Source organism: Gammaproteobacteria bacterium (ex Lamellibrachia satsuma), from assembly GCA_019623805.1.
Taxonomy (GTDB): domain Bacteria; phylum Pseudomonadota; class Gammaproteobacteria; order Chromatiales; family Chromatiaceae; genus QGON01.
This window is the reverse complement of record CP053680.1, coordinates 865,073-1,585,000: the sequence shown is the minus strand read 5'-3', so window position 1 is coordinate 1,585,000 and position 719,928 is coordinate 865,073. Positions and strand designations below refer to the sequence as shown.

The following is a 719,928-nucleotide window of genomic DNA, read 5'->3' as shown; positions in this document are numbered from 1 at the left end:
GCTTCAGGTAATAAGTAACCGTACCCCAAACCGACACAGGTGGGTGGGATGAAAATTCTAAGGCGCTTGAGAGAACTCTGGTGAAGGAACTAGGCAAAATTGTACCGTAACTTCGGGAGAAGGTACGCCCCTGGTATGTGAAGAGACTTGCTCTCGGAGCAGAAGGGGGTTGCAATAAAATGGTGGCTGCAACTGTTTATTAAAAACATAGCACTCTGCAAACTCGAAAGAGGAAGTATAGGGTGTGACGCCTGCCCGGTGCCGGAAGGTTAATTGATGGGGTTAGTCTTCGGACGAAGCTCTTGATCGAAGCCCCGGTAAACGGCGGCCGTAACTATAACGGTCCTAAGGTAGCGAAATTCCTTGTCGGGTAAGTTCCGACCTGCACGAATGGCGTAATGATGGCCACACTGTCTCCACCAGAGACTCAGTGAAATTGAAATCGCTGTTAAGATGCAGCGTACCCGCGGCTAGACGGAAAGACCCCGTGAACCTTTACTACAGCTTTGCACTGGACTTTGAACCTATTTGTGTAGGATAGGTGGGAGGCTTCGAAACCGAGACGCTAGTTTCGGTGGAGCCAACCTTGAAATACCACCCTGGTATGTTTGAAGTTCTAACCTAGACCCGTTATCCGGGTTGGGGACAGTGTATGGTGGGTAGTTTGACTGGGGCGGTCTCCTCCCAAAGAGTAACGGAGGAGCACGAAGGTACCCTCAGCGCGGTCGGACATCGCGCAATGAGTGCAAAGGCATAAGGGTGCTTGACTGTGAGACAGACAAGTCGAGCAGGTACGAAAGTAGGTCTTAGTGATCCGGTGGTTCTGTATGGAAGGGCCATCGCTCAACGGATAAAAGGTACTCCGGGGATAACAGGCTGATACCGCCCAAGAGTTCATATCGACGGCGGTGTTTGGCACCTCGATGTCGGCTCATCACATCCTGGGGCTGAAGTCGGTCCCAAGGGTATGGCTGTTCGCCATTTAAAGTGGTACGCGAGCTGGGTTTAGAACGTCGTGAGACAGTTCGGTCCCTATCTGCCGTGGGCGTTCGAGATTTGAGGGAAGCTGCTCCTAGTACGAGAGGACCGGAGTGGACGTACCCCTGGTGTTCCGGTTGTCACGCCAGTGGCATTGCCGGGTAGCTACGTACGGACAGGATAACCGCTGAAAGCATCTAAGCGGGAAGCCCCTCCCAAGATAAGATCTCGCTGGAACTTTAAGTTCCCTGTAGGTCCGTTAAAGACTATGACGTTGATAGGCTGGGTGTAGAAGCACAGTAATGTGTGAAGCTAACCAGTACTAATTGACCGTGAGGCTTGACCATATAACACCCAAGTGTTTTGGGTGCTGGTTGAGTGCATACCCAACGCTACAAGCGATCTAACCAAATTTGAAAGGATGAGAACTCATCCTTTCGAGCCAGTTTGCCTGGCGGCCATAGCGAGTTGGTACCACCCGATCCCATCCCGAACTCGGAAGTGAAACGACTTAGCGCCGATGATAGTGTGGGGTCTCCCCATGTGAAAGTAGGTCACTGCCAGGCTTTTATTCTAAACCCCGGATCATTTTATGGTTCGGGGTTTTTTTATTGTCTGAAACAAAATATTTGAAACCGAATCAGACAAACAATGTAAATTTTGGATATTGTTTACCAGATCTATTAGTTTGATGATCATTTCACTCATATTATTGATATCGGGTCTAAGTGTGCTTTTGTTTGGATTTCGTGCGCTTTTTAAAAGGAGGGTCTTGACCGGAGTAGTGACAGGCCTGATTGGTTTACCACTTGTGCTTTTTGGATTCTTACTGCTACTCCTTGCTACAAACCTCTATACCTATCAGAAACTCACACATGAGATGGAGGTTGCGAGGATTACCAGTCAGAAAACAGAAACGGGTTTTCAGGTGGGGATAGAACATAGTCATGCGAACAATGAAAAATTTATTCTCTCTGCCAATCAATGGCAACTCGATGCACGCTTTGTGAAATTTAAGCCTTGGACGATAATGTTTGGTAACGAACCTTTGGTTCGCTTGGAAAGATTTTCTGGAAGACATAATGACACCGATAAAGTTGTCAAAAATAGTTATGAGTTCAACGCTGCTGGCAGTCTGCTGCAAAATTTATCTAATCAACTGATTGATGTGTCAGGTTTGATAGATACATATTTTGGCAGCTCGGTCTACATGCCGCTGGCGGATGGTGCTGAATATCTTGTTACTGCCTCTGTCTCTGGCCTGGTTGCCAGACCTGTAAATGCTCAGGCTGAGAATGCTGTTTCAGCGTGGATGTCGCAATGATCGAATATCAGGTAGTGATGAAGTCGCCCGAAGCCCACCTTTTTGAGGTGACTTTGAGAGTCCGCAAGCCTGACAAGCTCGGGCAGACGTTCTATCTGCCGGCATGGATCCGTGGCAGTTACATGATCAGGGATTTTTCCCGCCATCTCATCACGCTTGAAGCCTCAGATGAGATGGGATCTATTCAGGTTGAGAAAATGGATAAGCAGAGTTGGCGCTGTGCACCTGCATCTGGTCCCATTACGCTAATCTATACAGTTTATGCTTGGGACTTATCCGTAAGAGCAGCCCATCTAGATACCACTCACGCCTATTTCAACGGTTCCAGCCTGCTACTTGGAGTCAGTAATCAGGATGAGGTAACTTGCCTGTTGACGATTCTTACCCCAGTGGGTCAACAGTTCGATGACTGGAAAGTGGTGACCTCAATGGAAAAGATTGAGGTCGATAAACGGGGATTTGGCCAATATCACTCTTTAAATTATGAGGAGTTGCTGGATCATCCAGTCGAAATTGGAGACGTTATAGAGGCGGATTTTGCCGTTTCCAATGTGCCCCACTGCATCGCGATCAGCGGTCGACAAAGATGCGATCTTAAGCGATTGTGTTTCGATCTTGAGAGAATATGTAGCCAACATGTTGGTTTGTTTGGAGAGTTACCGGTCCGAGATTATCTGTTTCTTCTCACAGTTGTTGGTGATGGTTATGGTGGTCTTGAACACCGAAATTCAACCAGCCTGCTGACAAGCAGGGATGATCTTCCGCTGAAGGGTATGCAGGAGATGACCAAAGGCTATCGACGCCTTCTCGGTCTTTGCAGCCATGAATATTTTCATCTGTGGAACATCAAAAGGATTATGCCTGCCGTGTTTCAGGAGGAAGGAGCCACGCAGGAGGTTTACACTCGCCAATTGTGGGTATTTGAAGGTATAACCTCTTATTATGATGAACTGGCATTGGTTCGGAGTGGATGCATCGACAGGAAATCCTACTTTGAATTACTCGCAGAAACGGTTACCCGTGTCATGCGGGCCAGTGGCAGGTTTAAACAAACCCTTGAGGAATCCAGTTTCGATGCTTGGACCAAATTCTACAAGCAGGACGAAAACGCCCCTAATGCGATTGTCAGCTACTACACAAAAGGGGCGATCTTTGCGCTCGTGATTGATCTGCACCTCCGTTTGCAGACGGATGGAGAAAAATCATTGGATCACGTTATGCGTGAGATGTGGCGCAGGCATGGAGCAACAGGGCAAGGGGTGCCGGAGGGTGGTTTTGAATCGGTTGCCGCCGAAGTGTCTGGTCTGGATCTATCGGGCTTATTTGATCAGGGGGCCCGTTCAACGGCCGATCTGCCGGTAGCTGATCTGCTGGAAAAGTTTGGCGTTGAGATGCGCTTGCTGCCTGCTCAATCCTCTTCAGACAATGGGCGTGTCGTCGATGAGATGCCTGATAGCGAGGCGGCAAAACCGGTGATCGGTGCGCGTCTTTCGACCCAGGGTGTGGAAGCAAAGTTGCTTCAGGTTTTTGATGGCGGCGCAGCACAGGCTGCTGGTCTGTCTGCAGGTGATATTATTATCGCGGTTGATCATTTAAAGGTTGATGGAAAAAAGCTCGAAAAAGCAATCGCGGACTGTGCGCTTGGAAAATCCGTAACCGTGCATGTTTTTCGACGCGATGAAATGATGGAGTTTGAACTCCAACCAATGCCTGCCCCTGCAGATACCTGCGTCTTTAGCCTCCCTGTTGACCTGCCGAAAGAGCATCAGCTGCGCCAATCCGACTGGCTGATATCGAATGGATACGAAAACTAGATTGATACGTGCCATGTCTGATGGTCGGTTTCACTCCGGTGAAACCCTGGCAGGCGCACTGGGTGTCAGTCGTGCGGCAGTTTGGAAACATCTCCACTCTCTAGGTGACCTGCTTGGGCAGAATATCCATTCAGTGCGAGGAAAAGGTTACCGCCTCTCTCATCCCATTGAGCTTCTTGATGAGGGGCAAATTACCCAGTCAATGGCAGAGCTTTCATCTCGCCATATCAATACGATTCACATACACAATGCGATAGATTCAACCAATACATGGCTCATGCAGAAAGGTGCCGATGGTGCGGTTTCCGGCACAGTCTGCCTCTCTGAACAGCAATCGGCTGGTAAGGGACGTCATGGCAGGCAGTGGATCTCCCCATTTGGCAGCAACATCTATCTTTCATTGCTCTGGCGTTTTGAGACTGGGCCGATGGGACTCGGTGGACTCAGTCTGGCTGCTGGCATTGCAATTATTCGCACCTTACAGGGGTTGGGCTATCAGGGTGTCGGGTTAAAATGGCCCAATGATGTTTTGTGGCAAGGGCGTAAACTGGCTGGACTGTTGCTCGAAGTGGTTGGCGAAGCTGAAGGCCCCTCTCAGGTGGTCATAGGGATAGGGCTGAACACGCGCATTGGCGAGCACGGCGACGCTATCGATCAGCCGTGGGTGGACCTGGTTTCCATTTCGGATGAAATGGAAATTCCCCGTAACAGGATTGTCGCCAGGCTTATCGACAATCTTGTTGATGTGATACTGACCTACCGGCGCTCAGGTCTTGCTGCCTTTACCGATGAATGGCAACGTCATGATCTGCTGACAGGAGAAACCATCAGCTTGAGCAGTGCCTCCCAGGAGTATGAAGGCCGACACCGGGGCATTGATGAAACAGGTGCATTGCTGCTCGAAATTGACGGAAAGTTGCGGCGTTTTTACGCCGGAGAGGTTTCCCTCAGGCGTGGGGAGCTGGAAGAATAGTGAATCTTCTTCTGGATGTTGGAAACAGCTACCTTAAATGGTGTAGTTATGAAGGGCTGCGAAAAGGTGAAATATTTCGTGAAGCTTATGGCGCTGATATAGGTGGAAGGTTGGATCGATGCTGGCAAAATATAGAGCAGCCTGCATCAGTATGGATTTCGAGTGTTGCAGGTGAGAAGGTCGATGCGGAGGTTTCCCGCTGGGTACGCCGTAATTGGTTGATCGAATCGGAATTTGTTGTATCAAGACGCGCCCAGGCAGGTGTGGTGAATGGATATCGTCAGCCGGAACAACTCGGGGTGGATCGCTGGATGGCGCTATTGGCTGGCAGAGCGATTTCTCATCAGCCCTGCCTTATCGTAGACTGTGGAACGGCAACCACAATAGATGCAATGGATGCTGAGGGCAGGCATCTTGGTGGCCTGATCATTCCCGGTCTCGCGATGATGAGAGAAAGCCTTCTGGGCGGTACGGCGATTTTGGAATTTGAAGACGCTGAGTCGATAGACTTTGTTGCGACCGATACCGCATCGGCTATTCTTTCCGGTGGGATCAATGCAACAAGGTCACTGATAAATGAAATGAGAGACAGATTGAGTAAAAAACTGGATCAGCCGGTTCTCTCTCTTTTGACCGGGGGCGCAGCAGGCCAACTGCTGGATGGGGTAATGTTGCCAAAACAGCATGAACCAAATCTTGTTCTCAATGGCGTGGCGATAGTTGCCGGGATGAGGGACAACGCATGAAATGGCTGTTTTTCCTGCTTCTACTTGTCAATATCGGTGTTTTCATCTGGACCTATCCACAGCAGCCGGTTTCCCGGAACGGCCACCTGAGCTCTGATGGGGTTGCAACCTTGATCCTGCTGAGTGAAGTGCCGGAAGAGACTGAACCACAATCTGAGCAGAAGTCCGACATCCTGAACGATCTGCCGGTTGAGGTAACAGAAGAACCTGCAACGCCCTCCGCTTCTGAGGAGAGCTTAACTCCAAGGCCTGAGCCTGCTCAGACAATAGTGGCTGATAGCGGGGAGATCTCTGGGGAAGTGACGCCTGAACCTGCCCTGGAGAAAGATTTAGAAGAGGAGAAACAGGAGGCTGAACCTCCTGCTGTTGCGGCTTTGGAACCCCAGGTTTCGAAGCCCATTATTCCTCCAGTAGAGGAGATAGTCACTACGGATGAGCCTGGGAAAGTCCTCGTCGATACCACTACCTGTGTCAGTATTGGCCCACTGCCCAAGCGTGCCATGGTGGATACACTATCCATCAGGCTATTGGCTATGGACGTAAAAACACGGCTGAAGACTGAGTCCGTGAAAGAGCAGGCCGGCTACTGGGTGGTGGTTCCCCCACAGAAAGATCGTGCTGCCGCTGTAGCCACAGTAAAAAGATTGAAAGGTGCCGGTGTTACGGATCTCTGGCGATTTACCAGCGGTGAACTTGCCCATGCCATCTCTCTGGGACTCTTTCGAAATGAAGACCGGGCAGAGGCCAGAAAAAAGCTGATCGCAGATAAGGGTTTTGATGTCGAGATTCGACCAAGAGTGAGAAAACAGTCCTCTTATAGACTTGAATATGGCTATAAGAATACTCCCCCTATTTCGAATGATAAGTGGGGGAGCCTCACACAAGCTTTTCCTGGAATCGAGCGCAATGTGATTGATTGTGGAAACGTTGCCACATCCGGCATAAAAGAATAGAATCCCCGATCCAACGCCGGCGTAGCTCAGTTGGTAGAGCAGCTGACTTGTAATCAGCTTGTCGGGGGTTCGACTCCTCTCGCCGGCTCCAATAAAATCAAAGGCTTACAGAAATTCCGCTTCGGTGGATTTTTGTGTGTAGACGCAATGTAGACGATTCGTGGCCCAAGTGTTACAAATCTAAGGCGTCTGATTTCGTGCGGAAATATGTGAAGTAAATGCCGTTATTGATCCATAAATAATATTTATAATGTGGATGCAAAAATTCTATTTGACTTGATTTGACATATCCTTGCAATATGCGCTTCTAATAGCAGATGCATACTCCATCCATTCAATTAAGAAGCCTGTAAATGCTACGCTACTAAGTATCATTGTTTCAGTGGGTTCCATTGAGCGGGATTTGCTTCTATTGCCCCGTCAGTTGGTAGAGCGATAGGAAAAAGGAAAATATATGCCTAACATAGTGCTTGGATTGCTCTATCTTGTGTCTGCGCTTCTAATTTTTTCTATCATGGTCGGCATTGTACAGCACATGCTCAGAAAGCGCGCAGTTTCGCGCTTAACTGCTGGCATGAGCTCAGGCGTATTCATTGCGCATGGGATGGTTATCGACCCAGAAACCGGCCTTGTTTCTGGCCAAAAGAAAGCGTCCTTACAAGCGTATTCTCGTTTCTAAAACTAGAAATCAAGCTTTTCTGAAGGTCCCTATTTGGATGTGGGGGTCGTTTCGCGTGCGCGTATGAACAAAAAGACTTTTTCTGAAGAATATATTGGCTGGGTGCCGTGTCTGTCGGGTGATATGTTTTTCCGATATACGGAGCCAGGTCTTGCTGATTTTGATGTTGTTGCAATCAATTACCATGCACGGGATATGTGTTCTGGTGAAGGTGGATCAAGGTACATAATTGCCACGTCCGTTTATGACTGGAAGGATTCCGGTGATCCTGGCCAGCATGGCTGGTTTCGTGTAGTTGTTACGGGAAAAAGAAGTTACCGGGAGAATCTTAAAGGGAGGGTTTATTTTATTTCGGATATACGGAAAAGAGGAGGGTCAAGCAAAGATTTTCCAGAAAAAGAAAGGGATTTAATGTGTGGCATTTATAATTTAAAGCGGAGCGTTGATGTTGCATTGCCAGTGATTGAACGAGGCTCTTACAGTGAAGAAAAAAAGCTTTCAGAGTTACTGGATAATGCTGTATCTATAGGCCCAAATGGAATTATGGATGATGTGGGTTTTAATATTGATTATGCAGTTAACTTGATAGATGAAAAATTTTTGTATGCGGTAGATTTTGAAATTGACCGTAATGGGATAACAAATTTAAAGTACGATCCATCTTATGCCGATGGTGTTGAACTGAAAGGAGACAAAGACAAGCTGGCGAAGCTGCATTATCATTGCTACTCGCTTACTAGGCAGGCCTTTTATTATCTTAAATATTTATTGCACAAACATACGCATCATGACCACTCAAATGATAGTCTGACAACTATTCATCTAAAAAATGACGATCCTCATTGTGATGCGAGTGTTGATTAGGGATTTGAAGCGTGGCTTAGTAGATCTAAAGCGTGCAGGTAAGTTTGATAAGCGTGATGTGGCAGGTATTGCAACATATGGAAAATCGTTAGTTACATCATGTCATACTAGTGGCTATTTTGATAAGGCAGATAATGGTGAGAGTTTGTGCCTTAAGGCACAAACAAGTTACTTTTCAAATCTTTCCGAATCGATTTTGCTTAGAAATGATGAGCATTCACCACTAAGAAATAAGCTTAAGTCTTTTTTTACGACTGTTCATCAATCGCTTTCTTTGGTTTTCTTGTTTGTCACTCCATTGCTGTTGATTGCCCTGAAAGGAAAGGGAGCTAATGGGGAGCTTGGGGAATGTAAGAAATTTTCACTTTCGGATGATGGCCTGGATGGGTATTTTGTAAATTATTTGACGTGCGTCACGAATGGAGATTATGGATACATTTTTGATACGTATCTTTTCTTTATTCTTTCGGCATTATTGGCTGGCTTGTTGCTACAAGAAAAAATAACATTTCAAAGTTTTGTTTACCGTTTTTCCGGGTATCTATCACGTAACGCACGCTATGCTTGCCGCCCTGCATGGAGGGTAGACTTAGTATTGGTTCAAGGGATGAATTCTGTAAGGCTGGGGTTGAGGTGGCTGTATCGCACGCTTGAATTTTTTGTTTCGGCCCCTGTTTATTATTTATTGTGGACAATAGTGCTGGGTGGTTTAGGGTTTGTTTTTACTGAATTATTTGCAAGCGGAATCAGTCTGATTATGGATGCGCTGAATGTGGGTTAGAAATAATGTAGATGACCTCACTAGATGCTTTCATAAATAGGTGGGGTTCTGCAAGTGGAACGGAGCGTTCCAACTGCCATTTATTTATCACTGAACTCTGCGATCTGCTTGAATTGCCCCGTCCTGATCCCGCTGGCAATGCCAATGAAGAGAACGGATACGTCTTCGAGCGCCGTGTAGACTTTCTCCACGGCGACGGCAGTCAAAGTCGGGGGTTTATCGACCTCTACCGCCGTGGCTGCTTCGTGCTGGAGGCAAAACAGACCGGCAAGGCTATCGGTAGTGGTGTCTGGGATGATGCCATGCTGCGCGCCCATGGGCAGGCGGTACAGTATGCGCGAGCTCTGCCAGAGCAGGAGGGACGACCTCCATTCGTGATTGTTACCGACGTAGGCCGCACTATTGAACTCTATAGCGAGTTCAGTCGCAGCGGCGGGGCCTACATCCCCTATCCTGATCCACAGTCCCACCGCATCCATCTCGATGATCTGCAAAACGAGACGATCCGTGAGCGCCTACGCAGCGCTTGGCTCGATCCCCTTTCCCTCGACCCCACCCGCCAGTCTGCCCGCGTTACCCGCGAAATCGCCACCCGCTTGGCAAAATTGGCGGAGGCCTTGGAAGGGGCCGGAGATAGCCCGGCCCAAGTAGCAGCGTTTCTCATGCGCTGTCTGTTCACCATGTTCGCCGAAGACGTGGGGTTGATGCCTGAGCGCAGCTTTACCGACCTACTCGAAAGCCTGGTCGACAACCCTCAGCACTTTCCGCCGCTGGTGCAGGAACTCTGGCAGACGATGAACCACGGCGGTTTCTCCGCCTCGGTGCGTGCAGACCTGTTACGCTTCAACGGCGGCCTGTTTGCCGATCCCACTGCACTGCCGCTCAACTCGAAACAGATCCGTCTGCTTATCGAAGCGGCGCGGGCCAACTGGAAGCATGTTGAGCCTGCTATCTTCGGCACCCTGCTTGAGCGCGCCCTTGACCCCGAAGAGCGCCACCGCCTGGGTGCCCACTACACCCCTCGCGCTTACGTCGAACGGCTGGTGATGCCCACTATTATCGAACCCTTGCGCGCTGACTGGCAGGACGTGCAGGCCGCCGCACTCACCCTCGATCGCAAAGGCAAACACAACAAAGCAGTAGATCAAATCAAGACCTTTCATCATCGACTATGTGAAACTCGCGTGCTAGATCCTGCCTGTGGCTCTGGTAACTTTCTCTACGTCACACTGGAACACCTTAAACGACTCGAAGGGGAAGTGCTAAATGCTCTGGTAGATATCGGCGAGACCCAAGGTCTGCTCGATCTGCAGGGGGTCACCGTTGATCCTCACCAGATGCTAGGTCTGGAGACTAACCCCCGTGCCGCCCGCATAGCAGAAAGCGTGCTTTGGATCGGCTATCTACAATGGCACTTCCGCACTCGGGGTGATGTGCGTCCGCCTGAACCAGTACTGCGTGATTTCCACAATATCGAATGCCGGGACGCTGTACTCGCTTGGGATAAAATCGAATATGTAACCGACGAAGTGGGCCACCCGGTCACCCGTTGGGATGGGCTGACCTACAGGACCCACCCGGTCACCGGTGAGCTTGTGCCAAACGAGAATGCCCAAGTGCCACTGGAAAACTATATCAATCCCCGCAAAGCGGGCTGGCCTGCGGCTGATTTCGTGGTCGGTAATCCCCCTTTCATTGGCACCGCTCGGATGCGACAGGCACTAGGTGACGGTTACGTTGAAGCTTTGCGCATGACCTATCCTCGTATTCCTGACTCTGCCGACTTCGTCATGCACTGGTGGCATCATGCCGCCGACTTGACGCGGGAGGGGAAAATCAGGCGTTTTGGATTGATTACCACTAACAGCCTGCGCCAGACCTTCAACAGAGTACCACCTGGAACAGAAAAAGCCGCTGTCGTTGCGCTTCGCCATCCCTGATCATCCCTGGGTCGATAGCGCTGATGGTGCAGCGGTTCGGATTGCCATGACTGTAGCGGAAGGAGGTGAAGGGAAAGGGGTGCTAAATACGTTGATTACAGAACAGGAGAGCCAAGTAGAAGGGATCGATGTAAAACTGGAATCATGTGTTGGAAAGCTTTTTTCAGATCTGAAAATAGGAGTAAATGTTGTAGGTGCAGCGGTGCTCAACTCAAACAGTCAACTGAGTAGTCGAGGGGTTATGCTCTTCGGTTCCGGCTTTATCGTCACTCCGAATCAAGCAGAGCAATTGGGATTAGGGCGCATCCCCGACCTGGAACGACACATTCGTGAATACCGTAATGGCCGAGACCTAACGCAGACTCCACGAAAGGTGATGGTTATTGACCTCTTTGGACTAACTGCCGAAGAAGTACGTAAGTGTTTCCCAGAGGTTTATCAGTGGATATATCAGCGGGTAAAACCGGAGCGCGAACATAATCGGGATAAATGGATCAGTGCTAATTGGTGGTTACATGGGAGGCCAAGATCTAAATTTCGGCCTGCACTGCGGGATGTAACCCGCTATATCGCTACCGTAGAAACCAGCAAGCATCGCTTCTTTCTCTTTCTCGACAAGATCATTCTCCCGGATAATATGCTAGTGAATATTGCATTGGAGAGCGCTTTTCACTTGGGCGTGTTGTCGAGTCGCCTGCATGTTTCTTGGGCATTGGCGGTGGGTGGTAGATTAGGCGTAGGTAATGACCCTCGTTACAATAAAACTCGCTGTTTTGAAACCTTTTCTTTTCCCGATTCCAATCCCAAACTCCAAATGCGAATCGGTGAATTGGCAGAGCAGCTTGATGCCCATCGCAAACGTCAACAGTTACTGCACGCTGGTCTGACCCTCACTGGCATCTACAACGTACTGGAAAAACTTCGCCGTGGCGATGAACTGACGAAAAAGGATAAACAGATCCACACACAGGGTCTGATCTCGGTGTTGGCCCAACTGCACGACGAACTCGATGCTGCCGTGCTTGAAGCCTACGGCTGGTCTGATCTCACCCCAGCCCTAGTGGGAAAACCCGGCGGCACCACTCCTTATCCAGAAAAGACAGCCGAACAGGCCGAAGCAGAGGAGCTGTTGCTACAGCGGCTGGTCGACCTCAACACAGAACGGACCTCCGAAGAGCAGCGTGGCATTGTCCGCTGGCTGCGCCCAGCGTTCCAGAATCCTGGCGGCGAGCAGACCGAACAGGCGGGATTGGAGGCAGTGACGACCACATCTTCCAAAGCAGCAACCAAAGGTAAACCATCCTGGCCCAAGGCGATTCCAGAACAAGTGCAGGCGGTGCGCAGTGCCCTTGCCGCTCAGTCCGCCCCAATTAGTGCCGAACAACTTGCCCGCAGTTTTAAACGTGCCCGCACTGATCGCGTCGGAGAACTGCTTGATACCTTGGTCTCTCTGGGGCAGGCTCGCCACACCGAAAAGGGCGGCTATCTCGCCGGATAATCATGGTACGCCGAAAATATATTTGTCCGAAATGCGGCCGACGCACCGGCGCAAATATCTTCTATGGAATGCCTGTTTGGGATCGTGTGGCAGATGATGTAAACGATGGCTATCTGGTGATCGGTGGTTGTGACTGGCCGATCGACGGTCCAGAACGTCAGTGCACAGTGTGCGGTCACCAGTGGCGAATCAACAGGCGCAGACCAGCAGATCCGCTGGCGCTTGAACCAGTACCAGAGTATTTCCGTTTTGAAATCGGTGGTTTTAGCGAGGGTTATCAACGTCTGAATTGGGAGAACGATGAATTGTATTTCCAGTCCTTCGGATCTCTTTCGTACTGTCCAGAATTATTACTCAATGACTGGCAGCGTTTATGGATTTACCTATACGATAAAGGAGTCGACCTCTGGGGCTGGAAGGGAAGCTATAACAATCTCCTGATTCTCGATGGCACACAATGGCAACTGCAGATTAAGCAGGGCGGATATCAAAAATTATGCTCGGGAAGCAATGCCTATCCGAGAGGTATTGACCACCAGCCTAAAAACAGCCAACCGTTCATGACGCTGCTCAATGGCTTGGCTGAGTTGACCAATAATCAAATCCTGTTCCAACTATAGTGCTCACGAGGTGCTATAGGGTTCAGGTTACCCTATAGGGGGGCACCTATAGATTTGGCAATATTCATGTTTTTTATCGATGCCAACCAATCAACTACCCACTTTTTCGCTGGACGTTTTCGCTGCTTCCATCCTTTTGATTCAGCCCAGATCATAAAACGATCAAGGCTATCAATGTCCGTGGCAACAACATGACATCTCCCATACCAGAATTTTTGTTTTTTTAGTTCGTGACGAATTGTACTCAACCGTTTTAGCGCTTGTTTCTTTGCAACTGCACCGCTATAAGACAGTGACTTTAATTTTTCTATGGCTGCATTTTTAGCCCTGCGGATCGGATTCAGTTTATTCCGCTGCTTATGGCGTGCCTTGGCAATACATTCTCCCAACACGCCCCATTCCATATGTGTCAGGGTTTTCCACGCTGGCGCGCGGGAACATTGGGCAATCCCGTATCTGTTGCCTCGAACAAGCCCTTGATCATTCGTATTGTCACCTTTTGTGAGATATTTTGCCGCTTTCGCAAGATAATATCCGGCAGCAGACCGATCACGAAGCCGTTCGAGATGGGCAAATCCTTGACCCCACAATCGCTCAAGCCTTCGAGCCCATGGCTGGAAAAACTTTTTTGGGACAGCCCATCGAATCAGTAGATGCACATGGGGATTACGCTCTCCGTTCTCGTTAAGCGGATTTTCAGCCACCCAAAGATAATCAAACCTATAGGTATATCCTGGACCTATAGGTATATAATCGGCTTCTTTATTGGTTTCAACCCTATAGGGTCCGAAGGCTATAGGGTTATATTTAATGCCTTCTTTGGTTTCTTTGGTCGCACTAACCCTATAGGGTGCAACCCAGCCTCTGGTATACATTTTTTTCGCTGCATCAAGAAACCGGCTGACCTCATGAGCAATTGTGGTTCCCCAGAGCACAGTGACGCCTGCTATTGGTATCGTGGGATCGGCTTGATATCTGAACTTTCCAGTTTTAGACCAGGAAACTGGGCAGAATGGACCTTCAGGATACTGATTTGTCATTCTGGTTCGTGCCGCAGTATCAAAAGTCAGCGTAACAAAGGTAGAGTAGCCACCGCGCTTGAGATAAACATACCGGCAGCTGTCTTCTATTTTTCTTCGGCCGCCATCTGATAGCTTGTCGGTAATACGCTGGCCTGATTGCTGAGGGGGAGGCTGTCGAACTGGCGGCTCAGTTATACAGCTCAGTCGCCATTCGCCTGACCACTCCCGGTGAGAAAGCCGGGCATAGGTGCCAGGTGATTTTACAGACAGGACCGGGTATTCGGTTTCCAGACGACCGAGCCATTCTCCCTGATCTGAGATGAGATCACAGGGGCGTGTCGGATATTTGGTGCCTCTGTCTAGACTAGAGTCGGCATTCGCTTCGCTCACGACCGCCCCCGGTGGTCGGAAGTGGAGTGGCGAATCTGAGCCTCTATATAGGCATCGAGGTCTGCCTGACGATAGCGGACTGCCCGTGCGCCTACCCGGACAAACGGAATCCGCGCTCCTGCCCATCGATCTCGTTCTAAAAATGCTTTGCTGACGCCAAGAAAGCTGGCCGCGCTTGCGGTGTTGAGTAATTGCTGTGACATAGTTACCTCCAATAAACTGGGGGTAACTCTGGTAGCTATTGAGTGGAATAAATAGAGCGTGAGCACGCAGCTGCCGTACCGCTACGTGCTGGTGTAGTACCTCTGCGCGCAGAGGTACTATTCAGACTATAGATTTTCTGGTATTGCGGGTAGCTCTCCAGTTTTTTTGAACTGTCTCCAGCCTTTTAGCAGCATTCTGATTTTGTTTTCCTTGTGTTTCCATGCACCTTCGAAATCTTTTGCAGGATCTGGAGCATCTTCTTCAAGAAATTCAGCATAATATTCATTAGCGGCATGTGTCTGGTTAAATCGTTCTCCGTGGTTGAGTGCAGGAATATAGCTTTCCTGACACCATCGAATAAAATCCCGCTTAATCTTATTGGTATCTTTGTTTTTATGAATAGCTGCTTTTTTATTGTTTAAGTGGATTTTTTCTTTTGTAACCTCATCAGGTATTTGAGCGCTGAGTTCCCGCTCCTGAAGTAATTGCGCAATGCCTAATGCCTCAGTTGCATCTATGATGTAATCCCCAATATGGCAGCAGGTCGACAATTCCCGAATGCCTGCATCTTGTTCCTCAATCTGATAGCTCCACTTTGTCGCTAATTGTGCTTCACCAATGAGTGCGAGGGCCAGTGCGGAAAAATATTCTGACCATTTAGCATTGGGTATCTCACTTTGGCCACTGATTTCAAAATCATTCATCAACCGTAACAGGGTATAACCTGGTGTAGACCAAGCGTGTTCAGTATTAGATTGGTGCTGAAAGGAAGGCAGACCTGCTTTCTCTCCAAGTTCTGCTTCTTTAGCGTCCCATTCAAAATCATGCTCCAGCATGACGCCTTCCAGTCCCGGTGCATCACCACGTTTCTCTCTGTGTTCCTGCTTCATTTCCTCAATATAGGATTGGAGTAAGGTGGGTTTTGCGAACATGAAATTGATGGAATCGACCATGAATATGATCTCTTCGCGTGTACGGCCTTTCAGGATGCGCCGTGCTCGATTGGCCAGGGTATCTGATCGAATATTGTAATGTTGTTGTGGCTGTCCGTTTAGTGGATCAAAAATCTCAAACGGGCTGAGTAGTTGGTTACTTTCCATGAACAATACCTTACGTATACATACGTTGAATCAGAGAGCTAACGTTTCCAAACTGGGGATTGAACACCTATCGCTTAGCATTTGTAATTGGCACAACATTTCGCACCCCTGCAATGCCCCTTATTGTTGGTATTTGATCACTAAAAGTAACGTATCCGTAACGTAGGCACTCTATAAATGCTTACGTTGTTGCATCGGTATGATAGTTGCCGGATTGGTCTGTCCAATGGCTTCCTTCAGAAAATCCGACACCTGTTGAACAGGTCCCCGAAAACGTTCTACATCGGTGATGATATAGCCGTCGGTCACATCGTACCCCGACCGGTGGTTAAGCAGGCGCTTAATTGTGGTGCGGGAAAAATCCATCATATCGAGGACGGTAGCATAGGTACGCCGCAGATCGTGGATATTGAACTGGATGCCAGATTCTTTGATGACATGATTCATCTGCCGCCGGGGTTCCACCATATGGCTTTTTCCGTCCCTGCCCGGAAAAACATAGTCATTTACGGCCATAAGTTGCCGCGCCTGCAAGATCATTAAGACATGATCGGATAGAGGCAGGGTGAAAGAGTGATGATTTTTGGGGTCGGGTATCACCAAGGTTCGCTCAAGCAGATCTACATCAGACCAGCGCAATTTGATGGTCTCACTAAAGCGCAGGCCGGTGAAGAGCGCCATTTCCAGAAAATCGGCGACTACAAAGGCGCTGGTGGGCTTTTCCGGTGTGCGAAGAGATTTTACCGCTTGATACCAGGCGGGTAATTCGTGGACCTTGATGACTGTTTTGCGCCGTTCCACCCGATACCAGGCACGTGTGTGGTTGAGGATTTCCACGGGGTTATAAGGGAGGATAGAGAGACCCTGCCCATCATCGTAGTGGTGCTTGGCGAAATTGAGCACTGATTTCAGGGTGCGGAAGACGGCATTGGCTTGGGCTTTAGCCCCGCGCTCACCAATTTCCCGATGGCGTCGGGTCACCATATGCTTTGTGATGACGGTAATCGGTTTGTTGAGCCAGTCACCCAAATGGTGCTCCAAGTGGTAAGTGTAGTCCTTGAGGGTGTTTGGACTGAGCTGCTTACGGGCCTTTTTAAAGTCCGCAAAGGTCTGGGCCAGGGTAATGGCCCGTGCCTGACGGGATTTACGCTCCGCCGCTGGATTGATGCCCATGGCGATCTTGCCTAGGGTCTTTTGTGCCTCCTGACGGGCCTGCTCGACCGTGAGTTCACCAAAGCGCCCCAAGGTCTGTCGGCGGACCTTGCCCTCCACCCGCTTTTCCACGATGAAGGATTTGGTGCCCCGATCGGTGATGCGCAGGCCAAAACCTGACAATACACTGTCCCGCAGAAAAATCTGTTTTTTACCCTTAGGTGGGATGGCGCTGTCGACCACCCGTTTGGTCAGTTTGATCGGCTGATTGGTTAAAAATGTAGACACAATGTAGACGCTCCGTATCAAGTTACTGAGGAGAGTCTAAAGTGTAATCAAAGAAAATAGCAAGTAAAAACAACGGGTTTAAAAGAATTTAAAAGAAGGTCAAAATTCTTCAAACAGGTGGGTAAAATAACTTGTAATCAGCTTGTCGGGGGTTCGACTCCTCTCGCCGGCTCCAAATTTTGCTCTTATTCTCCGATGCAGGGCTGTTTATGCATCTCTGCGCGTTCATGGATTATATAAGAAGAAAGCCCGCACCAATCCCTGGAGCGGGCTTTCGAGGTCGACACCTTCCTTTGTGCCTGATCACAGATCACATCCCTGTCTGTAACCTTAAAACAAGGCGGGACTTCCATGCCCCCTCCGAAGTTCATCGGTCGTCCTTGTTGGGAATTAATATACTACCGGGGACTGGGAACACCTATCAGGAAAATCTGCGCCCCTTGTAGGAATAATCTGAAACTATAGGCAAAAATTTAGTCGTGGGTCAGTCGACCTGAGTCGTCTTTTTCTCGATAGTGTACGGTACTGCTCAGAAAGTACCGCCGGCAATGGAGAACTGTGTGTCGTAGAGCTTTTTATAGGTTCCTCCCATCGCCATCAGTTCCTGGTGGGTTCCTGACTCTACGATGCGTCCCTCGCTAAGCACCAGGATTCGGTCGGCGTGTTCGATGGTAGAGAGACGATGGGCGATGATCAGCGTGGTGCGGTTGCGGGTAAGGGTGGCAAGTGCCTCCTGAATGAACCGCTCCGATTCATTGTCCAGGGCTGAGGTTGCTTCATCGAGGATCAGGATAGGGGCGTCCTTGAGCAAAGCCCGGGCGATGGCCAGTCGCTGGCGCTGTCCCCCTGAAAGACGTACACCGTTTTCGCCGATCAGGGTGTCGAGTCCCTGGGGCATCTCCTCAATGAACTCGATGGCGTGGGCGTTGGTCGCTGCGCTAACCACCGATTCCCGATCGGTACCGCGCATCTCGCCATAGGCGATGTTCGCCTCAACGGTGTCGTTGAACAGGGTGACATCCTGACTGACCAGGGCGATGTTGCTGCGCAGGGAAGCAAGGGTGACCTCCTGTATATCCTCTCCGTCCAAAAGGATGCGGCCTCTGTCGAGATGATAGAAACGGGGAATCAGGTTTGCCAGGGTGCTCTTGCCTCCCCCTGATGGGCCGACCAGGGCGATGTTCTCTCCAGGTTCGATGGTCAGGCCGATGTCGTCCAGGGCCTTTCGGTCACTGCCCCCGTAAGTGAAGGTGACGTGGTCGAAGTCAACTCTGCCGCTAAGTTGTTTGACCTTGGTCGTGCCTTTGTCCTCTTCGGGTATTTCATCCACCAACTCGAACATGCTTTCCGCAGCAGCCAGTCCCCGTTGAAGAACGCTGTTGATGCCGATGAGTTTTTTCAGTGGAGAGAGCAACATTGCCATTGCTGCGATAAAGGAGACGAAAGATCCAACGGTGACCTTATCATCCAGGGATTGCAGGGCTGCAAAATATACTACCGCAGCCAGACCCAGTACCAGAATGAACTGCCCCACTGGCGAGCTGAGGGCGGCAGTGGCCTGGTGTTTCACGTTATAGCGCCGTAGCCAGTTGCTGATCTGTTGGAAACGGTCGTACTCATAGATTTGGCCGCCAAAAAGTCTTACCACCTTGTTGCCCTGTATCGCCTCTTCCAAGACATGGGTCATCTCCCCCATCGTCTGCTGAATCGAGCGGTTGATATCGCGTATGCGTTTGCCGATAAATTTCACAATCAGTGCGATGATCGGCACCAGCACGGAGACGAATAGTGTCAGTTGCCAATTCAGGTAGAGCATCAGCCCCAGCAGTCCAAGGATAGACACCGAATCCCGCACCAGTACCACCAGCACTTCGGTGGAGGCGGCGGCGACCTGCTCCACGTTATAGGTAACCTTCGACAACACAACGCCGGTGGGGTTGTTGTCGTAGTAACGGTTGGGCAGTACCAACAGTTTGCGGAACATTTCGTTGCGCAGATCCATGACGACCCGGGTGGAGACCGCAGTCATGGCCATGGTGCTGGCATAAGAGGTGAAGCCGCGCACCACAAACAGGCCGATTAAGGCGAAAGGCATCAGCTTGATGGTATCCAGATCCTTCTCCACGAAACTGCCGTCGAGCAAGGGTTTCAGCAGTGCCGGCAGCAGCGGCTCAGTGAGTGCCAGCAGAATAGTGAAGAAGATGGCCAGGACGAAGATCCGGCGGTAGGGCTTCACATAGCTCAACAGCCTGAAATAGAGCTTGTTGCCGGTCATCGGGTCTCCTGAAAACAGCCGCAGGAGAACCTTCTGCGGACGATATGAAAAAAGGTATGGTTGGTAAGTGGCTGATTTTACCCGCCGGACCGGTTAATCGCCAGAACGGCGATACTGCTATGTTATGATGCGCCTGTTTACTCAACTCGGTTTCAGCCCCATGTCCATAGATATTCCAGCGTTTGATCAGGCCCGTATTCTGGTGGTGGGGGACGTGATGCTCGACCGCTACTGGCACGGCGATACTGCCCGTATCTCACCCGAAGCGCCTGTCCCTGTGGTGCGTGTCGGTGAAGAGGAACAGCGCCCAGGTGGTGCCGGCAATGTGGCGCTCAATATCGCAGCTTTGGGCGGGAGTGCAGTGCTGGCCGGGTTGATCGGAGACGACGAACCGGGGCGAGCGTTGACGGATATCCTCGATGCTGCCGGTGTTACCTGCTGTTTTGAACCTTTAGATGGGTTTCCGACGATCACCAAACTGCGGGTGATCAGTCGGCATCAGCAACTCATCCGGCTCGATTTTGAAGATGGCTTTCCAGCAACCGGCAGCGAGGTGCTGCTGGAGAGCTGTCGCCGACTGATTGCTGGCGTTGATCTGCTCGTGCTCTCCGACTACAACAAAGGGACACTACACAATATTCGTGAATTGATAGCGCTGGCAAGGGAAGCCGGAAAGCCGGTGTTGGTCGATCCAAAAAAAGAGGATTATGAGCTCTATCGCGGCGCGGCTCTGGTCACGCCGAATCTCTCCGAATTTGAAGCCGTGGTGGGCAAGTGCGAGGATCAGGATGAACTGGTAGCGCGTGGTCATGATCTGCTGCAACGCTATGAACTCGATGCACTGTTGATTACCCGTGGCGAGCAGGGCATGACCCTGTTGCAGCAGGGGTTGGAGCCGCGCCACATGCCGACCCACGCCCGTGAGGTTTTCGATGTGACCGGCGCCGGTGACACAGTCATCTCAGTGCTGGCGGCAGGCATGGCGGCCGGACTTGCCCTCGACACTGCAACGCATCTATCCAATGTGGCTGCCGGTGTGGTGGTTGGAAAGCTGGGTACCGCTTCGGTTACCGAAGATGAGCTGAAGATGGCCCTGATGGAGCACCACGTCACCCATCGCGGTGTGGTGGGTGAAGATCAATTGGTGCGGTTGATGCGTATCGCCCGCATGCAGGGAGAGCAGATCGTCGTCACCAACGGCTGTTTCGATATTCTGCATCCGGGCCATGTCACCTATCTGGAAGAGGCGAGCCGTCTTGGAGACCGCCTTGTGGTTGCGGTAAATGTGGATGAAACTGTGCGTCAGTTGAAAGGTGACGGCAGGCCGGTCAACGGGTTGGATCATCGTATGCATGTGTTGGCGGCGCTCGCTTGTGTCGACTGGGTGGTGCCCTTTAGTGAAGAGACACCGGAGCGGCTCATCTGTCGTCTGAAGCCCGATTTTCTGGCGAAAGGCGGGGACAATGATCCGGATAAGATTCCTGGTGCGGCCTGTACCCGCGAGGCGGGTGGCGAGGTAAGAGTCTTGACCTATGTGGATGGGATTTCGACGACGAAGATTGTGGAGTCGATTCGGCAGCAGTAGGGTTTTGCGTTGCCATGCAGCGGCATAAACAAACGACCAATGAAAACCCTCGAAACCGACATAATAATCTTCGGCGGCGGTATCGCCGGACTCTGGATCCTGGGCCGTCTGCACCAGGCGGGCTACCGCTGCCTGCTGCTTGAATCCGGCTGCATCGGCGGGGTTCAGACGCCAGCCTCCCAAGGCATCATTCACGGCGGCACCAAGTATGCCCTGACCGGCAAGCTGACCGGATCATCCCAGGCGATCCGGGCGATGCCCGGTATCTGGCGTGACGCACTGGCGGGTCATGGGGAACTCGACCTTTCGGCAGTGCGTATCCTCTCTGATCACCAGTATCTCTGGTCCACCACAGGGCTGGTCTCCCGCATGGCCGGCTTCTTTGCCGGCAAGGTGATGCAGAGTCGTATTGGTGAGGTCGAAGGGGAAAACCGTCCAAGACTGTTTCAGGATACGGCCTTCAAAGGCCATGTCTATCGGCTGGAGGAGCCGGTGTTGGATGTAGCCTCGCTGGTGAAGGAACTGTTTCGTCAGTATGGCAGATATACGCTACAGATCGACTGGCCTGATGGCATCAAATTCGATGTGGCCAATCAACGGGTGCTGTTGGGAGACAAGGGTGAAAAGCTGCAGATCAGGAGCCGCAGAACGCTGCTGGCAGCAGGTGCCGGGAATGAAGCGCTCCTGCGGGAGTTGGGATTGGAGCAGCCTGCCATGCAGCGCCGGCCACTACGGATGGTGATGTTGCGGGGGAACCTGCCGCCGCTTTTCGCTCACTGCCTCGGGGCCGGTGCCAACCCGCGCCTTACCATCACCAGCTATCCGCTGGCGGGCGGTGATCACGTCTGGTACCTGGGGGGAGATATTGCAGAAGAGGGGGTGGAACGTTCCGCGCAGGCACAGGTTAGTGCCGCAAAACGTGAGTTACAGGCACTGATGCCCTGGGTGGATCTCTCTGCCGTCGAATGGTCGACACTAGAGGTTGATCGGGCGGAGCCTCGCCAGCCAGGCGGCAAACGGCCGGACAGCAGTTTTCTCGAACAGCTGCAGGATGTGATGGTGGCCTGGCCGACCAAGCTGGCGTTTGCCCCGCGTCTGGCGCAGCAGGTTATCGACCGAATGCAACAGGATGGGATATCCCCTTCAAAGGGCGAACTGAAGATTCCCGAAGGCTGGCCCCGGCCGCCGGTGACAAGGTTGCCTTGGGAGCAGGAACGACAATGGTTTTGAGGCCCCTCGGCAGTACCGGTATCCAGGTCAGTCCACTCGGCTTGGGAACGGTGAAATTTGGCCGCAACGAGCAGGTCAAGTACCCCAGTTCATTCGAGATTCCGGACGACAATGCGGTGCGGGACCTTCTCGCTCTAAGCCATGAACTTGGTATCAACCTGATAGATACCGCCCCCGCCTATGGCAATAGTGAACAACGATTGGGGCGGCTGCTGCCGGGATTGAGGGATGAATGGGTCATTGTGACCAAGGTCGGCGAGACTTTTGAAAAAGGTCATTCCAGTTTTGATTTTTCCGCCCGCGCCACCCGCGAGAGTATCGAACAGAGCCTGCGGTCTCTGCGGACGGATTATCTGGATGTGGTGCTGATCCACTCCCACGGCGGTGATCTGGAGATACTGCGGCAGGAGGATGTGCTGGAGACCCTGCGTGATCTTCAGCGCCGGGGGCTGGTGCGTGCCATCGGTATGTCGAGCAAGACGGTGGAGGGGGGACTGCTGGTGGTGCAGGAGTGCGATCTGGTGATGGCCACCTGCAACCCGGATTACAATGACGAGTTGCCGGTGCTGGAAGCAGCGGCCAAGGCCAACAAAGGCGTGTTGGTGAAGAAGGGGCTGATGAGTGGTCACGTTAAAGGGGCGGAAGGTGTGTCTCGTTCCATGGCGTTCATCTTCTCTCAGCCCGGGGTGAGCAGTATGATTGCCGGCACTATCAATCCGGCACATCTTCGCTCCAATGTAGCCGCACTTGAAGCAGTACTGGGTGAGACCTGATGCGAAACATCTACTCCCTGCTGCTCTACCTGATTATGCCGCTGGTAGTGGTGCGCCTCTACTGGCGCAGCCTCAGGAGCCCCGCTTATCGGGAGCGCTGGCTGGAGCGGTTTGGGTGGTTTGACTCGCCGGTCAGTGACGGCTGTATCTGGTTGCACGCGGTCTCAGTGGGTGAGGTACAAGCGTCAGCCCAGCTGGTGAGGCGGCTTCTTGCCGACTATCCAGGATTGCCGCTGGTGATCACCACCACGACCCCGACCGGGGCGAAACAGGTTGAATCGTTGTTCGGCCAGGATGTATTTCACCACTATGCCCCTTACGATGCGCCGCTGGTGGTAAAAACTTTCTTCGACAGACTACAGCCCCGGTTGCTGATCCTGATAGAGACAGAGATATGGCCCAATCTGCTGCATGAGTGTCGGCAGAGGAGCATTCCATCGTTACTGGCCAACGCCCGCATGTCCACCCGTTCTGCGCTTCGTTATCGCCGTCTGGCCGGGCTGACAAGGGAGACCCTGCAGAATATTTCGCTGATCGCCGCTCAAGGCAAAATGGATGCAGACCGTTTTCAGGTGTTGGGTACCCGGCCTGGACAGGTGGAGGTGACCGGTAGCGTCAAATTCGACATTAAGCTGCCGGCCAGCCTGCGGGAGCAGGCGGATGTGATGCGCCGGGACTGGGGGCAGGCGCGCCCGGTTTGGGTGGCTGCCAGTACCCATGAGGGGGAGGATGAGCTGGTGCTGGCGGCGCATGCGAAGGTGCGCGAGACCTTGCCGGAGAGTCTGCTGGTTTTGGTGCCGCGTCACCCCGAACGTTTCGACCGGGTGGCTGAACTGGCTATTAGTGCAGGGTTTGATCTGGTGCGCCGGTCCGAGCAGCGTCCCTGTCGCACTGAGACAGCCGTGTTTCTCGGCGACAGTATGGGTGAACTGGCCATGTTCCTTGGGGCTGCAGACATGGCGTTTATCGGGGGTAGCCTGGTGCCCCACGGTGGGCACAACATTCTCGAAGCGGCGGCGCAGGGCGTGCCGGTTGTGTTTGGCCCGCATATGTTCAATTTTGCTGAGATCAGCCACCTGTTTCTCGACCGGGGTGCGGCGCGGGAGGTGGTGACTGCTGAGACGTTGGCAGAGGTGTCTGCCCGTTGGCTAAGTGATGCCAGCGAACGGAGCCTGGTTGGGGAAAGAGGCCGCGACCTGGTGGAACAGAATCGCGGCGCCATGCAGCGGCTGATGGGTATAGTTGCCCGACTGTTTAGTGAAACAGCCTAGAACTCAAAAGCTTCCGGTTGTGTTGTACTCTCCAGAGGCACCTGTTCTGTTTCCAGGATTATCTCTTCCCGGAACGTCGTCTCAGACTCACGGGTGATCAGCCAGGCTTCCATGACCGGCGCTGTGCCGATGATGATAAAAAGCCTGCCGCCGGGTTTGAGCTGCTGACGGAATATCTCAGCCTGGGCGCTTGTCGGCACAGAGCCGGTTACCGCAATGGCATCGAATGGCCCATCCGGACTGGGTGCGGCCATGGCGTCGCTGGTGCGTAGCAGTACGTTGCGAATCTCCAGGGCATCCAGGTTGCGCCCCGCCATTTCGGTAAAATATTTATGGATATCGATGCTGACAACGCGGTTGGCGAGTTTGGCCAGGCATGCACTGAGAAAACCGCTGCCGGTGCCGACCTCAAGTACCTGATCCCCTGGCTGGATCGCCAGTGCCTGGGTCAGTTTTGCTTCCATGCGGGGAAACATCATCGACTGGCCGTGTGCCAGAGGAATCTCAATGTCGGCATAAGCCAAGCCCTTGTAGGCATTGGGCACGAAGGTATCCCGAGGCAGGGTCAGGAACTGCCCCAGAACCTGTGGATCGAAAACATCCCAAGGCCTGATCTGCTGTTCGACCATGTTGAAGCGGGCCTGCTCAAAACCGTTCTCCACCATTGGTAGATCCCCTTTAAGAGTGCATGAAAATATGTATAACGAGCTAGCCTACGTATTTTACTCTTCGCAGGCAAGGGATCAGATGGGGCAGAAGCGTGCTTCTCTTGTCCATTGCCCGATGGCTGGGCGGTCTGGTCTACCTTGTCCGCAGGGTTGGTATTTTGCTGATGGGATCAATTGCATTCGTTTGTCCCTCCTTTATACTGTTCTCAACGTAAAGCCCGCCAGGACGGCGGGGCCGGGAGTGAATGGAACCACCGAAGAGGCGCCATGGAAGGCGACGAAAGATTATCTACATATTGTGAAGCAGTACCCAGCTAGGGGCGCCTGACGAACTCAGGCTGAGAGAGACCCTTCGAACCTGATCCGATTAATACCGGCGTAGGAAAGCTGAACGCCCACGCGCTCGCTTTCCTCCGAAATAGTTAGAGAGCAGCCACCATGAGCGCCATCCCAGAAGATTTCATCAAAAAGACCGCCAGCCTCTCAGAAGAGGTGACTCGTCCCTTTCTTAAATCGAAGAAGATCTACGTCGAGGGCTCACGCCCGGATATTCGGGTGCCGATGCGCGAGATCGAACAGGATCCCACAGCAGCCAGCTTTGGCGCAGAAGAGAACCCGCCGATCACGGTTTACGATACCTCAGGCCCCTTCACCGACCCTGAGCAGAAGATCGACCTGATGAAAGGTATGCCCGACCTGCGTTCCGGCTGGATCGACGAGCGTGATGACACCGAGCAGCTCGAAGGTCCCAGCTCCGACTATGGTCGGATCCGGCAAGGCGATGCGGAACTGGCCAATCTGCGCTTTGAACATATCCGTGCGCCGCGCCGGGCCAGGCCGGGGCAGAATGTCACCCAGATGCATTACGCCCGCCAAGGCATCATCACCCCTGAGATGGAGTTCGTCGCAATCCGCGAAAATTGCCGTCTGCAGGAGATGAGGGCCGACCCACGTTACGCCAAGCTGCTGCGTCAGCATGCCGGCGAGCCGATGGGAGCCAATATTCCTGATGAGATTTCCCCGGAGTTCGTGCGTGCCGAGATCGCTGCAGGACGCGCCATCATCCCCGCCAACATCAACCACCCGGAGATGGAACCGGTGGTCATCGGCCGTAACTTCCGGGTGAAGATCAATACGAATATAGGCAACAGCGCCATCAGCTCCTCCATCGATGAGGAGGTCGAAAAGATGGCCTGGTCGGCCCGCTGGGGTGGCGATACATTGATGGATCTCTCCACCGGCAAGAACATCCATGAGACTCGCGAGTGGATCCTGCGCAACTCTCCCGTGCCGATCGGCACGGTGCCCATCTATCAGGCGCTGGAGAAGGTCAACGGCAAGTCCGAGGATCTCACCTGGGAGATCATGCGCGACACGCTTATCGAGCAGGCGGAGCAGGGCGTCGACTACTTCACCATCCACGCCGGTGTGCTGTTGCGTCATGTGCCGCTGACGGCTGATCGTGTTACCGGCATTGTTTCCCGGGGTGGTTCCATCCTCGCCAAATGGTGTTTGGCCCACCATGAAGAGAACTTTCTCTACACCCACTTCGAGGATATCTGCGAGATCATGAAGGCCTACGATGTCGCCTTCTCTCTGGGTGACGGTTTGCGCCCTGGCTGTTTGGCCGATGCAAATGACGCAGCCCAATTCGGTGAACTTGAAGCTTTGGGTGAACTTACCAGGATCGCCTGGAAGCACGACGTGCAGGTGATGATCGAAGGCCCCGGCCACGTGCCGATGCAGATGATCAAGGAGAACATGGACAAGGAGCTGACCGATTGCTTCGAGGCGCCTTTCTATACCCTCGGTCCACTGGTCACCGACATCTCCCCCGGCTATGACCACTTCAGCTCCGGCATCGGTGCCGCGCAGATCGGCTGGTACGGCACCGCCATGCTCTGTTACGTCACCCCCAAGGAGCATCTTGGTCTGCCTAACAAGGAAGATGTGCGGGAAGGCATCATCACTTACAAGGTAGCGGCCCACGCTGCCGATCTGGCCAAGGGGTTTCCGGGCGCTCAGCTGCAGGACAACGCCATGTCCAAGGCCCGCTTCGAGTTTCGTTGGGAAGATCAGTTCGCCCTCGGCCTCGATCCGGAGAAGGCCCGCGACTTCCACGATGAGACCATGCCACACGACTCCCACAAGGTGGCTCATTTCTGCTCCATGTGCGGTCCTCACTTCTGCTCCATGAAGATCAGTCAGGAGGTGCGGGAATTCGCCGCCGAAAAGGGGATCTCTGAGATCGAGGCCCTGAAGCAGGGCATGAATGAGAAGTCGCAGGAGTTTCTGAAGAAGGGTGCGGAGATCTACAAGGAGATTTGATCCACCAATGAGTTCCTGCTGCTGATTTCTGGACAGGTGGCGCGGGTTATCCGGTTTGACTCCAGCCCCTTTTTTTCATTCTTTTGGGAAATGAAAAAACACAATGACCAGTGAAATAGACGAGGAAAATCAGGTGCTATCACCGCAAGGAGAGTCCTCTGAGAATCAATCTGAGCAGGATTGTTCTGAGTGTGAAGCGAAGGGCCATTGTCTGGGGGAGGGACTTAGTGAAGAGCAGATACAGGGGTTACGGAAGATTACCCGTACTCTCGGGCCTTTTAAGCCAGGAGAGAACATCTTCAGGGTAGAGAATAAATTCAAGTCCCTGTTTGTCATTCAGTCGGGTGCCGTCAAGATAGAAACCGCCTCTTTTGAAGGCACCAAGCTGGTAGACGGTTTCTTTTTTCGGGGTGACCTTGTGGGGCTGGAATCGATCGGTGCCCATCAATACGGCCATGATGCCATCGCATTGGAGCTGACCCTGGTTTGTGAACTCCCTTTTGACCACCTCGAGTCGCTTTGTTCGTTCGTGCCGAGGTTGCAACGGAAGTTGATGATTATCCTGGGGCAGAAGATCCGCTACACGAACGACACCATTGTGCATGGGCGCTATATGAGCGCTGAAAAGCGGTTGTTGTCTTTTCTGCAGATGCTGTGCGAAAAGAAGATCATTGAGAAGAGCGATAACACAGGCAGTGTGCAGCTGCCCATGTCAAAGGGGGATATTGCCAGTTATCTGGGTTTACGGCCTGAATCCCTCAGCCGGACACTGACCAAACTTCAGAGTGACGGTATTATCCGAAACCATACGAAGAAAATAGAATTTTTGGATATCAAGGCAATCCTGCAGCAAGTGTGCGGGTAACATGACAGTTACCGGTATCTGTTCCTGATACATCCAGGCATTGTCGGCTCTGACCACATCCTGGTTGACAGTTCAGACTGTCAACCAGGATGTGGGTTACTGTTCGGGATCACCTGTTAGATGGTCCCGGCTTTGCGTTAGCCCAACAGCGAAGGCGTCTCCCCCCCCTGTCTGCGCTTGCCGCTTCGTCTGGCGGGCTTGTTTGTGGGGCGCTGCCTGGCGTTGGCTGGCCGGGAACTGGTCGGTTTACTGCTACTGTCAGACCGGTTTCCGCCTTTCCGCTCCTGCTGGGTATTGCTCTCCTGCCTGTTGCCGGAAGCCCTTTTACGCCGACCGGGACGCCCCTCTTTGCGGCGTGGCTTGTCGGCCCTGCCATGGGTGTGACGGGTGCTGTTGCGGCCATTGCGGATCGGCTCGGCCTTGATGCTTGGGTCCGGTTCGTAACCCGGCAATACTTCCTGCGGGATCGAACGCTTCAGCAGTCGCTCGATATCCTTCAGCAACTTATGCTCATCGATGCAGACCAGAGATGCCGCCTCGCCCTCGTTGCCTGCCCGTCCGGTGCGACCGATACGGTGCACGTAGTCTTCCGACACGTTGGGCAGTTCGAAATTGACCACGTGGGGCAACTGGTCGATGTCGAGACCACGGGCAGCAATGTCAGTCGCCACAAGCACCCGGACATCGCCGGCTTTGAAACCGGCCAGCGCCCGGGTACGCGCCCCCTGACTCTTGTTGCCATGGATCGCGGCGGCGCTGAGGCCATCCTTCTCCAACTGCTGGGCCAGCCGGTTGGCACCATGTTTGGTGCGGGTGAAGACCAATACCTGCCGCCAGTTGCGGGAGCCGATCAGGTAGGAGAGCAGTTCGCGCTTGCGCTTTTTGTCTACCGGATAGACGATCTGGGCCACTGTCTCGGCGGCGGTGTTACGTCGTGCTACCTCGATCAGCGTGGGTGAATTCAACAGGCTGTCGGCAAGGGTCTTGATCTCTCCCGAGAAGGTGGCGGAGAAGAGCAGGTTCTGCCGGCGGTTGGGCAACAGTGCCAGCACCTTGCGGATGTCGTGGATAAAGCCCATGTCGAGCATCCGGTCCGCCTCATCCAGTACCAGGATTTCAACCTTTGAAAGATCCAGGGTCTTCTGCTGCACATGGTCGAGCAGGCGGCCCGGGGTTGCGACAAGAATGTCGACACCATGGCGCAGCGTATTGATCTGAGGACCTATTTTTACGCCACCGAAGATGACGGTGGATTTCAATGGCAGGTGTCTGCCGTAGGTCGCCACGCTCTCACCTACCTGAGCGGCAAGCTCACGGGTTGGTGTCAACACCAGGGCGCGTACCGGGCGCTGTCCCTTGCCCTGAGCGTGCTGGTTCAAGAGTTGCAACATCGGCAGGGTGAAACCGGCGGTCTTGCCGGTACCCGTCTGGGCACCGCCCATAATGTCGCGCCCTTCAAGAATAACGGGAATTGCCTGGCGTTGGATGGGTGTGGGTTCGCTGTAACCGGATTCAGACACGGCACGCAGCAGTTCGGCCGACAGGCCGAGAGTATCGAAAGACATGATTGGGAAAAGCTCCGGATCATCACAAACAGGGCGTTGAGCCTTGCTACGGTCCAGGGATGATCTTTGGAAAAATCGGATTACGGAGTGTAATCACACAGAAAGGATGCAGACCGAAGTGCATCAGAAGCGCGGATACTACATCAACCGGACGACAGAGTCGATTGTTAACTTCAGGGGGAGACGAGCAGGATAGGCTACGGAATAATACAATAGTTTCAGGTTATCGTTTTATTTGTGCCTCTGAGATTTACATGGCTATCGACCCAACTGTCACCTCACATGAGACTCGATAAATATTTAAGCAGCGTAACCCGGCTTTCCCGTTCGCAGGCGCAAAAAGCGATACGTGCGGGAAGGGTAATGGTCGACGGAGAGACAGAAAAAAACATGTCTCGGAGCGTTGTGCCGGAAACACAGGTAATCCTTGATGGTAACGAGACGGGCCAACCTGGTCCTCGTTACTTCATGCTGCACAAACCGCAAGGCTATGTCTGCTCCACCGGGGATCCCCAACACCCCACTGTGCTTGAGCTGCTGGATGAGGTAATAACCGGCGACCTTCATTTTGCGGGGCGGCTTGATATCGATGCCACTGGTCTGGTGTTGATCACCAGTGACGGCCAATGGTCCCACCGTATCGTTGCGCCGGGCCGTAAGTGCCGGAAGCGCTATCGCGTCACCCTTGCTGAACCATTGACGGCTTCAGATGCGGAGAAACTGCGGCAGGGCGTGTTGCTACGCAACGAGCCGCAACCCACCCAACCGGCGATGCTCGAAATTCTCGCAGAGAGAATCTGTCTCCTGACTATCACCGAAGGACGTTACCATCAGGTCAAGCGAATGTTTGCCGCAGTAGGTAACCGGGTGATTGGTCTGCACCGGGTTTCTATCGGCAACCTTGAATTGGATGAAAATTTGGCGCCGGGCGCCTATCGGTGCCTCTCACTGCAAGAGATTGAGGTGGTGACTCGATAGGCCGGTTTCCATGGGCATTGAAGGGATTCTTTCTGGTAAAAGCGCCTTTTTTTCCTAAAGTATTCCTGTTTTCCAGCCGCTTATATTGAGAGAGGCAAGGACACATGCTATTGCATGGCTTCACCCCAATACAAAAATGAGGAAGACCTCCAATGCCAGAAGCAACAATGCTGATCGTTGATGACAGTAAACTCTCCCGCATGATGGTCCGTGCCATCGTAAAGCAGGTCCAAGGTGACTGGAACATCATCGAAGCAGAAAATGGTGAGGATGCCCTGGTAAAAAGCGAGGCTGAAACGGTGGATATTATGACCCTGGATTACAACATGCCCGGGATGGATGGACTGACTCTGGCGGAGCATATGCGCCAGCGTTTTCCTGATGCGTCCATCGCTTTGCTGACGGCTAATATTCAGGACACCATACGCCTGCGGGCGGAGTCTGCAGGTGTCGGTTTTATTCAGAAACCGATCACCGAAGATAAGATCGCTGAGTTTGTGGATGTCCATAATGGAACTCACTGAACTGCAGGAAGACGCAATATCTGAATTGCTCAATATCGGCATGGGGACTGCTGCGTCGGCTTTGAGTCAGATGGTTGGGGAAGAGGTGATGCTTTCAGTCCCCAGTGTGACTATCGTGCCCCGACCAGAGGCAGCGCAGGCGATAGGGCTGGGCAAAGATGACCGGGTATCGGCGGTACGTGAACATTTTACCGGTTCCTTCTGGGGCGATGCCATGCTCCTTTTTCCTGAGGGCAACAGCGTGGAATTGGTACGGGCGTTGTTGAAAGAGGAGATGACGCTGGAGATGCTCTCCGAAATGGAACAGGAGGCGCTGACCGAGGTGGGTAACATCATCCTCAATGCCTGCCTGGGCAGTCTGGCAAATATCTTTGGTGATGAGTTGCACTACGAGATGCCAGAGTTTGACCATGGTGCCTGTGGCATGATCCTGGCTGACGATAAAGGTGGCGGCTCCGTATTGATTTTGCGCATGGATTTCACGCTTCAGAAGACGAATGTGGGAGGGTTTCTAACGCTCATGATGGATGTTGACTCCGTACAGGCGTTCATTGCCCAACTTGAACAGTTTATGCAGGAAATGGCGTGAACTCGCTGGGGTTCTGAATGGACGGGCAAGGTCAGGATCTGGGATACAGCGCGAACCGCCAGAACCATAGCTTGTTGGCAGATGATCAAATCCTGCCCGCCCTCTTGCTGCATGAGGTGCTCGAAGCGAGTGATATCGGCATGTTCGTCCTGGATGCCGACAGAAAAATCGTTGCCTGGAATCGCTGGCTGGAAGTGGTCTCTGGAGTCTCCTTCGCGGCTGCTGCCGGCAAAAAGATGGATCGGTTGTTCCCTGAACTTTCAGGTTCCCGGCTGCAGGCAGTGGTGAAGACTGCATTGGAACAGGGTATGTCGGGTGTGCTGTCTCAGAAGTTTCATCCACATATCCTCCCCCTCTATAAGACGCCGGATGACCGGGCTGCGGATAATCGCATCAGCCAGATGATCAAAGTGAAACCATTGACACTGGAGAGCCGTTTCTGTCTGGTGCAGATCTTCGACGTCACTTCCGCTGTTTCACGGGATCAGATGTTGCGGGAGCAGACAATCCAGCATCGTGAACGCGAACTGAGAACCCGCGCTATGCTCTCTTCCATAGCGGATGCCGTAATCGCGACGGATAAGGCGGGGCGGGTGGAATTTATCAACCTGGTTGCCGAAGGCATGATCGGTTACTCCGGTGATCTGGCACAGGGTAAGCCACTGGATGAGGTTTTTCGGGTCTACGAGGAGTGTGAGGGGAGTGGTTCGGTCGATCCGCAGCAGGTCTATCTTCCACTCCAAAAGCTGATAACCACCTCAAGCAAGGGGCTGATGCTGAAACATCGGGACGGCTTATGTTTCCCGATAGAAAAGTCGTTGGCAAACGTGCGGGATGAGCATGGCGAGATGCAGGGCATGGTTATTGTATTCAGAGATGTCAGCAGGTCGCGCAAACTCGCCGCCCAACTGAGTTGGCAGGCCAGCCATGATGCCCTGACCGGCCTCTATAATCGTATCGCTTTCGACAGCCAGTTGGGCCGCCTGTTGGAGTTGGCCAGTCATGAGCAGACGGAGCATGGCCTGCTCTATCTAGACCTTGACCGTTTCAAGATGGTCAATGATACCTGTGGGCATATTGCAGGAGATGAGTTATTGCGCCAGATCACCACGGTGATCAAACAATCGATCCGTGGCAACGACATACTTGCCCGGTTGGGTGGCGATGAGTTCGGGATTCTTTTGGGAAACTGCCCTGTTAATGCGGCAGAGAAGATTGCCAATCAGGTTCGCCTTTCGATACAGGATTTTAGATTCGCCTGGGGAGACAAGTACTTCAATTTGGGGGTCAGTATCGGGTTGGTGAGCATCAATCATGAGAGTGAGGGTGTGGAACAAATCCTGAGTCTGGCCGACACTGCCTGTTATGCCGCCAAGGATGCCGGGCGCAATCAGGTGCATGTCTATCGCCCTGAGGAAAGCCTCGCCGCCCAGCGGCATGGCGAAGCGCGGTGGGTGACAAGGATTCGCAGCGCCCTCGAGGATGATCGTTTTGTGCTCTACGTGCAGCCGATCCGTCCTACTGATGTTAAAGCAGATGGGGGAGAACACCTTGAGGTGTTGATCCGTATGCTGGATGAGTCCGGTGGTTTGGTCATGCCGGGCGCTTTTATCCCCGCCGCGGAACGCTACGATCTGATGCCCGCGATTGACCGCTGGGTTGTACGCAGGATTACTGCTCTGATCGATCTCCATCGTGAGACTTTCTTTACCCGGAAAACCCGTTTTTTTATCAATCTCTCCGGCAGTTCCCTCAATGGGGATGAGACACTGGATTGCATACTCGAGCAGCTTGGGATATTAGATCTGGATCAAAGCATGCTCTGTTTTGAGGTTACCGAAACGGCGGCGATCGCCAACCTCTCATCGGCCGAACATTTTATTCGCACCTTGCAGAATTATGGTTGCGAGTTTGCACTCGATGACTTCGGCAGTGGCCTCTCTTCATTCAGTTATCTGAAACATCTGCCGGTAGATTATCTGAAGATCGACGGCACCTTCGTCAAGGATATGGCTGATGATCCGATCGACTATTCCATGGTAGAGGCGATCAACAATATCGGTCACATCATGGGGCTGCGGACAATCGCGGAGTTTGTCGAAACCGATGAGATTCTGGAAAAGTTACAGGCAATCGGAGTCGATTATGCCCAGGGGTATGGGATCAGGAGCCCCTTTCCTTTGGATGAGTTGTTATCAGGTGACAGGTGATAGGTGACAGGTGACAGGGCGAGTTTACAAAATTATTGCTAAATAGAGCTTGACGCGTTTCTGGGTAGATACAAACTTTGGAAAACCTGAAACCTGAAACCTGAAACCTGAAACCTGAAACCTGAAACCTGAAACCTGAAACCTGAAACCTGAAACCTGAAACCTGAAACCTGAAACCTGAAACCTGAAACCTGAAACCTGAAACCTGAAACCTTTTTTAAAGCGTAACCACCAACCTAACCGCGTCCAACTTCAGTCGAGAATCCTGCAGATGTTGATGCAGCGCCAATCCTTGAGCCTGCAGCGCTTCGATCTCCTCGTCGCGTACGTTGGGATTGTACTGTTTGAGCGCCACCATGCGCTGGATCTCGCTGGTATAACTCTCCATCATCTCGCTTGCAGCCTGCTCGACCAGTTCGGGTACCTGCTGCTGTGCCTTCTGCTCAGATAATTTCACCAGCTTTTGGATGGCGTTGCGAAACTGCCGGATTACCGGTGCGGCTGTGCGGGCACCCAAAGGTTTGCCCTGGTCGGTCAGTTCATTGCAGCTGATCTGATGGTCGAGTCTCTCCCCTTTGTCATTGACCAGTACGCGGATCAGGGTGGGTGGCAGAAATCGCCCGGGTTGCAGGCTGCGGGGGGCGATACATTCGACCACGTAGAGGGCCTCGAGCAGCAGTTGACCGGCGGCGATTCTACTATCTTTGTAACCGACCGCAGAGCTGTTGCCTGTCTCCTGGTCGATCACCATCTCCATGGCGCTGTTCACCAGCGGATGTTCCCAAGTGAAGAATTGCCGGTCTTCGTGGGCCAGCGCAGTGGTGCGGCTGTAGGTGAGGGTCAAGCCCTCTTCCGGTAGACCTGGGAAACCTCCGGCCAAAACCTGCTCTCCGGGACGGATGATCATGCTGTCGAGCCCCAGTTCCTCACTCTCCAGACCATAGCTGTTGAACAGCCGGTTCATATGGTTCTGCAGATCCGGTGCCTGATCCTGGCTGTGCAGGGTTGTCACCAGCTCACTTGCCATCGGCTCACGGCAACCGCCGAGTTCGAGTAGATGGTCACGTCCCTGTTGCAATCTTTCGAATGTCTCTTCCCGCAGATTTCGGGTTGTTTCCAACAGCAGCTCCTGCGCCTCGGTTTCATCATCCTCTTCCAGTGCCTGGGTCACTACCGGGCGCAGTTGGGAGAGAATGCCGTGGGCTCCCGGCACATTGTGGCGGAAGGCGTCGAGACCTTCGTGATACCAGCGCAGCAGCACGGTTTGAGGGCCGGGGTCGAGGTAGGGGACATGGATCTTGACCGTTTCTGTCTGTCCGATCCGGTCGAGCCGGCCGATGCGTTGCTCCAGCAGATCCGGGTCGAGGGGCAAATCGAACAGGATCAGGTGGTGGGCAAACTGGAAGTTTCGCCCTTCGCTGCCGATCTCGGAGCAGAGCAGAATGCGGGCGCCGTTTTCTGAATCGGCAAACCAGGCCGCACCCCGGTCGCGTTCCAGAATGGACATCCCCTCGTGAAAAAGCGCTGCCCCGATGCCCGCCTTTTGCCGCAGTGCCTCCTGCAGGTCGATGGTTGTTTCGGCATGGGCACAGATGAGCAGCACCTTCTCGGTGGGGTTCTCCTGTAGGAAGCGGGTGATCCAGTCGACCCGTGGGTCGATTCGCCACCAGACTTTGGTGCCCGTGCCGCGATAGAGGCGTTCCGGCGTGAGTCGTTGGGCCGCAGACAGTGGTTCAGCCAGGGGGAGTTCATAGGGCTCCGGCAGCGGCAGGGGATAGGCGTGCAGCTCCCTTTCGGGAAAACCTTCGATGCGGGTACGGGTGTTACGGAACAGAACCCGGCCGGTGCCGTGGCGGTCCAGCAGCAGTTCTACCAGGGCCTCTCGCGCCTGCGTCTTGTGGTCGCTGCCGGTGGCAGGGTCTTGGAGCTGCTGCAATAGTGCTGCTCCCTCCTCATCGTCCAACACATTGAGCAACAGATCGCCGGATTCTGCCGAGAGGTCTCCATCCGTCAGCAGGGTTTCAACCGCGTTGGCGACTGGCTGGTAGCTCTGCTCCTCTTCGAGAAACGCAGCCAGATCGAAGTAGCGGTCGGGATCGAGCAGGCGCAGGCGGGCGAAATGGCCCTCCCGCCCAAGCTGTTCAGGGGTGGCGGTGAGCAAGAGTATGCCCGGCGTTTTGAGTGCGAGGGATTCCACCAGAAGGTATTCGGCACTGGGGTTATCCTCCGACCAGGCGAGGTGGTGAGCCTCGTCTACGATCAGCAGATCCCAGCTCCCCTCCAGTGCCTGGGAGAGTCGGCCGGGATTTTGTCTGAAGAGGTCGAGACTGCAAAGTACCAGCTGTTCGGCGTGGAACGGATTGTCTCCCTGTCCCGACTCACTGATAGCCTGGCAACGCTCCTCGTCGAGGATACTGAACCTCAGGTTGAAGCGGCGCATCAACTCAACCAGCCACTGGTGGACCAGGGGGTCGGGCACCAGGATCAGTGCCCGGCTGGCGCGACCGGTGAGCAGTTGATGGTGCAGGATCAGGCAGGCCTCGATGGTCTTGCCCAGGCCCACCTCATCGGCAAGCAGTATCCGGGGTGCAGGCCGGTTGGCCACTTCATGGGCGATGTAGAGCTGGTGGGGGATCAGGTCGATGCGCGCACCGCCCAGTCCGTGGGTGGGGGATTTCTCCTGCTGACCGAGTTTTTTCAGAGTGTGGTAGCGCAGGTCGAACCAGTTCATTGGATCGATCTGTCCCGCCAGCAGACGGTCCTGCGGTTTGTTAAAACGGGTGAAATTGCTCAGTTCACCCTCTGTCAGTTCTGCTTCGCTGCCATCCTCACGTACTCCACAATAGGTGAGCAGGCCGTTGGATTCAGCCACCCTGGAGATGCGCAGTATCCAGCCCTCATGGCTCTCCACGCTGTCGCCGGTATGGAACTGCACGCGTGTCAGTGGGGCGTTCTGCATCGCGTAGACGCGCGTCTCTCCAGCTGCCATGAAGAGCAGTGTGACGGTGCGGCCCTCTATTTTCAGCACGGTGCCAAGACCGAGTTCAGACTCGGTATCACTGATCCAGCGTTGGCCTGGGATGAATTCGATCATTTAAGCTAGGGTCTTGAGAGTGGAAAAGCCGGGTATTCTACAAGGCGGAGGGGGAAAGGCGAAAGGGTGAGCTACGCTGCAAAGGTCCAGTGGACCTTTGCAGCGTAGCGAACGACCGGACAGGAAGTCCGGGCCGGGGGTAATAAAGCGTTAGGAGGTGGCGCCAGGGATGGCGGGGGTAGGCTTGCTTGCAAGGTAGCGGGAAGCAGGTGACAGGAACGGTTCCGAAATATGATTTCCCTGCATTGAGCGAAAGTAGACCTGATCAAGCGTGGCGGATCAGGTATAGATGCTTGACCCGAGATCCAGCGCCTGAATAATAGGGGGCTGATTTATTGGAGTAAAAGTCTTGGAAAAAATGTTCGAGAATTTCCTCTGGAACAGTCGCCTGGTGGTGCTGTCCGCAGTGGTGGCAAGTCTGGCTGCTGCCTTGGCCATGTTCTATATGGCGTCGGTGGATGCAGTCTATATGATCGGGCACCTGGCGCACTATGCCTCACCCGATCTGACAACTGAAGCCCGGATCGAACTGCGCTCCTCTACTGTGACCCATGTAGTGGAGATCGTGGATGGCTATCTGTTGGCGACGGTATTGCTGATCTTCTCTCTGGGTCTCTATGAACTCTTCATCAGCAAGATCGATCAGGCGGAAAACAGTGAAGGCGCCTCCAAGGTGCTGATGATCACCAGTCTGGACGACCTCAAGAGCCGCCTGGCCAAGGTGGTGATGATGATTCTGGTGGTGCGCTATTTCGAGTTCGCCCTGGGAATGGATTTCACTACCCCCATGGATCTGTTGCAGTTTGCCGGTGGCATCGCGTTGCTCGGGCTGGCGCTCTACCTCTCCCACATGTCGGACAAGGGTGGCAGCCATTGACAGTGGCGTAGCCTATTCCGCCAAGAGGCTATGAGATTGACAAATGTCCTTTGTATGGACGATTTACTCGATGGTAATATACCCTCCAGCCGCTTTAAGGTGCGGTGTAAGATTTACACCGACCAAGGTTACAACCTGTTTCCAAGGATTCAGGTATAAAAGTTTTTCCAACTCAAAACTAGAGGTTGACTCATTCGCTGCGCGCCATGGAGAGCGAAGCGAGGGCGCGTAGTCCCCGGAAGGCGTAGGCGCGGGCGTATGGCCGGAGTGGCGGAAGAACGAAGTTCTGCAGCCAGCGGAGGCCATATGCAAGCGCATCCGACACGCCGTCTAGCCATTTGAGGTAGTGCTGCGTAGCCAGCGCCGAGCGAAGCAATGGTGTGGCGAAGCGGCACGGACGCAGGGCGGCCGGGGCACAATAGGCTGTCGTGACAAGCGAGGGCGAAAGGGGGACTGGGATGTCCCGTTTCGCATCCTGAGCGTCGCGACACACTTGATGCAGATGAAAACTTTGGTGCTGTCCGCCAGCGCTGCCGTCCTGTCCCTGGGAATGATTGGTTCCGTTGCCGCTGCCGATGGCGCCGCACTCTTCAAGGCAAAGACCTGCTTCTCCTGCCATGGTCAGGATGCCAAGACTCCGATCATGCCGATGTACCCCAAACTGGCCGGTCAGAGTGCTGACTATGCCTTCAATCAGATGAAAGACATCAAGAGCGGCGCCCGTAACAATGGCCAGACCGCTGCGATGAAGGGCATCATGGCTATGGTCTCTGAAGACGAGATGAAGGCGATTGCCAAGTGGCTGAGTACCCTGTAATCGCGGGATGCTCCTTATGACGGTGGCGTAGTGTTTGATGCCATCGCATAGCGTTGGAAACAGGGGGTGGCGGTGGAAACCGCCACCCCCTGTTTTTTTGTCTGTGGAGATGTGACAAAGTAGAAAGATGATCCAAGAAGTTATTGGGGAACGATGGGACGGCATCATGTTCAAACAAGCCGACGAATATTTTTGGAGAGAGTGATGAGATTGAATCTGTTTGGTGCACTTCTGCTTGCCGTTGGGGCGCAGGTTTCTGCGGGAGATGTCGGTGGTATGGTCGATGTTGATGACCCATATGTGCGCGGGGTGCCGCCGGGGCAGCCCAATACTGCCGCTTTCATGGGGCTGACTAACCGTGATCAGCGGGGGCATGCCCTGGTAGGGGCGCAGAGCCCTGTCGCCAAGGTGGTGGAGTTGCACACTCACACCATGGAGGGCGGCATGATGCGCATGCGTCCCGTGAAGCAGGTCGATCTGCCGGCCGGCCAGGAGGTCAGGCTACAGCCTGGCGGGCTGCATCTCATGCTTATCGGCCTGAAACAAAAACTGAAGTCGGGAGAGAATGTACCGGTCACACTGTTGTTTGAGGATGGCTCCACCAAGGCCATGCAAGTGCCTGTGCGCAAGATTCGTGTGCACATGAAGAAAATGCAGCACATGTAGAGTTTACCACCTCCTAGTTCTACTTTGTCAGATTAGATCTATAAGTAACTCACTGAATAATATAAAATATATGCTGTGAATTTCTTGGCAATCATCGTAAGGAAGAGCATCAAATGACAAGCACCAAGGTCATTTGAATTACCTGATACGCGCATAAGTAGAATCGATCGCATAGCGGAGCGATTCCAACGTTTCCAGTACCGCTTTGAATCCCATTTTCGAAGCAAGACGAGGTCGGTGTTTCAACCGGTCACACACTATCTCAAAGGCCTGATGCAAGCGCAGAGAAAGAACATGGAACGCATGGAAGAGGTGGTTGCAGGCGCAGATGATCAGCGTCTCCAGCATATGCTCACCGAGTCCCCGTGGGATCATCGTGCGGTGTTAGACCAAGTGGCGCTGGAAGCCGATCAATGGCTGGGTGGAACCGCGGATACCTGTCTGTTGCTCGATGAGAGTGGCCTTGCCAAGAAGGGTAAACATTCAGTGGGGGTTAAACGCCAATGGAATGGCCGCCAGGGCAAGGTGGATAACTGCCAGGTTGGTGTATTCGCAGCACTGGGTAAAGGGCACTTGTCCACGCTGATAGATGAACGTCTCTATCTACCCAAAGAGTGGGTATCGAACCCGGCTCGCTGTCGCAAGGCGGGTATCCCGGAAGTTGAACGGAAACATCAAAGCAAGTCAGAGTTGGCGCTGGAGATGGTGCGTCATCAGAGGACGCTTGGCCTGCGTTTTGCCTGGGTGGGTGCAGATGGGGGATACGGGAAGGATCCGGCTTTTCTGAGGGGTTTGGAGGCGATGGGTGAAACCTTTGTGGTGGACATCCACAAAGACCAACAGGTCTACCTGGAAGATCCACAGCCGTTCATACCGGAGAGCACGACAACGCGCGGTCGTCGTCGAAGTCGTCTGCAAGCCCAGGCAGCCCGTCTGCGCGTTGACCAGTGGCTCAATGAGCAACGGGACAGCGAGTGGCAGCAAGTGGTATTACGGGATAGCAGCAAGGGCAAACTGCGCGTCGAGATCCTGCATCATCGGGTTTGGCTTTGGGATGGAAAAGAAGCCCAGGCACATCAATGGCACCTGATTGTACGACGAGAGGTCAATTCACCGGAGACGATTAAATACACCTTGTCGAATGCACCGGAAGAAACGCCATCCCATTGTCTTGCAAAGATGCAGGCGCAGCGGTTCTGGGTTGAGCGTTCGTTCCAGGATGGTAAGAGTGAATCAGGTCTTGCTGATTATCAGGCCCGTAAATGGAAATCCTGGCATCACCATATGGCCTTGGTCATGATGGCGATGTTATTCATGCTCGAAGAGCGAATTGTGCAAAAAGATGATCACCCCTTACTCAGTTGTTCAGACATCGAATCGCTATTGCGTGCCTTCCTGCCACGGCGAGATATTGAACGCGATGAAATACTACGGCAAATGACGAAACGGCATCGTAAACGACAAGCGGCTATCGACTCCCAATATCGAAAACAGACGCTGGAACAGTCGGTTGCCGGGTGATGGAATCTGACAAAGTAGAACTAGGTTCCTCCGACTCAGTTGGCCAGTGCCGGATCCGATATGTCGAGTAGTCCTTTATTATCTATCGAGACTTTTCGTCAGGCTTTTCTTTCCGGCCTTGGGGATCTCCTTGAGCAGCCGGGATTCGGTGTTTTTATCCTGGGTCTCGCTAATGCGACTTTCGACCCCGAGATCCATGCAGCACTAAAAGCGCCCCTCCAATATCGTTTCGAACAGCTGGCGGCGATTTGCCGGGAAAGCCTCTCCGGGGGACGGGAGGTTCCCGCGGCCCCGGACGATCTGGTGGTGTTCCTTAAATTGATGGCGATTGGTTTTGACGGGGTGGCGTTGACAGAGTTTCGTCGGGCAGACGAGTGGGAACTACAGTTCAATCACATCCGGGCCTTCCGTCCGGCGCGGATGACAGGAGAAAAGGTTACCGGAATACATCGTCCTTTCGATCCCCGGGGCTTCCATTTCAACAAACCCTTTTTGCGTAAAGAGGTGTTTTGGGAGGGGGAGTTGCACGGATTGGAGGTCGAACTGCTCTACAACAAGTTTCCATTCGCCCAATTTCATGGCCTGCTGGTGCCTGAGCGGAGGGAGCGGGAGCCGCAGTATCTTTCACATCTCTATCATCTCTATATCTGGAATCTGACCGAAGAGTTGGGCGGATGCCTGCCGGGGGTGGGTTTCGGCTATAACAGTTACGGTGCATTCGCTTCTGTCAATCATCTGCACTTCCAGATGTTTGTGCGGGAACAGCCACTTCCTTTGGAAGCGGAACAGTGGAGACACAACGGAGGGGAGATACCTTATCCGGTGGACTGCCTGCGCTTTGGCTCCGCGCCTGAGGCTTGGGCCTACTTGAACGAATTACACCGGGAAGGTATTAGTTACAATCTGATCTACCGCCCCGATAGCCTCTATTGCCTGCCCCGCAGAAAACAGGGGAGTTATGAACACGCCCCCTGGACCACCGGCTATGCCTGGTATGAAATGGCTGGCGGAGTAACGACAACCAACCGGGCGGATTACGATAACCTTGATGCTGCCGTCATCGACGCTGAGTTGTCGAAGTTGCAGCTTTAACCTGAAATGAGGTTTCGGGTTACTCTCAGTCGAGCCACTGTTCCAGGTAGTAGAGTCGAAGCCCTTCAGAAGACCGGGATGGCCCAACTACCCGGGCCGCATAGGTATTGCCGGCGGCATCTGACCTATCCATCGCCTCCTCGGCGGATGCCACGACATCGACACAGTTTTCGGGAAAACGATTTCGGCGCCGGCTCGGTGTGAAAACAATGGCAAAACAGTTGTTTACGATGTGGGCATCAGGATCTTGCTGCATGTGGGTTCCTCGAAATAGCTGTCCAAACATACGCTGTGGCTCCAGGCCAAGACAAGCATCATTTTAGGAGTCCCGATATTTTGACCTTTATTAGAAGGTTCTGGTATAGTTTTGCAGCTTTTTTATGGTTATCGGGTTCGATTGGAATCAAACCACTAACTGTGGTGTTTCTGGTTGGGGCCTGTTGAAAACTGAATCCAGGCACGAAAACAGCGGGACTGAACATGAATAAATGGCTAGTAACTGTTTCCATCGCACTTGTGTTTGCTGCAAGCGGCGCCCAATCTGCGGGTGATGCCGAGGCCGGCAAGGGGAAATCAACCGCCTGCATGGCATGTCACGGTCCTGATGGTAACAGTTTAAATGCGCAGTGGCCGAAACTGGCCGGCCAACACCCCAAGTACATTGAAAAACAGATCAGGGATTTCAAGTCAGGCGCCCGAAAAGATCCCCTGATGACGGCTCAGGCCGCGCCCCTGGCAGATCAGGATATCGCTGATCTTGCTGCTTACTTCAGCAGCCAGAAAAAGACCATGGGTACCGCAGCTGCAGATAAAGCGGAGTTAGGTGAGTCCCTCTATCGGGCCGGCAACGCTGGAACCGGCGTTGCTGCCTGCATGGCATGCCACGGTCCTTCAGGCGCCGGCAACCCGGATGCAAACTTCCCTGCACTCGCCGGACAGCATGCCATTTACACAGAAAAGGCGTTGAAAGATTTCCGCTCTGCCGCCCGTACTAACGATGCCAGCCAAATGATGCAAGGTGTCGTTGCCCGCATGACTGATGCAGAGATTGCAGCAGTGGCTCAGTATATTCAGGGCCTGAAAAAGTAAATTCATGACACGAATGGTGGAAAAGGCGGCTTCGGCCGCCTTTTTTCGTGGTTTTCGACCCAGATTCAAGTTTTTTCCACTAGATGCCGTAATATTAAAGATAGGGCGGAACATATCCCGGTTGACGGGGCATGGCATGGGGTAATACCAGATGCAGAGACAGATAGAGAGACACGGTGTGGGCAGGACGGACGCCCATCGTTTGCGTCTGCTCAGTTATAATATTCAGACCGGTGTTGATACCCGCCGCTATCGGGAATATGTCACCCATAGCTGGAAGCATCTTCTGCCCCATCGCGACCGATTGGCAAATCTGAATCGTATTGCCCGTCTGCTCAAGGATTTCGATCTGGTGGGGCTGCAGGAGGTGGACTCAGGCAGTCTGCGCAGTGGCTTTCTGGATCAGACGGAATATCTTGCTCAGCAGGCGGGTTTTCCCTATTGGTACAAACAGATAAACCGCAGCCTGGGGAAACTGGCCCAACACAGCAACGGCGTCCTTAGCCGGGTGCATCCCAGCACCATTGTGGAACATCGTCTGCCGGGGCTTCCAGGTCGAGGAGCGATGTTGATGGAGTTTGCCACCAGCGAAAAACCGCTGGGTGTCTGCATTATGCATCTGGCCTTGGGTCGGCGTGCGCGGTTGCGGCAATTCTCCTATATCAGTGAGCTGGTGTCCCACTACTCCCACCTGATCCTGATGGGTGACTTTAACTGTGGCTGTGGATCCCAGGAGTTCCGTTTCCTGATGGACAATACCGATCTGCAGGGAACCTCCTGCGATCTCAAAACCTTTCCGAGCTGGCGACCCAATCGCAAGCTGGATCATATTTTGGCCTCTCCAAGTCTGCGTGTCGCCAAGGCCGAGGTGTTGGACTATGCCCACTCTGATCATCTACCCGTCAGTCTGGAAATCGAATTGCCGGCGAACGTAAGGCTTGCCAAAGCAGCCTGATTGATACGTTGCTTTTCTTTGCAGCGCTGATAATCTAGGAAAAAATCGTGTCGGCAGGTATATCGCTGCCAGGCGGGAACAACTGGGCGTAGGGTGTTGGCGAACTTGTGAACAGCATCCTGCATGCAATGGGTTATTGATAAGTTGCTTGACGAGAGTCTTGTTGCGGGATCTGGATTACAACCGAATTATTTCACATGGCCGACGAAAAGGACTGGAAACAGGCATATCAGGAGTTGCTGCTGCAACATGAGCAGTCGCTGGGTTCCCGTGCGGAAACCGAAGGTCTTCTGGTACGTGCCATTACCCGTTTGACAGTCGCCACCAGCGGGATGGATCCCAGTCTTGATCCTCATCTGAAAAGTATTCGTGACGCTGTTCGCAACGGTGTCAAACCCACCCTGAATGAGCGGCTGAATGCCCTTTCGGACAGTCTGGTTCATCAATCGGACAACGATGATTTTACAGAGCCAGGGTCGCTGGGGATCTGTGATCAGTTGATCTCGCGTCTTCAGCTGCCGAAGCGCGAAGTGTCCGAGGCTTCAAGGCTTTTTAGCCATCTGTTGAGCGACCCAGCTCATGTGGCGGAAACCGAATTGGATCGTTTGGCGGCGCTATTGAATCACGCGGTTTCTGAAGGAGCCCCGCCCAAAGACGGTCTGTTTGGACGTCTTCTCGGCAGCGGAAAGGGGCGCGGCGGTAAGGGTGATACGCCTAACCATATGCTGATGGAGTTGTTGGATCGCGCCAGTTGGCCTGGCCACTGGGGCACCGACATCTCCGGCTTTCAAAACAGGTTGGCGGATAAACCGGCAGCGGATGAGTGGGTCAGGGTGTTACGGGATCTGTTGGAGTTGACCTCCCGCTTCTATGGTGATGCCCAGACAGAGATTCAGGAGACGGAAAGTTTTCTCGAAGAGTTGACCCAACGGTTGCAGGAACTCGATACCCATCTTCGAAATGGCCATGATAGTCGGGAAGCAGCGATAAAGAGTGGGCGCCGGCTGAATGTGGCAGTAGCCTCCGATGTGGATGGTCTCCAGTCCTCAGTGCGGGAAGCGACGGATCTGGGGCAGTTGAAGCGGACTGTTGCGCAGCGTCTGGACCACATCCAGCTGAGTATGGATCAGTTTCTCGTGGATGAAGAGCAGCGTTACCAAAATGCTGAAACCGAGGAGCGTGCCCTGCGGGAACGTTTGCGGGAAATGGAGCAGGAATCGGATGATATCCGTTTTCGCATGGTGGAGGCGCATCATCTTGCGCTGCAGGATGCGGTCACAGAGTTGCCGAACCGGTTGGCCTATGACGAGCGGGTCAGCCAGGAGTTTGCGCGCTGGAAAAGGTTTGGAGAGCCACTATCCATGCTTGTCTGGGATGTAGATGACTTCAAGAAAATCAATGATCGTTATGGCCATCAGGCGGGAGACAGCGCCCTGAGAATTATTGCGAAAACACTCCAGAATAGGCTTCGCGAAACGGATTTTATCGCCCGCTATGGTGGAGAGGAGTTCGTCACCCTGCTTTGTGGCACAGATCAGGAAAAGGCTCTGAGCGTGGCGGAAGAGATGCGTGAGGCGGTCGGCGCGAGCGGATTTCATTCAGGCACCAAGGCAGTCCAGGTATCCATCTCCTGCGGCATCAGCTGTTTTGGGGAGGGTGACACGGTCGAGGCTGTATTCGATCGCGCTGACAAGGCGCTCTACACGGCCAAGGGTAAAGGGAAAAATTGCTGCGAAGTGGCCTGAGCCTCATCACTGTCGACTACCCAATGAGCGGATCAGTCATCCTGAATATAAAAATAGCACCAAGCCTTGTCATCATCCCCCTGTAGTGCCTTGAGCAGTGCTTTTGAAGGCTGCGCCTCCTGGGGAAAGATATTTTCCACGAACAGAAAGAAACGGCCTGTGCCTGCCGCCTGTCGCCAGTTGTAGGTTGCCGGGTTCTGCAGATTGCCGCAATGCGGGCATGTCGCGCGATAACTTTTTGGTTGTTTTGACCAGGCCCTTATCAAAGCCTCCCATTGCGGGATGCGTTTACGGCACGCTTTACAGCTGGGCGCATTGCTGTTTTTGCCCGCTAGAAATGCCGGATCAGTGTAGGGGCCGTCTATCTTCAGATGACAGAAAGGCTGGTTATCCTCTGTGGGTTTCAGCTGTATGTAAGGTGAGCACCCCATGAACGTGACCAACTGCATGAAGCGCTCGCCCAGCAGATATTCGGCCTCGTTCTCCGGGAGGATGCGTGCGCCGATAAAATCGATGTCATGCAATCTCGCAAGCAGAGCCGCTATATCAGCCGGAACATAAAAAGCATCTTCCGGGGTCAGTACGAGTCGGCCTGTATGCATCTTTTGGATTCAGGGGATCAGTTGAGTGGGGATTGATCTTACCGCTATTTGCTGTACTTTGTTCAGGTGAAATGCGCTTGCTCCAAAGCGGGTGAATATGATGCCGAAACAGACTGTAAAAGAACAAAAACATCTTTTTTCCACCTATTGGCCTGCACTGATACTGGCGCTGCTCGCTTTCGGTGTTGCCTATCAGTTCGTTGTTCCTCCACCGCCTGACCACCTGACGATTGCTGCGGGCAGCCCTGAAGGGGCTTACTATCAGTTTGCCCTGCGCTATAAGAAGATTCTGGCAAGGGAGAAGGTGCGGCTGGACATCCTTGAGACTGCAGGATCCATTGAAAATCTGGGACTGTTGGGACGGCATGATTCTCAAATAGGGTTTGTACAGGGTGGTACGGGTTCTGTTCGTACAGCGGACGAGTTGCGCTCCCTGGGTGGTATCGAGTATGAACCCATGTGGGTCTTCTATCGTGGGAATCAACCGCTTCGGCAGCTCACTGATGTGGCTGGAAAAAGGGTTGCAGTGGGTGCTGATGGCAGTGGAACAAAGGCGTTGACGCTTTTTCTGTTGCGTGACAATGGTGTGGATGAGCGGGCGATTGAAGCGGTCTCATTGGGTGGACGGCAGGCGCTGGAGGCCTTGGTGAAGGGTGATGTGGAGATTGCAGTATTCGTAGTCTCACCCACCGCTCCGCTGGTTCGAACGCTACTCGAGCAACCTGAGATTCACCTGATGAACTTCCATCGGGTGGATGCCTATGCGCGTCGGCACCATTTTCTCTCCAGTGTTAATCTGCCGGAAGGCGCTATGGATCTGCAGACGAATATCCCTCCGGAATCCGTCAGCCTGCTGGCCCCGGTCGCCAATCTTGTGATGAACGATTCACTGCATCCGGCGTTGGCGGACCTGCTGCTGCAGGCGATGGATGAGGTGCATGGTGATGGTGGCTGATTTGGATCGCGGGGAGATTTCCCCACCTCCGAGTTTCTTGAGTTTCCTCTCAGCGATGAGGCCGGCCGTTTCTACAAGCATGGAGCGCCTTTTCTACAGCGCTATCTGCCATTTTGGGCGGCAACCCTGGTGGATCGTCTGAAAATCATGCTGTTGCCCCTGGTGATGGTTCTGTTGCCGCTCTTCAAACTCATGCCGCCGATCTATAACTGGCGCATGCGGGCCCGTATCTATCGCTGGTACAGTCAGTTGGAGGTGCTTGACGGCATGAGTCGTAAGTCGCTGACTCCAGAGCAAAAAGAGATCCTGTTGAAGGCGTTGCTTGATCTCAGGGAGGAGGTGATGAAGATTGATGTGCCCCTCTCTTTTGCCGGTCAGCTCTATGACTTGCGCATCCATATCAATATGGTGCGAGGGGCTGTAATGGGGACTGATGATTCATGAGTGCGTTTTACTTCAGCATGCGCTGCCTTTGGCCGTCTCTGCTGCAATGATAAATTTGATCCAAATATCGACATATCAAAGAGTTGTCGTTAAAAAAGGTTGTTTTTTTGATGATGATCAAGCTGTTTCAGGTTACAGTATGTGGGCTGGTTCCGGTAATGAGGGGAATGAGCGTGACAAGTGCGCCACAGAGCGTGTAGCCACCAACACCTACATCATGGAAGTGACTCGTCGGGGCAGCCGCATTTTGGAAGTGATATGTTTTGGGGGCCGTCTTCAGTATGTTGATTTTTTGCGGACAAAGGCGATTCGCCGGCGCACGCCTGTTCTATGTGGCGGCACGGCCTAAGATTGTTGTTCCCAGCCTTCTTTTCAGAGAAGGTGCTGTGTAATGAAAGGGTTGAGAGGAGGCTCAGTACGTTTCCAACTGGTAGTCAACCTGCTTCTGATTTCAGTACTCACCCTTGCGATTGCGTTCACGCTGCTCTATTTCCTCTCCCCGCTCTTTGCTGAGCCTCACTTTTCCTCTGTTGAAACCCTGGCTGCTGTCTTCGGCCTTACCCTGATTATCATTCTGTTTGTTGCGCTTTGGATGGAAAAGCGGTTCTCCGTTCCTTTGGACCAACTGCTTGAGGCACTGAAGTCACTTGCCAGTGACGGTGACTATACACTACGTCTGCAACCCAAGCAGCGCACTGGGTTTGGCAAAATCTACGAAGGCATCAATGATCTGCTGGAAGCGATTCAGCGTCGCGATGCCTCGATATCCGCATACAGTTCGGATATGTCGCGTCTGGTTGAGGCGCGGACGAGTCAACTCAGCCGCGAGCATGTCGAGCTGGAAAAAAAGACACAGGACTTTGCCAGGGCAAAGAGCAGTGCAGAGGCTTCGAATCGAGCCAAATCCCGCTTTCTGGCGGATGCGACCCATGAAATCCGTGCTCCCATGAATGGTATGTTGGGCATGACAGAACTGTTGCTGGGAACCCAGCTTGATGAGAAACAGTTTCACTATGCGAACACGATCCGTAATTCCGGCGGCACATTGCTCAATATCGTCAATGATCTGCTCGATTTCTCCAAGATCGAGGCAGGAAGACTGGATCTGGAAACTGTCGATTTTGATCTCCGGACGCTGGTGGCAGAGACCTGCGATCTATTCAAAAAATCCGCACACCGCAAAGGACTGAGTCTCGAATATGAGTTGGATGAGGATGTTCCCAGCGGGATGCAGGGTGACCCTACGCGTCTGCGTCAGGTGCTGACAAATCTCCTGGGGAATGCCATCAAATTCACTGAAAGTGGTGCGGTCCGGCTTACTGTCAGTCGATTAAGGCATGGGCCGCAGGCGATACCGCTCTGTTTTCAGGTAACCGATACAGGTATCGGAATTCCTGAAGAGAGGCAGTCTGAGATATTTTCCGCCTTTACCCAGGCGGATGGTTCAACCTCGCGCTATTTTGGTGGAACGGGCCTGGGGCTCTCAATCTCACAGCAGTTATCTCAGCTGATGGGAGGGTGCATCACCGTGGAGAGTGAGCCGGGGTGTGGCAGCACTTTTCGCTTCGCCGCCGGTTTTGCCGCGCCTTCGGAGAATAGGGAGAGTGAACAGAAATCTGCCGCTCAGACCGATGTGATCGCCGAGAGTGTGACTCTGCCGGTTTTTGCAGCCAGAGTACTGCTGGCTGAGGATAATCCGGTCAATCAGGAAGTGACGGAAGCCATGCTGCAGCAGCTGGGATGCCAAGTCGATATCGTTACAGACGGGGAACAGGCCGTCGAGGCAGTACGCCGCCTCTCCTACGATCTGCTACTCATGGATATCCATATGCCGGAGTTGAACGGTATAGAAGCGACTCAGGCAATCAGACGGGCTGAAAGTGACTCGGATAAGCGGCTTGTCATCGTGGCGACCACCGCCAAGACTTCGGCGCAGGATCTGGATCAGTACCTACAGCAGGGGCTGGATGATTTTCTCGCCAAGCCTTTTGAACTGACAGATCTGGCCGGTATGCTGGGACGGTGGCTTATTCCTGTGTCAGGTGAGCTGCCGGATGCGGGTGATGGTGATGGGCTGCAGGGGGTGATGGATGAGACTTCTTCTTCGAAGGATGCGCTGGTTCCACAAAAGATGGAAAAACTGCGCACCCACTACAATGGGAAGCGGCAGGGTCGTTTCTCCCAACTCATAAAGATCTATCTTGAAAGCTCCCACAGACTGTTGGACAACCTCCTCGATGGCGTTGAGACACTGGATGCAGGTGCCATCTCCCAGGCAGCGCACAGTCTGAGTTCCGCCAGCGGCAACCTGGCTGCAACCGAACTGGCCAGTCTCTGTAAGACCCTCGAACTTGAAGGCCGGGCAGGGCAGCTGGCAAATGCCCCGGAACGTCTGGCGGCCATTGAGGCGGAGTACGGCCGTGTCGGTGATGCCCTGCAAGGTTTGGTGCAGAAAGAGCTGGGAGCGGATGAGGGTGGCGAGGCTGGTAGTGAGAATATGGGTGGCCCCAGGATTCTTATCGTGGATGACGAGATCACGGCAAGACAGATCGCCAAGGATGTGTTGGAGGATAGTGGTTTTGAGGTGATGGAAGCAACCGAGGGGTATGAAGCCCTGGAGTTGTTCGAGCAGGAGCAGCCCGACCTGGTGCTGCTGGATGTGGAGATGCCGCTGCTGGACGGGTTTGAGACCTGCCGCCGTATGAGTCGACGGATGGAAGCGAAGGATATACCTATCGTCATGGTGACAGGTCGCGGTGACATTGAAGCGGTGGAGCGGGCCTACACCATGGGGGCCACGGATTTTGTCACCAAGCCGGTGAAGTGGCCCGTACTGCTGCAGCGTATCAACTACATTCTGGGTTCTGCCGAGATCCTGGAGAAGCTCAGGCAGAACGAACGCAGTCTCGCTCATGCCCTGGAAGAGTTGCGCCGTAAACGGGATGAGGCGCTCTCCGCAGTGAAGGCGCGTGGTGAATTCCTCGCCAACATGAGTCATGAGATCCGCACCCCGATGAATGGGGTAATGGGGATGTTGGCTTTGCTGGAAGATGCCGATCTGGAGGGAAAAGAGCGGGACTACCTGGATACCGCACGACGTTCCGCCGATTCCCTGCTGCACATCATCAACGACATACTCGATTTTTCCAAGATAGAAGCGGAAAAACTGACGTTGGAGTGTGTGGATTTCGATCTTGGACGATTGGTGGAGGAGACCGCGTCGCTCTTCGTGGAATCCGCCAACAGTAAGGATCTGGAGTTGAACTGCTACATCGCAAACTCCATCTCCGGGATCTTCAGCGGTGATCCAACCCGCATCAGACAGGTGCTCTCCAATCTGGTGAGTAATGCCGTAAAATTTACCAATCGTGGAGGCGTTTTTCTGAAGGTTGAACTCCAGGAGGAACACGGCGGAAAGCAGTGGATACGCTTTACCGTTGAAGATACCGGCATCGGTGTTCAGGAAGGCGAGCAGGCGCATCTTTTTGAGCCATTTACCCAGGGCGACGGCTCCGTCACACGAAAATATGGTGGCACAGGGCTGGGGCTGAGTATCAGTAAGGAACTGGTCAGAATGATGGGCGGGGAGCTCGGCATGACCAGCCGCGTGGGACGGGGTTCCAGCTTCTTCTTTCACCTTCCGCTGATGCATGTTTCAAAGGCAGAACCTTTCCGGGTAGTATCGGAGAGTGACGTGCTCGAACACTGGGCCATGATTGTGGGTGGCAGTGCAACCAGTCGTTTTGTGCTGGAAACCTACCTTAAGACAGACCCTTTCCTGAAATTCTCTACCTGTGCGAGTTACTCTCAGGCGATACAGATTCTGCATGAGAATGCAGTTCAGGGAACGCAGAAGTACCATTTGCTGTTGCTGGATTGTGATGCCATCGAGACCGGGGGGAGGGAGTATGTCGAACATCTGAAGGACGATCCTGCAACCAAAGACCTAAAGATCGTACCCCTGCTTCAGGGGGGGCGCTCAGTGTGTGACTATGATGTGGCCGAGGTTGATGGTGTATTGGCTAAACCGGTTCGTAAGGATCAGCTATTCGAGATGCTTAGTAACCTCTTCAGCAATAGGGATAATAATACGATGCTACAACAGAAGAGAGAAGGAAAGAGAGAGCAGCAGATCCTGCCTCGATTTCAGGGAAGTGTACTGGTGGTTGACGATGAGCCGATGAACCTCATGGTGGCAGTGGGGATTCTGGAGAAGTTAGGCATCTCTCCCGACAATGCGAAGAACGGGCAACAGGCGATCGAAAAGAGTCGGATGGTGGAGTATGACCTGATTCTCATGGACTGCCAGATGCCGGGGATGAGCGGCTATGAAGTGACTGGGATGATTCGTAATCGTGAAGCGTTGAGTGGTGGTAATCGGACACCCATAATCGCGATGACAGCAAATGCGATGGAAGGGGCGAAAGAAGAGGCAATCCAGCACGGCATGGATGATTACATCAGCAAGCCCTTCCAGCCAGGTGAACTTGCCAGCCTGCTTTCCAGCTGGTTGCTGCCGGCCCAGGATGTGGCAGATTCTCCAGGTCAGGCCGAAATTGATGGGGAACTTATAGCAGACGCCGAGCAACGGCCGGTAGTTTGGGATCGGGTGGCTGCTCTGAAAACCATCGATGGTGATGAAAAGCTGTTGGGACAGATGATAGAGATGTTTGTTGAAAGGGTCCCGGTCACACTTGGTCATATCATATCTGCAATGGATAAGGACGATGCTGCAGTCATGGCCGGGTCGGCCCATGCATTGAAGGGACTGGTCAGCCACTTCTCCGCCTATCGGGCAAGGGATCTGGCTGCAGAGCTGGAGAAAAGAGCGAAGCTTGGTGAACTGGCGGGTGTGGATGAGCTTGTGGGAAGTCTGCGGCTTGAGGTTGAAACCCTAGTGGCGAACCTGGACGACGCCAGGTAGACCAGGTTCCGTATAAGTGCCGTGGGCCCGATCAAGCTTGCGGATCGGGCGCTGAAGTCCGGTAGGGTGCGCAATGTACACCATGATTGCTACAGGCAGCTCCTCCCCACCGGGACTGATAACCCGGCATAGCGGCAGGCCATCTTGGCGCCCCCCGGAAACAGTTTGTTGATGTAGGTTCTCGTCCAGCGGCAGTTGTGCTGGTCTTTACAGAGATTGCGTGAAAGTATCGGCATCTCCGGTGCGATGTCAAACTCCTGGTAAAATCGGTGCAGAAAGTCGATCAGCGTCCAGTGATCCTTGCCCAGCACAACTGCGTCTCTCTGTGCCAGGGTTTCTGCTACTAACGGACTCCAGTCTTCTGCATTCAGCAGATAGCCGTCGCTATCGGTGGCGATCAGTCTGCCATCGATTTCGAGAACTTCTGCGGTATTGATCTGTGTGGTGGCTTGAATCCTCGCCTGTTCCTCCAGTCGCATCTTACACCTCCGGGTGGATCGGATACTGCTGTTTGGGGGTTATGATTGTTATAACCTAAAAATAGCAGGGAAATAGATTAGCTGCAGAAAAAGGTTTGTCAGTCTGTTTCACGCTTGGCAGAAAAAAAGAGGGCGTCGAAGATCATGAGCGTTACGCCGACGAAAATGGCGGAGTCGGCGATGTTGAATGCGGGCCAGTAGTACTCCTGGTAGTGGAAGTGCAGAAAATCGATGACGTGGCCAAAAAGCAAGCGGTCAATGACATTGCCGATAGCGCCACCAACAATCAGTGAGAGGGCGACAGCGATGGTTTTTTCCGCAGGCTTCAGGCGCCAGATCCAACCGACCAACACTGCGGATACGCCCAGCGCCAGGATGATGAAGAACCAGCGCTGCCATCCTCCCTGCTCACTGAGGAAGCTGAACGCAGCCCCCTCGTTATACATCAGAGTGAGATCGAAGAACGGCAGCAGGGTGGACGGTTGATAGGCGGACAGCGCCGCCTCCGCCCACTGCTTGGTTGCCTGGTCGAGCAGGAGAACGAGCAGTGAAAGCCAGAGCCAGCGTTGCATGGTGACCTCAGGCAAAGCGCCGGATCTCGCCCTTTCCGGCGACATTGGTGGCACAGCGGCTGCAGAGATCAGGATATTTCTTGTCCACCCCCACCTCTTCCCGATGGTGCCAGCAACGCACGCACTTGGGCAGGTTAGAGGGCGTGGGTCTGACCCAGAGTCCATCGACTTCGGTCTCTATTGCATCGGCGGATTTAGTCGCTAGAGGCAGAACCCGGGCCTCCGATGTGATCAAAACAAAACGCAGTTCTTCACCCAGATCATCGAGGGTTGCCCTCAATTCACCGTCGCAGTAGACCTCCACCTCTGCATCCAGGGCGGAACCGATCTTGCCGTCGGCGCGCAGGGACTCCAGCTGCTTTGATACCGCAGTGCGTACCGGGATCACTTGCTCCCAGAAGGCGCGGTCAAAACGGTCGTCGCCATCCAGAGAGAAGAGACCGGAATACCAGCTTTCGAGAAAGACGCTCTCGCCACGTTCCCCCGGTATATGCAACCAGACCTCATCGGCGGTGTAGCTTAGAATCGGGGCCAGCCAGCGGGTCATCGCCTCGACGATGTGGTACATCGCAGTCTGGCAGGAGCGGCGCGGCAGGCTGTCCACCTGGGTGGTGTACTGCCGGTCCTTGATCACGTCGAGATAGAAACCGCCCATCTCGGTAACGCAGAAGTTGAGCACCTTCTGATAAATCAGGTGGAATTGATAGTGCTTGTAGGCTTCGATGATCTCCTGCTGCAGTTGCAGGGCGCGATCCACCGCCCAACGATCGAGTTCGATCATCTCCCCCGGTGTTACCATGTTCTGCGCCGGATCGAACCCGTTGAGGTTGCTGAGCAGGAAACGCGTGGTGTTGCGTATGCGGCGGTAGGCATCGGCGGTGCGCTTCAGTATCTCGTCCGAGACGGTCATCTCGTTGCGGTAGTCGGTGGCCGACACCCAGAGGCGAATGATGTCGGCGCCCAGGTTCTTGATCACCTTTTGTGGCGCCATCACATTGCCCTTCGACTTGGCCATCTTCTCGCCCTTGTCGTCGACGGTGAAGCCGTGGGTCAGCACCTGTTTGAAGGGGGCGCAGTCGTTCATCGCCACCGAGGTGAGCAGGGAAGACTGGAACCAGCCACGGTGCTGGTCGGAGCCTTCGAGATAGAGATCCGCAGGGAAGCGCAGCTGCTCACGGGCCTGCAGTACGCACTGATGGGTCACTCCGGAATCAAACCAGACATCCAGCGAGTCGGTGACCTTGGTGTAGTCAGCGGCTTCGTCCCCCAGCAGTTCTTGGGCGTCGAGGTCGAACCAGGCTTCAAAGCCCTTCTCCTCGACCCGATTTGCCACGGCTTTCACCAGTTCGGCGGAGTTGGGGTGCAGTTCGTTGGTCTCTTTATGGACAAAGAGGGTGATCGGTACGCCCCAGGTGCGCTGGCGTGAGATGCACCAGTCCGGGCGGTTCTCCACCATGCCCTGGATGCGCGCCTTGCCCCAGTCGGGCAACCATTCGACGTTGTCGATCTCGTGCATTGCGGTCTGACGCAGTCCGCCCTGGTCCATGCTGATGAACCACTGCGGGGTGGCGCGGAAGATGATCGGGGTTTTGTGGCGCCAGCAGTGCGGATAACTGTGGTTGAGGCGTTCCTCGCGCACCAGTGCGCCGTGTGCCTTGAGCACTTCGATCACTTTCTCGTTGGCGGAGAAGACGTGCTGGCCCGCGAACAGTTCGGTGCCCTCCACAAAACAGCCGTTGTTGCCCACTGGATTGTCCACTGGCAGACCATAGCGGGCGCCGACCACATAATCGTCAAGACCGTGACCGGGGGCAGTGTGCACAGCACCGGTACCCGCCTCGAGGGTGACATGCTCCCCCAGAATCACCTGCACATGGCGTTCATAGAAGGGGTGTTGCAGCTTGAGTCCCTCGAAGGCATCGCCTTTGGCATAGGCGATGACGTGATACTTCTCGATGCCGTAGCGATCCATCACATCTTTCAGCATGGCGTCGGCAATCACCATGCGCTCTTTGCCCAGTGGACCGTCGCACTGCACCACTGCGTATTCCAGGCTCGGGTTGAGCGCCACTGCCTGGTTGGCGGGCAGGGTCCAGGGTGTAGTGGTCCAGATAACAAAATGCATCGGACCTTCACCCAGCCCATCGGGCACATGGTGGCAGCGGTCGAACAGCGCCGGTTCTTCGAGCACACGAAAGCGCACATCGATGGCAAAAGAGTCCTTGTCCTGGTACTCCACTTCTGCTTCGGCCAGAGCCGAACCGCAGTCAGTGCACCAGTGGACCGGCTTGGAGCCTTTGTGCACATGGCCATTCTCGACGATGCGGCCAAGAGAACGAACGATATCCGCCTCGAATCCATGGTCCATTGTGAGATAGGGGTTCTCCCACTCACCGAGTACACCCAGGCGTTTGAAATCGTCACGCTGACTATCCACCTGCTTGGCGGCATATTGACGGCATGCCTTGCGGAACTGTCCGCTGGTCACTTTGGCTCCGGGCTTGCCGATCTTCTTTTCCACCTGGAGTTCAATAGGCAGGCCGTGGCAGTCCCATCCCGGCACATAAGGTGCGTCGAAACCGTCCAGCGTACGGCTCTTGATGATGATGTCCTTGAGGATCTTGTTGACCGCATGACCGATATGGATGTTGCCGTTGGCGTATGGAGGGCCGTCGTGCAGAATAAACTTGGGCCGTCCGGCGCATGCCTCGCGGATCCTGGCGTAGAGATTGTTTTCCTCCCATTTCTTCAGTATCTCCGGCTCGCGCTGGGCCAGATTGCCTCGCATTGGGAAGGCTGTTTTGGGAAGGTTGAGGGTCTGCTTGTAGTCGCTCACGGACGGCTGCCTGTGGTGGATTCCAACAAAAGTGGGCTATTGAACCGCAATCCGGCGCAATGCGCAAAGTATCTTGCTGGTTTCGAGGATCTCGAGTCAGGATGTAGGCCTGATCAAGCGTAGCGGATCAGGCAAATGTGCGCTGAGCAAACAACTGATGCCGGATCCGCTACGCTTGATCCAGCCTACAAGTTATTGGCGCAATGAGTGCGCTAAATCCCAAGCTCAATTCGCGCCGCCGCTGCATCGTCCAGAATCTGTCTGCGCAGATCCTCGAATGAGTCGAATCTTTTTTCGTCGCGGAGTTTGTGCACAAACTCCACCTGAACATGCTCACCGTAGACTGAACGGTCGAAGTCGAACAGGTGGGTCTCCAGCAGATAACGGGTGTCTCCCTCCACCGTGGGACGCGTACCTATGTTGGCCACACCGGGCAGTGGTTGTTTATCCAGGCCCCGGACCTTGACGGCGTAGACGCCGCGTAGTGGGCTGACACGGCGATGCAGGTTCACATTCATGGTGGGAAAGCCGATGGTGCGTCCGCGTTCGTCTCCGTGAGCCACGCGGCCGCAGATGCGATAGGGACGCCCCAGGCATAACTCTGCCGCCTGCAGGTTGCCATCGGTGAGCAGTTGCCGGATGCGGGTGCTGCTGACGCGATCGGCATCAAGCTTGAAGGTGTTCATGTTCTCCACCTCGAATCCGTGCTGATTTCCCATGGACTGCAGCAGATGGAAGTCGCCCTTCCGTCCCATGCCGAAACGGAAGTCGTCGCCAACTGACAGGAAACGGGCATCGAGACCGCTGACCAGCAACTCTTCAACAAAGGCAACGGCTGGCATCGACGCCATCTTCCTGCCGAATTCCAGGATCACGGCCCGCTCGATGCCGATATCCTTCATCGCCTGCAGTTTTTCCCGCATGCGGGTGAGCCGGGCAGGTGCGCCGTCAGGCTGGAAAAACTCGCGGGGCTGGGGCTCAAAAGTCACTACTGTGGCGGGCAGGCCGAATTCGCGCCCCTTTTCGAGCAGGTGCTGAAAAACCGACTGATGGCCCAGGTGCACGCCATCGAAATTGCCGATGGTGGCCACGCAGCCCCTGTGTTCTGGTCTCAAATTGTGTAAGCCGCGAATGACTTGCATAAAAAACCGCCTCGTTTGAAGCGGCTTATTATAAGGGATGAAGAAAAAGGTTAAAGGTGGCCGTGTCGTCGGAGTGACCGAGTTTTGTCGTAACTGGCGTTGGAAGGATGTAGGCCGGTTCTAGCGCAGTAGAACCGGCAACCCCAATGGCTTTGCCAAACTCTGGCCCGCCCGATCCGCTGCGCTTGATCGGGCCTGCTTGTATTCATTGCTGAAAGGTACTTGCATCGGGAAACGACGGACACATGCTTGTGTCACCTGTCACCTTACTTACGCGGAACGAAAATGGCGCAGCCTGACACCGGAAGAGATGAGGACGAAAAAGTAGACGCAGGCGCCAAGTATGATCCAAAACGCAAGGTGGAGGATGCGTTCCCAGGTGCCAAGCAGCAGCCAGGCATCAGTGTCACCGCTGCCCCAGATGAGCAGAGCCCCCATTATTGCTGCTGCTGCTCCAGTGCGCAGCCAGATAAGGTTCCACCCAGGGCTTGGTTGATAGATCTGCTCTTTTCTCAGCCAGTGGTAGAGCAGGTAGGCGTTGAGGATGGATGACAGAGTCGTAGCCAGGGCAAGGCCTGCATGGGCCAGAGGAAACACTAAAATAATATTGAAAGCCATGTTGGCGAACATGGCGATGATGCCGACGCGTACCGGCGTACGGGTATCCTGTCTGGCGTAAAAACCCGGTGCGAGGATCTTGATCAGAATGATGGCCATCAGGCCGGGGGCATAGGCCATCAGACTCCGGGACGACATGACGACATCGTTGGTGGTGAAGGCTTCGGAGTGGAACAGGGTGATCAACATCGGGCTTGCCAGCAGCAGCAGCCCTACAGCTGCGGGAATACCCAGCAACACAGTGACGCGCAGGGCCCAGTCCAGGGTGCTGGAAAATTCCTCGGGTGATTTTTCGGAGTGTTTGCGCGACAGGTTGGGCAGGATCACGGTACCGAGAGCAACCCCGAGAATACCCACCGGAAACTCCATCAGGCGGTCAGAGTAGTAGAGCCAGGAGATGCTGCCGCTAACCAGGAAAGAGGCGATGAGCGTATCCAGCAGCAGGTTCAACTGGCTTACAGAGACGCCAAACAGGGCGGGAATCATCAGTCGCAGGACGCGGATTACGCCCTTGTCCCGGAAGGCTACCTTGGGTTTCGGAATCAGGTTCAACTGGTAGAGAAAAGGAAACTGAAACATGAACTGCACGCCACCGGCGATGAGGACGCCCCAAGCCAGCGCCATCACAGGCTCTTCCATGCGTGGCGAAAGCAGGAGTGCGCAGCCGATCAGCGATATATTGAGCAGCACGGGGGTGAAGGCCGGCACGCCAAAGCGGTTGTGCGCGTTCAGGATGCCCCCGGCGAAAGCAGTGAGAGAGATGAAGAAGAGATAGGGGAAGGTGAGGTGCAGCATCTCCACCGCCAACTCATACTTGCCCTCATCCTCACCGATGAAGCCTGGCGCGAAGATCATCACCAATAGTGGAGCTGCGATCACGCCGATTGTGGTCGTCAACAGCAGCACCAAACCCAGTGTGCCCGCCATCTTGTCTATAAACTCTTTTAGTTCTGCAAAGGAGCGTTGGCTGCGGTACTCTGTCAATACCGGGACAAAGGCCAGTGAAAAAGCCCCCTCGGCGAACAGGCGACGCATGAAATTCGGAATCTTGAAAGCGACGAAGAAGGCATCCGTGGCGGCATCGGCCCCGAACAGGCGCGCCAATACCAGATCTCGCACAAACCCGAGGATGCGGGAGAGCATGGTATTTGAGCCGACAGTGGCAAAGGGTTTGAGAAAAGAAGCCAGTGAACTGTCCTTGATTCGTTGTTGTACTTATTATAACTGCAGAGTATAAGCCCATTTCAGGACAAGATAGTGAAAAAATCGGCAGTTTTTCTGAAGTCGTAGAGAAGAGTTGACATTGACTGGATTATTGCGCAATATGTGCGCCCTTCCGATTTTGTGAATGTTCAGGAGTCAAAAGTTGGCCAATTCAGCCCAAGCCCGTAAGCGCGCACGTCAAGCCGACAAGCGCCATCTGCACAACCAGTCCCGTCGCAGCACCATGCGCACCCACGTCAAAAGGGTTGTGAGTCTGATCGAAGAGGGCAATAAGGAGGGCGCTGCAGAAGCCTTCAAGAGTGCTGTGCCTGTGATTGATCGCAGTGCCAATGAGGGGCTGATCCACAAGAACAAGGCTGCGCGTCATAAGAACCGTCTGAATGCTCAGATCAAGGCGCTGTAAGTTGTAATCGACTGCTCCTGTAGGAAAACCGGCGGAAGCCGGTTTTTTTATGTCTGGAGATTTAGCTTTAGTTTTTGGGCGTTGCTGTAGTGGTGTGTGTTTCCTGTCGGTTTTAGATGGTTTTGTGTCGCTACGCGACGGTTTTTCTAACGGGGCTTCCGCGCCCCTACGGCAGGTTACTTTTCTTTTCACGAAAAAGAAAAGTGACTCGTCCTGCAGGACGAAAAGTGTGCTGTCAGAAAAAGAAGAAAATTACGACAAGGTTGGGGAAGCTACATTAGAAAACCATCGCGTAGCGACACATAAACATCAAAAAACAACAGGCATTACAACTGATTTCAAAGTAGAAAATCACAGCAACACAAGATTATCCCGATGAATCAACTCCGCTTCATCCACATAACCCAAAACCCCCTCGATCCGGCTGCTCGGCAGCCCCATGATGCGCCTAGCCTCCTGGGCATCATAGTTGGCAAGTCCACGGGCCACTTCACAGCCTGAACTATCGAGACAGACCACCGCTTCACCGCGGGCAAATTCACCTCTGACATTAGTTACGCCGACTGCCAGCAGGCTGCTGCCCTGTTCCTGTAGCACGCGCACTGCACCGCCATCCAGTGTAAGGTAGCCTCGTACCTGTAGTTGGCCTGCAAGCCAGCGTTTACGGGCGGCTTGAGGCTCCTGAACGGGTTTCAGCAGGGTGCCTATCTCTTTGCCTTGGGCTATTTCCGCCAAAACCCCTGGCCTGGCGCCGGGAGCGATGATGGTGCCGGTGCCTGAGCGGGCAGCCAGTCGGGCGGCCCGCACCTTTGTGACCATGCCGCCCAAGCCGAGACCGTTCGCGCTGCCACCGGCCACCTCGTCAAGCTGAGGATTGTCCACCCGGGTTTCATTGATCAGGGTGGCTTTGGGATTGAAACGGGGATCGGCATCGAACAATCCCTCCTGATCGGTGAGCAGGAGAAGCAGGTCCGCCTCTATCAGGTTTGCCACCAAGGCTGCCAGGGTGTCATTGTCGCCAAAGCGGAGTTCTTCTGTGGCCACTGTGTCATTTTCATTGACGACCGGTACCACGCCCAGTTCCACAAGGGTGCGCAGTGTGCTGCGGGCGTTGAGATAACGGGGGCGGTCAGCGAGATCGTCGCGGGTAAGCAAGACCTGGGCAGTGTGCAGGTCATGTTTTTGAAAACAGGTTTCGTAGGCGCGAATCAGCCCCATCTGGCCGATGGCCGCCGCCGCCTGTAGCTCGTTGAGGTTGTGCGGGCGGCGTCTCCACCCCATACGGCTCATGCCCTCTGCGACGGCGCCTGAGGAGACGAGTACGATCTCGTGGCCGGCCTGCCGGAGCTGTGCCATCTGCTCCACCCAGGGTGACAGGGTCTCCTGGGATAGGCCCTTGCCGTCTGAGGTTAGCAGGGCGCTGCCGATCTTGATGACCCAGCGTTTGGTGGTGGGGATCGAGTCGCGTGAAATCATGGTTTCCCCGTCACTTCTCCTCCAGTGGGTCCCAGGGCGCCTCTTCGATCTCTTCCGTCTGAGTCTCACGCCAGAGTACTTCGAGCCGCTCCATCAGGGCACTGATCAGTTCCTGAGTACCTTCGCCGGTTGCTGCGGAGATAACGAAAACCGGTCCGGTCCATCTTAGTTCGGTCAGAATCTGTTGTTGCCGCTCTTCGAGTTCGTCGATGGACAGCAGGTCCTTCTTGTTGAGCACCAGCCAGCGCTCCTGCATAGCCAGTTCACTGGAGTAGTGTTCCAGTTCCGTTTCGATGCGGCGCACCTCGCCAGCGGGATCAGCCGATTCATCCATTGGCGCGATATCCACCAGATGCAGCAGCAGGCGGGTGCGGGAGAGGTGTTTGAGAAATCGCAGGCCAAGGCCTGCACCGTCCGCCGCGCCTTCGATAACGCCAGGGATATCCGCTACCACGAAGCTGTGGTCGCGTCCCAGCCTCACGACGCCGAGGTTGGGATAGAGGGTAGTGAAAGGGTAGTCTGCCACTTTGGGGCGTGCGCTGGATATCTTGCTGATGAGGCTCGACTTGCCGGCGTTGGGCATGCCCAGCAGGCCGACGTCCGCAAGTAGAATCAGCTCCAACAGCAGTTCGCGGCACTCGCCGGGGGTACCTTGGGTGAACTGGCGTGGGGCGCGGTTGGTGCTGCTCTTGAAGTGCACATTGCCGATTCCCCGTGTGCCGCCCTGGGCTACCAGCAGTGCCTGCTTGTGCTCCAGCAGTTCGCCGATAAGCTCACCGGTCTCATCGTCTTTGACTCTGGTGCCAACAGGTACGCGTACATAGATATCCTTGCCACTGCGGCCGGTTCTCTCCTTTCCCATGCCGTTTTGACCCCGTTCACCCCTGTGAATGCGCTGGGTGCGGAAATCGACAAGGGTATTGAGGCCGCTGTCGGCAATCAGATAGATGCTGCCGCCATGGCCGCCGTCACCGCCATCGGGGCCGCCCCGGGGGATGTATTTCTCCCGGCGAAAGCTGGCGCAACCGTTTCCGCCGTCACCGGCGTCAACCTTGATAGTGGCTTCGTCGACAAATTTCATAAGCTATTGTGGGTCTCTAGAGAGATGTTCTGTCAGGGGTCGGAGTCAAACCGCTCAACTCTATATCAACTGCTGACAGCTCAGCCCGGTTTGACTCCGATCCCTGCAAGTGTTCGTGCAGATATGTTTAAGAGCCACAAAGCAAAAAGCCCCGTCAAAGACGAGGCCCTTGCTGATCCGGTCAGAGGCTGAATCAGTCAGTGACCACGCTCACGTACTTACGGTTGCGCGGGCCTTTCACCTCAAAAAGAACCTTGCCGTCAGCTTTGGCGAACAGGGTGTGATCCTTACCGATGCCAACGTTGACGCCGGTGTGGAAACGGGTGCCGCGTTGGCGCACGATGATGCTGCCTGCGCTGATGGTTTCACCGCCGTAGATCTTGACGCCAAGACGTTTGGATTCTGAATCGCGGCCGTTACGTGTGCTGCCGCCTGCTTTCTTATGTGCCATTTCGCTCTCTCCTCAGCTCGCGCTGATACCGGTCACCTGCAGTTCGGTGTACCACTGACGATGCCCCTGACGCTTCATGTGATGCTTGCGACGACGGAACTTGATGATCTTCACTTTTTTACCGCGACCGTGGGATTTCACGGTGGCCGTTACCTTGCCGCCATCGACATAAGGTGTGCCGACCTTGATATCTTCACCATCAGCAACCATCAAAACCTTATCCAGTTCGACAGAAGCACCTTGATCCGCGCTCAGCTTCTCCACCTTGACGGTGTCGCCTTCTGAGACGCGATACTGCTTGCCGCCGGTTTGAATTACCGCATACATAGCCTATCCCCAAGAAAACCTGTTGATCCTAATGCGGGAGGGACCCCACACGGAAAGAGGCGGGATTCTACCCATAACGGCTGACAAGGTCAACCGGAGATTGACCGCTGCTCAGCCAGGTCGAGATAGCGCTGGTGCAGCTGTTCGACGGCTTTTTCGAGCGTCTGGAGTCCCCCGTCGTTGCTGATGACATCATCTGCTGCAGCAAGGCGGGATTGGCGGTCGACCTGCGCGGCGATGATCTGTCCAATCTGAGTTTTTTTGAGTCCGTCGCGCTGCTGGACCCGCGCTATCTGATGAACCTCCGGAATATCCACCACCAGTATGCGGTCGGCAAGGCTGTCCTGGCCCGACTCCAGCAGTAGTGGAATGACCAGTACGGCATAGGGTGTGTCGAGTTGCACCAGACGAAGCTGCATCTCGCTGCGGATGCGGGGGTGCAGGATCTGTTGCAGTTGGAGACGTTTGGTGCTGTTTTCGAAGACGATGCTGCGCATTCTGTCACGATCGAGTCCACCCTTCGGGGTGATGACGTCGGCGCCGAATCTCTTCCGAATCTCATCCAGTGCCGGGGCGCCGGGCTCCACCTGTTCGCGGGCGATCAGATCAGCGTCAATGACCGGGACTCCCAGCTTTTCAAAGTGCCGTGAGACGGTGGACTTGCCACTGCCGATGCCGCCGGTGAGGGCGACGACTAAAGCAGGCCTGCCCATTGCAGATAGGCATGGTTGATGGCGTCACCCCACAGCAGGCTGATCCAGCCGGCGCAGGCCAGGTAGGGGCCGAAGGGGATCGGGATATTTCGGTCCCGGCCGCGGAACAGAATCATGGAGACGCCAAACAGTGCCCCGACAAAGGCGGAGAGCAGAATGATCTGCGGCAGGTAGTGCCAGCCCAACCAGGCGCCGAGCAGGGCCAGCAATTTGAAATCGCCGTAACCCATGCCCTCCTTGCCGGTCAGTCGCTTGAATAGCTGGTAGACGCTCCAGAGGGAGAGATAACCGGCGGCGGCGCCGATGATGGCTGATTGGCTATCGGTGAAGAGTCCGTTGAGACTCAGCAGCAGTCCCAGCCAGAGAAAGGGCAAAGTGATGTTGTCGGGCAGCAGTTGTGTATCGAAGTCGATCAGGCTCAGAGAGATCAATGCCCAGGTAAGGGTCATTGCCGCCAGCGCCTCCCAGCTGAGACCGAAATGCCAGGCTACCGCCAGGGTCATGATGCCGCTCAGGGTCTCCACTGCCGGGTAGCGCAGACTGATTTTCGCCTTGCATCCCGAGCAACGGCCCTTGAGCAGAATCCAGCTGAGTACCGGTATGTTCTCCCAGGGCCGGATTTTGTGGCCGCAATTGGGGCAGTGGGAGACGGGGCGGTTCAGATTGAAGGGGACGGGGGGCTGATCATTCGCTTCTTCTCCATTCAGTTCGCTGCACTCTCGACGCCATTGGGTCTCCATCATGATCGGGATTCGGTGGATCACCACGTTTAGAAAACTGCCGACCACCAAGCCGAGCAGGCCGCTGAAGAGCAGAAAAGCCCAGGGTGTTTGTTGCAGGAAGATGATGACAGACAAAGGAGCAGGCCTGATTGATTAGAGTGAAATAAAGCGCGCCAAACGTTCTATGTCATCCCGAGCATAGCGAGGGATCTTTGAGGTTTGGCAGCAAGCTTGCAGGGATTTCTCACATGCGTTCGAAATGACAGATGATGATTTTTCATTGTGAATGGGTATAAACCAAGCGTTAACCCAGTACCGCGGAGCCCATCTTGAATATCGGCAGGTACATGGCAACCACCAGGCCGCCGACCAGGGTGCCGAGGATGACCATGATCAGTGGCTCTAGCAGGCTGCTCAAGGCGTCGACCGCATTGTCCACTTGCTCCTCGAAAAAATCCGCCACCTTGGAGAGCATGTCGTCCAAAGAGCCCGACTCCTCGCCGATGGCGACCATCTGGATCACCATATTGGGGAATAGATTGCGCTGTCTCATCGCCAGTTGCAGGGATTGGCCGGTTGCCACGTCTTCCCGCATGCGCAGCACGGCGTCGCTGTAGACCACGTTACCTGTGGCGCCGGAGACCGACTCCAGGGCCTCCACCAATGGCACACCGGCGGTGGACATGGTGGAGAGGGTGCGGGCAAAACGGGAGATAGCCGCCTTGTTCAGGATCGGGCCGAGAATGGGCAGTTTCAGCAGTATACGGTCCACGCGCTGACGGAAGGCGCGGGAGCGTTTCCAGGTGCCGCCAATCAGATAACCGGCCAGGACGACCCCGCCCAGCATGGCCCACCACCAGCCCTGTACCACATGGGCGATGTTGATGACGACGCGGGTGAAGACCGGCAGGTCGGCGCCAAACCCTCTGAACAACTGCTCAAACTGGGGAATCACGAAGATCATGATGATCGCGGTGACCACGATGGCGACGAGAATAACGGATATTGGGTAGAAGAGGGCTTTTTTGATCTTGCCCTTGATCGACTCGGTCTTCTCCTTGTAGAGCGCGATCTTGTGCAGCAGCGTCTCCAGCACACCGGCATGTTCACCGGCGCTGACCAAACTACAGAAGAGATCGTCGAAATATAAGGGGTGCTTTTTCAGTGCATTTGCCAGTGCGGTGCCGCCTTCGACGTCGGCCTTAACCGCCAGGATCAGATCCTGCATGGAGGGGTTTTCGTGCCCCCGCCCGATGATTTCGAAGGCCTGCACCATGGGAACCCCGGCGCTCATCATGGTGGCCAGCTGACGGCTGAATATGGCGATGTCTCCGCTGCCGATCTTCTTTTTGCGTGAGCCGAACAGGGGAGCGGATTTCTTGCGGATCTTGAGCGGGACAACCCCCTGCCGTCGCAGTTCCGCTCTCACCAGCGCCACGTTGGAGGCGCGGGTTTCGCCGGTGATGCGGGAGCCACGCTTATCGCTGCCCTCCCAGGCGTAGAGGTAGCTCTTGTGTTGAGTTTTTTTCGCTGCACGCGCCATGGATTAGTCCTTGGTTACCCGATTGATCTCGTGGAGACTGGTAATGCCGGATCTGACCTTGCGCAATCCGGACTGGCGCAGGTTGGCAACCCCTTCCTTACCGGCCAGGCCGGCCAGTTGCAGGGAGGTGCCCCCTTCCATGATCAGTTTGCCCATGTCTTCTGAAACCGGCATAACCTGAAATATACCAACGCGTCCTTTATAGCCGCTGGTACACAGATCACATCCTACGGGTTTGTAGATTGTAAATCCCTCGTCGATCTCTTTCTGGGTGAAACCCTCTTCCAGCATGGCCTCTGTGGGAAGGCTGTCCGGTGTCTTGCAGTGGTCGCAGAGCCGGCGAGCCAGCCGCTGGGCCAGGATGAGTAGAACCGAGGAGGCGATATTGAAGGGGGGGATGCCCATGTTGGCCAGCCGGGTAAGGGTCTGGGGGGCGTCGTTTGTGTGCAGGGTGGAGAGCACCAGATGGCCGGTCTGGGCAGCCTTGACTGCGATCTCGGCAGTCTCCAGGTCGCGTATCTCGCCCACCATTATGATATCCGGATCTTGGCGCAGAAAGGCGCGCAGGGCCGTCGCAAAGGTGAGGCCGGTCTTGGAGTTCTGGTTGACCTGATTGATGCCTGCCACCTGGATCTCCACCGGATCCTCTACGGTGGAGATGTTGACCTCCGGTTTGTTGAGCAGGTTCAGGGCCGTATAGAGGGAGACGGTCTTGCCGCTGCCGGTGGGCCCGGTTACCAGGATCATGCCGTAGGGTTTGCCGATGGCGTTGAGAAAGTCTTCGCGTTGTTCCGGTTCAAAACCCAATGCTTCGATGCCGAGCTGGGCGCTGGTGGGGTCGAGGATACGCAGTACCACCTTCTCTCCGTAGAGTGTGGGGCAGGTATTGACGCGAAAGTCGATGGAGCGGTTCTTCGACAGCTTCATCTTGATACGCCCATCCTGGGGGATGCGGCGCTCCGAGATGTCCATGCGTGACATGACCTTGACCCGGCTGGTCAGGCGGTTGGCCAGGTTGGATGGTGGCGAAGCGACCTCCCGCAGCAGGCCGTCCTGGCGGTAGCGTATCCGGTATTTGTATTCGTAAGGCTCGAAATGAATATCAGAGGCGCCTGCATTGATGGCGTCCAGAAGGATCTTGTTGACATAGCGCACCACCGGGGCTTCGTCGACATCCAGGTCTCCATCACCTGCGGGTTCATCTTCGCCGCTGCTGATGTCCAGGTTGTCGAGGTCTGTGTCCAGCAGGTCGTCCATGCTGGTGTCCTGGGCCTCCAGCGCCTGCTCTATCAGGCGGGTGAGTTTGTCCTCCTCAACCAGGATCGCCTCGGATGATAGCCGGGTGTTGAAGCGAATCTCATCGAGACCCTGATGGTTGGTCGGGTCGGAGACTGCCAGGAAGAGCCGGTTGCCCCGTTTGAACAGCGGCAGCGTATGGTGGGCGCGTATCAGCTTTTCATCCACCAGATCCCGTGGCAGGACATCCATATCCACCGCGTCGAGGTCGAAGATAGGCACACCGAAACTGCGGGAGGCGGAGATGGCGATGTCGAGGCTGTTGAGCAGTTGGTTCTCGACCAAATGGGTGACAAAAGGGGTGCGCTGTTTCAGTGCCTCGGCAAAAGCCGCTTCCGCCCGCTCTTCAGAGATCAGATCGTCCTGAATGAGACCGCGGGCCATGCCGCTGAGATTCATTTTGGGTTTGGTGGTAGCCATCCTGTCCTGAGATCGATTCGACGGGGAATCTTTCTGCCTCTGCCTTGCTCTCTCTGGTTATCATGTGCCGGTATGTTGCTGCCGGGTCTAGTGGATCGGGCCGGGTGCTGCAGGGAAACGAATCACATTTGGATGTGTTGCTTCAAAAACAGTCTGCAAGCAGCTGATCTACTTAAGGCAATATAGCCTGCAACACCCAAGGGATCAATTGCAGACATAGGTGCCGTTGGTCTGATCACGGTTGCAGGTGATGGTGGCGGCAGCTTCATTTGTATCGGTTACGGTCATGCTATAGCCGGTGGCGATTGTACCGGGCGCTGCTGGCGCTGCCACCACATAGTTAAAGCTGCCGCCGTCGCCATCGGGTCGCCAGCCGAGGTTTCCTGCATCGTCAAGTGTCCTCGTCCCGGCTGCGTCGGCATCCCACTGGCCGGCAACGTAGCTGTTGTTATCAAGAAAGAAGTCCTCTAGCGCCAGTCGCAGGGGTTCAGTGTTCATACGTACGGTGCCGATGCGGGCCTCTGCTACGTAACCCTGATAGGCGGGGAAGGCAAACGCGGAGATGATGGCGATGATGGCCACGGTGATCATCAGTTCCACCAGGGTAAAACCACGGCTGTTGTAGATTCGGAGTTTCATGATATCTGCCCCATGTTTGCATCGAATGAGCCACACCCAGTTTATGGTTTAAGGCTTCTGGAAGAAAAACCAAAAAAGGAGGAAGCGGTCATGATGCCGCTTCCTCCCTCGCTGTGATTGCTTGCCTAGATGTCAGGTCAAGCGATTAGGTGCCGGCGCCGCCGCCTTTGGTAACTTTACCGTTAGCATCCACAGTATATGTGACGGCGTTTCCAGTAGGTATGCCGGAGCTGTCGCCGGCAGGGTCGTACTCGGGCAGGTCGAGGGTTACAGTAAATGCGGCCCCGGCACCTGCAACAACGACGCCGATGATGCCATCAGCGTCTACTGCAGCACCGGCAAAAATGTTGGTGGCTGCGCCGGGTGCTTGGTTGCCATCAGGATTCAGCACATTGCCTACCCAGGCTGCCATATCGCCAGTTGCAGCGCCATCCAGGTCGTAAAGATAGTCGCCGCCACGGGCCAGAACGGCCTGACGTTTTGCCATCTCTGACTTGATGACGTTGACGCCTTCTTCAAACGCGGTGTTGACGCGGGTAACGTTCGCTTCAGTGATGTAACCGTTATAAGCCGGAATCGCAATGGCGGCCAGGATGGCGATGATCGCGACAACGATCATTAGCTCGATTAAGGTAAAACCTGATTGATGTTTCTTCATTAGTCTCGTGCCTCATGTGCTTGGTTGGTGCCCGTTGTATCGGTCACTGCGTTTGAAACTTGAATTCGACAATATCGAATTGGTTGCCCTGAATATCGCAGGCTTCGTGCCATACGCTCCGGAACTACAGCATGTTTTCGTAGAGGGCTGTTTAACTTATTGAAAAAAAGCTGTTTTTCAGGCGATTTATTATCTGATTTTGACGACGGGAAGAATTAAATTGCTAGCAATATTTGTGCCGCTCCGTACCCTGAGCGTCAAAATGTGACAATTTTTGTCACATTGGGAATAGGCGAGGAATTGTGTTGTAGTTAATCTTAGGCGTTAAACGATTAAAGACAGGTGACAGGGCGAGTTTACAAAATTATTGTTAAATAGGGTTTGACGCGTTTCCGGGCCGAAGTAAACTTTGGAATCCTGAAAACTTCAGCTTTCAATCCCGAGCTTCTCCAGCCGATACCGCAGGGAACGCAGGCTCATGCCGAGTCTCTTTGCTGCGGCGGTGCGATTCCAGCGTGTCTCTTCCAGCGCCTTTACAATCGCCTGGCGTTCGATATCACCGAGCATATCGCCCAGGGGTTGGTCTGATTTAGCGTTGCTGTGGTCCAGCGGTGTTTCCGGCAGCAGCAGGTCATTCGCCGTCAATGTGTTGTTTTCGCACAGGGTGGTGGCCCGTTCCAGAATGTTCTCCAGTTCCCGCACATTGCCGGGGAATGGGTAGGCCTTGAGCCTGTCGAGGGCGTTGTCGAGTAGTTTGGGCTTTATGTCTTTGCCGCCGAGTCGTTCGAGGATCTTATCCGCCAGTAGCGGGATATCTCCTGAGCGTTCGCGTAGTGGTGGGATGGTCAGTTCGATGACATTGATGCGGTAGAAGAGATCCTGGCGGAATTCACCTTGCTTCACCCGTTCGGCCAGATCCTTGTGGGTGGCGCTGATGATACGGATATCCACCGGGATCTCCCGGTGTCCACCAACGGGGCGTACCCGTTTCTCCTGTATGGCGCGCAATAGTTTGACCTGCATTGAAAGCGGCAGGTCGGCCACTTCATCGAGAAAGAGGGTGCCACCGTCCGCTATGTGAAACAGCCCTTCATGATCAGTTGTGGCGCCGGTGAAACTCCCTTTGACATGGCCGAACAGTTCGCTCTCCATCAGTTCACGGGGAATGGCGCCGCAGTTGACGGCCACGAAATTCTGTTCTGACCTCGGTCCCTGGGCGTGGATCTGGCGGGCTGCCAGCTCCTTGCCGGTTCCCGACTCTCCGCTGATGTATACAGGTGCCTGGCTGCGGGCCAGTTTGGCGATCAATTGGCGGATGCGGTCCATTGCCTTGGATGTGCCCAGCAGAGGGCTGGCTGAGGTGACCTTGCCGGCACTCTCTTTCGCTGGTACAGGATCGGGCCGCTTTAGGTTGAGTGCCTTTTCCACCAGTTTGCGCAGTACTTCCAGATCCACCGGCTTGGAGACGAAATCGAAGGCTCCCGTTTTGAGGGCCTCCACCGCTGATTCCATGTTGCCGTGGGCGGTAATCATGGCAACGGGCGTCTGCGGATAGGTTTCACTGATGTGTCGGACCAGCTCGATGCCGTTCCCGTCCGGCAGCCGCATGTCGCTAAGGCAAAGGTCGAAGGTGTTTTTCGTCAGCAGTTCGCGAGCGTCTCCCAGGGTGAGGGCGGAGCGAGTATCTATGCCCATGCGCATCAGGGTTATCTCCAGCAGTTCGCAGATGTCGGGTTCGTCATCCACTATCAGCGCCAATGGTTGAGTCATGCCTGGGTGACCTCTTCGGCCGAGTTGTCGAATATAAGACGGAAGCAGCTGCCCCCGGTGGGGCCTGGAATATACTCCAGACGAATCTGGTTGTTCTCGCTCAACTCCCTTGCGATGTAAAGTCCCAGTCCGGTGCCGCTGTTGTGGGTGGTGTAGAAGGGTTCGAATATCTGCTTCGCCACATCCGGAGGAATGCCCGGACCGTTGTCGATAATATCCACAAAGGGAGTATCCAGTTCCGGTACCCGCCCCCCGACGATGGTGACCTTCAGTGCAACGCGTTCTTGCGAGTGCTGCAGGGCATTATTGCAGAGGTTGGTAACAATCTGTCGCAGCTGCTCCGGGTCGGCCTGGATCTGGGTCTCTTGCGGCTCTATCTGCAGACTGAATATATCACTGCCGAACCCCTGATTTCTGACCAGCTCCGCTATGATCTCCTCGAACCAGCTATGCAGATTGAATTTGGCCCACTCTCCAGGTTTGTGCCGGGAGAGTTGCAGAACGTTTTCGATCACCTGATTGACCCGCCCGGAGTTGACCTTGATGATCTCGATCAGGCGCTGGTCGGCTTTATCCAGATTGGGTGACTCGCTGAATAGCTGATTGGCGTGGCTGATGGCCCCGAGAGGGTTGCGGATTTCATGCGCAATGCTGGCGGTGAGCCGGCCCAGGGAAGCGAGTTTGAGATGCTGCGCCTCGAGTAGAACCCGGGATGTGTCCTCCAGAAACACCAGAACACCACCCAGATTGCCTCTGCCGAGTGCATTGAAACGGGGTCTCAGCTCCTTCCCCCTTGGAATGGCGCGAAACGGGGGGCAGTCGCAACGGCGGGTGCGTTTCCACTCCACCAGCATCTCAGCCAGTTCAGGGGAAGCGGCTCCCAGGCTGTTGCCGGGTTGGGCATCGGGCATGCCGAGCAGCCGCCAGGCGGGTTCGTTCATCAGCAGAATCTTTCCCTGGTCGTCGATCACCAATACGCCGGTTTGCATATGCTGGATGACGTAGTCGTTGAGACGGGCCATATTTTCCAGGTCGTGGGCGCGATGGTGGGCCAGTTCTTCACTTTCTCTGGCGCGTTTGGAGAGAACATGGGTGAGCAGCGCCAAGGCGAAGAAGACCGCGCCAAGGAATCCGGCTTGGGTAAAAAGGGCGGGAAAACTGCCGGTGAATTCGGCATAGATCTGTTCCGCTATCACCAGCAGCGATGCAAGAGAGGCAAACAGCAGTGCGGCCCGGCCCCCTGTCATCACGGCGCCGCCGGTTATGGAGATGGCGATCAGCATGCCCAGTCCACTCTCCAGTCCGCCGCTGGCGTGCATTAGCAGGGCGATCGCCAGGATATCGATGAAGATCATCATGTGGGCCTGCTGCTCCACCTCAGGAGAGCGCCAGTACCAGAAGATGCCGCTGGCCAGCACCAGGCCCAGATAGATGGTGGCAACAAAGGCGAACAACTCCGGCGCAAACTGTCCCAGAAAGCCGGGGCCTGTGCCGGTAAAAAAGAAGAATGGCAGGGAGAGCGAGAGGGTAAGCCGGTAGAGCAGGAACAGGCGCAGGGCATTCCAGGTCTGGAGGTTTTTTGCGTCTGCGTCGACGGGATCGGGTTGCAGTGTATCGAGCAGAGACTCAAACCATCCTTGCATGGAATTCGTTCTCCTAACTATTTCTGTTTCCGGGCCGCATCCCGGTGTTCGGCGTTGCAGAAGTGGTCTTCCCCGTCCCTGATGGCCTCCTCTTTCGGCAGATGTAACCCGCAGTATTTGCACTGCACGCTGTTGACCGACTTTTGTGAGGATGTGGTCTTGGGTTTTGTCAGGCGTTGGCGCAGCAGATGGCGGACAATCAGGTAGCCTACCCAGATCGCAGCAGCCAGAAGTAAGTAACGAAATCCCATATGAGTTATTTAGTCCGCGGGTGGTTTTTGGAATAATACCATCAATCTTAAAGTTTAAGCTGATCGAGGATCTTGTGAATCTGCGTATTCTGATTGCCCAGCACAATCTGCTGGTGGGGGATATCGAGGGCAATGCCCAGCGCGCCATCGATGTGGCGCAAAAGGCCCGTGATCAGGCGGATGTGATTGTCTTTCCAGAGTTGAGTTTGACCGGTTACCCGCCGGAAGACCTGCTGCTGCGGCCGGATTTTATCGACCGGGTGGAGGTTGCGGTTGAACGGATTCGCAGAGAGGTCAGTGGTATCTGCCTGGTGCTGGGTTATCCAAAACGCGCTGACGGCGCCCTCTATAACGTGGCGGGGGTACTGCGCGATGGGAAAGTGGTCGTCGAATATCGCAAGCAACAGCTGCCAAACTACAGTGTGTTTGATGAGAGGCGCTATTTTTCCTCGGGTTGTGAGAGCGGACTCTTCAGCGTCAATGGTATCAAGATTGGTCTTACGGTCTGTGAGGACGTCTGGGAATCAGCCCCTATTGCCCAAGCCTGCGAAGCCGGTGCGCAACTGATGCTGAACCTGAATGCCTCGCCCTACCATACCGGAAAGGCGCCGGAGCGGGAGGCGTTGATACAGCAGCAGGCACGGGAAAACGTGGTCCCGATCATCTATGCGAATCTGGTAGGAGGGCAGGATGAACTGGTGTTCGACGGTGGCTCCTTTGTGGTGGACGCCCAGGGGAACCTGACTCAGCGGCTGCCCTTTTTTGAGGAGGCTGAGGTTCTCAGTGAGTGGCGTATCGGTGCCCGCCCCGAACCGGTGGCGGCTGATGTGTCCAGGATTCCGGATGAGGCGGAAGCGGTCTATCGGGCGTTGGTGCTGGGCACTCGTGACTATGCTTTGAAGAACGGCTTTAATGGTGCCATTCTCGGACTCTCCGGCGGAATCGATTCCGCGCTCACCCTGGCGGTGGCGGTCGACGCATTGGGGGGCGATCAGGTCGAGGTAGTGATGATGCCCTCCCGCTATACTGCGCAGATGAGCAATGAGGACGCGGTGGAGGAAGCGGAGATTCTGGGAGTCGAACACCGTTCCATTCCGATCGCACCGGCCTTCAATGCCTTTGTCGACATGCTATCTGAAACCTTCTCGGATTGTTCGACGGATGTGACCGAAGAGAATATCCAGGCGCGTTGCCGCGGCATTATTCTGATGGCGATCAGCAACAAGAAAGGACGCATTCTGCTTACCACCGGCAATAAAAGCGAAATGGCGGTGGGTTACGCCACGCTTTATGGTGATATGGCAGGTGGATTCGCCCCGATCAAGGATGTGCCCAAGACGCTGGTCTACCGGCTTTGCGAATATCGCAACACCCTCTCCCAGGTGATACCTCAAAGGGTGATAGATCGACCGCCATCCGCTGAGTTGGCGCCGGATCAGAAAGACAGTGACTCCCTGCCGTCCTACGATGTGCTGGATTCGATCCTGGAGCGCTATGTGGAGCGGGATCAGAGTCCCGGGGAGATTATTGCCGCCGGCTTTGACGCAGAGACCGTAGATCGTGTGGTGAGACTGGTAAACCGTAATGAATATAAGCGGCGCCAGGCTCCGCCGGGGGTTAAGATTACCCGCCGGGCCTTTGGTCGGGACCGGCGCTATCCCCTGACCGGGAGTTGAGTGGTTTAAGCCTATGTCCAGCATCCATCCCGAAGCGATAAAAGTGGAATGCAGGTTTCGGAACGGGTTCTATCTACATTCCAGTGGGAAAAGTCGCTAAGATAGTGGTGTCTTGATGCTGCACACAGGCGGCGGACTACAGCTCAGAGGGAGCAGAAAAGAGATGAAAAAAGTAGAAGCAATTATCAAACCCTTCAAGATGGAGGATGTCCGCGAGGCGCTTTCCAATGTTGGCATAACCGGTATGACAACCACAGAGGTCAAGGGCTTCGGGCGTCAGAAGGGACATACAGAGCTCTACCGTGGGGCGGAGTATGTGGTGGATTTTCTGCCCAAAGTGAAGATCGAGGTGGTAATTGCAGCGGATCAGCTGGCGGAGTGCGTCGAGGCGATCACCAACGCAGCCCGTACCGGCAAGATCGGTGACGGCAAGATATTTGTCTCGCCGGTCGAGCGTGTAATCCGGATTCGTACCGGTGAAGAGGACGAAGCGGCGATCTGAATTTTATCGTTTTCAACCGGAAGAGGCACGGGGGCCTCTTCCTGAAAACGGTTAGTTTTTATCCAGTTCGAAGAAGTTCCAGATCGTTTCGGTCAGGCTTTCGTGGTCGTCTTGGCCGGGTGCGTCAAAAGTACCCTTCTGTTGGTTGATCGTCAGGACTCGCTTGGCGTCGTTTGCCAGATCTTCCATCTCCAGCCGGGTATAAGCCTCAACCATGATCTCCAGTGCCTCCTGAACCGCAGTGCTGCGTTGGAAGTTGGCTACTACGCGGTTGGCCCGGTTGGCTGCGGCCAGATAGGCATCCCGTTTCATATAGTATCTGGCGACGTGTATCTGGTATTTGGCAAGGTTGTTGCGAAGATAGCGCATACGCTGGCGGGCATCATCGGCGTACTTGCTGCCCGGGTAGAGTAGCAGGAGTTGCTCGAAATCCTTGAATGACTCCAGCGCTGCCCCCGGATCCCGCTGTGATGGATCGGACGGTATAAATCGGCTGGTGAAACTGTGGTCGCGGTTATAGTTTGTCAGGCCTTTCAGGTAGTAGGCGTAATCCACGTAAGGGTTCTGGGGGTGCAGTTTGATAAACCGGTCGGCTGCTGCGGTAACGGAATCCGGCTCATTGTTTTTGTAATAGGCGTAGATGATGTCGAGCTGTGATTGAGTGGCGAAACGACCAAACGGGAAGCGGGCTTCCAGCCCTTCGTAATATTTGATTGCCTGATCATAGTCCGAGTCCCTCATCGCCTCCTTGGCTTCAGAGTAGAACTGGCTTGCGCTCCAGTCCTTGGTCTGGTCGATCTGCTCGGGCAGCAGAGAGCATCCGGAAGTGAACAGGAAAGTAAGAATCCAGAGAAAACGAAAAGTATGCATCTATCGGGAATCGGTAAATTGGGACATTTGAAATCCCGGCAGTATAGCGGAAAGCGTGGGGCAACGCATGGCCAAGTCTGACAACGCGAGGACGGGAGAGGCGGCGGAGCGGCTGATTGCGCAAGTCGGTGCAGATCAGGCGGGCAAGCGGCTGGACCAGGTGGTGGCATCGCTGTTTTCCGACTATTCGCGCAGCCGTCTGCAGCGTTGGATCAAGGATGGACGGGTGCTGCTGGATGGGAAACCCTGTCGCAGTAAAGACAAGGTCTGGAGCGGTGAGCAGGTGTCGTTGGAACCGGTGTTGGAGACGGAGGTGGTCTCCCGGCCCCAGGCGATCCCGCTGGAGATCCTCTTCGAGGACGAGAGTCTGCTGGTTGTCAACAAACCAGTGGACATGGTTGTGCATCCGGCAGCGGGCAATCCCGACGGGACGTTGCTGAACGCCCTGCTGTACCACCATCCAGACCTGAACCAGATACCCCGGGCCGGCATAGTGCATCGTCTTGACAAAGCGACCAGTGGCCTCTTGGCAGTGGCGAAGACGCTGCAGGCGCAGACCTCCTTGGTGGGACAGCTGCAGGCGAGAAGCGTCAAGCGGGAGTATGTGGCGATAGCCCAGGGTGTGATGACCGCAGGGGGCAAGGTGGATGCACCCATCGGCCGTCATCCTGTCCACCGCACCCGCATGGCGGTACATCCCTCGGGTAAGACGGCGGTGACCCACTATCGGGTGGAGGCACATTATCGGGCTCACACGCTGCTTCGAATCAATCTGGAGACTGGGCGTACCCACCAGATTCGTGTGCACATGGCCCATATTCACCACCCGCTATTGGGTGATCCTGACTATGGCGGCAGGCTGCGTCTGCCAGCCGGTGCTTCTCCTGGCTTGGTGGCGGTATTGCAATCCTTCAGGCATCAGGCGTTGCACGCGCGGCGGCTGGGGCTGATACATCCGGTCAGCGGCGAGGAGATGGCCTGGGAGGCAACCTTGCCGGAAGATATGCAGCAGTTGCTGGATGAATTGGAGAGAGACAGCGCGGCTTTATGAATATCATCCACCCCGATTGGCCCGCACCGAGCCGGGTGAAGGCGGCGATGACCACCCGTATCGCCGGAGTTAGCCGAGGTCAATATTCAAGCCTGAATCTTGGTGCACATGTCGGGGATGACCCGGTGGCTGTCACGCAAAATCGGGCGCTCTTGCAGTCCGCATTGAAACTTCCTGGGGAACCGCTTTGGCTGCAGCAGGTACATGGCTGTGAGGTGGTTGACCGTGAGCAGGCATCTGCCGGGTGTGAGGCGGACGCAATATACGCCAGGATGCCCGGACAGATCTGTGCCGTACTCACAGCCGACTGCCTGCCTCTACTACTCTGTGACCGCTTGGGAACGCGGGTATGCGCTGTTCATGCCGGCTGGCGTGGTTTGGCGGGAGGTGTGATCGAGGCGGCGTTGCGGCGGTTGGATTGTCCAGGGGACGAAGTGCTTGCCTGGCTGGGTCCGGCAATCGGGCCGGAAAGATTCGAGGTGGGTGAGGAGGTGCGCAAGAGATTCGTCGATCAGAATCCTGAGGCTGAAGTCGCGTTTCGTCCGGTCTCCGGTGATCACTGGCTGGCGGATATCTATCTCCTGGCCCGGCAGCGTCTGGCGCAGTGTTCTGTCGGTTTCGTGGGAGGTGGGCAATACTGTACAGTTAGCGACCCGAAACGCTTTTTCTCCTATCGACGGGATGGGACGACAGGCCGTTTGGCTTCATTGATCTGGATTGATCCAGACTGACAAGAGAGGAAAGATCCTGATGGATTGGCAGATGATGACGCTGGTCGGCGAAGACCGGCTGGGGATAGTCTCCCGTGTGACGGATGCGCTCTACCAGGGCGGATGCTCACTGGGCGAGACTTCGATGATGCGACTGGGGGGGAATTTTACCATCATGATGATGGTGTCGGCAGGGGATCAGCCCCTGGAAACCCTGATTGCCCGGGTGGCGGATGAGTTGCAGTTGCAGGTTCATATCGATCCCATCCGTGGAGAGCTGCACCAACACCGGGTGCCCAATTTCCAGGTGCGGGTGGTGGGCGCCGATCGCGCCGGGATCGTAGCCGGGGTGACCGGAGCCTTGGCGGAGAGCGGTTTTAATGTCCTGGAGCTGGAGTCCGATGTGGCGGGAAGCGCTGAGCAGCCGGTCTACATCATGACGATTCAGGGTTACTCTGAAGAGACGCTCGAAAGGCTGCAGTCGGCGCTGGACGGACTGGGTGGTGAAGAGATCGAACTCAATATTTCGCCCATCGAAACCCTGATCGGCTGACCCTATGGCGATACTGGAGATTCTGAAGCTGCCGGATGCCCGTTTGAAACAGGTGTCAGAGCCGGTTGAGCGGTTCGACGAAAAGTTGCATGCCTTCATCGATGACTTGGAAGAGACCCGCCGGCACGGCCCTGCCGCGGTGGGCATTGCGGCGCCCCAGCTAGGCTACCATCAGCGCATCATCATCGTCGACTGTTCCCACACACGGAAGCCGGTTGCCAATCACGGACATCTGATCCTGGTCAATCCGGAGATCACCGAGTGGGATGGTTTTGAGTTGGGACGTGAAGGGTGCCTGTCGGTGCCGGATTATACCGGTAACGTGATTCGGGCCGAGCGGATCAAGCTCACTGCACAGGATAAGTTTGGCGAGTCCCGCGAGTACGAGATGGAGGGGTATGAGGCCCGTGCCCTGCAGCATGAGGTGGATCATCTCGATGGTGTGCTCTTCGTCGACCGTCTGGTAAGCCGCCGAACCGATCTGTTTCAGCGCAAGGTTTATCAGAAAGGCGGCAAGAAAAAGAAGTAGATGATGGAGACCTGGCCGCTGCTCTTATTCTGTCTTGTTGCGGTCGTCGTCTATGGATTAAACCGGCTGAACCGGGTCTCTCTGCGGGCGAATGAAGTCGACTGGGGACATGGTTGGGCTAACCGTATCGATGGTTTGAGCAGGCTCTTTTGCCGTGGATACCATCGCCTGCAGCCGGTGAGGCTGGATCTTCCTGAGCAGGGTCCTGCAATCATCGTCTCCAACCATATCTCCGGGCTCGATCCGTTGTTGCTGGTCAGTTGCTGCCGCCGCCCGGTACGTTTCATGATCGCTCGGGAGCAGTACGAACGTTTTGGCTTGAAGTGGTTGTTCAGGGCTGCCGGATGTATCCCGGTTGATCGGGAAAGATCTCCGGAGAAGGCTCTACGAGCCGCGTTTCGGGCGCTGCGCGATGGCGAGGTGGTGGCGATTTTCCCCCACGGAAAGATCCACCTGGACACAGATCCACCCCGTCGGCTCAAGGCGGGAGCTTCACGGCTTGCTGCATTTACCGGCGCTCCCCTGGTTCCGTTGCGCATCACCGGAGTCAGGGGGCAGGGGCATGTGTTTTCCGGGGTGGTGTTGCGGAGCCGTGCAGTGATTACGCCCTATCCGGTGATAGCTCCGGCAAGGCAGACATCACAGCAGTTGAATGAACGTCTGCAACAAATTATCGACGGGTAGTGGTGCTTTAGCGTTGTAGCAGGAGCGGAGCCAGCGCCTGTCAATAAACACTACTTTAACCACGAAGTGCACGAAGAACACGAAGGTAAAAGATTGATTGGCACTAAATCTTCTTCATGCACTTCGTGTTCTTTGTGGTTAGACAGGGGCTTCCGGACAGCCGCCATTTTAGAGTGAGCCCCACTCATTGCGGCGCCGCTGAAAGCGCAGATGCGGCAGAATCAGGCCGATGAGGATGCCAGCGATGATGACGCCTGCCCCGATAAGAAACCAGTCGCGGGTGGCCTTGTTGCTCAGATCCTGGTTCTCCTGTTTCAGCTCTCCGACCTGGCGGGTCAACTCCTTGACCTGTGTGCGCAGTTCGTTGCGTTCATTGGAGATGCGGATAGCACTGGATGCGGTGCGCTGAATGTTCTGCAGATTGGAATCCAATTTTTTCTTGATCTGCATGAGTTCTTTGTGGGCTGCTTGCAGCGCCTTGTGTTGCTGCTGCAGGTCCGCCAGTTTGCTGCTGAGTTTCCCCGGCGCTTCCTGAAGCTCCTGCAACCGCTGCTCCATTGAGGTTAACTGGCTGCGGGCGCTGGGTTTGACCATCAGCTGCCGATTCAGGATATAACCGATTTGGCCGCCGCTGGTGCGTATCTTGGAGTAGCCGGACTCGCTGTTGCTCTCCAGTACCTCGACGGCGGTTCCGCTGTTGAGCATGCGCAGGATGCGGTGGGAGGAACTCTCTCCGGAACGCATTGTGACCTTAAGGATGTCGGTAACGTAGCGGGTCTCGGCCTGAAGGGCGCCGGATAGCAGTAGAAGCAGGCAGAGCGGTATGACTTTCATCTTATTCATCACGGGGGTCCAGCTTGGTCGGAGAGGTGATTGTTTCAGTTTCCCGTCGGCAATTCTTCAAAGTCTGCCGCAGTTTTGCAGCCGAAGAGTGGTTTAATTGAGAAGAAGAAACTCCAGTAGTGCCTTCTGCGAGTGTAGACGGTTTTCTGCTTCGTCCCAGACCACGCTGTCCTTTCTGTCGATTACCGAGGCGCTGACCTCCTCCCCGCGATGGGCGGGCAGACAGTGCATGAAGAGTGCATCCTTGTCTGCATTGGCCATCAAGGCATCGTTGACCTGATAGCCGGCGAAGGCCTTTTCACGAAGTGCCTGCTCCTCTTCCTGACCCATGCTGGCCCAGACGTCGGTGACCACGAGATCGGCACCATCGGCGGCTGCCATGGGGTCGCGGATGATCTTGGCTGAATCACCGGCAGTGTCCAGGATGGTCGTATCGGGATCGTAACCTTCCGGACAGGCAATGTTGAGTTTAAAGCCAAAACGGATGGCGGCTTTCATGTAAGAGTGGCACATGTTGTTGCCGTCGCCGACCCAGGTCACGGTCTTGCCGCGAATATCGCCGCGGTGCTCGAAATAGGTCTGCATGTCAGCCAGCAGCTGACAGGGATGGAGCAGGTCGGTGAGGGCATTGATCACCGGCGCCGTGGAGCATTGGGCAAAGTGCTCCACTTTTTCATGGTCGAAGGTGCGGATCATGATGATATCCACCATGCTCGACATCACCCGGGCGCTGTCCTCGATAGGCTCACCGCGTCCCAGTTGAGTATCTCGTGGTGAGAGAAACAGCGCATGGCCACCAAGCTGGGTCATGCCCGTCTCAAAGGAGATGCGGGTGCGGGTGGAGGATTTATCGAAGATCATACCCAGGGTGCGATTCTTCAGGGTTTCGTGGATTTCTCCCCGGCGCTGCGACGCTTTCAGTTCGATGGCGCGTTTGATCAAACCATTCAACTCGCTGGATGAGAGGTCGGTAAGGGCAAGGAAGTGCCTGGGCTGTGTCTGGTTCATGATGTTGTTACTTGGGTTATGAAGCGCTGAGAAAATTATCGACCAGTGTGCCGACTGTTTTGATGATCTGATCTGTTTCCTGATCTGTCAGTATCAGAGGTGGCAGCAGCCGGATGACCTTGTCGGCGGTAACGTTGATCAGCAGACCCTCATTGAGAGCCTGACTGACGAGTTCGGTGCAGGGCCGATCCAGTTCGATGCCGATCAGGAGGCCGCTGGCGCGAATGTCGGTGACACTCTTATTAGACTGAAATGCCGTCTGGAATCCCGTCAGGAACCGTTCACTCAGGGCGGCTGCACGCGCCACGAGGTTTTCGGACTCCAGGGTTTCGATTACCGCGTTACCCACCCTGCAGGCGAGGGGGTTTCCGCCAAAGGTGGAGCCGTGGCTGCCCGGGCCAAGAACCTCGGCCGCCGCGCCTTTTGCGAGGCAGGCGCCGATCGGTACGCCATTGCCCAGCCCTTTGGCCAGAGTCATGACGTCGGGCAGGATGCCATTGTGCTGATGGGCGAACATCCTGCCGCTGCGGCCCATGCCGGTCTGGATCTCATCCAGCATCATCAGCCAGCCCTGCTCATCGCAGAGCGTGCGGATGTTGTTCAGATAGTCGGCGGGAGGTATGTTGACGCCGCCTTCGCCCTGTACCGGTTCCACCAGTATCGCAACCACACTGGCGCCGTTCTGCGCTACCTCTTTGATTGCGTCGAAGTCGCCGAAGGGGACGCGCACGAATCCCTGCACCAGGGGTTCGAAGCCTGCCTGCACCTTACGGTTTCCGGTGGCGGAGAGAGTGGCCAGGGTGCGGCCGTGGAAGCTGTTCTCCATCACCAGAATGGCGGGGTTGTTGATGCCTTTCCGGTGGCTGTAGAGCCGGGCGATCTTGATTGCTGCCTCATTGGCTTCTGCGCCGGAGTTGGCGAAGAAGACCCGGTCCATACCGGAGAGGCGAGTCAGGTTGTCTCCCAGGATCTGCTGCTGCTGGATGCCGTAGATGTTGGAGGTGTGGACCAGCGTACCCGCCTGCTCGCAGATAGCGGCTTTGACTGCCGGATGGGCGTGACCCAGGCCGCAGACCGCAATGCCGGTGATGGCATCCAGATAGCGCTTTCCCTCTGTGTCCCACAGCCAAGCCCCTTCGCCACGCTCGAAGGTCACCGGTAGCCGCCTGTATGTTGCCATCAGTGTGTCTGACATTGCCAATCCCGTTTCCCAGAAAAGCAAAAGGCATCCTGGAGCGGACGCCTTCGCATCGATTTTCGCCGTAAAAGATGGCGGAAAACCGCGTAGTTTACTGTCAAGGGCGTTGCTTTTCAAATATCTGGGGTGGATGCCAACCAGGGGTGAGAGTGCGGACTGAAAACACTCTCTCGATCTCTCCTGGGTTATTAGGGATTTTGATGCGGTACAATCTCCGGCCTGAATGAACTAAGTGTTGGAGTAAACAATGTCCCTGGCCATGACTCTGCATCTTCTCGCCGCCATCGTATGGGTGGGCGGTATGTTTTTTGCTCATATGGCATTGCGCCCCGCAGTCGCGCAACTGCTTGAGCCGCCGCAGCGGTTGCCGCTAATGCTGAAGGTTTTCGACGGTTTTTTTCCCTGGGTCTGGCTCTCGGTTGTTCTGATCCTCGTCACCGGCAGTTGGGTACTGTTCTCTGTATTTGATGGCGAGATAAAAACCTCGGTCTGGTTCATGACCGTGGTTGGTGCCCTGATGGCAGCGATATTCGTCTTTGTCTATGCCGTGCCCTATCGTCGGATGAGTGAGGCGCTACAGGCTGGCGAGCTGCCCAAGGCAGGTGCGGCGATGGCGCTGATTCGCAGGCTGATCGGTACCAACCTCATTCTTGGTCTGACGGTGAGTGTTATCGCCGTAGCTGGGAAATACACGGGCTTCTAAATAAAATTTTTGGGTTCAAGCAATCATGGTGCGCACGGCGCACCAGAACAAGCTACAGGGTTGCGAGTTGTAGCAATAGTCGCAGCCATATTGCTATCAGAATCAGCGAGCTTACGAAGGGTGATGTCCGTTCCGCTTATACTCAGGTTTTTCGTCGCTTGGTGGCGCTGATCAGCAGGCAGTTGCCGAGTGAAAACGGGTCGAGGCGGGAGACTGCACTGGCGCTGTCGGCCTTGATAATTGGCGGGGTTGCGGTGGCGCGAGCTTTGAATGATGATCGGTCGGTGGAGCAGTTGTTGGATGCCTGCCGGAAGACGGGATTGCAGATGATCGAAAAAACGGCGGGCAAAAAAATGCCCCGGCCGTAATCTCACGGCCAGGGCTTACAGGGAACTCTTAGCTCATGTTGGAAGCAACAGAATCCCAGTTGACGATCTTCCAGAACGCGCCCAGATAGGCCGGGCGGGCGTTGCGGTAGTCGATGTAGTAGGCGTGCTCCCAGACGTCGGCGGTGAGCAGGGCCTTCTTGCCAGCGGTCATCGGGGTGCCGGCGTTGGAGGTGTTATAGATCTCCAGGCTGCCATCCTCGTTCTGCACCAGCCAAGTCCAGCCGGAACCGAAGTTTGTTGCGCCGGCAGTGGCAAATTTCTCTTTGAATGCATCGAAGGAGCCAAAGGTGCTGTTGATGGCATCGGCCAGGGCGCCGCTGGGTGCGTTGTCATCAGCGGGGCTGCGCAGGCAGTTCCAATAGAAAGTGTGGTTCCAGATCTGAGCGGCGTTGTTGAAGATGCCGCCTTCTGATTTCATGATGATCTCTTCGAGAGAGGCGTTTTCAAACTCCGTGCCAGGCACCAGATTGTTCAGATTGGTGACGTAGGTCTGGTGGTGTTTGCCGTGGTGGAACTCCAGGGTCTCCTTGGAGATTACGGGCTCAAGGGCAGTGTCGGAGAAAGGGAGAGCGGGAAGTTCATGTGCCATGCTGCAAGGCTCCTTTATTCATCAGTATTTTGTTGCCGGGCCGGCCTGACAATTTCTGAGTGCCGTCCCGAAATATAAAACCTAGTAAAACAGTAGGCTATTCTATCGGTGCTTTGACGCGGATGCAAGCACCCCTTTTCCAGGTAGAATGGACCCATGGATCCGGTTGAACTCAATATCTTTGCCTCTCGCTTGGAGGCCGTCTGCGATGAGATGGGTGCGATGCTGCGCAATGCCGCATTCTCCCCCAATATTCGTGACCGGCTCGACTTCTCCTGTGCAGTGTTCGATGCGCAGGGTGAACTCTCTGCCCAGGCTGCCCATATCCCTGTGCATCTTGGGAGCATGGCCTTCGCCATGGCGGGGATAGTTTCCGGTATTACTTGGCGGCCGGGGGATATGGTGGTGTTGAACGACCCTTTCCTCGGTGGCACCCATCTGCCGGATGTCACCCTTATCGCCCCCCTGTTTATTGAGAACGAATTGACGGCATTTGTGGTGAATCGCGCGCATCATGCCGATATTGGCGCAAATGCTCCCGGCTCCATGCCGGTCTCCAGCAGTTTGGAGGAGGAGGGAAGGGTCATACCACCCTGCCACTTGATGCGGGAGGGTATGCTGGATCGGGAACAGCTGCAGTGGCTGTCGGGTCACAATCGTAATCCAGGAGAGTCGGCTGGGGACTTTTCCGCCCAGATCAGCGCCAACCGCTGCGGCCTGCTGCGTCTTGAGCAGATGATCGATGAGTGGGGGCGGGGCTCCTATCTATCCGGTCTCACTGCCCTCAATGCCTATGGCGAGATGTTGTCGTTGGAGGCGATTTCGATAGTGCCGGATGGTGAATATCGCTTTGAGGATGTGATGGATGACGATGGTCAGGGAACCCTCGATATCCCGATATGTGTGGGATTGACGGTGCGAAAGGGGCGGGTGGTAGTGGATTTCAGCGCAACGGCCAAACAAGTACCGGGCAACATCAATTGCCCATTCTCTGTGGCCGCAGCGGCGGTCTATTACGTCTTTCGCTGCCTGATGCCGCCGCAAACTCCAGCTTGTGCCGGCACCTTCCGGCCAATCCAACTGCAGGCTCCTGAGGGTTCGCTGCTCAATGCCCGACGTCCCGCTGCCGTGGCTGCGGGCAATGTGGAAACCAGCAGCCGGGTGGTGGATGCAGTGCTTGGGGCATTGGCGCAGGTATTGCCTGCGTCTATCCCCGCTGCCAGCCACGGCAGCATGAACAACCTGGCCATGGGCAGCGACCAGGCGGGAAACCGCTGGGACTATTACGAAACCATCGGAGGCGGAATGGGAGCGGGTGGTGCCGGGGGTGGCCTGAGCGGTCGGCAGACCCACATGACGAATATCCTTAACACGCCTATCGAGGTGGTGGAGAATCGGTTCCCGTTGCGGGTGATACGCTATGCACTACGCCGGGGTTCCGGTGGTGCAGGACGAAGAGCCGGTGGTGATGGTCTGATCAGAGAGTTTGAGTTCCTTACCCCGACAGATGTATCCCTGTTGACAGAACGCCGCCGTCACCGGCCCTGGGGCATCGATGGCGGCAGTCCCGGTCTGTCCGGGCGCAACCTGCTTGATGGTGAGCCCCTGCCTGGCAAGGCCAGCCTGCAGGTGAAAGAGGGACAGCGTCTGACCATAGAAACCCCGGGTGGTGGCGGTTGGGGTGCCTGGGAGCCTCTGAGCAAATAGGAAAACCTGTCATTTCGGCTATCGGGAGAAATCTCATACCCCCGATAGTGAGCAAGCACTCTGCAGCTTGAGATCTCTCCCTATGGTCGAGATGACAATTACAGAGTCTTTCAGAGGTACCAAAGCGAACATTGCGTTCTCTGGGTATTGCATCTGACAGTCATTGAAAGTGTTTGAATTAGGAACAACAGGTAGTCAGTTATGTGTGGTATCTGTGGTGAGTTGCGGTTTGATGGTGAATTTGTGGATCTGGGTGCGATCCAGCGGATGACTGCCCGCTTGGAGCGAAGGGGACCGGATCATGGCGGCAGCTACAGTGATGGTCCGCTCGGCTTTGGTCATCGGCGTCTCTCCATCATCGACCTGTCGGAACATGCCAATCAGCCGATGGTGGATTCGACACTGAGTCTGGCGCTGGTCTTCAACGGGACTATTTATAACTACCGGGAACTGCGCGAAGAGTTACGCGGGAAAGGTTATGCATTTTTCTCCCATGGCGACAGCGAGGTAATCCTCAAGGCCTGGCATGCCTGGGGCGAAGATTGTGTCGACCATCTGCAGGGTATGTTCGCCTTTGCGGTCTGGGACTATGGAAAAAAGCAGCTCTTCATGGCGCGGGACCGGTTGGGTATCAAACCCTTCTACTATTCACTGACCAAAAACAGGCTTCGCTTTGCCTCCAATACCCAGGCCCTGCTTGCCGGTGGCGGAGTGGATACCTCCATCGACCCTGTTGCACTGCATCACCAGTTTACCCTGCATGGCGTCGTTCCGGCACCGCATACGATCTACAACGGTATTCGCAAACTGGCGCCTGGCCACTGCATGGTGCTGTCCGAAAGGGGTGAGCCCAGGATGCGCCGTTACTGGTCTTTTCCCGCCACCCGCCCGGAGAAACCCTTATCGGAAGGTGAATGGCTGGAGGCGATTCACGATTCGCTGCGTTATGCTGTGCGCAAACGGAATGAGGTGGCAGACGTGCCTGTGGGCGTCCTGCTCTCGGGCGGGCTGGATTCAAGTCTGCTGGTGGCGCTGCTGGCGGAGACCGGTGTTTCGGACCTGCGTACCTTTTCGGTGGGTTTCGAGGATCAGCCGGAAGAGAAAGGAAGCGAGTTCGAATACTCCGATCCGGTGGCGGAGATGTACGATACCCGTCACCACAAATACCTGATTCCCAACGATGATGTACTTAAGCGTCTGCCGGAAGCAGTGGACAATATGGCGGAACCGATGTTCGGACAGGACGCGGTGGCCTTCTTTCTGCTGGGAGAACAGGTATCACAACAGATCAAAGTGGTGCAGTCGGGACAGGGTGCTGACGAGGTGTTTGGTGGTTACTTCTGGTATCACCGTATGTTGGCGGAGACCCAGGGCGAGCCGGTGGAACGGTTTGCAAAACACTATTTCGATCGCGACCATGATGAGTTCCTGCACATGGTCAATCCTGAGTTTGGCGGCGAAGATCACACCCTCAAGCTGATTGCACAACTGCTGGCGGAACCGGATGCCGATACCTTCTTGGATGCTGTGCTGCGTTTGGATACCACCACCTTGATCGTCGACGATCCGGTGAAGCGGGTGGATAACATGACCATGGCCTGGGGGCTTGAGGCGCGCGTACCCTTCCTGGATCAGGGGTTAGTGGAATTGGCCGCGCGCTGTCCGCCGGAGCTGAAATTGAAGGAAGGGGGTAAATATCCGCTGAAGGCGATGGCGCGGGGGATTCTGCCGGACTCAGTGATCGACCGCCCGAAGGGTTACTTTCCCATGCCTGCTCTGAAATATGTGCGGGGGGATTTTCTCGAATTTATGCGTGATATCCTCGATTCCCAAGTTGCCCGTGAGCGAGGCATCTTCAGACGTGAATACATCGATATGCTGATGGCCGCACCCGAAATGCACCATACGCGTATTCAGGGCAGTAAGCTTTGGCATATTGCGGTGTTTGAGTATTGGCTGCAGCGGCAAGAGATATCAAGGTGACAGGTGTAGTTCCGGGATATCCTGAGGGGATGCTTTGCTTCTCGAATCATCGTTAATAACAATAAACCGGGTTAGGAGGTAGTTCGTGCTGACATATGACATTCTGATAGTGGGTTCCGGGGGGGCTGGTCTGTACGCTGCGCTCGAATCCCGGATGGAGGAGGATCTGCAGGTAGGCGTGCTGACCAAGGTCTATCCAACCCGTTCGCATACAGGTGCGGCCCAGGGAGGGGTAAACGCAGCCTTGGCCAATCTGGATCCGACCGATACCTGGCAGGACCACTGGTTCGATACCGTCAAGGGTTCCGACTATCTGGCAGACCAGGATGCGGCGGAGATCATGACGCGGGAAGCCCCCATGGTGGTGCGCGAGATGGAGCACTGGGGATGTCCTTTCTCCCGCACCGATGAAGGCAAGATCGCCCAGCGTCCCTTCGGCGGCGCTTCCAAGCCGCGGGCCTGCTTCTCCGCCGACAAGGTCGGCCATGTCATGTTGCATACCTTGTATGAGCAGGGCATCCGCCACGGCGTGAATTTTCTCAATGAGTGGCAGGTGCTCTCCCTGATGCATGACGGCCAGCGTTGCCAGGGTGTCACCGCCATCAACACCCAGACTGGTCGGGTGCATACCATCCAGGCCAAGGCGGTGATTCTTGCCACCGGTGGTCACGGCCGCATCTATTGGACGCGCACCTCCAATGCATTGGGCAACACCGGGGACGGTACCGCCATTGCTTACCGTGCTGGCCTGCCCATCAAGGACATGGAGTTCATCCAGTTCCACCCCACCGGACTGCGCCGTACCGGCATCCTGGTATCCGAGGGCGCGAGAGGCGAGGGGGGCTTCCTGCTGAATGGTCTGGGTGAGCGGTTCATGAGCCGCTACGCCCCGGAGAAGATGGAGCTGGGTCCCCGCGATCTGGTCTCCCGCTCCTGTGAAACCGAAGTGCGTGCAGGGCGCGCTGGTCCCGAAGGTGAGGTCTTCCTCGACCTTGCCCATTTGGGCCGTGAGCGTATCCTGGAACGACTGCCGCAAATCCGCGAACTCTGCATCGAGTTCGAGGGCGTGGACCCGATCGAGGAACCCATCCCGATCAAGCCCACGGCCCACTACTCCATGGGCGGCATCCATACTGATCTCAATGGTCAGACCTCCATTGAGGGCATCTACGCCGCCGGCGAAGCGGGCTGTGTCTCGGTGCACGGCGCCAACCGGTTGGGCGGCAACTCCCTGCTGGATATCCTGATATTTGGCAGACGTGCCGGAAAACACGCCCTGGAATACGCCCGCAACAACAGCTTTGTACCAGTGGACACAGGGCAGGAAGAGGCGGACACGCAGATGATCGCCTCCATGATGGAAGGTGACAGCGGCGCCTCCATTGCGGATATTCGCCGCGGCATGGGTAACCTGATGGCGGAAAAGGTCGGCGTTTACCGTAATGGCAAGGACCTGGAGTCGGCTGTCAGTGAGCTGGCGGATCTGCAGGAGCAGTTCAAAACGGTGCGTATTCAGGACAAGACCAAGGCCTTCAACACCGAACTGGTTGCAGCCCTGGAGCTGAAAAACATGCTCGATCTGGCGGAAGTGGTGGCCGTCGGCGCCCTGGAACGCAAGGAGTCACGGGGCGCGCATACCCGCGAGGATCATCCCGAGCGGGATGACGAGAACTGGCTTGCTCATACCATGGCCGCCATGGGTGATGACGGTCGTCCCAAGCTGGATTTCACTCCCGTGACCATCACCGAATTCGAGCCCAAGGCTCGTACCTACTAAGGAAATGCTGGCATGATTGAAAAAATCACACCCGATCGCAAGAGCATTTTGGCCAATATCCGCATCCAGAGATTTACGCCAAGCGAACACAAATCGGCCTATTTCGATAACTTCAAGGTCAACGTGGAGACCGGCATGACGGTGCTGGAGGCGCTGCGCCTGATCAAGAACACCCAGGACAGCTCACTGACCTTTCGCGCTTTCTGCCGTTCCAAGATCTGCGGCTCCTGCGCCGTGCGTGTCAACGGCAAGCCGGTGCTGGCCTGCAGCACCCAGCTGATGCCGATCCTGGAGGATTTCAAAAAAGATTCCGTCAGCATCCAGCCGTTGAAAAACATGCCGGTGCTGCGTGACCTGGTGGTGGATATTGAACCCGTCATCGAAAAACTGTCGAAGATGCACCCCTACCTGATGGAGAATCGTGAGCGGATTCCAGTGACCCTGGAACAGGAATCCATCATGTCCAAACAGGAGCATTCACGCTTCGATTACATTACCGACTGTATCCTCTGCGGCTCCTGTTACTCCGCCTGCTCTGCCGCCAGCGCCGATCCCAACTACGCGGGTCCGTTGACCCTGGGCAAGGCCTACCGCTTTTCTGCCGATGTACGGGACAGCTTTCAGGGCGAGCGCATGCAGGCGGCGGTGGATCAGGGGCTCTGGTCCTGCGCCCAATGCCGCAAATGCATCAACGTCTGTCCCAAGGACACGCGTCCGGCAGTATCCATCCAGCGTATGCGCAAGATGTCTATCGATGACGGCATCCATGACACTGCAGGGTCACGCCGCGCCAAGGCATACACAGGCGATGTTGCCAAATATGGTCAGGTCAACAAACCGATGTTGCCGGTGATCGTCAACGGTCCCAAGGGTTGGGCCGCTATCGAAGCGGCTGATAACTATCTCAAGAAACACGGCATCGAGCCCACACGCCAGGTGTGTATGCTGGGGGGCCAAAGCAGCACTCAGAAGATCTACGACAAGGTTAAAGAGCTCGAAGCCAAAGGAGAGAACAAGACATGAGTGAGACAATACGTTACGGGTTCTATTCCGGCTGCTGCTTTCAGGGCGCGGACGCCCGGTTTTTCGACATCCTGAGGGATGTATTCGCCAAGGTTGATGTTGAGCTGGATCTGATCGAAGACGCGGTTTGCTGTGGCTCCGGCGTTATTGAAGAACGCTCCGAGTTGACCTCCCTGGCGGTGAATGCCAAGAATATGGCCCATGCAGAACAGATGGGGCTGCCCCTCTACACCCCCTGTTCAACCTGCTACAACGTGATCTCCAACGCCCAGAAACGGATGAAGGAAGATCCTGCCGTACACGCCCAGGTCAACGAGATCCTGGCCGAGCAGGGGCTGGAGTACAAAGGCACCTGCAAGCTCACTCACACCCTCTGGGTCTTTGCCCAGGATGTGGGTCTGGAGAAGTTGAAGGAGCGCGTCACCAACCCGCTCACCGGGCTGCGGGTCGCCTCCTACTACGGCTGCCATACTCGCAACCCGGCGGATATCCAGGGCTACGAGTCGGCTGACAATCCCACCTCCCTGGAAGATATCCTGGAAGTCCTGGGCGTACAGATCGTGGAGTACGACACAAAGGACGACTGCTGCGGCTACCATCTGGCCTGGCCCAATAACGATCTCAACATGAAGATGACCTCCAATGTGCTGGAGGGGGCCCATACCAAGGATGTGGACTTGATGGTCACCTCCTGTCCGCTCTGCTTCAAGAGCATGGACGGCACCCAGGCCAAGGCTCTTGCGCAGACTGGTAAGAACTTCCAGCTACCTGTGCTGTTTCTGCCTGAGTTGGTGGGTCTGGCCTGTGGCATGACCTCTGAAGACATGATGCTGAAGTATCATGGGGTGCCGGTGAACTTGCGGCTCTAGAGCTCTATTGCTTTCAACGTGATAATGACGGATTCAGCCAGGATGTAGGGTGTGCCGTGCGCACCATGATTAGCGTACATACCGTGAATACGGCTTGTTTTGGTGCGCATAGCGCACCCTACACATCTATATTGCTTTCAACCTAGAGGTTAAAGGCGAAAGGCGAAAAAAAAGAAGTTCCGGATCTGTAGGTATTTGAGGGAGTTCAAGCCGGACTTTAGCCGCCTGCCTGCTGGAAAAGCCGCATTGAGTAATCTATGCTCGAAATAGGGATGAATGGATTCCCTGCCATGCTCTGCTGTTCCGGCGACACGGCTCTGCTGAGCAGAGGAGGTTGTCGTGAAGCGGAAGTGGTTTGCAGAGTGCCTATCCTTGCTCCTCTCCACACTGACGTTGTTTGCGCTGACCCCGTCCCTGTGGGCAGGTGACTTTAGCGCTGACGTGGTGGAGACCCACGGTGGCAAGGTCGAAACCTCCAAGCTCCAGGTTTCACAAGGCCGTTACCTGCTGCAGAAGAAAGAAGACGGCAAGCAGTTGCATATCATCGTCGATTCGGCCGCCAACTTCACACGAATCGTCATTCCCGCAGAGAAAATCTACTATGAACTCCCCGCCGATGACCTGTTCAGCCTGATCAATGATCCCTTTCAGGCGGCCCGGGTATCGGCATCCCGCTATGAGACCCGCTCTCTGGGTCGGGAAACACTGCAAGGTTTTGACTGCAACAAGACCCTGATCCATTCCGCTGGCCAGGATCTGATGACCCTGTGGATGTCGGATGAGTCGCTGGTGCCGTTGAAGCTGAGCCTGAACAGTGATCCTCCGCGCAAGGTGGAGTTGGTGAATCTGAAGCAAGGCGCGGTGGACGCCGCCCTGTTCCAGATTCCCGGGGATTTCAAGAAGAAACCACACCCAATGCAGAAGAAACGGGCTCCCGACCCGGCTACCCTCTCTGCTGTTACCGGCTCAGTCAGCGGCGAGGCGCCTTGGGGTCGGCGGGTGAAGGCGGGTGGCGAACTGCGCATCAAGGTGGACAAGACGCGCAGGGTCAGGGTGCGGGTGACCAATCTGCTCAAGAGCGAGGCCGAGATCGTCGTCCTCCCCTTCCACCAGGGGAAACAGCGGGAGAACATCGGCGTCACCCCGCGAAAACTCGAGTACAAGGGTTCGAGCTTCAACCGGGAGTTCAACAAGGACAGGGAAATGTTCGGCGACACCTTCCAGGTGGACGAGGTGGTGATCGAGGTCAGTAGCGGCCTGGTTCACGTGGTGGTGGATCAGCCGGACAAGCGGATGCGTGACCTCTACAACCGGGGTGGCGTCACCACTTGGGAGCGGATCTCTCCGGAGCGGGATACCCAGCTCAGCATGACCGGCGACAATCCGGACGGCGACACCACCAACGGGGAGATCCTGCTGCGTAACGACCAGACCAAGGCCTTTGAAAAACTCCCCTTCAAGCTGAAGAACGGCGAGACCAAGGCTTGGATTTTCGGCGGTGAAAAGGGCTACAACACTCTGCAGATCACCGTGCCCGTCGGCCAGGGGAGCATGCGCATCCGCATCGATGAGTCAGGTACCAAGGCAGTGGTCGCCCCAGTCGTAAAGGCCGTCTCATCACCCGCGACCAAACAGGTGGTCAAACCGGCACCAGCACCCACCGCCAAGGTGGAACCTGCGCGTATGGTGCTGGTATTGGACGCCTCCGGTTCCATGTGGGGGCAGATCAAGGGCAAGGCCAAGATCACTATCGCCAAAGCGGTGATGGCCGATCTGATCAGCGAGTTGCCGACCGATTTCCAGACCGGCCTGATGGTGTATGGCCACCGGCGCAAGGGTGACTGTGACGACATCGAGATGTTGATGCCGGTGGGACAGCACAATGCTGTTGCGATGAATGCGAAGGTCCAGGGCATCAGCCCCAAGGGCAAGACCCCCCTGAGTGAGTCGGTGCGGCAGGCCGCCAAGGCCCTGCGCTACACCGAGGAGCGAGCCAGTGTGGTGCTGTTGAGTGACGGCCTGGAGACCTGCCATGCCGATCCCTGCGCCCTGGCGGCGGAGCTGGCCATGAGCGGGGTCGATTTCACGGCGCATGTCATCGGCTTCGACATTACCCAAGAGGAGCAGACACGGCTGCGTTGCATGGCCGATAGAACCGGTGGCCTGTTTCTCGCCGCATCTGATGCCCAGACCCTGCGCGATGCTCTGTTAAAGACATTGGATGAGGTTAGAGAACCGCCGCCGCCAGTGGTGGAGGATCCGGGTGAGGCGCGGTTGACGGGGCCTGCTTCGGTGCCCGTGGGAGCCGCCTTCCAGGTCGGCTGGGAGGGGCCGGACAGTCACAATGACTATGTGGCAATTGCGGAAAAAGAACCCAGGGATTCCGCCTTTATCGACTACGCCTACACCAGCAGAGGCAATCCTCTGGAGCTGGTCGCTCCCGGTGAGGCAGGGGAATATGAACTGCGCTATCTGCATGCCCACAGCAGCCGGATTATCGGCCGCAGGGCGATCCAGGTGACGCCGGTCCAGGCAGAGGTCAAGGTGCCGCAGAGCGCCAACGTGGCCACAGAGATAGAAGTGGCCTGGTCAGGTCCAGCCTATAGAAGCGACTACATCACCATCGCCAAGGTCGGCGATGTGGCTGGGCGTTACGATAACTATGCCTATACCAGCAAAGGGACGCCGGCAAAACTTTGGGCACCAGCCGGGCCGGGGCAATATGAAGCGCGATATATCCTGAGTCGCGGCACCCAGGTACTGGCCCGGGCGCCTTTCACAGTAAAAAGCGTCACAGCCCAGGTTCAGCCACCCACAAATGCGAATGTGGCCTCGATGTTCGAGGTTGCCTGGCAGGGACCAGACAATGGAGCTGACTACATCACCATTGCGAATCCCGAAGATGTTGCGGGTCGCTACGATAACTATGCCTACGCCCGCAATGGCAGCCCTGCCACACTGACTGCACCGTCTGAGCCGGGTGATTACGAGGTACGCTACATTCAGGCCAGAGGCACCAAGATGCTTGCCAGGGCGCCCATCACCATCCATGCGGTGTCAGCCCAGGTGCAATCGTCGGCATCAGCCGATATGGGTGCTGAATTTGAGGTCGTGTGGCAGGGTCCGAACAACCTGGGTGACTACATCACCGTGGCTCCGCCAGGCGATCCCCCCGGGCGTTATGACAACTACGCCTATACCAGCAAAGGGACGCCGGCAAGACTGTGGGCGCCGTCTGAACCGGGTCAGTACGAGGTGCGCTATATCCAGGCCAAGGGGACGAAGTTGCTGGCCAAGATGGCAATTACGGTGAATGCTGTCAATGCTGAGGTGGTTCCGCCGGCTTCGGCAAGCGCGGGTGAAGTTTTCCAGGTTACCTGGCAGGGTCCGGACTATCAGGGAGACTATCTCACAGTGGCCCTGCCCGGAGATTCCCCCGGTCGTTATGACAACTACGTTTATACCAGCAAGAACAGCCCGGCCCGACTCAAGGCACCAGCCAAGCCGGGTGAGTACGAGGTGCGCTACATCATGGCGCGTGGTACGAAGATTTTGGCCAAGCGGGTATTGAAGGTGATCGAGTAGTCTGAAAAGCGTCAGGCGATGTTCCCGGCAGCGTGGCAGATCGATATGAAGGAGTATGAAATGATGATCAGAAAATTAGCGCTTACGATATCAACAATTTTCACCCTGCTGCTGTCTCTAAACACAGCCCAGGCAGCGGAATGGACGGCCGACTTCGTGAAAACAGATGGCCAGATGCGGGATGTCAGCAAGGTCTACATCAAGGGTGACAAGCGCCGGGAGGAGATGACGCACCGGGGACAGACCGAGAGCATCGTCCTGTTCAATCCCGGCAGCCACCAGATCATCACGCTGATGCCGAGCGAAAGGATGTTCATGGAGATACCCATGTCGCCGGATCAGGAGATGTTTGCCAAGGGACCCGGTTCCGACCTGGCCAGCGGCAAGCCGTTGGGTACCGAGAAGATAGGTGGTTATCTGTGCGATAAACATCGCCATGAGTCGGCCGAGGGGGCAGTCACCGTCTGGGTCTCGCGTAAACTGCAATACCCGATCAGGATCGAGGTGGTGGACCTGGATGGCGGCAAGTCCATGATGACCTATGAGAACATTGAAGAAAAGAGTCTGCCGGACAGCCTGTTCAGCATTCCCACAGGTTACAACAAGTTCTCGATCCCCGGTATGCCGGGCGGTATGCCCATGATGCCGCCGATGAGATGACAGGTCATGCCGTTCCGGCAGCAGAGGGATCAGAGGTTGAGGCTATCGGCATTTTTGCCGAACGCCCTCTTCCTGTTGGCCTGTATCGTAATGGGGGCGGAAGCCCAAGGTGGCCTGCGGGATTGGATCCCGCATAACCCCAATATCTGGCATCTGGAAGTCGTTATCGAGCGCAGTGGTTCTGGCCGTTATGACAAGGATCGCAGCAAAGACGGCTATATCAACAAAAAATCCTACGAGCGCACGGTAAAACAGAAAGTATTGATAAAGGCCTGTGGCGCTGCCGGCGGGCTCCTTCAGGTCAAACAGGTGAAGTGGAAGTTGAAGGACGACACCACCGAGAAGCATCACGTCCAGGGCAGGGAGGTGACCTGTCCACTCTCTCCCGAGGAGATGAAACACAGCAACCTCAATCGTATGGAACGTGCTCAGCAGGAGATCCGCCGTCCTGGTAACTCAACCATCCACACCAAGCGGGAGACGCTGACGCTCTATCCGGGGCAGGATGCGGAAACCCTGGCCCGCAACGCTTCCGCTAGCTTGCTTCACCGTCAGGGAGATCACTACCTGTTGCAGGTCGGCAGCCAGGCATTGATCGACAACCGGATGGATGATGTTCGTGTGGAGAAGAAGGTCTGCAGTGGCCATGTCGTCCGCAACGAGCAACACAACCGCAGTGGTGATCAACCGAGTATGAATATCACCCCGCCGACCGGGGAGGACGATTTCAATTCGGAGATGTGGTTCACACTCTCTCCTATACCCATGACCGTCGGCTTTTATCAGAAGATGGAGCTGAGCGACCAGTCGTTATCGGGTCAACGGGAACTCGAGAGGAAGAAAGAGACTCATTATCAGGAAACCACCACCGCTTCATGGAGTCTTAAGCCGAAGAATCCGTGCCTGGAGGTTGTCGACCGGATACTCAAGGACCTGGCTTTCGCGCAGGCTTATAGCGATCGAAAGATACAGGACTTCGCCGCGGACAAACAGGAGTATGAAGACTTGGTGAGCCAGCGGGCCTACAAGAACTATACAGGACGTGATTTTTCCCGCCCGGACCCGGACGGGAATAGTGGGGGGGCGGGTGAGAGTGAAGTCGAGCTTGAGGTTGACACCGACTGCAAACTGCAGGGTGACAAGGCATTCAAGGAGAGGCTGCTGAAGGAGTGCCGGCCGATGATCATCTTCAACGCCGCCTATGACCATGAAATGACCCACGTGCGCCAATGCAAAAAAGAACACGGGGCATACAGTGGCTTTAAGCCGGTGGATGTCGGCCGTATGGAGGTTGAGGCCTATATCGTGGGCATCGAAAGCATGCTGAGCTGGATGCAGGATTTCTGCCCGGAGCGGGATATGAGTAGCGTCAGAAGTCAGGTAAAAGCGCTGGGTGCGGCATATGGTTACTAAAGGTACGGGGGAATAAACAATAGTTTTTCCATCCTTAGGTTCGTAAACGCTACATCCGTGTAGCACTACTCGAACGTAGTGAGAAATCGTATACCTCGAAACCTGCCAAGCACTCTGTAGTTTGAGATCTCTCCCTACGGTCGAGATGACAATGACCCAATTAATCAGAACTTCCTTAGCAAAGTGATAAAAGCCTGCCTAAATCCAGGTTTTCTCCCAGCTTCTGGAAGGTTAGTATTCTCTTATACAATCAACGCTTGAATTATTCGGGGGAAACCCTCATCTAGCATTGATCAACTGAACATTCGAAGAGGTAGTCAAATGGACGTTTTGGATCGTATCCGTGAGCAGGTGGAAGGCAATCCGGTGGTGCTCTACATGAAAGGCACACCCCAGTTTCCCATGTGTGGATTCTCCTCTCGTGCAGCTGCCGCCCTGCAGGATTGCGCAGTTCCCTTCTCCTTCGTGAATGTGTTGTCGGATCCCGAGATTTTTGAAAATCTGCCCCGCTATGCGGATTGGCCCACCTTTCCCCAGCTCTATATCGACGGAGAATTGGTTGGCGGTTGCGATATCACCCTGGAACTGCACGCCAACGGCGAATTGCAGACTATGGTCAAGGAGGCGGCCGAGAAGGCTGGTGGCGCTGAATAATCAGCCCGCTGTGGGTTGTCAGGGCTGACACGGGTTTACTGCTCTGGCTCGCTGGCCAATACCGCACCGTCCCAGGGATTGGGTGAGTTGGTCGTCTGCCAACGGTTGACGATCCTGCAGAACAGCTCAGCAGTCTGCTCTGTGTCATAGATTGCCGAGTGGGCTGCCTCGCTGTCCCACTCCATGCCCGCGCACTTGGCGGCCCGGGCCAACACGGTCTGACCATAAGCCAGTCCTGCCAGGGATACGGTGTCGAAGGTGCTGAAGGGATGGAACGGATTGCGTTTGATCCCGTTGCGTTCCACTGCGGCGTTGAGAAACCCCAGATCGAAAAAGGCGTTGTGTCCCACCAGAATGGCGCGCTTGCAGCCGCTCTCCTTGAGCCCTTTGCGGATCGGGGAGAAAACCTTCCTCAGCGCTTCAGCTTCCGGCAGGGCCAGCCGGAAAGGGTGATGCGGGTCGATGCCGTTAAAGTCGAGTGCTTTTTGGTCGATATTCAACCCGGGAAAAGGTTCAACATGGCAGGCATGGGTCTCTCCAAGGTGTAACAGTCCCTGGGCATCCATCCAGACGGTAGTGGCGGCAATCTCCAGCAATGCGTCGCGTTTGGCGTCGAAACCACCGGTTTCCACGTCTACCACCACTGGCAGATAGCCCCGAAAACGATGGGCGATGAGTGGATTGTAGCTTGTCTCGTTCATGCGCAAAGGATAAAGAAAAGCGGCAGGGTTTACGAATCTGAATGTTGGGTTTCATCGTATTCCAGATCATTGGTATGTTATTGTTTCGGGATCAGGGATCCCAAGGCTTAGATGGCTGTGCAAATGATAAACAGGGTTGTGACCGGGCTTCTGCTCCCGCTTATCTTGTCGGGACTGTCGGCTTGCGCCAGCGTGCCGGAGGGAACGGAGCATACTTCTGATCCGCTGGAAGGGATGAACCGTTCCATCAATAGATTCAACACCGACTTCGACAACACCATTGCAAAACCGGTGGCCAAAGGATATCAGGCGATCACACCCGACCCGCTGGACCGGGGTTTTACCAACTTTTTTCATAATCTAGCGGATATCAATTCTGCCGCCAACAATCTGTTTCAACTCAAGCCCGGGCGGGCGATTACCGATGTAGGGCGGCTCTGCGTCAACACTACGGTCGGCCTGCTGGGTTTTATCGATGTGGCCTCTGATATGGGTATTCCCGAATACAAAGAGGATATGGGGCAGACATTGGGCTACTGGGGTTATGAGGAGAGTACCTATATTATGTTGCCGATGCTTGGCCCCAGCACGGTGAGGGATTTTATCGGTAAGAGCGGGGACGTTTTCATGAACCCGATCTACTACACCTCAGAAGGAATCTACTGGACGCTGCTTGTCTTCAGATATGTTGATCTGCGGGCAGATCTATTGCGTGCGACCAAGGTGGTGGAGGAGGCTGCAATCGATCCCTACGCCTTCGTGCGCGAGTCCTATCTGCAGAAACGCCGCTTCGATATCTATGATGGTGATCCACCACTGGAAGATGATCCGTTGTTGGATGACTTTTGAGGTTGCCTCCCGGCTTATCTTACTATCTGCCAGTCAATCTGCTCCCCGGCGCATAAGGGAACCAGAGTCTCATTACCGAAATTGTAGCTATCAGGTACCTTCCAGGGCCGCTTCTTCAGGGTGATCTGTTTCTGGTTCCGGGGCAGCCCATAGAAATCCGGGCCGAAAAAGCTCGCGAATCCCTCCAGCTTGTCCAGAGCACCAGCCTGGTCGAAGGCTTGTGTGTAGAGTTCAATGGCGGCATGGGCGGTGTAACAACCAGCGCAGCCACAAGCACACTCCTTGGCTCCAAGTGAGTGAGGAGCACTGTCTGTTCCGAGAAAAAACTGTGGATTGCCACTGGTTGCGGCGCTGATCAAAGCTGTCTGATGGGATTCCCGCTTGAGTATCGGCAGACAATAGAAATGGGGGCGAATGCCGCCAGCCAGCATGGCATTGCGATTGAAGAGCAGATGGTGCGCGGTAATGGTGGCTGCCACATTGTCCGCTGCAGCAGAGACGAAATCCGCTGCTTCTTTGGTAGTGATATGTTCAAAGACCAGGCGAAGTTCCGGAAAATCTTTGACCAGTGGCTCCAGATGCCGGCCGATAAAAGTTTTCTCCCGATCGAAAATGTCGATATGACTATCGGTGACCTCTGCATGCACCAACAATGGTAATCCATGCTTCTGCATTGCTTCCAGTACCGGGTACATCTTTCTGATATCGGTGACGCCAGAGTCTGAGTTGGTGGTGGCGCCGGCTGGATAGAGTTTTACTGCTTGCACGATGCCGCTCTCTTTGGCAGACACGATCTCTGCGGATGAGAGATTGTCTGTCATATAGAGTGTCATGAGCGGCTGAAAGTTTGAGTCGGTTTCCAGTGCATGGAGAATTCTCTCCCGGTAAGCCCTTGCCATCTCTGTGTCGGCCACTGGTGGATTAAGGTTCGGCATGACAATGGCCCGGCCAAAACGCTCAGCGCTATGGGCGACGACTGAGGCCATTGCATCATCGTCTCGCAGGTGGAGATGCCAGTCGTCAGGTTGGATTAGTGTGATATGCATGGCGTGACCGGATGTAAAAAACATTCTGATAGATAAACGCTATAAAAATCTAAAAATAATAATTAAATTGTATTTGCCTATTTAAGAAATTACTAATATTATTTCTCTCGAAAGCTATGAAGTATCTGCTTTCCACTTGCTGCTAAGTATATATTCTATCCAAGGAGAGTACGTCATGAACAATATCATTAAAGCCGCAGCTGCTGCTGCTCTGATTGTCGCTTCCGCTTCTGCTTCCGCATGGTGGGGTGGCCCTGGTTATGGCAACCGTGGTTGGGGCAATGACTGGCTGGGTGATGGCTGGGGTGACGGTGACTTCAGTTTTGGCATGAGCGGTAGCGCCCGTGGTTCCGGTTACGGTCGCGGTTACAACCGTTACAACAACTACTACGGTTATGGTCCATATGGCTATGGTGCGCCTTACGGCTATGGCTATCCTTACGCGGCTCCGGTTGCTCCTCAGGCTCCGGCTGCTCCAGCTAAATAGTTCGAGCAGACAGCAAACGGGATCGCACGCACAGGGACGTGCAAGAACAAACCAACAAACAAATTAACTAGCTTTCAAAAACAAATTTTCGGGTGTGTGACATGAAAAAGATTTCTATTATTGCTGCTGCCATCGTTCTGGCTGCAACTTCAGCTTCAGCCAGTGCCTGGTGGGGCAATAACTGGGGTGACGATTTCTTCGGTGACGGTTTTGGCGCCGGTGACTTCGATTTTAACTTCAACATGAGCGCTCGTGGTCGTGGCAATGGTAGCGGTTGGGGCCGTGGTTACGATCACTATGGTTATGGTCCTTACGGTTATGCACCTTACTACGGCGCCCCTGCCGCTGTTGCTGCCCCGACCGCTGAGCAGCAGGCTGCCGTTGCTGAACAGCAGCAGAAAGCCTATGAGCAGGCAGTTGCCGCGCAGCGTCAGTACGCCGAGCAGTACAATAATGTTGATCCAATGGCTTCCATGGATGCACAGATGAAGTCCATGCAGGAGAGAATGGAAGCTGATCGCAAGATGATGGAAGAGCGTATGCAGAGCCGTATGCCTGCAATGCCGGCCATGCCTGAGTCCATCGCCAAGCGCGTTGAAGAGTCCAATGCCCGCCGCGACGAGATGGTCAAAGAGATGGAAGCTGATCGCAAAACGATGGAAGAGCGGATGCAGAACCGCATGCCTTCTATGCCAGCCACGCCTGAGTCCATTGCCAAGCGCGTTGAAGAGTCCAATGCCCGCCGCGAAGAGATGGCTAAAGAGATGGAAGCCCGTCGTGCAGAGATGCAGCAGCAGATGGAAGAGCGCCGCAAGGTTGCTATGGAACGTGTGCCCTTCGAGCGTCCTGCTTTCGCAACTCGCAAGGACATCTAAGCATTATTGCGTTTAGTCTCTGAAAAAGGCGCGCCCAACTCTGTTGGGCGCGCTTTTTTTATGTGTTTGGAAAACCTGGCATGAGGCGGTGATTGTCATCCAATCACCTGAAAACAATAATATTTCCGGGGATTATTTCAGTATTAAACCTGTAAAAAACCTTGCCTTGTTGTATATTGCGCGTATTAATTTTAAGTATTTGTTTGTTCAATAATAGAGTGGAAAAGATTCTGTTTGCCGGATGCAGTTGGTCGGCAGGGTGCCCGCTCTCTACAAAAATTGAGAAATTCGATGACGACAAGACCCGATATCGACCCCCTGGAGACTGAAGAGTGGCTCGATGCTCTTGAAGCAGTATTGGAAAATGAAGGGGTTGAGCGGGCCCACTTTTTGATAGAAAAGCTGGTGGATAAGGCTCGCCGTTCCGGTGCGCATCTGCCATTCAGCGCCAATACGGCCTATGTGAATACTATCCCGGTCAGCCAACAGCGGCGGTTCCCCGGTGATCGGGCCCTGGAGCGCCGCATCCGTTCATTCATTCGCTGGAATGCCATGGCGATGGTGGTGCAGGCGAACCGGATCTCCACTGAACTGGGTGGACATATCTCCAGTTTTGCCTCTGTTGCCACCCTGTTCGACGTGGGTTTCAACCACTTCTTCCACGCATCGAACAAGAATAGTGAAGGTGACCTGATCTTTTTTCAGGGACACTCGGCTCCAGGCGTCTATGCGCGGGCCTATCTTGAAGGGCGCATCAGCGAGGATCAGCTCTACAGTTTTCGCCAGGAGGTCGATGGTCAAGGTCTCTCCTCTTATCCGCACCCCTGGCTGATGCCGGGTTTCTGGCAGTTTCCCACTGTCTCGATGGGACTCGGCCCGCTGATGGCGATCTATCAGGCGCGTTTCATGCGTTATCTCCACGACCGGGGTTTATCCAACACCGAGAACCGTAAGGTCTGGGCCTTCTGCGGTGACGGTGAGATGGACGAACCGGAGGCGCTGGGCGCCATCTCTCTCGCCGGGCGGGAACGTCTCGATAACCTGGTCTTTGTGGTGAACTGCAATCTGCAACGACTCGATGGGCCTGTACGGGGCAACGGCAAGATCATCCAGGAGCTGGAAGCGGTCTATCGCGGCGCAGGCTGGAACGTGATCAAGGTGGTGTGGGGTGGTTACTGGGATCCCCTGATCGCCAAAGACAAGAGTGGCCACCTGCTGAAACGCATGGAAGAGTGCGTGGATGGTGACTATCAAGCCTATAAGGCAAAAGGCGGCTCTTATACCCGCGAGCACTTCTTCGGAAAATACCCGGAGTTGCAGGATATGGTCGCCAACATGACCGATGAAGAGATCTGGCGCCTCAATCGCGGCGGTCACGATCCTCATAAAGTCTATGCCGCTTACGCTGAAGCGACTGCTCACAAGGGGCAGCCGACGGTAATCCTGGCCAAGACGGTGAAGGGTTACGGCATGGGGGTTGCCGGTGAAGGGCAGAACATCACCCACTCGCAGAAGAAGATGGGCGAGGCGGCGCTGAAGGCGTTCCGTGATCGTTTCAATATCCCGATCTCCGACGATCAGATTGGCGCGGCACCCTTCTACAAGCCGCCATCAGAGAGTCCTGAGATGCAGTATATGCATGGGCGCCGCCAGACGTTGGGCGGCTATCTGCCGCAGCGCCGCACTGAGGTTGCACCGGTGGAGGTGCCCGATCTTTCCCATTTCAAGGCGCTGCTGGAAGGGAGTGGAGATCGTGAGCAGTCCACCACCATGGCCTTTGTGCGCCTGCTCAATATGCTGATTCGTGACAAGAAACTGGGCAAGCAGGTGGTGCCGATCATCCCTGATGAGGCGCGTACCTTCGGTATGGAAGGCATGTTCCGCCAGTTGGGCATCTACTCCTCCGTGGGGCAGCTCTACGAACCTGTGGACGCGGACCAGGTGATGTATTACCGGGAGGACAAGAAGGGACAGATCCTGCAGGAAGGCATCAACGAGGCGGGCGCTATGTCCTCCTGGATTGCAGCCGCCACCGCTTACAGTAATCACGGGACCACCATGATCCCGTTCTACATCTACTACTCGATGTTTGGTTTTCAGCGTATCGGAGATCTGGCCTGGGCTGCCGGCGATATGCAGGCGAAGGGTTTTCTCATTGGTGGCACCGCCGGGCGTACCACCCTGGCGGGAGAAGGGTTGCAGCACCAGGACGGCCACAGCCACCTGATGGCGGCCACCATCCCCAACTGTGTCGCCTATGATCCAGCGTTTGCCTTCGAGATGACGGTGATCGTGCAGGATGGCATGCGGCGCATGTATCAGGAACAGGAGAGTATTTTTTACTACATCACCGTGATGAACGAGAACTATCTGCAACCCGCCATGCCGGAGGGTGCTGAGAGCGGTATCGTGAACGGGATGTACTTGTTCCAGAAGGGCGGCAAGCGCAAAAAACGGGTCCAGTTGCTGGGCAGTGGTGCGATCCTGCGAGAGGTAATCGCGGCGGCCGAGCTGCTGGAAAAGGACTTCAGTATCTCTGCGGATGTTTGGAGTGTCACCAGTTTCAACGAACTGCGCCGAGACGGTCTCGATGTGGAGCGCTGGAACATGTTGCATCCGGACGAAACCCCTCGCAACGGCTATGTTGAGGGTCTCTTGGCAGATGCCAAGGGCCCTGTGGTGGCGGCCACTGACTATCTGCGCAGCTATGCGGATCAGATCCGCCCCTTCGTGAAGGCGAGCTACAGCGTGTTGGGCACCGATGGTTTCGGCCGCAGTGATATGCGCAGCCAGCTGCGGAAGTTTTTCGAGGTGAATCGCTACTACATCGTTGTTGCCGCTCTCAAGATGTTGGCGGATGACGGGGAGATCGATCTCTCCAATGTCAGCAAGGCGATCAAAAAGTACAAGATCGATCCGGAAAAGCCGAATCCAACGACGGTATAAAAACCGGACACGGGGTATCTATCGATATCCCTGAAGAGAATTTTCCGCTATGCGGCAGAGGAAACAACGTGGGTAAAACGACCGAAATATTGTTGCCCGATATTGGCGATTTCGATGAAGTCGAGGTAATCGAGCTGCTGGTCTCCGTGGGGGACCGGGTGTCTGTTGAGGATTCGCTGCTCACTCTGGAGAGTGACAAGGCCACCATGGAGATCCCCTCACCCCATCCCGGGGTGGTGCAGGCGCTCTTCATCAAGGTTGGGGATCGTATCGGCCAGGATCAAAAAATAGCGGTCCTGGAACTTGATGATGTGGCTGCGGAGACGGCACCGGATCAGAGTGTCTCATCACCCGCGCCCGCAGCTGAAGAGATTGAAGCCGTGCAGGCTCCCGCACCGGCCAGTCAACGCGATGTCACCGGTAAGCGTATTCCCGGTGAGAAGGCCGCGAGTGCGCCGCCGGTGCCGAACAGTCCCGCCGTCAAAACTGATCGCAAGGCACACGCCAGCCCGGCTGTGCGCAGATTCGCCCGAGAGCTGGGTGTGGAGCTGTCACTGGTGCAGGGTAGCGGTCCCAAGGGGCGGGTGACCAAGGATGATGTGCAGGGTTTTGTCAAGAAATCCCTCAAGGGTGGCCAGCCGGCACGTGTGACAGGTTCCCCGTTTGAGATGCCTGCGGGACCGGAGGTGGACTACGCCCGGTTTGGCGAAATCGATACCCAGCCTCTGGGACGCATCAAGAAACTCAGCGGCGCTCATTTGCATCGTTGCTGGTTGACGGTACCCCATGTCACTCAGTTCGATGAGTCGGATATCACAGAGCTGGAGGCATTCCGCAAGGCGCAGAAGGAGGTGGCGTTAAAACAGGATATCCGGCTTACCTTCATGCCGTTCCTGATGAAGGCGGTGGCGGCGGCCCTGAAAGAGATGCCGACCCTGAATGCTGCGATATCAGCGGATGGTGAAAGCCTGATCTATCGGAACTATATCCACATCGGCGTGGCGGTGGACACCCCCAACGGACTGGTGGTGCCGGTGATCCGGGATGTGGATAAAAAGGGCGTATTCGAGCTGGCGAAAGAGTTGATGGCAGTGAGTGGCCGAGCGCGTGACGGCAAGCTGCTACCTGCTGATATGCAGGGTGGGTGTTTCTCCATCTCCAGTCTGGGCGGTATCGGCGGCACGGCTTTTACACCGATCGTCAACGCGCCGGAAGTGGCGATCCTGGGTGTCTCCCGCGCTTCCATGAAGCCGGTCTGGGATGGCAATGAGTTCCAGCCGCGCCTGATGCTGCCGCTCTCACTCTCTTATGACCACCGGGTGATCGATGGTGCAGACGGTGTGCGTTTCACGACACTGTTGGGTGGTTTGCTTTCCGAGATCCGGCGACTTTTGCTCTGATCGTTCGTTTCTCCGGGAATGACGTACAATGTGCAGAGTCCGTTTTTCAAAAGGAACCGAGCATGTTGAACGCCGAACAAAAAGCGCTCTACGATGCCTTTTATGAGTCAACCCACAATAACCGCTATCTCGACCGGAAGAGTGAGGTGCTGGTAGGGTTGGCGGCAGCGATGGCAATGAACTGCGCTCCCTGCACGGACTACTATCTGCAGCAGGCAAAAGACGCGCAGGTCAGCAAAGGTGAATTGTCCGAGGTCTTGGCAAAGGTGATGGCCGTTGCTGCCGGACAGAAGCGGCTGCAGGTTCAGGAAGTGTTGGAGCGTTCGAAGATCGATCTTGATTTGTTCGGGTAAACGCGAAAAATACCCCCGCCGACGCTGGTCTGAAAACAGATGAACATGGCAGAGAAACTATATGGATCCTGAATTGCAGGAACCTCTGATCAACTGTCATTTCGAACGTAGTGAGAAATCTCATACCTCAAAACCTGTTATGAGCCCTGTAGTCTGAGATCTCTCCCTATGGTCAAGATGACAATAATACAAATTAACGGCATCGCCCTGCGCTGCCTTCAACCTGTTCCGAGGATAGAACATGAGTAACTTCGTTGAAGTCACACTGCCCGATATTGGTGATTTTGACCAGGTCGATATCATCGAGGTACTGGTATCGCCAGGTGACAACGTCGAGGCGGAAGACTCTCTGATTACCCTTGAGAGCGACAAGGCAACGATGGATATTCCCTCACCCCACGTCGGTCGGGTGAAGGAGATCAGGGTTAAGGCTGGCGACAGGATATCCCAAGGCGCGCCGATCCTGACCCTCGAACTGGCAGCCGGTGAAACGGAAACGACGAAACATGAGTCGACTGCCGCACCGGTCTCAGAAGCGGTTAAAGGGACGGCGGATCTCCAGACCGATGTGGTGGTGCTGGGTGCGGGGCCCGGTGGTTATACCGCCGCCTTTCGTGCCGCCGACCTGGGCAAACGGGTGGTGATGATCGAACGCTACGCTGCTCTGGGTGGTGTCTGTCTCAATGTTGGCTGTATCCCCTCGAAAGCGCTGCTGCATGCCGCGGATGTCATCAATGAAGCGGCAGAGATGGAGAGCATGGGGATCAGCTTCGGGAAACCCAAGGTGGACATCGACAAGCTGCGGGCCGGCAAGGATAAGGTGGTAACCCGTCTCACCGGTGGATTGGTGCAGCTTGCCAAGCAGCGCAAGGTTGAGTTGGTGCAGGGGATTGCACGATTTGAATCCCCCAACCGGATCTCCGTGAATACGGCAGAAGGTGTGACCTCCATCGCCTTTACCGATGCGATCATCGCCTGTGGCTCCAGCGCGGTGCAGATCCCCGGTTTTCCCAACGACGATCCGCGCCTGATCGACTCCACTGGCGCCCTGGAACTGGCGGACGTGCCGAAACGTTTACTGGTGCTCGGGGGCGGGATCATCGGTCTGGAGATGGCGACGGTCTACGGCACCTTCGGCAGCGAGATCGATGTAGTGGAACTGCAGGATAGCCTGATCCCCGGTTGTGATAAGGATCTGGTGCGCCCGCTGCAGAAACGTATTAAGAAGCGCTACAACCGCATCATGCTCGGCACCAGGGTGACCGAGATCATGGCTCAGAAACAGGGGCTGAAGGTCAGTTTCGAAGGCAAGCAGGCGCCGGACAAACCGCAGGTCTACGACAAGGTGCTGGTGGCTGTCGGTCGCAGTCCGAACGGCAAGCAGATCAACGCCGAAGCCGCAGGTATCTCGGTGGACGAACACGGATTCATCCCGGTGGACGAGCACATGCGCACCAACGTTCCCAATATCTACGCCATCGGCGATGTGGTTGGTCAACCGATGCTGGCGCATAAGGCGACCCATGAAGCGAAGGTGGCTGCAGAGGTGATCGCCGGTCTGCCCGCCTCTTTCGACCCCATGACCATCCCCTCTGTGGCCTACACTGACCCGGAAGTCGCTTGGATGGGGCTGACAGAGACAGCGGCCAAGGCTGAGGGTATCGAGTACGAAAAGGGGGTTTTTCCCTGGGCCGCAAGTGGCCGTGCCTTGGGCATCGGACGGGATGACGGGCTGACAAAGTTGCTCTTCGATCCAAAGACCAAACGCATTCTTGGCGCAGGTATCACGGGTCCTAACGCCGGGGAGCTGATCGGTGAAACCGTGTTGGCGCTGGAGATGGGAGCAGATGCAGAGGATATCGGATTGACGATCCATCCCCATCCGACCCTTAACGAGACCATCTGCTTTGCCGCCGAGATGGCTGAAGGGACGATCACCGATCTGTTGCCCCCCACGCGGCGGAAAAAGTAAGCGCTGCTTTGCCTGCCCTCTGTACAAATAACTAACATGCCCTATAATTTGACTATATTGATGGGCAATATAGGCGGCAAAAAATGAGTGTGCTGGCGCAAAAATTGATTGATCCCCAGGGGTTTGTAAACCCCAGGATGGTGGCTGACGAATTCCACACCACCATTAAAGAGGTGGCACAACTCACGGGTCTGTCCGTCGATGCGGTCAGCAAGAAAGGCCGGGTGCATTCGAAATCATCACAGAAACGCCTGCGGGATCTGGTCATGATCATTAACCGGGTAACCCCATGGTGTGGCACCCCTTTCCAGGCTTTTGCCTGGTATCGCTCTGAAGGTATACCGGGTTTCGGGGATCTCACTGCTGAAGCACTGGTCAAGCAAGGGCATGCTGATCTGGTTATGCAATATATCGATCGCATTGCGGAAGGGGGATTTGCTTAATGATCCATTTCCAGGGATGGGTCTATCGCGCACATAATCCTTATTGGTCATTCGATTCCCTCTCAGGAGATGGCGCCAAACGTCACGGCGGCCGGTTCAATCCAAAAGGCGTGTCTGCACTCTATACTTCCCTGACTGAGACTGCGGCACTGGCTGAATACCACCAGGGATTTCCTCATCGCCCTCAACCTGCCACGTTGTGCACTTATGAGGTGGATTGCCAGGACATCATGGATCTTACTATTCCAGAAGAGAGAGGCGCACTGGGGATTGATTTAGGCGATTTAGCATGTCCTTGGGAAATGCCGGCTGGAGTGGGCCGGGTGCCACCCAGTTGGGCAATGTCCAAACGACTCATCGAAGACGAGGTTGCCGGCATTATTGTCCCGTCCTATGCAAAAAATGCCCCTGAGAATGGGAAGAATCTTGTCTTTTGGGTGTGGGACAGTGTGGTGCCTCACAAGGTAATCGTAATTGATGATTTTCACCGGCTACCCAAAAACAAGGATTCATGGCGAGAATAGAAACGGTGCTGATTTTGGGCCAAGTCCTGACTACTGATTCTGAAACGTTGATCTTCGATGCCTGTTGAACTCTACTATCGCGAAGCGGGTGACCCGGCCTTACCGACGCTGATCCTGTTGCACGGCCTGTTTGGTTCTTCGGCCAACTGGATGGGTATAGTCAAACGGCTGGAGAAGCAGTTTCATCTGATCGTTCCAGACAGTAGAAATCACGGCCGCTCCCAGCACACAGCTGAGATGGACTATCCGTCTATGGCTGACGATCTGCTGGCGCTGATGGATTGTCTGCATCTTGATACTGCACATCTGCTGGGTCACAGCATGGGCGGCAAGGTTGCCATGTGGCTGGCATTGAATATGTCGGAACGGGTGGAGAAACTGGTGGTGGCTGATATTGCACCGGTGACCTACCCAGACAACTTTCAGCCGATTCTGCAGGCAATGAGCGGGTTGGATCTGGAGAGACTCGCAGGCAGGAGAGCAGCGGATGCCCTTTTATCGGGATCGGTGCCGTCCCTGGAAGTACGCCAGTATCTGCTGCAGAATCTTGTGAATGTCGGGAATCACTGGCAGTGGCGCTTGAACCTCTCCGGGTTGCAAAGCGCGATGCCGGAGTTGCTGGGATTTCCCGGTGTGACCGCCGCCCGGTTTCCAGGGACGGCGCTGTTTATCCATGGCGGTAATTCAGATTATGTGTCGTCGGACTCTCGTCCTGTCATCAAAGCGCTGTTTCCGTATGCTCGGATGCGACAACTGACCGGTGCCGGCCACTGGCTCTATGCGGAACAGCCAGATGCCTTTTCCCGCCAGGTAACGCTGTTTCTTTCAAACCGCTGATTGATGCGGTATTGCCTTGAACTCATCCTGTTCTGACTGCTGACTTCCGTAGGCGATCTGGGAGAAGATCTGAAAAAAGGCAGTGGCATGACGCCTGCGGTATTCAGCCATTCTGGATGTCCTGGTTCTGTCCTGCTGCTTCCTCTGTTCTCGATCCTGATACATCACTCTTCACTCCGTTGCTTTGTCGTGTGGCCAGATTACGGGTTTTACCTGAATGGTTCTGGTTACAACCCGCCATTCACCTGTCCTGATGCGACATCTGGAAATCATAGGAGTTCAAGGGAAGCGAAGCTATGAGGCTCGCCCTGTTTTGTGATCCTGGTCAAAGCCCCCAGACCAGAGATGCGTTGTATTTGAAGTCGTTCTCTTTTGTGTCTCCAATCGCTTCGGAGTCGTATTCGTTGGAGAGACCGATCTTGATGCCCAGTGCAGCATCCATGGAGATCTTCCAGTCGAGGGTTGAGATGTTGCGGAACTCGCCGCTGTCTCTCAGGTTGGGATAGAAGGTGGTGCCCATCGACAAGGACTCTTTGTCGGAGATCTTCCAATCCGCATCCAGGCCCAGAATCGCTTCCGGGCTGAACTTTTCGTCGTTGCCGCCGAAGGTCTGGTTGCCGCCGAGACCGGCCTTGCCCTTTACCAGCCATGTCTCGTTTTTGAGGAACTGGTAACCCACACCGCCGGAGCCGGATATCCGGTGATCCCAATCCTTGAACTCATCCCAGTCATAGCGGCCTTGCGCATAGATAAACCAGGGGGAGTCGGGGCGCAGCCAATCTTTTTGCAGATCTGCGAAAAACTGATTTTGAGAGGTTTCGTTGTCACTTTGCGCAGAGTCGTAAGCGGTGCGGAACTTCCAGACATCCTCATCATCTGAATAGTCGGCGCCGAAACCGGCGTGCAGGTTGAATTTCTGACTGTTGCCCTCGGCACCGCTGAGGCCGATGTCGAGTTCGCGACTCCAGTCTTTCATGAAACCGCTGGCGAGCAACCCCTGATCTTCGGGTTTCGCCGGTTCTTCGCTTTTGAGCGTGTCAGCTTGGGGAGCGCCTACTTTCTTCTCTGCGAGAATCTCGGAGATCTGTGAACGGTTGATGGTGACTGAGCCGAGGGAGTCGTGCAGCAGAGTCACGCTCTCATTTGTCTCGGCAATGATCGGCGCATTCAGGGTATCGCCGTTTTTAAGATGGATAATGGCAGCGGACGCAAAGGAGGCGCAGAGTGAAAGAGAGATCAGGATAAAGAGTGAGGTTGTCAGGCGCATGACGGTTAGGTTCCTTTGCTCGGGGGTAAGAAATTGGACGGAAGATTAGCATGTATTACACCAATATCCTGCAAGTGAATTGTAAAATGAACAGGACATCTGATGGAATTCACCTGGAATTGTTGGGCTGTTAACCCAAGGTGGAAATGTCTCTTTAGGTCTATCAGGTATGAGTGATGGAAGCTCCGATGAACGCCGCCAGCATCTTGGGGAAGACGGTCAGGAACTCGGCGACATAGGCGATATTAACCTATCCGGACGGTAGGATATCGCAGGTATGAAGTATCACAGGACGGGGATTTAATGAGCAAATCAATAAAAAAATAATATATTGGTTGACGCAGATCAGCCTTACACTTATTCAGGTCTTGTGTTCACGGAAAAGCCATCTAGATTATTTATTAAAGGAAAAAATACCGATAAAAGCCAACCCCTGTTGCTACAGGGGACGGAAAGCAAACGGGACTCGATGTCCCTGCCCGCATACTGAGGTTCAGGCGTTGAGCGCCGACAGTTTCGGACAGCGGTGGGGGGAGTCTGAGACAAGCCGGGCTGCCGGGAGTGACCTTCGTCAGGGTCACGTTCAGGCAGTCCGGCTTTTATTTTTTTACAGGTTGCCGGTGGGGAACTGGAAGGACGCATCCTACGGATGTGGCGGGATCCGTAAGTCCCCTATTTGCCGGGCGATCGATTGGGGGAGGGCACCGTGTCACACTGGACTCAGACTCTATGGTTTCGGTTTCTGGCGCGTCTCCTTTCTGTCTTCCTGGTGTTCCAGGGGACACCACCACTCCGATTATCCCTTCCCGATATAGATCCTTTCTTCCTGCTGGGCATCAGCACGGTCCAGGCCCAGGAGGTGCCGGAATGGCTTGTCTCCACGGTGGATGCCAATCATGAGGATCGCTTCATCCAGGAGAAGATCGCTCAACTCGGCCCCGGCATAGAGGCCGCCTTCGCCTTCGTGCGGGGCGAGATCGGCTTCGAGGCCTATACCGGCTCCCTGCGCGGGGCGCGCGGTACCCTCTGGTCCGATGCCGGCAACAGCCTGGACCAGGCCAGCCTGCTGATCGCCCTGCTGCGGGGGCAGGGGATTGGGGCGCGCTATGTGCGGGGGACGCTTGACGAGGCGGATGCCAAGGTATTGATCACCTCGATGTTTGATCCGGAACTGATGGCTCAGGCCGTGGGGTATATTCCCGAGGAATATGAAAAAGCCGATCCTGTAAATGACGCTGATCTAATCGCCGAGGTTACCGATCACTGGTGGGTTGAATTGGAAGACGGCACTCAGCTCGATCCCAGTTTTAGCGATAGCACCGTGTGGGGTGCACCCTCATCAACCCATTTTGATGTGCCTGAAGTCCATAGACACAAGGTCACCGTCCGACTGAAAGTGGAATCGCATAATATGCTTTCCCAGTTTACGGATAATGTGCCATTGGAACAAAAGTTTTCAGCAGCAGAACTGTACGGGAAACCGCTTACCCTGGGTCATTATGTAAACACTCATAAACCTCTTGCCCTGATTGGGGGGCTTATAACTCATAATTACGCCCCTTACATCCTGCTGGATGACAACTCGGAATCCATTGAAGGCCAAACCATGATCCGGGGTAACGATTACCAAGAGTTTTTTTCCTCCCTCATACCCATGGCGAACACAATGTTGACTCGTCTTACCTTGGAACTGGGGCTCGAATCCCCAAACAAAGAGGCGCGGGTACTCAAGCGTGATCTCCTGGATCGGGTGGGATTCGCGGCCAGGCACGGCCTGTCTGCTCCAGGTGTAGCAGATACTGAACGGCCAGCCATCAACCAGTACGATGTAACGACCATCAATATCGTTTCCGGTTCAGTAAATGATGAATTAATGGGAATTCAATTGGCCAGTTCTCTTGATGAGGAAGGTTATGATCTGATGTTGCTGTCAGAAACTTTGTTAAATAAAGATCCCGCATCGTTTACCAGTGACGAGGATGATCTGCTGGGACAACTTGTCAAATATCAAACGCGCCAAAACATAGCAAAAACGCGTCTTTTGGCCACCAACTATTTAGTGACTTCCGACGAGTTGGCTAGAAGCACCGCTAAGCAGCATATCGTGAAGTTCTATCATGATGCTCCCCGGGTCATTTTGTCATTCGACGAGTATCAGGTAAATGTAAATGACACGATGACTAACCGCTTCGGCATCGACCTTCTCCTGGATAGTACCAAAGCAGTTGCCTATCCAGGACAAAATAGAGATGCTTCCATTGTTGCCAAGATATGGCGTGGACTGGAAAACAACCTTGCTGAAACAGAAGCGGTCAGGACTTTTACAGAAGGGCTCGAAAGCGAAATATCGCTTTATTCAACATACGAAGTGTTCGAAGAAGCACACAAGGCCGGGCTAGGCACGGTTGTCCTTTACGGACACCAGGATATATCCAGACGACTGGATAACCTGGACATGTCAGCGGAAGCCAGGGCCCGCATTGGGGATGCCCTGCGATCAGGGAAATCCGTGACCGTGCCTTCGGGAATGGTCACTATCAACGGTAACCAGACGATAGGCTGGTATGAAAACAATCCGGAAACCGGCGAATTTATAGGGGTTCTGGAAAATGGAAGGCATGGATCATTGGCAGAATATGCCTCGATACTACGAATTCGGACTCAAGTGGTGGGCCTTCAGATCCGCCAGTTTGTCATGAGTTTTGCACGGGTTGTTGTGCGTAATTTAACCAGAATAAAAAATAAGATATGGGACTTATATAAGAAATTTCCAGATGAATGGAAGCCGGATCCCGTCGGACTTGCAACAGAGATTACAAAAGAGGTAGTCAAGCAGGGGGCGGTGGGTGCTGCACAAGGCGTTGCCGAAGGGTTGGCAGATGCCTTTGTTGAGTCTATAGAAGAATCGATTATCGAAGCATATAAAGACGATATCAAAGCAAGGCTGAACGAGGAGTTGGGTGGTGATGCTGGGACTCAGTTGCTGAAAGATCTGGAAGGACCTTTGGGAAACTTGAACCAATACATGAGTGCGGAAAGTTATGTAAAGGATGTTAAGTCGATAACTAATACAAGTTTGGATATTAATCTGGATTTAAAGAAGATCGCAAAACAAGCTAATAAAGCAATGATTATGGATTGGATCAAACTCAATGTTCCCAATCTCACAAAAGGCCAACTGTCGCAACTGGAGCTGGATATCGAAAGCCACACAAACGCCGGAATGAAAAAAGGTATAACCACCGTGGCTGGAAAAGGCATTGGCGGAATAATAGGCGCACCCATCAGGGGCGGTGCAAATTTGATCTTTAAGAACATAACCAAGAATTTGGTAAAGGATAAAATCAAACCCATCGTCAGAGAAAATCTGAAAATCGACACCATAGTCGGCGGCGCAAATCAGACGATCTTCGATATCAGTGCCTACGCTAGCGAAGAACTGGAATCATTCTTTAACAAAGGCAGCGTAATCGACATTGCCGGCACGGATTATGAAGTCGTAAATCTGTTATTCGTACCCGCACTGACCAAAGAATCTGAAGTCAGTAATTCTACACTTGGTTTGTCCGTTGTTTCAGATGATCTGTTTTCGGTGAAACTTGCCCAGGGCCAGGTTCCTTCCGCCTTTCGAGTACAGATCGAGAACCTGGGTTCGAGTGGTAACTTCGTCGTGGGGACTGTTGCGCCTGCTGGCTGGGAGATATTGACGGCACGCGATTCGATTACGGTACCTTTTTCATCAACGGGAGTGGTGAGCGTCTTTCTCCGGCCATTGGTAAGTACGACAGTGCCGATTCCCGGTACGAGTGTCGATTTTTCGGTGACTGCTGAGCTAGCTGGAAATCCCTCTACACGCCTTACAAAGGACGTTGATTTCATCATGCCGGAGGTCCATGCTCTGACCGCATCGGCCGACCCGGTCAGCCTTTACGCCACACCCAACGGCGATGTGCAGACCAACCTCACCTTCACCAATACCGGCAATGTGGCTCAAACCGTCACGCTCGGTCTCGACCTGCCGGCGGGCTGGACCGCCGACGACCTGGGCAGTGCACCCACTTTGGACCCCGGCGAGTCGGTGACCCGGACTCTGACCTTCACGGCCCAGGGACTGGACCTGGACAGCGACCACTATGTGGCCGTGACCGCCATCTTTGGTGCCAGCGGCGAATTTGAGACGCGGGTTCCACTGCACCTGCATGTGGCCGCCCCCGGCTCCCTTCAGGCTCTGCACGCGGCAACCGACGCCGATGCCCTCGGTCGCCCCGAACTGGCAGGCACCCTGGAAACCCTGGGCCAGGATCTGAGTACCCTCTATCAGGATCTCGGCAGCGCGCCCCACAAGAGTCGCTTACTGGCCAGCCTGGATACCCTGGCGGCTCAGCTTGACGACCCTCTGTTGGCGCCATTCACCCCGGACATCGACACCGCCCGCCAAGCCATAGCTGACAGTACGCCCGCCACTTTGGAGACGGCCCTGGACGATCTGGGCACCACCCTCACGGCTTTTGGTGACCAGTTGGCGGCCATGGCCGACCACGATTTCGAGCTGGCCCTGCAGCCCAATAACGCCGAGGCGCAGCCCCAGAGTCCGACCGACTTTGGGCTCTATCTGAAGAACCGGGGGACCGAGTCCACCGTCTACAACCTGAGCTTGGCGGGCGTGCCTGTCGGCATCACCGCCACGCTGAGTCAGGACTCAGTGACCTTGCCCGCCGGCTTTGCGGTTGAGCCTGGTGTTACCGGCACCCACCACCTGCCGATCGCCATCGATGTCACACTCACCCAACCGGCGGATGAGTTGACCGCCTTCGAATTCGAACTGGTGGTGACCGCCGACGGCGCTCCCGAAGTGCAACGTTCGACCTATGGCAGCTTCACCTCCAGGGATGAGTTGGTGAGCGTACTTTCAGTGACCAGCGCCCCGGCCTTTACCGACCCCGGCGGCAGTGTGGATGTGACCACGCGGCTGCTCAATGCGCTGAACCGGGAGCGGGATCTGCTGGTGAGCTATCGGGTGAAAAACACAGGCGGCGCGGAGCTCTTCAGTTCTGCACCACAAGCCGTGCAGATGAGTGTGCTCTCATCGGTGGCCACGGTCGCCCTGGGAGCGTTTGATACCAGCGGTCTGCCACTTGGGAGTTATACCCTTGAGGTGAGTGTTACCGAGTCCGATGGCACGCCGCTTCCGGGCGGCTCCGGCAGTGGAACCCTGATGGTCGGCTCGCCTTTGAACGCAACCTTGTCGGCCGATCCGGACAGCCTCCCGGCGGGGGATGGTCAGGCAGCGGTTACTCTGCAGATCGACAGTCTGGTGAATTATGACGCCAATGGCATCGGTCTGATCGGTCTGACCGATACCCTTGGCGGTGGGCGTTCCGTAGCGGTTCGGGGGGATTATGCCTATCTGGGCGGCACCGAGGGTGTCACTGTGTTGAATATCAGCACGCCCCAGGACCCGCTGATTGTCCATACCTTCGGCTTGGCCGGGAATAACCGCACCTGGATCAAGGATGATACTCTGCTGGTGGCCAATGAACGCGATCTGTATGTCTATGGTCTGACTGATCCTGAACAGCCAGAGTTGCTGGCCTCGGCTGCCAGTGGCGTCACCGGAACCCACGCATCCGGTTTCTATGTGCAGGGTGATCTGGCCTTCATCAATACAATAATCTTTATCTGGGGCAGCAGCTTTGTAGGGATTCGCGGCGACACCATTATTTATGATCTGGGCGATCCGCTGAATCCGCAGAGTCTGGGGTTATTTTACAACACACCCCAGGGTTCGTATCCACAGTGGCCGGGCAGTAACTATTTCATCGGCGAGAGTGCAGTCGGGAAGGACGACGTTGTCTATCTGATGAGCAGTTCGGCAGAGACCGCCGCCGTTGGGGGTACAGGACGGCTGCGGATGCTCGATGTCAGCGACCCGCAGAATGTCACTGAAGCCGGTGTTTTCGATCTTCCCGGATCGGTGCTGCTGGGTGGCATGGCCATTCAGGGGAACAGGGCCCTGGTGGTGGGTACGGATGGTCCGTTTGTCATCAGTGACGGTTCCCCTCTGCAGAGCGGCCAAATGACGCTGCATCTGCTGGATGTGTCCGATCCCCTGAATCCGACGATACTGGGGTCAGAACTGTTGGCTGGCGAGGGGCTGTACAAATTCTTACTGTTTTCCGTACGCAGTGTTACTGATGAACTCTTCGTCATAGAAGATATCCTTTTGAATGGCCAGGCAAAACTGCGCCTGGTGGATACCAGCGATCCCGCGAATCTCAGGGTTATCGATATTGATACAGCGAGTGTGGTCGGAGGAGCACTGTTCAACAGCGGGCTGCTCTACACCGCCAGCGACTCCGGTCTGGGTATCTATGATCTGGGTGGTCTGACCGGTATTCCAGTGACTGCACAGGTGCAGGTGCCGAATGATGGCAGCGCCGTGATCCTGCCCGGTTCGTTCAACCGGGCGCCGGACAGCACCACGCCAGGGGCCGGTTTCGATACCCTGCAGTGGGATCTGTTGCTGCAGACTGGCCAGCTCAGCCATGTCCTCAACTGGCAGGTCCAGCTGGATGGCCTGCAGCCGGGCGAGGCCAGGGATGCGGCCCTCGGTGCAGCAGTGGACTTTACCGCCTGGGGCAGTGCGGGTTCTATTGATCTGCCCGCCGCATCCGTGGCGGTGGAACAGATTGTGGCCCTGACGCCGGATAGCCGCACGATGCGGCCGGGTGAGGAGAGTCTCTATACCGTTACACTGATGAATCCGACAGCCACAGCCGTGACTTACGATCTGGGATTGCAGGGGCTTCCACCGGAGTGGGTGACCCTGCAGGCCTCCGTGGAAGTACCGGCGGCTGGGTCGATCGATCTTCCCCTGGCGGTGCGTGCAGATGCCCTTGCCAGTTTGGGTGAGCATGGGTTTGCGCTAACAGCGACTACGGCCGATGGCGCCAGAGGGTTGGCTTATAGCAGCCTGATACTGGAGGGCACTGCTGTGATCCAGGCCGAAATCCACGGTGTGGTGATCACCCTGACCCCACTTCAGGATACAGCAGGGCAGGGAACCGGTGCGACCTATCGAGTGCGCATCACCAACACCGGCAATGTCACCGAGACCTACGAGCTGACCGGCCAGTTGCCGGTGGGCATCCAAGGTGTCTTCGGCGAAGCGAGCGTGACGGTGGCGCCCGGCCTCGACAACTATCGTGAAGTGTTGCTGACCCTGACCGCGCCCTCTGGGACCGCCGCCGGTGGCCAGGACTTCAACGTAACCGCCACCTCCACCGGCACGTCCGGGGTGACAGACCAGGCCGTGGGCACGTTGAGCGTCTCCGGCTTCGGGGTCGATGTGGCTTTGACCGCCCTGGCCGCAAGGCCGGACAGTACTTTTCTCATGCGGGTGACCAACACCGGTCAGAGCCTGGATACCTTCGACCTGAGCCTGGGCGGGGTTCTGGCCCCGGCCGCCACCCTGGAAATTACCGAAGTCACCCTGGCGGCAGGTGCTTCCCAGGATGTGACGGTTACCGTCATCGATATCGATTTCGCCTATCCAGGTTCGCTGGATTTGGTGGTCATTGCCACCTCCCGCGGCGATAGCAACGTACAGGACCGGGCCGCAGCCGCGATCGACATACCCCAAAGTCAGGGACTGACCGTGACCCTGGACCCGGTGGAGGTTGAACTGCCGGGTGTGGGCGATGGTGCCTTCCTGGTACTGGTGCAAAACAGCGGTAACAGCGAGGACGCCTACTCGGCTGCCATCACCGGCACCGACGGTGCCATCAGTGCCGCCAGTCTGGACGGTCTGGATGGCCAGCCCACCCAGTCCATCCCCAGCTTCCGGTTGCCCGGACTCGCCACCGGCGCTATCCTGCTCAACGTCAGCCTGAGCAGTTTTGGGGAGGGGACCGTGGACGTGACTATCCATTCGCAGAGCAACGCGCTAATTAGTGGGACGGTAACCGCCCGGCTGAAGACCGCAAATCAGAACCCGGTGGCCGATCCCGGAGCTGATCGCACTGTCCACTTGGGCGACTTGGTCCAGCTGGACGGCAGCAACAGCACCGACCCGGACCAGGGACCCTCTCCCCTGGCCTATGCCTGGAGCTTCATCGCCGTGCCGCCCGGCAGCACCCTGGACGATCAGGCCATCGCCGACGCGAACACCGTCTCAGCCTCTTTTACACCGGATCTGACCGGCCAGTACCGGGTGCAGCTTATTGTATCCGACGGGCTGCTGTCGGATTCCCGTGAGGTGGCCTTCCAAGTGGAGAATCAGGTGCCGGTGGCTGATGCCGGACCCGACCTCTCCGTACTGATCGGTGAAGCCCTGATCCTCAACGGCAGCAGCTCCCACGACCCGGATCGGGATCTGATCCGCTACCGATGGACACTGGCTCAGACACCTGCGGGCAGCGCCCTGGTTCAGGACGATATCGGCAACGCGACTACCCCGGAACCTTCTTTCATGCCCGACCTGGCGGGTCTCTACGAACTGGCGCTGGTGGTGACGGATGGTGATCTGGAGAGCAATCCGGACCCGATCCGGATCAGTGCCTACGATGTGGACCTGCCACCGCAGGCGGATGCGGGACCGGACCGGAATGCCCTCGTGGGGGATCAGGCTGTCGTGGACGGCAGCGGGAGCTATGATCCGGATGCCGCGCCTCAGCCGCTGACGTACCGCTGGACTTTCGCCAGCCTGCCGCCCGGCAGTGCCCTGGACGATGCGGCGATCTCCAACGCGGCCTCCGCAGTGGCCTCCTTCCTGCCGGATGTGGCCGGAACCTATAGCCTGGACCTGGAGGTCTCGGACGGCTTGGTCCAGCATAGCGACCAGATAAGCGTCCATTGCTACCTGGTTGAAACACCCCCCAATGCCGATGCCGGAGACGACACCCTGGCCGGAAAGGGGATCCTGGTCAGCCTGGACGCCGGTGCAAGCTTCGACCCCGACACACCGGCACAAGGCCTGAGCTACACCTGGAGCTTCGTTTCCATACCGGAAGGTAGCGGTCTGGACAACGCTGATCTCAGCAATGCCAATACCGCCACCCCTGGTTTCACGCCGGACGTAGAAGGCCGTTACGTACTGCGCCTGACCCTGTCCGACGGGACGGGCGAGGACTCGGACAACGTCATGGTCAGCGCCAAGGCTGGAAGCGGAGGAGATGTGGTGGGCGCCGGTGGCGGTGGATTCGGTTGGCTGGAACTGTGGCTGTTGTTGACTTGGCTTGGGATTGCCGGAGCGTTGCGCGGGCGTCGAAGATTCGGCCAACTGGCCGTAGCATTGATGCTTGCCTTTCTGGTAACGGGTGGAGGGCTGTTTTCTCGTCCCACCCAGGCTGATGATGGACCCTGGTACATGGGAGTATCTGTCGGGGCATCAAAATCCGCTGCCGACGCTGCCGAACTGGATGCGAACCTGGCTGCGTTGGGTTATTCCACCACTACCACGCTGGACAATACCGACATCGGTTGGAAACTCTTCGGTGGATATCAGTGGAATCCCAACCTGGCGGTGGAGGCGGCCCTGGTTGATCTCGGCCAGGTGACATCCCGCATCAGCGGTAACTTTGGCGACCTGGATGCATTCGTAGCCGATGTGGCCAGGGTACATCCGTATTCCGCCAGGGGTATCAGTGCCTCGATAATAGGTGAGCTGCCGGTGGCGCAGCGGTTCCGTCTATTCGGAAAGGCGGGGCTGTTTTTTTGGGACGCAGATATCGATGCGCGGTTCGAGGTGGGCGGTCAGCCCATCAGCTTCGATAGCAAACAGGGAGTGGATCCGGTATTTGGAGCAGGGGTGAAGTTTCATATCAACAAAAAAACGGCGGTTAGGGTGGAGTGGGAGCGTTATGAAATTGACAGAGACTCTGTGCAACTCTTCTCCGCAGGCGTCGAATATCGTTTTCCCTGACCCATTTTTGGCATACGATCCTCGTAAGCCGGGTACATCGAACTCAACAGTCGGTCAAGCTATAGGGAAGCGCAACAGGCCTGGGTAAAAGCCAATCGGTTGTCTTCTCCTGTATCGACCCCAGTCGCAGTGCCGCTGCCCCCGTTGCAGCGGTTTTATCACCTCGCGAACCGACCCCGATCGCGCCGCAAATCTGCCCGCGTACTGATGCCGTCGATGGGGATCGGATTTTCGCTGCATCCCAGAATCTGGAATCTTTGGGCTTTATTAGTGAAACAGATGGCGTTAGTCTCCTGACTACCCTTGACTGTGAAAAGCCGCCGAAGAATGGCTGGTAAAAACTGGAGAATGCGTATGAGGTTTCTGTTGTTTGCTTTGATGTTGTCGGTTGCCGGTATGGCGTTCGCGGGGGGTGCCGCCCCTGATCCGGTGGTGATCTACAAAGCGGATGAGGCTTATGAGGATGTGATCGACAATATCAAGATGGCGGTCGAAGAGCGGGGAATGCTGGTTAGCGGTATTCTGCACGTCAGCGATATGCTCAATCGCACTGGCCCCGATCTTGGTTACAAGCAGGTTTTCAAAAAGGCCGAGTCGGTGGAGTTCTGCAGTGCCGTGATCTCCCATAAGATGACCCAGGTCAGTCCGGAGAACCTGGTGGTCTGCCCCTTTACCATCGCGGTCTATATCAAGGCGGATGAGCCGGAACAGGTCTATGTGGCCTACCGCAGCCAGTCGTTGGCAGGTCAGGCGGACAAGGTGACCGCAGAGATCCTTGAACTGCTGGATGGTATCGTCAAGGATTCGATAGAGTGAATCAGTAGTCCGTGGCGCTTGCGGAATCGGCAAGCCCAGCGGTAAATCGTAAGGGATCAGAGTCAAATCTGCTGGATGTCACGGGAAATCTGTCTTGGGGCTTCGAGCGGATTTGACTCTGATCCCACTCCCACATTATTTTGCCGCATTCGAGGAATTGCAATCATACAATGTGGATCTGTTGATCTAGACTCTACGGAATTATCCCAAATCATGGAGTGGATAAAGTGAACGAAGTGTTCAAAGTCGTATTTTTCGGACAGCTACAGTCTGGTGCTGAGGCAGAACAGGTTGTTGTGGCTTTCAGTGAGCGCTTCAAGGTCGATAAGGAGACGGCGCAGAATCTGTTGAACTCCGGCCGTGAAGTGGATCTTAAGAAAAACCTGACACGGGAACAGGCTGAGCAGTATCAGGCCGTGTTGGAGCGGACGGGTCTGGTTGTCCGTATAGATCCGATGGCGGATCAGCTGTCGCTTGAACCCATGGATACGGGGGAGGCAGAAGAGAAGGAAAAACAGCCTGAGCCTCCCTGCCCCAAATGCGGTGCTGACCGGGTGGAGGATGGCAGCTGTCTCGAGTGCGGTGTGGTAGTGTCCAAATATCTGGCGATTCAGGCCAAGGCGGAGAATGCCGAAACCGATGATGCCGATCCCTATGCCGCGCCCCAGGCGGATCTTGTGGATCACGAACAGGGTGAGATAACGGGGCCCAACAGTGTGCCGGCAGGTCACGGCTGGGCCTGGATTGTCAAGGGTTGGTGGCACTTCAAGCAGAGTCCGCTCGCCTGGGTGCTTGCGCTGATAGTCTGGTTTGTGATGGTGGTACTGGCCAATCTGGTTCCAATACTCGGAGGCATCCTGACCAATCTTTTCGCGCCGGTGATTGTGGGAGGATTCATGTTGGGTGCGCGAGCTCAGGATGAGGGCGGCAACTTCGAGATCGGCCACCTGTTCGCCGGATTTTCCAACAACATGGGACAGCTGGTACTTGTGGGTGTGATCTACCTGGCAGGCTTTCTGCTGCTTGGGGTGATCGTTGCGCTATTTGCCGGTGGCATGCTCGCGACTATGGGTGATTCGGAGATGATGCAGAATCCCGAGGCGATGGCGGCGATGATGCTGTCTCCAACCATGCTGCTGCTGTTCCTTCTGGTCATGGCCCTTGCCATACCTCTGATGATGGCATATTGGTTTGCACCTGCATTGGTAGTGCTGGATGGTCTGAAGGCGATGGATGCGATGAAGCTGAGCATCAGGGGCTGTCTGAAAAATGTCCTGCCGTTTCTGGTCTACGGCATCGTGGGAATGGTGCTTTTTATTCTGGGCGCCATTCCTTTTGGATTGGGTCTGTTGGTGGTGTTACCGATGATGGTGGCCTCAATCTATGTGGGTTATCGGGATATCTATTTCAGCAAGTCGCGATAGGATATTGCGGTGGCATTAACGGAGGAAGTGGACACCATCCGGCAGTATGAGATCCCGGAAGGTGTATTGTTGGAATTCCGCCTGGCGGGACCGCTTGTCCGGGCCAGCGCCTGGGCCATTGATGCAGCGATCCGTGCTGTGCTCTATATCGTTATCGGTTTGTCCTTTTCCTATTTTGGCGGGGTCGGCGTTGCGATCATCCTGATTGCCCTCTTTCTCATCGAGTGGTTCTATCCTGTGCTGTTCGAGGTTAAGAACGGTGCTACCCCCGGCAAAAAGGCGATGGGCATCTGGGTGATCCACGACAACGGCACACCGGTCACCCTATCCGCTTCGGTCATCCGTAACCTGCTGCGTGCGGTTGATTTCATGCCGGTGATGTATGGTTTTGGCCTGTTGAGCATGCTGTCCAATCGGGAGTTCAAGCGGTTGGGCGATCTGGCGGCGGGAACGCTGGTAGTCTATCGGGACAATTATGAAGAACGATCAGAACTGCCCTCCAGGACAGCAGAGAGACCCGAGGTGGAACTGACTGAATCGGAGCAACAGGCCGTATTGGCGTTTGCCGAGCGCGCACCTGGTCTATCCTCCGAACGCCGCGTCGAATTGGCAGAGATCCTGAACGAGATCTCCGGACGCAAGGGCGAACGGGCTGTTGACGGGATATATGGATATGCCAACTGGTTGATTAAGGGACGCTAATGCGCCAGGAACAGTTTGAACAGGCCTACAGGCCGCTGTGGGATGAGCTTGGGGCGCTACTCGATGAGATGGAGCTGTCCCGCAGAAAACGCAATATCGATAAAGCGCGTGCTGCCGCTTTTCCCTCCCTCTATCGCCAGATCTGCAGTCACTATGCCCTGGCACGCAGTCGGCAGTTCAGCCCCGCACTGCTGGAACAGCTTCATCATCTCGTGCTGCGGGGGCACCGCCGTCTCTATCGTCAGCGCGGTGCCTGGTTGTGGCGCACGCTCGATTTTGTCGGCGGCGGATTTCCCCGCGCGCTCCGGCTCCACCGCGGCTATTTTCTGCTGGCATTGGCATCGTTTCTCCTGCCTGCCTTGCTGTTGGGCCTCGCCTGTTATGTCGACCCCGACATGATCTACTCGCTGATGGATGAGCAGCAGGTGGCTGAGATGGAGTCTATGTACGACCCTTCCGGCAGCCATCCGGGACGCTCCGAGGCGCGCAGTTCAGAGACCGACTTCATGATGTTCGGTTTCTATATCTTCAACAATATCGGCATTGGTTTCCGCACCTTTGCCGGCGGTATGTTACTGGGTGTTGGATCTCTCTTTATGCTGTTCTTCAACGGCTTGGTATTGGGTGGGGTTGCCGGTCATCTCACCCGGTTGGGTTATCACGATACCTTCTGGTCTTTCGTCTCTGGTCACGGTGCCTTTGAACTGACCGCCATCGTGATCTGCGGTGCTGCGGGTCTGATGCTGGGCCACGCCTTGCTGGCTCCCGGTCAGCGAAGACGAATACCTGCACTGAAGGCGGCGGCAGCCAAAGCGCTGAAACTGGTGTTGGGGGCGGCGCTGATGCTGCTGGCGGCTGCCTTTGTCGAGGCATTCTGGTCCTCCAGTACACTGGATGCCGCTATCAAATATGGCGTAGCGGTGCTGCTCTGGGCGCTGGTGGTTTTCTATCTGGTTTTTGCGGGCAGGTCACGGCATGGATCTCTCTAGGATCACCATCAACCTGCGCCCGCGAACGCCCTGGGAAGGGGCCGACCTGGGATTCGCCCTCGCCCGCAGCGAGTTTCCGCGCCTCTGGTTATTGTGGCTGGCCTCGGCGCTCCCCTTCTATCTTGTGGTGGCGCTGTTGCTCACCAGTGAACCGATTTTGATCGCTTTGCTGGCCTGGTGGTTCAAACCGCTCTATGAGCCCCCACTGCTGTTTTGGCTGAGCCGTCGCGTCTTCGGTGAGCGGCTCGGGTTCAGCGAGATGAGGCAGCACTGGTGGCGCATAGTACGTCCCCAGTTGTTCGCCAACCTAACCTGGCGGCGATTCAGCACTGCACGCTCCTTCAATATGCCGGTAGCCTTGCTGGAGGGGTTGAAAGGCAGTGAGCGGCGCACACGTATCACGGTCCTGGGACGGGGACAGCACGTGACCGGTTGGCTGACCTTTTTCGGCATCAATTTTGAAATTCTGTTGGAACTCTCTTTTCTGGTACTGCTGGTGCTGTTGATCCCAACTGAGCTGGACTGGCTGCAGATGGATAGTCTGATCATGTCTGAGAGTGGTGTTGAAGTCTGGCTGCAGCATATCGGCAGTCTGTTGGCGATGTCGCTGATAGCTCCATTTTATGTCGCGGGTGGTTTTTGTATCTATCTGACCCGTCGCAGTGAACTGGAGGGGTGGGATATAGAACTTGGCTTTAAACGTCTGGCCGAGCGGGTGAAAGGCAAGCGTCCCTTCTCCTCTGCGGCGGCCGGTCTGCTGCTGATGGCAGTGGGTTTTGTGTTGCCCGGTGAGCCGCCGATTGCTGCAGGATTGCCGGATCGGGATGCGGTTCAGCACTCTATCCAGGAGGTGTTGAAGGATGATGCCTTCGGCAAACGCGAGATGCGCGATTATTGGGAATATGTCGGGGACACGGACGAGTCCGGTGAAGATGTGCCCTGGCTGCTGCAGTGGTTGATCGATTTTTTCGAAGGTTATACCCGGGGCATGGCGACGGTGGGTGAGTTTCTGCTGTGGCTGACTGCTGGATTGATTATCGCCTTTTTGCTCTACCGTGTGTCACAGATGCGTGACTGGCTCAACCTGGACGCTCCACCCGGTTTGCGGCGTCGGCAACCCCTGCCTGTTACTCTGTCGGGACTTGATATTCGTCCGGAATCCCTGCCCGAGGATCTGGTGCGCCAAGCAGAGGCTCTGCTGCTTGCCGGTGAGGGAAGGGCGGCATTGAGTCTGCTTTATCGCGGTGCACTCTCGGTGATGGTGTTTCGTTTTCGTCTGCAAATTAATATTGGTGCCACCGAGGGTGAGTGTCTGTTGCAGGTGGAGTCGAGCCAGGATTTTTCCGGTGCGGTCTTTTTTCAGCAACTCACGGCAGCCTGGCAGGGCATGGCATACGGGCACCGTCTGCCGTCCAGTGGTGAACTGGAGGCACTTTGCCGGGGTTGGGATCGTGTTTTCGGAGCGTTGCATGAAGGGTAGGCTGCTGATCCTTTTTGCCCTGTTGCTGCTCCTGGCTGTTGTTGCTGGAATGGCTGCCTGGTTCCTTGATAACTTTGAGCGCAGGAGTACGGAGGTGCGCCTGGGGATGTCAGCGGAGGCCAGGCGGAACCCGTTGCTGGCAGGGGAGATCTTTCTCCAGCGCCAGGGTCTGGATGTCAAAAGTCTCTCGGGCCGGGAATACCTCACCAAACCGGATGCGGATGTCGGGGTGTTGCTGGTCAAGGATCTGGGCCCATCCCTGGCTCCGGAACGGGAGACGGCGCTGTTGGAGTGGATAGAAGCGGGTGGGCATCTGATCGTTTCTCCTGGCAGGGCTCCGGATGAGGATGAATCTGGCAACCACCTGCTGGCGTCTTTCGGGGTCAGTCTGGTGGAGTATGCGGAGAGCGATGAGGAAGAATCGCAAGCTGGCAATCCGGTGAGTATGGAGTACACCGGGTATGACGAGCCCTTGCAGGTAGAATTCGATATCCGTCGGGAGCTGATGGTGGAGAGGGATGACACCGACTGGCTGGTACCGGGCTTGAACGGTTACCACCTGGTAGGTTTTCAGTTGGGTCGCGGTTTTCTGACCATCCTCAGCGATAACCGGTTCTTCACCAACACCCGGATCGTGGAGCATGACCACGCTCTTCTGTTGGCACTGCTGACGGAGGATCAGGGTGCGGTACGTCTGCTCTATAGTGCCAACATGCCCTCCCTTCTGACCCTGATCTGGAAAAACGCGGCCTATGCCGTTTTGAGCGCCATACTGCTGTTGCTCTTGTCTATATGGCGTTTGACCTATCGCAGTGGGCCGATATTGAACACGGGAGAGCACGCCAGACGTAATCTGCTGGAGCACCTTCAGGCTGGGGGTGAGTATCTCTGGAAACTTGATCGTGCGGTCGCACTGCGGGAACGCTCTGCCGACATCGTGGAGAAGCGCTGGCTGCAGCGCCATCCCCAATTGGCGCGGCTTGATCAACAACAGCGCTGTTCGTGGATCGGGCAGCGGTCGGGACTCTCTGCGCAGACGGTCTATGAGACACTCTATGTCGTGCCGGTGGAGGAGCAGAAGATGATCCAGGCCAGCGCGAACCTGCAGAGATTGCTCGCCGCACTACATCCGGATAGCCGCAAACAAATGTAGGTTGGGTTAGTGCAGCGTAACCCAACAAAATTAATAGCTCGTCGGGTTACGCTATCGCTAACCCGACCTCCCCACTTATGGAAACTGAGTTTATGATGGATTCACAACAAACAGACGGAAACGGCATTGCAGCAGAGCTGATGAGCCGCGCCAGAGGACTGGAAGCAGAGATCAGGCGGGCGGTGATCGGGCAGGATCGGGTGATTCACGAGGTGGTGATTGCCCTGTTTGCCGCGGGTCATGTACTGGTGGAGGGGGTGCCGGGTCTCGGCAAGACGCTGCTGGTGCGCAGTTTGGCTGCTGCGGTCGGCGGCCTGTTCAACCGGGTGCAGTTCACCCCAGACCTGATGCCCAGCGATATCTCCGGCCACATCATGTTCGATATGAAATCGGAGGAGTTTCGGGTTCGCCGTGGACCGGTATTCTGCAACTTCCTGCTGGCGGACGAGATCAACCGGGCGCCGGCCAAGACCCAGTCGGCGCTGCTGGAGGCAATGCAGGAACAACAGGTGACTATCGAGGGAAGGACCTTTAATCTAACTCGCCCCTTTCTGGTGCTCGCTACCCAGAACCCCATCGAACAGGAGGGGACCTATCCGCTGCCCCAGGCCCAACTTGACCGTTTCCTGCTCAAGGTCTTCATCGACTATCCAGGAGAAGAGGAGGAGCAACAGATGGTGCAGCAGGTAACCGTCGGCTCCGTGGGTGATCAACTCGACACCTCGGCGGTGCGCCAACAGTTAAAGGCGGAAGAGATTCTGCCGTTGCAAGAGCATGTGGCAGCACTGGAGATGGATGAGCAGATTCTCAACTATGCGGTGCGTATCGTGCGCACCGCCCGTGAATGGAGCGGCATTGAAGCGGGGCCAGGGCCACGAGGCAGCATCTCCTTGCTGCGCGCGGCGAGAGCCGAGGCCTTTCTGCAATCCCGTGCCTTTGTCACCCCGGATGATGTCAAGGCTGCAGCGACCGCGGTGTTGCGGCACAGGATCAGGCTGACCACCGACCTGGAGATCGAAGGCTATTCGCCCGATGATGTGCTCGCTGATCTACTTGATAGTGTGGCTGCACCCCGTACATGATACCGGACCGGAAACCACTCTATCTATCCAACCGATATATTCCAATTTCTTCAAACTCATTTTTGCCCATGGGATTCAGTACGAGAAAGTATCCTTCCTCTAAAGTTTGAAAAGATATGGCATTGATATTTAATTCGTGTGTTACCAAAACAAGGTTCCCCTTGCCTGAATATGACCCTATTCGACGCTCTAATTGTGTGGTGTATGAATCTGCCTGTTGTTCGGAAAGCGTATCCATTAAAGATAGAAATTCCACAGATTCTACTTGACCAAATGCAGTTTTTGCAGTTTCTTTGGCGAGGCAATCAGGGCTTGCCAATACACTCTCTATTGGTACGCCTCTGGATTTAAATTGATCTCTGATTCTGACTGCATTCTTCTTGCCTGTTTCCGATAGATTCCCCTTGCTTTTGCACGATGGGTCACGAAGCAGGGAGCCGCTGCCTTCTTCTCCCGTTTTCACAGCGGGAGGTCTCATCAAAATAACCAATCCTCCATCCTCTAATTTCCCCCATATTTGGTAAAGCAGCCGTATATAGCTGACCAGTCCATCGACCTCGTTTTGGGTGAGAATGCCACGAAAAGCGGGCATAAACTTTCCTCTTCCATCCAAAATGCTTGATGCGAGTTCTTTATTGTCGAGCTTGTCAGTCTTGTGTGGATTGGTGTGATCAATCGGTTTGATTCGCAAGAGCTCCGTCATGACGCCCTTTCCGTCGCCTTCGACACCGTGGCAGATGGCGCAATATTTCTGGTAGAGCTGCAGGCCAATCTCTGGATCTCCGACAAGATCGTGTTTGGAACTACTGAGAAAGCGTAGATATGCAACCAGGGCTTTGATCTGATGTTTGCTGAATACTTCTTCCCACTTTGGCATGCTGGCGCTGATGCGATGGGTGGATGCATGTCGGCCCTTGCCCGTTATGATCTTTATGAGGTTGTTATCACTTCCGGAGCGTACTACGGTAGTTAGATCCTCCGCATCGATCTGCATCGATTTTGCGAGAGGGCCATATCCCTTACCATCGACAGCGTGACATAGCTGACAGTGAGAAACATATAACTTTCTCCCCTCAAAGGCGGGTGGAAGATCGGCTAATACTTCAGGAGTTATTATTAGAAGTAGAGACAGTACTCCCAATATTTGGATGAGATTTTTCATAGATTGTCTCCCGTAATGGAGTTGTTGATGGTAGCCTTTTAAATCACTTATATAAAGTAAGTAGTTGGCCGCTAATATAAAGTAAGTAGTTGGCCGCTAATATAAAGTAAGTAGTTGGCTTGAAATTGAGTTTATTTCATCGTGTGTTTCCGCAGGTCATCGATGATGCGTCTAACATTGGGTAGGTCTTAAGAATCAACGAGACATATGAATTACCCTGTTTTATAGGGTTTCTGCTAATAGAATAGCTATTATCCCTGCGGTTAAATGTGGGATACAGTTTGACGATCTACACTCGTTGAGCCAAAAAGATTTATGAGTGTAGATGGTCTTTCTACCTCTACATATTCAACAGTTTGGCTGCGAATCAATAGGTAGGGTTCTGTGCTCCACTTGCCACAGCCCTATGGGTAACGATCAGAGTTTGTAAGAGTTGATAATAACCGTTCTGTGCTGTGCCTTCCCTGTTATAACTTTTAAGCTTTCACAAAACAGATTGTAGATAAGGCGATAGCGTCTATTTGTTTTTTAGGAATACTTGACTGCCAGTATATGTGCAGCTATTTTTTATAAAGCATCGTGTCCGATAATGCATGCTTGGCGACTAAGCGGACAATCAGAATAAAGCCGGGCTCACACGATAGCTTAACTATAATCCTAGAGGAGGATGTGTAATATGTTGATCAAGAAATTGATTGTTACCACTATGTTTGTCTCTATTTTTTCGGTTGCCAGCGTCCAGGCTGGTGGTGATGTCGCAAAAGGCAAGAAGCTGGCGGAAGAGGATTGTGAGGACTGCCACGGTGACGATGGCCTGGGTGACGAGGATAATCCGCCGATTGCCGGGATGGACCCACAAGAACATATCCAGGAGCTCATGGACTACAAATCGGGTAAACGGGTCGACGAAAATGAAGACATGGAAGCCGAGGATATGAGTGAACAGGATATGGCTGACGTTGCCGCCTATTATGCTACGCTGCCAGGTCCGCCCCCGAAGAAGTGATAAGATTAAACCGGGTTTAGTCTAGTCGACTGTTGACCCATAAATTCACAATCAGCCTCCAATCTTCAGATCCTCGTTAGACTGCTCTATGCCAAAGAAACCATATTCGCATATTGTGAATTTTCGAAAGCAACTAGAGGCTAACAGTCAAGAATCTGGTAAAAGTTTGGGGGCTGATATGTGTGGACTACCGTATCGGTAGTTGGCAAGAAAGATGCTGTATTTACCAGGCTGCTTTTTCCTGTTCTATCAATTCCCGTTAAGAATCATTGTGACTCATACAATCCAGGCATGATGTAGCTGCTTGTTGTCATCCCTCTTAACCTCATTAAATCAACAGTATTTAACTGAGTGACACAAATCTATTGAACCGTTTTGGTGTAACAAGCCCCTTAACCACGTCAGGGGTATGACCATGCATCATGTGTTTTTCCATGGCAGACCAAATGGCAAGTGCCACTATACTGTCCGTTGTCTATCCAGGTTGGTTCAGTAAAGGCACCGGTTCCGGTGATCTCCATGGGTCCTGTAACATTGGCAAAGGTCAGGAAATTGAGCAGGTGGGGAAATTTCGCAGAGCCATGGGGATCGTGACAGTTGATGCAGGTAGTATTCGAACCCACGTGTTTGCTGTGTATGAAAGAGACCTCCAGGCTGGCGGCATTATGACATTTGTAGCAGAGGCTGTTTGCGGAAGTGGCGGTTTGTGGATCAAAATCATAGGGCATTGCCAGAATGCCTTCGTACGTGGATCCATGGGAACCTGCTGTTCCCACTCCGCCAGCGGCGGGCGAAACGTTACTGTTATGGCAATCGCTGCAGTAGATCAGGCTGCTGGTCGTATCCAGGGGGATGTCAGCGCGCAGACTGGGGACTTCGCCGTTATTGAAAGGGTCGTTGGCTGTGATAGGGTGGTAAGAAACCAGTGCCGGATTGCCTGGATCAACCTTGTCGCGTAAGTTGTAAACACCGTCCTGACGGGTCATGCTGTAACCAGTGGCAGTCGAACAGCGCTGGTTATCGCATGCACTATTTCCGGGTACACCGTGGCACTTGAAGCAAACTTCGTATTCGTAATCCACCTCTGGCTTCACAGCTCCACCGTTGTCAATTCCTGTCACACCCACCATGCTGCCGTTGACGAATGGCGCCGTCGTGTGGTTTGTGTCCGCTGGGTTGGCTGGATTGAAAGAGATCATTGGTGGAGAACTATAACTGCCATGTGGGTTGTGACAGTCTTCGCACTCGACGTGGAATTGCATGGTAAGAGGGTTCTCCGCTCGAACGGAATCGTGGTCCAGGCTGGGCGTCACCTCAACCGGATGGTGAGAAAATTTCAGTTCTTCTGCGAGAATATCCTGTGCCACGGTGCCGTTGTGGCACAGGTAACAGGTTTGTTCCTCCTGATCCTTGATGAGTCTCACCGGCGTAGCCGCGTTGTGCGGCGTATGGCAATTCATACAAGCGTTCTCACTTACATTCTGGCCCACCCAGGCCGCTTTGCGTTCGGGCCAGGGATCGGTTCCCAGGGGCGGTGTGGCGACGGATGTGGCATGGGAGCTGGTTGTCCAATCCCAAGTCGCCCCCGTTGGTATGTGACAGGTGATGCATAGTTCACCGTTAAGCGTCGGCTTGCGAAGAAAGGGCGGATATGTGTCCTTGTGGGGATCGTGGCAGGAAGAGCAGTGAAGCTCTCCATTTGTTAGTGGAAGATCCACGACGTCAGGGGAGAGCAGATCCGGGTCGGTGACCAGTAAATTTGGGTCGTAGACGATTGCGACAGGGTGGTCGTTGGATAGGTCGGAGCCGATGAGAGCCCGACCGGTCAGGAATGTGGTGCTCAGGTCGTTGGTAACTCCAGTCCCAGGGTTGACCAGGTCACCCAAGGCTATGGTGCCATCATGGCAGGATAGGCATAAATCTGAAGAAGAACTCATATTTCCTGCAGCTGCATCCGTGGTGCTGCTTTGATAAGGGGTATAAGCTCCGGTGGAGAGCCTGTTCCATAAAGGCGTATCGGGAGTGGCCGCGTGGGGCGTATGGCAAAAAATACAGATCCGATCTTCAGTCAGGCTCTTAAACGCCCCTGTCGCCGGTCCCGAGGACGACAGGTTATGCACGGTAGTTGCCACGTCCCCCACTGTGGCAGCCGAGACAATCAGAAGACACATACACAATACAGATATTTTTCGCATATCAGTCACTCGCCTTCAGGTATCGGAAAATCTGGATACGCTGGTTATAGGAGTCGGCCACATATATTTTATCATTCCATGTTGCTAGCCCGGACGGCATGTGAAAAGCGCCGGGGGCGTCACCGCCATTGCCAAATTCCAGCAGGAATGAACCGTTCTGATCGAAGATCTGCACCCGGTTTGCCAGGGCGTCGGCAATATAGACATGACCATCGGAATCAGCCACCACGCCCTTCGATTGTGAGAAATAGCCGGATGCGTCTCCATGTTTTCCAAAGGTTATCAGATGGTGACCATCGGGATCGAAAATCTGGATACGGAAATTCATCGTGTCGTTGACGAACAAGCGGTCATTGGCGAATGCCAGATGGCTGGGATAATTGAATTGCATATCTTGTTCGCCGCGCTTGCCTATCTTGAACAGGAGTCCGCCATCTTGATCAAAGACATGCACCTCGTGTGCCAGGGTGTCGGTCACGTAGAGGCGCTGACGTACCGGGTCGAACGCAAGGCTGGTCGGGCGTTGGAAATCTTCCAGAACCTGTAGCGTCTCAAGGCGGGAGTCCAGCACAAACACCTTGTTCAGGTCGGAATCGGCTACGAACAGTTTGTCACCGCCGAGAGCCACCCCGATAGGCGATGCGAAAAGCTGCTTTCCTGCACGATCAATTTGTTGATAGGATTTTTTCTGTAGCTCGAACAGGTGCACTGTCGCCGTATCAGGATCGGCAACGGCGACCTTTTCGCTATTGACGGCGACCGCGTAGGGACGTGACAGACGGCGATCATCGCTGCCGGCAAGGAAATCCAGTATCCTGCGGAAGAAGGATTTGCGCAGGCCGAGGTCTTCCGCGCTGCTGAACGATGCAATCAATTCGATTCGCGGCTGCTCCGGTGCTGCTGGCCAGACCATGTGTGGTGTCTCGCCGGATTTGGGAAGCGTATCCGGGCCGGTTGTTGCGCAGGCACCAAGTAACAGCGCCAGTAGGAAACTCCATCGTCTGGTCATCTGAATCTTCGCCTCAGGGTGAACATCAGCCTGTCCTCGATGGACTCGGTGGTACTGCCGGCTGGCTGTGCATAGCTCGAGGTTGTTCGTTGGTCGTGGTGATAGTTGAAGCTTAGATCGAGTTCCCGGTACCGCCAGTTGCCTCTGACGCCGGCTGTGATGAATTCGTCATCCCGACGGCCGCCGCTTATGGCATCCCCCGTGTCATACCGCTTCCAGGCACCCAGTATGGGGTGGATCGACAGTCTCGCATAGGGTCGCCAATTGGCCGATAGCTCTATGCGGTACAGGTCGGTATCCAGAGATTCCTGCTCGGTGAAAGACTGAGTGGCGTTCAGGTTCCACTGAATCCCCCTGGAACTTGAGTTACTGCCTGTAGTCCAGGATAGCACTTGGCGAGAGGTGTAAGTCGTGGATTCGAATCCACCGGCCAGAGTAAAGCGTCTCGCGGCCCCCACGAGAGTGTCGATGGATGCCAGTTCCGCACGAAATTCGATATCGGTAATGGTGTTGCGGGTGTCGTTGAGGAAGCTCTCACCGGCACCGGACATGAGTTTGTCATCCGATATGTTGTCGGAGTGGGAAAATCGCATCCAGCCCAGGTCGATGCCCAGGTTGTAGTTGGTGCGGATAGTGGAAAACATCTGCGATGGTAGCGGCTGCGCCTGGTAACTCACCAGGAGGGTGTCGCCGGTGTCGATTCGTCCGCCGGGAATGGCCTGCAGCTGGGTCAGGTCCCCTGCAAGAGGAAATACCGTGTAATCGGAACCCTCCGTGTATACCAGTGTGCCGGTTTCGTCGGTAACAATGATGGTGCTTGTCAGAATGAAGCGCTGGTTAAGGATTACCGAACCAGTCAGGGGCACAACGTGGCTCTCATCGACGACCTCCACCACTCCCTGATTGGAAACCCGGTCGGTCTCCTGGTAGGAGCCTCCCAGGCCTGCCGTGACAATGGCACCGAACAGATCCTGCTTATTGTATTTGCCATCCAGTCCGATTAGCCATTTGTCTTCGTCTATGATGTCTGAGTTGCGGGAAGTTATGTTTGTATAGGCCTTCGTGTTCAGGTTTGTGTATAGCTGATGGTTCAACTCAAAGATGCCGCGGTGTTCTATATTTTTTATGTTCTGCTTGATTGAATGATAATGATAGGAAGTGCGGCTATACAGATTCGGCGTATGCTGTATACGAGCGAACTCATCAAATGTCAGGCGTTTGTTGGCGTTAAAGCCGGTGCGGTCGTAATAGTCGAAACGTGATCGAAGGTGACTGTTGTTTCCCCAGGGCAGATGGTGGGAGAAGTTAGCCTCATCGATTTCGTAATCTTGATCACGGTTGGTCAGGTCGTCCAGGGACTTGTGCTCCAGACGTAAATCCAGCTTGCTGCTTCGCCCTTTGATGATCCACCTCTTCAGTGTTTCATCGCGCTCAGATACGGCACTGTTCAGGCTGGATCGAAATTCCTCTTCGAGTGATCTCTCCTCGTAAGTGAGACTTGTGGGAAAGGCAAGGTTTTTCCAGTTGGCAGTCGCGCGCTTTGTGTCGATGACATTATCGATTCGGCTACCGAGGGAACCTGTGTTGAAATTCGTGTTCCGTTGTGCGGACAAGTCGAAGCCAACCGGCCCCGGCGTCTCTCGGAAAAGATTCAGCTGGAGTAGGTAATTGAGGAGTTCGCCAGTGTTGTCTCGACTTGTGTCGCTGGATTCGAAATCGCCCCATGTGTACATGGGTTCAATGTCCAGATGAAACAATGCGATACCGGGATCCAGAACATAGCCATTCTGTTCGATACGCACACCGGCTCTCCATTCGGTCTCCCGTGAACTGCCGCTTTTGCGTCTGTTGGTGCCGTCAAAATCGACAAGTGCCTCGAATTCAGTGGGATAGAGGGTCACTTCGTCCCAGGACAGGGCATTGCTATTCGTGGTCCACAGCGTGATCGTTGCAAAGAATAACCAGGAAAAACCCGGACACTTCATGACTCTTGGCATGGTCTCGCCCAGAACCATGTTGATCATTTCCCATCATTGATATGACAGCGGTTACAGTTCTCGAAACCATCGTCAAAGGCCTGTTTGCCGTTATGGCAGACGGCACAAACTTTTCCTTCCTTCATCAGGTCCTTGTTGATGGGGGTGGTGCCGGTTTTCATCTCGAACAGCTTGTTATGGCATGCGTCACAACGGTAGTTTACCCGGTGTATCCAGTGCGGAAAGATGGATGGTGGAAATGTCTTCAGCTCTTCAGCATCCCCCCCCTTGCGTTCATATTGAATATCTCCGGGAGCTGCTCCCAGCGTTGAGCTGATTGCCAGCAGGAACAGACAGACTGAAATAAGATTGTATGTACGCATACACCTACCTGTACAATATATATCGGCATGCCGTCATATCAAACGGCAAAAGTATTACTTCTTTTTCTTCTTCTTCCTGTTCAGATGGCAGCGCTTGCATGCCTTCAGGGAGAAAGCAACTTTCTTCTTGCCATGACAGGCACCGCAGGATGCACCTTTCTTCATCTCCTTCATCGTGGCTGGATTTCTTTTATAGGGATAGAGAGAGGTGTTGTGACAGTTCCTGCAACCCAGCCACTCGGTATGGGCAGAGTGCGGGAAATATGCATGGTTCTTAGGCTTTTTAGCCTTGATGATAAAGTCCCACTGGAAAGCGGAGGCCCACTCTGCCCGGGGGTCGTCGCCGACACGCGGCCGTATCAGACCCTGTTCCAGCGCGGCGGACCAGTCGATGCCCTTCTTGTAATCCTTCGGCAGTATCTCCTGTGCCTTTTTCCAGTCCATGACTGACTCGATTTCCGGTCGCGGCCGATTATCATCAGATCTACCGAAAGACATGCCCTCAGGGCCAGTCAGCTGGTTTTTCTGTTTATTTCTGGCCTGCAATGCAGCAAGTGCAGCTTCCTCTTTTTGCTTTTTCTCAGCCAGCTCCTCGGGCGTGGGTGGCTGGATATCAAAAAATAACTGCCGGGTCTGAGTGCTGCAAGAGGATATGATCAGTACACTAGTAAGAACCAGGGCAATTTGCATTGCCCTGGTTCCATATTTCAACTTATCCGCTCTAGTATGCATGCGGTGAGGTTAACTTGAGCAGTTACTTGATGTGGCAGGCCACGCACATAGCGCTGGCTGTATTGCTTATGCGCAGGAATTTATTGATTTCCGGATCATGTACGTTGTGGCAGGTTCCGCATTCGACCTGATCCCCAGCGGCGCCAAACAATGGCAGTCCGGCAGCAACTACGGTACCAGCAGGCTCGAAAGCCGGATCCAAACCAACGTTGTAACCAAAGGAGATCGGATGATCATTTCGCAGGTCGGTTCCGAGTCCGCCCACAGTGTTTGCGTTGGCGACAAAATCGGCAGGTGGATTGAGTAATTGATCTACGGAAAGGCTTCCATCATGACAGCTTAGACATGCCAGTGAGACGCCTGCCGGCTGGGAGCCTGCGGCAGGACTCATATCGAACGTGGGGCTGTCGTACATTTGGAAAGTTGAGGTCGTGTCAACACGGTTCCACAACGGAGTTGTTAAATTCGTAGTGCTTGCGTTGTGAGGCGTGTGGCAGAACACACAAACCGATGCTGAAACACCTGTACCAGTCAAGTCATGACTTGAGCCAACAATGCTGGCTCCAACTGCCATGCCTGACAGGACTAAGGAGACAAGTAGAAAACTTAAGGCCGCCAACTTCTTTTTCATGGTAAAAACTCCCTATACGATTGAATATGGAGCACCTATGCTTTTTTATTAACTTCAAGCTTACTTCTAGCTGCTTTGTGATTGTTGCTGTTTTTAATGCGTTTTCTGACGGCGTCCGGTTGCGTCTTTTGTTATGTATTGATTGGGAATATAGTCCCACCGGCGCAATGGGAATATTATGATAGTCAATGACAATCATCAATGGGGGTATTACCCTATCTTTTATGGATCATTTGAAATTTTCGATAGTGGTGGTGGGGGCGTGTCTGATTCTCCGATGTATTCGAACATCTGTATCCGCATGTTGAACTGATCGGCGATAAAAATCCGGTTGTTCTGATCCACGTGGGCGCCCGCCGGCAGATAAAACCCTCCCGGACCGGTACCTGTCTGGCCAACGACCAGCAGCAGTTGCCCCTCTTGGTTAAAGACCTGAAAATTATTAAATGCGGCATCGACCGCGTAAATGTGCCCTTCGCTGTCCACTCCGATCCCTTTCAGGCGGCTAAAATCGCCTCTACCGTCGCCAATTTTGCCAAAAGTGCTGATATGGGTACCGTCCGCTGCAAATATTTGAACGCGAAAGTTCAAGGTGTCGGCTACATAAAGGCGTCCCTCCCTATCTATCGCTATGTTGGTCGGGGAGTTTAAGTTGCCGGTTTCGCTACCCTGCTGGCCGATGGTGAAATCCACATTTCCTTCGCGGTCGAATACGATGATCTGATGTTTCTTGGAGTCCGCCACGTAAAGGCGCTGGGTTCTTTCATTGAAAACCATGCCTACCGGCGTAATCAGGGTGTCTTGCCCACCCATTGCATTGAGGTAGTTGCCTTCGTGGTCGAAAACCACCACTCGATGGTCAATGACATCACTGACGTACACATTGCCCTGAGCGTCGGATGTTACACCTAACGGTTTGCGCAGCGCCCCCGGTCCACTGGCACCCCAGAAGGACAGGTCCTTCTTCTCGATATCGAACACCACCAGGCCAGCGATGCCGGAATCGGCGACGAAGACCCGTCCCTTCGAATCACTGTGTACGCCGTAAGGTTTAATCAGGGTGCGGTGCTCCCCGTCCTTTTTGCCGAGCAGCCTGTCACGCAGGTTTTGCTGTGGCTTGCCGGCCACGTCTTCGAGGGATTTCAGGCTGCCGAGATAGCGGACACGAGGTTGCTGCGGGGGCGCGGGCCACACAAATTGTCCGGGTGATGCTACCTTGGCTTCCGGGGTTGGTGCGTGGGTGGCACACCCGGAAACCAGCACCATACCGCTAACAACAACTGCCAATAGAAAACCAGACTGCAACATGGGTTTCAAAGAATATTTTGTCAACTCAAGATTCACTTTTCTACTCCAAAGGTAGGGCATCACCCGGTACTTATGTATTGGAATACTTATCAAGTACGTTTAAATGTATGTTAGCCTAGCACGTATAAATCCGGTGCCTAGGGTAGGATTTATCCTGCTTACCGGATAGATGGTATATTTCAGTGAGAAGAATAAGTATTTCTGGATGCGGGTGAATCTCCATAGGCTGGTGCGACGAGGTTGCTTGCCTGTCAGTCAGAATAGATCACGTCCAAATTTGTCAAGCGGCCATGCCGCGACTTTCCCTTTAACGCAGGAACCAAGAGGCTTTCTCATGAAATTCATACTATCGATTTTAATGATTTGTGTCCTGATGCATTCAACAATAAATGCAGCGGAAACAGCAGGCTCGGGAACAGGTACCGTGGCCGAAATCATTGACGTGGGGAACTACACTTACTTGCGGCTCGAAGAACCGGGTATATGGATCGCAGCCAGCCGCTTGCCGGTGGCTGTGGGAGACAAGGTCAAGTTCAGTGGCGGTGCAGAGATGAGAAATTTTCATAGCAGAACCCTGGACAGGACGTTTGAGTCGATCTTCTTTGTGCAGATGGCCCACCGAGTGGGCCAGGATGTCGACAACATTCACCGTGCAGCAAAAGAAGCGGAGGGCCATGGAAGCGAAAAGATGGTGCTGAAAAAATCCGTTTCAGTTCAGGCGCCCGCGCCGGGGGAGATCCCCCCGCTGGCTGACGGCAAGACGATTGCCGATATCCTTGAAAGGTCTGTCCAGCTGAAAGATCAGTCTGTAAGCCTGCGCGCAAGAGTCATTAAGGTTAATCAGAACATCATGGGCAAGAATTGGATTACCCTGCAGGATGGTACCGGTACAAAACCGAACAACAAGTTGATTACAACCTCTTCGGAGTTGGTTTCACCAGGCGATCTGGTAGTTGCCAGCGGTGTGCTAAGGAATGACATCGATATCGGTTCGGGCTACACGTACAAGGTCATGCTCGAGAACACAACGTTTTCGCAAAGTAAAGTGGCCCCCTGATTTTGAATGTGGTGACAATTGGGCTTTAGCCCGCCAGGGCGTGTGACCGAACAAGATCTAAGGAATCTCTGATTAATTGTCATTTCCATCCTTAGGTTCGTAAATGCTACATCCGTGTAGCACTACTCGAACGTAGTGAGAAATCACATACCTCGAAACCTGCTAAGCACTTTGTAGTTTGAGATCTCTCCCTACGGTCGAGATGACAATGACGCAATTAATCAGAGCCTCCCAAGCGTCCATGAAGATAGACTGAACTTACTTCCTCCCCGGCATCCCTTCCCCAGTCTATATCTTCCCAAAGATCAGAAGTACCTTCCCTTCGTGCTTTGAAATCGATCAATAGAAACTCAATCAAGGCATGGAAAAATGAATCTTTTTCCCTGGATGCAAGGTTTTATTTCCTGGAAAGCGATGGCATAAGTCTATTTTTTTACCCATTTTTGGGAAAAATCATGAACTTACTCTCATTTCTTCGGGAGGCAAAAAAAATGTGTGCGCCAATGCCGGGAGAAGTGTGAACTGGCGACTGAAGATGTCCTGTTACGGCACCGATATTCTGGGTAACGGAAATATAATCAGCAGGTGCAGCAATGAAAGTCTTACACAACATCTTCGCAATGCCAGTCAGGAAGAGTGCCAGAAACGCTGCACTACTGAAATATGTGGACCTCATACTCAACAGGTGCAAAATTGTACCTTTTGCAGTTAGCCTGTTTGTGGTGACTCCTGTTGCTGCGGCAGAATCTTATGTTCTTGCAACAGCAAATAATTATACCCATTCAGTGACCACTCAGTGGGGGCAAACAATTCAAGCGTATGATACAAAGCGTTTGCTGGATGAGGCCGAATTACTGGCCGGTCAAGCCGTGATACTCGAATCGAATCCTGACTACTACGAATCACTTTCACCCGATCTCCTGCTCAGCCTGGCAAAACGCATAGATGTTCTGGATCCATCAATCAAACCCTTGGTTCAGAAAGAGGCAATCAGCATATTGGAAAATGATGTGGACAGAATGCAGGACAGTGAAAGTCCACTTCTCGATGCAAGCCTTGCAGAACTTCAATCCACACTGCAATATGCACATCAACTATATGATTTTAGAACCGATCCTCCTCTCAAAAGTCAGCCACAGACATTTGTCGACCCAGTGGAAGAAAGCGAAACTGTCAGCGAGAGTGGAGAGATTTCATTGGATGATGTGGCCGCACAGCTCGAAAGACAGGGAATAGACCCCTATAGCAAGGAGGCAAGACCTCATTATTGTGCGATGGGAATTGAGGGACTCAGCACTATGGGTGTCTATTATGTTTCCTTCTGCTCGAAACTGGCATCTCGATAGGGAAATGAAATACGCGGAAACGCTGAAATAGGGGACTCACCACGTTTTTAGTCAACTATCTCGGTTTTTCCGCAGTCTCCCCGGCTTACCCGGAACCACACATCTTGCCGGCATATTTTCTGCGCCATTCTTAAAACACTCGTTCCCTAACGCATAATTCCCATTTGTCGCTTTTCGGATTTCATCAACCATGCAGTCCGTTTTCCCGGCATATTTCCGTAATCATTAGCAAGGTAAAGTCGGTAATCATCTTCTGCGAAGAAACATGGCTGGCGATTATTGCCACTTTGTGAAAGACATGATGGGGTACGCCGGGTAGTGTTATGCGAGGTCGTCTTGGCATGATGATGGTCCTCCGTGACCAATTTTTTCATATATAGTATTTTACTTTACCAAACACAACCGATATGAGGAAAACGTGGTGCGTCCCCTATTTTCCACGACCCCGGATCGTAACTCACTCTATCTTGTTCTGGCCTTGCTGATTCTTGCGCTGCTCACCGCTTTTCTGCCGACTCTCGGGTTGGTTTGGAAGGGCGCAGCAGCACTATTGGTTGCTACGATGATGCTCGATTTTTTTCAGGTGCGGCGTATCGTTCCACCAATGTTGACCCGCCTGGTGCGTGGCAGTATCCCGGTGGGGGTATGGTCACCGGTGGAACTGCAGCTGGAGAATCGCAGTGGTCATGGTCTCAGCCTGGTGGTACATGATTTTCATCCCCCTGATTATGGGGTGGAAGGGCAGCCCCGTGAATTTAAGCTTCCGGCAGGCCGCTCGGCGACACTGGCTTATCGGATCCTCCCTGAGCGACGGGGAGATGGTCACTTCAACGGCAGTGATATTGTTCTTCATTCACCACTGCGCCTCTGGCGCCGCAAGATACATCTGCCGCTGCAGGAGACTGTGCGGGTCTTTCCCAACTTCCGCGAGATTGCCCATTTCGCCCTGCTTGCCACCGATAACAAGTTGAGCCAGCTGGGAGTGCGTCATCGACGGCGACGGGGAGAGGGGAGCGATTTTCATCAACTGCGGGAGTATCGCGCCGGCGACACTATGCGGCAGATCGACTGGAAGGCGAGTTCCCGCTACCGCCGCCTGATCTCTAAGGAGTATCAGGACGAAAGGGACCAACAGCTTGTCTTTTTGCTGGATTGCGGACGCCATATGCGTCATATGGATGGAGGCGGTGCCCATCTCGATCATGCGCTGAATGCCATGTTGCTGCTCGCTTATGTCGCGGCAAGACAGGGGGATGCGGTGGGCTTTCTCGCCTTCGGCGGGGAGAAGCGGTGGCAGCCACCGGCCAAGGGGGGGGATCTGATCCGTCGTTTATTGGATCGCACCTATGATCTCGACTCGACCCTGGATGCGGCGGATTACATGGCGGCTGCCCGTGAACTGACTTCCCTGCAGCGCCGGCGGGCGTTGGTAATTCTGATTACCAACAGCCGCGATGATGATCGTGCCGAACTCTCCCGTGCCTTGGCCTTGCTCACAAGGCGACATCTGGTTGTGGTGGCTGATCTGCGGGAGACTTCGCTGGATGAGACTTTGTCACAGCCGGTACAGGGTTTTGAGAGTGCGCTGGTTTTCCAATCGGTGGTTGACTATCTCGCAAACCGCTCCCTGACCCATGATAGTCTACGTCATCAAGGGGCGCTGTTGCTCGACACCGTGCCCGGCAAACTCCCGGTGGAACTGGTCAATACCTACCTGGATGTAAAGGCGACAGGGGTGTTGTGATCCTCCTGTTCAACTTATACTGAGTCCTGACTCCCCAAGAGATTGTGAGAACCATGGAATCATCTCCGGAAAAAGGCAAAAAACGCAGGCGTGGTATCTATCTGCTGCCGAACCTGTTTACCACGGCGACACTGTTTTCCGGTTTTTACGCCATTCTCGCTGCTATGAACAATCGTTTTGAGCAAGCTGCAGTGGCGATCTTTGTGGCAATGCTGATGGATGGTCTCGATGGTCGTGTGGCACGCCTGACCAATACCCAGACAGAGTTTGGCGCTGAATATGACAGCTTGGCGGATATGGTGGCCTTTGGGCTTGCGCCGGCACTGGTGATGTATCTTTGGGCGCTCACGGGCCTGGGTAAATTTGGCTGGATTGCCGCTTTTGTCTATACCGCCAGTACTGCGTTGCGCCTGGCGCGCTTCAATACCCAGATAGGTGTTGCCGACAAGCGCTATTTTCAAGGGCTGCCCAGTCCTTCTGCTGCCGCGATTATCGCAGGCGCGGTCTGGCTCGGCGTGGATTATGGGATGAGCGGGGAAAGTCTGAGCTGGACTGCGGCGGTATTGACCCTGTTGACCGGTCTGCTGATGGTCAGTAACTTCCGCTACAACAGCTTCAAAGAGATCGATTTTCACGGCAAGGTTCCTTTCATTGTGATCGTCGCGGTGACCCTGAGTTTTGCCATAGTGCTTACCCATCCGCCTTCCGTGCTTTTTGCGCTGTTCCTGATCTATGCTGTCTCCGGCCCCGTGTTGACACTGACCCAACTGCGAAGCAGGCGGGCGGAACGATCCAACCTGTCGGATGAGAAGTAGAAAAACCTGCAGGGTCGAATTTCATGGCTTGGCATACCCCAAAGCATGCGCTATATTCGACTTACCCTCATCGGAAACTGATAGATGATCTCTTTCGCGCGCAAACAGCAGATTACCGCATCCCTTCATGGGGCGGGTGACGCGCGCCTGCCTGGTTTCCTTTTTAGCCTGCTGCTGCGACTGCTGCCCTGAGGGGCATACATGAGAGCGCCCCGGCGGGGGCCGAAATAACACGCAACAGCAGAGCATTCCAAACAGATTAGATTCAAATCCCGATTCAGCCTCTATCCGGCGATCGTGGTTGGAGCAGAACTATGAATAACCCAGACAGATTGATCGTTTTCGATACCACCCTGCGTGATGGTGAGCAGAGTCCCGGTGCTTCGATGACCAAGGACGAGAAGGTCCGCATTGCCAAAGCACTGGAGAAGATGCGGGTAGATGTCATTGAAGCGGGTTTCCCCATTGCCAGTGCCGGAGATTTTGACGCAGTAAAATCTGTGGCTGAGATGGTGCAGGATTCCACCATCTGTGGTCTGGCCCGCGCCCTGGACAAGGATATCGACCGTGCCGGTGAGGCGTTGAAACCCGCCAATTCGGCGCGTATCCATACCTTCATCGCCACCTCGCCGATCCACATGGAGCAGAAGCTGCGCATGCAGCCCGATCAGGTGGTGGAGCAGGCGATACGCGCGGTAAAGAGAGCCCGTCAGTACACCGACAACGTGGAGTTCTCCGCAGAGGATGCGGGTCGTTCCGAGATCGACTTTCTCTGTCGTATCTTTGAAGCGGTGATCGATGCCGGTGCCACTACCCTCAATGTGCCTGATACCGTGGGTTATGCCATGCCGCACCAGTTCGGCGCAATGATCCGGACCCTGCGTGAGCGTATCCCCAACTCCGATAAGGCGATTTTCTCTGTGCACTGCCACAATGATCTCGGGCTTGCTGTCGCCAACTCGCTGGCGGCAGTGGACAACGGGGCGCGGCAGGTGGAGTGCACCATAAACGGCCTTGGTGAAAGGGCAGGCAATGCCTCCCTGGAAGAGATTGTGATGGCGGTGCGCACCCGCGCCGACGTCTTCCCCTGCAGCACAAATATCGATACCACCCAGATTGTCAGCAGTTCCAAGCTGGTCTCCAATATCACCGGCTTTCCGGTGCAGCCCAACAAGGCGATCGTCGGCGCCAATGCCTTCGCTCATGAGGCGGGCATCCATCAGGACGGTGTGCTCAAATCACGCGAGACTTACGAAATCATGCGCGCTGAGGATGTCGGCTGGAGCCATAACCGCATGGTCCTCGGCAAACACTCCGGCCGCAATGCGTTCCGTGCCCGTCTGGAGGAGCTTGGTATCAGCTTCGAGACGGAGGAGGATCTTAACTCGGCCTTCACCCGTTTCAAGGATATCGCCGACAAAAAGCATGAGATCTTCGATGAAGACCTGCAGGCGCTGGTGACCGATGCAAGATCCAAGGCGGAGAACGAGCGGGTGAAGCTGGTCTCCCTCAAGGTCTGCTCGGAAACCGGTGAGACCCCCCACGCCAACATCGTGATCTGTGTCGATGGCGAAGAGCTGGCCGACAGTGCTGCCGGAGGTGGTCCGGTAGATGCGGCATTCAAGGCGATCGAGGCCCTGGTGGAGAGTGGCACCGAACTGCAGCTCTATTCGGTCAACAACATCACCAGCGGTACAGACGCTCAGGGTGAAGTGACCGTGCGACTGGAAAGGGACGGTCATATCGTCAACGGCCAGGGGGCGGATACCGATATCGTCATTGCCTCCGCCAAGGCCTATATCAACGCGGTCAACAAGATCCTGGAACCGATGGAGAAGGCGCATCCCCAATCCGGGGATGTGTAACAGTCGGGATCCATGGAAGAGGCCCGGCGCAAAGCCTATCTGACAGCGATGGGGATCACGGCATGGCAGCGCCGTGATCCTCCGGCTGCGGTTGCCCCGGAGACGATAGTGCCTGAGGCAGAGTCTCTGCCGGTCCCTGAACGGACTGCCGATGAGAGTACCGCTGTGGAAACAGCTGCAACAGTGCCGATGGCTGAGTCCGCAGTGGATCAGTGGCGCGATCTACGGGCGCGTGTAAGCGCTTGTTCCGCCTGTAGTCTGCGGGCCGGGTGCACCCAGACCGTATTTGGTGTCGGCAATACCCAGGCTGATCTGCTGATCATCGGGGAGGCACCCGGTGCGGATGAGGATCGGCAGGGTGAACCCTTCGTCGGTCCGGCCGGGCAGTTGTTGAATGCGATGCTGCTGGCGATGGGGTTTCGGCGGGAAGAGGTGTTCATCGCCAATATCCTCAAGTGCCGCCCGCCCAACAACCGTGATCCCAAACAGGATGAGGCGTTGCAGTGCGAGCCTTTTCTGCGGCAGCAGATCGCCCTCATCCAACCCAAGGTGATCCTCTCCGTGGGACGTATCTCCGCCCATAATCTGCTTAAGACCGATATTCCTGTCGGTCGTTTGCGGGGCCGGATCCACAATTTTGGTGAGTCTGCCACTCCGCTGGTCGTGACCTATCACCCCGCCTACCTGCTGCGTTCGCCTGAGCAGAAGGCAAAATCCTGGCAGGATCTGCAATTGGCTCTATCCCTGCTGCGCGAACAGTGAGCGCGCAACTTGATGAACCGTTGCTCAACATCCGTCCCATGGCCCAGTCGGATCTCGATGAGGTATTGGCACTCGAGGAGCTGGTCTACGAGTATCCCTGGAGCATGGGTATCTTCAGGGACTGCCTGAGATCAGGTTACTCCTGTTGGGCGCTCAGTCTCGATCAGAAGATTATCGGCTACGGTGTCATGTCGGTTGTACTGGATGAGTGTCATCTGCTCAATATCTGTGTCCATCCCGAACATCATGGTTTGGGGTTTGGACGAAAGATTGCCGACCGGCTGTTGAAGCTGGCCAAGCAGCGTGGGGCCGACACTGCCTTTCTCGAAGTGCGAATCAGTAATCGAAACGCACTGAAACTCTATGAACGTATCGGTTTTTGCGAGGTGGGTTTGCGTCGCGGCTACTATCCTGCCGCAAAGGGGCGGGAAGATGCGATGGTGATGGCGTTGCCGCTTTGAGGTGGGGTATCAAGACCCTATGGTGTGTGGTCTACGGTGCTATCACCACATGAGTGCTTTTCCACTTCAGTTTCGAGGTGTGGATCTTGTAATAGACGAGGCCTCGTTGAGTGCCGAGGTGGTACTCCCAGACAGTTCGGGTCTTTATGAAGAGGGGAGCGATGTCTTTGTCGTAGGTGGAGACCGAGTCGAGTAGGTAGTGATTGTAGATGTCCGATCCATCTCCCGTGTCCAGAGCATAGAAACGATTACTGCCCGAGAGCCAGAGTACGTTGCGTCCGTTGAAACAGGCATCAGTGGTGGCGAATGGACTCTTGGTATTGTCCACGCCATCGGTCTGGAAGTTGCTGGGCTGCTCCTTTGCGTGGAAGATGATGACCATTCCGTGGGTATCCGTGTTTACGAAATGTCCGTGCCAGAGGTCATACATGGTGAGCTTGTGGTTGAGCTTGCTGCTGATTCGGCGAAACAGGCGACAGAAGAAGGCGCCCACCTTGTAGGTATAGAGGGTCTTTGACTGACCCGCCGAGTATGACGGCTGGGCATCCATGAAGCTGTACATCGGTGAGAGCGCGTGTTTGCTGCCTCCGTTCACGGTACCGATGAGCCCGCTGGCGGCGGCGCGGAGAAACGGCGCCAGGTCTCTGGGGGCGGTGGGACCGGCATAGTTGCTCAAAGAGTAGCTCTCAACATTGTTGAGCATGGTCTGACGAAGCCACTGTTTTGCGCTCTCTTCGGTCATTGGCTGCCTGCCAATCTTGGTGTTTCGGTAGTCAAAGGCTGGGTGCAGTGATCTGGAGGCAGATCATTGCTCACTGTCGATGCCGTCTCACTTCCACATTGTGAGTATAGTCCCGCCGCACTGAAAGGGAAGGCAGCCCCGATGGTGCATGACCCTTTATGAATCTCAGACACTCATGTCGATCAACACAGGGTCTGGTTGGTCGGCGGACTGTACCGTTATCAGCCGGTCGATGCCTCTGGCAGTTGAAGACGGCTGTTGATTGCCTGCTTCTCCCTCTCCCTGTGACTGCTCCCTTGCAATCTCCACCCGTGCCTGGGCCGCCATTGCGGTTGCCTGCATGGCCACGCGGCGATCCTGGCTGGAAGGATCGGCGGGGGCCAGTGCCGCCTGGCGTATAGTCTCCGCTTTCTCAAGTGTCCGTTTCGGGTCGCTCTCCCTGGAGGAGTCGATACTCACCTCGCCGCCGACGGCGTAACGGTTGCCGTCCGGGCCGACCTTGTAGTCGAACTGGGCGCCACCACGAGCGTATTGCCCTGCGGCAGATAGGTGCGCGAGTTCATGGGCTCTGACGGCCTGATCCCGGCTTTTCAGCTCCTGCACCAAGCGTAGTTCAGTTGTGCCTAGTTCATCGGTGGTCTGTGTCGGCTTTGGCTCATTGGTGGAAGCGGTTTTTTCGTCACTCCGGGAGGATCGGGTGGGGAAGTCCGAAGCCTGTTGTCTCCCTTCGGCAGATGTTTCATTTTCCCCCAGTTGGCGCCGTATCGTCGGCGTCAATGTAGGGTTCAAGGAAGTGGCGGTGGCCGTTGGTCCGATCATGGCAAAAATGGAGTCCGGAGAAGATCTACCCCGAGTATAGAGAAATCTGCGGGATCCATCTCTTGATGCCGTTCATTTACGAATGATATTCGCCCCACCGCTTCATTTTCTTTTCCTAGCGCAGCCTGACCTCGTCTTTTCTTCCATATGACAAAGATTAACCTAGAATAAAAACTCAGTATTGGAAATAGCGTGGAGGAACAGGATATGGGCGCCGGCGTAATCCCCTTTGCTGTAAGCGACTGCAAAGTCTACTTTTTGTTCCAAACTACCTTTACCGGCAGAAAGACAGGCTATCTTATTGATTTCGGGGGTGGCCTGGGTGTGGATGAAGACTACCGGGAGACCGCTATTCGGGAGTTTATCGAAGAAACCGAAACGATGTATTTCTCCGATGATATACAGAAGGCAAGTCGCTCTGTTGAAAGGGTCATGAATCAGACTCCAATAGTTGAGGCCCTGTTTGATGAGACGCTATCGGTTCATCCAGACTGGTGGTGTAGGCGGGCGCCTGGAAATCCCCTCAAATCCAAACGGTGGAAAACGTTCTTTATCGAATTTCCGTACCGGGATATCGAAGCACTTAACCGGGAATGGGAAGCTGACATGGTAGGTCGGTTTAAGAAGCGGCGTGAGTTGGTTTGGGTGGTCGCAGGCAAACTAATCACTATTTATGAAAATGCCCCAAACATGTTGTGGAAACGCGTGCGACAATTGGAAAATGCAACAGAAACTGTTCGCTCTATCCTGCAGAGCAAAGCGTCTTGATTCAGCCCACCTGACCCCCTTGCTTCCGATCAATATCGTTGTCTGAGGTGACGAAAAGCATTTTTCCGCCAGGCGATTTTCTACTGACAGGTTCGGACAGGAAGTTTCTACGCAATTCACCCTAAAGTCCCAGAGAAATAAGCCGATAGCAGTTCTGTTAGACCTGATTGCCGCAGGGGGCGTAATCAACAATGAGCAACGTCCTCTGCGATCCACCACTCTGGAGAATTTGCAGATGTTAGCTCTCAAGCACCTCACACGATCAAACCGAATCGGTTTTCTTTTAGTTCTACTCACCACTATCACCAGTTTTCCCCTCAACCTGCAGGCGGCAGGCCCCACCTCTGCCGAGTATGGCGTGGTGCTCAACCTGTCGGGCAAACAGCGCATGCTGACCCAGAAAATGAGCAAGGAGATCATGCTCGTCGCCCTCAATGAGGCTAAAGAACAAAATATCACTAACCTGAAAAAGACCTCGGGACTCTTCGATAAAACCCTCAAGGGGCTGCGCAACGGCAGTGACGAATTACGCCTGCCCCCAACTAACAGCGGTCGTATCCTGCGTCAGCTCGACAAAATCGATGCCATCTGGGCTGAGTTCTACCCGACAGTCAAGGAGATCATCGCCAGTAAAGCGGTCACCAAGGCGCAGGTTGATTTCGTTGCGAGCAAAAACATACCCCTGCTCAAACAGATGAATAAAGCGGTAGGGCTCTATGAAAAGGATGCAAAAAAAGGCGGCCTGAAAAGTGCTCCCGGCCTGGCTGCCACCCTCAACCTGTCGGGCAAGCAGCGCATGCTGACCCAGAAGATGAGCAAGGAGTTCCTTTTTGTTGCCTACGGTTATCAACAGGATGACAGCAAACTGGCTCTGCTTGAGACCAGCACACTGTTCGAGCGTACCCTCAAGGGCCTGCTCGATGGCGATGAGACCCTGGGCCTGCCCGGCACCAAGCCACAGCATATTCGCGACCAGCTGGGTGTGGTGAATGGCTTGTGGGCCAAGTTCAAACCCATCATTGATTATGGTGCTGACCACAAAACCACCGAAATCCCTAAAGATAAAATCAAAGTATTGGCTGAAACCAACCTGCCATTGCTCAAGCAGATGAACAAGGCCGTCGGCATGTACGAGAAAGAAGCCGCGAAGTGATATGGGCGCCAGGCGATGGAGCAGATACGGCTCCATTGCCTGCCTGTTTCATTATCTTCAATCATTCTGGACGAGGTAAAAGGTGACCATTAAATTAAAATTGCTGGGAGGAGGCATCACGATCAGCCTTCTGCTCCTTGCGGTACTGATACTGACCTTCTTCTCTTTTGGCAGCCTGAGTGGCGGCTTCAGCGACGTGGTGACGAAATCAGCCACCGGTGTTGATAATTCACGTACCACTGAAGAGAACATCACCTTAGCAGACAACAATCTCGCCCAGATATCAGAGGGTATGCTCGCGGTCGTCGACGATATCAGCCGTACCAACATGCATGTCAAAGTGCTTGAGCGCAAACTCAAAGGCATCTCGTCCACCATGAAAGGACTGGTAGAAGAAGTAAGCGAAACAGCGGAGGAACTACCTGAAGGTGATGCCCGATATGCCCTGGAGGACGTCACCGATGCAGTAGGCGATATTGAGGAGACCATGCGCCGTGAAGCCCTGATCAGCGTCTCACGCACCGTCGGCAAGATGGCCGAGTTCACGCAAAGCATCGACACCCAGGTAGCCAGCATCAAGGCCCTGGCCAGTGAACTGAAAAAAGTCAAAGAGCTGAGTAGCGGTGTGGTTTCAGCCAACCAGGATATCCGTAGTCTCTCCGAAGCCTTCAGTGGTGAGATCAGTGTTTCACGCAATGCCATCGCCGGTGTTCTACTCATTGCTGCGATCATCTCTCTTGCGGGGGCCGTGCTACTCACCCGTGCTATCACTCAACCGTTGAATCGTGCCAACGAGATCGCCAAGGGCATCGCTAGTGGTGACCTAAACCAGGCAGTCGATATTACAAGTAAGGATGAGATCGGTCAGTTGGGTAGTTCCATGAAGGTGATGATCAAAAATCTCAAACGAAACATCGACGAGACCCAGCAACGTGCCGATGAGGCATCCCGTATCCGCATGGCGCTGGACAATGTATCAAGCAGCGTCATGATGGCCGACAATGAACGCAACATCATCTATCTGAACTTTGCTGCTGACAAACTTTTTGGCGAAGCCGAAGCCGACTTCCGCAAGGAGCTGCCCGATTTCCACTCCGACCAACTGTTGGGCAGCAGCATCGATACATTGCACCGCCATGCTGATCATCAGGCTAGTCAGCTTGAGAACCTCGAAAAGCCTTATGAATCGGAGTTCGTGATTGGCGGCAGAACCATGCGCACCGTCGCCAATCCCGTCATCAATCCACAGGGGGAACGACTGGGTACCGCTGTGGAGTGGACAGAACGAACCGCTGAAGTTGCGGTCGAGGCTGAAGTCGAATCAATCGTAGCCGCAGCCCGTGAAGGTGATCTTTCACGCCGCATCGAAACCCACAACAAACAAGGCTTCTTCAAAGAACTGGGGGGAGGCATCAACTCCCTCATCGAACAGGTCGAACTGATCTTTCAGGATCTGTCAGAGGTCATGTCCATGATGGCCCAAGGCAACCTGACCCATCCCGTTCGTGGTCAATATCACGGCTCCTTTGAAGTTATGAAAGGCAACGTTAATGGCACCCTCGACAATCTGAGAGGGACCCTCGGCGAACTGCGGGAGTCGATGGATGAGATGCGTACCACTGCTGACGAGATCTCTGCCGGCAACAACAGCCTCAGCGCCCGGACCGAACAACAGGCCTCCAGCCTTGAAGAGACCGCCTCTTCGATGGAAGAGCTGACCAGCACGGTAAGTAACAATGCCGACAATGCCCAGCAGGCCAATCAGCTCGCTGCCAATGCCCGCAACAAGGCGGAGGAAGGGGGCGCAGTTGTCGGCCAGGCTGTGCAGGCGATGGATGCCATCAATACTTCCAGCGCCAAGATTGCCGAGATCATCGGTGTGATTGACGAAATTGCCTTCCAGACCAACCTGTTGGCACTGAATGCCTCTGTCGAGGCGGCGCGTGCCGGCGAACAGGGCAGGGGTTTTGCCGTGGTTGCCACAGAAGTCAGAAACCTGGCCGGGCGAAGTGCCACTGCTGCCAAAGAGATCAAAGAGCTGATCAAGGATTCCGGTGAAAAGGTTCAGCTGGGCGCAGAACTGGTCGACAAATCGGGAGGCACGCTTGAAGAGATTGTTGATGCGGTGAAAAAGGTCAGTGACATCATCGCTGAGATTGCTGCTGCCAGCTCACAACAGTCTGCCGGCATCGACCAGGTCAACAGAGCCGTTACGTCGATGGATGAGATGACCCAACAGAATGCAGCTCTGGCCGAGCAGACATCAGCCGCCTCTGCATCCATGTCGGATAAGACGGCAGAGGTGAATGGCATGGTTGCGCGGTTTGAGGTGTAGGGCTGAAACCTGCTTTCGGGTCCCCCTGTCTACCCTGGTGAGGTAATTTGTCGCAGGGAATGCGGCATTCATAAACGACGTTTATACTCAGTCGGTTAATCGCCATCATCGGCGTGTGGACTTGTATTTCAAGGACGCTATAAAGCGACTCTAAGGCCTGTTTTTCTGGCGACTACATCATGTGAAAGAGCTAGTGGGCCATGCGGAAAATAAGTTCACAGCTTTCATCCCTTCGCGGCGTCTGCCGTCGTTGCAAGACGCTTGCTGTAGAATGGCTACAGCGGCGGTCTTGCGCCTTGCCAGGCACCACAAATGAATAAAATCTATTTCCTTACTTTCCGCATGGCCCACTAGTCGGCCATTTTGGCTGGCATTATCCCTCTGTAAGTCGCGAAGTGGGCAGTATAGTGAAAAGCGGATAGCGCTGGATTGAAGACCTGACCTTTATTTTTTCTTGTTATTCTAATAAACAGAAGCCGACCTGAAACCATTATTACGGAATAAAAATATAGATCTCTTTAATGAAGCAGAGATCATTCATGCACACCCGTTGTTTTGTGCGGGATGGTAAATGAAAAAACCGCCCCGCCTTCCGGGTTGTTTGCTGCCTGAATCTGCCCATCATGACCATTGATGATCTCTTTACAGATCGCCAGACCCAATCCCGTGCCACCAGAACCTGCCCGGGTCTTGCTGGATTGAATGAACTTATCAAATATCGCATCCAGTTCATCCTCTGGAATCCCCATCCCTTGATCGCTGACACTGAGGGAGATAGAGGGTAGTAGTGTGTCGGTATCGGTGCGATGTTGCCCTGCCGGTGGACTGGACTCACCGAAAGAGACCCTGATGCTCTTGCCCTCCGGTGTGAACTTGATGGCGTTGGAGAGCAGGTTGCGCACCACCTGCCCGATCTTTTCCCCATCACACCAGGCCATGGTCTCGCGTTCGTACCCCACTATCTCCAGGGTCAGTCTCTTGTTCCTGAAAAGGGATTCGTATTCTGCGGCCGCACTCTCAACAAGGACCTTCAGATCCTGTTCCTTCATCTCAAAGTGCATGCGCCCCGACTCCAGCTTAGAGAGATCAAGCAGGTCATTGAGCAGACTCAGCAGCCGCTCACCGCTCAGGTGAATGTTGGAGTAGTAATGAAAGAGCTTCTCTTTGGGCGCCGTGTCGATCTTATTCATTCCGAACCTGGAAAAACTCAGAATGGCATGCATGGGGGTACGCAGCTCATGTGACATGTGGGACAGGAATTCGCTCTTGGCTTGGTTAGCCTTCTCTGCAGTTTCCTTGGCTGACATCAGTTCAGCGGTTTGCTCTGCTACGAGTTCCTGTAGGTGATCCCGGTGCTGGAGCAGTTCTTCTTCAGTGCGCCTGCGCTCATTGATTTCTTCGGAAAGAGCATGTACTTCAGGTATCCACTTAACCAGACCAAATGCCAATAACAAAAAGCCACCGAGGAATCCGACAAATTTTTCCAGAAACGCTTCCATCTCAGTATCACCGACGATCAACAGCCAGTTGAGGCTTTCAAAATTGTCGGAAATGTCGAGGAGGCTGCCAAGCAGCAGCAGGCAGAATCCTGTAAGGATGAAGTTCCAGCCTTTGCGGGTATAGAGATTTTTCTTTGTCCCCTGTAACCACAGCCACCACACAAGGCTTAGCAGAATCAGGGCGCGTACAACTTCCAGTGGAATATCAAGCATCGGCAGGATTCATGGAAATCGTCGCAACCACCTGATTGCCCTTGCCCAGGTACTCCAGATTGTCGAAGCTCACCATCTTGGCCATGGCGATGCCACGGCCATGGGTATCGAAGACCCGATCCGGACTCATCTCCAGGTACTCCTGCCAGTCGAAGCCATCTCCCTGATCCTGGATCAGGAAACGTATCTCACTTCCGGCGCGTTCGAATGACAGGCTGGCTGTCTTGGTGGCGTTTTCCGGCAGGGCCAGACGCCTTTCCACTTCTTTCTCCCAGGTACCTTCTTCATTCAACCTGGACTTTTCGTTGTAGGTAATGCCCAGGTTGCCGTGCTCTACTGCATTGATCACCAGTTCCGATAGCCCCATCACCACCTTGGCGGCTTCCGGATGGGCATTGGACAGTAGGGTGACCAGGTCACGCCCCTCCTTCAGTGTGCGAAAAGTGAATTGCCCCTTGTCCATCAAAGTGAGAGCGTGCGATGTATGACGTGTTTCCTGTTGCAAAACACGGTAATGCTGGTAGTCGCCAACAGCCGTTTTCAGGATGGCGAGCAGCTGATCATTATTGAACGGTTTGGTGAGGTAATAGTAGGCTCCGGCCTGAAGACCTTCCAGCACGTCTTCCTTGGCAGCCTTGGCGGTCTGCAGGATTACGGGGAGTGCACTCAGGGTGGGATGTGCCTTGATCCGGGCAAGCACCTCCATGCCATCCATCTCCGGCATCATGCGGTCCAGGAGTACGGCATCAAAGCGTTCAGGCGTTTCCTTCAGCAGATTCCAGGCCTGCCGGCCGTTCTCCACACCTATCGGCGTATAGCCCGCATCTTCCAGGTGTTCGTTGAGGATCTCCAGATTAAAGACCTCATCGTCCACCACCAATATTGTTGGTGTCGGTTCTCCCATGGCCACTTCCTCCATTTTTTCCCCAGTGCCTGTAGCCTTATCGGCAGTTGACATAGTGGACTTTAGAAAAGATTTTAACGGTCCCCAAATGCTTGACGGCTGGTATAGAATGAGTTGGGGTCGACTTCGACCCCTTCCTGTGTCGATGGGGTATAATCCTTCCCATTTTTCCGATTGTCGATCCCCTCATGTCAGACGAACTGCTCGAACAACTCAACCGGCGGCGCACCTTCGCCATTATCTCGCACCCGGATGCGGGCAAGACCACATTGACCGAAAAACTGCTGCTCTATGGCGGTGCTATACAGATGGCGGGCACGGTCAAGGGGCGCAAGGCGGCGCGTCATGCCACGTCCGACTGGATGGATATGGAGAAGCAGCGTGGCATATCTGTGACTTCGTCGGTGATGCAGTTCCCCTATCGGGATGAGATCGTCAACCTGCTCGATACCCCCGGCCATGAGGATTTTTCAGAGGATACCTACCGCACCCTCACTGCGGTGGACTCCGCCCTGATGGTGATCGACGTGGCCAAGGGTGTCGAGGCGAGGACCATCAAGTTGATGGAGGTCTGCCGTCTGCGCGATACGCCGATCCTCACCTTCGTCAACAAACTCGATCGTGAAGGGCGTGATCCCATTGAGATCATGGATGAGGTCGAGAGCGTGCTCAAGATCGAGTGTGCGCCAGTCACCTGGCCCATCGGCATGGGCAAGCGTCTGAAGGGGGTCTTTGATCTGCGCACCGATACCACCCATCTCTTCAGCGCCACCCACGGTGGCAAGATCCAGATGGGTGAGATGATCGAGGGACTGGACAACCCCCACCTGGACGATGTGCTGGGAGACATGGCCCAGGAGTTGCGTGACGAGATCGAGCTGGTGCGTGGCGCCAGCAACGAACTCGATCTGGAGGCCTATGCGCGCGGCGAGCAGACGCCGGTCTTCTTCGGCTCGGCGATCAACAACTTCGGCGTCAGGGAGTTGCTGGACGCCTTCGTCGAGTACAGTCCTGCGCCGCTTTCCCGGCTGACCCAGCAGCGTCTGGTGGAGCCATCTGAAAAGAAGTTTTCCGGCTTCGTCTTCAAGATCCAGGCGAATATGGACCGGCAGCATCGGGATCGCATCGCCTTCCTGCGGGTCTGCTCCGGCAGCTATCGCAAAGGGATGAAGATGAAACATGTCCGCATCGGAAAGACGGTGCAGATAAGCAATGCCATCACCTTCCAGGCGGATGAGCGCAGGCATGTGGAGGAGGCCTGGCCCGGTGATATCATCGGCCTGCACAATCACGGCACCATCCAGATTGGCGATACCTTCACCGAGGGGGAGGCGCTGAAATATGAGGGCATTCCCTACTTTGCCCCGGAACTCTTTCGCCGGGTGGTGCTGAAGGATCCGCTCAAGCAGAAGGCGCTGTTGAAGGGGATTCTGCAACTCAGTGAAGAGGGGGCGACCCAGGTCTTTCGGCCGGAGAAAAACAACGATCTGATCCTCGGGGCGGTGGGTGTGCTTCAGTTCGATGTCGCGGTCGAGCGTCTGAAGAGCGAATACAAGGTGGAAGCCATCATTGAGGCGGCCAGTGTCGCAACCGCCCGCTGGGTTGAATGCGACGATGAAAAGATGCTGCAGCGCTTCAAGGATAAAAACCACGCTAATCTGGCGTTGGATGGGGATGACCAGTTGGTTTATCTTGCTCCGACCCGGGTCAATCTGAGTCTGGCTGAGGAGCGCTGGCCTGATGTGCGCTTCCTGGCGACGCGCGAACTGTAGCAGGCCGGTTCAAGCGCAGCGGAACCGGCGATTTCATGTTTCAAGAATGCCCGATCCGCTGCGCTTGATCGGGCCTACGGCTGGTATAAAGAGCAGAGGTTTCGATGGAAAATGAAGAAGTAGAAGCACTGATTTGTGCTGGTATGCCCGGTGCGAAAGTGACAGTGACTGGCGACGGCCGCCATTTTGAGGCGCTGGTCATCAGCGAGGACTTTGTCGGCAAGTCGCTGATCCAGAAGCACCGGATGGTGATGGCGACCGTAACAGAGCAGATAACCAGCGACGAGCTGCATGCACTCTCCATCAAGGCCTTTTCTCCTGAAGATTGGGCGGCAAAGCAGGGCTGATCGCAACTAAAAAACTGTAGTTTCTCCATTTGTAATTCTCCTCCGGCGTCCCATAATTAAGATAGAAAGTGGTGGATATTAAATGGAGGTACCCCATGTTCGTGATGCAGAAAAACACGAAAAAGATGGTTGAAGTCCTGAGCCTGTCCGATCTCTTTGATCCTATGCATGGCGAAGTGGTCGGGCGGTTTCACGCTGGTGAAGAGATGCAGGATCCGGAAAAGTTCACCAAAGCTGATCTGCTGTTCCCTTCGGGTGAAGGCCTGCCCAGATGCTGGGTCGATTCGCACTATCGCGAAGGCTGAGTCACTTCTTTTTCTTAGTTACATGAGAACATCGGCGGGGTTCACCGCCGGTGCCGCCTTCTGTAGTGAAGTAGGCCGGTTAAAGCGTAGTGGAACCGGCAGCATTCCTGTTGTTCCATCAAGCCTGGATTGCCCGATCCGCTACGCTTGATCGTGCCTACGCCTCGAGAAGGGGCAGATTTTATTTCGGCCCGGATCTCGATGACCGTGAGGATCAGGTTGCCTTTGTGCGACCCGACAAGTGCAGTGAACACGGCTTTTTTTGGATGATCCTGCCGTGGTGTTTTCCTGCTTCAGACAGGGTCAAAGATTGGAACAGAGACAGACCTTATAGTTTTTTCTGTTCTTCTTGCAGTAGGGTTTTTTGTCTGTCATCGGGTAGAAGGTGCGCAGGGCGCGCTGTTTGATCACCATGGTGCTGAAATGGCGTTTTTTACCGGCTGGACGGGTATCAAACAGACAGGCATCTTTGGTGTTTTTGCCCACCCGTTTATTGGCTTGCTTAAAGGCCCTTGTACCGGCGATCAGAATGTCTTCGGCGTTCATCTCATGGTTGTAACCGCTGAGACACTTAATATTGTTCCTCGGTTCATAGGGGTTTTTGAACTGAAGGCTGATGGTGTAGACCGGGGGTTTGATCGACTCCTTCAGATAGAACGCCCGACACTTTTCGACCGGGCGTTTTCTATAGTTTGATTTCAGTTTTCTGTATCCGGCCCAGTTGTTGTCCTGTGCCTGCCAGTAGCGGGCAGCGTAGTGCAGGCCGCCCAGGTCGCGGCCGGATCCAGGTTCACCGCAGAAGACGTGTTTAAAACCCTTCTGCTCAAACCAGACACGGCGCAGCTCATGGGCAAACTGTTTGTTGTCACTGGCCTTGCTGAAGATACGCCCCCCGACGGCCTTGCGAATGCGCTGCAAAACCGCTGTATTGGATTTATCCAGCATCATCTGTTCGAAATCGACCGCCTCGACCTCATCGCCCCAGTGGCCGCACAACGCCAGCACCTCAAGATCAAAGTCAGTCAGGTCGGGGTCTTCGGGGGCGTGGCGGGTTCTGGGGTCATTGTCAAAAAATGGCTGAAAGGCGAGCACCGGCAGCGACAGGATCAATAGAAAAAATAACAGGGCTGTTTTTTTCATGGCTGTCTGACTCATTGATTTTCCGTTTTGATCTCTTTGGGTTCCAGGTTCCAGGTTCCAGGTTCCAGGTTCCAGGTTCCAGATTACAGGAGCGTTCCGGATAGACACCATATAGAGTGTACTCAACCCAATATGTCTTTGACCAGCTGTCGGGTCACCTGACGTCCCAGTTCGCCGATGGCGGTGGTGAGAGGGATCTCCTTGGGACAGACCTGCACACAGTTTTGCGCATTGCTGCAGTCACTCAGGCCGCCGTCACCCATGATGGCGTGCAGCCTTGCCTCCCGGTCGTAGGTACCTGTCGGGTGGCCGTTCATGAGCCGCACCTGACCCAAGACTGCAGGTCCCAGGAAGTCGATGTCCGGTCCGAACTGGGGGCAGGCCTCCATACAGCAGCCACAGCTCATACAGCGGCTGAAGAGATGATTTTCGCTCCACACCTGGGGCGATATGCGGGGGGCGCCCTGATGTACGTCCCAAGCGCCGTCGATTTCGACCCAAGCCTTGACCTGTTTGAGTCCCTCGAATATCCGTGAGCGGTTTACAAGCAGATCCCGCACCACCGGGAATTTGCCGAGGGGTTCCAGCACGATGGGCTGTGCCAGCTCATCCACCAGTGCAGAGCAGGCCTGCCGTGGCCTGCCGTTGATGATCATGGAGCAGGCGCCGCAGACCTCCTCCATGCAGTTGAACTCCCAGACGACCGGTTCGACTGGTTCTCCGTCCGAGGTCACCGGATCGTTGCGAATCATCATCAGTGCGGAGACAATGTTGTGCCCCGGTTTATGTGGGATGCGGAACGTCTGCCAATAGGGCTGGGTCTCCGGCCGGTCCTGTCGGCGTATGCGTAGCTCTATCGAACCGTTCATCAGCGATAGTCCCTCGGCTGCTCCGGCGGGATGATCGAGGTGTCCACCGCTTCGTAGGATATCCGTGGTCCATCCCCGTCATGTTCTGCCAGTGTGGTCTTCAGCCACTTGTCGTTTTTACGTTTCCACGCTTCACGATAGGTCTCAAACTCCGGGTCGCCGGGAAACTTGCCCTCTGGAATCGTCAGCCTGAATTCGGGTTTGTAGTGGGCCCCCCGGCACTCATCCCTGGCACGGGCGCAGCGGGTGATGACTGAGCTGAGGCGAATCATCTCCTGCACCTGGCGGGTTTCGGCGAGGCTCTGGTTACTCCAGCCACTGCGGTCTCCGAGACCGACGTTGCGGGAACGCTGCTCCAATGCGAGTAACTCGTCATAGGCGAGATCGAGGGTTGGGTTGTCTCTCACCACGCCCACCTTCCCCGTCATCAGTGCCCCCAGCTCATCGTGCAGCCGGTAGGGGTTTTCATGCCCGTTGCATTTGAGCAGGCCCTCGTTGATTGCCTGCTCCCGGGCGACTCCCTCTTCAAAAAAATGGGGCGGGGTCTCATCGCTGCTCTGCTCCAGCCCCTGCAGGTAGGTGGCAACCGACTCACCTGTCACCCGGCCGCTGAAGGAGGCGGAGAGCAGCGAGTTGGCCCCCAGTCGGTTGGCCCCGTGGTAGCCGCTGTCGCACTCGCCACAGGCGTAGAGACCGGGAATATTGGTAGCGTGGTTGCGTGGGCTGCCGTACTTGAGGCCGCCGCTTTGTTCATCCTTTTCGTAGTCGATCCAGAGTCCCCCCATGGCGTAGTGGGCGGAGGGGAAGATCTCCATGGGAGACTCCAGTGGATCGCTGCCGTGAAACTTGCGGTAGATATCGAGGATTGCGCCCAGCCGGGTGGTGACGAACTTTTTGTCCAGATGGGTGAGGTCGAGATAGACTTTGTCCGCGCCGCCGACTCCCTGTCCCTGTTCCCGCACGATCTTCGAGATGGCCCGTGAAGCCACATCCCGTGGCACAGTATTGCCGTAGCTCGGGTACCACTCTTCGAGAAAATAGAAACGTTCGTTCTCCGGGATGGAACGGGGATCACGGCTGTCTTCCGGTCGTTTTGGCACCCAGAGGCGGCCTCCCTCGCCCCGTGCGGCCTCGCTCATGAGACGGGTCTTGTCGTCCCCCAGCATGGCGGTGGGGTGGAACTGGAAGAACTCCGCATTGGCGAACCGGGCGCCCTGCAGGTAACAACGAAAGGCCGCCGCTCCGGTGGAGTTGGTCGAGTTGGTGGTGCGGTGCCCATAGACCTTTCCCATTCCGCCGGTGGCCATCACCACCGCGTCGGCACGAAAGGCGTGCACCTCCAGCGTGTGCAGGTTGAAGGCGATGATACCCTTGCAGTGGCCGTTGTTGTCGAGCACCAGGGAGAGAAATTCCCACCACTCCCGCTTGTGGACGCTGCCCTGGGCTTCGTGGCGCCGTACCTGCTCATCCACCCCATACATCAACTGCTGGCCGGTGCTGGCGCCGGCAAAACAGGTGCGCTTGTTCTTCACGCCGCCGAACAGGCGCAGATCCATCAATCCCTCCGGGGTGCGGGAGAAGGTGACGCCCATGCGCTCGAAGGTGCGGATCAGTCCCGGCGCCTCTTCGCACATCGACTGGATCGGCGGCTGGTTGGCGAGATAGGAGCCGCCCTTGACAGTGTCGATGAGATGCTGCCTGACTGAATCCCGTTGACCTTTGGTGTCGAGCACGGCATTGATTCCCCCCTGGGCACAGACAGAGTGGGAACGTTTCACCTCGAACAGTGAGAACAGCTCGACACTGAAACCGGCCTCGACGATGCGCAGGGTGGTCCAGAGTCCCGCCAGTCCGCCACCGATGACAATAACCCGCGGTCTCTTTTTCATGAGATAAACCCTAATAGACCCTGCAGACCCACTGCGAAGAGCAGGAGGGTAAATCCCATGCAGATCAGGAAACTGAGCTGTTGCGCACGTGGTGTAACCGTGACGCCCCAGCTGATCCCCATGCTCCAGAGGCCGTTGCCCAGGTGGAGCAGGGAAAGCAGCAGTCCAAGCAGGTAGAGCAGAAAGATCATTGGATGTGAGAGCAGTTGCTGCATATGACCAAACAGATCGGCCTTCACCGCGGGTTCCCAGATTCCCCAGAAGCGGGTCATGCCGACATGGGCGAGCAGAAAAAGCAGAATGGCGACCCCGGAGAGCCGTTGTAGCCAGTAGAAGCGATTGTGCAGCCAGGGGTAGCGGTGCAGTTCTGCCCTGCCTGAACCTAGGATCACCAAGCCGTATCCAGCATGAAACAGGATCGGCAGGGCGATGGCGAAGATCTCCAGCAGCGGCAGGTAGTTCATGCGCTGCAAGGCGGCCACCACCTGTTCGTTATAGTGTGCCATGCCGAAACGTGACTGTGAGTTCTCCCATAGATGGAAGATCAGAAAAGCACCCACCGGCAGCAGCCCGAACAGGGAGTGCAGGCGGCGCAGCAGAAAGTGGGAATTTTGTATGGATGCCTTCATGCAAGTAAACGTCACCGGATCGTCTCACATTAACTTACCGTGTGATCGTGTTACCTGAACTGATCTGTCTCAGGAAAAAGTCATCTTCCCGCAATCATGGTGCGCATGGCGCACCCTACGTTTTATATTTGTGAGAAGTTCAAACCATAGCATCTGTAGGGTGTGCCGTGCGCACCGGAACACTTATAGATCGGGGTTGTCCTTTTCAAAACCATGGTAGATGAAATGATTGGAAGCGCTGCCACGCAGGCCCGTTCCAAGGCCGATGCCTGGCACATTCGCTGTCCTCAGTGAGGGTGCCATGTCGCTGGACAGATCAGGATTGCCACTGACGAACCCGCGGTAGATATCGTAATCGGTCACTGGGGAGTGGCTTCTTGTTCCCGCTGAACTGCCTATTCCAGGCTGAACGGCGCTTGCCCCTGACCTGTAGGTGCTGCCGGTGGATAGATCAGGATTGCCGGGGGCAAACCCGCGATAGATCTCCCAATCGGAAGCTGCGCCCGCAGTCCCGGCAAAAAGGAGTGCACTGAATGCGATGATTGATCTCTTCATGATTGAATCCTCAACGTTGTATGGTGTGTCGGCATCTGGGTTTGTTGCCGCTTTCTAATATCCATACGTTTAACCCTGTCGCTATGGATTCAATAAAAGATCCAGCACCTGCTCAACCTGCCTCCTTCCACTCGATACCGTGGTGTATCGCAGCATTCGGTTGCGGTTCATTCATGGTCACCAGCTCCTCGGCGCTGACGGGGTGGATGGCGATGGTGCTGTCGAAGTCCGCCTTGGTTGCCCCCATCTTCACCGCTACGGCAAATCCCTGCAGAATCTCTTCCACGTTGTCGCCGATGAGGTGAATGCCCACCACCCGTTGTTCCGGGCCTGCACAGACCAGTTTCATCGCAGTGGTGACGCCGTGGCTGGAGAGGGCATGGCGCATGGGAGTGAAATCGGTCTTGTAGATCGTGATCTTTTCACGCTGCTCACGGGCCTCGGGTTCGGTCAGGCCGACAGTCGCCACCGGCGGATGGGAAAAGACGACGCTTGGAATGTTATCGTAGTCCACTCTCCGTTCGGGTTTGTCGTTGAAAAGCCTCTCTGCCAGACGTCGACCTGCAGCTATGGCTACCGGGGTCAATGGCGTGCGGCCGGTGATATCACCGATGGCGTAGATGCCGGGGATGTTGGTGTTCTGGTATTCGTCGGTGGTGACGATGCCGTTGTAACGTATTTCGACGTCTGCAGCCTCCAGATTGAGTTCCCGGGTGTTGGGTGCGCGGCCTACCGCCCAGATCACGCAGTCGAAGCCGTGGAGACGCTCGCCGCCTATGGAGTCAAGGGCGATGCCGGATTCACTCCTGGCCAGCCCTGCGACCTGAAAGCCCAGTCTCAGATCGATCGACTGCTTCTTCATCTCCGCCATCAGAACATCGCTGATCATCGGGTCGAAGGCCTCAAGCAGGCGCTCCTCCAAAGCGGCTATGGTGACTTCTGAACCCAGTGCCCGCAGTACGCCCGCGAGTTCCACGCCGATGTATCCGCCACCGATTACAGCCACTCGCTTTGGCTGCTCTGTGAGTTGGAAGAAACCGTCGGAGGTGATGCCCAATTCGGCGCCAGGCACCGGTGGCACGATGGGGCGGCCGCCGGTGGCAATAACGATGTGGTCGGCGCTGTAGGTCTCGCCATCCACTTCGATGTGGTTGCTGTCGATGAAGCGTGCGTAACCTTGGATGTGGGTAATGCCGCTGTCTGCCACATGGCTGTCCCAGTAGCGGTTGATGTTGTGGATATACTCCTCCCGCCCTGCAACCAGCTTGCCCCAGTCAGTTGCCCCGCGATGGGCGGGGATGCCGAAGCTGTCGGCATCGTCCACCGCTTGGGCCAGGTTGGCGGCGTACCACATGACTTTTTTTGGTACGCAGCCGTTGTTTACACAGGTGCCACCCATTTTGTGGGCTTCCACGACCGCCACCCGTTTGCCGTACTGTGCGGCCTTTTCAGCCACTGCGAGACCGCCGCTGCCGCCGCCAATTGCAATTAAATCGTATGCTCTGCTCATCTCTCTATTCCTGCATGTGGTGCTGTTGGTTTCCCTGGGGATCGGAGTCAGATTTGACTCCGATCCCTCTGCCGCGATCAGGCTGCTGCTTTGCTCTGCCTGGCGAGGTATTGCTCCAGTTCGTCGGAACCGCCGATGCGCTCGCCGTTGATGAATATCTGGGGCACCATGGAGATTCCAGCCACCGCACGCAGACTTGCCTCGCTGTAGTCCCGGTTCAATACCAGTTCTTCGAATTGGATACCTGCGTCATGCAGCATCCCCTTGGCGCGGGCACAGAAAGGGCAGCCTTTACGGGTAAAGAGGGAGATATCCAACGGTTTTGCCGCATCCGGTGCGATGTGGGCCAGCATGGTATCGGCGTCGGAGACCTCGAAGGGATCACCGGGAACGTCCGGCTCGATGAACATCTTCTCGATCACGCCATCCTTCACCAACATGGAGTAGCGCCAGGAGCGATCACCGAAACCGAGATCCTGCTTCGATACCAGCAGGCCCATGCCACGGCTGAAGTCGCCGTTGCCGTCGGGCAGGAAGGTGATGTTGTCGGCCTGCTGCTCGGCACGCCACTCGTTCATGACAAAGGCATCGTTGACCGAGATGCAGACGATCTCATCAACGCCCTGGCGTTTGAACGCCGGCGCCAGTTGATTGTAGCGGGGCACATGGGTGGAAGAGCAGGTCGGGGTGAATGCGCCGGGAAGGGCGAACACCACTACGGTTTTGTCTTTGAACACTTCGTCGGTGGTGACATCCACCCACTCGTGGTTGCGACGGGTGTGGAAGGTAACCTGTGGCACTTGCTGGTTTTCACGATTTTCTAACATGATTCTCTCCAGTGATCTGTAGCTTGATCTTGTTGACGTGGAGAGATTATCGGAGAGCTAGATAGATTCGCAAAATCGTTTGAACTTCTTAAATAAATAGGTATTTCCGATAAGTGTAGGTTGGGTTAGCGGTAGCGTAACCCAACAAAATCAGAAGCTTGTCGGGTTACGCTGCGCTAACCCGACCTACCAGGAGATTTTACTCAGGAGAGGCGAAAAACCGTGTCAGGCAGATTATCGAGCACGACTTCATTGAATGCATCGAGTGCCTGACGGCGCGGGAAACTGCGTCTGAAGGCGAGGGATACCCTGCGGTAGGCGTCTTTCTGTTGTAACCGGCGGGTGACGATATCCTTGTCATTCATCCTGATACCCCGCACCGCCAGGTCGGGGACCAGGGTACAGCCGAATCCCACTCCCACCAGTTGCAGCAGTGTCTCCAGGCTGGCGGCATGCAGGTCGGCCATGTCGCCCTGTTCAGCCCGTGCTTTCATGTGGCACACCTCCATCGCCTGATCCGCGAGACAGTGGCCTTCCGAGAGCAGCAGGAGTTCGGTGTTGTCGAGATCCTTTTGGGTGATGTTCTTTTTTTCCTGAAAAGGGTGGTTGCGGGGATGTGCCAGCCAGAAGGCTTCATCAAACAGGGGGATAGTGGAAAATTCACCCGCGTCCACCGGTGTTGCGATAAGAGCGGCGTCGATCTCGTGTCTGCGCAGACGTTCGAGCAGGGTCTCGGTCATCTCCTCTGAGATCACGAGCTGCATCTGCGGCAGCCTGTCCCGCAGTGGTTTCAGGATCAGCGGCATGAGGTAGGGGCTCAGGGTCATGATGGCACCGATGCGCAGTGGGCCTACCAATGGATCCTGATGGGATTGGGCGAGTTGCCGGATCGTCTCGGCCTGTTCCAATATCTCTCTGGCGTGAGCCACGATCGTTTCGCCGATAGGGGTTATCGCTACCGAGCGTTTGGTGCGTTCGAAAAGGGTGATGCCCAGCTCATCCTCCAGCTTTTTTATCTGGCCGCTCAGGGTGGGCTGACTGACATAGCAGCGTTCGGCTGCATGGCCGAAGTGGCTGCTGTCCGCCAGGGCAACGATATATTTGAGATCACGCAGGTTCATGGATGGTCCGATATAGGGAAAACCGATAATTCTATTTTAGATGAAAGGTAAATGTTATCGAACAGGAAAAGGGCCGTGATGGTTTGACTCAGTCCCCCAAGCGTTCATAATCTGGCTATTCTCAATATTGCCCGGAATGACTTCATGATTGCCATTGAAGTCACGTCCTCTCCATGTTGGATGGCGACTACTTGAACCCGTCCAAACCACATTGAAAAAGTAATCCTTATGGAATCCCCTTTTGAGTGTCATATCGATGTAACGGCGTATCAGAGAGCGCCGGTGGATCTGCTCTGTACCGAGACGGGTTTCACCCGCACCCAGATCAAACAGGTCATGCAGAAGGGAGCTGTCTGGTTGACCCACTGCAAACATACCCAGCGCCTGCGTCGAGCTTCCAAGGTGCTGAGCCCTGGGGATCAGCTGCACCTCTATTACGATGAAAAGGTAATGAATCAGGAACCGCTGGCGGCAGAGTTGGTTGCGGATGAACAGGGTTACTCCGTTTGGAACAAGCCTGCCGGGATGCTGTCGCATGGATCCAAGTGGGGTGACCACTGCTCGATCACTCGCTGGGCCGAACAGCATCTGCAGCCTGAGCGCACCGCCTTTCTGGTTCACCGCCTCGATCGTGCCGCTGCCGGGCTGATGCTGGTTGCCCATACGAAAAAAATGGCGGCCGCACTGGCCGAACTGTTCCACGAAAGAGCGGTGGAGAAGCGTTACCAGGTGTTGGTGGAAGGAAAGTTTCCCACCAAACCCAAGCCTTTTCTAATCGACCAGGAGTTGGACGGACGCGCAGCCATCAGCCGGATCAGCCGACTGGAATTCGATCCCGAGGCAGGCCGGTCGCTATTGGATGTTGCTATCGAAACCGGCCGTAAGCACCAGATTCGCCGCCATCTTGCCGCGATTGGATTTCCGGTGGTGGGTGACCGGTTGTATGGTAAGGCGCAGTCGGGAGAGGATCTATGGTTGAAGGCGAGTCACCTGAGTTTCATCTCTCCGATAACCGGAGAAAGAAAAGCTTACTATCTTCCGTCTCAGTAGAGATGTTTTCCACGGGCAGGGTTCTTCCCACACCACAAGAATGTTGCGGGATATCACCATCATTGCCCGGACAGAAATAGCAGTTGAGTGGAAGCTCAATGAGAAGCCTTATGTGGACGCTTCAGTTTGAGATGTTGAGGTTGGGCATTCCGGTAGCTTTATCCTGCTTATCTTGCACTCGCTGGAAAAATTCACAAAAAGTTGTTGGTTTTGGAAACGCGCGCCCAGAATGTTCGCCAGGTTTTTAAAGAACAGGACAGCGGAAACGGGTGAGTATTTAATAAGACGATGAATTCTCGACCAGTGTAGACACAATACCTGTGTCTCACCCTCTGCAGTCGTCGTGATAAGGCGTTTTTGATCGCACATGAGTGATGCCGCACCAAAAACATCTCCAGCCCCTAAGGTCCGAGCGGTTATTTTATGATTGTTCATTCTCTCCGAAGAGGAATTAATCCGGCCGTTGAGAACAACGAAAAGTTCATTGCTCTCCTCCCCCTCCTCAAAGATGACCTCCCCCTGGCGATAAGTGCGTAGATCTCCAAGAAGAATGATGCGTTTGATCTGTCCTGTGCGCATTCCTTTAAAAAGCGGGCAATTCCCTGATAGCTTTGTACGAGTGCGAAGGGATAGGAAATCCCAGAGGGTGATCAATCGGGTGTAGGAGAGCAGAATTGGAGTGATAAAGAAATTACAGTGACGTTATCTGAGCCAAAAGTCTCCACTGTGGTTTCGTATAATGTCTTCGCGGAGTCGCCCTCGACGGTCAGGGCCTGAGGCGAGATATGGATTTCCAGTTTGTGCAGTTGAGATGCTGCCCCCACTGAGGTCAACGTGAGCAATGCGAATATGGGCCAAGGATAAGCTGCAGTCAGATTAAGCAGTCTTTGCATCCTTGTCGTCCTGGTTTCTCGTCGCACTATCCAACTGTCAGCGGTGGATTTTCTCCTGGATTGTTATTGTAATGATTAAGCTGATATTTCGATCATAGTCCAATATGAATTACCGGAGGTTTAGTGCGTGAAAGTGGAGTGCATTTAACTGCTCATATCTCGCGATGTCATGGGAGGCATTTATCGGCGATAGTTGGAGATGTTCTGCTTGCAGGGGATGGGTGGTGCTTGGCAGACTACTGATCCATCATTGTCTGTACCAGGATGCGGCCACGCACATGCCCCGCCAGCATCTCGTCAAACACTTCAGGCAGCTGCGCCAGATGGATGACTCGGTCGACGATGTCGTCAAGATGTTGTGGATGCAGATCGGTGGCCAGCCGCTGCCAGATCTTGCTGCGCAGGGTATGGGGGCAATCGGCGGAGTTGATGCCGAGCAGGCTGACGCCTCGCAGGATGAAAGGCATAACGGTGGTGTTCAATTCGATACCGGCTGTCAACCCGATGGCAGCGATACTGCCCCAGGGTTTGACTGTTCGGATCAGTCCCGCCAGGATTTCGCCACCGACATTGTCCACAGCACCTCCCCAGAGTCCCTTTTCCAGTGGATGTCTGCCGAGCAGTAACGCTTCCCGGGAGAGCACCTGGCTTGCGCCGATAAGTTTGAGGTAGTCGTGTTGATCTCCCTTGCCGGTGACTGCGGTCACTTCGTAACCTGCTCCGTGGAACAGATTGACCGCAAGGCTGCCCACTCCGCCGGTTGCCCCCGTGACCAGGATGGATCCCATCTCCGGCTGCTGTCCGTTGCTCTCCATGCGGTGGAGGGCCAGTGCTGCGGTAAATCCGGCGGTGCCGAGTGCCATGGCCTGATAGGGGCCAAGATTATCCGGCAAAGGCACAGCCCAGTCGGCGGGAACCCTGAGATATTCCGCATATCCACCGTCATGAGTAAAAGAGAGGCCGTAGCCGGTGACAATGACCTGATCCCCCTCTTTGAATCGATCGTCACAGGACTGAACCACGTCGCCGCAACTGTCGATGCCGCCGGTGAGTGGAAAATCACGCAGGATCTTTCCAAGTCCCGTTCCCGCCAGCGCGTCCTTGTAGTTGACGCTGGAGAACCGGGTGCGGATGAGGATCTCACCTTCCGCTGGATCGGTCAGCTCCCGTTGCTCCATCGCAGCGGAGTGCTCCCCTGTCTCGCTGCGATGGATACGGAAGGCTGTATAGTTCATACACAGATGTCGGGCACGAAAGTCTGGTCTGTCAATGGTGGCCGTATATATCCTTGGCTGTCCCGGCGCTCAGGCAGTTCGATCGGCTCAGGGGTCAGGTCCTCATAGGGGATCATGCTCAACATGTGGGAGATGCAGTTGAGCCGGGCGTGCTTCTTGATGTCTGAGTTGACCACGTACCAGGGCACCTGTTTGATGTCGGTATGGGCAAACATCGCATCCTTTGCTTTGGAGTATTCGACCCAGCGTTTGAGTGACTCCAGATCCATCGGACTCAGTTTCCAGCGTTTGTGAGGCTCTTCCAGGCGGCTCTGGAAACGGCGCTCCTGCTCGTCATCGGATACCGAGAACCAGTATTTGAGTACGATGATGCCGGAGCGCACCAGCATGCGTTCGAACTCCGGACAGGAGCGTAGGAATTCGTGGTACTCCTCATCGCTGCAGAATCCCATGACCCGCTCAACGCCGGCCCGGTTGTACCAGCTGCGGTCGAACAGCACCATCTCTCCCGCCGCCGGCAAGTGTGGCACATAGCGTTGGAAATACCACTGTGTGGTTTCGCGCTCGGTGGGTGCCGGCAAGGCAACCACACGGCTGATGCGGGGGTTCAGGTGCTGGTTGATGCGCTTGATGACACCCCCTTTACCTGCTGCGTCGCGGCCTTCAAAGATCACCACGACCTTGAGTCCGGAGAATTTGATCCACTCCTGCAGTTTGACCAGTTCAAGTTGAAGTCTGAAAAGCTCTTTTTCGTAGACGTCGTTTCTTATCTTTTTCCGTTTGGTAGGTTTAGCTTTTTTCTTTGTTGCCACGGCGAAATCCTCCATCAAGGTGTAAAGTTATTGTTGCACTGAGCCCGTCATTCTAACGCTTGGGCAGTTGTCGTTTGATGATACGGCTCAAACGAATGATTAAATAGTTTATAGGATAGGCGACATACACAAATGAGGGTGTCGGCGGCATGCGACCCACGTGGATGTGGGAAGATAGAGCAACGCAGGAGCAGTTGCCGAGATGCCGTCGTCAAGCCTACAGGGATGTATATTCGGCGTCCCTTATTTGGGGATGTCGCCTATCCAACGTTCTCCTTAGTACCTAAGTATATGGCACCTGTCATTCGATAATAACAGGAATATCTGCGATTCGGCTGCGCCACTCGGCTGGGCCGGTCTCGTGTACTGAGTTGCCGAGGCTGTCTACGGCGACGGTAACCGGAAAGTCGACGACCTCGAACTCACGGATCGCCTCCATGCCCAGTTCTTCAAAAGCGATGATGCGGGAGGCGCGTATTGCCTTGGAGACGAGATAGGCCGCTCCACCAACGGCCATCAGGTAGACTGCCTTATGGTGTTTGATCGCCTCGATGCCGCTGGGGCCACGTTCAGACTTGCCAACCATGCCGATGAGGCCCGTTTGGCCCAGCATCATCTCGCTGAACTTGTCCATGCGGCTGGCCGTGGTAGGACCCGCCGGTCCGACCACTTCTTCACGCACAGGGTCGACAGGACCGACGTAATAGATGAAACGGTTGTGAAAGTCGACGCCTTTGGGCAGGGGTTCGCCTTTTTGCAGCAGATCGGCAATGCGCTTATGCGCGGCATCCCGGCCGGTCAACAACTTACCCGACAGAAGAATGCGATCTCCGGGTTGCCAGGCTGCAATATCCTGTTTGGTGAGACTGTTCAGGTCGACGCGCCGGGCGTCGTCCGAGGCCTCCCAGGTAACGGCGGGCCAATCGTCCGGCTGAGGCGGAGTCAGAACGGCAGGGCCGGAGCCATCCAGGGTAAACTCTGCATGACGTGTGGCGGCACAGTTGGGGATGATCGCCACGGGCAGGGAAGTGGCGTGGGTGGGGAAGTCGCTGATCTTGACGTCGAGCACAGTGGTCAGCCCACCCAGTCCCTGCGCGCCTATACCCAATGCATTGATCTTTTCGTAAAGCTCCAGCCGCAGGGATTCGACGGTGTTCGTTGCGCCGCGGGCCTTGAGTTCGTGGATGTCGATCGGTCCCATCAGCGACTCTTTCGCCAGCAGCATGGCCTTTTCGGCGGAGCCCCCGATACCTATACCCAGCATGCCGGGAGGGCACCAGCCAGCGCCCATTTGCGGGATCTGTTCCAATACCCACTCCACCAGTGAAGCCGATGGGTTGAGTATGGCGAAACGGGTCTTGTTTTCAGAGCCGCCACCCTTGGAGGCGATCTTGACCTCGATGCGGTCACCGGGAACCAGTTCGGTATGGACGATGGCAGGTGTGTTGTTTTTGGTGTTGAGGCGTCCCCCGGCTGGGTCGGTTACCATTGAGGCCCGCAAAATATTGTCGGGATGAGAGTAGGCGCGACGAACACCCTCATCAACCATTTCAGTGATGGAGATGCTGCTATCCCAGCGAACATCCATTCCCACTTTAAGGAACACCACCACCATGCCGGTATCCTGGCAGATGGGACGCTTTCCTTCGGCACACATGCGGGAGTTGACCAGGATCTGCGCCATCGCGTCCTTGGCAGCGGGAGATTGTTCCCGTTCCCAGGCTTTACCCATTGCCTTAAGGAAGTCTGTCGGATGGTAGTAGGAGATGAACTGCAGGGCATCAGCGATGCTGTCGATAAAGTCATCCTGGCGGATCAGCGTCATTGATAGAACCCTATTTTGATTGATTGGGATAGTTGTTCGTGAGAGTAAGGTACATCAGAGTGCGTGTGCTTGCATCCCCGTTCGGCATTGTGTGGGAAGGGAGGATGGTTTTTGTTCATATATTCAATATGTTGCGTTGTTTTGCATGGATTTTGTTAAACCCTAATTGGATCTTGAAGGATAAAGTTTTTCAGCAAAATGCCGATAAAAAGCAGTGGAGTTATGGATGTTTTTCCAGAGAAGCTGTGGTAGCTGTGAATTTTAGAGTGTTGATCAGGGTGATCCAAATGGTATCTGCGTGCTGTATGTCCGTCAGAGATTCCCTGCTGCAGATAATAAAGTGGGCTTGTGCATCCTTTGCTGTTTCAATTTTTACCATTTCAATAGCAGAGGCCTCTAGCCTCGCGAATGAGCCTATCATCCCGGTTCCCTACCCACCTGAATCAGACCCGCGCAAAATTGAACTGGGAAGAAGACTGTTTCATGACCCTCGTCTGTCAGCAGACAACACCATCTCCTGCTCCTTTTGCCATCCACTGGATCGGTCGGGTGTGGATGGGCGGCAGACCTCAATAGGTATCAATGGTGTGGTTGGTGAGTTGAATGCCCCAACCGTAATTAACAGCGGGTTGCAGGCGAGTCAGTTTTGGGACGGTCGGGTTGAGACACTCGAGGAGCAGGTTGAAGGTCCTGTAACGAATCCCAAGGAAATGGGAAGCACATGGTCTGAGGTGATCAGAAAAATAAGCGCTGACCATTGGTACCGGATGACATTTGATGCGGTGTATGAAGAGGGTGTAACAGCTGACGCGATAAAAGACGCAATTGCACGTTATGAGGAATCCCTGGTAACGCCGGATGGTCCATTCGATCGTTATCTAAAGGGCGAGAGGGATGCAATCAACCAGGTTGAAAAGGAAGGGTATCAACTGTTCAAGAATTATGGATGTGCCTCTTGCCATCAGGGGCGGGCGGTTGGCGGAAATATGTATGAGAAGCTCGGCATTGTCAAACCCTACTACACGGAGGGGACTAGTTTCAGCAGGTCTGATCTGGGTCGTTTCAACGTAACCGGCAGTGACGAGGACCGTTTCGAGTTCAAGGTACCCAGCCTGCGGAATGTTGCATTGACAGCCCCCTACTTCCATGACGGTTCGGTGGCATCATTGGATTTGGCAGTGAGGCTGATGGGTGAGTATCAGCTGGGCAGGCGAATTCCAGAAGTGGAGATTGAAAAGATTGTTGCTTTTCTGCACACCCTATCCGGACAGTTGTCGGAAATTAGTCGGTAATGGCGACGATTTCCAAAAAAATCTTGCCAGGCGGCTACTGGTTGGGCGCGTTGCTGCTGGTTCTGCTGCTGACCGCTATTTACCAAAAGTCTGAATTCCAGGATACGGAATCTCATGCACGGATGATTGAGGGTATTGGCCGCCTGAAAACCCTTAATGCGGAGTTGGATGAAAGATTGCTGGAGAGTCGCTTTGGACTTTCGTCGAATTATGATGCCCTGGTATCGGGGGAAAAGGTATTTTCATCATATAGCAGAGATATGTACAGGGATCTCGGTGATGAAGAGAAGATGGTTTTGGCGGATGCCTGGCAGGGGTTGCGTGAGAATCTGGCGAGAAAAAGAGGTGCGATAGAGAATTTCAAATCAGAAAATGCCGTCCTGAAAAATTCTACGAAGTACTTTCCAATTGCGGTTAAACAGGCATTGCTGGGGCTGGAAGCAGTGCCTGATACGGAAGGAGTAAGAAAACAGATCGTCGACTTGGTGCAAACCACGCTCTATCTCAATCAAGGGTGGAAAGGCGAGCCGCAGGCACGAGCCAAACTTCTGCTGGATGAACTGGAGAAAAAAGCGTCGAATCTTCCGTTTGAAATCGGGGAGTCGACCATGTCTCTGATAATGCATGGACGCTTTATCATTTTGTATAGGTCGACAGTGGATGATTTGATAGAAACAGTCAGAAAGATGGAGATGCTCTCGCATATCGAATCTATCGAGCAGACCTATCTGGCATTTCATAAAAGACAGCAGACCCTGTCAGATATCTTTCATGTTGGAATATTTACGCTATCCACGCTCTTGATAATGTTGGTTATCTATGCGCTTAGTTCTACTTTGTCAGATTAGATCTATAAGTAACTCACTGAATAATATAAAATATATGCTGTGAATTTCTTGGCAATCATCGTAAGGAAGAGCATCAAATGACAAGCACCAAGGTCATTTGAATTACCTGATACGCGCATAAGTAGAATCGATCGCATAGCGGAGCGATTCCAACGTTTCCAGTACCGCTTTGAATCCCATTTTCGAAGCAAGACGAGGTCGGTGTTTCAACCGGTCACACACTATCTCAAAGGCCTGATGCAAGCGCAGAGAAAGAACATGGAACGCATGGAAGAGGTGGTTGCAGGCGCAGATGATCAGCGTCTCCAGCATATGCTCACCGAGTCCCCGTGGGATCATCGTGCGGTGTTAGACCAAGTGGCGCTGGAAGCCGATCAATGGCTGGGTGGAACCGCGGATACCTGTCTGTTGCTCGATGAGAGTGGCCTTGCCAAGAAGGGTAAACATTCAGTGGGGGTTAAACGCCAATGGAATGGCCGCCAGGGCAAGGTGGATAACTGCCAGGTTGGTGTATTCGCAGCACTGGGTAAAGGGCACTTGTCCACGCTGATAGATGAACGTCTCTATCTACCCAAAGAGTGGGTATCGAACCCGGCTCGCTGTCGCAAGGTGGGTATCCCGGAAGTTGAACGGAAACATCAAAGCAAGTCAGAGTTGGCGCTGGAGATGGTGCGTCATCAGAGGACGCTTGGCCTGCGTTTTGCCTGGGTGGGTGCAGATGGGGGATACGGGAAGGATCCGGCTTTTCTGAGGGGTTTGGAGGCGATGGGTGAAACCTTTGTGGTGGACATCCACAAAGACCAACAGGTCTACCTGGAAGATCCACAGCCGTTCATACCGGAGAGCACGACAACGCGCGGTCGTCGTCGAAGTCGTCTGCAAGCCCAGGCAGCCCGTCTGCGCGTTGACCAGTGGCTCAATGAGCAACGGGACAGCGAGTGGCAGCAAGTGGTATTACGGGATAGCAGCAAGGGCAAACTGCGCGTCGAGATCCTGCATCATCGGGTTTGGCTTTGGGATGGAAAAGAAGCCCAGGCACATCAATGGCACCTGATTGTACGACGAGAGGTCAATTCACCGGAGACGATTAAATACACCTTGTCGAATGCACCGGAAGAAACGCCATCCCATTGTCTTGCAAAGATGCAGGCGCAGCGGTTCTGGGTTGAGCGTTCGTTCCAGGATGGTAAGAGTGAATCAGGTCTTGCTGATTATCAGGCCCGTAAATGGAAATCCTGGCATCACCATATGGCCTTGGTCATGATGGCGATGTTATTCATGCTCGAAGAGCGAATTGTGCAAAAAGATGATCACCCCTTACTCAGTTGTTCAGACATCGAATCGCTATTGCGTGCCTTCCTGCCACGGCGAGATATTGAACGCGATGAAATACTACGGCAAATGACGAAACGGCATCGTAAACGACAAGCGGCTATCGACTCCCAATATCGAAAACAGACGCTGGAACAGTCGGTTGCCGGGTGATGGAATCTGACAAAGTAGAATTAGTCGGCTTAATAATACTCGCGACAAGTTACAGGAGACGGTGAGGAATCTCGATTTTCAGAAATATGCGCTTGATCAGCACGCTATTGTCAGTGTCTCTGATGTAAAAGGCCGAATAACTTATGTTAATGACAAGTTTTGTCAGATATCCGGGTACAGCCGTGAAGAGTTGCTGGGGCAGAATCACCGGATTGTGAAATCGGATGCTCATCCGGCCGAATATTTTCAGGATATGTGGAGAACTATTGCCAAAGGAGATGTGTGGCGGGGAGAAACAAAAAATATCAGTAAGAACGGGCATTACTATTGGGTGAAAAATACTATTGTTCCATTTCTTAATGAACAAGGTAAGCCTTTTCAATATATATCCATACGAACGGATATTACTCAGCGCAAGGCGATTGAGGCGGCAGTGGATGAGAGCCGCCGATTCATGACGAGTATTACCAACGCAATGGGGGAGGGCGTTTATGCGCAGGATAAGGAGGGTCGTTGCACCTTCTTGAATCCAGAGGCTGAGCGTCTGCTTGGGTGGAAATTCCAAGCGCTGAAAGATAGAAACTTTCATGATGCCGTTCATTTTCATGATCAACAGGGAGGACGCGTAAGCAAGGGGGAATGTCCAGTATCGAAACAGGTTCATCAAGAAGAGGTCTTTCGGTCTGAAGATGGTCTCTTTACTCGTAAGGATGGAACAGTATTTCCTATTGCCATCACGGCAGTTCCTATCGTCGAACATGGAAAGGTCGCTGGCTCGGTTGGAGTTTTCAGGGATGTTTCAGAGCGCAAGGTTGTTGAAGACGCACTGCGTTCGAGCGAAGAGCGGTTTCGTCAGGTTGCGCATACTGCAAATGACGCCATCATAAACATTGACGAAATGGGAAATATCGTTTTCTGGAATAAGGCGGCTGAACTGATCTTTGGCTTTTCAGAAGACGAAATGCTTGGCCATCAAGTGGACAGGATTATTCCAAAGCACCTGCAAGAATCACATAACACTGGTTTTCAGCGCGCCGTTCAGAGTGGCGAGCTTATAAGTGGAGGCAAGGTCTTGGAGCTTCCTGCAGTGCGGAAGGATGGAGAGCATATTCTGACAGAGGTCACGCTGTCTACATGGAGTTCTACTGATGGACGTTTTTTTACCTCGATGGTGCGTGACATCACTGAACGCACAAAAATGCTGCAGGAGCTTGGTACTGCGATTGACAGAGCAGAAGAGGCTAATCGCGCAAAGAGTGAATTTCTCGCCAATATGAGTCATGAGATCCGTACGCCGATGAACGCGGTGATTGGCCTGAGTCATCTTGCATTGCAGACGGAGCTCAGCAATGATCAACAAAATTATTTGTCGAAGATCCAGGCCTCCGGAAAGGCGCTGCTTGGCATCATTAACGATATTCTCGATTTTTCCAAGATTGAAGCCGGTGAGTTGAAGCTGGAACACACCAGTTTTCTGCTTGATGATGTGTTTGAACACGTCTATTCCGTCTCCAGTCTTATTGCTGAAGAGAAGGGTTTGGACCTGATCTTTCACCCGAATTCCCAACTGCCACATCGTTTTGTGGGAGACCCGCTGAGGCTTGGGCAGGTGCTTACCAACCTTGTCGGCAATGCACTTAAGTTTACCGATATTGGAGAGGTTGAAATCTCTACCCGGGAGATTTCACATGAAGGGGACAGTCTATTGCTCCGCTTGGAGGTTAAGGATACGGGGATTGGCTTGACAGCCGAACAGACTAATAAGCTATTTCGTTCATTCTCACAGGCTGATGCATCCACAACCCGACGCTTTGGTGGGACAGGACTAGGTCTTGCCGTAAGTAAAAGTCTGGTCGAAATGATGGGGGGGAAATAGGTGTAGAGAGTGAACAGGGTACAGGCAGCACTTTTTCTTTCACTGTGCGTCTCAAAGTTGCTGAGGATTCACCCGTTGGCCATAAAGGATTGAGATTTGGTCAATCCGGTGGAGAACGGGAAGCACACAGCCCTGTCCGCGATGTTGAAGCGATTCAGGGCATTCTGGGTGCTCGTGTGCTGCTGGTTGAAGATAATGCAATCAATCAGATGGTTGCCCGGGAGTTACTAGAGGGTTTTGGTCTGAAGGTAGTGGTTGCAGGAAACGGGCTGGAAGGGTTGGCTGCTCTGGAACGAGATGTTTTTGATCTTGTGTTGATGGATGTTCAAATGCCGGGGATAGATGGTTATGAGACCAGCCGTCGCATCCGTAAAGTGGAAGCAAATAATGATCTGCCCGTCGTGGCGCTGACGGCCCATGCGATGGCAGGAGATAGGGAGAAGAGTCTTGATGCGGAGATGGACGACCATTTGACCAAGCCTATCGACCCCGATGAGCTGTTTGATGTCCTGGTGAAATGGATCAATCCGGTACATCGGGGTGGTGTTTTGTCGCAAACAAAAACGACATCGGCAGCGCGACTCCCAGCGCAATTGTCAGGTATCGACCAGCAAGCGGGTTTGCGTGTCGTTGGTGGCAATCACGAGATCTACCTCGATCTCTTGCGGCGATTCCATAGAGACAATCTTGAAGCCTCGGTAAGGCTGACAGGGTTGCTGGAACATAATCGTGATGAGGCAAAACATGTCGTACATAACATCAAAGGCACAGCGGCCACTATTGGGGCCTTTAAACTGTCGGAAGCGGCTTCAGGTCTTGAACTGGCGTTAAGAAAAGGTGAGGCGGATGTCGAATCTTTTCGGCTTCAGATTAAAGATTCGTTATCGGACGTGCTTTCCGGATTGTCGGGACTGGAGTCCGTGGAGCAGGAGCAGCAGAATACGGGAGGCCGCCTGCCGGATATGCAACACACTCAGTCACTGGTGGATGAGTTGACCGCGATGCTGAAGGAGGGGGATCTTCAAGCCCTGATCATCGCTGAACAGTTGGCAGACTCTCTTGTAGAGACATCGGTGTCAGAGGATATCAGAGCACTCCAGGAGAAAATATCTGAATTTGATTTCGAGCAATCATTACATATCCTGCAGCGTCTGGTTGATGGGATTGAGAAGGCTGCAAAAGCGGATTAGTTTCTCAGTTTCGTACCCGCCTATACCTGCAACATCAGCCGTGCCGGCTCCTCCAGATTCTCTTTGATATTGACCAAAAACTGCACCGCATCCTTGCCGTCGATGATTCTGTGGTCGTAGGAGAGTGCGAGATACATCATAGGGCGTATGACGATTTCGCCATTTTCCACAACCGGCCTCTCCTGAATGGCATGCATCCCCAGGATTGCGCTTTGGGGGGGGTTGATGATTGGTGTGGAGAGCATGGAGCCGAAAACCCCGCCGTTGGTGATTGAGAATGTTCCTCCGGTGAGTTCTTCGTAACTCAGGGTCCCTTCCATCGCTTTTTCACCAAAGTTGCGGATCTGCTGCTCTATTTCGGCAAAACTGAGTTGATCGGCGTCCCGAAGGATCGGCACCACCAGGCCGCGGGGTGAAGAGACCGCAATGCCGATGTCGAAGTAGCCATGGTAGATGATGTCGTTTTCATCTACTGAAGCGTTGACTACCGGAAAACGTTTGAGTGCCTCGACAGATGCCTTGACGAAGAAGGACATATAACCAAGCCGCACATCATGTTGTGATTCAAAGGTTTCGCGGTATTGACTGCGCAGCAGTTTTATCTCGTGCAGATCGACTTCGTTGAAGGTGGTGAGGATGGCTGAATTCTGCTGGGCTTGTAGCAGGCGTTCTGCCACCCTTTTCCGCAGGCGGGTCATGGGTGCCCGCTGTTCCGGTCGCTCTCCGCTGGGAATGGAGAGAAGGGGGCTAGATGGCAGCATCGGTGTTTTTTTGTTTTCTGTTGCCGGCGGGGGCGTCTGCTCCCGAATATATGCTTCCACATCGGCCTTGAGGATACGGCCGTTCTTGCCGCTGCCTTTGATAAGGCCCGGGTCGATCTCGTTCTCCTTGACCAGACGGCGTACAGCGGGTGTCAGCACCGGCATTGATTCTGCTTTCGATTCGATCTCTCCCTTCATGGCTGAAGGTGCTGCACCGGCTTCCACGATGCCCAGCACATCATCCGTCTGGACGGTGTCGCCGGCATTGAAGCGGATCTCTTTCAATATGCCATCTATTGGTGCCGGCACTTCGAGCACCACCTTGTCGGTCTCCAGGTCGAGCAGGGTTTCGTCTCTGCTGACGCGGTCACCGCCTTTTTTGTGCCAGGTCAGGATGGTGGCATCCGCCACTGACTCCGGGAGTTCGGGTACGCGAAGTTCTATGCTCATCGGTTATCTGCTTCTGTCGTTGTCATGGGTCGGAGAAACTTGTGACGATGGTAGGTCAGCGTCTCAACCCAGGTTAGACAGGCTCCTCTGGTTCATGTCTGGATTGATCTTGCCGCTGAGTGCCTCATCAATCAGGGTCTCCTGCTGTTTTATATGCAGGGGACGATAGCCGACGGCTGGCGCTGCTGCTGTTTCACGGCCTACGTAATAGAGTCTCTTTCCCGCCTGGAGATGGGTGCGGAAACGGTGTTTTATCTGGTCCCATGCGCCTTGGTTCTGTGGCTCTTCCTGGCACCAGATGAGATCCCTGGCCTGCGGGAAGGGGGCGATTGCCTGGTTGAAATACTCAAGTGGAAACGGGTAGAGCTGTTCGATACGAACGATGGCCACGTCCCCCAATGAACGGGTGCGGCGCGCCTCCAGCAGCTCATAGTAGACCTTGCCGCTGCACATCACGATGCGTTTCACCTCATTGGGGTTCAACTTGTCGCCCTCACCGATAACCGGTTCGAAACAGCCCTCGGTGAATGCCTGAATGGGAGAGGTGGCCAGACGGTGACGCAGCAGACTTTTGGGTGTCAAAACGATCAGTGGTCGGCGCAGAGGGCGCAGGATCTGCCGCCGCAGCATATGGAAGACCTGGGCGGGAGTGGTAGGTACACAGACTTGGATGTTGTGGTTGGCGCAGAGTTGCAGATAGCGTTCGAGACGGGCGGAAGAGTGTTCCGCCCCCTGACCTTCATAGCCGTGTGGCAGCAGCATCACCAGCCCGCACATCAGTCCCCATTTTTCACCGGCGGATGAGATGAACTGGTCTATGACAACTTGGGCGCCGTTTGCAAAGTCGCCGAACTGCGCTTCCCAGAGGGTGAGTGCATTGGGCTCTGCGCTGGCGTAACCGTATTCGTAACCCAGTACGGCCTCTTCGGAGAGCAGGGAGTCGGTGACAAGAAAGTTCGCCTGATTCGCCTGCAGGTTTTGCAACGGGATATAGGGTTCGCCGTTGACCTGATTGTGCAGCGCGGCATGACGGTGGAAGAAAGTGCCGCGCCCTACATCCTGCCCCGAGAGACGGACGGGACAGCCTTCGGTGAGCAGTGAGGCGTAGGCGAGGGTTTCACCAAAGCCCCAATCGACGAGCTGATCGCCACTGGCCATGCGGCGCCTTTCCGCCCAGATATTCTCCAGTCTGGGGTGCAATTCAAAATCTCCAGGGGTCCGCAGTAGTTGCCCGGAGAGGTTTCCAAAACATTCAGGCGAAATGCGTGTCTTTGTGGGGTGGTCCCAATCGGTTTTGCCAAATGGATGCCAGTCCACATGAAAGATATTTTTCAGCGCGCAGATCACTGGCCGTGAGACCACGCGGCCCTGCTCCAGGGAGCTGCGATAGTTCTCCACCATGGCCTGTGCCTGCTCTGGCGATATGACGGAGTGGGCGATCAGATGTTCCGCATAGCGGGCCCGCACGGTGGGATGACGGCGGATTTTTTTGTACATCTCCGGTTGGGTCACCGAGGGTTCGTCTGCCTCGTTATGGCCGTGGCGGCGGTAGCAGACCATGTCGATCAGGACGTCCTTGTTGAAACGGAAACGGAAATCGAGTGCGAGGCGTGTGACAAACAGTACTGCCTCCGGATCGTCGCCATTGACGTGAAAGATAGGTGCCTGAACCATCTTCGCCACATCGGTACAGTAGGTGGTGGAGCGGGTATCCAGCGGGTTGCTGGTGGTAAAACCGATCTGATTGTTGATGATGATATGGATTGTGCCGCCGGTGGTGAAACCACGGGTCTGGGAGAGGTTGAGGGTCTCCATCACCACCCCCTGACCGGCAAAAGCGGAATCACCGTGGATCAGCACCGGCAGCACCTGTTCGCCGGTGCGGTCGCCACGCCTCTGCTGTCGGGCGCGAACCGAGCCCTCGATGACCGGGTTGATGATCTCCAGATGGGAGGGGTTGAAACCGAGAGCGACGTGTACAATACCGCCAGGCGTGTCGATATCGGTGGAGAATCCCATGTGGTATTTGACGTCACCGGAACGGCGCTGCAGGTTGGCCTCGACCCGACCCTCGAATTCGGCAAAGATCTCCTGGGGCGGTTTGCCGAGGATGTTGGTCAGAACGTTGAGGCGGCCTCGGTGGGCCATGCCGATAACCATCTCTCCAATACCATTTTTTCCGGCGTGCTGGATCAGTTCGTCCAGCAGCGGGATCAGGCTCTCGCCACCCTCCAGCGAGAATCTTTTCTGTCCGACATAGCGGGAGTGCAGATACTTTTCGATCCCTTCAGCCGCAGTCAGCAGCGTCAACAGCCAAAGTTTGTCATCAATCTGCATGGATGACTGATTGCTGAGGTTTTCGATGCGCTCCTGAATCCACCGCTTCTGTACCGTATCGGTCATGTGCATATATTCAGCACCGATGCTGCCGCAGTAAACCCGCTGCAAAAGGTCGATGATTTTACGAAAAGGCAAACGTTCAGGGGCGGCGAGGGAACCGGTGTTGAAGACGGCTTCGTCCCCGATGTTGTCGAGTTGGAGGAAAGCGGGATCCAGGTCGGGCACATACTCAGGAACCCGCAGTTGCAGAGGATCCAGATTGGCATTTTGATGGCCGCGGACGCGGTAGCCGTTGATCAGACGCAGTACAGCGGCCTGTTGTTCGGCGGCTGTGGGGGAGAGGCATGTCTGAGGGGATCTTCCTGTCGGGAGCCGCTCCCTGGCCAGTCTCAGAAAATGCGCCTGGATGGGCCGGTGCGCCACCTCACGTGAGGATGACGGTTTCAACAGATCAAAATGGTGACGCCAATCCTCAGGTACACTGTTTGGATCCTGCAGAAAACGTTCGTAGAGTTCTTCAATAAATGCGGCATTGCCACCGTAATAGGCGGAGGAGGATTTTAAAAGATCCAGCAGCGCAGGCATGCTCATACCGAAAGCGTGTTAGAAATGATCACAAGGTCGTGAATGTTCACAAAGTCTTGTTGGTTTTATTCTATATTGTTTAATACGATGTTAGCACAGGGATCAGATTCGACAGGGTTGGTCGACGGCGACGGCTGAATGATAGAGATATGGCGAAAAAGAAGTCTAAAAAGAGATCATCCTGGATCGACCTGAATCCGGTCTCCCTGGAGGCCGATGTTGCCTATTTTGAGGCGAGGCTGGAGTTGGTCGGAACCCCGGCGACACACTATCAGGCCGCCCAGCTTAAAGCTTACAAAGCCCTTGAAGTTGCCCTGTCCGAGACCCTCGGGAGGCTTAGAGGAAGTGAGAAATAAGTTTAGTTCCCCGCAGCTTGCTGCGAAATGTTCGTAGGAGCGGCGCCTCGCCGCGATTTGCCATCTACGGAGAAATCGCGGCGAGGCGCCGCTACTACACTAAAATTCAGCGCTGCCAGAGCCCCAGATGGCGTTGTCTGGCCTGCTGCTCTGCAGTTAGGTAGCGGTCGAGCATTTCGCGATCCAATCCCTTCTCACTCTTCGTCCGCGCCAAACCCGACTGAATCAAACGCAGGTTTATGTCCGCCCCACCGCGATAAACAGTTCCAATGATGACCCCGAGAGGGTTAAGCGTTCGATATTTGATAGTGACGACCTGGCCCGCAAGCAGGGAGTGCAACTGCCGTTTGGCGTTTCTGCCTGCACTGGAACCTCTGTCGGGCACAGCGACACCCATGAGAATGACATTCCGGAATTCGCCGCCGTCGGTGGAGACGGTGATCTGGCTGCCGCTTTGTACGGCAAAGACCCGTCCAACAAGCGAGGCTGATTGGGCAGGGAGGGAAAGCATCAGCAGCACGACTGACAGGATGAGGGCTTTGATGCGGTTTATGGTTACCAAAAAGCGCCTTCCAGGTTATTTGAAATGGCGTCCCAGAGAGGATTCGAACCCCTGACTTCCTCCTTAGGAGGGAGGCGCTCTATCCTACTGAGCTACTGGGACTGGGCGGTGAATTATACAGTCGCCTGAAGGTTATGACCATTCAGCTTCGTCCCGGCTTGGGTGCTGGATCCGCTACGCTTGATCCCCTCTACATCTTTGGGTGTACTCGTGAGCTTGGTTTTATTAAATGCAGTGGATCAGGTGACGGCGGCGGAGTCTGAGCGACTCCGCCTCGTGAAGGTTGGTCATTTTTGTGTCACCCAGCGCAAGGGGTTTTCTGGCAGAGTGTCTCAAGCCATTGGGCCTTGAATTGTTCCTTGAGTCTGCAGGGCAAACACCGGTTGAACTCACCGAGAGCGGTGACACTTGCCCCTGCTCCGATCAAAGACCAGAAGACGATTTCCACCCAAGGGTAGTAGAGAATGTTCTCTACGCCATAGGTCATTACGGCGAAAAGTCCGAAGATGGTTGCGGCAATCAAGCCAAATAAAATAGGTAACATGACATAATCCTCTTAAATTGTTGCTCATGGGTTAGTATATTAGCATTTACTAAACTACTTTCAAGTATTCTGATTCGTTAGTGTGATATAGGTTCCTGCTTTATTGTGACGGAGTGCGGGTTTTGTCGGCATTTTCTACAGGATTTTGTCATTTTACTGACTTATATGCAGATTGAATCCGTGAGTCGTTGAAATGCGTACATATGAAAGGGTTGCTGTATCATTGCTGCCCTGATGAAATTCCATCTCCACCAGGCGATTAAACGACGAACCGATGCTCGATACCTCCCATCTTCTCAAACCAACCAGTTTTCCCTCGTTGCAGCGGGGCCGTCTGGAGACCCTGCAGGTCAATCTTGGGCTGCGCTGCAATCTCTCATGCGTCCACTGTCATGTGAATGCGGGCCCGAATCGTACCGAAGAGATGACTCGCGAGACGGTTGAAGATGTTCTGGTCTTCCTGCGTAAGCACCGAATGAAGGCGCTGGACCTGACCGGTGGCGCCCCAGAGCTGAACCCCAACTTCCGCTATCTGGTGGAAACGGCCACGGAGATGGGCGTGCATGTGATCGACCGCTGCAATCTGACTGTGCTGGAGGAGGAGGGGCAAGAGCAGCTGGCAGACTTTCTTGCCTATCACCGGGTCGAGGTGGTGGCCTCACTGCCCTGCTACCTGGAGGAGAATGTCGATGCCCAGCGCGGCAAGGGCGCCTATGAGGCCAGTATTCGTGCATTGCAGCGGCTGAATGGGCTTGGTTACGGCATGACAGGCAACAGCCTGCTGCTCAATCTGGTCTACAATCCGCAGGGAGCCTCGCTGCCACCCCCTCAAGGTCCGCTGGAGACAGACTACAAGCGACAGCTGGTTGAGCGTTTCAACATCATTTTCAATCAGTTGCTCACCATCACCAACATGCCGATCAACCGTTTTGGCAGCCTGCTGCAATCGAAGGGAGAGTTTCAGAGTTACCTGCAACTGCTTCGGGATGCCCACCAGCCTGCCAATATTGAGTCGGTTATGTGCCGCCATCTGATCAGTGTCGACTGGCAGGGCCGTGTCTACGATTGCGACTTTAACCAGATGCTCGACATTCAGCTGGAGAGTGGCGAGGTGAAACGCCCCAGGTTGCGTGACCTGATCAACCACGATATCGATGGTTGGCCGATTCAGGTGGCCGAGCACTGTTATGGCTGTACTGCCGGGCAGGGCAGTAGTTGTGGTGGCGCCCTGGATTAAATGGTGACGGAGTTCCTGCACCCCGATGGGGGGATTCTGTTGTTTGCCAAGGCACCCCGGCCTGGAGAGGTTAAGACCCGTCTGATTCCAGCTTTGGGGGAGGGGAGTTCTACGGCTCTCTATCAGCGTCTGTTGGAACGTTTGGTCAATAATTTGTCTGAGGACCAGGTCGCTCCAATCGAACTCTGGTGCGCGCCTGATACCAGGCATCCTCGACTGCAACGCTTTCACAGCGAATTCGATATTCCCCTGTACCAACAGCAGGGCGATGATCTTGGCGAACGGATGGCCTTTGCAGCCGATGAGGCGTTACAGCATCGTGCGTATATCGTGTTGATCGGCGTCGATTGCCCGGCCCTGACCTCCGTGATAGTTGACCAGGCATTGCAGTCGCTCAGGCGTGGTTCAGATGCGGTGCTGATTCCGGCAGAGGATGGGGGCTATGTTCTGTTGGGGCTGCGACGCACCGCTGAATGCCTGTTTCAGGACATATCCTGGGGTAGTGAGACAGTAGCAGAAGCGACCCGGCAGTGTCTGGATGAGCTTGGCTGGCAGTGGGAGGAACTACCCGTGCTTTGGGATCTTGACCGTCCCGAAGACCTGCCCCGACTGCGGGAGTTGGGGCTAGATCTGGATAAAGGATGATTGTAGAACGCAGGGTGCGTCATGCGCACCAGACCCGATGAATTAAACGCAGCCCTATATCTTTTCAGGATGGCCTAAGCTTTGCCGAACGAGTTTGAGTGGTTGTCGGGGCGCGACTCCCCTGACGGACCATAGGTCTTCTGGCCCGTGGTGACACCTCGCAGGATATCGATGGCCTGGCTGACCTGCCGTTGGTTGAGGCTGAGGATATCGCCGTTGACCTCATTCTGTTTCTGGCAGGTTTCAATCAATTGTTCAAACTCTTCCCACAACTGACGAGCTGAATCAGCTTCGGGAAGTTGTTGCAATAGCTGTTCACTCCCCTCCCGGTTGGGCTGCAGATCAAGATGTAGCAACAATCGATTATGTTTTACTACGGCAGTTTCCAATACTGCCATCTGCTGTTGTTTCTCAGCAGTGAGTTGTTCTAGGGGGGCGGAGGATGCCCCCTGCAACAGCTTGTGCTCCCGCAGCAATATATCCAACAGACGCCGACTCTCATCGATCTCCGATTGCAGGAGCGCGGAAAAATCCTCTTGGAGGCTGGTAGGATTGTTCACCTTGCTTTCACTTCCGGGTTACGGAAGTGCGCGCTCCATGAATAATAGATTTTCGGCTGATTTTTCAGGATCGATATTAAAACTGCCGGTTGCCATAGCGCGCTGCACACTCTCCACTTGTTGAGCATCGACTACCGGCATCTGAGAAATTTTCTGCTCCAGTGACTGTAGCTGGGTTGCCGAGCGGGTCAGACTGACGCTGTCGTCCTGGGAGGTGGCTGCACTTCGGATGCCGCCAGTGGAGGATGCCGATGTCTGGTTGGCAGAAGTACTCTCGACTGCGTTTTGCAGTGCGCCTCTGGATAGACTGTTGATCTCGATTGCCATGATTCACCTTTGGTTAGACCATTACTGGAGAAATGCCGAGCGGTTCTTGGTGTGACACGACTGTGTTATCACCATACTCCGTTCAGTGTTTCCCTAGAACCCTCAGCGGCAGGTCTCCTGAATACTTTAGCAATTATTTTCCTGATTACCCCTGAGACTCAGCCACTGAGGAGAGCTATGAGTGTAACTCTATGAAAAAAAGCCATTACTTTGTGTTGCTGATTGTTGGGCAGCAGAACATACTGATTTCTTCGCCTTTTTGAATTTGAAAACCAATGTCGAATCAAACAGTTGCTGTCATTGCGCCACAATAGCTGAGTCTCAGGGGTAATCAGGATTATTTTTGTTTCATTGATTGGTTAGGAATTAAAATAGTTTTGGCGTCAGTCGGCCTTAACAAGACCGGCAGAGAGGATGCGAACCTCCAGCTTCTTTTTCGATGCGAGATTCTGTACCTTGATCAGGTCACCGGGATTACCATTGGACAGCGCCCTTCCTTTTACCCGCACCTGGATGGAACCGCTTCCGGCCAGGATAGTGACCTCCTCACCCCGTTTTATCGTTTTATTTACAACCAGAAGATTGGGTGTGACAACCCGGTCGCGGCGAATTGAGCGTTTGAGTGTTCTGCCTACCACCTGATCCAGAGAATCGAAATGTCCGCGCAGCTGGTGGTTGAGGTCTCTCTCCACCAGCACCACGTCGTCGAGGGTGATGGCCTGACCCCGGGCCATATCCCGTTTTGCCGCCACAATTCTGCCAGTGACACCAATGTTGGCTGAGACGTAAAGTGTCCAGGGTTTTGGTTTGGCGCAGCGTACACCAACCGTGGTTTTACCCTGTTTTTTTGCGCTTGGCGGATTGAAGGTTTTGAGGTCGTCGCCGCAGAGGGAAAGCCTTAAACGGTGGTCCAGCCTTGCCACTTCGATGGTGATCTTTTGCGGCAGGTCTGCCGTCTGATGCAGCAAAAAAATGCGCACGGCATCCTGGATGGATGCGTGTGATTGCTGCTTAGGATCTATAGACGCAAGGTTTGCCTGGCTGAAGCTCCAGAGCAGGATAGTCAGTAGCGTCAATGTACTCCATCTAAAGGTATTGTCGCTGGGGATTGTTTTCATCTTAAGTCCGGGTTGTTTGCTGTCCCAATAAAAATTTAGCAACAACCGTGCCGTATTTATCTAAAGGGGTCGTTTGCCTGATCCGCTACGTTTGATCAAGCCTACGAAACCAGCACTGTCACTGGTTTGACCTGCCAAACTAAAGATATTGCTGCCGCAGCCGCCACTTCCTAGATAGAAGGATAATCACAAAATTCCCGAGAGTTTGATTCAGGAGGAAATATGGCGGGTGTACTGGATGGTGTCGACCTCAGAACCCAGATGGCGGGGCAGAACCGGCTGGAGATGTTGATGTTTCGCCTGGCCGGGCATCAACGTTTTGGCATCAACGTATTTAAAGTTAAAGAGGTTGTGCATTGCCCGCCGCTGACTGAAGTGCCTGGCGCGAATCCTGTCATTCGGGGGGTGGCAAATCTGCGGGGTGCGAATATCCCAGTGATGGATCTCGCGCATGCTATCGGCGGCCCGATGATGGGGGATCCGAAAGAGTATTTTGTGATAATGACGGAATACAATCGCCGTCAGCTCGGTTTTCTGGTCGGCTCAGTTGATCGAATTGTGAATATGAACTGGGAGGATATCCTGCCTCCGCCGGTGGGTCTTGGCAGGGGAAGCTATATGACTGCCGTCACCCGGGTGGATGGTGAATTGGTTGAAATCCTCGATGTGGAAAAAGTACTGAGTGAGGTGCTCCAAATCGAGGAGGAGGCCAGCGGCGAGGTGGAAAACTCCGGATTTGATCTGCAGAAGCAGATTCTGGTAGTGGATGATTCGGTGGTGGCGCGTAAGCAGATCAAGCGGGTATTGGATCAGATCGGCATCGAATGTGTGCTCAAGAAAGATGGCAGAGAGGCACTGCAACAGTTGCAGATCTGGTCAGAGGAACCGGGAGAGGTTACCGACCGTCTGGCGATGGTTATCTCAGATATCGAGATGCCGAAGATGGACGGATATGCGCTGGTGACGGCAATCAGGCAGGATCCGAAGCTGGCCTCACTTCATGTTGTGCTGCACTCCTCGCTGAGTGGGGTTTTCAACGAGTCGATGGTGCAACGTGTCGGTGCAGACCACTTTCTAGCCAAGTTTGTACCTGATGAGTTGATGGCGATGGTTGGTGAACGTCTCCAGGCTTTAAAGGAAGCATCAACGGATTGAAGGATTCGGGATACCGCATTGAAAGCGTCTATCGACTCTCGTGACTATCTGGCCTTTCAGACCTTTCTGCAAGAGGCCTGCGGTATCTTGCTGGGTGACGGCAAAGAGTATCTGGTTGCCAGCCGCTTGAACGGCTTGATGGCGGAGCTTGAGGTGAGCTCCCTGGGTGGACTGCTCAAGCGGCTCAAGGCGCCAGGCCAGAGAGTATTGAAGGTTCGGGTGATCGATGCGATGACCACCAACGAGACTTTCTGGTTTCGTGATCCGGGGCATTTCAGCATGCTGCGCGAAAAGATATTACCTGAACTCGATCAAAAGGGCGGCACTCCGGTCAGGGTCTGGTCTGCTGCCTGCTCCAGTGGACAGGAGCCTTATTCTCTCAGTATGGCTGTGCAGGACCACTGGAAAAAGTCTCCAGGCCGCCGTAATCGGGGGGTCGAGATCCTGGCGACAGACATCTCCAGCAGAGTGCTTGAAGAGGCGCGGCAGGGCATCTACTGCGGTTTGTCCATCAGCCGGGGACTGGATGCACGGCAGCAACAACGCTATTTCATAGCCAGAGAAAACAACAGTTGTCTGGAGGTCAAGCCGGAGATTCGTCAATGTGTCAGGTTCAGGGAGTTCAATCTCAACGGCAATTATGCGTCACTGGGACGATTCGACATTATTTTTTGCCGCAATGTGCTGATCTATTTCTCCTCAGACCTCAAGAAAAAGATTGTGGAGCGCATGGCACAGTCCCTCAATCCCGGTGGCTATCTCTTTCTGGGCTCTACTGAATCCCTTACACAGATTACCGATTGTTTTGAGATGCAGATGGTTGGTGGCGCCATTGCCTACCGCTTGAAATCGAACTGAACCATTCCGGCAACCCTTGCCGCCCGGCGGCGGATGTTTGCCGCTTTTCCTGATTTCAATGTATTCCGGTTTATGGTTTCGTAGGAGCGGCGCCTCGCCGCGAAGCCTGCAGCCTGATCGCGGCGAGGCGCCGCTCCTACGTTGACAATTGTGCGATCAGGAAGAAACTTGGCACGATCCCTGCAGTTTCCGTAGTGAACAGTTTTCTACGGAGCCGCTCATGAATTTCGACGACGCATTGGGGATCCACCCACAGGCCCTGCAGTTGCGTGCCCGCCGTGCCGAGGTGATCGCCAGCAATCTGGCGAATGCCGACACCCCCGGTTATAAAGCGCGGGATTTCGATTTCCACAAGGTACTTGCAGGTGAGATGCAGGGGCCGGTGCGTATGCAGACCACCAGCAACAAGCATATTCAGACCGATAATGGCCTGATCCCGCCGGCCCAGATGCTCTATCGCTCTCCCACCCAGCCATCTATGGACGGCAATACAGTGGATACGGAGCAGGAGCACACCGCGTTTGCTTCAAATTCAGTGGAGTACCAGGCGAGTTTGCGTTTTCTCAACGGTAAGGTGAGTGGCCTGCGGTCGGCCATCAAAGGTGAATAGTCATGTCCATGTTCAAGGTTTTTGATACCGCCGCCTCCGGTATGAGCGCGCAGAGTCTGCGGTTAAATTTAGTGGCCAGCAACATGGCCAATTCGGATAGCGTCAGCAGCAGTATCGGTGAAACCTACAAGGCCCGTCAGCCGGTTTTCAAAGCGGTATTTGATGATATGGGTGGTGAAAATCCAGCGGTTGGCGTGAAGATGGCCGGGGTGGTCGAGAGTAAAGCGCCCTTAATAAAAGAGTATGCGCCGAACCACTCTCTGGCCGACGAAGAAGGTTATATCTTCCGTCCAAATGTCAATATGGCGGAGGAGATGGCGAATATGATCTCCGCTTCCCGCTCCTATCAGAGCAATGTCGAGGTGGCCAGCGCCGCCAAACAGATGCTCATCGCCACAATCCGTATGGGCCAGTAAGGAGTTTATGATGAATTCGATCTCAACCGACAACGATATCTACTCTGGTCTGGGTTTGACGACCCAGGAACCGGCCAGCAACAGCAATGAGCTGGGGATGGATGATTTTCTCAACCTGATGATTACCGAACTCAATCATCAGGATCCCACCAAACCGATGGATAACACTCAACTGGCAACGCAGATCTCGCAATTCTCCGTTGTTTCGGGCGTTGAGGATCTGAACAGCTCCTTCGCTGGCCTGAGTGCAGATCTGACTTCAGGTCAGGCGCTGCAGGCAGCCAACCTGGTGGGTCATGAGGTTCTCGTCGCCACCAACAGCGGCTGGCTCTCCAATGGCGGCAGCGTCAAGGGTGTTACTGAACTGCCCTCTTCAGTATCTGATCTCACGGTGCGGGTGAGCGACGCTTCCGGCGCACTTGTGCGGGAGATTGAGCTTGGGTCCCAGTCTGCTGGACAGATCAACTTCAGCTGGGATGGCTACGATGATAAAGGAAACTACATGCCGGAAGGCGTCTACGATATTACCGCCCATGCCACGGCGGATGATGCGGAGCTCTCTCCCTATGTCTACCTCAATGCCAAGGTCGACAGCGTCAATCTGGGGGGCGCCAATGGTATAGGCCTGAACATCCAGGGGCTTGGGCAGATCTCCCTTAGCAATGTGGCCCAGATTTTCTGAACAGTTACAACAGATATTCCTTTAAAGGAGAAACAGCATGGCATTTCGAATTGCATTGAGCGGACTGGATGCCGCCTCCACTGATCTGGAGGTGACCGGCAACAATATCGCTAACGCCAGTACGGTAGGTTTCAAGGAGTCACGTGCCGAGTTTGCCGACATCTACGCCAATTCCCTCAGCGACGTGAGCAGCACGGTGTCCGGCAGTGGTGTGCGTGTGACAGGTGTGTCCCAGCAGTTTGGACAGGGCAGTATCGATTTCACTGCGAATAATCTAGATCTTGCACTTAACGGTGAAGGTTTCTTTGTCACGCAGAGTGAAAACGGTGACCGGAGTTTCACCCGGGCAGGCTCATTCAGCGTGGATCGTGACGGATATGTGGTGAACCATACTCAATCAAGGCTGCAGGTCTTTCCCCCGGTGGATCCTGCCGGGACGCTGTTCAATACCGGCACCACCACTGATCTGAATCTGCCGGTGGTTTCTGGTGATCCGGGGGCCACCAGCGCCGTGATTTCCACAGTCAACCTGGATGCTGCGGAGCCGGTGCCAGGCACGCCCTTCAATGCGGCAGTCTTTCCGCCACTTGCGGGTAGTTACAACCACTCCACTGCAACCACCATCTACGACTCCCTGGGTGCATCCCATACGATGTCCATGTATTACGTAAAGGAGGCGGCAAACCCCAACCAGTGGAGTGCATATACCTTTGTAGACAATGCAAATGTTCCGGCATTGGATGGCAGTCCTGAAGCGGATCTCCGTTTCGATACCAGCGGCCTGCTGATATCCGGTGCCGGGGATGTGGATGCCACCGGGCAGGTGACCATGAGTGCATTCACCCCTGCGGTGGGTGCGGCGCCGATTACCGGTATGACCTTCGACTACAGTAATGCCACCCAGTTTGGTGCGGGCTTTGCAGTGAATGAACTGACCCAGAACGGCTTCACCTCGGGCACCCTGAGTGGGGTGGATGTAGACGCCAATGGCGTGGTTTTTGCCCGCTTTACCAACGGCCGCTCAGAGGCCTTGGGCAAGGTGGCGCTGGCCCACTTCAATAACGAGCAGGGACTGCGGCAGGCTGGTGATACCAGTTGGGTGGAATCCTTTGCCTCAGGCGATGCGCAGTTGGGTGAGGCTGGTTCTGCCGGAATCGGTGTTATCCAGTCCGGTGCATTGGAGAACTCGAATGTGGATATTGCCCAGCAGTTGGTCAACCTGATTACCGCGCAACGTAATTTTCAGGCCAACGCGCAGGTGATCACCACGGCGGATGCGATCACCCAGACAGTGATCAATATCCGATAACAGGAGTAGATCATGGACCGTATGTTGTTTGTCGCCATGAGTGGGGCCAAGGAGACTCTGCTGGCCCAGGCCAGCAACTCCCACAATCTGGCTAACGTCAATACACCGGGATTCATGGCGGATCTGAATCAGTTCCGCAGCATGCCGGTGTTTGGTCCCGGTCATCCAACCCGTGTCTACGCCATGGATGAGCGATCTGCCATCGACTTCACCAGAGGCAGCATTCAGTCTACCGGCAACGACATGGATGTGGCGATAAAGGGTGAAGGCTATATCGCAGTGCAGGCACCGGATGGCACTGAAGCCTATACCCGGCGCGGTGATCTGAAGGTTGATGCCAACGGCATTCTCACAAACGGCGAAGATTTGCCGGTGATCGGCAATGGCGGGCCGATTGCCTTGCCGCCCCACGAAAAGATCGAGATCGGCAACGACGGTACAATCACCATCCTGCCGGAAGGGGCGACGCCTGAGGCCCTGGCGATCGTGGACCGAATCAAGCTGGTGAGTTCGCCCTCAGAAGATCTGATAAAGGGTGAAGATGGTTTGTTGCATCTGAGAGAACCGGCGGAATTGCCGCCTGATGCAAACATCGAGCTGGTGTCTGGTGGTATCGAAAGCGGCAACGTCAACGTGGCCGATGCGTTGGTAAACATGATTGAGCTGGGACGTAAGTTCGAGATGCAGGTCAAGATGATGAAGACTGCCGAGGAGATGGACAGCGCCAGTTCTGCGTTACTGCGCATGAGTTGATCCCACAACAATGCCTTTTTTGTTATTCCGGCTCCTGAACGCTGTAGGAGCCGCGCCCTCGCGGCGAGGCGCCGCTCCTACGATTTAAACAGCCTTACACTTCCATGCATTTCTACTGACATAAGGAATATGGCAAGGAAATTGCATCTTCCAGATTGAAACTGAAATTACGGGAAGCGAGGAACCAACCATGTATCCCTCACTCTGGATAGCAAAAACCGGCCTGGATGCGCAGCAGACGAATATGTCTGTGATCTCCAACAATCTGGCCAATGTCAATACTACCGGCTTCAAACGGGATCGCGCGGTCTTCAATGACCTGATCTATCAGAATTTTCGCCAGGTGGGCGCCCAGTCATCCGAGACCACCGAACTGCCTTCAGGCCTGATGGTCGGCACCGGTGTCAGGGTCGTGGCGACACAGAAGCAGCACAGCCAGGGCAATATCGTGCAGACCGGCAATTCGCTGGATATGGCCGTTCAGGGCAAAGGCTATTTCCAGCTCCTGCATCCGGACGGCAGCATTGTCTACAGTCGGGACGGTACCTTCAGCCTTACGGCAGATGGAGTGGTGGTGACGCCGAATGGTTACGAGCTGCAACCTGCGATGACGGTGCCAACTGATGCCACCAGCATTACGGTGGGCTCCGATGGCGTGGTCTCTGCGCTGCAGTCAGGCAATACCACGCCAACCCAGATCGGGCAGATCGAACTGGCATACTTTGCCAATCCCCAGGGCCTGGCCCCTATCGGCGACAACCTGTTCCGTGAAACGAATGCCAGCGGCGGCGTCAATACTGCGGTACCCGGCACCGACAGTACCGGCACTCTCATTCAGGGTGCGCTGGAGAGTTCCAATGTAAACGTAGTGGAGGAGCTGGTGAACATGATCGAGACCCAGCGGGCCTACGAGATGAACTCCAAGGCGATCTCCACGACCGATGAAATGCTGGCCTATGTGAGCAACCAGCTTTAAGGATGAGTGAGACGATGCAAGTGCTTCTCTTTCGACTGATGCCACTGTTGCTGGGACTGACGCTGCTTTCCGGTTGCCAGACCCAGGGGCCGGTGCGGGATATCAACTATGCACCGGTGCGCCCGGTGGCGCCGCCGCCAATGCCCCAGGGTAACGGCTCCATCTTTCAAAATGGCCATGAGGTTTCATGGTTCGAGGATTTGCGCGCGCGCCGGGTCGGCGATCTCTTGACGGTGACGCTGTCAGAAAACACTTCCGCCAATAAATCGGCCAAGACCAACGCCAAGAAGAGTACGAAGAATGATATAGGCAATCCCACGATCCTCGGCTCCACAGTGCAGTTCAGCGCGCCGGGCGTCATCCCGTTGGCCAGCAATGATAACAATTCATTGGCTTTCGGTACCTCTTCCGCCAACGACTTCAAGGGAGAGGGCAGTTCATCCCAGAGTAATGCGCTGACCGGCAATATCACGGTGACCGTGATCGAGGTATTGCCCAATCGTAATCTGATGATCCGGGGCGAAAAGCGCATCGGTATCAATCAGGGAAACGAATATATCCGCCTCTCCGGCATCGTGCGTCCGATGGATATCACGCCGGAGAATACTGTCGAGTCGACCCGTATAGCCGACCCGACCATTATCTACGTGGGTGACGGCGCCCTCGCGGATACCAGTTCCATGGGCTGGCTGGCGCGTTTCTTCAACAGTGCTTTGATGCCTTTCTAATCGATGTGGTGAGTAAAATGACCCTGCAAAGAACTTTATTCCGCAATGGAACCCTGCTGCTGATAGCTGCCGCATGGTTGATTGCCACTCCGGTGGCTGCCGAACGAATCAAGGATCTCACCTCCATCTCGGGAGTACGCCTCAATCAGCTGATCGGCTACGGCCTGGTGGTGGGATTGAATGGCACCGGTGACAAGGACACCGACTCGCCGTATACCCTCAACAGTCTGCGCAATATGTTGACCCAGTTCGGGGTGCAGATCCCGCCTGGGGTCAAGATCAAACCCAAGAATGCGGCGGCAGTTATCGTGCACGGCAATCTGCCCCCTTTCAGCAAGATCGGTCAGGAGATCGACGTCACGGTCTCATCCCTGGGTAATGCCCAGAGTTTGCGTGGCGGTACCCTGTTGATGACGCCGCTGAAAGGTGCGGATGGCCGCAACTATGCCTTGGCGCAGGGCAACCTGGTGGTGGGCGGACTGACCGCTTCCGGACAGGATGGCTCGAAAGTCACGGTGAATATTCCCAGTGCCGGGCGCATCCCCAATGGTGCCACGGTGGAGCGCGAGGTGGTAAACCACTTTGGCAAGGGACGCAGCATCACCCTCAATCTCAATGACGGCGATTTCACCACAGCGATGCGGGTGGCGGAATCGATCAATCTGGCCATAGGTCCCGGCACCGCAAAACCTTTGGATGCTACCTCTGTAAAGGTCAACGCCCCCATGGATCCCGGACAGAAGGTGAGTTTCATTGCCATGCTGGAGGAGTTGAAAGTGAAGCCGGGCAGTGCGCCGGCAAAGGTGATTATCAACTCCCGCACCGGCACCGTGGTGATAAACAGTCAGGTACGGGTCTATCCTGCAGCCGTCTCCCACGGCAACCTGGTGGTCAGCATCAGTGAGAATGCCGAGGTCTCCCAACCCGGCGCCTTCTCCGGGGGAGAGACTGCGGTAGTCCCCCAAACCGATGTGGAGGTGGCCGAAGAGGCCAACCATATGTTTCTCTTCGATCCCGGAGTTTCTCTGGATGAAGTGGTGCGTGCAGTCAATGAAGTGGGGGCGGCCCCCAGCGATCTGGTGGCTATCCTTGAAGCGCTGAAAGAGGCTGGCGCCTTGCGTGCTGAACTGCTGGTGATCTGATCATGCAGGTAAACCCGAGCATCTACACCGACTTTCAGGGATTGGCTGATCTGAAACATCAGGCCCGAAAGGACGAGGCGGGCTCTCTGGACAGAGTGGCGAGTCAGTTTGAATCCCTGTTTGTGCAGATGATGGTGAAGCAGATGCGGCAGGCCAGCTTTGGTGACGGGCTGTTCGACAGTGAGCGCACCAAGTTTTATCAGGAGATGTATGACCAGCAACTCTCGGTGCATATGGCGGAGAGTGGTGGACTGGGGATCGGTAAGATGCTCAAGCAGCAGTTAGGTGCCCCGGCGCAGGCGCAGGGAGAGGCCGGTTTCGGCCTTGATCTCTATCGCAACAGGACGACCGTGGCTGCAGTACCTTTGCCGCAGCTGAAGTCCCTTGCTCCCTCTCCGGTTGAATTGCCGCAGACCCCGGCAACCCCGGAAACTGCCCTCAATATAGATTCTCCAGAAACCTTCGTGCAGGGTTTGTGGCAACCGGCGGCGGATGCGGCGGCCTCACTGGGGCTGGAGCCGCAGGCCTTGCTGGCCCAGGCGGCATTGGAGTCGGGCTGGGGTGGTCATGTGATGCAGGCTGGCGATGGTCGCAGCAGCCACAATCTTTTTGGCATCAAGGCGGATCAGCGTTGGGACGGTGACCGGGTCAGGGTCGAGACCCTGGAGTATGTCGATGGCGTGGCGGTAAAACGCCGCGAGTCATTCCGGGCCTATGACTCCTTTGATGAGAGTTTTCAGGATTATGTGGCCTTTCTGCGGAAAAGCCCCCGTTATGCAGAGGCGTTGGGGAATACCAACGATAGCCAAGCCTATTTCGGTGCGCTGCAGCAGGCGGGTTATGCCACAGATCCGGCTTATGCCGAGAAGATCATGCGGGTGATGCAGGGTAGCGAGATGAAGCAGGCGGTGGCGGGACTCAAGGAGTCAGTCCACAGGCCGATATAAAGTTTCGAGTGTTTCCGTACGGAATTCCGGCGGATGTGAGGTAAATGAGATGAGCGGTATTCTGTCGATTGGTGTTTCTTCCCTGCTGAGTAATCAGCAGGCGTTGAATACCGTTGGCCACAACATCGCCAACGTCAACACTGAGGGCTACAGCCGTCAGCAGGTGGACTTTTCGACCCGCAATACCGGCTATAACACAACCGGCTGGAACGGTTCAGGTGTCCAGTTGGCCGGTATCGACCGTCAGTACGATAACTTTCTCTCCACTTCGGTCAGGCGCAGTCAGTCCGCCACGGAAGAGCTTGATGTCTACTACAACTCCGCCTTGCGGCTGGACAATCTGGTGGCCGATTCGGCGCTCGGTATGGGACCGGCCATGCAGGACTTTTTTGATGCCGTCCAGGGGCTGGCTGATGATCCTTCAGCAGTCCCGGCACGCCAACTGGTATTGGCGGAAGCTGAATCACTGGTGGATCGGTTTCACTATATCGACGGTGAGATAGAGGCGGTGCGCAGCCGCCTGAACGATCAACTCGACTTTGCGGTCGATGAGGTCAATCGCCTGGCTACATCCATCGCAGAACTCAATGTGAAGGTGGCAAACGCCTCTAACAGTGGACTCTCAGCGCTGCCGAATGATCTGCTGGATCAGCGTGATCAGATGCTCGATGAGTTATCAAAACTGGTCGACATACAGGTGCTCGAACAGAATAACGGTTCCATGAATGTCTTTATCGGCAAGGGACAGGCGCTGGTGATGGATACCCAGGCGGCGACGCTGTCAACTCAGAACAGCAATGGTGATCCGGACCAGCGGGATCTGGTGTTTACCACTGCTTACGGTACCCAAGTGGTTACCGACCATATTACCGGCGGTCAACTGGGTGGTCTGCTCGGTTTTCGCGACGACATTCTTGATCCTGCGCAGAATCGTCTGGGGCTTGTTGCTCTGGGCATCGCAGACGAATTGAACAGCCAGCACGCGTTGGGGCTAGATCTGGATGGATTGGCCGGTGCCGATCTGTTTTCCCTGGGCAGCGTCGAAATTCTTCCCAATGCCGGCAATGCGGGTGGTGCGGTGAGCGCCACCTATACCAATGTGGGAGATCTGACCGCCAGCGATTACACGCTGCAATATACGGCACTGAATACCTACACACTAACGCGCCAATCCGATAATCAGACGTTCAACATCAACACTGGAGGCGCCTCGCCCTTTACCTACGATCAGGACGGATTCTCGTTGAGTATTGATTCGGCAGGTGTTGCGGTAGGTGACAGTTTTCAGATACGTCCCACCCGCGACGGCGCGGATGGTTTTGATCTGTTGATTCACGATACGGACAAACTGGCAGCTGCCAGCCGCCTGTCGAGCCAGCCCCTTACCGATGCCAACGGCAATCCTGCCAACGGCGGTGATGCGGTAATGAGCCAGCCGGTGGTTTCGAATACGAATGGACTGCCTTACGGTGCCGCGATGCAGTTCACCTTTGTCGCTGATGTGGATGGTGCGGGCAATCCGGGTTTTACCGTTGCCAACGGGCCAGTAGGCGCGCCCAATGATTACATCCTCTATGACCCGGTCACAGAAAGTACCGGCAAGTCTTTTCCGGTGACGGCCAAGGTTAGCCAATTCGATGCCTTTGGCGGCATCTCCTTCTCCATCTCCGGTACGCCGGTAGTGGGGGATCAGTTCACCGTGGGCAACAACACTGACGGTAAGAGTGACAATCGCAATGCATTGACGATGGCGGGTCTTCAGGGGATGGATACCCTGTTTGGCGGTACCGCAACCTTCGGGGAGGCCTATTCCCAGATGGTCTCCGACCTGGGGGCAAAAACACACCACGCTGAGATGAACCTGGCTGCCCAGGAGGGATTGTTGGAACGAAGCAAGGCGGCTCTGGATGAAGTGTCCGGGGTCAATCTCGATGAAGAGGCGGCCAAGCTGGTGCAGTTCCAGCAGGCCTATCAGGCATCGGCTCAGGTAATTTCGGTGGCCTCAAGTCTTTTCGATACCCTGCTCAGCGCAGTCAGGAGGTAATTGATATGTTACGCATCTCCACCAACATGCTGTTTGATAAAGGTATCAGCAGTATGCTGGAGCAGCAGACTAAACTGAGTAATACCCAGGATCAGATCTCATCCGGAAAACGTATCCTCAGTCCCAAAGACGATCCAGCAGGTTCTGCTTATCTGCTCGATCTGAAGAGTTCCATCAGCAAGGTTGATCAATACCAGGACAACGCTGACCGTGCCCGTGCGCGTCTTGAGCTGGAAGAAACAGTGTTGGCAAGCACCGGCAATATTTTGCAGCGGGTTCACGAACTGGCGATCCAGGGCCAGAATGACATACTTACCGAGGACCAACGCAGGGATATAGCCACCGAGGTGCGCCTGCTTAATGATGAGCTGCTCTCCCTGGCTAACACCAAGGATAGTAACGGCGAGTATATCTTTGCCGGTTACAATGCAGATCAGCCGCCTTTCAGCAATCCGGTGGATGGCACCTATGCCTATAGTGGTGACATGGGGTCAAGACAGCTGCAGATTGCTGCTGATCGCAGGATTCAGGACAGGGACAACGGCTTCGATGTTTTCATGAATCTCGACACAAGCACCACGCCACCTCTTCCCGTCAAACGAAATCTGTTCGAGACGGTGCATCAGATCGCCACCGGGTTGGAAGCCGATTCCCCCAACGCAGCGCTGCTGGATGATATCCAGATCGGGCAGGTACACACCACAAATGTTCGGGCGACAGTCGGTACGCGGCTGAACGCGATAGAGGAACAGTCCACGGTCAATGAGGATTTTCTGTTAACCATGAAGACTGCGCAGTCTGAAGTGGAGGATCTGGATATGGCCGAAGCCCTGAGCCGCTATCAGCAAGAGCTACTGGTATTGCAGGCGGCCCAGCAGTCTTTTGTGAAGCTCCAGGGGTTGTCTCTGTTCAACTACCTATAGCGTTTGGTGCGCCATGCGCACCATGCATAAACCACTCCGTCTGCTTGTGGCGGACTCGCTTATTTGTAAAGAAATTCTGCACTCAGCCGATAGAACAAGGTGATTGGCAACCAGTCGATCGGTTATGCCCCGTTCAGGCCTGCTGGAAAAGAGCCCCGCAATGAGTGTTTTGAAAATGTCGATGTTTCATGACGAGCGCCAACTGCTCCTGTCCTCTCTTTTGTCATCCGTTCTGCTATCCGCTCCGGTCTCAGCTGAAGAGTCGCTGGAGTCCTATTTGGAACTGGATCTGGAAGACCTGCTATCCATGGAGGTCACCTCAGTCTCAAAGAAAAAACAGCGACTTAACGAGGTGGCCGCAGCGGTTTTTGTCATCTCCCAGGAGGATATCCGGCGCTCCGGCGTCACCAGTATTCCCGAGGCACTAAGATTGGCGCCTGGTATCCAGGTGGGCCGAATCGATGCCAATAAATGGGCTATCAGCAGTCGTGGGTTCACCGGTCAATTCGCCAACAAACTGTTGGTGATGATCGATGGGCGATCGGTTTACACTCCAACTTTTTCCGGGGTCTACTGGGATGCCCAGGACACCCTGCTGGAAGATATCGATCGCATTGAAGTCATCCGTGGTCCCGGTGCGACGGTGTGGGGCGCCAATGCGGTAAACGGTGTGATCAATATCATCACCAGGCATGCGGGAGAGACCCAGGGCGGCTTGCTGGTGGCCGGTGCAGGAAATGAGGAGAAGTCTTTCGCCAGCCTGCGTTATGGGGCTGAAGTGGCGTCGGATACCTATGCCCGTTTCTACCTGAAATACAACGACCGGGACAAATCCTATGCTTCCGACATCTACGGTGATGCGGGGGATGACTGGAAAAGTCTGCGTGGCGGTTTTCGTGTTGATGGCCAAGCCACAGAGGTCGACAGTTGGAGTCTTCAGGGGGATCTCTACGATGCCGATGAGAATCAGAAGGTCAATTTCTGGATGGATCCCAGCGACCCGGCCAATGCCGTATTCGCCCCCACCTTTCTGGCGGCGAACACGCCGGACAAGGTCGACTCTTCCGGCTGGAACCTGTTGGGTAAATGGAACCACCAACTCTCTGCACAGGCCAGTACCGCACTACAGCTCTATTATGACCATACCGAACGCTCAGAGGGGTATATCAAACAGAGCCACGACACCCTGGATCTGGACTTTCAGCATCAGTTCAGGGCATTTGAGAGTCACGATATCATCTGGGGTTTGGGTTATCGTCATATAGAAGAGGCGTTTGATAATACCTACATGATCGCTATCTATCCCAACAGTTTGAATCTCTACAGTGCCTTTGTGCAGGATGAGATCGAACTGCTGCCGCAAACCCTGCGCCTGACCCTGGGCTCGAAATTCGAGCATACGGATTTCACCGGCCTTGAGGTGCAACCCAGCGCCCGCCTGGTCTGGCTGCCGGATGACCGCAGCACCTTGTGGGGGGCGGTCTCCCGGGCGGTAAGAACACCATCCAGCCTTGAATCTGGCTCATCTAACATTGCCACAGTCGTACCGCTTCCGCACCCGTTTCCTCCCGCAGAGATCCACGCCATAGGCAATGAAGACTTCGGATCCGAAGCGCTGTTGGCCTACGAGATCGGCTATCGACTGCAGCCCAGAGAGAATATCTCCTTCGATCTGGCACTGTTTTACAACGACTATGACAACCTCCAGAGTTTCCAGGATATCGATCCCGCAAATCCTCTCACGGACCTCAGGTATAGTAACAACCTCTCTGCTCACAATTATGGCCTGGAACTGGCTGTGGACTGGAGACCGCTGGAGTGGTGGCGGCTGCTGTCCAACTACAGCTTTATCCAGGTCTCCAGCTTTGAGGAAGACCAGGCTCTCGTCGGTAACGGCGGCAGCCCAAAACATCAAATGTCTCTGCGTTCATTGATGGATCTTGGTCACAACGTATCGTTGGATCTCTGGGCCTACTATGTGGGTGATTTGAAAAGACCCAGTATGACAGTGGATATTCCTGTCAGCGCTTACATCAGTATGAATGCCCGGCTCGCATGGCGCCCGCAGAATAATCTGGAACTCTCATTGGTTGGGCAAAACCTGCAGGACAACCATCACCCGGAGTATGTTGGAGATCTCTACTTCATTCAGACTGAGATGGAACGCGCGGTCTATGGCCAGGTACGTGTGGATTTCTGATTAACGCCGGATTGGATGCCGAATGGTTCTAAAGCATGATGCTTGAATTACCCTCACAAGTTGCACCCCAATGGCTGCCAAGGCTCAGACTGTGCTGTCTGTGGCTGTTGATGGTGCTGTTGCCGCTGCAGCTTATTGCGGCTCCCCCCAACACGGAATACAAGCTCAAGGCCGCGCTGGTCTACAAACTGAGTAAATTCGTTGAATGGCCTACCCCCTCGGGCACTGACAAGTCCGGGAGTTTTGGCATCTGTGTGCTGGGTGAGGACGTTTTCGGCTCGGCTCTTGATGCCCTGGAGCAGCGTAAGGCTGCCGGTCGGACAGTGCGGGTTCGCCGTTTTACCCAGTCCGAGTCCATTGGTGATAGCTGTAAGGTGGTTTTTATCAGCAAATCCAAACGGGCCTTTATGGGGGCCATCCTTCAGAAATTGAAAGGCCGGCCGATACTGACCTTGGGTGATACAGAAGGTTTTGCAGAACAGGGCGGCATCATTGAGTTCACCCGTGGCAATAAACGCATTGGTTTCCTGATCAACCTTGAGAGCGCCAGAAGGTCAGGCCTGAAGATTGCAGCTCCTCTTTTGGATTTGGCTACGGTTTTGGATTCACCGGACAACTAAGCAGAACAATGGATTTTCTCAGTAACATCAACATCGCACAAAAGATCAGACGGATGATCCTGTTGATCAGCGGCATCGCTCTGTTGATTGTCTCTGTCAGCCATATGGCCATGGAAGTCGTCTCCTACCGTAAGGCATTGGTTGAGCGCATTTCCGTGCTGGCGGACTTCATCAGTAGCAACTCTACTGCGGCGCTCTTTTTCGATGACCCGAAGACGGCGCATAAACTGCTGCAGTTCCTGGATGCAGAGAAGACAATACAAGGTGCTGTTCTCTATCAGAGTGATTGGCAAGTGTTTGCCTCTTATGCGCTAAATCCTGAAGTGGCAGCCCATATGGGAAAAGATACGGCCGTATTTAGAGAACTGAGCCAGTTGAGCGAGTCAGAACACCGTTTTACCTGGGATGATCTGGATCTGTTGAAATCCATTACCCTGGATGATGAAGTCATCGGCTACCTGTTCATTGAAGCGAGTCTGACTCCTCTCTACGACAGTATCGGCGATAATCTGCAGATTGCGGGATTGTTGCTGATCTGCATCATGCTGGGGGTATACCTTCTCTCATACTCCATGCAACGCCGTATCTCGGGTCCTATCAATAACCTGGTCAACGGCATGCAGGATGTCGCAGATCAGAAGAATTTCAGTCTGCGGCTGCAGCCTGGCGACAACGATGAGATAGGCACACTCATCGAACGCTTCAATAGCATGTTGGAGCAGATTGAAGAGCGTGAAAAAAAGCTGTCTTCCTACCGGGAGGGGCTGGAGCAGAAGGTCTCTGAGCGCACGGCAAGTCTGCAGGAGGCCAAGGAGGCAGCAGAAGCTGCCAGTCGGGCCAAGAGCGAATTTCTTGCCACCATGAGCCATGAGATTCGCACGCCCATGAACGGTGTGCTGGGTATGACGGAGCTGTTGCTGGATACCGGTTTGGACGTGCGTGCTCACCGTCTGGCGGATTCCGCTCATCGTTCTGCAGAGTCTCTGCTGGGGGTTATCAATGACATCCTCGATTTCTCCAAGATCGAGGCCGATAAACTGCAACTCAATACAGAGGATTTCGATCTTCGAACTCTGTTGGAAGACACCCTGGAGCTGGTGGCCAACCAGGCCCATCGCAAGGGGCTTGAACTGATTCCCAATCTGCCACCTGACTTGCCCCGATGGGTTCGGGGCGATGCCGTGCGATTACGGCAGATTCTGGTTAACCTGTTGGGAAATGCCGTGAAATTCACCAAACGGGGTGAGGTGCGTCTTTGGGTAAGAACCAGCGAACGGCATGTCAACAGCCTGCAGATAGCCTTCGAAGTCTCTGATACCGGCCCCGGTATTCCCATTTCGCAGCAGGGTGAAATCTTCAATGCCTTCAGCCAGGCTGACAGCTCCACCACACGGCGGTTTGGTGGCACGGGTCTTGGTCTGGCTATCGCCAGTCGCCTTGTCAAGCTCATGGGCGGCACCATTGAGGTTGAAAGTGCGCCAGGGGAGGGTGCGCATTTCAGTTTCAAAATAGAACTTGAGGCCGCAATAGAGGAACGGTCTCAAACGCCGAACCACGATATCCTGGAAGGTGTCCGTGTTCTTATCGTTGACGACCACGTTACGAACCGGGAGATTCTCCACAACCAGATCATCGCCTGGGGCATGAGGAACGGCAGTGTTGACTCAGGGCGACAGGCGCTCGAACGGCTGCGTCAGGCCGCCGACGGAGATGACCCCTACCAGATTGTGCTGCTTGATTGGCACATGCCGGAGATGGATGGCTTTGAACTGGCACGTGCAATCCGCAATGACTCGTCCATACCCGCGCCACATCTGGTGATGCTCAGTTCGACAGAATTCGATGCGGAATCGTCGATGGCCCAGGCGTGTGGTATTGCCCGCCATCTACAGAAACCTGTACGCCAACAGCAATTGCTGCTGTGCCTGCGGGAGGTTATGGGTGAACAAGTCGCCACCGTTGCCAACGCAAGTCAGACTACTGAAAAACTGAATGGGAAGATTCTCCTGGCTGAGGATAATCTGGTGAACCAGGAGGTGGCCATCACCATGTTGTTGGCGCTGGGCTGCGAGATGGACTTGGCCGGGAATGGTCTTGAAGCTGTCGAAGCTGCTACCCGAAACACCTATGATCTGATCCTGATGGACTGCCACATGCCGGAGATGGATGGCTTCAGCGCCACCAGTCAGATTCGTCTCATTGAGCAGGAGAAGAGGCAAAAGCCGGTTACGATTGTGGCACTTACTGCGGATGTACAGAAAGGCATTCAGGAACAGTGTGAAGTTGCCGGCATGAATGACTATCTGAGTAAACCTTTCAGTCAGAAGCGCTTGTCGGAGCTGTTGAAAAAATGGCTTAAGGTTGAAGTCACGGAGCAAGCGGAAACCGGCGAGACATCTCTTTCCGGGAAAGTCTCAGACTCTCCTGTTCTCGATCCCGCCCCCTTGGCGCAGCTGCGTCAGTTGGGCGAAATGAGCGGAAGGGATGTGTTGGGGAAATCTGTCAATCACTTTCTAAAACAGGCCCCTGATGATGTTGCCAGGCTTCGCCAGGCGCTTGAACATAATGATGCAGAGAGCCTCAGGGGGATTGTCCACAGCCTGAAATCGAGTAGTGCAAATTTGGGGGCAATGTTTTTTTCCCGACACTGCCAACAGCTCGAGACCGCAGCCGCCGAAAAGAATTTGTCAACTGCGCCCAATTTGGTGGATAGCATTGAAGCCATGTTGCCTAGTATTCTCGATGCACTGTGCACTGAAACTGAGCAATCCCAAAAAACCCTCGCTACTGCTACCACGGTTCACCAGAGTGGAGAACGAATTTTGCTGGTGGATGATGATTCAAATTTCCGTATTACTACCCATGAGGCATTGAGCGCAGTCGGTTTCGAGGTTGATGAGGCGCCGAGCGGAGAAGAGTGTCTTGAGCAGGCAGCAAAAAATATACCGGATATCATCCTGCTCGATGCCCTTATGGATAGCATGGATGGCTTTGAGGTCTGTCGGCGCCTGAGGAAAAGGCGAGAATTTAGAACTATCCCCATCCTCATGGTCACTGGTCTGGAGGATATGGAAACCGTCAATCAGGCCTTCCAGTCCGGCGCGGACGGTTTTATCACCAAGCCGGTTAACTACAATGTTTTGAGTCACCGGATACGTTTTCAACTCAGGGCTGCCCGGGACTCCAAGGAACTGCACGAAAGCCAGGAGCAATTGGCCAGCGCACAACGTATGGCCGCCCTGGGATATTGGCGCTGGGATGCAAAGCGCGATGAGCTGGTGATTTCAAAGCAGCTGGCCAAAATGCTGGGGGCCTCCCAGGTTGCCTGCTGTAATAATCTGGGTGGATATCTGGATCGAATACATCCGGATGACCGGACTTTTATCCGCGATAACATCTCATCCGTGGTGGATGGTGCGCCACTGCATCCTACCGATTACCGATTACTCACCGAAAACAATAAGTCAGTGATCGTACATCAGGAACTGGATCTTGCACCGGATGCGGACGGTGTGGTGCTGGGAACGGTTCAGGACATCACCCAGCAGAGAGTATCCGAAAGGCGTATCCGTCAGCTGGCTTATTCCGATGAACTGACAGGCTTGGCAAGCCGGGCCTATTTCTACAAACATCTGGAAGATGTTATCAAGGCAGCGCATCGGCGCAAGGAACGTTTTGCTCTGTTGTACCTGGATCTTGATGGCTTCAAGGATGTGAATGACAGTCTGGGTCATGATATTGGCGATCAGCTGCTCAAGGTCATTGCCCAGCGACTGCAAAAAGTTTTGCGGGGTGCTGATTTCGTGGCCCGTCTGAGTGGTGATGACTTCTGCATCCTGGTGGACCATGTCACTGATGAGTATGACGCTGCTGACGTTGCCAGCCGCTGTCTGCAGGAGACCAACCAGCCGGTGGATCTGGGTTTGCAGCAGATTCGGCCAAGATGCAGTATCGGTATTGCCCACTTCCCGCAGGATGGTGAAAATCTGCAGGCCCTGTTGAAGGCTGCCGACAGCGCCATGTATGCTGCCAAGGAGGAGGGCAAGCATCGCTATACATTCTACCAGCCCGAGTTGACCACTCAGGCCGAGCACCGTTTGCAGATTGAACAGGACCTGCGTCTGGCGCTTGAACGGCGTGAACTGGAGCTCTATTACCAACCTCAGATCGATGTGCAAAGTGGCCGTCTGATTGGGGTCGAAGCGCTGGCACGGTGGCAACACCCCACCAAGGGTATGATCTCAACAGGGGAATTTATCAGCGTTGCGGAACGCATCGGTTTGATCAAGACGTTGGGAGAGTGGGCGCTGAGCACTGCCTGCAAGCAGGCTGCAGCCTGGCAGGATATGGGGCTGCCTCTATTTCAGATGTCGGTGAATATCTCTCCGACCCATATCCAGGATCCGGGTATTGTGACTACCGTTGAACAGATTCTGCGGGAGACGGGTTGGCAGGCCGAGAATCTTGAACTGGAGGTCACCGAAAGCGTGGTGCAGACCACGGGTGAAAATCTTTCTGTGTTTAAAAACATGCGGGAGATGGGTCTGAAAATCGCCATCGATGACTTTGGCACGGGTTACTCCTCCCTGGCCTCGCTTAAATATCTACCGATCACCTGTCTTAAGATAGATCGTCTGTTCATTACCGACATGCTGAAGGATCCTGAGTCCTCTATCCTGCTGGGTACCATCGTTGGGGTGGCCCGTGCGCTTGGTCACAGTGTCATCGCGGAAGGCGTCGAGACGGAAGAGCAGGTGAAGGTGCTGAGTGGAATCGGCTGCGATACCATTCAGGGATATTTTTTCAGCCGCCCCGTCCCTCCGGAAGAGATTCCGGCACTGGCACAAAAACATTTCCTGCCGGAAGAGCGGGATGAAGAGGCGGCTGTTCTTCCATTTCCTATAGTGAATCAATAACAATGGTGGTAGAGAGTGCTGAAATATCCATCTTCGATAGATTGAGCCGCAGGCAAGTCCCTGTTTTGCCACCTGGCGCATCATATTTGTTAAAAGCATTGACCGACGAAAATATCGAGTTCTCTGAACTTGCGCAGATCATCGAGCGCTTTCCCACCATTGCAGGACGTCTTATCGCGCTGGCCAACTCGGCTTGGTCTTCCCCAGTGAGCACCATTACTGCGCTGGAAATGGCCTGTTCCAGGCTGGGTTTTGGTGTGGTCAGAAGTACCAGTATCGCCTTGGCCGTCGCCTCTCCTTTCGATCCGAGCCGCTGCCCCGGATTCAACACGGAATCTTTTTGGACGCGCGCGCTCATGACCGCTGACGCGGCGTCCTGGTTAGCGCCGGTGGCTTCATCGGTGGATAATCTTGAATCTTCTGCAGCTCGTACCGCTGGTCTGTTGCACAGTCTGGGACTGCTTTGGTTGACGGATCAGCTGCCGGATGAGGTGGATCAGGCCTACACGATCATTGAAGAGAACGATTCCGTCTCACTGAGTCAGGCCCTTACCGGATTGATTGGTTTCGACGATGTTTATGCCGGCGGATATTTGGGGGGTACCTGGCATCTTCCTGAACAGCTTGTAACTGCGATGGCCCACTATCCTGAGTCCGCCTTCCAAGGTGGTTACTGGGAAACCGCCACTCTGATAGGCGTGGCGGTTTCTCTGGTAACCGCTGTGCAGCAGGAGACGCCCTGGTCTGCCACGGATAGCCGTCTGGAGAGGTTGGGAATAACAGTCCCGGCAGCTGAAAAGGTTGTCCAACAGATCGATCGACAGTTTGAGAGAACCCAGGAGCTGGCAAAAACGCTTTTCAACGGCTGACCGGGTGAAACGGACTCACTCATGTGAGAACAAAATTCTCGTGTTGACGGGCGATTGCTGGTTTGTTATTCGCGCAATTAAAAAATATTCATTTAACAACAATAGGTTATATCTGTTTTTCTGGCGTCTATAGTGGCCGGACAATTTTTGAAAAATCCCTCAAGTTCCCTTAGCCGCTGCCGTTACAGAAACCGGAAGCGGTAAATACAGTCGAATTCGACAGTATATCCGCTAAATATCAACCTAACGCCCAGGCTCGATGCAAGACATCGCCGGGTGGAAAGGAGAAGCAATCATGGCAATGGTCGTCAATACAAACATTATGTCGTTGAATGCACAGCGCAATCTGAACGGCACCCAAAACTCTCTCTCAACCTCCATGGAAAGACTTTCGTCCGGTCTGCGCATCAACAGCGCGAAAGACGACGCGGCGGGTCTCGCGATCAGCGACCGTATGTCTTCCCAGGTACGTGGTCTGAACCAGTCGGTACGTAACGCAAACGATGCGATCTCCCTGTCGCAGACCGCTGAAGGGGCAATGCAGGAGTCCACCAATATCCTGCAGCGTATGCGTGAGCTTTCGGTGCAATCAGCGAATGACTCCAACGGTGCGGCAGACCGTGCCAACCTGCAGAAAGAAATTGTGCAGATGCAGGCGGAGCTGGACCGTATCGCGTCCACCACCACCTTCAACGGCAAGAATCTGTTTGATGGTACCTTCTCCTCACAGAAGTTCCATGTTGGCGCCAACGCCAACGAGACCATCAGTGTCTCCATCGGTGCTGCATCTGCTGCCGATATGGGCACCAATCAGGTGGCTTCAACCGAAGGCTACAATGCTGCCGCAACCAACGCCCTGGCTGCAGATGCCGATGGTTTGACTATAGTCGGTACCACCGGTTCCGCCACTACCGCTGCCACCGCACTGGGCGCAAGTGCCAAGGCTATCTCTGATGCCATCAACGCCGTCCAATCCTCGACAGGTGTGAGCTCGGATGCCCGCACCGAAGCGACTTTGACCGCCGCCGCAGGTTCTGTCTCCTTTACCCTTGAAGGCAAGAATGAAGGTGCTGCTGTCACCATCGCAGCCAATGTGGTCAGTGCTGCAGATCTATCCGGTCTCGCCGATGCGATCAACGCCAAGGCTTCCACTACTGGTATCACCGCTGTCTCAAGTGGCGCTAGCATTACCATGGTGAATGAGCAGGGTTACGATGTTTCTATCACCAATGGTGCTGGTGCTCCGGCCCTGACGATGGACGGTAACGCTGTAGCTGCAGCAGCCTCCGGTACGGTTTATGGTGCGGTTACCATGTCGGCTCCCGGCGCCTTCTCCTTTGAAGATGCAGAAGGTGGTCTCGCCACGATATTAGGTGCTGCTACCGGCAGCAGTGCGCTGACAGCCGTGAGTACGGTTGATGTAGGCAGCCAGTCAGGCGCTGAGACGGCCATCGATATCATCGATGGCGCGCTGCAGTTCATCGCCGACACCCGCGCTGATCTGGGTGCGGTGCAGAATCGTCTGTCCTCTACCATCTCCAATCTGCAGAATGTTTCGGAAAATGTCTCCGCTGCACGTTCGCGGGTGATGGATGCGGACTTTGCCGCTGAAACAGCCAACATGACGCGTTCGTCGATCCTGCAGCAGGCGGGTGTGGCGATGCTGTCCCAGGCTAATTCTCAGCCGCAGATGGTCCTGTCGCTCCTGCAGTAACGGTAACAAGCCCCAGCTACCGTCCGGTTTCGATTTCGGACGGTAGTTGAACCAAAGTATTAACATGAGGTGAAGGCCATGGCTACGGACATGACAATCACAGTAGGGGCTCTACCGACTAAGGATTCTGGGAAAGATATACGTCGTGCTACGGAAAGTGGCACCCCCCAGCCTCTGAAGGTGGTCGGCTCCATCCCCGGCAATGAACCGGCAGCTGCTACTCTTCAACCGAAAGCGGTTGAGGAGAGGTCTGCTGCTGTTTCGTCGGAAGTGCTTAAAGGCGCTGTCAGCCAGATGCAGGATTTTGCCCAGGTGTTGCAGCGTGAGTTGCAGTTCGACCTGGACGAAGACAGTGGCAAAACAGTGGTTCGGGTAATGGATAGACAATCCGGTGATCTGATTCGCCAGATACCCTCGGAAGAGGTATTGGCGTTGGCCAAACACATGCAGGAAGCCATCGATGTCGCCAGTGCCAAAGTTGATGGTAAGGCGGGTCGTGAGCAATCGGTAGGACTACTGATGGAAACCAGTGCATGATGTCCCTATCCTGAAAATTCAGGCATGGAGATTGCATGTTTCTCATAGAGTGTCGAAAACCAGACAGTTAGGAGAGACCCTCCTATGGGTCTGGTTCTCGATGGAGTGTTTATTGAAGTTTGTGCTGACTTCTGGTCGATATGTCGGTTGAGCCAGCCAAGCTGACGGGGAGGCAAACGTGCCAACCATTTCCTCACCAGGTCTGGGTTCCGGACTCGACGTTAGCGCTATCGTTGACCAGTTAATGCTCCTGGAGCAGGCCCCTATCCAGAATCTTCAGGCCAAAGAGGCGGGATATCTAACCCAGATCAGCGCCTTTGGCCAGTTACGCAGCTCACTGGCATCGTTTCAGGACACAGTGGGTAAACTCAACGGATTTACAGATATCGACCTCTTCAGTGCGAAGAGTGGGAATGAGGCGGTCTTTACTGCCAAGGCCGATAATGATGCTGCAGCTGGCAGCTACGATATTCTTGTACAGAATCTGGCTGAGGCTCACAAGATGGGATCCGCGTCCTTTGCGGATAGTGACACCACGGTTGTCGGTAATGCCGGCGATACTATGACGCTGACAATCGGTACCGATTCGTTCACCGTAGACATCGGTGGTAAAACCCTCAGTGAGATAGAACAGGCGATCAATGAAGCTACCGACAATAGCGGTATTAGCGCCGGGATCATCCAGGAAAACAGCGGCAGTTTCTATCTTACCCTGACCAGTGAAAAAACCGGTCTGGAGAATGCCATGTCGCTCTCCTTTGCCGACAGCGGCAGCAATTCCATTGCCGATCCACTGACGATGGCCCAGACACAGGCAGCCGCTGACGCACAACTGCTTGTGGATAATTCTTACACCATCACCCGTAGCAGTAACAGTATCTCGGACGCTATACAGGGCGTTACACTGGAGTTGCTGTCTACCAGTGTTGATGAAGTGTCGTTGAATGTTGATCGGGACTTCGGCGTGGTGCAGAACACAGTGCAGAGCTTTGTTGATGCCTACAATAGTCTGCGCGATACCCTAACGGCCCTTGGTGGTGGTGAACTCTCAGGTGACGGCACTCTGCGTATGCTGGAGCAGCAGATATCCTCAATGATTGGCTCTAAAGTGGATGTTGATGGGGCCTATAGCTACGCCTCCAATATCGGCATCTCATTTCAGAAAGATGGCAGTATCCAGCTGGACGCCTCTGCCTTGACGGATGCATTGGAGAGTGATTTTGATTCAGTTACCAAACTCTTCTCCGACGATGATCAGGGAGTGGCATATCGGCTCGATGCTCTCGTAGAGGAAATGCTTGATCCTGAAGGTTTGATCAACGCGCGTGAAGATGGTCTTAATGCCAGGGTTGAAAATCTGCAGGATCAGCGGGAGTCCATGGAGTATCGTCTGGTCCAGACTGAGGCGCGATATTTGGCACAATTCTCCGGATTGGATACTTTGATGTCACGACTTTCGGCGACTAGCGATTTTCTGGCTCAGCAACTGGCAGGACTACAGGACTTGAGTTCGTCTCGAAACAATTAGTGATTTTATTTTTGGATTGATGGTGGAAACAGGTCAAGAATCCACGCATCCTACCGATAAATATACTGTTCAAAAGCAAAAAAACAGTTCGAGGATTTTATAATGAGCTTGAATCACAAGCGCGGGGCACAGCAGTACGGTAGCGTGGCGACAGGGTCCGAGGTGGACTATGCAACGCCTCACCGTTTGGTGCAGATGTTGATGGAAGGCGCGCTGGATAAGATAGCCATCGCCAAGGGTCATATGGATCGTAGTGAACCCGAACCCAAAGGCAGGCACATCACCTGGGCGATTTCCATCATCAACGGACTGCGAGGCAGTCTGGATCTCAAGGCGGGTGGTGAGATAGCCGCCAACCTCGATAACCTGTATGAATATATGGTGCGCCGTCTGACAGAATCCAATCTAACCAATGATCAGGCGATCCTTGATGAGGTCAGTGGGTTGCTGCTGGAGATCAAGTCCGCATGGGATGCGATCCCGGAAGATGTGAAAAGGGCGCCCAAGCTCTCCGATAAAGCCCATTCCGCAGCCTAGTGTTCTACTGATGGCAGGAAACCCTGAACAGAAACTCAAGGCAGCGCTGGTGCTGAGCCGAGGCCTGCTTGAGTCAGCCCGTGCCGGGGAGTGGGAAGAGGCACGGAATCTGGAAGCCGGACGAGTTGAGCTGCTCAGAGAGAGTCTTGGTATTCTCTCACCTCAGGGCGCGGAAAATCAGATATCGTTGATCAAAGAGATTCAGGAGATCGACCGGCAGATAACGCAGCTGGCCGATCAGGAACGTCCCCGTTTGGTGGAACAGTTGGCAAAGTTCAAAAAAGGCCGGATTGCCAGCAAGGCCTATCGGCAAGGTTGATAGCAATTCTATTGCGGATGATTTGACCGCCATCAGGATGTTCAAGCCGTAAGAATCAGCTCGATCACCACCTTGCTGCCGAAGTAGGCCAGCATCAATACCACGAACCCGCTCAGCGTCCAGATGATTGCCTTCTGACCGCGCCAGCCAAACCGAAAACGTCCCCAGATCAACGTGCCGAAGACGATCCAGGCCACAATGGATAGGATCGATTTATGCGCCAGATGTTGGGCGAACATATCCTCCAGGAAGACAAAACCCGAGATCAGGGCCAGAGTCAGCAGGACAAAGCCTACGCTGATCATCTCGAACAGCAGGCTCTCCATCGTCTGCAGAGGAGGCAGGGCTCGAACAAAACCGCCGGGGTGGCGATGGTGCAGGTGGTGATCCTGAATAGCCAGCAGAAGCGCCTGCACGCTGGCCAGGGTGAACAGACTGTAAGCAAGGATAGAGACCAAAACATGAAGCGTAAGACCCTGGGAAGCGGTTTCGCTCAATATCCGCACAGAGGTAAAGCGGGATTCCAGCAGGATCGACAACGCTGCCAGCGGCAGCAGCAAGATGCCGAGGTTTTCCACCGGTTTACTCAAGCTGGAGATTAGCAGCAGCAGGACAATAGTCCAGGCGATCAGTGAGGTGGCGCTGAAGACTCCGAGGTTGATGCCGGTGTCGGTTGCAATTCCCTGGTAGAGGAGTGCGCCGTGCAGTGCAGTGCCGATGAATCCCAGCAGCAGGCCGAGCGGCCGCGGCAAATGTCTGCCGGTTTCGCCGCGAAACAGCCGCAGCGCAAAACAGAGGCCGGCTCCCAGATAGGCGGCAATGGCTAACAGCTCAAACAAGATTCCAACCCTGCACTTTAATCTCTCTGGGTTTAATACCCCATCGGCATGCGGAGGGGTTGTTTATTGAAACAGCAGCGATAATCGCATACTTGCCACGGCTTTTAAATTGATTTTGGCTCATGGCGCAGGGCGAATCCAATGCATCGGCGCAACAAAGTGTTGGCTGATATATAATGATCAATTCGATCCAATCAATCTGGAGCCGGCAATCCGCCGAAAAGCATGTTTGATAACCTGACAGAACGCCTTGGTCGTGTACTTACCAACCTGCGGGGGCAGGGACGGCTCACTGAAGAGAACATCAAGGACACCATGCGAGAAGTGCGCATGGCGCTGCTTGAGGCCGATGTCGCTTTGCCGGTGGTACGGACCTTTGTTGATCAAGTGAAGGCGAAGGCGGGTGGCGAGGAGGTGATGAAGAGCCTCACCCCCGGCCAGACGCTGATCAAAATCGTCAACGACGAACTGGTCCAGGTGATGGGTCAGGCCAACGAAAGTCTCGATCTGTCAGCGCAACCGCCCGCAGTCATTCTTATGGCGGGCCTGCAGGGCTCGGGTAAGACCACCAGTGTCGCCAAGCTTTCGCGCTGGTTGCAGTTGAACGACAAGAAGAAGGTCATGGTGGTGAGTTGCGACGTCTACCGTCCGGCCGCTATCGAACAGTTGCAGACCCTCTCCCGGGAGGTTGAGGCGGAGTTTATTCCCAGTTCTCCGGAGCAGAAGCCGGTCGACATAGCAAAGGATGCAGTAACGCGGGCCAGGCAGGTTTTTGCCGATGTGCTGATCGTCGATACTGCAGGCCGATTGCATGTCGATGAAGAGATGATGGGTGAGATCAAGGCGCTCCACGCGACCCTGGACCCTGTCGAGACCCTGTTTGTGGTCGACAGCATGACCGGCCAGGATGCCGCCAATACAGCGAAGGCATTCAACGAGGCCCTGCCTCTGACTGGCGTGATTCTGACCAAGGCGGATGGTGACGCCAGAGGCGGCGCTGCACTCTCCATTCGCCAGATCACCGGCAAGCCGATCAAGTTTATCGGTGTGGGCGAGAAGACCGACGCCCTGGAGCCATTTCATCCTGACCGCATCGCCTCCCGCATCCTTGGTATGGGGGATGTGCTCAGTCTGGTGGAGGAGGTTACCCGCAAGGTCGACCAGGACAAGGCCGCGAAGTTGGCCACCAAGCTGAAGAAGGGCAAAGGTTTCGATCTTGAGGACTTCAAGGAGCAGATGCAGCAGATGAACCAGATGGGCGGCATGAGCGGCCTGCTGGACAAACTGCCGGGAGTGGGCCAGCTACCGGATCATGTGAAAAATCAGGTGAACGACAAAGATATCGGCCGCCTCATCGCCATCATCAACTCAATGACACCCCATGAGCGGCGTTTCCCGGCGATTCTCAAGGGATCCCGTAAACGGCGAATTGCTGCCGGTTCCGGCACCCAGGTGCAGGAAGTGAACAAATTGCTGAAGCAGTTCACCCAGATGCAGAAGATGATGAAAAAAATGAAGGGTGGCGGCATGAAGAAAATGCTGAGGGGTCTCGGCGGCAAGTTTCCCGGAATGCCAGGGGGTGGAATGCCGGGCGGCGGCGGAGGTGGAGGCGGGTTTCCTTTTTAGGTGACAGGCTCCAGGTGACAGGTATCAGGTTCGTTTTGACTTCCCACCCTTTCCCTCCCCGCAGGGGAGGAGAGCATTTAGCAGGGGTGGAGTGAAAAATCTGATAATTTCTACTTGACCCCAAAAATGCACCACAATAATCTGCTGTCACCTGTCACCTGTCACCTGTCACCTGTCACCTGTCACCTGTCACCTGTCACCTGTCACCTCATTCCTTTCCATGCAGGGAATGGGAGTGCGATAAACCACAAAGATGGAATTGGATATTATTGGTCGGACGTCGTTGATCCCGGGCTATAGTTATTCATACAACGGCAGTAGGTTATTCGCCGACTATTTGCGGGGGCGCCTCGGACGCTGGCAATCGCGGTGTCTCCGGAGGAGGAGAGATGGCTGATTCAACACCGAATCGGTGCCGGGAACTCGCACCATCTGTTGTCAATATTTCTGAATTTCACCCCGCTCCGCAGTTAATCCACCTTACCAGGAAGCAGTGGCGATCGGTTCGAAAGGAAATCCCAAAGGGCCGGAAACTGCCGAAGAAAGGAGTGTTTCTGGCAGTGCACCGGCTGGAAAAGGGTGGAGTGATGCTCGAACCCACGGTGGCAGGCAAACGGCGTCGCAAAGCAAATGCCGAGTTTAGCTATATGTGGACCGAGAACGGCATTGAGATCTGGGTTCGGTTTGACCGTCGTGGTTCCCCCTGCCGTTTGTTTATGACGGGTGGAGGGCGCTGGACACCAAAGTTTTTCTGTATCCGGGGCCGCTGTCCGGGCCGCTGCTCGGTTCGCATGGTACGCCGGCGTGGGCGAAGATATATCTATTGCCAGTGCAGGTGATTGGAAAAATAGGTTAAAGGTTAAAGGTGGCCGTGCCATCGGAGAGGCCGAATCTCGTCGTTACTGCGATGGGAAGCTGGTAGGTCAGATCAAGCATAGCGGATCTGGCCTACATCTATTTAAGCTGACAAAGAAGCCCTATAATTTGTCGGCAGCGGGCGGATTTCGGATGAAATTCCGGACTTTTCTCTCCTTTATCCTTTATCCTTTATCCTTTATCCCCAATCCAGACTTCACTTTCTGAATTATTCAGTTATAATTCCGCGTTTCCCGCCGGTGAGTTTGCCGGTGCTTAAAGAATTTTCAAGGGTACAAGCATGGTAACCATTCGTCTTTCCAGAACCGGCGCCAAGAAACGGCCTTTTTACCACATTGTGGTGACCGACAGCCGTAACGCCCGTGATGGTCATTACATCGAGCGTCTCGGCTTTTTCAATCCCGTTGCCACCGGCGGTGAAGAGCGTCTGCGTGTTGAGCGTGATCGCATCGATCACTGGGTCTCCAAAGGTGCCCAGACCAGCGACCGTGTCGCCACTCTGCTGAAGGAAGCCGCCAAGCAGGCAGCCTGATTCCGGCTGACTGTCCGCAAATCACCACGGACTGAGATTCCAAATGTCCGAAGAGATGGTGACTATGGGCAGGATCTCCGGGCTTTTCGGGGTTCGGGGCTGGTTCAAAGTCTACTCTCACACCATGCCACGGGAAGGGATACTCAAGTACTCCCCCTGGTATCTTAAAAGTAAGACAGGCTGGGAAGAGAGAAAAGTCCTGCAAGGACATCGGCAGGGCAAGGGTGTCGTAGCATCTATAGAGGGTTGCGACGACCGTGATCAGGCAGCGGAGTTGATGGAGTGCGATATCGCTGTCCGCCGCGATCAGTTGCCGAAGCTGGAAGAAAATGAGTTTTACTGGTCCGATCTGCAGGGTTTGCGGGTTGAGACCCTCGAAGGCGTCGGGCTGGGCAAGGTGTCTCACCTGTTCGAGACCGGTGCCAATGATGTAGTGGTGGTCAAGGGTGACCGTGAACGCCTGATTCCCTATACATGGGGTGAGGCGATCCGTAGTGTGGACCTGGAAGACGGCCTGATGGTCGTGGACTGGGATCCGGATTTCTAGGCTGGACTGAATGCGTTTCGACGTTATCAGTCTGATGCCGCCGATGTTCGATGCCCTGAAAGCGCAGGGGGTTGTAGGACGGGCCCTGGAACGGGGGCTGGCTGAGCTGAAGCTCTGGAACCCACGGGACTACACCACGGATGTACATCGTACGGTGGACGACCGGCCCTACGGCGGTGGCCCCGGCATGGTGATGAAATATGCACCGCTGCAGGCGGCTGTCGAAGATGCCCGGAAGGCGTCGCCTGGGGCAAAGGTGATCTACCTGAGTCCCCAGGGCAAAAAATTTGACCAGGATGCGGCACGCAGCCTGGCGGCCAGCGGCCAACGGCTGATCCTCATCGCCGGCCGTTACGAGGGTATCGACGAGCGTGTGATCGATCGCTACGTGGATGAGGAGTGGTCCATCGGAGACTATGTGCTGAGCGGCGGCGAGCTGGCGGCGATGGTTTTGTTGGACGCGGTGATTCGCCTGCTGCCCGGAGTACTGGGCGCTGCGGACTCTGCAGAACAGGATTCTTTTATGGATGGGTTGCTGGATTGTCCACACTATACCCGTCCTGAGCAGATAGAAGGCGTGGGTGTCCCCCCGGTTTTACAGGGTGGCAACCATGAGGCGATTCGCCACTGGCGACTCGAACAGGCGCTGAAGCGCACCCTGGAACGCCGCCCCGATCTGCTGAAAGGCCGTCGGATGACGGCGGAAGAACAGACAATTTTAGATGAAATAGGTCTCGCGTCGGGAGATGCCGAGCAAGAACAGGAGCAATAGACCATGAGTAATATCATCGCGGAACTCAACGCTGAGCAGATGGGTCGTGAGATACCGGATTTTGGCCCCGGAGATACCGTGGTCGTGCAGGTGAAGATCAAAGAGGGCGAGCGTGAGCGTCTGCAGGCCTTCGAAGGGGTAGTGATCGCCAAGCGTAATCGCGGTCTCGACTCCGCCTTTACCGTACGCAAGATCTCCCATGGCGAAGGTGTGGAACGAGTATTCCAGACCTACAGCCCGCTGGTTTCCGAGATCCAGGTCACCCGTCGTGGTGACGTGCGTCGCGCCAAGCTCTACTATCTGCGTGGCCTTACCGGCAGGGCTGCCCGCATCAAGGAAAAGATCTAGATCCAACCGCTGTCTTTTTCCGTGCGTTGAAAAAACCACCCTGCTTTCTGGCGGGGTGGTTTTTTTATGGCTGATTCAATTGCAATGGGTGTAATTCCCCGCTCGCTTTCTGTCGTATAAACTACCCCCCATGACATTCTCCTTCTACTGGCACGACTATGAAACCTGGGGTGCAAACCCCCGTTGGGACCGTGCTGCCCAGTTTGCTGGTTTGCGCACGGATGAGGATTTGAATCCGGTGGGGGAGCCGCTGGTCATCTACTGCAAACCCGCCGATGACATGCTGCCTCAGCCGGAGGCCTGCATGGTGACCGGCATTACCCCGCAGAAGGCATTGCTAGAGGGGTTGGTTGAGGCCGAATTCATGGGACGCATTCACCGGGAGATGGCCCGTCCCGGCACCTGTGGGGTGGGGTACAATACTATCCGTTTCGATGATGAAGTTACCCGTTACGGGTTCTATCGTAACTTTTTCGATCCCTATGCCCGTGAGTGGCAGAATGGTAATTCCCGCTGGGACATCATCGACATGGTCAGACTGACCCATGCACTGCGTCCTGAAGGGATCGAATGGCCTCTGCACCCGGACGGCAAGCCCAGTTTCCGACTGGAGCACTTGACCACCGCTAATGGTATCTCCCATCAATCGGCGCATGATGCGCTCTCGGATGTGCATGCCACCATTGCCATGGCCCGGCTGGTGAAAGAGAAACAGCCGCGGCTTTACGACTATATCTTCCGGCTACGCAAGAAACAGGCAGTGGGAGAGTTGCTGAACCTGCAGGCGCGCAAGCCTGTGCTGCATGTCTCATCGATGTATCCTGCCGAGCATGGTTGCATCGCGATGGTAATGCCCCTGGCAGCTCATCCCACCAACTCCAATGGTGTGGTTGTTTTCGATCTTCGTTATGACCCGACTCCACTGCTCAGCCTGAGTGAGGATGAGATCCACCAGCGCCTCTTTACCCCGACGGCAGATCTGCCTGAAGGGGTGGAGCGGATGCCCCTGAAGACGGTGCATCTCAACAAGTGCCCGGTGGTGGTGCCGATGAATACCCTCTCTGAAGAGGCTGCCGAACGCTGGCAGATAGATGTCAGGCAGGGTGAGCGGCATAGGCAAACCTTGCTGGCGGCGGATGGTTTGAAGGAAAAGCTCGGCCGCATCCATCAAAAAACCGCCTTTGAAAAGGTCTCTGATCCCGATCAGAATCTCTATGGCGGTGGTTTTTTCAGTGCGGATGATCGTCGTCGTGTGGAACAGATCAGAGCAGCTGCTCCTGGAGATCTCGGCAGTTTTCCCCAGGTCTTCGATGATCAGCGGCTACCGGAGATGCTGTTTCGTTACCGTGCCCGCAACTGGCCGGAGACACTCTCAGATGAGGAGCGGGAGTCTTGGGAAGAGTACCGCCAGACCCGATTGTTTGAGCCGGGCGAGGGTCCCGGGCTACCGATGGACGATTTCCTGGCGCGCCTGGATGAGATGGAGATGGACGAATCCCTCTCGCCGGAGAAGCGCGGAATCATCCCTGAACTGCTGGCCTGGGCAGAGAAACTGGCGGGTTGAGCCCCTGATTGTAGTCCGATATATAGCGTAGGCTTGATCAAGCGCAGCGGATCAGACGATTTCTGGCCGTTCAAACGGCATGTGGCGGCTGCCGGTTCCGCTACGCATGAACCGGTCTACACTTCGGAACGGTGGTTCCTCAGTCGTCTCCAACCCACCCCTGCAGAGCCGAGATCACCGCCTTCGCCTGATCCTTGCTGGAGATGTTGAACTTGGATTTCGCCTGATACTCGCCATTGCGCTTCTGAAAACGGCGGATGGTGTATTTTTCCTGGCCATACTCCTCTTTGCCCCGGTTCCACTCCTGGAAACGGAAGATGATGGTGGTCCAGGCACCTTTGGTGAGTATCACCTTATCCAGTTCCTTGACAATGTCGATGCCGTCTTCAGTGTAGTTGACGGTAAGTTCTTCGGGAGTCGATGCCATAGCTGTTTCACTTCGAATCGGTTATGTGTGGTTGGCGGAATATACATGGCTTGCCGGGATATTTCATGTGGTGTGAGCTATCACCCTAATGCCTTTATCTATGGAGGGGTGACAACACCAAATTTTTTCAGCATATCGGCGATGTCCTTTGCTCCACTCTGTTGGGCAATTCCGAGCGGCGTCTGGCCGGTAGCATTGACCGCGTTCAGATCTATGCCCCCTGTGATGAGATGTTTGGCGGCAATGCGCTGATCTTTCGAAGCTGCAATATGCAACGCGTTGTTGCCTTTGTCATCCGCCGTATTGATGTCTGCGCCCTGTTTGATAAGAAAATCGAGCACATCGCGATCCAGGCTGCCGACAGCGGCTGTCTTCAACAATAAATTGTTGGCATCAAGACTGCCTCCCTGTTTTGCCAGGTAGGCGGCCGCCAGGGTGCGTCTTGCCAGTATTGCTGTCCCCAGGGGCGTCTGTCCCGCGGCATCCAGCTGATCAATGGCAGCGCCGTTCTTCAGTAGTATCTTGATTACCACCAATCGGCCTTTCTCTGCCGCAACGTGAAGTGCGGAGCGGCCATCCGGGCCTGGAGCATTCACATCAGCATCCCAGTAGAGATTTCGCTCTATCTGGTCGATATCACCAACGTGCACCGCACGGTAGAGATTGACGGTCGGAGGTTCCGGTGTGCTGCAGGCGCTGAGTAAAAGCGCGAAAGCTGAGATGGCGACAAGGAGGAATCGTTGCATATGACGATGTTAAATCGATAGCTGATGACCCTGCAACCTGTTAATGGCGTAAATAGCCAGATGAATGGTGGGCGTGATACTGTTTCGTCCCATGATTACAAAAATTCTCTTTACCCTTGGTGTGATCGGTATCGCCTGGCTGGTGATACGGCAGCGCTCACGACGCGCTGAGGTAACGGCAACCGAACAGCCCAAACGGGTCGCTGCACAGCAGCACAAGCTAGCGAATCGCACTCCCCGGCTGGCAGCTTATGGCCTGATTGTATTCATGATATTGGCGAGTGGTGTCTTTCTCTACCTGCAGTGGCGGGATGAGTTTCGGATAGTCACGGTACGTGTCATCAATTCACAGACCGGGGATACGGTCAGTTACGAGGCGCGGAAGGGCGATGTGGAAGCCCGGGAATTTGTAACGCGGGATGGCCGCACTGTCAACGTTGCTGCGGTTGAGCGGATCGAGACGGGCGCTGAATCCAGGGCCGAATAGTGTAGAACCGCCAGGTTCTGCCGATAAGCGTTAATATGTCGTTGTTATCCGATACCCATTTCACCCTACCGGCATAAGATGGACAACACACACCGGCTGATCCAAACCAGTTACAAGTTGAAAGACTCGGTTCGCTACCGGCGCGCCAAGAATTTTTTCTATGATCTGCTGGAGAATCCCAAGGCGAGGATCCGTCCCTATTTCGACGTCTTCATGATCCTGCTGGTGGTGAGCAGCGTCTGGGTACTGATCTACGATGTGCGTCATGATATGGGAACATTCGATGATCTCTTCGAGTGGGTTGCGGTCACTATTTTCATCATTGAATATCTGCTTCGCTTCTGGATTTATAATGACAGCCATAAGGTGATTCTCAGCCACTATGAGCGGGCTGAGTTTATCAATCAGCCCTTCCGGGCGTGGCCGGCAATGCGTGAAGTGGTGGCCAAAAAGTGGGAATACATGACGCAACCCCTTGCGATCATCGACCTGCTGGCCATCATCCCGACCTATCGTCCCCTGCGTTTTTTGCGCATCTTTTTACTCTTCCGACTATTTAAGCTGTTCCGCTATACCCGCAGTATCAGCGAATTCGTCAAGGTACTGAATGAGAAGCGGATCGAGCTTTTCACGCTGTTCATCTTCATGGCCTTCATCACCTTTACGGCCGCTACCGCACTCTTCTTTTTCGAGACGGATGTGGTAGACGGAAAAGGTGTCGGCAGCTTTTTTGAGAGTATCTACTGGGCATTGGTGACCATGTCCACTGTGGGTTACGGCGATATCACGCCTCATACTACCGAAGGCCGGGTGGTGACGATTATCCTCATCATTGCCGGACTGGGGGTGATTTCGTTTTTTACCTCCATCATTGTCTCCGCCTTTGGCGAGAAGATGCACGAGATCCGTGCGCAACGGGTTTTTTCCGAGGTGGAGCGCAAGCATATCGATCTCATCGTCTGTGGTTACGGCCGTGTGGGGCAGGTGGTGGCTGATCAGCTTGCGCTCGACCAGCGGCAGTTTGTGCTGGTTGACCCACTGGAGAGCAATGTCCGCCTGGCCAAGCAGAAGGGGTATCTGGCGGTTCAGGGCGATGCAGCGGACAACGCCCTGCTGGAGAGTCTGGGTATTGCAACCCAGGCGAAGAGACTGCTCTGTCTCACAGGTGATGATGTGGTGAATGTCTATATCACCCTTTCAGCCCGTCAGATGAATCCGGAGATTGAAATTATCTCCCGCGCTAACCACCGGGAGAATGTGACCAAACTGCGTTTGGCTGGGGCCGATCATACGGTTGCCCCCTATGAGATCGTAGGATTGATTGCGGCGGAGTATGTCGGTCAGCCGGTCGCTTTTGAGGCGATTTACGGCATGCTGACCGGACAGAACGATGTCGGGATAGAAGCGGTGCGGGTGCGTAGCGGTTCCGTATTGGATGGGCGGTGCATGGCTGATGTCGGCTTTCGTCAACGTAAGTTGATCCCCTTTGGCGTTGTAAGGGAGGGGGGTTGTCCGGTCGATAGTTCATCCGGCACCTATGAGATCGAGGGCCGCTGTTTCCATTTCAACCCAACCCCTGATTTTGAGTTGCAGGCTGGGGATCTGGTGGTGATATTTGGCCACGAATACAGCGTGGTTCATTTTCGTGACTGTCTGGAACGGGGGACACTTTGATGGGACGCAGTGACACCCTGATCTTTGGTTGTGGTCCCATGGGACAGGAGGTTGCCGAGCAGTTGATCGGCAGGAAACTGCCGGTCTATATGTACAGCAGCGACCTGGACCGGGTGGCAGAGGTGCTGGCCAAGGGCTTCGATGCGGCGGTGCTCGATTACACCGACGATGACAAGCTCTGCCAAGCCGGTATCGGAGAGTGGGTCAAGGTCATCTTCTGTCTGTTTCCCGAAGAGGCGAAAAACGTCTTTCTCACCCTGTCGGCTCGCGCCCTCGATCCCGATCTGAAGATCATCTGTGTCTCAGAGTCTTCCCAGTCCGGGCAGAAGTTGTTTGCGGCAGGCGCCAGCAAGGTCATAGATCCCTACGAGATCAGCGGGCGCAAGGTGCATGAACTGATCGCCCGGCCGATGATCGTCGATATGCTCGAACACACAGTCTTCGGTAAACACCTCGACATTGCCGAGATCGAGATACCGTTGGACTCCTGTCTCTCAGGCAATCCTCTCAGCGCCCTGGATTTGGGCAGGCGCTACAATGTGGTTCTGATGGGCGTGGTGGATGTCGAGATGAGTGACAGTCTTATCTTCAGCACCAGTGGCGTCGACCATAAACTCGATGCCGGGGATATGCTTGTGGTAATTGGTCCAGCAGTCGAGATCACCCGTTTGAAGGGTGATCTCGAAGAGGATAGAACAGATCAGTTATTGGGGGGCTAACAGGAGGTTTGACAGGGTTGCTGATGCATTTCCTGTCTGTGCCTGCATCATCGTTTGCGGTGTCGTGCCCAAACGTTCCAATACCTGATCCAACAGTGAACGTGCCTGTTCAGGTGTTTCAAGCGCGCCTTCCGGCCGGCTCTGTTCCAGTTCAAAAAGCTGACGTGCCCCATCAACCTGCACATCGGTCGTCATTGGCTCCGCACCCTGGGCTTTTGCAGGTGTCTCTCCAGCTTCCTCCTGGCCTTTGGCTGCAGTACGGTTTGAGTGTGGTGAAGACCCGGTTGAGAGGGTGATCGGTTTGTCGCCATTGACGGGGTTGACCATGTTTCATCTCCTGTTGCGTCGAAAGTTTGACGTATTCAGTCTATATTCAGGTTTTATCACCTAAGCTGCGAAAAACGTGCCAATTTATGCATGATGGAAAGTATGGTCGGCTCAAAATGTCTGGTGAAAGGTGTGCTATGTACAGGGTTGTCTTGAGAACTAAACTTTTTTTTGCTCTCTATTTATTATTTTTTGGGTTGGCCGGTGGGGGGGAGATACAAGCTGCCGGGGGGTCGTTACCTGAACAGCTGACCTACAAGATCTCCTATCAGGGGATATTTTCCGGTTTTATCCATCTGGATATTGCCAGAGCTGATTTGCGTGTAGCCGGAGATACTGTGAAGGTTGCAGGACGCGTTGCGAAGGTGGCTACCCTCAAGGTGACCACGGAACCCTACCGTAAGGCGGAGGTGCTGTTTCCCGTGCGCTACCAATACCGCAGTTGGTATGAACTGGATGGGGAGAATGCACTCCTGGTGACTGAGTCCCTTCAGGCGGATGAGAACAGCGATGAGATGATCTGGTTCGATCGCGACGAGGGTGTTGGGCATAGATATGAAGTGAAGGCGGCTGCCACGGGTGGCGGGAAGGGACCGCCGTTGGAATTACTGAAAAAAATTGCAGACTTACAGTTCTGGCCGGCAGTGCTGGAGGAGTCTCATCAACAGGGTATCGGCAGCGGCGAGATGTTCGATCATTTCTCGATGATGCAGCGGCTGCGGGATTTGGACCTTCAGCCGGGGCAGGTGCTGGATCTGCCGGTGTTCACCGGCAAGCAGCTGAAAAACTACCGGGTGGTGGTGACATCGGAATCGATTGAGGGAAAAGCGGAGGAGAGTGCGCTGCTCAAGCTACAGATATTTTCTTATGATGCTGCTGAAAATGATGCCGGTCAGATAACCTATATCTGGTTGAGTGCGGACGAACAACGGGTGCCATTGCGATTTTATGCGGAACGGGCCTTCGGTTACCTTGAGGCCGTGTTGGAGTCGGGTGAGTCCGGTGGAGAGTCGCTCGGTGGATTCACTCCTGCCACCAATGCTTTCGAACAACTGGACGCGTTTTACTTTTGATCTGGATTGGTGCTTTGATATCTATCAGATCTGATTCCACCCTCTACAGGATCTACGGATTGTCGTTTTTTGCAGATTCGTCGATCTTGAGATGGCTGATATCCGGTAACGGTGCAGCAGGGGTCGGGATTTGGCAATCCTCCAGACTACCTTGCCGTGGCTGACTGACGGAGAGTTCCCCAGTATCGATGTTAGCGGGTGGCGGAGGTTCAGTTTCATCAATATGCGTTCCCGGTGCATCCAGGTGGATGGCACTGATATCAGGAATGGCTTGGGGTTTTACTTTCACAGCACAGTCGATCAGGCTGCCGGTCTCGGCAGGCGAGAGGCCGTAATCCGGTGCGGTGGGAGGTGCTGTCGTTTGGGGTTCTGCCGCTGGTGCTGCCTGCTTGGGCTGTTCGATCGGCCGGATCTCTACCAGCGCACCTGCATCCCTGAAGGCGACGCGGTATTTCACCGCTTGATCCATGTCGATGCCTTTTTTGATGGCCACAGGCTGGCCGGAGAAGAGCCGCTCCAGTTTTTCACCTTCCAGTTTGAATATGGCACCGACCTTGTTGCGAACTTCAGCGGGGTCTTTGCCCTCGATGATCCTGCCGGCGAAATAGACGTCGTAGGTATCGAAGCTCATGGCTGATCCTCCCAGGCCCTAATAATCCTGCCAGTGTACTCCACCCGTTTTCATCTTCAAGCCCGGGCTTGAGAATTGTCATCTGTGTGGAAAAGGGATTGGCGTAGGATTTGCCACTCAAGAAAAACGTAAATTTGTGGACTAGGAGGACTCATGATCCGCAACAAAAACAGGTATATTTCATTCTTCTCGCTTGCCGGACTTCTGTGCAGTACATTTTTTCAGACATCATTCGACGCCGCCACATTGGACGGCAACGAGGTGCCGATGCACCTGGTCAAATCCGAAACCTGCAAAGATTGTCATAAAAAGATCTACAAACAGTGGAAAGGTTCCATGCATGCGCAGAGTACGGCGCTGAAGGACCCGATCCATGGCGCGTTCTACCAGCAGGTGGTGGGTGATCCGACGAAGGAGGGTGTCAAGCACAAGGCCTCGGGTAAATATCCGGTCTGCCTGCAGTGCCACTCTCCCAATGCGGCAATGGACAAGACCACCAAACTCGATGCGGCGCCAGCCTACAGCGAAGGAGTCAACTGCGTTGCCTGCCACACCCTGAAAAACTACAAGGGCATCAACGGTGATGGAGGCAAGATGAAACTGGGCGCCAAGGCCTGGGATCATTCCGACGCGCTTCAGGGACCCAACGGTTTCCTGCATGAGCAGGGAGCGAAGGCAGACAAGGTGCGTGCTGTCGCAGATGATGAGGGTGAGCTGAATCCCCATCTGGGTCGCGATAACAACGGCAAACCCTATATGTCAGAAGAGGATATGAAGGAGATCAACCTGCCGCTGGAAGGCAACGCCGCGATGAAGACCTCTCAGGCCTGCCTCGGTTGCCACGACAAGCGCAACAACCCCAAGGGCGTTTCACTCTGTCAGACCGGTGATGAGTATCTGGAGGGCAAGAGTCGTGAGACCTGCCAGTCCTGCCATATGCCGATGAGTGATGGTATTGCCGATCACTCAATGGGCGGTGGACATAGCACTGCGATGCTGCGTCGGGCGGTTCGCTTCGAAGTCCAGACAGAGAAGCAGGGCGACCAGTTGGCGGTAAATGTGGAGTTGGAGAACCTGCAGCCACACAACGTGCCAACTGGCGCGCCGTTCCGCAATATTTATGTGAAGGTGACCGCGCTCTCCAAAGATGGTGAAGTACTCTGGAAGAACTTCCAGAAACACCCTGCCAAAGAGGATCCCAAGGCCTTTTTTGTCTACACCATGACCGATGAGGCCGGGCATCCTGCCCCGCCACCCAAGGCATCGGCTGTAGGCAAGAACACGCGTTTGAAACCCTATGAAACACGGGTACTGGGCTATCAGGTATCGGCAAAAGGTGTCGATTCCGTGCGCGCTGAGCTTTACTATAATCTGCTTTGGCCAGGGCTGGTGAAGAAGTTCAAGATGCTGCCGGAGGATCTTAAGGCACCCAAGCTGATTGCCTGGTCGGAGAACAGACTCTGACACTGAGTCGATAATACGCCACCGGAACCAGCGATGGTTCCGGTGGACTTTGTCTAAAATACTAATCTGTAGGTCGGATTAGCGCAGCGTAATCCGACATGTCTTTTCGAGAGCCCGCTCCCGTCGGGTTACAGCCTATCGGCCTAATCCGACCTACAGGGCTACAGCATCTGAGTCCTCAGGCGTTGCCCTTTTCCTTCATGCCGATGTCATGTGTCCTGGCGAAGTCCAACATGCGCTGGATCGGTTTCACCGCCCGCTCCTGTATTGCGGGGTCGATGTGAATCTCATTGGCGCCGCTCTCCAGCACCTCGGCAAGATTTTGTAGCGCGTTCATGCCCATCCAGGGGCAGTGGGCACAACTGATGCAGGTTGCGCCTTCGCCGGCGGTGGGCGCTTCTATAAGTACCTTGTCCGGGGCCATCTGCTGCATTTTATAGAAGATGCCGCCATCGGTGGCGACGATGAACTCCTTGTTCTTCATCTCCGAGACTGCCTTGATCAGGGCGGTGGTGGAGCCAATAACATCAGCCTGGTCGACGATATTTTGCGGTGATTCAGGATGCACCAGCACTGCAGCATCCGGGTGCAGTCGCTTGATCCGCTCCAAGGCCACAGATTTGAACTCTTCATGCACCACGCAGGAGCCGGGCCAGAACAGCATCTCCGCACCGCTGACGCCTTGTACATAGTTGCCCAGATGTCTGTCCGGTGCCCAGAGTATCTTCTCGCCCTTCTCTGCCAGATACCTGACGATCGGCAGAGCGATGCCGGAGGTGACTACCCAGTCGGAGCGGGCCTTTACCTCCGCGCTGGTATTGGCGTAGACCACCACCGTATGGTCGGGGTGTTGGTCGCAGAAATCGCTGAACCTGTCTGCCGGGCAGCCTTCATCCAATGAGCAGGTTGCGCCGAGGTCGGGCATGATAACCCGTTTTTCCGGGCTGAGTATCTTCGCGGTCTCACCCATGAAACGCACGCCGCAGACGACCAGGGTTTGTGCGTCATGAGCGGCGCCGAAGCGGGCCATCTCCAGTGAATCAGCTACGCAACCGCCACTCTCCTCCGCCAGCGCCTGCAGGTCCGCATTCGTGTAATAGTGGGCGACCAGCACGGCATCCTGTTGTTCCAGCAGCTTTTTAATGCGTGTCTTGAGTGCCGTTGTTTCACTGTCCGAAAGGGATGGCCACTCTGGGTGGGGTGGAACGTTTATGGTGGGTAAGTTGAGAGGGGATCGTTGTGAACTCATGACCTGATTTTGATGCGATGTTATTTGAATGCTTTTTTCGGTTCTGGTGGCTGGACGCAGGATGATGCGTGCGAGGGGCAGTTGCCGGTTCCTGAAAATCACGGTGCCATCAGGATATTTCACTAATGGCCCAATGATACAACGAAAAGGTAGCTCTTTCGATACAGCAGGCACGTTTATGCTTGTGGGGCAGTTTCCCGTGATTTACTGCCGGGATTTTAAAGTAGTATTGTGGACTTATGCTGGCCTGTGGCCTAATTCTACTTTGTCAGATTAGATCTATAAGTAACTCACTGAATAATATAAAATATATGCTGTGAATTTCTTGGCAATCATCGTAAGGAAGAGCATCAAATGACAAGCACCAAGGTCATTTGAATTACCTGATACGCGCATAAGTAGAATCGATCGCATAGCGGAGCGATTCCAACGTTTCCAGTACCGCTTTGAATCCCATTTTCGAAGCAAGACGAGGTCGGTGTTTCAACCGGTCACACACTATCTCAAAGGCCTGATGCAAGCGCAGAGAAAGAACATGGAACGCATGGAAGAGGTGGTTGCAGGCGCAGATGATCAGCGTCTCCAGCATATGCTCACCGAGTCCCCGTGGGATCATCGTGCGGTGTTAGACCAAGTGGCGCTGGAAGCCGATCAATGGCTGGGTGGAACCGCGGATACCTGTCTGTTGCTCGATGAGAGTGGCCTTGCCAAGAAGGGTAAACATTCAGTGGGGGTTAAACGCCAATGGAATGGCCGCCAGGGCAAGGTGGATAACTGCCAGGTTGGTGTATTCGCAGCACTGGGTAAAGGGCACTTGTCCACGCTGATAGATGAACGTCTCTATCTACCCAAAGAGTGGGTATCGAACCCGGCTCGCTGTCGCAAGGCGGGTATCCCGGAAGTTGAACGGAAACATCAAAGCAAGTCAGAGTTGGCGCTGGAGATGGTGCGTCATCAGAGGACGCTTGGCCTGCGTTTTGCCTGGGTGGGTGCAGATGGGGGATACGGGAAGGATCCGGCTTTTCTGAGGGGTTTGGAGGCGATGGGTGAAACCTTTGTGGTGGACATCCACAAAGACCAACAGGTCTACCTGGAAGATCCACAGCCGTTCATACCGGAGAGCACGACAACGCGCGGTCGTCGTCGAAGTCGTCTGCAAGCCCAGGCAGCCCGTCTGCGCGTTGACCAGTGGCTCAATGAGCAACGGGACAGCGAGTGGCAGCAAGTGGTATTACGGGATAGCAGCAAGGGCAAACTGCGCGTCGAGATCCTGCATCATCGGGTTTGGCTTTGGGATGGAAAAGAAGCCCAGGCACATCAATGGCACCTGATTGTACGACGAGAGGTCAATTCACCGGAGACGATTAAATACACCTTGTCGAATGCACCGGAAGAAACGCCATCCCATTGTCTTGCAAAGATGCAGGCGCAGCGGTTCTGGGTTGAGCGTTCGTTCCAGGATGGTAAGAGTGAATCAGGTCTTGCTGATTATCAGGCCCGTAAATGGAAATCCTGGCATCACCATATGGCCTTGGTCATGATGGCGATGTTATTCATGCTCGAAGAGCGAATTGTGCAAAAAGATGATCACCCCTTACTCAGTTGTTCAGACATCGAATCGCTATTGCGTGCCTTCCTGCCACGGCGAGATATTGAACGCGATGAAATACTACGGCAAATGACGAAACGGCATCGTAAACGACAAGCGGCTATCGACTCCCAATATCGAAAACAGACGCTGGAACAGTCGGTTGCCGGGTGATGGAATCTGACAAAGTAGAACTAAAGAAAATGACTTTTGTGCCGATTAGATGGGTATCGGAAACCATCGTGGATTTGAAAAAATGGCTATAGCACAAGCCGCAAAACAAAAAATCATACAGATCAAACACCTGCCGCCTCTGTCGGGTACGGCAAGCAGCTTGCTCGGCATTGTGTCCGATCCTGATGTTGATATCGACGAACTTTCCCGGATTATTGGTCAGGATCCGGGGCTGGCAGCGCGGATCCTTGGGTTGGCGAATGCTGCCTATTTCGCCCAGCCGCAGCCGGTCAATACCGTCAAGGAGGCGATCATCCGTGTGCTGGGACTGAATATGGTGAAAAGTCTCGCGCTGAGCATTGCCATGTGCGGTGCTTTTGATACCTCCATGTGTCCAGGTTTCGAGCTGGAGAAGTACTGGTATTCCGCCCTGGGAGGCGCAGCGCTTGCCCGGCGACTGGCGATGAAGATGGCTCCGGAAGAACGCCCTGACGCGGATGGCGTCTACTTGGGTGGTCTGTTAGTCGATTTAGGGGTTCTGGTACTGGTAAACAGCTTTCCGAAGGAGTATTCCCTGGTACTGCAGCGACAGCATCTCGAACCGGAAGGGGAGATGGTACAGCTCGAGCAGCAGCTGATCGGACTCACCAGTAGTGAGGCGGGCAGCTGGCTGGCAGATCGCTGGCATCTCCCTGAATCGGTTGTGCGTATAATTAATTATCAAATCTATCCCGATGATGTCCGGTCGGTGGGAAAACGGAGTGAGATACTACTCGTTGGTGCTTCTATGCGCTGGATCAAAGGTTCGTTGAGTGGTGACAATATTTCGTTGAAAGATGATTTGGTGTTACATCAGGTTTTGGGAATCCCGGCGGAGGTGCTAGAGTCATTGGAAGTCGAATTTTCAGAAAAAGAGGATGAAATTCGGACACTCGCGAGAATGTTGGCGGGATAGAGGTATCGTATGGATTTGTCCTTCAATCATACATCAATGGATTTACGCGAAAGATTTTTCAGCCTGCTGGATTCTCTCTCCGCGCTCAGGGCTCTCACTCAGCTTGAACTTGATGGCCTGACGGAAGAACAGGTTATCGAGAAAGCGCTGGGAGAGTTGGTCAGATATCAGAATCTCGAGAACTGTTCCATATTCCGGCTTGAAGGCAGTGAGCTGCGCTGTGTGGTGGGTACCAGCATCAATGAATCCCACGGCATGGTCGCGGGTCTTGAAACCGACTCAAAGACCCGGCGGAATTTCATGCGGTTTGCTCCTGGCGAAGGGATTATGGGCATTGCTTTGCAGACAGGGCAGTTACAATATTGTCGTGACTGCGCACAAAATGCCAGCTTCAAACCCAACCCCTCGCCTGGTGGAGACCTGCCCGGTTCATTGATCTGTGTGCCGATAAAGATGGCCAACGATGTGCTGGGTGTTCTGAATGCCTCACATCCCCTGCCCGAATATTTTGAACCTTGGCAGCAGCACACCCTTAGCCTGTTTTGTAGTTCCTTGGGGCAGATGCTGCACAATCACCGAATGCTGCACGACCTTGAATACCTGGTGGATCAGCGTACCCATGAACTGCGCACTGCGTTGCAGGAGGCAGAGGGACTCAAGCAGAAATATGAGCAGCTCTCGTCGGTAGATGAGTTGACCGGGCTGCCGAATCGGCGCTACTTCTTCGACCAGGCGGAGGCGCTGGTCTCGCGGGCGAAACGTTATGAGCTGCCTTGCAGTCTGATGCTGATGGATGTGGATTTCTTCAAGCGGGTCAATGATAACTGGGGGCACACCACTGGCGATCGGGTGCTCTGCATGATTGCGGATGTTCTCAAGGATGAGATCAGAAGCGGAGATATCGTGGCCAGATTGGGCGGCGAAGAGTTTGTGGTTCTTCTGCCCAATACGGGTGTGGAGGGTACTGAACTGATCGCGCAAAGGATTCAGGAGCGGCTGCTCAGGATCGAACTGAAAGAAGAGGCGGCAACGAATCTAGAGATTACCGCCTGCATCGGTATCACTCGTCTGACCCCCGAAGGCCATGAAGAGAGGTCAGAGAGTGAGCTGGTGGATCAGCTCTACACAGAAGCCGATCGCGCCATGTACCAGTGCAAACGGGAAGGCCGCAACCGGCGCAAGGTGTTTGACGGGAGCGAACACGGTTAAGCGCAACCCTTTCACCGCAGGAGCGGCGCCCCGCCGTGATCATGCCATCAATTTCGCGGCGGGGCGCCGCTCCTGCGCTCTTCTCAAGTGTTCTCGATCGTGGCTGCAGCCTGTTTGACGGCAGGTTCATCGGCGAAGGAGGGAGATGCCTCGTCCATGGTGATTTGTGCTGAGCCGGAAGGGTTGGTGAACTGATCGTTGAGGGTCTGTACGTAGAGATCTGTCTCCTGCAACACATTTTTTAACTGCCGGCGGGTCTTGCGGCCCCAGCCGGCAGGGTTGCGCCTGAAAATGCTGCGCCAGGGCTTGATGCTGCGCAGAAAGCTGCCAATTGGGTTACCCTTCAAGTCGGCCTTTTCAGCCCGTTTTCTCAGTGAGCCCAGCAGCGTCTTGGCTGCCAGTGATCTGATGCCGAAATGGACCAGGGTCAGCACTATCAACAGTCCGATTATCATCAACCAGGGCTGGATGCTGCCGGGAGTGGTATCGAGCCAGGGTGGAGCGAAGCTGAGACCCTTCCAGTACCCGGCATTGATGGTAAATCCCAGGAGGAACAGTAGTAGGCCGCCCATGACAATCCCGTCGCCCCAGAGAACCCGTCTACGCCAGGTTTCGAGGGTGCGGATAACCATTGGGATGGTTCGCTCCTCGATATCCCGCGCGGTTTTTTCCAGGGCGCCAACGATGCGATAGGCGCGTTCGATCTCGACCTCTTCCATGCGACCATGAATCTCCTTGAGGTCTTCATCCCGTTTTGATTCATAACGTTGACGCAGGGCTTCGTCTTCGATGGGCACTGCGGCATCGGGATTGTAAATGGCGTAGAAACGTCCAGCGGTGAGTCCGCGTTCACCCAACGCACGCTGCCATGCGGCAATGACATCTTCCGGGTTGTTCTCCCTGGCTGTGGTATCGATCTGGTTAAGAATATAGAGAAATTTTCCCGAGTCGGGGCGTTTGATGGTGTGTTCTATCAGATGGCTGAGCGTGTCCTGCATTGCACCGGGTTCCGGGTGCCTGGCGTCAAAGAAGACCAGTACCAGGTCGGAGAGATCGATAATGTGGTCGGTGATGCGCAGTGTGGAGGTGCGTTGTGCGTCGGCATCGAATCCAGGGGAGTCGATGAGTATCTTGCCTTTCAGTTTTTGGCTGGGACAGGTCTTCAGCTGCAGATAGGCGTCGATGCGGGCGCCTTCGCCTTCCGCCACCTTTTCGATCTCGTTGGACATCTGATAGAAAGGAAAGCGGGGATCGGAATCCAGTGCCACGCCGGGCAGGGCGTGCGCCGTCTCTTCCCGGCTGTAACAGAGCACGGTGAACTTGTCGTCCACGGCCTGGTTGCCGGAGCGTTGCATCTTGTGCTCGATATAGTGGTTGATGAAGGTCGATTTGCCCGCCGAGAAGGTGCCGAGGATCGAGATAAGGGGCCACCAGGGGATCTGAGTTGCAAAGGAGTTGTCCCCCTCCAGCAACCCAAGCCTGAAGGCGATGCCGTCGAGCATGCGGAAGCTCTGCACGGTTTTCAGCAGAACCGGGTTTTCCTGCTCGAGGTGGGATTCAAGATGTGCTAAACGCGACTCTATAATCTGTCCGGCGGGGTGCATCTTCAGTTTGACTCCTAATTGCAAGCGGGCGCTTTTTAATTCTTTATGCGGTAAATACTAGCGCGTGAAACAGGGTGGCAACAGGCCTATTTTGAGTTTAATTTTCCCGAAAATCGAACATCCTCTGGTTGTTGTTTCTAGGTCGTTGATAACTAAATATTTAGGAAGTTGGGCAATTACTAAAACTCCTATATGACAGGCGTTTTTGAGGGCTGTTTATTTGCATTGGTAATCTGCTTCGTGGATACTGATAGGTTCCGAGACACTCCCTCCAGACAGGGCTTGTCCCGAAAAAAAATCAACTGAATGCAAGCCTGAGGAGGCAACATGGCCGATCTGTTTTCCGATGAGTGGATGAAGAGTTTCATGGAACACTGGAACGCCGAACCTGAGTTGTCAGATGCTCTGGCCCAGATAGGCTTCAACAGTGTGATCGGATATGGATTCGATGGCGAAACAGCACCCAAGGGTATGCTCGTGGTGGAAAACGGCAAGGCGACAGCTGCCGGCGCCTTCGATGGCCAGGAGATGAATTGGGATATCCGTGCCTCTGATGAGCAGTGGCGCAAATGGATGTCCAAACCCCCCGGTATGATGGGCCTCGGCATGGCATTTACCTCGCGCAAGATGAAGTTCGTGGTTGGAGACTACACCGCCATGATCAAGGATCCGCGCATGGCGAAGCCGTTCATCAAGAGTTTCTCAGTGATGGGGCGTGCCTGATTATTGGATGGTTTTTCATCCCTCTGCTAACTCATGGCATCGAGGATGGCAGTTGCATCAGGCTATTTTCCACAATTTCACTTCAAGCATTGGATAGTACGGAACTATGGGTGACAGACTAAAGGCGTTGATTTTGGGCGTCGGGATCGCATCTGCGATGGCGGTATCTGCCAGTGCAGTGGCGCAGGTGCCAGTGAGTGGCGGTGATTACTTTGTTGTGCAGCAGTCGCAGGGCGTGCCGCATGTCTCTCTTGGCGGCACCGTGGTGCCGTACAAAGAGGTGACCCTATCGGCGCAGTTGCCGGGCCGGGTCAAGTTTCTCGCGGGCATCGAAGGTGATGCCTTCAAGGATAGCGATCTGCTGGTGGAGCTGGATGAAAGCGAGTTACGCGCCAAGCGTCAGGCTGCAATGGCGCAGCTGGCCAATGCCGATGTCCAGCTGCGAAATGCCGGTGTGCAGTACAATCGCGAACTCTGGTCGCCCAAAACCAAATCCTCGATGGGCGGCATGGGTGTACCCAACCTGTTTGATCAAATGTTCACCAGTCCCATGGAAGACATGATGGGTGAACGCGACCGCGATGTTGAGCGCGGCGCCGATATCTACTCGTCCCAGACCCGTGTCCAGTCGGCGCGCAATACGATCGTTCGCGTGCAGTCCGAGATCAGGGCGATTGATGCCAAGCTTCGGGATGCCAAGAGTTTGGCGCCTTTTAGCGGCGTGATCATGAAGAAGTTTGTCGAGGTGGGTGACACTGTTCAACCGGGCCAGCCCCTGCTGAAATATGCCGATGTGGAGTATCTGCAGATTGTTGTGGATGTCCCGGGCCGTCTGCGTCCCGGCCTGAGCGAAGGCATGATGCTGCGGGCGGAGTTGGATATTGGTGATCAGGAGATCCCGGTGCGTGTCGCGCAGATCTTTCCCATGGCCGATGCGCAACGTCACACCGTGACCATCAAGTTCGATCTGCCCCAAGGCGTCTCTGCGCCCGGAATGTATGCCAAGGTGATGGTGCCGGATTTCAATGCGCCGGCACGCAGCAACCCGGTTATCCCCAGTAGCGCCATTCGTTACAACGGCAGTCTCCCCGGTGTCTATGTGCTCGGTGACGAAGGCAAGCATCAATTGCGGCTGATCCGGGTTGGCGAGCAGCTTCCCGGCGGTTATACCACTGTCCTCTCCGGCCTCAAGGCCGGAGAACGGGTAGCACGTAATCCCGGTGTCGGTATCAGTGCCGGTTGGACCTCGCCGGCCAGATAGGCGGTGTCCCATCAGTCGTCTATCATAACTTTCTAAAGACATTTGAATCGAGGGGAGGCGTGCCTCCCCGGGTTTTTGCCTTGAACCCTTGCAAGATCATCGGATCCTGCAGTTGCAGATACTTTGAGACCGCACATGAGTCAGAACGACAATAATCTCGATCAGCCCCATCCAATGGATCCCAACTACGACGCGCATCTGGGTCTGGCAGGCAGAACCGCCAGATTCTTCATTGAGTCGCCTCTCTCACCCCTTTTCTTTCTGGCCATGATGTTAATGGGACTGCTCGGTCTCGTCGTCACGCCCCGCCAGGAGGATCCGCAAATCTCCGTACCGATGGTGGATATCTTCGTTCAGTATCCCGGTGCGGCTGCGGAACAGGTATCCGGTTTGGCCATAGCGCCGCTGGAACGGATCATGTCGGAGATTCCGGGTGTAAAGCACGTCTATTCCGCAGCTCAGCGGGGAGGCGGTGTCGTCACCATAGAGTTCGACGTGGGCGAGAATATGGGACCATCGTTGGTTAAGGTCAACGATAAGATCGATTCCAATATGGACCTGATTCCTCCCGGCGTGATGCCGCCGTTGGTGAAGGCCAAGGGGATCGATGATGTGCCCGCGGTCAACCTGACGCTCTGGTCAAAGGACGTGGATGGCGACGGCGCGCCGGATGTGGATGACGGGCAGCTGCGCATGTTGGCTCACGATGTGCTGCAGGCGATCAAAGAGCTGCCGAATACCGGTAACGGCTTTGTGGTGGGTGGTCGCCGCGAGCAGGTGTCAATAGAGGTCTTTCCGGAGCGGCTGGCAGGTTTTGGCATCAGTCTCGATCAGGTGGCTAACACCATCAAGACCGCCAACAGTGAACAACAGGCCGGTGGCGTAGAGGCGGGCGATACCCACTTTACCGTGGTGACCGGCTCTTTTCTCAGGTCCGTGGATGATATCAATCGCCTGGTCGTCGGCACCCACAACGACGTGCCGGTTTATGTGCACGATATCGCGCGGGTAAAGCAGGGACCGGAGGATGCGAAGCATCTGGTCGCCTACTATACGGGCGCAGCAAGCGAGATCGATATCAAGGCTGATGGCGTCCCTGCAGTCACCGTTGCGGTGGCGAAAAAAGAGGGCTCCAATGGGGTCACCGTTGCAAATTCGATCATCGAGCGGGTGAACAACATCAAGGGCTCACTGATTCCCGATAACGTGGAGGTGAGCGTTACCCGCGACTACGGCAAAAGTGCGGATGATAAGGTAAGTGACCTGATCTTTAAATTGTTCGTGGCGACGGGTTTTGTCTTCCTGCTGGTATTGGGGGCGTTCCGTGCCTTCAGGCCGGCTATTGTGGTGGTGCTGGTTATTCCCGTGGTGTTGTTGATGACCATCTTCAGTGCCTGGCTGATGGGTTACACGATCGACCGGGTGAGTCTCTTCGCACTCATCTTCTCCATCGGCATCCTGGTGGACGACGCTATTGTGGTGGTCGAGAATATCTACCGCCGCTGGCTGGAAGAGGGCAAGACAGATGTCGATACCGCAGTCGATGCGGTGCGCGAGGTGGGTAATCCAACGATCCTTGCCACTTTCACGGTTATCGCGGCGCTGCTGCCGATGGGGTTCGTCTCCGGCATGATGGGGCCCTACATGGAGCCGATTCCGGCCCTTGGCTCGTCGGCAATGCTGATCTCAGTATTCGCAGCATTTGTCTTTACCCCCTACCTGACTATGTCCCATTGGCTGCGGCCATCCATGAACTATCTGGAGAAAGCAGGTAAAAGGGAGCACAAGGAAGCGGAGAAGCTGGAAGGCATGTTCCGGCGGGTTCTTATTCCGATGATCGAGAAACCCGCCAAGGCGCGTCTCTTCAAGCTGGTGATGTGGGGAACTTTTGCTCTCGCCTGCTCCCTCTTCTATTTCGACCTGGTGGCGGTAAAGATGCTGCCGCTGGACAACAAGCCTGAATTTGCTGTTGTCCTCGACATGCCCGAAGGGACTGCTCTGCCGGTGACCGCCAATCTGGCGCATCGGATGGCGGATAAGATCCGCCAATACTCCGAAGTGACTGCGGTGCAGGTCTATGCTGGAACCTCGAAGCCCTTCGATTTCAATGGCATGGTGCGTCACTACTATCTGCGTAAAAGCCCCTGGCAGGCTGAAGTGCAGATACAGCTGCTGCATAAATCGAAGCGTGACCGCAGTAGTCATGAAATAGCCACCCAGGCCCGCGAGGACCTTAAGAAGATGGTGAAGGGTAGCGGTGCCAAGTATGCGGTGGTGGAGATGCCGCCGGGACCGCCGGTACTTCAGTCCGTGGTGGCCGAGGTTCATGGTCCGAGTTCCGAAGTCCGCCGCCAGGTGGCCAGCGATCTGACTGAGCTCTTCAAGAAAGCTGAGAGCCTGCGTGATGTGGATAACTACATGCGCGATCCCTATCAGTATTGGCGCTTTACCGTGGATACGGAAAAATCGGTCAGGCGCGGTATCTCTGTGGATACCATCAACCGCAATCTGAGTATGTCTCTGGGTGGTGCGCCGCTGGGTGATGTCAAGCAGCGGGCGGGGCATGAGCCGATCAATATCGTTATCCAGGTGCCGTTGGCGGAACGTTCTGAGATCACCCGACTGGGAGATATTCCCATTATGTCGACCACCGGAATCGCTGTGCCGCTCAGGGAGTTGGGCCGCTTCGAGCAGGTGCGCGAAGAGGACATAATCTTCCACAAGGATCTGCGTGACGTGGAGTATGTCGTCGCAGATGTTGGCGGCAAGATGGCGGCACCGGTGTATGGCATGCTTCAGGTTCAGGACTTGCTGGAACAGGAGCGCTATGTTGCGCCTGACGGCGTTGCACTGGATACGTTCTGGTTGGGCCCGCCTGGAGATGATGCCACCTCTGCGATTGAGTGGGCCGGGGAATGGACCGTCACTTTTGAGACATTCAGAGATATGGGTGCAGCCTTTATGGTGGCGCTCATCATGATCTATATTCTGGTGGTATGGGAGTTTGGCAACTTCCGTATCCCTGCGCTGATCATGGCGCCAATCCCTTTGACCCTGTTGGGCATTATTCCTGCGCACATGCTTTTCTTTCAGGCAGGCTGGGGTGGTGAGTTCACGGCAACCTCTATGATCGGCTGGATTGCGCTGGCCGGTATCATCGTGCGTAACTCTATTTTGCTGGTCGACTTTGCTATCCATGAGATCCAACACGGCAGCACGGTTGTTGAAGCGGTAATTCAGTCGTGTAAGACGAGAACCCGTCCGATCATGATAACCGCGTTTGCCCTGGTATGCGGCTCCTCGGTGATCTTCTTCGACCCGATCTTTCAGGGCATGGCGATTTCCCTGGCATCCGGTGTACTGGTCTCCACGGTATTGACCCTGATCGTCATTCCATTGGGTTGTATAAATGCCAGTAAAGATTTGATTGAAGTTGCTGCTGCCACCGCCCCGGCGGGAGTGGAGATGCCCGCGCTGGAGACTGCAGGTGCTACAGCCACGGCCCCAGCGGAGCCGGTGACGCCTGAAGCTGCTCCGGCGAAGACGCCGCTGTGGGTGGCGGTTTGGGGTAAGTTGGCTGCTGCACTGATGATGGTTTTCTATTTGATCAGGGGCATCTTTCTACTGTTGGCAGACCTGTTTAAAAAATCTTCCAAAGGGGGGGGAAGCCCACCCTCATCCCCCACTTCCGGTGGGACAGGAGGTCCAGCATCCGGTGGAGGTGGTGCGTTCTCACCCGCTCCGGCAGGGACTGTTCCGGCCCCGGTAGCAGCGGCTCCTGTGGCTGAAAGTTTCCAGGCAGCTGAACCGAAAGTGTCCGACAAGCCGATTCCTGACAGCGACTCCCCGGCTGAAGTCGCGGCAGAAAAGCCTGCCGAGAAGGTGACTGAACCGGTCGCTACCAAGCCCGCTTCACCCGTCAAAGAGAGTGTGGAAGCAGCTGAAGTCAGTATGGTTGCGGCTAATGAGCCTGATGCCGCTATCGACGTGACGAAAAGTGACCAAACGGAGGCTGTAGAGAAATTGGCTGCAGACTCATCTGAAACCACCACTAAACCGGTGGCAGCGAAAGTTGTTCCAAAAGCAACCCCGAAGCGGGCGAAAAAGCGCCCATCGACGCTGAAAAAAGTTGCGACCAAGAAAAAAGTCGCAGCCAGCGCAAAGAAAACCAGCACTACCCCGGCTAAAACGAAAGGTAACGGCAACGGTGCAGCAAAGACTGCTAAAAAGGTCGCAACATCCGTCTCACCCAAGGTCAGAACGCTTCCTCTGCGTAAGAAAACAGCACGCCGGGGGATTCGTCTGAAATAATGGGCTGGTTTTTCTGATTCGTGATTGAGTCACAAATAAGGGGACAGAATACCCGGTTTTCTGTCCCCTTGATGTTTTTGAGGGCCGGTTTAAGCCGGTGTTGCTCCTGCTAATAGCTAAGTTTCTGGACATTCTGCTGCTTGTCGGCTTTTATTGTTAGCATCTGCATGAATAATAGGTGATCACTTTGCTTCGGATAGGCTGGTTGTCTTTAAGTTGTTCGTTGGCGTGTTTTTTAAGCATGACAGAAGCCGTAAGCGATACTCGAAGTTATGGTTTTCGGCCGCTCGACGGAGCTTCTACTTCCAATTCGACAGCAACTGATGGTGCCAGCTCTTTTCATTGGCGGCCATTAACTCAGGAAGGGTATGGATTGCCTGCATATCAGACGCCGAAGGCATTGGAGCATAATGCCGAGCCAGCCCGCCTACCTCCAAACCTAGTGAATCCCTCAAGTCTTCCGCGAGGGACCTATCGCCCTGTCGAGGATATGCGCCCTATCTCACCACAGATGGGTGCATTTCGATTTCGAACCATCGAACCTGACGAGCAATTACGGCTACATGGTCTGAATCCTGTTTCACCGACAGGACAGCAAGCACAGAAGAGGGAAAACAGATACCGTTTTAGAGGGGATCCAGTAGAAACAAAGCCGAATAGGCCAGCTCCCATTGTGCGGGAGGGCGCCAATCGTATGATGAAGTATCGCCCGGATAGACGATTTTCGGATAGTGACAACCGCTGGTCACCCTCTCAGACAAGAGACTATACAAACAGCTTTAGGCCTCTGGATTCAAACAGGTCGGCTAGATAGCGTGGATTGGTCCTTTTCTTTATCTGAATATCGTTAAAATTCCACCAAAATGAGGGGCAAACGGTTTTTCAGAAGACAGTTTGCAGTTAAACTGTGCGTTGTGATTGAGACGCGGAACGTGTCTCGCTTTATTGATGAATTCCTGCATATTGAAACAGGTGGAAAATAGATGAATTCCAAAGGTTTGCGTTTTTTTTCCTTAGGCGCGCTTATTTTACTGGCGCTTCCTGGGGCATCGGCTTGGGCCTTTTATCCGTCCTCAGCAGGATATCAGACAGCGCCGACTGCATGGCAAGCTGGCCGTTATGCACCGCAGTGGGGCCAGGTCTCCAGGCAGCAGCAATATCAGCAGGGTCGCTATCGTCCCGATTGGAATCGTCAGGCAGGAATTTTCGGTGGTTCCGAGCGCGTGCGTGCTTACCCTCAGATGCCGGCAAACTATTACCAGGGGTATCGCTTTAGACCCTTGCGACAGGCAAATACCCCGCGTATGGCGTTTGGCGGTCCCGTACCTGGATATCCCTTTCCGGCAAACCAGTGGCGTCCTCAGCATCAGCCTTATCAGGGTCGGGGATTTGCTCCCCCTGTCTATGTGAATCCTCAGCCCCGTTACGCTGGACAATATGCAGTAAACCCTGTGCCTGTCCGCTATGCGCCCCAGTATCGTCCGCAGGTGGCTTACAATCAGCGCCCCGTTCCCGCCCCGGTCTATGTTGCAGGATATCGCTTTCGGCCGTTGCAGAAAGCCTATCGACCAAACAACCAACAGCTTCCACGCATGGCCTTTCAGCCATCCCGCGCTCCAATGGGATATCGGCCACAGGTCCGGCAGCATATGCCTCAGCCCAGGTTCCGGCCGATGAATGTTTCGCCGCTACAGAGGGACTATCGTGCGTTGGCGCAAAGCCCCCTGCCTGCCGCTAATTTGCAACGCAGGCCTGCTGTAAATAAACGTGCAACTGTTGTCGGGAAGAGTACTGCCTCCCGCAAAATGGATAGGTATCAGCCATACCAACGCTACGCTTTTCGACCAGTGAACCGTGCTGCCGGTCAGCCGGCCGCAAGGATGCCAGTGCTGTCCAACCGCAGGATTGAACCCCCTGTCCTGAGGAATCGCTATCCGCAGAGAGACTATACTCCTTCAATATCGGCCAGGAGGCAGGTTTTCAACAGCAACCCCTACACGTCGTCATTCCGGAAGTGGAGAGAACCGCATGCTGATAACACGGGGATCAGTAGACGAGCCAATGAGCCGCGTTATCCGGGCACCTACCAGACCGTGGATCAGGACTGGTATCAGATTGAGAGAAGCCCATATGCCGTGGACGGATTTGATTCATCACCAACAATGAGTCAGGTAGATTATATTGACCAATTTCCATTGATGGAGTGAAATCGAGCCTGTTGTGAAGGCAAATGCCTACACCACAGACTTGAAAAGGGGAGTGCATGATAACAGTAATCGGTAGTCTCAAGGGGGGATCCGGAAAGAGTACGGTGGCCTTCAATCTGGCTGTGTGGTTGGCATTGGCAGATGCAAAGGTGTTGGTTGTTGACGCAGATCCGCAAGCGACCTTAACGGATGTTGTGGATGTCCGGGTGGAAGAGGGTTATGAACCTAAAATCCAGGTCGTGGACGCATCTGGATTGAACCATAAAAAACGCTTCAAGGAATTTGATGAGGTGCTTATCGATGTTGGCACCGCAGATATCGAATCGATGAAGCGAGCTTTGAGGCTGGCGGACAGGGTTGTGATTCCGGTGCCCCCCTCTCAGGCGGATATCTGGTCGACCCAGAGGTTTATCCGTTTTGTCGATGATAACGTCGACGGCAAGAATCCTGAACTTTTTGCCTTTATCAATCGTGCCGACACCCACAGAGCGATTCGAGAGTCAGATGAGGCAGCTGCCGCACTGATCTCGCTTTCAGATATCAGCTTTGTTAAGCAGAGATTGTGTCAGCGTACGGTTTTTCGGCGCTCATTCAGTGAAGGGCTTGCTGTATTTGAGCTTGATCCACGGGGTAAAGGGACTCGAGAATTCAATGCATTGACCGTAGCGGTCTACCCGCACTACCTTGGTTAGCCATAGACAATAATTAGTGTCCGTCCGGAAAACCATATCCAACCACAAAGAATGCAAAGATCACTAAGGCCAGAGATTGATTAACAATGTTTTCTTTCGCCAACAGTTTTGTGTCTTTTGTAGAGAATTATCTTTTCTGATGGACACTTGCATAAAAGTGACGCGATTTTAGCGCGTTTATATAATCATAATGATGCGGACTCTACGGGCATCAGACGAGATTGGTGGAGAGAGAGATGGGATTTATCAGAAATATATTGGCGATGATTGGTCTGGTCGCAGTGCTTGGGATTGGCGCGCTGTATGGCAAGTATAGCGATGTCTTATCAGGTTTCGACCCAGGGGCAGGAAAGGCTTATATGGAGATGATTGAAAAGCTTTTGGAGACAAAAAATGCAGCAGAGGCCTCGATCTGGAAAATTCCGGTTGAAGAGGGGCTGACGGCAGAAGAAGTCGAAGAGACCATGAAGTTCGTTGCTAACGAACACAACATGTCGCATGTGGGTGAACTGCCGCTTTCCAAGGATATCGAAGCGAAAAAAGGGGAGAGTTACCGATTCGTCAAGATCTTTCTCTTCTGCAACTCCCTGACTGCAGCGATTATGCTTGACTATTCCGACGCCTATTCGGCCTACTTGCCTTGCCGGGTCACATTGATCGAAGATCAGGCGGGAAAGCTCTGGCTGGTTGCACTCAATATGGACCTGATGATCTATGGTGGCAAACCTTTGCCTCCTGAATTGAAGCAGGAAGCTATACAGGTGAAGGAGTATATTCTTGATATTATGAATCGGGGCGCTACCGGCGAGTTTTAACGTCAAGGTCATCAATGTTTAACTGAAGCCCGGCACTGCCGGGCTTTTTTGTTTCAGTGGGTTGATGGGGGGATTGAGTCAAGAAAAAATGAACAATAAAAGCCAGTTACCTGGAATATATTAGAGTATTAATATATACTTTACGCGTTATTGTGATAAGTCTAGTCTATGCTAGACTCAGTAGTTACTCATATGTGAGTAGGGTATTGTATTGATGACTGAAAAAGAGAAGGCTGTAGCTGAAAAAACTGCTGAAGCCGACGAGAATAAGCGTGAACAATACGGCATGGATAGACTTTCCATGGCCTTTGAAACCAGCGCAAGGCGCTGGGAATTGATTGTTTACCCGTCACTTTTTGCTTTTATTTTACTTGCCGCCTATGGATTCTATCTGATCTTTAGTTTGGCGAAAGATGTCCATTTTCTTGCTCTCAGTGTCGATTCCAACATGAGTATCATGGCAAGTAACGTGCAGAGTATGACCGACAGTGTGGGGCAGTTGACTGCAAATGTGCGCACCATGGCTGTCAGTGTTGATTCGATGGCTCAGGATGTAAGGACTTTGGAGCCTATCCTGTCAAGTATGGATACCATGAGTGATTCGATGAAGTCCATGACCGAGTCAACCTACTACATGTCGCACGATATGCGTTCGATGAATCGCAATATACGGGATGTATCCAGACCCATGACAAAGTGGAACTCGTTTATGCCGTGGTGACATTCTTGCTGGTCTTAGCTGAAAAGCCCTGCCGGGACTCCCTGCGGGGCTTTTTGTTGCCCGCCAGGAAGCCTGAAATGTTTTGATTTTTCAGCTGTCAGGATTGCTTGAAGTCATAGCTGATGGTAGGGGAGGGTTCCTGCAGGAAATAGCCCCTTATATAGTTCACCCCAATAGACCAGAGTATCGCCAGACTGTTGGCATCTTCAATGCCTGTGGCGACAGTTTTTACGTTGTAGGATTGGCCAATCCTGTTTGCTTCATTGAGCGCATCCTGCTTTTCCTGGTTGCCAGCCAGGTCATCAAGAAATTTTGGATCGAACTGAATGTAGTTGATCGGCAGGTTACGCAGCAATGTCTCCGGTTTGGGGGTGAGTCCAAAGTGGTCGATGGAGAGTTGGCATTTGATCTTCTGTAGGCCTTCAGTCAGTTTCTGCACCTGTTGCAGATGAGCGCGTGCGTCACTGTCGCTTATCTGGAAAATGACCCAGGGTCCCTTGGCCTCGAATTCTCGCAGGCAGTCACAGATCCATAACAGCAGGGTATCGTCTTCCAGTGTTGTGCCGGAGATGTTGATAAAGAAGTTGATCTTGCGCCCATTCTTCCGCTGTGCAGAGAGTTCAGCAATGGCATGCCGGATAACCCATCTATCCACTGCAGCCATCTTTCCCATCTCATCGGTTTGCTTGAGAAAATAGTTGGGCTGAATTTCCTCATTGTTGTGATCGATGAGTCGCACCAGTACCGCGTAGTTTTCCCTGGTATCTCCCTGTAAGCTGATAATGGGTTGGTAGACCAGTTTGAACTGATCGTTTTCAAGCGCGTGCTGGATCAGGTGGCTGAGATCTGTCTCGTTGCCGGCTTCATCCTCTTCTTCCTGCTGGGTCGCTGCGATGGAGACAAAGAACTGATTTCCACCCTGCTGACGCGCATTTTCGCATGCATGGTAGGCGAGGTTGAGGAATTCCTGGCCCCCGGCTATTTCCGGCAAAGAGAAGGCGATGCCAACGCTGCTGGTGGGGCTGATGTAATTTGCAGTCTCGGCGTATTTGCGAGCATCGATCTCGTTGCAAATGCGAACAGCGAGTGATTCCACTTCCTGTCTGTCTGTCAGCGGTGTAAGTAGAGTAAATGTGTGATCCCCGAAGCGGGCAAGCAGATCGTCAGTATGGGTCAGGCCGGTCAGGATATCTGCGACCTCATTGAGCACGCTGTCACTTGCTGCAATTCCGGCGCTGTTGCGAATCTCCTGAAAATTGTCCAGTGTGATGTAGAGCAGGCTGTGAGTCGCTGAATCCTGATCTTGCTGCTGACGAGTGGTTTCCTCCAAAATACTGAGAAAGTGTTGCCGATTGTAGAGGCCGGTATGTGAGTCCTGGGTGCTTAGCAACCGCAGCTTATCCTCTAGCTGTCTGTCGTTCGTTTGGTCACGAATAACCAATTGGGTACAGGGTTCTCCATCGATACTGGCAGGGGAAAAACTGAGCTGGGCGGAGAACTCCTTTTCATCGTCACGAAGGCAACTGACCTCTATCTCTGCATTCTGTTCATGATCTGCGGAAAGGGAGCGTAGAATTTTTTTGAATTTCTTATGTTCTGATGGGGCAATCATATCGAGGATCGGCAGACCTTCAATCTCCTCTTGCTCAACCTGACCGAACATCTGGAGATAAGCCGGGTTTGCCTCGACATGCATGCCCTCATGGATATAGGCAATGGCTTCACGTGAGCTCTGGATCAGTGTGTGGCAACGTGATTCTGCCTCATTCAACAGATTTTTGGTTTTGTCGAGTTTTCGCTTCGTGAGCAGGCTGCTGAATTCCCGTTTGACTGCCAGGGTGAGATGTTCGCCGTTTTTGCGTGCAACGACATCCTTCACGCCTTGGTTCATGGCGTAAACGATGAACTCCTCATTGCCTGGGTCGCTTAGGACGATTACCGGAACAGCAACGCCATACTTCTGGAGTAGCGACATCAGATGCTCGATGCCGATATCACCTGATTCGGCAGTATAGATCACCATGTCGAGCGATGAAGCGGAACGGACCTCCTTGGCAATTCGTTTATCGTCCTGATCCAGGCGATTGGCGTGAACCGTTACACCTGAGTTGCGCAGGGATGAGATGTAACTCTCTACCTCAGTCATGGCGTTACCGATGATGAGTATTTCGATCGCTGGATCAGGCATGCACGATTATCCTGCAGTTAAGCGGAATGATTTTTCCCACTTGAGACTACTGCCAAGTAAATGAGGGGTCAACTGAATTGGTCTGGGAATTTGTGCTGGCGCACGTTTTATCGGCCGATCCCAGCTTCTATTGTCGAAAACTTAGTGTTCTTTCCTTCTTGCACGAACAGCGCTGGCCAACGCCTCAAGTAATGGTGTGCTGTCATCCCAGCTGATGCAGGCATCGGTGATGCTTTGGCCATAGGTCAGAGGTTTGGCCTCTTCACGGTCTTGTCTGCCGGCGACAAGGAAACTTTCAATCATTGCCCCCATGATACGCGTATCACCGCGGCTGATCTGGCTGGCGACATCCAGGCCAACTAGCAGCTGGCGCTTATGCTGCTTGCGGCTGTTGGCGTGGCTGAAATCGACCATCATACGTGGTTGCTGACCGGTAGCTTCCATCTCATCTGCTGCAATATTGATGCTTTCGGAGTCGTAGTTTGGCCGGCTTCCTCCGCGCAGAATGACGTGGCAATCATCGTTGCCGCTAGTCGAGAAAATAGCGGAACGTCCCTCTTTCGTGACTGAAAGAAAATGGTGCGGTCTGGAGGATGAGCGGATGGCATCGAGAGCGACCCTCATGCTGCCGTTGGTAGCGTTTTTGAAGCCCACCGGGCAGGAGAGTCCTGAGGCCAGTTCACGATGTGCCTGGCTTTCTGTGGTGCGGGCGCCGATAGCGCCCCAGCTGATCAGGTCTGCAATATATTGCGGGCTGATCAGGTCAAGATATTCGGTGCCGGCAGGAACGCCGAGATTATTGATGTCGAGCAGCAGTTTCCTGGCCAATCGCAGGCCTTTATTGATTTCAAAACTGTCATCGATATCCGGGTCGTTTATCAACCCCTTCCAACCGACGGTGGTGCGTGGTTTTTCAAAGTATACGCGCATGATGATCTCAAGCTCATCTTTCAGTGCTTCACGCACCGGCTGCAGACGTTTGGCGTACTCCAGTGCGGCTTCCGGGTCGTGGGCCGAGCAGGGACCGATGATTACCAGCAGTCGATCATCCTCGTCGTGCAGAATGCGGTGTACCGCCTGTCTCGCAGCATAAACAGTATCAGCGGCCGAATCGCTGATGGGAAGCTCTTCATGCACCTGGGCAGGGGAACTCAGTTCTATGATCGCTTTGATGCGAAGGTCGTCAGTCTGTTTCATGCGGATCGGATGATCACTCGGTTTGAAAATGTTCAGGTGAACGAGAAATTATACACGCTATTGTAGGTTGGGATAAGCGAAAGGCGAAAGGTTAAAGGATTGGGTGCTTGAGAGTTCCAAGCGAGCACCACCCATTGTCATCAAATATCGGAAATCCTTTTCGCCTTTATTTTACTTCGTCAGCGCCATGAAGAGTTTGGGTAGCTGCTCGGGTAGTCGCTCGACACGGTCGATGACGGTGTACTGGTTGCCGAAGATGTCCTTCACGTACTCGTCGGCCTTGGGGTCGAGGTTGATGCAGTAGGTGTAGATGCCTTCCTGGTCGGCTTCGACTACCGCCTTGCGGCTGTCTTCGATGAGTTGCCTGTCATCATTGGTATCTATATCTGCAGGTTCGCCATCGGTAAGAATCAACATCAGTTTTTTGTCGGCCTGGCGTGCGCTAAGGTAGTGGCTGGCATGGCGTATGGCGGCGCCCATGCGGGTGGACCAGCCGGCATGCATGCTGGCCAGACGTCCTTTGACCGTGTCGTCCCAGTGTTCGCCGTACCCCTTGATGTGTTGGTAGCGCACCTCGTGGCGGGTATTGGATGAGAAGCCAGCTATGGCAAAAGCGTCCCCCAATTGTTCGATGGCCCAGCCAAGCAGGGTGACGGCCTCTTTGCTCAATTGCAGAATCGACTGGTCGCAACCGGCGGGAATCTGGTCGACCGATTCTGACAGGTCGATGAGCAGCATGACGGCCAGGTCGCGACCGTCGGTGCGGTGGCTCATGTTGATGCGGGGGTCGGGTTGGGCACCGCTCTTGAAATCGATGAGGGAGCGGATGGCGACATCCAGGTCGAGCTCGCTTCCCTCTTCCTGATAGCGGATGCGCACCAGTTGCTGAGGCTTGAGCAGATCGAGCATTTTTTTCAGTTGCTTGGCCAGGCTGCTGTGTTTGGCCAGCAGTACGTCTATCTCGGCAGGGTTACCACCGGGATGCAGGCTTTCGTAGAGGCTGACGTAATCTGGGTTGTAGGTCTTGGCCTTGTAGTCCCACTCTGGATAGTGGCGGGGCGGCAGACCTTCAAGTTTCTCTTCTGACGTCTTGCGTTTCGATTCGGCGTCAAACATCTCCTCTTCATCGCCCTCTTCGATGAAGATCCACATGTGGCGGTTGTCGTCCCGGTAACTGACTTCTGTATCTTTGAAGTAGATCTTTGCGGCGAGATCGGCTTGACGGCGAGTACGGGCAATGTAGGAGATGGCCAGGCCGGAGATCTCCTTGGTGTTTGATTCGCTCTCAGCCATGATTTCGTGAAAACGCTGTACGAACTCAAGCAGATCGGGGTTCTGATAGCCGTGGTCAGGGTTGAGCAGGGCGTAGGAGAACATCGCCAGACGGTGGCGGATGCAGGACTCCTCTTCAGAGTGGCAGTCGTCTTCGATGGGCTTGGGGTGTAGCGCCGTCCAGAGTCTCCGCAGGCCGGGGTAGTGTCGCATCGCCAGCATCTCTACCCGTGAGTCCTCGAACATCTCGATGGCGACCCGTTGGAAGGGGCTGAAGTTATCTGCCACGATCTGCCGTGTCCAGGTCTTGTGAGCGGCGACGTGGGCCAGCAGGGCACGATAGCGGTTGATGCCGCTGACTCCGTTGAAGTCGTCGTAGACATCGGGTACCCGGACCCCAAGTGGATCGTAATAGGGCATGGGTTTGCGCAGTTCGTCGAAACCTTCGGAGTAGGGTACCAGCTGCTCTTTGATCTCCCACAAAGCCTGCATGTAGTAGTCGAGTTTGCGTTCGTTATCGTAGAAGAGCGTGCCGTGACGCTCGCGTTGCAGAATGGCGCGGCTGTCGGCGGACTGCAGGCTGAAGTAGTCGATCTGACGCTGTGGATTCTTGGTGTAGTTGCGAACACCGTAGTCGATCCAGTTTTTCAACCCGTTGCAGGATAGCTGGCTGAGCAGATAGGGCATCTTCTTCAGCAGATCGGGGAGCGAAGGGCTGGGGATGGTGGTGTGAAAGCCGTGGACGGAGCCAGTGGTTCTGTCCATGGTATCCATGATCAGCTTGACGTAGTTCTCAAACAGCTCAAGGCTGCCGAGCCGGCGGCTGGCCTCGGGCAGTACCTGGAGAAAAGGCAGGATTGCTTTGCCGTTGGGGCTGCGGGAGATACGCCAGACGCTCTTGGAGACCAGGGATAAGGCGGCCTCACCCACATGGACAGCCAACTGTGGCATCTCTTCGAGGTAGATGATGACAGGCTCAACCCCGCGGCCGATCTTGCAGGCCATGGAGGCGCCTTCCAGATAGTCATCGACACCCTGCTCGGAGAGAAGGGCGAGCGCCTCTTCCATGCAGTCGCCGAATATCGGGTCCAACTGCTCGAAACCACATGAGAGTTGATCGCGATACTGTTCTAGCTGATCTGAGTTGATTGGCATGCCACACCTGTTGCCGGGGTTGTTTGAATATTGGGTCCGCAGTAACTATTCAGCGCATTTCAGCCTAACCCGACAAACTGCTGTTGGGTTACGATACGCGCGAAGCTTGTAGGTAAAATGATCATTTGGAGTAATGCGCATCTAACCAAACCTACAAAAAAAGCACATAATTAAAATCAAGCTGAATCGTTGCAGTCTGTGGATAAATAACCAAAATCAGCCAAAGACCGCATCGATGGCATGGTCCAGGGTGGCGACGATGTCGGCATCGTCTGTAATCGGACGCACCAGGGCCATGCGGCAGGCAGCTACCGGATCTATGCCTCCGTTGATCAGTTGCGCGGCGTAGACCAGCAGACGGGTGGAGATGCCCTCATCCAGGCCATGGCCTTTCAGATTACGGGCAGTCCCGCCGATGGTGACCAGTTTTCCGGCAATCGTCTCGTCAATGCCGGTCTCTTTGGCCACGATACCTGACTCCAGGGAAGCGGAAGCATAGTCAAAATCAAGGGCGGAGAAACGCTGCTTGGTTGACTGTTTGAGATCCTTCATCAGTGATTGGTAGCCGGGATTGTAGGAGATTACCAGCTGGAAATCGGGGTGTGCGGTGACCACCTCGCCCTTCTTGTCCAGGGGCAGGGTGCGGCGATGGTCGGTCAGCGGGTGGATCACCACCGTGGTGTCCTGACGTGCCTCGACCACCTCGTCGAGATAGCAGATGGCGCCGATGCGGGCAGCAACGGTGAGTGGGCCGTCCAGCCAGCGGGTGCCGTCGGCATCGAGCAGGTAGCGTCCCACCAGGTCAGAGGCGGTCATATCCTCGTTGCAGGCCACTGTGATCAGGGGTTTGCCCATCTTCCAGGCCATATGTTCGATAAAGCGGGATTTTCCGCAACCGGTGGGGCCTTTGACCATTATCGGCAGGCGCGCTGCATAGGCAGCTTCGTAGAGCGCTACCTCATCGGCCTGTGACTGATAATAGGGTTCTTCTTTGATGAGATACTGGTCAATTTCGCTCATATCCTACGTCCATCTCGATTAGTTGTCTGGTGCAGATTACACACCGCCAAATAACTATGTACCCTACCGATTTTCGGAGCTGCAACCAAGTGGAAAATCCGCTCAATGATTGAGGGAAGGCAACAGTTTTCCATTTAAATCTGCGTATTGCACAGAGCCGACTACACTTGGACTCTTAGGGACTCTGTTTTTCATCGACTTGACACATATTGTGGTGGGCCCCATTCTGGATCGGGGAGCCTGTGGTCTGTTCCCTGGCGGATGCCGGCCGTTTTGGCCGATCAGAAATATTACTTCAGTGAAGAGGCCTGAAAATGCCAACAGAGACCCTGACTGCGCGTTACAGCCTGGGTGAAGAGATTGCCCATGCAGTTACTCATGGTGTGGGCATTCCTCTCAGTATTGCGGGGCTTGTCATCCTGGTGACTTTCTCTTCGCTCTATGGCGACGCCTGGCACATCATCAGCAGTACTGTCTATGGCGTCACTCTGATCCTCTGCTACACCGCCTCGACGCTATATCATGGTATCCCCTTGCCGAGGGCGAAGCAGTTGCTGAGGCAGCTGGATCATGCCTCCATCTTTCTGCTTATCGCGGGTACCTACACACCATTTACCCTGGTCAATCTGCGGGGTCCATGGGGCTGGACGCTTTTTGGTCTGGTCTGGGGTATTGCGCTGGCCGGCATGGCACTCGAATTGATTGCCCGCAAACGCTATAAGCGTCTCTCCATCAGCCTCTATCTCGGGTTGGGCTGGCTGGTCGTCATCGCTATCCAGCCGATGCTGGAGTCTGTCGGTACCGGTGGACTGCTTCTGTTGTTGGCCGGTGGGCTCTGTTATTCGCTGGGTGTCATTTTCTATGTATGGAAGCGTTTGGCCTACCATCATGCCGTCTGGCACCTGTTCGTTCTGGGTGGCAGCATATTCCACTTTTTTTCCATACTTTTCTACGTCGTGCCGAATGCTCCCGGATGAGATCATCTGACTGGACGATTTTTTACGTTGCCAGTTTGCTCTGTTCAATTAGTTGGGCTAATAGTTCGCTGCCGCGACGTGTCAGTTTTTTGCACTGACGCTTGTTCAAATTACCTATTCCCATCTGTTTGAGTATCTCTTCACAGATCTGTCCTCCGGCCTCCTGTTCCAATATCTCATGGTAACGTGAGGCCAGTTCCTTGATCTGTCTGTTACCGCCTTTCTGCGGTGCTTTCCCCGCGACCAAACCGAATGCTGCCGCACCACCGGTGAAGACGCCGCAGGTGGCCTTTTTGTTGCCCATGCCGCCGCATAGGCCACTGGCAAGGCCGGCAACCTCAGTTTTGGCGCTGTTGGGATAGATATCGGCCATGGCGAGCAAGATCGCCTCTGAGCAGCAGTAACCCTCAGCGAAATAGTGCTCGGCACGTTCTCCCGAGCGGAGGATACGCTGATTGCTTTTGTGATCTTCGTTCAAGGTGTTGACCTGGGTCTGTCCTGGGGGGGGAAAGAGTAGCATACAAGTTCAGGAGGCGGGGTCGGGTGACAGGGTGAGCTATGACCGAAGGTCCAGTGGACCTTCGCAGCATGGCGAACGACCGGACAGGAAGTCCGGGCTGGGGGTGAGTAAGAACGCCTAAGTTGCGCCAGGGATGGCGAGACTTTCCCCACTTACGAGGTGACAGGGCGAGTCTACCAAATTATTGTTAAATAGGAATTGACGCGTTTCCGGGTCGACGCAAACTTTGGAAACCTGAAACCAAAAAAAGCCCCGCTGAAGCGGGGCTTTTTCGTACTGTTTGTACAGTAATCGATCGATTACTTGTGTACGCCCAGTTTGTCACGCCATCCTGGGAAGAGAGCGTCAGAATCGTGCTCGAAGGACTCGAAGGCACGCGCGAACTCTTTGTGCTCTTTCGCGTACTCGATTGGGTCTGCACCCTCTTTCCAGCAGTCGTAAGCCTGACGCAGAGAGGTCGCGCCCGCAGCAGGAGAGTCGATGTGGCCGTAAGAACCACCACCAGAGGTGTTGATCACGTTGCCGTGGCCCAGGTTCTCGAAGAAGCCTGGCAGACGCAGTGCGTTCATGCCGCCGGAGATGATTGGGGTGGTGGGCTTCATGCCGTACCATTTCTGGTTGTAGAAAGGTCCCTGGCACTCATCACGCTCAATCATGTAGGCGATAACCTTGTCGGATGCATCACCTTCCATCTTGCCGTAACCCATGGTGCCTACGTGGATACCGGAAGCACCCTGCAGACGGGACATCTTGGCAAGAACGAAGGCGGTGTAGCCGCGCTTGGAAGATGGAGAGGTGACAGCACCGTGACCGGCACGATGGTAGTGCAGGTACTGACTGGCGTACTGACGACGGGCGGTGGTGACCATACCGGGACCACCAACATAACCATCAACCAGGAAGGCAACCTTGTCTGCATCCGGACCAAAGGTTTCGAGGATGAAGTCTGCACGGGCACACATTTCGTAGTGGTCATCAGCAGTGATGTTTGCAGAGAAGAGCTTGGCTTCGCCAGTCTCGTCCTGAGCGCGCTTCATCGCATCATATACCAGTGGGTAAACCTTCTTGGCGGGGCAGAAAACCTGGTTGCCCTGGGGCTCATCATTCTTGATGAAGTCGCCACCAAGCCAGAACTGGTAAGCCGCTTCAGCGAAAGGCTCGGGACGCAGACCAAGCTTGGGCTTGATGATGGTGCCAGCGATGTAACCGCCGTTCTCAACCGGGCGACCCAGGATGCGCCACATGTCAGTGATGTCTTTTGCGGGGCCGTCAAACAGCTGCAGCATGCGGGGGGGCATGTAGAAATCCTGCATCTGGGCGTTCTTGATGTCACCCATGCCCTGGTTGTTACCGATAGCCAGGGTCAGGAAAGAGACCAGCATGGTGCGGCCGTCTGTAATGTTGCGATCAAAAAGATCGTTCGGGTAGGCGATCTTCATGATGCCTTCGGCTTCATCAATGAAGTAGACCAGCGCGTCAACACCCTTGGTGAAGTCGTCGGTGGTGGATACTTCTACGTTGGTGCCGGTAGAGGATTCAGCTGCAAAGTGAGCAGCAGCTTCCAGGTAACCATAGCCCTCAGCAGGTACCATGGTGTAAGCAACTAGGACGTGGTTGCCATCGGCAATCAGGTTATCTTCGTTCAGAGTCAGGTCTGAATAACGACCAGTTTGATCTAATAACGCCATTGTTCGCTCCTAAATGTTTCGAACGTGAAGAAACAGGGATTCCGGTGTGGATGCCCCATCACTAAATGAGGACAACCCCGAAATGTGGGAGGCAATTTATAGTGGAATCATTCATAAGTGAAATCAAAAATATTAATCCGAATCATAAGTAATAATTTATGATCTGCTCGGAAAACCAGTTTCAGACTGATTATGACGACAGGAAACGAACAGGATTCAGTCGGCAATTACGACCCGGTTGCGCCCGGCTCTCTTTGCCTGGTGCAAGCTTCGGTCAGCCGAGGAGAAAAGGGTGTTGGGTGAGGATTTCTCCGCTGGCGATGTGTAACCGCCGCCGATGCTGATGGTTATGTTGACCAGTCCCCGGGTTGTGAAGTGATCGGTTTCAGTGAAACTCTCCCGTAATCGTTCGGCGGCCGTTGTCAGCTCTTTCCTGCTGTCGACGGCAACCAGAGCCGCAAACTCCTCCCCACCCCAGCGGTAGATGTTGTCTGCTGTGCGCAGGACTTCAACGATTCTGCGGGCTGTACCCTGGATAACCTCGTCGCCGACAGCATGGCTGTAACGGTCGTTGATGTTCTTGAATTTGTCGATATCGATAAAGAGCAGTCCAAGTCCCTCCTTGGACCGTTTGGCATGGGCCACCCGCTTTTCCAGATCCCGTTCGAAGAGGCGGCGGTTGCCTAGATGGGTGAGGCTGTCTTCGGCGGCCAGCTGCCGCAACTGGCAGTCGATGCGGTGACTGAGAACACTGATAATATCCTCCGAGGCGGCCTCCATGTCTATCAGATAGTCAGCGATGTTGAAGGGGCGCCTGGCTTTCGCTTCGCTCAGGATGCGAACCCCCAGTCGATGCAGGCGCTCGTGAGCAGCCAGAAATGCGTCCTGCTCACCTTTCGGGATCTGATTGATGCCACCTTTTTTTAACCACTTGCCCAGGGCACAGGTGTCAGAGGTCATGGGCAGTTTCTCATCGTCCAGTGGTTCGCCCAGTGCCAGTGCGTAGGCACGCAGTTTCCATTGGTAGTGATCGATGTAGGCCTTTTTCAGGCCGCTTGGCGAGATGTCGCCATGGTCTGTAGAGCAAGGCTGCTGTAGTCTGGCCAGGTCAAACTCAGCGACCCGGCGTAACCTATCGAGAGTATGAGCCAGATGAAAGACCATCGATTGCACGGATTGGGTGAGGTCGATGACGCGGCAGAGGGCTTTTGCCAGGTCTGTCTGGCCCTGTTTTTGGGCGATATCGATAAACAGATGTCTCAAGGTGCTCTGTGCGGCCAGCGCGTGCTCAGAGCTCATGCCTTTTTTATGCCAGTGGATCGCCTGGTTGTATTGTATCGAGCAGAAAGTTTCATCGTAGCTGCCGCCGATATAGGATTCGCAGACGCCGTCCAGCAAAGGATCACCATTTTTCTCTGTCCAGCCGAGCTGCTCCCTGAACCATTTGTAAAAGTCAGTGCGACAGTGGTCGAGAGATGCACGAAGATTGTGTTGGTGTAATTTTATCAGCCGGCAGTCGCTGCCCGACAGACCAATGGTGATACGCAGTTTTCCGGCATGGCTCATGGTGATCGTCGGTTCATGGTGTTAGATGCGGCCTCGGTTACTAAATTGAAGTATAGGTGATAAATTGCTGTGACTTGTGCCATATCGTGACTTAACACCCCGTAAACTATGAAGAATGGGATGGGTTTACTTTGTGGTTGCGGCAGGCGACTTATAAATAGATGAGACACAATTATGCATGTGACGCTTAGACAGCTGTCTGTCTTCGAAGTGGTTGCCAGACGATTGAGTTACACGCGTGCGGCGGGTGAATTGCATCTCAGCCAGCCTGCGGTCTCGATGCAGGTGAAACAGTTGGAGGAGACGGTCGGACTGCCGTTGTTTGAGCAGACAGGGAAAAAAAATCAGCTTACCGAGGCTGGGCGGGAAGTCTATCAATACACCCGCGCCATCTTTGGAATGTTCGAAGAGATGGAGGAGGTGCTGGCGGCGCTGAAAGGCGCTGATACCGGGCAACTCGACATTGCAGTCGCCAGCACCGTCAACTACTTTGCACCGAGGCTTCTGGCGGCCTTTCATCAGCGCTATCCGGGCATAGATCTGCGTCTGGACGTGACCAATCGAAAGCAGTTGATGGCGTTGCTGGAGGCCAATGAGACCGACATTGTGTTGATGGGACATCCTCCTGAGAGGTTGGAGCTCGAATCGGAAGCGTTCATGGAAAACCCTCTGGTGGTGATAGCGCCACCAGGCCATCCTCTGGATGGGACGCCGGGGATTCCCCTCTCCCGTCTTCAGGATGAGACCTTCGTTATGCGAGAGAGCGGTTCCGGCACCCGTCTCGCGATGGAGCGATTCTTCAAGGAGCATGGTCTCGAACTCAAGAGTGGCATGCAGATGACCCGCAACGAGGCGATCAAACAGGCGGTGCGGGCAGGCATGGGACTCAGTGTGGCTTCAGAGCACACTATCGAACTGGAAGTTGAAACGGGGCGTTTGGTGATCCTTGATGTCGAGCAATTTCCGATTCGGCGCAAGTGGTATATGGTCTATCGGAAAGGCAAACGGTTGTCGCCGTCTGCCGTTGCCTTCCGGGATTTTGTCCTGGCTGAGGCAAAAAACATACGTCGTGAGGCGGTGTGAAATGCGTCTTCGGTTCTGATGCGTTAAACTAACCCGTTACACTATCACCCCAAATTATAGAGTTGGCAGTTGATCGATTCGGTTAGATTTGATCTGAACAGCTACCTTTTGGAATTGGCGCTAAATGTCTGAAACTGAAAACCCGCAAACTGGCGACGCTGTGCCTTCCGGCGGCTACGGTTTGCTGGAACAGGTCGATCTGCCTGCGGACCTGAGACGTTTAGAGCCCTCCCAATTGCCGCAACTGGCAACCGAATTACGCCGGTTTCTTATTGAAACAGTCTCTCAGACGGGTGGTCATCTGGCTGCTGGGCTGGGCGTGGTGGAACTGACCATCGCACTGCACTATGTGTTTGATACCCCGGCAGACCGGTTGATCTGGGATGTCGGGCATCAGGCCTATCCCCACAAGATTCTTACCGGACGCCGTGAGCGCATGCATACTCTGCGCCAGAAAAGCGGTCTATCCGGTTTTCCCAAACGCACCGAGAGCGAATATGACGTCTTCGGTACGGGGCATTCAAGTACCTCTATCGGCGCCGCCCTTGGGATGGCGGTTGCGGCGAAGCAGAGGTGTGAGTCCCGCAAAATCGTCGCAGTGATCGGGGACAGCGCGATGCAGGCCGGGATGGCCTTTGAGGCACTGAACCATGCAGGTGCCCTGGATCAGGATCTGCTGGTGGTGCTCAACGACAATGATATGTCTATCTCCAAACCGGTTGGTGCCTTCAGTAACCATCTGGCACGCTTGCTCTCCGGGAATTTTTATACTCGGGTGCGCGAGGGCGGAAAGTCCGCGCTCAGCCATTTGCCACCGCAGTTGGGTGAATTGATGGGGAAATGGGAAGAGCATATGAAGGGCATGGTGATGCCCGGCACGCTCTTTGAAGAGATGGGCTTCAACTACATTGGTCCAATCGATGGCCATGATTTGGAAACCCTGGCCAAGACCCTGCGCAATATGCGCAAGATGTCCGGGCCGCGATTGCTGCATGTGGTAACTCAGAAGGGACGCGGCTTTAAACCCGCTGAGCAGGACCCCTGCTTCTATCATGGAGTAACGCCGTTCAACCCCGCCACCGGTGTGATGCAAAAAAAGAGTGGTGGGCCAACCTATACCCAGGTCTTTGGCGACTGGCTTTGTCATGCGGCGGCAGAAGATGAAAAACTGGTGGCCATCACGCCTGCCATGTGTGAAGGCTCCGGTTTGGTTGATTTCTCCCGACAGTTTCCCAGGCGCTATTTCGATGTCGGCATCGCGGAACAGCATGCCCTGACCTTTGCTGCCGGTCTCGCCTGTGAGGGAGTGAAGCCGGTGGTTGCCATCTACTCCTCCTTTTTACAGCGGGCCTACGATCAGTTGCTACACGACATTGCCCTGCAGAATCTCGATGTCACGTTTGCGGTGGATCGTGCCGGCCAGGTGGGTGCGGATGGCGCGACCCATGCCGGCAGCCTTGATCTGAGCTTCGTCCGGGTAGTGCCGAATATGGTGGTTATGACCCCGGCAGATGAAGATGAGTGCAGCAGGATGCTGCAGGCCGCCTACGAATACGTGGGGCCGGCGATGGTTCGTTATCCCCGGGGAAGCGGCCCGGGCGTGGCAGTCACTCGCCCCATTCAACCTATGCCGCTGGGCAAAGGTGAGATTCGGCGGGTTGGGCAGCGGGTCGCCCTGCTGGCCTTTGGTTCCCTGCTGGCGCCGGCGCTGAAGGTGGCGGAGTCCCTGGATGCCACGGTTGCTAATATGCGCTTCGTAAAGCCGCTGGATGAGGCGCTGATTCTCGATTTGGCATCACGGCATGAGATTCTGGTGACCCTGGAAGAGAACCTGGTTCAGGGTGGCGCAGGTTCGGCGATCAACGAGTATCTGGCCAAGGTTGGACATCAGGTGCGGGTGATGAATCTTGGTCTGCCGGATCGATTTATCCATCATGCGAGCCACCAGGAACAACTCAGCGAATGTGGTCTGGATGTGGCGGGTATTCTGGCGTCTGTGAATCAGGCGTTGCAGGCGAATCCGCTGAAAGCAGTGAAATCGTCTGCCTGATACGACCTGTTCTTATGTTCGATGTTACCCCGATCCCCAGTTTCGATGACAACTATATCTGGCTGATATCCGAGCCGGATGTCTCTTTTGCAGTTGTGGTGGACCCCGGAGAAACGGGGCCGGTAGTGGCATACCTGGAGCAGGCATCCCTGGAGCTGGGTGCAATTCTGGTGACTCACCACCACTACGACCATGTCGGTGGGATTCCCGGCCTGCTGCAGCGGTTTCCGGGCATCGTGATATTCGGTCCTGCAAAGGAGCCGATACCCGGCGTGAACCGGCGGGTAACCGAGGGTGATCTGATCGAACTACCCGGAATGACGACGAGGTTCAGGGTGCTTGATACCCCTGGTCATACCGCCGGTCACGTCTCCTATCTCGGTGAAAACGCCCTGTTTTGCGGCGATACGCTCTTCGCGGCCGGATGCGGGAGAGTCTTTGATGGTACGCATGAGGCACTGGCCGCATCACTGGTGCGTTTTGCCGGTTTGCCTGCGGAGACCCGGGTCTACTGCGCCCATGAGTACACGCTGGATAACCTGGGTTTTGCCGCCTGGGTGGAACCGGAGAGCGAGGCAATCAAATTGCGCTTGCTGGCAGACCGGGCCAGCCGGGAGTCCGGCAGGCCGACTCTCCCCGCACCGCTGGCCACCGAACTGGCCACCAACCCCTTCTTGCGAACAGGTGTGAGGGATGTGATAACCGCCGCTGAAGGTTACACCGGAAAAAAACTTTTCGGTGATGAAGCGGTCTTTACCGCGCTGCGAAACTGGAAAGACCGGGAATACGATTAGGGCCATTGACGGCCAAAAAAAACCGCGGCGACCTTAGACCGCAGCGGTTTTTTTTCGGAGGCAGGCGCTGGACCTAACGCGCATCCATCAGCTGTTCGATGATTGGTTGCAGGATGATCTCCATGGCAAATCCCATCTTGCCGCCGGGCACAACGATCGAGTTACGGCGTGACATGAAAGAGCTGTCGATCATGTTGAGCAGGTAAGGGAAGTCGGTGCCAAACTTGCCAACATCCTTAAAACGGATAACCACGAAACTCTCGTCGGGTGTTGGGATATCACGTGCGATGAAAGGGTTGGAGGTGTCAACCGTGGGTACGCGCTGGAAGTTGATGTCCGTACGTGAGAACTGTGGGGTGATGTGGTTGATGTAGTCGGGCATGCGTCGCATGATGGTGTCGACGATGGCCTCCTCGCTGTAACCACGCTCGGCGTTATCCCGGAAGATCTTCTGAATCCACTCCAGATTGACGATAGGGACTACGCCCACGCCCAGGTCAACGTGCTGGGCGACGTCGTCATTGCTGTCCACTGCCAGACCATGCAGGCCTTCGTAAAACAGCAGGTCAGTACCTTCCTGGATCGTCTCCCAAGGGGTGAATTCACCTGGTTTTTTGTCAACGCCGAGACGAGCGTTGTGTTCGGAAGCCTCGTCTTCTGAGTGCAGGTAGTAGCGTTTCTGCCCGGCACCAGTCTCGCCGTATGTCTTGAACAGCTCTGCGATCTTATCGAAACGGTTTGCTTCGGGGCCGAAATGGGACATGCCGCCAGCCATCTTCTTGCGCATCTCGACGCGGTCATAGCGGTGGAAGCTGTCGCCCTCGACTATGGCGGGGGTGAAGCCGTCGCGGAAGAAGATGTGCTCCAAGGCACGTTTGACGGTAGTGGTGCCGGCGCCGGAAGAACCGGTAACGGCTACGATTGGGTGTTTCTTAGACATGAATTACTCCCCTATGCAATCGTTTTGACCTGGCCGGAAACCGACCCACTAAGGGTGCGGTGCTGTTCGGATTCCGGCAAGCCATGAATTCTGAGTGGGGCCAACTATACCACGGAGAAAGGGTAATTCCACCGGGGCGGAAGGGATAGGTAAAAGGCCCACCCGTTGGTGGGCCTTTAGAGTTGAATCAGAAGAGGTGCGAGTTGATCCAGATGTGGGTGAATATGCTGGCCACGTAGCCCAAGGCTATCACCGGCATCCACTTCATGTGGCCAAAGAAGGTGTATTTGCCCCGGGCCTGACCCATCAGCGCTACGCCGGCGGCGGAGCCGATGGAGAGCATGCTGCCGCCGACACCGGCGGCCAGGGTTGCCAGCAGCCATTGACCCTCGGACATGTCTGGCATCATGGTGAGTACCGCGAACATCACAGGAATATTATCAACGATGGCGGAGAGCACACCCACCGCCACATTGGCAGGGGTGGCATTCATCGCAGGGCTGAGGCCCATGGTGACGCCCCACTGGGTGTACATGACATCTGAGGCCAGTGCCAGGTAGCCGATGAACCCCAGGCCGCCGACACAGAGCACCACGCCATAGAAAAAGAGCAGGGTATCCCACTCCGCCCGGGCAATTTTGTTGAAGACGTCGAAGGCGATGGGGTCACCCAGCTGCCCGTCGTGCTCCAGTTCGGTGGAGGCGTCACCATTGGTGGTGATCAGCTCTTTGTGGTAAGTCTTTTTCAGGTAAAAGCCAAAAAACTGAAGGTAGGCCAGGCCGGTCAGCATGCCGACCACGGGGGGCAAGTGGATGAAGTTGTGGAAACTTACCGCGGTGACGATGGTGGCCAGGAACAGAACGATGATGCGTTTGGCGCCGCGCTTCATTTCGACATCTTCGCCGCCGCCTTCAGGTTTTTCATTGGGTACGGCGAAGGTCATGATAACTGCTGGTACCAGCCAGTTGACCACTGAGGGGACAAAGAGATTGAAGAACTCGAAAAAGTCGACGGTGCCCTGAGCAGTGGTGATGTTTTTCTGCCATACCATCAGGGTGGTGATGTCGCCGAAGGGACTGAAGGCGCCGCCTGCGTTGGCTGCAACCACAATGTTGATGCAGGCGAGCAGTACGAACTTGTTGTTGCTACCCCCAACTGCCAGTACCACAGCGCACATCAGCAAGGCAGTGGTCAGGTTGTCGGCGATTGGGGAGATGAAGAAGGCGAGTCCGCCGGTAATCCAGAAGAGCTGCCGGAAGCCGAAACCCTTGGCCACCAGCCAGGAGCGCAGCTTTTCGAAAACGTTGCGTTCATCCATGGCGTTGATATAGGTCATCGCCACCAGCAGGAACAACATCAATTCGGCGTATTCGAGCAGGTGGTGGCGTACCGCCTCTTCTGCGGCGTTGGGCAGGCCGTGTTGTTGGTAGTACCAGGCAATGATGGCCCAGATCAGGCCTGCAGCCAGAATCACCGGTTTGGATTTGCGCAGGTGGGTGAACTCTTCCGCCATTACCAGCAGATAGGCCACCACGAAGATGGCGATTGCCGTGAAACCCACCCAGTGGTCGGTAAGAATCAGGTGGTTTTCACCACGTCCTGACGCAAGGCCGATTCCAGGTAGAATCAGGAGTAGAAGTGGTAACAGGAATCGCACGGCGCTTGCTCCTTTGGAAGTTATTAGTGTCGTGATTGGCATCATTTTGCGGGCGACATTATAGTCGAGATGCTGCCTTCATGTCCTTTAGTAACGGCAGGATTTTATATCACTTTAGCGTATGTTACTGCAGATTTATTGAATCGCTGCATTACTAGTCGGTGTGCCCTCGTAAAAAGTAGTTAATTAGGATAAACTTATCTGCTACCCGAATTATCGATGGGCAGCGCTGGGTCGGTTTGCTGGAATACAGGGTGTCAGGCATTCCTCATCGTAGGATTCCGCTGCTCATTCTGTAGCTAGATAGTGGTAATTAACTTTATTTTTTTCAGGGGGTTACAGTGATTGGGCTAAACGACGTAGTCGCTTACTTGCGGCAATGTTTCCTGCCGTTCTTCGGATGGATCGGCGAACTGCGCGACGGCAAGATCCTGAAGGCCGATATTCTTGCGGGCATCACTGTTGCGCTGGTGCTGGTCCCCCAGTCCATGGCCTATGCTCAGTTGGCAGGTTTGCCCGCCTATTACGGTCTTTACGCTTCCTTTCTGCCGCCTATGATCGCGGCCTTCTTCGGCTCATCCCGACAGTTGGCAACGGGGCCCGTCGCAGTGGTCTCCCTGATGACAGCGGCGGCACTGGAACCGATCGCCGCAGCCAATCCAGAGGGATTCCTCATCTATGCGGTGCTGTTGGCGCTATTCGTCGGTGTATTTCAAATCTCGCTCGGTCTGCTGCGTCTTGGCGTGCTGGTCGATCTGCTCTCCCACCCCGTGGTGGTCGGCTTCACGAATGCCGGAGCCATCATCATTGCCACCTCCCAGTTGAGCAAGCTGTTCGGCGTGACCGCAGAGAGTGCACCCCACCACTATGAGAAAGTCTACAACGTGCTTGTTGCGGCCGTGGATGGGACGCACATGGCGACGCTGGCATTTGCCGTGGTGGCCATCGGTATTATGGTTGGGCTAAAGAAATATATGCCGAAGATCCCCAACGTGCTGGCGGCTGTGGTGGTGACTACCGTCGGGGCCTGGTTGCTCGGTTTTGAAGGTGGAATGGGTGGCAAGGTTGTGGGCAGTATCCCTGCTGGACTACCTCCCATCTCCTTACCCAGCGGCATCGACTGGGACATAGCCACCCAGTTGATGGCCACTGCGGTGATCATTTCACTGATCGGCTTCATGGAGGCCATATCCATTGCCAAGGCGATGGCTGCACGTACTCGCCAGAAGCTGGATGCCAACCAGGAGCTGATTGGACAGGGCCTGAGTAACATCACCTCCGGTCTCTTCTCCGGCTATCCGGTTTCCGGTTCCTTCTCCCGCTCCGCCGTCAATATCGACAACGGGGCAGTCACCGGTTTCTCCTCGGTCGTCACGGGCCTGGTGGTTGGTTTGACACTGCTGTTCCTGACTCCGCTGCTCTACCATCTGCCACAGGCGACGCTGGCTTCCGTTATCATTCTAGCGGTTATCAATTTGATCAAGATTGAACCGATCATCCATGCCTGGAAAGCTGAAAAGCAGGATGCGATCGTGGCGGTAGTCACCATGTTGCTCACGCTTTATATGGCACCGCATCTGGAGATCGGTATTTTGGTGGGTCTGGTACTCTCCATTGCACTTTTCATCGTGCGTTCCATGCGCCCGCGCGTGGCAGTGCTCTCCCGCTATCATGATGGGACCATGCGGGATATCAGCGTGCATCCGCTGCCCACCAGTGACTATATCCAGTTATTGCGTTTCGATGGTTCGCTCTATTTTGCCAATGCCGGATACTTTGAGGACAAGGTGTTGGAGTTAGTGGCGAGTAAACCCAACCTGCGTTACATCGTAATCGATGGTGAGGGCATCAACCAGATCGACTCCACCGGGGAAGAGGTGATGCGCCATCTGGCCGAGCGTCTGAAATCGAACAATATCGAATTTCTGGTGGCGCGGATGAAGAAGCAGTTTATGGATACTATCCGTAGTACTCACCTGCTTGAAGAGATTGGGCCGGACCATTTCTTCTCGCGTATCCAGTTCGCTTTGAACTATGCCTGGGATGGTTTGGGTGATGATTATGATCGCACCCAGTGCCCGCTGCGGCGTCAGGTTGATTGATCTTTAAATCACTGACAGGCAATAAAAAACCGGCTTGATACCGGTTTTTTATTGCCTGATCCGCCATGCTTGGCCGGGCCAGTAGGCTGAATGCGGTCTTATTGCAGAGCGGCTACCTGATAGCTGCCGTCGACCTCGTTGAAGTTCAGCAGATCGACAGAGAGTTGATTCATATCGGTCGAGACTTGTGCGAGCTGATTTTTCGCCTGAAAGTGGGTCTGCTGCTTGACTGCGGCGTAGACCAGGCCGCCAGGGGCAAGAATTGTGATGGCGACATCGAGGACTCCAAAGGCGCCTTTCTCTACGCGTTGCTGAAGCGTGATTTGCTGGTTTTTCAGATTCTGTTGCAGGTTACGAAGCTGTTTCGACAGAATTGAGGTGTCTACCGTTCTGAGACTGGTGCAGAAACCCTCTTCATCGACGGTCAGGGTCCGCTCTTCTGCGACAATGCAGGTCGAGGCGGTACTAATCGCAAGCAGCAGGGCCAAGCTCAAGGATTTTTGTCTCAGGTTGTTCATGTTGATTGCCTCTGCGAAGTCGTTACCGGATCTGATTGGCCTCTCCCTGGTTCTATCTCTCTCCTGTGATTTCAGATTACGACCGAAAACAGGAATATTTAGGAACTACTTCACACTGAGTCGGCAGAACGGCCGGAATCTGAAACCCGGGTCACAAAACTAAGAGATGCTGGGGAACACTTTTCCCGGATTGAGAATATTCCGCGGATCGAACTGACGTTTGATGCAACGCATCAGTTCCAGGGTAACCGGATCGATCTCACGATCGATATAGGGCTGTTTGACCAGACCGATACCATGTTCACCGGAGAGGGTGCCGCCGAGGCTCAGGGTCAGATCGAAAAGGCGGCTCAGGCACATCTCGCCAAGGCTCATCTGCTCAGGGTCATCCGGGTCCAACAGCAGGTTGACATGGATATTGCCATTTCCGGCATGGCCGAAGTTGATGATGGTGATGCCGGTGTCAGCGGAGAGTCTCTCCAGGCCGCCTATCAGATCGGGGATGCGAGAGACGGGCACCACCACATCCTCATTGATCTTTTTGGGTGCCACATTGCGCAGTGCCGGTGAGAGCGCCTTGCGGGTCTTCCAGAGTGAAACGACTGCCTCAGTTGTCTCTGCGGTGTGTATCTCCAGCAGTCCCGGATTGGATGCCGCTTCTGAGATGGCAGCGGTCTCATTCTCAATGCTGTGTGCGGGGCCATCCACCTCGATCATCAACAGGGCACCCACCGCGGGATCGAGTTCGAGATCCGAAAAGTCCCGTACCATTGCCAGTGCCGCACCGTCCATGAACTCCAGCGCACAGGGGGTAACAGGCTGTGCCATGATGGCGGAAACCGCATGCGCGGCGGCGTGGATATCCTTGTAATTGGCCTGCAGGGTTCGTTTGGTCTCCGGCAGCGGAGTCAGCTTGAGGGTGGCTTCTGTTATCAGACCCAGCGTACCCTCGGAACCGATCAGCAGGCGGGTGAGGTCGTAACCCACCACGCCCTTGGTGGTATTGACTCCGGTGTGGATGGTTTGGCCGTTGCCGAGGACGGCTCTGAGGCCGAGGGTGTTCTCGCGGGGAGTTCCATATTTTACCGCCCGGGGACCCGCGGAATTGTAGGCAAGGTTTCCGCCGATGGTGCAGATCGATGCGCTGGTTGGGTCTGGTGGCCAGAAAAAACCCTTTTCCGCCAGTGCCGTCTGCAGCATCTGATTGGTAACCCCTGGCTCCACCTTGGCCAGGCGGTTGTCGGGATCGATCTCCAGGATACGATTCATGCGTTCCAGGGAGAGCAGGACGCCGCCCTCGATGGGTACAGTGGCGCCGGTGGTGCCGGTTCCCGTGCCTCTGGCAACCAGGCTGATCCGTTGCTCGTGGCAGAAACGGGCGAGTGCCGCCACCTGCGAGTGTTCGGTGGCGAAGACCACCGCTTGCGGCATTGCCTGCAAGCGGCTGTTATCGTAGCCATAGGGCAGGCAGTCGGCGGGGTCGGTAAATACCGAGTCGTTGCCGACGATCCCCGCCAGGGCCTTGCGCAGTGATGAGGTGTTCAACCTGGGTTCAATCTAGATGTACTCGAAAACCCGCACCACCCGGCGAACCCCGCTGATGTGCCGGACCAGATCGGTCACTGCATCGCCTTCGGCCTGGGTGAGGAGTCCCATCAGAAAGACAACGCCGCGCTCCGTGACGACCTTGACCCGCAGGGTATCAAAATCGGGCAGGTCGACACTGGTCAGCTTGAATTTCACCTCGGTGGTGAGGGCCGAGTCGCGGGTCCGCTCCCCAATGGAGGCTGCGGTACCGATCTCCAGCTCATTGACCACCCGGCGGACGCGTTCAACGCTTTTTACCGTCTGCTCCGCCTTGGCACGGAGCGCATCTGTCTCGGCCTGGCCGGTGAGCAGCAGCACCATGTTATAACTGGTGACGCTGATTTTGCTGTGTTCGTTGAGATAGTCATCGCTGCCGAGTCGCTCCATCGCTTTTAGTTCGATGGATTGATCTTCCACGATGACACCGGCAGTGCGGCGATCATGGGCCACACTGGCTGTGGTGGCCGCGCCGCCGACGATGACAGCGGCGCAGCCTTGCAGTAGCGAACCGGTGAGCAGAACGATGGCGAGGATGATCGATTTTGATTGCTGCATTTTATTCACTTCCCAATAGCTGTTGGTCCACCAGATCACACAGGCAATGTATAACCAGAAGGTGAACTTCCTGAATGCGGGCGGTTGAGCCCGACGGTACGCGAATTTCGACATCGCCAGGCACCAGGAGTTTCGCCGCCTCCCCACCTTCTTTGCCGGTCAGGGCGATGACAGCCATCTCCCGTTCATGGGCTGCTTCGATGGCCGCACTGACGTTGTTCGAATTGCCACTGGTGGATATCGCCAGCAGTAGATCGCCAGGCTGACCCAGTGCCTCGATCTGTCGTGCGAAGACCCGTTCGTAACTGTAGTCGTTGGCGATCGATGTGAGGGTCGAGGTGTCAGTGGTAAGGGCGATGGCTGGCAGGCCGGGGCGCTCCCGTTCAAAACGGTTGAGCATTTCGGATGAGAAGTGCTGGGCATCTCCGGCGGAGCCGCCGTTGCCGCAGCTCAATATTTTGCCGCCCTCCAATAACTGAGCCACGATAAGCTCTGCGGCGCCGGCAATCGGATCGACCAGCAGCGGCATCGCCTCAATTTTGGCCTGGATGCTCTGGTCAAAAATCTGTTTGATTCGGTCGTTCAGTTCCATGGTTCTATAGACTACCTGTAGATCAGGCGCTCTGGAAGGCGTCCTTGATCCATTCAATATTGGGGTCGCGTTCGCCGGTGATGCCCACCACGTCGAAGCGGCAGGGCCATGAGTTGCGTTGCCGTTGCAGATAGTGGCTGGCTGCAGTGATCAGCTTGCGCTGCTTGCTCGCCGTGACCGACTCGGCCGCCGAGCCAAAACTGCTGCTCTTGCGGAATCGCACCTCGACAAATACCAGACTCTCCCCATCCCGCATGATGAGGTCGATCTCTCCTCCCTTGCAACGGTAGTTCTTCTCGACAAGTTGCAGCCCTGTCTGCTGCAAATGACTGCAGGCAAGGGTTTCCGCCAGTTCGCCCTTGCACAGATGGCTGGCCTTTCTCATGGCCTCTGTGGGGCCATGCTTGGGGTAACGGAGGTTTCAACCGTCTCTTGAGGCAGGTTGTCCGTCGTGATTGTAGTGGATTCGTCAGGTAAACCCTGGATTGGCTGATTAGAGGATGGTGTGTTTTCCGGCACCTCCATGCGGGGAGCGAAGCCGCTTATCCTGACTTTGCCATCCGCCATTTCAGCCCAGGCGAGCTGGCGATGCAGGCGGTTGGAGGTATCGATGTAGAGGTTGCCGGTTTTGCCGTCCTGTGTGAGTCCAGGTTGATCACTCAACTGATGCAGGTGGGGCAGCAGATTGAAGGCATCAATGCCCATGGCGTAGAGCCGGGTATAACGCTCTTCCACCCCCGGCAGAAGCTTCGCCAGATTGCTGCGCGACAGGGGTTGCTGATGGTCATCTTCCAACAGCCAGGGAATGTCGACAAATTTGATCTTGCCGATATCCTTGTCTTTCTCCTGCGCCTGTTTGCCGCTGAAGATGTGGGAGGTGGCATAGACCGGCAGATCCCCTGCATGGTGGAACTGCAGTTGAGGACGCAGTTGTCGTGCATTTTGTGGGCGGGCGGCGAGGAAGATGAAGTCGGCATCTGCCCGGCGCCTCGGCTCGTATTCCAAAGACTCCCCCAGCACCTGTTGTACTGCCTGCTTGCGGGCGTTGCTCTCATCGATATTGAGCAGTTTTCGGATGGGAGTGGAGAAATCGTTCTCCTTGGCGATGTAGGACTGCTGTTCGACTGTCCGGCCGCCAAGTGATTCCCAACGTTCCCGAAAGCTTTCATAGATCCGGTCGCCCCAGCTTCCCGTTGGTGTCAGTACCAAGGCGTTGCCGAAACCATCGAGCCAGGCGCGTTCGGCTATCTGCTCAGCTTCATCCTCTGGCGAGAGGCCAAACTGGTAGAAGTTTGTGGATGGATGGGGCTCGCCGTTTGTCCGGTTGAGGGCAAGCAGCGGGATCTCGAAGTTTTCCATTTGCAGCAGGGCCTTGAGCGCCGCCTTGCTGATCGGTCCGACCGCCGTTTTTGCGCCTTGGTCGATTGCCAGCTGATAGGTATCGATGATCTTGGTGGGGTCGCTGCTGTCATAAAAACGCAGTTCAGGACGGTTATTTGCCGGCCGCTGATACCAGGCCGACATGAACCCGTCGCGCGCGGCGGCAGCCACTTTGGCGTAAGGGCCGGTACGGGGCAGAAGTATTGCGATGTGACTGACCTGTTCAAGCAGAGACTTGTCCTGATCGAAATAGCCGACAAGCAGTGACGGGAGGGCGGGATGGTTTTGGTACTCCTCCCGCCAGGCATCCAATCGTGTCTCGACAACGGCCGGGTCGTCGCCACGGTTCTTGACGATCCGGGCAAGGTCCATCCAGCCGCCCAAGGTGCCTGGTGGATCCGGCTGCAGCAGTGCCAGTGCAGTATCAGTCATGGCGGAGAGGGTCTGAATCAGCATGGCCTGATTCTTCAGGCGGCGCTCGGGGTCGAGCAATAACATATCGAGTTCGCCCAGCTCCCGGGCACTCTCAAGAAGATTGCCCACGAGGCGAAAACTCTCCGCAACGTTTTGGTGAAACCGCTGGCGCAGACCGAGAGAGCTTTCTGGACCTGGGGGAGGTTGCATCAGGTCCAGTGCCTGATCGACCTGGCCCAGTTGCAACAGTCTTTCTGCCTGCAGCATACGCAGCCGCAGGATGAACTCTGCATCGCTGCCGGGGCTGCGGATCTCATTGGTCAGGGATTCACTCTTTTCCCAATTACCTGCCTTGGCCCAGGCCTCCGCCGCCTCCAGCAGCAGATCCTCCCGCCGGGGGGGAAGGCTGTCGCGGGCCAGTGACTCGATCAGCACAGCCGCTGCGGCAAACGATTTAGCTTCGATGAGGCTATCGGCCTGCTGCCGCAGGATGACCGCTTCCTTTTCAGGTTCGACATCGGGTTTTGTGACTGGTGCAGTGCAGCCCTGGAACAGAAGCAGCAGGGAGAGGGTCAGCAGTAGCGGCGAAATACGTTGAATCACTTGCATGGTCTCGGCCGGGTGTGCAGGATGGGAATCCGGCCAGCTCCTGTTAAATAGGTATCTATGTTGTCAAAGGGCGTACTTTACGTTGTTGCCACCCCAATCGGCAATCTCGATGATTTTTCTGTGCGTGCCGTCAGGGTATTGGAGACGGTGGATCTCATTGCGGCGGAGGACACAAGGCACACCCGTCCCCTGCTCAGACACTACGGTATCTCTACGCAAATGGTGGCCCTGCACGAACATAACGAGCGGGAGGTGATGGGGCGATTGCTGCGGCAGTTGGAGGAGGGACAATCCCTCGCGCTGGTCTCGGATGCGGGTACGCCGCTGATCAGTGACCCCGGTTTTCCGCTGGTGCGGGAGGCGGGTCGCCTGGGCATCCTGGTAGTGCCTGTGCCTGGGGTCAGCGCGGCGACATGCGCGCTTTCCGTGGCGGGTTTGCCCACAGACCGCTTTCTCTTTGCCGGGTTTCCGCCCCGGCAATCATCTGCCCGTCAACGTTGGCTTCAGGATCTGGTGGCCGAGAGCGCCACCCTGGTATTCTATGAATCGAGCCACCGGATACTCTCTGCTCTCAAGGATATGGCCGAGGTGTTTGGTGCAGCGCGGGAGTCAGTGGTGGCCCGCGAGTTGACCAAGGTGCATGAGACCCTGTTACGCGGGCGACTCGATGAGCTGATCGAAATCGTCGCGGAAGATCCCAATCAGCAGAAGGGCGAGTTTGTCGTCCTGGTGCAGGGGGCGGGGAGAGGGCAGTCTGATCAAAAGACTGTGGAAACCGAACAGGTGCTCAAGGTGCTGCTGGATGAACTGCCCTTAAAGCAGGCTGCTGCACTGGCAGCGAAGATCACCGGTGAGAAAAAGAACGCCCTCTACCAACAGGCGCTCGCCTGGAAACAGGATTCTTAATGCAGAAGGGCCGTTGCCGGCCCTTCCATTCGCCTAGTGGTTCACCTCGATCCGCTTCGGCGATGTGATGGGCGTTTTGGGAATGATGACCTCGAGCACACCATTGTCTCCGGTGGCCTTAATGCCTTCCAGGTCGGTGTGATCCGGGAGTGTAAAACGGCGATAGAAAACACCGCGAGCGCGTTCGACACGCTTGTAGTTCTCCTTCTCCTCCGTCTTCTCGAATTTTCGTTCGCCCCGGATACTCAGAACGCCATTCTCCATGGTGACTTCGATATCCTCCGGTGCCACACCCGGGATATCCGCATGCAGTACATACCGATCATCCTTTTCCTTGATGTCGACCGCCGGCACCCAGTCGCCGCCAACCACATGGGATATATCATCCCGATCGCGTGAGGTGAGGGGGCGGTCCATATCCCGACGCCATTCGTCCATCATCTGCCAGGGATCATATCGTGCGATGTTCATAATGACCTCCTCTTCAGGTTTACCCTGTCCTACTTTAATAATGGGTCCGAAACAGGTTTTTTTCAAGAATGCTCTGGGTGGTATTATTATTTATCTTATTGATAATAATAATGTTTTAAGAAATATATTAATTCGCGGAATCTCATTGCCATGATTCGGTAGGAGTGGCGTTCACGCCGCGAAATACCTCATCTGACGGAGTATTGTTGCGATGTATTTCTTACGACCCAGGTGCTTGCTGATGATGTGCATTCAGGAGACCTACCCAGAAGGAAAAACAACATGGATGGTGCAAGCAATATCATAGAAAGCCTGTAGCTGGTCGGTGAGCATTGCCTTTCGTCCGTGGATCTCGTGGTCACTTTTCAGTCTGTGAGACCCTAAAGGCCGTTTGGGCTGATCCCAAACGACTGAGTGGTCTATAGTCGCCCGGGCCTGAGTGAACCGAAACAGGAGCTTGATTATCTGGCCCGCTATGCCCACCGAACCGCCATCAGCAACCCACGTCTGCTGTTGATGACGGACGGGGTCATCCAGTTCCGTAGTATCTTCCTGGTGATGAAACTGCTGATCCTGTAGAGGATCATTTTTTGGCTTTGTAAAAGTGTGGTTGCCGTAGCTATTTTCGCCCTATATCGGATGACAAATAGATGGCTACAGTTTAGGTGGATGTGGATGCTTCCGGTTGGTGGCGTAATTCGTTACAACCAGCAGAGGCCGGATAAATGAGCAGGCTCTATGTAGAACTGAACCCTGTCAAAGCAGGTATGGTGAAAAATGCTTGGGACTATCGCTGGAGCAGCGTCCATGCCCATCTGTCGGGAAAAGGTAGCCAGGGAATCATTCAGCCAGAAAATCTCCTGAAATTAACAGGCGACTGGAAAGCCTATTTAAAAGAAGCGCAGGCGTTTAGAAGCGGAAAACTTGAGTGGCACGAACGAACAGGAAGGCCATTTGGCACTGACCGTTTTATCGAAAAAGCCGAACGCTTACTTAAATAGAGAATTGAAAAAGAAGAGGCCTGGGCCAAATGGCACTTACTTAAGCTTCTTGGGATGTCCATTTATCCTGACTTCCTCCCTCGCTGCATGCCTGGGTTTGACAAGTAGAGGAAAGGATTTCGCTCGTCGCTTGAGTGCCCTCGGTTCAATGCGTCCTGGTCGCTTCCCGACTTGCTGTTGTGCAATTAGGATGAACAAGCGGCCAAGTTTTTCATCATCGTAATTTCCAGGATCGCCCCGCCTCCAGGAAAGCCACAACTGCAAGGTGTGCTTGAAGCTGAGTTGGCGGGGTATCAGGTCGGCCAACAGAGCTGCCTGAGCCATCAAAAGTCTGATTAGGTTATAGGCCAACAGATAGATCCAGATCTCTTTTTCCGCCATAGCCGGAGTGCGACAACTCAATATCTCCATACCCAGGGTGGTCTTGATGTTACGCAGATCCAACTCGATCTGCCAGCGATCATGATAGAGTGTTTTCAGGGCTGTTTTGCTTGTTTGCTTCGAACAAAGCAGCGTTGTCACTAAAGTTTTTCCGCCGATATGCAGCTCCCGCACGTTCAGTGTGTCTGGTGCCTGGTCGTACGCTTCCCGGCTCATCCAGTCGGGCTTTTTCTTTGGCTTATGCAGTTCTATCAAGTGGTCACGCTGCCCCAGTCGCTGACCACGGCGAAAATCCGTACTACGTCTCCGTGCACCATGTTGTTCGAAAACACCATCCATGCCTTTTTCCTGCAATGCACACAACAGGAAATAGGTTGCGAAAAAGGCATCCCCTAATAGGATGTCACCCGCTTCCAGGGTATCCAGCATTGATCTAAGCAATGACTGCTCATCGCTTCCCTTTCCCCGGCAAGGTCCCATGGCTGTATCAAGTACTGCACCACTGGCAAGGCAAATGATGCTGACAAAGCGGCAAAGAGGAAAACCCAAACCAGGTTTTTGACTACGTGGCTGAGGATAGGCTTCCTGATTGTCCGTTGTATCAGGCAATGCAACGGTTGCCCCATCCACTAACCTGACAGGCCGTCCTCGCCAGTGCCAAGTCTCCGGGGTGGACTCGGTCATCATGCGTCCAGTGTAACGAGCCAATGTAGAAACCATTTCCATTGGTAGCCGTTTCCGTGCCCTGCAGTATGCACCCGTATGGGTGCTACAGGCTGAGAGTCCCCCCATCAATCGTTTGATTGCTGCATCATCTACCACGCTCTGACAAGAGCGATCGGCACTCATTGCCTGTGCCAGAAACATCGATAGCGTCTCAGTTGGGGGAAACAGGCGTTCCCGGTGGTCAGGTAGTAATGATTCCACTTTATCCAGGAATTCCGGGGCGGTCAGCAGGTTGAAGAACTCATAGGAGTCGCTGTTTGCAGCGTGGGCACTGATACGTTTTTGTTGATGTATACGGACGCGTTGGCTAGGATGCATTAAGGCTGGTTCCTGAATTGATTGGTGTGGGTTTGGCGATTTGCATCTTATCACCTGAACCAGCCTTTTTTTATTGTTATATCAATATGTTAGTTCTTAAGTAAGTGCCATTCAGGCCTGGGCCTAAATGCAGCGATGAGGATAATTAAGTATTGTGTCCCCATAACTACCCTGAAACCGTGGTCTGTCCCCTGTTGTTCACAGCGGTCAGGTTATGTAAACGTTGAGGCTGTAGAAAAACCCCAAAAACCGGTAAAATATGGGACACGCTATAAGGCTAAAGGAATCGGATCATGGCCAGGTACAAGGACTACAACTACGATCAGATGAAAATGATCCCTGTGGCTTTTGATCGTCAGATCCTTTATCCGGGCACAACAAAAAAGTCAAAGCTGCTGCGGAACTAGGCGGTCTTCACTCAGACTGACACCACGGTGCTGGGCTTTCAGGCATACGGCCCAATGCCATTCTGTTATTACGCCCTACGTGCTCAAAATCCCTCTACTTCATTAGGCATGCTGTGACTTCGGCTACCTGTATTGCGTTTGCGGCGTCATGATTGCCGTTTTCACGTAAGAAGCGTTTCAGTTGCTCGGCGACATAACCAGCAGCTACATGCTCCGCACTAATCTTATCGTTACTCGATACAGCACGAACCGCTTCTTGTGCTGCAGAGGAAAAAGCCGGGCTATCTATGTATGAACCTATAAGAAATTGGCCTCCGCAACCTAAAAGTTTTTTGAATAACCCCTTATCCATGTCATCAGATATCATATCGGTCGCAAGATAGGCACCAAGCAAAGCAACCCCTAACATAGCTGGAGTGTACACGTCATTATGGGGAACAATCAGATCCAGCCCTCCTTGAGCATTCGCAAGGTATTCATATATCTGAACACGAACATCATCATCGCTGAGATTCCATACCTGCTCGGGTTCCGTGATATCCAATTTACTCTCAATCAAATACCACTTTCCAACCTTACGGTCGTCTTTCATCCTACCAAGTAACGCATGCCTTGTTTCAGAATCCACATAATACGATCCATCTTCAAAAAAATGTATATTGCCAGGCTCTTCCAGTGTTATTAACAGTGGTCCGTTTATCTTTTGATCCACCATCTGTCCTCTTGCTAGAATCACTTCTGCCACTACAGAATAATCATCAACTTTCATATATTTTTTTATGATTTCAAACGCGTGAATTTCTGGGCTTCCATAGACGCATCCTCTCCACTTTATTTCCTCCCTGTATGTCGGCGACCCAATTGTGCCCCCATAATTCTTCTCGTCCCACTCGGGGCCACGGACAGGCGTCTCACTCAGAAAATAATCAGAAAAATGTACCTCGCCTTCAAGCGTATCCCCTTTTACTACGTTCGGTTGGAAATGATTTGGTTCACCGTGATTGAAATATTCCTTTGGATCTATTGCCTCCCCCTCGTACCCACAAAAACGGAAGATCCGATTCATCCAATCACTTCTCCCTTCAGCTAGATTATAAGAATCAAAAATTAGCTTCTTTCCGTTAATCGTGACCGACTGTCTAAAGAATAATGGATTACCTGATTTGCTCAGCTTGAAAGCCAACAGCACTCCTGCCTCATGCAATTCATCGTCCGTCCGATCATAGGCAAACGCTTGATTCAACGTGAGAGTAGACAGAAAAATCAGTACAAACTGGGCAACACAAATCTTCATCACGGCACTCTCTGTAATAGTTAGGATATTTTGAGGTTATCTACTTCTTCTATAGCTCGTGAATACTTCACCGGCTAAAGCCGGTGGCGTCGGGTTGCGGCTAAAAGCCGGATTGATCGGCCGTTCTGCCGATTACCGTCATACGACGGTAAAGTTATTAAATAAGGGACGCACCACGTTTTTCGTGATCAGGTTATACTATACCTCATCATCAAGCACCGGAAGTGGTACGGATGCGTATTCTGGTGAAGATGAATACCGATTCTGGATGAACGTGAACACCTGATTTCTCAACGCATCACGAGTGTTGATTATTAGCCCAAGTGTTCACCATCAGTCAACGGAAATTCTAGGGACACAATACTTAATTGTGCTATGCTTGCATTATGGCCAGACTAGCAAGAGTCGTCCTACCCGGCTATCCTCACCACATCACTCAGCGTGGTAACCGGCGTCAGGATGTGTTTTTTAGAGACAGTGATTACGAGCAATACCTTGAGCTGCTTACAGCGTGGTGTAAACAAGAGCGAATAGAAATCTGGGCCTATTGCCTGATGACCAACCATGTCCATCTCATTGTTAAACCAAGCAGGCAATCAAACCTAGGCAAAGCCGTCGGAGAAATACATCGTCGCTATACCCGTATGATCAACTTCCGGGAGAACTGGAAAGGCTACCTCTGGCAAGGTCGCTTTGCCTCCTACCCCATGGACAAAAGCTGGTTGCTTAAAGCAGTAGCTTATGTAGAACTGAACCCTGTCAAAGCAGGTATGGTGAAAAAAGCTTGGGATTATCGCTGGAGCAGCGTCCATGCCCATCTGTCGGGAAAAGATAGCAAGGGAATCATCCAGCCAGAAAATCTCCTGAAATTAACAGGCGACTGGAAAGCCTATTTAAAAGATGCTCAGGCGTTTAAAAGCGGAGAATTTGAGCGACACGAACGAACAGGAAGGCCATTGGGTACTGACCGATTTATCGAAAAAGCCGAACGCTTATTAAACAGAGAATTGAAAAAGAAGAGGCCTGGGCCTAAATGCGGTGATGAGGATAATTAAATATTGTGTCCCCAGAACTTCCGGTGACGGCATTAAGAAAGTGAGGGCGCAGAGGACAGTTTGTTGATAGCTAAATTGAAATCATTCAATATTATTCGTGCCATACCAAAAAATGTGGTGCTACATTTTATCTATGCTGTTACGGGTATAATATCGCTATTCACTCCATTTGAGCTGACATCAGCATGAGCAATGAGATCAATTATAAGAACAACCCCTTACACGGTGTTGGTTTGAAAAGCTTGTTGATCGAAATAGTGGATCAGTATGGTTTTGAGATACTCTTTGCCTATTTAAATATCAATTGTTTTAAGACCAATCCAAGCATTGATTCCAGTGTTAAGTTTTTAAAAAAAACGGACTGGGCGCGTGAAAAAGTTGAAGTCTTCTATTTGTATGAGTTTAAAAACTTACCTCGAGCGTCTTCTGAACAGTTTTCATTGCCTCCAAGGGAGCGGATTATTCCGGAAAATCAGGCGCCGGGTGATCCTAAAGAACTGAGCTTAGAAGATGCTGATCGATTGCGCGAAAAGCGTGCAAATAAGTCAGCTGAGCGAGAGCAGTGGACTAAACAGCGCTCGGGAAAGAATATCGATCCATGGGCGAACTGGAAAAATAAATCCAAGCGATGACGGAACGAATAGATGCCTAACAACAACCAAAAAAGGATGTCTAGTACAATGCACTTAAATCTACTTATCATAACTATTTTTATTCTATTTAATTCATCAACTTGTTTTTCATTAACAAAGAATGATTTATGGGAATCCATTGAAGGTGAAAATCTAAAATTTTCACAAATGGAAAAGGGATTAATACTAATAAATGACACACAATGCGAGGTTAAAGATATCGAAATTCAGACCTACCCTAAGTCTAGCAATAGTGTTACCCGAATTATGGGAATAGGGTCATATTACTATAAAATCGATAGCTTAAATTCAGGAAAAACTGAACTTGTTTATTGGAATAAGTTTTCTAATACTGAAGGAAAATATCTTAATATAAAAGAATATGCATTCAATAGAGTTAGTTTTAGTGCCGACAAATGCCCTGGAAAAAATAAAGATCATTTAAATGAACACTACAAATTATGGGATAGTGAGAAGTTTTTGAATTTTGGGTTCGGTATAAATGTCGAAAACAAATGCAAACATCCAATTAAATTTGCAATTCGAATTAAAGATCTTAAAGGTGAATGGAATACTGAGGCATGGTACAGCTTTAAAGCATTTGAGTCTTCCTACCTAAAGGATATTAAAACTAGAGATTCTAGATATTATTACTATGCTGAAAGCTCTGATGCCAGCAATATTTATTGGGGGGTGGATGACAATTATTTTTATATCGGTTTGAAAAAATATGGAATGCGAACTGGAGAAGATATGGATGGGGATACAAATATTGTTCTAACCTGTAACTAGCGATAATTGCTAAGGCAAAAAAGTAGAAATTAAATTCAAACCAACATGGATTGGAGCTAACTCGCTGACGTGGTCCAATGGACAGGTACACCCCAGTTAAGCATCATTGACTTAACTGAGGTAGAAAAATGAAAGAACGAAAGAAATATTCGAAGGAATTCAAGCTAGACGCGGTCAGTCTGGTTCTTGAGCAGGAATATACTCGAAGGGAAGCAGCAAACAGTCTGGGCATCAATGCCCAAATGCTGGGGCGCTTGGTGAAAGAACATCAGGCAGAAGATGGGCAGGCATTTCGAGGCAATGGCAAGTTGAGTTCTGAACAGGAAGAAATCAGGAAGCTCAAGGCTCAGGTTAAACGCCTTGAGATGGAGAAAGAAATCTTAAAAAAAGCAACGGTATTCTTTGCAGCAGAAACGAAGTGAAATATTCGTTCATCACCCAGCATAAGAATGCCTATCCAATCAGCTTGCAATGTCAGGTTTTGGGTGTGAGTCGTAATGGTTACTACCAGTATCAAAGGGGCTTGGGTAACAGGCCAGACCGAATACATCAGGAGATGCTGGAGTGGGTTGAGGATATCGCCAAGAGTTCAGACTACACTTATGGCAGTCGCAGAATGAAAAAAGCCTTGAATGTCCTGGGCTATCCGGTGAGTCGGAATAAGGCAAGGAAGTTAATGCGTGAAGCCAATGTACAGGCGCGTCAGCGCAGGAAATATAAGGTTACGACAAACAGTAACCACCAGCAGTCGGTTTTTAACAACCTGCTCAAGCGAGAGTTTGCTGTGGCCCAGCCCGATCATGTCTATGCGGCGGACGTGACTTATGTATGGACCCAGGAAGGCTGGTTATACCTGGCGGTAGTGATAGACCTGTATTCACGTAAAGTGGTCGGCTGGAGCATGAGTTCCCGGATGAAGGCAAAGCTGGTCTGTGATGCATTGCAAATGGCGATCTGGCGACGTCGACCGAAGGGCGGATTGATTCACCACTCAGATCGTGGTTCTCAATATGCCAGCAAGGCTTTTCGGCGGTTACTCAAAGCCCATGATATCAATGGCAGTATGAGCAGGAAGGGTGACTGCTGGGATAATGCTGTAGTGGAAAGCTTCTTTGGCAGCCTCAAGCAGGAACGGGTGCATTGGAGAAGCTACCAGACACGTTACGAAGCCCAGCAGGACATATTGGAATATATTTCCATGTTTTATAATAGTACGCGGCTGCATTCATACCTGGATTATATGAGTCCGAATGATTTTGAGCAGCAAATGATGGCGCAGAAAAAAGCGGCTTAACTGGGTGTAACAAAATCCTTGACCACGTCACGCTTCGCTCTGCTTTTTGCGTCCAGCTATGGCTGGCGTTGAGGCTGTAGAATAACCCTAAAACCTGCACCAAGAGCTTGGCGTGTTGGATACGTCAGGAGAGCATAGCCAACAGGCTTGGCATAATAACCGCATACTAACTAAAATACTCCAAGGCAAATTAACGAGGATTATTTAGCGGTTCTCACCCTATGTTTCTTTGGCTTCATTATTATAGATCTTGTAATAATCGCATTTGGTACAAGCATCTATCTTGCCTTCAACTAATGCTCGATATTGTATAAAAATATCACTATGGTCATAACATGAAGTACCCTCAATTTCCCAGCATTGTAGGTCATCAATTGTGCGTCTAACACAATCCATCTCTTCGCAACATAAAAACTCGTAACATTTTTCCATGTCAAATAACCAAAAGTTAAATGAGAAGGTACTCATTCTATACTTAAAATGAAAAATTATTAATAAGAAAATTGGCTGCCAAAATGTTTTCTCAGTCTGATCCAGCTAGCGTTTTCGGCGAATATTTTTCGTTTTGTTTCCGCGCTGAGAGCGGCCTGTTTTTTGTGGCTGGCCCGATCCGACGTTAGGACGTTTACCACTCCTGCCTTTGCTGTTTTCGTCTCTCTCCCCACCTTTCGGCTGCCAGCTGGGCACCAGGTGCCGTTTGCCGTTGCCGATCAGGTCTGCCCGTCCCATGCTTTTCAGCGTTTCCCGCAGTAGTGGCCAGTTTTTTGGATCGTGGTAGCGTAGAAAGGCTTTGTGCAGACGGCGCTGTTTCAGGCCTGTGGCGACAGGGACGTGGGGAGAATTCCGGCGAACCTTCTTCAGTGGATTTCGGCCGGTATGGTACATGGCAGAGGCAATGGCCAGAGGGGTCGGCAGGAAGGCCTGCACCTGATCCGGCCGAAATCCGTTCTGTTTCAGCCAGAGTGCGAGGTTGAGCATATCCTTGTCGGATGTGCCTGGGTGCGCGGCGATGAAATAGGGGATCAGGTATTGCTCCTTTCCCGCCTCGGCAGAGTATTTGTCGAACAGCTTTTTGAATTTGTCGTAGCTGCCGATCCCTGGTTTCATCATGTGTTCCAGCGGGCCGGATTCAGTGTGTTCCGGGGCGATCTTCAGATACCCGCCGACATGGTGAGTTACGAGTTCCTTGACGTACTCCGGTGAGCGCACAGCCAGGTCGTAACGTAGGCCGGATGCGACGAATACCCGTTTGATGCCGGGCAGTTTGCGGGCGCGCCGGTAGAGTTTGAGCAGTGGCCGGTGGTCGGTGCCCATGTTTGGACAAATGTCCGGGTAGACGCAGGAGAGGCGTCGGCAGGCAGCTTCGATCTTTTCGTCTCTGCAACTGAGCCGGTACATGTTGGTGGTGGGTCCGCCCAGGTCGGAGATGTTGCCGGTAAAACCGGGAACCTGGTCGCGAATCGTCTCCACCTCTCGGATGATGGAGTCCTCCGAGCGGCTCTGGATTATGCGTCCCTCGTGCTCGGTGATTGAACAGAAGGTGCAGCCGCCGAAACAGCCGCGCATGATGTTGATGGAGAAACGGATCATCTCCCAGGCGGGGTTCTTTGCCACCCCGTAGGCAGGGTGGGGTTTGCGGGTGTAGGGGAGTTCGTAGATCCGGTCGAGTTCTGCGGTGGTTAGCGGGATCGGCGGCGGATTGAGCCAGACATCCCGTTTGCCGTGTCGTTGCACCAGGGCTCTGGCGTTGCCGGGGTTGGTCTCCAGGTGGAATACACGGGAGGCGTGGGCATAGATTACTTCATCCTCGATAACCTGATCGTAGGAGGGGAGCCGCACCAGGGTCTTCTCCCGATCGAGCTTGCGGGGACGATTGTGGGCTATGACTACCTGAGGTTGTGGGCAGTCAGGTGTAGCCTGATAAGGATCGGGATGGAAGGCTTTGGGACCGGGTGTGTCGAGTTCAGTTGAGTCGATGACCGTCCGGTCAGCCGGAATCTGTTGCGACATGAATCCGGTGCCGCGGATATCCGTGATCTCGCTGATTTTTTCCCCTGCTGCCAGTCTGTGAGCCACCTCCACCAGCGCCCGTTCCGCATTGCCGTAGATGAGCAGGTCTGCCTTGGAGTCGGGCAGAATGGATCGGCGTACCTTATCCGACCAATAGTCGTAGTGTGCGATGCGGCGCAGACTGGCTTCGATGCCACCGATGATGATCGGCACGCCCTTGAGCGCCTCACGGGCACGCTGGGCGTAGACGATCACGGAACGATCCGGGCGTTTGCCGCCCTCGCCATCCGGTGTGTAGGCGTCGTCGCTGCGGATGCGCCGGTCTGAAGTGTAGCGGTTGACCATCGAATCCATGTTTCCGGCGGTAATGCCGAAAAAGAGGTTGGGCCGCCCCAATCTCAGGAAGTCTTCGCTGCTGCGCCAATCCGGTTGGGAGATGATGCCGACACGAAAACCCTGGGCCTCCAGCAGTCTGCCCACCAGCGCCATGCCGAAACTGGGATGGTCCACGTAGGCATCGCCGGTGACGATGATAATGTCGCAACTGTCCCAGCCCAGGTCGTCCATCTCCTCCCGGGACATGGGTAGTACCGGCGCGATGCCAAAGCGTTTGGCCCAATAGGGGCGATGGGAGAAGACGTCTGGCGCGGTTTGCATGAGTCGATAATGGTTGTTGCTGTAGAATTAAGTGTTAGCGTAACCAACCCTGGAGCCAGAAACGAGGATTGTAGGCCGCATGTCCCTCGAAACGCTCATGGCTGTTTAGCCACTCTTCCCCAAGCTCTGTCAGAGAAAAAACCTCAGGGAATATCCCCAGCACCACACCTCCGATGCAGAGCAGAACAATTGGTATTAAAACACGTCCCGTCGAGGTGTCGGGCGAACTGTTTGATCTGATCTGCAAGGTTTGCTGGATACCATACATCCAGCCAATAACCACACACATCATTATCTGGCTCAGTGGCATAGTAAGTATACCGCTGAATAGTGAGTGAAATGCTGCGGCAAGCAGTGATGCTGTCAGCGAAATATGGATCGGATTTTCTGAAATTCTTTTTATCCATGTGGTGAAGTTGGTGACGGCAAGAAGTGAGATCATCAGCAGTACCGGAATTCCCCATTCAGAGGCGATTTGCAGAATGCTGTTATGCGGGTGTGCTGCATAAGGATTACGGAAATATGCGTAGTGCAAGGGGCCAGCGCCCATAAGCGGATTGTCCTTGATAAGCTGTAGTGCTTGCTCCCACAATTCCATCCGGCTGAGGAGACTCTGGGCAAAAGCGGAAAAGTTGTCGTAGCGGAGCTCCGGTATAAAGAAAGTGAAGTAGATAAAGAGTCCGGCCAGTAGTGCGTAAAGCTGTATGAGAAGCCACTTTTTGCTTCTGCCGCGAAAGATGATTGCAATCCCTGCCCACCCAACAAGTTGGCCCAGCAGGCTCCCTTTGGACCCATTGGCAATGGTGATGCCCCACCAGATACCTGCGATTAGCAGGATGGACAAAAAGATCAGTTTGCGCCTGCCCGGAGTGCTCTCCTGCGTAAGCAGTATCGGCAGGGTTATCAGTGGCAGAGTCCAAGTTTGGAATTGGCAGAGAAAGCGGGTGTTTTCAAAAATCGGGTGAAAATAGAATACCCTCTCCTGAACAATGTAACTGATAAATATTCTGATAAATTCACCCTCATAGATGATGACGGAGAGCACAATGATGAGGAGCAATATCTTGTCGTATGAGTCGCCAAAACGGCGACGTTGAGCAGCAATAAACAGGGCAAAGATGAAAAGCAGGCCGACATGGCTAAGGGAGAGAAAGGCGTCTCGTGGGATGGGTGATGCAACGGAAGAGATTGTACCTAAAATGAAAACACCGGCAATCAGCAGCTTGGTTTGAAGAGTCAGCCTGGAGAAGGTGCCAAGCCACGAGTGACGCTCCTTGTTGGACAAGAGCAGCATCAGGCCTATTCCCACAAGCAATAGAATTTCCAGAATGCGTTTGGTGTCGTAGAGGTTGTATCCCGAGAGGAATAGTTTGGTGAGCCGGCCATTTAGCGCAAACGCAAAAAAAATAGCCAATGGTGCTGAGATAATCTCAGCACCGGAAGTGCGTATTATTGTCATTGCGGAGACTTTTTCCTGCATGGGTTTGTATATCATAGTTATTCTTTCGGCAGGATTTCGGCAGGATTAAGGTTTCTCTTGTTGGAATACATTTGCAATTCGTTGGGAAGCGTATTAGCTTGCATGTGGGAGTCGGCCGGACAGTCGCTGTTTTACCTCGGTGAAGCGGAGGAAAGTCCGGGCTCCATAGGGCAGGGTGCCAGGTAACGCCTGGGAGGCGAAAGCCTACGGAAAGTGCCGCAGAAAATATACCGCCTAAGCCTCTTCGGAGGCCGGTAAGGGTGAAATGGTGACGGTAAGAGCGCACCGCGCTGTCGGTAACGATAGTGGCAAGGTAAACCCCACCCGGAGCAAGACCAAATAGGGGAACATTGGTGCGGCCCGCACTGTTCCCGGGTAGGTTGCTTGAGGTGTGCGGCGACGCGCATCCCAGATGAATGACTGTTCTCGACAGAACCCGGCTTACAGGCCGGCTCCCACTTTTTTCCCCTCTCTTCTCGTTGGTCCGGATTTCCTCCGGTTTTCTTGATATTCCACTTTAGGTTTGAGCTTTAATCTACTGTATTTTCAGTGGAAATCTACCGCTTATTGCGGTGTAACTTCCTCTTGTAACCCCCTGAACACAAAAGACTTTTTCCTTAATTGACCTTGACAGGTCCGGGTGCCGACTCCTAAGATGGATGAAAAGTGGGATAAAGTGGGTAAAAAGGGAAATTGCACCCAAGGGGGGAGAGTTTTTTGTTCCGTGGTGTCTCCAAGCTCAATCTGGATGCTAAAGGCCGTATGGCGATACCGACCAGGTATCGCGACAGCCTCGTGGAGATCTGTGCCTCGCAATTAGTGATTACGGTTGATAAAGATCGCTGCCTGCTGATCTATCCTAAACCGGTTTGGCTGGTGTTTGAAGAGAAGCTTAATGATCTCTCTGCCTTCGGTGGATCCGCTCGGAACCTGCAGCGACTCTATATCGGACACGCTCACGAAATCGATATGGATGGCCAGGGACGTATTCTTCTGCCGCCGGAACTCAGGGAGTTTGCCGGTCTGGAAAAAAAGGTTGCGTTGGTGGGGCAGGGGAAAAAATTCGAACTTTGGGATGAGTCGGCTTGGAGTCGGCAACGTGATGACTGGCTCGACAAGATCGATGAGGAAGGGCTGGAACTGACAGCTCAGCTGGAATCGATCTCACTCTGATGAATGAAGCATCGAGAGCGCACCGACCGGTACTTCTGGACGAATCGGTGGCGGCACTGGCCATTCGCCCTGATGGCGTCTACATCGATGGAACGTTCGGGCGTGGTGGCCATAGCGGCCAGATTCTGAATGGCTTGGGTGAGGCAGGCCGTTTGATCGGTATCGACAAGGATCCGGAGGCCATAACCCATGCCCAGGCTGTATTTGGTGGAGATGGCCGGTTTGTTATTGAGAGAGGTAGCTTCGCTATGTTGGCGGAGATTGCAGAACAGCAGGGAGTGACCGGTAAGGTCGATGGAATTTTACTCGACCTGGGTGTCTCCTCTCCGCAGTTGGATCAGGCGGAGCGGGGTTTCAGTTTTCTGCAGGAGGGTCCACTCGATATGCGCATGGATCCGGAGACGGGGTTTAGCGCCGCCGAGTGGCTGATGGGTGCGGAGGCGAAGGAGATTGCGGATGTGCTTAAAACCTTTGGCGAAGAGCGTCATGCGCGGCGCATTGCCCGTGCGATTGTGGCAGCCCGTCAGGAGCAGCCGATCAGGACCACACGCCAGTTGTCCGAGATCGTCAGTGCGGCCAATCCCGCCTGGGAGAAGGGTAAACATCCGGCCACCCGTTGTTTTCAGGGCATCCGGATCTTTATCAACCGGGAGCTTGAGGATCTGGAGCGTTTTCTGGACCAGGTACTGGACGTGCTGGCACCGGGCGGGCGGTTGGCAGTGATCAGTTTTCACTCCCTTGAGGACAGAATGATAAAGCGTTTCATGCGCGATCAGGCGAAGGGTGATCGTTTTCCGCCAGGCGTGCCTGTGACCCAGGCCCAGCTGAATCCAAAGTTACGACTGCTGGGCAAGGCCATCCGGGCCGGCAAGGGAGAGTTAGAGGAAAACCCCCGGTCCCGCAGTGCGGTGATGCGGGTGGCGGAGCGGCTCTCATGAGCTACTTCAAATTCCTCCCACTGGCTGGATTGATGTTGGCGGTAGTGCTTTCCGGCGTCAGTGTCGTTTATGCCAAGTATTTGAGCCGCAAGGCGTTTGTGGAGCTGCAGGTACTGCATGCCGAGAGGCGGCAGATCGACGTCGAGTGGGGGCGTCTGCAGTTGGAGGAGAGCACGCTGGCGACCCATGCAAAAGTTGAAAAGGCCGCGGACCGGGAGTTGAAAATGCACCGGCCGCGATGGGGTGATGTTGTGGTGATCAGGCGCTGAAGATGGCGGGATCGAAGAAAAAACGGGGACATGCTGAGAAGATCAAGGTGCCGAGCTACAAAGCTCGTCGCCTTTTTCTGCTTGCTGTGCTGGCTTTTGCCTTCGGTTCTCTGATCTGGCGTTCGGTTGATCGGCAGGTATTCGAGACGGCCTTCCTGCAGCAGCAGGGGGAGAAGCGTTATCTGAAACCGATGAAAGTGCGGGCGAGCCGCGGCATGATAACCGACCGGAATGGCGAACCGCTGGCGATCAGTACCCCAGTGAAAAGCATTTTCGCTAACCCACGCAAACTCAAGGCCGACAGTAAAACGATTGGTGCGATTGCTTCTATCCTGGATTTGAATCCTGACAGGGTACGGCGTCTGCTGGCCAGTGACCGGAGGTTTGTCTATCTCAAGCGGCGTGTCAATCCGGATGTGGCACAGCAGGTGAAGGCGTTGGATCTGGAAGGGATTGGCCTGGAGTCGGAGCACCGGCGCTTCTATCCCAGTGGCGAGGTGATGGCCCATATGGTCGGGCTGACGGGCATTGACGATCAGGGACTGGAGGGGATGGAGCTGGCCTACAACGAGTGGCTTTCCGGAGTGAATGGTGCCAAGCGGGTCATCATGGATGGTCGCCGCCGGGTGATCAAAGAGGTGGAGAATATCCAGTCTCCCCGCTCGGGTAACGATCTGGTATTGAGTCTCGACCGGCGCCTGCAGTTTCTCGCTTATCGGGAACTCAAGAAGGCGGTGAAGGCGCACAAAGCGGTTTCCGGCTCAGCGGTAATTCTGGATGCCAAGAGTGGTGAAGTGCTGGCAATGGTCAATCGTCCCGCCTATAACCCGAACGGCCGCCGCAGTAATCGCCGGGGCAGCTTCCGCAATCGCGCAGTGACCGATGTGTTTGAGCCGGGGTCCACGGTGAAGCCTTTTGTGGTGGCCGCTGCATTGGAGCAGGGACGTTTCAAGCCGGACACGCCGATCGATGTGAGGTCCGGACTGCTGCGCGTTGGACGTCATCTGGTCAAGGACTCGCACGACTACGGCCGCATCGACGTGGCAACAGTGTTGAGCAAATCGAGCAATGTGGGCGCCAGCAAGATCGCCCTTGCGCTGAAGCCGGAGGTCATGTGGAAGCTCTATTCCCAGGTCGGATTCGGCAGTTCGGCCGAAAGCATGTTTCCCGGTGAATCATCAGGTCGCCTGCCCCATTTTTCGGATTGGAGCGAGTTTGAGCAGGCCACCCTCTCCTTTGGTTACGGACTTTCAGTCACACCACTGCAACTTGCCGGTGCCTACGCCGTGCTGGCCAATGACGGGGTGAAATTACCTGTTTCCCTGTTGAAGGTGAGTGAGCTGTCCAAAGGTGAACGGGTTGTACGTCGCTCCACCGCGCGATCAGTGGTTCACATGATGGAAGCTGTGGTGGCCAAAGGCGGTACTGCACCCTTGGCGGCTATCCCCGGCTACCGCGTGGCTGGCAAGACCGGCACCGCCAAGAAGTCGGTTGCCGGAGGGTATGCGGAAGACAAATATCTCTCCCTGTTTGTCGGCATGGCACCGGCGAGTGATCCACGTCTGGTGATGGCGGTGATGATTAATGAACCGAGGGGTAAGGATTACTATGGCGGCAAGGTGGCCGCACCGGTATTCGCTAAGGTGATGAGCGGTGCATTGCGGCTGCTCAATATCCCACCCGATGCACCGCTGGTGGTGACGCCTTTGCTGGCGGATTCAGAGGGACGGCACTGATGACCGCACATGTGAACGCACAGGGCATACTGCTATCCGAGCTGCTTGGCGGGTTTGTGAACGTGACCCCGAAAGAGGACGGGGTGGTCACAAATATCAGCCTGGACAGTCGTTTTATAGAGGAAGGCGGGCTCTTTCTTGCCTGTTTGGGGGGTAGTGTCCATGGTCTCGATTTTGCCGATCAGGCGATAGGGCAGGGTGCAGCCGCCATCGTTTGGGAACCGGACGGTGTGGTGAACGAGCGAAAAGCGGAGAGGCTGGCGGCAGAGGTGGATATTCCACTTTTGCGGGTTGAGAATCTAGCGCGTCAGGCAAGCCTGTTGGCGGCACGCTTTTATGGTTATCCCAGTCGTTCCATGACGGTGATCGGGATTACCGGCACCAATGGCAAGACCAGTGTCAGCCATCTGCTGGCGCAGGCGCTGGAACCGGAAACACCCACCGGCATAATAGGCACCCTGGGGGCGGGTTTTGCCGGCGCGTTGATTGATACCGGCTTTACCACTCCTGATGCAGTAACGCTGCAGTCACTGCTGGCGCAGCTGAAAACCGAAGGGGCAAAAGCGTTGGTGATGGAGGTCTCCTCCCACGCGCTGGCCCAGGACCGGGCAGCTGCGATCCATTTTGATATCGCCGTATTTACCAACATCAGCCGGGACCACTTCGATTTCCACGGCACCATGTCGAACTACTTTGCCGCCAAGCAGCGGCTGTTCCATATGTCTGACCTGTGTTGCGCGGTGATCAATCTCGATGACCCCTTCGGTCCTGAACTGCTCGATTCTCTGGCGGCTGATGTGGATGCGGTGGTCTATTCGGTGAGTCCGGAGGCCTGTCCACCGGATGGTATCAGTGGCTGGATCAGGGCGGAGGTCATCCTGCCCACAGCCGACGGCATGGAGATTCACTTCTCCAGTCAGTGGGGCAGGGGCGTGTTGCATACTTCCCTGATGGGCCGGTTCAATGCCAGTAATCTGCTCGCCGCTCTCTCGGTACTGCTCTACAAAGGCTGGACGCTGGAGCAGGCTTTGGCAAAACTCTCAAAGGCTACAACAGTAGAGGGCCGCCTGGAGCGCTTCGGCAATGATGATCGCCCCTGTGTGGTGGTGGATTTCGCTCATACTCCGGATGCCCTGGAAAATGTTCTGCTTGCGGTACGCAGTCACTGCGCCAGCCGCATGACTATCGTTTTTGGCTGTGGTGGGGATCGTGATAGAGGCAAACGACCGCAGATGGGACGCATTGCTGAGCAGTATGCGGATAGCATTATTGTTACTGACGATAATCCTCGTGGTGAGGAGAGTCGCGCCATCATCGATCAGATACTGGCCGGGATGGAGCATCCCGAGCAGGCCAGGGTCGAGGCTAATCGGGCAGAGGCGATCCGTCTGGCAGTGCTCGGTGCCGGGGCGGAGGATCTGGTGCTGGTGGCCGGCAAGGGCCATGAGACCTATCAGCAGATAGGGGATCGGAAGCTGCCGTTCAGTGACCGGGAACAGGTTATCCAGGCGCTGGACGATTGGCAGGATGGGGGTAACTGACGATGCTGCTCTATCTGACCGATTGGCTTTCGCAATATGACACGGCATTCAATGTCTTTCAGTATCTGACCCTGCGCACCATTCTCGGGGTGCTCACCGCGCTGCTGATCTCGCTGTTGGTCGGTCCGGTGATGATCCGCCGGCTCAGTTTCCATCAGATCGGACAGACCGTACGGGACGATGGTCCGGAGACTCACTTTTCCAAGGCCGGTACGCCCACCATGGGTGGAGCACTGATTCTGGTAGGGATAGCCGTGGCCACCCTGCTTTGGTCTGACCTGGGCAATCGCTATGTCTGGATCGTGCTGTCGGTGACGTTGCTGTTTGGTGTCATCGGCCTGGTGGATGACTACAAGAAACTGGTACTTCAGGATCCACGCGGACTCGCCTCCCGCTGGAAATATTTCTGGCAGTCGGTGGTGGGCCTCGGGGCCGCCAGCGTTCTCTACTTTAGCGCGCAGAGTCCGGTGGAGACACAACTGCTGATCCCCTATCTAAAGAATGTGGCGCTGGATATCGGCCCCTGGTACATCCTGCTGACCTATCTGGTCATTGTTGGTTCATCAAATGCTGTGAATCTCACCGATGGACTGGATGGTCTGGCAATACTGCCGACGGTGATGGTGGGTGGGGCGCTGGGTCTGTTTGCCTACCTTACCGGGCACGTTGACTTTGCCGCCTATCTGAAAATCCCCTATATCCCGGGGTTGGGCGAACTGATCATTTTCTGCGGCGCCCTGGTTGGCGCCGGACTGGGATTTCTCTGGTTCAACACCTATCCGGCGCAGGTCTTTATGGGAGATGTGGGCGCATTGGCCCTCGGCGCTGCGCTGGGAGTGGTTGCGGTTGCGGTACGCCAGGAGCTGGTGCTGTTCATCATGGGTGGTGTCTTCGTCATGGAGACGATTTCAGTGGTGCTGCAGGTCGCCTCGTTCAAACTTACCGGGCGGCGTATCTTCATGATGGCGCCATTGCACCACCATTTTGAATTGAAGGGCTGGCCCGAACCCCGGGTCATTGTGCGTTTCTGGATCATCACCGTCATCCTGGTGTTGGTCGGATTGGCGAGTCTGAAGATCAGATGAGGGACGGGATGCAGGTCATGGCGCAGCAGGCAGGTAAAATCCTGATTGTCGGTCTGGGCAAGACCGGACTCTCCTGCGCCCGTTATCTTATGCGGCAGGGCGTGCCTGTTGCAGTGACCGATAGCCGTGAACATCCGCCCGGGTTGCAGGATCTGACCGATGAGATGCCGGATGTGGCGCTGTTTCTCGGCAGTTTTCAGCCTGAGGTATTTCTGGCCGCGGAGCAGCTGGTGGTCAGTCCCGGCCTGTCGTTGCAGGAACCTCTGATCCAGGAAGCTCAGCGGCGGGGCGTTGAAATCGTCGGTGACATCGAACTTTTCTGCAGAGCGGCACAAGCCCCTATCGTTGCCATTACCGGCTCGAATGGTAAGAGCACGGTCACCACGCTGCTGGGTGAGATGGCCCGTGCCGCAGGGTTGAAAGTTGCCGTTGGCGGCAATATTGGAGAGCCGGCGTTGGATCTGCTGGATGAAACAGTGGATCTCTATATTCTTGAACTGTCGAGTTTTCAGTTGGAGACAACCCAGTCCCTGAAGGCCGATGTGGCAGTGGTGCTGAATATCTCCGCAGACCATATGGATCGTTACGCCTCACTCGATGAGTACGCGAAGACTAAGGCGGTGGTTTACCGGGGCGCCAGGGTTAGCTTGGTCAATCGGGATGACTCGCAGGTCGTTTCCATGAGCGGTGCTGCCGGCGCTGAGTCGGGATTTACCCTTGAGGTGCCACAGGAAGACGATTTCGGCATTTGCGAGAACGCAGAGGCCCGCTGGTTGTGCCGTGGAACCACCCCCCTGTTACCTGTGAGCGAACTGAAGATCCCGGGTTTGCACAACCAGGCAAATGCGCTGGCTGCCTTGGCGCTGGGTGTGGCGGCGGATCTGCCTTTGCAGCCGATGTTGGCTGCCCTGCGGGGATTTTCCGGCCTGCCTCACCGTACTCAGTTTGTCGCGGAAAAAGGGGGGGTACGCTGGTACAACGACTCCAAAGGTACCAATGTCGGTGCGACCATCGCCGCACTGGAGGGTCTACACCCCCTGAGCGGAGAGAGCCGTAGCGTGCTGATCGCCGGTGGCGACTGCAAAGGGGCGGATTTCACCGAGTTGGCGCCGGTAGTTGAACGCACCGCCCGGGCAGTGATCCTGATCGGACGGGATGCCCAGGTTATCGAACAGGTTCTTTCCGGCAGGATTGTTGTGGAGTGTGCGGAGAGCCTTGAAGCGGCAGTGAGCCAGGCAAGAGAATTGGCAAAACCTGGAGACCGGGTGCTGCTCTCACCGGCGTGCGCCAGTTTCGATATGTTCCGCAATTTTGAAGCCCGTGGTGAAGCCTTCATTCAGGCGGTTGAGGGGCTGATGTCATGAATACGATGGCAAGGTCTCAGGCGAGCATGGGTGGTAAAGAAGGCGGTATCTCGCCACCAGCCATCGACTACTGGCTGATGGGGGCCGCACTGATTCTGCTCATGTTTGGTCTGGTGATGGTTGCCTCCTCTTCCATGTACGCCGGTGAGCGTATCGCCGGATCGCCCTTCTTCTTTGTGATCCGCCACATCATTGCGCTCTGTATCGGTCTTGCCGGTGCCATGGCGCTGTTCCGCGTACCTGTCTCATCCTGGGAGAAGGCCGGGCCGGTACTGGTGTTTGTCGGTTTGGTGATGTTGGTTTTGGTACTGATACCGAATATCGGTAAAGAGGCGAACCATGCGCGGCGCTGGATCCCCTTGGGTGTCTTCAACCTGCAGAGCTCTGAGTTCGTGAAGCTGTTCATGGTGATCTATATCGCCGGTTATCTGGTGCGTCGTCAGAGTGAGGTTACCAGTTCGCTGTGGGGTTTTGCCAAGCCGATGATGCTGGTGCTCCTGACCAGTCTGCTGATCATGCTGGAACCCGATTTCGGCACCACGGTGGTGCTCTTCGCCACGGTCTTGGGCATGCTCTTTCTGGGAGGGGTCGTGCTATGGCAGTTCACTATTCTGCTGACATCCTCTGCCCTGGCTGGTGGCGCACTGATCTACTTTTCAGACTACCGTTGGCGGCGGATCACCGCTTTCATCAATCCCTGGGATGACCAACGGGATAGCGATTACCAACTGGTACAGGCGTTGATCGCCTTCGGGCGTGGTGAAGTCACCGGTGTAGGTCTCGGCAACGGCATACAGAAACAGTTCTATCTGCCAGAGGCGCATACCGACTTTATTATGGCGGTGATCGGGGAGGAGTTCGGTCTGATCGGGACCCTGGCGGTGATTTTCCTGTTTGCCTTCATTACCTGGCGCGCCTTTCAGATTGGTACCCGGGCGATGGCCCGGGAGAGACGTTTTTCCGCTTATGTCGCCTACGGCTTCGGTATTTGGATCGGGCTTCAGTCGTTCATCAATATCGGTGTGAACGTGGGTTTGCTGCCCACCAAGGGTTTGACCCTGCCTTTTATAAGCTACGGCGGCAACAGCATTATTGTCACCTGTCTGGTGATCGCCGTGCTGCTGCGCATCGACCATGAACTGCGGCTTCAGAGTGACGGTGTAAAGTCGGGAGGTCGATCATGGAGCCGCGTGTGATGGTGATGGCAGGTGGCACAGGTGGACATGTCTTTCCGGCACTGGCGGTGGCTGACTGGTTGATGGCTGAGGGTATTGATGTCTTCTGGTTGGGTACGCGGCGGGGAATGGAGGCGAAACTGATCCCGCAGCGGGGCATTCCGATGGAGTGGATCGAGGTCCGTGGCGTTCGCGGTACCGGTCTGCTGCGCCGGTTGGCAGCGCCTTTTGTGATTTTGAAGGCACTCTGGCAGGCGTTGCGGGTACTGCGCAGAAACCGCCCGAGCCTGGTGCTGGGCATGGGGGGGTTTGTCTCCGGCCCGGGTGGCCTGATGGCACGCTTGTTGGGTATTCCACTGGTGATTCAGGAGCAGAATGCAATCCCGGGTTTTACCAACCGTCTTCTCTCCCGCTTTGCGACTCGAGTATTTGAAGCGTTCCCCGGTAGTTTTGACGCGACCAGGGGAGCGGTTGAGTCGGGCAACCCGGTGCGTCCGGAGATCGCTGCACTGCCGGAACCTGCAACGCGGTTCGAGGGCCGGGGCGGGCCGCTACATCTTCTGGTACTGGGTGGTTCCCTGGGTGCCCAGGCATTGAATGAGACGGTGCCGGACGCACTGGCTCGTCTGCCGGTTGGACAACGGCCTGAGGTGCGCCATCAGGCGGGCGAACGGAGCTATGACACTGCGGTCTCTGCTTATGAAAAGCATGGAGTAGAGGCTGATATCAGCGCCTTTGAGCACGACATGGCGGGTGCCTATGGTTGGGCCGACCTGGTGATCTGCCGGGCCGGCGCGCTTACCGTTTCGGAGCTGGCGGTAACCGGGTTGGGTGCGATTCTGGTCCCCTTTCCCCATGCGGTCGACGATCATCAGACCCGCAATGCGGCTTATCTGGTGGATGCAGGTGCTGCCCTGCTGGTCCCCCAGGCATCCCTGGATGCGGCGTCCCTTGCGGCCAGGCTGAAAGCCCTGCTGGTTGATCGGAAAACGTTATTGAAGATGGCTATCGCCGCGCGCCGCCTGGCACGCCCCGATTCTGCTGAAGTGGTTGGCCGTGCCTGCCTGGAGATGATTGAACGATGAGTGACAAGAATCGCCGCCGCCACGCCCCCGACAGCATGGGCCGCATGCGCCGCATCCATTTTGTGGGTATCGGCGGTGCCGGTATGAGTGGTATCGCCGAGGTGATGGTGAATCTGGATTATGCGGTTTCCGGATCCGATCAGCGTGAAAGCGCGGTGACCCGGCGCTTGGCCGGATTGGGCGCGCAGATATTCATCGGTCATGCTGCAGAGCAGGTCAGGGATTGTGATGCCGTAGTGATCTCCAGCGCCGTGAAAGCAGACAACCCGGAAGTGCAGGCCGCCAGAGAGTGGCGTATCCCGGTGGTACCGCGAGCGGAGATGCTGGCGGAGATCATGCGTTTCCACTATGGCATCGCGGTGGCAGGCACCCACGGCAAGACCACCACCACCAGCCTGGTGGCCAGTGTGCTGGGCGAGGCGGGGTTGGACCCCACTTTCGTGATTGGTGGACGCCTCAACAGCGCCGGCGCCAATGCACAGCTGGGAGAGGGAGACTACCTGGTGGCGGAGGCGGATGAGAGTGATGCATCATTCCTCTATCTGCAGCCCATGCTTGCGGTGGTGACCAATATCGATGCCGATCATATGAGCACCTACGGTGGTGAATTCGATCGTCTGCGCGGGGCCTTTCTGGAGTTTCTTCACCACCTGCCTTTCTATGGTCTGGCGGTGCTCTGTATCGATGACGCCGAAGTCCGGGGTCTGTTGCCTGAGATCACCCGGCGGGTGCGTACCTACGGATTCTCCGAAGATGCTGATGTACGGGCGGTGAAGGTCACCCAAGAGGGGGCGATCACCAGTTTCGGATTGGAGTGCGAGGGCTGGAATCAGGACCTGCGGGTCACCCTCAATATGCCGGGACGCCACAATGTGTTGAACGCACTTGCCGCGATTACCGTGGCGCTGGAGCTGGGTGTTGAAGAGGCCAGTATCCAGCGGGCGTTACAGAATTTTCAGGGGATCGGCAGACGCTTTCAGACCAGCGGCGACTGTCTGGTGGGCAATCGACGGGTAATGTTCGTCGATGACTATGCACACCACCCCAGCGAGATAGCCGCCACTCTGGCGGCAGTGAGGGCCGGTTGGCCGGAACGGCGTCTGGTGTTGTCCTTTCAGCCCCATCGCTACACCCGCACCCAGGAGCAGTTCGAGGATTTCGTGCAGGTGCTCTCGCAGACCGACGTGCTGCTGCTTACCGAGGTCTATGCCGCAGGGGAAGTGCCTATTCAAGGTGCGGACGGGCGTGCGTTGAGCCGCGCCGTGCGTGCACGTGGGCAGGTTGATCCGGTATTTGTCGAGCCGCTGGCGGAGTTGCCGGAGGTCCTGGCAGGTCTGCTGCAGGAGGGAGACATAGTCCTTACCCTCGGCGCGGGCAGCATTGGAGCCATCGCTGCGGATTTGCCGAAAAGACTGTGTGAGGGGGTTGTCGGATGAATAAATTGTTCGATATGAGTCGGTTCCATCAGGGTTGTGGGGAGGCCTTGAATTCCGCCCACCTCCAGCTGTGTTTCGGCTCGTCGCAAGACAATGAGAAAGATGGGCTGCAGCAGACCGGGCGGAATCGAAATCTGCTTTCGGCACATCGACCCGATGACCAAAGATGTGGAGGGGAGACCCGGAAATGATGCCTGCGCTGGATGAAAAATCGCTGCGGGGTGAGCTGCTGTTCAACGAGCCCCTGTCCGGCCATACGACTTGGCGGGTAGGCGGTCCGGCGCGTCGTTTCTACCGTCCTGCGGATAGCGCGGATCTGGTGCAGTTTCTACTGCAGTTGGAGGCGGATGAACCGCTGCTCTGGCTGGGGCTGGGCAGCAACCTGCTGGTGCGTGACGGTGGTTTTCCCGGCACGGTGATTGCCACTCAGGGTCGACTCAACAGGCTGGAATGGCAGGACGGGACACGGCTCAATGCGGAGGCGGGTGTCTCCTGCGCCAAGGTGGCGCGCACTGCTGCGCGGGCGGGTCTTTGCGGGGTCGAGTTTCTGGCGGGTATCCCCGGCACACTCGGCGGTGCCCTGGCGATGAATGCCGGTGCCTTTGGTGGTGAGGTCTGGGATCAGGTGAAACAGGTGGAGACCCTGGACCGTTACGGGGAGGTACGGAAACGCACTCCAGATGACTTCGATATCGGTTATCGCAGCGTAAAGGGTACTGCAGGGGAGTGGTTCCTCTCCGCCGAACTGCAGCTGCAGTCAGGGGATGTGAACGCGTCTCAACAGGTGATTCGGACGCTGTTGGAGCGGCGTGCGGCGACTCAGCCCACGAGCCTGCCGAGTTGTGGCTCCGTATTCAGAAATCCGACGGGCAACCATGCGGCAAAACTGATTGAGTCAGCGGGTCTCAAGGGGACGCGGATTGGCGGTGCACAGGTCTCTGAAAAGCACGCTAATTTCATCATCAACACCGGCGATGCCACAGCGGCGGATATCGAGGCCTTGATAAATAAGGTGCAATCCGAGGTTGAACTGCACAGCGGTGTGTTGTTGCTGCCGGAAGTCCACCGGGTTGGAGAGGCGCGGTGAAGCGGCAGCAGAAAAAAGCGCCGCTCAGCCGGTGGAATAATGGGCTGGCTTTTCTGCAGGTGTGGGGGTTTGCACTCCTGTTGTCCGTACTGGGTGGAGTTGGCGCAGCCTGGGGGGTTGCCCAGCTGCAGGATCCAAAAGTGATGCCGCTGCGCGTGATTGGGATCGATGGAGAGATATCACATCTCGATCCGAAACTGCTGAAACAGACAGTGGTAAAAGCCATTCGCGGCAGCTTCTTCAGTGTCGACCTCGAGTTGATCCGTACCGAAGTGGAAGGATTGCCCTGGGTGGCAAGTGCAAGTGTGCGGCGGGTCTGGCCCGATACCCTGCGGGTTGATGTGGTGGAGCAGGTGGCACTGGCACGCTGGGGTAAGGGGGCATTGGTCAACCGGCGGGGAGAGATCTTTCGTCCCCAGCAGCGGCTAAAACTGCCTGAACTGGTGACTTTGGAAGGGCCGGAGAGCAGCGCTGTTGCCATCAGTCGCGATTTTCTGCGTTTTGAGGCGCTGCTGAAGACCGTAGAGCTGGATCTGAAACATGTTTTGGTCGATGCCCGACAGGCGTGGCGGCTGAAGACCCGCCGGGGCCTGACATTGAATTTGGGACGATCTGACATCGCCTCACGACTGGCACGTTTTGTACGCCTCTATCCCGGCTTGGGAGATGGTAATGAGGGGCAGTTGGAAGCGGTGGATCTGCGTTATACCAATGGATTTACGGCACGCTGGAAGGCGTTGCCGAAGCAGGAATTATCAACAGACAATCCGGCTCGGCAGAGCGGGAAAAACCGGATTGCAGGACTCTGAATGACCAAGAAAAGTGAAAAGAATCTGATTATTGGCCTGGATATCGGCACCTCCAAGGTGGTGGCTATCGTGGGAGAGGTCAAGACCGGTGATGAGATAGAGATCATCGGCATCGGCTCCCACCCCTCACGCGGGTTGAAGAAGGGGGTCGTGGTGAATATCGAGTCCACGGTCCAGTCGATTCAGCGGGCGGTGGAAGAGGCTGAGTTGATGGCGGGCTGCGAGATCCACTCGGTCTTTGCCGGCATTGCCGGCAGCCACATCAGCAGCCTCAACTCTCACGGCATCGTGGCGATCCGTGACAAAGAGGTGACCCAGAGTGATGTGGAACGGGTGATCGATGCGGCCAGGGCGGTGGCGATCCCGGCGGATCAGAAGATCCTGCATATCCTGCCCCAGGAGTTCATCATCGATGAGCAGGAGGGGATCCGCGATCCCATCGGTATGTCGGGTGTGCGCCTCGAATCACGGGTTCACATGGTCACCGGTGCCGTCAGCGCGGCGCAGAACATCATCAAATGTGTGCGCCGCTGCGGTCTGGAGGTCGATGACTTGATCCTGGAGCAATTGGCATCGAGTTACTCGGTTCTGAGCGAGGACGAAAAGGAACTTGGGGTCTGCCTGGTGGATATCGGCGGCGGCACCACCGATATCGCTGTCTTCACCGGTGGGGCGATTCGCCACACCGCAGTGATCCCCATTGCCGGGGATCAGGTGACCAATGATATTGCGGTGGCGTTACGCACACCGACCCAGCACGCGGAAGAGATCAAGATCAAATATGCCTGCGCCCTGACCCAGTTGGCCACCAACGATGAGACCATCGAGGTGCCCAGCATCGGTGACCGGCCACCGCGCAGGCTTTCGCGTCAGACCCTGGCGGAGGTGGTTGAACCCCGTTACGAGGAGTTGATGACGCTGATTCAGGCGGAACTGCGACGTAGCGGTTTTGAGGATGTGATTGCGGGCGGCGTGGTGCTGACCGGCGGAAGTTCCAAGATGGAAGGGGTGATCGAGTTGGCGGAAGAGGTGTTTCACATGCCGGTCAGACTCGGGGTGCCGCAATACGTCACCGGGCTGGCCGACGTGGTGCGCAACCCGATCTACTCCACCGGCGTCGGGTTGCTGCTGTTCGGTAACACGAACCGGAGTCGCGGTGTGGCGGATCTCTCTCATGATGGGGGAATGAAAGCGATCTGGGAACGGATGAAGAATTGGTTTCAAGGTAATTTTTAACTTTATGTAGTGCAGGCTGTTGGCAGACAGACGGGCGGACAAAAGAGGAGATAGGCAATGTTTGAATTAATGGATACACACAGTCAAAACGCTGTGATCAAAGTGGTAGGCGTAGGCGGAGGCGGCGGCAACGCAGTGAACCACATGCTTACAGGCGAGATCGAGGGCGTTGACTTCATCTGTGCCAATACCGATTCACAGGCACTGCGCAACAGTGAAGTGCGTACACTGCTGCAACTGGGTTCCGACATCACCAAAGGTCTTGGTGCAGGCGCAGATCCTGAGGTAGGCAGACAGGCTGCCCATGAGGATCACGACCGGATCCACGAGGTGCTGGACGGGGCCGATATGGTCTTTATCACCGCCGGCATGGGTGGCGGCACAGGTACCGGTGCAGCGCCGGTGGTTGCCCAGGTGGCCAAGGAGCTGGGCATTCTGACGGTGGCAGTAGTCACCAAACCCTTTGGCTTCGAAGGCGGCAAGCGCATGAAGATTGCCGAAGCGGGCATGGCCGAACTGTCGAAGAGCGTCGACTCCCTGATCACCATTCCCAATGAGAAACTGTTGGCGGTGCTGGGCAAGGAGATGAGTCTGCTGAATGCCTTCAAGGCGGCAAACGATGTGTTGCTGAACGCTGTGCAGGGCATTGCGGAGCTGATTACCCGTCCCGGCCTGATCAATGTGGACTTCGCCGACGTGAAGACCGTGATGTCGGAGATGGGCGCGGCAATGATGGGTTCAGGCGAGGCATCGGGCGAGAACCGGGCGCGTGAGGCGGCGGAGAAGGCGATTCGCAGCCCGCTGCTGGAAGACATCAACCTGTCAGGCGCAAAAGGTATTCTGGTCAATATCACTGCGGGTCTCAACCTTTCCATCGGTGAGTTCGATGAGGTGGGCAATACCGTGCGGGAGTTCGCTGACGAAGACGCCACCGTGGTAGTGGGAACGGTTATCGACGGCGATATGCAGGAAGAGATGCGGGTGACCGTGGTCGCTACCGGATTGGGTGATCTGTCAGTAGCCGAATTACCGAAACCGGCTCGACAGGCCGATGCGGGGCTGGAACTGGTGGCTTCGGATATCGTCACTCCAGGCCCGAATGACTATAGAGATCTGGATCGTCCGACGGTGGTTCGCAAGGGCTTGGCGGCCAAACCTGCCGCCGAAGCGCCGGCAAAGACCAGTCTCGACTACCTCGATATCCCGGCATTCCTGCGTCGTCAGGCCGATTGAACTTTGTGGAATAACCGTGTTCAGAGTGTTGGAGTTTCAGGGTGGTGCAGCGTGCCGGGATCGGAATCACATTTGGCTCCGATCCCTCATATTCAAAGAATGCGACGGCCTTTTTGTCGGATAATTTGACATGTGATAACATTCCCGCGCTCATAAATATCAATTTCTCAAGGGAGCGAAAACGGCAATGATTCGGCAACGCACACTGAAAAATGTGATTCGCGCCACTGGCGTCGGATTGCATACAGGTCAAAAGGTCTATCTGACCCTAAGGCCTGCTGTGCCGGATACAGGTATCGTGTTTCGCCGGGTTGACCTGGATCCGGCAGTCGAGATCCGTGCCTGTCCGGAAAATGTCGGTGACACTCGTCTCTCTACGACCCTGATGCAGCATGGGGTCAGGATCTCGACGGTGGAACATCTGCTTTCGGCCTTGGCCGGACTCGGTATCGATAATGCCTATGTCGATGTCAGTGCCCCCGAAGTGCCGATCATGGACGGCAGTGCCGGACCTTTCGTGTTCCTCCTCCAGTCTGCCGGAGTGGAGGAACAGAACGCGGCCAAACGCTTTATCAAAATCAAGCGCAAAGTCGTGGTGGAAGATGGAGACAAGCGCGCCAGTTTTGAGCCTTTTGACGGATTCAAGGTAAGCTTTGCCATCGATTTCGACCATCCGGCGTTTGTGCAGCGGGCTCAGTATGCCAGCGTCGACTTCTCCTCCACTTCATTCGTCAGAGAGGTGAGCCGCGCCCGGACCTTCGGTTTCCTGCGTGATATCGAGATGTTGCGCCAGCGGGAACTTGCCCTCGGTGGCAGCATGGACAACGCGGTGGTCGTGGATGACTACCGGGTGCTGAACGAAGATGGCCTGCGTTACGAAGACGAGTTCGTCAAACACAAAATCCTCGACGCCATCGGCGATCTCTACCTGCTCGGCCACAGCCTGATCGGCGCCTTCAGCGGTCACAAATCGGGACATGCCCTCAACAACCGCCTGTTGCGGGAGCTGATGCAGGACACGGAGGCCTGGGAAGAAGTCACCTTCGACGAGACCGAAAAGGCGCCTATCTCCTATATGAAGCCTGTTCAGGTGACCTGAGCTGATTTAGCTTCCCTGAAATGAAAAAGCCGCACCCACACAGGATGCGTCTTTTTTTATTTTTACTAAGCAATAAATTCCCGCAAAGAAAGCGAGGTCTATTTCTCTGCGTGTCTGCTCAGACGCAGTAGTGCCTCCCGCAATTCGGTCGATTCGGTGCACTCTGCGGTACTTCGAATCATCGCGGCGCTCTCTTTAGAAAGAGTCAGCGGTTCCGCTGGGTGGTGCCGTTCGGCGGGTGCGGATTGGGGTAGAAAAACCTTGATTCTGATACTCTCCAGCGCCACCCCCTCGGCTTTGAGTTTCTCCCGCAGGTCACGCCCCAGGTAACGGAAGCGGCTGGCCCAGGCGGGTGAGTCAACAAACAGCACCAGCCGGGTTTCATGCGGTACGGCTCCGATGCAATGGTCACCCAGGGGTTCTGGCAGCAGCAGGCGAATTCTGGCCAGTAGCGCCGCATGTTGCGCCAGTTTTTTGTTCAGGGTTTTGATCGATTCCCGGGAGCCAAACAGCTCTCCCAGTGACTTCATCTTGATTTGCATGGGCAAATCATAGGAGAATGCGTGGCTGTATGCCATGGCTATTGGCAGAGAAAGGCCTAAAGGTTTCGGCTTAAGCGGTCGATAAATGCCGTAGTTCCCCCTGAAAATCCCGGATAGAACTGGATAAATGAAGATCATCTACTTGCGTGGCATCGGAAAAAGCTGTAGTACCACAGGACGTTGTCTATCGGCAATCACCCTGCTTGGACTGCTTTGCGTCTTTGGCGCAGGCATGCTTTGGACCGGTTACAGAATGGGTGTGCAGGACGTGACTTTTCCTGAGCACCAGCTGGTGCGTTCGCTGAGAGATACCTTCACCCAGGAGCGTCGTGTACTGGAAGATACCAGGACCGATGCCCAAGAGCGCATCGACGGCCTGGCCATGCGGCTGGGGCAGTTGCAGGCTAATTTGCTGAGGCTGGATGCCCTTGGTCAACGCCTGGTGGATATCGGCAGCCTGGATAAGGGTGAGTTCAGTTTCGAGGCGCCGTCAGCTGTGGGTGGTCCGCTAGTGGATGAAGTGGTGAAATCCCAGTCGGTGCTGCCGGAGATCCTGAAGGACATGGACAGCCTGGAAGTGCTTATCGCGAACAGGGAACAGCAATTGATGTTGCTGGAAGATCTGATTATGAACTCGGAGTTGGAGAAATCCGTACACCCGGCCGGTCGTCCCGTGGCCAAGGGGTGGATCTCTTCATATTATGGCATGCGCAACGACCCGTTTACCGGCAAGCGCACCATGCACAAGGGGATGGACTTCGCCGGAAAGAAAGACTCGGATGTCGTTGCGGTAGCGGCAGGCGTGGTGACCAAGGCGGGCGAGCAGAGCGGTTATGGTTACCTGATTGAGATCAATCACGGCAAGGGTTATGTCACCCGCTATGGCCACAACTCGAAGATCAACGTCAAAATCGGTGACCGGGTGCAGCAGGGCCAGACCATCGGCAGCATGGGTTCAACCGGCCGTTCCACAGGCCCTCACGTTCATTTTGAGGTGCTGCGTAATGGTAAAACCGTCAATCCCACCAAATATATCCGCACCAAACGCACAGAAGCCCGGGCCTGATTCCTGCGCCCCCCAACCGCCGATGATCTTAACGTAGGCAGCACCGTGCGCTTAATGTAGGGTGCGCCATGCGCACCAGGCAGCTTGAATTCCGCAGATTTACCCACATATCCGGTGTTGTGGGGTCTGATTCGGCACTAAAGCCGTGCCCCACCCCCATCACTTCCCCTCTTGCTTCATGAAACCGATGGCATGGGGTATGATTGCCCGATTTCGCATTTTTCACGGACACCAATAACTACATGGTCACCAACATATTCAAGAAGGTCTTCGGCAGCCGTAATGATCGTCTGGTCAAGCGGATGAGCAAGGATGTCACCAAGATTAGTGCGCTGGAAGCGGATATGGAGGCGCTTTCGGACGAAGCGCTGAGTGCCAAAACCCCGGAGTTTCGCGAACGCCTGGAGAAGGGGGAGTCTCTCGACTCACTCCTGAGTGAGGCCTTTGCCGTTGTGCGTGAGGCTGGGCGCCGGGTGATGCAGATGCGCCACTTCGATGTGCAGCTGATTGGCGGCATGGTGCTTAACCAGGGCAAGATCGCCGAGATGCGGACCGGTGAAGGCAAGACCTTGGTCGCCACCCTGGCAGTCTATCTCAATGCCTTGCCTGCCAAGGGCGTGCACGTGGTGACGGTGAACGACTATCTGGCCCGCCGCGACGCGGCCTGGATGGCCAGGATCTACCACTTTCTGGGGCTGAGTACGGGTGTCATCAACTCCTCCGGCGGAGGGGGGCCCGATAGCGCGTCCTACCTCTATGATCCCGAACACTCTGGTTCCACGGATGGTTTCCTGCACTTGCGCCCCGTTGAGCGTAAAGCGGCTTATGCCGCCGATGTGACCTACGGCACCAACAATGAATTCGGTTTCGACTATCTGCGCGACAATATGGCGTTCAGCGGAGAGCAAAGGGTACAGCGTCCGCCTTTCTATGCCATCGTGGACGAGGTGGATTCCATCCTTATTGATGAGGCGCGAACACCGCTGATTATCTCCGGTCCCACCGACGACAGTTCCGACCTTTACCAGGCGATCGATAAGATCATTCCTCGGCTGACACGGCAGGACCCCATCACCAACGACGAGGGGCAGCCGGATTTTGGTCCCGGCGACTTTTCGGTGGATGAGAAGGCGCGCCAGACTTATCTCAGCGAAGAGGGGCATCAGCATGTGGAGGATATGCTGACTGAGGCCGGGCTGCTGGAAGAGGGCGCAAGCCTCTACGATTCAGCCAATATCATGTTGATGCACCATGTGAATGCGGCGCTGCGCGCCCATGCCCTGTTCCAGAAAGATGTGGAGTACATAGTCAAGGATGGGCAGATCGTTATTGTTGACGAATTTACCGGTCGTACCATGCATGGCCGCCGCTGGTCAGATGGGCTGCACCAGGCAGTCGAGGCCAAAGAGGGGGTGGAGATTCAGCACGAGAATCAGACGCTTGCCTCAATCACCTTCCAGAACTATTTCCGGCTTTACGAGAAACTGTCGGGTATGACGGGTACGGCCGATACCGAGGCCTTCGAGTTTCAGCAGATCTATGGATTGGAGGTCGTGGTTATCCCCACCAACATGCCCATGGTTCGCGATGACAAGGGTGACCTGATCTTTCTTACGCCGGATGAGAAGTATCAGGCAATCCTCGACGACGTGCAGGATTGCGTGAAACGGGGTCAGCCGGTGCTGGTGGGTACCGCTTCCATCGAGACCTCGGAACTGGTTTCCAATTTGCTGAACCAGGCCAAGGTCGAGCATAAGGTTCTGAATGCCAAGCACCACGAGCAGGAGGCCGAGATTGTGGCTCAGGCCGGTGTGCCGGGTGCGGTTACCATCGCCACCAACATGGCGGGCCGAGGTACAGATATCGTGTTGGGCGGCAATCTTGAGACTCAGTTGGCCGTGTTGGGAGAGGACCCGAACCAGGCAAAAGTCGATGAGATGTCCGAGGCGTGGGGGTTGGTACACAAACAGGTCCTGGAAGCCGGTGGTCTGCACGTGGTGGGTACCGAACGCCATGAGTCCCGCCGTATCGACAACCAGCTGCGGGGCCGCTCCGGCCGTCAGGGTGATCCTGGCTCCAGTCGCTTCTATCTTTCGCTGGATGACAGCCTGATGCGCATATTTGCCTCAGACAAGGTAGGCGGCATCATGAAAAAGCTGGGCATGGAGAAGGGCGAGGCGATCGAGCATCCCTGGGTAACCAAGGCGATCGAGAATGCGCAGCGCAAGGTTGAGGGACGCAACTTCGATATCCGCAAACAGCTGCTCGAATATGATGATGTGGCCAATGACCAGCGTAAGGTGGTCTATCAGCAGCGTAACGAACTGATGGAGACGGAGGATATCTCCGAGACCATTACCAGTCTGCGTGCCGACGTGGTGGATGATGTCATGCACCAGTATATCCCCCGTGAGAGTCTTGAAGAGCAGTGGGATGTGTCGGGGCTGAGTCAGGCATTGGCTGATGCGTTTAGTGGAGAGTGGCCGGTCCAGCAGTGGCTGGATGATGACCATGATCTGCACGAAGAGACGCTCCTCGCACGTATTGAGGAGACGCTCGAAGTTGAGTATCAGAAGAAGGAGGGTTTCGTCGGTGCCGAGGGGATGCGTCAGTTTGAGAAGGGCGTGATGCTACAGACCCTCGACGGTATCTGGAAAGAGCATCTGGCCGCGATGGACTATCTGCGTCAGGGTATTCACCTGCGGGGTTATGCGCAGAAAAACCCCAAGCAGGAGTACAAACGCGAAGCCTTCGAGATGTTTTCCAACATGCTGGACGGCATCAAAACCGAAGTCGTGGGCGTTCTCTCAAAGGTACAGGTACAGATGCCGGAAGAGATGGCGCTGCAGGACCACTCTCAGCAGGGCAGCGACTTTGAGTTCAAGCATGAAGAGTTTCATGGCCTGACCGAAGAGGAACAGGCTGCACCGCAACAGGCAGCTGCTGCAGAGGAAGAGCATCAGCCGTTTGTGCGTGAAGGACGCAAGATCGGGCGCAATGAACCCTGTCCATGTGGTTCCGGTAAGAAATACAAGCAGTGTCATGGGCGCATCGCCTGATCATGAGGGATGATGTCTATTCTGTCCCCGGCATTCGCCTGGGGGTGGCGGCAGCGGGCATCAAGTATCCCGACAGGAATGATCTGCTCGTTATAGAGTTGCCGGAAGGCGGGGGCTGTGCAGGCGTCTTCACTCGTAACGCGTTTTGTGCAGCCCCGGTGCATGTGGCCAAACAGCATATGGGGGTAGAAACCCCCCGTTATCTGCTGATCAATTCCGGAAATGCCAATGCCGGCACCGGCGACCAGGGTTTGTTGGATGCGCAACGCTCCTGTGCGGCGCTGGCTGAGGTTACCGGCTGTGAGGCTGCCCAGGTTCTGCCCTTCTCCACCGGTGTGATTGGTGAGAATCTGCCGGTCGATTGCATTGAACAGGTGCTGCCGAAAGCGATTGAGTCTTTGGATGAGGCGTCGTGGGAAGTGGCCGCGGCGGCGATTATGACCACCGACACCCGCCCAAAAGTAGTATCCCGACAGTTCGACCTGGCGGGGGAGAGCATCACCGTGACCGGTATTGCCAAGGGCTCCGGCATGATTCGGCCCGATATGGCCACCATGTTGGCCTATCTGGCAACGGATCTCGCAGTGGATGTTTCGCTACTGCAGCAGTGCCTGCGTGATGCGGTCCAGCCCTCCTTCAATAGCATTTCCGTGGATGGGGATACCTCCACCAATGACGCTTGTATGCTGTTGGCCAGTGGCAAGGCCGGGGTTGAATTAGTGTCTGATGCCGACTCTGAGGCATACCGGAAACTGAGTCAGACGGTCACCGAGGTCTGCATGTCTCTCGCGCGGGAGATAGTGCGGGACGGCGAGGGCGCAACCAAACTGGTCGAAGTGCTGGTGGAATCCGCGACCAGTGAGCGGGAGGCGAGATCGGTTGCCTATACCATTGCTCACTCCCCCTTGGTCAAGACGGCGCTTTTTGCCTCCGACCCCAACTGGGGGCGTATTCTCGCCGCAGTAGGGCGGGCTGGCCTGGAAGATTTGGTCATTGATCAGGTGGAGATCTGGCTCGACGACCTATGTATCGTTCGGGACGGAGGACGTGCCACAGACTATACCGAAGCGGCGGGACAGCAGGTGATGGATCGCGCCGAATTCACCATCGGCGTGAAACTGGGCCGTGGTCAAGCCGCAGCACGGATTCTGACCTGCGATCTCTCCTACGACTACGTCAAGATCAACGCTGAATACAGAACCTGATGGATTGATGCTGATCCACGTCGCCGCCGCAGCTATCGAGGATGACCAGGGCCGCATTTTGATCGCCCGGCGTCCGGAACAGGTGCATCAGGGCGGGCTCTGGGAGTTCCCCGGCGGCAAACTGGAAGCGGGTGAGTCTCCGCTGCAGGCGCTGGAACGGGAGCTGCTGGAGGAGCTCGACGTCCGGCCGCTGCGCTCTGAACCACTGATCCGCATCACCCATCACTATGAAAATCGTTCCGTGCTCCTTGATGTCCACCGTGTGAGTGCCTTTGAGGGAACGCCCCGGGGTGTCGAGGGTCAGCCGCTTCGTTGGTGCAGACCCCAGGAGATGCGCCCTGAGGTATTTCCTGCGGCGGATCGCCCTGTAATTACGGCGCTTCAGCTGCCTTCCCGTTACCTCATCACCGGCGCAGATTCATCACGGCCGGAACAGTTTCTGCGGCGTCTTGAGCATGTTTTGCAACAGGGCGTGCGTATCGTCCAGTTGCGCGCCCATGAACTATCCGATCAGGATTACCGGGAGCTGGTCGATGCAGCCAGGAAAACTACTGGAAATGTGGGTGCCCGCCTCATTCTGAATCGCCCGGACAGCGTCCTGGACTGGGCCGGGCTGGCAGATGGTCTGCATCTCAATCGACATGCATTGATGTCACAACAACGACGTCCAGTGAACGCAGGCCTGGTGGGGGCTTCCTGTCATGATCCGGAGGAACTTGCCCGCGCTGTCGACCTGGGACTGGACTACGCGCTACTGTCACCCGTGCTGCCGACGGCCAGCCATCCTGATGCGGAGCCTTTGGGGTGGGATCAGTTTGAGGCGTGGGTTGATCAAGCGAATCTTCCAGTCTATGCGCTGGGGGGGATGCGGTTGGAAGCGATGGTTGAGGCAAGGCGGCGTGGTGCCCAAGGTATTGCGGCTATCGGTGGATTGTGGCCGGAAAACTGAAAAGTCCTGGGTCTCAGTCCTTGAAACCATACTCCTTGATCAACTGCCGTACGGTATCGATCGCCTCAGGGGCGCTGTTCAGGAAGCTAAAACCAGAATCATAGAATGACCGGTTGATGTCGTTGCTACTCCAGCGGCAGGCTGCCCGGAAATCAATCTTTTGCGGGTTACCTTCGATATCCGGCAGCCGGATCTCCATCGAAAACTCTTTGTCTTTGGGGATTTTCTGGTCACTGAGCAGCATCAATCCCTCGCTCGATATGTCGACAACATGCCCAAGCAGCTGCTCGTAATCGGTATCCCAGACACGCAGATAGTAGATGAGGTGGCGCCGTTTGATCTGGCGGCGGTCATCCTCTGTCTTTTGTCCGTCGTTATCGTGTTGAAAGGGTTTCTTGATATACATACTGATTTACTGCTCCTTGCCTGATCCTGGACTGGCTGCTGTCTGTTTCCCGCATTGGACGGACAGCAGCAGCAATCTATGTTAGCTTTCGGCAGATGGAGGTTTTTCTTGATCAATCTGAAAGAAAAACATCTCTTTATTGAGAATGAATAGGGAATAAAATAGATGTTGTCTCGCCTTTTTTCCAGGGAGTTGCTGCGCAATTCGGAGTACCAGTCGGCCTGGGTGAGGCTGGCGATCTGGGGCTTCAGTGTCGGTTATATCGGGCTTGGCGCCTGGACCGACTACTATGTGGTCGATGTCGGGCAGTACTATCTCTTTTTCGGTTTCTTCATGCTGGTCTTTCTGGGCCTGCTGGTCAGTATCTACTATGTGCCGGAGATGCCGGCGCGTCGCTACGTCACAGTTGTTTCCGATATCGTAGCCGTCAGTCTGGCAATATTTCTCACCAACGAGGCAATCAGCCCCTTCTATCTGCTCTACATCTGGATCTTCGTCTCCTACGGAACCCGCTATGGCAAGCGGCTGTTGAAGGTCGCTTCCATCCTTAGCGTCTTCGCCTACAATGTTGTGTTGGTCGCCCTGGATGAGTGGCAGCAGCACACCTTCGAGGCCTTTTTTTTCCTGCTGCTGCTGGTGGTGCTGCCGATGTACCAATACTCCCTGCTGCGCAAGCTGCATGAGGCGCGGCAGGAGGCGGAACAGGCAAACAAGGCACGGGGGGATTTTCTTGCCACCATGACCCATGAACTGCGTACCCCTTTGATTGGGGTGATTGGTATGTCGCGGTTGATGCAATCCACCCGCCTGGATTCAGAACAGCAGGAGTATCTGCACTCAATCAAGGCCTCTGCTCATCTGTTGCGGGCATTGATTGGGGATATCCTCGATTTTTCCAAGATCGATGCCAACAAGCTGGAGCTGGAAAGCAGTGCCTTTGAAGTCCGGGATCTGCTGCGTGGTGTCACTTCAACCCTGGCAACAGAGGCGCAGGAGAAGCAGGTTGAGTTGATCTGTCAGGTGGATGCGCGGCTACCCAGAGAGTTATTGGGAGATGAACTGCGGCTCTCTCAGATTCTCTTCAATCTAGTGGGTAATGCGATCAAGTTCACGGATGAGGGAGAGGTGATCCTGCGTGTCTTGCTGGCGACGGGTGACGAGAAGGTAACGGTGCCGCATGTTCGGCTTGAGGTGGAGGACACCGGGATCGGCATCCCGGCTGAGAAGCTGGAGAATATATTCGAGATATTCTGGCAGGCGGATGTGTCGACCAGCCGTCGCTTCGGTGGTACAGGCCTTGGAACCACGGTGGCTCGCGACCTGACGCGCTTGATGGGGGGGGATATCGGGGTCAGAAGTCGACTGGGTGTGGGAACCTGTTTTTGGGTAAAACTCCCCCTGCTGCCGAAGGATGGCAGCAAAGTTGGGGTTAATCCCCCTGTATTGTCCGGCCGCCGCTGTCTACTGCTTGAAGCCAGCGATAAGGGGAGGGCCGTATACAGCGAGGTGGTGACGGAGTTGGGCATGGAGGTAACAGCGGTCTCCAGCGTAGATTCACTGAAGCAGATGCCAAAGCAGGCCTGGGAGCTGATCCTGCTCTGTGATTCGGTCAATGGTATAGATCCGGAGAGCGTGCTGAACCAGCTCGATGATTACGTGACCGGACAACCTCCGGTGCTGTTTGCCGGCTATCGAGGGCGCAAGGTGAATCTGCCGACACGGGCGATCCCGGTATTACTGAAGCCTTTTCTTGTCGATCAGCTTGCGCAAGCCGCAGTGCGGGCGCTGCGAGGGGAGAGTGCGAGCGGTGAGGATGAGGCGGCATTTCCCAAACGTGGAGGCCAGCGTGCTGAAGACAGCGGCGTAAATATTCTGTTGGCGGAAGATAATTCGATTGCTGCGAAGGTGCTGACGACGCTATTGGTTCAGAAGGGGCACCGGGTGATTCATGCCATTGATGGAAGACAGGCGCTGGAGGCGGCGACGGGTAACGAATTTCATCTGGCCTTTATCGATCTTCGTATGCCGCATCTGGATGGCTTTGATTTCACCCGTCTCTACCGTGAGCAGGAGCCCGAGGGACTGCACATGCCGATTTTGGCGCTCACTGCCAATGCCGCAGAGGATGTTATAGAACAGTGTCACGAGGTCGGGATGGATGGCTTTATCAACAAACCGGTAGAGCCGGAACAGTTGGATTTGGTGATCTCCAGATATGTGCAGACGCAGGAATATGGGTAGATGTTATGAGTGACCTGGTTGAACGGGCGGCACTCTATGCCACCCAGGCCCATGCGCGTATCGATCAGCGGCGTAAATATTCCAACCAACCCTACGATGTCCATCTGCGGGCGGTGGCTGAGATCGTGTCTGAGGTCACCGATGATGAGCACATGATTGCAGCGGCCTGGCTGCATGACACGGTAGAGGACACCACTGCCACGGTGCGCGATATTGAAACGGCCTTTGGTCCGGATGTGGCGGCCCTGGTATCCGATCTGACGGACATCAGTCGTGCCAGTGACGGCAACCGGGCGGTGCGTAAGGCGATCGATCGGGACCATACGGCAAAGGCATCGGTTCGGGCGAAGACCATCAAATTGGCAGATCTTACCGACAACTGCCGGGATATCTGCAAGCATGATCTCCGCTTTGGACGTGTCTACCTGGCGGAGATGGCGGCGCTGCTCGATGTTCTTGAAGAAGGCGATGAGCGGTTGAAAAAGCAGGCCCGTAAAGTCTGGGTGCGCTGTCAAGAGAAGATCGGCCACGACCCCGCCGCAGTGTCAAACTCAATAGCGGCGCCTATACGTACCGGTTTTGGTCAGAATTTTGAACAGGGACGTGCCTTGCGGCTGTTTACCAAGTCGTTCTCTGCGCGGGATATTGCCGAGCCCCTGGCTTCATTCGATGCGGAAACGTCGGCAAAATCTGTGCGCAAGATATTGCAGAAAAATGGCTGGTCAGTAGCCGGGCTGCGGGATGACGGATTAGTCAGCGGATATATTCATGAAGTGGATCTGCTCTCCGGCTTTTGCAGGGATCACCACCGCTCATTTGCCCGGGGACAGGTGCTGCGTGAGAATGCATCACTTTCCGATGTGATACATGTCCTGACCCGGCATGAGAGCTGCTTCGTCTCCATGGTGGGCGGCGTTTCCGGCATTATTTTGCGGGAGCATATACAGAAACCGATCGTGCGCATGTGGTTGTTTGGCATGGTCACCATCATAGAGATGAATCTGGTGGAAAGGATCGAGAGAATCTTTCCGGATGATCTTTGGCGTGAGCAGTTGAGCGAGTCACGCCTAGCGAAGGCGCTTAAGATGCAGCAGGAGCGCACCCGCAGAGGCCAGTCCGGCCGTCTTCTGGACTGTCTGCAATTTTCCGACAAGGCCAAGATCCTGATCACCGATGACAGTCAACTGCAATCCCTTGGATTCGACAGTCGCCGCACGGCCAAGAATGTGGTCAAGGAGTTGGAGTCACTGCGTAACAACCTGGCCCACTCCCAGGATATCGTCGCGCACAACTGGCCTCAGATCGCGCGAATGACGCAGCGGATCGAGGAGCTGATTCTTTGGGATGGTGAAGAAACGACGCCATAGGTCGCAAGTTTGACTATCTGCGTATGAAAGATAGCTCATTTACTGGTAACTTCAGGGCCTAGGCTGGTTAGGACAGATTCGTCTTGCTTGTATTGGTTTTTAGCTTTGGTTAACCTCAATAGCCATTAATTATAAGAAAAAAAGGGGATAGACATGTCTGCGAAAGTAGCAGGACGTTCAAGTTGCTATGTGATTGGTGGTGAATCCTTCCTAATTCGCTGTGTCGAACATCTTTTACAGCAGGGGTTTGATGTATACGGTATTTTTAGCAGCGACCCGGATGTCAGAGCCTGGGGCGAGGAACAGGAGATTCCCTGCTTCAACAACGATAGCAGCATGGTGGAACGCCTGCGCCACAAGCCCTTCGACTTCCTTTTCAGTATCGTCAACCTGTCCGTACTGCCCGAAGCTGCAGTGGAGTCCGCGCAGCGCATGGCGATCAACTTCCACGACGGGCCGCTGCCCCGCTATGCGGGGCTCAATACCCCGGCTTGGGCACTCCTTAATCGTGAGTCGCAGCACGGCGTTACCTGGCATCAGATTGCAGGGGGCGTAGACGAGGGAGATATTCTCACTCAGCGCATATTTCCGATCAGTGTGACTGAAACCTCTCTCTCCCTGAATGCCAAGTGTTACGAGTCGGGGCTGGATAGCTTTCAGGAGCTGGTGCAGGCGGTGTTGGAAGAAAATCTGCAGCCAATACCCCAGGACCTGAGCCATCGATCCTATTTTGGTTACTGCAAGCGGCCTGAGGCGGCGGCGGTACTGGATTTCGAGCTTGAAGCCGAGGCTTTGGAGGCTATTTTCCGTGCCCTCGACTTTGGCGCCTATGACAACCCCCTGGCGTTACCCAAGCTCTGGCTGGGGGAATGGGCGTTAGCGGCCGAGAATATTGAACTGCTGCAGAGTACCTCGGAGCAGCCGGGGGGAACTCTGCTGGAGATCGGAGAACAAGGCCTCAGCATCAGCACCGCATCCTGGGATGTACGAATCTCCGGACTGCGTGATTATGCGGATCAGAACCGCAATCCTTTGGAAGTGGTACAAGCGGCTGGTTTGAGCGTTGGGAACCGATTGCCCTTTCTCTCCCACTCCTTGCGCGAGGATGTGACGCAGGTTGATGAGGCAGTCTGTCGTGACGAGCGTTTCTGGCGGCGTAAACTGCAGCAGTTGGAGCTGGCAGCCATCCCCTATGCCCGGCATAAACCGGCAGAACGAGGTGGGAGTACGCATGAAAGCAGTTCCCAGACCCTCTCAGGAGCACCCGGCGGCGACCGCCTGGCAGCACTGTTCGCCCACTATATCGCACGTCTCACCGGCCATGAACGGTTCGATCTGGGGTATAGCGATCAACGCCTGCAGGTTCAAGCGCGGAAAGCTGCGGGGCTTATCTCGCCCTTGGTGCCTTGGCGGATAGATCTGCGCGAGGTGGAGTCCGTGCGTATGCTCTGCGAGCAGCTGGAGTCCTCCCTGGTGGTGTTGCGTGAGCACAACGGCTTTTCTCGGGATCTGGCTCTTCGCGTCAAGGGGTTGGAAGGCAGGTTGAACGCAGCTGGTTTACCACCGCTACCGGTCACCGTGATCCGGGGGGGCGAAGCGGAAGCGTTGCTGACCGATGGGTTGCCGCTGGCGCTGGTGGTGCCTGGTCAGGATGGTGCCCTGGAATGGCATTACGACACCACCGTCTACAGTAGTGAAATCATCACCCGGATGCAGGCCCAGTTTGAAGAGTTGGTACGCCAGATTGGTGGCAACGAAGAGCGAGCAGTGGGAACCTATTCCATCCTTTCACAGGAGGAACGGAAGCAACTGCTGCAAGATTGGAACGACACCTCAAAGACGTATGCCGCCGATGACTGCATCCATCAGCTCTTTGCCCAACAGGCCGCGCAGGCTCGGGAATCCACCGCCCTGGTGTTCCAGGATCAGCTTCTCAGCTATCAGGAGCTTGATCTTCGGGCCAATCGTCTTGCTCAATATTTGATCAGGCAAGGGGTGGGTCCGGATGTGCCGGTGGGCATCTCCCTGGAACGTTCTCCGGAGATGGTAGTGGCCTTGCTGGGGGTGCTCAAGGCGGGAGGAGCCTATGTGCCGATGGATCCTCACTACCCTAAGGAGCGGCTGCGCTACATGGTTCAGGATGCCGGCCTCTCTCTGATCCTCTGCGGGAAGGAGCACCTGGGGGTCTTCGGTGGCTTGGAAGTGGAACTGCTTGATCCGGTCGCAGAGTGGCCGAATATAGCGAGGTTCCCTGGCGATGCGCCGCAGACCGGAGTCCGCTCATCAAATCTGGCGTATATCATATATACATCCGGATCCACAGGGAAACCCAAAGGGGTTATGGTGGAGCATCGCAATGTGGTCAACTTTTTCACTGGTATGGATGACCGCATAGGTGCTGATGTGGGTACCTGGCTGGCAGTAACCAGTATTTCCTTCGATATTTCGGTATTGGAGCTCTTCTGGACGCTCTGCCGTGGTTTCAAGGTGGTGCTCTACGGGGGAGATGAGGACCATCTGCCCACAGAGGCATTGAGCAGCCGATATCCTGACAAGTCGATCGATTTCAGCCTCTTCTTCTGGAACTACTCCAGCAACGAGGATATCCAAACTCACAGCAAATACCATCTATTGATGGAGGCGGTTAAATTTGGTGATGGCAATGGTTTTACTGCTGCCTGGACGCCTGAGCGCCATTTTCACTCATTCGGCGGGCTATTTCCTAACCCAGCCGTAATCAGTGCTGCCTTGGCTGCGGTCACCAACAATATCCAGCTGCGTTCCGGCAGTGTGGTACTGCCCCTGCACAGTCCCATCCGCGTGGCGGAGGACTGGTCGGTGGTGGACAATCTCTCCGACGGCCGTGTTGGCATTGCTATCGCAGCAGGTTGGCAACCTAACGATTTCGCCATCAAGCCGGAAAATCACGCTAATGCCAAACAGGTGATGATGGACTCCCTGGAGCAGGTACGGCAGCTTTGGCGTGGGGAGACGGTGGTCTTTCCTGGCCCCAAAGGTGACGTGGAAGTGACGACCCAGCCACGGCCGGTGCAGGATGAGCTGCCTGTCTGGCTTACGGCGGCGGGCAATCCAGAAACCTTCCGCATGGCGGGTGAAGCGGGTTGTGGCATCCTGACTCATCTGTTGGGGCAGTCCGTAGAAGACGTGAGCAAGAGTATCCAGCTCTATCGGGATGCGTGGAAGTCAGCTGGGCACCCAGGCGAGGGGCATGTGGTGATTATGCTGCATACCTTGATTGGCGAGGACGAGGAGGCGGTCAAACAGGCCGCTCGTGGCCCCATGAAGAGCTACCTGACCAGTGCTGCAACGCTGGTTAAGGCGGCGGCCTGGCATTTTCCCACTTTCAAGGATCTCTCGACCCGCGGCGTGCAGACCATCGACGAGTTTGTCGACAACATCTCCGCCGAGGATTTCGATGATCTGCTTGACTTCGCTTTTGAACGCTACTACCGCACAAGCGGCCTCTTCGGTACGCCCGAACGTGCGCTGGAGATGGTCGACCAGTTAAAAGAGATTGGCGTTGATGAGATCGGCTGCCTGGTTGATTACGGCGTCGAATCTGAAGTTGTGCTTGATCACCTGCCCTTCCTCAACAAAGTAAAGGAAGCAGCTGGCCGGAGCAATGATGAGACTGTGGACTATTCTATTGCTGGTCTCATTCGTCGCAATCAGGTGAGCCATTTTCAGTGTACCCCCTCCATGGCCACTATGCTGTTGAATGATATTGATGCCCGGGCAGCGTTGGCGGGCCTCGACCGTATGATGGTTGGGGGCGAGGCATTTCCGCCATCGGTGGCGGCGGAACTGCACCAGCTGGTTTCCGGCAAGGTCATAAATATGTACGGTCCTACCGAGACCACTATCTGGTCGACTACCCACCAGCTTGACGGTGAGTTGGAGCAGGTGCCCATCGGCCGTCCTATCTCCAACACGCGTATCTATCTGTTGGATGAGCAACTGCAGCCAACCCCGGCGAGTGTTCCTGGCGAACTCTATATCGGTGGAGATGGTGTGGTGCGAGGTTATCTGGGACAGCCGGAGCTGACCGCTGAGCGGTTTCTGCCCGATCCTTTTTCCGGGCAGGAGGGTGCGCGCATCTATCGTACCGGTGATCTCGCCTGCTATCGGAAGGATGGCATTCTGGACTTCCTCGGCCGTGTCGATCATCAGGTCAAGATTCGTGGCCATCGCATCGAACTGGGTGAGATCGATGCCCACCTCGGACTTCATCCAGAGGTTGTGGAGTGTGCGGTAGTGGACCGGGAAGACGCCAGTGGCTCTCGGATGCTGGTAGCTTACTTGCAGTCTGCCCATGCCAATCCGCCGGAACCTGAAGTACTGAAGCGTTTTCTTGCCGAGAAGCTGCCGAGTTTCATGCTGCCCTCCCTTTTTGTTTTTCTCGTTGTGCTGCCGAAGACGCCGAATGGAAAGATTGATCGCAAGGCATTGCCCGATCCCGATAGTGCGCAGGTTGCCTCAGGAGCAGAGTATGTGGCGCCGCGTGATGCGCTGGAGGAGGCGGTGGCAGATATCTGGCAGGAAGTATTGCTTCTGGACCGTATTGGAATCAACGACAACTTCTTCGAGCATGGCGGTCACTCACTTACCGCAGCCCAACTGATTGCCCGGCTGCGTGCCATATTTGGCGTGCAGTTACCGCTGCGCACCATGTTCGAGGCACCTACCATAGAGCAGGTGGCGGAGCGACTGGTCGCAGATGAGACGCATCCAGGTCAGGTGCAGGAAATTGCCGGTTGGGTGCAACGTATCTATTCAATGTCAAACGAGGAGTTGGCAACGGCGCTACAGCAACAACTCCGCCAATCCGGCGATCAGGAGGCAGTGGTTGTTGCCGCCGCTGACGCGGATGAACGTGCCGCCCAGTGTGAAGCACTGCTGGGGCTGGTTCAGGGGAGCGAAGGCCATCAGTTGTTGGATTTCTCCGACATACCACGGACAGATGCCGAACAACCCAGGCTCTCCTTCTCACAGCAACGCATGTGGTTTATCGATCAGCTGGAGCCAGGAGCTCACTACAATGACTATTTCGCCCTGGAGCTGACCGGAGAACTTGATGCTGAGGCGCTGGAACGGAGTCTAAACGATCTGGTGCGGCGGCATGATGTGCTGCGCACAGTCTTTGCATCTGAAGAAGGGCGTCCTTATCAGGTAATAGCTGAAGAGTTGCAGCTGCCGCTGGAACAGCATGATCTGTCCGACCAGGTTGGGACTGATCAGGAGAGTTCTCTACAGAAGCAGACAGCGCAGCAGATCTGCATGCCGTTGGATTTGGCGTTGGGGCCGGTATTGCGCACCCTGCTGTTCAAGCTCGATGCGCAGCACCATCTGTTTTTGCTCATCATTCATCAAGGTGCCAACGATTCCTGGTCGCTGGGTGTTTTCATGAGCGAGTTGAACGCACTCTACAATGGTTACCGTCAGGGACGGGAAGACGTTTTGTCGCCGCCTTCACTACAATATGCAGATTTTGCCGAGTGGCAGCGGGAGCGCCTCAGTGATGAGACGCTGGTTGATTCACTCACCTATTGGCAGGAGCGACTTGCCGGCGAGCTGCCGGTTCTAGATCTCCCACAGGATCGTCCCCGCCTGGCTAATCAGACTTTCCGGGGCGCACGTATACCGGTAACACTGTCACAGGAGTTGACGGAAAGCCTGGCGGTACTGGGTCAGACTCAGGGATGCACCCTCTATATGACGTTGCTGGCTGGATTCAAGGTCCTGCTTTCCCGCTATTCCAGAATGGATGACATTATCGTCGGTTCGCCTATCGCCAACCGCGATCATCCACAGTTGGAGTCGTTGTTGGGTATGTTTGTCAACAATATTGTGTTGCGCACCGACCTCAGTGGCACCCCCGATTTTAACGTCCTGTTGTCGCGGGTAAAGGAGACCGCGACCGGAGCCTATGCCCATGCAGAGCTCCCATTTGAAAAACTGGTGCAGGCGCTCCATCTGCCGGTGGATATGAGTCACACGCCGCTGTTTCAGGTGATGTTTGATTTCCATAATACGCCAATGCCGGAGATCGACATGGAAGGGTTGGCAGTCAACCGGCGCACCCTGGATGCCGGCATGTCCCGTTTCGACCTGACCTTGGAGCTGGCGGAGGGTGCGGATGGAGTCGCTGGTTATTTCGAATACAACCCAGACCTGTTCGACGAGGTCACTATCCAGGCCATGTCCACTCACTTACATTGCTTGCTGGAGGCTGTGGTTACCGATCCAACCGTTGCGATTCCTGCGTTGCCGATGCTTTCGCCGGAAGAGAAGACGCGGCTGGTGGATGACTGGAACGAGACAGATGTGGAGCTGGCCGGTTCCGCAGGCTTCCATCATCTATTTGAGCAACAAGTGGCACAGGCGCCTGACGAGGTGGCAGTGATCTTTGGTGAGAGCCAACTGACTTACCGGGAACTCAATGTTCGTTCAAATCAGCTGGCCCACTATCTACGAACCCTGAAAGTAGGTCCCGATGTGTTGGTGGGGCTCTGCCTGGAACGTTCCGTCGATATGCTGGTTGCGCTGCTCGGGGTGCTCAAGGCCGGTGGCGCTTATCTGCCCCTCGATCCCGACTATCCCGCTGATCGCATCGGATACATACTGGACGATGCGGACGTGGCTCTGCTGCTCACCCATCGTTCTCTGTTGGAGAAGCTGCCTGCCTGCAAGGCAAACGTACTGGCTATCGATGCGGAGAAAGACCTGATCCGGAAGCTGGGTGCAGATACGCCAGAGCCACTGGAAACAGCGGATAACCTGGCCTACGTCATCTATACATCGGGTTCGACAGGTCGTCCCAAAGGGGTTCAGGTTCAGCATCAAGCGGTGAGCAACTTTCTCACCAGCATGGCGAAGTGTCCCGGGATTGACGTGAACGATGTTGTGCTGGCATTGACCACTCTCTCTTTTGATATCGCCGTGCTGGAACTCTACCTGCCATTGATCGTTGGCGCCAAGGTGGTGATTGCCAGCCGGGAACAGGCATTGGATGGCCGCGATCTGAAGGATCTTATGCAGGACCATGGGGTTAGCCTGATGCAGGCGACACCGGCAACCTGGCGATTGCTTGTGGATTCAGGTTGGCAGGGAGATGCCGGCTTAAAGGTTCTCTGTGGTGGTGAGGCCTTGTCTCAGGGTTTGGCGCGGGATCTGGTTCGCCTCACTGGAGGGGTGTGGAACATGTATGGACCTACAGAGACCACGGTCTGGTCCACCTGTTTCCACATCACCAGCGAGGAAGAGCCCATCAGGATTGGCCGTCCCATCGATAATACGAGGCTCTATGTGCTTGATCAATACCAGCAGCTGGTGCCGGTCGGTGTTCACGGGGAGCTGTACATCGGTGGACTGGGTGTCACTCGGGGGTATCTGGGACGGCCGGAACTTACCGAAGAGCGTTTTGTGGAAGATCCATTTTCCGGAGACGGGACGATGATGTACCGCACTGGTGACTTGGTGCGTTATAGAGTGGATGGCGAGCTGGAGTACCTAAACCGTCTCGATAACCAGGTGAAGGTGAGGGGATTCCGCATCGAATTAGGGGAGATAGAATCAGTTCTTGCGGAATATGGCAAGGTTAAACGCAGCGTTGTGGATGTCCGGGAAGTTCGCCTCGGAGACCGGCGCCTGGCAGCTTACTATGAGCTTGAAGCGGGGACCCACACCACGCCCACCGAACTGCGTAAACATCTTCGGGCCGAACTGCCCGACTACATGATTCCACAGCACTTTGTGGAGCTTGACGAACTGCCACTGACACCCAATGGTAAGGTGGATCGCAAGGCCCTGCCAGCGCCCTTTGCCAGCGCTGCAATAGAAGAGACGTTCGAGGCACCGAAAACCGCTCTTGAACAAGGGCTGGCGGCTATCTGGCAGGAAGTTATCGGCATCGACCAAGTTGGTTTGCATGATAATTTCTTTGACCTTGGTGGGCACTCTCTGCTGGCCATGCAGGTTGTGGCAAAGGCGCAGGAGCAGCTTGGTACCAAGTTGTCGTTGCGATCACTGGTCTCCGACTCCCTGTCGCAGATTTCGGCGGGTCTGGAACCAGTGCTTACTGGCGGGCCGGAGGAAGTGCAGAAGAGTGAAGAGCCTTCAGAGGAGAGCGTATCCTTCGCAGGGAGGGACAATAGAGCTGAGAGAGGGGTGCTGGGTCGCATTAAGTCAAAGCTATTCAAGGATTGAGTCAAGGTTTCCACGGCAAGTGTCTTTACTGACTGGACATGATTTATCATGGAGGGGTCGTCTTCTCCCCCCTGTCCCATTGGGGGGCTTTGACACTGCCAGTTATCAATATATTACAGAATTCCCTATTGATTAAAAGGGAGTGCAGTACAGGATTGCCATATGAGCGCGTTTATTTTTGGGGATGGGCAGCGTCCTCTTTACGGTGTGCACCACACACCAACCTCAGGGAAGCATCGCGATGCAGCGGTGCTGATCTGTCACAGTCTGGGACGCGAGTACATGCGCACTCACCGGGGCTTGGTGCGGCTCGCCGAACAGCTGGCGCGGGAGGGTTTTCATGTGCTGCGTTTCGACTACTTCGCCACCGGGGGCTCTTCCGGCGATGATGGGGAGGGCAGTCTGGAACAGTGGGTCGAGGATGTAAAGGTGGCGGCCCAGGAGTTGAAGGATCTGGCTGGCCTGGACAAGGTTTCGCTGGTTGGTGTGAGGGTAGGTGCCGCCTTAGCCACGTTAGCTGCAGTCGAGATGGCGGTTGAAGACCTTATTTTGTGGGATCCGGTGGTCAGTGGCGCCGCTTATGTTGATTTTCAGATCGGTTTCAGCCGTTCCTATTATGCTGACCTTGATCGATTTCCAGTCTCACGTTTGCAGGCGATCGATGCAGGGGCTGATGATCTGATTGGCTATCGATGGCCCCAGTCGCTGCGGGACTCACTGGGTAACTGTGATCTGATGCGGCTGAAAAGAGTCCGGGCTCGTCAAGCGGAACTGATCTCCAGTGATGAGCGGTTGGAGTATCGAGAGCTGCAGGCCCATTTAACCCGTATCGAAGTTCCAACAACCTATCATGCAGTTGAGGAGCAGACGGGTTGGGAAAGTCTGGACAAGCTTGGTGAAGCGATGATGATGCATGGTGTCTCGAAACGGATTCTAGCAAAGTTGGCGGCGCGATGAACATGAGAGAGCGTGTCTACCTTTTTGGCAGTGATGGCGGTCTTGTTGGGGTGAGTACGGAACCTTCCACCCTAGACGCCGACAGACCGGCGGTACTATTGCTAAACGCCGGACTCTTGCACCATGTGGGGCAGAATCGTTTGAGTGTTACTTTGGCCCGGGCTCTGGGTGAGTTGGGGTGGTTTACTTTCCGCTTCGATATTTCCGGTGTAGGTGACAGTGTTACCCGTAAGACCGCCAAGCCTATTCAGGAACGCAGTATCGATGAGATACGGGAAGCGATGGATTTTCTGCAGCAGCGAAGAGGTATCAACCGTTTCGTGCTTTACGGTCTTTGTACCGGGGCCGACAATGCATTCCGCGCGGCGGTGGCTGATGAACGGGTCTGTGGCGCGGTGCTGCTTGAAGGGTATGCCTACCCGACCCGACGCTACTATTTAAACCGCTATCTGCCCAAACTGATCTCCTCATCTTTCTGGCAAGGAAAGATTGCTCGAAGTCTTAAAACTGCTGGGCGGGCTGAGGATGAAGGTACTTATGGTGACGTCAGTTACCACTGGATTTTGCCGTCTAAGGAGCAGGTAGAGAAGGATTTAAAGACGCTGATCAGCAGGGATGTCTCTTTGATGATGGTCTTCGCGGGGAGTAACAGCCAATACAACTACCCCACGCAGTTTTGTGAATCCTTTCCAGGTCTGGAGTTCAGCGATCGCCTGCAGGTTGAATACTTTGCAAAAGGGGACCACAATTTTTCTCTAGGCAGTGACCGGGAGAATCTGGTCAACCTGATTGGTGCCTGGATTGAACAAAGTATTCGCTACTGAGCAGCATCGCTGCTCATCGGGTCAGATAACAACCCGTTATCAAGTGGCTGCCGGTGTTCAAGAAACTGCCGTGGAACTTGGCGTAGGCAGGAAAAGATATCCCGGCCTCCGGTTGGGAAGAAAAGGAGAAACAGCGTGTTGTAAGATCAATCGCCAACTCCACCTCTTGAAAGTCAAAGAATTGCTTCACTAGTGGGTAGTAGCATTTGTAGAGACTCTCTTTTGCGCTGAAGATCAGACGCTCTGGAATTTCCGGATTGGCCTGCATGAACCGGCGCTCTCTTTCAGTATGAATCAACTGCTCCACGTCGCGTTTGAGTGGGCTTAACGGTTCTACGTCGATACCGATTCCGACGATATCCCCCTGTAAAGCGCAGGCAGCCAGTGCGTAGCCGTCGCAGTGGCTGATGCTGCCCAGATAGCCCTGTGGCCATATTGGCTCCCGTCGCTCTCCCCGCAGCAAGGGTGTAACCTCCAGTCCCAGACACTTCAGTGCCTGGTGGGCACAGTGGCGACCGGCACGGAACTCTCTTCGCCGTTTATGCACCGACCCGGCGATCAGCGCCTCCTCCTTCTCTAAGACGGGTGTCTCCCACATCTCCGGTGTAGCGGTGATGGTCACAATGGCTCTGGGGAAGAGGCTGGCGGGGTTGGAGTGATGGGACATAGTATAACTTGATTAGAACTAATGTTCAGCCAGGCTCACGGATTGAGCCACCAGTGACCACATAATATCACCAAGATCAGCAAGAGGAGTCCGATCATGGCGATGAACCCGATTCAGTTTCAGGCCGGTATGAGTTTGAACGAGTTGTTTGAACATTATGGCGCCGAAGAACAATGCGAGGCGGCACTGGAAACTGCACGCTGGCCCCAAGGTTTTGTTTGCGCACATTGTGGTGGCACGACCCATAGCCGATTTCATGAAGGACAACACACATACTGGCAATGTAGCGCCTGCCGCCACCAGACGAGTTTGCGTTCGGGCACGATTTTCCATGGTTCGAAGTTGCCACTGCGCAAATGGTTTCAGGCGATGTTCCTGATCAGCCAGTCGAAGAACAACATATCTGCATTGGAGTTGAAGCGTCATATCGGTGTGTCCTATCCGAGCGCGTGGCGGGTCAAACACAAGATCATGCAGGTTATGGACGAACGCGAGGAAAGACGCACCTTGCAGGGTGATATCGTGGTGGTGGATGATGCCTATCTTGGCGGTGGACACCAAGGCAAGGCAGGACGGGGATCAGAGAACAAAGTTCCTTTCGTGGCGGCGGTTCAGTTGGATGAGGACGGTCACCCGCAGGTTGTTCGCTTTGATCCAGTGCCTGGATTCAAGCAGATCGATATCCAGAACTGGGCCGAACGGTATTTGGTCGCCTCAAGCCACGTACTCAGTGATGGGCTGAATTGTTTTACCGCTGTTGAGCAGGCTGGTATGACCCATCAGCGAGAGGTGGTTGGAACGCATAGGCGCAGTACCGATATGCCTTGCTTCGCATGGATCAATATCCTGCTGGGCAATCTGAAAACGGCGATTACGGGCACCTATCATGCGTTTGGATTTCGCAAATATGCTCATCGTTACTTGGCCGAATACCAATATCGATTCAATCGCAGATTCGATCTGAAAGCCATGCTACCCCGCCTGATTCGGGCCGCTGCTACGACAGTGCCGCGATCTGAGGCGTGGCTTCGGCTGGCTGAACATTAGTTCTAATCAAGTAGTATAATGCGACTCAGCACTCACTGGCTGTTCAAGACAATTGGTTCCAAGGGTAGAGTACACAGCCAATTTATTTGTATTCTGCTTTCTTGCTGTAAAGATCCGAATATACGTTCGGAAAGAGGTTATTGATGCCTTTACGCTGTTCGGAAAAAACGCCCGGAATCCTGAATAGGCGAAGCATCCTCATGATAAATTAATATTTTCTATCAACTTTTCTTTGACTTAATGTTCGGGTGGGCATCAAATTCTTCCATAATAAGCGCCTCTGTATGGTGTTCTCAGACGCCACCCAGCAGGCCGATCTCTTCGAAAAAACGGCCAGAGGGCCAGATTTCATATAAGAAGAGTAGTTTGGTCTTCAGCTTGGACGGGTGCCCGATAGACAGATCATAACCATCCCGTTCTTGCGCCCCCCATCGCCGTTTATGCTCGCTTCCGCCCCCGAGAAAGTCGTAACCGGAGAGACCTGCGTCGATGCACCGCTCAATCACTTCAGTACGCAACACATTGCCTGAGCCTTGTGCATAGTCGGGGTCAAAGCCCTCCTGCAGCTGCAGAAAGACACCGTCGTAGACGTAGCCGATCTGGATCGATTTGATCTCCCCGTGGTCAGTGAGTGCCATCAGCCACAGCCAGTCGTTCTTCAGGGCGATGCGGGAAAACTGACGATAGAATTCAGCCTCGTAGGGTTTGCGGCGGAAGGTGCCTTCCTGGCCCTCGAGCTGCCAGCGTCGGTAGTGTAATTCAAACAGGGTCTCGATGAATCGGGGAAGATCCTCTGGTTTTTCACAGAGCACCACCTCGACACCTTCTGTATTGAGTAATTTGCGGCGCTTGCGGCGCATCTGCTGTCGGTGCTTGGGGGAGAAACTCTCTTCATAAAGCTTCATCGAGACAGGGAGATCGAAGTAGCTGAAGATGGTGGTACGCGAGTGGTGCAACAGCCCTTTTTCTTTGCAGGCTGCCTTGATTCTCTCCATGGCCCCGGTCCAGCCCGCAATGCGGGGCATCCAGATGGTATCCCAATCCGACTTTGCAGCCAGGAGGGCATCTGCAATGGCAGACAGGACCGCCTTATCCATATTCGGATCAACGATCCAGTCAGCGTACTCAGAGCCGGTAGCGTAGTCCGCCATCATGCGCAGTGTGCGGAATCGGAGCACTTTTAGCAGACGCAGTTCCGAGACATAAAATGGCGCCGCTCCAACCAGTCGTCCATTTTCATCGCGCACGGTGACGACAAACGGCTTAGCGGCCTCTTGTGTGACCTCGCGCCAAGTCTGCAGCCACTCCCAGGTGAGGAATATCGTGTTGGAACATGACCGCTGTAAAAGAACGTTCCACTCCTTAGCAAGCGGGTCGAAGTCGGACCAGAGGGTGATTATTTTTGTTTCCAGAGATAAATCTTTGGCAGTCACGAAATTCACTTTAATATCTAGAGAGATAGGAAGTTGCCCATTGCGATGGGAGATAGAATCAGCCGCAAGGTCCATTGCTTGGCTTTGGTTCCATTTCATTGTTCTTTATCATCGCGCTTTTTAAGCAGGGGGCCATTCTCGCCACCCCCCAACCCTACTGTCAACTAGGAGGTATCATTTCTGAAAAAATCCTCTCTGCTTACAATCCAGCATGCTGGTATTAAGCCGCCATCGACAGAGTAATGGCCGGATCTCATTGCAAGTTTGAAACCCCCTCCTTGGCTAATTGACCCAGCTCAATAATATGTCGGTTATATTACGGTTTTATTACATTGCCTGATGCGGAAATGCACTAACAGGGGTAATATGTGCATGAAAAATAACTATTTCAAAAAGCGTGAGATAAATGCTCATGAGGCGGGTTGTTTTGGCTTCATGAGGAGCAAATATGGCGGAACAACTAAACACTGCAACATAGAGAGACGACCTGTCCGCACCATCCCTGCTCCTTGGACGATCTCCGCTTGGATACCAATCATCAGGCGTGTCTTAACACAATGAAGCTGAACAAGTATTAAAACTGCTTGTCGCATTACGCGGCAGCAGTGACGTCCAATGAAAAAAGGGGGGAGCCTTTTGAGATACGAAATTTTTGTCTGATTTTGAAGGATGAAGAAGATCCACTGATTGGGCTTCTGTGCGTCGCCTTTTGCTTGCGGCAAAGGGAAGGGTCGCCTGCATGGCGGTGACTGCCTTCACCTTGCACGCAGATGTTTGGGTTCACGCTACTGATTTATCGATGTTAAATACAAAGTAATACGGAGACATACATGCGGACTACCAACCCTATTGCTTCCCTGTTGGGAAGCAGCCCGTTCAAGCCTCTGCAGGCCCATATGCGCATCGTTAATGAGTGCGTTACTGAGGTTCCTGCCCTGTTTGATGCCCTGGTGGCGGGAGACAACACGGCACTTGTCGAGCAGAAAGACAAGATTTTTGCGAAAGAAGGCGAAGCAGACACCCTCAAGCACGATTTGAGGGCTCACTTGCCAAAAAGCCTGTTCATGCCGGTCGATCGCCGTGACCTGCTGGAGTTACTGGACCTGCAGGACACCATTGCCAATGTAGCACAGGATATCGCCGGCTTGATGACGGAGCGTGATATGTCGGTGCCGGAGGGCATGGCCGAGCCATTGGCCGCCTTTGTGCTGCGCTGTATCGATACCTGCAATCACGCCGCAACCATCATCGAAGAGCTGGATGAGCTGATCGAAAGCGGCTTCCGGGGGCGCGATGCCTCCAGGGTACAGGAGATGGTCGAAGCGCTCAGCAAGCTGGAAGATGAGACCGACGACATGGGAATTGCGCTCGCTCAAAGCCTGTTCGCGATGGAAGATGATCTTAAACCCGTCTCTGTCATGTTCTGGTACCAGATGCTGCAGTGGATTGGAGACCTGGCGGATTACGGTGAGAAGGTTGGTGACCGTATGCTTCTTTTGATTGCTCGCTGATTGCAACATCGCCTTCAGCTTAAGGTTGTAAGGCTGCTATCGATTTTTTGTTCTATACGCCCGGCGTGTGGGGGACTTGTTGCCTCCTGCCACGGGTATACTAAGGGGTCCAGCAATGGAAATTATCTCCGAATGGGGTTTTTTGTTTATCGGTATGGCCGTCGTCTTCGGTCTTTATATGAGTTGGGGCATTGGCGCCAATGATGTCGCCAATGCCATGGGTATGCCGGTAGGCTCCGGGGCCATCACGGTCAAACAGGCTATTATCATCGCCGCTATCTTCGAGTTTGCGGGGGCCTTCATCGCGGGTGGTACTGTGACCAAAACCATCCGCAAAGGCATCATCGATCCCAGCAGTATCAGTGGCTCGCCTGAACTGTTGGTGTACGGAATGTTGGCAGCGCTGCTTGCTGCAGGCATCTGGCTGATGATCGCCTCAACCAGGGGCTGGCCCGTCTCCACCACGCACTCCATTGTTGGCGCTATTGTCGGTTTTGCCGTGGCAGGCATCGGTGTGGATGCGGTTAACTGGGGTAAGATCGGCAGCATCGTCGCCAGCTGGCTCGTATCGCCTCTGATCGGCGGGGTTATCGCGTTATTGCTGATGCTCAGTATCCGAAAACTGATCCTCAACACCGAAAACCCCTTTGATAAGGCGAAGACCTGGGGGCCTGTCTATATCTTCCTGGTGGGCTGGATAGTCTCCCTGGTCACCATGTTCAAAGGGCTTAAGCACCTCAAACTTGAGTTTACTGCAGTAGAGAGCTTTGTGGCGGCTACGATTTTCGGCATTTTTGTTGCCATTATCGGCAAGGTACTGATCAACCGCATCCAGGTTGATGAAAGCGCAGACAAAGATTACCACTATGCCAGCGTGGAGAAGGCCTTCACCCCCATGATGATTTTTACCGCATGCGCCATGGCCTTCGCTCATGGCTCCAATGATGTGGCCAACGGCATCGGCCCCATGGCGGCAGTAGTCTCCGTTGTCCAGAACACTGGTGACATTGGTCAGAAGGCGGGTCTTCCTCTCTGGATTCTGGTGCTTGGCGGTGTTGGTATAGTGCTCGGCCTGGCTACCATGGGCTACAAGGTAATGCAGACTATCGGCACCAAGATAACCGAGTTGACGCCGACCCGTGGCTACTGCGCCACCTTGGCGGCGGCGACCACTGTGGTACTTGCCTCCAAAACCGGTCTGCCGGTTTCCACCACCCAGATTGCCGTTGGTGCGGTAATGGGTGTGGGCCTGGCGCGGGGTGTTGGAGCGATTGACCTTCGCGTGGTCGGTAATATTGTGCTGTCCTGGTTTATAACCCTGCCCGCAGGTGGCATCTTGGCAGCGGCCTTCTTCTTCCTGTTCAAGGGCATCTTCAGCTAAATAATACGCGGACGGCAGGGCTCCCTCTACGGAGCCCTGCTTTTTGCTATTATTCGGCAGGTAAATTCAGCCGGTATCCGGCCACTGCCACAGTATGACGATAACGATGCCGTTTGAAACTGCTCCGCTTGACGATGTACAGATCATAAAGGGCGTTACCTTCCCCGGGCATATCACTTTTCGACAGTTGTTGATCACCGGACCGCCCGGTGCAGGAAAGAGCAGCCTGATTCGTAAGCTCGGCGGCTGGTCGGAAGAGGGTTATATCGATCTGACGCTGAACAAGTGGTGGGCGGCGCAAAGTCTCTCCCTGCGCCCGCGCGAGATTCATCTTGGTTTTCCCTTCGTTGGCTTTGAGCCGTCACTGGCCCTCTTCGACAAAGAGTGGTTGGAAGCTGATGCCAGGCCGGTGATCGATCTTGAGCGGATAAGACTACCGCCGGAAAAACGCTTTTTTTTCTCCGTCAACTGGCGTTGGCGTTATGTGTTTGAGTTCCTGTTGCCTCCTGCACCCCTCTTGTTGGAGCGTCGGCTGGAGAGGAGCAAGCGGGGTACGCATCATGTGGATGTGGGCCTCGAACTGAAGACCATAGAATCGCAGATTCAGGTATACCGGCACGCAGCCCTCTATTTGCACCAGAGTGGTCTCAATGTCTATCTGAGAGAAGATACCGACGACGTTCCCCTGCAAATCATTTACCCTGAGCAATAATCGATGGCTACACAAAGTTCCAAGCAGCAAAAGGGATTGATGAAACGGCTTAAGGAGAGTTTTTCCGGGCTGGCGCAATGCAAAGAACTGGATCTCAAGAAGGCTTACCTCCTGGAAGACAAAAAGGTTCGCCTGCAGATGGAGAATTATCCGGTACAGCTCAATGTCGGCCCCGACGGAAAGACCCTGCATATCTATCCGGAACGGCCGATGAATCACTCGCAGAAGGGGTTTCAGACGGGACGCTATATCATGTTTGACCCCAAGAGCTATTACAAGGGAGTGTCCGGTTTTCTCCCAATCAATGAGGGTAAGAAAATTATCCTGGGAAAAGGCAATGCAGCGCAAAAGGACCTGCTCAACCTTCCGCAGAATATTGCGGAGCGCCATCTCAGCATCGTCAATGATAATGGCAGTTTGGTATTCAAGAATTTAGATGCGAAGCATCACGCATGTATTTCACCCCTGTTGAAGGATAAACAGCTCCACCGCATCAAGAAATGGAGGCTGGCCAAGCTAAAACGGCTCCGTTCCATTTTCGGTGGCCCTGTCAAAATGCTGCCTGCTGATGATGCACTGTCGATGATACGGCGTGTCAACAAGGTGATGGAGAAGGAGGCATACCGGGAAGAGGATGACAGTGGGCAACCTGGGGGTGTGGTGGAGCTCCCCTCTGGAACGACACCGATTCTTCTCGGGGATCTGCATACCAAGGCGGATAATCTGCTGGTAATTTTGAGTCAGAGTGGTTTTCTCAAGGAGCTGAAGAAAGGCAATGCCGCTTTGGTGATTCTGGGTGATGCTGTGCATTGTGAAGACGCCGGGAAACTTGAGCGGATGGAGAGCTCAATACTGATTATGGATCTGATCTTCAAATTGAAGCTGCGTTTTCCACGGCAGGTGTTCTATTTGCGGGGCAATCACGACAGTTTTTCTGAGGAGATCGGAAAGCAGGGTGTGCCGCAGGGGATGCTGTGGGAAAAGGCGTTGGTAAAGATCAGGGGCAAGGCGTACAGGAACGAGATGGCACGGTTCTATGAGCAGCTTCCCTATATCGCCTATTCAAAGAATTTCATCGCCTGCCATGCCGGGCCGCCTACCCGTTCCACCTCGCGTCAAGAATTGGTCAACATTCGCCAACATCCGAAATTGATCCGGGAAGTGACCCAAAATCGCATTCGGCGCCCCAACTCCCCCTCCGGGTATTTTAGAAGGGAAGTGAAAAAATTCCGCAAATATTTCGATCTGGCTCCAGATACCCCGGTCATTGTCGGTCATACGCCGATGACCAGTGATGACACCCTTTGGGAAAATGTGGGTGACATCGATAATCACTATGTGATCTATGCCAGTAATGACCAATGGGTCGGTGTTATGGCACAGGTGGGTAGCCGGGTTTATCCGTTTCACTACCCCGTCGAGCATTTGATTCCGCTGATCAACGCGATCGAAAACTGAGACCTTCGAGGGTGTTTTTCGGCTGAGAGGATTAAAATCAGGCTATTGTTACAGTTTTATTACAGTTTGATGACATAGCCCAAAACAATTATACTTGGTTTCTATGGGGCCAATAAGTTCTTTTTGGATATAGCCCCTGCAAGCGCCAGCTAACGTTCTCAAATGGAGCGGGGATAGTGCAACTATCTTCTGACTTGCGCTGCTTGCCCACTTAGCAAAGAAGTCTGTTACGCAATGCATTCGAAGCGCCTCCAATGAGGAGGTGCACGGTGCCCTTTTTTTATTTTTTTGGGGAAATTGCCAGAATGATCCGGAAAATCGTCCTACCTACCATTCTGTTCATGCTTGCGTATGGATTCTGGATCAGCCCCAATTTCAAAGAGATTGCCGCCGGTGTCTCTATTTTCCTGTTCGGCATGCTTTTCCTTGAAGAGGGTTTCAAGGCGTTCACAGGCGGGCTGCTGGAACGCCTGCTTCGCAAAACCACTGACGGCACCTGGAAGGCAATCAGTTTTGGTGTCGTCAGCACCACGATCATGCAATCCAGTTCGCTGGTATCGGTCATCACCATCTCCTTCCTGGGTGCTGGACTGATCGGTCTGGCGGCTGGTATCGGTATCATCTTCGGCGCCAACCTGGGCACCACAACAGGTGCCTGGCTGATTGCCGGGTTTGGCCTAAAGGTAAAGATCTCCGCCTATGCAATGCCGATGCTGGTGTTCGGCATTATTTTGGTATTCCAGAAATCTAAGAATCTGAAAGGGTTCGGTTATATCCTGGCCGGACTCGGGTTCCTCTTCCTCGGTATCCATCATATGAAGGAGGGTTTCGAGGCCTTCCGTGACACCATTGATCTGACGGCATTTGCGGTGGCGGGTTACCCCGGTATCCTCCTGTTCACCCTTATCGGCGTCTTTGCCACGGTGGTGATGCAATCAAGCCACGCCACCCTGGTTATCATTATCACCGCGTTGGCAGCGCAACAGATCACCTACGAGAACGCCCTCGCGCTGGCGATCGGCGCCAATATCGGTACGACAATAACAGCGATCCTCGGTTCCATGAGTTCGAACGTGCAGGGCAAGCGTCTGGCTGGCGCCCATCTCATTTTCAATATGGTGACTGCGATCATTGCGATCATCTTCCTCTACCAGATTGCGGACGGGGTGGATTGGGTCAGTAGTGCCGTTGGTATTGCGGCGGATGACTACACCCTGAAACTTGCGGTGTTTCACTCAATTTTCAATATTATCGGGATTTTGGCAATGCTTCCGTTCATCAATACTCTGGTGAATTTCCTGATGCAGCGGATGCCTGAGAAGGTGCTCTCTGTGGCGGAGCCCAAGTATTTGAACGATTCGGTTATCGAGTTGCCTGACACTGCCATCGAAGCGGTGCGGAAAGAGACACTGCATCTCTATGATAATGCCTTTGCGATTCTTGCCCATGGACTCAGTCTGCATCGGCACGACATACTTTCGGACAAAGACCTGGATGACGTGGCTGCCGAATCCACCAAAGTCATGCCGATCGATATAGATGCCGAATACGAGCAGAACGTCAAAGGTCTCTACAGCGAAATAGTCAATTTCATCAGCCGCGCACAGTCAACCATGGAACCGGAGCAGGCGGACGAACTTTTTGCCCTGCGTGCCGCCGGACGTGATATTGTCGAGGCGATTAAAGATACCAAGCACATGCATAAGAACCTGTCCCAGTACATCGTCTCGGACAACGATCATATCCGTGCTGAATACAACAGGATCCGTAGCTACCTGGGTTCAGTGTTGCGCCGCTTGGGTGTGGTGCAACAGGAGGGGGACGACCCGACCAGTGTCCTCTCACTCGACATCATGAAGGTGGAGATGGAAGAGAACGATACGACGGTGAACGGTACGCTTGAATCCCTTATTCGCGAGGAGAGCATTACGCCGCATATGGCCACCTCCTTGATGAATGATGCTACCTACGCTTATGATGTGACCAAGAACCTGGTGCAGATGGGGGAGGTCCTTTTTGCCACGGGTATGCAGTCGATGAAAGACGCAGAACGTTTAATTGCCCTGGATGACGACGACATCGCTGAAGTACTGGAACGGGAAAATAACCCGCTGTAGTTGGAGGAATGCCATGAAGATACCAAAATTACTTAAAAGGGTTCAAGAGTACGTTGACGCTGATAAGTTAAAGCAGTGTAAGCGTAAGGACTGTATGAAAGAAGTTCTGCAGAAGCTCAAGAAGCAACAGCGCGCACTCAAGGATAAACTGGGTAAAGAGAAGAACGAGAAAGAGCGTAAACGCATTGAGAAAGCGTTGGATATCATCTACCTGCAACGAAAAAAGGGTTTGAAGGCGCTTAAAAAATTACAAAAATCATAGCTGTGGGTTGATTGCTACAGTGGTTGTGGAGGAGGACGCGGCGAGAGATTTACGATGAACCTGCGCTGTTTCGACTGCATCTGCGATTAGCGTATCTTTCATATTCAATCGGGTTACCAGCTACACATCAACGCAGTTGTAGCCAACAGTATTAAACCCGGCAATCTCCAAGAGAAGGCAAAGAATTATTTGCCGGGCATAAGCCCCTTTGGAACCTATCGGTATTTCCCAAAAAAATCTGGCCAAAAGGACGATTCAGTGACGAGGTCTTACTCTGATCTGAGCGCATGCCGACAAGTTGGATGCTTGCTTTCAGGTGTCGCCCGGCTACCCAAGCTTATCCATGAAACGGTGGCTACGGATTCCGAGCACCCGTGTCATTAGATCCTGTCACAGCCCAAGATTATTCCAGATTTTCAGCGTAGGTGTCGCCTGGTTCATGGTGTAGAAATGAAGACCCGGTGCACCGCCATCCAGCAGTCGCCTGCAGAGTTCAGTTACCACCTCAGCGCCGAATGCCCGGATGCCCTCCAGGTCGTCTCCCAAACTTTCCAGGCGTCTGCGTACCCAGCGGGGGATCTCCGCGCCGCAGGCATCTGAAAATCTCGCCAATTGGACGTAGTTGGTGATCGGCATGATGCCAGGCACGATTGGGATGTCTATACCCATGTCGCTGCACTCTTCCACGAAGCAGAAATAGGCGTCCGGGTTATAGAAATATTGGGTTATTGCGCCGTCCGCACCGGCTTCTACTTTGCGCTTGAAGTTTTTCAAATCGGCCTTTGCGCTGTTCGCCTGTGGGTGAAACTCAGGATAGGCAGCCACTTCGATGTAGAAATGATCGCCATACCTCTCTTTGATCATTTCAACCAGTTCATTGGCATAGTTGAGTTCGCCCAGGCTGCCGAGTCCGGCTCCTGAGGGCAGGTCTCCCCGGAGCGCCACAAGCCGCTGAATCTTCTGCTCATGGTAGCGATCGAGTATCTGCAAAATCTCTTCACGGCTGGAGCCGATGCAGGAGAGATGGGGCGCGGTTTCGATCTGCTGTTCTCGCAGCCAGTCGACACTGGCAAAGGTGCGATCCTGGGTCGAGCCGCCGGCGCCGTAGGTGACCGAAAAGAACTCGGGATTCAGTGCATTGAGCTGGTTGACGGCAGTCTTCAGATTTTCGAATCCCTTCTCCGTTTTGGGGGGGAAGAGCTCGAAACTGAAGGATCGATTCGTTGTCATTGGAATGTCCTTGGCTTTATACGAATTACCGAAATACTTTGTAGGGTGCGCAGTGCGCAGCAAACGGCATTGTTTTTCCGTTCACATCCGCAATGGTGCGCGAGGCGCACCCTACATGGCAAAACCCACTGTAGGGTGCGCTGTGCGCACCAGACGGTGTTGTTTTTCCGTTTGCGTCCACAATTGTACGCGAGGCGCACTCTACATAGGATAACCTGACAAAGCAGAATTAATAGCGATAGTGATCAGCTTTGTAGGGTCCATCCACCGGTACGCCGATGTAATCGGCCTGTTCCTGTGACAGGGTGGTCAACCTGACCCCGATCTTTTCAAGATGCAGTCGGGCAACCTCTTCATCCAGTCTCTTCGGCAGAATGTAGACACCCACCGGGTAGTCCTCAGTCTTGGTGAAAAACTCGATCTGTGCCAGCACCTGGTTGGTAAAGGAGTTGGACATAACGAAACTCGGGTGGCCAGTGGCGCAGCCCAGGTTAACCAGGCGGCCCTCGGCCAGCAGTGTGATGCGGTGGCCATCGGGGAAGATGATCTGGTCGACCTGGGGTTTCACATTCACCCACTCATGCTGCTTGAGCTTCTCCACCTGGATCTCGTTGTCGAAGTGCCCAATGTTGCAGACGATGGCCTGATCTTTCATGCCGGCCATGTGCTCGTAGGTGATGATGTCCTTGTTGCCGGTGGTGGTGACATAGATGTCAGCAACCGGCAGTGCATCTTCGATGGTAACGACGCGATAGCCTTCCATCGCTGCCTGTAGGGCACAGATCGGGTCTATTTCGGTGATCCAGACATTGGCACCCAAACCACGCAGGGACTGGGCAGAACCCTTGCCGACATCTCCGTATCCGCAGACCAGGGCGACCTTGCCTGCCACCATCACGTCGGTGGCGCGCTTGATACCGTCCACCAGGGATTCGCGGCAGCCGTAAAGGTTGTCAAACTTGGACTTGGTAACCGAATCGTTGACGTTCATAGCGGGGAAGAGCAGCTTGCCCTCATTGAACATCTCGTAGAGGCGATGAACACCAGTGGTGGTCTCTTCGGTAACGCCTTTGATGGAATCGGCCATCCTGTGATAGCGCTTGTTGTCTTCCGCCAAACTGCGTTTGAGTACACCGAGGATGATCTGCCACTCCTCCGGGTCGTCATCTTTTGGCTCCGGTACGGCACCCGCGTCGCTGTATTCAACGCCTTTGTGAACCAGCAGGGTGGCGTCGCCGCCATCGTCCAGGATCATGTTGGGCTGCTGGTCGCCGGGCCAGTTGATTACCTGCTCGGTGCACCACCAGTACTCCTCCAGGGTTTCGCCTTTCCAGGCGTAGACCGGGATGCCGCCTGCGGCGATGGCGGCGGCGGCATGGTCCTGGGTGGAGAAGATGTTGCAGGAGCACCAGCGAACCTGAGCGCCCAGGGCGACCAGGGTTTCGATCAGCACGGCGGTCTGGATGGTCATGTGCAGGGAGCCGGTGATGCGTGCGCCGGCAAGGGGTTTCTCCTCGCCATACTTTTCGCGCAGGGCCATCAGGCCAGGCATCTCAGTTTCAGCGATAGCCATCTCCTTGCGACCAAAGTCGGCAAGAGAGATGTCGGCTACCTTGTAGTCAGTAAATTCGGCGTTCATTTATCAATCTCCGAGAGACAAATGAGCGCCGTTTTTTGAGTTGCCCTCTTCCCGAGCCTGACGGAAGTGTTTCCGCTGCAGCGCCCCTCGGGGAGTGGGGGAATAAAAATGCTTGGTTTTACAGTCCTGCGTCGGCCTTGAGTGCATCTGCCTTATCGGTCTTTTCCCAAGTGAAGCCTTCGTCTTCACGGCCGAAATGACCGTAGGCTGCAGTCTTGCGGTATTTGATCTGCTCGCTATTCAGCAGGTCGAGCATATTGAGGATGCCGTAGGGTCGCAGGTCGAAATGTGTGCGCACCAGTTCGGTGATGCGTTCGTCAGTGATCTTTCCTGTGCCGAAGGTGTCGATCATGATCGAGGTGGGTTCAGCTACGCCGATGGCATAGGAAACCTGGATTTCGCAACGATCCGCCAGTCCGGCGGCAACAATGTTTTTGGCGACATAACGACCGGCATAGGCGGCAGAGCGATCCACCTTTGAGGGATCCTTGCCGGAAAAGGCGCCGCCACCGTGACGGGCGGAACCGCCGTAAGTGTCGACGATGATCTTGCGACCGGTCAGTCCGGCGTCGCCCATGGGGCCGCCGATGACAAACTTGCCGGTGGGGTTGATGTGAATTTTGGTGTCCGGGGTGATCAGTCCGGTTGGGTCAAGTATTGGTTTGATGATGGTGTCCATCACCGCGTCGCGCAACGCCTGTTCACTCAGGGTATCCGCGTGCTGGGTGGAGAGCACCACCGCATCGATGCTGATCGGTTTGCCGTCTTTATAATGGAAGCTGACCTGGCTCTTGGCATCGGGGCGCAGCCAGGCGAGTTCACCCTGCTTTCTGACTTCCGCCTGCCGTTGTACCAGACGGTGGGCGTAGGTGATGGGGGCGGGCATCAATACGTCGGTTTCGTTGGTGGCGTAGCCGAACATCAGGCCCTGGTCGCCGGCGCCCTGCTCTTCGGGGTTGCTGCGGTCGACACCCTGGTTGATGTCGGGAGACTGAATGCCGATGGCGGTCATCACGGCACAAGTATCGGCGTCGAATCCCATCTCGGAGCTGGTGTAGCCGATCTCGCGGATGGTTTGGCGCATTACGGCTTCGTAATCAGGCTTGGCATGAGTGGTGATTTCACCGGCGATCATTACCATGCCGGTCTTGAACAGGGTCTCGCAGGCCACACGGGCATGTTTGTCCTCGGCCAGAATGGCATCAAGGATTGCATCCGAAACCTGATCCGACATCTTGTCCGGATGTCCCTCGGATACCGATTCCGATGTGAATATGTATTCGCTCGCCATTGTAATGAGTTCCTTCCGTAATCCCTTATAGATTAAGGGTGTTGAAGATGCGTTTATACCGGCATGATTTTCTCTATGAAATCGATGCCGTCAAAAAGTGATCGGCGATTTTACACCCAGCTGGGGTTTTTGCATAATGCCGACCCTGATTTCAGTTCAAAGTTTTGAGGGTTTCAATAGTGGTTTCACTACAAACGCCGGTATGTGATTTCGGCAGGTCTGCACCAAACTTTAATCTGCAGGGGGTCGACGGTAAAACCTGGACACTCGACGCCTGCAAAGGGGAGAAGGGTCTGCTGGTGATGTTCATCTGCAATCACTGTCCCTATGTAAAATCGATCAGGGATCGCATTGTGCGGGATGAGCGAGAGCTGAAGGCCCTGGGCATCAATTGCGTGGCTATCATGTCCAATGACCCGGCGGAGTACGAGGAAGACTCCTTCGAAAACATGCAGCAGGTTGCCGAGGCGTTCGATTTTCCCTTCCCCTACCTCTGGGATGAGAGTCAGGAGATTGCCAAGTCCTATGGTGCGGTATGTACGCCGGATTTCTTCGGCTACAACGCAGATCTGCAGCTGCAGTATCGGGGGCGTCTTGATGAAAGCCGGAAAGATGCTGCGTCGGAGGATGTGCGGCGTGACCTTTTCGAGGCGATGAAGCTGGTGTCCGAAACCGGCGCCGGCCCCGCAGATCAGATCCCGAGCATGGGTTGTTCAATAAAATGGCTCGAATCCTGATCTGGTTGGGATGGTAATAATATCAGGATATTCAAATTTTCCCATCAAGCCAGCTTATTACCCCTATAAAGGCAGCTAAATTGCCGACGGCTTTAGCTTAGGGGAGAATAGCTCACCTTTTGCCCTGCGGTGGGGTGCCCGGAACCTCTTTTTTTGAAGTTTCCGGCATACACCGACGTGAACAACAGTGGCTGGTGACAGTGTTCCTGGCCGGGTGGCTGACTATCAGGCTTGTAGCCTTTGCTGGTCGCCAAGTGGAAACAGACGAGATTTCGTACATTCAAAATAGGAGAGGGGTCAATGTCCTCACGCAGAGAACTTGCCAACGCTATCCGTGCCCTGAGCATGGATGCAGTGCAGAAAGCCAATTCAGGTCACCCAGGCGCGCCCATGGGTATGGCCGACATCGCTGAAGCCCTGTGGAACAGCCACATGAAGCACAATCCGGCTAATCCAGACTGGGCGGATCGTGACCGTTTCATCCTCTCCAACGGCCACGGCTCCATGCTGATCTACTCCCTGCTGCATCTGACCGGTTACGACCTCAGCATGGATGATCTGAAGAGCTTCCGTCAGCTGCATGCCAGAACTCCGGGTCATCCCGAGTATGGTTATGCTCCCGGCGTCGAGACCACCACTGGTCCCCTGGGTCAGGGCATCACCAACGGCGTGGGCATGGCCCTGGCCGAGAAGACCCTGGCAGCCCAGTTCAATCGAGACGGCCACGATATCGTCGACCACAACACCTACGTCTTCATGGGTGACGGCTGCATGATGGAAGGTATCTCCCACGAAGCCTGCTCCCTGGCCGGTACTCTGGGCCTGGGCAAGTTGGTCGCCTTCTGGGACGACAACGGCATCACTATTGACGGTCACGTCGAGGGTTGGTTCACCGATGATACCCCCAAGCGTTTCGAATCTTACGGCTGGCACGTCATTCCCGGCGTCGACGGTCACGATGCAGACGCGCTGAATGCGGCAATCGAAGCGGCCAAGGCGGTATCTGACAAGCCGACCCTGATCTGCTGCAAGACAACCATTGGTTTCGGTAGCCCGAATCTGGCTGGTACCCACGACTGCCACGGTGCACCACTGGGTGATGATGAGATCAAGCTGACCCGCGAGCAGTTGGGCTGGAGTCACGGTCCGTTCGAGATTCCTGAAGACATTTATGCCGGTTGGGATGCGAAGAATGCCGGTGCTGCCGCCGAGTCTGCATGGAATGACAAGTTTACCGCTTATGAATCCGCGCATCCTGAATTGGCTGCCGAGTTCAAGCGCCGCATGGCTGGCGATCTGCCCGCAAATTGGGAAAAGGAAGCCAATAAGTTCATCTCCGAGGTCAACGCCAAGGCCGAGTCTCCTGCTACCCGCAAGGCTTCCCAGAACGCTCTCAACGGTTACGGTCCGCTGCTGCCCGAATTTCTGGGCGGTTCCGCTGATCTGACCCCTTCCAACCTGACCTCCTGGTCCGGCTGCAAGGCAATCACTGAAGGTCACGCCGACGGCAACTACATCTCTTACGGTGTACGTGAGTTCGGCATGTCCGCCATCATGAACGGTGTCACACTGCATGGCGGTTTCGTACCCTACGGTGCGACCTTCCTGATGTTCTCTGAGTACGCACGTAACGCACTGCGTATGGCTGCACTGATGAAGATTCAGTCGATCTTCGTCTATACCCATGACTCTATCGGTCTGGGTGAGGACGGTCCTACCCATCAGCCGGTCGAGCAGATCCCGACACTGCGTATGATCCCTAACATGTCTACTTGGCGTCCTGCTGATGCGGTTGAGACCGCAGTGGCTTGGAAGTGTGCAGTAGAGAAGCAGGATGGACCTTCCTGTCTGATCTTCTCCCGCCAGGGTCTGCAGCATCAGGATCGTACCGGTGCACAGATTGCCGACATAGCCAAGGGTGGTTATGTGTTGGTCGACTGCGACGGTACCCCTGAGGCAATTATCATAGCCACCGGTTCCGAAGTGGATCTGGCCGTCAAAGCCGCTGCCGAGTCCGGCAAGAAGGTACGCGTGGTCTCCATGCCCTGCACCAACGCCTTCGACGCCCAGGATGCTGCTTACAAAGAGTCCGTGCTTCCTGCAGCCTGCACCGCACGCGTGGCTGTTGAGGCCGCTGTTACCGATAGTTGGTACAAATACGTCGGTTTGAACGGCAAGGTGATCGGTGTCGATCGTTTTGGCGAGTCCGCGCCTGCGGGCCAGCTGTTCGAAGAGTTTGGCTTCACCGTGGCAAACGTTGTCGCCGCTATCGACGAAGTATCTGCCTGATTCTGTAATCACAGGGCGTCCGATGGCGCCCTGTTGACCAATTTATAAAGTTTACGTTCTTACGGAGTATTCTCATGACAATCAAAGTAGGTATTAATGGTTTTGGTCGCATCGGTCGCATGGCCTTCCGTGCTATTGCCAAGGATTTCGCTGGTGACATCGAAGTTGTCGGTATCAACGATCTGCTGGACGCTGACTATCTCGCATACATGCTGAAGTACGACTCGGTCCACGGTAACTTCGACGGCGACGTCGCTGTAGACGGCAACAACCTGGTCGTTAACGGCAAGACCATCCGCCTGACGGCTGAGCGTGATCCTGCCAACCTGGCATGGAGCGACATTGGTGCCGATCTGGTTATCGAGTGCACCGGTTTCTTCCTGACCGAAGAGACCTGCCAAAAGCACATCGATGCCGGCGCCAAAAAAGTCGTTATGTCTGCACCTTCCAAAGACGGCACCGCGATGTTCGTACATGGCGTAAATCACGACGAATACGCTGGTCAGGCCATCAGCTCTGCTGCTTCCTGCACCACCAACTGTCTGGCACCTGTCGCGAAGGTTCTGAACGACAAGTGGGGCATCAAGCGTGGCCTGATGACCACCGTTCACGCAGCAACCGCAACTCAGAAAACTGTTGACGGTCCTTCCCTGAAAGACTGGCGCGGTGGCCGCGGTATCCTGGAGAACATCATCCCGTCCTCCACTGGCGCCGCCAAGGCTGTAGGTGTTGTACTGCCTGAGCTGAATGGCAAGCTGACCGGTATGGCTTTCCGCGTACCCACCTCCGATGTATCCGTTGTCGACCTGACTGTCGAGCTGAACAGTGAAGCTTCTTACGACGATATCTGTGCTGCCATGAAGGCCGCCTCTGAGTCTGGCCCGATGAGCGAGACATTGGGTTACACCGATGAGAAGGTTGTCTCCACCGATTTCCGTGGTTGTGGCCAATCTTCCATCTTCGATTCAGGTGCCGGCATCGCACTGGACGGCACCTTCGTCAAGGTTGTCTCCTGGTACGACAACGAGTACGGCTACACCTGCAACATGCTGCGTTTCGTTAAGCACGTTTCTAAATAAGGGCCGAGAAATCAGGGCCAAGGGCCGAGGGGGCGAGGTGTTTTTATCCTTGGCCCTCGGCCCCGAGTCCTTCAATTCCAGAGGTATTCGGCAAGGCCCCGGCTTTGCCAAATCTCTCTGAATCAAACTTACGGAGTGCCACCATGTCTTTCATCAAGCTCACCGATCTCGATCTCGCCGGTAAGCGCGTCCTTATCCGCGCCGACCTGAACGTACCTGTCAAAGACGGCAAGGTTACCTCCGACGCTCGTATTACCGCTTCCATGCCGACCATCGAACACTGCGTCAAGGCAGGCGCCAAGGTACAGGTCATGTCCCATCGTGGCCGTCCTACAGAGGGTGAGGTGGATGCTGAGAATTCCATGCAGCCCATTGCCGAGGACATGTCCAGCAAGCTCGGAACCACCGTCCGTCTGATCCAGGACTACCTGAACAGCGCTCCAGAGGTTGCCGATGGTGAAGTCGTATTGTTCGAGAACGTACGTTTCAATGCGGGTGAGAAAAAGGACAACGAAGACCTGGCAAAGAAATACGCTGCCCTGTGCGACGTGTTCGTAATGGATGCCTTCGGTACCGCGCATCGTGCACAGGCTTCAACTCACGGTGCCGGCAAATTTGCGCCCACTGCTTGTGCGGGTCTGCTGCTGGCCAGTGAACTGGACAACCTGGCCAAGGCGCTGGCCAATCCGGCTCGCCCCATGGTAGCCATCGTCGGTGGCTCAAAAGTCTCTACCAAGTTGACTGTACTGGAGGCGCTCTCCGAGAAGGTGGACCAGTTGGTGGTCGGTGGTGGTATCGCCAATACTTTCCTCAAGGCTATGGATAACAACGTCGGTAAATCTCTCTGTGAGGACGATCTGGTAGACACCGCCAAGGCGCTGGTGGAAAAGATGAAGGAGCGCGGCGCCAATATTCCGATCGCCACAGATGTGGTTTGCGGTAAAGAGTTCAGCGAAACTGCTGAGGCCACTCTGAAGGCCGCAGGTGATGTGGAAGATGACGACATGATCTTCGATATTGGTCCTGACTCCGCCAAGGAGTTGGCTGATATAATCGCCAAAGCCGGTACTGTTGTCTGGAACGGCCCAGTAGGCGTATTTGAGTTCGACCAGTTCGGCGCGGGCACCAAGACGGTTTCCATGGCCATTGCCGATTCCGATTGTTTCAGCCTGGCCGGTGGTGGCGACACGATTGCCGCTATCCAGAAATATGATATTTACGACAAGGTCACCTACATCTCCACTGCCGGCGGTGCTTTTTTGGAGTACCTTGAAGGCAAGACCCTGCCTGCGGTTGCCATGCTTGAAGCAAGGGCAACTGAATAACAAAGTTGAAGCGGTAATCAAGCACCATCGGGCAGTCGCCCGATCATGATCCTGTCGCTGAAACTTAGCTAAAGAGCGTTATGCCAAGACGAACTAAGATTGTTGCAACCCTGGGGCCGGCAACCGACGACCCTAAGATGATGGATAAGATCATTAGTGCGGGGGTGGATGTCGTTCGGCTCAACCTTTCGCATGATTCGCATGATTCTCAGTTGGATCGGGCTGAGCGGATTCGGGATCGTTCCCGTGCGAGCGGCAGGCAGGTCGGCGTACTTTGCGATCTGCAGGGTCCCAAGATTCGTATTGGCCGGTTTAAAAACGATTACATCGTGCTGGACGAGGAAGACGAATTTATACTCGATGCGAGCTGCCCGCTTACGGATGGTGATGGAACCCGTGTCGGCCTGACCTATCCTGATCTTGTCAATGATGTCTCCCGTGGCGATACCCTGCTGCTGGATGATGGCGCGCTTGTTTTCTGGATCTCCGAGGTTGATGGCCAGGAGATTCACTGCAAGGTTGTTGTCGGCGGCAAACTCTCCAATAACAAAGGCATCAATAAACAGGGCGGTGGTCTGTCGGCTCCCGCGTTGACGGAAAAAGACCGCGCCGATATCAAGTTCGCCGCGGAGGTCGATGCTGACTATCTAGCCGTTTCGTTCGTGCGCAGCGCAGATGATGTCAGCGAGGCGCGCAAACTTCTGGAAGAAGCAGGCGGCAAGGGCGGCATCATCGCCAAGATTGAACGGGCCGAAGCACTGGACTGCATCGAAGAGATCATTGAGGTGTCTGATGCCATCATGGTTGCACGCGGTGACCTGGGGGTGGAGATTGGTGATGCGGAGCTCCCTGCAGTACAGAAGAACCTGATTAAAATAGCACGCAAGATGAACTGCGTGGTGATCACAGCGACCCAAATGATGCAGTCGATGATCGATAGCCCGATACCGACTCGTGCCGAGGTCTTTGATGTGGCCAATTCCGTGCTGGATGGTACGGATGCGGTGATGCTTTCAGCCGAGACATCTGTGGGTAAATATCCCCACAAGGTCATAGCTGCAATGGATCGTGTCTGTGTCGAAGCTGAAAAACAGGCAATCGTGCGGCGTTCCCAGCACCGTATCGACTCTGTTTTCGGACGCGTGGATGAAGCCATTGCAATGGCGACCATGTACACTGCAAACCACCTCGGCGTGACGGCAATTGCTGCGTTGACTGAGTCGGGTTCCACATCCAAGTGGATGTCCAGAATTAGTTCAGGCATTCCGATTTATGCATTGACCCGGAATGTGGAGACCCGCAGAAAAGTCACGCTCTACCGTGGCGTTTACCCTGTCAGTTTCGATGACGCCAGCACCAACATGGGCGAGGTCAATGAAGAAGTTATCGACGAACTGCTGCGCCGAGGTGAAGTTCGCGAGAACGACCTGGTAATCATCACCAAGGGGGATCGCTCCGGTGTTGAAGGCCAAACGAATATCATGAAAGTGATGCGAGTGGGTGAGCATGTGCTGCCCAAAGAGAATTAGGCAAGAACCTGCGGGTTCTTGCCGAGCGTTTAACCCAGTTATAGAAACCAACTCAAGGAGGCTATCATGGCCCTGATTTCCCTGCGCCAACTTCTGGATCATGCCGCTGAGCACAGCTACGGCTTGCCAGCGTTCAACGTCAACAACATGGAACAGGTGCACGCCATCATGCAGGCGGCAGATGCGGTTGACAGCCCTGTTATCCTGCAAGGTTCTGCCGGTGCCCGCTCCTATGCCGGAGAACCCTTCCTGCGCCACTTGATCGAGGCTGCAATCGAGATGTACCCCCACATCCCGGTTTGCATGCATCAGGATCACGGTGCATCTCCGGACATCTGTCTGCGTTCCATCCAGTCCGGCTTCAGCTCGGTCATGATGGATGGTTCTCTGATGTCCGACGGCAAGACCCCGTCCACCTATGAGTACAACGTAGAGGTCACCAAGAATGTGGTCGATATGGCTCACGCTGGCGGCGTCTCTGTTGAGGGCGAGCTGGGCTGCCTGGGTTCACTGGAAACCGGCATGATGGGCGAAGAAGATGGCCACGGTGCCGAAGGCAAGCTGGACATGGATCAGCTGCTGACCGATCCCGATGAGGCTGCTGATTTTGTCACTAAGACAGGAGTTGATGCACTGGCCATCGCAATCGGTACTTCCCACGGTGCCTACAAGTTCACCCAGGAGCCTACGGGCAAGATCCTGCGTATCGACCGCGTGAAAGAGATTCACGAGCGCATCCCCGGCGTCCATCTGGTCATGCATGGATCTTCTTCCGTACCCCAGGACTGGCTGAAGATCATCAACAGCTACGGCGGCGACATGGGTCAGACCTATGGTGTGCCGGTTGACGAAATCGTTGAAGGTATCAAATCCGGTGTGCGCAAGGTCAACATCGATACCGACCTGCGTATGGCTTCCACGGGCTCTATCCGTCGACATCTGGAAGAGAACAAGAGCAACTTCGACCCACGTAAGTTTCTCAAGGAAGCGACTAAAGGTATGTCCGATATCTGCAAGAATCGCTACGAGGCATTCGGTTCTGCCGGTATGGCTTCCAAGATGACCGCGACCTCTCTGGAGACTATGTTTGGTCGCTATGCGAGTGGAGAATTGGATCCGAAAGTCAGCTGATCGGCTGGATTCAAGGTAGGAAAAGGGGCGTTTGACGCCCCTTTTTTGTGTCTGAAATATTGGGTTTTGGTACGAGTAGCGTAGCGCTCAGGCAAGTATCCCTGCATGCTCAAGCGCCTGCTTGAGTTGCTTTGGGGCAAAACCAGGCAACTGCAGGTCACCGACCACGATCATCGGCACACTTCGCCCTCCCATGTTGAAAAAGCGTTTCTGCATTTTTCCGGCCTTGCCCACATCAAACTCCAAAAACAGCACCTTGTTAGCCTTCAGCCACTCTTTGGCGCGCTTGCAGTGGGGGCAGCGCTGGGTCGTGTAGATTACCACCTTGGCGGTGTTTGAATTGTTATTCACCATAGGATTCAACAGCTATTCCCAGTCGGTCAGGCGCCGGTCAAACGCTTCTCCGCCTCCCGGTATTTCTCTGCGGTTTTTCGAATGATCTCTTCAGGTAATTCAGGACCCGGTGGGGTTTTGTCCCAATCAAGGGTTTCCAGGTAGTCGCGCACGAACTGTTTGTCGAAGCTGGGTGGGCTGATGCCGGGGCGGTATTCACTTGCGGGCCAAAAACGGGATGAATCAGGGGTCAGTACTTCATCGATCAGATGTACGGTGCCGTGATCATCAAGGCCAAACTCAAATTTGGTGTCGGCGATGATAATGCCTTTCTCGCGGGCAAAGTCGGCTGCTTCTGTGTAGATACCAAGACTCAGGTCACGTACCTGCCCGGCAAGGTCCTTACCGATCAGGTTTACGGTCTTCTCAAAACTGATATTTTGATCGTGCTCACCCACTTCGGCCTTGGTCGATGGAGTGTAGATTGCCTCAGGCAGTTTGTCGGCCTGCTGCAGTCCTTGCGGCAGTCGAATACCGCAAACCCCTCCGCTGCGTTGATAATCTTTCCAGCCGGAGCCGATCAGATAACCCCTGACGATAGCTTCGACCGGCAGAGGCTTGAGCCTGCGTACGACGATTGCCCGGTCACCCAGTACAGAGCGCTGGTTGGCGTTCGGGATGACCGATTCAAGGGGGATGTCAGACAGATGGTTCGGTACCTGATCTCTGGTCCGTTCAAACCAGAAATTTGCCACTCGCGTCAGCACCTCACCCTTGCCGGGTATGGCTTGTGGCAGAATGACGTCAAATGCCGATAGACGGTCACTTGTCACGATCAACAGATGATTATCGTCGACAGCATAGATATCGCGGACTTTCCCCCGGCTAACTTGTTCCAGGCCGGTGAGATTGGATTCAAACAGGGTGTTATTAGCTTTGTTCATGGCGCTTGTCAGTTTAACAAAACTGTATTATAACCCGCTCAACATCAGCTTTCTTCCCATACTCACAGTTTCTCCTATGCAAATCGTATTTTCGGCTGAGAAGTGTGTCCGGATTCAGCGCGTGGTATGTAGTAACTGTGCAGAAATTACGGATACAGACAGATTGTTGAAACCGAGATGAGTATTAATCCCAGGAAATCCACATGCGGATTGTTAGAGTCGAAAAATCATGAATGAAGAGAACGACTATCTTCGTGTCTTTCGTGGCAGTTTTACCTCAGCATTACGCTGGCACCATCTGGATAGTTTATGGGAGGTGTTGCGTATGGATGCCGGCGGGGGGTGGTATATCTATGCGGTCGGCGAGCAACCTCCCTCCGGGGTGGTTGATGCGGATGGCTTCAATCGATTTATCTCTGAAATCGATGAACTGCTGCGAAAAGAGCATGATGAGGATTACTGCGGCATTGTTTATGCGGACGATCTGACCACACCCTCGTTCGTTAAGATATATGATCCCAATAACCTGGGCGTCTCCTGTGGTTATAGTGATAATCCCCCTCTGCCGGGTTGGGTGATGAGCAAGATCCAGCCTGTTGATCTGCCATCAACCCAGGTGCTTCCTGGAAATAGGAAGCGCTGGTGGCGGAATCTGTTTGGCGCCTAACGCCTTCCGATCCTGTAAATCCATGTCTGGTTAGTGGGAAATAAGCCCGTTTTCCCGTGTTAGACTGCCGTTAACAATCCTGTTGGCAGGTAATAAATTCACGAGTGACATTTGGTTGGGCTATGAACGAAACAGCGCAAGAAAACGGGAAGTTGTCTTTGGATGAGCGTCTGGAGATGACGCGTGGCGTGCTGAACATGCTGAAAAACTGGGGACTCAGAGCGGAAGAGATGATGGCGCTGTTGGATCTGGAAGGAAAGCCTCGTCATATGGCACGATATCTTAACGACCAGCCCTTGCCTGACAACCCAGGCATCACCAAACGAGTTGAGTATCTGATCCGTATAAATGATGCGCTTCGTACCACCTACCCAATGAATCCGGATATGGGGCGGCGCTGGATGCGACAGCGCAATACCAAGTTACAAAGGCGTTCACCCTTGGCGGTTATGATCGAAGGCGGTGAACGTGGGTTGGTGAATGTACTTTGCCACCTTGACTGCACTTACGCCTGGGATATGAGTGGGTCGAAGAACACCTCCTGCAGGAATATCTCAGGGTAAGGCTTCATCTTGGCTGCCCGGCCTGTTCCCTCTCCCTGCGTTGCAGCCAGACATCCAGCCCCTGGGCATTCAATTCGATATCCATGGCCAGTAGTGCCTTGAGTCGGGGTTCCCCTAGCGAACAGCCGTGCTTCATAAGCGCGTTATAGGTCCATGCCCATAATTTTTCCTGGATTCCAGCTATGCGGTTCTCTGCTTCCACAGTCAGGGCAATCTCTGCAAAACTGTCGATAGCCTGGTGCAGGTCATCTGCCAGACGGTTCATGTCGTTCACTTTTCCATAGTGGGTGAGGTAAGCGCTGGATGGGTTTATCTCCATCAGTCTGCTTAATGTGGCCTGCCAGGCTGGTGGGTCGAACTGGACCGGTGTGGTAGTGGGCAGAATAAATGCACCCTTGGAGGTATCCAGGTCCCGATAAGAGAGACCAAAGGTATCGCCGGTAAAGAGTCCTTTACTCCTGTCGTCATAGATGCAGATGTGGTGCCTGGCATGGCCAGGGGTATCGAGGCAGAGCAGAGACCTGCCGCCGAGTTCGATCATAATCTCGTCGGATGCCTCAATCACTCTCTCCCGTGGGATGGGAATCAGTCGGCCAAAGGCTTTGCGGAACTGTTCCTCTCCGTAGACGGCAGTGGCGCCAGCAGTCAGTTTTGTCGGGTCGACCATATGGCGGGTGCCAAAAGGGTGGACGACAAGCTGCGCCTCGGGGCACTTTTCCATCAGTGCGCCAGCACCCCCTGCGTGATCCAGGTGAACGTGGGTCACGATGATGTACTTCACCTGGTCGGTGGTTAGTCCACGGGCTTCCAGCAGCTTGAGAATAACAGGCAGGGTATAGGTTGTGCCTGTATCGACAAAAGCCAACTCCCCCTGCGCCTCGATCATGTAACAGGCCGCGAGATCTGGCCGTTGATAACCTGTGTCGATACAGGTTATGGCGTACTCTAGCGTTTGATAGGGAGAATGGCCCATGTTCAGTGAAGATAGCCTTCCTGTGGTTGGATGTTACCGCCGCTATTTTGCTAACGCGAGGATACGCTTGGTGATCTTTGTTTTAAAGGGTTTGGGAAAGAGCACGATCCAGTAGATGATGAACAGGATAATGCCACCTCCCAAACTGCCGTAAATCAGGATTTCAACAAAACGGTCATCCAGCAGATGGCGTACCAACAGCAGCCAAAGTGTAAAGGGTATGACTGACAGCAGGGGGATAAAGAATACCTTCACGATGAAAGTGCTGAGAGGGATATTTAAAACCTTGCAGGCGTGGTAGGGAACCAGAAGCCCAAAGCTAATGAAGGTCGGTACGGCAATTAAGAGCGATGCTCCTTCCAAGGTCCATCCAATGGTATTGAGTGTGGAAATGCCGATAATAAGTGAAGCAAAAGTAATGATGATGCTCCACTTTCCGACAAAGCCATGCTTGTTTATTCCCATCAGCACCCGGTAGAACGGATCCATCGAAATTGGCAGGAAGTAGGCGATGACTAATACGAGAATGAGCGTCGTGTTGATATATTCACTGCCCATCCAGACTGTCATGATGACATCGCCGTAGATGAAAAAAGCGATTAGGAATGGTGCAGTGAGCGCAACCCCATAGCGTGCAGTAATAACCATAAGCTCTTTCAGCTCTTCGGTTTTACCCGCACCGTGAAGCGCACCTACCGTGGGTATCAGGACATAGGTGAATTTACGCACGAACGTCTCTATGTGTCTGACGATTGCTACTGGCCGGGTAAACACAGCCAGGGCTGCCGGTCCAAGATTGCTGACGATAAAGACACTGGTCGTTTGCAGCATGATGATCGGTACTATCGAGGCTGCAAAAGTTTTTCCGCCAAAGTGGATCAGTTTTTTGGCTCGCTCCCAGGTTGCATACTGGGGAGTAAATCTCAATTCAGGGCAGAGGTGACGGGCGTAGATCATGCGGATGATTTCGCCAAACAGGGTGACGGCGAAATAGATGATGCTGATGCTGATGAGATCTCCGCCCATCACCAGGGCGGTAATCATGCCTACTACCGTAATGAAGTAAAACCCTGAACTGATAGCGTTATGCATCCCCCAGCGGTGATAGCCGGTGATGATCCCTTTGGCCGGTTCCAACGCCATCTCCAAGGCAAAAGCCGCACCCAGAAATAACATGACTCCTTGAGCCATCTCCAGGTTGCTACCGAGTTTTTCGGCGAAAAAGATAGGTATGATGTAATAGATAATTGCGAGTATGGCCAGCACAATGGCTGCGACGCCTGCTTGGATCACCAGTATGGTGGAAATCGTACCGCGCATCTCGTCGAACTGTTCGCTGGCTCGGTATTTGGCGATATAGCGGTTCAATTGAGCGCCCAAGCCCATAGTGGTAAGACGCATGTAGGCTACGAGGGACCAGCAGAAATCCCAGATACCCAGCGCCTCTTGGCCGATGTTGTTGTCTATCATTCTGGGCATGACGAATCCCGCAACGATGAAGACAAGATACCCCGCCCAGCTGGTGATGACATTCCAGATCATTCTGTCGCGACCTGAAACATCCTCTTTTTTTTCATTTGTTGAGTCAGACACTGCGCTATACCATTTTCAAAGAATCGTTTCGCTTGCCAAGCATGGATCGGGACGGGAGCATGGTCAATTCTACCGCCGATTGGAAGCGTGTTTGTTTGAACAAATGTTCCAGCGCTGAAAAATAGACTTTAGGCTCTACGCTGGTAGTGGTGATCGAGCATAACACCGACCAGATTGAAAATCCGGGAGCACGCCTCAATAATGGATCAATGGGGAAGTCCGGATGCAATGTGACGTGGTCCAATGGACAGGTACACCCCAGTTAAGCATCATTGACTTAATTCTACTTTGTCAGATTCCATCACCCGGCAACCGACTGTTCCAGCGTCTGTTTTCGATATTGGGAGTCGATAGCCGCTTGTCGTTTACGATGCCGTTTCGTCATTTGCCGTAGTATTTCATCGCGTTCAATATCTCGCCGTGGCAGGAAGGCACGCAATAGCGATTCGATGTCTGAACAACTGAGTAAGGGGTGATCATCTTTTTGCACAATTCGCTCTTCGAGCATGAATAACATCGCCATCATGACCAAGGCCATATGGTGATGCCAGGATTTCCATTTACGGGCCTGATAATCAGCAAGACCTGATTCACTCTTACCATCCTGGAACGAACGCTCAACCCAGAACCGCTGCGCCTGCATCTTTGCAAGACAATGGGATGGCGTTTCTTCCGGTGCATTCGACAAGGTGTATTTAATCGTCTCCGGTGAATTGACCTCTCGTCGTACAATCAGGTGCCATTGATGTGCCTGGGCTTCTTTTCCATCCCAAAGCCAAACCCGATGATGCAGGATCTCGACGCGCAGTTTGCCCTTGCTGCTATCCCGTAATACCACTTGCTGCCACTCGCTGTCCCGTTGCTCATTGAGCCACTGGTCAACGCGCAGACGGGCTGCCTGGGCTTGCAGACGACTTCGACGACGACCGCGCGTTGTCGTGCTCTCCGGTATGAACGGCTGTGGATCTTCCAGGTAGACCTGTTGGTCTTTGTGGATGTCCACCACAAAGGTTTCACCCATCGCCTCCAAACCCCTCAGAAAAGCCGGATCCTTCCCGTATCCCCCATCTGCACCCACCCAGGCAAAACGCAGGCCAAGCGTCCTCTGATGACGCACCATCTCCAGCGCCAACTCTGACTTGCTTTGATGTTTCCGTTCAACTTCCGGGATACCCACCTTGCGACAGCGAGCCGGGTTCGATACCCACTCTTTGGGTAGATAGAGACGTTCATCTATCAGCGTGGACAAGTGCCCTTTACCCAGTGCTGCGAATACACCAACCTGGCAGTTATCCACCTTGCCCTGGCGGCCATTCCATTGGCGTTTAACCCCCACTGAATGTTTACCCTTCTTGGCAAGGCCACTCTCATCGAGCAACAGACAGGTATCCGCGGTTCCACCCAGCCATTGATCGGCTTCCAGCGCCACTTGGTCTAACACCGCACGATGATCCCACGGGGACTCGGTGAGCATATGCTGGAGACGCTGATCATCTGCGCCTGCAACCACCTCTTCCATGCGTTCCATGTTCTTTCTCTGCGCTTGCATCAGGCCTTTGAGATAGTGTGTGACCGGTTGAAACACCGACCTCGTCTTGCTTCGAAAATGGGATTCAAAGCGGTACTGGAAACGTTGGAATCGCTCCGCTATGCGATCGATTCTACTTATGCGCGTATCAGGTAATTCAAATGACCTTGGTGCTTGTCATTTGATGCTCTTCCTTACGATGATTGCCAAGAAATTCACAGCATATATTTTATATTATTCAGTGAGTTACTTATAGATCTAATCTGACAAAGTAGAATTAACTGAGGTAGAAAAATGAAAGAACGAAAGAAATATTCGAAGGAATTCAAGCTAGACGCGGTCAGTCTGGTTCTTGAGCAGGAATATACTCGAAGGGAAGCAGCAAACAGTCTGGGCATCAATGCCCAAATGCTGGGGCGCTTGGTGAAAGAACATCAGGCAGAAGATGGGCAGGCATTTCGAGGCAATGGCAAGTTGAGTTCTGAACAGGAAGAAATCAGGAAGCTCAAGGCTCAGGTTAAACGCCTTGAGATGGAGAAAGAAATCTTAAAAAAAGCAACGGTATTCTTTGCAGCAGAAACGAAGTGAAATATTCGTTCATCACCCAGCATAAGAATGCCTATCCAATCAGCTTGCAATGTCAGGTTTTGGGTGTGAGTCGTAATGGTTACTACCAGTATCAAAGGGGCTTGGGTAACAGGCCAGACCGAATACATCAGGAGATGCTGGAGTGGGTTGAGGATATCGCCAAGAGTTCAGACTACACTTATGGCAGTCGCAGAATGAAAAAAGCCTTGAATGTCCTGGGCTATCCGGTGAGTCGGAATAAGGCAAGGAAGTTAATGCGTGAAGCCAATGTACAGGCGCGTCAGCGCAGGAAATATAAGGTTACGACAAACAGTAACCACCAGCAGTCGGTTTTTAACAACCTGCTCAAGCGAGAGTTTGCTGTGGCCCAGCCCGATCATGTCTATGCGGCGGACGTGACTTATGTATGGACCCAGGAAGGCTGGTTATACCTGGCGGTAGTGATAGACCTGTATTCACGTAAAGTGGTCGGCTGGAGCATGAGTTCCCGGATGAAGGCAAAGCTGGTCTGTGATGCATTGCAAATGGCGATCTGGCGACGTCGACCGAAGGGCGGATTGATTCACCACTCAGATCGTGGTTCTCAATATGCCAGCAAGGCTTTTCGGCGGTTACTCAAAGCCCATGATATCAATGGCAGTATGAGCAGGAAGGGTGACTGCTGGGATAATGCTGTAGTGGAAAGCTTCTTTGGCAGCCTCAAGCAGGAACGGGTGCATTGGAGAAGCTACCAGACACGTTACGAAGCCCAGCAGGACATATTGGAATATATTTCCATGTTTTATAATAGTACGCGGCTGCATTCATACCTGGATTATATGAGTCCGAATGATTTTGAGCAGCAAATGATGGCGCAGAAAAAAGCGGCTTAACTGGGTGTAACAAAATCCTTGACCACGTCAATGGCCAACAAAAAGAGGGGATCCTTATTTCCTGAAATGGAGAACCGTTTGAGTTTGAAGAGGTTATCACCTGGATCGTTGACGCCCACATCGGTCGTTACTGCTGAAGTGTATCCGGTCTCTTTGAGTATATCGACTGCTTGTTGGTCCCAACTACCGTTTGGGTAGCAGAAATGACGACAGCTTTCCCCTATGGCCTTCTCTATTGCCTTTTTTGATCTGACGACCTGGTCCCGCGATGCTTCAGCCTCCGTCTGGCCTAACCGAACATGATCTACGGTATGGCTGCCGATGGTGACTTCATTGGTACGTGAGACATCGACTACTTCATCCCAAGTCAAAATGGAAGACCAAGGGTCATTCATCATGATCTGGTTGATGCTTCTTCCACTCTGCTTTTCAAGTGATCCCGCCAGTTGGTCGAAGTAGTTACGCATCTCGATATCCGGCATATCGGCATGTTTCAGAATTCTACGCAGCCGAGCAAATGATTTTGACAATGCGTGTCTGCTGGAATTGTCGATGGTGATTTCGGTCTCTTTGTGCCGGATAGTTTTACCGTTGATATCAGCAAATTGCAGTGCATAATCAAGGCGATCGACCCAAAAGGGGCGTTGCTCCTCGGTATGGCCGGTAGTGATGTAGAAGACGGCAGGAACACCATATTTCTGCAGCACGGGCAGTGCATGGGTTGCGTTATTTCTGTAACCATCGTCGAAGGTAAATACGCAGCAGTTGGGCTTTGCGGGCAGCCGTCCTTTCAGTATTGCAATCGCTTCATCCAAGGTGACAAAGTTGTAATAGCGACTAAAGAGCTTGAGGGTTCGTTCAAGATATTCAGGCGAAAGTTGTGGTCTAAGCGGTTCCCATGAGGCATCTTCCGCATGGGTATCCATGACGCCGTGAATCGTAAAAATCGTGATTTTTTTTCTTCTGAAAAAACGCAAGATCCTGAGGGCTCCCGTCCATTGAAATATTTTCAGAATAGCTAGTTTTAGATACATCTTTTTCCTTAAACTTAAGGCAATCAGTGGTATTTAACGATATTGGATATTCCAAGGCGAGGATTAATAGTATCTGTCCCAGAAATATTTGTTTATGTCTCCTGCCACCCTCTCCGGGCGAACTCCAAAATGATACTGACATCCTCTGTTAGGTATTATGGTGGTAACTTGTCGTAATAATCAGAATGATTCTCGTGGCGAACTGAAAATAATTATAAATTCAGATAACAGCCTGAGGTGTGTCTCTATTGTAGCGGCAGGATTTTATATTACTTTAGGTTACTGCATGTGTACTAAAATGGAGAATTGGAATTCAGAATGTGTGTAAAAACTTTTTAGTGGCCGTTGAGTTTAACCTTGTTTTGAGGTGATTGATCTGTCTGGAGCAGTCCCGTCATAAGTCTAAAGAAGTCAGGTAAATTCAATCCATCGAATTGGCTGTAGTCCTGGTTTTGTAGCCCTACACTGCCGCCTTGGGGTTTAGTTCCGGCAGGCGGTTATCAACCCCCTGTTTTTTTCCACTGCGTCGAGCGCGGAGCAGCGGTATACCAGGCCGTATCTCTCGCTTGAATTCCCGTTTCCAGGCTTCAAAATCGAGGGTGGTGTGGCCGTAGATCGCCTGATCCAGATCGTGTATCAGGCTGCGCACCCGCTGAGGATTGGATCTTGGCTGAAAATTGATGATGCGGTCTGCAATGCTCGCAAAGGGTGCTCTGGGAGGCATATCCAAATGTTTGTTGGCCAGGAATCGCAGAGTGTAGCCCCAGACGTCAGGATCGTTTTCCTGATCAACGCAACGTACGCAGAACCAGAAACGGATTGACAGTGGCAGCATGCCGACCAGTTGACGGCGCAGCCGTTGCCACTTGGTAATTGGATTGAGGCAGGCAGTGGTGGTGCGAAACTTCTCACTGAGCGGGGCGAAAGCCGGTGCCATGTTCAGGAAAGGCTTCTTCAGTGCAATGGTGAGCGGCGCAAATGCAGCGGGAGGTTTCTCCTCACGTTTTCGATTGGCGATCCAGATCGCCAGCCAGTAACCGAAGATAACACCCGGTGCCACGGCCAGTGGGATCCAGAAAGCGGCGGGGGAGCCGGCTGGAAAAAATGTGCTCGTCTTGGTCAGGCCGAAAAGCCCTTCCCCCCTTAAACCACTACCACTGACAGCCAGGGGTTTGACGGGTTCGGAGGCATGCTGCGGCATGCCTGTCCTGATATTCCACCAGGGTATACGCAACTCGGGTAGTTGCAGGTCACCACCATGCTGGGGGACCAGCGTGAAGGTTTCGGTGCGGCTTCCCCGAATTTTTTTGCCACTCTTGCTGAGTTTGGTTTGGGTGCGAGTCTTCTCCCGGTAAATCCGAAAGGCTGGGCTTTGCAGCTGGCGTTCGAGACTGGGCAGGAGATTACCGGACGCGCCAATGGCCTTGATTTCAATCGTCAGGCTGGTGGGTTGCCCGGCAGCGAAGCGGGTGTTCTCCGGTAGCCTCGTATTGAGGGTCAACTGTTCAAGCGGCAGCCAGGGATTGATGGAAGGGTCGGCATCTTTGACATTGAGTTTCAGTGGTTTATCATTTATCGCATCGAAAGCCTTGGGAGTGCTGCCGTATCCACTCATAGGTTCCAGTGTCCCGGTAACGTGAAGTGGCGGAATCTCGATCTTTCCGGGGCGCAGAGGCGTCACCTGGTAGATAAATCCGGTCACGATCTCCTGATTTCCTTTACGGGTGCGGGAGCTGGCTGTGGGGCCCTCGATCTTCTGGAATATGAGCGCGTCGGTTTGCGGCAATTGTGGTGAGGCGGTTTTGAGGTTGCCGTCACTGATGATGTTGAGATGGAGTAACAGGTTCTCCTGCAGATAGGGGGTTCTGCCTGAGAGTTTGATCTCCAGGCGAGGCGGGCGGGATTGTTGACTGTAGTACGGTGTTTGACTGTATCCCGGGCGCTGCATGCCCGGCCAGCCACCAGGTCCGTAAGAGGGGGGCTGCACGGTTGGCGGGGGAAGTTTCGGCGAGGGGGTACCCTTACTGCGCTGATCCGGTGGAGCATAGTTCCACTGGCCGACCGGGGGTTGCCAGGGCATATAACCGGGGTAGCCGCCGGGTGCCGCTACGGCATTGGCTGCCAACAGCAGCAATAGCAGAATGCTTGGAAAAGCGTGCAATCGTTTATCCATCCTCTGAGAACCTCGGTGGTTTCCAGTATTTATTTGATCTTTTATTTATTAGTGTCGGAGTCAAATTTGTTCGGCTCCGACCCCAGCTTATTTTGCGGGCTACCAGGGGCGCGTCTCAAAATCGCGGCCGCCTTTGCTTCGTAGATAGTCATACTCCTGAAGTTTGAACTGCTTTTGCATCAGCTGAGCCGGGTCGCCTTCGACCTGTTCCAGCCACTGCTCCATCAGTGCCATGCCTCCACTCATACGGGATTGGCTGTCGTCACCGGGACCGCCGCCTTGCTGTTGGTCGGCATCAGGGGTCGACATATCACCCATTTGGTCGACCTGATCGACGGCTTCAGGGGTTGGTTGGCCCTGTGGCAGTGTTTCCGGGTCCTGCTTCTCCTCTCCCAGTCTGCCGGCAGAAGGTTGATCCTGCTCTGCTGAATCTTCATCCGGTGATTCTCCAAGGCTAGCAGATTTTTCCTCGGGTGATGGCTCTTTTCCGGCAGTATCTTCCTGCGGTTCATCCTGCTGGTTGGCCTCTGCATCCTTTGCTTCGGTCTGCTCCTGTTCGGACTTTCCTGCCTGGTCAGTACGATCCTCCTGTTCGCCGCCTTCACCTTCGTCCTGCTGTTGTTCGCCGGCCTTGGGTTCTTCCGACTCCTCTTCGCCAGCCTCACCCTGCTGCTCAGGGTCATCCTTCTCCCGACCCGCTTTATCCTGCTGTTCGCTCTCGTCCTCTTGCTCTCCGGACTGCTGGCCCTGCTGCTCGTCCTCGGATGAACCCTCCTGATCCTGTTCTCCCTGCTGCTCGCCTTCCTGCTCGCTTTCGGACTCTCCCTCGCCCTGCTGTTCCTCTTCGCTCTGCTCGCCGGATTGGGACTCCTGCTGCTGTTCGCCTGAAGAACCCTCCTGTTGTTCCTCTGACTCCGATTCTCCCTCTTGTTGCTCCTCGGACTCCTGTTCGCCGGATTCCTTCTGCTCCTCTGACTCCTGTTCGCCGGACTCCTTCTGCTCTTCGGACTCCTGTTCGCCGGACTCCTTCTGTTCTTCAGACTCCTGTTCGCCGGACTCCTTCTGTTCCTCTGACTCCTGTTCGCCGGATTCCTTCTGCTCTTCGGACTCCTGTTCGCCGGATTCCTTCTGCTCTTCGGACTCCTGTTCGCCGGATTCCTCCTGCTCCTCGGACTCCTGTTCACCAGACTCCTTCTGTTCTTCAGACTCCTGCTCCGCCTTCTCTTCTTCGGTCAACTCATCCTCTTCGAGCTGCTCCTTGGCCATCAGGGTCCGTGTAAGCGCCAGGTTGTAACCGGCATCCTCATGTTTGGGGTCATCTGCCAATACCGACTCGTAGGCATCGACAGCGCCTGGATAGTCCTCCAACCTGAAACGCGCATTGCCCAGGTTGTAGCGTGCATCCTGCTCTACCTCGTCCCGCTCAACAGCGGCAAAACTTTCGGCCGCCGCTGCATAGTCGCCCGACCGGTATTGGGCCACACCACGGCGATAGGGGTCGCTGAAATCCTTTGCCGCCTCTTCATAGTGCCCTTGCTGATAGGCGTCCTCGGCGATTTGTTCGCTGTTGCGGAACCATTCGGCTTGCGTGGGGGCACAAATCAGAAGCAGGAGCAGTGGGATGAATCGCCTGTTCATAGACCCCCCTCCGTATTCTGGCGCCGAAAAGTCGGCAGCAACAGCAGTACGAGCGGAATCAGCATCCAGTAAAATCGCTCGTTCCAGATCCTGGTCTTCTCATCAGTGGCTACCGCTTCTGCAGCGTCGGAGGCTGCAAGGGTGAGAAGGGTGCGGCTGTCATCATCGCGAAAATTTGCCTGTAGATAGTGGCCGTTGCCGGTTGACGCCAGCTGTTTGAGTAACGGCTCGTTGAGCCGGGATTCGATAATCTTGCCTGCGCGGTCGCGCATCAGGTCGCTCTGGCCGGTAGGTGCGGGTACAGGACCGCCGCCGCTGGTGCCGATACCGAGCACATGCAGGCGTATGCCGTCTGCCGCCAGGGCTTTGACTCGATTGGCCAGATCGGGCTCATCGAAATCGCCGTCGCTGATCAGCAGAATCGAGCGTCCGCCCTCGCTGGGCTGGCCTTTGAGCAGCTGTTCCGCCTTGTCCAGTGCAGTATGCAGACGGCTGCCCTGCAACCGGGTCAGGTCGGTGGAGAGAGCGGGCAGGGCGTTGAGGATGCTCTGGCCGTCTTCCGTAATGGGTGAGACGATGTGGGAGACTGAAGCGAAGGCGATCAGGCCGATACGGACCTCCCGGTTGAGCTGTACCAGATCCTGGATCTCCTGACGGGCACGGCCAAGACGGGAGGGTTGCACGTCGGCCACCTCCATGGAGCGGGAGATGTCCATTAGAATGATCAGGTCGCTGCCGGGGGTAAATGCCTCCACGTCGGTGTAGTCCCAGCGGGGGCCGGCCATGGCGATCACCGCAAGAATCCACAACAGTGCCCAGCGGATGAAACGTCCCCAGCGTTCATTGATCTCAAGCTCCCGTACGCCGGTGAGGTGGGGCAGCAAGTGCTCATCGGCGTAGAGATGGATTGGCCCCTTGCTGGGACGGGTGACGCTGAAGATCAGCCAGCCGAGCACGGGTAGTAGTCCAAGCAGGGCGAATAGCCACTCCGGGCGGGCAAAGTGGAAGGCTGCATCAGGCATAGCCACCTCCCTTCAAGGTGCGTTTGCGACCCTCAGGAAAGAGTCCCATGACCAGCAGGCAGATAAGCCCGATGCCGAGGGGCCAATGGTAGAGCGGCTGTGGAATGAAGATGGTGCGGGACTCTGCTTCGGTCTTCTCCAGCTCGTCGATACGCTGGTAGATCTTCTCCAGGGCCGCAGTGTCAGTACCCCGGAAGTAGGCGCCGCCGGAGGTTTCCGCAATCTGCCGCATCACCTCTTCATTGAAGCCGAGGTCGCTGCGATAGATCAGCCGTCCGTTCTCCATGATCGGTACCTCTTCACGATCACTGCCGACGCCGATGCTGTAGATACGGATGCCTTCCCGAGCTGCTAACTGTGCCGCTTTCAGCGGGGGGATGGTGCCTGCAGTGTTCTCGCCGTCGGCGATCAGTAATAGCACCCGCGAGCCTTCCGGGCGATCACGCAGTTTTTTTACGCCCAGTCCAAGGGCATCACCCATGGCCGTACCATTGCCGGCGATGGTGGGAATCACCTCGTTGAGCAGGCTGCTTACCGCCCGGCGGTCGAAGCTCAGAGGCGACAATACATAGGCCTGGCTGCCGAAGATAACCAGGCCGATGCGGTCTCCCTGGCGTCCATCGATGAATTTGCCTACGACGCCTTTCACCACCTGCATGCGGCTCACCTGTTTGCCTTTGACAGTGAAGTCGAGGGCGTCCATGGAGTGGGAGGCGTCCACTGCCAGCATCAGGTCGTAACCGGCAGTGCGATTCTCCGTGTAGGGTTCGAGCCACTGGGGGCGCATCAGTGCGAGCACCAGGGAGATCCAGAGCAGGCTGAGCAGGATCCGGTAGAGCAGGGCGCTGACAGGAGTGCCGGGGCTGCGTGTCTGAAAAGCCTCCTGCAGGTGCGCGAGTGAAGGGTGAAGCAGGGTGGTCTGATTGCCCTCCGTCAACGCCTGTTCCTCACTCTTCGGGCGATGCCAGAAGAGTCGTATCAGGAACGGCAGGACCAGCAGCAGCGCCATCCAGGGCCAGTGAAATTCAAACATGACAGGCTCCCTCACTGCTGACCCAGCGGATGGCGGCATCGATCAGGCGGCCAAGGGCAGCGCGATCGGTATCGAGTCCCGGAGGGGCGTAGGGGAGTTGCAGCAGCAGTTTGCCATTCTGCTGCCAGTCAAAGCCTGATTTGTCATTCTTCTTCAGCCACAGCAACCAGGCATCCCCGGTCAGAGCCGCTGCATGGGGCCGCCCGCAGCGGGCGATGGCGATGCGGCGTAGCAGTTCAGAGAGTTCCCCGGCGACCTCTTTGGTGGCCTGGATTTTGAGTTTGCGTTTCAGTTGCAGCAATCGACGGCGGGCATCTTTCTGCCAGCGCCCGAGGGGATAGAGCTTGCGTTGACGCAGCAGCCACATGACGAGCAGAACGAAGAGAACGATGCCCAAGGCGGAGAGCCACCAGCCGATGGCCAGGGGCCACCAGGAGGCGGGGTCAATTGTGTGAATGTCGCGCAGTGAGTCCATATCAACAACTAGCGCGCGCCGAAGTGACGGGCAAGTGCGCGGGTCAGGGTGATGTGGATCTCTTCGTCGGTGCTGACGGGCATCAAGGGTACACCAAGGCGGTTGCAGAGTGCCTCGAGTGTGCTGCGGCGCTGCTGCCAGATCTCACGGTAGCGGTCACGGGCCTGTTGATCACGGGTATCTATCTCTATCAGTTCCCCGTCCGGTCCAGTAAACGTGACCCTGCCCATCTCAGGGATTTCGCTTTCCGCGGGATCGTCTACCGGGATCAAAACCAGTGTGTGGTGTTGGCAAAGACGTCCCAGCGTCTGCTCCAGGCCGGCTATCTCCCGATTCATATCGGCAATAACGAAAATCAGCGAGCCGGTGGGGGTACCCCGGTCCGCCTTCTGCAATGCTTCGGAGAGACAGTCGATCTGTCGTTTCTCCTGGCTGCCCTCAGTGGTAAGGGTGTGTAGCAGGCGCCAGAGGGCGCGGCGGCCCTTGGTGGGACGGATATACTGCATGCCGATCCCGGCGTCGCCGAACAGCATGCCACCCACCCGATCATTGAGTCGCGAGGCTGCCCAGCCGAGCAGGGCGGCAGCCTTGGCGGCCTGAATCGATTTGAAGGTACCACGGGTGCCAAAGCTCATGTGAGGCCCCTTGTCCACGCAGAGCACTACGCTCCGTTCCCGCTCCTCACGGAAGATCTTGAGGTGGGGAACATTGGTGCGGGCGGTGACGTTCCACTCCATATTGCGGATATCGTCGCCCTCCCGGTATTCGCGCACCTCCTCGAAATCGAGACCGGTGCCACGGAACACTGATGAGTAGAGACCGCTGAAACTGGAGTTGACCAGGTGGTGCGAAGCCAGACCAAGGGTATGGGCCTGATGCCGCAGTTCCAGCAGGTCGTCGATATGGGGGTAGAGACTCATGGTGAGACGCTTCCTCTGACAACCGGCGGGATTAAGGGATTGCGACCATGTCCAGCAGACGCGCCAGGAAGTCGTCTGTGGTGATGCCCTCCGCCTCGGCTTCAAAGGTCAGCAGGATGCGGTGACGCAGAATCGGTGGTGCCACAGCCTGAATATGGTGTGGGGCGACGAAATCCTCGCCGTCGAGCCAGGCCCGTGCCCGGGCGCAACGGGCCAGTGCGATACTCGCACGGGGAGAAGCGCCGAACCGGCACCAGCGGGCCAGATCGGCATCATAGGCCTTGGGATTGCGGGTGGCCTGTACCAGATCCACGATGTAGTTGTTCAGTTTTGGATCGAGGTAAAGTTCTGCCGCTTCCTGGCGGATTGCGAACAGGTCGTGCTGGGAGAGCTGCTTTGACGGGGGCTTGGGGGCTTCCGTCATCTGGCTGCTGTCCAATGCCAGAATCTGCAGCTCCTCTTCGCGGCTTGGATATTCCACGTTTGCCTGCATCAGGAAGCGGTCGAGCTGAGCCTCAGGCAGTTGGTAGGTACCTTCCTGCTCTATCGGATTCTGAGTGGCCAGTACCATGAAGAGCTGCGGCAGCGCATAGGTCGTCTGGCCGACGGTTATCTGATGTTCCGCCATTGCCTCAAGAAGCGCGGACTGGACCTTGGCTGGGGCACGATTGATCTCGTCACCAAGTAGAATATTGTGGAAGATCGGTCCCTGACGAAACTCGAACTCTCCCTTTTCGTGGCGATAGATGTCAGTGCCGATGAGGTCAGAGGGCAACAGATCGGGGGTGAACTGGATGCGATGGAAGTCACCCTCGATCGCCTCGGCCAACGCTTTGACCGCCGTTGTCTTGGCCAGGCCCGGCAGGCCCTCCACCAATAGATGTCCGTCACTGAGCAGGCAGATCAACATCGCGTCGATGAAGTTCTGCTGCCCGATGATGCGGGAGGCCAGATGTTCGCGGAGGGGGTCGAGGTCGGAAGGATTCATACTACAGCTACTTTTATAATGGGTCGTTATCTGTCCACCACGCCTCACAGTGCGCTTGGTGGGCGCCTGATGCGTTGATGACAATCTTGTAATCAGCGCCATCCTGTCGCCAATTCGGATAAAGTGCAAGCAGTAGAAGTGTTGTGAGTTATTTGATTATTAGAATCTTATTAATTTCCGGTAGATGATTATGTCCAGCTATCGCTGCGCGCCATGGAGAGCGAAGCGAGGGCGCGTAGTCCCCGGAAGGCGTAGGCGCGGGCGTATGGCCGGAGTGGCGGAAGAACGAAGTTCTGCAGCCAGCGGAGGCCATATGCAAGCGCATCCGACACGCCGTCTAGCCATTTGAGGTAGTGCTGCGTAGCCAGCGCCGAGCGAAGCAATGGTGTGGCGAAGCGGCACGGACGCAGGGCGGCCGGGGCACAATAGGCTGTCGTGACAAGCGAGGGCGAAAGGGGGACTGGGATGTCCCGTTTCGCATCCTGAGCGTCGCGACACACTTGCCGGGGTTTTGCAGGTTTCGGAATGCACTTTCGCCAACACCCCGAAAATTATGCTTGAAATTTGTGGAAAAGTCGCTTTTTCAGCATGTTGCATGGTGATTTATTCACACGGTGCCTATTGCGCTGCCAGTGGCGGGGTATTTGTCAACAGGCAGAGTGTAATTTTTTAGTGTATTGGTTTTATTCTTTAATATTCAGTTGGTTAGTGAATTGTTTATTTTTTTTACAATCTAATGAGAAGTCAATGTTTATGCGGGTTTCAGGGTGATGTCCCGATTTTTTCAACAAAGTTATCCACAGATGATGTGAATAAGTGGGAAGTCGTTTTTCAAAGCCGGGTTACAACCGTTTTCAAGCAATATTCTGATGAAAATTCGCTAACATGTTGATTTAACTTTTTGGGAGGGATGCCTCTCAGAGCGGAGAGCCTGCTTAACGAAATATATCAAATCTGAAATATTGAGGCGTAGAGCGGCAGGGTTTTGGGTATAATCCCCGCTCTTTTTTATGGACCGGACTGTATCAGTGATCGAAAAGCTCAGAAATATCGCCATCATCGCGCATGTTGACCACGGCAAGACCACGCTGGTGGACGAACTGCTGAAACAGTCAGGAACCCTGGGGGAGCGCTTCGGCGAAGTCGAGCGGGTGATGGATTCGAATGACCAGGAGAAGGAGCGTGGCATTACCATCCTCTCCAAGAATACTGCGATCCGCTGGAACGACTTCCGCATCAATATCGTCGATACCCCAGGCCATGCCGACTTTGGTGGCGAGGTGGAGCGGGTGCTCTCGATGGTCGATTCGGTACTGCTGCTGGTGGATGCTCAGGAAGGACCGATGCCGCAGACCCGCTTCGTTACACAGAAGGCCTTCGATCACGGTCTGCGCCCTATCGTGGTGGTCAACAAGATAGACAGGCCTGGCGCCCGTCCCGAGTGGGTTATCGATCAGGTGTTCGAACTCTTCGACCGCCTGGGTGCTACTGATGAGCAACTCGACTTCCCGATCATCTATGCCTCAGCCATCAATGGCTATGCGGGTCCTGAAGAGGATGTGTGCGAAGGCGATATGACGTCACTGTTCGAGGCGATAGTTACGCACTGTCCGGTGCCCGATGTGGACCCGGACGGTCCTTTGCAGATGCAGATCTCCAATCTTGACTACAACAGCTACGTGGGCGCTATTGCAGTGGGCCGTGTCGCACGGGGGACTATCCGTCCCAACCAGCAGGTTGTTGTGGTCAAGTACGACGGGGAGGAGCACAAGGCCAGGGTCGGGATCGTGTATGGATACCTGGGGCTTGATCGGCACGAGGTCAAGGAGGCGACGGCCGGCGATATCATTGCCATTACGGGCATGGATGCGCCAAATGTCTCCGATACCCTCTGCGACCCGGAGAGTGTGGACCACCTGCCTCCTCTGAGCGTGGATGAACCTACCGTCTCCATGACCTTCCAGGTCAACGCATCTCCCTTTGCCGGCAAGGAGGGTAAATATCTGACCTCCCGCCAGCTCAAGGACAGGCTGGAGCGGGAGCTGATCCACAACGTGGCCCTGCGAGTGGAGGAAGGTACCGATCCTGAGAAGTTTAAGGTCTCCGGTCGTGGCGAACTGCACCTCTCGGTGCTGCTTGAGAGCATGCGCAGGGAGGGTTTTGAGCTGGCGGTCTCCCGTCCCGAGGTCATCTTTCGTGAGGTCGATGGTGAGGTTTGCGAACCTTATGAGCAGTTGACCGTTGATGTGGAGGAGCTGCATCAGGGAACCATCATGGAGGCCTTGGGTACCCGCAAAGGTGAGCTTAAGGATATGGTGCCTGACGGTCAGGGGCGTGTGCGTCTTGACTATGTCATCCCTTCCCGTGGCCTGATCGGTTTTCAGACCGAGTTTATGACCAGTACCTCAGGCACCGGTCTGATGTATCACGTATTCGACCATTATGGGCCTGCTCAGCACGGTGGTATCGCCCCGCGTAAGAACGGCGTGCTGATCTCCAACGGCCAGGGCAAGGTGCTGGGGTTCGCCCTGTTCAACCTGCAGGAGCGAGGCAAGATGTTCGCTTCACCGGGGGATGAGGTCTATGAGGGGCAGCTGGTGGGTATCCATGCGCGGGCCAACGATCTTGTGGTCAATCCGCTGAAAGGCAAGCAGCTCACCAATGTTCGTGCCTCAGGCAAGGATGATGCGATCATGCTTACACCGCCGTTGAAGTTTACCCTGGAACAGGCGCTGGAGTTCATCGAGGAAGATGAGCTGGTGGAGATTACCCCCAACGCGATTCGCCTGCGCAAAAAGCATCTCAAAGAACACGAGCGGAAGAAAGTGGCCCGGGGCGGCTGAAGTCAGTCAGCGGCCCGGATTCAGAAGAGATCTACATCGCCGCTCGACATTTCGTTGGCTTGTACTGATTTCTCCTTGAGTCTGCCGAAATCCTGCTGAATCTGTTGCAGTATTGATGAGAGTTCTGTCAGGGGAGGTTCGCCTCCCTGATGGTGCAGCAGGATGCCGCTGATCTGGTTGGTTACCTCTGTGAGTCGTTCGAGCCGAAGGTGCGAGTGCTGCAGAATTTGCCGGCTCATGTCGTCGACCTGGAGTGAGGTGAATCCCGCAGCTACCTGTTGCTGGGTTTTCTGCGTGATGGCTGCAATTTGTGACGTATTGTTGCGCACGACTCGATTGATCGACTCCATGTCATCCCACATTTGGTTCAATGCTGCCTGAGATGCGTCGATGGTGGAAATGTCGGTGGAGGCGGATTTTTCCACGATGGAACGGATGCTGTGGATATCCTCCTGCATCGCTGTTAATTTTTCCTTGATCTGGTTGTTGAAGTTAGTGGTGCGCTGTGAAAGGTTTCGCACTTCATCTGCTACCACGGCAAAACCACGCCCGGCGTCACCGGCGCGGGCGGCCTCGATTGCTGCGTTTAGCGCCAGGAGGTTGGTTTGTGCGCTGATGTCGTCCACGTCCTTGAGCAGACTGACCGCCCCATCTGCATCCGTATTGATATTGGTGAAGCGGTCGACCGCTGCGCGCCATGGAGAGCGAAGCGAGGGCGCGTAGTCCCCGGAAGGCGTAGGCGCGGGCGTATGGCCGGAGTGGCGGAAGAACGAAGTTCTGCAGCCAGCGGAGGCCATATGCAAGCGCATCCGACACGCCGTCTAGCCATTTGAGGTAGTGCTGCGTAGCCAGCGCCGAGCGAAGCAATGGTGTGGCGAAGCGGCACGGACGCAGGGCGGCCGGGGCACAATAGGCTGTCGTGACAAGCGAGGGCGAAAGGGGGACTGGGATGTCCCGTTTCGCATCCTGAGCGTCGCGACACACTTGGATGGTTTTGTTGGCTTCTGTGACACCGCGAATGGTGCTGGCAAAATTGGCCACAATCTTTTCAGTTTCGTGTGCAAAGCCTTCGATGCCGGCGATCTGCTGGTTCGTCTCTTCTGATTTAACAGATTGAACCAACTGGTCGACCAGGCTGCTCAAGGTCTGCTCCTGCCGGTTGCTTTCGTTGTTGATCGTGGCGAAGTTGCTGGATAGGCGGTTGATGGCATCGTTCACCAGATTGGCGACATGGTTAAGGTCGGAATGCACCGCCTGAAACTGGGTGTTGACCTCCCGCATGGCCTGATCAAACAGGCTTTCATACTCCACACTCTGCTGGATTTGGGTTGCGGCAGCCTTGTTTATGGCTTCGGATTGACGCTGTTGCTGGAAATGGTGGCGGATAAGGCCTGCGACTATTGCACTGAGTGCAATTCCCTGGAAACCCAGCCAGGCCCAACTGTTTTCAATTATGGTTTGGCTCACAGTGCCTGCAAGCAAGGCGCCCAGTGCAATCCATGGAAATGGGTATTTGGGATTCATGGTCAAGGTCTCCGTGTTCCCGGATGACTAACCCAAACTGTTTTGTTGCTTTGACTGGTACAGGGTTTGAGGGTACCAATTACCCCTGTTATCGGCGGGGATATTGTTTTCTTTAGCGCAGATTGTGCGAAGGTGAATGTTTAAGAGTTTGCAAGCTTCGCAGAAAAGAAAAACCCCGGCGGCATTCCATGCTGTCGGGGCTTTAGTCGCCTGATTGTGGTTGGCAAAGGTGTTCTCTCCGTAGCTGCGCCGTTCCTGCGCATTTCGTCGTTCCATCTGCATCCTTGCCAGCGACGGGTACAGATTTACACAAAGCGGTGAGATTTTGTGTGGGCAATGACCTCATCTCTTGTAGGAATTTTCTGAACATTGTGACTGTTGCAGGTGAAATGCGCGGTGTTTCCCTGGGAGTTGTCAGGGTAAACTCTCGATTTCATGGCATGTATCTATTCTAAAAACGAAAGCTGCGAAACCCACAGCTTTACCCGGAGACAGAAATGATTGGACTGCTGCAGCGAGTGTCAAATGGCAGCGTGAGGGTAGAGCAGGAGGTGATCGGAGAGATCGGCCATGGACTGCTGGTGTTGGTCGGAGTGCAGAGGGACGATAACGAGGCCAAGGCCGACAGGCTGTTGGAGCGTCTGCTCGGTTACCGGGTATTCCCTGATGAAAACGGACGCATGAATCTGGGGTTGCGTGATTTAGGCGGCGGTCTCTTGCTGGTGCCTCAGTTCACCCTTGCGGCGGATACGCACAAAGGAAAGCGACCCGGATTTTCCAGTGCGGCACCCCCTGCAATGGGGGAAGCCCTTTTTCTCTACCTGCTCGATCGTGCACGGGAGACTCACGGGGATGTGGCGAATGGTCGCTTTGGTGCTGACATGCAGGTGGAGTTGACCAACGAGGGTCCAGTGACCTTCTGGTTGGAAACCTGATGCTCTGACAGAGCGCTCCTCTACTACTTCTTTGCCTTTTTGGTTGCCTCGTGCAGGTCGAATGCCAATCGATATGCCGTATAGTATTTGACGATGTTACGTGTATAGCGCACGGTTTCCTGTCCGACAATCCTGAGCGCCGCGTGCTCAACATTGAGGAACCAACGGTTCCTGTCCAGCCCCATTTTTTCGGCTTTTGCGCGCATTTTGCGTACTTTTGCCGGGCCGGCATTGTAGGCGGCGAGGCTGAAAAAAACGCTGTCCTGCGGTGAGATGGAGGGATCGCTGAAGTAGTGTTTGCGTAGCCAGGCCAAGTATTTAATACCGGCGTGAATATTGTTCTCCAGCTTCTCGATGTCTGAAATGGCGACATGTTTGTCGGTGGCTGTTGCCTTGCGTATCTGCATGATGCCGATAGCCCCGGAGGGATTACGCTGGCGCTGATCGAGTCCGGATTCCTGGTAAGCCTGAGCGGCAACGACCAGCCAGTCGAAATCATACTGTTCGGCATATTTTTTAAAGAGGCTACTGACTTGATTCAGACGGTCATGTTCATTGGGTTCCAGGGGGTTTTTGATCCATCGGGTCTTTTCATAGTAACGCTTGAACATCATGTTACCGAGCAGACTGCCCTTTTTGATCTTCCCGATATAGCCATCCAGGCTCTGCAGTAGTTTGGGGTTGTTCTTTCTCACCGCCCAGGCAAGCTGGCTCCCGGAATGGATAGGGTGTCCTGGATATAGCTGAATATTTTTCAGCACCTGTGACCAGATCCTGGCGATGTGGTCGTCGGCGACCGTGTAGTCGACGACCCCGGCGTTGACCATTTCAAGCAGATCTTCGGTCTGCAGATATTCACTTACTTCGATGATTTTGATCGGCAGCCGATTCTCTTTGCTGAATCGGTGATTGATCTGTTTCAGATGTGATGCATAGCTGCTGCCTTTCAGTACATGCAGGGTCTTTCCCGCCAGGTCATTGTGGGACGTTATGGGCGCAGCGGATTTTGCGGCCACGATGATCTCCTGCACGTCGGGCAGATAGGGTTTGCTAAATGCGACCATTTTTTCCCGACCCGGCGTAATAGTCAGCCCGGCTGCGGCGATGTCCCCTTTGCCTGAGAGTAGAGCAGGCAGCAACTGATCGAAAGGAACGGGGATAAATACCAGGGCGGTATTGATCTGGTTTCGCTTACTGTCTTTGTTGAGGTGTTCTTTATATTTCTCCAGCAATTCGGCTTCAAACCCTTTGCTGTTACCGTTGTGGAGAAAAAAACCGGTGCGGTTGTGACTGACCAGTACACGGATAGCGGTACGCGTGCGCATCTCATCAAGGTCACCGGAGAATTGCCGGGTGACGGTTTCGAGTATGGAAGTGCCATCCGCCGCAAAGAGACCAAGAGGGAGGCAGAAGAGCAGCAACAGACTGACCAGCTGTTTTATGTCGACAGGTTTATGGTTGCGTTGGTCTGGTTCTGTTTGAGTGGGAGATTCCATGTTTGAAAAAGCTCAGGTGGTTATAATTCTCAAAATCCCTGTCCAGACTATCCTTCTCTTGCGCCACAATTGATACTGTATATAATAACAGTATGAAAATAACCACAGGTCAAGCCCGATGAAGTTGACGCCTAGACAGACAGAGGTTCTTGAGTTGGTTCGCTCTCACCTGGAGGTGACAGGTTTTCCACCAACCCGTGCGGAGATTGCGGAGGCTCTGGGTTTCCGCTCTGTGAATGCGGCTGAAGAGCATCTGCGGGCACTTGCGAAAAAGGGGGCCATTGAACTGCTGAAGGGCCGCTCACGCGGGATTCGGTTATTGCTGCCGGAGGAGCAGGACGAAGGCATGCCCGTGGTTGGCCGGGTCGCGGCAGGCAGTCCGATTCTTGCAGAAGAGCATATTGAAGAGCGCTACCCTTTCTCTCCGGCGCTTTTTCATCCACCGGCAGACTATTTGCTGAGGGTGTCGGGTACGAGTATGCGGGATGTGGGCATTATGGATGGTGATCTGCTCGCAGTACATCGAACTTCCGAGGCGCGCAACGGCCAGATCGTGGTGGCGCGTCTGGATGATGAGGTGACAGTAAAGCGGTTTCATCGTGATGCCCAGCGTCGGCATCTGGTGGTTCTGCTGCCCGAGAATCCCGATTTTGAACCAATCAGGGTTGATTTACGGGAACAGCATTTAGCGATAGAAGGATTGGGTGTCGGTGTTCTACGCCAGGGACTGGAGATTTCGAACCGTTTCAGCCGCAACTAAAAGCATCGTATCGTATATACTATCTTTGGCTGGTTGTAGGGTGCGCCGTGCGCACCTTGATTGCTCATTCTGGTGCGCACAGCGCACCCTACGTTCGCCACATGCAAAGAAGCCACGCAACATCAGCACGAACCTTGAACCTTGAGATACCAAAGAGGAGCGAAGGATAGCCAACGCCGCAACAGTTGAGATCTGCACGGGGTTGCTGTCGTTGCATTGTCGATTTTGTGCAGGCAGGGGAGACGGTTAGGTGCTGGGAGTTCTATTACTGGGGTTTCTGATAGGCCTGCAGCATGCGATGGAAGCGGATCATGTTGCTGCAGTCGCTTCACTGGCAACTCAAAACCGCACACTCGCACAGACAGCCAAGCAGGGTGTTGTCTGGGGACTGGGGCACGCCTTGACGCTGTTTCTCTTTGCTGGAGTAGTGCTGGTTTTCGATCTGATCATGCCGGAGTCTCTGGCTCGCACCCTGGAATTGGCGGTGGGTGTGATGCTGATTCTACTGGGCGTTGATGTTTTGCGTCGCCTGATCAATGAGCGCATGCACTTTCACGCCCATAATCATGGAGAACTGACCCATTTTCATGCTCACTCCCATCAGGGAGACGGCGCGCATGATGCTGATCCTCATTTGCACAAACACTCCGAGCGGTTTCCCCTGCGTGCACTCTTTGTCGGCATGATGCATGGCATGGCGGGTTCCGCCGCGCTGATCCTGCTGGCGCTGGAGACAGTGGTCTCTCCTCTTGAAGGTCTGCTCTATATCCTGGTTTTTGGTTTCGGTTCAATAGCCGGCATGGGGCTTTTGGCGCTGGTGATCGGTCTGCCCTTGCGTCTCTCATCCCGTTCCCTCACATGGGCGCATAACGGCCTGAAAGGGGTTGTGGGTTTTCTCACGGTGGGGTTGGGTGCTGCTGTGATCGTGTCGGTCATTTAACGTTTTTTTCGTATTTGCCGTCGGTACATCACACTTTGTCTGCACGGGTGGATGGAACAAATTGCCTGATTCACCGGCTCCGGTTAAACTCGACCGTTGATAACTCCCGAATTTTTCACAAATATTCAGCTACGGAAAGACATTTGGAAGCGGCGCAAAAAACCAATCTGTTGGAGCTCGACCTTAAGTCGATGGAGGCTTTTTTTGTCGACCTGGGCTCAAAGGCCTTTCATGGCCGCAATGTGTTCAAGTGGATTCACAAACACGGTGTGGTTGATTTTACGGCTATGACCGATATCTCCAAGCGGCTGAGAGAAAAACTGGAAGCCGTGGCCGAGGTGCGTCTGCCCGAACTGGTTTTCGAACAGCCGTCCTTGGACGGCACCCGCAAGTGGGTACTGGAGCTTGAGGATGGCCAGCGTATCGAGACCGTTTATATCCCGGATGATGGGCGCAGTACCATCTGTGTCTCCTCGCAGGTAGGTTGTGCTCTGGACTGCTCCTTCTGCTCCACCGCCCAGCAGGGGTTCAACCGCAACCTGAGTGTGGCGGAGATCATCGGTCAGGTCTGGGTGGCGGCCAGGGAGCTGGGTCACTCCCCCACCAACGTGGTGATGATGGGCATGGGCGAGCCACTGGCCAACTTCGATCCTGTGGTGACCGCGATGGACATCATGCAGGACGATCTGGCTTACATGCTCTCCAAATACCGCGTGACCATCAGTACCTCCGGGATCGTGCCTGCTCTTCGGGAGCTGAAGGAGGTGAGCGATGTCAGCCTCGCCGTCTCCCTGCACGCGCCGGATAATGCGCTACGTGATGAATTGGTGCCGATCAACCGGAAATATCCCCTTGAAGAACTGATTCCCGCCTGCCGTGACTTCATAGAAGGTGATAAGCGGCGCAAGGTAACCTGGGAATATGTGATGCTTGATGGGATCAATGACAGCATCAAACACGCCAAGGCGTTGATTCGCCTGCTTGAGGGGACACCCTCCAAGGTCAACCTGATCCCGTTCAACCCGTTCCCCGGCAGCGACTATAAAACCTCACCGCCGGAACGTGTTGAAGCCTTTCGCCAACGGCTGAAACGCTCGGGTATTATCGCAATGACCCGCAAGACCCGTGGTGACGACATCGATGCCGCCTGCGGCCAATTGGTGGGTAAGGTGCGGGATCGTAGTCGCCGAGATCTCAAATCCAGGCAATCACAGCCTTTGCAGGTGAATCCCTCATGAAAGGCCTAAGTGTGCTGCCTCTTTTTAGCGTGTTGTCAGTCGTGTTGTTGATGAGTGCCTGCGCCGGTCAGGAGACCCGGCAGGAACAGGATAATATTGGAGATCTGGGAAGGAGCACGCAAGAGAGCCCGGCCGATATATATTTACAAATGGGCATTGCTTATATGCAGGATGGCCAACCGGCGATTGCTCTGAAGAAGCTGAAGAAGGGGCTTGCTGTTGATCCGGATAATGCCGAGATCCACAATGTAATCGCCATTTTTTACGAACGTTTGGGCGAGACGCAATTGGCTGAAACGCACTACGCTGAGGCTGTAAAACTGCAGCCGAAAAACCCTTATATCCATAATGCCCGCGGCAGCTTCTTTTGCAAACAGAAACGCTATCAAGAAGCGAAGGATGAGTTTGAACGTGCGGTGAGTAATCCGCTCTATCCCACTCCATGGGTTGCACTGACAAATGCAGGACTCTGTGCCGAACGGGCTGACGATAAGACCCTGGCAGAATCCTATTACCGGCGGGCGCTCTCCAGCAAAAAAGACTATCCGCTGGCACTCTACCAAATGGCGGAAACCAGCCTGGAGCTGGGGAGCTATCTGCCGGCGCGTGGTTATCTAGAACGTTACAATTCAGCGGCTCAGCCAACTGCAGGATCATTGTGGCTAGGGGTGCGGATCGAGCATGCATTGGGTGGCCGGGAGCAGGCCGCTGCATATAAAAAGCTGCTCAGGGACAGGTTTCCGGACGCCCCTGAGGTTCAGCTCCTCAATAAAATAGAACGATAAAACGATAATGAGTGTGCTTACCAATAATAGTGAAAGTGAGTCGGAAGCGGCGGTAGAACCCATTGAGAGCCCCGGGGCGCGTCTGCGTAAAGCGCGTCAGTCCCTCGGCCTGGATCAGGCGAAAGTTGCCGCCCAGCTCCACCTCAGTGAGACAATGATCGAGTCGTTGGAATGGGATGATTTCGATGTCCTGCCCGGTGCGGTTTTTGTACAGGGATACTTGCGCAACTATGCACGTTTACTGCAACTGCCCGAGGGGGAGATACTGGCAGCTTTTCAGGCACTATCACCCGCTCAGCAGAGTCATGGTTTTCCCAACGTGAAGGTGACGACAGTGGGGAAAGAGGTGCGCAGCAGTCATGGTGCCGTGCGCATGATGACTTGGCTTATTGTGATCTCTCTGTTGGTGCTGCTGGGTATTTGGTGGCAGGGCCAGCTTGATCTGAGGTTGGGTGGGGATCCTGTTGATACACCTGTAGAGGTGGCCCCTGTCATCGAGCCATTGCCGGAAACGCAAAACGATGCTGGCGTGTTAACGCTTAGCCCACCCCCTGCGCAGGAAGACGAGGCGCCAGTTGAATCTCAAGCGGTTGTTGCAGATCCTTTGGAAGGGGAGACGCCGAGTGAGACTGAAGTGGTCGAGGCAGAGGACGTGGTGGTCGCGGACCAGGAGACGGCGCAGGAATCCATGGCTACTCAGTTGGAGGAGAGTGAAGCGGATGCTGTTGCGAGCGTTGACGAACCGCCTCCAGCGCCAGTGGAAACCCCGGCACCAGCACCTGCCGCCCCAAGGGTTGTGTTCGAGTTTTCTGAGCGGTGTTGGGCAGAAGTGCGTGATGCCAACGGCAAGGCGCGAATTTTTGGTGAGATTGCTGCGGGTACCACGCGTTTGCTTGATAAAGGCCCCGCCCCCTATACGGTAGTGCTGGGCAATGCATCGGGTGTAAGCATAACCGTTGATGGGGTCGCATATGACCTTAAACGCCATGCCCGGGCGAATGTGGCCCGCTTCAGTTTCGATCCGTCAAATTTGTAGTTTGGGTTATGTGATTTCCCCCTGCAGTGTGCCAGTCTGCTTCATCCGTGTTAGTCTACGCGGTTTTAACCGTTCCACTTAAACGATTACCAGTAGTTCCAGCCGATGGCAAAAAACATCCAGGCAATCCGTGGGATGAAAGATATCCTGCCTGAGCAGACACCTCTGTGGCAGTTTCTCGAAGATACCGTGCGTTCGGTCCTAAGCCGCTATGGGTACGGCGAGATACGCATGCCCATCGTGGAGTTGACCGAGCTCTTCAAGCGCTCTATCGGCGAGGTGACTGACATCGTCGAGAAGGAGATGTATACCTTCGATGACCGCAACGGAGATAGCCTGACCCTGCGTCCGGAGGGCACTGCTGGCTGTGTACGTGCCGGTCTGGAACATGGCCTGCTGTTCAACCAGGTGCAACGCCTCTGGTATCGTGGTCCCATGTTTCGTCATGAACGGCCCCAGAAGGGACGCTATCGGCAGTTTCATCAGATCGGGGTGGAGAGCTTTGGTCTCGAAGGACCCGATGTCGATCTGGAACAGATACTCATTACCCATCGCATCTGGCGTGAGTTGGGCCTGGATGGACTGGAACTGCAGCTCAATACTCTGGGCACTGCGGAAGAGCGAACTGCCTACAAGGTTCTGCTGGTAGACTATTTTCGTAGTCGTATCGACGAACTCGACGCGGACAGCCGACGTCGTCTTGAGAGCAATCCGCTGCGGATTCTGGATACCAAGAACCCGGATATGGCTGCAGTGGTGAGCGATGCGCCTACCCTGATGGACCATCTTGGTGACGCTTCGCGCGCTCACTTTGAAACCCTTTGCGCCGGTCTGGATGCTGCGGGGGTGGCCTATGTCATCAATCCGCGTCTGGTGCGAGGGCTTGATTACTACGCCCGCACAGTGTTTGAGTGGGTCACCACACGGCTCGGTGCCCAAGGTACTGTTTGTGCCGGCGGACGCTATGATGGGCTGGTTAAACAGCTGGGGGGGCGCCCCACACCGGCGGTAGGTTTCGCCATGGGCCTGGAACGCCTGATTGCCCTGCTGGAAGAGAGCGAGACGGCCAAACGTCTGTCCTCGGTGGACCTCTATCTGGTGATGATGGGTGAAACCGCGCAACGTGAAGGTGTGCAGTTGGCTGAGCGCCTGCGGGATGAACTGCCGGATCTGAAGTTGATTGTGAACTGTGGTGGCGGTGGTTTTAAGAGTCAGTTCAAGAAGGCGGACAAGAGCAATGCCCGTTACGCCCTGATCTTTGGGGACGATGAACTGGCCAATGGAGAGGTGGGTATTAAGCCGCTGCGTGGCGAAGGCGAACAGCAGCAGGTGAAATTGAGTGAACTGGCGGGCATTATTGCCGGTCTGACAGCGTAAAATCACTCTAGTGGGCTATCGGGTTTATCCGTTTATAGCCTCCTGTTGGTGATTATTTTTGACTGAACAAAGGAAACCGGATGAGCGTTTACCAGACTGAAGAAGAACAGGTCGAAGCGTTAAAAAAATGGTGGCAGGAGAACGGTAAATCCGTAGTCGCCGGCGTGGTGATCGGATTGGGTGCCGTATTTGGCTGGCAGTCCTGGGGGGAATACAAAGAGCGGGTTGGTGGAGACGCCTCAGTCGCTTTCAACCAGATGATCACAGCTGTAGAAAGTGGCGACAGCGATTCTGCCAGCAAGCAGGCGGAGCTATTACGCCTGGAGTACGAATCCTCGAACTATGCGGTTTTCGCAGCGTTGGCACAGGCGCGCATCAAACTCGATGCAGGGGACTCCCCAGCAGCCCGCTCACAGTTGGAATGGGCTATAGATAACGCTTCAGAATCTGGCCTGAAACAGATCGCGCAGTTACGGCTGGCGCGCGTTCTGTTGAGTGAGGGCGATCTGGATGGCGCTGCCGCCCAGGCGAAGGTCGATAGCGGATCCTATGCAGGTGAATTTGCCGCACTACGGGGTGACATTGCCCTGGCCCGTCAAGATAATAAAAGCGCCCGCGACGCCTATAGTCTTGCCCTTGCCAATGGGGTGGGTAACAGCGCACTGGTGCAGATGAAACTTGACGATCTGGCAGTGGAAACACCCTGAGGTCGTTATGAAGCGCGTCTGGTTCGGGTTCTTTCTGCTCTCGCTGCTGTCTGGCTGTAGCAGTCTCTTTTCCGCCAAGGATAATGCCGATCCACCGGCGGAACTTGTGGATTTCACTGAGGCGCTGGAACTTGAAACGCTATGGCAGCTCAATGTGGACGGAACCGACGGTAAGTTTCTCGCGATTGCCCCTGCAATTGCTGATGAACATCTCTTTATCGCAGATCCGAAAGGCCGGGTGGTGGCGGTTGACCGTCTCAGTGGCAAACGACTGTGGGATGTGGAGACCAAGCTGCCGGTGAGTGGTGGTCCGGGTGCGGGCAATGGTCTGGTGTTACTGGGCACTGCTGAGGCTGAACTGGTGGCGCTGAACGCAGCGGATGGCAGTGAGAAGTGGCGTCGCCGGGTCACTAGCGAGGTACTCTCGGTTCCTGCTGCATCCCGGGGCGTTGTGGTGGTACGCACCGTCGATGGCCGTGCGGCCGGGCTGTCGGCTGATACAGGTGCCAACCGTTGGACCTTTGACCATTCGGAACCTGTTCTCACCCTACGTGGCAACAGCTCACCAATCATCAATGAAGACCAGGTGTTCATCGGCTTTTCCAACGGCAAGCTTGCCGGACTCTCTCTGGATAGCGGTACTGCCAATTGGGAAGCAACGGTTGCCACCGCGCACGGGCGGACCGAACTGGAACGGATAGTGGATATCGACTCAGATCCGGTGGTGGTGGAGGGCGTCGTCTACGCTGCCAGTTTTCAGGGACAGGTTGCAGCGGTTTCCGAAAGCAGCGGCGTGGTGCTATGGAGGCGGGATATCTCGGTGCACACTGGTCTGGATGCGGATTGGAGACAGCTCTATGTCACTGACGACGAAGACGCTATCTGGGCTCTCGAAGCGGGCAACGGTGCGACCCTGTGGCAACAGAAGGCACTTCACGCAAGAAAGTTGTCGGCTCCGGCTATTATTGGCAATTATCTGGTAGTGGGAGATTACGACGGTTACCTGCACTGGTTCTCTCAGGAGGATGGCCGCATGGTTGCGCGCATTCGTGTGGGCAGTGAGGGTATTCGCGCCAAACCCCAGGTGGTGGACGGCATCGTCTATGTCTTTGACGACAGTGGAAAGCTGACTGCATTGCGCATGCGTCTGCCCGAAACGGAAACCCCCTGAGTCGAAGCCATGCTTCCTGTCATTGCTCTTGTCGGTCGCCCCAATGTGGGCAAGTCCACGCTTTTCAATCGCCTCACCCGCAGTCGGGACGCCTTGGTGGCAGATCAGCCCGGCCTCACCCGTGATCGTAAATATGGCACCGGAAAGATGGGTGACAGCCCCTATGTGATCGTCGATACCGGCGGCATCAGTGGTGATGAAGGGGGTGTTGAGTTCCTGATGGAGCAGCAGGTGCGCCAGGCCATTGGCGAGGCGGATCATATCCTCTTTCTGCTGGATGCCAGAGAGGGCTGTACCGGCGGTGACGAGATGATTGCCGCTGAGCTGCGCCGCACCGGCAAGCCGATTACCCCGGTGGTGAATAAGAGTGAGGGTTTGGAAGTGGAGATGGCCGCTGCCGACTTCTTCTCCCTGGGACTGGGTGAACCCTCAGCGATTGCTGCAGTTCACGGCCAGGGTGTGAATACCCTGATCAACCAGGTACTCGATACCCTGCCACCGGTGGAGACGCCGGACGAGGAGAACAAGGGGACGCAGATCGCGGTGGTTGGGCGCCCCAATGTGGGTAAATCGACGCTGGTCAATCGCTTGCTGGGAGAGGAGCGGGTGGTAGCATTCGACCAGCCGGGCACCACCCGGGACAGTATCTTTATCCCTTTTATTCACGACGAACGTCCCTATACGCTTATCGATACGGCGGGTGTGCGACGGCGCGCGCGCATCCACGAAGCGATCGAAAAATTCAGTATCGTCAAAACACTGCAGGCCATCGAGCAGGCCAATGTGGTGCTGATGGTACTCGATGCCCATCAGGGTGTGGGAGAGCAGGATGCCACCCTGGCGGGTCACGTGCTGGAGAGCGGCCGCGCACTGGTACTGGTGGTGAACAAATGGGATGGCCTCACACCCGACCAGCGTGTGCAGATGAAAGAGGAGATTGGCCGAAAACTGCCGTTTCTCAGTTTTGCGCGGCTGCATTTCGTCTCCGCCCTGCACGGTTCAGGTGTGGGTGACCTCTACCAACTGGTGGATCAGGCCTATGAAAATGCCATGCGGGACATGGCGACGCCTGAACTGACCCGGTTGCTGGAGCTGCTGGTGCAGGAGCATCAACCGCCATCTGTGCATGGTCGGCGTATCAAGATGCGTTACGCGCATCAGGGTGGAAAGAATCCGCCGATTATTGTGATTCACGGCAATCAGACCCAGCATGTGCCGAATCCCTACAAACGCTACCTGGTGGACCGTTTTCGCGAAGCGATGAAGTTGATCGGGACGCCGATTCGCATCGAGTTTCGCTCAGGCGACAACCCCTATGAGGGCAAGAAGAACAAGCTGACCAATCGACAGATACAGAAGCGCCAGCGACTGAAGAGACACGTCAAACGCCAGGATCGGAAAAAATAGTGGTTAGGGGTCGCTCCACAAGCTTTATCGGGTCTACGGCAAATTAATCCCATTAGGATTTGTAGGGTGCGCCATGCGCACCAAAACAAGCCGGAATCACGGTTGTACGCTAATACTGGTGCGCACAGCGCACCCTAGATCGTGGCTGAATTCGCAATTATTAAATTGATAGCGCGCTAGAACACCCCCAGATCTTGATAAGAGCGCGCCAGCTTGCTTACCGCGATGTAATAGGCCGCAGTGCGGTAGTCCTCGATCTCCTCTTTACGGCAGCGGATGTCGATGATCTCCTGTAGTGCCTGACGCATACTGTCATCCAGACCCGAACGCACCAGGTCCTCCTCATTGGCCCCCTTCTCCAGCTCACTTCGGATCCACTCCGGAATAGTCCGGCCGTTGGTATCTTCCAGTGCTTGCAGGATATGGCGTCCGCGGTTCTCATCGTAACGGCGTTCAAGACGGCCGAAACGGATATGGGTGAGGTTCCGAATCCACTCGAAATAGGAGACCACGACACCGCCGGCGTTGACATAAGCATCCGGCAGGATTGTGATGCCACGGGTGCGCAGGATGCGGTCAGCCTCGAAGGTGATGGGACCATTGGCGGCCTCGGCGATCAGTTTCGCCTGGATATTGGGGGCGTTGTCTTCGGTGATGACGGCCTCGACAGCGGCCGGAATCAGTATGTCGCACTCCATCTCCATTACCTTGGCGCCATCCTCCAGAAACTCTGCCCCGGCAAAGCCCTGGAAGCCGCCGTGGGAACATTTATGGTAGAAGGCTTCCTCGATGTGGATGCCGTCAGGGTTGAAGAGTGCCCCGTCGTGTTTGATGATGGCGATGATCTTGGCGCCATCCTCCTCGGAGAGAAGCCTGGCGGCGTGGTAACCGACATTACCGAAGCCTTGGACGATGATGCGTTTCCCTTCCAGATCACCATCCAGACCGGCCTCATTGCGCTCCTCCTTATGTCTGAAAAATTCTCGCAGGGCGAACTGCACACCACGCCCGGTGGCCTCGGTACGTCCCTGCAGACCGCCGTGGGCGACCGGCTTGCCGGTGACACAAGCCACATAGTTGATGTCTTCCGGGTAGAGGTGTTTATAGGTGTCTGCAATCCAGGCCATCTCCCGCTGGCCGGTGCCGACATCGGGAGCGGGTACGTTGGTGGCAGGATTGAGAAAACCTTTGTTGGCGAGTTCCCGGGCAAAGCGGCGGGTGATGATCTGTAACTCATCCCGGGTATAGTTTTCGGGATTGATGTGCAGTCCCCCTTTGGAGCCGCCGAAGGGGACATCCACGATGGCGCACTTATAGGTCATCAGTGCTGCCAGAGCCTCCACTTCCATCTGATCCACATTCTCGGCAAAACGGATGCCGCCTTTCGATGGCAGACGATGGATGCTGTGCACTGCGCGCCAGCCGGTGAACACCTCAATACGGTCACGGATCTTTACCGGAAAGCTGACCTGGAGTACCGATGTGCAACTCTTGATGGCGTTGTCGACCCCCGGTGGCAGATCCAGGATCTGCAGTGCCCGATCGACCATGTGATCGACACTCTGACGAAAAGATAGGCCACCTGGGACTTCTGTCATTTTGGAAACTCCTGGATCGGGGAAACAGTTTTGATGTTTGAAGTCTAGTTGATGGTGCGGTTACTGCTGCAGCGTTCGGCCTCCATCGACGGGGATAATCTGGCCGGTGATGTAGTGGGCATCCCGCACCAGAAACAGCAGGGTTTGTGCAATATCCTCAGGGCTGCCGGGGCGCTTAAGGGCCGTGCGGTTGAGGATCTCTTCCTTTTCTGCGGCATCCAGTCCCCGTTCCGGCCAGAGGATGGCTCCGGGTGCAATTCCGTTGACGCGGATCTCCGGTCCCAATTCACGTGCCAGGGATTTTACCAGCATGGCGTTGCCTGCCTTGGCGACGGAGTAGATCGGGTGGGCCTTGAGTGGCCGTTCTGCGTGGATATCCACCAGATTGACGATGCAGCCGTCAGACACTTTCAGCAAAGGGGCGGCAGCCCGGGAGAGAAAGAAGGGGGCCTTGAGGTTGCTGCCGATAAGGTCGTCCCAGTCGGTCTCGGTGGCTGTTTCCAACGGAGTCGGGTAGAAACTGGAGGCGTTGTTGACCAGCAGGTCGAGGCGGCCGAATACACGCTTGGCCGCTTCAATCAATAGTGGCAGATCTGCGGTTTCGTGCAGATCTGCCTGCGCGAGGACGACTGATCCGGGGCGCCCGGTTTCAAGCTCCGCCTTTAGTCTTTCTGCGGCTTGGGAGGAGTTGCGGTAGTGCAGAACAAGGTTCATCCCTTCCCGGTGGAGGCTGCGGGCGATTTGGGCGCCGATGCGGTGGGCACCACCTGTGATCAGTGCGCACCTGCCGCTGAGTGGCGGGGTGATCGGTTTTTGCGTCACGCTTGTACTCCGTGGTTGAATGCGCCACTACTTTATCGTACTAGCCCGGTTTCTACATTATGTCCGATTGTCTGCAGTCGCCGCACCACTCATCCCCCAATAGCCTGCCGTCCCCGGATGCCGCAGCACTGGCTGTCAGTGAACAGCTGGAGCGCAGGATTCGTGACGAAATGGAGCAGACAGGCGGTGCGATTCCCTTCGATCGATTCATGGAACTGGCGCTCTATGCGCCGGGGCTGGGCTATTACGTGGCAGGAAGCCGCAAGTTTGGCGAGGCGGGGGATTTTATCACTGCACCGGAGATCTCTCCCCTGTTCGCACGCTGTCTTGCCCGTTCCGCACAGCAGTTGCTGGCGGAGATCGGCGGGGGGGCGATTCTGGAGTTCGGTGCCGGTTCAGGTCTAATGGCTGCCGATATGCTGGCCGAACTCGAACGGATGGATGCGCTGCCGCAGCGCTATCTGATCATGGAGGTCAGTCCTGAGTTGCAGGCGCGCCAACGAGAGACTATAACCCGGCAGGTGCCGGAACTGTCGGCGCGGGTCGAGTGGCTGGATCATCTGCCGGATGCTTTCTCCGGGCTGGTGGTGGCCAACGAACTGCTCGATGCCATGCCGGTACACCGTTTTCGCATGCGCTCGGGGGGGGGAGAGGAGAGTTTCGTCGCCTGGGATGAAGCGGGATTTGTGGAGCGTTTCGAAACGGTCGTCAGCCCGGAATTAGACTCAGGTATTGAGCGGATCCAGTCGGCTAACGGGGCGCTGGCGGAGGGTTATGTCTCCGAGGTCAATTTGCGTCTGCATGGTTGGATGAAGGCTTTGGGAACTATGATGGAGCGCGGTGCAGTTCTGCTGGTGGACTACGGCTATCCGCGCAGCGAATTCTTCCATCCGCAACGCACCAGCGGTACCCTGATGTGCCACTATCGCCACCGCGCTCACCCCGATCCGTTTCGCTGGGTCGGTCTGCAGGATATTACCACCCATGTCGATTTTACCGCTGTCGCAGAGTCGGGTGTCGCAGCAGGTTTTGAACTGTTGGGGTATACCACCCAGGCGCACTTTCTGATGGCCAGCGGACTGGACAGCCTTTTGGCGGGTTCGGACCCCAATGACCTGGTCAGTCACATGGAGCTGGTGCAGGGGGTGAAACGCCTGACTCTGCCATCAGAGATGGGTGAAAGGTTCAAGGTGCTGGGGCTGGGTATGGATGCCGGGCAGCGTCTCAGTGGCTTTAGCCTGAGGGACTTACGTGACCGGCTCTAGGTCCTAGGGTTGGACCGCTGATTTTGCGGTTTCCCGGGGCTTTAGCTCGGCCAAAGCCTCGTCAATTGCGGCATCGAGGTAGAAGGAGAACAGCTCCACTGTGTTGATGCCGATCATGCGTTTGCGTACCTCTGAGCCCTCCCCATTGAGAAACAGCAGCGTCGGGCTTAAATGGACATCGTATCCATGGGCAAAATGGGCGGCATCCTCGCGCTTTCCCTCGAAGTTTGTGACGTCCTGGCCCAAATCGATAAGGATTTCGCGCATGATGACCTTCTCTTCATATTCCCCGCTCAACAACATCGGATGCAGTATTTCCTGTTTCATCAGGTCGCAGAATGGGCAGTGATCCTGAGAAACCATCAGGAGAATAGGGAGTTTACGCTGGATGGAGAGCCTGCCATCCTTTTGTAGATCTGTGGTGATGGGGATACGGATTCCCTCGGTGGAGAATGCCGGGTAAGAGAGCAGCAGAAAGAAGCCGACAAGGCAGCCGATTGTCAGGTTTCGCACGATATCTCCAAGCTGTCAGTGGGTCGAACACAGTATAAAGAAATCTGCTCAAATCGTCCCGTAGGATGCGCTTGTGGAGATTATCTGTCAGTGACGAAATGACTAAACCATACTCTTAGTATGGAAAAGGCGCCAACTCGACCGGTTTAGCGGTTTCGGGCGATGGCATCTGCCGGCAGCTCGATCTTCTGCATGGCTGTCCGGGAGTCTCTGAGTGCGCTGTCGAGTAGGTCTTCGTAGTCTTCCTTGCCGTTGAAGCCCACGATAGGGGCTGTCAGAGGGTTACCATTGGGATCGAGAATTACCACCGTGGGGGTGGCAAAGATCTTGTAGCGGCCGGTGAACTGGCGGCTGCGGATTCGGCTGCCGTCAAAATCGGTGATTTTGCCGCCACTGCCGGTGTTGTATTCCAGAATTGTGGCCTTATTAACGGCTTCTGGATTTGCAAGCATCGGTTTCAAAACCTGCTCTTTGAGTAACTCGCAGTAGCCACAACCATCGGCAGTGAATACCACCAAAATCGGACTATCGGCCAAAGCGGCCTGCTCGGATACGGCCTCCCAGTCAGTGGTGCTCTTGAGTTCTGTTGCGTTGGAGGCGGAAAAGACAAAAAGAAACAGAAAGGCTAAAAGTAATCGCAACTGCATGATCATCCTAGTTATCAAATCCATGACTTACATAATAAGAATATCATGAGTTTTTAATATATCAACTATTTCTCAGGTTTTTCCCCTCTAATTGTGAACAGGGTTCATATCACCGGCATCTTTCTCTTCAACCTGAATCGGTTGGAGATGAGTGAAACGGGGGGAGTTGTACGACAGGCCACTTCAGGTGTGGTGTATTGGGAAGTATGCTGTTTTTGGCGGCAGCCAGTATGTTACCGGCTTTCCTCAACGGGCTGATGTTGAGCGATAGCGCTGAAAACGGCCACGATAATTTTTTCCACCCAGATAGAGCGGCACGATTTCATCGATATCCTTGGGTTTGATGTCCAGGTCGGGAAAACCATTCTCACCGCAGGTACTATCCGTTTGCAGGGAGAGATAGTTGTCCTGAGAGAAAGGTTTACCTGGGAGGTGTTCCAAAAGGCGGGCTTGCAGTTGGGAGGTGCGATCTCCCAGACCGACGACTTGCCGCTTCAGATTAAGCATCTGTGCTGTATAGAGGACCAACTCCCGCAGAGTGAAACTGCGTGGTCCGCAGAGATTGATATGCTTGCCAAAGGTGTGACGATTTTTCAAAGCCCGATGGAATGCTTCAGCCACGTCGCCAACATAAACGGGTGCGAAGCGGGTTTCAGGGCAGGCGAGGGGGAACAAGCCGGGTGTGAAGCGCAGTAGCTGAGCAAAGCGATTGAAGAAGCTGTCTCCAGGGCCAAAGATGACCGAGGGGCGAAAACTGGTGACTTGCATAGAGGCGCTGCCGTGCGTGTGGGCGCGGTTTTCCCCCTCGCCTTTGGTGCGGAGGTATTGGCTGGTACCGTTTGCCTCGCTGGCGTTTAATGCGCTCATGTGCAACAGTCTGGGAACCCCTGCGTCACGGCAGGCATCGACAAGAGTATCCACCAGTTCAACATGAATTTTTCGGAAGCTGCCCGTGTGACGGCCTTCATTGAGTATGCCGATGAGATTGATCACCGCATCGCAACCCATAAACTGCCCTGCCAGTGCTGCCCGGTCAAAGATGTCGGCACTGGCGAGTTCGCAACCAGGGTGGATCTTGAGATGAGAGAAGCGTTCGGGATGGCGGGTAACTATCCTGCAGGCGGTACCCTCTTTGCTTAGCCGTCCCACCAGATGTTGTCCAACAAATCCGCTTCCACCGAGGATACAGACACGAACAACCATCATCACTTTCTCTCCAGCATTTTTATACTTGTAGTTGGTGAATAATGGACCCGAATCGATAGTGGTTCAACTATCCTGTTTAGCAGAGTGAAGCCAAGGCGCTGATGGAGAATCTAACCCTGACATTTGGACTCTTCCCGATACTGCTCTTCCTTCTTCTAGGTGGCGTTGTGGGTATCGTTGCCGGTCTTTTTGGTGTGGGAGGTGGCTTGGTGGTGGTGCCTGCACTGATTTGGGGATTGCCCCTGGTGGGGGTCGAGGCGAGTCTGGTGGTGCATATCGCCGTGGGAACTTCACTCACAACGATTGTTTTTACCTCACTTGCGGCCATTCGCGCCCACCAGAAACGTGGTGCTGTGCTCTGGGATTATGTCTTGCGATTGACCCCGGGCATCCTGGTGGGCAGTTGGCTTGGAGGGATTGCCGCCGGCGCTATGGATGCGATTATGTTGCAGCGGGTCTTTGGTACCTTTGCCGTCCTGGTGGCGCTGCGGATGTTTTTTCTCGGCAACAGCAGTTCGGCATACCGCCTGACACAGGCGTGGCTGATGACTCTGGCAGGCAGTGCTATCGGCTTGGTGTCGGCGATCGTCGGCATTGGTGGCGGCACAATGACCGTGCCGTTGCTGCATGCCGGTGGGGTGGAGATGCGCAAGGCTGTGGCAACATCAAGCGCCTGCGGTCTGCCGATTGCTCTCGCCGGCGCCGCCAGTTTTGCGATAACGGGCTGGGCTGTGGAAGGGCTGCCGGCAGGGAGTACCGGTTATCTCTATTGGCCGGTTGGCCTGATCATCGTAATGACCAGTGTGTTGACAGCACCATTTGGTGCGGCATTGGCGCATCGATTGCCGGCAGTGATTTTGAAACGGGTGTTTGCGATTTTTTTACTGTTGATGGGTATACGGTTACTGCTGGGGTAGCGACTGCCTCGATTGTATAGCGGAGGGACTGGGCAGCTGAATCGGCATTTTGCGAAAGAGCAGGAGCTGATCCTGATTGCCTTTCAGCGCCAGTCGCCCCTGGTTGTGGGCGAACTCATAGGCCAGGGTCTTGTTCGACTTGGGGTCGTGAATCAGGAGCTGATTCTGTCCGAGTCTGTACAGTCCGTCCTGGTAGTGATTGCGGTTGGCATAGATTCGGAAATGGCCGTAGGCAAGAATCAGAACCTTTCCACCCTGTCCTTTCCAGACGCCATCCAATGGAGACTGGGGCATATTGAGCAGCTGAGTGGGGGCAGTGGGTGTGGTTTGCTGGTAAGGCTGAACGTTGGACGCGGCAGGTGCAGCACCTCCAGTGATCTGGCTCCCCAGGTTCTGTATCTGTTCCTGCCCGGATTTGGCCAGAGCGGGGGCCTGCGACATCATGCCCTGCATCGGCTGTTGCGTAACAGATGGCATAGCTGGGGTAGCCATGCCCGGCATCATCTGCTGACCTGGGATCGCACTCCCCGGCATAGTGTAGAGAGACCAAGGTGCGGGAGTCATATTCTGCCAGCTGTTGAATGGCTGAAAGTTGTTGCCGGAGGACCAGTTTACCCCGTCATTCGGGTTGCTGCCCTGAGACTGATTGGCAATCTTTCCCATCGCATCCATCATCGACAGCATTGCTCGCGCCATGGTGTTTGATGTGCCGCTCCCACCCGCCATCACGAACGGGGAGCAGAGGATGAGTAATAATAACTGTTTGTTGAATCGAAACATCTTTAGTCTGTGGTTTAACATCAGGTTATCTCATTCTTGGACCGGGGGGGAGTGGCCGCTCCGCTCTTGTCAGGAAAGGCTAATGGTGGTTAGCTATGCGTAGAGCAGTCAATTGACTGCGGAACTGCTTTCTGTGATCCCAATACCGCAAATGGTAGCAGGGTTATCGGCAGATGATATGCCTGAATGGTTGAAAATAAGACGACAATAAATACCGAGACTCTAATTTGCTCGGGCGAGGGGAGAGAGTAGATTCAATGAACACGCAACAACGATCTGATGGAGAGCGTAGAACCGGCACCCAGGGAATGATCGATAAACTGCTCGATGAGCGTCAGGAGATGCTGGTGCTTTTTTGTCAGGTGGCCGGGCTCGAACCCTATTCACGGACGGAGTCATTGGAAAAGCTGCTGCAGACTTTTTGCCAGGTCCTGGTGGATTATACCGCCTTTGGTCATTTCGAAGTCTTCGGTCATATCAGTGACGGTTCTGAGAGACGTGGTCGTGTAATCAAGGTAGCTGAAGAGATCTATCCCGGTTTTGTCGAGGCCACAGAGGCGGCAGTGAACTTCAACGATAAATATGACCTTTCAGACCATGAATTGAAACTCGACAAGCTGTCAAAAGATCTCTCTTCTCTGGGAGAAGAGCTGGCGATTCGTGTCGAGCTTGAAGACCGACTGGTTGCAACCATGTTGGCGCGCTGAGCTTCCACCCCCCCCAAAAAAATGAGAACTTCCACCTAGTAATCAGGAATTCAGGTCGTATTTCTGCGGGGATTCCCTACTTGTTGCCAACTAGGATGGGGCGAAAATAGCAGATCAGTACCTGGAGTTGTCTGCCTGTCAGGGCACAATATTCAGAGCTATTCAACATTTGCGTAACATTTATATGGAATTGGTGTAACATCCGCGTAGTATCAAAAACAGCTTGGTGGGCATGGGTAAACGACTGAAAAAGCTGTTTCATTGGCAGCCTGGGCGTGCGGAGTTCCTGTCGCCTTTAAGGAAGCTTACGCGCCCGGTTTTGCCGCTGGAAAGATTTCAGATCGGCATAGATAATACCCACATCGACATCTTCCTGAGCCCGAAGATCAGCACCACGGCCAGTGAACTGGTCAGGCGTATAGTCAATGAGGATCTTGCCCGGAACAATTGGGGCGAGGTGGGACCGGAAGCCTCCAGCAAAGATTTTGATGCTTTCAGAGATACCTACAGCGGTTTGATGGAAGTGGTCGTAGAGCGTGTGCATGACCGTGCAGCGGCGACTGAAGTCATTCAACTGTTGCATATGTCGTTATTGAAACTCCTGCTGGAGTTGCCTGGCCAGGAGATTAAACGTCTGCGGCATCAACTGCAACAGGATTCCAGCAATTTCTCACCTCAGCTGGCAGGGCGATCACTGGAGTTGCATGAGCGGGCCGTGGCGCTCGCAAAGCTTGAGCCGGGGGTCACCTATCGGACCCTGCGGCGTCTATTCAAGGTGGTTCAGCGACAGGAATCGACCAGTTTGCGCAAGATGCGCAAGTCGGTACTCGGTGCTTCCTGGATGGTTCCCAAGCTGGCACTTTTCAACCCTTTATTGCACCTGCCAAGCCTGACCTCCGAAGAGTATTTCATGAACCACTATCCATTGCTCTGCATGGATAATGGTGAACAGAACTTTTTTGCTCTTACCAATCAGATTGTCTGTGATCTGTTTGAGGATTATCTTCCTGAGTGGGCTGTTGCGGCTGATGAGCTATCCGAGCGGAATATTCCCCAGGGGCTTCGGATTAAGGAGCGGGATACCGGAGAGGGGATCTCCGGCTTTCTTGAAGGCCAACGCCTGCTTGAACAGTCGCTGCAGGATGAAGAATTCATGGTGCCGCGGACTTCCTGGTTGGATGTCCCAGACAATATCGAACGCCTCATTCAACCTGTAGGCGGACACTGGCTTTTCGGGCCTATGAATAAATCGCCTCAGCCCAATGCGCCATGGCATGACAAAAACTGGCCGGAATTCCAGCAACGTCTTGCGAGCGAATTGTTTCGGCGGTGTCTCAGGGCTGATATTACGCGCCGGGCCGTTGCCTCCTACCGGGCGCCACGTCTCTATAGGCAGTTGGAAGGGCGCATACCTGTCAAGGAGGTCTACCAGTATCTGGCTGGTGTCATACCAAAACGAAAACTGGTGCGCCGGCTCAGTGCACTGCCACAGAGTGAGAGCAGCAATGATATGGTCAGGGCACTGGACATGGTATCCAACCATATTCGGCGCATGTCCACGGCCAAACAGCAGGAGTATGTGGTTCGCTATATTCGGGATTTCCTTGGTTTTCGACGCGACCTCAAGCTGGCCTATTTCGTGAACCGGGCAATGGCACGGCTGAAACTGCTCTCCTCTCCAGAAGATATTAAGCTTTCGAAAGATAACGGAAGTCTCTACGACTACCCGTTGCGTACCGAGATTGAGCCGGATGAACAGAAGATCCAGGCGCATGTGGTTATGAAGGCGGACCTACGCGGCTCCACTGAGATTACCAAACAGTTGTTGACCAAGCGACTCAACCCCGCCACTCATTTCAGCATGAATTTTTTCGGGCCGATTACCAAGCTGTTGAGTGATTTCGGCGCACAAAAGGTATTTGTTGAGGGGGATGCACTGATCCTGACCATTCTCGAATATGAAGGTGCATCTCCCCAGTGGATGAGTGTGGCAAATTCCTGCGGTATGGCCCGTAAGATCCTCTCCGTGATGGATACGCAGAACACACAGAATCGCATGCATAATTTGCCGGAACTCGAACTGGGATTGGGCATCGCCTTCAGTGATGATGCGCCTGCCTACCTTTACGATGAGCGTCGCAAGATTATGATTTCCCCGGCGATTAACCAGGCTGACCGGCTCTCTTCCTGCTCGGCTGAGTTGAAGCGCAATCTGCAGTGGGCGAGACATAAAGGACACCGGGTGGAAGTGATGACAGAACCTGGGCAGGATAGCGAAGCGGGCAGACTGTTACGCTATAATGTCAATGGTATCGAGCTTGATTCTCCAGCATTTTTCAAGCTTAAATCGGAGCTGGCGCTGCACAAAGTGCGGTTACGGGACCGTGAAGGAGATTCACACTACTATCATGTTGGTCGCTATCTGGATCGCCACGGCACGACACACTGGCTGGTGGTGCGTGAAGCGCCGGTGTTGCTCTGGCAAGGTGATGTTACGGTAGGTCCCGAGCCGCTTGGGCGCCACTTCTTTGAAGTCGTCACTGAACCCAAACTGGTTGCCCGGGTTAAATCCAAACTCAGTTCAAAGCATAAGGATTCACGTAACGGTCCGCAGACGGGTTCAGCCGGTTAGTTCAATTTGGATAAATCATCGTCTAGTTGAACGTTAGTGTCGAATTAATCCCTATTTTGGTAGCACTATGCAGATATCAGTCAATGGAAAAATACACAATGTGGATGCCGGAGAAGAGACTCCGCTTCTATGGGTGTTGAGGGACCATTTGGGTCTCACAGGGACAAAATATGGCTGTGGTATTGGGGCTTGTGGCTCCTGTACTGTCCTGTTGGAAGATGAACCGGTTCGCGCCTGTCTTACCCTGCTGGGTGAGGTGGAGAATAAAAAGATCACCACCATCGAAGGTATCTCTCCAGAGAGTAATCACCCTGTTCAACAGGCTTGGGAGGAGTTGCAGGTGCCTCAGTGCGGCTACTGTCAATCCGGCCAGATCATCAGCGCTGTGGCGTTGCTGAGTGAAACGGATGAGCCAACCGATGAAGATATTGATGAGATGATGTCGGGAATTCTGTGCCGCTGCGGCACTTATCCCAGGATTCGCGAGGCCATCAAACTTGCTGCAAGGAAAATATCCGAACAGAGGACCAATCAATGAGATCCTTTAGCCCGGACAGAAGAAAATTTTTGAAATTGAGTATGGCGGCTGCGGGTTCCAGCCTTATTCTGGGCGTCAGTTGGAGTTGCACACAAGACAAGCCGTCAAACACGGATAATCAATCTGATAACTTCAGCCCAAATGCCTGGTTGCGGCTTGATCCCGACGGCTCGATCACCGTTATCGTCGCAGAATCTGAAATGGGTCAGGGGCCTTATACCTTGATGCCCATGATGGTCGCTGAAGAGCTGGAAGTGGAGTGGGACCGGATCAAGGTCGAACACGCTTCACTGGATCCCGTATACGGCTATCAGATGACGGGAGGCAGCGGCAGTATACGTAAGGGCTGGTCCACACTTCGTGAAGCGGGTGCAGTGGCCAAGGCGTTGCTGCTGGGCGCGGGTGCGCTTGCGCTTTCTGTTCCGGTGACAGAGTGCACCGCAAGGCTTGGTAAGGTGGTTCACATCCCGTCAGGCAGGGAAGTCGCATACAATGAACTCACTGATATCGCTGCCAAGCTGCCAATCCCAGGAACTGCCCAGCTAAAAGAGCCGAACGAATTCACCATCATTGGGCAGCCTGTACCGCGTCTTGATGTTCCGGAAAAGATCAACGGCAAGGCCCGCTTTGGTATTGACACAAAATTACCTGGGATGCTTTATGCCACCATCACTCACTGCCCTGTATTTGGTGGAAAGCCAAAAAGCATCGATGCCTCGGAAGCCAAATCCATCAAGGGTGTCAAAGACGTCTTCCCGATAGATGAGGGGGTCGTGGTTGTGGCTTCAGACACCTGGACCGCGTTCAAGGCGAAGGAAGTCCTAAGCATCGACTGGGAGTGTGGGAACAAAACCAGGATTTCTTCAGAGTCGATCATCAATCAGCTGAAAGCACGGCCTATTGAGGAAGCTCAAACTGCTTTGGAGGAAGGTGACGTCGAAACCGTCTTGTCAGGCAGCAACGCAGCAGTCACTGCTGAATATATCCAACCCTTCCAGGCCCACGTACCCCTGGAACCGATGAACTGCACAGCACATTTCAAGAGTGATGGCAGACTGGAGGTCTGGGCGCCGACACAGTCCCCCAGTTCTGCTTATGATACCGCAAAAGCCATCGTTCAGAGCAAAATAGAGCGTGGTCTGAAGAAGGTGCAAAAGAAGCTGCTCGGCATCCATGATGATAGCATCAATGTGCATACTACTCTGCTCGGTGGAGGTTTCGGAAGGAGGCTCAAGCAGGACTATGTGTCGGAGGTCGTACAGGTCGCTCAAAGATACGAACAACCCGTTCAGTTGGTCTGGACCCGAGAGGAGGATGTGCAACATGACCACTATCACCCTTTGACCTTGCACAAAATGAGGGGGGCGATAGATGAGAATGGTATGCCCATCGCCTGGGAGCACATCATTCACGGACTGAAAGTCAATGCCAGTGGTGCAGCTACCCTCCTCTATGACATACCGAACACACGGGTTCTGGTTCAGGATATTGGAGCGATTGTTCCTTGGGGGCCATGGCGATCTGTCGCACCCCACTACAATATCTTTGCGGTAGAACATTTCTTTGATGAACTAGCCCGAGCCGGCAATAACGACCCGTTGGAACTGCGCCTCAAATTGCTGAGAGATCATCCCCGGTTGAGTAAGGTCCTGGAAATTGCAGCAGACAAAGCCAAATGGGAAGCGCGTCCCAACGGGGCAATCTCTTATGGTGCTGCAGTGCTCTCCGAATGGGGTAGCAATGTTGCGCAGATCGTAGAGCTCGCAGAAACCGACAATAAGTATTTCCAGGTTAAGAAGGTGACTTGTGTGATTGACTGCGGCATTGTGATCAACCCTGACATTGTCAAACAGCAGATGGAGGGTTCGATCATTTTTGGCCTGAGTGCAGCCACCAAGTCGAAAATCACCATCAACAATGGCCGGGTGGATCAAAGCAACTACCACAACTATCCTATACTGGGCATCCACGAAACCCCCGAGATTGAAGTGATTATCGTCAATAATGAGGAAGAACCAGGCGGTATCGGCGAGCCTGGGGTGCCACCTTTAGCTCCAGCTCTTGCTAATGCAGTTCTTTCCGCTACTGGGAAACCGATTAGGGAGCTTCCAATATAATTGGACTCGTCAGAAAATTCGTGGGCGGTCCTCGGGACGGGTAACACTATGGGGGCAGGAGATTTACATAGAATCCGGGATACGATCAGGCACCAGATACACTGAACGTGCGGGAGCTGCATATCGGGGAAAAACTTTAGTGATGGCGCTACTTTGCTCGAAGCAAACAAGCAAAACAGCCCTGAAAACACTCTATCAGGATCGCAGGCAGATCGAATTGGATCTGCGTAACATCAAGACCACCATGGGCATGGAGATATTGAGTTGTCGCACTCCGACTATGGCGAAAAAGGAGATCTGGATCTATCTGTTGGCCGACCTGTTACCCAGCCAGCTTAGTTTCAAGCATACCTTGCAGTCGTGGCTTTCCTGGAGGTGGGGTGATCCTGGAAATTACGGTGACGAAAAACTTGGCCGTTTGTTCATCATGATTGCACAACAGCAAGTTGGGAAGCGACCCGGATGCATTGAACCTAGGGGCACTCAAGAGACGAGCGAAATTCTTTCCTCTGCTCATTAAATCCAGTCATGCAGCAAGGGATTAAATCAGGATAAATGGACATCCCAAGAAGCTTAAGTAAGTGCCATTTCGCGCCGAGCAAAGCTCGTCGCATCTTGCGGGGTGAAAGTCCCCGCCGGGTAAGGGCTAGCCACCCACCCGTATTGAGTCTTGTGTCCGTGGCAGAGCCGAAGGAACGGTGAACAAGGCGGGCGAAGCGTAGACAGAGAATCCTGTAGGCCGCAAGGGTGGTCGTGCACCCTGAAGAGCTGGTACAGCTTCGAGATTTAGCTTCCGCGGATGCCGAGGCTTTAATGGCCCACCGAAGGCAACACAGAAGCACCCGGAAAGGCGAGGCTGTGGAGATCAGTCGGAGTCGACAGGCCGTGGCATGCAGGAAGAGATGAGATGTAGAACTCGGGAAGCCATGGCTGGCTCCCAGCAGGAAGAAGCATGAACGCAAGACATACTGATCTGAGGTACAGAAGAGGAAACTCGGACACAGGACTATGCAGTCGTCTAAACGCACATTGTGGAAGCCTGGATTTGGGCAGGCAGGTGACTGCCGTATGCCACCAGGGACTCTTATCAGGCATAGTACTCAGCGCATGGGAAAGTCATGAACATGGGGAAGGACCTGACGGAGTTGTTCCGAGAGGAACTGTTCAGACTTTACAGGGAACTTAGGCATCTAGACGAACGTATCGCCCACTACGACAAGAAGATCAAGCAGATTGCACAAGCAGATGAGCGTACGCAGACGATTCCCGGGGTTGGGTCCATGATTGCGACAGCCCTGCTGACAGCAACCGGTGACTACGCGCCTTCGCTTCGCTCTCCATCGCGCGCAGCGAATGGTGGGGTCACCCTGGAGGGTGTTCACATGATGGTCTTGTCTTGCGCGAAAGCGAGTACGACCGAGGAACCGGATGCGGGAAAACCGCACGTCCGGGACTGTGCAGGGGGTGCCGGGTAACCGGCGCTCCTACTGCGAGACTGGTCTTGACCAAAAATGGTGAGTTACCTGACCAGTATGCCCTCCATCAACAGACTTTCCACCTTTGCACTCAGGTTGCGCACCTGATCTCGCTCATCCGCAATTCCGCATAGCTGGCCCCCCGTGATCAGCATGGCCAATCCATGCACCATGGACCAGGTTGCCAGCGCAAGCAATTCAGTCTCTTCATTGCGAAAAATTCCGGACTGCTTGCCGCTTTCTATCAAGCTTACCAAACCCTGAAAGGCGTTATCCGCTTCAGAATCCAAGTTCTCTTTTGGACATTTTTCCGTATCGATGAAGCCGCCGAACATCAACTGCGTGATCTCGGGGTTGTCCAATGCAAGCTCTACATAAGCGACACCGGTTTCGATCAGTTGCCGCTTCGGGTCACCATCAAACTGCATGGCGGCGTTTCGTGTTCGCTCTGTCAGTGTTTTGAAACCTGTTTCGGCAATCGCCGAAAGCAGCGCATTTTTATCTTTGAAGTGACGATAGGGCGCAGTGTGGCTGACACCTGCCTTTTTAGCCAGTTCACGAAGACTGAATGCATTTGGGCCTTTGTCGCGGATCAGTTCGATTGCCGCGGCGATCAGCGTGTCATGCAGATTACCGTGGTGATATGTTTCGCCAGATTTCTTGTTCATTAACAATCTCCTCAGAGGGAGTATATCAGTCGATGTTGACATTGCATACATCCATGTATACACTGCCAACATTGGTGTACGCATGTCGATATCATGCTTTGTCCTCCATGAGTTCGTAAGCCTGATCAAGCGTAGCGGATCAGGCAATGGATTAGGTACAACGCATAGTGCTTGCCAGTTCCGCTATGCTTGAACCGGCCTACACTGAAATAGCGCAAATAGTGACATAGGGAGTGGAAGTGATGCAGAAGGTTTTGGGAGTGCTGCTACTGATCAGTGGCCTGATCGCTGCTGATATCCATGCAAAGGAGCTGGTGACGGCACAAGCCGCAACGCAACGGGAGGTGCTCTCGGGGTTTACCAGGGCACGCACATTGCTGACACTCTCCGCAGAAGCCTCAGGCAGGGTGGAGGAGGTAAATGCTGATGTGGGTGACCGAATCGACGCCGACCGTCAGCTGGTTTGTCTTGATGACACCTTTATCAAACTGGACCTGCGTGCCAATAGCGCTGAGACACAACGTCTTGAAGTCGATGTCCGCCACTATCGAAAGCAGGTGAAACGTTTCAGTCAGTTGCTGAAACAGAAGAGCTCCTCCGAGAGCCAGCTTGACGATGCGCAACGCAATCTTGACAGCGCCCGCAGTCAGATTGCTTCCCTCAAGGTGCAGAAAGAGAAACTGCGTGAGAAAAAGAAGCGCCACTGCATAAACGCGCCTGATGGTTGGCATCTGGTCGAGCGCCATGTGGAGCAGGGGCAGTGGATCAATAGCGGCGAGCCGGTGGTCAGGGTTGGAGATTACAGCCGACTGCTGGTCCCATTCGCACTATCGTTGCCGGAATTTCAGACCCTGCAGGGGCTGGGTGAGAAGTTGGTGCTCTTTCTGCCCGGACTGGGCCAGAAGATGGTGGCGAAGATCGAGCGGGTCTCACCCTCCTTTGATGAAGCCTCCCACAAGATCTATGTTGAATTGGAGATAGTGGTAGATGCCAGGAGTGCAAGGGGTGGACTGCGTGCTGAGTTGACACTCGATCTTCCCGCCCGTTCCGGGGCAGTGGTATTGCCTGCAGGGGCAGTGTCGGAACGCTATGAAGAGCACTGGCTGAAGCGTGCAGACGGCAGTGATATCAGGGTTGTATTCCTGGGTCGTGCGAAGGGCAGGGCAGGGGAGTGGGTCAGGGTGACGGCTCCCGAGGTCAAGCCAGGCGATGAATTCGTCATGGGTGGGGAGTAATCCGGTATGGAATCGGTGGTCAAATTCTCGCTAAAACAGAAGGTTTTCTACAACCTGATGTTCGTCGTTCTGATCGTAGTGGGATTTATCTCTCTTTTTTCCTTGCCGGCGGAACGCTACCCCAATTTTGGTTTCGGAGAGGTAATCATCTCCACGGTCTATCCGGGGGCCTCTCCGGTCGATGTGGAGAGTCTGGTAACCCGCAAGATTGAGGAGGCACTCGAATCGGTAGATGATGTGGAGTGGATCAGTGCCACATCATTCAGTGGACGATCCCACATTCGCTTAAAGTTTGTCGATGACGCCGATTATGACACGCTCTATAACGAAGTTCGGTTTGAGGTGCTCAATGTTATCAGCGAACTGCCGGAAAGCGTTGATCCGCCCAACCTGATCAATGCCAAAGTGCAGGACTGGCTGCCGGTGATCGTGGTGAATTTCACTGGAGATCATGAAAACCGGGCGCTGGCCCTGATGGCTGGGGAGATGAAAACCCGGCTGCAGAAGATCGGTGGAGTACAGGAGGTTGAACTCTCGGGAGAGTATGTCCAGGAGTTTCACGTCAAGCTCGACCCGGAGAGGCTTAAATCTCTTGGGGTCAGTTTCAATGCTGTCGCCAATGCATTAAACAGGGCCAATGTGTCACTGCCCGCCGGTAATTTCAGTAACGGTGCAGGTCAATTCCTGGTCAAGGTTGACGAACGCTTCGACTCTCTGAAACAGGTTCTGGGGACAGTGATCCGGGTTGATGCTGATGGCAGCCTGGTACGGGTTGAAGATGTAATAAGCCGGGCCGGGATGGGCTATCGGGATCCAACCGTGATCTCGTCGGTAAACGGCAAACCTTCACTGGCGCTGAAGGTGACCAAGTCGGATGCCGGCAATGCCATGGATATCCGTGATGCTGTCGCGGCAGTGGTCGATGAGTATCGCCCCCTGCTGCAGGCACAGGATGTAGGGCTGGTCCTGACCCAGGACTCCACCGTCTATATCAAGGACGGCCTGAACACCCTCGGTATGAATATGCTGGTGGGTATCACTCTGGTCTCCCTGATTATCTGGTATTTCATGGGTATACGTAATGCCGGTCTGGTTACCATCGGCATACCCTTCTCTTTCATGATCACCATGCTGATCATGTACCTCACCGGAAACAGCCTTAACGAAATCACGCTCTTCTCCTTTGTTCTGGTGACTGGGATTGTGGTGGATGATGCCATTGTGGTGACGGAAAATATCTATCGTCATGTGCAGGAAGGGCGCCCACTGCGGGAGGCGATCGTCAAGGGAACTTCCGAAGTGGCCCTGCCGGTGATCGCAGCAACAATGACAACGGTGGCAGCTTTTCTGCCGATGCTGATCATGAGCGGAACGACCGGACAGTTTTTTGCCTTGGTGCCGAAGGCGGTCACCTTTGCCATAGTGGCCTCGCTGGTCGAATGTCTGCTGATCCTGCCCATTCACTACCTCGACTTTGGGCCCAGAGCCGATAAGAAAAATACCGCAGTGAAGCGGGACAATGCCCTGATGCGGGTGTTGCGGCGTTTTACCAGCAGCCTGCTGAAATTGACAATGCGTTTTCGCCTGACCAGCGTGGTTTTGGTGATGCTGCTGTTCGGTGCTGCTGTGGTCGTGTTGGGTCTGTCGGCCAGCGGCAAGGTGCCGTTGATCCGTATTCAATTCTTTCCCGATGACTACAAACTCTACTATGTCGATGTGGTGGGGCCAGGCAGCATACCGATCGAGGTGGTGGACAAACGCGTGCGGAAGATCTCTGAGGCAGTGATGGCAGATGGGCCGGGGATGGCCAAGGCAGCGGCCGGTTATGCCGGTTTCTATTTCAATGAGGATTATGAGCCGGTCTATGGTAACAATCACGGTTCGGTGATGGTGACCATGCCATCAGCGAATGAACAGACGTTTGATGATCCCCTGCTGCATTTGGATCGGATGCGGGAAAAACTCAAACCGATCTTTGAGACAGATGGGTTTGAACTGCACATTCACCCGCAGAACGATGGCCCTCCAAGTGGCAAGGACATCAACGTGCGTGTGGTGGGTTCAAATATCGAATCGGTGTCGGCCTTGGCGACGGATCTGCTTGATCATATGCGCGGAGATCCGGATATTGGAACTCACTTGCTTGATCTGGCGGATGACCGGGGGCTGCCGAAACGGGCGATTCAATTTGAAGTGCTGCAGGATCGAGTAGCTGAGTATGGACTCGACAGCGCGCATGTGACGCAGTTGGCCGCCAGTGTATTGGATGGCCGCTATCTGGGTAAATACCGGCACATTGATGAAGAGGTTGATCTCAAACTCTATATCGATCCGGAGAGGCTGAAAGAGCCGGAGAATGCGCTCTATATTCCGGTTGTGGAGGATGCTGAACGTCCTCTCCACCTGGCCGATCTTGTCAGAATCCATACTTACAGTGAAGCCGGTGAGATAAAACGATATCGGGGACAAAGAGCCATCAGCCTGAAGGCAAACATCAAGCCGGGTGCACCGACCTCGACGCCTGCCATCGTGAACGGGGTAAAGCGCTATTATGAATCTGTCCGTGATTTGTATCCCGGCGCAACGGTCACTTTTGGTGGCGAGCATGAAGATACGCAGCGGTCATTCGAGTCGTTGGCCTACGCTTTCATCATTGCAGTGTTGGTCATGTATGTGATCCTGGCAACGCAGTTTCAGTCCTATCTACAACCGTTGATCATTCTGTCTGCAATCGTCTTTGCGTTGATTGGCGTGGTGTTCGGTAAGCTGGTGAGTCAGACACTCTTCACAGTCAACAGTTTTATTGCTGTCATCGGCGTTGCGGGTGTAGTGGTAAACGATGCGCTGGTACTGGTGGATTTTATCAATAAACGCTATCGACGCGGTATGTCACGCCGGGAAGCAATCGTTGACGGAGTCCAGGTTCGATTGCGCCCTATTGTCTTGACGACGCTCACCACTACTCTGGGCCTGCTGCCGATGGCAGTAGGTTTTCCAAGCTATTCGCTCATCTGGGGCACCATGGCTTCGACCTTTGTTGCCGGACTGGCGACGGCAACCGCCCTGACCCTGTTTATCGTGCCCGTTTTGTGGGATCTGTTGCAGGGCTTGCAGGAACGTCGTGAACGCAGAAAAGCGCTGCGGGCAACGAACTGATAAAATCGGTGTCCTGTTTTGTGAGTTGAGACCCCCTCAATGAAATTGCTTGCCCTCGAAACTGCTGCCGAAGCCTGCTCCGTTGCCCTCTCAATCGATGGTGAGATTCACTTGCGCTACGAAGTACGCCCAAGAGGTCATAGTGAACTGGTACTTGCCATGATGGATGAACTGTTGAATGAGGCGGGTTTGGTGCCGCCGCAACTGGATGCCATTGCATTCGGCCGGGGTCCGGGATCATTCACTGGAGTGCGGATTGCCACCGGTGTGGTTCAGGGGGTGGCATTTGCAGCTGACCTACCGGTAGTGCCGGTCTCCACGCTTGCTGCTTTGGCCCAGCGTGCCTGCCGGGAGAGCGGCTTTAAGCGGCTGTTGCCGGCGTTTGATGCGCGCATGGGTGAGGTCTACTGGGCGGCTTATCATCTTGGTGCAGCTGGACTGGTTGAATTAGAGGGTAGGGAAACAGTCGCGAAAGCCGAAGATGTTAACCTTCCGGATGGTGATGGCTGGTACGGTGTCGGGACAGGCTGGGCTGTGTATGGTGGGCTGTTGGCAGAACGTATGGGTGCAGGTTTGGAAGAACAGATGCCTGATCTCTATTGCAGTGCGGAGGATGTGGCCCTGCTGGGTGTGGCGGGTTTTGAGGCGGGGAATAGTGTGGCACCTGAACTGGCCTTGCCGATCTATCTCAGGGATCGTGTTGCCAATAAAAAAGCCGGGTAACTATTCAGCACAATTCAACATAACCCGGCCAACAGCTGTTGGGTTACGTGGCGCGTTTAGTGTTAACAGACCCTAACAGATAGGCCGGTTCAAGCGCAGCGGAACCGGCAATCCCGATCCGCTACGCTTGATCAGGTCTACGATCTCTCAGCTAAGGCACTTTTCCAGGATTTCCTCTCTTTTCTATATCGCATGATTGCATTGAGAATCTCATCTTTGCGCTTTTTTCTGTGAGCCGTTGAATTTATAAGTGCAAAACACCGGGAATTTTTTCCAAAATTATTATCTATATTATTTATAAACAGGTTGAAGTTTTCGGCTGCAGGCTCTATTGTCTTCGATTGATTCCACCAGCTGTCTTTGTTGGAAAAGATTATCTTTAACTGTTCCAACTTGCCCACTATCTCTGTGCGCTTTTCACTGTATTGCCGAAGGATGTTTTCTTCTGTTGTGCCCAATGTCTGAACGATGAATGCCTTGGCTGGCATCTGCATTGGATAACCTGCCTCAGCCAGTTTTTCGATGGTAAACAGCATTACATCACCAAAAAACTGCCGTTCGAACTCTCCTGACAGGTCGATGTTGTCGGCCCGTTTCTCTATGCCGGGTCTGAATTCTGATTGGCCGGTCTTTTCTACCGTTCGATTGTGGAGCATCGGCAGGTTTGCCGAGATAAATTGATCTTCTAACTCGGATCTGATCAGTCTTCCAAGGACAGGTCCTGCCATCCTTAGTTTGAGGCTTGCGAACGGGATGAAATGGTTCAATCCATTTTTGTTGAAAATATAATTTCCGGTATAGACGGTTCTTGCGGGAGTGGTGTTGTGAATATCGACTTCATGGCTGAAGTAACTTTTTCTGGTGGGATGCTCTCCATAAAAGAACTGGTTTAACTTGCTGGAGAAATCTACAAGGCAGTGACAGTTATCATGCTTGCCATCCAGTGTGCAGTTGTATCTATAGGTGTTTGATGTTGGTGTGAAGCCAAACAGATTGGCCATGTCGTGATAAGCGGCCTCGTTGGCATTGCGGCGGGCTGCCTGGTGGAACTGACAGGAGTGTCCGGCATCTGATTCTACCATTTGAAGCAAAAAGGCAATGACGTCATCAAGAAATGTTCCGGTCATAACGGAAGGAGAAACGGGGGGGTCGCCGACCACCTTTCCCGTCAGTACGCTGATTTCATTAGATGAAAATGCCCTGTCCAATTCGTAAAAGTAGTTGATGGCGTAGATATCCTTATCGCCATTATCTGATTGAACCCTGGCTCTAAATTCCTGATCGCTGTCAACAAAATAGAATAGAAGATTCTCCTCCTGCTTGTTCATCTCATTCAGCTTGAGATAGACAATATTACGCATCAAGGACGGGCCTTTGTGGTAGAAGGCAGATCTGTCAAAGCTTCCCAATACACCTGCCAATGATTTTCTCTTTTCATTTGTCAGTTGGTCGATCTGTTCCAGTTGCTCTTCTTGACCAAAGTAGAGGGTTTCAAGCCCGTGATCATTGAAATAATGAGAGATTTCCCTGTTATCCAGAATACTATTTGAGTGTTTTGAGTCATCGGCAATAATCACGGATACTTTGTTGAATTTGTGATCCTGGAATCCACCATATTGAAACAATTGACAGAGATTGAGCAGGCTGGTCAGACAGTTTCGCAGATGTTGAGGCCTGTCGGCGACAGGAATAATGATGACGAATTTATGCCTGGAATCGCGCCCCGTTAAGGCAATATGGCTCTCCATCTCCTGAAAAAGCAGGTGATACCATTCGATGAGTACGTCATCGTAATTTGATGTCAGGAAATCTTTTTCAATATTTTGAATGGATGTTTGATAGACGGGAAGAATCTCATCGATCTGTTTCTGAGCAGAAGATAGAGATAGTTTCTTCTTGAGTGATTTGTTAAGAAGGTTTAATGCTGGATTATTGGTGTGTGTCTCAAGAAAGCGGGTGAGAATTTTGTAAGAGGCCGAAACCATAATGCATGAAGCCGTGGTTTATCTTTTTGACATGTAGGTTGGAAAGGCATTTTTATCAATGATTATCTCTATAAGATTTATTGAATCTTCAAGGTCACTGTTTATAAATAAATCGGTAATGTCTGACTCAGTTTTGATTGTTTTGTGGTTTATCCCAAAAGACCTGGCGAGGTGTTTATAGTCAGGATTGATGAAGTCGCAATTGATGAATCGTTTGTTGTACTGCTGGAATTGGTTCTTGCGGATGAGGCCCATTGTGGAGTTGTTAAAAACAACAATATTTAGCGGTATGCTGTAGTTGACCGCCGTCATTATCTCCATGCAGCACATCTGAAACCCACCATCACCAAGAATGGCAAATGTCGGCATATGCATGGAGAACCTTGCGCCAATTGCTGCTGGAACAGCATGTCCCAATGAGGAGATTCCAGAGTTTGGGAAGTAGTGGTTGCCTCGGGATACGCTAAAGAAGTTTTGTGCAAAAATGATATTATCGTCAAAGAGAAGAATCTCCTCTGGGAAATATTTTTCCAAGTTTGTGAAAAAACCTTCTGCCAGCGAAAATTCCGGCTGGGAAACCGAGGATTCTCCAGTATTTGAATACTTTGCCAGTTTTTCTATATTCTTTCCGATCTCCTTGATGCTTTTTTTGGCGCACCCGCTCTTGTCGATATTTTTCAGTACACCAGACAGGATTTCTCTGATGTCTCCATGAACTGCAACCTCTGCTTCGAAGACCTTTTCCAGCTGGTCATTATCGTTGTCGATCTGCACGACTTTTTTATTTCTCAGCAGTTTTTCATCCCATAAGTAACTTGTTCTTTCGTTAAAGCCTGCGCCAAGAAAAATTAACAGATCCGCTTTTTCTACAATGTATCTGTAGGCGTTGCCATTTGAGGTGACCCCCAGGCTTCCAAGGGATAGTGTCGCATGCTCCCCAATAATGCCCTTTCCCTTGAGGCTGGTTGCAACAGGAATATTCATCGATTCGCTCAACCGGGAGACGATCTCCTGGGCGCCTGATTTTATACAACCATACCCGGCTACTATGACAGGGTTGTTGGCATCGATTATCTGCCTGGATAGTGATTCTACGGCGGGAAAATCCTCTTGGACTCTATGAACACGCAGTTTTGTCTTTATGTTATCCAGGATCGCGTCGTCAACCATCTCTTTCTGAACATTAAATGGAAAGCTGAGGAGTACCGGTCCAGGGTTTGGGGAGAGCAGTATTGTGGAAACCTGATTCAAAACCTGGGCAAGATAGTCGGTTCTTTCTACGGTTTTACTATATTTTGTGATGCTTTTGAACAGGACTGCCTGATCGATGCTGCCGCCTTCTCCAGAGCTTTCCTGGAGACCACCTTTACCAAAAATATGGGTTGATGTTTCACCTGTAATGACAAGGATTGGTAACCTGTCCGCATAAGCATTGGCAACCCCCGTTATCAGATTCGTGGCACCAGGTCCGGCAGTTGCTATACAGGCAGATATTGTATTGGAGGCTCTGGCGTATCCGCCAGCCATGAAAGCTGCGCCCTGTTCATGTTTGGCTAATATGCTTTGAATATCTGAATCATACAATGCGTCATAAACAGGTAATATGTGAGCGCCGGGCATGCCAAAAATAGCCTCGATACCCAAACGCTCCATGTATTTTATAATTAGTTCACTGACTTGGATTTTCATCTAACTTTATTATTTTTCAGGCTTCGAATCAGATGTTTTCGTTTCAATAATTTCTGAAAGTTGAAGGATTCGCTGTTCGTTGGATTCGACTTCTGCTTTGATCGCCGCCGTATCGTATTCGCTGTTGGTTTTTAACAATTCGCTGAGTTCCTGATTACGCGATTTATGGCGCTCAAGCTCATCACGGAGTTGATCGAGCTCTTCTGCCTCATCTGCCTTGTCGAACATGATGGTTTCCGGTGAATCGTCACTGGCAACCAAATCATCCTGCTTGGCGCTTGTGTCCGTCGGAATAAATCGACTTTCCAATCCATATTGGCGCTGGTTCATAAAGGACGGAGAAACGATTTCGATGCCGTTTTGGTGAAGTACATCCAGTACCATCTTTCGCAGATTCGAGCGGGCAGTCAATAGATGTTTCACTTCCGGCAGAAATCCTGCGATTCGATAGGTTACCGCGTAATCGCCAATCTCGGTGACTTGAACGAAACACTCGGATAATTTTACCTCCTCTGCCGCTTCGATTAATAACGCCTCGATACGGGCGCGGGGCATTTCATAACCAAGAGAGAGAGTTGTTGAGATAATCGTGCCTGATCTGCGGACGACGGTGACAGGCGTCGTGATCAGAAACAGATTTGGAAAGATTGTCAGATCCCGGTCTTCGGTTTGGATCTCGGTGTGAAACAGCCCCCGGTCAGTGACTTTCCCAAATTGATCGCCGATACGGATGAAATCCCCGGATCGAAAGCTGCGCACCACCCGCAGCATCATCCCCGCCATGATATTGGTGACAAAGGTAGTGGATGAGAGGCCGATGACACCGGTAAGTACGATGCCAAGCAGACCGAGTATCTGTCCTCGCGCGACCTCCGACATCGGGATTTGAAAGAGCAGGATCAGTATTCCGACCAATGTCAGGCCTAGAATGAGTAACTGGCGGGGCAGCTTTGCCTCTGCGCCCAGGTTGGTGCGCCGGGTGATGAGGGATCTGTTGGATGTCCAGACGATCACGACAATGACTGCGGCAGTGATAAGTGCCGGCATATAGTGGCTGAACATAGGGAATGTATTTGACAGCCATTCCATGATTATGCCTTTCTACAGATTGCAGCACGCAGGTGGCTGTTAAGTTGTGTGACGCTCAAAAACCGACTCCGATCCCGACGCCGCCGCGGGAGTAACCGCCGCTACCGACGCCTATGCCGAAGTGTATTCTGGGTTTTGTATCGCGTTGCGCTACTGCTTTCGGCCAAAGATAGGCGTCGGCTGTTTTGATGACCGGGAATTGATAATCCGCTTCGCCAACCTTGCCCGCTCTGATTTCACTGACAGGGCCGCTAATGGTGACCTGGCGCCCCTTGTTATAGTCGACACTCTCAAGGTATCCAGGTGTGACCGCGATAAAGCGTCCGGTTGGAGAGGCATCGAGATCCGGTTTGCCGTTCTCTTGTAAAGGGTAAGCGATTACTTCGAGTTCACTGCTGCTCTTCAGATTGCGCAATTCCATGATTACACCACCCCATTCCACTGGGGATGCCCCGATACCCCGTTTTTTTTCAGCTATCTGTTTTGGCGTGACTGAACGATCTCCTGCAGGCACCCGGGCTTGCGGGGAGGCACAAGCAGCCAAAAACAGGCACAGGGTGACGAAGAAAATGCGCTTGAAAAACTTTGTCATGGATATACCCTACCAATAGTAAGGATACCTGTACCCAAAAGGATACCAGGGGTCATAAAATGGATCACGATAGTAGCGATAAGGATAATCCTTCTCTTCCGGCCAGAGAAAGTAGACTTCCGCCTCGACCACTGGATAGGTGTAGTTATAGTCGCCGACACTGCGCTCGATCGCCTGGGTGACAGATCCGGTTACGGTGAGTAATCGGTCTTTCGGGTACTCCTCCGGATCGAGAAACCCCTTCACTTTGACCATGAAGCGCCCCTGCCCATCACTGCCAGAATCCGGTTTTCCCTCCGAGGCCAGCGAGCGTGCCAATACTTCGATGAGGGTGCTCTCTTTGAGATTATCCACCCTGATAATGGTGCCGCCCCAGCGAATCCGGGAGTGATTGAAACGCCCTGCTGCCTGGTGGACCTCGGAAATTTGAATATTTCCTGGTGGAGCTGTTTTGATTAGTTCGGGCACATTGGAGGAACAGCCGTTCAGCAAGCCAGCCAAAATACCAACGATCAGGCATCGTTGAATATAGGGAGTGCCGGTGCTGATCTGGTATCTGGTAAACATAGAAAACCACTTTCTGGAGCTATTAGGCCTTTTCCAATATGGCAGAACAATCGCTAATTCAATTGTAGAACGATTTTGCTTGCAGAGGGAGTCCCAACAGCGCTCAATAAAAAACTATCCGGCGGTACAGCACTGTCCCATACGCTGCCTGTGGTCTTTTATTGGTACAAATTGGCCCTGATGTCTATTTTGAAAAAATAAACTCAGTCATTTGGTCTTTCAAAGCCTCAATTTCATCACTGCTCAGCGCCAGCTCTTTTATCGCCGTTGCAAAGAAATCGAGAGTGTCACTTGCGGTTGTGGATTCCCTTAACAGGATTGTGTCAAGAATGTAGTTGGCCACCTTAATGGTCGCAATCAGTGACCTGAGTTTTTCATCTTCAATTTCACTGCACGATTCTCGAGGGTGGTGAAGAATAGTCAGGCAGATGATCTCGGGTAGTTTCCAACTCTCGGCCAGGATAAATCCGATTATGGCGTGGTTGGTCCCGTACCTTCGCTCTTCCTCTTCTATCCACTTCCCGGGGTCTGACTTCGCTACCCTGAGAACTTCATCGTAGTCGCTGAAGCGTTTAGCCATAAGGAGAGCGCCGGATTTATGAAAGAGACCGGCGAGATAGGCTTCATCATTGGCAATTGAAGTGATTGAACTGGAGATCCAGACAGCGCACTGGGCAACTGCATTGACATCTTCCCAGATCATTTGCACTGCGGGCTGGTTAGTTTCGAATACATGCTTCAGCGCAGAAGCGATCACCAGGTTCTTGATGTTTTCCAGGCCCAGCAGAACCGAAGCATGTTGAATTGATTCAAATTTTCGGCGCATGCCAAACGCGGGGGAGTTGATGGTCTTCAATACCAGCCCGGAAATTGCTGCATCCTGACTGATTAGGTCGGCAATTTCAGCTATGTTGACATCCTTGTCCTGCATCTCCTGCTCAATGGTGAGTACCACTTTGGGCAGAGAGGGAACGGCTATGCCTTTCATTATTTCATAGGCATTTCGCAGTTCTGATTCGGATGGATAGAGCGCTGAATTCACAGAAGATTCTCTTGTGTATGGAATTCAATGTATTTTAGCTGTTTGGCGCAGAAATTCCATGCAAACAGGCGGCTTGAGGAATCTAAGGGGCAGGACGACGGCTGTTCCGGAATCAGGCTGCCCCGCAGGTTGTGAGTCCCTGCGGTTTATTCATTGATCATCCGCTCTTTTTTGGCATCTTCCTGGAAGTAGTAGTCATACTTCTTGTGCATCTGGTTAGTGAAGGTCCAGGCCTCGTTATAAGACAGGCCGCTGTTCTTCGGGATGATGACCTTGACGTAAAGCTGGTTGGATTCCTGTGCTTTCAGACGAGTCAGTGACTGATCGAGCTGCTTGCGAGAGACAGTCTTGAAGGTTTTGCCTCCAGGGGTCTTGTAATCGATGACAAGTTTTTCTTTGACCTTGGCAAAACGGACCTCCACGACGATCTTGCCTCTTGAAGTCCGGGCAGGCCTGACAAGTTTGTCATATTTGATCTTGAGTGCTTGAAAGTCGATCTTCAGATCGGCAAGCGTCTGATCTGCGTCCACATTTTGGGCCTGCGCCTGAGCCAGTTCCTCACTTTGGGCGTGAAAGGAAGTGCGCAGGCTATCCAGTTCGTCCTGGGTCAATGCGTGACGGCTGGTGACTCGATCCATGTCTTCAGTCAGGTTTTCAATGCTGCGGGTGGCGTCGTCGATCTGCAGCTGCAGGCGGTTGGTATCTGTTGTCAGCCGGGTGACCTGGACATTGAGGTTGTCTTTGTCGTGGGTGAGCCGGGTGACCAGAATGTTGAGATCGTCTTTGTCATGGGTAAGGCGGGTTACGTTGCTCTCCAGGTCGTCCCGTTCCCGTGACAGGCTGCTGATCTGGTGCAACTGGCTGGCGATGGCCGCCTCCTGCTGCTCCTGCTGTTCCTCCGAGCGCATCAGCTGCATGCGCATCATTGAGAGCTCATATTCACGGGAGAGCAGGCGCTCCTCCAGCGTCTGATTCTCCTCGCCCGTCGTCTTAACCAGTTCCATCGCCTCCTGCTCTGCAGCCATGGTTGAGCGCAGCTGGTCCAGCAGCTCCATGTTGCGGATCAACAGGACTACCATAGCGAGCATGAATATCATGAGGATTACCGTCATGATATCGGTAAAAGAGGGCCAGAAACCCTCCTCTGCCTGGGCTGCGTGGTGGTTCAGTCGCAGATCGACGAAGCTGTTATCCATGCCGATTATTCAGGCTGGCGCAGTCGGAAGCCGCGAATCAGGATGTGTTTGATATCGGCCATGTCGCGGGAGTGAGACTTCGACTGTTCAGCAAAGCCATCCAGCGTGGTGAGCATGCGCTCTTCCATCTCCTGAACGGCCTGCTGTGATTGGCCCATCTGGTTGACCAGCCCCTGCATGGAGCGGATCAGGCCGGTGAACTCGTAGAGAACGCTGTCGGTATGGACATGGAAACGCGGGATCAGTTCGTTGACCGTGACCTGTTCCACGGCACTGACAAGATTGGTCTGGACGTCGGTGAGTTTGAGGTGGAAATAGCCGAAGATGACGTAGCAGACAATCGCGGTAATGGTGGTGGAGAGCGCGGTGGACATGCCGTGTACTACCATGCCCATACCACCCACATTGATCGCATTCTCCAGCAGGTCTGAGGCGCCGATCAGGGCGATGGAGAGGGAGACGATTGTGCCGAAAACACCGGTCAGGATCAGGATATTGTTGATGAACTTCGGCAGGCTGTTGCGCGTGCTCTCGTTGGCCAACAAGGTGGACGCCAGTGAGCCGTGGTTGACCGGGCAATTCGCTTTAAAGAGTCCTTCCATGGTGCGGTAGCGCATCACGATAATGGATTTTTTCGGCAGCTGGGCGTAAGGCTCTTCCATCCCCTCCCGCAGATTGCGCACAAAACGGATCAGCGCATTCTCCTCGCGGACATAGTGGATGAAGATAAGGATCATCCTCAGGATGCCGATAAAGAACAGTCCGACAATGGTGCCGTTAATGATCAGGCCGGTGCTGGTGAGCTGGTCCCGGAAGTAGACCTGGTTGATGAAATCGAACTTCCAGACAATCAGTCCCGCGACCAGGGTGGACATGATGACCATCCTGATCAGGATGTTTCGACTGAAGTTACGGCGTAACTGTATGCTTCCCAACGCGGCTTCTCCGATGGTGCTTCAAATCGTGCCAGTTTACCTCAGGAGAGTCTGGGAATTAAGAAGAAGATGGTAATTCTTTTCGGGAGACTGCCTTGAGCGGCTTATGAGGAAGATGTCTACGGTTATTTGACGTCAATCGTGTGAAAATCAGACCATGAGCACGCCCCGCATGTCACTGCTGGAGATCTTCGATGCCGCGCTGCAGTCGGTGGACGGCCGCCGCTGCGTAAGGGAGAGGCTGCGGCAGAGGCCGTTAAAGGGCCAAATATCCCTCGTGGCCGTGGGCAAGGCGGCGGGAGCCATGGCCGTGGGGGCCAGAGAGATTCTTGGCGAACGTATTGTCTCGGCGCTGGTGATCTCCAAGCATGGCCATCTGGACAGTGTTTCGGCCAGCTTGCCGGGCTGGGAGCTGTTTGAGGCTGGCCATCCACTGCCTGATAGCAGGAGTCTGGCGGCGGGTGATCGCCTGATCGCTTTTCTTCAACAAGAACCAGAGAGAGCGCTGCTTTTTCTGCTTTCAGGGGGAGCATCCAGCCTGGTTGAGTCTCCTGTCGATGGTGTGGGGGGGGATTTTCTGGTCCGCGCCAATCGCTGGCTGCTGGGCAGCGGTCTGGCGATTGGTGAGATGAACCGGGTGCGCAAGGCGCTCTCCCGAATCAAGGGCGGTGGATTGCTGCACTGGGTGGGTGATCGACCGGTGACTGCGCTGGCAATCTCCGATGTGCCGGGGGATGAACCTGGCGTGATCGGTTCCGGGCTGTTGACGCCGGAGATGATAGCGCCTGATGGAACGGAAAACCTGAGCCTGCCCGACTGGCTGGATTCGGTTGTCAGACAGGCCATTCGACAGCGGCGAATTTATGGGGACCACGGTCCGGTCATCGAGATCATCGCCAACCTGGGGCGGGCAAAGGCTGCTGCGGCTCGGGAAGCCAGGAAACTGGGCTATCGGGTAACAACGGTGGATGAGTTCGTTGCCGGAGATGCCTCGGCGGCAGGGGTGCGGCTGGCTGATGAACTTAAAACGGCAGAGCCGGGTGTGACAGTCTGGGGAGGGGAGACAACGATTGTTTTGCCGCCTGAGCCGGGGCAGGGCGGCCGGAATCAGCATCTGGCACTGGCCGCTGCGGGAGTGTTGCAGGGCCATGACAATCTTTGGTTTCTCGCTGCCGGCACCGACGGCACCGATGGCCCCACCGAAGATGCGGGTGCATTGGTGGATGGTGCCACGCTGACCCGCGCACGAAATGAGGGTTTCGACCCGGATCAGGCACTGCGCCGGGCCGACTCCGGTTCACTGCTGGAGGCGAGCGGAGATCTTGTGACCACAGGGCCTACCGGGACAAATGTGATGGATCTGATGTTGGGACTGAAGTTGTAATGAAAAACGAAACAAGCCTCTATCGGGCTGCCCGCCGCTGTCTGCTCGAAAATGATGTGGAAGCAAAGCTGAATCTTACAGACCAGGTAGCGCAGGCTTGGCGGTTGGGGGAGTTGGGACTCAGCGGCTGGAGTCCTGCGGATGCTATTTTCGAAGCAGGTCACCCCCCCCGGCCGGAGCTGGTGCATCCAGGCAAGTTGCCCCGTCGTGGTCTAGGCACGGAACAGGGACGTGTCGCACTGATCCACGCCATAGCCCATATCGAATTCAATGCCATCAATCTGGCCTGGGACGCAGTGCAGCGTTTCCCTGACATGCCGGAGAAATTTTACAGCGACTGGATACAGGTGGCGGTGGAGGAGGTGCGGCATTTCCGCCTGCTGCGGGGACGTCTGCGGGATGCAGGTGCCGATTACGGTGATTTTCCTGCCCACAATGGTCTTTGGGAGATGGCTGTCCGTACCGCCGATGACCCGCTGGTTCGCATGGCGTTGGTACCCCGTATGTTGGAGGCCCGTGGGTTGGATGTCACGCCGGGCATCATGGCGCGCTTCCGCAAGGCGGGGGATCGCGAGACGGTGGCGGTGCTACAGGTGATCCTGGACGAGGAAGTGGGGCATGTGCAGTTCGGCAGTGACTGGTTTGCCTGGCTCTGTGAGCAGCGGGGAGTGGACCCTGAAACCACCTATTTCGATCTGTTGAACAACGTTCTCAACGGCGAAATTCGTTGCCCCCTGCATCGGCAGGCGCGGCTGGATGCAGGTTTTTCGGAAAGTGAGCTGGAACGTCTGGAGGCGTTATGCGCGAGGCGTTGAGGCAATATGTAGGATGTGGTGAGTAAAACGAACCGCATCAATCGCGACAGATGCGCATCGCTACGCTCAGCACATCCTACGATCCCGTGTTTTCCGCACTTGCGGGGATCATTACGCCGGTCTGATAGTTTCCACCCTGAGTCCTTCCGGCGACGCCACTAAAAATTCGGCATGATCCGGATGCCACTCCCCCAAAACAAAACGGCTGGCTGCAACGCCGGATAACATGAAGTCGTGTCGGCCGGGACGGTGGGTATGTCCGTGGATCAGACATCTTACGCCGTGATCCTCCATATACTGCGCCACAGTCGTTTGATTGATGTCCATGATTTCTGATGCCTTCAGTGAGGTTGCCTCGCCACTCTTCGCCCGGTACTCCTGGGCAATGGCAATGCGCTCCGGAATGGTCCTGGAGAGAAACTGTGTGATGAATGCCGGATCGCGAACCTGTTTGCGAAATGCCTGGTAGGGCAAGTCATCGGTGCATAGCAGGTCTCCATGCATCAATAGCGTGGGTGTGCCAAAAAGATTGATCTGTATTGGATCATTGATGAGTTCCGCGCCGGTCTGAGCGCAGAATTGCCCGCCAAGCAGAAAATCCCGGTTGCCGTGCATCAGCAGGATTCGGGTGCCATTATCGGAGAGTCTCTTTAGTGCGGCCTTAATCTGTGGCGCGGGTTCGATTTCGAGATCGTCACCGATCCAGGCGTCGAAGAGGTCACCCAGGATATAGAGCTTTTCTGCGCCAGGGGCGTGGTGTTCGAGGAAATCGAGGAACAGCCGTACCGTCTCCGGCTGTTCGCCGGAGAGGTGTAGGTCTGATATGAAGAGGACTTCGCCCAATTTAATCTCTTTGGGTTTAATTTTACGCAGCTTGCTGAGCAGAGTTGGCAGGAGCGGCGCCCCGCCGCTCCTGCCAACGACTCAGTAGCCGACGTTTAGTCGGTGATTTCCGCCTTCTCGATGACGATATCTTCCGCCGGAACGTCCTGATGACCCGAGTTCATGGTGGTGTCAACGCCCTTGATCTTATCGATCACGTCCATACCAGAAGTCACCTTAGCGAAGACGCAGTAGCCCCAGCCGTCCTGTCCTGGATGGTCGAGGAAGCTATTGTTCGCGACATTGATAAAGAACTGGGCGGTGGCGGAGTGGGGGTCTCCTGTGCGGGCCATGGCGATGGTGCCGATCTCGTTGGAAAGTCCGTTTTTCGCCTCGTTCTCGATGGGATCGCGGGTCTGCTTTTGGACCATGCCCGGCAGGAACCCACCACCCTGGATCATAAAGTTGCCGATGACCCGGTGGAAGATGGTGCCGTCGAAAAAGCCATCCTCGACATACTGCTTGAAGTTGGCGCAGGTGTTGGGTGCGTTCTCTTCGTCCAGCTCGATGACGATAGGGCCGAGGTTGGTGGTCAATGTAATCATGTAAATAGCCTGTCTGTTTAAGTTGAAATTGTGCCGGGTCAGATATTATTTAACCACGCTGACCTTTTCGATGCCGATCGGAGTGATGGGCACATCACGCATGCCGCCTTTGAAACCGGTCGGCTGCGATGCAATGCTGTCCACCACGTCCATGCCTTCAACCACTTCTCCAAAAACCGCGTAACCCCAACCGTCAAAGCTGGGGTAGTCGAGGGAGGTGTTGTCCTTGTGGTTGATGAAGAACTGGGCGGTGGCCGAGTGGGGATCGCTGGTGCGGGCCATGGCGATGCTGCCGCGTTTGTTCTTCAGACCATTCTTGGCTTCGTTGGAGACCGGATCACGGGGCTTTTTTCTATCCATATCGCTGGTAAAACCACCACCCTGGATCATGAAGCCTTTGATAACACGGTGGAAGATGGTGCCATTGAAGAAGCCGTCTTCCACATACTGGACAAAGTTGTCGACAGTTTTTGGCGCTTTTTCACGATCCAGCGCCAACAGGATATTTCCCTGACTGGTCTCCATCATGACCCGAACTGTCTCTGCCGCTGCAATATTTGCAAAGGTGCCGGTCAGCAGCAGAGTGAGTAGTGTTTTGAAAAATAATTGCTTCATGAAGCGATGCCTCGTTAAAACTGAAAATTTGAAGGGACCAATGATATAGCTTCTCTCAGGCGGGAAAAAGACCTTTCCGGCTGGGGGATCATCCTGCCGATTACCTTCTCGACAAACTGTTGCTAGAAAACAGGCACATTTTCCCGGTACGCCACCCGAATGGCTGGTATTAACAAAAAACTTCAAGTTTTCTTGGGGGATGCCGAATTAAATCGTATTGATTAATTTATTAATGCGCCCTACGCCTGCGTATATCGGATGATTTGAGTATGTCGCGCTATATTTCTGTCCAATGGAAAATCGTGCCTGCCATGGCCCTGATATTCCTGCTTATCATGGCAATTGCCACGGTCTATTCGGCCTATCAGCAGAAAGCCCAGCTTCTGCGTTCCGCCGAAACCCAGATGATCGATGTGCTTAACGGTTATCTGGATAGCATGAATGCCATGATGTTTACCGGCACCATGGCCAATCGGGAGATGTTGCGGGAGAAGATCCTGTCCCGCGAAGAGGTTTTCGATGTCCGTATGCTCAGAGGAGAGGCGGTCAGTAAGGTCTATGGTCCCGGCTTTGACATCGAAAAGCCAACCGATGATCTCGCAAGGCGGGCATTGGTGGGAGAGCGCATCGTAGAGCTGAAAAAGGTTGATGGGGCCAGAGTGCTCACCGTCATCCAGCCTTTTTTTGCGGAATCCAGTCACAACGGTACCAACTGCCTGACCTGCCATGCGCTGCCGGAGGGTACGGTACTTGGTGCCGGCCGCATGAGTCTTTCCCTGGCCAAACGGGATGCCGCCATCGAGCGGGAACTCTGGATTGGCGCCGGGATGAACCTGGTGATCCTGTTGATTGGTCTGGGTATTGTCAGTCTGATCATCCACAAAGTCGTTATCTCGCCCCTGAGCCATTTGCGCATGACCATGGAGGAGATCGGTCAACATGCCGACCTGCGCCCCCGGATAGCAAGTGGTGCGCATGATGAATTTCACTATGTCGGCAAAGCCGTGAACGATATGCTCAACCGCTTTCAGCCCACCATCCATGAACTCAGTGCCACGATGGATACTCTGGCGCTTTCTTCCGATGAGTTGGCTCAGGTGTCCGCTTCGAGCAGTGAGGATTTCTCCGAGCAGGGAACCCAGACGCATCAGTTGAAAATCGTTATTGGCGAGATGGCGACCGCAGCCGAAGACGTGGCCAGGAACGCCGCAGGTGCTGCGAAAACGGCAAAAAGTGTTCGTGAACATGCAGCCGGTGGCAAAAACGTGGTGTCAGAAGTCTCCGCGTCGATCAACAATCTCTCAAATCGCGTCGCCAAGGCGTCAGAGGTAGTGCAGAAGCTCGCAGGAGATACCCAGAGTATCGGGCAGGTTTTAGCGACGATCACGGGTATTGCGGAGCAGACCAACCTGCTGGCGCTCAATGCCGCCATTGAGGCTGCCAGGGCAGGTGAGCAGGGACGGGGTTTCGCGGTGGTGGCCGATGAGGTGCGTAATCTCGCACAAAGAACCCAGGAGGCAACCCGGGAGATCCGGGTCAGCATCGAACATCTCGATAGCGCCACCAACCAGGCTGTGACTGTGATGCAGGAGGGCGGAAAGGAGGCGTTGCAGAGTGTCGAGGACGCTGTGCGTGCAGGCGCAGCATTGGATGAGATTACCCTGGCCGTTGATGAAATTACCGACATCAATGCCCGCATCGCTACAGCCTCGGAAGAGCAGTCTGCGATGGTTGTGGGAATCAACAACAGCATCCTCGCCATCAGTGATGTCACGGACCGTACCGCAAAAGGGGCGCAGAGTACCTCCGAGACCAGTGAAAAAGTTGCCGCTATCGCCGGACAACTGGATCAGATGGTCAATCAGTTCAAGGTCTGATTTCGCCGCGACAATCCACATCGGCACGAGTTGCCGGTTGCCTCTCTGCCTCTCTGTTTTGTGAAGCGGGCAGGTTTTCGCTACCATGCGCGCATTTCGCAGACACTCTATAAAGGTAGCGGGCCAGTCATGCTCAAGATCTACAACGACCTCAACAACCGCAAAGAAACGTTTGAACCCCTGGAAGCAGGCAAGGTGCGGATGTATGTCTGTGGTATGACCGTCTACGACCTCTGCCATCTGGGGCATGCGCGGGTGATGGTGGTATTCGATGTTGTGGCCCGCTACTTCCGTCATCTTGGCTACGACGTCACCTACATTCGGAATATCACCGATATCGACGACAAGATCATCGCCCGTGCCAATGAAAATGGCGAGCCTTTCATGGATCTGACCGACCGCTTTATCCTGGCGATGCATGAGGATTCGGAAGCATTGGGCATTCAGCCCCCGGATGATGAACCCAGAGCCACCAGCCATATGAGCGAGATTCTCGCCATGATCGAAAAATTGATCGCCAAGGATCACGCCTATGTGGCGGATAATGGCGATGTTTATTATAGCGTGCGCAGTTTTTCCGGTTACGGAAAACTGTCGGGCAAGTCGATCGATGATCTGGAGTCGGGGGCTCGTGTCGAACCGGGGGATGCCAAGCGCGATCCGCTGGATTTCGCCCTCTGGAAGGCAGCCAAGGCAGGTGAGCCGGCATGGGATTCTCCCTGGGGACAGGGGCGTCCGGGCTGGCATATCGAGTGCTCAGCCATGTCCTGCACCGCCTTGGGCGATACCTTCGATATCCACGGCGGCGGGGCCGATCTGACCTTCCCCCATCATGAAAACGAGATCGCCCAATCAGAGGGCGCGACCGGCCACCCGTTCGTGAAATATTGGATGCACAACGGTTTTGTACGCATCAACGACGAGAAGATGTCCAAATCACTGGGCAACTTCTTCACCGTGCGGGAGATTCTGGCGCGTTATCAGGCAGAAGAGGTGCGCTACTTCATCCTCACCAGCCAATATCGCAGTCCTCTTAACTACGATAGTGAACACCTTGACAATGCCAGGGGTGCATTGACCCGTTTCTACACTGCCCTGCGTGACTTGCCCCAGAGAGAGCCGCTTGGCGCGGAAGCCTTCACCCAGCGTTTTCATGATGCAATGGACGATGACTTCAACACCCCAGAAGCGCTGGCTGTGTTGTTTGATATGGTGCGGGAAATCAACAGGCTGCGTGACAGCGATCAGGCTGCGGCAGCGGGTCTGGCAGCAGAGTTGCGTCGTCTGGGCGGTGTGCTGGGTATTCTGCAGGATGATCCGGAGCGCTATCTCAAAGGGGGAGAGCCGGGTGCAGATGGTGGGCTCAGGGACGAAGAGATTGACGCCATGATCCAACAGCGTATCGACGCCAGAGTCAGCAAGGATTGGGCCGAGGCAGACCGCATCAGAGACGCGCTGCAGGAGGCGGGAGTCCTCCTCGAAGATGGTGCGCAAGGCACCACCTGGCGCAGGGGCTGATACCTCTCCAGTTCTCCCCCTGTAATTGGAGAACGTGTCAAAATGTAGGAGCGGCGCCCCGCCGCGATTCACCTATCCGCGGAGTCATCGCGGCGGGGCGCGGCTCCTACTGTCTCTTTGCGACAAGCTGCGGAGAGTTAAACCCAAAAAGATTAAAGAAATTCCCTTCCCGGACGAATATCAAGGATAGATCCTTTGTTTTCTTAACGACCCCCAACCTGCAGAACAGGGGCGCCGGAGAGACAAAACCTGCTTTTACCGATCTTTAATGAGGGAATTTAAATGTCTATCAAAGGACAATCGCTTAGCTCCAGGTTGCTTCTATTGGCACTCGTCGGCACTCTGCTGATGGGCTCGGCTACCGCATATGGGGTGATTACACTGCTTAATGTGCTGGACTCGTATCAATATGCACTGGACCGCCAGACCGGTAATGAGCGCCAGATGCTGATCATGCAGAGTGATTTCAAGAAGCAGGTGCAGGAGTGGAAGAATGTCTTGCTGCGCGGATTCGAAAAGAAGAACTTCGATAAGTACTGGGGTAAATTCGAAGCCAGGGAGGCTTCGATAAGAGCGGCAGGGGAAAAGTTGATGCCCCGGCTGGAAAATGAAACCGCGAAAAAGCTTTTGCGATCATTTCTAACCTCCCATGAGCAGATGGGAGCCGCCTATCGGAGAGGGCTGGAGATGTTCAAACAGTCCGGCTTCGACCCCAGGGTGGGCGACAAAGCGGTGAAAGGGATCGATCGGGAACCCACTAATAAACTCTCTGATGCAGCGGAACATATCTCGCGACAGCTCTACCAATCCACGAGTCATTTACCCGAAAAAAGTTACTATGCAATGGTCGTCAGTATGCTGATCGTGCTGGCGGCGCTGATCGCCTTGACGGGCATCTCTATCTGGATGGTGAGACGCATTATCATTATACCCACCAAAGATATCTCGGTTTCCCTCAAACGTTTTGCCAATGGAGATTTCAGTGAGATCGATATCAGGCATAACGGTGGTGAACTGGGTGAGGTGGCAGAGAGTGCGATACAGGTAAAAGAACATCTCGGCGGCATTATCAGTGAGGTCAGGGGTGCTGCCATTGATTTGACCCGTGCAGCAGGGGATCTCTCTGTGGCAACGCACAGCACTCAGGGCGATCTGGGGCGGCAACAGGGCGATATCCAGCAGGTGGCAACGGCAATGGATCAGATGTCTGACGTGGTCAGCCAGGTTTCCAGTAACGCCCAAGCGGCCGTTGAGGTCGCGCGCAGTGCAGATGCCGCCTCCACTGAGGGCCGTAAGGTTGTGGAGACGGGTATCATTGAGGTCAGAGAGCTGGCGCAGGATGTGGAGGGCGCAGCTGATGTGGTGCAGAGTCTGGAAGGGGATGTGGCTAACATCAGCTCGGTGCTCGATGTCATCAAGAGCATTGCGGAGCAGACCAATCTTCTGGCGCTGAACGCAGCCATCGAAGCGGCACGCGCCGGTGAGCAGGGCCGGGGTTTTGCTGTGGTTGCCGATGAAGTTAGGACGCTGGCGGGGCGTACCCAGGAGTCAACCAGTGAGATTCAGCAGATGATCGAACGGCTTGAGACGGGGTCCGGCCGCGCGGTCAAGGTAATGGCCGAGAGTCGGCAGCGGGTGGAGGCGAGTGTTGAACATGCCAGCAAGGCCGGGGAGTCACTCAGGCAGATTACAGATGCCGTTGCAGCGATAGCGCAGATGAATGAGCAGATTGTGGCGAGTTCAACAGAGCAGACCTCTGTGACCGAGGAGATCCACCGCAGCATCACAAATATCAATGACCTGGCCAGACATACCGGAGAGAGTGCACAGACTGTGTCAGATGCCGGAGAGGGTGTAGCCGCACTGGCCGGTAATATGGAGACCCTGGTAGGACGTTTTAAGGTCTGATCGCGCGCCGTTTCGCAGGAGCGGCTTTGCGCCGCTCCTGCGTGGCTTTTACAACGCGTTGTGCAGTTCTGCGGCCTGCAGCGTGTTCTCCAGTAATGTGGCTATGGTCATAGGTCCCACGCCGCCAGGGACCGGCGTAATCCAGCTGGCGCGTTCGCTGCAGCTGTCGAAATCCACATCCCCCACCAGTTTGCCCTCATCCGTGCGGTTGATACCCACATCGATCACAATCGCGCCGGGTTTGATCCAGTCGCCGGGCACAAAGCGGGAACGACCCACTGCAGCTACCAGAATATCGGCGTTACGGCACTTCTCTTCCAGATCCTTGGTGCGGCTGTGACAGACGGTGATGGTGCAGCGTGCAGCCAGCAATTCCAGCGCCATGGGCCTGCCAACGATGTTGGACTGGCCGATGATGACGGCATCCAGCCCCTCCAGTTTTTGTCCGGTGCGCTCCAGCATGGTCATGATCCCCTTCGGGGTGCAGGGACGTAGAATGGGCATACGCAATACCAGTCGACCGACGTTGTAGGGGTGGAATCCATCCACATCCTTGGTGGGCAGGATGCGCTCAATGACAGACTCCTCGTCGATCTGCTCTGGCAGCGGCAGCTGTACCAGAATGCCGTCGATGGCGTCGTCAGCGTTGAGTTTGTCGATCAAAGCCAACAAGTTATCCTCGCTGGTATCAACGGGCAGATCGTGGCGTTCCGAGTAGAATCCCACCTCTTCACAGGAGCGGCGTTTGTTCCGGACATAGACTTGGGAGGCGGGATTTTCTCCTACCAGAACCACGGCAAGCCCCGGGCGGCGCAGACCCTGCTCAATACGGGCCTCCACCTTGGTTTTGATCTCCTTTTTAAGGTCGGCTGCAATCGCCTTGCCGTCAAGAATCTGTGCGCTCATTTTATCTACTTCCAAAACTGGATTTGACTGGGAAGCGAATCATAGCCTGAAAGGGTGGGGCCTGTAATCAATTCATTGGCACCGACCATTGACCTGACCCGCCTTGATCAGTATTATTCCGCTTCTTCGCGCATCCTTGAGGTGTTGCGAGACCCGAAATCGGGGTATAGCGCAGTCTGGTAGCGCGCCTGCTTTGGGAGCAGGATGTCGGGAGTTCGAATCTCTCTACCCCGACCAAATTTATCTGCGCCCGTAGCTCATTTGGATAGAGCATCGGCCTTCTAAGCCGAGGGTAGCAGGTTCGAATCCTGCCGGGCGTGCCAAATGCGGCGGATAAAAGAGTTTATGGTGGGCGTAGCTCAGTTGGTAGAGCTCCGGATTGTGATTCCGGCGGTCGTGGGTTCGAGACCCATCGTCCACCCCATACACTGACCTTTCCCAAAAGTCGCGGGAAAGGAAAAAAAGCGCAGTCTTTTGGGCCATTAGCTCAGCTGGTAGAGCAGTGGACTCTTAATCCATTGGTCGAAGGTTCGAATCCTTCATGGCCCACCAATAAAATCAAGGGGTTACGAGAAATTGTAACCCCTTTTTTATTGCTCGTAGCGCACTAATCCGCAACAATTCACAAAAATGGCGCACTATATTACAGGTGCCATTTCCGATTCTGTCTGCCCGTTCAAATCATGGCTGCTCCAGATGAGTCAGGGGCTTTCATTTCACTATTGTTGGTGAAATAGAGGGAATATTTCTTCTGAGTGCGCTCATACTGCGCCTCTGTGAGGTTGTGCATTTGTTAATTCAATAAAAAACAAATCGATAGCTAATTAGAACATTGGATATGAAATCCCCTGATAAGAGTCTGTGACATTAAGTATTAAAAAGAAAAAATAGTGCGCGCCATTTATTAAGGCGCACTAGCGGCGCATTATGTTAGCAGAAATGCCTATTCCAGCCCTTAGATTACTATATCCGCAGCCGTAGACTTGTGACGCGCTTGGCTGTCGATTTGTTGTGTGTATTTGTGGGGTAGTGCGCCAATAAAGCGATCAGGCAAAGAAAAAGGGTTAGCTGAAAATCAGCTAACCCTTTGATCTATATATGGTACGAGGGACGGACTCGAATGTATGAATTATCCTATTGTAAAATAAAGAAAAATAATATAACCACTTGTCAATATGCCAACAAATATACCAACATTTTCTGTCTGCTCTTTCCACACAGTTGTGTCTAAAGTTGGTTTGCGTGGAGTCATATTTCTAGCTTTTCCAGTCGGTAACTTCTTCGACGCGAACGAAGTGAGCAACGCTCCGGTCAGGGGCTAGGTTCAGCAGAAATCCGACGTTGAGGTAGATCAGGCAGCGGAAATGGCTGATGCTGAAATCCCCAAGAAGAACGGTATCACCATCGACCAGATGCACAGTACCTGGATTGTTGCCGGCAAAACCTGGCAGCACAAGAACGCCCTCCGGCAGCTTGGCGGATCCTGGAACAGCGCAGGCAAAGATTGGGAATACGATAGCGACCCTACCGCAAAAATCACAGCGTACCTGAGAGATCCTGAATCCCTGGCAGATATGGTGAAGCGGTCGAAGGTTGACTGGCGTTCGATCTGGGAGACTCCAGAGGACCAGGAATACAAGTCGACCCAAGCATCTATTAACAAGACAAAGAACCCTGTCACCATCGGCTTGGTCGAAAAACACTTCGGCGGCTGGGAGTCTGGCAGTATAAATGCCGATTTGGGCGGGGGGATGCACGACAACACCATCCAGTACATGCAGAGCCAGGGCGTCGAGAACGTCGTCTATGACCCATTCAACCGCACTGACGACTACAACAAGGCATCGGTAGAGCGCCTCAAGGGCGGCAAGGCAACCACGGCTACCATCAACAATACGCTAAATGTAATCAAAGAGGCTGATGTCAGAAACCAGCTGCTGCGCGAGGCTCAGGATTCGCTGAAACCTGGTGGCACGTTGTATATCCAGATATACGAGGGTGACCAAACAGGCGCTGGGCGCAATACCAAGGGTGACATCTGGCAGGAGAATAGGAAAACCGCCGATTATCTCGCAGAGATACAAAAGGTATTCCCGGATGCGGAAATCAAGCGAGGCCTGATCACTGCAAAGAACACGATAGTTGCGACCAAATCTGGCGAATCTGCAGTAGAAGGTGATTCTGTAGTTGTCGGTTTATCTGCTGCAATCAAAGAGAAGGCATACCACCAGAAGAAGGGGATGGACATTTGGCGCGTTCGCCTCCAGGGACCGCGCACAGACAGAGAGACATTCGTCGAGCTCAAGACTGCAGCCAAGAAGCACGGCGGCTATTACTCATCATACAAGGGCAACGGTGCCAAGCCTGGGTTTGTATTCGATGAGGAGGCGCAGGCGCAGGCGTTTCTTGGTGATTTTCAGCAAATCATGTCGCCAGGTGGGCGATCATCCTTCTCCACCCCCAAGAATCCCGGCCAAGTTGCCGGGATTTCTACTTCTGCGGTCGAGAAAGCCATCGCACCTGTGCGCCTGGCGTGGCAATCCGGGCCGACAGTTGAGGTTATAGCCAACAAGACAGATCTGCCAAAGCATCTCCGAGAAGAGGCTGGAGACCGCCTAATCGATGGCGTTTACGATCCGACCACGAAGACAGCCTACCTGGTGGCTGATGCGATACCCAGCGCCAGGCAGGCGCGAGTCATTCTGGCGCATGAGGCAGTCGGCCATCATTCCATGGAAGAGATGCTGGGTGACGAGTTCGCAGAGATCCAGCAGAAGGTACAGCTGCTGAAGCAGGCCAAGGATAAGCGTGTCAGCGAAATTGCCGCCGAGGTCCGCGAGCGATATGGCGAACTGGATCCGGCAGACGAATCAGCCGAGATCATCGCAGTGATGGCCGAGAAGGGCATCCGCAATGGTCTGATGAAGCGCGTCTATGCGGCTATCCGTCGGTTCCTGCGCCGGTTTTCTACCCAGATATTCACTACAACGGAACTGGAGGGAATGATTGCCAAGGCTGGTAGTCGGCTTGGGATGCCTGGGTCTAGTGATATTGGCAAGGGCAAGAAGCCTGTGTTTTCACATCCAGGCGATTCTGATGTTTCGGTTCCCGCCAGAACTACTCGATGGATGGGTTTCGATTCACTGCGATTGATTGCGAATTATCCGTCATTGCAATCCCGGCATCCTGAGCATTACAGCAATCCTGCTCAGGTGAAGAAAGATGTGGAATTCGTGCTGCGTAAACCAAATGACTGGTATCCACATGCCGATGGGCGAATCACCATATTCAGGCAGAGCAGAGAGGGGATCCCCTCTCTGCGGATCGACTTTCGCCATGAAAGTGATGGAGCCTACCGTATCGTGTCAGTGTATCCGATGGGTAAACGCAGCATTGCAAAAAAAATGGGGGAAAAGAAAAAAGCCTTGAGCCAGGCCGGTAGTCCCGATTCCCGTATTTCAGGGGGGCGCTTGTTACCTGGACAGCTCACCATCGCCGATTACGTTACCGAATTGGGCGATGAATCATCGCAACCTTCATCCCCCTCCAGGGATGATCTCAAGGCTTCTGACTCGAATATAGATCAAAATAGCGAATCGAGCAAACCCCGCCTCTCCCGCCCACGCCCACGCGCCAGTGAGGAACTGCAGCGCAAACTCCCAGTCAAAACCCATCATTTTCCACCCACTTCATGGGCTTCGCTTTCTTTTTGGCCGTAGACCATTGAGCGAAGCTCGTTTTTTCCCTTCTGCGGTCTTGGGTCCAGTGCTCAATCCACCATGAAACCTGCACCTACCATTCCCGTAAATATAGTTTATCTTACAGGGCATACCTTTCCGGTTTGTTGCACCGCAAATCATAGTTCGACATTCTTCCGGATATGGTGGGAACTGTGGATAATTGATCTCAGTTTCATCCTTCTCCCATGCTTCAAAGATGCGATCCCTTATCCGCCAATAGCATTTGAGTCTTCGGCGTAGTGCAGGTGAAGTTCTGCCTGCATCTGTTTCGATCAAGCCATCATTCATTGCATTCCACCGGTTTACTTAGGTCATTATTATTCCTGCCACTTTCGCCTTCTATCGGTCTCCATGTTGGTTGTTCTGGTCTTGAGAGATATCTTTCGCAATACCGCTGGCTGGTGTCCCATAACCCGGCTATTGCCTCCAGTTTACCTTTGGCACAATGACCAAGGTTTGGGTGGTTAATGCGTTCGAAGTGCGCACAATCACCACAACAAACAGGGTGGGGGCGTGGTATCGGTCTGTCGGCAGCCCGATTCCAACACCAAGGGCAACCCAGGACCTCACCGGTAAACCACAGCCAGACTGGCCCGCATTGTTTGCAGATGGCTCTCTCGGTGAAGTGGGCAGGCACCTCGCCCATATCCATCTCCAGACGTTGTGCCAGCGATCGGGCAAAGGCCGTTATGGTTTCAGTGCTGATGTTGCCTTTGCGCCAGTCGTCGATGTCTTCCGGCGCCAGCGCGTCGCGTACCTCTAACGGGGTGATAGACAAGCCGTAGGTGGCAGTTGAAAGTGCTTCCAATAATTTGGAATTCCCCTGCGCAGAATCCGCAATATTCGCAGAATTACCCGGCATGGGGCTTTTGTGCGTATTGTGCGGATTATGCGTATATGGCTTATCAACTGGATTCACCGCACCCAGCACTTCGCGCCAGCTCATCGCCATCTCTCCCGGATTTCCTGTCTCACTCGCACTATGGGGGACGGTGGACGGCCTGGACCATCTTTTTGTGGTTCCATGACTTCCACGTAACCACGTTCTTCCAGCGCCTCCAGCGCGTCGCGGATATGCTGCACGCGGGGGAAGGTGCTTCGCAGGGCATTGAAGGCATCGCGCACTATGAAGCTTGGCAACCTGCCGCGTTCGATCCAGTCCCACACATGCCGGGCGGCGGCAATGGTGGGATCAGCACCCATCATGTCAAGGGTAGCCAGGCTATGGCGCGTTATCACCGCTATGATCTCCAGGGCATTAATCATTGTTTCAGCTGTGATAACGGCTTCCCAAGGTTTGCCGTGTGCGTGTTTAATCCCGTGCAGTACTCCGGCTAATCGTGCAGCGGCTCCTGGTGCCTTTCCTGCCCAGTCGGTGAAGTGCTCCATGTCGCCACCAGGGCGCATCTGTACTTCGAGGGTTTTGGCGAAGTCGTGCCATTCAGAATAAGCCTCTTCGCTCAGGCGCAACAGATGGGGTTGTTCGTTGCCATCTTCATCGGTGGCAGGCACCCAATCCAACATGGCGCGTATCCCCGCTGTATAGGCATTGAGGGCGCTCTCAGGCACCGGTACGGACTCCAGGGTGCGATAGCCCAGGGGTGAAGGCGGCAATAGGTACAGGAACCGACCCAGTAGACCACGTCCGCGAAACCCTGGCTTGGCGGCCAGTCCTCGCAACACATCAGGCTGAGGACTCAATCCGATGCTCAGACGTGGGCTATGCAGGAACACGGGCGGGCGGCTTCCCCTGTCTACTCGCTCCGCGTCTCCGCTATGGGCCTTTAACACCAGATCCAGGTTGGGGATGCCGTTGGAATATCGACCTTGCAGCAGGTCGAATACGCCGCCCTCCGATGACAACCAGGCCATGCACTCATTTTGCTCGGCCAGCATACTGCCCAGTCGTTCTGGTGTTGCGTCGGATGTCCATATCTGAGGTTGCATCGGGATTTCTGGTAACTCGGCTTCCAGGTCAGCAGCCTCCAGTGCCAAGGCCTTGGCCTTGTTGGTATCCTTTTCCTTTGCTGCCTTATTTCTTTTCTCCTTGGCACGGGCTTCCAACGTCTTGCGCTCGCTGGTGATGTGCTTGATTTCCGGCTCCATGATTTCGGATTGATCGCGCTCCCAACCTATCAACGGTGATGTGGCAGCCGATTGCACGGCGCTCTTGCGATTGCCAGGTGGCAGCGCCACCACAACCCACAGGTTGCAGGGCTCGAAATAACCCGGCTTTACCATTACCCGAAGATGACGGGCGGCAGCGGTAGCGCTGGCCACCAGAATCATTCCGGCAGCAAGCTCCGGCGGTGTCTCTGTGTCAGCAGCGATGGCGCGGGCATAGTCACCGGCCCAGCCTGGCAAGTACGCCAGATCCAGGCGTGGAAGATTGGGGGCATCTAATGGCACCAGTTTTGGCCACTCTTCCTGTGGTGGCGAGGCGGAGTTCAATAGAATGGTGTTCATACCGTCTCTCTTTCCAGCCAAGCGGCCAGATCGTTGAAGTCGGTAAGGTTCTCAGGCGCGCCCACTGGCCATTGAGGAAGGGCCAGCAGGGCTCCCGATGCAATAGCGGCGGCTCGCGCCTTGGTGGCTCCTGGGTTGCCAGTCGTCAGCCGGTCATCGTCACCTGCAATCACCAATTCGGCAGATGGCCAGCGATGGCGCGCAGCGACGGCAACAGGTTTCAGGTTGCCAGCGTCGATGGCGGCCAGTACTAGTGCGGAGGGATCATCTTCCGCCAGGGTGCAACCCGTGGCCCAACCCTCGCAGAGAATCACTCGGGACGCACCTTGCATATTCCCTGCAACGTGAATAAAGCAGCCGTGCTTACGGCCACCAGATAACAACAATTTGCGTCCGTCTGGCTTGATGAATTGCAGGCTTGTCATTTTGCCGGTGAAGTCCATCACAGGGAGTATCAGTGTATCCCTGTACAGCATTGCTCCATTCGCCTTGATGTTTTTGTGGACCAAGTAGGAGGAATGGTCAGGTGCAAGGGTTGCCTCGCCCCAGATCGTGGATGCTCTTTTTGCTGCCTTGGTCTGTTGGATTTCCAGGTCTGCTTTGGCTTGCGCCCGTGCCTCTGCAACGCGGCGTTTAAAGGTCTCGGGTTCATGTGTAGTAAAGGACTTACTCCGCTTTGCATGCCAGGTTTCAGAAAAGCCCGAAGACCAGTCGCCGAAGCAGCCGCCCAGCGCATCATCAAACAATATGCACCAGCCAGCAGTATTACCATGGCGTTTGCCAATGCCGGGAAAGCGGTAGAATTTACCTGGCTTGATGGCATCGGGTGGTATCAAGCCAGAGGCCTGCATGGCATCGCGGAACTGGGTGATTGCATCAAACATTTTGCAATCCCCCATGTTGGATAATCCAATCTGCCACACTTATTGGGAGTAAGCCCCACAGGGCCAAGGTAACGATTGTTGCTTTAACGCGAGATGCAAAGCCGGTAGAATTAAGCGTGTTATCTGAAGTCTTTGGAGTCGCCTGGTGCCAGCCAGCGCGGCCCATTATTTTTCTGATCATGACATCTCACTCCCCGGTTTGTTGAATCAGAGCGCGGATGTCTTCGACTCGCCAAGCAGTAATGCGAGCCCCCAAGGTTCTTACCGGCTTCGGGTAGCGACCAGATTTCACTCCAGCCCACCAAGTTGATTTGCCAACCGGGATGATCGCAGGGATAGGTGGATCTGCTTTGGGATTTCCGATGATTTGTGGAAGCCGAAGGTAGCCGGTTTCAGGAAGGCTATAAGTCATACTCATTTGTACACATCCTTATTGGTGATTGATGGATGTGTTCAGACTGCAGCAATCAATCAAGTCTGGCGATAATGGAGGGCTATAGGAGGGCTACGGTCGGGCTATGGTCGGATTGGCTGCTTTTTTCCAAACAAGACTGGAGGGCTATGGTCGGATTAGGTCTTTTAGGTGTGCGCTTCGTGTTGGGAGGTTATTTGCGAGTTTTCGTTCAGTCTTGTCTCTGGTGTAGTGTCCTTTATCTATTAGCCACTCTGAAACTTCCCAAGGGTCGAATGTGCTCTCAGCATTGCCTGTGCCAGTTGATATTCTGGCTTTGATTAACCCATTGCGAGATGCTTTGTCAGCACGTGTTTTCCATATGTCTAGGTTGTTCTGCTCATCCCGATCCAAAGGAAACATCCTTGCAATCCCAGATAAAGGTAATGGATCAAACGCTGATACCCATTCATTATTAGGGACGTCAGCATTATCGTTATCTACAGAGACTTCATTAGTCGCTGAGGTCGGTTTCTGTGATTTGCCCTCGGTTTTTTCAGAGAGGCTATTATGCTTGTCCGTAAAATAGTGCTCGGAAATAGAATCTATCTGCAGCGTAATTCTATCCAGCTCCATCTGCTTCTCCCTTCGCTCCTCCATTGAGGCAGGTTGAATTCTCTCAAGCTCTTCGAGATTTTTTTGTAATTTTGGAAGCACTTCGATGGCTTCATGGAAGGCACGGTCATATTCTTCTTTATCAAGTGTTACCTTTCTATACGTGCAATCTACTTCATTAGGAAATAGTCCTGATGGTAGAGGCCAGGAATGCTGTCTCAGAAAATCTCTGAGTTCATCCAGTTTTATTTCTAAGCCCTGAACGTGCTGCTCGATGGGGTGATTGAGTTGCCAGCTATACTGCAATCCATTCCGATAAACGGGCAATCCAATTAATACGCACCACAGATATAGCAGCTCACGCTGCTTGTCGTTCCTGAACCATGGGCGTGAATGGAATTGGTGGCGAAATTGATCGTATAGAGCGTTATTTGATTTGTTGTCGTAGATACGCTTGATGAGATTTTTAGATGCAGTGGAATTCTTGCCGTAGAAAGTATCTGTTATCAGGCATGTGTGAAATTTCTCAAATTCGACTGTCATCCAGGGTGAATATTTTTCAGTTGGCAATATTGTAGCTAGTCCAAAGTCTTCTTCTTCGATTGCTTCCACATATGACAGCGCAAACAATCCACTTTTTAGTGGTGGAAATGAGTCATCATCTGTTCCACTAAAGCGTGTGCAGCCAAATATTGGATGCATGTCAAACAGGCGTCCTTCAGCAATCTTTGCACCAATGATGGCTTGAGGTTCAATTCCCGGTTGTTCGCCCCAGCGCTCAATGAGTTCTTCACCGGTAATGTAACGTTCTTCAGGTTGGTAATTGGCAATGTCGTCCTCTAGGAACCAGCAAGCCATCAAAGGTGATAAATAGTCAAAATCACATTCGTTCCCAAGGCTGTAGTGAAATCTTGATGGTGGATTCAGTTCATTGGCATTCAAATATGCTGCGAGACCACCGTTCTCAGGCCCGAGAAATATCCACGCGGCCATTTCGTCTTGCGTCGCACCAATCCGGTCAGCCAAGCGGGAGAATGCCTTTGGATACGCGATGAACTGAGCCATATTTTGCTCCAAGTCTGTATTTTTTCTATTCCTTGGATTATATGGGTCTTTACAGTACATTTGGGTATTATTGAAGGTACTTAGGATATTGGCCCTGATTTCTTGGGGTGTGAACATGGAACTGATTGATAATATTAATAATCTTCTCGGTGATAGCTTCAAGCAGACGATTACCTCTGGGTCAAAATTGAAGATCGCTGCCTCCTGCTTTTCCATCTACGCCTATGAGGCCCTCAAGGATGAGCTGGAGCACATTGACTCACTGGAGTTCATCTTCACCGCACCAACCTTTGTTCCCAATGAGGTCAGCGATAGAATCACCAAAGAGCGCCGTGAGTTCCATATTCCAAAGTCAGAGCGTGAGCGTAGCTTCTACGGCAGTGAATTTGAAGTGCAACTCAAGAACAAGCTGACTCAGCGGGCAATTGCCCGAGAGTGTGCAGCCTGGATACGGCGCAAGGCGCGTTTCCGCTCCAACAGCGGTAAGGCACCGATGCAGCAGTTTGCCGGTGTGAGGGAGGCGGACTCAGAAGCCGTTTATCTGCCCCTGCATGGTTTTACCGCCGTGGATCTCGGCTACCAGCAAGGCGATGCTGTCTCCAATTTCGTCAACAAAATAGACGAGCCACCTCTCACCAGCACCTATCTTTCGTTGTTCGACCAGATCTGGGATGACAGTGAACAACTGGAAGATGTTACCGAACGACTCTGTGAGCACATCGACTCGGTCTATCGTGAGAATTCCCCGGAACGCATCTATTTCATGATGCTCTACAACATCTTCAATGAGTTCCTGGAGGACATCAGCGAAGATGTATTGCCCAATGACCTGACAGGCTACCAGGACAGCCTGATCTGGCAGAAGGCCTTCAATTTTCAGCGTGATGCTGCCACCGGCATCATCAACAAGCTGGAGACCTATAACGGCTGTATCCTCGCCGATAGTGTTGGCCTGGGTAAGACCTTTACCGCACTGGCAGTAATCAAATACTACGAGTTGCGTAACCGCTCCGTTCTGGTGCTCTGCCCCAAGAAGCTGGCAGACAACTGGCTCAACTTCAACCGCAATCTCAAGACCAATATCCTCGCCAAGGATCGTCTCAACTACGATGTGCTCTGCCACACGGATCTGCTGCGTACCAGTGGTGACTCATTCGGCACACCGCTCAACCGCATCAACTGGGGTAACTACGATCTGGTGGTGATCGATGAATCCCACAATTTCCGTAACAACGATGTCTACAAAGACAAAGAGACCCGCTACCAGCGTCTGATGAATGCGGTTATCAGGGAGGGCGTCAAAACCAAGGTGCTGATGCTCTCTGCTACACCAGTCAACAACCGCTTCAGCGATCTGCGCAACCAGTTGGCGTTGGCCTATGAGGGGGAATCTGACGCCCTTGGCCGGAAGTTGCGTACCGAGAAAGATATTGATGAGATCTTCCGCCGCGCACAGAAGGTATTCAATGCCTGGTCGGATCTGCCACCGGAAGAGCGGACTGCCGGCGCGATCCTCAATGCGCTGGACTTCGACTTCTTCGAGCTGCTCGACAGTGTCACCATTGCCCGCTCACGAAAACATATCGAAACCTTCTACGACACGGCGGATATTGGCAGCTTCCCCGAGCGCCGCAAGCCGCTGGCGTTTCATTGTGCATTGACCCAACGGCATGATGTCATCGGCTTCAACGAAATATTTGGCCATCTATCGGCGCTAAAGCTCGCGGTCTATGCCCCGGTGAGCTATATCCATCCCAGTCGTCTCGCTAAATATGAAGCCCTCTATGATACGGTAGTGGAGGGAGGAAGAGGCAAACTCAGGCAGGTGGATCGGGAAAAAAGCCTCCAGGCCTTAATGACCACCAATCTGCTCAAGCGACTGGAAAGCTCGGTTCAGGCGTTCCGTATCACCTTGCAAAAACTCAGGAATAATCACCGAAACACCCTCGACAAGATAGACCTGTTTCTGACCACAGGCTCCAGTGCCAGCTTTACTGATATGGCCACTGCTTTTTCTGATCTGGAGCCGGACGATGATGAACTGCCGGATCTGGAAGAGGCCAGCATCGGTGGCAAAATCAAAATCAGTCTGGCCGATATGGATCTGCCCTCCTGGCAGCAGGATTTGGAAGCCGACCTCGCTATTATTGATCAACTGCTGACCGAGATGGGTAAGATCAGCCCGGAGGATGATACCAAACTGCAACATCTGAAGACTCAGATCGAAAGCAAGTTAGCCTCACCCATAAATCCGGGCAATCACAAGGTGCTGATCTTCACCGCCTTCGCCGATACCGCCGACTACCTCTACGAGCATCTGGCACACAATTTTCTTCATAAGCGTCATATCCATACCGCCAAGGTCACAGGTTCCAGCAGCCCGAAATCAACGCTGGGCCGGGGTTATGACTTCCAGGAACTACTCACGCTCTTCTCGCCACGCTCCAAAGAGAAGGCGCTGGTACTGCCTGATGAATCCAGTGAGATCGAGATACTCATCGGCACAGACTGTATCTCCGAGGGGCAGAATCTTCAGGATTGCGACTATCTGATCAACTACGACATCCACTGGAACCCGGTCAGAATCATCCAGCGCTTTGGGCGTATCGACCGTATCGGCTCGCCTAACGCCAGCATCCAGCTGGTCAACTACTGGCCCGACATCACACTGGATGAGTACATCAACCTCAAAGAACGGGTCGAGAATCGCATGGTCATCGCCGATGTGATCGCCACCGGCGATGACAACGTGCTCAGTGCCGAGGCCAATAATGTCTCCTACCGCAAAGAGCAACTGCGGCGACTCCAGGAAGAGGTGATCGACATGGAGGAGTTGAAGACCGGCGTTGCCATTACCGATCTTGGTCTCAACGATTTCCGCATGGATCTGCTCAACTACATCAAGGGCAATGGTGATCTCTCCAGCATACCCAACGGTATGCATGCTGTGGTGTCAGAAGATGCCCAGCGCGGCCTGCTGCCCGGTGTGATTTTTACCCTGCGAAATCGCAATCAGGGTATCAACATAAACCTGCAGAATCGCCTGCACCCCTTCTACCTGATCTACATCGGCAACGATGGAGAGGTGATCAGCGACCATACCGAAGTAAAGCGATTGCTCGATCTGACTCGTACTGCCTGCAAGGGCAAGGCGCAGCCCATCCAGGAGAGCTACCAGCGATTCAACCGGGCGACCCATGATGGCCGGGAGATGCAGGTCTACTCCGATCTGCTGGATCAGGCGATTCACTCGATGATCGAACGCAAGGAGGAGGGCGATCTCGACAGCCTCTTCAGTGCTGGCAGCACCACGGCCCTGACCCACACCATCCAGGGATTGGATGACTTTGAACTGATCGCTTTCATCGTCATCCAGGCCAATCCATGACTGGATTGCTGCTTCACTACCCCAAACAGGCGGCATTTGGCCGGGTGGTGCCGAAAAACAAAATCTACCAACATGCCAAACCCAGCCGTGCCCTGAAGCAGCGTTTTGTTGAGCAGATTGATAAAATCATCTGGCGCTACAAACTGGCGCCGGAGACCATCAACCTGCCGCGCAACCGCAGCGTGCCGGAGATTGAGATTTTCGAGATTCAGCTGAAAACCCCAGAGCTGAAAGAAGAGCTGCTGCGCGCTATCGACCTGGCAATACCTTTCCCCATATTGTTTGAGTTGCGCCACCAGGGACAGATAAGATTCACTGCTGCCTATAAACGGCCTAGCGAGGCCGATGGTGCAAAGTGGGTGGTCGATGGCTACCTCAGCTCGCCCTGGATCGCTGCCGATACCGAACGCAAACCACTGCCGGTGGCACTGGATCTGGCGCGGCTCTACGAACAACTGCTGCGTGCGCTGCTGCCGCTACAGGAACGAACGGGCGAGACCCTGCCGGACCAGCTTAACCGCTACGCTGAGATTCAGCGCAAAGAGCGTGAACGCGACAAGCTGGAGAGCCGTCTGCACCGAGAGAAACAGTTCAATCGCAAGGTGGAGATCAATGCCGAGCTGCGCGCCGTTCAAGAGGCGCTGGCCGCACTCTCCGCCTGAACAAGATAACGATTTGAGAAATCCATGGATAAACTGAAACTGCACAGCCCCGACCTCACCGCACAGAATATCGACAAACTCGCGGCGCTGTTTCCCAACTGTATCACCGAGACCCGCACAGAAGCGGGAGAGCTAAAGCAGGCCATCGACTTCGACCAACTGCGTCAGGAGCTCTCCGGCTCAATCGTTGAAGGCCCACAAGAGCGCTACCAGCTCAACTGGCCGGGCAAACGCGAGGCGCTGCTTACCGCCAATGCGCCCATCGTCAAAACCCTGCGCCCCTGCCGGGAAGAGAGCGTGGATTTCGATACCACCCGAAACTTGTTTATCGAGGGGGATAACCTGGATGCGTTGAAGTTGTTGCAGGAGACTTATCTGAATAAGGTGAAGATGATCTATATTGATCCACCCTACAATACGGGAAATGATTTTATCTATGATGACGATTTCAAAGAAAATCCTGAAGAATATTTAACACGATCAAAACAGCAGGATGAGTCTGGCAATCGCTTAATTAGTAACACTGAAGCGAACGGGCGCTTCCACTCCGACTGGTTGTCGATGATGTATCCAAGACTAAAATTGGCTAGAAATCTATTGCGGGAAGATGGCATTATTTTCATCTCAATGGATGACAGTGAAATAGAAAATACAAGAAAACTATGCTGTGAAATATTTGGTGAAAAGGATGTGAAAGGTTGCATTATTTCTAAGCGTCGACAGGTTCCAGATAATCGCAACCATAATCGCATTTCAGCAGATCACGAATACGTTCTTGTATGTGGTAAAAGTCAATCTCGCTTAAATGGTAAGGACAAAGATCTGAGTAAGTATTCGAATCCAGATGATGACCCTAGGGGTGACTGGATGAGCGATAATATGACTGGTCTTGCATCAAAAGAACAGCGCCCTAATCTTCATTACGATATCGTGAACCCAGTTACAGGACAACATTATCCACCCCATCCTGGTAGGGGCTGGGCGTATGAAAAAAAAAGGATGGCAATACTTATAATGGATGAAAAGATCCTTTGGCCTTCTAAACCAAGTGGCAGGCCAAGAATTAAGCGTTTTCTCGATAGCTTAAAAGATACAACGACAGGGTTTTCTACTTATCAAGAATTGGGATATACAACAGAAGGAACAAGAGAAATTACCCAATTGATGGGATTCAAGGCATTTGATTTTCCTAAGCCTGTCAAGCTCATTAATACTCTATGCAAGCAAGCAACGCTTAAAGACAGTGGCGATATTGTCGTTGACTTTTTCTCTGGATCTTCAACAACAGCTCATGCAGTCATGGAACTTAATTTATCGGATGGTGGAAACCGACGGCATATTATGGTCCAGATTCCAGAGGCATGTAATGAAAAAAGTGAAGCTATGCGAAATGGCTTTCAATACATTACGGAAATAGGCAAAGAACGTATTCGTCGTGCTGGCACAGAGATCAAAAACGAAAACCCTGGAGCAGAAAATATTGATACCGGTTTTCGTGTCCTGAAAATCGACACCTCCAACATGAACGACGTCTACTACACCCCCGATGCCATCAACCAGGACGACCTGTTCCAGCAGGCCGACAATATCCGCCAGGACCGTACCCCGGAAGATCTTCTGTTCCAGGTCATGCTCGACTGGGGTGTTGACCTCACTCTGCCCATCACCCGGGAGAGCATCGCTGGAAAAGCCGTCTTCCACGTCGATGAAAACGCCCTGGCAGCCTGCTTCGATGAAGGCATCGACGAAGTCTTCGTCAAGGAGCTGGCCACCCGCCAACCCCTGCGCGCCGTATTCCGTGATTCGGGCTTCGCCAGCGACAGCGTGAAGATCAACGTCGAACAGATCTTCAAACACCTCTCCCCCCATACCGACATCAAAGTGATCTAAATGGATCAGAGTGAATTACAGGTGTTGCTGGATAGCTTGATTGCCACTTGGGAGAACGAGGTGGTTGAGTTCAAGCAGGCTGGAAAAGACTACTCGACCTCAGACATCGGAAAATACTTTTCAGCACTTGCCAATGAGGCCAATCTTAGGGGCTTGGAACGCGCTTGGCTGGTATTCGGGGTAAACAATAAAACGCGCACAGTTGCAGGCACTGACTATCGGCCGGAACCGGATCGTCTGCAAAGCCTGAAGATGCAGATTGCTGAGAATGCCGAACCCAGCATGACCTTCCGTACGATTCACGAACTGCAACATCCAGATGGCCGGGTAATCCTGCTTGAGATTCCGGCCGCGCCACGGGGCATGCCGGTCGCCTGGAAAGGGCACTATTACGCCCGGGCCGGTGAAAGTTTGACTAATCTGACGCTCGATAAGCTGGATGAGATGCGCCAGCAGACCATGGCTATGGATTGGTCTGCACAGGTTGTGGATACGAGCTTTGACCATCTTGATGAACAGGCTGTTCAAATCGCCCGTGATTCCTTTGCCCGTAAGTACGCCAACCGCTTCCCTGAAGAAGAGGTTATGGACTGGCCACTATCGACCTTTCTTGATCGGGCTCATCTTGCACAGGACGGCAAGCTCACCCGTACGGCGCTTCTGTTGCTGGGTAAACCGGAAGCGGCTTATCTGCTGTCACCCCATCCGGCACAGATGACCTGGAAGCTGGAAGGGGTGGACCGTGCCTATGAGCATTTTGGCCCTCCGTTTTTGCTCAATACCTCGACCCTCTACCAGAAGATCAGGAATATACAGGTTCGCCTGTTGCCTGATGATGCGCTGTTGGCTATTGAAGTAGCTAAATATGATCAGAAGGTGGTGATGGAGGCCTTACACAACTGTATTGCTCATCAGGATTATGCGCGCAGCGGTCGCATTGTTATCACTGAAGAGCCTGACCGGCTCACCTTTGAAAATGAGGGCAGTTTCTTTGAGGGGCAGCCCGGCGACTACATTGCTGGTAACAAAACACCTCGCCGTTATCGCAATCCCTTCCTCGCCCAGGCTATGACTGAGTTGAATATGATCGACACCATGGGTTACGGCATCCATGAGATGCATGTCGGTCAGGCGCGGCGCTATTTCCCCATGCCGGATTACGACCTGAGTGAGTCTGGAATGGTGCGAATGACCGTGCATGGCAAGGTGGTTGATCCAGCCTATAGCCGTCTGCTCATGCAAAACACCGATTTGCCGTTAATGGACATTCTGGCGCTGGACCGGGTGCAAAAACAGCTACCTGTGACGGATGAGATGATCAAACACCTTCGTCAGGCGAAGCTCATAGAGGGACGAAAGCCCAATCTGCATGTCTCAGCGACAGTAGCCAAGGCCGCTGGTAGCAAAGCCGAATATATTCGCACCCGTACTCAGGATGACGCCTTTTACGCCCAACTGATCACCGATTATCTGGCTAAATTTGCTCAGGCCACCCGGCAGGAGATAGATACACTGTTAATTGGCAAGCTCAGCGATGCACTGAACGATGAGCAAAAACGCCATAAAATCGGAAATTTACTGACTAAATTGCGCAGATCGGGGCGTATCCGTAATACGGGTTCCCGCAAAGCTCCACAATGGGAACTTGCAGAATAAGTGCAGAATAAAATGGCCGTTTTGCAGAATAAATGCAGAATAAAAACAAGGTAACTGTTTGATGAAACTCAAATTTAAGGTTCAAACTTATCAAACAAATGCCGTAGAATCCGTGGTGAACTGCTTCGCCGGGCAACCCAAGAGCACGGGGATGACCTATCGAATCGATCCCGGTGCCGAGGCTAAAGTCGGTGAGCACATCGGCAGCGTGAGCGGAGATACAGGCTTCAGAAACAGCGACATTGCCCTGACTCAGCCACAGTTGCTGGAGAATATTCGCAGTGTGCAGCAGCACCAGAATGTTCCCCTCTCCAATATCCTGGTCAGCAGCAAGGTCTGTCCGGTCAATCTCGACATCGAGATGGAGACCGGCACCGGCAAGACCTACTGCTACATCAAGACCATGTTCGAGCTTCATGAACGCTACGGTTGGAGCAAGTTTATTGTCGTGGTACCCAGTATCGCTATCCGTGAGGGAGTCTACAAATCCCTGGAGATTACCGGCGAGCATTTTCTGGAAGAGTACGGCAAGCGGGCGCGGTTTTTTATCTACAACTCCAAACAGTTGCATGATGTGGAGAGCTTCTCGTCAGACTCCGGTATCAATGTAATGGTCATCAACGTGCAGGCCTTCGCTGCACGGGGTAAGGATCAGCGGCGGATCTATGAGGAGCTGGATGACTTTCAGTCCCGTCGTCCCATCGACGTTATCCAGAAAAACCGTCCCATCCTGATCCTGGATGAGCCCCAGAAGATGGAGGGCAAGAAGACCGTGGCGTCATTGGCGGAGTTCAATCCGCTGATGATACTGCGCTACTCCGCCACCCATAAGACCGAGCACAACCGGATACACAGACTTGATGCCCTGGATGCCTATAACCAGAAGCTGGTGAAGAAGATTGAGGTGCGCGGGATTAATGTCAAAGGGCTGACAGCGACCAACAGTTACCTCTACCTGGAATCGATCGAGATCTCTGCCAGCAAGCCACCGGTTGCGCGGGTTGAATATGAGGTTCGGCAGAAAAACGGTATCAAGCGAATAACCCGCAAGCTGGGCCGCAACGACAATCTCTATGAGTTGTCAGACGGGCTCGAACAGTACAAAGGCTTTGTGGTGGCGGACATCGACGCCGTGAAAGATACCTTGAGCTTCAGTAATGGCGTGCAGCTGCAATCCGGTGATGCTACCGGTGATGTGAATGAGACGACCCAACGACGGATTCAGATCCGCGAAACCATCAAGGCCCATTTCGACAAAGAGCGGCAACTGTTCGACCAGGGGATCAAGGTGCTGTCTCTCTTCTTTATCGACGAGGTAGCCAAGTATCGCCAATATGATGAAACGGGCGAGGTCGGTGGTGAATATGCCAGTATGTTTGAAGAGGAGTACAAGCATCTGCTCAATGAGACCTTGACCCTGGAGGATACGCCCTACAATCGGTATCTCAAGAAGATCGACATCAACAGCACCCACGATGGTTACTTCTCCATCGACAAGAAAACCAAACATCTGGTCGATCCAAAGACGAAAGCCAGATCAACCGAAACCGATGATGTGGATGCCTATGACCTGATCCTGAAGGATAAGGAGCGGCTGCTGTCGTTTGATGAGCCGGTGCGCTTTATCTTTTCTCACTCTGCGCTGCGAGAAGGCTGGGACAACCCCAATGTGTTTGTGATCTGCACCCTGAAACACAGTGACAATACAGTCTCACGCCGCCAGGAGGTGGGACGCGGACTACGCCTCTCGGTGAATCAGCACGGCGATAGATCAGACCAGCCATCCACAGTCCACCAGATCAATGTACTTACCGTGGTGGCCAGCGAAAGTTACAAGGATTTTGTCTCAGCTCTGCAAAAAGACATCAGTGCAACCCTGTCTGAGAGGCCAAGAGTGGCCGACGAGTCATTCTTTACCGGTAAAGTGCTACAGACAACAGGTGGCGATGTGGAAGTCACGGCCCAGATGGCCAAACAGATCTACCGCTATCTGCTGAAGAATGACTACACGGACGATGAGGATCGAATCACCCAGACCTATCACGATGCAAAGCGGGATGAACAACGAGCGGAACTACCGGGCGAGTTGCTGCTGCACGCCGAGCAGGTTTTTCAGCTGATCGACAGCATCTTCAGTGATGCCCAGCTACCCACCATTGGTGATGCACGCAAGGCCAAGCCGAATCCGCTCAATAGCAACTTCCACAAAAAAGAGTTCCAGGCGCTTTGGAGTCGGGTCAATAGAAAGGCCGTCTACGCTGTTGATTTCGATACCGGAGAATTGATCGATAAATGCGTGGTTACACTGGATCGTGAACTGAAAGTGAGTCCGTTGCAGTACACCATCATCAGCGGCACGCAGACAAATACGGCAACCTACGACTCCGTAAAGCAGGGACAAGCATTCCAGGTTAAAGAGAGTCAGACTGAGAGCTACAAGGCATCTATCCATGCGGCAGTCAGATACGATCTGGTTGGTAAGTTGGTACAAGATACCCTGCTGACCCGAAAAACTGTTGCAACTATTCTCCAGAAAATTCACCCAAAAACCTTCAGTCAATATCGGATCAATCCAGAAGACTTTATGCTCAAGGCTGCTAGGTTGATCAATGAGCAGAAAGCTACTGTCATCGTGCAGCACCTCAGCTATAACCCGATGAATGATCAGCATGATGTGGACATCTTTACCCAGGAGAAGCCTAAAGATGATCTCAGCAAGGCGTTTCAGGCCAAACGCCATATCTACGATTATGTGTTTACTGACTCTAAAATAGAACGTCAATTTGTTGAAGAACTGGACATCAGTTCAGAGGTGGTGGTCTATGCAAAACTGCCGCGTAGTTTCTTTATCCCTACACCCGTAGGTGATTACAACCCGGATTGGGCGGTAGCTTTCGAAGCAGGAAAGGTCAAACACATCTATTTCATCGCCGAGACCAAGGGCTCAATGTCCTCGCTGGAGCTGCGCGATATTGAAAAGTGCAAGATCGAGTGCGCCAGGAAATTCTTTTTAATAATTACATCTGATCAGGTGAAATATGATGTGGTTGATAGTTATGGGAAGTTGATGGAGTTGGTGCAGTAAAAGGCAAATGAATTTATCAATTCCGTGTTTGAGAAATCACCAACCAGGGTTTACTCATCATGAGGCTACGCTTCGTATGGGTACTACTGTTGTTCCATTTTCTGCCGCCTCGACAAACGTTCCCCACCAATCCATCATTTCACGCCGATCCTGCAGATATTCAGCCCTGTTATAGGCAGCCCGGACTTTATTCCGTTCGATATGCGCCAATTGGCGTTCAATGACATCAGGTTTGAATCCGGTCTCGTTGAGAATGGTTGAGGCCGTGGCGCGGAACCCGTGGGGTGTTGCCCTGCCCTGATAACCCATGCGTTTCATCGCATAGCTGAGGGCATTCTCTGACATGGGGGCCTTACGGCTGCGATCACTGGGGAAGAGGTAATCAGAATTACCCACCAGTGGTTTGAGTTGTTCAAGAATGGCTTCAGCCTGTGATGACAGTGGGACGATGTGCTCTGCCCTCATCTTCATGCGTTCGGCGGGGATTCGCCACTCTTTACGTTCAAAGTCGATTTCCGACCATTTTCCACCACGTAATTCACCCGGGCGGACAAAGGTGAATATCAGCAGTTTGAGGGCCAGCCGGGTCAATTCTTTGATCTGCTCAAATTTGTCTAATTCCTGCAGAAATGGACCAAGGTCTTCGCGACTTAGGGCAGGGCGGTGCCTTACCCGCTCGGATTTCACAACCCCGATCAGGTCAGCTGCTGGATTGATGGCCGCGCGACCTGTCTGTATGGCATAGCGATAGATCTCGGAGACCCTGGCTCTTTGGCGTTTGGCAACATCCAGAGCGCCACGACTCTCGATCTTGCGAATCGTCATCAGCACATCAGCGGGGGTGATCTCGGTCACTGGGCACCGACCGAGATCAGGGAAGAGGTCTCGTTTCATCCAGTTGAGAATGCGCTCGGCGTGTGCCGGTTCCCAGTCCCCCTTGCGCTGTTGGTGCCATTCCAGTGCCAGTTCCTCAAAGGAGTTGGACGCGGCCTGTAGTTTCTGAGCCTTCTTACGCTTTCGCTCTAGGGAGGGGTCTTTGCCATCGCGAAGCTGTTGCCTGGCTGCTTCTTGTAGTCTTCTTGCCTCAGCAATGGTGATTTCTGGGTAGACACCCAGGGCAAGTTGTTTCTGCTTGTCAAGATAGCGGTAGGCCATGCGCCAGTATTTACTGCCGCTGGGTTCAACCTGGAGGAACAGTCCCTTGCCGTCGGATACGCGAAAGGTCTTTTGGCCGGGTTTGAGTCGTCTGACCATGAGATCGGTCAGCTTGTTGGTTTCCATATGTCATCCTGATTTCTTGGTGTGGTTTGTAAATATGCCAACAAAAGTACCAACAAAAAGTGCTGGATTCAATAGGATTTGATGGGATCAGGATGGATTGAGGTTGCAAAGAAAAAGCCGCAAGTCATTGATTATAATGAGTCTTGCGGCTTTTGCTGGACTTTCTTGGACAAGAATCTGGTACCGAGGGACGGACTCGAACCGTCAAGGCCGTGAAGCCGGGGGATTTTGAATCCCCTGTGTCTACCAATTCCACCACCCCGGCGCTGGAAGCCGGCAAGTATACATGATTTTCTCGAATTGTAAGATCCTGATTTGGAAGATACAGATCAAGCTTCTGGTGGGGATGGTTTGCCAAAAAGATAGCCCTGACCAAAGATGAATCCCAGGCCAGTAAGTTTTTGCGACATCTCATCGGTTTCGATACCTTCCGCCACGAGTTGGTGGCCGGATTCAGTAATCATCTGTACGAGATGACGGATGATGCGGTTTTGCGCTTCATTATCTACATTCCGGGTTAGCGAGATGTCGAATTTCACGATATCCACCGGCATTGTGGCAAGGTAGCGTAATGAGGAGTAGCCACTGCCAAAGTCATCGAGCGCGATCTGGAATCCCATCTTTCTGAGTGCGTTCAGGTTTTTCGTCGCTGTCTTTAGCTGCGTGATCAAGGCCGTCTCGGTTATCTCAATCACAAGCTTGTGTGTCTTTAAATAGGGTAGGAAGTCTTTGAGCCACTCGGTCAGGTATTGGTTGATGGCAGTTGGTGCCGAAATGTTTATGGAAATGCCGGTTCCAGCGGGGATCCGATTGTTCTCCAAATCCTCCAGAACGCGATTGATTACCACCCGGTCGAGGTCGATTTCCAATCGACGCGCCTCAATCAGAGGAAAGATGTGCGAAGGAAGTATCCATCTGTTTCCATGAGAAATTCTGAGTAGCGCCTCATAATACTGAATGGTGCCGTCCTGGAGTTTGACGATGGGTTGATAGAACATATTCAAACCAGTGCCATGGGTTACTGCATCGTAAACAGCATTGTGAGTCAGGTTTGAGAAAAGCCCGCTGGATTCTTCTGCCATTTCGGGCGAAAAAACCGCGATATGGGATGTGGCGGGACGCTTGGCAGTGTACATGGCGATATCGGCCTGCCACTGTATCGATGTCAAAGGTGAATCCTCTTCTGTTTCGCTATCGGTGAGGGCCAAACCGATGCTGATTCTCACAGGCTCTTTGATGCCGAAGTCATGGAATGGGTAGTCGGCGATCGCCTCCTCACAGCGCTCAGCAATGCGCATTGCGATGGCAGGTGTGCAGTCGAAAAGGATGGTAGCGAACTCATCCCCCCCAAGACGGAACAGATACTCTCTTTTTCGCAACACTTTCTGTATGGAGCGGCTGATCGCTATAAGCACCTCATCCCCGATCTGATGTCCATATGTGTCGTTGATGGCCTTGAAGTGATTGACATCAAACAGGGCCAGACAGATAGGGTTGCGGCGGATATCGAAGAGTTTGTTCACCTCTTTCCAGTATTCGTCAAAAGCCCGTCTGTTTTTTACGCCGGTAAGCGGGTCGTGAAGAGCGAGGCTCCAGAGTTTTCTGTTTTTTTCATCCAGACTGGTATTCAGACTGTTGAGTTGATTGTGATAGTCATTCAGGGAAAGCCTGACTTTATCCAGTTCCTTAATGGGCAGATGTTTACCCAGGTTTTCAGCAATTTTTTCGGCGGAGTGCCGTTTGAGAAAATCGAGATGGCGAGAGAGTTGACGAATTGATTTTCCGGTAAACCAGACACTTTGCGGGAAGACCAGGAGCGTTAGAATTATGCTGACAACAATGAGGTAACCCACCGCTTGTAGCATGACCTTTTTCAACTCTTCAGCGTATGGATCACTGCGTAATGTATACTTGATATGCTTTTTTATTTCTGCAATCGGGAGAAAATCGTGGCCTGACGATATGAATGTTAATGTTTGCGGGTCTATTTGACTAAAGTGTCTTTGGCTATAAAAGCCGGTTAGAAAATCGCTTAAAGTGGCGACATAACCGATCGTCTTCAGGTTTTCGAGGTCACGGACAGGTGCAACGATAAATATTCCAGGCTTCCCTTCCTCGATCCGGAAAAAGGGTTCAATGCGCTCAATATTTATGGTTTGCGGTAATATCGAGGTATCCAGTTTTCCCAATACTTTCCCCTCGCTGTTGTAGATCGAGGCGTCAAGCACATACTCCGGTAAAATACCTGTATTCCGTAGACTGCGCTCATGCCAATCACTATAAAAACCGGGGTTCAGTAACTGCTGCCTAACCTCATGCCATTCGGCCAAATCTACTGCGTGCTTCTGTATATCAGCTGTAACGGAAGCGATAACCTGCTCGATCTCTTTTTCTGCAATGGTGATACTGCTGTTATGAAATTCAGATTCCATTTTCTGAATATTCAGGTAGGTCAGCCCCCCAACAAAGCTGAGTGACATAAATGCGATAACGATATAGATCGTTGCATATGTGTTGATGGAAATGACTCTGTTTGACATTTGGGCCCGAATTATTCCAGTGGATTCAGTCAGATCAAATTCGCGTTGGTGGTCGAAAAAGGGCTTTGCCTGCTTCGTTTCATACTATCTGGTTTAGTTTGCCTAAGTTTAGCCAGTCATGCGACTCGTTTCGCTTAGAGACTCCATTGACCTAAGGATAGTCGATACCTGAGTCTGTACCTTGACGTGCACCTCGTTTGAGAGACGCCTGAGTTGCTGAGAGATGTTCGCGATTCCCGACGGCAGGCACTTTGCTGGATGTTGTGGCAGCCAGGGCCATGATATTATCCGCCCGCATGAAACTATCCGATTTTTCCTATGATCTTCCTCCAGAGCTGATTGCCCAATTCCCTGAAAAAGAGCGGCGGGGCAGTCGCCTGCTCACCCTGGACGGTACCAGCGGTGAGTTGAATGACCAGCAGTTTACAGATCTGCCGCAGATGTTGCGAAAGGGTGATCTTCTAGTATTCAATGATACCCGTGTGATGCAGGCCCGGCTCCACGGTTTTAAGCAGAGTGGCGGGAAAGTCGAATTGCTTATCGAACGGGTACTTGCGCCGGGCCGGGCGCTGGCCCATGTGCGTGCCAGTAAACCTCCGAAGGCGGGCAGCAGCCTCTATCTTGGGGAGCGGAAAAGAGAGGTGGAGGTAGTTGGGCGTCAGGAGAGTCTGTTTGAGATAGATTTGCAGGATGGCGATTTCTTTCAGCTGATGGAGGAGCAGGGGCATATGCCGTTGCCGCCCTATATCGATCGTTCGGATGGTTCGTTGGACAGGGAGCGGTATCAAACCGTTTATGCTCGTCGTCCTGGTGCCGTTGCCGCCCCCACGGCAGGACTCCATTTTGATCTTGAGATGCTGGATGAGCTGGGAGAAAGAGGGGTGAAAAGTGCACAGGTCACCTTGCATGTCGGTGCCGGAACATTCCAGCCGGTGCGAGTGGACAATCTGGACGAGCACGCAATGCACAGCGAGTATGTGGAAGTGGATGAAACAGTGTGCCAAAAGGTGCGGGAGACGCGCGCCAATGGTGGACGGGTGGTGGCTGTGGGCACCACCAGCGTACGTAGTCTCGAAGCTGCCTCTGCAGCGGGGGAGATAGCGCCCTTTAGCGGCGATACAAGGCTCTTTATCCGTCCCGGTTACCATTTTCGCAGCGTTGATGGGATGCTCACCAATTTCCACCTTCCGGAATCGACTCTGCTGATGCTGGTCTCCGCTTTCTCAGGTTATGATCACGTGATGGCAGCCTATCGCCATGCAGTTTCCAGAGGCTACCGTTTCTTCAGCTATGGGGATGCGATGTTTCTCACGCCGTCGCTCATGCAGCAGGAATAACCCAGTGATTACAGTGGCTTTCAGGCAAAAAAAAGCGCGACAGGGTGTCGCGCTTAAAAGTTCCACCAAAGGAGGATGGAGGAATGTGCTAATTCGTAAGATTTAGCACATGGCCATTTTCTAATATACGAGGCGACTTGTCAAGTCATATTAGGGTTAACCCTTGCTTTTCTGGCGCCGAATATCGCTTAGGGCTACGATCAGCGTGGAAATCCACAAAGATCACCCCCCGTTACCTTTTGAAATAAAAAGATTTTCACTATTTTTTCGTTTGAAACCCAACTGAATTAACAAATTATGCAGTTTGAAACCTTTCACTCCGATGGAGCAGCCAGACGCGGACGTCTCACCTTTTCCCGAGGTACGGTAGAGACCCCTGCATTCATGCCTGTCGGCACCTATGGCACCGTCAAGGCGATGACCCCCGAAGAGTTGACCGGAATGGGGGCTGAGATCATCCTCGGCAATACGTTTCATCTTTTGTTGCGGCCGGGCACCGATGTCATCAGAGCCCATGGTGATCTGCACGACTTCACTCATTGGGAGGGTCCCATTCTCACCGACTCCGGTGGGTTTCAGGTTTTCAGCCTGGGCAAGATGAGGAAGATTACCGAAAAGGGGGTGGCTTTCCGTTCGCCGGTCAACGGCAGCAAGGTCTTTATGGGTCCGGAGGAGTCGATGCAGATTCAGCGTGAGCTGGGTTCTGACATCGTCATGATCTTCGATGAATGTACACCCTATCCGGCCACCGAAGAGGAGGCCAGGGTCTCCATGGAACTCTCTCTGCGTTGGGCCGGGCGCAGCCGTATTGCCCATGGCGACAACCCCTCGGCGTTGTTCGGCATCGTGCAGGGTGGGGTATTCGAACATCTGCGGGAGGCATCGCTCAACGGTTTGACCGATATCGGGTTTGACGGATATGCAGTCGGAGGGCTATCGGTGGGAGAGCCGCCGGAAGATCGGTGGCGGGTGCTCGATTTTCTCTCCGACAAATTGCCACAGGATAAGCCCCATTACCTAATGGGTGTGGGGACGCCAGAGGATATCGTGGAGGCGGTACGGTGGGGGATAGACATGTTCGACTGCGTGATGCCGACCCGGAATGCGCGCAACGGCCACCTCTTCACGCATCAGGGTGTGGTGCGGATTCGTAATGCGGTACACGAATATGACAATGGTCCCGTGGATCCTTTATGTGACTGTTATACCTGTAAAAATTATAGTCGTGCCTACCTGCGCCACCTGGAGAAATGTAATGAGATTTTGGGTGCCCGCCTGAATACAATACATAATCTCTTCTACTATCAGACGCTGATGCGGGATCTGCGGGATGCTATTGAAGCGGGGCAGTTGGAGCGTTTTGTCAGCGACTTTTATGCTCTGCGCAGCGGTGGATGAAGAGCATCAGCGTAGCGTTACCAAGCGCCAGGAAGCCTCTGAAAGAACCCTGTCATCTCGACCGCAGGGAGAGATCTCCAGCAACGAAGCACTTATCTGTCTATCGAGGTATGAGATTTCTCCCTGCGGTCGAAATGACAATAACCGATTCATTCAGAGGCTTACAAAAAACACCGCCTGTATCTTGTGGCCTTCTGTGGCATAATCGGCGGCTGATTTTGGCTGTCGGATGCTTTCCGGCGCCGTTTGGATTTTGATCTCTCAAAAATCGGGTACAGATTATGAGCTTTTTTATTTCCGACGCCTTTGCTGAAGGGGCCGCCGCCTCGCCGGATGCCTTGACCGGGCTGTTGCCGCTGGTACTGTTTGGTGTTGTCCTCTACTTTTTGATGATTCGCCCGCAGGTGAAGCGTCAGAAAGAGCACAAGAAGATGGTCGAGACGCTGGGCAAAGGTGATGAAGTGGCCACCGCCGGTGGCATCGTCGGCAAGATCACCAAGATGGGTGACAACTTCATCACGGTGGAGATTGCCGAGGGCGTAGAGGTCAAATTCCGCCGAGCAGCAGTGGAATCCGTGATGCCCAAGGGGTCACTGAAGGACATGTAAACGTCCGGATTGTCAGTTGAAAAAATATAATGGAAACCGCGCCAGTCTGGCTGGCGCAACAGCAAGAAAAACACCATGAACCAATACCCTCTCTGGAAAAATCTTCTGGTAGTGATCGTAGTCCTCGTCGGAGCGCTCTTTGCGTTACCGAATATCTACGATCAGGACCCCTCCTTGGAAATTTCCGGCACCCGGCGCGCCTCGGTGGATGAAACCACTATGGCCAGGATTACCCAGGCAATGGAGAAGGCAGGCGTCGAGGCGAAGGGTATCTCATCCGAAAACGCCAAACTGCTGGTGCGTTTCCTTAACTCCGAAGATCTGTTGAAGGCGAAGGAGGCTATTGCGGACGAGCTGGGCACTGACTACAACCAGGCTTTGACGCTATCACCGGATCTGCCTGACTGGCTGCGTTCATTTGGCGCAGAGCCAATGTATCTTGGTCTCGATCTGCGTGGTGGTATCCATGTGTTGATCGACGTGGATATGGAAGCGGCGGTGCAGCAGGCAGTGGAGCGTAACAGCGGTGACATCAGAACTCTGCTGCGTAAGAACAAGGTCCGCTACCTGCGGGTCTCCCGAGAGGGGGAGAAGGTCGTTATCAAATTCAACGACCTGGCCAAGCGGGACAAAGCTGAGCAGCTGATCCACAGTGAATTTCGCTCACTGGCAACCGATATGTCGGATGAAGGGGGTGACTTCTATGTGCGCGCTACCCTTAAGCCCGCTGAGCGCCGCGCGGTGCAGAAGTTTGCCCTGGAACAGAACATCACCACCCTGCGTAACCGCGTCAATGCATTGGGCGTGGCGGAACCGCTGATCCAACAGCAGGGCGAGCGGCGTATCGTGGTGCAACTGCCCGGCGCCCAGGATCCTGCCAAGCTGAAAGAGATTCTCGGTGCCACCGCGACCCTGGAGTATCGCCTCGCCGATACCGAACACAGCGTGCAGGATGCCGTTAACGGCAGGGTGCCGCCAGGCTCCAAACTCTATCATGAGCGCAACGGGCAGCCGGTATTGCTGAAGAAGTCGGTGATCGTCACCGGTAACCAGATCATCGATGCATCCTCTGGTTTCGATCAGCGTTCCGGTCAGCCGATGGTTTCAGTGCGCCTCGACGGCCCCGGCGGCAACCGCATGCGCCGTGTCACCAATGACAATGTCAGCAAGCCGATGGCGGTGGTTTTTATCGAGAACCGCGTAGTCACCCGTGTGGTGGACGGCGAACCGGTGAAACATAGAACCAAGGTGGAGGAGGTGATCAGCATCGCCAATATCCTCGAACCTTTCGGCAGCCGTTTTCAGACCACCGGCCTCGATACCCCGGAAGAGGCTCACGACTTGGCGCTGTTGCTACGTGCAGGCGCACTGGCTGCCCCCATTGAGATTGTTGAAGAGCGTACTATCGGCCCCAGCCTGGGTCAGGACAACATCGATCAGGGTTTCATGTCAGTGATGATCGGCATGGCCCTGGTAATGATTTTCATGGCCGTCTACTACCGGGTCTTTGGTCTGGTGGCTGATCTGGCCCTGAGCATGAACCTGGTACTGATCGTCGCTATTCTCTCCATGCTGCAGGCGACACTGACCCTGCCGGGCATCGCCGGTATCGTGTTGACCGTGGGCATGGCAGTGGATGCCAACGTGCTGATCTTCGAGCGTATCCGTGAAGAGATCCGTAACGGCAATACACCACAGGCCAGCATTCAGGCGGGTTATGCGAAGGCGTTCTCCACCATCATCGATGCGAATATCACCACGCTGATAGCTGCGGTGGTGCTGTTCAGCTTCGGTACCGGTCCCATCAAGGGCTTCGCGGTAACCCTGGCTATCGGCATCCTGACCTCCATGTTTACCGCCATCATCGGCACCCGCGCAGTGATCAATCTGATCTACGGTCGCAGACGGGTGAAAGAGCTGGCAGTTTGATAAGGGCGGATTGACTATGCAGATCTTCAAAAAGACGATAAATTTCGACTTCATGGACCGACGTAAGACGGCCCTGATCTTCTCCGGCGTGGTGATCCTGATTGCCCTGATCGCTATTGTAGCGCGTGGCCTGAACCTGGGTATCGACTTTACCGGTGGTACCCTTGTCGAGGTGGGTTATCACGAAACGGTTGAATTGCCAAAGATTCGTGAAGCGTTGGCTGCGGAAGGTTTTTCCGATGCAACAGTGCAGCACTTTGGCACATCCCGGGACGTGCTGGTTCGGTTAGCGCCCAAGGATGGCGCAGACAGTGCGGCGATCAGCACCAGCGCTTTTGCGGCGATGAGCAAATTGGCGGATGGTCAGGCTGATATGAGACGGGTTGAGTTTGTCGGGCCACAGGTCGGTGATGAGCTGACCGAAGATGGTGGTCTCGCTATGCTCTATGCACTGATCGGTATTCTGATCTATGTGGGCATACGGTTTGAGTATCGTTTTGCTGTAGGCGCGGTTATTGCGCTGGTACATGATGTGATCTTTACTGTCGGCATCTTCTCCCTGTTCCAGGTTGAGTTCGACCTGCCGGTGCTGGCCGCTGTGTTGGCGGTGATCGGCTATTCACTGAACGATACCATCGTCGTATTTGATCGCATTCGTGAGAACTTCCGTAAGATTCGCAAAGGCTCTGCGACCGAGATCATCAATGCCTCGCTAAACCAGACCCTCACCCGTACCTTGGTCACTTCCATGACCACCCTGCTGGTATTGATCGCGCTCTTCATCTTTGGCGGCGAGATCATCCACGGTTTTGCTCTGGCCCTGATCGTGGGTGTGGTGATCGGTACCTACTCTTCCATCTATGTGGCGAGTACGGCGATCATCATGATGGGCATCAGCAAGGATGATCTGATGCCGGTTGAAAAAGAGGGCGCCGAGGTTGAGGAAACCCTCTGATCCGGTTGTCGGATCAAGGTTGAACTGAATAGTCATGTAGGTTGCGCTATGCGCACCAGAATAAGCAGCAATCGCGGTGCGCACGGCGCACCCTACGTTCGCCACGGGTGGTTTATTGATGAGCCTGTCGGCTAGGCGGTTTTGCAGAATGCCGGTGGATAGATGACCTCTGCATTGTTGCGGCTCATCCCGGTTTTGTCTTGATCGTCACCCTGCTTGTCGGGTCGTTCGATAGAGATAATATCCACATTGTAGGGATTGTCTGTAAACGCTGACTGCAGTGAGATGTCCTGCACCCCATCCAGTACATCCCTCATCACCATTTCCAGTGCCCGGTCGCTGAGTGCCTGGTCGATATTGTTCTTATTCGCCATTAGGTAGGTCCCGCTTTTACAGTTGTTACCGATGTTATCTCCGGTAACGGTAGGCGGGCAGTAATCTTGAGGATGGGGAGGACAAAACGGGGAAAACTGTGAAGCGGATTCGTCGTGTCAGGAATTAAGCGGTAAGTCTATCGTCCAGGTGGGGAAGGATACGGCGCAATATGGCGTTGTGCACCTTGATGTTGCCGGCGATGACATTCCCGGTCTCAAAGTGACGCTCGCCGCCGGAGATATCGGTAACCAGCCCCCCGGCTTCGCGTACCATGAGGGCGCCTGCGGCAAAATCCCATTCGGCGAGTCCGAGTTCCCAGAATCCGTCCAGCCTCCCGGCGGCCACATAGGCGAAATCAAGCGCGGCTGAGCCGGGGCGGCGTATCCCCGCAGTGTCAGCCATCAGATCCTTGAGCATGCCCAAATAGTTTTCCGTAAAACGAAAATCACGGTAGGGCAGGCCGGTTCCCAATAACGCTCCATCCAGACTCTTGCGGCTGGAGACCCTCAAACGCCGATCGTTCAGCTGGACGCCGGAACCGCGGCTGGTGGTGAACATCTCCTCATTCAGTGGGTCATAGATCACGCCAACTTCCAGTCTGCCCTTGTGTCGCAGGGCGATGGAGATGGAGAACTGGGGGAATCCGTGCAGATAGTTGGTGGTACCGTCCAGCGGATCTATGACCCACTGATAGTCGTCACCAGGGTGATTGCCACTCTCTTCCCCCAGTATGGCGTGATTGGGGTATTTGTCCCGCAGAACATCGATAATCGCCTGTTCGGCTACCCGGTCCACCTCGCTGACATAATCGTGCATCCCCTTGTCGGTGACGTTGAGGGTATCGAGCCGATTGTAATTGCGCATCAGCACACGGGCGGCGTCACGTGCAGCACGGACAGCGATGGTTACCATTGGGTTCATGGGCGGCAAAGATACAGCAAGCGGCATGGCGGATAAAGCAGAAAACCGGTTTTGGTCTTGGGGTTGTTCATGCGGTACCCTTGCGCCCATGTTGAATCGTGTACGAATCGTGCTGGTGGAGACCAGTCACCCAGGTAATATCGGCGCTGCGGCCCGGGCGATGAATAATATGTGCCTGGAGCAGCTTGTTCTGGTGTCACCGAAGCATTTCCCGAGCGAAGAGGCGACCGCCCGGGCCTCGGGGGCGGATGACCTGCTTGCCCGGGCGCCGGTCTGCGATAGCCTGGACGAGGCACTGAAGGGATGCCGTCTGATAATAGGCACCAGTGCCCGTGAGCGGACTGTCTCTTCGCCTCTGTTGAATCCGCGGACCTGTGCGGCAAAGATTATCGAGGAGAGTGCGGTGGGCGAGGTTGCCCTTGTCTTCGGCCGGGAGAGCTCAGGACTCACTAACGAGGAGTTGGACCGCTGCAATTTTCTGGTCCATATTCCCACCAACTCCGCCTATAGTTCATTGAATCTCGGTGCTGCGGTTCAGGTGCTCAGCTATGAAATCTATCTTGCCTGGCTGGAAGGACGGGAGACGGCTCAGGAACCTCTCCGAGAGGTGGCTACTGCGGAGATGATGGAGGGGTTTCATGGTCATCTGGCACAGGCTCTGGAGGATATTGGTTTTGCCAATCCCCGTCAGTCAGACAAGCTGTTGCGCAGGTTGCGCGGCCTGTTTCATCGTGCCCGGCCGGATGTTGATGAGCTTAATATCCTGCGGGGAATCCTGAGTGCTGCCCAGGGACGCAAGTCGATGCGGCGTTGACCCAAGTCGAGGCTTGCGCTCAATAACACCACATTCTGCATAGATTCCAATTCCTGCGGACACAATACCCTAGTATTTCGCATGGTATTATGGATAATCTCTCACCCCCGTGTCACTATTCCATTGATATTTGATTGATTCAGTCGGGTATAGATTGTGCAGCAGGAAACCAAAGAGAGCCCCAGCCAATCCAGGTGGAGAGAGGATATTCAGAGCGTCTTCGAGCGTGATCCTGCCGCCCGGACGACGTTCGAAATCATCACTACCTATCCTGGCGTGCATGCGATTCTGTTCCATCGGGCCTCCCATGGGCTCTGGAATATTGGTCTGAAATGGCTGGCCAGGATGCTTTCCAACATCGCCCGATTGCTGACAGGTATAGAGATCCACCCTGGTGCCCGGATTGGCCGTCGTTTCTTCATTGATCACGGTATGGGTGTGGTGATCGGTGAAACTGCGGTCATTGGCGATGACTGCACCCTCTATCATGGGGTAACACTCGGTGGGACAAGCTGGCAGAAGGGCAAACGCCATCCGACCCTCGCCAACAACGTGGTGGTGGGTGCCGGCGCCAAGGTGCTGGGCCCCATCGAAATCGGCGAAGGTTCCCGCATCGGCTCAAATGCCGTGGTGGTAAAAGATGTACCGCCCGGAGCTACGGCAGTTGGTGTGCCCGGCAGACTGATCCGTCCGGAAAAAACCGAAGACAATGGTCATCGCGAGGCGATTGCCAAGAAGATTGGATTTGATGCCTATGGCGCCACAAAGGATGCGCCGGATCCGGTTGCCCACGCTATCAATTGCATGCTCGATCATATGCATGTGATGGACAAAAAGATGGAGTCCATGTGCGAGGCGCTGAAGAGCATGGGGCTGGAAGATGCGGATGAATTACTGCCTGAACTCGATTCCTGCGAAATCTTTTCCACTGCAGAAGAGTTGCTGAAGCTGGATGGTGACGAGGCTTCCAAGGATTAACCCGAGTCTTTCACGAATTATGCTTGATCTCGCTTGTTTACTGATTCCACAAGAAATATATCCTCAGTCGGTCGAAATCACTGATACGCCACTCCTTCGGATATTTCCTTGTGAAACCAATATCCTGCGCGTTATCGGCGCAAATGCATGAAATCTTCGGGTTTAAAACCTTGGAAAAATCGGGGAGGGAATACTTGACTAATTTACTAGGGATTGTATATTAGCGCTCAAGGATATACTTGGAGCCGATAAAGTGAAGCTTACCACAAAAGGCCGCTACGCGGTAACAGCCATGTTGGACTTGGCACTGCACTATGGCAAGGGGCCGATTACCCTGGCAGACATTGCTCAACGCCAGGGGATCTCACTCTCTTATCTTGAGCAACTCTTCTCGCGTCTGCGTAAAAAAGCACTGGTCTCCAGTGTTCGTGGTCCCGGTGGTGGTTACAGTCTGGGTCGGGAAGCGGGCGAGATCCATATTGGCGAAGTGATCACTGCGGTGGATGAGAACATGGATACCACCCGTTGCCACGGTGCCCACAACTGCCAGAATAATGAACGCTGTCTCACCCATGATCTTTGGCAGGATCTCAGTAACCAGATCTACAGCTACCTCAATAAGATCAGCCTGCAGGATCTGATGGATCGTCAGGCGGTGCGAGAGGTTTCGACCCGGCAGGATCATCCGGACACGCCGGATATCGATATCACAGAGCTGACTTCGGTTTCCCCACGGGCCAACGCCTGAAGCTAATTAGCGGATTTTTTGGAGTCAAAAGATGAAGCTACCGATCTATATGGATTACTCGGCGACCACGCCGGTGGATCCCCGCGTTGCGGAGTTGATGTGCAGTTACCTCACCCCCGACGGAAAATTCGGCAATCCTGCATCCCGTTCCCACCCTTTCGGTTGGAGCGCGGATGAGGCAGTGACCCTGGCGCGCAAGCAGGTGGCGGATCTGATCAATGCCGATCCGAAAGAGATTGTCTGGACCTCCGGTGCCACCGAATCAGATAATCTTGCGATCAAGGGTGTAGCGCATTTCTACAAGAAACGCGGCAAGCACATTATTACCTGCAAGACGGAACACAAGGCGGTGCTGGATACCTGTCGCCAACTGGAACGTGAGGGATTTGAGATCACCTATCTCGATCCGGAACCCAGTGGTCTGATTGACTTGGGGAAACTTGAAGCGGCGCTGCGTGACGACACTATTCTCGTCTCCATTATGCACGTCAATAACGAAGTGGGTGTGATCCAGGATATTGCCTCAATCGGCGAGATGACCCGTGCACGCAAGATCCTCTTCCATGTGGATGCTGCACAGAGCGCCGGCAAGGTGCCGATCGATCTGGCGGCGCTGAAAGTGGATCTGATGTCCTTCTCCGCACATAAGATCTACGGCCCGAAAGGCATCGGCGCCCTCTACGTGCGGCGCAAACCCCGCGTACGCCTGGAAGCCCAGATGCATGGTGGCGGTCATGAACGCGGCATGCGCTCCGGCACCCTGGCGACCCATCAGATCGTCGGCATGGGCGAAGCCTTTCGTATTGCCGGTGAAGAGATGGCGATGGAAAACGAGCGTCTGCTCGGGCTGCGTCAACGCCTCTGGGACGGTTTCAAGGACATGGAAGAGGTCTACCTCAACGGCGATGAGGAGCAGCGCGTCGCCGGCAACCTGAATGTGAGTTTTGCCTTCGTCGAAGGTGAATCCCTGATTATGGCGTTGAAGGATCTGGCGGTCTCATCCGGTTCCGCCTGTACCTCCGCCAGTCTCGAACCCAGCTACGTCCTGCGTGCGTTGGGGCGGGAAGACGAATTGGCCCACAGCTCGATTCGATTTTCCATCGGCCGTTTCAGTACGGCGGAAGATGTGGATTATGCGGTAGAGAAGATCCGTACCGAGGTCGATCGATTGCGTGAACTCTCGCCTTTGTGGGAGATGTTCAAAGATGGTATCGATCTGAAATCGATTCAGTGGGCGGCGCACTGAGCGAGCAGTTTTAAGAGGTTAAGGTTATGGCATACAGTGATAAAGTACTCGACCACTACGAGAACCCCCGTAACGTAGGTGCGTTCGACAAAGAAGAGAAGAGTGTCGGCACCGGCATGGTGGGTGCGCCCGCCTGTGGTGACGTGATGCGCCTGCAGATCAAGGTGGGTGATGACGGTGTGATTGAAGACGCACGTTTCAAAACCTACGGCTGCGGTTCCGCAATCGCCTCCAGCAGTCTGCTCACCGAGTGGGTGAAGGGCAAGACCCTGGAAGAGGCACAGCAGATCAAGAACTCCGAGATCGCTGAAGAGTTGGCTCTGCCCCCGGTCAAGGTTCACTGCTCCGTACTGGCGGAAGATGCCATCAAGGCGGCGATCCAGGACTATGCTGAAAAGAATACAGATTGATATCCATTGTAGAATCGAAGTTACAGATTCGGTTCTGGAGAAGTTAAATGGCGATTACGATCACTGAAGCTGCTGCAAAACATGTGCAACAGTTCCTTTCGAACCGGGGCAAGGGGATCGGCATCCGCTTGGCGGTGCGTACCTCAGGATGCTCCGGTATGGCATACGAGATGGAGTTCGCCGATGAACTGGACGAGGATGACCAGGTATTCGAAGACTTGGGTGTAAAAGTTATTATTGACCCCAAAAGCCTTGTCTATCTTGACGGCACTGAGATCGATTACACCAAGGAAGGACTCAACGAAGGTTTCAAGTTCAACAACCCGAATGCCAAGGGCGAGTGTGGTTGTGGTGAGAGTTTTCAGGTCTGACCCAAATGGCACTGGCTTATAGCACAAAGCACCAACAACCTCTTGGGTAGGCTGGGTTAGGCCCTCTTTCTGGCCGTAACCCAACAATTTACGCCGTTATTGTCGTGTTACGCAACGCTAACACGACCTACTGTTTTTTCAAGGTCGTAACAACAGGTGATAAATCGGCTGTCCCCGGACAGCCGTTTTTTTCGATATGCTGGATTTTTCGAAGAACTATTTTGAGCTTTTTGGCCTGCCGGTCGGCTTCATCGTGGATGCTGATTCACTCTCCGATCGATATCGGGACTTGCAGCGGGTCATCCATCCCGACCGCTACGCCAACGCCTCCGAGCAGGAGCGTCTCCTCTCGTTGCAGGGCGCAAGCCGCATCAACGAAGCCTTTGAAACCCTCAAGGATCCCATTGCCAGGGCCACCTATCTGTTGACCATGCACGGCATCGAAATGGATGCCCAGAAAGAGACCACCAGCGACATGGCCTTCCTGATGCAGCAGATGGAACTGAGGGAAGAGCTGGAAGGGGTACGAAATCAGGATGATCCCTACGAGGCCGTGCTCGACTTGCGTGGCCGAATCAACAAACAGATCAAGACTTTGGTTGGGCAGATGGCGGTGCAGTTTGAGAGTGCCACCCCAGACCAGTTGGAAGACGCGCGGGAGATCCTGCGCAAGATGCGTTTTCTGCAGAAACTGCGCACCGAAGTCGAATCGGTGGCGGCGGATCTGGAAGACGAGCTCTGATCCGTCATTACATAGAGCGTACGAATTATGGCATTGATGCAGATTGCAGAACCCGGTCAGGCTCAGGCCCCGCACCAACATAAGTTGGCGGCAGGTATCGACTTGGGTACCACCAACTCGCTGGTGGCCAGTGTGCGCAGCGGCAAGGCGGAGACGCTGCCGGACGAGTTGGGCCGTCATCTGCTGCCGTCAGTGGTGCAGTTTGGTGAAAACGGTGTTGTTGTCGGTGAGGCGGCCCGCGTTGCTGCAGTGACCGATCCGTTGAACACTATCGCCTCTGCCAAACGGCTTATCGGCCGGGGAGTCGAGGATATCAAGAGTCTCGGCAACCGTCTGCCTTACGAATTTGTTCAGACTGAGACAGCGGTGCCGCGCATCCGCACGGTTGTTGGTGATGTCACCCCGGTGGAGGTCTCCGCCGAGATCCTGAAAACCCTGGCGCAACGTGCCGAGCAGACGCTCGGTGGTGATCTGGCCGGCGTGGTGATTACCGTGCCTGCCTATTTCGACGATGCACAGCGACAGGCGACCAAGGACGCAGCGAAACTGGCCGGGCTGAAGGTCTTGCGCCTGCTCAATGAGCCGACCGCAGCAGCGGTGGCCTATGGTCTCGACAAGGGTGCCGAGGGTGTGCACGCTATCTATGATCTGGGTGGCGGCACCTTCGATGTTTCGATTCTGCGGCTCAACAAAGGCGTCTTCGAGGTGATGTCCACCGGGGGCGATTCCGCCCTGGGTGGAGACGATTTCGATCAGGTCGTGGCGGAGTGGATTATGATCCAGGCCGGCATCCAGGATGATGCAGACCACATGACATTGCGCCGCCTGATGCAGGACGCCTGTAGCGCCAAAGAGGGACTCAGCGAAGTGGATACCGTGCCGCTTGATATCGAACTGCCGGACGGTTCCCGCTGGCAGGGTTCACTCGATCTGGAACGATTCAACGCATTGATCGACCCGCTGATAAAAAAGACCCTGATCGCCTGCCGTCGCGCCATGCGGGATGCGGGGGTTGAGAACGACGAGATCAAAGAGGTCGTGATGGTGGGGGGTTCCACCCGGGTGCGCAGGGTGCGGGAGCGGGTTGGCGATCTGTTCGGTACTCAACCCCTGGTGGATATAGATCCCGACCGGGTGGTTGCAGCGGGTGCAGCGATTCAGGCCGACATCCTGGCGGGCAACAAACCCGATGATGAGATGCTGCTGCTCGATGTCATCCCGCTCTCCCTGGGTCTGGAGACCATGGGTGGGCTGTCGGAAAAGATCATCGCCCGCAACACCACCATTCCGGTGGGGCGCGCCCAGGAGTTCACCACCTTTAAAGATGGACAGACCGCGATGGCCATCCACGTGGTGCAGGGTGAACGGGAGCTGATCAGCGATTGCCGCTCTCTGGCCCGCTTCGAACTGCGCGGCATACCGCCGATGGTGGCGGGTGCCGCGCGTTTCCGGGTTACCTTCGCGGTGGATGCGGACGGGCTGCTGAGCGTCTCCGCCGAAGAACAGAGCAGCGGGGTGCAAGCGAGTATCGAGGTTAAACCCTCCTACGGACTTACCGATGGCGAGATCGAGACCATGCTGCGTGACTCCATCGATCATGCCCAGGATGATATGGACTCAAGAAATCTGCGGGAACAGCAGGTGGACGCGGATCGGGTCATCGAGGCGTTGGAGGCGGCACTGGCAACCGACGGTGATCGCCTGCTCAATGACGAAGAGCGCCGGACTGTTGATACTGCCCTGGCGGCACTGCGTGAAACCGCCCGGTCGGAGGACATCAATGCCATCAAGGACGGCATTGCTGATATCGAAAAGGCCTGCGGATTTTATGTCGAGCGCCGTATGAATCAGAGTATCCATGAAGCCATGGCCGGTCACAAAGTCAACGAATTTGAATAAAGGAGTGAATCGATGCCGCAACTGATTTTCCTGCCCCATGAAGATATCTGCCCGGAAGGGGCTGCGTTCGATGTCGAGCCGGGCACCACCATCTGTGACGCAGCCCAACAGAATGGCATCGAGATCGAGCACGCCTGTGAAAAGTCCTGCGCCTGCACCACCTGCCACGTCATCCTGCGTGAAGGCTTCGACTCTCTTACAGAAGCGGAAGAGGATGAAGAGGACCTGCTGGACAAGGCCTGGGGTCTGGAACCGGAATCCCGCCTGAGTTGTCAGGCTGTGGTCGGGGATGAGGATCTGGTCATCGAGATACCGAAATACACCATCAACATGGTGTCTGAGAACCACTGAGGGGAAATGCCATGAGTCTGAAATGGATTGATGTGTTGGATATCGCCATCGAATTGGATGAAACCCATCCCGAGGTTGATCCCAAGACGGTCAATTTTGTCGACCTGCACAATTGGGTTTTGGCCTTGGACGAGTTCGATGATGACCCGGATCACTCCGGAGAAAAGATCCTCGAAGCTATTCAGATGGCATGGATCGAAGAGCGGGAGTAATTTCGCCTTCTTGGTCCGACTAATGTTCAGCCAGAGCGCAGGAGCGGCGCTTCGCCACGCCGATGATACAGCACCTAAAAAACGAGTGTAGGCCCGATCAAGCGTAGCGGATAGGGCCTACACTCATCAGCAATATCCGCATAACCCCAATAAAACAAATCCTGTCGAAAAGCGGACTAGAATTATATTAAACATCTCTTCCTGACAGGATTTTGTTGACGGGGCCTGGATCAGGCTACCGACGTATCCACTATTGTTTCCCATGGCGATCCCATCGCCCCGGTTATCTTTGGTGTCACCCTGATTCTTGTCTCCGCGCTGTTCGGGCGTTTTGGTGCCCGGCGTCTGAAGCAACCCTCTGTGCTCGGTGAGCTGGTGATGGGCGTGCTGCTGGGTAATCTGTTCTACTTTCTCGGTTTCGACCTGATGGCGATCCTGCGAGAGGGAGTCGGCTGTACCGAGTTGTCCAAACTGATTTTGTCCGGCACACCGGTCGATGAGGCGCTCAACAAATTGATGGGGCCTGAGGCCGGAGAATCTTTTCTGCAGATCCTTCGTGGCCCCCACGGTAGTGAGTATCTTGCCGTCGCTCAGGCGGTGGATGTCTTCTCACGTTACGGCGTCATATTCCTGCTGTTCCATGTCGGCCTGGACACCTGTGTGGCGGAGTTGCGCTCGGTGGGCGGCGACTCCCTGCGGGTCGCCTTCATCGGCGTTCTGGTTCCTTTTGGGTTGGGTTTTTTGGTGACCTGGATGTTGATCCCGGAAGCGCCCCATGCACAACATCTGTTTCTTGGTGCGACCCTGGGCGCCACCAGTATCGGCATTACTGCACGGGTGCTGCAGGATCTGCGCCAGAGCCGTTCCGGTGAGGGCATATCATCGTCGGTGCTGCGGTGATGGACGATATACTCGGTCTGGTGATGTTGGCCATCGTTTCCGGAATGGTGGTTACCGGCAGCGTCGAGCTGGAAGAGATCGTCCGCATCATGTTGTTGGCCACCCTGTTCATCATCAGCGTACTCTATCTTGGACCCTACATCATCCGGCTGCTCATCAAGTTCCTGTACCAGTTGAATGTGTTGGAAGCGAAACTCTTTATTCCCTTCGTCTTCGTCATGGCTCTGGTCTGGCTGGCAAATCTGGTGGGTCTTGCCACCATTGTCGGGGCATTTGCTGCGGGTCTGCTGCTGCTCGACAGCCACTTCAAGGCCTGGGGTGATTACCGGAGCCACAAATACTCCATCAAAGAGCTCTTTGCACCGCTTGAGGCGATTCTGGTGCCGATATTTTTTGTCTTGATGGGGATACAGGTGAAACTGGAAACCTTCCTCGATTGGCATGTGTTACTGCTCTCCACTGGCCTGATTCTAGTGGCCATAATCGGCAAGATCGTCTCCGGGCTGGGGGTTTTGGAGAAGGGACGCAAGCGATTGGCGGTAGGTGTCGGCATGCTGTCGAGAGGCGAGGTGGGACTGGTTTTCGCCTCCATCGGTATTAGTCTGAAAGTGATCGATTCCGCCACGTTTTCAGCAGTGGTGTTGATGGTGATCACCAACGACGTTGGTGACGCCCCCGTTGCTGAAGATCACCCTGGGGCAGGGCAGACAAGCGCCTAGCTTGGGTAAAATATCCAAAATGTGTGAGTAAATAAATGGTGACAGGCGACAGGAACGTAGGCCGGATCAAGCGCAGCGTATCCGGCAGCTCTCTTGATTCCCAACAGCGTGTGACGTCCAATGGTGGCATGGAAATAGTGGAGACAACTGAAAACAATTTCGATAAGGCAGGGCAGAAAGCCACTATCCTTCTGCCTGACATCGACTGGGTGGAGATACCGGCGGGAGAGTTTCTCTATGGAGAAGAGAGAGAAACGCGTTACCTGGACAGTTTTCAGATCAGTCGCTATCCGGTCACCAATGCTCAGTATCAGACTTTCATTGACACGGATGGCTATAAATCGGACGAATGGTGGGAGGGTCTGGAAAAGCCCGTGCCGAAAGAATCCCGATGGAAGCACGCCAATCGCCCCCGTATCAATGTTAACTGGTATGAAGCGGTTGCTTTCACTCGCTGGTTGTCTGAGATGCTAAATCAGTCGATTCGATTACCCAACGAAGAAGAGTGGGAGAAAGCGGCGCGGGGAAGCGATGGTCGGGCGTTCCCCTGGGGTGAGGAGTACATCAACGGCTATGCTAACGTGGATGAAAGTCTAGAAGATGGTGTGTATTTGAAGCAGACATCTGCTGTAGGGCTCTATCCTCAAGGCGCATCACCCTATGGTGTAGAGGATATGGCGGGCAATGTTTGGGAATGGTGCCTGAATAAATATCAACATTCGGTCCGGATCGATGCTGACAGCAGTGGAAATGATTATGTGCTGCGTGGCGGTGCCTGGAACTATGGTCCAGACATTGCTCGTGCCGCCCTCCGTGGTAGGCGCTACCCAACCAATATTGCTAATCGTAGGGGGATTCGATTGTTGCTGTCGGCCTCTATTTTGAATCGCTGATACTTGTAAATGGTCACAATTTTATTGTTACTGTAAGTAGCTGACAGAAAATAAGACATGGACGAGTCTAAAACAAAGCGCCCCCTCTCCCTCAGGGAGAGGGGGTTAGTGCGGTGGTTATTGGCGACAGGTATCAGCGGCCCGATATGGGGGCAGGTAGCAACAAACGAAAACCCCGGATGTAGAGACGATAAACAGGGTGGCCCCTGCCCCGGTAGTCGGCACGTGCGTCGTTCGGTCCGTAGAGCCATGAGCCGCCGCGCAGCACGCGGTCATCTCCGCTATTATCTGCCTCAATCAGGTTCGGCTGGATGTATTTGTTTAGGCACCACTCCCAGACATTGCCTGTCATGTCCATCACCCCATAGGGAGATGCTCCCTGTGGGTAGAGTCCCACGATTGTAGTTTGTTCTAAGTATCTACCTTTTATTGACGATTCATCCACATTGGCATAGCCGTTGATGTACTCCTCACCCCAGGGGAACGCCCGACCATCGCTTCCCCTTGCCGCCTTCTCCCACTCTGCTTCAGTGGCTAGACGAATAGGCATATTCCGCATCTCTGCCAGCCAGCGGCTGAAGGCGATCGCTTCGTACCAGTCCACATTGGTTCGGGGACGATTGTGGTGCTCCCATTTGGATTTTTCTGGCTTCGGCGGCTTATCCAGATCGTACCACCACCTGTCGGATTCATACCCGCCTGCCACGATGAATGCCCGGTATTGGACATTGGTGACTGGATAGCGACTGATGTAAAAAAGATCGCTGGTGCGCCGCTCTTTCTCTTCGCCATAGAGAAACTCTCCCGCCGGTATCTCCACCCAGTCGATGTCGGGCAGATTGTCGTCATCCAGTCCGACACCCGGGCGGGGATCACTCAGCTCTGCTAGTTCATCGCCGATTTTGAGGCGGCGCTCTGACGGTGTTTCGATGTTATTCAGTTCATCCAGCAGTTTCTGTACTTCAGGGTTGAAGTCTGCTTTTTGCCTGGGCTTGGTATTCTCTGTTTCAGGCGGAATGTTGATAGTGGCCTCATAGACGCCAACACCAGGTCTGGGATCGCCAAGTTTGGCCAGCAGGTCGCCGATTTCAAGTCGCCGCTTCGGCGGGGTTAGAGTATCGTCGATCTCGTCGAGCAGTGCCTGGATCTCTTCGTTGTATTGAGTGCCGGTCTCTGTGGATCCGATTTCATTCTGTGGTTCATCAGCCCCACTGAGCCACTGATCGAGTCTGTCCTTTAGCTTTGCGGCGATTTTATTGTTGCCCAAGTCTTGCAGCAGGTCGGGCATGTCGATGAGGTTTTGGGGTTTGTTCATGCCGCTGAGAAATGCTGCATTGCCGGTGCGCAGCAGCAGGGCCTGGGCAAGAGAGAGAGAGAAATCCTGCTTGATGGAACCCCAGGCTTGGCTTGCCGATTCGCTCCAGAGACGGATTACTTTGTGAGCGCTCTCACCACTTTCGATGGGGGTCTCCCCAGGTCTTTCCAGTAGGGGCTCGACCTGAATATTTTGCATAGCGAGCCATTCGGATAATTTTTCTGCCACTGTAGTGTCGGCATCAACGTGTGCCAGATAGATAATTTTGGATGATTGTCCCTTCCTTGAGATGGCGCTCTTGAGTTGTTTCTCCACGTCCAGTTCAAACTGCCGCCCGTCGATGGTGGTGATTAAGATGTGGGAGGTGAGTTCCGGCAGGCGTATGCGGGTGCCAATATTGAAAACTTCCCACTTGCCCGCTTGTCCTTCTGGTTGGATGTGAAGCCGTGCGGGAAGTGGTCCCTGCAGTTCTAGTGTGGCATCCGCGAGTGTCGGTTCGAGGCAGTTGAGTACCAGTGTTTGTATCTTGTCGTCAAAGTGGAGTTGCAGGCTGATCTTTGTGTTTGCAAAGGGTTCGGGCAGCTGGTTTTTCAACCATGTCGGAAGGCTCTGCGGTTGGCTCAGGGTCGACCAGTCTGCGGTGTCACTCAGCGCGGTGGCGGCGTATTGTGCTAGCAGGTGGCTCTCCTCGAGCGCGTTTTCATGAGTTGCGACCAGTGGCAGGTTCTTCTTGGCCCAACGGGCCATGTCGAGGCGTTTTTCCTCATCCCGCTCCTTGCTGATGTCACGCAGGATGTCCTGTAATCTCTTGCGTACTTCACCCAACTCGTCCTTCACCGTGTAGCAGCGAAGGTCGCGCTCAAGGCGTTCCAACGGTTTCCAGTGAGCGGTGTGATCCTGTGTGAAGCGCCAGAGTTTTTGAAACCGTTTTTTTTCTTTTTCCAACAACTCATCGGCAAGCAGACGTGCTACGCCCTGGTGGAGGATGAAACCCCGGGTGCTGCGAACGGAAACCAGGTTGCTGAACCAGAGTCGCGATTCTGTCTCGGTTTCAGAAGAGGGGAGGAAGTGGCGGCGCACGTTTCTCAGCAGCAACGGTTCCACCAGCGTGACCAGCGAGAGGAGTTTTGCCAGTTCCACTACGTCAGGCTCGGTTTCCTCGGCCCGCTGCAGCAGATACTCTTCATGGCCGGTGGGTTGCAGCCAGGTCATGATATTACCCCGTGGCCGGGGCCGATGAGACGGCGGATCATCGCTGCTGAGGTATGGGGGTTCCAGTGGATCAGGTAGGGGTAGTCGCCGAGATTCTCCGGCCAGTATTGCCGTTGCCAGGGTATCAGCAGCAGTAGCGGTGCTTCGGCAGCTTCGCATTTGCGCATGAAGGAGAGCCACTCTTCCGCGATGTTATTCTCTCTTTTACTGCCGTCTATGCCCAACCCGGTCGCGACCAGGATGGGGATGCCGCTGACCGGCTGCCACTGTTTGAAGGTTTTGGGCGGCATCCAGGTTTTGGCATTGTCCGGCTGACCCTTGAATTCGTAGAGATCGACCCGGTCCTGACCCATGACATGATTTATTTGCGTGGCGAGTGCTGCCAGATCTTCCCAGTAGGGCACCATGTCGTCGCTGTAGTGGAGCAGCAGTTGGCAGCCCCGTTCCAGGGTATTGCTCATCAGACGCGGCAGGGTGCGGGGGATTTTTCCGGTAACAAAGTGGTAAATCAGTCTGAAAACGTCGATCTGATAACCGGGGCGGCGGGTGGCAAGCGCAGCGGAGAGAATGCCCCGGTTGGTATTGTCGGAGAAGAGTGACTTGCGGTGGAGCGGAACGGGGGGCGTTTCGTCTCTGTTCAGCGTTGTGTTGTTTTCATTCAGCCACGCGGGTGTTTCAACTATTTGCGGTGCAGCCCGCGCTTCTAGTGGTTTGAGCGGACTGTCGAAGGGCATGGAGGGCAGTTTAACGGGGGGCTTGGATTGTGGTGGTACACCGATGCCGGGCGGCTGATTCTGCGATGGTGAAACTGTTTTTTGATGCTCGGAAAAGCGGCTGTTGTCGAAGATTGCGTTGGGGGTGATCTCTTTGGAGATCAGTTCCTCCAATGAGAAACCGAGTGAACGGGCAATTGCCGCTGCCTGGGTGTCATCTTTCCAGGGCAGATTTTTTAGGGCGAGCAGCAGGTCACCCAGGTGAATCTCACCGCGTGCTGCCGGTTGTTGAGATTCAGTGGGGTCGTTCGGGTCAGTCATGCCTGATCGTTATCATTGGATTTCTTGAGCAGTACGCTGTTTTCAACCTTTTTCCAGACGGAGTCTTTGCTATCATCGATGGCAATCTCCAGATCTTCGCAGACCCGCACAGCATCAAGAAACTCACTGGTGCTGGGTGGTCGCCGGAACGATTTTTTGGCCTCTCCACGGAATTTTTCCATCTTTTCGGCAATCGTCGTGATGCGTGCTTCATCGGCGTTCGGGTAGTGCTTTCGGGCGATCCTGATCAGGTCCCTCTTTTTCGGCTCCTCGAGTTTCAGGCTGACGCAGCGGCGGAGAAAGGCTTGCGGCAGTTCACGCTCGCCGTTTGTGGTGATGATTGTGAGGATGCTTACCCCATCTTTAGCCATGATTTTGCTGCCGTCCGGCAGGCCGAAGGCTTTGCGGTCCAAAGGTTCCAGCAGGTCATTCGGCAGGTCGGGTTCCGCCTTGTCGATTTCATCGATCAACAGCACGGTATGATGCGTGTTGTTTTCCTGTTCCCGGAAAGTACCGGGAAAGTCGGTGGTCAGCCCCATTGTTCCTGTCTCTGCCTTACGGCCCTCCCCACGGTATTTTGCCGATTCATGGTTGAGCGCCCACCAGAAGATGCCGGGGTTGTGGTAGGCCCAGTCCGGTTTCATTGCTGAATTTTTGCCATTCTGAGCGCCGTTGCCGGAGTGGGCATCATGCAGTCGCCGAAGGTGGTCCAGTTCGACGGTGAGCTCCTCCAGACGAGTGCGGGAAGTCATGGTTTTACTGAGAAAGTGCCACTTCTTCAGCGCTGCAACAGCTTCTGCCAGACGGCTCTTTCCACTGCCGGGTTTGCCTGAGACTAAAAGCGGGCGCTCGGTGGCGAATGCAACGTCCACCGCGATGGCGATATCTTCTGAAAACAGATAAGGCTCGATTTCACCCTCTCCTTCGAAGATATAATTTTCGGGTAGATCGAATTTGCGGGGATCGTATTTCATGGTGGGGTTCCATATTTTTTATTCAGCAGTTTTTTGGCCTGTGTTTCGTAAAAAAACTGCGTGGCCTCCAGGGTAAGGTCCAGAGGCGGGGCGATAGTAAGTATCTTTGTATTTGTCTCTTCAGGCAGTTTTTCTCCCGTACCGAAGATAAAAACCAGCTTTTCGTAGGTATCTCTAAGCTTGGAGAATTTGTTTAATACTCGTGGATCGGGTATGCCCCCACTTTCTATCGAGCAATGCAGATAGACGAACAGAGGGTCAGAATAGTCATTGATTAACTGATCCACAATCTCCGGAGGAATCGGAGTGTTTTGCATGCCGAACTCCTTTCTGATCTCTTTTTGTATCTCGTCAATATCGGTGCTTGTGACTGGAATGGTTCTTATCCCATCGGTTTCCGGCCAGGCGCGCTCCAGATAGCGGTCGAGGGTGTAGTGGTTAGTATTGAGCTCTTTCGAGACTTCCAGCAAAAGATTGCCATTGATTGCGATCATTCCCTGTTGTTTGCGGGATATGGGAATAAGTCCTGCTGCCTTGGCATCCACCCAGAGTGCACGAATTGCCTTGAGTAGTTCCTTTGCGCGCGCTTTATCCGGGTTGGGTTTCAATTTGTTGATGATGTGCCAGAAGTTCTGCAGACAAGTTTGCGAATCCCGCAACATGTATCGTGCCAATGCATTGGAAAACCGGGATATCTCATCCGGATTCCATTCAGGTTTAATGTCACATTTCTCCAGGCTGTTCCAGACATCTGTCAGGTTTTGCTTGTCGGTTCCTTCTTTCAGGAGTTTGGTGACGAGGGTCTCAACTCGTTCAAATGGGGTTTGCGGGAAATCCGTCTTAACTGCGCCGAGTGCGCCAAGTGCCAATTTTACGCCATCGACAATGTCGTCAGAGTTTTCGGCATCCTGTATGCATTGATTTTTTTCAACCTGCAGGATCTTCCAGATATCCTGTTCAAGATCTGCCTGTTTTACCTGCCCTTTCAACATGACCGGGATCAGCGTGAAATTACTTTCAATCTCTCTTCGCCATGTCAGAATGGTGGCCTCTTTCTTTACCCATTGTGAGGTCTCAGCGGCGCGTTTTGAGAAAAGGATGATTGCCGCATGGCACTCGGCCAGCCACTCATTGAGGTGTCTTTCCCAGTCACATCCTGGATAGAGGCCCTTTTCATCCTGGTCGACAAGAATATCGATGCTTTTACCGTAGGCATCTTTCAGTGCCTTGCAGGTTGTTTTCAGTAACTGCCAGTTGTGGTCTGCATCCAGCTGGTCCTGCTCCACGTCATCGAGACGTGAGCTATGGCTGATGAAGAGTTTGAGTCTGCTCATCCGATAGTTACCCTCATGCATCCCTCAAGAGAATAGAGTGCAGAACAACCTGACTAAACATAGTCAGTTGCTATGATTTATATACTCTAAATCATATCCTAATTCTATTTACGGTTTGTGAGTGGCCGGATCAAGCGCAGCGGATCCGGCACCATCTGAAAAACTACTCCTTCTCTAAGATAGTCTCCGTCTCCGGCAGATCACAGCAGGTTGCTTCTTGGTCATCCACAGCACAGAAGGCCTTGCCTGCAGATATGCACCCAAGCGGAATGACTGCCAGTGTCATCGGAATACCGATGATCGGGCCGAACAGCAGCGAGATGGCCATACCCTGGAAGATAGGGTCGAACAGGATGGCGAAGGCACCGGCCATCATGGTGAGATCGGTTACCCAGATCGGACGCATACGGATCTGTCCTGCCATCATCACCGCCTCTTTGATGCTTACGCCACGATGGACCTCGTTCTTGGCGAAGTCCACCAGCAGGATCGATTTGCGCACACCGATACCGGCCAGTGCGATAAAGCCGATCATGGAGGTGGCGGTGAATTCTGCGCCCAGCAGCCAGTGTCCGGGGATGATGCCGATCAGGGTCAGCGGGATAGGTGCCATGATGATCACCGGCTGGATGAAGTTACCGAACTCCCATACCAGCAGGATATAGATCAACACCAGTGCTGCAGCGAAGGCAAGCCCGAGGTCGCGGAAGGTTTCATAGGTGATGATCCACTCGCCGCTCCATTCAAAGCCGGAGACAGCATCGTCCTGCGGTGGCCCCGTCATGGTACCGCTGATCTGAACCCCATCCGGCGTCTCATACTGTTTGAGTTGATCCTCCACCGCGAGCATACCGTAGAGTGGTGCGCCGAGTTTGCCCTCCATTTCGCCCACCACATACTCCATGGGGCGCAGATCCTTGTGGTAGATGATCGGGTCTTCCGCTATTAGTTCAAATCTGCCCAGCTCGAAGAGTGGAATGGTCGTGCCCTCTCCTCCGGCGATCGGCAGGTTGGCCAGCCGGTTCAGTTCGGCGCGGGAGGCCAGCGGCAACTGTATGACCAGATAGGTCGGCTCCAGTTCGTGTCCCCGTTTCACGTCACCCAGTTTGTAGCCGCCGAGGGCCATGTCCAGGTTGCGGGTGATGGTTTCCACCTGCACGCCACGGCGGGTGGCTTTTTCGGTATCCACAGCAAAGTGCCAACGTTTATAGTCATCGGCGATGTAGGAGTCGACGTCCACCAGATTGGGGGCCGCCTCGAACATCGCTACCAGGTCTTTTGAGACGGTCTTGCGGGTGAGATCATCCGGACCGTAAACTTCTGCCACGACGGTCTGCAGTACTGGTGGGCCGGGGGGCATCTCGACCACCGAAATGCGGGCGTTTAACTCCTGGGCAAAGGGTGTCAGCAGGCGCCGGGCCGCTTCGGCGATCTGGTGGCTGCTGCGCTTTCGATCATCCTTGTCGATCAGCATCACCTGAATGTCTGCCTGCCAGGGTTCCTGACGCAGATAGTAGTGGCGTACCATGCCGTTGAAGTTGAACGGGGAGGCGGTGCCGATATAAGTCTGCAGAGCGGTAACCTCGGGGATGCCCTTCAGGTGCCGGGCCAGCCGCTGGGTCACATTGGCAGTGACCGGCAGGGCGGTGCCTTCCGGCATGTTGATGACGACGTTGAATTCCGGTTTGTTGTCGAACGGCAACATCTTTACCGTCACCGCTTTGAAATAGAAGAGGGAGCAGGCTGCGAAGAAGGCGATGACTATGCTGATCAGGAAGATCTTTGCCAGATGCCGGTTGTGAACCAGGGGTTCAATGATATGCCGGTAGAGCTTGCCGATGGCGGCCTGGATCTTGCGTTCTTTCTCTTCCGCCCGCTTCAGAGCATCGAGTTTGGGTCGCATCAGACGCGCGGTCCAGGGGGTGAACACAAAGGCGGCGAAGAGGGAGAAGATCATGGCCACCGATCCGAACAGGGGAATGGGAAACATATAGGGCCCCATCATGCCGCTGACGAACCCCATCGGCAGCAGGGCGGAGAGGATTGTCAGGGTGGCGATGATCGTGGGATTGCCCACCTCACGGACTGCATCAATCGCGATCTCTTTACTGGTTGAATCGTCGTGCAGCCAGCGTCGGAAGATGTTCTCCACCACCACAGTGGCATCGTCTACCAGGATGCCAATGGAGAAGATCAAGGCAAAGAGGCTTACCCGGTTGATGGTGTAGCCCATTACCCAGGATGACCAGATGGTGATCAGGATGACCACAGGTATGATGGTGATGACTACCATCGCCGGGCGACGGCCGATCAGCAGCCAGCTGAGGATGCTCACTGCGATGGTGGCTTCAAGCAGGGCGATGAGCAGTTCGTTGACCTTGTCATTGGCGGTCTTGCCGTAGTTGCGTGTGATCTCGGCGTTGACGTTGGTGGGGATCAGCCGACCTTTGAGACGCTCTAATTTATCCAGCAGTGCATCAGCTACGGCGACACCGTTGGTTCCCTCTTTTTTTGCAACGGCGATGGTGACCGCGGCTGCGCCTTCAGTGTGGATTGCCTCATCGGGCAAGGCGGTGCCACTGATGAAGCTGACCATGCGTTGGGTCTCTTCTGCGTCATCGAACACATTCGCCACATCATGGACATAGACGGGTTTGCCGAAATGGCTGCCTACCACCAGTTTTGCCACATCAGCGGCATTTTTGAGAAATTGACCGGCTGTGACTCTATAGTGGGTATCGCTGATCTCCAACGAGCCGGAGCTCTGCTCGATGTTGGCGGTGCGGATCGTATTGGCTACCGAGTCCATACTGATGCCGTGACCCGCAAGCCGTTCGGGCAGGACCTCGATGCGTACCTGACGCGCCTGTCCGCCGACCACGAAACCCTGTCCCGTATCGGGCACCTCTTTCAGACGCTGCAGCACATCGAAGGCGAGGGCACGCAGATCGACGCCTCTCATCTCCTCAGACCAGAGGGTAACGGTAACCACCGGAACGTCATCGATGCCTTTGGGTTTTACTAGAGGCATCGCCACGCCGGGGGGCATCTTGTCGAGGTTTGACTGGATCTTGTCATGCACCTTGACGATAGAGGGGCCGAGCTTCTCCCCGACCTTGAATCGGACGGTGACGATGGCCCGTTCACGTTCGCTGGCTGAGTAGATGTGCTTGGTACCGGGTATCTCGCTCATCATGCGTTCAAGTGGATCGGTAGCCAGGCTGGCGACCTGATCTGAGGAGGCGCCGGGATAACTGACGAAGATATCGATCATCGGCACTAGGATCTCGGGATCCTCCTGCCGCGGCGTGAAGATCAGGCCCAGGATACCGATGAAGAGGCAGGCAAGCAGAAACAGGGGGGAGAGGGGAGAGTCGATGAATGTGCGAGCGATATTACCCGCCATACCCAGTGGCAGCTCAACCTTATGGGGCAGCGCAGCATGGTTAAGAGCCGGTCGACGCGATCGAAATCTGGGTGATGTTTTTTTTGTCATTGAGGACTTTCCACAGACTGCGAAAAACGCACTATCTACGGGAAAGTATAGTTGTTGATAGCCTTCTTCTGTTGATCATGATCATCTTGAATGGATAAAGTCTTCCAGAGGGTAGAGGCTGGGACTATGCTTCCAAATAGGAAAAACAGTGATACGGTAAAAAATGGAGAAAAAAATGCTGGAAATCAAAAATAAAGCGTCGGGTGAAGTGATTGCCAGTCTCGAACTCGAAACGCTGGCCGGTGCAGACCTGCGGGAGATGGATCTGGAGGCGGCAGATTTAAGAAACAGGGATCTGCGGGGTGTGCGATTCAACTCTGCCGAGTTGATCGATGCTGATCTGAGTGGTGCCGATCTGCAGGGTGCAACATTTAATAATGCACATCTGAGTGGCGCGAGTCTGAAGGACGCAAATCTGATTCAGGCGCGTTTCGGTAGTCATGTTCGCGCCAATGCGGCGGTGCTGGAAGGGGCCGATCTCACCGGCGCCGATCTGAGAGGTGCTGACCTGCGCAACGGGATGTTTCGCGGGGCCAACCTGTCAGGTGCCGACCTGAGCCGTGCGGATATGTGTGATGCTGATTTTCAGGAGGCCAATCTATCAGGCAGCGTGGCCCACGATGCGCTCTTCATCAAGGCCAATCTGCGCCGGGCTGATCTCTCCAATGCCGATTTCAGGGATGCCCATCTGAACGACACCAACCTGATCAAAGCCGATCTCAGTGGGATCAACCTCGAAAGTCAGCAGCGGGACGGTTTCAGCGCCATCAATCTGGCTAATCTGGAAGGAGCCAACCTGAGTGGCGCTCATCTGCGCAATATCTCCGCCGAGGATTGTGTGATGAGAAATGTCAATCTTTCCGGCGCCGATCTCTCTCATGCAGTGATGGGGGGCACCGTGATGCGCAGTGCCGATGTCACCAATACCAACTTCGAAGGGGTCGAACTGGCCTCAGTGACCATGGACTTCTCCAACTTTTCCAAGGCATTGAATGCCGATATACCGTCTTATAAGCAGAATCTTCGCTGAAAAGATAGGCTAAAGGTCAAAGGTGAAAGCGCGTAGGCCCGATCAAGCGCAGCGGATCGGGCATTCAGCCTTGATGAACGGTTGTAACTGCCGGTTCCGTTGCGCTTGAACCGGCCTACATGCAACCAAGGACAGTCACGACAGAGTCCGGCCCATCCGTTGGCACGACCTCCTTCCACCTTTGACCTTTAGCCTTTTACCTATTTTTTTACTGTCGAAATATTTTACAGATTTCATTTTTGGCAGGAAATCAAATAGGATAAAAAATCTTAATTAATGTTAAATTATTAAAAAATACAAAAAGTTAAGCGCGCATCGAAAATGCCTGGTTCAAATCTTGCTACGAACTTAAATTATCTACTGCAAAACATTTATATCCAGCGTCGGGAGGCGATAATAAGATGATGAAACATAGATATTCCGCATGGATTATGGCTTCGGTCCTGGGGCTGGCTGCCTTTTCCTCCCATGCAGAGGTTGATCTGAAAGACTTCGCTTTCAATGTCGATGGGACTTTCAGCGCTGCAGCCGTGCCTGCTGGTGTTGACGTCAGTGGATTCGATATGGTTACCGGACTGGGTATAGTTACTGCAACCATTACCGGAACCGGGGATCACTTTTTCGGCGCTTGGTTTGACCATGAGATTGATCAGGCGATTAATACGCCTTTCAACGAAACCGGGTGGGCTAACGGGGCACCAGTGGCTGGTCAGTCCTGGGAGATCGACGAGCCTGGTTGGGGGTCACCCACCAATGGGTCTGCAGGTGTGTCATATACCGGCGATATCTACTGGAATATTGAGAATAGTTACAGTCCGTCGTACCCGGGGGATGTGTTTCTGGATAATCAGGTGTTCTATGACTGGAACGATGATCAAACCCTCACACCACCGGATGATGTCTCCATGGCCATGGGTTGGGATTTCACTCTTGCTGTGGGTGAGCAGGCGTTCATCGAACTGGTGCTGATGACCGATATCCCACCTGTGGGTGGTTTTTATCTTACGCAGGCCGATGATGCTTCCCCGGATCAAATCTTTTTCTCCGGATCTCTGACTAGATCAACGATACCGACTCCAGAGCCTTCGGTTCTCCTGTTGTTTGGCGCCGGCCTCCTTGGGTTGGGTAGCATTCGCCGCCGTAAACAGACTGTCTGAACCCTTCTTCCAATCCCCTCGTACGGAGCGGCAAATGCCGCTCCGTAGTTAGTCTCCACCCGGAAACACCGCTTTCACTACGAAGTGCATAAGGCTACAGTCTAACTGCAAAGCGTTTGTAGGAGCGGCGCCTCGCCGCGAAAACTCCGTAGACAGTCAAATCACAGCGAGGCGCCGTTCCTACCAAGTTAATATCCCCCCGTCCGCTTGCGGCGGAGTGGTTTATCTGAAAAAGAGGACTCTTCGGTGAAACACGTCAGACTCCCCATCATCTGTTTTTTTGCCTTATTCCTCTCTGCCTGTGGAGAGGGTCCACCGGAGGATGGGTCTCAGCTACCGGCAGAGTCCGCTGCGCCAAGGGTACGAAATGTGCCGGATCCCGCCATGGAAGCGCCGCAAGAGGATTCAGCCGGCCAGGCTGTCGAGGTTGAGGCAAAACCTGCTGTCCCGGCAGAACCGACAAGGTTCACTGTCGATGCGGAAGGACGCAGGGTCTTCCTGCCGGGAAAGGGCTGGATGTCATCGTCGGCGTTCTGGGATATCTACTACAATCGTCCCGAGGAGCTGCCGGGTGACATCGATCACCAGGCACTGCACTCACTTCGCGCTGCGGAACAAACGGAATAGCTTTTGGTGCAGCGCCCCGCCGCGATTTACCTATCTATAGAGTCATCGCGGCGAGGCGCTGCTCCTTCCCTGATTCTAGGTTCAGTCCTCAAGGGAATCCCATTCTTTTGTAAGTAATTCCGACACCATTGGCTGGAATCCCCTGCCTAATCGGAAAAAACTTCAAATCTTCATAGTCAATTGAAAAACAAATAAAAAATATTTCTTTATGCTGGGGTTAGTGCTTCTTTAATTGATGCACGTCAACAGATTTTGTTGTTTTGCCGCCTAATTAGTCATCAAACGATTGATTAGAGTGTAGAAAACTGTAAATTTTTCCGACACTCTTTTTTGTCCGCAAATTCCCCCAGGTAATTTACATATAAAACAAATGGTTATTCAGGGCTGTCTTTCTCAGGTTGAGACTGGAATGGGATTAGTTGCCCTCGCCCGAAAAATCGATGAGTCTCTTTTTGGTCTGCGAATGATTAAGAGACTACTTCCTAACCATCAGAAAAGCCTATAAAAAGTAATGTTATTGGCTGTGTCTATATCAGTCAGCGCAAGATTCTATGGTTGGCGGCACAATGTTTGCCTATAAACTTATAGAGGACGGTGGATAATTGACTGAGTGAGCCGGAACGTTTTCCTTGCTGAATTACAGACAGGAAAAAAGAGTTTTCAGTGGACGGCTCCTCCGATTTTGCTCGATAGGATCGAGTAAGTGCCGGATTGGCACATGGGGAGGTAGTAACAAATGAGCACTGTGTATGACGACTGTGCATCGGGCCTTAATTCTGCGTTACCCGATGTTGTTCAGCTGCATCCTTTCAGCTGAATCGCTGTTTCGAGTTGAGGGCTTGAGCAGTGCAGCGCTTACAGAAAGGCGGGCAGATCTGGCGTAAAGACGCCGGAAGTTCCGTTGGGAGAGTCACACCGGACTCTCTGAAGACGGCGTACCTGTTTATCTTTTTTCTCTTTACCTGTTTCATCGTCTCCCCCGTTTTCCCTGCTTTCACTGACCAAACTGCGTCACGCCTGCCTGCTGCAACGGACAACAGCTACAGTCAAACGGCCGCTGATATTGATGGTGACGGTGATTCCGACCTTCTCGTAAACAACAGTGGTCAGAGCCGTCTGCTCATAAATGATGGCAGCGGCACTTTTGGCGATCAGACCAGTTCCCGCTTGCCGCTTCTTGACGATACCCTGGTAGATGCTGTTTTTGGTGACGTGGATGGAGATACCGATCTGGATTTGGCGCTTGCCAGCGTCTTTGGACAGAACAGGATCTTCATCAATGACGGAACCGGAGTGTTTTCCGATGAGACTCTCTCCCGCCTGCCGTTCGACGCCGCACAGAGCATGGCTGTCAAGTTGCGGGATCTGGATGGGGATGATGATTTGGATATGGTGGTGGCCAACAGAGATGGCCGTAACCGAATCCTGATTAACGATGGTAGCGGGAACTTCGCCGATGAATCCATCCTGCGGCTTCCCGCTGATATGGATCCCAGTTTTGACCTGGAAGTCGCTGACCTGAATGGTGATGGTACGCCGGATCTCCTGATCGCGAACCAGGGCACTCAAAATCGCTTGCTGGCGAACAACGGGCTGGGAGTTTTCAATGATGAGACCGTCCTCCGCCTGCCCGTGTCGTCGGCAACGAGTCTCGATGCCCTGATTTCCGATATCGATGCCGACGGGGATCCGGATCTGATTCTGGCTGAAGGGGGAGAGGGACTTCGCCTGCTGATCAACAACGGTAGTGGCGTTTTCAACGATGACAGCGGTGCGCGTTTGCCCGCTTTGACCGATTATGTGGTCAAGGTCAATGTGGCCGACGCCGACTACGACGGTGATGACGATTTGCTCCTGGCCAACCTGGGTCAGGATCGACTGCTTTTGAATGACGGCACCGGTCTGTTCAGCGACGGCACCGGCGCACAACTGCCGACTGATGTCAGCCGGACTTTCAGTCTGCTGCTCCAGGATGTGGAAAACGATTTCGACGCCGATTTACAACAGGCCAACCCTCAGGATCAGAACCGTCTGCTCATCAACGAGATCCCCTTCCCGCGAACCAGGGTTAGCATATCGCCTGACTATATCGAGGCAGGTGATACGGTAACCGTCACCGAGCAGACCTTCGACGAGGACGGCGTTGCCTCGGTTGCCCTTACCATCAACGGGACACCAGTGCCGTTGGTTGGAGGGGTCGGGCAGTATGTGCCCCCAGTGGCAGGAGACTACACGGCGCTGATTACATCCGAGGACACCCTCGGTAACGTGGGAACGCGGAGCAGGGAGTTTCACGTCTTTACCCAGGATACTGTTGGTCCGACGGTTACTATGACCGCCACCCCCGCCACGGTACTGCAGGGAGAGTCCGTGGCGATCCATGTTGAGGCGACGGATGATCGTACGGTTACCGACCTTGCCTTGGAAGTGGACGGTGCCCCCCATCCTCTCGATGTCAATGGCGATGCGATCTACGCGAGCATCGTCACCGGTCCGCACAATGCTGTGGCAACGGCACACGATGCGGCTGGCAATGAGGGGGCTGATAGTGTTGTCATCAATATCCTGGCGGATACGGAAGCGCCCACGGTAGGCGTGACTGCTCTGCCTGATCCAGTTGATCTGCTCAACCCCGTCACTATCAGTGTCAATGCGACTGATAATGTTGCAGTCAGCGAGCGCACCGCGAAGGTTACCGGCCCCGGCGATCCAGGTGGACTCGACTTGACCCTGGATGCTGCTGGCGAGGCTACCTATGTTGCCTATCAGCCAGGCACCTATTTGGTGGACGTTAGTGCCAGGGATCCCGCCGGAAATGTCTCAACCAGTAGCACGAGTTTCGAGGCGGTGGGTATACCCGATGCCACGCCGCCCACGATCACGCTGACCATCGACCCCTACGCGGTGGCTCTGGGTGAATCGGTCACGCTCACGGTTATCGCTACGGATGACGTAGGTGTCGTAGAGAGAACCCTTGAAATAAACGGTACGCCGGTTCCTCTGGATGCTGGCGGCAGTGCCGTATACACACCACCGGTGTTGGGTACATACAACGCCGTGGCTGTGGCGCGGGATGCCACGGGTAATGAATCGACGGCCCTGGACTCATTCCAGGCAGTGGATCCGGCCTCGGATACCACGGCGCCGGTTGTGATGATTAGCTCGCCCGCAGAGGATGAGCCGCTGAGTGGCTTCGTCAACATCGAAGGTACGGTTGATGACGACACACTGGTGGAATACACGCTGGCCTGGGCTCCGTTGGACAGCGCCGACTTTACCCACTTCCACACGGGCAACCGGACGGTGACCGACGGCAATCTTGGTGTACTCGATACCACAATGATGGAGGCGGGCTTCTATCAGGTCAGGGTCACTGCGACCGATATCAATGGTCTGACCACCATTCTGCTGCATGAGCTCAACGTCACTGCAGAGTTCCAGCTTGGTATCTTCTCGGTCAACTACCAGGACAAGAACCTCACAGTGGGCCGCTTCCCGATTACGGTGAACCGGACCTACGACAGCCGCCGCCGCAATATCCCGGGCGATTTTGGTTACGGTTGGTATCTGACGCTGACCCAGGCCGAGCTGGTTGCCAACCGGCCGGCAGGTGAAGCGTGGAACCACAGCAGCGGTGGTGGGTGGTTCCCCACCTACTACCTGACACCGACCCGGCCACATCTGGTCACGATCAAGTTTGGTGAGGATGAGAAATATCAGTTCAGTGCACGTCCGAACCCGGATCAACAGCAGCTGGTACCCATAGAGTTCCTGAACAGCATGAACTACGAACCTATTGGGGATGCTGAGGGTACGCTATTGGCAGGCGGTACAACGCCTGATCTGGTGATCGGTGGTCTTGGTCCGGTTGAGATATACGACTTCGATCTTGATATCTACAACCCGACTATCTTCACTTATACGGCGCCTGACGGTTACATCTACCGGTTCGGTAATGAGAACAAGGCTTCGGTTAACTACAAGCTTACCAGCGTCACCGATCCCAGTGGTCTGACGGTGACCATCACCGACAATGGCTTCACCCGCTCCGACGGGCTTAGCGTCAGCTTCGTGCGGGATGCCCAGGGACGGATTACCAGCATTACCGATCCGAACGGCAACGACATCACCTATGAGTATGATGCCAACGGCGATCTGTTGGCACAGACAGACGGTGAGAGCAACCGTACCGAATACGTCTACGACAGTGGGCACTATCTGACCGAAACCGTCGATCCGCTGGGGCGCACCACACAGCGCCAGGAATACGATGTGAACGGCAGGCTGATTGCTATTACCGACGGCAACGGAAACCGTGTCGAGATGGAGTATGACCTCGACAACAATAGCCAGATCCTGCGCGACCGCCGGGGCAATCCGACCATCTATGAATACGACAGCCGGGGCAATATCACTCACGAGACCAACTTCCCGGTGATCAACGGGACAGTGCAGGCGGTGCAGACGTTGCGGACATACGATGCCGATAGCCAGATGACCTCAGAAACCCTACCGGACGGCACACTGAATACCTATACCTATGATGTGCGCGGCAACATCACCGGTGAGGTGCGCGACAGCGGTGGTCTCAACCTGACCCATAGCTATACCTACGACAGCGCTGGAAGAATGTTGAGTCATTCTGATGCGCGGGGTAATGAGAAGAGCTGGACTTATGATGCCCAGGGCAAGCTCATCATCCGTTCAGACCGCATCGGGTATGCCTGGCTCAATACTTACGATGGCGCCGGAAACCGGATCAGGGAGACCGGTCCGCTCGGCAACTACACGCTGATCGAATACAACGTCCTGGGCAACGTGACGGCCAAGGAGCGTTATGACAGCAGCGATGTCAGGCTGCGGCGCATGGAATATACCTATGATGCCAACGGCAACAAGCTGAGCCAGACGGTTATTGTCAGCATTGGTGGAACGCCGACTGCTGCTACCACCACCTATACCTACAATGGAAATTCGCAACTGCTCACCCAGACCGATCCGCTCGGTCATGTGGCGCAGATGGAATACGATGCTATAGGCAACCGGATCACCGAGATCGATGGCCTCGGCGAGCGAACAGAATATACCTACAACGTACTCGGTAAGGTGGCACGTATCGATTACCCGGATGGCACAGCATCGATCTACGGCTACGATGTTGATTACAACCGCGATGCGGTGACTGATCTCAACGGAAACACGGTCACCTATCTGTACGATGCTGCCAATCGCATCATCCATGTGGGCTATCCGGACGGCTCGAATCGAGTCAAACAGTATGACAGTGCGGGTAACCTGGTCACCGAGATAGATGAAGCCGGTAACCGCACCGATCATGCTTACGACAGCACCGGTCGACGTAGCAGCACCACACAACCGCTTGTGTACGATGCAGTGGCGGGCGCCAATACCCAGCCGGTGACGGCCTATGAATATGACGCCAACGGTAACCGTTCTGCGGTGGCGGATGCCAACGGCAACCGCACCGAGTACACATTCGATGCGGAAAACCGCAAGACCCTGACGCTCTATCCGGATGGCAATACCGCCACCAGCGTCTATAACCCGGCGGGCATGGAGATTCGCAGCACCGACCCGATGGGTCTGACTACCGAGTACGAATATGATGCCCTGAGCCGTCTGGTGAAGAGTTCACTGCCGCCGCCCACTGCGGGTGATCCCAGATCCGATACCCTGTTCGGCTTCAACGAGGCGGGCAACCTGGTCAGCCAGACAGACGCTAATGGTCATACGACGCTTTATACCTATGATTTGGCAGGCAACCGGGCATCACGGACACTGCCGGGCGGAGAGTCTGAGGGTTTCACCTATGACGCGGCAAACCGTCTGGTTGGGCATACCGATTTCAACGGCAATCTGACCACCTTCGGCAACGATGAACGGGGGCGCAGAACAACAACCCTTTATCACGATGGCAGCAGCCTGTTGGTCACCTACAACGGCATGGGGGAGAGGCTCAGCGTGGTGGATAGCCGTGGTGCCACTAACTATGACTACGATACCCGCAACCGCCTGGTGCGCCGGAGTGATCCTGACGGACTGACGCTCGACTATGCCTACACAGTCATCAACCGCCTCGCCAGCGTCACCACCTCGGGTGGCCGCACCACGAGTCACAGCTACGATGCACTGGGCCGTCTGCTCAGCACCACTGCCGCAGAGGGTGGCGCAACTGCTTTCGGCTACGATCCCGTGGGTAACCTGGTACTGTCGGAACAGGCCAACGGAACCAGCGCGGAACATGTCTATAACAGCCGTAATCAGCTGACATCGCTGCACAATCGCTACAGCGACAACAATATCATCTCGGCCTATGTCTACACCCTGAATAACAACGGCCTGCGTTTGCGGATCGACGAGTTGATGGGTAACGCCGTGGACTATGTCTACGACGACAACAGTCGCTTGATTCGCGAGACCCGTGTTGGTGCCAACGCATACGATCACCAGTACAGCTATGATGCCGTCGGCAACCGGACAGAGGTCGACAAAGACGGTGCGATCACTGCTTATACCTATAACGTCAACGACCGTATGACCAGCGCCGGTGCAGCCACTTACAGCTATGACGCAAACGGCAACCTCATCAGCACCAGTGAAGCTGGCGATACGAGCAGCTTCGAATACAATGCAGCGGACCGCATGGTGCGCGCTACCGTACCGGGTGGGGCAGTCACCGATTATGTCTATGACGGCGACGGCATCCGGGTCAGCCGAACCGATGCATCCGGCACCACCCGCTATCTGGTGGATGGACGTAACCAGACAGGTGTGGCACAGGTGATCGAGGAGCTGGACGGCGGCGGTGCCCTCCAGGTCAATTATACCTACGGCATGGATCTGCTGAGTCAGAACCGCAGTGGTGCCAGCAGTTACTACCATGCGGATGGATTGGGCAGTGTACGCGGCCTGACTAACGGTGCCGAGAACCTCACAGATACCTATCTCTACGATGCCTATGGCAATGAAGTCGCTGCCACCGGCAGTACGGACAACAGTTACCGCTTCGTCGGTGAACAGTATGATCCCAATATCGGCTTCTACTACCTGCGGGCGCGCTACTACGATCCGACAAGCGGTCGTTTTACCTCCATGGATCCGGCGTCCGGCGACCCTCAGAGTCCCATCAGCCTGCATCGTTATCTGTACGCCAACGATAACCCAGTCAACTACGTTGATCCCACCGGTGAGTTCACCTTGGCCGAGATGACGATCGTGCAAGGGATACGGATGAATTTGATGAAGGCCACAGTGCCGCACCAGGTCCGCTTCTTCCTGCGCGCCACCATGATTGCCGAGTGCATCCTCAAACCCGCCTATACGAAATTCTCCAAGGCTATGGAGATGATGGGCAACGACGTCAACGGCGGCATCTCGCTGATGGTCGCTTCGCGCAAGGAGATCGCCGCAGGCTACAAGGCGCTGTCAGCGGCAGGTCAGGATATGTTCAAGTCGATCGTCGATGATCTGAAACCGGATTGGTACAAGACGCTGGAGGATATCAGCGCCAAGATTGATGCGCTGAAGAAAGGCAAGCTGGTCGTTGCCCTTGGGCTTACCGACAAGATCAACGAACTGGTCGAGTATCACAAGAAGGTTGACGAAGCGACCAAGGCGACGGTGACAGCCTACGAGGCAGCCGCCAGAGGTGATGTCTCCAACGCCTGTGTAGGACTGAAAGCTGTGGATATGATCTGGACCATGACCGAGGTACCGGATCCCTAAATAAGGGCCAGGGCTGAGGATTGGAAAGAGAGATAGGATGTTGCGGATAGCTTGAGTATGAAAATGTATCTGTCAATGACACTGTGGAATGCGCGAAACCTGGCTGCCGGCCTGCTGGCGGTAGTGGGTCTGTTGCCATTCGCAGTGGCGGCAGGCACCCATGATATCGGCGGTGCGGACGGCAGTTTCGAGTCCGGCTTCAGCGGCATGGTGACAGAAGGTGATGTGCGGCTGGTCGACGGGTTTGGTTCGCTACGTCCTACTGAAGGAACCCAGGCGGCGCTGCTCACCAGCGAGCCGGATGACGGAAGCACCCAAGGGGATGCGGATGTCAGCCTGCTGAAGATCGAAAATTTCACTATACCGGTGGGTACGGCGGCCCTGCGCCTTGACTACGATTTTCTCTCAGATGAACCTCGTCCCAGCTTTGCCAACGACCAGTTCACGGTCAAATTGGTTCTGGTCAGCAGTGGCGGTGAAGAGACACTGTTGACGGTAGATACCTTTGTTCCATCCTATGCGGCGCCCTGGACAGGCTATATTCGCCAGACAGGTCTGCACACCCTGGTGGCGGATGTTTCCGCCCACGCCGGCAGCGCGGATCTGTTCAGCCTGGAACTGCGCATCAGCGATACCGGTGACGGCAGGGGCAACTCTGCGATCCTGCTCGACAACCTGCAGTTCACGACAGCCGCAGAACCTGTCGCTTCGTCCAATGTGGAATATATTGAGGTTGCTGCAGGGGATGTTTTCCACTTTGACGGTTCCGCATCCATCGACGCGGATGATGCCATCGTCGACTACAGCTGGGATTTCGGCAACGGGATCATCGGCATCGGGCTGGCAGTCGATTATGCCTACCCGGACGACGGCATCTACCAGGCCACACTCACCACTACCGATGAAGCGGGCAATAGCAGTAGCGACAGCTTCTTAGTAGTGGTTGGTGCGCTGAATCACGCGCCGAGCATCATCTCACCTCCCAATGTCGTTGCGGCGGAGAACGTCGAATACCGTTATCAGATCGTGGTGGACGACCCCGAGTTAGCATTCGGCGATGTCATGAGCTATTCACTTACTGCCGGGCCGGCGGGAATGAGCATCGATGCGGCTTCGGGTCTGGTGACCTGGTCGCCGATGGCGGGTGATCCACGCAAGTCAGCGGTCACGGTGGGGGTCGAGGACAGCCAGGGACTGAGTGATACCCAGTCGTTCGACGTGGTCATAGGTCCCGAAGTCTACATCGTCACTGCGCGTGACGACAGCATACATCATTACTCACGCAGTAATGGCGACGGAACCTTTTCACCGCTGCAGTTCCTGGAAGACATCGGTCACTATACACGGGGCGGTTCGGCCATTGCCGACTTCGACCACGACGGTGACTTCGATCTCATCTCCGGTCACGGTAACGACGGTTCCAGACTACACCTCTACTACTATGAGAAGGATGGCGCCACCTTCGAGGCACCAGTCTATCTGGGGCATGTGGGAGACAGTGCCCATACTGTCAATTCGTGGCTTATGGACATGGCCGCAGAAGATTTCAACAACGACGGCGAGATGGACTTCGTGGTCACCGGCAACGGCAGTGACAGCTGGCTCTTTACCAATCAGGGCGACCTGCAGTTTGGTGAGGAGACCCACCTCTTTACCGGGTTCGAGATCGGCAATGAAGGCTGGATAACCGGTCATGGCACCGTATTGACGCGTGACGACTCCACGGCGAATAGCGGTGACTGGTCCATGCGGGTTCAGGCCACTGGAGATGGCTCCGGCCTCTATGGGGCTGTCAATCCGGCAAATTGGTATCTGCATAACGGGCCTACCATGAGCTTTGCCTACCGGATTCCTCCCGGCGTTCCGGCTGGCCTCTTCGTCTACATCAATGACAAGGGTTGGATACAGATTGGCGGCACGGCAACTGCAGACCCGGATGGTTACCCATCGAACCCGGTAGTCAACCTGGTCGATGATGACGGTTGGCACACGGTATCCATTAACCTGCCGGAAGCCATTCGCGGGTACTGGCCTGATGCCAAGGGACTGATCACGACCTTTGAGTGGTGGACCAATTACAATGGCACCAGCGGCCAGCAGTTCTGGTTCGATGATTTCAAGATCAGCCGCCGCAGTTATATTTCAGGATTTGATATCAGCCTGTTGCCGAATACCGGTGGTGCCGGTCGCGGTACCGATGCGGGGGATGTAAACAACGACGGTAATATGGACATTGCCCGTGCGCGCTATAGCGATGGTTATGTCTACCTCTACATGGGCGATGGCGACAGCAACTTTGTCACCAGTCATATCGCTGATCCCGGCACCGATCCCTACGGAGCGGTGCTGGGTGATTTCGACAATGACGGTTTGGATGACCTGATTGCCGTAGAGGGCGGCAGTGGCAATCCCTATTTCTTCAAGAGCAATGGAGACGCCACCTTCCAGCCCGGTGTCTACGTGGCATCGCTGGATACCAACAACCACTCTGCCTATGCCGATTACGACTTCAACCACGACGGCAATCTGGACATCGTGGTTGTCGACTATACAGGGAACAGCGTCTGGTACTATCCGGGCAATGGTGATGCTACTTTCGGCGTTCGGGTCAGTATCGGTAACACCGGTGGCATTACGTTAGGTGTGGCTGCCCCCGCCGGTCGTGTGAGCGGCCAGCCGTTTGCCCTGACAACGCTGAGTTCAGCCGATATCAATGAGGGTGAGTCGGTTGATTTTGATGCCACCGGTTCCTACGACGAAGGATCCATCGTCAGTTACGATTGGGACTTCGGTGATGGTACGACTGACAGTGGTGCAAACGTTACCCATACCTTCGCCAGTGAGGGGGAATACACTGTAATTTTGACCGTGACCGATGATAGCGGTGATATCGACCGGATCAGCCAACAGGTGACGGTGACGGGCGATCCGCCGCTGGCGAATGCCGGTGGCCCGTATCTCTTCGGTGAGGAGACGGCCTCCAACCAACGCTGGATCGGGCATTTCGATGGCAACGGCTCCTCGGATCCTGACAGCTCAGTCGCCCACTATGAATGGGATTTTGGTGACGGCTTCACCGATGACTTCGGTGACGGCAATGCCGACGGCTGGACCGAACTGAGCGGAACCTGGCAGGTGGATGCCGGTGGCTACCATCAGACCGACACCTCGCTGGATCGCACCTTCGCCCTGGGCGGCCATCTCATCTCGGATGATCTGCGCTTCGAGGCGGATATCGTTATCGAGGGTGGTACTGGCGAAGAGGCCATCATGGTGCTTATGGCCGACCAGGATGCCGCCAACCACTATGAGGTGATCCTGCGCGGTCGCGGACTCAATGACGTGCTGTTTTATCGCACGGTCAATGGTGCCAATGCCTCGCTGGTCGATCACAATCTGCCGTTCACGGTTGGGCCAGGCCTTACTTACAACCTGGCTGTGGAACGACACGGCAACACCTATAGCGTCTACCTGGATGATCTCTTCCTATTCGAGTATACAGATGCCACGCACCATCAGGGGCGCGTCGGTTTCGCCACCTATACGACACATGCCCGTTTCGACAATGTGCGGCTGACCACACTGGGCGAGGGCGTCAATCCGGTTCATGGCTACCATCAGACTGGTACTTACATCGTTTCGCTGACAGTCTATGACGAAGTTGGGCAGTCCCATACGGCAACAACGACAGCCACCGTGGCGGCAGGCGATCCGCCAGTGGCAGCCATCACCGGTCCGGCAGTGGTGGATGAAACCGCCGCCTCTCTCGGTAAATGGACGCTGGGTGTGGATTTCAGCGCGACCAGTGATGACCACGGCATCTCCGGTTACGAAGTGGATTGGGGTGACGGCAGCATGCTCAGCTATATGGGTGGCATGAAAGACGATTTCGAAGACGGTGATTACAATGCAAATCCAGCCTGGACCGTCAACGGCGGCAACTGGAGTGTAGCGGACGGACAGTTGCGCCAGGCTGATACATCCACCGGTTGGAAGTGGTTCCAGGATCTCGCTACCAGTTACGCGGATTTTGAACTTGAGGTGGACTTCAAGGGCGATAGCGGTACTGACGGATACATGGGAATAGTTTTCCGTCATGCCAACAGCAACGGCAGCACTGACAGCTATCTGATGTACTCTCTCAACAGTTGGGATCACTGGCGCTTCTACGACTGGAAGACCGACAGTATCCTGGTCGATGGCGGCACTGGTTGGGATGCCGATATTGGATACCATCTGCGGTTGCGGGTGGAGAACGGTACCATGCAACTCTTCGTGACCCCGGAAGGCGGCGTGGAGAGCCTGCAGATCGAGACGCCGGTGGCACGTCATCCCTCCGGCGGCATTGGCCTGCTGGCCAATACCCAGAGCCTGATCTACGACAACGTCAGGGTTACACCACTCGGTGATACACTGCGGCCGAAGCATCAATATGATACGGCAGGCAATTACGACATCAGCCTGACTGTGACCGACCATGCAGGTCAGACCGATACTGCAACGCACAGTGTCAGTGTTGTGGCCAACGATCCTCCGGTGGCTCACGCAGGTGGCCCCTACACCCTGACCGAGCAGGATGCCTGGGATGGCAAGTGGGACATCATTCTGGATGCGACAGCTTCTTCGGATGACCATAATGTCCAGCGTTACACTGTCGATTTTGGTGACGGAACCAGCTACATGGCAGGTTTCGATAACGGACGCCGTGGAAGCTACTTTGCCACGGGTACCGATCTTTACGGCTACGACATTCCCAGCGCCCGTCTGGGCCGCATAGTTGCCACCCACGATGGCACCGAGATCGATATCATCAATCTCGAAGACAACTCGGTCATCGCCAGCAACACACTGAACCGGTTCGGCATCTGGGATGTCTCTCCCGGAGACGGCATCACCTTCAAGGTCAAAGCGAACAAGCCGGTCACAGCTTACCTGACCGAATTCGGCTATCACTCCGCCTTCATGCCTGCGATGGGCGGTGACCCGGTGGGCCAGCACTTCATTTTCCACCGTGACGCCAATGCCGGATTCTATGTCTTCGCCTATGAGGATGCTGTGGTCAGTTTCTACGACTCTGGTGATGTCCTGCGCGCCAGCCAGCGACTGCGCGCCGGGTCCTATTGGGAACCATCGGGGCTCAGCGAAACCGTATATCGTGTCGTCTCCAGCGGTAACGTCTCCATGCAGACTGTCGGGGGCAACGGGTATACCACTGTGCCTTCGGAGACAGGCAGTGCGGTTGGCAGGTTGTTCCTCGGTGCAGTCGCTCAATACAACGACTCGGCAGCGGCAGTGTTTGCCCTCGAGGCGGCAGATGTAGAGATCCTCGATCTGGATACAGGTGTTTCGCTTTACACCCATACCCTGGCGACCGGAGAAATGTGGTACCAGGGTGGTTTGGATACCCGTCGCCTGCGGGTGGTGAGCAGTGGCGATGTCGAAGTCTGGATGGGATCCCAGGAAGGTACTTCCGGTATCATTTCGCTGGGTGACGATATCTCGATGACCGCAGGGCGGGAAGGGACGGAATTCCATCTGCACAACCTGATGGAAGGCATTGTCATCTTTGCACCCAACAACGGCACCAATATCGATATCAACAGCGGCGCGATGAGCCTGGCTCTCGACAAGGACGGATACCGTTATCTGGCTGCGGCCGACATTCTCGGGGGCGTCTCCGGTTTGCATCACATTACTGCCAGTAAGCCAATCATCATTCAGACTTTGGGACGTGCCAATGTCTTCAATGATACCGGCACCTGGTTGGGTGGCGTCTCCATGCGGCACCGTTACACAGCTGTTGGTGATTACACCGTAACCGTTACAGCAATCGACAACGCCGGTCAGATTCACAGCGCCACCAGTACTGTCTCGGTCCAGCAGGGCACTCCACCAGTAGCAGTGCTTGATGCACCTGCTTCAGTGGATGAGGGTGCCGCCAGCGGCGGCGGCTGGAGCGTAGATTTTGATGCGGGCGCCTCCACCGACGATTCTGCGATTATCCTTTATGAGTGGGATTTCGGTGATGGCGAGACCTCTACCGAAATCGCTCCGACCCATATATACACTGCTCCCGGAGTTTATACGGTAACACTTACCCTGACTGACAGGTCGGGTCAGCAGACGACCATCACTCATGATGTCGAAGTACAACTCAACGACGGGCCGGTTGCAGATGCCGGTGGTCCCTATGAATTCGACGAATCCTTCGCCAGCCACGGTGTCTGGTCTGTCACGCTGGATGCTACCGGCTCCACTGATGATTTTGGTATCTACGACTACCTGTGGACTTTTGATCCGGATTTGGCCGATGACTTTTCCGGCACCACCCTGGATACGTCCAAGTGGCGAGTGAGCGCGGAAGGCGTTTCCCAGGATGAGAAGCTGACGGTTGCGGGGGCAGGTAGCTGGGGTACCCGGTATCTTTTCAGTGAGCAGGTCTTTCAGCGTAAACCTGGTTTGATTTTCCAGTCCAGGGTAAAAGTCGAAAATTCCGCAGGTACTGAGGATGTGATGTGGGGTTTCAAGAACCTCAGCGACACCTACGACTACACGCAGATGCCTCATGCGATGTATTTTCGTGACAATACTTGGATCTACATTTATGAGAACGGTACAAGCTATGGCAACAAGGCGATCTACAGCAAGGGTGTGGAATACGATGTCCGCATCACGTTGAAGACCCGTGGCGCCAAGTATGAATTCAAGGAGGTTGGCACCACAGAGTGGACACTGCTCTACGAGTCGTCCTCTACGGGAGACGCAAAATTGAGAGTCGGTGTCGATGTGCATCTCAGTGCGTTCGAGATGGACGATGCGGAGGTTCGGCTGATTCTTGATGGCCCGGTTGTCTCGCGCAGTTATTTCCAGCCGGTAGTGCAGAATGTGTCCCTGCGTGTGCGCGACCATGCGCTGCAGGCGGCCGTTGACACAACCACCATCACCGCACTGGATGACGGTTCACCCGTTGCAGATGCGGGTGGTCCCTACCAGGCCGAAGTTGGCAGTCTGATTACCTTTGACGGCAGCGGCTCCACCGATGGTACTGCTATCCAGTTGTACGACTGGACATTTGGTGACACCACAGGTGGACCGGATGCCGCAGGATCCATGACGGCCAACCTGCCCTATACAGGCAGTGGCGCGCGGCCACAGCACTTCTACCGCCAGACCGGAACCTATGACGTCACTCTGACCGTTACCGACAACGCCGGTAACAGTGACATCGCTGCCACCACCGTCGAAGTGGTGGTGGGTGACCCACCTACTGCCGATGCGGGTGGACCCTACGAGGTCGGTGCCGGCGGGCCGCCGGCCTACCTTGACGGACGCAACTCCAATGACGACTTCGGCATCGTCGAGTACCGTTGGGACTTCGATGCCAGTGTCGATCGTGATGGTGACGGCAACTTCACCAACGATATCGATGCTGTTGGCACCACGCCCTTCCACATTTTTCCCGGTACCGGCACGTTCTTTGAAGAGACCTTCGACGGCACGGTGATTGACAGCAGCCGGTGGCTCGCGGTTGGGGCTACCCAGGATGATCGGGTAACCATGATCGGTTCCGGCGGCTGGGGAGCCCAGCATCTGTTCAGCCAGGAGAACTTCCAGAATCACAATGCCAGTTTCCAGGGTCAGGTGCGGCCGGTAAACCCAATTACCGTCCAGTACATGATGTGGGGGCTGAAGGACACCAGTACCAGCTACAATTACACTCAGATGGCGTACGCGATCTATTTTCGTAACGGTACGCTTCAAATTTATGAAAATGGAATCTATCGAGGGGAATTCGGCAGCTACACGGGGGGAAGCTGGTATGAGGTTCGCATCGACCTGAAAGCCGATGCCGGCGCCACCTACTACTATCGCGAACTCGGCGCAACGGACTGGACCCAGCTCTACGATTCCACCTACGACACCACCGGCTCGCTGAAACTGGGCGCCACCATGGGGGGTGCTGGCACCTTCGAGTTCGACAACTTCGTTGTTACCAGTCAGCAGGCTGCCCATGTGGTGACTCTGACGGTGGAAGACGGTGCAGGCCAGACTGCCACCGATACAACAACGGTTACGGCGCCTGGCAACAAGCCACCGAATGTGATTACTGTGCCTTGGGTGGCGCACGATCCAATCACGCCCCACGAGACCTACAACGGCAGGCAGATCCATCTCAAGGGCATAGTGCGTGATGCCGATGCTCATACCTTCCAGTGGGATTTTGGTGACGGCACCTCCTCGGCGGTGACAGCTATCACCAGCAACTACGACTTGTCGGTGACCCACACCTACCCCGATGCGCCTGAAGGTACGCCGTTTGTGGCCACCCTCAAGGTCTGGGACACCCTGGGCCAGATGGGACAGGATACCTACAATGTGGTGGTCAAGCCCATTAACCTGACCACCGAGACCAACGTCGCTATCGACGAGGGACTCTGGTACCTGCACCAGCGTCAGACGCGGACCACCACAGACGGTTATCCGTCCGGCTCGTGGACGACCTACACATACGGTGGTTACTTTGCCTCCGCTATTGCACCCGCGATCCAGTCATTCGAGATCAACGGTCACTTCGAAACTGGCGACCAGAGCAACAATCCCTACGTCGAGACGGTGGATCGTGGCCTGAAATACCTGTTTACGCTGCTGACCAAGTACGATATCGCTGCCCAGACCTATGGTGAGCCGGACACCAACGGCAACGGCATCGGCATCAGTGTCAACACTGCCAGGCCGATCTACGAGGGCGGCTCCGTGATGGACGCTATCGCCTCCAGCCGCAGCCTGCTCCGGCGCACGGTAACCGGTACGGATGATGTGAAGCGTCGCAGCTACTTCGATGTACTGACTGATATGGCAGACCAGTACAACTGGGGGCAGACTGAAGAAGGTTTGGGTGGTGGTTGGCGCTACAGTTGGAACACCAGTATCGACAACTCCGCAGCCCAGTGGGGTGCTATTGGCTTGCAGGCGGCTCAGGATATCTTCGGCATTCCTGTCCCGCTGTGGGTCAAGGAGCGCAATGATGTCTGGTTGAACCACAGCTATAACGGAATCGGGTTCGGTTATGCTGGGGGCGGCAACGGTCGGGCCACGACCCCGTCCGGTATGGTGCAACTCGCCTTTGATGATTTTGAAGTGAGTGATAAGCGCTGGACCACGGCTGAGGATTGGATCGGTAGTCAATGGTCGAAAACGGATGTTGACAGTATCATCTACCAGTGGAGTGGTGGTGTTCCCAATGCGGGTACCGAGACCTGCCGCGACTACTACGCCATGTACGCTTTCACCAAGGCGATGCGTCTGGGCAACCCGGAACCTGTGATCAACCTGGCGGCCAACGGTTACAACTGGTTTGACGATTCGGATGACGGCATCGCCCGTATTCTGATCGACGATCAGCTCGAGACCGGTCGCTTCCAGGGTAGCTATCGTGCCAGTTGGGATATGCGCAGCGCTTGGGCGGTGATCATGCTCAGCCGTACCCTGTTCGTGCAGCCGCCGGTGGCGGATGCCGGGCGTGATCGGGTGTGGGCGGTGGATCTGCCGCTGACATTCGACGGCTCCAATTCCTACCATCTCGATCCCTTCCCCAGCTTGGTGCGTTACGAGTGGGATTTCGACAGCGACGGTGTCTTCGACAGCGTCGGCACCGATCCTGTGTCCACGCATACCTACTTGAGCAGCCTCTATCCGGAGAGCACACTGCCGCAGACTATTACCGCCACCCTGCGGGTGACCGATAACAATATTCCGCCGCTGAAGGCGACCGACACCGTTGCCATTACCATCGCCATCCCGCCGCATCCGCCGGTAGCCGATGCCAATGGTCCTTACACCTGCACTGCCGGTCTGCCCTGCGCACTGGACGGTACAGGCTCCTTCGAGATCGATCCCACAGACTTCATCGCCCGCTACGAGTGGGAGCTCGATGTGGTCTTCCCCTACGACTTTGCCGAGGCGAACGGCACCACGCCGAGTTACGTATGGGCCACCCCGGGAACCTTCAATATCGGTCTGCGGGTTTGGGACAACGGCGTACTCAACGACCTCGACGGCGACGGCGAACTGGATGAGGACGAACGTCTGAGTGATCAGGACTTCACCACCGTGACCGTGGTGGCGAACATGGCACCAGTCGCAGATGCAAACGGTCCCTATACGATGAATGAGGGCGACACCGTTAACCTGGATGGCACTGGCAGTTACGATCCCAACGGGGATTCACTGACCTACGGCTGGGACTACAATAACGACGGCGCCTACGACGACGCTACCGGCCCGGCCCCGCTCTATACCGGTGTGGACGACGGCATCTACCCGGTTGAACTCCAGGTGAGCGATGGTCTGCTCAACAGCACTTCAGGCACCAGTGTCACAGTGAACAACGTGGCGCCCACCGCCGATGCCGGTGTCGACCAGACGGTCAACGAAGGTGACACCGTCAACTTCAGCGGCAGCTTTACCGATCCCGGCACCGCCGACACCCATACCATCGAGTGGGATTTTGGTGACGGCAATACCGCCAACGGCAGCGTGACCCCGAGCCATGTCTATGCTGAAGACGGCGTCTACACAGTCACGCTCACCGTGACAGACGACGATGGTGGCGTAGGCACGGCCAGCATGACCGTTACGGTAGAGAACGTCGCCCCCACCGTCGATGCGGGCGCAGACCAGACGATCACCGAAGGTGATACCGCCAGCTTTGCAGGCAGCTTCACCGATCCGGGAACCCTGGATACGCATACTACCGAGTGGGACTTCGGTGACGGCACCAGCGAGATCGGCACCCTCAGCCCGACCCATGCCTATGCGGAAGACGGCAGCTACACAGTGACCCTCACCGTTACCGACGATGAAGGCGCAGTCGGTACGGATAGCCTCACGGTAACCGTGAACAACGCTGCACCCTTGGTCGAGGCCGGTCCGGATCAGAGCGGTATTCTGGGCGACACCATTTCCCTGACCCCAGTCACCTTCACCGATGCCGGCGTACAGGATACCCACACAGCCACCATCGACTGGGGTGACGGTACCGTTGAACCCGGAACATTGACCCAAGGCGCCGGCAGCGGCAGCGTGGCAGGCAGCCATGCCTATGCAGCGGATGGCAGCTACACGGTCATCGTCACGGTCACCGATGATGATGGTCTCTTCGGCAGCGACAGCTTCCAGGTGATCCTCGCCAGCGGCAACGCCGGACCCACCGCGAATGCGGGTGGTCCCTACACCACCAACGAAGGCCAGGGTGTCACCCTCGACGGCAGCGGCTCCAATGATCCTGACAACGGCCCGAGCCCACTCAGCTACGCTTGGGATCTGGACGGCGACGGCCAGTACGATGATGCCACCGGTGTCACCGTGACCCTGCCGATCCAACCTGACAACACCAGCTTCACCGTTGGACTCCAAGTCAGTGATGGCTTGCTTACGGCTACCGACACCGCCACGGTGACGGTCAGCAATGTGGCACCGACAGCAAACGCCGGTCCTGACCAGACAGCCAATGAAGGTGATACAGTCAACTTCGCAGGTAGCTTCACTGATCCGGGAACGGTAGACACCCACACCTACGAATGGAACTTCGGTGAGGGCAGCGCGCCGTTGAGCGGCAGCCTGACCCCGAGCCACGTATATGCAGACAACGGCGTTTACACGGTCATCCTGACGGTCACCGACAAGGATGGCGGCGTGGGCAGCGACAGCCTGACGGTCACCGTCGGCAACGTGGCACCGGTAGTGGCGGTGCCCGCGGACCAGACGATTTCCGAAGGCGATACGGTCACCCTGCCTGACGCCACCTTCAATGATGCCGGTACCGCGGATACCCATACCGCAACGGTCGACTGGGGTGACGGTAGCGTAGAAATCGCAACCCTCACCCAGGGTGCAGGCGGCGGTAGTGTCGCACTGGGCAGCCACGCCTATGCAGAGGACGGCAGCTACACGGTCACGGTCACCGTGACCGATGACGACGGCGCAGTCGGCAGCAACAGCCTCACCATTGCGGTGCACAACGCGACACCTGTTGTCGAGGCCGGTCCAGATCAGACCGGCGCACCGGGCGATACCATCGCCCTGGCCCCGGCCACCTTCACCGATGCAGGCGTACAGGACACCCACACAGGCACCATCAACTGGGGTGACGGCACCATCGAATCCGGCACAGTGGCCCAGGGCGCCGGCAGCGGCAGCGTGGCGGGCAGCCACAGCTACGCAGCAGACGGCAGCTACACCGTTACCGTCACCGTCACCGACGATGAAGGTGCATCCGACAGCGACAGCCTGCAGGTGAACCTCAGCACCGCCAATGTCGGACCCACCGCGAACGCGGGCGGCCCCTACACCATCAATGAAGGTGAAGGTGTCACCCTCGACGGCAGTGGCTCCAACGACCCGGACAACGGCCCGAGCCCACTCAGCTACGCCTGGGATCTGGACAACGACGGCCAGTACGACGATGCTACCGGCGCACAAGTCACCTTGCCGGTCCAGCCAGACAACACCAGCCTCAGTGTCGGACTCGAGGTCAGTGACGGTCAGCTTATAGCCACCGACACTGCCACAGTGACGGTGAACAACGTGGCACCAACTGCAAATGCCGGGCCTGACCAGGCCATCAACGAAGGCGGCACCGCGAACTTCAGCGGCAGCTTCAGCGATCCAGGTACGCTAGACACTCACACCATCGAGTGGAACTTCGGTGACGGTGCTACCGCCAGTGGCAGCCTGATCCCGAGCCACACCTACTCAACAGCAGGTATCTACACCGTGACCCTGACAGTTACCGACAAGGATGGCGGTGTTGGCAGTGACACTCTGACAGTAACTGTGCAGGCCGGTGCGGTACAGACGATCTTTGACGTGACGGCCCGTGCGAAGCCAACTGAAGTTTTTGTGATATGGACGCCGGTGGTAGGTGCGGACAGCTACAACGTATACCGCAGTACCATATCCGGCGGACCCTACACGCAGATCGCCAGTGGTTATGTCTGTGACTACTGCAGCTACTGGGATCAGGGTCTGACAAACGGTGTGACCTACTACTATATGGTCACCTCGGTGAGCGGCGGCGCCGAGTCGTTGCCTTCGAACGAGACCTTTGCCACACCGCAGGTAGAAAGGACCAGAAGAACGCGTTGACAACAAGGTCAGTGCTACGCCGATGGTGAGAGTGAGAACAAGATAGCGATAAGGGCGGATTGAAGCCTGGGAAAGGTCAGGGTAACGGGAGCGAGGCTACAGTTAAGGACAAGAATCAAGAAAGGACTCAGGGTGTCGGAGTCGCGTAACAGGTTGCGCTGAGCACCGACAGAACCAGTAACTTGCCGGTGTAATCGGTCAGTATGTATTACCCGGCAGAATTCCTAGGATGGGAAAATAGTCATGGGCTATTATCCGTCGTGGATAGCGGAAGGCAGGGGGGCAAGCGTTTCCTGGAAACGCCTAAGGAGATCGTGCGCTTTTTTTGTCTCCTTGTGCCGCATATCAGGATTGGATAGTAAGAAAAAGGATTTGTTCAATGCTCCCGCGGGATTGCGGACAATATTCAGAGTTCTTTTTTTTACAGCGCTTTTCATGCAGGGCAGCCCGGGTGGGATGTCTGGACACCCTGTTTGTGATTCAGACAGTCCCTGGGGCATATGGGAGCAACTGACATCAGACCTTGGACCAGGTGCTGCCATAGCGGGTCAGCCAGTTGCGGATGCGGGCAGCGACCGCATGCTGGAAAAGGACCAGCCCATCGCTGCACAGGTGATATTGCAGGGTGCAGGTACAGACTCTGACGGTATTCCACTTTCCTATTACTGGTATGGCCCATTTCCGACCAGTGCCGATCAAGCTCCTGCTGTCTCCATCCCGGAAGGTAGATATGCCGCCACGCTGATTGTGGACAACGGCAACGAGCGTTCTGCTCCGGATACTGCAGAAATCAATGTCACTCCCTGTTTCGCAATGTCCGTCCGGCCAAAGCCTGGTCAGGCCAGCCTGATCTGGACCCACTTGGATGGTACCGAAAGGTACGATGTCTACAGAGCACATCAGAGCAGTCCCGGGAGTTTTATAAAAATTGCGGAAACCATATCGACTTACTCTACCTACCTTGATCTGGGGCTGACCAACGGGGAGAGCTATCTCTATGTGGTAGGCGCCCTGTCACAAGGTAACTGGTGTTATTCGGAGGTGGTCGCCACCAATCCGAGTGCACGGCGGAGTCGACGGGGTGAAGTCCCTCCGAACCATGCGCCGCTTATCTATTCGGCTGCCATCACTCACGGCACGGTTGGCGTAGCGTTCTACTATGATGTCAACGCGATAGATCCTGATCGAGATAACCTGGCTTATAGTCTCGTGTCTGCTCCTTCCGGTATGGCCATCGACAATGCCACCGGACGCATTGGTTGGACGCCCCAGAATCCCGGATCTTTTCCGGTTGAATTACAGGTAGATGACGGAAAGGGTTTAAGTGTAATCCAGGTGTTTACGGTTACTGTTGAAGACTTACCGCTGCTCAATAGTTCACCGTTGTTCACCTCCATACCTGATTTGGAGGCTGTGGTCAGTGTGGCATATATCTATGATGCTGCTGCCAGCGACCCGGATAATGACCCGCTAACCTTTGCTTTGGTTCAGGCACCCATCGGCATGGGTATAGATCCGGTCTCTGGTCAGGTGAGCTGGACACCCGATATTTCACAGATTGGCAATCAGGCGGTGACCATCCAGGCCGATGACGGACGTGGCGGCATTGCCGAACAGTCTTTCGTCATCATCGTGATGGCACCATCCAACCGGAATCCGGTATTTACCTCGACGCCTATCTTGGCTGCGGCGGTTGGTCTGGCATATACCTATGATGCTGATGCCAGTGATCCCGATGCTGATCCCCTGACCTTTTCAGTGGTTCATTCACCCGCTGGAATGAGTATCGATCCGGCTACAGGTCAGGCGAGCTGGATACCCGACGGGTCGCAGATCGGTAATCAGATTGTGAGAATAAGGGTAGAGGACGGGCAGGGAGGTTTTGCCGAACAGTCCTTCACTATCGTGGTAACACCCCTACCAAATCAAAACCCGGTATTCACATCGACACCGCTATTGAATGCGGTTGCCGGTGAATCATATACCTATGATGCTGACGCCAGTGACCCAGATGCTGACCCGCTCACCTATATACTGGTGCGGACACCAGCGGGAATGAGCTTGGATCCAGCCACCGGTCTGATGGCCTGGACACCCGACGTCTCACAGGTCGGCGGTCATGCGGTGAAAGTTCGTGTTGATGATGGACAGGGTGGAATTGACGAACAGTCCTTTACCCTCGTCGTGGCATTGCCGCCCAACCAGAGTCCCGCGGTCACCTCTACGCCTCCGTTGAATGCAGTGGCAGGTGTGGAATACCTCTATGATGTCGAAGCCAGCGACCCCGAGGCTGATCCGTTGACCTTTGCCCTGGTCCAGGCGCCAGCCGGTATGAGTATCGTTCCAGCCACTGGAGTGGTGAACTGGACACCAGACACCTCACAGGCCGGTAATCAGTCTGTAACGATCCAAGTTGATGATGGGAAGGGTGGTATCGCTGAGCAGGTATTCTCGATACTGGTTTCACCGCCAAATCAGCCGCCTGTATTTATCTCTGCCCCGCTCCTGGATGCCGCTGTAGGTGTGACCTATACCTATGATGTAGAGGCCAGTGACCCAGACTTGGATGCCTTGACCTTTACCCTTGAGCAGGCACCCATCGGCATGAGCATAGCGCCCCAAAATGGCTTGATTGCCTGGATGCCTGATCTCTTCCAGGCCGGCAGCCAAGCGGTCAAGGTGAACGTGGAAGATGGGCGTGGAGGCATTGCCCACCAGTCGTTTACACTCACCGTTGCACCACCACCCAATCAGTCTCCTGTCATCACCTCTGCACCGGTTCTTGATGCCATTGCCGTCGAATTCTATGCATACGATGTCGATGCCGGGGATCCGGACGGCGATCCGCTCATCTTTGCTATCGACACGGCGCCTGCTGGTATGGTCATAGATCCCGCCAGTGGCCTGTTGTCCTGGCTGCCCGATGCTGCCCAAGTGGGCGATCATTCTGTAGTCGTCAGTGTAGATGATGGACGGGGGGGGCTCGTCTCACAATCTTTCACCCTCACAGTGGCGCCGCCGCTGCCGGTGGTGCTCGAAGGGATCAGGCTGACGCCGGCTGGAGCACGTCTGACCGCCATCGGAACGACAATACCCTTGATGGTGACCGCCGATTTCTCCGATCGATCCACCCAGGATGTTACATCGCCTGCTACAGGCACCACCTATGAGTCCGGCAATCCCTTCGTTGCAACGGTGGGGAGTGACGGAAGGGTAACCGCTCTGGCAAATGGTGCTACGACTATCACGGCCCACCATATCGGCTTCAGCGATCGGGCTCAGGTAGTAGTCGAGGTAGGGGTTACCCTGGACAGCCTTGACATGTTGCCGGCACAGGTCACCTTGCGCACTGCCAACGATGCAGCCCAACTCATGGTGACCGGTAACTTTTCCGATGGCAGCAGTCGGGATCTTTCGGCGGCAGCCAGCGGCACTCTCTACACAAGTAACCCTGAGGGGATTGTCTTGGTCGATGAGGATGGCAGGTTGACGCCTCACATCAATGGGTCGGCCATTGTGACTGCCGTCAATGAGGACCGTGCTGTGGATAGCACCGTCTCTGTCGACATCAGCAGCGGCAGTGGATTCCTGCGCGGAGAGGTGTTCGACGATAGTAAAGGACTGCCATTTCCCGAAGCCAGGGTAAGCCTTGTTGAAGATGGTCGCGGTCTTGTGGTACCTCCGTTGGAGATCTCAGTCGGTGAGCGTGGGCAATACACGCTGCCCGGTATGGAAGGGGAAGCCTTGGTACAGATCAGTGCCGATGGCTTCACCAGTGTCGAGCGGCATGGCAGGGTGCCATCGGGAACCGCGCGAACCCTGCTTGATGCACGCCTCACACCCCTGGATGCCCGGTTTAATAACATCAGTTCAGCGGCCGGTGGCGTTGCCACAGATTCGGCGACTCTCTTTGAACTTACGCTGCCGGCCGGTGCCTTGGCGGTGGATACCGAACTCCGGCTGACTCCCATCAGTAACCAGGGGTTGCTGGGACGTTTGCCAGCGGGCTGGTCACCCATTTCGGTGATTGACGTAGAGCCGGGGGGGATCCCATTCCTCCAGCCAGTTGTGTTGACCCTGCCCAACCCATACAACCTGCCTGCCTCGTCCGCTGTTTCAGCAGTGATGTACGACAGAGGATTGCACCAGTGGGTGGCGCTTGCGCCGGCACAGATATCGACCGACGCAGGCAGGATTAAACTGGCGTTGGATGCCACCGGTCAGGTTGCGCTTCTGTTACCCGACGATGCGCCACACACGCCACCTGCATCTCAACCGGGGCAGCCTCTGGTTGGTGTCAACATGCTGGCCGTGCCCGATGCCGCCATTGCCGAAAGTGATGTAGTGCCGCCCTCGGCGCCACCGGGAGAGGGTGCGCGTGCAGTCGGTCATATCGCGATAACACCAGCCGATGCACTGCCCAGCGGCGCGCAGGTCGTTGGTCGAGTCAGCGAGACCTTTGACCTGCTCGATGGTGCACAAGTGGTACCGCAACCCTTTGCACAAGACCTCCTGTTGTATGCGCAACCTCGTGGGTCCCAGCCTTTGGCCCTGGCCACCGGTTTTCCCATCACCCCGTCTCGCGACTTCACGCTCCGCGAGCTGCAACTGGGTCGGGTCCTCATCGATGTCACTACACCTGGGAGCGATCTCGGTGGCGCTGTAGTGGGCACGACCGGGGGTGGCACCGGAGATGGCCAGGGCGCACTGGTGGAGATCCCAGTTGCCGCACTGTCGGCTGATCAAGTTATCGAACTGCTCCCTGCTGAAGTTGGGGCTCTGTCCCTGACGCTGCCCTCCGGGATCGAACTGCTCAATGCGCTTGCCCTGGATCTCAGTGGCACGATCCTGCCGGAAACCGCACTTCTGTCCATCATACGGCCTGCCGGAGTCACTGAATCTGACTCTATCGTTATTGCACAACGCTTTACGGACCCGGTCGGAGTTCCCCGCTTGCGTATCGTCGCTTTGGGCGAGGTCCAGGGGACGCGCATCCATACAAGGATCCAGGTCAACGGGTTGACCCTGCCGGGTATAACTAGAAGCGGGGATTACCTTTTTCTCCGTTCGATGGATCCGCTTGGGTTGGTCGCCGGCAGTGTATTTATGCCGGGAGGTGTGAATCCCCAGGCACAGGCCCTGGTGACCAGCGACAGCGCTCCATTCGCCGATATCACAGGCTTCGGTGGAGGCTACGTTGTGGCTGGTGTTGCGGCAACCCAGACCAGTGTGGCAGCGGCAGAGCTGGCCAGTGGCGATGCGGCCAGTGCCCAAGTCACAGTCGGCTCTGCGGCCACGGTGACCACGCTCGACATCACACTAAACCTGGTAGCGCCCAGCGTGGTCAGTACCGATCCCGCGGGTGGAGCGCTCGATGTCCTGCTCAATCAGCCCATCGTCGTCAACTTCTCCGAGCCGATAGACGAGACGACGCTTACCGATACCAGTGTGGTACTGACGCTCGACGATGGCACACCGGTCGCGGTAAGCCGGGTAGTGTCCGCCGATGGCAGTTCCCTGAGCATCATAGCGGCCGGCGGTCTGAGTTCCGCTACCGTTTATGTTCTCACACTGACAGATGCCGTTGCCGATCTGGGTGGCAATGCCCTGCTGCCGTTCGCACCTGTTGGATTTACCGCTATCGATACCTCCAAGCCACCGCAGCCGGAGGCGGGTCAGATCTTCGCCACCCTGCCCGACGAGGAGGGGATTGTGCAGATCATCGCCACCCAGGGTTCCGCCGAGGCAGGCTCTGGTGTCACCATCACCAATCTGGCAAGTCAGGAGACCTTCTCGACACTGGCCCAGGATGACGGATCATTTCGCTTGCGTATCGGCGCCGCGATCGGTGATGAATTGGGACTGACCTTCCGCAATGCTGCCGGCCAGGAACTCACGGTCCGTATAACGGAGTTTGAGGGCGAAGATGGCACCGTGGGATTTGGCGATGCCGGGGGCTCCGCCGATGACGGTCAGGGGCGTACCGCTTCGATCCTTCCCGGCGCGCTGGCTGAACCAACTCAACTACGGATCAAACACCTGGCCGATGCCTCAGGTCTTCCCGTATTGCCGTTTGGCTTCAGTTACATCGACCAGTTCGATCTGTCACTCGACGGCGGACGTTTCAAACGCCTCTCCAGTCTGGTATTGGAAGAGAGCCAGGATCGCTTTGCGCCGGTGACTGTAAGCAGCGCGCCTTTTGCAGGCAGTGGATCGCTGATCGTGCCACTGGATTTTCTGGTCAACGGTACGGTGAAGTTCAACGCCCGGGCCGAGGATGAGAACGGTGAGCGCCACAACCTCGATACTACAACCCTCATCGTCGGCGGCGCTCCGAATACAAATGTGATCGAGCAGGGATTCGTCTCCCGCTTCCCGACTCTTTACCTGGAAGCACCGACCGAAGGACTGCCCAACCAGCAGCTTTCCGCTTCAGCCATCGCCCCGGCGGCGCGGGTCGACCTCGAACTGCCGGTACCGTCTACATTGGCAGGTACGCCAGACCTTTTGTTGATGCGCCTCACGGAACTTGTGGGCGAGCAAAAGCTGGCCCTGGTCGACCGGCTGGAGATCGTCGATGTGGACGGAACGCCCATGCTGATGACATTGGGCCGTGATCTGCCTGGTGCAACATCCAGTGCAATATATGTGGTCGTGGCGTCAGACCAGCCGCTGGTGTCGGTAACCGGGCAGAATACAGGACCCGCGGCGACCATCGCGCTGGACGGGACGCCTTTCGTGTTCGAGACGGAAGGGCCGAACGCAGCATTTAACCTGCCGGTGGTTTCCGCCACGGCATTTATCCTTTCGTTCAACGATCCGGTCACCGGTGCGGTAAACGGCATGGCCTCTGGACAGGCGCCGGTTATCGGTAGTCTGGACATCGGTGAGCCGTTGGGAGCGGTGGCCGGTACCCTGTATGTAGACGCAAGGCCCGGGGCAGATGCGCTGGTCGATATCGGCGCTGCACTTGAATTCGAATTCTCCGAGCCTATTGATACAACGACCTTGAGTGGAAATATCGTCGTCACCGATGATGCAGGTAATCGTGTCTTCGGGCGTACCTCTGTTGCAGATGATGCCACTCGCGTCACCTTCGTACCGACGCGGCGCTGGGGTTTTGGCCGGAGTTATCGTTATGGCATCTCCACCCGATTGCTGGCGGTCTCCGGCGCGCGACTGGCGCTGCCTTTCGGCGACGAGTTCACTACCTTCATGCCGAGTGTCCTTGATGGCAATACGCTGGGTGTTGCACGTGATGTGGCGGTATCCGGTGATCTTGCCCTTGTCGGCGGGGATGCCGGTCTTTCCATCGTCGATATCAGCGTGGCCAATGTGCCGGCAGTGCTCCATGAGATCCCGGTGGCTGGCGGCGTGTCCGGTGTCGCACTGCTGGAAGGTGCAAACCTGATCGATCGCGACGGCAATCCGGTCGCAGGCACACTGGGTTTTGCAGTCAGTGGTGAGGAGGCCGGCTTGCTGCAGGTCTTCGATCTCAACATTGCTGGCACGCCACTGATGCTCGGCAGCACCCAACTCAGTACCTCCGCTGGTCAGACCCCGCCGACCGGCGTGCCCGACTCCCCCGGTATCCCGGCGGCGGTAGCCGTGGGGCCTGGTCAACAAGCCCTGGTTGCAGTTCAGACCATTGGTGTCGAAAGTGTCGACACCGGCCAGGCTATTCCTGACGATCCTGCCAATCCCGGCGGTGCCATCGGCCCGCGGTTCCCGGCCAGTGCACTGGAGACGGCAAACGGTGTCGCCGTACTGGGTGACAAGCTGCTGGTTGCCGGCATCAATGGTCTGACCATTCTCGATGCCGCCTCCCTGGCGCTCATCGGCAACGCATCGACCACCGGCAACGCCCTCGGCGTAGCAGGAGTTGCTGGTTTCGAGATGGATATGAACGGTGACGGAACCATCGATTCCAATGCCGAGACCTTCGACCTGGCCGTGGTTGCCAACGGTGCAGACGGTACCATTCAGTTCTTCGACCTGCGGATTCCCACGAACCCGATCCTGATCAGTGCCGTGCGGCTGAATCACCCGGCCAACAGTGTGGCGCTCTCCCGCGAAGAGGGTCTGGCATTCGTCGGTGGTGGGACTGACGGTGTCGCTTTGGTGGATCTGTCCGGGCCTGTCAGCATCCAACCCATCGACCTCGATTTCGATACCCTGGACGACCGCGTGCTCGGCCAAGTGTCCACACCGGGTTCGGCGGGGTCTGTTGCACTGGATCTTGTCCGCGGTGTGGGTTATGTCGCAGACGGAGCCAGTGGACTCACCGTGGTGCAATTGCTACCCCCGCGCACGGCGTTCACCCAGGTTCGTCGAGATCCGGTAGCGGCCATTACCGGTGAGGAACAATCGATTCTCGATTCCCGCCTAGCCTTCGTGACGGATGACGAACTCGAGATCACAATCAGTTCAGTGATTCCTCCCCGTTCCGGCTTGTATCTTGCCATTGAAGAGGTTCCAGGCGCTGGGGGGACGGCCGTCGTAACGTTTCCTGATGGCACGACATCGGCGCCATTGAGCAGTGGGAGCAACATATTGGTCGCCCGGATCGGTGACCTTCCATCCACCGGCAGCCTTGTTTCACTCAAGATTCAGGACCAGGGTGGTCGATTGCTGGATCGGTTCGATCTGGAATTGTCGCTCCCGGATAGCGGTGATGCAGAGCTTGTATCCCTGTTCGCCGCACCGGAAGAGGTGACGATCCCCGCGGATGGGCAAACGGCGCAGATCTCGGTGGGGGGGCGGTTCTCGAACGGACTCTCACTCAATTTGACCGGCTCCTCCAGCGGGACCCAGTACAACGCATTGGGTACGGCCGTTGCCACGGTCGATACCGAGGGCCTGGTGACGGCAGTAGCTGGTGGTAGAACCATGGTCCAGGTTTCCAACGCGGGGCGTGGGGCCGATGTTGGTATCGACGTACAACAGCCTCCTGCCTTGACGGGGATCCGGCTCGATCAGACATCCCTCACCCTGGTGACCCCCGGCGACCAGGTGCAACTCCAGGTGATGGGCCTGATGTCAGACCAGTCGGATGCCGACCTGACCCTTGATTCGGGAACCCAGTACAACTCGGACGCCACGAATGTCGTCAGCGTGGACTCGAATGGCCTGATCAGCGCCACTGGTGAAGGTATCGGTGTCGTATCGGTCTCCAACGGGGCCTTTACGGATTCTGTTCGAATTGCGGTGGAGTTTCGAACGCCTCCCGATGTGGCGGCAATCGATCTGGCTCCGTTCGCCGGTCCAGTGCGCACCGACCGGGGATCAGTGCTGATGCAGGCCGGAATCAGCGGTACAGGTTCGCTGGAGGGGCTTACGGTCAGTTTCTCCATTTTGGATTCCGGATTGGCCCCGATAGTGGCGGTGACTGATTACTCCGGGGTCGCACTCGCGGGAATCGTGGAATCCTTGGGCGCCGGTTCTTATACGGTTGAAGCTTCCATCATCGATCCCGCCTCCGGTGACGTCCTGATAGACGTGGAGTCATTGGTAGTCACAGCAGCGAGCGGGGACATCGAGCCGAACGATACTCTGGACTCTGCGTCGATCATCGATCAGGACATGCCCATCAACGGTGGACTCGACGGGGGTACGGATACCATAGACAACTTCAGGATGACTTCGTCGACCGGCGGTACCCTGACGCTCATCCTTGAACTTGCGGAAGGCACGGCGCTGAATGACGTGACGGTGCGCCTCCTCTCCTCAGACGGCAGCGTGCTGGCGGTATTCACTCCCGACGCCGAGTACAGTAGCTTCGAGTTCGATATTTCAGACGGCGACAGTTATCTGGAGGTCGGTAACGGTGCGGGTCTTCTCGACTACAGTCTGAGGGGTTCGGTAGAGGCGGGGCCACTGGAAGTGCTCTCCGTGAGTCCTGCCGCTGGTGGAACCGCCACCCTGGTCACGATCGCCGGCTCAGGATTCAGTACCCTGCCTTCGGCAAACATGGTGCAGTTTGGCGGCATCATGGGTGAGATGATCTCGGCGACGTCCACCCAACTACAGGTGTTGGTGCCGGCAAATGCCACAGATGGACCGGTAGAGGTGGTAGTCGGCTCTCAGAGGGTCAGTGGACCCGAGTTCCTGACCGGCAATACCGGTCCGCCCCCAACACCCACCGGCTCACGGCTCGACCCGGACAGCGTCAGGCGAGATCCGGTGACGGGTCTGGAGATCGTCGTCAACCAGCTGATCGCCCGCTTCCGGCCCATCATCGAAGGGGCCGAGGTCGAGGATCTGGCGTTGGCTCTCGATGGCCAGGTAGTCGGTTATCTCCCCTTGTCCAATACCTACCTGCTCGAGTTTTCGGCGATAGAAACCATCAAGGGGCTACATGACCTTGAGCAGACCCTGGGCGCGGATCCACGTGTGCTTTTTGCCTCCCATAATGCACTTGGCGATTCGCGCGGGCGTTTGGATACCCGCGATGGCGTAGCAAGCCATCATAGCGATGCCTACCGTCTGGCAGGGATCTTCGAGGCCACAGAACGTATCCGCAGGACCCCTCCTTTTGACGACCCATCGAATTTCGGGAAGGTGCATATTGCGTTCATTGACAGGGGGTTCAGTCCAATCGTTTTGCAAGAGTTCGATTTTGCCCATACACAGGTGCACGAGCTTGAATGTCCCACCGCATTTACCGGCCCCTGTACAACTGAATTAGTTCAATATTCTCAAGACCCTTCGGGCCATGGCACCGCTATGGTGAGTATAGTCGGCATGGATAACGACAACACAGAGGTGAACGGCATACTCAGCGGGATCTACCAACCAGACCCGGTTGAACAGCAAAGGAATAAAAACAATAATACTTTCTCCATCTACGCCAGTCCGGCGACCGACTTTCAGGCCGCCCAGGCACTCCTCTTGATAGCGAACGATCGTGGCCTTATGGCGGATGTCGTCGTGTTGGGCTGGGGCTGGGATTATGATTCGCCCGGGATGCATCAACAACGCTGCATCAGTCTCTTTACCCCAGTGCTGGCGAACATGCTAGACAGGACACTGGTCATCGTGCCGGCCGGGAATGCTGACAGGAGCGACCAGTACGACTGTCCAGGCAGCCTGTCGGTCGACCCAGCCCTTGGAAACGTCATGACAGTCGGTGGCATGACCGTACATCCCGGCAACCGGGGCAGACGTCTGCCGGGCAGCAACTATGGACCCACCATCACCCTCGCTGCCCCTGCAGAGGATATCCTGGTCGTGAATACCATATGGGATCCCAATCCCGGTTTGCCTTATATTAATCGAACCGGCACATCCTATGCAGCCGCGATGGTCGCTGGAGTTGCCGGCATGCTTCAAGCCATACACGACTGCTCTGCCGCTGGCGCTGACGTGTGTCCGGATCCGCCGGTGCCCCGGTTTAAGCCAGCCGAGCTGAAGAAGATCCTGCTGGAGACCGCAAAGGATAACTCCTCATCTTGGGACCAGGGCGACATGAAGCGCCTGAACGCCCTGGGTGCGGTGCATGAAGTGTTGCCGAGGCTGGACAGGCAGGCGATATACGTCGCAGATCAGGATGCATTCAATGGACCCGGGGAGCCGCTGGGACGATTGATTGCCATGGATGTGGATCCGGTTACAGGTGAGCCGGGGCTGAGCCAGGTCGTGCCGCTCAAACTCGATGCTGATTCTCAGACCCTGACCGGGGCTCGGCCGACGGCCCTTGAAACCTGCGGCCCCTTCCTGTTTGTCGTAGTCGAGGATTCGTCCGGCAACCTGGGAGACGGTGTAATGCAGATTTTTACGCCTACTCTGGAGCCGATGGCCTTCTACCCGTTCTCCGGCGCCAAGTTCCCTGTCCCGGCTGCAGGCAATTCTCAGCAAAAAGTGAAGCTGATGACCAACAGGCCTGGAATGGTCTGTTCCAAGGATCGCACACTCCTCTATGTGGGAGGTACCCGGGGAATCACCATCATCAATGTCGTGCAACGCAAAATGGTCGAGAGACTGTCCGATCTCCCCAATAGCGCCAACATAACACCTGCTGAACTCACTGCCTTTGATGAGAGGCGGGTGAATCTGCTGCAGTTGTTCGATGTCGGCATTTACGCTGTCGATAACAACGCCATCCCTCCTGTCAGTGGGTATAGAAGAGTGACCATGGTTTCCTGTCTTGAACTGTCACCCGATGGGAAGACACTCTTTGCCTGTCTCTCTACTGGCAGGGGGAAGGGTTCTCAACCCGGTGCCATACTGCCAATCAATGTGGATCTCCACAAGGACGCCAACCCCGAACAGGGGCTGCAAAGAGATTTTTCCGATTATCTGTCACTGTCCATGAATTTCCAGGGCTGGCCATCGGCTAATCCACAGGATGGGGTCGAGAAGCTCATGATGCTCATGAAGAATCCCGGATCCACTGCGGGTGGCGATGAACCATCGGATGTGGCGGTCAGCGCGGATGGCAACTACCTCTATCTCCTGAATGGTGGTGTCTTTGAGTACCAGGGTATTCTCGACGGCAAGTTCCCGCCTGAATATTACGAGGCTCTGGCAGGTGGTCAGGCAATCGGCGCGGCTTCAAGCGCAACCTCGGGCGGTATTGATGGTCTGCTTCAGGGGTTGAGCAAAATGGTGACAGAGATCTCGGGAGTATATGCGGATCTCCTGCACGATCTTCTGGAGGATCTGAAAAAAGGCAAGACCCTGCTGAGCGCGCCGGGGTATACCGGGACGTTTGCCGCAAAAACCCACCAGGTGACTGGAGGAACCTACCTTCAGGGCGATCGGGTTTGGTTTTTCCCTCCAGAGGTCCTTTTCGGCTGGAACGTGAGTACCAGCGATAACAGTCTCCTTCTCGATCAGTCCTATCAACCACAGGTATTTGCGAAACGTCCGTTCGCCATGTCGACCAGGCCGACCCCCGGGCCGCTTGATAATCCTTTTTCTTCATCAAGGGCGCTTGTTGCCTTTCATCAAACGGGTAACTTCGGCGTCCTGGATTTGGTCAGGCAGAGGGAGTTTCAGCAAGCACCACCCAGCGGTTCTGTGTCGGAAGGCATTGGCGCCCATCCAGCCTTTGCCCAGCTACCGCCTGGTATGTTTCAGGGTGTGGTTGGCGTGACCCCAGCGATACCGCTGGATGCGCATCTATGGCCGAGGAGAGGGCTCCTGCCGCTACAGTCATCAGGTCCAACATTTACCTCACCGCTCCTTCCCAGCCCGGATGAGGCACTGTTATTTACCAATGACCTGGTGTATGCCCAGAGCGGGAGGTTCGCCGTGGCGAGCCATGCCGGTTTTGGTTCGCCCATCACCTACGAGCAAGTCGTCGTGGCTGACTTTGCGGAGGATGAGGAGGACTCAGTGTTTGTCAGGGGCCGTCTGGAGGATCTCGGCTTCACCGTCAGTGGCACGACGGCAACTGGCGCGGCAGGTACCCTCGATGAAGGGGTTCAGTTTGTACCGAATGGTTTTGCCGACTTCCGGCGCGGCGGTGGGGCCATCACCATTATCCACGACGAACCGATCTCAGATGACTTCATCGAACATTTTGATACTACTGTAAGTGAATTCAGCGAAGGTTCCGATAGGGCCTACTTTTCGGTCATCCCGGTGTGCAAGAAGGTATTGGGTGGTACCAGCGGACCTACGTCACCGGGCTGTGAGGAAGAGGTGACGACACGGGTTTATGACTATCGCACGCCCGATTCCACCGAAAAGAAACGGTTTCACCGGCCACGTGGTATCGCTATCGATCAGTTTGTTTATCTTACCTGGCCTCGTTTCGGTGATCACATAGTCCAAGATGATGATTTCGCCCTCGAATGGCGCGATCCGCGGGTCATGAAGGCCAGCTTCTACATCTACGACCTGGACGATACCGACTCCAACGGAATCCCGCAGCGGATCAGCAGTGAAACATTCAATGTGACAACCGATGAGAAAGCGAATCGGCGGTTAACTCGTGATCTCACATCGCTGGTCGATTCAACACTACTCGAGCATCTTCATAGGTACCGTATTAAAGTCCTGCTGCTCTTGGACACCCCTGCTCTTGGTGGACAATATCTGTTTACCCATGTGGATGTCACTTACGACGAACCATAAGAGGCGATGTAACACCCGGAAAAATGCGATGAAAAGTCACAAGTACCAATGGCTGAGACTGAATCCGAGCATGATCTCCCTGCTTGGCATGGTTTTGTTGCTGCTATTGAACGGGATAGCAGGTGCTCAATCATTCGCAGAACTTCAGTTCGACATCATCGGTGTCCAGCTTACCGTCGACCCTCCCGCCCTGACCGTTCCAAAGGACATCCCAACCATAGTCAACACCGAACTGAGCCTGCCTCCGGGGGCCGGCCCCGAGGCTCAGGCAGCGCTGGATCGTCTGCGTAGTGAAACCCGGGTGCAGGCCCAGTTGCGCGGTCCCTCACTTCCCGCCATCGATATCGAGGTGCGTCCCGGAGATCCTTTCCCCATCCCGCCCTTTGCCCTGCCCGGCGACTATTTCCTGGACCAGATCCGGCTGGTGAAAGACGGCGAGACGCTGCTCGACGGCGAGCCGGGCCTGGTGCCCATCAAGGTGATCAGCGAGATCCTGGTAACCAGCGTCACCTCCCGTGCGCTGACCCTGGACGAGATTCGGGAGAAAGGCATCGTCATCGACGAGAACAACTTCGATATACGCGAGTTCCAACTTGCCCTCAACGTCGATGGAAATACGTTCAAGATCAGGCTTCCAGTGGCATTGCCGACCCGGGAGCTGTTGGCATTCCAGCAAACCACTCCAGAGCTGATCGGACTGTTGAGCAGGGTCAATGCCGAACTGAACGAGCGGCAGGTGGTTGAGCTGCCCGATGATTTCGATCGTCCCGGACTCAATTTTTCGATTGCCGCCATCCCTTTTATGGAGGCCGGGGCCGACGATGGAGGCCCCAGGCCATTTGGCGCCCCGCCCATCACCGGCTTGGTGGTGATCCCAGGAAATATCGCCTTTCTGAACCAGTTCTTCTCGGTGATGGTGACGGTGGCGAACGTCGCCCCGGACGGTTCGCTGCTCTCGGTGCGCGATCTAACCGCTGAGATCACCCTGCCGTCGGGGGAAGATCTTGTTTCGGGTACATTTGAACAGCCTGGTGACGATCCACTGCGTCTGGCCCGTATTGAAGGGATCGGTGTGCAACCTGTCATTGATGTCATGCTGCCAGGTCCGGATGGAGCGCTGGGAACGGCGGACGATGTGGGAGTTATCCCACCCCAGGATCAAGGGGCGGGCGAATTCCTGGTCGAAGGTCTGCGTGAGGGTTTCCATACTGTCGATATCGCACTCAGCGGTATCCTTGAAGGCCTGCCCTCCGGGCCGGTGGAGATCCAGGGTGCGGCCATCGGCGCAGTGCTGGTGCGCGATCCAACCTTTGATATCACCCTGGCCCATCCGCGCACTATCCGTTCCGGAGAGCCTTACAATCTTTTTGCCACCATCACCAACACTTCGACCACGGCTGCAAACCTGGTGACCGTCAATCTCGACGAGCGTGGTGTGTCCGGAGCTGTTCTGGATCCCAATACCGAGCCGACGATCGTCATCGACACCCTGCTGCCGGGGGACTCCTTCACCCAGAAGTTCACGCTGATTGCTCAGAAAACCGGGCAGGTCACCGCTGCCTCCTTTAATTCGGAGCCGGGTGTGACCGGCCGCTTCCAGATCACCACCGGGGTGGGTGAGCGGGGTATCCCGCTTTCACCCAATGCCATCGTGCTGCCGGATACCACCCGATTCCTGCCGGATGGGCTGGTCAGTGCCGTACTCAGAGTACTGGGGCAGGCCTACAGCATCGCGAACGCGCCTTCTGGTGCCCTGCCTGCGGATGTGGCCTTCGTGCGCCGCCAGACCGTCATCGACCGTGGCCGTGAACTGGGTGAGGCGGGGCAACGAGTGGCCTTCGGAGAACCGCTGGCCGATGTGCTGCAGGATCTGCTGCTCGACTGGCTGGGGGACCGCGCACTGGATAACGGCTTCGATCAATTACTACGCCAAAGCAATGCCGGCGCGGCCTTGGCTGCCGAGTTCGGCGCCCAGTTCGCGCCTGGGGTTACTGCATCCAGCCTGCTCGATTTCCTCGACGCCTTCGCCCGCCAGACGGTAACTCGGGACGGGCATCTGGCCGCGGTAGCAGGCTTGGGTATCGGTCCGGCACCGGTGGAGCTTCGCATCCTGGACGGGGCGGGCAATGCTGCGGGTCCGGGTCCGGGACCGGATGGCACTGGCCAGACGCTGCCCTACGCGGAAGTGGTTCCCATCATCACTAACGGTGGACGGGCAGATCTCGCCCTGGTATCGCGCCTCGATGCCCTGGAATACATTGTCGAGGTAACCGGAACCGGATCGGGCCAGTTCGATCTCGGCGTAAGCGTGCCGACAGGTGTGGGCGAGGTGACGCTATTGAGCTATAGCGGCGTGGGCATCGGACCCGGTGGGACGGCCCGGATCACGATCCGGCTCGGTCAGGCCAACAGTTTCGATCTCGTCGTGGACAGTAATGGCGACGGGGTTACCGATGCCACGCTACCTGCGGCAAACGTCCTGATAACCGAAGCATCTCCACAGGTTCTGACAGTGCGCCAGCTCGAATCCTACAATCTGGGCCACCCGGGGAATATCTTCGATCCTGCCACCTACGGTCTGCTGGTCGGTGTGCTTTTCGACAAGCCGGTCACAGAAGCGACAGCGACTGAAACCGCCAACTATGCTATCGAGTCCAACAGTGCCTTGGGGGCTGTGCTGCAACCCAGCGGGCGCCTGGCCTATCTCTATCTGGAGCGGCCGATCGGCACCCTGATCGATCGTGGTATTACGATTTCCGCTATTGCCGACGAGCGCGGCAACCTGCTGGCGGCGGATACACGTACTATCGAGACGGTGCTTGCCGATGGCGCCCATGTTTTCGGTCAATTACGCACCGCTGCCGGGGAGCCGGTGCCAGATGCCCTGTTCGATCTCACCGTCGTGATCAGTCCCTTTTTCACCTTCGATGTCTCCCGCATTCACACCGACAGTGAGGGCAACTTCGATTTCGATTTCGTGCGCCGCATCGGCCGCTATTTCAAGCTCAAGGCCCAGCACCCGGAGACCCTGGATTTTACTTCGCTGACGGCGAAAGTGCGGGCACCGGGTGAAGAGATGCTGCTGTTTCCGACCTTCCGCGGCAAAGGCTCGGTGCGTGGGCAGGTGACGGATGCCGCCGGTCTGCCTGTTGCCGGTGCCCCGGTGCTGCTTGCATCGCCACAGATGCCCCGTAGTGGGTTGGGTGCCAATACTGATGCCCTGGGTGAGTACATCATCCCGGATGTGCCGGTAGGTACCTATAGTGTTCGCTCCTTCGATGGGGAGGGGGCCTTCGGTCTGGCTTCCGGTGTCGTCGAGTCGGCAGGGGAGGAGGCGGTTACCGATATCCAGTTGATTCTGCAGACCAGCGAACTCGGCAACCTGACCGGACGGGTATTTCTCGCTGATGGGAGCACACCGGGTGAGGGGTTCTCTGTCTATGTGGGCAGTTACGACCGCATAACCAATACCGTCAGCGCGGTGGACCAGGCCGAGAGCGACGAAGCGGGTTCCTTCGACTTCGGGAACCTGGTGCCCGGCAAATATGATGTGGTTGCCCTCGATCCTACCGGCGCTCAGCTTGGCGTGGCTGGTGATGTGCAGGTTGTCGCCGGGATCACCAGCTCGGCGGTGGTGGTCCTGGAGGAGAACGGTGCGGTCGAAGGAGTGGTTTACAATGCCCTGGGCGTCCCGGTAGAGGGTGCGTTGGTTGCGGGGGGGATCTCCCTTGGGGTGACCGATGCCAATGGTTTCTTCCGTATCGAAGGTGTGCCGCCTGGCAAACGTACCATCGAGGCTGGTAATCCGCTGACCAAGCGGCGCGGTAGTCAGAGCGTAACAGTCCTCTCCAATCAGACGGTGAATATTGCCATTACCCTGGAGGCACGCGCCACGATTCAGGGCACGGTGCGCGATGCCAGCGGCAACCCGGTGCCACGCGCCACTGTGCGCATCGTCCGCTCTGGCGGTTTCGAGTTCGTCTTCGCCAATAACGCGGGCCAGTTCCGCCTTCCCGACCGGCCGTTGGGTGGGTATCTCCTGCAGGCGCCGGGCCCCGGCCAACAGGGGCTCATTGAATTCATGAAAAAACGTGGCATCCCGGCCTGTTCGGCCTTTACCGCCATACCACCCGATCCACCAGCGGATCTGAACTGCCAGGCTCAGGCACCGAATTTCAGTGATGACAATGCGGCGCTGGCCGCCTACCAGAATGCCCTGGAAACCGCTTTCAACGTTAGCGAAACTCTCCTCAGCGGGCCGCCGGAGGCCGATCTCTCCCAAGGCTTCGGTTGGACCAAGGTCGACCTGTTCCAGAACAGCACCACTGTCTTTGCCGACATCGATTACCTGCCGCTTGGCAGTGTTTCCGGTGTAACGCTGGCGGGCAATGGTCTGCCTGCGGCTGCCAGCACCCGCATATCCGCCCTCGGGGTGGCGGAGAATGGGGCGGCCCAGTTCAAGGAACACGGTCGAATGGATACCGACCTGGATACGGGCGAGTTTGCCTACGGCGGTATCGCACTGTTCGATCTGGATACTTTCCAGAACACCGGCATTCGCTCCGGAACTTTCCAACTGGAGGCCGCCAGCACCTTGGAGCCAGGCCGCCCGACCTTTGCAGGTGAACTCAACGTCAACACCCCGAATTGGGACAATATCGTCCTGCAGTTTCCGCTGTTGGCGGAGACCAGCGGCACCCTCAGTGGCACCGTGTTTCTGCCCGATGGCGTGACACCGGCACCGGCCAACGTGGATGTGACCATTGATTATGGTGATGGAATCACTGTTCGTACTGATCCCGACGGGCGATTTGTCAGCAGCTTCCCGATTCCCAAATCCGTTTACACCCTCACCGCGCTCGATCCCATCAGCGGTCTCACAGGCCAAGCCAGGGCGGTGGTGCTGGCCGGCGAAAATACCGATATAGAGATCCGCCTGCTCGGCTTGGGAGACGCCCGGGTGATCGTCAAGCGTCCGGATGGGTCGCTGGTGCCCGATGTCAATGTTTCACTCAATGGTTCAGGTTACCCGGGTGACGAGTTGGATGGTGTCACCAATGCGGCAGGCGAGGTGCAATTTTTCAACGTCACCGAGGGGAAGTTTGGCGTCATGGCAGAGGAGCAGGGGACCGGCCTCAAAGGGCGGGCCAGCGGGGATATTCTTCGCGACAGCGAAGTTAACCTGGTGCTCACTCTGCAGGGAGCAGGGACGATCACGGGCACCTATCTTGCCGCCGATGGTGTCACGCCTGTAGCCAACGCGAACGTTACGCTGAATGCTCGAGGCGTCCTGGCCTACGCCAACACGGATGCGGACGGGCGCTTTCTGATCGATGCGGTTCCAGTCGGGCCGTTCACTGTCGAAGCCAGCGATCCCCTTACCGGCAGGCTCGGCAGGGCCAGCGGGGAACTGTTCGTGCAGGGTGACCTGGTGGACATCTCCATCATCCAGTTTGGCCGCGGCAGCGTGGAGGGTTTTGTGACCCAGGCTGACGGCGTGACCCCGGTCGCCGGGGCGCGCGTCTCTCTCACCGGTTCGGGTGTGACAGCGGTGCGGCTCCAGTCCACCACCAGGGTGGATGGCAGCTTCCATTTTGACGGCGTTACCGTTGGCAGTTTCTTCCTGTCGGCTACAGATGTGTCCACCGGGTTCAGCGGCGATGCCGGCGGTACGATCGATTTCGAAGGCGACCTGGATGTCCAGAATATCATTCTGGAGGGTTTTGGTGCGGTACAGGTACAGGTGCTGGGCACCGACGGCAACCCGGTGGACAACGTGGAGGTCACCCTGAATGGAACGGGTGGTTCGCGTACGGCCGTGGTCGATACTAATGGTGAATTTACCTTTGACTTTCTGAAACTGGGCAATTACAACCTCCAGGCGCATTCACTGGCCAATGAACACAATGGTGGGGCCGGCGAGACCTCCATCGGGCAGGTCGGCGAGACAGCAGCGGTGACCCTGACTTTGCGCGGGATCGGTGAGGTGACAGTGGTTGTAGTGGATGCGAACGCTGTTCTGGAACCGAGTGCCAGGGTGAATTTGATAGCCAGCGCCAGGCTGCCTGGTGAAGCGGGTCGACTCCCCTTTGGCGGGGCCTTTACGGCGTTCACCGATGCCAGCGGTCAGGTGAGCTTCCCCGGAGTGCCGGTGGGTGAATTCTTTGTCTCTGCCGAATCGGGGCCGGTGAGTGGCGTGAGTACCGGTGTTATCGAGATTCCAGACCAGAGTGTACCCATTACCGTTGAGCTGGGTGATACGGGTTCAGTGCGCGGGCGCATGCTGCTGCCGGATGGTTTCACGGCTGCCGCCAGTACCTATGTGACGCTACACTTTCAGCCCCAGAGTTCACTGCAATCCGGCGTTCTGCAGATCACCACGGACCTGACCGGTGAGTTCGAGTTCCTTGGCATTCCTCTGGGGCCAGTCACGCTGGATGCCTTCGAGCCGGAGAGCGCAGGTGTTCGTCAGGCTGCCGGTACTTTGACTGTCGCCGATCCCGATCTGGATTTCGCTGACCTCACCCTCGACAACAGCGCGCCTCGGGTATTGACGGTTACGCCTCAAGAAGGTGAGAGCGGCGTGGCAGTGGACGCTTCTGTCGAGATCCTTTTCAGCGAACCCATGCAGGAGGGTTCACTCGGGAGTGTCCGGCTGATGGATGGCGGTACTCAGGTGACGGGTACGATCACTCTCTTCGATGGGGATACGAGGGCCGTATTTACCCCAACTGATCCACTGGAGAGTGACCGGACCTATAGCCTTACGGTCGATGGCGCACCGGCCGGTCCGCGGGATCTGGTCGGACTGCAGCTGCTCGACCCCTATATCAGCATATTCCGCACTGCGGACATTATCCCGCCGACAGTCTCCTCCATCAGTCCGCAGACGGGTGAGACCGGGGTGATTCCGCAAGAGGTAGTGCGTCTGACCTTCTCCGAGTCGATCCAGGCGTCCATCGACCTGTCACTGCTGGATGACGGCGGCCAGCCGGTTGCCGGTCAGGTGGCCATGACCCTCGGCGATAGCGTGGCGATCTTCACGCCAGATGATTTCCTCCAGCCCAACGGGACCTATACGGTCGTTGCAGACAATGTTTGGGATCTGGCCGGGAATGCGTTGGAGAATCTCCCGTTTAGCGCCCAGTTCAGCACGGTCGATACGTTGGCGCCAGTGTTGAATTTCCTCGCCCTGCAGGGAACGCCCACACTTATTGAAGGCACCAGTGTCAGCGTGATGCCCGACGTGACGGGTACGGATCTGGCGCGCATGGAATATGTTATCGACGGGCAGGCCCCGGCGGTGGTCGATGCGGCGCCGTTCCTTGTGGATGTGGCCCTGCCGGTCGGCGTCCCGCGCGTCGAGATTACAGCCACTGCCGTGGATGACAGCGGCAACCGTTCGGTGCCTGCACTGCTGGACATCGATGTGCTGCCCAACCAGCCACCGTCAGTAGTGTTGACCAGCCTCACATGCGGGAACAGCGTCGGGGCCGGTGAGACCTGCAGTTTCCAGGCCACGGCAAGCGATGACCTCGAGGTCGGTCCGGTTTCATTTTCCGCCATCGGTGTGCTCAATGACTCGCAGACGGCCGCGCCGTCTCCCGGCCTGACCCAGTTTACAACGGACTTTGATATCACGGTGCCCGCCAACGCCCCGTCCGGACAGACCCTGACCGTGCAGGCAGTTGCGACCGATTCCCTGGCCCAGATCAGCCCATCCGCAAGATTGATCCTGCCGGTGGAAGACAGGGTTGCGCCGCAAGTGGCTATCGACAGTCCGGTGAATCATGCACAGGTGGTTCCAGGTGCGAGCGTGAATGTACAGGTATCGGCCAGCGATGATCTGGCCGTCACCACCCTGGCCCTGAACTGCACGCCGGCGCTTGCCGAGTGCACGGCGAGGACCCTGAGCCCACCACAGTCGGTGGCTACCGAGGTCTTCACCCTGAACATTCCAGGTGCCTTCGAGGCGCCGGGTACGATCCAGATTGCAGCGAATGCCACCGATGCTGCGGGTAACTCGACAGTATCGCCTGTGCGTATCCTGCAGATTGCCGATACTCTCCCACCCGCCGTGGATTCACTGGCAACGATCAGCGGGGCCAACCGTGTATTGCAGGGTCAGGCAGTAACGGTTCGGGCCACGGCCAGCGACAATGTCGATGTAGCTGGGTTGGAGTTCCGCGCCACGGGCGATGGGCTCGATCTCGGTCCCAGCCTGGTGCCGGCGAGTCCTGCCGGGGCTGGCGTGACTGTGGACTTCTCTTTCACTGTCCCGGCGGCGGCTGCCAATGACAGTACGATCCAAGTGGTTGGGGTGGCCATCGATGGTGTGGGGAACCGCAGCGGCGATAGTACCCTGACCCTCGATGTCGGTGACGTGGAGCCGCCTGTGGCATCCATCCTGGCACCACAACCGGGTACGACGGTTGATACGGGGGCAACGCTTACCCTGACGGTACAGGCTGAAGACGATGTCGGAGTGCAGGAGGTTCGCTATGTTTCCAGCGGCGTACGCAGTGATCTTAGCGGGAGCGAGGAGCTCGCCAATCCTGCCACGCCGGTGGAGGTCAGTTTCAATATCCCGATTCCGGCGGCGACCCAACCCGGTGATCTGAGCTTGAGCGTGACCGCAATCGATGCCGCCGGCAATACCAGTGTGGTGCAGACGGTCACGATGACCGTGGCTGACGCCATTGCACCCATTGTCACAATCGGCAGTCCCACGGCGGGCAGCGATCATGACCCTGGTATTCCGTTGGCAGTGACCATCGATGCCTCGGATAATGCCGGCATCACGGAGATCTCCCTGAGTGCCAGCGGTTCGGCAACGGTTTCGGAAACCCGTGTCATTGTGCCTGTCGGGGTTGATGTCAGCGAGGTCTTCAACATCAATATCGCTACCCCGCCACCCGCCGGCGGCAGTGTGACCCTGAACGCGACGGCACGCGACTTGGGTGGCAACCTGGCCAACGCCACACCGGTGAGCGTGAATATTCTCGATGTGGTCGGCCCCGAGGTCATCGAGGTGACTCCGGCCGATGGTGCATCCGAAGTCGATCTGGCAGCTACGGTCGTAGTGCGCTTCAGCGAAGCCATCGATCCCGCCTCGGTGACGGCTGCGAGCCTGACCCTTGTCAACGGCGGTATGGAACCGGTGGACTTCACCTTCAGTGCCGACAATACTCTGGTGACGCTGGTGCCCAGCGACGGTGTTCTGGAGCCGGCTGCAGACTATATGCTGACCGTTGATACGGCGGTAACCGATTCTGCGGGCAACACATTGACGGCGTCCTTCACCTCTGGCTTCTCCACCGCCTCGCCGGATATGACGCCGCCCGAAGTGGCCGCCATCTCTCCGCTGGACGGGGCAACGGGAGTCTCCATCGCCAGCTTGGTTCGGGTGACCTTCAGTGAGCCCATAGCGCCCGCTTCGCTCAATGGATCAACCTTCCAGGTCAGTGCCGGCGGCAATCCGTTGGCAGGTACGCTCGAGCTGCAAGGTGGCGATACCCAGGCCAGCTTCCTGCCGAACATGCCACTACCGCTGGATACCTTGGTGGTTACCAGCCTGACCGACGGCATCACCGATCTGGCAGGTAATCCCCTGGCCGGTACCCTGAACTTCAGTTTCACTACCGGCGCTTTTTCCATCGCCTTTCCAGCAGAGGGAGAGACAGTGCCGGAACTCACTGAAATCGATCTGGACGCTCGCGCCAGTGCGGGACTCGGCGTAGCCAGTGTACTGTTCACGGTGAACGGCGTTGAGCTGGCACCGGTGGCGGGTCCACCCTTCGTTGCAGCCTTTACCACTCCGGCCGCAGCGGATGTGCCAGTGTTGAACATTATCGCGTCGGCACGCAACAGCAGTGGCGTCGAGATTGCACAGGATGCCGTGACGGTGAATGTGGGTGTGGGTCTCAGGGTAACGCCGCAACTGCTGGGTGTTCCGTTGGGCGGCTCGGCAGATCTGAATCTGTCGATCTCGACCACCCTGGGTGAGGATCTGACCATCGACCTTATTGCCGTGGATCCGGGTGTGGCCGAAGTGCCGAGCACGCCTGTTATCCTGACGGCAGGTTCGCCGGCCATCGACGTACCGGTGAATGGTTTGGCCGAGGGTAGTACCAGTGTACTGGTGAATTCAATTCTCGGTACTGAGGCTGTCGTGATTTCGGTCAGCACACCGCTGAGTGGCCAGGAGCTGCGGCCACTGGCACCGGCAGTGGGGACGATGGTACAGAGTCCGCCATACCTGGGTCGTGTGATCCTGCCGGCAAACAGCCAGCGGACTCTGGTTCTGACAGTACTTGGTTCACCAGCGACAGCCGATACCTCCCTGATCGTCAGCAGCAACAATTCGGCTGTCGCCGATATTCTCGGTAGCCCGATGGTGCCGCAAAACGAGGTAACTGTCGTGCTTACCATCGATACGGGTGCAGAGGGGACGGCAGAGCTGATCCTGAGGGCCGGGGAAGAGGTGAGAGTGCTGACAGTGACCGTCGGACTACCTCTTTCTGGCACCGAACCTCCGTTGGTAGCCGCACCTGTAGGTGTGGTGATACCCGAGGCACCCTCCGTCGGCCAGGTCATGCTGCCTGCCGGCGATGCTCGAGCTATCACTCTGTTGCTGCTGGATACTCCGGCGGCGGCGGATATGAATGTGACGGTGACCAGCGATAATCCTGCTGTTGCCGACGTCGCCGGACCGGTGGTCATCCCATCCGGAGGTCAGTCTGCTGTCCTGTCGCTGGTGACCGGCGTTGAGGGAACGGCCGTTCTGACTCTGACAGCCGATGGCCTGGTGCGTGAGCTTACGGTGTTCGTCGGGTTGCCTTCAGTGGAGACGGCGCCGCCAACGGTTGCACGACCGGTCGGAATACGGTTGCTGTCGCTGCCTTCAGTAGGTCAAGTGAAACTGTCGGTAGCGGATCAGGCCCTGGCGACGGTGAGGTTGCTCGATCAGCCGGCGGTTTCCGAGGTTACTGTGACCTTCGCCAGCGGTGACTTCAATGTCGCGGATGTGCTGGAGTCGCAGATCAGCATCCCTATCGGCGAGGTTTCAGCAGCGTTTACCCTGATCAGCGGAATTACCGGCGAGACGACCATCAGGCTCGACTTTGGTGATGAGAGTCGCGAACTTGAAGTACAGGTCGGCGATTTTACAACAGGGGAACTACCGCCAACGGTGGCCCCATCTGTCGGTGTGGAGGTGCAGTGAGATGTTGTTATTCAATCCGCTTACACCAGCCCTCTTTCTGAGAGAGAAGGGAAAAATTCGGGAGTGCATGTCATGAAATCAACAGACTTTTTCTCACCCTTCAAGTATTGGACGAGGAGGCATTTGCTGTGGGCACCCATCGCCCTGGGGCTACTGGCCTGGTCCGGCAGCGCTTATTCCCTCGATATCTGCGGATGCGCGGGCAACCCGAACAGCCTGGGGGATTTTGACAGTGCCGTTGAGGCTACCTGGCCTGCAGGAACTGTGCGCATTGGGCAGATCATTACGATCCCACTACCTGATGATGGGGTGCTCATCTTCGACAGCTTCCTGGTTTTTGATGTTCCCGGCAGCACCACGAATGCCGTAATCAATTTTCAACACAATCCTGCCAACACGGTTGTTACCCTGCTTGTCAGTGGTGATCTGACTATAGCTGCCGGCAATAGAATTGATCTTAACGCTGTAGTGGGTTCACGAGGCTCAACCGCGAGTAATGGCATAGGCGGTCTGGGTGGACCAGGCGGTTTTCGTGGGGGTGATGGCGCCTATCAACTGGTGAACTTCAAGAATGACGGCGGTGCCGGTCTTGGGCCTGCCGGCGGGGATGGTGCGACCCTCGATCCTGTTGGCGCCTCACAGGCAGGCCAGTTTGTAGGCATTCCCGAACTCCTGCCTATGATCGGAGGCTCAGGTGGTGGTGGAGGGCGCTCTGACAGTGTGGATCTTGGTTGCTCCGGTGGTGGTGGCGGCGGCGGCGGCGGTGGACTGCTTGTCGCGGTAAACGGTACCGCATCCATTGATGGCAGCATCAATTCGAATGGCGCCAGTGGCGGTCTTTACTATTTCTCAACTTGCGCGAGCAGCGGCGCGGCTGGTAGTGGTGGATCCATTCGTGTCATTGCGGAAAGCATCACCGGAGTTGGTACGGTCAATGCCTTGAGAGGTAGCGGCACCGCAGCCTATGGCGCCATTCGCCTGGAAGCCTTTACCAATACCTTGCCAGGCAGCAATACCACCCCTGTTGCTACGCGTGTGCCAGCTCCAGGCCCATTGGCCAATCCGATCACGTCCAGTGTGGCGATCACGAGCGTTGCCGGTGAGGTGGTTTCTCAGGTCAATGGCGAACTGCTTTCAGAACTGCCCCAGGGGTGGATGGGAGAGGTGGATATTCTGTTACCAACGCCCGGGATCGTTGCGGTCGATGTGGCATCCAGTGAGGTGCCTGAGGGCACCACGGTCGACGTGGTCGTCAAGCCGAGTCCCGGAGGTCTCCCCTTTACTGAGACGGCAATCCTTGGCAATTGTGATGGCTTTGGAGGTTGTACCGCACAGGTGTCTGTAAACCTGGCGGCTGGCAGATATGTTATCGAAGCCCAGGCGACTTTCCAGACACCCTAGCTATCAGGCGGGCAGATATACCGCCAGATCCGGTCGGTAGGTGGAGTGCTGTTTGAAGGAAAAAGGAGGTTGCCTTGAAACAGATTGTTGTATGTGCCCGCAGGAAAAGTCGGCATTGATTTATTCCGGAACTGATGTCCAAGTCACAACAGCTTGCTGAACATCTATTTTATCTACCGCTTTCCCATCCCCTACAAGGCGGTTTTGTAGTCTTGAATAGTCCCATTGATTGGAAGAAATTTAGACCAGTCGATTAATTTTACAGTGTTTTAAAAGTGGTTTTTGGGTTGCCATTAGGGATTGCCCTGACAATTCATGAGATTTACTGGTATTAACCTGCGAATATCCCGGCGAATTGATGGTTATGGGAATTATCCAACATAAAATATGGATTGCTTAACCCGAAAATTCCTCTCCAGATCCTGTGATGAGTCAGGCTATTGTTTCTGCTGTTTTTTTAAATAAAATTATCTATGTAAACAGCTGGTTATCAATGTTATTGATTCAGAGGAAATATTCGGAAAAGCACGAGAAAACGAGGCTGTATACAACTAAAAAATCCACTAAATAGGATGTTAAATTCTATTCTGTCGGATTTCTTTACAAAAGCAAAATGCCCAATTCCAGGTATTTATAAAACATCCTTTCAATACAATGCATTAAGGGAAATGGCGCATTATTTGCACCAGGGTTCACCTAGAGCACCAAAAAAAGCTTTGTTAGGAGGGGATCGTGGAGAATTCCGTGTTTACCGTGGCATTCCACCTATAGGTTCTGCAATGAGGGATCGCAGAGTGGAAGCCAATGTGAAGTATCGATTGCAGCAATTTATCAGGATGGCGGCGTCGGCGCTCATCCTCTTCGGTTTGTCTGCGCATTCTCTCGCCTTTCAGGACGAAACCTCCACCCGCTTGCCGGTTGCTGCCGATGACAGCTTCTCCTTTTCCGCTGCCGATGTTGACGCAGACAACGATCTGGATCTTCTGGTAGGCAACTCAGGTCAACCCTCCCTACTGATAAACGACGGCAGCGGAAACTTCAGCGCAGGCAGTGGTCTGCCATTGCTGGATGTGGATGCACTTGGTGTCGTGTTTGCTGATGTCGACGCCGATAGTGATCCCGATATTTTTATTGCCAATGCGCGTGGGCAGAATCTTCTGCTGATCAATGACGGTAGCGGCTCCTTTGCTGACGAATCAGCCTTTAGATTGCCAGCTGATTTGGATGTCAGCACCTCGGCCGCTTTCAAAGATCTGAACTTCGATGGTTCCCCCGATCTTGTAGTGGCCAACCGGGGTAGCCGCAACCATATCCTGCTGAATGACGGTAGCGGTGCCTTCACGCTGGAGAGTGATGGGCGGCTCGATGCGGATAGTGACCAAACGAGCCGTGTTTCGATTGCAGATGTGGACGGCGACGGCACACCGGATCTCTTCTTTGCCAATGACCGGGGACAAAACCGGCTACACCTGAACAACGGGCTCGGGGTCTTTACGGATACGTCGGGGGCGGGTCTGCCTGTCGTGGAAGATGAAACCCTGGATTCGGTTTTTGTGGATGTGGATCTCGATGGAGATCCGGACCTTGTTCTGGCCAATGGCGGGACCGGGGTGCGCCTCCTGTTGAACAATGGCGGGACATTCACCGATGTCAGCGCCAGCAACATTCCTGTATCGGCCGAATATGCCATCGGTGTGACTGTCGGTGATATCGACTTTGACGGATCACCTGATATAGCAGTTGCCAATGCGGGGCAGGATACGACCCTGATCAATGACGGTAGTGGCGTCTTTACCCAGAGCGACCTGCCTGTGGATTTGAGACGGACTTTCGGCCTCGTGCTGTTTGACCCGGACGAGGATTTCGATCCCGATCTGCTGTTGGCTACACCTGGCGGGCAAAACCGCTTTCAGACAAACGATCTTGCCGCGCCTCGTATCTTCCTCAGTATAGCACCGGGATATATCGAAGTGACTGACCCGGTTACGCTGACGGTGGATGTGTTTGACGAGGACGGTATCGCCTTCATCAACCTTACTGTTACCAACCCGTTAGGTACAGTGGTCAATGTTCCGCTCGTTGGTGGGGTGGGGACCTTCGTGCCGAATATGGCGGGTAGCCATACTGCTATGGTCACCACGGAAGACAACCTGGCCAATGTTGGCTTGCGCAGCCAGGTGTTTGAAGTCTTCACGCAGGATACATCGGCTCCGACGGTCACCACCACTGCGACCCCGGCTGAAGTGACCTTTGGTGAGGCTGTCTCCATCCAGGTAGATGCGGTGGATGATCGTGGTGTGACGGATCGGCGTGCTGACGTCAATGGCGCTAATGTGCCTCTGGACAGCTCGGGCCGTGCCGATTACGTGACAGTTGCGGTCGGACTCCATACGGTGGTCGGTTTTGCCGATGACGCGGCGGGCAATACGGGTACTGATACTACCACTTTCAATGTACTGGCTGACAACGAGTCGCCGGTTGTCACCCTTGGGCTGTCAGCGGCAACGGTTGACCTGGCCAATCCGCTGATCATCAGTGCCGGCGCTACCGATAATATCGGTGTTGCCTCTCTTGCGGTAACCGTGACTGGCCCGGCCGATCCGGGTGGCGCTTCCGTTCCACTCGATGGTTTGGGGAATGGCAGTTATACGCCGTTCCTTCCAGGTACCCATACGGTAACAGTGACTGCCACCGATCTCTTCGGCAACACCACGGTGGATACGGCGGACTTTGAAGCGGTAGGCACTCCCGATACCACTGCGCCGACGGTTACTGTGTCCGTAATGCCTGCGACTGTGGCCATCGGTGGTAGCGTGACCATCACGGTGAATGCAACCGATGATGTGCTTGTTTCATCGCGCTCCCTGACAATCAACGGTACACCCGCGCCACTTGATGCCGGCGGCAGCTACACCTATACACCACCAGTACTCGGTCTCTATACCGCGCTGGGCAGTGCCACTGATCCATCCGGAAACAGCGGCACCGATACCAGCGATTTCCGGGCAGTGGACCCGGCCCTCGATACCACGCCTCCGACCGTGGGGATCACCGATCCGGCCGACAGTGGTGAGGTGTCCGGACAGGTGGACTTCTCGGGTACCGCCCTCGACGATACTCTGGTGCAGTACACTCTGGCCTATGCACCGGTGGAAAGCAGCGATTTCGTTACCTTCCATACCGGAGATACACCAGTTACAGCGGATCTGCTGGGTACCCTGGATACTACCCTGCTGGATAACGGTTACTACCAGGTACGCCTTGTGGCCGAGGATGTGAATGGTCTGACATCCAGTATGACCCAACTGTTCAACGTGGTGGGTAAGCTGAAACTCGGTATATTCACTGTCTCCTTCCAGGACAAGAACGTGCCGGTAGGGCGTTTCCCGATCACGGTGAGTCGTACCTACGATAGCCGCGACCGCGCCGCAGTGGGTGACTTCGGTCATGGCTGGAATGTCGAATTGACCCAGGTGGAACTGGTGGCCAACCGGATTGCCGGTGATAACTGGGAGCAGGTCAAGTCTGGCGGATTTATCCCCACCTACCAGTTGGTTCCCTCCAGCCCCCATTTCGTCACTATCAAGTTTGGTGACGATGAGGAGTTCAAGTTTAGGGCGGTGCCGAATCCCAGTTCGCAATCCCTGCTGCCCATTCAGTTCCTCAATAGTATGAATTATGTGGCGGTGGGAGATGCGAAGGGTAGCCTGGTTGCCGGTGGTGCCTCGCCGGACTTCGTGCTGCCTGGTGGAGAGGGACCCACCCAGATACTTGATAGTTCGCTCAATCTCTATAATCCCACGCTCTTTGTCTACACTGCTGAAGATGGCTACCAATACCGGTTTGGCGGTGGTGGTAGCAGCTCGGTGCGTTATGCACTCTCCAGCGTCACTGATCCCGCTGGCCTGACTGTCTCGCTTACACCTAACGGATTCACCCGTTCGGATGGTCTCTCGGTGAGTTTTGTACGTGATGCAGAGGGTCGTATCGCGCAGATCACCGACCCGGCAGGCAATGTTGTCGGCTACGAGTACGATGCCGCCGGTGACTTGGCGGCTGTAACCGACGCCATGGGCAATCGCTCGACCTACGGTTACGATGCGAATCACTATCTGACCGACATCATGGATCCGCTGGGTCGGCCGGTTCAACGTAACGAATACGATGCGGATGGCAGGCTTGTCGCCATTACCGATGGTTCGGGCAACCGTATCGAGATGGAGTACGACCCGAATAACAATACGCAGATCACCCGTGACCGCCGTGGCAATCCCACCATCTATGAGTACGATGCGAACGGCAATGTCATCAGCGAGACCAACTTCCCTTCAGTGGAGGGTACGCCACAAGCGGTGGTCACAACGCGGGCGTTTGACAGCGACAGTCAACTCACCCAGGAAGTTCTGCCCGACGGTACCGTCAACAGCTTTACCTATGACACCAAGGGTAATGTGATCCAGGAAGTGAAGGATGCCGGTGGCCTGAATCTCACCCGGAGTTTTACCTTCAACGCTCAGAGTCGACCGCTTAGCGAAACCGATGCCCGCAGCAATGTCGAGACTCATACCTACGATGCCAATGGCAACGATCGTCTGACCACCCAGGACCGGGCCGGCTTCGTCACAACCTTTGAGTACGCCAGTGGGCGTACGACACGGGAAACTGATCCCCTGGGTAACTACACCCTGTTCGAATACGATGCCCTGGGCAACATGACCGCACAGGTGCGTTTCGACGGTAACAACACACCGCTGAACGATAGTGACGATATCCAGTTACGGCGCATGGAGTTCACCTACGATTCACTTGGTAACAAGCTGACCGAGACGACTATCGTCGATGTGGCCGGCACGCCGACCCCCGCGACCACGACGTTCGCTTACGATGCAAACAACCGGTTGATCTCAAAGACAGATCCCCTGGGCAACGTCAGTCAGGTCGAATACGACGCAGTGGGCGCCAAGATCGCAGAGATCGATCCCTTAGCCAACAGGACCGAGTACACCTATAACGTACTCGGAGACGTGACCCGGGTAGATTTCCCGGACGCCTCCTTCAAGGCATTCACTTACGATGTGGAAGGCAATCGCACCTCGGTAACGGATCGCAACGGCAACACCACTCAGTACGAGTATGATGCGATCAACCGCCTTACCAAGGTCGTCTTTCCCGATCTCAGCGTCCGGGATCGCCGGTATGACATCGTGGGTAACCTGAGCGGCGAAATCACTGAGGCTGGGCAGCGCACCGATCATGCTTATGATGCCGCCTCTCGTCGTCTCAGCACAACCCAGCCTGAAGTCTACAGTGCAGAGACCGATACCCTGCTACGGCCGCTGACCGCTTATGAGTACGACGCCAACGGCAATCAGACTGCGACAGTCGACGCCAGGGGCAACCGCACTGAAATGACTTATGACGGTCTTGACCGCCTGGTCGAGACCACCTTGCCGGATGGGAATACTATCGGTACCACCTTTGACCCTGCCGGACGGGAGATCGTGCGCACCGATGCCGCCGGACTCAATACCAATTATGGCTATGATGCGATGGGCCGCCTGATCCAGACCAGGCTGCCCGCACCCCAGGCCGGGGATCCAAGGCCTGAAGCGCTATTCAGCTATGATGAATTGGGTAATCTGCTTACGCAGACCGATGCCAATGGGCACGTCACCCGGTATGGTTATGATCTGGCGGGTAACAGAACCTCGCATACGCTGCCTGGTGGCCAAGTACAGACCTCTGCTTACGATGCCGCAGGTCGAATGGTCAGCCAGACTGACTTCAACGGCAATATCACCACCTTCGGTTATAACGGAGTCGGCCGACGTACCTCTGTTAACTATCATGACAGCACAAGCATCCTTACCGCTTATGCCGGTGAAGGGCAACGGCTATCAATCACAGACAGCCGTGGAGTTACCTCTTTCACCTACGATAACCGTAAGCATCTGACCAATCGCACCGAGCCAGATGCACTCGTGGTGGATTACACCTATACGGCGGCAGGCAAAGTTGCCTCGATGACCACGTCGAGCGGGAATACCACAGCTTATACCTACGATGCGCTGGATCGCCTGTCGACAGTCACCGATGCGAACAGCAGCGTCAGTGCCTACAGTTATGACGCAGTCGGCAACCAGTCCAAGGTGGAGCGGGCTAACGGTACCTACACTGAATACGGTTACAACAACCGCAATCAGTTGACCGGGGTGGTACACAAACGCAGTGATGACAGCGTTATCAGTCAGCATATCTATACATTGGATACCAACGGCCTGCGTACCCGCATGGATGAGCTGCCCTTGGGTAACAACGTGGTCTACCTCTATGATGATAATGCCCGACTGTTGCGGGAGACGCGCACCGGTGGCAACGCCTACGACACCCAGTATGCATACGATGCCGTGGGCAACCGTACCTCGATGGACAAGGATGGCACGCTCACGAGCTATACCTATGATGTCAACGACCGCATCGTCAGTGATGGCACGGGCGCCTATGTCTATGACGATAACGGCAACCTGATCAGTATTACGGTGGGTGCTGCTGCAACACTCTTTGGCTACGATGCCGGTAACAGCATGGTGTCGACCACAGCACCGGGTGGCGCGGTAACGACTTATGAATACGATGCCGATGATTTCCGTGTTGGTCGTACTGATACATCGGGAACACAACGTTTCCTGACCGATATTCGAAGCAATACCGGACTGGTGCAGGTCATCGAGGAACAGAGCGATACGGGAGCGGTGCTATCGGAATACACCTATGGCCTGGAACTTCTGACCCAGCGGCGCGGTACTGCCCTGAGCCAATACCATCCGGATGGTCTCGGTAGCATCCGAACCCTGACGGGTGCGGGTGAGGCAGTCACCGATACCTACACCTTCGATGCCTACGGCAACGAGATCGCCTCCACCGGAACCACCCAGAATAACTATCGCTTTGCCGGTGAGCAGTTTGATCCCAACTCCGGGTTCTATTATCTGCGTAAGCGTTACTATGATCCTGTTAACGGACGTTTCGTCTCTGTCGATCCGGCGGTAGGCGATCCTATGACCCCGGTCAGTCTGCACCGTTACCTCTACGCCAACGACAACCCGGTCAACTATACAGATCCGACAGGCCGTTTTACTCTGGTATCGCTCAGCGTCAGCATGTCGATCCAGACCACCATCCGTTCGATCTATACCAAGAACCTGGTCAAGTTCTTCTTTGCAGCGGCAAAGATTGCCTACTGCACTCTCGAACCGGCCTACAAGATGCAGACCATGGGCCTGGACATGATCGCCAACAACATGCCGGGTGGTGAGCATCTGGTGATGCAGGCCCACGGCCAGATCGCTGCAGGCTATAAGGCCATCGGTCGCCGTGCGGCACAAGTCTACGAAGATACCCTCAATGAAGTGATCGATTTCAAGGTTGAATTCCGCACTGTCGTCGATGACATCCAGGATATGCTCAGTGACCCGTTTGGTTCATTGCCCTTGCCGCCCGAGATTGCGGAAGTGATCAATTTCTACGAACAGGCAAGCGGCTGGGTCGATGGATTCGAGGAGGGTTATAGAAAGGCCAAAGAGGGCTACGAAGCCTTCACTATCGGTTCGGCCTGCGACCAGTTCACCTTCCTGGACGACAATGCCGATACTCTGCTCAGCATTATGCCGAGCTTCTAACGGACGGTTTGAATGATGAAACGACCGAGAACAGTTAATGGGATGATCGCCGGAATCCGCGACAGGATCGGTTCCGGCGCGCTCTCTCTTGCGCTGCTTCTTGGGCTTCAGGCAGGGGTGAGTTCGAATGCCTTGTGGGCCGCTGACCATGCCATCGGCGCAGCGGATGGAACCTTCGAATCAGGCTTGGGCGGCACAGTGACCACCGGCGATGTGGCTACCTCGGCCGGTATCGGCATACTGCAGCCCACCGAAGGCGTTCAGGCAGTGCTGATGACCACCAGCCCGGATGCAGGCACACAACCGACAGATGCAGACGTCAGCACCTTGACCATTGAGAACTTCATCATCCCGGTGGATGCTTCCACCCTGCGCCTCGACTATAACTTCCTCACCAACGAAACCACACCGAGCAAAACCAACGACCGTTTTACGGTCAAACTTCTGCTGGTGACTGCCGGTGGCGAGGAGATCCTGCTGGTGCAGGATACCTTTGGTGCTTTCTATCCGGCGCCCTGGAGCGGCTATGATAAACAGACCGGTTTCCAGAAGCTGGTAACCGATGTTTCCGCCCATGCCGGCAGCGGAGACAGTTTTACCCTTGAACTCAGGGTGGAGGATGTCGGTGACGGTCGGGCCGACTCAGCGGTCTTCCTCGATAACCTGATGTTCGCCGCCGATGGTGAACCCCTGGCGGCAACGACACCGACCTACATCCATGTGGCGACCGGCACAGAGGTGGTACTGGACGGTACGGGATCGAGCGACTCTGACGGCACTGTCACCCAATATCTCTGGACCCTGCAAAACGGCTTCCAGGCGATAGGACCTGTGGTGCCCTACACCTATCCTGATGAGGGTGTCTACCAGGTTCAACTGCAGGTTACCGATGATGGGGGCAATACCAGCACCCAGGATCTGACCGTGGTGGTCGGTGACCTGAACCATGCACCAAGCATCGTTTCCACCGCGGCCACCACCGCGGCCGAGAATGTACCCTATCGCTACCAGGTGCAGGTGAATGATCCAGAAGCCGTCTACGGCGATGTGATGAGCTACTCGCTCACCACTGCTCCGGCAGGAATGACGGTCGATTCCGCAACTGGTCTGATCAGCTGGACGCCCACCGCAGCCGATCCGCTCAAGAGCGATGTCACCGTCCGGGTGGAAGACAGCGAAGGGCTGTTCGATACCCAATCCTTCCAGGTCAGCATCGGGCCGGAGATCTACATGGTCTCCACCACCGACAGTGCCCAGATCTATACCGCCCGCAGCAACGGGGACGGCACCTTCCAGCCGCTCACCTTCATGGATGACTTCGCCGGCAGTCTGACCCGGGGTGCCGTCATCGGCGATTTCGACCACGATGGCGATTTCGATTTTGTTACCGGTCGTCCCTCCAATCCGAGTGTGCATCTCTACTTCTACGAGAAGGACGGACCCCGATTCAAATCGCCGGCCTATATTGGGGCGGTCGGCGATAGCTCCCAGTCTATCACCAGCTACCTGATGGATATGGTTGCGGAAGACTTCGACAATGATGGCCAGATGGACTTCCTGCTCAATGGTAACAACGCGAATACCTGGCTGCTGCGCAACCAGGGCGCGCTGGTGATCGACGAACAGGACTTCTTCAACAGCGGCTTCGAGACAGGCAACGAGGGCTGGGGCGGACAGGCTTGCAGGACAGGCATCGCCCGGGATGACACAACCGCCAACAGCGGCACCTGGTCGATGAAGGTCAGCGCTACTGCTGTGAACTCCTGTCTGCAGCTCGATGTCAACCCGTCCAGTTGGTACCTCTATGCGGGTTCCAAGGTGACTTTTGCCTACCGCATTCCCAATGGCGTGCCCACCGGCCTCTTCGTCAATGTGTTTAGCCACGGCTGGATCTCGCTGGGCGGTACCCCCAACCGGGATTCCGGGATCTATACCGACCTTGGGGCGGTCAACCTGATCGACGACGATACCTGGCGCACGGTGACCATCGACCTCTACGAGGTGCTACGCCCCCACTGGCCAAACGCCAACCAGATTACCGAGTTCGAATTCTGGAGCAACTCCAACGCAGGCGCCAGCGATCACTTCTGGTTCGATGATTTCCGAATTTCCTACCGCAACATGGTCTCCGGTTTTGACATCACCCATCAGCCTACCGCAGGCACCGCTGGTCGCGGCATGGACGCAGATGACGTGGACGGCGACGGCAACATGGATTTCGCCCGCGCCCACTCCAGCGGCGGCAAGGTCCATATGCATATGGGTGACGGCACCGCTGCCTTCACGATCTCGGCCGAAGTCGCTGATCCAGGTAATGATCCTTACGGTGTCGCCCTGGCGGATTTCGATGGAGACGGGACACCCGACCTGATTGCAAACAACGGTAGCAGTGGAGATCCCTGGTTCTTCAAGGGCAACGGCAACGGCACCTTCCAGGCCGGTATCAGCGTCCCCTCCCTGGATGCCAACAACTATTCTGCCTATGGCCACTACGATTTCAATAACGACGGCAACCAGGATGTGGTCTCGGTCGATTACACGGGTCGCAAGGCGTGGTTCTATCCTGGCAATGGAGACGCTACCTTCGGTGCCCGGATCGAGATAGGCACTGGGCCCACCACTATGCTGGGTGTGGCAGCACCGGCAGGTCGTGTTCCTGGACAGCCCCTCAGTGCCGCTACCGGCAGCAGCGATTTGATCAACGAAGGGGGCTCTGTCGACTTCAGTGGTGCTGGTTCTTTCGATGACGGCAGCATCCTCAGCTATGAGTGGGATTTTGGTGACGGTGGCAGTGCGACCGGATCCGACGTCACCTACACCTATGTGGATGAGGGCGACTATACAGTTGTACTCACCGTTACCGATGACCAGGGACAGACCGACAGAGACAGCGTCAAGGTGCGGGTACTCGGCGAACTCCCGGTTGCCGTGCCGACAGGTCCCTATGTGTTCGATGAAGCAATGGCACTCAGCGGCCGCTGGCACGGGGCATTGGATGCAAGAGGCTCCAGCGATGCTGATACCAGCATTGCCCGCTACGAATGGGATTTCGATGCCAGCGATGGCATCACGGTGGATTCAAGCAATATCCTGCCAAGGGTCACCTACAATGCGCCAGGTATCTACACCGTCACACTGACTGTCTACGATGAAGTCGATCAGGTCCACAGCGCAACGACAACGGTTACTGTCCAGGGTGGCGCAACACCGGTTGCAATGTTCACCGGGCCGCTGAGCCTGGATGAAAACCAGGCATCTCTCGCCGAGTGGAGCGGTTGGTATGGCGCCAGCGGTTCAAGTGATGCAGAGAGCATCGCCCGTCTGGATATCGACTGGGGCGACGGCAGCAGTTCGACCGTGGCACCCCTCGCGGATGATTTCAGCGACGGCAACTACACGGCCGATCCGGTCTGGACCGTCAACGGCGGAACCTGGAATGCACCGAATGAAGTCCTGCAGCAGACAAGTACCGGCGCTGCCTGGCGCTGGCTGCAGGATCTCAATCGCAGTTACAAGGATTTCACCCTGGAAGTCGATTTCAAGGGTGTCGGCACGACCCAGGGCTACATAGGTATAGTGTTCCACAATCCAAACGCCAAGGGCAGCCAGAACACCTTCCTGATGTACTCGAAAGAAGAGTGGGACTTCTGGCGCTTCTACGACTGGAATACGGGCACCACTTTGGCGGAAGGCGGCACCGGCTGGGATCCCGAAACCTGGTATCACCTGAGAATGGTGGTGGTCGGTGACACCATGCAACTCTTCGTTACACCGGAAGGTGGCGTCGAGACCTTGCAGGTCGAGACCACCAGTGCGGCCCATCCCATGGGCGGCATCGGGTTACTGGCCAATGGCCAGCATGTGATGTACGACAACGTCAAGGTGACGCCACATGATGTTGCCTGGACGCAAAACGGCCAGAGCCTCGACGACTTCGCTCACGGCTTTACCACTACCGGTGTGCAGAACGTCACCCTGACCGCCACCGATCATGCTGGCCAGACAGACACCTCAGTCCTGAACACCAACGTGACTGCCAATGCCCCGCCCGTTGCGGATCCAGGCGGTCCCTATGTGCTGACGGAACTCGAAGCCTGGAACGGCCGTTGGGACTTCATTCTCGATGCTTCAGGCTCTACCGATGATGTCGATGTTCAACGCTACAGCATAGATTTCGGTGATGGCACGAGTTACACCACAGGTTCCGGCGATGGTGGACAAGTCGGTTATTTCCAAACCGGTACCGATCTATACGGCTACGATCTCGGTGATGGTTATCCCTATGTCATTGCCACCGAAGATGGTACCCAGGTGGAGCTGATTGATCTGGCCACAGGAAATATAATTGCCACCAACGTCCTGAACAGGATGCAGAGCTGGAGCTACACTTCCATGCCGGCGGGGACCTATTACAAGGTCAAGGCAAACAAGCCGGTGACGGTCTACCAGACGGACTTTGCTCAACACTCCGCATTCATGCCGTCCATGAACGGCACTCCGGTCGGAAATGAGTACATCTTCTATCAGGATCTGAATCTCGGGTTCTACGTCTACGCAATTGAAGATACACAAGTGCGTTTCCTCGACTCGGCAGGGGCCCTGGTCGGTGAGCGCAACCTGCGTGCAGGTGATTACTGGCAGACCAGTTTTGCCGCAAGGGTTTACCAAGTCGTTTCATCAGGCCGGATAGCGATGCAGACAGTGGGTGGCAACGGGTATACCACGGTGCCTTCGTTCAGCGGCAGCGCGGCGGGAACCGATTTCTATGCTGCTGTTCATAATCAGGGGACAGGTGCTTTTGCGGTGTTTGCCCATCAGGCGGCCGATCTTGAAGTCTTCGATCTGGATACCGGAGCCTCTCTGTACACCCATACCCTGGCATCAGGTGAGATGTGGTTCCAGAACGGCGTCGGGTTGAGGCGGTTGCGTTTCGCCAGCACCGGCAACGTGGAGGTATGGGCCGGCGACACTGAAGGCGGTACCGGCATCCTTAACCTGGGTGACGATTATTCCATGACCACGGGGCAGGGTGGGACCGAGTTCCATCTGCACAACCTCGGAAACGGCATTGTTATCTTCTCCCCCAACGATGGCGCTGTGGTCGATATCGATGGAGGTGCTATCAACCAGACACTCGCCCGCGACGGCTATCTGCATCTGGCGCCGACCGATTTCCCATCCGGTAGCGGTGTGCATCACATTACTGCCTCCAAGCCGGTAGTGATAATGACGCTGGGTGGAGCGAATGCCTTCAACGATCTTGGTACCTATCTCGGCGGCGTCTCGACGCGGCACTTGTACACGACTGTCGGTCAGTACGACGTCACGCTGACAGTCACCGACCGTGCAGGGCAGAACCATACCAGCGTCACCACCGTTGACGTACAGCAGGGGAATCCCCCTGTGCCAGCTATCGATGCACCGGCAACCGTTGACGAATCCTTCGCAAGCGGTGGTGATTACTCCGTTGCGTTCGACGCCAGTGCATCCACGGATGATTCCGAGATCATTCTCTACGAATGGGACTTCGGCGATGGCGGTAGTGCAACCGGCGTCAATCCGACCCACATCTTCAACCTGCCGGCAGGTGTTAACGAACAAACCTTCACCGTCACCCTGACTGTGACGGATCGTGCGGGACAGCAGACTTCCACCACCTTCGATGTCCTGGTGAAAACCGGCGTGCCGCCGGTGGCCGATGCAGGCGGCCCGTATGAACTTGGTGAGGCGGAGGCCAGCTATGGTGTCTGGACCGTATCGCTGGACGGTACGAACTCAACCGACGACAGCGCGCTCTTCGATTATGAGTGGACCTTTACCCCGGAGACCCACGATTTTGCCGGCACTGATACCGATCACACCCGCTGGTTGAGAAGCGCCGGATTGACCCAGGATGAACGGGTAATCGTTACCGGGGCAAATAATTGGGGCAACCGCTATATCTTCTCCAAGGAGAATACCAAGCGGACAGGCGCTACCGTATTCGAAGCGCAGATATTGCCGGTCAATCTGTCGGGCACTCAGCGCGCCATGTGGGGGTTGAAGAACACCAGTGACAGCTACCACTATAATCAGATGCCTCATGCGATCTATTTCAATAATGGCGCTATTGCTGTCTATGAAGATGGTGCCTACCGGGGCAATATAGGCACCTATACCCGTGGTGTGCTCTACGACATCCGCATCACCACCAAGCAAGCGGGTGGGGCGATCTACGAAATGAAAGAGGCTTCGGCGACCGATTGGACGCTGCTCTATGATTCCGCTTACTCCACCGAGTTGCTGCTGAAGGCTGGCGGAACGATCAACAATGGCACCTTCGAGTTCGACAATGCCAAGCTGCCAGCCAGCGTTTTGGACGGGCCGGTTGTCAGTCGCAAATACTCGGCGCCCACTATCGACAGCGTGACCTTGCGGGTCCGGGACAATGCACTGCAGGCGGCCTTCGATACCACCACCATTACCCTTGAAACCGGCGCACTACCGGTGGCGGATCCAGGTGGCCCCTACACGGTCGAAGTGGGCAGCATGCTACTCTTCAACGGCACCGCCTCCACCGACGATACGGCCATCCAGCACTACGACTGGACCTTTGGTGACATGACGGGTGGGGTAGTGGCTCCAGGGGCCGAGACCGCCGACCTGCCGTACAAGGGCAAGGGTTCGATAACCAAGCACTTCTACCAACAGACAGGCACCTATACTGCCAGCCTGACGGTGACAGACAATGTGGGCCAATCCCATACCGCGACCGCGGCTGTCGAGGTGGTCACTGGTGGTGGTCCCAACGCCAACTTCCAGGTTCTTGCCGAGCCTGCTGCAGGCGGACCGCCGGCCTACTTTGACGCTACTACCTCCGTGGATGACTACGGCATCGTCGAATACCGCTGGGATTTCGATGCTGATGCCGACAGGGATGGCGACGGGAATTTCACCAACGACATCGATGCCGTCGGCCCGCGCGCGTACCATGTCTACAGCACTGCCACGGCTCCCTCGGGCGTGACGCTGTTGGGTGATGATTTCAATAACGGGACTATCACCGGCTGGACCACCAATACCTTCAGTGGCGTGGTGGCCGAAGAGAATGGTCTGCTCAAACTGACTGGTGATGGTGCCTGGGGCCGTACCTACGCATTCACCAATGATAATCAGGCTCGTGCTGAGGGAATGCGCTTCCAGTCTCTGGTGCGGGAGAATGACGCGATCGCCAGCTACATGATGATCGGACTGAGAAGCAACCACGCAACCAGCGGTCACTACAATCAGTTGCATCATGCCATCTATTTCAACAACGGAGCGCTCCACGTCTATGAGGACGGCTCCAATCGCGGCGTTGTAGGCACCTATGTGCCAGGCACCTGGTACGAAATACGTATCGATACCAAAGTGGCAGGTGCAGACTATTTCATTCGTGAGCACGACGCGGCCAATCCCAACCCCTGGACGCCGTTGACCACCTACTCATCCCTGAACAGAACCGGCTCACCGCTTCGTATTGGCATGGATGTCTGGGGCGGTAGTTTTGAGATCGATGAAGCGCAGATCGAAGGTACCGGACCCAAGGTCGTGACCCTGACCGTGGAAGACGGCGCAGGCCAGACCCACTCGACCCAGTTGGAACAGCATGTGGCGCCGAATCTGCCGCCGAATGTCATTACCGTGCCCTGGGTGGCCCAAGATCCCATCGCACCGCATGAAATCTACAACGGTAAGACTATCCGTGTGAAAGGTATCGTGCGTGACGCAGACGCCATGACCTTCCAGTGGGATTTCGGTGATGGCACTTCATCGGCGGTTACGACCATCACTGATGCCCATGATCTGTCGATGAGCCATACCTATCCCGATGCCCCCGCCGGTACGCCGTTTGTGGCAATTCTGAAGGTATGGGATAGCCTCGGCCAGATGGGCCAGGACAACTACAATGTCGTGGTCAAGCCCAAGACCCTGAATACCGAGATCAACGTCGCCATCGATGAGGGTCTCTGGTACCTGCACCAGGAGCAGACCCGTACCATGGCCGAAGGCTATGAGACGGGCTACTGGACCAGTAACGCCAGGGCGAGTGCCACTGCCTCATCGATCCAGTCCTTCCTGATCAATGGTCACCTGGAGAGTGTCGACCCGGCAGAAGATCCCTACCAGGAGACGGTGGTGCGTGGACTGCGGCAACTGTTCCGGGATCTCGGTACGGTGGACATCGCGACCCAGACCTACGGCGAACCGGACACCAACGGTAACGGTATCGGTATCGAGACGGGACAGAACAGTTCCGGCGCTCAGCCAATCTACCAGGGCGGCCAAGTGATGGATGCCATTGCCAGTACCGGTACGCCCCTTGCGCGCACCATCACGGGCGCAGCCAACATCAACCGGCGCAGCTATTTCGATATCCTCACCGATATGGCCGATCAGTTTGGCTGGGGTCAGACCGAGCAGGGTAGCGGCGGTGGCTGGCGGTATAGCTGGAACAGCAGTATCGACAACTCTGCGGCCCAGTGGGGCGCCATCGGTCTGCTGGCGGCCCAGGATGTCTTCGGCGTTGCGATTCCCCAATGGGTCAAGGACCGGAACCTGGTGTGGATCACCAACAGCTATAGCGGTGTCGGCTTTGGATATTCCGGTCCCGCCACCACTCAAGCCGGCACGCCTTCCGGCCTAGTGCAGATGGTCTTCGATGAGCTGGAGACTTCGGACGTTCGCTGGATCACATCTGAGAGGTGGATGCGCGACAACTGGGATGCCCAGTACGATATAAATGTGAGCAACCGTCCGATCTACTCCTACTATGCGATGACCAAGGCGATGCGCCTGGCCAAGCCGACGCCCGTGGTCAAATTCGACCATGACGGTTTCGACTGGTTCAGTGACCCGGCCGAGGGGCTGGCACGTATCCTGATCGATGAGCAGCTTACCACCGGTGAGTTCGCGGGTATCCAATGGATTACGAAGCAACTGCGCTCTGCCTGGAGTGTCATCATTCTCAGTCGTACCCTGTTCGTACAGCCGCCGGTGGCGGTAGCCGGTCGTGACCGTGTGTGGGCGGTTGATCTGCCCCTAGAGTTCGACGGCTCCGATTCATTCCATCTTGATCCTTTCCGCAGCCTGATCAGGTACGAGTGGGACTTCGATGGTGATGGTAACTTTGATACCAGCAGTACCGATCCGACGGCAACCCACACCTATCCATTGTCGCAGTATCCGGAAGCTACACTGCCCCAGACCATTACCGTGAGCCTGCGGGTGACTGATAACAATGTACCGGCATTGACAGACACCGATACGCTGAATGTGGTCATCGCGATTCCGCCCCATCCACCGGTGGCTGAGATAGGCGGTCCCTACACCTGTACCCAGGGTCTGCCCTGCACACTGGATGGCACGGGTTCGTTTGATATCGATCCCACCGATTTCATCGCCCGCTTTGAGTGGGAGCTGGACGCTGTCTTCCCGTTCGACTTCGACGAAGCGACCGGCAGCAACCCGTCACCGGTATTCAGCAACCTGGGCACCTTTAATGTCGGCCTGCGAGTCTGGGACAACGGCGTACTCAACGACCTCGATGGCGACGGCGAACTCGACGAGAACGAGCGCCTGAGTGACCAGGTCTTCACTACCGTGACAGTGGTCGCCAACCTGGCCCCCATCGCCGACGCCAACGGCCCCTACACCGTTGACGAGGGCAGCAGCATCGCCTTGGACGGTACAGGCTCCAGCGATCCCAACGGGGATGCTCTGACCTACGGTTGGGACTACAACAACGATGGTGCCTATGATGACGCCACCGGCCCGGCACCGGTCTACACGGGTTTGGACGACGGCATCTATCCGGTCGAACTCCAGGTGAGCGACGGCCTGCTGGATAACACTTCCGGCACTACGGTCACGGTCAACAACGTGGCACCCACCGCAGATGCGGGCGCTGACCAGACAGTCAACGAAGGAGACACGGTCAACTTTACCGGCAGCTTCAGCGATCCTGGCACCGCCGACACTCACACCATCGCGTGGGATTTCGGTGATGGCAACAGCGCCAGCGGCAGCGTGACCCCGAGCCATGTCTATGCTGAAGACGGCGTCTACACTGTCACGCTCACCGTGACAGACGATGACGGCGGTGTGGGTACAGCCAGCATGATCGTCACGGTGGAGAACGTCACCCCCACCGTCGATGCAGGCGCAGACCAGACGATCACCGAAGGTGACACTGCCAGCTTTGCCGGCAGCTTCACCGACCCCGGCACCCTGGACACCCACACTACCGAGTGGAACTTCGGCGACGGTACCACCGAGAGCGGCACCCTCAGCCCGACCCATACCTATGCGGAAGACGGCACCTACACAGTGACCCTCACCGTCACCGACGATGAAGGCGCCGTCGGCACGGATAGCCTCACGGTTACCGTGAACAACGCCGCACCAATCGTTGAGGCAGGTCCGGATCAGAGCGGTGTTCTGGGCGACACCATCTCCCTGGCCCCGGCAACCTTTACCGATGCCGGTGTACAGGACACCCACACAGCCACCATCGATTGGGGCGACGGCGCCACTGAACCCGGTACACTGACCCAAGGCGCCGGCAGCGGCAGCGTGGCAGGCAGCCATGCCCATACGGCAGACGGCACATATACCGTCACCGTTACCGTCACCGACGATGAAGGCGCAGTCGGCAGCGATAGCTTCCAGGTGATCCTGGCCAGCGGTAACGCCGGACCCACCGCCGATGCGGGTGGCCCCTACACGATCAACGAAGGCGACACAGTCACCCTGGACGGCAGCGGCTCCAGTGATCCTGACAACGGCCCGAGCCCACTCAGCTACGCCTGGGATCTGGACAACGACGGCCAGTACGATGACGCCACCGGCGTCACCGTGACCCTGCCTGTCCAACCAGACAACACCAGCTTCACCATCGGACTCGAAGTCAGTGACGGCCTGCTCACAGCCACCGATACCGCAACAGTGAGGGTCAACAACGTGTCACCGAGCGTGGATGCGGGTGCAGATCAGACAGCCAACGAAGGCGATACAGTCAACTTCGCCGGAAGCTTCACTGATCCCGGCACGGCCGATACCCACACCACTGAATGGAACTTCGGTGATGGCAGCAGCACCAGCGGCAGCCTGAACCCGACCCACACCTACGCGGACAACGGTGTCTACACCGTGACCCTGACGGTCACCGACAAGGACGGCGGTGTGGGCACAGATACGCTCACAGTCACCGTCGGCAACGTGGCCCCGGTCGTCGCAGTGCCCGCGGGCCAGACGATCACTGAAGGGGATACGGTGACCCTGCCTGACGCCACCTTCAACGATGTCGGCACCGGGGATACCCACACCGCCACGGTGAACTGGGGTGACGGTACGACCGCAAGCTCCGCAGTGACCCAGGGCGCAGGCGGCGGCAGCGTCGCACTGGGCAGCCATACCTATGCGGAAGACGGTGTCTACACGGTGACAGTCACAGTGACCGATGATGACGGCGCAGTCGGCAGCAACAGCCTCACCGTCACGGTGAACAATGCCGCACCAGTGGTCGAGGCAGGTCCGAACCAGAGTGGTGCGCCGGGAACCGCCATTGCACTGGCCCCGGCAACCTTCACCGATCTTGGTGTGCAGGATACCCACGCAGCAACCATCGACTGGGGTGACGGCACTATCGAACCCGGCATAGTGACCCAGGGCGCAGGCAGCGGCAGCGTGGCGGGCAGCCACAGCTACGCAGCAGACGGCAGCTACACCGTCACCGTCACCGTCACCGATGATGAAGGTGCCTTCGGCAGCGACAGCCTCCAGGTGAACCTCACCACCGCCAATGTCGGACCCACCGCGAACGCGGGCGGCCCCTACACCATCAATGAAGGTGTAGGTGTCACCCTCGACGGCAGTGGCTCCAACGACCCGGACAACGGCCCGAGCCCACTCAGCTACGCTTGGGATCTGGATAACGACGGCCAGTACGATGATGCCACCGGTGTCACCGTGACCCTACCCATCCAGCCCGACAACACCAGCTTCACCGTGGGCCTGCAGGTTAGTGATGGCGTACTCACCGACGTCGACAGTGCCACGGTAACGGTGAACAACGTGGCGCCGACAACAGACGCCGGTCCTGACCAGGCGATCGATGAAGGCGATACCGCCAGCTTCGCAGGCAGCTTCACTGATCCTGGCACCCAGGACACCCATAGCATCGAATGGAACTTCGGTGATGGTAGCGCATCGGTAAGCGGCAGCCTGACCCCGACCCACACCTATGCCACGGCCGGTGTCTACACGGTCATCCTGACGGTGACCGACAAGGACGGCGGCGTGGGTAGTGACACCCTGACGGTGACGGTACAGGCCGGTGCGGTACAGACCATCTTCAACGTGACAGCCCGTGCGAAGCCGACAGAAGTGTTTGTGATGTGGACGCCGGTAACCGGTGCTGACAGCTACAACGTCTACCGCAGTACCACGTCCGGCGGACCCTACGCGCAGATCGCCAACGGCTACGTCTGTGACTACTGCAGCTACTGGGATCAGGGTCTGACCAACGGTATGACCTACTACTACGTGGTCACCTCGGTGATTGGTGGTGCCGAGTCACTGCACTCCAACGAAGCCAGCGCAACGCCGCAGGAACGGACATCCAGGGGCAGAAGGCGTTGATAAACGACCTGTAGGAACGGCGCCCCGCTGCACAAAGCATCGTAGGTCAGATGCGCAACTCGGCATAATTGGACTTGGAGTCAAACATTCTACGCAACCTAACCCAGCGGTATAGGGGTATTTAATTCATATGGTAGGGTGCGCCGTGCGCACCAGAATAAGCAATTGCAGCAATAATGGTGCGTGCGGTACACCCTACGTTCTATGCCAGTCTCTCTTGCTTGATGCTCTTTTAGTGTCGGTTATTTTTACACTATCAGTAATCTACCGAATGCTGAAAGAGCAGTGCAATTACATAGGCTTACGAAGTCTTTCTGGATCTGATCAGCAATAAATGGCCTGTCAGGGCTGACTTTCTAGTGGAATTCACTGCTGTTTAGGGGCAATTGTTCCTAAACTGTCGAGATATTTTACATTATTTAAGGGTGATCTAATCCGCCATAAATAAAACCCATTAATATCAACAATATATAATATTGTGCACGGAAAATGCTGTGTAACATTGTGTGCTTGAAGTTTCGGCTGATAGCGTTTTGTGCTTATTGGCCCTAAGAAGCCTCTAATTTATAGAGACAAGGCTCAAAAAGACTGCCGGGGAACCGGAAAAACAACAAAGCAGGTTACTTTTGTGAAAGGGAGAGTTGGTCTTGACCAAGGATAGCAGGCCCAGAACAAAAACAGCTGAATTGATTTTGAGAGCTGTTTCGAGGCTCTGGAAGAGTGGTCGATCTGTTGCTAAAGGCCTTGCTATTCTTCCTCTTCTGCTTGGTTCCGTCATATCTTTTCTGCTCTTCTCCCCGACAGCCGAAGCGGCGTTCACTGACCGCTCTGCTACCAATCTCCCACTTCAACCCAGTGTCAGCTACCGTTTTGCCGATAGCGATATCAACGGTGACAGTGCAGTTGACCTCTTTGTTGCCAACAGGGGTAACAACTTTCTGCTCATCAATGATGGTGGGGGTTCCTATATAGATGAGTCGGCCACGCGGTTGCCTCAATCTTTGGCAACTACCACGGATGCTGGATTTGTTGATGTCGACGGTGATGGAGATCAGGATCTGCTACTCGCCAATTCACCAGAAGTTAACAGCCTTTGGTTGAATGACGGCTTCGGTCACTTTTCTGACGCTTCTGCAGGCCGTATGCCAGGCGATGCCAACAGCAGCATGGCATTGGAAATTTCAGATGTCGATGCCGATGGTGACCAGGATGTTCTGGTGGCGAACCGGGGGGGAGAAAACAAACTTCTGATCAATAACGGTTCAGGTATCTTTGCTGAGGAGAGCAATGTCCGTGGGATTATTGGTATTCGCCATACTTTTGATCTCAGTATGCTGGATGTTGATGGTGATGGCTCTGACGACATCTTTTTTGCCAATCGAGGTGCTCAAAACAGGCTGCTGATCAACAACGGTCTTGGGCATTTCAACGATGAAACCGCCGCCCGTCTGCCCTCAGGTAGCGGTCAGAGTAATGGTGTGGTTGCTGCCGACCTTGATGGCGACGGAGATCTGGATCTCCTGGTTGCTGAAGGCGCAGATGGATTGCGGCTGCTATTGAATGACGGTGGCGGGATTTTTACTGATGCAACGTCAGCGAGGCTGCCAGTCTATGCAGGTTTCAGCGTAAAAGCGGCTGTCATCGATGTCGAGCCGGATGGTGCCCCCGACATCCTGGCGGGCTTTGGTGACAGCGCCCGGTTATTCGTCAATGACGGCAGCGGTTTTTTTACTGATCAGACAGACAGCATGATGCCTGTGAACAGTGGGCGTGTGTTCGGTCTGCTCGTGCGGGATCTCGATGCCGATATGGATCAGGATATCCTGCTTGCCGTTCCGGGTGCACAGAACCGCCTGCTAGAAAACGAGACAGACCTGCCACGTATTCAACTGGTCGTTTCACCCGACTATATAGAGGTGGGCGACACTGCAGAATTCGGCGTCCAGGTGTTTGATGAAGAGGGTATTGCCAGCACCACAGTGACTGTGCGCAAGCCCGATGCCACCGATGTAACCGTTTCCCTGATGGGCGACCTCGCCAGTTATGTCACTGACGTGGCTGGCTTGCACGTTGTGACGGTGGAGGCTGAGGATAGCGGAGGCAGCAGTTACGCCCGCAGTCAGCCCTTTACGGTTGTCCTGCCTGATGTGACAGCGCCTGGCGTTACCATTGCGCTCAACACGACCCTCCCCATGGTGGGTGAATCGGTCGGCATAGATGTCAGTGCCAGCGATGCGGAGAGTGGTGTCGACAGTATCGAGTTGACTGTCAACGGAGTTGTTATACCGGTCGACAATAGTGGTCATGCGGATTATACGGCTGCTTCGCTAGGCGTACATACGGTATCGGTAACCGTTACCGACAGAGCGGGCAATGCAGGTTTGAGTGCGCCAGCACAGTTCGATGTCCAGCCTGATACGGGTGCGCCCACCGATGTCACTGTTAGTGTTACGCCGAATCCGGTTGCCCTGAACACATTGGCGGTCATCTCTGTTACAGCCAATGACAACGTCTCTGTCGATCAACTGACCGCCAAGGTTAGCGGCCCAGACACACCACCCGAAGGCGTTAGTGTCGCACTGGTGCTGAGCGGTGATCCCGCAAGTCGGAGTGGCAACGGTAACTACCGGCCGATGCTGCCCGGGACCTATACCGTCGATGTCACTGCACGGGATCCAGCGGGTAACGAGAGTTTCGCATCCACCACCTTCGAAGCGGTCGGTACTCCCGATAACGAAGCGCCCGTGGTTACGCTGAGCGTGGTGCCGCATTCAGTGGCCACTGGTGGCAGTATCGATATCAACGTCTCCGCCAGCGACAACATTGGCGTTACCGTCGCTACGCTCGAGATCAACGGCTCGCCGGTGGTGCTCGACGGGGATGGACACGCCGTGTTTACCCTGCTTGCTGCAGGCTCCTACAGTGCCGTGGCCCGAGCCTGGGACGACTGGGGCAATGAGGGTATTGCGACAGACACACTGATGGCAGTGGATTTGGCAGACGATGTCACACCGCCCACCGTCGAGATAGACACGCCTCTGGAAAATGCCGAGATCGTGGGACAGGTGGATATTCACGGCACGGTCACCGATGAGACGCTGGCCTCATACCGGATGGAGTATGCGCCGGTGGGCGGCAGCTTCACCGAGTTTGCCAGCGGCAATGTTGAGGTGCTTGGCGGCCTGCTGGGCACACTGGATACCAGCGGTTTCAGCGAGGGGCTCTACGAAGTACGGCTCACTGCCCAGGACGGCAACGGTGTGACCGCATCGACCTCCAGGTACTTTGTCTATATCGATGGTATCCAGTTGGGTCGTTTCACCCTGGACTACCAGGATCTGTCTATTCCCTCCATGGGCATAGCTATCAACGTACAACGCAACTATGACAGTGCTTCCGATCAGGTGGGTGATTTTGGTCCTGGCTGGAAACTTTCCCTGCTCGACAGCGACCTGCGCGAGGATGCCCAGGGTAATGTCTTTGTCACCCTGCCAAACGGCCGGCGCACTGCGTTTGTCTTTCGTCCAACAATGCCGTCGCCGTTCTTCCCGATCTACCTGCCGGAATACCAGGCACCTCCGGGTATCTATGACAAGCTTGAAACTCCCGACTGCTCCTCCCTGGTCTATTCAGGTGGGCAGTGGTTCTGCGGTTTGGGTACAGTCCCGTTCAATCCGGAAAACTACCGCATCACCACCAAGGAGGGCATGGTCTACGACATCAACCAGACCCTTGGTGTGACGCGGATCGAGGATCGCAACGGCAACACCCTGGAGATCGGCGACAACGGCATCGTCAGTCGTGACAGCGCCGGTGCCCTGGTGAAAGAGGTGGTCTTCTATCGCAACGCAGAGGGCCGCATCACCTCGGTGGTTGATCCCCTCGGCAATGCATTCAGCTATCTCTACGATGTCGATGGCCGCTTGACTCAGACCATCGACCAGCAGGGCAACGAGACCGACTTCATCTATCAGGGTTCGAGCCATCTGCTCGATGACGTGATGACACCAGGGGGTTGTTTCCCGCTCAAGAATATCTTTGATGTCGACGGTAACCTGGTCGAGCGCCAGGATGCGGCAGGCAACAGTACCACCTACACGTACGACACGGCCGCGAGCACAGAAACGGTCACCAATGCGCGCGGTTTTGCCACCACCTATTACTACGACAGGGCAGGCCGGGTTGTACGGGTTGATGATGCGCTGGGCACCACCACGCTCAATGAATATGACGAGAGTGGCAATAGGATCAGAGTGGTCGATCCCTCCGGCATGGTGACGAACTACACTTATGACGCCAACGGCAATGCACTGACACGGACCTTCGAGCCTGAGCCTGGTAGGCCGGTGAGCTTTACCTCAGAGTACAACACCTATGGACAGGTCACCCGTTACATCAACCCGGAGGGTGATCGCACCGACAAGACCTATGACGCTGACGGTAACCAGGTTCGCAGGGAACTGTTTGATGCAGCAGGCGTTTCGATCGGTGTGGAAACCTTCACCTATGATGCCAACGGCAACCGTCTGAGTTGGACTGACGCAGGCGGCAAGACCACCGGTTACGCCTACGATGCCCTCGGCAACCAGACGAGTATTACCGACCCGACCGGCGTCACATCAACCCTGGAATACGATGCCAACGGCAATCGGACGGCCTTGATCGATGGACTGGGGAACCGTAGCGTGTTCACCTTCAATGGTCTGAACAAGCCAACCAGCATGACCCATGCCGGGGAGGCATCGCCAAGGTATGCCATCTCCTATACTGCCGAGGCTGAGGTGGAGACGCTTACCGATGCAAACGGTGATATCACCACCTACAACTACGACTGCATGGGCAACATGGCCCAGGTGGTTGATGCTCATGGCCAGACCACCGATTTTGGCTTCGATGCGGTAGGCAACCTGAGTGGTATCACCCTGCCCAACGGCAACCTGGTTCAGTTGGACTTCGACGGCAGCAACCGGATGACCGGGCGCACCGGACCTGACGGCGGTACCTGGGGTTATGGCTATTCACTGAATGGTCTGATCGATCGCTTCACCAGTCCGGACTTGAGGGCGGTCGTTCACGACCTGGATAACATGGACCGGATGGTGCGCCGTACCGAACCCGAGCGCACGGTCGACTTCATTGTCGATGGCAACAGCCGCATAACCTCGGTGACCGAGCACACCGGCGGCACCGAGCATGTCACCAGCTACAGTTACGACGGCAACGGTCTGGTTACCGAGGTTACCGACCGTAATGGCCGCCGCATCGACTACGGCTGGAATACCCGTGGCGACATCACCAGCCTTACCAGCAGCGACGGGCTGAATACAACCTATACCTATGATGATGCAAGCCGCGTCAAACGGGTCACCACCGGCGCTCACTGGGCAGAATACAGCTACGATGGCGCGGGGCGTCGTAGCCGCATTGACTACAGCAACGGTACTGCTGCCGAATATGGCTACGATACCCTGGGCGAACTGACCGGCCTGGTCATCCGGGACGGCGGGGGCAGTGTCATCTCCTCCTATGGTTACGGGCTTGACGGCAACAATCTACGCACCGTCGTTACTACCGAGGACGGTAGTATCAGCTACGATTACGATGCGCTCTATCGTCTGATCCGTGAGGAGGTGAATACTGCGAGCCTCGGCGCCTTCGCCAGCAACTACGCCTATGATGCAGTTGGCAACCGTCTGGACAGCGGTGCGACCTTCGGTGCCGACAGTCGTCTGTTGACTCATGGCGGTGCGACCTACACCCACGACGACAACGGTAACGTTACCGGACGGGGCAGTGAGAGCTTCACGTATGACTCCAGCCAGCGTCTGACCGGTTACAACGATGGGGCCAGCAATGCAAGCTACGCCTATGACTATCTCGGTCGCCGTATCGAGCGGACGGTGAACACTGACACCACCCAGTATTTCTACCACGATCAGGATGTGCTGGCGGAGTACGATGGTGCCGGTAACCGTCTTGCTAGCTATACCTATGCCCCCGGCATGGATCAGTTGCTGATGATGGAACGTAGCGGCCAGGTCTGGTTCTACCACACAGATGGTCTCGGCAGCGTGATTGCAATCACCGATGTGGCCGGCAACCTGGTGCAGCGTTATGGTTATGACGCCTGGGGCAACATCATCCTCAGCGACGGCCCCTTCGCTTTTAGCGGTAGCGGCAGTCAGGTCAATACCCGCACCTACACCGGTCGTGAGTATGATGCCGAGAGCGGGCTCTACCACTACCGTGCCAGGACCTACGATCCGACACTCGGCCGCTTCCTGCAGAAGGATCCGGATCAAGGGCTTCGTATGGTTCCGCAGACCCTGCATCCCTATGCCTATGTGCGCAACAACCCGGTGAACTTTGTCGACCCGACGGGACGGATCGCCCTTATTCAGTACACATTCCTGTTGACCTATCCCAATGGCCGTGAGGTGGTGACGGCGGCGATCGGCTGGCTCCAGGGCTTCGGGCTCACCAACATGGTCTTCGCCGGTGAAGTAATGGTGCAGGCCACTATCCATCCCGGGGATCTGGGCGCTATCTGGGCCAACGCGCTGGAGAACACCAAGGCGGTAATGGAAGAGGCAAAAAGTGCGTTAGGCAAATTCGGTAAGGGCGCGGAACTATTGGGTGTTGCCGGGATGCCAGGCGCTTTTGCCGGCGGTGTTTCCTTTGAATTCGGTATCGAAATCAAGCTGTTTAATGGTGACTCCCTTGGTAAGGCCAGCATCAAGGCCGAAGGTGGTGGGTTCGAGAACGGCTACAACGCAGCGCTTACATACATCGGCTCGCTGGGACCGAGGTAGAGACGAACGGATATGCTTAGGCGAATGGAAAAAGGTGATCAGGGCAAACGCTCTTTCGTGTCGCGCGGAATGGTGGTGACTGCCTGTGTGTGTGTCTTTTCATCCCTGATCGCCTTTGCCGTCGACCATAATATCGGCACCGCCGACGGCAGTTTCGAGAGCGGCTTTGTCGGCATGGTCAGCGAAGGCGATGCCCAGATCGTCACCGGCCACGGTCCGCTGCTGCCGACCCAGGGCGGACAGGCAGCCCTGCTCACCAGTCAACCCGACAGCGGTCCAGCGCTGCTCGATGTCGATGTCAGCCGTATCCGTATCGTGGATTTCACTGTTCCCGCAGGTGCTACGGAACTGCGGCTCGACTACAACTTCCTCAGTAACGAGCCCAACCCCAGTTACATGAACGACCGCTTTACGGTGCGTCTGTTGACCCCGGGTGGTGAAGATGTGCTGCTGCAGGAGGATACCTTCGAACCGGCGTTCCCCTCGGTCTGGACGGGGTATGAGCGCCAGACTGGTTTTCGTCTCATGCGGGCTGATGTCTCCACCCATGCTAGCGGTGTTGATCTGCTTACCCTGGAGATCGAACTGGCCGATGACGGTGATGGCCGGTTGGACAGCGCGGTGTTCCTCGACAACCTCCACTTTGCCGATGCGGATGATCCCCATGCAGCGGCCGGGATTGACTATTTTACTGCGGCTCCCAACGATGTCTTTCCTCTCAGTGCTGCCGGTTCCGGCGATGACGGCACTATCGTCAGCTATGCATGGGACATGGGCAACGGAGATACCCTGGTCGGACCCACGCCTTTCTATTCATACAGCCAGGACGGTATCTACCAGGTCTCCCTGACAGTTACCGACGATAACGGCAACCAGGGTACTGATACCTTGCAGATCGTGGTAGGCGATCTCGGTCCGACCATCGTCTCCTCACCGGTACTCTCGGCTGCGGAAGGCATTGAATACAACTACCAGGTAACGGTGCAGGATCCGGAAGTGGCCTTCGGTGACGTGCTGGTCTATTCCCTCACAGGTGCACCTGTCGGCATGTCCATCGACACGGCAAACGGCTTGATCACCTGGACACCGCCCACCGGCGCCAACCTCAGTCTGCCGGTAGCTGTCAGGGTCGAGGATTCCAACGGCCTCAGCGATACCCAGGCCTACGAGGTCAGCGTCGGCGCCGATATCTACATGGTGGCGACGGACGACAGCGCCCGTACCTACTATGCCCGCAGCAACGGCGACGGCACCTTCCAGCCGCTCCGATTCGTGGATGATACCGGCCACTATACCCGCGGTGCGGCCATCGCTGACTTCGACAAGGACGGGGATTTCGACTTCGTCTCCGGCCACGGCTACAGCAGCCCCGATATCGACCTCTACTACTACGAAAAAGAGGGTGATGGCTTCAAGGCCGCGGTCTTCTTGGGCAGCCTGGGCGATCAGCTCAATCCCGCCTACGATTGGCCAATGGACATGGCCGCCGAGGATTTCAACGGCGACGGCCACATGGACTTCGTGGTCAACGGCAACAGCGGCAACATGTGGTTGTTGACCAACCATGGCCAGATCACCTTCGGCGAAGAGATCTTTTTCGAGTCAGGCTTCGAGACTGGCAACGAAGGCTGGGGTGGCGCGCAGTGCAGCACCACCATGGCGAGGGATGATGCCACTGCTGCGACCGGCAGCTGGAGTATGCGCCTGACTGCCACCGCCGATGGCTCCTGTCTCTCCAACGACATCAATCCTGCGAGCTGGTATTTCCGTAATGGATCCACCGTTTCTTTCGCCTATCGGATTCCGCCTGGCGTACCGGCGGGCCTGCTGTTCCGCGCGGGAAACATGTATAGCCAGGATCTGGGATGGATCTATCTCGGCGGCAGTTCCACAGCCGATGGTGGCGTATACGACTATCCTGAAGTACCAAAGGTCACGTTGATCGACGACGGCAACTGGCACACCATCAGCTTCGACGTCAACGCAGCAGTCAAAAAGCATTGGTCGGATGCCTGGTACCTCACCGAATTTGAGTGGTATACCGCCAACAATGCTGTTAGTGGCGACCAGTTCTGGTTCGACGATTTCCGTGTGACGCGGCGAACCTACGAATCCGGGTTTGACATCGGCCTGCTGGAGAACAATCCGGGGTCTGGCAGGGGTACAGATGCGGCGGACGTCGACCACGACGGCAACATGGACTTCGTCCGAGGCAACTATTCGAGCGGAGAAATCCATCTCTACCGTGGTGACGGGGCCGGCGGTTTCACGCGTTCCTATATCGGGAATCCCCAGCCAAGCAACAACGATCCTTATGGCGTGGTAACTGCGGACTTTGATAGCGATGGTATTCCCGACGTCATTGCGGTTTCCGGAGACTGGGGAGACGTTGCCTTTTTCCGTGGCAACGGCGACGGCACCTTCCAGGAAGGCGTCTATGTGCCGAGCCTGGATTTCAACCGGCATGCCGCCTACGGTGTCTATGATTTCGACAATGACGGCAACCAGGACATCGTCTCCGTCGATTACAATGGTCGCAAGGCTTGGTACCACCCAGGTAACGGCGACTCCAGTTTCGGCGATCGGGTCGAGATTAGTGGTCTGCCCTCCAATACCCTGGGTGTGGCCGCCCCCGCCGGTCGTGTCTTTGGCCAGCCCTACAGCCAGTTGGCCGCCAGTACCGATGTCACCGGAACCGGTGGATCGGTGGACTTTGATGCCAGCGATTCCACCGATGACGGCACTATCGTCCACTACGCCTGGGATTTCGGTGATGGCACCACTGGTGAAGGCGACACCATCAACCATACCTTCAATGGCGAAGGCACTTTCCTCGTCAAGGTCACCATAACCGACGATGAGGGCAAGCGGGACCGCAGCAGTGTCAAGGTCACTGTCAGTGGCACGCCCCCTGTGGCTGATGCGGGTGGTCCCTATCATTTTGGTGAAGAAGTTGCCCTGAATGGAACCTGGCGTGCCTCGTTTGACGGCAGCGGTTCCAGTGATCCCGAGAGCGGCATTGCCCGCTACGAGTGGGACTTCGATGATAGCGACGGCATCGGCGTGGATGCCACGGGCTCAGAGCCGCAGCATATGTATGATGTAGCTGGTGTCTACCTGGCGACCCTGACGGTCTACAATGGGGCGGGCCAGTCTGCCATCGCTACCGCCACGGTTACAGTAGGGACTGGGGCAACACCGGTGCCAGTGTTGAACGGTCCTGCAGTATTGAACGAAAGTCACGCCTCGCTCGGTGAGTGGACGGGTTGGTTCGATATCGGTGCTTCCAGCGACGACAACGCGTTGGCGGGCTACCTGATCGATTGGGGTGATGGGAACAGCGAGGAGATCGTCGCTACCCTGCGTGACGATTTTGACGACGGCGATTTTACTGCCAACCCAGCCTGGACCGCTTCCGGTGGCACCTGGCTGGTGGAGAACGGCCGTCTGCACCAGACCAATACCAGCAACGCTTGGCGATATCTCCAGGAGTTCACCGGGGAGTACCGGGATTTCGAACTGGAACTCGATTTCCGTGCCGTGAGTACCGGCGATGGTTACATGGGTATCCTCTTCCGCAGCGACAACCAATCGGGAACCAAAGACGGTTTCCTGATGTATTCGCGCAACAGTTGGGACTTCTGGCGTTTCCATGACTGGAGCACCGAAGAAACCCTGGTTGACAACGGCTCTGGCTGGGATCCCGGCTACTGGTACCACCTGCGCCTGCGGGTGGTCGGCGGCAACATGAAACTCTACGTGACGCCGGAAGGCGGCACCGAAAGCCTGCAGGTGGAAGCTGATGACCCCAGACATACCTCTGGAGGCATAGGCCTGCTCTCCTACGCTCAGAGCCTGGTCTATGACAATGTACGCATCACACGACTTGGCAGCGATGCTCGCGCCGTACCCCATAGCTATTCTGCCGAGGGTATTTACGATATCCAGTTGACCGCCACCGATCATGCAGGCCAAAGCACCATTTCGTTACAGCAGGTTGTGGTGGAAGCGGGTGTGGCTCCGGTAGCCGATAATGGCGGCCCCTATGAACTCACCGAGGCGGATGCCCAAGCTGGTCGCTGGCTGCTGGAACCCGATCTGACGGCCTCTACGGATGATCAGGCCATCCAGCGTTTCACCATAGATTTTGGCGATGGCACCACTCACACCACGGCCCAAAGCGGTTCACTGAACACGGGTTATTTTACCGCCGGTACCGATCTCTATGGCTACGATCTGACACAAGCGTCTCTGCGCATCATCGCTGTTGAAGATGACACGGCACTGCGGGTCATTGATCTGGCAACCGGCCAGGAACTTGGCAGAAACAGCCTGAACCGCTTCGGCCAGTGGGACTATTCACCGGGTGACGGTGTCTACTTCAAGGTCGAGGCGAACAAGCCGGTCGTCGTCTACGAAAGCGATTTCGATCGCCACTCCGCCTTTGTCCCCTCCCTCGATCAGGAGCCGGTGGGCAACGAATTTATCTTCCACCGCGATCCCAACGACGGTTTCTATCTGTTCGCCTATGCCGACAGCTTGGTCAGGGTTTTTGATACCAGTGACAACCTGGTTGCAGAACAGGCGATGTCTGCAGGTACTTATTGGCAGCCGACGATCCTTGGCACCACCCGCTACCGGGTGGTCTCCAGTGGTCCCGTCTCGATGCAGACTACCGGCAACAACGGCTACACCACTGTGCCTTCATCCAACGGCTCACCGGTCGGGTGGGAGTTCCAGTTTGCCGTGGTCGGCTCGACCACAGGTGCCGTTGCCGCCTTTGCCCATGAGGATGCTGACCTCGAAATCATCGACATGGATTCCGGTGTCTCTCTCCACACCCAGTCGGTCAGCGCCGGGCAGATGTGGTATCAGAATGGCCTCGGAACCCGTCGTCTGCGTCTGGTGGCCAACGGTGACGTCGAGGTCTGGGCCGGAGATACCGAGGGTGGCGATACCCTGGCATATCTGGGTGACGATACCTCCACCACCACCGGCCTTGGCGGTACGGATTTTCTGCTGCACGAACTGGGGGATGGCGTGGTTGTGTTTGCGCCCCATGATGGTACCGAGGTAAGGCTCAACGGCCTGCTTGCCGATACCCTGGGCCAGGATGGCTACCTACGCCTGAATGCTACCGATTTCAGCGGAACTGCGCCTCACCAGATCACTGCGAGTCAGCCGGTGGTCATCCAGACCCTGGGTGGGGCGAGCGCCTATAACGACCTGGGAACATGGCTGGGCGGCGTCTCCACGCGTCACCGTTATACCTCTCCCGGCACCTACGACCTGAGCGTGGCAGCCACCGACAGGGCGGGCCAGACCGACACGGCGTTATCCACAGTAACTGTCAGCCTGGGTGCGCCGCCGGAGCCGGTCATCGCCGGTCCGGTACTGCTGGATGAGAGCCACGCGAGCAACGGCCTCTGGAACGGTACCTTCGACGGTAGCGGCTCCACCGATGACTTCGGCATCTATGAATATGAGTGGGTCTTCAATCCCGCCCTGCTGATCGACGACTTTGCAGGAGACACCCTGGATGTCTCTCGCTGGATCGCACCCACGGGTGTCTATCAGGAAGAAAGGATCGTCGTGGCCGGTGTCGGCAGCTGGAGCAATCGTTATCTTTCCAGCGTGGACAATCACGACAGAACCGACGGCAAGGTCTTCCAGCTCCAGGTCCGGCCGGTAAATCTGGCGGGTAACCAGTACGGTATGTGGGGACTCAAAAACAGCAGCACCAGCAACTTTCACTACAACCAGATGCCCCATGCCGTCTACTTCGTGAACGGAGCAATTAACATCTATGAGAACGGTAGTAACCTTGGGGTAAAAGGCGGCTATACTCGTGGCAGGCTCTATGATGTTCGCATCACCTTGAAAACGGAAGGCGCCATCTACGAGATGAAGCCGGCTGACGAAACCGTCTGGAGTCTACTGCATGAGACCAGCACCCGTACCGAGACGCCACTAAAAATCGGCGGCACGGTACATTCGGGCGTCTTTGAATTCGACAACCCATCATTCGGTGCACAGGTTATCTATGGCGAGATGGTGGAGTACGGTTTTGCAACTACAGGTGATCATGAGGTCAATCTGACAGTGCGAGACCAGGCGTTGCAGTCCTCCTCCCAGACCGTGACGGTAAGCGTGGAGCAGGGCGCTCCCCCTGTTGCCGATGTCGGTGGCCCTTATACCGCAGAAGTTGGCAGTTTCATCCGCTTCGACGGTAATGGTTCCAGTGACGATACCGCAATTGCCAGCTACCATTGGGATTTCGGTGACACCTCCGGCGGTCCTGGGGATGCGGATCTTCCGTATACCAGCAAAGGGCCGAATCCTGACCATTTCTACCGTGCTGCCGGAGATTATCCCGTCACTCTGACAGTGACTGACAACACAGGTCAGACCAGCGTGGATACGGCGACGGTCTCAGTGGTGACCGGTGATATGCCCGTCGCGCTGGTAACACCACCCTCTCAGGCAGGTGCGGGTGGGCCACCGGCCTATTTCGATGCTTCCCAATCGAGCGACGACTACGGCATTGTTGAATACCGTTGGGATTTCGATGACCAGGCCGACAGTGATGGTGACGGAGACCCCACTAACGATATCGACGCAGTGGGACAACGACCCTTCCATACTTATTCCCTGATAACCGGAGTAAATGGTGTGCTGCTTTCGGATGATTTCGAAGGTGCCTCTCTCGATGCGGCCATGTGGACTTCAGCTGGGGCGACCCAGGACAGCGGTGTTTTGTCGATCACTGGAAGTGGTATTTGGGGGCAGCGCTATGTCTACAGTACTGCTAACTTTGAGCGCGAGCGTTTCAGCTTTACCGGTACGGTACAACCCGCCGCAGATGGTGGTACCCAGCGCATCATGTGGGGTGTCAAAGACAGCGGTACCAGTGGGCATTATAACGCGATGGCCCATGCCATCTATTTCGACGGTGGTAGTCTGGCGATTTATGAAAATGGTTCCGGTCGCGGCACTGTAGGCAGCTATGTTCGTGGAACGACTTATGAGGTACGCATTGATATCAAGGGGCAGGGTGCCGATTACTACATCCGGGAAGCGGGTGCGGCAATCTGGACCGCGCTAACCTCATACAGTTCCCGCAACCAGAGCATAGCTCCGCTCAAGATTGCCGCTACGGTGAGCCACAGCACGGCAACATTCGATGATTTCAAGGTCGAGTCGCTTGGTGGCTATGTGGCGCTGTTGACGGTAGAGGACGGCGCCGGTCAGACCAGCACTGCCCAGGTCACCGTGCCGGTTGCCCCCAATCTGCCGCCGAATGTAATTACCGTGCCCTGGGTGGCCCACGATCCGCTGGCGCCCCATGAGACCTACAATGGTCGGGCGATTCGGCTCAAGGGTATGGTACGTGATGCCGATCCTGTTGAATTCCAGTGGGACTTCGGCGACGGTACCTCTTCGGCTGTCACAGCTGTCACCAACAGTTACGACCTATCCATAGAACACACCTATCCTGATGTGCCGAACGATACACCGTTCGTGGCCACCCTCAAGGTCTGGGACAGCGCCGGTCAGATGGGTCAGGACAACTACAATATCGTGGTCAAGCCCCAGGTCATGAACACTGAGATCAATGTCGCCATCGACGAGGGACTCTGGTACCTGCATCAGACCCAGAGCCGCCGGGTCGAGGACGGCTACGATGTTGGTTACTGGACCAGTAACGCACGGGCAAGTGCCACAGCTTCCGCCTTGCAGGCATTCCTGGTCAACGGTCACCTGGAGACCTCCAGCCACCACGAAGATCCTTACGCGGAAACCGTGATGCGCGGTTTTCGCCAACTGTTCCGTGATCTGGGTTCGGTGGATATCGCGGTCCAGACTTACGGCGAGCCGGATACCAACGGCAACGGCATCGGTATACAAACCGGTCAGAGCAGCATCATCAATGGTCGTTCCAGTAGCTCCGGCGGTCAGCCGATCTACCAGGGTGGCCAGGTGATGGATGCCATCGCAAGTTCGGGAACACCGCTGGCGCGGAGCATTACCGGCGGTACCAACGTAAATCGTCGCGCCTATTTCGACATCCTTACCGACATGGCAGACCAGTACGCCTGGGGCCAGACCGAGCAGGGTAGCGGTGGCGGCTGGCGCTATGGCTGGAACAACTCCATCGACAACTCGGCGGCGCAGTGGGGAGCAGTCGGATTACTCGCCGCTGAGGATGTCTTCGGCATCCCTGTATCTCAGTGGGTGAAGGAGAGAAACCTCGTCTGGCTGGGCAGTAGTTTCAACGGCACTGGATTCGGTTATACGGCGGGTGGCACCAGCAATACGGGTGCGCCTTCCGGGTTGGTGCAATTGATCTTGGATGGCATGGACACCGCTAGTCCCATGTGGCGAGCCTCGGAGAATTGGATCGCAGAGAACTGGCAGACCGAGTACATCAAGAATTTGGGTAATCGGCCCTACTACCCTTATTACGCATTGACCAAGTCTATGCGACTGGCGCAGCCCGGTCCGGTGGAACAGTTCGCGCTCAATGGGTTCGACTGGTTCAACGACCCGGAACTTGGCATCGCCCGTACCCTGGTGGACGACCAGTCCACCGATGGCAGCTTCCCCGGCAGCGAATGGGTTACCGCCCAGTTGCGCAGCGCCTGGGGCGTGATCATCCTCAGCCGTAGTCTGTTCGTGCAGCCGCCTGTGGCGGATGCAGGCAGGGACCGTACCTGGGCGGTTGACCGTTCACTTACCCTCGACGGTTCCGGTTCCTTCCACCTGGATCCCTTCCGCAGTATCGTCAAGTACGAGTGGGATTTCGATGGGGACGGTACCTTCGATCATGTGAGTAGCGAGCCGACAGTCGAACATATCTACGCTTCCGCTGATTACCCCGAGTCCAGTCTGCCACAGACCATCACCGTTACCTTGCGCGTCACCGACAATAATGTTCCTGCGCTGACCTCTTCGGATAGCGCCGAGATCACCATCAGCATTCCGCCCCGTCCGCCGGTGGCCGATGTGGGTGGTCCCTATACCTGCACCCAGGGCATTGCCTGCCAACTCGATGGATCTGCCTCATTCGATCTGGACGAGCCACATGACTTCATCGTCCGTTTCGGATGGGAACTCGACTTGGCCGAGGTACCGAGGGACTTCGACGACGCGACCGGAGCAACTGCGCAACATACCTTCATCGACCTGGGCACCTTCGATATCGGCCTCAAGGTTTGGGACAACGGCTTCCTCAACGATATAGATGGTGATGGTGAAGTTGACGAGAACGAGCGCAAGACCGACCAGGAGTTCACCCGGGCCACCGTGGTGGAGAACCTTGGACCATCAGCGGTGGTGGGTGGTCCCTATACAGTCGATGAGGGTGATGATGTCGTGCTGAATGGCAGCGGCGCCGATCCCAATGGCGACTCGCTGGTCTATCTTTGGGATCTGGATGATGATGGCGGCTTCGGCGATGCCACCGGACAGAATCCCAATTTCAACGCATTGGATGATGGCATCTATCCGATCCATCTGCAGGTAAGCGACAGCCTGTTGGCCGACGCAGCTGACACCACGGTTACGGTCAACAACGTATCGCCGACGGTTGATGCCGGTGCGGATCAGAGTGTAGAAGAGGGTGAGTCAGTCAACTTTAGCGGCACTTTCAGTGACCCCGGGAGCCAGGATACCCACAGTTTCACATGGGATTTTGGTGACGGCAGCAGTGTAAGTGGCAGCCTGACGCCAAGCCATTCATTTCCAGAGGATGGTACCTACACAGTAACCCTCACGGTAACGGATGACGATGGCGGTGTAGGAACCGATACCTTAACGGTATCGGTCAGCAATGCAGTGCCGCTTGTGGATGCCGGTCCCGATCAAACCACCGGCGAAGGTGACACGACAAACTTTGCCGGTAGTTTCACCGATCCCGGTACGGTCGATACCCACACCTACGAGTGGGATTTTGGTGACGGCAGCGCGACAGTGAGCGGCAGCCTGACTCCGAGTCATACCTTTGTGGATAACGGTACTTATACGGTCACCCTGACGGTTACCGACAGTGATGGCGGCGTGGGTAACGATACCTTGATCGTAGCGGTCAACAACGCCGCACCGAGCGTGGAAGCCGGATCCGATCAGGCGATCAACGAAGGAGACACCGCCAGTTTCAGCGGTAGCTTCACCGATCCGGGCACAGCCGACACTCACAGTTTCGAGTGGAACTTCGGTGATGGCAGCGCACCAGTGAGCGGTAGTCTGATCTCAAGCCACGTATATACTGATAATGGTGTCTACACGGTCACCCTGACGGTCATCGACAAGGACGGCGGTGTGGGTAGCGATACCCTGACGGTTACCGTCAGCAACGTGGCGCCGGTAGTCACTGTACCCGCAGGCCAGACGACCACCGAAGGCGGTACGGTTACCCTGCCCGATGCTACCTTCAACGATGTCGGTACCGGGGATACCCATACCGCAACGGTCGATTGGGGAGACGGCACTGTTGATAACGCGGCAGTCACCCAAGGTGCAGGCAACGGTAGTGTTGCACTGGGCAGCCACGGCTATGCCGAAGACGGCATCTACACTGCCACTGTCAGCGTGACCGATGATGATGGCACCGTCGGCAGCAACAGCCTAACCATCTCGGTGAGCAATGCCAGGCCTGTTGTAGAGGCCGGTCCGAACCAGGGCGGCGCACCGGGCGATACTATCAATCTGGCCCCGGCAACCTTCACCGATGCCGGTGTAGAGGACACTCACACAGCGAGCATCGACTGGGGTGACGGCACCATCGAGGCCGGTACTGTGACCCAGGGCGCAGGCAGCGGCAACGTGGCAGGCAGCCATGTCTATGCGGCGGACGGCAGCTACACGGTCACAGTAACGGTAACCGATGATGAAGGTGCATCAGCCAGCGACAACTTCCAGGTGAACCTTAGCACCGCCAATGTTAGGCCCACTGCGGGTGCGGGTGGTCCCTACACCACCGACGAAGGTGGTACGGTCACCTTCGACGGCAGTGGCTCCAGTGATCCGGACAACGGTCCGAGCCCGCTCAGCTACGCCTGGGATCTGGATGGCGATGGCCAATATGATGACGCCACAGGCGTGACAGTCATCCTGCCGATCCAGCCCGACAACACCAGTTTCACCGTTGGACTCCAAGTCAGTGACGGCCTACTTACGGCCACCGACACTGCCACGGTGACGGTCAACAACGTGGCGCCGACAGCAAACGCCGGTCCTGACCAGACAGCCAATGAAGGTAATACGGCCAACTTCGCAGGTAGCTTTACTGATCCGGGAACGGTAGACACCCACACCATCGAATGGAACTTCGGTGACGGCAGTGCGCCGGTGAGCGGCAGTCTGACTCCAAGCCACACCTACGCAGACAACGGGGTCTACACGGTCACCCTGACGGTTACCGACAAGGACGGCGGTATGGACACAGACACGCTCACAGTCACCGTCGGCAATGTGGCGCCGGTAGTCGCCGTACCCACAGGTCAGACGATCACCGAAGGCGATACGGTGACCCTGCCTGACGCCAGCTTCACCGATGCCGGTACCGGGGATACCCATACAGCGACCATCGATTGGGGTGATGGCACCGCCGAACTCGGTACAGTGACCCAAGGCGCAGGCAACGGCAGCGTTGCACTGGGCAACCACATCTATGCCGAAGACGGCATCTACACTGTCACTGTCAGCGTGACCGATGATGATGGCACCCTCGGCAGCAACAGCCTAACCATCTCGGTGAGCAATGCCAGGCCTGTTGTAGAGGCCGGTCCGAACCAGGGCGGAGCACCGGGCGATACTATCAATCTGGCCCCGGCAACCTTCACCGATGCCGGTGTAGAGGATACCCACACAGCCACCATCGACTGGGGCGACGGCACCACTGACGCAGGTACAGTGACCCAGGGAGCAGGCAATGGCAGCGTGGCAGGCAGTCATACCTATGCCGCTGACGGCAACTACACAGTCACCGTCACGGTAACCGATGATGACGGCCTCTTCGGCAGCGACAGCTTCCAGGTGATCCTCACCACCGCCAACGTTGGACCCACCGCTAATGCAGGTGGCCCCTACACAATCAACGAAGGCCAAGGCGTCACCCTCGACGGCAGCGCCTCCAATGATCCTGACAGCGGACCGAGCCCACTCAGCTACGCTTGGGATCTGGACGGCGACGGCCAGTACGATGATGCTACCGGCGTCACCGTGACCCTGCCGATCCAACCTGACAACAGCAGCTTCACAGTTGGACTCCAAGTCAGTGACGGCCTGCTTACGGCCACCGACACTGCCACGGTGACAGTCAATAACGTTGCACCAACCGCAAACGCCGGGCCGGACCAGACGATCAACGAAGGTGGCAGCGCCAGCTTCAGCGGCAGTTTCAGCGATCCTGGATCGGTCGATACGCACACCATCGAGTGGAACTTCGGTGACGGCAGTGCGCCGGTGAGCGGCAGTCTGACCCCGAGCCATACCTATCTGACAGCCGGCGTCTATACAGTGAGGTTGACTGTCACGGACAAGGACGGCGGTGTCGGTAGTGACACCTTGACGGTGACCGTGCAGGCTGGAGCAGTGCAGACGATCTTCAACCTGTCGGCCCGTCCCAAGTCGAACGAAGTTTTCTTGACTTGGGCACCGGTGGCAGGGGCTGATAGCTACAATATCTACCGCAGCACCACGTCCGGTGGTCCTTATGCGCAGATCGCAAGCGGGCATGTCTGCGACTATTGCGCCTACTACAATCCGGGTCTGACCAACGGCGTGACCTACTACTATGTGGTCACATCAGTGAAGAACGGCTCCGAGTCCCTCTCCTCGAACGAAGCAAGTGCCACGCCGCAAGCCAGGAGTTCTAGAAGCCGACGCTGACAGGGTGCTGGTTCGGCGAACAGGTTCAATTGTGAAGACGGGCTTGCTACTGCTCAAGGCGTAGGCACGATCAAGCATGGTGGATTGGGCGTTTTTGAATTGGCAGGACTATAAGGTTGCCGGTTCTGCTACGCTTTAATCAGCGTATACCTCTCCAGAGGCTCTGAGACAAGCTTTGGAAGTTTTACCTTCCTAGCACTGCTCCCAAGGCAGTCCGCGGAACCGCCATCCGCCAGTAGTACTGCGGTGGTGGTCGTCATCCAGGTCTCCTTCAAACCCCTCGTCAATATGGAATACCCGGGTGAAGTCTGCCTCCAGCAGGGCCTTGCCCGCTTCCAGCGAACGTTTGCCGCTGCGGCAGATCAGGATGACCGGGGCGCAGCCTTCGTCGATGGTGCAGATACTGCCGCCCAGCAACAACTTACGAATGTCAGTGACGAAATGGGGATTGATGGTCCAGTCCGGCTCATCGATCCAGGGGATATGCACCGAGCCTTTGGGATGGCCAACAAAAAGGAACTCCATGCTGGAACGGATATCCACCAATACAGTGCGTGGATCATCCTGCATCATCTGCAATGCCTGCTGGGGTGTCATCCCGTGCGGTAGGGTCTCGGTCATTTTCAGTTTCCGTCTTTTGTGAAGGGTGGCGGTTTTCCTTCATGGTAGATGGTTTTCAGATGAAAACAACAACCACCCCAGGAAAGAGAGTCACCGCGGAAAATCATTCAGTGTAGAATTCCCGACATGGGTACGAAAATCATCATTGCGTTGTTACGTTCGCTGACCTTCCTGCCGTTACGCAGAGTGCATGGACTAGGCCGGCTGCTGGGCCGACTCTTCATCCTGTTGCCCAACCGGGAACGCCGAAATGCGGATATTAATCTGCAACTCTGTTTTCCTGACCTTAGTGAAGCGGAGCGTCTGGCCTTGCGTAATCGCTCGCTGGAGGAGACGGGAAAGGTATTTGCCGAGATGTCACCGCTCTGGTTCTGGCCCAAAGAGCGGGTGCTGGGACTGGTGAAAGAGGTCTCCGGGATGGAGTATGTAAAGTGTGAGCCGGGACGGGGTTTGATCGTGCTCACCCCACACCTGGGTTCCTGGGAGATTTCCGGACTCTACCTGGCGACCTACGGGCAGGTGACGACACTTTACCGTCCACCCAGAAATCAGGCGTTGGAGTTACTGATTACGCAGGCCCGCTCACGTACGGGGGCTGAACTGGTACCGACGACCCCCAATGGGATCAAACGGCTCTATCAGACCCTGCGGGAGGGGAATATTGTCGGCATCCTGCCGGATCAGCAGCCAAAGTCGCTCAAAGGCGCGGCTTTTGCCCCATTCTTTGGTGTGCCGGCGTTGACTATTTTGCTGGTTTCCCGATTGGCGAGAAAGAGCGGTGCCAACGTGGTTTTGGGTTTTGCCGAGCGCCTGCCGGAAGGCAAGGGGTACCACATACACATTGTTCCCGTTCCGGAAGGGATCGATTCCCCGGATCCGGAGACAGCCGTGGCCGCCTTGAATCAGGGAGTCGAAGCTTGTGTGCGGATCAGTCCTGAGCAGTACCTCTGGTCCTACAAACGCTTTGACATGCAGCCGGAGGGCAAACCCTCTCCCTATAATCAACCACGTTCGTAGGTGGCGGTGTCGAACCGTCACACCTCATACTGATTGCCCACTATTGCGCCTGGTTTAAGTCCGACCCAGGCCTTACGACCAATACGCCTGTTCACTCCACAGAATTAAAGTGTTAACGGATTCCGCCGCTACTACAGGGAGTAGACAGATTTTCACGGCAAGAGAGAACAGGCATGAAGATGCGCGGTGGCTGGATATTTCCAGTTTTGATATTGGTGGTGCTGGGACTGGGAGCACCACCCACACAGGCAAAACCGGCGACGGGAGAGAAGGCGGATGTCCGTATCCTGATCGATATCTCCGGGAGTATGAAGAAAAACGATCCCGAGAATCTGCGTCGTCCCGCCTTGCGGCTACTGGTGGGATTACTGCCCACCGAAACGCGTGCCGGAGTATGGACATTCGGCCAGTACGTCAACATGCAGATCCCACTGGGGCAGGTCGATGCGGCGTGGAAGCGGAAGGCGAGGAATGAGTCGAAAAAGATCGGCTCTCCAGGTCAAAGAACCAATATCGAGATGGCCCTGAAACGGGCCAGCGAAGATTGGGAAGGGTCTCCCACACTCTATCGCCGCAGCCTGATTCTACTTACCGATGGCATGGTCGACGTTTCGCGTAACAAAGCGAAGAACAAGGCGTCCCGCAAACAGATTTTGAACAAGATACTTCCACGGCTGAAAAAAATGGGCGTCGCCGTCAATACCATCGCGCTCTCTGAAAATGCCGATCATGAGCTGATGCGAAAATTGGCAGAGGCCACTGGGGGCTGGTACGAGCAGGTCAATGATGCCAATCAGCTGCAGAGAGTCTTTCTGCGTATCTTCGAGAAGGTGGGCAAACCGGATGCCGTGCCTCTGAAAGACAACCAATTCACTATCGACGACAGCATCACCGAGGCCACGGTGCTGGTGTTCCACAAGCCAGGTGCCAAGCCCACACAGCTTATCCCTCCGGGCGGCAAACCTATCGATGCGGAGTCAGCGCCGGATTCAATCAGTTGGCATCGTGATGAAGGTTACGACATGCTGACTATCAGTGATCCTAAATCCGGGGAGTGGCGTATTCGGGCCGAGGTCGATCCGGACAACCGGGTGATGGTGGTCACCGATCTCAAGATGAATACCACGGACCTGCCCAGCCGGCTGATCCACGGACAGTCACTTCCGTTTCTGACGAGCTTTACCGATCACGGTAAACGTATCAGGAAAAAGTCCTTCCTAAATGTGGTCGAAGCGACGGCTCAGCAGCGTGATGGTAACGGTGAGTCGGAGCCAAGGCCCCTGCTTGATGACGGCAAGGGTCCCGACCCCAAGGCAGGGGACGGTTTTTTCTCCATGCGGTTCGGTGGAGAGTCTCTCAGTAGTGGTAACGGTGAATTGATCATCAGCGCCAAAGGCAGAACCTTCGTGCGAGAAAAGCGCATGAGTTATGAAGTGGTTCCGCCAGTCATGCTGGAAGTAAAACCCGGAGAGATTCCCAATCAGCTGCTGTTGACCCTGATGCCCGCAGCGGATCTTGTCGACCCTGCCAGTGTGAAGAGCCAAGTCTGGCTTGAAACGGCGGAGGGTGAGCAGACACCCCTTGATTTGATACAGGATGCAGGTGGTGTCAGCCAGGGGAATCTGGACATCACAACCTTTTCCGGAGCGCGAAAAATTGTCGTCAGTGTGGATGCAAAAACTGTTGCGGGCGAGTCCGTTGAGTATTTCGATGCACCGGTTGAGGTGGAAGGTATCATGCCGCCACCCGCTGCGGTTGAGCCGAAACCCGAGCCGGTAACTGAGCCAACACCCACACCAGCGGCGGAATCGCCTGCTGAAGCGGTTGAGGAAAAGCGCGCAGAAAAACCTGAACCGGCTGTTGAGGAAGAGGAGGAGAGCTTACTGATGACCGCTGTTTGGCTTGGCGGAGGCAACCTGCTCCTGTTGCTGGCCTTGGGTGGAGGTTTTTGGTGGATGCGTCGTCGCAACCAGCAAGGCTTGGTGAGCCTGCTGGATGAGGAGCTGCCAGAAAACCTGCCTGCTGCAGAAGTAAAGGAGGCGGCATGATCGAATTAAGTCGTCTGACTGTCCTGTTATTGGGTGAGTTGATGTTGGGGCTGCTTTTGCTCAGTGGCGTCCTCATTGCGTTGGAAATAATCAAAAAGGGCAAGGAGAGAAAGGCTGCACAGATCCTGGTGGCTAAGATCCAGGCAGATAAAATGATGCGCAAAGAGCGGCTGCAAAAACGGCTCTCGAATGATTACAAGTATGAAGGAGAGACGCTGAATCAGGCGGTACACGACCTGTCTCAATCGGAGATGAAACTCTACCAGAACATCATCAATGGTTTTCTCAAACGGGACGTGGTGGCATTCGAGCAGATCGACATCGATATGGAGAACCTGGTTGTTGGCTACCAGGCCTTGGAACTGCCGGAAGGTACAGGAGTGATGGGTGGCGCAGTTTCAGGATCGGATGGAACCGAGGACGGTGAGATTGACCGACTGAAGGCTGAGAATGAAAGACTCTCTGATGAACTAAAGGTGACCATGGACACCATGGGGCGCATGCTTAATGAATACTCATCCATGTTTGCCGGTGGCTCGGATAACGAAGTAGACAAAGGACCGATGCTTGGCAAGTTTCTGAGTAAAGATGCGGATGAAGAAGAGGAAAAACCTGAAGAGGCGTTGGATGTTGCTCTCGAAGACGTGGCAGAGGAGGAAGTATCTGAAGATGAGCTGATTGTCGATGTAGATGCGTTGGAACCCGAGCCTGAGCCCGAACCCGAACCCGAACCCGAACCCGAACCCGAACCCGAACCCGAACCCGAGCCCGAGCCCGAGCCCGAGCCCGAGCCCGAGCCCGAGCCTGAGCCTGAGCCTGAGCCCGAGCCTGAGCCTGAGCCTGAACCTGAGCCCGAACCAGAATTGGAACTGGAAGATGCATTGGTGCTAGCTGATGATGACGAAGCCTTGGTTGATGGACTTGAACCCGTTGATATAGAAATCCCGGATGTCACTGATCTGGAGGTTGAAGAGAGTGCCGCCGAGGCGGGGTCTCTGGAAGATGAGTGGGCAAAGTTGCTGGAAGAAGAGGCGGATGCCGTTTTGCTGGATGGTGAAAGTGTAGGTGGGACCAAGTGATATTTTTGCGTGGAATGTAACTTGGGTCAGAGGAAAAATCGCCTCAATTAAATTGTAATCTTCAGACGCTATCCTGCACTATTAGCTGTTTGAACGCAGTTCCGCCCGTTTTCCTTTGCGGAATACATCGCCTTGTCCGCGGCTTCCAGTAACTCATCCCAGGTTTGGGCATGTTCCGGAAAGGTGGCAACGCCTATGCTGGCGGTGATATTGATTTCTTGGTCACCAGATATTGAAATAGCGTGATCGGCAACCTGACTACGCAGTCGCTCCGCCAGTTCTTCAGCCTCGGAGAGGGGAGTTTCTGGTAAGACAACTGCAAATTCTTCGCCTCCGTAACGTGCCACATAATCTGTTTTCCGGATTGAACTCTCTACAATCGATGCGATTTTTCTGAGTGCAGTATCCCCGGCTTTGTGACCATAGGTGTCATTGGTCTGTTTGAAATGGTCTATGTCCAGCATGAAGACCGACAGAACATGGTTATACCGGGCGGCCCTGAGTATTTCATCGGTTATCCGTTCCTCCATTACTTTACGGTTGTACAGCCCGGTTAAGGAGTCGTGGGTTGCCAAATACTTCAATTCAGTCTCAGCTTGTTTGCGCTCTTTGATCTCATTTAGCAGATTGTGACTCATCACCCTGACAGGCTCTTTCAGGGTGGTGGATATGATGGCCTTAAAGATAAGCCAAAAAGAGAACAGCACAAAGATATGTCCCACTAGATTAGAAAGGCCATATACGCTCACATAAAAAGTGTAGGCGAACCCGGCACAGATAGTCAGGATTATGGAAGCCGTCATGAGGAAAAGAATACTTGGATCAATTAAGCTTCGACGTTTCCACAAATAAACTATAGCGCCGAGAAGAAGTGTGTTAGCCACATACTCGCTGGTTACCTTGAAGGGGGTGAGTCCTTGCCCTTCGATATAGGCGTCCGGGAACTTACCCAGCACGATCAGGGTGAACAGGGTGACAGCAACTAATCCGAATAGAGAAATAGCAGCATATCTGTTGATCGATCTATTAATGAAGAAAGGTGCAGAGAGTAGAAGGAATGCCTCAAGGTAGCGGTTTGCAATCCAGAATTGCGTGGGATAGTTAGGGCCTGTATCGGGATATATAGCCATTCCTTTGTAGACCACGGTATGCGCGATAGCCAATGCCGCGATCCAAATATATCCGCATCCAAGATACATCAGGTAGTTATTGCGTGAAAACGGATAGGTCTGCCATACCACTACCGTGGCAAGGACGGCCACCACAATGCTAAATAGCTCCACCAGGGTATGGAATAACAAATAGTTATGAAAACTGATGGCAATCAGCAGGATGGCCAGAGCAGTAGGTAATATCCAGCTACGCTGAACCAAAGAGGTCAACCCTGGGGATACTGCATCAGAAGTCTGAACAGTCATTATAATTATGTGAAGATATCGAGAGGAAACATAGTTATCATAACGCCCCGTTCTATCTTGAAAGTCAACTCTTGGTTGTTAGTTGCCAGGCAATGCTTCTCAGTACATGCCCACCCTCATGATGGGGATATGCTGTTCACCACTCCAACCACGGTTTTGGTCAGTATCGCCAAGTCTTCGGATTCCATCACAAAGGGTGGCATCAGATAGACGAGTTTTCCGAAGGGGCGAACCCAGACGCCAGCCTCTACAAACCTGGGCTGGATCTCTTTCATATCTACCGGCTTCTTCATCTCCACTACACCGATTGCACCCAGTACCCTGACTTCGGCGACATGCTTGAAGTGGCTGCAGGGGGCCAGTCCTTGCTCCAGACCTTGTTGTAATCGGGCAATATTTTTTTGCCAGGGAGATTCGAGCAGTAGTTGCAGACTGGCGAGCGCGGCCGAGCAGGCGAGGGGGTTGGCCATGAAGGTCGGGCCGTGCATAAAGAGTCCGGGGTCTCCCTGGCTGATGGTGCCGCTGATTTCCCTGGTGGCCAGGGTCGCCGCCAGTGTTATATACCCACCGGTCAGTGATTTCCCGAGACAGAGGATATCCGGCGAGATACCCGCATGCTCACAGGCGAACAGTTTGCCGGTGCGCCCGAAGCCGGTGGCGATCTCATCGAGGATGAGCAGTACGCCGTATTGGTCACACAATGCCCTTGCCTGACGCAGATAGTCCGCCGAGTAGAAACGCATGCCGCCGGCACCCTGCACGATCGGCTCCAAAATCAGCGCTGCGATGTTCTCATGATTTTGTTTGAGGCTGTCGGCCAGTGGTGCGATATCCTCCGCGGCGCAGGGTTTGCCGAAACGACATGCTGGAGTCTCCACGAAAAACTGCTGTGCCAGTGTTCCACTGAAGAGGCTGTGCATACCGGTGACCGGGTCGCAGACCGACATGGCACCAAAGGTGTCACCGTGATAGCCGTGGCGCAGGGCCAGAAAACGCTGTTTTTCTCTCTTACCCTTGGCGTGCCAGTACTGGATTGCCATCTTCATGGCGACCTCGACGGAGACGGAACCCGAATCGGCGAAGAAGACTGAATGGAGCGGCTCGGGTGTGATTGCCACCAGTTTTTCCGCCAGTTCGACCGCAGGTTGGTGGGTGAGACCGCCGAACATGACGTGGGACATTGATGCCATCTGCCGCTGCAGTGCGGCGTTCATCTGTGGGTGGTTGTAGCCGTGGATGGCGCACCACCAGGATGACATGCCGTCGATCAGTTCACGGCCGTCGCACAGACGCAGTCGTACACCCTGAGCTGATTCGACGGCATAGATGGGCAGATCGGCACCGATGGCGCTGTAGGGGTGCCAGACGATCTCGCGATCCAGTGCGGTCAATTGTTCCAGCTGCATAGTGGGATCCGGGTTGCTTGCGCGTTGATAGGGCGAGAAGGGACGCCGTTGCTCATGTAGATGAGACAATATTCCAGTCCAGATGCGCATCCATAAAACGTTTGAGAGGGAAAAGTTTAGCCGTTTGCCGGGGAGCTTGCCGCAGCAGTGTAGGAACTGGCCAGCATCGAAAGGGCCAGGGAGGATAACAGGAGTTTCCACAGGGGAGATCTGTGGTGTTGGGGTCCGGGACACCGCAATGTGTCCCGGACCGGCGCTTCATCAAAGTAGGTTTGATAGAGCGCCCTTCAGGCGTGCCTTATTTGATTTTTGCAGTCTGAGTGCCGCTACCACCCTTGTTGTCACTCCAGGTGATCTCGACGGAGTCGCCCTTGGCACCGCCTCCGAACTTGAATGACACATAGGGGTTCTTGGAAACACCACCGCTCCAGTTAGCAGTCAGCACAGTTGCTCCGTTGTGCTTGCAGACGACTTCCTGGATGTAGTGGGCAGGGATCAGCTTGCCTGTTTTCTTGTCTTTGCGGCCGCCAGTCTCCATAGGATGGGTCATCAGTGCCTTTACGGTGGTGACATCTTTCTTGGCCTTGGCGCGGATCTTAATGCTAGATTTTGCCATGTTCAGTTTACCTCTAGAATATTCGGGTCGTTGTTGTCCGGGGGTAGATTAACCGCCGCAACCGCCGATGGTGACTTTTACGCTTTTGCTGGCACTGTAGAGTTTTCCGCCAGCCTTGACGACACCGACGACATCACCGGTCTTGCCCATTTTGATACGGGTGGAGACGAAGCCCATCGCGCTACCCGACAGGTTGAAAGAAGCAATCAGGGGAACAGGATTGGCAGAGGCGATGATGGCCATCGACTCGATGCCTTCCATGGAAGACTCGACGGTGATCGGTACAACTGCGCCGTTTTCCGCGATATCCGGGGCCTTTATCTTGATTTTGTCGGAAGTGGTGGTATCGCCAGAACCCATCAGCGCAGTTAGCGCATCGGGAATCGATTTGGCTTCGAAAGCGGCTTTAGGCCATGCGGCCAGTACCTGCTGGGGCATCAGCAGACCGGCGCCTGCAGCAACACCGACCGCGCTAGCGGCCAAAGATCCTTTAAGGAAGATCCTGCGTTTCATGTCAGTACTCATCAAATACTCTCCAGATTGAGAATAGGTTGTTTCAAAGGGTGTAAAGAAAATCGACTACTTTATCGATATCACTTTCCGACAGAATCCTGAGTCTGCCAAACGGCGGCATCCGACTGTCGGGTTTATTTTTTGTTGTATCCCAGATCTGAACTCGAAGCTCTTTTATATCCGGGTTAGCGGCCTTTAATGGCGATCAGAGGGGACCTATGTCACCCGGGCTGAACCCATCATCAATCATATGGCAGGCAAGACAGTTACTTCGCTCTTTGTCGAAGGCAATTTTCCAGCCTTCGGCAATATTTGAAATATCCGTTGCGTGGACAGATAAAATCGCAGTAAGTCCGCTAAGCAATACAAAGGAGGAGACAGCAAGACTGTTTGAGCTGCGGTTGCCCGCATTTCTATCCTCCTGTTTCCACACAAGCAGCGCTCATTATAATGTCTATATCGGTGCGCTCACTTGTACCCTGTAACAGGTAGGCCGTTAGAATACCGAAAAGCCGGGCTATGGCAAGCAAAAATTGCCTATCTATTAGCGATTTATAATGTTTTTGGCGCAGTTTTTCCTAGCGCTGCTTGGGTTTCCTTGTGTTAGCAGCTTGGGTTTAGTTGATCTCTCCTTGGGGTAAACCGTAATCCCTGTTTTTTTGTTAAGTCAAAAACCGTTACTTCTTCTTATTCTTTGTATCTTCGAGCTTTTTCAGTGCTTTGAGTTCCCTGAGTCTGGCCTCAATTTGTGAAGCCTGATAAAAATCCTGCGTCTTCTTCTGTTTCAGGGCGATATCCAACTGCTGAATTGCGGCACTCAGCTTGCCTTCAGCGACGTAGGCTTCTGACAGCAGTCGATGTGATTGAGCATTGTTATTTAGGTTTTCCTCTGCTTTTGCAAGCAGGCGAAAGAGACGGGGGTCATTCGGACGAAATGAGCGGGCCTGATCAATGGTCTTTTTCGCCTCTTCCGCCTTGCCTGCTTCCAGAAGGATTTCACTGTAGGCGATTGTGACGGGATAGCTGTCCGGAAGTAGCATGTGGGCCGTTTCGAGGGATCTCAGTGCCTTCTGGCGCCCCCCGCTCTCCTTGGCTATATTAGCTTCTGCAAGGATATATTCGACTTGGTCAGGCCGTTTTATCAGCAGTTCGGTGATCAGTTTGTTTGCAGCCGGGAAGTTGCGATCCTTGGCAAGAGCCAGGGCATAACCAAACTGGTGTGCTTCTTTGTTCAGATAACGTCCCTCTTCGAGGCCACTACGAAAATGCTTCACAGCCTCGTCAGACTTTTCGAACTGCCGCATGCGCAGAGTCTCACGGGTGAGAAAGTAGCGCAGGTTGCTGCTGTACTGCTTGTAGGAATAGGTCTCGGCGCGTCCCAATGCGTCCGCAATACGATTGGTGGTGACCGGATGGGTGCGCAGCATCTCCGGGATGCCGCTGTCAAAGAGCCGGTTGGCGTGGGTCAGGCGCTCGAAGAAGACCGGCATGGAGCGGGGATCCAGTTCGGCATCTGCCAATATCTTGATACCGACGTGATCAGCCTCCTGCTCGTTGCTGCGGGTGAAATTGATCTGCTCCTGCAGTGCTCCGGCCTGAACGCCCGAGGCCAAGGCGATACCGGCATCGGTGGAACCGGCGATGCCCACCAGGATGGCAGCCAGCATGAGCACGGCGGTCTTGCCGCTCATGCGGTTGGCTGCATCGAAAGCGCGCAGTAGATGTTTCTGTGTGACATGGGCGATTTCGTGGGCGATGACAGAAGCCAGTTCACTTTCACTCTGGGTAGCCAGGATGAGACCGGTGTAGATACCGATATGCCCACCGGGTCCGGCGAATGCATTGATCATCGGTTCTTCGATGACAAAAAAGCGGTATTCCTGGCCAGCAGCTTCACTTTTATTGAGCAGTCGGTTGCCCAGCGTCTGAATATATTCCGTGATCAGCGGGTCATCCAGAACCGGCTGCGTTTCCAGGATGCTCTGCATGAAGGCGCGTCCGAGGCGGGCCTCGTCGGCTGGCGTCAGATATTGATCTGATGGTGATCCCAGTTCCGGCAGGCGGATCTTCTCTTCGTTTGTCCCATTGACAGGCACTGCACCGAATGCGGTAGCGGTGAAGCCGATGCAGAGGGAGATGAGGAGGGCGAATAGCGGAAAAATCGGGGTGCTGCTGTGTCTATCCATACCCATAATGGATTGTATTTGGCGGCTGGAGTTCCCTTAATAATATCGACTGTTTGTCGGTGGTGCCAGCGTGGTATGTTGGGCTGTTGTTCCTAGTTCAGCTGAATGCGCTGTCCCCAAGGGGCTTTCTCCTTGCCTTTGACCAGCCAGATCACGGGATAGGGGGGCTCGTGTTCAGGGAAGGCTCCCTCCGCATCGGTGAAGTAGACCAGCAGATCAGGTTGCAGTCCCTGCTGGTTAACCCACTCGAACACTGGCCTGAAGCTGGTGCCGCCACCGCCGGAGATGGCCTCCGGCAGCTCGAACTCGTCCCAGGTCTCGTAGATCCAGGGTGACTCCTCCGCCAGTTGCGAGTCGCAGGCGAGCAGGGTGACCCGTGCGCGTATCTGTCCTTTGAGGGCGTTGACCTCGGCCAGAAACTCCCCCATCTCTTTCTCCTGGATGGAGCCGCTGGTGTCCAACGCCACCACCAGTTCCACCTGGTTGCTGCGCAGGCTGGGCAGGATGAACTCCCCCTCACGGCGGGAGGGGCGCATGTAACTGAAATCGTCCCGTGCGGCGGCGGTCATGTAATGGGCCAGCAGAACCCGCCAGGGGAGCTGGGGCTGCAGTAGATGGTCCACCATGCGGGCCATGGCACCATCCAGCTTACCGGCCTGCATCGCCTGCTGGGCGGCTCCCGCCAGGCGCTGCTGCCACTGGATGTTGAGGGTATCCTGCTCTTCTGCCGACAGGGGCGGAGGCTGGGAGGCGCCACCGTCACGGGCGTCCTGGCCGTTATCCCCCGATTCCGAAGTCTCTGTATCCGGCTTGCTGGAGGAGAGATCCCTTTCGCTCTTGCTGCTGCCGGAACCTTTGGTGTTCTCTTTGTCGTAGATGTGGTTGTCCAGCGGTACGTCGTCGTTCTTTTCGTCCAGACAGGGGTAGATCTCCTCGGCGGTCATGTCCTTGAACATGGGCATGATGAGAGAGCCGGGAGGTGGTTTCAGGTCTTCGCCGATCAGCAGTGGGTTGATGGCGTAGTCGCAGGCCATATCCCAGTGCAGCTTGTGGCGATGCTGGCGGCGGGCGAAGTGGGAGAGGGCGCAGTGCAGTGCCTCGTGGGCCAGCATGAACTGGGTTTCGTCCAGGGTCAGCCCGTAGATGTATTCAGGATTGTAGTAAAACTTGCGCGCATCCGTGGCAGTGGTGGGGCACCAGGCTTCATCGGCCTCTTCCATGGGCAGGCGCAAGACCAGCGCGCCCAGGAACGGCTTATCCAGGATCAGCTTGGTGCGGGCTGCGGCCAGCTTGGTTTCGATATGTTCTATGTCCATAAGCCTGTTTAGCCACGAAGGACGTAAAGTAGGTTGGATTACGCTTCGCTAATCCAACCTACCTTGCTCGGCACGGATAGGTCGGCAAAATTCTACCTTTGTGCCCTTAGTGGTAATAATTATTCAAACAACATCACATCAGAGATTGCCTGTGCCCAAGTGGAAAACTGGGGTACTTCGAAGAGTTCATTGCCGATGGCGCGGTGCATGTCTGAGACCAGCATCACCCCCATTTCGCGCTGTGGGAAACGCCCGGCGTAGTCGAGAATGCGGCCATGAATCTCCTTGCGGTCGTCTCCCGCTTGGGCGCGGATGGCGCGTCCAACCAATGCGGCGGCGACGGCGTACTGCAGGTCGATCTCGGTGGGTACCGGGACATCCTCACCGGCGAGGATTGCATCGAGGTCGGGCATCTTGTCGAGACTGTCCACAAATGCCTTCAACTCAATGCCAGCAGCGGGACCGATACAGGCCTGCAGCGCCCCCTGCAGCAAGTTGGGATGACTGTCGAATTTGTGCAGTCCCCGATGGGCGAACTCCCAAGAACGGGGAGAGGGGAAGGCCACCGGGTTGTGGGCAGGATCGAAGTCGAACAACAGTTCAGGGCGAAAGCGCAGGAAGGCGATGACCCGCTCATCGATGTTGTTGCGATAAGCCCATGCCACCCAGTCGTCCAGGTTTACCTCCACCTCGAAGTGAGAGAAACGGTTGGCCAGCGGTGCAGGCATACTGTAGGTGACGCCCCGGTCGCCCTGGCGGTTGCCGGCAGCGAAGATGGCCCAGCCATCGGGCACCTGGTACTCCCCCAACCGGCGGTCAAGGATCAATTGATAGGCGGCGGCGGAAACAGTGGGCGGGGCAGAGGTGATCTCGTCCAGAAAGAGGATGCCCGCTTCTCCATGACGCGCTGCATCCGGCAGGATCGAGGGGATCGCCCAATCGACCCGGCTCTCCACCCGGAAGGGGATGCCGCGCAGATCGCTGGGTTCCATCTGGGAGAGGCGGATATCGATTACCGGCACAGTGTGGTTTTCGCCCACCTGCCGCACCATATCGGACTTGCCGACGCCGGGTGGTCCCCAGAGCATGACCGGGGTGTGGTGCCCGAATCGGGTGCTGGTGAACTCTTGCTCAAGAATGGTCAACAACTGTGTGGGACGCATTTTGAATCCTAGTAAAAGAGGTTTTTGACCGCGCGGGCCAACTGTTTGTAGACGTCAGGTGCGTCTCTATCCATCACCTGATCGATGACCCAGTGATTCTCCTGCTCCCCGCCCATAACCTGCTGGATCTCGAAGCCGAGATGGCGGAAGAAGGGATAGCTGGGGCCGTCGTCGGTGAGCTTGAATCCGGCATATTCGCCGGAACGCTGGTTGAACAGCTTGATGAACTGGTCGGCATGATCGCCTGGGCCTACCATCTCTTGTGCATTGTCCTGATAGTTATTAGCCAGTTTCAGTACCAGCTCGGTTACCAGTTCCTGGCGCTCTTCCGGTTTCATCTGTTCATAAACGATGCGGTCTGCGATCTGTGTCTCGAATGCCAGGTACTCTGCGATGACGCCGAGGCGCTGATGGTCATTATGATAAACGTAGTCTTCACCGTGGAGGGCGATCGCTTTGTCGAGGGCGATCCTCCAGGCGATGAAGGCGATGGCGCCGCCGATCTCTTTGGGAGAACGGTCGGTCTCCTCGCGGTGCCACTGGCTTTTGATGCGGATGCCCAAGATGGTCTCTCCTGTAACTGCACGCGTCCACATCTCAACAGCCTGAGTGGCAGTGAGTTTAGGCACTTTTTTGCGGGATATTCCGACTTGGATGCGTTCGGTGGGCGTGCTACCTTCAACGAATACCCAACTATTTTACTGGGAAAATAGTGAATTTCAACGGCCATATTTATGCGTGATTCTCTGCAACAGTTTACTGCAGCGGTGCAGCACAACTGCCACATCTCCGATGCCCATCACGGTGCGGAGTACGGTCTCTGCACCTACCTGATGAAGATGCGTGAGTTCTACCGCTGGGAGAAGGGGTTGGCCTACGATGCCCAGCTGCCGAAAGCTGATATTGGAGATTGGCTGAGTGAGCGGGAGGCCCTCTGGGGTGAACTCGATGATGTGGCTTTTGCAAATCTGTCCTTGGGTGGGCGGGTTTTCGACCCCTTCGCGGTAGAGGAGATCAATCGGGAGCTGGAACCCTTGGGATTGATTTACAGTGCCGGCTATGGGGTTAAAAACAAGCCGCTGTTTTTTCTTGGTCACTTGGAACGCAGGGAGGAGCCGGGGACGGTCTCTGTGCTGGTGGCGGGCCGGGAGCTGGCCCGGGACCTGGCGGCGCCGGCGGCCATGACTCAGGGTGACAGAATCTATATCCGCCGGGAGTCTTTCCGGCGCCTGTTGTGGGAGAAGCTGGAGAGCTGGCGCTGGAGTCGGCCAGAAAATGCACTGGGACGGGCCTTTGCCTGTTACGATTTCGAGGGTGATCTGGATGCTTCACTCGATGCAATGGTTGAGAATGAGTTGAACGCTGTGCTGCTGCATGAGCAGGGTGAGTATTGGGTCGGCAAGGAGGTTGGCGACGTCTGGAATGAGATGGTGATGTCGGTGGTCCATACTCCGGCGGAGCTTATGGCCCGTGCCGTGAGAGATCACTGGGCCGACTGTCTTGTGACCCTCCCTGCGCTTGTGAAAAAGGCGGATGCTGCCTCACTGCACTTCTATGTTGGCAGCCTCGGGGGGATGCGCAAGACCATCTTTCCCACCTTGATCAAAGCCTATGACAGATGGGTCGCAACCGGGGATCTGTCAAGATTGACGCGTGTAGCCGCCAGTGGGGAACAGCACTGGGCGCATCTGGGAACGCGTCTGCTCAACCTGTTCGACAAGCATGGTACTGAGTCCGCGCAGCCGATGGCTGTATTGGTCGAGCAGAATAAACTATGAGAGAACAGGGATGTAGGCCGGTTCAAGCGTATCGGAACCGGCGCGAAGCCTGTTGGTTGTACCGAACCCACTGCCTGATCCGCTACGCTTGATCAGGCCTACGGACTAAACTATCCCTAGTGGAATTCAGTCCCCGCCGGTTCGCCGTCGGTGTTGATCTTGATCTGCTTGATGCCGGAAAGGTGTGAAGCGATATACCCCCCCGTCAACATCGCCAGGGTTTCATTGTGGTTTTCAATCGCAGACAGCAGTTTGTCCGCTGCGACCTGGCAACGCTGGAGCTGAGTGGGTTTTTCCACCCACTGCTGACCGAGTTGCACACCCTGACTCATGTCCTGGTCCATTTTGTCGAAGGAGTCAGTCATCGTCTCCAGGTAGTTCTCCTGGATCTCCATATCCATGGAATATTCACCAATAATCAGATTAAGTAGCATGAACAAACTCGCCGTGGCAGTTAAACTTCGGTCTAAATCTTCGTTTCCCAAGGTGATAAAATCAAGCACATGAAAGATCGGGAATTACTTGCGGTGGTGGAGTTTGGTGGTTATCCCAACTTTACGTCGCTCTATCAACGTCACAGCTATCAGGTCGAGACAGTCAATTCGGTGCGGAAGGCGCAGGCCTGGCTGAAATTACACACGCCAGCAGTGGTGGTCGCTGAGTTTAATTTTGATGCGGAATTCCGTGACAGGATGAGTAATCTGGAATCGCTGATGGCGACCCTGCAGAAATACAGTCCTGATAGCCGGGTCATCGTTCTATATGATCCCAGCCACCAATACCGGCTCGACAAGGTGCAGCAGCGCTATCCACTGTCCGGGGTTTGTGCCTTTCCTGTTCGGGAGTCGGATGTGGAAGCGGTTTTAGAGGCGTTGTAACGGGGAGCTAACCTATTGAAGGTTAAAGGTTAAAGGTTAAAGGTTAAAGGTAAAAGGTGCGTGGTTGGAACAGATGTGTTCCAGTCGAAACCTTTGACCTTTAACCTGTTTTTACTAATCAATAACCGCCTTTGCGTTTGGTCTCGGGCGTGCCGGCGATCTTACCTGCCTGCTTTGCGGGGCCGGTGGGGAACTCATTGTAGAGCGCCTTGGTGTCCACCTTTGGGAGATCGGTCCAGACTTTCTTGAAGTGCTTGACCATATTTCGTTCATTGGGCTGGTTGCCGTTGTTGTTGAGGTACTCATCACGCAGGTAGTTGACGATATCCCAACCCTTCTCGGACAGTTCAACTCCCTCGGCAGCAGCGATGGCTTTGGCGACATCTTCGTTCCAATCGGCTGTGTTGACCAGGTAACCGTGATCGTCGGCCTCGACGGTTGCGCCATTAACTTCGTACGACATTGATTTCTCCTTCGTGTGCATTTGTGACGGATGATTTGCGTACACCCGCCAATCAAGAAAATCATTAAAACGCTATATATTAAACAGACTTTTGGGGAACGAACAAGCCGAATCCGCGATTTCGGAGGGGGCCGAGACCTTTCTCCTGTAACTTCACTGCGTCATCGAGGGGCAGACCGGCTACCATCAAGCTCCGTGTCGAAATCTCGCCCTCCGGTGTGGAGAAGGCAAAGCGCCTGCCGCTGAGTACTTTCTTGAAGCGCAGATTAAGGGCGCGCAGGCCTTCGACTGCAGCTGAAATGAACTGATCCTCGTCGCCTTCCATTTCATCCACGACGAAGCGGGAGTAGAGGGTGGTGGTCATGCTGAGCAGCCGGGGTGTGCCCTTGCCGATCTCCAGTGGATTGTCTGCTACATCCAGTGTCCGACCTGTGAGGGCCTCGGCGTCGGGAAGGCGATGTTTGGGAAGACGCAGGACAAGGCGGGTGCGGCGTGAGAGATAGAGGGTATCAGCGGCATCACTGGGACGTTCCCAGCCATTGCCGGAGTCGGCGCCATAGATGAGGTGTAATCCTGCCAACGGCTCTTCTGCAAACCAGGGCAGTGCCTGATGTATCGCAGCAGCCAGCGGCCAGGCGTGGTCGACCGGCAGTGTCCGGCATTTCATCTGGTAGGCAAGGTCCATTACATCATCAGGAACGATGTAGGCCGTTTCATCGATTTCTTCTTGCCAGTGCATACTAGGCCCCTCTCACAGATTAATGTTCCGCCGGGATTCTGTCTCTTAGTTCATCGCGATCGAACCACCAACCGCTCTCGTTGACGATGTCCAGCACCTGGGCCAGTCGGGGTAAAAACTTGGAGGGGTCATCCAGTTCCATGCGCTCCACCCAGAAGTCGAAGATCTCCTGCTCCTCGACCTGACTGTGGCGGCGGGCGACCTGCCCCATCAATTGGTTGGTGAAAAACTTCAATTCCTGCCGATCCGGTCCCTCGGCACGCATGTCGGCGATATAGCCAGCAGTGGCGGCGGCGACAGCCGCACCGTCGGAATTATCCGGTGTTTCGTCGACCAGGTGCTGCAGCATGGCGACACTCAATCCCGGCTCTATGGGGAAGGTGACTCCAAGCCAGATACCGTGGGCCAGTGCCCCGAGGGAGTCGTTTGTGCCGGTCTGATAGAGAATATCGCAGGCTTCGACCGCCTGCAGCCACAACCCGGCTGATATGGCTTGATCAAGTGTGGGGCGGGTTATCTCCCAGGCTTCATCCATGCGGTCAAGATCGAGCATGATATAGCCGCTCTCAAGGATGGGCTTGAGACGTTGTTCGACAGAGATATCGTTTGGTAGTGCGCTGACTTCTCCAAGCAGCTTTTTGAGGCGTTGCTCGAGCTGCTGGGTCGGTTTGACGGCATCATCTGAGCATTCGGCATCACCGATGAAGGTTTCTGATTCGAGATATTTCACGGGTACTTCTCGTTGTATAACAAGTGTTAGGTAAAACTGGCTTCCAGTCGGTCTTCCCAGTTCTCCGGTGTATCCGGATAGGGTGGTTTTACGTCAATGCGGAAAAACATCTCTGTTTTCGAGCGCTCCTTGACGGCGATCTGAAGCTGTTCAAATGTCTCGAAGTCAGGATTCTGCATCATTACTTCACTTAGATAGAGCATTGTTTGGGTTACGCTTGGCTCAAAATTGTTTCAGGGGTGAGATTATAACGAATTGGAGAGCGTGATTACATAGTAAATTACTCAACTATTCATGAGGTATTTGTAGTGCGCGGTCCAGATTGTTGACCCAATCATATTTCATTAATGGGGATATAGCATATTGATATTTACGGTCGTTTATATGTCTGCAAACTCAATTATATTTCCTTACTGATTGTAATTGTTAGATATTTAGTGCCACTGATTGAGTGTGGAATACATCGTGGAGCGAGTGCGTATATCCCATATGGGATAGAAGAAAGTCGGAGTCCCCCCCCATCGGAAGGATATGGTGCTGCATTAGGAACTCCTAAAATTGGCCGCCAGTAGGAGCAGGTCTTCAACCTGCAGCGGTAATGTATTGCAGGGGAAGAGGCTGTTCCTGCGCACGGTGTTATGGCCGGGCTAATTAAAACAGGATATCAACCGGCCAAATACCCTACACAAACGACCATTGGGAGAAAGAGTGATGGCAAAACAGATGCATGACACCCCCATGCTTGATCAGCTTGAGAGCGGCCCCTGGCCGAGCTTTATCAGCGGTATCAAGCGCCTTGCGAAAGATAACAACATTGCAGTTGACCTGCTGGGTCAGCTGGAGACCTCCTACGAGACCAAGAAGGGTTACTGGAAGGGCGGCACCGTTGGTGTTGTAGGCTACGGTGGTGGTGTCATTCCCCGCTTTACCGAGCTGAAGAACGAGGATGGAACTCCTAAATTTCCAGACGCGGCTGAATTTCACACCATCCGCATCATGCCGCCTCCAGGCTCTCACTTCGACAGCAAGACGCTGCGTAGTATGTGCGATATCTGGGAGAAGTACGGCTCCGGCCTGATCTGCGGTATCGGCCAGTCCGGCGATATCATGTTCCAGGGCTGCTCTTCTGCGAACGTTCAGCCCTTCTTTAATGAAATCAATGAGCTGGGTTTTGACATGGGTGGTGCGGGTCCCGCCGTGCGTACCTCCATGTCCTGCGTCGGTGCTGCCCGCTGTGAGCAGTCCAACTTCGACGAAGGCCGGGCAATGCGCACCCTGGTGAACAATGCGCTTGACGATCTGCATCGTCCGGCTCTCCCTTACAAGATGAAGTATAAGGTTTCCGGCTGCGCGAACGACTGCATGAACGCTATTCATCGTTCTGATTTCGCAGTCATTGGTACATGGCGCGACGACATGAAGGTTGACCAGGCTGAGGTCAAGGCTTTCGTGGAGAACAAAGGCCGCAAGTATGTGATTGACAATGTCATCACCCGCTGCCCGACCCAGGCGCTCTCGCTGAACGACGACGATACCCTGGCTGTTGATAATGGCAACTGCGTGCGCTGCATGCACTGCCTGAACGTCATGAACAAGGCTCTCTCTCCGGGCGATGATGGTGGCGTTAGCGTCCTGATTGGCGGTAAGCGCACCCTGAAGATCGGTGATCTGATGGGTACCGTGATCGTGCCTTTCCACAAGATGGAAACCGATGAAGATTACGAATGGCTGGAAGAGCTGGGCACCGAGGTTCTCGACTTCTTTGCAGAGAATGCACTGGAGCACGAACGTACCGGTGAGATGATCGAGCGTATCGGTCTGACCAACTTCCTGGAAGGTATCGGTATTGAGATCGATCCGAATATGATCGCTCAGCCTCGCACCAACCCTTATGTCCGTATGGACGCTTGGGATGAAGAGGCAGCCAAGTGGGAAGAGCGCAAGGCTTAGTAAGATATTGAAGCAAGCCACCGGGAATATCCCGGTGACTTGTTTCATGTCATTCACACATCAACGCTGTTGCGTAGAATAGAATTCGATTTTTGAAATTTGGAGGTTAGCATGGCTGAAGCACCTCGCATGCCAGACGAGATAGGCGTACGTGATATACAGGAGTTCCTGCACCCTGTAATGAAGAAGAATTACGGCAACTGGAAGTATCACGATCGTCCACGTCCTGGTGTTTTGCATCACGTGGCTCACAGCGGTGATGAGATCTGGACTGTCCGTGCGGCCACGTCCCGTCAGATGGACATCCATCAGATTCGCGAGTTGATGGATATCGCTGATGATTTTGCAGAAGGCTATGTCCGTTTTACCATTCGCTCCAACATGGAGTTCATGGTTAGTGAGGAATCCAAGGTTCAGCCGCTGATTGACGCACTGGCAGCTCACGGCAACCCGATTGGTGGTACCGGTAACTCCGTCTCCACCGTATCCCATACCCAGGGTTGGTTGCACTGCGATATTCCAGGTACGGACGCGTCCGGTGCTGTTAAAGCGCTGATGGATGAGATCATCGATGAGTTCACACATGAAGAGATGCCGAACCGTGTTCGTCTGACCTCTTCCTGCTGCCAGATCAATTGTGGTGGCCAGGGTGATATCGCGATCAACATTCAGCACACCAAGCCGCCGAAGATCGATCACTCTCAGGTTGGTAACGTTTGTGAGCGTCCTACAGTTGTGGCTCGCTGCCCGGTGGCGGCTATTCGTCCTGCAATGGTTAACGGCAAACCTTCTCTCGAAGTTGATGAGAAGAAGTGTATCTGCTGCGGCGCATGCTTTCCGCCATGTCCTCCGATGCAGATCAACGATCCGGAGCACTCCAACTTCGCTGTCTGGGTTGGTGGCAAACACTCCAACGCACGTTCCAAGCCTACCTTCCACAAACTGGTTGCATCCGGCATTCCGAACAATCCTCCGCGTTGGCCTGAGGTCTCCAAGATCGTCAAGCAGATCCTGGCTGCCTACAAGGCAGACGCAAAAGACTACGAGCGTATGGGCGAGTGGGCGGAACGTATTGGATGGCCGAGCTTCTTTGAGAAGACCGGACTGCCTTTCACCAAATATCACATCGATAACTGGCGCGGTGGTCGTGCAAACCTGAACGCTTCTGCCCATATCCGCTTCTGATTCGGATCGAAGCTCAAGTCTTTCAACAGATAAGGTTATAACTGATGAAATTTGCGATTCAGGTAAACGAAGGGCCCTATCAGCATCAAGCGACTGATTCGGCCTACCAGTTCGCCAAAGCCGCGTTGGATGCAGGGCACGAGATTATGCGTGTCTTCTTCTATCACGACGGCGTGAACAACGGTACCAATCTCACCACTCCTCCCCAGGATGACCGGAATATCGTCAATCGCTGGTCAGAACTGGGTAAGGCACATGATCTTGACCTGGTTGTCTGCGTGGCAGCCGCACAACGTCGCGGTATCGTGGATGAGGGCGAGATGCAGCGTAACGGTAAAGATGCCCAGAACATCGCCGACGGTTTCCGGATCTCCGGTCTCGGTCAGCTGATCGAAGCGGGTATTCAGTCCGAGCGTCTCATGGTTTTTGGTGATTGAGTATAGAGGTTGAATGATGTCTGAAAATATCAAGAAGTTCATGTATCTCAACCGCCGTGCCCCCTATGGCACTATCTATGCGTGGGAGTCACTGGAGGTTGTGCTGATCGGTGCTGCATTCGATCAGGATGTCAGTCTGGCGTTTATCGGAGATGGGGTCTATCAGCTGCTCGAAGGTCAGGATACCTCTGAGTCCGAAATGAAGAACTTCTCCACCACTTACAAGGCGCTGGGTGATTATGATGTTACCAAGCTCTATGTGGAGAAAGAGTCTCTGGAAGAGCGGGGTCTGACGCTTGATGACCTGATGCCTCTCACCTGGGAAGACGAAGATGACGATTGGGCTGAGAAGGATTCCATCCGTCTCGTCAGTCGCGCTGAATTGGCTGACGTCCTGGATGACCAGGATGTTGTCTATAGCTTCTAAAGGCGGAGAGATCGCATGAGTACTTTGCATACTGTTAACAAATCCCCTTTTGAGAAGAACTCACTGGCAGATTGCCTGGGTTATGCAAAAGAGGGTAGCGCTGTTCTGATGTATGAAGATGGCGTTTATGGGGCAATGAAGGGTAACGCCGTTGCTGAGAAGGTGGCTGCAGCATCGGGTGTCAAGTTTTATGCCCTTGGCCCTGACCTGAAAGCCCGCGGCATCTCGGAAGAGAAGCTTGCTGAAGGCATTGAAGTTGTGGATTACGCGGGTTTTGTCAGCTTGGCCGTCGAAAACGATAAAGTTTCGGCCTGGGTCTGATAAATCCCAACCAAATAATTTAACTCTGATTGGAGAAATACTATGGCTATCGAAGCTAACGGTAAAGTTTTTGAGACTGACGAAGAGGGTTACCTGGTAACTCTGGCTGATTGGGAGCCCGTAGTTGCAGAAGAGATGGCGAAGGAAGATGACCTTGAGCTGACTGATGAGCACTGGGATATCATCAACTTCCTGCGTGAGTACTACGAAGAGTATCAGATCGCTCCTGCTGTCCGGGTTCTGACCAAGGCTGTTGGTAAGAAACTGGGTAAAGAGAAGGGTAACAGCAAGTACCTGTACGGTCTGTTCCCATACGGTCCTGGTAAGCAGGCTTGCCGCTTCGCTGGTCTGCCCAAGCCTACTGGCTGTATCTAAGCAGTAGCTGAAGTCCGGGAGGGGATTTTTCCTCCCGGTCATTTAATCCTTCTGAGGAACGCAGGAACATGTCAACAGTCTACGCGTTGCTGTTTATCGTAGCGACCATCGTTCTGGTACTTGGTCTGGCACGTAAAATTGTGCAGTACGCCAAGACACCTGCACCATTAAAGATTCCCACCACCCCGGCCCCTGTGACTCAGACCGGTGTGGTAATGCGTATGTTCCGTGAAGTGGTTTTCTTTGAAAGCCTTTTCAAAAGCACCAAGTGGACCTGGATCTTTTCCTGGATGTTCCACATGGGGTTGTTTGTGGTGCTGGCGCGGCATGTCCGTTATTTTGTCGATCCCGTTCCGCTTCCGATCGCATTGATCCAGCCTTTTGGCATCTATGCAGGGTTTGCCATGGTTGCCGGACTCGGCGGCCTCTTCCTGCGTCGTATCTTCGTTGATCGTGTACGTTATATTTCAGCACCTTCAGATTACCTGATGTTGCTACTGCTCATCTTCATTGGCTTTAGCGGCCTGATGATGACGTTCCTCATCCACACTGACGTCGTTATGGTCAAACAGTTCTTCGACGGACTGTTTACCCTCAGTGGTGGCGAACTTCCGATGGATTTTGCGCTGATCATGCATCTGACACTTGTCGCTGTGCTGATGATCATTTTGCCCTTCAGCAAATTGCTGCATATCCCTGGAATATTCTTCAGCCCGTCCCGAAACCAGGTCGATAATCCACGTGAGAAACGACACTTGGCACCTTGGGCGAAAAAGCTCGAAGAATCCTAAGAATATCAACTTGGCCTAAGAGGGCTGCAGATGGCTAAGGCGAAATTTGACACACCGGAACTTTCAGAATTTGTTGATGTTCCGAATATCGAAGAAGGGGCTATGGCGCACACTACGTGCTTTGTGGCCAAACCTGAGCACCAGGAACCACTGGGTTTTCCGGGTGAAAAGGTTGACGACTGGCATGATAGAGCCATCGAGAAGATGGGTGACCTGCTGAGTCGCTACCGCTCGTTTCGGGTCTACCTTGATTCCTGTGTGAAATGTGGTTCCTGCACGGACAAGTGTCACTACTTTCTGGGCACCAAGGATCCCAAGAACATGCCTGTCGGGCGCCAGGATCTACTGCGCAAAGTCTATCGCCGCTACTTTACTTTTGCGGGTAAATACTTCCCAAAACTGGTTGGTGCGGCAGACCTGACGGAAGAGGTACTCGACGACTGGTATAGCTATTTTCATCAGTGTTCGCAGTGTCGTCGCTGCTCAGTATTCTGCCCCTACGGTATCGATACTGCAGAGATATCCATGGCTGCCCGCGAGATTATGGCGCAGGTCGGCGTAGGTCAGAAGTACTGTAACGAGATCATCGCGAAGGTATTTAAGATCGGAAACAACCTGGGTCTGCCTGGACCTCCGCTGGCCGATACCCTCGAGGGTCTTGAAGAGGATGTTTACGACGAGGACGAAGTCGCTGTTAAATATCCCCTGGACGTCAAGGGTGCGGATATCCTCCTGGTTACCCCATCTGCCGACTTCTTTGCTGAGCCCCATGTAGACGGCCTGATCGGTTACGGAAAGGTATTTCACGAAGCGGGCGTTAGCTGGACTCTGAGTACCACGGCGTCAGAGGCGGCCAACTTCGGTATGTTTATCGGTTCCTACGAAAACATGCGACGTATCTCCCTGCGGGTACGTGAGGCGGCACTGGAACTGGGTGTCAAACGCATCGTGTTTGGCGAGTGTGGACATGCCTGGCGCGTGGCCTACAGCTTTCTGAATACACTGGCCGGCCCGTTCGACTTCTGTGATCCAGACTACCCGGTGCCGCAGCATATCTGCGAATTTACCTGGAATGAGATCCAGCAGGGTACCCTGGAGCTGGATAAGTCCGAGAATGATGACAAGACGCTCACGTTCCACGACTCCTGCAATGTGGCGCGTGCCACCCGCATGGGGGACACCCCGGGGGGGCAGTTCGATATTCCACGTAATGTCATCAAGGCGGTTTGCAACAATTTTTATGACATGGAGTGGGATACGATCCACGAACGGACCTTCTGCTGCGGTGGTGGTGGCGGTCTGTTGACTGATGACCTGATGGAAATTCGGGTCAAGGGCGCACTGCCCCGCATGACTGCGCTTCAGAACGTCATGAACGAGAAAGGTGTTACCCACATGGCGGCGATCTGCGCCATCTGTAAGAGCCAGTTTACCAAGGTTCTCCCCTACTACGGCATGGACATGTATCAGATTGTCAGTGTTCACCAGTTGGTAAGCGATGCCATCGTGCTGAACAGAAAAACGCCGCCGGAAGAGGCACCCGGTTATGGCGAAGATGACGACGATTAAAGTTTAGACTAGCGGTTAAATATTCACCGGTTGGTTGTGATGCTGACCGGCGATTCGAAAAATTAGATATAGGTTAAGGAGACAAAAATGGCTACTCCTAGTGAAGAGATGAAAAAAGATATCACCTGGCGTCGGTATGAAGAGGGTGACGATCAGTGGGATGACTGGACAGATAAGATTTTTGTTCAGGATACCTCCCATAAGTGTCCTACCTATATCCATCGCACCCCACCGTGCCAGGGCAGCTGCCCTTCCGGACACGATATCCGTGGTTGGTTGGCGATCGTTCGTGAACAGGAGAAGCCTGTAGAGGGTGAAGAGTGGCAACAGTATGCGTTCGAGCGTGCCACCGGCTCCAATCCTTTTCCTTCAATGATGGGACGTGTCTGCCCTGCGCCTTGTCAGGATGGCTGTAACCGTAACGAGGTTGAAGACTTCGTCGGTATCAACTCTGTTGAGCAGTTCATCGGCGACAACGCCATTGAGCAGGGTTACTCGTTTACCGCTGGTGAAGATACCGGTAAGAAGGTAGCGGTCATTGGTGGTGGTCCTGCCGGTATGGCTGCAGCCTTCCAGCTGCGCCGCATGGGCCATGCCGTCACCCTGTTCGACGAGAACAAGGAGCTTGGCGGCATGATGCGCTATGGTATTCCCGGCTATCGTATTCCCCGTGACAAGCTGGGCGCAGAACTTCAGCGTATTGTCGATATGGGCGTCGAATTGCGCATGGAGACACGTGTTGGTAAAGACGTGACGGTTGCCGATGTCGAGAAAGAGTATGATGCGCTTCTCTGGGCGTTGGGTTGCCAGAGTGGCCGTGGCCTGCCTATTCCCGGTTGGGACGATACCCCCAACTGCGTTAGCGGTGTTGCCTTCCTGAAGGCCTTTAACGAAGGCCGCATGAAAGTGACCGCCGACAAGGTGATCTGTATCGGTGGTGGTGATACCTCTATCGACGTGGTGTCGGTTGCCCGCCGCCTTGGACACATCGAACATACCAATCCGACTGACCGCCCTGAGCTGGTTGTGAAGGATGGCTTCGTGGCTCACGATGCCGCAAATGCCGCAGCAGCACAGGGTTCTGATGTAACACTGACCTCTCTCTTCGTTAAAGCTGAGATGATGGCCGCAGAACACGAGATCAGTGATGCGACGACAGAGGGTGTTACCATCCTCGACGGTGTGATGCCCCTGGAAGTGATCAAGGGCGAAGACGGTCGGGCAAAGGCACTGAGAGTGTGCGACTGCACCATGGATGGCATGACGCCTATCCCCACAGAGGGCACAGAGCGTGTTCTCGAAGCGGATCTCATCGTAGCAGCGATTGGTCAGGGTGGTGACATGACCGGCCTTGAGGATTTCGATAATGGTCGTGGTCTCATTGATTCCGACAAACTTTATCAGATTCCAGGTAAACCGGGTCACTTCGTGGCAGGGGACATCATTCGCCCGCATCTGCTGACGACTGCGATTGGCCAGGCTTCCATCGCCTCCGAAAGTATTGATCACTTCCTCAAGCATGAAGAACAGGGCAAACGTCCGAAGGTCGATGTTCACCATTTCAGCCTCCTGGAGAAGCTGAAAGAGGCGCACATGGAACCTGAGCACTTCGATAAATCCGAAGGTGACCTGCGAGGCACTAATTCTGCCAAATATGCGGTGCATAACTTTGAGGATCGTTCCAAGCAGGAGATCATCCCTGCAGACGAGCTTTTCCTGGGACATTTCGAGCCGACGCCCCGCAATATTCGTAATGAAGAAGTCCCCAGTTCAGACGACGTGCTTGGTCACTTCAAAGAGCGTCTGATTCCTCTGAATACGGACCAGGTTCAGGCAGAGGCAAAGCGTTGCATGAGCTGCGGCATGTGCTTCGAGTGCGACAACTGCATCATCTTCTGTCCACAGGACGCGGTATTCCGTGTCAAACGTGGTGAGTCAACCATTGGTCGCTATGTGGATACTGACTACTTCAAGTGTATCGGTTGTCACGTTTGCACAGATGTCTGTCCCACAGGCTACATTCAGATGGGTCTCGGTGAATAAATAGGAGCTGTGATGCGAAGTTCTTTCAACAGCGTCAGGCGTTTCACCTACTTGTTGGCAGGTGCTGCTTTTGTAGTAACCAGCCTGCAGGCGGTAGGTGATACCGCCGTGATCAAGGGCTCGAAGGCGGCTTCGATGGAGAGCTGTGTGGCAGAGACGAATGATATTCGTCGAAACCACATGGATTACCTCAAGCACCAGCGGGTTGAGACCGTGCATGGTGGTATTCGTGGAGCTAAGTTCAGTCTTATTGACTGTGTTGAATGCCATGCATCCAAAGATCATGATGGCAATGCGGTTCCGGTGACTGATGAAGGCCAGTTCTGCGAGGCTTGTCATGCCTATGTGGCTGTGAGTCCAGCTTGTTTCCAGTGTCACCGGACGACACCTATGCAGGGTAAGGGTTCCCTTGGAGCAGTGGACCTCGAACGGATGAAGTTCCAGAGCCTCAACGCCTCATCGTTGAAAGAGTGGCATCCTGTTATCCATGCCGGCAGCGAGTCTGCCAGGTAATATGCGGAGAGACTGATCGTGAGTGTTAAAAATGACCAGCCGGACATGAACCGCCGCAAGTTTGTCGGAACGACAGTTGCAGCGGCTGGAGCGGTTGTCGTCGCTCCAGGTGTACTCCTGCATACAGTGGCCGGCGCTGATCCTGAATCCAAGGGTGCGTCCGCCAAGCATCGCTGGGGGATGTTGATCGACGCGAACAAATGCGCGCAAGGCTGTAGTGCCTGTGTCGATGCCTGTAACAGTGAACACGGCTTGACCGGGCACGACAGACCGGCGACGGATGCACAGTGGATTCGCGCCGTCAAATTGAAGGATAACAGTACAGGGCATATCAATCGCCTGGTGATGATGTGCCAGCATTGTGAACATCCACCTTGTGTTGATGTCTGCCCAACAGGGGCATCTTTCAAGCGCACAGATGGAATCGTGTTGGTGGATCGCCATATCTGTATCGGCTGCCGCTACTGCATGATGGCTTGCCCCTACAAGGCGCGTTCCTTCGTGCATGAAGACCTTGAGGAGCAGTCCGTTAACGCCCCTCGAGGTAAGGGGTGTGTTGAGGGCTGCACGATGTGTGTACACCGTATTGATCGTGGTGAGACGATGACTGCCTGCCAGGAGGCCTGCCACAATACTGGACACGGGGCGATTGTCTTTGGCGATCTGAAGGATCCAGATAGCGAAATCAGTCAAGCACTTAAATCACAGAATAGTCGGCAGATTCGGGCAGATCTCAAACTGAATACCGGTGTTCGGTATTCGAATCTGTGATAGCAGGGGGCATATAGAACATGAGTAAGATGTATTATCGTGAGCTCTACTGCGGAACACCTGTCCGCTACTGGGCAGGGTTGGCGTTACTCGGTGCAATCGTCGCTATTGCACTTGGGGCAGCATTCTACATGGAGCATAATGGTCACTGGGTGACCGGGATGTCCAACCAGATTGTTTGGGGATTACCGCATGTCTTTGCAATCTTCCTGATTGTTGCTGCGTCCGGCGCTTTGAATGTGGCGTCGATTGGCTCGGTGTTCGGCGGGCCGATGTACAAGCCCCTCGGACGTTTTTCGAGTCTGCTGGCGATTGGTTTACTGGCAGGGGGCTTGGTAGTGCTGCTGCTGGATCTAGGGCGGCCTGATCGTCTGATCATTGCCATGACCTACTACAATTTCAAATCGATCTTCGCCTGGAACATTATCCTCTATTCCGGTTTCTTCGCTATCGTGGGCCTCTATCTTTGGGCCATGATGGACAGAAAAGCCAACCGTTACTACCGTCCGCTTGGTTTCGCAGCATTCTTTTGGCGCCTTGCACTGACCACCGGTACCGGCTCAATCTTTGGTTTTCTGGTTGCCCGCGAGGCCTATGATGCAGCAATCATGGCGCCGATGTTTATTATCATGTCCTTCAGCTATGGACTGGCATTCTTCATCATTACGCTGATTGCCGCCTATATGTGGGGTGATCGTGAACTGGGTGATTTGCGTCTGACTCGCCTGAAGAACTTGTTGGGGGTATTTGTCGGTGCGGTGCTCTACTTTGCACTTGTCTTCAATCTCACCAATCTGTATGTGACTCAGCACCACGGCGTCGAGAGTTTTATTCTGCTCAATGGCGGGGTGTATACCGCAATGTTCTGGATTGGTCAGGTGTTGATTGGCGGTGTTATTCCGCTGTTCCTGATCTACTCTCCGGCGTTCGATAAAGCACGGTGGGCTGTTGCTGCAGCTTCAGTGATGGTATTGATCGGCGGTTTCTTCCAGATCTACGTGATCGTAATAGGTGGACAGGCCTTCCCGATGTCTATTTTTCCGGGTAAGGAAGTGCTTGAGAGCAGCTTCTACGATGGGACAGTGAACGCCTATGCGCCCAGCTTTCCGGAAATGCTACTGGGTATTGGCGGCATTGCCATCGCTATGACAATGGTCGCTGTCGGTGCCCGTATGTTCAAGGTGTTCCCGGAAACCCTGGAAGATCCAGGGGAGAGCACCTGATTACAGCTTGTAATCTGGCATTAAGACAATAAGAATACCCACCGTCAGCATGTGCTGACGGTGGGTATTTTTTTGCACAAAAGAAAAAGCTTGTGGCCTCTATCTATATTTCTGCTGCGCATAAGTCATCCGGGAAGACCACCCTCTCTATTGGATTGGGACGTGCTCTTGCCAGTCGCGGCCTGACGGTCCAGTCCTTCAAAAAAGGCCCCGACTACATTGACCCGCTTTGGTTGCACTCAGCAACTGGGCGTGGCTGTTACAATCTCGATTTCTATACCATGCATAGGGAAGAGATTGAAGCGCTCTATCGCCGTCGAATGCAAGGGGCAGATATTGGCCTCATCGAGGGTAACAAGGGACTCTATGATGGCTTGGATATTGAAGGCAGCAACAGCAATGCCGCTCTGGCAGCCCTGTTGGATGTCCCCGTTGTTCTGGTTATCAATACAAAAGGCATGACCCGCGGAATTGCTCCGTTGCTGCTGGGATACCAGGCTTTTGACCACAACATCTCCATTTCAGGTGTCATTCTCAATCAAGTCGGTGGCAGTCGCCACGAATCGAAGTTGGTAAATGTCGTAGAGCACTATACTGACATTCCCGTTCTGGGGGCTGTCGCCAATGATCCGTCACTGGGGATTGATGAGCGGCATTTGGGGTTGGTGCCGAACAATGAACGCTCGCAGGCAGAAGAGGTCATCGACTATCTGGCTAAGACGGTAACCGACTGTGTCGATCTCGACAGGCTGATAGAGATTGCAGGAGAAGCCCGCAGCGTTCCCCGTTTTGCGGCTGTGGAGGAGACTTCACATCAAGATGGAACATTGCGAATAGGTTACCCGAAAGATATGGCCTTTGGGTTCTACTATCCCGATGATCTGGAGGCTTTACAGCATTATGGGGCTGAACTGGTTCCTTTTGACACCCTGAACGATGAGCGACTGCCAGAGGTCGATGGGCTCTTTATCGGTGGGGGATTTCCCGAGACGTCGATGGACGCGCTTGAGGCAAATACTTCGGTCCGAGAGGCAATCAGAGACTATATTGAGCAGGATGGAGTGGTTTACGCAGAATGTGGAGGGTTGATGTACCTTTGCAGAAGCCTGACCTGGCAAGGCAAAAAATGTAGAATGGTCGGTATAATTCCTGCTGATGCGGTCATGCATGAAAGACCACAAGGTCGGGGCTACGTCCGTCTCACGGAATCAGGCAACTCCCGCTGGGCTGAAGTCGCGGAAATAAATGGCGATGGCATCATCAATGCCCATGAGTTCCACTATTCGGCTCTTGAAGGGTTGGATGCTGAAAGTAGCGACTTTGCCTATAAAGTGGTCCGAGGCACAGGAATCGACAGCAGGCATGACGGCTATATCTACAAAAACCTGCTTGCTAACTACACGCACATGCGAAATGTGGGTGGATGTCACTGGGTAGAGCGCTTTTTGTCGCATGTCAGGGCAATAAAAGCACTGAAAATGGGAAATCAAGGTAGTAATAAAGATGTTTAAATTGACCAAAAGGGCTGCTGAACAGATTGCCCAGGCAGCAGAGCAGGGCGGAACAGAGGGTATGGTGCTACGTTTTGCAACTCGTAAGAAGGAAGATGGGGCATTTGACTACCTGATGGGATTCGACGAGGTGAAGGATGACGATATAACATTTATCTCAGAGGGCATCGACTTGGTTATGGAACCCGAATATGTTCCGATGCTAAATGAAACGACCATGGATTACGTGGAGACTGAAGATGGCGAGAAGCAATTCATCTTCATCAATCCGAAAGACGCCAATTATGTTCCTCCGGTAGCTGAGAACACCGATCAAGGTGAGTGATTCTCCATTCATTGAACAGCGGTACTGTCCAGGCCAAAATCGCCCGTCCCCTTTAACAGGATAAAAGCACCCAACCACTCCCGGAGCCACCTTCTGATGGATCTATCCAACGAAGACGCGCTGCGTCTGAATGTGCTGCTTGCCACTAAACCCCGCGCCATCAGAATCAATGAGTCTTCAATGACGCTATACGGTCTCTCCGACAAGGGTGAGGCCAGGATTCAGCTCAATCCCAACTGCCGTGACGACCAATATCTTGTCCGGGTGCGGGAACTCCTGTCCGGTCATGCGACGGGATCACCCGGTGGCTACCCGCTTTTTCTTAAACGCTGGACCCGAATGGGTCAGACCCGGTGCGAAAATCTTGAGCAACTACTCTTGCTTGGTGAACCGGAAGCGGTTGTCGCCGTCACCTGTGCCGACGGACTGACTGATGATCTTGCGCGCCTGGCCTGGTGGTCCAGTCAGGAGCCCGAGAATGCCCGGCGTATGCTTGCCAATCCAGCTGTCGTTGCCGGAGAGATGGGTGCTGAGTTGGCGGAGTTTCTGGTCGAATACCTCCCCTTTGAGACTGAACCGGAGATGATGGTGGAAAGCCTGAAACTCGTACTTCAACCGGGATTGGTTTCGAATGAAGTCAGACAGAAGTTATGGAAACGTTGCAGTCGCAAATCTGTCTACTATCTCGGATTTCTTGCCAGCATACCGGACCGGTTGCCGGAACAGGTCCAACCGCGTGGAGACCGGGACAGCCACGCAGGCTCGCTCGTTACGCTTGCAGAGGTCGGAAACCCTTATGCTGAAATAGTGTTGAAGATACTCTCTGCCCCGGGCCAAAGCTTTATCGATACAGTCGGGCGGGTGATGGTCAAGCCTGCGAATCAGGAGGTGGTTACCTTGCTGCTTGATGTCCTGCGAGACTATTTCACGCCACTGAGGCCTGAAGGAAACCCCGATCTGACCCTTGAAGCGTTGGAAGAGGAGGCGGAACAGCTTCTTGCTGGAAAGGCCGGCAGTCACGCCTTTCAGAGTTGCCTGGATGCTGTGCCTGAGTTGGCGGGAGAGTTAAAGGCGATGCGTATTTTTTCCGGCATGGGGTATGGTGTCGTGCGTCCTGTATTCAGTCATTCTGACGCGATCGGCACGCTGATGCGCCGTAAGCTGGAACCGGTATTTACACCACTGATGGCATATCTGCGTGTGCTGAAGGGGGACGGGAATCTAAAGTAGCAGGCCTGTTCAAGCGTAGCGGAACAGGCAACTTCTCACAAGAAGTGTCAATTCGAAAACGCCCGATCCGCTACGCTTGATCGGGCCTACGTCTTGAACAGTTACATTATTTATCTTGATTAGAACTAATGTTCAGCCAGGCTCACGGATTGAGCCACCAGTGACCACATAATATCACCAAGATCAGCAAGAGGAGTCCGATCATGGCGATGAACCCGATTCAGTTTCAGGCCGGTATGAGTTTGAACGAGTTGTTTGAACATTATGGCGCCGAAGAACAATGCGAGGCGGCACTGGAAACTGCACGCTGGCCCCAAGGTTTTGTTTGCGCACATTGTGGTGGCACGACCCATAGCCGATTTCATGAAGGACAACACACATACTGGCAATGTAGCGCCTGCCGCCACCAGACGAGTTTGCGTTCGGGCACGATTTTCCATGGTTCGAAGTTGCCACTGCGCAAATGGTTTCAGGCGATGTTCCTGATCAGCCAGTCGAAGAACAACATATCTGCATTGGAGTTGAAGCGTCATATCGGTGTGTCCTATCCGCGCGTGGCGGGTCAAACACAAGATCATGCAGGTTATGGACGAACGCGAGGAAAGACGCACCTTGCAGGGTGATATCGTGGTGGTGGATGATGCCTATCTTGGCGGTGGACACCAAGGCAAGGCAGGACGGGGATCAGAGAACAAAGTTCCTTTCGTGGCGGCGGTTCAGTTGGATGAGGACGGTCACCCGCAGGTTGTTCGCTTTGATCCAGTGCCTGGATTCAAGCAGATCGATATCCAGAACTGGGCCGAACGGTATTTGGTCGCCTCAAGCCACGTACTCAGTGATGGGCTGAATTGTTTTACCGCTGTTGAGCAGGCTGGTATGACCCATCAGCGAGAGGTGGTTGGAACGCATAGGCGCAGTACCGATATGCCTTGCTTCGCATGGATCAATATCCTGCTGGGCAATCTGAAAACGGCGATTACGGGCACCTATCATGCGTTTGGATTTCGCAAATATGCTCATCGTTACTTGGCCGAATACCAATATCGATTCAATCGCAGATTCGATCTGAAAGCCATGCTACCCCGCCTGATTCGGGCCGCTGCTACGACAGTGCCGCGATCTGAGGCGTGGCTTCGGCTGGCTGAACATTAGTTCTAATCAAGTTATTTATTGGGTTTTGATCGCTGGCGCCCTCGATAGGCGGCAACCTGCTGGATGATGGGTTGGAACGGCAATTCTTCCAGTGAATTGAATTTATTGATGGCGCTGCTGACTAGTGTGAATATGTCGCCAACCGGTTCGGGCACCGGTTCTTCCGGATAGATCTCGGAAAACAGTCCACGTACTCCACCGACCTGCAGGCGCATCGCCTGGCCATGGGGCAGTGTTGCGTTCCGGTCATTGGATTTCAGTGCAAAGCGGGCGTGATGACGGAGCAGTTCGAGCAGCTCCATGCACTGGGCCTGTCCCTGGTCTGATTCACAATGCACCCCGACACGCTCCGCCAGGTAGAATCGCTTTGACTCACCGCAGCTGCATTTATCGTTCAGGATGCTCCGCTCGAAAGGGCAGTAACGGTCGTTGATCTCCCGGTAAGTGCGATGGTATGCATCCTGGTCCATACTGGCGTCAGGTTCCCTTGTTGGTAAAACGATGGATCATGCGGCGATCTTTCTTGTTTATTTTGCCACGAGCGGGCCGTGGTTCCATGGCACGCTGCAAACGCTGCTCTTCGGTAATCTTCTGTCGCTGCCGTTCACTCTCTGCCGACTCTTCGTAGAATTCAAGTGCCTCTCTGGCAGGGCGTCGTTTTGAGGCCAGTACCCGTACCTCCACATCCCATTCAAGTGAGCCTTTATGGATTTGCAGATGTGAACCGACCTTGAGCTCACGGCCAGGTTTTGTGCGCTGGCCGTTGAGATGAACTTTACCACCATTGATTGCTTCGCAGGCGAGTTGACGAGTCTTGAAAAAGCGAGCTGCCCACAGCCATTTGTCGAGCCGAACCTTGCCCGCTGCTTCATTCATGCGGATCAGCTTTCCGCCACACCGAGCAGTTCGTCCAGGCGACCAGCCATTTCAAGGGCGGCCATATCGTCATAACCGCCGACATGGTATTCGTCGATGAAGATCTGCGGCACTGTGTTGCGCCGACTGCGTTGCATCATGACCTGCATCGCGTCGTGGTCGGTATCGATGCGGATCTCTTCGTAGTCCACCTGTTTGTTTTTCAGCATGAACTTGGCGCGTACGCAATAGGGGCAGACCGCCGTGGTATACATCACCACTTTAGGCATGGGGTAAATTCCTCTTGGTAAAAGTGATCAGCAAGGCTCCGGACCCTGATGGAAAGGACGACGGGGCAGAGATGATTTCCAGAAATTGTTATGTAACTCTTTGAGTCTTCAGTAAATCATTGAAAAAAGCATTGTTTTATTTAATGCCCCAATCTTAACAGCCACGTCAGCAGAGTTCCACGAACACCATGGTATGAGAATGGTTTTATGCGGTAGCGCAGAAGAACTTTACCGGCGGTGGGTTTTAAGATTCTTCGGTTTGGCTATAACATGGAGCGCCTTGAACGATTTCCGGGACAACACATGCGCTCCGATACCCCTGTTACCATCCATTTGAAGGACTATTTGCCACCGGCTTACCTGGTGGATCAGGTCGATCTGAATTTAGATCTCCACGAGGACTACGCTCGCGTTGAGAGTCGTCTGAAGGTACGCCGTAATCCTGTCTTTGAAGGCGACGAGCGCGCCTTCCAGTTGAATGGCGAACGGCTGGAGCTGGAGTCCGTGCGGCTCGATGATGCTGTGCTGGGGGTCAATGCCTATCGGCTGAATGACACATCCTTGACCATCGATAATCCACCTGAACAGTTTGAACTGGAAACCCGTGTGTTGATACGCCCCCAGGAGAATACAGCACTGGAAGGGCTCTATCGCTCCGGTGGCATGTTCTGTACTCAATGCGAGGCCGAAGGGTTTCGCCGTATCACCTATTTTCCTGATCGGCCCGATGTTATGGCCCGCTTCAGCACCACTATCAGTGCTGACAGAAAGCGCTATCCGGTACTGCTCTCCAACGGCAACCGGGTTCAGGAAGAGGAACTCGATCAGGGTCGCCACCGGGTTCGCTGGGAAGACCCCTTTCCCAAGCCCTGTTATCTCTTTGCCCTGGTGGCGGGGGATCTGCGCTTTATTCAAGACAGCTATACCACCATTTCGGGACGCGAGGTGGATCTGCGCATCTACGTGGAACCGGAAAATATCGAGAAGTGCGATCACGCCATGCAATCCCTGAAACACGCCATGGCCTGGGATGAGCAGCACTACGGTCGTGAGTATGATCTGGACATCTACATGATCGTGGCGGTCAACGACTTCAACATGGGGGCGATGGAGAACAAAGGCCTCAATGTTTTCAATTCCAAGTTCGTGCTTGCCCGTTCAGACAGTGCCACCGACCGTGATTTTCAGGGTATCGAAGGGGTCATCGCCCACGAATATTTCCATAACTGGACCGGTAATCGCATCACCTGCCGGGATTGGTTTCAGCTCAGCCTGAAAGAGGGGCTGACAGTGTTTCGGGACCAGGAGTTTTCAGCGGACATGGGCTCCCGGGGCGTCAAGCGCATCGAGGATGTGCGGCTGCTGCGCGCCCATCAGTTTGCTGAGGATGCCGGTCCCATGGCCCACCCGATCCGTCCCGATGCCTATATGGAGATCAACAATTTCTACACCGTGACTGTCTATGAGAAGGGTGCCGAGGTGGTGCGCATGCAGCACAATCTGCTGGGTGCGGCTGACTACCGCAAGGCCACCGACCTCTATTTTGAACGGCATGACGGCCAGGCGGTCACCACCGAGGATTTTGTACGATGTATGGAGGATGCCGGTGGACGGGATCTTTCTCAATTCAAGCACTGGTACAGTCTCGCCGGTACCCCGGAACTGCGGGTGGAGGCGGATTACGATGTCGCTGCACAAGTCTACAGTCTGCAGGTCACTCAGCACTGTCCAGACACACGCGGACAGAAGAGCAAGCCACCGTTTCACATCCCCCTGGCCCTAGGGTTGCTCGATGAGATGGGAGAGGATATTCCACTGCAGTTGAAGGGTGAGGTGGAGCCAGGTGGAGGGACACGGGTTCTTGAGTTGCGCCAGGCAGTAGAGACTTTTCATTTCACCAATGTGCCATCCAGACCGGTGCCTTCACTGCTGCGGGGACTCTCTGCGCCGGTCAAGATCGATTTTGGTTACAGCGATGCGGAACTGATGTTCCTGATGGCCCATGACAACGATGACTTCAACCGTTGGGATGCCGCCCAGACACTGGCCCAGCGCATTATTCTGCAGCTTCTGGATGCATATCGTGCGGGGAACAAATTGGAGGTGCCACAAGGGTTTATCGATGCCTTTCATAAGGCGCTGACTGACCAACAGGCCGATAAGGCGTTACTGGCCGAGGTGTTGACCCTCCCTTCCGAATCCCTGCTGGGAGACCAGGTGGCGGAGGTGGATGTCGATGGTATCCACACAGCACGGGAGGCGGTGAAACGGCAATTTGCCGTGGCGCTGAAAATCCCGCTGCTTGAGGTCTACCATGCCAATACAGAATCGGGTGCGTACACTATCGGTTCCGACGCCATCGCCCGCCGCAGCCTGAAGAATGTCTGCCTCGGTTATCTCATGCTGCTCGATGAGCAGGTTATCCGCGACCTCTGTTTGGCCCAATTCGAGGCGTCGCACAATATGACCGATGTCATGGCGGCACTCTCGGCGCTGACCAACACAGACTCTCCTGAGAGAGAGGCGGCCCTTGCGGCATTCGAAACCCGCTGGCGGGATGATCTGCTGGTGATGGACAAATGGTTCTCGGTACAGGCGCTCTCCCGATTACCCTCGACGCTGGATGCCGTAAAACGGTTGATGACCCATCCTGCCTTCTCCATGCAGAACCCCAACAAAGTGCGCAGTCTGATCGGCGCCTATTGCAGTGGTAATATCACCGGCTTTCATGCGCTGGATGGCTCCGGTTACCGCTTTCTGAGCGACAAGGTCCTGGAACTGGACCGGCTAAACCCCCAGGTTGCAGCCCGCATGATGCGCATCATGACCCGCTGGCGGCGTTATGACGAGGTGCGTCAGACATTGATGAAGCACGAATTTCAACGGGTGCTCGCTACGCCGGATATCTCACGGGATCTCTTCGAGATTGCTTCCAAGAGTCTGGAGGTCAAGTGAACCGGGCGCTGCTGATTGTGGCACACGGCAGTCGCCGGGAGGCCTCCAACGAAGAGATCCGGCGGCTGACGGAGCGGGTGAGAGCAGAGGCAGGGGATAGCTACCATTCTGTGATTTGCGCCTTTCTGGAACTTGCCGACCCCTCCATTCCTGCGGGGATCGAGCAGTGCATCACCGAGGGCGCGGAAGAGGTGGTCGTGCTGCCCTATTTCCTCTCTGCAGGTCGGCATGTGAGCCTCGATATTCCACAGGAGGTGGAGGTTACCCAACGCAAGCATCCCGGGGTCAGGATCAGGATTGCCCCCTATCTGGGCGGTGCCGATGGGATATCCGCTATGTTGCTTGACTGCGTGAGATAGGAATTCTGCTCCTCGCCCAATGAGATGGTCGCCGGGCTGCGAAGGTAACGCACAAAAAGCCTCCCGTTGCAGAATAGGGTAGTATGGCCGTCCCAATAATCCTCAGGAGAAGCCAATGAAATATCTGCTACCGATTTTGCTGCTGCCGGCGATCGTCTTTGCGCAGTCCCCGCAGGGACAGATGGACAAGGAGCAGATGTTCAAGATGGCAAAGCAGAGGATGCTTCCTGTGATGGAGACGAGCATACCTGCGATGAAAAAGACCCTGACCTGTCTGGAGGGGACATCCAGCAAGGATGATCTGATGAAGTGTGTTGCCATTATGACCGAGGCCAGAGAACAGGCCATGCGCTCCATAAGCGGAGGTAAGGAGAGTTCTCACGGCAAACCACCGCTCTCGCCAGACCCGAAAGATATCAAATGGAGTCCGGAAATGAAGGCTCAGATGGTGAAAGACCTGAACATGTCGATCAAGCGGAGCGAGGCGATAAAAGGCTGTCTGGGAAAGAGTGCCAGCAGTGCCGAGATGGATAGCTGCATGCAATCGGTAGCTAAGTAAAGACATCACTTGTCAGGTATTTCTGCCCGGTTTCCTCTTGTTCGCCTCATGCGATGAAAGATTTTAGAGGCATTCTGAACGCCCGGAAAAACCAGGTGTAATTTATTTAACATATTGTTTTTTAAAAAAAACTATATTTTCAGGGTGTGTGTCGGTCCAGTTTGAGAGGTGGCAGACTTGAATCTGTGCGCCGCTTCGGGCAGGATGCGCGCGGTTAACAGATTTGGAGAAGTCATGGACTTCGAGCGTTCCCTCGGTCTTAAAAATACTCCGGTAGATCCAGAAGAAGAGAGCAAAAAGCTACAGCTCTATATCAACCTGAAACTGGCATCTTCGGGTCAGCCCACAGTTGCCGGCGGAGATGAGGCGTTTCTTTCTACGGCCCACGATCTGCTCAAGAGTTACCGGGAGAAGAACCGGTTGCTCACCGACTACCTCTGTCCCGCTGATCAGCGTATCCAGTCATTTTTGGAACGTTATCTTGAGGGTCTGCCTGAAAGGGAGATGCCCAAGCTACCCACCATGACCTTCATCCTTGACAGGCATGGCGTAGCCCGTGAGCTCTCCCTGCCGTTGGGCGAGGACGAGTTCCACTCCGATATCGTCAACAGTTTCCGGGCGAAACAGGGTGTGCTGCATAATCCCGCCAGCGATCGCCGGACCACCAAGGGTTCTTTCCATATTGCCGATGGCGGGCTGCCGGTTCCCGGTGACAAGAAGGTGGTGCCGAAGCGTTGTTTTGCCTTCATGCTGACAGCCGCAATGAATCCGCCGGATGAACTGCTGCAGATACCTTTTACCTCAACGCTGGAAGAGCAGGCGAAGATTTTTGTCTCCCTGCTGTTGCGCCCCACGGTCTGTCCGGAGATCCCCGGTCAGGATAGCGAGAAGAGCATGGAGATCCGCTTCTTCGCGCCGGGTAACCTGGTCAGTAACCTCGATTTTGTCGAGAGCATATTCGGCAACGGCGGCAGCCCTCTGCTGCCGGAGTTTGATTCCGCCCTGGATGTGGATCACTGGACCGGACAGACCGGTTGCGTCATTCTCGCGCCCCATCTCACCCAACTCACCAAAAAGTCTGTAGGGCTGCCCCACTTCGACGATGCCAGCGAGCGTCAGCGGGCAGAAGGCATGTGCTGGCAGTCGGAAGACGAACGCTACAACGATGGTCAGGCCTTTAAGATCACTGCCCGTGATGAGAGCGGCGTGATCGTCACCATCCTTGCGGATAACTATTACGGCTATTGCAAGAAAGAGGTTAAGACCCAGATCGGTTTTGCGGCCAATCTTTTTGGCCTGGCGGAGGAGGAGCATGCCGGTGGAGCACTGGCCTTCCCGCGCCGTAACCACGGCATCGAATATGGTGTCGACTCCACGACCCGGGAGCCGGGTTACAATTTTCAGGATGTGCTGGAGCGCTACGGCGATATCATGAATCTGCAGTCTGAGGGGCACGGCATCGACAAGCGCTTCCCCGATGTGATCTATGTGCCCCAGGATCTGCGCATGGATCTGCAGGAGCAGAGCATCGCCTTCCTGCGGGATGGAGAGTCCCATGTTATCCGTCTGCAGCCAGGCAAGATCTATATCCAGCCCAATGGTTATAAAATAGAGATGCAAAAGCATCCGGACGCCCCCTCGTGGCGTCTGATCGGTACCGATCCCGAGGGGACTTTTTGTCATAAGCCCAGCACCGTCTCCGGTGGAGGCAAATCGGAGATCTCCAAGTCTCTCGACGATGCGGTGATCTACGGCCCCCTCTTCGTCGATGAGTTGCAGGTCGATCTCGACCGTGTGCAGGAGATCTACGACCGGGATTATAGTGATCGTTTGAAGTCCAGTTTTGAGAGTGTGGACCGGGACCCCAGCCGTAAGCCGCTGAGTATGGAACGCAGCCTGGGCTCCTTCATCAAATTGATGACTCCCTCTCCCAGTTACACTGATGAGTACAATGCCTGGCTGGAGTCGATTCCGCCGCGCATCCTGGCGCTGGCCTTTGTCATCAAACGCTTCTACCGGCCATTCTGGGGCACTAACTGGCGCAAATATATTTCAGTGGATGAGATTGACGGTGCGGCAGGCCATGAACTGAAGTTGCTGGATCGCCGCATCATCGCCTCCTATCTGCGCGTCGGTTTCGATGAGCGTGGTGAGTGGCGCATCTTCAAGGTACGACAGGATTTCATCGCAGCTGACAAGATTCAGATGGAAGACGACATCACCACTTCGGTGGTGGTCAGAGCGAAATCCCTTGATGACTGCCGTTGTGGATATGAGAATGATCGCAGCGTCAAGTTGACTGCGAACTGCGAATATCGTCTGTTCCAGCGTCCGGATGATGCCGTCATCCCCGGCTTCGACAAGCAGACCGAATTCGATATGTCCCAGCCTGGGAATTTTCTTGCCAATTTTGAACCGCTGAACGGAGAGAAATTGACTGAGGTGGTGGAGGATGTGCTGAATCTCTGCAACTTCACCCAACCCATGCGAGAGTTGCTCACGGGTGCCCACGAAGCGCAGAGCGGATACGTGGTCTCATCCGCCCATCCGCGGCTGGTGGACGGAAAGCCGAGCAAGAATCCCCGCTATCTGCAGACTCGACAGGATCTGGTGGAGCCGATACGCGCCTACGTGGCCGAGATTGGCGCTCGATTCCATCGTAAGCTGCCGTTGGGGAAGAAGGTTTGTCATCCGGTCGATGCGGTGCTGGCCGGCCGCCGCAATAATCCGCCTGAACAAGGTATTCGCTCCCTGGCGGTCTATAACCCGATCCATTATCAGGAACTGCCCGAGCTGTTCATGGACTTTGTCTGCAGTCTCACCGGTAAGTCCCCCTCCACCACCGGGGCGGGGAGTGAGGGTGCGCTGACCAAGGGGCCTTTCAATTCCCTGCGCGCCACTGCAGATCTTAACAATGCGCTGGTCTCGTTCATTCTTACGGGTTATCCGGGTTTTTCCAGTTCTGCCGGGTATGTCGGTCCGAACGTGCGGGTTGCCCACGATATCAGCCTGTTGATCCCAGAGGTCTGGGCACGGCTGGACGAACATGAACGTGACCCGGCCTATCTTATCGGGAACGGCTACCTTGAACCCCTGGAAGACTTTGAGCATAACGGTCATCGGGTTTTGGCGAGTCGGTTGGGTTATCGTATTACAGATCGTTTTGTACACGGCTTCCTCGGCAAGATTTTCGATAATGCCAACACGGTGCTGACCGAAAGTATCCTGAAACCGGAACTGCAGGGCCTGGATGTCTTTGCGGATGGCATCGACAATATCGTAGAGGCACAACAGAGAGTTGCTCAGCAGTATCTGGATGACGGCAGTGTTGAGGATGCCTGTCCGCCGTTGAAGGCTGTGCTGCATATCATGGCGAAGGGTGAGTACGAAGGTAAGGCAGTGCATGACCCGGAGATTCGCGCCATGTTCACCAGCGACTACCTGTTAGCATCGGATTGGTACCAGGAGCGTCTGCGGGTGAAACAGACCCGTGAAATAACGCTCTGGCAACGTCACACCGACTATCTGCAGGATTTCCTCAACCGGCCAGGTTATGCGGATGTGGCTGAAAAGATGGGTATAGCGTCGCGACTCGAGGCGGCTGAAGCGCGGCTCGCGGCAGTACGAAGTGATGACTATCTGCGCAGTCTGGTCGGTACTATTGGTGCGGACCCCCTGCGGCATGCGGGTACCCTCGCTTAGTTGACCCAGTGTATTGCCTGGTCCGCTACGTTTGATCAGGCCTACAAGTTTAGTAGCCGGCCGGTCCAAGCGCAGCGGAACCGGCGACCTCACTGTCTGGCCGGGAGATAACGATTTACACTACTATCCGCAATATTCGTCTCCACTATGATGTTATGGGCAGTGGGAGTCGTGTGCTTATTCTGCATGGCTGGGGCAGCGATCTCGGAAGTTTCGCGGCTGTCAGGCAGCATCTGGCGAAAAAATATTGTGTCTACGCTTTGGATCTTCCCGGTTTCGGTGAAAGCCAGGAGCCGGAATCCCCATGGGGAACGACGGAATATGCGGCGTTGGTGGAGAGTTTCATTAGTGAGATGGGGATCGAAAATCCTGCGATCATCGGTCACTCCTTCGGTGGTCGGCTGGCGATCCGGCTGGCGGCGAAGATGTCGGTCAGAAAATTGATCCTGGTGGACAGTGCCGGGGTCAAACCCCGCCGCAGCCTGAACTACTTTCTCAAGGTCTATTCATACAAGCTGATGAAAAATGTCCTGGGCCGGCTCTATCCACCACTACTGGAAAAGATGCGCGGACGTGCCGGTTCCGAAGATTATCGCAATGCCTCCCCTGTCATGCGACTGACCCTGATAAAGGTGGTGAATGAAGATCTGACGCCACTGCTGTCCGGGATCAAAGCGCCCACCCTGCTGGTCTGGGGAGAGAGCGATTTGGATACACCTCTCTATCAGGCAAAGGTGATGGAGGCGCAGATACCCGATTGTGGCCTGGCTCTCATCAAGGGGGCAGGACACTTCTCCTATCTGGAGAGGCCTGGCGAGTTCCAGATCATCGTCGACTATTTTCTGAAAATGGAAACCTGATTCATGGGGGCTGCCCTGTTCCAGACGCTTGCTGTGCTGCTTGCCCTGACGCTCTACGCTGTTATCGTCGGACGCGCAGTTCTGCACTACCTGCACATGCTGCAGCTCAACTCCTATCGCAATGAACGTTATCTGCGCTGGCTGAACGAGGATCTGCTTAAACGTATTGGCCCGGTCTCACTGCTACCGCTTGTGGCGCTTCTGTTTTACTGGAACAGCGGGTTGTTTTTCGGCATCTGGATCGGGGGATTCCTGCTGCTCAGTCTGAAACGTCCCAAAGTGCCGGTAAAAAAACCGCTGGTGGTGACAGGACGGGTCAAACGCCTGATGGCGGCAACCTTCCTGATCTGGTTGGGGGCATCGCTGCTGGGGTTATTTCCCGGCGCGACGGGATTGTCTCCTATCCCCTATTTCTCTCTCTTTCTCATGCTGGGTCTGCTCCTGCTGTTGCTGCCCTGGCTGCTGGTTGCGGCCAACCTGTTGGCGGTGCCGGTGGAGTCGACCATCGCCAGGTGGTACATCGGCGATGCGGGGAAGATCATCAACGGCATGCCGGGGCTTCTGGTGGTCGGTATCACTGGGAGTTATGGCAAGACCAGTACCAAATTCATCCTGAATGAACTGTTGCTGTCCAGATACAATGCATTGATGACGCCGGGCAGTTTCAATACCCTGCTTGGGGTGACTCGTATCATCAGGGAGAAGCTCAAGCCGATTCATGACCTCTTCCTGGTGGAGATGGGGGCCAAACAGCCGGGTGATATCCGGGAGATTTGCGAACTGGTGCACCCCAGGTATGGTTTGATCACCACCATCGGCAAACAGCATCTGGAGATGTTCAAGAGTCTTGCCAATATTGTGAAAACCAAATCGGAGCTGGTCGAATCCCTGCCGTCCGATGGTATCGCGTTTCTCAATGCGGATGATGAGAGTTTTACTGAAGTGCGAGGCAGGACTCAGGCGAAGGTTGTCAGTTTTGGCGTCGATTCACCCGGAGCGGATTATGCGGCGCGAGAGATCAAGTATCTGGCCAATGGCCTGACCGCGCTCACGCTCTCCTTACCGAACGGGGAAACGCTGCTGCTGGAGACCCGTCTTCTGGGAAAAAACAATATCTACAACATCGTCTCTGCAGTCGCAGTGGCGATGGAGCTGGGTGTGCCGGAAAACCGGATCAAAGCGACGGTGCGTTCGCTGCAGCCTGCGCCACATCGATTGAACGTGAAAAAGAGCGCCGCGGGCATCACTATCGTTGACGATGCATTCAGCTCCAATCCATTGGGGGCGCGAGCCGCCCTGGATGTGCTGCGGGAGATTGAGGGCAACAGAAAGGTGTTGATCACTCCGGGCATGGTTGAGCTTGGTGAAACGGAGGCGGAGGAGAATCGCCTTCTTGGCGCCTATGCGGCTAGCCGCTGTGACTATGTCATTCTGGTGGGTATCGAGCAGGCCAAACCGATCTATGAGGGGTTGGTTTCGGAAGGCTATCCGGAGAACCAGGTCTATATTGCGGCTCATCTGAATGAGGCCAATGACCATTTTGCGAAGATCTCGCGAGAGGGTGATGTAGTGCTCTATGAAAATGATCTGCCGGATACTTATAATTAGTGTCAGATTGAAAAAACATAATTAACCACGAAGGACACGAAGAAAATTATGCTCAGGGAGGATTTGATTAATTGCATTATTGTTATCTCGACCCTTCGTGCTCTTTGTGTTCTTCGTGGTGAAAGCGGTATTTCGAATTTGCGTGAGTTGAAGGTGTAGTCGATGAAACCCAATGTTGGCGTCTTTTTTGGTGGTCGCTCGGTAGAGCATGAGGTCTCCATCATTTCCGGTCTGCAGGTCGTCCATGCAATCGATGCCGATCTATACCGCGTGACGCCGGTTTACATCAGTAAAACGGGTGAGTGGTACATCGGTGATAAGCTGTCTGAGATCGACAACTTCAAGCAGCTGGAAACCCTGCTCTCCGAAAGTACAGAAGTTATGCCTCACGGAGATGGTGGGCAGCTTGAACTCTACCGTGTCCCTCCTGCCCGTCTTAAAAACAACCTCATCGAAAAGCTTGATATCGTCTTTCCCGTTATTCACGGCACCAATGGCGAGGACGGCACCCTTCAGGGGCTACTTGAGATGGCAGGTGTTCCCTATGCAGGCTGTGACGTCTCTGCGTCGGTCATCGGCATGGACAAGATCCTGACCAAGACCCTGCTGCGGGGTAACGGCATCCCGGTGGTGGAGTCGGAGAGTTGTCGGATGGAAGCCTGGTATCGGGACAGGCGGGCGATTATTGACCGGATCCAGTCAAAATTGGGTTACCCGGTAGTGGTCAAACCGGCGAATCTTGGGTCGAGCATCGGTATCAGTGTCGCTGCTTCGGGGTCGGAGTTGGAGGAGGCGATCGAAAACGCCGGTCAGTACGATCCTTCGATCCTGGTTGAACGTATGGTGACCCAACTCAAGGAGATCAACGCCTCGGTGTTGGGTAACAGGGAGACGTCAGAGGTTGCGGCGTTGGAGGAGCCTCTGCGTTCCAGTGGCATCCTGAATTTTGCTGATAAATACCAGGGTGGCAAGACCAAGGGCATCGGCTCCACTGATCGTGTGCTGCCGGCTGAGATACCCGGGGAACTGGCGGACAGGATCCGCCGGTTGGCAAAGGAGACGTTCAGCCTGATTGGTGCCAGTGGAGTGGTTCGTATTGACTTTCTTGTTGATGAGGAGAGCGGTGATGTCTTTGTCAACGAGATCAATACCATCCCCGGATCACTGGCGTTCTACCTCTGGGAGGCGAGCGGCGTTTCGTTTGCCGAATTGACCACTCGCGTCATCAAGCTTGCGCTTGAGAGGTTTCGGGAGAAGGGCAAACGGACCTATGTCTTCGACTCCAATCTGCTCTCACTGCAGGGGAGTGGCGGCAAGTTGGGCAGCAAGCGCTGATATGGCTGCTGTAGGCCGGATCAAACGCAGTGGATCCGGCAAGTTTTACTATTCCGGCAGCCGCGTGGTGACGGCGGCCTCCAGACACTCCAGCTGATGCTTCTCCAATAACGGCCGGTTCTCCCGGTCGGTGATGAAAAAGATATCCTCCACCTCTGCGCCGATGGTCGCGATTTTTGCGTGCTGCAGACGAATGCTGCAGGCGGCGAAGGCCTGTCCCACTTCCGATAACAGTCCCGGCCGGTCAAGGGTGATCAGACGCATCACTGTGCGGTTGTAAGCAGGATCCTGAGAGAAGAAGATGCGGGTCGGGGTGTCGAAGCTCTTGTGCTGGCGAGGCATGCGGCGATGCACTTTGAGAGGCTGGCCGTCTTTCTGCGTCAATCCGGCTTTCAGGGTGGTGATGATCTCTTCGGTACGATGGCCAGGCTGGACAGGATCGCCATCCTCCTCCATGACCAGGAATGAGTCGAGAGAAAAACCTTGGGTCGTGCTCATGATGCGGGAGTTGACGATGGACAGACCCAGCTGATCCAGCAGGGTGGTCATGACGGCAAACAGATTGTCGCGATCCGGTCCGTAGTAGAGTACGTCGCTGCCGCCGTGTTCGGCGGTTTCATGGATTGCGACCACCGGCAGGTTTTCCGGTGGCGTGGTGATGATGGCCTGAATCTGCCGGCAGATCGAATTGGGAGAGTGCGAGAGAAAATACTCCGGGCTGAAGGATTGCCAGAGGCGGAGAATATCTCTCTCGTCGTGTCCGGCCTTGGCCAGCAGTTCCAGCGTTTCGTATTTTGTCTCCCGGATCAGCTCCTCCTGCGCCAGCGGGTTGTCCAGCCCGCGCTGCAGGGCGCGACGGGTGGATTTGTAGAGATCCCGCAGCAGTGACTCTTTCCATGAGTTCCAGCGTTTCGGATTGGTAGCCTGGCTGTCAGCGACTGTCAGCAGATAGAGATAGTCGAGGTGCATTGTGTCCCCGGCGTTTTCAGCAAACGTCTGGATGACGTCCGGGTCGTTGATGTCCTTGCGCTGGGCGATCATGGACATGACCAGATGGTTGCGCACCAGCCAGCCGACCAAACGGCTGTCGTATTCGCTGAGATGGTGTTGATGGCAGAAGTCCACCGCGTCCTTCTCACCGAGTATGGAGTGATTGCCGCCACGTCCTTTGGCGATGTCGTGGAAGAGGGCGGCCAGGTAGATCAGCTCTTTCTTCGGCAGGGTGCGGAACAGCTGGCTGCAGAAGGGGGTCTCTTCGGCGAGTTCCGGAACCGACAGACGGCGCAGGTTACGCAGCACCATCAATGTGTGTTCATCCACGGTATAGACGTGAAACAGGTCGTACTGCATACGCCCGACAATATTTTCAAAGGCCGGAATGTAAGCGGCGAGGATGCCATAGCGATTCATGCGACGAAGCTCCCGGGTTATGCCCCTGGGTTGGCGCAGGATCTCCATGAACAGGCTCTGCGCCCGGATGTCTTCGCGGAAGGCGCTGTTGATCAACTGAATATTGTCCCGCAGCAGGCGGATGGTGCTGGCTCTGACACCTTTTAGTTCCGGGTTCTCCTGCAGGATAAGAAAGAGTTCCAGCAGGGCGGTGGGGGTGCGGGAGAAGACATCCGGACGGGTGACCTCAAGAAAACTATTGCGGCTTTGGAAGCGGTTGCCGTGAGAAACGGGGGCATCCAGCTTGTTCTCCAGCAGGATTTCTTCCTGGAAGTGCTGCAGCAGGATTTCGTTGAGGCGGTTCAGCTCCAACGTTGTCCGGTAGAAGAGCTGCATAAACTGCTCCACCGCCAGATTGCCGGTATTGTCGTCGTAACCAAACTGGTTAGCCAGGGTGCGCTGATAGTCGAAGAGTAAAATGTCGCCGTGTCTGCCTGTAAGGGTATGCAGGGCGAAACGGATGCGCCAAAGATAGTCTTGGCCTTCGATCAGCGTCTGGTATTCATCCTCGTTGAGGAATCCGTGGTTCACAAGATCACGCAGAGTGTCAGCCTGGAAGTGGCGTTTCACCACCCAGCCGATCATCTGGATATCCCGCAATCCGCCTGGACTATCCTTCAGATTGGGTTCCAGGTTGCTTTCGCTGTCCTCGAATTTTTGATGCCGTGCCTGCTGTTCCGCAAATTTCGCTTCAAAAAAGCGTTTGCTGTCCCAAATCTTAGCGGGGCTGGTGGCTTCACGCATCATCTTGAAGAGGGTCTCAGGCCCGACCAGCAGCCGGGATTCCATCAGGTTGGTGGCAACCGTGATGTCATTAGATGCTTCCCGGATGCAATCCTCAATGGTGCGTACGCTGTGGCCAACTTCCAGTCCAATATCCCAGAGCAGGCTGAGAAACTGGCCCAAGGGTTCCTGCAATTGTTCGAAGTGATCTTCGTGATCGAGCAGAATCTGCAGGTCGATATCTGAAGCCGGATGGAGTTCTCCCCGGCCGTATCCACCCACTGCGACCAGTGCAGCGTCTGTGGAATCCTGGAAGTGGAGATTCCAGGCGTGTTCCAGGACGGCATCGACCAGGTGGGCGCGGGCGGTCACCAGCTCGGTTATCGGCTGTTCCTGATTGAACCCTTCCCTGATCGTTGCAGTGCCCTGCTTCAGAAAGTCACGAAAAACCGGGATAGGTGAGGATGAGGCGCCTGCCAGCGCCTGATCAAGCGCGGAGAAGTCGAACATTGAGTTTATTGCCTGGATCACTGGGTGGCGTCGGCTTCTTCAGCGCGCAGGGTCAGCACCTCGCAGCCGGCTTCAGTCACCAGCAGGGTGTGCTCGTACTGCGCGGAGAGGCTGCGGTCTTTGGTGACCACGGTCCAGCCATCGGGCCGGAGTTTTATCTGGCGCTTGCCGGCATTGACCATGGGTTCGATGGTGAAGCACATGCCGGGTTGGAGTACCAAGCCCGACCCCGGGCTGCCGTAGTGCAGTACCTGGGGATCTTCGTGAAACTCTTTGCCGATGCCGTGACCGCAATATTCGCGCACCACGGAGTAGTGGTGTCTCTCGACAAAATCCTGAATCTTGTGGCCGATGTCGCCAAGCTGGGCGCCGGGTCGAACCTCGTCGATGCCGACCCAAAGGGCTTTTCGGGTGACCTCTATCAAGCGTTTGGCGAGGATGGAGGTCTCCCCCACGCTGAACATCTTGCTGGTATCTCCATGATAGCCATCCTTGATGACAGTGATGTCGAGGTTGACGATATCCCCCTTTTTTAGCTTTTTGTCAGCGGGAATGCCGTGGCAGACCTGCTGGTTGACCGAACTGCAGATAGACTTTGGAAATCCCCGGTAGTTTAGCGGGGCAGGGATGGCCTGCTGCACGTCGACGATGTAGTCGTGGCAGATCTTGTCCAGTTCCTCCGTGGTGACTCCGGGTTTGACATGAGGCTCTATCATCTCCAGTACCTCGGCGGCCAGGCGGCCAGCGATCCGCATCTTCTCTATCTCGTCCGCTGTTTTGATCGTTACGCTCATAATTCTTAAAGGGTCATGAAAATTTGGGGAAAAGGAGATCGGAAACAAGGTGCCAGGGATTTGTCGCAATCCGCCGGGTATGGTATAAAACGCCCCGCTGAATCGCAAACGGTTCGCGCTGCTCACTTTACGGGGTTTTTCCCCGTGCGGGAGCAGAACTAATCCACACATACATCGGCACATGGTTCGGGGTGCTTCCCAGCTTTCGCGGGGAGGTCGATTCATGGGATGTATGGAGGCCTAACCCAATACTATCAGGAGTCACTCATGAGTGCAGTATCCATGCGCCAGATGCTGGAAGCAGGCGTACACTTCGGGCATCAGACCCGTTACTGGAACCCCAAGATGGGGGCCTACATCTTTGGTCATCGTAACAAGATTCATATCGTCAATCTTGAGAAGACCCTCCCCCTCTTTAACGACGCCATGAACTTTGTCGGTTCTCTTGCGGCAAACGGCGGCAAGATTATGTTTGTCGGCACCAAGCGTGCGGCCCGTGATGCGGTGCGTGAAGAGGCGGAACGCTGCAATATGCCCTACGTCAATCATCGCTGGCTCGGCGGCATGCTGACCAACTTCAAGACCATCAAGCAGTCGATCAAACGCCTCAAAGAGCTGGAAAGCATGTTTGAGGATGGCAGTGTCGAGCAGCGTTTCAAGAAGAAAGAGGCACTGAATCTCCACCGCGAGATGGAGAAATTGGATCGCAGCCTCGGCGGCATCAAAGATATGGGCAAATTGCCCGATGCCATGTTTGTGATCGATGTGGGTCATGAAGACATCGCAATCTCTGAGGCCCGTAAACTGGGCATCCCAGTTATCGGTGTGGTTGATACCAATAACAATCCCGAGGCTATCGATTACGTGATCCCCGGAAATGATGACGCAATCCGGGCGATCCAGCTCTACACACAGGGCGCATCTGCAGCGATCCTAGAAGGTCGGACGAGCGCGGCCCATGTGGCGGCTGGCAGCGAAGAGGAGTTTGTCGAGGTCAAAGGCGACAAGTCCTGAAGCAGTCGACAGGTTTTCTGGATTAACGACCGGATCATGCCTACAGTGTGATCCGGTCGGTTTACATTTGAAGATACGATTTTGAGGTAGGAAAGATGGCGATTACAGCCTCTCAGGTTAAAGAGCTGCGCGAGCGTACCGGCGCAGGCATGATGGAGTGCAAGAAGGCCTTGGTAGAGGTCGATGGCGATATCGAAGCGGCAATCGAGGCGATGCGCAAATCGGGTCAGGCCAAGGCCGCCAAGAAAGCAGGCCGCACCGCAGCGGAAGGTGTGATTGTGATCAGCTTCAATGCTGACAACACCCAGGCGGCGATGGTTGAGGTTAACTGTGAAACCGATTTCGTGGCCAAGGACGAGAACTTCACCTCCTTTGCCGGCGCAGTGGCGGAGAGGGCGCTCAACGGCGGTGCGGATGACGTTGAGACGCTGATGGGGCATTCTCTTCACGAAGGCGAAGAAACCACTGTAAATCAGGCTCGCGAGGCGCTGATCTCCAAGTTGGGTGAGAACATGAACGTGCGTCGCTTTGTCCGTTTGCAGGCCGACAAGGGGGCTTTGGTCAGCTACAGCCACGGTGTGCGTATCGGCGTTGTGGTCGAGGTCGAGGGCGACGAGGACGATCTGGGCAAGGATTTGGCAATGCATATTGCCGCGACCAACCCAGTCTGCCTCTCCGCTGACGATATGCCCCAGGATCTGCTGGACAAGGAGCGCGAGATCGTAACCGCGCAGGCCAGAGAGAGTGGCAAACCGGACAACATCATCGAGAAGATGGTCGATGGCCGTATGCGCAAATATCTGGCAGAAAATACCCTGCTGGGCCAGGTTTTCGTCAAGGATGCGGATTTCACCATCGAGAAGCTGTTGAAGAGCAAGGGTGCCGCTATTGCCCAATTCAGCCGCTTTGAGGTTGGCGAAGGCATCGAGAAGAAGAAGGAGGATTTCGCCGCAGAGGTCCGGGCGCAAGCCAAGATGTAAACTTCTGTCGCCCCGCATTCTGTACTGGATCGTTTGCTCCGGTGCAGAGGGGGCGGATGCGGACAGGGGACTTGTGGAGCTGAAATATCCGTGGAAAATGGAATATTTCCTCTCTGCGTCTTATCATTCGGTTAATCTCAAATTAGGAATCGGTTCAGCATGTCGGATTTGATCTGTCGGCGTATCCTGCTCAAGCTTAGTGGCGAAGCCCTGATGGGTTCTGGCGACTTTGGGATTTCACCTGAGGTGATGGCGCGTACTGCGGGTGAGGTGCGGGACCTCGTTGAGGCCGGTCTACAGGTGGGGTTGGTGATTGGTGGCGGAAATATCTTCCGCGGCGCCGGTCTGGCGCAGGGTGGTCTTGATCGGGTGACCGGCGATCACATGGGAATGCTTGCCACTGTAATGAACTCCCTGGCGATGCAGGATGCTCTCACAAAGATCGGCGTTGAGGCCAGAGTGCTCTCTGCGCTGAGCATGCCTGATGTCTGTGAGCCTTTCACGGCGAGGGATGCCAGGCGACATCTGGATACGGGTCGGGTGGCCATCCTGGCTGCAGGCACTGGCAATCCCTATTTCACCACCGATTCCGCCGCGAGTCTGCGTGCAGTCGAGATCCAGGCTGACATGATGATCAAGGCGACCAAGGTAAACGGCGTCTACTCAGCGGATCCAGTGAAGGATCCCGATGCTGAATTCTATCCCCGTCTCACCTACAATCGGGCTTTGGCGGAGAACCTGCAGGTGATGGATGCAACTGCGATTGTGCTCTGCAGGGATAACGATATGCCGCTACGAATTATGAACATCAATGATTCCGGGGCTCTCTTGCGCCTGATGCGCGGAGAAGTCATCGGTTCCTTGGTAGAAAAGGGCGAGTAACATGATCGACGATATCAAGAGTGATGCTGACACCCGTATGGGCAAGAGCGTTGAGGCGCTCTCCCATGAGTTGGCGAAAGTGCGTACCGGGCGAGCCCATCCAAGTCTGCTGGACCATATCCGGGTTGACTATTATGGTTCCGAAGTACCGCTGAGTCAGGTTGCCAATATTAATGTGGAAGATGGTCGCACCCTTGCAGTAACCCCTTGGGAACGACCGATGATCGCAGTGGTCGAGAAGGCGATTTTAACCTCGGATCTGGGCCTCAATCCCATGAGTGCCGGCGCCGTGATCCGGGTTCCCATGCCGCCGTTGACGGAGGAGCGACGCAAGGATCTGATTCGCGTGGTGCGTCATGAGGCGGAAAATGCGCGGGTGGCAATCCGTAATATTCGTCGTGATGCCAATCATAATCTCAAGGATCACATGAAGGAGAAGATGATCTCCGAAGACGATGAACGTCGTGGGCAGGAGATCATTCAAAAACTGACCGATCAGCACGTCAAAGAGGTGGATGCGGCACTGGCGGTGAAAGAAAAGGATTTGATGGAAATCTAAAGGAGTCTCTGAACAAGTCATGGACCTACAGCTTGTGGCTGAAACGCGCTGCTTTTTGTGTAGCCCATCCATGGGCCACACCCCTTCGGGGCTAACACGAAAACCTGTTCCAAACAGGTTTTTCGTTGAAAATCAGCACATTTCATCTCACAATCTGAACGGCCAGGACTTATTCAGAGGCTCCCTGATCACTGTTGCCCGGTGACAGTTCGTTTTGAGCGAATCAAGGTGATGATGAACGGAACCCAATCGGACAGTTCGGAGGCCGAAGGCCGACTGCCTGGACATGTCGCAATCATCATGGATGGTAACGGCCGCTGGGCGCAACGCCGTGGTCTGCCCCGCTACGCGGGTCATCCCGTCGGCGTGGATGCAGTGCGCAATATTGTCGAATGCTGTGTGCAGAAAAAGATCCAGGTCCTTACCCTTTTTGCCTTCAGCAGTGAAAACTGGCACCGGCCCAAGAAAGAGGTCGGCCTGATCATGGATCTTTTCATTCGTGCCCTGGGTAAAGAGGCACGTCGCCTGCACCGAAATGGTGTTCGACTGAAAATTATTGGGGAGCGTGAGGCCTTTTCCGAAAAGCTGCAGCGCAGAATCCTGGAAGTCGAGGAATTGACGGCCGAAAATCGCGGCCTGACCCTGCAGGTCGCCGCCAACTACGGCGGTCGCTGGGATATTACTCAAGCGGCCAAATCCCTGGCCAGGGCAGTGGCGGCAGGTGAGCTCTCTCCCGAGGATATCGATGAAGCGTCGTTGGCCGGTTCACTCTCATTTCCCGATCTGCCGAATCCGGATCTCTTTATTCGTACCGGCGGGGAGCAGCGGCTAAGTAATTTCCTGCTCTGGCAGGCCGCCTATTCCGAACTCTACTTCACTGATCTGCTATGGCCCGATTTCGATACGGCGGCTTTTGAAGACGCGCTCGCCGATTTTGCGGGACGCCAGCGCCGTTTTGGTCGTACCGGTGAGCAGGTGGGAGATCACAAGGCTGAGGCCTCCTGAGTCGCTGATGCTAAAGCAGCGTGTTCTGACAGCATTGATTCTCGCTCCCCTGATTGTTACCGGGGTTCTCTGGTCACCCACACTCTACCTCGCACTGGCGTTGGCCCTGTTTTTGGCTATTTGTGGGTTTGAATGGGCGCGCCTTTCCGGCGCAAACGGCCCTGTTGGCCAGTTTGGCTATATCCTGGTTTTGGGGCTCTGCGTGGCTGCAGTAGCGATGCTGTTGGAGGCACCTACACTACTGCTCTGGCTGTTTGCGCTGGTGGTTTTCTGGTGGATGGTTGTGTTGATACGGTTACGACACTTTCGCGGTGGCGCCGTGGTAGAGGGTTTTAGCCTGACTCAAAGTTTGGAGGGTATCATTGTTTTGGTGCCGGCGTGGCTGGCATGGGTGACGCTCCATCAGGTGCCTGAACAGGGCCCGCAATTGCTGTTGTTTTTGTTGATCCTGATCTGGGCTGCCGATATCGGCGCCTATTTTGCAGGCCGTCGCTTTGGTCGCACCAAACTTGCCCCCGAGGTCAGTCCGGGTAAGACCCGGGAAGGGGTCTACGGCGCTATCGCAGGTTCTCTGGTATGTGGTTTATTTTTTGCTTGGTGGCAGGGATTCTCCTTTGCTGAGTACCCGCTGGCGCTGTTGCTCTGCGTGTTAACTGTGATCTTCTCCGTGATTGGGGATCTTTTTGAGAGCGTACTCAAACGCCTGCGTAACATGAAAGATAGCGGTACTTTGCTGCCTGGGCATGGGGGCATGCTGGATCGCCTCGACAGCCTGACTGCCGCCGGCCCTGTTTTTGTGCTGGGATTGATGCTGATGGGGAAGATCGGATGAAGGGGCTTACCGTGCTGGGTTCCACCGGCTCTATCGGTCTCAGTACCCTGGATGTGATGACCCGTCACCCTGAACGCTACCGCGTGGTTGCATTGACTGCTAACCGCGATGTGGACGGTCTGCTCGGTCAGTGCCTCAGTTTCAAACCGCAGATTGCGGTGATGGCGGATGCAACATCAGCTGCGGAGTTGGCAAAGCGGTTGGCCGAAAATGGCAGTGACGTTGAGGTGTTATCCGGTGTTGCCGGTCTTGAGCAGGTTGCCGCCATGCCGGAGGCCGATTATGTGATGGCGGCGATTGTCGGGGCTGCCGGTCTGTTGCCAGCCATGGCAGCAGTGCGTGCGGGCAAGCGGGTTCTGCTGGCGAATAAAGAGGCTTTGGTGGTTTCCGGACGCCTCTTCATGGAAGCTGCTGAGGCGCATGAGGCTGAGATTCTGCCCATAGACAGCGAACACAATGCGGTCTTTCAATGCATGCCGGCTGACTTTCAGCGCGGATTGGAACAGGTTGGGGTACGCAAGATTCTTCTGACTGCATCTGGCGGGCCTTTTCGCACTATGCCGCTGGAGGGCTTGAAGGCCGTTACCCCCGAGCAGGCCTGCGCCCATCCAAACTGGGATATGGGGCGCAAGATCTCCGTCGATTCCGCCACCATGATGAACAAAGGGCTGGAGGTGATCGAGGCCTGTTGGCTGTTTCACACTTCACCGCAGCAGATTCAGGTGGTACTGCATCCACAGAGCGTGATCCACTCGATGGTGGAGTACAATGATGGCTCGGTGCTGGCACAGTTGGGTAATCCCGATATGCGCACACCCATTGCTCACGCCCTTGCCTGGCCGGAGCGCATCGATTCCGGTGTGGACCGCCTGGATCTGTTTCAGATTGCCAGACTTGATTTTGAGGCCCCTGATCTTGAGCGTTTTCCCTGTTTGCGACTTGCCTATGAGGCGATCGAGGCGGGTGGGACTGCCCCCACGGTGCTGAACGCTGCGAATGAGGTGGCGGTGCAGGCCTTTCTTGAGGGTCGCCTCGGTTTTCTCGGCATACCCACGCTGGTGGAACGGACCCTGAACGCTTTGGAGGTCAGACCTGCCGATAGTCTGGAGCTGTTGCTGGATCAAGATCGTCAAGCCCGGGTCTTTGCGGAACAAGCGCTCTAGTGCTCCTTCAACGTGATAATTACGGATTCAGCGCTCCCGTGGTGTTTTGCAGCAAGGCGCAGCGTGCAGGGAATGGCTATTCCCTTTCCAAACGCTGCAACGCGGCTGCGGGACACCACGGGAGCGCCCTGCGGGTGAGCTTGTCTGCGTCCATGGACTGCGTTGCGCCTCTTGACAAGGGAGCAGCCATTGCCTGCGAGGCGCGCCTTGCCATGAACGCAGACAAGCTCACTGAAACCGCAATTATTACGTTGGAGGAGCACAGATCCACTGTCTCACGTCGAATAGGCTACTGTTTTTAATATGGACTCCCTTCTTTTTACAATCGCGGCGTTTGTCGTTGCGCTGGGTATTCTGATTACCGTACACGAGTTCGGTCACTTCTGGGTGGCCCGCAGGGTCGGTGTGAAGGTACTGCGTTTCTCCATTGGCTTTGGCAAACCGCTTTGGACGCGTGTCGGCAAGAATGACGGCACTGAATATGTCCTTGCCGCTATCCCCCTGGGCGGTTATGTGAAGATGCTGGATGAGCGGGAGGCGCCGGTCGATTCCGGTGAACTGGATCGGGCCTTCAACAGACAGACACTGGCTTCCAGGACGGCAATTGTACTGGCAGGCCCTCTGTCCAATCTGCTGTTTGCCGTCTTCGCCTTCTGGCTGATCTTCGTGACGGGGGATACCGGCATCAAGCCGCTGGTGGGGGAGGTCAAGGCCGAATCCATTGCTGAGCAGGCCGGGTTTCAGACTGGAGACCGCATACTCTCCGTCAATCAGGCGTCTACTCCGACATGGGAGACAGCTGTCTACATGCTGTTGGCGGAATCACTGAATGTCGGACAGATCGCAGTAAGGGTCGAAGATGAGAGTGGCCGGGAGGCGGTTCGATGGCTTGACGCCGGGCGGCTTCAGGAGATGTCTGAGGAGGCCCAGATTCTGCAGAACCTGGGAATTTCGCCCAAGCGTCCCGTAGTCGCGCCGGTTATCGGCACACTGTTGCCGGGTGAAGCTGCAGACAGGGATGGATTGAAAACCGGCGACCTGTTGCTCTCCGTTGATGGCCAATCCCTGGAGAGTTGGGTCGAATGGGTGAAGTATGTACGGGCGCGACCGGAGCAGCGCATGGCTCTGGAAGTCGAGCGTGCAGGGAGTTTGATACGCCTTGAACTGACCCCGGCGGCAATCGAAAGTGAGGGCGAAAGCATCGGTCGAATTGGTGCCAGCGTACATGTGCCGCCCCACCTGATGGACGATTACCAGACAGAGATTCGTTACGGACCTTTGGAGGCAGTTGGCAAGTCGTTGTACAAGACTTGGGATCTCTCTCTGCTGATGCTGAAAATGCTCGGTAAGATGGTGATCGGTGAGGTCTCGGTAAAGAATCTCAGTGGTCCGATCTCCATCGCTGAGTATGCGGGTAAAACCGCCAGTTACGGTCTGATCGATTTCCTTAAATTCCTCGCTGTGGTGAGTATCAGTCTCGGTGTGCTGAATCTGCTGCCGATCCCGGTTCTGGATGGTGGGCACCTCCTCTTTTTTCTGCTTGAGGCAATCAAAGGGGGACCCTTATCGGAAACCTTTATGGAGCATGGACAGAAAATCGGGATGATTCTGCTATTGGCAATGATGAGTCTTGCCTTCTATGTGGATCTCAGTCGTTTGCTGGGCTAGCGGCAAAATATCACTTATACTACCCCGCTTATGTGGAGTCCGGTCTTCACTCCCGCTGATCCCTCGTGTTTGGGACAATCGCCACAGGCGGCAATGGTCGCAGGTATAAAAAATCTAATATTATGTCGTTGCTGGGTGTCCTGAAAAGATTCCTTTCCGGTCTGGCCTTGTTGCTGATGACGGCTGCCGTTATGGGCGCTTCGTCGTTTGTCGTGGAAGATATACGGATCGAAGGTTTGCAGCGTATCTCCGCAGGTACGGTGTTCAACTACCTGCCGGTAAAGGTGGGTGATCAGGTATCATCGGGAGATACGGCCGGCATCATCCGAACGCTGTTCAAAACGGGCTTTTTCAAGGATGTGCGCCTCGAAAGGGAGGATGAAGTGCTGGTGGTGTTCGTGCGAGAACGGCCGGCAGTATCGGAGATCAACCTGAGCGGTAACAAAGATCTGGATACCGATAGGCTGAAGGCCGGCCTGAAAGATATTGGCCTGGCTGAAGGCCGGGTCTTCAAACGCGCGCTACTTGAACGGGTCGAGCAGGAGTTGAACCGCCAGTATTTCTCCCGGGGCAAGTATGGTGTCAGGATCGAATCCACGGTTACGCCCTTGGAGCGCAACCGGGTGGCCGTGGATATCGAAATTTCAGAGGGCATTACCGCCCGTATCAAGAAGATAAACCTTATCGGCAATTTGGCTTTTGAAGATGATGAGCTGCTGGATGAGTTTGCTCTTGGTATCCCGAGCTGGTACGACTTCTTCTCCGATAGAGACAAATACTCGAAACAGGCGCTTTCGGGTGACCTGGAGAAGCTGCGCTCCTACTACCTCGATAGGGGATTTATCGATTTCAAGATAGATTCCACCCAGGTTTCCATTACGCCGGACAAGAAGGATATCTATGTCACGGTCGTAGTATCTGAAGGTGAGGTGTTCACCCTCAGTGGCATCAAGCTTGCGGGGGAGTTGATCGTGCCTTTGGAAGAGCTTTTTCCGCTGATTCACCTCAAACGGGGCGAGGTCTTCTCCCGTAAAAAGACCACCGCCAGTGCAGAGCGGGTCAACAGCCTTCTGTCGGATGCCGGTTACGCCTTCGCCAACGTCAACAGCATTCCCGATATCGATCGTGAAAACCGCCAGGTGGCGATCACCTATTTTGTCGACCCGGGTAAACGGGTCTATGTTCGCCATATCGATATGAGCGGTAACGCAGCGACGCGGGACGAGGTGCTTCGCAGGGAGCTGCGGCAGATGGAATCTGCCTGGTTTTCGGGAGAGAAGGTGCGATTGTCCCGTGAACGCCTGCAGCGCCTGGGTTATTTCGAAGAGGTGAATGTCGAGACCCCCGCTGTTCCTGGGCGGACTGATCAGGTAGATGTTGACTTCAAGGTGAAAGAGAAGGCTTCCGGTAATCTGTCGGCGGGTATCGGCTTCTCTCAGACTCAGGGCCTGATGTTCAATGCAAGCATTACCCAAGACAATTTTCTCGGTACCGGCAAGCGGGTCAGTACCGGTTTCGACACCAGCAAGGCAAATAAGAAGTTCAATATTTCCTATAACAACCCCTACTATACTATTAACGGCATTAGTCGCGGGTTTGAGTTTTCCTACCGTGCCACTGATTTTGGTGAACTCAATATTTCCAGTTATGCGACAGATGTCAGTCGCGTAGGGGTCAGCTTCGGCCTGCCCATCACGGAATACGACAGGCTGCGTTTCAGTCTGGCCTTTGAGGATACCAGGTTCGTGTTGGGTGACTCCCCATCAGATGAGGTGCTGAAATTCGAAGAGGTGAACGGCGACCACTTTCGGGATCTGGAGACGCTTGTCAGCTGGAGCCGTGATACCCGGGATCGTGCCATCTTTCCCACTGTTGGGGGTAAGCAGGTGGCCGCGCTGGAGGTGACTGTGCCAGGCAGTGATCTGCAGTATTATCGTCTCCACTACAAGCACACGCGCTATTTCCCTTTGACAAAAGCCCTTACGCTCAGGTTCAACGGCGAACTGGGTTACGGAGACAGCTACTCAGATACCCCGGTACTGCCCTTTTACCGTAACTTTTTTGCAGGCGGCATTGGCACAGTACGCGGCTTTGAGGAAAATACCCTCGGTCCGAAGGACTCTTTTGGCGATGCGTTGGGAGCAAATTCGAAATTGACGGGTCAAATAGAGTTGCTGGCTCCTCCTCCTGTTGACTCATTTAAAAGCACGATGCGCTGGGGTGCGTTTCTGGATGCCGGTAATGTTTTTGATGTAAAGTTTGGTAATGGTTTCGAGTTAGATGAGGTACGTTACTCTACTGGTCTCATGCTCTCCTGGTTATCACCGGTGGGAGCCTTGGCTTTTAGTCTGGGGTATCCTTTGAACGATAAAGTCGGTGATTCTGTGGAGACGCTGCAGTTTAGCTTCGGAACCACATATTGATTAAGTGGGAGTGATTTTGTGAAAAGATTGGGTAAGATTGGCGGTTTTCTACTGTTGCTGACTTTTTTCGCGGGCAATGCTCTGGCGGAGAGTTATAGCATTGCCTTTGTCAACGCAACCAAAGTTTTTGAGGAGTCGTTGCAGTACAAAGAGGCCCGTAAACGTCTGCAGGCAGAGTTTTCCCGTCGTGAGAAAGATCTGCTCTCCAGTAAAAAGCAGCTGAAGCAGCTCGAAGACAAGCTTCAACGTGATGGTGCTGTGATGAGTGAGTCAGAAGTGAAGCGCCTGGAGCGCGATATTCTCTCCCGTCGTCGTAAGCTCAAGAATGCGCAGACTGAATTTCGCGAGGATCTCAACCTGAGACAGAATGAAGAATTCAAGAAGCTGCGGCAACGGGTACGGGAAGTGATTCAGCAGGTCGGTAAAGAGGAGAAGATCGACCTGATCCTTTCCGATGGCGTGGTCTATTTCAGTGAGAAGATCGATATTTCCGACAAAGTCCTGGAGAAGTTGGGACAGATCCAAGCGAAGTAGGAGTCTGGGGATTGGCGGTTCGACTGGGAGTCTTGGCGGAGATTGCAGGGGCTGAACTGCGAGGCGATCCGCAGATTCTGATCTCAAAAGTTGCGACCCTGCAACAGGCCGGGCCCGATGAGGTCAGCTTTCTGGCGAACACGAAATATCGGCGGCATCTGAAAAAGACGGCCGCAGCTGCGGTGATTCTGAGACCGGAGGATGCCGAATACTGCAACACAGCTCTATTACTGAGTGACAACCCTTATCTCGCTTATGCGAGGGTCTCCCGTCAACTCAATCCTGTCCCTGCCTTTGAGCCGGGCTGCCACGTTTCTGCAGTAGTGGATACTTTAGCCAGTATCGACCCGTCAGCCTTTGTTGGTCCCTGCGTAGTCGTGGGTGCAGGCAGCCGTATCGGGGCAGGTGTATATATCGGACCTGGGTGTATCATTGAGCATGATTGTGTCGTTGCTGATGAATCACGCCTCGTAGCCAATGTGACGCTCTGCCATGGGACTCATGTGGGAGAGCGATGCCTGATCCATCCGGGTGCCGTTCTTGGGAGTGACGGTTTCGGTCTGGCAAACGACGATGGTCGATGGGAGAAGGTACCCCAGACAGGCAGAGTCCGTCTTGGGAACGATGTGGAAGTGGGTGCCAACACCACCATCGACAGGGGTGCACTGGAGGATACGGTGCTGGAAGACGGGGTCAAACTGGATAACCTGATCCAGATCGCTCACAACGTTATTGTCGGCACCAATACCGCAATGGCGAGTGGAGTGGCGGTAGCGGGTTCGACACATATTGGCCGCAACTGCACCCTTGGGGGTATGGTCGGGCTCGTCGGCCACCTGGATATCGGCGATAATGTACACTTTTCGGGAGCGAGCATGGTTACCCGTTCCTTTTCTGAGCCGGGGTACTACAGTGGCAATCTGCCCGCCATGGACAACAAGCAGTGGCGTAAGGCCGTGGCGCGTATTCGCCAACTGGATGAGATGGCGAAGCGTCTACAGCGCCTGGAAAAAAAGGTGGAATCAGTTTCCACGGACCAGGATGGATAACGCATTGATCAAGGGGAGAGAACGTTGGTTGTGATGGACATCGAGAAGGTGCTGCGCCTGTTACCGCACCGCTATCCGTTTTTATTGGTAGATCGGGTATTGGAGTTCGAGAAGGACAAACGTCTGTTGGCATTGAAAAATGTGACCTACAACGAACCCTTCTTCAACGGACATTTTCCCATCAAACCGGTAATGCCGGGTGTTTTGATCGTCGAGGCGATGGCACAGGCTACCGGCCTGCTGGCTCGTGAGTCCCATCCGGAGACCGCTAACGAAAATACCATCTATCTGTTTGTCGGGATCAACAAGGCGCGTTTCAAACGCCCGGTGGTACCCGGTGATCAGCTTGAACTGGAGGTGACTCAGACTGCGATGAGACGTGGTATGGGTATCTTCTCAGGCGTCGCCAGGGTGGATGGGAAGGTGGCGGCTACTGCAGAGGTCATCTGCACCGCAAGAGACGCCACTGAGGCATGAGTCAAATCGATCAACGGGCGGTGATCGATCCCTCCGCGGAGCTGGGCGAAGGGGTTTCTATCGGTCCATTCTCGGTGATCGGGGCCGATGTGAAGATCGGTCGTGGTACCACCATCGGCCCTCATGTCGTTATCAACGGCCCGACCAGGATAGGTGAAGATAGTCGTATCTTTCAGTTTGCGTCGGTCGGCGAGGATCCACAGGACAAAAAGTATGGCGGCGAGCCGACACGGTTGGAGATCGGCGACCGTAACGTCGTCCGCGAGTTCGTTACCATCAATCGGGGAACGCAACAGGATGCGGGAACAACCCGCATTGGCAATGATAATCTCTTCATGGCCTATACCCATGTGGCTCATGACTGCCAGATCGGTAATGACGTCATCATGGCCAACGCCGCTTCTATTGGTGGCCATGTGCATATCAGCGATCACACCATTCTTGGCGGATTTACTATCGTCCATCAATTCTGTCGCATCGGCGCCTACAGCTTTTGCGCCATGGGTTCGGTGATCTCCAAGGACCTGCCGCCCTACGTAATGGTCTCAGGACATCCGGCGAAACCCTATGGGATCAACACCGAAGGGCTGCGGCGCCGTCAATACAGCGAGCAGGCGATCCGCCAGATCAAGCGTGCCTACAAACTGCTCTACAAGTCCCAGTTGCGGCTGGAAGAGGCGATCGAATCGATTCGTGAGATAGCAGGCGAGGCGCCAGAAGTCGGCATTATGGTGGATTTTATTGCGCAGGGCGGACGCAGTATCCTCCGCTAATGACTCGAATTGGTATAGTCGCCAATGAAGTCTCCGGTGATCAACTCGCCGCCTCCCTGATCCATGCATTGAAGGCGAAACGACCAGAATTACGCTTTGAGGGTATGACCGGTCCTGCAATGGAAGCCGAAGGCTGCAAGAGTCTGGCACGCATGGATCCGGTGATGGGGCTGGTGGAGGTGTTGAAGCACCTGCCGGGACTGCTCTCTCTGCGGCGCAGGCTTTTCCACCACTTCCAAATTGCTCCCCCGGACCTCTTTCTTGGTGTGGATGCGCCGGATTTCAATCTGGCGCTGGAAACCCGACTCAAAGCCGAGGGTATCCGGACTGCCCACTTTGTCAGTCCGACCGTCTGGGCCTGGCGTCAGAAGCGCGTAAAAAAACTGTGCCGGGCAGTGGATCTGATGTTATGCATCTTTCCCTTTGAGGTGGATTTTCTCCAGCGGAACAGTGTAACCGCCAGCTATGTGGGGCATCCTTTGGCGGATGAGATTCCCCTAGAGTCGACAGCGCCGGAAGGCATCAGATCCGAGCTGGGGCTCGATCCCGACCGCCCCGTTATTGCGATTCTACCCGGCAGCCGCATGAGCGAACTCGGCATGCTGTCGGCGCCTTTTTTACAGACTGCGATCTGGTGTTTGCAGCGTCATCCTGAGCTGCAATTCGTGGCGCCGATGGTGAACGCGAAGATTCGGACAGCTTTTTCTGAGCAGATCGTTGAGGTTGCACCGGATCTACCCATCATCCTGCTCGATGGTGAGGCGCGTAAGGCGATCCAGGCGGCTGACGTTGTGCTGACTGCCTCGGGCACTGCGACGCTGGAAACGCTTCTATTGAAACGCCCAATGGTTGTAGGTTATCGGTTGGCAGCCCTGACATACTGGCTGGTAAAGACCTTCAATCTAGTGAAGATCCCCCACATGGCGATGGCCAATCTGATCGCTGAAGAGCGCCTCGCACCGGAGTTTCTGCAGGGTGAGGTCAGGCCGGAGACGCTTGGACAGGCGCTGCTCGATTTTCTCGAATCACCGGCCAGGCGGGCTGGCGTCGTCACCAGATATCGACAGCTGCACGAAGGGTTGCGTTGTGATGCTGCAAACCGGGCCGCGGATGCAGTGTTGGCACTTATCGATCAATAAATAGAGGAGTTCTGAGATGGACTTTTTCATTGCCGGCGTTGATGAGGTGGGTCGCGGGCCATTGGCGGGCCCCGTGGTGGCTGCTGCGGTGATTCTCGATCCGGCAAACCCGATAGAGGGCTTGGCGGATTCCAAAAAGCTCAGTGAAAAACGCCGTGAAACCCTCTCCGGGTTGATTCGTGAACGCTCTCTGGCCTGGGCGCTCGGGCGTGCTGAGGTCGAGGAGATCGACGAGATCAATATTCTTCAAGCCAGTCTGCTGGCTATGCAGCGGGCGGTTGAAGCGTTGTATATGTCACCGCACAAGGCGCTGGTGGATGGCAAGCATGTTCCAAGCCTGTCCTGTGAGGTGGAGGCGATCATCGGCGGCGACAGTAGTGTCAAAGCGATCGGCGCAGCCTCCATCATTGCCAAGGTTGCCCGTGACCGGGAGATGGTGGAGATGGATCAGCGCTATCCCGGTTATGGTCTGGCGAGACATAAAGGCTACCCCACCAAGATGCATCTGGAGGCGCTCAGGGAATTGGGTGTTACGCCGATCCACCGTCGTTCATTCGGGCCGGTCAGACGCCTCCTGGAGGATTAATGAGCCCCTGAACGATTCAGACGCTCCTTACGGACAGTGCATATATTCTGGAAATTGGAGGGTTTTTGGGTGGATAATGGCGCGAACTGGTGATGATACACCGGATTGGGCAGAGCCATCTTGAAAGTGACACCCAAAAAATGAGCGTCAGCTGGCGTGAAAATAAAACAGAGGATAAGAGTCAGGAGTTATTTTATGGGGAACCCGGAGCAACAATTGGATCGGGAAGAGATCAAGGCCAGGCTGCGTGAGATTATCAAGGAGCAGTTGGAGGTCGACGAGGTCGAGTACGACGAGAACAATCTGGACAATCTCACCGAATTGGAGATCGACTCGCTCTCTTTTGTTGAAATCATCTTTGAAATAGAGGACAAGTTCGACGTTAAGTCTGCCGGTGGTTTCAGTGATGATCAGCTTAAAGAGATTAAAACCACAGACGATATTGCCGATCTGATTATTGCTGCCAAGTCGGCTTCATGAGCGCTGGCGGCAGGGTGGCGATCACAGGCCTTGGTGTGGTGTCGCCGGTTGGTAACGACATCCACGCTTTCTGGAAGAACTCGGTCGCCGGTGTCAGCGGCATTCGACCGATCGAGCGTTTTGATTCAGCCAATTTCGGTTGTAAGGTTGCCGGCCAGGTCGAGGGACTTTCCGAGAGCCCTTTCTATAAGAAAAAATACATCAGGATAGACCCCTGCAGTGCAATGGGACTGGTTGCAGCCAGCCAGGCTCTGGCTCAGGCCGGCATAGAGACGGGTGGTGAGAAGCGGGTCCGCTATGGTGTCTATTCCGGTACTGGTATCGGTGGTGTGACCACCCATGAAACCGCCTGCCTGAAATATGCTGCCAAGCCTGATGACCCTCGTATCAGTCCGCTCGCCATCGTGCGGGTGATGAATAATGCAGGCGCCTCTGAGATTGCAATGCATTTTGGCTTTGCCGGCGAGTCACTTACTGTCTCAACCGCTTGCGCAGCCGGCCTGCAGGCCCTGGGAGAAGCCTCCCGCGCTATTCGTGACGATCGAGCAGACCTGATTGTGGCAGGCGGTAGCGATGCCCCCCTCTCCCGCCCTCTCTACTCCGCTTGGCAGAGCATGCGGGTCATGTCGTCTTGGGGGGGGGATCCCGCAGCTGCTTCGCGCCCGTTCAGTGGTGATCGTAGTGGTTTGGTATTGGCGGAGGGTGCCGCCTATGTCATTTTGGAGAGCGAGGTGCACGCTCGTGGCCGTGGCGCTGAAATCCTCGGCTTTGTGGATGGATATGCTTCCAACACCTGTCATGGTCACATCACTCGGCCAAGTATGGAACATGAGGTTGACGTGATGGGAAACGCGCTGAAAAGTGCAGGGATTACCATTGATGATGTTGACTATATCCATGCCCATGGCACGGGGACCGAGGCTAACGATGTGATAGAAACCGACGCCATAAAAGCGGTGTTTGGTGAGCGTGCCGCCGATGTTCCGATTACTTCAGGCAAGTCGATGCTGGGGCATACTTTGGGTGCTTCGGGTGTCTTCGGGCTGATCTCGGCACTGTTGAGCCTCAACAAGGGTATCGCCATCCCCACCATCAACCTGGATAACCCGGATCCCAAGTGTGACTTGAACTATGTGGCAAACAAGGCCCAGCCTTTGTCCAGAAGTCGTACTGCCATGGTGAATGCGTTTGGTTTTGGTGGAACAAACTGCACGGCAGTGATCAGTAAGGCTCAATAGACATTATCTTTCTGAAACAAGTATGTAGGATGCGGTTCGCAAGCTCACCAGCATCCTACGTCTTATTTATTGCTGTCATCCAGCTCTCGGTTACTGAAATCAAGGAGACGTTCGACTTCGTGATTGAACCGCTGCAGTTTTTCCAGAGTTTTTGCTTCGTCTCTTGATTTGCTGACCGCTTCCAGGTGAGTGACAGCAAGATTCAATGCTGGAACCCCGCAGATCGAAGTGGCTCCATGCAGGCGGTGAACATTCTCTCTAAGGTCGTCCCACTGCCGGGCAGCATGATTCCCACGGATTACCCCGGCCTGTTCCGGCAGTTCACTGCAAAACTGCTTGAACATTTCATCTACAAGTTTTTTATTGCCTCCAGCAATATTTAACGCTTTTTCTTCATCCCTGATTGGGAGGTTAGCGTCTGAGTCAACTGACTCATTTGCGGTTGCCATTGCCTGAGCCAGTTGAGGTTTTTCCCCCCGTAACAGTGGAAGTATTACGTTCAGAAGTTGAGATTCGGTATATGGTTTTAGCAGATAGCCATCCATGCCCGCAGCTATTACCTCATTTCGTGTCTCGGGTACCACGTCAGCAGTGAGTGCGACGATCGGCGGTGAGTTGGAGCGATTCGCACAGTTCTCACGAATTCTTTTTGCGGCGTCCGTACCTTTGAGTTTCGGCATGTGGACATCCATTAGTATCAGGTCAAACTGGTTTTTTATGGCCAGATCAATGGCTTCAGTGCCGGTATTCGCTTCTGAAACAATAGCGCCCTTTTCAGAAAGGAGGATGTTCATCAGTTCCAGATTAATATGATTGTCATCCACGACAAGGATCCTTTTCCCCTTTAATGAGGTGTCGCTATCAATGTTTGAGGCAATTGTTGAGTGGTCGTGAGCTTCACCGGCGGAAAAAATCTCCTTAAGGATGTTATCGAGAGTCTCGCTGCCCAAGGGTTTGGAAAGAGACCAGGTAGTATTGTCGATGTGGAAATTTTCTATGGTGTTTCGATCTGATGCACTGAGAAGTACCAGGACAGGTAGATTGAAAGAAGTCAGGAAACCCTTTGCTGTTATATCTGCGTAACCTGAGGTTATTTCATCTTTTGTAAAGCCGCATACGATCAAATCTGCAAGAGAGAGGATCGGTTCATCCGTGTCGACAGTCTCCAAATCCTTGGTCAAAAATCCTCGTTTAAGAAATTGATGTTTGATGGATAGGCGAGATAGTTTGTGCTGATCGATGATCAGGCAGTTTTTGTTATAGAATTGTGCTGCTTGTGGTTTGTTGTTTTCAGTGTCATCTTTTTTCAGAGTCAGCGTGACCCGAAAACAGGAACCCTGCCCGTGTGTACTGTCCACATCGATGCTGCCACCCATCGATTGGGCCAACTTCCTGGAAATGCTCAGTCCAAGGCCGGTGCCGCCATACATTCTGCTGGTAGATGTATCAGCTTGTTGAAATGCATGGAAAAGATGCTCTTGCGCATCATGGTCGATACCAATGCCTGTATCGGTTACCGTGAAACTCAGTGTACATTCGCTATCTGTCTCATGCTCAAGCATGACCCGAACAATGACTTCACCCTGGTGAGTGAATTTGATTGCATTACTCAACAGATTGACAAGAATTTGCCTGATTCTGGTTATATCGCCGATCAGTCTGTCAGGAACGTCGGAGTAGACCATCAGTACAAGTTCCAGGTCTTTGTCCTGGGCCGATGGTGCCAGCAGTACAACGGGATCTTCAAAACACTCGGTCACAGAAAAACTTGAGCTGTCTGGTTCCAGTCTGCCGTATTCAAGCTTTGAATAGTCCAGGATATGGTTGATGATCTCCAGTAAGTTGGTAGCAGATTTGGTGATTGTGTTGACGACATCTTTCTGTTTTTTATCAAGATTCATCTTTTTGAGTAAGTTCGCAAAACCCAGAACGCCATTCATGGGTGTTCTGATCTCATGACTCATGTTGGCAAGAAATTCTGATTTTACATGGCTTGCCATGAGCGCACGTTTTCTTGCCAAGTCGAGTTCGACATTCTGTATTTCCAGCGCTTCCATTGTTTGAGTCAGGTCTGAAGTTGCCTGATCAATCTGCTGTTGCATGGTTTCCTGGGACAGTTTCAACTCTCTAGCCATTGTGTTGAAACTCTCTTCAAGACTGGCGATTTCCCGGTAAGATTTTTCTGGAATCAAGGTGGAGAAGTCACCGGCTCGCATCTGCACCACTGCCCTTGTCAGGCGCGAAATGGGGCCCGTTACCCGCTTGCTGAGTGCAAGTGAGAAGAGAATGGTTCCAATTAGTCCGAACCACAGTATAAGAAGGCTGTTGCGCATAATTCGGCGTTTGTTGGCCAGCAGTCTTTTCGTGCTGATAGTGATGGCAACGCTGCCCAATGAGGCGGTACCTGACAAGGCGGTTAGTTCAGGTTCCTCGCTTTGTTCAGGATAGTCCGAGACATCAATCGGCATGATTTCTCTACCGACATGTGCACGAAAAGTAATATGGTTGTCGGTGGAGTTGATACTCCCTGTCATTGGATTATTGGAATGGCTATTTATGTTGGCAAGTGTGTTATTTGATTCGTCGAGTACTCGGATTTCACTGACATCGCTGTGACGAAAGATCGATTTTAGATTTGTTTTCAGGGTTGTCGAGTCACGGGTAAACAATCCCGTAGTGCTTAACGCGGCGGCTTCATTGGCAATAGCCTGTCCACGTTCGTTGAATGCATCGAAGAGATTATCCAATTGCGTATTGATCAGATAGGTGATCAATGGTACTGCCAGGGCGATTGCGGGCAGTAACCCTGCAATCAATGCTTGTGTTCTGAAGGTTTTAAATTGATTCAGGATCATGGTGTTTTGCCTGTACTGATCTGATCTCTGAGGTGAGTTTCTGAAGGAAGTTTAATCCCCAATGACCTTGCTACTTTTCTATTGACGCTAACAGAGAAATATTTCGGATATTTCGGCCCTTTTATAAGATTGGTTTTAGTGCTGAGATGGCTGGCGGAGACATCGACTATATGCCGTGCAATATCATCGGGGGTGGAATGAACAGCGGAAATGGCACCGGCCTTTACATAGGCGGCTGAAAATCCCACAACGGGCACCTGTTTGCGATAGGTAGATGTGAGTATATTGGATATGGTCTTTCTGTTATGGATGTTGGCATCGGGCAGCGCCAGAAGAACGTCTGAACTTTCCAATAATTTCCCAAGTTTGCTGCCAAGTTCTCTGCTGTTGACAGCTTCTGCCAGTGTTATTGTGATCCCCAGCTTATTTTCGCTCTTTCGCAAGATGGATTCAGAAGGACGGTTATTCTTATGGACCAATATTCCGATACGTTTTCCTCCGCCAGTAGAGAGTTTTGCCAGCCTGAGGTTGCGTTCAAGTGGCTGATTGAGATAGATCGTATCCGTTTCCTGAAAGAGTCTGTCGCTGATGTTTGATTTTTTATCCGGTAGCATCGGTATCATTGCGTGGATGGTCTTGTTCGTGACGCCATGATCCCGTGTAAATTTTGCGGCTTTTGATCCGAGTGTGATAATCAAGTCGCTATGTTTGGACCATTCGGGTTTCAGATTAGTTGGGATTGATGATGTGGTGTCGACCTCAGTGCAGATGTCGGGATGACTTTCGCAGTAGAGAATAAAATAGTGTTCAATGGCATTGATCACCTTATCGTAAACAGTTGCGTTTCCGCTTTTTATGATCAGAATGTTATGCTGTCTTTCTATTTCCCGTGAATAGGCATGTCCAGCGATAAAATGCTGTGCCAGGAAAAGCAACAATAAAACACGGCAGAAACGCCCTAATGCGGACAGGGCGTTACCTGTCCGCAGGGCTGTCAATTTGCCGTTAGTAAACAAGTTCCGGGTTCCTTATGCTTTTCGCTTTTTTGGGCAAGCGGGCTTTCAATCCATCGAAAATATCTTGAATAGAGCAACTATCATCTGAAACCCAGTGATGCCTGAAGGAAGAAACGGGTTTCCCATTGGTTGACTAAGTCACGACTCGGCGCGTTGAAAAAATCCACATGCCCACCGTTGAGGTTTTGTCCAATAAGCGCTATTTCTCCGTCCATGCCCGGCAGAGTGAACTGTTTTCCCAGTCTCACATCCCAGCGCCTGAAGGTTGGGACCAGGTCGCCTTCACCACCCCAAACCATTTCGCCGACATAGTAGTAGGCCGAACTGATCTGAATGCCACTGTCGAAACGATGGCTGCCGAGGATACTGAAGGTATGGCTTGCAGCATTATCACTAATGTCAGTTTTGGATTGGACCGTGCCATCCTGAATCAGGAAAGCCTCCTGGCCGTAGGTATTGGCGTATCCGTAACCGAGAAAAATCAGATCGCGAGGGGTCGGTCTGAAGTCAAGATTCACCTCCAGTCCATTGATCGTCGCCTCGCCTGAGTTTATGTAGGTGTCCGCGCCCTCCTGAACCAGGTTGCTGAAATTATTCAATGTTGCGACGGCGATGGGGTCGGTCAGCCCACGGTCCGGGTCTGGAATATCGAAATTACGGACTTCATTGACGATATTATCGATCTTTTCATGAAACAGTTTGAGATCCAGGGTCAGGCCAGCTTCAGGAAAACTGGCCAGATATCCCAGCTCAAAACTGTCGATGGTTTGCGGGTCCAGGTCTCCGGTCGCCAACACCCAGGTGTTTACGTCATTGAGCGGTTCATCGAGAAAGACCACGAGGTTGGCGTGATCCTCCAGCAGTGTGGGCATACGGTAGGCGCGTGAAGCGCTCGCCCTGATGGTATTGTTTTTATCCATATGGTGATTGATTGCGAGGCGGGGAGAGAAGAAGGGATCCATATCTTCAAATCGCTCGACCATTCCGCCGGCATTGACAACCCACGCGGGAGAGATATGCCACTCTGCATTGGCAAAGAGGCGTAATTGATCTCTTGTGATTGCATCGTGCTGATGAAAGATCCAGACACTTTTGCCGCGATCCTGCCGCGCACCCGCCCCCCACACTAACCGTAGATTATCTGAAGTCTGCAAAGTCTGCTGAAATTCAAGATCGTATCTATCTGACTCAAAACCCAGCCAGGAGAGAGTCAGAGGCGAGTCGGTGAGTTTAAGTTCATCCAGAAACATCTGGAAATTGTAGTTCCCACCAGAGAGTCCAAGGGCGAAGATGTCAGGCCGTATCGGCTCGGGAAAACCTTGCAGGTCGTCCAACCCTTTGATGATGTCTGAGATGATAGGTGAACGGTAGCTGTCCTCTATCTGCTGGTAGTTATGATAAAACTGGAGACGAAACTCATTGCTTGGGGATTGCTGATGAGTCCAGGCTATCTGTTGGAAGTTGTAACGATTGTTTAATACCCTGGTCTGCTGAAAGATATCCGACCAGCCTTCGCCGTAGTTTCCCCGGCTGAAACCGACACGAAACTCCAGCGTGTCTTCATTATCCAATGTTTGCTCTCCGTGGAAGTTGAACCAGCGTGTGTCGGCGCTGTCTTCGCGTTCTTCAAAGCCGTCGTATTCATCGTAGTTGGCTGAAATCCTATAGGCGAAGTCACCAATCGCGTCGGCATAACGGCCATAAATCTTGCGCGCATTGCCTTCGCCTATGATGGTTTTCAACATTGCACCGGGATGATCAGCCGGGTGGTCGGTAATGATGTTGACAACGCCGGCAAATGAGTTGGAACCATAGGCGGCAGCATTGGGCCCCCGGATCACCTCGATACGCGCTATTTCGTCAACCTCGATCGGCATGTCGGCCCATGCGACGCCACCAAATGCGGGATCGTAAACCGACCGTCCATCGATCAGCACCTGCATGTCACGAGCATACTGGTCGGCCATACCGTGATAGGTTGCAGTGGCCCTGGAGCCGGAATAGAAGCCCACTGCAAAACCCGGTACCAGTCGCAGCAGGTCAGGAATATTCCTGGAGCCGGATGCACGAATCATCTCTTTGTCGATGATCGTCATTGCCGTAGGGGTATCTGCCAGGGATTGGGAGAGACGGGTTGCGGAGAGCACCACGGGCAACTCTTCGAAAAAATAGTCTTCGGAGATTGGGTCGGATTCAGCGGCGTTCCCAATCTGTGAACAAATTGCAGGGAGTATCACGAGAGAAGAGAGAAGCCGTCTATATCGTAACGGATATCTTTGAAGTTGCATGGTTCTATTCGCTATTGTGTGGCAGGCGTCTCGGCCCTGTTTCTGATACGTCTGCTTCTTCTATGAACCGACATTATTCAACGGATATCCTATGATCTCCTACAAGTAGAAAGGTTATCGTCTCAATACCTGCATCCAGCGCCAAAAATTCAGAAGTCCGGCCAACGATGAGGCGACATAGGTGAGCGCGCAGGCCTTCAGTATCCGTTTGGCCTTCTTTTCCTGAGAGGCATCGATATATTTCCCCTGAGTGAGGATTGGCATCGCCTTGCCGAAACTGGCGTCCCACTCCACCGGCAGGGTGATAAGCTGGACGATGAGCCCGGTTCCCATGGTGATGATCGCTGCCAACAGCATAATTGCCCCGCTGCTCGGAGCCCGGGTAATGCCCGCCAGCAGGGGGGCAAGAAAGAGCAGGAATGATCCCAGTTTCTGACTGACTATCGCTATCCTGGCCAGTCCCATGCGCAGACGAAAAGGGCGGTAACCACTGGCGTGTTGAATGGCGTGTCCGACCTCGTGGGCTGCGGTTGTGATGGCGGTCAGTGTTCTGCCCTCCATTTTGTCCCTGGTGAGTCGAACGGTCTTGCTGAGGGGGTCGTAGTGGTCACCGGATTCGGTGGCTTCAACACGAATGTCCTTGAGTTCAAAGCGGTCAAGCAGATGGCGGGCCAGTTCACCTCCTGTGCCGGGAAAGTCCTCATCCTGCCGGTTATAACGTGAAAGGATATGCTGCACCCACCATTGAGGTGCGTATATCAGAGCAAGGACAAGGGTGATGAGAAGCAGATAGTGCACGGTATCTTCCGTTGGCAACAACAGGTGAATAATCCGGTATACTAACCCGTTTCCCGGGATTCCGGACTGAATTACAGAATTTGGAGATGAACGATGTCGACAGAGGGCGTCAAGAAAGTGGTATTGGCCTATTCCGGTGGTCTGGATACCTCCATTATCGTCAAGTGGTTGCAGGACGAATATAAGTGCGAAGTGGTGACCTTCACTGCCGATATCGGTCAGGGCGAAGAAGTGGAACCTGTACGCGCCAAGGCGGAAGCCGCCGGCATCAAAGAGATCTACATCGAGGATCTCACCGAAGAGTTCGTGCGGGACTATGTCTTTCCCATGTTTCGTGCCAATGCCATTTATGAGGGCGAGTACCTGCTGGGCACATCCATCGCACGGCCATTGATCGCAAAGCGGCTGATCGAGATTGCCAACGAGACTGGCGCGGATGCCATCTCCCACGGCGCCACCGGCAAGGGCAACGATCAGGTGCGTTTTGAATTGGGCGCCTATGCTCTGCGTCCCGATATTCATATCATCGCCCCCTGGCGTGAGTGGGATCTCAACTCCCGTGAAAAGCTGCTGACCTATGCCGAGGAACACGGTATCCCCATTGAGATGAAACGGGAGGGCAAGAAATCCCCCTATTCCATGGATGCCAATCTGCTGCACATCTCCTATGAAGGTTACGACCTGGAAGATCCATGGACCGAAGCCGGGGAGGATATGTGGCGCTGGTCTGTCTCTCCGGAGCAGGCCCCGGACAGACCGATGTATATCGAGCTGACCTTTGAGAAGGGCGACGTGGTTGCCATCGATGGTGAGGCCATGTCACCGGCGACGGTTCTGGCGACCCTGAACAAGTTGGGCGGCGACAACGGCATCGGTCGTGCGGACATCGTGGAGAATCGCTATGTCGGCATGAAATCCCGTGGCTGTTATGAAACCCCCGGTGGCACCATCCTGCTTAAAGCGCATCGTGCCATGGAGTCGCTCACCCTGGATCGCGAGGCAGCCCACCTGAAGGACGAGTTGATGCCGCGCTACGCCAAGCTGGTCTACAATGGTTACTGGTTCGCACCGGAGCGGGAGATGCTGCAGGTCGCCATCGACCAGAGCCAGCAAGTGGTCAACGGTGTCGTCAGGCTGAAACTCTACAAAGGAAACGTCTACGTGGCCGGGCGGAAGTCCGACACCAACAGTCTCTTTGACGAGTCCATCGCCACTTTTGAAGACGATGAGGGCGCTTACGATCAGAAGGATGCGGAAGGTTTCATCAAGCTCAATGCACTGCGTTTGCGGGTGGCTGCGGCGAAAGGTGACGGGTGACAGGGCGAGTTTTCAAAATTATTGTTAAATAGGGTTTGACGCGTTTATAGGCAAAAGCAAGCTTTTGGAAACTGGAAACTGGAAACTGGAAACTGGAAACTGGAAACTGGAAACTGGAAACTGGAAACTGGAAACTGGAAACTGGAAACTGGAAACTGGAAACTGGAAAGTCAGTTTTCCCGCCCCGGCAGTTCCGGATCCTCCCTCTTATAGCCAATGGCAGTCAGCTTTTCGAGATAGGCCTGCCAGAGTTCGTCATGAAACTTGCCCAGGTTGTAGAGATACTTCCAGTCATAGAGCCCTGAGTCATGCCCGTCATCGAAGACGATTTTAACCGCGTAACTGCCAACGGGCTTGATGTCGGTAACGGAGACCATTTCCTTGCCGGTCTCCAGTTTTGCCTGCGCAGGGGTATGGCCCCGGGTTTCGGCCGATGGCGAGTAGACCCGCAGGTATTCACAGGGCAGCGAAAAGTGGGCGCCGTCGTCGAAGGCGATATCGAGAAAGCGGGACTGCTGATGCACCTTGATGTCGACGGGGCGGGGTTGCTTTTCCATTAGATCTTTCCGGTGTTTGATTCAGGCCAGCCCTGGGTGTGTTTTTCCACAAGGTCTGCCAGCATTTCAATGTGATTGGATTCTGCGTTGAGGGCGGGAATATATTCATAGATGCCGCCGCCTGCTTTTTGAAAATAATCCTTGTTCTCCACCGCGATCTCTTCCAGTGTTTCCAGACAGTCGGCAGAGAAACCAGGACTGACCACCTGGACGTGTTCTACCTTTGCCTTGCCCCAGGAGGTAAGGGTTTGGTCGGTATAGGGTTTGATCCACTCCTTTTTGCCGAAGCGGGACTGAAAACTGAGTTGCCACTGTGAGTCTTCCAGTTGGAGTCTTTCGGCAACCTGTTCGGCGGTGAAACGGCACTCGCCGGGATAGGGATCACCGGCGGCGGCATAATCTTCAGGAATACCGTGGAATGAGAAGAGCAGCTTTTCCGCCGCGCCATGTTGTTCACGGAAGCGTTGGATTGAGTCGGCCAGCACCTGTATGTAGTCAGCTTCATGGCCGTAGTGATTGATAAAGCGCAGTTCCGGTAACCGCCGCCAGTGTTGCAGTTCACTTGTTACCGCATCGAAAGTTGAGGCGGTGGTCGTGGCGGAGTACTGGGGATAGAGCGGCAGTATCAGGATGCGCTCGGCGTTTTCGCGGCGCAGCGTTTCCAATCCGTCGGTTATAGAGGGGTTGCCGTAGCGCATTGCCAGGACGACTTTGACCTTGCTGTCGAGCCGTTCGTTGAGTGCTGTCTGCAATTTGTCCGTCTGTTGTTTGGAGATGTCCAGGAGCGGCGAACCACTCTCTGTCCATACCGTACGGTAGGATTCGGCGGAACGCTTTGGTCGGATGCGCAAAATGACGCCGTGCAGAATGACCTTCCAGAGCAGTCTGGGGAATTCCACCACGCGGGGATCGCTGAGGAATTCCGCCAGGTAACGCCGCACATCTCTGGTGGTGGGGCTGTCCGGTGTGCCGAGGTTGGTTAGCAGAATGCCGAGGCTGCCTGTACCGGGGGGCGTAAGATCCGAGTGGTTTCTATATTTCATGGTGTTGATTGTTGTTCGCAGAACAGACTTGAGTGTGGGTGCAGACTGCAGGTGGATTTATCAAGTGGGAAGACTACACCACTCGACAGTCGACCGAAACCGGATAGCTTAGCCGATTCCGATTCTAAAATAGTCTCCGTCTGGAATTGTCACTATTTCTCTCGCAAAGGCGCCAAGAAAATCGTTGCTATCGTTTAATAACAATAGATTATAACTTTGCGATCTTGGCGCCTTGACGAGAATTATTGATTCTGGGTGAACATTTATTAGATGAGGCCGGGAGAGCTATTTTAGACCGATTTTTTCAACAGGTCCGTAAACTCAGGTGTTCTGAGATAACCGTATGATTTATGGTGGATCTTTCCCCAGCCATTGATCACCAGATCGTCCCTCACCTTGACCCCATCCTCGTTTGAGTCGTAGTCGTCTGCGAGGTGGGTGTCGATGGCAACCGGGTCGCGCCGGTCTGCAAGGTTGGTCCATTTTTTTACGATACTGGGGGTACGCACCAGCGGACTCTCTTCACTGATTTTATATTTTACGTGGGGCAGGCCAAGGGGGGAGCCGATGGTCACGAAATGGTCGATCTTGATATTGGGATCCTCTTTTCCGAGCTGCCGCAGGACATCGTAAGCGATGATGGTGCCCATGGAGTGGGCGACCAGCATGATGCGATCCCCTCTGTTGTCGAGAATAACGGTTTTCAGGCGTTTCCTGAGTTCTTCGCGGAGTTCACTGTCCGTATAGTATTTATGCAGATCCTGCAGTTTTACCTCCAGCACCTTATCGGCAATCTTATCGATGCCGAAGAGTGCCTTTGCCGAGTCCCACATTTTACCGTTAATCGTTGATGCCTTGGCTCTCACAAGGTCCAGCCAGCCGTCATGGTAGCGTTTCAGGGCGCCATCTTCGGCTTTATGGTACGCATCGGGGTCTTGGTCAGGTGTGGCATACATGGCATCGGCCCAGTAGACCGAGTGAAAATTGAGAGAATCCAGGGTGATGCCCGCATTTTTTTGCAGTCCTTCCAGCATGGCCTTTTCCCACCATTCGGCCAGCGTCTTCTCCGGTGGTTTGTTGGCCAGCCCATGAATACCGATGATGACATTGCTCATGATATCGATCTCCTTTTTTTGTTTTCCCCGATAAAGAAATATAGTTGCCTGAGCATCGATTGCATAGGCTTGCTGTTCAACACGGTAGAATTTCCAGGGGCGTCTGGTGAAGAATCGTCTGTTGGGACAAGTGCACTACAGCCTGTTATATTCAGATATCCAGAAAAAGCCTTGTGGGATGGTTGAAAAGTGCGGGAGACAGTCGGGGCAGGGCATTCCGGACGAGTTACTGCTGCCCTGCAACACTTGACGGGCCAATGCGGTCTACGATGCTCAGGAGCGCAAACTGGCAGCTAGAATTTCAAGAGCTACGAGAAACAGGCACCAGATGAGATCTACCGGTCGTGAGGTGAAAATACGACTGCCGAGGGTTGGTATCAGCGCCTGTCTGTTGGGTGAACCTGTGCGTTATGATGGTCGGCATAAATACGCCGCACAAATCGTCGAAACCCTGTCGGATGTAGTGAGTTGGGTGCCGCTCTGCCCTGAGACAGAAGCTGGCTTGGGTGTGCCTCGTCCACCGGTGGAACTGATCGGTTCGCCCGGCAACTTCCGGGTTGTCAGCGTCGAAAATCCAGCGCTGGATGTAACCACCACGCTGCTCGATTTTTCACAACAAAAGGTACAGAATCTAGGGCGGATCAACGGTTTTATTCTGCAGAGCAGGTCCCCAAGTTGTGGTTTGAAAAGTACCCCATTCAGAGAGAGCGGCCTGCTGGGTGCCGGGGTGTTTGCCTGTGTGCTCAAGCACGAGTTCCCGGAGTTACCGGTCGCTGAGGATGTGGATCTGGATTCAGCGGATGCGCTGGATGAATTTCTGCAGCGTGTCAGGCGATATGACCCGAATCTAAGGTAGTAGGAACAATCGAGCCACAGGCTTGTCAATATACGCAATAGGTCTGCCTGCCAGTTATCCGCGGCATTTGTGAGCCTGGCAGCAGTCTGATCGGAAACAATAAAACAGGGGGAGTTATGAAAGCTGTTCTATTTGTATGCGTGGAGAATTCCAATCGCAGTCAGATGGCAGAGGCCTTTGCGCGGCTGCATGGCAGTAATCATCTGGCGGCCTTCAGTGCCGGTTCCAATCCCAGTGGCCAGGTCAATCCCAAGGCGATTGCCGCGATGCAGGAGAAGGGATACGACCTTACGATACACCACTCCAAATCGTTCAGTGACCTGCCCGATGCGCAGTTCGATTTTGTTATCACCATGGGGTGCGGTGATCGATGTTCCCATATTCCGGCGTTGATCCGTGAAGACTGGGATCTTCCTGATCCCAAAACACTGCCGCCGGAAGAATTCAACCGGGTCAGGGATGAGATCGAACACCGGGTGCTGGAACTTCTGACGCGGATTAATTAAGGGACCTGAAACCTGAAACCTTTATTATCCCTTCATGAATAAGGAAAAACGGCAGGCCATCTTCGAGCGCCTGCAGGCGGCTGATCCAAATCCGACTACCGAACTCAACTATCGGACCCCCTTTGAGCTGCTGTTGGCGGTGATCCTATCTGCTCAGGCGACGGATAAGGGCGTCAATAAGGCAACAGCGCGCCTGTTTCCAGTTGCCAATACGCCGGAAGCAATCTTTGAACTTGGTGAAGTGGGTTTGAAGGCGTATATCAAGACCATCGGACTGTTCAATTCCAAAGCGAAAAATATCATCCAGACCTGCCGTATGCTGATCGATATTCACGACAGTGAAGTGCCGAATGAGCGACAGGCACTGGAGGCGCTGCCCGGTGTGGGCCGCAAGACTGCAAATGTGGTGTTGAATACTGCTTTCGGACAGCCCACAATGGCGGTGGATACTCATATCTTCAGGGTTGGGAACCGGACCCGGCTGGCGCCTGGAAAGACGCCACTTGAGGTGGAGAAAAAACTGCTGCGCCGGACGCCGAAAGCCTTCCTGCAGGATGCTCACCACTGGCTTATTCTGCATGGACGTTATACCTGCGTCGCCAGAAAACCACGTTGCGGCAGCTGTGTGATTGAGGATCTTTGTGAATTCAGGGAGAAGACGTCGTAAATCTACGGGGTTGAAATCTTATTAGGAGTTTTACCAATGCATCGAATTGCGGTCTCTCTTTTTGCCTTATTCTTTTTGTTTGTAGCCAATGTCGAGGCCGGTAACGGCCTGGTAAACGTGCGCAGCCAATTCGGTGTGCAGAAGACAATGGATCGTCTGGAGAAGACGGTCAGAACAGCAGGCATGCATGTTTTTGCACGTATCGATCACGCCAAAGGGGCGGCTAAGATCGGCAAAACATTGCGTCCAACCCAACTCCTGATCTTCGGCAGCCCGAAGGCGGGGACTCCCCTGATGAAGAGCGATCAGCGGGTCGGCCTCGATCTGCCGCTCAAGGTGCTGGTCTGGAAGGATGCCGAGGGCCATGTCTGGTTCAGCTATACCCGTCCGGGTTATATGCTCAACCGTTTTGGGATCAATAATCGACCCAAGGTCAAAGAGAAGATGGCCGGTATATTGGCCAAGTTCGCCCGTGTGGCGACCAGGCCCTGATCCGGAATCCCTATTCTGTGTTTGGAGGCGATAGAAATCAGATCCGGCAGGTCTTTGTGGATGCCTGGCACAAGCGGGTTCAGGGTAAACCGCTGGAGCCGCTTGAACAGATGATCGCTGCCGTAGTGGCTGAACATACTGAATACCATAAACTGCTGGACGACCGTGAAGCAGCATTGAGCCGGGAGTTTCTGCCGGAAGACGGTGAGAGTAATCCGTTTCTGCATATGGGTATGCACATTAGTCTGCAGGAGCAACTCTCCACCGATCGTCCGAATGGGATCGCCGGGCTCTACCAGCGGCTGACCCAACGTATTGGAGATGCCCACGAGGCGGAGCACCAATTGATGGAGTGTCTTGCACATATGCTTTGGGAGGCGCAGGTCAACAAACGGATGCCGGATGAGCAGGTCTATCTCGAATGCGTCAAACGTCTTGTTATCTAGTACGCTATCGATGTAACAATTGCGGATTCAGTCAGGATGTAGGGTGCGCTGTGCGCACCATGATTAGCATACATACCGTGATTCCAGCTTGTTTTGGTGCGCATGGCGCGCCCTACAAATCCTGATTTTATTTATTGTAAATTCGACTCCGATCCCGAAAATCAAAATATAGCGCTCAATGCCGACAACCAACTACAGGAACTGCACCCTCTGCCGCGTTATGCGAGGTTTTGCCTTTGGCGGATTGGGGGCGGCGGTGGCCGGTTATGGCGCGATCTGGTTTGGCGCGGAGGTGCAGGATGCAGTGCTCTATGCGCTCTTCGGTGCGATAGCGCTGACCGCGTATATGAATCGCAAACGGCCTGAACAAAAGTAGAACATACGGAGAGATCACGTGAATCAGCTACCCCACTTTCCCCACATGATTGCAGGTCATATTGAGCCGGCAGGTTCCCTGGAGATCACTGCCCCCTACGATCAGTCACCTATTGCCACCATCGACACGCTAAATGAAAAGGGTGTCGGTCAGGCGCTGGCCAAGGCTCACGCCCTGTTTCAGAACCGGGATGGATGGCTGACGGCTGCCGAGCGCATCATTATCCTGAGACGTGCCGGTGAGATAATGCAGGAGCGGGCCGAGCAACTGGCGTTGGAGGCAGCTCGGGAAGGCGGCAAGCCACTGCTTGATTCCAGGGTCGAGGTGGCCCGCGCCATCGACGGTATGCAGATATGTATCGAGACCCTGCGCACCGAGGGTGGCGAGGAGATACCGATGGGGGTGAACGCTGCTTCTCTGGGACATCTCGCATTTACCCGTCGTGAACCGATCGGTGTGGTGGTGGCGTTGAGCGCGTTCAACCACCCGTTGAACCTGATCGTGCATCAGGTGGGACCGGCGGTGGCCACTGGCTGTCCTGTGATCGTGAAACCGGCGGCGGATACGCCACTCTCCTGTATGCACTTCATCGAGATCCTGCTGGAAGCGGGACTGCCCGAGGGATGGGTACAAGGCCTGGTGACAAGTGACCATAAGGTGGCTACCAAGTTGGTGACCGATCCCCGGGTCGATTTCTTCTCCTTTATCGGCAGCGCAAAGGTGGGTTGGTGGCTGCGTTCACAGCTCTATCCCGGCACTCGCTGTGCGCTGGAGCATGGGGGAGCGGCGCCTGTAATCGTCGATGCGGATGCGGATCTTGAAGACGCCATGCCGCTGCTGGCCAAGGGGGGGTTCTACCATGCCGGCCAGGTCTGCGTCTCTGTCCAACGCGTGTTCGCCCAGCAATCGATAGCGCGGCAACTTGCCGAGGGACTGGCGAAAGAGGGCTCTGCTATGACTGTGGGTGATCCGATGCAGGAGGCAACAGCCATCGGGCCTTTGATCCGTCCCCGTGAAGTGGAGCGCATCCATGAGTGGGTGACTGAAGCCGTGCAGGGAGGGGCGGAACTGCTCTGTGGCGGCGAGCCGATCTCAGAGACCTGTTATCCCGCTACTGTGCTGCTTAATCCTCCAGCCGATGCGAAAGTCAGTACGTTGGAGGTCTTTGCTCCCGTGATCTGCGTCTACAGTTACGACGACCTCGATGAAGCCCTCGAACGGGCAAATTCACTACCCTATGCCTTTCAATCCGCTATCTTCACCAAAAGCCTTGAGACCTCGCTGCGGGCCTACCGTCGCCTCAACGCCTCTGCCGTGATGGTCAATCAGTTTACTGCCTTTCGTGTTGACTGGATGCCGTTTGCGGGTCTGCGGCAGTCGGGGATGGGGGTTGGCGGCATACCTCACACCATGCGGGATATGCAGGTGGAGAAGATGATGGTGATTCGTTCAACGGAAATCTGAGTGATTCCTGATTTCGCGCAATAGCCAGTTGATGCAAACGGGTTTAATCTTTAAGTAGAGACAGCTTGACCGGGCCGTATTGATACGGTCTGGTTGAAGGTAGCGGCGGTCGCTCAATTAAAATAGCAGGGGAGTTCAATATGTCGATGACTTGGGTAGTTGCAGCAGATGCGAGTCGTGCCAGAATTTTTTCAGTAGAAAAGTCCGCCGGGTCTTTGCAGGAGATCCAGACACTAAGCCACCCTGAGGCACGTCTGCACGAAGGTGACCTCATTTCTGACAAACCTGAAGGGGAGCCGGATGAACACAAGCAGGACGGTGCCGATCGTTTTGCCGCGCATGTCTGTGCCACCCTTGAGGCAGGACGCAAAACCGGCGAGTTTCGCAAGCTCTATCTGCTGGCTGCCCCCGCTTTTCTCGGCATGCTGCGCAAGCATGAAAGCGACTCCCTGAAACAGCTGATTCTCGGCGAGGTTGATAAAAACCTCGCGGCAATGGATCCGGCACAGATCAGGAAACATCTGCCCGAATATCTCTGACGATGGATATCAAGTCCCTCGATGTTTCCCTTCTCTATCATGCATGTGATCTTGGCGGGCTTGATTTCAACACCACAGAAACCCTTGAGATCCTCCCTGAAATCATCGGACAGGAGCGGGTATTGGAGTCGCTCCGTTTTGGTGTGGGCATTCCTCATGAGGGTTACAACCTCTACGTCATGGGTTCCACCGGTGTAGGACGTCACCGGGTCGTTACCGACACCCTGAACAGGCTCAGTCAGCCTGCTGGCAAACGTTCACTTGATTGGTGTTACGTCGCCAACTTTGATGATCCCAATCAACCTCAGACCCTGTGTCTGCCTCCCGGTATGGGCAGAATGCTGCGTCAGGATATGGAGATTCTGGTGGGCGATCTGTTGGGCGCAATCCCGGCTGCTCTGCAGAGCAAAGAGTTTCGTCACCGAGCCGAGGAGATCACCGCTTCGTTGCAGGAGCAGGAAGAGAAGATAGCTGCGGATTTTGGTGACAGGACCCGGCAGCAGGGCATTGCCTTACTACACTCCCCCAACGGCTACTCGCTGGTACCGCTGAAGGACGACAAGATCCTCAGTGCCGAGGCGTTTCGGGAACTGCCGGAGGAAGAACGCTCGAAGATAGAGTCCAAAATTGAGGCGTTTCACCGGGAGCTCAGGGATACCCTGGGGCAGATTCCTCTATGGCAGCGTGAGATGCGTGTGCGTTACAAGGCGCTGGAGCAGGAGGTGGCCGAACTGGTCGTCAATCGGCTGGTGGGTGAACTGACCCGCAAATATGTGGAACAGGCGGAACTGGTCAGCTATCTCGATCAGGTCAGATCGGACGTACTCGATAACCTCGAACGCTTTCGCAATAACGAAGATGAGGCGGGAAACCTTATTGAGGCAGATGATCCCCGTTTTACGCGTTACAGGATCAATCTGTTGGTGGACAACAGGGATGGGCCGGCGGTGCCGATCATCTACGAACCCAACCCCACCTATCAGAATCTATTGGGCAGGGTGGAACACCGGGCCCGCATGGGTACGCTGGCCACCGATTTCACCCTCATCAAACCGGGTGCGCTGCACCGGGCCAACGACGGGTTTCTGGTGCTGGACGCCGAAAAGTTGTTGTCGAACGGGTTTGCCTGGGATGCCCTGAAGCGCACACTGAACTCTCGTGAGGTTCGTATTGAACCGCTGGAGCGGCAACTCAGCATGCTCAGCACTATCACCCTGGAACCCGATCCTATCCCGATTGATCTTAAAGTGGTGCTGATCGGTGATCGTCAGATATATCATCTGTTGAAGGCCTACGATTCTGACTTCGGCACGCTCTTCAAGGTGGTGGCTGATTTTTCCGAGTCACTGCCACGGGAAAACGGTAACGATGAGATGTTTGCGCGGCTCATTGCGACGTTACAGCGACAGGAGGGGTTGCATCCCGTTACCAAGGCCGCGGTTCAGCGCCTCATCGAAGAGGCCGCCAGAAATGCCGGGAACGGTGAAAAGTTGTCGTTGCACATCGGCAGTCTGCTGGATCTGCTTAAAGAATCGGATTACAGGGCAGAAGCGCTCGACAGTGAATCGATCGGAGCCGAGCACGTGCAATGGGCCATACAGCAACAGTTGCGTCGGGTGAGTCAATATTGTGAATTGCTGCAGCAGGAAATCCTGAATGGCACCCTGATGATCGATACTGACGGCATTCAATTGGGGCGGGTGAATGGTCTCGCTGTGGTTCAGGTGGGTGATCACGCGTTTGGCCTGCCAAATCGAATCAGCGCCACTGCACGAATTGGCAGCGGTGAAGTCATCGACATCGAGCGGGAAGTGGATCAGGGCGGTCCCATTCACAGCAAGGGCGTCTTCATCCTGGCGGCCTACCTCAATCGCCGCTACGCGCGTTACCAGCCGCTCTCCGTGGCCGCCACACTGGTTTTCGAACAGACCTATGGAGAAGTGGAGGGAGACAGTGCCTCCGCCGGTGAACTCTGTGCGCTTTTATCCGTACTGGGGGATATTCCAATCCGCCAGTCTTTGGCGATCACAGGTTCCGTCAATCAGCATGGCGAGATGCAGCCGATTGGCGGCGTTTGCGAGAAGATTGAGGGTTTTTTCGATATCTGTGACAAACGGGGTCTGGATGGTACACAGGGCGTCATTATTCCTGAGACGAATGTGCGTGACCTGATGTTGAAGCGCGCCGTTGTCGAGGCGGCAGAAGCGGGGCAATTCCATGTGTATGCCGTAAAGCATGTGGAGCAGGCGCTGGAGTTGCTGACGGGATTACCCGCCGGAGTGGCGGATGATCAGGGGCTCTATTCAGAAGAGACACTCAACGGCAAGGTTCAGGCGCGGTTGGCCGAGTGGTTTGCCTTGAGATTGTCCTTGTCCGGGCACACGGTTGGGGAGTGAACGCTACCGGGTGTTTTGCTAAAAACCATCGTTGCAAAAACGTAGGTTGGGTTAGAAACGCAACGATGCCAGATTGTCTGTTTATTGACTCTGTATAGCGCGTTTCGTAACCCAACAGCTGAGCAAGAAATTTACGAAGAATGTTGGGTTACGGTGCATGCTTGGCTTTGGCGGGCAAGATTACCTTGGGTGATGATATGCACCTAACCCAACCTACGAGCTGGGCGACTTTATGCGGATAACCGGCTAGTCTACGGACGTTACCTGGCAGGTCAGTTGTCCCTTGGCGACTCTTGCCTTGACTGTATCACCCACTGCCACCTCGTCGGCTGCATGGATGATCTGCCCGTCCTTCTCTCGGGAGACGATGGCATAACCCCGTTCCAGGGTATTCAGTGGACTCAGGGTGTGCAGGTCCCTTGCCAGTTGGCTCAAACGGTTGTGTTGTCTGACAATCTTTCCTTCGATTTGCTGGCGCAATCGTGACTGCAGTGTCTTGTGGCTGAACTTCAGACGTTCGATCTGCCGTTCCGGTGACTGGGCCAGAAGACGGGTCTGTAGGCTCTGCAGACGGCTCTGTTGCCGCTCTGCCAGTTGTCTTTGGCTCTGCAGCAGCCGTTGATTCAGTTCATCCAAACGCTGGCTGCGCTGTTGCAGCTGCTGCCCGATATGCTGGCGTTCCAGCCGCCCCGACAGGCTGTTCAGTCGCTCCCGGTAGTTTGAGAACTGCTGCTCCCAGCGCAGGGTCATCTGCTGCTGGAGACGCTGCAGTCGGAGCCGCCAGGCTGCTTGATCCGGGCTGACCAGCTCGGCGGCAGCCGAGGGTGTGGCGGCCCGCTGATCGGCGACGAAGTCGGCAATCGTGAAGTCGATCTCGTGGCCGATGCCGGTGACCAGTGGAATTCTGGAGGCATAGATCGCGCGGGCCACCTGCTCATCGTTGAAGGCCTGCAGATCCTCAAGGGAACCGCCTCCACGGCTGAGGATCAGCAGGTCGCACTCGGCCCGGCGGTTGGCGAGTTCGATTTTACGGATGATCTGAGCCGGAGCCTCTTTGCCCTGCACCGCTACCGGGTAGATGACCACGGGTATCGCCGGAAAGCGCCGCTGCAGCACGGTCAACAGATCACGCACGGCGGCCCCGGAAGGTGAGGTGATGAGGCCGATCTGTGCCGGCAGGCTGGGCAGTGGCTGTTTGTGGCGGCTGTCGAAGAGCCCCTCATCCGCCAGTTTCTGTTTGAGTAGGTCGAAGGCGAGCCGCAGCGCCCCTTCACCGGAGGGTTCCATATGCTCCGCGATGAGCTGGAACTCACCTCTTGCCTCGTAGAGGCTGATGCGGGCGCGGATCAACACCTGCTGCCCGTTCTCCGGTTGAAAACGCAGACGCTGTCGCTTCATGCGGAACATGGCGCAGCGTACCTGGGCTGCCTCGTCTTTCAGGGAGAAGTAGATATGTCCGGAGGCTGGTTTTGCGAGGTTGGATATCTCACCCTCGATCCAGAGCAGCGGGAAGCTGCCTTCCAGCACAGCACGGGTCTCCCGGACAAGACGGGATATGGAATAGATGTCGCGTTGATTATTGAGTTCTGGCTGCATTGTTACCTCGCGGCGCTCTCCAACTGAGACGGGATGGGGTTTTGCCAGCCGAAAATCCCGGATTTCAGAGGAAAAATCATTCGATAGCCGAATTTTTCCGCTATTTTTGTCATTCGTCAGGCTATCCAGTTTACCGGTCTGGCGTCAAATTCTATAATGCCCGGCTAAGTTCACCCGACCCGGAAACGAAAACTATGCGTGTTATCGAGGAAGCCCTTACTTTTGACGATGTTTTGCTGGTGCCGGCGCACTCCACCATCCTGCCCAAGGACGTGGAGCTGCGCACCAAGCTTACCCGCGAGATCGAGCTCAGCATCCCACTGGTCTCTGCGGCGATGGACACGGTTACCGAAGCCAAGTTCGCCATTGCATTGGCGCTGGAGGGCGGCATCGGTATCGTGCATAAAAATATGACGCCGGAGCAGCAGGCCCAGGAGGTCGCAAGCGTCAAGAAGTATGAGAGTGGGGTTATCCGCGAGCCGATCACCGTTGGGCCGAATATCAGTATTGGTGAGGTCGTGGAGTTGACCCGGGCCAACAATATTTCCGGGGTGCCGGTGGTGGATGGCGATGACCTGGTCGGCATCGTAACCAGCCGTGATCTGCGCTTCGAGCGCAAGATGGATGATCCGGTACGCAATATCATGACCCGTAAGGAGAACCTCGTTACGGTAAAAGAGGGTGCCGACCGGGACAAGGTGCTCAACCTGCTGCACAAACACCGTATCGAGAAGGTGCTGGTGGTGAACGACGATTTCAAGCTGCGCGGCATGATTACCGTGAAGGATATCCAAAAAGCGAAAGACAATCCCAATGCCTGCCGTGACGATCAGGAGCGCCTGCGGGTGGGTGCTGCGGTCGGGGTGGGTGCCGGCACCGAGGAGCGTGTCGAACAGCTGGCTGCGGCCGGAGTCGATGTCATCGTGGTGGATACCGCCCACGGCCACTCCCAAGGTGTGCTCGACCGGGTGGCTTGGGTGAAAAAGCACTATCCACAAGTACAGGTGATCGGCGGCAACATCGCCACAGCAGCCGCGGCTCGTGCCTTGGTGGATGCCGGTGCAGATGCGGTGAAGGTCGGTATCGGTCCCGGTTCGATCTGTACCACCCGCATCGTTGCCGGTGTGGGGGTACCCCAGGTGACGGCTGTATCAAATATCGCCAAAGCGCTGGAGGGCACCGGTGTGCCGCTGATTGCGGATGGTGGCCTGCGCTACTCCGGTGATATTGCCAAGGTACTCGCAGCCGGTGCTTATTCGGTGATGATCGGCGGCATGTTTGCCGGTACCGATGAATCTCCTGGTGACGTTGAGATCTTCCAGGGGCGTTCCTACAAATCCTATCGCGGCATGGGCTCTCTGGGCGCCATGTCGGGCAAGCAGGGCTCCAGCGATCGCTATTTCCAGGAAGATACCCAGGACAAGGAGAAGTTGGTGCCGGAGGGCATCGAGGGAAGGGTGCCTTATAAGGGGACCGCTCTGAGCATCATCTACCAGATTATCGGTGGTATCCGCTCCAGCATGGGTTATACCGGTTGCGCCACCATCGATGAGATGCGTACCAAGCCGGAGTTCGTGCGGGTAACCAATGCAGGCATGACCGAGTCTCATGTGCATGACGTTACCATCACCAAGGAAGCGCCGAACTATCGTCGCGACTGATCTGTGTCTTTCTAAACGCTATTTGCAACCTGTAGGAGCGGCGCCTCGCCGCGATTTCCCCGAATTTGGGCTAATTCGCGGCGAGGCGCCGCTCCTACGGTACATTCAGGATTATCGTCATGACCACTGACATCCACGCCCATCGAATCCTTATCCTCGACTTTGGCTCCCAGTACACCCAACTCATCGCTCGACGTGTACGTGAGGCGGGAGTCTATTGCGAGATCTACCCCTATGACAATGCGGATGAGGGGCTAACCGGGGATAAACCCGCTGGAGTGATCCTCTCAGGCGGGCCGGAGACGGCCACTGTGGATGAATCACCCTGCGCTCCCCAGGAGATATTTGAACTGGGCGTGCCGGTATTGGGCATCTGCTACGGCATGCAGACCATGGCGGCACAGCTGGGTGGCAGTGTGACCCCTTCCGACAAACATGAATACGGTTATGCCCAGGTGCGCGCACGGGGACACTCCAAACTATTGCGGGATATCGAGGACCATACCAGCGAAGAGGGTTATGGCCTGCTGGACGTCTGGATGAGTCATGGCGACCGGGTCGATGCTTTGCCGAACGGTTTCCATGTCATCTGTGAGACCGGCAACGCACCGCTTGCCGGTATGGCGGACGAGGTGCGTGGCTTCTATGGCCTGCAGTTTCACCCGGAAGTGACCCATACGCATCAGGGCAAGCGCATCATCGACAAGTTTCTGTTTGAGATCTGTGTTTGCGAGGCACTCTGGACCTCAGGGCAGATCATCGAGGAGAACATCAACCATGCCCGTGAACGGGTGGGTGACAAGCAGGTGGTGTTGGGACTCTCCGGCGGCGTCGACTCCTCTGTGGTGGCGGCGCTGTTACACAAAGCTATCGGCGATCAGCTGACCTGTGTTTTTGTCGACAATGGCCTGCTGCGTCTGCATGAAGGGGATCAGGTCATGGCGACCTTCGCCGAACACATGGGTGTGACGGTGATCAGGGTCAATGCGGAGGATCGCTTCCTCAAGGCGTTGAAAGGGGTCTCTGATCCCGAGCAGAAACGCAAGATCATCGGCAATCTTTTTATCGACATATTCGAGGAGGAGGCGAGCAAACTGGATGAGGTCGAGTTCCTCGCCCAGGGAACTATCTATCCTGATGTGATCGAATCTGCTGGTGCAAAATCGGGCAAGGCGCATGTCATCAAGTCCCACCACAATGTGGGTGGATTGCCTGACTACATGAAGCTGGAGCTGATCGAGCCTCTGCGTGAACTCTTCAAGGACGAAGTACGTAAGATCGGTGTGGAACTGGGTCTGCCCTACGAGATGATCTACCGCCATCCCTTCCCCGGACCGGGACTCGGTGTGCGTATTCTCGGCGAAGTGAAGAAAGAGTATGCGGACCTGCTGCGCCAGGCGGATCACATCTACATTGAAGAACTCTACAAACACAAGTTGTATGACGAAGTGAGTCAGGCGTTTACCGTCTTTATTCCAGTAAAGTCTGTCGGCGTTGTGGGTGATACGCGGCGTTATGAATATGTGGTTTCACTGCGCGCCGTGAAAACCGTGGATTTCATGACAGCCAAGTTTGCCCATCTGCCCTACGATTTTCTGGAAGAGGTTTCCCGGCGCATCATCAACGAGGTGCAGGGGATTGCGAGGGTGGCTTATGATATTTCGAGTAAGCCCCCGGCGACGATTGAGTGGGAGTGACTGGAATTCTTAACGCATTGATTTATAATAATAAAATTAATCAAAACAACAATGTAATTTGCATCATCAATGGTGTTTTTCATGGTATTTATTGCGTGTAGTAAGACAGGAGACATCGATTCCATGAGAGGCAGACTGGTGCAGTCATGGTATTAATGGGAGGCGTTCGGATACGTCTTCTCGGATGGGTGTGGCGTGATTATGCAGCATAATCACGCCAATAAGGCTATATAATGGCGTGAATAAGCGCTAGAATCACGCCATGAGATGGATATGGCAACAATCTGATTGGCCCGATTTCCACTACGACAAGCTTGCGCTCGAAAACCGGGAGCTTGAATTTCGCCTGAACTCAGAGCGCCTGGCGGGCAGCTTTGATGCGCTACCGATGGCATCCCGAGAGGATGCTATGATCGACTTGATGCTTTCCGAGGCCATGAAAACCAGTGCCATTGAGGGCGAGGATCTGGACAGGGAATCGGTCAGGTCGTCGCTACTCTCTTTAATCACATCGGATACGCTACCGGACAACTCAGACCAGAAAGCAGCGGGGGCAGCTTCGCTGCTGGTGGACGTTCGCAAGAACTGGCAAACATCGCTGACAGATGACCTGCTGGGCAAGTGGCAATCCATGGCTGTTCCGGAGCAGCGCTACACGTCTATTCTGCGTGGCGCATACCGCAATGATCCTTCGCCAATGCAGATCTTGAGCGGTCCTTACGGTCATGAAAAGGTTCACTATGAGGCCCCGCCAGCGACTCAGGTGCCTGATGAAATGGCAAAGCTTATCAACTGGTACAACCAAACCAGTCCCCTGGACGGGGATAAGTCAATACCCGGGATTGCTCGAGCAGGTATTGCGCATCTCTGGTTCGAGGTGATTCATCCCTTCGATGATGGTAACGGGCGAGTCGGCAGGGCGGTTGCTGACCATGCGCTTTCGCAGTCTCTCAGTTATCCGACCACGGCTTGTCTTGCCACGGCGATAGAGGCGGATAAGAAATCCTATTATCTGCAATTGGAGAAAACGAGTCGTGGAAACCTGGATGTTGACGTTTGGCTGGATTATTTCGCCGACACAATCATCAAGGCACAGGGAATTGCCAGGGAAGAGGTGAACTTTGTATTGGTCAAGACACGTTTCTACGAAGCCTATGACGATCAGTTAAATGACCGGCAGGCCAGGATGGTATCCCGAGTATTTGCTGAAGGTCGAAAGGGCTTTGAAGGCGGAATAACGACAAAGAAATATGAAGCGATCACCAAGTGTCCCAATCGAACAGCCAGCCGTGACCTTTCTGACCTGGTTGCAAAAGGCATTATAACGCCGTTACCAGGTGGCGGCAGAACAACCAGATATGAGTTGGCGATTGTTGAATCGGCTTAGTCTGGTCTGACGAGGAAATGATTCTCTTCGCTCTGGAGCGAGCGAATTCATCTACACGAGTCTGAACGATTTAATGAATTTCCGTTTTGTCCAATGAACATCGATGCACTCAAAGAGAAACTGACTAATATCGATGCAGATACCTTGCAGAATTTTATATTCGACCTTTACCTCCGCTATCCGGAGTTGAACGACAGGATCGAAGCACTGATATTGGCAAAAGACCCGGTAGCCCTGCCCTGAAAACCCGCACGATTTTACCCATTTTTCCGCCAAATAGAGTTCCGAAACCAGTCGATTCCCTGTCGAGTCAGCATTTCGCTGCACATTAGAGAGATTTGGAGACATTCCAGTGGATCAGCTAAACAGGCCAACTTGTGGTGGCCCACGGCTATCGGGTAATGCCGCTTCTCTCTGCTTTGGTACTTGCGCGTCTAGATGAGCCAAAATCGACTTGATGACCACCGGGTCTTCGATGCAGGCGATCATCTGAGGCAGATTCGCTGGCGTCGTTTTATGTCAGACTACAACTCACTGGTCGCTGAATATGCGGAGTTGGAAAAGTTTTTGGCAGAAGAGATCAACCGGTCGAATGTCTGGTTAGTCGAAAATCACCAGGATATTCAGGAAAGCTTTGATCCTAAGGTAGTTAAGCTAAAGAAAAAGAACAAGATAATTATGACTGAAAGTGCATTGGATGATCTGAGCCGAAGAGACGCGAATAAGGAATGATGGCCAAATCATACGGTCATAACAATCCGCTCTGAGTTGATTTCATGCCACGGAAGAACAGTGACATCGGAGCGCATCTGTCGGCTGTCACCGCCGTAAACCAGCCACGCCTTTCCGGCTGTTTTACCCGCCAGCTTTTGCCAGAACTCCAGCCCCTTGAAGTAACCCTTGTTGATGGTCTGCCCGGATTTGATTTCCAGCGGTGACAGATGGCTTCCATGGTCAATCAACAGATCCACCTCGTGTCCCGAACGATCACGCCAGTAGTAAAGGTTCGAGGTTTCGCCTGCGTTATAACGGGCCTTGAGAATACGCATACTACTGCCAGAGTACGTATTTTCAGGGATTTTCTGGTTGAAGAACTGGAAAGAAAAAAGGATTTTATCGAGGGGAAAGATCAACTGTTTTGTGCATAAAGGACCTCGCGGACTCGAGGTTGTTTGCCGTCTGTTCAGGCTTTTACCTGAGTTTTCCAAACGGCAGGCGATACGCCGACATGTTTCTTGAATGTACGGCTGAACGCGGCCGGGCTCTCATAGCCAACCGTTTCGGCGAGCTGATCCACGCTTTGGTTGCCTTCGGCGAGTGCTCGGCAAGCCAGGCTCATTCGCCACTTGGTAATATACGACATAGGGCTGTCACCTATGGACTCGGAAAACCGTGCGGCAAAACGCGAAGGTGACATCGCCACGCGGTCTGCCAACCGCTGTACAGACCAATTCTCGCCCGGGTGTGCGTGAATGGCCGCAACGGCTTTTCCAATGACCGGATCCTTTATCCCACGGAACCAGTTTGTCTTATCTGGAGAAACGGTTTCGAGGTGTGAACGTACCGCCTCGGCGCAAAGGATCTCGAGGAGGCGCTCAACCACGTACCCGCCGCCGGGTGATCGTTGATCGATTTCTTCAGCCATTAGACGCGCGACACCGGACAGATTGTTGAATTCACCGGCACGGGAAAAGTTGGCCCGCATTACCGGAGGTAATGCCGCAAACAATGGATTGAGCTTGGTATGACTCAACAGAAATGCGCCGCAAAGCAAGGAAGTTCCGTCCGATGAAACGCTGGGAGCGGCACGCTGCACGTTGGGACCACCTGCCAGCAAGGATTCAATCGCTTGAACTTTGGCAGGCCCGCCCTGTGACAGCTGATGGCTCGTTCCTCCAAAGCAGATCACCATCTCTCCAGCCTTCAGATGCTGTGTTTCACCTCCATCAGTCACGATTTCACAATGTCCGAATTCAACCAAATGGAAGGCAACCACAAGAATTGATTTGCCCGTGTTGAGCAAAGTAGCCAAATCGCTAGAATCAGGCACCGCAACGGCCCAAGGGGGCTCATAAACCTCTCTCAACAGTACGCTACCGCTGATATGTAGTGACCTCAATGCGTCATCTAAAACATCTGACTCAAGTGAATGAAAAGTAGTATCTGCATTATCTACAGTAGAAACAAGCATCGTGGCGACTAGCTCTGAATGGTAACGTGCTGTCATCAATCATACTGAACAAGGAGCTTATTGTCATGTCAGAAATTTCCCCCACCTGGATCATGATCGGTCTGGACGTCCTGATGATTATTTACACCCTGTGGGCCTTGTCGCTCGTAAAACCGCTCGGCGGAAAACGCTTTGTCATAGGACTTGCAATGCTTCTTTGGTTGGCTGTCCTACATGTAGGCCTGTACAACCAGAGTATTTTCGCCCACGACATTTCCGGAGTCGCGTTTCTAGCCATTATCTTTGCCGCAGTCGGTGCCGTGGGTGTGCCGTTGCTATTGATCCCACCAATTAGAAATTTATTGTTTGGACTGGACCAGCGCCAGCTGATGTTGCTGCAAGGTATCAGGGTCTTCTTTGGGGCAACCTTCCTGATGCAGGCCAGCACCGGCGTACTACCGCAAACCTTCGGGATACTGGACGGATACACACACATCGGCGCAGGCTTTTTTGGTTTGATCGCCGCTTTCTCGGTTGCGGCGGGGGTCCAGGGTGCTCGACGCGCCTGGTTTGCCAACATCTTCGGACTTGTGGATATCCTGGTTGTTGCCAGTTCGCTGGCGTTAGTCCTACTGCCGGAAATCGGACCACATCACCCGATGATGTATGCCGTGTTCCTGCCTGCTCCACTGTGGCTGTGGTTTCACCTGGTTTCGATTTGGAAGCTGCTTCGCGTTGAGAACACTGTTGCCGAATCGGCTCGTGCTTAATCCGTTCACACTGAGACAAACTCAAACCAGGAGAAGATTGTGAAAAAGACACTTGCCGCACTGATGGTCGCGGTGACCATGGTATTTACTGCCGGCTGCGAAAGTTTCGTGCTCAAAACCGTGATGGGAACGGTAGACCCTTACTTTCACGGGCCGGAAATCGACGGAACACAGTTCGAAAAGGTGGCCGAGAAAGTATATACGTTCCGATGGAACTGGTATCGTAACGTGGTTATCGAGACGGAAGCAGGTTTGGTCGTTATCGACCCCATGAACCCAGAAATGTCGGCCGCACTCAAGAAGGAGCTGGATCGCAATTTCCCAGGCCAAAAGGTTCATACCCTCGTCTATTCGCATTATCACCTCGACCACACACGGGGTGGAGCGGCTCTGTTACCGATAAACATTATCGCTCACGAAAAAAGTCCGTTGTATTGGGAGGCGGTTGAGCATGGAGATTTGCTCAGACCAACTCGCTACATCTCGGGTGATACAGTGTTGAATATTGGTGGTGTGGAGATTCAGGCGCTGCATCTTGGCTTATCGCACACGGACACACTTTATGCCTTCCATATTCCATCGGAACGACTGGTTTTTACAGCTGATGTCGGCTTGGTAAAAACTGTCGCTCCGGTCGGCGTACCGGACCGCTATGCACCAGGATACCTCGCTGCGATGAATCGAATTATCGACATCGACTTCGATACCTTCATACCTTCGCATTTCGGATATGGCACTAAGCAGGACTTGATCGATTGGCGCGACATGATGGAAGAAGGGCGCCGTCTGGCGCAGGAAGCGGTTCAGGAATTCGGCACACCAGGCGTGCGCACGGATCAGATTGGCAAGTACTTTGATGCCGTCTATTACCCAATGCGTGAGAAGTATGGTGATTGGCACGGTTTCAGCGACATGTTTGTTCTTAACCTGGTACGGGATTTTACTGGCGAGGCATTGGGGTATTGACCCTGTGTTCGGAATAGGGCTATCCAATGAAAATAGAGAATAAGATTGTTGTGGTGACGGGGGCTTCCAGCGGCATTGGTGCTGCCATGGCCAAAGCTATGAGCCAGTCTGGTGCTGCCCAGGTTGTGTTGCTTGCGCGCAATGAGGATGGGCTGCGAAAAGTTGCTAAAGAGATTGAGGCCAATGGTGGCAAAGCACACGTCTACCCGGTGGATTTGTCGGACTCAGCGGCAGTGGAAAATATGTCGCAGCACATCTTCAATGAAGTTGGCGTGCCGGACATTCTGATTAACAATGCGGGCAGTGGCAGGTGGAAATTTCTGCAGAACACTGGCCCGGAGGAGATCTCGCAAATGATGGCCTTGCCGTATTTCACTGCTGCGTGGATCACGCAGTTGTTTCTTCCGGAGATGATCAGGCGCAATACTGGGCATATCGTGAACATCAGTTCCGTGGCTTCCCGCCTGGCTTGGCCGGGTGCGACAGCTTACATTGCTGCTTGCAGGGCGATGCGAGGTTTTTCTGATGCGCTGCGTGCGGATCTGTATGGTACCCGTATCGGTGTTACTCACTACGAGAGTGGTCCGGTCGATTCACCTTACTGGCAGAACAACCCTGGTAGTCGCGAGCGAGTACCGGGGATTGCAAGGCTACTGGTGCCGGTTCTCACCGAAGCGCAGGTGGCTCGTGGGGTAGTGAAGGGAGTCAGCAGGAACAAGCACTTTATTGTCGTACCGATGATGCTGAGGGTCGTGTATGTGTTGCATCGAGTTTTCCCATGGCTTGTGCAATGGTTGATGACACGGACCGGCTATCGATCTGCCAGCTGACTATGCGTGGTCAAGCTTGCGTAAAGCGTTATTACCAGGAACATTAAATGTTGCATATACAACAATAGTCTACTACGCTTCGCTTATGTTCGAGCGTTGTCTCTATTTCAATCTCAACGCGCTGACGCGAAAAGTAAACAGGGTCTGGGCGCGCGCCTTTGAAGATCTTGGGTTATCTCCCGCTCATGCCTATCTGTTGCGCGTGGTGCTCGAGAAACCCGGTACATCTCAACAGGCAATAGCCACCGAGCTGCAACTGGAAAAATCCACGGTGGCGCGTTTTATTGAATCGCTGGAAGGAAGAGGCTATCTGCGGCGCGATAAGGCCGGGCGCGAGCAGCTGGTCTACCCGTCCCAGAACGCCATGGCGATTGCCGAGGAACTGCAAAGGCGAGGGGATCAACTCTACAGGCGCATGATCAAAGATCTGGGTAAAAACGATATGGCGAAGCTGGTAAAAGATCTTCGTGTCGCAAGCGGCAGGGTGGGCTGACTTTTTTGCCCAGAAGGTTGTATATGCAACTGAATGAAATTTTCCGCTCAGAAACAAGGCCAGTGGGAGAGGGAAGCGAATAAGGAGCCAAACCGTTACAGACACGACAGGAAAAACCGCAATGAAACTTTATTACACACAAACGTCCCCTTATTCACGCAAGGTTCGTCTGGTGATCCGCGAAAAAGGACTGGAAAAAGGGATTGAGGAAATCGTGGTGGACCCTTTCCGGGACGAACCTGAGCTTCAAGCGATAAATCCGCTCGGCAAGGTACCCACGCTACAGTTGGACGATGGCACGACACTGTTCGATAGCCCCGTGATATGTGAGTACCTCGATGGTTTGACGGAAGGCCGCCTGCTGTTGCCTGCGACCGGCCAGGATCGGTGGTTGGCCTTGCGCTGGCAAGCCCTGGCGGATGGCATGACAGATGTGGCGTACAGTCTTGTCATGGAGAGGCGGCGGCCGGCGGAAGCACAATCGCCCCCATGGATCGACCAGTGGTCCCGGGAAATCCAGCGGGCGTTAGGGAAATGTGAACACTGGGTGGCCGAGCTGGATGGGCCCCCTGGTCTGGCCCAACTTGCGGTGGGTGCCGCTGTCGGGTACCTGGATTTCCGCGTACCCGAATTGCTTTACGAAGCCGAATGCCCTCAGGTAGCTGCGTTTCCGCGGCTGTACTCGTGGTATGGGACCTTCGCGACCCGGCCATCAATGGTAACGACCCGACCGGATGTGTTGCCATGAAGCGCAAAACGTCCGACGTCCTTTTTTCGCAGGCGGTTCGCGCGGTACAAGAAGAGCAGGGCTCTCGTGACTACATCGATCGACTCGAATCCCGGGGCCACTGGAAGGCGGAACTATCCGAGGAGCAGATGGCCTTTGTTCGGAGCCGCGATTCGTTCTATTTCGGTACCGCGGACAAGCAGGGCAGATCATACATCCAGCACAGGGGAGGCCCGGAGGGGTTCCTCCAGGTGGTAAGTTCGTCGGCGTTGTGGTTTCCGGATTTTGGCGGAAATCGCCAATACATCACGGTTGGTAATCTTTCGGAGAACGAACAGGCGTTCATCTTCCTGATGGACTATGCGAACAGGCGGCGCCTCAAGTTGTGGGGGCGGGCCTGGGTACTGGCGACGAAGGACCTTTCTTCCACGACAAACGACTTGGGGGGTTGCCGAGTGCGGATCGCATCATCCAGTTCGAGATCGACGCGCAGGACGAGAATTGCCGTCGCCACATCACACCGCGCTACTCACATAGTGGGTGCCGAGAGCAACTTGAAAGGGCCGAGCGCGAAATTGTCGAACTGAGAAAAAGAATACGGTACCTAGAATCCGGCCGGATTAACGATAGCAGGCGCTCCGGAAGTCTTTGCGCTAAGAGCGTTATGCCCGAAAACGTCGGCTTATTCCAAATAATTCGATGTGCCACCATGCATACACGGCAATGCTGATATCGGTCCTGCGCTTCCTGAAATCATGTGCTTTACTACCGTCTGTAATCGCCGGTCGCGTACAGTTATGGAAATAATGCACATGGTTCGTGATGAGGAAACCTTCTGGTTCCTGAAGAGAGTGGTCTGCGAGTGCTTTGCGTATATCGCATTTCGAGAGAAAACTGGAAGAAAAGTAACGTCTAAATGATGGTGTTATTCTGATGGAGTGCTGGTGTGGCAGTGTTCAATCGGTAATTTTTTCGAGCATTTTGAAGGATTTTCTGAGTATGGTATTTTTCATGGTATTACCGTTTGGCAGGAAAATAAGTCATTGAATATTAAAGACAAAAAAGGCTTATTTACAATAGAGTGGGAGTGACCGGAAATTGCAACATATTGATTTATAACAATTAAATAAATCCAATTGATAATATAGTCTACATTATCAATGGTATATTTCATGGTATTTATTGCGTGTAGCAGGGCAGGGCGCATCGATACCATGAGCGGAAAATGGATGCCAGCATGGTATCAGGAAACGTGAGTTGCGGATGCTTTGGGATAATCCGGAATTCGGTCCAATAAATCTCGCTATTGACATCCCTTCTGGTTTCCCGGACGCTTTCATACAGCTGTTAACTCAAGGTAAGACAGCTGCCTCCATTGAGGCATTCAACACCATCCCTACCTGGTCTGCCGAACGGAGCATGGAGCGCGTTTGTACTAACTAGTGCAACAAGAGCGATCGAGCTGGATTGGAGGGCAGGGTACAGAACCGTATGAACAGAACACACAGCAATCGCCTGATTTGGGTTTCAATAGTGTGTAGCAGTTTTCGCACTCGTAGAACCACTGGCATGCGTCGGTAGGCATGGTTTCGAGCTTTTTGTGGCCACATTCCGGGCAAGTCAGTTCTGACTCAAGAATCACGTTTTGGCTCATGATGGATCAGCCTCCAAAACGATTGATGGGTATCCAACATTCTCTGTTGCTTTCATCAATGTCCTGGTTCCGGTGGCCTGGTCATCGAAGGTAACAGTAGCACGCTTACTGTCGTAATCGACCTCGGCCTGACTGACGCCATCCACTTTTTCCAGCGCTTTACGTACGGTGATTGGACAGACCGGACAGTTCATGCCGGGAACTGACAACGTAACCGTCTGCTCCTCGGCAAAAGCGGTTGTCGTTAGCTGGCTAATGAATATAAATATAAGGAAGAGGTATTTCATATTAAGTTCCTCATGCAAAAAAAATCGGGATCCAGTAGGGGCTTGTCACCAGAACCATGGCGACCAGCAGAACGGACCAGAAAATTTGGCGATAACGAAGGCGAGCAGAGGGTATAGCGCAGACGCTACCTTCCGGGCATTGCTCAAGGGGGCGATAAAGTTGCCAACCTGCCCTGGCAAGCAGGATAGCAACGAGTGCAATAAAAACAGGCCGGTAGGGTTCGAAGGCAGTGAGTCCGCTTACCCAGGAACCTCCAATGCCCAGCATCAGCAGAACCAGCGGACCCACACAGCAAACACTCGCCCCAATCGCGGCGATGACTCCGCCTATGAGCGGCAGTTTAGGCGTTTCTTTGGGCATACTCGCAATTTCACATGTTTCACTATAGAGCGAGTATAGAGTCCGTACCTGAGTACAGAGTCAAGCCTTATCGTTGTTTTTTATCAAGTCGTGGATTAATGGACAGGGTTGGTTATCTGGCGTGGATTTGCAGCACTGCATCCAGTCATCGAGAGTATTGGCGAGACGTTCGAGATCCGCCATCTTTTGTCGGATCATGACCAGTTTTTGTGCAGCAATCTCCTGAACATCATGGCACTGGCCTTCATCGATGTTCAGCAATATCTCCACTTCGTCCAGGCTGAAACCTAATTCCTGTGCACGTTTGATGAAGCGGATTCTGTTGAAGGTATCTTCCGGGTAAGACCTGAATCCTCCAGCGGGCTTTTCGGGCTGCAGGATCAGTCCTCGCCGTTCGTAATAGCGGATCGTTTCGACGTTGATGCCTGCTGCTTTTGCCAGTTGTCCGATGGTTCTTTCCACGTTGTGCAATCCGGTTTACTGGTGCTCGCGGGCAAGACAAAGCTGATGATTGGATAGAACCTCAATGATTCGACAATCGGCAATTTGATCACCGCTGCATTGGTTGATCATGCGTTTCAGTTCTTTTCGCATCCCCTGCAAGCGTTCGATTTTTGATTCGACATCCTTTAGATGGCTGCGTGCTATCTGATCGACCTGTAGACAGGAGTGGTCCGGGTTGTCGCTCAAGGCCAGAATCTCACGAATCTGCTCCAGCGAGAATCCCAGTTCACGACTGTGACGGATAAACTTCAGCCGGTCCATCTGTGCTTGATCAAAACGCGTTGATTGCCGGCATTTCTTTGCGCTTTTTTCAGCAGGCCCACCTGTTCGTAATATCGAATCGTTTGCACCTGGCAGTGACCAGCCCGGGCCATTTGGCCGATGGAATAGCGATGGTTCATGGAAAACTTTTGAAGCTACAGTGACTGTAGCCTGTCAACTTACTGCAATGATTCCGGTTTAACAAGTGAGTGATAAAAATGTCAGGTTGCAGTTGTGAAGCCAATGTCCCTTTTGATGGCATGTCGAAAACGTATAAGAACGTGCTGTGGGTTGTTATTGGTATTAATTTCGTGATGTTCATGGTCGAGATGGTTGCCAGTCAGCTTTCCGCGTCCATGGCTTTAAGCGCTGACGCGCTGGACTTTTTTGGCGACAGTTTGACCTACACGGTGACTTTACTGGCCATTGGACACGGGTTGCGCTGGAGAGCTGGCGCAGCCATGATCAAGGGGGTGAGCCTGGGTATAATGGGGCTTTGGGTACTGGGTTCAACCTTGTACCAGGTTTTTGTTCTGGAGGTTCCCAACGAGATGATCATGGGCTTGATCGCCACGGTGGCCTTCTGCGCCAATGTGATCAGCGCACTGTTGCTGCTCAAGTATCGAAATGGCGATGCTAATGTCCGTTCGGTCTGGTTGTGCAGTCGCAATGATGCGATAGGAAACCTGGCCGTGCTGATGGCGGCCGGGGTTGTTTATCTCACCCAGAGCCGCTGGCCGGATTTGATTGTGGCCTTTTTAATGGCTGGGCTGTTTTTGCATTCAGCAACCCTGATTCTGGTGCAGGCCCGAAAAGAGATGGTACAGGCCAGCAGTGATCTCCTGGTAACTTGTTCCAGCACGGGAGAGAGCTAGCTGAAGACTGTTTTATAAAAATGGCTGTTATTATCGGAATGGCAGGTGTCGGCAAAATAGACAAGCCTTCCTGCACGGTCTTTTACATTATCAGAAGCTAAGAAGGGCTTAATATACTCAATCAATTCATCAACAGAATGTTCTTCATCGGCAGAAATATTTAACTCCTTATTTATCAACTGAAACATTCCATCCATCTCATTACGCTAGAAAACTGCTGCCTACAATCAATATATCAGGGAAGTTAATACTCATTAGAGGATTAAGAGCCTGTGGAGTAAGCCTGAATTCATCTATAAATAGTTCAGATGCGCTAGAGACAACGGCTATGACGTCTTGGCGTTGTTTGTGATAATCAGAAAGTGCTTTATGTAGATCGCATTTGGCAAAAGTTATTTGGAAATCATGGGTCAGATCGGCCATTTTATGCATAAGCAACCTGAGTTGGTTCGTAATTTCTTCTTCCGGCTTAAAGTACAGAACCTCGATCAAACTATTGGTTTTTGTTGCAAGATCAACAACAAAGTCGAATGCTGGTCCCATCGGGTCCGTGCTAGCGATCAGTACGACTCGGCCTTCCCCTCCTGACATGCGATAGTTCAGGCTGCGTTTTTCGATTTGGGCGATTTTATCAGCAGTCGGTGACATTTCTCCGAGATCCTGATGGGCCAATCCCTGGCCCATGATCTGCAATGTGGACTTCAGTTTCCCAAGCATGATCAGCTTCCTGTGAAATACTGGCTGTTCACTGCCATGTGGACAAAGATACTTGCGATATAACCGGCGGCAATAGCCGGTGTCCATTTGAGATGACCAAAGAAGGTGTATTTGCCCCGTGCCTGCCCCATGAGCGCCACACCAGCTGCCGAACCAATGGATAGCATGGAGCCACCGACTCCTGCGGTCAGGGTGACCAGTAACCACTGCCCGGTGGACATTTCCGGGTTCATTGTGAGGACAGCAAACATCACAGGGATGTTATCGACAATGGCGGAAAGGACGCCGACGGCGATGTTGGCATTGGTGGCTCCCCAACCTGTGTACATCAACTCGGAGGCCATGCTCAGATAACCCAGAAAGCCGAGACCGCCTACACAGAGCACCACACCGTAGAAAAAGAGCAGGGTATCCCACTCAGCTCGGGCCACCGGACGAAATACATCGAAACTGACGATGTCGCCCAGCTGCCCATCATGTTCGGCATTTTCCTGGCGGCTAGTGTGGTACCGATAACAGGTTTTCTTCAGAAAAAAACCGAACAACTGGAGGTAGCCTAACCCTGTCAGCATGCCAATAACTGGCGGCATGTGCAGAAAATTGTGAAAAGAGACGGCAGTGGCGATCGTTGCAAGAAAAAGTACGATGATACGCTTTGCCCCACGCTGCATCAGCACCTCTTCCCCGGATGCTTCTGGTTTAACATTAGGTACAGCGAAATGCATGATGGCAGCAGGAACCAGGAAATTGACGGCTGCCGGAATGAACAGGGCGAAAAAGGTCCAGAATTCCACAATCCCCTTTTGCCAGACCATCAGCGTTGTTATATCGCCGAAGGGTGAGAAGGCGCCGCCGGCATTGGCGCCGACCACGATATTGACACAGGCGAGGGTGACAAAACGGCTGTTGTCACCTCCTACGGCCAATACCACGGCACACATAAGCAGTGCAGTGGTGAGGTTATCCGCGATTGGGGAGATAAAAAATGCCAGGGTGCCGGTAATCCAGAACAGGGAGCGGAAACCGAAACCACTACGCACCAACCAGGCGCGCAGTGCGTCGAATACCCGCCGCTCCTCCATCGCGTTGATATAGGTCATCGCTACCAAGAGGAAGAGCATCAGTTCGGCGTATTCCAACAGGTTATGACGAACTGCGTGTTCTGCTGCTGTAGGTAGGCCGTGATTGGCATAGACCCAGGCAATGAATCCCCAGATCAGGCCCGCACCTAAAATGACGGGTTTTGACTTGCGTAGATGGGTAAATTCCTCGGCCATTACCAGCACATAGGCCAGCAGAAATATGCCTATGGACAGAAAGCCTACCCAGCTTCCGGTCAGGTCCAGCTGGTGTACTTCGGGCTCTGCTGACATTGCCACCCCTGGTAATGCCAAGAGCAGGAAAAGAGGGGTAAATGTCTTTATTGGATTTATAAACTTCATTACGACATTAGTCCTCAGAATACCAGATTCATCATGACCATCATCACGACCAGAAACAGCACAGTCATGATTCCGCCTGCTTTCATGAAGTCCGCCACTCGGTAACCTGCCGGGCCCATGATCAAGGCATTCACCTGGTGGGTTGGGATAAGGAAAGAGTTAGAGGTGGCGATAGCCACGGTCAGGGCGAATACGGCAGGATTGGCGTCTGCGCCAATGGCGATGTTGACCGCCAAAGGTACCAACAGTACGGTGGCGCCAACATTCGACATGACCAATGTAAAGAAGGTAGCCAGTGCTGCCACTGCAGTCTGGATGACCCAGATCGGCATGTCACCGACGACGAAAAGCACCTGTTCTGCGATCCATTTGGCGGTACCCGTTGTTTCCACTGCTAGTCCAAGGGGAATGAGTGAGGCAAGCAGAAACACCGTCTTCCAACTCACTGCCTCGTAGGCCTCTTCAATATTCAGTACACCCGACAACACCATACCCATCGCGCCTGTGAGAAGGGCTACCGAAAGACGGATATCCGTAAACAGCACCATGAAGAGCGCGATGCCAAAAAAGATAGCGGCAGGCAGTATTTTGTGAGGGCGCAACTCCTCCTCACGCGGATACTCTGTCGTTACCACAACGAAGTCGCGATCCTTTTCTATTCGTTCGAGGGCATTCCAGGGTGTATGCACAACCAGGGTATCACCTGGGTGAAACGGCATGTTGCGGATATCCTCTCCCTCACGCATCGTGGTGCCGTCACGATGCAATCCGATCATGGCTAATCCATAAGTTTTTCGCATCCATACATCGCGGGCGCTTTTCCCGATCAGGCTGGAGCCGGGTGGGATGACAACCTCAGCAATACCGGACTTTGCGGCGGAAAGTGATTCTGGGAAGGTGCGCAACTCGCGGCGTTTCTTGAGGTTGTACTTCTCTATGAAGTGATCGAGATCATGAGGGTCGGCGACTACTCCCAGCACCATACCGGCCAGGAACTCAGTATCTCGTGCAATAGTGCCAGGGCCGACTCGTGCCTCTTCACCAGAACGCTTGGTGGCAATAACCCGTATGCGATAAGTGGTTTCAACTTCATCCAGTTGTTTACCAATCAGGTCGCTGTCATCGGTGACAACAATCTCATCGATGGTGTAATCCACGCCATACACATCATGGAAGTACGCCATGGGATCCGTGCCGACAGTGCTGCTTTCGCTTTTTGTCTTAGGCAATACAAAACGGCCTGCTATCACGAAGTAGGCGATGCCTGCAGCAATAAGTGCCACGCCTACAGGGGTGACCGAGAACAGTCCCCAGGTTTCCATCTGCTGGCTGGCGGGAAGTGCCTTGTTGGAGGTAAGAATCAGGTCGTTCAACAGGATAAGTGGGCTGGATCCCACCATGGTCATGGTGCCGCCCAGAATTGCTGTGAATCCCATAGGCATCAGCAGGCGCGACATCGGTAGTCCCGAGCGTGCAGAGATACGGGAAACTACCGGCAGGAAGAGTGCTGCAGCTCCCACATTCTGCATGAAGGAGGAGATGAATCCCACGGTGGCTGAAATAATGGGGATAATACGTGATTCGGTCGTACCTCCAATCTTTAGTATGAAGGCGGCCACTTTGCTCATGATTCCGGTCTTGTCGAGGCCGGCGCCAATGATCATTACAGCGATGATGGAGATCACCGCATTGGAAGAGAAGCCATCGAACAGGTGTTTGTTATCTACCAATCCCTGTTCCAGGCCCATCAGTGGGGCCAATAGCGAGGTCAGTCCCAACAGCACCATGACCGTGGCTGCGGCCACATCAACGCCCACTACCTCAAAAGCAAAAAGGTAGATAGTCAGAACCAAAATAGCACTGACCCAGGCTATTTCGATTGAGGGCACTACAGTGGATATAAATAGAGCCAGCGCGGCGAATATTATTGCTGCAATAAACTGTTTTTTTGTAACTATTCCTGGCTTTGCGATTGTCTGTTCTTCATCTGCAAGTTTGTTCATTCTTAAACTCTTCGTAAATATTTGGTTTGTCGATATATGGAGTGGTGTGATTTAAGTTCGCACCTGCCCCATGGGCACTAGGCTGCAGATTGTTCGGCCTGGTGGGGTGATGGCCGATCTTCTATGAGTACCAGCGGAACGGGGATACGTCCCCCTCGCTTGGGTATTGCCTCTTCAATAAGTATTTTCGCAGCGTCGTCGTCCGGCATCGCGACCAGAAAAATCAGAGAGAGGTGGTTGCAGATGTAGTTGATGATATCGTCGACGGGGTTCATGCCCAGTGGAATACGATGGTGGTCGAGGCCGGCCACTCGAATTTGATTTTCCAGTGCGGAGATATTTTCCGTATCCGCCGTGCCATGGATTAGCAGGTCGATCTTCGCACCCTGTCGTGAGCAGGCATCAATGGCATAGGCGAGGGGTGCACCAACGCCTCTGCCATCACTGATAAAGGCAATACGGTGAGTGGCTGTTTTTTTTGCTATTTTGCGAGGAGACGGGGAGGGCTTTGCCCTGGTTTCTGATCCCATTCCAAGCACTTTCATCTTGTCGCGCATGGATAGAAATTCCCCTGCATCCTGGTGGGCCAGGCCGGTCAACATCCGTTTCAGGTCATCACTGAGCTTTTTCATAATCTGTATTTCCGAATATTACTTTCCCCTGTTATAGCAACGGCTGTGCCAAGTTAAATGAGCTGTAAGTTATTGATTTAACTAGGTGCATACTGCGTTTTATCTGTGAAGATGTTGCATTCTGAAACGGCCATTGACCTGCTTAGAGGTTTAACAGCGGAAAATGCGTACCGCCATGAAATCTGGTAGCATTGTTGCATTCTGAAACGGGGTGTTGCGTTTTGTTATGTCTACCTTCTTCGATCTGACCAGTTTGCGGGGCAAGATCACCAGTGCTTATGTCGCGCTGGTGGCAGGTACCGTAGTGCTCGCTGTAATCGCCTTTCTGGATCTGTTGTTTCTTGAGCGGCAGGTAACGGAAGGCGAAGTGGTTTCTGATTTGAAAGATGCCGTGTTGGAGATGCGTCGTGAAGAGAAAAACCTGTTCCTCTATAAGGATAATGGGGCGTCTATCAGAGCGGATGAATATGCTGTGTCAGCGCTGGATCTTATGCGAGGGTACAAGGCTTCTCTGGGCGAGATAATGGGCCGACCCGAGCCATCGATCTTGATCGAAAATATGGACGCCTACCGCAGCAACCTGGGGCTTTGGGATAGCACATCAATTGATGAACGTCAGCCACTCGAAGACGAGATAAGAACGCTCGGGCACCAGATCTACCTCTCCGTCAAATCGCTGTCGAAGCAGGAGCGAAGAATGCTTGAGACAGCGGTTCAAGAGTCTCAGTGGTTTTTATTGATATTCCTTTTCATCATCGGGCTTGCAATTTATCTGGTTGGACGTCAGCTCAAACGCGTAGCACTAACACCATTTAAGAAGCTGGAGTCCCGATTGAAGCCAATCGCTGAGGGACGCTTCAATCATCTGCAACCCCCATCAAGTGATCGTGAGTTCATGACGTTTACTGATGCTTTCAATCAGATGCTGAAAGAGTTGGAGATACGCCAGCGGCGCATGTTGCAGTCCGAGAAGTTGGCGTCACTGGGTATCCTGGCGTCCGGTGTAGCCCATGAGTTGAACAATCCACTCTCCAATATCTCCTCATCCTGTCAGTTGTTAATGGAGGAACTTGATGAGGCCGACCCAAAACAGCTCAATACCTGGTTGAAGCAGATCGATACCGAAACCGAGCGGGGACGAAGCATTGTTCGAACCTTGCTTGATTTTGGCGGCCAACGCGTATTCCAGAAGAACCGGATAAAGTTATTGGATCTTGTTGGCGAGACTCAAATTCTTATAGGTAAAACACTGCGGCATTATTCGGCTAAGCTCACGGTCAATATTCCATCTGATCTCATATTGGAGGTAGACAAGCAGCGTATTCAGCAGCTGTTTATCAATCTAATCCAGAATGCACTGCATGCCGCCGGGAAGAGTGTCAATGTGCGGATCAGCGCCATGATGTGCGAAAAGGGTGTTTCAATGATCCCCGATGGTGCCGAGGTTGCAGGTAACCTCAAATGTATTAATGATTACGATGGACAGTTTGTGGAAATACTCGTTGCCGATGATGGTCCTGGCATACCAGTAGAGCGTCTTTCCAAGGTATTTGATCCGTTTTTTACCACCAGCGAACCAGGCCAGGGCGTAGGGCTTGGCTTGTTCATCGTGCAGGAAATCGTACGTGAACATGATGGTTGTCTCGCTATTGCCTCCCGACCGGGAAAAGGCACCCAGGTCATTGTGTTGCTTCCTGGCAAGGAGTTGAGCCGTGGCTGAGATATCCTCTGAGATTGGTCGGGTCTTAATCGTCGATGACGAAGCAACCGCCGTTGAAAATCTCGCTCATGTATGCCGAAAGGAAGGATACGAAGTTACCACTCGCACAACCGGCATGGGTGCCATCGAAGCCCTGGAAAAAATGCGTTTTGATGTCATTCTGACCGATCTTCAAATGGAAAAAGTGGATGGCATGGCCGTACTTCGTCGGGCGAAGGAATTGGATCCGGTAACCGCCGTGGTCTTGATAACGGGCTTTGCAACACTGGATTCGGCCGTGGAGGCGATGAAAGCGGGAGCATTTCACTATATCGCCAAACCTTTTCGTCTGGATGAAGTGCGGGAAGTTGTACGCAATGCACTCGAGTTCGTTCAGTTAAAACGAGAAAACCGAGACTTGAAGGCGCGGCTGAGCAATGGCCGAAACGAGCCCTCAATCATCACTCAGGACACAATCATGCAGCGCTTGTTGGAGATGGCGCGACAAATCGCCCCAACTGGCACCAATGTTTTGATTACTGGAGAGAGCGGTACAGGAAAAGAGCTACTGGCCCGCTTCACTCATGCGCATAGTGGGGGAAGTGAAAGGGGCTATCAGGCGGTGAACTGTGGTGCCCTGCAGGAAGACCTGCTGGCCAATGAGCTCTTTGGTCATGAGAAAGGTGCCTATACTGGTGCAACGGAAGCACGGGCAGGAATTATTCAGGCAGCTGACGGGGGCACGCTGTTTCTGGACGAGATTGCAGAGATGTCCCTCGGGATGCAGGTAAAGCTACTGCGCGTCATACAGGAGCGAGAAGTCCAACCCCTAGGCTCAACTAAGGCAATACCTGTGGATATCCGCCTGATCACTGCAACACACCGTGACTTGCTTGATGAGGTGGCTGCTGGCAGGTTTCGGCAGGATCTCTACTACCGGCTTGACGTAGTGGAACTACACTTGCCCCCTCTGGCAGAGCGTCGTGATGATATTCCATTGCTGGCATTCTACTTCTTGCGCAAACATGCAGCGCGTATCGGTCGACCAGTGGATGAGATAGAACCTGCAGCGATGGCTGCGTTGCTCGATTATGACTATCCCGGAAATATTCGTGAGCTTGAAAATATCATGGAACGTGCAGTAACCCTGACTCATGAAGAAAAAGTAACTAAGGCAAACTTACCACCTGCTTTGGTGGAGAAATCAGTGCATGTGGTACGTGAAGAGGCAGGACGCTTGCCGACCCTTGAGGAACGTGAAGTTGACTATATTCGCTATGTATTGGAGCGCAACGGACAGAACCGCACGCGAGCAGCGAAGATTCTTGGCATTGACCGCGTCTCTCTATGGAGAAAATTAAAAAAATATGGCATGGAAGAAGAGCAACATACAGGATGAAATTGCCGTGTAAAGTTATGAAACAATATATTGAGCAGCAGTATGGCAAAGGTTGGTATATAGAAAACAGGTTGTTATAACTATTCACTTATAGAATCAATTGTTGGAATTAGATTATGGCTCTTGAGACTCGCGGACTAACAAAAAGGTACAAGAAATTTATTGGGGATGTCGTAATACATACGCCGATAGTGAAAGTGACTTTTCTATTGGTAATTCTATGGCTTCTTTTTGCTGCCGCACTCTATTTGAGCGAGACTGGATCTGAGACAACTACAATCACTTCGTACGGAAAAGCGCTGTATTGGGGAATAGCGGCATTTTCTACTGCAGGTATTGCAGATATGCCGAAAACAGGGTTTGGCGAATTGATTGGTGGCACGTGGATTATCATTGGTTCAATGCTTTTCTTTGGGGCAATCGTTTCAACAATTACGGCCTATTTTATGAGGCCCATGCAGCGTCCGGCGAAACAAATTATTGAAACTATCGAGTACAATTTTGAACAACTTGAGGATCTGTCTGTTGAGGAGCTGGAATTGTTAAAAGAAACCACAGATGCACTTATCAAGCATATGGAGCATCTTAAAAAGAGAAAGCAGGGAAAAAGATGAGTCTTCTATTGATTCGAAATATTATGGACTTCAGATTCCAACAAGTGATTTTGATTCCCGGTTTAATAGTATTCCGTCGTTTACAGGATAAGTGATGCAAAAACACATTAAAATTGCAGGAGTCAATCCAGAATCCTTTGATCAATTGGGAGGAAAATTGGTTTCTTTGTGCAGTGATTACGCCGGGTTGGAAAATGAAATAAAAATAGTAGTGGCATTCTCAGATAGAGACCCAGGAAGGGGCAATGCTATCTTATGGCTGACCAAATATTTCGGTGTATTCCCGATGGAGATAGGTGGGCCTGATGGTGAATTGGATCTTCATGATCTAACCGGATTTTCTCGACATCAACATCTAACCTTATTCGTTAGAGGGAGTGGAAAATGAAGAAGATGATGGTGTTGTACAGTTTGAAGATACCAATGGTAGGCAGTCCACGCTAGTGTAGGTCGTCTTAAATAATGAAACATATGATTTACCCTGTTTTACAGGGTTTCAGCCATGAAACAGCTGGAATCACTGTGTTTAGTAAGTTACATACTGTTAGGCGAGGTACACTAGGAGTTCTGAAGCACCATGTCCCAATTATAAAGGGAATGGTGGGCTCTCAAGCGAAGGCATCGGTAGATATGCTAATTGAGCAAGTAGGTGCACTGAGTCAACAGCTTACATACGATAAAAGTGTGCTAAATGGACCGGTTATTTACCTTGCAGGATTGAGTCTTCTGGAAGAGTCGGAATATGGTGGCAATTTACCATCTTCAAAATTTATTCCATGGTATCTCCTGATTAACGAAAGTAAGTCGGTAAAGCGCATTTATCGACAACCAGAATTAGCTCTTTTGTTTCAAAAGATGCATATAACTAAACCGCGCATAGAAGATCTTGAATCAATGATTGCAGAGATGGAAGGGGGGGCAAACTATGATTGAAAGTAAATGGTGTGGGTTACCGGCTTTTATGTCCACTGAAAATTCGTCGTCTAATCGTGAAAATTAATTGTAAAAACATGGGGTGTTAATATGTACGGGACAACGGGGTTAATTTCCAGCCTTTTAGGTGCCTATCACATGGCCGAGGTGTCGATGCGTTATAGTCGATTTATGCCGCGCGTTTACAATCTGGCAATATCATTAGGGTTTGAAAGCGGAAAGATTATGCCGTCCAGAGCGTTCTGCTCTGATGAAAGCCAAGGATACCCAATCATATTGATCGCAAAACATTTTGGCACTTTTCCATTTAATCACGGGCTCGTCGGAGGCATCGTTGCGACTGATAGGCACGCCCCTCATGCGCATCATGGGAAGGATCTCGTAATTATTCAGGCCAGTCATGTGGGGTACGATCCAGAAAGCGGTCGATTTGGGGTCTATCGGCGACTGCAAACAGAAGAGATGAGTGAAACATCTAATTGTGGAAAAATCTGCGGAGCTTTGGATTGGTACCAGCACGAATATGAATTTGCGCGCGACAATATATTCCTGTATGAGGAAAATGGTGACCACAAGGTTGTTGTTGACAATCTTTTACTCCATGCGGAGCGCGAAGAGGGTTTGTTGCTTAAAATAGACCGGCTTGTAAAAGTAGATTCGCAAGGTAGCCCCATACCCGAATTCTCAAAAAGTACAGCGAAGTTTTTTTCAGCTTCACCGACATTATTGGATTATCTGAAGGATTACGAGTGGAAGCCTGGACATGGGGAAGCAATTGGGAATCGACTGCACCCTGATCTGTTTTTCTTCAAGCGAGATATCAGTCATCACCCTGAAGGAAGGGATCATTTAGAGAAAAATCTTTTAGATGTTATGCCGTATGTTGTTACATCGCAGTGGCCAGCTCTTACTGCCGCTCAGGCAAATACGCAAGTAGAGTTTGATCGCGCATTTAGAACAATAGTTAAAGAGCCATCGTATAGAAACAAGAAAATATTGTTTATATCAGGCCTGAATGTGGATATCTCGCCCCAGGAAGGACAGTTATTTCCATTGACGAAATTTATTCCCTGGGCAGCTTATGTTCAAGATGAATTCGGAAATCATGAAACATGGGAGCAAGCGGAGCTATATGAACGACTGCAGGCGCAGTCATTAAAGAATCTTGATCAGGTCGATATGGAGACTGCGATTGAGATTATGGAGAAGGCAAAAGAGATTCAATTGCCTTTTTGAGCAGGCGAAGCGGGTATAGTTGGGACTATATGAATAGCTATAAAAATATTTTGCTCGCAGTGAGAATCAACAAAGACATGTGATTGAAAGTATGCTCGACGAATTCATCCTTGAACCACGCATCGCTTATTTCTCCATGGAGATCGCCCTGCGCAGTGAGATACCCACCTACAGTGGAGGCCTGGGTGTGCTCGCTGGCGATAGCGTTCGTTCGGCTGCTGATCTGGAGATGCCCTTTGTGGCAGTCAGTTTGGCGAGTCGGGCTGGTTATTTTCGGCAAACAATCGATGACGCTGGTCGACAACTGGAGGAACCTGACCCTTGGAATCCCGGCCAGTGGGCCAGCTCTTTGAATGCCAAAATTGCGGTGAGTATTGAAGGCCGCTCGGTATGGGTAGGGGGGTGACTCTATATCTTGAATGGACATATGAACGGGCGTCAACCGGTCATCCTGCTGGATACCGACCTGGAAGAAAACGGTGATGAGGACCGCCAGCTTTCCCACTATCTCTATTGTGATGGTGAAGACTACCGACTTAAGCAGGGGATCATCCTCGGTATCGGTGGTGTACTCATGCTGCAGGCATTGGGTTTTGGCATCCGGCAGTACCACATGAATGAGGGTTCCCTCTGCCTTGCTGGCCCTGGAATTACTGCGTCGTTATGCCTATCCGCCGGAGGATGTTCGGCCAGGAGAGTCCCCTTACGATATCCCGAGGGTACGGGAGTTGTGCAGCTTTACCACCCACACGCCGGTAGAGGCGGGTCATGACCGCTTCCCTTATGATTTAGTGAGTCGAACTCTGGGCGATTTCCTTGATCTCGCCACACTCAAGCACCTGGGTGGTGATGAGTACCTGAACATGACCAGGCTGACGCTGAACATGAGCGAATATGTCAATGGTGTTGCCCGAAACCATGCCGAAGTGTCGCGTAAGATGTACCCAGGTTATCGTGTGCACGCCATAACCAACGGCGTCCACCCATTCACCTGGAAGTCAAAGCCCGGAAGGTTGCCTAAGGTGCCGTGTATAAGTGTTCAATCGGTAATTTTTCGAGCATTTTGAAGGATTTTCTGAGCATGGTATTTTTCATGGTATTATCAATTAGCAGAAAAATAAACCATTGAATATAAAAGATAAAAATGTCTTATTTACAATAGAGTGGGAGTAGGCCAGAATTGGCACTGACTGGCACCTACAGGCATCAAATCACATATAACTCGTTGTAACTACCAGACTTACCTCGTTCACGTCTGGCATCTGCTGGCACTGGCTGGCACCTCCAAGCAGACTTTTTCATGGTATAGATCATGGTATCGCGGTGCTCAATATCAGCGTGGTGATCCAATACCATGGCATGCGTGTTGAGCCGTTCATGGTATTCGTGATCCAGCACATCTTGCCCGACATCCGACATACCAAAATATATAAAACTTGATATAAATATAAAATTTTGTATAATGACGCTTATGAAAGACGTGCGCTTTGTGGGTAGCTCATTGGACGATCTCAAGCACTTCCCGGCAGGCGCACGTCGGGAAGCGGGTTTTGAGCTCAGTAATGTCCAGGCCGGGTTGCAGCCAAGTGACTGGAAGCCGATGAATATCGTCGGTGGAGGGGCAGTTGAAATTCGGATTAAGGACGCGGCCGGTATTTACCGGGTGATCTATGTCGCCCGATTCAAAGAGGCCATTTACGTGTTGCATGCTTTTCAAAAGAAGACACGGAAAACACGCAAGGCGGATATCGAGTTGGCTAAAGCCAGGTACAAGGCGTTGGCAGAACAGAGGAAACAGAAATGACGATTTCAAAAGGTTACCGCAATGTATTTGAGGCGCTGGAGGATAATCCGGCGATGGCGCAGAACCTGAAGATTCGTTCAGAATTGATGATTGCACTGCGTCAATATATCGAGGATGCAGGGCTTGGTCAGAAAGAAGCTGCAGAGGTGTTTGGTGTTCACCAGCCGAGAATCAGTGATCTGATGCGCGGCAAGATTGACAAGTTCACCATCGACAGACTGGTCAACATGCTGGCCCGGATTGGAAAAACCGTGAAGGTGAAGGCTGCATAGGTGTGCAGGAAACGGTAAGGGATGTGATGATGGTTTCGACAAAAGATTTTATAGATACCATCCAGGCCCGTGCCCAACGGGATCCCGCGTTTCGCAAGGCCCTGCTGCAAGAAGGGGTCGAATGCCTGCTTGCCGGTGATGTTGATACCGGCAAGTCAGTGCTGCACGACTATATCAACGCAACAGCATTTTGCGGCCACATCAGGGGCAATTAGCAACAAATTCTGAACATGGTATTCTTCATGGTATTATCACTTACCACTACAATTAAGCCTTTGATACTAAAGCGTAAAAATGGCTCATTTACAATCGAGTGGGAGTGACCTGGTAATGGCTGGCAACATCAAGTAATAGGATTGGATTCTCGCGCCAAGTCAATTTACAGGCGGGGGCAAACAAGAAATCGCTGACACCACAACATCATGATATTGATCAAGCTGCGCGACTACCATTAGCCTGGAGCTTGGTCATGGAAGAGTCCAAGATGCGGCAGGGCAGGAGGCTCAGTTGGATGAACTAAAAATCCGCTGGAATGACTATCAACGAGAACGCTGGTTGGCATTGAGTGAATCAAATGTCCGACGACTTCCTGCCGTATATGTACACGACAAGGATTGGGATGATGACCCTCACAGGTGTTTTATTTTTACTAATGAAAGAACTCTGAAGCAGATCCGCTGGCGTCATTTTCTGTCAGACTGCGAATCAATGGTGGCTGAATATGCGGAGGTGGAAAAGCTTCTGGCAGAAGAGATCGACCGGGCGAATGCCTGGTTAGTCGAAAATCACCAGGATATTCAGGAAAACTTTAATTCTACGGTAGTTAAACTAAGGAAAAAAAGAAAGATTATTATGACTGAAAGTGCATTAGATGATCTGAGCAAAATAGACGCGGATAAGAAATGATGGCCTAATCACACAGTCATTACAATCTGCTCGGAGTTGATATTATGCCACGGCAGAATAGTGACATCGGAGCGTGTTTGTCGACTGTCACCGCCATAGACCAGCCACGCCTTTCCGGCGGTTTCATCTGCCAGCTTTTGCCAGAACGCCAGCCCCTTAAAGTAATCCTTGTTGATGGTTTGCCCGGATTTGATTTCCAGCGGTGACAGATGGGTTCCATGGTCAATCAGCAGATCCACCTCGTGTCCCGAACGATCACGCCAGAAGTAAAGGTTTGAAGTTTCCCCCGCGTTGTAACGGGCTTTGAGTAATTCACTGATAACCCAGGTTTCAAACAAGGCGCCTCGTTGAACGTGGGTGTTCAGTTGATCTGGTGTCTGAATGCCGAGCAGCCAGGTGGCAAGACCGGTATCGAGAAAATAGAGTTTGGGTGTTTTGACCAGACGCTTGTTGAAATTCTGGTGATGCGGCGGCAACAGATGCACGATGTAACTGGCTTCCAGTACGGAAATCCAGGCTTTGGCTGTGTTATGCGTTATACCAGAGTCATTGGCCAGTGAGGAAAGATTGAGGAGTTGACCGGTCCGGCCTGCGCACAATTTCAGGAAGCGTTGAAAAGTGCCCAGATCCTGTACCTTGATCAATTGCCGGACATCGCGTTCCAGGTAAGTGCGTACATAGTTTCCATGCCAGGGATGCGATTCGAGTCCGCGGTCGTAGATGGGGGGGAAGGTACCATCGAAGAGTATCTTATCGAGGTTCTCGTCAATTTTGCCTGATCGCTGCAATTCGCCGTAGGTCATGGGTAACAGCGTCAGCAATGCGGATCTGCCTGCCAGGCTCTGTGTGATGCCTGATAGCAGGCCAAACTGCTGGGATCCCGTGAGGATAAATTCGCCGGGTTGTTGCTTTTCATCGACGCGAGTCTGAAGATAGGAAAACAGGGCAGGGCAGCGCTGTGCTTCATCCAGAATGGCGCCCCCACTAAACTGATTCAGAAAACCCCGAGGGTCCGTTTCAGCAAATTCCCTTTGGTCGAGATCTTCAAGCGATACATAACGGTGATCGGGAAAGGCATGCCTCACCAGGGTGGACTTGCCCGACTGGCGAGGCCCGGTGACCACAACCACTGGATAGCCGCTGGCGAAGTGTTGAAGCCTGGATTCTGCGTTTCGGGGGATGTAGGTCACGATGGTATCTGGTTGCTTTACATGCCTACTTTATGCGAAGAAATGGCCGATTGTCAATGTTATTATCAATTAGCATGATATTGGTGCAGTTTACGGTGATTCATTACCTGCAGGAACGGGAGTGTACGCACTTGGAAGTCAACGCCTGGAAGATCGCTTAGAGTGAGTTGCGGTAGCGTTCAGTCGTCAAATTTTTCGAGCAATTTGAAGGATTGTCTGAGCATGGTATTATTTATGGTATTATCAATTAGCAGGAAAATAAGCCATTGAAAATAAAAGATAAAAATGGCTTATATACAATCGAGTGGGAGTAGGCCGGATCTGGCACTGGCAGGCACCTCCAAGCAGGCTTTTTCATGGTGTAGATCATGGTATTGCAGTGCCCATGATCAGCGCAGCGATCCAGAACCATGCCACGCACGTCAAACTGTTCATGGTAATCGTGATCGAGTGACCTGGCCCAGAAGTGCTTCGTCAACCTTCGTCGCCCTGCCGTTTGCGGCGTTGTTTGCGCTGACGGTAGCGGGACTGCGAGTACGTACAAGAAATATCTGTAGATAGAATCTATGGACGGAAATCCAAGGATCCCGGACGAGATTACGCTGAAATTTTAGGATTGAAAGGTAACAATATAACAGTACCATCCAGCTTTCCTGGCGGAAGCCAAAACTGCGATTGCTAACTCCGTGAGGCCATAGGCTCGTGTATCCGGCGAACAATAATATATCAGTGATCAGCCACGGGAGACGCTGGGGGCTGTTATTGTGCGCGCTGCTTATCCTGGTGTCGCAGTTGTTTATTCAGCTGCATTCAATCGAGCATCTTTCCGATCCTGACGACGAAACATGCGAGATTTGTCTCTCTGGCGGAGCGCTTGAATATGCGGTTGCCAGCACAGTACAAGATGTATATGTGAAATCGGATGGCAAGACGGCGTTACCTGCCCCGGTTATCAATGCCAATTCCACCCGTCACCTTTCTTACCGGCCCCGCGCGCCGCCTCTACTGAATACAAACGTCTGATTGTTATTGATCTCCGGTGACTGTTCACCGGGCCGTTTGTTGTCGTTGGAGGTACCATCCATGAAGAACTATTTCCTGTGTGCAGGGATAACCGCTGCGCTTGCTTTTCCCATTTCAGCATATCCATCAGATAGTAACGATGTTTCCGAGCTGAAACAGATGCTCCTGCATATGAAAAAAGAGTACGAAGCACGTATTGGTGCACTGGAAGCACGTATACAGGATGCGGAAGAGAAGGCCGCTGTTGCCGAAATCAAAGCAGCTTCCGATGCCCAGATCCAGGTAGAAGCCAAAAAAACACCTGCGGATCGGCGCGGCGATAGTGCCTTCAATCCGGCAATCTCCCTTGTAGTTCAGGGAAATGCCGCTAGTTACTCCCGGAATCCAGATAGCTGGACTTTGCCGGGTTTTCAGGTTGGTGGGGAAGCCGGGCTCAAGCCTGAAGGGTTGAGTCTTACTGAGACAGAATTGACTGCATCGGCTAATGTCGATGACTGGTTCTTCGCGCAGATAACGATCGGGCTGCATGAGGAGGAGGGTAGTACGGAGGCCGATCTCGAAGAGGCCTTCGTTGACACCTTGAACCTGCCAGCGGGTTTCGGTTTACGTATAGGACGGTTCTTTGCGGAAACTGGCTATACCAACACCAAACACACTCACGCTTGGGACTTCGCCGATGTGTCTCTGACCAGCCAGGCGTTTCTTGGCCAACAATACCGCGATGATGGCCTGCGGCTGACCTGGCTGGCCCCAACAGATACCTTCCTGGAGTTTGGCATGGAGGCGTTGCGCGGAGAGCGTTTCCCCACCGGCGGTGATGGCAACAAGTTACTTGGTGGCGCACAAAATTACTTTGCCCGCCTTGGGGCCGATGTCGGCGTGAGCAACAGTTTCCGGGTTGGCCTTTCGCATATGCGTGCAGAACCGAAAGACCGCCAGGCCGGACATGCGCATGCCGGGCATGCAGATGAAATCTTCAGTTTTGCCGGGGACAGTAATCTGACGGCGCTGGATTTCGTTTGGAAGTGGGCGCCAAACGGCGATGCGCGTACTCGTAATTTTGTGTTCCAGACCGAGTACTTCCACCGGGACGAGGATGGAATGGTGACCTTCACGGATGATACGGGCGAAGCCATACTTCCATATGACGGAACCCAGCAGGGCTTCTATGCGCAGGGGGTCTATCAATTTATGCCCCGCTGGCGTGCAGGTTTTCGTTACGACAAGCTCTGGAGTGATAATAATCTTCGGGTAGCCAGCAACACCTCGGGTGAGGCAGACGATGACATCCTTGATGAATCCGGTCTGCTGGGCGGTCACGACCCCTGGCGCTGGACACTGATGGCGGATTATTCACACAGCGAGTTCAGCCGCCTGCGGGTGCAGTATGCAAGGGATCACTCGCGACCCGGTGATGCAGACGATCAGTTCCAGCTTCAGTACATCATGACGCTGGGCGCCCATGGCGCTCACAAGTACTGAGGGGGCGGCCATGACGAAACCACACTATTTGCTGCTGCTCTCGATGCTTCTTTGCATGGAAACAGCTGTCGCAGAGGTCACCGTGTTCAGCTGTGAGCCGGAATGGAAGGCGCTTGCCGAGGAGATCGGCGGTGATCGGATCAGGGCATTCTCGGCGACGACGGCAGGGCAGGATCCACATCATATCCAGGCCAGACCCTCGCTGATCGCCAAACTGCGCCGCGCCGACATGCTGATCTGCAGTGGCGCGGATCTGGAGGCGGGGTGGCTGCCGCTGCTGTTGCGGCGTGCCCGCAACCCCAAGGTGCTCCCGGGAAAGCCTGGTCATCTAATGGCGGCAGATCAGGTCGAAATGTTGGAAGTGCCCGAAAGGCTGGATCGAAGTGAAGGTGACATTCACGCCCAGGGAAACCCCCATGTGCACTTGGATCCTGAAAACATTCTTAAGGTTGCCCGGGTAGTGTCTGGGCGTCTGGCCGAAATCGATCCTGACAATGCAGAGCACTTCCAGTCGAGCCGGAAGTCCTTTCAGGCGCGTTGGACGGATGCCATCATGAATTGGGACACACGTGCGAGCGACCTGCGTGGCGAGTTGGTGGTCGTCCATCACCGGGAGTGGGTCTATTTGCTTCATTGGCTTGGTATGCAACAGCTAGCCGCCCTGGAGCCAAAACCCGGTGTACCGCCTACCGCTGGTCATCTGGCCAGCCTGCAGGTCCGGCTCGGGCGTGAACAACCTCTGGCAATCGTACGTTCTTCGATCAGCGACCCGAGACCATCTGAGTGGTTGTCGAATCGTACCGGTGTCGCTCAGGTGGTCTTGCCCTACACAGTCGGAAGTGCCGAAAACGTCAACGATTTGTTTTCCCTGTTTGAGGAGATTGTTTCCGTTTTGCTCCGAGTCAAGTCATGAACTGGGAGGCAATGGATATCGGCATTTTAGGCCCTGCGTTTCTTGCGGGGTTGGTCGTATTGGCCACGCATGTTCCTTTGGGGCAACGGGTGCTGGAGAGAGGCATTATCTTCATCGATCTGGCCATTGCACAGTTAGCCGGGGTTGGAGTGATCGCAGCCCATGCCATCGGCTTGGACGCGAGTGATGCAATGGTTCAGCTCGCGGCATTTTCGGCGGCCATCGCCGGCGCTCTGCTGCTCTACTGGACAGAGCGCAGCTGGCCCAACGTGCAGGAGGCGATCATTGGCAGCGTTTTTGTGCTGGGTGCTACTGCGGCTATACTGTTGTTGGCGCAGAATCCGATGGGAGGCGAGCATCTCAAGGACCTTTTGGTCGGGCAGATTCTTTGGGTTGATTATCCCGGTCTGGGGCTGCCCGCCCTGATTTCGTTGGTGGTTCTGGCATTTTGGTTTGGGGTCGGGGCTAGTCGAAACCTTGCCGCCTTCTACGGTCTGTTTGCGATTTCAGTCACTGTCTCCGTGCAGTTGGTTGGTGTCTATCTGGTATTTGCTACGCTCATTATCCCGGCATTGGCAGGGCGTTTTCTAGCGGATCAATTCAGGCTGGTAACGGGCTACATAATTGGAGTCTCGGGGTACGGAGTCGGTTTGTCCGTTTCTGCGATATTCGACCTGCCCGCCGGACCGGTCGTTGTATGGACCCTGGCGGCAGTGGCCGCCGTCATTGTGGTATTCGGTCGGCTATTGGTTCAAGGCCAGACTTCGACCGATACGTAGCAAGAGGCTTGCCGACCTGAGGAGCGTTTTGGCTGATGAACAGCTTTCGAATAGAATGAGCCTGGAGGGACAGAAAGGAACGAGTTTAAGTTCGTACGACATCCTGTTTACGGTAATCCATTACCTGCAGAAGCAGGAGGGGATGCGCCTGGAAGTCAAAGTCCGGAAGTTGGTCTAGGGTGCTGTGTGGCAGCATTTTTATCGGCAATTTTCGGCGGCGATCAGCAGCAATTTCTGAACATGGTATTACCGTCTACACCAACAACTATGCCATTGATATTAAGCCGAAAAAATGGCTCGTTTACAATCGAGTGGGAGTGACCGGTACTTGTTAGCAATGACTGGCATCACTCAGGTTATTTGGCCTGAAGCCAATTGCTTTTTTTTCATGCTGCATGGCCTGATTGGATTCAGTGTCTTTGCATATGAGGAAATAACTTTCGAAGTTGTCATGTTCAGTCATGTAGAAAATAGCAGGTTTGAGATGTCGGATTGATGCAGTAATCGGGTCGATTCACTGCCCGTAAACAATCAATGACTTACGAGCCTAATATAAACAATCGCAGTAAGGATTGGCTCGATTTGCAGGCATTAAAAACAGTTTTCCCCTTACCCACAGAAGTTGTGGGTAACTCTGTTGAAAAGATTGGGAGAGTGGCGTGGAACCCCCATGGAACCGGGCATCCACTTAAATTGACAAAAAAATGGTCAATCTTGTTAACCACTAAATATCAATGACTTACAGCCACAGAGACAAAAGCCTGGCAAACAGGCTTTGCGCTAGGAAAGAATATTGACCCGTACAATGGAAATGTGCATAAGCTCCCTTGCCAAACCGCTTCCCCGCACCGTTTTGAAGCATTCACGGGCACTTTGAAGCCATTGCAGCGTGATACATCACAGGGCGAGGGCCATACTACCGGGTTCCTGTGACCTCATCTTTCGCTTGCAGCAGGAGCGGATTGTCGGGATTGTGCTCAACCGCTCGCTCCAGGATCTCCACCACCTGCCTTGAGCCACTGGTCGGGATAGAGGTGAAACCAGCGCTTGCGTTGTGTATCCCAGGCCACGTCCAGGGCCTGCAGGCGCCCCCTTCCTATATCGACCAGGTACTGCTGCAGCGGGGTCACGCCGACGACGTAACGGACAGGATACGCCACCGGCTTGCCTTCCTGGCCATCGGCCACAATCTGATTCGCGCCATCACGGGTCAGAAAATGGTAGTCGAAACCATGATGTTTGTAGGATGCATCATCGAAATCACCCAGTACACTTTTGGGAGTCGGCAGTTGCCAGGCTGCTGCATGGTGGGAATCCGACCATGCCGAAAACACTTTTTATGACATTCGGCACAGGCCCAGGACACTACACTAGTGTAGTGTCCTGAATAAAATATCCATTTATAATCCCCTATGTTCCGGTTTTATGGCAAGGGAAGGAAAAATGAATTCAGCAGTAGCTATTCATCTCACCACACAAGAACAGACAGCATTACAAAAAGAATGTTCGTTGACGCAAAAGCAATTGAAACGTGGTGTATTTACCTCAGTTGAAGATCTGGAAATGGCAATCAGACAGTTTATTGATCAACATAATCAAGCTCCAGAACCTTTTGTCTGGACAAAAAGCGTTGATCAGATACTGGAAAAAATTGGGCGAGCTAAGGTCGCATTACGAAATGTGTAATATATTTAGGACACTACACTAGCATGTAGTAGTCCTGCTGTGATTACAGTCAAGCAGGGTAGCAGATCGTGGATTCGCACAGTGAAACTACTTTTCCCGCTTCAGGGACGTAGCGCAAACATAGAGCTGAGGACCACAGTCTCGCCACCGGTCTCCGCATCTTCCCAATTCGTCCGCTGGAGGAAACCGGCCCGGTACCCCACCTCGAGACCAACCAGCACCAGGATCAGCACTGCACTGACCCCGAGCGGCAACGGGTTGAGGAAAGCGAAATCAGGTACTGGAGCAGATCACCAGCTACAACCGGTGCTTACTTGGGAAACAGCAGCGTCACGCCCAGCTTGAAGCCCCACTCTTCAGGGCCAGCGCCATTGGGAGCATCCGCCCAGTAGCGTAGACCCGCACGAACCTGCAGCAGTTGATCACCCAGTTTCAGTACCTGAGCCGCGATCAGGTTGACCGGCACTGACCATTCTTCGCTCTCCCAGTCGTAGGTACTCTCTGTCTGCAGGGTGAAGCTGGTGGCTGTTTTTGTGGTGTAGGTGAAAAAAGGTTGTACGAAACTACGGGTGTAATCGGTGCGGGCATCATCACCGGCATAAGACCAGACGTGGTTGGCAAGAAGGCCGTAGGTCAGCGCCCCCTGCTGTTTCAACGCCACGCCGGTTGGGCCCAGCCCCCACTTGTCGTTGCCCAGGGCGTCTTCTGTTGCCGAGGGCAGCAGTGCGATGGGTCCCACGCCCCAGATCCAACCTGAATCGGTGGGTGCCTTGGGAGAGAGGAAAAAACTGGCCTGGATATCCCCCATACCCGATTCGTCCTCCATCCCGGGGGTGAGGGACTTGATACTGATGAAGGGAAGGATGGTACGGCTGATCAGGTTCCACTCCTGGTTCAGCTCAATAGGCACCACCGGCTTGGTCACCAACAGCGTCCGCTTGCCGGTTTCGTTGGGACCAAGGTTACTGTCCAGATCGATGTCGATGGGGACGCTGATCAGTGATGCCACCGGGTTGGCCAACTGTTTGGCCAGGTCAGCGCCCTCGTCGGCCTGTGCGTTTGGCAGCGACATCAGTAACGATGCCGCCGCCAGCGGTGTTACGCTTTTGTGCATATGCCGCTCCTGGCTCAGTGCGCGCCGCTACGCTTGGTGTTTTTAGCCAATTGACTGAGAGGGTCGTAATCATCTGGAACCGGAATGACACCGTTATCCTTCTCATATTGAGCATAGAGTTTGGCCAGCTCCTTCACCATCCCGGCTTTTTCCTGAGCCAGGTTATGCAGCTCCGAAGGGTCCGCGACTATGTCATACAATTCCCACTCGCCCGTGCCCTTGGGCTTGGGGTTTTTGGACAGTTTGTATTGTCCACGAAAAACCGCGCTGCTACCGGAAAGCTCATAGCCAATGGCTTCGTTCTCCGGGTGTATCCGGTCACTCTTGCCTTTCAACACAGCAAGGGCGCTGGTGCCATCAGGGGCGTAGATTTCTTTCCCGTTATAGTTTGATCCCGGCATCTCCACACCAGCCAGTTCCAGAATGGTCGGGTAGACATCCCTCACATAGGCAAAGGTATTGGTCTTTTTGCCAGCGGGAATGGTGCCGGGCATGCGGGCGATGAAGGGAACCTTCAGTCCGCCTTCCGTCGAGAAGGTCTTGAAGTAGCTGTGAGGGGTGTTGGCATGGGCCGCCCAGCCTGGGCCGTAGTCTGCGTATGAACCCTTTTGTCCCATCGCTGAATAGTCGCCCTTGTAGTCTTCCATGTAGGTGTAATCGTAGTTTTTATCGTACCAATCCTTGTAAGCAGGGTTCATCGGCAGGGTGTTCGGATCGGCACCGTTGTCGGCGACAAAGATAACCAGCGTATTATCGGCTTCACCAATCTTTTCAAGATATGCCAACAGCTTGCCAATGTTGTGATCCATGTTGTCGGCCATGCCTGCATAGGTCTGCATGCGACGGGCGTTGAAGCGTTTCTCTTCGTCAGAAAGCGCGTTCCAGTCAGGATAAGTCCAGTCCTTGATGCCTGCTTTTTCCATCTTCGGGTCAAGTTTTATATCGGCAGAGACGATACCCAGTTGCTTCTGTTTCTCCAGACGTTTGTTGCGCAATACATCCCAGCCTGCATCGTAGACGCCGTCGTACTTATCGATGAACTCCTTGGGTGCCTGGTGGGGATAGTGAACCGCCTGGTAACCAAGCCAGGCGAAGAAGGGCTTGCCATCTTCACGTCCGCTCTCGATGTTGTCGATGATCCTCTGGGTGTAAAAATCGGAGGAGTAGTAGTTCTCGGTGGGCAGAGAGACCTCCTTGCCATCCTCGAAGTAGTGAACCCGCTTGTACATGGGCGCATAGGGCTGCTCGACCCAGTTGTCGGCCCCACTCTCCGCCAGGTTGAACGAGCGTTCAAAACCACGGGCAGCAGGACTGGTCTCCGGTGTGGAACCCAGGTGCCACTTGCCCGCCATGTAGGTGTGGTAGCCCGCGTCCTTGAGCACCGTGGCGAGGGAAACCACGCTGTTATTCAGGTGACCTTCATAGCCTGGCTTGTCGAACTGGTTGTCGGCCATGATCTCCAGCATGTTGCCGAGACCTGCACGGTGGTTGTCGACACCGCTGATCATCATGGTACGGGTGGGGGAACAGGTCGCACCGACGTGGAAGTTGGTGAACTGCATCCCCTCCTGCGCCAGCTTGTCGACGTTAGGAGTCTTGATCTCGCTGCCATAGACACCTATGTCGCCGTAGCCCATGTCATCGGCGATCAGGATCAGCACGTTGGGGCGCTTTGTCACCTTCTCGCTGACCTCTTCCGAACAACCTGTCAGCAGTAGCAGCGACAGGCTGAGGGTGAATAGCAGGACACTTGTCCGTTTCGACATGATGCGATGAATAATCATTCTGCAAGCTCCGATATTAATTTTAAGTTGGCCGTTCCATCAGTACGGAAAGGGCAAATGGCATTACCCAGACCTACATCACTCTATTATGTCCCGCCACAATTCTCCGACAATGACTGTTACATTTACAGACAACGGTGAATAGGGAAGAGAATACATGAAAAAAATAATGTAGCAACGGGAGTGCTTTAATTCCTCAAGGAACTGAATGCTTTATACCCTTACTATCAAACAGGCTGTAAAACACTTTGGGAGAGCAGTGAGAAAATCTAATGGACCCGATCGATGTTTCAAACGATACAAAAGTTAACAATTGTGTATCAGTCAACAAATCACCCAGTCTGGAACGTAAGGGGTCAGGTCTTGCAATCCAACATATAGCAGCTAGACTTTAGTCTTATGGCCCGTCCCCTCCGAATTGAATACGCAGGTGCGATCTACCACGTTACCTCCCGTGGTGATCGACGTGAAGACATTTACCAGGATGAAGAAGACAGAGTCATCTGGCTTGAGGTTATGGCTCAGGTCTGTGAACGCTTTAACTGGCGCTGCCATGCATGGTGCATGATGGATAATCATTATCACATCGTTATCGAGACCATCGAAGGAAACTTGTCAAAGGGCATGAGACAGCTAAATGGCGTCTACACTCAAAAAAGCAATCGGCGTCATCAACGTGTAGGATACGTATTTCAAGGACGCTATTAACCCGGCATCATAATAAGCCATATTAAGCGGCGTATTGAATACGCGGATGCTCAAAATACTTCCTAACCCTAGCCGGTTTCTTTTGCAGCTGACGTGGTCAAGGATTTTGTTACACCCAGTTAAGCCGCTTTTTTCTGCGCCATCATTTGCTGCTCAAAATCATTCGGACTCATATAATCCAGGTATGAATGCAGCCGCGTACTATTATAAAACATGGAAATATATTCCAATATGTCCTGCTGGGCTTCGTAACGTGTCTGGTAGCTTCTCCAATGCACCCGTTCCTGCTTGAGGCTGCCAAAGAAGCTTTCCACTACAGCATTATCCCAGCAGTCACCCTTCCTGCTCATACTGCCATTGATATCATGGGCTTTGAGTAACCGCCGAAAAGCCTTGCTGGCATATTGAGAACCACGATCTGAGTGGTGAATCAATCCGCCCTTCGGTCGACGTCGCCAGATCGCCATTTGCAATGCATCACAGACCAGCTTTGCCTTCATCCGGGAACTCATGCTCCAGCCGACCACTTTACGTGAATACAGGTCTATCACTACCGCCAGGTATAACCAGCCTTCCTGGGTCCATACATAAGTCACGTCCGCCGCATAGACATGATCGGGCTGGGCCACAGCAAACTCTCGCTTGAGCAGGTTGTTAAAAACCGACTGCTGGTGGTTACTGTTTGTCGTAACCTTATATTTCCTGCGCTGACGCGCCTGTACATTGGCTTCACGCATTAACTTCCTTGCCTTATTCCGACTCACCGGATAGCCCAGGACATTCAAGGCTTTTTTCATTCTGCGACTGCCATAAGTGTAGTCTGAACTCTTGGCGATATCCTCAACCCACTCCAGCATCTCCTGATGTATTCGGTCTGGCCTGTTACCCAAGCCCCTTTGATACTGGTAGTAACCATTACGACTCACACCCAAAACCTGACATTGCAAGCTGATTGGATAGGCATTCTTATGCTGGGTGATGAACGAATATTTCACTTCGTTTCTGCTGCAAAGAATACCGTTGCTTTTTTTAAGATTTCTTTCTCCATCTCAAGGCGTTTAACCTGAGCCTTGAGCTTCCTGATTTCTTCCTGTTCAGAACTCAACTTGCCATTGCCTCGAAATGCCTGCCCATCTTCTGCCTGATGTTCTTTCACCCAGCGCCCCAGCATTTGGGCATTGATGCCCAGACTGTTTGCTGCTTCCCTTCGAGTATATTCCTGCTCAAGAACCAGACTGACCGCGTCTAGCTTGAATTCCTTCGAATATTTCTTTCGTTCTTTCATTTTTCTACCTCAGTTAAGTCAATGATGCTTAACTGGGGTGTACCTGTCCATTGGACCACGTCAAGCATTTGCATATGACTCCTGACCTTGCTCTTTAACTGTTCCTTTGATCGGGTTGGCAGCCCACTGTGCACCCCATGCTTAAGATCACAGTTCAGATATTCATCTGGATTCATCTCAGGCGAATATGCAGGTAGATAAAAAACTTCAATCTGTTTTCCTTTGTCCTGCAGCCATTCCTTGACAACCTTGGCATGATGGACACGTAGATTGTCTAGTATAAGGAAGACTTTTCTCTTGGCTGCTTTGATCAGTCGCTTCATGAAATCGATCAGGATATCCGCATTCATGTTGCCTTCAAATATCTTGAAACGCACCTTACCCTGGTTGGTAATGGCAGAAAGCATATTGGTTGATGCTCGCTTGGCATTGAGATGGATAATGGGCGTTTTTCCCTTGGGTGCATAACCCCGTTCGTGCTGGCTATCATTGCGCATCCCAGTTTCGTCTCCCCAATAGATTTCCGCCTTCTCTGCCTTAGCCTGTGCTTTGATCTCAGGATAGGTCTCGTCCAGCCAGTGGGCAACTTTCTTGGGGTTTTGCTCATAGGCCCGCTTCAAGGGCTTCTGTGGGGTGAAGCCCCACAAAGACAGATATTTTCCTACCGTCCTAATTGCCAGTTTGATCTTGAATTCCTGAGCTATCAGTTCCTTCACGGCTTCTCTGGTCCACAGTGCATAAGCCATCTTGAGTTGATCAGGTGTCTTGTCAGAGATGAGCTTTTGGATCTGTTTTTCTTGCTCTGGCGTTAGGCATCTTCCCGCTCCCATCGGCCGGCCCTGCTTCTTTGCCTTCAGAGCCTTATCACCTTGGGTTTCATAAGTGCGGATCCAGCGGATCACAGTGCGCTCATGGACCCTTACTGATTCCCCTATCGCTTTGTAGGTCTGGCCTTGCTTGCGCATCCGTACTGCTTGTTTGCGTTTTTCTTCCTGGGCTAGTGCAGGAAGGCTTCTGGCATCTTCTTTGTTCATGACGGCAGTATATCATGATCTATTAACATGCCGGGTTAATATAAAGCCATTCTGGTTGATCGTGACAGCTATTTACTGGAATTGAGCCGCTATGTTGTTCTCAACCCGGTGCGTGCCCGCGTTGCCAATGATGTCGGGGACTGGCCTTGGAGCAGTTATCGGGCAATGGTAGGCAATGAGGCAACACCGGCATGGCTGGAGACCGACTGGTTACTGTCCTGCTTCGGGAATCGCAGGTCATATGTGATTGCCAAATATATCGACTTCGTTCGTGCAGGAGTTGGGTTGCCCTCGATCTGGGAGGGACAATCACATTCACACTATCTCGGTGATGAAATGTTCATCGAAAAGGTTGGAAAACGGTATCCAGATGAAAAACAGGGTGATCTGAAAGAAGTTCCGCGAATGCATCGGCGGGCGCTGGCTCGCTCCTTGTCGGATTATGCAGAGCAACATCCCAGCCGAAAACAGGCGATGGCTGAAGCGTATGCCTCAGGTGATTATTCGATGAAGCAGATAGCGGACTGGTTTAGCGTTCATTACGCGACTGTCAGTCGGGCAGTGAAGGCGGCATATGAAGAGGGTGGTGCGTGATTGCAAGACCTGACCCCTGGCTTGCTTATTCTCCGCTGGGGTATTGGTTAGGCATGCGCTTGCGGTGGTTTGATCAATGATTCTGCTGGAATACCCAAGCCTTCGTGGAGCTTCCAGATCATCTTCAAAGTCAGTGAACGCTTGTGATTAAGGATCTCGTAAACACGATTGCTTTTGCCGATCATGGGCTCCAGATCTTTTATGGTTAAGCCCTTGCGTTCCATTTCGAACTTGATCGCCTCAACAGGATCAGGCAAGTCCATCGGGAAGTGCCTGGCTTCATAAGCTTCAATAAGTGTGACCATAACATCCAGCTTTTCACCATCTGGTGTATCGGGTCCCGCCATCATCAGGCGTTCAACTTCTATTAATGCCGCGCGGTAGTCGGCATCAGTTTTAATCGGTTTGATGTCCATCATTAGTCCTCCGGCAGTTAAATGGTTTGCACGTCAATTTTGTCGTACTGCGTATGGGTGCCAATAAAGCGGATGTAGACAACCCGGTAGGCGTAGTTGATCCACACGACAAGTCGATACTTGTTCCCCGCGATATTGAACACCACTCGGCCATCTTTAAGGATGCTGGCTTTTCTGAAGTCCTGCTTTACCTCGGCAGGTGAGTTCCAGTCAGCATGCAAGGTGTGACGGTGCCAAGCCAATGTTGGCTCCTTGGCATCCTGATACTCTGGGTTCTCTTTCCAGAAGGCTTTCAGCGTCGACAATGCGATAATTCTCATGTATTCATGATGCTAGTCCCAAAATGGGACTATAGCAACAAATTTTTGGCTACACACAGGCTTGGCCGACATCATCAACCTGGGTATCCTCATGAAATAGTGTTCGAATGAGGCATTGAGCGCTTATGGATTTGTTGAAAAAATGAGTTCATTTCAAGAAATTGCTGAGCATGGTATTTTTCATGGTATTACCACCTACACCAATAAGTAAGTCATTGATAACAAATCGTAAAAACGGCCCGTTTACAATCGAGTGGGAGTAGTCGGCATCCAGCATATGCTGGTATCTGAAGGCATCTAATCACACATCAACCCGCGCAATAGTGGATTGATGTGTGTTTGCATCTGGCGCCGGCTGGTAATGAATTGCACGCACAAGTAATTCTTTAGGGCCTGTTAACACTAAACAAACATAGAAGATCCCCCAGCTCTGCTGGGGAGGCATTAGCAGTTTGACAAACGCTTCAGGGCCATTGATTTATCAGAACGACCATAGTCGTGAATGCTGACGTAGTGGACACTCAGGCGGTTTGACCAAGCGGTGATGAAGTAGCTATGTTTGGGATATTCACCTGCATCGTGGCTGGTGGTCCCGATCTTGCGCTCCAGATTGGCAACATGAATCATGAGGCCTTGAATCGAGGAGCTATGATCCAGTTCCAACGGCACATCCAAATAGATGATCTTGTTGGAGTGGTCAATCGATGCAATAGTGCGAACCTCGTCGCCCAGGCCATCCCATTGAACGCCGGTAATAACGATCCGATCGTCGACATTTCAGCGGGTCGCTTTACCCTGATAGCGGATTGATGTAGCGCTAACGATGGCCTGTTGGGCAGCCAGGTAGGGTTTCACTCGTTTGCCCCGCAGATGCACGGTGCCAATATTGATGATGCCTTGAGCGCGGCCCAGTTCGTCGAGTGCGCCACCAGCACGCGATCGCCATAGCTTGGAACCCTGGCCAGATCCCATGTCGCAGGATTGCCCCAATCGCCGTCTTGGATGGAAACAATTGTGGGGCTATCCACCAGGCTTTGGTAGTATGCGATCTCATCGCTTTTCTGGTCGACTATGACCGCTGAAGAGATGCTCAGCAAGAAGATTAAAATAGCGGTCGCATGACGTTTTTTCCTTATTATCTTCGCGCTGAAAATTGGCGCCTGCAATAACTATAAGTAGCCACACAGAATTAATTTCAGACTCTGTCACAAAAATACCAGGCATTGGCCAAGCTTCGATTAGATTTTCTCCCCAAGCGATCAAGTGGCACTTGGCTTAGCTGAAGTTCCTAGGCGAGAATGGATGTCGCTGAAGAGGAGTCGCGAAAATGAAGAGTCTTGCATCCAGAATCCAACTGATCATGCAAATGCATGATCTCTCCTACCAGAAGCTGGCAGTCAGGGTCGGTGTCAGTAAGCAAACCGTCTACAACTGGCTCTCAGGGGGCAGAATCCGGGAAGAGAACGCAAGGAAGATCGCCGAGCAATTTAACTATGACTGGATGTGGGTCATGCATGGTGGCCAGGAGGACAACTCTCTACTTGAAGCAGCCAAGCTGTTGATCCGTACCTCGGGGGGGATCGCTGCCATCTTTCGTGGGTTTGATCTTCAATATGTTGAGGTTACTGATCCCATCGTACGTTTTTCCGGTGGCAAGCGGGAGTATCTCCTACAGGAATCCTTTTATACCCGAACCCTGGTGCCAGACCGGAAAACAATAGAAAAAGGCCTGAAGCAGCTAGTGTCCGGGAAGAAAAATTCTTTCAATTTTATGACGCAGCGAGCTTCAGTTGTTGATAATAAAGTGGCGTCCCTTTTGATCACCGTGCTTTACCTTTCAGGTGTTGATTCAGATGAACCGCATTTCCTGTTTCTTGGCATGCCGATAGCCAATAGTGAAGGATTGGAGCCAGTAGAGGTTTTAGAAGCGCCGGTAAAGAATTTAACAAGTATTTGAACGTACCTCAAAATGAAGCTGGGTGGCATCCGCTGTAGTGGGGGAAGTCCACTTAGTGTGGTGGGAGCTGATAACAAACTCCCACCACACTCCGGTTTCCAATTATTTGTTTATCAATGAATCAAGCCAGTAGGCAACCATGTTGAAGGAGGCGTTTTTGTTGCCATCTTCGTTGAGAAGCCTGCGGCCTTTTTTGTGTGCCTGAAATCCGAGGTGGTAGAGGCCATCAAATACCTTGTTGATCATGTTTGTGCCAAACAGGTAGGTCTTGGCGCCATCAGATTGCACTAGATGGTAGCCGGTCTCTTCTCCGTTCTTTTCGTCATCACCATGCAGTTCAGCCCAAAGAGCTGCGTGGTTGGTAACAAGATAGCGATTGATCTCTTTGGCATCTTCCACCGATATATCACCGTCCTCATTGAGTTTTAGCTGCTCAATTGCTTCGATGATCAATTCATTCATAAGAATCGCTGAGCGAACACCTTCACGCATGTCATCAAGGGAAACCCGGATCTGTAGGGACTGATCGCCGTAAACCGCATCCACAATGCTGTCGAGTCCGGTTCCTGTAGTACCTGCGGGTTCTTGGATATTGCTGTTTGCGAGCTCTCCTGATGCGAGTTCATTGGCGAGTAAGGTATCCAGCCAGTGAGCCAGCTTCATGAAAGTCTTGTTTTTGTTTCCATCCTCGTTTTTAAGACGAAATTTTCGTGTGCTCTCAAAGCCAAGATGGTAGATGCTGTCTGCAACCTGATTGATCGCGTTGGCGCCGAACAGCAGGGTGCGGGCGCCGTTGTTCTGAACATAGTGGAAGCCGGACTCGACACCATTTTCGTCATCACCGTGCAACTCTACCCATTCGACCAAATAATTGTCGTGGATGTAGTCATTGATAGAACGCGCATCGGCGGCATTGATGGTGCCGTCGTTTGCGCAGCCATTGAAGTAGATGGATTCAAGAATAATCTGGTTCATCCTGTCTGCACTATAGGATGCAATGGCGCGTGCGTCAGAAGTGGTTTTTCGCTGGAGTCTTTCATCGGTATTGATGATTTCAATAATCTTATCAAGCCCTGTTCCAGTCATTCCTTGAGCCAAAATCGAAGTAGTGGAGAGGCTCAATAGAAGAGTGGATATGGCCAATTTTGTGCATTTCATGATGAGTTACCTTATAAATATCTTAGGTGCTATTGAACAATAGTTTTCACGTGGGGTTTCTTCCTTAGTGTCTATTGCACTTAGGGTGAGTGTTGATGGCACAAATCATAGGCCGCAAAATCAAATTTAATTGCCAATTTAGTCACAAATATTCTGGTATGGAGCAAACGCTAATTAGGTTTCTCTTTCGGATAGTAAAGTGGTGCTTCACTGTGCCAAAATTGAGGGGCTCCCACGGCCGACATTGCACGCCAGCTGGGCAGGGTTGGGATAAAACCGTGGTCTGTCCCTTAATATTACGGAGGGAAGTCGACCGAATTCGACCATATCACCAATATCGTGTCTGACCCCACGCCCCCCCTTATTGATCAACTCCATTGATTTATACCTCGTTCTTGGGTCTTGGAATGGATCGGAAATGCCCCATCGTCAGCCTTGACCGGGGAAGACGTGATGGATAGTGTCTTAGTCTGGGTTATCGACAGCATCAGGCAAGCGCATGAAAACAGAATTCACGGGCATTCACCATACAGCCTTTGCTACTTACGACATCGAACTTACGGTCAAGTTTTGGAGGGACCTGCTCGGGATGCGCCTTGTCTATGCCTATGGGTCTCCTGGCTACCGGCAATACTTCTTCCTGGTTTCTGGCAATAACCGCATCTCATTTTTCGAGTGGAATGATGTGGAGCCCGTTCGGCCACGCCGACATGGTGACCCGGTGAAAGGACCGTTTATCTTCGATCACATCGCCATTGGCGTGGCCGACAAGAATGCCCTGTGGGATATCATGGCCCGCCTGGATGCTGCGGGCTTCCACTGCTCGGATGTCATCGATCACGGCTGTTTTCTGTCGATTTACTCCTATGACCCTAACGGCATCCCCATCGAGTTCAGTTGCGAAGTCCCTGGTTTGGACCTCTTCTGGAACCCGGTTATGGAGGATCTGGCCGCAACCACCGACTTTCTTACTGAATCGAATCCGGTACCAGGCCAGTGGCCAGGGCCAGAGCCGGTGAGCGAAGAGGAGCGAATCATCGTTCCTGGGGAGGGCAAGGATTACTTTCCGGAAACCACTGATGGCCCCCTCCGATCGCCTCAGGCCGCGACGGCGGTGGAGGGAGCCATGCAGGTGTGTGATGTGATGCACCGGGGTGTCTATACCGCAACAGAGGATGACTCTATTCGATCGGTGGCGGAGACCATTTCAAGAGAGAAGGTCAGCGGTTTGCCGGTGGTTGATGAGAATGACCGGCTTGTGGGCGTCATCTCAGAGAAGGATATTCTCAAGGCGCTGCTGCCGGGCTATACGCAGTTTCTCGAGGACCCCGCCCAGGCCCAGGACTTTCAGGCAATGGAACATTCCTATGGGAGCGTCCTACAGAAGAGAGTAGGTGAGTTGATGTCCCACTCGGTCTTCTCCATCGCGATCGACGCCCCCATCATGAAGGCGGCAGCACAAATGGACTTGCACAGTTTTCGCCGTATCCCGGTGGTGGACTCGGATCGCCGACTGGCCGGGATCATCAGCCTCAGCGATATCCATCAGGCGATTTTTTTGCGGGAATTGGAAGATGCCAATCGCTACTGAGTCACGAAGACTCCCCACCGGGCCAACAGTCAAAAGGGGACGGAGAAGGAGGTAAGGGGTCAGGTCTTGCAATCCAACATATAGCAGCTAGACTTTAGTCTTATGGCCCGTCCCCTCCGAATTGAATACGCAGGTGCGATCTACCACGTTACCTCCCGTGGTGATCGACGTGAAGACATTTACCAGGATGAAGAAGACAGAGTCATCTGGCTTGAGGTTATGGCTCAGGTCTGTGAACGCTTTAACTGGCGCTGCCATGCATGGTGCATGATGGATAATCATTATCACATCGTTATCGAGACCATCGAAGGAAACTTGTCAAAGGGCATGAGACAGCTAAATGGCGTCTACACTCAAAAAAGCAATCGGCGTCATCAACGTGTAGGACACGTATTTCAAGGACGCTATAAAGCCATTCTGGTTGATCGTGACAGCTATTTACTGGAATTGAGCCGCTATGTTGTTCTCAACCCGGTGCGTGCCCGCGTTGCCAATGATGTCGGGGACTGGCCTTGGAGCAGTTATCGGGCAATGGTAGGCAATGAGGCAACACCGGCATGGCTGGAGACCGACTGGTTACTGTCCTGCTTCGGGAATCGCAGGTCATATGTGATTGCCAAATATATCGACTTCGTTCGTGCAGGAGTTGGGTTGCCCTCGATCTGGGAGGGACAATCACATTCACACTATCTCGGTGATGAAATGTTCATCGAAAAGGTTGGAAAACGGTATCCAGATGAAAAACAGGGTGATCTGAAAGAAGTTCCGCGAATGCATCGGCGGGCGCTGGCTCGCTCCTTGTCGGATTATGCAGAGCAACATCCCAGCCGAAAACAGGCGATGGCTGAAGCGTATGCCTCAGGTGATTATTCGATGAAGCAGATAGCGGACTGGTTTAGCGTTCATTACGCGACTGTCAGTCGGGCAGTGAAGGCGGCATATGAAGAGGGTGGTGGGTGATTGCAAGACTTGACCCCTGGCTTGTGTGGTCGTCAGTAGCAAGTGGACATGATTGCTCATAAGCGCATAGGCGTGTACGGTAACACCATAGCGTTTACTTCCGTCTTTGAGGCAGGCGAGATAGAAAAGGTAATCGTTTTTGGAAAAGAAGTTGGCTTCTCGATTATTACCGCGCTGCACGATATGGCAAGGCACGCCGGGTAGATACATCCTTGGCTTGCGGGGCATAGCGAATCCTTTCACTAGTGATTGACATAATCAGGCTATCTCAATACGCTGCCAGAGTCGAATGGATTTACGAACGATTTGTATTTGTCACCGACCCCTTTACCCAGACCCCTTTACCCACCGACTCCGACTCCTTTCGGTTACGGTGGCTAAGGATTTGCCATCTCCGACCGATAAGAATCTAACACTGAGCATAAATGAACACCCCAGTTAGGTATGCCAGACAAGATCAAGTCATAAATACCCGTCTTGCACTACTGTTTATTGATGTAAAAAATGCTGAAAATCAATTAATTACATGAAAGATAATGCGAATTTTCAAATAGAAGAAAGTAGTGATGCCAACGACAATTCGTCAGAATCTGCCAGTGGCCGGTCGAAACAAGTCTGGAGCCTGTACATCGGTTTTAGTCTGATAATTCTTATTATTTCGTTACTAACCTTCTTTGGTGTTTCACGTTATGCGGCGGTCAACGACAGGCTCAACTCCGTTGTATCGATTCACAACGTACGTTTGGATCTGGCATTGAAACTCCGAGTTATCTCTCGGGAACGTGCACCCATATTGCACGCTATGGCCAACACAGAGGATCCTTTTGAAAGAGAGGATCTGAAGCTGGTCTTCTCCTCTCTCGGTGAACAGTTTCTAAAAGCCAGGGAGGTACTGATTAAAACCGGTCTAAACGATGAAGAGGCAAGACTGCTTGAAGAACATCGCAATCATGCAAAAACGGTTATTCCTCAACAACGTCACGTGATTGACCTGGTTGACCTGGAACGTTTTGTTGAAGCCAGAAATTACCTGGTCAACGTGGTCGTCCCTACCCAGGCGGAAGCGCTCAAACTCTTCGACACCTTCATCGACTATCAACAGAGCTCTGCAAGGGGCGCGCTAAATGATGCCCAGGCTGTTGTTCAAGACACCTATACATGGGCCGCAGTGCTTTCAGCCAGTGGCATTTTACTGAGTCTGGTGATTGCAATTGTTGTCAGCCAGAGATTGAACAACATGCTGACAACAATCAGAAATGCTAAAAACAGGCTCGAAGACAGGGTCAGGGATCGCACCCACGAACTCAGTCTGGCCAATGAGCGGTTAGAACATCTGGCGAGTACCGATGGTCTTACGGGGTTACCAAACCGCACTTCATTCTATGCGAATCTTGAACTGTCGCTTGCTCAGGCAGGGCATCATAATTGCATGACTGCACTGCATTTTATAGACCTGGATGGCTTTAAGGCGGTAAATGACACATACGGTCATGATTGTGGAGATGAGCTGTTACGACAGGTTTCACTGCGACTCAAGGAGAAACTGCGGGACAACGACATCATCTGCCGCTTGGGTGGGGATGAATTCACGATCATCCAGTCTGGATTCAAGCAGTTCGAGAGTGCTACCAAGATGGCACAAAAAATCATCGATACGATAAATATGCCCTTTGAAATAAACGGGATCAGTTGCAGTGTTGGTTCGAGTATTGGAGTTTCAATTTACCCTGATCACGCAGGTGATATGGAGAGCTTGATCAAACTCGCAGATGATATGATGTACGAAGTTAAAAAGTCGGGAAAAAATGCCTTCCGGATCTACACTTCCGTATAAACTCAGGGATCGAAGTCAAAATAAACTAACCTCTTGGTTTTTAATATTCCAGACAAAACCTGTACTGGATTCATAACATTTGCCGGGTTTCTCCGGGGCGAGAGCGGGGTAGCGCAATACTGCGTGCTTGCGATACCGGAAGGGTTACTTCGTAGCTTGATCGACTCCATGCACTGACTGAAAGCTACCGGCTGCGCCAGCTCAGGATTTCGTAGCGATTCTCTTCGCTCCAGATCAAGCGGTAGTGGTCCATGGTGACGGTGAAGGCTGGGGCATTGATGTCCAGACTGTTTGCTGCACTGGGCTGTACAAGTCCATTAGACCACTTCAAAGGGTATACCGATTTCTTTGGACTATTGAATTTTAAAACTTGCTTTAAATCAAGCAGTTGCTGTCATTGCGCCACAATAGCTGAGTCTCAGGGATAATCAGGTAATGGTACGTTTGATGGTATTGTCATATAACTTCTTCCTCTGACAAAGCTATTTCGACAGCAACGCGCGTAGGGAGTCTTCAGAAATCGCGAAAACCCATATGTTAGATTATTTATGACGAGGCACATTAGCGATCCATATTGTGATCATAAGAGCGCGATACCCGGTTGATAAACCCCGGGTCTTTCGCCGTTTCGCCGGAAGTATCGAACTGGACCCGAACGCTACCATCAGCTCGCAATTTAACCGTTGCCGTCATATAGCGACACAAAAACCCATGATATTCAATAAACAAGACCACCACTACATGGAACTCGCCCTCGAACTCGCCGCCCGGGCAGAGATAGAAGGAGAGGTTCCCGTAGGCGCCATTCTGGTCCGAGACGACAAAATCATCGGCCAGGGATGGAATCGCCCAATCGGTCACCATGACCCCACTGCCCACGCCGAAATTACGGCCCTGCGTGATGCTGGACGGCGGGAAGAGAACTACCGCCTGCCTGGCTCCACTCTTTACGTTACACTGGAACCCTGTCCCATGTGTGCCGGTGCGATCATTCACGCCAGGGTGGGGCGGGTGGTTTATGCTGCCCGTGATCCTCGAAGCGGTGCCGCTGGCAGCGTGTTCGACCTCCTGCCTTCCGATTTGCGTTTCAACCACCGTGTCGAGTGTGAAGGGGGTTTATTGGAGATGGAGAGTGGTGAACGCTTACGGCAGTTTTTCAGACTACGCAGAAAAAACAAGGAGTAGAGGATTGAAAGCCACGTTGAGAAAGCCATTCTATCTATTGGCTGTTGCCTGTCTGTTGCAGCCGGTGTTGACGCAGGCGGATGCTGTTGGTGAACATGAAGAGTGTCTGCTCGATGCCCTCAGGAATGCGCCCGGGGACACGACGATAGCCGAGCTGAGGAAAGGTTGTAAGGATGCTGGAAATAATCAGATAACTGACAATGCAGCACCAACTGTCGCGGTTGACGAACCATCTGCATCCTCCCCGGTTGAAACACGGCTGCAGAGTGAGAAGTCGACACAGGATAATCCCTTTGTCATTACCCCGCACAAGATGAACTATGTACTCTTCGCTTCCTATGAAGACGATCCAAACACAGCACCATATAGTGGGATTGCCCCGAGTGACAATCTTTTGGATAACACCGAGATAGAGTTTCAGTTGAGCCTCAAGGTTCCGGTGATGGAGGATCTTTTCGGTGGTATCGGTAACGTCTATATGGCCTATACGAACCACTCCTATTGGCAGGCATATAACAAACCGATCTCTTCACCTTTCCGTGAGACCAACCATGAACCGGAGGCCTTCCTTGACTTGAAAAGTGATTGGACACTGTTTGGCTGGAGAAATCCGCTCAACCGTTTTTCGATCGTGCACCAGTCAAACGGACAGAGCGGCAACCTCTCCCGGAGCTGGAATCGTCTCTATGCCCAGTTCATTTTGCAACGGGGGGATATGGTGCTGAGTATCAAGCCGTGGTATCGCATTCCCGAGGATGAGGAGGACGACGATAACCCGGATATCGATGACTTCCTGGGGCATGGTGAACTTGCCGGCGTCTATAAAAATGGCCATCACACCTACAATTTTATGTTGCGCAACAATTTTCAAAGCGATAACAAAGGGGCGGTGGAACTGGGCTGGACCTTCCCGCTTTATGGCCGCCTTCGGGGTTATATGAAATATTTCAACGGTTATGGAGAAAGTCTGATCGACTATAACGCCAAAAGTCACCGCTTGGGTTTTGGCGTCGCTTTGACTGATTGGCTATGATGTTATGCTTGTCTGGCTACAAAGCATCGGGCGAGATCGAGAGGGCATAGGGTAATTCCGGCTTCTCGCTTGGTGGTGCCATCTGTAGCTGTTTCCATTTGAGCAGTTCGTAGTAAGCTCTTATGTTATCGACATAGTTGACGGGCTCCTGTCCACGGGCATAGCCGTGTTTTACTGTTGAATACCATTTTTTCTTGCTGAGCAGGGGGAGATGTTTTTTTACATCTGCCCACTTGTCGGGATCTGCTCCCTGTCGCTGGGTAATGATGCGGGCATCTTCAAGATGCCCGAAACCAACGTTATACCCTGCTAGCGTCATCCAGAATCGGTCAGGTTCCTCGATGCGTTTTGGGATCTTCTTTTCGATTATTTCGAGATAACGGGCACCACCCGTGATGCTCTGTTCCGGGTCCAACCTGTCTGTCACCTTGACCTGTTTTGCGGTGTTTCGGGTCAACATCATGATGCCGCGTACGCCGGTGGGTGATTTTGCATTTGGGTTCCAGTGTGACTCCTGATAACCGATTGCAGCGAGCATTTGCCAGTCAATGCCCATCTCTTCCGCCGCCTTTTTGAACAGTACTTCATATTGGGGCAGGCGTTTGTCTGTGTGCCTCAGAAAGGTTCTCGACTCAACAAAATTGAGTTGATCGACATGGCCGTAGTAGCGCTCTATCAGTTGCGCCAGGGTACCGTCTTTATGGATGCGGTCGAAGAAGGTCTGCATCGCATCAAACAGACTGCTGTCTTCCGTGTGCGCCATCGCCCAGGCAAGTTGTTGGGGTTTGGTCAGATCAAAAGCAACGCGTATGTTCTGCATAAAGCGGCGGTTGACAGCGACATCATTGGAATCTGCAATGGTGTAGTCGATCTTCTCATCCTGCACTCGCTGCAGCAGATCTTCGCTCTCCATGTCACTGGGGCTTGACCAGCCCAGCCCTGGATACTCCTTCAATAATCTGTGCAACTCCTCCTCGTGACTGCTGCCCGGCAGTACCTCTATCGATTTACCGATAAGATCTTCGACCTTTCTTGGCCGCCGTTTGCCGCCCCGATAGACAACCTGCTGGGTGATCTCCTGATAGGATGGGCCGAAACGCAAGCGGGTTTCACGGGCCTGTGTGATAGTCAGTCCTGCGGCTGCAAGATGTGCTTCGCCCCGCGTGACCAATGGCAGTAACTCCTCGAAGCCTTTGGGTATGACAAAGCGGGCTTTGACCCCAATCTCTCTTGCGAACTGCTGGACCAGATCGTATTCCAGTCCTGTCAGACCGTCGGACCCTTCATAATAGGTCGTGCCACTGTTGCGCGTGGCTACGACCAATTCACCACCGGCTTTGATCCGATCGATCAACGGAGGCGGAATTGAACAGCTGGCCAGTACGAGTAATGATATTACGTATAGGGAGAGGCGCATGGTTAAGCGGGCGTCTAGTGTAAAAACTTTGCCAGTTTCAGATTATTAGCGTTATTGGACTATAGATAGCTGACCTTTGATAAGGAATCAAGCCATATTATATTTGATAGACAGCTGACCGCCGCGTCGGGATATAATAATCGGCAGAGTTTTCTGGAGAGGTGCCAGAGTGGGTGAGCCATGACCGTTTCTCCAGTGGAGAAACGCAGCATGGCGAACGACCGGCCATGGAAGGCCGGGCTGGGTGCGTAACAGGGACGTATGCTTGCGATTTATGACCGACAGAGTTTTCAGGAGAGGTGCCAGAGTGGCCGAATGGGACGCACTCGAAATGCGTTGACCCTTTGCGGGGTCCGAGGGTTCGAATCCCTCCCTCTCCGCCAAAGTGCCGCTATAAATCAATCAGTTACAAGAAATAAGATTTGTCAGGTTGGTAAATATTAGAGTTATTTAGGGTTGCTGATGACTGGAAACGGGCAGGATTATTGCCCCACTTATCCACCACCTTCTTTCCTGCATCTCCCATACCGTCTGGTATCCGTCCGTGGTTCAACTATCCCTCTCGCCGCGTAGTTTGGGATGCCTCTTCCCTAGTATAGAAACGACCATCGCGGAGAAAACCGGATATTATCTCAGCATGGGCCTTGAGGACACTGCCGTTGGCATCCCGGCTTCCCACCCAATCATCTGGCAGGCCATCGAGAATATGCACTGGGGCAGGACAACCATCAGCAAAGCACGAAATAACACAGTGGCCACTGCGGGTATCCTGAAAGGCTGGTAAAAACCCCTGTTCCCGATTATGGGCGCTGATACCTCTTGTGTTGGCAAAGCGATGATTCTCATATCGCAATGATTGACTGCTCAATATTCCCTTTTGCGTGATATCAGACTCTTGCCGGTTACCGTGAACGCTTGGAAGAGACTCTTCCAGAACTGGATCGATCTTTATCATGATGCTCTCCTACTATTTTCAGCACACATCCCAAGATTCCTATACTAAGTGTGTACGCTGAGCGACAGCATGATATGGGTAGGTCCATGTAGTTGGAGGGCGGTTTTTTATGCATGACGAGTGGGAACAATGCCTCAGCAGAGCCTCCCTCGTAGCCTCTGCCTAACTACCCCAGTCTTGTTTACAGATATTTTTACCACTCTCACCAACCGAAAATGCGGGAGAAAATGCCAGTGAAAGCGAGTGGCTAAGGGAAGCGCTGTGGATTCTCGTGAAAGGTGGGCTATCCTTACCTATACTCAGTCGCTGGATATAGACTATACAAGAGAGAAGATGGATCTTCTGTTTACTACAGTCGGCATTCACGATCCAAGCCGTAACCCACCCATTAATAGCCCGTCGGAAGCGTCACTATGAAACTGTTAAGAAACTTTTTGGCCGTTATCGGTCTGCTTACCCTTTTGATTGTTACTGTGGCTGTAAGTCAGATCTGGTCAGCCACCCGGCAATTTGATCCCGATGCCTTTACTCTCTATCGAGAATTTGCCGGTAATCTCCTGGAAACCGGCGATCTGGCCAGCGCCTTTGTCTGGCGAGTAAAGGTGGAAGACGATATTAAAGCTGAGGACGTCAAGGAATCCATGAAGAGCCTTGCCGTTGACAGGAACTTCTTCTTTGTCAGCGACTCGCCTTTTTACAAACAGGTCAAGGCTGTTACCGGAAAAGATTTCCGGCACGTGTCATTCATGCAGTTCTGCGACGTCAAGGTCGGTGTGAAGATGCTCGACCACAATGATGCCTATTCCGCCTTCATGCCCTGCGTGATCAGCGTGGTGGAGGATAAGGAAGGCAAGGTGTGGCTGTATGCAATGAATATGGATTTCCTCATCCACGGGGCCAAGGAATTACCCCCGGAGTTGAAGAGCGACGCCCTAAGGGTACGACGGGTGATGCGGGAGATTATGGAAGGCGCGGCCTCGGGTGAGTTCTGATCGATTCTCCGGATCGATGACAGACCTGGTTTATGACACCGGTCGGAGCATCGGTCTAAGTCGATGAGTGTTTCTTCAGCAGTGAGGTCATCTCCTCTGACAACTGGCTCAGATTCACCGGTTTGCTCAAATAGCTATCGGTACCGGCCTCCATGCAACGCTCTTTATCGCCCGGCATGACCAGTGCGGTCAGGGCGATGATTGGAACCGATGCCAGTTGTGGTAACGCCCGGATGCGTCGTGTTGCTTCCAGTCCATCCATCTTGGGCATCTGGATATCCATCAGGATGATATCCGGATGAGTATTCGATGCCATTTGAACGGCTTCCACGCCGTTTCTTGCTGACAGGATTTTGAAACCTCGATCGGTAAGGAATTCGGAAAGTATGATTAGATTGAGTTCATTGTCTTCCGCCATGAGTACGGTAGTTGATCCCGTGCGAGGGGACGCTGCATCGGAGGCGGGTAAGTTGCTCGCTTGAGCGGGTGGCTCGACCTGAATCTGCGCGTCCCTGTTCCATGTCAGGCGCACTATAAAGCGGCTGCCGTGCCCAACCTCACTTTCCACCCTGATGCTGCCTCCGTGCAATTCTGTCAGCCGGTACACAAGATTGAGCCCGAGTCCTGTTCCTTCGTGCTGGCGCGAGAAGGTGTTGTCCAACTGGACAAAGGGTTTAAACAACCCTTCAAGATCTTCCGTTGCGATACCGCATCCGGTGTCCCATACGGTGAATTCGATGCTGTTGTCCTCTTGCTTTCCTTGGACATCCAGACCAATTGTCCCCCCGTCCTGGGTGAATTTCACTGCATTTCCCATCAGGTTGACCAGGATCTGCTTCAAGCGAACCTTATCTGCCCAAACAGTTTCTGTCTTTGGATCCCGTTTGAAAGCAATGTGCTGGCCCTTTTTCTCCGCAGCGGGCATGACCAGTGCCAGACTGGCCTGACAGATATCCTCCACCTGAATCCAATCGGGCTCAAGTTCCATGCCTTGGGATTCGATCTGGGCAATGTCCAGAATATCGTTGATCAGTGCAAGCAAGTGGTTACCGCTGTCAGAGATGATGCCGATATAGCGCTGTTGCAGATCGGTGAGTGGTCCGGGTCTTTTTCCGGACAATATCTCCGAGAGACCCAGGATGGCAGTAAGAGGCGTGCGTAGTTCATGGCTCATGGTGGCGAGGAATTGATCTTTGGCGTGTACGGCCCGTGACAATTCGTCGTTGCTGTGACGCAGGTCTGCGGTGCGTTCCAACACGGTCTGCTCCAGCATGCTTGCGTGCCTGGCCAGCTCCTGCGTGCGTTGTTCCACCTGAGCTTCCAACCCTTCGTTGAGCTGCTGAAGGTTTTTTGTGGATTCGCGCTGGGCGATCTCCTTCTCGCGCCGCAATATGTTGATGCGGTCCGCCAGTGCGATGGAGAGCAGCACGACTTCCATGGCGGAGCCGACCTGCATCGCATAGCTGGTAAACAGGTTACGTGGTACAAAGCCTGTGAACATCAAACCGGTGACAAAGATCCCGAGCAGAAACATACTCCAGGCGATAACGTAGAATCGTGCGGGCCGGTAACCTGAGCGCAAGCTGAGATAGCCGGTGGGCAAGAGCACTATGGGTAACAATACGCCCGCAATATTTGAGACAGGGGCCATGATGTCGTAGGTCAGGAACAGGCCGCCTAGCATGATGCCCAGGCTGAACACCATCAGACCCTTTAACAACCAGTCGGCCCTCGGCATATATTTCCGCGTGGTGAGGAACTGTCGGGAGAAACTGATGGCGAAGAAAGTTACCAGACCAACGAAGAAAGGCACCGAGCGATTCGCCCACCAGGGATTTTCCGGCCAGAGGTAGAGTTGGGCATAGCCGTTGAGGGAGAGTTGGAACAGCAGGTAACTGGTGATGTAAACCACGTAATGCAGATAGTTTCGATCCTTCACGAAGAGGAACAGGAACAGGTTGTATAGGATCATCACCAGCATGACCCCGTAGTAGACCCCCTGGATATAGCGAACTTTGCCATTCTCGCTGGTAAATTCTGCTGTTGACCAGAGATAGAGTGGCAGTTGCAGGCTACCTCCAGATTGAACACGCAGGTAATAGGTTTGTTCGGACTCCGCTATGGCAGGCATAGAGAACAAAATGTCAGGTGATGGAAGTTCCCGAATGGAAGCCGGCAGTGTGTCGCCTGCTTTTGATGCCTTGAAGTCTTCCGGGCCATTCGGAAGATAGAATACGATGGAATCCAAGAGGGGGTAGGCCAGCTGCAGCAGCAGAGGACTGGTATCGGTCCAGTGAATCGAAAAACGCAGCCAGAACGCGGATCTGCTGTAACCGAGGCTGAGCTGCTCCTCGCCGACAGGGCGAAAACGTTGTTCGAATGCAGGGGAGGCGACATCGAAAATATCCAGGTCTGCCTGTTTGTCTTCGAATATTTCCAGGTATGGACCGAGACTGATCTGCTTCGTCTGACCCGAGAAAATCTGTTGGTCAGCGGCGTTTACAGAGAGGCTTGACCATAGCAACAGAAGAGTGACCAGCAAGCGCATCGTGGCGGGAATGAATGACTTCGGCATGTCTACGGCAGCTGTTTTCCAAATTTACGAGGAGTAGTGACCCAGTTTGTGCAGGCAGGGAAGCACTGTCTCTCTGACAGGGCGTTCTCCCCCTTTCACGCCAGCGATACATCAAGTATACACCTTACTCAAATGCTTCTTAACATACCCTGAAGGCAAGCCGTTTGCTTCACAGATAATTTCGGCCTCTCTGCTAAACTGGGAAGGAAAGTCTCCAAAGTGTGCCGGACATCCGGGGTTTTGACCAGGCATCCTAATGGCAAAGAGTGGCCGGTCTTTCACTGTAGTGGATGCCATTCCCACCAAGCCCAGCACGCTTCACCGAAGAGGACGGCAAGATGCCAACAAATCGAAATAAAACCACCTTTGTGGTCCAGGGACGAGATATTTCGACCTGGGAGCTGAACGAGCAACTGGCGGAAGAGCTGACAGATATTCTTCAGGTTGAGGTGCGTGACGGTTCGGCTGTCAGTCTGGCGCCGGATCGATCAGGTGAAAGCAACGCTGTGGAGTTGATGGCCACGGATGAGGACGTGGTCGAACTGATCCTGGAGGACAACCTGCAGGTATTTACCTCGGTGGGCAGGCTGCGGGAAGAGATTTTAACGGCTGACTCTCATCGCGGTGCTAAACCGGATCAGTTGGTGCTGCCCAGGCGACTGACGTTCTCGAATCAGCACTCCCGTGGTGAGGATGGGCTGCTGGTCGAGGCATTCAAACTGCTGGATGTCAAAGGCAGGATTATCGACCATGTGACCGGGAAGGCTGCTGAGTTTACCGCCAGAAAGGTTGCAGAATTGATCGAAGATCAGCTGGTGGGCGATGGTGCCCTGTTTAGGATTCATCAACTGGACAGCAGCGGGGATGAGCGTTCAGGATTTCAACCCGTAAAACCTGAAGAGATTGATAATACACTTCCCATACTGCTGTTCATTCATGGCACAGCCTCCAGTACCAGAGGTGGCTTCTCCGATCTCTGGAAAATGTCTTTTGACGATACCTGGGATCAGCTAAAAGGCTTCTATGGCGAAAATATTCTCGCCTTTGAACACCGCACACTCAGCGAAAGCCCCATCGATAATGCCATAGAATTGCTCGAAGCCTTGCCGGAAAATGTAACCCTGCATCTGGTCAGCCACTCCCGGGGTGGGTTGGTAGGGGAGCTGCTATGCCGAGCTCAATTCGATGAATCGCGTGAGCCATTTACCCGTGAAGAGATTGCGTTATTCGATGCGGAGAACCTCTTCGGTCTTGCCGGCATCCTGCAAGAACTCAGAGACGATTACGCACACCATCGCCGTCAGCTTCAAAAACTCAATACGCTGCTCATGGAGAAGCAGCCCAGGATACAAAGGTTCGTGCGGGTAGCCTGTCCTGCGCGTGGCACTACCCTGGCGAGCGGCAAGCTGGATCTCTATCTATCTGGTGTGCTCAATGTCATCGGTCAGATACCGGTGTTGAAGGCCAGCCCCATATATGGCCTGCTCAAGACCTTCACGTTGGCGGTTGCGAAAGAGCGTACACGCCCGGAACAGTTGCCTGGGTTAGAGGCACAGATGCCGGGTTCACCGCTCATCGGATTGCTCAACAGCACACCGGTAAGTACTCATGCTTCACTGGCAGTGATAGAGGGAGATATCAATCCCACGGGGATCTTTAAGAAAATTGCCATGTTCTTCCTCGACCAGTTCTATGAGAGTGATCATGATCTGGTGGTGAATACCCCTTCCATGGATGGTGGAGCACGGCGAACGGCCCGTATCCCGGTGCTGTTCGATCAGGGCAGGGATGTCAACCATTTCCAGTATTTCAGCAATAATCGAACACGCCGCGGCTTGTTGTCTGCCCTGACCGAAACCGCCTCACCTCCCACCGGTTTTCAGTTGAGGAAGCAGACGCAAAAGACGGTGGCTCGTACCCTGTCTGCCGAACGGGTGTCTGGTGAAGTCCCCACTGTGTTTCTCCTTCCCGGATTGACCGGCAGCCATCTCGCTGTCGACAACAATCGGATCTGGGTGGATCCATTCGACCTGCTGCGGGGCAAATTCACAAAACTTGAATACAAAGCTTCTGACGTCAGTGCACAGCAGGTTGTCGGCCTCGCCTACGGTGACCTGATCGATTTTCTTGCGGATACCCACGAGGTGATTCCCTTCCCTTATGATTGGCGCCGCAGCGTAATGGAGAGTGGACTGTTGCTGGCCGCAGCAGTGGATGAGCGGCTGCGAAATACCAATCAGCCGGTACATATTGTGGCTCACTCGATGGGTGGTATCGTCTTCCGAGCAATGATCGCTCAGGATCCTCAGTTGTGGGATCGTTTGCGGGAGCGGACCGGTTCGCGTGTGCTGATGTTGGGTACCCCGAACAGAGGTTCCTACTCCATCCCCAGGATTTTCTCCCGCCAGGACAGTACGGTGAAAATGCTGGCACTGGCGGATCTTCGGCATAATCAGAATCAACTGCTGGCTGTGCTAAGCCAGTTCAGGGGCATGCTTGAGCTGCTGCCTTTGGATGATCAGGGAAAGATACCGGCAGATAATCTGTGGGACCAATTCGGCAAGGTGTTGGGCGGTGACTGGAAGCGGCCCGGAAAAACGGACCTGCGTAGTGCTCAGAGTACCTGGGATAAGTTGGATAGCCATCCGCTGGATCCGGAAAGGGTTTTCTACATTGCGGGGCGCGCGGATGAGACGCCGGTTGCAGTGGAAGTGGACGAGAATCCGAAGGGAAAAAACAAGATCCATTTTTTCTCCACTTCCCAGGGAGACGGCCAGGTTCCCTGGAACACAGGCATTCCGGCAGGTATCAAGCATTGGTTTGTGGATGCGGTACATGGTGATATTCCTGACCATGAACCAGCCTTTGCCGGGATGCGGGAGATACTGAAGGCGGGCAATACACAACTGCTATCCACTCGTCCGCAGACAGCGCGAGGTATCGAAGCGCGGCGTGAGATGCTGCCTGACCAGATCGACGTCTATCCTGATGAAGATCTACTTACAGCGGTATTTTTGGGACGCTCAACGGCGGCAGCTCCCCGTAAACCCGTGCAACTTCCAATACAGGTCTCGGTGGTGCATGGCAACCTGCGTTTCGCCACCAGCCCGGTGGCAGTGGGTCACTATCAGGGTGACAGCATTGTCAGCGCAGAGGCGGCAGTGGACGCCTGTTTGGAAAACCGGCTCAAAAAGCGTCTGCTGCTAAATCTCTATCCCGGCCCATTACAAACCAACGAGGTGCTTTTAATTCTACTTTGTCAGATTCCATCACCCGGCAACCGACTGTTCCAGCGTCTGTTTTCGATATTGGGAGTCGATAGCCGCTTGTCGTTTACGATGCCGTTTCGTCATTTGCCGTAGTATTTCATCGCGTTCAATATCTCGCCGTGGCAGGAAGGCACGCAATAGCGATTCGATGTCTGAACAACTGAGTAAGGGGTGATCATCTTTTTGCACAATTCGCTCTTCGAGCATGAATAACATCGCCATCATGACCAAGGCCATATGGTGATGCCAGGATTTCCATTTACGGGCCTGATAATCAGCAAGACCTGATTCACTCTTACCATCCTGGAACGAACGCTCAACCCAGAACCGCTGCGCCTGCATCTTTGCAAGACAATGGGATGGCGTTTCTTCCGGTGCATTCGACAAGGTGTATTTAATCGTCTCCGGTGAATTGACCTCTCGTCGTACAATCAGGTGCCATTGATGTGCCTGGGCTTCTTTTCCATCCCAAAGCCAAACCCGATGATGCAGGATCTCGACGCGCAGTTTGCCCTTGCTGCTATCCCGTAATACCACTTGCTGCCACTCGCTGTCCCGTTGCTCATTGAGCCACTGGTCAACGCGCAGACGGGCTGCCTGGGCTTGCAGACGACTTCGACGACGACCGCGCGTTGTCGTGCTCTCCGGTATGAACGGCTGTGGATCTTCCAGGTAGACCTGTTGGTCTTTGTGGATGTCCACCACAAAGGTTTCACCCATCGCCTCCAAACCCCTCAGAAAAGCCGGATCCTTCCCGTATCCCCCATCTGCACCCACCCAGGCAAAACGCAGGCCAAGCGTCCTCTGATGACGCACCATCTCCAGCGCCAACTCTGACTTGCTTTGATGTTTCCGTTCAACTTCCGGGATACCCGCCTTGCGACAGCGAGCCGGGTTCGATACCCACTCTTTGGGTAGATAGAGACGTTCATCTATCAGCGTGGACAAGTGCCCTTTACCCAGTGCTGCGAATACACCAACCTGGCAGTTATCCACCTTGCCCTGGCGGCCATTCCATTGGCGTTTAACCCCCACTGAATGTTTACCCTTCTTGGCAAGGCCACTCTCATCGAGCAACAGACAGGTATCCGCGGTTCCACCCAGCCATTGATCGGCTTCCAGCGCCACTTGGTCTAACACCGCACGATGATCCCACGGGGACTCGGTGAGCATATGCTGGAGACGCTGATCATCTGCGCCTGCAACCACCTCTTCCATGCGTTCCATGTTCTTTCTCTGCGCTTGCATCAGGCCTTTGAGATAGTGTGTGACCGGTTGAAACACCGACCTCGTCTTGCTTCGAAAATGGGATTCAAAGCGGTACTGGAAACGTTGGAATCGCTCCGCTATGCGATCGATTCTACTTATGCGCGTATCAGGTAATTCAAATGACCTTGGTGCTTGTCATTTGATGCTCTTCCTTACGATGATTGCCAAGAAATTCACAGCATATATTTTATATTATTCAGTGAGTTACTTATAGATCTAATCTGACAAAGTAGAATTAAGAAACCACCAGGATGAACTGCCAGGTGCCATCATTATAGGATTGGGAGAGGTGGGAACCTTGACCAGCAGCGGTCTTACCGACACGTTCCGTGAAGCAGTATTGCGGTATGTACTTACCGTTCAGGAAGAGAGCAATGCCCCGCCGGAAGAGATCGGCTTGTCTGCACTGCTGATCGGTACCGGTGCCGGTGGTATGTCTACAGAAGATGCCGTTACTGCGATGCTGCGGGCGGTGTTGCAGGCCAACCAACTGCTTGCCGGTCCTGCCAACAATATTGAGCGTACGATTCAAAGTGTCCGGTTTATCGAATTGTATGAGGATGTAGCCGTTGGCGCCCTGCATGCCTTACACCAGATTGTTAAAGGTCCGGAGTTTAGAAACAGGATTACTGCTCTACCTGAGATTATTTCCGGCGATGGTCGATTGCGGCGCGTCTATTATGACGAAGACCCTGCGTGGTGGCAGCGCCTGCGCATCGAGAGTACCGAAGACGGTGGTCTGAAATATACCTCCCTGGCGGGGCGAGCCCGGTTGGAGATGAGCATACAACCCCTGCAGAAACAGTCGGTCGAACCCTACCTGCAAGAACTGACCGGCAATACCTGGTCGAATTCCAGGGCAGGGCGTACTTTGTTCGAACTGCTCGTGCCCCGTGAATTCAAAACTCACGTCCGGGATAATCAGGATATGGTCTTGGTGGTGGATAAACATTCAGCGCGTTACCCCTGGGAACTGCTTGAATATGCGGGATTTGACGGAGATGAACCCCTGGCCAGCAAGGTAGGCATGGTTCGACAGCTTGCCTCGTTTGAGAGTGATGTTGGTAGCGTCTGCAGCAACCACCGCGCCCTGGTTGTGGGCGATCCCCGGCTTGATGGTTCGGAGTTCGTTGCCTTGCCCGCAGCTCAGAAAGAGGCGAGGGCTGTGGAACGTCTGCTGTCCGAGTCAGACTTTGATGTGAAACCTGCATTGATCGGTGCCAATGGTACTGAGATTCTCACTGAGCTGATGACGGATGATTACGAGATCCTTCATCTGGCAGGCCATGGCGTGGTTGACTACCCATTACCTGAAGATGATTCGATCTGTGAAAGCAAACAGGGCAAGGACAAACCTAAGTCGATAACAGGGATGGTGATTGGAAAAGACCATTTTCTGACACCCATAGAGATACGCCAGATGCCTTCCACCCCGGCATTTGTCTTCATTAACTGTTGCCATCTTGGGAGTACCGATACTCAGGGTCGACAAGGAAACCAAGCCTTCCATCGTTTGGCGGCTAATCTGTCCACGCAGTTGATAGGACAAGGGGTGAAGGCCGTTATTGCTGCTGGTTGGGCAGTTAACGATGATGCGGCCCAGACTTTTGCCGAGACCTTCTACAAAACCTTTCTCTCAGGCAGCAGCTTCGGTGATGCTGTAAAACAGGCACGGATGGAAACCTATCATAAGCATGATCGGTTCAATACTTGGGGGGCTTATCAGTGTTATGGCGATCCCGGTTATGCCTTGACAACGGAGACTGGACGACGGCGCCGCAGCAGCAAACAAACTTATGTCTCTTTGGCGGAATATGTGAGCGCAATCGAGAATATTGCCGAGTGGGCCAAGACGGCATCCGATTCAGACGCTCGAAGCTGGAGTCAGAAGCTGGCCGACCTACTGCAAAGTGTGCCAACGAAATGGGAGGAAAATGCCAGCTTGGTTGAAACAGCGGGACGGGCTTGGGGCCAGCTTGGAGAGTTTTCCAAAGCGATAGAAGCTTATGAGCGGGCCATCTCAGCCGATCCGGCAAGCGCCACAATTCAATCTGCTGAACAATTGGCGAATTTTGAGGCACGCGAAGCGGTCAAACTGCACGATGATGGTCAGTTGGTGGTTGCGAAACGTTTGGTGAATCGTGCCGGTAAGCGCATTGATGGACTGAACTCAAAATTTGGCACGACCGTCGAACGACTTGCATTGAAAGGGAGTGCCGCCAAGCATCGTTCAATTGTCTATCTGGACAAGGATAAAGAGTGCCGTCGCTCTTTGACGGAGATGGCAGATGCCTATAAAGCCTCCTACCAGCTTTGCCTCAGTCAGCAGGGCAAGATTAACTCCTACCCACTCACCAACTGGCTGACCGCTCACTGGCTACTGGTGAAGGCCGGGATGAGCAATGATAAAGATCTGGGTGGAGACGGGGACTTTGACAGCCTGTTGGCTCAGGCCATGCAGCAGGCTCATGTGTCTGAGTCCAATATGGGCGGCGAGTATTTCTGGAATGCCATAGCCGAAAACGACTGTAGTTTGCTTGCCGCGTTGAAACAAGGTGACTTGGTCGACAGGAAGGAGATGATTGCAGACACCTATCGACATATTCGCAATCGTGCATCTTCTCCGCGTCAGTTCCAGTCCGTTATGCAACACCTGGGTTTCCTCGAACGCATGAGTAATCATTTCAAACTCGTGGAACAGAAACCTTTGGAATGGCTGATCGATAATCTGAATGGCAAGGGCTGATGGTGGGATGGGATTGCCTGTGCTGCAGGGGGAGTGTAGTCAACCGCTTTTTTTTTGCTTTGGGAGCAGCCATTTCTCCAGCATAACCTGCAGGGTTAACCGCTCATAGGGTTTACTCAGATAGTCATCCATGCCTGCAGCATGGCATAGCTCCTGCGTACCTTTTTCCACATCTGCGGTTAAAGCGATGACAGGTACGCGACTACCAGCGGATTCCAGATTGCGAATCGCTTTTGTCGCTTCAAAACCATCCATTTCAGTCTTCAGTCGTGTTTCATCAGGGCTGGAGTGCAATTCCAGTCTTGACAAACTATAAAATGTGTATATACACTTAAGTATGGCTAAATACGATACAACTTGTGATCTCGAGCAGTGTAGTTTGATTGGACAGACCTGTGCAGTATTTAATCTGCGCAAGGCATCCAGAGCGGTCACAAAGCTCTATGAGGAGATTTTGAAACCAAGCGGGATTTTACCGACCCAGTTTACTCTTTTGGTGGTAACCCGGGCCTTTGGTCCGGTCACAATTTCCTCAATGGCAGAGATGCTGGTGATGGATCGCACCACATTGACACGCAATCTGAGGCCCCTTGAAAGAGAAGGTTTGCTTCGGGTAGTACCTGGTAAAGATGACAAGCGTTCACGTGAAGTCAGTCTCACGAACAAGGGCTTAGAGCAGTTGGATGAAGCTTTGCCTCTGTGGCAAGAGGCGCAGTGCAGAGTCGAGCAAGCACTTGGCAATGCGCGTCTGGATCGGTTGCTTGATGATCTGACTGCGGTGGTACGTGCGGCACGATCTGCCTGATTGTCTTTTATTTCCCTTAAATGTGCATATACACTATTAAGGAGATTAACATGAATATCACTTGAGCTTCCCGGGATTTGAAAAAGGATCGTAAACCAACTGTGTTGAGTCTGAGTTGGTTCCAATCCCCTCACCCCAGCCCTCATCCAGAGGGAGAAGGGGCTGAAAATCAGCTGAATGGCAGATCAATCCGGCTTTTAGCCGGTGGAGCAATCAGTATTGAGGTCGGCGGCTGTTATTGGGTTTGTGATTTTGTGTCTAGGAGTCTGTCGGGTTTGATCCATTGAGCCAGGGATATTTTCCGGCCCACCGTGTTTTTCCCATAATCGCTGCCTCTGTAGGAATATAAGCCCTATGTAGGGCAGTGAATTATGAAAGACTGACCTATCCTTGTCGATATCTCAGCCTGCCAGCGCATGCATCCGCTTCAGGTTCCATGCCGTACATACCAGATTCCATTCACCTTGCGCTGAATCACTCCCTCGAAGGTGAAATTGCCGAAATCCCATTACTTCTTTGATAATGCCGAAGACGGTCTCAACTGTCGATTTCCGTGTGGCATACACGGCCTTGCCTTCCGGTGTACTGAGTCGATGCCTCATTCGGGTTAACATATCGGCATCTTCCGGGCAGGGCGGCACCTGTTTCAGCCGCTCTTCCAGCGGCAGGTTGTGCTGTTCGCGGCTATCGGAGAGGTAGGGGGTGATCTCCTGTGCTTCACAACGATTGACATTCTCTTCACTGAAGTAACCCGTATCCGCCAACAGACCTTGTGGTTTTCCCAGCTGCTCTTCTGCTGCCTTCAGTTGTGCAAGTGCAGGTTCTATTTCCTGTTTGTCATTGGGTTGCTGGGTAATATGGTTCTCCACGATCAGGTGGGTACCGGTATCAACTGCCGCTTGGGCGTTATAGGCCTGAACAAACCCTTCCGATGAGGGCATGATGCGTGACTCCTCATCCGTGAAATTGACTTGGTCTTTTTCCTGTGGACCTTCTTCTGGCGGCTTTGGCACTCTACCTCTGGCCTTCTTCCCTGTCTTTTCCTCTCGTTCCTTACGCCGCTTCACCTTCTCTTCGTATTCCGCCCGTTCTTTTTCAAAGCGCTCACGCGCTCTTCGTTCGATCTCTTTCTTAGCCTTGGCTATCGCAGCAAGCCGGTCCTCACGACGTTTGAGTTCCTCTGGAATATCCAGTTCCGGCTCTTCTTCTGCATCGGCCTGTTCGGCCTTTTTCAGCAACAGCTCGACTTCACGATGAAGCTGCTCTTCAAGCTTGTTGGCATACCCCCAACTCATCGCCTTGTGTTTGCTGGCATTGGCCTTGACCTTTGTCCCATCCAAACTCACATTGCCTATCTTCAAAAGACTCATCGCCTTGGCTATCACTAATATCTGGACAAAGAATCCCTTCAACTCCTTGAGAAAGCGTTTGCGAAAGGTGGCGATGGTGTCATGGTCTGGATGGCTGTCTGCCGTAATGAACCGGAAGGCCACGGAGTCGTAGGTGGCTTGCTCCAACTTTCGGCTGGAGAATACGCCGGTTGCGTAACCGTAGAACAGCAGTGAAAGCAAAATGGCTGGATGGTAGGGCGCTTTTCCTCCGCCACCGTATTGAGATTCCAGCTCTTTCAGATCCAGCTGTTCTACGATGTCCACGATAAATCGCGCCAAATGGTTCTCTGGTAGCCAGTCCTGTAATGAGGGCGGCAACAGATAGGGGGTGTCTCGATTAATCGTGCGGAATTTATCTGACATACTGACTTCGGTTCGTTATTCTTTGGCTTACAGTATTTTATCAAATGGGACTGGTTAAATCCGACAGACTCCTAGGTAAAAGAATAAATGAGGCTCTCATGCAATTTTGACACTACCGATTCTGATTGTTGTTATCTTCGGTTTCCTGTGGTTTCTAAGCAGAAGAATCCATCGCCTCGGCGATATAAATGCATCACAGAGAAATTGGCTGGTAGTACTTCTTTTGATTCTGCTCAGCTGGGGCGGTTACGTCGGCTATCAGTCTAGCGTGGGTATTTTCGCCACTGAAGATTTTCTTAATCTATTGCCCGGTAATTGGTTGCCCTATGTTCCAGTGGTTGTCACGATTACCCTGACGCTGTTGATTGCTTCTCTGCGCTTTGGTCTCAGAAAGCTTGTTGATGAAACCCCGCGTCATTGGCTGACTGGGATACACTGCCTTAGAATTCTTGCACTTGGAACCCTGATCAAGGCTTCGATGGGAGTGTTTCCAGAAAAATTTGCCTGGTTTGTGGGAGGGGCGGATCTGTTATTCGGGTTATCGGCGATAGCTGTAACCCTATTGGTGCATCGAGGCCGTTTGACCGAGGGTTTCCTTCTTGTATGGCATCTTATTGGTGCCCTGGTGATCGTAGTGCCAGTTGCAGGGCTTATGCACGTTTTCACGCAGGAAGCCCTGTTTCCCAAACTATTTGCTTTCCCTATGGTATTGGCGCCGGCTCTGGTGGTTCCCGCATTTGTGATGCTTAATCTGCTGGTAACCTGGCGGTTACTGGAAAAAAGGATGCAGAAGGGGTGAGGGAATGATTTTCAGGTATAGGAATCAGCTTTGATTTCTGAGCTGCCTCATAGGAGTGCTTTTCAGATCACTCAATCTCCAAAGCGGCTTTTGACCACCAGGGTCTCACCTTTATCGGGAATAGTCAGAAAGAACAGGTCACCGTAGTTGTCCGGTGGGTCGCCTACACCGCCCATCATCCAGTAGAGTGATTCCAGATTAAAGGTATTACCGACCCAGACCACTGTTTCACCAGCATGTTGCTGGGCAATCTTCTTCGGAATATCAGTGACGTCACTTCGGCTGACACGGATGATCTTAAGGCCATGGTGATCGGCCAGTGGTTGTACCGTGTCCACATTGCGTTGAATGTCAGGGCTGTAGATCGCATGGATTTTTCTGTCACCCACAGCATTGACCAGCGCATGGGCCCGCGCTTTCCCTTTCTCGGTTAACATCTTGCTGATCTGAGTACGCTCAGCGTGGCGCAGCATGATGACAGTGGTTTCTGTGCCTTCTTTTGAGTGAACGATCAGCGAGGAGCAACCCGGTAACGCGAACAGGCTAGTCAGGAATAGCAGTAGAATGAAGGCACGTAGCGATGATGTCGTCATAATCTCTCTTTCAGAATGTTGTTCATATGCTTGTTTCCACAGACATAAACTTCAAAGTAAGTTCAAAAGAAGCGAATGCCAGCCGGGCTCAGGTCGAATTTTATCAGAGTCTGGAATGAATAAGGAGGATGATGCGCCGGATGCGCAGAGATAAGATACCCGGCGGCCTGTGCCGCCGGGTAAGATGGGAGCCTATTTCTCCATTGTTCCTTCGAAGTGGATCTCCACTCGGCGGTTGAGTTTGCGACCTTCGCGAGAGTCGTTATCGGCGATGGGATTTTCTTCGCCCATGCCGACGGATTCGATCTCCTCATCCGGGATCTTGGTGTTCTGTTCGAGGTAGTCGGCAACCGTCCGTGCACGGCGTTCAGACAGTTTTAGATTATAGGCGGCCGGACCACTGGCGTCGGTGTATCCTACTACCTTGACTTCAAGAGTCTTGACGTTCTTGCCGCTGAAACGTTGTATGCGTTCGTTGATGATCGACTTGCCATCATCAGAAAGTTCGGCGCTGTCGAAGCCGAACAGGACACCAGCCTTGATGTCGACCATCTCGGCGATGGTTGTGGTCAAACTGACGGCAGTGCTGGTTGCGA

At 54.4% G+C, this 719,928-nt stretch carries 548 protein-coding genes, 8 tRNA genes, 2 rRNA genes, 1 other RNA gene, 10 pseudogenes and 2 riboswitches (2 of these 571 only partly in view); of the genes and pseudogenes, 355 read left to right on the top strand and 214 right to left on the bottom strand.

The window, feature by feature from the left end:
- The 12 genes and pseudogenes from HPY30_06660 to HPY30_06605 all read left to right on the top strand — a co-directional run.
- Positions 1-1,337 (top strand): 23S ribosomal RNA (locus HPY30_06660) (it extends 1,574 nt beyond the left edge of the window).
- Between the two features lie 91 nt (positions 1,338-1,428).
- Positions 1,429-1,544: ribosomal RNA gene (gene rrf / locus HPY30_06655) — 5S ribosomal RNA — on the top strand.
- Positions 1,545-1,669: 125 nt separating this feature from the next.
- Positions 1,670-2,302 carry a hypothetical protein gene (locus tag HPY30_06650; GenBank protein QYZ65699.1) on the top strand — a complete coding sequence of 211 codons (633 nt, stop codon included), beginning with the start codon at positions 1,670-1,672 and terminating at the stop codon, positions 2,300-2,302.
- The gene (locus tag HPY30_06645) at positions 2,299-4,116 is read left to right on the top strand and encodes a M61 family metallopeptidase (GenBank protein QYZ65698.1); all 1,818 of its coding nucleotides are present in this window, start codon (positions 2,299-2,301) and stop codon (positions 4,114-4,116) included. The genes HPY30_06650 and HPY30_06645 overlap by 4 nt, the downstream gene beginning before the upstream one ends.
- Positions 4,100-5,089: a bifunctional biotin--[acetyl-CoA-carboxylase] ligase/biotin operon repressor BirA gene (birA, locus tag HPY30_06640; GenBank protein QYZ65697.1), complete on the top strand. Its 990-nt coding sequence runs from the start codon at positions 4,100-4,102 to the stop codon at positions 5,087-5,089. Before HPY30_06645 ends, birA begins: the two co-directional genes overlap by 17 nt.
- Positions 5,089-5,835, top strand: coding sequence for a type III pantothenate kinase (locus tag HPY30_06635; protein ID QYZ65696.1), 747 nt, complete (start codon positions 5,089-5,091; stop codon positions 5,833-5,835). Before birA ends, HPY30_06635 begins: the two co-directional genes overlap by 1 nt.
- Positions 5,832-6,788, top strand: coding sequence for a hypothetical protein (locus HPY30_06630; GenBank protein QYZ65695.1), 957 nt, complete (start codon positions 5,832-5,834; stop codon positions 6,786-6,788). The genes HPY30_06635 and HPY30_06630 overlap by 4 nt, the downstream gene beginning before the upstream one ends.
- Before the next feature lie 15 nt (positions 6,789-6,803).
- Positions 6,804-6,879, top strand: a tRNA-Thr gene (locus HPY30_06625).
- Positions 6,880-7,530: 651 nt separating this feature from the next.
- The gene (locus tag HPY30_06620) at positions 7,531-8,331 is read left to right on the top strand and encodes a hypothetical protein (GenBank protein QYZ65694.1); all 801 of its coding nucleotides are present in this window, start codon (positions 7,531-7,533) and stop codon (positions 8,329-8,331) included.
- Positions 8,297-9,112 carry a hypothetical protein gene (locus HPY30_06615; protein QYZ65693.1) on the top strand — a complete coding sequence of 272 codons (816 nt, stop codon included), beginning with the start codon at positions 8,297-8,299 and terminating at the stop codon, positions 9,110-9,112. Before HPY30_06620 ends, HPY30_06615 begins: the two co-directional genes overlap by 35 nt.
- Before the next feature lie 11 nt (positions 9,113-9,123).
- Positions 9,124-12,550 (top strand): annotated as a pseudogene (locus HPY30_06610) (class I SAM-dependent DNA methyltransferase).
- 2 nt (positions 12,551-12,552) lie between these two features.
- Positions 12,553-13,170, top strand: a complete 618-nt coding sequence (locus HPY30_06605) for a hypothetical protein (protein ID QYZ65692.1) — start codon at positions 12,553-12,555, stop codon at positions 13,168-13,170.
- 32 nt (positions 13,171-13,202) lie between these two features.
- Here the strand turns inward: HPY30_06605 and HPY30_06600 are convergent, their stop codons facing one another.
- The 5 genes from HPY30_06600 to msbA all read right to left on the bottom strand — a co-directional run bounded on the left by HPY30_06600 (position 13,203) and on the right by msbA (position 19,601).
- Complete coding sequence (locus HPY30_06600) at positions 13,203-14,582, bottom strand: hypothetical protein (GenBank protein QYZ65691.1); 1,380 nt, start codon at positions 14,580-14,582, stop codon at positions 13,203-13,205.
- Positions 14,579-14,785, bottom strand: coding sequence for a helix-turn-helix domain-containing protein (locus HPY30_06595; GenBank protein ID QYZ65690.1), 207 nt, complete (start codon positions 14,783-14,785; stop codon positions 14,579-14,581). The genes HPY30_06600 and HPY30_06595 overlap by 4 nt, the downstream gene beginning before the upstream one ends.
- A 126-nt stretch (positions 14,786-14,911) precedes the next feature.
- The gene (locus tag HPY30_06590; protein ID QYZ65689.1) at positions 14,912-15,886 is read right to left on the bottom strand and encodes a hypothetical protein; all 975 of its coding nucleotides are present in this window, start codon (positions 15,884-15,886) and stop codon (positions 14,912-14,914) included.
- Positions 15,887-16,057: 171 nt separating this feature from the next.
- A complete protein-coding gene (locus tag HPY30_06585; GenBank protein ID QYZ65688.1) occupies positions 16,058-17,326 on the bottom strand; it encodes an integrase family protein in 1,269 nt (422 codons plus the stop codon).
- A 529-nt stretch (positions 17,327-17,855) separates the two neighbouring features.
- Positions 17,856-19,601, bottom strand: coding sequence for a lipid A export permease/ATP-binding protein MsbA (gene msbA, locus HPY30_06580; GenBank protein ID QYZ65687.1), 1,746 nt, complete (start codon positions 19,599-19,601; stop codon positions 17,856-17,858).
- 160 nt (positions 19,602-19,761) lie between these two features.
- On the opposite strand from msbA, the gene hldE reads away from it, so the two are divergent.
- Genes hldE through HPY30_06560 form a run of 4 tightly spaced genes read left to right on the top strand, consistent with a single transcriptional unit; the run spans position 19,762 to position 24,460 of the window.
- A complete protein-coding gene (gene hldE / locus HPY30_06575) occupies positions 19,762-21,186 on the top strand; it encodes a bifunctional D-glycero-beta-D-manno-heptose-7-phosphate kinase/D-glycero-beta-D-manno-heptose 1-phosphate adenylyltransferase HldE (GenBank protein ID QYZ67935.1) in 1,425 nt (474 codons plus the stop codon).
- A gap of 39 nt (positions 21,187-21,225) precedes the next feature.
- Positions 21,226-22,416: a glycerol-3-phosphate dehydrogenase gene (locus HPY30_06570; protein ID QYZ65686.1), complete on the top strand. Its 1,191-nt coding sequence runs from the start codon at positions 21,226-21,228 to the stop codon at positions 22,414-22,416.
- Entirely contained in the window at positions 22,407-23,189 is a 783-nt protein-coding gene (locus HPY30_06565) for an aldo/keto reductase (protein ID QYZ65685.1), read from the top strand. Before HPY30_06570 ends, HPY30_06565 begins: the two co-directional genes overlap by 10 nt.
- Positions 23,189-24,460 (top strand): 3-deoxy-D-manno-octulosonic acid transferase, encoded by a 1,272-nt coding sequence (locus tag HPY30_06560; protein ID QYZ65684.1) that lies wholly within the window; start codon positions 23,189-23,191, stop codon positions 24,458-24,460. The genes HPY30_06565 and HPY30_06560 overlap by 1 nt, the downstream gene beginning before the upstream one ends.
- Here HPY30_06560 and HPY30_06555 read toward each other — a convergent pair.
- Complete coding sequence (locus HPY30_06555; protein QYZ65683.1) at positions 24,457-25,125, bottom strand: protein-L-isoaspartate O-methyltransferase; 669 nt, start codon at positions 25,123-25,125, stop codon at positions 24,457-24,459. The genes HPY30_06560 and HPY30_06555 overlap by 4 nt on opposite strands.
- A gap of 309 nt (positions 25,126-25,434) precedes the next feature.
- A riboswitch (TPP riboswitch) is annotated at positions 25,435-25,530 on the top strand.
- A 36-nt stretch (positions 25,531-25,566) separates the two neighbouring features.
- Between HPY30_06555 and thiC the strand changes: the two genes are divergently transcribed.
- Entirely contained in the window at positions 25,567-27,456 is a 1,890-nt protein-coding gene (gene thiC, locus HPY30_06550) for a phosphomethylpyrimidine synthase ThiC (protein QYZ65682.1), read from the top strand.
- A 103-nt stretch (positions 27,457-27,559) separates the two neighbouring features.
- The gene (locus HPY30_06545) at positions 27,560-28,321 is read left to right on the top strand and encodes a helix-turn-helix domain-containing protein (protein ID QYZ65681.1); all 762 of its coding nucleotides are present in this window, start codon (positions 27,560-27,562) and stop codon (positions 28,319-28,321) included.
- Between the two features lie 137 nt (positions 28,322-28,458).
- Here the strand turns inward: HPY30_06545 and rhlE are convergent, their stop codons facing one another.
- Complete coding sequence (gene rhlE, locus HPY30_06540) at positions 28,459-29,886, bottom strand: ATP-dependent RNA helicase RhlE (protein QYZ65680.1); 1,428 nt, start codon at positions 29,884-29,886, stop codon at positions 28,459-28,461.
- Between the two features lie 282 nt (positions 29,887-30,168).
- Here rhlE and rsuA point away from each other — a divergent pair, with 282 nt between their 5' ends.
- The 4 genes from rsuA to HPY30_06520 all read left to right on the top strand — a co-directional run bounded on the left by rsuA (position 30,169) and on the right by HPY30_06520 (position 34,187).
- Positions 30,169-30,864: a 16S rRNA pseudouridine(516) synthase RsuA gene (rsuA, locus tag HPY30_06535; protein ID QYZ65679.1), complete on the top strand. Its 696-nt coding sequence runs from the start codon at positions 30,169-30,171 to the stop codon at positions 30,862-30,864.
- Between the two features lie 152 nt (positions 30,865-31,016).
- Positions 31,017-31,388 (top strand): response regulator, encoded by a 372-nt coding sequence (locus HPY30_06530; GenBank protein ID QYZ65678.1) that lies wholly within the window; start codon positions 31,017-31,019, stop codon positions 31,386-31,388.
- Positions 31,375-31,977, top strand: a complete 603-nt coding sequence (locus HPY30_06525; GenBank protein QYZ65677.1) for a chemotaxis protein CheC — start codon at positions 31,375-31,377, stop codon at positions 31,975-31,977. Before HPY30_06530 ends, HPY30_06525 begins: the two co-directional genes overlap by 14 nt.
- A 17-nt stretch (positions 31,978-31,994) precedes the next feature.
- A complete protein-coding gene (locus HPY30_06520) occupies positions 31,995-34,187 on the top strand; it encodes an EAL domain-containing protein (protein QYZ65676.1) in 2,193 nt (730 codons plus the stop codon).
- Between the two features lie 217 nt (positions 34,188-34,404).
- Here the strand turns inward: HPY30_06520 and rapA are convergent, their stop codons facing one another.
- Positions 34,405-37,281 carry an RNA polymerase-associated protein RapA gene (gene rapA / locus HPY30_06515; protein QYZ65675.1) on the bottom strand — a complete coding sequence of 959 codons (2,877 nt, stop codon included), beginning with the start codon at positions 37,279-37,281 and terminating at the stop codon, positions 34,405-34,407.
- Between the two features lie 358 nt (positions 37,282-37,639).
- Here rapA and HPY30_06510 point away from each other — a divergent pair, with 358 nt between their 5' ends.
- The 5 genes from HPY30_06510 to HPY30_06490 all read left to right on the top strand — a co-directional run bounded on the left by HPY30_06510 (position 37,640) and on the right by HPY30_06490 (position 42,254).
- The gene (locus HPY30_06510; GenBank protein QYZ67934.1) at positions 37,640-38,158 is read left to right on the top strand and encodes a YqhA family protein; all 519 of its coding nucleotides are present in this window, start codon (positions 37,640-37,642) and stop codon (positions 38,156-38,158) included.
- A 502-nt stretch (positions 38,159-38,660) separates the two neighbouring features.
- Positions 38,661-38,975, top strand: a complete 315-nt coding sequence (locus HPY30_06505) for a cytochrome c (GenBank protein QYZ67933.1) — start codon at positions 38,661-38,663, stop codon at positions 38,973-38,975.
- Positions 38,976-39,179: 204 nt separating this feature from the next.
- Entirely contained in the window at positions 39,180-39,641 is a 462-nt protein-coding gene (locus tag HPY30_06500) for a copper chaperone PCu(A)C (protein QYZ65674.1), read from the top strand.
- A 273-nt stretch (positions 39,642-39,914) separates the two neighbouring features.
- Positions 39,915-41,162, top strand: coding sequence for an IS701 family transposase (locus tag HPY30_06495; GenBank protein ID QYZ65673.1), 1,248 nt, complete (start codon positions 39,915-39,917; stop codon positions 41,160-41,162).
- A 60-nt stretch (positions 41,163-41,222) separates the two neighbouring features.
- Complete coding sequence (locus HPY30_06490; GenBank protein QYZ65672.1) at positions 41,223-42,254, top strand: hypothetical protein; 1,032 nt, start codon at positions 41,223-41,225, stop codon at positions 42,252-42,254.
- Between the two features lie 25 nt (positions 42,255-42,279).
- On the opposite strand, the gene HPY30_06485 is transcribed toward HPY30_06490, so the two are convergent.
- Positions 42,280-42,510: a hypothetical protein gene (locus HPY30_06485; GenBank protein QYZ65671.1), complete on the bottom strand. Its 231-nt coding sequence runs from the start codon at positions 42,508-42,510 to the stop codon at positions 42,280-42,282.
- A 224-nt stretch (positions 42,511-42,734) separates the two neighbouring features.
- On the opposite strand from HPY30_06485, the gene HPY30_06480 reads away from it, so the two are divergent.
- The 3 genes from HPY30_06480 to HPY30_06470 all read left to right on the top strand — a co-directional run bounded on the left by HPY30_06480 (position 42,735) and on the right by HPY30_06470 (position 46,043).
- Positions 42,735-43,343: a cytochrome c4 gene (locus tag HPY30_06480; GenBank protein ID QYZ65670.1), complete on the top strand. Its 609-nt coding sequence runs from the start codon at positions 42,735-42,737 to the stop codon at positions 43,341-43,343.
- Positions 43,344-43,494: 151 nt separating this feature from the next.
- Positions 43,495-44,298, top strand: a complete 804-nt coding sequence (locus HPY30_06475) for an EEP domain-containing protein (GenBank protein QYZ65669.1) — start codon at positions 43,495-43,497, stop codon at positions 44,296-44,298.
- A 197-nt stretch (positions 44,299-44,495) separates the two neighbouring features.
- Positions 44,496-46,043 carry a GGDEF domain-containing protein gene (locus HPY30_06470; protein QYZ65668.1) on the top strand — a complete coding sequence of 516 codons (1,548 nt, stop codon included), beginning with the start codon at positions 44,496-44,498 and terminating at the stop codon, positions 46,041-46,043.
- 32 nt (positions 46,044-46,075) lie between these two features.
- On the opposite strand, the gene HPY30_06465 is transcribed toward HPY30_06470, so the two are convergent.
- Positions 46,076-46,645 carry a hypothetical protein gene (locus HPY30_06465; GenBank protein ID QYZ65667.1) on the bottom strand — a complete coding sequence of 190 codons (570 nt, stop codon included), beginning with the start codon at positions 46,643-46,645 and terminating at the stop codon, positions 46,076-46,078.
- Between the two features lie 100 nt (positions 46,646-46,745).
- Between HPY30_06465 and HPY30_06460 the strand changes: the two genes are divergently transcribed.
- The 4 genes from HPY30_06460 to HPY30_06445 all read left to right on the top strand — a co-directional run bounded on the left by HPY30_06460 (position 46,746) and on the right by HPY30_06445 (position 52,968).
- On the top strand, positions 46,746-47,600 hold the full coding sequence (locus HPY30_06460; GenBank protein QYZ65666.1) for an ABC transporter substrate-binding protein: 855 nt from the start codon (positions 46,746-46,748) through the stop codon (positions 47,598-47,600).
- Between the two features lie 129 nt (positions 47,601-47,729).
- On the top strand, positions 47,730-48,044 hold the full coding sequence (locus HPY30_06455; protein ID QYZ65665.1) for a hypothetical protein: 315 nt from the start codon (positions 47,730-47,732) through the stop codon (positions 48,042-48,044).
- Positions 48,034-48,393 (top strand): hypothetical protein, encoded by a 360-nt coding sequence (locus tag HPY30_06450; GenBank protein QYZ65664.1) that lies wholly within the window; start codon positions 48,034-48,036, stop codon positions 48,391-48,393. The genes HPY30_06455 and HPY30_06450 overlap by 11 nt, the downstream gene beginning before the upstream one ends.
- Before the next feature lie 42 nt (positions 48,394-48,435).
- Complete coding sequence (locus tag HPY30_06445) at positions 48,436-52,968, top strand: response regulator (protein ID QYZ65663.1); 4,533 nt, start codon at positions 48,436-48,438, stop codon at positions 52,966-52,968.
- Positions 52,969-53,057: 89 nt separating this feature from the next.
- Here HPY30_06445 and HPY30_06440 read toward each other — a convergent pair whose 3' ends face one another.
- From HPY30_06440 to murJ, 5 genes are all read right to left on the bottom strand, one after another.
- Positions 53,058-53,447 carry a TusE/DsrC/DsvC family sulfur relay protein gene (locus tag HPY30_06440; GenBank protein ID QYZ65662.1) on the bottom strand — a complete coding sequence of 130 codons (390 nt, stop codon included), beginning with the start codon at positions 53,445-53,447 and terminating at the stop codon, positions 53,058-53,060.
- Positions 53,448-53,545: 98 nt separating this feature from the next.
- Positions 53,546-54,019, bottom strand: a complete 474-nt coding sequence (locus HPY30_06435) for a lipoprotein signal peptidase (GenBank protein QYZ65661.1) — start codon at positions 54,017-54,019, stop codon at positions 53,546-53,548.
- A 7-nt stretch (positions 54,020-54,026) separates the two neighbouring features.
- Entirely contained in the window at positions 54,027-56,855 is a 2,829-nt protein-coding gene (gene ileS / locus HPY30_06430) for an isoleucine--tRNA ligase (protein ID QYZ65660.1), read from the bottom strand.
- A 212-nt stretch (positions 56,856-57,067) separates the two neighbouring features.
- The gene (gene ribF / locus HPY30_06425; GenBank protein QYZ65659.1) at positions 57,068-57,997 is read right to left on the bottom strand and encodes a bifunctional riboflavin kinase/FAD synthetase; all 930 of its coding nucleotides are present in this window, start codon (positions 57,995-57,997) and stop codon (positions 57,068-57,070) included.
- A gap of 270 nt (positions 57,998-58,267) precedes the next feature.
- Positions 58,268-59,758 (bottom strand): murein biosynthesis integral membrane protein MurJ, encoded by a 1,491-nt coding sequence (murJ, locus tag HPY30_06420; protein ID QYZ65658.1) that lies wholly within the window; start codon positions 59,756-59,758, stop codon positions 58,268-58,270.
- 223 nt (positions 59,759-59,981) lie between these two features.
- Here murJ and rpsT point away from each other — a divergent pair, with 223 nt between their 5' ends.
- Complete coding sequence (gene rpsT, locus HPY30_06415; GenBank protein QYZ65657.1) at positions 59,982-60,242, top strand: 30S ribosomal protein S20; 261 nt, start codon at positions 59,982-59,984, stop codon at positions 60,240-60,242.
- Positions 60,243-60,291: 49 nt separating this feature from the next.
- Positions 60,292-60,621, top strand: coding sequence for a hypothetical protein (locus HPY30_06410; GenBank protein ID QYZ65656.1), 330 nt, complete (start codon positions 60,292-60,294; stop codon positions 60,619-60,621).
- Here the strand turns inward: HPY30_06410 and HPY30_06405 are convergent.
- The 13 genes from HPY30_06405 to HPY30_06345 all read right to left on the bottom strand — a co-directional run bounded on the left by HPY30_06405 (position 60,594) and on the right by HPY30_06345 (position 73,232).
- Entirely contained in the window at positions 60,594-61,718 is a 1,125-nt protein-coding gene (locus HPY30_06405; GenBank protein QYZ65655.1) for a glutamate 5-kinase, read from the bottom strand. The two genes, HPY30_06410 and HPY30_06405, sit on opposite strands and share 28 nt — an antisense overlap.
- A gap of 10 nt (positions 61,719-61,728) precedes the next feature.
- Positions 61,729-62,799, bottom strand: coding sequence for an Obg family GTPase CgtA (gene cgtA / locus HPY30_06400; protein QYZ65654.1), 1,071 nt, complete (start codon positions 62,797-62,799; stop codon positions 61,729-61,731).
- Positions 62,800-62,992: 193 nt separating this feature from the next.
- Positions 62,993-63,250 (bottom strand): 50S ribosomal protein L27, encoded by a 258-nt coding sequence (gene rpmA, locus HPY30_06395; protein ID QYZ65653.1) that lies wholly within the window; start codon positions 63,248-63,250, stop codon positions 62,993-62,995.
- A 12-nt stretch (positions 63,251-63,262) separates the two neighbouring features.
- A complete protein-coding gene (gene rplU / locus HPY30_06390; protein ID QYZ65652.1) occupies positions 63,263-63,577 on the bottom strand; it encodes a 50S ribosomal protein L21 in 315 nt (104 codons plus the stop codon).
- A gap of 89 nt (positions 63,578-63,666) precedes the next feature.
- Entirely contained in the window at positions 63,667-64,290 is a 624-nt protein-coding gene (locus tag HPY30_06385; GenBank protein QYZ65651.1) for a dephospho-CoA kinase, read from the bottom strand.
- Positions 64,272-65,147, bottom strand: a complete 876-nt coding sequence (locus tag HPY30_06380; GenBank protein ID QYZ65650.1) for a prepilin peptidase — start codon at positions 65,145-65,147, stop codon at positions 64,272-64,274. Before HPY30_06380 ends, HPY30_06385 begins: the two co-directional genes overlap by 19 nt.
- Before the next feature lie 169 nt (positions 65,148-65,316).
- Entirely contained in the window at positions 65,317-66,555 is a 1,239-nt protein-coding gene (locus tag HPY30_06375; GenBank protein QYZ65649.1) for a type II secretion system F family protein, read from the bottom strand.
- A 3-nt stretch (positions 66,556-66,558) separates the two neighbouring features.
- Positions 66,559-68,271, bottom strand: a complete 1,713-nt coding sequence (gene pilB, locus HPY30_06370; protein ID QYZ65648.1) for a type IV-A pilus assembly ATPase PilB — start codon at positions 68,269-68,271, stop codon at positions 66,559-66,561.
- Positions 68,272-68,475: 204 nt separating this feature from the next.
- Positions 68,476-68,910 (bottom strand): prepilin-type N-terminal cleavage/methylation domain-containing protein, encoded by a 435-nt coding sequence (locus HPY30_06365; GenBank protein ID QYZ65647.1) that lies wholly within the window; start codon positions 68,908-68,910, stop codon positions 68,476-68,478.
- Between the two features lie 145 nt (positions 68,911-69,055).
- Positions 69,056-69,568, bottom strand: a complete 513-nt coding sequence (locus HPY30_06360) for a prepilin-type N-terminal cleavage/methylation domain-containing protein (protein ID QYZ65646.1) — start codon at positions 69,566-69,568, stop codon at positions 69,056-69,058.
- A 426-nt stretch (positions 69,569-69,994) separates the two neighbouring features.
- Positions 69,995-71,338, bottom strand: coding sequence for a sigma-54-dependent Fis family transcriptional regulator (locus HPY30_06355; GenBank protein ID QYZ65645.1), 1,344 nt, complete (start codon positions 71,336-71,338; stop codon positions 69,995-69,997).
- The gene (locus HPY30_06350; protein ID QYZ65644.1) at positions 71,335-72,981 is read right to left on the bottom strand and encodes a PAS domain-containing protein; all 1,647 of its coding nucleotides are present in this window, start codon (positions 72,979-72,981) and stop codon (positions 71,335-71,337) included. The genes HPY30_06355 and HPY30_06350 overlap by 4 nt, the downstream gene beginning before the upstream one ends.
- 17 nt (positions 72,982-72,998) lie before the next feature.
- Complete coding sequence (locus HPY30_06345; protein QYZ65643.1) at positions 72,999-73,232, bottom strand: hypothetical protein; 234 nt, start codon at positions 73,230-73,232, stop codon at positions 72,999-73,001.
- On the opposite strand from HPY30_06345, the gene HPY30_06340 reads away from it, so the two are divergent.
- Together HPY30_06340 and HPY30_06335 are read left to right on the top strand one after the other, a co-directional pair.
- Entirely contained in the window at positions 73,133-74,908 is a 1,776-nt protein-coding gene (locus tag HPY30_06340) for an NAD+ synthase (protein ID QYZ65642.1), read from the top strand. The two genes, HPY30_06345 and HPY30_06340, sit on opposite strands and share 100 nt — an antisense overlap.
- Before the next feature lie 163 nt (positions 74,909-75,071).
- A complete protein-coding gene (locus HPY30_06335; protein QYZ65641.1) occupies positions 75,072-75,410 on the top strand; it encodes a P-II family nitrogen regulator in 339 nt (112 codons plus the stop codon).
- 51 nt (positions 75,411-75,461) lie between these two features.
- Here the strand turns inward: HPY30_06335 and HPY30_06330 are convergent, their stop codons facing one another.
- Entirely contained in the window at positions 75,462-76,280 is an 819-nt protein-coding gene (locus HPY30_06330; GenBank protein QYZ65640.1) for an outer membrane protein assembly factor BamD, read from the bottom strand.
- A 67-nt stretch (positions 76,281-76,347) separates the two neighbouring features.
- Here HPY30_06330 and rluD point away from each other — a divergent pair, with 67 nt between their 5' ends.
- The 5 genes from rluD to HPY30_06305 are packed head-to-tail and all read left to right on the top strand — an operon-like array spanning position 76,348 to position 79,807.
- Complete coding sequence (gene rluD, locus HPY30_06325) at positions 76,348-77,331, top strand: 23S rRNA pseudouridine(1911/1915/1917) synthase RluD (GenBank protein QYZ65639.1); 984 nt, start codon at positions 76,348-76,350, stop codon at positions 77,329-77,331.
- Positions 77,328-78,062: a peptidoglycan editing factor PgeF gene (gene pgeF, locus HPY30_06320; GenBank protein ID QYZ65638.1), complete on the top strand. Its 735-nt coding sequence runs from the start codon at positions 77,328-77,330 to the stop codon at positions 78,060-78,062. Before rluD ends, pgeF begins: the two co-directional genes overlap by 4 nt.
- 19 nt (positions 78,063-78,081) lie before the next feature.
- The gene (locus HPY30_06315) at positions 78,082-78,594 is read left to right on the top strand and encodes an amino acid-binding protein (protein ID QYZ65637.1); all 513 of its coding nucleotides are present in this window, start codon (positions 78,082-78,084) and stop codon (positions 78,592-78,594) included.
- Between the two features lie 4 nt (positions 78,595-78,598).
- Positions 78,599-79,123: a peptide deformylase gene (gene def, locus HPY30_06310; protein ID QYZ65636.1), complete on the top strand. Its 525-nt coding sequence runs from the start codon at positions 78,599-78,601 to the stop codon at positions 79,121-79,123.
- Positions 79,124-79,807, top strand: a complete 684-nt coding sequence (locus HPY30_06305; protein QYZ65635.1) for a 1-acyl-sn-glycerol-3-phosphate acyltransferase — start codon at positions 79,124-79,126, stop codon at positions 79,805-79,807.
- A 168-nt stretch (positions 79,808-79,975) separates the two neighbouring features.
- Here the strand turns inward: HPY30_06305 and HPY30_06300 are convergent, their stop codons facing one another.
- The 3 genes from HPY30_06300 to HPY30_06290 all read right to left on the bottom strand — a co-directional run bounded on the left by HPY30_06300 (position 79,976) and on the right by HPY30_06290 (position 82,853).
- Complete coding sequence (locus HPY30_06300; GenBank protein QYZ65634.1) at positions 79,976-80,650, bottom strand: TIGR04211 family SH3 domain-containing protein; 675 nt, start codon at positions 80,648-80,650, stop codon at positions 79,976-79,978.
- Positions 80,651-80,743: 93 nt separating this feature from the next.
- Positions 80,744-81,658 carry an ornithine carbamoyltransferase gene (argF, locus tag HPY30_06295; protein QYZ65633.1) on the bottom strand — a complete coding sequence of 305 codons (915 nt, stop codon included), beginning with the start codon at positions 81,656-81,658 and terminating at the stop codon, positions 80,744-80,746.
- A 16-nt stretch (positions 81,659-81,674) separates the two neighbouring features.
- Complete coding sequence (locus HPY30_06290) at positions 81,675-82,853, bottom strand: aspartate aminotransferase family protein (GenBank protein ID QYZ65632.1); 1,179 nt, start codon at positions 82,851-82,853, stop codon at positions 81,675-81,677.
- Positions 82,854-83,103: 250 nt separating this feature from the next.
- Here HPY30_06290 and HPY30_06285 point away from each other — a divergent pair, with 250 nt between their 5' ends.
- Positions 83,104-83,559, top strand: coding sequence for a hypothetical protein (locus HPY30_06285; protein QYZ65631.1), 456 nt, complete (start codon positions 83,104-83,106; stop codon positions 83,557-83,559).
- Positions 83,560-83,701: 142 nt separating this feature from the next.
- Here HPY30_06285 and HPY30_06280 read toward each other — a convergent pair whose 3' ends face one another.
- Both HPY30_06280 and HPY30_06275 read right to left on the bottom strand, forming a co-directional pair.
- Complete coding sequence (locus HPY30_06280) at positions 83,702-83,908, bottom strand: hypothetical protein (GenBank protein QYZ65630.1); 207 nt, start codon at positions 83,906-83,908, stop codon at positions 83,702-83,704.
- Between the two features lie 47 nt (positions 83,909-83,955).
- A complete protein-coding gene (locus HPY30_06275; GenBank protein ID QYZ65629.1) occupies positions 83,956-84,537 on the bottom strand; it encodes a superoxide dismutase [Fe] in 582 nt (193 codons plus the stop codon).
- A 156-nt stretch (positions 84,538-84,693) separates the two neighbouring features.
- Here HPY30_06275 and HPY30_06270 point away from each other — a divergent pair, with 156 nt between their 5' ends.
- From HPY30_06270 to grxD, 9 genes are all read left to right on the top strand, one after another.
- Positions 84,694-86,244 (top strand): hydantoinase B/oxoprolinase family protein, encoded by a 1,551-nt coding sequence (locus HPY30_06270; protein ID QYZ65628.1) that lies wholly within the window; start codon positions 84,694-84,696, stop codon positions 86,242-86,244.
- Positions 86,245-86,445: 201 nt separating this feature from the next.
- On the top strand, positions 86,446-88,227 hold the full coding sequence (locus HPY30_06265) for an N-acetylglutaminylglutamine amidotransferase (GenBank protein ID QYZ65627.1): 1,782 nt from the start codon (positions 86,446-86,448) through the stop codon (positions 88,225-88,227).
- Positions 88,228-88,312: 85 nt separating this feature from the next.
- Positions 88,313-90,004 (top strand): succinate dehydrogenase flavoprotein subunit, encoded by a 1,692-nt coding sequence (sdhA, locus tag HPY30_06260; protein ID QYZ65626.1) that lies wholly within the window; start codon positions 88,313-88,315, stop codon positions 90,002-90,004.
- A 12-nt stretch (positions 90,005-90,016) separates the two neighbouring features.
- Positions 90,017-91,027 carry a succinate dehydrogenase/fumarate reductase iron-sulfur subunit gene (locus HPY30_06255; GenBank protein QYZ65625.1) on the top strand — a complete coding sequence of 337 codons (1,011 nt, stop codon included), beginning with the start codon at positions 90,017-90,019 and terminating at the stop codon, positions 91,025-91,027.
- Positions 91,024-91,896 (top strand): CoB--CoM heterodisulfide reductase iron-sulfur subunit B family protein, encoded by an 873-nt coding sequence (locus HPY30_06250; protein QYZ65624.1) that lies wholly within the window; start codon positions 91,024-91,026, stop codon positions 91,894-91,896. The genes HPY30_06255 and HPY30_06250 overlap by 4 nt, the downstream gene beginning before the upstream one ends.
- 339 nt (positions 91,897-92,235) lie before the next feature.
- Positions 92,236-95,481, top strand: a complete 3,246-nt coding sequence (locus HPY30_06245; protein QYZ65623.1) for a VWA domain-containing protein — start codon at positions 92,236-92,238, stop codon at positions 95,479-95,481.
- Between the two features lie 60 nt (positions 95,482-95,541).
- Entirely contained in the window at positions 95,542-96,141 is a 600-nt protein-coding gene (locus HPY30_06240; GenBank protein QYZ65622.1) for a DUF4412 domain-containing protein, read from the top strand.
- Between the two features lie 6 nt (positions 96,142-96,147).
- On the top strand, positions 96,148-97,554 hold the full coding sequence (locus tag HPY30_06235; protein QYZ65621.1) for a hypothetical protein: 1,407 nt from the start codon (positions 96,148-96,150) through the stop codon (positions 97,552-97,554).
- 321 nt (positions 97,555-97,875) lie between these two features.
- The gene (gene grxD / locus HPY30_06230; GenBank protein QYZ65620.1) at positions 97,876-98,208 is read left to right on the top strand and encodes a Grx4 family monothiol glutaredoxin; all 333 of its coding nucleotides are present in this window, start codon (positions 97,876-97,878) and stop codon (positions 98,206-98,208) included.
- A gap of 35 nt (positions 98,209-98,243) precedes the next feature.
- Here the strand turns inward: grxD and rnt are convergent, their stop codons facing one another.
- Complete coding sequence (gene rnt / locus HPY30_06225; GenBank protein ID QYZ65619.1) at positions 98,244-98,909, bottom strand: ribonuclease T; 666 nt, start codon at positions 98,907-98,909, stop codon at positions 98,244-98,246.
- Between the two features lie 111 nt (positions 98,910-99,020).
- On the opposite strand from rnt, the gene HPY30_06220 reads away from it, so the two are divergent.
- A complete protein-coding gene (locus HPY30_06220; protein QYZ65618.1) occupies positions 99,021-99,758 on the top strand; it encodes a VacJ family lipoprotein in 738 nt (245 codons plus the stop codon).
- Positions 99,759-99,772: 14 nt separating this feature from the next.
- Here the strand turns inward: HPY30_06220 and pyrC are convergent, their stop codons facing one another.
- On the bottom strand, positions 99,773-100,804 hold the full coding sequence (pyrC, locus tag HPY30_06215) for a dihydroorotase (GenBank protein QYZ65617.1): 1,032 nt from the start codon (positions 100,802-100,804) through the stop codon (positions 99,773-99,775).
- A gap of 175 nt (positions 100,805-100,979) precedes the next feature.
- Here pyrC and HPY30_06210 point away from each other — a divergent pair, with 175 nt between their 5' ends.
- From HPY30_06210 to HPY30_06170, 9 genes are all read left to right on the top strand, one after another.
- Positions 100,980-101,291: a sulfur globule protein CV1 gene (locus HPY30_06210; GenBank protein QYZ65616.1), complete on the top strand. Its 312-nt coding sequence runs from the start codon at positions 100,980-100,982 to the stop codon at positions 101,289-101,291.
- 101 nt (positions 101,292-101,392) lie between these two features.
- Complete coding sequence (locus HPY30_06205) at positions 101,393-102,166, top strand: transcriptional regulator (protein QYZ65615.1); 774 nt, start codon at positions 101,393-101,395, stop codon at positions 102,164-102,166.
- 291 nt (positions 102,167-102,457) lie between these two features.
- Entirely contained in the window at positions 102,458-105,112 is a 2,655-nt protein-coding gene (aceE, locus tag HPY30_06200; protein ID QYZ65614.1) for a pyruvate dehydrogenase (acetyl-transferring), homodimeric type, read from the top strand.
- Between the two features lie 68 nt (positions 105,113-105,180).
- The gene (gene aceF, locus HPY30_06195; GenBank protein QYZ65613.1) at positions 105,181-106,512 is read left to right on the top strand and encodes a dihydrolipoyllysine-residue acetyltransferase; all 1,332 of its coding nucleotides are present in this window, start codon (positions 105,181-105,183) and stop codon (positions 106,510-106,512) included.
- Positions 106,513-106,574: 62 nt separating this feature from the next.
- Complete coding sequence (locus tag HPY30_06190; protein QYZ65612.1) at positions 106,575-106,865, top strand: carboxymuconolactone decarboxylase family protein; 291 nt, start codon at positions 106,575-106,577, stop codon at positions 106,863-106,865.
- Positions 106,866-107,106: 241 nt separating this feature from the next.
- A complete protein-coding gene (lpdA, locus tag HPY30_06185) occupies positions 107,107-108,837 on the top strand; it encodes a dihydrolipoyl dehydrogenase (protein QYZ65611.1) in 1,731 nt (576 codons plus the stop codon).
- Positions 108,838-108,920: 83 nt separating this feature from the next.
- Entirely contained in the window at positions 108,921-109,280 is a 360-nt protein-coding gene (locus tag HPY30_06180) for an XRE family transcriptional regulator (GenBank protein ID QYZ65610.1), read from the top strand.
- Entirely contained in the window at positions 109,280-109,804 is a 525-nt protein-coding gene (locus HPY30_06175) for an RES domain-containing protein (GenBank protein QYZ65609.1), read from the top strand. The genes HPY30_06180 and HPY30_06175 overlap by 1 nt, the downstream gene beginning before the upstream one ends.
- A gap of 57 nt (positions 109,805-109,861) precedes the next feature.
- Positions 109,862-110,641, top strand: a complete 780-nt coding sequence (locus HPY30_06170; GenBank protein ID QYZ65608.1) for an alpha/beta fold hydrolase — start codon at positions 109,862-109,864, stop codon at positions 110,639-110,641.
- Positions 110,642-110,966: 325 nt separating this feature from the next.
- Here the strand turns inward: HPY30_06170 and HPY30_06165 are convergent, their stop codons facing one another.
- Positions 110,967-111,908: a DUF481 domain-containing protein gene (locus HPY30_06165; GenBank protein ID QYZ65607.1), complete on the bottom strand. Its 942-nt coding sequence runs from the start codon at positions 111,906-111,908 to the stop codon at positions 110,967-110,969.
- Positions 111,909-112,584: 676 nt separating this feature from the next.
- Between HPY30_06165 and HPY30_06160 the strand changes: the two genes are divergently transcribed.
- From HPY30_06160 to HPY30_06125, 8 genes are all read left to right on the top strand, one after another.
- Positions 112,585-121,830: an outer membrane beta-barrel protein gene (locus HPY30_06160; GenBank protein QYZ65606.1), complete on the top strand. Its 9,246-nt coding sequence runs from the start codon at positions 112,585-112,587 to the stop codon at positions 121,828-121,830.
- A 354-nt stretch (positions 121,831-122,184) separates the two neighbouring features.
- Positions 122,185-122,646 carry a hypothetical protein gene (locus tag HPY30_06155; GenBank protein ID QYZ65605.1) on the top strand — a complete coding sequence of 154 codons (462 nt, stop codon included), beginning with the start codon at positions 122,185-122,187 and terminating at the stop codon, positions 122,644-122,646.
- Between the two features lie 227 nt (positions 122,647-122,873).
- Positions 122,874-124,070: a hypothetical protein gene (locus HPY30_06150; GenBank protein QYZ65604.1), complete on the top strand. Its 1,197-nt coding sequence runs from the start codon at positions 122,874-122,876 to the stop codon at positions 124,068-124,070.
- Positions 124,071-124,079: 9 nt separating this feature from the next.
- Complete coding sequence (locus tag HPY30_06145) at positions 124,080-124,772, top strand: RDD family protein (protein QYZ65603.1); 693 nt, start codon at positions 124,080-124,082, stop codon at positions 124,770-124,772.
- Positions 124,772-125,761, top strand: a complete 990-nt coding sequence (locus tag HPY30_06140) for a stage II sporulation protein M (protein ID QYZ65602.1) — start codon at positions 124,772-124,774, stop codon at positions 125,759-125,761. Before HPY30_06145 ends, HPY30_06140 begins: the two co-directional genes overlap by 1 nt.
- Positions 125,748-127,241: a hypothetical protein gene (locus HPY30_06135; GenBank protein QYZ65601.1), complete on the top strand. Its 1,494-nt coding sequence runs from the start codon at positions 125,748-125,750 to the stop codon at positions 127,239-127,241. The genes HPY30_06140 and HPY30_06135 overlap by 14 nt, the downstream gene beginning before the upstream one ends.
- Complete coding sequence (locus HPY30_06130; protein QYZ65600.1) at positions 127,231-128,394, top strand: DUF4350 domain-containing protein; 1,164 nt, start codon at positions 127,231-127,233, stop codon at positions 128,392-128,394. Before HPY30_06135 ends, HPY30_06130 begins: the two co-directional genes overlap by 11 nt.
- A gap of 92 nt (positions 128,395-128,486) precedes the next feature.
- Positions 128,487-129,476: a MoxR family ATPase gene (locus HPY30_06125; protein QYZ65599.1), complete on the top strand. Its 990-nt coding sequence runs from the start codon at positions 128,487-128,489 to the stop codon at positions 129,474-129,476.
- A gap of 19 nt (positions 129,477-129,495) precedes the next feature.
- On the opposite strand, the gene HPY30_06120 is transcribed toward HPY30_06125, so the two are convergent.
- A complete protein-coding gene (locus HPY30_06120; GenBank protein QYZ65598.1) occupies positions 129,496-130,638 on the bottom strand; it encodes a c-type cytochrome in 1,143 nt (380 codons plus the stop codon).
- Between the two features lie 676 nt (positions 130,639-131,314).
- On the opposite strand from HPY30_06120, the gene HPY30_06115 reads away from it, so the two are divergent.
- A complete protein-coding gene (locus HPY30_06115) occupies positions 131,315-131,644 on the top strand; it encodes a cytochrome c (protein ID QYZ65597.1) in 330 nt (109 codons plus the stop codon).
- 401 nt (positions 131,645-132,045) lie between these two features.
- On the opposite strand, the gene HPY30_06110 is transcribed toward HPY30_06115, so the two are convergent.
- The 7 genes from HPY30_06110 to HPY30_06080 form a co-directional block, all read right to left on the bottom strand.
- On the bottom strand, positions 132,046-133,581 hold the full coding sequence (locus tag HPY30_06110; GenBank protein QYZ65596.1) for a hypothetical protein: 1,536 nt from the start codon (positions 133,579-133,581) through the stop codon (positions 132,046-132,048).
- A 259-nt stretch (positions 133,582-133,840) separates the two neighbouring features.
- Positions 133,841-134,848: a hypothetical protein gene (locus HPY30_06105; protein ID QYZ65595.1), complete on the bottom strand. Its 1,008-nt coding sequence runs from the start codon at positions 134,846-134,848 to the stop codon at positions 133,841-133,843.
- On the bottom strand, positions 134,845-136,872 hold the full coding sequence (locus tag HPY30_06100; GenBank protein ID QYZ65594.1) for a hypothetical protein: 2,028 nt from the start codon (positions 136,870-136,872) through the stop codon (positions 134,845-134,847). The genes HPY30_06105 and HPY30_06100 overlap by 4 nt, the downstream gene beginning before the upstream one ends.
- Entirely contained in the window at positions 136,869-137,207 is a 339-nt protein-coding gene (locus HPY30_06095) for a hypothetical protein (protein ID QYZ65593.1), read from the bottom strand. The genes HPY30_06100 and HPY30_06095 overlap by 4 nt, the downstream gene beginning before the upstream one ends.
- A gap of 54 nt (positions 137,208-137,261) precedes the next feature.
- Positions 137,262-137,897, bottom strand: coding sequence for a hypothetical protein (locus HPY30_06090; protein QYZ65592.1), 636 nt, complete (start codon positions 137,895-137,897; stop codon positions 137,262-137,264).
- Between the two features lie 64 nt (positions 137,898-137,961).
- Positions 137,962-138,570, bottom strand: coding sequence for a hypothetical protein (locus HPY30_06085; protein ID QYZ65591.1), 609 nt, complete (start codon positions 138,568-138,570; stop codon positions 137,962-137,964).
- A gap of 222 nt (positions 138,571-138,792) precedes the next feature.
- Complete coding sequence (locus HPY30_06080) at positions 138,793-139,914, bottom strand: 6-bladed beta-propeller (protein QYZ65590.1); 1,122 nt, start codon at positions 139,912-139,914, stop codon at positions 138,793-138,795.
- Positions 139,915-140,251: 337 nt separating this feature from the next.
- On the opposite strand from HPY30_06080, the gene HPY30_06075 reads away from it, so the two are divergent.
- From HPY30_06075 to rimI, 7 genes are all read left to right on the top strand, one after another.
- Positions 140,252-140,935 (top strand): hypothetical protein, encoded by a 684-nt coding sequence (locus HPY30_06075; protein QYZ65589.1) that lies wholly within the window; start codon positions 140,252-140,254, stop codon positions 140,933-140,935.
- 593 nt (positions 140,936-141,528) lie between these two features.
- Positions 141,529-142,281: a hypothetical protein gene (locus HPY30_06070; protein ID QYZ65588.1), complete on the top strand. Its 753-nt coding sequence runs from the start codon at positions 141,529-141,531 to the stop codon at positions 142,279-142,281.
- 421 nt (positions 142,282-142,702) lie between these two features.
- Positions 142,703-144,025: a DUF58 domain-containing protein gene (locus tag HPY30_06065; GenBank protein ID QYZ65587.1), complete on the top strand. Its 1,323-nt coding sequence runs from the start codon at positions 142,703-142,705 to the stop codon at positions 144,023-144,025.
- Positions 144,026-144,078: 53 nt separating this feature from the next.
- Positions 144,079-144,840, top strand: coding sequence for a CDP-diacylglycerol--serine O-phosphatidyltransferase (pssA, locus tag HPY30_06060; protein ID QYZ65586.1), 762 nt, complete (start codon positions 144,079-144,081; stop codon positions 144,838-144,840).
- 314 nt (positions 144,841-145,154) lie between these two features.
- A complete protein-coding gene (locus tag HPY30_06055; protein QYZ65585.1) occupies positions 145,155-146,705 on the top strand; it encodes a 2-isopropylmalate synthase in 1,551 nt (516 codons plus the stop codon).
- 12 nt (positions 146,706-146,717) lie between these two features.
- Positions 146,718-147,467: a uracil-DNA glycosylase gene (locus tag HPY30_06050; protein QYZ65584.1), complete on the top strand. Its 750-nt coding sequence runs from the start codon at positions 146,718-146,720 to the stop codon at positions 147,465-147,467.
- Positions 147,464-147,928, top strand: coding sequence for a ribosomal protein S18-alanine N-acetyltransferase (gene rimI / locus HPY30_06045; protein ID QYZ65583.1), 465 nt, complete (start codon positions 147,464-147,466; stop codon positions 147,926-147,928). Before HPY30_06050 ends, rimI begins: the two co-directional genes overlap by 4 nt.
- A gap of 31 nt (positions 147,929-147,959) precedes the next feature.
- Here the strand turns inward: rimI and HPY30_06040 are convergent, their stop codons facing one another.
- Together HPY30_06040 and HPY30_06035 are read right to left on the bottom strand one after the other, a co-directional pair.
- Positions 147,960-148,670 carry a hypothetical protein gene (locus HPY30_06040; GenBank protein QYZ65582.1) on the bottom strand — a complete coding sequence of 237 codons (711 nt, stop codon included), beginning with the start codon at positions 148,668-148,670 and terminating at the stop codon, positions 147,960-147,962.
- 165 nt (positions 148,671-148,835) lie between these two features.
- Positions 148,836-149,489 carry a hypothetical protein gene (locus HPY30_06035; protein QYZ65581.1) on the bottom strand — a complete coding sequence of 218 codons (654 nt, stop codon included), beginning with the start codon at positions 149,487-149,489 and terminating at the stop codon, positions 148,836-148,838.
- Positions 149,490-149,681: 192 nt separating this feature from the next.
- On the opposite strand from HPY30_06035, the gene HPY30_06030 reads away from it, so the two are divergent.
- The 3 genes from HPY30_06030 to HPY30_06020 all read left to right on the top strand — a co-directional run bounded on the left by HPY30_06030 (position 149,682) and on the right by HPY30_06020 (position 153,745).
- Complete coding sequence (locus HPY30_06030) at positions 149,682-150,257, top strand: hypothetical protein (protein QYZ65580.1); 576 nt, start codon at positions 149,682-149,684, stop codon at positions 150,255-150,257.
- Positions 150,258-150,492: 235 nt separating this feature from the next.
- On the top strand, positions 150,493-151,410 hold the full coding sequence (locus HPY30_06025) for a hypothetical protein (protein QYZ65579.1): 918 nt from the start codon (positions 150,493-150,495) through the stop codon (positions 151,408-151,410).
- A 292-nt stretch (positions 151,411-151,702) separates the two neighbouring features.
- Entirely contained in the window at positions 151,703-153,745 is a 2,043-nt protein-coding gene (locus tag HPY30_06020; protein ID QYZ67932.1) for a HAMP domain-containing protein, read from the top strand.
- 533 nt (positions 153,746-154,278) lie between these two features.
- Here HPY30_06020 and HPY30_06015 read toward each other — a convergent pair.
- Entirely contained in the window at positions 154,279-155,457 is a 1,179-nt protein-coding gene (locus tag HPY30_06015; protein ID QYZ65578.1) for a hypothetical protein, read from the bottom strand.
- Positions 155,450-156,376: a response regulator gene (locus HPY30_06010; protein QYZ67931.1), complete on the bottom strand. Its 927-nt coding sequence runs from the start codon at positions 156,374-156,376 to the stop codon at positions 155,450-155,452. The genes HPY30_06015 and HPY30_06010 overlap by 8 nt, the downstream gene beginning before the upstream one ends.
- A gap of 173 nt (positions 156,377-156,549) precedes the next feature.
- Between HPY30_06010 and HPY30_06005 the strand changes: the two genes are divergently transcribed.
- The 3 genes from HPY30_06005 (at position 156,550) to HPY30_05995 (ending at position 158,785) form a co-directional block, all read left to right on the top strand.
- On the top strand, positions 156,550-158,133 hold the full coding sequence (locus tag HPY30_06005) for a peptide chain release factor 3 (GenBank protein ID QYZ65577.1): 1,584 nt from the start codon (positions 156,550-156,552) through the stop codon (positions 158,131-158,133).
- 104 nt (positions 158,134-158,237) lie between these two features.
- Entirely contained in the window at positions 158,238-158,480 is a 243-nt protein-coding gene (locus tag HPY30_06000; GenBank protein QYZ65576.1) for a BolA/IbaG family iron-sulfur metabolism protein, read from the top strand.
- A gap of 95 nt (positions 158,481-158,575) precedes the next feature.
- Complete coding sequence (locus HPY30_05995; protein QYZ65575.1) at positions 158,576-158,785, top strand: acetyltransferase; 210 nt, start codon at positions 158,576-158,578, stop codon at positions 158,783-158,785.
- 303 nt (positions 158,786-159,088) lie between these two features.
- Here the strand turns inward: HPY30_05995 and HPY30_05990 are convergent, their stop codons facing one another.
- From HPY30_05990 to HPY30_05955, 8 genes are all read right to left on the bottom strand, one after another.
- On the bottom strand, positions 159,089-159,940 hold the full coding sequence (locus tag HPY30_05990) for an EndoU domain-containing protein (protein QYZ65574.1): 852 nt from the start codon (positions 159,938-159,940) through the stop codon (positions 159,089-159,091).
- Positions 159,941-160,047: 107 nt separating this feature from the next.
- Entirely contained in the window at positions 160,048-160,794 is a 747-nt protein-coding gene (gene sdhB / locus HPY30_05985) for a succinate dehydrogenase iron-sulfur subunit (protein QYZ65573.1), read from the bottom strand.
- Positions 160,794-162,683: a succinate dehydrogenase (quinone) flavoprotein subunit gene (sdhA, locus tag HPY30_05980; protein ID QYZ65572.1), complete on the bottom strand. Its 1,890-nt coding sequence runs from the start codon at positions 162,681-162,683 to the stop codon at positions 160,794-160,796. Before sdhA (HPY30_05980) ends, sdhB begins: the two co-directional genes overlap by 1 nt.
- Positions 162,680-163,312 (bottom strand): succinate dehydrogenase, encoded by a 633-nt coding sequence (locus HPY30_05975; protein QYZ65571.1) that lies wholly within the window; start codon positions 163,310-163,312, stop codon positions 162,680-162,682. The genes sdhA (HPY30_05980) and HPY30_05975 overlap by 4 nt, the downstream gene beginning before the upstream one ends.
- Before the next feature lie 183 nt (positions 163,313-163,495).
- Positions 163,496-163,867, bottom strand: a complete 372-nt coding sequence (locus HPY30_05970; protein ID QYZ65570.1) for a hypothetical protein — start codon at positions 163,865-163,867, stop codon at positions 163,496-163,498.
- A gap of 112 nt (positions 163,868-163,979) precedes the next feature.
- Complete coding sequence (gorA, locus tag HPY30_05965) at positions 163,980-165,377, bottom strand: glutathione-disulfide reductase (protein ID QYZ65569.1); 1,398 nt, start codon at positions 165,375-165,377, stop codon at positions 163,980-163,982.
- Positions 165,378-165,454: 77 nt separating this feature from the next.
- Positions 165,455-166,204 (bottom strand): glutathione peroxidase, encoded by a 750-nt coding sequence (locus HPY30_05960; protein ID QYZ65568.1) that lies wholly within the window; start codon positions 166,202-166,204, stop codon positions 165,455-165,457.
- A gap of 203 nt (positions 166,205-166,407) precedes the next feature.
- Complete coding sequence (locus HPY30_05955; GenBank protein ID QYZ65567.1) at positions 166,408-167,325, bottom strand: LysR family transcriptional regulator; 918 nt, start codon at positions 167,323-167,325, stop codon at positions 166,408-166,410.
- 228 nt (positions 167,326-167,553) lie between these two features.
- Here HPY30_05955 and HPY30_05950 point away from each other — a divergent pair, with 228 nt between their 5' ends.
- Positions 167,554-168,375: an RluA family pseudouridine synthase gene (locus HPY30_05950; protein QYZ65566.1), complete on the top strand. Its 822-nt coding sequence runs from the start codon at positions 167,554-167,556 to the stop codon at positions 168,373-168,375.
- Between the two features lie 108 nt (positions 168,376-168,483).
- On the opposite strand, the gene HPY30_05945 is transcribed toward HPY30_05950, so the two are convergent.
- The 4 genes from HPY30_05945 to HPY30_05930 all read right to left on the bottom strand — a co-directional run bounded on the left by HPY30_05945 (position 168,484) and on the right by HPY30_05930 (position 173,140).
- On the bottom strand, positions 168,484-168,954 hold the full coding sequence (locus HPY30_05945; protein QYZ65565.1) for a cyclic nucleotide-binding domain-containing protein: 471 nt from the start codon (positions 168,952-168,954) through the stop codon (positions 168,484-168,486).
- 550 nt (positions 168,955-169,504) lie between these two features.
- Positions 169,505-170,503 (bottom strand): oxidoreductase, encoded by a 999-nt coding sequence (locus HPY30_05940; protein ID QYZ65564.1) that lies wholly within the window; start codon positions 170,501-170,503, stop codon positions 169,505-169,507.
- Positions 170,500-171,330, bottom strand: coding sequence for a polyphosphate kinase 2 (gene ppk2, locus HPY30_05935; protein ID QYZ65563.1), 831 nt, complete (start codon positions 171,328-171,330; stop codon positions 170,500-170,502). Before ppk2 ends, HPY30_05940 begins: the two co-directional genes overlap by 4 nt.
- A 286-nt stretch (positions 171,331-171,616) precedes the next feature.
- Complete coding sequence (locus HPY30_05930) at positions 171,617-173,140, bottom strand: fumarate hydratase (GenBank protein ID QYZ65562.1); 1,524 nt, start codon at positions 173,138-173,140, stop codon at positions 171,617-171,619.
- A gap of 305 nt (positions 173,141-173,445) precedes the next feature.
- Between HPY30_05930 and HPY30_05925 the strand changes: the two genes are divergently transcribed.
- From HPY30_05925 to HPY30_05905, 5 genes are all read left to right on the top strand, one after another.
- Entirely contained in the window at positions 173,446-174,432 is a 987-nt protein-coding gene (locus tag HPY30_05925; GenBank protein ID QYZ67930.1) for a cytochrome-c peroxidase, read from the top strand.
- Positions 174,432-175,280, top strand: a complete 849-nt coding sequence (locus tag HPY30_05920) for a hypothetical protein (GenBank protein QYZ65561.1) — start codon at positions 174,432-174,434, stop codon at positions 175,278-175,280. The genes HPY30_05925 and HPY30_05920 overlap by 1 nt, the downstream gene beginning before the upstream one ends.
- Before the next feature lie 237 nt (positions 175,281-175,517).
- Positions 175,518-176,765 carry an IS701 family transposase gene (locus HPY30_05915; GenBank protein ID QYZ65560.1) on the top strand — a complete coding sequence of 416 codons (1,248 nt, stop codon included), beginning with the start codon at positions 175,518-175,520 and terminating at the stop codon, positions 176,763-176,765.
- Positions 176,766-176,826: 61 nt separating this feature from the next.
- On the top strand, positions 176,827-178,641 hold the full coding sequence (locus tag HPY30_05910) for a PAS domain S-box protein (GenBank protein QYZ65559.1): 1,815 nt from the start codon (positions 176,827-176,829) through the stop codon (positions 178,639-178,641).
- 89 nt (positions 178,642-178,730) lie between these two features.
- Positions 178,731-179,831: a response regulator gene (locus HPY30_05905; GenBank protein ID QYZ65558.1), complete on the top strand. Its 1,101-nt coding sequence runs from the start codon at positions 178,731-178,733 to the stop codon at positions 179,829-179,831.
- Between the two features lie 20 nt (positions 179,832-179,851).
- Here HPY30_05905 and odhB read toward each other — a convergent pair whose 3' ends face one another.
- Positions 179,852-181,042, bottom strand: a complete 1,191-nt coding sequence (gene odhB, locus HPY30_05900; GenBank protein ID QYZ65557.1) for a 2-oxoglutarate dehydrogenase complex dihydrolipoyllysine-residue succinyltransferase — start codon at positions 181,040-181,042, stop codon at positions 179,852-179,854.
- Positions 181,043-181,105: 63 nt separating this feature from the next.
- A complete protein-coding gene (locus tag HPY30_05895) occupies positions 181,106-183,967 on the bottom strand; it encodes a 2-oxoglutarate dehydrogenase E1 component (GenBank protein QYZ65556.1) in 2,862 nt (953 codons plus the stop codon).
- 149 nt (positions 183,968-184,116) lie between these two features.
- Here HPY30_05895 and HPY30_05890 point away from each other — a divergent pair, with 149 nt between their 5' ends.
- Positions 184,117-184,323 carry a fumarate hydratase gene (locus tag HPY30_05890; GenBank protein QYZ65555.1) on the top strand — a complete coding sequence of 69 codons (207 nt, stop codon included), beginning with the start codon at positions 184,117-184,119 and terminating at the stop codon, positions 184,321-184,323.
- 106 nt (positions 184,324-184,429) lie between these two features.
- Here the strand turns inward: HPY30_05890 and HPY30_05885 are convergent, their stop codons facing one another.
- The 3 genes from HPY30_05885 to HPY30_05875 form a co-directional block, all read right to left on the bottom strand.
- The gene (locus HPY30_05885; GenBank protein ID QYZ65554.1) at positions 184,430-184,885 is read right to left on the bottom strand and encodes a dihydrolipoamide succinyltransferase; all 456 of its coding nucleotides are present in this window, start codon (positions 184,883-184,885) and stop codon (positions 184,430-184,432) included.
- Between the two features lie 25 nt (positions 184,886-184,910).
- Positions 184,911-184,987, bottom strand: a tRNA-Arg gene (locus tag HPY30_05880).
- A 196-nt stretch (positions 184,988-185,183) separates the two neighbouring features.
- The gene (locus HPY30_05875; GenBank protein ID QYZ65553.1) at positions 185,184-185,429 is read right to left on the bottom strand and encodes a hypothetical protein; all 246 of its coding nucleotides are present in this window, start codon (positions 185,427-185,429) and stop codon (positions 185,184-185,186) included.
- A gap of 274 nt (positions 185,430-185,703) precedes the next feature.
- Here HPY30_05875 and HPY30_05870 point away from each other — a divergent pair, with 274 nt between their 5' ends.
- On the top strand, positions 185,704-186,666 hold the full coding sequence (locus HPY30_05870) for a radical SAM/Cys-rich domain protein (protein ID QYZ65552.1): 963 nt from the start codon (positions 185,704-185,706) through the stop codon (positions 186,664-186,666).
- Positions 186,667-187,311 (top strand): glycosyltransferase, encoded by a 645-nt coding sequence (locus HPY30_05865; protein ID QYZ65551.1) that lies wholly within the window; start codon positions 186,667-186,669, stop codon positions 187,309-187,311.
- A gap of 74 nt (positions 187,312-187,385) precedes the next feature.
- On the opposite strand, the gene HPY30_05860 is transcribed toward HPY30_05865, so the two are convergent.
- From HPY30_05860 to flgA, 3 genes are all read right to left on the bottom strand, one after another.
- Positions 187,386-187,871 carry a flagellar protein FlgN gene (locus HPY30_05860; GenBank protein QYZ65550.1) on the bottom strand — a complete coding sequence of 162 codons (486 nt, stop codon included), beginning with the start codon at positions 187,869-187,871 and terminating at the stop codon, positions 187,386-187,388.
- Between the two features lie 18 nt (positions 187,872-187,889).
- Complete coding sequence (gene flgM / locus HPY30_05855) at positions 187,890-188,198, bottom strand: flagellar biosynthesis anti-sigma factor FlgM (protein QYZ65549.1); 309 nt, start codon at positions 188,196-188,198, stop codon at positions 187,890-187,892.
- Between the two features lie 383 nt (positions 188,199-188,581).
- Positions 188,582-189,316 (bottom strand): flagellar basal body P-ring formation protein FlgA, encoded by a 735-nt coding sequence (gene flgA, locus HPY30_05850; protein QYZ65548.1) that lies wholly within the window; start codon positions 189,314-189,316, stop codon positions 188,582-188,584.
- A 222-nt stretch (positions 189,317-189,538) separates the two neighbouring features.
- Here flgA and HPY30_05845 point away from each other — a divergent pair, with 222 nt between their 5' ends.
- The 22 genes from HPY30_05845 to HPY30_05740 all read left to right on the top strand — a co-directional run bounded on the left by HPY30_05845 (position 189,539) and on the right by HPY30_05740 (position 215,099).
- Positions 189,539-190,471 (top strand): chemotaxis protein CheV, encoded by a 933-nt coding sequence (locus HPY30_05845; GenBank protein QYZ65547.1) that lies wholly within the window; start codon positions 189,539-189,541, stop codon positions 190,469-190,471.
- An 18-nt stretch (positions 190,472-190,489) separates the two neighbouring features.
- Positions 190,490-191,329, top strand: coding sequence for a protein-glutamate O-methyltransferase CheR (locus tag HPY30_05840; protein QYZ65546.1), 840 nt, complete (start codon positions 190,490-190,492; stop codon positions 191,327-191,329).
- 220 nt (positions 191,330-191,549) lie between these two features.
- Complete coding sequence (gene flgB / locus HPY30_05835; GenBank protein QYZ65545.1) at positions 191,550-191,939, top strand: flagellar basal body rod protein FlgB; 390 nt, start codon at positions 191,550-191,552, stop codon at positions 191,937-191,939.
- 2 nt (positions 191,940-191,941) lie between these two features.
- A complete protein-coding gene (flgC, locus tag HPY30_05830; protein ID QYZ65544.1) occupies positions 191,942-192,355 on the top strand; it encodes a flagellar basal body rod protein FlgC in 414 nt (137 codons plus the stop codon).
- Between the two features lie 10 nt (positions 192,356-192,365).
- Positions 192,366-193,037: a flagellar hook assembly protein FlgD gene (locus HPY30_05825; GenBank protein QYZ65543.1), complete on the top strand. Its 672-nt coding sequence runs from the start codon at positions 192,366-192,368 to the stop codon at positions 193,035-193,037.
- A 37-nt stretch (positions 193,038-193,074) separates the two neighbouring features.
- Complete coding sequence (gene flgE, locus HPY30_05820) at positions 193,075-194,346, top strand: flagellar hook protein FlgE (protein QYZ65542.1); 1,272 nt, start codon at positions 193,075-193,077, stop codon at positions 194,344-194,346.
- A gap of 12 nt (positions 194,347-194,358) precedes the next feature.
- Entirely contained in the window at positions 194,359-195,099 is a 741-nt protein-coding gene (locus tag HPY30_05815) for a flagellar basal body rod protein FlgF (protein QYZ65541.1), read from the top strand.
- Between the two features lie 190 nt (positions 195,100-195,289).
- The gene (flgG, locus tag HPY30_05810) at positions 195,290-196,075 is read left to right on the top strand and encodes a flagellar basal-body rod protein FlgG (GenBank protein QYZ65540.1); all 786 of its coding nucleotides are present in this window, start codon (positions 195,290-195,292) and stop codon (positions 196,073-196,075) included.
- A gap of 14 nt (positions 196,076-196,089) precedes the next feature.
- On the top strand, positions 196,090-196,803 hold the full coding sequence (gene flgH, locus HPY30_05805; protein QYZ65539.1) for a flagellar basal body L-ring protein FlgH: 714 nt from the start codon (positions 196,090-196,092) through the stop codon (positions 196,801-196,803).
- 17 nt (positions 196,804-196,820) lie between these two features.
- Complete coding sequence (locus tag HPY30_05800) at positions 196,821-197,945, top strand: flagellar basal body P-ring protein FlgI (protein ID QYZ65538.1); 1,125 nt, start codon at positions 196,821-196,823, stop codon at positions 197,943-197,945.
- A gap of 2 nt (positions 197,946-197,947) precedes the next feature.
- On the top strand, positions 197,948-198,892 hold the full coding sequence (gene flgJ / locus HPY30_05795) for a flagellar assembly peptidoglycan hydrolase FlgJ (protein QYZ65537.1): 945 nt from the start codon (positions 197,948-197,950) through the stop codon (positions 198,890-198,892).
- A 49-nt stretch (positions 198,893-198,941) separates the two neighbouring features.
- Positions 198,942-200,936: a flagellar hook-associated protein FlgK gene (flgK, locus tag HPY30_05790; protein ID QYZ65536.1), complete on the top strand. Its 1,995-nt coding sequence runs from the start codon at positions 198,942-198,944 to the stop codon at positions 200,934-200,936.
- Between the two features lie 5 nt (positions 200,937-200,941).
- Positions 200,942-201,859 carry a flagellar hook-associated protein FlgL gene (gene flgL, locus HPY30_05785; protein QYZ65535.1) on the top strand — a complete coding sequence of 306 codons (918 nt, stop codon included), beginning with the start codon at positions 200,942-200,944 and terminating at the stop codon, positions 201,857-201,859.
- A gap of 181 nt (positions 201,860-202,040) precedes the next feature.
- A complete protein-coding gene (locus tag HPY30_05780) occupies positions 202,041-204,059 on the top strand; it encodes a TonB-dependent receptor (protein ID QYZ67929.1) in 2,019 nt (672 codons plus the stop codon).
- 35 nt (positions 204,060-204,094) lie between these two features.
- Complete coding sequence (locus HPY30_05775) at positions 204,095-204,679, top strand: YfiR family protein (GenBank protein QYZ65534.1); 585 nt, start codon at positions 204,095-204,097, stop codon at positions 204,677-204,679.
- A gap of 8 nt (positions 204,680-204,687) precedes the next feature.
- Positions 204,688-209,595 carry an EAL domain-containing protein gene (locus HPY30_05770; GenBank protein ID QYZ65533.1) on the top strand — a complete coding sequence of 1,636 codons (4,908 nt, stop codon included), beginning with the start codon at positions 204,688-204,690 and terminating at the stop codon, positions 209,593-209,595.
- Positions 209,596-209,693: 98 nt separating this feature from the next.
- Positions 209,694-210,464 (top strand): HDOD domain-containing protein, encoded by a 771-nt coding sequence (locus HPY30_05765; GenBank protein ID QYZ65532.1) that lies wholly within the window; start codon positions 209,694-209,696, stop codon positions 210,462-210,464.
- A gap of 295 nt (positions 210,465-210,759) precedes the next feature.
- Positions 210,760-212,178 carry a flagellin gene (locus tag HPY30_05760; GenBank protein ID QYZ65531.1) on the top strand — a complete coding sequence of 473 codons (1,419 nt, stop codon included), beginning with the start codon at positions 210,760-210,762 and terminating at the stop codon, positions 212,176-212,178.
- Between the two features lie 78 nt (positions 212,179-212,256).
- Complete coding sequence (locus HPY30_05755; GenBank protein ID QYZ65530.1) at positions 212,257-212,715, top strand: flagellar protein FlaG; 459 nt, start codon at positions 212,257-212,259, stop codon at positions 212,713-212,715.
- A 178-nt stretch (positions 212,716-212,893) separates the two neighbouring features.
- Positions 212,894-214,243, top strand: a complete 1,350-nt coding sequence (gene fliD, locus HPY30_05750; GenBank protein ID QYZ65529.1) for a flagellar filament capping protein FliD — start codon at positions 212,894-212,896, stop codon at positions 214,241-214,243.
- Positions 214,244-214,345: 102 nt separating this feature from the next.
- Entirely contained in the window at positions 214,346-214,780 is a 435-nt protein-coding gene (gene fliS, locus HPY30_05745) for a flagellar export chaperone FliS (GenBank protein QYZ65528.1), read from the top strand.
- 10 nt (positions 214,781-214,790) lie between these two features.
- Positions 214,791-215,099 (top strand): flagellar protein FliT, encoded by a 309-nt coding sequence (locus HPY30_05740; GenBank protein ID QYZ65527.1) that lies wholly within the window; start codon positions 214,791-214,793, stop codon positions 215,097-215,099.
- 41 nt (positions 215,100-215,140) lie between these two features.
- Here HPY30_05740 and ccsA read toward each other — a convergent pair whose 3' ends face one another.
- A complete protein-coding gene (ccsA, locus tag HPY30_05735; protein QYZ67928.1) occupies positions 215,141-215,941 on the bottom strand; it encodes a cytochrome c biogenesis protein CcsA in 801 nt (266 codons plus the stop codon).
- A gap of 222 nt (positions 215,942-216,163) precedes the next feature.
- Here ccsA and ffh point away from each other — a divergent pair, with 222 nt between their 5' ends.
- The 7 genes from ffh (at position 216,164) to sbcB (ending at position 222,203) form a co-directional block, all read left to right on the top strand.
- Complete coding sequence (ffh, locus tag HPY30_05730) at positions 216,164-217,564, top strand: signal recognition particle protein (GenBank protein QYZ65526.1); 1,401 nt, start codon at positions 216,164-216,166, stop codon at positions 217,562-217,564.
- A gap of 804 nt (positions 217,565-218,368) precedes the next feature.
- Positions 218,369-218,647: a hypothetical protein gene (locus HPY30_05725; GenBank protein QYZ65525.1), complete on the top strand. Its 279-nt coding sequence runs from the start codon at positions 218,369-218,371 to the stop codon at positions 218,645-218,647.
- 73 nt (positions 218,648-218,720) lie between these two features.
- Entirely contained in the window at positions 218,721-218,972 is a 252-nt protein-coding gene (rpsP, locus tag HPY30_05720) for a 30S ribosomal protein S16 (protein ID QYZ65524.1), read from the top strand.
- Between the two features lie 43 nt (positions 218,973-219,015).
- The gene (rimM, locus tag HPY30_05715) at positions 219,016-219,519 is read left to right on the top strand and encodes a ribosome maturation factor RimM (protein QYZ65523.1); all 504 of its coding nucleotides are present in this window, start codon (positions 219,016-219,018) and stop codon (positions 219,517-219,519) included.
- 10 nt (positions 219,520-219,529) lie between these two features.
- The gene (trmD, locus tag HPY30_05710; GenBank protein QYZ65522.1) at positions 219,530-220,291 is read left to right on the top strand and encodes a tRNA (guanosine(37)-N1)-methyltransferase TrmD; all 762 of its coding nucleotides are present in this window, start codon (positions 219,530-219,532) and stop codon (positions 220,289-220,291) included.
- Positions 220,292-220,294: 3 nt separating this feature from the next.
- On the top strand, positions 220,295-220,639 hold the full coding sequence (gene rplS, locus HPY30_05705; GenBank protein ID QYZ65521.1) for a 50S ribosomal protein L19: 345 nt from the start codon (positions 220,295-220,297) through the stop codon (positions 220,637-220,639).
- A 130-nt stretch (positions 220,640-220,769) separates the two neighbouring features.
- Positions 220,770-222,203 carry an exodeoxyribonuclease I gene (gene sbcB / locus HPY30_05700; GenBank protein ID QYZ65520.1) on the top strand — a complete coding sequence of 478 codons (1,434 nt, stop codon included), beginning with the start codon at positions 220,770-220,772 and terminating at the stop codon, positions 222,201-222,203.
- Between the two features lie 139 nt (positions 222,204-222,342).
- On the opposite strand, the gene HPY30_05695 is transcribed toward sbcB, so the two are convergent.
- On the bottom strand, positions 222,343-222,630 hold the full coding sequence (locus tag HPY30_05695) for a hypothetical protein (protein QYZ65519.1): 288 nt from the start codon (positions 222,628-222,630) through the stop codon (positions 222,343-222,345).
- 98 nt (positions 222,631-222,728) lie between these two features.
- Complete coding sequence (locus HPY30_05690; GenBank protein QYZ65518.1) at positions 222,729-223,376, bottom strand: ankyrin repeat domain-containing protein; 648 nt, start codon at positions 223,374-223,376, stop codon at positions 222,729-222,731.
- Between the two features lie 91 nt (positions 223,377-223,467).
- Here HPY30_05690 and HPY30_05685 point away from each other — a divergent pair, with 91 nt between their 5' ends.
- From HPY30_05685 to HPY30_05675, 3 genes are all read left to right on the top strand, one after another.
- Positions 223,468-223,863, top strand: a complete 396-nt coding sequence (locus HPY30_05685; protein QYZ65517.1) for an antitermination protein NusG — start codon at positions 223,468-223,470, stop codon at positions 223,861-223,863.
- A 78-nt stretch (positions 223,864-223,941) separates the two neighbouring features.
- Positions 223,942-225,537: a potassium channel protein gene (locus HPY30_05680; GenBank protein ID QYZ65516.1), complete on the top strand. Its 1,596-nt coding sequence runs from the start codon at positions 223,942-223,944 to the stop codon at positions 225,535-225,537.
- Entirely contained in the window at positions 225,537-226,256 is a 720-nt protein-coding gene (locus tag HPY30_05675; protein QYZ65515.1) for a TrkA family potassium uptake protein, read from the top strand. Before HPY30_05680 ends, HPY30_05675 begins: the two co-directional genes overlap by 1 nt.
- Here HPY30_05675 and HPY30_05670 read toward each other — a convergent pair.
- Positions 226,242-226,583, bottom strand: a complete 342-nt coding sequence (locus HPY30_05670) for a hypothetical protein (protein ID QYZ65514.1) — start codon at positions 226,581-226,583, stop codon at positions 226,242-226,244. The genes HPY30_05675 and HPY30_05670 overlap by 15 nt on opposite strands.
- A 152-nt stretch (positions 226,584-226,735) precedes the next feature.
- On the opposite strand from HPY30_05670, the gene HPY30_05665 reads away from it, so the two are divergent.
- Positions 226,736-227,656, top strand: a complete 921-nt coding sequence (locus tag HPY30_05665) for a DUF3108 domain-containing protein (protein ID QYZ65513.1) — start codon at positions 226,736-226,738, stop codon at positions 227,654-227,656.
- A gap of 52 nt (positions 227,657-227,708) precedes the next feature.
- Here HPY30_05665 and HPY30_05660 read toward each other — a convergent pair whose 3' ends face one another.
- Positions 227,709-228,287 carry a hypothetical protein gene (locus HPY30_05660; GenBank protein ID QYZ65512.1) on the bottom strand — a complete coding sequence of 193 codons (579 nt, stop codon included), beginning with the start codon at positions 228,285-228,287 and terminating at the stop codon, positions 227,709-227,711.
- Positions 228,288-228,440: 153 nt separating this feature from the next.
- Between HPY30_05660 and HPY30_05655 the strand changes: the two genes are divergently transcribed.
- Positions 228,441-229,751 (top strand): hypothetical protein, encoded by a 1,311-nt coding sequence (locus HPY30_05655; GenBank protein ID QYZ65511.1) that lies wholly within the window; start codon positions 228,441-228,443, stop codon positions 229,749-229,751.
- A 178-nt stretch (positions 229,752-229,929) separates the two neighbouring features.
- On the opposite strand, the gene nadA is transcribed toward HPY30_05655, so the two are convergent.
- Positions 229,930-231,000 (bottom strand): quinolinate synthase NadA, encoded by a 1,071-nt coding sequence (gene nadA, locus HPY30_05650; protein ID QYZ65510.1) that lies wholly within the window; start codon positions 230,998-231,000, stop codon positions 229,930-229,932.
- A 514-nt stretch (positions 231,001-231,514) separates the two neighbouring features.
- Here nadA and HPY30_05645 point away from each other — a divergent pair.
- The 3 genes from HPY30_05645 (at position 231,515) to HPY30_05635 (ending at position 234,926) form a co-directional block, all read left to right on the top strand.
- Complete coding sequence (locus tag HPY30_05645; protein ID QYZ65509.1) at positions 231,515-232,762, top strand: IS701 family transposase; 1,248 nt, start codon at positions 231,515-231,517, stop codon at positions 232,760-232,762.
- Positions 232,763-232,844: 82 nt separating this feature from the next.
- Positions 232,845-233,717 (top strand): HDOD domain-containing protein, encoded by an 873-nt coding sequence (locus tag HPY30_05640; GenBank protein ID QYZ65508.1) that lies wholly within the window; start codon positions 232,845-232,847, stop codon positions 233,715-233,717.
- 36 nt (positions 233,718-233,753) lie between these two features.
- Positions 233,754-234,926, top strand: a complete 1,173-nt coding sequence (locus HPY30_05635) for a sensor domain-containing diguanylate cyclase (GenBank protein ID QYZ65507.1) — start codon at positions 233,754-233,756, stop codon at positions 234,924-234,926.
- Between the two features lie 83 nt (positions 234,927-235,009).
- Here HPY30_05635 and HPY30_05630 read toward each other — a convergent pair whose 3' ends face one another.
- Positions 235,010-236,530 (bottom strand): dynamin family protein, encoded by a 1,521-nt coding sequence (locus HPY30_05630; GenBank protein QYZ65506.1) that lies wholly within the window; start codon positions 236,528-236,530, stop codon positions 235,010-235,012.
- Between the two features lie 327 nt (positions 236,531-236,857).
- Here HPY30_05630 and HPY30_05625 point away from each other — a divergent pair, with 327 nt between their 5' ends.
- The 7 genes from HPY30_05625 (at position 236,858) to HPY30_05595 (ending at position 247,260) form a co-directional block, all read left to right on the top strand.
- The gene (locus HPY30_05625) at positions 236,858-237,253 is read left to right on the top strand and encodes an SCP-2 sterol transfer family protein (GenBank protein ID QYZ65505.1); all 396 of its coding nucleotides are present in this window, start codon (positions 236,858-236,860) and stop codon (positions 237,251-237,253) included.
- Between the two features lie 157 nt (positions 237,254-237,410).
- On the top strand, positions 237,411-238,514 hold the full coding sequence (locus tag HPY30_05620; GenBank protein ID QYZ67927.1) for an efflux RND transporter periplasmic adaptor subunit: 1,104 nt from the start codon (positions 237,411-237,413) through the stop codon (positions 238,512-238,514).
- Between the two features lie 135 nt (positions 238,515-238,649).
- Entirely contained in the window at positions 238,650-242,825 is a 4,176-nt protein-coding gene (locus HPY30_05615) for an MMPL family transporter (GenBank protein QYZ65504.1), read from the top strand.
- A 983-nt stretch (positions 242,826-243,808) separates the two neighbouring features.
- Positions 243,809-245,032: a hypothetical protein gene (locus tag HPY30_05610; protein ID QYZ65503.1), complete on the top strand. Its 1,224-nt coding sequence runs from the start codon at positions 243,809-243,811 to the stop codon at positions 245,030-245,032.
- A gap of 56 nt (positions 245,033-245,088) precedes the next feature.
- A complete protein-coding gene (locus HPY30_05605) occupies positions 245,089-245,724 on the top strand; it encodes an AAA family ATPase (protein ID QYZ65502.1) in 636 nt (211 codons plus the stop codon).
- Between the two features lie 236 nt (positions 245,725-245,960).
- Positions 245,961-246,539, top strand: a complete 579-nt coding sequence (locus HPY30_05600; GenBank protein ID QYZ65501.1) for a DUF302 domain-containing protein — start codon at positions 245,961-245,963, stop codon at positions 246,537-246,539.
- Between the two features lie 286 nt (positions 246,540-246,825).
- Positions 246,826-247,260, top strand: a complete 435-nt coding sequence (locus tag HPY30_05595) for a hypothetical protein (protein QYZ67926.1) — start codon at positions 246,826-246,828, stop codon at positions 247,258-247,260.
- 97 nt (positions 247,261-247,357) lie between these two features.
- Here HPY30_05595 and HPY30_05590 read toward each other — a convergent pair whose 3' ends face one another.
- From HPY30_05590 to HPY30_05575, 4 genes are all read right to left on the bottom strand, one after another.
- The gene (locus tag HPY30_05590) at positions 247,358-249,448 is read right to left on the bottom strand and encodes an EAL domain-containing protein (protein ID QYZ65500.1); all 2,091 of its coding nucleotides are present in this window, start codon (positions 249,446-249,448) and stop codon (positions 247,358-247,360) included.
- Between the two features lie 141 nt (positions 249,449-249,589).
- A complete protein-coding gene (aroG, locus tag HPY30_05585) occupies positions 249,590-250,645 on the bottom strand; it encodes a 3-deoxy-7-phosphoheptulonate synthase AroG (GenBank protein QYZ65499.1) in 1,056 nt (351 codons plus the stop codon).
- Positions 250,646-250,816: 171 nt separating this feature from the next.
- On the bottom strand, positions 250,817-253,072 hold the full coding sequence (locus HPY30_05580) for a VWA domain-containing protein (protein ID QYZ65498.1): 2,256 nt from the start codon (positions 253,070-253,072) through the stop codon (positions 250,817-250,819).
- Between the two features lie 216 nt (positions 253,073-253,288).
- Positions 253,289-254,092, bottom strand: coding sequence for a CbbQ/NirQ/NorQ/GpvN family protein (locus HPY30_05575; protein ID QYZ65497.1), 804 nt, complete (start codon positions 254,090-254,092; stop codon positions 253,289-253,291).
- A 314-nt stretch (positions 254,093-254,406) separates the two neighbouring features.
- Between HPY30_05575 and HPY30_05570 the strand changes: the two genes are divergently transcribed.
- The gene (locus HPY30_05570) at positions 254,407-255,069 is read left to right on the top strand and encodes a hemolysin III family protein (GenBank protein ID QYZ65496.1); all 663 of its coding nucleotides are present in this window, start codon (positions 254,407-254,409) and stop codon (positions 255,067-255,069) included.
- Between the two features lie 22 nt (positions 255,070-255,091).
- On the opposite strand, the gene HPY30_05565 is transcribed toward HPY30_05570, so the two are convergent.
- From HPY30_05565 to HPY30_05555, 3 genes are all read right to left on the bottom strand, one after another.
- Positions 255,092-255,547 (bottom strand): C_GCAxxG_C_C family protein, encoded by a 456-nt coding sequence (locus tag HPY30_05565; GenBank protein ID QYZ67925.1) that lies wholly within the window; start codon positions 255,545-255,547, stop codon positions 255,092-255,094.
- A 341-nt stretch (positions 255,548-255,888) separates the two neighbouring features.
- Positions 255,889-257,277, bottom strand: a complete 1,389-nt coding sequence (locus HPY30_05560) for a ribulose-bisphosphate carboxylase (GenBank protein ID QYZ65495.1) — start codon at positions 257,275-257,277, stop codon at positions 255,889-255,891.
- Between the two features lie 216 nt (positions 257,278-257,493).
- Positions 257,494-258,843: a sensor domain-containing diguanylate cyclase gene (locus HPY30_05555; protein QYZ65494.1), complete on the bottom strand. Its 1,350-nt coding sequence runs from the start codon at positions 258,841-258,843 to the stop codon at positions 257,494-257,496.
- Positions 258,844-259,017: 174 nt separating this feature from the next.
- Between HPY30_05555 and HPY30_05550 the strand changes: the two genes are divergently transcribed.
- From HPY30_05550 to gloB, 3 genes are all read left to right on the top strand, one after another.
- On the top strand, positions 259,018-259,926 hold the full coding sequence (locus HPY30_05550; protein QYZ65493.1) for a LysR family transcriptional regulator: 909 nt from the start codon (positions 259,018-259,020) through the stop codon (positions 259,924-259,926).
- Between the two features lie 124 nt (positions 259,927-260,050).
- A complete protein-coding gene (gene dxs / locus HPY30_05545; protein ID QYZ65492.1) occupies positions 260,051-261,976 on the top strand; it encodes a 1-deoxy-D-xylulose-5-phosphate synthase in 1,926 nt (641 codons plus the stop codon).
- Positions 261,977-261,990: 14 nt separating this feature from the next.
- Positions 261,991-262,770, top strand: a complete 780-nt coding sequence (gene gloB, locus HPY30_05540; protein QYZ65491.1) for a hydroxyacylglutathione hydrolase — start codon at positions 261,991-261,993, stop codon at positions 262,768-262,770.
- 73 nt (positions 262,771-262,843) lie between these two features.
- Here gloB and HPY30_05535 read toward each other — a convergent pair whose 3' ends face one another.
- Together HPY30_05535 and nhaD (HPY30_05530) are read right to left on the bottom strand one after the other, a co-directional pair.
- Positions 262,844-263,710 carry a phosphoribulokinase gene (locus tag HPY30_05535; GenBank protein ID QYZ65490.1) on the bottom strand — a complete coding sequence of 289 codons (867 nt, stop codon included), beginning with the start codon at positions 263,708-263,710 and terminating at the stop codon, positions 262,844-262,846.
- A gap of 187 nt (positions 263,711-263,897) precedes the next feature.
- A complete protein-coding gene (nhaD, locus tag HPY30_05530; protein QYZ67924.1) occupies positions 263,898-265,409 on the bottom strand; it encodes a sodium:proton antiporter NhaD in 1,512 nt (503 codons plus the stop codon).
- Between the two features lie 302 nt (positions 265,410-265,711).
- Here nhaD (HPY30_05530) and sulP point away from each other — a divergent pair, with 302 nt between their 5' ends.
- Entirely contained in the window at positions 265,712-267,469 is a 1,758-nt protein-coding gene (gene sulP, locus HPY30_05525) for a sulfate permease (GenBank protein ID QYZ67923.1), read from the top strand.
- A 98-nt stretch (positions 267,470-267,567) separates the two neighbouring features.
- Here the strand turns inward: sulP and HPY30_05520 are convergent, their stop codons facing one another.
- The 6 genes from HPY30_05520 to HPY30_05495 form a co-directional block, all read right to left on the bottom strand.
- On the bottom strand, positions 267,568-267,987 hold the full coding sequence (locus HPY30_05520) for a hypothetical protein (GenBank protein QYZ65489.1): 420 nt from the start codon (positions 267,985-267,987) through the stop codon (positions 267,568-267,570).
- Between the two features lie 159 nt (positions 267,988-268,146).
- A complete protein-coding gene (locus HPY30_05515) occupies positions 268,147-269,418 on the bottom strand; it encodes an FAD-binding protein (protein ID QYZ67922.1) in 1,272 nt (423 codons plus the stop codon).
- Between the two features lie 126 nt (positions 269,419-269,544).
- Positions 269,545-270,129 carry a BON domain-containing protein gene (locus HPY30_05510; protein QYZ65488.1) on the bottom strand — a complete coding sequence of 195 codons (585 nt, stop codon included), beginning with the start codon at positions 270,127-270,129 and terminating at the stop codon, positions 269,545-269,547.
- Between the two features lies 1 nt (position 270,130).
- Positions 270,131-270,721 carry a phosphoheptose isomerase gene (locus tag HPY30_05505; protein ID QYZ65487.1) on the bottom strand — a complete coding sequence of 197 codons (591 nt, stop codon included), beginning with the start codon at positions 270,719-270,721 and terminating at the stop codon, positions 270,131-270,133.
- Between the two features lie 22 nt (positions 270,722-270,743).
- Positions 270,744-271,106: a YraN family protein gene (locus tag HPY30_05500; protein ID QYZ65486.1), complete on the bottom strand. Its 363-nt coding sequence runs from the start codon at positions 271,104-271,106 to the stop codon at positions 270,744-270,746.
- Positions 271,103-273,118, bottom strand: coding sequence for a penicillin-binding protein activator (locus HPY30_05495; protein ID QYZ65485.1), 2,016 nt, complete (start codon positions 273,116-273,118; stop codon positions 271,103-271,105). The genes HPY30_05500 and HPY30_05495 overlap by 4 nt, the downstream gene beginning before the upstream one ends.
- Before the next feature lie 63 nt (positions 273,119-273,181).
- Between HPY30_05495 and rsmI the strand changes: the two genes are divergently transcribed.
- Positions 273,182-274,030, top strand: coding sequence for a 16S rRNA (cytidine(1402)-2'-O)-methyltransferase (gene rsmI, locus HPY30_05490; protein ID QYZ65484.1), 849 nt, complete (start codon positions 273,182-273,184; stop codon positions 274,028-274,030).
- A 33-nt stretch (positions 274,031-274,063) separates the two neighbouring features.
- Here the strand turns inward: rsmI and HPY30_05485 are convergent, their stop codons facing one another.
- A complete protein-coding gene (locus HPY30_05485; protein QYZ65483.1) occupies positions 274,064-274,501 on the bottom strand; it encodes an Hsp20/alpha crystallin family protein in 438 nt (145 codons plus the stop codon).
- A 414-nt stretch (positions 274,502-274,915) separates the two neighbouring features.
- Here HPY30_05485 and HPY30_05480 point away from each other — a divergent pair, with 414 nt between their 5' ends.
- Both HPY30_05480 and HPY30_05475 read left to right on the top strand, forming a co-directional pair.
- Positions 274,916-275,080 (top strand): hypothetical protein, encoded by a 165-nt coding sequence (locus tag HPY30_05480; protein ID QYZ65482.1) that lies wholly within the window; start codon positions 274,916-274,918, stop codon positions 275,078-275,080.
- Positions 275,081-275,226: 146 nt separating this feature from the next.
- Positions 275,227-275,502 (top strand): hypothetical protein, encoded by a 276-nt coding sequence (locus HPY30_05475; GenBank protein QYZ65481.1) that lies wholly within the window; start codon positions 275,227-275,229, stop codon positions 275,500-275,502.
- A 36-nt stretch (positions 275,503-275,538) separates the two neighbouring features.
- On the opposite strand, the gene HPY30_05470 is transcribed toward HPY30_05475, so the two are convergent.
- Together HPY30_05470 and HPY30_05465 are read right to left on the bottom strand one after the other, a co-directional pair.
- Positions 275,539-276,927: an IS4 family transposase gene (locus HPY30_05470; protein QYZ65480.1), complete on the bottom strand. Its 1,389-nt coding sequence runs from the start codon at positions 276,925-276,927 to the stop codon at positions 275,539-275,541.
- A 501-nt stretch (positions 276,928-277,428) separates the two neighbouring features.
- Positions 277,429-278,628 (bottom strand): hypothetical protein, encoded by a 1,200-nt coding sequence (locus tag HPY30_05465; GenBank protein QYZ65479.1) that lies wholly within the window; start codon positions 278,626-278,628, stop codon positions 277,429-277,431.
- 386 nt (positions 278,629-279,014) lie between these two features.
- On the opposite strand from HPY30_05465, the gene HPY30_05460 reads away from it, so the two are divergent.
- The 4 genes from HPY30_05460 to HPY30_05445 all read left to right on the top strand — a co-directional run bounded on the left by HPY30_05460 (position 279,015) and on the right by HPY30_05445 (position 282,401).
- Positions 279,015-279,683, top strand: a complete 669-nt coding sequence (locus tag HPY30_05460) for a transposase (protein QYZ65478.1) — start codon at positions 279,015-279,017, stop codon at positions 279,681-279,683.
- A 185-nt stretch (positions 279,684-279,868) separates the two neighbouring features.
- Positions 279,869-280,315 (top strand): DNA-binding protein VF530, encoded by a 447-nt coding sequence (locus tag HPY30_05455; protein ID QYZ65477.1) that lies wholly within the window; start codon positions 279,869-279,871, stop codon positions 280,313-280,315.
- A gap of 12 nt (positions 280,316-280,327) precedes the next feature.
- Positions 280,328-281,107: a DUF1036 domain-containing protein gene (locus tag HPY30_05450; GenBank protein ID QYZ65476.1), complete on the top strand. Its 780-nt coding sequence runs from the start codon at positions 280,328-280,330 to the stop codon at positions 281,105-281,107.
- Positions 281,108-281,235: 128 nt separating this feature from the next.
- Positions 281,236-282,401 (top strand): IS3 family transposase gene (locus HPY30_05445; protein ID QYZ65475.1). Its coding sequence is split into 2 segments (ribosomal slippage): positions 281,236-281,497 and positions 281,497-282,401, totalling 1,167 coding nucleotides; the frame shifts between segments, so codons are not numbered across the junction.
- 537 nt (positions 282,402-282,938) lie between these two features.
- Here HPY30_05445 and HPY30_05440 read toward each other — a convergent pair.
- Entirely contained in the window at positions 282,939-285,068 is a 2,130-nt protein-coding gene (locus HPY30_05440; GenBank protein ID QYZ65474.1) for a YgiQ family radical SAM protein, read from the bottom strand.
- A 34-nt stretch (positions 285,069-285,102) separates the two neighbouring features.
- Entirely contained in the window at positions 285,103-286,527 is a 1,425-nt protein-coding gene (locus HPY30_05435; protein ID QYZ65473.1) for an O-antigen ligase family protein, read from the bottom strand.
- A gap of 128 nt (positions 286,528-286,655) precedes the next feature.
- Here HPY30_05435 and rnpB point away from each other — a divergent pair.
- The 16 genes from rnpB to HPY30_05355 all read left to right on the top strand — a co-directional run bounded on the left by rnpB (position 286,656) and on the right by HPY30_05355 (position 303,814).
- An RNA gene (gene rnpB / locus HPY30_05430) (RNase P RNA component class A) lies at positions 286,656-287,008 on the top strand.
- Positions 287,009-287,265: 257 nt separating this feature from the next.
- Entirely contained in the window at positions 287,266-287,721 is a 456-nt protein-coding gene (gene mraZ / locus HPY30_05425) for a division/cell wall cluster transcriptional repressor MraZ (protein ID QYZ65472.1), read from the top strand.
- Positions 287,721-288,659, top strand: coding sequence for a 16S rRNA (cytosine(1402)-N(4))-methyltransferase RsmH (rsmH, locus tag HPY30_05420; protein ID QYZ65471.1), 939 nt, complete (start codon positions 287,721-287,723; stop codon positions 288,657-288,659). Before mraZ ends, rsmH begins: the two co-directional genes overlap by 1 nt.
- Positions 288,656-288,928, top strand: coding sequence for a cell division protein FtsL (gene ftsL, locus HPY30_05415; GenBank protein QYZ65470.1), 273 nt, complete (start codon positions 288,656-288,658; stop codon positions 288,926-288,928). Before rsmH ends, ftsL begins: the two co-directional genes overlap by 4 nt.
- 2 nt (positions 288,929-288,930) lie before the next feature.
- A complete protein-coding gene (locus tag HPY30_05410; GenBank protein QYZ65469.1) occupies positions 288,931-290,664 on the top strand; it encodes a penicillin-binding protein 2 in 1,734 nt (577 codons plus the stop codon).
- Entirely contained in the window at positions 290,664-292,205 is a 1,542-nt protein-coding gene (locus HPY30_05405) for a UDP-N-acetylmuramoyl-L-alanyl-D-glutamate--2,6-diaminopimelate ligase (GenBank protein QYZ65468.1), read from the top strand. Before HPY30_05410 ends, HPY30_05405 begins: the two co-directional genes overlap by 1 nt.
- 2 nt (positions 292,206-292,207) lie before the next feature.
- Positions 292,208-293,290: a phospho-N-acetylmuramoyl-pentapeptide-transferase gene (locus tag HPY30_05400; protein ID QYZ65467.1), complete on the top strand. Its 1,083-nt coding sequence runs from the start codon at positions 292,208-292,210 to the stop codon at positions 293,288-293,290.
- Between the two features lie 8 nt (positions 293,291-293,298).
- Positions 293,299-294,654, top strand: a complete 1,356-nt coding sequence (locus HPY30_05395; protein QYZ67921.1) for a UDP-N-acetylmuramoyl-L-alanine--D-glutamate ligase — start codon at positions 293,299-293,301, stop codon at positions 294,652-294,654.
- On the top strand, positions 294,651-295,850 hold the full coding sequence (gene ftsW, locus HPY30_05390; protein ID QYZ65466.1) for a putative lipid II flippase FtsW: 1,200 nt from the start codon (positions 294,651-294,653) through the stop codon (positions 295,848-295,850). The genes HPY30_05395 and ftsW overlap by 4 nt, the downstream gene beginning before the upstream one ends.
- On the top strand, positions 295,835-296,914 hold the full coding sequence (gene murG / locus HPY30_05385; GenBank protein QYZ65465.1) for an undecaprenyldiphospho-muramoylpentapeptide beta-N-acetylglucosaminyltransferase: 1,080 nt from the start codon (positions 295,835-295,837) through the stop codon (positions 296,912-296,914). Before ftsW ends, murG begins: the two co-directional genes overlap by 16 nt.
- Positions 296,911-298,350, top strand: a complete 1,440-nt coding sequence (gene murC, locus HPY30_05380) for a UDP-N-acetylmuramate--L-alanine ligase (protein ID QYZ65464.1) — start codon at positions 296,911-296,913, stop codon at positions 298,348-298,350. Before murG ends, murC begins: the two co-directional genes overlap by 4 nt.
- A 190-nt stretch (positions 298,351-298,540) precedes the next feature.
- A complete protein-coding gene (murB, locus tag HPY30_05375) occupies positions 298,541-299,437 on the top strand; it encodes a UDP-N-acetylmuramate dehydrogenase (GenBank protein ID QYZ67920.1) in 897 nt (298 codons plus the stop codon).
- Entirely contained in the window at positions 299,434-300,246 is an 813-nt protein-coding gene (locus HPY30_05370; GenBank protein ID QYZ65463.1) for an FtsQ-type POTRA domain-containing protein, read from the top strand. Before murB ends, HPY30_05370 begins: the two co-directional genes overlap by 4 nt.
- Entirely contained in the window at positions 300,247-301,482 is a 1,236-nt protein-coding gene (gene ftsA / locus HPY30_05365) for a cell division protein FtsA (protein QYZ65462.1), read from the top strand.
- Between the two features lie 57 nt (positions 301,483-301,539).
- Positions 301,540-302,715, top strand: coding sequence for a cell division protein FtsZ (gene ftsZ, locus HPY30_05360; GenBank protein QYZ65461.1), 1,176 nt, complete (start codon positions 301,540-301,542; stop codon positions 302,713-302,715).
- 187 nt (positions 302,716-302,902) lie between these two features.
- On the top strand, positions 302,903-303,814 hold the full coding sequence (locus tag HPY30_05355; protein QYZ65460.1) for a UDP-3-O-acyl-N-acetylglucosamine deacetylase: 912 nt from the start codon (positions 302,903-302,905) through the stop codon (positions 303,812-303,814).
- A 98-nt stretch (positions 303,815-303,912) separates the two neighbouring features.
- Here the strand turns inward: HPY30_05355 and HPY30_05350 are convergent, their stop codons facing one another.
- Positions 303,913-304,356: a DUF721 domain-containing protein gene (locus HPY30_05350; GenBank protein QYZ65459.1), complete on the bottom strand. Its 444-nt coding sequence runs from the start codon at positions 304,354-304,356 to the stop codon at positions 303,913-303,915.
- A gap of 127 nt (positions 304,357-304,483) precedes the next feature.
- On the opposite strand from HPY30_05350, the gene HPY30_05345 reads away from it, so the two are divergent.
- The 4 genes from HPY30_05345 to HPY30_05330 all read left to right on the top strand — a co-directional run bounded on the left by HPY30_05345 (position 304,484) and on the right by HPY30_05330 (position 310,635).
- The gene (locus tag HPY30_05345; GenBank protein ID QYZ65458.1) at positions 304,484-305,422 is read left to right on the top strand and encodes a M23 family metallopeptidase; all 939 of its coding nucleotides are present in this window, start codon (positions 304,484-304,486) and stop codon (positions 305,420-305,422) included.
- 242 nt (positions 305,423-305,664) lie between these two features.
- On the top strand, positions 305,665-308,481 hold the full coding sequence (secA, locus tag HPY30_05340; GenBank protein QYZ67919.1) for a preprotein translocase subunit SecA: 2,817 nt from the start codon (positions 305,665-305,667) through the stop codon (positions 308,479-308,481).
- 2 nt (positions 308,482-308,483) lie between these two features.
- On the top strand, positions 308,484-309,686 hold the full coding sequence (gene argJ / locus HPY30_05335) for a bifunctional glutamate N-acetyltransferase/amino-acid acetyltransferase ArgJ (protein QYZ67918.1): 1,203 nt from the start codon (positions 308,484-308,486) through the stop codon (positions 309,684-309,686).
- A 4-nt stretch (positions 309,687-309,690) separates the two neighbouring features.
- Complete coding sequence (locus HPY30_05330) at positions 309,691-310,635, top strand: Nudix family hydrolase (GenBank protein ID QYZ65457.1); 945 nt, start codon at positions 309,691-309,693, stop codon at positions 310,633-310,635.
- 13 nt (positions 310,636-310,648) lie between these two features.
- Here HPY30_05330 and HPY30_05325 read toward each other — a convergent pair whose 3' ends face one another.
- On the bottom strand, positions 310,649-311,041 hold the full coding sequence (locus HPY30_05325) for a PilZ domain-containing protein (GenBank protein QYZ65456.1): 393 nt from the start codon (positions 311,039-311,041) through the stop codon (positions 310,649-310,651).
- Between the two features lie 192 nt (positions 311,042-311,233).
- Here HPY30_05325 and HPY30_05320 point away from each other — a divergent pair, with 192 nt between their 5' ends.
- From HPY30_05320 to HPY30_05300, 5 genes are all read left to right on the top strand, one after another.
- Entirely contained in the window at positions 311,234-313,282 is a 2,049-nt protein-coding gene (locus HPY30_05320) for a response regulator (GenBank protein QYZ67917.1), read from the top strand.
- Between the two features lie 5 nt (positions 313,283-313,287).
- Positions 313,288-314,649 (top strand): bifunctional (p)ppGpp synthetase/guanosine-3',5'-bis(diphosphate) 3'-pyrophosphohydrolase, encoded by a 1,362-nt coding sequence (locus tag HPY30_05315; protein QYZ65455.1) that lies wholly within the window; start codon positions 313,288-313,290, stop codon positions 314,647-314,649.
- A gap of 153 nt (positions 314,650-314,802) precedes the next feature.
- Positions 314,803-322,875, top strand: a complete 8,073-nt coding sequence (locus HPY30_05310; GenBank protein QYZ65454.1) for an amino acid adenylation domain-containing protein — start codon at positions 314,803-314,805, stop codon at positions 322,873-322,875.
- Positions 322,876-323,037: 162 nt separating this feature from the next.
- On the top strand, positions 323,038-323,832 hold the full coding sequence (locus HPY30_05305) for an alpha/beta fold hydrolase (protein ID QYZ65453.1): 795 nt from the start codon (positions 323,038-323,040) through the stop codon (positions 323,830-323,832).
- Positions 323,829-324,656: a hypothetical protein gene (locus HPY30_05300; GenBank protein ID QYZ65452.1), complete on the top strand. Its 828-nt coding sequence runs from the start codon at positions 323,829-323,831 to the stop codon at positions 324,654-324,656. Before HPY30_05305 ends, HPY30_05300 begins: the two co-directional genes overlap by 4 nt.
- A gap of 13 nt (positions 324,657-324,669) precedes the next feature.
- Here HPY30_05300 and HPY30_05295 read toward each other — a convergent pair whose 3' ends face one another.
- On the bottom strand, positions 324,670-325,323 hold the full coding sequence (locus HPY30_05295; GenBank protein ID QYZ65451.1) for a 4'-phosphopantetheinyl transferase superfamily protein: 654 nt from the start codon (positions 325,321-325,323) through the stop codon (positions 324,670-324,672).
- Between the two features lie 96 nt (positions 325,324-325,419).
- Here HPY30_05295 and HPY30_05290 point away from each other — a divergent pair, with 96 nt between their 5' ends.
- A complete protein-coding gene (locus tag HPY30_05290) occupies positions 325,420-326,370 on the top strand; it encodes an IS1595 family transposase (GenBank protein ID QYZ65450.1) in 951 nt (316 codons plus the stop codon).
- Positions 326,371-326,663: 293 nt separating this feature from the next.
- Here HPY30_05290 and HPY30_05285 read toward each other — a convergent pair whose 3' ends face one another.
- Positions 326,664-327,617, bottom strand: coding sequence for a GNAT family N-acetyltransferase (locus tag HPY30_05285; protein QYZ67916.1), 954 nt, complete (start codon positions 327,615-327,617; stop codon positions 326,664-326,666).
- Between the two features lie 1,016 nt (positions 327,618-328,633).
- On the opposite strand from HPY30_05285, the gene HPY30_05280 reads away from it, so the two are divergent.
- From HPY30_05280 to HPY30_05255, 6 genes are all read left to right on the top strand, one after another.
- Complete coding sequence (locus HPY30_05280; GenBank protein ID QYZ65449.1) at positions 328,634-329,314, top strand: TIGR00153 family protein; 681 nt, start codon at positions 328,634-328,636, stop codon at positions 329,312-329,314.
- A 115-nt stretch (positions 329,315-329,429) separates the two neighbouring features.
- Positions 329,430-330,695, top strand: coding sequence for an inorganic phosphate transporter (locus HPY30_05275; protein ID QYZ65448.1), 1,266 nt, complete (start codon positions 329,430-329,432; stop codon positions 330,693-330,695).
- Positions 330,696-330,789: 94 nt separating this feature from the next.
- Positions 330,790-331,407 carry a serine/threonine protein phosphatase gene (locus tag HPY30_05270; protein ID QYZ65447.1) on the top strand — a complete coding sequence of 206 codons (618 nt, stop codon included), beginning with the start codon at positions 330,790-330,792 and terminating at the stop codon, positions 331,405-331,407.
- 3 nt (positions 331,408-331,410) lie between these two features.
- Positions 331,411-332,865, top strand: a complete 1,455-nt coding sequence (locus HPY30_05265) for a metallophosphoesterase (GenBank protein ID QYZ65446.1) — start codon at positions 331,411-331,413, stop codon at positions 332,863-332,865.
- A 305-nt stretch (positions 332,866-333,170) separates the two neighbouring features.
- Complete coding sequence (locus HPY30_05260; GenBank protein QYZ65445.1) at positions 333,171-334,982, top strand: Na/Pi cotransporter family protein; 1,812 nt, start codon at positions 333,171-333,173, stop codon at positions 334,980-334,982.
- Positions 334,983-335,076: 94 nt separating this feature from the next.
- Positions 335,077-335,244, top strand: coding sequence for a hypothetical protein (locus HPY30_05255; protein ID QYZ65444.1), 168 nt, complete (start codon positions 335,077-335,079; stop codon positions 335,242-335,244).
- Positions 335,245-335,634: 390 nt separating this feature from the next.
- Here the strand turns inward: HPY30_05255 and metF are convergent, their stop codons facing one another.
- The 3 genes from metF to HPY30_05240 form a co-directional block, all read right to left on the bottom strand.
- Complete coding sequence (gene metF / locus HPY30_05250) at positions 335,635-336,474, bottom strand: methylenetetrahydrofolate reductase [NAD(P)H] (protein ID QYZ65443.1); 840 nt, start codon at positions 336,472-336,474, stop codon at positions 335,635-335,637.
- Between the two features lie 229 nt (positions 336,475-336,703).
- Positions 336,704-338,113 carry an adenosylhomocysteinase gene (locus tag HPY30_05245; GenBank protein ID QYZ65442.1) on the bottom strand — a complete coding sequence of 470 codons (1,410 nt, stop codon included), beginning with the start codon at positions 338,111-338,113 and terminating at the stop codon, positions 336,704-336,706.
- Between the two features lie 16 nt (positions 338,114-338,129).
- A riboswitch (S-adenosyl-L-homocysteine riboswitch) is annotated at positions 338,130-338,208 on the bottom strand.
- 23 nt (positions 338,209-338,231) lie between these two features.
- On the bottom strand, positions 338,232-339,404 hold the full coding sequence (locus HPY30_05240; GenBank protein ID QYZ65441.1) for a methionine adenosyltransferase: 1,173 nt from the start codon (positions 339,402-339,404) through the stop codon (positions 338,232-338,234).
- Between the two features lie 179 nt (positions 339,405-339,583).
- Here HPY30_05240 and HPY30_05235 point away from each other — a divergent pair, with 179 nt between their 5' ends.
- The 6 genes from HPY30_05235 to HPY30_05210 all read left to right on the top strand — a co-directional run bounded on the left by HPY30_05235 (position 339,584) and on the right by HPY30_05210 (position 347,494).
- Positions 339,584-340,141: a thioredoxin family protein gene (locus HPY30_05235; GenBank protein ID QYZ65440.1), complete on the top strand. Its 558-nt coding sequence runs from the start codon at positions 339,584-339,586 to the stop codon at positions 340,139-340,141.
- Positions 340,142-340,441: 300 nt separating this feature from the next.
- Positions 340,442-342,430, top strand: coding sequence for a transketolase (tkt, locus tag HPY30_05230; protein QYZ65439.1), 1,989 nt, complete (start codon positions 340,442-340,444; stop codon positions 342,428-342,430).
- 74 nt (positions 342,431-342,504) lie between these two features.
- The gene (gene gap, locus HPY30_05225; GenBank protein QYZ65438.1) at positions 342,505-343,509 is read left to right on the top strand and encodes a type I glyceraldehyde-3-phosphate dehydrogenase; all 1,005 of its coding nucleotides are present in this window, start codon (positions 342,505-342,507) and stop codon (positions 343,507-343,509) included.
- Positions 343,510-343,652: 143 nt separating this feature from the next.
- Positions 343,653-344,834: a phosphoglycerate kinase gene (locus tag HPY30_05220; protein ID QYZ65437.1), complete on the top strand. Its 1,182-nt coding sequence runs from the start codon at positions 343,653-343,655 to the stop codon at positions 344,832-344,834.
- A gap of 80 nt (positions 344,835-344,914) precedes the next feature.
- On the top strand, positions 344,915-346,363 hold the full coding sequence (gene pyk / locus HPY30_05215; GenBank protein ID QYZ65436.1) for a pyruvate kinase: 1,449 nt from the start codon (positions 344,915-344,917) through the stop codon (positions 346,361-346,363).
- Positions 346,364-346,429: 66 nt separating this feature from the next.
- Positions 346,430-347,494: a fructose-bisphosphate aldolase class II gene (locus tag HPY30_05210; GenBank protein QYZ65435.1), complete on the top strand. Its 1,065-nt coding sequence runs from the start codon at positions 346,430-346,432 to the stop codon at positions 347,492-347,494.
- An 87-nt stretch (positions 347,495-347,581) separates the two neighbouring features.
- Here HPY30_05210 and HPY30_05205 read toward each other — a convergent pair whose 3' ends face one another.
- On the bottom strand, positions 347,582-347,848 hold the full coding sequence (locus HPY30_05205; protein ID QYZ65434.1) for an NrdH-redoxin: 267 nt from the start codon (positions 347,846-347,848) through the stop codon (positions 347,582-347,584).
- A gap of 26 nt (positions 347,849-347,874) precedes the next feature.
- A complete protein-coding gene (locus HPY30_05200; GenBank protein QYZ65433.1) occupies positions 347,875-348,771 on the bottom strand; it encodes a phosphoribosylaminoimidazolesuccinocarboxamide synthase in 897 nt (298 codons plus the stop codon).
- Between the two features lie 229 nt (positions 348,772-349,000).
- Between HPY30_05200 and HPY30_05195 the strand changes: the two genes are divergently transcribed.
- Together HPY30_05195 and HPY30_05190 are read left to right on the top strand one after the other, a co-directional pair.
- Positions 349,001-349,438: a hypothetical protein gene (locus HPY30_05195; protein ID QYZ65432.1), complete on the top strand. Its 438-nt coding sequence runs from the start codon at positions 349,001-349,003 to the stop codon at positions 349,436-349,438.
- A 122-nt stretch (positions 349,439-349,560) separates the two neighbouring features.
- Entirely contained in the window at positions 349,561-350,001 is a 441-nt protein-coding gene (locus tag HPY30_05190) for a DUF2384 domain-containing protein (GenBank protein QYZ65431.1), read from the top strand.
- Positions 350,002-350,005: 4 nt separating this feature from the next.
- Here the strand turns inward: HPY30_05190 and HPY30_05185 are convergent, their stop codons facing one another.
- The 3 genes from HPY30_05185 to HPY30_05175 form a co-directional block, all read right to left on the bottom strand.
- On the bottom strand, positions 350,006-350,974 hold the full coding sequence (locus tag HPY30_05185) for an MBL fold metallo-hydrolase (GenBank protein ID QYZ65430.1): 969 nt from the start codon (positions 350,972-350,974) through the stop codon (positions 350,006-350,008).
- 42 nt (positions 350,975-351,016) lie between these two features.
- The gene (locus tag HPY30_05180; protein QYZ65429.1) at positions 351,017-352,567 is read right to left on the bottom strand and encodes a transporter; all 1,551 of its coding nucleotides are present in this window, start codon (positions 352,565-352,567) and stop codon (positions 351,017-351,019) included.
- A 301-nt stretch (positions 352,568-352,868) separates the two neighbouring features.
- Positions 352,869-354,116 carry an IS701 family transposase gene (locus HPY30_05175; GenBank protein QYZ65428.1) on the bottom strand — a complete coding sequence of 416 codons (1,248 nt, stop codon included), beginning with the start codon at positions 354,114-354,116 and terminating at the stop codon, positions 352,869-352,871.
- A gap of 273 nt (positions 354,117-354,389) precedes the next feature.
- Between HPY30_05175 and HPY30_05170 the strand changes: the two genes are divergently transcribed.
- A protein-coding gene (locus tag HPY30_05170) for an IS3 family transposase (GenBank protein ID QYZ65427.1) occupies positions 354,390-355,555 on the top strand; the annotation gives its coding sequence in 2 pieces (ribosomal slippage) (positions 354,390-354,651 and positions 354,651-355,555; 1,167 coding nt in all).
- Here HPY30_05170 and HPY30_05165 read toward each other — a convergent pair.
- The 9 genes from HPY30_05165 to HPY30_05125 form a co-directional block, all read right to left on the bottom strand.
- Positions 355,552-356,532 (bottom strand): polysaccharide deacetylase family protein, encoded by a 981-nt coding sequence (locus tag HPY30_05165; protein ID QYZ65426.1) that lies wholly within the window; start codon positions 356,530-356,532, stop codon positions 355,552-355,554. The two genes, HPY30_05170 and HPY30_05165, sit on opposite strands and share 4 nt — an antisense overlap.
- Before the next feature lie 517 nt (positions 356,533-357,049).
- Complete coding sequence (locus tag HPY30_05160; protein ID QYZ65425.1) at positions 357,050-358,762, bottom strand: hypothetical protein; 1,713 nt, start codon at positions 358,760-358,762, stop codon at positions 357,050-357,052.
- Between the two features lie 99 nt (positions 358,763-358,861).
- Positions 358,862-360,400, bottom strand: coding sequence for a tetratricopeptide repeat protein (locus HPY30_05155; protein QYZ65424.1), 1,539 nt, complete (start codon positions 360,398-360,400; stop codon positions 358,862-358,864).
- Positions 360,397-361,422 (bottom strand): VWA domain-containing protein, encoded by a 1,026-nt coding sequence (locus tag HPY30_05150; GenBank protein QYZ65423.1) that lies wholly within the window; start codon positions 361,420-361,422, stop codon positions 360,397-360,399. The genes HPY30_05155 and HPY30_05150 overlap by 4 nt, the downstream gene beginning before the upstream one ends.
- Positions 361,415-362,455, bottom strand: a complete 1,041-nt coding sequence (locus HPY30_05145; protein ID QYZ65422.1) for a VWA domain-containing protein — start codon at positions 362,453-362,455, stop codon at positions 361,415-361,417. The genes HPY30_05150 and HPY30_05145 overlap by 8 nt, the downstream gene beginning before the upstream one ends.
- Positions 362,448-362,930: a DUF4381 domain-containing protein gene (locus tag HPY30_05140; GenBank protein ID QYZ65421.1), complete on the bottom strand. Its 483-nt coding sequence runs from the start codon at positions 362,928-362,930 to the stop codon at positions 362,448-362,450. The genes HPY30_05145 and HPY30_05140 overlap by 8 nt, the downstream gene beginning before the upstream one ends.
- Before the next feature lie 8 nt (positions 362,931-362,938).
- Positions 362,939-363,850: a DUF58 domain-containing protein gene (locus HPY30_05135; GenBank protein ID QYZ65420.1), complete on the bottom strand. Its 912-nt coding sequence runs from the start codon at positions 363,848-363,850 to the stop codon at positions 362,939-362,941.
- A gap of 31 nt (positions 363,851-363,881) precedes the next feature.
- Positions 363,882-364,838: a MoxR family ATPase gene (locus HPY30_05130; GenBank protein QYZ65419.1), complete on the bottom strand. Its 957-nt coding sequence runs from the start codon at positions 364,836-364,838 to the stop codon at positions 363,882-363,884.
- Positions 364,839-365,026: 188 nt separating this feature from the next.
- The gene (locus tag HPY30_05125; protein QYZ65418.1) at positions 365,027-365,170 is read right to left on the bottom strand and encodes a hypothetical protein; all 144 of its coding nucleotides are present in this window, start codon (positions 365,168-365,170) and stop codon (positions 365,027-365,029) included.
- A gap of 696 nt (positions 365,171-365,866) precedes the next feature.
- Here HPY30_05125 and typA point away from each other — a divergent pair.
- Positions 365,867-367,681 (top strand): translational GTPase TypA, encoded by a 1,815-nt coding sequence (typA, locus tag HPY30_05120; protein ID QYZ65417.1) that lies wholly within the window; start codon positions 365,867-365,869, stop codon positions 367,679-367,681.
- 20 nt (positions 367,682-367,701) lie between these two features.
- Here typA and HPY30_05115 read toward each other — a convergent pair whose 3' ends face one another.
- The gene (locus HPY30_05115; GenBank protein ID QYZ65416.1) at positions 367,702-368,490 is read right to left on the bottom strand and encodes a hypothetical protein; all 789 of its coding nucleotides are present in this window, start codon (positions 368,488-368,490) and stop codon (positions 367,702-367,704) included.
- A 421-nt stretch (positions 368,491-368,911) separates the two neighbouring features.
- Between HPY30_05115 and HPY30_05110 the strand changes: the two genes are divergently transcribed.
- Positions 368,912-369,232 carry a hypothetical protein gene (locus HPY30_05110; protein ID QYZ65415.1) on the top strand — a complete coding sequence of 107 codons (321 nt, stop codon included), beginning with the start codon at positions 368,912-368,914 and terminating at the stop codon, positions 369,230-369,232.
- On the opposite strand, the gene HPY30_05105 is transcribed toward HPY30_05110, so the two are convergent.
- The gene (locus HPY30_05105) at positions 369,233-369,481 is read right to left on the bottom strand and encodes a hypothetical protein (GenBank protein ID QYZ65414.1); all 249 of its coding nucleotides are present in this window, start codon (positions 369,479-369,481) and stop codon (positions 369,233-369,235) included.
- 221 nt (positions 369,482-369,702) lie between these two features.
- On the opposite strand from HPY30_05105, the gene HPY30_05100 reads away from it, so the two are divergent.
- Positions 369,703-370,140, top strand: coding sequence for a D-tyrosyl-tRNA(Tyr) deacylase (locus HPY30_05100; protein QYZ65413.1), 438 nt, complete (start codon positions 369,703-369,705; stop codon positions 370,138-370,140).
- Between the two features lie 23 nt (positions 370,141-370,163).
- Here HPY30_05100 and HPY30_05095 read toward each other — a convergent pair whose 3' ends face one another.
- The gene (locus HPY30_05095; GenBank protein ID QYZ65412.1) at positions 370,164-371,636 is read right to left on the bottom strand and encodes a transporter substrate-binding domain-containing protein; all 1,473 of its coding nucleotides are present in this window, start codon (positions 371,634-371,636) and stop codon (positions 370,164-370,166) included.
- A 118-nt stretch (positions 371,637-371,754) separates the two neighbouring features.
- Here HPY30_05095 and lexA point away from each other — a divergent pair, with 118 nt between their 5' ends.
- The 9 genes from lexA to der all read left to right on the top strand — a co-directional run bounded on the left by lexA (position 371,755) and on the right by der (position 381,057).
- Positions 371,755-372,396: a transcriptional repressor LexA gene (lexA, locus tag HPY30_05090; GenBank protein ID QYZ65411.1), complete on the top strand. Its 642-nt coding sequence runs from the start codon at positions 371,755-371,757 to the stop codon at positions 372,394-372,396.
- 250 nt (positions 372,397-372,646) lie between these two features.
- Positions 372,647-373,336, top strand: a complete 690-nt coding sequence (locus HPY30_05085; protein ID QYZ65410.1) for an urease accessory protein — start codon at positions 372,647-372,649, stop codon at positions 373,334-373,336.
- Between the two features lie 143 nt (positions 373,337-373,479).
- Positions 373,480-374,574: a 23S rRNA (adenine(2503)-C(2))-methyltransferase RlmN gene (gene rlmN, locus HPY30_05080; GenBank protein QYZ65409.1), complete on the top strand. Its 1,095-nt coding sequence runs from the start codon at positions 373,480-373,482 to the stop codon at positions 374,572-374,574.
- Positions 374,571-375,359, top strand: a complete 789-nt coding sequence (gene pilW / locus HPY30_05075) for a type IV pilus biogenesis/stability protein PilW (protein ID QYZ65408.1) — start codon at positions 374,571-374,573, stop codon at positions 375,357-375,359. Before rlmN ends, pilW begins: the two co-directional genes overlap by 4 nt.
- A 7-nt stretch (positions 375,360-375,366) precedes the next feature.
- Entirely contained in the window at positions 375,367-376,395 is a 1,029-nt protein-coding gene (locus HPY30_05070) for a helix-turn-helix domain-containing protein (protein QYZ65407.1), read from the top strand.
- Between the two features lie 105 nt (positions 376,396-376,500).
- On the top strand, positions 376,501-377,772 hold the full coding sequence (gene hisS / locus HPY30_05065) for a histidine--tRNA ligase (GenBank protein QYZ65406.1): 1,272 nt from the start codon (positions 376,501-376,503) through the stop codon (positions 377,770-377,772).
- Between the two features lie 80 nt (positions 377,773-377,852).
- A complete protein-coding gene (locus tag HPY30_05060; protein ID QYZ65405.1) occupies positions 377,853-378,479 on the top strand; it encodes a tetratricopeptide repeat protein in 627 nt (208 codons plus the stop codon).
- Positions 378,451-379,650 (top strand): outer membrane protein assembly factor BamB, encoded by a 1,200-nt coding sequence (bamB, locus tag HPY30_05055; GenBank protein QYZ65404.1) that lies wholly within the window; start codon positions 378,451-378,453, stop codon positions 379,648-379,650. The genes HPY30_05060 and bamB overlap by 29 nt, the downstream gene beginning before the upstream one ends.
- A 9-nt stretch (positions 379,651-379,659) precedes the next feature.
- Entirely contained in the window at positions 379,660-381,057 is a 1,398-nt protein-coding gene (gene der / locus HPY30_05050; protein QYZ65403.1) for a ribosome biogenesis GTPase Der, read from the top strand.
- Between the two features lie 176 nt (positions 381,058-381,233).
- Here the strand turns inward: der and HPY30_05045 are convergent, their stop codons facing one another.
- Positions 381,234-382,655 (bottom strand): Glu/Leu/Phe/Val dehydrogenase, encoded by a 1,422-nt coding sequence (locus tag HPY30_05045; protein QYZ65402.1) that lies wholly within the window; start codon positions 382,653-382,655, stop codon positions 381,234-381,236.
- Between the two features lie 60 nt (positions 382,656-382,715).
- Positions 382,716-383,462 (bottom strand): pteridine reductase, encoded by a 747-nt coding sequence (locus tag HPY30_05040; protein ID QYZ67915.1) that lies wholly within the window; start codon positions 383,460-383,462, stop codon positions 382,716-382,718.
- Between the two features lie 74 nt (positions 383,463-383,536).
- Here HPY30_05040 and HPY30_05035 point away from each other — a divergent pair, with 74 nt between their 5' ends.
- Entirely contained in the window at positions 383,537-384,742 is a 1,206-nt protein-coding gene (locus HPY30_05035; protein QYZ65401.1) for an SAM-dependent methyltransferase, read from the top strand.
- A gap of 3 nt (positions 384,743-384,745) precedes the next feature.
- Here the strand turns inward: HPY30_05035 and HPY30_05030 are convergent, their stop codons facing one another.
- The 3 genes from HPY30_05030 to HPY30_05020 all read right to left on the bottom strand — a co-directional run bounded on the left by HPY30_05030 (position 384,746) and on the right by HPY30_05020 (position 387,108).
- Positions 384,746-385,258 carry a thioredoxin fold domain-containing protein gene (locus HPY30_05030; protein QYZ67914.1) on the bottom strand — a complete coding sequence of 171 codons (513 nt, stop codon included), beginning with the start codon at positions 385,256-385,258 and terminating at the stop codon, positions 384,746-384,748.
- Positions 385,259-385,401: 143 nt separating this feature from the next.
- Complete coding sequence (locus tag HPY30_05025; protein ID QYZ65400.1) at positions 385,402-385,902, bottom strand: thioredoxin fold domain-containing protein; 501 nt, start codon at positions 385,900-385,902, stop codon at positions 385,402-385,404.
- A gap of 246 nt (positions 385,903-386,148) precedes the next feature.
- Positions 386,149-387,108: a complex I NDUFA9 subunit family protein gene (locus HPY30_05020; GenBank protein QYZ65399.1), complete on the bottom strand. Its 960-nt coding sequence runs from the start codon at positions 387,106-387,108 to the stop codon at positions 386,149-386,151.
- A gap of 101 nt (positions 387,109-387,209) precedes the next feature.
- On the opposite strand from HPY30_05020, the gene HPY30_05015 reads away from it, so the two are divergent.
- Positions 387,210-388,025, top strand: a complete 816-nt coding sequence (locus HPY30_05015) for a sulfite exporter TauE/SafE family protein (protein QYZ65398.1) — start codon at positions 387,210-387,212, stop codon at positions 388,023-388,025.
- Here HPY30_05015 and HPY30_05010 read toward each other — a convergent pair.
- On the bottom strand, positions 388,011-388,826 hold the full coding sequence (locus tag HPY30_05010) for a hypothetical protein (GenBank protein ID QYZ65397.1): 816 nt from the start codon (positions 388,824-388,826) through the stop codon (positions 388,011-388,013). The two genes, HPY30_05015 and HPY30_05010, sit on opposite strands and share 15 nt — an antisense overlap.
- Before the next feature lie 236 nt (positions 388,827-389,062).
- On the opposite strand from HPY30_05010, the gene HPY30_05005 reads away from it, so the two are divergent.
- The 6 genes from HPY30_05005 (at position 389,063) to HPY30_04980 (ending at position 396,274) form a co-directional block, all read left to right on the top strand.
- Complete coding sequence (locus HPY30_05005; protein ID QYZ65396.1) at positions 389,063-389,512, top strand: Rsd/AlgQ family anti-sigma factor; 450 nt, start codon at positions 389,063-389,065, stop codon at positions 389,510-389,512.
- A 232-nt stretch (positions 389,513-389,744) separates the two neighbouring features.
- Positions 389,745-392,144, top strand: a complete 2,400-nt coding sequence (locus tag HPY30_05000; GenBank protein QYZ65395.1) for a hypothetical protein — start codon at positions 389,745-389,747, stop codon at positions 392,142-392,144.
- A 67-nt stretch (positions 392,145-392,211) separates the two neighbouring features.
- The gene (locus tag HPY30_04995) at positions 392,212-392,682 is read left to right on the top strand and encodes a (2Fe-2S)-binding protein (GenBank protein ID QYZ65394.1); all 471 of its coding nucleotides are present in this window, start codon (positions 392,212-392,214) and stop codon (positions 392,680-392,682) included.
- Positions 392,683-392,723: 41 nt separating this feature from the next.
- Positions 392,724-394,799, top strand: coding sequence for a xanthine dehydrogenase family protein molybdopterin-binding subunit (locus tag HPY30_04990; GenBank protein ID QYZ65393.1), 2,076 nt, complete (start codon positions 392,724-392,726; stop codon positions 394,797-394,799).
- Between the two features lie 142 nt (positions 394,800-394,941).
- Positions 394,942-395,319, top strand: coding sequence for a hypothetical protein (locus HPY30_04985; protein ID QYZ65392.1), 378 nt, complete (start codon positions 394,942-394,944; stop codon positions 395,317-395,319).
- A 598-nt stretch (positions 395,320-395,917) separates the two neighbouring features.
- Complete coding sequence (locus HPY30_04980) at positions 395,918-396,274, top strand: hypothetical protein (GenBank protein QYZ64510.1); 357 nt, start codon at positions 395,918-395,920, stop codon at positions 396,272-396,274.
- Positions 396,275-396,318: 44 nt separating this feature from the next.
- Here HPY30_04980 and HPY30_04975 read toward each other — a convergent pair whose 3' ends face one another.
- Positions 396,319-396,942: a TetR/AcrR family transcriptional regulator gene (locus tag HPY30_04975; protein QYZ65391.1), complete on the bottom strand. Its 624-nt coding sequence runs from the start codon at positions 396,940-396,942 to the stop codon at positions 396,319-396,321.
- Positions 396,943-397,184: 242 nt separating this feature from the next.
- On the opposite strand from HPY30_04975, the gene HPY30_04970 reads away from it, so the two are divergent.
- From HPY30_04970 to tsaB, 3 genes are read left to right on the top strand one after another with little or no spacing between them, the layout of a single operon-like run.
- Positions 397,185-398,177, top strand: coding sequence for an efflux RND transporter periplasmic adaptor subunit (locus HPY30_04970; protein ID QYZ65390.1), 993 nt, complete (start codon positions 397,185-397,187; stop codon positions 398,175-398,177).
- A 6-nt stretch (positions 398,178-398,183) separates the two neighbouring features.
- Positions 398,184-401,333: an efflux RND transporter permease subunit gene (locus HPY30_04965; GenBank protein QYZ65389.1), complete on the top strand. Its 3,150-nt coding sequence runs from the start codon at positions 398,184-398,186 to the stop codon at positions 401,331-401,333.
- A 39-nt stretch (positions 401,334-401,372) separates the two neighbouring features.
- Positions 401,373-402,056 carry a tRNA (adenosine(37)-N6)-threonylcarbamoyltransferase complex dimerization subunit type 1 TsaB gene (gene tsaB, locus HPY30_04960; protein QYZ65388.1) on the top strand — a complete coding sequence of 228 codons (684 nt, stop codon included), beginning with the start codon at positions 401,373-401,375 and terminating at the stop codon, positions 402,054-402,056.
- 137 nt (positions 402,057-402,193) lie between these two features.
- Here the strand turns inward: tsaB and HPY30_04955 are convergent, their stop codons facing one another.
- The 8 genes from HPY30_04955 to HPY30_04920 form a co-directional block, all read right to left on the bottom strand.
- Complete coding sequence (locus tag HPY30_04955; GenBank protein ID QYZ65387.1) at positions 402,194-404,041, bottom strand: hypothetical protein; 1,848 nt, start codon at positions 404,039-404,041, stop codon at positions 402,194-402,196.
- Positions 404,042-404,059: 18 nt separating this feature from the next.
- Positions 404,060-405,730, bottom strand: a complete 1,671-nt coding sequence (locus HPY30_04950; protein ID QYZ65386.1) for a thiamine pyrophosphate-binding protein — start codon at positions 405,728-405,730, stop codon at positions 404,060-404,062.
- A 9-nt stretch (positions 405,731-405,739) separates the two neighbouring features.
- A complete protein-coding gene (locus tag HPY30_04945) occupies positions 405,740-406,819 on the bottom strand; it encodes a mechanosensitive ion channel (protein QYZ65385.1) in 1,080 nt (359 codons plus the stop codon).
- Between the two features lie 55 nt (positions 406,820-406,874).
- Entirely contained in the window at positions 406,875-407,411 is a 537-nt protein-coding gene (locus HPY30_04940; GenBank protein ID QYZ65384.1) for a hypothetical protein, read from the bottom strand.
- A 9-nt stretch (positions 407,412-407,420) separates the two neighbouring features.
- On the bottom strand, positions 407,421-407,978 hold the full coding sequence (locus HPY30_04935; GenBank protein ID QYZ65383.1) for a Slp/YeaY family lipoprotein: 558 nt from the start codon (positions 407,976-407,978) through the stop codon (positions 407,421-407,423).
- Between the two features lie 184 nt (positions 407,979-408,162).
- Positions 408,163-408,909, bottom strand: a complete 747-nt coding sequence (locus tag HPY30_04930) for an HDOD domain-containing protein (protein QYZ65382.1) — start codon at positions 408,907-408,909, stop codon at positions 408,163-408,165.
- 257 nt (positions 408,910-409,166) lie between these two features.
- The gene (locus HPY30_04925; GenBank protein ID QYZ67913.1) at positions 409,167-410,222 is read right to left on the bottom strand and encodes a hypothetical protein; all 1,056 of its coding nucleotides are present in this window, start codon (positions 410,220-410,222) and stop codon (positions 409,167-409,169) included.
- Positions 410,222-411,151 (bottom strand): hypothetical protein, encoded by a 930-nt coding sequence (locus tag HPY30_04920; GenBank protein QYZ65381.1) that lies wholly within the window; start codon positions 411,149-411,151, stop codon positions 410,222-410,224. The genes HPY30_04925 and HPY30_04920 overlap by 1 nt, the downstream gene beginning before the upstream one ends.
- A 157-nt stretch (positions 411,152-411,308) precedes the next feature.
- Here HPY30_04920 and HPY30_04915 point away from each other — a divergent pair, with 157 nt between their 5' ends.
- Positions 411,309-412,535 (top strand): DUF4147 domain-containing protein, encoded by a 1,227-nt coding sequence (locus HPY30_04915; protein QYZ65380.1) that lies wholly within the window; start codon positions 411,309-411,311, stop codon positions 412,533-412,535.
- Positions 412,535-413,350 (top strand): ferritin-like domain-containing protein, encoded by an 816-nt coding sequence (locus tag HPY30_04910; protein ID QYZ65379.1) that lies wholly within the window; start codon positions 412,535-412,537, stop codon positions 413,348-413,350. The genes HPY30_04915 and HPY30_04910 overlap by 1 nt, the downstream gene beginning before the upstream one ends.
- Before the next feature lie 111 nt (positions 413,351-413,461).
- On the opposite strand, the gene HPY30_04905 is transcribed toward HPY30_04910, so the two are convergent.
- The 3 genes from HPY30_04905 to HPY30_04895 all read right to left on the bottom strand — a co-directional run bounded on the left by HPY30_04905 (position 413,462) and on the right by HPY30_04895 (position 415,392).
- Positions 413,462-414,193 (bottom strand): UDP-2,3-diacylglucosamine diphosphatase, encoded by a 732-nt coding sequence (locus tag HPY30_04905; GenBank protein QYZ65378.1) that lies wholly within the window; start codon positions 414,191-414,193, stop codon positions 413,462-413,464.
- A gap of 95 nt (positions 414,194-414,288) precedes the next feature.
- Entirely contained in the window at positions 414,289-414,777 is a 489-nt protein-coding gene (locus tag HPY30_04900) for a peptidyl-prolyl cis-trans isomerase (GenBank protein QYZ65377.1), read from the bottom strand.
- Positions 414,778-414,822: 45 nt separating this feature from the next.
- Positions 414,823-415,392, bottom strand: coding sequence for a peptidyl-prolyl cis-trans isomerase (locus HPY30_04895; GenBank protein QYZ65376.1), 570 nt, complete (start codon positions 415,390-415,392; stop codon positions 414,823-414,825).
- A 269-nt stretch (positions 415,393-415,661) separates the two neighbouring features.
- Here HPY30_04895 and HPY30_04890 point away from each other — a divergent pair, with 269 nt between their 5' ends.
- The 3 genes from HPY30_04890 to HPY30_04880 all read left to right on the top strand — a co-directional run bounded on the left by HPY30_04890 (position 415,662) and on the right by HPY30_04880 (position 420,695).
- Positions 415,662-417,269 (top strand): methyl-accepting chemotaxis protein, encoded by a 1,608-nt coding sequence (locus tag HPY30_04890; GenBank protein ID QYZ65375.1) that lies wholly within the window; start codon positions 415,662-415,664, stop codon positions 417,267-417,269.
- A gap of 129 nt (positions 417,270-417,398) precedes the next feature.
- A complete protein-coding gene (locus HPY30_04885) occupies positions 417,399-418,787 on the top strand; it encodes a cysteine--tRNA ligase (protein QYZ65374.1) in 1,389 nt (462 codons plus the stop codon).
- 282 nt (positions 418,788-419,069) lie between these two features.
- Positions 419,070-420,695: a methyl-accepting chemotaxis protein gene (locus HPY30_04880; GenBank protein ID QYZ65373.1), complete on the top strand. Its 1,626-nt coding sequence runs from the start codon at positions 419,070-419,072 to the stop codon at positions 420,693-420,695.
- A 48-nt stretch (positions 420,696-420,743) separates the two neighbouring features.
- Here HPY30_04880 and folD read toward each other — a convergent pair whose 3' ends face one another.
- Entirely contained in the window at positions 420,744-421,601 is an 858-nt protein-coding gene (folD, locus tag HPY30_04875; GenBank protein ID QYZ65372.1) for a bifunctional methylenetetrahydrofolate dehydrogenase/methenyltetrahydrofolate cyclohydrolase FolD, read from the bottom strand.
- A 160-nt stretch (positions 421,602-421,761) separates the two neighbouring features.
- Here folD and HPY30_04870 point away from each other — a divergent pair.
- The 5 genes from HPY30_04870 to HPY30_04850 all read left to right on the top strand — a co-directional run bounded on the left by HPY30_04870 (position 421,762) and on the right by HPY30_04850 (position 425,320).
- A tRNA-Pro gene (locus tag HPY30_04870) sits at positions 421,762-421,838 on the top strand.
- 9 nt (positions 421,839-421,847) lie between these two features.
- Positions 421,848-421,924 (top strand) — tRNA-Arg (locus HPY30_04865).
- A gap of 25 nt (positions 421,925-421,949) precedes the next feature.
- Positions 421,950-422,025: transfer RNA gene (locus HPY30_04860), tRNA-His, on the top strand.
- 52 nt (positions 422,026-422,077) lie between these two features.
- A tRNA-Lys gene (locus tag HPY30_04855) sits at positions 422,078-422,153 on the top strand.
- Between the two features lie 812 nt (positions 422,154-422,965).
- Positions 422,966-425,320, top strand: a complete 2,355-nt coding sequence (locus HPY30_04850) for a hypothetical protein (GenBank protein ID QYZ65371.1) — start codon at positions 422,966-422,968, stop codon at positions 425,318-425,320.
- A 301-nt stretch (positions 425,321-425,621) separates the two neighbouring features.
- Here the strand turns inward: HPY30_04850 and HPY30_04845 are convergent, their stop codons facing one another.
- The 4 genes from HPY30_04845 to HPY30_04830 form a co-directional block, all read right to left on the bottom strand.
- Positions 425,622-426,293, bottom strand: coding sequence for a hypothetical protein (locus HPY30_04845; GenBank protein QYZ65370.1), 672 nt, complete (start codon positions 426,291-426,293; stop codon positions 425,622-425,624).
- Complete coding sequence (locus HPY30_04840; protein QYZ65369.1) at positions 426,284-427,807, bottom strand: DUF3987 domain-containing protein; 1,524 nt, start codon at positions 427,805-427,807, stop codon at positions 426,284-426,286. Before HPY30_04840 ends, HPY30_04845 begins: the two co-directional genes overlap by 10 nt.
- Positions 427,804-428,691 (bottom strand): hypothetical protein, encoded by an 888-nt coding sequence (locus HPY30_04835; protein ID QYZ65368.1) that lies wholly within the window; start codon positions 428,689-428,691, stop codon positions 427,804-427,806. The genes HPY30_04840 and HPY30_04835 overlap by 4 nt, the downstream gene beginning before the upstream one ends.
- A gap of 559 nt (positions 428,692-429,250) precedes the next feature.
- Positions 429,251-430,762 (bottom strand): hypothetical protein, encoded by a 1,512-nt coding sequence (locus HPY30_04830; GenBank protein ID QYZ65367.1) that lies wholly within the window; start codon positions 430,760-430,762, stop codon positions 429,251-429,253.
- A gap of 115 nt (positions 430,763-430,877) precedes the next feature.
- On the opposite strand from HPY30_04830, the gene HPY30_04825 reads away from it, so the two are divergent.
- From HPY30_04825 to HPY30_04805, 5 genes are all read left to right on the top strand, one after another.
- Positions 430,878-434,150, top strand: coding sequence for a DEAD/DEAH box helicase family protein (locus tag HPY30_04825; protein ID QYZ65366.1), 3,273 nt, complete (start codon positions 430,878-430,880; stop codon positions 434,148-434,150).
- Positions 434,147-434,812, top strand: coding sequence for a DUF4391 domain-containing protein (locus HPY30_04820; protein ID QYZ65365.1), 666 nt, complete (start codon positions 434,147-434,149; stop codon positions 434,810-434,812). Before HPY30_04825 ends, HPY30_04820 begins: the two co-directional genes overlap by 4 nt.
- Before the next feature lie 24 nt (positions 434,813-434,836).
- On the top strand, positions 434,837-436,702 hold the full coding sequence (locus HPY30_04815; protein ID QYZ65364.1) for a site-specific DNA-methyltransferase: 1,866 nt from the start codon (positions 434,837-434,839) through the stop codon (positions 436,700-436,702).
- Positions 436,703-438,358, top strand: coding sequence for a transcriptional regulator (locus HPY30_04810; GenBank protein QYZ65363.1), 1,656 nt, complete (start codon positions 436,703-436,705; stop codon positions 438,356-438,358). It abuts the gene before it with no gap.
- A gap of 61 nt (positions 438,359-438,419) precedes the next feature.
- Positions 438,420-441,443, top strand: a complete 3,024-nt coding sequence (locus HPY30_04805) for a DEAD/DEAH box helicase family protein (GenBank protein ID QYZ65362.1) — start codon at positions 438,420-438,422, stop codon at positions 441,441-441,443.
- Between the two features lie 57 nt (positions 441,444-441,500).
- Here HPY30_04805 and HPY30_04800 read toward each other — a convergent pair whose 3' ends face one another.
- The 3 genes from HPY30_04800 to HPY30_04790 all read right to left on the bottom strand — a co-directional run bounded on the left by HPY30_04800 (position 441,501) and on the right by HPY30_04790 (position 445,264).
- Complete coding sequence (locus tag HPY30_04800) at positions 441,501-442,697, bottom strand: tyrosine-type recombinase/integrase (protein QYZ67912.1); 1,197 nt, start codon at positions 442,695-442,697, stop codon at positions 441,501-441,503.
- A gap of 205 nt (positions 442,698-442,902) precedes the next feature.
- A tRNA-Leu gene (locus tag HPY30_04795) sits at positions 442,903-442,989 on the bottom strand.
- A gap of 64 nt (positions 442,990-443,053) precedes the next feature.
- The gene (locus tag HPY30_04790; GenBank protein ID QYZ65361.1) at positions 443,054-445,264 is read right to left on the bottom strand and encodes an EAL domain-containing protein; all 2,211 of its coding nucleotides are present in this window, start codon (positions 445,262-445,264) and stop codon (positions 443,054-443,056) included.
- 296 nt (positions 445,265-445,560) lie between these two features.
- Here HPY30_04790 and queA point away from each other — a divergent pair, with 296 nt between their 5' ends.
- The 5 genes from queA to secF all read left to right on the top strand — a co-directional run bounded on the left by queA (position 445,561) and on the right by secF (position 451,491).
- A complete protein-coding gene (gene queA, locus HPY30_04785; GenBank protein QYZ65360.1) occupies positions 445,561-446,601 on the top strand; it encodes a tRNA preQ1(34) S-adenosylmethionine ribosyltransferase-isomerase QueA in 1,041 nt (346 codons plus the stop codon).
- 297 nt (positions 446,602-446,898) lie between these two features.
- Positions 446,899-447,999, top strand: coding sequence for a tRNA guanosine(34) transglycosylase Tgt (gene tgt, locus HPY30_04780; protein QYZ65359.1), 1,101 nt, complete (start codon positions 446,899-446,901; stop codon positions 447,997-447,999).
- A 281-nt stretch (positions 448,000-448,280) separates the two neighbouring features.
- Positions 448,281-448,607 carry a preprotein translocase subunit YajC gene (gene yajC, locus HPY30_04775; GenBank protein QYZ65358.1) on the top strand — a complete coding sequence of 109 codons (327 nt, stop codon included), beginning with the start codon at positions 448,281-448,283 and terminating at the stop codon, positions 448,605-448,607.
- Between the two features lie 75 nt (positions 448,608-448,682).
- Positions 448,683-450,536 (top strand): protein translocase subunit SecD, encoded by a 1,854-nt coding sequence (secD, locus tag HPY30_04770; protein ID QYZ65357.1) that lies wholly within the window; start codon positions 448,683-448,685, stop codon positions 450,534-450,536.
- A gap of 16 nt (positions 450,537-450,552) precedes the next feature.
- Entirely contained in the window at positions 450,553-451,491 is a 939-nt protein-coding gene (gene secF, locus HPY30_04765) for a protein translocase subunit SecF (protein QYZ65356.1), read from the top strand.
- 131 nt (positions 451,492-451,622) lie between these two features.
- Here secF and HPY30_04760 read toward each other — a convergent pair whose 3' ends face one another.
- The gene (locus HPY30_04760) at positions 451,623-451,865 is read right to left on the bottom strand and encodes an integration host factor subunit beta (GenBank protein ID QYZ65355.1); all 243 of its coding nucleotides are present in this window, start codon (positions 451,863-451,865) and stop codon (positions 451,623-451,625) included.
- Between the two features lie 124 nt (positions 451,866-451,989).
- Positions 451,990-452,787, bottom strand: a complete 798-nt coding sequence (locus HPY30_04755) for an inositol monophosphatase (GenBank protein QYZ65354.1) — start codon at positions 452,785-452,787, stop codon at positions 451,990-451,992.
- Positions 452,788-452,875: 88 nt separating this feature from the next.
- Between HPY30_04755 and HPY30_04750 the strand changes: the two genes are divergently transcribed.
- The 13 genes from HPY30_04750 to HPY30_04690 all read left to right on the top strand — a co-directional run bounded on the left by HPY30_04750 (position 452,876) and on the right by HPY30_04690 (position 463,070).
- The gene (locus HPY30_04750; protein ID QYZ67911.1) at positions 452,876-453,601 is read left to right on the top strand and encodes an RNA methyltransferase; all 726 of its coding nucleotides are present in this window, start codon (positions 452,876-452,878) and stop codon (positions 453,599-453,601) included.
- Between the two features lie 156 nt (positions 453,602-453,757).
- The gene (gene cysE, locus HPY30_04745; protein ID QYZ65353.1) at positions 453,758-454,579 is read left to right on the top strand and encodes a serine O-acetyltransferase; all 822 of its coding nucleotides are present in this window, start codon (positions 453,758-453,760) and stop codon (positions 454,577-454,579) included.
- A gap of 253 nt (positions 454,580-454,832) precedes the next feature.
- Entirely contained in the window at positions 454,833-455,327 is a 495-nt protein-coding gene (gene iscR, locus HPY30_04740; GenBank protein QYZ65352.1) for a Fe-S cluster assembly transcriptional regulator IscR, read from the top strand.
- Positions 455,328-455,358: 31 nt separating this feature from the next.
- Positions 455,359-456,573, top strand: coding sequence for an IscS subfamily cysteine desulfurase (locus HPY30_04735; GenBank protein ID QYZ65351.1), 1,215 nt, complete (start codon positions 455,359-455,361; stop codon positions 456,571-456,573).
- 26 nt (positions 456,574-456,599) lie between these two features.
- Positions 456,600-456,983, top strand: a complete 384-nt coding sequence (gene iscU / locus HPY30_04730; protein QYZ65350.1) for a Fe-S cluster assembly scaffold IscU — start codon at positions 456,600-456,602, stop codon at positions 456,981-456,983.
- A 47-nt stretch (positions 456,984-457,030) separates the two neighbouring features.
- Positions 457,031-457,354: an iron-sulfur cluster assembly protein IscA gene (gene iscA, locus HPY30_04725; GenBank protein QYZ65349.1), complete on the top strand. Its 324-nt coding sequence runs from the start codon at positions 457,031-457,033 to the stop codon at positions 457,352-457,354.
- Positions 457,355-457,550: 196 nt separating this feature from the next.
- The gene (gene hscB / locus HPY30_04720; GenBank protein QYZ65348.1) at positions 457,551-458,096 is read left to right on the top strand and encodes a co-chaperone HscB; all 546 of its coding nucleotides are present in this window, start codon (positions 457,551-457,553) and stop codon (positions 458,094-458,096) included.
- Positions 458,097-458,123: 27 nt separating this feature from the next.
- Complete coding sequence (gene hscA, locus HPY30_04715; protein QYZ65347.1) at positions 458,124-459,995, top strand: Fe-S protein assembly chaperone HscA; 1,872 nt, start codon at positions 458,124-458,126, stop codon at positions 459,993-459,995.
- 12 nt (positions 459,996-460,007) lie between these two features.
- Positions 460,008-460,346: an ISC system 2Fe-2S type ferredoxin gene (fdx, locus tag HPY30_04710; protein QYZ65346.1), complete on the top strand. Its 339-nt coding sequence runs from the start codon at positions 460,008-460,010 to the stop codon at positions 460,344-460,346.
- An 11-nt stretch (positions 460,347-460,357) separates the two neighbouring features.
- Positions 460,358-460,558: a Fe-S cluster assembly protein IscX gene (gene iscX / locus HPY30_04705; GenBank protein ID QYZ65345.1), complete on the top strand. Its 201-nt coding sequence runs from the start codon at positions 460,358-460,360 to the stop codon at positions 460,556-460,558.
- Positions 460,559-460,783: 225 nt separating this feature from the next.
- The gene (locus tag HPY30_04700) at positions 460,784-461,458 is read left to right on the top strand and encodes a hypothetical protein (GenBank protein QYZ67910.1); all 675 of its coding nucleotides are present in this window, start codon (positions 460,784-460,786) and stop codon (positions 461,456-461,458) included.
- Complete coding sequence (locus tag HPY30_04695) at positions 461,458-462,177, top strand: cation:proton antiporter (GenBank protein ID QYZ65344.1); 720 nt, start codon at positions 461,458-461,460, stop codon at positions 462,175-462,177. Before HPY30_04700 ends, HPY30_04695 begins: the two co-directional genes overlap by 1 nt.
- Before the next feature lie 35 nt (positions 462,178-462,212).
- On the top strand, positions 462,213-463,070 hold the full coding sequence (locus tag HPY30_04690; GenBank protein ID QYZ65343.1) for a formylglycine-generating enzyme family protein: 858 nt from the start codon (positions 462,213-462,215) through the stop codon (positions 463,068-463,070).
- A gap of 133 nt (positions 463,071-463,203) precedes the next feature.
- Here the strand turns inward: HPY30_04690 and HPY30_04685 are convergent, their stop codons facing one another.
- The 5 genes from HPY30_04685 to HPY30_04665 form a co-directional block, all read right to left on the bottom strand.
- Complete coding sequence (locus tag HPY30_04685) at positions 463,204-465,597, bottom strand: SUMF1/EgtB/PvdO family nonheme iron enzyme (GenBank protein QYZ65342.1); 2,394 nt, start codon at positions 465,595-465,597, stop codon at positions 463,204-463,206.
- Positions 465,594-466,631, bottom strand: a complete 1,038-nt coding sequence (locus HPY30_04680; protein ID QYZ65341.1) for a hypothetical protein — start codon at positions 466,629-466,631, stop codon at positions 465,594-465,596. The genes HPY30_04685 and HPY30_04680 overlap by 4 nt, the downstream gene beginning before the upstream one ends.
- The gene (locus HPY30_04675) at positions 466,628-467,605 is read right to left on the bottom strand and encodes an AAA domain-containing protein (protein QYZ65340.1); all 978 of its coding nucleotides are present in this window, start codon (positions 467,603-467,605) and stop codon (positions 466,628-466,630) included. The genes HPY30_04680 and HPY30_04675 overlap by 4 nt, the downstream gene beginning before the upstream one ends.
- Complete coding sequence (locus HPY30_04670; protein ID QYZ65339.1) at positions 467,602-468,939, bottom strand: hypothetical protein; 1,338 nt, start codon at positions 468,937-468,939, stop codon at positions 467,602-467,604. Before HPY30_04670 ends, HPY30_04675 begins: the two co-directional genes overlap by 4 nt.
- Positions 468,940-469,102: 163 nt before the next feature.
- Entirely contained in the window at positions 469,103-472,435 is a 3,333-nt protein-coding gene (locus HPY30_04665) for an efflux RND transporter permease subunit (GenBank protein QYZ65338.1), read from the bottom strand.
- Positions 472,436-472,610: 175 nt separating this feature from the next.
- Between HPY30_04665 and HPY30_04660 the strand changes: the two genes are divergently transcribed.
- The 12 genes from HPY30_04660 (at position 472,611) to HPY30_04605 (ending at position 562,890) form a co-directional block, all read left to right on the top strand.
- Positions 472,611-473,465: a pentapeptide repeat-containing protein gene (locus HPY30_04660; protein ID QYZ65337.1), complete on the top strand. Its 855-nt coding sequence runs from the start codon at positions 472,611-472,613 to the stop codon at positions 473,463-473,465.
- 401 nt (positions 473,466-473,866) lie between these two features.
- Complete coding sequence (locus tag HPY30_04655) at positions 473,867-474,622, top strand: PEP-CTERM sorting domain-containing protein (protein ID QYZ65336.1); 756 nt, start codon at positions 473,867-473,869, stop codon at positions 474,620-474,622.
- Positions 474,623-474,868: 246 nt separating this feature from the next.
- Positions 474,869-475,249, top strand: coding sequence for a hypothetical protein (locus tag HPY30_04650; protein QYZ65335.1), 381 nt, complete (start codon positions 474,869-474,871; stop codon positions 475,247-475,249).
- Positions 475,250-476,095: 846 nt separating this feature from the next.
- On the top strand, positions 476,096-482,995 hold the full coding sequence (locus tag HPY30_04645; GenBank protein ID QYZ65334.1) for a hypothetical protein: 6,900 nt from the start codon (positions 476,096-476,098) through the stop codon (positions 482,993-482,995).
- 57 nt (positions 482,996-483,052) lie between these two features.
- Positions 483,053-496,141, top strand: a complete 13,089-nt coding sequence (locus tag HPY30_04640) for a PKD domain-containing protein (protein QYZ65333.1) — start codon at positions 483,053-483,055, stop codon at positions 496,139-496,141.
- Positions 496,142-496,597: 456 nt separating this feature from the next.
- On the top strand, positions 496,598-510,223 hold the full coding sequence (locus HPY30_04635) for a S8 family serine peptidase (GenBank protein QYZ65332.1): 13,626 nt from the start codon (positions 496,598-496,600) through the stop codon (positions 510,221-510,223).
- Between the two features lie 28 nt (positions 510,224-510,251).
- Positions 510,252-521,447: a hypothetical protein gene (locus HPY30_04630; protein QYZ65331.1), complete on the top strand. Its 11,196-nt coding sequence runs from the start codon at positions 510,252-510,254 to the stop codon at positions 521,445-521,447.
- 72 nt (positions 521,448-521,519) lie between these two features.
- Positions 521,520-522,848, top strand: a complete 1,329-nt coding sequence (locus HPY30_04625) for a hypothetical protein (GenBank protein QYZ65330.1) — start codon at positions 521,520-521,522, stop codon at positions 522,846-522,848.
- A 779-nt stretch (positions 522,849-523,627) separates the two neighbouring features.
- Positions 523,628-530,527 (top strand): hypothetical protein, encoded by a 6,900-nt coding sequence (locus HPY30_04620; protein QYZ65329.1) that lies wholly within the window; start codon positions 523,628-523,630, stop codon positions 530,525-530,527.
- A 12-nt stretch (positions 530,528-530,539) separates the two neighbouring features.
- The gene (locus HPY30_04615) at positions 530,540-543,187 is read left to right on the top strand and encodes a PKD domain-containing protein (GenBank protein QYZ65328.1); all 12,648 of its coding nucleotides are present in this window, start codon (positions 530,540-530,542) and stop codon (positions 543,185-543,187) included.
- Between the two features lie 692 nt (positions 543,188-543,879).
- Entirely contained in the window at positions 543,880-549,999 is a 6,120-nt protein-coding gene (locus HPY30_04610; protein ID QYZ65327.1) for a hypothetical protein, read from the top strand.
- A gap of 24 nt (positions 550,000-550,023) precedes the next feature.
- Complete coding sequence (locus tag HPY30_04605) at positions 550,024-562,890, top strand: PKD domain-containing protein (protein QYZ65326.1); 12,867 nt, start codon at positions 550,024-550,026, stop codon at positions 562,888-562,890.
- 192 nt (positions 562,891-563,082) lie between these two features.
- On the opposite strand, the gene HPY30_04600 is transcribed toward HPY30_04605, so the two are convergent.
- Entirely contained in the window at positions 563,083-563,511 is a 429-nt protein-coding gene (locus HPY30_04600; protein QYZ65325.1) for a rhodanese-like domain-containing protein, read from the bottom strand.
- A gap of 126 nt (positions 563,512-563,637) precedes the next feature.
- Here HPY30_04600 and HPY30_04595 point away from each other — a divergent pair, with 126 nt between their 5' ends.
- The 3 genes and pseudogenes from HPY30_04595 to HPY30_04585 all read left to right on the top strand — a co-directional run bounded on the left by HPY30_04595 (position 563,638) and on the right by HPY30_04585 (position 567,439).
- On the top strand, positions 563,638-564,528 hold the full coding sequence (locus tag HPY30_04595) for a lysophospholipid acyltransferase family protein (GenBank protein QYZ65324.1): 891 nt from the start codon (positions 563,638-563,640) through the stop codon (positions 564,526-564,528).
- 173 nt (positions 564,529-564,701) lie between these two features.
- Positions 564,702-566,576: a VWA domain-containing protein gene (locus tag HPY30_04590; protein QYZ65323.1), complete on the top strand. Its 1,875-nt coding sequence runs from the start codon at positions 564,702-564,704 to the stop codon at positions 566,574-566,576.
- Between the two features lie 563 nt (positions 566,577-567,139).
- Positions 567,140-567,439: pseudogene (locus tag HPY30_04585) on the top strand (energy transducer TonB).
- Positions 567,440-567,723: 284 nt separating this feature from the next.
- On the opposite strand, the gene HPY30_04580 reads toward HPY30_04585, so the two are convergent.
- From HPY30_04580 to HPY30_04545, 8 genes are all read right to left on the bottom strand, one after another.
- The gene (locus HPY30_04580; GenBank protein QYZ65322.1) at positions 567,724-569,073 is read right to left on the bottom strand and encodes a GGDEF domain-containing protein; all 1,350 of its coding nucleotides are present in this window, start codon (positions 569,071-569,073) and stop codon (positions 567,724-567,726) included.
- A gap of 116 nt (positions 569,074-569,189) precedes the next feature.
- Positions 569,190-570,479 carry an adenosylmethionine--8-amino-7-oxononanoate transaminase gene (gene bioA, locus HPY30_04575; protein QYZ67909.1) on the bottom strand — a complete coding sequence of 430 codons (1,290 nt, stop codon included), beginning with the start codon at positions 570,477-570,479 and terminating at the stop codon, positions 569,190-569,192.
- Between the two features lie 298 nt (positions 570,480-570,777).
- Entirely contained in the window at positions 570,778-571,095 is a 318-nt protein-coding gene (gene soxZ, locus HPY30_04570; protein QYZ65321.1) for a thiosulfate oxidation carrier complex protein SoxZ, read from the bottom strand.
- A gap of 48 nt (positions 571,096-571,143) precedes the next feature.
- Complete coding sequence (soxY, locus tag HPY30_04565; GenBank protein ID QYZ65320.1) at positions 571,144-571,620, bottom strand: thiosulfate oxidation carrier protein SoxY; 477 nt, start codon at positions 571,618-571,620, stop codon at positions 571,144-571,146.
- 665 nt (positions 571,621-572,285) lie between these two features.
- Complete coding sequence (locus HPY30_04560) at positions 572,286-573,794, bottom strand: M48 family metallopeptidase (protein ID QYZ67908.1); 1,509 nt, start codon at positions 573,792-573,794, stop codon at positions 572,286-572,288.
- 92 nt (positions 573,795-573,886) lie between these two features.
- On the bottom strand, positions 573,887-575,110 hold the full coding sequence (locus HPY30_04555) for a hypothetical protein (protein ID QYZ65319.1): 1,224 nt from the start codon (positions 575,108-575,110) through the stop codon (positions 573,887-573,889).
- A gap of 119 nt (positions 575,111-575,229) precedes the next feature.
- Positions 575,230-576,273: a MoxR family ATPase gene (locus tag HPY30_04550; GenBank protein ID QYZ65318.1), complete on the bottom strand. Its 1,044-nt coding sequence runs from the start codon at positions 576,271-576,273 to the stop codon at positions 575,230-575,232.
- An 8-nt stretch (positions 576,274-576,281) separates the two neighbouring features.
- Entirely contained in the window at positions 576,282-576,836 is a 555-nt protein-coding gene (locus HPY30_04545) for a hypothetical protein (GenBank protein QYZ67907.1), read from the bottom strand.
- Positions 576,837-577,007: 171 nt separating this feature from the next.
- On the opposite strand from HPY30_04545, the gene HPY30_04540 reads away from it, so the two are divergent.
- Complete coding sequence (locus HPY30_04540; protein ID QYZ65317.1) at positions 577,008-578,051, top strand: hypothetical protein; 1,044 nt, start codon at positions 577,008-577,010, stop codon at positions 578,049-578,051.
- 116 nt (positions 578,052-578,167) lie between these two features.
- Here HPY30_04540 and HPY30_04535 read toward each other — a convergent pair whose 3' ends face one another.
- The gene (locus tag HPY30_04535) at positions 578,168-578,485 is read right to left on the bottom strand and encodes a hypothetical protein (protein ID QYZ65316.1); all 318 of its coding nucleotides are present in this window, start codon (positions 578,483-578,485) and stop codon (positions 578,168-578,170) included.
- A 69-nt stretch (positions 578,486-578,554) separates the two neighbouring features.
- Between HPY30_04535 and HPY30_04530 the strand changes: the two genes are divergently transcribed.
- A complete protein-coding gene (locus tag HPY30_04530; GenBank protein QYZ65315.1) occupies positions 578,555-578,929 on the top strand; it encodes a hypothetical protein in 375 nt (124 codons plus the stop codon).
- 118 nt (positions 578,930-579,047) lie between these two features.
- On the opposite strand, the gene HPY30_04525 is transcribed toward HPY30_04530, so the two are convergent.
- The 4 genes from HPY30_04525 to HPY30_04510 form a co-directional block, all read right to left on the bottom strand.
- Positions 579,048-579,392 carry a TusE/DsrC/DsvC family sulfur relay protein gene (locus HPY30_04525; GenBank protein ID QYZ65314.1) on the bottom strand — a complete coding sequence of 115 codons (345 nt, stop codon included), beginning with the start codon at positions 579,390-579,392 and terminating at the stop codon, positions 579,048-579,050.
- Positions 579,393-579,471: 79 nt separating this feature from the next.
- Positions 579,472-580,131, bottom strand: coding sequence for a type I-MYXAN CRISPR-associated protein Cas6/Cmx6 (gene cas6, locus HPY30_04520; protein QYZ65313.1), 660 nt, complete (start codon positions 580,129-580,131; stop codon positions 579,472-579,474).
- Between the two features lie 19 nt (positions 580,132-580,150).
- The gene (locus HPY30_04515; protein QYZ65312.1) at positions 580,151-580,861 is read right to left on the bottom strand and encodes a hypothetical protein; all 711 of its coding nucleotides are present in this window, start codon (positions 580,859-580,861) and stop codon (positions 580,151-580,153) included.
- A gap of 26 nt (positions 580,862-580,887) precedes the next feature.
- The gene (locus HPY30_04510) at positions 580,888-581,064 is read right to left on the bottom strand and encodes a sulfur relay protein DsrC (GenBank protein ID QYZ65311.1); all 177 of its coding nucleotides are present in this window, start codon (positions 581,062-581,064) and stop codon (positions 580,888-580,890) included.
- Between the two features lie 508 nt (positions 581,065-581,572).
- Here HPY30_04510 and dsrA point away from each other — a divergent pair.
- From dsrA to HPY30_04430, 16 genes and pseudogenes are all read left to right on the top strand, one after another.
- Positions 581,573-582,811, top strand: a complete 1,239-nt coding sequence (gene dsrA / locus HPY30_04505; protein ID QYZ65310.1) for a dissimilatory-type sulfite reductase subunit alpha — start codon at positions 581,573-581,575, stop codon at positions 582,809-582,811.
- A gap of 111 nt (positions 582,812-582,922) precedes the next feature.
- Entirely contained in the window at positions 582,923-583,996 is a 1,074-nt protein-coding gene (gene dsrB / locus HPY30_04500; GenBank protein ID QYZ65309.1) for a dissimilatory-type sulfite reductase subunit beta, read from the top strand.
- 44 nt (positions 583,997-584,040) lie between these two features.
- Positions 584,041-584,433, top strand: a complete 393-nt coding sequence (gene tusD / locus HPY30_04495) for a sulfurtransferase complex subunit TusD (protein ID QYZ65308.1) — start codon at positions 584,041-584,043, stop codon at positions 584,431-584,433.
- 16 nt (positions 584,434-584,449) lie between these two features.
- Complete coding sequence (gene tusC, locus HPY30_04490; protein ID QYZ67906.1) at positions 584,450-584,860, top strand: sulfurtransferase complex subunit TusC; 411 nt, start codon at positions 584,450-584,452, stop codon at positions 584,858-584,860.
- Positions 584,861-584,875: 15 nt separating this feature from the next.
- On the top strand, positions 584,876-585,181 hold the full coding sequence (gene dsrH, locus HPY30_04485; protein ID QYZ65307.1) for a sulfurtransferase complex subunit TusB: 306 nt from the start codon (positions 584,876-584,878) through the stop codon (positions 585,179-585,181).
- 42 nt (positions 585,182-585,223) lie between these two features.
- Positions 585,224-585,556 carry a TusE/DsrC/DsvC family sulfur relay protein gene (locus tag HPY30_04480; protein ID QYZ65306.1) on the top strand — a complete coding sequence of 111 codons (333 nt, stop codon included), beginning with the start codon at positions 585,224-585,226 and terminating at the stop codon, positions 585,554-585,556.
- Between the two features lie 68 nt (positions 585,557-585,624).
- Positions 585,625-586,347 carry a nitrate reductase gene (locus tag HPY30_04475; protein QYZ65305.1) on the top strand — a complete coding sequence of 241 codons (723 nt, stop codon included), beginning with the start codon at positions 585,625-585,627 and terminating at the stop codon, positions 586,345-586,347.
- Between the two features lie 30 nt (positions 586,348-586,377).
- Positions 586,378-587,916, top strand: coding sequence for a (Fe-S)-binding protein (locus HPY30_04470; protein QYZ65304.1), 1,539 nt, complete (start codon positions 586,378-586,380; stop codon positions 587,914-587,916).
- A gap of 87 nt (positions 587,917-588,003) precedes the next feature.
- Positions 588,004-589,959, top strand: coding sequence for an NAD(P)-binding protein (locus tag HPY30_04465; protein ID QYZ65303.1), 1,956 nt, complete (start codon positions 588,004-588,006; stop codon positions 589,957-589,959).
- Positions 589,960-590,106: 147 nt separating this feature from the next.
- Complete coding sequence (locus HPY30_04460) at positions 590,107-590,472, top strand: sulfur reduction protein DsrJ (GenBank protein ID QYZ67905.1); 366 nt, start codon at positions 590,107-590,109, stop codon at positions 590,470-590,472.
- 45 nt (positions 590,473-590,517) lie between these two features.
- The gene (locus HPY30_04455; protein ID QYZ67904.1) at positions 590,518-591,243 is read left to right on the top strand and encodes a 4Fe-4S dicluster domain-containing protein; all 726 of its coding nucleotides are present in this window, start codon (positions 590,518-590,520) and stop codon (positions 591,241-591,243) included.
- Between the two features lie 20 nt (positions 591,244-591,263).
- Positions 591,264-592,466 (top strand): polysulfide reductase NrfD, encoded by a 1,203-nt coding sequence (gene nrfD, locus HPY30_04450; protein QYZ65302.1) that lies wholly within the window; start codon positions 591,264-591,266, stop codon positions 592,464-592,466.
- 92 nt (positions 592,467-592,558) lie between these two features.
- Positions 592,559-593,977 carry a hydrogenobyrinic acid a,c-diamide synthase (glutamine-hydrolyzing) gene (cobB, locus tag HPY30_04445; protein ID QYZ65301.1) on the top strand — a complete coding sequence of 473 codons (1,419 nt, stop codon included), beginning with the start codon at positions 592,559-592,561 and terminating at the stop codon, positions 593,975-593,977.
- Positions 593,970-594,302 (top strand): iron-sulfur cluster assembly accessory protein, encoded by a 333-nt coding sequence (locus HPY30_04440; GenBank protein ID QYZ65300.1) that lies wholly within the window; start codon positions 593,970-593,972, stop codon positions 594,300-594,302. The genes cobB and HPY30_04440 overlap by 8 nt, the downstream gene beginning before the upstream one ends.
- Positions 594,303-594,398: 96 nt before the next feature.
- Complete coding sequence (locus HPY30_04435) at positions 594,399-595,532, top strand: sulfur reduction protein DsrS (GenBank protein ID QYZ65299.1); 1,134 nt, start codon at positions 594,399-594,401, stop codon at positions 595,530-595,532.
- Between the two features lie 203 nt (positions 595,533-595,735).
- Positions 595,736-596,684 (top strand): annotated as a pseudogene (locus HPY30_04430) (IS1595 family transposase).
- An 11-nt stretch (positions 596,685-596,695) separates the two neighbouring features.
- On the opposite strand, the gene HPY30_04425 reads toward HPY30_04430, so the two are convergent.
- The 3 genes from HPY30_04425 to grxC are packed head-to-tail and all read right to left on the bottom strand — an operon-like array spanning position 596,696 to position 597,829.
- Entirely contained in the window at positions 596,696-597,154 is a 459-nt protein-coding gene (locus HPY30_04425) for a hypothetical protein (protein QYZ65298.1), read from the bottom strand.
- 7 nt (positions 597,155-597,161) lie between these two features.
- Positions 597,162-597,560, bottom strand: a complete 399-nt coding sequence (locus tag HPY30_04420) for an RNA-binding S4 domain-containing protein (protein ID QYZ65297.1) — start codon at positions 597,558-597,560, stop codon at positions 597,162-597,164.
- A gap of 5 nt (positions 597,561-597,565) precedes the next feature.
- A complete protein-coding gene (gene grxC, locus HPY30_04415; GenBank protein ID QYZ65296.1) occupies positions 597,566-597,829 on the bottom strand; it encodes a glutaredoxin 3 in 264 nt (87 codons plus the stop codon).
- Between the two features lie 303 nt (positions 597,830-598,132).
- Between grxC and pepN the strand changes: the two genes are divergently transcribed.
- The 7 genes from pepN (at position 598,133) to HPY30_04380 (ending at position 609,207) form a co-directional block, all read left to right on the top strand.
- Positions 598,133-600,784: an aminopeptidase N gene (gene pepN / locus HPY30_04410; GenBank protein ID QYZ65295.1), complete on the top strand. Its 2,652-nt coding sequence runs from the start codon at positions 598,133-598,135 to the stop codon at positions 600,782-600,784.
- Positions 600,781-601,143, top strand: a complete 363-nt coding sequence (locus HPY30_04405; GenBank protein QYZ65294.1) for a CbiX/SirB N-terminal domain-containing protein — start codon at positions 600,781-600,783, stop codon at positions 601,141-601,143. The genes pepN and HPY30_04405 overlap by 4 nt, the downstream gene beginning before the upstream one ends.
- Before the next feature lie 115 nt (positions 601,144-601,258).
- On the top strand, positions 601,259-601,702 hold the full coding sequence (locus tag HPY30_04400) for a hypothetical protein (GenBank protein QYZ65293.1): 444 nt from the start codon (positions 601,259-601,261) through the stop codon (positions 601,700-601,702).
- A gap of 234 nt (positions 601,703-601,936) precedes the next feature.
- The gene (locus HPY30_04395; GenBank protein ID QYZ65292.1) at positions 601,937-605,404 is read left to right on the top strand and encodes a hypothetical protein; all 3,468 of its coding nucleotides are present in this window, start codon (positions 601,937-601,939) and stop codon (positions 605,402-605,404) included.
- Positions 605,405-605,517: 113 nt separating this feature from the next.
- A complete protein-coding gene (locus tag HPY30_04390; GenBank protein ID QYZ67903.1) occupies positions 605,518-606,264 on the top strand; it encodes an alpha/beta hydrolase in 747 nt (248 codons plus the stop codon).
- Positions 606,265-606,267: 3 nt separating this feature from the next.
- Complete coding sequence (locus HPY30_04385; protein QYZ65291.1) at positions 606,268-607,872, top strand: UDP-N-acetylmuramoyl-tripeptide--D-alanyl-D-alanine ligase; 1,605 nt, start codon at positions 606,268-606,270, stop codon at positions 607,870-607,872.
- 162 nt (positions 607,873-608,034) lie between these two features.
- Positions 608,035-609,207, top strand: a complete 1,173-nt coding sequence (locus HPY30_04380) for a D-alanine--D-alanine ligase (GenBank protein ID QYZ65290.1) — start codon at positions 608,035-608,037, stop codon at positions 609,205-609,207.
- 48 nt (positions 609,208-609,255) lie between these two features.
- Here HPY30_04380 and glnD read toward each other — a convergent pair whose 3' ends face one another.
- Together glnD and map are read right to left on the bottom strand one after the other, a co-directional pair.
- Positions 609,256-611,889, bottom strand: coding sequence for a [protein-PII] uridylyltransferase (gene glnD / locus HPY30_04375; protein ID QYZ65289.1), 2,634 nt, complete (start codon positions 611,887-611,889; stop codon positions 609,256-609,258).
- Between the two features lie 17 nt (positions 611,890-611,906).
- A complete protein-coding gene (gene map / locus HPY30_04370) occupies positions 611,907-612,683 on the bottom strand; it encodes a type I methionyl aminopeptidase (protein QYZ65288.1) in 777 nt (258 codons plus the stop codon).
- A 267-nt stretch (positions 612,684-612,950) separates the two neighbouring features.
- Here map and rpsB point away from each other — a divergent pair, with 267 nt between their 5' ends.
- The 17 genes from rpsB (at position 612,951) to HPY30_04285 (ending at position 629,485) form a co-directional block, all read left to right on the top strand.
- Entirely contained in the window at positions 612,951-613,697 is a 747-nt protein-coding gene (gene rpsB, locus HPY30_04365) for a 30S ribosomal protein S2 (protein QYZ65287.1), read from the top strand.
- Between the two features lie 95 nt (positions 613,698-613,792).
- Positions 613,793-614,677 (top strand): elongation factor Ts, encoded by an 885-nt coding sequence (locus HPY30_04360; protein QYZ65286.1) that lies wholly within the window; start codon positions 613,793-613,795, stop codon positions 614,675-614,677.
- Between the two features lie 159 nt (positions 614,678-614,836).
- Positions 614,837-615,559 carry a UMP kinase gene (gene pyrH, locus HPY30_04355; GenBank protein ID QYZ65285.1) on the top strand — a complete coding sequence of 241 codons (723 nt, stop codon included), beginning with the start codon at positions 614,837-614,839 and terminating at the stop codon, positions 615,557-615,559.
- 1 nt (position 615,560) lies between these two features.
- Positions 615,561-616,118, top strand: coding sequence for a ribosome recycling factor (gene frr / locus HPY30_04350; protein QYZ65284.1), 558 nt, complete (start codon positions 615,561-615,563; stop codon positions 616,116-616,118).
- 234 nt (positions 616,119-616,352) lie between these two features.
- On the top strand, positions 616,353-617,123 hold the full coding sequence (uppS, locus tag HPY30_04345; protein ID QYZ67902.1) for a di-trans,poly-cis-decaprenylcistransferase: 771 nt from the start codon (positions 616,353-616,355) through the stop codon (positions 617,121-617,123).
- A 7-nt stretch (positions 617,124-617,130) separates the two neighbouring features.
- Positions 617,131-617,955 carry a phosphatidate cytidylyltransferase gene (locus HPY30_04340; GenBank protein QYZ65283.1) on the top strand — a complete coding sequence of 275 codons (825 nt, stop codon included), beginning with the start codon at positions 617,131-617,133 and terminating at the stop codon, positions 617,953-617,955.
- Positions 617,952-619,118, top strand: a complete 1,167-nt coding sequence (locus HPY30_04335; GenBank protein ID QYZ65282.1) for a 1-deoxy-D-xylulose-5-phosphate reductoisomerase — start codon at positions 617,952-617,954, stop codon at positions 619,116-619,118. The genes HPY30_04340 and HPY30_04335 overlap by 4 nt, the downstream gene beginning before the upstream one ends.
- Positions 619,119-619,421: 303 nt before the next feature.
- Positions 619,422-620,786 carry a sigma E protease regulator RseP gene (gene rseP / locus HPY30_04330; protein QYZ65281.1) on the top strand — a complete coding sequence of 455 codons (1,365 nt, stop codon included), beginning with the start codon at positions 619,422-619,424 and terminating at the stop codon, positions 620,784-620,786.
- Between the two features lie 191 nt (positions 620,787-620,977).
- Positions 620,978-623,209, top strand: a complete 2,232-nt coding sequence (bamA, locus tag HPY30_04325) for an outer membrane protein assembly factor BamA (GenBank protein ID QYZ67901.1) — start codon at positions 620,978-620,980, stop codon at positions 623,207-623,209.
- Positions 623,210-623,245: 36 nt separating this feature from the next.
- On the top strand, positions 623,246-623,743 hold the full coding sequence (locus tag HPY30_04320) for an OmpH family outer membrane protein (protein ID QYZ67900.1): 498 nt from the start codon (positions 623,246-623,248) through the stop codon (positions 623,741-623,743).
- Positions 623,744-623,754: 11 nt separating this feature from the next.
- Complete coding sequence (gene lpxD / locus HPY30_04315) at positions 623,755-624,792, top strand: UDP-3-O-(3-hydroxymyristoyl)glucosamine N-acyltransferase (protein ID QYZ65280.1); 1,038 nt, start codon at positions 623,755-623,757, stop codon at positions 624,790-624,792.
- A 33-nt stretch (positions 624,793-624,825) separates the two neighbouring features.
- A complete protein-coding gene (fabZ, locus tag HPY30_04310) occupies positions 624,826-625,269 on the top strand; it encodes a 3-hydroxyacyl-ACP dehydratase FabZ (GenBank protein QYZ65279.1) in 444 nt (147 codons plus the stop codon).
- On the top strand, positions 625,266-626,042 hold the full coding sequence (gene lpxA / locus HPY30_04305) for an acyl-ACP--UDP-N-acetylglucosamine O-acyltransferase (protein ID QYZ65278.1): 777 nt from the start codon (positions 625,266-625,268) through the stop codon (positions 626,040-626,042). The genes fabZ and lpxA overlap by 4 nt, the downstream gene beginning before the upstream one ends.
- Positions 626,042-627,181 carry a lipid-A-disaccharide synthase gene (gene lpxB / locus HPY30_04300; GenBank protein ID QYZ65277.1) on the top strand — a complete coding sequence of 380 codons (1,140 nt, stop codon included), beginning with the start codon at positions 626,042-626,044 and terminating at the stop codon, positions 627,179-627,181. The genes lpxA and lpxB overlap by 1 nt, the downstream gene beginning before the upstream one ends.
- Positions 627,182-627,197: 16 nt before the next feature.
- Entirely contained in the window at positions 627,198-627,767 is a 570-nt protein-coding gene (gene rnhB / locus HPY30_04295; GenBank protein ID QYZ65276.1) for a ribonuclease HII, read from the top strand.
- 231 nt (positions 627,768-627,998) lie between these two features.
- Positions 627,999-628,247 (top strand): acyl carrier protein, encoded by a 249-nt coding sequence (locus HPY30_04290; GenBank protein QYZ67899.1) that lies wholly within the window; start codon positions 627,999-628,001, stop codon positions 628,245-628,247.
- Positions 628,244-629,485 carry a beta-ketoacyl-[acyl-carrier-protein] synthase family protein gene (locus HPY30_04285; GenBank protein QYZ65275.1) on the top strand — a complete coding sequence of 414 codons (1,242 nt, stop codon included), beginning with the start codon at positions 628,244-628,246 and terminating at the stop codon, positions 629,483-629,485. The genes HPY30_04290 and HPY30_04285 overlap by 4 nt, the downstream gene beginning before the upstream one ends.
- A 62-nt stretch (positions 629,486-629,547) precedes the next feature.
- Here the strand turns inward: HPY30_04285 and HPY30_04280 are convergent, their stop codons facing one another.
- From HPY30_04280 to HPY30_04265, 4 genes are all read right to left on the bottom strand, one after another.
- Complete coding sequence (locus HPY30_04280) at positions 629,548-632,340, bottom strand: response regulator (protein ID QYZ65274.1); 2,793 nt, start codon at positions 632,338-632,340, stop codon at positions 629,548-629,550.
- Positions 632,337-633,356 carry a hypothetical protein gene (locus HPY30_04275; protein ID QYZ65273.1) on the bottom strand — a complete coding sequence of 340 codons (1,020 nt, stop codon included), beginning with the start codon at positions 633,354-633,356 and terminating at the stop codon, positions 632,337-632,339. The genes HPY30_04280 and HPY30_04275 overlap by 4 nt, the downstream gene beginning before the upstream one ends.
- A gap of 80 nt (positions 633,357-633,436) precedes the next feature.
- Positions 633,437-635,644 carry a TonB-dependent receptor gene (locus HPY30_04270; GenBank protein ID QYZ65272.1) on the bottom strand — a complete coding sequence of 736 codons (2,208 nt, stop codon included), beginning with the start codon at positions 635,642-635,644 and terminating at the stop codon, positions 633,437-633,439.
- 114 nt (positions 635,645-635,758) lie between these two features.
- On the bottom strand, positions 635,759-636,442 hold the full coding sequence (locus HPY30_04265) for a zinc metallopeptidase (GenBank protein ID QYZ65271.1): 684 nt from the start codon (positions 636,440-636,442) through the stop codon (positions 635,759-635,761).
- Positions 636,443-636,535: 93 nt separating this feature from the next.
- Between HPY30_04265 and HPY30_04260 the strand changes: the two genes are divergently transcribed.
- A complete protein-coding gene (locus HPY30_04260; GenBank protein QYZ65270.1) occupies positions 636,536-637,759 on the top strand; it encodes an argininosuccinate synthase in 1,224 nt (407 codons plus the stop codon).
- Between the two features lie 170 nt (positions 637,760-637,929).
- Here the strand turns inward: HPY30_04260 and HPY30_04255 are convergent, their stop codons facing one another.
- The 3 genes from HPY30_04255 to HPY30_04245 form a co-directional block, all read right to left on the bottom strand.
- Positions 637,930-638,316, bottom strand: coding sequence for a DUF971 domain-containing protein (locus HPY30_04255; GenBank protein QYZ65269.1), 387 nt, complete (start codon positions 638,314-638,316; stop codon positions 637,930-637,932).
- On the bottom strand, positions 638,316-639,359 hold the full coding sequence (locus HPY30_04250; protein ID QYZ65268.1) for a ferrochelatase: 1,044 nt from the start codon (positions 639,357-639,359) through the stop codon (positions 638,316-638,318). The genes HPY30_04255 and HPY30_04250 overlap by 1 nt, the downstream gene beginning before the upstream one ends.
- A gap of 290 nt (positions 639,360-639,649) precedes the next feature.
- Positions 639,650-640,474, bottom strand: coding sequence for an alpha/beta hydrolase (locus tag HPY30_04245; GenBank protein ID QYZ65267.1), 825 nt, complete (start codon positions 640,472-640,474; stop codon positions 639,650-639,652).
- Positions 640,475-640,802: 328 nt separating this feature from the next.
- On the opposite strand from HPY30_04245, the gene HPY30_04240 reads away from it, so the two are divergent.
- The 9 genes from HPY30_04240 to HPY30_04200 all read left to right on the top strand — a co-directional run bounded on the left by HPY30_04240 (position 640,803) and on the right by HPY30_04200 (position 648,216).
- Positions 640,803-641,330, top strand: coding sequence for a DUF523 domain-containing protein (locus HPY30_04240; GenBank protein QYZ65266.1), 528 nt, complete (start codon positions 640,803-640,805; stop codon positions 641,328-641,330).
- A gap of 116 nt (positions 641,331-641,446) precedes the next feature.
- Positions 641,447-641,836, top strand: coding sequence for an arsenate reductase ArsC (locus HPY30_04235; GenBank protein ID QYZ65265.1), 390 nt, complete (start codon positions 641,447-641,449; stop codon positions 641,834-641,836).
- A 34-nt stretch (positions 641,837-641,870) separates the two neighbouring features.
- Positions 641,871-642,503, top strand: a complete 633-nt coding sequence (gene nth / locus HPY30_04230; GenBank protein QYZ65264.1) for an endonuclease III — start codon at positions 641,871-641,873, stop codon at positions 642,501-642,503.
- Between the two features lie 36 nt (positions 642,504-642,539).
- Positions 642,540-642,995, top strand: a complete 456-nt coding sequence (locus tag HPY30_04225; protein QYZ65263.1) for a DUF302 domain-containing protein — start codon at positions 642,540-642,542, stop codon at positions 642,993-642,995.
- Positions 642,996-643,012: 17 nt separating this feature from the next.
- Positions 643,013-643,441 carry a DUF1841 family protein gene (locus tag HPY30_04220; GenBank protein ID QYZ65262.1) on the top strand — a complete coding sequence of 143 codons (429 nt, stop codon included), beginning with the start codon at positions 643,013-643,015 and terminating at the stop codon, positions 643,439-643,441.
- Positions 643,442-643,619: 178 nt separating this feature from the next.
- A complete protein-coding gene (locus HPY30_04215; GenBank protein QYZ65261.1) occupies positions 643,620-643,817 on the top strand; it encodes a hypothetical protein in 198 nt (65 codons plus the stop codon).
- Between the two features lie 45 nt (positions 643,818-643,862).
- On the top strand, positions 643,863-645,281 hold the full coding sequence (locus tag HPY30_04210) for an aldehyde dehydrogenase family protein (protein QYZ67898.1): 1,419 nt from the start codon (positions 643,863-643,865) through the stop codon (positions 645,279-645,281).
- 140 nt (positions 645,282-645,421) lie between these two features.
- On the top strand, positions 645,422-645,820 hold the full coding sequence (locus HPY30_04205) for a host attachment protein (protein ID QYZ65260.1): 399 nt from the start codon (positions 645,422-645,424) through the stop codon (positions 645,818-645,820).
- Between the two features lie 2 nt (positions 645,821-645,822).
- Positions 645,823-648,216, top strand: a complete 2,394-nt coding sequence (locus tag HPY30_04200; GenBank protein QYZ65259.1) for an AAA family ATPase — start codon at positions 645,823-645,825, stop codon at positions 648,214-648,216.
- 246 nt (positions 648,217-648,462) lie between these two features.
- Here the strand turns inward: HPY30_04200 and xseA are convergent, their stop codons facing one another.
- Complete coding sequence (gene xseA / locus HPY30_04195; protein ID QYZ65258.1) at positions 648,463-649,812, bottom strand: exodeoxyribonuclease VII large subunit; 1,350 nt, start codon at positions 649,810-649,812, stop codon at positions 648,463-648,465.
- A gap of 194 nt (positions 649,813-650,006) precedes the next feature.
- Between xseA and guaB the strand changes: the two genes are divergently transcribed.
- The 5 genes from guaB (at position 650,007) to HPY30_04170 (ending at position 655,289) form a co-directional block, all read left to right on the top strand.
- Positions 650,007-651,473 carry an IMP dehydrogenase gene (gene guaB, locus HPY30_04190; GenBank protein QYZ65257.1) on the top strand — a complete coding sequence of 489 codons (1,467 nt, stop codon included), beginning with the start codon at positions 650,007-650,009 and terminating at the stop codon, positions 651,471-651,473.
- Positions 651,474-651,592: 119 nt separating this feature from the next.
- Complete coding sequence (gene guaA, locus HPY30_04185) at positions 651,593-653,170, top strand: glutamine-hydrolyzing GMP synthase (protein ID QYZ65256.1); 1,578 nt, start codon at positions 651,593-651,595, stop codon at positions 653,168-653,170.
- 262 nt (positions 653,171-653,432) lie between these two features.
- Positions 653,433-654,557: a Fic family protein gene (locus tag HPY30_04180; GenBank protein QYZ65255.1), complete on the top strand. Its 1,125-nt coding sequence runs from the start codon at positions 653,433-653,435 to the stop codon at positions 654,555-654,557.
- 93 nt (positions 654,558-654,650) lie between these two features.
- Positions 654,651-654,800 (top strand): hypothetical protein, encoded by a 150-nt coding sequence (locus HPY30_04175; protein ID QYZ65254.1) that lies wholly within the window; start codon positions 654,651-654,653, stop codon positions 654,798-654,800.
- A gap of 195 nt (positions 654,801-654,995) precedes the next feature.
- Positions 654,996-655,289, top strand: a complete 294-nt coding sequence (locus tag HPY30_04170; GenBank protein ID QYZ65253.1) for a hypothetical protein — start codon at positions 654,996-654,998, stop codon at positions 655,287-655,289.
- An 8-nt stretch (positions 655,290-655,297) separates the two neighbouring features.
- Here HPY30_04170 and HPY30_04165 read toward each other — a convergent pair whose 3' ends face one another.
- Positions 655,298-655,798: a DUF4143 domain-containing protein gene (locus tag HPY30_04165; protein ID QYZ67897.1), complete on the bottom strand. Its 501-nt coding sequence runs from the start codon at positions 655,796-655,798 to the stop codon at positions 655,298-655,300.
- Complete coding sequence (locus tag HPY30_04160) at positions 655,741-656,784, bottom strand: AraC family transcriptional regulator (protein QYZ65252.1); 1,044 nt, start codon at positions 656,782-656,784, stop codon at positions 655,741-655,743. The genes HPY30_04165 and HPY30_04160 overlap by 58 nt, the downstream gene beginning before the upstream one ends.
- 29 nt (positions 656,785-656,813) lie before the next feature.
- Between HPY30_04160 and HPY30_04155 the strand changes: the two genes are divergently transcribed.
- From HPY30_04155 to HPY30_04130, 6 genes are all read left to right on the top strand, one after another.
- Complete coding sequence (locus HPY30_04155; protein ID QYZ65251.1) at positions 656,814-657,497, top strand: hypothetical protein; 684 nt, start codon at positions 656,814-656,816, stop codon at positions 657,495-657,497.
- Positions 657,498-657,536: 39 nt separating this feature from the next.
- Positions 657,537-658,463 carry an MBL fold metallo-hydrolase gene (locus tag HPY30_04150; protein ID QYZ65250.1) on the top strand — a complete coding sequence of 309 codons (927 nt, stop codon included), beginning with the start codon at positions 657,537-657,539 and terminating at the stop codon, positions 658,461-658,463.
- 26 nt (positions 658,464-658,489) lie between these two features.
- On the top strand, positions 658,490-659,293 hold the full coding sequence (locus HPY30_04145) for an SDR family NAD(P)-dependent oxidoreductase (GenBank protein ID QYZ65249.1): 804 nt from the start codon (positions 658,490-658,492) through the stop codon (positions 659,291-659,293).
- Between the two features lie 85 nt (positions 659,294-659,378).
- Positions 659,379-659,786, top strand: coding sequence for a MarR family transcriptional regulator (locus HPY30_04140; protein QYZ65248.1), 408 nt, complete (start codon positions 659,379-659,381; stop codon positions 659,784-659,786).
- Positions 659,787-659,907: 121 nt separating this feature from the next.
- A complete protein-coding gene (locus HPY30_04135; protein ID QYZ65247.1) occupies positions 659,908-660,534 on the top strand; it encodes a glutathione S-transferase in 627 nt (208 codons plus the stop codon).
- The gene (locus HPY30_04130) at positions 660,531-661,100 is read left to right on the top strand and encodes a pyridoxamine 5'-phosphate oxidase family protein (GenBank protein QYZ65246.1); all 570 of its coding nucleotides are present in this window, start codon (positions 660,531-660,533) and stop codon (positions 661,098-661,100) included. The genes HPY30_04135 and HPY30_04130 overlap by 4 nt, the downstream gene beginning before the upstream one ends.
- An 848-nt stretch (positions 661,101-661,948) precedes the next feature.
- Here HPY30_04130 and HPY30_04125 read toward each other — a convergent pair.
- The 5 genes and pseudogenes from HPY30_04125 to HPY30_04105 form a co-directional block, all read right to left on the bottom strand.
- Positions 661,949-662,167 carry a hypothetical protein gene (locus HPY30_04125; protein ID QYZ65245.1) on the bottom strand — a complete coding sequence of 73 codons (219 nt, stop codon included), beginning with the start codon at positions 662,165-662,167 and terminating at the stop codon, positions 661,949-661,951.
- A complete protein-coding gene (gene merP / locus HPY30_04120; GenBank protein ID QYZ65244.1) occupies positions 662,164-662,454 on the bottom strand; it encodes a mercury resistance system periplasmic binding protein MerP in 291 nt (96 codons plus the stop codon). The genes HPY30_04125 and merP overlap by 4 nt, the downstream gene beginning before the upstream one ends.
- A gap of 10 nt (positions 662,455-662,464) precedes the next feature.
- The gene (locus HPY30_04115) at positions 662,465-662,815 is read right to left on the bottom strand and encodes a mercury transporter (GenBank protein QYZ65243.1); all 351 of its coding nucleotides are present in this window, start codon (positions 662,813-662,815) and stop codon (positions 662,465-662,467) included.
- A 60-nt stretch (positions 662,816-662,875) separates the two neighbouring features.
- A complete protein-coding gene (gene merR, locus HPY30_04110; protein QYZ65242.1) occupies positions 662,876-663,277 on the bottom strand; it encodes an Hg(II)-responsive transcriptional regulator in 402 nt (133 codons plus the stop codon).
- A gap of 15 nt (positions 663,278-663,292) precedes the next feature.
- Positions 663,293-663,720: pseudogene (locus HPY30_04105) on the bottom strand (helix-turn-helix domain-containing protein).
- Between the two features lie 78 nt (positions 663,721-663,798).
- Between HPY30_04105 and HPY30_04100 the strand changes: the two are divergent.
- Positions 663,799-664,455: a cation transporter gene (locus HPY30_04100; GenBank protein QYZ65241.1), complete on the top strand. Its 657-nt coding sequence runs from the start codon at positions 663,799-663,801 to the stop codon at positions 664,453-664,455.
- Here the strand turns inward: HPY30_04100 and HPY30_04095 are convergent.
- The 5 genes from HPY30_04095 to HPY30_04075 all read right to left on the bottom strand — a co-directional run bounded on the left by HPY30_04095 (position 664,452) and on the right by HPY30_04075 (position 669,249).
- Positions 664,452-664,643, bottom strand: a complete 192-nt coding sequence (locus HPY30_04095) for a hypothetical protein (GenBank protein ID QYZ65240.1) — start codon at positions 664,641-664,643, stop codon at positions 664,452-664,454. The genes HPY30_04100 and HPY30_04095 overlap by 4 nt on opposite strands.
- 13 nt (positions 664,644-664,656) lie before the next feature.
- Positions 664,657-665,172, bottom strand: coding sequence for a hypothetical protein (locus HPY30_04090; protein ID QYZ65239.1), 516 nt, complete (start codon positions 665,170-665,172; stop codon positions 664,657-664,659).
- A gap of 2 nt (positions 665,173-665,174) precedes the next feature.
- Positions 665,175-666,614: a sodium:proton antiporter NhaD gene (gene nhaD, locus HPY30_04085; GenBank protein QYZ65238.1), complete on the bottom strand. Its 1,440-nt coding sequence runs from the start codon at positions 666,612-666,614 to the stop codon at positions 665,175-665,177.
- 14 nt (positions 666,615-666,628) lie between these two features.
- On the bottom strand, positions 666,629-668,617 hold the full coding sequence (locus tag HPY30_04080; GenBank protein QYZ65237.1) for an SLC13 family permease: 1,989 nt from the start codon (positions 668,615-668,617) through the stop codon (positions 666,629-666,631).
- 77 nt (positions 668,618-668,694) lie between these two features.
- The gene (locus HPY30_04075) at positions 668,695-669,249 is read right to left on the bottom strand and encodes a hypothetical protein (GenBank protein QYZ65236.1); all 555 of its coding nucleotides are present in this window, start codon (positions 669,247-669,249) and stop codon (positions 668,695-668,697) included.
- 226 nt (positions 669,250-669,475) lie between these two features.
- Here HPY30_04075 and HPY30_04070 point away from each other — a divergent pair, with 226 nt between their 5' ends.
- From HPY30_04070 to glgP, 7 genes and pseudogenes are all read left to right on the top strand, one after another.
- Entirely contained in the window at positions 669,476-670,969 is a 1,494-nt protein-coding gene (locus HPY30_04070; GenBank protein QYZ65235.1) for a hypothetical protein, read from the top strand.
- A gap of 1 nt (position 670,970) precedes the next feature.
- Positions 670,971-672,347: a sigma-54-dependent Fis family transcriptional regulator gene (locus HPY30_04065; GenBank protein ID QYZ67896.1), complete on the top strand. Its 1,377-nt coding sequence runs from the start codon at positions 670,971-670,973 to the stop codon at positions 672,345-672,347.
- Between the two features lie 116 nt (positions 672,348-672,463).
- Positions 672,464-672,961 (top strand): two pore domain potassium channel family protein, encoded by a 498-nt coding sequence (locus tag HPY30_04060; GenBank protein QYZ65234.1) that lies wholly within the window; start codon positions 672,464-672,466, stop codon positions 672,959-672,961.
- 94 nt (positions 672,962-673,055) lie between these two features.
- Positions 673,056-673,349, top strand: coding sequence for a hypothetical protein (locus HPY30_04055; protein ID QYZ65233.1), 294 nt, complete (start codon positions 673,056-673,058; stop codon positions 673,347-673,349).
- A gap of 74 nt (positions 673,350-673,423) precedes the next feature.
- Positions 673,424-673,894: a hypothetical protein gene (locus HPY30_04050; protein QYZ65232.1), complete on the top strand. Its 471-nt coding sequence runs from the start codon at positions 673,424-673,426 to the stop codon at positions 673,892-673,894.
- Positions 673,895-673,984: 90 nt separating this feature from the next.
- The gene (locus HPY30_04045; protein QYZ65231.1) at positions 673,985-675,130 is read left to right on the top strand and encodes a hypothetical protein; all 1,146 of its coding nucleotides are present in this window, start codon (positions 673,985-673,987) and stop codon (positions 675,128-675,130) included.
- Positions 675,131-675,221: 91 nt separating this feature from the next.
- Positions 675,222-676,197, top strand: a pseudogene (gene glgP / locus HPY30_04040) (alpha-glucan family phosphorylase).
- Here glgP and HPY30_04035 read toward each other — a convergent pair.
- Positions 676,148-676,327 (bottom strand): annotated as a pseudogene (locus tag HPY30_04035) (hypothetical protein). The pseudogenes glgP and HPY30_04035 sit on opposite strands and share 50 nt — an antisense overlap.
- A gap of 265 nt (positions 676,328-676,592) precedes the next feature.
- Here HPY30_04035 and HPY30_04030 point away from each other — a divergent pair.
- The 4 genes and pseudogenes from HPY30_04030 to HPY30_04015 all read left to right on the top strand — a co-directional run bounded on the left by HPY30_04030 (position 676,593) and on the right by HPY30_04015 (position 678,112).
- Positions 676,593-676,934 (top strand): type II toxin-antitoxin system RelE/ParE family toxin, encoded by a 342-nt coding sequence (locus HPY30_04030; protein ID QYZ65230.1) that lies wholly within the window; start codon positions 676,593-676,595, stop codon positions 676,932-676,934.
- Entirely contained in the window at positions 676,931-677,206 is a 276-nt protein-coding gene (locus HPY30_04025; GenBank protein QYZ65229.1) for an XRE family transcriptional regulator, read from the top strand. The genes HPY30_04030 and HPY30_04025 overlap by 4 nt, the downstream gene beginning before the upstream one ends.
- Before the next feature lie 29 nt (positions 677,207-677,235).
- A pseudogene (locus tag HPY30_04020) lies at positions 677,236-677,391 on the top strand (transcriptional regulator).
- Between the two features lie 322 nt (positions 677,392-677,713).
- Entirely contained in the window at positions 677,714-678,112 is a 399-nt protein-coding gene (locus HPY30_04015; protein QYZ65228.1) for a hypothetical protein, read from the top strand.
- 8 nt (positions 678,113-678,120) lie between these two features.
- Here the strand turns inward: HPY30_04015 and HPY30_04010 are convergent, their stop codons facing one another.
- Entirely contained in the window at positions 678,121-679,293 is a 1,173-nt protein-coding gene (locus HPY30_04010) for an ATP-binding protein (GenBank protein ID QYZ67895.1), read from the bottom strand.
- Positions 679,294-680,385: 1,092 nt separating this feature from the next.
- Here HPY30_04010 and HPY30_04005 point away from each other — a divergent pair.
- From HPY30_04005 to HPY30_03995, 3 genes are read left to right on the top strand one after another with little or no spacing between them, the layout of a single operon-like run.
- Positions 680,386-681,807: a hypothetical protein gene (locus HPY30_04005; protein QYZ65227.1), complete on the top strand. Its 1,422-nt coding sequence runs from the start codon at positions 680,386-680,388 to the stop codon at positions 681,805-681,807.
- Between the two features lie 10 nt (positions 681,808-681,817).
- A complete protein-coding gene (locus HPY30_04000; protein ID QYZ65226.1) occupies positions 681,818-682,720 on the top strand; it encodes a zinc ABC transporter solute-binding protein in 903 nt (300 codons plus the stop codon).
- Positions 682,717-683,499 (top strand): metal ABC transporter permease, encoded by a 783-nt coding sequence (locus HPY30_03995; protein ID QYZ65225.1) that lies wholly within the window; start codon positions 682,717-682,719, stop codon positions 683,497-683,499. The genes HPY30_04000 and HPY30_03995 overlap by 4 nt, the downstream gene beginning before the upstream one ends.
- Positions 683,500-684,476: 977 nt before the next feature.
- Here the strand turns inward: HPY30_03995 and HPY30_03990 are convergent.
- Entirely contained in the window at positions 684,477-684,833 is a 357-nt protein-coding gene (locus HPY30_03990; protein ID QYZ65224.1) for a hypothetical protein, read from the bottom strand.
- Positions 684,834-684,942: 109 nt separating this feature from the next.
- Between HPY30_03990 and HPY30_03985 the strand changes: the two genes are divergently transcribed.
- The gene (locus tag HPY30_03985; GenBank protein ID QYZ65223.1) at positions 684,943-685,185 is read left to right on the top strand and encodes a hypothetical protein; all 243 of its coding nucleotides are present in this window, start codon (positions 684,943-684,945) and stop codon (positions 685,183-685,185) included.
- Positions 685,186-685,495: 310 nt separating this feature from the next.
- Here HPY30_03985 and HPY30_03980 read toward each other — a convergent pair whose 3' ends face one another.
- Both HPY30_03980 and HPY30_03975 read right to left on the bottom strand, forming a co-directional pair.
- Positions 685,496-686,299 carry a transporter gene (locus HPY30_03980; protein QYZ65222.1) on the bottom strand — a complete coding sequence of 268 codons (804 nt, stop codon included), beginning with the start codon at positions 686,297-686,299 and terminating at the stop codon, positions 685,496-685,498.
- A gap of 14 nt (positions 686,300-686,313) precedes the next feature.
- Complete coding sequence (locus HPY30_03975) at positions 686,314-688,083, bottom strand: sulfatase-like hydrolase/transferase (protein ID QYZ65221.1); 1,770 nt, start codon at positions 688,081-688,083, stop codon at positions 686,314-686,316.
- 399 nt (positions 688,084-688,482) lie between these two features.
- On the opposite strand from HPY30_03975, the pseudogene HPY30_03970 reads away from it, so the two are divergent.
- A pseudogene (locus HPY30_03970) lies at positions 688,483-688,788 on the top strand (addiction module toxin RelE).
- 122 nt (positions 688,789-688,910) lie between these two features.
- On the opposite strand, the gene HPY30_03965 reads toward HPY30_03970, so the two are convergent.
- Both HPY30_03965 and HPY30_03960 read right to left on the bottom strand, forming a co-directional pair.
- A protein-coding gene (locus HPY30_03965) for an IS3 family transposase (protein ID QYZ65220.1) occupies positions 688,911-690,076 on the bottom strand; the annotation gives its coding sequence in 2 pieces (ribosomal slippage) (positions 688,911-689,815 and positions 689,815-690,076; 1,167 coding nt in all).
- Positions 690,077-690,138: 62 nt separating this feature from the next.
- A pseudogene (locus HPY30_03960) lies at positions 690,139-691,110 on the bottom strand (IS630 family transposase).
- Positions 691,111-691,191: 81 nt separating this feature from the next.
- Between HPY30_03960 and HPY30_03955 the strand changes: the two are divergent.
- Entirely contained in the window at positions 691,192-691,704 is a 513-nt protein-coding gene (locus tag HPY30_03955) for an addiction module toxin RelE (GenBank protein QYZ65219.1), read from the top strand.
- A gap of 47 nt (positions 691,705-691,751) precedes the next feature.
- Here HPY30_03955 and HPY30_03950 read toward each other — a convergent pair whose 3' ends face one another.
- From HPY30_03950 to HPY30_03935, 4 genes are all read right to left on the bottom strand, one after another.
- Entirely contained in the window at positions 691,752-692,120 is a 369-nt protein-coding gene (locus tag HPY30_03950; protein QYZ67894.1) for a transcriptional regulator, read from the bottom strand.
- Positions 692,121-692,137: 17 nt separating this feature from the next.
- On the bottom strand, positions 692,138-692,440 hold the full coding sequence (locus HPY30_03945) for a type II toxin-antitoxin system HigB family toxin (protein QYZ65218.1): 303 nt from the start codon (positions 692,438-692,440) through the stop codon (positions 692,138-692,140).
- 444 nt (positions 692,441-692,884) lie between these two features.
- Entirely contained in the window at positions 692,885-693,103 is a 219-nt protein-coding gene (locus tag HPY30_03940) for a hypothetical protein (GenBank protein QYZ65217.1), read from the bottom strand.
- 114 nt (positions 693,104-693,217) lie between these two features.
- The gene (locus tag HPY30_03935) at positions 693,218-693,412 is read right to left on the bottom strand and encodes a hypothetical protein (protein QYZ65216.1); all 195 of its coding nucleotides are present in this window, start codon (positions 693,410-693,412) and stop codon (positions 693,218-693,220) included.
- A 355-nt stretch (positions 693,413-693,767) separates the two neighbouring features.
- On the opposite strand from HPY30_03935, the gene HPY30_03930 reads away from it, so the two are divergent.
- A complete protein-coding gene (locus tag HPY30_03930; GenBank protein QYZ65215.1) occupies positions 693,768-694,397 on the top strand; it encodes a helix-turn-helix transcriptional regulator in 630 nt (209 codons plus the stop codon).
- 102 nt (positions 694,398-694,499) lie between these two features.
- Here the strand turns inward: HPY30_03930 and HPY30_03925 are convergent, their stop codons facing one another.
- The gene (locus tag HPY30_03925) at positions 694,500-695,555 is read right to left on the bottom strand and encodes a hypothetical protein (protein QYZ65214.1); all 1,056 of its coding nucleotides are present in this window, start codon (positions 695,553-695,555) and stop codon (positions 694,500-694,502) included.
- A gap of 499 nt (positions 695,556-696,054) precedes the next feature.
- On the opposite strand from HPY30_03925, the gene HPY30_03920 reads away from it, so the two are divergent.
- Complete coding sequence (locus HPY30_03920; protein QYZ65213.1) at positions 696,055-697,146, top strand: CBS domain-containing protein; 1,092 nt, start codon at positions 696,055-696,057, stop codon at positions 697,144-697,146.
- A 102-nt stretch (positions 697,147-697,248) separates the two neighbouring features.
- Positions 697,249-698,106: a transposase gene (locus tag HPY30_03915; GenBank protein QYZ65212.1), complete on the top strand. Its 858-nt coding sequence runs from the start codon at positions 697,249-697,251 to the stop codon at positions 698,104-698,106.
- A gap of 30 nt (positions 698,107-698,136) precedes the next feature.
- On the opposite strand, the pseudogene HPY30_03910 reads toward HPY30_03915, so the two are convergent.
- A pseudogene (locus tag HPY30_03910) lies at positions 698,137-698,334 on the bottom strand (transposase).
- Positions 698,335-698,632: 298 nt separating this feature from the next.
- Here HPY30_03910 and HPY30_03905 point away from each other — a divergent pair.
- Entirely contained in the window at positions 698,633-699,940 is a 1,308-nt protein-coding gene (locus HPY30_03905) for a diguanylate cyclase (protein ID QYZ65211.1), read from the top strand.
- Between the two features lie 184 nt (positions 699,941-700,124).
- Here HPY30_03905 and HPY30_03900 read toward each other — a convergent pair whose 3' ends face one another.
- On the bottom strand, positions 700,125-700,271 hold the full coding sequence (locus HPY30_03900; GenBank protein QYZ65210.1) for a hypothetical protein: 147 nt from the start codon (positions 700,269-700,271) through the stop codon (positions 700,125-700,127).
- 380 nt (positions 700,272-700,651) lie between these two features.
- Between HPY30_03900 and tadA the strand changes: the two genes are divergently transcribed.
- Both tadA and HPY30_03890 read left to right on the top strand, forming a co-directional pair.
- Complete coding sequence (gene tadA / locus HPY30_03895) at positions 700,652-701,125, top strand: tRNA adenosine(34) deaminase TadA (protein ID QYZ65209.1); 474 nt, start codon at positions 700,652-700,654, stop codon at positions 701,123-701,125.
- A 37-nt stretch (positions 701,126-701,162) separates the two neighbouring features.
- Positions 701,163-702,158 (top strand): phospholipase A, encoded by a 996-nt coding sequence (locus HPY30_03890; GenBank protein QYZ67893.1) that lies wholly within the window; start codon positions 701,163-701,165, stop codon positions 702,156-702,158.
- A 16-nt stretch (positions 702,159-702,174) separates the two neighbouring features.
- Here HPY30_03890 and mltF read toward each other — a convergent pair whose 3' ends face one another.
- On the bottom strand, positions 702,175-703,575 hold the full coding sequence (gene mltF, locus HPY30_03885; GenBank protein ID QYZ65208.1) for a membrane-bound lytic murein transglycosylase MltF: 1,401 nt from the start codon (positions 703,573-703,575) through the stop codon (positions 702,175-702,177).
- Positions 703,576-703,868: 293 nt separating this feature from the next.
- Between mltF and HPY30_03880 the strand changes: the two genes are divergently transcribed.
- A tRNA-Ser gene (locus HPY30_03880) sits at positions 703,869-703,958 on the top strand.
- 170 nt (positions 703,959-704,128) lie between these two features.
- Here HPY30_03880 and HPY30_03875 read toward each other — a convergent pair.
- Complete coding sequence (locus HPY30_03875; protein ID QYZ65207.1) at positions 704,129-704,530, bottom strand: hypothetical protein; 402 nt, start codon at positions 704,528-704,530, stop codon at positions 704,129-704,131.
- A gap of 413 nt (positions 704,531-704,943) precedes the next feature.
- Here HPY30_03875 and HPY30_03870 point away from each other — a divergent pair, with 413 nt between their 5' ends.
- Entirely contained in the window at positions 704,944-705,522 is a 579-nt protein-coding gene (locus HPY30_03870) for a DUF302 domain-containing protein (GenBank protein QYZ65206.1), read from the top strand.
- A gap of 55 nt (positions 705,523-705,577) precedes the next feature.
- On the opposite strand, the gene HPY30_03865 is transcribed toward HPY30_03870, so the two are convergent.
- On the bottom strand, positions 705,578-708,097 hold the full coding sequence (locus tag HPY30_03865; protein QYZ65205.1) for a response regulator: 2,520 nt from the start codon (positions 708,095-708,097) through the stop codon (positions 705,578-705,580).
- A 338-nt stretch (positions 708,098-708,435) separates the two neighbouring features.
- Here HPY30_03865 and HPY30_03860 point away from each other — a divergent pair, with 338 nt between their 5' ends.
- Positions 708,436-711,459 carry an alpha/beta hydrolase gene (locus tag HPY30_03860; protein ID QYZ65204.1) on the top strand — a complete coding sequence of 1,008 codons (3,024 nt, stop codon included), beginning with the start codon at positions 708,436-708,438 and terminating at the stop codon, positions 711,457-711,459.
- On the opposite strand, the gene HPY30_03855 is transcribed toward HPY30_03860, so the two are convergent.
- Entirely contained in the window at positions 711,367-712,614 is a 1,248-nt protein-coding gene (locus HPY30_03855; protein QYZ65203.1) for an IS701 family transposase, read from the bottom strand. The genes HPY30_03860 and HPY30_03855 overlap by 93 nt on opposite strands.
- A gap of 310 nt (positions 712,615-712,924) precedes the next feature.
- On the opposite strand from HPY30_03855, the gene HPY30_03850 reads away from it, so the two are divergent.
- Positions 712,925-715,381: a CHAT domain-containing protein gene (locus HPY30_03850; protein ID QYZ65202.1), complete on the top strand. Its 2,457-nt coding sequence runs from the start codon at positions 712,925-712,927 to the stop codon at positions 715,379-715,381.
- A gap of 39 nt (positions 715,382-715,420) precedes the next feature.
- Here the strand turns inward: HPY30_03850 and HPY30_03845 are convergent, their stop codons facing one another.
- Entirely contained in the window at positions 715,421-715,636 is a 216-nt protein-coding gene (locus HPY30_03845; GenBank protein QYZ65201.1) for a response regulator, read from the bottom strand.
- An 82-nt stretch (positions 715,637-715,718) separates the two neighbouring features.
- Here HPY30_03845 and HPY30_03840 point away from each other — a divergent pair, with 82 nt between their 5' ends.
- A complete protein-coding gene (locus tag HPY30_03840) occupies positions 715,719-716,186 on the top strand; it encodes a winged helix-turn-helix transcriptional regulator (protein QYZ65200.1) in 468 nt (155 codons plus the stop codon).
- A 401-nt stretch (positions 716,187-716,587) separates the two neighbouring features.
- Here the strand turns inward: HPY30_03840 and HPY30_03835 are convergent, their stop codons facing one another.
- On the bottom strand, positions 716,588-717,940 hold the full coding sequence (locus HPY30_03835) for an IS1182 family transposase (GenBank protein QYZ65199.1): 1,353 nt from the start codon (positions 717,938-717,940) through the stop codon (positions 716,588-716,590).
- 106 nt (positions 717,941-718,046) lie between these two features.
- Between HPY30_03835 and HPY30_03830 the strand changes: the two genes are divergently transcribed.
- Entirely contained in the window at positions 718,047-718,739 is a 693-nt protein-coding gene (locus HPY30_03830; GenBank protein ID QYZ65198.1) for a hypothetical protein, read from the top strand.
- A gap of 71 nt (positions 718,740-718,810) precedes the next feature.
- Here the strand turns inward: HPY30_03830 and HPY30_03825 are convergent, their stop codons facing one another.
- Together HPY30_03825 and HPY30_03820 are read right to left on the bottom strand one after the other, a co-directional pair.
- Positions 718,811-719,332: a hypothetical protein gene (locus tag HPY30_03825; protein ID QYZ65197.1), complete on the bottom strand. Its 522-nt coding sequence runs from the start codon at positions 719,330-719,332 to the stop codon at positions 718,811-718,813.
- Between the two features lie 192 nt (positions 719,333-719,524).
- Positions 719,525-719,928: the 3' portion of an OmpA family protein gene (locus HPY30_03820; GenBank protein ID QYZ65196.1), read on the bottom strand. 271 nt of this gene lie beyond the right edge of the window; only the last 404 of its 675 coding nucleotides appear in the window; the start codon falls outside the window, past its right edge; its stop codon occupies positions 719,525-719,527.

Coding starts and splice junctions, on each gene's coding strand:
- pyrH (QYZ65285.1), top strand. CDS start 614,837: ATGTCGGATTTGATCTGTCGGCGTATCCTGCTCAAGCTTAGTGGCGAA.
- HPY30_05110 (QYZ65415.1), top strand. CDS start 368,912: ATGGTTAAGGTCGGAATGCACCGCCTGAAACTGGGTGTTGACCTCCCG.
- HPY30_05560 (QYZ65495.1), bottom strand. CDS start 257,277: ATGGCGTTATTAGATCAAACTGGTCGTTATTCAGACCTGACTCTGAAC.
- HPY30_06105 (QYZ65595.1), bottom strand. CDS start 134,848: ATGACCAGACGATGGAGTTTCCTACTGGCGCTGTTACTTGGTGCCTGC.
- HPY30_06265 (QYZ65627.1), top strand. CDS start 86,446: ATGTGTGGTATCTGTGGTGAGTTGCGGTTTGATGGTGAATTTGTGGAT.
- HPY30_04985 (QYZ65392.1), top strand. CDS start 394,942: ATGGCGCTACTTTGCTCGAAGCAAACAAGCAAAACAGCCCTGAAAACA.
- HPY30_06460 (QYZ65666.1), top strand. CDS start 46,746: ATGCCGAAACAGACTGTAAAAGAACAAAAACATCTTTTTTCCACCTAT.
- HPY30_04055 (QYZ65233.1), top strand. CDS start 673,056: ATGCAAAAACACATTAAAATTGCAGGAGTCAATCCAGAATCCTTTGAT.
- HPY30_06315 (QYZ65637.1), top strand. CDS start 78,082: ATGGATTGGCAGATGATGACGCTGGTCGGCGAAGACCGGCTGGGGATA.
- HPY30_05270 (QYZ65447.1), top strand. CDS start 330,790: ATGACGATAACGATGCCGTTTGAAACTGCTCCGCTTGACGATGTACAG.
- tusC (QYZ67906.1), top strand. CDS start 584,450: ATGTCTGAAAATATCAAGAAGTTCATGTATCTCAACCGCCGTGCCCCC.
- HPY30_05035 (QYZ65401.1), top strand. CDS start 383,537: ATGTCCGATTGTCTGCAGTCGCCGCACCACTCATCCCCCAATAGCCTG.
- pepN (QYZ65295.1), top strand. CDS start 598,133: ATGCGCTCCGATACCCCTGTTACCATCCATTTGAAGGACTATTTGCCA.
- HPY30_03915 (QYZ65212.1), top strand. CDS start 697,249: ATGGCCCGTCCCCTCCGAATTGAATACGCAGGTGCGATCTACCACGTT.
- HPY30_06220 (QYZ65618.1), top strand. CDS start 99,021: ATGGCTGTGCAAATGATAAACAGGGTTGTGACCGGGCTTCTGCTCCCG.
- HPY30_03925 (QYZ65214.1), bottom strand. CDS start 695,555: ATGAAATGCACAAAATTGGCCATATCCACTCTTCTATTGAGCCTCTCC.
- lpdA (QYZ65611.1), top strand. CDS start 107,107: ATGAGTAACTTCGTTGAAGTCACACTGCCCGATATTGGTGATTTTGAC.
- HPY30_06140 (QYZ65602.1), top strand. CDS start 124,772: ATGCGCCAGGAACAGTTTGAACAGGCCTACAGGCCGCTGTGGGATGAG.
- HPY30_04285 (QYZ65275.1), top strand. CDS start 628,244: ATGAGCGCTGGCGGCAGGGTGGCGATCACAGGCCTTGGTGTGGTGTCG.
- HPY30_05245 (QYZ65442.1), bottom strand. CDS start 338,113: ATGAACGCCGAATTTACTGACTACAAGGTAGCCGACATCTCTCTTGCC.
- HPY30_05970 (QYZ65570.1), bottom strand. CDS start 163,867: ATGAAGAGATCAATCATCGCATTCAGTGCACTCCTTTTTGCCGGGACT.
- HPY30_06345 (QYZ65643.1), bottom strand. CDS start 73,232: ATGGGATTTCGTTACTTACTTCTGGCTGCTGCGATCTGGGTAGGCTAC.
- HPY30_06055 (QYZ65585.1), top strand. CDS start 145,155: ATGAATAACCCAGACAGATTGATCGTTTTCGATACCACCCTGCGTGAT.
- HPY30_04755 (QYZ65354.1), bottom strand. CDS start 452,787: ATGAACCCAATGGTAACCATCGCTGTCCGTGCTGCACGTGACGCCGCC.
- HPY30_05975 (QYZ65571.1), bottom strand. CDS start 163,312: ATGAAGGCATCCATACAAAATTCCCACTTTCTGCTGCGCCGCCTGCAC.
- HPY30_05220 (QYZ65437.1), top strand. CDS start 343,653: ATGTCTTTCATCAAGCTCACCGATCTCGATCTCGCCGGTAAGCGCGTC.
- HPY30_06095 (QYZ65593.1), bottom strand. CDS start 137,207: ATGCGTACATACAATCTTATTTCAGTCTGTCTGTTCCTGCTGGCAATC.
- HPY30_04820 (QYZ65365.1), top strand. CDS start 434,147: ATGACTGGATTGCTGCTTCACTACCCCAAACAGGCGGCATTTGGCCGG.
- HPY30_05895 (QYZ65556.1), bottom strand. CDS start 183,967: ATGCCTGCGCTGCTGGATCTTTTAAAATCCTCCTCCGCCTATTACGGT.
- HPY30_05635 (QYZ65507.1), top strand. CDS start 233,754: ATGGATTTACGCGAAAGATTTTTCAGCCTGCTGGATTCTCTCTCCGCG.
- HPY30_04380 (QYZ65290.1), top strand. CDS start 608,035: ATGAAACCCAATGTTGGCGTCTTTTTTGGTGGTCGCTCGGTAGAGCAT.
- HPY30_04625 (QYZ65330.1), top strand. CDS start 521,520: ATGAAATCAACAGACTTTTTCTCACCCTTCAAGTATTGGACGAGGAGG.
- HPY30_04420 (QYZ65297.1), bottom strand. CDS start 597,560: ATGAATGAAGCAGCGGGCAAGGTTCGGCTCGACAAATGGCTGTGGGCA.
- HPY30_05060 (QYZ65405.1), top strand. CDS start 377,853: ATGAGCGTTTACCAGACTGAAGAAGAACAGGTCGAAGCGTTAAAAAAA.
- HPY30_06025 (QYZ65579.1), top strand. CDS start 150,493: ATGTTAGCTCTCAAGCACCTCACACGATCAAACCGAATCGGTTTTCTT.
- HPY30_05310 (QYZ65454.1), top strand. CDS start 314,803: ATGTCTGCGAAAGTAGCAGGACGTTCAAGTTGCTATGTGATTGGTGGT.
- secA (QYZ67919.1), top strand. CDS start 305,665: ATGGTCACCAACATATTCAAGAAGGTCTTCGGCAGCCGTAATGATCGT.
- HPY30_04525 (QYZ65314.1), bottom strand. CDS start 579,392: ATGTCGTACGAAGTTAATGGCGCAACCGTCGAGGCCGACGATCACGGT.
- HPY30_06520 (QYZ65676.1), top strand. CDS start 31,995: ATGGACGGGCAAGGTCAGGATCTGGGATACAGCGCGAACCGCCAGAAC.
- HPY30_05920 (QYZ65561.1), top strand. CDS start 174,432: ATGGCGACGATTTCCAAAAAAATCTTGCCAGGCGGCTACTGGTTGGGC.
- ftsW (QYZ65466.1), top strand. CDS start 294,651: ATGAATACGATGGCAAGGTCTCAGGCGAGCATGGGTGGTAAAGAAGGC.
- HPY30_05825 (QYZ65543.1), top strand. CDS start 192,366: ATGAATTCGATCTCAACCGACAACGATATCTACTCTGGTCTGGGTTTG.
- HPY30_06630 (QYZ65695.1), top strand. CDS start 5,832: ATGAAATGGCTGTTTTTCCTGCTTCTACTTGTCAATATCGGTGTTTTC.
- HPY30_05470 (QYZ65480.1), bottom strand. CDS start 276,927: ATGCATCCTAGCCAACGCGTCCGTATACATCAACAAAAACGTATCAGT.
- HPY30_06530 (QYZ65678.1), top strand. CDS start 31,017: ATGCCAGAAGCAACAATGCTGATCGTTGATGACAGTAAACTCTCCCGC.
- HPY30_05870 (QYZ65552.1), top strand. CDS start 185,704: ATGCTCGATACCTCCCATCTTCTCAAACCAACCAGTTTTCCCTCGTTG.
- HPY30_04955 (QYZ65387.1), bottom strand. CDS start 404,041: ATGGTTTCGGCCTCTTACAAAATTCTCACCCGCTTTCTTGAGACACAC.
- HPY30_05865 (QYZ65551.1), top strand. CDS start 186,667: ATGGTGACGGAGTTCCTGCACCCCGATGGGGGGATTCTGTTGTTTGCC.
- HPY30_04760 (QYZ65355.1), bottom strand. CDS start 451,865: ATGGCGAATAAGAACAATATCGACCAGGCACTCAGCGACCGGGCACTG.
- nhaD (QYZ65238.1), bottom strand. CDS start 666,614: ATGAAGTTTATAAATCCAATAAAGACATTTACCCCTCTTTTCCTGCTC.
- nadA (QYZ65510.1), bottom strand. CDS start 231,000: ATGAGTTCACAACGATCCCCTCTCAACTTACCCACCATAAACGTTCCA.
- HPY30_05645 (QYZ65509.1), top strand. CDS start 231,515: ATGCAAGCGCAGAGAAAGAACATGGAACGCATGGAAGAGGTGGTTGCA.
- HPY30_05440 (QYZ65474.1), bottom strand. CDS start 285,068: ATGCAAACCGCGCCAGACGTCTTCTCCCATCGCCCCTATTGGGCCAAA.
- cas6 (QYZ65313.1), bottom strand. CDS start 580,131: ATGCACTGGCAAGAAGAAATCGATGAAACGGCCTACATCGTTCCTGAT.
- HPY30_06050 (QYZ65584.1), top strand. CDS start 146,718: ATGGAAGAGGCCCGGCGCAAAGCCTATCTGACAGCGATGGGGATCACG.
- HPY30_05890 (QYZ65555.1), top strand. CDS start 184,117: ATGGCGAAAAAGAAGTCTAAAAAGAGATCATCCTGGATCGACCTGAAT.
- HPY30_05575 (QYZ65497.1), bottom strand. CDS start 254,092: ATGAGCGAAATTGACCAGTATCTCATCAAAGAAGAACCCTATTATCAG.
- HPY30_04435 (QYZ65299.1), top strand. CDS start 594,399: ATGGATCTATCCAACGAAGACGCGCTGCGTCTGAATGTGCTGCTTGCC.
- def (QYZ65636.1), top strand. CDS start 78,599: ATGGCGATACTGGAGATTCTGAAGCTGCCGGATGCCCGTTTGAAACAG.
- HPY30_06305 (QYZ65635.1), top strand. CDS start 79,124: ATGATGGAGACCTGGCCGCTGCTCTTATTCTGTCTTGTTGCGGTCGTC.
- HPY30_04665 (QYZ65338.1), bottom strand. CDS start 472,435: ATGACAAAAAAAACATCACCCAGATTTCGATCGCGTCGACCGGCTCTT.
- HPY30_04335 (QYZ65282.1), top strand. CDS start 617,952: ATGAAGGGGCTTACCGTGCTGGGTTCCACCGGCTCTATCGGTCTCAGT.
- HPY30_04590 (QYZ65323.1), top strand. CDS start 564,702: ATGAAGATGCGCGGTGGCTGGATATTTCCAGTTTTGATATTGGTGGTG.
- HPY30_04360 (QYZ65286.1), top strand. CDS start 613,793: ATGGCGATTACAGCCTCTCAGGTTAAAGAGCTGCGCGAGCGTACCGGC.
- HPY30_04970 (QYZ65390.1), top strand. CDS start 397,185: ATGCAGAAGGTTTTGGGAGTGCTGCTACTGATCAGTGGCCTGATCGCT.
- HPY30_05475 (QYZ65481.1), top strand. CDS start 275,227: ATGAGCAGGCTCTATGTAGAACTGAACCCTGTCAAAGCAGGTATGGTG.
- HPY30_04510 (QYZ65311.1), bottom strand. CDS start 581,064: ATGCTCTATCTAAGTGAAGTAATGATGCAGAATCCTGACTTCGAGACA.
- HPY30_03825 (QYZ65197.1), bottom strand. CDS start 719,332: ATGACGACATCATCGCTACGTGCCTTCATTCTACTGCTATTCCTGACT.
- HPY30_05000 (QYZ65395.1), top strand. CDS start 389,745: ATGGGTAAACGACTGAAAAAGCTGTTTCATTGGCAGCCTGGGCGTGCG.
- HPY30_05175 (QYZ65428.1), bottom strand. CDS start 354,116: ATGCAAGCGCAGAGAAAGAACATGGAACGCATGGAAGAGGTGGTTGCA.
- pyrC (QYZ65617.1), bottom strand. CDS start 100,804: ATGCATATCACACTAATCCAACCTGACGACTGGCATCTCCACCTGCGA.
- HPY30_06235 (QYZ65621.1), top strand. CDS start 96,148: ATGCCGTTCCGGCAGCAGAGGGATCAGAGGTTGAGGCTATCGGCATTT.
- HPY30_06290 (QYZ65632.1), bottom strand. CDS start 82,853: ATGTCAGACACACTGATGGCAACATACAGGCGGCTACCGGTGACCTTC.
- HPY30_04615 (QYZ65328.1), top strand. CDS start 530,540: ATGATGAAACGACCGAGAACAGTTAATGGGATGATCGCCGGAATCCGC.
- HPY30_03905 (QYZ65211.1), top strand. CDS start 698,633: ATGAAAGATAATGCGAATTTTCAAATAGAAGAAAGTAGTGATGCCAAC.
- flgC (QYZ65544.1), top strand. CDS start 191,942: ATGTCCATGTTCAAGGTTTTTGATACCGCCGCCTCCGGTATGAGCGCG.
- HPY30_06440 (QYZ65662.1), bottom strand. CDS start 53,447: ATGCGACTGGAGGAACAGGCGAGGATTCAAGCCACCACACAGATCAAT.
- HPY30_04045 (QYZ65231.1), top strand. CDS start 673,985: ATGTACGGGACAACGGGGTTAATTTCCAGCCTTTTAGGTGCCTATCAC.
- soxY (QYZ65320.1), bottom strand. CDS start 571,620: ATGAGTACTGACATGAAACGCAGGATCTTCCTTAAAGGATCTTTGGCC.
- HPY30_05105 (QYZ65414.1), bottom strand. CDS start 369,481: ATGGAACGACGAAATGCGCAGGAACGGCGCAGCTACGGAGAGAACACC.
- HPY30_06490 (QYZ65672.1), top strand. CDS start 41,223: ATGTCGAGTAGTCCTTTATTATCTATCGAGACTTTTCGTCAGGCTTTT.
- argJ (QYZ67918.1), top strand. CDS start 308,484: ATGAGGGATGATGTCTATTCTGTCCCCGGCATTCGCCTGGGGGTGGCG.
- tadA (QYZ65209.1), top strand. CDS start 700,652: ATGATATTCAATAAACAAGACCACCACTACATGGAACTCGCCCTCGAA.
- HPY30_06040 (QYZ65582.1), bottom strand. CDS start 148,670: ATGACCGAAGAGAGCGCAAAACAGTGGCTTCGTCAGACCATGCTCAAC.
- HPY30_05190 (QYZ65431.1), top strand. CDS start 349,561: ATGAACGAAACAGCGCAAGAAAACGGGAAGTTGTCTTTGGATGAGCGT.
- nrfD (QYZ65302.1), top strand. CDS start 591,264: ATGAGTAAGATGTATTATCGTGAGCTCTACTGCGGAACACCTGTCCGC.
- lpxA (QYZ65278.1), top strand. CDS start 625,266: ATGAGTCAAATCGATCAACGGGCGGTGATCGATCCCTCCGCGGAGCTG.
- HPY30_04250 (QYZ65268.1), bottom strand. CDS start 639,359: ATGAAATATAGAAACCACTCGGATCTTACGCCCCCCGGTACAGGCAGC.
- frr (QYZ65284.1), top strand. CDS start 615,561: ATGATCGACGATATCAAGAGTGATGCTGACACCCGTATGGGCAAGAGC.
- nhaD (QYZ67924.1), bottom strand. CDS start 265,409: ATGCCAATCACGACACTAATAACTTCCAAAGGAGCAAGCGCCGTGCGA.
- pssA (QYZ65586.1), top strand. CDS start 144,079: ATGGAATCATCTCCGGAAAAAGGCAAAAAACGCAGGCGTGGTATCTAT.
- HPY30_05615 (QYZ65504.1), top strand. CDS start 238,650: ATGAGTCAGAACGACAATAATCTCGATCAGCCCCATCCAATGGATCCC.
- HPY30_05185 (QYZ65430.1), bottom strand. CDS start 350,974: ATGGGCCATTCTCCCTATCAAACGCTAGAGTACGCCATAACCTGTATC.
- HPY30_05500 (QYZ65486.1), bottom strand. CDS start 271,106: ATGAGAAAGGCCAGCCATCTGTGCAAGGGCGAACTGGCGGAAACCCTT.
- murJ (QYZ65658.1), bottom strand. CDS start 59,758: ATGCTCTCCCGCATCCTCGGGTTTGTGCGAGATCTGGTATTGGCGCGC.
- HPY30_04675 (QYZ65340.1), bottom strand. CDS start 467,605: ATGAAATACGATCCCCGCAAATTCGATCTACCCGAAAATTATATCTTC.
- HPY30_06015 (QYZ65578.1), bottom strand. CDS start 155,457: ATGCTTGATATTCCACTGGAAGTTGTACGCGCCCTGATTCTGCTAAGC.
- HPY30_06255 (QYZ65625.1), top strand. CDS start 90,017: ATGATTGAAAAAATCACACCCGATCGCAAGAGCATTTTGGCCAATATC.
- HPY30_04735 (QYZ65351.1), top strand. CDS start 455,359: ATGAAGCTACCGATCTATATGGATTACTCGGCGACCACGCCGGTGGAT.
- HPY30_05325 (QYZ65456.1), bottom strand. CDS start 311,041: ATGTATATCAAGAAACCCTTTCAACACGATAACGACGGACAAAAGACA.
- flgJ (QYZ65537.1), top strand. CDS start 197,948: ATGCAGGTAAACCCGAGCATCTACACCGACTTTCAGGGATTGGCTGAT.
- HPY30_05610 (QYZ65503.1), top strand. CDS start 243,809: ATGAATTCCAAAGGTTTGCGTTTTTTTTCCTTAGGCGCGCTTATTTTA.
- HPY30_06360 (QYZ65646.1), bottom strand. CDS start 69,568: ATGAAGAAACATCAATCAGGTTTTACCTTAATCGAGCTAATGATCGTT.
- dsrB (QYZ65309.1), top strand. CDS start 582,923: ATGGCTGAAGCACCTCGCATGCCAGACGAGATAGGCGTACGTGATATA.
- HPY30_05070 (QYZ65407.1), top strand. CDS start 375,367: ATGAGTGTGCTTACCAATAATAGTGAAAGTGAGTCGGAAGCGGCGGTA.
- HPY30_03975 (QYZ65221.1), bottom strand. CDS start 688,083: ATGATTATTCATCGCATCATGTCGAAACGGACAAGTGTCCTGCTATTC.
- HPY30_04580 (QYZ65322.1), bottom strand. CDS start 569,073: ATGACTGTTCAGACTTCTGATGCAGTATCCCCAGGGTTGACCTCTTTG.
- HPY30_06170 (QYZ65608.1), top strand. CDS start 109,862: ATGCCTGTTGAACTCTACTATCGCGAAGCGGGTGACCCGGCCTTACCG.
- HPY30_05590 (QYZ65500.1), bottom strand. CDS start 249,448: ATGCCTGATCCAGCGATCGAAATACTCATCATCGGTAACGCCATGACT.
- HPY30_06340 (QYZ65642.1), top strand. CDS start 73,133: ATGTGGTCTTGGGTTTTGTCAGGCGTTGGCGCAGCAGATGGCGGACAA.
- hisS (QYZ65406.1), top strand. CDS start 376,501: ATGGCAAAAAACATCCAGGCAATCCGTGGGATGAAAGATATCCTGCCT.
- rpsP (QYZ65524.1), top strand. CDS start 218,721: ATGGTAACCATTCGTCTTTCCAGAACCGGCGCCAAGAAACGGCCTTTT.
- HPY30_04100 (QYZ65241.1), top strand. CDS start 663,799: ATGTCAGGTTGCAGTTGTGAAGCCAATGTCCCTTTTGATGGCATGTCG.
- iscA (QYZ65349.1), top strand. CDS start 457,031: ATGGCGATTACGATCACTGAAGCTGCTGCAAAACATGTGCAACAGTTC.
- HPY30_06645 (QYZ65698.1), top strand. CDS start 2,299: ATGATCGAATATCAGGTAGTGATGAAGTCGCCCGAAGCCCACCTTTTT.
- iscU (QYZ65350.1), top strand. CDS start 456,600: ATGGCATACAGTGATAAAGTACTCGACCACTACGAGAACCCCCGTAAC.
- msbA (QYZ65687.1), bottom strand. CDS start 19,601: ATGACCGGCAACAAGCTCTATTTCAGGCTGTTGAGCTATGTGAAGCCC.
- fabZ (QYZ65279.1), top strand. CDS start 624,826: ATGGACATCGAGAAGGTGCTGCGCCTGTTACCGCACCGCTATCCGTTT.
- HPY30_04805 (QYZ65362.1), top strand. CDS start 438,420: ATGAAACTCAAATTTAAGGTTCAAACTTATCAAACAAATGCCGTAGAA.
- HPY30_04135 (QYZ65247.1), top strand. CDS start 659,908: ATGAAACTTTATTACACACAAACGTCCCCTTATTCACGCAAGGTTCGT.
- HPY30_05770 (QYZ65533.1), top strand. CDS start 204,688: ATGGATTTTCTCAGTAACATCAACATCGCACAAAAGATCAGACGGATG.
- HPY30_03945 (QYZ65218.1), bottom strand. CDS start 692,440: ATGAGAATTATCGCATTGTCGACGCTGAAAGCCTTCTGGAAAGAGAAC.
- HPY30_04660 (QYZ65337.1), top strand. CDS start 472,611: ATGCTGGAAATCAAAAATAAAGCGTCGGGTGAAGTGATTGCCAGTCTC.
- HPY30_04560 (QYZ67908.1), bottom strand. CDS start 573,794: ATGGATAGACACAGCAGCACCCCGATTTTTCCGCTATTCGCCCTCCTC.
- HPY30_04465 (QYZ65303.1), top strand. CDS start 588,004: ATGGCTACTCCTAGTGAAGAGATGAAAAAAGATATCACCTGGCGTCGG.
- HPY30_05655 (QYZ65511.1), top strand. CDS start 228,441: ATGATCCGCAACAAAAACAGGTATATTTCATTCTTCTCGCTTGCCGGA.
- HPY30_05155 (QYZ65424.1), bottom strand. CDS start 360,400: ATGAACAGGCGATTCATCCCACTGCTCCTGCTTCTGATTTGTGCCCCC.
- HPY30_03845 (QYZ65201.1), bottom strand. CDS start 715,636: ATGGATGGTTTTGAAGCGACAAAAGCGATTCGCAATCTGGAATCCGCT.
- HPY30_05130 (QYZ65419.1), bottom strand. CDS start 364,838: ATGAATCCTTCCGACCTCGACCCCCTCCGCGAACATCTGGCCTCCCGC.
- murC (QYZ65464.1), top strand. CDS start 296,911: ATGAGTGACAAGAATCGCCGCCGCCACGCCCCCGACAGCATGGGCCGC.
- HPY30_03935 (QYZ65216.1), bottom strand. CDS start 693,412: ATGGGATCTGGCCAGGGTTCCAAGCTATGGCGATCGCGTGCTGGTGGC.
- rnt (QYZ65619.1), bottom strand. CDS start 98,909: ATGAACGAGACAAGCTACAATCCACTCATCGCCCATCGTTTTCGGGGC.
- HPY30_05305 (QYZ65453.1), top strand. CDS start 323,038: ATGAGCGCGTTTATTTTTGGGGATGGGCAGCGTCCTCTTTACGGTGTG.
- HPY30_04680 (QYZ65341.1), bottom strand. CDS start 466,631: ATGACTGACCCGAACGACCCCACTGAATCTCAACAACCGGCAGCACGC.
- HPY30_05875 (QYZ65553.1), bottom strand. CDS start 185,429: ATGTTACCTATTTTATTTGGCTTGATTGCCGCAACCATCTTCGGACTT.
- trmD (QYZ65522.1), top strand. CDS start 219,530: ATGCGTTTCGACGTTATCAGTCTGATGCCGCCGATGTTCGATGCCCTG.
- HPY30_05535 (QYZ65490.1), bottom strand. CDS start 263,710: ATGTCTAAGAAACACCCAATCGTAGCCGTTACCGGTTCTTCCGGCGCC.
- HPY30_04695 (QYZ65344.1), top strand. CDS start 461,458: ATGGACGATATACTCGGTCTGGTGATGTTGGCCATCGTTTCCGGAATG.
- lpxB (QYZ65277.1), top strand. CDS start 626,042: ATGACTCGAATTGGTATAGTCGCCAATGAAGTCTCCGGTGATCAACTC.
- HPY30_05020 (QYZ65399.1), bottom strand. CDS start 387,108: ATGATGGTTGTTCGTGTCTGTATCCTCGGTGGAAGCGGATTTGTTGGA.
- HPY30_05670 (QYZ65514.1), bottom strand. CDS start 226,583: ATGGTCAACCCCGTCAATGGCGACAAACCGATCACCCTCTCAACCGGG.
- HPY30_04395 (QYZ65292.1), top strand. CDS start 601,937: ATGGACTTCGAGCGTTCCCTCGGTCTTAAAAATACTCCGGTAGATCCA.
- HPY30_04205 (QYZ65260.1), top strand. CDS start 645,422: ATGTCGATGACTTGGGTAGTTGCAGCAGATGCGAGTCGTGCCAGAATT.
- HPY30_05465 (QYZ65479.1), bottom strand. CDS start 278,628: ATGAAGATTTGTGTTGCCCAGTTTGTACTGATTTTTCTGTCTACTCTC.
- HPY30_04945 (QYZ65385.1), bottom strand. CDS start 406,819: ATGGAATGGCTGTCAAATACATTCCCTATGTTCAGCCACTATATGCCG.
- HPY30_04385 (QYZ65291.1), top strand. CDS start 606,268: ATGGGGGCTGCCCTGTTCCAGACGCTTGCTGTGCTGCTTGCCCTGACG.
- HPY30_06355 (QYZ65645.1), bottom strand. CDS start 71,338: ATGACTCAACCATTGGCGCTGATAGTGGATGACGAACCCGACATCTGC.
- ftsZ (QYZ65461.1), top strand. CDS start 301,540: ATGTTTGAATTAATGGATACACACAGTCAAAACGCTGTGATCAAAGTG.
- HPY30_05680 (QYZ65516.1), top strand. CDS start 223,942: ATGGACAACACACACCGGCTGATCCAAACCAGTTACAAGTTGAAAGAC.
- rpmA (QYZ65653.1), bottom strand. CDS start 63,250: ATGGCACATAAGAAAGCAGGCGGCAGCACACGTAACGGCCGCGATTCA.
- HPY30_06555 (QYZ65683.1), bottom strand. CDS start 25,125: ATGGTGGAGAACGGTTTTGAGCAGGCCCGCTTCAACATGGTCGAACAG.
- folD (QYZ65372.1), bottom strand. CDS start 421,601: ATGAGCGCACAGATTCTTGACGGCAAGGCGATTGCAGCCGACCTTAAA.
- xseA (QYZ65258.1), bottom strand. CDS start 649,812: ATGCAGCCAGAACTCAATAATCAACGCGACATCTATTCCATATCCCGT.
- HPY30_04685 (QYZ65342.1), bottom strand. CDS start 465,597: ATGACCTGGCTGCAACCCACCGGCCATGAAGAGTATCTGCTGCAGCGG.
- tsaB (QYZ65388.1), top strand. CDS start 401,373: ATGAAATTGCTTGCCCTCGAAACTGCTGCCGAAGCCTGCTCCGTTGCC.
- pgeF (QYZ65638.1), top strand. CDS start 77,328: ATGAATATCATCCACCCCGATTGGCCCGCACCGAGCCGGGTGAAGGCG.
- HPY30_05095 (QYZ65412.1), bottom strand. CDS start 371,636: ATGGAATCTCCCACTCAAACAGAACCAGACCAACGCAACCATAAACCT.
- HPY30_04640 (QYZ65333.1), top strand. CDS start 483,053: ATGAAAATGTATCTGTCAATGACACTGTGGAATGCGCGAAACCTGGCT.
- HPY30_04550 (QYZ65318.1), bottom strand. CDS start 576,273: ATGCGTCCCACACAGTTGTTGACCATTCTTGAGCAAGAGTTCACCAGC.
- HPY30_05300 (QYZ65452.1), top strand. CDS start 323,829: ATGAACATGAGAGAGCGTGTCTACCTTTTTGGCAGTGATGGCGGTCTT.
- HPY30_04260 (QYZ65270.1), top strand. CDS start 636,536: ATGTCGACAGAGGGCGTCAAGAAAGTGGTATTGGCCTATTCCGGTGGT.
- lexA (QYZ65411.1), top strand. CDS start 371,755: ATGAAGTTGACGCCTAGACAGACAGAGGTTCTTGAGTTGGTTCGCTCT.
- HPY30_05010 (QYZ65397.1), bottom strand. CDS start 388,826: ATGTTAAACCACAGACTAAAGATGTTTCGATTCAACAAACAGTTATTA.
- HPY30_06115 (QYZ65597.1), top strand. CDS start 131,315: ATGTTGATCAAGAAATTGATTGTTACCACTATGTTTGTCTCTATTTTT.
- HPY30_04175 (QYZ65254.1), top strand. CDS start 654,651: ATGAACATCGATGCACTCAAAGAGAAACTGACTAATATCGATGCAGAT.
- HPY30_06350 (QYZ65644.1), bottom strand. CDS start 72,981: ATGCAAGGATGGTTTGAGTCTCTGCTCGATACACTGCAACCCGATCCC.
- iscX (QYZ65345.1), top strand. CDS start 460,358: ATGAGTCTGAAATGGATTGATGTGTTGGATATCGCCATCGAATTGGAT.
- HPY30_05275 (QYZ65448.1), top strand. CDS start 329,430: ATGGAAATTATCTCCGAATGGGGTTTTTTGTTTATCGGTATGGCCGTC.
- HPY30_04810 (QYZ65363.1), top strand. CDS start 436,703: ATGGATCAGAGTGAATTACAGGTGTTGCTGGATAGCTTGATTGCCACT.
- HPY30_06250 (QYZ65624.1), top strand. CDS start 91,024: ATGAGTGAGACAATACGTTACGGGTTCTATTCCGGCTGCTGCTTTCAG.
- HPY30_04180 (QYZ65255.1), top strand. CDS start 653,433: ATGAGATGGATATGGCAACAATCTGATTGGCCCGATTTCCACTACGAC.
- fdx (QYZ65346.1), top strand. CDS start 460,008: ATGCCGCAACTGATTTTCCTGCCCCATGAAGATATCTGCCCGGAAGGG.
- HPY30_04455 (QYZ67904.1), top strand. CDS start 590,518: ATGAACCGCCGCAAGTTTGTCGGAACGACAGTTGCAGCGGCTGGAGCG.
- mltF (QYZ65208.1), bottom strand. CDS start 703,575: ATGCGCCTCTCCCTATACGTAATATCATTACTCGTACTGGCCAGCTGT.
- HPY30_06330 (QYZ65640.1), bottom strand. CDS start 76,280: ATGCATACTTTTCGTTTTCTCTGGATTCTTACTTTCCTGTTCACTTCC.
- HPY30_06545 (QYZ65681.1), top strand. CDS start 27,560: ATGACCAGTGAAATAGACGAGGAAAATCAGGTGCTATCACCGCAAGGA.
- HPY30_06175 (QYZ65609.1), top strand. CDS start 109,280: ATGATCCATTTCCAGGGATGGGTCTATCGCGCACATAATCCTTATTGG.
- HPY30_04540 (QYZ65317.1), top strand. CDS start 577,008: ATGCGTGATTCTCTGCAACAGTTTACTGCAGCGGTGCAGCACAACTGC.
- HPY30_04090 (QYZ65239.1), bottom strand. CDS start 665,172: ATGCTTGGGAAACTGAAGTCCACATTGCAGATCATGGGCCAGGGATTG.
- HPY30_03860 (QYZ65204.1), top strand. CDS start 708,436: ATGCCAACAAATCGAAATAAAACCACCTTTGTGGTCCAGGGACGAGAT.
- HPY30_04530 (QYZ65315.1), top strand. CDS start 578,555: ATGAAAGATCGGGAATTACTTGCGGTGGTGGAGTTTGGTGGTTATCCC.
- guaB (QYZ65257.1), top strand. CDS start 650,007: ATGCGTGTTATCGAGGAAGCCCTTACTTTTGACGATGTTTTGCTGGTG.
- HPY30_06205 (QYZ65615.1), top strand. CDS start 101,393: ATGAAAAAGATTTCTATTATTGCTGCTGCCATCGTTCTGGCTGCAACT.
- murG (QYZ65465.1), top strand. CDS start 295,835: ATGGAGCCGCGTGTGATGGTGATGGCAGGTGGCACAGGTGGACATGTC.
- HPY30_04145 (QYZ65249.1), top strand. CDS start 658,490: ATGAAAATAGAGAATAAGATTGTTGTGGTGACGGGGGCTTCCAGCGGC.
- HPY30_05930 (QYZ65562.1), bottom strand. CDS start 173,140: ATGACGCTGATCCGCCAGGATGACTTTATCGACAGCATCGCTGATGCC.
- HPY30_05600 (QYZ65501.1), top strand. CDS start 245,961: ATGGGATTTATCAGAAATATATTGGCGATGATTGGTCTGGTCGCAGTG.
- HPY30_05960 (QYZ65568.1), bottom strand. CDS start 166,204: ATGTTAGAAAATCGTGAAAACCAGCAAGTGCCACAGGTTACCTTCCAC.
- HPY30_06620 (QYZ65694.1), top strand. CDS start 7,531: ATGAACAAAAAGACTTTTTCTGAAGAATATATTGGCTGGGTGCCGTGT.
- HPY30_05950 (QYZ65566.1), top strand. CDS start 167,554: ATGGAATCCCCTTTTGAGTGTCATATCGATGTAACGGCGTATCAGAGA.
- HPY30_03840 (QYZ65200.1), top strand. CDS start 715,719: ATGGCTAAATACGATACAACTTGTGATCTCGAGCAGTGTAGTTTGATT.
- HPY30_06190 (QYZ65612.1), top strand. CDS start 106,575: ATGTTGAACGCCGAACAAAAAGCGCTCTACGATGCCTTTTATGAGTCA.
- HPY30_04245 (QYZ65267.1), bottom strand. CDS start 640,474: ATGAGCAATGTCATCATCGGTATTCATGGGCTGGCCAACAAACCACCG.
- HPY30_04030 (QYZ65230.1), top strand. CDS start 676,593: ATGACGCTTATGAAAGACGTGCGCTTTGTGGGTAGCTCATTGGACGAT.
- glnD (QYZ65289.1), bottom strand. CDS start 611,889: ATGTTCGACTTCTCCGCGCTTGATCAGGCGCTGGCAGGCGCCTCATCC.
- HPY30_05990 (QYZ65574.1), bottom strand. CDS start 159,940: ATGAGTCAGACAGCCATGAAAAAAACAGCCCTGTTATTTTTTCTATTG.
- HPY30_03920 (QYZ65213.1), top strand. CDS start 696,055: ATGAAAACAGAATTCACGGGCATTCACCATACAGCCTTTGCTACTTAC.
- grxD (QYZ65620.1), top strand. CDS start 97,876: ATGGACGTTTTGGATCGTATCCGTGAGCAGGTGGAAGGCAATCCGGTG.
- HPY30_06500 (QYZ65674.1), top strand. CDS start 39,180: ATGAGATTGAATCTGTTTGGTGCACTTCTGCTTGCCGTTGGGGCGCAG.
- HPY30_06375 (QYZ65649.1), bottom strand. CDS start 66,555: ATGGCGCGTGCAGCGAAAAAAACTCAACACAAGAGCTACCTCTACGCC.
- HPY30_06560 (QYZ65684.1), top strand. CDS start 23,189: ATGCGAAACATCTACTCCCTGCTGCTCTACCTGATTATGCCGCTGGTA.
- HPY30_04095 (QYZ65240.1), bottom strand. CDS start 664,643: ATGTTTCAGTTGATAAATAAGGAGTTAAATATTTCTGCCGATGAAGAA.
- HPY30_06155 (QYZ65605.1), top strand. CDS start 122,185: ATGAGGTTTCTGTTGTTTGCTTTGATGTTGTCGGTTGCCGGTATGGCG.
- HPY30_04895 (QYZ65376.1), bottom strand. CDS start 415,392: ATGAAGCAATTATTTTTCAAAACACTACTCACTCTGCTGCTGACCGGC.
- HPY30_04655 (QYZ65336.1), top strand. CDS start 473,867: ATGATGAAACATAGATATTCCGCATGGATTATGGCTTCGGTCCTGGGG.
- flgM (QYZ65549.1), bottom strand. CDS start 188,198: ATGGCAATCGAGATCAACAGTCTATCCAGAGGCGCACTGCAAAACGCA.
- HPY30_05100 (QYZ65413.1), top strand. CDS start 369,703: ATGATTGGACTGCTGCAGCGAGTGTCAAATGGCAGCGTGAGGGTAGAG.
- HPY30_04200 (QYZ65259.1), top strand. CDS start 645,823: ATGGATATCAAGTCCCTCGATGTTTCCCTTCTCTATCATGCATGTGAT.
- HPY30_06130 (QYZ65600.1), top strand. CDS start 127,231: ATGAAGGGTAGGCTGCTGATCCTTTTTGCCCTGTTGCTGCTCCTGGCT.
- HPY30_04255 (QYZ65269.1), bottom strand. CDS start 638,316: ATGGAAAAGCAACCCCGCCCCGTCGACATCAAGGTGCATCAGCAGTCC.
- HPY30_05955 (QYZ65567.1), bottom strand. CDS start 167,325: ATGAACCTGCGTGATCTCAAATATATCGTTGCCCTGGCGGACAGCAGC.
- HPY30_06100 (QYZ65594.1), bottom strand. CDS start 136,872: ATGATCAACATGGTTCTGGGCGAGACCATGCCAAGAGTCATGAAGTGT.
- flgH (QYZ65539.1), top strand. CDS start 196,090: ATGCAAGTGCTTCTCTTTCGACTGATGCCACTGTTGCTGGGACTGACG.
- HPY30_04155 (QYZ65251.1), top strand. CDS start 656,814: ATGTCAGAAATTTCCCCCACCTGGATCATGATCGGTCTGGACGTCCTG.
- HPY30_04125 (QYZ65245.1), bottom strand. CDS start 662,167: ATGAGCCAAAACGTGATTCTTGAGTCAGAACTGACTTGCCCGGAATGT.
- HPY30_06505 (QYZ67933.1), top strand. CDS start 38,661: ATGAAAACTTTGGTGCTGTCCGCCAGCGCTGCCGTCCTGTCCCTGGGA.
- HPY30_06285 (QYZ65631.1), top strand. CDS start 83,104: ATGTCCCTGGCCATGACTCTGCATCTTCTCGCCGCCATCGTATGGGTG.
- HPY30_05760 (QYZ65531.1), top strand. CDS start 210,760: ATGGCAATGGTCGTCAATACAAACATTATGTCGTTGAATGCACAGCGC.
- HPY30_05695 (QYZ65519.1), bottom strand. CDS start 222,630: ATGGCATCGACTCCCGAAGAACTTACCGTCAACTACACTGAAGACGGC.
- odhB (QYZ65557.1), bottom strand. CDS start 181,042: ATGAGCATAGAACTTCGCGTACCCGAACTCCCGGAGTCAGTGGCGGAT.
- HPY30_06470 (QYZ65668.1), top strand. CDS start 44,496: ATGGCCGACGAAAAGGACTGGAAACAGGCATATCAGGAGTTGCTGCTG.
- HPY30_04480 (QYZ65306.1), top strand. CDS start 585,224: ATGGCTATCGAAGCTAACGGTAAAGTTTTTGAGACTGACGAAGAGGGT.
- HPY30_06070 (QYZ65588.1), top strand. CDS start 141,529: ATGAAAGTCTTACACAACATCTTCGCAATGCCAGTCAGGAAGAGTGCC.
- HPY30_05485 (QYZ65483.1), bottom strand. CDS start 274,501: ATGAACATCGCACGATATGATCCCTGGCAGATGATGGACGAATGGCGT.
- HPY30_04240 (QYZ65266.1), top strand. CDS start 640,803: ATGAGATCTACCGGTCGTGAGGTGAAAATACGACTGCCGAGGGTTGGT.
- gloB (QYZ65491.1), top strand. CDS start 261,991: ATGTTCGATGTTACCCCGATCCCCAGTTTCGATGACAACTATATCTGG.
- HPY30_05740 (QYZ65527.1), top strand. CDS start 214,791: ATGGCAGGAAACCCTGAACAGAAACTCAAGGCAGCGCTGGTGCTGAGC.
- HPY30_03995 (QYZ65225.1), top strand. CDS start 682,717: ATGAACTGGGAGGCAATGGATATCGGCATTTTAGGCCCTGCGTTTCTT.
- rimM (QYZ65523.1), top strand. CDS start 219,016: ATGTCCGAAGAGATGGTGACTATGGGCAGGATCTCCGGGCTTTTCGGG.
- HPY30_05345 (QYZ65458.1), top strand. CDS start 304,484: ATGAAGATCATCTACTTGCGTGGCATCGGAAAAAGCTGTAGTACCACA.
- HPY30_04885 (QYZ65374.1), top strand. CDS start 417,399: ATGCTCAAGATCTACAACGACCTCAACAACCGCAAAGAAACGTTTGAA.
- HPY30_04050 (QYZ65232.1), top strand. CDS start 673,424: ATGAAACATATGATTTACCCTGTTTTACAGGGTTTCAGCCATGAAACA.
- HPY30_06480 (QYZ65670.1), top strand. CDS start 42,735: ATGAATAAATGGCTAGTAACTGTTTCCATCGCACTTGTGTTTGCTGCA.
- HPY30_06365 (QYZ65647.1), bottom strand. CDS start 68,910: ATGAAACTCCGAATCTACAACAGCCGTGGTTTTACCCTGGTGGAACTG.
- HPY30_03985 (QYZ65223.1), top strand. CDS start 684,943: ATGAATTCAGCAGTAGCTATTCATCTCACCACACAAGAACAGACAGCA.
- HPY30_06210 (QYZ65616.1), top strand. CDS start 100,980: ATGAACAATATCATTAAAGCCGCAGCTGCTGCTGCTCTGATTGTCGCT.
- HPY30_06605 (QYZ65692.1), top strand. CDS start 12,553: ATGGTACGCCGAAAATATATTTGTCCGAAATGCGGCCGACGCACCGGC.
- der (QYZ65403.1), top strand. CDS start 379,660: ATGCTTCCTGTCATTGCTCTTGTCGGTCGCCCCAATGTGGGCAAGTCC.
- HPY30_03875 (QYZ65207.1), bottom strand. CDS start 704,530: ATGATAAAGATCGATCCAGTTCTGGAAGAGTCTCTTCCAAGCGTTCAC.
- HPY30_06090 (QYZ65592.1), bottom strand. CDS start 137,897: ATGCAAATTGCCCTGGTTCTTACTAGTGTACTGATCATATCCTCTTGC.
- dsrA (QYZ65310.1), top strand. CDS start 581,573: ATGGCAAAACAGATGCATGACACCCCCATGCTTGATCAGCTTGAGAGC.
- HPY30_04750 (QYZ67911.1), top strand. CDS start 452,876: ATGTTGAATCGTGTACGAATCGTGCTGGTGGAGACCAGTCACCCAGGT.
- HPY30_05505 (QYZ65487.1), bottom strand. CDS start 270,721: ATGGAACTGAACGACCGAATCAAACAGATTTTTGACCAGAGCATCCAG.
- HPY30_04840 (QYZ65369.1), bottom strand. CDS start 427,807: ATGAACACCATTCTATTGAACTCCGCCTCGCCACCACAGGAAGAGTGG.
- grxC (QYZ65296.1), bottom strand. CDS start 597,829: ATGCCTAAAGTGGTGATGTATACCACGGCGGTCTGCCCCTATTGCGTA.
- HPY30_06445 (QYZ65663.1), top strand. CDS start 48,436: ATGAAAGGGTTGAGAGGAGGCTCAGTACGTTTCCAACTGGTAGTCAAC.
- HPY30_05200 (QYZ65433.1), bottom strand. CDS start 348,771: ATGAACAAAGCTAATAACACCCTGTTTGAATCCAATCTCACCGGCCTG.
- queA (QYZ65360.1), top strand. CDS start 445,561: ATGAAACTATCCGATTTTTCCTATGATCTTCCTCCAGAGCTGATTGCC.
- HPY30_05455 (QYZ65477.1), top strand. CDS start 279,869: ATGAGCAATGAGATCAATTATAAGAACAACCCCTTACACGGTGTTGGT.
- HPY30_05435 (QYZ65473.1), bottom strand. CDS start 286,527: ATGACAATAATACGCACTTCCGGTGCTGAGATTATCTCAGCACCATTG.
- HPY30_04790 (QYZ65361.1), bottom strand. CDS start 445,264: ATGTCAAACAGAGTCATTTCCATCAACACATATGCAACGATCTATATC.
- HPY30_05755 (QYZ65530.1), top strand. CDS start 212,257: ATGGCTACGGACATGACAATCACAGTAGGGGCTCTACCGACTAAGGAT.
- HPY30_06435 (QYZ65661.1), bottom strand. CDS start 54,019: ATGCAACGCTGGCTCTGGCTTTCACTGCTCGTTCTCCTGCTCGACCAG.
- HPY30_06450 (QYZ65664.1), top strand. CDS start 48,034: ATGATTCATGAGTGCGTTTTACTTCAGCATGCGCTGCCTTTGGCCGTC.
- HPY30_06525 (QYZ65677.1), top strand. CDS start 31,375: ATGGAACTCACTGAACTGCAGGAAGACGCAATATCTGAATTGCTCAAT.
- HPY30_05630 (QYZ65506.1), bottom strand. CDS start 236,530: ATGCACCCCGCCGGACAGATTATAGAGTCGCGTTTAGCACATCTTGAA.
- HPY30_04880 (QYZ65373.1), top strand. CDS start 419,070: ATGTCTATCAAAGGACAATCGCTTAGCTCCAGGTTGCTTCTATTGGCA.
- rseP (QYZ65281.1), top strand. CDS start 619,422: ATGGACTCCCTTCTTTTTACAATCGCGGCGTTTGTCGTTGCGCTGGGT.
- HPY30_04815 (QYZ65364.1), top strand. CDS start 434,837: ATGGATAAACTGAAACTGCACAGCCCCGACCTCACCGCACAGAATATC.
- HPY30_04950 (QYZ65386.1), bottom strand. CDS start 405,730: ATGAAAATCCAAGTCAGTGAACTAATTATAAAATACATGGAGCGTTTG.
- HPY30_04995 (QYZ65394.1), top strand. CDS start 392,212: ATGCAGATATCAGTCAATGGAAAAATACACAATGTGGATGCCGGAGAA.
- HPY30_04225 (QYZ65263.1), top strand. CDS start 642,540: ATGCATCGAATTGCGGTCTCTCTTTTTGCCTTATTCTTTTTGTTTGTA.
- HPY30_05775 (QYZ65534.1), top strand. CDS start 204,095: ATGATGCTTGAATTACCCTCACAAGTTGCACCCCAATGGCTGCCAAGG.
- HPY30_04975 (QYZ65391.1), bottom strand. CDS start 396,942: ATGAACAAGAAATCTGGCGAAACATATCACCACGGTAATCTGCATGAC.
- HPY30_06120 (QYZ65598.1), bottom strand. CDS start 130,638: ATGAAAAATCTCATCCAAATATTGGGAGTACTGTCTCTACTTCTAATA.
- HPY30_05005 (QYZ65396.1), top strand. CDS start 389,063: ATGAACACGCAACAACGATCTGATGGAGAGCGTAGAACCGGCACCCAG.
- soxZ (QYZ65321.1), bottom strand. CDS start 571,095: ATGGCAAAATCTAGCATTAAGATCCGCGCCAAGGCCAAGAAAGATGTC.
- HPY30_03870 (QYZ65206.1), top strand. CDS start 704,944: ATGAAACTGTTAAGAAACTTTTTGGCCGTTATCGGTCTGCTTACCCTT.
- birA (QYZ65697.1), top strand. CDS start 4,100: ATGGATACGAAAACTAGATTGATACGTGCCATGTCTGATGGTCGGTTT.
- HPY30_05205 (QYZ65434.1), bottom strand. CDS start 347,848: ATGGTGAATAACAATTCAAACACCGCCAAGGTGGTAATCTACACGACC.
- HPY30_04900 (QYZ65377.1), bottom strand. CDS start 414,777: ATGATTACATTGACCACCAACCTCGGCCCTATCGTCATCGAGCTGGAC.
- HPY30_05240 (QYZ65441.1), bottom strand. CDS start 339,404: ATGGCGAGCGAATACATATTCACATCGGAATCGGTATCCGAGGGACAT.
- gap (QYZ65438.1), top strand. CDS start 342,505: ATGACAATCAAAGTAGGTATTAATGGTTTTGGTCGCATCGGTCGCATG.
- HPY30_04470 (QYZ65304.1), top strand. CDS start 586,378: ATGGCTAAGGCGAAATTTGACACACCGGAACTTTCAGAATTTGTTGAT.
- HPY30_06650 (QYZ65699.1), top strand. CDS start 1,670: ATGATCATTTCACTCATATTATTGATATCGGGTCTAAGTGTGCTTTTG.
- HPY30_06495 (QYZ65673.1), top strand. CDS start 39,915: ATGCAAGCGCAGAGAAAGAACATGGAACGCATGGAAGAGGTGGTTGCA.
- HPY30_03950 (QYZ67894.1), bottom strand. CDS start 692,120: ATGGACATCAAACCGATTAAAACTGATGCCGACTACCGCGCGGCATTA.
- HPY30_06595 (QYZ65690.1), bottom strand. CDS start 14,785: ATGTCACAGCAATTACTCAACACCGCAAGCGCGGCCAGCTTTCTTGGC.
- HPY30_06075 (QYZ65589.1), top strand. CDS start 140,252: ATGCATTCAACAATAAATGCAGCGGAAACAGCAGGCTCGGGAACAGGT.
- thiC (QYZ65682.1), top strand. CDS start 25,567: ATGAGCGCCATCCCAGAAGATTTCATCAAAAAGACCGCCAGCCTCTCA.
- sbcB (QYZ65520.1), top strand. CDS start 220,770: ATGACATTCTCCTTCTACTGGCACGACTATGAAACCTGGGGTGCAAAC.
- HPY30_04845 (QYZ65370.1), bottom strand. CDS start 426,293: ATGGCGATGAGCTGGCGCGAAGTGCTGGGTGCGGTGAATCCAGTTGAT.
- HPY30_05280 (QYZ65449.1), top strand. CDS start 328,634: ATGCGGACTACCAACCCTATTGCTTCCCTGTTGGGAAGCAGCCCGTTC.
- HPY30_05140 (QYZ65421.1), bottom strand. CDS start 362,930: ATGGACTCACTGCGCGACATTCACACAATTGACCCCGCCTCCTGGTGG.
- HPY30_05260 (QYZ65445.1), top strand. CDS start 333,171: ATGATCCGGAAAATCGTCCTACCTACCATTCTGTTCATGCTTGCGTAT.
- HPY30_05145 (QYZ65422.1), bottom strand. CDS start 362,455: ATGTTTGAATTTCACTGGCCCTGGATGGCGCTGCTGCTGGTCCTGCCG.
- HPY30_06510 (QYZ67934.1), top strand. CDS start 37,640: ATGTTCGAGAATTTCCTCTGGAACAGTCGCCTGGTGGTGCTGTCCGCA.
- HPY30_06475 (QYZ65669.1), top strand. CDS start 43,495: ATGCAGAGACAGATAGAGAGACACGGTGTGGGCAGGACGGACGCCCAT.
- HPY30_05780 (QYZ67929.1), top strand. CDS start 202,041: ATGTTTCATGACGAGCGCCAACTGCTCCTGTCCTCTCTTTTGTCATCC.
- HPY30_04270 (QYZ65272.1), bottom strand. CDS start 635,644: ATGCAACTTCAAAGATATCCGTTACGATATAGACGGCTTCTCTCTTCT.
- HPY30_04555 (QYZ65319.1), bottom strand. CDS start 575,110: ATGGACATAGAACATATCGAAACCAAGCTGGCCGCAGCCCGCACCAAG.
- HPY30_04440 (QYZ65300.1), top strand. CDS start 593,970: ATGTTTAAATTGACCAAAAGGGCTGCTGAACAGATTGCCCAGGCAGCA.
- HPY30_04475 (QYZ65305.1), top strand. CDS start 585,625: ATGTCAACAGTCTACGCGTTGCTGTTTATCGTAGCGACCATCGTTCTG.
- HPY30_04070 (QYZ65235.1), top strand. CDS start 669,476: ATGTCTACCTTCTTCGATCTGACCAGTTTGCGGGGCAAGATCACCAGT.
- aroG (QYZ65499.1), bottom strand. CDS start 250,645: ATGAAACAGACTGACGACCTTCGCATCAAAGCGATCATAGAACTGAGT.
- HPY30_06275 (QYZ65629.1), bottom strand. CDS start 84,537: ATGGCACATGAACTTCCCGCTCTCCCTTTCTCCGACACTGCCCTTGAG.
- HPY30_05815 (QYZ65541.1), top strand. CDS start 194,359: ATGGACCGTATGTTGTTTGTCGCCATGAGTGGGGCCAAGGAGACTCTG.
- HPY30_05405 (QYZ65468.1), top strand. CDS start 290,664: ATGACCGCACATGTGAACGCACAGGGCATACTGCTATCCGAGCTGCTT.
- HPY30_04935 (QYZ65383.1), bottom strand. CDS start 407,978: ATGTTTACCAGATACCAGATCAGCACCGGCACTCCCTATATTCAACGA.
- HPY30_05315 (QYZ65455.1), top strand. CDS start 313,288: ATGAGTGACCTGGTTGAACGGGCGGCACTCTATGCCACCCAGGCCCAT.
- HPY30_04060 (QYZ65234.1), top strand. CDS start 672,464: ATGGCTCTTGAGACTCGCGGACTAACAAAAAGGTACAAGAAATTTATT.
- HPY30_05410 (QYZ65469.1), top strand. CDS start 288,931: ATGGCGGGATCGAAGAAAAAACGGGGACATGCTGAGAAGATCAAGGTG.
- HPY30_06565 (QYZ65685.1), top strand. CDS start 22,407: ATGGTTTTGAGGCCCCTCGGCAGTACCGGTATCCAGGTCAGTCCACTC.
- HPY30_03865 (QYZ65205.1), bottom strand. CDS start 708,097: ATGCCGAAGTCATTCATTCCCGCCACGATGCGCTTGCTGGTCACTCTT.
- HPY30_05605 (QYZ65502.1), top strand. CDS start 245,089: ATGATAACAGTAATCGGTAGTCTCAAGGGGGGATCCGGAAAGAGTACG.
- flgE (QYZ65542.1), top strand. CDS start 193,075: ATGGCATTTCGAATTGCATTGAGCGGACTGGATGCCGCCTCCACTGAT.
- rsmI (QYZ65484.1), top strand. CDS start 273,182: ATGTTGTCAAAGGGCGTACTTTACGTTGTTGCCACCCCAATCGGCAAT.
- HPY30_05255 (QYZ65444.1), top strand. CDS start 335,077: ATGAAAGAAGTTCTGCAGAAGCTCAAGAAGCAACAGCGCGCACTCAAG.
- HPY30_05135 (QYZ65420.1), bottom strand. CDS start 363,850: ATGAGTCTCTACCCCCATATCGACGACCTGCTGGAACTGCGGCATCAG.
- HPY30_05015 (QYZ65398.1), top strand. CDS start 387,210: ATGGAGAATCTAACCCTGACATTTGGACTCTTCCCGATACTGCTCTTC.
- HPY30_05025 (QYZ65400.1), bottom strand. CDS start 385,902: ATGCAGTTGCGATTACTTTTAGCCTTTCTGTTTCTTTTTGTCTTTTCC.
- HPY30_04025 (QYZ65229.1), top strand. CDS start 676,931: ATGACGATTTCAAAAGGTTACCGCAATGTATTTGAGGCGCTGGAGGAT.
- argF (QYZ65633.1), bottom strand. CDS start 81,658: ATGAACCAGACACAGCCCAGGCACTTCCTTGCCCTTACCGACCTCTCA.
- HPY30_04635 (QYZ65332.1), top strand. CDS start 496,598: ATGTCTGGACACCCTGTTTGTGATTCAGACAGTCCCTGGGGCATATGG.
- map (QYZ65288.1), bottom strand. CDS start 612,683: ATGAGCGTAACGATCAAAACAGCGGACGAGATAGAGAAGATGCGGATC.
- dsrH (QYZ65307.1), top strand. CDS start 584,876: ATGAGTACTTTGCATACTGTTAACAAATCCCCTTTTGAGAAGAACTCA.
- HPY30_04425 (QYZ65298.1), bottom strand. CDS start 597,154: ATGGACCAGGATGCATACCATCGCACTTACCGGGAGATCAACGACCGT.
- HPY30_05625 (QYZ65505.1), top strand. CDS start 236,858: ATGGCCGATCTGTTTTCCGATGAGTGGATGAAGAGTTTCATGGAACAC.
- HPY30_05195 (QYZ65432.1), top strand. CDS start 349,001: ATGAATGAAGAGAACGACTATCTTCGTGTCTTTCGTGGCAGTTTTACC.
- HPY30_04630 (QYZ65331.1), top strand. CDS start 510,252: ATGAAAAGTCACAAGTACCAATGGCTGAGACTGAATCCGAGCATGATC.
- HPY30_06485 (QYZ65671.1), bottom strand. CDS start 42,510: ATGCAGCAAGATCCTGATGCCCACATCGTAAACAACTGTTTTGCCATT.
- rsmH (QYZ65471.1), top strand. CDS start 287,721: ATGAATGAAGCATCGAGAGCGCACCGACCGGTACTTCTGGACGAATCG.
- ffh (QYZ65526.1), top strand. CDS start 216,164: ATGTTTGATAACCTGACAGAACGCCTTGGTCGTGTACTTACCAACCTG.
- HPY30_04340 (QYZ65283.1), top strand. CDS start 617,131: ATGCTAAAGCAGCGTGTTCTGACAGCATTGATTCTCGCTCCCCTGATT.
- ftsA (QYZ65462.1), top strand. CDS start 300,247: ATGACCAAGAAAAGTGAAAAGAATCTGATTATTGGCCTGGATATCGGC.
- rsuA (QYZ65679.1), top strand. CDS start 30,169: ATGAGACTCGATAAATATTTAAGCAGCGTAACCCGGCTTTCCCGTTCG.
- hscB (QYZ65348.1), top strand. CDS start 457,551: ATGCTGGATTTTTCGAAGAACTATTTTGAGCTTTTTGGCCTGCCGGTC.
- HPY30_05845 (QYZ65547.1), top strand. CDS start 189,539: ATGGCGGGTGTACTGGATGGTGTCGACCTCAGAACCCAGATGGCGGGG.
- HPY30_05290 (QYZ65450.1), top strand. CDS start 325,420: ATGGCGATGAACCCGATTCAGTTTCAGGCCGGTATGAGTTTGAACGAG.
- flgL (QYZ65535.1), top strand. CDS start 200,942: ATGTTACGCATCTCCACCAACATGCTGTTTGATAAAGGTATCAGCAGT.
- HPY30_05640 (QYZ65508.1), top strand. CDS start 232,845: ATGGCTATAGCACAAGCCGCAAAACAAAAAATCATACAGATCAAACAC.
- bioA (QYZ67909.1), bottom strand. CDS start 570,479: ATGCAGCTGGAACAATTGACCGCACTGGATCGCGAGATCGTCTGGCAC.
- HPY30_04620 (QYZ65329.1), top strand. CDS start 523,628: ATGAGGGATCGCAGAGTGGAAGCCAATGTGAAGTATCGATTGCAGCAA.
- tkt (QYZ65439.1), top strand. CDS start 340,442: ATGTCCTCACGCAGAGAACTTGCCAACGCTATCCGTGCCCTGAGCATG.
- HPY30_06180 (QYZ65610.1), top strand. CDS start 108,921: ATGAGTGTGCTGGCGCAAAAATTGATTGATCCCCAGGGGTTTGTAAAC.
- HPY30_06590 (QYZ65689.1), bottom strand. CDS start 15,886: ATGGAAAGTAACCAACTACTCAGCCCGTTTGAGATTTTTGATCCACTA.
- HPY30_06005 (QYZ65577.1), top strand. CDS start 156,550: ATGTCAGACGAACTGCTCGAACAACTCAACCGGCGGCGCACCTTCGCC.
- HPY30_06385 (QYZ65651.1), bottom strand. CDS start 64,290: ATGGGCAGGCCTGCTTTAGTCGTCGCCCTCACCGGCGGCATCGGCAGT.
- rapA (QYZ65675.1), bottom strand. CDS start 37,281: ATGATCGAATTCATCCCAGGCCAACGCTGGATCAGTGATACCGAGTCT.
- HPY30_04910 (QYZ65379.1), top strand. CDS start 412,535: ATGAAAAACGAAACAAGCCTCTATCGGGCTGCCCGCCGCTGTCTGCTC.
- HPY30_04800 (QYZ67912.1), bottom strand. CDS start 442,697: ATGGTCAGACGACTCAAACCCGGCCAAAAGACCTTTCGCGTATCCGAC.
- HPY30_06020 (QYZ67932.1), top strand. CDS start 151,703: ATGCTCGCGGTCGTCGACGATATCAGCCGTACCAACATGCATGTCAAA.
- HPY30_05595 (QYZ67926.1), top strand. CDS start 246,826: ATGGATAGACTTTCCATGGCCTTTGAAACCAGCGCAAGGCGCTGGGAA.
- HPY30_05940 (QYZ65564.1), bottom strand. CDS start 170,503: ATGAACTATACAGCCTTCCGTATCCATCGCAGCGAGACAGGGGAGCAC.
- HPY30_04400 (QYZ65293.1), top strand. CDS start 601,259: ATGAAATATCTGCTACCGATTTTGCTGCTGCCGGCGATCGTCTTTGCG.
- merP (QYZ65244.1), bottom strand. CDS start 662,454: ATGAAATACCTCTTCCTTATATTTATATTCATTAGCCAGCTAACGACA.
- rluD (QYZ65639.1), top strand. CDS start 76,348: ATGGCCAAGTCTGACAACGCGAGGACGGGAGAGGCGGCGGAGCGGCTG.
- HPY30_04535 (QYZ65316.1), bottom strand. CDS start 578,485: ATGCTACTTAATCTGATTATTGGTGAATATTCCATGGATATGGAGATC.
- dxs (QYZ65492.1), top strand. CDS start 260,051: ATGTCTGAAACTGAAAACCCGCAAACTGGCGACGCTGTGCCTTCCGGC.
- HPY30_06240 (QYZ65622.1), top strand. CDS start 95,542: ATGATGATCAGAAAATTAGCGCTTACGATATCAACAATTTTCACCCTG.
- HPY30_04690 (QYZ65343.1), top strand. CDS start 462,213: ATGGTGACAGGCGACAGGAACGTAGGCCGGATCAAGCGCAGCGTATCC.
- uppS (QYZ67902.1), top strand. CDS start 616,353: ATGAACGGAACCCAATCGGACAGTTCGGAGGCCGAAGGCCGACTGCCT.
- nth (QYZ65264.1), top strand. CDS start 641,871: ATGAATAAGGAAAAACGGCAGGCCATCTTCGAGCGCCTGCAGGCGGCT.
- tusD (QYZ65308.1), top strand. CDS start 584,041: ATGAAATTTGCGATTCAGGTAAACGAAGGGCCCTATCAGCATCAAGCG.
- guaA (QYZ65256.1), top strand. CDS start 651,593: ATGACCACTGACATCCACGCCCATCGAATCCTTATCCTCGACTTTGGC.
- HPY30_06615 (QYZ65693.1), top strand. CDS start 8,297: ATGACGATCCTCATTGTGATGCGAGTGTTGATTAGGGATTTGAAGCGT.
- HPY30_04990 (QYZ65393.1), top strand. CDS start 392,724: ATGGCGGCTGCGGGTTCCAGCCTTATTCTGGGCGTCAGTTGGAGTTGC.
- rplU (QYZ65652.1), bottom strand. CDS start 63,577: ATGTATGCGGTAATTCAAACCGGCGGCAAGCAGTATCGCGTCTCAGAA.
- HPY30_04825 (QYZ65366.1), top strand. CDS start 430,878: ATGGAACTGATTGATAATATTAATAATCTTCTCGGTGATAGCTTCAAG.
- HPY30_05515 (QYZ67922.1), bottom strand. CDS start 269,418: ATGCCGCAAGCGGTGGTCTTCGCCACCGAACACTCGCAGGTGGCGGCA.
- HPY30_04170 (QYZ65253.1), top strand. CDS start 654,996: ATGAGCCAAAATCGACTTGATGACCACCGGGTCTTCGATGCAGGCGAT.
- HPY30_05520 (QYZ65489.1), bottom strand. CDS start 267,987: ATGAACAACCTGAGACAAAAATCCTTGAGCTTGGCCCTGCTGCTTGCG.
- HPY30_04075 (QYZ65236.1), bottom strand. CDS start 669,249: ATGAAAAAGCTCAGTGATGACCTGAAACGGATGTTGACCGGCCTGGCC.
- HPY30_06135 (QYZ65601.1), top strand. CDS start 125,748: ATGGATCTCTCTAGGATCACCATCAACCTGCGCCCGCGAACGCCCTGG.
- HPY30_03930 (QYZ65215.1), top strand. CDS start 693,768: ATGAAGAGTCTTGCATCCAGAATCCAACTGATCATGCAAATGCATGAT.
- murB (QYZ67920.1), top strand. CDS start 298,541: ATGCCTGCGCTGGATGAAAAATCGCTGCGGGGTGAGCTGCTGTTCAAC.
- HPY30_04940 (QYZ65384.1), bottom strand. CDS start 407,411: ATGACAAAGTTTTTCAAGCGCATTTTCTTCGTCACCCTGTGCCTGTTT.
- secF (QYZ65356.1), top strand. CDS start 450,553: ATGCAGATCTTCAAAAAGACGATAAATTTCGACTTCATGGACCGACGT.
- HPY30_04215 (QYZ65261.1), top strand. CDS start 643,620: ATGCCGACAACCAACTACAGGAACTGCACCCTCTGCCGCGTTATGCGA.
- HPY30_06570 (QYZ65686.1), top strand. CDS start 21,226: ATGAAAACCCTCGAAACCGACATAATAATCTTCGGCGGCGGTATCGCC.
- HPY30_03980 (QYZ65222.1), bottom strand. CDS start 686,299: ATGCACAAAAGCGTAACACCGCTGGCGGCGGCATCGTTACTGATGTCG.
- HPY30_04830 (QYZ65367.1), bottom strand. CDS start 430,762: ATGGCTCAGTTCATCGCGTATCCAAAGGCATTCTCCCGCTTGGCTGAC.
- HPY30_04930 (QYZ65382.1), bottom strand. CDS start 408,909: ATGCAGGACAAGGATGTCAACATAGCTGAAATTGCCGACCTAATCAGT.
- HPY30_05555 (QYZ65494.1), bottom strand. CDS start 258,843: ATGAGCCATGCCGGAAAACTGCGTATCACCATTGGTCTGTCGGGCAGC.
- pilW (QYZ65408.1), top strand. CDS start 374,571: ATGAAAGGCCTAAGTGTGCTGCCTCTTTTTAGCGTGTTGTCAGTCGTG.
- HPY30_04280 (QYZ65274.1), bottom strand. CDS start 632,340: ATGATCCTGAATCAATTTAAAACCTTCAGAACACAAGCATTGATTGCA.
- HPY30_05510 (QYZ65488.1), bottom strand. CDS start 270,129: ATGCAGCAATCAAAATCGATCATCCTCGCCATCGTTCTGCTCACCGGT.
- HPY30_05150 (QYZ65423.1), bottom strand. CDS start 361,422: ATGCCTGATGCAGCCTTCCACTTTGCCCGCCCGGAGTGGCTATTCGCC.
- HPY30_05550 (QYZ65493.1), top strand. CDS start 259,018: ATGCATGTGACGCTTAGACAGCTGTCTGTCTTCGAAGTGGTTGCCAGA.
- rnhB (QYZ65276.1), top strand. CDS start 627,198: ATGGACTTTTTCATTGCCGGCGTTGATGAGGTGGGTCGCGGGCCATTG.
- HPY30_04670 (QYZ65339.1), bottom strand. CDS start 468,939: ATGAGCAGACTCAAACTCTTCATCAGCCATAGCTCACGTCTCGATGAC.
- HPY30_06165 (QYZ65607.1), bottom strand. CDS start 111,908: ATGCGCCTGACAACCTCACTCTTTATCCTGATCTCTCTTTCACTCTGC.
- HPY30_06125 (QYZ65599.1), top strand. CDS start 128,487: ATGATGGATTCACAACAAACAGACGGAAACGGCATTGCAGCAGAGCTG.
- HPY30_06300 (QYZ65634.1), bottom strand. CDS start 80,650: ATGAATAAGATGAAAGTCATACCGCTCTGCCTGCTTCTACTGCTATCC.
- cgtA (QYZ65654.1), bottom strand. CDS start 62,799: ATGAAATTTGTCGACGAAGCCACTATCAAGGTTGACGCCGGTGACGGC.
- HPY30_05400 (QYZ65467.1), top strand. CDS start 292,208: ATGCTGCTCTATCTGACCGATTGGCTTTCGCAATATGACACGGCATTC.
- HPY30_06335 (QYZ65641.1), top strand. CDS start 75,072: ATGAAAAAAGTAGAAGCAATTATCAAACCCTTCAAGATGGAGGATGTC.
- HPY30_05685 (QYZ65517.1), top strand. CDS start 223,468: ATGATTACAAAAATTCTCTTTACCCTTGGTGTGATCGGTATCGCCTGG.
- HPY30_05690 (QYZ65518.1), bottom strand. CDS start 223,376: ATGCAACGATTCCTCCTTGTCGCCATCTCAGCTTTCGCGCTTTTACTC.
- HPY30_04595 (QYZ65324.1), top strand. CDS start 563,638: ATGGGTACGAAAATCATCATTGCGTTGTTACGTTCGCTGACCTTCCTG.
- HPY30_04965 (QYZ65389.1), top strand. CDS start 398,184: ATGGAATCGGTGGTCAAATTCTCGCTAAAACAGAAGGTTTTCTACAAC.
- HPY30_05620 (QYZ67927.1), top strand. CDS start 237,411: ATGGCGGTATCTGCCAGTGCAGTGGCGCAGGTGCCAGTGAGTGGCGGT.
- metF (QYZ65443.1), bottom strand. CDS start 336,474: ATGACAACGAATCGATCCTTCAGTTTCGAGCTCTTCCCCCCCAAAACG.
- flgB (QYZ65545.1), top strand. CDS start 191,550: ATGAATTTCGACGACGCATTGGGGATCCACCCACAGGCCCTGCAGTTG.
- HPY30_04130 (QYZ65246.1), top strand. CDS start 660,531: ATGAAGCGCAAAACGTCCGACGTCCTTTTTTCGCAGGCGGTTCGCGCG.
- HPY30_05660 (QYZ65512.1), bottom strand. CDS start 228,287: ATGAGCTTCGATACCTACGACGTCTATTTCGCCGGCAGGATCATCGAG.
- bamA (QYZ67901.1), top strand. CDS start 620,978: ATGGGCGCTTCGTCGTTTGTCGTGGAAGATATACGGATCGAAGGTTTG.
- HPY30_03855 (QYZ65203.1), bottom strand. CDS start 712,614: ATGCAAGCGCAGAGAAAGAACATGGAACGCATGGAAGAGGTGGTTGCA.
- HPY30_04005 (QYZ65227.1), top strand. CDS start 680,386: ATGAAGAACTATTTCCTGTGTGCAGGGATAACCGCTGCGCTTGCTTTT.
- tgt (QYZ65359.1), top strand. CDS start 446,899: ATGCAGTTTGAAACCTTTCACTCCGATGGAGCAGCCAGACGCGGACGT.
- HPY30_06465 (QYZ65667.1), bottom strand. CDS start 46,645: ATGCATACAGGCCGACTCGTACTGACCCCGGAAGATGCTTTTTATGTT.
- gorA (QYZ65569.1), bottom strand. CDS start 165,377: ATGAGCAGAGCATACGATTTAATTGCAATTGGCGGCGGCAGCGGCGGT.
- HPY30_06035 (QYZ65581.1), bottom strand. CDS start 149,489: ATGATCGGACCAACGGCCACCGCCACTTCCTTGAACCCTACATTGACG.
- HPY30_06405 (QYZ65655.1), bottom strand. CDS start 61,718: ATGATTTCACGCGACTCGATCCCCACCACCAAACGCTGGGTCATCAAG.
- HPY30_04115 (QYZ65243.1), bottom strand. CDS start 662,815: ATGCCCAAAGAAACGCCTAAACTGCCGCTCATAGGCGGAGTCATCGCC.
- HPY30_04915 (QYZ65380.1), top strand. CDS start 411,309: ATGAGCACGCCCCGCATGTCACTGCTGGAGATCTTCGATGCCGCGCTG.
- HPY30_04235 (QYZ65265.1), top strand. CDS start 641,447: ATGAAAGCTGTTCTATTTGTATGCGTGGAGAATTCCAATCGCAGTCAG.
- HPY30_05580 (QYZ65498.1), bottom strand. CDS start 253,072: ATGCCAATCAACTCAGATCAGCTAGAACAGTATCGCGATCAACTCTCA.
- HPY30_05570 (QYZ65496.1), top strand. CDS start 254,407: ATGCCAACAGAGACCCTGACTGCGCGTTACAGCCTGGGTGAAGAGATT.
- secD (QYZ65357.1), top strand. CDS start 448,683: ATGAACCAATACCCTCTCTGGAAAAATCTTCTGGTAGTGATCGTAGTC.
- HPY30_04140 (QYZ65248.1), top strand. CDS start 659,379: ATGTTCGAGCGTTGTCTCTATTTCAATCTCAACGCGCTGACGCGAAAA.
- fliS (QYZ65528.1), top strand. CDS start 214,346: ATGAGCTTGAATCACAAGCGCGGGGCACAGCAGTACGGTAGCGTGGCG.
- rplS (QYZ65521.1), top strand. CDS start 220,295: ATGAGTAATATCATCGCGGAACTCAACGCTGAGCAGATGGGTCGTGAG.
- HPY30_04850 (QYZ65371.1), top strand. CDS start 422,966: ATGGCTGATGCTGAAATCCCCAAGAAGAACGGTATCACCATCGACCAG.
- HPY30_05945 (QYZ65565.1), bottom strand. CDS start 168,954: ATGCGCACAGGACAGATCAAACGCATCATTCTTCTTGGAGATCTACGC.
- HPY30_04980 (QYZ64510.1), top strand. CDS start 395,918: ATGAACATGGGGAAGGACCTGACGGAGTTGTTCCGAGAGGAACTGTTC.
- HPY30_05160 (QYZ65425.1), bottom strand. CDS start 358,762: ATGGATAAACGATTGCACGCTTTTCCAAGCATTCTGCTATTGCTGCTG.
- ppk2 (QYZ65563.1), bottom strand. CDS start 171,330: ATGGAGGATTTCGCCGTGGCAACAAAGAAAAAAGCTAAACCTACCAAA.
- HPY30_05800 (QYZ65538.1), top strand. CDS start 196,821: ATGACCCTGCAAAGAACTTTATTCCGCAATGGAACCCTGCTGCTGATA.
- HPY30_04160 (QYZ65252.1), bottom strand. CDS start 656,784: ATGACAGCACGTTACCATTCAGAGCTAGTCGCCACGATGCTTGTTTCT.
- HPY30_06110 (QYZ65596.1), bottom strand. CDS start 133,581: ATGAGTTCTTCTTCAGATTTATGCCTATCCTGCCATGATGGCACCATA.
- ribF (QYZ65659.1), bottom strand. CDS start 57,997: ATGCAAGTCATTCGCGGCTTACACAATTTGAGACCAGAACACAGGGGC.
- aceE (QYZ65614.1), top strand. CDS start 102,458: ATGACGACAAGACCCGATATCGACCCCCTGGAGACTGAAGAGTGGCTC.
- HPY30_05675 (QYZ65515.1), top strand. CDS start 225,537: ATGGGACGCAGTGACACCCTGATCTTTGGTTGTGGTCCCATGGGACAG.
- HPY30_05295 (QYZ65451.1), bottom strand. CDS start 325,323: ATGTCCCATCACTCCAACCCCGCCAGCCTCTTCCCCAGAGCCATTGTG.
- hscA (QYZ65347.1), top strand. CDS start 458,124: ATGGCATTGATGCAGATTGCAGAACCCGGTCAGGCTCAGGCCCCGCAC.
- pilB (QYZ65648.1), bottom strand. CDS start 68,271: ATGGCTACCACCAAACCCAAAATGAATCTCAGCGGCATGGCCCGCGGT.
- HPY30_03835 (QYZ65199.1), bottom strand. CDS start 717,940: ATGTCAGATAAATTCCGCACGATTAATCGAGACACCCCCTATCTGTTG.
- HPY30_05350 (QYZ65459.1), bottom strand. CDS start 304,356: ATGCAAATCAAGATGAAGTCACTGGGAGAGCTGTTTGGCTCCCGGGAA.
- HPY30_06000 (QYZ65576.1), top strand. CDS start 158,238: ATGGAAAATGAAGAAGTAGAAGCACTGATTTGTGCTGGTATGCCCGGT.
- pyk (QYZ65436.1), top strand. CDS start 344,915: ATGCCAAGACGAACTAAGATTGTTGCAACCCTGGGGCCGGCAACCGAC.
- flgA (QYZ65548.1), bottom strand. CDS start 189,316: ATGAAAACAATCCCCAGCGACAATACCTTTAGATGGAGTACATTGACG.
- HPY30_05915 (QYZ65560.1), top strand. CDS start 175,518: ATGCAAGCGCAGAGAAAGAACATGGAACGCATGGAAGAGGTGGTTGCA.
- HPY30_05925 (QYZ67930.1), top strand. CDS start 173,446: ATGTCCGTCAGAGATTCCCTGCTGCAGATAATAAAGTGGGCTTGTGCA.
- HPY30_05210 (QYZ65435.1), top strand. CDS start 346,430: ATGGCCCTGATTTCCCTGCGCCAACTTCTGGATCATGCCGCTGAGCAC.
- HPY30_06010 (QYZ67931.1), bottom strand. CDS start 156,376: ATGGAGGAAGTGGCCATGGGAGAACCGACACCAACAATATTGGTGGTG.
- HPY30_04600 (QYZ65325.1), bottom strand. CDS start 563,511: ATGACCGAGACCCTACCGCACGGGATGACACCCCAGCAGGCATTGCAG.
- HPY30_04000 (QYZ65226.1), top strand. CDS start 681,818: ATGACGAAACCACACTATTTGCTGCTGCTCTCGATGCTTCTTTGCATG.
- HPY30_04210 (QYZ67898.1), top strand. CDS start 643,863: ATGATTGCAGGTCATATTGAGCCGGCAGGTTCCCTGGAGATCACTGCC.
- HPY30_05045 (QYZ65402.1), bottom strand. CDS start 382,655: ATGACAGAAGTCCCAGGTGGCCTATCTTTTCGTCAGAGTGTCGATCAC.
- flgK (QYZ65536.1), top strand. CDS start 198,942: ATGAGCGGTATTCTGTCGATTGGTGTTTCTTCCCTGCTGAGTAATCAG.
- HPY30_05355 (QYZ65460.1), top strand. CDS start 302,903: ATGATTCGGCAACGCACACTGAAAAATGTGATTCGCGCCACTGGCGTC.
- HPY30_04605 (QYZ65326.1), top strand. CDS start 550,024: ATGGAAAAAGGTGATCAGGGCAAACGCTCTTTCGTGTCGCGCGGAATG.
- HPY30_04835 (QYZ65368.1), bottom strand. CDS start 428,691: ATGTTTGATGCAATCACCCAGTTCCGCGATGCCATGCAGGCCTCTGGC.
- yajC (QYZ65358.1), top strand. CDS start 448,281: ATGAGCTTTTTTATTTCCGACGCCTTTGCTGAAGGGGCCGCCGCCTCG.
- HPY30_05395 (QYZ67921.1), top strand. CDS start 293,299: ATGCAGGTCATGGCGCAGCAGGCAGGTAAAATCCTGATTGTCGGTCTG.
- HPY30_05115 (QYZ65416.1), bottom strand. CDS start 368,490: ATGCGCTTGCATATGGCCTCCGCTGGCTGCAGAACTTCGTTCTTCCGC.
- HPY30_05450 (QYZ65476.1), top strand. CDS start 280,328: ATGCCTAACAACAACCAAAAAAGGATGTCTAGTACAATGCACTTAAAT.
- rpsB (QYZ65287.1), top strand. CDS start 612,951: ATGAGTGCAGTATCCATGCGCCAGATGCTGGAAGCAGGCGTACACTTC.
- ftsL (QYZ65470.1), top strand. CDS start 288,656: ATGAGCTACTTCAAATTCCTCCCACTGGCTGGATTGATGTTGGCGGTA.
- HPY30_04080 (QYZ65237.1), bottom strand. CDS start 668,617: ATGAACAAACTTGCAGATGAAGAACAGACAATCGCAAAGCCAGGAATA.
- hldE (QYZ67935.1), top strand. CDS start 19,762: ATGTCCATAGATATTCCAGCGTTTGATCAGGCCCGTATTCTGGTGGTG.
- HPY30_06085 (QYZ65591.1), bottom strand. CDS start 138,570: ATGAAAAAGAAGTTGGCGGCCTTAAGTTTTCTACTTGTCTCCTTAGTC.
- flgG (QYZ65540.1), top strand. CDS start 195,290: ATGTATCCCTCACTCTGGATAGCAAAAACCGGCCTGGATGCGCAGCAG.
- HPY30_06410 (QYZ65656.1), top strand. CDS start 60,292: ATGTCTGGAGATTTAGCTTTAGTTTTTGGGCGTTGCTGTAGTGGTGTG.
- HPY30_04890 (QYZ65375.1), top strand. CDS start 415,662: ATGTCGCGCTATATTTCTGTCCAATGGAAAATCGTGCCTGCCATGGCC.
- HPY30_05460 (QYZ65478.1), top strand. CDS start 279,015: ATGGCCAGACTAGCAAGAGTCGTCCTACCCGGCTATCCTCACCACATC.
- HPY30_05265 (QYZ65446.1), top strand. CDS start 331,411: ATGGCTACACAAAGTTCCAAGCAGCAAAAGGGATTGATGAAACGGCTT.
- rhlE (QYZ65680.1), bottom strand. CDS start 29,886: ATGTCTTTCGATACTCTCGGCCTGTCGGCCGAACTGCTGCGTGCCGTG.
- HPY30_05995 (QYZ65575.1), top strand. CDS start 158,576: ATGTTCGTGATGCAGAAAAACACGAAAAAGATGGTTGAAGTCCTGAGC.
- HPY30_06270 (QYZ65628.1), top strand. CDS start 84,694: ATGGATCCGGTTGAACTCAATATCTTTGCCTCTCGCTTGGAGGCCGTC.
- sdhA (QYZ65572.1), bottom strand. CDS start 162,683: ATGAAAAAGAGACCGCGGGTTATTGTCATCGGTGGCGGACTGGCGGGA.
- sdhB (QYZ65573.1), bottom strand. CDS start 160,794: ATGAACGGTTCGATAGAGCTACGCATACGCCGACAGGACCGGCCGGAG.